A 782,648-nucleotide genomic window follows, 5' to 3' on the forward strand; every position below is an offset into this window, starting at 1 on the left:
CCACGTAGTCATCAAGCTTCTGGCCCGTGATTTTTTCGACAATCGTGCCAAGCAGCATATAATCAACGTCACTGTAGATATTTTGTGTCCCGGGCACATAAGTAAGCGGGGTTTTATTGATGTTTTCAATCGTTTTTTCGCGTTCCTGTGAATAAAGCTCTTTTGACACCGCAGGATTATGGTATTGCGGATCGGGTTTAAAACCGGCCGTATGATGCAGGACATCAATAATACGCATTGTATCTTTTCCTTTAATCACATCTGCTTCTGTGTCTTTAAAACCAGGTATGTAATCCTGCACTTTTGCATGAATATCAAGCTTTCCTTCGCTCGCAAGCTTTTGTAAGGCAAAATTTGCCGCATACATCTTTGTATTGGATGCGAGATCAAAAAGAGTGTCATTCTCCATTTTCAAAAACTTCTTAAGCGGTGTATGTCCATCAAACTTTTGCTTGTAGCCGTAGCTTTCATTCTTCACGATTTTCCCGTCTTTTATGACAATCAGCGCCGCTCCGGGAAACCCTGCTGCCACTTCTTTTTCAATCAGCTGATCGACTTTTTCAAGCTTTTCAGAGGAAAATCCGGCTTCCTCCGGCTTTTTTGCTTTTGTTAAGACTGGATATTGAACATGTGCTTGAGGTGAATCTTTTTCGTTTGGTTCTGCAAAAGAAGCAGAAGGTGCAAGCAGTGAGATAGCGAGAACAGAAGTTAGTGCACAGCTTGTCCATTTTTTCATCTTGTTTCCCCTTTGAAATCGTATTTTGATAGCTTATGAAACAACCAGTTTAACCTTTTGACCAGGCAAGGCCAGATCAAGCAGCGGCAAATCCTCAGCAGAAACGTGTCCGATGACATTCACCCGCTCGTCAGCTTCCAAGTTGCGCCGGCAAATCTGAATTTCCCCTTTATAACGTCCATAGCCGTCGTTGTCCATCGTAATCATTCCTATTTGACGGGCGATTGTGTTCTCAGGTTCTACCTCTGAAGCTGTGCGTGTACCTTGAAGACGGTAGACATCTCTCGAAACATCCGGCCGAAATTGATATGTTCCGCTGGAAAAAGTACTAGAGATGACATTCATTATAAGAATATTCTGATTTTCATAGATAGAGAGATTTTCGAGCAGCTCATTTTCTGTTCCCGGATCTCCAATGAATACTTCATCCACCTGCTGCATCAGTTCAACTCCGGCAGCATATGGGTTCATGTCCCTGTGCTTTTCAAGTGTCGGCAGGCCGTCAAAAAGCGGTCCGCGTTTTGTTTCCACACCAGGAATAAATGCAGCAATCGGGATGCCGTATTTTTTGAACATCTGATTCTGCTGATGAAAGAATGCTTCGTCAAGTCCCGTTTCACGCCTTGGATAAAAATTGTGCCAGGCAATGAGCCGGTCCGGTTTTATCCCGCTCTCAAGGACAGTCAGCAATTCCTTTTCTGTTAGTGTGCTCGCATTAAGTGAAAGAGAAAAGACATCGGATAAAGATTTAATGGTTTCATAGTCGAACCCGTCATCAAGCCGGATTCCTTTCACTCCATACGTGGATAAATCTTCGAATCTGTCAATTCCAAGGTGGTCAAGTGTTTTTAAGGAGACATCTGCATGAATCTCAAGATCATGGCTCTGTGCCAGCTTTAGAAGCTCCGTCATCCTGCATACGAGGTTTCCTTTTTCTTCAGGGATGTGAAGCGAGGTAAACGCCCGCTTCACTCCTGATTTTGCTGCATGAACAAGTTGTTTTTCAGCGTTTGGATCCTGAAGATAAAATGAAATGCCGATCACTTGAATTCAACTGCCATTTCATCTTTAAATCCGAATAGGTACGTGAAAATAAATCCAAATACATAAGAGATTAGTAGTCCTGCAAGGTAAAGAAGAATCTGGTTTGTGTGAACTAAGAATGTAAGCGGAAGGCCTGATACACCGACTGCAATGGTCGCAATATCAAAATGAGCCTGGAATGCTCCCCCTACGCCTGCTCCTAAACATGCTGTCAAGAATGGACGGCCAAGCGGAAGCGTAACACCAAAGATTAACGGTTCGCCGATTCCGAGCATTCCTGAAGGAAGTCCCCCGCCGATCGCACGTTTTAAGCTTTTCTTTTTCGTTTTAAAGTAGATGGCAAATGCTGCGCCGACTTGACCCGCTCCGCCCATAGCAAGGATTGGAAGCAATGGGTCATCTCCAATGGAGTTGATCAGCTCAAGATGAACCGGTGTTAATCCCTGATGAAGTCCTGTTACAACTAACGGAAGGAACGTTGCGCCAAGTACAAATCCGGCTACTACTCCGCCAAGATCAAGTACGCTCAGCAAGCCTTTTGTGATCGTATCAGATACAAAACCGCCTACTGGCATGAACACAATATAAGTCACGATACCTGTAATTAATAGTGCGATTGTAGGTGTAACAATGATGTCCAGTGATTGCGGGACAAATTTTCTTACTTGTTTTTCAACTAAAGCGATAAAAATGGCTGCAAATAAGACTCCTATTAAACCGCCGCGTCCAGGAAGGAGGTTTTCGCCAAACAAAGCGATATCACCGACAGCAGGATTGATGACGAGAATGCCGGCCAGTGCTCCAAGCGCTGGTGATCCTCCAAATTCTTTTGCCGCGTTTGTTCCGACTAAAATGCCAAGGTAGGCAAACAGACCAGATCCGATAACAGTTAAAATAATGGCTAATTGTGAATCTGCTGCAAGCCAGCCTGCCTGAACGATCGCTTTTGTAATTCCTGTGATTAAACCAGAAGCAACAAGTGCCGGAATCAGCGGGATGAAGATGCTTGCGATTCTGCGTAAAAATAGTTTAAAAGGTTTTGCATTCTTTTTATCAATTTCTGATTTGTTTTTGGAAGCTGCGTCCTTCAGGTCAAAATCATCAGCAGCTGCAAGCAGTTTTTCAAATTCTGCTGAAACTTTATTCACCGCGCCAGGTCCGAGGATAATCTGGATCGTTTCTTCTTCTACAACACCCAGAACCCCTTCTGTTTTCTTGATGGCTTCCATGTTGACCTTTGAACGGTCCTGCGGCGCGACACGAAGTCTTGTCATGCAATGTGTGGTCGTCGCGATGTTAGCCGCTCCGCCAAGATGCTCCAATAGTTCTTCGGCAATCAATAAGTTTCTGTTATTCCCCTTTGCCATCTTAAAGCCCCCCTTGAACGTGTCTATTTATATTTTTCTGTCATTGATTTGATGGCCGCTCTTGTATTGTCGATATATTGAACGGTCTCATCGTACTGCTCGGTCGCCATTCCCAGAAACAGAATGTCAATCATATAAAGCTGTGCCAGCCTTGAAGAAGTCGCAGCACTTCTAAACGGCGCTTCATTTGAAAACGATGTGTGAAGCGAAACGTCGCTCAAGGACGATACGGTCGTCTGTCCAAAGTGGGTAAGACCGATGGTTTTAACGCCGCGCTCTTTAGCAAGCTTCAGTACGTTGATGATTTCCTGTGTCTCTCCGGAAAACGAGATGGCGAACAGGACATCATCCGGATCCGCATTGGCAATCAGGGTTGCAACCAGATGCATATCTGTAAAAGCTGTTGCTCCTTTATTAATGCGGATCAGTTTTTGCTGGGCATCCTGAGCCACAATGTTAGAAGCTCCTACTCCGCAAAAGTGAACGTTTTTAGCTTTCAGCAGCAAGCTGATAGCGTTTTTCAAATTTTCATGATCGATAATTTCAGCTGTATCCCGGATAATCTGGATCGTGTTGCTCGTTGTTTTTTCAACGACTCTGTACAGGGATTCGGAAGGTTCGATATCACGGTAGCCCTGTTCAACAGATTTCATCAGGTCACCGGCAATTCTCATTTTCAGATCCTGGAACCCTTTTAAGCCAAGTGATTTGCAGAGCCTGATAACTGCTGCCCCGCTTGTCTTTGCTGATGTGCTTAATTCGCTTACCGTGCTGTTTACTACCTCGTGCGGATGCTGCAGAATGTAATCTGCAAGCTTTTGCTCGGACTGCGGCAGCTTGTTCAGCATGGTTTGAATGATGGATAATCCGCCTGTGGCCATAGGACTCGCTCCTTAAGATGTATGGAGTGAGATGGCTTTTCGTACATCCCCATCCGCACGATTTAATAGGTTTAATGCTTCTTCCAGTGAAGTGTTTGCTTTGATCATGACAATCGCAGGCTTGACTTTAAGTGCTGCTTTTTCAAGCGTGTCTTTTGCAAAATCATATTCCGCATCTGTCACCGTTTGGATGATGCTGATCGCTCTCTCTTTCAGCTTGTGGTTGCTGACATTCACATCGACCATAAGGTTTTCATAGACTTTTCCGATCTTGATCATGGTCGCTGTTGAAATCATGTTTAGCACCATTTTATGAGCCGTTGCCGCTTTCATCCGGGTTGATCCGGTGACAACTTCAGGCCCCACGACAACTTCAATGCCGATATCAGCAGCTTCAGAAATCTTCGCATCTTTGTTGCAAGAAAGTGCAATTGCCTTTGCCCCTGTTTGTTTTGCATAACGCAGGGCCCCAATCACATAAGGTGTCCGGCCGCTTGCTGCAATGCCGACAACCGTGTCATCTGCCGATAGATGAATAGCTTTTAGATCAGCCACACCAAACTCTTCTTTATCTTCTGCTCCCTCAACAGCACGGACAAATGCTTTCTCTCCGCCTGCAATCAGACCAATCACTGTATCAGGTGACGTGCTGAACGTCGGCGGGCACTCAACCGCATCAAGAACGCCAAGTCTTCCGCTTGTGCCAGCTCCAATGTATATCAATCTTCCCCCCTTTTTTAACGATTCATATGCACATTCAACGGCTGCCTTTATTTCAGGCAGGACCTCCTGTACAGCAATCGCCACTTTCAAATCCTCATTGTTCATCATTGAAAGAATTTCGAGTGTATTTGCGCTGTCAATATTCATAGTTTGTTCATTTCTCAATTCTGTCGTTAATGAACGCAGCTGTTTTTCCATAAACGGGTGATGCCTCCTATTAATTAAATTCTCAATTTTCAGTATATTGCATCTTAAACATAATTTCAAATTAATATTTGTTTTTTTGAAATTACGTTTCAGATTATATGTAAATGATAGCGCTTTTATGACTAGACGGCAAGAGGAAATGTTTTGAACAAACGAGTACCCACGGAGCAAAATTAGGTATTAAAGCACGTTTTTCCGTAAAAAAAGGAAATTCCATTGAGGACATCCGTACTGTAATTGATTGATTTGGTGACTCGTGTAGTCATATTTAATGATTTTTGCATTTTTGTACACGCGGAATACTAAGTGGAGCATCTTTATCAAAGGCTGTTTTCGCATAGATTGTTGTTTATCATGATAAATAATGTCCGTTCCTTGCAGCGAGAGGAACTTGCTTTTCGCGGGGAGCATGGGAGCCTCCACGGCGTTGCCTGTGGGGTCTCCCACTTTGCTCTATTTCCCGCAGGAGTCAAGTTCCTTCCGCTGCAATCCACTCAAGTTTTTTAATATCTCGTCTAATAGCAACAATATTTACGAAAAGAGCTTTATCAAAAAAACACCTTATATTATTCTGTGGTCAAATCAGGTGTGATACAATGCACATTTTGTGGAGGGGAAATCTATACTTCTAAAGCTCACTCTATGAAAAAGTGTTTCATTATTCGCTGGAGCACTGTTCCTATCCGCAAGCCAAGTTTCACTAACCAGAACCGGGCAACTATTTCAAAAGATCAGCATAAAAAACAGCCCAGGATCCACATCCCGGGCTGTTCATCAGCTTATAATATTATTTTCTCTTTCGCTTCTCTGATCCAGTCAGGAAATTCGTTCAGCAAGCGATCATAGAGCTGCTCATCTGTGATCGCATCAATGTCCTGAACATGGAAGAAGTTCGCGTTATCGATGAATCTGCCTTCCATCGTGTCAAGGTTTTCCAGCACTTTGAAGTTTGAATCACCGACACCGACAAACTGCCAGAAGATCGGCTTGTCCGAAGATGAGACGACCGGCTTTTTAATGGTGCTCTTGCAGCCGCCGTCATTTATAAACACAATAAATGCGGGATCCTTGCTTGGATTTTCTTTTAAGTATTTGTTCATGACGTCGTACATGACAGGCGGTTCATCGTTGCGGCCGAATTTATGTATGGTGTCGTTTGATAGGATTCTTGCATTGACATAGTCTGCAAAATCTCTTTCTGTTACAGAAGGCAGTCTTGAAAACTCATTGTCATAGACCCACACATCAAGCATGCCGTCATCATCAAATTGGCTTGCTACTGCCAGGATACGTTCCACCACTTTTTGAACGGTGCCATTTTTATACAGATTTCTCATTGAGCCCGATATATCAAGAACAAGTCCGACTCGTGCGACAACTCCGGTCAGCTTCTTTTTTTCAAGAACGATGCCGGCGGTTTTTTTCATTAAGTTAATTGAACTCACAGTATTTATCCCCTTTGCACTCTATTAAACTTCTAATCCGTAATTTCTGCAAAGTGCTGCAAGTCCGCCTGAAAAGCCGCTTCCGATTGCGTTGAACTTCCAGTCCTGGCCATGTTTGTACAATTCGCAGACCACTACAGCTGTTTCAACTGAAAAATCTTCCCCTAAATCATAACGAAGCACTTCTTCTGAATTATCAGCATTCACAACACGCACAAATGCGTTTGATACTTGTCCGAAATTCTGATGGCGGCCATCCGCATCATGAATCGTTACTGTTATTCCAATTTTCTCAACATGAGGAGGCATCAGCGCGAAATCAATGATCATTTGCTCATCATCGCCGTCCCCTTCTCCTGTACGGTTATCTCCAGTATGCTCAACAGCGCCATTCGGACTTTTTAAGTTATTATAAAAAACAAATTCCAAGTCGTTTTGAACCTTGCCGCTTCCATCTGCAAGAAAAGCAGAGGCATCAAGGTCAAAGTCTTTGCCGCCTGAATACTTATTCGTATCCCAGCCAAGCCCAATGATGACTTTCGTTAAACCGGGGTTTGTTTTTGTCAGATCAATCCGCTGTCCTTTTGATAAAGAAATTGACATAATCATCACCTCGTAAAGTATTTTCCAAAAAGGAAGTCTGCTTCCATTGTACTACGAAATCCGCCAAAAAAAGGTTCAAAAAGAAAGATTGTCCGATTTTTTAGAACACATTGAAATCAATGGGAATGTTTGAGACCTGAAAGGGAGTGGAAAAGTTTAAGATAATCATTTAAGGAGGCCAACCATGCAACAGCATAAATTGTACATTAACGGTGAATATATAAACTCTACTTCAGAGGAAACGATCGATGTGGTGAATCCAGCTACGGAAAAAGTCATCTCTAGAATCTTCGCTGGTACAGAAGAGGATGCAAACAAAGCAATTGAGGCAGCATACGAGGCGCAGAAAAAATGGGAGAAAGTCCCCTCTGCTGATAGAGGTAAAATTGTACGCGAGCTGGGCGATAAGCTCAAAGAAAGACGCGAAACGTTCATTGAGCTTTTGAGCGAGGAACAGGGCAAGCCATATGAACAGGCAAGCGGCGAAGTCGATACCGCAATTGACTACTTCTATTATATGTCCGAATGGGCGCGCCGGATTGAAGGAGAAATCATTCCGAGTGACCGCCCAAATGAGAACATTCTGATGTTCAGAAAACCAATCGGAGTAGTAGCAGGAATTGTCCCTTGGAACTTCCCGGTCTTTATTTTGGCAAGAAAAGTGGCAACAGCCCTCATTACTGGCTGTTCGATCGTTTTAAAACCGAGCCAGCAAACACCGAATACGGCAGCTGAATTCACTAAGATTATCGCTGAAATGAAAGACATCCCTGCAGGCGTCTATAATTTCATTACCGGAAAAGGATCAACCATCGGCACAGTGATGGCCTCTCATCCTAAAGTCGGCATTATTACAATGACTGGCAGTGTGAAAGCCGGAACGAAAGTCATGGAAGCTGCAGCTAAAAACATTACGAAAGTCAATCTGGAGCTTGGAGGCAAGGCACCAGCAATTGTAACCAAAAACGCCAATATAGAGACGGCAGTGAAAAGCATCAAAACGTCCCGCATAACGAACTCAGGCCAGGCCTGCACAAATGCTGAGCGAGTATATGTTCATGAGGACATCGCAGAAGAATTCATTGAAAAAATGACCCAGGCGATGAAAGAAACGAAGCTTGGCATGCCTAATGATAAAAATGCTGAAATGGGTCCGCTCGTCAGCCAGGACCGCCTTGATCTTGTGCATGAAATGGTAGAAAAGGCGGTTCAGAGCGGTGCGAAAGTTTTAACTGGAGGTAAAAGAGCAGACATGACCAGCGGGTTCTTTTACGAGCCGACTGTCATTACAAACGTGCAGCAGGATTCAGAAATCATTCAGGAAGAAATTTTCGGACCGGTTCTTCCGATTATGACATTTAAAACGCTTGATGAAGCGATTGAACTTGCCAACGATTCAGATTATGGACTGTCCTCTTCTATTTATACAGACAACGTGCATGAAGCAATGAGAGCAGCCAATGAATTGAAATTCGGCGAAACCTTTATCAACCGTGAAAACTTTGAAGCCATTCAAGGCTATCATGCAGGTCTTCGCAAGTCAGGACTTGGCGGAGCTGACGGAAAACACGGAATCGAAGATTTCACTGTGACACATGCAGTGTATATGCAATATGACGATGAAAAGCAATGACCGGAAAGCGTTCAGACAAATGTCTGAACGCTTTTTTTGATAAATCCCTCTCAAATAGAGCAAATTAAAAAAAGGAGGGATCTGTATGTTATATTCAAAACCGCTTAGAATTCTTTTGCTCATTCTTTCTTGGGGCAGTCTTCTTTTTCTGAAACCTGCTTCTGCGAAACGGTTTTCGCAAGCGGCCATTTTAGTATCGCTGCTTTTAACGGTGGAATCCATGATTGCCATTCCCTACAAATTATGGACAATCAAAGGCGGATTAAAAAGACGTTTATGGGGAGACCTCAGCTTTATTTTCGGCCCTTTTTTTGCAGGTACCCTGTGGATTTTCCAACTTACATTCGGAAAGTTTTGGAAATACATACTGGTAAATATAGTTGTTGATTTTCTAATGGCTTATCCTTTCACCTTTTTGTTTGAAAAAGCGGGCTTGTACCGGCTGAAACGATTGAGCAAGCATCGTTTATTTTCTCTGTCTTTAGTTTTTGCAGCGGTTATATACGGATACCAGATATTTTTGGAAAAGCAATTTTCAAGAAATAGTGAGAAATCATGAACGGCACAGGTCTATTTTCCACAATAACCCAATAGAGATAAATAGGAATGATTGAAAGGGTGATTGGATTGGAAAAAGGAGATAGTACTCAATATGAGCTTGAGAAAAGACTGGAAGAGCTTTCGAAAAAACTTGAGAAATTGGAAGCAAAAAGTACACAGCGCAGTATTTTCGGACCAGACATCTGGGTTCTTATTCCAGTTGCAGCCATTGTGATGTGGGGTCTATCTAATATTTTCAGCTGAAAAAACGAACTGGTTTGGTTGAGAGGTGCAAACCTCTAAATAACGTGATAAAAAACATGTCAATTAGCATACTAATCCGCATAGATTGGTATGCTTTTTTTGTTGATACGTAAGGGTTTACAAACATAAATCAATTTTAGAGATAAACGAGAGTTAATCCACTCTGCTTAAAACTTTCAAATGGACCTTTTTATTTTAAGGCTTTTTCTATTAATTTTTTCATTTCTATATATTCACCTCAACTTAACGTTCAATCGATCTCGATTGTTGAATATAAAATCTTTCATTCTATTCGATTTTCCATATTAAATTTTCAGGTTTGTCCTTTTCAAGAAATGTCAAACGATAAACTTTATGATAATCCTTATCCGCAAACTCCACTTTATGATTCAGCTTCCATTCAAGACTTCCGTAATCACTGAAAAGATTCTGCTCATCCGTGTTTTATTGATAACATTCCCGTTTCTTTTCTTAACTTCCATATAAACATCAATATTCCTTACCTCATGATGACAAATGATGTTACATACGTATTTCTTATTAGGGCTGCTCTTCTTAAGCAGCGGATAAATGTTTTCATAGCCAGTTTTTTTTATAGTGTAATAGATTTCTTCTAAATCAGATAAATCCCAATTCAATTCTTGGGCAGCTTTTTTCATCCCCTCATGAACAATCTCAAGAGTGTGTTCTTTTTTTTCCCTGTCAGAGGTCAAAGCTAAGATCGCTTCAACATTTGTTACAACAAAAACAGGATAGTAATCAAATATGATATGTGCAAACGTATCGATCTGCTCTTTTTGTTTTAGACTCTCTACACAATAAATCTGAATTCCTTTATCTTCTTTTGCGGTTAGTTTTGGCAATAGACGGCTGTATAAAAACGTGATACATCTTGTTTCATGAAAAAAAGTCCAGTTTACATCCTTGTTCTTTGGAACATACAGCTGAATATCTTTGATGCGGGACATAGCTCAAACTCCTTATGTATAAACTAAATTTCCTATTACTTCACTAAAAAAGAGTACTTCTCCTTCTTGATATGATCCATTTTTCAAATCAGACGTTTGTATCTCAAAGATATATAGCCTTCTTCCTTTTCTTCATACTGAAGTTTAAACCCCTTAGCCTCATAAAATGGAATTCCTTTAAGGTTCCCTTTCTGCACCGAAATCCACTGTTCTTTAGCATTAAATTCTTTTTGCTGCTTAGTTATTGCATCAAGTAAAAGAGTGCCAATTCCTTCGTTGCGTCTTTTGGGATTTAGATATAGGGCATAAATTTCTCCTGAAATATCGCTTATCATTCCTCCACCGCCAGCACCAACTACGATGTCATTTTGTATAGCAACGAAGTACCCGCCCCAAGATCTATCTGAAGCTGTAACTTCGTCTAAGATTCTTTCGCAACTGTAATATTCTCTGATCACTTTTTCTAAATATTCTTCTGAGTATATCTCCCCGTATGTTGCCCAGTTAGCCTCTCTACAAACTTCTGAAATTCCTTGGACATCTATAGTGGCTGCTTTGCGAATTTGTACCATCGTTAATTTCTCCATTTCACCATTTCATTTTAGTCTAATTGAAAAATCCTTCAAGCTTGCATATGGGAATTCGCCCTAAAATGCCCCATTTCCTTTTTCACCAATCCTTCCCTTCGGAATAACTGTTATTTCCACTTTAAAATAATTATCCAATATCATGCTTCACATATAAGACAAAAAAACACACCATTTTAGCAGCTAAATGGTGTGTAAATTACTTTGTGATATACTGTTTTGCACCTCTGAATCGAATCCGTTAGGCCGGTTTATTTCTTGTTCCGAATCATGCGGATGATATTCAGAACTACTGCTGCCGCGATCACTATGACTGTCACCACTACGGTTCTCTTAATCGCGACTGGATCTTGATTAACATATATCGCAATGTATGCCCAAATGAATACGAGCGGATAATAGATGTCGTCATTTTTGAATGTAAACCATACTGCAAGGACTGCCCCAACCACCAGCATAATAATCGTCCAAGACAATTCATTCAGTCCTAGGAAGGACTCAATGCCGTTTGTGTAAAAGAAAATGAAGAAATTAACGATTGTCGCAACTGATATCCATCCAAGATAGATTGAAAAAGGTGTGCGCATCAGCCATTTAGGATCCGGTGATGACTGAATTCTCGTATACACTGTAATCAGCGAGATCAGTAAGCCAAGCATGACAAGAAGAGAAGCTGTAAACAATTCATAATGGAAAACAAAAATCCAAAGGCTGTTAAACAGACAGCTGATGAAAAACCAATAGCCGATCTTTTCGTAGATTTTCCGCTCCTGGTCTTTCACAAAAAACTGCCTTACCACCCAGATTCCGAGAAGCAAATAGATCAATCCCCAAATCGAGAAAGCATATGATGCCGGCGTGAACAGCACCGGAATGCTTGCTGACACTTCACCAGTAGTCTGCCCATTAATCGGCAGCGCATTTGCCAGATAATTAACCGCGATGACGAGAATGTACCCAATAACATTAATAAGGGCTAAAACAGAAAAACGCTTCATGATGATCTCCTCCCTTTCCCCTCTAGTTTATTTTGCTTGTCTTTTTTTAATACCCTTTTAAAAGCCGAATAAAAAAAATTGAGCACATCGACAAGAAAAGCGGAACCGCCTGGTTAGCGCAGGCAGACAGATAAGGATCCGCCAGTAAAGGCGCTTTTTGCCAATACTTTCGGATCCGTTCTGGCCGAGGAGTTAGGCGGTGGAGCTGGACACCACAAAAAGCGGAACCCCCCTCCCTGGTCAGAGACTCCGAGTTCAATCACCATTTTGCGAGTTGGAACAAGGTTTCCGCGAATAGGCAGCCAGCAATGGGTATTTTAATTGGGTTCAATTGTATCCGAAGATTTTACTTTCCAGACCCGGAAAATTACTTGCTGAAAAGCTCTTTTTACTAGCCGGAATGAAATAAATACTTGCCGTTTTCAATGAAATACCATCCTTTTTCTAATTCCCTCCTAAAAAAACGCAGGAATCCGTAATCCCTGCGAAAATCTCCATTATTTAGTTTTATAAAAGAAGCGTGAAAGCCCAATGCCGACGGTTCCGAGTGCAATAAACAAAATAGCCCGCAGGACAATCGAGAGGGAAACAAGATCAAGGAGAACCAGCTTGGATAACGTGAGAAACAGCAGCCCGATTCCTAGAATCCGCACTTTTCGATGGTTTTTCAGGACGCCATAGACGACACAGAGGACCGCATATAATGCCCAAATTCCTGTAACGGACATCATTCTGATTTCAAATGACATATTTGAAGCAGCTGCGAGAACGAGCATGGTCGCAAAAATAAACGTTGTAATTACGAGACCTGCAAACAAGACGGCATTCAGAAACCGGACATCACTTTCCTTGAATTCATGACCGTATTTTCGAAGCATAAGCTTCAATGCGATCAATGATGCAACAATACTCATCCAAACGGCTGTTTCATAGGACCATACATGATCAATCACCTTAGTGCAGCTCGCTAAAAGACCAATTACATAGACAATCAAACCAATATATTTTTGAATGTTCCCTTTCACTGCGAATCCCACATATAACGCAACGAGTCCATGCAGCAGAAGCAAAAGACTAATTTGGTCTTGGCCTGTTACTTCTACTATATAAATGCCTGCAGCATAGGTCGCGATCGGTGCAAATATATCCAGTTTCTCTGTTTCCGTCTTTTTCAAAAAAAGCCAGGCGGCAACCGCAGCATACACAGCAAACGAAGCGCCTATGAATCCCAGATATACGGTCTCATCTGCAAGAGCCTGAAACCAAAAATGAGTGAGAACAAAGCTGATCAGCACCAATGTTTTTTGCTGCAGCTGATAAAACGATTGGATAAAGTAAGTCATCACAAGCCCTGCATGCTGAAAAAGAATCGCTGTTAAGATCAGGGGGCTGTTCTCTCCAGGAGCAAAAGCAGCAAACACAAACAGCGCCGCATGAAGCAGGAAAAAGGAAGAAAAGTATAGAACAATGTATTTTTTCTTCATTGCATACACCAAAAGCCCTGCGTAAAACAAAAATTCATATGCGACAAATAAAAGAGCATTGTTTGATTCGCTTTCCACTAAAAACGGCACTAAAAATCCGGCAATCCCCGCTAAAACGGCAACCGGCTGGGAACGATGCCTGTGAGAAAGAAACATGCCGGCACTTACCCAAATCACATTCAAAGCAAAGGCAAGCGCTGAAGGCATCAAGCCGTATAATACATTTGCCGAAAATGTGGATAAGATAAAAATGACAATCGCTCCGCCAAGCAGAACTTGCCCAAGCGCCGCCCTTCCCTTCTTAATCTGCCATTCACCGCACGCTATCAGAGCAGCAGAACTCAAAAAGCCAAGAATGCATTTCACTGTATCTGTAATAAAACCTTCATCTGATGCGGCCTTAAACGCCCATAATACCCCAAGCAGCAAGACCAGAATAAATACTCGCGGAAGCCAGACTTGTCCAATCACCCGCTCCCAGTCAACCGGTTCTGCCTTTATTTTTGCGGCAGCCGGCCTTTGTTCTGTTAATACCGGCTCAGGAGGCTGATAAACAGTTTTCGCAGCGCCGGGTTTTCCTTTTATGCGATTCAGTTCAGCTCGAAGTTCACTTACTTCATGCTGCAAATGCCTTATTTGCGTTTCCATTTCATCTAGTTTTCTTTCTAGATTCATATGCCACCTCTTCTCTCTTCCTGAGATACATTATATGGCAAAAAATAGGGAATGAATAGTTCTTTGATTTCCCCATTTTGTTATCATCGATTGTCACTTTTTTTCATATACCTTAATCATTACGAATAAAGGAGACGGTAAAGTGAAAGGACAAGTTCGGCTGCTTCCTCATAAGTACGGACCCATTGTGAAAAATGTAAAGGCAAACTCTGAAGGTGTTGCGATGATTCAAGCTCCAAAGATTTGGGAACAAGGCATTAAAGGGAAAGGAATCACAATTGCAGTACTTGATACCGGATGTGATGTGAATCATCCTGACCTGCGGGGAAATATTGCCGGCGGGCGGAATTTCACCACTGACGATAACGGAAACCCTAACAGCCTGACAGATTACCACGGCCACGGCACACATGTATCGGGCACCATTGCGGCGGCAAGGTATGTGGGAGTTGCGCCTCAGGCAAAGATACTTGTAGTAAAAGTGCTCGCGGGTGAAACGGGCAGCGGAGAATATGCGTGGATTACAAACGGCATCTTATATGCCATTGAACAAAAAGTGGATGTGATCTCCATGTCGCTTGGCGGACCTTCGGATCACTCTGAAATGCGAAAAGCTGTCAAAAAAGCGGTTGCCAATCAAATCGCAGTCGTTTGTGCTGCAGGAAATGAAGGGGATAATGACAGCAGAACAGCCGAGTTTTCATATCCCGGATCCTATAACGAAGTCATTTCGGTCGGATCAATCGGCTTCGGTAAAACTTCGTCGCCATTCTCAAACTCTAATAACGAAGTTGACCTCGTGGCACCTGGAGAAAAAATTGTCTCAACCATCCCGGGAGGAGAATATGCGGCATTCACCGGTACCTCGATGTCAACGCCGCATGTTGCTGGTGCCATCGCATTAATAAAACAGCTTGAACAACAGGAATTTGACCGCAAATTTACAGAGGCGGAAGTGTATGCGCAATTAATCAAGCGGACCATCCCCCAGGGAAATCCGAAAACGCAGGAAGGCAATGGCCTGCTTTATTTAACTGCACCGGACTTGCTGAGAGAAAGTGTTGAAGAGAACAGCCTGATTGAAGAATAAAGTGAAAGCCATCACCTGAATGATAGTGATGGCTTTTTTGTTTATCTCAGGAGAAAATTCCCAGAGCTGGTCTGTGATTTTATCGTATATTTTCCTGAACCCGATTTTTCCTAACATCGCAGTTCCCAACCCCAATAGACCCAAGGATAAAAACAACTAATTTTCCTCAATCAAAATCATCACAAACAAGACTTTAAAAGTATCCAAGCAGCGAATGCGCCAAGAATGGTCAGCCATAAACCCTTGGATTTCATCAAATTATTTTTCCATTGTTATAAATATCAGAAGATCATTTACGAAAACTGACTGCCGGACAACTCATACAAACTGATTATTCCTCCGAAACTTCTCCATCAGACCTCTCGCGTATGAATTGGCTTTTTCCATATTGCCTTGTTCCATGTGAAAATCAAATAACTTTAACCCGTAATGTTCAGTTGGCAGGACGTATCCCATTTTTTTGAAGTATGGAAAAGCTTCTGCCTCCAAGTATTCGTAATAGCCTTCAACATTCCCTTTTATGTTCAGGTAATGAAGGGTGAAGAAATGATAGAAGGTTGGATTTTTTCCGTTTTCCGATAGGTGAAGTCCTTTTTCAACTAAAGAAAGCAGTTCCTCTTTCGTGGTCTCCCCCTCTTTTGTCAGTGAATTTATGTAACCTTCTAAAGAGCCCAAAAAATTGGGATCATGGTCTTCCCGGAAGCTGAGGGATTTTTTGTAATATTCGCCTGCAGATTTGAATTGCCCCTTCCGAAGCTGTGAGTATGCGTAATTGTGATGGAGCAGGGCGCGCTGGTGCTCTAGTCCATAGTCTTCTGCCATGTCGATTAATCGTTCATATTCCCTGTTATCAAAGCCTGTGTCCTCCGATTGTTCGAGTTGAATGAGCATAAGCATCTCTGATTCAATTATTCTTGAAAAACTGCGTTTCTCCATAAAGAACTGCAAGGCCTTGTTAGCATAAAAATAGGCTAGTACATTGGAATGGATTGAATGATAGGCTACAGCTAAATCGTAAAAGTACTCTGGGTTTGCGTAATCGGATAACCTGATTTCCTTCAGCAGAGAGATTGCCTTGAAAAAATCATGGTTCTCCCTCATGTAATAGATTCCTTTAATATGCATGAACATGTTGTGTTCATATGGAGATAATTCAGTCCATGTATCCATTTCATCTATTAATTTTTTTGCCTGGAGAAAGTCTGAGGCTGACAAGTAATACCTTGTAAGGATGAGTGTATAAGTGCGGTGAAAATCCTGTATCCGCAATAAGTGGATGTCATCCAGCTGTTTTTTAATTCCATCAGATTTTGTTTGGATTTTTTTAATGATGGACTCATGCCATTCTTTAAGGAGCGCTTCAATTCTATGATAGTTTTCAATTTCATTTTTCATAGTAATCCCCAGTCTCTCAGATAACAATTGAATTGTTTCTTTTGAGACCTCCGTAAGCCCTCGTTCTATTTTACTAATATGAGTAGCTGAACAAATCGCTTCTCCTAAATCTTTTTGTTTGATTTGCTTAAACTCCCGGTAAAATTTGATAATTTTCCCCTCCAGCATCCAAATACCCCCAATTGCAATTGCTGCAGTTTTAATTCTCCCTATTATAACCCCAATTAGAAAGGCTGTGATGGCTCCTTTTTCTTGTTTTCCCTCAAAAAAGAGGTCTTTTGATGCGGTATTAAAGATGCATTTAGGTAAATAGACTTGCATAAAAACCCCAATAGCCTCCCTTAACAAAGAAGACTAGAATTTAAATAGTACTACTATTTAGAATCGTTTTTCTATTTCATCAGGAAGAGGTTAGAGATTATGAAAGTAAAATCCATCGGAAAAAAGGTTGCCGTGCTTGCCCTTTCGGCAGGACTGCTCGCATCCCCATTTAACACATACTCTGCACCCGTTAAGGCAGAGGCTTGGAAAGCGGAGGACATTCTGTCTACGTTAACAGCAGAGCAAAGATTGGCTTTAAAACAGCTGGAGCTGAACGATCAGACCGGTCTTCAGGGATTTCAGCCAGCTGAACTGTTAACGGATGAAGAAGTCTCCGTCATTGTCCAGTTCCATTCAAAGCCAAGTAAAGTAGCAGTCTTAGAAGCCGAAGTGAAGGGCAAAAAGCTGACGAAAGAAAACGCACAGGCACAGGTTGAAAAAGAACACAAAACGTTTAAGGACGACGTGCAGAAGCATATCTCCCCTGTAAATGGAAAGAAAGCTTCTCCTAAAATTACCCGTACTTATAAAACGGCGTTCAACGGAGTCGCCATGAAGCTTCCTGCAAGTCAAGTAGAGGAACTGACGAAATCAGCGGCAGTGAAAGCTGTTTTTAAAAATCAAACATATACAGTTGATCCTATTCAAAATGATCTTCCTCAAGACGTGGAAAGAGAGATTACGACTTCAGTAGAAAGTCTTCCATTCTTAAAGGTTGATAAGCTTCATGACGAAGGCATCACAGGAGAAGGCATTAAAGTTGGAGTTCTTGATACAGGGATCGATTACAATCACCCTGATTTAAAAGATGCCTACAAAGGCGGGTATGATTTTGTAGACAATGATGCCGATCCAATGGAAGCAACGTATGAAGACTGGAAGAATTCCAAACAGCCTGAATTCCAAGGCAGCAGCACCTACTATACGTCACATGGCACGCATGTTTCAGGAACGATCGCCGGTCAGAATGCAAATGACAGTGAGGTATCTGTAAAAGGAGTAGCTCCTGATTCAGACCTCTATTCCTACAGGGTGCTGGGTCCATACGGAAGCGGAACAACTGAGGCCGTTCTTGCGGGGATTGATCAAGCTGTACAGGATGGCATGGATGTAATCAATCTATCTTTGGGTGCACCTGTAAATGACCCTTACTATCCAACAAGCACAGCCCTTAACTATGCAGTCCTTAATGGTGTAACAGCGGTCGTATCTGCAGGCAACAACGGTCCAAATGATTTTACCCTCGGCTCACCAGGAACAGCTGCACTTGCTTTAACAGTTGGAGCGAGCGATGTCCCTGTTTCTCAAACCCTTTTCACAGGAAAAACGGCTGATGGATGGACTTCAGAGATTGTAAGCATGGCAAGAGGTTTTGCAGATCAGTTTGCGAGTTTAGAAGACGCATCTCTTGAGTTAGCGGATGTGGGACTTGGAGGTGCACAAGATTACAAGAATAAGAATGTTCAGGGGAAAATTGCATTTGTACAGCGCGGCGGAGCCACATTGAATGACAAAGTGAAACTGGCGAAACTAAATGGCGCAAAAGCTGTCATTATGTACAACAATGCAGATGGCCATATTGGCTTTAACCTAGGAGAATCAACAGATTTCGTACCGGCTTTTTCCATGACAAAAGCTGATGGAGAAAAACTTAAAGCTGCTATCACAGCCGGAAAAACAGCCTATACGTTCACTAATTTAAAAGAGACTTTTACAAAAGGCGATATGCTGGCAGACTTCAGCTCCAGAGGCCCAGTTACGAAAAACTATGAAATGAAGCCGGAAATAGTGGCTCCTGGAGTGAGCGTGCTCTCAACCTACCCTGCTTATAAAGAGAATCCGGAAGAGTACAAATACGCCTATGCAAGACTTTCCGGAACGTCCATGGCTTCACCGTTTACTGCAGGAGCTGCAGCGCTTCTTTTAGGCGAAAATCCAGATTTAGAGCCGGCTGAAATTAAGACCATCTTAATGAATTCCGCTGATCCGCTCTCTGAAAACTACAGCGTATTTGAAGTTGGCGCCGGTAGAATTGATCCATACCAGGCTCTGCACAGTCAGACAAAAATTCAGGTAAATGATGAAACGCTTCTTCCTGAAGGAGAAGATTTAGTAACGATAAAGAATCAAACTGGCGGTCTGAGCTTTGATAATCAAGTCGTGATGGAAGGCGAATCGGTTCGCGTAAAGAAGAGCCTGGACATCACACTTGGCAGCGAAAAGAAAAAGACATTTGACGTACAAATTACAGAAAACGTTCAGGATAAAACGAATAGTCTTAAAGAAAACGGTGTAACCGTCCATGCAGACAAAGAGATCTCTGTTACTAAAAGGAAGAAAGTCAACATTACGCTGACGATGCCTAAAACAGCGAAAGAAGGGATTTATGAAGGCTACCTTCTTCTTACAAATAAGAACGACAAAAATGAATCATACCGTTTGCCGTTCAGTGTAAAAAAATCGGAAGAAGGGTTTAACAATCTTGATTTGCTGACACCATCCATTACAACGCCGTTTTTCAATCACGCCTATGACGGCTACCGGATTTCAACCGCAATGGTCCAGTTCAGTACAAGCTCTCCTATCGATTCGATGGATATTATTTTACAGGATGCAAAAACGGGAACTGATTTAGGATTGATTGGAACACTTGATATGACAGCAGCGCTCGATGATACATCTTACTTTTTAAATGCATTCAATGGCTCGTATTATGCTTTTACCGGCGATAAGAAACAGCCGGTATCAGAAGAGTCTTCCATCGCTCAGCCTGGCCACTATAAAATGAAGTTCGTCTATACCCTGCCATCAGGCAAATCGAAAACCATTGATCATGATCTGTTCATCGATATTGATGCGCCATCAGTCAAAAGCTCTCTGGACGGTGATTCACCTTTCATTGAATATCAACCAGGACAGGCAACGTATCCTTTTCAACTGGAGATTACAGATGAAAATGTGCAAAACATGCAAAATGCAGGCATAGACATAGATCAATCGTCGAACTTTATGGTTTACACCTACGGCTTCCCTTTTCCTAACGGTCCAGTTTATATGGATTCTAAAGGAAAGCTTGTGGATGAAGTTGCTATGGACGAAAATGCAAAATCCCTTTCATTTAATGTCATCGGCTATGACAAAGCCGGAAACCAGGCGAAATGGAAAGAGTATTTCTTCGTGAAGGAAGGCACTCCAAATACCTATGCCAAACATAAAACCGAGGTTGCCCGGTCAGGAGACATCTTAACAGCCTCCCTTGTCCTTGATAATCTTGAAGGTGTGAAAGAAGCCGTTTGGACATTTGGCAAGAAGAATACAATTAAGCATGTGGATCTTCTTGAGGCAACCTTAACAGATGAATTATCTGGAAAAGCCACTTTGAATGTCAGCGGCGATCAAGTGAAAGTAACCTTCAATGAAGAAATGAAATTTGATCAAAAATCCATTGTGGATGTAAAAGTAAAAGTTCAGGATGAGATCTTTTATCCGATAGGCTACATTGATCCGACCGCAAAAATCACTGATGCTGATAATAAAACGGCAGAATTATTGCATGGCGGCAGCCGTTTCAATTTAAAACCATCTTTTAATCGTGTTCAGGGATATCTTTCTCCAGAAGGATATTATGTTGACAACGGATCAGGCGGTTTTACCGGGAACAGAGACTGGTCAAAAGTCGGCGCTTCTGTCAAATTGACCAATTCATCAGGAAACGTTTTTGATGCATCAAACTTATTCGATGGCAACGCACGTTTCACAATGGAAAAACTTCCATTAAGCAAGGATCCATATACATTTGAAGTAAAGGTTCCTGGACACTTTATGACTGTAAGTAAAGAACTGATCGGTTTTGAATACAAAGGAGTTCTTTACGGAAAATCCGCTTCTGTACACTCAGCACTGACTGCGGGCGATGTGAACCAGGATAACGTGATTGATGTGCTTGATGCCATTGCCATTCAGGAAGCATGGAACACAAATAACCGCGCAGCAGATATTGATTTCAGCGGAACAGTAGATTCAAAAGACATCAGCTATGTTAAAAAGAATTACCTTCTTCAAAACAAAGATGTCGAAAACGTTCCAGCACCAACTAAAACCAAAGATGGCAAAACACTTGAATCTATTCTGAAAGAACTTGGGGTAAATTAAGAAATCATGAAAACGCTTAGGAACGTCCTAAGCGTTTTTTACATAATTACCTTTTCTTTTTATGAAACCCGTCAAATAATAGACCTGTTTGATAAGAAGAACAACAATCACTGTGCCAAATGTAAAAATAGCGTCTGCCTCAGGATCTCCCCTGCCTATAAATCCAGAACCGAAAAGCAGAAAATTAGGCTGCTTGTCATGAAAGTCAGTAAGAAAATACATCATATACCTCCCCAATTACAGCTCCCCTGTTAGCATTCCAAAGTTTCCTGCAAACATAAAAAAACCCCCAGGTTTCCCTAGGGATTCTCATTAATCTATTTCGTTAATAGCTGCAAAATCATCTCTGCATCCTTTTCTTCCACGTTCATTTCAACGGCAAGCTTTACAGGATTTTCGGCGAGAGCAGGACTTTTTTTGAGAGCAGCAAGCGCCTGATAGCAAAGGCTGATCGGCGTTTTTTCAATGCGGGTGCTGATAATTCTGCATACTCCGCTCTTTTTAGTCTTAATAGCCCCGAAATGCTCGAGCTGATCGAGCTTTTGCATGGCGGAACGCTTTGAAACGCCAAGTTCATCTGAAAGTTCGCTGATTTGATAGTTCACATTACCATCCGCATCTCGTTTGACAAGCAAATAGCCTAATAGTTTTGAATAGATTCTTGATAGATTTACTAATGCTCTGTCATTTATGTTCATATACCTGCCACCTAATCCAATCTGTTACAAATAAGTATACATATTGTCTTAGTGCGAATGTTTCATATCATCGTTTTGTAATATAGTTTTCATTGTTTTGTTATAAATTTGTGAGTTTTTAGGAGAAAAAAGAACGTTATTTGAAGCCAATGACCTAAAAAGCGCAGAAATTTCAGTAAAATCTGAAATTAATGATTGAAGAAATGTAAAGTTGAGTTATAATTTAATGAATAAAAGCATAAAAGCGTAAAAGCACAATCACTAACGGGGGGGCATTACTATGAACTGGAAAACAAAGCTTGGCATGAGTGCTGCAATCTCAGCAATGTTAATCTCAGCGGGATGCGGCAGCAAAGATACGGCTGGCAGTGCAGGAAGTGAAAAGACTTATCAAGTCGGGGTTACTCAAATTGTAGAGCATCCTTCTCTGGATGCTGCATTGGAAGGATTTAAGAAAGCACTTGATGAAAAAGGACTGAAGGTTGATTATGATGTTCAGATTGCAGGCGGCGATCAAAACAACAGCCAGACGATTGCAAGCAATTTTGTCGGAGATGACGTTGACCTTATTTTCGCAAACTCAACGCCAAGTGCTCTAAGCGCACTGAATGCAACAAAAGATATACCAATCGTCTTCACATCCGTAACGGATCCAATTGGAGCCGGACTGGTTAAAAGCTTTGAAGAGCCGGGAGCAAATATCACCGGTACAACCGATACTCATCCAGAAGCGATTCCAAGCACGGTTAAATTTATCGATGAAAACGTCGAAGGCAATAAAATCGGGATGATTTACAATTCAGGCGAACAAAATTCAGCAGCTCAAATCGATCTTGTTAAAAAAGCGATTAAAGGTACTGATTTAGAAATCGTTGAGTCATCTGTCTCCACTTCTGCTGAAGTCAAACAAGCGGCTGAAGCTCTTGTCGGAAAAGTGGATTCCTTCTATATCATTACTGACAATACGGTCGTTTCGGCATTAGAATCTGTTATCTCTGTAGCAGGCGCTGAAGATATTCCTCTGTTTGTCGGAGAGCTTGATTCAGTAGCACGCGGAGGATTTGCCGCATATGGATTTGATTACAGCGACATCGGCTATGAAGCAGGATTAAAAGCAGCCGAAATTTTAACCGGCGATAAAGAAGCAAACGAAATACCGGTTGATTTCCCGCAAAAGCTTAAACTTCAAATCAGCAAAAAAGCAGCTGAAGCAATGAATGTTGAAATTAATGAAGATTGGGAAGATGCAGAGATTATCGACTAAGGAGGACCCATCATGTTTACTGCTCTTTTCTCGTCCGTTGAATCCGGACTGATCTATGCCATTATGGCGCTCGGTGTTTATCTTTCATTTCGAATATTGGATTTTCCAGACTTAACGGTGGACGGAAGCTTTGTAACCGGAGCTGCCGTCTGTGCGGCGATGATCGTAAACGGCATAAACCCTTTCATTGCAACGCTCGCAGCCCTGCTTGCAGGGTTTGCGGCAGGCTGTCTGACAGGCATCCTTCATACGAAAGGAAACATCAATCCGCTGCTCGCCGGTATCTTAATGATGATTGCCCTCTATTCTATCAACTTGCGGATCATGGGGCAGTCAAATGTCCCTCTTCTTCAAGAAAGCACGGTCTTTACCGCTTTGCTTGACGGCTGGAATAGCCTGGGACTTGACTCTTTTATGCAATCATTCTTTTTTTCTATCGGTCTTGAAAACTTTATTCCAAAAACGTGGTCGATATTGATCGCGATGCTGATTCTTATTGTCTTCATTAAGTTTGTCTTGGATTATTTCCTGAAGACAGAAGTCGGCATCGCCATCCGTGCAGTCGGCGATAACGAAAAGATGATCGCAAGCTTTTCTGCTAATACAGATATGATGAAAATTATCGGTCTTGGCTTATCAAATGCGCTAGTCGCTTTTTCAGGAGCATTCATTGCCCAGTATTCAGGATTCAGCGATGTCGGCATGGGAATCGGGATGATTATTATCGGTCTTGCTTCCGTGATTATCGGAGAAGCACTTGTTGGGACGAAAACGATTATCCGGGCAACACTCGCGGTCATTATCGGAGCGATTATCTACAGAATGATTATTGCACTTGCGCTCAGAGCCGATTTTCTTGAAACAGGCGACATGAAAATGATTACCGCAGGCATTGTCATTGCAGCGCTGGTTGTTCCGCAGCTGCTCGCTAAGCGAAAGCGCAAAAATAGCCTGCATCGAAAGAGAGGTGTCAAAATTGCTTGAATTGAAGCAGATTCAAAAAGTATTTAATGAAGGCTCGCCTGATGAAAAAAAGGCTTTAAACGGCCTCTCTCTTTCTCTTCATAAAGGTGACTTTGTCACTGTCATCGGAAGCAACGGTGCAGGAAAATCGACTCTTTTGAACGTCATTTCAGGCAGAATCTTTCCTGATGAAGGAGATGTAGCCATAAACGGTAAAAACGTCAGCTTCGTCCGCGAACATAAACGCGCGAAGTATATCGGGCGTGTGTTCCAGGATCCCATGGCAGGAACTTCCCCCGCTTTGACCATTGAAGAAAACCTGGCCATAGCATACTCCCGCGTGAAAAAACGATCATTGCGCCCCGGTGTTACAGCTAAACGGAGAGAATATTTTAAAGAACAGCTTGCCTCCCTTGGCCTGCGCCTTGAAGACAGGCTGTCCGCAAAAGTAGGGCTGCTGTCCGGCGGAGAAAGGCAGGCCCTCTCCCTGCTGATGGCGACGTTTACTGATCCTGATATCCTTCTGCTGGATGAGCATACAGCTGCCCTCGATCCGGCACGTGCCGAACTGATTACACAACTTACAAAAAAGCTGGTTACAAACGGCAGCCTGACTACCTTGATGATTACTCACAATATGCAGCAGGCAGTTGATCTTGGCAATCGCCTGATCATGATGGACGGCGGCCGCATCATCTTTGAAGCAGAAGGCGAACAGAAGAAAAAACTGACCGTAGCAGCACTCTTAAATGAGTTTTCGAAAATTAAAGGAAATGGATCACTTTCTGATAAAGTGATGCTTAGCTAGAAAGCGGAACCTGCCGCTCATCACCTTATCCTTTCCTATCATTCTAGAAAATTTCAGGATTAGCTTTCCTCCTTTAGTGGTAAATGCTTACTAAACCCACTAAAGGAGATGGACCAAGATGGAACAAGAAAAACGCACCTATTTTGTTGATATTGCGAGCGGAGAAATCCTGGAAAACCCGGTTGAATCAAGTCCCCGCTTTAAAATTTTTGCCAATCAATCCGAGCTGAATGAATTGAAATCGCATTACAGCGATAACAGCGCTGCGGATTTTCAAACGTTCCAGCGCGCACAGGTTCCATTTCGCGAATATCACCATGACGCAGAAAACAAAGAGTATGATGATTCCATGAGAAAAATTTATGCCATGATCTACATGCTTGGAGATGCAGAGGCAAGACGCCATATTGAAGAGAACGGCCTATTAAAAGACAATCATTCCAACAACCCGGATGAAGTGGAAAACTTCAAATAAGCAAAAGGTCCATTGCTCCCAGGCAATGGACCTTTTCTTTGTTCAGCTGATCGCTTCAAGCTGTTCATATAACCATTCGATCTGCTTTTCTTTTTCTTCCTTCAATCTGTTCAGCTCCATCAGCTGCAGAAGATCGGACAGCGAAAGCATCTGTTCTTCAAGACGGAACAATTCGGTTTCATGCTGTTCAATCTGTCTTTCAATTTCTGATGGTGCTGCTCCCTTCTTCACTGCGTTTGATTTTTTCGGTTCAGGTTTTGAGACCATTTTCGCCGGCACTTCCTTTTCATCCAAAAGACCTCTCATCTTTTCCCTGGCCCATGAGTAATTCCCGTCAAAGGCATGCAGCTGTTTGTCATAAAGCCAGAGTGTTTTGGTGAAAAGTTTATTGAGAAAATACCTGTCATGGGAAACAGCGAGGATGGTGCCTTCAAATTGTTCAATCGCTTCCTCGAGCACTTCCCTTGAATCAATATCCAAATGATTGGTCGGTTCATCCAGAATGAGAAAATTAAGATCCTTCTGCATCAGCTTAGCAAGCTGAATCCTCATTCTCTCTCCCCCGCTCGTATTTTTCATTTTTTTAAACACCGCAGGCCCGTAAAATAAGAATTTCGCTAAAATATGACGGGCGTCATCTTCTGCCACAGACAAATCTTCTCTGAAATAATCAATGATTGTGACCTCTGAATCTGGAAGAGAAAGCTGCTGTGAAAGATAGCCGATTTTCACACTGCTGCCGATCCGTACTCCTGCAGCATCAGGTTCATGCTCTCCCATGACAAGCTTCAGCAGCGTTGACTTGCCCGAACCATTTTCCCCGACAATTGCCGCCCTTTCCTTATAGGTAAGCTGCAGGCTGACATTTCCAAACACCTGTCTATTTCCAAAAGTTTTTGTGACATTTTCTAATGTCAGCACTTTTTTGCCGCTCCGGTCCGTTCCGTCAAAATGAAGATCCATTTTCCTGTGGTTTAAAATCGGCTTTTTTACTTTCTCCATTCTCTCAAGTGCACGCTCCATATTCCTCGCACGTTTATGAAGCCCCTCATTCGGAGGATTTGCCTGATTAGCCCATTCTCTAAGCCTTTTAATGGCTTCCCGCATTTTTTTTATCTTTTTTTGCTGATCCTGGTAAGCCTGAAATTCAGCCATCAGCCTCTTCTGTTTTTCCGCAATAAAACCGGAATAATTGTGATGGTAGACCGTGACCTCCCCCTCTTCTAAGTCGATGATTTTTGCAGCCACTTCATCTAAAAAGGTTCGGTCATGGGAAATGACAACAACCGTCCCTTTATATTCTTTTAAAAAGCCTTCAAGCCATTCTACAGCCGCGATATCAAGGTGATTAGTCGGCTCATCCAGCAATAGGATCTGCGGTGCCTGAAGCAGCATCAAACCAAGGGAAACCTTTGTTTTCTCTCCGCCGCTGATGTGGTCGAAATCAGCGTTCAGAAGCGGCTGCAGCTGCAATCCATTTGCAACGGCGCTGATTTTAGCATCCATCTCATACCCGCCCAGATTTTCATACTTTTCCTGGCAAATGCCATATCGTGCAATGGCTTTTTCCAATTTGTCGGGATCCTCTGTTTCGGACATTTCCTTTTCCAGCTGTGCAAGCTCGTTCGATAGTTGATGTAATTCGGCAAACGCCTGTCTCAGAACCTCGTCAACCGTTGTTCCTGCAGGGAACATCGGAATTTGGGCAAGATATCCGACCTTCATTCCTTTTCTGATTGAAATCGTTCCTGCGTCAGGCTGCTCAATTCCTGACAAACATTTAAACAAAGTAGTTTTTCCCGTCCCATTTCTTCCCACAAATCCGATTTTTTCATTCTCATTTATTTCGAAGGATAAATTTTCAAAAATATGCTGGCTTCCATATGATTTAGATAATTGGTGTACTGAACAGATTGTCATTTGTAACATCTCCTTTAAAGATATAAAAAAGACCAGAAAGAAGCAGTTTCCTGCTTATCCTGGTCAATCGAAAAGCGGAACCGCCTTGCTCAGCGCAGATAAGGATCCGACAGAAATGTCCTTTGACTTTTCTTACGGAACCGTTTTGACCGAGGAGTTAGACGGTGCAGCTAGACAATATTGACATAAAAAAACGGAGAGCCAATAAGCTCTCCGCATCATTTTAGATTAATGGATAAGAGAATCTTCTTAACGTTTGACCTGTGCCTATGCAATTAGTAAAAAAGGGCATACGTATCCCGTTGATTACAATTGCATGAAAAATTGCACGACATAAATAAAGGTATGACAACTCTTTACCGTGCGACACTTTCAAACTCATCATCTCTTATCCACCTCCGTTCCATTAGTTATTTATAGTATAACCGATGACTGTCGAAATTATCAATTAATTATTTCACATACATTCATTTGAATTTTATGGAAAACATAAAACGAGGAAAGGTAACGTTTACTTTAGTTAAATACTGGATAACTATTAAATAAAGGAGGGATTCATTTGAAGAATCAAAACTCAAAATTGCCTCAGTTTCCAGAGCCTTATTGGAGAGATACCGCCAAGCTGCCGTCTTATCCGAAGCTCTCCAAGCATTTAAATGTGGATGTGGCGATTGTCGGAGGCGGTATAACCGGGATTACTGCTGCCTATTTACTTGCAAAAGAGGGAAAGTCGGTGGCGCTGCTCGATTCGGATGTATTGATAAATGGGACAACCGGCCATACAACCGCAAAAATAACGGTCCAGCACGACATCATATATGACGAACTTATTCAGCACTTTGGCGCAGACGGAGCAAAGCATTACTACGAAGCTAATAAAAGCGGCCTTGACTTCATTCGAAAAACGGTTGAAGAAAAGAAGATTGACTGCGGGTTTTCTGATGAAGACGCGATTCTTTATGCCGTTTCCGATGACTCATTGAAAAAACTGCATAAAGAAAAAGAAGCCTATGATACTCTTGGCATTCCGTATGAATACACAAATACAATTCCGCTTGAGATTGAGGTCCAGGGCGCGCTGATCGTAAAACATCAAGCTCAGTTTCATCCATTGAAATACTTACATACCCTGCTTCAGGAAATGTCCCAGTCTGGTGTTCAAATTTTTGAAAACACAGCGATCATTGATGTAAAAGGAACTGAAGAAGAACCGAAGCTGATCACGAATGAAGGGTTTGAAATTATCTGTCAGCATGTCATTGCGGCATCGCATTTTCCTTTTTTTGATGGGAATGGATTTTATTTTGCAAGAATGTATGCAGAGCGTTCGTACGTACTAAGTGCTAAAACGGAGAAGCCTTATCCGGGAGGCATGTATTTAAGTGTGGATGAACCTAAACGGTCTCTCCGTTCAGCCGGAAGCCGAGAAGAAAAACTTGTCATCATCGGCGGAGAAGGTCATAAAGCCGGACAAGTAAAAGATACACATAAGCTTTATGAAAAGCTTGAAACATTTGGTGAAGAAGTTTTCGGCTTAAGTGACATCACACATAGATGGTCGGCACAGGATTTATACACTCTGGATAAGGTGCCGTACATCGGAAACCTTACTTCAAGCCACAAGAACATGTATACAGCTACAGGCTTTCATAAATGGGGCATGACAAACGGAACCTTTGCAGCCCTTATGCTGAGAGACCTGATTGTCAAAAAAGAATCCCGCTACCTTGATCTCTTTACACCTTCCCGCTTTCAATCCGATCCGAGTGTAAAAGAGTTTCTAAAGCAAAATGCGGACGTAGCCAAGCATTTAATCTCAGGCAAGCTCAAGCGTCCGTCCAAAAAGCCTGAAGATCTAAAAACAAACGAAGGCTGTGCCGTCATGTTTCAGGGAAAAAAGGCTGGTGCCTATAAAGATGAGCATGGCGTCCTTCACCTCGTTGATACAACCTGCACTCATTTAGGCTGCGAAACGGAGTGGAACAGCGGCGATCGAACGTGGGATTGTCCATGTCACGGCTCAAGGTTTTCTTACAGCGGAGAAGTGATTGAGGGTCCTGCAGATAAGCCATTGAAAGTGCTTGATGCTGGATCTGAATAGAATTAATCATTCTCTAAAATGAAGCAGACAGGAAAAACAACTGTTTTTCCTGTCTGCTTTTTTCTGTGAAAATAATTAGTGGCGGCTGCCCAGTAATGTTACCACTTTTAAAGATTTAAAGCATAAAAAATGGCATCATGCCCCTTAGTGATGCCACTTTTAACCGTTCAATGCATTAAAAGTGGCGTCAATCACCTTAGCGCTGCCACTATTGATAAGGCAAGGTCCTAAAACAAGGGCTGCACTTACACCTTTTTTACAAATTCAGATTTTAGCTGCATCGCACCAAAACCGTCGATTTTGCAGTCGATATCATGATCTCCATCTACTAAACGGATACTTTTTACTTTTGTCCCTATTTTGATGACAGATGAGCTTCCTTTTACTTTAAGGTCTTTGATGACGGTAACAGAATCCCCATCGTTTAAGACATTTCCGTTCGCATCTTTAACAACTTTTTGTTCTTCTTGGTTTTCAGCTTCCGCTTCTGCCGTCCACTCATGAGCACATTCCGGGCAGACAAATAGATTGCCGTCTTCATACGTATAAGAAGATTGGCATTTTGGGCAATTTGGCAATTCGTGCATGTGATTCCCTCCCATTTTTCGCATAAAAAAAAGACTCCCGGCATGGGAGTCCTTTCGTTCAATTACTTTTGAACGTTAGCAGCTTGTGGTCCACGAGCGCCTTCAACGATTTCGAAAGTAACTTCTTGACCTTCTTCTAAGCTTTTGAAGCCTTCGCCTTGAATAGCAGAGAAATGTACAAATACGTCTTCTTGACCTTCTGCTTCGATGAAACCGAAACCTTTTTCTGCGTTAAACCATTTAACTTTACCTTGTAACATGTGTGTATCCTCCTCGTGCGTGATCCGCACAATTGTATTACTATCCCTGCTCTAGATAATATTCTTCAAGACGAATGCCTTTTTAATCATATTACGAACAAAAATAATTACTCTTAGTATAGCAAATTAGGCCTCTTCCCGCAACCGTTTCTCATATTTTTTTAGGCTCATATCCAATCTTTTCAGGTAACTTCGAAATGTGTCGCTTTTCTAACAATTTGGCAAACTGCTGTCCATTCAGTCTCAAAACATATTAAGATGGAAGTTCCAATTAAATTAAAGATGGCGGGTGTGGAACATTTTATATTACCGGACGCTTCGGAATCATGAACAGAAACCGTGGGTCACGTTTATCCACGGAGCCGGCGGCAGTTCTGCCATATGGTACAAACAAATACGCGAATTTAAAAACCATTTTAATATCCTGCTGATTGATCTGCGCGGGCATGGGAAATCAGAAAAAGGACTGTGGAAAAAGGGAGATGATTTCACTGAGATTGCACAGGAAGTCATTGACGTCCACGATCATCTTAACATCAGTTCTTCTCATTTTGTAGGCATTTCCCTCGGCACGATTGTGATCCAGTCGGTTGCAAAGCTCAGACCTGATCTCTTGTCTTCCATGCTGTTAGGCGGAGCCATAACAAAGCTGAATGCCTTCACTCGATTTTTGCTGATCCTCGGAAATATCGGGAAACGGATTTTGCCCTACATGTGGCTGTATTCATTCTTTGCATGGATTATCATGCCTTATTCAAATCATAAGGAAGCCCGCTCCATGTTTATTTCACAGGCGAAGAAGATGTGTCAAAAGGAGTTTATTCAATGGTTCTCACTAACACGTTTTGTAAATCCTTACTTAATGGAGCTTCAGAAGGATTTTCAAGGGATTCCGACACTCTTTTTAATGGGTGATGAAGACCACTTGTTTTTGTCTGCAGTTAAAGAAATTGAAGCTTTACATAAAGAAGTCAAAGCCAGTTATATAAAAAAATCAGGCCACGTCTGCAATATCGATCAGCCTGAGCAATTTAATACAGCGGCGATTCAGTTTATAAAAGAAAAAAATTCATTAAAACTTGTTATATAAAAACGATTGGACTGCAAGTATAGTCCAATCGTTTTTTTTAACTTATAGTACCAGCAAGTACAGAGACTCTGCGGCATCTTTAGAATGACCGATTGCCCATATCGTACTGGAAAAATAATTTACTCAGCGTTTTTCCCCTTACCTATTATCTTTAAGGAAAAAACGTTGTATCGCCAGTTTCAATTTCCCTTCAGCCTGGTCAATATAAACTGCAGCTTGCTCTTGTGAAGACCCAGTAACAGTCATAAAGATCGCTTCTTTTAAATTGTAGTGAGTTTGATGCATGGCAGATTCAGCTGCTTCAGCTTCAATACCAGTCAAATCAATTAATATATTTTCAGCCCGTTTTTTCAGCTTCAAATTAATGAGCTTCATATCAACCATTTCATTTTGATATACTTTTCCAAGCCGGATCATGACTGCAGTAGATATCATATTCAGCGCCATTTTCTGGGCAGTGCCGGCCTTCAGTCTTGTGGAACCTCTAATGACTTCAGGACCCGTTATTAATTCAATTGCCACATCACTTATTTCGGAAACGTCTGTATTCTGATTGTTGCTGATTGAAATGGCGCATGCCCCTGCCTCTTTTGCATAAGACAGTCCGCTTATCACGAACGGTGTAGAACCGCTGGCAGTCAATCCGATCACACAATCAAAAGCGTTTAACTGATAGGATTCGAGTTCATCTCGAATAACGTCTGCATCATCTTCAGTCTCTTCAAGAGGCTGCCACATCGCTTCATTTCCGCCTGATACAATGGCAGTCCATCTGCTGGTTTCTACTGAAAAGGTTGGACCAAGCTCCACTGCATCAAGCATGCCGACTCTGCCGCTCGTTCCCGCTCCAATAACATAGACTCTGCCGCCCTCAATCCATCGCTTTACGACTGCATCAACAGCTTTGGCAATTTGCGGCAGAGCTTCATTTACGGCCGCCGTAATCACTTCATCTTCTTTGTGCATCATTTCCACAATCTGAAGGGAATCCATTTCATCAATAAGAGAAGTTCTCTCATTTCTTTCTTCGGTTGGTTTACGAACCATTAAAATCGCTCCATATCAATCGTGAATTTATAGCGATCTGCGCGGTAGACAGACCTGACTACCTCAAGAGGTTTATTTGTATCGAGCGTGGATCTTCGTTCAATCAGCAATACTGGCGCGCCTTCAGCTACTTCGAGCATCTCAGCCTCCGTTTTTCTCGCAAAGGAGGCTTCGAGGACCTGTCTGCCGTGCTGGATTTTTAATCCAAGCTTGTTTTCCACATAATCATAAATGGAGTTCACAGCTATTTCTTCTGTAAGACCATGTGCAAGCTCTTTTGAAATATAAAGCATCTCATATGCCATAGGCAGTTCATCAGCAAGTCTCACTCGTTTCAGCTCGAAAAGAGGAGCTCCTGCTTTAACATCAAGCTTAGCTGCCAGATCAATAGTTGCTTCCACCTCTTTAAAACTGATGACGCGGGTACTCGGTACAAGGCCCCTTGATCGCATATCTTCAGAAAAACTTGTTAAACCCTGAAGCGGCTGCTCAATTTTTTGATGGGCAACGAAGGTACCTTTTCCACGCTGCCGGTATAAATAACCATCATTCACCAGATTCGAAAGAGCCTGTCTCACCGTCATCCTGCTTATTCCATATTTTTCAGCGTATTCTCTTTCAGAAGGAATCATCTCACCAGGCATTAATTGCTGTTGTTGAATGGCTTCTTTTATTCCTTCTTCAAGCTGATAATAAATTGGGAGCGGAGAATTCTTTTGAATCATTTGGCAAACAGCTTCCTTTCATCTTGATGCAATTTTGATAATGCTTCTTGATCGGCAATGATGATTGTATCTGGGTGATTCATTAAAATCGTTGCCGGTATGGAGTTGGTTACATCTGAATGAAACAAATCATATAAAATAGATGATTTCTGTATGCCTGAAGCGAGAAGCAGGATTTTTTTACTTTTCATTATTGAAGCGATCCCCATCGTTACTGCATGAGTTGGTACATCTTCAATTGAATTAAAGTAACGTGCATTTGCCTCTCGGGTAGACTGTTCCAAAGCGACTAAATGAGTCTTAGATTCAAAAGAACTTCCAGGTTCGTTGAATCCAATGTGTCCATTTTGGCCGATGCCAAGCAGCTGAAGATCAATTCCGCCTAATTCCTCAATTTTAAGGTCATAGGTCTCGCATTCCGTTTTCATATCTTGTGCTTCTCCGTTTGGAAGAAAGGTTTGAGAAGAAGGAATATTCACTTCATCAAAAAAGTGTTTTTTCATATAAGCATGATAGCTGTTTTCATCTTGTTTTGATAAGCCGGCATATTCATCAAGATTGAACGTTTTAATATGCTGATAGGATGTTTTGTTTTGCTGATGATCCAAAATCAGCTGCTGATAAGTGCCAAGGACCGTACCGCCAGTTGCCAAACCAAGCACAGAATCGGTTTTTGACTTAATTTGATCCAAAATGATCTCTGCTGCAAGCATACTCATTTCATGATAATCTTTTGCTTCAATTAATTTCATTGTTCAACACTTCCTGTAAAAGAGATTTTGCCCCTGCAAAACGTCATCAGCACTTCGCAATTTTCATCAAGTACGACGATATCAGCATCTTTTCCGATAGATAAACTTCCTTTGCGCTCATAAACGCCGATTTGTTTAGCTGGATTAACAGATGACATCTTCACAATCTCTTCAAGTGAGCAGCCTGTATAATCCATCATGTTTACTGCAGCATCTCTGAACGTTAAAATACTTCCTGCAAGAGTTCCATCAGCAAGCGTCGCCCTGTCCGTATCAACCGTTACTGCCTGCCCGCCAAGGTCGTATTTACCAGCCCCAAGACCTTTTGCTCTCATTGAATCTGTAACTAATATCGTTCCCTCACTGCCTTTTACTTTATAAGCAAACTTCACCATTTCAGGAGCAATGTGAATACCATCCACAATCATTTCTGTTTTCACTTCATCCATCATAAGAACAGTACCAGCTACGCCAGGTTCCCTATGGTGAATGCCTCTCATTCCATTGAAAAGATGTGTAGCGTGGTTCACGCCGCTTTCGACCGCCTTTTCAACTTCTGAATAGACAGCATCACTATGGCCAATTGAAGCCGTAATGCCGGAGGAAGTCAAATGTTGGGCAAGGTCATATCCATTCTTGCGTTCTGGTGCAAGTGTGACCAGCTTAATATGATTATTTGCTTCTTCCAGCCATTTATCAAAAAGGTCGCATGATGGTTCAATGATATTGCCCGGCGCCTGCGCACCTGCACGTTTAGGGTTCAGAAAAGGACCTTCTAAATGAATACCAAGCACTTCTGCTCCTTCATTATTTTCCCATTCGATAAATTCAGCTGCATTTTTCAGGGCATTTGTAATTTGGCCGCGATCTGCAGTCATCGTTGTTGCGAGATAACTCGTTGTCCCTTCTTTTGGAAGGGCTCTGCTCATGGTTAAAATCGCTTCTTTTGTCGCATCCATCACATCTGCACCATCTGCACCATGGATATGAATATCAATAAAACCAGGCAAAATAGAAGCCTTGCCTTTAAGATTAATCACCTTATCATCAGCAGAAGGTTCCGGCATTTCAGCCGAGTCACCAGCTGCGATAATTTTATTGTTTTCAATAAGGATAAAACCGTTTTTGAAAACGACTTCACCTGTATATAATTTTGCATTAGTTAAATAGGTTTTCTGCATGGTTCCAGCTCCTTGCATCTATTCTCAGATTTACTATAACACCCATTCAGCTAGTTGTCTATACCAGTATAAGTCAAGATAAAACTCCCTCCAATGATCATATGCATTTTGGCATCATAGAAGGGAATTTGTATTTATAGACTAAAACGAAAAGCTTATGGAATAAAGTCTTGATCTCAAATCATTTTCTGATTTTCTCTATTTCATCCGCTACGAATTGTACTTGTGTACCCACAATGACCTGAATGCTGTTTTTACCGACAATATTTATTCCCGGCACACCTGTATCTTTAATCTTTTTCTGATCTACAGCATTCATATCTTTTACTTCAATTCTTAAGCGAGTCACACAGTTGTCAACAGAAGTTACATTCGCGTCTCCGCCTAAGCCATCATAAATTTTAGCAGCCATAACTGCAAATTTTGATCCCTCAGCGTGAGATTGATTGCCTTTTGCTGCATCTTCTTCAAGCGTTTCATCCGAATCTGCTTCTCTTCCAGGAGTAGCAAGATTGAATTTTGTAATTAAGAATCGGAATAGCACATAATAAATGACTGCTACCACTAGTCCTTGCAGAAGCAGCATATATGGCTGATTCGCTAACGGCAATCTTGAACTTAACACAAAATCAACAAATCCTGCACTAAAACCAAATCCTGCTGTCCAATGGAAAAATGCTGCTGCAGCTAATGAAAGACCTGTTAAGGCTGCATGAACCACATAAAGTGCTGGAGCTAAAAACATGAATGAGAACTCAAGCGGTTCTGTAACACCAGTAAAGAATGAAGCAAAACCTGCGGCTAACATGAGCGATGCAGCCTGTTTTTTTCTTTTCGTTTTTGCAGTATGATACATCGCTAACGCTGCGGCTGGTAAACCAAACATCATAATAGGGAAGAATCCAGCTTGATACATTCCTGTAACACCCTTTGTTCCAGTCCCTGCCCAGAAATTACCTATATCGTTAATTCCAGCGACATCAAACCAGAACACTGAGTTTAAAGCATGATGTAATCCGGTAGGAATTAAAATTCTATTAAAGAAACCATATAATCCAGCCCCAATAAACCCTAATTTACTGATCCATGTTCCAAAAGCAACTAATCCAGTAAAGATTACAGGCCATGCGAAGAACAATACTACTGAAACAAGCAGCATAGAAACGGCTGTCATGATAGGAACTAAACGTTTACCACTGAAGAATGATAAAGCAGCCGGCAATTGTACATGACTAAAACGGTTGTACATAATTGAGGCTATGATCCCTGAAAGAATACCAACAAATTGATTTCCTATTTTAGCAAAAGCAGCATTGACATTTTCCGGGTCAACCCCTTGAAGCATAGCTACTGAGTTTGTTGAAAGCAAAGTTGTAATAACAAGGTAGGCCACCAAACCGCTCATTGCGGCGGAACCATCTTTTTCTTTAGACATTCCGAGCGCTACCCCAACTGCAAAAAGAATTGCCATATTGTCAATGATCGATGATCCGGCTTTAATTAAAAATGCTGCTATCGGATTGCCCGCTCCCCAGCCTGCAGGATCGATCCAATAACCAATTCCCATCAGAATCGCCGCAGCCGGTAATACTGCTACAGGCAGCATCAATGAACGGCCGATTTTCTGTAGATATTTCATCATTTTACATTCCTCCAAAATAAAGTATAGGATAATTAAGAGTTAAAATTGATGAAAAACGACTCCTTGTATTCGTTTTCAAATTTACTATAACATGTATTCAACTAGTTATCTATACCAGTTAATTTATTTTTTTTTCAAGTACATTCTTTTCCGAATAAAAATAGTTGATCAATTCCGACACTCTTCACCTCTATTCCAAGATTGATTGATTTAATCCATACAAGTTGCTCTCAATTATTTCCTCACAAATGTGAACAGCATGAAGGAATTAGGCAAACAGCAAATCCTAAGTTCAGCTAAAAAAAACAACAGCACCCCATTCATCAGGGTGCTGTATTCTCTTACTTTTCTTTTTTCTTTTTCAAATCAACGCCGATGGCAGCGCCATTTCTGCTGGAGTCGGCCACTCCTTTAAATGTTCCTTTTTCGTGATCAATCAGGATGCTTTGGACATTTCCGATAACCACAGGACTTGGCCCAAATTTGTGACCCATTTGATTTAATCGAGTAATGACATCTGAAGAAATACCGCTTTCGAACCGATATGAGTTCAGATTGTTCGTATAGATTCTAGGTTCCTCAACTGCTGCTTTTAATTCCATATCGTATTCGATTGTATGAAGAATCGTTTGAAGCACGGATGTAATAATTGTAGGTCCTCCTGGCGATCCAACGGTTAAAACAGGTTTATCATCTTCAAATACGATAGTCGGAGTCATGCTGCTGAGCGGACGTTTATTCGGCTGAACTTCATTGGCTCCGCCTGGAACTGCGTCAAAGTCAGTGAGTTCATTGTTCAGCATCAAACCGTATCCCGGTACCATAATGCCGGTTCCAAAAACCTGCTCAATGGTTGTTGTGTAAGAAACAACATTTCCCCATTTATCGGTCACGCTGAAGTGAGTCGTTTCCCCGTACTGCCTGTCGTTTGGCTGAACCGTTTGTTCGTAGTTAGCAGCACCTTCTTCATATTTCCATGGATCACCTGCTTGAGGAGTCTTATTGACTGAATCAAGACTAATTAGTTCCTGTCTTTCAGAAATGTATTCCGGATGCAGGAGCCCATTTACCGGTACATTTACAAACTCAGGATCACCTGCATAAACTGCGCGGTCTGCATATGCAAGATGCATGGCCTCAGCGAGCAAATGATACTTCTCAGCTGAACGTACATCAAATTGAGATAAGTTGAAATCATCTAGGATCTTCAGCATCTGCAGCAAAAATACTCCGCCTGAGCTTGGCGGCGGCATGCTGGCAATTTCATACCCCTGATATTCTCCCCAAATCGGTTCATCAATGGTGACATCATATTTCTTCAAATCATCAGGCGTCATGGAGCCTCCAAAATCCTGCACAGTGTCAGCCAGAGCTTGGCCGATCTCTCCTTTATAGAACGCATCCGTTCCTTTTGAACGAATCAATTTAAATGTTTTCGCCAAATCTTTTTGAACAAGCTTGTCCCCTTCTTTTAACGGAGTTCCATCTGGAAGAAAGACATCTTTCGCCGCTGTTGCTGATAACGTTTCGGCATTGTCTGAAATTGCTGCAGCTAAAACCGAATCGATTTTAAACCCCTTTTCAGCAAGCTTAATCGAAGGACTGATCAGTTCCTTCATTGATTTTGTGCCCCACATACCAAGAGCCGTTTCAAGCCCTTTCAGTGTTCCCGGAACTCCAACCGCAGTACCGCCTTTGTATCGTTCTGAAAAAGGAATCGGTTCTCCGTTTTCATCAAGAAACATATCAGGCGCAGCTCCTGCTGGCGCCCGTTCGCGGCTGTTGATAATCGTTGTTTCTTCGGTCTTGCCGTCATACACCATCATGAACCCGCCGCCGCCGATTCCTGACATCATCGGCTCTGTCACATTCAGCGCATATTGAATGGCAACCGCTGCATCAATGGCATTCCCGCCCTTTTTAAGAACCTCTGCGCCAATTTCCGATGCCAGGGGATGGGCGGTTGCTACCATTCCGTCACGGCCTACATCAACTTGGCTGTACTCCTCTTTCTTCCCGGGCTTTTTAGCCTCAGTACTGACCGGAAATCCCCCGGCAAGCAAAATGGCAATCAGAAATACACTCAAGCTTCTTTTCATAACCTTCCTCCTCATAAGTAGAATCTCTTCTCTACCATATGGAAAAGAAATTAGAGAATCAAGCAATACGTCTGAATTATCTGAATATTAGTTCGTTCATCCTATCCTTATTTTTCCTAATTTTCCTCTTTAGGGAATATAGTATGGTGCGACACCTAGACATCAATACCTTTAGCCGACAGGAAAAATATGCTAAAATCCAATTATGAAAGGGGACTTCAAAAATGATCTTTCAAGTAAAGCGAAACCCGATTCTTGTTGCGATTGTGCTGTTTATCATTATTCTGCCGTTTTTTCTGCTCTTTCAGTCCGAAACCCTTCCATCTCTGATTATTCCTTTCTTGCTGTCCGCTTTTTTAGCCCACGCATTAATCAAATCTTACTTTGTTATTGAAAATCAAAAATTAATAATCGTGTTCGGATTAATCAAAAAAGAAATACCGATAAGGGATGTGAAGGAAATCCGCTATTCGAATAATCCGCTCTCAGCTCCCGCATGGACGCTGAAAAGACTTGAAATCGTTTTTGCGAAACCGATTGGAACGAGGCCAAATGCAGCCGCAAGATTTGCCCTTGTCTCTCTGCCAAAGGACGAAACTCGCTTTTTTAGGGAAATTGCGAAGATAAATCCTTACCTTAAAACACCTTAAAAAGTGCCGCACGGCTTTCGTGCGGCACTTTCTTCCTAATAGAGCTCCAGCCGGAAAATGGCTTCTCCGTTTTCTTTTTTCCCTGTATCTATAAATCCCGCTTTTTGATAAAGCCTTATCGCCTGAGTATTCTCAGGAGTGACTCCAAGCAGCAGAAAAGGACTGACATCATAGCGTGATTTCATAAAACTGAGAATGATCTGCAAAGCAGCAAAACCATATCCTTTTCCCTGGTGGTCCTTATCGATCATAAATCGGACAAGCCAGTACACTCCATCTTCAGGATCTTTACCGACCATCGCAAACCCGATCATCTTATTGTCCTCATAAATCCCAAGCGGCAGAAAGGAAGTTTCAAATTTTGATTCTGCCAGAGAATACAGATTGCCCGCAACAAACCTCTCTTGCTCTTTGTGAACCTTTAGCGATATACATGTCTCCCAATTATGCTTCGTAATGGGATGTAGCTGAATCTGCATGCTGTGCCACCTTCTGTTCCTTATCAAAGTATGAACCTGTTATTCTTAATACAATGAGGCCGCTGACAAAATAAACGGCAGATGCTATGAAAAAAAGGAATGTTACGGTAAAGTACTGAGCTAAAAATCCGCCTCCCATAATCGCAGCCGCAGACATAAGCGATGTAAAAAAATGATAATGGCCAACTTGCATCCCTCTTTTTTCTTCTGTCGTCCACTGCGTCAGCAGCATCTTTTCTCCATGCTTTTGCATCGCGCCAAAGAGGCCCATGATCATTTGGCATACATACACTTCTTCAATCGTTCCTATATGAGGGTAATACAAAAGAACCAGAGCCATACCGAACGAAGAAACCGCTAACATAAATTTGTCGCTTATTTTCCCAGACATGCGCCCTAAAAGCGGATGAACAAGCGCTGCTGACAGTCCAAATAATCCATACGAGATTCCGAACTGCGAAAAAGAAGCCCCTACATTTTTTATAAATAAGATATAGAATGGTAAAATGAAATTGCCCGCAAAAAACAGCGTGCTCTGAGCCGCAACAAACTTTCTGAACGAATCATTTTTCATCACGGCCATACTCCTCATAAAAGTAGTTCATGAAAAGTTCCTCTTCATCAAACTCACGCTTCTGCCTGAAAAATTCATCTGTTCGTGGGTACGCACGCTTCATTTGTTCCTTAGTCGGATAAGGCTGATACGGCAAATAATATGTGCCGCGAAACGAAAGGGTGACATCAATCATTTTCCGGATAACGTTCCTCGTCTTTTTTATCTCTTCTTCAGACATCCCCTGATTAATTAACAAAACGAACGCAAACATATCATCACGGCTGTAGGACAAGACAGCGTCTTCATTATGATCAACGTATCGAATCGTGATATTAAATAAATTGAGCTCTTCCTCTGTCAATGTTTTTCTCAGACCGTCTACATAGTCAGGAAATGCATCAACGGGGACAAAGTACTCCTGCAGAATATCCGTATTTGTCTCATTCTCGTATTCCAAAAACCCGGACTCTGACCGCATGACATTATTTCTAGTAATATAGGAATCTTCTTTTTTCACAAAATATGACTTTTGGGCTTTCCAAAACGTATTTTTTCCCCAGTCGTAATTCCTTGATAAACCAAGCAGGAATTTCATGAGTGCGACATTCTTTTCTTCACTCAGTTCATCATATTCTGTACGGGCCCCCTGTTCACCTGCAAGTTCATAGTCCGTCACATACATTTCCGTCAAAAAAGAATCAGGTGCAGTTGATAATCTGGCAAGATGCATCCGGACATTTTCATTGCCGCGGACTTCACGTTTAAAGTAATCGGCATATTCTTTATAATCGAGAGCTTTTGTTTTCATGATATAGAGTTCATCATCCGTTAAGCGGATCTCTGCATCCAAAATGACTCCGAACAAACCGTATCCGCCTATGACAAGGGGGAAAAGCTCTGGATTTTCCGTTCGGCTGACGCGTACAATCTCTCCACCTGCGTTCAGCAAGCGAAAAGATTGAATGCTTTCAATTAATGAACCATGACGGATATCCCGTCCATGCACGTTCACGCTCATCGAACCGCCCACCGTGAAAATATTTTGAGACTGCATGACTTTCACTGCAAGGCCATGCGGATTGACATAGCGCTGGATATCATCCCAAGTCGCCCCGCTTTGGACAGTGATCGTCTTTTTCTTTTTATCAAAATCCAAAATCTTATTATAGGAAGTCATATCAAGGACAATGGCATCTTTGTAATAAGTATGTCCTCCCTGGCTGTGCTGTTTTCCAGCAATCGAGATTTTCTTATTTGTCTTTTTTGCTTCAGCAATTGCTTTTTTGAAAGATTCAATCTCTTTTCCTTTTACGACCCTATCAATTTTTTCAGGCATCAATCTGCTGACATCGGTCATAAGTAACGGATCATGCTTTTCTTCTTCAGAAGCTGCTTTTAGTGAAAAGAAAAATACTGTTAGAAATCCGAGAGTGAGGAGCACTAAATATCTCTTTTTCATCAATCCACCGCCAAATAGAAAAATGTGTTATTTAGTTACATTTTACACTTTGAGAAGATTTTTGACAATCACCTTTTACGATACGGCTGCACCTTCCCATGTTTTAATCTGAAGATAAGAAGGAATACATACATTAACACCTACTAAAAGGAGATGTTTTACTTGGATAAGCAAAAATTAAACAAAGAAGTTTTAGATATATTGGAAAAGCATAAGGTCGGCACGCTTGCTACTGTAGTAGATAACAAGCCTCACTCTCGCTATATGACATTTTTCAATGATGAATTAATGCTTTATACACCTACTAATAAAAACACACATAAAGCAGAAGAAATTGATGAAAATCCAAATGTTCATATACTTCTGGGGTATGAAGGCGAAGGCTATGGAGATTCTTATGTTGAGTTTGAAGGCAAAGCAAGCATCAGCGAAGATCAGGAATTAAAGGACAAGATCTGGAACGATCATATGAAAAACTGGTTTGATGGCCCCAATGATCCAAATTACATCGTTCTTGCGATAAAGCCGAATAAAATCAGATTAATGAACAGTGAACATGAGTCTCCGCAGACTTTAGAAGTATAAGAATTTATGGACCGGCACCTGGCTGCCGGTTCTTTTTGTGCCGATTTCTTGTTTTCATAAGAACCTCATGAGAAAATGAATACAAGAACGAAAACTAGAAGGTGATCAGATGTATTACGTGGTAGTGGATATTGGCTGTTCTGACTGCGGAGAAGCTTCGAATGTTGTCGGCATATTTACGGAAGAAACAAAAGCGCGGACTGCGCTCGAGCAGTATAAAGCAGCAAATAAACTTGATCTGTATGGTGACGACCATCAATTTTTAATATACAAATTAACCGAGCTCAACTCCATACACAATAACAGCTTTGACCATCTTATTTATGACAGTGAAGAAGAATGAAGAATGGAGCTGTCCGATAAGTCCCTAAAATAAAGCAGGCAGGAAAAACTTCTGTTTTTCCTGCCTGCTTTTCTGTGAAAAGAATTAGTGGCGGCACTCGCCGTAGTACTGCTATTTTTAATGGTTCAATACTCCAAAAGTGGCGGCAGTCGCAGTAGATCTGCTTCTCTTAATTAGGCAAGTTCCCAAACTAAAGGGGCTAGTCAGATAGTCAGTGATAACTGACTTTTGAACAGTCCCATTCCTTTACCTTAATATCCCTTTGGACCGTGACTGTTTGAGCCAATCAGGAAATTCGTTTAATAAGCGATTATACAATTCCTCGTCTGTCACCTCGTTTAAATCATCAAGAGCGAAGAAATCGGCATTATCAACGACTCTTCCAATTAAATCGTCAAGTTTTTGAAGCACACCAAAATTTGCGTTTCCAAGGCCTACAAATTGCCAGAAAATATTTTGATTGGAGCAATCTATTAATAGTTTCGAAATTTTCTTATCTTCATAGATGCCTCCGTCACTGAAAAACACGACAAAAGTGGGCAGGGAATCGCTCGGTTCCTCTTGTGTATACTTGCGGATCACATCTTTCATGACTTCGGGTTCATTGTTGCCAATACCAAGTCCTCCAAAGAACTTGGGTCTAGGATAGGTTCTCTCTACAAATCCCTCAAATTCTCTTTCTGTCACGCTTTTGGCTCTCATTGACTTGCTGCCGAAAAACCAAGTATCCTTCACTCCGGCATCATCCATGCAGGCAGCGACAGCAAGCACCTTTTCAAAAGCACTTTGAACGGTTCCATTTGAATAGAGATTTGCCATAGAACCGGATGCATCAATGACGTCAGCTACTCTTGCCTTCACATGCGAAATCTTTTTCTTTTCAAGTAAAATGACGACCTTCTTTTTCAGCAAATCAATCTTAGTTAAGGTAATTGGTGCTTGCTTTACATGATCGACCTTAATTTCTTCCTCCATGTCCGATTCCTCTTCAACCGTTACTCCATGTGCTTCAGCAAGGAGTTTTAGCCCGCCGTTAAAACCTCTTCCTATCGCCCTAAGCTTATACCCCGAAGAATGGGGATACAATTCGGCAAGAACAAGTGCTTTTTCATCACCGGCATCGGTAACCTCATATGTAATTTCAGATTCAGCTGTTATGATCGATATACTGCATCCCTTTACTTCTTTAAATGCGGCAGATTCCCCATCTAAAGTTGCAGCAAAAATGCACTTTTCTGCCAATGAATTCGGCAGTTGATCCAATTGAATCGTAAAGACGGCAGATTGATCAGAAGACCGATTGAATGACACGTTTTTCTTAGGATCAGCAGGCTGAATATAAAAAATCATATAATTATCTGATGGAACCAGCCCATTTGAACCAACCATAAAGCAGCTGATGTCCAGATCACACGGCGCATATTTCCATGAAAAATGGATGTCGATTGAACCGTTGTTTCCGGAAGTGTATTGCCCCCTTTTGACAGCTTAATTTCATTTTTTATCATCCTTATCCCCCCTGAAAATAATAGTCCATCATTATTGTATTAAAAAATATTAGACATTTCTGCATCTCCTTCCAATTTGTGCAAAACGGTTGATTCTCCTAATCAAATCTAGTAGAATTGTAAACTGTGTTTTACGTTCGGATTTTAAAATTGGAAGGAGCCCAGTATGTATAATTCTGTCTTAACACGCAGTGAACAGACATCCATTGACGCTGAAGAACTTCAGTTTCAGCTTTTTAGAATGCAGGATAATCTGAAGGAAATTGCCAAGCGATGGCAGGTTGTCGGAATTGAGCAGACGAAAGAAGATAAATGGGTCGTGGTTTATGCACAAAATGACGGTGATTCATGCAAGGTGATGCTGAATGATTGTGAATCAGCTTATCGGGGCACATGGGATTTTTCCATCCATGCCACATACAACGATGATAAGGCGATTCACATCGGAGATATCAAAGGCCCTGCAAATAAGGGCTACGGATCCATTTGCATGAATTATTTAAAAGAGTTTGCTAAAGATCAAAACATTCCCTACATCACTGGCGACATTGCCAAAAGAGACTGGGATCACGTTGACCGTCTTGTCCATTTCTATGAAAAACATGACTTTAAAGTAAATATTGACTATGACAGGCAAGCAGGCGAAATTGAATGGAATGATATGTATTAAGAAGCTGACACGGTCTGCTTCTTTTTTGTTGGGCTAAAAAATGCGGAGGACGCTCTGGCACCCGAATTTTGATTTTTTACAGTTTGTTTTTCGCCGTTATTAATTTTTCATTTTTCTGAGGCGATCATAGGTTGATCGCCTTTTCTAATGGATTATCCCCATTTGAATACTTATATGGGCTCCGGCACGAGATCAGTGTTTCAAAACCGAATTTGCAGCACTTAATATGTGCTCCGGCACGAGATCAGTGTTTCAAAACCGAATTTGCAGCACTTAATATGCGCTCCGGCACGAGATCAGGGTTTCAAAACTGAATTTACAGCACTTAATATGGCCTCCGGCACGAGATCAGTGTTTCAAAACCGAATTTGCAGCACTTAATATCGGCTCCCGCACGAGATCAGTGTTTCAAAACCGAATTTGCAGCACTTAATATCGGCTCCCGCACGAGATCAGTGTTTCATTACTGAATTTGCAGCACTTAATATGTGCTCCGGCACGAGATCAGGGTTTCAATACTGAATTTACAGCACTTAATATCGGCTCCGACACGAGATCAGTGTTTCAATACTGAATTTACAGCACTTAATATCGGCTCCAGCACGAGATCAGTGTTTCAAAACCGAATTTACAGCACTTAATATCGGCTCCCGCACGAGATCAGTGTTTCAAAACCGAATTTACAGCACTTAATATCGGCTCCGGCACGAGATAAGTGTTTCAAAACCGAATTTGCAGCACTTAATATCGGCTCCCGCACGAGATCAGTGTTTCAAAACCGAATTTGCAGCACTTAATATCGGCTCCCGCACGAGATCAGTGTTTCAAAACCGAATTTGCAGCACTTAATATCGGCTCCCGCACGAGATCAGTGTTTCAAAACCGAATTTACAGCACTTAATATCGGCTCCCGCACGAGATCAGTGTTTCAAAACCGAATTTGCAGCACTTAATATCGGCTCCCGCACGAGATCAGTGTTTCAAAACCGAATTTGCAGCACTTAATATGGCCTCCGGCACGAGATCAGTGTTTCAAAACCGAATTTGCAGCACTTAATATCGGCTCCCGCACGAGATAAGTGTTTCAAAACCGAATTTACAGCACTTAATATGCGCTCCGGCACGAGATCAGTGTTTCAAAACCGAATTTGCAGCACTTAATGCGGGCTTAAGCACCAGATAAATGTTTTATGCTGCTCGTCATGAATCTATCCTATCTCCCTCCCCCCTAATTTCAAAGTTTTCAAATTATATGATTACCCTCCTGCAGCTTAGGGTATGTACAACTAGGGCATTTTTTCCTGTTTACCATAATCGCGCTATTTCAAAAAAAGAAAGGAGCCATGAACATTCAATGAGAAAAAAAGCATTACTCTTATTCTCTGCCCTTTTTCTTGTCAGCATGCTTACCGCCTGCGCAGAAAAAGAGAAATTATCAGATGGCACGGAACTGATTGACAAAGATGAATTTGTGTTTGCGGCTTCAGGTGAATTCAAGCCATTCAGCTATGTGAAGGATGATATGACGATGACCGGGTTTGATGTTGCAGTCGGCGAAGCGATTGCAAAGGAGCTTGGCCTTACGCCAGTTCAAAAGCGAATCAAATTTAAAGGCATTGTTGAAGGCGTGAAAACCGGCCGTGCAGATGCGGCAGTTGCCAGCCACACGATTAACGATCAGCGTGCAAAGCATGTTTCTTTTTCCACTCCCTACTACTACTCGGGTCCTCAGATATTCACACGCCCTGACAGTGATATCAAAACAACAGAAGATCTAAAAGGAAAAGAAGTTGCCGTAGCAAAAGGTTCTACATATGCTGCAACCGCAGAAAAATACACAAAAAACATAAAGATGTACGATAGCGATATTACTGCCCTTAAAGCGCTGAGTACAGGCCGCCACGACGCGGTCATAACTGATTTTGTAACAGGAAAAAGTGCAGCTAAAGGCGGATTTGACATCGTCGGTCAGCAGCTGATCGAACGAAGCGAGCAGGCTGTAGTCATTCCCCAGGATAATCCCGTTCTTTTAAAAAGAGTGAATGAAGCGCTGGAAAAACTCAGACAGGACGGTACCCTTAAGAAAATCAGCATTGATTACTTCGGAGAAGACATTACGACGAAACCTGAGTAACCCACCATTTGCACAGAAAGGATGTTGTTCATTTTGCCTAGTTTTTCACATTTTTTTGATTCGTTAGTTGCGAACAGAGGCGTCTTTTTTGATGCGATGCTTGTCACCCTGCAATTAACGGTTGTTTCCATTTTAATCGGTATTGTCATCGGCCTCTTTTTTGCCCTTTTAAAAATTTCTAAATTAAAAGTGCTTGGCATTATCTCGGATACTTACATTTATTTAGTTCGGGGGACGCCTTTGATTGTACAGATCTTCATCCTGTACTTCGGGTTCAGCGGACTCTTCTTAATTCCCGATTTCTGGGCTGCTTCACTGGCGCTCGCCTTTCATAACGGTGCCTACATTGCCGAAATCTTCCGCGGGACCATTCAGTCCATTGATAAAGGACAGATGGAAGCAGGACGCTCTCTTGGCATGACAAGAGGCCTTACAATGAGAAGAATCATTATGCCCCAGGCTTTCAGACGCGCTCTTCCGCCGCTTGGAAACCAGATGATTATAGGGCTTAAGGATTCGTCCCTTGCAGCCTTTATTTCCATAAATGAGCTCTTTAATGTGGCGACCACACTTGGCTCAAACAACTTTGACGAAATGACATTTTTATTAATAGTTGCCGTTTATTACTTAATTTTAGTGGCCATTTTAACACTTATCGTAAATGGTCTTGAAAAGAAAATGTCGATCAGCGACCGCTAAGGAGGTAATGCTTTTTGGAAACGAAAGAAATGATCAAGGTTGAAAAGCTGAATAAATCATTCGGCGACCTGCATGTATTAAAAGATATTGATATGAAGGTGAACGAAAGCGATGTTGTCTGTTTAATCGGTTCAAGCGGATCCGGAAAAAGCACCCTGCTAAGATGCCTGAACTTCCTTGAGAAAAAAGACAATGGAAAAATCATCATTAACGGCGAGGAAATCACTCAGGCTACACATGACATTAATGAAGTACGCCAAAAAGTCGGAATGGTATTTCAGCACTTTCAATTATTCCCTCACAAAACCGTGATTGAAAATATTATGGAAGCACCGCTTATGGTGAAGAAAATGAAAAAAGAACAGGCAGCCTCTGAAGCTCGTGCCCTGCTTGAAAAAGTAGGCCTTTCAGATAAAGCCGATGTGTATCCAAATAAACTTTCAGGAGGCCAGAAGCAGCGTGTGGCGATTGCCCGCGCCCTTGCGATGAAGCCTGAAATCATGCTATTTGATGAACCAACATCTGCACTTGATCCAGAGCTTGTGGGTGAAGTATTAGCTACAATGAAAGAGCTGGCTGTTGAAGGAATGACGATGGTTGTCGTCACGCATGAAATGCAATTTGCCCGAGAGGTGGCCGATTGGATTGTTTATATGAATGAAGGGCGAATTGTTGAGAGAGGCCATCCTGATGACTTCTTTACCAATCCGCAGGAAGAACGCACGAAAGAATTTTTAAGAACGACGCAGTTAAATTAAATGAAAAGCGGAACTGACTGTTTAGGCCCGACAGACAGATAAGACTTCACCCGAAAAGTCCGGCTGCGCCTTTTTGGGTGAATTTGTTCTGGCCGAGGGACTAGGAGGTGCAGCTAGACATCGAAGCGCATAATTTCATACAGAACAAAGCTCAGATAACTTTATATCATTCTCTGCACCCTTTTAACTTTTATAAATTCTTTAAAACACAGATAAGACGTGAGATTTCCGGATCTCACGTCTTTTTGTGTGCTCTTTACAATAAATTTCATATTGCTTTTGCCTGCAAAATTAAGTATGATGAAAACGGTTCAAAGAGGTCTGATGACTAACATCCAATTACTTACAATAGATACCAGCTTGAGAGGAGATTTTTGATGAAAGAAAGAGCATTATTTTTTATCACGGGATTATTGATTTTGACACTAGGTGTTTCTCTGATTATCAAATCAGGTTTAGGGGCATCCTCATGGGACGCACTAGCTGTAGGCGAATCAAACATGTTTGGCCTGACAGTCGGAACTTGTATTTTCATTAATGGAATCGCTTTAATTTTCATCAATGCTTTCTTGATGAAGAAAAAGCCTGAAATTCTTGCAGCAGCAAGTATTCTTCTAATTGGAGCATTGATTGATTTTTGGCTGCTGGTTGTTTTAAAACACTATTCGCCGACTGTCCTGTTTTTCCAGGCTTCAGCTCTTATCGCCGGCATTCTCTCAATGGGCGCGGGAGTAGCTATTTACCTGCAGGCTAAATTCCCTGCAAGCCCGATGGACACATTGATGGTTGCAATTCATACTCGCTTTGGCTTGAACTTGAGAAATTCGCGAATCATCAGTGAAGCCTTCGCTCTTCTTCTTGCTTTTATTTTTCAAGGGGCAATCGGGATCGGGACATTTATTGTCACGCTTACATTAGGGTTTGTTGTTCAATATTTTTATCCTAAATTTGAAGGTTTATTATTTAAAATGAGTAGCAAACTATCTTATAAATAAAACGAAATTCTTTTTTAAAAAATAAGGTTGATTTGTTCCTACTAATCTATTATAGTTAAATACGTCAGAGGTCAGACATCAGATGACGCTGGCTCTCTTTTTGGAATTAGATGAAAGCGTATACAGATTCTTTTCAAAAATGCTTTTAAATACATCTCAGAGGTGAAGAAAATGAAATACCTAATAGCCCTTCTCGGTTTAGTGATTGTACTCGGATTAGCATGGGTTGCAAGCAGCGACCGCAGAAAAATTAAGTTCAAACCTGTTGCCCTTATGATTGTGATTCAAATTCTATTAACGTTCCTATTATTAAACACGAAGTTTGGTTTGATCATGATCACAGCGATTGCTGATGGATTCGGCAAATTGCTTGGCTATGCAAATGAAGGAATCATGTTCGTTTTCGGCGGACTTGCAAATGATGGACAAGCTCCATTTTTCTTGAATGTATTGCTGCCAATCGTCTTTATCTCAGCACTTATCGGGATTTTCCAATACATTAAGGTCCTCCCTTTTATCATGAAAGGCATTGGATTTGCATTAAGCAAAATCAATGGAATGGGCAAACTCGAATCATATAACGCAGTGGCATCTGCCATTGTTGGACAATCTGAAGTTTTCATCACTGTTAAAAAACAGCTTGGCCAATTATCATCACAGCGTCTTTACACGCTTTGTGCATCGGCTATGTCGACGGTATCAATGTCCATCGTTGGTGCTTACATGACAATGATCGAGCCAAGATACGTTGTAACAGCAATCGTCATCAACTTGTTTGGCGGATTCATTATCGCATCAATCATTAATCCTTACACTGTTTCTGATGAAGAAGATATTCTTGTCATTCAAGAAGAAGAAAAGCAATCCTTCTTCGAAATGCTTGGCGAATATATCATGGATGGATTTAAAGTAGCTATTATCGTAGGTGCAATGCTTATCGGTTTCGTTGCTTTAATCGCTGCTGTCAACAATATTTTCGACATGATATTCGGCATTACATTCCAAGGAATCTTAGGTTATCTTTTTGCTCCAATTGCGTTCATTATGGGTGTTCCTATGAGTGAAGCAGTTGCTGCCGGCGGAATTATGGCCACTAAACTAGTAACAAACGAATTCGTTGCAATGATGGATCTGGCTAAAGTATCTGAGAACTTCAGCGAACGCACACTTGGAATCATCTCAGTATTCCTTGTATCCTTTGCTAACTTCTCTTCAATCGGAATCATTGCTGGTGCTGTTAAAGGACTTCATGAAAAACAAGGGAATGTTGTTGCCCGCTTTGGATTGAAATTGCTTTACGGTGCTACACTTGTAAGTATTTTATCTGCGATTATTGTAAGTATCGTATTATAAGAACAAAAGCAGCAGGGATGTTAACATCCCTGCTGCTTTTATGTCCTTATTTCAGCTTTTTCCCATCAAACATAAACCTGTAAACCGGCAGCTCTTGTCCAACTTCAGAAGGAATGTATCCAAATGTGACATAGCTGTCAATCGATTCCGGTTCTAAAGAAAGCGACAGCAAGTTGTTTTGCGGCTGTGCGGATATGAAAACGTATGTGCCTTTCGGGAACACAACCTCTTTCTTTTCAAGCTCCGTCTGCACTTCTGCAAGCTGGATGCCTTCATACTTCTCCGTGTTCTCCTTGCTGGTTACTTCATAAGCTTCAACCGGCAGCTTCATTTGCTTTGGCAGCTGGAATCCCTTCAAGCCCTGATTCTGAAGCTTAGCAGCAATTTCTCCCTGATCAGGCTTCAGCACATAGGCTGTCGGCCTTTCTCTCGTTAACGTCGGTTCTGCTTCTGTTGCACTGAAATAGTTCACTGGAATATCTTTTACAGTGCCCGTTGCGATATCAATCATTTCAAGTGTTTGATTTTCAAGTTCCACGGCTTCGCTGTTGACGATAATTGGATCTTTATCATTACTGCGAAGTCCTTTCTTGACAAGCTTTGCCCGCTCTAGTGCGACGGTCATTTTCACTTTTTTCGCATTCTCTGCGGTCTGTCTTAAAATATGCTCGTGCGTCGCAATTTGAGCAGCAACGCGGCGGCCGAAATCTTCTCGTCCAATGTCGATTCCGCGGCTTTCAACTAAAAATGAAAACGAGGTCTGCAGGCCAAATGCGTTCCGGCCAATGCGCGGCTCAGTTCCCCCTTCAAGGATGTCAATCTCCCCATTGGTTACAGCCGATGTATAATAGCGGTCACCTGTATAGCCCATGTCTTCTAACGTGTTTAAAGTCGGATCGACATACAGGCTGTCAGACATGGTACGGATTTTTTCAGGAATGTTTAAGTTTCTTCCCGATAATAGCAGAATATCATGATATTTCAGCAGTCCGCCCTCGCCGAACGGTTTAAAAGAACTCGTATAAGGTGTGTATTCATGAGCATCAATGACAACCTCTGGTGTATACTTGTTGAACTCATGATGAATGGCCTCCACCTCTGGAGATTCAAGCTTTACATGATCCCGGTTTCCATCAAGTCCATTTTGAAGCTGGCGTTTAAAATGATACGAGCCGTCCGGATTCACGCGGGGTACGATGATGACATTAATTTTATCTAATACCTCATCTCCAAGGTCTCCTGTCAGGCGGTTCGCAATCGCTAAAATCGCTTCTCCGCTTGCCGGCTCATTTCCATGAATCTGGCTTTGGATCCAAACAGTCGGTTTGCGGGATAAATAACTAGGATTGATTTTTTGATCTTTCGTAAAATAAAGGGCTGGCAATTCCATGCCATTTTGAGAAGTGCCGATGTTTTTCACCGAAACATACGGGCTCTTCGCTTTCAGCTCTTCTATGTAAGCAAGCATTTCCTCCTGAGTTGTAAAAGCTTCTTCTCCTTTTACAAATGCAGGTGTCCCGTCCGTGACTTCTACCTCAGGAAACAGCGGCCTTACCTGTTCAGGCTGACTGTACGCCTTCCCGTAATACGGTGTTTCAGCGCTCACTGCAGGCGCTAATAAAAAACTGGCTGTCAATAAAACTGGAATCGAGCTTTTTTTCAGAACCTTTTTCATGGACTGCCTCCTCTTTCTTCTTGTGAATCTAATGATAGAGGAAAAGGGGTTTATTTTCAAAAAATTAAGAATAGTTTATTATCCCCATAAAATTCGACATTTTCGTTTATTTCGGCTAAATCAGGACGAATGATTCAATTATTATTTCGTTATTCGAAGGATTCATAGCAAGAATAACCCAGCAGCTTTTAATTTTATATAGCTTTTCCTTCTTTTGAATCATTTTTCTCATCACATAGAAAGAACTTAAAATGAGGCAAACATTATGACTGACCAGGCAACAGTTTTTTCTTTTTTCTCAGTTCTTTATATTTTTCAAACTCAAATCCCTGCAGAAATGCTTTTGCCGCGGAATATCCCGATTGATAAAGCAAGGCAATCTCTTCGTCCTTCAAATCAAAATCAGTTGCGGTAATACCCCCTGTAGGGATTTGAATTGTTCTTTCTTTTGTTTCTTCGGTTAGATGTCTAAGGTCATGTGCCTGCAGCATCGTTTTAAAGATATTTTTAAAGAGGTGGACGGGTGTTGGAATGACGGCCCCCATCTGAATTTCCTCTTTCACAAACCTGAAGCCGAATGTTGGAAAGCGCGGTTCTTCTTTCGAATCAAAGATCCAGATCGGAAAGTTGCTGAGCAGCCCGCCATCTAAAATATAAGAGGTAAATCTTGTTTTTGACTTCCATTTGACCGGCCTGAAGAAAAAGGGCAGGGATGCGCTCATCATGACGGCAGTTGATATTTTTACATCCCCTGGTTTCATGCTGTATTTCGGCAAATCATCCGGTAAAATAAGAATTTCTCCGTTTGAAACATCTGATGCGATGATCTTCAGTTTCCCTGCCGGCAAATCGGCAAATGTCCTGATCCCTTTAGCAGCAAGCATAGAATCAACCCATTCTTCCAGATAATCATTTTTGTAAAATCCCAAATGGATCATAAGTTCAAAGAGCCCGCCGACAATCGGTATATAATTTAAAAAGGATTTGCCTCTAAATTTAGTAAAATCCATTTGGATAAGCAGATCGCGTATTTCATGGCTTTTATACCCGCTTGCCAAAAGAGCAGCGATTACCGCCCCGGCTGATGTGCCGGCAAGTCTCTCCCACTCAACCTGCTCTTCTTCCATTGCCTGAATGGCGCCGGCAAACGCAATTCCCCGAACGCCTCCGCCTTCAAATACCCCGTCTGCCTTCATAAATTGTCACCCCTCAGGATCAGATTTTCTCCCTTCCTAGCTTCAAGATTTCAGCTCCGAATTCCTTTTTGCAATGTTCAAATGATTCCATTTCCCCAGCATTTTCTTTTCATGGTTCAGCAGCCATTGTTTTCGCCACGTTTCCCAGGCGTATCCCGTCAGACTGCTGTTTTTCCCTAAGACCCGGTGACACGGAATCAAAATGCCGAGCTTGTTTTTGCCATTAGCCATGCCGACTGCTCTTGACGCTTGCGGGCTTCCTATTCTTTCCGCAATTTCCGAATATGAAGCTGTTTGTCCGAACGGGATAGAGTTGACTTCAGACCATACTTTTTGCTGAAAAACCGTTCCGATTGCCTCAATTGGAACCGTAAAAAAAGGGATTTCTCCTTTAAAATAATCATCAAGTTCTTGAATGCACCGCTCAATATAGGGATGACAGTCTGATTTTTTTTCTGCCGCATCCGTAAAAGAAACACCGGATATTCCCTTCTCAGAACCAATCACTTCCATCCATCCGATCGGTGATTGATAATATCCTTTCATTTGCATGACACCTCCCATTTTCTTATTATAAACGTCTCCTCTATTGTATTTTTGCGGTTTCATTCCTTCTATTACGAGATCAAACACCCACATGTTAAAATGAAAGAAAGGAGCTGATCTTATGGAAATGAAATTTTGGAATGCCATCGTATCCTGCGATCAAACCTATGATGGCATTTTCTATTACGGTGTCCGCACAACTGGAATCTTCTGCAGGCCTTCTTGTCCTTCAAGAACACCGAAACAGGAGAATGTTACGATTTATGCAGATAGTGACACCCCTGTTCGTGATGGGCTGCGCCCCTGTAAACGATGCCGTCCGGATGAGCTGCTGACTCCTTCCATCATACAAACAGCACAAGCCTATCTAGCAGATCATCTTGCAGATGAAATGACTCTGGGTAAATTGGCAGAAAAGCTTTATATAAGTCCCTTCCATCTTCAGCGGATTTTTAAAGATGAAACGAATACATCGCCCAGCAAGTATCTGCAGGATAAAAGGGTTCAGCATGCAAAACAGCTGATCCTGGAAACAGAACTTCCAATACATGAAATCGCCTATGCTGCAGGGTTTAAGAATGCCGCTCACTTCTTAGCCGTTTTTAAAAAGAAAACGTCTCTCTCGCCAACTGAATTCCGTTCGGCACATTAAAAAAGAGAGAATCCGATGGAATTCTCTCTTTCAACCACTATTCATTCAGCAAGCCTTCATTTTGCAAATAATCTTCAGCCACTTCTGCAGCCGGTTTTCCTTCTACGTTTACTTGATAATTCATATCACGCATTTCATCATCTGTAATTTTGCCGGCCAGTTTGTTCAAAGCATCTTCAATTTCCGGATGCTCTTCAAGTGTTTCCTGCTTTAATAAAGGTGCTCCCTGATAAGGCGGAAACAGATTTTTATCATCTTCAAGAACCGTTAAGTTATACTGCTTCAGTTCACTGTCGGTTGAATAGGCATCAATAAGATTGATTTCCCCTGATTGAATCGCTTCATACCGCAGTTTTGGCTCCATTGTATTTAAATTTGGAAAGGTTGTTCCGTATAGCTTTTGAATCCCTTTATAACCGTCCATTCGATCTGAAAATTCGAGGGTGAATCCGGCTTTCATATTTCCTGCGACTTGTTTTAAATCTGACATTTTTTCAAGGCCATACTGATTGGCAGCTTCTTTTGGAACAGCGAGCGTGTAGGTGTTGTTGAACTGCATCGGTTCTAGATAAGCCATATCAAATTTTTTCTGCATGCCTTCTTTCGCCTGCTCGTACACTTCTTTCCTGTCAGTGCTGACTGCCTCCTCTTTTAAGAAGGTAGTAATGGCTGTCCCCGTAAACTCTGGGTAAATATCGATATCGCCTGATTCAAGGGCATTGAAAACAAACGACGTTTTTCCAAGACCTGGCTTCACATCAACTTCTAAATCTGTGTCCTGTTCAATCAGCAGTTTGTACATGTTGATTAAGATCTCAGGCTCTGAGCCAAGTTTCCCTGCAATCACAATGTCTTTTTTCCCTGTGCCGAATGCAAGCGGAACGGCAGCGACCAAGACGGCGATCAATGCTGCAATCCCAATGGCTTTCATCGATCGTTTCGCAGATGCTTTTTCCACTAATCGAAGGAGGACGTCAAAGAAAATAGCCAGCAATGCGGCTGGAATGGCTCCCATCAAAATCAGCATATTGTCATTTCGGTCAATTCCAAGAAGAATCAGCTTGCCGAGGCCCCCTGCTCCAATAAGAGCAGCAAGGGTTGTTGTTCCAACGATCAGCACCATAGCTGTACGGATACCGGCCATGATGACAGGGAGAGCAAGCGGAAGCTCCACTTTGAACAGGCGCTTTGAGCTGTTCATCCCCATGGCTCTAGCAGCTTCTATTAAAGAAGGATCCACTTCTTTGATCCCCGTGTATGTATTTCTTAAGATTGGCAGCAGCGCATAAATCACTAATGCAATAATAGCAGGCACAACCCCAATTCCAACTAAAGGAATCAGCAGTCCCAGCAAGGCAAGCGATGGAATTGTCTGCAAGACCGCAGAAACACCGATCACCCCTTCAGCCGCCTGTGTTTTTCTCGTTAAATAAATACCAAGCGGAATCGAGATCACCACTGCAAGCAATAAAGCTATGAAAGAAATTTGAATATGCTCAAACAGAGCGGTCAGCAGCTCACCCTGTCTTTCCTTAAAAACATCAATAAATGCATTCATCGATTAACCTCTTTCTTCCGTTCGTCCAGACAGAAACTGAACGGCAGACTCTCTGGTAATGGTGCCGATTATTTGTCCATTCCGTTCAACTGGCACCTTGTCTTCATCCCCTAATCGGGCTAAAGCCTCTCTGATCGTTGCGGAATGAGAAAGCGGCATTTTAAGAGGATCTGTCTCCTGAGGAGGACGCACAAACCCTTCAATAGAACCATCCAGCACATTAGCTGGGGCACGATTGCCGATAAATTGCCTGACGAACTCATTTGCAGGATTTGCAATGATCGCTTCAGGTGCATCAATCTGAATTGCCTCTCCATCCTTCATTACACAAATGCGGTCTCCTAGAGTCAACGCCTCCTGCATATCAAGTGTAACAAAGACAATCGTTTTATGTATTCGCTTCTGGAGATCCAGCATATCCTGCTGCAGTTTTTCACGGCTGATCGGATCGAGCGCGCTGAACGGCTCGTCCATCAGAATAATATCAGGATCTGCTGCAAGCGCCCTGATAACTCCGATTCTCTGCTGCTGACCGCCTGATAATTCACTCGGTTTCCGTGTTCGATATGTACTTGGTTCAAGACCGACCATTTCAAGCAGCTCATCTGTGCGTTTACTGATTTTATCCGCGTCCCATTTTCTGAGTTCAGGAACAATCGCGATATTTTCCTCAATCGTCATATGCGGAAACAGCGCAATCTGCTGCAAGACATACCCAATATTCCAGCGCAGCTCATGAATGTCATAATCATGAACATTTTTTCCATCGATAAACACAGATCCGTCCGTTGCATCAATCAAACGGTTAATCATTTTCATTGTCGTGGTTTTTCCGCAGCCGGATGGCCCGATAAAAACAAAAAATTCCCCTTTTTCTATCGTTAAATCCAAGGAACGGACAGCATTTGTACCATCCTTATACACCTTAGATACGTTCTCAAAGCGGATCATCAGCTCACCTTTTTCTATTATGTAGTGGAAAAATAGTCATACCTTTACCTCTATTACCCGAAATAGTAAGGAGGTATTCATGTTTTTTCAAATAACAAAAACTTTTTCTTAAGCAATAGTGGAATTATCTGTATAATACTAGAAAAGAGAGGGTGAAGCCAGTAATGAAGATCAAAACAGATTTTGTAACCGGATTTAAGGATGCTATCATTTCATATACGCTTCTCAGCAAAAATTCTAAATCTAAAAGCCTCGCCATCATGTTTCCAGGTCTGGGATATACAGCTCAGGGACCTCTTTTTCATTATTCAACAGGAGTATTTTTAAATAAGAACACAGACGTGCTGCATATTAATTATCAATACCATTCAGCATTCTATGAATCTTTTTCAAATGAAGAACTCGATGAGGCGTTAAAAAGAGATGTAAGAAACGTCATTGACACTGTACTAAGCTCACATACTTACAGTGATTTTTATCTGATAGGAAAATCATTGGGATCCATAGCCTTAGCTTCTGAACTGGGCAGAACGGCTTTTTTCGATGCAAAAGTGATTTGGCTGACGCCGCTTTTGAATCGGGAAGATGTTTTTGGAGCGATGGTAAAAAGGAAAAAAAGAGGTTTGTGCATCATTGGTGATAAAGATCCTTATTATAAAGAAGAAAAATTTCAGGAGCTGAAGGAAAATCCGGCTATCGACTCCCTTCTTATCCCTGAGGCAAATCATAGTTTAGAAGTGGAAGGGGATCCTGAGGGTTCCATTGATATATTAAAAGAAGTGATAAAGAAGATTGAAGCATTATAAAAGCGCGGCAGCGAGCCGCGCTTCTTTTTATTCAAACAGCTGATCAATAGCACTTTGAGGAAGAGCTTTTTCTCCCCCAATGATGTAATACACCGCTGTAGAATCCATATACTTTTGAATCGTAGTTTTAGTGGCAATGTTTGCAGTATTTGAATCTGTTAAAACAAGTGGACTGAAATATTGAGCGGCAAGTGCAGAACCTGCAAGTGCATCAGGATAGTTTGTTCCAGTGGCCACAAACGTGACAAATGGATCGATTTCATCAATAAATCTGTCAATGATTTGACTATTTGTGGCGTATCGGTCTTTACCGCTGATGCGTTTCATGCCTGGAAGTTTTTTTGCAGTTGCATCAGAAATAGCGCCAGTTCCCCCAATGACATACGTTTCATCCACTCCCCATTCTTTCACAAAAGTAGAAACGGAAGACGGAATAGAATCTTTATTAGTAAGAAGAATGGGCATTTCCATTTGAGCAGCGATTGGAGCAATAGATAATGCATCAGCAAATGTTTTGCCGGTTGCAACAACGACTGTTCCTCTTTCTGCACCGATTTCATCCGCAATTTTCACAGAAGTTTCAAATCGGTCTGCACCGCTTAATCTATTTACAGTGATTTTCATTTTTTCGAGCTGTGTTTTAACCGTGTCAGAAATCGCTCCTTTTCCCCCAACAAGATACACTTCTTCTACACCTAAACGGATAAGTTCTTTCTTGACTGTATCAGGCAATGTATTGGGAGTTGTCAGAAGTAAAGGACCGCCCACGCGATAAGCGAGAGGTGTTGCACTTAGAGCATCAGGGAAATTGCTGCCTGTTGCGATAACTGCAATTGGAGCAGTTCCGTTTTCAAAGCCTTCTTTAGAAATTTCTACAGCTGTGGCATAGCGGTCGTTGCCTGAGATTCGCTGGAACTGTTCCAGCTCTTCAAAAATCATGTGATCCATTGAATAATCTTCTTCTAGTGATGATGAGAAGCTATTTGTCGTCTCTATATAATAAGTCCCTGGTGCAAGAGATGCTTCAACTGTAACAATAGTAAAATCTTCAAAATCTTCCAGTGTACTTTGAGCAACTACCTGACCTGACGCGTTCATTACTCGAACTTTCATATTTGAATTATATTGATCATTCATCATTGTGGCATAAAGAAGGTAATTTGCATCTTCTGAGATGGAGAATTTATAGTAGTCTACATCTTTGCCATTATTAGCTGCTTGATTATTTATACTTCCCTGTACGGAATAATCAACCTCTGTAAACGTAGCCTTCCCCATAACATCGTTAGGTTCTTCTTCATAAAACGCACCTTCATACTCATTAAAACCGGATGCCTTCATTTCATTTTGCATCATACCATTCTGTTTAAAAGCTGCCATTCTCTGTTCGGCTGCCTGAACCGGACTTGTTTCTGCAAATCCCTGCCCCAAAGGAAGTGCAAGAAATAATCCGCATGCTAAAATCAATTCTTTTTTCATGTTATCCCCCTGTTTTCTATATGAAATCTATTAGATTATACTCGCAATTTTCGACAGATGTAAGATATATTTCCCAAAATTTAGGTCACCTCATCAACTATTTCTTTCGACTTATTTTGACAAGTTGAATATAAGAAAAAAGCCCTGATCAGATCAGGACTTTTTCTTGTGCAAATTACTCAAATAATGTGGAAATTGCTGATTCGGGAAGAGCATTTTCTCCCCCGATGATGTAATACATTTTAGCTGAATCTGCATAGGCAGCAAGTGTATCGATCGTTGTCTGCTCAGCTGCTTTAGGATTTGTTAAAATCATAGGATTGCCATGAACCGCTGCTGCAGCAGAACCCGACAATGCATCAGGGTAGTTTGCTCCAGTTGCGATAAACGGACTTTCCATATTCAAATCAGCTGCAAAGTACTTGATAATGCTGCTGTTTGTTTCATAACGAGTTGCCCCGCTGATGCGTTTATGATTTGGGAAACCTTTGGCGATCTTATCAGGCACAGCCCCTGTGCCGCCAATTACAAAGGTTTGCTTCATTTTGCTTGATTTAACGAATTGATTCACAGAATCAGGGATTGCATTTTTCTTTGTTAACAGAATCGGCATAGTTTTCGATGCAGCAATTGGCGCAATCGATAAGGCATCTGCAAAGCTTTCGCCTGTTGCAACGACAGCACGGTCCACTGCTCCAAGCTGTTTTGCGATATTGACAGATGTCTCGTAGCGGTCTTTCCCGCTGATTCTTGAGATTGTTGTCATGCCGGCTGCTTTTAACTCTTTTTCTACGTTAGGTGTAATAACAGATGCTCCGCCAACCAGAATGACTTTTTTTGCTCCCAATCTCTTAAGCTCACTTTTTACAACAGCAGGCAGTTTGTTCGTGTCTGTCAATAATAGAGGAGCTTTGTTTTTATGTGCAAGCGGTGTTGCACTTAAAGCATCCGGATAGTTTTTGCCTGTTGCAATGACAACAGTACCGGAACCAGTAAAGCTTTCTTTTGATACTTTTACAGCTGTTTCATAGCGGTCTGAACCAGAAATCCGCTCCATAGGAATATTCATTCGGTCAAATGCTTTCACTGCTCCGAAGGCATCAAGACGGCCCCAGCCGGAAACTGTGTCATAGCCTGGAATGACTTCTTCTTCAGGGTATGGGTATTCTTCGTCATATGGATATTCTTCATAGTCATCCATAGGATTATCCTGTTCATCAAACGCGATGTCTGCGGCAGATTTTGTTAAGATTCCTTCTACTTCACCTGGCGTTAAATCATGATTATGTGAAAGAAGAAGACCTGCCACTGCTGCAACATGAGGTGTTGCCATTGATGTTCCCGTCATATTCGTGACATTGCCATCAGGCATTAAGCTTGGAATGTCTGTACCTGGTGCAACAAGATCCAGGCCATTTCCATAGTTTGAATAATCCGATACAAGATCGATGCGGTTTGTTCCGCCTACTGAAATAACATACTTAGAAGAAGCAGGATAAGAGAGCCCTTCCATTCCGTCATTTCCGCTTGCTGCTACAACTGTTACATCATGATCATATGCATATTTTAAGGCACTCTCGATGACGCGGCTGTATCCTCCGCCAAGACTTAAGTTAATAACCCTAGCACCTTGATCTACAGCATATCGGATTCCAAATGCAATTCCTTCAGTGTCTCCGCTTCCTGCTGCATCAAGGACTTTTACAGGAAGAATTTTGGCATGAGGGTTGATGCCTGCCATTGAATAATGATTATTTGCTTCAGCCGCAATGATGCCGGACACATGAGTTCCATGTCCATTGTCATCCATGGCATTTGTGTTTTTCTCAATAAAGTTGTAGCCTTTTTCAGTCAGCACCCTGCTGCTTAAATCTGCAAGAGTATGATCCACTCCTGTATCAGCTACGGCAATCACTGAATCACTCAGCTGTCTGCCTTTTAATAATTTTTGAAGCGCTTCAAATTTGATGTCAGCATCCGCAATGCCGCCATCTTTTCCCTCATTTCTCAATGACCATTGATATGGATATTGAGCATCAGCAGTAAATGCTTTGTACTGCTGAACAGGTTCTGCATATTCAACCTCTGGCAGCTTTGCAAGCTGTCCTGCAGCTGTTTTTAATGTTTTTGCTGTGGCTTTGAAATCAGAAGAGCTTCCTTCTACTTCCATCACATACATATCAGGAAAAACTGATTTGTTGGCTTTTAGCGGAGAAACCGACTGAATGCCGTATGATTTTGTTTTTGATTGAATGCTGCTTAATTTCTTGCCTTCTTTCAGTTTTACAATCACTCGGTTTTCATAGATGCTTGCAGCAGGTACTGCATAACCGCCTTTTTGTAAAATAGAAGAAACCGTTTTGTTCGTTACGTTTGAAATTCCGATGCTCTTCCCTGTTTTTTCAATTTGATCCTTCAGGAAAGACGGTACTGATTCAAGCGCTGTGCTATATAAACGATTGATCGCATCTTGATCCGCACTTGAAATTTTATACGTACTGCTGCTGCCCTTTGCAGCAACATCTGCAAACAAGCCTTTTAATTGGATTAAATCCTGATAAACGTTATCGCGAATCGTTTTGCTGAAAACCATTTTCGTGCTTAAAAATGGAGCAATCTTGTAATACATGGAAGACAATTCTTTTCCATTTTCTGTTTTAGCAAGGACATCTTCACGAATGCTTCTCAAATCTTTTAAAATAGCTTTGCCGTTTTCTCTTTCTTTTGTGCTGAGCTCAGCCGGGCATTCTTCTGTGCCTAGATATTCAGAAGGAGGAAGTGTTACTCCGTCGTAGCCGATTGTATAGGAAGCGGCAGGCACTGATGGCTCTTCCTCTTCTTCCTCAATCGTCATCTCTTCTTCTATGTATTCCTCTTCCATGGCATAATGCTCTACCTTAATATAAAAAGGTCCAGCCCATGCTACCGGAAAATCAATAACAGCCGGCTGATCGGCGTAAGAATACCCCATGTATCTGTCGAATGCACGATTATCAATTGCATTTTCGAGGCTGGAGTATACCGTCACATTAAGTTCAGCTTCAGATTGAAGCTTCATGCGCAAATGAGTGTAATTTTTAATTTCTGCCTGAGTTGGATCAACTGTGTACCAATGTACTTGTTCCGATTCCTCAAACAAACCTTCAACTGGTTCTGAAATGGTTAATTTGGCTTCTTCTTTCGGCACATCTGCTTCTGCGGCCAAAACATCCTTTAAAGGAAACTGACTGAAAAACAGGGCAAAAATCAGAATGACTGCCATGAAACTGCTAAACTTTCTTTTCGTCATTTGAAACCTCCGCTTAATAGATTCATAATATTTACAGTTTCTATTAAAACACAGAAACTCTATTTTTGGAAAACATTTCTATATAATTAAGGTAGATTTAAACAAGGAGCTGCTATCCGCAGCTCCACGTCAGTATGAACCTATTCTTTTAGAGCACCATATCTGATTTCACATAGTGATAAAGCAGCTTTGCCGTATTTTCAAGCGAATCTTTATGAGTGCGCTCAAACGCATGGGAGGAGTCGATTCCCGGTCCGATCAATCCGTGCACAATATCATGGCCTGAACGGATTGCGGCTGAAGCATCTGAGCCATAGTACGGATAAATATCTAATTGATAGCCGATGTTATGCTCCTTCGCCAGATTCGTTAAGTTTTTGCGGAGCTCATAATGATAGGGACCGCTTGCGTCTTTCACACAAATGGAAACGGTATACTCATCCGTTGACTGCCCGTCTCCCATCGCCCCCATATCAACAGCTAAATATTCAACGGTTTCAGGTGTGATGTTGGAGTTTCCGCCGTAGCCGATTTCTTCGTTATTTGAAATTAAAAAATGAGTGGTATACGGAAGCAGCAATTTCTCTTCCTTAATTTGTTTCATAAGCTGAAGCAAAAGAGCAACACTTGCTTTATCGTCTAAATGGCGGGATTTGATAAAACCATTTTCTGTGATTTCTACTCTAGGGTCAAACGAAACAAAATCTCCGACTTCAATGCCGAGCGCGCGTACATCCTCCGCGTTTTTCACCACTTCATCAAGGCGGATTTCCATGTTGGCCTGATTGCGTTCTGCTTTGCCAGCATCTTTGTAGACGTGTACAGAAGTTTGATGCATCAAGATCGTGCCTGTAAATACTTTGCCTGATGAGGACTCGATTTTGCAGTATTCCCCTTCAATCGAGTTGAAGGTAAAACCGCCGATTAAATCAATCGTGAGCCGTCCGCTCGTTTTGATTTCTTTTACAATTGCCCCAAGTGTATCAACGTGCGCTGTCAGCATGCGGTGATGGGAATTGTCTCTTCCCGGAATCGTTGCAAGCAGTCCGCCTTTGCGGTTGCGCCTCGTCTCTATTTGACAATCTGCTAAATAGTTTTCTACATATGTAATCACTTCATTTGTATTTCCTGATGGACTCGGTATGGATACGAGCTCTTTGATAAGCTGTATGGTTTCTTTCAAGAGAGTTCTCCCCTTTTAGTTTCTTTTTCTATATTATAGCAGTTTCAGGCATTCATAAAATAGGAAAACCGATTCTCCCTATTGGGGAATCGGCTGTTTGATCTTATTTATATGAGATGATGCTGAGCCCATGAGCTTCCAGTGCAGCCGTTGATGCAGAAATCTCCCGACCTGTTAACAGACATGCCGCCTTCTTCATTTCCTTTGGAAGAGAAACCTCAATTGGATGATCTGCCCCGTTTAAAATGAACAGGATCTTTTCATCTTTATACATTTTTAAGTACATAACAAATTCATCTTTTTTGCCAGCCTCCAAAAATTGGATTTTCCCCTTGTTGCCGAATGCCGCATTATTTTTACGAAGATCAATCATCTGAGAAATAAAGTTCAATAACTCGCTGTCCTGTTTCTCCTCATCCCAGATCATACACTTGCGGCAGCCGGGATCCATCACACCTGTCATGCCGATTTCGTCGCCATAATAAATGCATGGTGCGCCCGGTGATGAGAGCAGAAAAGCGAAAAGCTGCTTCACTTTATCTGTATTTTCCCCGCAGACAGTAGCGATACGAGGGGTGTCATGACTTCCAAGCAAATTAAAGGCAACCTCCGACACCTGCTCAGGATACATGAGAAGCGCTTCCGACGTTCGGTTTATAAACTCTGATGCCGTTACTTTTCCGTGAGCAAAATAGTCGATTGCAACACTTGTGTATGGGTAATTCATGACGGCATCAAATTGATCGCCCTGCAGCCACGGCATGGCATCATGCCACACTTCTCCCAAAATATAAACCTCTGGATCGATGGCTTTGATTTCTTTACGGAACTCGCGCCAGAAGTCATGCGAAACCTCATTTGCCACATCAAGTCTCCAACCGTCAATGCCAAATTCCCGCACCCAGTAGCGCCCAACCTCAAGCAGATATTCCCGCACTTCAGGATTACCTGTTCTGAGCTTCGGCATATTTTCCGAGAATCCAAACGTTTCATAATGAACCTTGCCGTCTTTTTTCAGAGGAAACTGATCAATGTGGAACCAATCTTTATACTTGGATGCTTCGCCGTTTACGACGACATCCTGAAACGGCGGAAACTCATAGCCGCAATGATTAAACACCGCATCAAGCATGACTTTAATGCCGTTTTCATGACAGACCTTAATTAATCTCTTAAACGTTTCTTTATCCCCAAACTGAGGGTCAATTTCCAAATAGTCAATCGTATCGTACTTATGATTCGAATACGCTTTAAAAATAGGGGTGAAATAGATTCCGGTTATGCCAAGCTTTACAAGGTAATCAATATTCTGAATGACCCCTTCAAAGTCACCTCCAAAGCTGTTCGCTGCTGTTGGCTCTGTACTTCCCCATGGCTGAGCATCTTTAGGATTAAGTGCAGCGTCTCCATTTGCAAAGCGTTCCGGGAAGATCTGATACCATACAGTATCCTTTACCCATGACGGTGCAGTGAAGATGTCCTCTTCATTAATATATGGGAATGTAAAATAGTAGCCGTTATGATCCTGCGGTTTTTTATCAAGGAAACCCTGCTCTGTATAAATCAGCGTTTGGTCGCCTGAAATCATCTCAAACCCATACTTTAAACGTCTGTGGGGAGGTTGAACCGCAACCGTCCATATATCGTAAAGTTCAGTCTTTCCAAGCAAAGTCATCTCGATATGCTCTTCTGACTTCCATTTCCAGACTCCTTCACTTTCCTGCTCCCAAGTAAACGGATCCCCCCAGATCAAATTCACCTTTTCAGCATCATTTTTCTTTGTCTGCAGACGGATGTGCAGCGTATCTTTATCATAAGCGTATGCAAAATTATTTTTTGGACGGTGGTAAACCGCTTCTTTTAACATCATTTTCAGTTCCCCCAATTATAGACTTAAACGTTTAAGCAACGGTAGAAAAAAGCAGAAGCTACTCTGCCGGTAAATACGTGTATTTTTGTAAATGCAGACCTCGATTGTCTTTAATAAGATCAGATAATACCCGGAAAGCAATCGTTGCTTTAGAATTCTTGAATAAAACGGTTTTTGCTTCAGCAGGAAGGATCTCCGGACAATTGGATGTGCAGATAACGGCATCACCTTCAATGTTCCGGTATTTTGAAACAGTCCCTGCCAAAAATTCGTTGAGAATAATCGCTGATCGATCGCTGTTCTTTGCCAAAAAAGCAGCAAGGCCTTTTTCATTCTCCATCAGATGAATATTTTCTTCAGCAAGTCCTGATGCCTTTTTTATTTTCTCAGTAAGTCCAGCGTTGTGAAACTTCTCCATAATTATAACGGCGGATTCTCGTTCCAGCTGGTTTTTTGCAGCTGAAAAAGCTCCCTGGTAATCATACATAACCTTGTAAAAAAGTTCATCATCAATTACACTGTCAACGAGCACGAGCGGAACTCCTGTTGGAACCGTTTTTGAAATGCTGTAGAAGAAATCTTCCCGGACATCAATCAAGAAAACGCCATCCAGTTTTCGTTCTGCGATAATCTCAAGATTGGGTTTTTCCACATCAATACTTGAGAGCACAACGTGATAACCCTGTTTTGTCAGCAGCTGCTCAAGCTCAAAAATAAACTCGGCGTGATGCGCGCGTCGCCAAACCCCTTCTTGTGCAGATCGGTTTAAGAGAATGCCGATCAATCCCGTTTTTTGCTTAACAAGTGATCTTGCAGCAAGATTAGGTACATAATTCAATTTCTTTGCAATCTGCAGCACACGTTCTTTTGTCTCTGCTGGAATTGATTGATTTTCTGCATTATTTAATACATAACTCACAGTCGCGACCGAAACATTCGCTTCAGCCGCAATATCTTTCATTGTTGCTTTTTTCATTGCATTCACCATTTCCACTTAATCGTTTAAGTTGAGTATACAGAAAAAAAGATTGAATGTCTATAGAGGAAATACCGGCTTCTATTCTAGATTCATTTAAGAGAAGAACTTGTCAAATAAGTCCCTAAAATAAGCAGACAGGAAAAAATTCTGTTTTTCCTGCCTGCTTTTCTGTGAAAATAGTTAGTGGCGACAGTTTCAGTAGTGCTGACACTTTGAACAGAAAAACCGGCTGCCCAAGTAAGCAAGCCGGCTTTACTATCCTTCATACCGTTCTCAAAATCGGAAGCGTGCAGCATCTAAATGAGCCGCCAGATTTGATGATTTCAGTAATATCTACTTCAATAACTTCGTATCCTCTGTCTCTGAGCTGACTATTTACATGTTGATTAACAGGAAGACTGATGATTTTTTTATCGCCGATCGAAAGGACATTTGTGCCCATAGTAAATTGCTCAGCTTCCGTTACTTCGATTAAGCTGTAGCGTTCTCTAAGCATTTTCAGCTCTTTTTCTTCCAAGGCTTCTGGGAAGACTAGGGCTTCCGTTTCAGAGAGGACATTAAATACGCAGTCAAGATGCAAGTATTTTTCATTGATTGGAACAGGAATAACTTCAAAGGCCGGAACGAGCGACTGCAGTTTTTCGATTGCCTTCACACACGTTCTGTCACTTACACCTACGAAAATAGCCGTTCTGTCAATGATGACGTCTCCGCCTTCAATCCGGTGTTCTTTCAGGCATTGCATTGGATAACCCTGTGCGTCAAGCCAGGTGCGGAGCACTTCTTCCTCACCCTGTCTGATGTCCTGGCCCATCTCAGATACAAAAACGGTTTTGCCCAAAGTGAAGCCGATATCACGGGTGAACACTTGCTCAGGGTACTTTTCGTAAGGAGTGAGCATGATTACTTCCGCTCCATTTTCTTCTAATGTTTTGACAAACTGCTGATGCTGGCTGACAGCAAGAGGGACGTCAATATTTTCATCGGCATAATGCCGCTGTGTTTCATTAATAACTTCGGTGATTCGCATATAGTTGGGCTGACAGACAAGCACCCTCTTTAATGAATCATATTCGCTGAAACAGGCTAATGTCTGATCTGGTTTTCGAATCGTCGTCAAAATAAATTCCCCCATAAAAGATTGCTTTTATGAAATTATTCCCTAAATGGCGTAAATATTAAACTTTTTTGTGACATTATCTTACGCCTATTTTTTTTATTCCCCTGTTAGTAATTGTCAAGCATGTTAAATTGTTATATAGTTTTAAAGGTTAAACTATATATTTCTCATATGAGGCTGGAAACAATGAAAATAGAAAATGAACTAGAAGCATTGCGAAAAGAAAATCAGCTTTTAAAAGAACTCATCACACAATTGCCGTCTGCATTTACATATGTAAATCCGGAACTCGCGCTTTCGGTCTTAAAAGAGAAGTCAGACACGCCTCCATCTATTCTGAAAATGACCAGCACACAGCTGACGGCTCATACAAATCAGCGCCTCTACCTATCATCATCAGAAAATGATTCATTTCATCAAACAGAAGCTTTTTTATCCGACATCTTTGATTTAGTTGCCCATCATGTTGTTTTTATTGATGAAGCGGGCATTGTTACCTTATGCAATCTTCAAGCAGCAAAAGATCACGGAGTCAACCGGGACGAAATCATCGGAAAGCATTTAAGGGAGCTTGTCAACATTCCGGACGAACAGCTTCTGACGCTTGAAACCGCCCGTACCGGGATTGAATTCGTTGACCGTGAAGTACTTGATAAAAATTACGGCATCCTGAATACGAGAATCCTCTGGAATACCGATGGATCAATCAAACGGGTCATCGGGACCTTCTACTTTTTAAATGCCATAAAAGAAGCCGAAAAACAGGCGATTGCCGGAAGAATAGCGGCTGGAATTGCCCATGAAATCAGAAATCCCTTAACGACAGTAAGAGGATTTCTGCAAGTACTTCAAGCGTCAGCAGATGCTGATACGAAAAACTTGTTTCAAACGATTTTAATTCCTGAAATCGACCGGGCTAATAAAATCATTTCCGATTTCCTGAGCATCGCAAAACCTGCCGAAATCCGGTCTGAGCATTTCGAAGTGAAAGAGTTTCTGCTGAATCATTTAGGAAGAATTTTAGAAAGCGAATCCCTGCTTTACTCCATTGAGTTTCATATTAATATCGATCCCTCTGCAGAAGGAACCTTCATCCTTGGAAATAAGGATGAACTGCTGCAGGTCTTTCTGAATCTGTTTCAAAATTCGTTTCAGGCGAAAAACACAGATCCGCTGAGAATACACATCACCTGCAAGCGCCAGGAAAACAGGCTGCAGATCAGCTTTTCTGATAACGGACGGGGCATCATCCCATCCGCTCTGAATCATATTTTCGACCCTTTCTTCTCCACTAAAGACACCGGGACAGGACTCGGTCTCTCCGTTTCGAAAAAAATTGTGGAGAACCATAAGGGTACAATGACAGCCAGCAGTGATGAAAACGGGACCGTTTTTCATCTTGATTTCCCTGTTTGAGGAGATCGGATTTATAACGCCGCATACGAAAGGCTCAGAGTTTAGTGCTCTGAGCTTTCTCATATTTAATGTCTCTATTATTATCTCTTTAACAGCATTTTATCTAATTCACGCACTTTATCATATGACTCCAAAAGGTGTTCAGGCACCATTGTTCTCCCATATTCCCAGGCATTGTTTTCTATTACAGCCATAAGTTCCTCTTTTTCTTCATCGCCCCCATAGATCAGGGTTCTTAAATCATGTTTGTTTTTCTTAAAACTTAAATAATAGCCAATCTCATGATAGATAAGAATTTTAACAAAGTTTTCATCCGATTCTTTTATTCTCACTTTCCCTCTATATCCGTTAATTTGAAGATAATTGAATTTAATCGTATTTGTCGATACGTTATAACTCATATGTGCCGGCAGCTGGTTATCAAATTCGTAATTTATATCTAAACGGTGTTCTTGTAATACATCTTTAATGATTTTTTCGATATTCCATATATATAACATCTTATCTCTCCCTATCTTTCAGGAATTTTCATCTGCATTTTATTATTTCATAAATTAGAGCTGAAATGAATCATGCTTATTAGAGAAATGCCCTCTGCATAAGAACATTAAACGATTCTATTAATAGATTCTTTCTTATCAGCTAAATACCTTCTTAAATTATCTGGTTAAAAAAGCTCCCTAGTACTTTCTCAATAAAAAACGAGTAAGAAATCTCAGCGATTTCTTACTCGTCTTTTCTGTGTTAACTGAACTGATTATCCATTAATAGCTCATCATAAATCAGCTTGCCGATTTCACTGATTGTTCTTCTGCCTGCTTCTTTATTTTGAAGCTGATCAATCAGAACGGCGGCATAAGCCGTCCGATCACCAAAGCGGATGATGGCGCAATCATGCTCAATACCTGGCAGCTCGCCGGTTTTGTTGCCTGCGTATACTTTATCCGTATCCATATGATAGGGAAGCTTGTCTGTGAATTGCTGCTTTTGCAGGATGTCTTCTATTTGTTTTCTGCTTACTTCCGTGAGAAAGCCGTCCTCGCCGATTGCTTTCAAACATTTCAGCATGTCATCAGCAGTCGTCCAGTTATTCAGACCGTTTTTGATTGCTTCCAAATCCATCATATCCCGGTTCAGCTCAGTGCTTGTAAGGTTCAGATCCTTCATACAGGCGTGGATCGCCGGTCTGGAAGCTTTATAGATCATATAGTTAGTCGCCGCATTATCGGACACGATGATCATTAATGAAAGCAAATCAGAAACAGTTAAGACTGCATCATCTGAGAAAGACTGCAGGACACCTGCTCCGCCTGTTTTTTCAATGTCACGAAGGTTCACTTTTTCGTTTAATGCTAGAATGCCGCGATCTTTTAGACGAAAAGCTGTCAGCAAGATGGGAAGTTTGATCAGACTTGCCGATGAAAAAATCCCGTTGCTGTTCCATTCGATGATTTCGCCGTCAAGAACGATTGCGAGTCCAATTTTTCCTGGACAGCGATCGATCACTTCCTGCAGCTTAAGCTTTAAGTTCACCGTCATTTCGTTGCTGCGATTTGAGAAAAATCCTGGTCGCCCATGATGCTCTTGTCATACAAATGACAGGCAACGAAATGATTTTCTTCTACTTCCTGCCACACTGGCTTTTTTGAAGCACAGGTTTCCATCGCATAGGCACAGCGTGTTCTGAATACACAGCCGCTCGGGGGATTCATCGGGCTCGGCAGCTCACCCTGTAGAATAATGCGCTCCCGCTTGTCCTCTATATCGGGATCAGGAATCGGAATAGCAGTCAGCAGAGCCTGTGTGTAGGGATGGAGCGGTTTTTTGTACAGCTCGCTGCTTGCGGTCTGCTCAACAAGGTGGCCCAGATACATCACCCCGATGCGGTCGCTGATTTGTTTGACCATGGACAGGTCATGCGCGATAAAGAGGTAGGTTAGTCCTTTCTCTTTTTGCAGACGTTTCATTAGATTGACTACTTGAGCCTGGACAGATACATCGAGTGCTGAAATCGGCTCATCGGCAATGATGAATTCCGGATCAAGGGCAAGGGCTCGTGCAATGCCGATCCGCTGTCTTTGGCCGCCGCTGAATTCGTGAGGGTAACGGTTGGCATGATCACGGTTTAGGCCAACATCTTCAAGGAGCTGATGCACTTTTTCCGTACGGCCCTGTTTATTCTTGTACATGCCGTGAACTTCCATCGGTTCAGAAATGATCTCAAGGACAGTTGACCGCGGATTTAATGAGGCATATGGATCCTGAAAAATCAACTGCATCTGCCGGTAGTAGGCAAATTTGTCTTTTCCTTTTAAATCATGAATGTTTTTTCCGTTGAAAAGGACATCTCCTTCTGTCTGGTCGTATAAACCGAGAATCGTCCTGCCGGCAGTCGATTTTCCGCATCCTGATTCCCCGACGATGCCGAATGTTTCACCCCTTTTCACCGTGAATGAAATGCCGTCTACCGCTTTAAGCGTTGCCCCTTTACCAAGATGAAAATGTTTCTTTAAATTTCGTACTTCAAGCAAATTCTCCACTGTTATCCCTCCGTCTTTAGCCAATAGCGTCTAGCTGCACATAATTCCTTTTCATAAATCGTTCCATTCATGTCCAGAATCTCAATTGATTTTCCGGTGCTCGGAGAATGAAGCAGTTTACCGTCACCATAATAAATGCCAACGTGATGAAGGCTTCCCTTCCCTTCTTCGTATGCAAAAAACAATAAATCTCCAGGCTCCAACGCGTCCAGTTCCACTTTTTCACCTGAAGCAGCCTGATCATGAGCATCCCTTGGAATGATGTATCCATTTGCTTTGCACATTGTGTAGCTGAAACCGGAGCAATCAAAGCCAAAGCTGGTCATTCCGCCCCAAAGATAAGGAAGGCCGATGAACTTTTCGCCATCAGCCACGATATCCCCGCCGCTTCCTTTAGGCACACTATCAAACCCATCAAAGATGGAAACATCAGCTGCCTTCAGTTTCCCTTTTCCATCTGGAGTTTCAACTTCAATCCATTCTGTTCCTTCTATAAATACAGGCAAAACAGTTTGAAAACTCAACGCAAATTGAGGAGTTTCATCTTCAGCATAAAGCATCGCTTTTTTGCTTTGAATGACTGCAATCATCCCTTTCAAAGATTCCGCATTCTCTTCGATTTGACAAAGCGGCATCCACCCCGGATATCCTCTTTCATCCTTTGAAGAGGACTGAGCCGGAATAATCACATGTGCATAGCCGTCCTGTTCGTTCATGATCCATACTTCTTCCCCAAGCAAAGCCTGTGTCTGAATTCGGTTTTCGCTGCAAAGGGCAAGGCTTGTTTCATAAGTCAGCCCGCTGAGCCATGAGTCAATATCAACAGGATTCACAACGGCGTTTTTATCCAGCTCCCGTGCGGAATCCCTTGCCGTCCAAACGGTTGCAACGGATACCGCAACTCTGCCTTTTCGTATCGTCATTTTGCCAAAACCTCCCCATCGTTTAGAAGGACATCTGAAATTCCCAGTCCATTTCCTTCTGAAAATGTCATTTTTCTGCCGCTATACCGGACTCCGCCCTCTACAATTTCTTTCGCAAGCATAAGCGGGGCATCAAAATCAAAACGTGTAATGTTCTTTTTGGCTGCTGCAAAGTGCGCGGCGGCGGTAATGCCGATTCTCGTCTCAATCATGCTTCCGGCCATGCATTCCACTCCGCAGATTTCAGCAAGCTGATTGATGATGGAAGCTTGATAGATGCCCCCTGCTTTCATTAATTTGATATTAATCAAATCCGCACTTCTCGTTTTCAGCACGTCAAACGCCTGCTTTGGAGTAAACACGCTTTCATCTGCCATAATCGGCGTTTCTACGGCATCTGTTACTTGTTTTAATCCTTCTATGTCATGTGCTTTAACCGGCTGCTCCACTAATTCTATGTTCAAGCCCAAGTCTTCCATCTTTCCGATCACATTGACCGCTTCTTTCGGCTTCCATCCTTGGTTGGCATCAAGCCTGATTTTAATGTCCGGACCGACCCGGCTTCTGATTTCCCGGATCCGGTCAATATCCAGTGCGCTGTCGCCAAGACCCACTTTCACCTTTAAAACATTAAATCCTTGCTGGATGTAAGAAACCGCATCTTCTCCCATTTCCCGCACGTCATTCACACTGACGGTAAAATCCGTTTCCATCTCATCTGTATATCCGCCTAAATATTGATAAAGCGGCAGTCTGCTATGTTTGGCAAGACAATCATAAAGGGCCATATCCACCGCGGCTTTTGCACTTGAATTGCCAACTAATACCGATTGTATTCCCTGGAAAATAACTTCGTAGTTCAATAGATTTTTTCCGATTAAAAACGGCTTCAGCACCTGATGAATACTGGCTTCTATACTTGGTAAACTATCACCGGTAATCACAAGTGTCGGCGGAGCTTCACCCCAGCCGGAAATACTGTTTTCGCACGTCACTTTTACAATGACGGTTTCAGCCGTCACAACTGTCCGGAGGGCCGTTTTAAAAGGCTTTGTCAGAGGGACAGCTGCCCGAAATGTTTCGATCTTTTCGATTTTCATAAAAATCCATCCTTTTTAAAGAATCCCGCTCTCAATGACAACTGTTTTCTCATATGTATTCATTTCTGCATGTGTACCAAGCGGAATAGAGATATTAGGACTGCAGTGTCCGATTTTAAATCCTTTTAATGCCGGTTTACCTGCAAGATTTATGTAATGAGCAAGAACTTCATCAAGCGAAATCGACTTTTTCCGTTTTTGAGGAACACAGTTATGAAAATCAGCAACGAGAATACCTGCTGCATCCGTTAATTTCCCTGCCATATAAAGCTGATTCAGCATACGGTCGACTGCATACGGCTCTTCATCAATGTCCTCGATTAACAGCAGCTTCTCTTTTGTATCAATCTCAAAATCTGTACCGACCGAGCTTGTGATTAATGATAGATTCCCTCCAACAAGCTCACCGCTTACATTACCTTCGATCATAACTTCAAGGGGCGAAAGGGATTCGTCATAAGTAAGCTGGCTGTTCTCAAATAGCTGTTGAAAATACTGTTTTGTTAATGGAAGAACACCAGCTTCTTCTCCAAAATCAGAGCTGAGCATCGGACCGTGAAACGTAATAAGACCGGTCTTCTGTCTGATGGCTGTATGCAAAAAGGTGATATCGCTGTAGCCCCAGAAAATTTTCGGGTTCTTTTCAATAAGATCATAGTCTAATAGCGAGGCCATGCGGGCTGTTCCAAATCCGCCGCACGCGCAAATGATTGCTTTCACTTCTTGATCCTGAAACATGGTATGAACATCTTCTGCTCTTTCTTCATCTTTCCCTGCAAGATATCCGTATTCGCGTTCAATATGTTTTCCGAGTTTGAATGTCAAGCCTGTTTCTTCTAAAAAAGAAAGAGAGCGCTTCAGGTTCTCTTGATTTGGAGGACTTGCCGGGGAAATGATGCCGATTGTGTCGCCTTTTTTTAACGCCTGAGGTTTTATCATTCTAGTAGTCTCCTTTATATAGAAAAGGGATGTTCAAACAGCTGAACACCCCTTTTGCATGGCTTACTTCTTATCTGCCCATTTCAATTCTAAATATCCGACAGGGTGACGGACGATGCCTGATACATCTTCATTTTGCAGGTAAACCTGGTTGTAGAAATGGATCGGAATGATCGGTGCTTCTTCAAATAAAATCTTTTCTGCTTTGTACAGCATTTCAAAGCGTTTTGCTTCGTCAGATTCATTTTTAGAGTCTTTGATCAATTGATCATACTCAGCATTTGTCCAGCCTGTGCGGTTCATGCTGTGTCCTGTTTGGAAGTTCTCAAGGAAGTTCACAGGATCAGCATAGTCTGCTAAGAAAGAACTGCGTGACAATTGGAATTTCAAAGCCTTCTGATCGGTAGCGAACACGTTCGCTTCAAGGTTGGCAAGCTTCACATCCACGCCTAAATTTTCTTTAAACATTTGCTGAAGCGCTTCTGCAATTTTCTTGTGTGTATCATCTGTACTGTAAGTCAATGTTACTTCAGGAAGCTTGTCATAGCCTTCTTCTTTCATGCCTTTTTCAAGCAATGCTTTAGCTTCTGCAGCATCTGTTTTCACAAGGTCGCCGCTTGCCTCGCGGAAGTCTTTGCCTGATGGATCTTTAAAGCCGGGTGAAACGAAGCCATATGCAGCTGTTTCCTGATTTTTTGTTACAAAATCAACGATTTGCTTTTGGTCAACAGCCATTGCGAATGCTTTGCGGATGTTGACATTCTGGAACGGTTCAAGCGTTACGTTCATGCGGTAGAAGTAATCTCCAGCCTGCTCCTCAACATTTGCTTTTCCTTCTTCAAAAAGAGATTCTGCCAAGTCAGCCGGTACATCAGATGTATCCAGTTCGCCTGTTTGGTAAAGCTGGTATTCTGTATTTGTATCTTCTACGATTGCCCAATGAACGCCATCAAGCTTCACGTTTTTCGCATCCCAGTACTGATCGTTTTTCTTCATCATAAATTCTTTGTCATGCTCCCATGACTCTAATGAGAAAGGTCCGTTTCCGACAAACGTGTCAGCTTCTGCAAACCAGTCTGGTGTTTCTGTCGCAACTTTTTCATTTACCGGGAAAAATGCCGGGTTTGCAATCACACTCAAGAAGTATGCTTGAGGACTGATTAACGTAACCTCAAATGTTTTTTTGTCAACAGCTTTCACTTTGACATCATCTGCAGAGCCAGTTCCGCTGTTGTAAGCTTCTCCGCCCTCAATGAAGTATCCTAAAAATGCTGCCCCTGATCCTGTTTCAGGATTTAAAAGACGTTTCCATGCAAAGACGAAATCATCAGCTGTTAAATCATCGCCGTTTGACCATTTTGCATTTTCGCGAATGTGGAAAGTGTACGTTTTGCCATCTTCAGAAACGTCCCATTTCTCAGCCGTTGCGGCTTCTGGCTCATGATCTTTCCCCAGACGAGTAAGACCTTCCATTAAATTGTTCAGCGCATTCCATGAAACAGCGTCAAATCCGATAACCGGATCAAACGAAGTTGGTTCAGCCCCGTTGTTCAGGTGCAAAATTTTCTCTTTTTCTTTTTCGTCTTTTCCAGTGTCTTTTCCTGTACTCTCATTTGCTGTACATGCTGCAAGCACGAATACAAGCAAGGCTGTCAGGAACATCGCCATCCACTTTTTCATTATTCTCCCCCTCTTAATCTTGATCTATATGTTATTTCATTGATGCTGCAGCTAATGCTCGGCTGTCCTGCAGCCAGCAGTCTACTTGGTGCTCTTTGCTTAATGCTGACGTAAAAGGATACACCCGGTCACATACTTCCATCGCATAGTCGCACCTTGCCGCAAACGGGCACCCTTCAGGAGGCGAAAATAAATCCGGCGGCGAACCCGCAATCGGAATCAACTCTTCTCCCTCAATGTCAAGCCGCGGGATGGAACGAAGCAAACCTTTTGTATATGGATGCTGCGGCTGATAGAAAATTTCTCTTCTAGAGCCTGCTTCCACGATTTTTCCGGCATACATAACCGCAACCCGGTCAGCAACTTGTGCGACCACACCCAGGTCATGGGTAATCAGTATAATGGAAACGCCTGTTTTCTTCTGAATGTCACGGAACAGATCGAGAATTTGAGCCTGAATCGTTACATCCAGTGCGGTCGTCGGTTCATCAGCAATCAGCACTTCCGGTTCACATACAAGCGCCATCGCAATGACGATCCTCTGCCTCATCCCGCCGCTGAATTGATGCGGATACTGCTTTAAGCGCGCTTCAGGGCTTGGAATGCCAACAAGATTCATCATCTCGAGAGCTTTTTGTTTTGCTTTTACTTTCGGCATGTTCTCATGCTGGATAATGCCTTCCATGATTTGATCTCCGATGGTGAGCGTCGGATTCAGCGCTGTCATCGGATCCTGGAAAATCATTGAAATGTCTGCACCGCGAAGCTTTCTCAGCTCTTTTTCCTTCATTTTTGTTACATCTCTTCCTTTAAAAAGGATGGAGCCAGAATCAATTGTTCCCGGCGGTTCAGGTATAAGGCGCATAATGCTTTGTGAAGTCACACTTTTTCCGCAGCCGGATTCTCCTACGATTGCGAGCGTTTCGCCTTTCCGTAACTCAAAGGTTACTCCCCGTACAGCTTTTACGCGTCCTCCGTATGTTTGAAATGAAACATGGAGGTCGTTTACTTCCAGTATTTTTTCCATGATGTTACCTCCTTAGCTTTGGATCAAGCGCATCCTGCAGTCCGTCTCCGAGCACGTTAAAGGCAAACATTGTCAGAGAGATGCACAGGGCAGGAAAAAAGAGGCGCCACCAGTGTCCTGTTAAGATTGTGGAAAGAGCATCACTTGCCATCACTCCCCAGCTTGCAAACGGAGCCTGGATGCCAAGTCCGAGAAAGCTCAGGAACGCTTCTGCAAAAATAGCAGATGGAACGGTAAGTGTAATTTGGACAATAATCGGTCCCATTGTGTTCGGCAGCAGGTTTTTCCGGATGATCCTGCTTGTTTTCGTACCGAATGATTTAGATGCATGAACAAATTCATAGTTTTTGATTTGAAGCACCTGTCCCCTTACAATCCTCGCCATCCCGATCCAGCCTGTGACGGTCAGGGCTACAATAATTGTAAATAAACCAGGTCCCATCACGACCATGAGCAAAATAACGACAAGCAAATACGGAAGGCCGTACAGGACTTCCACGACGCGCATCATGTAATGATCGATTTTGCCGCCTTTATAGCCGGCAATGCCTCCGTAGAGAACGCCGATTGCAAAATCAATCAATGCGGCAATCGCTGCAACGAAAAGCGATATTCTCGCTCCGTACCATGTTCTAGTAAAAACATCGCGTCCAAGTTCATCTGTTCCGAACCAGTATTTTGCTGATGGAGGCAGATTTTGATCGGTCAGAATCTGTGTTCGGACTGAATGGGGTGAAATCATTGGTCCGAAAATAGCCATGAATGTAATAAAAATTAAGAAAATCAAGCCTGTCATAGCAAGCTTGTTTTTACGCAGTCTTCTCCAGGCATCGTGCCAGTAGGAAAGACTGGGTCTGACGACGGCTTCAGCAGCTTGTATGTCCTTTGATTTCGGTACAAACCATTCATCAGGGATATCCCGGGAAGGATCATGTTGTTTTCTGAGCTCCATTATCTTCCCTCCCTTTTATTTAATTGAATTCTTGGATCTAAAATTCCATAAGCAACATCGACAAGGAAAAGCATGACGATCAGAATCGTGCTGTAGAAGACGGTCGTGCCCATGATGACTGGGTAGTCACGGGTGCCAATGCTTTCGATGAAGTATTTTCCCATGCCTGGTATGGCGAAAATTTTCTCAATAACAAAGGTTCCCGTTAAAATGCTGGCCGCAAGTGTCCCAAGAACTGTCACAACCGGCAGCAGGGCGTTTCTCAGCGCATGCTTGAACACGATTTTGACAGGTGAAAGTCCTTTTGCACGGGCTGTTTTTATGTAATCCTGAGTCAGCACTTCTAGCATGCTTGAGCGTGTCAGACGGGCAATAATGGCCATCGGTCCTGTAGCAAGCGCGAGTGTTGGCAGAATCATGTGCATCGGACTCGACCATGTAGCGGCAGGAAGTATTTTTAGATTAACGGCCAGATTCTGAATTAAGAGGGTCGCCATGATAAAGTTTGGAACGGATATTCCGAGAACGGCGATGGTCATCGCTAAATAATCAATGAAACCGTTGTGTCGGAGCGCTGCAATGATGCCAAGCGCAATCCCTGAAAATACTGCTGCAACCAGCGTGACAATCCCAAGCTCAAATGAAACCGGAAAGCCGCGGCCAAGCAATTCATTGACTGTTTGCGAAGACTTTTTAATAGAAGGCCCAAAATCAAACGTGACAAGTGACTTCATGTACATGGCATATTGCACAGGAAGCGGTTCGTCCAAATGATAGAAAGCTTCAAGATTTCGCTGTACGGCTTCGCTTGTTCCCCGCTCTTCGTTAAAAGGCGAACCTGGAATGGTATGCATCAGGACGAACGTGAGCGTAATAATCAGCCAAAGCGTAAGGATCATGGAAAGAAGACGTTTAAAAAGATATGTATTCATAAGTTCTCACTTCCTAACAGAATGTCGTTCTCATCGCAAGCTCCGTCATGACAAGCATCGCCCGGTAGGCTTCAAGAATGTCGCTTGCATGGAAACGGACAATCGTGGTGTTTTCTACATGCTCTGTTCCGGGCATAAGCGCTGCCCATTCAGCTTGTCCATAGTTTGCAAACTCAATCGCCATAAGCGGACGGTCTGGAGGAGTGAGCGGCTTTACGTTTTCTCTGTTTTTAATGGCAAGGGCTGTCTTTTCTTTCAGCAGCTCGCCTGCCTTGACCGGCGTCAGTGATTTTACGACCGACCTTGAGATTGTTTCTTTTACGACAGCTGTGGTGATATTCGGAATAAGTGCTTCTGCTTCCATTGCTGCCTGATCGTCTCCGGCAACCATAATGACCGGAACCCCGTGATAGCCTGCAACGTATGCATTAAAGCCTAGCTCCCCCACCGCAACATCATTTATGTAGATCTCTCTCACACCAAAAATCATCGTGTGGGACATCACACCTTTTTTAGATGCGCGTGCATGATACCCGGTGAAAATAGCCCCGTAAAAACTGTCATCTATCCCCTGCACCATACTGTAAGGTTTAACATCCCCCGAAATGAGCTGAGTTTCAGGATGCAGCCTCTCAATGAGCAAATTGTTCATTTTAGAGTGACTGTCATTGACAATCACTTCTTTCGCACCAGCCTCAAATGCCGATTCAATGACATAATTGGCTTCATCCGTCATGATCTCCCGGCCGCGTTCATAATTGTGCCTGGATGAATTCACATGTGTCTCATCAGCGAGTCCAGTGATTCCTTCCATGTCAACTGAGACATATATCTTCACCCATATTCCCCCTGTTTGTATTGCTAATTTTCTTAAAATTATAAATTAAAAATCATTACTTTACAATAACATCTACATAAAAATGCATGATCGCGAATAGATTTACTTGATTTTCCATGGATAAAAAGACCTAATTAATACACAATTTAGTAGAATTTTTATGAAAGAAAACCTAGTCTATTTTTAAATTGATAGAGTAAAAGCACGAGTTTTACAAGTGGACTGGAATATAAAAATTTTAACAATAAAGACGAAAAACCCTTTATTCATAAAGGGTTTAAAAGTTTATTCATCCATTATTACTATTCATCATCTACATACCCAGACAAATATCCCGATCTGTATACTTTGCATTTCACACAAGTTATTTCGGACGCCGAAAAACAGTCATTTAGACTCCCTGCCTTTTTTCCTGTGCATAATCTTCGTCTACCTAAATAATGTCTTAATCTCTGATTACTTTAAACGTCCCTGTTCCCTTCGCCAATATTTTTCCAGAGAAATCTCTTATTTCACCTTCCATAAAAGCGACCTTGTATCCGAGCTGCAGAACATTTGCTTCTGCGAAAATGTCGCCTTCTGAAATGGCCGCCAAGTATTGAACGTTCAAATTCATTGTGGCACATCTTGTTTTTGTAATGGACCTGAGCAGCATACCCTGAATAAAATCGAGCATGGTTGCATGAACACCGCCGTGGAGCGTTCCATTTGCATTCAGCACATGCTCTTTGATCGAAAGTTTAATTTTGACGGAATGTTCTTCGAAATGAAGGATTTCGATTCCCATATGGTTATAAAAAGGGCTGCTTTCAAAGCTTTCCCTAATGTCTTGAACAAGGATGGCCACATGCGTTCGTCCTTTCTTATTTGGATGTGAATTCAGGCTTTCTTTTTTCTAAAAAGGCAGACGTTCCTTCATTTTTATCATCTGTTGAAAACAGGACAGCCTGTGCAAGCTTTTCAATGACAAGCCCTGTTTTTTGATCGGCATCAAACCCTGCATGCACAGCAAGCTTCGCAAGTTTGACCGCAAGCGGACCTTTTGAAAGAATTTGCCTAGCTGCTTCTTCTGTTTTCCCCAGTAATTCTCCGGCTTCTGCAATCTCTGAAACGAGTCCGATTCGGTACGCTTCCTTCGCATCAATGATTTTCCCTCTTAAAATCATGTCCATTGCCACACCTTTTCCAACCAGCCTTGCAAGCCTCTGTGTGCCGCCTGCACTTGGAATGATGGATAAATTCAGCTCCGGCAGTCCGAATTTAGCATGTTCTGAAGCAATCCGGATGTCACATGCCATCGCAAGCTCGCAGCCTCCGCCAAGGGCAAACCCGTTAACCATAGCGATGGTTGGTTTATCGTAGGCTTCTATGTAATCATAAACCTGCTGCATGCCCCCGCGATTAAAGACATCCAGTGCTGTTCTGGACTTCAGCTGGCTGATATCCGCTCCGGCAGCAAATGATTTTTCGCCGCTTCCGGTAAAAACGACACACCCGGTCTCATCATCTGCTGCCAGGATTTCTAAAGCTTCCATCATTTCAGTTAACGTTTCTTTGTTTAAAGCATTTCGAAGCTCCGGTCGATTGATGACAAGGTAGGCAAGTCCGTCTGATTTTCTGATCTCAATATTTGCAAAAGCGTTCATTTTTCTTCATCCCCTTTTTTTAAGCAGTTTAAAGTCTGCCTGGCTCTTCGCAATAAGAATTTGATTTTCATCGTAAACCAAGCCTTCAGCAGATGCCATACTGTCTGAACAGTGTGTCACTCTGGCCTTGCATAGTAAAGAGCTCTTGACGGCTGCATCAAAAATGGTTGTATTTAAAACAATCGTCGCAGTGGGAGCACCTCCCGCTTTAGATGCAGCTGTCCCCATGGCAATATCAAGCATCGTGTAAAAAAGGCCGCTTCCAATCATATGAGGATCTGCCAGATGCTGATTCTCAATCAGAACAGAAATGATAATCTTCTCTCCTTGATCCTGCTCCCTCCGAAGGGACAAATGGTCAAAAAAGGAAGAATGCATAATATCCAGCATTTGCCCCGCTCCTTTCAGCTTTTATAAAAGTTCAATCATCATGGCCATTCCCTGTCCGCCTCCGACACAGAGCGTTGCCACACCAAGCTTGCGTTGACTGCGTTTCATTTCATGAACAAGCGTTGTGACGATTCTCGCGCCAGTTGCCCCAAGAGGATGTCCGAGTGCAATGGCCCCTCCGTTTACGTTGACTTTTTCCTTATCAATCTCTAATTCTCTGATAACAGCAAGTGCCTGAGAAGCAAATGCTTCATTTAGTTCAAATACATCTATGTCTGCAATGCTTTTATTGGTTCTTTCTAATAGCTTCCTCACGGCTGGTACAGGACCAATGCCCATAATTTCAGGGGAAACACCTGCTGCCGCCCAGTCTACTACTCTCGCAAGCGGTTTTATATTCAGTTCTTCTGCTTTGCTTTCCGTCATTAAAACTAGTGCAGCTGCCCCGTCATTTCTGCCGCATGCATTTCCGGCGGTTACCGTTCCTGACTTTCTGAATGCCGGTTTTAATTGTGCTAACTTTTCATAAGTGGTTTCAGGGCGAGGGTGTTCATCGGTATTAAATAAAGTAGATCCTTTTTTATGAGGAACATCTATCGGCACAATTTCATCCTGGAAAACCTGATTTCGAGCTGCCTGTTCTGCTCTCTTTTGACTTTCAAGGGCAAAGGCATCTTGATCTTCTCTTGAAACCTGATACTTCTCGGCCACATTTTCAGCTGTGATTCCCATGCCGAGATGCTCGCCAAATGTTTCCTTTGGCTGTTGTCCGTTCTCTTTATTCGAATCTACCATATGTGCTGCATCTCCTCCAAAACGGGATCCGCGAAGATAGATCGGAGCCTGGCTCATATTCTCCGTGCCGCCGGCGACAACGATTTCAGCCTGTCCTGACTGAATTTGCTGCACGGCAGAGGCGATTGCCTGCATGCCGGATGCGCAAAGGCGATTAATCGAAAAAGCAGGAGCTGTTTCAGGAATACCTGCTCTCAGTGCTGCAACTCTCGCAACATTGGAAGCAAGGGTCGTTTGTCTGACTTCCCCTAAGATGACTTCATCGACCTGTTCTGCGTCAACTCCGGCTCTCTTAAGAGCCTCTTTTATTGCATAGGAAGCCAGAAAACTGGCCTCAACATCTTTTAGCGCTCCTCCGTACCTGCCGATGGGTGTCCGTACAGCACTTGCTATCACAATGGTTTCCATAGATTTTTAGCTCCTTCCTTATTGATACTGTTTTTTCAGCTGACCTGCGATGATGTTTTTCTGAATTTCGGATGTGCCTTCATAGATTCTCGTAATCCGTGCATCGCGGAAAAATCGTTCGATCGGGTAATCTGCAATATAACCGATTCCCCCATGAACCTGAACCGCTTTATCCGCTATTCGGTTATAAACTTCAGATCCAAACAGCTTCAGCATTGCCGCCTCTTTAATCACCTTCATACCCTCGTCCACCATCCAGGCAACCCGGTAAGTAAACGACCGCAGCGCTTCAATTTCCATAGCCATCTCTGCAATCATGTGAGAAACTGCCTGATGTTCAAAAATAGGAACATCAAATTGCACTCTTTCCTGGGAATACGTCATCGAGAGGTCGAGCAGCTTTTGACAGGATCCCAGATTTCGGGCTGCTAGACCGGCACGTCCATTTGCGAGAATTTTAAGAGCATTAACGTACCCTTGCCCTTCCTCTCCAAGCACATTATCAGCTGGAACCTCACAATCTTCTAAAATGATTTCAGCAGAATGGGAACCGCGGAGTCCCATTTTCTTTTCAACAGCCCCTACATGAAATCCCGGAAAATCTTTCTCAATGATAAAAGACGTGATGCCCTTTGCTCCTTTTGAAGGGTCTGTTACGGCCATTACTGTAAAGACATCTGCCTCGGTGGCATTCGTGATGTAATGCTTCGTCCCGTTAAGAATGTATTTACCCCCTTTTTTCACAGCAGTTGTCTTAAGATTTGTCGCATTAGAGCCGGCGCTTGGTTCGGTTAAAGCAAACGCACCGATTTTATCGCCGCTCGCCATGGCAGGCAGGTACTTCTGCTTTTGCTGATCGTTTCCCATCTCGACGATCCCGACCGTCCCAATCCCTGTATGTGCACCTATTAAGGTTGTATAGCCATTATGTGTAGCGCCGATTTCTTCATATAAAGCGCATTTGCCGACCATTCCAATGCCAAGTCCGCCGTATTGCTCCGGAATGCTTAATCCGAAAAGTCCGAGTTCCTTAGACATGGCTATGATCCGTTTGGGAATCGAATTGGACTCCTCAATTTCCAAGGCAACTGCTTCAACTTCTGTTTGAACAAAATCGCGGACGTTCCGTTTTAAAAATTGAATGTCCTCATCAAATTGAAAGTTCATCAAAGCCACCTCCTAGCTGTATTCATAAAACCCGCGGCCGCTCTTCTTCCCGAGCCAGCCTGCTTTAACATACTTCACAAGGATCGGACACGGACGGAATTTTTCACCAAGCGTTTTATAAAGATATTCCATATTCCGAAGCCTCGTATCAAGCCCCACTAAGTCAGCAAGTTCAAGCGGTCCCATTGGATGATTTAAGCCAAGCTTCATCGCCTTATCGATATCCTGTACCGAGCCGACTCCCTCCATCACCATCGTCATCGCCTCGTTTCCGATCAGACAATTCATGCGGCTGACCGCAAAACCCGGGAACTCATTAATCTTTACGCATTCTTTTCCAAGCGCTTCCCCAAACAAAAAGCAGGCATCTATTGTTTCTTGTGACGTTTCCAGGCCGCAAATGACTTCGATCAGCTTCATTTTTGGCACAGGATTGAAAAAGTGAAGCGCAATGCACTGCTTTGAACGGCTTGTTTGCGCACCGATCTCAGTCGGGCTCATCGTTGATGTATTAGTTGCAAGAATAGCCGACGGCTTTGCAAAGCGGTCAAGCTCTTTAAACACGCTGATTTTCAGTTCCATTACTTCAAGCACGGCTTCAATAATGAGATCTGCATCTTCTGCAGCCTGTTTTAGTTCTGTTGTGTAGACAATGCTCGCTTCCGCATCTGTCTTGCCTGCTTTTTCAAATTGTCTCGACACATAAGATCTGCAAGTATCCAGCGATTGTTCGTGGATATCCTGAACAATTACTGAAAACCCTGCAGCCGCACATGCATAGGCAATGCCGCGGCCCATCGTACCTGCGCCAATTATACTGACTTTTTGCACAGAATCACCCCTATTTCACTGCAGCCTTTTGGTTGTCATATGTGTAAAAACCTTTGCCTGTTTTTCGGCCGAGTTCTCCTTTTTCTACCTTTTCTTGAACAATCTTGGCAGGCTTATCGCGTTCATTTCCGCTTTCCTCATAGCGCTGCATTCTGACAAAATAGTTCACATCAATGCCGGTCAGATCCATTAAGGCGAACGGTCCAATCGGATGATTCAGCGCTTTTGTACAGACGAGATCGATTTCTTCATGGCTGGCATAGCCGTTTTCAAGCAGGTACACCGCTTCGTCCATCAGCTTTCCTAAAATGCGGTTCGCAATAAACCCTGAGATTTCTTTATTCAATAAGACTGGTAATTTATTAATCTTTTTCACAAAGTCCATCGACGTTTGAGCGGTTTCTTCAGAAGTGTGCGGACCCTTCACAACCTCTACAAGCTCCATGACTAAAGCAGGGTTGAAAAAGTGAATGTTGCACACCTTATCAGGACGCCCCGTTACATCCGCAATTTTTGAACTGACAATCGTTGAGCTGTTAGTCGCTAAAATAGCATGCGGCGGTGTAATTTCATCAAGCTTCTTAAAGAGCTCTCTTTTTACATCAAGCTTTTCAACAATCGCTTCAATAACCAGATCCGCTTCCTTTAATTCATCAAGAGATGAGGTATACGCAATTCTGCTGAAGGCAGCTTCAGCCACTTCAGCAGTGAATCTGCCTTTCTTGACACGTTTCTCCATCTGAACTCCCAGAAACTGCTTTGCTTTTTCAAGGCTTTCCGCGCTTACATCCTGCAGCGTGACTGGATATCCGGCAAGTGAACAGACCATCGCAATTTGCGAGCCCATCGTCCCCGCTCCGATTACAGCCACATTTTCAATTGATTCAATTCCCATTTTGATTGTCCCCTCTCTCTGTTTCTTCTTTTACAAGCAGTCTTTTTAATAGTTTCCCAACCGTATTCCGCGGCAGGCTGTCCCGCACTTCAAACTGTTTTGGAACTTTATAGGGTGTGAGTTTTGTATAGCAGTAGCCTCTCAGCTCTTCTTTATCAATCGTCTTCCCATCCTTTGGAACAACGTACGCTTTCACTCGTTCTCCGTGTTCTTCATCAGGCAGACCTACTACAGCCGCCTCTTTGACGTCCGGATGTTCATAGAGAACACCTTCAATTTCCTGCGGATAAATATTAAAGCCGCCCAATATGATCATTTCCTTCTTGCGGCCGACGATATAAAAGTAGCCCTCCTCATCCATCGTCGCCAGATCCCCTGTGTACAGCCAGCCATTCTGCAGAGCGGAATGCGTTTCGGCTTCATTGTTCCAGTAGCCCTTCATGATCTGCGGACCCTTGATCAAAAGCTCTCCAACACTTTTTGGCCCGAGCTCCATGTTGTCCTCATCAACAATCATGCAGTCGGTTTCTGGAACCGGAATCCCGATGCTGCCGATTTTTCTTTTCCCAAACGGCGGATTGCGGTGTGTGGAAGGTGAAGCTTCTGACAGTCCGAACCCTTCCCCTATCCGCGTTCCGGTCAAGCTTTCAAATCGCTGAATGATTTCAACCGGAAGCGGTGCAGATCCTGAAGAACACAGCTTTAGACAACCCAGCTTTGCTTCTTCTATTTCAGGATGATTGACGAAAGCGATATACATTTTCGGCACTCCTGGAAAAAAAGTCGGGCGGTGCTTTTTAATTTTTTCCAGCACATCATCAATCTCGAACTTCCTGAATAAAAGAAGCCTCCCTCCAATGAAGATTCCCAGGTTCATGCCGCTTGTCATTGCATACACATGATAGAGCGGTGTTGCAATCAGGACGGTTTCTTTTCCCTGAATCATCGAATCCCCGTACATCAGGCAGCTTTGATAGACGTTGGCTGTCAGATTGAAATGAGTCAGCATCGCACCTTTCATTTTCCCGGTGGTTCCGCCTGTGTACTGGATCACTGCGACATCTTCCTTCGCATTGATCTCGGCAGGACGTTTTAGAGAAATCCCAGAGGCAATCAGATCTTCAAGTTTCAGATAACGGCCGTCTGAGTCTGACAGCTGAGATGCCATCATATGGGTAAAGGAATAAAGGTCGCTGACTTCATTGATGGTATTCCTGCCTGCCGCATCCGCAACGATCGTCGTCACTTCAGAATCTGCCACAATTTGAAGCAGCTCTCTCGCTGTGTACATCGGGTTAATTTGGACAACAATCAGCCCCAGGGCATGAGCGGCGTAATTTGAAATCACGTAATCGGGATGATTGGCCAGCATCAACCCCATGCGGTCACCCTTTTTGAAACCCATTTCATTCCATTTGCCTGCGAGCCTATCAACTTTGTTTTTCAGCTCCAGATACGTTATTTCTAACTCTTCAAAAAGGATAGCGGTTTGCCCGCCATATCGCTCTGCGGTTTTCTCAAGCATCGTATAAACGGACTGTTCCGGTATATGAACGTCCCCGTGCTGATAAAAAGAATGCCAGGGACGCTGAATCGTACGCTCCACACTACCTCCTCCTTACTTTCCGATTGCGGCTTGATTTTCTGCGGCAAGGTCAATTTTCGAATTAGGCCTTACAAAAACAGTGAACAATACGCCGAATACCGTAATCAGCCCGGCCATGAAGATGATCGACAAATCAAAGCCTGCCGCACTGTTTTCACCTGATGACCCGACGATATAACCTGTAATTAAAGGTCCTACAATACCCGCCAAGTTGCCTGATGACGTTAAAATACTCGTCATCAGTCCGCCGCGCTCAGGCAGAAGATGAATGATGATGGTTGGTCCTATCGTTAAAATGCCATATGTAAGTCCTTTAGCAAGACACATGGCGATAATGACCCAGACAGCATTTGTAATAAAAGCTGTGGAAGCAAGCAGCAGCGCGCCGATAATCATGGCCAGGCCGACAACATACACCCTCGAGATCCGCCAGTCTTTATTCCGTTTAAACAATCTGTCTGACAAAACAGATACCCCGATATAGACGCCGACTGAAACAACCCCAATGCCTGAAACTGCATAACCCATCTCGATATTTGTCATGTTGACGATTTTCACTAAGTAAACAGGAAGCCACACAGCAAACCAGACAACAAGCAGGTAGGTTGAAAAATAAGCAAGTGTCGTAAACAAAGCAGATGGTTTAGAGAGCATCAGCAGAAACGCTTTTACATCAAGCTTCTCAAGCTGCTTTTTCTTTGGTTTTTCGTCTTCTTCCAGTTCATCAGCCCGAGGAACGTCACGAGTGAATTGGATCGCGATAAACCAGACTATACTTGCGACTCCTAAAAACGCGAAAGCTATCCGCCAGCCGAAAATTTGGATGAGCGCGACAAGAATCGGCGCCGCTACCATCGCGCCAAGCGTAGCTCCAGACACAACGACTGAATTGGCAAGCCCGCGAAGCTTTGGCGGAAACCAAGTGTTTGCATGGTTATAAGCAATTGGGCTGAACGGCCCTTCAAATGCTCCAAGTAAAAAACGGTACAGCAGAAGCAACGGTAGACCAGCAATGGCAAGCACGCCTATTTGCAAAACCGCCCATGTCAGCATCAAAAACCCGAGCACTTTTTTGGCTCCAACCCGGTCAGCCCATGCTGCGCCAAAAATACCTGTTACAGGATAAAGCCAGTAATAACTGCTGCCGACAAGACCCCAATCGGCGTAAGAAAGATTAAATTCCTTCATGATCGGGACAGCTGCAAGCCCCGTAATCGATTTATCCGCAAAGTTAATGAACATCCCAAAGAATAGTAAAACAAGCACAGTCCAGCGCATCTAACTCCCCCTATCCGCTCTTGCTCAATTTTCTTCCAGCACTCGTCTTGCGATGATCAGACGCTGAATTTCATTTGTTCCCTCATAAATTTTTGTAATGCGGGCATCCCGGTAAAAACGCTCTACCGGATAATCCGAAACGTAACCCATTCCCCCATGAATCTGTACCGCCTTGTCCGCTACCCGATTGAAGACATCTGAAGCAAACAGCTTCGCCATCGATGCTTCCTTGATGACTTTTTTCCCTTCATCAATCATGGAAGCAGCCATATAAGTGAGAGTTCTTGCTGCTTCTGTTTCTGTCGCCATATCCGCAAGCATCCATTGAATCGCCTGATTGTCGGCAATCGGTTTTCCAAATTGAATCCGTTCTTTTGCATACGATGCTGAAAGCGCTATCAACTTGTCGCATGAACCAACTGCTCTGGCTGCCAGCCCCACACGGCCTTCGCTCAGAATTTTCAGCGCAGACATATAGCCCATGCCGACTTCACCGATCACATTTTCCTCAGGAACGACGCAATCTTCGAAAATCAATTGTGCAGTATGAGATCCGCGCAGCCCCATCTTTTTATCTTTTTTTCCAAGCGAAAATCCAGGAAAATCCTTTTCAATTAAAAATGCGGTAATTCCGCCTTTCGCTCCTTTTTCCTTGTCCGTTAAGGCAAATACCGTAAAGACATCCGCAACTGGCGCATTCGTAATGAAATGCTTTGTTCCATTTAAAATCCACTGATTTCCACGTTTCTCTGCACGCGTTGCGAGATTCGTCGCATCTGAACCAGCTCCTGGCTCTGACAGAGCAAACGCGGCGATTTTCTTTCCCGCTGCCATATCCGGCAAATACTTTTGTTTTAATGATTCTGAAGCAAGCTTTACCAGTCCTGTGCTTCCGATGCCTGTATGGGCACTGATCAAACTGACAAACCCGTTATGTGTATGTCCCAGCTGTTCAAGCACCACTGCTTTTCCAACCGCATTCAGCCCAATCCCGCCGTACTCTTCCGGAATGCTGATGCCGAAAAGACCAAGGTCCTTCGCCTGTTCTACTAAATGGTCCGGAATCCGGTCTTCATCCTCAATCTGCTGAGCATATGGTTCAACCTCGTTATCTACAAAACTTCTCACCATTTTTTTCATTTGTTCGATTTCTTGAGAAACGGTTGCCTGCATCAATAAATCCCCCTTTTAAATTCTTACTCTAGTAGATGCAAGAAGTGTGCCAACTGGGGAAAAGCTGGTATAGCGGGATTTTTCTATCAAGAAGATTCATTTTTGAATCAATCGTGTCGATTTAAGAGGGTTTTTGTGATTCATTTTTGAATCGGAGGATTCAGGATTGAATTAACGGAAAAGAGGCTGGTAAAAAACTTGTTTTTCAATTTCTAACGTTTCTCAGGACACTATTTAATCCTGAAAATACAGGTAAGGATAAGGAGAATTGACAGCACTTTGTAAGGTAGCTCCACATTGAAAAATTGGCAGCAATCTGGGGAGGGGCGCCACAACTGAGAAGACATCACCTGAAAAGTGGCAGCATTCTAGGGAGGGGCGCCACAACTGAGAAGACATCACCTAAAAAGTGGCAGCATTCTGGGGAGGGGCACCACAACTGAGAAGACATCACCTAAAAAGTGGCAGCACTCTAGGGAGGGGCGCCACAACTGAGAAGACATCACCTGAAAAGTGGCAGCACTTTAGGGAGTAGCGCCACAACTGAGAAGACATCACCTGAAAAGTGGCAGCACTCTAGGGAGTAGCGCCACAACTGAGAAGACATCACCTGAAAAGTGGCAGCACTCTAGGGAGTAGCGCCACAACTGAGAAGACATCAAATGTCCAACAAAAAATACTTTTGCTATAGAAGCCTTTTATACAGAAAAAATCCGAACTATTAACTCCTAGTTCGGATTGTTCTTTGGCTATCTGACTTTTGTCCCAGCCTCTTTGATCATTAAGATACTTTTTTATTTCAGCTCCACTTTAACAGGAGGCAATTTCACAGGTTCCCCGTTCATGCTGAAGACACCGAAGGGAATAGATAAAGAATAGTCATTCAGATCAACATCAGCTGAAATGTTAAAATTCGATTGAAAGTGCAGGGTTTCAGGGTCGATCAGCTTGGCGTTATTGCCGTTAATGAAAGTGTCTCCTTTTTGGAGAGAGATGGAATCAGCAAAATTTTGGAGGATGTCCTGCTTGTAATCTGCTCCATTAATATGTTTTATACGATAGTCTAAAACGACTCTGTTATCCATTTTTGTCACTTTATTCACATACAGCTCATACCCAAACCGTTTGCTCTCTGCGGTGAAAGGCGGCGAAACGACTGGAGCCAGGGTTCGCGGCTCATCCCGCTCAATTTGCGGATAAACCATTAAGGATTCGGTTTCATCTGATAATCCCGCCGATAATAGATAACGCTGCACCGTAAGCACTTTTCCGTTTATCACTTCTGAGGCAATCACATCTCCATGACTAAGCGGGAGCTCTTTTCCATGATCGTTTTTTACACGGAATGATACGGTATCATGTTCATCAGACAACACTGTTTCGTACTCTAGCAAAGTTGTAGCTTTTCCTTTTGTCACGGAGTGAATCACAAGCTTTTCATCACCGATCTTGGTTTCTGCGTTTACAGCTGCCGTTTTATTCGGAATCCGCTTTACAGGAACGTCAAACTTCCATTCCCCTTTTTGTCCTGCGATCGATTCAAATGTCAGCGGAAGTGTAAAGTCAGCCGGCAGTTCCTTTCCTTGATAATAGAATTCCATCGAGCCCAAATATCCATCTTCCGTTTTCACAATCCCATAATGAGAGCCGGGCCACTGCTTTGATTCGCTGCCGTCGAAGAGATAATGTCCGTACCCCGAAGCAGGATCGTTCGGTCCCTCCACCCATTTTTCAGGAAGAGACTCTCCTTCTGTCTTGAATGTAACCCCTACAACATTGCCGTCAAAATACACACTTGTCAGCGTAATGCTGACCCCGTTGCTTACAGCCTTTTCATTCAGCTCTGTTACTAGTTCAGCTGACGCCAGTTCTTTGCCGATTGAAAAAGAGAAGTTTTCATAGATGGATCCGAGCACCGGGACACTTGCCAATACGTTTGTGACGGGCGTAAAAATAAATCCGGAAGCGAGCAGAATGGATGCTGCCGCTGTGGATAAAAGGGCTGCTGATTTCACAGTGTAACGGCTTTTTTTCCGCTTTTGCTCTTTGCCGGCTTTTATTCCACGTGAAACGGCGGCAAAAATATCATCTTCAGGCAGGTCAATTTCGGCGACTTGGTTCTCAAACCATTTTTTGTCCATACAGCTCTCCTCCTTCAAGCACTTGTTTCAGTTCCGCTTTAGCCCTGCGCAGATAAGTCTTAATGGTTCCTTCAGGTTTATTCATCGTTTCTGCGATCGAACGGATGGATAAATCGTGATAATAGAATAAAATAATGACAGTTTGATAGTTCTGATTCAGCGCAGAGATGGCAAAGGTAAGATCAGGCTCGCTCTCTTGATAAACAACAGCTTTCTTTTCAAGAAATGCACTCTCCATCAAGACTGTTTTTTTCTTTTTCTTCAAAAGTTCATAAGCCGTGCGGATTAAAATCTTCGTCAGCCACGTGCTGAAATATTCCGGCTGTCTTAAGCTTTCTATGGAGATAAAGGCTTTACAAACAGTCTCCTGCAGCACATCTAATGCATCTTCTTTATTCCGCACATATAAGAAAGCCGTTTTATATAGCTTGGCGCTTTCTGCTTTAACCAGCTCTTCAAATGCTTCTTCATTGCCCTTTATTGCTTTTTTGACAAGATGTAGTTGACTCACGCTTTCCTCTCCTTTCACATGTTAGAGGAATCTGATTGAAGAAAAGTTTCAAAGTGATGAAATCTACGTCATTATACAAAAATATGTAAAATAGTGGTATCATTTTTTAAAATAGAAAGGGGATGAAATCATGACTGCATTACCCCGCAGCACGATGCTTGAAGCGATGCTATCTGCTGATAGAACGTTCGACGGCGTCTTTTACACCGGTGTAAAAACAACAAAAATCTATTGTTTGCCCTCCTGCTATGCAAAAAAGCCTCTTCCTCAGAATGTGATTTTTTTCAAAACTCCAGCAGATGCTGAAAACCAGCATTTCCGCTCATGCAAAAAATGTTTTCCTGACTTTCCGCAAAGCAAGTGGATGGATCATAAGTCTTACATAGAGCTGCTCCCTCCAACTGATTTTGCCTTCAGTGAATGTCTTGTCTTTCTAGGAAGATCTGCAGCTGAAGTCCTTCACCGCGTTCAAGGGGATTTTCTGCTGAAATGGATTGAAATCGATGGAAAAAGCGTGCTGCTGAAGGTGTCAATGAAGCAGGAAAGACTAGTTATTGAATTCCCTGATCAAATCCCTGACAAGTTCCGCCGAGTACAAGCAGGAAAATACATCTGGAATCTATTTGATTTAGACAGGGAGATGCAGCCTTTTTATGAGCTGTCTGACAAGGATGACCTTTTAAGATCCGTCGTCACTAAACATTACGGACTGCGGATCATTGGCATCCCTGATCTATTTGAGGCTTTGACCTGGGCGATTATCGGCCAGCAAATCAACCTGAATTTTGCCTATACGCTTAAAAAGAGACTGATCGAACACTTCGGTCAGAGTCATGATTTTGAAGGACGCCGGCTGTGGGTTTTCCCAAAACCTGAAGTGATTGCTGAACTTGAAATGACAGATCTCCAAAAACTTCAATTCACAACAAGAAAAGCAGAATATATCCTTGCTATTGCAAAAGAGATGGCGAACAGCGGGCTATCTAAAGAAAAGCTGCTACGATTAGAAAAAGATGAAGCAAGATCTCTTCTGCTGAGCATTCGAGGTATAGGCGCATGGACAGCTGATTATGTCATGATGAAAAGCTTAAACGATTCTTCCGCTTTTCCCATTTCAGACGTCGGCTTACAAAATGCAATAAAAGCTCAGCTCAGATTAGACAAAAAGCCGTCAATCGGAGAACTGGCCAAACTTGCTGAAGGATGGAAGGGCTGGGAAGCGTATGCAGTCTTTTATTTATGGAGGTCGTTGTATCAATGATGAAAAAGTTAGTTATTCTTGTATGTACTGTCATAGCTGCAGTCCTTATCTATTTTTACGGTCTATACCAAACTTCCAAAATAGCAGAAGGTTTCCCGGTACCAGTAAGTGCAAAGCTTAGTGAGTTATCTGATGAAAAAGCTTATGAAGAATACAGCTGGACACTTGCTTCAGAAGAGAACGGCCTTCCATCTGCCTATCTCCTTGCAATCAATCTTTGGGGCTGGAAGAAAGTCGATCAGATGGGAGCCCTGACAACGTACGAAAAAAACGGGGAGAAAATAGACGTGATCTTGCAGACTGATTATTTATACATAACGAAAAGCGAATAAAAAAGGGCAGCACAGGCTGGCGGAGTGCAAACATTTTAATTAACATGATTAACATACCAATTAGCTGAGCTTTTGGTGAGCATTTTTTTTAGGGGTTTATTTGGGAAAATGCTATCTTCAACACATATTTCAGCATATGAATCAGCAAGACCTTGCTGCTCATTAAAGTGTATTTATTTGTACCGCAAATTCTATTATTACTTTAAGCGGTTAAATAAAAATAAGGAACTCCAGATTTTTAAGAAGTTCCGATTGTTCTTCAATTTTTGCCCCCGATAGCTTAATAAGGATTTCACTTTTGCTTCTCGTTTAACTGCTTCAACCATACTTTAAACCACTCGTAAGGTAGCTCTACTTTAGAAAGGTCTAATTTCTGCAATTCTTCTAATGAATATGTATTTACTAAAAACAAATCCCATTGACATTCAATATCTCTTGCTAAGTTTATAGCCATTGAATCATTCTCATCTAATTCGGTACCTTCATCATTATCGAATACCATTGTTAAGTTATCGCACCAATTAACAAAATCATATTGTGAAAAGCTGTTTTCTTTACTACATAGGGTACCTAATAATGTCTTTAAGTTTTCAATTTTATATGGAATATTTATGCTCGTGTCATTATAATTCCAATCCATTTAAGAACCCCTTCATTTATATATTTTTTACAACCTGTCATATTTTGGGGAATAAAAGGAGTGATTACAATATGTCGCAATCGCCCCCGATTGTTTAATAAGGGTAAGTTAGTCCTTATCCCTGATTATAAAATTGGCTAGAATTCCGCATACAATAATAGTCAATCCAGCAAAGATTCCAGCATATATTCTTTTGTCCCAGTCTATAAGAGAATTTGAGATAGTAATTACAGTGGCAGCAAAAAAGGACATAAGAATTATTTGAGGGATATTTAATTTCATTTTAAATTTTTCCATAAAAAGCTCCTTATTAGACATTGAGTCTCCTTCAAATTATACAAAACATATTACTAATAAGCCCACTTTAACTAAATAACCACTGATAAACTATATAAATGACAATTAGACCAACAACTACAAAACCGCCAATTGTAGGACTGCCATAAACTGTTCGGTTCCACCCATCATCAGTATTGATTTTACTTTTTTCTTCGTCTTTTTTCATTGTATAGCCCCCCCTTTTTACCAAAAACCTTATTCCATTAAACTGCCAGATTGAAGAATTACCGTTATTTCCATTTTATCACAATTACACAACTAAAAAGGGAATCATTGATAGTAAAACACACCAATTATGCTTACTAATTGGTGTGTTAAATGATGAACTATTTATTATGTTGTTTTATTGCTTTACAGCTTTACAGCCTTATACCATTCCAGAGTTCACTCTGTTGTTTAATTATGCTCCTATTATTCTTCAGTGTCTTCGTCACTTTTGTATTCTAAAATGTCTCCGGGCTGACATTCTAAAGCCTTGCAAATCGCCTCTAAGGTTGAGAGTCTAATTGCTTTTGCCTTCCCATTTTTCAATATAGAAAGGTTAGCCATTGTTATTCCAACCCTCTCCGAAAGTTCTGTTACGCTCATTTTCCTTTTAGCCAGCATCACATCAATATTGATTATAATCGCCATGTTTTTCACCTCAGACCGTTAAATCATTTTCTGATTTTATTTCTATGGCATTTTTTAATAGCTTTTGAAGAACAGCGGCAAAAACGGCAACCACCATGCAGCCAAAAATAATGACCATACCGATTAAAATAATACCTGGGGCATCGTCTACCTCTGCCATGAGATATAAGAGAGGCATAAATACCACATATAAGGCACTGATGGTAATGGCACAGTATTTGATATTCTCTAAAGAATTTACAGTTAATTCCGAAAACGACTGATTCTTGTCAATGTAGTTTAAAAGTTTAAAAGTCTGGTACAATGCAGCGAAAAATACGATCGCTGTTACATAGAGTCCGATTAAAAAGGGATATTGCAAAAAATCCAGCTTCGGATTTAATTCTGCAAAAAATTCAGCTATCTCTGGCAACACAAATATACACAAAGCAAGAACAGGAAGTCCCATAAGAACAACAGCGAACTTTAAAAATAATGTTTCCCGTTTCATGAAAAGCACCTCACCTACTTATTATTAATTTGATTTTACCACGCATTTATCGTTTTGCAATAAATTATTATTGAATCTTATTATATTATTGTTGTTATATAAATATGTTTTAATAAAAATAAAAAAGTTGTTCAGGAACATGGTCTGACGTGCTGATCAAAAAGATTGAATGAAAAAAACACACCATTTCAAATGGTGTGCCAGATAGGGTATTATATAGATTGTTTTGCACCAGTGAACCAAGCTGGTTGAGCTCTTTTCAATAGTAAGGTGAAATCATCAAGTAAACAATTACACCCGTAAAGCTTACATATAACCAGATCGGCATGCTCCAGCGGACAATCTTCCGGTGCTTTGTCAGCTGTCCTGTCCAGCCCCATACAAGTGAGAAAAGGGCAAGCGGCACAATGATGGCAGCAAGGAAACTGTGTGTAATCAGAATGAAGAAGTAGATGCTGCGAATGATCCCTTCTCCGCCAAAACGAGTCGTTTCTACTGATAAGTAGTGATACGTCAGATAAGATACACAGAAAAGCAATGTCGTAGTAAAAGCGGCTAAAATAAAGCCTTTATGCAGCTTCACATCCTTTTTAATAATCGAGACAAGCGCGATGACCAGGAAAACAAACGTAAAACTGTTCAGTACGGCATTGATCCTCGGGAAAATATGAATATCAAATTTAACTTCGCCGCCATAGCCGATCGGCAAAAAGAACAAACCCAGAATAATCGCATTGACGACAAGAGAAAGGGTGACGATAATCGCCGTATAATTCTTGCCTGTGCGAGCTGTTTCTTCCATAATGATTCTCTCCTCATGATTCAATATGTTCTATTGTACCACGAGATTATGTGCTAATATTCGACAATTGTATGAAGGATGCTCTTAAAAAGAAGGCATTTTAGTGGACAGGCTGTTCAAAACAGAGTCCATATTTCTTCAGCTTTCTCACAATCGTCGGCTGGCTGCTGTCAAGGGCTTCCGCAATTTCATAAGTTGTTTTGTACTGTTTTACCGCAAGCGACAAGATTTTTTCCTCCGCAAGCTCAGCCGCTTCCTTCAGCGTGACAATTTTAGAAATATGGATCGGGCTTTCCTGACGCTGATACTCTGAAGGCAGATCCCGGATCTTTAATAACTCCTCTTCGCTGATTAAAACGAGTCTTTCAATTAAATTCGCAAGCTCGCGTACATTTCCAGGCCAGCTGTATGTGTAAAAAAAATCTTTAAGAGCCGCATCCATCCGTTTTTTCTTCTCATACCTTTTATTGGCTTTCTCTAAAAAAAGCTCCGTAAGCGGCAGGATATCGCTTTTTCGGTCCCTGAGCGCAGGAATCAGAATCGGAACAACATTCAGCCGGTAAAATAAATCCTCGCGGAACTCACCTTTTTGAACCATTTCCTTCAGGTCTTTATTTGTGGCAGCAAGGATTCTGACATCCACTTTTTTCGGCGCCGTTCCGCCTACCCGCTGAATTTCTTTTTCCTGAATCACACGCAGGAGCTTCACCTGAAGGCTTAGCGGAAGCTCACCGATTTCATCCAGAAACACAACACCCTTGTCCGCCATTTCAAACATGCCTGGTTTCCCCTGTTTGTTTGCACCCGTAAAGGCGCCTGCTTCATAGCCAAACAGCTCGGATTCAAGCAGATCAGCAGGGATGGCACCGCAATTGACCTTAATAAACTCACCCTTTTTTGCACGGGCACTATTGCTGTAAATGTATCGGGCAAGGACATCTTTTCCGACACCGGTTTCTCCGAGGATTAAAATCGTCGCATCTACATTCATCACTCTGTCAGCCGTTTCATAAATAAAGATTAATTCTTCGCTTTTAACGATGACATCTCCGCTCAAACCCGTTTTTCCTTTTAACCGCTCAATCTCTTTTTTATAGCTGTCATTCAATTTCGTCGCTTTCCGCAATGCGCTCTGTAGATCATTCAGTTCAGAGAGATCACGGATATTTGTCACGATGCTCTCAATTTCGCCTTTATCATTAAAAACAGGATTACCGGTCAGGAGCGTTTCTTTCCCGGCCCGGTTCAGCTGAACAACCGAAACACTCCGCTTTTTATCCAATACTTTATGAGTCACTGAATTTTCAAGAATCCCCCGGCTGATGAGAGCATTCACATTTTTCCCGATATAGTAATCTTTCGGAATCCCCGTAATCCGTTCAATCGCCGAATTCGTTTTTAATGTGACACCCTCTTTATCTGTAATATATATGCCGTCATATGAATTTTCGATGATCGCGTCCAGTTCACGATTGACCCTCTTTGATTCCTTCAGCTCATTCATCAGGGAAATAAGTTCGGTGGAAGCGGTTCCAATAAAGAGATTATCAGCAGAATCAGCAAGCTTTGTCTTGATAAAAATACAGCTGGAACCGCCGCAGCTCGCATGAATCAGTTTCCCGCCTTTTAGTTCTTCCCACACATCAAACAAGTCGCTTACTTTCATCTTTTGAACGTCAGTGCGGCCAGTGAAATTCAGGACAATTTCATTGCTGTGCAAAATGACATTGCTGCTTGACGTCACAACACAAGGAAAAGGAATGCTTTCAATCATCTTCGCATTCATGGCAATCACCTCTCGAATTTCAGCTGCTGGTACTGAAAATGAAGATCAGACAACGCAGCAACAATCGCATGAATCGCTTTCCCGCAGTAATTTTCCTTAACATGCTGGATTACTTCTTCTATCCCATGCTGAAGACAGTAGCCCCGAAGCAGGCGTCCGACGAAATCTCTTCCGTGTTCTGTCGCAAGCGTACAGGATGCTTCCAAAATTACTGCATACCTCTTATCAATTTCAACCGTAATGGTCAGCATGTCATATACATTTTTTGCAGCCATCCCTGCTGGCAAGCGAGCATGTCCGGCAATAAACATCGTCTGTGAGTGCATCGTGCAGCCCTTCCTTTCGGGCAAAAACCCCAATTTGATACTGACTTACTTCTTTATTTTTTGGGGGAATCCTGCTTTATTGAAAAAACACTTTGATTAACCCATATAAAAAAGCACCCATCAATTCAAGTGCTCAAATAATATTGCCATTTGATTTTACACATGTCCCTCTTGCCTTTACCCCTAAAAAAAGATACCCGCAGCTTATAACCGCGGGTTGCTCAATCAGCTTTCTACTTTCTCTTTCGCATCTTCAAACGGCCAGCTCGGAAGCATGTTTGAGAGCGCTTTATCTTCACGGTATCCTAAAACGTATTCCGCCTGCATAACTGTGTGGATCTCTCTTGTTCCCTCATAAATAACCGGTGCTTTTGAATTTCTCAAGAAGCGTTCGACCGGATATTCGTTGGAGTATCCGTATGCTCCGTGAATCTGAACGGCATCGTTTGCTGCTTCATTTGCGAAATCACAGGATTGCCATTTTGCCAGAGACGTTTCTCTCGTATTGCGCTTGCCTTCATTTTTCAGGCAGCCAGCGCGGAATACAAGGAGACGTGACATGTGATAGCCTGCTTCCATTTTTGCAATCATCTGCTGAACAAGCTGATGCTTTCCGATTTCTTTTCCAAACGTTTTCCGTTCATGACAGTAATTTACGCTTTCTTCCATACAGGCCTGAATGAGACCGCATGCTCCTGCTGCTACTGTGAATCTTCCATTATCGAGTGCAGACATGGCAATTTTAAAGCCGTCGCCTTCTTGTCCAAGCAGGTTTTCTTTCGGAACTTTAATATGATCAAAGAAGATTTCTCCCGTATTCCCCGCTCGGATACCAAGCTTGCCTTTAATAGCTTTTGAATCAAAGCCAGGCATTGTGCGTTCTACGATGAATGCAGAAATTCCATGGTGTTTTTTACTTTTATCCGTATAGGCAAATACCAGGAAATGATCCGCATAATCACACAAGGAAATCCACGTCTTCTGACCGTTCAGTATGTAATGATCACCATCTAAAACAGATGTTGTCTGAAGCGCAGCCACATCAGATCCTGCATTAGGCTCAGTTAATCCAAACGCCCCGACCTTTTCTCCTTTTGCCTGAGGAACTAAGTATTTCTGTTTTTGTTCCTCATTTCCCCATTGCAGCAGCGTCAGACTGTTCAAACCCGTATGAACAGAAACGGCCGTACGATACGCCGTATCCCCGCGCTCAAGCTCCTCGCACACAATCGCAAGTGTGTTGTAGTCCATAGCGCTTCCGCCATATTCTTCCGGAATACAAATTCCCATAAGCCCAAGCTCTGCAAGCTTTTTCAAAATGGAAGGCTCGAAATGCCCCGCTGCATCCCACTCTGCAATCTTCGGATTAATCTCTTTATCTACGAAATCACGCACCATTTTTCTTACTGCATGTTGTTCTTCAGACAAGTTAAAGTTCATCATTACTCCATCCCCTTTGTGGTTGTAGATATAAAAAAAGCCAACTGCACACTGAAGGCAGCTGGCTTTTGTCAACGTTAATCATTCTCTTCCATAGACAAATCAGCAGATTTGAAAAAAATCCTATTAATGCTGGTAATAAACGAAATCACGGGACACTGGAGGGCTAACTCTTTAGGCGTGAAATACGTTTAGTTAACTGGATTATACACATAAGCACGTGAAAACGCAATAATTTAATTGAAAATTCTATCTACTCACATTTTCACAAGTGTTCTGCCCCGGACTTCCCCATTTAATATTTTTTCCACAATGGACGGAATTTCTTCAAGAGACACTTCATTCACAATTTCTTTATCAAGATTGTCAGGCTTCAGATCAGACGCAAGTCTCTCCCAGACTGTCAGCCTCTTTTCCATCGGGCAGTAGACTGAATCAATTCCTAATAGATTAATGCCTCTTAAAATAAATGGATAGACACTCGCTGCAACCTCTGCTCCGCCAGTCAAACCGCTTACTGCCACCGATCCTCCGTATTTAGTTGCGCTCAGCAAATACTCAAGTGTTTTTCCCCCGACTGGATCAACTGCAGCGGCAAAAAGCTGTTTGCGAAGCGGTTTACCGTCGTCAGAAGTAACTTCTTCCCTCGATAAAATTTCTTTAGCTCCCAGCTGCTTTAAATAAGCGTGCTCTGATTTTTTTCCGGAACTAGCAGCAACCTCGTAGCCTTTTTTAGATAAGATATCGACGGCAATACTTCCAACTCCGCCAGTTGCACCGGTAACCAGCACTTTTCCGTTTTCAGGAGTCAGTCCGTTTTCTTCCAGCCTCAAAATGGATAATGCAGCTGTAAATCCAGCAGTACCCAGAATCATCGCTTCTTTTAACGTTAACCCTTCAGGCAGCGGAACAACCCATTCTGCAGGGACACGGGCGTACTCACTGAATCCGCCAAAATGAGAGATTCCTAGTTCATAGCTTGTGACTATGACTTCGTCGCCCTTTTTAAAAGATTCGTTGCTGGACTCTACAACCGTGCCTGCGAGGTCAATCCCTGGAACCATCGGGTAATTTCTTACGATCGATTTAGGAAGCGTCGCTAAGCCATCCTTATAGTTAATGCTTGAGTAGGCAACTTTAATTGTGACATCACCCTCCGGCAAGTCTGTCAGCGACAGCGGCTTTATTTCCGATTGAATCTTATCCTCTTGCTTATCAATGACAAAGGCTCTGAACTTTTCCATAGAATCGACTTCCCTTCTTCTTTTGTTAAAGCCATTGTAATAGATTGACTGCCATAGTCCAATCTTTTACACTTGAAGAACTGAAAAAGAAGCAGGTGAATCTATGGAATTTAAAATTAACTATCTTTCTTTTTACCTCATCCAAGTAGATGGAAAAGAAGAGAATGCCAATAAACAATATAAACATTTTCAAACATTAACGACTGAAGAGTACGAAGGAAACGCGCTGAAAGATTTCCTGGACGGAGAACTGAAGAAAATCGTCAAACGCAAAGTCGAGAAGCATCCGCGCAGTGAACAGGTTCCGACCAAACTTGGATACTTTGTCGTTGAACCCGGCTATGAGCTTGATTCCAATCCAAACTACAACCTTTTCCATAAAGCGCTGACTGCCGATTCAAAAGAAACATTCAAAGAAGCAAGTGAACGATTTGTCGGAGCTTATTTGGATGCAAGCGCTGTTCGCGGCGGGGCATTTCTTGTTCTTTCCGCAACTCCTGAAAAATACTTTGAGGATACCTTTTTGTTCATCTTAAAATGTGATTTCGAACCAAAGGTTGCCTCGATCTCGGATGAATCCACTCTCATCCGCAACGTGCAGATGGCCATTACAACAAAAAACATGAAATCCATTCAATACCCGTACATGCCGGAAGAAGGAATGACAGAGCCGGGCGAGCTGAAAATTCATCAGGCCTCACATGCACGCTACTTTGAAGACTTCCTGAAATTCGTCGAATACGGAGAATCCATGCCGGAAATCATGAAAACCCAAGTCATGAGCATGGTCCAGGAGCACGTGCTTGAAACATACGAAGAAAACAGCCAGGAACGCCAGCAGTTTGAGCATGACATGGAAATCTGGGAAGCAAGCGAAAAGCGTGAAATTCAAGAGCGTCTGGATACCCATCAAGTCATTGAAGCTGCAGCGCAAATCGTAGAGCACACACCAGAAGCTGAGTTGAAAATGAAGCTTGGTGAAACTTCCATTAAAGGATTGCTTGCGGACTATGGGGAAAATATTCACCTGGGGAAAATCAATGGCAGGTATGTGCTGTTGGTAGAGGCGGATACGATTCAGTTTGAGAAAGGTGTTTCGCCGATAGAGTTTCACCGGCCGGAAGAGCTTGGGGAGATTATTGAGAGGATCGAGCGAAAGAGTGCTGATCAATAATAGAATTTTCAGGGCTAATACAGTTCTTCAAATTTCCTTTTAGAAAAATGCAAATAACAAAACATGAGTTACGTAAATATTAATCAATTTAAAGGCAAATTAGTTTGTGATAGTTGCGTTGAAGATTTAGTTGGTTCATTAGTAAAATAAATGAGTAGTTCGAACGTATAATTCTCAACCGTGCAACAGGAGACCTATAAATCAAGGTATCCTGTTTTTTTTGCTGTTATCTAGGTAATTAGAATTATTAGATGGTAATTTCGGGAATTTTATTGTACTATTAGTATGTTCTTAATAAAGAATAAAGGAGAGGTTATTTGTGAGTAAAAAAGGTATTATTTCATTAGTTGCTGCAGGTCTATTAGCTTCATCATTATCTGTTGGTGCTGTAAAGGCTGAAGGGAATAAGTACGAACTGTCTAAGAAGAGTATTGAAAGTCAAATTGAAAAACCTCTTAATAAAGGAATCATTGATTCACGCACATTTAATCAGCTTGAAAAAGAAGTAAAAGAATCTCAATCTTACCTAACAAAAAGTTTAAATAAAATGCGAGTAATGAGCAGCGCCGCAGCCAGCGATGAAGAGTATTTGCTTGAAATGGAATACAATGACACTTTTAATACTGCAAATGCCACATCGTATAATATGCCAACAATAGGACAATTGCTGCCTTTATATGATGTAGATTTTCATAAAGTCGTTGTACCGCAAAATGGTTTGCTAATGGTAGCTGGGGGTACTAACTCCTATGCTATTGATCTAGTATTTGCCGCTATGCAAAAAGATTTTGTTGAGAATGATAAATTAGTATATTTGGGTTCTGAGTATGAAGAGGGAATTGAGTACCAGGTGTACCAGGCTAAGGGTGGCACTTACTATGTAGGCGTTATCGACAATGATAACAATTACTTTGATGATAATACAGAAGAAGATTTATATGCACTCGCAACTGCATTCGCAGACAATGTGGCTCCAAACAAGCCAACTGTCAACAAGGTAGATAATAATGACAAAGTTGTAACAGGCAAAGGTGAATCTGGTGCCACAATTACTGTTAAAAATGGTAATACAGTAGCAGGTTCTGCTAAAGCTTCATCTAATGGTAATTTCACAGTTAATATGGCCGTTCAAAAAGCCGGCACAAAATTGACAATCACAGCTAAGGATAAGGCAGGAAATGTGAGTCCAAGTGTGTCAGTAACTGTTGTAGATGGTACAGCACCAAGCAAACCAGCTGTAAACAAAGTTGATAACAATGATAAAGTTGTATCTGGAAAGGCAGAGGCCAACTCTGCAGTTACAGTTAAAAGAGGTGATGCATTATTAGGAACAACAAAGGCGGCAGCTAACGGTTCGTTCTCTGTTTCCATACCTGTTCAAGGAGCAGGCGCCAAGTTGACAGTTACAGCCAAAGACAGTGCAGGAAATGTAAGTCCATCTGCCTCAGTGACTGTAGCAGATGTAATTGCCCCTACAAAGCCTACTGTTAATAAAGTCGATAGCAATGACAAAGTTTTAACCGGAAAGGCTGAATACAATTCTACAATCACAATTAAAAATGGGAAAACTGTACTGGCAACAGGAAAGACCCCAAAAAGTGGATCATTCTCAGTTGCCATACCGGTTCAAAAAGCGGGCGTTAAGTTAACTGTTACTGCAAAAGACGGTGCAGGAAATGTAAGTTCAGCCACTACCGTTACAGTAGTAAAGCATTAAAACAAGAAGAAAAACCGCACGATTGAGTTTTCATCGTGCGGTTAACTATGTACAATTAGCAAGACTGTGTTGGAATCTGGCACGCAGGTCTCAAGCAATTTTTAAAACTGTACATGGATGTCAGTACCACATACTGTATTGAAATCTATTAGTTCAAACACTTTTTTCAACCTTCCATCGCATTGAAAACAATAGTTTAGTACTTTATATTTTTTTTACCTCCTCCTCCTCTCTGTCTATTCCCCCAAAAATCTTATATACTTAACCTATCTGAGTTTCAAAAGGGGAATGGATTCCGAATGAAGGAAGAGCTGCATTATATCGGCCATAAAATACTGGAAAACGCTAGGGAAATCACGCTGAATATACCAAATGTTCAAGACACACAGCACACACAGCAGCTAGATAAATCCGGTTTCCCGTTAAGAGAACGTATTGCCTATCGGGATGAACTGATTGGATATTTAGGACAGGCTTTATGCGGAGAATCTGTAAATGAGCAAGTGGAAAATTGGAGCATCAAAATTTCTAAGCGTGCGATTCATTTTAATGTACCGTTATGCCAATGTCTGCGTGCAATTGCCGCTTACCGTACAGCATTATGGGATACGCTTACTGAAGAGCTTCATAAAAACAATTTTTCAGCCATCACCATGCTCGATGTGTCAAAAATCATTGAACCCCTTATTGATAGAGCATGCAGTGTCACAGGCAGTGTCTATGAAAATCACAGCAATGAATTAATGAAAATTGCTTATTCAGCACTTGAAGAATTATCTGTTCCAGTTGTTCCGATTGCAGACGGCATCGCCGTTATCCCGCTTGTTGGCGCAGTCGATACGCGCCGCGCTTCCTTAATTATGGAGATTGCGCTACATGAAGGAGCCCGTCTGAATATAGAGCATATGATTCTGGATGTATCCGGAGTGCCAATCATCGATACAATGGTCGCTGATCAAATTTTTAAGATTGTTAACGCTCTGAAGCTGAGCGGCATTGATACAGTTCTGACAGGCATTCGCCCTGAGATCGCCCAGACGATTATGAGCCTTGGACTAGATTTTAATGCAGTGACGACTAAATTTAATATGAAACAGGCTTTGTATGACTTTGGTTTTAGAAAACGTTAAAAGCTGCCGCCACTCAAGTTGGCTGCAGCTTTTTTGTTTCTATAAAATTTTACTGAGAAAACTCTTTGTACGTTCATGCTTTGTATTTTCAAAGATCTCCCTGGGGGAGTTTTCTTCGATAATCATCCCATCATCCATAAAGATGACACGATCTCCTGCTTCGCGGGCAAAGCCCATTTCATGTGTGACAATTATCATTGTCATTCCTTCTTTAGCCAGATTCTTCATGACTTCCAGCACTTCCCCAACCATTTCCGGATCAAGAGCTGAGGTAGGTTCGTCAAACAGCATGATTTTCGGTTCCATCGCGAGGGCCCTTGCAATCGCAACACGCTGCTTTTGTCCGCCTGATAAGGAATCGGGATATACATTCTCTTTTTCAGAAAGCCCCACTTTCTGAAGAAGCTCACGTGCTTTAACCTCTGCTTTTTCCTTGCTCCATTTTCGTACAATGATTGGAGAGACTGTGAGATTTTCAAGGACTGTTTTGTGAGGAAACAAATTAAAATGCTGAAAGACCATTCCCACATCTTTTCTGATGGCATTGATGTCTGTCGATCGGGCGGTCAAATCAGTCCCTTCGATGTACACGTGCCCTTCTGTAATGGTTTCCAGCAAGTTTAAACACCTCAGCAGCGTTGATTTTCCTGATCCTGAAGGTCCAATCACGACGACAACTTCCTGCGGATTTACTTCCATTGATATCCCTTTGAGTACCTCATGTTTTCCAAAAGATTTTTTCAGTGCTTTTACCGAGATCATTCTGTGTCTAACCTTCTTTCTACGTAATTTAGCAAATAGGTTAGGGTTAATGTAAGCACTAAATAAACAAAAGCGACTGTCAGGTAAGGTTCCCAAATCCGATAATATTGACCGGTGGCGGCCTTGCCCCAGTACATTAATTCCGGCACTGAAATCAGTGATATCAGCGAAGAATCTTTAAGCAGGACGATAAATTCATTTCCAAGCGGAGGAATCATCCGTTTCACTGCCTGCGGTAAAATCACTTCCTTCATTGCCTGCATATGATTCATTCCAAGTGATCGTGCTGCTTCCATTTGTCCCCTGTCGATTGACTTAATGCCGGCCCTGAAGATTTCCGCTATGTAAGCAGCAGCATTTAAGGCTAAGGAGACAACTCCTGATAGGATGGGATTCACTGTAGACATAAACAAGGGCATTACACCAAAATGGATAATGAAGATCTGAACCAGCAGCGGCGTGCCTCTGAAAAAATTGACGTACCAGACAAAAGGCAGCCTAGCAAGCGGATTTTTCATCATTTTACCTATGCCTATAAAAAGCCCTAAGATTGCTCCAAGCAGAACGCCCATAATCGTGATGGCGATTGTCCAAAGTGTTCCTTCTATAAAAAGCGGCAAATAATCTATTATAATATCAAAACGGAAATCCATAGCTGTCTCCTTTATGTTTAAATCGAATGAAAAGCACAGTATTTATTCAGCTTTTAATAGAGTATCTACACTCGGCTCTTTTCCAAACCACTTTTCATAGATTTCTGCGTACTCCCCGCTTTCGATGACCTCTTTAATTGCTGCATCAAATTCTGCTTTTAACTTGCTGTCTTTCGGAAACATTAAGCCGTAAAATTCAGATTCAAAGCTATCTTTATCTTCAATTGCTTCGACTTTGCTGTTTGGATTATTTTTCACAAATTCACTTGCCACAACATTATCCGTCACTACCACTTCTACGTCATTGTTTTCAAGTGCCATAAAAGCAACAGCGGTATTTTCATATTTTGATATATTGTTATTTGCGCCGACTACTTTTTCTGCTGCAAGCTGCCCGGTTGTACCATTTTGCACGCCAATTTTCTTCCCTTTAAGATCTTCAGCGCTTTTAATATCTGTACCTTCTTTAAAAACGATCATATGAGTGGATTCAAAATACGGAGTTGAAAAATCATAGGTTTGTTTGCGGTCGTCGTTGATTGTAATACCTGAAATCGCCAAATCGACTTGTTTGCCTTGTACAGATGCAAATAATGGATCCCACCCGATGTTTTCGAGTTCATGTTTATAGCCTGCCTCTTTCATCACTGCATCCAGAAAATCGACATCAAATCCGACAATCTTTCCTTTATCCATGTATTCAAACGGCGCAAATGCTGCATCGGTTCCTACTTTAAGAACTTTCTTTTCATCTGCCCCTGCACCACTGCTTGCTTTCTCACTGTTCCCGCAGCCCGACAGCATGAAAATGATGACAAATAACAAGACTCCTATAAACTTACTGTAGTTTTTCATCGAATGATTCCCCTTTTCTAATGATTTACGTCTTGCTCAGGCGACTTAGCCTTTCACCTCCTTTTTTCCTAATAAATCACAAAATGTCAACTTTTATCACATGAGTACATTTTTTACTATCATATGGGTTGTCCGCCCGTTTTTCAATATAAATTTCACAATAGTTTGAAAATACAAAAAACCAAAGTGTTAGCGCCTTGGTCAAATCCCGCAGGCGGATTCGTTCTGACCGGGAATTTGATACCTTTTCGACAATAAAAAGAGAATGCTGACTGCATTCTCTCCTAACTAACTAGTTACTATTCAATTGATAAATTTGCAAAAAAACGGAAATAGACAATACCTGCAAAACCTAAATACTCCATCACAGGCGAAAGTTCATATTGCATGGGTTCATCAAAAAAATACATGCTCATCCTCCATTCATAAACTTTGATTTGATCGCTTCGGCAGCCAGTCTGCGAGAAGTTCCGGCAGCTGTCCATCTTTTACAGTTAGAGGAACATGACCGTCCTGAATCAGACGGAATTCTTTATCTTTGCTTGAGATAAGATTCATGATCGGTTCGCTTTGTTCTTTTGGCACCAAGCGGTCAAATGCGGACGCAATGACCAGCACATTAGCTTTTATGTTTTTCAGGTCTGCTTTTTGACCGTTTATTTTCAGTTTGCCTTTTACAAGCTTATTTTTTTTAACAAAATCGTGAATCAAGTCTTTTAAAGCAGCACCCGGGATTGGAATGTAACTTTTCGTCCATTTGTTGAAACGTCTCCACTTCATGACGTAGTCCGGATTATCGGCTTTTGCAAGAAGAGTCAGATGGGGGCTGTAATAGATGGGGGAAGTGAGCAGCCGTATTCCTGCCTCGACATGGCTTGCAGGAAGAACTCCATATTGATCGATGATTTCATTAAAATCGAGATCTTTCTCTTTCAGAGCTTTTGTCCACTCATCAAATAACGGTACATGCCGAAAGTCGATTGGTGTTGAAAATAAGATTAAGTTGCGGACTGATTCTCCTGCGAGTGAAGCATAGATTGCAGCAAGTGTTCCTCCAAGACAGTAGCCAATTACAGATAAGTCCGCTGCACCTGAATGGCAAAGAGCAAACTCCGCTGCCTCTTTTATATACCGCAGAATATAATCAGCAATTGAAAAATCTTTATCTTCATAATCCGGGATTCCAAAATCAAGCAAATAGACATCAAAACCATGATTGATAAATGATTCGATTGCACTGATGCCTGGCTGTAAATCAAGGATAAACGGCTCGTTTACAGGAGAATAAACCATAAAAAGAGGCGTGCTGTATTTCCGTACAGACGGCTTATAACGCCAGAGCGTCGCTTTATTTTTTTTCCAGACTGCTTCTCTTTCAGTAAATCCAATCTGGATGTCATCCTCATTAAAAACACTCGCAAAATTCTTCCACCGTTCCAGTTCACTATCCTTTTCAGGTTTCATGGATGATGGTTCCTCTCTTCTTTTTTTCTCTTTTTTCTCCGCGGGTAATGATAAGATCTGAAGTTTTTTCTTCTGAATTTGCAGCTTGCATTCCCAATGTCTGCTCGGCTTTTCGTTCATTAAGGGATTCTTCAAAACGTTCACGGTACTCTTCAAACAATTCTTCGATCATATTCTTTGCTTGATGCTTCTTTGCTTTTTTTATCTCTTTCATCAAACACTTAAGTGATTCCTCGAGGCTTTCTATTTTATCTTCAATTTTACCTATAGCCTTGCAGGGACTCCGCTTCAATTCATGCAGGCCCGCTGTCATTCTCTCTGCTTTTTCTTCGGCCTTTGTTATAAGTCCAGCTGCATATTTCAGATCTTCTTTGCTTGGCAAGCTAAGAGAAAGATCCATTATTTTTTCCGCCATTCCGCTTGCAGACTTCATTTTCAGGGCTCCTGATTTTAAGAGAACTTCTGCTGCCTGAACGATGCCCTTTTGATTTAATCCTGCTTGTATCATGCCGTTCAGCAGCTGTTCGAGTTCTCCTCCCTTTTCTTTTAAAAGATCATAATATCGTTGATCCATTTACTTTTACTCCTCTTCTTAAATGAAATTGTTTAAACTAATGCCGTAATGCCTCCATCGACAACCAATACCTGGCCAATAACATAATCAGAAGCTTTCCCTGATAAAAATAAAATGGCGCCATCAAGATCCTGCTCATTGCCGAATCTTCTTGCAGGAACTCCCTTTAAAATCATCGCATTTTCCTTTTCAAGGACACTGCGGGACATTTTAGTAGGGAAAAACCCTGGTGCAATGGCGTTCACTTGAATATTATGTCTTGCAAGCTTTACTGCGAGATCTTTTGTAAATGTCAGAACTGCCCCTTTGCTCGTGCTGTAGGCGATTGTATCCATCAGCTCCGGCTGTGTTCCTCCCATACCCGTCACAGAAGCAATATTGATGATTTTCCCTCCGCCTTGGCTGATCATGACTTTTGCTGCAGCCTGGCTGAATAAAAACAATCCTCTCACATTTACATTCATGACTTTGTCCCATTTATCGGCTGGATGATCGAGCGCAGGGGCCAACCATGAGGTTCCGCTGTTGTTAACCAATATATCGATTGAGCCAAATTGGCTGAGAGTTCCGGCAACGACTCTCTCTATGTCCTCTTGCTTTGACACATCGCACTGTAAGGCTAAGGATTTCACCCCTTTTGCCTGCAGCTGCTCACTTACCTCTTCGCATGCCTTCAGATCCCTTGAACAAACCACAACATTTGCTCCTGCTTCTGCAAGCGTCATGGCCATTCTGGCGCCAAGACCTTTTCCTCCGCCTGTTACGATGGCCGTTTTATTTTTCAAACTGAACAGTTCGTTGATAGTCAAATTCCTTTATCCTCCTCTTTTATGATTTGATTGATTCTTTGATACTTAATAATATAGTGATTCTTTTGTAAAATAGTGTCGAATTTGATGAAATAGCCTCAGCATATTTTTCAGTAAAAGGGGTTTCTGTTTTGAAGACGGAAGGGTATGGATGAATAACGGACCTTTCAGATGAGAGTTCACGCGCTTCATGTGCTAAAATAAAAGCAAACCTACTAAATAGGAGGAAAAAAGATGAAGTATACTGGCTATATCGGTACATACACAAAAGGGGACAGCAAAGGAATTTACTCGTTCACTCTTGATACGGACGAGAAAAAACTGGGGGAAGTCAGCGTTGCTGCTGCCATTGGAAGCCCTACATACTTAAATCTCAGCAAGGACAACCGCTTTGTTTATGCCGTTGCCAATGAAGGGGAGGCAGGAGGTGTAGTTGCTTACTCAAGAAATACGGAAACAGGCGAATTGAAGGAATTGAACCGTCAGCTTCTTCAAGGCGCATCTCCATGTCATGTCAGTGTGAATGATGAGAATCAGTTTGTTGTAGCAGCGAATTATCACAACGGAACCATTGGGTCTTATGAAATGAACGCTGACAGTGAAACTCTTTATCCCGCGCTCTCTATTAAAAAACATGTAGGAGACGGCCCCAACAAAGAAAGACAGGATGGACCTCATGCTCATTATGCAGGCTTTACTCCTGATCAGAAATACGTGGCCGCCATCGACTTGGGAACAGATAAACTGTACACGTACGAATTAAATAAAGGCGAATTAAACGAAATTCACAGCCTTCATTTAACGGCAGGAACCGGTCCAAGACATATGACGTTCCATCCGAACGGAAAAATCGCTTATCTCATGACGGAGCTGAGCAATGAAGTTGTTGTCCTTGCTTACAACAAAGAAGATGGCAGCTTTAAAGAATTACAGTACATTTCAACCATTCCGGATGACTTTACTGAAAATAACCAGGGCAGTGCCATCCATATCTCGTCTGACGGGAGATTCGTTTATGCAGCCAACCGCGGCCATGACAGCATCGCCGTCTTCAGCACAAACAGCGACACTGGCGAGCTGACATTTGTAGATCGCACTTCAACAGAAGGCAACTGGCCACGTGATTTTGCCCTTGATCCGACAGAGAAATTCTTAATTGCTTCAAATCAGGAAAGCAGCAGCCTTATTTTATTTGAAAGAAACCCAGAAACAGGCACGCTTACACTGCTTCAATCAGATGTAACTGTTCCAGATCCGGTTTGTGTGAAATTTTTGAATCAATAAATGAAAAACCCCACTCTTATGGTATGTTGCATAAGAGTGGGGTTTTTTCTATTTTAAGGGTTAATCCAGAGCAGGAAAGTCAACTCGCTTAAGCGAATAAACTAAAGAAGATTACTATTAACGGAGGTGCTTCAATGGAAACCATCTTTCTCGCTGTCATTCTTGGTGTCATCGCTTTTTCTCTCTACAAAATCATCAGGAAAAACCGCAAGCTGCCCAGCAATGAGTATACACCCATCAATGACATCGACGATGGACTTGTCCGCCATTATTCGAACGAAATTCCAATAAGCGAGACCAAGCATGAAGCACCTTATGAAGAAAAAGATCATAATAAGGGAAAATAAAAGCAGCGGAATATCCCCGCTGCTTTCCTCTACTCCACCTTCTCAGGCTCCCCGTACTCCTCGCCAAATGTATCGACGGTTACGGTTTTCATTTTCTGATCTTCTACTGGCTTTTCTCCATTTGTTTGTGCAGCTACGATTTCATCTACTACATCCATGCCTTCTGTTACTTTTCCGAAAGCGGCATATTCGCCGTCTAGACTTGGATAGTCAGCTACCATGATGAAAAATTGAGATCCGGCGCTATCCGGTGCCTGCGAACGGGCCATAGAGATGACTCCACGTTCATGCTTCAGCGGATTTTCAAATCCGTTTGAACTGAATTCCCCTTTAATGGCGTAGTCAGGACCCCCTGTTCCAGTTCCTTCAGGATCGCCGCCCTGAATCATGAATTCAGGAATGACGCGGTGAAAAATCAGACCATCATAAAATTTATCGTTGATTAGCGAAACGAAATTCGCCACAGTATTAGGCGCTATCTCCGGATACAGCTCAACTTTGATTTGCTTATCGTTTTCCATTGTAATTGTGACAATTGGATTCTTTTCAACCTTCTTGGCAGGTTTGTCAGAACTTTGCTCCTTTGCATCATTGCCGCAAGCTGCCATTAAAAGCAATAACAGCGTCATCATTACAAAACCTAATTTCTTCATTTCATCATCTCTCCCATTTCATCTGCGATTAATTTGTAAGATTTGAGGCGATCCTCGTAGCTGTGTGTAATCGTGACAATCATCAGCTCGTCCGCACCGTATTTTCTTTCGATGTCCAAAAGCCTTTTTTTGACTTCAGATGGATTTCCGATCACCATCTTCGCCTCCGCTGCTTCAATCATTTTCTGCTCTTCAGGACTGTATGTGTAAGCCTTTGCCTCATCAATAGTTGGGACTCCTCTGTTGACTCCCTGCAGCTGCTGCATTCTCCACAGATGTGCGCTGCTTGCCATTTCTTTTGCTTTTTCTGCTGTTTCTGCACAAACGGCATTTACAGTCAGAATGGATTTGGACTGCTTCAGTTCATACTTCGGCTGGAAGGAATCCCGGTATCCTTTCAGAATTTCCGCACCGTCCTTATCACTCATAAACTGTCCGAATGCATATGCGATCCCTGATTGAGCAGCAAGCTTCCCGCTTTTTTCACTTGTGCCGAGAAGCCAGACTTCAGGGGACTCTGCTGGAATGGGTGAAGCTTTAATCTTAGAGAACATATTCTCAACTGGAAAATCGTTATGTAAAAAGCAAAGCAGTTCTTTCAATTTTTGCGGCATTGTCCGTACGTTCTCAAGAAAATTATCGGACAAAGCCATTGTTGCTTCAGCTGATCCCCCTGGAGCCCTTCCAATTCCAAGATCAATTCTTCCCGGAAAAAGAGCGGCAAGCAGATTAAACGTTTCAGCCACTTTGTATGGCTTATAATGCGGCAGCAAAATCGCACCAGCACCGATTCGGATCGTACGTGTTCCGGCACCAATATAGCCGAGCATCACTTCCGGCGCAGAACACGCAAGTCCAGGCATATCATGATGCTCGGCAATCCAGTAACGGGTGTAGCCTGTATTTTCAGCCAGCTGCGCAAGCTTCAATGATTCCTGCAGCGCAGCTTGCGGGGAAGCAGACTGCGCAATTGGTGCCTGATCTAAAATACTCAGCTTCAAACCTTCCACTTCTTTCTTGGTTTTGATGATTCTATTATACACGCTTATCTTCTGAAAATTGAAGCGTTCTTGCTTTTACTTTCCTGCTTGTACAATTAGAAAAGAAGGTCTGCGCTTTTCATTTACAAGCTTTGGCAGCCGCTCAAGTCCGATTGGCATCGACTGCGGCTCTCTTAATTCCTCCAGCACAAGCCCTTCTTTGATAACCGAATTGACAATGGTTGAAAGGGTCCGGTGATATTTAATGACTCCCTTAATTACCCATTCCTGTTGACGTATTCCCTCTTCCTGATAATTGTCGAATGCCCAGTGGAGTTTGTTTTTATCTTTGTCTATAACCCAATTATTCATTTCTAAGCGAGCTGTCACAACGGGATGTTCAACAGAAAACACAAGCTTGCCGCCGGGTTTCAGCCATCTGCTTATTTTTTTGATCAGCTCCGTAAAGTCTTCAATGTAATGAAAGGCAAGCGAACTTATTATGACGTCAAATGAGTCATCCTCTGCCTCAAAATCTTCGATAGAAGAACAGACATACTCGATCTTTTCATGCGAATTTTCAAAGATGGCCTGTTTCAGCATTTTTTCAGAAAGGTCCACTCCCAAAACAGAAGAAGCACCATGAACGACGCAATATTTCGCAAAGCCGCCTGTCCCGCAGCCCAAGTCAAGAATGCTTTTCCCATGAAGATCAGACAGCGCAGCTTTCATCGCCGGCTGTTCGACAAAATCATTATACGTCACCCCTGTTTTGCGGTGAGATTGATAGTACTCAAAAAACGTCTCATCATCGTAAATGTTCTGCTTCAAGCTTTCCCCTCCCTTTTTCTTCATTTTACCATGAATACTTTCATAATTTTCCATGAACCTTTAAAAGAATGGTTCATGCCGAACTTGCGAAAGCTAATGGACAGAGGTGATAAGCATGACACAGGTGACACTTATATTCTTATTCTTTTTATGGCTGCCATTATTTATAGTCCTCTTTTATCTGCATGTAAATGCGGATCAGACAATCTTTTTGAATCAAGCTCAAAAGTGTGAAAGCAGAATGCAGCGCAGACTCTATGATACCCTCCGCAACAATGGCTATTATGTACGGGTTAAAGAAAAGTGCGGACCCTATACGCTTGATTTAGTGCTCCCCTATTACCGGATTGCCCTCCGCTGCGACCGGGATTCCGACAAAATTGAGGACCTGAAAAAAAGGAAGTATCTCAATAAACAAGGCTGGCGCGTCATACCTGTCAAAGAAAAAGAGCTGAACGGCAAAGTAACCACGATTTTAGCTAAGATTGAAACGGCTGCCTTTCAATACAAAAAATAAGAGCGGAGATTTACTCTCCGCTCTTAACGTTTTTATTTATTCTGTTTTTGAAAGTTCAAAGATATCATCATCCGTCATGAAAAAATCATGATTAATCATTAAGGTTTCTTTCAATTCTTCAGGAACTCTTTCAGCATCATAGGCGCAAACAGAAATAATCCCCATTTCAGAAACCGTTTTGTTTGCATTCATTTCGTAATCGCCAATGGTCTTTATCACATCGTTGACTTTTCCCCATTCTACATGGGCCCATGTCCGAATAGAATCTTCAGCCTCTAAATAAGGATTAACAATAGAAGAAAAGTAATCGGTGATTTTCATTGAATTAAACTCACCATGCAGACTATAAAAATCAAAATTGTTTATGAAGTGAACTTTAGCTAACTGTTCTTCAGACAGAAGCTGTTTGGATTTACTGATAATGGCAGGTGACAATCTTTCATTTTCTATGACAAAAACACGATCTCCCTGTTCCACTCCGGACACAATATAAGCAACAATATTTTCAAGATATCGTTCTTGGTTATGAATGTAATACAGGATATGTCCGCCTTCTGCTTGCATTAAATCTTTTGTGAACTGATCTATTTTTTGTTTCAAGTACATTTCCCCTTAATGGGCTCTTAACATTTTATCTTGAGAAACAAAGATCCCCCTAGACTGTTCGCAGACATTATTAATTTATGTCCTAAAAGAGCCTATTTAGCTGCAAGCGCCTGGGATAGTGTCGATTTTATGGAAATATTATCAAACGTCAGTCCGAGCTGCATAGATGTTAACGCGATTTCAGGACGAATACCGGACAATGTTGTTTTTATGCCGATCAGGTTCAGAGCATCAATCAATTGGAAAATTTGATGTGCCACCATCGTATCAATCATCACTACACCAGATAAATCGATATACAAATGAGACACTCTTTTTTCAGAACATTGCTTTAATGTGTTTTCAAGAACCATTTTAGCGCGGGCTGTGTCAATATCTCCAACAAGCGGAAGCAAGGCTGTATCATCCTGAAGTTTAATAACTGGTGAACTGAGCTCATAAATCATTTCCTGCTGAGCTTTTAATTGACGGTCAGCTGTTTTTTGGGTCTCTTCAACAAAATGATAAATAACCCTGTCATGCGCTCTCACGATTAAATCTTTCCAGGCATGAAACTGCTCTTGAGTGTAATCCTCGGGATGAAGACGTGCAAATGTACTGACTTCATCTAAATACTGACTGCGCGTTCTCATAAATTCTTTTATAATAAACTGAATCGGGGTACTTAAATGCTCGCCGTCTTTAGCGATTTTCTCGATCCATTCTTCAAACAGCTCCATAAATTCCTTTTCTTCCTCAGCAAAAACCTGAATAAATCTTTGATGAAATTCCTGGTTTTGTGCCTTCAAAGCTTTAATAACTTCAGGGTCATTTGAGGTGTATACGCCGCCTGTTTTGGATTTATCCAGAGAGTCATACCATTCTTCCGTTAAATGATGTGCCCGCTGCTGCAAATAGTTATAGAATTTCTGATTTCTGTGCACGATATTTCTCCTCCTGATTTCTCCACTCTTATCTGTTCTCTATTTTACTCTATAAACCAAAAAAGAACCAAATGAATTGATTCTTTTTTGGTGGAAAATTATATGCTGATATCTCTTTTCTGGAAATACAGGAAAGTTATCGTCATAAAGATCGCATAATAAATGGCCAAAATAAGCAATGAGATTGGCAGCGTAATGGTTTCAAGGATCTTATCCTGATAGGCATACACGGTCAGATCCATGTGCGGAAAGATTAAAAATTTCGTCCATGTGTATTTTTCAGCCAAGAAAAGAATGACTCCTCCGATGGTCGATGAGAAAAACAGAACAAAAATCCCGATGCCGACTGCAAGTGCCTGACTCTTAAATAAAGTCGAAAGCATAAAAGCAATCGCTGTTACGATGAATAGACTCGGCAGGAAATAAAGCAGTTTCAGCACAGCCTGATCGCCTACAGCCACGATGTTTTCAGGGTTCATTTGACCTTCCATCGACATTTCAAACATTCTTTCACCAAAATCTCCTGCACCAAACAGGATCAGACCTGCTAAATACCCGGCAGTCAGCAGCACAAGCAAAAGAAGAAGCGTGTAAAGCGTCGCTGCGATGTATTTAGAAAGCAATACCTTCCATCTTCTATGCGGTCTGATCAACAGCTGCTTGATGGTGCCGTCCGAAAATTCAGATGCCACATTTGCACTGCACACAATGACCGCAAACAATGTAACGACAGACGTCATCATAAAGACGATGTTATTTAGAAAATGCCAGGTGCTTTTGGCATTAGGATTAATATCTTCCTGCAAATACAGCTGCTTTTCCCCAATTTGCATTTGCTGCCATTCCTGTTCCTCTTCCGGCAGTTCTTTCATATCCTGCTGCAGCTGCGTGATTTCTGCCTGAACATCCTGGCGCCAGTTATCACTCGGTTTCTCTGAAAACTTATAGTCGATAAAAGCAGCTCCAAATACGAGGACTGCTAGTAAAATAAGATAAATCCAGCTGGACAGCTTTGAAAAGATTTTCATCCATTCATTTTGTATGAGTCCAATCATAGCATTTGCTCCTTTTTCACATTGTTCGTCAGCTCTAAAAAGCGGTCTTCAAGTGTTGCTTTATGGCTTGTGATTCCGTATACGCCGACTCCGCTTGAAACGAGCAGCTGATTAATGGCCATCGTCTTTTCCTTGTCCAAATGAAGCTTAAGCTGGTCGCCCTTTGCTTCCATCACACCTTCATATAAGCCATTTTCTTTAATGAGAATGGCCGCTTGAGAGCTGTCGCTTACTTCAAAAACAACCTCGCGTGTCATTTCCTGACTTTCTTCCATTGAATCATGCATGGATGAAATGTGAATCAATTTTCCTTTTTCAATTATGGCGAACCTGTCGCACATCAGCTGCATTTCTGATAGCAGATGGGATGAAACAAGCACAGAGATCCCTTCGTTTGCGAGTCTGCGCAAATAATCTCTGAACTCTCTGATTCCCTGCGGATCGAGACCGTTTGTCGGCTCGTCAAAAATCAACACAGACGGATTATGCAATAAAGACTGTGCAACTCCAAGCCGCTGGCGCATGCCAAGCGAATACGTTTTTACCTTTTGCTGCATCGCGTTCTCAAGTCCTACAAGTTCAATGACTTCGTTTCTGCGTTCTTCTGAAATATCTTTTACGGCCATCCGTTCATAATGACGGATGTTTTTTAATCCGCTCATATACTTGTAAAACTCCGGGTTCTCAACGATTGCGCCTATCTCGCTCATTGCTTCCTTGAAGGAATCATCGATATTATGGCCATTAATGATCACATCCCCGCCAGTGCGGTTGATCAGACTGACAATCATGCGGATAATCGTTGTTTTTCCCGCGCCATTAGGACCAAGCAGACCGAAGATTTCCCCTTTTTCAACTTGAAAGCTGACATCATCCACGATTGTTTTTTTGCCGATTTTCTTTGTCAGAGACTGCACTTCAAGTGCATACTGCGTCATGTTTTAGACCTCATTTCTTTCTGCCGATTTATGTATTCAAATGTAATACGAATAAGAGGGGAAAAAGTTTCCATTATTATAAAATAATTTCATGAGTACACGCTGTCCTTTGTTATAATGACAGAGGTTTGATTTTTTTATGAATAATTTTACATATTTTTGAAACTAATGTCATTACGCGACGTCAATTCAGTAAGGAAAAAGGGTGGGGAGATTGGAACCAGTGAATGTTGAAAAGCTGATTGAAGCGCACCGTCCCCGAATGGAGAGGACCATCAGGAAGTTAATCAAGAATCCTTCTCTAGTCGATGACATCCTTCAAGATGCTTCAATTAAAATCTTTCGGTACTTTTCCGACAAAGAGAGAGAATATCCTGAAAATATCGAAGCATGGATTACCATACTTTCAAAAAACACAACCTATGATCATCTGCGGAAACTGAAACGCAATCAGGATACGGTTTTACATGTGAGTGAAGAATACAAGCACCACATCAGCATCGACAATGAAACACCGGAACGGGCATTTCTGTCGAAAGAAATGATCGGCGAGGTTAAAGAAGTTTTTCAGACGCTTGATCAGGAAACAAAGAATATTCTCATCTTAAGAAATCAAGGCCGTTCATATGAAGAAATAGCTTCTAGCCTTAAAATTTCCCTTGCAAAAGTAAAAACAAGAGTATTTAGGGGCCGCAAGAAATTAATGGACGCTCTTAAAAGTAAGGGGGTGCTCTAAATGAACTGCATAACATGCCAGGAAAAAATTCTGATCTTTGATCAGCTGTCAGAGACGGAACAGGATGCCCTGCTTGAACACATTGAAGAATGCGAGGAATGCTCAGATACCTTTGAACACTTTCTGCAGCTTGAAGAAGCATTGGACATCATTCTTGAAAATGAAGCCATCATTCTCCCTCAGCAGAAAAAGCAAAAGCCAAATCCATATAAATACTTAAAACGTGCAGCACTCATTTGTGCATCCCTTTTCATCCTGTGTCTTGCAGCCTGGAACACACCTCCGGTCAAAGCAGCGATAGAAAGAGCGCTCAATGAGTTAATCGGTGACAAGTTTTTAGAAATGGACAAACCGCTTGAGCATAAGGATGAAGATAAAAAGAAGAAGAAGGATACGGAACTGGTTATTCGGACCGTAAAAGAAACGCCGAATGGCAACAAAATGATCACATATGAATCAGGACAAAAAAATCGGAATGAATATGCAAACGGCAACTTTGAAGTCTCAGATGGAAGTGTACGAATAACCTATTTCAAAGAAAAAAATATATACACATCAGAACCATTAGACGGAACCATTTCACAAATGACACAAGATATCTTTAAAGATTTAGATCCCAGCCAAATTAAGCACCTTGGGGAAACGACCTATGTGGGACGCAAAGCAGATATGTACGAAATTACGTTTGATGATGGATGGATCGCAGAGTACTGGTTTGATAAAGAAACAAACTGGATCATCAATGAATACAGAATAGAGAATGGGAAAAAATTGCCGAATGATGATGGACCTAAGCTGATTGAATTCAAGGTTATTGAAGTAGAAAAAGATCACAAACTGTTTAATGCTTCTCCCCCGGAAGGAGCTGAACTTGCAGAATTTGATCCGATGCGGATTTTAGAACTCGACCAATAAATAAGAAACACACAGAAAATCTCTGATCACCAATAGATGATCAGGGATTTTCTTAATTTTGCATTTTTAAAACCCGCTTGAATTCCTCTTCAAGCTCTGTTAAGGTCAGCTCAAATAAATGCAAATCATTTTTCTTATAAATACCGTTGCTGAGCAGTTTGCTAATGAGATGTTTTTTTCTTTTTTCGATTGCCTGACGAATCATGTTTCCCAATTCAGACACCCCTTTTTCTTAGTATAGGGGTACCAAAAACCCCCTTCTGTTTACAAAGAAGAGGGTTCATTAAAAATGAACGTGCCCCTTCTCATCTTCCAAGCATCAGAGCTTGATGGATTTAGCACAGTCTTCTGGACATAAAAGCTGCTGCTGAGACTTCATCGGGCCATTCCCTCCGTCTCTCTTGATAAGAAGAATTACTATTATGACGTAAGTGTCATTCACAAAAAGAACCCATACCTGAATAGGTATGAGCTTTCGGATGACCGATCAGCCATGTTTTAATTTATATTTTAATACTAATTAATCCTATGCGTCAAGTTGGTTTTAATGCATAATTAACCTATGCTGTTTTGATTTTTTTTAACTCACAGGAAATGGAGGTCCATGAACGCTTGGAGAAATAAACCGGAATGGACTTCTCCTGAGCCTTCTTTTTTACAATAATGGAGAGATTATGACTAATGTAATCAGTGAGGATCAGAACAACATCTACCTTTCTTGGGATCTCCTTGATCATCATCTTTGGTTTTCTGCCGTCAAGGTGAGTTATCACCATAAACCCTTGCTGCTGAAGTCTCTCCACGATGGGCTCAATGCGATCTCCGCCTGCAATCATCAAATACTTCCATAAAAGAATCCTCCTTTTTTTAGACGAAGAGGCTTTCATTCTGTCTGTTTATTAAACAGGAACGAAAGCCTCCAGCGTCTGGTCGACGTATTATTTCTATTATTTTATTCCGACTATTCAGACTCGTCAATAAGGTTTAAAAATAAATCATACTTGACAAATCGGAATAGTAAATATTAACATGAATATATCTTCATAATACATAAGCCGATCTGTCAACCGAAGGCCCTGTCTAACAGCATCTTTTTGCTATTAGATAGGGCCTTTCCTGTTTCAGCGGAGAAAAGGAAGTGAAAATGGGTTTCTAAATATCAACTTAACTATTGGGGGGATAAAGATGAAAGGAACTAATCGACTAACAGGGCTTTTAATTTTCTTAATGGTGACAATTTTTCTAACAGGCTGCGGGTCTAAATCAGCTGGTTCAACAGAGAATAGTGAATCAAAGAATGAGGAGATCACCGTCACGATTGGCATTCAGCAGAGTATCTGGCCTATTTTGCTCGCCAAACATAAAGGGTGGTTTGAGGAAGAATTTGAGAAGGCAGGCGCAAAAGTTAAATGGGCCGAATTTCAAAGCGGTCCCTCCTATTTTGAAGCTATCGCTTCAGGAAGGCTTGATTTTGGGAGAGTCGGCAACATTCCGGTCCTGTCCGGCCAGGGTGCTGATATCCCGTTTAAGGAAATCGCAGCAGCGAGCACCGGTGAAAAAGGGGATGCTATTCTTGTGCATAAAGACAGCCCTATTCAAAAACCAGAGGATTTAATAGGGAAAAAAGTAGCGGTTGCTAAGGGAAGCAGTGCATTTGGATTGCTTTACCGCTTCCTGGAAAATGAAAACATAGAACCATCTGAAATTGAAATCATTCAGCTTCAGCCTGATGAAGCGCAGGCTGCTTTTGAAACGCATAAAGTAGATGCATGGGCGATTTGGGAGCCTTATCAATCCATACAGACTGTAAAGAATGAAGCAAGAATTCTTTCAAACGGAGAAGCAATCGGCACTTTCAGCCCCGGTTTTCAAATCGTTCGGACTCAATTTGCCGAGGAACACCCTGAGCTTGTTGAACTTTACTTAAAAGTAACGGAGAAAGCAACGAGATGGCAAAATGAAAACAAGGAAGAAGCGATAGCGATTTATTCTGAACTTAAGAACACAGATAAAGAAGTAATACAAAGAGTCCTTGAAAACTCTGTCCCTGCGAACACCCCTATTGATGAGAGCATCATGCATGAACAGCAAACTACTGCTGATCTTCTGCTTGAACTCGGAGGCCTGAAAAAAGAACTGGACGTTTCAGAAGTAGTGGATAATTCATTCATTGAGAAGGTTCTAAAGGAATATGAGTAAACCAATCTAAAAAAATCAGCCTCTTTCATCATGAAAAGGAGGGTGTTTATCTGCTTTCTTCTATAATATTTGCTTCATGAAAACAGCTTATCAGATGCAAAATCTTTTCCGGAATGTCTTCTTTCTGCTCTGCAGGTGAAAACACAGGCAGCAGCAGCTTTCCTTCAAAGATCTCTGCCGGCAAAGCTTCAAGGATGGACTTCATCGCATAACAAGAAGGCAGGCACTGTTTGGGAACAGCGAGAATAACAACTCTTGAGGAGATGATTCCATCTATTAATTGACGGAGTTTCGGATGACCGTACTGCGGGTTAAAAAGAATATCGGGGTGAAAATCACAAAGATAGATTGATTTTACCATAAAACCTTTTTCAGTGAAGCGGGTGGAAAATGGTTTCATTTTCCGTTCACCTATTAATGGGCCAATAATAAATAATAGTTCCCTCATTGGTCTACCTCCATTTATGCAGAAAAAAGAGGATGCAGAACAGCATTCTCTTTTTCTGGCATTCATTTATTTAAGGGCTTCTTCAATGAACCGATTATCTATGACTTCAGATGTATCTAGTTTTTTATTTATGCCGCCTGCTTCAAAAAGAAAATCTGCCTGATCCTGGTGCGCTTGTTTAAATTCGTCTGTTGCTGGCGATAAAATAGGGGTTGAATTTTTGAGCACAGTTGAAATGATGTCAACTTCGACTCCCTCTGAATCAGCTATTTCCCGCGCTGCTTCATCCAGATTACCAGTAAAGTGCTTCCTGACTTCTTCATATGTTTTCAAAAAGAGAACGGTCAGTTCCGGGTGCTCATCTGTAAAATCTGTACGGGCAATCAGAAAACCAGGTGCGTTAATATTTAAGTCTTCACCGCTGACAAGGACCTCCGCCCCCGTTTGAAATACGGCTGTTGTCACGTACGGTTCCCATGTTGACCATGCATCAATGGAGCCATTATCAAGAGCGGGCCGTGCTTCATCCGGCTGCAGCTGAACGAGTTTGATGTCTTCATCTTTTATTCCTGCCCGCTCAAGCGCCATGTATAAGAAATTATAAGCACTGCTTCCTTTTGCTACTGCAATCTTCTTCCCTTTTAAATCCTTTAGGTCTTTGATTGGACTTCCTTTTGGAACAACGATTGAGTTTCCTTTTTTGCCGTCTGTAGTTACCGCAATCGCTTTAAAATCAACGCCTCCTGATTGTCCTGCAATCAGAGGTGTTCCGCCAGTTGCCCCAAAATCCAGTCTTCCTGAAGCAAGAGCTTCAAAATGAGGCGGACCGCTTGCAAATTCATGCCACTCTACTGTTGCTCCTGCTTTTTCAAAAGCCTTCTCAAACGACTTTTTATTCCGTGCATAAGGCAAAATCCCCGTACTTCCCTGAACACCAATGTGCACCACTGTTTTTTTGCCTGAAGAATTGACTTTTTCTTCTTCAGCAGAGCCGGTTTCTGAGCCGCACCCTGTAAGAAAAAGCTGAATGATCATTAGTAAACTTAATAAAACTCCCCATTTTCCAAGGCTGGCTGCAGATTTCATTAAACATGCTCCTCTCTGATAAACGATTAATAGTTTTGTATTTTTTCATCACTCTTCGAAAACGAAAGTCCCAGATTCCCCCGCAATGTATCACTCTCATAGTCCGTCCTGAAAAGGCCTCTTCGCTGAAGCTCCGGCACTACGAGCTGGATAAAATCATCAAAACCTTCACTCATAAGCTGAGGCATGATGTTAAAACCATCTGCTGCACCATTTTTAAACCACAATTCCAGCTCATCTGCGACCTGCACAGCTGTTCCGGCTATCGTGAAATGACCGCGGCCTCCTGCCAGACGAAGGAGCAGTTCTCTAAGTGATAGGTGCTCTTTTTCTGCTAAACTCACAATCAGCTGTGTCCTGCTTTTATGGCCCTGTATATTGCTGATGTCAGGAAGCTTTGGCAGCGGTTCATCAAGCGGATAGCCAGTTAAATCAATGCCAATTCGGTTTGAAAGCTGGATCAGGCTGTACTCCGTATTCGTTAATTCATGCAGCATGGCTTCCTTTTCTTTTGCTTCCGCTTCTGTTTTGCCGATAATCGGGCAAATCCCTGGAAGAATAATCGTTTCATTTTGCGAGCGGCCATATTCAAGAGCCTTTGCTTTTAAAGCTTGATAAAATCCTTTAGCTTCTGTCAGCGACTGCTGAGCGGTAAAAATGGCTTCAGCATATTGTGCGGCAAAATCAATTCCGGTCTTTGAGGAGCCAGCCTGGACGATAACAGGATGACCTTGAGGAGAACGTGAACTGTTCAAAGGACCTTTTACCGAAAAGTAATTGCTTTTGTGATGAATTTCATGCACTTTATCGTTATCAGCATAAATGCCTGAAGCTTTATCTTTTACAAGTGCTCCCTCTTCCCAGCTGTCCCAAAGCTTGATGGCTACTTCTATAAATTCTTTAGCCCGACTGTATCTTTCTGCATGAGGAGGAATACGTTCAATATTGAAATTGAGCGCCTCCTCATCTGTTCCTGAAGTAATGACATTCCATCCGGCTCTTCCTTTGCTGATATGGTCAAGAGATGAAAACCTTCTTGCCACGTTAAATGGTTCATTAAAAGAGGTGGATACGGTGGCAATCAGGCCGATTTTCTCTGTTACTGCCGCAAGAGCTGATAAGAGAGTTAGAGGTTCTATTCCTCCGCCACCAAGCTCCCCGTATTTAACCGCTTGTTTAGAAACAGAATACCTGTCTGCCAGAAAAATAGAATCAAGCTTTGCTGCTTCTGCCTTTTGAACAATCTCACGATAATAGTTGATATCATGGATCCGTCCTATATCAGAGGATGGATGCCTCCATGCTGCCTCATGATGCCCCATGCTTGTCAGAAACAAATTCAAATGCATCCCCTTTTTCAGCTCCGCCATTATAATCCTCCTTAAATATTAACCTTTATAGCTGTCCCGCCATTTAAGCAGTCTTCTCTCGAAAAAACGTACAAATGAATCTGAAGCCTTTCCAAAAACAGCAAAAATGATAATTCCCACGAAAACGACAGTTGTTTGAGAAAATTGTCTGGCATCTGTAATCAGATAGCCGATTCCTTCACTCGATCCCATTAGCTCAGCAGCTACCAAGGCAAGCCAGGCTGCACCGAGAGCTAGACGCAAGCCAAGCAGAATATTAGGAAGGGCTGAAGGCAGCACCAAATTTTTAATTTGCTTCCACCTGCTGAACTCAAGCACCTTGGCTACTTCAAACATTTTTGTATCTACACTCCTGATGCCAAGAAAGGTATTTACATAAAGAGGGAAAAAAGCCCCCTTGGCAATTAAAAGCAGCTTGGAAACCTCCCCGAACCCAAACCACAAAATAAACAGAGGAATCACAGCAAGTGTCGGAATGGTGCGCAGCATCTGCATGGTCGGGTCAATTATCTGTTCTGTTTTACTAGAAAAGCCAACAAGAAGACCTGCAAGAAGACCTAGTGTACCTCCAATCAGAAATCCCCCCAAAGCACGGAGTAAGCTGACCTGAAAATGATAAAGCAGATTGCCTGTTAACAGCAGATCGGTAAATGACACAAAAATGTCCGTAGGCCTCGGAAGCAGGGTCTGAGAAATGATGCCAAGATAACCTGCTAGCTCCCAAATGGCAAGAACGGCAGCAGGAAACAATAACCCTCTCACAAAGGCTCCGGCTTGAGCCTTTCTCTTCCCTTGTTTTGTTATGCTGTTTTTTTGGCTCTGTTTGACGGCCGGTGCGAAAATCCATAAAGCTTTTTGACTCATTTCCTTTTCACCTCCACTAGATACCTGCGCTGTCCACAAGCTCAAGCTCTTCCGATTTTTCAAACTCATTCAATATCAGCTGCCGGTATTCCTGAAAGGATCGGCTTGTTTTTTTCCTTGGATGCGGGAGATCAATCCTAACGATTTTTCGTATGGAACCCGGTCTGGCATTCATGATGACGACCCTGTCCCCGAGGTAGATTGCTTCATCAATATCGTGTGTGACGAAGAGCATCGTAGTCCGGTTCTTTTGCCAAATATCAAGAAGAACCTCCTGCATATGAGATCGTGTAAAAGCATCAAGCGCTCCAAAGGGCTCATCGAGCAGAAGCACTTTTGGATTTCGAAGCAGGGCCCTTGCAATCGCAGCACGCTGCGCCATTCCGCCTGAGAGCTCCTTAGGGTAGGCCTTTTCAAATCCATCCAGCTTTACTAGCTGTATCAAATCCTTAACTTTTTTCCACGTCTCTCTTTCATGCAGCGAGTAATTCGCTGCTATGTTTTTCTCAACCGTATACCACGGAAAAAGTCTCGGTTCCTGAAAGATAAATCCTTTGTCAATGCTCGGTCCTTTTACTTCTTCATCCTCAATCTGAACACTGCCGGACAAATCAGTATCAAGTCCCGCAATTATTTTCAGCAAAGTGCTTTTCCCGCATCCGCTTGGACCGATGATCGTAATAAATTCACCGTCTTTTACCGAAAGCTGGATATCTTTCAGCGCATGAGTCTGTCCTTTTTCAGTTTCAAACCGTTTATTTAAGTCATGAATTTTAAGTAATGCCATAGCGGTCTCCTTTCTTTACGCTTTTACTTTCAGCTTTGCTTTGACAAGCGGCAAAAGCAGCTCACCAGTTATCTCTGCTTCCTCAAGGTTGGGGTACCCGGATAAAATAAAGGAAGAAATGCCGAGATCAGCATATTCCAGAATGCGGTCAGACACTTGATCAGGGGTACCGACAAGCAGCATTGAGCCACCGCCCCTGACACTAGAAAGACCGGTCCATAAATTTGGCCCTGCAAAATAATCCTGATCAACTGACTGCGCTCTCAGCAGATTCTGTCTCTTCTGATTGGTTGCATCTGTGCGTGTGAAACGCTGATTGGATTGATCAATTGCACGCTGGTCCACTTTGCTGATGATTTCCCATGCAGCACGGTACGCTTCCTCCTCCGTTTCTCTTACAAGAACCTGTGCTCTCAGTCCATAACGGAGACTGCGATTCAGCCCTTTTTCTTCATTCACCTTTTTTACCAGACGCTCTGCCTCATTAATTTGCTCCCTGATCCAATCGAGCGGTTCGGTCCACATAAGGTAAACATCAGCTGTTTCAGCAGCAGTGCGTTTTCCCGCAGGCGAGCTGCCTCCAAAATAAATAGGGGGATACGGTTTCTGAATAGGTGAAGGCTGACTTGCTCCATTTTCAATCGCATAATACTCTCCCTTGAAAAAAAGTCCTCTGTCGCTGCTTTTGGCATGCGCTGCTAAAAATTCATTTCCTTCTCCAGCTATTTGGTTTTCCCAAAGTCCTTTTATGACCTGCAAAAATTCAAGAGTTCTGTCATAGCGTTTGTCATGATGATTTGCCAAAGGGTCTCCTGTTGCCTTTAAATCATCGGGAGAGCCCCCTGTTACAATGTTGATTAAAGCTCTTCCCTTTGATAAAACGTCCAAAGTTGCCGCCATCCTTGCTGCAAGCACCGGCTCAATTAATCCCGGACGCATCGCTACTAAAGGTTTTAGAATTCTGGTATGGGAGGCAATCATGGATCCGACAATCCAGGCATCAAGGCAAGATCCTCCCGTTGGAATCAGCGCAAATGTAAAACCTGCCATTTCTGCTGTCTTCGCAACCTCAATCATGTACTCTGCCGTTGATTCTCTCTCAGGCTTCACTCCAATGTAGTTTCCGTCGCCAGTTGTAGGTATGAACCATCCAAATTCAATTTCCTTTCTTGTTTCACTCAAAACTCATCCATCCCTTCCATTCTTTATTCCATTAAAAAAAGACACGTTCTATAAATAGAATTCGTGTCTTCTCCGGATGACCGGTCGAATGACTGTCAGGCACTTATGAATGTTTAACAGGTTTTGGGTTAACAAACCTGTTTTTTTCCGTACTGTCCAGCTGCGTAATTTCCCCCTCGTGTATAGTAATGAGCACAGAGCCGTAATTGATTTTTTTCAGAGCGGTTAAAATTTGCTGAACCTTTGACTCGTTTAAATTTGCCATCCGCTTTTTCCTCCCTGTTCCGATTAATTCGATTTGGCAGCACTCCGTAAATTCGAAGCAATTTCTAAAAGCTGATTAAATTGCAAGGTTACTCTCGACTGAACCTCAAGCTCATTAATTGGATTTTCAAAATCGGCCTTATCCACATATTTATCTAATAAATAGACTCCCTTCAATATGGTCTGTGCACCTAAAGCAGCAAGCAGAGGCTTCAATGAATAGTCAATCGCCAGTAAATGCGCTCCGCTTCCTCCTACCATCAACGGAAAAACAGGTTTATTCTTCAAAATATCCTGCGGAAGAAGATCAAGCAGGGTTTTTAAAGCGCCCGAATAAGAAGCTTTATAAACAGGCGACACGATAATCACACCATTTGCTCCTTTCAGTTTATCTGTAAACTCCAAAATGGACGGATGATCGTACTTGCCGTGAATCAAAACTTCAGGGTCAAAATCAAGAACGGAAACTTCTTCAACTTGAACTCCCTTATTCTCAGCTTCCCTCTGCAAATAGCTTGTTAGAGTAGAAGATCTTGATTCTGCCGATGGACTACCAGAAATGGCAACGAGATAACTCATGTTTAAACACCCTTTCCCTGATATGCATAAAAGCCCCAATTCTCGCTGTAAAGCGAGACCTGGAGCCTTCGGTTTTCCGATTAGCAAATCATTTATTTTTTTAATTGTCTGTATTTTATAATACATTAATCCGATAAGTCAACTAGGTTTTTATATTTTTTTATAAATTTATCCAATAATAAATCCGGTTCCTCTTCACTAAGAAGCAGAACCGGATTTTATTAATACCTCGCAGTCGATAAACAGTAATAAGTATCCTTGCCCACAATTCCGTCCGCAGAAAGGCCTTTGTCAGCCTGAAATTCCTTGACTGCACGCTCTGTCCCGCTTCCGAAGATTCCGTCAGCAGCGCCCGGTGCGTAGCCCAGGCATGCAAGTGTTCTTTGAATGCTTGCTACATAAGATGATTTGTTTCCTGAATAGCCATTTTTAGCGAGAAAAGTATCGCTGAAATCAATGACCGTGTTGCTTAAGACGACCCCGCATATGGAGCTTCCAGATTGGACGTATCCTTTATCCGACGTATTAACAATCCATTGATACCCTTCTTTTTCCGTTCGTGAACTTCCTGACCATGAACTTCTTCCATTACATGAATACGCTTTTGCAGCTAGTGACATTCTTATTTCCCCCTGATAAATCCATCATTCAGTTCTGGTGTCCGGACTGCTCTTGCTTACTTGCTTATGTATGTGTCCAAATGAAAAGAACCGTACTATTAGTACGATTCTCTATACAAGAAGTTTCACATTTCCCAGGAAAAATGAACCAATTTATTTATTTTTCTAACTGAACACTTTGTCGATGTGCAAGGAGACTTCCAGCAACATAGGCACATAAGGAAATCAGAATCGGAAGCACAACGGTATGCATGCCGAGCGCATTTGGATGCAGCCTGTCAAGCAGAATATATGAACCCATCCCAAAAATCATGGATGATACCGCACCATATTTATTTCCTTTGCTCCAATACAAACCGAAAACAACCGGCCAAATGAAAACCGATTCGAGTCCTCCGAACGAAAATAAGTTCAGCCATATCAGCAGTTCAGGCGGGCTTAATGCGAACAGCACCACGGAAATCCCGATTACGCTTGTTACCCAGAAGCTTGTGGTTTTTACCTGTTTTTCTGTAGCTTCAGGTTTAATATAGTTTAAGTATATATCCTTTACAATTGCTGAGCTGACCAAAATCAGCAGTGAATCAACGGTCGACATGATTGCAGCCATCGGAGCGGCAAGGACGAGTCCTGCAAGCAAAGGCGGCAACACTTTAAGTGTCAGCATCGGCATCACCTGATCTCCCACTTCTACACCCGGCAGAATCGGCCGGGCAAAAACACCAATTAAGTGCATGCCGAGCATAATAAACCCGATGACAGCTGTACCGATCATGATAGCTCTGTGCATCGAACGAGAATCTTTGTAGGACATAGCTCTGACAGTAATTTGCGGCAAGCCGACAACACCGACACCAACGAGTATCCAAAAAGAAGAAACATAGAGCGGAGTTAAATCTCGCTCAGCCCCGTAAGGAGATACAAGGTTCGGATTTTCTGCCACAAGCTCTGCCATGATGTTTGAAATTCCTCCGCCTGCAATAATCGTTGCCACAAGCAGAACCAGCGTTCCAACAAACATAATGACACCCTGAACCGCATCTGTCAGCGCGACCGCCCTGAATCCGCCGATAATAACATACACAAGAACAGATACTGCAAATATGAACAAAGCGGTGGTATAAGACAAACCAGTCAGCGATTCGATCAATCTTGCACCGCCAACCCATTGAGCGGCCATCGCCGAGAACAAAAAGACAATAATACTGATGGCTGAAATAATAACGACTGCATGGCTCTTATATCGTTCTTTCAAAAAATCAATCAGCGTAATCGCCTTGTACTGCCGCGCCATAATCGCAAACTTTTTCCCAAGCACCATCAGCACAAAATACCCTGTTGCAAGCTGTGCCATGGATAAGAGCACCCATCCAAGCCCCCGTGTGTAAGCAACACCCGGTCCGCCGATAAAGCTGCTCGCACTTCCATATGTCGCGATCATCGTCATCGCAAGCACAAATCCCCCCAGCTGTCTTCCGCCAAGAAAATACTCCTGGAGAAAGGAGTCTGTGGATTTCACATATCGGTTCGCCCAAAATCCAACGAAGAAAATGAGGATCAAAAACAGCAATAATGGAGATATAACGGCCCAATTCATCCTGCTTCACCTTCTTCCTCATCCTCAAACGATACTTCCTTAAAAAAGAATTTCACACAAATGATGACAAGCACGACCATAACAAGAAATCCAAGAACACAGCTGTAAAAAAACCACTCTGGCATTCCTAGAATGTAATTGTAGGCCTCAGGGTCACCTGAACCAAGCCCATAAGCGAAGCCAAACCACCAAATAAAATTGAAAAGAACGAGACCAATACCGATTTTGGCTTCTTTATGAGCAATCTTAAAACGCACATCTTCTTTTTTCTTCATCTCATATCTCCTTTTAGCACAGTCCGCAAATCTAGTATTTATTATATCTGTCTTTAAGAGAATATTCATTACAGTTTTTCATGTTCAACTTTTCACAAAAAACAGGTTTAAGCCCCTATGCAATGGGGAATTGTACTCAGAGGTTTGCTTCAAACACACAAAAATCTGCATAACATGATTCCATTCTTCAAATTACATATTTATAAAAAGACTCCTCTGAACAGACATTTTCTGCTTAAGTAGTGTATACTGTTTAAGTGCCTTTTTCAGATGACCATCAAGATCCCCCCGCACCCGAGCAGTATGTCCGCGCGGCAAAACAAACAAATCACCAAACATCCATCCAGGTGTAATTTGCCTGTAAATTGTTCAGGCAGCTTAGTGTTCATGAGGAAATAATAGCTAAGTGAGAATGATTAGTTAACGTATTCTATTAACGCAATCTTTAAGGGTTAGTTACTATTGCTTCATAAAAAAGAAATGATATGAATGATTGGTTTTGCATGTTTTTGTGTTTTCCAACTGAAGTAAAGCCCTCTGCGAATCTATCAAAGATGGGAGATTTTATTTTAATATGAAAAATGTTTCAGCTGTATTTTACGTATCAGCTGCCATTTTGGCCCTTCTCGTATTGGTCGGTGTTGTTGCACCATCGTCTCTTGAGAGTGTCACAGGCAGTATGCAAGGATTTATTACAGATAAGTTTGGATGGTATTATCTGATTATTGTTACCGTGTTTGTTTTTGTTTGTTTATATCTGCTGGTAAGCCCGATTGGCCGGATAAAACTTGGGAAGCAGGAGGATAAGCCTGAGTTTTCACGCCCAACCTGGCTTGCCATGCTCTTTAGTGCGGGAATGGGAATTGGTCTTGTTTTCTGGGGAGCGGCTGAACCGATCAGCCATTATGCGATTAGCTCTCCAACAGGAGAAACAGGCACTGATCAGGCGATTCGAAACGCAATGAGATTCACGTTCTTTCATTGGGGCATCCATGCCTGGGCTATTTATGGAATCGTTGCACTGGTTTTAGCTTACTTTACTTTCAGAAAAGGTGAACCAGGATTAATCAGCGCAACACTTAAGCCAATCATTGGCCGTCATGCAAATGGACCGATTGGAAAAGCTGTTGACGTTATCGCTGTAATCGCAACTGTAATCGGTGTTGCAACGACACTAGGCTTCGGAGCGGTGCAGATTAACGGAGGATTAACTTTCCTTTATGACATTCCTTCAAATTTAGCCGTTCAATTCATTATCGTTGCGGTTTTCACTATACTTTTTGTCCTATCTGCCCTGAGCGGACTGGGAAAAGGTATCAAAATTTTAAGCAATGCCAATATGATCTTAGCTTTTGCCTTATTCCTATTAATGTTCATATTTGGACCAACGCTGTTTACTCTAAATCTTTTTACAGACACGATCGGAACGTACTTGCAAAATATATTGAACATGAGTTTCCGCATCTCGCCTTTAGATGAAGAAAACCGCAGCTGGATCAATGGCTGGACGATTTTCTACTGGGCATGGTGGATTGCATGGTCTCCTTTTGTCGGTATCTTTATTGCCCGTGTATCTAAAGGAAGAACGATTCGCGAATTTGTTGTATTCGTCCTGCTGATTCCATCACTTATCGGATTTATCTGGTTCTCAACTTTTGGCGGATCCGCTATCCTGCTTGAGCATGAGGGGATAGCAAAGATTTCAGCACTCGCAACAGAAGAATCCCTTTTCGGTGTTTTTGAAAATTATCCGATGGGCACGATTCTCTCCATTATTGCAATGCTGCTGGTCGGCACGTTCTTCATCACATCAGCTGACTCAGGTACATTTGTGCTTGGCATGATGACAACAAACGGTTCTCAAAATCCAAGCGGCAGCGTGAAAGTGATCTGGGGAGTATTCTTAGCTGCAATCGCACTCGTCCTCCTATATTCAGGCGGATTGCAGGCTCTGCAGAACACGATGATCATTGCGGCCCTTCCGTTCTCTGTCATCATGGCGCTCATGACCATCAGCTTAATTAAAGCTTTAACACAAGAGGCGAAAGAACTGGGCATGAATCAAGTGCCGGTTAAAAAGCCGAAGAAAAAAGTAGAAACTCCAGCCTAACGGCTTGGAGCTTCTGCTTTTTTTTATGTCTGTTAATCTGCAGTCTGAACTGAATGGATATGGATATCCATTCACTTGCTATGCAAAGCCTCCTGCACTTCATTAACGGCAACTGTCCCGCTGACTTCATTTCCCGCTAAAACAAGCGGACGGCCTGTCGGACTCTTCTCAGCAGGCACAAATTCAAGTCCTTCAGGGGAAACGTCTCCGGCGATTTCACTTGAAAAGTCTCTAGTATTGATATAGCTTGCAAATTGAGCATCTTTTGGGTTTGAAATATGATATGCCATGACACCGCCAATTCGCTCAAGACCTACAAACGCATACACCTCTTGACCGATCATGCCTATTTTTACATCCTCTGGTTCAGGTCCTTTTTTTGCACTGCGCTTCTCAAAGGCGCTATCATCATTCGACCAGTTGAAAAATTCAGGAAAGCGCTCTGCTGTTATGTTTTCAAAGTCGCTTCCGCTGTCGTAAACCAGCTCCATCGTGTCAGCTTTCCAAATGGAGAACGATCTTCCGCCTAGCGTATAAACGGCGTCGTCGCCTCTGTCCGTCAGCACTTCAAGTTTATCGTAATCTCCCGAGTTTTTCATTTTATCAAAAGCCGCTTTTGCTTCCTTAGGTGACATTCCTTTAAAAAGATTGGATTTCAGCTTGATGCTGTCCTTTACATCTGAAAAGTCCGTGACGTTTTCAAACTCTTCCCACTCTGTGGCATCCCCTTCATTTGCTGTAACTAGATAGCTGACTCCTTTAATGTCCACATGTGCAATAGAATCTGGCATATATGCACCTAAAATCGGAAGTCGCCCGATCTCGATTTTGTTATTTCGTGCAGCATCCAGCTCATTTCCAGGCAATGAATGATCCTTGTACCCCAGAGATTTAACTGATTTCACTTTGCCTGAGGCCACGTCTATCGCCGCAATAGCATTGTTTTCTTGAAGAGATACATACGCTTTGCTTCCGTCTTTAGACAAAGCAAGATATTCCGGCTCCAAATCATGTACGGCATCTGCTTTATTGCCGTTATTCCGGATGTGAACATGACGATCAATCACTTTTGCATCATTAAATCTTGTCTTTTTCACTTCACCCGTTTCATAATTCACAATGGTTACTGAGCCTTCAGGATCAACTACATTTTCAAGTCCTGCTCTAGGTTCACCTTCATCAGCTGTCAGAATGTAGCGGCCATCTTCAGACATCTTCACCATATCCGGTTGGATACCGGCAGCAAACGTCTTTAATACATTCCCATCATAATCCATTACAACTATTTTGCCTGCTTTTGTATAGTCTGCCTCCTGAACCGCAGCAGTGATCACTTTCTGCTTTTGATTGAAATCAATGCTTGTTACATCACCGTAATTGAACGTATCCGAGTTTACGGCTTCTGCCATATTAAGTGACTTTTCTTTTTTCAGCTCCTGGCCGTATTCAGAAGTTAAGTCTTTTATACTGACAATATCAATTGTTTGGCTTTTTCCATTAATCACGTAAAAACTCTTATTATCAGGATTGTATTTCACAATCTCTGCCACTCCGCCATCTTTGTCCGTTACACCAGTACTGAAACCTGCCACCTTTTTCAGCTGAAGAGTATCAGGCATTTGTTCGTTCCTCGCAATATCTCCAAGACTGCTCACAATCAGGCGCGGCTTTTTCTTTTCATCAAACGCAATAATCCCTGATGCCGTAATGAGATCACCTGTTTTGTATTCCTGTAATGTTCCAGCTGAAGCATCTGCGTAGACAGTCAATGCACCGTCAATCGTCAGTGTATCTGCTGTTTTAGATGTAATTTCACCTTTCACTTTCACTAGCAAACCTTCTTTTGAGGCTGCTTCCTCAGCAGAAACCATTTTCTCATCAACATCTGTTTCTTTTTCATCTACTAGGACAGTTTCCTGTGTTAATAATGAACGACTGCCTTTTTGATCTTGAACCATCCCGCTTATACGGACGCGCTGACCTTTCTTTGAGTCAAGTCCGACAGCTGCTATTCCTCCAGTTTCATCTTGTATATATGTTACGGGCATGGCATCAGGATGAACCTTCACGTTTGCTGCAGACACCGTACCTTCCACTGCAATCATTTGGCCTTTAAGCCCTTTTTCTGATTTTATATCGGAAATTTTCATCGTATTATTGATAGATACATCGCCTTCTTTTTTCCCTGACATCATTTGGGAAGAAGCATTCTCAGCTGTCGTTTCAGCTTTTGCAAAATAAAAACTTGCCGGAAAACTCGAAGCCAGTAAAACACCTGCTAAAGATAATGTGCCGAATTTACGAAACAAATCTGTGTTTTTCATGAATTCTCCTCCTGAACTTGGTTTTCTATAAATAAAGGGTAACTTGAAAACCATGCCTGAGGCTATCAGATTTATGTAAATTTTTGTTTGGTTTTTGTAAATAAAAATACAAAAAAGGATGTTTTTGAAAACATCCTCTTAGCATTCTGACAAACTCTAATTGTTTAATTCCTTTATATGATTAATCCCATCTTTACGAACATAGTTTATCGTATACTCTTCCCCTTGATTAAATTGATCACAGTATGTTTCAGCTTTAGCTTTATCGGCAGTTTCATAGCGGAAATCCATTTCCAGGTAGTCGTCTTTCAGAACGCACTGGTAACCGCCATCCATTTCGGAAACTGCTTTATTGTCTACATTTATTGTTCTTTCACCATCTGAGGCAGGAATAAGTTTATTAATGGATAGACCCACAATGACTAAAATAAGAGCGATGATCAGGACAATGATTGTTTTCTTTTTTTCATATCCAGTGAAAAGCATAAAGATGCCAAGTCCAATGAATCCGAGTGTTACTGCATAAAGGACTAATGTGAAAAGATAAATCATATATGTTTCCTCCTCTCCTATACCTGGTATTACGGAACGCCAGAGTTAAAGTTTCACGTTTCTGATAATTATTTCCATTGTATGTTTTTTAAATAGGACTAGACATTAAAAAGAGGATGAACTCCTGTGAGTTCATCCTCTTTCAAAGCGCGGCCTTTAATTCCTTGCGCGCTCTATGTATTTTTGTTTTAACCGTTGAAATGTTCAAGGAAAGATACTCTGCTATTTCCTGATCTTTCATTTCTAAAAACAGTTTCAGCGTCATGATTTCCTTGTAATCTGATTTCAGCCCAGAAACAAGATGCTTCGTCTTTTCTTTTAATAGTGAATAGTCAATCGTATCCTCTAACTGTTCCCTGCCGTCGGCTACCTGCTGCTCTTCAATAGAAATCTCATTTCTCTTCTTTCTTAAAAACAAATCAATCGCCGTTCTCCTTGCAATTGAAGAAAGCCAATTTTTCAATTTCTCTTTTTCAAAAATCGTGTCCATCTTCAAAAATGCCTTAAGAAAGGTTTCCTGGGCAATATCCTCAGCCAAATGGGGATCCTTTGTCATCCTCAGGGCAATCCGGTAAATCACCGTATAATAAGTTTGATAAATATCGTTAAAAGAAGTCTGATCGCTTGCTGCAGCTGCTGCTGGGGGCATGACTGACTCACCCGTCTTTCTATAATTCTAGTTAAATTAACATTTTATATAATAACTGTATTCAGGTTAAATTTACTCTTATAACTCTTCTCTTCAAATTATATGCCAGCCTCTCCCATTATGAAAGGAAACTTTTTCTTAAGATTTTTTTAAGGAAATTTAAGAATTACCAAAGGAGATATTAAGGCATAAAAAAAGGACCTTATGCGGCCCAATTTAACTTCTATTCTATCTGACTTTTATTTTTGAGGGGATGCAACAGCGGAATAGGCAGTCTAAAACCCTTAACAATAATGCCGTCATTAACTGGTTCAAAATCAAACTCAGGAACTCGTTCAAAATTCATTTTAGTATATAAAGCAATCGCATTTTTCATAAAATCAGCTGTATGTAATCCTACAAATGAGTATCCCTGTTTTGCAGACAGATCGATACAGTGCTGCACTAAGGCTCTCCCTATTCCATGCCCTCTGTATTGATGATCCACTGCAAGCATTCGAATTTCTGGATAATCCGGTGAATCTGAGGTCCATTCATATGAAGCCATTTTCCCAGGGAACAGGACGATGCTTCCTGCAAGTTGATTTTCTATTTCTGCAACAAAAATCTCAACACCCTTATTCAGATCACTGTCAGATGAGAGTGTCCCTTTTAAAGCATACCAATGATCCTCTGATACAAGACTTCTATATTCCTTGTAACCTTCCAAACGCTGCATTCGGACAAACTCAATTTCATGTTCCTTCATCTTCCGTATAAGCAACCTTATCTCCTCCTCGGAAAACCTTATAATTGAAATCGCTGCTTTATCAAGCTCGCCGTTTCCTCTGCAGATAAATGCGTATTGTTAATCTTAATATATTTTTCCCTAGTGATCTCACCGTCCCTCGAGTTCAGCCTGTACTTTACCAAACTCGTTTTTAAATCGTTTTCCGACCACTCAACATCTCGTTTTGTAGGCTTGTGATGAAGTCTATGGGGACTTTTATTGCGTTCAACTCTTTCTTCCATATCTGCTTCGAGCTCAATAAAACAAACATCAGCGCCCTTGGATTCAAAAAGATGACAGACCTTCTCGACATAATCCCAGTCTGATTGCTGGTCAAATGCCCATACGTATGTAAAAATCAAACCGGGCAAACTGCTTTTTGCCACTTCTTTAAAGATTTCCTTCCGAAACAAATTAACCAGTCTTTTCCCCTCTGACGTGCCATAGCTGAAAAAAGGGGCTACTAGATCAATTGTCATGTGATTATGAAAGAGTTTTAACTCCGTTATTTTTTCAAGCTCTTGACCGACAGTCATTTTGCCGACTGCCTGCGGACCAAATAGTAAGATGAATTTCATCGTTTCTCCTCAGCTTTCAAGACATTCTTTTTGGCTGTTTTCGTATAGATTGTTGTTTTTCATTATAAATGTTGCCCGTTCCTTTCCGCTCCAGGAACTTGCTTTCCGCGGGGAGCATGGGAGCCTCCTCGGCGTTGCCTGTGGGGTCTCCCAATTTGCTCTACTTCCCGCAGGAGTCAAGTTCCTTCCGCTTCAATCCACTAAGGGTTTTTAACATTTAATCTAATAGCAACAATATTTACTAAAAGAGCCTTCTTTTTTATCAAACATGTATCCTGAACTGCCTATTTCAAAGAAATCATCAGCTACTATCTGGCTTTTTCGCACTTCCAAACACGTATGTCGTTCCTCTAAATCTTTTAAATTTGAGTTCATCTCTATAGCTCTTCCTTATGGATTTTTCCTCATATTTACCTTCCCCTAACGGATTATAAAAAATATTAACATATTTTTCTAAAGAAAGTTAAAAAATAGTTCAAAAAAAAGAGAGACATTCCAGCCATTCAGCCATTCAAGCGGTCATGTATCCCTCTAATTATACGACTGATAATCTCATTCCTACTAGTGATATTGTTTTCATTTCACCGAGTTAATGTTACACAAAGAAATATAGAAATTATCTTCCTTCTTCAGCAAGTTCTTTTACTTTTTGAATCGTAAGTCCCGTATGATTGGCTACATCCTTAATGGACATGCTCTGTACTTTAAGCAAGCTCTTTGCAATCTCTATGGCTTTTTCTTCTCTCGCACCGTCAATCTGAGTCTTTTGATCCGCAATATATTTCTCACTCAGCTCATACATCCTAATGCTTTCCTCGTTAGCGCTTAAAAGGCGTAGTTATCTTCTGCCTTTGCAACTAAATGATCCAAGATTAATGCCTCCTCTAAATTCGGCTGCTTTGCCTTGTCTCTTTTTAGAAATAATAGCCATCTGTGCAGCGAATTATGCGAATCAACATCTCAGCAAAATACCTTAATTTTCATTTTACAATTTTCCCTAATCGTAATTTGTTAATTTCACGTAAAAAAACACACATCCGCTTTTACAGCAGATATGTGTCCTCTATCATCTCGAAACAATAATCTCGTCAATAATCCCATATTCCTTCGCTTCAGAAGCACTCATGTAGTAATCGCGGTCAGAATCTCTGGCTACTTTTTCAATGGATTGGCCTGTACGCTCAGCGATGATTTCGTTGATGTGCTCGCGAAGCTTCAGGATGCGGCGGGCAGAGATTTCGATTTCCGTCGCCTGACCGCGTGCTCCTCCCAGCGGCTGATGAATCATGATTTCGCTGTTCGGGAGCGCAAACCGTTTCCCTTTTGTCCCGGCTAAAAGCAGCATTGCTCCAAATGAAGCAGCCATTCCGGTGCAGATGGTCCTGACATCAGGCTTAATGTATTGCATCGTATCAAAAATTGCGAACCCCGCTGTTATGGATCCTCCAGGGCTGTTTATATAAATGGAAATGTCTTTTTCGTAATCTTCTGCTGCTAAAAACAGGAGCTGCGCTACAACTACGTTCGCGACATGATCATTAATTTCATCCCCGATCATAATAATGCGGTCCTTCAATAGGCGGGAGTAAATATCATAGGAACGTTCTCCGCGCCCAGACTGTTCAATAACATAAGGTATAGTACTCACTGGAGTTCCTCCTCGTTTCGTTTTTGCAGGCTATGCAGCCATGCACAGAGAGGCCGAAGAAGAGAAGCTCGGTAAAGGCCGCACACTTGTAAGGATGAGTGCCGGACTTTCAGTGCCTTCAAATGTAAGAATGTCAGGCAATGCCTGAAGCAAAGGAGATGGATCCTGAAATTGCAGCGAAGTATACATCAAGTCAGATAGCAGCTCGCGTTCTTCCTCATCCCAGAAGGAATCAGCTTCTTTCTTATCCTTTGCCAATCGTTTCTTTGCCCGAAACAACGCGGATTTTATGGCAGTTTCAGAAGTCTCAAGCATTTCAGCAAGCTCCCTGGCCTGATATTGAAATCCTTCCTTCAGCAGGAATAGCACAGCTTGCTTTGGTGTGCACTTCGCCATTAAATGATCAATCATTTCTGAAAGCTCATTCATGCGAGATGCATGATCCCGGGCACTCAATTCAGGGAGTTCGCCAATAGATTCTTTCTTTCTTTTTCGAGTCACATCGACCCAATGATGATACGCCATCTTATTCAAAAGGGCAGTACTGATTTTTTCTTGCTCATATTTTAGAAAAGCTTTTACCATCACGTCCTGCGCTACATCTTCTCCGTCATATTTGTTCTGGGTCAGAAACTGGCAATATTGCTGTAATTTCGGATAATACTCAAGCATTTCGGACGCTTGCCATTCCTGTTTTTCTAAGTCTGACAGCCTGTTACCGCGCATGATCTCACTCCTTTTAAACCTCTCTGCTTTTTAAACGAATGAAGGGGGATGAAAAGATACGGGGTCGGTTATTTATTTTTATTTTATACAAATTAAAAGGATTTTGACCATTAGGTTGAAAAAAACCGGCTCTGATATAGAGACGGCAACATCTGTTACATTCTTTTCAGCATGTCCCGATTCAATTCTCCCACCGCCCCCCCCCCTCGATGAAAGAGTTATTAATACATGATAAGGATAACGCATGCGGGAAATGCATCCAACAGATTTCCTGGTAATTTTATGAATGATTAAGAATAACTGAAAATCCATACGAAATATGTTAAGCTTTCCGTATGTCAGGAAGAAGGAGTTTTTTACATGTTGCTTCAAGCGTTGTTGATTTTTTTATTGCAGCTGGTTTATGTTCCGGTCCTCACAATGAGAACCATCCTTCTTGTAAAAAATCAAACAAAATCAGCAGCTGGTGTCGGGTTATTGGAAGCGATTATCTACGTCATCAGCTTAGGGATTGTCTTTCAGGATCTATCAAACTTTTACAATATTATTGCGTACGTTGTTGGGTTCAGTGTTGGTTTGCTGCTCGGCGGTTTATTGGAGAAGAAGCTTGCCATTGGGTATATAACGTATCAGGTAAACGTTCCTGAGAGAAATACGGTGCTTGTCAATGATTTAAGAAATGCAGGTTTTGGGGTAACTTCATTTGAAGGACAGGGCATTAATTCTACCCGCTACCGCTTGGATATCGTCTCTAAACGGTCACGCGAAGAAGAATTGCTCGAAATTATTCAGGAAAGAGAACCAACTGCTTTCATGATGTCCTATGAAATCCGCTCGTTTAAAGGCGGCTATTTAACAAAGTCGATGAAGAAAAGACAAAGTATGTTTATGAAGAAAAAAATGAAAGGACCTGCAGAGTCCTATTCTGAAAAAAGCTGATTTGAATTCATAACGGGTTCCATATTGAGAAAACATCAAAAAGCAGCAGAAAACGGGTACTAAATTGCAAAGCAATTAGTACCCGTTTTTTTTAACACAATAAGTTAGCTCACTATATTAGTCTGCCTCATTTTCCAGCATCTCGATATAGTCATCGAGCTTCTCACGGTTTTCTTGTGAAATTTCCGGAAATTGCGGGTCTATTTTTTCCAGACAGTCAATCATGACTTCCGTAATAATGTAGCGCGAATACCATTCATCATCTGCCGGAAGGATGTACCATGGGGCGTAATCCGTTGACGTATTGCTTAACATGTCTTCAAAGATTTCCTGATAACTGTCCCAATGCTGCCGTTCTTCCACATCGCTAAATGAAAACTCCCAATTCTTTTTCGGATTTTTCATTCGCTCCAGCAGTCTATGTTTCTGTTCTTCTTTCGACATATGAAAGAAAAATTTAATTACTTCAAAGCCGTTTTCTACTATATACCGTTCAAAATCATTTATTTGACGAAAGCGCACTGACCAGATTTCTTCCTTATCCTTATCGTCGGGGATTGTTTCATCATCCAGCAAATCATGGACTCTTGGTGCAATCACTTCTTCATAATGGGACCGGTTCAGGATGCCGATCTGTCCTCTCGCCGGAAGTCCTTCGCGAATCCGCCAAAGATAGTCATGGCTAAGCTCCGTGTCAGACGGCTTCTGAAAAGAAGTCGTTTTTAAACCTTGTGCAGTTAAATTCGAAAAGATATAGCTGATTGCCTCATCTTTACCTGCAGCATCCATCGCCTGCAAAACAACTACTATGCCTTTTTTCTCTTCTGCATGAAGGCGCCAGTGCAATTCTTTCAATTTGTCAACGCTTTCCGGAATGTGCTGATCAAGCAGTTCCTTTTTCTTGAAGCCATGGTCCTCTGTTGTTGCGTAATTCTTCAGTTCGACTTTTTTATTGCCTTCAACCTTATACTTGCTTATGTTCATTTGTTCCTCCTATGCCTTCCTTGAAAACCGGAAACGGGTATCCGTTTTGGAATGAGTGATTTTAAAATTTTTTCTAGTGTTTTCCTTCATTATTACCCCTGTTTTAAAATACACAAACGAGCAATGTAAAATAGACAGCCTTTTTCTTCCTCTAAATCCCATTCTCCAAATCCAGTTCCTCGATAAAATCAACGAATGCCTTCACAATATTGAGCTGCAGGGATTCCTCGTGGAAAAACATCCACGTTTTACGCATGATTGGCTTTCCGTCAGCGGTTTTAATCACAATTTTGTGGAGGTCATCGACATCACTTAGAATCATACTAGGCAAAATAGCATAGCCCAATCCATTTACAACCATTTTTTTGCACGTATCGGCTTTATCCACTTCTATGCTTATCAATGGGGGCTGTGTGAAATGTTCAGACCACCAATGATCTACGGCTGTTTTCAGCAGAGGATCTGTGTGGTAATCAATTCTCGGAAAATCGGGGAGTTTTGAGATATCGATTTCACTTTTTGAAGCAATGCACAAAGTTTCTTCAAACAGCGGACGCTTTTGCCCTTTCCAGCTGTAATCTCCCCTGACAAACCCGATGTGAACATCCCCGCTGTAAATTAAATGGGCAATCTCGCTGCTGAATGCGGTCGTTACCTTGAATTCCACATTCGGGTACTGTTCTTTAAATAATTTTAAGAGATTGGGAAGCTTATAATCTGTGAAAAAATTAGACACTCCAAGCCTTAATGTTCCAACCGCGTTATCCTCCATATTGAGGACATTTTCTTTTATTTTCTGAATGGCAGACAGCATATCATGGGAGCATTTCGCCAAATATTCGCCTTGTGGTGTAAATTGAACGCCGCGTCTTCCTCTGTGAACGATGGTCACGCCGAATTCCTTTTCCAGCTGCTGCAGGCGATTCGTCAATGCAGGCTGCGAAATATATAAATGCTGGGCAGCCTTTGTGATGTTTTTTTCACGGTAAAGCGTCTGTAAAACCAGCCAATCCCTTTCATCCATTCTCTTTACCCCCTCATTTAGACATCAACTATATTTATGGATAAGAATAAAAAATCAATATTTTATTTATATCTGAAAGTATACTATATTTGGTTTAACAAGTTGGTGATTCGTCCGTTCACTGCTTTAAAACATAGAAAGAAGGAGCTTGAATGAAAGAAAACAGCCAATTTCTGCAATGTGTTTTCTTTATGGCAGTATGCGGGGTTTGCGGATTTCTATTTTCCCTAACAGGTGTTCCGGTCGGCTGGATGATTGGTACACTGCTCTCGGCAGCTTTTCTTACAATCAAGCGTCCAAAATGGCTGAAGATGCCCCATACAGGTGTTCCAAATCATTGGTTATTAATTGGTCAGGGGATCTTAGGGATTGAACTGGGCATGAAGTTAAATGATTCTGTTTTTACTATTTTCAAAGAGAATTGGCATATTGTCACGATGATGCTGCTTCTTTCCCTTTTATTTGCTATGCTGTCCGGCCTGATTTTATGGAAGTACAGCAGACTTGATATGCTGACCAGTTTTTTCGCCTCAGCACCTGGAGGCTTATCAGCGATGCCTGGTATGGCAGAAGAAGCAGGCGCCAATACAGGTATGGTAAGCATCATTCAAACCATGCGCATATTCATTGTCGTTCTCTCCATTCCTATTCTGCTCTTTATATGGATGGGAAGCCCTGTTCAGGACACGGTTTCTCCTGCAGTTTATTCTTTTAAATTCGAAGATTTGCCAGGGACTGCGGTTTTCATGCTGGCCGCATGGCTTGGCGCTTACACGTTTAAATTATTTAAATTTCCTGCTCCATGGCTGATCGGCGCGATGATCAGTGTAGGTTTGGTCAAGTCTTTCAGTTCCATAGCCGGTTATGATCTCACAGCCTGGTGGCCTCATGAGTTGATCATCCTTTCACAACTATTTATCGGAGCAAGCATTGGCTCCCGTTTTCATAAAAGGATGTTCATTGGTTTAAAAGAAACACTGTTCATCTCTTTTTTAAGCACAACAGGTCTAGTGCTCGCTATGTTCTTCTGTGCTTATCTTGTATCAGCTGCAACAGATCTGCCATTCATCACCTCTGTGCTCGCATTTGCCCCGGGCGGCATCGCAGAAATGACAACTGCAGCAATCGTATTTCATGCCGACTCCGCCTTTGTCGCAGCGGTTCAGGTGCTGCGGATCGTCGCAGTCTGTATGATTCTTCCTCCTTTCTTTAAATTCTTGCATGTCTTAGAATGTAAGAAGAAGAAACAATCGCAGGCTTCTGCCTCATAACAGAGCCTATTGGGGGGACAACAGTGAATCTTTTTTCTAATGAAAAGCCAGAGGAACCTGCTTATCGAGTGAAATCCAAAAGGAAAACAGAAGAAAAGGAAATTGAAGCTGCTGCCCGGAAATTACGGGAAATTTTCCAGCAAGCTGCACAGGAGAATCAGGAAATTGTTTTCCTATGCATTGGTTCAGACCGGTATGTCGGTGATTCATTAGGACCATTAGTCGGAACGATGCTTAGTGAAAATGAGATCCCCTTCCGTATTTACGGAACATTAGAAGAACCTGTTCATGCCTTTAATCTAAAAGGAATCCTTAAAGAGATTCAAAAACCATTTAAGAAACCTCTCATTATTAGTATGGATGCTTGCCTCGGAACTCAGGATCAAGTCGGATCTGTTCTTTTTAATAAGGGTCCTCTTGCCCCCGGAAAAGCGCTGGAAAAGATGTTGCCGGAAGTTGGAGACTACCATTTCAAAGCAATCGTGAATTCTATCGATCCGCTGCCTGCTTCTCAATTTTTAAATGATACCCGCCTTTTTACGGTCATGAACCTGGCGAAGATCATTGTCAGCATCATTTCAATCGCTGCGCAAAAAGAAACGGAGCCTCGCATCTAGCAGGCTCCGTTTCTTTTTTAAGTAATCGCACCAGTTATAAAGGCAGCAAGTATAATCACAATGGAGCATAGAAGCGTCCACTTAAAGGCGTAGCGCTGGAATTCGCCAAGATCCGTTTTGACCATTCCAACAAGTAAGAGCGTGGAAGCAACGAGCGGACTCAGAAAATGAACAGGCTGGCCTAAAACAGAAGCTCTCGCAATCTCCAGGGGACTTACTCCATATGCAGCTCCTGCCTCAGCAAGTATCGGCAATACTCCAAAGTAATACGCATCATTGGAAAGCACGAATGTAAACGGCATACTTGTCAGCGCCACAACCAGCGGAAAAAAAGAACCTACAGATTCAGGAATAATAGCGACCAGTGAATTTGATATTGCATCCACCATTTTTGTTCCGGAAAAAATGCCTGAAAAGATACCTGCGGCAAATACTAAGATAACAACGGTTAAAGCATTTCCCGCATGAGAAAGAATCCGCTCTTTCTGCTGCTCTAAATTCGGATAGTTGATCATCGCGGCAAGCATGGCTCCGATTAAAAACAGAACTGGAACCGGCAGAATGCCCATGACCAGGATCACCATGACTGTGAGAGTTAAAATGAAGTTGACCCATCTTAATTTTGGGCGTTTTATATCTTCCTGAAGCGTGTATGCGGCTGCCGCTTCGCTAAACGCCAAAGATTCCTTCGAGACTTCTTGCATTTCAATAATCCCTATTCGTGCCCGCTCCTTTTTTCCCAGAACAAAAGCGATAAAAAGAATACATCCCATTCCTGCAAGCATGGTCGGGAGCATAGGGAGAAAGAATTCATTTGCATCAAGGCCTAATGAGGCAACCGCTCTTGTCGCAGGTCCTCCCCAAGGTGTCATTCCGCTCATAATACTGACAGACAGCATCGAAATCGTTGCGAGAATCAGCGTATTCATTCCAATTCGCAGGTAAAGCGCAAGCATGGCAGAAATGGTAATCATATGTGTCGTAGTTCCGTCTCCATCAAGCGCGACGATCATGGCGATAACAGCTGTTCCTATCGCTATTTTCACCGGATCGCCTTTCACCAATTTCATCATTTTATGAATAAGGGGATCAAATAATCCCGCATCTATTAAAATACCGAAAAACAAAATCGCAAACAGGAGTAAAGCAGCTGAAGGGGCTACTGTCTTCAAGCCTTCCATCATCATCTCCCCAAGCTCTAACCCGAAACCCCCAATCAGCGCAAAAACAATCGGTACAATAACCAGAGCCGTAACAGGAGATAACCGCTTCGCCATAATCAAATAGGTAAAGACCGCCACCATCGAAATTCCTAAAAAAGTAAGTATCTTCATCCCCTCCTTGTATTAAGTAACCGCTTACAAATAATTCTTATTATCATTCGCAATATTGCATATTTTAAGATTATTAGATACAAGGAAATAAGTAAAATATATATTTTTTTAGGTTTTCTTAAAAAAATTCTTATAATCAGTCATTAAAACGAGGAAATTTCCCCATTCTCAAATTTCAGGATGATGATCTAAAAAGTCAATAAAATGCTTAACAGTAGACAATTGCAGAGAATCCTGATTGTACATAAGCCACGTATTTCTTAAAACAGGCTCCTCATTTTTATAAGACAGGCCATATGTATATAGATTATCAGATGGCTGGAGGCAAATTTCAGGCAAAATCGCAATTCCTAAATCATTTTTCACCATCTCCTTGCACGTTTCCTGCCTGTCTGTTTCCATTGTTACAAATGGCGGCTCTGAAAAGCGGTCATTCCACCACCCGTTTATCAGATTTTTTAAAGAACTATCTGTCTTATATTGAATAAACGGCAGCTGAGGAAGCCGGTCCATATTGATTTCATTTTTTGAAATCAGACACAGCCTTTCTTTATGGAGAAGTGTTTTCGTTCCATACCAGTCATAATTTCCGCGCAAAATGCCAAGCTGCACGCTTGAAGAATCCAGCAGGCTCATAATCTCAGTACTCCAGCCGGTGTTCACGCTGAATTGCACATTAGGATGCTCGGTTGAAAACCCTTTTAATAGTTTAGGAAGTTTATATTGTGCGAAGTTGCTCGATACTCCAAGGCGTAAAGTTCCCCTCACTTCCTTTTGCATGTTCAACATGTAGTCTTTTGTTTTCTGCAGATTTTGGATCATTTCTTCTGCATAAGCAGCTAAATGCAGCCCCTCGGAGGTAAACTCTATGCCCCCTTTAATTTTGAAAAATAAACGAGTTCCGAACTCTTCTTCCAGATTTTTCAGCCTATATGTCAGCGCAGGCTGTGAAATATACAGACGTTCAGACGCCCGGCTGATATTTTTTTCCTCACTTAAAATCCTCAAAGCAATCCAGTCTTTTTCATCCATACCTTTCAGCTCCAATCATTGATTATAAGTTTTATTATGTATTTTATTAAGAATTTATCTATTTTACTTATGATTCCCTCTATCATACTATATTTTTAAAAGCACCGGTACTTTTTGAAAATGAATAAGAAAAGGTGGTTACGAGATGAAAGTGCCTGTCGTAGTGATGCGCGGAGGAACAAGTAAAGGCGTTTTTTTGAACTTTGAAGATATGCCGGCTGATCGTTTGCTGTGGGATGAGTTTTTACTCGATATTATGGGAAGCCCTGACCGCAGGCAAATTGACGGACTCGGCGGAGCCAATTCATTAACCAGTAAAGCGGCGATTATCAAAAAGTCAGATTCAGAAGAAATGGATGTCGAATACACCTTTGCCCAAATCAGCATTGAAAATCAGCTGGCTGATTTTAAAGGAAATTGCGGTAACATCTCCTCGGCAGTCGGTCCTTATGCAATTGAGCAGGGACTTGTTCCGGCAATCGAACCGATTACGACCGTAAGAATTTATAATACCAATACGAAGAAGATCATCATTGCGGAGGTAGAGGTTGAGAATGGACGGGTCAAAACAGAAGGAATGTGTTCGATCCCAGGTGTTCCCGGAACAGGTTCCCCAATCTATCTTTCGTTCACAAATGCAGAGGGTGCCGTAACTGGAAAGCTGTATCCGACCGGAAATGCTGCAGATACTATTCAAACACCGAGAGGTCCCATTGAAGTTTCAATAGTTGATGTGGCCAATCCGCTCGTCTTCGTTAACGCAAATGATGTGGGCCTTAAAGGAACAGAGCTTCCCCATGAATTTACGCAGGAAAAATTGGCTGAACTTGAAGAAATAAGAGCGTCGGCAGCTGAATTGTGCGGTTTTGCAAAAAAAGAAAACGCAACGAAACAATCGCCCGCGGTGCCAAAAATGACCATAATCGCTCCGCCAATGGATTACACGGATGTAACTGGAACACCAAGATCCGCTTCTGAAATGGATTGCACCATCAGGATGATGTCCATGCAGAAACCGCATCAGGCCCTTGCTATTACAGGAGCGATTTGTACAACTTCCAGCGCATATCTAAAAGATACAATCTTGTCTGATCTCATAGACGTAAAAAATCAAGTTTTCCGTTTAGGACATCCGGCAGGCATTATGCAGACAAAAACAGATGTAATCGCCGGTCACATTCGCGCCATCAAAGTCATCCGAACAGCGCGAATCATCTTGGAAGGGTACGTGTATACAAAGAAAAACTATGATGTTTCCGGAATGCTTGCCTGAGAGCAGTCATAATATGTCCATTTCGAAATAGCATTTAATAAGAAGAAAAAAACAGCTCCACAAGGAGGAACTAACATGTGGGTGATTACCCTCTTTTTAAAGGAAACCATTAAAATGTACGAATTCAGCTCAGAAAAAGAAGCCAGAGATGCTTTCAAAAAGTTAAAAGGCAGCAAGTTTCTGTCTGAAATTGTTTATTTTAATGATCCTTGTTTTGGTTGAAGCCTAGTAATATTCGGGCGTTTTTTTATGTTTTTGCTAATAAAAAAAGAGTACCAAATGCAAAAGCCATTCAGTACTCTTTTTGAAATTCTTATACCGCTGCGCTTCTTCTTCTCATCATGAAGTAGAGGCCAGTTCCAGCGAGCAAGCTCACTAAGCCAATTAACAGTATGTTGTATTGGTTCGTTGCCGTTGATGGCAAAAAGTTTCCATTTGAATCATTTGACAGCTGATTTTTAGAAGCAGATGCCGCCTCTTGGCCTGCTGGTTGTTCTGTATCTGCGTGCGTACTTGGTTCAGCTGGATTGTCTGAATTTACAGGAGTGTCACCTGGTTCTTCAGGCTGTTTAGCCGGAGGAACTGGAGTTTCCTGTTCTTTTTCAGGTTTATTAGAACCCGGTTTTTTATCGCTTACTTTTATCACAACCGTTGTTAAAGGTTCGATTGTAATGGAATCTTTTTTCAGCTTAAATCCTGATTGCTTCTTTACTTTTTTTGCGCCTGCTTCGTCATTGTCGACTACTACTTCGCCTTTTCTTAAGTCTTCAGAAAGAGTAAGCTTTCTTGCTTTTGTATCCGCGTTTATGAACACAGAGTAGCTTTCTTTTCCATTTGAAGATACGTTTTTATAGCAGATGACTAAATCTGAATCGTTCATTTCAGGAGCATCAATCATCGTAACATTTGCGTCAACTAGCTCCTTGCTTCCCAGTCGGAATGCATCTGATGATTTTCTCAGTTCGATCAGACCAGCCGTGTATTCGCGTGTTGTGTTGTTGATTGGGAATGTGCCAGCATCTGTCGCCTTTTCCCAGTCAAATTTGTTGATGGCATCTGACGAATCATAGGAATCGTGAATGAAGTAGCCAAACACTTTTCCAGCTTCATCTTGCAGGGCATGGAATTTCTGTTCAGGAAGTCCCTCTCCAAACCATTGCTTTGTTCTTCCGTACTCCTGTCCAGCATGGAGGAATGCAGTTCCCTGAGAAGTCAGAATCATGGAGTTTCCTAAACGGATTCTGTCATGAATTTCTTCGTTGTTGGCAGGAATGGCTGGATCTTTCTTAATCGATTGGGCGATGACATCATATAATGGAAGATTGTCATGCGCTTCAATATACTGAACCATGTCCCCAGGATCATCTGCCGCAGTATTTGTAGGCTGCCCTTTAATATTTTTCAAAATAAGGTCAAGACTTCTTGCTCCGCCAGTCAGGAATCGCGGTTCCCCTTCAGATCCGAAACCGGATTTCAGTTCATTGCGGATTTCATCTGAGAAAACCCCGACATCATTTGTTTTGTTCATCCAATCTTGATCGGCACCTTTACCAGCAAGTGCCGGATCTGAAAGATGACCACCAAACGTTCTCCAGCCTTCGCCGATGAATAAAGCATTTTCATTAATTTCAGCAGCTGCGTCGTAAGCATTCTGGATGGAATCATACGTTGCATCACCCATCATATCAAAACGCATGCCGTCAATTTTGTATTCATCAAACCAGTATTTAACCGAATCAACCATCAGCTTTTCAGCCATAACGTGGTTTGTCGCAAGGTTGTTTCCAAATCCGCCGATGAAGTTTCCATTAGCATCCTGGAAAGCATAATAGTTCGGGACAATATCATTCAGCATGCTTGCTTTTGCCATATGGGTATAAACAACATCAAGCACGACACCCATTCCTGAATCATGCACTGCGTCAATAAGTCCCTTTAATTCTTTGATTCTGAGCTCAGGATCTTTCGGGTTCATTGAATAAGCTCCGTCCGGTGAAAAATAACTGTGTGGATCATAGCCCCAGTTATATTCGTTGTTTGCAGCTGAATACTCAAGCTCGCGTTCTCTCATATTCGTTTCATCACCGTAGTACCAAGCCATTACCGGCAACAATTGAACGTGAGTCACACCAAGTGATTTGATGTATTCGAGCTTATCTTTAAACGCGTCATACGTACCCCAGTCAGATGTTAAATCCCCTTCAATGGAAGGATCAGAAGTGAAATCTCTGACATGGATTTCCCAAATAACCGCATCTTCTCTTTTTTCATAACCGTCAATCTTCGCAAAATCAAGTCCTGCCGGATCTGTTCCTGCAAGATCAACAATAGCTGCTTTTCCCACGATATCACCATCAGGTCCTGCTTCACCTTTTGTATTTACAGTGAAAGGTGCCATAGATTTTGCATATGGGTCAAGCACTTTCTTTGTTTCGCCGCCATTTGTTACTTCGTATTGATAGAAGTATCCTTTTAAATCAGAGATTCCAAGATTCTCAGGCTTCGCTTCGACTGACCAGACACCTTTTTCTCCTAAGGCTAAATCGAGCTTGCCGATCTCGTTTGCTGAGTCGTTTTTATCATAAAATACCGCTGTTACTTTGCTCGCTTTAGGCGCCCATAATTTCAGGACAGCTTTGCCAGATTGATAGACAGCCCCAAGATCGTCGCCTTCATACGCATAAAGCTCATCAATCATTCTCCAGCCTTTCGTTGCAGCAACGGATTTACCGGCGTATGTAACGGTGTAAGAATCATTCGTCAGTTCTGCAGAAGTACTGACTTCCACTGTTGAACCAGACGTGATTTTCACACTTTCAACCGGTATGCCTGTGCCGTTTTCGTCCTGTACTTTGATGGCTGCAAGTAGCTCTTCTTCCGTCAAACCTTCTGTTCTTGTCAGTCCAAGCAGAAGCTTTTGTTTTGAAACGATTTCTGCACTGACAATGCCAATTGGATTTTCCCATTCAGATGATGTGTAAACGGTGTCATCCGCATTTTTAATCCACAGGTGATTGTAGTCCTCAAGCATCGTGAACACTTTGTCTCCGCCTGTTTTCTCGCCAGTCACGCGATTGACAACAAGGAATCCGAGTTTCTTCGCGCCTTCTTTTACTTTCACATCGATGTAGCGGCCATGCTCATCAGCTTGCTCCTCGGTAAATGGCACAGCATCCTTTGGCCATTCATTTGGTGCTTCCGCTACGTCTTCCCATAACCATAATCCAAGATCTTTATAATTTTTATCGTCCTTCACATAGTGAATTCTGACCGTGTTCTCAGGCAGATCCGGGTCCTTTTCTGCTGCGTTTGCTTTCGGCAAATACAGAGATGGAACAATCAATGAAACCATTAAAATCAAAACTAGTGCACTTTTCAAAATCCTTTGCATTCTTCAACCTCCATTATGATTTAGTAGCTTGTACTCATTGAAACTTTGAAACTGGTAAGAGTGTGTATACGTGGCTGGGTGTTGCGCAGATGTGCAAACGATTTCATAAAGCGTTTACATTTATAATTAAAAGGAAAAATATGCTTGGTGTCAACATTAATTTTGAAAATTCAACAAATAACGCAGGAGGCTGCGCTTGAAAACCAGCCTCCTCCGTGTATTCAAATTAATTCGCGGGGTTCTGACATTTATTCATGGGGTTTGCCATTTAATTGGAGGGGTTTTGAAAATAATTCGCGGGGTTTCTAAATGAATTGGAGTTAAATGTGAACTTACCCCCCTACCTGTATTGCTCAAGCAGCGAGCTCAATTGATACTTTCTCCCCTTCGTTTCACCTGAATGTTCAAATGCCCGCAGCAGATTATAAGCAGAAGACTTTGAAGGCAGCTGCAAAAAATCACGTGCTTGTTTATTTGTAATCTCAGGTGAAATCAAGAGAGCATAATCAATCAGCGAATGAAGGTATACACTTCGCGAGGAAAAGCGGCAATGTTGACAACTCCAAGAGGAAAACGTTCTATCCATGGGAAGCAGCTGGCAGTTCGGGCAATAAACACCTCGAATAAGATCCTTTTCATCCAGATTGAATTTGGGCAAGATCTTCCGAATGGAAAGTGTGTTTTTTTTCAAAAGAACCCGGGAAAGTTTACTCCATTCTTTATCTGACAGGATCTCAGTTGAATGACAAGACTCCAGTTTTTTTATTAGAGAAGGAAGATTTGCACCATGAATAATACTGGTTTTCTTAAGGGAAGATGAGGCTTTAATAATGCTTGATGGATTGCTGATGACAACAAGGCTTTTAAAAGGAGGGCATGGAATATGATTTTGTTTCAGGAATTGCTGCAGCAATGTTTCCTGCCGGTCAACTTGCAGCCGCGGGTCTGAAAAGCCCGTTTCAACACCATTCAAAGTGCGAATAAGCTGACTGAAATGATCGTCAAAATAAAGAGTCCCCAGAATATTTTTCGTTTCAATTAGAATAAGGAGATTTTTTAAAACAAGCAGCGAATCGATTTGGAAAATATGAGGGCCAATCTCCAGTCGTAAACCGTGGTAAATGTAATGCTTTTTTTGATCAATCATGGCAAGGTGGTAATCGACAGACTTTTCACCATTATAGCCTGCCTTGCTTTTTGCCAATTCCTCAAGAATGTAAGGACGTTTCGGATGGTCAGGGGGGATTCTCCTTAGCAAAGCTTCATATTGAAGAATGATGATGGGGATTTTCCGTTCTTTTTTTATCATATCTAGCTCCTTTCGGGATGATTATAGCATTCTTCATTTGGGATGAGAATAAAGAATTTAAGAAAGGTGCCTTGCGCCAAAACAAGCCTCTAGCTTGTATTCAAATTAATTAGCAGGGTTTTGAAATTAATTCACGGGGTTTGCCATTTATTTGGAGGGGTTTTGAAAATAATTCATAGGGTTTCTAAATGAATTGGAGTTAAATGTGAACTTACCCACTGCATGACCCCCTTTGCGTTATAGCATCAACGAATTGTGGGTCAGGCACCTATCCTTCTATGTACTCATTTTCTGATAATATTTACAATTGAAAAATTCATGGAAATACTGCATTCAGAGATCTTTTGATACAATATCCTCATTTTTAAAAATACTTATTACTTATTACCCTTCTTACTCAAGGAGCCTTACCGTTTCTCTTTCTTATGTACTTACATGTCTCCCCCTAAATGTTAAGGGATTTACAAATGCTTAACTTGTAAAAAAATCTATTATTATACTATCATTTCAAATGGAGATATAAATTTCCATTTAACTATAATATTACAATCCAGTGGCTGCTTCGCGTTTGTTGTTAACCTCTCACCTGAGAGATTGATATAAAAATTACATACAGGAGGCATTTAAATGCTGAAAAAAACGATGTTGTTTGTTTTTGCACTAGTTCTCTCGTTCACATTATTCTTACCGGACGCTTATGCACTGCCACCCGGCACTCCGTCCAAGTCCACGGCTCAATCCCAGCTGAACGCGTTGACCGTGAAGACAGAGGGCTCCATGACAGGCTACTCCCGTGACAAGTTTCCCCATTGGATCAGTCAAGGAAGCGGCTGTGACACCCGCCAGCTGGTGCTTCAGCGTGATGCCGACTACTACAGCGGCAGCTGCCCTGTGACGTCCGGCAAGTGGTACAGCTACTACGACGGTGTAACGTTCTACGATCCATCAGATCTTGATATCGACCATGTCGTCCCTCTTGCTGAGGCGTGGCGTTCCGGCGCAAGCAGCTGGACAACGGACAAACGTGAGGACTTTGCCAACGACTTAAGCGGCCCTCAGCTGATTGCGGTAAGCGCCAGCACCAACCGTTCCAAAGGTGACCAGGATCCATCTACATGGCAGCCGCCCCGTTCCGGCGCAGCCTGCGGATACTCAAAGTGGTGGATCAGTACGAAGTACAAATGGAGTTTAAGCCTGCAGTCTTCAGAGAAGACCGCGCTTCAGAGCATGCTCAATAGTTGCTCTTATTGATTGTATAGCTGTACGAACGATGATTAAAAAGAATGGAGGTGCTTTTATGGAAAAGAAGTCAACCACTTTTACAGCAACCCACGGTGTCATGACCTCTGAGGTTGGCGTAATCAGCGGTGACCTTGAGCTTGTCACAACGTGCAATGATGACGGCGACCTAACTCTCGCCATTACATATGTTGGGGCTGAGGAGTGGTATTCCCTTCCAGGTGAGAAATACCGGTTGTATGACTTGCGTGATCACGGGGTCATTCACGAGATGCTTGTTAAGGTACTTGAGCGCCCATAAGCACGTATTCAAATGAATTCGCAGGGTTTTGAAATTAATTCATGGGGTTTGCCATTTAAATGGAGGGGTTTTGAAAATAATTCGCGGGGTTTCTAAATGAATTGGAGTTAAATGTGAACATATAAAAGGTGCCTGACCCCAGTTGCGTTACAACGTTAGCGAACTGGGGTCAGGCACTTTTTCTATCAAAAAATAATCCCCAGCCCCGCAAACGCCAAATCCTCACACTCCACCTTCTGAACATAACTGTCTTTCTCAAATCGATGTGTATACCGGCTCAGTTTGACCATACCCACATCGTTCTTCGTATAAAAGATAACAGTCGGCCTTTCATTCTCATAGAAGAAAACCGGTCTGAGTGAAGGCGGGATCGTTTTAAATTCATTCCATTCACCAAGTGTATACAAATAGTCTACGACACTGCTTGCCTCTTTGTATTCCATCTCATCTATAGGCAAAATATCGCCCGCACTCCAATAGCACCCGTGCCACAGCGCGCCGAACTCCCCGATTTCATGATAGGCAATGGCTGCCTGCAAGTAGGATAACGGAGAATAATCCCCGTCCACTGCCTGCATAACATGATCATAGGCAAAGTCCGGTTTCGGGTGCTCCAAACTATGCTCATCCGAATACATGCATTCTTCCGGCGGCGGCAGTTCCCGGTCATGCGGAATAGCGTATACGGCAGAATTTCCATTTCCTCCAGCTGTATATTGATAGGCTCTCAGTTTATACCCTTTTCGAATCTTCAGCTGTGAAAAACTTTGAATCACACGTTCAGGATTATCTCTCGAAACCGCCCATCCTTCATTTTCATCATAATAGGTAGTAAAAGGACCAAGAAATAGATTAGGACGAGTGGCAGCAACCGTAAATTCAATAATCTCAGATAGTTCTCGGGGTTTAACCTCCTGCACGTACAATTGTCTGAGCTCTTCTATCATTGAATGCCTTTGAGCTGTTAACTGAGGGCATACATGATAAAAATCGCCATCTTGATTCTTTTTACCAAAGAAAGGAATGCCTGCTTGATTGATTCGCTCCATCCAGCTGTGTTTCAGCTCTTTTAAAAAGGTGTATGTACTTCTACTGTTTACTCCCCACCCGACGCAAATCCAAGGATTCTGTTTCAGCTCACTCAGCGGAACTTCCATATCAGAAGGAAGAACCATCCCTCTTCCGCCAAAATATTCAATTTGAGCAATGGCTTCACTGTCCCTCGTGTTCTGAAGCGTAAACAAATTATACAAATGAATTCTTCCATTTAAAGGCTCAAGACGATAAAAGGCTTCAACCAATTTCACCACTTGTTTCATTGTGGGATCCAGGGAAATAGGTGCAAAAACACTTTGCCCATCGCGCAAATCCTTTACAGTCTCATGACTGGCACTTCCAGGATTCAGCAGCAAAAAACTGCCGATTGATTTTTCACTCTCACCCCATTGAAGATAAGCGGACTGGCGGAAAATGTGATTCTTCTTTTTCAGAAACGTTCCGAATGCTTTTGGCTGGTACATGAATTTGTCACCCCTAATAGCAAAAATTAAGATAGTTAAACCTCTACATCACTGAATACCACCGATCCTCAAACGTCTTACTGTCTAACTGACAGACTCCTTGAGCCACAAGCTGATCCATCACCATCGCCACATAAACAAACGACTTCGGTTTTCCAGAGTCATAATATCCTTTAAACGGATGACTGTACTCACTGATTTCCTCACAGATTTCCAGCACACTTATCGTTCCCGTGTTTTCTATTAAGCGAATAATCGCTTGATGAATCTCATCCCCAAGTGGCGAATTCACTTTAGGAATCACTGTTAACTTCTTTGGAGCTGCTCTTGTAATCGTCGAAACGGCTGCAGGCTGATGTATTTCCTTACGGCGTCCCTCTTTCTCCTTCAAAATCATTCGATAAACTCTATTAATCTGCCGGTCTAACAAAGGCAGGTCGAGATCAAGAAGATCCTGCACCTCTTCAGCATGGTCGAGACCCATCGCTTTCGCTTCTTTTAAAACCTTTTGATCCCAGCCATTCATCACCTTATAAAGAATTTCATCCAGCTCAAAATCGATTTGCGTAAACCCTTTGATGATTTCCTTCACAACAGACGCCGGAATCCCGGTATGAAATTCAAAATGATCTTTTCCAAATTTCTTGATTTCGCCTGTCTCTGTATTCTTCACAATATACTGATACCTCAGCGGCATCCCGCACTCACAGCGAAACGGGCGATTCCCAAGGCCACCGTCAAGCAGCTCAATAAACTCCCAGTCGTTAATTTCCCGGTCAAGCTCCTGCTCCGAACCACTGTAAGTCCCCTTGCTTTTCACCAGCTCATTTGAAAAAAGAGTCCGTTTTCCGCGCTTTAACCTCTCAAGCAAATACACCCGCTGCTCTTCTGTTAACTCTTCAAGAATCTCAGCCCGTTCCTCCGCTTCAAAATAAAAATCCATGGATGCCACCTCCACTACGTACTATTCGTCCTTATCCAAAGTTTTCCTTGTTAAGATTCTATTAATTTTACAAATGAAACTGCAAGGGAAAATCATCCGAATTCCTTTTCCAAATCATATGGTCGCACCCTTCTCCCCAATAATTCTGCAGGAAATAATCAGGTTCACCAAACTTCTTCTTCCAGACTTTCTGTGCACTCGAATAACCACTATCAAGGCAAAATTCGCTGATCCCTCTATTCTGCAAGGTAAGGAGCATGACATTTAAAAGCAGAGTCCCTATCCCTCGTTTTTGATAATCCGGATGAACAAAAACAGTCCCTATCTCGCTCAATCGGCTAAACGCTCCATCTGTGCAGCTAACAATCAGCTCACTTACAGGACCATATTCAATCGAACCGACAATCTCTTTTCCATCCAAACCGATCAAAAAATACCGATTCTCCCCATTACTTTCCAAATCAGTCTTTAAGTATTGTATCTTGCATGCCATTTCATCTTTCATATCACCAACCATTTCCGAGATTCCTTCTTTTTCAAACGTATCCCTAATGACTTTACTGAAAAACCGATTCAGCTCATCCATATCTTCCATTTTTGGTCTTCTAATTTCAATTTTCATGTCACTCACTCCCTGACCTTTTAAACAATTCCACCCTCCCTATTCCACCTTTTACCTTGTTTATCCTTCATCTTTCGCTACAATTAAGAGAGGGAGATGATTCGATGTTAAAAAATGAAAACATACATATAAGGCCTTTCACAATCGCGGACGCAGAAGCAAGACTTCAGCTGCAGCTGAAAAACCGCGAGTTCTTTGAACAATTCTCCATGATCCGCACACCTGACTTTTACACCTTGGAAACGCAGCGCACCATGATCCAAGAATACGAACAAAAAAGCAAAGAAGACACCGAATATCAATTCGGCATCTTCCTAAATGAGGACAATCGCTTACTCGGCACCATAAGCCTCTTCCAAGTCATGCGCAGTTCTCTGCAAAACGCGATTCTCGGCTATTTCCTGGACCAATCCCACAACGGAAAAGGCTACACAACCCAAGCAGTCAAATTACTAGTTCAATACGCCTTTGAAGAACTCAAACTCCACCGCATCGAAGCCGGCGTCATGCCGCACAACATTGGCTCGATTCGAGTACTGGAGAAAGCAGGATTTCATAAAGAAGGACTTGCAAGAAAGAATGTGAAGATTAACGGGAAGTGGGAGGATCATGAGGTTTTGGCGATTTTGAATCCTGCTGATGAATGAAAGGTGCCTATTCTCGACGTCAACATAACGCAGGCGGGTGCGCTCCAAAACTGGTCTCCTGCATATATTCAAATTAATTCTCATGTTTTTATCATTAATTCATGGGTTTTCCAATTTAATTGGAGGGATTTCGAAAATAATTCGCGGGGTTTCTAAATTAATTGGAGTTAGATGTGAACTTTCCCACTGCATGGGAGGGATCATGAGGTTTTGGCAATTTTGAATTCAGATAATGGAAGCATCGGAAAACCGTGTGTCCTATTATAGAAATAAAATGTAACAAAAGAGGTTCTTTCAAAGGAAGAAATCACTTTGAGCGAACCTCTTTTTCTTACTTATTGTCTTCAACTAAATGCTTCAACATCGACAACTTATTTTCCCAGAACTTCTCATAATAAGAGAGCCACTGCTTCACTTCAGCTAACGGCTCGGGGTGCAGCCGGTAGATCTTTTCGCGCCCTTCTTTTCTTCCAGATATTAGTTCTGCTTCCGTCAATATCTGAAGGTGCTTTGTCACAGCTGTCCGGCTCATAGCGAAGTGTTCAGCGATTTCTGCAATCGGCCGTTCATTTTCTGCTAGCAGCCTCAATACTTCACGTCTTGTTGAATCAGCGATCGCTTTAAAGACATCGTGTTTTTCTGCTGGGGCCGCCACTTAGCTCTCAACAACCTTTTTTAATCTTTCATTAACAATACCAACCCAGCCGCCATTCATGCGGTCGCGAATAACAGAACTCTTTTCATTCGCTTTTCCAATCACATCATCGTCTTCTTTCCATCCGCTGTGAATCAAGGTGAACTCTGTCTGATCTCCTTTTTCTTCTAAAAGAAACGTTACCACCCAGCCATCGTTATCCCATGCAAAAGAAAGCTTGTGCGGCTCATCAATCACTAACACTTTACACGGCGAAGGACCAAAAGGAGACTGAATATGAAACTCGTGCCCTTCCTCAGCTTTAAAGTCATTTGGCATGAACCAAACTGACATACCTTCCGCTGTCGATACAGAATCCCACACTTTTTGGATCGGTGCGTTGAAAATTGCGGTTTGTTTTATATCCGGTAATGTTGCCATAAACGTTCATCTCCTACAATCAATATATAACCATTTGGTTGTACGTTTATAATATAACACCTTTTAGTTGTATGTCAATACGTGAAAGAGGAGCTTATCCTGCTAGTCGAGAATATTTACGAGGAAAGAAATGAAACGAGGGCAACAACAATGACACAACTCAAATCAACGAATGAACGTAACCATCTGCCAAAAGATGTGAATATAGTAGTTGACTCCTACTTGAAAATGTTAGAGGCAAGACTGCCAAACGTGCTGGAATCTTTCTATCTGTATGGATCCGTTTCATTAGGTGCTTATCAAGAGGGAAAAAGCGATTTGGACTTTTATGGAGTTGTAAAAGAAAAGCTGACGGAAACTGATGTTGAAGTCTTAAAACAGGTTCATCAAGAAATGAAAAAACAGTTTCCAACGCCAAGTTTAGATGGCATGTATGTGACGCGTGAAGATCTAGAAGGACGTAACGCAAGAGAGTCCTCATGTCCGTATTTTAATGAAGGCAAACTCCAGATATACCAACCCTTCCGCCGAAACTGGATTGATGCTTATCAACTAAAGACATACGGCATAGTAGTAAAAGGACTTCCAATTAAAACGTATAACTTACCCGCAGATTGGAAGCACTTAAAAACGAAATTGGTTGAAAACATCAATGGCTATTGGCTTAACTGGGTGAAGGGTTGTGAACGTGTCACATCACTCCAATTTCTGGGTCTATATTTAAGCGGCAGCATGATCGAGTGGGGAGTACTTGGAGTCACAAGGCTTTTTTACTCCATTCGAGAAGAAGATATCACATCAAAAGTGGGGGCAGGGAAATATGCGTTGCGTACGGTTCCTGAAGAGTTTCACCAAATCATCACAGAAGCGCTGCGCATTCGGAATGGGGATAAGTTCCCTCTTTATAGATCGATGATTAAGAGGAGAAATGATTCTTTGAAGTATATTAAGTTTGTTATTAATGAGTGTAATAATTTGTAAGAAAGGTACCTGTTTCCGCTCCAAAACAAGCCTCCTGCATATATTCAAATTAATTCGCAAGGTTTTGTCATTAATTCATGGGGTTTGCCATTTAATTGGAGGGATTTTGAAAATAATTCGTGGGGTTTCTAAATAAATTGGTGTTAAATGTGAACTTTCCCACTGCAATAACCCCTACCAATATTGCTCAAGCAGCGAGCTGCAAAAAAAGGTGCCTGATCCCTGGGACGGCTATGAACTTGGAGTTCAGGACTCAGCGCTGTCAAAGAAAGATTTTGGTCGTTTGCTTATTTATTTTAGGTATAAAAATGATGGTGCACTGAAAAATTTGATTAAGAGCGGGGTTATTAAAAGTAAAATGATTGTTTCTTCATAAAAATAGAATGTTAGATAAGAGTCTCCATCTTGATTGTTGGAGACTTCCTAAATTTAATTAACTCCTTTAATCCACGCAGTAATAATGTTCGAATCCTTCATTGAGCCGTCCTCATTTAAAATTTATAAATAAAATTGTCACAGAACACCACACCTCTTCGTCTTGTTTGTAAAACAGAAAGAGGGAATTTGCGATGAAAAAATATGAAGCAGCGATCATTGGCGGAGGTATTTCAGGATTGACGGCGGCGGTGTACTTGGCAAAGGCCGGGATATCAGCTGTGGTGATTGAAAAGGGGAAAGCTCTTGGGGGACGGGCAAAAACTGTTAAGAAGAACGGAGCCTATTTTAATATCGGCGCTCATGCCCTCTACAAAGGGGGCCCAGCGGAAGCGGTATTAGCTGATCTGGAGATTGAACTTTCGGGCGGTATCCCAGATACGAAAGGCCGAGCCATTTGGAACGGCTCGCTTTTCACACTTCCTGCAAACCTCTCCTCCCTCATATCCACAAAGCTTTTAACGCTGTCCGGTAAAATTGAGCTCGGAAACGTGATGAGAAAGCTGAAGAATCTGCAGCCAGCGTCAATTGGGAAGATGAGCTTACGGGATTGGGCTGAGGCTGAGTTGACCGATCCAATGGTCCGGCATGCTTTTTACGCTTTATGCAGGACTTCTACCTATTGCATCGGACCTGAAAATCAGCAGGCGGCGATTGTGCTTGATCAAGTGCAGAGGGGTATGAATGGGGTTCTCTATATTGACGGAGGGTGGCAACCCATGGTAGATCTGTTAAAGCAAAAGGCCATCGATTCCGGCGCAGCCATCGTTCATCAATCCGTTGTTTCGATTAAGAAAGAATCAGGATTTGTGATTACCTTAAAAAACGGGGACAGAATTCAAGTTCCGAAGGTTCTTTCAACTGCAAGCCCTGAACAAACCTTCTCTCTGACAGAAGGAGCGGCTGGAACCTCATTGGATACTTGGAGACAGCGCGTCAAACCTATTTATGCCGCCTGTCTCGACGTTTCACTCCGTCAGCTTCCAAGCCCTGGCGAGCAATTTGCCATCGGCATCGATCAGCCGATCCTGTTAACCAATCAATCGAGGGCTGCAAAAATAAGTGAAAACGGCTCCTCCGTAATCAGTCTCATCAAGTACTTGGGGACGGAAGAAGCTTCCAACGCCGCGTCTGATCAAAAAGAGCTCGAAAACGTTCTGGAATTGATGCAGCCAGGCTGGAGAAAGGAACTGGAAGGCTATCAGTACTTACCTCACATAGCGGTCTCGAACGGTTCATGTGCCCTGAATGATTATTTCCCCCTAGGTCCAGCTGTTCCTGATATCCCCGGTCTTTATATTGCAGGAGATGGAGCCGGACGCAGCGAATTGCTAGCAGATGCGGCATTTGCAAGTGCGAAAAGAGCGGCAGCCGCAATCATTCAACAATCTGCAAATCCTGTAATGGTAAAGGAGGCATAATATGAGTCCGACTGAATCCGAATTGCTTTTCACCTCGCACCACCCCCTGCTTTTCTCTTTGGCGTATCGTATGCTCGGCAGTATACAGGATACGGAGGATCTGCTTCAGGATGTGTTCATTACATTCAGTGAAACAGAGACAGGGGCTATTCAAAATCAGAAAGCTTATTTATGCAAAATGGTGACAAACCGCTGTATCGACCTTTTAAAATCTGCTTCAAAGAGACGGGAACAGTATACAGGAACGTGGCTGCCTGAACCGCTGATTACCGAAAACAGTCCAAGCGGCGACCCGGCCGGCCAAGTCTTCTTAAAAGAATCGGTATCCATGGCCTATCTCCTGCTGCTTCAGCAATTATCCGAGACAGAACGTGCGGTCTTTATCCTGAAAGAAGTGCTGCAATACAGCTATGAGGAAATTGCAGAGATCGTCGGCAAGAGCAGCACCAATTGCCGGCAGCTATTTTCGCGGGCAAAAAGGAGCATCGTTCCCCCAGAGGAAGCACCTAAAATGACCCAAAAGGGAAAATGGCTCGCCGAACAGTTTTTTGGAGCCCTTGCATCAGGAGATACCAACAAAGTGCTCAGCCTCCTGTCTGCGGATGCTTCCCTCTTAACGGACGGCGGAGGAAAAGTAAAAGCAGCCATCTTCCCGATCCTTGGCGCGGAACGCATCACCCGTTTTTACATGGGCATTCTATCAAAACTCCCGCATGACATGACCTATTCCTTCACTTCCGTAAACGGGGAGCCAGGCCTCATTCTATACGCCGGGAAGCAAGTATATGCGGCCCTCGCCCTACACATCGAGGACAACAAAATCCAAACGATTTACTCCGTCATGAACCCGGAGAAGCTCACTCATATCACTTAATAAAAGAGCAGTCTCTCAGCTGCTCTCCATTGTTTTATAGCGTTAGCGAACTGGGAGTCTGGCACTTATTTTTCGTAGACTCAAACTAAGTTTACTTAACTCCTTTAATCCACGCAGCGATAAAGTTCCAATCCTTAATTGAGCCGTCCTCATTCAAGATTTTCAAATAAACGCCATCACCTTTTCCTACTTGCCAGATCGCTTGTGCTGATCCTTCTTTTTCTGTAATTCCTCTCTTCAACACATAATCAATAAACACTTTCTTTCCTATTCCGTAAGTCTCGGCAACATAAGCTACTAAGTAGATGTCTATACAGCATCCGCCAAGATCATTAGGATCCACTGATAAAATATGTTTTCTAATAAGTTCGATTCTTTCTTCCTCAGAAGCTCCCATAATACTTGATTGAATTTTTTCAAGATTGTAAGCACGATAACTGCTTTTTTCCCACTGTTTTAGTTCATTCAAATTACCTTGCAGCTCAATTAGTTTGTTTTTTAATAATAACTAGAAATTACTAAAGAGAGTTGATTATAAATAAATTTAAAACCGTCCAAAAGTGAGGACGGTTGAATCTTAATTACTATTTTAAAACCTTACTATCCTTCCTCTCAAAATACTCATGCAAACGATACTCACAAATCTCCTTTGTCCATCTAAACAATTGCAACTCATCATTTTCATTCACCGAAAGATTAAAAGAGAATTCACCTTCATTAAAGATAACCAATCCATTCGAACTCCCGCTCCATTTAGTCATCGGCATATCTCTTATAAGTTTGGCTACTTTATTCAAATCTCCGTTCCACATTTCCATGGCTGCTTTTCCTGAAAAATCGATGTTTCTTCTATATTCTTTTTCAGTCAGATAGTTAAAGAAAAATGGCGCCGCCTCTTCCGGTGTAATTGGCTTCATCCATTTTTCAGGACCTTTGTTAAGCATATAGAGAAGCACGATCATTTTGTAGCTCTTCGTCATTCCTGTCTTCTCAACTTCAGTAAACCAATCCTTATATGTTTCAAAAACCCTTTTCTCATTTTCATGGAGCTCATCTGCCCAATTTAAGAAAGCTGGGTAAGATTTAAATTCACTTCTATAGGCCGAAGCTGGCTCTGCTCCCTTTAAATGAAGTTCTAAATACGAAGGCCTTTTCCCTAGTTCTTCTTTTACCATATTGTAATTAGCCAGCAGCATCTCTTTTCTCGGCTGCTTCTTCCTCATCATTTCATTCAGCAAATCAATGACTTTCATCTCTAAATCGAGCACACAATTTGCAGGCAGCGTTGGCAAAACACCTGATTTACTCTTATCTAATGCCGCAGGAACCCTTAACAAACTAAGCTTAAGGTCTGCATTTCGATAGTTTCCGATTAAATCGATAATGACACATTTTTCTTTATCAGGATGAAGCCTTAATCCGCGTCCTATTTGCTGAGTAAACACGGTCAATGATTCTGTCGGTCTTACAAATAAAAGAGTGTCTACAGATGGGATATCTACCCCTTCATTGAAGAGATTCACTGTGAAAATCGCATCCAGTTGCCCTCGATCAAGCTGTTCTATAAAGAAATTCCGATTGTGTCCTTTGTATTGTGAATGCAGGCTTACTGTTCTGTATCCTCTATCTGAAAAAGCCTGTGATAAAAAGTCAGCTTGTCGAATAGAAGAACAAAAGACGATTGTCCGAGACTGTTTATGATTCTCCCAGGCCTCTATTATTTTATCAGCCATCCCATGTCTGAGCTGTGCGGCCAAAAGTTCTTCTTCATCATATCTTGTACCCAGCCAAGAAATCCTGGAGTAATCTGTATCATCGTATACACCTACATACTTGAATGCAGACAGCCAATTCTTTTCAATCGCTTCAAGAAAATCAATTTTATACGCAACATTTCCTTTACAGAGATCGTACACATCACGATTATCATTGCGATCTGGAGTTGCTGTTATTCCCAGTAGAAACGCTGGTTTGTAATAATTGATTACTTTTTGATAGGAAGCTGCAGCTGCATGATGAAATTCATCGACAATAATTAAATCAAACTCATGCGCATCAAAAACTTCCAAGTGCTTTTTTCTGCTTAAGGTCTGGATAGAAGCAAAAACAATAGATGCTTTTGAATCTTTTATTTTGCCATTATAGATTCCAAGCGAACGATTTTGGATGATCTTTTCAAAAGATGACTTTGCCTGATAAAGAATTTCTTCTAAATGAGCAATAAATAAAATCCTTGGAAACTCCTCTGCAAAAAATCCCGCTAAGTATGTTTTCCCCAATCCGGTCGCCATTACGATCATTGCGGAATCGTATCCTGATTCATAGACAGTGTTTAGTTCTTCTAATGCTTCAATTTGTGCAAATCTTGGTTGTATGGATCCGTAAATGACTGGAGGATCTTTTACAAGATCTGCTTTTTCGTCTGAAACAGGAAGCATTAAATCCTGTTCTTCTAACGCCGTCCCCTTTTTCACGAGTTGAGGAATTTTAGCATGGAAGATTTCATATTCTGACTTATACAATTCTGCCGTCACTTTATTTATAGGAATCGTCTGTTCATGATGAAACACTTCAAGAAACGTCTGAGCAGCAGTTATAAATAAGTCCCCATCAGACTCTTCATCTACTTCTATGTTCCATTCATAGCCCTTCGTTAAAGCGGACCTTGAAAGATTAGAAGAACCAATAATCGATGTCCCATTTCTCTCATCTTCAAATAAATAGGCTTTTGGATGAAAACTGACCCCATTGCTTTTCCACATCCGAACTTCAATTGATGGATGGATTGCAGCAAGCTTCTCGATCGCTTCAGGCTGAGTAATGTACAAATAATCTCCTGTACAGATTTTGATGTCGGCGTTCCGCTCAGCTGCTTTCAGCAATGACTTCTCTAGTAAATCTACGCCAGATTTCATGACAAAGGAAGTTAAGATATAAATGGTTTCAGCTGTTTCCATTTTTTCAATCAGCCGTTCAACAAGTTGATTGGTTATTAGCTGAACCTTACTCAATCTTCAACATCCACCAAGAAGATTCGTTCCTGGAATCCCCCGCGTTTCTCAGCTTTCCTCTTGCGAATTTCTTCTACTTCATGAATGGAAGAACCATGAACAGCTGCGAATGCATGGATAATCTCAAGAAGATCTGCAAGTTCCTCCAATGCTTCTTCATTAGTTTCAACTGACATATACTCTTCAAGTTCTTCATAGCTTTTCTTTTTTAGTTCTTTTATGTATTCTTCTTGCGTTAATATTGTTGTGTTAAATGATTTTCCTGTACGTTCGATTACTTCCGGGATACGATCTCGGACTAGTTTGTTGTAGGCTGGCATGAGATAACTCCTTCAAGACAATTTTTTCTAATTAATCCCTATTTTACAGGAATAGAGATTAATAGAAAAATCTTTTTCAGCAGGTTCTCTATGATAAAATATAATTGAAATTATTTAAGAGGAGGATTCCACCTTGAAAAAATCACTAAAAGTCGTCGCAGCAATCATTGAAAACGATCAAAACGAAATCCTCTGCGCGTTAAGATCTCCAGAGATGGCCATTCCGAACATGTGGGAGTTTCCTGGAGGGAAGGTCGAGAAGGATGAAGATATCTATTCTGCTTTGATTCGAGAGATTGATGAGGAATTAGGATGTATGATTGAGACTGATTATTTATTTCACGAACATACTCATGAATATGAAACCTTTATCATTACTCTTTTATGCATTAAAGCTCGTATCACTGAAGGATCGCCTGAGCCGAGTGAGCATTCTAAATTGATTTGGTTGAAGCGTGAAAATCTTGCTTCACTGAATTGGGCACCAGCTGATGTCCCGGCAGTTGAAGCTTTAATAAACGAAAAAATAGTCTTCTCGCATTGAGAAGACTATACTTTTACGACGAATTCTGTATAAAGAGTTGCGGGTAGTTCATGTTCTAATTGTATTTGAACGGTTATTGGTTTTTCTCCCTCGTATTCAAATACATCTCCCTTCCCTATATAAATATAGGGTTCTACTTTTCCATCGATTTCTTTATATTTTCTCAAGAACAAATGAAGGTTAATCCCCCTCGATGCATTGAAGATGATATTCTTTCCACGTTCAGAGCTTTGGCTCGTACTGTTTGGTGTCTGCCATTGGAATGTGTTTTCGTTGATTAATTTGTCCTGATAATTGATGCTTTCCTTGATATTCTCTTCTTTGTGCAAATCGATAAAAAGAAAATAATCGTTCCCGTTTGTCAGTAGTCCTGAGCCCCTAAATGAGCTATGGATTTTTCGATAGTTGGATAGGAGGGCTGCATCAATCATTTGGTATTGTTCATAGAGCTTAAAGTGCGGTACGCCGTAATCCAAGTTTTTGAAGTCCTTTTCGTAGCGGAAAATGCCATAATTCACGATATCCTCTATAAATCTTCTAAACTCAGGATTATTCAATACAGTTGAAAAACCTGCTGTTTTACGAAGAATTCCACTTACCAAGTCGACCAGTTTCAATTTACTTTTCTTTTGAACGCTGTCAAAGTAGTCATGATTTAAGCATTCAAATGCGTGATTAATACTATCTTCATGAACTTCAGTCACATACTTCAATAACTCTACCTTCGTAGCATCCACAGAAATCATTTCATTTTCCATTAAATATTTTATAATCACAAATTCGTAAATTCTTTTTAATGGAAGCATATCCGATAGTTCTTTTAGTGCACGTTCAAATGCTTCGTTGCTCAGCATGCCCTTAATGTAATCATCTTTCTCAACCTTGCTTAGGAACTTTAAATAGGTTTTTTCCTTTTGAATAAATTTAATAGGGTCCGGTGCTCCATCAAACATCAAATAATCCAGTAATAAATAAGGAATATGACCTTGGTTCATTTTCTTAAACTCGAAATACTCTTCCTTCAGATATTTCATAGAATTAAAGTTCTCGTTATCGATCTGTTCTAAAATTCGTTCTTGGGAAATCCGATCCATTTGAATATGAGTACATCCAGGAATATTCGCAAAATCCGTTGCAATGGCAACCTTTAAGCTTTCTTTGTCATAGTACCGGCTTCCGTTTAAGGCAAGAGCAATTAAAAAGGCTTTGTTGTGGTTGCCAATAAAATCGAGCACGGTTAGGAAGCTCTTGCTTTCATGTTTACGAAGTCCCCTCCCCAGCTGCTGGATAAAAACAATTGGAGAGTTTGTCGGCCTTAGCATTAACACGGAATTAACAGATGGGATATCAACACCCTCGTTAAAAATATCCACGGTGAAAATAACCTCTAACTCATCTTCGTTGTTTTCTAATCGACTCATGAAATAGGAGCGTTGTTCCACGGAATTCTCTCCCGATAAAGCTACACTGCTATACCCTCTTTTATTAAATTCGTCCGCCATGTAATGCGCGTGATCTACACTTGCACAGAAGCCCAAACACTTTCTCTTTTTCCCATCGTGACCATAGAAATTCATCTTTTCAATAATAAAGTCTACTCGTTCATTTACTTTTAAACGCTTCGTCACCTCAGCAATATTGTCAATATCAACATCACTTAAGTCGATTCCATCTATATCTGTTATGCCAAAGTAATGAAAGGGGATGATGAGTTCATCATCTAATGCCTCATGTAATCGCACTTCGATTGCTACGTTATTATCAAATAATGCAAAAACATTATGATTGTCACTCCGTTCAGGTGTAGCCGTCATTCCTAATGTAAAGGCTGGTTCGAAATAATTAAGGACTACTTCATAGCTTGGGCTTGTTGCGTGATGGGCTTCATCAAAAATAATGTAGTCGAATTCATCTTTTCTAAATTCGTGATAGCATCTAGACAATGTCTGTATGGTTGTAAACACATAATCTGCATGCTTATTTTTATGATTACCCGTTAACAAACCAAATGTTTTTGCTTCATTTACGATCAGTTTTTCAAACGTTTCCTTCGCTTTTTTCAAAATTTCTTCTCTATGTACAATAAAAAGGAGCCTGCGTGGTTTGAAATTTTTCACATCGAAAGCCGACATATAGGTTTTCCCTGTACCTGTTGCCGCAATTACTAATGCTTTACTTTCTCCAAAGGAACGTAACCGTTCGAGGTTTTCCATTGCTCGTTTCTGCATTCTATTTGGTATGATGTAGTCGGTATTTTCATAAATAAGATACTGTTTCGTTGTAAGTGCAGTCAGCTTACTAAGAAACTCTTCATATCTTTTAAGAAAATCTTCATCTGCCTCTGAACTTCTATCCCAAAGCTGATTGTATTCACTTAACACCTCTTTAATAAAATGCGTATCCTCTTTGGTCATGATTTTTACATTCCACTCAATGTTACTTTTCAGCGCGCTTTGCGTTAAGTTGGAAGATCCAATGAATACCTTGTAGTGATCCAAATATTCAAAGATGTAAGCCTTCGTATGAAATCCGATTTCCTTGTCTGTCACAAAAACCTTTAAATCGATATGTTCAAAGTCCTTTATTTTCCGAAGGGCCTTTGCTTCTGTAAAATTGAGATAGGTAGAGGTAATGATCTTCCCTTTAATGCCGCGCTTTTCTGCTTCTTTAAAAGAATCTAGTAAAAGCTGTAGACCGCTAAAATTAATAAATGCCACACTGAAATAAAATCGTTCACACTCTAAAATGGAACGTGATAGTTCATTTAATAAATTTCCTTTATCGGAATTTACGATCAGTTTTTCTTCTACGATCATATTAAGTCTCCTGACGAACTGATATAGTAGGTTGTAAGTAAAATTCTACTATATTAGGAAGAAAATAAATATAGATGCAATAAGGAAAAGGTGAAGAGATGGAAAATATTAAACAAAGCATTGTAGAAGCCATACAAGATTACAACACCATCATCATCCACCGCCACATTCACCCCGACCTCGACGCCATCGGATCTCAGGCAGGCTTGCAGAGAACGCTTAAACATTCTTTCCCTGACAAAATAGTCTACGCAGCTGGCATTGATGAGAAAAGTCTTCTCTTCATCAATAAGATGAACGACATCCCAGGTGAAGCATACAAAGAAGCTCTAGTCATTGTCTGTGATACGGCCGAAACTTCTCGCATTTGTGACCAGCGATATTCAAAAGGAGCTACGCTAATAAAAATCGACCACCACCATGATCATGAACCATACGGTGATCTTTCATGGGTGGATCCTTCCTACAGCTCGGCTAGTGAGATGCTGGTTGATTTGTTTTTGGAGTATCCAGAGGTTTTTCGGATGAATAAAGAGGCAGCCGGGGCTTTGTATGCCGGAATTATTGGGGATACTGGACGTATGCTGAACGGGACTGTTTCGCCGCGTACTTTGAGGGCTGTTAAGGCATTGCGGAAGTTTCCTTTTCAGCCTGAACGGATTCATAATGAGCTGAATAAGAAAAGCAGCGGTGTTGCTCGGTTACGCGAGGCGATTTTAAGGACTTTTAAGGTGACGGAGCAAGGGGTTGCCTATATTTATTTAACGGAAGAGAAACTGACTGCTTACGGGGTGGATCATGCGGAAGCGGCAAATCTTGTGAATGTCCTGTCTTCGATGGCACGGGTTAGCATCTGGGTCTTCTTTATTGAATATCCGAATGAGATTCGCGTTAGAATTCGTTCAAGGAATATTCCAATAGATGACATCGCCCGAAGGTTTGGCGGCGGAGGGCACTCTTTAGCAGCAGGAGCCTCGATTGGATCATGGGAAAAAGCAGATGAAGTGATTGAAGCATTGAATCGTAAAACTTAAACCGAATATTGGAACTATTTTTGGTTTTTACATAAGGCTTGGGGTTTGTGGTAGTGTAGTACTAATATGCTTAAAATAAACACGCTGCAATTCAGCGTTCAATTATAATGGAGTGATCGTATGGGTAAAGCTAAAGCAAAAACGAAGAGCAGTAAAGGCGGTACAGGCGGCGGAACAGGCAAAAAAGGCTGGAATCGCTGGCAGGCTGGTGCCAATAAAAAGAAGAGTTTTAAGCCTTATACAAGTAAGGGCACGAAACAGCAGGACAATTCAAATTCTAAAAATGAGAAATCTGAATAATTTGGTTCTTCAATAGTGTTTCGGGATAACTTTCATATGGACCTTTTTAGGTCTTTTTTTTATTTCGCTTACTGCTGCTTTTTTCAAGTTGGTAAAGGATTTATTAAATCAATAGAGAATATATTGATTTAATAATGAAAACCAAGGATGATATGTGTGGAATTCGATAATAAGAGAAAAAAAGTACAGCAGATATATCAAGAAACACTACAGAAAAATGAGAAAAAACACACGGTAGAAGTCATCGTAGTCGTGACATTTTTTGTATTAATTTTCAGTTTAAATCTTATCTTTAAAGGTTTTTGAGTAAGTCGTGCTTTCATTTATTTAAATTGAACAAATAGCTTGTTCAGCGCCAAACCGTGTGATATTTTTTTGAACTACTTCAGCTGCAAATCTAGCCCCCCCTTATTTCGGGAGGAACTGATAGGAAATCTCTGTAAAACGAAGTCATATGCTCGTCTAAAGAAACCAAGTTTCACGGCGATTATTCATTCCACCTAATGCTGCTTCGATTAATTTCACCTCAACAATACCGCTTATTTATTCAAATCACATATTCCCCTACTGTAATGATAAGCACTAATAAAAAAAGTCCAAGAGAGTCTAAAACGATATCTTTTTTTGTTAGTTTTCTAAAAATGAAGCCAGTTAAAAAAATTAGAATAGCCATTATATAAAACCAAGGTGTCCATTGTGAAATAGAATAAAACCCTGTACATATACCTATGACTATTACGAAATAGACCAATTCTTTATTGGATGCTTTACGAAACATATCCTTCTCCCCTGCTTAATCTCTTTTTGGTATCCCCGCTTTAGTAATTCGCTTCTAAACAGGTGAAACCCTTTTCTATATCAATGCTTCGTTATTCCATTAGATACATCCACTTAATCATTATTTTTTTCTTAATAACAGATATATAGATCCAATATATGAATAACGAAAAAAACAGGAGAGCAAGTATAAACGCGTCTAAAACTGCACCATATTTTAACAAATCAGCCTGCTCCTCCAAATAAATGATTTTACAAAACCAGCTTTCATCTTCAGAAAAAGTGTCTCCTTTTTCATTGCGCAAAAAGCATCTGACCCCCACTGTGTTTAAATCTTTAATGGACTGAGTTCAGAAAATTACCGATAACTGCTCCCCTTCACAATCAAAACTAAAATCACCCCAAGCAATAACCCGCCAATCATAAACGGACCAAGGCCCGAGCTATAGACGAGATAGACTTTCACATGCCTAATTGTATTAACAATCACATAAACGAAAAAAATCAGACTCAATCCTGCAATCAGCGGAACATAGGGATTTCGCTTCAACCTGATCAGCCCTTTTCAAAAGCTTTTACTTAACCCTATGCCTAAGATAATTTGTATCATGCTAAAAAGGCTTGCTTTCTTATGAGAAAAGCAAACCGTTTTTATCTTACATCCCTCTTCCCTCATGATGTGCTTTTTTCGGGAATATGGTGTAGCTGAAGCTGATAAGAAAATCAATTCCAAGGACAAGAGTCCAAAGCTGAAGCGTTTTAAGCAGCTGTTCTGTCTGCTGCCCGTTGTTGATGTAGAGAATAATAGCTCCGAGAAAAGATGCCCCAATGATCCAGGCAAGGAGGTGGCGGAGCCATCCTTCTCTTTCACGTCGTGCATGCTCGGTTCCGTATTTGATTTTTTTCGGCGGTTTCACGCCATTTGCAAACCGGTAGGCAAAATGCTGATCTGCCCATTTGATCATGCCATGACCGAACGCAATGCTTATCCCGATATAGATGGCTGCGATTCCATGTACCATTGTCGCTGTCGCCCCGTTTTTTAAATCGAGTATGGTTGCTGCGAGCAGCACTAAATCCACAACAGGTGTACAAATCAGCAGAAACGCTCCTAGTTTTTTCTTTTTCAATAGATATCTTGCGATTAAACCTGCTAGAACAAAGACCCAAAATCCAATTTCACACCCTATAATTAACCAGCCAATCACTTCGGAATCCCCCTTATTTAATACAAGTGTACTATTTCATACTAACAAAATGTTTTAAATAATACAACTGTGTTATAATAATAATATGCCAAAAGTGATTGATCATGAAAAACGTAAAATACAGCTTGCTGAAGCAACTTGGAAAATCATTGCCGAGGAAGGTATTGAGCAGGCAACTGTAAGGAAAATTGCCAGTGCGGCCGGTCTTTCGGTTGGAGCTTTACGGCACTACTTTTCCTCGCAGTCTGAGCTGCTTTCCTATTCCATGGAACTTGTGTCAGAACGGGTGAGGCAGCGTGCCTTAGCTAAAACTTATCAAGGGAACCCGCTTGATATTATAAAAGAATCGATTTCTGAGCTGCTTCCGGCAGATGACGAGAGAAGAATTGAAATGGAGGTGTGGCTGGTTTTTTCCGTAAAAATGCTCGTCGATGCTAAACTCCGGCCTTTAAGTGAAAATGTATACCAAGAAATGCATGATGGTTTGGGGCAGGTCCTGCAGCTGCTGAGCAAACTGGGGATGTTAAAGGATGAACTGGATATGGAAGCTGAAATAAACCGTCTTCATTCACTAGTGGACGGACTAGCCCTGCATCACCTTCTTCATCCATCTGTCTTTTCGTATGAGAAGATGATGAAAACCCTGGACTATCATTTGAGGTCAATTTGTCTTCCAGAAAGCAAAAACAAAGAACAGTGAGATATTCGCTGTCCTTTGTTTTTAATACTTGAGTGCCATCAGCTTAGCACAGCTTTTCCGCTCCTCGGACGCTTCACAAGCTCTCCCCCGCAGTTTGGGCAGACAAATTCCATTTCTTCTGTACAGGTATGACAAAACGTGCATTCATAGGTGCAGATGTATGCTTCTGATTTGTTATGAAGGTTTGCAGAACATTTTTCACATACTGTTCTCATTTCTAGTCCCATGACGATTTCCCTCTCCTTTTCGTTAAAAACAGAGGGCACACTTAAAAGGCTGCACCTCTGCGTTCATTTACTTCTTATACCACAACATCCTCTGCAACATCTTTATTCTTCTTCCGTCTTCTCCCCATTTTCGCAAGCAATTCATACATAACCGGTACAACTACGAGTGTAAGCGCAGTTGAAACAATTAAGCCACCAATTACGACTACTGCTAAGCTTCTTGAAACCATACTGGCGGCTTCTGTAGCGCTGAAAACCATTGGTGTTAAGGCTACGATGGTTGTTACGGCTGTCATGATTATCGGTCGCAAGCGCGTTGATCCCGCTTCCAACAGAGCTTCTCTAGCCTCGAGTCCTTTTTCGCGGTTTTGCTGGACACGTTCAATTAGGACGATGGCGTTGGTAACGACGATTCCGATCAGCATTAGAGCTCCAAGCAGCGCATTGATGTCAACCGGGGTCTGCGAGATAACGAGTCCCAGTATGCCTCCCACTGCAGCAAGCGGCAGCGAGAAGAGAATCGCAAATGGCGCTCTTGCCTGGCCGAAGGTGATGACCATGATGAGGTAGACGACTAATACGGCGATGCCCATCATTTTAAAGAGGTCGGCGAAATCGTCCTGCATCGATTCAGTTGCGCCAGAGATGGAAACAGCTGCACCTTCCGGGAGATCAATTTCTTTTGTCATTTGATCGATTTTCATTCCAGCCGTTTTTAAGTCCTCGGCACTGATTTCACCTGAAATTTGAATCGTTTCTTTTCCATCCTGATGATAGACCTGAGTTTTGATGTCCCGTTCTTCAATCTTAGCCACTTGTTTTAGTTGGACAGGTCCCGCAACTGGAGAAGTGACATACGTATTCAGGACTTGTTTTGTTGTGGAGAAGTCGGCATCCTCGTATTCGATGACGGCTTGCAGTTGCTCTTCGCCGACTTTGATTTGGCCAAGCGGCGTTTTATTCAGCATGGCACGGATCTGCTGGCCGATTTGTACCGGACTTAAGCCAAGTGCTCCCGCTTTTTCCTGATCCACATTGACAATCCACTCGTTTTTTAAGTCTTCGTAATTGCTTTTGACTTTTTCGATTCCTTCGATTTTCTCAAGTTCTTCTGCTGCAAGCTTTCCTGCTTCTGCAAGGTCTTCTTCATTTGAAGCAGTCACATTCAGCTGAATGCCATTCCCTCCGCCAAAGCTTCCAAATGAGAATTGAGACCCTTCAATTTTCCCAGGGGCATACTCTTCATTTTTTTCCTTGAGCATGTCGAGGAATGCTTCAACGTCTTTCCCTTTTTCAAAAATCACCGAGTAATTCGCTTGTTTTTCAGATAACACCTGGCCGTATTTTGCATCTTCTGCTGTAGAACCCATCTGAAAAAACAAATCCTTGAGCTTATCTTCTTTTAATAATTCCTGCTCCAGTTCCCCTGCTTTTTCCTTGGCATCTTCTAAATCAAAATCTGCAGGAAACGTTAATGAGACGTTGACGAACGATTCAGACTGACTGTTTACACTTGCCTGCGGAATGGCATTGAAAGTGAAGATGGAACCAACAAATATGAGCAGTGCGGCGACCAATACCATCCATTTATGATTCAGCGACCATTTCAATATCGATAAATACTTGGCAGACGGCTGATGCTCCTTCTGTTTCACCTTCTTCAAAAGGACAAAGCTTAAAAGCGGTACTACCGTCAATGCGATAAGCAAGGATGCAAGAATTGAATAAACAACTGATAAAATCAGCGGTGTCATGATTTCTCCAATCGAACCTCCTACAAGGCCAATCGGCAGGAAGACCGCGATTGTCGTAAGCGTTGAAGACGTAATCGCAGTGGAAACCTCTTTCGTTCCGCTCAGAATGACATCTTTAGATAACCCTTCAGTCTGAATGCGGCGGTATATATTTTCAATGACCACGATGCTGTCATCGACTAAACGTCCGACCGCAACCGCAAGCCCTCCAAGGGTCAAAATATTTAGCGTAATGTTCGATTGATCAAGTAAAAACAAGGTAATTAAAATCGACAGCGGGATACTGACTACTGCAATCAAGGTCGTTCGGATGTTTCTCAAAAACAGCAAAATGATGAGCGTTGCAGCGATTGCCCCAATGGCTACTTCCTTTGCCATGCCAAGCACGGCGCCTTCAACATCTTCTGACGTATTTTGAACCGTGCGGATCGAAAAGTCATCTTTATAAATAGCATGTAATTCTTCCGCTTTCCGGTCGACTTCTTTTCCAATTTCAACGGCGTTTTTGCTTGCTTCTTTAAAAATAACTAAGACAAGTGCTTCTTTTCCATTTAATCTGGCATCTGCTTCGTAAAACTGGCGAATGGAAACATCAGCAACATCTTTTATTTTTGTTTCAGGTGCAAGTATGGCATTCTCAATTTGCTTTTCATCTGTTACTTCCCCGAGCACCCTGATGGCATTTGCCTTCCCGTCCACGGCAATTTCACCTGCAGGTACAGATGCATTCTGAGATTGCAGAGCCATCATCAGCTGATCGGCGGACACTTTCTTTTCTTTCATTTTTTTGGGATCGATTTTCACAGACAGCTCCGAAATGGACTTTCCGTAAAACGTGACGCTTGATACACCATCTATGTCTTCAAATTTCGTTTTTATTTCTTCTTCAATCCGATCTTCATCGGCTTTTAAAAATCCATTTTCTGATTCAAGCGCCACCTGGGCAAGAGGAATCATGGAGAAGTTAAGCTGGGACACAACAGGCTTTCCTGTGTTTTGAGGCAGCTGAACTTGATTAATCAGCTTTTCAGCTTCAGAAGCAGCCTCTTTCATGTCAGCTTCTGATGTGTAATTCAGCGTAATCATGGAGATTCCTTCACTTGTTGATGAGGTCATGCTGTCTAAATACGTACCATTTTTCAATTGACGTTCGAGCGGTTCCGTTATTTCTTCGGTTACCGTCTCGGCATCCATTCCTTCACCAAACGTGGTGACCGTGATCATCGGTGCATCCACGCTCGGAAGCAGCTCCATCGGCAGTCGTGAACCTGAGTATACGCCGAGTACTGTCACCAAAAACACCATAATGACAATGGCTGCCCGATTTTTCAGCGAGAACTTCGTTAAAATAGACATTTGCTTATCCCCCAGAGAAATAAAATAGACATACTCCATAAATATACAACAATATTTGGAAATTAGGTGTAAATTTTTGTTAACAATTAGTTAATTCTTCTCACTCAAACTCGTTACTATCTGTCTATATCAGAAAAAAGGAATTCTTCCTAAAAAATAAAACTAAAAATATTTTTCATTTAGGGGTAGACGATTTAATTAAACTTGTTATAATAGGTGAAAGTTAACGATCATTATGAAAAAAAGGCGGGACAAAATGAAAAACAATTCGTGCAGATATGTCATTAACGCGAGCGGAAAAGGCGGAGAAACGTACATGACCCACTGCCAGGATAAGCATGAATTAAATCAATGGATTGCTGAACGAAAAGACAAACTTTTGATGAATGAAATCAAAATAACCGACAAGAAAAACCCGTTTTTTAAGTGGTTTTCTTTTATGAAATAAACGCGATTCCTTGTGGATGGCGTTTTTATTTTCTTTATAATGGAATGACTGACTGGCCAGTGTGACATAGTCGAGTTTGAAGTTTCCTTATTCTGCGATGACTCGCTGCATATAATAAGGTGCGTCCTATTATTGTTTAGCTATATTCACCAAAATCTCATATAATGTAGGAAAGAGATAGAAATAAAGGGGTGTGATAACATGAAAAGTAAAATGCACCAGTTGTTTGAGGACAAACGGAGTGTTCATGTGCTGTATTCCTATAATGGCTTGAAGAATTACATAGAACAGGCTGTGAGTTACACCAAAAATGGCATTGAGGCGGGAGATTATGTGATTCTCATTGAAAATGAGCGTATTTACCGCATGATTCATAAAGAACTGGGCACCCGCTTAACGAAAGATCAAATGAAGTTCGTTCACTTCGTAAACAACTTCGATTTCTATTATTCAAGCGGCAGTTATCATCCCCCTGCCATTTTTGATTATTTTAATAAAACGGTTCATCCATTCGTGGAAAATAAACTCTCTTTCAGGTCATGGGCACATGTAGAGTGGGCCACGATGGAAGATCCTCTGCATTTGATAAAAGATCTTGAAAAAACAGTAGATGAAGCGGTAAACCTGCTGTCGTTTCCATTAATCTGTGCCTATGACGGAGAAAGAATGCCGGATCACCTTAGAGCCTTATTACTTGAGACACACCCTTATGTTTTAACTGAAGAGGATTTCATCGTCTCAGAGCAATACCCGTCATTGAATGATGTGATATAAATAGAAAAATGAAAACGGACGCCATTCACCGCATGTGAATGGCGTCCGTTTTTTAGATTGAAGCCGCTGATGCTTCAAACTAATTCTTACTAACTGACTATACTGCCTCAAAACCCTTTTTTGCCTTTGTCCCTCACCAAATTGGTTATAAAAACATATATTGCAAAGGATCATTTTCAGAAAGGGGAAGAACCTTTTAATGGATAATTTCGCTTCTATGTTATTTGAATCACAATTTATATATATTCTTGGAGTGCTGGATGTCGTCATATTGCTCTTATGCGTTTTAGGTTATTTAGTTGGAAAACTTGGGTCTGTTTTATTAAATCGAGCCGTGACATTTCGCCAGGGACTTACATTTGTTGTGCTTATTTTAATAAGTGTCATATTGATTCTTTTTGGTTTTCAACTAACGACCCTCTTCTTTTAAGACCATTATTCGTTTACCAATTCTATGAAAAAAGCCGAAATCACTGGAGATTTCGGCTAAATTCGTTCTGCAGGAAAAGCTGAAGGCCCGATTCCCGGCAAGGTCAATTGGACATGCTGCTAAAAAGAACACCATGCTCCTTACAGAATGACAGAGTCAGACGGGGCTTGCATTCCTCCACTGCTTTCATGAAGTTATCCAGCAAGCTTTTGTCCTTCTATTTTCTGATCCTTCTGTTCTAAAGCACGGCTCCATCCTGTAAGAATGACGGCGCCAAGAACCATGAATCCTCCGATCCAGGCAGTATGAATGAGACCGATCGAGTCTGTAATGATTCCTCCAAGGAATGCCCCGATTGCAATTCCTGCATTAAACGCAGCAATATTGATGGCAGAAGCTACATCAACGGCACTTGGCACATAGCGTTCAGCAAGCATCACAACGTAAACCTGCAATCCAGGCACGTTCATGAATGCGAATAATCCCATCAATAAAATCGTGAGTAAGCCTGCAATTTTGAATGGAGCAGTAAAAGTTAACACAAAAAGGACGATTGCCTGCACAATAAACATATAGAATAAAGCCTTAATCGGATTTTGGTTTGAAAGCTTTCCGCCAATCATATTCCCGATGGCAATGGCAATTCCGTAAACAAGTAAGATGATTGCTACCGTTCCTTCTTTAAAACCTGTTACAGTTTGAAGCAGCGGTGATAGGTACGTAAAGACAACGAATGTTCCTCCGTAACCAAGTGCTGTGATCATAAAGACAAGCAGCAGACGGCCGTTCTTTACAAGCTTCAGCTGATCGCCAAACGTTGTGCGGTTGCCTTTTTTCAAATCAGACGGTACAAGAATACTATTTGCAATAAGAGCAATAAGTCCAATAATAATAATGACAATAAAAGCTAGTCTCCAGCCAAATTGCTGGCCGATAAATGTTCCAAATGGAACTCCTGTTACTGTTGCGACAGTCAGACCGGTGAACATGATTGAAATCGCACTTGCACGGCGGTTCTCAGGCACAAGATCAGCAGCAATCGTTGAACCGATTGACATAAACACACCATGCGCCAGAGCCGCGATCATACGTCCGGCTAATAATACCCCAATACTTGCAGCTCCTGCAGAAAGACTATTTCCTATAAGGAAAACAATCATTATCCAAAGCAATAACGTTTTGCGGGACATATTTGATGTGAGGGATGTCAAAATCGGCGCCCCGAACATGACCCCCACTGCATATAAAGAAACGGTTAATCCTGCAGTTGTGACAGGAATGGCTAAATCCTCTGCTATCATCGGCAGCAGACCAACGCTGATAAATTCTGTTGTCCCTATGGCAAAAGCACTGACTGCTAACGCGAGCAGCGCAAGTGTACTTCTTTTTTTATCTAAAGACATCTTTTCTCCTCCTAAAAAATTGAAAATTTATTAAAATAAAGTGTATGGTAAAGATCAGCCGGCAAATGTTATTATGATACATATCAGATCTAATGAAAAGTACGTACTTTAAAGTGCTGTAGGCACTTTTTGGTGCCTATAAAATAGGAGGACTAATATGGAGAAGAAATACAATATCCCTGTTGAAGCAACGCTTGAAATCATTGGCGGCAAGTGGAAATGCGTCATTCTCTGCCATTTGACTCACGGCAAAAAACGCACAAATGAACTGAAGCGCCTGATGCCAAACATCACACAAAAAATGCTGACACAGCAATTGCGGGAGCTTGAAGATGATGGCGTGATTAACCGGATCGTCCATCAGCAGATTCCGCCCAAAGTGGAATACGAACTGAGCGAATACGGCTGGAGCCTGCAGACGATTTTAGATTCGCTCTGTGCCTGGGGCGAAGGACACATTACGAAGGTGTATGGGGATAAATCAACTGTGCTTGAAGAGAGCATCCTGAATAAATAAATTTCAAACATCGAAAACCATGAATGGATTTCGATGTTTTTTGTTTCCGAAAATAATGTTCAAATTAGGATTCTGAAGGTGATATACTAAATAAGTTATTTTCATATATAAACTGAGAGAGGAGGATTTACACATGCAATGGTACCTACATGTATTAAAGAATTATGCTGTATTTCAAGGCCGTGCAAGACGGAAGGAATACTGGATGTTTTTTCTCGTTAATTTAATCGTTACGTTAATTTTAGCGATTGTAGAGTCAATCACTGGTCTGACCGACATTTTAATTGGACTTTATTCTCTTATTGTTCTTTTACCTTCACTTGCTGTTGGCGCCCGCAGACTTCATGATACCGGCAGAACTGGATGGTGGCTGTTAATTAACCTGATTCCGATCATCGGAGCAATTGTCATCATCGTGTTCACTTGTCAGGACAGCGAGCCGAATGCGAATAAATATGGACCAAATCCTAAAATGTAATTACTCACGTAAACCGCCTATTTTAATAGCGCGGTTTTTTTAGACTGAAAAAAAGGAGCTGCTCCCGCTTGTAGCGGATTCGATTGCAGAGTGCGTTCTTTTAATAGGTATCACAACTGGGCAACATAAAAAAGAGAACTCAACTTAATGTTGAGCTCCCTTGGTTGTTCCTTTTCTACATCGAAATCTCTCCGGTCTACAAACTTACTAGCCATTCTAGATAAGGTTATAAGTTATTACTTTTTAACAAATCATCTAAATTGTCAACCAAATCATTTATGTCAGATAAAAGTGTTAGGGTATTGTTGCTAAGAATCATGATTATGTTTTCTTCCATCTTTTCTGGGAGATAGTTGCATGTTTTTTGTGCGATCTTAATTAACTTCTTTTCTCCAGGGTGTGGCACCTCGTTAATCGCAAATAAGATATCGAAGTAACTTGCAAGTAATGCAGTAACCCTATGATTGACACTTATGTAGTCTTTTCTTTTTAGAGCTTTCTCGATTTGCCAATAGTAGGATGTAACACTGTCACGTAATAACGGGTAATTTTTGTTAAGGATATTTTCTTTTAATTCTTTTGGAAAGGCTACGTCAATTTTATCCTGCAGTTTTTTTAATTGACCATTTTGATCATATAGTATTTTTGAATTTAAATAATTACTCCAAAAGCATGTAGTGTAACCGACCTGAGCCTGGAAATTCACTACTGTTTTCATAAGTTCGTTTTCAATCCAAGCAAAATTTCTATATATAATTTCTATACCAATATTGGGTTCATTTAGCATTCCATCATCTTCTGTTTCCCAATACTGGTTATTAATCTCCATATGATTCGAAAATGGTTCTAACAATTTTTTGCGAGTGCTGGCAGGGATTTCTTGATCACTATAAATATACAAATCTATATCAGAATGTTCATCTTGGGTATTTGTTGAAAGAGAGCCAGAGAGTACAACACCTTCCACTTCTTCTAACTGTGAAAATACAGACGAAATCTTCAAAATTATGTCATTAATAGGATTCATTTTGGCTTTCTTCCCATCTATTTTTTTTATCGTTCTTCAACTTTTACCCAACTAGTAACTTACCGAAATAATGTGTCTACCTTTTAGGGGTCACTTCAAATGCAGTTCTTTTATTATTTACTGAAAAATTAACATAATCGTTTTATCTACAAAAATTTCATATCGTTACTCAACAATCCTGCTCTTTTAACTGATATTACCATTTTATCATAAATATCCAAGATTCTGCATTTAATCATTCAATGAGAAAAGCACTCCATTTTCAAGTGAAATGGTGTGTTTATTCAATCCGATTTTCCTGCTTTTTACCTCTGAACCGAACCCACCTATCAATTCTAGAGACTCCCCCGCCATTGCTCTTATTACAATAAATCAGTCGCAATTAGGCAATTAGAAGTGATTTTCCACAACTTCATGAAAAGAGTCATTTTAGATAATCAAGGTGGATACAGATAAGGGAAAGTTTTCTTTATGTAAGGCTGTGTTCGCATTGATTATTGCTTTGCGTATAAATAATTCACACGGATCAAGTTCTCGGTCGTGCTCTTTTCTTCAAATTTGAAGATATAGGGTTATTTTAGACAGCATAAGGAGTGTAAAAAATCCAGAACCAGAATTTTCACTGACTGGCTAAAGCAACTATGTTATCAGGATGGACAGAAACATGAGGAGGCTTTTCCATGGCAATAAAGATTCTGTTATTTGGAGATATCGGCATTGATGACATTGTTGCCCTTATATATGGAGCGCTGCATGATGAGATTGAGATCGTTGGAGTTGTGGCTGATTACGGAAATATACCGAGGAAAAATGCGATGGCAAGCGTCCAATATTTGCACGATTTATTTAACCAATCTGATCAAATCCCCATTTTTGAAGGGGCAGAGCTTCCAATGACAGGCGAAAATCCTACTTATTATCCTGAAATCCACGGAGAGTATGGGCTGGGTCCCATCATTCCAGAGCAGGAGTATTCGGGTAAGGGAGAAAATTTTATGGAAATCGCAAAGGTGATCGAAGCTCACGGAAATGACCTGATCATTGTCAGTATTGGAAGGCTTACATCTCTCGCCACCATGTTTATTCACTACAAATCGTTAATGAACAGCGTAAAAGCTTGTTACGTAATGGGCGGAGCTTTTTGGGTGCCTGGAAATGTTACTCCTGTTTCAGAAGCCAATTTCCATGCAGATCCTGTTGCAGCCAAAGTGGTTGTGACTCACGCACGGAATTTGACGATCATCCCCTTGAATGTAACCGAGCGTGCGATCGTCAATCAAGAAATGGTCGACTACATTGCAGGCATTGGGAAAGCAAAGATTTTAAAGCCTGTGCTTGACTACTATTATGCTTTTTATAAAAAAAGAAATCCCGCTGCACCCGGAAGTCCCGTTCACGACGCCTTAACCATCATGGCTCCGCTACATCCTGAAATGCTGACATATCAATCACTGCCTGTCTATATCGTCCAGGCAAAAGACGGGATGGAGAGAGGCCACAGTATTGCCGATATTAGACCCTATGCTACATTCAGTGATACAGAGAAAAAACACCGGATCGCATTTGATCTGGATTATCGTCTATTCTTTTCTCATTTTATGTCCACCATGACAGGGGAACGATTTTAATACATGAAAAAAGAGCCGATCTAATTATAAATGAATCAAGGAAAAAAGCTGCCTTTATGACAGCTCACGTATACCAATAGAGAGAAATCCGTTAGTTCCTTAACGCTTTTCTGACACTCTTTGCAAAAACTAAGGGATCTTCTACAGCTTCGATATTCACGTAAATCAAATTCGGCTGATCAAAAAGCCACTCATTGTGTATGGACGAAACAAGGATGCCTTTTTTAAGAATGGAAGCAGCAAAATGTTCTACTTCATTTTGCAAGAGTGCCACCCTGCCTAAGCACAAGGCCAGCCCAGTCTTCTTATTCCTTGATTCAAATGAGAAGGAAGAGGTTACTCTAAAACGTTTTCCTAAAATAGTTGCTTTTATTTCATCCCGACTGATCGTTGCCACACATTTCCCGCCCGCAAATCCTTCTTGGCCTCCGATCATTTCAGCAAACTTTTGACAAATCAATTCATCTTTAGACGTCATCTATTCATCTCCTCCCTAGTATTAATAGAGTATGAATAAATGAATAGCCCCGAAACGGATACACATCTATTTTGAAATAAAAATGACGATTATTAGCAAATGAAAACAATCATTTCAAACAAAAAGCCGCCAATAATGGCAGCCCCTGATCATCTCTTCCCGTTATATCTTCTGTTCCCCGTTTACCCCATTAATGGAATACCCTGCCGTTATCTCCGCATTGAGCGATTGTGAAACCGAACAATATTTGTCCTTCGACAGCTGAATGGCTCTGATTACCTTGTCTTCTGGCAGATCTCCTTCCAATACGTAATGAATATGGATCGCCGTAAAGCGTTTTGGATGATCTTCAGCTCGTGTGCCGCTAACTTCCATGTAAAAAGACGCGGGACTCAGCCTCATTTTTTGAAGGATGGATATGATGTCAATCCCTGTACAGCCTGCAACTGCATTCAATAGCAGCTCCGTCGGTCTTGCGCCAGTATTTTCTCCGCCAAAGTCTTCTGCTGCATCCATTTTCACTTCATGGCCTGATGGCGTTGTGCCGGAGAAACTCATTTTCCCGTTCCATTTGATTGATGTGTTCATTATTCCCAGCCCCTTTTGACTTAATATAGTTAGCTATTCCCTGATCTGTCCATTTCCATATATAAAGTGTTTGCTTGAGGTGAGAGCAGGCAGCCCCATCGGCCCCCTTGCATGCAATTTTTGCGTGCTAATGCCGATCTCTGCTCCATATCCGAACTCAAAGCCATCTGTAAACCGTGTTGATGCATTATGATAAACAGCTGCTGCATCTACCCGTGTTTGAAACTGAGCTGCATGTGCTGCGTCTTGCGAAATGATGGCCTCTGAGTGCTTCGTTCCATATTGATTGATATGCTGAATGGCTTCTTCTACACTCTTAACTGTTTTGATACTTACGGTAAGCGCCAAGTATTCCGTGCTCCAGTCTTCTTCAGCGGCTGGTTTTGCTTTTGAAAAAATGGACCGGATTTGCTCATCTCCAAAGATTTCAACAGCGTGCTCATGAAGCTTCTTCAATAGAGTTTCTCCATTGGCTTGAAGCCAGTTTTCATGGATCAATATCGTTTCAATCGCATTGCATACTGATGGACGCTGTGTTTTTCCATTTAGAACAATTCGTTCAGCCATGATCGGATCTGCTGATTCATCGATGTAAATATGACAGTTCCCAGCGCCTGTTTCAAGGACCGGAACAGTTGATTCTTTAACAACTGTATCGATTAATTTTTTTCCGCCGCGAGGAATTAATACATCCAGGTATTCATTAAGAGTGAAAAGCTCTTTCGCTGTTTCACGGCTGGTGTCTTCAATTAGCTGAACAGCATCCTGCGGAATAGCGGTTTGTTCGAGAGCGCGATGGATGATAGCTACCAGCGCTTTATTTGAATGGATGGAGGATGAACTCCCTCTTAGAATGACCGCATTTCCTGTTTTTAATGAAAGAGTTGCGGCATCAATGGTGACGTTTGGCCTCGCTTCGTAAATCATGCCGATTACTCCAAGCGAAACACGCTTTTTCTGAATATGAAGTCCGTTTTCTTTTTCGATCGTTTCAAGGATTTCTCCAATTGGGTCTTGGAGTTCAATCAAGAGACGAATGGCGTGTGCCATGTCTTCGATGCGCTTTTTATTCAGCAGCATCCGGTCCAGGATAGAGTCAGATACGCCATTTGCTTTTCCAAACTGGAGATCCTTTTGATTTTCGGCGATGAGATAGTCTTGCTCGTTTTCTAATTGCTGGGCAATTTTTTCTAATGCCGTGTTTTTCTCTTCCGTCGTTTTTTCGATTAATTGATAGCTGACAGCTTTGGCTGCCTTGCCTTTTCTTAGCACTTCACTCATGTTTTTTCCCCCTCCGTTTCAGGCTTTGACCCAGCGGTCGCGGTGAATTACTTCTATAGAGCTGATTTCGTCTGTTAATTCGTGGCTTCGTTTCCCCATTACTTGTTTCAGGCTTTCTGATGAATAGAGCACTTCTCCTTTTCCAAGCAGACCGTTTGTTCCGAAAACTTCTACGACGTCACCTGCTTCAAATGTTCCGGTAATGTCGTAAATGCCCGCCGGCAAAAGACTTCTGCCGTTTGCGGTCAATGCAAGCTCGGCGCCTTGATCAACATAGATTGTTCCTCTGACGAGTGAGTGCAGGGCAATCCATTGCTTGCTGCTGTTGATGAAGGAACGGCTGTCTCCGCCTATGTAAGTTCCATCGCCTTTTCCTTCAAGAATTTCAATGAATTTTCCTGCTCCAATTCCTACCCCGATAAAAATGTTCACGCCTAAAGTCAGCGCCGTTTTTGAAGCAATCAGCTTCGATTTCATGCCGCCTGTTCCTGCGAGTGATCCAGCACCTTCAGCTCCCTGCATCATTTCATCTGTGATTTCCTGAAGCTGATCGTATTTTTTAGCTTCAGGATTTTCACGAGGATTGGAGTCATACAATCCGTTAATGTCCGTTAAAATGATCAGCTGATCTGCCTGCACAAGACCGCTGACAAGAGCTGACAGCATGTCATTGTCGCCAAACGTTAATTCTTCTACGGAGACAGTGTCGTTTTCATTGATGATTGGCAGAATGCCGCGGTCCAGAAGCTCGCGAATGGTGGCATAGGCATTTTTATAGCGGTCCTTTTTTGAAAAATCGTTGCGGGTGAGCAGAATTTGCGCAGGAATGATGCCAAAACTGCCCAACTGCTCCATATAGGATTGAATCAAGAGACTTTGTCCAACCGCAGCGGCTGCCTGCTTTCCTTTTAGCGTAACAGGTCTTGCCGGATAGCCCAGTTTTCTGAAGCCTGCGGCTACTGCTCCCGATGAGACGAGCAGCACTTCATGGCCTTCTTTTCTTAAGGCAGCGATTGCCGCAATATGATCGGTAAACTTCTCCTGATCAATTTCTCCTTTGCGGTTTGTTAAGGAGCTGCTGCCGATTTTAACGACAATACGTTTTTTCATGGGATTGGACCTCCTAATTTGAATGGATAATTGCTGGCTGCATTTTCTTGTTTGCGATAACTTGCTTTTCCCAGCCGAATTTGACGTTTTTATCCGAACCGATTAAAACGATAAATACAAAAAAAGCCCTTCTCATCCTTATAGAAAGGACGAAAAGGGCTTGGCTTTTCCGTGGTACCACCTTAGTTGGATGCACGCAGCATCCCGCTTTGCCTGATAACGCCAGGTTGATGGCGCCTATGTTTTTGGCATAGGACTCTGAGGGCAGGTTCTGCGGCTTTGCTGCGGCAGGGTCTTCCAGCTGATAAACCCCGCTCTCTGTCACATAAAGACCCGCATACTAGTCCCTCTTCAACGTTCATTGATTTTTATATATTATGCGGAGTAAATGTCTTTATGTCAAGAACTTCCTCTGTTATTTTTTCCACTCAAAACCGTGCGATACACATCCGATGCTGAGAATTAAGACCAAAATATATACCGTGTTGTTCAGCCATTTTGGCATGATGCATCATCCTTTATTTTATTTTTGCTTCTTCGTAATACTTTGCAAGCTCAATAATCATGGCACCCATTCTCTCAAGATCAGGTGCAAGCGGATTGCGGACGCCTTCTTCCGTTAAAGCTTCTGCCGTAATTTTTCCAACTGCCACAGGCAGGACATCAGTATTAAATGCATGAAGAATTTCCTGCAGGCACCCATTTTTTTTCACATAGGTAAAAAATTCGCGCACTTGTATCGCCGCTGTAAAACAAACTGCATCTACTTGATGGCTCTGCATTTCATCACAAAGCAGGCTGACTGCCTTCTCGTCGGGAGCTATATGCTGATAAGGCAAAACCTGCAGAACAGAAGCGCCTTTATCTTTAAGAAATTTGATCAGCGCTGGAGCTGTTTCCCCGTGAAGCTGAACCATAACCTTCTTACCGTTTAAATCCTCGTTTTCTAAAGCGCGCACAAGCCCTCTTGTCGTCCCGTCATCATCTTTTGCAGCGGGTGCTAAATCAAGCTTTTTCAGAGCAGCAAACGTTTTGTACCCTCTGGATGCGATTTTCGCCTGATGAATTCTTTTCAAATAAGCTCCTTCTTCCCCCAGTTTCCGGGCAAGATTTAAAAGCGTTTCCGTTCCTATACCCGTTGTAAAGATAACCCAATCGGCACCTTCTTGAATAAATTTTCTCAGATCGGGTTCAACCTGTTCCTCCGCCAAAAAGACGGTTCCCTGCAGAGAACGCACTAGCGGTATTCCCCCCTGCTTTTCAATTAACGTGCTGATTTCATCTGTTTTTCGTGAACCTGCGATGACAATCCGTTTTCCTTCTAAACCTTTTCCCATGTTATATCCCCATTTCCACTGACTATATCGATTTTTTCTTATAATAAAGGTATCATTCCACCATCAATCTATCAATCTTATCTTAATAACCTCTCAATGTGTTTTTTTTCACAAAGTGTTCAAACTTTATGTAATCGCTTTCACAATCTTATAGTATAATGGAAATATACTCACAGAAACCCAATTTTACAGATTAATTAACTTTAAATATAACAACATGTGAAAGGAGAAATCATCATGATCTTAAAAGCATTGAGACGGAATAAATTAGTAACGGTGAACTACTACATTGACGGTGCGATTCAAACATTAAAGGGCCGCGTCCATAATCTGGACCTGAGCGATCAGACGCTTTCTTTAGAAGACGAGAACAAGAACATTTTCTCGATCAGGCTTGCGGGGATCAAAGAGATTTATTGACACAGGAAAGAGCATCATGCGCAAATGATGCTCTTTTTCTTTTCCTTATAAACTTCCTAATTCTTTCAAAACAGTTCTTCTCTCATCTATTCTCTAAAACTCTGCAGAACCGTTCCCGAACCATTCTCCACCTTCACTTCCGCATAAGCCCCGTTAATCAGCGTGATTTGCGGAGGCTGATGACCGCAATCGATGTCATAAATGACCGGAATGTTCAATTCCTCAGTCAAATCTTCGTATACATCAAGCACTGTATACTGATCGACTGGATGATTTGCAGCACTTCTTCCGAACAAAATGCCTGAGCAGTTTTCAAACCATCCTGCAAGTTTCATCTGAACAAGGGATCTGCGCAAATCGGCTGTTGAAAGCTCACAGTTCTCGAAGTACCAGAGAATGGGTTCGTTCGGGATATGCTGTTCTCTGAATGTTTTAACATCCCCAAATGGTGTTCCGGCCAGTTGTCTGATTGCATCGATGCATCCTCCGAGCAGCCTGCCTTCTGTTTTTTCTGACCGATTGGACACCGTCTTCCATTCTGTAGCTTTGAGTTAAATGAAAAATATGCGGCGTCGGATTGTTGTGTTGCCACTCTTTCTGGTAATGGCTTGAGGAGAATTGAAGAATCGATTCTCCGATTTTTGTCTTCAGAACGTTTTCCCACATTGCTGTAGTTGGATCAGACTTCTCGCCTCTTAAATCGACAAGGTTCGTTCCATGAGCCGTCGCCATTCCTGTCTTTAGAGTAATTGCAAACAGCAGCAGACTGATATCTGAGTATCCAAGCACCCATTTCTGTTTGATTGATTCATAGTCAATATGTTCAATCATTTCGATCAAAAGCTCTCCGCCCCATGGAGGGATGATTAAATCGATTTCCTCGTCCTGCATCATGCGGTTAAATTCTTCAGCTCTTGTTTTGGCAGGGGCTGATTTAGCTTTTTCCTGCGTCCAGGCTGTTTCACCGCAGATTACTTTATAGCCTTTGGATTCCATGCGGCTGCAGGCTTGGGTAAGAATATCGTGCAGTTCAGATGGTACTCCCGATGAAGGTGCGGTTACTCCGATTGTTGCATCATTTTTTAAGATAGGATAGGTAATCATAGATTTCCTCCTGAACGTTTTAGGTGTTTTTTTCAGGCTGTTTTCGCATAGATATTTGTTAACATTATAAATGTTGTCCGTTCCTTTCCGCTCCAGGAACTTGCTTTCCGCGGGGAGCATGGGAGCCTCCTCGGCTTTGCCTGTGGGGTCTCCCAATTTGCTCTACTTCCCGCAGGAGTCAAGTTCCTTCCGCTTCAATCCACTTAAGGCTTTTAACATTTAATCCGTTAGCAACAATATTTATGAAAATAGCCTTTTTATTAAGAAAAGAGAATCCTTCAAGATTTTTTTGATCATACTTTCCATTTTCTTAATTAACTTTCCGATTGATTCGATTTACTTTCCATTTTCTTAATTTACTGTCTGCTCGATCTGATTTACTGTCCGGTTCAGCAAAATCACTTTCTCATTTAAATCATTTACTTACTTTTTTCCATTTCACTCCCAGCCTCGCGGACCTGCTCCCTATACTCCTTCGGTGAGATTCCTTCTATTTCACGAAACACGCGCGCAAATTGTTTAGGGTTTTTGTAGCCGACCTTTTCGCTGATTTCAAATACTTTCAGATCTGATTCACGTAACCATTTTTTGCTGTTAAGGATGCGGACCTGTTTCAAGTAATCAACAAAGTTTTGACCTGTGCTTTCTTTAAAGACATGGCTGAAATAAGAGTAGTTCAGAGAAATATGATTGGATACGACAGCAAGGTTTAAATCTTTATAATAGTTCTCCTGAATATACTGCATGGCCTGCTCCAGGTGGTTTTGCTCAGAAGAGATGGATTTTGTTTGTTTCATATATTCGTGCAGTCGCATAAGCAAATTCTGCGTTTCATGCAGGTAGTGATAAAAATCACGGAAGCTGTAAAGACACCCCGTTTTTGAAATGCGTTTAAACGTTTCCGCAGATTCCTCTCCAAACCTTGCAAAGAAACTGTCAAAGATCAGCCTGTTTATTTCTTTGTTGACTGCTTCAAGGTAGCTGATTGAATAAGTCGTGATTTTTTCATAATCCAATATCTTTAAGAGGAGTGATTTGATTTCCTGCTCCCGAACAGTGCCAAGCATGTTCTTTATTTTTTTGATTTCATCGATCGGAGGCAGCACGTTTTCTTCTCTCGATTGAATATCCTTATAATCAATCAGCTGGTTTCTTGGGTAGAGAAATCCATATTTCACCGCTTCTGCCGCTTCCAGGTATGAGGCCTTTAGGAGCCTGATGTCGGTTTTCCCATCACTGAACCCGATCGGCACGGAGCCCAACTGTTCTTTTAAAAACGGAAAGATGTTCTTGTCTTCTGAAAGAATAACGGTCCGCTCTTTTTGATCCAAAAAGCAATAAGAATGAATATCGATTTTTTCCAGATAGTTTTTAACGGATTCGATCCCATTTTCAATGTCAATCACTCCGGTATAATAGCTTTCAGCAGAGAGATCGAGCTGGATTTTGCTGCATATTTCTTTTATTTGTTCTTCCGTAATCAATGGATTCAGCAGGATGTATTGCAGCTGGCTGCTTTGCACCTCTTCAAGTTCACGCTGTGTAATCGTCTCTGTTTTCTTAAAATCATCGAGTGTGCTGCGGATCGTTTGAAAAAGCTCATGACGATTAACAGGCTTCAGCAAATAATCTTTTACCCTGCATTTGATTGCAGCTTTCGTATATTCAAAATCGTCATAGCCGCTCAATATAATGAGAACGGGGATTTGATCCTTTTCCTGAAGGGATTGAATCAGCTCCACTCCATTCATGCGCGGCATTTTGATATCCGTTACTAATATATCGATTTTTTCATTGTTTAATTGTTCAGATGCTTCCAATCCGTCTCCTGCTAGAAAAGTTTCGATTTCTCCTGAAAACTCCCGCTCGATCATGGCCTGGATTCCGCGCCTGATATTGCTTTCGTCGTCAGCGATTAAGAGCTTGTACAACAAGATTCTCCTCCTTTGCAATGAAACTTGGCACGTGAAAGGCGACTTTCGTGTATTCGCCTTCTTTGCTCTGTACCTCAAGTCCGTATTCTTCTCCATAAAGAAGCTGCATTCTCTCATGCACATTAACTAATCCGATTCCCGTTCCTCTATTCGATTCGGCATCCAAACCGGAATTGATTTTTTCATTCAGGTTCAGAGCGTCTTCAGCCGTCATGCCAATGCCATTGTCGGTAATTTCAATGACAATATCCGTTTCATTCCGGTACGCATGTAGCTTAATCTCTCCCTGCTTTTCATAGAGAACAGGGGCCAGCCCATGCTTTACCGCATTTTCAACAATCGGCTGCAGTGACATTTTGAGTACTTCGGTCGCCATCAGCTCATCCGGAACATCAATCATAAGTGTCAACCGGCCTTCAAGACGCAAATTCATAATGTCCACATAGTTTTTAATATGCGACAGCTCTTCCTGCAAAAGAACAAAGTCATTTTTCCATCTGAGATTGTATCTCATCATCGAACCAAGGGAAGTGACAGCATCCGACGTTTCGTAATCTCCCTTGATTTCAGCCATCATTTTGATATTTTCAAGCGTGTTAAAAAGAAAATGAGAATCTATTTGTGTTTTCAGGGCTCTGAGCTCGGCTTCTTTTGTCACGGCGTTTTTGTTGACTGCATCTGCAATTAAGCGGTTGATTTTAGACAGCATGCTTTTAAAATGATAGGCAAGCTGACCGATTTCACTGTAGCCGTCGACGTCAACTTTTACGCCAAAATCTCCGCTTTCCGCCTCTTTCATCGTATTCATCAGTTTATACATTTCTTTCAGCAGATAAGAGATGATCCGATAAGTGAGATAAGAAAGGATCAGCACAAGAAAAATAATGCCGCCAAGCACAAGATTCCTGGTGCTCTCCGTCTCTGCAAAAATCGTCTGCAGAGAAACAATGTTCAGCATATAAGAATCAATGCCTTCCAAATAGATCGCCCCTACTAAAATCGGGGTTTCTTTATTCATATACTGAAAGGAAAAAGTCCCTTTTTTCTTCTTGTTCTCAAATTGTTTGGTCAGGCTTTTCATATCAATCTGATTGTTTTTGAGAAAGCTGTTTTCCGGGTTGATGATGTAATTATTGTTTTTGTCGACAACCACGATCGAAGAATCAACCGAATCAACGGCACTGAACATTTTCGGGAAGAAATTTTTCTGCAGCATGCTGATCTCAATGATGCCGAGGTGTTCATCCTTAGGATAATCAAGCTCCCTCAGCACGGAAATTTTAGCGTTTGCACGGTACGGGTAGCGACCCAAAATATCATAATCCTGCTGTTCAAACCACCAGAACTCCATGCCGTTTCGGGCAATCGTTTCCTGCTTCCATGGCTTGTCTTTGATTCTGTCTTCACTGAAGAGAATTGGCCACATTTCGTTCACGTAAGGATTATTCGTATAAAGATGAATGTTTTCAATCGTCGGGTTATTCACTTGAAGACGGGAGACATTTGAGAACGCATTCATTTTAAAATTCAGCAAATCATTCACATTCGTTTCATCTCTAGTTTTGACAAAATCGATAAACTCATTGTCAGACACAACCATTTGAGCCGTCCGCCGCATGGATTCGATGTTATTTTCAATATGAACCTTCTCAATTTCAAGCAAGTATTCATTCTTATTGGTAATATCCTTGATGGCACTGTCATCGACTTGTCTTGTGTAAATGAGCGTGAAGGTGATGACGGGAATCATAATAATGCAAATATATAAAGCTATGAATTTTTTTTGCAAAGAGAGTCTGAGGAAATACTCATATATAGAGGTTTTAATTTTATTAAATGAAAACATGTCCGCACCTGCTGTCTGTAAGTAGTCATTTCAGTATAAACCATACATCTTTACTGTGGCAGGTCCAATATAGGGAAAAAGGCTGCCGGAAGCAGCCCTTTTCTTATTTATTATTCTCCAGCACTTAGCTTTTTCTTATTTTCTTTGTACATTTCTTCTTGGTATTTCTGCACTTTTTCATAGCCAAGGTCTTCGCGTTTTTCTAAGTACCCCTTCATAATCTTGTCAAATTCCTTATCGGATTTGGCAAGCAGGAGTTTAGGAAGCGTTTTACCCCATTCCTGGCTGATTTTCGTGCTGGAAATTGCTTCAGAAGAAGTGCCTGTTGGATTCAAGCCATCAAATTCTGCAAAACTCATTGTTTTTCCTTTTGTCCAATCTTCCATTTGTTTAAACGGTTCAGCCGTTGGCGGGTTCCATGGAAGACTCATGTTTGTATCCATCAGCATCCAGTGCTTGTATGATGCTCCGTACTGCTGATCAAAGGCTGTGCGGTCTGAGCTTAGAAGCTTTAACACTTCAGGTTTAAATTCAGGTTTTCCGTCTTTTTCTTCATACGTTACGTCCTTTTCTCCAAAGAAGAAATCTTTTTGTCCTTCTTCACTGATCAAATAGCTTAAGAAGGCAATCGCACGGTCTTTATCTTTTACATCTTTAGAAATCAATGTTACTGTCCACCCTGAAATGCTGTCTCCTGCAAGGGTTGGCTGATCACCAGCTGAGTTCGCAGGACCATCAACAGCGATGTATACGGAATTTGGATCTTTTGCAAAAAGAGCCTGCTGCTGTGCAGCCATGTCACTGCGCTGATACAGCATCGCGAAATAACGGCCCTGCGCAATTTTTTCTTCCATTTGCGGACGTTTGTCTACAAAAATATCTTTTGCAAGAAGTCCTTCTTCATTTGCTTCTCTGAACGTTTTCAGCCATTTAACGTATTCAGGATCTTCTGTACGATCATAAAGCTTTCCGTCTTTCTCCATTGGGATCGCAAGGAAGTTTTGAAGATATCCTTCAAGCGATCCGTTGCCGACATCCGTAAACTCATTTAGTCCGATTGGAATCATCGGCGCGCCGTTTACTTCCGGGAATTTTTCCTGAGCTGCTTTAAGAGCTGAAATAAACCCTTCAGGCGTGCTCATATCCGGGCTGCCTAAAGCTTCATACATATCTCTTCGCACTAAAAATGTTTGATTAGAAGGCTTTAAATCTTTGTATTTTTCAAAGTCCTTAGGTGAAGAAGAAGCATTTGGATAAGCATACACATTTCCATTTTCCTGCTTATACCATTCAAGCTTTGCATTGTCTGCTACTTTAAAGAAATATGGATCATATTCTTCAGCAAGCTCATTTAATGGAAGAACAAGCTCGCCCTCTTGCATTTTCTTCACAGCATCTTCCCACCAGCCAAGCGTGATAAAGTCAGGAAGCTTCCCTGATGCAATCATTGTATTCATTTTCTCCGCTTCATTTCCAGCTGGAGAAATGTAATTGATTGAAACACCTGTTTTGTCTGTTACATATTTGGAAACAGCGTCTTCTCCCCATTTGGAAGCGAACCACGAAAAGTTCATGTACCAGTCAAATGTGATTGGTGAAGTATCTGCTTTCCAGGCAGGCTCATCCGCAGAAACAGGCTTCTTGTTTTCTTTCTCACCTGAGGAAGCGGTTTCATTATTGCACGCAGAGAGCATGGAAATAAGGAGGATCGAAATCAGGAAAATCGAAAAGCTTTTTAACTTTTTCATAGTAAACCCCTCTCTAATACTTGATTATAATGGACTTTCTTTCTCTATGCATCAGCCTTTTACAGAGCCGATTAACATACCTTTGACAAAATACTTCTGCAGGAATGGATAGACAAGCACGATTGGCAGCGTTGTAATAACCATTGTTGCGAGTTTTATAGACTGGGATGTGACGGTTTTCGTCGTAATGCTTCCCGGTGCGTTCATCATCATCTGATTCGAGCTTGATTCTGCGACTACTTTATAAAGATAAGTCTGAATCGGCTGCAGATCTGGATTGTTGACGAAAATGACCCCTGCAAAGTAGTCATTCCACTGATACACTCCCTGAAATAAAGCGATTGTCGCAATAACAGGCATTGATAATGGAACAATAATCTTAATGAAAATAGCGAAATCATTCGCTCCATCAATCTTTGCTGCCTCTTCAAGCGATGGCGGCAGCTCCCGGAAAAAGGAGACAAAGATAATCAGATGGAAAAAGTTAAACATGGTTGGAATGATATACACAAGAAAGTTATCAAACAAGCCAAGGTCTCTGATTAAGAGGAAGTAAGGAATCAATCCTCCGCTGAAAAACATCGTGATGATTCCGATCATCATGTACAGTTTTCTGCCATATAAATCTCTGCGTGAAATCGCATAAGCGACCATTGCTGTGAAAAAGACATGAGTAATCGTCCCAATGACTGTTTTGGCAATCGTTACGCCAAAGGAAGTCAAAATACCTGAATTCGCGAATACCGCTTCATAGTTTTGCAGGGTAAACTCGCGCGGCCAGAAATAGATTCCGCCATTCATGGCATCGGCACCTTCATTTAAGGAGTTGACGATCACATACCAAATGGGATAAAGCGTAATCGCACAGATGATAAACATGACGACAACATTGATATTGTCAAAAATGTATTCACTTTTCGTTCTGCGATTGAGTTTGAACAGTTTCAGCACGTTTCCTTCGCCTCCTTATAAGAAAAGCTCAAGCGCCCGTTTAGCTCCGACAGACAGATAAGAATCCGGCGGAAAAGTCCGGGTCCCGACTTTTTTGACGGATGTTCTGGCCGAGGAGTTGGGCGGTGGAGCCAGACATCAATGCGCACAACTTTGTATCTTTTTAAAATAAAGATGTGCCATCTAATTTTTTCGTAATTTTATTTGCCGCAAACAGCAGGATAAAGGCAATAATCGCTTTTAACAAACCAACTGCAGTTGCATAAGAGTATCTAGCATTCTGCACACCCATTTGATAGACATAAATATCAATTACGTTGCTAGCGCTTTCATTTAATGCATTACGCAGCACAAGGATTTGATCGAAGTTAGAATTCAGCACACCGCTGACTGCAAGAATGAATAAAATCGTGATCGTTGGACGAATGGAAGGCAGTGTTACGTGCCACATTTTCTGAAAGCGGTTCGCTCCGTCAATCGTCGATGATTCGTAAAGTTCTGTCGATACTCCGGCAATCGCTGCGAGATAAATAATCGCGGACCAGCCGATTTCCTTCCAAATATCTGAGAGAATCACAATTCCCCAGAAGTATTGCGGTTCAGCAAGAAAACTGATGCGTTTATCAATCACGCCAAGATTTAATAAAATTTCATTTATAATGCCAATATCTGAAAGCCATGTTGTCAGGATTCCTCCTAAAACAACCCAAGAAAGAAAATGAGGCAAATACGTAATTGTCTGCACCGTTTTTTTGAACTTCAGAGATGTCAGCTCATTCAGCAAAAGAGCAAAAATAATCGGCAGCGGAAACCCGATGATGAGCTTAATCAAGCTGATCCCAAGCGTATTTTTGAGAACCGTGATAAAATTCTCATCCTGCAGAAATTCCTTGAACTGCATCAAGCCAACCCAGGGCGCCTCCCTGATCGTGCTGATAATACTGAATTCCTTAAACGCAATAATCAGCCCGTACATCGGCACATAGTTGAAAATAAACATCCAGACCATACCAAGCAGCGCCATGATCTGCAAATACTTCTGAGAATTCATTCTTCTCAAATCGCGCTGCATTTTCTCTTTGCGTGTACTGGCCGCGATCACTTGCTCCTGCGCCTGTACAATCTTCGCTTCCATTTCTTCACCACCCCAATTTCATGATGTTCTCTATCTGTCTTCATTGTAAGAAAACCTGACCGCGAAGATAAGTTAGGAAATTTCATTTATGGTATCAGAATTTTGGATTTGGATGGAGGAGGGGGATTTTATCTATTAAATATCTCTTTTTTAGAGGGTCTAACGAAGATAAGCAGCAAGTTAAGCGATGGAAGCATCGGGAATCAAATAAATAAGGGAAAACAGTCTCTCCTGACTGTTTTCCCTTATTAGAACTGATGTATTTGTGTCTCAGCCGGTGTAACGGAATTAATTCTTTCGGTCTCCTTTGCATCAGCAGCCTCAATAATGAATTCTGTTGCCCAATGTTCGCTTGAAAAATGATCGGCAAAGACAGAAAACCATTTAAACTTCCCTTCACCATCCAAAAAACGATTCAACAGAAAATCGGCAGCTTCATCTGACATATCCCCTTTGAATCTCGTCATATTCTCTCCCGCTTCCACTATAAAAACTCCTAATTCTTTCAACTCATCGATTACTTGCCTTTCATCATTCCAGCAATGAATTTCAATTAACCTGGATTTTTTTAAATAGTGTGCAACTAAAGGTGGCCAGTAATTATAATCTTCCGGCATAGGAAAAGTTGGATCGCTTTCTAAATTTGATGCTGCGGGTATGTGAATGTGCAGGTTCATTTTTCTTCCTCCCTCTTATCTATTTATATCCCGTTAAACCTTGTTTTGGATAAGCGCCCTATCATTGAGCAAGCTATCTTTTTGAAAAATTAAAGCACCTGTTAGCTAAAAGGCACAGTTTATAGCAGGTGGTTCATGGTATAATTATGATAGAAAACCGCTTACAAAAACAATAAACTTGAAGATTAAATCTCTTAAGGGGCAGATGAAAGTTGACAATTGATAGTAAAGAAATAACTATTTTCAATCACACTGGAAATAAAATTATAGCAGAAGATAGAGAAATTAAGATCCTTGCCAGATTAGAAGAACCGCTAATCGTCATTTTAGGAAATGTTTTGAGTGACGAAGAATGCGACGAACTGATCAGCTTGTCAAAAGACAAATTAAACCGTTCTAAAATTGGAGTTTCACACGAAATAAATCAGATAAGAACAAGCAGCAGCATGTTTTTTCAAGAAAATGAAAATGACACCATTACTAAAATAGAAAAAAGAGTATCAGCTATCATGAACATACCCATTGAACATGGGGATGGCATTCAAATTCTTAAATATAGTCCTGGTCAAGAGTATAAACCTCATTTTGATTTTTTCACATCTTCAAGTAAAGTCATAAAAAATAATAGAATCAGCACGTTGGTCATGTACTTAAATGATGTAGAGCATGGGGGAGAAACGTTTTTTCCTAAATTGAATTTTTCTGTATCTCCACAAAAAGGGATGGCCGTGTATTTCGAATATTTCTATAACGATCAAAACATAAATGAACGAACGCTACATGGCGGAGCACCTGTTACAGCTGGAGAAAAATGGGTTGCAACACAATGGATGAGAAGACAAAAACAGTCTGAATTTTAACGGGTGCTGCATATTAAAAAAGATAGATTAGAAGTTTTAATAATGTCATTAACCCTATTCAAGAATATGCCTTTCAACAAAAAACCACATCAGTCATTAAATGATGTGGTTTTTCTATTTAACTTTTTAACCGTACCGCTTAACGAAAAAGCAGTTTCTATCAAACTCCCGAATAAGCCGAAAATCCTCCATCTACAGGAATCACGGTTCCCGTCACAAATCTGGATGCTTCATTGCTCACAAGCCAGAGCAGCGTGCCATTTAAATCCTCAGGATCTCCAAACCTCTCAAGCGGTGTCTGGTTAAGAATTTTTTTCGCCCGGTCGGTGTAACTGCCGTCACTGTTCGTCAGTAAATTTCGATTTTGCTCTGTCAAGAAAAAGCCAGGCGCAATGGCATTGACTCTTATACCTGCTTTCGACATATGGACAGCCAGCCATTGAGTAAAGTTGCTGACCGCCGCTTTTGCCCCGCTGTATGCAGGGATCTTCGTAAGTGGGGTATAAGCATTCATTGAAGAGACATTAATGATCACATCGCCTTCAATCATATCTCTGCCAAAGACCTGAGTCGTCTGCAGGGTTCCGAGAAAATTCAAATCAAAGACGGAACGGACTCCTTCTGAATCCAAGTCAAAAAACGTATTGATTTCAGAGTTGTTCAAGTCCTCATTGAAATAATATTCTTTATCGGTATTCCCTTTAGGATGATTGCCGCCTGCGCCATTTATCAGAATGCTGCAGGACCCAAGTTTTTCATTCACTTCTGCTTTTGCCCTCTCAAGGCTTGTTTTATCAAGCACGTCAGCAGAAAGGGCTATAGCCGTCCCGCCTTCTGCGCGGATTTCTTCAGCAACACGTTCTACAGATTCCTGCCGCCTGCTGATGACAGCCACTTTTGCTCCGCATGCAGCAAGAGCTTTGGCAAATTGGCTGCACAGAACACCGCTTCCTCCAGTAACGACAGCCACTTTTCCGTCTAAATTAATTTGAAAAGGAATCTTCATATTTATTCCCCTTTTCCGCTTGTCTGTTTTTTTCCTTTGTTGCCGCTTCCCACAAGCCATTTAGATAGGTAGCACCCAGAGCACGGTCATACAAACCATAACCTGGTTTCCCCGTTTCTCCCCAGATCATTCTGCCATGATCGGGTCTCGCCGGTCCTGAAAAATCCACTTCTCTTAAGGCGCGGACAATCTCGTACATATCCAATGATCCATCCGTTGAAAGATGGGCAGATTCCTGAAACGATTTTTCACCGGTCCATTTTATATTTCTTAAATGAACGAAATTGATTTTCCCTTTCCTGCCAAAATAACGGACAAATTCAGGGAAATCATGCTCTGGATTTGCCCCAAGCGAACCGCTGCATAAACAAAGTCCGTTGTATGGACTATCGTATAAATGAACGAATCTGTCTAAGTTCTCTTTACTGTTAATGATTCTTGGCAATCCGAAGATGGACCATGGCGGATCGTCCGGATGAATGGCCATTTTCACTTCTTCTTCCTCTGCAACGGGGATGATTTCTTTAATGAAATAGGACAGGTTCGTCCACAATTTTTCTTCAGATACAGTTTGATAGTGGTTCATAAGACTTTTTAATTGCTCCGTTTCATAGCTTGTATCCCAGCCCGGAAGCTTTAAATCACCGTTTATAGGATTCATCTGCTTCACTTTCTCTTCCTCATAGATTAAGGCAGTCGAACCGTCCGGCAACTCATAATCAAGGGATGAGCGTGTCCAGTCAAAGACAGGCATAAAGTTATAGCAAACAATTTTTATTCCGGCCCTGGATAAATTCCGAATCGTCGTTTTGTAGTTTTCTATATACCGTTCTCTTGATGGAAGACCAAGCTTTATGTCCTCGTGCACTGGGACGCTCTCTATTACACTTAACTGTAATCCGCTCTCTTCAACCTTCTTTTTGAGCCGGGTAATTTTATCGTACGTCCAGGCTTCTCCGACCGGGATATCGTAAATAGCGGATACAATTCCAGTCATACCGGGAATCTGGCGAATATTTTGTAAGGTAACAGGATCATTGTCCCCATACCATCGAAATGTCATTTGCATAAACGTTTTCCCTCCATCTGATTATCTAGTAATCTCAAAATAGTTTTTGGCATTGTTATAGCAAATATCCTGGACCATTTGTCCGAGCAATTCATAATCATCTGGCGCTTCCCCTTTGTGGACCCAGCCGCCGATTACGTTACATAGAATGCGGCGGAAGTATTCATGTCTTGTATAGGAAAGAAAACTGCGGGAATCCGTCACCATGCCGACAAAATTGCTGAGCATGCCTATGCTTGCAAGGTCTGTCATTTGGCGGATCATTCCTTCTTTTTGATCGTTAAACCACCAGCCTGATCCAAATTGAATTTTCCCTCTTGCTTCTTCATTTTGAAAATTCCCGGCGGCTGAAGCAATGATCGGGTTATGTGCGGGATTAAGGTTATAGAGAATCGTCTTTGGCAGCTCATTCTCTTTGTCAAGATGATTCAGAAACTGATTCAGCGGCTTTGCCAGTTCAAAATCGTTCATCGAATCAAATCCTGCATCAGGACCTATTTTCTTAAACATTTTCGTATTGTTATTGCGGGTCGCTCCAATGTGAAGCTGCATTACCCAGCCATGAGAATGATACAATTTCCCAAGATGAAGCAGCGTAAAGGTCTTATACTTATTTTCTTCAGATAAAGTGATGGAGTGACCGTGAATAGCCTTATCAAAAATCGCTGAAACCTCTGAGAGCGTTGCCTCTTCATAGAAAAGATGTTCAAAGCCATGATCTGATACTCTGCACCCGGCTTCATGGAAGTAAGCAACACGATGTTCAAAAGTCTCTAATAAATCCTGATAGCTGGTTATTTCGATGTTTGCTGCTTTAGAAAGAGTTTCTACATACTCCTTAAAACCAGGCTGTGCAACTTCAATGCCTTTATCTGGACGGAAAGCAGGCAGCACAGCTGTCTCTATGCTTTCATTTGCCTGAATTTCCTTATGATAAGCAAGCGAATCTGCCGGATCGTCTGTTGTACAAATCACATGAACATTTGATTTTTTTATAATCTCCCTGGCAGAAAAATCCTTCTGCTGAAGCAGCTGATTGCAGCGTTCCCAGATTTCGTCTCCCGTTTTTTCACTCAGCGGCAAATCAATGTTGAAATATCGCTTCAGCTCTAAATGAGTCCAATGATAAAGAGGATTGCCGATACAGGACGGCATTGTTTTTGCCCAGGCATCAAACTTCTCCTTATCAATTGCACTGCCTGTAATCAGCTCTTCACTGATGCCGTTTGCACGCATAGCCCGCCATTTGTAGTGATCACCATTCAGCCAGATTTCCGTCAAGTTTCGAAACTGCTTATTTCCTGCAATTTCTTCAGGACTCAAATGGCAGTGGTAATCATAAATCGGCATATCTTTTGCATACTCGTGGTACAGAATTTTAGAGCTTTCGTAATCTAATAGAAAATCGTCATCCATGAATTTTTTCACTTCAGATTTCCTCCTTTTTCAAATCGATTTGATCTCCGCTTTTATATTCTGCACCGTTTATAATCAGCTTTCTTTTTTCACCCTGCGGCAAAATAAATGCTGCTGTGTCATATGGAAGAGTGAACTTCCCCTCTATCTCAACGTTTATATGAATCTCTGTTTCCGTTGTATTCATTTTGACAGCCACATAAGCGAAGTCTTCTTTGTATTGAGTGGTCACGCCGTCATCTTCATATAATCTGTACAGGGATTCACTGCTGCCCTTTTCTGGGAATAACAGAAATCCTCTTTCATCTTTATGTTTATCAGCAAATGAAACGTCCGCCAGATTAACAGGAAGGATGCTTCCTCCTTTTACAAGCAGGGGAACATAATGAAGAGGTGCGGGAATGGTAACTGTCTCTCCGCCTTCAAACCATGTTCCATCATGGAAGTCATACCAGCCTCCGTGGTGCTGCGGTAAATAGACGTCCCGCTGTTTTTTCCCTTTTTCTACAACAGATGCGACTAACAGGTTATCACCGAGCATAAAATCATCGTTTTCTTCAAATGTCGTTTCATCATGCTCAAATTCATAAAAAGTTGGACGGATAATCGGTTTGTAGTTGGCATGCGCTTCGTACAGTGCTGTGTATAGATATGGCGCAAGTTTTGTTCTGAATTTGATAAGGTCTCTAACTGCAGGAAGCACCTCGGGATACATCCATGGTTCGTTGACCGTTTGATCGTCATTCCAAGAGTGGATCGTAAATCTAGGATGCATGATTCCATTTTGAATCCATCTTACGAACAGCTCAGGTTCTGGTGCAGGACCAGAAAATCCGCCGACATCGTGACCAAAATTATAAAGGCCGGACAAGCTCATTCCAATTCCCATCTTGATGTTGAACTTCAGCGTTTTCCAGCTTGTCCGGTTGTCGCCTGTCCATGTTTGAACGTAGCGGTGCATACCCGGACTGCCGGATCTTGAAATTAAATAAGGACGAAGCTCTGGATTGTATTCCTGCTGCGCTTCATACGAAGCTTTCATCATGAGCAGAGGATGCAATGCACGAATCACATCAAAGCTGATTTTTTCTCCAAATCCATGACATTCAGCTTCTTTGCTCCATATCTCAAACTCATTGTTGTCATTCCATGTTGAATCAATCCCGTAGTCAAGCAGCTTTTCTTTTACTTGTGATTTCCACCAGCTGTAGGTTTCCTTATTTGTAAAATCCAGATAAGCCCCAGTCTCATCCCAGAACTGGGCCATCTCTGTATCCTTGGTTTCACGGTTTTCAATAAACATTTTTTTCTCTGCCAGTTCATGGAATAAGGGATGGTCTTTTAACAGGCAAGGTTTGATATTTGCACACAGTTTAAGACCATCTTCATGGTAGTCGTTCACCAATTCCTTAGGATTTGGGAACTTGTCGTCATTCCAGGTGAAGACATATCGCTTATCGCCAATCGACGTATATCCGGATGAAAGCTGAAACGACTCACACAATATGTCATGTGTGCGGCAAAGTTCCAGAAACTGCTTCAGCTGATTCTGCGCATCAGGTGCATCCGTATAGCTCATGGTCGAACCGGAATAGCCAAGGCTCCATTTTGGCGGAAGGATCGTTTTCCCCGTCATCCACGCAAATGTTTCAGTCACATCCTGTACTTTTGGTCCCGCTATCACATAGTAATCAAGATCTCCGTCTTCCGCCTGAAAATAGCGGTACAATCCGTGATAGTTATCGAGCTCTGAGCCCATTTCAAAAACAGAGCTTGATAGATTGTCATAAAACAAACCGAAAGATACACCCGTTTTTTTATTTCTTGTTATGTAAAACGGCATGTGCTTGTAAAGCGGGTCTGTGTACTCTGCATCATAGCCCATGGCATCAATTGTCTGCATGCGGTATCGCTTTCCGTGTTTATCTACAGCACCTGTTTTTTCTCCAAACCCGAAATACTGCTCTTCTAAATCACGCTGCAGATAATGGGCAGGTTCTCCTCCTGCTGCATATTCAAAATGATAGGCCTGTGTCGCCCGGTCTTTTGCCATTTGAATCCAGCTATCTTCAATTTTTGTATACCACGTCACTTTAAACCCATTAAGCTGAATGTCCATCTTCAATGCTTCTGTCTGGATGTATACTGCGTCTTCACCCTGTTTGATCTGATAGCCGGGCAATGAAAATCCCGCCGTCTCAAATCTGTTTCTTCCTTCAAAAGGAACGTCTTCCATTCCGGGAGCGATACTCCATGTTTGCTTTAGTTTCAGTGAATTTCCTTCCGAAAAAAGAACGCGTACAATGTTCGTTTCAAGAATGAACACATAAGCTTTTACCGTTCCGTTTTCAAGCTGAAATTCAACGATATTGTTTTCTTCTTTTACGAATGTAAATGGATATGTTTCTTTAATGCTCATGAATGAAACCCTTCTCTCTGCTGTATTTTATAAGCCAAACAGTTTTGGCAGGCTGAGGCTGATTTCCGGAATAAACGTCACCGCCAAAAGCACCACGATAATGGCTCCGTAAAACGGCAGAAGCGGTTTTATGACCTGCTCCATTTTCACTTTTCCAATGCTGCAGCCTACAAACAGAGCACTGCCGACAGGAGGTGTAATGTTCCCGATGCAAAGGTTAAAGGCCATCATGATTCCGAAGTGAACCGGATCCATGCCGAATGCTGTAACGACCGGAAGAAAAATTGGTGTAAAGATTAATACGGCAGGTGTAATGTCCATAAATGTACCGATAATCAATAGAATCAGGTTCATAATTAGCAGAATAATAATCGGACTGTCTGTTAAGCTGAGCAGACCGCTGCTGATTGCCTCAGGAATACCAGTGAAAGACATGACCAGAGATAAAATCGTGGAAGTGCCAATCAATAACATAATAACGGCTGTCATCTCCACCGTTTCAAGCAGCATTTTCGGCAGCTTCTTAAAGCTGAACGTTCGATAAATAATGGACAGAATAAGTGAGTAAGCAACAGCGATGGCTGCGCCTTCAGTTGCTGTAAAAACCCCTGCTATGATCCCCCCGAGGACAACCACAATCAGCAGAAGACTTGGAATGGCATCAAGGAATACCTTCAGTCCCTGACTAAACGGAATCCGGGGTGCAATTGGATAGTTCTTCTTTTTCGCAATGAAGTAAGCAACAATCATCGTAGCAATCCCCCATAAAATGCCTGGAACATATCCGGCAATAAACAAGGCAGCTACAGACGTTCCCCCGCTGACAAGCGAGTAAATAATAAGCAGACCGCTTGGAGGAATCAGGAGACCTGTCGGTGCAGAAGCAATGTTGACTGCTGCTGAATAGGTCCGTTCATATCCTTCTTTATCCTGAAGCGGAGACATGACTCCTCCGATTGCCGCAGCAGAAGCGACAGAGGATCCTGATATCGATCCGAAAAGCATGTTGCCGAGCACGTTTGTGTGAGCTAAAGAACCCGGCATGCGGCCAGCCAGCAGTTTGGCAAGGTTAATCAATCGGATGGCAATTCCGCCATTGTTCATAATGATCCCAGACAGCACGAAAAAGGGAACCGCCAGAAGAGCAAAGCTGTCGAGGCCTGTAACCATTTTCTGGGCAGAGGTAAATACCGCAACATCAAACGGAAACAAAATCAGCATGGTAGCAATGGAAGCACCTGCAATACTGACAGCAATCGGCACTCCCACTACTAAAAGGACAAAAAACACACTCAGTAAGATGAGTCCTGCAGTTAAGGTCAATTTCAATCACTCCTTTGTTTTAGCCTTCAATCCTAGTTTTTGAGACGGCTTCCAAATCATCTGAATATAACTCTACTTTTCTCTTAACAACAGCTTCATAGATGCTCATCAGACTATATCCGATGATAAGAATGCCGCTTACCGGCAGAGATAAATAGATGTATCCCATCGGAACGCTAAGTGCCGCTGAAGACTGGGCCATTGTAATCGCTACTGTCCTGGATCCTCCAATGACCATAACGAGAACAGCAAATGAAAGAACAAGCACTTCAATGATGACGCTGACAGGAAGAGCTTTGTTTTTAGGCAGCTTTTCTGCAAGCAGTTCAATCGCAATATGCTTCTTCTGTCCAAATGCATAAGCTGCACCAAGCATGGATACCCAAATCAGTGAATATCTTAAAATTTCTTCAGATACAGTGCTTGGCGAGTTGAGCACGTACCTTGTGAAAACCTGCCATACCGCCACAAGCACCATAAACGCAAGCATGGTACATGTAATAAAAGCTATGGTCTTATCGGCTGTTTTTCTTATTTTCTGCATCACAGTTCCTCCCCCTGTTTATTCCTTTTCGGCAGCTTCACGGATCTCTTTGTAGTACTCAGCTGTAGACACTTTTTCGGCAAATTCTTTATGGAGCGGACGAACCGCCTTTTGAAAGGGTTCCTTATCCGGCGTACTGAATGTCACACCTTTTTCCTTGGAATCTTCTATCGATTTTTCAATCGCTTCTTCCCAAACAACTTTATGAAAAGCAGACGATTCGCGGGCAGCCTCATTGATGGCCTGTTTCTGTTCTTCATTCAATACGTCCCACTTTGCCTGGTTCATAATCAGAATGTCCGGAACCATGGCATGCTCGCTGTAGGAATATTCCTTTGCCACTTCTCCATGGTTGTTATCGGTTAAAGCGGTTTCATTATTTTCCGAACCATCAATTACCCCCTGCTGCAGAGCGGTGTAGACTTCGCCGAAAGACATCGGAGTAGGAGAACCGCCCATCAGCTCAATCATCCTGATGGATGTTGCGCTTGGCTGTACCCGTATTTTCATGCCATTCAGATCGTCCGGATGCATGATCGGTTTATTTTTCGTATAAAAGTTCCTTGAACCCCCGTCATAGAAAGTAAGTCCCCTGAACCCGATCTCTTCTGTAGATTCGTAGATGCCATTAACCGTGCTGCTGTTCATCACTCTGTAATAATGATCTCGTCCATCAAACAAATACGGCAGACTGAAAAGAGAGTAGACTTCTGAAAAACTCTCCAGAGCACTTGCACTGACCTTTGATAGATCTACAGCTCCGGTCTGGGTCAGTTCAATGACTTCCCGCTCCGCCCCAAGCTGTCCATTCGGATAAAGCTGGATCTTCACTTCTCCGTTTGTCTTCTCTTCTGTTAATCTCGCAAACTCCGTCAGCGATTTATGCACAGGGTGCGTTTCGCTTTGGTTATGTGCAAGCCTCATCGTAATCGTCCCATCACTTGATGCCTTTGTGCTGCAAGCAGACAATGCGCCAGCTGCAAGCAGGCAGATCATCATAAATGCCATCCATTTTTTCAATTCCCATCCCTCCTGAAAGTATACTGCCCCTTTGATAACGGTTTCATTATTAATTAAGGCTGTGTTCGCATAGATTGTTGTTTTGGGTGATAAAAGTTGTCCGTTCCTTTCCGCTCATAGTTTTAAATATCTAGTTTAAAAGCAACAAAGTTTACGATAAGAGCCTTGATTAACAACGTTGTTATTTTTCTTCAAAAAGCATGTTATTCTTCGGCTTTTTATACTATACTACAAGTAACAACGTTGTTATTTCTCAGTATAATATGTATTCCGAAAATTTTCAACATTTCCTTTTGGAGGATTTAAAATGAGTGTGACGATAAAAGATATCGCAAGGGAGTCAGGAGTCAGTTATTCAACCGTCTCAAAGGCGCTTAATAATAGCCCGCTTGTTAAACCTGAAACGAAGAAAAAAGTCCTTGAAACAGCAAGTATGCTTGGATATACTCCTAACTTTGCCGCTAAAAATCTTGTCTCTAAAAAAAGCAGAACGATTGGGCTTGTGTGGCCGGCCATTGACCGGATTGCCCTAACAGCCCTTGTTTCTAAAATAAATGGGCTTGTCACAGCTGAAAATTATTTTATGATTCTCTCAGTGGATGAAGCAGACAAGGCCATTGGGATGTTCAAAGGATTCCAAGTGGACGGCGTGATGATTTTTGAAGAAGGCAGAGAAACCATGCTCCATTCAGATGTCTTCTCTTCTATCCCGATCCTTTCATACGGAGTCTCAGGGGATCATGTCTACCCGATCATTGACGTAAATCATAAAAAAGCCATTCATCTGGCAGTCAGACACTTGATAGAATTGGGGCATACAAGCCTTTCGTATATCGGCGATGCCACTCCGGGAGATAAGCGGCAAACCGAAAAGCTGAATGGGTTCTATGAAGCTATGGAAAATGCCGGTCTGACTGTCCATGAAAATAGCATTGGCAATACTAAGGGACTGAGCTGGTATGATGGCTACCTTGCAGCAAAAAATTTACTCAAAACAAGCAAGCCAACAGCCCTGATCAGCGGAAGCTATGATATCAGCGTCGGGGTGCTGCGTGCTGCCAAAGAACTGAAGATCAGAATTCCTGAAGATCTTTCCGTTATCTCCTATGACAATATTCCGCAGATGGCGAGCCTTGAAACTGAGCTTACAAGTGTTGGTGTCCCGATCGAACAATTAGCTAAGAAAATGGTGGCATCTTTACTTACTCTGATTGAAAAGCCAGATTCCATCAGCCTTACTCAACTAATGGAGCCAAAGCTGGCACTTAGGAAATCAGCAAAATCTCTGCAAAAACACCTCTGATTAAATCTCAGAGGTGTCATTTTTCATATTAAGCAGCCTATACACATCAAAATCATGTTCACCAATCTTCTTCAAAGCATACTTCATTGAAAGCCTTAAGTCTTTGACCTCTGCATTCAACTCGCGGAGAGGCTCATCCTGGTCGTCATCCCCATCTCCAAGTCCCTGTTTTGACAGCTTGTACAGCTGCTCTTCCACTTTATCAAGCCTCACGTCCACCTGTTTTTCAAGCACGTCAAAACGTTTGTCAATGCTTGCCTTCAATTCCGTGATGGCAAGCAGGAGTTCCTTGTTTTCCATGACTATCCCCTCGCTAATGAATGATGGAATGCTTATCACCTTTATTATATTTCTATCAGCTGGAAGAAAGCCAGCAGCAGCCTTTCAGAAAAAAAGAAAAGGCTGTTTTTGATTATCCTCTATAAATTTGGTTATTGTGCAGTAAAGTGGAATCAAATGCACGCTGTGATTCCACACTTTAAGTTTTTACACCAAAAAGTGGATTCAACCACACGCTATGATTCCACAATTTTAGTATTTGCACCGAAAAGTGGAATCAACCTCATGCTATGATTCCACAATTTAAGTTTTTACGCCGAAAAATGGAATCAACCACACGCTATGATTCCACAATTTTAGTATTTGCACCGAAAAGTGGAATCAACCACACGCTATGATTCCACAATTTACGTTTTTGCACCAAAAAGTGGATTCAACCACACGCTATGATTCCACAATTTTAGTATTTGCACCGAAAAGTGGAATCAACCACACGCTATGATTCCACAATTTAGGTTTTTGCAGCGAAAAGTGGAATCAAACGCACGCTATGATTCCACAATTTAGGTTTTTGCAGCGAAAAGTGGAATCAAACGCACGCAATAAGGACAAAATTCCAGAATGGCAGCTGTATAATGGAATCAACCAATTCCCTCTATTCTCCAGAAGAAGTCAAGTTCCTTCCGCTGCGCCGCTTATGGTTTTAACTTCTAGCCTAATAGCAACAATCCTTACGAAAAGAGCTAAAAGAAAAGGCATACGCTGACCGTTTGCCTTTTCTGTAAATCTATTAATTGATATTTTTTATAAATTTTAACTATCTTCTATTTCATTAATATTTTCATTTATTATTAATTCTACAATCGTCTTCCTTGCCTCCTCTAAAATCCCATCCCATTTTTCAGTCAGGATGTTGCTCAGTCCTATATGAAAATCAATTTGATAAGGTTCCACACCTATTAAAAATCCCTTTATCGTTTTTCTTTGCTGATACAGCACTTCAAATAAATGAAGTATATGCTTGGATTTATTAATGAGACCTGATGAAAATTTATGACTCAAAGATTTCCTTATTCTATGATGATTAAAGTTTTGTTCTTATTTAAATATTGGAAATATCCCCCTGATTTATTTTCAGATGTTCCGTTATACCAATACTTTCAGAAACGAAAAAAAGCTGCAGACACTTTTTAAATGGCTGCAGCTTTCTATTTGTATTAGTCATGTTACGATTTTTCTGATCGCTTTTATTTGAAGGGGATCGATAGGATAACTATAATTTGATTCATAACGGATTCCCGAACCAAAGTGAACCTCTCTCACGTTTACTTTTTCTAAGAATGCAGATAAGTTTTGAGGTGTTAACCCTGATCCTGCCATAATGGAAAGACCCGTTCCGGCTGATAGATCTGCCAGCTGACTCAGCTCTTCTATTGCTTCTGTTGCTTTATCTTTGCTGCCTGATGTAAGTACTCTAGTTATCTCAGGGTACTTCTGAAGCACGCCTAAAGCTGTTGCCAGATGATTGGCCTCGTCAAATGCGCGGTGAAAAGTAATATCCAGCCCCTTCGCTGCTCGAATTAATTTTGTAAGCATTTCCTCGTGTATTTCCTTCTCGTTATTAAGAACACCAAATACAACTCCAGCTGCACCTAATTTCCGGCATATTTCAATATCTTCTAACATAATATTCAAGTCTTCATCAGAATAGCAAAAACTCCGGCTATGCGGGCGAACCATTACATTCACGGGAATCGTTAATCCCCTGCAGACACTTCTAATTAATCCATAGCTAGGGGTAAGCCCGCCTTCCATCAATCCTGTGACTAATTCTATCCGATCGGCACCAGCAGTTTGTGCGGTTCTTGCATCCTCAAGTGAATCTGCGATGGCTTCGATAATCATGATTTGTCCTCCTAACTAAAATTAGCAACTAATATAACCCTCATTTTACTCGTAAAATAAAAGACAAACCTGCCAGAATTGTCAGCAGGTTGTCTCTTTTGCTTTTACAGCAGCTTTCATTCTAAGTAAAGCTTCCGTTAAGACCTCACGGGGACAGGCAATATTTATACGTTCAAACCCATACCCGCCTTTACCGAATTTCATTCCTTCATCAAGGCGGACTCTTGCATGTTCTAAAAAGAAATGATGCAACTCGTCATGCGGAATGCCAAGATCACGGCAATCCAGCCAAATCAAATGGGTCGCTTCAGGTTTCACCACTTTAATGGACGGTATATTTTGTTCTAAAAAGGAACATACATACTGGAGGTTACACTCTAAATAACTTCTTACATCTTCAAGCCAAGGCAAACCTTTATAGTAGGCGGCAATCGTTCCTTCCACAGCAAAAGCATTTGGACGCATTAATCCGTAACCCATTAATAGCTTCTCATATTTTTCTTTAACTGCTTTATTCGGAATAATAAAGATAGAGCTTTGCATTCCTGCAATATTAAATGTTTTGCTGGGAGCAGCACATGTAATCGAAAACTTTAAATGGCCGGGATGAACAGTTGCAAACGGCGTATGTTTATAACCGGAGTAAGTTAAATCTCCATGCATTTCATCTGAAATAACATAAACACCATGTTTCTCGCAAATTTCTCCGATCTTTCGCAATTCCTCCTTGGTCCAAACTCTTCCAACCGGATTGTGAGGGCTGCACAAAATAAATATTTTCGTATTGGGTCGGGATGCTTTTTCCTCAAAGTCTTCAAAATTCATTGTATATGTACCATTAGAATAGATAAGAGAATTACTTAACAATGTACAGCCTTGTGTTTCAATCGTTGAAAAGAAAGGATAGTATACTGGATCCTGCACGATCACAGCATCACCTGGCTGTGTTAAAGCTTGTAATAATAAATTTATTCCAGGAATAATACCCGGGCTAAAAGAAATCCACTCGCGTTTTAACTCCCAATCATACTGTGTGTTCCACCAATATTGAACAGCATCATAATATCGTTCACAAAATGTACTATACCCATATATTCCGTGCACTGCTTTTTGACTTATAGCATTGACTATTTCTTCTGAAACTTGAAAATCCATATCCGCAATGCATAATGGAATCATATCTTGATCCTCTATGTACCATTTAACTGAATGTGTTTTTCTGCGGTCAATCAATTTTTCTAACGGCATATCTTTTTCTCCTAACTTTCATCTCCTAATGATATTTCATCCATATTATACAAGAATTAAAGAGCATTTATCCTTTTTAACTTGAACTTCTTTTTTTGTAAGTTGAAGTCGTAATCCTAATTCCATCTGCTCCTGAGTTAGAAATCAATAACAAAAAAACCACCTTACAAAAATTCGAAGTGGTTTTTCTCTTTAGAATGACCTGTGAGGGATTCGAACCCCCGACCCCTTCGATGAATATCATGGCTAAGTCATGTTGATCATAGATGCCACGAAGTTACTCTAAGTGTTGCAGTTTCAGTCGATCGATTTCATCCACTATAATTAATTGAATCCCTTCGCTGTACAAGTTATAAATTTAATGGTTTAAAGTTATAGAGCATTTCTTTGAATGAGGAATGCTTTTTATTTTCGCTTAAAACAAAAACTTACAATAAAAATATTATTTAAATGAATAAAAATTTATTGTAAAACGATAAAATATAGATTAAAATCATAATCAGAATAAAATAAGTGAGGTGCTTTTTATGGAAAAAGTAACAACGTTGTTTTTAAAAATAGCTGTTATTCTTTTAGGAGTCCCAGTTCTTGCTCTGTGTATCTTTTTAGTGCCTGAGATGGCGAATCTTGCAGCAAAGTTGCTTCCAGAGTTTGCTTTTATAAAATATCTCGTTTTCATCGCTTTTGATGCATCGGCGATACCTTTTTACTATGCTTTGTATCAAGCTTTCAAACTCTTACGCTATATTGACAAAAATAAAGCTTTCTCCGATTTATCGGTAAAAGCTTTAAAGAAAATCAAATACTGTGCCATCACAATCAGTATTTTGCATGTGCTAGTTTGGCCGCTCTTCTATATCTTTGCGGAAGTAGACGACGCACCAGGAGTTATCTTTGTCGGATTGGCTGTTCCTTTTGCTTCGATGGTTATCGCAGTCTTTGCGGCTGTTCTCCAAAAACTTTTACAAGAAGCAATTAATATCAAATCAGAAAATGATTTAACGGTCTGAGGTGAATAACAATGGCAATTATAATCAATATTGATGTGATGTTAGCAAAAAGGAAAATGAGCGTAACAGAACTTTCGGAGAAGGTCGGAATAACAATGGCGAACCTTTCTATATTGAAAAATGGAAAGGCAAAAGCGATTCGTTTATCCACTTTAGAGGCAATTTGTAAGGCTTTAGAATGTCAGCCTGGAGATATTTTAGAATACAAAAGTGACGAACACAGTTAAACATATTGAAGAAACTTAATATAACAATTATTAGGGGAGGTATAACTATGGACATTAACAATTTGATTATTGAAAATATTGCTAACCCTCATGAGCTGGAGAGAATGTATAGAAAAGACCCGAAAGCTTTTAAAAAATCCTTCGCACACGCATGGGAACAAAATCCTGATTCTCAGGTTCTTGGCGTTTGGTATGAAAGATTGCATTTCAAGGAGACGGCATATACAGAAAAATCTTCCTTGCTTCAAAAAGGTTTCTTATTCATGGGCATTTTAGCCATTCTGGCCGGGATAAGCACCAGGATCATTTTCCATTTTGTCGAACAGGAAGCAATTGCTCCAATTAACCTGGCTTTTGGTATAATTCCCTTTATTGCTGCCTATTTTGTTTATAATAATACTCCGAAAAAAAGTGTTATTTATTCCCTTGCAGCATTGTTCCTAATTTCCGGGTTTTATCTAAATATGCTGCCATTAAATGATAAAGACAGTATTATCCTTGCTTATTTACACCTTCCCATATTCTTATGGGTATTGGTAGGGCTTGCATTTACAGGAAATGAATATTCAAAAGGCAGTACAAGATTAGCCTATATTAAATTTAATTTGGAATATTGTATTCTCTACGCCAGCATGGCAGTTAGCGGAATGGTACTAGCAGCATTAACCATGCAGTTATTTAGCTTTGTTGGCTTGGATATAGAAGACTTCTATTTTAGTAATGTCGTTTTATTTGGTGCTGCCGCTCTCGCTATTGTGGCTGCATACCAGGTATCAATGAATCTTAAACTTGCTAAGAATATTACACCATATATAGCTAAAATTTTTAGTCCTCTTGTCCTGGTCACATTGTTGGTCTATCTTATAACGGTTATATGGGTCGGAAAAAATCCATTCTTGGACCGCAATTTCTTGATAGCCTTCAACGGAATACTCCTTGGCGTATTGGCCGTTACCATATTTTCCATTACCGAGAGCGACTCAGACGAGAAAAAGAACATTTCAGATTATATAAATTTCGCCTTAATTGTTCTTGCGCTTATCATTGACAGTGTGGCTTTGTCAGCTATCGTGTTCAGGCTTTCTTCTTATGGGATTACGCCTAATAGACTTGCTGTTTTAGGAGTAAACATACTTATCTGGGCAAATCTAATTTGGATTATGCTCTCCTATTTGCGTTTTCTACAAAACAAATCCGGACCTTCAACTATCCAAGATGCCGTTACTAAGTATTTGCCGGTCTACGGATTTTGGGCAGCTTTCGTTACATTTACTTTTCCTATCATTTTTAATTAGAAAGGCTCTGTTAATGTAACGAAAAGCTAATCTTCAATAACGTATAAAATCCTTAGAAGTCCTTTTTTCGCTGGGCACATGAAACTGGACATATTTTAAATAATCGGGCGCGATTGCTGAACAATGAGCAGTCGCCTTTTTTACTAAACCGATCAGAACCGAGCTATAAATGATTGGATGTACATAATTAAGAAACCCAGCTAATCTTCTAATGTGAAGGTAGCTGGGTTTTTAAAGTTGGAAGTGCAAAATAACACTTAAAATAAGCGCAAATTATTAGTCAAAGGACAATTTGTTGTTATTTTTGTTGTTGCTAACGCGTCTAAAAGTTAGTCTAGAACAAAAAGCACAAAAGATACTGGACTTTTAGATTCTTGTTCAAATATATTCCTGGATCAATTTTGACTCTTGCTTCCGTGCGTCCTGTACGTTGTCATATTAACCACAAATCGAAAAGTAACTTTCTAGATTCATCAGTTTTACATGCACCTTATACATTCTGAGAAAATGGGTGAGTTATTTTTTGTTTTTAAGTAAGATCCTCTTTTTAAAATAGAAGCTTTTAATTTTCGACACCAATTTACCACCAATTCCACTGTATTACTTCAAATTAAATATCCTGTTATATACAAAAAACCTTGATAACACAAAGGTTACCAAGGATCTGTTATAATGACCTGTGAGGGACTTGAACCCCCGACCCCTTCCCTGTCAAGGAAGTGCTCTCCCACTGAGCTAACAAGTCGCAGTATGTAGATATTGCTGACAAACTCTATTATATGAGGCTGCTTGCGTAAAGTCAACAAAATTATTCAGCCTCAAAAAGTTTTCTGAGCTTTTAAGGAATCCTACAAAACCAATAATTATCTTTTTTCTTTTATGAGCTGATTTTGGGAATCATAGGGGTTCAATAAGTACACTATTTCCTTATTTCTGCTGTTTTGAGAACCCATTCAGGCTCTGCTTTTCCTGTTTTAAATGATTCTTTGTAAAAATACTGCTCCAAAATAAATGAAGCTCATTCCTATAAAAGAGATTGCAAATACAATAAGCGGTTGAGGGATTCTTCCTCTTATGTTTACTAGGGCAATGCCTATTAAAATATGAATGACTAAAAGAAAAAAGTAAATCATTAGATTCAGCCCTTTCTATCCAATTCCTCAAGATGATCTTTGATAGATTCCATTAACTCTTCTTTAATCATTTCTGCAGATTCACCTTCATTGGATGTCCTCCAGCCGAGCTTATTTATTCTCTTTTCAGCGCCAGTTCCGCTTTTCACCCTTCCGGAAACATAGAATATTTCACCATAATACTAGTATCCTATTCGACTCATTTCCCGGACAATAATCGACGATATCATTAGCTTTCATTGAGTTCTATTCATAAAGAAAGCATGAAAATCAACTTGATTTTCATGCTTTCTCCTTCTCTTATGCCTGCTGTACGATTTTCTGATCTTTGTCTCTTTTCATGAAGAACTGTGCAGCAAACAAGCCTGCAAACATGATTAGACCTGCTGCATCTGAAATTCCCTCTGGATAGATTAATAGCAAGCCTGCAATGATAGCCAGTACTCGTTCGATCCAGTTCATAGGTCTCATCCAATAGCCAATAATTCCAGCACCAATTGCGATCATTCCCGTCACTGCTGTAAACACAACCCAAATGACTTCTGGAATTGTCGTGTCAATTAGAAGCATTTCTGGTGAAAGAACAAAGATATATGGAATGATAAATGCTGCGATGGCAAGCTTGGATGATTGTATGCCTGTACGAATAGGTTCGCCTCCTGATACACCAGCAGCAGCAAATGCTGCAAGTGCCACCGGGGGTGTAATATCCGCAATGATTCCAAAATAGAAAACAAATAGATGGGCAGCTAAATCCGGATAGCCCATAAAAATGATAACAGGTGCTGCTATTGTTGATGTGATGACATAGTTTGCCGTTGTTGGCGATCCCATTCCTAAGATTAAGGATGCGATCATGGTGAAAATCAGCGTTGGAATAATGTAGCCTTGGGCAAGATCAATTAATCCGTTTGCAAGCGTAAGACCAAGACCTGTTTTCGTAACAATCCCAACTATAATACCCGCAGCTGCGGTTGCCGCCGCTACAGACAAAGCCGTTCTTGCCCCATCTACCAATGCTAAAATGATAGCTTTCGGGCCCATTCTTGTTTCTTTATTAATAAAACCTGCTACTATAGCAATTAAAATCGAATAAAGTGCTGCATGCATAACTGGAATACCTGTCATTAACAAGACGATAATCGCCAGAATTGGAAGCAAGAGGTAGATTTTCTTCGCCACTTCTTTACGATTAGGCATTTCTTCTTCTGTTAATCCCCGTAAACCTAAACGTTTCGCTTCAAAATGGGTCATGATCCAGATTCCAGTAAAATAAAGGATTGCTGGAATGGCTGCAGCCTTTGCAATGTCCCAGTAAGTGATGCCATTTCCAATAAATTCGACCATCAAGAAAGCAGCAGCTCCCATGATTGGCGGCATTAATTGCCCGCCAGTTGAAGATGCGGCTTCAACTGCACCTGCAAATTCCTTTTTATATCCTAATTTTTTCATCATTGGAATGGTAAATGCCCCTGATGTTACTACGTTCGCAACTGAGCTTCCGCTGATTGTGCCTTGAAGGGCGCTTGAAAAAATGGCAACTTTAGCCGGTCCGCCGACTCTTTTCCCAGCGATTACAGCTGATAGATCATTAAAATATTGACCTACACCAGTTTGAATCAAGAACGAGCCGAATAACAGAAACAAGAAAATAAATGTTGCTGAAACCCCAAGCGGCGTTCCTAAAATCCCTTCTGTTGTGAAAAACATCGTCTGAACCAATCGCTCAAGACTCAAGCCTCCATGTTGAAGAAATCCCGGCATATATTGTCCAAAAACCCCGTAAGCCATAAAAATAACAGCAATAATTGTAATAGGAAGCCCGACCGCTCTTCTTGTGGCTTCGAGGACGAGCAAAATCGCAATAATCCCTATTGCAAAGTCAGTTGTCGTTAAAATTCCAACACGCATAGCGATATCTTCCATAAAGAGCGGCCAGTAGGCGCCTACGACAATACTAAGAAGAGCAAGCACAATATCATACCAGCCAACTTGCCATTTGCCGGTTTCTTTCTTTTTCTTATTTAAAGGGAATAATAGAAAAATAAGCGCCAGTGCAAATCCTAAATGGACGGAACGCTGAATTTGGGCAGTAAAAACGGAAAAAATAGCTGTGTACAATTGGAAAAGGGAAAATGACAGCAATCCCAGGAAAGCAATCCATCCCATAATACCTGTGAGCTTTCGCGTTGCAGCTTCAGGATCGTATTTTTCGAGAATTTCCTGCTGTTCTTCAAGTGATAAAAATTTTACTTCTTCATCCTTCATTGATTTTCACTCCTCTCAAAAGCTGAAAAAGATTCATGGTTTCATAGCTGACTCTGACCCATGTACCGGGTTTTATGTATTTTTTCAATTCATATTCTTTTCCTTTGTAAACGACTCTGTGATTGGCAACTACCTGTCCTGTGCTGAGGTCAAAAAAAGGAAATATCCGATTCATATTTGAAATGATATAACGGCCATCCTTTCTTTCAAAAATTTCTTCCCCTTCAGGTCCAGAGGGCATTCCTACTGCAAACGTCTCATAGGAAAGCTCAATTTGTTTGATCTGTTTGTTCGAAAGCTCATATGTTTCAATCACATCTGTCAGATGAATGGAATGTGTGTACTTAATCTGAAACGTATCCTTTTCATTTACAGAAAGATAAGCAAGCAGCTTGTCTGTGTCTTGGTAATGGAAAGCAACGATGTTCTTAAACGGGATCAAACAGATGAGAATGATAGCGATGAAAAGTATGAGGACGGCAACTAGCTGTTTCTTCATCCCTGTTTCCTCCAAAATCAAGCGATAGACCGCAGTTTCTCTGCGGCCTATCTCTCAAACCATTATTTCAGTACGCCTTTTTCTTTAAAGTATTTCTCAGCGCCAGGATGAAGCTTCAGGTCACCGATTCCTTCAAGTGCTGTTTCTGCTTTGATTAATTTACCTTTTGCATGAGCAATTTTATCTGTGTTTTCAAAGATTGATTTTGTGATGTCGTATACGAGGTCTTCATCAAGTTCATCCTGAACCACAAGCATCGCTTTAACAGCAACTGTGCTCACGTCTTCACCAATCTTATATGTGCCGCTTGGAACAACATCCTCAGAGTAGAAAGGATATTTTTCGATAAGCTCTTTCACTTTGTCAGCTTCAAGAGGAACGACTACTACTTTGTTTTGAGCTGAAAGAGTTTCAACTGCAGCTGTCGGAGTTCCTGCTGTAACGAATGCTGCATCAATGCTTCCTCCTTGAATTCCTTCAGTTGATTCATCAAACGAAAGGTTTTGAGCCTGAATATCATCCACTGTTAAACCGTGTACTTCCAAGACCTGTGTAGCATTTAAGTAAGCTCCCGAACCGATTGCCCCAACGGAAACTTTCTTGCCTTTTAAATCTTCAACTGATTTAATGCCGCTCTTGTCAGTTGTGATAAGCTGAACCGTTTCGTTATATAACGTACCTAAGCCCAGTACATTATCAATCTTGTTATCTTTAAACATACTCTCTCCGCTTAATGCATATGTCGCGATATCGGTTTGAGAAAATGCAATCTCAGCATCTCCGCTTTTTAATGTCTGCATGTTTTCAACAGATGCACCTGAAGACTGTACAGTTGCCTTATAATCAGTGCTATCAGAAATGATATCGCCGAATGATCCGCCAAGAGGGTAATATGTACCACCCGTTCCGCCTGTTAGAATTCTAAGTGTTTTCGGTTTAGAATCTCCTGAACCGCCGGAACCCGATGTCTTTTCATTTCCGCCGCAGGCCGAAATGATCATCACAACAGCAAGAAGCATGACCATAAATAAACTTTTACGCATTTTCACTAGTAAATTTCCCCCTCTTTGTCATTTATTTGTAACAATACCACATTTTTATATTACCATAGGTTTGAAGAAAATTGTCAATCTATTCTTTATATTCGAATATTCATTATTTTCTATTAAGTAATATTCTCTTTGATTTGTTAGATTGCATCTTTATCGAGGAGCTTGAGTTTTTTCGGTTTGTTAATCTTTTATAATTTTTCATATTTCTCTAACCTTATTGCTTCAAATTTAAAATTTAATTTAGTATAATTTTAAATTAATAATGATTATTTTATATTGAATTATCACAATCATTAGTATATTCATCTTTTAACACAAAACAACCAAATAGGAGGGGAATTGAAAATGAACGATAACAATAGCCACGATCAAAAAAGCCATACAGCAGCTGGTGCAGGTCAGTGCCCTATAACTGGTGCAGGTGGAGGTCATAAAGACAGCGCCATCACTACTTCCAAAAAACCTGGTGGCACAACAAACAAAGACTGGTGGCCGAACATGCTGAATCTTGGCATCCTGCGCCAGCATGATAAAAAATCAAATCCGTTTGGAGAAGACTTCAACTATAAAGAAGAGTTCTCAAAACTGGACTATGATGCATTGAAAAATGATCTTCATAACCTGATGACTGACAGCAAGGATTGGTGGCCGGCAGATTACGGTCATTACGGTCCCTTCTTCATTCGTATGTCCTGGCACGCAGCCGGTACATACCGTACAGCTGACGGACGCGGAGGCGGTGCCTTTGGATCTCAGCGTTTCGCACCGCTGAACAGCTGGCCGGACAACGTAAACCTAGATAAAGCCCGCCGTTTGCTTTGGCCAATCAAGCAAAAGTACGGCAATAAAATATCCTGGGCAGACTTACTTGTTTTAACAGGCAATGTAGCGCTTGAGTCTATGGGGCTGAAAACATTTGGCTTCGGTGCAGGACGTGAAGACATCTGGCACCCGGAAGAAGACGTCTACTGGGGAAATGAAAAAGAGTGGTTAGCCGACAACCGTTACTCAGGCGACCGTGAACTTGAAAACCCCCTTGCAGCGGTTCAAATGGGACTTATCTATGTTAACCCGGAAGGACCAAACGGCAAGCCGGATCCTGTTGGAAGTGCAAGGGACATCCGAGATACGTTCTACCGTATGGGAATGAATGATGAAGAAACTGTTGCTCTAATTGCCGGCGGACATACTTTTGGTAAAGCACACGGTGCAGGCGATCCATCTCTTGTGGGTGATGACCCTGAAGCAGCAACCCTGGAAACTCAAGGCTTCGGATGGCTGAGCAAGCACGGCAAAGGAAAAGGCCGTGACACAATCTCAAGCGGAGTCGAAGGTGCCTGGACATCAAACCCGACGAAATGGGACAACGGCTACTTCGAACAGTTATTAGGCTATGAGTGGGAACTGACAAAGAGCCCGGCAGGTGCATACCAGTGGCAGGCAATTGACCTTCCGGAAGATCACATGGCCCCAGACGCTGAGGATGCATCCATCAAAGTGAAAACAATGATGACGACGGCAGATATGGCATTGCGTGCTGATCCGGCGTACGAGAAGATTTCCCGCCGTTTTTATGAAAACCCGGAAGAGTTTGAGGATGCGTTCGCGCGTGCATGGTTCAAACTTCTTCACCGCGACATGGGGCCAAAAGTGCGCTACTGGGGTCCGGAAGTGCCGCAGGAAGAACTGGTTTGGCAGGATCCAATTCCTGCAGCCGATTACACATTATCAGACGCTGAAGTCGCAGACTTAAAAGAAAAAATCCTAACCTCTGGCTTGTCAGTGAGCGAGCTTGTGAAAACAGCCTGGGCATCTGCGAGCACATACCGCGGTTCTGATATGCGCGGCGGTGCAAACGGTGCACGAGTAAGATTAGCTCCTCAAAAAGACTGGGAAGCAAATGAGCCTGCTGAACTTGCAAGAGCTCTAGATGCTTTTGAAAGCATTCAAAGCCAGCTGGACAAAAAAGTCAGCCTTGCTGATTTGATTGTCCTTGGAGGAAGTGCTGCAATCGAAAAAGCTGCGCAAGACGCAGGCTTCGTCGTAACGGTACCATTCACACCAGGCCGCGGTGACGCAGCGGCTGAACAGACAGATGCCGAAGGCTTCGACGTTTTAGAACCGGTGTCTGACGGCTTCCGCAACTACCAAAAAGCAGAATATTCCATCAGCCCTGAAGAAATGCTCGTCGATAAAGCTCAGTTACTGGGATTGACAGCACCGGAGATGACGGTTCTTCTTGGCGGAATGCGTGTCCTTGGGACAAACCATGGCGGTACTAAACACGGTGTGTTCACAGACCGTGTTGGCCAATTGACAAATGATTTCTTCGTAAATCTTTTAGATATGGGCATCGAATGGAAACCCGCGGGCTTCAACCAATACGAAGGTCATGACCGTAAAACGGGAGAAGTGGTGCGCACTGCATCACGTTTCGACTTAGTCTTCGGCTCAAACTCCATTCTTCGTGCACTTGCAGAAGTGTATGCACAAGATGACAACAAAGAAAAGTTTGTGCGTGACTTCGCGGCTGCCTGGGTGAAAGTGATGGATGCTGACCGTTTTGATGTAAAACAATAAGTGAAGGGATTAAGCCGCTCTGTTTAAGGGCGGCTTTATTCGTTGCGTAAGCTGTTCCTGATTCATGCACACATTTCTCCTCCCCACCCACTCCAAAAGTCTCATTTTTCCATTTCCCTCATTATTTATAGTTCAAAAGGGTATAACAACACTATCACATTTTAGGAGGCTGTATAATTGATGAAAGCTGTCACGTTTCAGGGAACAAAGGAAATGGAAGTAAAAGAGGTCCCGGATGCTGTTCTGCAAAAAAAAGACGATATCATTGTCCGCATCACATCAACTGCTATATGCGGATCGGACCTCCACATCTATCAGGGAGCACTGCCTGCTGAGAAAGATTACGTGGTCGGTCATGAACCGATGGGAATTGTCGAGGAAGTCGGCCCAGAAGTAACAAAGGTTAAAAAAGGCGACAGAGTGGTTATCCCCTTCAACATTTCGTGCGGAAGCTGCTACTATTGTAAACACGACCTTGAAAGCCAGTGTGATAACTCAAATCCCAATCCTGAAATTGATACAGGGGGCTACTTTGGATTTACAGAACGGTACGGGAATCATCCGGGCGGACAGGCTGAATATTTAAGAGTCCCATTTGGAAACTTTATGCCGTTTGTGATTCCGGAATCCGTCGAGCTTGAAGATGAAGCCCTGCTTTTTATGTCAGATGTCCTGCCTACTGCGTATTGGAGCATTGAAAATGCCGGTGTGAAAAGTGATGATACCGTAGTAGTTCTTGGCTGCGGACCAGTCGGTCTTATGGCTCAGAAGTTCGCGTGGATGAAGGGCGCTAAACGGGTCATTGCCGTTGATAACGTGCCCTACAGATTAGAACGGGCGAAAAGAATGAACAACGTTGAAATCATTAATTTTGATGACTTTAAAGATACTGGCTCTCACATTAAAGAGCTGACAAGCGGCGGAGCAGATGCCGTCATCGATTGTGTTGGAATGGACGGGAAAAAGACAGCACTTGAAGAAATCGGGCAAAAGTTGAAGCTCCAAGGCGGAACCCTCAGCCCGTTTGAAATTGCGATGAACTCCGTCAGAAAGTTTGGGACAATCCAGCTGACTGGTGTTTATGGATCAAAATACAACATGTTCCCGCTCGGAAATATTTTTGAACGAAACATCAACCTGAAAATGGGACAGGCACCTGTTATTCATTACATGCCAATGCTGTTTGATATGATTACATCAGGGAAGTTGGATCCAACAGAGATCGTCTCGCATAAAGTGCCTTTAAGCAAGGCAAGCGAAGCTTACAAAATCTTTAATGATCATGAAGATGAGTGTGTAAAGGTTGTATTAAAGCCTTAAATTCATATAGAAAAAGCATGCGGCGTGTTGCCGCATGCTTTTTAGTATTAACGCTATTATCTGACATCTCTGCGATCTCTATCTTTTCTTCTAAGCCCCAGCAGCCCTGCTAGTCCTAATAAACCAATCCAGCCAATATCCATGTCATCGTCATCATCAGCTGCTGCCGCAGTTTCGGTATTCACATTTCTTGTGCTGATGTTATCGTCTCTGTCATTATAATTATTTTCTGCTTGAACGTTTACACCAGACATCATAATTGCAAGAACCATTGTACATATGATCATCATTTTATTCTTCTTCAAAGATACCCCTCCATTTTTTTATGACTAGACATTAGTTATAATCCTCCAACAGGAATTTTTTATACATCACGTTTTATAAAAAAACGGTATCAATTAAATCTTCTTGTGCAAAATAGAACATGTCTTTAAAAAATATGAAATGGAGTGATCAATTTGGGTATTCTCAGCGGAAATCCGACAGATGAACCAATGCATTATGGAGAGGTATTCGGAGTTTGGAGTGCATTATCAGTTGCTAAAGCATCTCATGCAGCTTATCAAGTTTATTACAATCACACTGGTGATGCTGATTTGAAAAAATTAATTGATCAAATCATTAAAAATAATATTTTGCCTTCAATTGAAGAACTAGAGGCACTTTTAAAAAAGAATGAGGTTGGTTTGCCGCCAACACCTCCTGAAAGACCAAATGCTCAAGTAGAAGAAATTCCTGTGGGTGCCCGCATCTCAGATCCTGAAGTGGCTTTGAGTATCTCTAAAGATCTTGCTCAAGGATTAGTGGCTGACAGCACGATGATTGGACAATGTATTCGTGAAGATATTGCCCTGATGTTTACTCAGCATCATGCAAAAAAAGTTCAATATGGTGGAAAAATCCTTCAACTAAATAAAGAAAAAGGCTGGTTAGTTCCCCCTCCTCTGCATTTAGATAAATAATAAAACAGGCAGCAGTTCTATCTGCTGCCTATAAGGAGTCTGTTATGTATTTTTACAAAGAAGATTTAATCAATATGATTGTTCCGGACAAGCCGGATCCAGCTGCTGCAAAAGTTTTGCAGGAAGCACTCGGCGGTCAGTTCGGTGAAATGCGCACAATGATGCAATACTCCTTTCAAAGTGCCAACTTCAGAGGAAAAGATAAACAATACCGCGATTTAATCAGAGGCGTTTTCCTTGAAGAAATCAGTCACGTGGAACTTGTTCAAACAACGATTAATCAGCTGTTAAATGGCTCAGGCGAAGTGAATGAAGCGGGGAATTCCGGCCCAAGTCAAGCACCGCTTGAAGAGCCGGTCATGCACGGAAACCCTCATCATTATATTATTGGTGCACAAGCTTCCCTGCCTGTTGATGCTGGAGGAAATCCATGGAATGGCTCATGGGTTTACAGCCACGGAAACCTAATCAGCGATTTGCTTAATAACGTAATCCTCGAATCAACAGGCGTTCTGCAAAAATCTAGAATTTATGAAATGAGCTCTAATAAAACGTTTAGAGAAACCATTGCGTTTTTAATTGTTCGGGACAATGCCCATCAAAATGCATTTGCCAAAGCACTTGAAACATTAGGAGTCAACTGGGGCAAGGTTTTCCCGATTCCAAATTATGATATTAACAAATATCCTGAATGCCGAAAATATGTTGAAATGGGGTATCACAATGCCCAGTTTAACTTCCGATTGGATTCAACTCGTATTGGTGAAATTTTCACAGGTGAATCCCCAAGCAGAAACAGCGGAGATTTACAGGTCACTGATCCGCCTAAAGGATTTCCTGTTCCAGATCTTCCAGAGATGCCGAATGAACACAGTCCCGGCTTAAACGATTTGAATCAATAAATACGAAAACGGCCTTTTATAAAGGCTGTTTTTCTTTTCTCTCATTTTAAGCAGACTTTTGGAAACAATAAGAAGAATGATTTTCTATGTGGTGACTTATGACAAGGGCTATCGAATCCATTTCAGCTATTATTAAAAACTTTATTGATAAAGATCCTAAACCTCCGCTGCATGTGGGGGAAGTGATGGATTTATGGACAATTTTCACTGCGTTTCATGAAGCACATTCCCTTTACCAAGTAGCACTGAACTCAACAATCGATCCCGATTTGCAGCATGTTGTTCAGAATGCCTTGGAAGGCAGTAAAAAAGATACTCAGGATATTGAAGATTTTTTGTTAAAGGAAGGAGTGCCTCTGCCGCTGGTCAATCCTAAAAAACCCCTTTCAAACGCAGCTGCAGTTCCAGAAGGTGTTAAACTATCTGATGATGAAATTGCCAATTTAATTGCTGTCAAAATGGCATCCTCCATCACGTTTTGCGCGCAGGCAATGTCTAAAACGGTTCGGACAGATGTAGGAATTCTGTTTTTTGAAATACAGGTTGAACTGATGAAATTTGCTGCTCCGCTTAAAAACCTGATGAAAGAAAGAGGGTGGCTTCGTGTGCCGCCAAAATACAACCCGCCGGGTAGACCTGAGTAGGGTAAATCCAGCAGATTGGAGCAAACATACAGATGGGAAAAAAATTCGAAAAAAAGGTATTAAGATTCTTACTTTCATTTGGGATATTAGCACTAATCGTCTTGCTTAAAAAACCGCCTGTTAAAGATTGGCTGATCATTTTTCTTGTTAAAAGTTATTTTTCATCATTAGTAGATAATTTCTTAGTTAAAATGGGGTATATTTCGTATCCGGCCAACCTCTTTAAAAAATACTTTAATATAAGTGTAATTTTTGATTATCTAATCTTCCCGATTACCTGTGTTTTTTATAATCAATTGACAGTCAATTCATCACTCAGAGGTATTTCTGCTAAAGTTCTTTTTTTCAGTGTTCCAATGACACTAGTCGAAGATTGGCTTGAAAAAAACACACAATTAATTAAGTATCATAAAGGCTGGAGTTCAAAAATAAGTTTTCTTTCAATCACTTTCACTTTTTTATTTGCTCGATTCTTTATTGGGTTTATACGGAAAATTTCAAATCAATCCGTTTTAGAAAAAGGGTCGCGTTAACCATTTTGGTTTAAATCATTTCAAAAAGACCTCTCCAGCGCGGGATGTCTTTTTAGATACATGGATCAATTAGGAAGATTTTTCGATTGAGCGGGAGCATAAGAATTAACCATCTGCTGCATGTCACCTGCTGGCAGCTGCGGCACCTGATAATAATGATGCTTATTTTGATAGATCGAAATCTCATAGGCAATTTCAATGCAATTTGGAATCGTATCAGCCAAAACCCGTCTGACAACCGGGTTTGAAACTTCTGTGGTTGCCATACCCTTTAATGACGCATTTGATTTTACGGATCCAAGCATCAGGTCTGAAATAACCTGATCATTAATTTCCTCTGGCATCATCATCGGTTTCATCGGCGGCGTTTGTTTGAGGCCGAACACAAAGTCATTTCCTTGCTTCATGTTATAGACTTCAGTTGATACGGAAGGCTTCATTCCCGTTTGGAAACACTCAACAATCGTATTGTATTCGGTTATCATAAATTGCTCATGGCGGTTCATCATATCCAGAAGTTCCGGATCCTTAACGTGCGGTTTTAAAATGGTGTATAAGTTTAATGTATTAATAGCACCCGATAAAATTTCGGATACATCAAACATTTCATGTCCACCATGACTTAATTGGGGAGGCACAGCTCCAGTCTGCATATTTTTAGAGCCTGCATTATTTATTAACTGATCCACATTAACCATTCCTCTCTTCTCATTCATTAAAGACATACATATCTATTCTGCATCAGAGTGAGGAATCTATTCGTCTTATTCTCATTCCATTATCCCAGCCTGAATCAGATGAACATTAGCATCTACCTCAAAATGAACAGATCCATACTGCTTTTTCCAATCTTTATAGCCTTCCTGTCTTAGCTCTTCCTTAATGCCAAGTGGATCGACATCTAAATTCTTCAGTTTTTCAAGCAATACTAAAGCTTCTTTTTCCAGCATTTCTTCTGTTTTCTTTTCAATTTTTTCGATATTCTTTTTTTGTGTAAGATCTAATCCTCCGCCTTCCATGACTCTTCCATCCATTTTTATGCTGACATTAAACTTATAGCCGTTTACTGTTTTTTCAGGTTTGAACTTTGTGTTGGAAGAAAGATTTTGTATGCTGACCTGCTTGTCTTCTTTTATATCGATTTCAATGATGCCTTTTCGGATTTTTTCATATAGGACCTTTAATATATAACCTTCTTTCAGATCGATGGTCTCGGCTAAATGATCTCCTTTAAAAAGAGCTACACCCGAAACTTGAATAAGATCCCCCTTTTTCTCAATAAGAGGCAAAAAAGGATCAAATCCTTCGCTCCGGTAATGAAAAAGAAAATGATGCAGATTGATGCTTGGAATTGTCCGCTCCATATTTTGTGTAACGATATCAATGACAAATTGTGAAACAGATTCGTGCTGTTCGGATTCTGTTGAAAGGATTTCATTTGATTTACCTTTTGATACAACTAAACTGATGTCTCTCCCTATATTTGGGTCTCTTTGAAGATTGTCAACGAAATCATCGATTCCGCTTCTCGCCAGTTCCTCATTGAACAAAATCACTCCCACCCTGCCTATTTCAATTGGTCTTGGAGACTGTGCCTGAATTTCCTGCCTTATATGTTTGCTTGTCCGGCCTACAGCGGTTAATGCTACGTTTTGCGGTTTGGATTGAATGCCAGGCGGTGTATAAGTAGCACCGGCAGTCACTTGAAATTCTTTATCATTAACATAATCATAGCCAATTGCCTGAATCAGCTGAACATCTTCCAGCACTTTTGAAACAGGAATACAGCCGCTTAAGAAACACATGCATAGCAGGAATGCAAAAACTTTATAACCATTCATTTTTTATTCCTCACCTTCATGATGATGAGCTGCAAGATAAACAGTAAAGGAATATATCCATAAATCGTATAGAAGCCTATCTCAGACATGTTGTTATTGAGCAAATCAATTTGTTCTCTGTCTTTTAAAAAGACAGCGGCGATAAATATGATAAAACATATAATTCGAAGCGCATTCCTTTGAGTCATGGAAAAAAGACGGTGCATTCCCCTGCTTGCGCTCCATAGTCCAATACACATATTAGGCAATACCACAAAAAACCATAAAGAAATACCTACATATTCAAAACGTTCAATAATGGTCAAATCCACAATTTTCCAGAGAGTGAGCGTTGCCCAAATGGTTGTTTTCAGCTGATTCTGATCAAAGTAAGCAAACGAAACAAGTGCAGTCAGCAAATATATAAACATACTGAATAAAACAGCATAATGAGCCCATTTTTGAGACTTAGGCGGGTCTTTTATAAACGGATAAAACATAAACAGTACTTCAAACCCCAGGTAATTAAGCGTCATTCCTTTTGTAGCCGACAAGAGCTCCTTAAACGAGAGATCAAAAACAGGTAGTAGGCTGCCTAAATAAGACTCCCTTATCGGAAAATATTTGACGAATAATAACGGTAATCCATAGATGACTCCAAGAAAAGCAATTCCGGTTACAATTCTGAATCCTCCTGTGACATATGAATAACAAATTAGAATAATAATCGCGATGAATACCCAATGATAGACATCCGGAAAAACCCACACCTGTATGACCTCTACATACGTACGAATCAAAACAAGGACAAACATGGCGTAATAAATAATAAAATAAAAACTGAAAATCCCTCCAATCCATTTTCCGAAAACCTGGTGATGGATGGCTACGATATCATTTTTTCCTCTATTTAAAATTAGGTACGATAACCAGATCAAAACAAGAATGGTCATGCCGGAAGTAATGATAGCGATCCAGGAGCTGTGGCCCGCAGACTTCGCGATATACCTCTCAAATCCTAAGATCCCCACACCAATTTGCATGGTATGTATCAAATAAAACACAAAATAATTGGATACTTTTTTATCATCTTTAGGCAATGGGAACATGGGAACACCTCCTTTACTCCTCAATATCCCGTTTCACTTTTTTATGAACTTTTGGCTGAAAACGATCAGGCGCAGGTGATCTCATTTGAAGAGGCCTTTTATTTTGCATATTCATCGGCAGCCTGAAAATGGAATCCTTTAAATCTTTAAGCCTTAGGGGATATACCGGTGCAAGATATGGACGGCCTAAGGAAGACAGCTTAAGCAAATGCCCAAGAAAATAAGCAAAACAAAAAGCAATCCCTATTAGACCAAAAAACTGTGCAGAAAAGATAAAAGGAAAACGGATTAAACGGATGACGTTGCCCATTTGATAAACGGGAGTAGTAAAGGATGCGAGTGCAGCAAGAGCCACAATGATCAGCAGTACATTGCTCGTAAGTCCGGCTTGAACAGCCGCTGTTCCAATAACAATCCCGCCTACGATCCCAATTGTCTGGCCAATCTTAGTCGGCAATCTGGCACCCGCTTCTCTCAGGAGCTCGATTGTCAGTTCAAGAATAATGGCCTCTAATATTGGCGGAAAAGGAACACCGCTCCTGGATGCTACCAGCGGATTCAGAAGGTTTTGCGGAATCATTTCGTAATGATAGGTAAGCACGCCGACATACATGGCAGTAGATACAACGGAAAAGAAAACGGCAAATAACCGGACAAGCCTGAAAATCGAGGCAATCGGCCAGGATAAAAAATAATCCTCAAAGGCAGAGAAAAATTCAACCAGCGTTGTCGGCCCAGTCAGCGCATGAGGAGAACCGTCAACCAAAACCGTGATTTTCCCTTCTGACAAAACACCCGCTACCCTGTCAGGCCGTTCTGTATCAATCATTTGAGGAAATGGGGAATTGTTATTATCAGAAATAATCTGTGCAATCATTGAACTATCCAAAATCGAGTCATAATCGATGTCTTTTATTCTTTGCACGACCGTTTGAATGTTATCTTCATTTGCAATTCCTTTAATATATAAAACAGCGATTCTTGTTTTAGAAAGCCTTCCTGCCCTCATCTCTTCAGCAACAAGTTCAGGAATAGGAAGTCTTTTACGAATTAAGTTCAGATTAGCATCCAGAGATTCAACAAAGGCTTCTTTAGGTTCGACAACACTGTATTCAACCTCAGGCAGACTGACCGCTCTTTTCTCTACGGTAACGGCTGACAGCAAGAGCACTTCATTTAAATTCGTTTCACATTGAACGGCAACATAACCACACATTAGCCTTTCTTGAATTTTGAGCACATTGCCAATGATTTCTGTATTATCAATCGGCAGAACTTCCTTCAGTTCAAATAAACTCGTATTGCTCTGTCCTTCGGTTAAGTAAGGCAGAATATGCTTATGTAATACATTTACATCTACTAAAGTTTTATAGTAATGAATATAATAAGGACTGCTTTGTGAATAGCGATACGAGGTAAAATCAGACGACAGCTTGCATTGCTTCAGCAGATCTTCAAGCTTTACATCTTCGTTCTTCTCCCCAGCTGTTTTCTGCTGAGGAAAAGCTGGTTTTTTCTTAAAAAAAGGAAACAAGCTCTCTCCTCCTCTAACCTGAGGAATTTTCACATCAAAAAACAAGACATTCTTAAGGTGCCTTGTTTTTTATAAAATATGAATAAATCTAATAGGCGATCATGCTAAACCATTCTGCAGGAGGATTTTAGCTTATGAAAAGATAAAAAAACAAGAACCCTTATTGGATTCTTGCTCCGTTTCTTATTTACCGCCAAAACTCATATGTTCATAACGTCCTCGAATCACTTCATAAATGCCGTAAAGCATCAGTCCTGCAGCTGCAATTCCAAGCAGCCACTGTCCATAAGGCTTTGAAGCGAGTTCTGCAAGTGCTCCGTCAATGCCTTTTGATTGTTCAGGGTTAGCCGTAATAGCTGTCTGAATAAAGAAATAACCGATCATAGCAAGAACTGCTCCTCGAGCTATCAGCCCCATTTTCCCTGATTTTCTGGCTATCTTTTTCTCATGCTGATTCATTTCACTGACTCTGAATTTATTCATAAATCGTTCAGTGTAACCATTATACAGTTCATACACTCCGTAGCCGATTATAATAATGCCTACGAGCCCGATGATCCATTGTCCAAAAGGCTGTGCCAATAGCTTGGCAGAGATCGTTTTTTCCGATCCGCCTCCGCCTCCTGAACTAGCATGCATGGCGATTGAGATGGCTTTAAACGCGATACCTCCATATATAATTGCACTTACTCCGTAGCCAACTCTAGTCAATAAACCTTTAGCATCCGTTCCTTTATTTTCCGGATCGAGGATTGCCTTAATCACTTCCCAAATCACATATCCGATTAAGCCAATTCCAATCGCCCAAAGAAGAATTTCTCCAAAAGGCTTCCCTGCAACCGTCTCAAGCATTCCGCTTGTTCCTGTCATTTTGCCTCCAAGGCCAAGTGCGGCCATCAAAGCAAGAAGCCCGATTAAGAAATAAACGGTTCCTTTTGCCATATATCCAAATCTGCCCAAACGCCTGATCCAGGGCTTCGTTTCATTTCCTGCCTGATTTGTTTTTTGCTTAGCACCTGCTTTTGCAGAATACTCCATACCAATCGCTCCCTTAAATATAATGCCTGCTGAGTGTTAATTTCCCATTGTTAAGAGAAAAGAAACCTGTTGGAAAATGTTTCTTTATACAAAAACCATTGAGTAAACTAAAGAAAGGAATACAGCTCTCCAAAGCAAAAGATTAATTGAAGGATTTCTTTTTTGCCTTGTTATAATTTACTTGAGGGGGATAATGGAGGGAGAAATCGTCATTGAAAATTAAAGTCTCCAAAATGAGAATTCTCAGTGTACCATTCACTCTGATATTTTTACCATTTCCTGTACAAAAACCGGTTCTTTCCCGTATACTGATAGAAATACATGACAAGGAGTGTTAAAGCATGAGTCAATCTAAAGCAAAAAAACAGCGATTGAAGAAAATGCGCGAAGGAGAAAGGAATCCGGAAGCAGGCAGAAGCCCGTTTGTGTTTCAGGACTTGCGTACAAGACAAACAAAAACAAAAAAAGAGCAGCTATATAAGCAAAAGTACAAGAACCATTTCCAGGGTGAAGGAAAAGATGGTTCTTTTTATTTTGCCTCTTAGCGGCTCTTCACATAATAATTGGTAATGGCCAAGTATTCTCTTGTATAGGATTTCAAGATGGCTTTGGCTGGTGTTTTAGCTGCAAGACCTGCCGCATCAAGACCAAGATCTTTTGCAATCATACATGAACGGTAGATGTGAAAATCGTTTGTTACAATGAGACCTTTTTTCGCACTTGGCGGAAGCAATGCTTTTGAGAAGGTCAGATTTTCAATCGTACTCGTAGACTTTGATTCTTTTATGATCCGGGCTTCTTTAATCCCATGATCCTGCAGAATCCTGCTTATTGCATCCGCTTCCGTTATTTCCTCGCCGGGACCCTGCCCTCCTGAGGCAACCACAATCGTATTTGGATTGTCTTTTAAATACTCTGCTGCTGCATCCGCCCTGTATTGCAGGGCAAGCGAAGGAACTGTTCCATTCACCTTCGCCCCGAGTACGATTATGTAATCAGCGTCTTCTATCGCTTTTTCTGAGCTGTACCGGTGGATGTTGTAATGCAAAAAGCCTGTATAGATTAAGCCTATTGCAAAAAGTGCGGTCATAATTATCAAGATTCTTTTTTTCATCGAAGTCCGTCCGTTTCATGTTTAATAGTTTTATATTTAATATAAATTATAATATATGGGTAAACTAGTATTTTTTAGGAATTCAACTATGATTATGATTGGCTGCAGATGTTTGCGCAAGCCTTATTTATCTAACTAATTGCAGAAAAAAACGATATCTCCCCTGCCAGCTTCCCAGCAAAAAAGATACCGATTTAATTTTATGCATTCTTTCCTTCAATTATAGGTGTTTCTTCTTTTTTCTCTTTGGATAAAAACCAGCCCGCTAATGCGATTCCAACAAGAACAACATAGAATGTGATTTTCCATGCAGGAGACTTAGCGAATCCTTCTGACAAGATTGCGAGCTCCGGGTGTGACAGCGTGTAGACGGAGAGCTTCACACCAACCCATCCAACAATCGCGAATGCGGCAATTTCAAGACCAGGTCTTTTATGAAGCAAGTCAACAAAGAAGTTGGCCGCAAACCGCATAATCACAAGTCCAATGATTCCTCCAGCAAAAATGACGAGAAACTTTCCGCCATCCAAGCCGCCAATTTGAGGAAGACTTGTATTTGGAAGTGTAACAGCAAGCGCTACAGCTGCAAGAATCGAATCAACCGCAAACGCAATATCCGCAAGCTCAATTTTAAGCACCGTTGGCCAGAATCCTGACTTTTTCTTTTCATCCTGCTTATCTTCTTCTTTTTTCTTAAACACTAGCTTTCTTAAAATATGGTTTGCTGCAATGAACAACAAGTAGAGAGCACCGATTGCCTGAACCTGCCATACATCTACGAGATAAGAAATCGCAAACAGGGAGCCAAAGCGGAAAACAAACGCGCCGGCCAGACCGTAAAATAAGGCTTTCTTTCTCTGCTCTTCAGGAAGATGCTTCACCATGATGGCCAGTACAAGAGCATTATCTGCTGCGAGCAGCCCTTCGATTGCAATTAACAGGAGCAGTACCCATCCATATTCCATTAACATCGTCATTTCCATCTAATTACTCCCCCTTTACCGTAATAAAATCCTGATCTTTGCTGATCACACCTTCATTAAACACAAGTCTTGTATTAAAGTAATACGACCTCTCCTCTGTTGAAGCCGCTAAATCCTCAGGCAATCGAAATCTAAAATCAATCCTGTTCTGCTCCTCTGACTGAATCTGTTTAGAAGTTAAAATATTGGCTGTTTCAATGACCTTTTCTGATCCTGATGACTGATCAGCCATAACTAAATCACAATCAATGCGTTTCAGCTGCTGCTCAATGAGACCGCCTTTGATTAAGAAATAACCCTTGATGCATTCTCCTGGCTCAAACTCTTCCTTAGGCAAAATTAGATCAATCTGCGCTGAACCGATTCCTAAAATCGACATATATTTTCTGAGTATCATGATACATTCCTCCTGTTATGAATTTTCTTTTGAATATTTATCATCTATGCGTTTTTCAATTTTTTCGAGCTGGCGTTTATCTTTCAGCAGCTCCTCTTTGTTTTCTCTAATAAGCTTTTCAATTGAACCTCTGACTTTTTTCATTTTTCATCTCACCTTTCAGGACATTTTTCGAATAAAAAAACCTCTGCCTGTGATCTGGCAAAGGTTTTTTATCTGAAAAAAATATAAAGACCTTTACCATTATAGGTAAAGGTCTTGCTAACAACGTAATGGTTGCCAATAGGGCCGGAAGCAACGAATGCTTCGAAATGACGACTCTATTGTAAAAGCTACTCCCCTTTAGGAGAAACTATTCGATTTGTATACTCTTATCATAAAGGCAATCCTACTCTGTGTCAACACAAAATCATAATAATTTTGAAAATCAGGCCAAGATCACACATTCATAAAAGCAGGCGGATACTTCACAACTCCAGCTGCTTCATCAAGTGCACCTGACTTTAACTCAATCAGCATAAACACCTCATCGGGAACCGTAAACGGCGGTTTAATGCCCTTCGTGCTTGCAGGAACAAATCCAAACTTGGGATAAAACTCAGGATGTCCAAGGACAATGACTGAATCATAGCCGTGTTCTCTGCAGCGTTTCAGGCCCTCGCGAACAAGCTGTGATCCAATTCCCTCTTTCTGAAATTCCGGCTTAACCGCCATAGGCGCAAGAGCCAGTGAAGGAACCTCACTGCCGTTTTCCGTTTCGATTGTTATTTTAGTGAACAAAATATGCCCGACAATTTCTTCGTTTTCGGCAACTAGAGAAAGTTCTGGCACAAAGGACGGAGATTTTCTGATTGTATGAATTAAATTTGCCTCATTTTCCTGACCGAATGCTGCATCATTTACTTTCTTTATGGCTGAGATATCTGAAGGGGCTTCTTGTCTGATTTTTATCATGTATTTATTCCTTTCGCTGGGTGACTTCAGTAAGAACAGTTTACCTCAACTGGCCATAAAATTTCTATCATTTAAATATAGGAATGTACGGTCCCGGAAAAACATAAAGTGAAAGTAAAAAGGAGTGAAGAAATGCTTATTAAATTGAGTGTAGCAGGAGCATCAGGCGCATTTATTTTTCTTGCTGTCAATCTGGTCGGGACATTGAAAAAAGGGATGGTCACACTTGATGAAACAAACAAGACACTTGCTGAGGTCAGAAACGCGGTTAACGGCCTGACAGAAGAAGCAGAACAGCTGATACATACAGCTAATCAGATTACCGTTGACTTAAAAGGAAAAATCAAAACGGTCGATCCGCTGCTTGAATCCGCACAGGATGTGGGAGAAATGATTCACAATGTCACAAGCTCGATTAAACAGGTAGGTGCCGTCTTCGGCGGAAAACGCCCGCCGCGCACCGAAATTTCAGTAAATGAACCTCCAGTCCGGATCAAAGGGCCTGTTCATATTAATGTTAAGTAAAAAAAGAGCGATTTGCTGCCCGCAAATCGTTCTTTTTGCATTTACTTTCCATTTGGATGGATTTACTGCCCCATTTGCGTCCAATACTTTCCACTATGCCTGGAATACTTTCTTTTTTGTAAGAAATACTGTCTTTTTTCCAAAAACCCGCCATTTAAAATCAACAAAAATTTACAATCCTCAGGTTTCACTTCAGGTAAATTATGGTATGATATCTAAGTCATTACATACATAGCTTTAATATCAGGGAGGTCATAAATATGCAAAAGTACAGAAGAAGAAATACGCCTGCATTCACCTTTTTAGCCTATTTCACTTTTTTTGCAGGTGTCGCATTATTTTGTATCGGTCTTTACAACGCAGACAATCTGCAGCTAAATGAAAAAGGTTACTACATTGCGGTTATGATGCTGGTTGCAGTCGGAGCCATTCTTACTCAGAAAGTAACAAGAGATAACGCCGAAGATGACGAATTGATTGCTGAGCAGGAACGTAAGCAAAATATCGGAAAATCGATGGATTAATAGACTCGTAAATTGGAAGGTACAGGTGTGTGCCTTCTTTTTTATACCATGGTGAAAATACGTTCTTCCGCTCCTGCTAAATAATCTTATTTTGTTTAAAATCAGAAATTTGTTCTTTACTATACCCTATTTGCTGCAGGACTTCGTCCGTATGTTCTCCATATAATGGAGGGTATTTATTCATAGTTACCGGAGTTTTAGATAGTTTTAGAGGAGATCCTGTTAATTTAAGATCTTCAATGAGAGGATGTCTCATGTTTACCACCATCTCCCTGGCTTTCATTTGAGGATCTTCAAACATTTCCTTTACTGAATTGATTGGACCGTTTGGTATTCCGCTGCTATCAAACAGCTCATTCCATTCTTTTCTGGTTTTCCTTTTTATAATATCCTCACAAATCTTGATTAAATGATCCTTATTTTGAATTCTTGCTTCATTCGTACGAAACTCTTTCCTATCTGCTAAATCTGGCACTCCCAATTGATTTGTAAACCTCCGAAATTGATCATCGTTTCCAACTGCAACGACGAAATCCCCATCCAACGCTGTGAATACTTGATAAGGGACAATGTTTGGGTGCTGATTTCCAAGCCTGACAGGTTCAATCCCGCTGCATAAAAAATTACTGGCCACATTGATTAATGAAGCAACTTGACAGTCCATTAATGAAATATCAATTTCCTGACCCTCTCCTGTTCTTTCCCGGTGATACAAAGCTGTCATAATTCCAATGCATGTGTATAAACCTGTTAAAACATCTGCAATCGCAACCCCGACTTTCACCGGTTTTCCTTCTGATTCACCTGTGATGCTCATTATTCCGCTCATTGCCTGAATGATATAATCATAGCCAGGCAAATCTTTATACGGTCCATTTAATCCAAAGCCTGTAATCGAAGCCATGATGAGTGATGAATTACTCTTTTTTAATTGTTCGTAGCCTAAATCCATTTTTTCTAATGTCCCTGTTTTAAAATTTTGAACCACAACATCTCCTGAAGAGACAAGCTGATGAAAAATTTCTTTGCCTTTTTCTGATTTAAGATTAAGAGTGATGCTTTTTTTATTTCTGTTCGCGCATAAATAATAAGCACTTTCCCCATTAATAAACGGCGGCCCCCAAGCTCTTGTCTCATCACCCGATTCGTGATGCTCTATCTTAATAATCTCTGCCCCTAAATCTCCAAGAACCATGGTGCAAAAAGGGCCGGCTAACACACGGGATAAATCAATGATTTTTACTCCTTCTAATGCTCTTCCCATTTTATCTGCCTCTTTTCTTTGGATTTATACATAAAAAAGAGCCAGTAAAACAAACAATGTCCAAACATTGCCGTTTCACTGGCTCTTAACTCAAGGCTCGTCTTCCCGCAAAAGAAGATCAAATGAATAAGGTGCCATTTTAATTTAGTATTCAAGCTATTCATTATTCCGGCTATGCAGCAAGGTTTTTGCTGTCATCGGATTGGTACCGTCATTATATCTGATTGTTCTGAATTTATCAATCTAATATTTATTTATAAGTTACAACTCCTCTTACAAAATACTGTCGGTATATAGGTAAAAGAAACATTATTAATTCCAGCTTAAATGATTGGAAGAACAGAAAAATGAAAGATATAATAGAAACCATAATCATCCATAAGGAGGCTGTTCAATGAGGATATTACTAATAGGTGCAAGCGGAACAATCGGAAATGCGATTGTAAAAGAATTTGGTACAGATCATGAAATCATTCGTGCAGGCCGTAACGGCGCAGATGTGGAAGTAGATTTCACTTCTCCGGAAAGCATAAAAAAGATGTATGAAGCTGTGGGCAAAGTAGACGCAGTTGTCAGCGCTGCCGGAAGAGCACAATTTGCCCCCCTTGAAGAGCTTACGCCTGAATTAAATGAAACAGGAATCATGAGCAAACTAAAAGGGCAGGTCAACCTCGTCTTACTCGGCATCCCTTTTGTAAATGACGGAGGCAGCTTTACTCTCACCAGCGGAGTCATGATGGATGATCCGATTCTTAAAGGAGCTTCCGCAGCCATGGCGAACGGGGGAATTCAGTCGTTTGTCAGAGCATCTTCCATCGAAATGCCGCGAGGAATCAGAATCAATAACGTAAGTCCCAATGTCCTGATTGAATCCATGGATAAGTATGCTGAATTTTTTCAGGGCTTTAAACCGGTTGCTGCAGCGGATGCAGCACTTGCTTATAAAAAGAGTGTCCTTGGTGCTCAAACGGGGCAAACGTATAAAGTGTATTAAGAAAAGAGCAAGCGCCTGTTTAGCGCAGTCATGACAGCTAAGGATCCGACAGAAAAGGCGCTTATTGCCAATACTTGCGGATCCGTTCTGGCCGAGGAGCTTGAGCGATTCCGCTCGCCATCGAAGCGCAAAATATTATACTTTTTTCTCTTTTTAAAAGGAAAACGGCAGCTCACAGGCTGCCGTTTTTGTTAAAAGTTTGAGATGCCGCTCCATTCCTGAAAGCGGTACAAGAAGCGAAGTCCGAGCGAATCATCTGCAAAGATCTCATAATCTTCTGTATAAATACCTGACTCGTTAGACAGCTGCACTTTCGTTAAGGTTTACATCTGCTCCCGACATATTTTAATAGGTGTTTATGGGGGCAACTATAATGTGTTTCCATTGGGATGGGTTAGAAATATCAATCTGAGAATGGGCATCAGTCATACATTTTATGAATAAATTTTTGGAAAAATAACGAATAACGAATTTGACCCACACACAAAGTGGCCTTTGGATAAGCAAGTCATAGTTATCAAATATTTAATAGTCGTGAGGACGACTGGATAAAAGTCGTCTTAAAACCGTTATCCTATTTTCTTATTAGTTTATATGGATGAATTGAAAGTTTGCATAATTGCGAACCCTAAGCGAAAGGTTGAATGGACTCTCACATTGTGTATAGAATTCTTTTTGTCTGTTATTATTAGATTATTGGATAATTAAGCTCGTAATTTGGGTAGCAATAGTAAGGTGGTCTAAGTCCTATTTTAGACATTGGCCAGGAATCCTCCATATAGACCATCTTTACTTTTTCATTTGAATGGTTTACTAGCAATAGCTTTACTTCTGGATTAAATTCATACCTCAAAATGGTAATCCCCTTCCATTAGGAATGTGTGGATTCTCCCCCATCAACATGAAGAACTTGACCAGTAACAAAACGAGAATCATCAGAAGCAAGATAGACAAAGGTTGGTGCGAGTTCAAATGGATGGGCAACTCGTTCCATTGGATTAAATGCTCCATATACAGCGACTTGGTCTGACGAGAAACTTGCTGAAATAAGCGGGGTCCAAATACGGCCGGGGGCGACGGCATTGACTCGGATCCCTTGTTTCACGACATTTTTAGCCAAGGCACGTGTCCAGCCAACTATTGCTCCTTTTGTGGCCGTATAATCAATCATTTGCTGCTCACCTACATACGTCACCACTGAAGTAGTGCCAATGATTGAGCTGCCTGGTTTTAAATGAGGAAGCGCTGCTCTTGTTGTGTAAAAATGAGAGTATATATTAACTTTGAAGGTGTTATCGAATTGCTCATCTGTAATGTCAAGCAGACTTAGTTGTTGGAATTGGATACCAACGTGGTTACAAAGAATATCGAGACGTCCAAACGTATTTACTGTTTGTGCTACAATGGAGATACACTGTTGTTTGTCTCGCAAGTCACCAGGCATTAGTAAACAACGTTGTCCGAGTTGTTCAATCCTCGTTTTAGTCCTATTTGCATCCTCATGTTCATCTAAGTATGAAATAGCAACATCTGCGCCTTCTTTAGCAAACGCGATTGCTGCTGCTGCACCAATACCACTGTCACCCCCTGTAATAAGAGCTACTTTTCCTGTTAACTTTCCACTCCCTTTATAGTTCGGGTTTTCGATAATTGGAAGGGGCACCATAAATTTTTCCTCTCCGGGATGGCGCAGCTGGCGCTGTTCAGGTAAACTTATCGGGATTTCTTCGTAACGTGTGATTTTCCCATAGTTAGGGTACATGGGATAAGGTTGAGTTTTCATGTTCGCTTTAAACATTTGTTGCATTTGCTTTATTTGATCTAATTGACGACTTTGATCCTTTTGATCCATGGAAACCTCCTATAGAAATAATTTTCTACTATAGAATGTTTATGTTGTTCACTACAATTAAAGTATAAAATGTGTGAAAAAAGCCTTTCTTATAAAAAAAACACCATTTTAACTATAAAATGGTGTGCGAGTTTCTCTGCAAATTCAATTGCATTTTTCATGTCAAATTGAAATCTCCTCCAAAACGGAACCCGTTACTTGTTTCAATTCGGTTTTAGTTATTATTTATTTTACGGCTGCGATTTCAGAAGGCTCTGATTCCTGCCCATAAGCATCAATTGCGGTTACATAATACGTGTGATCAGCGGCGTTTTCATCGGTAAAGCTTTTTCTTTCATGGGCTGAGACGCTTCCCGCCTTTTCGAAGTTGCCCCCATTTTTGTCACCTCTGTAAATTCTGTACCCCACGATGTTTTCACTTCTTACAGCGTGCCATGTTACAAACGTGCCGTTTATCTCTACACTTTCAGGTGAAGCGGGCGGTGCTTCCTTTTTGATTTCCTTGTCTTTTTTCAGTTCAGCATACACGACGAGTCTTTCTTCATGTGTACCAGCTGATCGGTTGAATGTGCCTGAGCATGTAATCAGGTTTAGATGTTGTCCTTCTGAGGTCTGAAAGATTTCATCGATAGGAGCTGATCCCCGGGGATAGCTTTCTTGTTTTTTCACAAGAAAAGTCAAGGCCTTTCCTGATTTATCTGTCACAATAATTTCATCACCTTGCTTTAAGTCTTTTAAATGAAAGAAGATGGCAGGTCCTGTTTTGCTGTCCACGTGTCCGGCAAGAACAGAGCTGCCTCTGCTTCCTGGTTTTACCCCCGGTTCAAACCAGCCTACATCCTTGATTTTCTGAGGGACTCCCATCTGTCCGTTTTCTAAAATACCTACCTGTTCAATGTTCGCTTCTACTTTTATTGAAGGGATCTCTACTTTAACAGGCGTTATGCCTTTCATTTGAGCCGATTGTCTTGCTTGTGCTTCTGTCAGCTTTTTAACTTCGGATTTTAATAGAGTAAACTCATTGGATAATGGGCTTTCTGCGTTTTCAGATTCAGCTGTTACATTCTCCGTCTGAACTTCCGTTTGCTCTGCTGTTTTTTGGGACTGTTTTTGGGAGGATTGCTGATTTGGAAAAATACCATAATTGTAGCCTGCGAGGATAAAACAGATAAGACTGCTGATAGAAAGAATCATAATTTTTTTCATGGGACCGCTGCACCTCTTTTAATTGAAGAAGAAGAGAGGTCTCCCTCTCTTCATCCATTTATTTATTGTTGATTAGCTGATTTTCTGCGGAACCAGAACAATGCTGTAAGAGCAAGGAGTGATCCAAGACCTGCAAATGTCATAGCAGAAGCAGATGATGCTTCGCTTGCTCCGCCCATTCCTGTTTTCGGCATATCTTCAGGCATTTCTGAAGCTGCAAATTTGTCGGGCATTTGCGTTACAATTGCATTTCCCAATGTTTGGCCTACACCAAACATGAATTTGTATCCTTCGCGGAATGATTGGTAAGAAGCATCGTAGTCTCCAGCAACGTACTGGTCAAATGTTTGAGTGACAAGTGCTTCATGCGCTTTAACGGCACCTTCCGCATCCTTTGGCGGCAAGTTTTCAGCAGTAGCTGCACCAAGGAATGCACCAAAATCCATTGCAAACTGATCAAGCTTAGCTTTTGCTTCTTTTACTTTTGCTTCGTCACCTTCAAGAGTGGCTGCTACAATTTCAGCCTGTGCATTGATATGGTTGCCCTGCCATACTTTTTCAAACTGTGCTGCGCCTTCCTCTCCGTAGATAGAGCCGATTGCCGCTTTGAAGTCTGCCGTGTTTGCATCTTCAGACCAGCTGACGAAGTCGTAATCTTCTTTTTGGTCAAAACCTTTTTGCATGCCTGTAGCTGCTAATGCGAAATGTTCAGCTGCAAGACTGTTTAATGTTGAACGAAGATCTGCTGCAGGAGTATCTGATTTTGTGTTTTCAAATTTCTCAGGCATTTGCGTCGTGATGGCTCCTGCTAGTGCATCACTGATGACATACATATGCTTGTACCCTTCACGGAACGTTTCATTCGCTTCTTTATAGTCGCCTTCAACGTAGTTATCAAATACTTCAAGAACTTGTGCTTCGTGAACTTTTACCGCTTCTTCAGCTGCTTTTTTTGGAAGCTTGCCTTCAGTTGCTGTTCCTAAGAAAGCAGAGAATTCTTCTACAAATTCCGCAACTTCTTTTTCAGCTTCTGCACGTGCATTTTCATCTTTGTCTTTTGCTGCGTTTACTAGATCTGCGGTGTAATCATTGTGGCCTCTGAAGATTCTCTCAAATTCAGCAGCGCCTTCTTCTCCATATACCGAAGCAATTGCCGGCGTCATGTCAGCTGCGTTTTGATCAAGTGCTTTATTTGCGGCTTCTGCATCTTTTGCACCATCATACGATTTTGTCATGGCCGATACGGCTAAAACGAAGTGTTCAGATAAGAGATAGTCTAAATCTGCTCTAAGTTGAGCGGCCGGTGTATTAACTGTCGGCTTCATTTCTTCTGCCTTGGCTGTTCCAAAAGCTGGGACGAGTAATGATAAGCTAAGTGCTGGTACTAATAACTTCTTGATTTTCATGATTCCACTCTCCTTCATTTTTTGAGTTCTTTTTGAACTTCTTGTTAAGGATAACGAGTGGGTTTTTGATATGGATCACTTTTTTGTTTATTTTCTTTTTTTGCTATAAAATGACTTGAGAGATTATGAAGTTGTGATTAAAAACTGCGGGGGACTCACTATGAATGAACCGACGATTTTGATAATAGACGATGAAGAACCTATGAGGTCATTGATTAAGACCTTTTTACACAAAGATGGTTATAACGTATCTGAAGCTTCTAATGGCCCGGAAGCTCTCGAACTGATTTCAAAAAAAGAACCTGATCTTATCCTTGTAGATGTGATGATGCCCTTTATGGATGGATTTGCTTTTGCGGAAGAGTTAAAGAAATCTTATCAAATCCCGCTTATTTTTTTATCTGCTAAAGGAGAGGAATGGGATAAAATTCATGGTCTTAAGCTTGGCGGAGACGATTACATTGTCAAGCCATTCCATCCAGGAGAGCTTCTCGCGCGAATTGAATCCGTTTTAAGAAGAGCCAACTATCAAACCAGGCAAAGTGCAGAACTATCAATCGGCCCGCTCGTTTTGGATTCCATGGCCTACCGTGCATATATCCATGGCAAGCCGATGTCCTTAACCCTTAAAGAATTTGACATGCTGTCCCTGCTCGCTAAAAATAAAGGAACCGTTTTTTCGCGCGATCAGCTGCTTCAGGCTGTGTGGGGAGACGATTACAAAGGCACCGGCAGAACAGTCGATACCCATATCAAAACCCTGCGGCTGAAATTAAAGGACGAGGCAAAACTGATTCAGACTGTATGGAGTGTGGGGTATAAGTTTGAAGTGTAGAAGTGAAGGTTTAAGAAGGCAGTGCATATTGAGGTTGAGGAGTATGACACCTTAAATCTATCCTTGTTTTGAGGTTGTCCAGAAAGTCTGTTTTCGCATAATTGTTGTTTTCGATTAGAAATAGTGTCCGTTCCTTCCGCTCCACTTAAGATTTTTAACATGCAGTCAGTCTATAAACAACTAAGTTTACGAAAAGAACCTACAGAAAAAAGCAGGCAGGAAATAGCATTCGTTTTCCCTGCCTGCTTCATTTTAGAGAATTATTGGACAATCCCATAATTCCCTTTCTCTTTACTGCAGTTCTTCACTAATTTAGTTTTCAAAAATAAACGGGTGCAAATTACTTTGTAATTTGCACCCGTTTTCTTCTATATAATACTTTTTCTATTAACCTAAATCCACATTATGATAAACCTGCTGAACATCTTCTAAATCTTCAAGGGCATCAATCATTTTTTCGAATTGTGCCTGTGCATCTTCAGGAAGCTCCATGTCATTTTGTGCAAGCATTGTCAGCTCTGCAACTGAAAATTCGGTAATGCCGGCATCTTTAAATGCTTTTTGTACGGCATGGAACTGATCAGGTTCTGCGTAAACAATGACTGAATCCTCTTCTTCCATAATATCGCGCACATCAAGGTCTGCTTCCATTAACAGCTCAAGCACATCATCCGCTGTTTTGCCTTCGATGCCGATAACAGCAGTTGCATCAAACATATAGGCAACTGATCCGTTCACTCCCATGTTGCCTCCGTTTTTGCCAAAAGCTGCACGAACATCTGAAGCTGTTCGGTTTACGTTGTTAGTCAAGGCATCAACGATGACCATTGATCCATTTGGTCCAAATCCTTCGTAACGAAGTTCGTCATAGCTTTCTTCTGAACCGCCCTTTGCTTTTTCAATCGCGCGGTCGATAATCGCTTTTGGAACACTGTATGTTTTTGCACGCTCAAGGACTACTTTCAATGCCTGATTTGATTCTGGATCCGGCTCGCCCTGCTTTGCTGCTACATAAATCTCGCGTCCGAACTTAGCATAAATCCGGCTGGTGTTAGCATCTTTTGACGCTTTTTTCTCTTTAATATTATTCCACTTGCGACCCATATTCTTTCACTCTCTTTCCATTCATATAAAAGGCAGTTTAAATGCCTATAAAAAGTTGGCTGCACAATTAAATCTAGTTATTTTCTTCATTCAATCTATTATATCAAATTCATCCGATTTTTCACGAGTTACTTGCTGAAAAAAGAATAGCCGCTGCGATGCGGGTCCTCTGCCAATACATTCTCTTGTTTATCCATTTAATAGACCGGGTATCTCTTACCTATGGAGGCGATACAAATGAAACCAAAATTCAAAGTATTCCACGATGACGAACAATTAAGCAAATCGATTGATACGCTAAGACATGATGGAATCAGAGATGACGACATCTATATTCTGTCACATGACAATGACCATGTGAGACGTGACCGCAAAGAAACAGATGCTAACAAAATTGGCGTAGGCGTAACCGGAGTAGGAACTGCCATAAAAAATGTGTTCCGCAGCAAAGGCGATAAACTCCGCGTAAAAATGGAAGAAATCGGCTTTGATAAAGAAATGGCTGAAAAGCTTGAAGAAGAATTGGATAAAGGAAAGACACTTCTCGTTGTAAGGAATCAGGACGAAGTGACGTTTTGATTTATCTTCTTAATATGCTGAATCGTTTTAAAATGCTCTAGCAAAAATTTTGCTAGAGCATTTTGTTTGTTAATGTTTAAGAAGATTTTAAAAACCCTTCTGATTCTAACTCTGTAATCAAATGGTCATAAACACATAATATCCCCTTTACTTTAGCTTAATAACATTTTAGTAAAGTGAAGTAGTCACAACACTAAGGGAGGAAATGATGAAAAAACCACTTTTTCAATCTCAGAAAAAAGACATAATAAGGATTTCTCAACTAACTTTCACAGCATTATTTTTACTTTCAACTCCATCTCTTATCGATGCTTACTATCCACAAACGAAGACTGTGAAAGCAGAAACTCAATCCCCATTTACCAAGTATGAAACAAAAGAATCACATAAATTACAGGACGGGGCAACCTTTTCTAAACTTGTTTACGGAAAAGCAAATCAGGAAGATGCTTTTATGGTAGATTTGGATTTCTTTTCTTCAAACAATAAAGCAGTAAAACTCAAAGAAAAGTTGGCTTCAGAGGGCTATGATTCATTTATCCACACAATTAATGAAAGAGCACAAGACGATCAGAAACAAGAACCGCTTGGATATCTAGTGAGAATCGGTCCATACCAAGCAGAATCTCAAGCAAAGATATTAAAAGAGGAACTGGCGTCAAAAGGTTACAGCGATTCTAAGGTTGTTTTTACTGGAGAAGACCGAGATGCGACCACAGGACCATGGGTTGTCCGTGTTCTTGAGATAAACCCAAAAACGTTTAAAGGCCATATATCGCCTGTTTTAGCGAATGACCAAGTCCCTGGTAAAGAAAAACTGACTAGTATGTCAAAGAGGCTGAATGCATTAGGCGGCATTAACGGCGGATATTTTGTTATGGGACCTAAAGATGGAACTGAAGGTGACCTAGCAGGTATTTCTATGGTAGATGGCAAGCTGATCAGTGAGGCTGTAAATGGAAGAACAAGCCTCATTTTAAACGATAAAAATCAAGGCTCCATATCTACAGTAAATACAAAACTCAGCATTCAAACATCTAAGGGTGACAAAATGGAAATAGATGGCCTAAACCGGGTACCTGGACTTATTCGGGGATGCGGCGGTGCAGGTGATAAAGAGACCAATCAAGCAAAACACGACTATACGTGTACAGATTCAAGCGAATTGATTCAGTATTCTTCACACTTTGGACCAAATACTCCTTCTGGTGAAGGTGCTGAAGCCGTCATTAACAGCAAAGGGATCGTGACAGAAATAAGAGAAGTACGCGGAGGCAAAATTCCTGAAGGCAGTACCGTTTTATCAGGAACGGCGGAAAATGCACAGTGGATTCAAGCTCATCTGGTAGATGGAGAAAAGGTGAACATTAAGAAAAAGATAGTTACAGAAGAAGGCGCTATTTCTTCAAGAGAAGAAATTGGAATCATCAATGGCGGGCCAAGGCTTTTACAAGATAAAAAGATAGACATTCCTGCAACTGCAGAAGGATTTCACCAGCCTGATAACCCAGAGTTCTTTTATCAGTTTGGAGAGAGACGTCATCCACGGACCGCTGCTGGAATTAAAGCTGATGGTACGATTCTTTTAGTAACTATTGATGGAAGAAAACCAGGTTATAGCGTTGGAGCTAACTTTAAAGAAAGTGCACAAATTCTAAAATCTTTAGGTGCGGTAAACGCCCTGAATCTTGACGGCGGCGGCTCCACAACCATGACCGTTAATCAGAAGCTGGTAAATACACCTTCTGATGCTTCTGGTGAACGTCCAGTCGGTGATGGCATCTTACTGTTGCCTCGATAACTTCTATTCAGGGGATGGATGTTAAATTTGCAGAAACACCAGAGTCCACAACGAAAAGAATATTACAGGATTAAAAACATCCCAATCTCTCAATGGAATAAATGAGAGATTGGGATTTATTTTATTCACCAATTGCGACCGATTGAATCTTATATTTATTAATAATAACCTAACTAATTGAATGTTCTTTCACTACTTTTTTTCCGGCTTCAATTAATACTTTGTTTCTGCCTAAAAAGATAGCAAGGATTAAAATGAGTAACCCTGTTCCAATAAGAAGCCATTCGATTTTTATTATATCTGCGAGTGGACCGAAAATGAGCATCCCAACCGGCATCATCGACGTCGATATCATCCCAAAAACACCAAAAATTCTCCCTAGATAATTTTCATCTACTCTCTCCTGTAATAAAACCATAGTTGGCGTATTAAAAATTGGAATTGCAACTCCAAATACAGCCATACAAATTAAATAAATCCAAAAGACAGGAACAATCCCGAGAGCAAACGTACAGGCTCCCATTAAAAGACTTGCAAATGTCATCGTATAAACTTTGTTTTGAAAACCTCCCCATGAAGCAATAATTCCTCCACCCGCCATCATCCCAATTGAAAAAGCGATTTCGATGGCTGTTAACCTCCAAACACCGTCGCCGAAACTGCGAGTGACTTGCAATGGAGTTAAAAATGCAGCAGGTGCCATTAAGACAAAGAAAAACGCGAAAAACAGAAAGAATTTCTTAAGAAAATCGTGATTATTTATATACGTTAATCCTTTTTTAAAATCATCGAAATAGCTCGTAGTTTGTTTTTCGGATGCTTTCTCATGCACCGGAATATTAAAAAACGCAAGTAACGTCAGAATGGCAATAGCTGCAGTGATGACATCAATCATAAAAATCATTTCGATCGAAGCCATTGTTAACAGAGCTGCACTAACGATTGGAGACACAAACATAATAATTGCTTGAAGACTTCCGTTTGTTCCGTTCACTTTCGTCAGCTTATCCTTTGGAACGATTTGAGGTAAAATGGCTCCGACTGCCGGGGTTTGAATGCCTGTCCCGATTGCACGAACTGCAGCCATAACAAAGAGCAGCCAAATCGCATCATATCCCATAAAAAATACAATTGCGAGGATAAGTGTTGAAATCGCAATCAGTCCATCTGATAAAATAATCAGCATTTTCCGATTGTAGCGGTCCGCCCATACACCCGCAATGGGAGATAAAATAAAAGTAGGTATGAATCCGCAAATGATAAACAGCGTCATCATTAGACCTGATTCCGTTGTAAGTGTGATATACCACATAATCGCATATTGAACCAAGGACGAACCAAAAAGTGAGATCGTCTGACTACTTAAAAAGAGAATAATATTTTTTTTCCAATCTTTCATTAAATGTTCATTTGCTGAGTTCACCTTAATCACGACCTTCTCTATTCTTGCTTATATTTTTTTCATAAAGAAAGGGCACAATAATAACTTCTTATCGCCCCCATTAGCTTATCAATTTCACCTGTAAATTTCCAGTTTCTAGTAGTACTTTTTTCTTTGAAAATAACTCGATTAGCAGGGCAAGCCGTCCTCCATCAAGAAAACGGCTTGACCTTTAACCTATTCAGTTCGAAATCCTCTTAAATGGCCACCAATTCCCCTGCCCAAAACTCTTTACCATTACTGGAATAAACAGCGGCAGAATCACTATTGCATATAAGAACAATCCTATTAATATAATTGATGCAATCTGCAGCAATGACAGCATTCCCGACGGCATCATCGCCGCAAAGGTTCCGCCAAGAATAACTGCAGCTGAAATTATGACCGTTCCCATTTTCTTCATAGCCATCAGCATTGCTTCTCCTACTGAGAGGTCGCGGTATTCATTAAATCTATCCATAAGGAAGATGCTGTAATCAACTCCAAGAGCGACTAAAATGACAAATCCAAAGAATGGCACTGCCCAGCTGATACCCGCATACTGCAGAATGTCTACAAAGATTACTTCGTTAATAGCCATAGATGTAAAATAAGCCAAGACTAAAGATCCGATAATGTAGATTGGCATAATAATAGACCGGAACATGAAGATAAGAATAATTGAGATTCCGACAAGCATCAGGACAACCGTTCTGGAATAGTCCTGTGCCGAAACGGTGCTTAAGTCTGCATTCGTGCTGGTAATTCCGCCGACTGCGACTACTGCGTTTTCAAGTTTCGTATCTTTCACAGCTCTTTTTACTGCCTCTTTCATTTCAGGCACTTGTTCCATTGCTTCGTTTGAATAAGGACTTGCCTCCATGACAACATCAAGAGTCATTGTTTTACGGTCCTCTGACATGTAGGCATCAATCGCCTGTTCAAATTCTTTGCTCTCTAACACTTCCTGAGGCAAGTAAAAACCATTTGTATCCGATGTCTTTGATAAGCCTGAAAGGTAATCCTGGGCAGAACCAAGTCCGTCTGATACTTGATTCAGACCGTCCGCACTCTGATTCAGACCATCTGTCAGCTCTCCTAATTGACCTCCAAGATCTCCAAATCCGTCAAGCAGCTGCTTTTGCCCGGAGTTGATTCCGATAAGTCCATCCGTAAACTTCGGTATGTTATCTATGATTTGACCTTGACCATCAGCGAGCTGATCCAGTCCTGATAGCTGCTGATCGATGCCTTTTATGAGTGCATCAAGTCCTCCAGCTACGCCCTGCTGCCCTGTATTTGCTTCAGCAAAGCTTGCGTTTGCCTGGCTCATGCCCGCGGATAATTGAGTTAAACCGGAGTTCAGCTCTGTTAATCCTGCTGAAAGCTTAGGCAGCTCCTGCTGGGCAGCGCCAACTGTTCCCTTTATTTTTTGATACTGAGCTTCATTTTCGATACCTGCGTATTTCGTTTCAATATAGGCAAAATCCTGCTGCTGGATTTGAGCCATAGCTTCATTTAAAGCCGCGAGGCCGTTTTGAACCTGTGTATATTGAGAACTCAAGGTTTTTAAATTCCCTTCAATATCTTCGTACCCTTCCAAAAGTTCCTTATAGCCTGCAAGCAATTCCTCACTGCCAGCTTTAGCCTGCTCCAACCCTTTCTTAATTTCTCCTGATCCTGCTGACCCCTGACGAATTCCATTTTCGATTTTTGCTAAATTCGCCTGAACTTCAGTCAGTCCAGATTGAAGCTCAGAAGTACCGGAAATTAAGCCGTTTATGCCTTCTGCTGCATCATTCAGCTCCGGCTCAGACTTAGAAAGCTCGCTGCCTGCTTCATTAAGACCTTTGCTGATCTCATCGAGTCCTTCTTTCCCATCTCCAATTCCCTCTCCAAGGCTTTCCGCCTGTTTGGCAACAAAGAAATCTTCGATCGGTTCTCCTGCTGGACGGGTAACCGAGCGGACGTTATCGACCAGGTCCACTTTTTCGAGCTCCTGGCTGATTTTTTCTGCAAGTGCCGCATATTCTGCAGAATCCATTTTTTCATCATTTTTCATGACAATCTGAGTCGGCATCGATTCCCCCGGACCAAAGCTGTCTGCGATCGCATTGAATGCTTTAATTGACTCTACATCTCCGCTGACCTCTTCTAGTGAATCAAAAGATAATTCTCCGTCATAGACTGCCAGAAATGGCACGCATATCACAGCTACTATCAAAAGCGACAGAAAAGGACGTGCAAGCGAAAACCTTCCCAATACTGCCCAAAGCTTGCTTTCCCCGTGCTCTGCTTTGCTTTTGGACGGCCAGAAAATCTTCCCCCCTAAAACCGCCATGAAGAAAGGAACAATCGTAAACAAAGCCACTAGCAAAATAGCAACCCCAACAGCAACCGCTGAAGCAGATTGATAGAGTTTAAACTGTGAAAAACCGATTGCCGCAAAACCGATCATCACGGCAACACCGCTGAAAAACACGGTGCGCCCTGCATTTCGGTAAGTTGCCACAATGGCTTCCGGCACGGTTTCATATGCAGATAATTCTTCTTTAAACCTGCTTAAAATTAAAATACAGTAATCCGTTCCAATTCCAAACAGGACCGCAACTAAAAAGATTTGAGTATAGTTTGAAATCGGAAAATGAAATGAATCAACTAAAAATGACACAATCGACTGCGAAGCCAAATAACTGAATCCAACTGCAAGCAGCGGAATAAGCGGCGCGACAATCGATCTGAATACAAGAAGCAGAACCCCTAAAATAAAGACAACTGTAATGCCTTCTGTCTTTTTCAGGCCCTCTTCTGAGCTTTTCATCAAATCTTCATTAATCATCCAGTTTCCCGTATAGTCGTGATCCACTTTCACATCTTTGATCGCACCATATAGGGCTTCTCTGACCTCGCTCGGCTCTCTGTCATTCCAGGCCACATTGACCGATGCCAAAATCGCTTTTCCATCCTTGGATACAAGCTGTTCTTTTAAATTTTCTTCGTTAAAATGCGTGAGAATTTCTGTAATTCCAAGTTTTTCTTCATTCTTCTCAAGCAGCCTGATCGCTTTTTCAGCTTCGGCAATTTCTGTTTTTGTCAGTTTTTTTTCACTGTAAAAAACAAGTGCCACGCTGCTTTCATCTCCGCCGCCTTCATCCTTCTGCACTTCCTCAAGGATTTCTGAAGCATAAGAGGACGAGTATCCTTCAGGAACATCAATCTGCCCTTTTTCCCTGACTAAGTCCGCCATGTTCGGGGCAGCAAACAATAACCCTGCCACAACAGCAATCCAGGCAATCAGAACAAGCCATTTGCTTTTAATAATTGTCTTCATAATTTTCCCCCAGTTATTCTTCTTTGCTTTCGATTAATACTTGGTTGAGCTTTTCATAGGTTTCTATAAATTGTTTAATTTCCATTGGATCGAACTTTTTAATTAAGGATTCCACAAGCTTATGAATTCGGTCTTCCGCTTTTTCATACATGTCATTCCCTTTATCAGTCAGTGTCAAATAAACGACGCGGCGGTCATTTTCATCACGAGTCCGCTCAATCAGTCCTTTTTCAAACATCCTTGTGATAATCGCGGTTATCGCGCTTTTTTTCACATTAAACACTTCTGCCAGCTCAGAAGATGTACATGAGTTTGCCTGATTGATATATCTGAGCATGTAGTGCTGGTCATTTGTCAGATCGCTCCCAATCTGCTCTTTGACCAGAGTCTCTGCAATGCTTGTAACAGAAAAAGAAACCGTTATGTACCGGTCGACCAGTTCTTTTATGTTTTCTCCTGACATCTCTTCACCCCATTTCAACGATTGTTCTATTGTTTAATTGTTCACTTGTTTAACTATTAACAGATTTAACTTTAGTAGCCGCTTTATAAAAAGTCAAGATATTGTGATTTTTGTTAACCTTAAAAAAAGGAGCTCTTTCCATGAGCTCCTTGACATTCCTGCTATTTTTTCAAATGATACGGTACGGTAGTGACAATGACATTTCTTTTATACAGCAAAAACGTTCTGATTAAAATACTAGACTGGTTATGAAGAATGTTGTGCCAGCTTTTCTTTGGTATAAATTGCGGGATTAAAACTGTCACTCTATAGTTTGATTCACTTGCTTTCTTCTCAACTGTATCAATAAATTTAGTCAATGGCTGAATGATGCTTCGGTAATAAGACTGCAGTGTTACAAGGCGAATTTCCGGCTGCCACTTGTTCCATTTATCTTCGAAGATTTTTTCATCGACTCGTTCAAATGAAACATAAACCGCAATAATTTGGTCTGCGGATAATGATTTTGCATAGTTTAAAGAATTCTCTACAACATGAGTCATTCCGGCTACCGGAACGATAATGACATTCCCTTCAATCGGCTTGATCGGCTCACATGTTGTGAGTCTCAGCTGATCTCCAACGGCCAAATAGTGTTTCTTAATTTGGTGAAACCCTAAAACGATAAGAGGCAAAAAGATCAGCACGGCCCATACCTGAGAGAACTTTGTAATGAAGAACATCATCATGACAAGAAAGCTGATAAGGGCGCCAGTTAAATTTATCGCAAGTTTAACAGGCCACCCCTTAGGCTTTTCACGCAGCCACTTCACAAGCATACCGGTCTGAGACAGGGTAAATGGAATAAACACGCCCACTGCATAAAGCGGGATGAGCTGTTCTGTCTGGCCTTGAAAAGCAATAATTAATAAAATGGACGTAATTCCGAGAGTGATGATCCCATTTGAATACCCTAATCGGTCGCCTCTCATTGTAAACATTCTTGCAATGTATTTATCCTTTGCGAGGTTGAATGCAAGCAAAGGAAAAGCAGAATATCCGGTGTTGGCAGCTAGAACAAGAATCATAGCTGTCGTTCCCTGGATAAAATAATACATAAAGTTTCTTCCAAACGTATCAGCTGCAATTTGGGAAACAACTGTTTCTTCGTGTTTTGGAGCGATCCCGAAGTAATAAGCTAAAAATACGATTCCCGAGAATAAAATAGCAAGCAATAATCCCATTGCCATCAGCGTTCTGACTGCGTTTTTAGGACCAGGATCCTTAAAATTCGGTATCGCATTTGAGATTGCTTCAACTCCAGTTAACGCAGAACTTCCTGAAGCGAATGCCCTCAACAGCAAAAACAAGCTAATGCCTGCAACTGGAGTCCCAATAGGCTCATGCAAATCCGGTGAAACATCCCCGGTTATGATTTTAAATATGCCTACCCCTATTAAAATAAATAGGGCCAAAACAAACAAATAGACTGGATAGGCTAAAATCGATGCTGATTCTGTGATTCCCCGTAAATTAAGAATGGTAATAAAAACAACAAGCAAGCAGGCAATTTCGACATTATAATCATGCAAGTCAGGAAAGGCAGAAGTAATCGCATCTGTTCCTGCCGAGACACTCACGGCAACTGTTAATATGTAGTCAACTAAGAGTGAGCCCCCTGCAATTAAACCTGCATTTTCGCCAAGGTTTTCTTTCGAGACCACATACGCCCCCCCGCCATGAGGATAAGCATAAATAATTTGCCGGTAAGATAAGATCAGAGCTGTCAGCAGAAAGAGTACCCCTACAGCAATTGGAATGGAATACCAAAATGCTGCAGCACTTATTGTTACCAAGACAAGCAGGATCTGCTCTGGCCCATACGCTACAGAAGATAATGCATCTGAAGATAGAATAGCCAGCGCTTTCTTTTTGTTTAATTTTTGCTCGCCTAACTCTGTCGACTTTAAGGGAGCACCAATGATTATTCTTTTAAGCATTGATAACATTTCTGCACCACCAAATTTTCTTTTAAAATGATCAGGAGGTAATGAAATTTTTTAAAAAAATAAAGAACATCAATATTAAAAACGCATGCTCACTAACTGCACATCCACTCTTCTAACGCTTACGGGATTAGCTGACGGATTCGGGACAAAAGAGTATCCCTACCTACATAAATAGGATTCACCCCTTTGCAAAAATTATTACAAAATCGGGTTCCCCGCTCCTCTCGGATTAAGCGAAAAATAAAAATCAAACCGCTTGTTATCATACTCCTAAATTACTGAGCTGTAATTAATTTTTTCACTTTTCTTGACTTTTTTAAATCAATCTGCTTTCGGCAATAAAATGTATGATATTGCCGCTTGGCGCGAACACTAATTTCAAACATTTGACAGGAGGATATTGATGAATAAAGATAACATTCCGCTATTATCTGATGAATTTTTAGAAGAAGTGGCAAAAGAGATCAATGATATATACGGTTTTGATAATGATCCAAATGAAGAAGCAGAAAGAGAGTTTCTTGCGGAAGAAAAAAATCTGAATGAAACGTAAGGTTACATGCAAATTATTTAAGTTACATGATACTTTTATAAAGGAGATTTTCCAATTGAAAAAACTTTTTATGACTGCTGGAATGCTGATTATGTCCTTAGTTCTCGTCATGTCGCCTATAAAAGCTGTTGCAAAAGAAATGACACAGGCACGCGAGGAATGCATCACAAAAGAAGCCCTTGCTTTAAAAGAAGACATGAGAAGGCTCTGGATCGATCATGCGATTTGGACAAAAAGCTATATTGTCAGCTCGATTAATGGACTTGAAAATCAAAAAGAACTGCTTGCAAGACTTTTGAAAAATCAGGATGACATCGGCAATGCCATTAAACCTTATTACGGGGAAGAAGCAGGAAACAAACTTGCGGAACTATTAAGAGATCACATTCTGATTGCAGGAAAATTAACGGCAGCTGCAAAAAGCGGCAATCAATCAGACTTTAAGAAGTTTCATGCAGAATGGTATAAGAATGCTGATGACATTGCGAAGTTCTTGAGCAGCGCCAACCCGAATTGGTCTGAAAAAGAGCTGAAGGAAGCATTATATATGCATCTGCAATTCATTACAGATGATGTAACGGCAAGACTTAAGAAGGATTGGAATGCGAGTATACTTGCATTTGATAAAGGGTTAGACCATCTGCTGATGATGGCCGATGTTCTTTCTGCAGGAATCATGAAGCAGTTTCCGGATAAATTTTAGAGGCACGATCGAAGGCTTATCAATGGATTCTAACAGTGGAAATCGCATTTTATCAGTATAATTCCACTTTCAGTCAGTATTAAGGGAAGACCCGCAATGGATCTTCCCTTTTTAACCATATCACTCAATATTTTTTAATTTCCTCAGAAAACGCAATACTTGCTTTTCTTCTCGCTTTCCTGATCAGGGAGCGCTCCTCTGCTGATTCGAATAAATATTTCTCCTCATCCGTTTCAGGGTAAACTCCTGGAACTTCTTTTGGCTTTCCCTGCTCATTCAGTGAAACAAACGTGATAAAGCTTGTCGCTGCGACTCTTGATTCACCGCTCACTAAATCTTCTGCCGTAACTTTCACAAATATCTCCATCGATGATCTTCCTGTGTATGTAACAAAAGATTCAAGGTGCACCGCATCAGTCGGACGAATCGGATGCAGAAAATCAACCGAATCCATTGATGCCGTGACGCATTCTGAACGGCAATGCTTGGCAGCTGAAATGGAGGCTACAACGTCTATTGAAGCCATTAATTTCCCTCCGAACAACGTGTGATGATTGTTCGTGTCAGGCGGCAGTACACGGTTTGTTTGAAAAACTCTTGATTCTGAACATGGTTTGCTGTTAGGTGTCTGTTTCATGGTAATCTCCTTTTTATTTCTGTCTCATTGGCTTCGCCAAGCTGGGACTTCTTCTCTGCTTCGTATGCTGTTCATATGAGTAGCCAAACTTGATTAAAAGCCCCTCACTAAAAGCAGATGCCGCTAAAGTAATCCCAAAAGGCCTGCCGCTTTCCATATATCCTGCAGGCAGGGCAATTGAAGGGTAACCAGCTTTTGCACAGATAGTTGAACCAATATACGAAGGAAAAAGGATGGCGTCCAGCTTATCTTTTTTCAATGCATAATCTATACCTTCCTGCTGTGAAAAGTATATATCTTCTATTTTTGCTTGTATATATTCAGGTGCTCTCAATGAATATGGCAGCTTCGCTCTGCTTTCAAGTTTATCTTGACCATATTTCAGCGTATATTCTTTATGATTTTCATTGAATTTGATCAGCTCAGATAAAGAATGTACCGGCAGTTGCGGAGGAAGCTTAGCGAGATAGTTGTCCAGGCTGTGCTTCAGTTCATAAAATAAAACATTCCAGCTCCACTTTCTATGAAAGGATGGAATGATGATATCTTCAATAACTTCTGCCCCAAGATCCTTAAAGCCCGCAACAGCATCTTTGAATAAGCCTTCATCATATTCACCAGATTGAAAATAGTCTTCATCTGCATCCTTAAAGACTCCAATTCTTGCACCTTTTAACCCTTCTGGATCTAAGAAAACGGAATAATCCTTTTTCCCATCGCTTTTTAAGGTGGCAGGATCTGATGGATCCGGCCCAGCAAGTGCTGAAAGCAGCAGGGCAGCATCTTCCACAGTTCTTGCAATTGGTCCTGCTGTGTCCTGTGAATATGTAAACGGAATCATTCCTGTACGGCTAATAAGGCCTACTGTGGGCTTAATTCCAACGACAGAATTTTGAATGGCTGGGCTTAAAATAGAAGCATCCGTTTCAGTTCCGACAGCCAATACCGCCAAATTAGAAGCAACTGCAGCCGCAGCTCCCGAGCTTGATCCCCCTACAAAGAAATCGCCATATGGATTTAGCACCTGTCCGCCTCTCGAACTATAACCAGCCCACATTTCAGATGACATCCCATTCGCAAGCTCTGTCATATTTGTTTTTCCTAAAATAACGGCACCTGACTGCCTGAGCAAGTTTACGAGATATGCATCTTTTTCAGGCAGATAGTTTTCCAAAGCAAGCGTACCTGCGCTTGTATGCATAGCATCACTTGTTTCTATATTATCTTTAAGCAGCACTGGTATTCCATGAAGCGGCCCTCTTGGCCCCTTGGTGTTTCTTTCATGATCTAATGCCTCAGCTATGAAAAAAGCATCAGGGTTTACTTCTAGAATGGAATTGATGACTGGACCAGCCTGATCATATTTCGCGATCCGGTACATGTAATACATTACAAGTTCTTTTGCTGTAAGTTGACCCGCATTCATCGCGTTTTGCAGAGCAGTTGCCGTTAATTCTTCCTTTAAAACCGGATTCCATTTGATATCCATAAGATTCTCCAGTAATTGATGTATTTGATATCCATATTCTAACATATTTCCTTATTGCCATTTACTGATTTTAAACGTTTCAATCCTGTTACAATTCTTCAGATCGGCCGCATAAGGTTTCTTTTTCACTGAATTTCCTTTATAATGCGCACTAGATGATTTTTTTTCAAAAGAAAAATTATACTTCTAGCTTGAAGGAAGGAGATCGATTATGAAAAAAGTGATGTTACCATTAATAACCGGTCTAATGGCCGTTGTTTTAGCAGCATGCGGAGGAAATGAAGAAAGCAAAGAAGCGAAAAATGATGATAAAGCAAAAACAGCCGAAACTGATCAGCAGAAGGATCAGCAAAAGCAAATGGAAGAAATGCAAAAGAAATTAGAGAAACAGCAAGTAGATGAAAAGAAAACTGTTGCTCTTGTAAATGACGAGAAAATCCTTGGCAGCGACTATAACAGCGTCCTTCAATCAACTCAGGGCCAAATGCAGCAAATGGGACAAGACCCTACTTCTAAAGAAGCTGCAGAGCAAGTGAAAAAACAAACACTGGACAGCTTAGTCGGACAAACCCTGCTTCTTCAAGAGGCAGATAAAAAAGGCTATAAAGCATCTGATGAAGACGTAAAAAAACAGCTTGATGAAACGAAAAAACAGTTTAAAACAGAAAAAGAATTCGAAGCCGCTCTTAAAAAATCAGGCATGGACATGAAAACACTTGAAGCTCAAATTGCTGATGATATTAAATTCAGACAGTATATTGAAAAAGAAGTGCCTGCAGGCGAGATCTCAGATGAAGAAATTCAAAAAACGTATGATCAATATGCAGAGCAAGGAAAAAGCAGCGGACAGGAAGTGCCAAAGCTTGAAGAAGTAAAACCGCAGATTGAACAATCTCTTCAGCAGCAAAAACAGCAGGAGAAGCTTGCTCAAAAAGTAGAAGAACTAAAGAAAAGCGCGAAGATTGATCTTAAGATTTAATGAAATGACCCCCGCTGCCGTTTGGCTGCGGGGGTTTTTTTCATATAGCTCTGGTTAGCTGCTTTGTGATTTTATGTTACCAACCCTTAGTGGATTGCAGCAGAAACAATGGTTGATTCCACCTTGAAGCTGCCATTCCGGATTTTTGTCCTCATACGATGCGGTTGATTCCACCTTGAAGCTGCCATTCCGGATTTTTGTCCTCATAGGATGCGGTTGATTCCACTTTGAAGCTGCTATTCTGAATTTTTGTCCTCATAGGATGCGGTTGATTCCACTTTGAAGCTGCTATTCTGAATTTTTGTCCTCATAGGATGCGGTTGATTCCACTTTGAAGCTGCTATTCTGTTTTATTGTCTTCATACACCAAGCACGAAAGCTGAGAACATCCCCGGCAAGATCGCTGACAATATTTATAATCAAGGCTCTTTTCGTAAATATTGTTGCTAATAGACTAGATTCTTTCAACTCTAAGTGGATTGCAGCGGATAAACTTGACTCCTGCGGGATTTAGAGCAAATTGGGAGACCCCACAGGCAGCGCCGAAGATGCTCCCATGCTCCTCGCGTAAAGCAAGTTCCTGAAGCGAAAAACAACATTCATTTTAAAAACATCCTCAGTGAATCTGCTTTTCAAACAGCACATACCTGTCATTATACTTCGTGATTCTCTGCAGCAAAATGACATTCACAATAAAAATCGCAAGAGCGATCAGCAGCGTAATCTGTGCGCCAACCAAAAACAATCCGCTTGCCTGGCCGGCCATCATTCCCACAACAGGAAGAATAATCAAGCCTCCTATGTTTTGCGCTTCCTGATACGTTTTGACACGCGAGGAAATAAAGACGTTAAGCAAAACCGTCATGAGAGACACCATCGGCGAAAGACACAAGATCAGCGCAAGCCAATTGGCCGACGGAAAGATCATTTGTCCAAACAGCTGAAACCCGAGTACATTAATGATCACACCGCTAAGCAAAAAGCTCAGCCAAGAGACAAGCAGCGAGGGAATAAACGATCCAAGAATTTTGCTAACAAAGAGGGTTTTAATCGGAACAGGAGAAAAAAGCAGACTCTCAAGTGTACGCCGTTCCTTCTCGCCTACAAAACTATTGGCAGCCACCACACTCGCTGTGATAATCGGGACCAGCAAAAATAAAGACGGAAGCATATAGTTGATAAATAAAAAAACAAATTGCTGTTCGGTCGTTTCAAGAGCGAGGTCTTCACTTTTCAGCTGAGTCAGGAAACTGCTGATCATCTTCTGTGCATCATTGCCCGCAAGCTTTTCAATATCGAAAAAGAGTGCACTGCCCAGAATCGCTGCAGGTATGACCGCTGAAAAAAGAATCGGAATGATAATTAGCGTAGCAAATAAGTTTTTACTGCGGAAAATATCTCTTAAATCTTTTTTTATGATTGCTTTCATCATGGTCCTATTCATTATGCTTCTCCCTTACTTTAAAATAAATGGATTCCAGATCATTATTTATTATCTCAGCAGAATAGACATGATGGTTTTCTAAAATCTTCTTCAGCAAGAACGGAATATCTTCTTTTCCAGGCAGAGTGAAAATCATTTCTCCTTCTCCCCATTTTTCATAAGGAAAAGCCATATTTTCTTTTCCTTGAAGTTTCAGATTCGTGTTTACTTTTATTTTTATTTCTTTTAAATACTTTTTCTCAAGTTCAGCTTTTGTTCCTTGTTCAACAATGGTTTGATTCTCAAGAAACGCGAAGGAGTCACAAACCGGTTCCAGCTGATGCAACACGTGAGAACAGATGATCATCGTTGTGCCGGTTTCCTCGTTGTATTTTTTCAAATAAGCGAGCACCATTTTGATGCCGTCCGGATCGAGGCCATTTGTCGGTTCATCCAGAAACAGAAATTTTGGACTGTGCAACAGCGCCTTTGCGAGAGCAAGCCTCTTTTTCATTCCTGTACTGTATGTTCCGGCAGGTTTATCTTTATGATCAGCCAAATCAAACAGCCGAAGCAGCTGACGAATTCTTGCTTTATCCTTTACCCCATATAAATCTGCAAAAAATGCTAAGTTTTCCTCACCGCTCAATTGATGGTACAAACCTGCCCCTTCTGTAACAATGCCTGATATTTTTCTGATCTCATCGCCATTTTTCACAGGATCATGATTCAGGATCGAAATCATTCCGCTGTCCGCTTTTATAACCCCGTTTAATATGCGGATAAATGTTGTTTTTCCAGCTCCATTCGGTCCAAGTAGTCCTACAATCTTCCCTTGTTCAGCTTTAAAATTCACGTTCTTCAGCACCGTCTGGCTTCCGAACGTTTTTGAAACCCCCGCGACTTCAATCATCTGTTCTCAAGCTCCCTTTTTAATAGAATAATGGAATAAACAGCAGCTGCATGGAAATATGGGCAAACATGTGCGAAACAATGGCATATTCAAATCCTTTTTTCCAGTAGAGCCAGCGGAAAAAGATGGCTCCGATCCCGTTCAGCAAAAAGCAGCGGAAAATAATCATCCCTGTAAGTTCGCCAAAAAGCAGGGTAGTAAAAGGCAAATGGGCACCAGCAAATACTAGAGCTGCAATGGTGATGGCTGCCCAGTAAAAGGTGCTGTTCTTTCTTTTGAAAATTTTGATAAATACCCATACGAGCAGACTCACAAAGAATAAACGCAGCATCGTTTCTTCGAAGACACCCCCGTATAGAGCACCTGCAAATAACCCGATCCAAGAAAACTCCGGATTCATTGCTTCAATTTGAGGAATATGCTTTTCAAAATAAAAACGATCGCCTCCGGCAATGATGAATCCGGTCACTGTACCAAGAAGGACAGCAAGCAGCAGAGGCTTTGCACAAAACCATTTCTTTGGTCCTTTTTCAGCCAATGACTGAAGAATCTCAAACGAAAAGCCCGTTTTGCGCGCCAGTTTGAAACCGATCCATGAAAGAATAAAACTTGTAATAAAGAGTTGAATCGCTGTCATCAGTGATAGAAATCCGGCCGATATTTCACCAGTCATCTTCTCCAATTCACTCGCAGGCAGTACAGATGTCAACGCATTCATTTGATACGGCACCAGGAGGAATCCTGCTCCGAAACAAATTACTCCAATGAGCAGTGCCAATTTCAAATCGGTTTTTTTCATATCGCTTCCCCCTATGGCTTTTTATCAGGAATCACAATCGTTGCGATGTTTCTTCCTGTCCGTTCAGGCGAAGGTTCATTTAGCATCGCGTTTTGGAGCAGTTCAGCGATACCCTTTACCAGTTCCGTAAATTCTGAATCTGATAAATGGACGTTTGCTACAGCGTAGCTTACTCCATCTTTCACCAAATCCGCTTCTCCATTTTGCAAATAACTCTCATACATTCCCATCAGCTGGGTTGTAAAATTCATAAAAAGTTCTAAATGTTCTTCCCTTGTTAAGTTTAAGAAGTCTTCCTGCGACTGAACGGATGGTTCATTGAGCGCATATACCTTTTCAATCGTCCCTCTAATCTGGTTTTCTTTTACCACTTGAATAATCTTGGCTTCAAGAAGTTTATTAAGATGTCTGTAAAGTGTCGCCTGTGGAACATCTATCGTCCGCACCCCTAATTGCTGAACGGTCATCTCTTTGCCGTTCAGCAGAGATTGAACAATCTTCATTCTCACAGGATGCAAGATCAGGTTCATCTTTGATTTGTTCAAATCATTTTCCTCCATTATATTCATTGCTTTGTTTTATTATCACTTATGATAATAATATATATTTTGATAATAATCAATTGTTTTTTCCAAATTTTATCTTTTAATCATCCTCTGAAACCCTTATTCTTTATAGAGGAGGAGGATGTGTTATGAACCAGATTTTCCAGCAGAATTATGAAGACAACCCGTTTGTTGCCTTTTCAGCCGTACACTTTTTAAGTCTATTCCTGCTGTTCCTGACTTTATTGGTCCTTTTCTTATTCCGAAAAAAGCTGCTGAATGCAAGTAGAAATAGAGCAGCAAGTTGGTTTCTGGCAGGGACCGGTTTAGTTTCCGAGCTCTCCTATCACCTATGGCTGACGTTGAACGGAACGTGGAATGCTGCCTACACTCTTCCGCTGGAATTGTGCAGCATCAGTCTATTCTTATGTATTGTTTTGCTGCTCACAAAAAGCAGGCGGGTATTTGAAGTTGTTTATTTTATCGGCCTTGCCGGAGCTTTCTTCGCATTACTCACGCCTGAACTGAACTATAACTTTCCGCATCTGCGTTTCTTTCACTTTTTTATGACGCATTCGGTCATCATCTTAACCTGCTTCTTCTTTGTATGGGTTGAAAGGTACAAAGTAACCTTTAGATCTGTATTAAAAACGATGGGATTTCTGAATGCAGCTGCTGTTATTATTTTCTTCATCAATCAAACGGCTGGCGGCAATTATATGTTTTTATCCCGAAAACCAGTGAACCCGACTCCGCTTGATTTTTTAGGGCCTTATCCTTGGTATATTCTTTCCTTGGAGATAGTGGCTTTCTTGCTCTTTCTGCTTTTATTCATCCCTTTTTTATCATTTAAAAAGAAAACAGGTATGAGTAAGAGCGTTTAATCAAAGATTGGTGTTTTCGATTATATATGTTGTCCGTTCCTTTCCGCTCCACTTATCGATTTATACACATCTAGTCTAATCTCAAACCATCAAAAAAACAGGAAGCGCACACTATACGCTTCCTCTGCTCTACACATGAACATGCTGTTTTATCAGTGTCCCTTTCTCCATTTCTTTTTTCACAAGCAGCAGAACCGGCAGCCCGCTTAATGTGATCAGCATGAGACAGCCGAATAAGATGGACGGATCACTGACACCGTAAGAATCCAATAGCAGCCCGCCAATCCATGGACCTAGAACGTTCCCAAGCTGGGTAAAGCCCATCGCGCCAAAATATGTTCCCTTCATATCAGGATTGGAAATGGCATCAATCAGCACATCCATCATTGAAAAGAGCAGGACCTCCCCAACTGTAAAGAAGATAACAACCAGGCCGATCATCCAAATGCTTTCCACAAAAGCAAAGCTGAAAAGACTGCTTCCAACAAACAGATTTCCAAGCATAATCGATTTAATCGGAGAATAGTTTTTTGCTATTCGGACGACCGGATACTGAATGATAAGAACGACTACCGCATTAAGCGACAGCAGAATGGAAAACGTTTTGGCCCCGTCTTTTATTTGAGGGGACATGGCGAAGTATTGCGGCAATGTAGAAGTAAGCTGTGAAAATCCTGTGATGCAAAGGATAATGCCGACTAAAGATAACAGAAGCAGCTTATCTTTTCTCGTGACTTGAAAAGCCTCCCCAAAGGCAATACGTGCTGTTTGCGCTGCTTCTCCAGCAAGATCTGATTTCATATATGTCAGCAGCAGCGAGATGCCATAAAGCGTATAAATCGCAGCTGCAATGTAAAAGGGAAACGTCGTTTTGGCTGACCCCAAAAAGATGCCGAGTATTGGTCCGAATACAACCCCGACATTGATGGCCGCATACCTCAAATTAAAAATCAGCAGCTTATTTTTCTGATCGGTAATATCCGACAAGAGTGCTCTAGAGGTTGGTTCAAAAACCGATCTGCACACTCCGTTCAGCGCATTCATGATAAAAAATGAAAGCACACTGTCTGCCACCCCAAAACCGATAAACACAAGCACCCATAGAAAGATAGATGTCAGCAGCACTTTTTTTCTTCCAAGTTTGTCAGATAGATAGCCGCCATAAAAGCTTGATAAGATGCCGGCGAGTGAGCTGACGGCAATTATCGTTCCTGTCATGGACGCTGAGACACCTTTTACTTGAGTTAAATAAATCGCCAGAAATGGAATGCTCATCGATGTTGCCATTCTGCCGAAAATGGTGCCGATTAAGATGTTCCACCCCAGCGGATGAATCTGTTTAAGCTGTTTCATGAATGTACCCTCCACTTTGTGATAAAAGAAAGTTTACCACAATTTCTCATTTTCCGAATCCTAAAATGGGAGGATGACTCTCAACCTTTAGTAGGAGATTGCAAGTCTCATAGCGAATGGTAAAACGTTGAGGTTTTTAAATAATCGGCAGGAGGTTTTGTTAATGTCAGAAAGATATCCGGTAGTCGAAGGGGCTGAACCCTTTTATTTTGAAGGGAATTCAGTCGGCATTCTCGTATCACACGGATTTACGGGCTCAACGCAAAGCATGCGCCCGCTTGGAGAAGCCTACGCAAAAGCTGGATACACGGTGTGCGGCCCCCGGCTTAAAGGCCACGGAACTCACTATGAGGAAATGGAAGGAACCACTTATGAGGATTGGGCTACTTCAGTTGAAGAAGGGTACCAATGGCTCACGGAGCGCTGCAGCACCATTTTTGTTACAGGACTCTCAATGGGCGGCACGCTGACTCTCTATCTCGCCCAGCATCATCCTGAAATAAAAGCGATCATCCCAATAAATGCAGCGATTGATATCAAGGCAATGGCAGGAGCCCAGCAAATTCAGGCAAGATTTCTCGACGCAATTGGATCTGACATTAAAAATCCCGCAGTTACTGAGCTTGCTTATGAAAAAACACCTGTTCAATCATTAAAAGAGATTAATAAACTTATGGACATAGTGAAAAACAAGCTGAACGAGATCACATGCCCTGCGCTTATTTTTGTATCCTCAGTTGACAACGTTGTGCCGCCGGATAACTCACGGGTCATTTATGAAGAGATTTCTTCAAAGGATAAAAACCTGATTACTCTTGAAAACAGCTACCATGTCGCGACACTTGACCATGACCAGCAGCTGATCATTGACAAGACCCTGGAATTCATTGAAAGAGTAATGAATCAGACAGCAGTTTGAGTTTAAATATTTCAAATGAACAAGTTAAGGGCATGAAATCTCAATTCATAGATTTCATGCTCTATTTTATTGCTCATATAGATAGGGAATCTGGAAGAACAGCTTTTTTTTCTTCTACAAACCGCCATTGTTTACCATCACTTTAAATGTTACGCCTCCTTTATCAAACCTCGCAGCCTCCACAAACCCTGCTTTCTGATAAACGCGAATAGCCCTTTTGTTAAAAGAAGCAACGGTCAAACGAAGCGGCATGTTTGGAAATCCAATCCGTACATGATAAACAATATAGGAAAAGAATTCACTACCAGCTCCTTTACCTGTAAAATGCGGATTCATTCCCAGTCCAATATCAATCATATTTTCTAAATAGACTTCCTGCATGGGCCCTTCAGGAACTTGAGCCGGTTTTCCCAGGCAAAAAAAGCCTATCAATCTCCTCTTATCATCGACGAGCGCATAATAAGAGTTTGAAAGCATTCCAATTATATTGCCTTCGGTAAGTTCCATGTTGTAAAAATCATAGGGCGGCTCGTAGGTCCACTTCAGAATGTCAGCAGCCATTTTTCTATTTATCTTTTTTATTAATAAGTGCATACGCTAAAGTTTCCTTTTCTTCAACTCTTCTCTTATGTCCTTTAAGACTTCATTTCTTTCTTTTGTTAATTTAAGAAAATAGATGATCGCAAAGATTCCAAGGAAAATAGTTCCTGCATAAAGCAAAAGCGGCACTAGCATCAGCAGGGCAGAGTCCATTCAATCAGCTCCTTTCATTCTATCCGCATACAGTTATAAAGTTTAACTGTGTTCAAACAGGGAAAACCGTCCTTTATAAACTGAAATACCTGTTTATCATTCTTATCAAAGCGAGGTTATGAAAATGTCTAACATTGAAAATAAAGTTGTGATTTTAACAGGAGCTTCAAGCGGAATTGGAGAAGCGACTGGGCTATTCTGAAAAAGCTGTGTCCACATGTGACACAGCTTTTTCATATATGTACCTTTATTCCGCTTTTTTTCTAGAATTCTAGGGTTAGACTAGAGCTGAAAATTCCTTCGCTCCCAAATAGCGTTCTTTAAGGATTTTTCGGTGATGAAGCTCATGACCTGCAATGATGCATGCTATCGCACGTACTGTTACATCCACTTGATTTGCCGTTCCACGTTTCAGCCAGTCTTTTTCTTTTAAGCTCTTAAGCAAGAGCAGCGTTCCCTCCCGGACAACGAACAGATTCTGAAGGAGGTCTTCCATCTTCTCTCTATTAAAATCCGCCTGATTTACATATGCATTTTCATCAAAGCCAGGCAGCTGCACTGCATCTCCCCTTGCAATAGATAAAAGACGGTATGCCATAATTCTTTCCGTATCCACAACATGGCAGATCACTTCTTTTATGCTCCATTTCCCTTCTGCGTATTTGAATTCTCCTTGTGTCTCGGAAAGATCGTTAAGCAAATGGAGGGTTTCCTTCACTTGCTCCTTTAGTATTTGTTCAAGATCGCCTTCAGGTATCATGCTGATATAACCTTCATAATACGGTGCATATTCATTTTGTTCCGGGCGTTTGTTCATGCTCCTCATCCTTTATTGAATATTTTTCTCTCTTAAAACTCTTATTCTGCGTCCGATTTCCGTCCAACAGCCTTTCTTTTAAATAGATTAAAAGGCTAAAGTCTTTTTGATCTATAATGCCTATGTGTTCAGAAAGATCCCATAAGATAATCTTTGATGTTTCCTTATTCACTTTAAATGGCATTAATTCCTCCGCATCAGCGAAAAAAATCGGACTGTATTTTATTTTTCCAGTGCGTTTCTTTCTTTTTTTCAGCAAACCGGCAAATTCCAGCTGCGGAATAAACTGTCCTGTTTCCTCAAATAATTCTCTTATCGCGCATTCTTTCGAAGATTCTCCGCTCTTCCTTCTTCCGCCGGGAAGCTCCCACCGCTTTCTCTTTGTACTGAAACAAAGCAGGAGTTTACCCCTGCAATTTAAAATTACAAAAGATCCTGCCAACGGCTGAAATGAATCCAATTCGGATTCATCTGCCATTAAAAAATCAACAAATTCCGATCCGCTTCTGATGGTCTTTTCCTCCCTGAATTCTGTGAACAGAATCATGCTTGGTCATTTGATATGAGTATGCTCTCGTTTTCATATCTGCCACCATTCATTTGGAAAATGATGAAAAGCACCATAGTCAAACAGGCGTCATCAAATGAATGGATAACGCCCCCCGTGGGAAAATACTTTTAATTAATTCTGCAGGACATAATAATCCTGCACATGAAACGAACTGAAACCGCATGATTCATATAGCTTAAGAGCATGAGCATTTTTAGCCTCAACCTCAAGGAAGATCGGATACCCTGCTTCATTTTCCTTCGCAATCACTTTCTGCAAAGCATTTCTGCCGATTCCTCTTCCCTGATAATCAGGCAGTACTGCAAAGCCGTAGATCCAGGCTTCCCCGCCCGTATGAGAAACACGCATTTTCCCGACTGCTTGGGTTTCAAATTCAATGATGATAAAATCCTGATCGTCTTCCCTTTTTATGGAATGATTGTAATCGGATGCATCTTGTTCCAAATAGCCAAAGCAGCTTACATCCAGCTGAATCTCAAGTTCACGATCAGCAGGTTCAGATTTTCTTAGAGTAACTCGGCGGTCCTCAACCGGATACTCGTTTTCAGTCCATTTCATTTGATATTCAGAGAAACCATATTTACACGAGATGGTTTTTAGAAAATCTTTTGCAGCAGGAGACTTTGCAGGAGCATTTAAAAGAACTTCCCTGAACTGTCTCTCTGTGCAAGCTGACAAAACCTGCTTCATTAGCTGAGAGAAAATTCCTTTTCTTCTATACTCTGGTTTGACCATACCGCACAGTTCTGCTTTTTTTCCAAAACTGTATATGCCCAAAAATGCCGCAAGCTTTCCTTCTTCATAATGAAGAAAATCATTTTTTTCATTTTCAGAACGATTTTTAAGCATATCCCAGTTCAATTTTAATTGTATTTGATCAAACGCTTCGCATTCATGCTGAAGCACCTCAATCTCGTTTAGCTGTTTTTCAGTTAACATCTTGTTCCTCCAGAACCTTTAAAGTTTGAACCATCAAAGTATTATTCTTTAAGACAAATCGAAAATCCTTTTAAAAAAAGGAAAACGGGGTATAGAAACGAATTAACCCTGTAAAGGAGTGATTTTTCATGGAACAAACTATTATGCAGCACATGGAGATTGTTAGAGGCATTACAGAAAACACAATCCGCAGAATACCTGAGGAAAGAGCGGACATTATTCCTGCAGGTTACAACAATAACATCCGCTGGAACTTTGGCCATATTGCCTACATACAGGAAAAGCTTGTTTTCGAACTCTCTGGTGCGGAATCAGGGGTACCCGGGAATTATAAGGAGCTTTTCAGCGCCGGCACTAAACCTTCTGATTGGAAGAGCACACCGCCCTCATTTGCCGAGATTTCAGAAGTTCTGAATCATCAAAAGGATAGATTAAAAGAATACATTCCCGGCCACTTTCATCAAAAGCTGAAAGAACCATTTACCAACCGGGCAGGCATTACATTTCATACTGTAGGAGAGACCTTTTTATTCAGTTTTTATCATGAGGCCATGCATATTGAAACAATTAAGCGGATCTACCGTGCTGTAAAATCATGATAATTTAAAAGGAAGGATGCAATTTTTTTACATTGCATCCTTCCTTTTTCGCACTATGAACTTCACATCGTTTCGTCTGCCCATTTTTTGCCCCACACTTGCATTGCATGGAGGACTTTTTGGAAGTCCGCTCCCTTTTCGGAAAGGGAATATTCCACCGTAACAGGGACGGTAGCAAAGACTTCCCTCGTAAGCATTCCGTTGTGTTCAAGGCTTCTCAATGTATCTGTAAGAGCCTTTGAACTTACGTTTGGAAGTGACCTTTGCAGTTCAGAGAATCGTCTCTTCTTATGCACCCACAGCTGAGTCAAAACTAAAAATGACCATTTCCCTCCAATTATGCTTATGGTATTTTCAATAATCGGGATGCATGAACCTTCTGCTGCCGATCTGATCTCTTCATTCTCCATGGATTTGACCGCCTTAAGTAAAAGTAAGCAGGTAACTTACAGGTAACCTGCTTTATTCTATTTGGTTATCTAATATAAAAGTGCCTTCTTCTTATTTTATTTTAGCAGGAGTATAATAGCAATTATCGTTCACATCATAGAAAAAAGGCGGGATATTATGAAAATTTTAAATGACTACTTTTATTTGTTCGATCAAGCAGGACAAGACACTAAAGCGATGGACGAGCTGCTGAGCTTATTTTCACCGAAAGTTGAAATCGTCTTAAACGGAGCAAAACAAATTGGCTTTGAAAACTTCATTAAGGCTTTCTATTCAAACAACGCGGAAGTCAAACACATGTTTGAAAAATGGATGCTCAATGATCAGAGCGGATATTACGAAACGAACTGGGCTGTCTGCGGAAAAACGATTCAAGGGAAAGTCTATGCCTTATCCGGCATTGATCGTGCCAAACTGAATGAAGAAGGGAAAATTGTCTACCTGGAAAATATCCCATCAGATAAAACCATTTTTAACAAGTACTCTTAATCAAGCTGGCAATTGCCGGCTTTTTTCAATTATAATTTCAAAAAAAGACTTTTCCAGTCAAAACAAAAAACCTCAATCCAGTGTTCTCCACTTTATCAAGGTTTGCAGCCATTTATTTGAACCAGCCCTTTTCCTTCGATTGGGAAATGGCCTCTATTCGGTTTTTCACTTCGAGCTTTTCAAAGATGGTTGAGATATAGTTCCGGACGGTTCCAGCTTTTATGCTTAGTTCCTCGGCTATTTCTTTTGTGTTCATGCCGTCTGCAACCAGCTCCAGCACTTCTTTTTCCCGTTCCGTTAAGGGATTTTCTTCACTATAGACATCATCCATGAGTTCTGGTGCATAGATTCGTCTTCCTTCCATTACGCTGCGGATGGAGCTTGCAAGCTCCTCGCTCGGGCTGTCTTTTAACAAGTAGGCACTTACGCCGGCTTTTACCGCACGCTGAAAGTATCCAGAACGTGAGAACGTTGTTAAGATAATCACTTTACAGCCTTCTGCCTTTAGCTGCTCAGCCGCTTCGAGTCCATTCATTCCAGGCATTTCAATGTCAGTGATGCATACATCCGGTTTGAATTTTTTCACAAGGGCAACAGCTTCTTCCCCGTTATTAGCCTTCCCTACAACTTCCATATCATCTTCCAAATTCAGCAGTGATCCTAATGCGCCCAATAGCATTTGCTGATCCTCTGCAATCACGATTCGGATCATATGAGATCCTCCTTATCTTTTTGTTTTACATCATTCGGTACTTTTATAATGAGCGTGGTTCCTTTTTCTGACCTGATCTCGAGACTTCCATTTACAAATTCCAGGCGTTCTTTCATGCCGTTCAGCCCGTTTCCTTTTGTAAAATCACCCTCAGTAATGCTGCCGATTCCATCGTCACGAACCGTCATCACGATTCCGTCCCAAGTCTGTTCAACCCGGAAATAACAGGTTTTTGCCTTGCTGTGCCTCACAACATTGTTTACCGCTTCTTTTAAACACATGCTCAATATATTTTCAGTAAGCAAGGAAACATTAGAAAGTGCCGCATCCTGCTCAAGGACAAACTCGATTTCTGCTGCTTTTAAAATCTGTCTGACACGGACCATTTCTTCTTTAAGCCTGATGCCCCGCATTTGTGAGACCATTTTTCTCACTTCGTTTAAGGCTGTCCTGGCAGTAGCTTGAACATCTTTTAATTCTTCACGTGCTTTTTCAGGATCTTTATAAATTAATTTTCTGGCCAAATCACTTTTCAGACCAATCAGCGATAATTTTTGACCTAGCGTATCATGCAGATCACGGGCAATTCTCTGACGCTCTTCAAGCTTTACAAACTCCGAGATTTTCTTATTGGCATCTTCAAGCTTTTCTTCAAGCTGTCCCCTCTCCTTCTTATTATAGATATTAAAGGGAAGAAGAATGACACTGATGCACGTGATTATAATAAACGGGAGCTGCTCTAAAAAAGATGCTTCCTGAAAAATGATACTGAAATTAATGGCAGCCGTGGTCACGACTAAATGGATGACATAAAGGGTAAGAAAAGCGATCCGGTCCCTCACATTTCCAATCAGGTATGCAATATAAAACGCAAAGTAGATATAAGTGTATAAATACATCGATGTAAAGGAAATACCGATTAACAGACACGTCCATAGATAGACCGGCCATCCCTTTGAAATAAAAGCAAACCTGAAAATAATGAAAAATAAAATCGTTAAAGATATGCCAATAATGATTTCAGCCGTTGAGGAGGATTGAAGAATAAAATAAAATGGCAGAATGCTGAGTACGGCCCATATATAAGGAGAAATTCCGTTATTAAAATATCGTTTAAACATGATGGAAACTCCTTTTTACTAACTATTTTATCATAATAAAACACATGCAGCCTATTAAGACTGCATGTATTTTCCAATTATTCTTATACTTGATGGCTGCTTCTCATTTTTGAGAGAGCTCTTATTTCTTTATACCCCACAAACTTTTTGCTTCTTTCATCCCATAGACGGAATTTCAACGACTGCAAGCTAGTTGCAAGTGTAATCGTTGGAATGTTTTGAAGAGGCGCTGTGTTATTGTGTGCTTCTTCCAGAAGGTAGTTCGGCACCCTTGGGCTCAAGTGATGAACATGATGATAGCCGATATTGCCTGTAAGCCATTGAAGCGGCTTTGGAAGTTTATAGAATGAACTTCCTTCTACAGCTGCTTTTACATAATCCCAGTTTTCATCTTCTTCAAAATAAGAATCCTCAAATGTATGCTGTACATAGAAAAGCCATACACCCATAGATCCTGAGATTAAGAAAATTGGGCCCTGTACTAAAAGAAACGCTTCCCATCCAATTGTGAGACACAGAGCAGCCGCTGCTGCAGCAATTAATGCATTCGTAAGGTAAGTGTTCATTTTCTCGCCTTTTTTTGCACCTTTTTTATTAAAACGGTTCTTGAAAAGAAAAACGTAGGTTGGTCCAATTCCGAACATCACAAGCGGATTGCGGTATAAACGGTACGCAATTCTGCGCCACATCGGCTCTGCCAAATATTCATCCACTGTCAGAACCCAAATATCGCCTGTTCCGCGTTTATCTAAATTACTGCTTGTTGCATGATGGATTGAATGATCATGCTGCCATTGGCTGTAAGGAAACAGGGTTAAAACACCTGTAATTGTACCAAGGATTTTATTTGCTTTTCGGTTCTTAAAGAACGAGTGATGACAGCAGTCATGAAAAATAATGAAAATTCTTGTTAAAAATCCGGCAGCAAGGACAGCGAATCCAAGCGTCAGGAAGTATGAAATCGACAGACTCTGATACGCAAGCGCCCAAAGGATAAAGAAGGGCCCTAATGTATTGATTATCTGCATAATGCTTGCTTTCGTATTTGCTTTTTCATATGGAGCTACTTGTTTTCGTAAGTTTCTTTGCAATTCTTTGCTCATAGTTTTTGATTCCCTTCGTAATAAGGTAATTCAAATTATAGACGCAATCCAATCCTCTGTGCAGACATAGGTGTCATGTTAGATACATGATAAATGTCATATAGGGAATGGAGATGATTTCCACATTCATTTTCTGCAGGTTGAAAATATTCTATACATTTTTTTTTAGATTAAAAAATCGTTTCTATTTTTAAGAAGGAAATGAGGTATTTATGGAGAATTGAATTTAATGAACAGTACGTATGTTCTTGTAAATTAAAATCGGATGGGAGCTAATCACATGTATTTAACTGTACAGAGCTTTATCAGCGACTACAAAAATGAAGCAGCCGTCACACAAAAATTGCTGAATGCATTAACAGATGCTTCATTAATGCAAGAAATTGCACCCGGGCATCGTACTCTTGGTGAACTGGCATGGCATTTAGTGCCAGCTGGAGGAATGCTTGAACCAATGGGTGTTAAGATTCAGGCACCTGCAAACAATGAAGTCCCTGCTGCTGAAGAAATTGCGGACCAATACCGCGTCACGGTTCAATCGCTGCTGGATGGCATAAGTGATTGGGATGATGAGAAAATGCAGGAAACGAAAGAAGTGTTTGGTTTTCAGTGGAAAAACGGAATGACATTATCTCTTTTCGTTAAACATGAAATCCACCATCGCGGACAGCTGACTGTCTTAATGCGTCAGGCAGGACTTCCAGTAACCGGCGCTTATGGACCTTCAAAAGAAGAATGGTCTGATATGGGAGCTCCGACGTCTTAATTAAAATAGTGCAAGCACCTTAGTCAGCTCTTTTAAGGCAGAGAAGGATCCGCAATTATAGGCGCTAATTGCCAATACTTGCGGATCCGTGCTGACCGAGATGTTCAGGTGCTGAAACTGAACAGAAATACTAGATATGATCTCCTCTGCCCAGGTTTCATTAATGAGCTGCTGCATGATGCTGTTTCGTTTTTTTCAGCCCTTGTTTTCGATTTAAATTGTTTTTGATATATGGTATGACAAAGCGGTCAGCCCCGTAAAACCAGGTTACCGCACCGGCTGCCATCAAAATCATAGCTGCGGTATAGAGTATTGGATTCGTGCTTGTTGTCCCTGCCAGCATGAAGTTCAGATTCATAAATGCACCTGCTAAAAGAGCCGGCAATGTTGCAAGTCCAACGATTAATGCGATTCCGACAAGTGCTTCACCCCATGGAACCAGAACATTAATCAGCTCAGCATTTGGTAATGCTGCATGTTTCAGAAAAGCCGCATACCAGCCTTGGACGGCAGGATGATCTCCGCCCGCTTTCACAATTGCTCCCTGCAGATACCCTGTTGCATCAAAACCGCCTGTAATTTTTCCAATGCCTGCTTCAAACCATTGTATTCCAAGCCATATTCGCAGAACCGTCCAAACAACTGCCATCTTTGTTCCTCTAAACCATGCCATCTTAAACATCTCCTCTTTGTGAATATTTTCACATAATTAATTAAAAAAAGGAAAATAATTTAACAAGCCAGCTTGTGTCAAGAAAGTTTGTGAATATTTTCACTAACTTTCTATACCCTTACTATACTCCGATTTATTAAGGAAAACAATCGCTTTCACAAAATGTTCATGGAATTTTTTTCTATGCAGTTTGGCATAAAAAACAGCCTTACTGGCATCGCCAATAAGACTGCATCATGTATTCAAATTTTTAAGATAATCCGGTTTCCGGATGGATCTGCCGTAATAAAGTCAGCGTTTACTTTCGTAACCACTGCACCTAAGTCTTTTACTTGCTGAATAGCTTTATTTCTAGCTTCTTCATCAGCATAGACGAGTGTAAACCATTTTAACCCGACGCTGTTTTCGGACGGAGCTTGAGCACCTTCTCCTGCCCAAGTATTTAAACCGATATGGTGATGATAGCCGCCTGTTGACATGAAGAGAGCCTGTCTGCCATAACGGGTGACAACTTCAAATCCCAAACCTTTGCCATAAAACTCTTCTGTATCCTTCAAATGTGAAACGTGCAGATGGATATGTCCCATTACAGTCTTTTCAGGAAGAACAGTCCAAGGTTCACCTTTCCCCTCAGCTAAGACACTTTGTGCGTCAAGCGGTTCAGTCGCCATTGACACCTGACCCTCTTGCCATGTCCACTCAGATGCTGGCCGGTCTGCATAAATTTCAATGCCGTTGCCATCAGGATCATTTAAATAAAGAGCTTCACTTACATAATGATCGGATGCACCAATCGGATAGCTGATCTGAACCAAATGCTGCAGCACTCTTCCTAAGTCTGAGCGCTTTGGAAGCAGCAAAGCAAAATGATAAAGCCCCGTTGTATGAGGCTGTTTAGGTGAAACATTATCCGGCTGCTCAAGTGACAGAAGAACCGTCTTGCCGTCAGCTGTCAAATTGGCATGCCTTTCAGTTTGATTAAGAATCTTAAAACCGATCACATCCTGATAAAACACTAATGCCCTGTTTAAATCCTGAACTTTCATGCTGACTTGGCCAACATAGGTATGCGGGTGCTGATGAAACTCCATAAATGAATCCCCCTTTATGATCCCTTTTTCAAACTTACTTTATGTAAGTAATTATATTTTCGTAACTAATTTAAGTCAAGCAATATTTTACATTGACCGATAAATATATCACTTAATTTTATAGACTTCCCAAATTCTATCCATCATACTTAATAGAAAAACTGAATGTTTATTAACTGAGGTGTTCTTATGAAGCATCTAAAAAATCTTTTTCACTTTGGATTCCAGCAAACCATGTCATGCCTTTTTCCAGTGGTTATCTTTCTAACGCTCGCATTTACAAAATACATAGAAATTCCATTCATTGCCCGCTACGATCTCATTTTGCTGATTTGTCTTGCAGTTCAGATTCTAATGATTCTTTTCAAGTACGAAACAGCAGATGAAGTGAAAGTCATTTTTGTCTTTCATCTTATTGGACTTGCTCTTGAACTTTATAAGGTGCAGATGGGTTCGTGGGCTTACCCTGAAGAAGCTGTGAGCAAAGTATTCGGGGTACCATTGTACAGCGGATTTATGTATGCAAGTGTGGCAAGCTATATGTGCCAGGCATGGAGAAGAATGGATTTGCAGATCAGCAGCTGGCCGGCATCTTGGATTGTCGTGATTCTCGGAGCTGCTATCTACTTTAACTTTTATACGCATCATTACATCTATGATGTGCGATGGATTTTGAAACTTCTAATCTTGCTTGTTTTTCTAAAAACGTTTGTCTCTTTCACTGTAAACAAAACAACCTATTTCATGCCTCTTACTTTATCTTTTTTTCTAATCGGATTCTTCATTTGGATTGCAGAAAATATTGCGACATTCTTTGGGGCATGGGCGTATCCAAACCAGCAGCAGCAATGGGAAATTGTCCACATCGGCAAAATCAGCTCATGGCTGCTCCTTGTCATTGTCAGTTTTATGATTGTGGCTCAGTTGAAGCATGTTAAAGAGATCAGAAATCATGTTGAAACTGTAACTGCTGATCAATGAGCCATATTTAAATACAAATCCCCTTTAAATTAATAAAGGGGATTTATTTTATCTATCTTAATCATGATTTAAATAAATAGGAATGAAAGACAAACCATTTTCTTTTCTTGCTACTTTAGCTTCTTCTGCATTTAAAGCCTGAATTTCACTAAGAATACCAGATGTTTCTGATATGGAAACTTCTATAACCTTTGAATTTTCATGATTTTTCACTTTTCCTATTACAGTTCTATCAATTGAAAATTCTTTTGGATATTTTTCAAGATATAAATCCATTTCTTTTTTTTCATCATTCGTCAGTGGTTCTGCTGTAAATCCATTTTCAACTAACAATGTGTCTATTTTTGTTTTTTCATTCTCTTCCGCTTGTTTTTCTATAGTTCCACTTTTATTTAATGGGATTTTCATATCATTACCAACTTCAAGAATGCAGTTTTGGCGATCCTTAACCGGACCAAAAATCATTATATATTCGTCGTTAGCTCCGTCTACTTCACCCTTACTAAAAATCGGCTCCACTTTTTCGCCTGCTGATTTCAAAAATACACCAGATTTTTTATTGTCAACGGTATAACCGTATTTTTCATCTATTTTCCTTGCATTAAGGAATTTTTGTTCTAATTTACTTATTACCCTGTATTGCATTCCACTTTCATCTGTTTGGAGTTTCGTGTCAGATCCAGTAACAACCACTCTTGTTTCCAGCGCAGAAAACTCAACCTTTTTAATCTTGTATGTTTCTCTTTCAAAAGAGAAATTTTTGTTTATTTCTACTGTTTTTCTTTTTGATATGGCAGATTTATCGAGTGTGAAACTAAGTGGCCAAATCGTATGAACTGTACTAGCCTCGTTGTCATCATATATGGTCAAGTTTTCAATTTCTAATCGAATGTTCTGTCCTTCATATTCTTTGATTGATTCAAAAGATTCGGCCTCAGCCACTTTATTTTCCTTACTATCGTAATACCTGCTTCCCCAACCCACATTATTTAATTTTTTTCGTTCATTTCCCACAATCAGGCTAATCGAAGTATCGCCTTCAAAAATATCTAGATAATAGTTCTTTAAATTTGTTTTTTCACTTTGATAGGTCAGTAACAGTTTTGTCTCCTTATCATCCATCATCACCATTTCAAAATGCACTGTAATATCATGTTTCTTATCATAAAATGTTTGATCAAGAGCTTGACCAAATCCCAGGTTAATTGCAGTCCTAACACCTGTGTCATCAATATGTTTACTCGAAAATATGTTATCATAAACCTCCTGAATTACTGCTAATGCGGGTGTAAAAATTAATGTAGAGACAATAAACAAGCACACTACTATAGCTAATGAAAATCTTTTATAAAGAGTACTTCTTTTGTTAAAGGTGCTGACTTTTGCCTTTTTAGTATGTGTTGATAATATAGAGTATTTATTTCTCTCATTAGATTCCAACTTTTCAATATCAACTAAAATTCGGTTTTTTATTTCTAGTTTTTTTGTTTTATTCCACATTAAATCAGAATTTAGCTTCTTTAAGGGATTATCAAACTCAGTATCTTCGTATTGCTTCTTCATTTAAAAATCCCTCCTTTAATAATTGTTTTTTTAGAACTGGCATCGCCCTAAAAAGCGTTGATTTAACCTTACTTTCAGACCAGCTCAAAATCATTGCGGTATCCTCTATAGAAAAACCCTTGATCTTTCTTAAAACGATCACTTTTCTATATGTATCTTTAATTTCACCTAACGCTTTATAAAGTTCATATGAGTTCTCTTTTATTTTTATAATTTCTTCAGGCAATTGATTATTGTTTTTTTGTGAAATAAATAATTCTTTAAAAAACATGCTATGCTTACGCTTTCTTAAAAAATCAACCGTTAGATTGTGAGCAATACTAAATAACCATGTTTTTTCACTAGAATGATGTTTAAAAGAATCATAATACAAATATGCTTTAACAAACGTATCGTGGGTCAAATCTTCTGCTTGTTGGTAATCTTTAACCAACAATAAAATAAAGGTTAAAACTGATTTACTATGTTGGTCATACCAATCAGCAATTTCTTCTTTTCTGTACTCCGACAAATTTACCCCCCCATTTCTTGATGTTCAATACTTAGACGTACTAACAAATCAAAAGTTGTGTTTTTAAATTTTTTTATTGAAAAAAATCCTAAATATAGATTTTTCTCCCTCTCTTTTAGAGGTCGATAGTATAAATTAATTATCACATTATTCCGTAAATACTTAATCAATAATATCGGCCTTAGTTGAACAAGATCCTCAATTACTATATGATTACACTAAACAAATCTAGCTAACATAATGAAACCTCTAGGCAGTTACCAAACCAAAAACCCCTTGATAAACAAGGGGTTTTTCCATGAGAATTTATCGGGTATGCACGTTTTTATACAAGCCTGTCAGATCAACGTTTTGAGCTGAGGAAGAAGCTGGCCGGCTGCATAAAAAACAAGGGTTTTAAGCAGAAGTTCTTTTTTTTGATAAAGAGTGTCTTTTAGTGGTGAACTATTAATATCCTGATCCATCATGGCTTCCATTGGAATTGATGCCGTTTTGATTGATAACTTCCCCTAGTTTTTCATCTTGGATCTTTTCATCAGGTGGAGTGCTTCCAGATTTTTTTTCAAGATAAATAGCAATACCACCTAGAATAACGACAGGAGTCAATAAATATAACCAAATCATACTATCACTCTCCAAATAATATTATGGTTATTTGTTTAAAAAGGTTTCTAATGCTGCGGCCAGTTAACACACCCATTATGCTGTTAATTAGTGTGTTATACGAAGTGTTATTTTTTATGTGTTTTTATGTTTTGCACCCCTGAACCGAACTCGCTAAATCAAACCCCAAGCCTTCTACCATTCCATCGGTACTTCTCCATATTTTTCCCAAAGCTTTGGAAATCTATTTTGCAGTTCTTTCTCGTCATCCTCTTCCCAGTCCAATTCAATTTCAGGCTGTGCCTCAAATCCTTCAAGTTTGTCAAACAGTTCGTAATAATCCTCATCATCCCGGCCTGTTTTTTCTTCAAAAGCCATGCAGGCTGCTGATAAAAGCTCTTCTAGCTGAGGGAATTCCCCCTCTTCTTCCCTCTTCTCAAGCAGTGGTATCAGCACTTCAGGATTAGATATGGCTGCTTCGTATGTCTCTTTTCCTTGAAAAATAAGCCATGCTCTAAAATAATCAAAACAATCATCCGAGCACCCTCCCATAATAATATAGGCGGCAGCCCATAAATTTGAAGAGTATGATTCGTTCATAAACTTCTGAAGGATGTAATCGAAACGCACAAGATCCTTATTAGGCATTTTTAATAACGCATAGGTCAGCACCTCAATTTGTTCCTCACTGTCGGCTTCCTTCCTCTTGGCTGTTTGCAATAGATTCCAGAATGCATGCTCAGTCATAGAGCTTTCTTTCATAATACCTTCTTTTTTTTCAGCTGGGAGATAGCCTTTTTTCATTTTTGCTTTAATCAGCTTTTCTGCTTCCTTCCTGCATTCTTCCTCGGATTCGAATCCTTTTGTCTTGACCGCTCCGCTTGTCCCTATTTTTCCGTATGTAATCGTAAAAGTGGTATGATCCGTCTGTATTTTCCAAAATTTATTCGATGATCCATCTTTGTAAACCAAAAGTGTTTCCATCTCTTTCACCCTCCCTTTCTATCTATTTTACTTTGAATGAAATCCCTTTTATAGGTAAAAAATAGAAAAAAGCAAAACAAAAAGCATCACCGATTAAAGTCATGCCATCCATTTTCCTGCTATTCTGATATTTCTCTTTATACCAGGCTGTAATCCCGCATCTCCATGTATCTCTCGAGTTTTCGCTTTACCCGCTGGAGTGCATTGTCTATTGATTTAACGTGCTTATTCAGCTCTTCAGAGATTTCAACGTAGGATTGTCCGTCCATGTAAAGGGCCAATACTTTTCTTTCCAGATCGCTCAGCATTTCAGCCATTTTCATTTCAATGTCCAGCGCTTTTTCCTGGTTGATGATCAAAGTGGCCGGATCCATTGTTTTTGTTCCGGGAATCACATCGAGCAGCGTGTGGTTATCATCTTCAAAAAGAGGCTTGTACAAAGAGACATAGGAATTAAGAGGGGTGTGCTTTTGACGGGTAGCTGTTTTAATGGCCGTAATAATCTGTCTGGTAATGCATAATTCTGCAAACGCCTTGAATGAAGCCTGCTTGTCCACTTTGAAGTCACGAATGGCTTTATAAAGTCCAATCATCCCTTCTTGCACGATATCTTCCCGTTCTCCGCCAATAAGAAAATATCTGCTTGCTTTGGCCCGGACAAAATTGCGATATTTGCTGATTAAAAAGTCGGTCGATTCTGAATCTCCATTTTGAACGAGTTCAAGCAAAACCTCATCTGTCAAATCAGCATAACTTGTTATCTTCCTCACTTCTAATGTAACACTCATACAGATCCCTCCGCAGATTTCATGATGATGATGGTCCCTCTCCAAAAACTAGCAACTAGGAAGTATGTTTATATTACCTCAGATAGAACCTGAAAGATATTCAAAAATATCGACTCTTGTTTACAGCGGAAGCCATAAAATAAGAAAACATTGCAAGAATAGATATGAAATTTGTCGAATGTTGAAGATTTTTCGTTTTTTTTGTCGGTATTTTGTTTAAAAAACAGGTTTTAAATGCAGGAAATTTGAATATGGGAGAAGAAAGGATTTTTCCTTCTTTATCAAGAAGAAATAGAAGAACGTATTTTAAAGAGGTGATACTGTGCTCGGATATTCGCTGCTTCTTCTTGGCCCCGCCATCATGATTGCTTTTGGACTGCATGCTATGAAAAGTGTCCCCCTGACTTTTAGTCTGTTTTACGGCTGGCTTCTGCTGTTCTCAGCTTCAAGCATCCGACAGAGCCTTCAATTTCTTAGAAACAATGCACTCTTAAATAAAGGGGTCTTAACAGGTTTCGGTACTGGAATCCTCTTTTTATTCCTGATCTTCGGTACCGTTTCAGCTTTCTCTGACTCTTTTTTTGATGCAGAAAAGCTTCAGCAGCAGTTAATAGATTGGAACTTTACTGGCGGGCATCTCATCTGGCTTATTCTGATCCTGCTGATCGTCAATCCTTTATTGGAAGAATATTATTGGCGGGAATTTATGTACACTAAGCTGATGCAAAAACTGAGTGTTTTAAAAACCATCCTGATTACATCCTTTTTCTACAGCCTTTATCACCTGCTGTCACTGATCTTCCTGTTTAACTGGCCAATCAATCTTCTTGCAGTCATCCCTGTCTTCCTGGCGGGAATGATTTGGGGGTATTTTCGTCATCGATTCCGCTCACTGGTCCCAGCCATTCTGTGTCACATGCTTTCAGATTTAGGAATTATACTTGTTTACTTGAAATTTTTTCACGTCTAATGCTTCACCTGTACTTCCTTTCTGACTTTTGCAGGCTCATCGGGTTTTCGATGAGGGAAAAAGAACCAGTAGAGATGCTTTCCTGCCGCGTTTATCCCGTGATAAACAAGTCCTCCCAGAAGAACAAAAAGAATCAAAACAGCAAGCGCAATGAAATCATCCCCAGCTCCCCCATCGAAGTTGTTTTTCTCCATAAGCATGCCTAAAAAATACATGCAAAATAAAAGGATTACTATGTAAATAGCCAAATCACCATATACACCGTCCAGAATGGAATCATAAATCATAAAACCAGAAAATATGATGCCTGCAAGGAGGATGAATAGAAAGATCAGCTGTGCCAAACCGAGAAAAAAACGGCTTACTTTTTTCAACGATAAAACTCCTTATCTCTTAAAATTGACTGCTGTTCAGCTGAAATAGGTCTTGCAGACAAGTAGACCCCCGCTATGACAGATATTCCCCCTGCAAGCTGATACCACATTAATGTTTCACCAATAAATAAAACAGCAAAGATAACGGCAAAGACTGGAATCAAGTTCAGAAAAATTCCCGCTTTATTTGCACCAACTTTAACAACAGCCGTGTTCCAGGAAATAAATGCAACAATCGATGCAAATACCCCTGTATAAAAAATGGTAAAAATCGCAGATCCTGACCAAACAACAGGGATCTTTAAAATGAAAGTCTCGTAAAAAGCCAGCGGAGACAGAACGAGAATCCCGACAGCCATACAAACGAAAAATGTGCTGTAGCCGGGCAAAATTCCTGTATACCGCTTTATTAAAATCGAATAAATGCTCCAGCAGACAACAGCTGCAAGTACAATAAAATCACCAGAATTAAACGAGAAATTGACAAGAACAGCAAGCGATCCTTTTGAAAGAATAAAAAGTAGTCCTGCAAGTGAAAGAACGGTTCCGATCATCTGATTTCTGTTCAAGCTCTCTCTAAGAATGAAAAACGAGAGAATATAAATCATGATTGGAGTTGACGTATTCACTAACGAAGCATTAATGGATGTTGTATAATGCAGCGCAAGATAAAGAAGGCTGTTAAAGCCCGCAATACCTGTAATAGACATTAGAATCAGGATGTGCCAGTTCTTTTTTAGCAGGGCATGCTCTTTTTTCAGGTGTGGCCACGCAAATGGCAGAAAGATGATGAAAGCTGTACACCACCTGAGCACTGAGAGGGTAAATGGCGGCATGCTGTCCGTTGCCGCACGGCCGATGACAAAATTTCCTCCCCATAAAATCGTCGCAAGAACTAAAAGAAAATAAGGGTTTCGTTTATTCAAAGCCATTCAGTCCTTATCTGGATTTAACTTAAGCTATTAGACTTCTCTGATAAGGTCTGACTTTCCTTCTTTTAATTGAAAGAATTATTTGGGTCTAATGAAAGCAGCTGCCGCATTATAGGCTGATTATGAAGTTTCAGAAAACAATAGATTATTTTTGCCTCTTATTTTCTCTTCATCTTCTCTTCAATCAAGTCTAAAACTCTCTCATAATAAGCATCTTCATGAGGTACGAATCCCGTTTTATCTACTTCCGTTTGTATTGTTCTTCTAGTGTCATCCTGGTCCACTTCGAAACCTTCCACAAGAAGACTGCTTCTTCTGCTTGAAATAAGCTCTCTAAATGAATGTAAATCTGCCCGAACCATTCCGGATACTTCTTCTTTTTGCAAGGTGAATGCCTCAAATGACAGATTGAATGGATAGAAATACACATGGGCAATTTCATTATCATTCAAGTCTGTTTGGGATACACAATACTTCATCACATCCAGCAGAACCAGCTCTGAGAAGGAAACATGAATGCCGATTTCTTCTTCAACTTCGCGTGTCCCATCCTCAATCGTTTCATGGGCCAGGATGTGGCCTGCAGCCGTAATATCAAATAGATTTGGATAATCTTTTTTCTCTTTGCTCCGCAGCTGAAAATAGAGATACACCCTGTCGTTTTCTATTCCTGCAAACCAGCAGTGAAACGTTTCATGCCAGTGACCTATCTTATGTACTTCTGCACGGGATGCTGTTCCAATTGGATTTTGATTTTCATCAAAAATACGCAGTACTTCTTGTTCCATTTTAATGACCTCTCAGTTCTGCTCTTTCAAATCTTTATAAATTGTCAGCGTCTCTATGAGAAATTCTCTATCGTAACCCGTCTTCTGATAAATACGATCAACCCATTTTTCTATGCTCTCTGCATCCGGATCCTCGAACAATCCATTTTGGGTGCTTAAGAAGCTTTTCCAATTATAAAATTCCCAATGGGCTGTTTCTTCTCCATGTTGAACTCTTTTTTCTAAAAGCGGCTCCCGCTTGATTGAATTTTGTGAGTGTTCGGCAGCAGCCAGAAACTGTGTTCGTTCAATAGGAGCAGTCTGATAGATTTGTTCGGACGACTTTCCATTCGGACGATAGTATGTAATTTTCACATCCTCCCCGCTGGGTTCCACTCTTATTTCTGCACCAGGGAAAAAATTCTTTAGTTTTTCCGAAGTGAAATCCTCTGCTTGAGTGTCTATCAATATCGGATTCAGCCACTGATCCCCTAAATCGCACAAATATCTTCTGCCGCTTTCATCCAGCGCGATGACAGCTCCGTGATCTTCTCCAATCGGGTATGCATCGATTCCCCTATTTGCAAACTCATCCAGCAGCCAGATGGATAAATCAAAACAGTTGCCTGTTATGCCATACTGTTCCTTATGTTCCTCCATTAAAAAAACATCTCTCTGCTTTTTTGAACCAGATCTCCTGTAATACCATGCCTTAGTGAGGGTTTCCATCGGAAATTTATCGAATTTTCTCCAGACTGACAAGATTTCTTCTGTTGCTTTCATTTTGCATCACCTTCCTTTTCACTATAAATAGACCAGGTTTCCCTGGTCTGTTGCACCAGCTTTTTCAGTTTACAAACTTCTCCTTTTCCTTCCAGAACTCCTTCCGAAGATGAACTTTTTGAATTTTGCCTGAAGCCGTTTTAGGCAGCTCATCTGTAAAGATCACTTTCGTCGGTGCTTTAAAATGAGCAAGCTTGCTCCGCGCAAAGGCGATCAGTTCTTCTTCGCTTGTCAGCAGTCCGTCTTTTATAACAACTATAGCCTGAGGTGTTTCTCCCCATTTTTCATGCGGGACTGAAATAACAGCTACCTCCTGCACGGCAGGATGTTCGTACAGTACGCCTTCCACTTCAATTGAAGAGATGTTTTCTCCTCCGCTGATGATAATATCTTTTTTCCGATCAGCAATTTCAATGTTTCCGTCCTCATCCACAACCGCCATGTCCCCTGTATAGTACCAGCCGCCGCGAATGACTTCATCTGTTCCTTCCTGGTTGTTCCAATAGCCTTCCATTACGCCGTTTCCGCGTACCGCAATTTCTCCGATTTCCTGACTGTTGGGCTTAACTTCCTCTCCAAACTCATTAAAAACTCTTACATCGCTCCCAATGAACGGATAGCCTGCTTTTGCTTTTAAGCGATATTTTTCCTCAGGCTGAAGATGCTGCTGTGTATCACGGATGATGGATGTTGTTATGAGCGGAGATGCTTCTGTCATGCCATAGACCTGGATGAACTCCCACTTCAATTCCTCTTCCACCCGCTTTACAAATGCAGGAGGCGGGGCAGAGCCAGCAATTACAATTCGAATATCCTGCGGCTGCTTTGAATAGCCGTTCACTTCCGCGTATTGCAGAAGACTGTTTAAAACCGTTGGAGCCATGTGCATGACAGTCACGCCATAGTCATTGATCTTTCTAAAAATATCACCCGGCTGCACTTTTCGAAGACAGACCTGTGTTGCTCCATTTGCGGTGTAATAAAATGGCGAACCCCATCCATTCACATGAAACATCGGCAGCACGTGAAGAAGAATATCACGGTCTGAAACCCGAAGATGATGCATGGATGAAAGCGCGTGCAAATAGTTGCTCCGATGGGTCAGCATAACCCCTTTAGGCTTGCCGGTCGTCCCGCTCGTATAAAGAAGAGTGGCCAAATCATCCTCCTCCATTTCAGGTCGTCCGATTCCATCTTTTTCATATTTGCTCAGCCACTGCTCATAAGCGATCGGACCATTTCCGCTGATTTCAAGACCGTGAACAATAATGCTTTTAACCGTTTTCAGCTGATCTTTTACAGGTTCAATCTGTGAATAAAGTTCATGATCAACAAACAATACTTTCGTTTCACTGTGGTTTAAAATGTACACATAATCTTCCGGAATCAGCCTCGTATTCAGCGGAACGATAACCGCTCCAAGCTGAAGGACGCCGTAAAATCCCTCGTACATTTCAGATGAGTTTGGTGCTAGATAAGCAACGCGGTCCCCTTTTTCAATCCCTAAATCCATCAGCCCCCGCGAAAGCTGATTGACTCTTTCATTTACTTCTGCGTATGTAAATTCTTTTAACTCATCAATCACAGCTGTTTTATCCCTGTATAGCTTCACAGCCCGATCCAAAAACTGAGGCAGCAGCAAAGGCACCTTCATTTCTCCATCCCCTTTTTCGTCTAAATATTCAATTATTTTCAAAATCATTATAGCATATCTGAGAGAAGGTGTTATATAACAAGTGTGATGTATATGAAAAGAAACCGGCGCAGACGTGCACCGGCTTCTTTCTATTCATTATCAACTTTAGTTTTAAGTCTTAAGTCCAGCCGTCTTCTAAAGGCAAACACAGCTGAACCGAGGAGAAGCAAGGCGGAAACGGCAAAAACAATCTGCACACTTGTCTGCTCTGTCAAATAGCCAAACAGCAGGGATGCGACGCCGAATGTTAAAGAAAGCATGGCACCCTGTGCTGCATAAACCTTTGGAAGCTGATCAGCTGATGCATTACTTTGCAGCAGGGTCTGCATGGCTATGGACTTCAGCTGTTCCTTCACTCCGAAGGCAAAGGCGAGGAAAAGAGCAAGCATTGGTATGGTCGTGAACCCAAACAGAATAGTACAAAGGCTTAACCCAAATCCTGCAGCCATAATGATGCTGCTGAGTTTTCCACGTATAAAAGCAGATGCTTTCAAACCAATGAATCCCCCGAGGATCAAGCCAAGAAAAAAGCTGGCATTGATATAGCCCCACCATTCCTCTTCCATCTGCAGCTGTTCTTTTACATAGATATAGATAATCGCTGCTATCCAGACGACAAAGGCAATGGATTCAATAAAAGCAATGATGCTCAGTGTTTTTAAGGTTGGATTTTTCCAAATGAAGACCCAGCCTTCTTTTAGAGAGTACCATTTCGTTTTTGGAGCCCGACTATGATTTGCAGCAGAATGCTGTTCTCTAATTTGCATCATCAACACCGATGAAATGACAAACAATCCGAATGTTACCCAGATCACATTACTTCCCCCGATTGAAGCAGCCAGTATTCCCCCTATTGCCCAGCCGCCAAGCTGAACAGACTGATCCAAAACCGAAACAAGGCTGTTGGCTTTAACAAGTTCCTCTGATGGAACCAATCTAGGCAGCATTGCACTTACAGCGGGAGCTGCCCAGCCATCCAGAAAAGAGATGACAAATACGAAGATGAAAATCAGATATACAGGCCCTGATTGACCAGTGAACTCATTAAACAGCGCCAGCATGAAGAGGATTCCCGTCTTCCCCGACTGCGAAATAACCAGCAGTGTTTTAAGCGGATATTTATCAATCAGGATAGGGGCTAAAAATCCGCTGATAAAATGGCCGATTGTGACAGTAAAAGGAACAGCCGCTATTAAGACGGCAGAACCTGTATATAAGTAAAGCAGTGTAATCAAACCAATTATATAAAAGACATCTCCGCCACCAGCTATTGATTGACCGAGCCAAAGAAAGCGAAACGATTTATTTTTCATGTAAACTACCCCTCTTTCTTTATATATAGGGCAGGTTCTTACATTGGACTTCCCCTCCACAATAAATTTCAGGCTATACCGCAGAGAATGTTAAGTAATTTGTACGCTATCCGATAATTAGAAAGGATGCCTTTTTTCCATTCTCTTACTCTTATCCTACTTTACCAGCAAAGATTTTTGAATATTTTTTTAAAATCCGCTTTCAAGAGGTTATTTCATTGTAGATTTTGGGTACATCTACTATGTTGTACACCAATTAAATAGAGGAGCCACATCATGTTTATCAGAATTCTTAAATCATACGACTATTCGTTAATAGCAGCCATTTTCTTATTAAGCACATTCGGCCTTCTAATGGTCTACAGTTCAAGCATGATCACATCCATTCTAAGGTATGATGTGACGAGCAGCTATTTTTTCAAAAAGCAGAGTATTTCCCTGCTAATAGGTTTCATTATGTTTGCCGCACTTTCTTTTTTTCCATATAAAATCTTTCTTCAGAAAAAAATGATCAAGCTCTTATTTTACATATCGATTGGCTCTTTATTGTTTGTCATGATTTTTGGGCACACAGCCGGAAATGCTCAAAGCTGGGTAAAATTAGGCGGAGCAGCGATTCAGCCCGCAGAGTTTGCGAAGATGTGGGTCATTATTTATTTATCAGCACTGCTTGCAAAAAAACAGAGATATATGGATGATTTCTACAATGCCATTCTGCCGCCAGTTATATTTGTTGTCGTGATTTTCATTTTAATTTTGCTGCAGCCCGACTTTGGAACTGCACTCATTATTTTATTGAATGCAGCGATCATCATTCTTTGTTCAGGAATTACGCTTAAAAGCTTTATCAAATTATCAGCCTTTACAGTGATGGCCGTTTCAATCGGGCTTATGCTTTTATTTATCACAAATAAATTAGCGGACGTCTTCTCATCCGAGAGAATTTCAAGATTTACAGGTTTTTTAGATCCCTTTGAAAATATCGCCGATTCAGGCTATCAGCTTGTCAGCTCTTATTATGCAATTAACAGCGGCGGCATGCTCGGGCTTGGCCTTGGAAACAGCATTCAAAAATATGGTTACTTGCCGGAAAGTCATACGGATTTTATTATGGCGGTCATCAGTGAAGAGCTTGGCTTGTTCGGAGTGCTCTTTGTCATCGGACTGATTGCGTTTATCGTGTTAAAAGGCTTTGCCATCAGCAAAGCTTGTCCGGATCCATTCGGCTCACTCCTTGCCATTGGCATTTCATCCATGATTGGAATTCAGGCCCTCGTCAATCTTGGTGCGGTAGCCGGTCTGCTTCCAATTACGGGTGTTACCCTTCCATTTGTAAGCTACGGAGGGTCATCACTGATTCTGCTCTGTATATCTGCGGGAATGCTTGTGAATATTTCGATGATGAATACCTTTAAGCAGACCTACAGCAAGCCACAGGCTGCATAAAAAATACCCAATCCATTCAGATTGGGTATTTTTTCTCTATTAATGTGTACTGTTCGTTTGCCTTTTTCGAATAAACCAGATAATAAACACAACTGCTGCTGCTCCAAGTACTGCATATATTACCGATGAATACACACCGACATACTCATTGATTTTCGGCCATGCTTCACCGAGAGATGCCCCAAGCATAACAAGTGCAATGTTCCAGATCAGGGTTCCAAAGGTGGTAAATAGAACAAATTTCAGGAAATTCATATTGGACATGCCTGCCGGAATCGAGATGAGGCTGCGGAGCAGAGGCACCATACGGCAGAAAAAGACGGTCCAAATGCCGTATTTATCAAACCATGCATCTGCACGGTGTACATCTTTCTTTTTAACTCTCAGGATATGGCCCCACTTATCAATGATTTTTTCGAGCCGTTCAACATCCAGCTGAAGGCCAATCCAGAATAAAACGATCGCGCCGACAACAGATCCTGCAGTAGCGGCGAGTATGACCCCAATCACATTCATGTCTGAATTGGTCGTCATGAAACCTCCGAATGGCAGCACAACTTCTGAAGGAATAGGAGGGAATATGTTTTCTAAGGCAATCATCAGAAAAATGCCAAAGTACCCGTATTGTTCCATAAAATCCGTAATCCAGTTCTCCAAATACATCGCTCCTTCACTGCGTCCTTTTCTTTTCTAAAAATCATTTCCCTATGCGGGAACTTTTAAAACGCATGCACCCTAAGAAAAGCGGAAACGCAAAATTTTATGTTTATTTATCCTCTTTAAAAAAACACGGCACCTCCTATAAGAGATACCGCTTCACGTTATCCTAAATTTTTTTGTTCAAATCCAATAAATTTCAAGGCAAGGTGCAGACTTGAAAATGATTTGGTCTCTTTAAAATCAAAACCAAGGCTAATCATGGTCTGTGCAATTTCAGGACGGATTCCGCTCAATTTTGTTTCTACACCCAAAAGCTGCAGAGCATCAAGCACTTTGAAAATTTGGTTTGCTACCATCGTGTCAATAACAGGTACACCTGATAAATCAATGATTAAATACTCATATGCACATTCAGCACTTTTTGTTAAAGCAACGTCCATTAATATTTGTGCACGCTGTGTATCAAGGTCTCCGATTAAAGGAAGAACCCCAATTTTTTCTGAAACATTCACAATTGGCACAGAAAGCTCATCAACAGCATTTTTGGCAGATTGAATGTTAGTCGAGTATTTTTTCATATAAAAAACACTGATTAAATGAATAGCGTGATCTACCACATCGTCAAACGATGAAAGAAGCTCATAAAACTCATCCAGGGATAAGCTGTCAGCCTTTGCATGGTCTTTAATGATGTCACCAATCACATCACGGTAAAACTTGATTTCCTCAATGGCCAGGTCAAGCGGAAATTGAATCGCCAACAGCAAATCTGCCGTTTCTCTTCCCCAGTTGTTCAGAAGAACAATCGATTCCTGCTTCTTGAGCAAAATGGCTTCGGCATAAACGTTCACCAATTTTTCTCTCCAATTAGAAAGCTCCTGGCTGTTTGACTGAATCAGGTTCGGGTATTTTATGCTCTTTTCTACTTTTATAGTTTGGATCAATTCTTGTTTTTGATCTATAATTACTTCATTAATTTTTTTGAGGGTTGTGTGTAAATTATTTTTAGTCTGCATGGTTCTCCTTTCCAAAACGATGTTCTATCTATAAGGATAGTACTATACATTTAGAATCTCAAACCCTTTTTGTGGCAGTTGGCAAAAAAAATTTTCCATTTGGTGCTAAAAACTTGGGATTTTCTTTTTTTTTCTGCTGTATTTTGGATCATTTATTCAATCAACAGAAATATAAATTTTTTCTTCATTTTTTACGGAAAGCTTGATTCCAGTACATCCGTCACCTCAAAATCAGGTCTTCTCTCCGTGGATCCACTCTTCAATCTTCTTATAATAATGCTCACTTAAATCCTCATGCAGGAGCAATTCCTTTTTCCCGGTTTCATTCAAGGAATACGTCCCCCTTTTCACCCTTTCAAACCAGCCGTAGTAATTCTTGTTAAGAATCGAGAGCGTTTTATCGCCTGTCCCCATGGTACGGAGAATTTTAGGACTGAGCGGCCCATTCCTTTCGAGACAGCAGGCAATATGAATGCATCTTTCCTTGTAAGCTGTCATGATTTTCGTTTTGTTCACGCCGCCAATATTATGATCCCCGCTTCGCCCGGCCATTTCAGCCAATATTCTTTCTCTTTTTTTCTTGCTCTGCTTCATGCTTTTGACTCGATCAAATGAAGAAGGTTCAAGCTTGATTTCAGCTTGAGCTCTTCCTTGACGAAAAGACACGATAATCAAACCAAGTTCCAGCCGATTCACCAAGTAGCAAAGATCTTTCCATTTTTTAGAGCGCAGGCTGTATGATGGCTTGGGGATGGCAATATACACACGTTCTGTATAACGCTGTCTTTTTGCCGCCTGAATCAGCAGTTCAACGTTCAGCCTGAGCTTCAGTTCAACGATAATCAGCTCTTCTCCCTTGACCGCAGCCAGATCACAGTCATTTACTTCACCGTACACTTCAAAGCCTTGTTTTAGAAAATATCTTTGTATGGGCAAATATAAATCCTTTTCTAAAATCTTGTCCTGTTTCATTTCCTATACCCCGTGTTTTCAATTATTCCTACCCTTATCATAAACGATTTCAGAAAAAAACAGGTGGATGATAGCGGACAAGAAAATAATTCGAAACTATCACCTGCCTGATAAGTAATGAGAAAAGTCACATGAAAACTCACGTTTAATTCCGACTGCTTCAAAACCTTTACGTTCCACCACATTGTAATTCATCGGATCTGCTCCTTTCAAACTCACCTGAATGGCCAGGCGGCTGTAGAATTTCAGTTTACACGTGCTTTTCCTCGCTTCACTCGGCGATATCCCGTGCTGCCTTCTGAAAGCCTTTGTAAACGATTCGGGAGTGTCATAGCCATACTTATAGGCAAGATCAATCACTTTTCTGCGGCTGTTTGCGAGCTCCTGGGCGGCTAAAGTTAAACGTCTGCGCCGAAGATATTCTCCAACTGAAATGTCTGTTAAGATCGAAAATGTCCGCTGAAAATGATAGGCTGAAGCATTTGCCTCTTTTGCAATCTGTTCAGTCGAAATATCTTCATGCAAATGTTCTTCCATATAGTCGATCGCCTTCTGTATTGACTCTATCCATGACATATCACTCACTCCCAAGTCCAATCTTACCAATGCAGATTCTTTAAATCCTGTCATTTTGTGCTTTACGGTGACTGCTTTTACAGATGGCTTGTACAATTATACAAATCGCAGTCCCATCCCTTTTCTCCTTTTACAATTGTCGAAATTGACGTATTTCTCAGTCCATCCTTCATTTCTAATTTAGGGACCACCTGTCTTAAAAAATGTGAGATAAACATTCCGTGGCTGACAATTAAGATGTTTTTTTCAGGGTGCTTCTTGATTAATTCATCGAAAAATAACTGTCCTCTTTTGATAACAGCTTCTGTCTTTTCAATTCCAAGATCGAGCTCCCGCCACTGTTCTCCCCATTTTTCTAATCTTTCTGCTTCTGTCGTTCCTTCAATTTGTCCGCCGTCCACTTCTTTAAGTCTTTCATCATATTGAATAGGAAGATTTCCAAGCTTTTCAGCTATGTATTCCGCTGTCTGTTTCGCCCTGGCTAATGGACTTGCATAAATCACATCCCATTCTTCAGAACTTAACCTTTCAGCAAGCTTCACCGCTTCGATGATTCCATTTTCGTCAAGTGGAATATCTGAGCTCCCCTGTGCTCTTCTCTCTACATTCCACGCAGTGCGCCCATGGCGGATAATCCCTATTTTCGTCATATTCAGAACCATTCCTTTCAATTAATTTCTATCATTCTCTAATTCTTCCATCTAAGATTATGATACTCTAAAAGAGGGGTGAATACGATGAAAAGAAAACCAATTTATGTTGAAATTTTGGTCCGATCAGACATGGAAAAACTGTGGAGTGCAACACAAACTCCAGACTTGCATTCGAGCTGGGATCTCCGTTTTTCATCCATTACCTATCTTCCGAAAAAAGAAAACGAACCTCAGCACTTTTTATATAAAACCAATATTGGCTTTGGACAAAGCATACACGGATGGGGAAAAAGCGTCGGAACCTTTCAAACTGAGGATGGACCCAGAACTTCATCTCTTCATTTCGGAACAGATCAAAAAATATCCCTGATCAAAGAAGGCAAGGGATACTGGAAGTACATACAAAAACAGGACGCACTCACTTTTCTGACACAATACGATTATAAAGTGAACTTTGGCAGGTTGGGTGCGTTCTTTGATGCCATCATATTCAGGCCATTAATCGGCTGGGCAACTGCTTTAAGTTTTGATGTCCTGAAAAGATGGCTTGAAAAGGGAGAAGCCCCGGCCTCCCAGTATTTTCGCTTTTTTTGTACATGGCTTATTTCCTTTCTTTTCTTTTTTATATGGACTTATCACGGCGCAGTGCCGAAATTATTTTTCCAGCATCCAGAAGAAGTATCTATGACGAAAAACTTGATGCCTATTTCCATGCAGGCTTCCTCCATCGTTACTGCTGTTGGCATAGCAGAGATACTATTCGGACTGCTGTGGCTTTTGCCCTTTAATAAAAGAAGGTTATTTGGCCTGCAGATTATAGTGTTCCCATTTCTTTCCCTATCAGCTGTTTTGGCAGAGCCAGCTAACCTGATTCATCCATTCAGTCCCATTACTTTTAATGCCGCTTTATTCATTCTTTCGATCATAGGATTCTTCCAAAGCAGGGACCTGCCGACAGCCGGCAGCTGCAAAAGAAAGAGATAGGAGATTCAGATGTCTATTTATAGAAGTGTATTAGGTGATCAATTTCAGCGCCTCCATCCGAAGCTTCAAAAAAGGTACGAGTTTCCCTTTACAGCTAAAGGAGTGATGAAAACAATAAACGGCGGACCTAAATGGCTGTACCCCTTCTTTTTAGCAGGAGTCCGCTTTAAACTCCTATTTCCGGAGGATGGGCAAGAGATTCCGTTTGTCATCAGAAATACTCCCCGCACTGGCGCTGACGGGGAAGAACAGGTTCACTGGGAACGGATCTTTTATTTTAAAAAGAAAAAAAGGTATTTCAATGCCTTAATGAGTCTGGATTCTAAAAGGAACTTGATTAAAGATTACCTGGGTGAGCCGAAACTGTTCTATTCAGATTTATCCTTCCATGTGAATGACAGGGGACAATTAAAAATAGAGTCCAGAAGTCAGCGCCTTGTGCTTGGAAAGCTTGAGATACCTATGCCTGAATTGTTTCAGGGACTGGCCTTTGTAACAGAATCCTACGACCAGGACAGGGACGTTTTTTTAATAGAAGTAAAAGTAGTAAACCGTGTTATCGGCACCGTTTTCTCATATGAAGGAGCGTTTACAGCAGATGAAATTTAGCAGCTATGTCATCATTCACAGCATCATCTTCCTTCTATCCGTGCTTTTAAATGAGGGGCCATGGTACTTTTTATTGCTTACGGCAGCACAGCTTGTCTATGTTCCGCTCGTATTGCAGCTCATCATGAAAAAAGGGGATTGGTTTTATAAGATTTATCCCTATGTTTCCATTCCTGCTTATACATCTGTATTTCTCCTGCAAGTAACAGGAGAATCCTCATTTGATGTCTTTTTTGCAGGTGTCTACTTGTTCTTTACGGTTCTTGTCGCGACTTATGGTTGCTCACGTTTTTTAAACCGGGGTTTTATCCAATTTGAAGAATTTGCAGTGGATATGGGTCTATTATCGTTAATGATCGGCGGGGCATGGTTTTTTGCCCATATAGGGGATATTGAAACTGGATTTTCCCCTATCATCAGATGGCTGACAGGCATTCACTTTCACTATTCTTCCTTTTTGCTGCCGGTTTTTGCAGGGTTCTTGGGGAGAATTTCGAAACCTCCAATTTACCGGCTTTCGACTTCCATCCTGATCGTATCGCCAATTATTGTAGCGCTGGGGATTGCCTATTCAGTCTGGCTTGAACTGTTATCCGTCCTTTTATATATTGCGGGGATTTATAGTTTGATCTATCTCTCATTTAAAGTGCCTCTTCAACAGGCGAAATGGCTGATCAGACTGTCCTTTTCAGCTCTTGGGATCACGATTCTTTTTTCTTTGGCTTATGCCCTGGGAAATGGTTGGGGAGTTTTCACCGTATCCATCAACTTCATGCTGAAATTTCATGGCATCCTGAATTGCGGCTTATTTGCTTTATTGGGTGTAATTGGCTGGTCTATTTTCACCCCTTCTTCTGCTGACGGCCCCGCATTTCCCATCAGTAAAGTCAGGGGAAAACGAGCCATTGGCGAGAAAATACTGGATGAGATCGCAGACAGAAACGCTGAATACCAGGGACTGGTAGATAATATGGGCATCTATGAACCTGGTATTTCTTTAAATAGCCTGTCTAAAGAGATTATCAGCTTTTATGAAAATACCAACCAATACCGCCTGTTTGCAGAAGTAAATTGGCACAGGTGGTTCAAACCATTCGCCTTCATCTACCGGTTGTTCAGCGGACAAGTGAAACAAATCAACCTTCCGCTCTCAAGCAAGCAGGCTGAAATGACCGGAAGAATCTACCCGGTAAAAAAAGAACACGATGACAGAGAATCCGTCCGGGCATGGGTTCGGAAAATGAATGGTGACACTGCATTTGTTGCCCTCTACTCTTATCACAGCACAAATGAAAAAACCTATATGAATATTGGGCTTCCTCTTCCCGGTTCAGCGATGATTGGAATACTGGAACTTAAGCAGAGAGGAAGAGACCTTCAGCTTTCAAGCAAAAAAGAGAAGCAGGATTCAGATGCCGGTGTTTATCTGGCTTTCCGGCAAAATCTTTTCAAACTTCCAATTGAAGAAGTTTTTCATGTCAGGGAATCAGCTGGGGGAACGCTGACCGCAGAGCATAACATGTGGATTTTTCGGATTCCCTTTTTAACCATTCATTATTCTATAATGAAAAGACAAAAAAACTCTTTCTAATGAAAGAGTTTTTTTGAACTGAATGATAACGAAGCATTAGCAATAAAAAGAAGACCTGATTCGGTCTTCTTTTTCATTCATCAAGCAATCTCAGATTCTTTCGAATGCACTTTTCTCATAAAGTCGTTTACGTCAGCAGGAACTTTGCGGTCAAGCTTCGAGACGATGTAAACAGACAGGAATCCGATTGGAACGGTAATCAGTCCTGGTACTCTGAACTGAAGGAATTCAGGCAAAGTCTCCGGCAGGAAAATCATGTACATGGAGGAAAGGAGCCCAAGGACAAGTCCCGCAATTGCCCCTTTTTCAGTCATGCCTCTCCACCAGATTCCAAGAATGAAGATAGGTGTAAATGTACTTGCTGCCACCGTAAAGGCGAGTGCAACAAGATGGCCAATCGATGCTTCTTTTACAAGAAGACCAAGCGCACCGTAAAGGACACCTAAAACCAGAATCGAGACTTTACCGGCAATAACACGTTCTTTTTGAGTGATATTTTTCCGTAAGAAAGTTGCATAAAGATCATGTGCCAAAGCACCGGAACTTGCGATAAATAAACCGGACAAGTTCGAGAAGACTGCAGCAAATGCACCTGCGATGACTAGTCCAAGCAGCCATTCTCCGCCAAGAGCCTGTGCAGTAGAAGGAATAACCATATTGTTTCCACCCGCTACAAGATCCTTCATAACTTGTGGATCCGCTGAGCCGCTTAAGAATATAGATCTTCCGACTGCTCCAAGGTAAACCGCGAAGAAAAAGAAAACGCTTGCAATTAAGATCGCCATAAGAGCTGATTTACGTGCGGCCTTTGCACTTGGGTTTGTGTAAAAGCGAAGCAGAATATGCGGAAGACCGATCGTACCCAGCGCAAGCCCGATTGTCATTGAAATGGTCTGCCAGAAGGACGGGAAGTAGTTTCCTGTGCCAATCCAGGTTTGACCATCATGAACAACGTCTTTTCCATCAGGTGCAAACGTTGCTGTTCCGGCAATGCTTCCTGTAAATTCAGTGACAGAAGCTAGGATTCTTTCATAATATAAACCGCCGTAAATCGCCGCTACTACCATCAAAATAAATGCGCCGAGACGAATCCATAATTCCAGCGCCTGATTTAGCGTAGTCCCTTTCATTCCGCCGATTCCAACGTAGAAAATCATGACACTGCAAGTAAAAATAATGCCAAATTCATAACTTGTCCCAAAGAACATACTTAAGATTTGTGCTGCTCCCAACAATTGCGGCGCTGCATAGAAACCTGAAATCGCGAGTACGACAGCAACCGCTGCAAGTCTTGCCCTTTTACTGTGAAAACGGTAGCCAAGAAAATCCGCAACTGTATAAGCGCCAAATCTGCGAAGCGGTCCCGCTACAAAGATTGCAAGGAGAGTCAGTCCGATCGAGAAACAAAATGCGTAATAAGCTCCATCATAGCCAAGCTGAAAAGTCAATCCTGCAATCCCGAGGAAGGTGGCAGCACTCAAGTAATCTCCGCCGATGGCCGATCCATTCGTAAACCAGCCAAAGCTCCGGCCGCCTACAAAAAAGTCAGATGCCGTTGCATTCCGTTTTGATAGATACGTAATGTAGACGATCGTTCCCATCAGGAAAATCGTGAGCAGCATTTTAGGTTCAAACAAAGCAGCCATCAGTTGACACTCCTTCCATTAGAAGGACGAATGGAGCTGTCTGTCATCTGGCTCTTTTTCAATCTCTTCTCATATAACGCAGTATGAATATAAGCAATAATAAAGGCCATTCCCATTGCAACAATTCCTGTAAAGAACCAGGCATACGTCATTCCGCCGTAAAAAGTTGAAAACATAAACTCAGGTGCAAACCAATTCAGGATCGGCATCGCAAAAATAAAGGCAAAATAAAACAAAGTCAGTTTCGAGCCTGTACTAAATTCACTTTTCATCAAATGGCGTGTCTGCTGATCAAGCGGTTCCAGCTCTCGGACATCAACCGTCCCTGCCTCTACATAATCATATTCTTTAAACTCAGCGGCCAAAATCCGTTCCCCCTTTGTTTTTATCTATTTCACTGCATGCTTGTATTTTACAATAGAAGGAAACGGCATACCTTACAATAAATTATCAGAAATGTATAAATATTTAATATATTATCCATTTCATGTATACTAGTACTAGAGACATACTGTAAAGGAACGGGGAATTAAACGTGTACAACGTTACATTCATAGTGGAAGAAACAGCTGAAAAAGAAAAAATGACAACATGGATACAAGAAGAACTAGAGGATACCCTGCATGTGGATGAGAGAAACATAAACACCACACACAAAATAGCTGTAGTAGAAATTAGAAATTTATTTGACTGGGTCAAAATTCACCGTCTGCAAAAAAAACACCATGACTGCATCATCTTCCCGCTTCTAGACCCATCTATGCTGAAAACATCTCCAATTGCCATCGAACTGCAGCTGCAGACCATGCTAGTGAAGCCCGTCAAAAAACATACCTTCATCAAGAGTTTAAGAAAAGTCATCACGTCAAATAAAAATGAAAGCGCAGTCATCGCAAACTATGGTTCAATGGTTCAGCAGCTTGAACAGGAAAGGACAGACGCACGCCTTCTACCTTTTCAAGAAGCTTTTCTTCGGAGACTGCTCCGGGCCGAAGTGAAATCAGAAGAAGAGCTGTTTGCAGCACGTTCCTATCTTTCTGATGAAACAGTTCCAAACGCGGTTTGCTTCATACAGGGATTTATTCACAATCAAAGCAGGGAAAAAGCAGAATCAGCGCCTCTTCTCATTCAGTCTGTCTTTAATCAGCTCTTTTCACAAGTGAATCAGCAGCCGTCTTTTCTCGCTTACAAAAAACATTTGCTCATGCTTATCCAGGTTCCGCACGGCTTATCTTCCATCAGAAATTGGCAGGAAGGCGAAAGCAACTTGCTACAGGCGATTGAGGTTCTGAAAAATAAACATGGCATTCATTTATACATAGGAGTCGGTTCCATTTACAGAGAGCCCCTGCTTTTATCCCATTCGTACCGAGAAGCACGCAAAGCAAGGCGCACCCCTCATTACAACCGGCTCTCGCTCCGATATTTTGAAGAAATAACCACTAATCCGCAAATCAATACGTGCACAAGCTATATTGCTCTTAACTTCCATAAAGAACTGACGACGAAAATCGTCGCTGACCAAATCAACATCAGCGTTCCATATTTCTGCAAACTCTTCAAAAAAGAAACCGGCCGCAGCTTTGTTGAATATGTCACTTTCGTCAGACTTCAACGCGCCGTCTGGATGCTCAGGCATACCGATCAAACAATTGAGCAAATTGCAGACGAACTCGGCTTTAATACCCCGAACTATTTCAGCACCACCTTCAAAAAATACGTAAGCATTACCCCGAGTGAATATCGGCTGACGGATGAGATTCTGTTTGTATAGAGAAAAGCGGAGCCGACTGTTCAGACCCGAAAGACAAATAAGGATCCGGCTGAAAAGGCGCTTTTTGCCTTTACAGACGGATCCGTTTTGGCCGAGGGGCTAGGAGGCGGAGCTGGACAACAAGAAAAGCGGAGCCGACTGTTCACAGGCCTAGGAGAAAATCCCGAATTGATGGGGTTTCCAATTTAATTGGAGGGGTTTTGGAATTAATTCATGGGGTTTTAAAATTAATTCGTGGGGTTTCCGAATTAATTGGAGAATTTTGTTCTTGCCTAGGAGTTGTACTGTGGAGCTGAAAAGGAAAAAGGAGGACACTTCCAACAATGACGCCACTTCTCAGGATTCAGATCGTTACTTGTGGCACCACTTCCAACAATAACACGACTTCTCAAGATCTGGACCGTCATTTGTGGCAGCACTATTGCTGGTGATACTATGAATTACAGAAAAAAGCAGGCAGAAAAAACAAACGTTTTTCCTGTCTGCTTCATTTAAAAACTTACCTTTTCTCAAGCATTCACATAATGATTCTGCACAAATTCCCCATACTTTTTGCTGCTTTTAAGCCTTAGTTTGATCTTAGAATTCCTGGTCTTAAACAGCGGGATGCCGTCGCCTAAAATAATCGGGGCAGTCGTGATGATGTACTCATCGACCAAGTTTTTTTTCATAAAACCGTCCAATAACTCTGATCCCCCAACAAGCCAGATATCCCTGCCTTGCTGTAATTTTAATTTTTCAGCAAGCGCTGCAGGGTCTTCCGTTGTGAAATGCAGATCTGAACTCGTGCTGATTTCTTTTCTTGTAAATATATAGCTTGTTTTTCCTTCATACGGATACTGATTATTAGTTAAAAGTAGAACATGGTCATACGTTTTTTTTCCCATCACGACCGTATCTATGGATTCTATAAATTCACTATAGCCATTGTCCCCAGCACCCTCGACCTCATCAAGCCAGCTGATATCCCCATCCAGACGGGCTATATATCCATCAAGGCTAATTGCAATAAATAAAACGATCTTTCTGCTCATATTCATGTCTCCTTTAGTAGAAATGTTTGACTTTGGCTTTTATGTTAACAGATAATGACGACAGAAATAGTCATGATCAGGAAGGAAAAAACATGTCAAAATTTCAGCGATTATTCAGCATCCTGTTTTATATCAACCGGAACAGAAAAGTAACGGCAGGCGAATTGTCTAATGAGTTTGGAGTATCTGTCCGAACGATCCAGCGTGACTTAGCCGAGCTTGAAGAATGGGGCTTGCCTCTATATAGTGAACAGGGACCTCACGGGGGATACACTGTTTTGAAAAATAATATCCTTCCTCCGCTCTTCTTCACTGAAGAAGAGGGACTTGCCCTGTATTTTTCATACGAGTACCTTATGCACTACCAGACCCTGCCCTTTCAAACGGAAATTAAGGCCGCTTCCGATAAACTTTACTTATCATTCAATGAAACAATCAAAAAGAAAATAGATGAAATAAAAAATCACATTTCCTTTTTAGCGCATCCCCAGAAAATTCATGCCCCTTTATTAAATGACATTCTGGGGAGCGCAGTCAGCCAGTCGCAAATCGAAATAGAGTATGAGGGAAAGAAAGGGAAAGCTATTCGCAGCATTTTTCCTTATGGCATTTATGCATCTAATGGATTATGGTATTGTCCAGCCTATGACTACAGCTCTCAGGATCACCGATTATTCAGAGTCGACCGAATCTGCAGCGTGAAGGTAATAGGTGCAGACGAATCTATAAAAATGAACCTATTTGGATGGCTTTCTAAAATGGAACAACGGGATCAAATTCCTTTAAAAGTCCAATTGACGAAAAATGGAGTGAGGGAATGCAAGAGCCTGCCATACCTTGCAGATTATATAACTCAGCATCATGATGGCACAGGGACAATTTCTGCCAAAATTCCAATTGATGAAATCAGCTTTATGGCCAGGCACTTTTATTTGCTTGGAGGAGACGCTATCGTTGAAGAACCGCAGGAACTGATTGAGAGTATCTTATCGCATGCCAAAGCTATTCAGGATCAGTATAAGAACTAAAAAAATTCCCCTATGCGGGGAATTTTCATTTCAGTTTAATCTTCACTTCACGGTTTGGCGCCTTCTCGTTTTTCACCGGCGGAAGTCCATATCCATACCCGGTTGCCGCCTGTTTTACAGTGTTCGTCACACTGTGAATGACCTCTCCCATATCCTGTGCAGATTCAAGCAATGGTTCTACCGTTTTCATTTTGCTTTTTACATCAACAGTGATTTGATTGGCAGAGTGAATCAGATCCTCAGCCTCTCCCGACAAATCATGAACAGCCTTTCTTACTTCAACAAGGGTCTCATTTGTTTCTTCCAGGGTAACCATTCCGCGTCTTAGCGTTTGGATCAAATACCCTACAAGGCAAATAAAAGCTAACGCAGCTCCGACAGCACTTAGTTCGATTAACATGTTCCACCTCCGCGGCCGATTATGTACAAGACAGGCTGTACATTGATAAATTATATGATTCGGCCGCGAAGAGTAGAAGCTTATAGTTTCAGCATTTCTCCTTTTCGGAGCACCGGTGCTTCTGCACGAACGGTTTCGGGATATTTTATTCCCTGACCTGTATTCAGGCAGACCACGGTTTCATTTTCCTTAATCCAGTTTCTTTCTCTTAAGAGACGGGCCGCAGCAAAAGTAGCCGCTCCCTCCGGACAAATAAAACAGCCTTCTAATTCAGCAATTTGTGACTGCTCAGCATGAATCTCTGTTTCAGAAACAGCAATGGCACAGCCATTCGTCTCATAAATCCCCTGAAGAACAAGAAAATCACCGATTGCTTTCGGCACATTGATGCCAAACGCATCCGTCTCTGAATTTTCCCAGAATTCTGATTCCATTTTCCCTTCTTCAAATGCTTTTACAATCGGTGCGCACCCTTCCGCCTGAACAGCAACCAGGCGGGGAAGCTTGTCCTTGCTGATCCAGCCAAGCTCCTGCAATTCCAGAAGAGCTTTATAGATTCCGATTATGCCCACACCCCCGCCAGTCGGGTACAAAATGACATCAGGCACGGTCCAGTTCAGCTGCTCCGCAATTTCATACCCCATCGTCTTTTTCCCTTCAATGCGGTATGGCTCTTTTAGCGTGGATGCATCATAAAAACCTTCTTCGCTGACAAGCTGCGCTACAACTTTTCCTGCATCGCTGATCAATCCGTCAATCAAATGCAAATTCGCACCGGAAATCGCCGTTTCTTTTCTAGTAATAAGCGGCGCATCCAATGGCATGATTATATACGGCTCCAACCCCGCTCTTGCTGCATAAAGTGACCACGCGGCACCTGCATTGCCGTTTGTCGGCATCGCAAATGTTTTCACACCCAGCTCCTTCGCTTTCGATATGCCGACAGCAGCGCCCCGCGCTTTAAAAGAACCAGTTGGAATCAGACCTTCATCTTTCATAAGAAGATGCCCAATACCTAATTTTCTGCCGATTCTGTCCATCTTAAGGAGCGGCGTCATGCCCTCTCCCATTGATACAATATTGTCCGGATTTTCTACCGGAAGCAGCTCATGATATTTCCAAAGGCTGTTTTCTCTGTTACTTACCTCTTCTTTCGTCAACACCGATTTCACTAGATCCAAATGATAGTTTACCAATAACGGCGATCCGCACGTGCAAAGCTGCTGAATCGTGTCCGCTGAATACTCCGTACCGCATTTCGGGCAGCTTAAATGTGACAGATAACTATAATTCATGAAAAAATCCCTCCATAATAGAAAAGGCCCCTAACAAATAAACGTTAAGGGCCTTCGGTTTTTCCGATCAGCTTATGTATAGAAAGATAGCGTATCTTTTTTGAATAGTCAAACTAAAAGGAGGATAACACTATTCCCTCTGATAACAAATTCGAACGGTTTTGGAGACTATCAGAAAGCAGACTGTAGGCTGCTATTTTCTTTTTGAACCGTTTTACTACATAAACGCGATCTTTGTAACTGTATATAAAGATTCTAACATCCTTTTTTCCTCTTTTAGTATCAATGATAATTGGAGTCCCGCCGTTCTCCGGATGTAAAAATAAATTCTCGCTCCCTGGATAAATATAATATTTTTTTAAAAATACTGCTTCGTTAAAATCATTAATTACTTGTATTTTGCCTTCACCTTTCAAGGATTTCCCATCAATGGTTACTTTAGAATTTGAGTCACTGAGTTTTGAATGAATCTCAAATTTGCTGATAAGCCAATCGACACTAAAAGTTGGAAGACAGGTCATTACTATTTTTATAGCACTCATTAGAATTAAAGAAATTATTACTGCCAAAGTCATATTTTCATCACCTTTACTTTAATAACTTATCTATTCCATCCTAGGGTTCCGACAATATTATACAATTAAGAACACATGTAATAACCGTCCAATTTGGATTAATTTTGACCATCCATTTGATAGTTGTCTTTCGAAATGAATCCCCTGCAAAAAAAACGATCCCCAAATGGAATCGTCCTTAACTCTATCAAGCTCTTAACTTATTATGCGCATGCGCAGGCAGCTTCGCCAAGGCCTGCTCAAAATCTTTGATCAAGTCGTCGGCGTCTTCAAGGCCGACGCTGATGCGCAGCAGTCCATCGGTGATCCCGCGTCGCTCCCGCTCTTCTTTTGGCATAGCGGCATGCGACATTCTTGCCGGGTATGAAAGAATGGATTCTACTGCGCCGAGGCTGACGGCGAATACTGGGAGCTCCACATTTTTGACAAGTGTGCGGACCGCATCTTCATCAGCCAGTGTGAACGATAACACGGCACCAGGTCCATCCGCCTGGTAGCGCTGAATGGAGTGCCCTGGATGGAACGTTAGTCCAGGATAATACACGTGACGGACAGCTTTATGCTTCGACAAGTATTCTGCGAGCTTCCGGGCAGATGCGGATGATTGCTGAAGTCTGACGTTCAGTGTTTTAATGCCGCGGAGGACAAGCCAGCTGTCCTGTACCCCGAGTACCGCACCGAACGCATTTTGCAGTTTTCCAACCTGTGCAGCGAGCTCAGCGTCCTTTACTACTGCAAGACCGGCAAGGACGTCACTGTGCCCGGCCAAAAACTTGGTTGCACTGTGAAGCACGATATCGACTCCAAGCTCGAGCGGACGCTGCAGAACAGGTGTTAAAAATGTATTGTCTAAAAAGGTTAAACAGTTATTTGCTTTTGCAAGTTTCGTAATGCCCTGGATGTCGGTAATTTTCAAAAGCGGATTAGAAGGTGTCTCGACATAGATTACCTTTGTATTCGGCTTAATGTGCGATGCCACTTCGTGCAAATCAGTCATGTCGACAAAGCTGTATTCAATGCCGAATCTGCTCAATACATCTGTGATGATCCGGTATGTTCCGCCGTATACATCTTCCGTGATTAAAACGTGGTCGCCTTTAGACAACAATAAAAAACAGGTTGAAATAGCCGCCATTCCAGAAGCAAAGGCAAATCCTTTTGTACCGCCTTCAAGTTCAGCAATGGTTTCTTCTAATGCCTCGCGCGTCGGGTTTCCGGATCTGCTGTAATCAAATTTGCCGTAGTCATCAAAGTCAAATTGGTGAAAAGTAGAGGAATGATGGATCGGTACGCTTACCGCTCCTGTTTCTTTTTGCACCTTTTGACGATTGTGGAGCAGTTTCGTCTCGAATTTCCAATCACCGTTGCTCAACTTTCTCCGCCTCCTTCATCAGTTCAAATGCCTGTGTTAAGTCCAGTTCCAAATCTCCTGCGAATTCAATGCCGACAGAAAAACGCAAAAGCCTGTTGCACACGCCGTTTGCCGCGCGAATCTCTTCAGGAATATCCATATGTGTCTGTGTTGCCGGATATGTGATAAAGCTTTCCACTCCGCCTAAGCTCTCTGCAAATGTAATCGTCTTTAAGGCTTTTAAAAATGGATTCACCCATTCTTCCTTCTGCAGCCTGAATGAAAGCATTCCGCCTTTGCCCGGATAAAGCACATCTGTCACCTCAGACTGATTTTCAAGAAATGCTGCAAGCTGGCCCGCATTTCTCTCATGCTGGTTCATCCGCAGTGCCAGGGTTTTCATGCCACGGATCAAGAGCCAGGAATCAAAAGGAGAAAGCACCCCTCCGATTGCGTTGTGATGCTGGGCAAGCTCTTCACACAGCTCCGTTCCCTTCGCAACAACCAAACCGGCAAGCACATCATTGTGACCCCCTAAATATTTGGTGGCACTATGAATCACGATGTCAGCTCCGTCTAAAATCGGTGTTTGCAGAATCGGTGTATAAAACGTGTTGTCGACAATCAGCAGCAAATGGTTTTCGCGGGCTATTTTAGCAATCTTGCTGATCTCTGTTTCCTGCATCAAAGGATTTGTCGGGGTCTCAAGAAAAATGGCCTTTGTGCGTTCATTGATCAGCTGCTGCGTACAGTCCTCGTCTTTAAAATCGGCGTAGTGAAAAACAAGGCCATATTTTCTCCATTCCCGTTCAAATAATCGGTAAGTACCTCCGTACAAATCAGAGGATACAATGAGCTCGTCTCCGCTTTTAAATAATGCCATAAGCGTCTGAATTGCTGCCATCCCTGAACTGAAGGCATAGCCCTGATCCCCATGCTCAAGCTCTGCAATGGCCTTTTCAAGAATCTGCCGCGTCGGGTTTCCAGTGCGGACGTAATCAAATCCAGTAGACTCCCCTATACCATTGTGCCTGTATGCTGTAGAAAAATAGACGGGCGGATTCACGGTTCCCGTTGCGTTTTCACTTCGATTTCCAATTTGAGCTAAGATTGTTTCAATGCGTTCTGACATTTCCAACACCGTCCCATAATAGTTTCTGCAAGTTTTTCTCCATTTGTGTGTTTAAACCTAATAACTGCCATTCCATCTAATCCAGCAAGAAGGCTGCATTCCAATAATATAAAAATAAAAAACGTCTTCCTCATTTAAGAAGAAGACGTTGATACCCGAATGATTGCTTCTCCTTATCTCCCAAGCTTATTACCTGCGCTTGCTGGATTTAGCACCTTGGTTCGAACAGAAAGATTCCCCGTTCTTTTCCGGTTGCTGAGATTTCACAGGGCCAGAACCCTCCATCTCTCTGGATAAGAATAAATAGTATGAACTTTTTGAATTGATTGTTTTTATAACCATAACTCACTTTTTACCGAAATGCAAGAAGTTTTCTTCAAAAATACTTACCCCTTTACTGAACCTGCTGTCATACCTGCAATGAAATATTTCTGCAAAAAGATGTAGGCGATAATCAGCGGTGCAGAGGCAATCATGACACCAGTAAAGAGCATCGGATAGTTAGTCATATATTCTCCCTGAAACTCAAGCAGGGCGAGCGGCAGGGTTTTGTACTCATCTTTTGTGATAAAGAGCAAGGGATACAGGAGATCATTCCAGTGCATAACGAAAAGAAAAATCGCTGTTGCCGAAAGCGACGGCAAGGATAGCGGCAGGGCAATCTTTTTGTACATCAGCCAGTTTCCGGCACCGTCGATTGAACCTGCTTCAAACAGAGACTTCGGAAGTGTTTTCATGAATCCAGTCAAAATAAAGACGGCAACAGGAAGCGTTGCAGCTATGTTGACCACAATTAATCCAATAAGACTATTTGTAAGCTTCAGCTGAAAGATTAATTGATAAAGAGGGATCATATTGACCTGTGCTGGAATCATCATGCCAAGGGTGAAAAGGCCGAAAATGATGGCTCCCGCTAAACCGCCCATTCTTGTGATGGAAAAAGCGATTAAACTGGCAAAAAACAAGGTTAAAAACACTGAAATCAATGTAACGATGGAACTGTTTTGAAAATAAAGCCCCATTGACTGATCCCTGAAAATCGATATGTAATTAGAAATGGAGAATTGTTCCGGAAGCCCAAGAACATTTTCATACATCTCTGAAATGGTTTTAAACGTGGTTAAAAAAATCGCAAAAATCGGAATGATGATAATGGCCGCATACACAAGTATCAAACCGTATTTTGTTCCCTTCATCTATGGCCCCTCCTTAATAATCAACGCGATTTGCACGCAGTGTTTTAAACTGGACAAAGGTAATTACAGCTATGACAAGCATGAAAATTACGGACTCAGCAGAAGCATAACCAAATTTGAAGCTTCTGAATGCGGTTGTATAAATCAGCGTAGCGATGATTTCGGTCGAATAGTTCGGACCGCCCCGTGTCATCGCAAAAATAAGATCGAATGCTTTGAAGGATTGAATGGTTGTATACGCAACAACAATCGTTGCAGCAGGTGCAATAAGCGGCCACGTTACTTTTCTGAACGTCTGCAGGCGGCTTGCCCCTTCAATTTTTGCCACTTCGTACAGATCAGCCGGAATGCTTTGCAGTCCAGCAATAAAGATAATAATCATTTGACCTGTGTGAAACCATACTTGCACAACTGCAATGGAAAAGATGGCAATCTTCTCATCACCCAGCCAGTTTTGGGCAAGAAAATCCAATTGCAGCCCTGTCAGAATGGTTTTCAGTAAACCAAGGTTGGGATCATAAATGAATGACCAGATAAAGGCTACAGAGACAGATGATAAGATGGTCGGAAAGAAAAAGAGCGCTCTGAAAAAGACATTCTGCTTTGTATTTTTAATAAGAAATAGAGCAAACACAAGTGAAAACAGAGTTTGAAAAATAACGACAAACAGCATAAACTTCACGTTATTCACGAGAGCTTTTACAAAAATAGAATCATTCGTTGCTAAATTGATATAGTTCTCAACTGCAACAAAATCAAATTCAGGAGAAATGCCGTCCCAGTTTGTAAAAGAGTAAAAGAAAGCACTGAGCGTCGGATAAATGAAAAAGATGGAATACACAAGCACTCCAGGAATCAGGAAGAGAATGAGTGATTTATTATGTTTCAGCACCTGAGATGGTCTCCTTTCATGATGAGAAGAAGAGGGGTACCCCCCTCTTCTTCAGCTTACTTGCTTAAATTTTGATCCACAATTTTTTGAGCTTCGGCTGCCGCTTTTTCAGGCTCTGTTCCGCCAATAACTGCTTGAATTGAGGCAATGACTGCTTTTTCCACATCTGCGTTCGGGATCAGGAAGCGCGGCTGAAATCTCGTATTCTTCTCCATCCATACAGCTGTTTCTTTTAACTCTTCAGATTCGTAAGCAACATCATTGAGAGTGACATGCTGCCCGGTTTTATTTGCGTAATCCTCAGCATTCTCTTTTTCTGTCAAGAAGCTGATGAATTTCTTGGCAGCTTCCTGCTTTTCTGATTTGCTGTTGACTGCCAGCATGAAGGTTGTTGTGTGTACACCTTCATACTTGGCTTCACTTTCGGCTACTGTGATTGGTGCAAGAAGCTGAAGCTTAATATCCGGATTTTGCTGTTTAATGCCCGCCATTGCATACGAGCCGCTTGCAAGCATTGCTGCTTTTTCCTGAGCCATTAACGCAATCGCCCCGTCATGCTTTGTTCCAAGAGCCTCCTTGGTTATGTAGCCTTTATCAACAAGCTCCTTAAATTGAGACAGGGTTTTGACCCACCATTCATCAGTAAGCTTTGCATCGCCAGCCATAAGTTTTGTGAAAATTTCTTCGTCAGGAGCGTTATTCATCATCATGGTGTTCATTAATTGGCCAGGGCCAATGTCTGCTCCAGGGAAAGCGATTGGAATGTAGCCATTTTTCTTCAGCTCTTCACATAAGGCCAAAAACCCTTCCCAGTCTTTCGCCGGCTGAAGTCCGAGCTTTTCAAAGATCCCTTTATTATAGACAGGCTGGTTGTAAACAAGCTGAAGCGGAACCGCAAGCTGTTTTCCATCTGCCTTTCCTGCTTCAATCAGATTTTCACTGAATTTTCCTACAAACTCTTCATTTGATATATCAGCAAACAGTCCTGCTTTTTTAATAATTTCAAATTGAGAACCCGGAAACGAAGTAAAGATATCTCCTGTTGATCCATCTCTTAAAATTGTTTGAGCAGTAGATTGATATTCTTCCGAAGGATAAATCGTCATGTCGACTTTAATCTTCGGATTTTCTTTTTCGAATTTGCTGATCAGCTCTTTAAACACTTCTGCATCTTCCCCGCGCCAATGAATGAAGCTGATTTCCGTCACTCCGTCCTTGCCGCCTCCGCTTGTTTCATTGGATGAGCATCCCATTAATGCGAGGGCTAAAACAAGTCCGATTACGATGTAACTGCTAAGCTTTTTTTTCATTTGAAACCTCCTGTGTATGTTGTTTTAGCGGCAGCTTTGGAAACAGCAGCTCTGCTGTACGATATGCTTCTTCTAGATGCGGATAGCCTGACATTATGAATGTATCAACGCCTGCTTCTGCGTATTTTTTCATGTTTTCTGCCACACTGTCCGCATCTCCAACAAGCGCTGTTCCCGCGCCCTCCCTGGCAAGTCCGATTCCTGCCCACAGTCCAGGGGCAATTTCAAGGGCATTCCTGTTGTCGACTGATAAATCTGTCATTCGTCTTTGTGCAACAGAGTCAAAGCGTGCGAATTTCTTTTTTTGTTCCTCAATTACTTTGTCGTCCACATGTTGAATGAGCCCATCTGCAGCCTGCCAAGCCTCTTCTGCCGTTTCTCTGACAATCACGTGAAGCCTGATGCCAAATTTGACTTCCCGTCCTTTTTTCCGTGCAATTTCCCGCACTTTGGCAATTCTTTCTTTCACGATCTCCACAGGCTCTCCCCACGTTAAATAATAATCAACATGTTCAGCTGCTACCTCGTGAGCAGCCGGGGATGTTCCTCCCAAGTAAAGCGGAGGATAGGGCTTTTGAATCGGCGGCTGATGAATCCCGCCTCCGGCAATATCAAAGTACTTGCCTTTGAAATCAACGGACTCCTCTGCAAACAGTCTTCTCCACACTGTTAAAAATTCATTGCTCATTTCGTACCTTTGATTGTGCTCGAGATGAAGACCGTCGCCTGCAAGCTCAACAGGGTCTCCTCCCTGTACAATATTAAGAAGGAGTCTTCCGCCAGACATGCGGTCAAATGTAGAAGCCATTCTCGCAGCAATTGTCGGCGAAACAAAACCTGGACGAAGCGCAATCAAAAATTTCATTCTTTTCGTTATGGGTATCAGGCTTGACGCGATGACCCATGAATCTTCACATGCTTTCCCTGTAGGCAGCAGGGCACCGCTGAACCCCAGCGTATCGACTGCTTTTGCCACCTGCTGCAAATACTCGGGGGTGACCTCCCTTTTGCCTTTATCTGTTCCCAAATATCTGCTGTCTCCTGCTGTGGGTAAAAACCAGAATACTTCCATGATCATCCTCCTAATTTTTTAAAGCAAAAGCGTCTTGATCATAGGCACTTCAGCTATAAATAAATAAAAGCTCCCACCCTAAATAAACGGGCGGGAGCCTTTGGTTTGTCCAATCAGCTCTATCCTTATAAGAATAGTCAGAATTAATTTTTATCATAGTAAGAGTTTACAAGATTGTCAATTTATTTCTTCTCTATAAAAATTCTAGAGAAAGATGCAATCTCCTTTAAGCCTTTTTTCTTATGTTTACAACCATCACCCCGGCAATAATCAGAAGACCTCCGGCCACGCTTGCCTTCAAAATCGGTTCATGCAGCAATATGACTGCTGCAATCACAGTTGCAAGGGGTTCAAAGTACAGAAAAGATGACACTTTAGTTGCCTCCATGACTTCGAGCGCTTTGCCCCAAAACCAGTATGCGACTGCAGAGACAAAAATTCCGAGAAACAGCAAATGAGTCCAGTTTTCCGGTGTCAGGTAAGCCATCTGAACAAAGCCATTATTTCTTAAAAAGAAAGGAAGTGTCATGATAAAGCCGAAGAAGCATGTATAAAAAGTAACTGTCAGCGCGGGATATGGAATTTTCAGTTTTTTTATCAGAATTGAATAAACCGCCCAGTTTAATGTACTTAAAATCATCAGCAAGTAACCAATGTTAGCGTGAAAAGTTAAAGACCCGCCTTGTCCATATGAAGTAATTAAAAGAACGCCGAATACCGCAATTGTCATGCCAGCTGCTTTAAAAAGCGTAAATGTTTCTTTCAAAAAGAGACTGGCCAGAACAGCTGTGAAGATCGGGGAAAAAGAGATGATCCATCCCGCTTGCGATGCCTGAATAGACTGCAGGGCTGCTGCTTGAATCACCTGATGAACAAAGATGCCAAGCACTGAAAGGATAAAAATGGACGGAAGATGAACCATCTTCATTTTAAATGGCTGACGAAGGAGCAAAAGAAGGAAAAATAAAAAGACCGCAGCAATGCAAAAGCGCAAAGCAAGCAATGTAAAAGGTTCTAGCTGACTTAAAACAGCTTTCGTTGAAACAAAAGATATTCCCCAGAAAGAAATAGAAACGGCTGCATAGATACTTGCTGTCACATGAACAGATTTCCTCATTTTCAGGCATTCCCCTCCCTCGCATCGGGCTTGTCTTCATATAAGGAATATGTGCTGAAGAATAGAATTATGCCGCGTCCTGAATCTGTCAAAAATCGTTCAAATCAACTGTCTTTTTTTTACATATTTTCATGATATATTTATCCTATAAGTGAAAGGTGGCGATCGAATGACACATTCATTAACAAAGCCAAAATGGGGTCTTTTTGCAGCCCTGGTTCTTCTCATTGCCGGATCGAATGCCGCAATCTACCGTTTTCCATTCATGCAGCCTGTTCCGCAGGGAGCAGCTCTAGGTTCTCTGCTTGATTTTGTGATTGTGATACCGCTTTTAACCTACTTGTTTATCTTAAGAAATAGGTACTCCCTTACCTATCTGGTTCCTGTCATCCTTGCCGGTTATGGATTTGCCCGCTTTCTCCTCCCCGCTCAGCAAATGGAGGCTTTCTCCTTTATACCGCGGCTGCTTTTTGCTTGTGAAGCTCTTGTTTTACTCGCGGAGATTTTGATCCTTATTCTCTTTTTCAAGAAACTTCCGCGAATCATTGGAGATTACAAGTTGAATACTGATCTCCCCTTCTTTTTTCCAAAAGCTAAAGCCGCATTTGAAAAGCATTTGCCTTCAAACCGCTTGATGGATATCGTTTTTACGGAGATTTCCATTTTCTACTATGCTTTGTTCAATTGGCGGAAAAAAGCCCCACAGCATGGAGGCGTTTATTTCACCGCTCATCATCAAACAAGTGTCATTGCCATAAACATCATGCTGATTCACGCAATTGTTCTTGAAACAGCTGGATTTCATTTTCTTCTTCATTCGTTTAGTCCCCTTCTTTCATGGGTATTGCTTATTTTAAACAGCTATGGATTCCTATTTATTCTGGCAGATCTTCAAGCCATAAGACTGACTCCGTTCAGACTGACGGAGCATAGCTTATACCTTCAGGCTGGAATCTCTAAACGCGTCACCATTCCGCTTCACTTAATAAAAGAGATCAGGGACAATGATTACCCTGAAAAATTAACGGGAGATCAAGAAAAAACCGTTCTGGATTTAAGTCTGCCTGATTTCATAAAAGAAAAACCGGCTATTAAAATCGTTTTGACAGAAGCTGTAACCGCAGAGCTCATGTATGGATTTAAAAAGAAAGCAAATGTCATTCTTCTAAATGCCGATGAAGCCCGCCGCTTTATGTCAGACGTTTCGGCAAAAATCAATCGCGCGTGAAGCAAGAATTTTGCCGCAATTCATGCTAAAATGAATGGAAGCGTTTTTAATAATGGATGTGATTCGTCCATCATCTTTGGGGGTATCGTGATGACAGCAAAAGCAGGAATTGTAAAAGAAACGCTGCTTTATTCAAAGGAATTAGAAGAAGAAGTAACGCTCTTGATTTATTTGCCGAAGAATTATTCGCCTCTTTATAAATACAGCCTGATCATTGCACAGGACGGTCAGGATTATTTCAGGCTCGGGCGCATCCCAAGGCAGACAGAGGAGCTGTTAAGCAGGAAAGGAATTGAAAATGTGATCATCGTCGGAATTCCGTATCGTGACGTGCAAGACCGCCGTGATAAATATCATCCGGAAGGGCGGAAGCAAAAAGCCTATATTCGCTTTTTGGCTCATGAAGCTGTTCCCTTTTTGGACAAAGAGTTTCCAACCTATCAAATGGGTGCCGGACGGGCTCTGATTGGAGATTCACTTGCTGGAACTGTATCTTTTATGACTGCTCTTACTTATCCGAATACGTTTGGAAAAGTCATAATGCAATCACCATATTCAGATGAAGCTATTCTGCAGATGGTGAAGGATTTTTCTTCCCCTGCCTTATTATCGATTTATCATCAAATTGGCACGAAAGAAACAGAAGTAAAAACGACAGACGGCGCCGTAATGGACTTCCTGACTCCAAACAGGGAACTGCACGCAGCCATTGAAGCAAAAGGTATTCCATCCGTTTATGAAGAGTTTGAAGGCGATCATAAATGGACATACTGGCAGCCGTCTCTGAAAAAGATTTTAAAAGCAATGTTCTAATGGTCTCATATGCTTCAATCCTAAAATTTTGATATACTATGAATACATAGTTAAACATGGGAGGGAACCCTTATGAAGTACGGAATTGCCATTTTTCCATCAAAAAAACTGCAGGATTCAGCTAACTCTTACCGAAAGCGCTATGATCCCAATTATGCATTGATTCCGCCTCACTTGACGCTTAAACAGCCATTTGAAGCGACAGATGAGCAAGTAAGGGACATTTCAAGAGAGCTGCGACAGATTGCACAAAGAATTCAGCCGCTCTCACTCTCAATTAGAAAATTCAGCTCTTTTTCACCAGTAAACAATGTCATTTATCTTAAAGTGGAGCCGACAGAAGAAATCTTGAATCTGTATGATGCGCTGCACGGCGAATATTTCTCAGATATTGAGCCGGAATATGCCTTTGTCCCGCATATCACGATTGGTCAAAAGCTGTCTGACGATGAACATTCAGATGTGCTTGGCCGCCTGAAAATGACAGATTTTCAGCACGAAGAAACCGTTGACCGCTTTCATCTTCTTTATCAGCTGGAAAATGGATCTTGGACGGTATATGAAACATTTCTGCTTGGAAAGGAAGGACTGTAAGTGATCGCAAGAATTGTAAAGTCAGACGAAGAATTGCAGGACGCTTATGATGTCCGCACAAAAGTTTTTGTAGAAGAACAGCAAGTTCCTGAAGAAGAGGAAATTGATCAATTTGAAAGAGAAGCTTCTCACGTTGTTTTATATGACGGCGACAAGCCAGTCGGCGCAGGACGTTTCCGCATCCTAAACGGCATCGGCAAAATTGAACGCATTTGCGTGCTTCCTGATTACCGATCTAAAGGTGCAGGCAAAATCATCATGGAAAAGCTTGAAGAAATCGCTGTTTCAAAAGAAATGCAGACGTTAAAACTGAATGCACAAACTCATGCAGAGCCTTTCTATGAAAAGCTTGGCTATCACACCATTTCAAAAGAAACATTTTTGGATGCAGGCATTCCGCATGTAACGATGGTTAAAGAAATAAAATTCTAAAAGCAGCGATTTCCGCTGCTTTTTATTTTTCCTTCTTTTTCTTTCTCAATAAAAACAGCCTAAGGTGCACATGCTAAATTCATCTAACATGAGACAAGGTGACATTATGGAATTTGTATATACAGGTCTTGATTTAATCATCGGTTTTTTCGGTTTATTTTTCTTAACGAGAATATTAGGTAAAACGCAAATTACCCAAATTACAACATTTGATTTCATTTCTGCTCTAGTACTTGGAGAGCTTGTAGGAAATGCCGTTTTTGATGATGATACCGGCATACTTAAAATACTCTTCGCCATCACTGTATGGGGAACACTTATTTATCTACTTGAAATCATTACACAAAAGTGGAAAAAAACGAGAGCATTTCTAGAAGGAAGACCGACTATTATTATTCATCATGGGGAGATATTACGTGAAGCTTTAAAGGGATCTAAACTAGACATCAATCAGCTTCAGCATTTAGTAAGGGCAAGAGGCGCATTCTCCCTGAGAGAGGTAGCTTTTGCTGTTCTGGAAACTGACGGGACAGTAAATATTTTAAAAAAGCCAAAGTATGATACCCCGACTCGGCACGACTTTCAAATGGAGCCAAAAAGAGCGATTCTGCCTTTTTCCATGATTCTGGATGGGGAAGTCTTGCTGGATAATGTGAAAGAAGCAGGATTTTCGGAAGAATGGCTCCAGGCAGAGCTCAGAAAACAAAATATAAAGACCTACAGAGAGGTCTTATACGCTGAATGGCTTGAAGGAGATGGACTTTTTCTGCAGAAAATGAATTAGCGCTTTAAATACAAAATGGCATCCTCGACTACCATTTGAGCTTTTTTATCTTTTACAAGCTTGGTGGCGTATGCCGTGATCGCTGTCCGAAACAGCAGCCAAGATGAAAGCGACGGAGGATTAACGTCAAATTGTCGGCACATTTTTTGAATGATCTGCTCATGTGTAAGAGAATCGCCAGATAGCATGTTATAAAGCACAGAGAGTACATGCTGATGATACTCTAAATTTTGCTTGACTGTTTCCTGAAAGGCTTCTTCGTAAGTTCCATGTCCCGGCACCGCGCCAAGACATTTGGTGGTTAACAGTTTTTCTAAAGATTGAAGCGTATCTTCTGCATCTATTATGTAGGGAATTTTATGTTTTTTCAGCTGAGCTGTCCCAAAATAGGCGTCTGCAGCGAATAAAATGCCGTCCGCCTTTACGCCGAGCTGCATAAGACTATGACCCGGGAATGCGATGCATTCAAATAAAACATCGCCAAATTGGTGCTCTCCTTCCGCTGCCTCTTCATCGATCAAAATAGGAGCAGCTTCCAGGAACTTATTCCGAAGTTCTGGCAATGGCTTATTTCCCTGAAATAAGTAAAGCGGTTCCAATATCGGATTCGTTAAAATGGCTGCCTCTTCTTTTGAAGCGAATGTATAAACGTGATGCTTTTCTTGAATATATGCTGCACCGCCGTAATGGTCGGCATGTGCATGGGTAATAAATAAATGGGTTAAAGGAAAGCTCAGTTCTGTTAATTGTCTGCAGACTTTTTTTGCTGTTTGAGCATCAAGGCCTGCATCAATAAGCATTCCGAACTTGCCGCTCCTGATATATCCAATATTGACGGCACCCTGAAAATAAAAGCACTTTTCCGTTAGTTGGATCATTTTCATGACATAACCTCATTTTGACTGAGTCTTTTCAAATAGATTCGTTAAACAGACGCCCATTCCCTGTCATTTTTTTTAAATACATTTCCCTGACCTGTTTTGTTCGTTTTGCCTGATCAAGCATACTGTCAAATTTCTTTCCTTCTTCAGCTGATCTGGTGTTAAGCTGGGTTCGCGTGACACTTGATAATTCTGCATAATCCTGCTTGTGCCTTATCATCCGGTTGGCATACTGCACATATTGATCTAACTGAATTGGTGCTACGTAACTCATCTTCATCACCCCTGTCAGAATCTATTCCCATTATTTCGTGCTCTAAAACGAATCTTCCTTCCCCTTTTTTGTTTTGCTTCCTTTTGATAAGATAGAGTTTGTGTCTTTATCCATAAAGATACGCATTTTATTGTGAAATTATGGGAGGACTTTCGTTGATTTGCGGAAAATTTAAAGATGAATTTATACAGCTCCCTTATTTGGCCAGAGAACGGTTTCAGCAAATCTATGAAGCAAGCCTTCATGGAAAAGTGACATGCGCGTGCTGCAATCAGCCATTAAAGCTATACTTGGGCATCAAACAAAAACCTTATTTTTATCATGCTGATCATGCGGTACATGAGCAATGTGAACAATACAGCGAAACAATCCAGCAGGCGGCTGCCTCAAAGGAAATTGTTTATAAAGAAACGAACGGTTTTCGTATGCCGTCACAAGGAGCTATTGGGGAAGATCAGCCTAAAAAAGAATCGGCGTGGAAGCCATATCAGCTTGCAAAACTTGGGTCTGCTCCGCTCCGTTCAAAAGAGAAAACGGCCGCAAAAAGCATTTTGGAAGTAAAGCTTGATGATACACAGCTTGAAGCTGTTACTACGATTGACGGTCCGCTTCTAGTTCTCGCGGGCGCTGGGAGCGGCAAGACTCGTGTTTTAACAACACGCGCTCTTTATATGATGGAGGAACAGCAAATAAATCCCGGCTCCATCATGCTTGTCACCTTCACATCAAAGGCAGCTCAGGAAATGAAGCACCGCCTGAATGAATATTCGACTTCACAAGCTTCAGGCAGACTTGTGTGCGGAACGTTTCACAGTATTTTTTATAAAATTCTGCTGCACAGCGATCAGGAAAGGTGGAACGGGCAGCACTTGATTAAATGGGACTGGCAGAAAGAGCAGTACATAAAATCAGCCGGACGCGAGCTAGGTCTGGATGAAAAGGAGTTTCCATACGATCAGGCCCTGCAGCAGATCAGCTTCTGGAAAAATACATTTCTTTCTAAGCGCGAAATAAAGCCTGAAACAGAATGGGAAGAACAAGCCTTATTTCTTTACGAAAAATATGAAGAAATGAAGAGCGCTCAAAATCAGTTTGATTTTGATGATATGCTGATTAAATGCTACGAATTATTACTCGAAAATCCCAATCTGCTTGCCCAATATCAAAAGCGGTTCCGCTATTTTCTCGTGGATGAATTCCAGGATATTAATCCGGTTCAGTATGAGCTCTTAAAAATGCTGTCATCCCACACAAATCAGCTTTGTGTTGTCGGTGATGATGATCAATCTATTTACGCATTCAGGGGCAGTGACCCATCTTTTATTCTGAATTTCAAAAATGATTTTCCTGATGCAAAAATTGTGACACTTGCAGAGAATTACCGGTCAAGCCACGAAATTGTTTCAAGCGCCAATTCGGTTATTTCTAAAAATAAACAGCGCCATCAAAAAGCGATGAACGCACAATATCAAAATGAAGCACCTCCCCTCTTCTTTTTTCCTCATGATGAAGAAGAAGAAGCGACACTTGTTGTAAATGACATGAAGGAAAAGCTTGAAAACGGAGCTAAGCCCGGAGAGTTTGCCGTCCTGTACCGGACTCATACGGCAGGGCGTGCCATTTTCGAACGGCTCGCTCAATCGAGCATTCCCTTTACGATTGAACAGGAGGGCCTCTCTTTTTACGAAAGAAGAATGGTTAAGGGGCTGCTTGCATACTTAAGACTCGGTATGAACCCGGACGATTCTGCTGCCATCGTCCATGTGATGAGCGCTCTTTTTATAAAACAGAGTGCCCTGAACGACTTGAAGGCTTTTTCCATCACACATGATTGTACATTCGTTGAGGCGCTGACTAAACTTGAGTCCCTTCAGCCGTTTCAAAAGGCAAAAATCAAGCGGATTGTGCCGATGTTTGCAAAGCTGAAAACACTAAAGCCTGCAGCTGCCATTGATATGATTGAAAAAGATATGGGGTTCTCCGATTTTTTGAAAAAGCGGGGCAATGAAGGGAACGCCATTGAAAAAGGCTCGGACGATCTGAAGGATTTAAGAGTGCTTGCCAATAAATTTGATACGGTCGCAGAACTCCTGGAGCATGTCGAGCATATGACAGCCAAATCGAAGGAATGGAAACAAAAGCGGGACCCGCATGCCGTTCAGCTGATGACCGTTCACAGGGCAAAGGGTTTAGAATATGAACATGTCTATATTTTAGGGGCAGTAGACGGAGGCCTGCCTCATGATTTCGCGCTGGACTCCTTCCGAAAAGGCGATGAAAAGCCAATCGAAGAAGAACGCCGCTTAATGTATGTCGCTATGACACGTGCAAAATCTTCTCTATCTGTATCAGTTCCTCAGTACAGGCGGGGACGAAAAGCCATTCCGTCACGCTTTATCAGAGGATTGATGGTTTAAGTCAAGCGACACTCAGCCGAGCAAAAGATGATGACAGGCAGAACCGATCATATTGAACCTATCCGCAAAAAACGGCCACTCCAACTCTGGAGAGGCCGTTTTCTTATTTCTTGTTAATCATCTTGGAAATGGTTCCAAAGTCGAGCTTCTCTTTTCCATTTACGATGCTGTTTACAATTTTGTCTTCCATTTCTTTATTAACGGGCTTATTGGCGATTTGAGAGACGCGGCGAATGACTCCGCGGACGGTTTGTTCATCTTTGAAATTGGCATTTTGAAGGGAGTTTGCAAGATCTAGAACTTCCTTCATATTTACGCCTGTTTTCTTTTCAAGATTTTTAAAGAAGTGATTATCCATGTTTGTTGCCTCCTTTATGATGATATATCCTATGAAGCTCTGGATCTGTTGTGCCTATCTTTTTTTTAAAAAAAAGGAAAGTACGGACAATAATGCCCGTACTTCCTATTCATTCGATTTCGTTATGCTTAGTTATAGAAAGAAGCACCTACGATGATCAATAAGATGAACAATACTACGATTAATACGAATGTTGAACCGTAGTAGCCGCCGCCGTAACCGCCGCCGTAACCGCCGCCATATCCACAATATCCGTAACCCATATCTTAGCCACCTCCTTCTGCCTTTCGTCTATACATCTTATGTCAGATGAACCTGTTTGTTTGGACAGATTGAGCAGGTCAAGTGCGGAAATTTAAGATTTTAGATGTTTTTCCTGTGCTGTCATCCATCTCTCCATGTCACTTGCCATCTGCTCCATCCCACCTTCAAATTTGCCTGCTGAGATGTCCAGTGAATCTAAGTCTTTCTCCTTCTCGTTCATCCATTTAGAATGCTTTTTTTGGATCTCATCATGACGGCCATAGAGTCCTTCAAGAAACTTTTCGAATTCCCCGCTAAACTTTCCCAAATCACTCACCTCTCCAAATAACTTATTCAATAAGAAAGCATTTTGCCTATAGCTGGAAATACAAAAAATCCACTGTGGTAACAGAGGATTTTTTCATGTATTTAATGGATAAACCTATTCTTTCACAATCTTCTTTTTCTTGCCGCATCCGCAGCCTGCCTTCAGTGTATTGCCGGATAACTGCTTATATTGGGAAGAGCCAAACACCACGACTGGATTTGAACTGGCGGATTTTGTTGATTTTTTGTATTGCATGCTAATCCTCCCTTTCTGTTACTACTCATACAATATGTTAATAAACTATGCTTTGACTTCAGCGAAAGAACTATTTACAAAAGCGGAGGTGCCTGGTTAGCGCAGGCAGACAGATAAGGATCCGGCAAATAATTAAATCTACATATAATACAAAACAATGAAAACAGAAGTTACTCCTTCTGCCTTCCATTATCTTTTGATGCTTGACTTTTCAAGTTGCTCATAAACCATGAGTCAAACTTCTCTGCTGTTTCGTGATCAGCTATATCTTTTTCAGTGTTGTTTTTGGTAAGCAATTCAAATAGGACCAGATTTTCCCCTTCTAGACTCCTAAGCTTTTCTTTGAGAATGCTATTTTCCTTTCTAAGTTCATTGAATGTACCATTCTCCTCATAATCGAGCAGCTGTGCTTTTGTATGCGAAAGCTCCCTCTGCAAATAGGCCATTCTTGCTTTAAGAGTCTTTACACTTTCGGTTTGCTGATTTGTCACTCTTTTCCTCTCCCTCCATATACTTAAATTATTCCCTTACTAATAAGAAATTCAGACTTCCGTGCATTTATGCAGGAAACTGACATTCACCTAAAATTCCGCTCTTATCACGGCACACAAATTGGGAAAAAACATACTATACATTAGTCCCGACACCTAATGTATCTGTTCATTAAAATGGACGGGAGAAATTAAGATAGGAGGAAAACAACAGTGAGTCATCATTCTCGTAAAGAAAAAGTTTGTATTAAGACGCGTAAAGTGTACGACTGGGTTACTCGTCCGGTAGATCTGCCATTAATCAGCGTTAATGACAAAGAATTAGATAAATTATTCGACTGCGGAGAAAAACATGATAAACATGATGATCTTTGTAAATTCTTAAAACACAAGGTGAGATCAGGCGATTTAACAGTCAATTGTTTCCTGAGTGATAAGGATGGACGTAAAATTGATCCGAATTCAGACAGCAGATCATTCCTTTGCCAGGAAATTTCGCCTTCTGACAAACGCACAGATGTAAAAGTGAATCTTCCAAACGGCGATGAAGTTACATTGCAAAAAGTGAAAGTTCTTGTAAAAGGCTTCGTGACAGTTGAAATTTTAGATGCAAACGACAACGTTCTTTGTGAATCAAAGCCTATTCCATTCGCTACGGCACAAACATTTATTCTTTGTGCACCAGAAGGCACAGAGCTTGATTGTCATATTAACTTCTTTGAATGCGACGCAACTTTAGTCTGCACAGATGTGTTTTCACAATTAGACGTATCCATTACATTCTGCTTAGATGTTCAAATGGAAGCTAATGTGAAACTTGAAGTGGAAGCTAAAATCTGCAGACCGCGTGATGAGCTGACAGAAGCAATCAACGCATGCGACAATAACAACTTCCCGCCGCAATGCCCGGATATCTTCCCAGTACACTAATACCATTAAGATGGCTGCTGAACCAGCAGCCTCTTATTTTTGTTTTTTATCAAAACCATTTGAAATGATTTTCTGTTGTTTCTCATACATATGCTTTAGGGAGTTCAGAAAGGAGCGGCAAAAGATGAAAAAGCAAGAAGGTCCTCATTCTGCAGAACGTTTCATTCAGCTTCAGCAGCAGATTCTGCATTACCGTTCTGAACTAAGCCGCATGCAGAAGCTTGTAAGTGATGCAGAAAATCAGGTAAAAAAAGAAATCATCCGCAACCAGTATTTGCAGGAAAAACTAAATGAAGCTCTTCATACTCATACTGAACAATACGAGAAAGAAGTTTTTCAGCTTGAAAAAAAAGTACTTAAACTTGAAGTGGCCCTTGAAGAAGAAAAAAGACGAACAGCTGATATCCGAAAAAAAATGCTGATGCAGGAAGAACAAGCAAAGCCAGCTGTTATTGAACCTGTTTTTCAAGTTCATTCATATTTCCAGGCATCTATTTTCCTTCCTCAATCAGAAGATGACAATCTGTCTGTATTTGGAGATTTTATTATAAAAAATACAGGGAATCAGCCGCTTCAGCAGCCGATTATCTGCATTCAAATTTCCCCGCTTCAATTCGGATCATTAAGCGGAAAAATCATTATGCAGCGTAAAATGGATGACACCAAAATCTATGAGGATGCCCCAAGCAATCATTGGAAGCATGTTCATGAAAATTGGAGAGAGCGAATTCGCAGCGAAAATCAATACTGGCTTCAGCCGATAACAGAAACTCAAATCAATCCAAATGAGGATCTTATTTTTTCAGGTTTCGAAATTTCCTTCCCTATACCCGACAAACGTCCAATATCTGTAAAAGGGTTTGTTTATGCGAAGGAACTGCCTAAGGGTGTCTCCTCACTCAATCATCTTTCCATCCAATAACATTCAGAACGAAATGCTGAAGTGCTGCCGGTAAAAGATTCCACAAAAAAAGAGTCTAGCAATAGACTCTTTTAAAATGTTAATTTTTCAATGATAGACTCCAGGATCGCCGCACATCCTGCAATGGCCAATATGAGTATGAGAGGAGCTGCCTGCTCTGTCATATATACAAAGATAAAATACAAAAAGGCCGATGTCCAAATTCCCGTGCACCAGTAACAGCTGAGCAATTCACCAATCCATTTCTGCAGCCCGGTGCCCTTTATTTCAATGTAGGAAAGTTTACTTCCATCCGGCAATACTTCTTCTGCTTCCCTGTGGAAGGGCCTTCTGATAAATGCGGTTATTCTATCATAAACAAGCAATCTGGTAAGGCGGAAGCTCGCTAAAAACAGCAGGATAAAATCGATCCATCCAATCATACAGGTCTCCTTCTTTGCTTTTAGATAATGATACATTTTATGAAAGCATTCAGCGTTTATGACCGAAGTTAACGTTTACTGGTTAAATATCCATACTTTCTGGGGAGATGCAACATATACTGGTTAGTAAATCAAATTGAAGGAGGATCTTATGAGTAAATTACAATTTTCTGGTGAAGGCGGATCCACGCTGCCTGTCAAAGAGATACTGATTCAATTAACAGAAGGTACAGAAGTCAATGTACATGCCGGTGAGAAAATTTATTATGAAGCCTCTTTAATTTCTATAGACCTTGAAGGTGAATGCGCCCAATTTATGATTGACCGTTTTTACGAGCACGGCGGAACACAAAAGTCATTTTCTTTCGATGAAATAACAGGACTGGATCTGCCTGTATCTGAAAAGAACATTGAAGGAGAGGATGAATAAAGAGCTGACGTTAAAAAGCTTTTTCTGGATGTCAGGGGGAATGGATGCTTGTCAAAAAAAGAAATCGTGCCCGTTCAATATTTACAGACATTAGAAGGCAATTATGCTCATCTGTTTTTATTCAGTGATAATCAGAAGTATGTTGTAAAATTTCATCGTGTTCGAAAATACCGCAAACGCGAAGTTGTTAATGAATGGCTTGCCGTTAAGCTTGCACGGCTTCTTGATCTGCCTGTATTAAACATAAAACTTGTTGACATGCCAATAGCTTCCCTTGCAGATCTGCCTGCTTACCGCCACGCATCCTATAAATCAGGAAAACACCTTGCAATCCCGTTTCTTGAACATGCTGCCTCTTACGATGAACTTAGTGAACTCCCGCATAAAGAAAATCTAGTAAACGTTAATAACCTCGCAGGTATGCTCGTGTTCGATCAGTGGATAAACAACAATGACCGAAGCCGGACAAATCTCCTGTTCGAAAAAAATGATGGCGGAAGTTATCATTTCCGGATGATTGACCATGGCAGGTGCTTCCCGGGAATGTATGAATGGAACGAAGAAACTCTCGTTCAGGACCCATTGTACCGGGTTAAAATGCCTGTATATAAATGGGCAAGTTCACTTGTTCGAGATCCCTCTCTGCTGTTTGCTTTCAGTGAAAAAATCATGAACCTTAATCAAGATTTTATTTGGAATGTCCTCAACGAAATACCTTCTGAATGGGATGTATCCGAGACGGAAAAAGAAAAATTGTATGCCTTCTTAAATAGAGAACATCTGCATGAGCTGCCAAAACTGGTAATAGAAGCAAACAGCGAGTACTTCAGCACCTTGTGAGGTGTTTTTTTGTTTTCGCTCTTTTTGTAACCTTCACTGGTTTCATGCCTTCCCTGCAGCAAAAATATAAAAAACGCAGCCATCACTCTGCGTTTCTGTACTCTAATTCTAATTGTTTTTTTACAAATCTTTCATACAGTTCATGCTGCCTTCTCAGCTGCTTTTTTAATTCGAATCTTTCCTCTATAACGCATCTTGCAGCCTTTGAGTATTCACTCCAAGCTTCCGGTGACCGTATGAATGATTCAATGCCGTCAACAAGCTGCTGAATATTCCGTTCTTCTATTAAATAACCTGTACGCAAATGAGTAATCAGCTCAGGTATACCTGCATGTCTAGTTGATATGACCGGCAGCCCGATGGCCATCGCTTCTTTTAAAGCATTGGGAATTCCCTCAACATCTCCATTTTGTGCCGTTTCGCTGGGCAAGCAAAAGAGATGTGCTTTTTGAAGTTCCGCAGCTATTTCAAACAAGCTCATTTTCCCTAATAAAAAAACGGATTGTGTTAACTCAAGTTCTTCAATGAGCTTTTGAAGAACAGGCCTCTCTTTGCCGCCTCCGATAATTTTCAGCTTGATTTGGGGATGATTTTTTTGAACAGTTCTAAATGCATGAATAAGGGTTTCATGTCCTTTTTTTTGAACAAGCCTGCCGACTGAAATAATGACGAATTCCCCATCAAACGGTTTGCGCCGTTCTTGGAAAGGAAACAGATCAAGGTCAATTCCCCCGTACAGGACATTTATCTTGTCACTCGGAACCCCAAGTTTCAGCAGCTCATTTCCGAGATACTCACAGACCGGAACGAATAAGCTGTCATAATTCACAATCGACCGGTACCGGGAAAAATTTTTATTATAAAGCACTTCACTTTGTGCTGAACCGTCTGAACCGCGGATGCTCACTATAAAAGGAAGATTGTGCTGCATGGCAAGCGGAAAAACATCAACGGCATGTTTTCCGTGATGTGCATGGATGGCGACTACCTTTTGTTCTTTAAAAAACGCATCCAGATCTGAAATTTCATTCATATTATAAAAGGATTCAAATGGAAAATCAGTGTCTTGTTTTCTTGGAAAAGGACCGATTACAATCGACCGGTACAGCCCCTGATAAACCATTTGATTATAAATAAAGCGCTGATTGATTTTCATGTCTTCCATTAAATAATGGGCAATTGTTTCCATATGAGAAGATTCACTCCTCTGCTCACGGTAAAGATAAGATTCTTATCCTCCACTCGCTCTTCATTTTTTTATGTTCTAGCCTATTCACAAGCTGCCGGAAAGGCAATTTGTCCTTGTTAAAAGCTTCTTTTATGAGTTTTTTCTCAGATGCTGTAACCTTTCAGGCTTGTTTCATAATAGGCTATGAGAGATGGTGTTTAGAAAGGGGTTTCTACTATGAATGTTTGCGTGATTGGCGCTGGCTATGTTGGCTTAACAACTGCAGCCGTTCTCTCAGATATTGGTCATCACGTTACATGCATCGATCAAGACATTAAAAAGATTGCATCGCTGCAGAACGGCTATATACCAATTTTCGAACCTGATTTAGAAGATTGCGTCCAGAAAAATAAAAGCAGGCTCCGCTTTACGGACGATCTTCCCTCATGCATAAACCATGCAGAAATCATTATTATGGCAGTCGGTACACCGTCCCTTCCGGATGGCAGCACAAATTTAAGCTTTCTATATAAAGCGATGATTGATGTCATGGAACATCTTGCTTCCTATAAAATAATCATGATAAAAAGTACGGTTCCCCCAGGGACTAATGCAGCTATCCTGCAGCTCCTGAAAGATAAGGGGTATCAGCGGGATCTGTTTGATCTTGTATCAAATCCTGAATTTTTAAGAGAAGGATCGGCACTCCATGATATGAAGTTTCCAGATCGGATTGTTTATGGCTTAGCAAAAGAAAACGAGGATTTGCTTGGTCAGATGAAAGAACTATACCGCGGAATTGATGCTCCCGTTATTGTCACAAATTATGCTGGAGCAGAATTAATCAAATATGCTTCTAATGCTTTTCTGGCTGCTAAAATCAGTTTTATAAATGAAATCGCCCGGTTTTGTGAACAATTTGGCGCCGATGTGACGCATGTTGCTAAGGGTATTGGCTTGGATGCGCGAATTGGCCCCTCATTTTTGCAGGCAGGCATTGGCTACGGCGGTTCCTGTTTTCCAAAAGACTTAAAATCGTTAAGTTTTACTGCTAAAGATAACGGACTTCAGCCTCTCATATTGGATGCCGTTCAATCTGTAAATGCTTCTCAAATGAACATCTATTTTGAGAAAATAAGAGCCATGTTTCAGGATCTGTCCTCTATGAAAATTGCCGTGCTTGGTATTGCTTTTAAACCGAATACAGATGATATCCGCGAATCACCTGCTGTTGCATTCATCAAAAAACTGCATGAGTATGGGTGCACAGTTTCTGCATATGATCCCAAAGCATCTCTGCCGGAAGAACTAAGAATGATTGTGCAGACTGAAACTCCGGAAGATGCCATGCTGGATGCGGATCTAACTGTTGTGGCAACAGATTGGAAACAATTTATTGGACTCGACTGGAAGCAGGCACGGATTAAAATGAAAGGCAGATCAGTACTTGATGCAAGAAACTGCCTTGATCCTGACATCATCAGGGCAGCTGATTTAAACTATATTGGAGTTGGCCGCATATGAGAATTATTGTAACAGGCTGTGCTGGATTTATCGGCTCACACTTATGCGAAAAGCTTTTGGAGCAGGAAGAAAACACAATTATCGGGATCGATTGTTTTATCGGTCCGACACCTTATTCTTTAAAAGACTTAAATATATATAGTTTACTGCAGCACCCGCGTTTTCAGCTTATTAAAGACTCAATCATGAATATTGATTGTGCAGAACTTTTGCAAAAAGCAGATGTTGTTTATCATCTGGCAGGCATTCCAGGGGTAAGAGCAAGCTGGGGCAAGGATTTTTTTCCATATACAGAAAATAATATCCTCGCCGCCCAGCGTCTATTGGAGGCCGCTAAGTCTGTCAATCTGAAAAAGTTCATCTATGCTTCCACCTCGTCTATTTATGGATACAAACACGGAATGGTGGCTGAGGATGCCATGCCCGAACCGCTCTCGCCTTACGGGGTAACAAAGCTTGCAGGCGAGCACTTATGCTCTGTTTATCAACAGAACTTTGATGTTCCTGTTACGATTTTGCGTTATTTTACTGTGTATGGGCCAAGACAGCGGCCAGATATGGCTTTTCACCGTTTTTTCAAACAAATTCTCACGGATCAGCCGCTTACATTATTCGGAGACGGCACTCAATCCCGTGATTTTACTTACATTGATGATTGCGTAAAAGGAACAGCGGCTGTGATGAATGCAGAGAATACGATTGGAAAAATCTTTAACATCGGCGGAAAAGAAAGAGCTGCCATTTATGAAATTATTAATGAAATGGAAAAAATCACAGGCAAAAAGGCTGTTATCCGCTATTTAGATGCAGCGACCGGCGAACCGAAACACACCCATGCAGATATCTCCCACGCATCCAGGGAATTAGGCTATTCACCTGATATTCCTTTGCGCGAAGGACTGATCAAAGAATATGAATATATGAAAGTCATCCTAAAAGGAGAATCAACATGAATCTCGCTTTTATCTGCACTGAAAAACTGCCTGCACCTGCTATTAAAGGAGGGGCCATTCAGCTCATGCTTGATGGAATCTCTCCTTATTTCAGCAAGAATTACACGTTAACGGTTTATTCTATTACCGATCCGCTTTTGCCGGAGAGAAATAGTGAGAACGGAATAACCTATATCCGCTTTCCGAGACTTGGATTTTCAGAGAATGTCGCAATGGATTTAAAAGAAAAATCATTCACTCACATCCATATTTTTAATCGCCCAAGTGAAGTTTGCAGATATAAGGCAGCTTCACCCGACAGCAAAATCATTTTAAGTCTTCATAATGATATGTTTACGACGAGAAAGCTGAGCGGCGAGGAAGCCTGTGAAGTCATTGATCACTGCGATAGCATCACAACAGTAAGTGAATACATTAAACGCACCGTCACCGTCCGGTATCCTCAAGCTGAACCAAAAACTCATGTAGTATATTCTGGAGTTGATATCACAAAATTCCACCCAGTCTGGTCTGTAAAGGGACAGGAAATAAGAGCTGAGCGGAAGAAAAAGTATGGCTTGGAGCAGCATCATAAAGTCATTCTTTTCATAGGCAGGTTAAGCAAAACGAAAGGTCCTGACCTGCTTATTAAATCCATGTACGAGATTATCAAACACGAACCAGATGCCGTTCTTGTCATCGTCGGCGGAAAATGGTTCAGTGAAAACGGACTGAACGATTATGTCAGACACCTGCACGAAATAGCCGAGCCTATTAAACATAAGGTCCTATTCACAAAATATATACCAGCACCTGATATTCCAAACATTCTCCTGATGGGGGACCTCCTTGTTTGCAGTTCCCAATGGCACGAGCCTCTTGCCAGAATTCATTACGAAGCAATGGCAGCTGGTCTGCCCATACTTACGACCGATCGCGGAGGCAATGCTGAAGTAATATATAATGATGTAAATGGATATGTAATCCGAGAATATGATCAGAAAGAGGCGTTCATTTCATCTATTACACGCCTTTTACAAAACACCAGCCTCTCTGAATATTTTGCGAAAAACGGAAGAAGGATGGTCGAAGAGAAATTCTCGTTTATAAATACAGCAAAAAAGCTTGAGCAAATCTATTTAAACTCTTAAAAGAACCAGCCATTGTGGCTGGTTCTTCCATCTTTATTAATCTGCTTTTGTGATCCGCTATGGAAAACCCAAGCATCTCATACTGCAGCTATGATTAGATAAAAATAACACGAGTCGTCCTTCTGGAAGAATAGGTTTTTGATTTTCTCTTGCCGATTCCAATAAAAATACCGTCGTCTTGAATACTGTAAAAATCAGAGTCTTCATCAATCAATTGCTCCATTAATTGATCGTAATTAAAGGTAGATTGATCATCCTGAACCCCTTCCATGATTGCAGGCTCAAAGACATCCATTTTGACTGGAACAGCTGACGGCGCTATCATTTCCTTAGAAACAGCTTCCTTTTTTACAGGCGAGAATGCCGTTTGATTCATTGCAGAATTCCGCCTGTTTCTTACAGGAAGCTCTACAAGCATAATATTCTCATTATGAGGTTCAGGATGCTTTATTTTATACTGGGACAAAAACAGTTCAGGATCTGCAAGCATGCTTTCATACTCTGCAGAGCTCCAGCCCATTGGACCAGGCGGGGAAAAGGAAAAATCACCTAATTTTACTATTGGTATTTCATTGTGATCTTTTTTTGCCTCACTCATCTTATATCCCCTCCTTTATGCTTTTATTTTGGAATAAAACTCATCAAAATCTGTTAGAAATTTTTGTTTTGATTGTTCAACAGCGATAATGTTCTGAATAGCCCAAATGTATTTTTCATCTGACCAAGACGTTTTTTGGCCCAAAAAATATTTGTGAACAATGGAACAGTATAAATGCGGAAATTTCAAATCTGTCCATAACACCCGGTATTGATCTTTTGTAAGGGGATTCGTTTTGTCATACGTTCTTAAGAGTTCGATGACAAGATCATGATCCCACACTGACATTTTTTTCATGACTTTATTTAAAATAACTCTTAGATCCCTGGATGGCAGATCAGCTGTAATGGAATGAAGCTCTTTCATCGCAAGCCCCTCATCCAGCTCAATAAAACGGGCAAGAGTAAAGTCCTGCTGGCAAAACATTCTGGATTCCAGGCATTCCAGCGACCACTTCTCATAATGTCCCTCATCGAGTTCTGCCAAAGCCTGTTTTCCGCGGAGGATCATTTCATCTATTGATTCAATCACCATTTTTGAAAATTGATCATTCATCCACGTTTGTTCCATTTCAGGATCAATCACAGCTGGTGCCGGAAGGTTATTTTCCAGGTCTGATTTTATGGCAAGCATTTTATTTCCTTCCAGTTCCTGCAGCTTCCAGCGGAATAACTTGTGCCATTTGCCAAGACGGCTTCTTTTTTTACTCGTTTCATGCGGCATGTATCCGGCTGATGCTTGATGAAACTTCCCTATAAACTCCATGATTTGCAGCATTTGGCGTTTGTCATAATAGAGCACTTCTTTTCCTTCTTGCAGATCATAAAGAACGTATGCTGAGTTTTCGGCGCCTACGCAAATAGCTCCAGCTTTGGTGCGGTGAATGGCGGCAATTTGGAGGCCATTTTCCTGTAAATGCTCATGTCCTTCTGCGATCAGCAGCATTCTCGAAGGCTTCATCACAACTCTTTTTAATATTTTTGTCCCTTGCTCAGTTTCCACCCGCCAAGTCGTTCTTCCGCTTTTGTTCGTTAATAGGGTTATTGACTGCACATCAAAAGGGTACAAGCTTAATATATTCATTTGAAGTTCATGCCGGCTTAGTTCTGTATCCAAGATGTTCCACCCTTTCTATCTTCCATTTTCATAAACTCTCAACAGGTTTCCTGAAACCGTGTTCCAGCTGAATTCACGCTCTGCTTTTGATCTGCCGTACCTGCCCATTTCTTCTCTTTTTCCCGAGCTGTCAAGCATTGAGTTGATGGCGTCCGCATATGCCATTGGATCTTCAAAATTTTTGATGACCCTCCCGTTCCTGCCCTCATCAATAACCTCCGGATTGCCGCCTCGATTGCTTGTGATGATCGGAAGTCCGCAAGCCATTGCTTCGTAATGAACACGTGCAAGCGGTTCTTGCCATTGCGATGAACAGACGAAAATGTCGGACATGGCATAGAGTGTTGGAATATTTTTCGGCTGAACAAATTGAATGAACTGAACGTTTTCAGGATACATCGCACCGAGAGTGTATAAATGCCTGACGTAGTTGTTGACTTCATTGTCGCCAAACCATTTCGAGCCAATAAAAACCATGACCGTATCGGGATGTCTTTTGATAATTTCAGGCATTGCCTGTAAGAGAATGTGAGGTCCTTTTACTTTGCTTAATCGTCCTACAAATAAAATTACCTTTTGATTTCTCAACTTCAGTTCAGAACGCACCTGTTCTTTTAGCCTTCTGCCTTCAGACGTCCAGTCAGGAAAATAGGTTTGAAGGTCAACACCTGAATAAACGGTTCTCACCTTGCCTTTTGCCTCAGGAAATCTATCTGTAATCGTCCTTCCGATATAATCGCTTACCGTTACAATCTGGGCAACAGCTGCAATGCAAGCCCTGCCCTCTTCATCCGTCATTTTATCATTGGCGAACATCTCATTGTGAACACTTAAAATCCATCTTGAACTTGGTGACTCTGCATACAGGAGCGGAATCCATGCGGGCCTGTTGCAAAGGTGAATCACATCATATTTCGTAATTTTCACATGCTCGGCAAGCAGAGAAAGATAATCGCTTTCTGCAAACCGAATATAATGAACAGCATTTCGCGTTTCAGTTTCAGGAAGATCTGGATGCTGAATCGATAGGATCGTCACATCATGCTTTTGTGCAAGAAGAGGAGCAATAGAATCAAGATAGATTTGGATTGCTCCTCCTTTAATTGCGGGAACAGGCAATTTTTCTGTTGCTATTAATGCAATCTTCATACGTTACCTCCATTCGTCTATAAAACCCTTATCTTAAAATACGGAAATAAGCGGAATGGTGTGCTTTCCCCATAGAAACTATTTTTAAAAAAGGCGAATTCATCACTTTTCAGCGGATATTGTGTGTTATCATCCTGTACAGAGAATCTGCTGTAAAAATCAAAACAACAATTAAACTTTACGAAAAGAGCCTAGGACAAAAAACGCACTATTTTCATAACCTATGAAGTAAAAGGATGGGATGGTGACGATATTGGCCGGAAAAATACTCTTTAACTACTTCGATTATGAAGAAGAGATGGAATCAGAACTTGCAAAATCACCTGCGCGTGCGGATCTGAAAACAACGAATAAATATGATTTTCCAAAAGAAAAAAAGCAAAAGGAAAAAAAAGAAGAGAAAGAGGAAGCAGAAGAGATTGGGTTTGTCCTGACACCTGAAGAAGAAGCTAAGCTTGTAAAGCTTGCTGAATATATTATTGGAAGCTGGGACATCTCTGTTGACCGGATTGAGGTCATTCAAGGCGGGCAAATGGCACTCGTATGGAAAATCCACACGAGCAGCGGACCAGTCTGTTTAAAGCGGATACACCGCCCTGAAAAGAAAGCATTATTTTCCATAAATGCTCAAAATTACTTAGCAGAAAAAGGCGCAAGAGTACCAGGAATTATCCGGAACAAACAAAATCAATTATTTACTAAACAAGGGCCATATTTATTCGTTCTCTATGATTGGATTGAAGGAGGCGTTTTCGATTTAGCCGTCGATCCTGATCTGGAATTTGTCATGAAAGGACTGGCTGAATTTCACCTGTGGTCAGAGGGATACCATCCGCCGGAAGGCATTCCAGTGTTTAAAAAACTTGGACGCTGGCCGAATCATTACATCAAAAGGTGTCAGCAGATGGAATCATGGAAACATATTGCAAGAACCACGCCCGATAACCTGTTTTCCCAATTGTATTTACAGGAGATCGATTATTTTATAGATCAAGGAAGACAAACTCTTGACCGTCTGATGAATTCTAAGTATGTCCCTTGGATAACGGAACAAGCAGCAAATCCTACCCTTTGCCACCAGGATTACGGCGCTGGAAATACCGTACTTGGGAATGACGGCAAGATCTGGGTCATCGACCTCGACACAGTCTCATACGACCTGCCGATCCGCGACCTCCGGAAGATGATCATTCCTTTGCTGGATACAACAGGCGAGTGGGATGAAGCAAGATTCCAATTAATGATGAATGCTTATGAAAGCGTCAATCCGTTAACATCTGAACAAAAAGAAGTAATGTATATTGACATGCTTTTCCCTTATGAAATGTACGATATCGCACGGGAAAAATTCGTCAGAAAAACAGATATGTTTCCTGAAGAGCTGGCTCAGGCATTTGAATATGAAAGAATTAAAGAAGCACAATTGAATTCAATGATTAAATCGAATTAAAAGTCGAGAAAACTCATACGTTGTGTATGAGTTTTTTTATCGTATGACGGATGGCTGCAGTTAACCGAGGGGGTTGCCAGTTCATTGGCGTGCTTTTAATTTAATTCGCGGGGTTTTAAATTTAATTAGCGGCCTTTCCAAATTAATTCGCGCGCTTTTAAATTTAATTCGACGTAATGTGAATAAAATCAGATTGCTTATCGAAACAGAACTGGTATATCCTCAACTGTATCTGAGGAGGCTTGATTTATTCAAACGAAATTTAAAAAAAGTGCCCATTTCATGGACACTTCTCATAAACCTTTTAAATGAATGGCCTGGATCTCTTCCAGCGGCACTTTTTCACCGTTTATCGTCACACAGTTATCCTTGTATTCTGTTACTTTTCCAATGTGTGTTTTTACGTTCGTTGAAATGCTGCAGTTCAGGCTTGAAAGACGGTCAGGCAAATGAAGAAGCAGCTGAATTTTATCCGGGATCGATAAGTCATTGAAGGAATGCAGAGGCTTTGTCAATTTGCCTTCTTTTTGGACAGCTGCCTCAGGCTTCACTTCTTCGCTTAAAACAGCTTCCTCAGGTGCAGCTGCTGTTTGGGCAGGCAGCTCTCTTTTTACGACATATGTTTTTTGCATAGATGTTAACACAGGTTCAAATTCCGGCTGAACGATATACAGCAGCGGAGGATTTTTAACAGATTGATGCTTTTTCACAGACGTCCCTCCTCATGTTCATGTTCTACAAAGAAGTATATGCGGAGAGATTTGTTTTATGATGAGAGGGTGTTAAAGAGATATTTTCATAAATTTGCTGACGTCTTTGAACCCCATTTGTTCGTATAGTTTCATTGCTTTCTGGTTATGTGCATACACATTCAGCCTGACATCACTGTACCCGTTTTGTTTGAATTCCTTTAATGCTTCCTCCATCAATAGCTTGGAGTAGCCCATGCCTCTGTATGATACTTTTACATATAAATCATTTATCCAGCCAATTTCATCGCCTGTCAGGAAATCGAATGCTTTATCAATCATAATCCAGCCAATCAATGTGCTCCCGTCCATCAGGCACACAAAATAAGCCTGATATTTAGCGGAGTGTTCATAGGCTTCAATCATTTTTTCCTTATTTTCGTCTGAAAGGTGATTTGTTGCTTCCCTGCGGTTTTCTCCTGCTAATTCATATATTTCTTCTAATTCGTCTGATTCAGCCCGTTTAAATGTTAATCCTCTCATTTGTCACTGTCCTTTTTTATCATCTGCACCCTTAGCTTCAAAAGCTTTTTTCAAATGCTGCAGATGATCTCCGTCTTCTTTTTTCATAATCTTCACAAATACCGGCTTAATGAGCTTCATTGTGAATTTCTTAGCTTTGATTTCACATTCGAAACGGATTGTCGTCTGATTGCCTGATGATGAAAACGTGTAATGATAAATGGCTTCCATCCCGTTCATTTCACTTTTAACAGAGTACTTTGCACTGGGAACAAATTCTATAAACTCAATAATCGCTGATGCTTCTCTTCCCCTTATTTCACGGGTTTCCCTGTATTTCGTACCTGCTTGGACAGGGCCTTCCGTCAGCTTTTCGACTTTCGTCACATTTTGCATAAACAAAGGGGCATTTTCAACATCTGCTGCAAATTTGAATACTTGGTCAAGCGGTGCATCGACAGTAACTTGATCTTGAAATTCACTCATGCAAAACCAATCCTCCTTAAGGTTAGGATTTCATTCCTTATCCATATTTTATCAGAATAGGAGCGGTCACATGGACAAGCAGCAAATATATTTTTTCTGGAATAAAAATGTCTCATTTAAAGAGACTTTAGAGGGTAGTTGATTCTTTGGGATAAGCTTTATTCTGAGGTTGTGGAATCATACAGGGGCTTTGTTTCCACTATTCACGCTCCTTCATGAAATTGTGGAATCATTCAGGGGCTTTGTTTCCACTATTCACGCTCCTTCATGAAATTGTGGAATCATTCAGGGGCTTTGTTTCCACTATTCTCCCGCCTTCACGAAATTGTGGAATCATATAGGGGCTTTGTTTCCACTATTCTCCCGCCTTCACGAAATTGTGGAATCATATAGGGGCTTTGTTTCCACTATTCTCCCGCCTTCACGAAATTGTGGAATCATACAGGGGCTCTATTTCCACTATTCACTCTCCTTCATGAAATAGTGGAATCATACAGGGCTTTTGATTCCACTATTCTCCCGCCTTTCATGAAATTACGGAATCATACAGGACCTTTGAGTCCACTGAACACCCTCAATCATAGGGGCAGAGAATCATAGCTTAGATAATACTCATCCCTAACAACAAAAAAAACGGGCATAAATTGCTCTGCAATTCATTACCCGTTTTCTTCTGTCTATTAATGTCCAGGCTTAGATTAACCTAAAATATGATAGCCAGAGTCAACATGAAGATTTTCGCCAGTCATGCCTCTTGCAAGGTCACTGAATAAGAACAGGGCTGTATCTCCAACTTCTTCTGGTGTTGTTGTGCGGCGCAGCGGTGCGCGTTCTTCGATATCTTTCAGGATAGAGTTGAAATCGCTGATTCCTTTTGCAGAAAGCGTACGGATAGGACCGGCAGAAATGGAATTCACGCGAATGCCGTCTTTTCCTAAATCGCTTGCCAGGTATCTCACACTGGCATCAAGTGATGCCTTTGCAACTCCCATCACGTTGTAGTTAGGAAGGACTCTTTCTCCGCCGAGATATGTGAGTGTTACGATGCTTCCGCCCTCTGTCATTAAGCCTCTTGCAGCTTTTGCGACAGCTGTCAGAGAATAAGAACTGATATTGTGAGCAAGCAAAAATCCATCGCGCGTTGTATTCATATACTCTCCGCTCAGTTCTTCCTTATGCGCAAATGCGATGCAATGCGCGATTCCGTGAATAACGCCGACTTCCTTTTTAATCGCCTCAAAACATGTGTCAATCTCAGCATCATTCGTTACATCACATGGGAGAACAATTGAATCATTGCGGTCTAGCGTCTCAACTAGATCACGCACTGATTTTTCAAGTCGTTCACCTGCATATGTAAAGATAAGACGCGCTCCCGCCGAGTGAAGAGATCGGGCAATTCCCCAGGCAATGCTTCGTTTGTTTGCGACGCCCATTACGACTACATTGCGTCCAGCTAATGATAAATTCATTTGGAATCCTCCTAATTAATACATGTTATTAGTACCTGGTTATAATTATATCATGCTATTTGCTTATTTTCTAGACCACTGCTGGATTTCATGGACGAACCTGAATCATTTCAGCAAATTAAAATAACATTTTTAGTCCCGTTAAAATAATTCCGATGAAAAATCCGCACACTGCACCGTTCACCCGAATCCACTGTAAATCTTTCCCTACATTATTTTCAATCATATCAATTAATGTCTCATCATCAAGCTTGTTTAAATTCTCTTCGACCAGTTTGCCGATTTTCGAATGGTTTTTTTCTATAAAAAGAGTGATTTGTTCTTGTATTTTGCTCTCGATAGCATCTATTTTATCTTTATCCGCACTGATTTTTCCGATTAATTGATCAGCAAAAGGCATAAGATGATCGTCCATAAATGAATCTTCTTCAATAAAAGCTATCGTTTTTGATTGTGTTTTCTTTAATATTGTCATCAGTTTTTCGGAAGGGTCCCACTCCGAAATCACACGGTCAATTTCCTCCAGCAAAGCATGGTTTTCCTGAATGCCAAGCAATTCTTTTCGAACGCGATCAAGGATGGCCTGCCGGTATTCACTTTCAGGATTCCGCAAACCGCCAATTACATTCAGAATAATATCCTGGAGAATCTTTCCGAGTTTTTCTTCGTTTACAATATTCCGGAAGGATTTTATGGCAAATTGCAAAAAACCATCGGCCTGTCCATTATCAATGGCCCTCATCGCAAATCTTCCAAACTCCTCACGCTGATCGCGTCTTGACGCCCACTCCTCAGATTTCATAAGGAAATAATCCAGGCTTTTTTCATCATATTTCCGTTCAAGCACCTGATGAATGAGAGCTTTAAGGAGCTTCAATACTTCATCAGACGTTAAATATCCTTTCAGCTGCTTCTGGATAAGGGGAGCAAGCTTTTCGAGATCCACACTTTCAATCATTTGGATCAAAAGCGATTTCATTGTTTTTTTGAAAGAATCCGAATGAACCTCTTTTTCTAAGATAGGCAGCAGCTTTTCTGTGAGATTTATTTGTGATAATTTGGTTTGAATGCTGTCCTTTGACAGCCAGTCATTTTCGATTGTGTTAACAAGTCCCCTGATCATCCTGTTGCGATTCTTCGGCAATAATGCGGTGTGGGGGATAGGCAAACCGAATGGGTGTCTGAATAACGCTGTAACAGCAAACCAATCTGCTAACCCGCCGACAAGCCCGGCTTCAAATCCTCCCTGAAGAAATTCTCCAGCAACTGATCCCTGAAAAGGGATTGTTGCGGCAAACCCCGCTCCCATGACAGCAAGTGATATTCCAGCTAAATTCTTAGATTTATTAGACATGTTCTACCTTCAATCTATATAAAATAATTGTTAAGTCCATGCTAGTCTAAAACAAGAAAGAAATCCAATAATTCTATGTCATCATACAGAAAAAAACTGGCCAGCATAGACCAGTTTTCTTTCATGTATTCTTATAAACTTGTTATCCTAAATAGCGCTGATAAATTTTCCTTGCTTCCGCTAGATCTTTTGTTCCATGAATCAGTGCACGGCCGTCACGGAAGACGACGATTCTGTGATGCTCCGTCTGAAATGATAGCAAATACGGATTTGCCGTGATTTCTGCTGCAGCTCTTCCAAGTGTTTTTGCAAGCTCCTTAAAGTTCATTTCTTTAGAGACTGAAGGTCTTATTTGAACCGTGTCTCTGCCGCATAGAACCGACATTTTCACACTATTAGTGCGTGATAAAAACGGATAAACGGCAGATTCGCCGCAGGATGGACAAGCTGAATCTTTCAGTGCATGGACTTTTATTTGCGAAAATTGATTTCTCCAAACATCAAACGACAGCAGTTCTTTTCTCACCTGACCGGCAGCACCTGTTAACAATTTCAGCACTTCCCCTGTTTGATAAGAGGCAACCATTTGGACAGCAGGACTGATAATCCCAACTGTATCACACGTTTGTCCTTCCATAGGAATTTGCTTCAAAAGGCAGTTCAGACAAGGCGAAAGCCCGGGCAAGATTGTATACGTCAGGCCATAGCTTCCGACACATGCCCCGTAGATCCAAGGAATGCCCTGCTTAAGAGCTGCATCATTGATCACAAGCCGCGTTTCAAAATTATCCGTTGCATCAACAATAACATCTGCATCTTGACTAAATTCAAAAATATTTTCAGCCGTTACATCTTCAATGACCGCCCTGACTTCTACTTCATGATTAATCTGGGATAGTCTTTGTTTGGCAGCAGCTGCTTTAGGAAGACGCAAAATCGCATCTTCTTCTGTATAGAGCTGCTGCCGCTGCAAGTTGCTCCATTCAACATAATCACGGTCCACAATCGTCAGTGTGCCGACACCCGCGCGTACAAGCATTTCTGCATTTGCCGTCCCAAGAGCCCCCGCACCGATAATGAGCACATGACCATTTCGAATGTTCTTCTGCCCTGCTTCTCCTATTGGAGAAAATAAGATTTGCCTAGAATACCGTTCCATTTAAGATGTCATCATTCCTTCGATCGGGCTGCTTGCAGATGCATAGGTTTTTACCGGTATTCTGCCTGCTTCAAAGCTTAATCTTCCTGCTTCAATGGCAAGCTTCATAGCTGCTGCCATTTTAACTGGATTGCCTGCAGCAGAAACGGCGGTGTTTAACAAAACGCCATCCGCTCCAAGCTCCATCGCTTTTGCTGCATCAGCAGCTGATCCAATACCCGCATCCACAATAACCGGCAGATTCGTTTGTTCAATTATAAAAGATAGATTCAGAGGATTGATTATGCCCTGCCCTGAACCAATTGGCGACGCGCCCGGCATAATGGCATGAACACCTGTTTCTTCAAGCCTTCTTGCAAGCACGACATCATCAGACGTGTAAGGAAGCACTATAAACCCTTCCTTGACGAGCTCCTCACTTGCTTTTAAGGTTTCTACAGGATCGGGAAGCAGTGTCTTTGCACACCCGATCGCTTCTACTTTTATCATATCACATAAACCGGATGCCTTAGCGAGCTTGGCAATTCTGACTGCTTCTTCCGCCGTTTTCGCACCAGCTGTGTTTGGCAGCAGCGTGTAGCGTGAAAGATCAAGCTGTTCCAGAAAATTAGGCTGAGACGGTTCAAAAAGATTCATTCTTCTTACCGCAAACGTTAAAATATCTGCTTCAGCCGCTTGTACTGCTTCTTTTTGAATGTCAAAAGACGGATACTTTCCCGTTCCAAGCAGCAATCTTGATTGAAACGTTTTTCCTGCGATTGTCAGCATCAATTATCCTCCTCCTACAAAATGAACAATTTCAAGAACATCCCCATCATTGATAACCGTTTTTGCGTATTCTTCTTTGGCTATGATTTCTGAATTATGTTCAACGATGACGATTTTATTACTTACCTCATAAAAAGCCAGCAAATCTTGAACCGTGCGCACAGAAGACTGCAGAACGATCATGCTCCCATTCACTTTTAAGGTCATAACCTCACCTCTAGTGCACGGTCCATTCTAAATGCATGAACGTATTCTTCAGTTACCTGTCTATTAAAAAATAAATCAAGGATCATTTCACCAGTTTTCGGAGCAAGCAGGATGCCATTTCTGAAATGACCTGTTGCTACAAAAAGGTTCGGTATGCCCTGATGCCTGAATATAAATGGCTTTTCGTCTGCTGTTTTAGGCCTTAATCCAGCCCATGCATGATGAAAACTGGCTTTTTCAATTGCCGGCATCATTTTAACCGCTTTATTCATGAGAGCAGCGATTCCTTGAACGGAAGGCTCCGTATTCCACGTATCTTCTTTCATCGTTGCGCCAATAACAATTCTTCCGTCAAGCTTTGGCACAAGATAACAGCTTTCATGAAAAACAGTAGATGATAGTTTTCCCTCTTTCAATGTCACAGACAAACATTCGCCTTTAGCGGGATAAACTGAGGTATTCCGGGCGAAATCCTTTAAGTATCTGCTGCTCCATGTACCATTTGCAAGAATAAGAGCTTCGCAAAAAAAGAGATCTTGAGGCGTTTCGATTTCATAATGGGAGTGTTCAACTCTGTTGATTTTATAAACTGGTGTGTTTTCAAAAATCTTTCCATTCATGAGCTGAATGGCTTTTGTAAAAGCTTTGCAAAGAGCAGCGGGATTAACTTGGCCATCCTTTTCAATTTTAAGAGCCCCGTATATGGAATCTGATATGCCTTCTTCATTCCTTAAAACTTTTTCTTTAGAATGCCATTCAACATCCTTTTCTGTTTTTGCTCTTTTTTTCAAAGCATCTGCTTCTTCTGCTGAAATTGCCAGTTTGTACATTCCATTGTACTGAAGCTGTATGTCGATTCCGCTCTCCAGCAGCAAATCATGAGCTAATCCCGGATAAAGCGCCTGGCTTTCTTTCGCAAACCTGAAAAAAGCATCATCCTTTTCCGTTTCAGTATGGGCGCCAAGCATTCCGGCAGCAGCACTTGATGCGCCGCTGCCTGTTTTCCCGCTTTCAAACACCGCAACGCGGATGCCTGCTTTCGCTAAAAAATAGGCAGAGGCAAGCCCGATGACGCCTCCGCCGATAATACCGGCGTCAAATAAAGGTTTCAATCGCCCATTCCCCCTTTTAATCGTTCTGCAATCTCAAGTGCAGCATAATAAGGATGCTCTGATGAAAAAACGCAGGACATCACAGCTGCTCCTTCAATCTTTAAATCTCTTATTTCCGGAATGACAGCGGGAATGATTCCCCCAATTGCAATGACAGGAATGCTGACAGATTCCGCTATTTCCTTTAATGCGCCAATCCCTCTTGCTTTTAAACCTTCTTTGGAGGATGTCTGAAATACATGGCCGAAAAGGAGCCGGTCTGCCCCATTTTCAGCACAATGTATTGCTTCAGCTGCAGAGTGAACAGAACAGCCTGCCACAAGGTGCGGGAACCTCTGTTTCACCCGTTTCACATCAAAGCTGTGAGCTGGAAGCTGAACTTGATGCAAACCTGATAGAACAGCTGCATCCACACGGTCATTCATGACAAGCTTTGATTTCGGCACCCCATTTTGATGGAGAGCTTCAACCAGCTCTATCAGTTCCCCGGCCGATTTATTCTTTTCTCTAATATGAATGGCATCGGCAGCTGTATGTATGTCTGTGATGATTTTAATGAGCTCTGATATATTGCGACGGCCGTCTGTCACAAGATGCAATTTCACTTTTGCATCAGCACAGTTTCTGACTCATCCCACACTTCCATTTTTTCCGCCATGTCCCAGAAACGATATTCATACATCGAACTGATAAGGAAGTTTTCTTTCATCATTTGTCTCTCGTGATCGCTTGCACGCATAGCAAGCTCGTCAAATCGTGCAACCTGTTCAAGAACCAGCTCTTTAAACCAATCACCGTGATAAGTCGCGATCCATTTTTCATAAACATCATCACCAGGCTTGCAATCTTTCAGATTCTCCCCGACTTCATAATAGAGCCAGTAACAAGGAAGTAATGCGGCAATGATTTCTCCAAGATTTCCTGTCGCAACGGAACGGTACATATGGGAGGTGTAAGCATACGCAGTTGGAGATGGCTTAAATTCTTCCCTTTCCCTGTCTGTAATGCCAAGCAGGACAGAAAATTGCTGATGCAGAGAGAGCTCTGCCTCATACGTTCCCTGGGAATGAACGGACATCCGGTAAGTAGTATGCAAATCAGGCGCCATCGCCCCTGCAAAAGCCTGCACTTTTGCAAAATGCGTTAAGTAATAGGAATCCTGCATCACATAATATTTAAATTTATCCTTTGAAAGGGTGCCATTGCCAATTCCTTTTACGAAAGGATGTTCAAAGCTTCCTTCCCACCATTTATTTGCATACTCCCGGCATTCTTTTGAAAATGACATGTTTTGTTCCTCCTCATTTTTAGGTGCAAAAACAGCAAAAAACCACTTTTCGCATAGAAAAGTGGTGTATGAATAGACCTTTACACCACTTCCCTACGCTGGTTTTAGCCAGATCAGGTTCTGAGGGTCTTGAAGGCAAACTTCAATCTCAGCCCTTCTAACAGGGCTCCCCTAGCGGTAGTTCATATATAATTTTAGAAATATTTACATGTCCATCATATCATGCTGAAAGAAACTTTCAAGTCAAAACTTTCAGCTTTTATGGAATTCAAGCTCTTGTCTGAGCTCATCCACATATTCAGCTGATCCAGTCAGAATCAGCAGATCTCCGCGTTTCAGCTCTGTATCGCCATGCGGCACAATCGACTCATTTTCCCTGAAAATACGGACAAAAATAACGTCACCTGTAAAGGGAAAACTGCGAAGCACCATGCCATCGTAGCTTCTGTTGTTCAATTTTATCTGATACAGCGCCGAATCGTTATGAGTCAGAATTTTCATGATGCCGGGAGCTTCAATAAGAGCTCTGAGCAGAGTTTTTGTAGATAGCAGGACAGAGAAAACATCGATTCCCTTTGCTCTAAGCTGTTCATCCAATAATGGTGACGAAATGCTTGCTATTACCCGGTCAACTTCAAGCTCTTTCGCAAATAAGGAAATTTCCGCATTCGCATCTTCATCTCCTGTAGCGGCAATCAGGATATCTGCATTGAAAACACCTTTTGACTGAAGCGTTTCAATCGAATAATCTTCAAGGTACTCAATTTGAAAAAGGGATTCAGCGATCTGCTGTTCATTTTTATCAATATGAGTATGATACACCGTTGTTTCATACAGCTTCGGATTTAACTCGCGCGTTACTGGAAGAGTCATCTGATTGGCTCCAATGAAAGCTACCTTCAGCTTCTTTTTCTCAGACAGCTGTACAGGGAAAAGCTTCTTAAACCCGATCGGAGTAAATATACACGTCAGGACCGCTGTTAAAATGAGCGCCCCGGACATTTGCGCATCAATCACATTCACTCTTTCTCCAATAGTAGCTGCCGCAATAACAAGGGACAGAGTTGACGTCAGCAAAAAGCCTGATGCCAGAGTTGTCTTTGTGTCATACCATCTCTTCAGTAAATAGATCGGCACAATTTTAGAGATCAGCAGGGCGATAAACAGCAAGGGAATCAGCATTAGAATCTTAGAATCTTTAAACAGCGACCAGATGTCAAGTTCGACACCAACCATGACAAAGAAAATCGGGATCAAAAAGCCGTATCCGAAGGAATCCATTTTATGAACCATTTCTTTGTTCGGTGAAAGCAGGGAGACAAGAACCCCCGCTAAGAAAGCTCCTAATATATTTTCAGCCCCGATTGTTTCTGATAGAGCAACAAGGACAACAATCAGGGTGAAAATCGCTCTTGTCCCAATTTGAATCGTGCCTTTTGACAGAGTTTCAATAAACGACCTGCTTTTAAAGGTTTTGCCGAGGAAATATAAAGCAATTCCAGCGCCAAATAGCACTAACAGCAGCCACGTATTCGTATTTTCTCCGCCATAAATCGATGCAAAGACGGCAAGTAAAATCATCGTCACTAAGTCGGCGATGACTGCAACAAGCAAAATAATTTGTCCAATGTTGGATTTCATAATGCCCGCATCCTTCAGTGTAGGAACGACCACACCGAGCGATATCGTAGAAATGATCAGTGTCATCAAGAAAGCATTTTCGATAAAACCAAGGAATACAAACAGATACGATAAGAGCAGAGACAAAATAAAGATGCCTACAAACACAAGGAAAGAAACGGCAAACGTATTTGGCGCTTCTTTTCCGCTCGGCAGCATTTCTTTTTTCCGGCCGCCGATAAAAGCGGTGAAATCAATTTCAAGTCCGCTCAAAAACATAAGAAAAATAAATCCGAGCATGGATAGTGTTTCAAGCCACATATCCTCCTGAACCAGATGAAATCCGCTTTGACCGATAATAATCCCCATGATAATCTCGGCCACTACAACAGGCATGACTTTAATTTTAAAGCGATGCAGCAAGAGAGGGGTTATAAAAGCGGCTAATAGTACGATAACAAGTGATGAAAAGGAAGCTCCATGCACAGTATTTCCCTCCTAACCTGAATCTAGATTAAATATTGCATGAACAAAGTTGCCATGCCAAAATAAATAAGAATGGAAATAATATCATTAATCGTTGTAATAAACGGGCCCGATGCCACCGCAGGGTCAACCTTCAGCCGGTGCATCACAAGCGGGACAAACGCCCCGGCGATTGTGGCAACAGTCAAGGTTGCCAGAATGGAGATGCCTACAAGAAGTCCTAAAAAGAAATCATGCTTCCAGAAATAAACGACACCAATGACAAGAAAACCGCACACGGCGCCATTTATAATCCCTGTACCAGCTTCTCTGGCGATAATTTTTAAGTTGCCGCCCTCTTCAAGATCACCCATTGCAATTCTTCTGACGGCAACTGCAAGTGCCTGAGTTCCAGTATTCCCTGCCATTCCCGCAATCAGCGGAATAAATACAGCTAGAATGGCTACTTTATCAAGCGTTTCTTCAAATTGGCCTATTAAATTAGCGGTTAACATTCCGAGGAATAATAGAATGACCAGCCAAGGCAATCTTTTTTTAGCCGCTGACAGCGGCCCCCTGTCTATAGAATCCACATCTGATACCGCTGCAAGCTTTGAATAGTCGTCAGATGCTTCTTCATCGATAACATCGACGATATCATCAACCGTTATGATTCCCAAAAGATGATTCTGAAAATCAACTACAGGCAGAGCAAGGAAATTATAATCTCGCATTTTTCTTGCTACATCTTCTTGATCTTCGCCGACGGATACCGAAAATACCCGTTCGCTCATAATCTCGCCAATCATGAGATCATCGTCGCTGACGATTAAATCCCGCAGGGAGATTACGCCTACAAGATGCTTATCTTCATCGATGACATAAAGATAGTAAATGGTCTCTGCGTCTGGTGCTTCATGCTTTAAAATATGCATGGCAGATTTAACGGTTTGATTGGCAATAATGGCGATGAATTCAGTCGTCATGATACTTCCTGCTGTGAATTCTTCGTAATGCAGGAGTTCACGGATTTCCTGTGCAGCTTCATCATCCATTATGGTCAGATAGCTTGCTACCTGATCTTTATTTAATTCATTAAGTACATCTACCGCATCATCCGCGTACATGTGCTCAAGCATTTGGGATGCAAAGCGCGGATCCATTTCGGATAGGTACATTTCGTAATTGTACTCTTCGTCTTCTATATTCTCAAAAAGTGCAGCCATTTCTTCTGGAGACAAGTAATGATAAAGCTTTGTCCGCTCCTCCTGCTCAAGCTTTACAAAAATTTTCGCCTGATCATATGGATGCTGCTCCAAAAACATGTAGCGAAACCCTTCAAAGTCTTCATTCTCCAAAGCTGTTACTAATTTCGCTGCTTCAATCTCCAGTTTTTCTCTTTCATCTGACATCAAGTGTCTCCTCCTTCCCCAACACGTTCCTATATTAAAGCCTAGACATCAAAATGTCATCAAATTGTGATACATTTTATTCACCTGCATAAAACATGCACGGCACTAGCGTTTGCGCTCTGTACAGACGTTTTTTCCTTGTGATAAGGTAGCATGTTTTGCGATGTTTTACAAATGAATCCTTTGCAAATTCATCAATTTTCGCTAAGATTGATAAAGTGAAACATCAATCAGAAGGAGTTTATTCTCCGCTGTTTATTTGTTCAGAATTTAAAAAAAGATTTTATTCCATTATTAGTTTTTTTATAGAAAGGGATCCATTATGAACACAGATAAATCCCCACAGCAGCAGTTAGACTACACACTTATTTTTATCATGTTTTTAATGGCGCTGACCAGTGCCATTGCGATAAGCAGTGCCCAACCTACTCTACCCGAAAAATTGCAGAATATAAACTTTGCCTTTCTTCAGCTTAGATGGTACATCATCGGTATTATCGCAGTCATTGGAACAATGGTCATTGATTTTGACCGGTTCAAACAGCTCTCATGGTATTTATATGGATTTGGGATGGTTTTGCTATTAGGGCTTGAAGTCCTGCCGCCGCCGCTTGTAGAGCCGATTAAAGGCGCAAGAAGCTGGTATACTCTCCCTGGCATAGGTAATTTCCAGCCTTCAGAACTTATGAAAATATTTATGATTATTGTCCTGAGCAAAATTATCACAGATCATCGCGAAAAGTACGCCTCCAACACGGTCAGAGATGACTTGTTCCTTTTAGGTAAAGTATTTGCAGCAGCGGCACCTCCCATACTTCTGCTGATGAGACAGCCCGATACTGGGATGACAATGGTCTTTTGCGCCATTATCGGATCGTTAATTATTGTTTCGGGTGTTAAATGGAAGCTCATTTTCAGTTTTATTTTATCCGGTGCCGGAATTGCCGCTATAGGCGTATTCATTTTTTTCACCTTTCCGGATTTCTTCAACAAGTACATTTTAGACACCAATTCTTACAAACTGGATCGTATTTATGGCTGGCTTAATCCATATGAATATTCAAGCGACATCGGATTTCAGCTGATCAAATCCCTTCTTGCCATCGGATCGGGTGAGCTTTACGGAAAAGGCTATCAGCAGCTAGAGGTTTATTTGCCTGAGGGTCACACAGACTTCATTTTCGCGATTATTTCTGAACAATTCGGATTTATCGGCGGCAGCATTGTGATTTCTCTTTTCTTCCTTCTCATCTACCGGATGATTCACATTGCCCTTGAGAGCAACGATCCCTTCGGAAGCTTCCTGTGCACAGGAGTCATTGGCATGATTACGTTTCAGGTGTTTCAAAACGTCGGCATGACTGTCGGCCTCCTGCCGATTACAGGACTGCCCCTTCCTTTTATCAGCTATGGGGGAAGTTCTCTTGCAACCTATATGATTGCCATTGGCATTGTGTTAAATGTCAGATCACGGACGAGAAAGTATATGTTTGATTAAGAATAGCTGAACCGACTGGCCTGGGGGCTGGGAGGTATTAGCTACAAATTAAAGCACAATCTCCATATTTTCCATCATCTTAATGAAACCCGTTTTTATAACGGGTTTTTTCTATTATCCTGAATTCTTTTGTTTCATTATTGGAACGATGAAAGTATATGATATTTTTGATTCTTTAAAGATATCTGCTATCATTTTAGAAAAAGAGACAAATGAGGACGGGTTTAGATGAAAATTGATATTATCGGTGACATTCATGGCTGTTTTGATGAGTTTTACGAACTTACGGAAAAGCTCGGATATGCTTGGAAAAACGGGTATCCTGTGCACAGCAGCAGAAAACTTGCTTTCGTAGGAGATCTTGCTGACCGGGGACCACAATCTATAAAAGTAATTGAGACCGTTATTAAAATTACAGAAAATCAAGCAGGATACTACGTGCCTGGCAACCACTGCAACAAACTTTACCGCTACATGCTCGGAAACAAAGTCCAGGTTGCACATGGTTTAGAAACGACTGCCGCAGAACTTGAAGCACTGGAAGAAGATGAGCGTAAAAAAATCTATCAAAGCTTCATGAAGCTCTATGATCAATCCCCTCTCTATCAGGTCCTGGACGCAGGCAGACTTGTCATTGCCCATGCAGGAATCCGGGCAGACTACATAGGAAAAACGCACAAAAAGGTAAAAGAATTTGTCCTTTACGGGGACATAACCGGCCAGACAAACCCTGACGGCACTCCTGTAAGAAGAGACTGGGCCAAGCTGTACAAAGGAAAACCGTTTATTGTCTACGGTCATACACCTGTGCGCGAAGCAAGATTTGTCGGCGATACAGTGAACATTGATACTGGAGCGGTATTTGGAGGCTATTTAACAGCACTCAGGTATCCTGAAAAAGAGGTTGTCTCAGTCAAATCATCCTTGCCTTATGACGAATCCAGATTCCGGGAGATGGATTGAGGAGCCTGATATTTGTGTGAGAGTAAATTTACGTGCGATACCACAGGAATTTTTTGCAGAGACTCTAGGATGTTTTTGAAAATAGCCTGTTAAAAAGACTCATGCTGTTCTCAGCATGAGTCTTTCTTATTTACCGCCGATTGAATATCATCCGGCAAATCAATCTTGAAGTTCATTTCTTTTTCCAGCAATGGATGAAAAAATGACAGTTTTGCACTGTGCAGTGCCTGCCTTGGAATAAATCGATGACTGCCCCCATATAGGCTGTCGCCGCATAGCGGATGGCCGATGTGCGCCATATGAACTCTTATTTGATGAGTTCTTCCCGTTTCAAGTTTCAGGGAAACGAGAGTATTGCATTCTGAATACGCAATAACCCGGTAATGGGTTACAGCGTGCTGGCCGTCATCTCTCACGGTCCGTTCAATAATGCTGTCCTCTTTCCTGCCTATTGGGGCAGAAATGGTACCCTGTTTCTCTTTCACTTCCCCTTCAACCAAAGCAAAATAGTTCCGTTTAATTTCCCCCTGCTTTTGCTGGGATGAAAACAAGGAATGGGCAAAGCGGTGCTTAGCAACAAGCATTAGCCCTGAAGTATCCTTATCAAGCCGGTTGACTACATGAATAGTTGCAGCTATCTCTTTTTCTTTGTAATAAAATAGCAGCCCATTTGCCAGCGTCCCTCCAGGATGCTCACGCGAGGGAATGGTAGGAAGGTAAGGCGGCTTATTGATGACAAGACACCATTCATCTTCGTACACAATCTCAAAATCAACTTTTTCAGGCAGCATGCCTGCACTTGGCTTTTCTACAGGAAAAATGACCTTGAGGACATCCCCTGCCCTAAGCTCAAAACGGACGGTTGCATGTTCATCATTAACTAAAATGCTTCCGCCCCCGAACTTAATATCAGTTAAAGCGCGCTTTGAAATATTCTTTTCCTTAAGATAATCCCGGATGAGCATGCCGGCTTCAGCAGCAGGGATCGTCCATGTTAATTGAAACGCGTTCACCACGATCTTCCTTTCAGAATCCTACTCCGAAATAAATGAGTCACGGACTCTCTTCCAGAATGGAAACGGCCTGAATCTCGCAAACCTGATTTTTTCATTGGCAACGCGGCATTGAATCGATTTTACATCCTTATGCAGAAGCGTCAAATGATCAATCGTGATTTGAAAATCAACATCATTTACAGGCTTTAATAAACAAGTATGATGGTCCGGCAAAATTAGAGGCGAGCCGACCGTTCTGAATACCCGGTTATTGATTGAGGCCATCTCAGCGACTTGAATAGCAGGAATGGATGGGTGCAAAATAGCGCCGCCAAGAGCCTTATTATATGCTGTACTGCCTGATGGTGTAGACATGCAGAGACCGTCGCCGCGGAAGGTTTCAAAAATTTGGCCCTTGATTTCAACATCCATGACAAGAGAGCCTTCAATCGCTTTGACAGTACATTCATTTAATGCAAGGTAGCGGGCTTCCCGTCCGCCGTCATTATGTCTGATAATGACTTCAAGCAGCGGATATTCAACAACCTGATAAGGTGTTTTCGCAATCGCAATGACAAGCTTCTCAATTTCATCAGGAACCCAGTCTGCGTAAAAACCGAGATGACCAGTATGTACACCAACAAATGCCGTTTTATCAAGCCTGCTGCGGTAACGGTGAAAAGCATATAAAAGCGTGCCGTCTCCTCCGACTGAAATGACAATATCAGGCTTATCCTCATCGTATTCAAGATGAAAATCCATTAAATAGGCTTTCATTTTATGCATTAGTGTATTTGAAACGGTATCTCCTTTAGATGTGACCGCAAATTTCATAACAGCATGCCCCTTTATTCATCATTTATCTTTCGTTTCTGTTTTCCTTGAAAAAATGACTTGTGCATCTCTTATTTCTCCGCGAATCTTTGACATCTCTTCATCTAAAAGAAAAGCTGCTTCCGCTGATCTTTTCAGCCTGATTTTAATGTCTTCGGGGAAATTCCCGCTGTATTTGTAGTTAAGAGAATGTTCAACTGTTGCCCAGAAATTCATCGCAAGCGTTCTGATTTGAATCTCCACCAGAATACTTTTTTCACCTGATACCGTTTGAACAGGATATTTGGCAACTACATGATAGGAGCGGTATCCGCTTGCTTTTTTCTGTGAAATATAATCACGTTCCTCAATGATTTCAAAATCATTCCGCTGTCTGAGCATGTCGACGACAAGTTTTATATCATCTACGAACTGGCACATCATGCGGATGCCCGCTATGTCCTGCATTTCAGTCTCAAGAGCATCTAAGGAAATATCTTTGCGCCTTGCTTTATCAAGAATACTTGCAATCGGCTTAACTCTTCCTGTTACAAATTCAATCGGCGAATGGCTGCCTTCTAGTTCATATTGCGATCTTGTGCCTCTGAGCTTCACTTTCAGCTCATCAACCGCCTGGTGATACGGTGCTAAAAAAACTTCCCATTTTCTGCCGATCATAGCCTTCCCCCTCGTCATAAGAAAAGCGCAAGCGCCCGTTTAGCTCCTAGGTATTCTGCAAAAAAGTCCGTGTCTTGAATTTATTGCGGATTTGTTCTTGCCTGGGAGTCGGGCAGCTCCGCTTGCCATCAATACTCAAACTTTTTTATAAATAAACAACATGCTTTTTATGTATTAGTCATTTAAGCCAAATGTCTCAACGACTTTCTTTTCCATTTCTTCGCCGTAGTTTGCATTATCTTTGATATTTTCCAGCAGATAGGATAATTCTTCATGGATATCTGTCAGTTCAATCGTTATACCATTTACATTAAGATCTATAGGAATTTCGCTGTCTAATGCCGTTTTCAGCTGCGGCCAAACCGCTGCCGGCAAATTGGTGTAGATAAAGTCTTCATGATGATCCATTATGTAAATAAACGCTAATTGATCGGAGTCAACCAGCACTTGGCCCGTTGCAGTCAAACCGCTTAAATCATCCTTTTCAAAGGGCTGCGCTTTTAGTATCATTCTTTCTTGATCAAGTACTGCTTCATTCACTTCAATTCTTCGTTTCATAAAAATCTCCTTCCAAATCAATTCCACGTCTATTTTATCATATTCCCCTTATGCATGATAAACATTGAAAACCGGATTTTTAATTGTAATAATAGAATAGAAAAGCGGAATCGCCCGTTTAGCTCCGACAGAACATAGAACACACAATCATTTGTACTTTTTATCTGATAACCGAAAGGAATTCCATAATATGACCCAGGAAATTGAAATTGAATATAAGAATCTGCTTACGAAAGAAGAATTTTCCCGGCTGGCTGATTTTTTTCATATTGCTGATCATGACTTCAAACACCAGGACAATCACTATTTTGATACGCCTGAATTTCATCTTAAAGAGCGCGGAGCTGCCCTTCGCATTCGCTTTAAAAACGGCAGGTACGTCCTTACACTAAAAGAACCTGCACCTGTCGGCCTGCTTGAAACTCACCAGGAAATCACGGCAGAGCAAGCGTCAGAGCTTATTTCATCAGCTTCTTCTCTTCCAAAAGGCAAAGTTTTAGAACAGATTCACTCACTCGGAATTCATTCTGGAAACATTTCCTTCTTTGGAACTTTATCCACAAATCGAGCAGAGAAAACCTATAAAAATGGCTTAATTGTTCTTGATCACAGCCGATATATAAATAAAGAGGATTATGAGATTGAATATGAAGTCCTGGATGCAGAAGAAGGACTTCTTGCTTTCCGCGAACTGCTCGCTTCCCAGCAGGTTCCTTTGCGCAAAACACCAAACAAAATTAAACGTTTTATGACCATAAACGTGAGATCGATAATGAGAAGGAGCTTTAAGAGTGGAAATTAATCATATGAAAGCAATGATGCAGCTTCAGGCTTTACGCAGCCTGTCCCAAACGGATACAGATGATACTGCTGGGTCCTCTTCTGTCTCCATGTTCAAAGAGATTTTCCAGTCTTATGTTGATGGACAGACAGATGATGTCCTGCCCCAAGTTAAGCAATCAGCTGTTCCTTTGACAATGCCGCCGGCAAATATAAGTGTCCGAATTCCCTCTTCTGAACCGGGGGAAAGCAAAGAAATTGACAGCATCATTTCTGAAATGGCAGCTAAATACAGCGTGGATGAAAAACTGATAAGAGCTGTCATTTCCCAAGAGTCCAGTTTTAACCCAAATGCAAGGAGTGCAGCAGGTGCTTCGGGACTTATGCAGCTGATGCCAAAAACGGCTCAGTCTCTTGGTGTCATCGATTCATTTGACCCCGCTCAGAATATAGAAGGCGGAACAAAGTATTTAAAGCAGATGCTCACAAAATACAACGGCGAAATTCCGCTTGCACTTGCAGCCTATAACGCAGGGCCGGGAAATGTAGATAAGTACGGCGGCATTCCTCCGTTTAAAGAAACCCAAAACTATGTAAAGAAAATTACTGCTTCTTATTTTGCTTAAAAAAAGAGCCGATTCAAAAGCGATTAACGCTTTGAATCGGCTCTTTTTCATTTCATAGAACACATGTCAGGACATATACTAAGAAAAGCGCAAGCACCGTTTAGCGCAGGCATGACAGATTAAGGATTCTGCCAGTAAAGACGCTTTTTGCCAATACTTTCGGATCCGTTCTGGCCAAGGAGCCTGAGCGACTCCGCTTGCCATCGAAGCGCAAAATTTCATACTTCTTATCTTTTAAAAAAGCACCTATCGCCTAAATCCAGTTTGGCTTATATAATAAGAACATACTGATCGAGGATATCTTTTCAAAGCAGTTTGTTTGAGCAATGGCAGGTCAATTGTTACAATAAGCTTATCTTATCAATAAAGGAGATCACAGGCATGGCTGATCAATTTGCAACACCATATGAAGCGATTGGGGAAGATGCACTTTCGCAGCTGGTTGATGCCTTCTATCATAGAGTGCACAAGCATCCTCTGCTCTCTCCGATTTTTCCTGATGATTTGTCGGAAACAGCTAGAAAACAAAAACAATTTTTAACGCAATACTTAGGCGGACCGTCTTTATATACAGAAGAACATGGACATCCTATGCTTCGGGCAAGACATTTGCCCTTTCAAATTACGCAAGCAAGAGCCGAGGCGTGGCTATCCTGCATGGAAGAAGCGATGGAAGATTTAGAGCTTGATGAACGATTTCGGGTATGGTTTTTTGAGCGGCTGGAACTGACAGCCCAGCACATGGTGAACACCCCAGATGAAAAATCTGAGGGAGCTCCGCAATGATGATTCAGCACAGTGAGAATCAAAAATCCGCTCCATTTTTCTCTCACTGTCAAGGCAATTCAAAAAAACCGCTCGAAATCTATATGTTCATTGATCCTCTCTGCCCTGACTGCTGGGCACTTGAACCGATCATCAAAAAACTGCTGATTGAATATGGAAGATTTTTCACCTTAAAACCTATCATCAGCGGACGAATTAAAACGCTCAACCAGATGAAACGGAAAAATCCGGCTAATCTTGCACAGGCATGGGAAAAAACAGCCAGTTTAACAGGGATGTCCTGTGATGGAATCCTCAAGTCTGAAAGTTCAATTTCATCTCCATTTGCAGCTTCGCTTGCGATAAAATCGGCAGAGCTGCAAGGGCGAAAATCAGGAATACGCTACTTGCGCAAGCTTCAGGAAGTCTTATTTCTTCAAACGAAGAATATTGCAGAAGAAAAAGTTCTTGTCGAAATAGCAAAAGAAGTCGGCCTTGATACGGAGGAGTTTGTAAAGGATCTTCATTCTGCCAGTGCTGCCAAAGCGCTGCAATGCGATTTGAAAATTTCTGCTGAAATGGACGTTCAGGAAAACCCTACACTCACTTTCTTTAATCAGAATGTCGACCAGGAAGGACTGAAAATCAGCGGATATTATCCATATGAAATGTATGTAGGCATCTTATCAGAAATGCTTGGCGACGTTCCAAAGCCATCTCAGGCTCCGCCGCTTGAAATCTTTTTAAGCTATTTTCAATTTGTTGCTACAGCAGAGATTGCATCCGTTTATAATTTAACGGCAGAAGATGCTGAAAAAGAAATGAAAAAGTATTTGCTTGCTCAAAAGGTTGAGCGCGTACCGGTGAAGCATGGTACGTTCTGGAGATACATTGGATAAAAGAAAAAAGATCCGGTACAGGGAATTGTACCGGATCTCTTTCTTTTTAATTGAAAACGTTTACTTTCTTATTCTTAAAAAGACTCCGCACGGGTAATACGGAGTCTTCTGTATGTCTTAACGACAACAAAGGGGATGGGAGAAATTTTTCACGGTCAAACAAAGGGGTAAATGTTTGTTTGTGATTAATTTCACATCTATAATATATCAGATATTGTCGACTTATGACAACCCATAGAAATTCATTTCACAAATTTGTCACAAACATAAATACAGGATGTCTTTCATATTTTTTAGAAAGGACAAACAAGGAGGATCTAACATTGAAAAACAGCCTTCCTCTGATTATCAGTACCGCTCTGCTATTTATTAGTTTCTTTCTTAATATACTCGGATTAATGGAGATGTTTCCATTGCTGATATCTTCTCCGCTTTTGTTTATAGCTATTTTCGTGACACTTTATTTGGTGAATCACCGGAAAACATTTAAGGGGTTTTGAAGCTGGTTTAACAACAGCATAGCAGTGTCTAAACTTTTGATCAGCTCTTTCCAGCAGAGTTTTTTTGTTAGTTCTCGCAGCCTCACCCGCTTTCCTCTACGAAGAAACAAAAAAAGAATGCAGCCCCGCATGGCTGCATTCTTCTTATTTACTCTGACAAAAGCTGTTCCATCTCATTCAGCTTCTCTTCAAATACCTTCAATGCTTCTTCGATTGGCTGCGGTGATGTCATATCCACGCCCGCTTTTTTCAATACTTCAATCGGATAATCCGAGCTTCCTGATTTCAGGAACTCCAGATAGCGGTCGACCGCAGGCTTTCCTTCTTCAAGGATCTGCTTGCTGAGTGCAGTTGCCGCACTGAAACCGGTAGCATACTGGTACACGTAATAGTTGTAGTAGAAGTGGGGAATTCTTGCCCATTCAAGGCCAATTTCCTCGTCTACTGCCAAGTGTTCGCCGAAGTATTTTTTGTTTAGATCATAATAAAGCTTCGTTAATAGATCCGGTGTCAGCGGTTCGCCTTCCTGCGCTTTTTTATGAATGGTATGTTCGTACTCAGCAAACATTGTTTGACGGAACACTGTGCCTCTGAATCCTTCTAGATAATGATTCAAGAGATACAGCTGTTTTTTCTTATCATCGATCGTTTTTAGCAGATAGTCATTCAGCAATGCTTCGTTGCATGTAGAAGCTACCTCTGCTACGAAGATTGAATAATGGCCATATTGATAAGGCTGGGATTTTCTTGTGTAATAACTGTGCACTGAGTGGCCGAATTCGTGAGCCAGTGTAAAGAGATTATTCACATTATCCTGCCAGTTCATTAGGATATAAGGGTTTGTGCCGTATGTTCCTGATGAATAGGCACCGCTTCTTTTTCCTTTGTTTTCATGAACATCGACCCAGCGGTTTTCAAAGCCTTCATTTAAGATTGCCAAGTAATCTTCACCAAGCGGAGCAAGCCCTTTAAGCAAATAGTCTTTTGCTTCAGCATATGGGATTTTCATTTTCACGTCTTTCACTAGCGGTGTGAAAAGATCGTACATATGAAGTTCATCAAGGCCGAGCACTTTTTTACGGAGCTCAATGTACTTATGAAGCAGGTGGAGATTATCGTTGACCGTTTTAACGAGATTCTCATACACTTCTTCAGGAATATTATTATTGCTGAGAGCAGCTTCGCGTGCTGATTGATACTTTCTTACCGTTGCGTAGAAGTTATCTTTTTTAACCGCTCCGCTAAGAGTGCTTGCAAATGTGTTCTTGTATTTATCATACGTGCTGTATACAGCTTTAAACGCATCCTGTCTAACTTTGCGGTCTTCGCTTTCTAGAAAGCGGATATAGCGGCCGTGGGTTACTTCTACCTCTTCGCCGTCCTCATCTTTTATAGAAGGAAATTCAAGATCTGCATTATTCAGCATGCCGAATGTATTGCTTGATGATCCCAATACATCTGAAGCCTGCGCCAGCAGGGCTTCCTGCTCTGCAGATAATACGTGCGGGCGCTGGCGGTTAATTTCATCCAGCGTATGACCGTATACCTTAAGCTCTTCTTTTTCATTTAAGAAGCTTTTGATTTTTGTTTCGTCCATGGATAAAATCTCTGGAATGATGTAGGATGAAACACTGCTTGCCTGTGTGTACAGATTTGAAGCACGGTCATTTAAACCCTGGTAGTGGGAATCTCCTGTGTCCTGGTCATATCTCATGTGGGCATATGTATAAAGCTTTCCTAACCTTTCCATTACAGCATCCTGATATGTAAGTGCTTCTAGAAAAGCATCTGCTGATTCTCCAAGCCTGCCCTTGAATTCACCAATTTTAGGCAAGGCAGCTTTCACTTCTTTAAACTCTGCTTCCCAGGCTTCATCATTTTTAAAAATATCTTCTAGTCTCCATGTATCTTCAACAGCGATATCACTTCGTTTAGGCAATGTTTTTACGGCTGTTTGTTCTGCCATAATTATCGAAATCCCCCTTTAAACATGATTACCCCAATAATATTCTATATTTTCTTGCAAATCAATCTAAGAGTCTTGCTAATTTCCCTGCATATCAGACAAGTCCTGACGGCTGTCGACATCCTTCTCTCCATTTTCGCGCATCGACTTCGTCATCAGCCATGCAATGGCTCCTGTGCTGACAGCTGTCAAAGTATAATCAAACAGATTGCTTTTCCGTCTTTTTTTATAAAACATCTTCATTCCTCCATTCGTAATCTCTCTTCCATAGGTTGCTTCGTCCTTCCGCTGTTCATTCAAATCATTTAGATTGAGCAAATAGCTCTATAACCATCTCATCTCTTTTTAATAAATCAGCAGATGAACTCTGCCATGTGATTTCTCTCTGTTTGACATATTTGTTTTTATGAACACGCTGAAGCAGTCCCATGTGTGATAATGTTTCTAAATATTCAAGAATAGGTGCACCAATAGGAAGCATTTTCAAATGAGAAAGTTCACGTACATTAATGGATGAGTCCGTCCTTATTTCCCGGGTCACTTCTTCAAGAGTAAAAATCGTATGTTTCTGAATTTGATCTATGAACAATAGAATCTTGGTTTGCCAAAAGTAGATGCGGGAATCAAACAGATAGCCCGTATTGATTGGAAGAAAAGCTTCAGGAGGAATGTGGGATAGTGGAATATGCTTTTTTTCATAAAGTTCTTTCTGAAGTAATATCAGCTCAGGCGGAAGATGGAAAGCAGGTTTTAACCGATGTGATTTGATGAGGTGAATCCATTTTGAAAGATGAGGTTTAATGGAGTTTGTTTTTGGACATTGAAGATCAGAAATAGAAGTTTGATTTAGCGGCAAATATCTTGGAATAGCGAAGAAGATTTGTTTTGAAAAAGGAATGAGATGTTCAAGTATGAGGAATGCCTGCATTTCAGAGCAGTAAGTATAGATAGATGGCGGATCAAGCGGAGATTCGCATGTTCTTGTAAACAGCCATTGAAAAGGAGAAATGCGAAAGGTGTGACTGCTTAATCTTGCCGTTTTTTTAGCGCCTAATATCCACATAGTCTCAATACCGGCTTGTTTATATCGGCTGGTCCGTTTTGAAAAAAGAGCAGCCGGAATGACTGAGCATTGATATTCAATAGCTGTGTATCTTTTTCTATTTTTAAAGAAGACATCGGGACGCTGCGAGATACTTGGCAGGTACTGTTCAAGCTTGGCACTTAGTACACTTTGTCCCTGCAGCCATTTATACAGCTGGAGCTTTCCATTCAGGTGGTACTCGCTTTCAGGCTCTGTTTCTATGGTGCATGCTTTATTTTTTTGGTGAGCAAAATGAGGAACTTTAATGCTTCCGATCTTTAAATCAAGCGGATTTTCACATACAGGACAGTAAAATGTTTCTTCCCTTCTTTCTTGCATGAGGATCGTTGCATCCCACTGCTTTTCCCAAAGGTTCATCATCGTTCCTTTGCCGTTTTTGGCAATTAACATAGCTTTTCATCAGCTCCTATCATATGATTATCTTCTTCATTATATACAAAATTTTCACTATTGCGGAATTAAAAAAGACACACCGTTTTTCGACACGGCATGTCTTTTCTTTTTATAGCAGAGGTGAAAGCAGTCTGGACATTGATTCATAAAGCTTATGCCTGAAAGGACGTTTATTAAATTCATCCATGATAATTTCATGCGATACTTTAAGATCACGCTCATACTCATCGACAAGCTTTTGTGTGCTTCTTGTCCGGTAAAGAAAGGCATTTACTTCAAAATTCAAATGGAAGCTTCTCATATCCATATTTGCTGTTCCTATAGATGCAAGTTCATAATCAACAATCACAATTTTGCTGTGCATAAAGCCTTCTTCATACTCGTAAATTTTCACACCCGCTTCAAGCAGTTCCAGGAAATATGACCTTGAAGCATAAAAGACGATCTTTTTATCAGGCCGCTTTGGCACAAGCAGCCTCACATCCACACCGCTTAATGCAGCTACCTTTAAGGCTGAAAGAATATCTTCATCAGGCACAAAATAAGGAGAGGCAATCCAGATGGAATCTTTGGCGGATGTAATCATCGAGAAGAACAGATTCTTAATGACTTCCCATTTATTATCAGGACCTCCGGCGATGATCTGTACGCCGCCTTCATGCTCTTCAAGCTGAACAGATGGAGTCATATATTCCTTCTTCACAATATTTTCGCCGGTCATGTAATACCAATCCTGAAGAAAAATCATTTGCAGCGTGCGGACAGCTTCGCCCCACACCATTAAATGAGTGTCACGCCAAAACCCGAAATATTCGTCCTTGCCCAAGTATTCATCACCGACATTCAAACCGCCGACAAACCCGACTGTTCCATCGATGACGATGATTTTTCTGTGATTGCGGAAATTGACTTTGTTATTTAAAAAAGGCATTTTAACTGGTAAGAATGAAACAACATCAATGCCTGACTGCTGCATTTCTTTAATGTACGTTTTTGATAATTTCCAGCTTCCGACCGAATCATATAAAAAGCGAACCTCTACGCCTTCTTTTGCTTTCTTAATCAAAGCATCTTTTAGCTTGTTGCCGACCTCATCGTGTCTGACTATATAATATTCAAGGTGAATGTGATGCTTGGCCTTCTCTATTTCACCGAAAATATGACCAAATGTCTCATTGCCATTCGTCAATGCTTTCGTTCTTGTGGCAAAAGAGATGGGAGTATGTCCAAGGCGGTGGGCAAGATTAAAAAGCATTTGCTGATGGTCGCCCATTAAATCAATTCTATCTTCATAAGTCGATTGATTGCCTTCAATTTCAAACATGATTTTTTCATCAACCAGCGCTTTTCGGTCAAATAACTTCTTCTTTCTCACATTGCGGCCAAATACAAGATAAAACAAAAAACCGATCAGCGGAAAACTTCCAAGGACAACAAGCCATGTAATCGTTTGAGATGGTTTGCGGTTTTCAAGGAATATGACAAATCCGATAAAAATAATTGAAAAAGTAAAAAGTACAGTTGTAGCAGTAATCATCCATTCACTTGAAATACTGCCCGTAAAATTTTGAATGATGTAGATGGAAAAACCAATAATAATGGCAAATAAGAGCACTCGAACCGTATTTTTCATGTTTTACCCCTGACTTTTATAATGGTTCTGTCATAATAGGAATGCTTAAAAAAGCCGATTTCAACAGCATGAAATCGGCATTTTTTCCTGTTTAGCTAAAATGTTTCTTCACAACGTCAAGAGCTTCATCCGCAATAATTTCCTTGCCGTATTCGGTGACGCGGTGAATCGTCATGCGCGATTCTTGTCCATACTCGAGTATGATACTAAGCATATTCTCAATGTCTTCATCTGAGTGCTGCTCATCAAACTCTACATACAGATAGTAGTTTTTATCCAGTGAGTACAGTGAATTGACAAAGCCGCTCACAGGAACTTGGGCTAAAGCAATAATATGTTCAAAATCATTAAATTTTATCAAGAATTGCAGCTGCTGCTCTTCTTCCTCAGCGGAACCGTCCGATTTGTCATCAAGATCATCATTAAAGTGCTGATCAAGAATAGACTCGATGTTCTCATCGACCGGCAGCTCCTTCATTTTATCCTCTGACAATGGAAGCTCAATCTTCTGACCGTCTTTTGAAAGCTGAGCTCTTGTGACAATGACTTCTAACCCCTTATCGAGAGCCTGAACCTGAATCCACAGCGGCCCTTCCACCATGAAGTCTTCCTCATCGTGGACTTCATCCATCATTTCCCAAAAAAGCTCTTCACTTCTTTCGCGGTTGTACCAGATTTCATCTCTGTCAAAACCGCGTTCTTCTATATCAAGATATGAAATATAAAACTTTACGGTATATTCATTAATACGTTCTATCTCCATCTTTACAACCTTCCCTTCTATATATGATGTTGAAGGGACAACTAAACCCCTAAATAAGTTGCACTTTTCTACACTTTACCCAAATCAGCAGCTATTTAATCGTCAGCGCAACGCATCATTAGCTTATAAAACTTGTCTTGAAAATGAGACTTGCCTTTCAAGATTCTTGTACTCCTATTTTATGATAAAACAGCTCCGAATGAAATAAAAAAACCTTGAATTTACAAAAACAGTTATTTACCTATATAGAATGGCTCATAAATCAAAGATCTCTTCATATATATGGTACGAGCAGTCTATAACAGGGAAAGAGGTACTTAAATGGAACAGGAATTTCTCATGTCTTTGATTATGATTATCGGCATTGATTTGCTCCTTGGAGGAGATAACGCGATCGTTATTGCAATGGCAAGCCGAAATCTTCCTCCTAAACAGCGGAAAAAAGCAGTTATTTTAGGAACGGTTTTCGCAATCGGGGTTCGCATCATGCTTACTTCCGTAGCTGTCTACTTGTTCCAGATTCCTTTTGTACAGCTGATTGGCGGAATCCTGCTCCTCTACATCGCGTATCATTTAATTGTAGGAACGCAGGAAAAGGAAGGAGAAATTAAGAGTCATCATTCATTGAGAAAAGCCGTTCAGACAATTGTACTTGCTGATATGCTGATGGGAATGGATAATGTCATTGCAGTTGCGGGGGCGGCTAACGGCCAGACGTTTCTGGTCGTCATCGGACTGTTAATCTCAATTCCGATTATGATTTGGGGCAGCAATATCATTCTGAAAATATTGGATAAATATCCTGCCCTCATTTATATCGGAGGAGGAATGCTTGCTTATACCGCAGGCAAAATGATCATCCATGAACACAAGCTCGCACCAATCTTCCATACTCATCCAAGCATGGGTGTTATGCTCCCTTATTTGCTCATTTTATTTTTAATCCTGGCAGGCATGATTTATCAGCGCATCGAAAAAAACGAAAACCTTCCTTAATAGATAAGGAAGGTTTTCTATGGGTTATGATTCATTAACTGAAATTCACTAAACGCTGTGCTTCACGCAGCTGATATGTGCGAACTTTTCTAGGCAAGAAGCGTCTGATTTCATCCTCATTGTACCCGACCTGCAATCGCTTTTCATCAATGATGATAGGGCGTCTGAGTAAGCCTGGGTGCTCCTGAATCAGATCATAAAGATCTTGAAGAGGCATTGTTTCAACGTTCACGTTCAATTTTTGAAAGATCTTTGAACGAGTTGAAATAATTTCATCCGTTCCATCTTCAGTCATGCGCAAGATTTCTTTAATCTCATTAACTGACAATGGCTCAGAAAAGATATTGCGCTCTGTATATGCTATTTCATGTTCTTCTAACCATGCTTTTGCTTTACGACAAGAAGTACAGCTTGGTGATGTATATAACGTTACCATAAACCTTTCACTCCTTTTTGTGTAAAATGAGCAGACTGCTTATATTAGTAATTAGTATTACTTTATGTTTAAATTGAAAGAACTACAATTAAGTAATATCTATAACGAATTATACTATAGAAAAGTAAGTAAGTATATACTTTTTAAATACAAATGTTTGACAAAACAGTTACAATTCCGAAAAAAATCGACGGATTTTATTTACTATTTAATCAAACTTCCTCTAAAATCTGTTCTTTCAGGTTCATCCATCACTCAGGATGAGGCAATCTGATTCTCAATTAATCCAGGCTATCGAAGATATCTTTCTGCTTATCCTGATCCTGCATGGATAATACTTCCTGGACATCCTGATATTCTTTTCCGTAGATTTCTTTATCTTTGTAAGTATGAATCATTAAGTATGTTTTTTTCATGGCTTCATATATTAATTCTTCAGAAGCATCTTCAGGGGACCAATAAAGAATTTCCATTGCATTCACTTCGTTTGTAGCAAGCGACTTTCTTCTGTATCCAATTGATTTTGCATGCTGAAACCCTTCTCGCTGATAGAACTTTAAGCGCTTGCCCGTATCAAGAATATCTTCATCCACGGGTTCCACCTCTAGAATAATCGGTTTTCCAATCTCTTTTAAATTTGAAATCAGCTTATGGCCTAGACCTTGTCCTCTCGCTTTTTTCGACACAAACAAGTAGTCAATAAAGATGAAATCTTCTAATTCAGCATACATAAGAACATGATGTTCTCCTTCATCTTTATGATAAATATCACCCCGCTCTTTCAAGAGAGTTTCGATATGTTCTTTAGACTTCATTTCCTCGATAGGAAAATATTGATTTAACTTCTCATACCAATTCATTGACCCGCTCCTTGCACGTTTTTAACGTTCGTTTCTTTCTAAATTAGATATACCCTCTTTCCTTAGTGTTAAACATAAGCTACTATAAAATTATAAGTAAATAATGGGATGGTGAAGATTTTGTTTGAATATGCGTTCGATTTTCTGCTTGTTGCTGCTTTGGTCATTGGAATAACAGCTTTAATGGGAGTCATAACGAATGGAATCGGAGAAACCATCTTCAGCGGAAAAAAGAAAAATGAAAACGTTGAACACACTTTAAAAACGCAGGCAGGATGGCGAAAAGTCGGCGGCAGGCGGAGATAGTATTTAATGAAGGAAACCGGTCTTGATGACCGGTTTTTTTGTTTTGGATTTCATGTGAAACACTCTTAATCTAATGCAGGATCATTAATTTTGAGGAATCACATTATGCAGTTAATTATGGGGAGGCTGCGCTGGGGTCCCCTGAGGGAAACATTTAAGTCGGTTCTTTCTCTAAAAAAGGACTGAAATTGAGGTTTGTGGAATCATAGACCTCCTTTGAGGACACTTTTCACACTGAATCACGTCAAAGTGGAATCATAGACCTCCTTTGAGGACACTTTTCATGCTGAATCACTTCAAAGTGGAATCATAGACACCCTTTGAGGACACTTTTCAAACTGAATCACTTCAAAGTGGAATCATAGACCTCCTTTAAGGACACTTTTCATGCTAAATCACGTCAAAGTGGAATCATAGACCTCCTTTGAGGACACTTTTCATGCTAAATCACGTCAAAGTGGAATCATAGACCTCCTTTGAGGACACTTTTCAAACTGAACCACTTCAAAGTGGGATCATAGACCTCCTTTGAGGACACTTTTCACACTGAACCACGTTAAAGTGGAATCATAGACCTCCTTTGAGGACACTTTTCATGCTAAATCACGTCAAAGTGGGATCATAGACCTCCTTTGAGGACACTTTTCAAACTGAACCACTTCAAAGTGGGATCATAGAAAAAAACGGATACTGAAATGCGCTGCATTTCAGTACCCGTTTTTTCTGTATTTTGCTGTACTCTCTTATTGCATCAAGGCGTGTAATCTACGCCTTTTGTATAGTTATTTCCGGCATTCCAAAGAAGGTACTCTTCTATCCCCTGATCATTCAATGCCTTGATTTGGGCTTCTACATCTTCTTTTCCGTACTTTTTGTAGTTTCCGCTTCCGAGCCATGAGGCTGTGAAATCCTGAAGCCACGGGCGCGATACGGGTCTTGTTTTCAGTTCATCAAGCTTTTTGTTTTCAAGCTTTGCATATTCAGTTATGAGTTCGTAAGGTTTTAAGTCGGGCTTCGCAATGCCGAAATAGGCCGTCCAGTGACTTGGATAAATCATGGATGAGATGACATCCACATGGTCTGAGATTTTGGTGAAGTTTTGGCCGATACCTGGTGCTTCAGGCAATGTCGCTGTATATCCAAAGATATCAACGGACGTTTTAACGCCATAAGGCTTCAATTTTTCTCTAGCGTATTCAACAAAATCCGTTACAGCTGTTACTCGTTTTTGAACATTGTCTTGCTTTGAGTCTGTATAATCCCCGTGGCTGTATTTTAGCGTGGCATCTTTGTTTTCGAACCCTTCAGGGAAACGGACGTAATCAAATTGAATTTCCTGAAAACCGAGCTTTGCGGCTTCAATGGCAATCTGAACATTGTAATCCCATACGTCTTTAACAAATGGGTTTACAAATGATTCTCCGCGCCCGTTCTTCCAGACACTGTTTCCGTCTTTATATGACCATTCCGGTTTTTTATTTGCAAGAACCGAATCCTTAAAAACAACAACTCTCGCTATCGGATAGATTTTCTTTTTCTCAAGCTCTTTCAGCATGGCGCGCGGATCTTTTATGTATTGTTGACTAATATCGTAATAAGGAGACGCGGGGTCAGGGCGATAAGTCAAATTCCCGTAATCATCTTTCACATCAATGACCATTGCGTTTAAATCCGTTGTATCCATCAGCTTTGTCAGCTGTTCAAACTTGCTTCCTCCGGCAGAATGTCCTGTTACATAGATTCCTCTGATTGCATCTGGATATTCAAACTTCAATCCTGAATCAAATACAAAACGGGGCATCGAATCCGGCAATTCTTTCTTTTGATACACAAGTTCTTTACTATTGTGTGCAGAGGCAACTAAGCCTGTGTCTGCCTGCACCTGATAGCCTGCTCCAGCTGCGGCAATAGATCCTGCTATCAGGAATGCAGGTACAATCTTTTGAAAAAAAGCCACGTTTAACACCCTCCATTTGCTGATCTCTCCTCATTATAAATGAAAAATCAGGATGTTCATACATGTATTGGGACTTATTTTGACAATTTTCTACAGCTTTCCGCTTTCATTTCTCATTCTTTTTACACATAAAAAAAAGTGATCTCAGTCAATGAGATCACTTTGCATTACTTCGCGTATAAAGTTTTGTACTGCTTGTATTCAGCTTCTGAACACATAACGAAATGGCCAGGTTTTACTTCACGGAACTGCGGCTCATCTCCTTCTGTATACTGATGCTGGGCTGGATCGTATTTCTTTCTGACACGAGTGCGCTCATAATCAGGATCTGGAAGAGGTATAGCAGAAAGCAATGCTTGTGTATAAGGATGAATCGGATTGTTGTATAGCTCTTCTGCATCTGCAAGTTCAACCAGCTTGCCAAAATACATAACACCGATGCGGTCGCTGATGTATTTTACCATTGAAAGGTCATGGGCAATAAATAGATACGTAAGGCCTTTTTCTTTTTGCAGTTTCTTCATTAAGTTTACAACCTGTGCCTGAATGGACACATCAAGTGCAGATATTGGCTCATCTGCAATAATGAAGTCAGGATCTACTGCAAGTGCACGCGCGATTCCGATACGCTGGCGCTGTCCGCCGCTGAATTCATGCGGAAAACGGTTAGCATGCTCCCGGTTCAGACCTACTGTTTCAAGTAGCTCGTACACTCTTTCCATCCGCTCTTTATCTGATTTTGCCAAACCATGAATATCAATTCCCTCGGCAATAACGTCAGATACTTTCATGCGCGGGTTTAAGGAAGCGTATGGATCCTGGAAAATCATCTGCATTTTGCGGTTAAAAATTTTCAGCTCGCTTTTTGATTTCTTACCGTGAACGTTTACACCATTAAATTTCACTTCACCGTCTGTAGCATCGTATAAACGGATAATTGAACGGCCGGTTGTAGACTTTCCGCAGCCTGACTCACCAACAAGTCCAAGAGTTTCACCTTTATAGATATCAAATGAAATATTATCCACTGCTTTTACTTCATTTGCTTTTCCTATATTAAAATGCTGTTTTAAATTTTTGACCTCAAGAAGTTTTTCTCTTTCCATTACTTACTTTCCCTCCTTCATTTCAGGGAACTTGCGCTGACGAAGCTTTACCGCTGCAGGCGGTTCAACCTTTGGTGCATCAGGATGAAGCAGCCATGTAGCAGCATAATGTGTATCTGAAACTTTAAACATTGGCGGCTGCTGTTCTAAATCAATTTGCATGGCATATTCGTTACGCGGTGCAAAAGCATCGCCTTTTGGAGGATGCAATAAATTTGGAGGCGTTCCAGGTATTGCATACAGCTCCTGATCTTGCGAATCAAGGCTAGGCATTGAACTGATAAGGCCCCAAGTGTACGGATGCTGCGGATTGTAAAAAATCTCATCTACCGTTCCAATTTCAATGATTTTTCCTCCGTACATAACCGCTACACGATCAGCAACATTTGCTACTACTCCAAGATCATGTGTAATGAAAATGATTGACGTGTCAATTTTCTTTTGAAGATCCTTCATCAGTTCAAGAATCTGAGCTTGAATCGTAACATCAAGAGCGGTAGTAGGCTCGTCCGCAATTAACACTTTCGGATTGCAAGCAAGCGCGATGGCAATAACAACCCTCTGTCTCATACCGCCCGAGAACTGATGAGGGTATTGTTTGAAGCGCAGCTCAGGTTTTGGAATTCCAACAAGACGCAAGAGGTCAATCGCTCTTTCCTTTGCCTGTGCTTTGCTCATATTCTGATGCTTTACGATCGGCTCCATGATTTGCTTTCCAACAATCATTGTCGGATTCAATGAAGTCATTGGATCCTGAAAAATCATAGAGATATCTTTACCGCGGATTTTCTGCATTTGTTTATCAGACAGTTCCGCCAAGTTCTTTCCATTAAAGAGAATTTCACCTTGTTTGATTTCAGAGTTGCTCTCAGGCAATAATCTCATGATGGATTTTGTTGTAACAGATTTACCGGAGCCTGATTCTCCTACAATCGCCAGTGTTTCCCCTTTTTTCAAGTCAAAGTCCACACCGCGAATGGCTTGTACTTCTCCTGCAAACGTGTGGAACGAAATATGCAAATCTTTTACTTCTAATATTTTTTCCATCTTAGGTCACCTGCCTTTTTCTAGTCTCTCATCTTAGGATCCAGCGCATCGCGCAGTCCGTCTGCAATCATGTTAAATGCAATCATAATGACACTGATTACGATCGCCGGGTAAATCATTTGATAAGGGAATGCTCTCATTGATTTAAACCCTTCATCAATTAACGTTCCCAGAGAGGCAAGAGGATCCTGTAATCCAAGTCCGATGAAGCTTAAGAACGCCTCGAAGAAAATAGCATTCGGGATGGTAAACATTGTATTAATGATAATAACCCCAACCAAGTTAGGAATCATATGCTTAAAGATAATTTTCGCATGACTTGCACCAAGTGTTCTCGATGCCAAAACAAATTCCTGATTCTTCATTTTAAGTACTTGAGCGCGAACAACCCTTGCCATTCCAACCCATCCAGTGATTGTTAACGCAACTGTAATTGAAATAATACCAGGCTTTAATATCAAAATCATTAAGATAACGACAACTAAGTTTGGTATACCCATCAGCACTTCAATGATACGCTGCATGACATTATCAAGACGTCCGCCGAAATATCCGGATATTGCACCGTAAGCAACACCGATGACCATGTCGATGAATGCTGCTAAAAATGCGATGTATAGAGAGATTTGTGTTCCTTTCCAGATGCGGGTAAACTGATCACGGCCCAGGTTATCTGTTCCAAGCCAGTAGTATTCTTTAATTTGTTTTTGTTCATAAACCTTTACTTGTTCACCATTATTAAGAGTTCTTGTTCCATCAAAAGGAAGCCATTCGATGTTTTCAAGTCCTTGAATACGCGGAGGCAAGTTTGCGTGTGTTGCTTTTTGGCGGGCTGAATCGTATCCGCTGACAGCAGGACCGATAAAAGCTAATAATGCTAGCAGAACAATAACAACCATGCTGAACACGGCAGCTTTATTTTTCTTAACCCGCAGCCAAGCATCCTGCCAATAATTCAAACTCGGCTTATTGATTTCCTCACTTTTTGCAGAATCCAACTTAGCGGGTTCGAATAATTCTTTGCTGATTTCTTTTTGTGCCATTATTTTTTACCTCCCGCTAAACGAATTCGTGGGTCAATGATGCCGTATAAAATGTCGACAACAAGAATAATTAAAACAAATAGGAAAGCAAATAAAAGGGTTGTACCCATGATGACCGGGTAGTCGTTTACTGTAATTGATTTAACGAACTGCTCTCCAATTCCAGGTACGGAGAAAATTTTCTCAATAACCAGGGAACCTGTCATCAGTCCAACAGCTAGCGGTCCTAAAACCGTTACAACTGGAATTAAAGCATTACGCAGTGCATGTTTAAAGGCGATTTCAAAGTAGCTTGCGCCTTTGGCTTTTGCTAGTGTAATGTAATCTGAATTTAAAACATCAATCATTTCTGTTCTCATAAAACGTGCAGCAATCGCAATTGGGAACATAGCAAGAGCTATTGTAGGCAAAATGCTGTATTCTGGTCCGCGCCAGAAGGCAACCGGAAGCCATCCGAGCTTTACACCGATGTAATATTGCATTAATCCGGCAAAAACAAACGATGGAATGGATTTACCGATAACAGCAAAGAATGTTGCACCGTAATCCACCCATGTATTCTGACGCAGTGCTCCGAGAATACCAAGAAATATTCCTAATATCGTTCCTACAAACATTGCCTGAAATCCGAGGATGGCAGATGGGGCTATACGAGCAGCAAGCAGCTCAGTTACCGGAGTGTTGTTAAATTGGAAAGATACTCCCAAGTCACCTTTAGCAAGGTTTGTCATATAGGTAAAGTACTGAACAGGTACAGGCTCATCTAATCCATATTTTTCTTTCATGATCTCTACCTGTGCATCTGACAGCTTGTTGTTTTTAAATGGAGTACCGGGGATCACTTTCATAAGGAAAAATGTAAATGAAGCAATTAATATAAGTGTGATAAGCATGTAAATCATACGTTGGCCTAAATATTTAACCATGTGTGCACCTCCTAGAACTATATGAAAAATTCAGAATCATCTACATAATTCGACAATTCTTTAGCAGGTAAAAAGAGAGTATATACATATACTCTCTTTTTATTCTTTTTGATTATAATCATTCGACTTGCATCCGTAAATAAGTATTACTCAGCGTCAGTGATTTTAATCCACTTGTAGCTGTATTCAGGACCAACAAGGTGATATGTGAATCCTTCAACTTTTTTGTTGATTAATAGGTTAGATGCACGTTGGTAAATTGGTGCGATACCAGCATCTTCTTCTAATACAACTTTCTCAGCTTCTTGCAGAGCTTCGAAACGTTTAGCAGGATCGTTAGCTAAAGTTGTTTGAGCGTCTTTTAATAATTTGTCATACTTTTCATTTGAGTATGCCATTTTATTGTTTCCGCCATCTGTAATCCATAGATCAGAGAAAGAAATCGGATCTAGGTAGTCAGGACCCCAGCCAGCAGCCTGGATGTCATAATCCATTGTTTTGTCGCGATCTAAACGAACGCTGAAAGGAACACTTTGTACATCGATTGTTAAGCCTTCAAGATTTTTTTGAAGCTGATCTTTCATGTAAGAATCGATTGTTTTTGACGTCTCAGTGTCTCCGCCAAGGTATACTAATTTCACTTCTTTTTGGCCAATTTCTTCTAAGCCTTTAGCCCAAAGCTTTTTAGCTTCTTCTACGTTGTAAGTTAATAGATCTCCATTAGCTTCGCGGAAGTCTTCGCCAGTTTCTGGGTTTGTAACGAATTCTTTCGGTACAGCATAGTTAGCAGGAATAGATCCATTGTTTAAGATTTCGTTTGTTAAATCTTCTTTATTAAATGCCATTGCGATTGCTTTACGGATGTTTACGTTAGCAAGAGCTTCGTTCTTCTGATTTAATTTAAGCCAGAAAATTGTAGGCTCTAACCATCTTAACAAACGGTCATCACCTTCATATTGAGCGATAACAGCCGGCGTTGAAAGTTTAGGAGTAACATCTGCTTCTCCAGCTTCAAATGCATTTGCTGCAGCTTGAGGATCTTTTGAAACGTTGAATGTGATTTTATCAAGGCTTACATTTTTTGCATCCCAGTATTCCGCATTTTTCTCTAAAGTCCACTCAGTATCAGCTGGTCCTTCCCATCCTTGGATCGTGAAAGGTCCGTTGAACACTAAATTTTCTGATTTTTTACCGAAGTTTGCAGCTTGTTCTTCAACAAACTTTTGGTTTTGAGGATAGAAAGTCGGGAAAGCCATTAATGATTTAAAGAAAGCAATTGGTTTATCAAGTGTAACAACCAATGTTTTTTCATCTTTAGCTTTAACACCTAATTCTTCTGGTTTCACTTCACCATTGAAAAGTGCTTCAGCATTTTTGATTTTACCCATCATCATGTATGGACCATATTCAGATCCTGTATCAGGGTTAAGAGCGCGCTGCCAAGCAAAAACGAAGTCGTTAGCAGTAACAGGCTCGCCGTTAGACCATTTTGCATCTTCTTTTAATTTAATCGTATATTCTGTGCCGTCTTCATTAGCTTCCGGCTCGCCTTCAGCCATAGCTGGCACTGGCTCTTGGTTTTCATCAATACGGTATAAACCTTCGTTCGTATTGTTTAATTGAGTTAAGCTGATTGTATCAGTTGCTAATACAGAGTCCATTGAAGGAATCTCAGATGATTCTAGAACTTTAAGCTCCTGTGCCACATTTGTTTCTTCTTTAGAGTCTTTCTCTTTGTCTCCTCCGTCAGAAGAACTTGAATTGCCTCCGCCGTAGCAAGCCGTTAAGATAACGCTTAATACAAGCGAAAGAACTAAAAGCAATGAAAATTTTGACTTTTTCATTAATAACCCTCCCTTTTATTTTTAAAAAATTCTTACAAACACTATTATACAAGCTTTCGAATTTTTGTACATTCATTTTTTTAATAAAATTTACACAAATGCAATAAAATTAAGACTATTTTTAATGAAAAATAGTTCTTTATACCTACAAATTATGCTGTATTCTGTCCTGATATTTCAGTTAATTTACACAGGAAATACCAAATGCTTAGTCTTTGTAAAGAATTTAAATAGTGTGTAAAATATAAAATGTATACAATATACAACAATAGTTAATAAACTATTTTGCGGGCATAATAAAAAGATTCTGACTAGTTTTACTTTTCGTGCTATAATATCTTTCGTATATTTCGATACAAAATTACTATTTGAACGGTTTACATTTTAGTATAATTAGTTAAAAAAAGAGGGTATTTATGAAACGAAAATTATTTTTATCAACGTTTTCCGTGTCGTTTGTTCTAGTCTTTATGCTCTCCCTTCTATTCTATGGAGAGATCACGCTTCTTCACTATATCAATATTTCTTTTTACATATCTGGAATTCTGCTTTTCATTTCGCTGTTCCTGCTTGTAGCGGAGGGTGGATTTTTTGATGGAATTACACAAGGTTTTAGAAGAACCTTTCAATCAAAAGGCAGCGATTTAGAAAAGGGAGAAGTAGAGGAAATGAGGCTGTTTTCTGAGCTGCTGAGCATTGAATACATGCCATTTTTATTAGCAGGCCTGCTCCTTGCTGCCACTATGCTTGCGGGGTTAATGCTCTATTACCTGTAAAGCAGTTGATTATCTGCTCATAAGCTTTTATAATGAAAAAAAATACTTATTTATGAAGCGATGATAAAGAGTAGTACATAGTGACTTCATTTTTAGAGAGCCTGCTGCTGCTGGAATGCAGGCAATGAAAGCTATGGAATGGACTTTTGAGCAGCTGGCCGAACATTAGTAGGATCAGCCGTTTCGTCTTGCGTTAAAAGACGTTAAGTGATTTCTTTTAGAAATAATTAGGGTGGCACCGCGGTCCATTCGTCCCTGTTCAGCAGGACACGAATGGGCTTTTTTGTGTGTATTTTAAAACAGGAGTGATAAAATGAAAACTATTTTTTCGGGCATACAGCCTACAGGATCCGTTACACTCGGAAATTATATCGGGGCAATGAAACAATTTGTTGATCTTCAGCATGATTACGATTGCTACTTTTGCATTGTTGATCAGCACGCGATCACTGTCCCGCAGGATCGTCTTCAGCTGCGCAAAAGTATTCGCAGTCTTGCAGCCCTCTACCTTGCGATCGGCATCGATCCTGAAAAAGCAACATTATTTGTTCAGTCTGAAGTTCCCGCACATGCTCAGGCAGGATGGATGCTTCAATGTGTCGCTTATATCGGAGAGCTTGAAAGAATGACGCAATTTAAGGATAAATCTACAGGAAAAGAAACTGTTTCTGCGGGGTTATTAACCTATCCGCCACTAATGGCTGCCGACATTCTACTATATAAAACAGACATCGTTCCTGTAGGTGAAGATCAAAAGCAGCATTTAGAGCTGACACGTGATCTGGCAGAGCGCTTTAACAAAAAGTATAACGACATCTTTACAATCCCTGAGGTCCGCATTCCAAAAGTCGGCGCAAGAGTCATGTCACTTGCAGATCCTCTGAAAAAGATGAGCAAATCAGATCCAAATTTAAAATCGTTTATTACTCTATTAGACGAACCAAAAACGATCGAAAAGAAAATCAAGAGCGCAGTAACGGATTCAGAAGGAATCGTAAAATTTGATAAAGAAAACAAACCAGGTGTCTCTAATCTGCTCTCTATTTACTCCATCCTTTCTGGTGAGTCCATTGATGATTTAGAGAAAAAATATGAAGGCAAAGGATACGGTGATTTTAAAAACGATACCGCGGCTTCCGTGATTGAAGTGCTGAAGCCCATTCAAGATAAGTACTATGCTTTACTCGAGTCAGAAGAATTGGATCATATTTTAGACCGCGGTGCAGAAAGAGCAAATGCTGCGGCAAACAAAATGATTAAAAAAATGGAAAATGCCATGGGTCTTGGCAGAAAAAGAAGATAATGAATCATATAAAAAGAGAGCATCGCATCCGATGCTCTCTTTATATTTGCTGTTCAAACTCCATTCCCTTTTGAGTCATTAAATATTGAAGGGCCGTTCTGAATGACAAAAACGACTGAATTTCATTAAAGTTTGTCAGTCCGGAAGTGACAAGCAGCTGGGTTAAAGCAGGCCCAAAGCCCACATACAGAATCTGAATGCCCATCAGCCTGATTGCTGACGTCATATTATGAATATAAGATCCAAACAGATCGAGTTCCCATATTTCTTTTTCTGAGATCGCTGAAAAATCAACAATTACAGTAGAAATTTCATCTGAATGAGAAACTTCTAAAATTTTTGAGATGATTTGATCAAATCTTTCAGACGAAAGTCTTCCGGTAATCGGGACAAGAATGGTATCAGGAATAATGGACGGGATAATCGGAACAGAAATTTCTTTTATAATCTCAGCACTTGCTGCTAATTGCTTTTTAAGTTCAAGAATTTCCGCCTGTAATTCTTCAATTTGTTCTTTTTCGCTGCTCATATGAACCCTCGCTAATCGTTTATAATTGCATACCGCTCTATTTTACCATTCATTTTCAATTATACCGTTTTTTTACCATAAAAAAGAAACCATATTCTGTGAATTGGTTTCTTTTATTTGAGCTTGTCCTAGTTCACTTTTGATTCATGTTCCATTTCCCAAAGCTTCTCAAAGAATGGCTGTCCTTTTATCAGATGCTCACATAACGTCATATGCTTAGGACTCCAGCCATTTATCGTTTCATCGTAAAGCTTTCTCCATACATCTTCAAAGCTCATGTCCTGTATCATTTCATACATCGTTGGATTCCATTCGGTGTACCAATACTTAACCTCAGCCGCATTTTTTGTTGACTGCAGCTGATCAAGGGCCATGAAAAGCAGCTGCTTTAATTGCCGTTCTTTTCTAGTCAAACCGCTCATATGTGATGGACTTGGCGACAGGATATGAAATTCCTTTTCCATTGATTCTGTCTCAAACAAATACTCTTCTGCTTCCACATCTTTGATCATTTCATAAACCAGCTGTTCCTGGCGCGGAATTAACCGGCTTTTGCGGACTGGAATGCTGTAGCCAATCGTATCGACTGCCAGTATCCCCTGTCCGTCTGTTACGACGAAACAGTAATCAAGCTGAATTCGCTCGTGATTTTTTCGAATGTATGCTTTTTGGAAGGCATCTTTTAACAGTCCCTGCGGCAGCTCCGACAAATCATTCTCAATATAATGGTATAAGACCGAGTTAACTTTAAATAGCGGAACCTGGTCCAGAAGCTCAACACTGTCATCTTTTCTCCATTCATGAAAATGACACACATTGTACCCGTTTTCTTCTCCTTCAAACCAGTTCACCCATACATCATGAAGAAACAACATTTATTACCCCTCACTTCCGATGCTTTTGTCTTTCAGTATAGGCAGAGAGAAGAAAATATATTCCAATTCGTTCATTTTATGGATGTTTTCGTTCGACAATTTTTGAGCATGTTCTGTTGGAGGTCATTTATACATATGTGAAGTTTTGGGATTAATCAGTAAGAATTGTCATTCTATCAGCATAAATTTGCGTTTTAATAGTCTAAAATGCCATTTTATCGGTGATATTTTCTGAATCGAAGTTTTAGCAATGAAAACACTTGTTTTATCAGATTAAATCCGAATTCTATCATTATAACTCAACAGACAATAAAAAATAGCCAAGAATAAATTCTTGGCTGCGCTGTCTTATTCATTCACTTTTGGATCCAAGGCATCTCTGAGGCCATCGCCTACAAAGTTAAAGGCAAGCACTGTCAAAAGAATCAGTGATCCCGGCAAAATTGGATACCATGGTGAAGTCAATAGAATCGTAAAATTTTGTGCGTCCTGCAGCATGTTCCCCCAGCTCGCAGTCGGAGGCTGAATTCCAAGCCCCAGATAGCTCAGCGTTGATTCAGCAAGAATTACTCCCCCTACAGAAAGTGTGGCAGATACGATGATCGGTCCAATTGCATTTGGAAGAATATGCGAGAAGATGATTTTAAAGCTTTTCGTTCCGATTGTTTTGGATGCAAGGACAAATTCCCGTGTCCGCAGCGACAAAAACTCACCTCGTACAAGACGTGCGGTTGTTGTCCATCCCAGTACTGCAAAAATAATGATTAGCTTGTCTACACCTGGTTTAAAGATTGTTACAAGTGTAATAAGCAGAAAGATTTGTGGAATTGAAAGAACAATATCAACAAATCTCATTAATATAGCATCAATTATTCCTCCAAAGTAACCAGCGATAGCTCCTACTACCGTACCGATTGTAATAGAACCCAGTACGGATGCAAATCCAACTAACAGTGATACTTGAGCACCGTACAGCAAACGTGTCAGCAAGTCACGCCCAAATCGGTCCGTTCCAAGAAGGTGTTCACTGCCGCCAGGAGGAACGAGTTTCTTCATTAAATCTTGCGTTTCATATGAATATGGAGCGATCACCGGAGCACAGATTGCTGCAGAAATAATAAAGATCAGAAAAACAGCACCTGCAATAGCCAATTTATTTTTGCAGAATTTCCTGAAAAATATTTTCGTTAATGTATCCGGGTTCGCTTTTAAATTCCCATGAACTTCCAGTTGATTAGAAGTTTCCGGTGTTAGGTTTGTTTGTGCCATTTTGCTCCCCCTTCCTAATACTCAATTCTCGGATCAAAAATTGCATAAAGAATGTCTGCGATTAAGTTCCCAATAACTACAAATACAGCAGAGATAACGGTTAAAGCCATAATGACAGGATAATCGCGCTGGAATGCTGAATCGATGAACAACAGTCCGATCCCAGGCCATGAGAAAATTTTCTCAACGACAACAGCTCCGCCAATGAATGAAGGAATCATTAATCCGAAAATCGTAATGATCGGGATTAACCCGTTGCGGACACCATGTTTGATGATTACTTTTGATTCACGGAATCCTTTTGCACGCGCTGTTCTCATGTAATCCTGTTTAAGAACATCAAACATACTTGACCTTGAATACCTGGTCAGCCCTGCCATATCGGCTGAGGCCAGCACAAACGCAGGCAGCATGAGATGGTGAATCCTGTCCCATATGCTGAATTCGGCATTCAAGGTTGAGGTCCCTCCTGTCGGGAACCAATTAAGCTGAACGGAAAATACCATAATTAAAATTAAACCGAGCCAGAAGTTAGGCGTGGCAAGCCCCAAAAAGGAAGTGACAGAAACGGTATAGTCAACTTTTGTGTACGGTCTTGCAGCTGAAATGATTCCAAACGGAATGGCGACCAACAATGCGAGGACTGTAGATACGACCATTAAAAGAAGTGTGTTTGGCAAACGGTTCATAATCATTTCACTTACAGGTACACCTTTACGAATTAATGATGTTCCAAAATCACCCTGAACCATGCTTCCTAGCCATTTTAAATATTGGATATGTACAGGATCATTTAATCCATATTTCTCCATAAACTTCGCTTTATCAGCAGGACTTATTGATGGATCCATTAATAATGTTGTAGGATCTCCAGGAGCTAATCGTATGATCGCAAAAGAGATAATGGTGATGCCTAATAATAAGGGAATAGCCATTAACGTACGGCGGATGATATAAGAAAGCACAGCTAGTTCTCCCCTTTCCTTCTCATTTTTCTATAAATAAAAACATGTCCAGAATTCTCAGCAGACTCGTTCAATTTTCAAATTCATAAAAATGAGGGAAGGGAATATTCCCTTCCCTCTGCAAGTTTCTCTGAAGTGTTGCAGCAATCAATGAATGATTACTGTTTTAACCACCATTTGTGGATATTGTAGAATTCGCTCTTAGCGTTGAACTCATAGCCTTGTAAGTTCTCAGGCATTACGCGGTGAACGTTAGGGTAGTACAAGAATGTGTATGGCTGATCTTCAGCAATAATTTTGTAGATGTCAGCGTGTTTTGCAGCATACTCATCTTGATCAAGAATTTGTTTCGCTTCTTCCATTAACTTATCTGCTTCTTCGTTTTTATAATCAATCATGTTTAAGCCTTCAGCAATTTGGCTTGAGTGGAAAATGTCATATTGATCAGGGAATGTAGACAAGCTCCATCCTAAGATCATTGCATCAAAATCCCAGTTTGGTGCAGAAACTTGCTCGATGAAAGCAGAGAATTCAATGATCTCAGGCTTTACTTCGATGCCGATTTCTTTTAATTGCTGCTGAACAACTACAGCGATGTCTTCACGGATTTTGTTTCCTTGGTTCGTTTTTAAAGAGAATGAGAATTTTTTGCCGTCTTTGTCTAAGATTTTGTCGCCGTCAGTATCTTCCCAGCCAGCTTCTTTTAGTAGTGATTTAGCTTTCTCTACGTCATAAGAGAACTTTGTTACATCGTCGCTGTAAGCGAATGAAAGCGGGCTTTCAGGTACGTGTGCAACTTCTCCGTCGCCGTTCATTACAGAAGAAACCATTGATTCTCTGTCAAGTGCCATTGTTAAAGCTTGACGTACTTTCACGTCTTTGAATAGGTCGTTCTTTTGGTTCCAGCCGATGTAAGTGTAAGAAAGACCAAGGCCAGACTCCACTTTCACGCCGCTGAACGTGCTTTTTACAGTTTCGATATCAGTTCCTGGAACTTCAGTAAAATCAACATCGCCAGCTTGAAGCTGTGCTAATAATGCATCCTGGTCAGGAACGATTTTGTAAGTGATTGAATCCAAGTATGGCTCGCCCAAGAAATAATCAGGGTTTTTCTCTACTTTTACATATTCTCCATCTTTCCACTCAACAAATTTGAAAGGACCAGAACCGATTGGAGATTTTGTGTTGAATTCGTTTTCGCCAAGTTCACCAACTGGAACTTTTCCAAGGATGTGCTCAGGAAGGATTCCGTAGCTAAGAGCTACAGGGTAGAAAGAAGCATCTTTCTTAGAAAGCTTGAATTCTACTTCATAGTCGCCTTTTTTCGTTACAGACTCTAAAGATTCAAAAGAAGAACCGCGCTCACCTACATAGTCAGGGCTCTTAGGGATGCCGTATGTAAATACTACGTCATCAGCATTTAATTCTTCACCATCGTGGAATTTAACGCCTTCTTTAATTTTAACTGTGTACGTTAATCCGTCTTCAGACGTTTGGATATCTTCTGCCAAGTGTAATGTCGGGTTAAACTCTGTGTCAGAGCTTACAAGACCGTCAAAGATGAAACCTTCGATATCTGAGCTTGAAGCATCTGTTGAATACATTGGGTTAAACAATGTTGGTCCGCCAATCGTTCCAACAACTAAATCTCCGCCCATTTGCGGTTCGCCTGCATCTTCAGCCGGTTTATCTTCTTTCCCGCCAGAACCTGAAGCAGGTGTTTTTTCGCCTGCGCCGCTGTTACAAGCAGCTAAGAACAAAGAGAAAACTAACAATAAGCTAAGAAATGTTAATAAACTTTTACGTTGTTTCACTTCGTATTTCCCCCTTAAAAATTCGAATTTTTAGTTTTCTTAACATGCATATTATTGTTGGTCCATCTCCTCCCTTCAAGGACTTGAATATATGCTGATCCTGCCATCAGTATAGATGGCAGGCAACAAAATGATTTTTTTTTACTTCTTTAAATTGAGGCACAGCTTCGCGGCAGGCGCTTGTCGCAGCAGGACATCTAGTGTGGAAAACACAGCCCTGAGGCGGATTGGCCGGGCTTGGCAGCTCTCCTTTTAATACAATGCGCTCTCTTCTTGCCTGGCCTGCTTTTCTTGGAACAGGCACTGCGGATAAAAGGGCTTGAGTATAAGGATGAAGCGGCTCTGTGTAGAGACTGTGCTTATCAGCAAGCTCCATCATTTTTCCAAGGTACATAACGCCCACGCGGTCGCTTATATGACGGACTACACTTAAATCATGGGAGATGAACATATAAGTTAAGTTAAACTCGTCCTGAAGATCTTCAAGTAAGTTAATGATTTGGGCCTGAATCGAAACATCAAGAGCAGAAACTGCTTCATCAGCAATAACCATTTGCGGATTCAGGGCGATGGCTCTGGCTATTCCAATTCTCTGCCGCTGTCCTCCGGAAAACTCATGCGGATAGCGGTTAATGAAGGAGGCGTTTAGCCCTACTTTTTCAAGGAGCTCTTCCACTCGTTCTGTCCGCTCTCTTCCTCTATATAAGCTATGTGTATCCATTGGTTCTTTAATAATGGAACCTAGTGTTTTACGGGGATTCAGCGATGCAAATGGATCCTGAAACACCATCTGAATATTTTTCCGGACGGTTTTGCGGAGTTCACTTTCGGGTAAATGTGAAATATCCTGCCCGTCAAAAATAATCTTGCCTCCGGTCGGTTCATATAAGCGGATAATGGTTCGTCCTGCTGTAGACTTTCCGCAGCCTGATTCTCCTACTATCCCGATGGTTTCACCTTTTTTTACGGTTAAATTAATGCCGTCTACTGCTTTTACATGTCCTGCAGTCCGCTGCAGAAAACCTGATTTGATCGGAAAGTGCTTCTGGACATCTATCAGCTGAAGGATCGTTTCATCCTGTTTCAGCAGCGGTGATTTTACTTCTGCGTCTACTACTTTCATTGAACAGCAGCCTCCTCATCATCGTATAAAAAGCAGCGGACAGAGCGATGTGCTGATCTTTCCGTAAGCGCTGGAAGAGAACTGAAACATTTGTCAAATGCTTTCGTGCATCTCGGTGCAAACCTGCAGCCTGCCGGGAGATTATCTGGAGAAGGAACGTTCCCTGGAATTGAATTAAGCTTCTCTATATTTCCATCAATTGAAGGAATAGACTCCATTAATCCTTGCGTATATGGATGAAGCGGCTCATTGAACAAGTCATCTACAGAAGCTTCTTCTACTACCTGCCCGCAGTACATCACAACAACCCGCTCTGCAATTTCAGATACAACACCAAGATCATGAGTGATTAAGAGAATGCTAGTGTCAAATTTTTGACTGACATCCTTCATCAAATCAAGAATTTGTGCCTGAATCGTTACATCGAGTGCTGTTGTAGGCTCATCTGCAATAAGCAGTTTCGGATTGCAGCTCATGGCTATGGCAATCATGACACGCTGGCGCATACCTCCTGATAATCTATGGGGATAATCATTGATGATTTCATCTGCACGGGAGAAACCTACTAATCTAAGTAACTCAATTGCTTTTTTAACAGCTTGATTTTTTGGAAGCTTTTGATGATACATCAGCACTTCTGTAATCTGATCTCCGATTGTAAGCACCGGATTTAAAGATGTCATCGGCTCCTGAAAGATCATCGATATGTCGTTTCCGCGGACTTTACACAAATCTTTTTCAGGTAACTTCACCAAATCTTTGCCGTTTAATAAGATCTCTCCATCAACAATTTTGCCGCCCGGGCTAGGAACAAGTCCCATAATCGATAAAGAAGTGATACTTTTACCTGAACCAGATTCTCCTACTAGTGCAACCGTCTCGCCTTTATGTATCTTTAAGTCAACACCGTCCACAGCCGGAACAGCCTGCTTCTTTTTGTAGAAATAGGTTTTTAGATTTTTAACTTCCAACAGTACTGACAATACCCTTCACCGCCCTATGATGTAAAAGATAAACCGCTTGAAATACTAAATTTTATAAATCATCTTAACTTTCTTTATAAATAGAATAATCAGAAAATATATATTTGTATAGTATTACAAAAGTTTTACAAAATCAAGCTAATTTTTAAAATAATGTAACTTTATATTAAAAATACCATCATTACTAGGAAAAAATACCAATAAAAAAACCCTTAATTGGGTTTAATCGATGACTTTTTCACTATTTCTTCTGAAGAAACGGAGAATAATTCTTTTATATTCGCTTTTGTCATCTCCATGTAACATTGCACCATGTAATAACCCGCTGCATAGCCAAGCATTTTAGGATAAAAGCCGGTTCCAAACATCAGTTGCGAGAACTTGCGCGAGTCTCTTTTTATATTTTGATTAGGCTCAATGATTGTCTGATAGAATTGAGTCAGCTGCTCTTTTGAATAATATTTCGTCCATGAACCTGTAAATTCCGCACCCATTCGCTCACGCACGGCATTCTCGGCGAGTCCTTCGAGAATGACAGCGTCAATCAGCGTGTAGTCTTTTTCTTTTTTAGGATCTTTTGCCAGTCTGCAAACATGATGATACTCATGTGTGAGTATGGTCTGAATCTCTTTTTTGCTGTTATCCGATAAAAACAAGAAAAGTTTATCGTGAAAGGCAAGGCCTGATTTCCCGCCATATTCATTTCTCATTTTCCGGTTCCCTGCATCTGCAGGCAATATGAAAATCGGCACGTCCGGTCCGCCCCACTCTTTTTTCAATGCAGCTTCATCCGTCTTTACAAATTCCCACACGCTGTTCTTCTTTAAATCCTTATACAGGCTCTCACCAGTCTGCTCTCCTTTGAACATCCCAAATGAATGAAGATATTTGCTGATTTCCTCAGGTTTGCTTTTATGAAAGTAAGGTTTCAGACGCTCGCAAATTTTTATATGATCTGCAGAGTGTTCAAGCCACTCATTTGTTTTGATGACAGTCATGGAATCTCCACTCCCTCCTGCCGTATCTTATGAAGGTGTGTTTGAGGAAGTGAAAGGATCCATCAACTAAGAAAAGAAGCGCAAAATTTTTATTCTTTCTTAAAACTAAAAAAAGCCAGCTAAGCTGACTTTTCCGTATTACTGCTCGTATTTTTTAAAGATAATCGTTGCGTTATGTCCGCCAAATCCGAGTGAATTGCTGAGTGCTACATTCACTTCGGCTTTTCTCGCTTCATTCGGCACATAGTCCAGATCACACTCCGGATCTTTTTCGCTGTAGTTAATTGTTGGAGGGATGATGCCTTCTTTGATTGCAAGAATCGAAAGAATCGCTTCAACTCCGCCTGCAGCGCCAAGCAAATGGCCAGTCATTGATTTCGTAGATGAAACAGCAAGCTTATAAGCATGCTCGCCAAATACTTCCTTGATGGCAAGCGTCTCAAACTTGTCGTTGTAGGATGTGCTTGTTCCGTGTGCATTCACATAATCAACGTCCTCAGGTGACAGTCCGCCGTTTTCCATCGCCATTCTCATCGCACGGACACCGCCTTCGCCGCCTGGTGCGGGAGCTGTAATGTGATGGGCATCGCCTGTTGCGCCGTAGCCAACGATTTCTGCATAAATTTTTGCACCGCGGGCAAGTGCATGCTCAAGTTCTTCAAGGACTAAAATGCCTGCTCCTTCTCCCATAACAAATCCATCTCGATTTGCATCGAATGGTCTGCTTGCTGTAGCAGGATCCGGATTCGTAGACAGAGCCTTGCTTGCACAGAAGCCCGCAAATGCCATCCTTGTAATCGGCGCCTCTGTTCCTCCGGAAATCATGACATCTGCATCGCCGCGCTCAATGACTTTAAAAGCATCCCCAATGGAGTTTGTGCCGGTTGCACATGCTGTCACTGTACAGGAATTAAAGCCTTTCGCGCCCAAAGCGATGGAAACCTGGCCTGCTGCCATATCAGGAATCATCATAGGGACGAAAAATGGGCTTACACGTCTTGCGCCTTTTGTAAGAAGTGTTTCAAACTGATTTTCAAAGGTTTCCATTCCGCCGATTCCAGAACCGATCCACACACCTGTGCGGGGAGCGATTTCATCTGTAATTTCAAGGTTCGCATCGCGAACTGCCATAAAAGATGCAGCAACCGCATACTGAGTGAAGCGGTCCATTTTTCTTGCTTCCTTCTTATCCATGTACGTCTCAACATCAAAATCTTTTATTTCAGCAGCTACCTTGGCCGGATAATCATTTGAATCAATCCGGGTTAGCGGACCGACGCCGGACTTTCCATTTACTGCGCTTTCCCATGTTGTTGCAACATCATTTCCAATTGGAGTAATTGCTCCCATACCCGTAATGACTACTCGCCTCTTGCTCATAAAAACACCATACCTTTCACTAGCTGTAATATTTATTATCTGCCCCATCTCATGGCAATGGCTCCCCAGGTTAACCCTCCGCCAAAACCAACCATTACAAGGATGTCTCCGTCTTTTATCGTTCCTGCTTCAAGTTCTTCTACAAGCGAAATCGGAATCGATGCCGCAGAAGTATTGCCATACTTGTGAACCGTTTTTGACATTTTTTCCACCGGCAGCTCTAAACGTTCTCTGGCGGCTTCCATGATCCGGATGTTGGCCTGATGCGGGATCAAGTAATCAACATCTTCCTTTTTAAGGCCTGCCTTCTCAATCACATTTACGCTCGATTCACCCATTTGTCTGACTGCAAATTTAAAGACTTCGCGGCCATTCATTATCAGCTTTTCACTCTGATATAGGTGCTTTCCGCCAGAACCGTCCGATCCAAGCTCAAAGGCAAGAAATCCTTTTCCAGGTGTAACTGAACTGACAACTGCCGCACCAGCCCCGTCTCCAAAAAGAACAGCTGTATTCCGGTCATCCCAGTCTGTAATTTTTGAAAGTTTTTCTACACCTACAACAAGAACATTTTTATAGGCGCCTGTTTCAATAAATTGCTGCGCTGTAATCAATCCGTACATGAAGCCCGCGCATGCAGCACTTAAATCCATGGCAGCCACTTTCTTTGCACCCAGTTTCTCCTGAAGCATACACGCTACAGATGGGAAAGGCTGATCAGGCGTGACAGTTGCCACCAAAATCATATCTATATCTTCAGCAGTCAGGCCTGCATTCTCAATCGCTTTTTGGGCAGCAAAATAGGCCATATCAGAAGTATCTGTTTCATCGTCTGCAAGTCTTCGCTCTTCTATCCCAGTCCGTGTGCGTATCCACTCATCTGACGTATCCATTATTTTCTCCAAATCCGCATTTGTTACAACACGATCTGGGGTATACCGTCCGATTCCAATTATCCCAGCACTCATATACGCAGCTCCTTTTACCCTATATTTAGAATCAATTATTATTACCTGGTACTAATTTTATCCTATCTTTTTTAAAATTTCAATCAAAAATCTGTGCAAATGCCCCGTACAAGTTATAAAAGAAAACATACAGTACTAATAAAGAAGGATAAGCGAGGTGTTTATGTTGAGCGAAAAAAGACAATATGAAGAGTCCGGAGATTTCTTCTCATCCTTCATGTTTGGAAATAAAAGAGAGCGTAGCATAGAGCAGAAGGAAGCAGAAAGAACCCCCGCTCCAGATGAGCAGGAACCTCAGTCAGAGCCAGATTTTTTTCAGCTTTTCATGCAGATTGATAATATTATGGACTCTCTAAAAGAATTAAAGCCAGTAGTAAAAGAGTTTTCTCCGATTTTGGACTATTTCAAACAAAAATTAAAATAAACTGAAGTTCGATGAGATAGGATATTTTGTTTAGGAGAAATGACCAAGATTTGGAGAATTCCATGGAAGAGAATAATGTACGTGTATGATACCCTCAATCTGAAAAATTTTGGAAGTTGTCATAAATAAAGCTCTTTTCGTAAATATTGTTGCTGCCAGACTAAATGTTTAAAACACTAAGTGGATTGTGGCCGATAAATTTGACTCCTGTGGGAAATAGAGCAAAATGGCTCACCGTGGAAAGCAAGTTCCTCTCGCTGCAAGGAACGGACAACTTTTATCATGTAAAACAACACTCTATGCGAAAACAGCCTAAATTAAAAAAATCCACAGTTTCATATATACTGTGGATTTTCATGTTTATTTGCCTGCCTCATTTTTTCCTAATTCATAAGCATCATTCATTACTTTTGTGAGCAGCTCCATCATAGGCTGAAGATGATCAGCAGTAATTTCTATGCCTGCTTCATCAAGCTTCGCTTTTGCTTCTGGAAGATATTTCATGGCGATTTGCATAAATTCTAACGTTTTCGGTTCATGGCTCATATGTATACCCCTTTTCATATTTGATTAGGCAGTTTATCTGTCTGCCTGTATGTTTCAATATGTTCCTTCATTTTGTTTTGAAAGGCTTTGTCCACACTCGGACTGAATTTGCCGAGTTCTATGACATCGTCCTGAAAATCAAAATACAGATTTCCGCTTTCCAGCTCACCATCTGTATATTTTTCGGCAACAAGCTCATATAAACGGTCTACATGCTGAATGGTGCTTGTGAGGACAGTTGTTTCGCCAAGATCGGACTGGTCGGAAACAAAGCCAATTGCATACAGACCATTTTCTTTTACGCGTTCAATGACAGGTACATTATACCCATCGCCTGCTGGATATACAACATCTATGCCTTCTGCAATCATTTCATCTGTATAATTAAGGGCGGTTTTTACATCATCCCAGCTTTGTACATACTGAATGTCAACTTCGATATCAGGATTCTGATAGTTCGCACCTTCATAAAAGCCGTCAATTTCAGGCTGCCATTCATATGCTGCCACTATTCCGACTTTATTTGTCTTTGTCATTTCACCGGCAATCATTCCCCCGAAGAAACCCATGGCATTCGAGTCAAAGTTAAGGCTCGTCATATTGTCTCCATCAGCCTCGCCATTAAAAAAAACAAAATGGATATCTTCATATTCTTCATTCAATTCTTCAAAGAACACTTCATATTCACTGCCGTGGCCGAAAATCAGATTGACGCCTTTTCCGGAAAACTCTTTTACTGCTTCTCTGACTACTTCCTGATTATTCATGCCTTCTTTATAAAAAACATCAACACCGTACCGTGATTGTATTTTCAATAATCCTTTGTATCCCTTTGTGCCCCATACTTGATCACTGATTGTATCCGGGACAAGCAAACCCACTTTTTCAAGTTCATTCTGCCTGGGTTGTCCGCATCCTGTCAGAAAAAAAAGACACATGGCGAAAAGAATACTTTTCTTCAGCATACCAAGCAACTCCTTTTAGCTTGTGCAAGTCATGATTCCTCCTATATTTTAGACTGTAACCAATTCATCGCACAAGGATATATTTCCCAATAACGATTAAAACTTGAACTTTATCTAAAATTATTGGTATATATACAGGTTTTGCTTGATCCATTCTGTTTGGATTTGTAAGCCTCTTTCCAAAGAAACACTAGTTTCAACTGGACAGATGATATCCTTCGATAACTTATAAGAAAGATGACGCTCTGCTTTTTCCGAAAATAATTGAGCGATTTTGCTCCACTGTCCTTCTTTCATAGACGAGAGATGAACAACAGATTCTTTATAAGGATGTGCCTCTGCAATTTCCAATAGAGTGCTGACTGCATCATCAATAAAGAGAATATCTCTTTTTTCTTCTTTTGCTTCAACTTCACATTTTTTTCCGGTCAAGTCTGAAATAATGCACTGATGTATGAAGCTCGTTTGCGGCTGCCACGGTCCAAAAAGACCGGGAAATCTTACAATTTTATACAGATTCGACTCGCCAAATAGCTCACGGATTTCTGACTCCTGCTGCAGATGGGCTTTGCCGTTTTCTGTTGAAGGATGGGGAACCGTATCCTTTTCAATCTTCTCTTGAGCTTCACTGAAAACTTCTGCAGATGATATAAGAATAAATGGAATTTTTTGTTTTATAGAAAGATCTGCACACTCCCTTAATAAAGTTGAATCGTGTCTATTTTGCTTATCAGTGGGATCCTGAATGCAATAAAAAATCACATCATTTTCTTTCGCTTCTGTGATGGAAGAGACTTTTTCAAACAAAGCGTTTCTGCCAATCAGCATCATTTTTTCATCGGCAATTTTTTGTTCCTGATCATCTTTATAGGCATTCATATATCCGTCAACTTCGATGCCATTCTCAAGCAGGCGGCTGCACAAAGCAAAACCGACAAATTGCCCAAAGCCTGCGATCAATGCTTTTCTCATCATCCATTTCCTCCTTTTAGGAAGCGTTATAGTATGGTATGCAGCATTTGAGCACAAAAGAATCGTCCCTTGTACCCTCAGGACGATTCCGCTTATAAAATTTTTTCGTTTTCTTTGAAGAATTTCACTACGGAATGATTCAGTCTGTATTGGTTGTCTGCCAGATGAAAGGTTAAGTTGATAGGGGAGCCTTCTTTGCTTCTGAAGTCTTCATAGATTTTACTGTGATCCTGATAAGGGTATGTGATGCTGTTCATTCTTTGCCAAATATGAACAGGAATGCTGGTACTGTCAAAACGTGATTGAAAAAGGTGGTCTTTTACTTTCTTTGGATCCATTTCATATGCATGCGCAATTTCTTTTGTCAGCCTTTTATAAAAAAACATGTTCTCTCTTTCTTTTTCAAGGTGGGCTTGAAGGTTAAGGCATGGATTAAACATTGCGACAGAGCGGATTTTTTCATTAGAAAGCTTCATAAATTCCTTTGCAATCAGCGCCCCCATTCCTTCACAAAGAATATGAACCCGCTCATTCAGAATTTCTTTTTTCATGATTATATGATAAATCTTCTGTGCAAGACTCAGTGCTTTTGGGCTTCCCCAGTTTGCACCGTAAAGGTTAGAAGTGAAAACCGTATAACCTGCGTCAAGCAAGATTGAAAGCAGCTGGTTTCTTCCGTAGTGCTGCTGCCAAAAGCTCGTTTCGCAATCGACGAAATGTGTTTTGTCACCAAAGATAAAGACACCGAATCCATTTGGTTTATAAGGGTAATGGATGATGTTCCATTCTGATTCCAGCTGAAATAAACGCTTTGTAATTCCCATCATTTGCCCACCACCTTTCTTTCGTACTTTGAGCACTTTATATAAGATATGTTCGTTCATGTAAAAGCGAATGGATATTCACCTAATTATTCAATAATGAACGTTCATGAAATAGTCAACTTTCAGTGTAAATAAAGCTTTTATTCCACAATCTATGTATGATAATATGGACATAGAATTGTTTGAAGAATGAGGTGAACAGATTGCGCTATTTTTGGACATTTTTTTGGACGTTTTTATTAATGCAAATGATGGCTTACGTCGTTTCTTCAATGACAGGTGTTGCATATAACTTTGTTACTGCTTCTATTCTTGCTGTTGTTGCAACCGTTCTCATCTTGATCCTCGGGGAAGTTGTGCCTGACCGATCTGCAGAGGGACATCATTAATACCTAATTTTCGACTCTGCACACAAAAAACCCTACTATAAATAGTAGGGTTTTTTTTCGGGTTTCACGATTATGGTTTTCTTTGATACGTCCAGTGGCGGTCATCATTTGACGTTTCAGGGAAATGATCTCCTGCCTGAAGCTTTATTTTTTGCGGATTTTTGACCATTGATCCTGTTTCCCCAACTTCTACGTAGATGCCATTATTAGGTGCTTTTTGACCTGATTTAAAGCGATGCTGCTGCCCCAAAATAAGATCCCTCCTTAAGGTTCCTTCATTATGTAGTATGGCAAATCTCTTCAAAATACATGTAAAGCTGAATAGAATTTTATCCTTTACACGTTTTCTTCACTATAGTTTAATGGTAGTGACCTGAGAAGGAACGGAGGAAAAAGATGGACGAAGTTTATTTAACTTTAAAATATTTACTGCTCGGTTTATTTCAGGGGTTCACAGAGCCAATCCCTGTTTCCTCAAGCGGGCATCTTGTATTCGCCCAGCACTTTTTGGGCGTGAAGATTGAGGGATTAAGCTTTGAACTCCTAGTGAATGCGGCCTCTCTGATTGCCGTTCTTTTGATTTACAGTGAAGATTTAATTCGCTTAGCGGTTAACGGAGCGAATTATGCAGTGAAAAAGGACCCCTCAGCAAAAAAAGACTTTATGTTTATTGTCTATTTAATCATTGCGACGATTCCCGCAGCTGTGCTGGGAATCTTATTTAAAGATGTCCTTTCAAGCAAAAATGTTCAGCTTGCCGCAGGGTCCCTCATCGTAACAGGTATTGCGCTGTACCTTATCCGCAATCTTCGCGGGAGCAAAAAAGATGGAGATTTAACGGTAAAGGATGCGCTGATTATTGGCTTTGCCCAAGCAGTTGCCCTTATTCCCGGCATCAGCCGTTCAGGAGCTACGATCGTTGCTGCAATGGCGCTTGGAACAAAGCAGGAAACTGCTTTGAGATTTTCTTTCCTTTTATTTATTCCAGTCAGTGCAGGAGGAATGGTGCTCGGCATTGCCGATCTGATTTCCGATGAACATTTCAGCGAGCTTTTATTGCCTTATACAGCAGGGTTTATCGGTTCCTTGATCATGTCTTACTTCTCCCTAAAATGGTTTATGGGCATTATGGAAAAAGGGAATTTGAAGTACTTTGCTTTTTATTGCTTCATTGCCGGACCGCTTGTTTTATTTTTTGCTTAGAAAAAGCATGGATCTTTTATTGGATCCATGCTTAAATGCTTTTGAAATTTTATCCAACCAGAAGTTCCTTCAGCAGGGCTTTCTGAACGTGGAGACGGTTTTCCGCCTGCTGAAAAACGGCTGATTGATTTCCGTCAATGACTTCTGCTGTTACTTCCTCGCCGCGATGTGCCGGCAGACAATGAAGAAAATGACTGTCTTTTTTTGCACCGCTCATTAGCTCTTCGTTAATTTGATAAGCATTAAACGCAGCTAGGCGGATTTCGTTTTCTTTTTCCTGCCCCATACTCGTCCATACATCAGAATACACAATATCTGCCTGATGAACAGCTTCTTGCGGATTCGTTGTGGCAGAGATAACAGCTCCTGTCTTTTTGCAGATCTCAGCGATTTTCCCCATTACGGACGGATCCGGACCGTATCCTTCCGGATGGGCAATGACCGCATCCATTCCAACCTTTGCACACGCAATTAATAAAGAGTGCGCAACATTATTTCCATCTCCGACGTATGCAGCCTTTATGCCTTTAAACGTTTTTTTCAGCTGGAAGATCGTCATTAAATCTGCAAGTGCCTGGCACGGATGGAATTTGTCTGTCAATCCATTAATAACTGGAATGGAAGCATGAAGGGCAAGCTCCTCTACTTTTTCATGCTCAAACGTCCGGATCATAATAGCATCTACATACCCTGACAGGACTTTGGCTGTATCACCAATGCTTTCCCCGCGCCCTAATTGAAGATCCTGACTGCTTAAAAAGAGCGCGCTCCCCCCAAGCTGCTGCATTCCCGCTTCAAACGACACACGTGTCCGAGTTGACGATTTTTCAAAAATCATTGCCAATATTTTTCCGGACAAAACCGATTGTATGGGGAATTTTTTCATATGGATTCCTTCTTCAACAAGATGCAGGATTTCCTCAGTCGTATAATCAAGCAGGGTCAAACAATCTTTTCCTAATAATGCGGATGTTTTAGTCTGTGCCAATTTTATTGAACTCATATCATGTTCACTCCCGTTCTTGTTAGTTCTCTAATTGAATAAACCTCATAGTCAGGTGCCGCTTTTAAATAAGCCATAAAAGACGCGGAATCTGAAAAAACTTTGATTCCTTTTTCAGCAGCAAGCAGCCGCTTTTCTTTCGATTCTCCATTTTTCAAACTGACAAACACGCCGTTCTCTACCGTTTCAGCCCATTTCAGAAAACATTCCGTTTCAGTTTTCAGCCCGGCCGCTTCTGCTTTTTGAAGCAGGGGATAATCAATTTCATCCATAAAAACACTGACGCTGCTCTTATCGAAATCTTCATCAAACACCTTGCCAAGCGCTTCCTTTAATGTAGGTGCAAGGCACATGCCTTCCCCTGTTGATCTCATTTCAGGACTTAGCTTAGGGTCTACATTTTGAAGGGCGTGACTAGAAAAAACTGGATATTTCACAGCCGTATATGGTCTAACTTCTTCTATATAATGATGTGTGAGTTTTTCTCCATTCAGCATTCCTGCCGCAAGTTCAATCATCGGGACATCCATGACTTTGCTGACAATCGGAGCCGTCCGGCTTGCCCGCGGATTGACTTCCAGAACGTACAGCGTTTCGTTTTGAATCAGAAACTGGATATTCATGATTCCTTTAAAATTAAGCTGCTTCACGATTTTCTTAGCCGTCTGATGCATGTCTTGCTTCAGTTTGTCACTAATATTTTTGGAAGGAATAATCGCCATGCTGTCTCCTGAATGCACACCAGCTGGCTCAATGTGCTCCATCACCGCAGGAATGAGGATGCTTTCGCCGTCTGCAACGAGATCAATTTCAGCTTCCTGGCCTGTGACATACCGATCGATTAGGATTGGAAATGCCTGAGTGCCGGCTTTTTGAACCTGCATCTCCAGCTGCTCTTTATTTTCAAGCACAATCATCCCTTTTCCACCAATGACGTAAGATGGTCTGATTAAAACAGGATAGCCGATATTTTCCGCTTCCTTGATGGCTTCCTCTGCGTTATGAGCGGTTGTACCGGGAAGATGTGCGACTTCTATTTCATCTAACAGGTGATAAAATTTCTCCCGTTCCTCAAGGATATCAAGGGTTTCTGAATCTGTTCCGAGAAGGAGTGCTCCGTTTTCTTCAAGTGCGGCTGCAAGATTGATGGCGGTTTGGCCGCCAAATTGCACAATCGTTACATCTATCCGCTCAGCTTCAATTACATTCAGAACGTGTTCGGCTGTCAGCGGTTCGAAATACAGACGGTCTCCTGTTTCAAAATCTGTGCTGACTGTTTCAGGATTATTGTTGATCATAATTGCTTCATACCCTAGCTTCTGCAAGGCCTGTATTCCATGCACAGCGCTGTAGTCGAACTCAACTCCCTGTCCGATGCGGATTGGGCCTGATCCAAGTACCAGCGCTTTTTTTCTTGAATTTTCACCTTTTTCAAGCTCGCATTCTCCGAAATAAGTTGAATAATAGTAGTTGGTTCTCGCTTCAAATTCCGCCGCACATGTATCAACCAGCTTATATTTAGCTGTGATGCCGAGTGATTTTCTCTGCGTTCTTACAGCAGATTCATCTTCATCCAAACAATGTGCGATGTACAGATCAGAACATCCTTTTTCCTTTGCATAGGATAGGAAGTCTTTAGTGATTTCGTGCAAGGTTAGGGATTTAAGCTCTTTTTCCAATATGACAAGTGAGAGAAAGCTGTTTAGAAAATAATAATCAATCCCTGTTTCCTCATGAATCACATTAATGCTTTCCCCTCTTCTTAACAGCTCAATAATGGCGAAAAATCGCTGATCTGTAGCTTTTTTTGTAATGTTTAAGAGTTGAAGATCTGACAGCATTGATATTTCTTCAAAGTAAATTCCAATATTTCCAAGTTCAAGTGATGATACGGCTTTTTGGATGGCTGCTTCGAGATTTCTTTCAATCGCCATCACTTCACCGGTTGCCTTCATTTTAGTACCAAGCGTGCGGTCGGCGTCTTTGAATTTATCAAATGGCCATCTTGGGAACTTCACGACCACATAATCAAGAGCAGGCTCAAAGCTTGCAAAGGTTGACTGTGTCAATGGATTTTTCAGCTCGCTTAATGTGTACCCGACTGCAAGCTTTGCAGCGATTTTGGCAATTGGATACCCCGTAGCTTTCGATGCAAGTGCTGAAGAACGGCTGACACGCGGATTGACCTCTATAACGTAATATTGCTTGCTTACCGGATCAAGAGCAAACTGGATATTGCAGCCGCCAACCACATTCAAAGCTGAAATGATGGTTAACGAAGCACTCCGCAGCATTTGATATTCATGATCAGTCAACGTTTGTGAAGGTGCCACTACAATTGAATCCCCTGTATGAATTCCGACAGGATCAATGTTTTCCATATTGCAAACAGTGATACACGTATTTGCTGCATCCCTCATAACCTCATATTCAACCTCTTTAAATCCGGCAATGCTTTTTTCAACAAGGCATTGATGAATCGGGCTTGCACTTAATCCGCTCTTCATCAAGCCGATTAATGCCTTTTCATCATCAGCAATCCCGCCTCCCTTACCGCCTAATGTGTAAGCTGGGCGGACGATAATCGGGTAGCCGATTTCATTTGCAAATGCCAGTGCTTGATCTGCATCCGTTACAATTTCGCTTGCAGGTACAGGCTGTTTCAGGTCATACATCAGTTTTCTGAACTTTTCTCTGTCTTCTCCCATTTGAATCGACTGAACGGATGTACCCAGAACTTGCACATTATGTTTTTGAAGAACTCCGGCCTCATGAAGTTTCACAGCCAAGTTGAGTCCGGTTTGACCGCCAAGAGTTGCAAGCAGGCCATCCGGTTTTTCTTTTTCAATAATTTTCGAGAGGCTTTTTACTGTCAGCGGTTCAAAGTAGACCTCATCTGCGTATTGATGATCCGTCATTATCGTTGCCGGATTGTTGTTCACAAGGATGACCTTGTATCCTTCTTCTTTCAGGGCAATGCAGCCCTGAGTACCGGAATAATCAAATTCTGCAGCCTGGCCAATGATAATTGGGCCAGAACCGATTACTAGGATGCTTTTTATATCATGACGTTTAGGCATAAACCATTTCTCTCCTTGTGTTTAGAACCATTTCTAGAAATTCATCGAAGATATATTCACTTTCTGCAGGTCCCGGATGGGCTTCTGGATGAAATTGAACGGACAGAATCGGAAGTGTCTGATGAAACATGCCCTCAACCGACTGATCATTCACATTGATGAATCTGACGCCAAACTCTTTATGATGAGCTGACGTCACCACATAGCTGTGATTTTGAGAAGTCATAAAGACCTTTCCTTTTTTCTGATCAGCGACAGGGTGATTCGCTCCTCTATGTCCAAACGGCAGCTTCATCGTATCTCCTCCATAAGCCAGGGCAATAAGCTGATGTCCAAGACAAATGCCGAGCGTTGGATAGCTGTCCGCAATCTTTTTTATAGCCGGCAAATAGGTTTCAAGTTCTTTTGGATCGCCAGGCCCGTTTGATAGAACAACTGCATCAGGCTGAATATGCGCAAGCTTATTCAGTTCTGTATATGGAATAATCGTTACTTTGCAGGTTCTCTTCAGAAACGATTGCAAAATTGATTTTTTGAATCCAAAATCAATCAAGGCAACGTGAATAGATCCTTCTCCGAGAACAGTGATCCCCTTTTCAATTTCAGGCAATTTTTTTGTTATACATTTACTTTGTTTTATTTCATTACAATCAGCCGACAGCTGTGCCTTCATCGTTCCATTTTTGCGGATCTGCTTGACGATCGACCTTGTATCAACATGACTGATATATGGAATGTTCCATTTGCCCAAGTATTCTTTGACACTATAAGCGGCCTCATAATGGGAGAAATGTTCACAGCATTCATAAAAAACGGCACCTTTTACTTGCGGTCTCTCACTTTCAAAGTCAACTGCATTTATGCCGTAATTTCCGATCAAAGGATAAGTAAACACGATGATCTGATTCTGATAAGATGGGTCTGTCAGCACCTCTTGATAGCCTGTCATGCCCGTGTAAAAGACAATCTCGCCTTCACTGTCTTCGCCGTTCAAATTTCCTTTGTAGCTGGTGCCATCCTCTAGAAGCAGGTAACCGCTCATTTTCATTCACCTCGTAATGAATTTTTATTTACGCTTAAGTATATTTATACATTTAGATTTAAAAAAATTTATGTTACTGACTGACTGTCACCGCTGCGTGTTTGATCGTTTTTTCTATGATCTCAACCGCTTCTTTTATTTCTTCCGCTGTTACAGTGAGCGGAGGAAGCAGACGGATGACGTCTGGACCTGCAGGGAGTGTTAATAATCCATTGCTTCGCAGTTCCGTTATAATTGGTGCTGCTTCATGATTTAATTGAATGCCGATCATGAAGCCTTTTCCTCTAATCTCTGTTACAGCTGGCGCATCAAGCAATGCAGTTTTAAGCATCTCGGCCATTTTCTCTGATTTTTGAGCGACTTCCTGTAAGAATTGGGGCTGAAAGATCTTTGTGAGCGTTGCTTTAGCTGCTGCCATCGCGAGCGGATTCCCTCCAAATGTTGTTCCATGAGTGCCCGGCTGAAAGGATGCAATCAGCTCTTTTTTTCCAATCATGGCTCCAACAGGAAATCCGCTGCCGAGCCCTTTTGCTGCTGTTATAATATCAGGCTCTATTTGAAAGTGCTGATAAGCAAATGGCAGACCGGTCCGTCCAATGCCTGTTTGGACTTCATCAATAATCAGCAGTGTGCCAAGCCGTTCACATGTTTCTTTTACTTTTTCTAAAAATGCAGCTTCTGCCGGTACAACTCCGCCCTCTCCCTGAATAACTTCAAGCATAATAGCAGCATAGCCATCTCCATCTAATTGGGCAAGAGCCTCTGTATCGTTGAAAGGCAAGTATTCAAATTGCGGTAATAACGGTCCAAACCCATCATGAATTTTCGCCTGGCCAGTAGCAGACATCGCTGCAAATGTTCTTCCGTGAAATGATTGCTTAAAAGTAACAATTTTTGTTTTGCCCGTGTGCTTTCTCGCAAGCTTTATCGCAGCTTCATTCGCTTCTGCCCCGCTGTTGCAAAAAAACACTGCATCACAGCAGCAGTTGGCTGTAAGAATCTCCGCTGCTTCCTCCTGCAATGGATGCTGAAAAAGATTCGAAACGTGCCAGACTTTATCAAGCTGATCTTGAATCGCCTGCAGCACATCCTTGTCTCCGTGGCCTAAATTACAAACCGCAATTCCTGAGATAAAATCAAGATAAGTTTTGCCGTTTTGATCGGTGGCGACCGAACCGGTCGCTTCCTTAATCTCCAAATCCCAGCGTGCATATGTAGGAAATACATGACTCATTTAAATGCAGCCTCCTTTTTCATGGTAATTTTTGTTCCCAAGATGGATTGCTCTGTAACAAACATTGACTGACCGCTGACAATCATCACTTCTTTTAAAGATTGAGACAATGACTTGATCGCAGCCTGCACTTTCGGAATCATCCCGCCGTTAATGATTCCTGCGCCAATCATCTCTTCAATTTCATCGGGCGTTGTATGATTGATCACTTGTTTTTCCTTTAAAATACCTGGGACATCTGTAACAAACAGCAGTTTTTTTGCACCAAGTGCACTTGCTATAGCAGCTGCTGCTGTATCCGCGTTGACATTAAGAGGTTGATGATCCTCTGTTCTCGCAATCGGAGCAATGACAGGTATGTAATCCCCATCAAGCAGTGTTTTAATCAGGTGAATTTGGACGTTTGAAATTTGTCCTACATATCCAAGTTCTTTCTCATTTAAAAAATCAGCTGTCAGTATTCCGCCATCAGAACCTGCAATTCCAGCAGAAGTGAGATTATTTTGTTCCAGAGCTCTTACAATTTGTTTATTGATTTGGCCTGCGAGCACCATTTCAGCGATATCCAGGACCTGTTTTGTTGTCTTTCTCTGCCCGTTGATAAACTGCGTCTGAACGTTCATGCTTTGAAGAACGCTATTGATTGCAGGACCGCCGCCGTGGACAATGACGACTTTATATCCTTGTTTTTTCAGCTCGTGCAGGCTTCCGAAAAATGGCTCTGACAGTTCATCAACTATACTTCCTCCGCATTTCAACACGACAACTTTGCTCATGGTCCTCTCCTTACGTTCTGTAGCTTGCGTTAATTTTGACATAATCGTATGTCAGGTCGCAGCCCCAGGCTTTTCCCTCTCCGTTTCCGATCCGGAGGTCGATATAAATATTCACTGTATTTTTTTCCAGGACTTCTTTTGCCTTATCTTCAGAGAAATTCTGAGGCTGCCCATTATGATACAGGCATTGATCACCTAAAAAGATGCCGATTTTATCAGGATTCACCTCTGCGCTGCTGTGGCCGATTGCACCGATAATTCTTCCCCAGTTGGCATCAGCACCATAAACAGCTGTTTTGACAAGGCTTGATCCGACCACTTTTTTTGCTGTAATTCTTGCTTCCTCATCAGTTGCTGCTCCTTCAACTGTCACTTCAATCAGCTTCGTAGCGCCTTCACCGTCTCTTGCTATGCTCTTTGCAAGATCTTCGCATACAAGCTTTAGGCCCTGCTTGAAGATATCCCAATCCTCATGCTCGGAAGTCAGAGGTTCATTACTCGCCAACCCATTTGCCATCACTAAAACCATATCGTTCGTTGAGGTTTCGCCGTCTACGGTAATTTGATTGAATGAAACATCAGTCAATTCACTGAGCGCCTGCTGCAGAACACTGCTTTCGATAGCGGCATCTGTTGTAACAAATGCAAGCATTGTAGCCATGTTGGGATGGATCATCCCGGAGCCTTTTGCGCAGCCGCCGATTGTTACTTTTTTTCCGTCAATCATCATTTCATAGCATGTTTTTTTCGTCACTGTATCCGTCGTTAAAATCGCTTCTTGAAAGGCCGGTGACCCATCTTTTGATGGAGAAATATCCTCCACACCATTCCGGATGCAGTCCATTTTTAAATATTCACCGATAACACCTGTTGAGGCTACTGCCACATGCTCTTCTTTCAATCCAAAAGAATTCGCGCACAATGCTCTCATCTCATAAGCATCTTTTAATCCCTGCTCTCCTGTACACGCATTTGCAATCGCACTGTTCACTATTAGCGCCTGAAGCTTGTGATCCATTCCAATACTTTCTTGAGTTATTTTCAGCGGAGCTGCCTGAAAATGACTTTGTGTGTAAACGGCCGCACAGCTTGCCGGAACTTCGCTTATTAAAACGCCTAAATCCTTTTTAGCATATCGCAGTCCAGTATGTACGCCATCTGCTGTAAATCCAGCTGGTGATGTCACTGATCCTTCATTTATTTTGAGAAGCCCGATGGACTCTTTTACTTTCAGCATAATTCAGCCTCCTATGGATATTGCGGTGTGATCTCAAGTCCCATTGTTTCTTCAAATCCATTCATCATATTAAAGTTTTGCACGGCCTGACCTGCAGCGCCTTTCATTAAGTTATCAATCACTGAAACGATCGTGACTCTTCCTGTCCGCTCATCATAAGAAAGGCCGATGTCACAAAAATTCGAACCGTATACTTCTTTTGTCGATGGAAATTCTCCAAGCGGCCTGACTCTGACAAAATAGGAATCTCTGTAAAAAGCTTGATAGTATGCAAGTAATTCCTCTGAACTCATTTCTCCTTTTGCATCCGCGTAGATGGTTGCCATGATTCCCCTTGTCATTGGAACCAAATGTGTTTGAAAGGTAATGGCCGAAATGTTTTCATTCATAAGGTGAAGTGCTTGTTCAATTTCTGGAATATGCTGATGCCCATTCACTTTGTAGATTTTCAGATTTTCATTTATTTCTGAGTAGTGAACACCGATGCCGGCTTTTCGCCCTGCACCCGAGACTCCTGTTTTTGCATCAATAATAATGGAAGATTCATTGATCAGATCATTAGAGACAGCCGGCGCAAGGCCCAGAATTGACGCTGTCGGAAAGCAGCCTGGATTTGAAAGAATGGATGCGTTCATAATGGATGGTTTATTCAGTTCAGAAAGACCATAAACCGCTGAATCAACAATCTTCTGGTCTGCAGCCTTTCGTTTATACCATTTTTCGTATAAAGCAGAATCTTTTAATCTCAAATCTCCTGACAGGTCAATGACCTTTATCTGATCTAAGTTGATTTGCGGTAAAATCTCTGCCGCAGCTCCAGGCGGTGAGGCCATAAACAGGACATCAACCTCTTTATCGATTGAGGCGCTGTCTATGCTGACCAGGAATTCATCGCTTATGCCGGTTAAGTGAGGATAAGATTCCCTGTATGCCTTTCCGTCTTCAGAAGATGTATATAAAATACACTTCTCCACCTTTGGATGTTTTGTGAGAAGGCGGTATAACTCATTGCCTCCATAGCCCGTTGCACCTATAATACCTACATTCAATTGGATCACCCTTTAATTTATATCGTTCTTTTATTTGAATTAGTACCCATTATAATACTGCATAAAAATAAAATCAATTGTATATTTAAAAATTTTATAGATTAATTGATTGTTTGCGGCTGCCCGGTGCGAGCTGATAGAGTTTACCGTATTTGATCAGAGTGGCGACTTTATTAAAATTATATTTGTACCTCCTTCAAACTTGGGGTGAGAGTACTCTTAGAGGACACTTTTTTTGGTTTTGGCCGCGATTGTGGAATCAAAGTACGCTTTTGATTCCTCTTCTCGTGCTCATTTCATCGATTGTGGAATCATAGTACGCGGTTGATTCCTCTTCTCGCGCTAATTTCATTGATTGTGGAATCATAGCATGCGGTTGATTCCTCTTTTCGCGCTCATTTCATTGATTGTGGAATCATAGCATGCGGTTGATTCCTCTTTTCGCGCTCTTTCCATAAATTGTGGAATCATAATACGCTTTTGATTCCCCTTCTCGCGCTCATTTTATCGATTGTGGAATCATAGCATGCGGTTGATTCCTCTTTTCGCGCTCTTTCCATAAATTGTGGAATCATAATACGCTTTTGATTCCCCTTCTCGCGCTCTTTCTATTGAATGCGGAATATTCGGACACTCCATCATAAACTGACTCTCCGGTTTAGACGAATACAGGGATTCCTTCAATATTTTGAGTCATCTAGCAGTTTTTACTGAAGTTAACCTATAAACGCTCACAAAAAAAATCCCGGTTCCTTTAAGAACCGGGATCTCCCTATTTCACTGAACGCCTAGTGCAATTTTTGCAAATCGGCTCATTCGGTCTTTTGTCCATGGCGGATTCCAGACGATATTTACTTCTGTTTCTTTAATTTCGGGAATATCACGCAAGGCTGTTTTTACTTGATCGATGATTGTCCCTGCAAGCGGGCAGCCCATTGAAGTCAGTGTCATTGTCACAAGCGCAGTGCCGTTCTCGTCAAGCTCCACATCATAAACAAGTCCGAGATTCACAATATCAACACCGAGCTCAGGGTCAATGACAAGCTCAAGCGCTCCATAAATATTTTCTTTAAGTGCTTCATCCATAATAATCACTCCTCACAGCAAAGTATATCGAAACAAAGCAGTAACCTGAAATTATTTGCTTTCAGTCAAAAAATCAGCAAACCAGTCGACGGTAGCAATCAGCCCTTCTCGTGAAACTTTATGATCTGCATTGGTATCCGCAATAAATTTCAGATATTCAGGCTTTTCCTCATAGGACGATTTGATTTCCTCAAAGAACGTGTAGGTCGGATCAAAAGGGACAACCTGATCCTTTTTGCCGTGCCAGAATAATAATGGACGGGCTGCGAGCTTTTCAGTATGTATACTCAAATCATAAGCCTGCAGACTTAAGAAGTGCTTTTCAAGCTCTTCATCCGTGAGCGGAACTTTAATGCCCATCTTTTGTATATATTGTATTTGCTGACGGGAAAACTGTTCATAATAAGGACTTCCCATTAAGCTTGCAGCTGCTTTGATCCATTCGTATTGCGTCAAAGCTCCAAGAGTCACGATTCCGCCCATGGAAGTTCCAGCTACACCGATTTGACCTGGGTCAATCAGCTCTTCTTTTTCAAAATAATCCTTAATCGTCTGCAATTCATTGATTTCATTTATTACAATGCTCCAAAATTGCATATTTAACTCAAGTCCTGCAAGATTTTCGTTTCTTTCTCCGTGATGCAGGGCGTCCGGCAGTACAACACGAATACCTTTTTCAGCAAGCAGGTAGGCATAGTGCAGGTTATGTTCCTTCGCGCTTGTAAATCCGTGGACAAAAATGACAAATGGCGTTTTTTCATTTTTGGCGGAATCCTTTACTACATGAAGCAAAGGAATACCGGCTGCATTCATTTTTTCAACAGCGATCATGTTTTATGCCTCCCTCTTTTTCATTATCATTAGTGTAACATGTAGACAATAATCTTGGAAAAAAGATACACTGATAGTGGAACTTGTTTTTTAATTCAAAGAGTAAAGGAGCTTCTATGACAACAAAACCTTTTTTAATTGCACTTGATTTAGATGGTACTTTATTAAAAGATGATAAAACGATTTCTGCCTATTCAAAAGAAATCATTAAAAAAGCAAAAGATGCAGGACATATTGTCTGCATTTCAACAGGACGCCCGTATCGTGCAAGCTCGATGTATTATGAGGAGCTTGAGCTGGATACGCCGATTGTCAACTTCAACGGAGCGTTTGTCCATCATCCAAAAGACGATCAGTGGGGAGCGTATCACACGACTCTATCTGTTGATGTTGTAAAGCAGATCGTTGAAGTGTGCGAAAAACACAATGTTAATAACATCCTTGCGGAAGTAATGGATCATGTTTATTTTCATTACCACGACGAAAAGCTTCTTGATATTTTCACAATGAACTCATCAGACATCACGGTTGGAGATTTGCGGAAAAGTCTTGGGGATGATGTAACAAGTATTCTTATCCATGCAAATGAGGAAGAAGTGGACAATATCCGCAGCTACTTATCCGATGTTCATGCTGAGCTTGTTGATCATAGACGCTGGGCTGCACCTTGGCACGTAATCGAAATTATCAAGCACGGAATGAATAAAGCCGTGGGATTAAAGAAAATTGCTGATTCGTATAACATTCCTGCTGAAAGAATCATTGCATTCGGCGATGAAGACAATGATCTTGAAATGCTTAAATACGCAGGACAGGGTGTTGCGATGGGCAATGCCATTCCTGAACTCAAGGAAGCTGCGAACAGAGAAACAAAAACCAATGAAGAGGATGGCATTGCCATTTACTTAAAGGACGCCTTATCACTATAAGGGCGTCTTTTTTAGTGAAGTTTACCATCCATAGAACCATGAGAGTTGAGACAAAATAGTAAGGACGCATCAGCAGCGTCAGCAAACATTCATTTAGGGGGAATTTCGCATGAGCAGTAATAAATCTAAACGCTTTGTACAGCAAGGTAAAGATTCCGTTTCGAAACATGATGAACGTTTCCCTTATCACACAACAATGGCTGAGTCAGAAGAGCGCAAAGCTCAAATGGCAGACAAATCCTCTTTAGGAGGCTTTTAAGATGGGCAATCAACTATTTCAGGCAGCAAGAAAAGCAGTAGAAAAAGCAGGCGAGGTTTTAAGCGGCAAGATGAATGACGATCATAACAAACATGATCATCATCAGCAAAACCAATACAGCGGGCACGATGACAGTCAGCAAAATCAGTATTCAAGCCAGCATCAGGGTCAAAATGGCGAACAGCACAGCCACCAAGGCGCAGATGCAGATGCAAAAGCAAAAGCAGAAGGTGCACTCATGTCCGCCTTCGCAAATGCTTCTCCTGAAGAACAAAAGCAGCTGAGCGAACTTCAGGATGAACTGAAGAATATGTAGCAAGAGTGAAATCGAAACTCCCGGAAAATCATTTTCGGGGGTTTTGTTTTGATATGGTCTGACCGCTTAATACGCGTTTCTGACCACTCTACTCTAATTAGTGACCGTTAAGACAATTACTTCCATAAAAAAGCTGCGGATTAACCCGCAGCTTTTCCCGCTATTCAGAAATAGTGAATTTCTGCTTTTGCTCAAGCCTTTTAACACCCTCTGCTCTTCCGGCAAACATAACTGTTACTGTGTATTCACCTGCTTCAAGCTTTGTCCCAGCGCTTTTCATATCCCACGTTTCCTGGTAAGTTTGACTCTCGCCAGGGGGAAGGGTCATATATTGCAGAGCTTGTGTAAACATTCTGCCCTTGGAATACTTGTATACTTCTGCGCCATTTGGATCCGTGATGATGATTTCATACTTCTGGCCGGATGAGAATTCAAAGTTTTTTTCTTCGTCTGTTTGGTTTTTCACCGTCATGTTAATCTGGACAATTCCATCATCCGCTTTTGCCTCTACAGATAACTGTACATCTTTTGTCTCCACGTCACCGGACACCTCTTCCGCTTCATCCTTTTTTTCAGCAGTTTGACCGCAGCCGACAAGAAATAATAAGCCCAGCATAATAAATACAAGCTTTTTCATATCCTGCACGTCTCCTATTCTTTGCGGAAGAAACCAAAGATTCCTGTTGTTTGAATGATATTTGTAAATGCCTTTGGATCAACTTCCTTAATGATTTTTTCTAAATCATAAAGCTCATAGCGCGTGATCACAATCATCAGCATGTCCTTTTGCTCATTTGTAAAAGCTCCTTTAGCAGGAACCATTGTAATACCTCTTACCATTTTAGCATGAATCGCCTGTTTTAAATCATCCGCTTTTTTTGTAATGATCATGGCTGTCAATTTTTCATGGCGGGTATGGATGGCATCAATAACCCTTGTTGATGCGTACAGAGTGACAAGGGTATATAGCGCTTTTTCCCAGCCATAAAGCAATCCGGCTGTAAAAATGATAATTCCGTTTAAAATAAAGAAATAAGTGCCGACCGGTTTATCCTTCATTCTTGAAAGGATCATCGCTACAATATCAAGTCCTCCTGTTGATGCACCATATTTAAGCGTAATACCTACACCGATAGCCACAATGACGCCTCCAAAAACGGCATTGAGCAATATATCCTCTGATAATGGATATAAAGGGACAATCGATAAAAATAATGTGGTCGCTGCTACACTAAGAACACTGTACAGAGTGAACGACTTCCCGACTTTCTGCCATCCCAGAATCGCTACCGGAATGTTAAGCAAGAGCAGCAGCACCCCAGTTGATATGTATAAAGGTGTATATTCTTTAATTACACTTGATAAGAGCTGGGCGATTCCGGTAAAACCGCTCGCATAAACATCAGCAGGAATCATGAATAAATTCAGACCGACAGCATTCAGCAGCGCTCCAAAAACAACGACAACCGCTTTTTTCACTTCTTCATAAACCATTTGCAGAATATCCTCCCGGGCTATAAGATAATGATAGTATTTCTGATTTACCCCTATTTCTTGCAGATCAATACAAATATTGTCTATTTAGGGCAAACTAACTTTCTTTACTTCTTTTTGGCTAAGTGCTAATTTAGAACTATATATGAGACTAAAATCCCCTATTAAGGGTAAAACCAGATGAATTGAGGTGTCAAAATGACTGTACATATCGTCGCCGACAGCGCAAGCGATCTGCCGCTTGCATTTTATGAGGAACACGGCGTAACGCTTCTCCCATTAGGTGTGCATATAGAGGAAAACGACTATCGCGATTTAGTCACGATTTCCCCGAAAGAAGTATACGACGCGATGCGTGAAGGGAAAATAGCTAAAACGACTCAAATCTCTCCTCTTGATGTAAAAGAGACATTTACTGAACTTGCGAAAAAACAAGTACCTGCATTATATGTTGCTTTTTCATCCGAACTCTCCGGAACCTACCAGACAGCTGTCATGATCGGGAATGAAGTCAAAGAGGAATATCCTGACTTTGAGCTTTCCATCGTTGATTCTAAATGCGCTTCCCTTGGGCTTGGACTTGCAGTTAAACATGCAGTTGAGCTTGCCAGTAAAGGAAACACTCTACATGAAATTGAAGCGTCTGTAAAGGATTTTTGTGAGCATACAGAACACATTTTCACTGTCGATAACCTTGAATATTTAGCAAGAGGGGGCAGAATCAGCAAAGCATCTGCATTTGTAGGCGGTCTTCTCAACATTAAACCTCTGCTTCATGTTGAAGACGGCAAGCTGATTCCTCTTGAAAAATTAAGAGGCAAGAAAAAAGTTTACCGCCGGGTAATTGAGCTTATGAAAGAACGCGGCTCAGACCTTGAAAACCAGACAATCGCCATCAGTCACGGGGATGATCTGGGCTCTGCGAGTGAAATTAAAGCAATGATTGAATCGGAGTTTCATCCGAAAGAAATATACATCAACACAGTCGGCTGTTCAGTTGGCGCGCATTCAGGACCTGGCACAATCGCCATTTTCTTTTTAAACAAACCGATCTCATAATATTATTCTTACAGGGCAACATAAACTTATCTTTAAATAAGGGAGTTTTTATGATGCCGCATACGAGCGATAATGACAAAAAAGCAAAAGACAATAATGCCAAAGAACACGAAAGAAACATGATGCGCGAGAAAAACCGCCAAAAAGGCGAAAGACAATATTCTAAAAAGACAGATCATTTATAAAAAACAGCAGCGAAAATCGCTGCTGTTTTCGTTTTATTGAAGCTTAAACTTTGAAAGCGTCTGATTTAAATCATCTGTAAGCTGTCTTAGTTCAACCACTTTTTCCACCATTTTTTCAAAGGCCAGGAGCTGTTCAGTTGTCGAAGCAGATATTTCCTCGCTTCCAGCTGCTGTCTCTTCTACCACGGCACTGATGCTTTCTACATTTTGCAGTACTTGTTCTCCAAGTTCCTTTGAATTCAGCATTCCTGTTTTTAACTCTTTTAATTCTGATGTAATTCCTTTTACTTTAAGATCAATATCTTTAAAAGCACTAGTTGTGTGATCCATTCCGATCTGCTGCTTTTGAGCAATCGTAACTCCATTTACGACAGATTCTGAAATACTGGATATTCCTGATTGAATTAAACTTACCATTTCAAATATTTGGGATGTTGCCCCCGTTGATTCTTCTGCAAGCTTTCTCACTTCAGCTGCTACAACAGCAAAGCCTTTGCCTGCCTCACCGGCACGTGCAGCTTCAATCGCAGCATTTAACGCAAGCAAATTCGTCTGATTTGCAATATTTGAAACAACCTTAGCCATATCTTCTATTTTTGTCATATACCCGATAAATGTTTTTGTTGATTCTTCAATTTGCCTGGTTGTATTCATGTTTTCCGCAATGAGCAGCCGCTGCGCTTTAATGGCGTTCTGTCCCGATGTAATGGCGTTAACCGTTTCATTTCCGTATTGAACGGATTGCTCAGACCGGTTTACATTTTCGCTGAAATCAAAATCCATTCTCTCAATCAAGGTTACCGCATCTTGAAGGTCTGTGGAAATGGATTGAGATCCTGCAGATAATTCATCTGTAGACACAGCTACCTGATTGCTGATTTCAGTTAATGTCCTGTTCTCTCCCTCAAGATCTTTTGCAAAACCTTCTACTTCTTTACTTACGCTGTCGATTGAGAATAGAAGTCCTTTTAGCTGATGAGTCATTGCAGTGAAAGAATCATTCAGTGCAGCTATTTCATCTTTTCCTTTGTAAGTGATCATTTTCACTGCCAAATTGCCACTTGCAATTTCATTTGCCTGATGGGAAAGCCCTTTTAGCGGCTTTGTAATGGCATTCGTCATGCGAATGACAATATAGGAAGATAGTGAAATTAAAAGAACTGTACCAATTATTGCAGATAAAATAACGAATTCGATTTGGTTTTTCAAATTCTCCTGAAGCATTTCATATCGTTCATTCGCATAAATGTTCATCAAGTGCACATCATTTGAAACTCCATCAACTCGGACAGACTGCCGCTTCGCTTCTGCCTGATTTTTTTCATTAAGTGCCTGTCCTGTTTCTTCTTTTAAAGCTGTAAATTTATTTGAAGCCTTTTGCAGAGCTTGTTTCGTATTTTTATCCTTCACGATTTGATTTAATTCTTCTAAAAGCTTTTCATTTCTCTGCAGTGCCTGAAGGGTTTCTTCTTTTTGGGCATCTGTCATGGTAAAGGCAAAATTGTTCAGGCTTTGCTTTGTTACAGTAAGCTCTCCCTGCAGTTTTTCAATATCTAAAAGTACTGGAATCTCATTTTGATTAGATGATTGAATGGACAGCATATTTACAATAATAAAACCAATCATCAATGTAGCCATAATTATGATGCTGAGTGAATTCAGCAAAAGCTTTTTCTTAAGTGACACAAGTAATCCCCCTAGTTGCCTTCTGCTAATTTTTTCTGCCATTCATCAAGGGTTTTCTGCTGATCTTCCGAAAGCGAAACAACACGGATTGGCGCCAGCTGAACGCCATTGTCTTTTAAACCTAATTCAATATGACCATCAGGAACTTCATTTTCCCTTACATACTCTTTAAGAAGCTGGTAGATTCCCACGTCTACATTTTTAAGCATAGAAGTTATCACAGATTTTTCTGCGTAAAAATACTGATCGCTGTCAACCCCAATTGCGTATATACCGTTATCTTGAGCTGCTTTTAGTGCACCTACTCCGGTAAAACCAGCGGCAGCATATAAAACATCAGCCTGATTGCCAATCATTTTTTCCGCTATTTCACTTCCAAGTTTATCGTCGCCGAAATCATTGGCATATTCCGTTATTATTTTTATATCCGGATTAATGGCCTTTGCTCCTTCTGAAAATCCATCGGCAAACTTATTGATAAGCGGAACATCTGCTCCGCCAATAAATCCGACTGTCTTGGATTTTGATGTCATGGCAGCAGCTACCCCTGCTAAGAAGCTGCCCTCATCCTCTTTAAACGTAATCGACGTGATGTTATCCAGATCTGAAACGGCATCAATTAATATGAATTTCTGTTCAGGATATTTTTTCGCTGTTTTCTCAAGATCCTCCTGAACCATAAAACCAAGTCCGATAACTAAGTCATTGCCTTCATTAACTAATTCAGTTAATCCCTTTTCATAGGTTCCGGTATCTTTAATTTCTCTGTAATCAAATAAAATTCCAAGCTCATCACGTGACTTCATTAGTCCTGCAAATGCCGAATCACTAAATGACTGATCGCCAAGTCCGACGTCAGATAACATAATGCCCACCTTTATCTTTTCATCTGCCTTACTCACAGATTCGGATTTTCCGCAGCCTGAAAGCAGCAACAAGAGGCAAAACGAAAACAGAATCGCTCTATGATTTCTTTTCATTAATGGTTTCTCTCCCTTTAAAAGTATCTCCTCATGTCATATCGACTGATTTTCGGAAATCTTTATTGTTGTAAGGGTTTGGCGTGTAAATTTTTTATGAGATAACTGAACCTCAGACTAATATCAGCCAATTTTTGATTTTATCCGCCGCCTGAGTTTTTATCTACCAAACTTGTAATTCCTCAAAAAAAGGCTGTTTCGTATAGATTGTTGTTTTTCATTATAAATGTTGCCCGCTACTTTCCGCACCACTAAGGGTTATTACCATTTAGTCTAATAGCAACAATGTTTACTAAAAGAGCAAAAAAAAAAACAGCAAGCGAGCAACTCGCTTACTGTTCCTTTTTGAAATATGTCCACCCGTCTTCCTGATAAACTTTCCCGGCTTTCATTAATGATCCGATTGCACGCTTGAACGCGCCTTTGCTCATGTTAAAGCGTTCTTTAATATCTTCAGGATCGCTTTTATCGAAGAATGGCATCGCTCCGCCTCTTGATTCCATGTAATCATAAAGCTGCTGAGCGTCTGCATCCAATGCTTCATGCTTTCTTGGAAGAAGGGATACGTTAATTGTTCCATCTTCTTTAACATCAATTACGCGTCCTGTAACAAGCTCGCCAAGACGAGGCTCTCTTTTACGCTGCGAAGAGTGAATGAATCCTTTGTAGCCTTCTTCGGTGATCATGTATGAGCCGGCAATGATCATTCTGTACACTCTGCCTGTCACGGTTTGATTGTTGGCTGTACCTTCCGCTGAGACAATATTCTCCTGCATGACATCTTCTGTTGCAAGCTTCGTGAAAAACCTGCCATTTTTCGTTACCTTCAAAGAACAATAAAGCATGTCCCCTTCTTCAGGCCAGACCTCAATAAACGCTGGAAGAATATCGTTTGCCACCAGTGCATCCTTGGATAAGCCGATGTCAACAAATGCTCCCATATCTTCCCTTACACTTACAACCTCTACCCAGTCATAATGATCCTCAGTAATTTTCGGTCTTTTCATTGTTGCAGCAAGACGATCCTCATGATCGACAATGATATAAACCTCAACCTCTTCTTTGTCTTCGATCGGCTCCGTGATCTCGGTCTTGTGAAGCAGCACACGGCTTTCTCCGTCTGTTAAATAGTATCCATAATCTAATTTTTCATCTATTGAAAGTGTCATAAACATTCCTGGATTCATCAGTTTGTTCCTTCCTTTGCAGCCATACTGCCTTTAGTTGTTATCTCAAGTCCATTCTACTATAATCTAAGAATAATACAAAGTTCTTGGAGGGATTCTTATGGCGAAGGATAGTTCTTTTGATATTGTGTCGAAGGTGGATATGCCTGAGGTGACGAATGCGATTACGATGACAATGAAGGAAATCGGCACGCGCTATGATTTTAAAGGGAGCAAAAGCAGTATTTCTCTTGAAAAAGAAGAGATTGTTCTAGTCTCAGATGATGAGTTTAAAATGGATCAGTTAAAGGATGTGTTTATTTCCAAACTGATCAAGCGCAATGTGGCGACCCGAAACATTGATTATGGCAAGATTGAAGGCGCATCCGGCGGTACGATTCGCCAGCGTGCTAAGCTGATTCAGGGTATTGATAAGGATAATGCGAAAAAGATTAATGCCATTATTAAAAATTCTGGTTTAAAAGTAAAAACACAGGTTCAGGATGATCAGGTCCGCGTAACCGGCAAAAATAAGGACGACCTTCAGCAGGTAATTGCAGCCGTTCGCGGTGCAGACTTGCCGATTGACGTTCAGTTTCTTAATTTCAGATAAAGTGAACGAACACCCGGGCTCTTCTCAGCCGGGTGTTCGTTTTGCTGTTCAGCTGGTTTTACCTTTGAACTATCCTCAAATAAATTCCCCTTCTATTCAGAAAACTTTTACTTTTGTATTGAATCTATCCGAAAAAACATGTAAATTAGATATAATATCTTTTTGCTAATTTCATATTTCACCATTCTTATCTAGAGAAGCTGAGGGACTGGCCCTTTGAAGCTTCAGCAACCTGGCATAATGAAACCATCTGTATTCAGCAGAGCTTTCATTCCAAGGTGCTAATTCCAGCGATGCATCCATCGAACGATAAGAAGAAGTCCTGAACGTTCAAAAGTCTTCTTCTTGGAAGACTTTTTTTGTTTTTCGTTACTTGCATGAAGGAGGTTTGGAGTTTGACACTTTTAAACGATTTACAGAACAAGATCCTTATTGGCGACGGAGCAATGGGAACACTGCTTTATTCTCACGGAGTGGACCGATGTTTCGAAGAATTGAATTTATCAAAGCCTGATGAAATCTTAAATGTTCATAAGGCTTATATTGCAGCCGGTGCTGATGTTATTCAGACAAATACTTACGGAGCCAATTATATTAAGCTTTCAAGATACGGGTTAGAAGATGAAGTAAGAGCCATCAACCGTACTGCTGTTCAGATTGCCAAAAAAGCAGCAGCCGGCAATGACACATATGTTCTCGGGACAATTGGAGGCATCCGCGCTTTCAAAAAAAACGCCTATTCTCTTGAAGACATTAAAAGAAATTTCAGGGAACAGCTTTACCTGCTGCTCAGTGAAGAGGTCGACGGCCTTCTCCTTGAAACCTACTACGATCTCGAGGAAATAAAAACAGTATTAGAGATAGCGAGGAAAGAAACGAATATCCCGATTATTACAAACATCTCCCTGCACGAAATCGGGGTGCTGCAGGACGGAACACCCCTGCATGAAGGTCTTTCTCAGCTTGAGGCACTTGGTGCTGATGTTGTCGGGCTGAATTGCAGACTGGGACCTTATCATATGCTTTCATCACTTGAAGAAATTCCGCTGCCTGATAAAGCCTACTTATCGGTTTATCCAAACAGCAGCTTGCCTACTCTTGAAGAAGGCAGACTTGTGTATGGCTCGGGAGAAAAATATTTTGCAGAAAGTGCTCTTGCCTTCAGAAATCAGGGAGCAAGGCTGATCGGCGGGTGCTGCGGCACAACGCCATTGCACATTGAAGCAATGGCGGCAGCGCTAAAAGGCCTGGCTCCAGTTACAGAGAAGAAAGTGAAAATCAGAAAAGAAGAGATCTCTGTCACGGCAGCAGCGGAAAGAAAGTACCCTCCCCTGCAGGAAATAGTGAGCGAGAAACGTTCCCTGATTGTAGAACTTGATCCTCCTAAAAAACTTGGAATTGACAAATTTTTAAAAGGAGCAAAAGCGCTGCAGGCTGCTGGAATCGATGCCTTAACTCTAGCAGATAACTCGCTTGCGTCGCCGCGGATAAGCAATGTTGCTGTTGGTTCCATCGTTCAGCAAACACTTGGACTCAGGTCTTTAATTCATATTACATGCCGCGACCGGAACTTAATCGGCCTTCAATCTCATTTAATGGGGCTTCATACGCTTGGACTTACAGACGTTCTAGCAATCACGGGCGACCCATCAAAAATCGGGGATTTTCCGGGAGCCACATCGGTTTATGATCTTTCATCATTTGATTTGATCAGCTTAATCAAGCAATTTAACGACGGCCTTTCTTATTCAGGTAAACCGCTTGGGGAAAAAACCAATTTCTCAGTAGCTGCAGCGTTTAACCCTAATGTCAAATATCTTGATAAAGCGGTAAAAAGGCTTGAGAAAAAAATTGCCTGCGGTGCAGATTATTTCATCTCGCAGCCCATTTACTCAGAAAAACAGCTGATTGATGTGTATGAGGAAACGAAGCATTTAACCGTTCCGATTTATATCGGCATTATGCCGCTCACAAGCAGCCGCAACGCAGAGTTTATTCATAACGAAATACCGGGCATTATTCTCTCTGACAGTATCCGGGAGCGAATGGCTAAGGCGGGTGATAATCGGGAGAAAGCCTATCAGGAAGGATTGGCTATCGCTAAAAGATTGATCGATGCTGCCTTTGACTTATTTAATGGAATCTACTTAATTACTCCATTTTTAAACTATGAATTAACCGTTGAACTGACAAACTACATTCATAAGAAACAAACTGAGGTCAATGAAAGGAAGATTACGCATGTCTGATATAAAAAAACAGCTTGAGAAAAAAATCCTCGTTCTCGACGGAGCGATGGGCACCATGATTCAGGATGCAAATCTATCAGCAGCTGATTTCGGCGGAGAAGAATACGAGGGCTGCAATGAATATTTAACGATTACTGCACCAGAAGTCATCGAATCCATTCATGATGCTTACTTGAAGGCAAAAGCAGATATTATTGAAACCAACACATTTGGCGCTACTAAAATAGTCCTTGATGAATATAATCTTGGTCACCTCGCTTTTGAATTAAATAAAAAAGCCGCGGAGATTGCAAAGAAGGCAGCTGAAAAGGTTTCAACTCCTGAATGGCCCCGTTATGTTGCAGGCTCAATGGGCCCTACGACAAAAACACTGTCAGTCACAGGCGGAGCAACGTTTGATGAGCTTATTCAAAATTATGAGGAGCAGACACTTGGCCTCCTCGCAGGCGGCGCTGATTTGCTGCTGCTTGAAACGAGCCAGGATTTATTAAATGTGAAAGCAGGGTTTCTTGGCATTAAACGCGCCTTTGAACAAGCAGGCAAAGAAATTCCGCTGATGATTTCAGGAACGATTGAACCTATGGGAACCACGCTTGCAGGCCAGGATATTGAAGCCTTTTTCATCTCGCTTGAGCACATGAAGCCTTTATCTGTAGGTCTTAACTGTGCAACGGGACCTGAATTTATGACCGACCATATCCGAACACTGTCAGGAATGGCTCACACGGCTGTCAGCTGCTACCCTAATGCAGGATTGCCAGATGAGGAAGGAAATTATCATGAATCACCCCGTTCTCTTGCTCAAAAAGTGAAAGGATTTGCAGAGCAGGGCTGGCTGAACATTGTAGGCGGCTGCTGCGGAACGACACCTGCACATATTACTGCCATTGCTGACGCTGTAGGTGAACTCGCCCCCCGTTCAGTTCCGGGACGCGATCCAGCCCATACCGTATCAGGCATCGATCCGCTGATTTATGATGATTCGATGAGGCCCCTATTCGTAGGAGAACGGACTAATGTTATTGGCTCCAGAAAGTTTAAACGATTAATCGCGGAGGGGAAATTTGAAGAAGCAGCCGAAATTGCCCGTGCGCAAGTGAAAAACGGCGCACACGTTATTGATATATGTCTTGCTGATCCAGACCGCGAAGAATTAGAAGATATGGAAGCATTTATGCAGGAAATTACGAAAAAAGTAAAAGCACCGCTTGTCATCGATTCAACCGATGAGAAAGTGATTGAAAAAGCACTCTCCTATTCTCAAGGAAAAGTGATCATCAATTCAATCAACTTAGAAGATGGTGAAGAGAGATTTGACGCTGTCGTCCCTCTCATTCACAAATATGGTGCAGCTGTTGTTGTCGGAACGATTGATGAAAAAGGAATGGCGCTTACGGCTGAGCAAAAGCTTGATATCGCCGTTCGTTCATTCGAACTTCTGACAGAAAAACACGGACTAAATCCATCAGATATCATTTTTGACCCGCTCGTTTTCCCTGTAGGAACGGGAGACGCGCAATATATCGGCTCAGCTGAAGAAACGATAAAGGGCATACGTTTAATAAAAGAGCGATTGCCGCAATGCCTGACTATCCTTGGCGTAAGCAATGTATCATTCGGCCTCCCTCCTGTTGGACGCGAAGTGCTGAATGCGGTCTATTTGTATCACTGTACACAGGCAGGACTGGACTACGCAATCGTCAATACAGAGAAACTTGAACGATTTGCGTCCATTCCAAAAGAGGAAATTGAAATGGCAGAAACTCTTCTTTTAAACACAAACGACGAAACATTGGCTGCCTTCACAAACCACTATAGAGGGAAAAAGAAAACGGCTAAAAAACCGGTTCAGTCTCTTCCTCTTGAGGAACGTCTTGCTCAATATGTGGTCGAAGGCACGAAAGAAGGACTTCTTGCAGATCTTGAGATTGCATTAAAAGAATACGCAGCACCGCTGGATATTATTAACGGCCCTCTAATGAAAGGTATGGCTGAGGTTGGAGAACTGTTTAATACAAACCAGCTGATTGTTGCTGAAGTACTGCAAAGCGCAGAGGTCATGAAAGCATCCGTCACCTTTTTAGAACCACACATGGAGAAAAAGGATGACAGCGGAAAAGGCAAAATTCTGCTGGCAACAGTCAAAGGTGACGTACATGATATCGGGAAAAATTTAGTCGATATCATCTTAAGCAACAATGGCTACAAGGTTGTGGATTTAGGCATAAAGGTAACACCCCAGGATTTGATTCTTGCGGTCAAAAAAGAAAATCCTGATATTGTAGGATTATCAGGACTTCTCGTAAAGTCTGCGCAGCAAATGGTTTTGACGGCACAGGATTTAAAAGAAGCTGACATCTCCGTGCCAATCATGGTTGGCGGCGCTGCTTTATCCAGAAAATTTGCCGACGGAAAAATTGCACCTCAATACAGCGGTCCTGTCATTTATGCCAAAGACGCTATGGATGGACTGTCCCTTGCAAACAGGATCAGAGTGGATCCCTCTCAGTTTAAGAAAAAAGAAGCCGTTCCAGAAAGGTCCTCTGAAAAGAAAGCAACTCTTGCTGTAACTGAATTGCTGGAAAAAAGAGCAGAGCTCACACCATCTCCTTATTTTCAGCCAGAAGACTGCAAACGGCACATTATTAAAGATATTGAACTGTCACATCTGATTCCCTACATTAACATGCAGATGCTGATCGGCCATCATCTTGGCCTAAAAGGAAAAGTAAAGGAAATGCTTAAAAATAAAGATCCAAAAGCGGTTGCCCTAAAAGAAACAATAGATGAACTTCTAAAACAGGGCTACAAGGAAAAATGGTTTCAGCCTGCAGCTGTCTATCAATTTTTCCCGGCAGAATCTGATGGCAACAATTTGCACATTCTTGATCCTGAAACGGAAAAAAGGCTGCAGACCTTTGAATTCCCAAGGCAATCAAAGCTGCCGCACCGCTGTATATCAGATTATATCCGTCCTAGAGAAGATGATAAACAAAGAGATTATGTCTCCTTCTTTGCCGTAACGGCAGGTAAAAAAGTGAGGGAAATTGCCAACCGCTTTAAAGAGCAGGGTGATTACCTGAAAAGCCATGTAGTACAGGCACTGGCACTTGAGCTTGCTGAAGGTTTAGCAGAACGGACTCACCAGCTGATCCGCGATCAATGGGGTTTTCCAGATCCTCCTGATTTCACTATGGACCAGCGCTTTTCTGCCAAATATCAAGGGCAGCGTTTTTCCTTCGGATACCCTGCCTGTCCGAATCTGGATGATCAGGCGAAATTATTCGACCTCATTGCTCCTGAAGATATAGGCGTAAACTTGACGGAAGGCTTTATGATGGAGCCGGAAGCTTCTGTTACGGCAATTGTTGTTGCTCATCCTGAAGCAAGATATTTCAATGTATTGAACTAAAACTTCGGTTTTAGTTCTTTTTTTATAGAAATTTTCATGTTTCATCCCAAACACATAGGGAATATATTCTAAATAACAGCTACATATTCAACAACCTTTTCACCATACTAATCAAGATTAAACCTTGGAGGGATTTGGATGAGTCAAGATAGTCAAAGCAAAAAAACGATGCCGGCACAGCATCAGGATGTTCAGCCGGGACATGAGAACTTAATGAACCCGCAGCCTGAGTTTGATGCACTTCAATATAAGGGCAGTGAAAAGCTGCTTGATAAGGTGGCTATTATTACAGGCGGAGATTCTGGTATTGGACGGGCAGTTGCTGTCCATTATGCAAAAGAAGGCGCTGATGTCGTCATTTCATATTTGGACGAGCATGAGGATGCTAATGAAACAAAACGTCTTGTTGAACAGGAAGGCCGCAAATGCATTCTGATGCCGGGAGATATTGGAGAAGAATCATTCTGCGGACAAATCGTATCTGAAACCGTGGGTCAGCTTGGAAAAATTGATATTCTTGTTAATAACGCAGCAGAACAGCATCCCCAGGCAGGCATTGAGGAGATCTCAAAAGAACAGCTTGAACGGACGTTTAAAACAAACATATTCTCTTTCTTTTACATGACAAAAGCTGCCCTTCCGCATATGAAACAAGGCAGCAGCATTATCAATACATCTTCTATTACAGCCTATGCAGGAAACGACCAGCTGATCGATTATTCATCAACGAAAGGCGCTATTACAGCCTTTACCCGATCTCTTTCCGCGTCTCTTGTTAAAAAAGGCATTCGGGTAAACGGAGTAGCTCCAGGTCCAATCTGGACTCCGCTGATTCCATCTACCTTCGATGCAGAGAAAGTTTCAGAATTTGGAGCAGACACGCCTATGGGACGTCCCGGTCAGCCAGACGAACTTGCACCAAGCTACGTTTTCCTTGCAAGCAATGATTCAACGTATATTACAGGCCAGATGATACATGTAAATGGCGGAAAAATCATTAACGGATAAACCTATTTTCAAAACGTCCTGAATTTGCGGATTCATGGCGTTTTTTTGTGTGTAAAATTTTATTTTTCGCTTCATATAAATGTGTGAATGACCGCTACTTTTTTGAAAGCGCATACATATAATGTATCAGAAAGGGGTGAAAATCATGGATCGATTAATTTTCTTGTTCTTGGCTGCTATTCTTGCCGGCTTTGCTTTACTTGAACTGTCATTACCTGCATTCTTAGCTTTCTTAGCGCCTTTTATCACTTTCGTTGGCACTTTAGCCATTTTAGTATTTTCTTTTGTACTAATCTTTAAAGCATTCAAAGCTTTATTTAAAAAATAGCAGGGAACCGGCAAGATTATTTGCCGGTTTTTTTAGTGTGTATTTCACTTTACGCTGCCGCAGGCCATAAATAGGCTAACATAATTCTTCCTCCGGCATACCTTAATTTTGAGACATGAAAATGCTCATCAACAAGATTTAAAAATAGGAGGAATTTTTAATGGGTAAAGACGGAGGAAATTGCGGTGGCGGCTATAATAGCGGTTTCGCATTAATTATCGTATTGTTTATTTTATTGATTATCATCGGTGCTTCTTTTGTAGGCGGCGCTGGATACGGCGGACACGGCTACTGCTAATGACAAATGAACGGCTTGCTTCATAAGCAAGCCGTTTCTAAATACATAAAAAACGCATGAATTCTTTAGAATCCATGCGCTTAAACTTAAACTTGTGCACTTGTCAAAATGTCCGTAATAACAGGTACGATTTGTTTTTTGCGGGAAACTACGCCTTTTAAAACAGCTGTGTTGTCCACAAGTTTCACATCATATGCCTGTTCTACAGCACGTGTTTCGCGTCCAAGAGCGAGTGCTACGGAATCATTGATTAAAATATCCGTTACGACAAAAATGAATAAATCTAATTCTTTTTCAGCGATAACAGCGGAAATCAAGGCTTCAATCTCTTCTTTATGAACGAGTACATCGTTTGGATCTACTGCATTTACTTGTGCAATCTCTACTTTATAGTTGCCCATAGAAAATTCCTTTGCATCAAGTGAAATCAGCTCAGCCACTGTTTTGTCGCTTAAGTCAGCACCTGCTTTAAGCATATCTAGACCGTAGACCTCGGGATCAACTCCTGCAATTTCAGCTAATTCACGTGCAGCTGCTACATCCTGATCTGTGCATGTAGGCGATTTAAACAATAGTGAATCTGAAATAATCGCAGAAAGCATTATTCCTGCAATTTCTTTAGGAATGCTGACACCATTTTCTTTGTACAATTTGTTTAAAATGGTAGCTGTGCAGCCTACTGGCTCTGCACGATAATACAACGGATCGCTTGTTTCAAAATTGGCAATGCGATGGTGATCAATCACTTCAAGCACTCGAACATCATCAATGTCACTCACACTTTGCTGGCGCTCATTATGGTCGACTAAAATAACCTGGCTGACTTCATTTGCCACTGTTTCTACAAAGCGGGGAGTTTCAATCCCAAAAGCAGTTAAAGCGAACTGAGTTTCACCGTTGATTTCGCCTAAGCGCACAGGCTCAGCATTTAAACCAAGCTTTGTTTTAAGATCAGCATACGCAATGGCAGAGCATATTGTATCTGTATCGGGATTTTTATGACCAAAGATTAAGACTTTTTCCATCTAAAAAAACTCCTTTGCTGTTAATACTCTAGAATTTTTGCCGCATCAAGGGGCGTATATTTTCTTATTTTAACAGAAAATTGTGCCGTTCACTGTCTTATTTTTAAAAGTTTATTAAAGATACACCTTATTATTAACCGTTTTGCTTACTTTTTCAAGTACGACCTTATGATGGCATGCAGCTTCTGCTTTTCATGAGGCGGAATGGATTCTGAAAGTCTGGCTGCAGCTAATGGCAGCTCCCACTCATAAAGCTCTTCAGCAGTGAAGGAACGATATTTTTTATACTCTCGAATATACAGCTTGCACATCCATTTTCGGATGAACCCCATAATTGCATCATTAGTCTTCAATCCGCCAAACCTCAAAATTAGAATAGTCCGAGCAAGGTCAGCCATAGGATGCCCGCACACCGCATCAGCCCAATCAATCACTACAGGATTACCGTCAGAGATTAAAATATTATCAGGGTGAAAATCCGCGTGACAAAGCTGTTTTCCTGAGGAAAGACAAACTAAATGGTCTAATATCGCTGTCTTTTCTGCATCTGGAAGACTACAAGCATGGATTTTCATTTCAATAGAACTCTTCTGGGTTTTTAGAGATTCTGCCGATTTTTCATGGATACTTGCATGAAGCCTTGCCATCATCTTTAAACTTCGAATGGCAGCTTTAGGACTTTTCATCATTTCAGATGTTAATGGATTGCCCGCTGCTTTTTCAAAGACAATCCCTTCTTTACCGTCAATGGTCACAATCTCATAAGCTTTTGGAACGCTGATTCCACATTCAGTCAAGTACCTATTCACTTCAAATTCGTAATGAATATTTGTTGAATCATATCTATACATTTTAACAGCCTTATCTTTTCCGTAAGAATACGTAATGGCTGTAGAGCCTTCGCCGATTATATCCATCTCATTCAATATTATCGTTTCAGCAGCGGATTCTTCGGAAAATATCCCGCTTCTTTCAACGATTCTAAATCTTCGTCATCCTCTGCCATCTCAGTGAAAACAAATTCTTCATCAAGCTCATAAAGAGCTTCCAGCTGCCCGGCAGATTCTTTGTACCTGCCCAAAGTTGAAAGATAACAAGCCCTGTTATACAAACTGATTAAATCCTCGGGCTCTATTGAGACAGCTTTCTCAACTGCTTCAAGTGCTGGTTGTAGTTTATTTTGATGTCGATAAATCAGTCCGAGCTGATTATAATTGTCATGATTATCCGGATTAAGAGTGATTGCATGTTGGATCGCTTCTTCTGCTTTGCTGTACTGTTCTATAGCTTCATAGACTCTGGCCAAGTGGAAGTATCCTTTTTCAACAGCAGGCTCAATTTTCACTGCACGCATGAGAGCTTGTTCTGATTCTTCAAATTCTTCAAGTTCAAGCAAGGCCATTCCAAGAACAACGAGATAATCGGGATCCTCGTTTTCTTCAAGTAGTGTTTCAATAAGGCTGCATGCCCCTGACAAGTACTTAACAGCTTTTTTCTCTGGGACATTTCCGAATTCATTTATATAAAGAACAGCTAGCCTATAGACAACGTCAGGCTCCCACTGATAGCGGAGCCACTGCTCCAGAATTTTAATCGCATCTTCCGCCAATCCTGCATCCAAATGAAATTCGACATACCACATAACAGCTGTAACATTCTCCCGGTCATGTTTCAATGCCTCTTCATACAGGCCAATCAGTGTTCCAAATTTCAGGCTCATCTTCGAAAAATTCGTGAACCGCTTCAGCCATCCTTTTTGTTCTTCCATCTCTTCATAAGCATCACGCATGGATTGCATTTGCCGCTCATATGCAGCAGCTGCGTTCATGAAGACAATGCTTTTTTCTTCATCAGAAAGCTTCATTTTTTTAATTTCATTATCAAGTTTATGCATGGACTTTGTACCAAGCATCACTTCCATCCACGTTTCATATAGTTGCTTATTCTCTTGGTTTTCCATAATCAGTGTGAGGAGCTGGGATTTTGCTTGTTTCATTTTTCCCTGCTTGATCCAGAGCTTAACTTGATGATGAAGGATTTGGAATTGAGCTGGCGCAAGTTCAAATGCTTTGTTCAAATTTTCTTCTTCTTCTTTCAAATTTCCAAGCTTTCCATGAATATGGGCAAGGGCATCATAGAGGAAGGCCTTTTCAACATTTACACTCATTAGAAGTTCTTTAAATGCTTCAATTTCCGGCTGGAATTCAAGAACCTCGAGCAGAGCTTCGACAGAAGCACAATAAGGGTCCACTTTAAATGCAGACATCAGGTATTTCTTTTCTGATTTCCTGTCCTCTCTGGCATTTGCGATACCCGCAAGGTCAAGCATCGCCTGCTCATGTGCAGGATCAAGCTCAAGCACCCGTTTGTACTGTTTTTCTGCCTCTCCATAATCTTCTTGTTTAAAAGCAATCTCCCCAAGCCGGTAAAACGGAAGAATATCATCCTTCTTTAAGGCAATGGCCTGTTTTAAATACTGCTTGGCCTTTTCTAAAAGACCATGGGACTCATATAAACAGCCGATATAGCTGATCAGAAGAAATTCGTCTATTTCTCCTTCTCTTATGCTTTCTAAAAATTCAAGTCCGCGGCGTGAGTATGGCGTTTCAGATACGAGATCAACATAAATCTCGATTGCTTCCCCAATATTAGCATCCGCATATAAAATTCCTTTTTCTACATAAGAAAGCGCGAGATCCATATGTGAGTCTTTTTCTTTCATTTCTGCACTTGCGGCGAACATCAGCTTTCCTGCGTTGATAAGAAATTCACTGTCTTCTTGAAATTGTTCAAAATAGCGGTGAATTGCCTTGAAAAATTGATCTCTTTTTCCTTCCTCTTTATAAAGAGCGGCAAGGGAAATACGTGCATACACATCTTTCGGATCGAACGCTTCAGCCTGCATATAAAATTGCCTTGCTTGTTCAAGTTCCAAAGCACGTACAGATAAATCTCCCGCTTCATGGAGGAGCATCTGCTTGTCTTCGGCAGCTGCAATCCCCTGTTCAAGAATCTCCTTCGCTTTAGAAACATCCTCGTAATCGATTTCGTAAAGTTCTGAAAGCTCTTTATATGCAAGCGGTACTTCCGGTTCGAGTGCGATTGCAGTCTGAAATCCTCTTCTTGCAAGCTTACTTCTTCCTAATTCTTTATCGCACCTTGCCCGCTGATACCATACATACCCGTCCTCCTTCTCAATTTTCAAGTATGAGTGGAACAGATTTCTGGCTTTTTCATACTCGTTCATTTCCATTAAAATAATTCCATGGTTAATCAGTGAAAAAGCATCATCTTCATTGATATCCATCGCAATCTCTGAATATCTCAAAGCTTCCTGAGCGCGGTCTCGATTGAGTTCAGTCAGCGCGAGGTATCCCCATAGGATATGATCATCCGGTTCCGATTTCAAGGCTTCCGCAAATGCCTCAAATGCACCGTCATAATCATCCTTGTTATAGCTTAATCTGCCTTTCGCATACCAATATGTCGCCAAATACTGTTTAAAAGGAAGCTGCTCCAAGTACTCCATGGCTCGTTCATTGTTTTTCACGCTGAAATAAGCCATGGCAGCAGACAGACTGCGGTATTCAGATTCCTTAGAATGCTCAAAAACATACATGGCAGCTGCATCCAGAATTTCTTCTGCCACAATTCCGGGAAGATATTTAATGACATAGGCTGAGACAGCCATAAGGTGAAGATTTTCTTTCAGAAGGGCTTGCTCAGCATCACTCAGCTGCTTGTTCGAGACCTCGGTCATCGAAAAGAGCTTAACTGCTAATTCGTGTTCATTTATAGATAGTACATTCAATTTTCCAGCTTCTTTTTCAGGAAGCACCGCTAAAGATAAGACCCCATTGTTCCCATATTCCTGCTCAAAGTCTTCATACAGGACTTCATGGGTGGTTCTGAGATTTGGATCCTGAACGTGGAAAACTTTCAAATTGTCATCATAGCCCGCAAGCAATTGAACATGGGAGGTTGTTGGATAATCGATATTGATCATAACGGCCGCATCCAGATCAATCAGCGTTTTTAAAATGTTGGGATTTCCAAAAAAATACCTGCTTGTTAACTCTTTTTCATCGAAGTACTCAATTATTTTAGATAACTTTGAACCTGAAACATGAAAGACAGATTCAGCAATTTCATCTTGTTTATACGTCTTGCCGAACATGCTGAAAATCATTTCTGCACATGCAGGAACACAATAATTATATTTTTGCACGACCGGCTTAAAGTTCACCATTTTAGAAGCATGGTCTGCCAGGCCAGTAAAGTTTTTATAATGGGATTCTTTCTTAAATTCAGTGTGCTCTGCTAAAAACACTTCAAGCTTCCCGAATTCTTTCTGCTCATAGAAGGAATCAGCCGTGTAATACTCGACCATTCTCTTATATTCATGAAATGGGGTAAGCGAATGCAAGTCTGAGATCGCTTTCTCCATATCCGTCCAGCGCTTCTGTTTATAGCACAGCCTAATCTTTTCAACGATCAGTTTTGGAAAATCCGGATAAAGGGTTAAACCTTCTTCTAAAGTGATCAGGGCTTGTTCCGCATCCCCCTGAAGCGCATGATGCTGAACAAGCAGCAAATAGGCGGTCAAACCGTCTTTTTCATCCTTCTTGCTAGCCTCTAAGCATTTCAATGCCTTGTCCCAATCTCCGCTTTGCAAAAAGTAATAAGCCCAGAGCGTTTCTGCGGGATCACTGGAAGCTTCTTCACATTTTTTCATATATTGAAACGCTGCTTTTAATCGCCGCATCCCAATAAGTGCACTTGCCATTGTAAAATAAAACTTTTCCTTCCATTCATCAGAAAGTTCCTGCTTTTCTATTTCTTTTAAAAGTTCTTCAGCCTCTATCAGCTTGTTCTCATCAATAAGCTGCTGGCAATACCAAATAGCCGTCAGAGGAGATTTTAATCTCCTATAGCTGTCTCTTATAATGATTCCGCCAAGCTGCTCCATTAATGATGCATCTAGAACCTGAAGCAAATACTTCAATTGGCTTTCATCTGTGTAAGATCGGATAAACCCTCGAAAACGTGAAAGCTTATTCTCCTCGGCAACTTCCCTGTACTCTTCTAAAAAATGCTTTATTGCTTCTGAATAGTCATGTTTTGTCAGCGTTTCTTCTATGTATGATAGATTCATATTTACCCCTCGCCGGATTATTCAAAATATTTATTTCTTCTTTTTTAAATATACTTTGTTTTATGTGATTTGTAAGCCATTTTCTAACTGAAAACCTGCACGTTTATATGCAGGTTTTCAAACTTTGATTATCCGAGAGGTGAAGACATTACTTTAATAAGATCAGCAAGGAAGTCCTGATACTGAAAATGAAGGGCAATGGTGTGCCTTGCACCTGGCTGCACCTGATTATTGCGAAAATCGGCATAGCTGAGTCCTCTTGCGTCATCTAAGACGGAAACTTCGACATTGTTGGTAACAGAATAGATTTTGTCTTTGTTTAGCATATAGTACAAAGTAAAAACATCGTGTATGGATGCTCCTCTTCTTCCTGGCCTAAGCTTTGCATAAGCATCAGAATAATACTTCGTAATTGCAGGAATAAGCTCCTTATAGGGATTTGAGGAGATAGAGTATATATATCCTGCAATTTCACTCGTGATAATGGCATTGTTGGTCACATTCAGTGGGGTTATATATATTTTTTTCGCATACTTAAGCACAACGTTTACTGCTATTGGATCACCATGGAAGTTAGCTTCTGCGAGCGGAGTTACATTTCCCGGGACAAAAAATGCTCCTCCCATTAAATAAATTTCAGGAACCCCCTGCATGACTTCAAGATTAAAATTAAAAGCATTTGCAAGGGAGGTCATTCTGCCTGTATCAACAATAACAAGTTCATCTCCGTGTTCTTCAATCAATGTAAAAATATGACTGAATGGCTTAAGATTAATCTCTATATTCTCTGGAGGCCTTATCGGTCCAAGCCCTTCCTGCCCATGAATTTCAGGATAATAGACCGAAACCTCGCCGTTTAATGGAAATGTCGCCCCCTCTATAACAGGAATGTCCTCTCTGCCTGCTAGCTTGAGCAAATAGGCTGCATTTTCTGTTGCCTGCTGTTTAGACACATTCCCATAGCTTGTAACAATACCTAAAAGCTCAATATCGGGATTTAATAATGCGTAGATAATGGCCAGGGAATCATCAATTCCGGGATCTGCAAACAGTAATATTTTTTTCATTATTAATCCACCTATTTTCTAATGTCAGATGATTATATATATGGAATTGGAAAAGATTGAATGCAACGTTTCACTCCGATCGCTTTTGAATGGGTAAATAGTCATTTGCCTCTAAAATTTTTTCAGTACACAGGATTTTTAAAATCTGAGTGTAATATATTCACTTAACTGAAAGATGGAGTGTGAGGATCATGGAAGCAAAGGCAGAACGCAGATTAGTACCCCGGAGACGCAGAGGTATATGGATTGGAGCTTTCGCCATTCTCTTTCTTCTAATCGGAGTATTTATTTATGTAAACCTTTTCACTGAGAAAAGTCTTCCCCAATTAAATGGAGAAGTAAACGTCAGAGGGTTGACCGATGCAGCCCAAGTAACGAGGGATAAAAACGGGGTACCGCATATTATGGCGCAATCAGACAAAGATTTATACATCGCACAAGGATATGTGCAGGCTCAGGATCGCCTCTTCCAGATGGATTTAAGCAGAAGACAGGCGTCTGGAATGCTGAGTGAAGTGGTCGGCGAGGCAACTGTTGAAAAGGACAAATTTTTCAGAACGCTTGGTTTGAGAAGAGCAGCTGAAGCTTCCTATCCCGAGTATGATGAATCTTCAAAAGATGCCATGCAGTGGTTTGCAGACGGTGTAAATGCCTTTATGAAAGACGCAAAAGAACAAGGGACACTGCCTCTTGAATTCAGCCTGCTGAATTACGAGCCGGCAGAATGGACACCAATCGATTCCCTCACCATCGGAAAATATATGGCTTTTGATTTAGGAGGCCATTGGTCAGGGCAGGCGTTCCGCTACTGGGCGCTTGATACGTTTCCAAAAGAGAAAGCATATGACTTATTTCCTTCCTATCCAAAGGATGCCCCTGAAATTCTGTCTGCTTATGAAGAAGTGAATATGAACATGGAGAAAAGCTTTGCAAGTGCCATCATTCCACCAGAATTTAACGGAAGCAACAATTGGGTTGTGAGCGGTGAAAAAAGTGAAAGCGGGAAACCTCTGCTTGCAGACGACCCCCACCTCTCACTTGCCACCCCATCAATCTGGTATCAAATGCATCTGCAAAGTGGCAGCATGAATGTCAGCGGCGTTATTTTTGCCGGCGTCCCTGGAATCATTCTTGGACACAATGATTATATTGCCTGGGGTGTAACGAATACGGGGCCAGATGTACAGGATTTATATATTGAAAAACGCAATCCTGATAATCCGCGGCAATTTTTATACAACGATAAATGGGAAGATGCAAAGGTGTTTAAAGAGCCTATCGCGGTGAAGGATGAAAAGATCATTGATTATGAAGTGATTGAAACAAGGCACGGCCCGATCATGTCCGAATTTGCATTTGATAAAAAGCAGGATACAGCTCTCGCTATGAAATGGACAGCTCTAATGCCTTCAACCGAATTCCAGGCAGTTCTCTCAATGAACAAAGCGAAAGACTGGGACGAATTCGAACAGGCTCTTGAAGATTTTCACGTTCCAACCCAAAATTTTGTTTTTGCCGGGGCGGATGGAACCATTGCCTATAAGGCAAACGGAAAAATCCCAATCCGGAAAAAAGGTGACGGTATGATTCCTGTACCTGGCTGGACTGATGAATATGAATGGGAAGGATTTATTCCTTATGATGAGCTTCCCCGCGCGGTCAACCCTGAGGAAGGATTTGTTGCTACCGCAAACAATAAGGTGATTGATGATTCGTACCCCTACCATATTAGTCATCATTGGGCGCAGCCTTATCGGTATATGAGAATTAAAGAAGTTTTAGAGACAGAGGATAAGCTCACTTTAAATGATATGAAAAAACTGCAGATGGATCAGCGAAATTTATACGCTGAGGAATTTTTGCCCGCCATTCTTAAAAGAATCAGCGCGGCTGATTTAAATGAGAGCGAAAAAGCTTCTGCCAAATTGCTTGCAAAATGGAACATGGAAGATGATAAAGAGATGGGAGCTCCGCTTCTCTTTCACTTGCTGATGAAAGAAATTCCCGTCACTCTTTTTGAAGACGCTGTTCCAAAAGAAATGGATGCCTTATTTGAAGGAAAACAGGGAATCGTTGATGAACTGCTCAGACGTGCTTTTAACGGGAATGAGTCTGAATGGATTTCAGATAAGGGTGGCCTTGATAAAGTTTTGCTCATTTCATTTGGGAATGTCGTCGCCTCTCTTCAAGAAGAATACGGCGATAACCCAGAGGATTGGAAATGGGGCGACTACCATCAGCTTTATTTTGGCCACCCTCTTTCTTCAGCCTCTCCTGTTTTAAAATGGCTGTTTAATAACGAGAAACCTCAGCCTGTCGGCGGCAGTCAGATTACAGTCGCCGCCGCAAACTATAATCCTGAAGGAATCGTCAATCACGGTGCTTCTTGGCGCTTTGTCATCGATGCGGCTGACATGACAAAAGGACACCATATTGTCGGACCTGGCCAATCCGGCCATGTGAAAAGCGATTGGTATCAAGATCAGATTGCTGATTGGATGAACGGAACCTATCATCTGACTGACCTAGATGCGGTGCAGAAGGAAGAAAGCTTAACTTTATTGCCGGAGAAATGAAAAGACTGGAATAAACAGACAGCATGCCATTGCATGCTGTCTGTTTTTTTGTCATAAACCAGGAATTAGTGGATGCAGCCACTATTTAAGAATTAAATAAAACAATATAAAAAGCCGCCCTGATTCCCCGGGCAGCCTAATTTTGCATCATGCGTGATGCAGCTTTTCTTCTTGTATATATCCCTTGCATGACTGCCTTTTCATAAGCTTATGCGGGATAATGATCCGTTTAATTGGATCGTTAGGATCTTCCACCAGCTGAATCACATGCTTGGCAGCTTCATAGCCTAATTGAAAAATATTAATATCCACAGTAGTAAGCGGCGGTCTTGAAACTTCTGACAGCATCACATTATTAAACGATACAACTGATACGTCATTAGGTACATTTATGCCCATATCATCAAGCATATTCAGAACTCCGAGCGCCATTAAGTCATCGGCTACGACAAGCGCAGTCGGCGGCTCATTCAATTTGAACAATTCCTGAACAGCTGCCTGCCCGCCTTCTTTTAGAAATTGAGCATGCACAATGTAGTCATCACGGTATTCAAGTCCTGCATTTCGAATCGCTTTCTCATACCCTAAAAGGCGTTCAACTGTCACCACAAGCTTAAGATTACCTCCAATAAAAGCAACGCGGTCATGTCCAAGCTCAATCAAATGTTCTGTTACTTCTTTTGCTGCCCGGTAATTATCGTTGTCTACGTGAGTAATTAACTCTACATCCTTAAATGGTTTTCCAACGATTACAAACGGGAAGTTTTTCATAAGCAGGTATTTTGTCAGTTTATCATCTACTTGTGAATACAAGAGAATGATCCCGTCCACCCGTTTTCCTTCAACCATCTGAACGACACCTTCCATAATTTCAGCATCGGTTTCTCCAGTGGACATATGCAGGGCATAATGTTTTTGGTGAGCTCCTTTACTGATGCCGCGGATCACTTCCGGAAAGAAGGGGTTTAAAAAGGCTTTGTCGGCAGAACCCGGAATCACGATTCCAATAGCCTGAGTCGATTGATTTGCAAGACTTCTGGCTATGAAATTCGGATGATATCCAAGCTCAGTCATGGCTTCTCTTACTCGCTCTTTTGTTTTCTCACTTATACGCGGGTTATTAGCAATCACTCTCGATACGGTTGATGGAGCTACATTTGCTAACCTTGCGACATCTTTTATTGTTGCCACAATCCCATCCCTCTCTTACTTTCATCATGTTTGGAGCAGTTTTTTCTCTCCAAATTGAAAAGTCTAATTTAACATACTCTTTTTTAAATAACCACTTTGTAAACGCATTCACTTTGAATCCTTTATAACCAAAGAGAAATCATCTCATTTCTCTTTGGTTCACTGAGCTTAGGATGTCTGCTTCTTTCTTCTGTTCATGTATAGGAATCCTGCAAATACTGCCGGAACTGCCACGAACACACTGATTAACGGCAAGTTGGGGCCAGTTTTTTCCCCAACCTCAAAGATCTCAGCTGTTTCACGGTCGAGAATAAATTCATACTCTCCGTTCTTTTCTTCTGTCATATCGCCTGTAAGCAGTCCGCGCAATTCTTTATTTTCTTCAAGCGCTTTTGCCGGGATAACGGCGTTTATTGATTCAGCGGAATTATTTAACGCAATAACAGTCATTTCATTCTTATATGTTCTTTTAAGGATGGTCATTCCTTTTTCATCATATAAAACGTCCATTTCTCCGCGTCTTAAAGAAGGAAATTCAGAGCGGATCTTTCCAAGCTTTGACACATACTTGATGAGATCTTCATTGGCACGGAAATTCATCATCCGGCGATTGTCCGGATCATTGCCGCCGTCCATCGCAATCTCTGTGCCATAGTACACGATTGGCATGCCAGGTGCTGAATACATGTATGCAAGAGCCATCTTCAGCCGGGTAACCGGATTTTGATTATTCGCAATGGCTTTCCGTGTAAAACGTTCATTATCATGATTATCTATAAAATTGCCTAAAACATAAGGATCTTTATAAAGAATTTGATTGCGTTTAAACACGTTGGCAAGCATTCCTGGCGATCCCCCTGCATTCGAAAACACTTTAGATGCATCATTATAAAAAGGATAATCAACGACCGAATCAAGGCCTGCTTCCGTATAACCCGATACGTAGCGAGGATCTTTATCCCAAACTTCGCCCATCAAGAAGAAATCTTTTTTCACTGATTTTACTTCTTTTGAAAATTCCTCCCAAAAGGCTTTAGGAACGTGGCGAACAGTGTCCAGTCTATAACCGTCGATGTCTGTTTCCGTAATCCACCATTTGGCAGCATCCATTAAATAGGCTTTCGTTTCAGGATTTTCAGTGTTTAAATCCGGCAAGCCAAACAGCCAGCCATTTTCTACTTCCTCTTGATTTTGCCAGTTGGCAATATCCTTCTTTTCATGAAACCAGTCTTTCTTTTCAGGATCATTCAGCCATGGATGCTTATAGCCCGTATGATTGACAACAAAATCAAGCATGACCTTCATATCCCGTTTGTGCGCTTCTTTTACAAGCGTTTTAAAGTCCTCGAGTGATCCAAAGTTTTCATCCACGTTTTTAAAATCACGAATCCAATACCCGTGATAGCCGCCTTCTTCATTATCAAAGACCGGAGTCAGCCAAATAGAAGTAAACCCCATTTCCTGAATGTAATCCAGTTTATCGATAATCCCTTGAAGATCTCCGCCGTGATATGCCTTCGGATCTTTGGGATCTGCTTCAAAATCGTTGCTTGTATCGCCATTATTGAAGCGGTCAATCATAATAAAATACATGCTTTCATCTTGCCACGATCGTTCTTCCTTCTCTTGTGCCCGAACAGTGTTTACTGAAAAACCTGAGAGAAGGAAAAAAGGGATGATCAGTACTTGTAGTATACGTTTAAACATCCCTCTGCCCCCCTTAGTGCGTAATAGCTGTCCCGTCTCCATATAAGCGGATTCGAGACAGCTTTACGTATAAGACTATTAAACTATGTCTGTTAATTCAAGATGAAATCGATTTCCGACTCTTATCCTTTATTCGCTCCAGCCGTTAATCCTTCAACAATATATTTTTGGAAAAGCAAGAATAGAATGGTGATTGGAACTGCTACTAGAACCGCTCCGGCTGCGAACGTTGTAAATTGAGTGCTCGTTCTGCCCGTTACGAATTCAAATAGACCAACTGCAAGTGTTTTGTTATCGTTTGAACGAAGGATCAGACGGGCGAAGATAAAGTCCATCCAAGGTCCGATAAAGTTATTTACAGCAATAAATACTAAGATAGGCTTTGACAATGGCATCATGATTTTAAAGAAAATCGTAGTATGACTGGCACCGTCCATTTTTGCTGCTTCTTCTAAGCTTCTTGGAAGACCATCAAAGTATCCTTTAACAAGCCATGCTCCAAACGGAATCGATCCGCCAGCATACACTAAGATAAGACCCCAGTGATTGTCCAATAATCCGATTTGAAGAAGTAAAATGTAGATTGCAATCATTCCCATGAAGCTTGGGAACATTTGCAGGACAAGCATCGCCATTAACCCCTGTTTGCGGCCCGGAAAACGGAAGCGTGAAAACGCATATGCTGCTGTTACAACAAGGAATGTTGAAATTACCATGTTGAAGAATGCAATTTTAAACGTGTTTTTGTACCATGTTAAATATTTTGTTTCCTCAAATAGATAACGGTAGTGATCAAGACTTAAAGCTTCTGGAATAAGCTTTGTTGCAAACAGTGAATCCCCTGGATTTAATGACCCGATCAGGATGAAATAGACAGGATACAATACAAGAATCGCTGTTATGATCAATATGGCGTATATAAAGCCAACGACGAGTTTATCAGTTAATTTTTTATTCATCATGACATCATATCCTCTTCCTTGAATGCTTTTGTTTTTCTGAAGTTCCAGATAGAAAGAGTTGCTACTACGATAAAGATTAAGATCGATACGACAGAAGCTGTAGCAAATTGACTTTGTTCAAGCGTCATTTTATAAATCCAGCTGATCAGGATATCCGTTGATCCGGCATAGCTGTAATTCACGTTAACAGGATTCCCTTGAGTTAATAGATAGATAATGTTGAAGTTATTGAAGTTCCCTGCAAAGCTCATGATAAGGAGAGGAGCGGTTGAGAACATAACGATCGGCATAGTAATCTTCCAGAACTTGCTCCAAGGCGTTGCTCCGTCAACATCTGCCGCTTCAAACATTTCTTTATCAATTGTCGTCATAACACCGCTCATCAGAACCATCCAGAACGGGAATCCAAACCACATATTTACTGTTACAAGCGTAACTTTTGCCCACATTGGATCTGACAGCCAAGGAATAGCTTCAAGACCAAGTGCTTTAATATATTGATTCAGCGGCCCAAATTCACCGTTGAAAATATTTCTGAAAATCAAGATGCTGACAAATTGCGGAATCGCCCATGGCAGAATGTAAATACTGCGCCATAAACGCTTTAGCTTAATGCCTTTATGATTGATCAGAACAGCAAAGATCAATCCAAGGAAGAACGTAGTCGCTGTTGATAAAATTGCCCATAAGACCGTCCAGCCAAAAACTCCGTAGAACGTTGTGCTCCATGTTTTTAATTGGAAAAGGTTTAAGAACGTATCAAATCCTACCCAATCCACCAAAGCCTTTGGGGGCAGATGATTTGGACCTGAATAGTTTGTAAATGCAATCATAACTCCAAATAACAGAGGAAGAATCGTTAAAAACATTGTAAACAGAATAGATGGTGTTAAAAGGATGTAAGGGAACCCATTTTCCCATACATTTATCAGGGTTTGTTTTGCTGTATTAGGCTTGATGCCGCGCTCGCGCATTTTGCCTACTTTATATGCATCACGAACGTTTAAGTAGTAAACCCAGATGAAAAGCAGGAAGGAGATTAAGAAAATGATTCCTTCGATCATTAAGAATATGGAGTGATCGCCTTGCACGACTGTAAATCCATTTCTTGTCTGCGGGGTGTCGCCCAGTGATGTTAAGCCCCACATTGCATATCTGAACGGCAAAGACCAGAATACCAAAAGGTAAACTTCTAAAAGAATAAATAAAATTCCTTTGAGATATTGACGGTGGTAGATCTGTCCAAGCCCCATTAGTAAAAACGATAGTAATGCACCTATTCTAGCTGGTCCGCGCATTATGCCAGGCCTCCTCACGTTGATTGAAAGTTGTGAAATTTTTCTTGCTTAATACCCCATTGTCCCTTTGCTGTCCCCATTTACGGGCAGTTAGCCTGCACCTCTGTCCCATGCATTCTATCCGCATAGAGGTAGAGGCTGCTGCCTGCCAATAAAGGATAAAAGTTGAGCCAATACCAAAGGTATCGGCTCAGACTGACTATTACTTCGTTTGTGAAGAGATAGCATCCTCAATTTGCTGAAGTGCTGCGTCAAGTGCCTTTTTAGGTTCAGTTCCGTCGTTCCACATTGTTGTATAAGCAGTTTCCATTGGTCCCCATACAGATTGCATTTCAGGGATGTTTGGCATTGGAAGTGCTGATTCAGCCTGCTCAAGGAATGCAGAAGCAACTTCGTCATTTTGGATAGCATCGCTTTCAATCAATTCAGTTTGAGGAGGAAGCTGTCCAGTCATTTCAAAGCGTTTTTCAAGCATTTCTGTGCTTGTAGCGAATTGTGCTAAAAGAGTAGCAGCTTTAGGATACTTAGAGTAAGAGTTTACATAGTAAGCTTTGATTCCAGAGAAACTTTTTGGAGTTTCGCCGTTATCTAATTTAGGAAGCGGAGCAATACCGAAGTTGATGCCTGCTTCTTCATGGTTTTTGATATCCCATGGACCAGAGATGCGGTACATTAATTTGTTATCGTTAAAGAAAGAACTGATTAAGTCACCAGTAATATCTTCTTTTTTCAATGGAAGAAGTTCTTTGTTCATGCGCTGCATGAATTCACCTGATTTAACAGCGCCTTCGTTGTTGATTCCAAGATCAGTAGCATCTGTGTTGTCGTTTCCGAAAATGTATCCGCCGTATCCAGCGAAGAATGCATGTGCAAAGTAGAAGTTTGCAGGCTCCATCATAAAGCCGTATTTGCCGTCTCCAGCAAATTCTTTAGACTGCTCAAAAATTTCGTCAAACGTTTCTGCAGGCTTGTCCACTAAATCTTTGTTGTAATAAAGTGCGTATGTTTCAATTGCCATAGGAAATCCGTAAAGAGTAGATTCGCCGCCTTCTTCAGTGTAAGAAGTACCGCTGATAGCAGCTGGCAGGAATTTTTCTTTATACTCGTCAGCTAAAACGTTTTCATAAATAAGACCAGCTTTTACCATGTTTCCTACGTGGTCATGAGGTGCGTGGAATACGTCTGCGCCAAGTCCAGCAGGACCGTCAACTTCAAGTTTGCCGGCAGCGTCAGTGTGGTTTACTTCTTGAACCTCAACCGGAATGTCGTATTTCTTTGTGAATTCTTCTGCTACCATAGTTGCCCACTCAGCTTCTGAGTCTGCATTATCCCAAAGAACCAGCTTTGCGCCTTCTTCAGGAGTTAAATCTACTGCTTCTTCTGTCTTTTTACCGCCCTCTTTGTCGCCGCCTTCTGTTTTTGCCGGCTCTGAGCTGCTAGGCTTGCTGCACGCAACCATAACAAACATCAGTAATGCAATGAGAGATAAAGATAAAATCTTTCTCATAATTTCCCCACCTTTTATTTTGTTGTAATCTATTTCATTGTACTTAGTGCCCGTGGCAATCCGCACAACTGAAACCAAAGTCTCATAGTTTAAAAGTGAAAACGCTTCCTATCATTCTCAAAAAAAAGGGTGAGTGATTTGTGAGAACAATTGTGCAAACGTTTTCCCTATTAACTAATTTTTATTTTAAGTTTGCCAGAATTAAAAGTCAATATATTTTTATAATTTAATGCAAACGTTTTCCTGATGTTTTATAATGAGTTCATATTCTATAATTTGGCGATTCACGGTGATCAATAGAATAGGATGATAGTCACACCTTTTAAATCAGCTTATTCCTGCCATTTCACCGCTGTACCACAATTCAACTAATGAAAGAGAGTGAACAACTTGTTAAAAGAAGCAATCTATCACCGCCCCAAAAATCAATTTGCCTATGCTTATGATGAAAAAACCATGCACCTCAGGCTTCGCACAAAAAAGAATGATGCTGACGCTGTCAGTCTGATTCATGGCGATCCATATGAATGGAGCGAAAAAGGCTGGCAATTCAAACTTGAACCGATGCATAAAAGCGGTTCGGACGAGCTGTTTGATTACTGGTTTGCAGCTGTTGAACCAGAATACCGCCGGATGCGTTACGGATTTGAGCTGTCTTCCGGAGACGAAAAGCTTATATATACGGAAAAAGGGTTTATGAATGAAATCACAACTGATGACACTGCCCCTTATTTTGCCTTTCCTTTTTTGAACAAGGCCGATGTTTTTAAAGCACCTGAATGGGTCAAGGATACAGTCTGGTATCAAATTTTCCCTGAACGATTTGCAAACGGTGATTCTTCCATTAATCCAGAAGGCACATTGGACTGGGGCAGCACGGAGCCGACGAGCGGCAATTTCTTTGGCGGGGATTTTGAAGGCGTAATCAAAAATATCGATTATCTGAAAGAATTAGGGATAAGCGGTCTTTATTTCACACCCGTTTTTAAAGCGTATTCCAATCACAAATATGACACGATCGATTACATGGAGCTCGATCCTCAATTTGGCGATAAAGAGACGTTTAGACGACTTGTGCAAACGTGTCATGAAAACGGAATTAAAATCATGCTTGATGCGGTATTCAATCACAGCGGCTATTACTTCCCCCAATTTCAGGATGTACTCGAACATGGAATGGATTCCAAGTATAAAGACTGGTTCCATATTCATCAGTTTCCGCTTAAAAATGAAGATGATACATTAAACTATGATGCATTCGCTTTCGTCGAGAGCATGCCGAAACTGAATACGGAGCATCCTGAAGTAAAGGAGTACTTGCTTGAAGTAGGGCGTTACTGGGTTCGCGAGTTTGACATTGACGGATGGAGACTGGATGTTGCAAATGAAGTAGATCATCAATTCTGGCGTGAATTCAGACTGGCTGTCCGGGCAGAAAAAGAAGATGTTTATATATTAGGTGAAATCTGGCATGATTCGATGCCATGGCTTTTGGGAGATCAGTTTGATGCCGTTATGAACTATCCGTTTACAACAGGGACAATGAATTTTATTGCTGGTGATAAAGTACGGGCTCAGGAATTCGTGAATATTATGGAAAGCGTCCTCCACTCTTATCCGAAAAACGTCAATGAAGTGGCTTTCAATTTACTCGGAAGCCATGATACACCGCGCATTTTAAATACAGCGAATCACTCCAAGGCAAAACTTAAGCTGCTGTTTGCCTACCAGTTAAGCTTTATCGGTACGCCCTGCATTTATTATGGAGATGAAATCGGCATGGACGGGGAACAGGATCCAGGCTGCCGCAAATGCATGATCTGGGAGGAGGACAAGCAGGACCGCGAGCTTTTCAATTATGTGAAAAAGCTGATTGGCCTCCGCAAGCAATATCCTGTATTCGGCAATGGAGGAGATATTACATTTGTCGAAGCAAACGATGAAACCAATCATGTTATTTTTACAAAACAGAACGAAGCACAAAAAATGATTGCAGTCCTTAATAATTCAGAAACCGAGTTAACTGCAGCTCTTCCTTTTGATTTAGAAGATAAAAAATTAATCGACTTACTGACAGGCAAAGAATATGCTGCACATGCAAAAAAACTTACAGTTGACGTCCCGCCTTACGAAATGGCATTTTACTTAATAGAAAATTAATGCATCACCAGGTAAAAATCATCATGATTTTTGCCTTTTTTTCTTTTCCTATTGAAATACTAGACTTTATTAAGAATATTTTACTATATTAATATATTTGATTTCCAGCGATTCTTTTGCTATGATTTTATCAATTATCACCTTGATGAATGAATGCTATTCACTATCCATTAAGTTTTATTTTTTCAATATCTTTTGAAAGCGTTCACATTCATCTGCAGCTTTAACAATAGGAGGATTAAAAAAATGAATAAAAACAACCAAGAACTGCAGCGGGGACTTGAACCAAGACATATTTCCCTTATGTCTCTGGGAGCTGCTATCGGAGTAGGGCTGTTTTACGGTTCTGCAAAGGCGATTCAAATGGCAGGTCCGGGAATTCTGCTTGCGTATGCGTTTAGCGGAATGATTATGTTCTTTATTATGAGAGCACTTGGCGAAATGGCCGTTCATAATCCTGTGGCTGGTTCATTCAGCAGATATGCCCGGAACTATTTAGGGCCGCTCGCTGGCTATATAACAGGGTGGAACTACTGGTTCTTATGGGTGATTACATGCATGGCTGAAATAACTGCAGTAGGAATCTATATGGAATTCTGGTATCCAGATGTTGAAAGATGGATCTGGGCGCTGGCTGCACTTGTCATAATGACAACGGTCAATTTTCTGGCTGTAAAGTTTTTCGGAGAATTAGAATTTTGGTTTGCCATGATTAAAATTGTTGCTATTGTTTTCATGATTGTTGTTGGATTCGGAATGATTCTGTTCGGATTCGGGAACGGCGGTGCAGCGACAGGCATCAGCAACTTATGGGAAAATGGAGGATTCTTCCCTAACGGCTTTTCAGGTGTCCTGATGTCCCTCCAAATGGTTATGTTTGCTTATCTCGGCATTGAGCTTATTGGAGTTACAGCAGGGGAAGTAAAGAATCCGGAAAAAACGTTAACAAAAGCAATCGATACTGTTTTTTGGAGAATTCTTATTTTCTACGTAGGCGCACTGTTTGTTATTATGTCCATTTATCCTTGGGATCAAATTGGAACACAAGGAAGTCCATTCGTTTTAACCTTTGAAAAAATCGGAATACCAGCAGCAGCAGGCATTATTAACTTCGTTGTTTTAACTGCTGCATTATCATCATGTAATGGCGGAATTTTCAGTACAGGACGGATGCTGTTTAACCTTGCTCAACAGGGTGAGGCGCCAAAATCTTTTGAAAAACTTACAAAAGGCGGCGTTCCTGGTTTTGCCATCATGGCAACAGGAGGAGCTTTACTGATTGGTGTTATATTAAACTATTTAGTTCCTGAGAAAGTCTTTATGTATGTAACAAGCATCTCGACATTTGGCGCGATATGGACTTGGTCAATGATTCTGCTTTCTCAGCTGAAGTTCCGTAAATCACTGAAACCTGGAGAAGCGAAGAAGTTAAAATACAAACTTCCGCTATTTCCTTTCACATCATATCTTTCACTTGCATTTCTTGTGCTGGTGGTTGGGCTTATGGCATTTTTCCCGGATACGAGAATTGCACTTATTGTTGGACCTGCATGGATTCTGCTTCTAGTCGGAATTTATTTCGGCAAGGGGTTTCATAAAAAGAATGATAAGAATTATGCTAATCAAAAAATCAGTTAACGATTAAGAAAGAAGGCAGGCTGTTAATCAGCCTGCCTTCTTTTTTAATCAATTATTCTTCAGGACGCGGTCCTGCATCAATGCCCCTGCTCTCGACTGTCATAATCGGCCTGCAGGTGATGTCGCCATTCACGCGGATTTGGCACGATAACCGCAAATGGTCCTCCACACCTTTTTCAGCAAAAGCATTTTTCTCTGCATTTGTAACATCTTCAAAATCACCTTCGAGGATTTCGACCCGGCAGGATGTGCATTTTGCTTTTCCCCCGCAGCGGTGCAGAATATCAATTCCGTTATCCTCAAGTGCAAGTACCAGTTTTCTTCCCATTTCGGCCTCAAACGACCCTTTTCCCGGAACGTGTATTTTCGGCATTTCAATCTCCTCCATTACAATTTAGTATCAGCCTGACCTATTACCGGCCATTCTAATCCAATCTTTATTTCTTTCTTGATACTATCTTTCGATACTCAAGCGGCGAAACCCCTTCCAAACGTTTAAAAATTTTTGTAAAGTAAGCAGCATCAAAAATTCCGACTTCTTTTGCGATTGAGGAAATTTTGTGGTCAGCCGTTCTGAGCAGCCGCTTAGCCTGCTCCATCCGGTATTGATTTAAGTACTGAACAGGTGTCACTCCCATCGTTTTCTGCATGCACCGGGTAATGTAATCGGGGTGAAAGTGCAGTTCTCTCGCGAAGTCCTCCATTTTAATTTCTTCTTTGTAATGCTTTCTTAAAAATCTGAGTGTTTCCTCCACTACTTTTTCGGCAGCGCTTGGAATTTGCAGCGACTCTTTTTGCAGATGAAGAATCAATTCTTCAAAGTAAATCTGCTGTCTTAACGGATAATCTGGAGTCTGGTGATTCATGAGGACCAGATTATCAAAGATCTTTTCGACAAAATCTTTATGTATGCATTCCCCAAAAGCAGGAATTTTAAAATGGAATCTGGACGGCTCTACGAAATCTCCATCAACAGTCTGCACCTCCGACCAGTTTTCATTTCCTTGATCATGAAGGGAAAAAGCTCCTGCCATTTTAAAATGAGTCCAGAAAACTCTTGTATCTTTCCCGCAGCTTTTATGGCCATAATGCTCAAGACCAGGGATTAATATCAGATATTGTCCCTCTCTAATCGTAAATGATCGTTCATGCTCAGTCATATAAAGCACTCCTGACTGAACATAGATAAGGTCAAACACAGTGAAAACACGTTTAAAATGTTTGGTTCCTTTTTTAAAAATGGCATCCCCTCCTTTAATAAAAACAGGAAATGGAGGAATATCAAAACCGATGTACGTCATACTGTCCTCCTTTTTTCAGGTCGTATATTTACAAAAATGATCGTAATCATCTCTTTTTATTATATAAGATCCTCTGTAAACTAGTAATGATTTTATATGTGTTTTACAGAAGGGAATGTCCGGTTTGACTCAAAAATTAAAAGATCGAAAATTGACATTATTTGCTCTTACATGGCCGATTTTCATAGAATTATTTTTACATATGCTGATGGGAAATGCCGATACCCTTATGCTAAGCCAATACTCCGATGAATCTGTAGCCGCAGTAGGCGTTGCCAATCAGATATTGAATGTGCTTATTGTGATGTTCGGCTTTATTGCAACCGGCACAATTGTGCTGATCACACAAAATATCGGGGCAGGCAACCGCAAGAGCGCGCTTGAGATTTCTCAAGTCTCCATAGCAGCCAATCTGATCCTCGGGATTGTCATCGGCCTGATTGTCATTGTGTTCAGCGAAGCCATGCTGAATATGATGAACCTTCCGGCCTCACTCCTTCCGGAAGCGGATTTATACCTTCGTTTAGTAGGAGGCTTATGCTTTATCCAGGCTTTGATCATGACAATCGGAGCGATTTTAAAAAGCTACGGCTTCACAAAAGATACGATGTACATTACGATCGGAATGAATATACTGAATGTCATCGGCAACTACATTTTTATCTTTGGTCCATTCGGATTGCCGGTACTGGGCGTCGAAGGTGTTGCCATCTCGACTGTCGCATCCAGGTTCATCGGATTGATTGCCATTTCATATTTGCTCATAAAAAGGATTTCTTTTGAAACAAAATTGCAGGATGTATTTAAACTGCCGGCTGCACATCTTAAAAACCTGCTGAAAATCGGTGTTCCTTCAGCTGGCGAACATTTATCATACAATGGATCTCAAATCGTCATCACAGTCTTCATTACAATGCTTGGCGCCGAAGCACTGACAACAAAAGTGTACGCTCAGAACCTGATGATGTTCATCTTCCTCTTCAGTTTAGCCATCAGCCAGGGAAATCAAATCCTTGTTGGACAAATGGCAGGTGCCAGAGAATACAGCAAAGCATATGAACGATGCATGAAATCTTTGTACTGGGGAATTGGAATGTCTGCTGTTATCGCAATCTTATTCAGCATTTTCACAGATAGCTTGTTTGGCATTTTTACAGAAAATCAGGAAATTCTGCAAATTGGTGCATCCCTGATGCTGCTGACGATTATTCTTGAACCAGGCAGAGCGTTTAACCTGATTATTATCAGCGCTCTGAGAGCAGCAGGCGATGTTAAGTTTCCAGTTTATATGGGTATTTTATCCATGTGGGGCGTCAGCGTCCCGCTCGCTTATCTATTAGGCATTCATTTTGAACTTGGTCTTGCAGGAATTTGGATGGCTTTTATCGCAGATGAGTGGCTAAGGGGAGTCTTGATGCTGATTCGCTGGAAGTCAAAAGTGTGGGTGAACAAAGGATTTATTTTACAATCAAATGCTGTTTCCTAAACCTGGCTTATACAGTCAGGTTTTTTATGTAAGATACATTAACACAAAAAGAAAGCGCTTCATTTATTTGTAGTCTGTTAGTCCTAAATTTTTTTATTTTAAATTTTCGGAAAAATACTTGATTTCTGCATATTCATGCCATATGATAATAAACATAACAACAAGTGTTATATTACCTAACATCATTTCAGATCTTCTCTCTGTCTTTGGTCTTATTTACTTCTTACTTGCCAACTAAAAAGAAGGAGCGTGTTTTTATGGATGCTGTAGTGTTAATGGACAATTTGTGGGTCATTATTGCAGGTATACTGGTATTGCTTATGCAAGGAGGCTTTATATTACTTGAAGCCGGCTCTACCCGAATGAAAAATGCCGGCCATATCGCCGGCAAGACAATCTTTACAATCGGAATTGCTTCTCTTGTTTTCTGGGCTGTCGGCTATGGGTTTATTTATGGAGATGGAAATAAATTTATCGGCTTATCAAGTTTCTTTTATGGTGACGCATCCCCTGCTGATGGCGGATTAACAACATCCGTTGATTTCTTTTTCCAGCTGGCATTTGCAGCCATTGCATTGACTATTGCCTTTGGGGGCTTTGCAGAACGTGCTAAATTATCTGCTTACGTGATTTTCGCTGTTTTATTCTCAGCTCTTGTTTATCCTGTCGTCGCACACTGGATCTGGGGTGCCGGCTGGCTGAAGGATTTAGGCAAGCAGGACTTTGCAGGCTCGACTGTTGTTCATTTAACTGGTGCTATGGCAGCACTTGCAGCAACAATTGTCTTAAAACCAAGGCTTGGAAAATACGGGAAAGACGGAACTATGAATCAATTGTCTGGCCACAACCAAGTATACACAGCTTTAGGTGTTTTGATTCTATGGGTTGGATGGTTTGGTTTTAATGCTGGAAGCACATTCGGAGTGTCTGACGGATTCTTTGGCTATGTAGCATTAAACACTCAGCTTGCCGCTGCTGCAGGTGCAGTCGCTGCAATGATTGTGGTTCGCATGATGACAGGAAAAGCAGATGTTCCAACAACTTTGAATGGTGCACTTGCTGGTCTTGTAGCCATAACAGCGTCATGTGCGTTTGTTGCTCCCTGGGCAGCGGTTGTTATTGGATTAGTCGGAGGAATCATTGTCTACTTCAGCATGAAGCTATTTGATAAAGCCAAAATTGATGATCCGATTTTCGCCTTGTCTGTTCATGGTGCTGCAGGAGTCTGGGGAACTTTATCAACCGGATTCTTTGCAACTCCTGAGCTTGCAGAACGAAACGGCGGTTTAGCAGGATTATTCTACGGCGGAGGCTTCACTCAGCTTGGGGTTCAAGCGATTGGCATCCTATCATGCGCTGCTTATGCGTTTGTCATTTCCTACATTATCTTGAAAGTGATGAAGCAAGTAATGGGCACAATCCGTGTAACGGAAGAAGAAGAAATGATCGGGCTGGATATGAGTGAGCACGGAAGCTACGGCTATCCGGAATCATTCGCTGAAGCACAAGAAAGCAGTTCATATAAGAAAAGCGCAAGCGCCCGTTAAGCGCAGGCAGACAGATAAGGAACCGCCAATAAAGGCTCTTTTTGCCAATACTTTCGGATCCGTTTGGCCAAGGAGGTGAGCGATGAGCTAGACATCGAAGCGCAAAACTTCCTATATTAAAAATCCACAGCCTAAAAAGTAAATCAGAACGGTCCGTTTTGAGAAAACAGACTGAAAGGAAGCAGGCAATAGAGTCCGGTTGTGACTTTATTGCCTGTTTCTTATTGTTTAAATGAAAGGCACAGCGCATGTATTCTTGTGAATCACACCCCTGTCTCCTATAATCAAGGTAGAGAGAGGTGCGAAAAAATGAAACTCGATCAATCCATCTATTATTTTTTTCTTTTTTGGTATGCATGCGGGGTTATTTTGCTTAGCTTTGATATTCTTCCTCCTGCCCTTGAATGGGCAAATGTCGTCTTTTTGATTGCAGCGGGGATCATCGGCGGCATTTATTTTATCCGCTCCTACGGCCGGACGAAAGGACTTGCCATATCAGCACTAATCGTGTTTTTTTCCATTTTTGCTGAACATCTTGGGGTAGAGTACGGAATTTTGTTCGGAGATTATTATTATACTCAGGATTTTGGTCCGAAGCTGATTGGCGTACCAATTGCAATCGGATTTGCATGGCTGATGGTTATTGCTTCTTCGCATGCCCTGGCAAAAGTCATTGCTTACAATCAAAATGTCATCCTATACGTGCTGACGGGATCATTTCTTGCAGTCCTGATGGATTTAATCATTGATCCAGTAGCTTATGAGGTAAAAGAATATTGGGTCTGGCAGGCTGAAAGCTTCTATTACAATATTCCCTTTTCAAATTTTGCAGGCTGGTTTATCGTGGCATTCATTCTTCACTTTGCCATCTACCTTATCGTACATAAAGAAATTACAACCTATAATCTTTGGCACAGCAGAATGATTCTTGTTTTCGGATTGATTCAGGCTATGTTTATCTTACTTGCGCTGATTAATCAGCTTTGGCTTGCCGTCATTATGACAGCTTCGCTTACAGCCATTGCTTTGGCAGGCTATTATCTTTCACTAAAGAGGTTTAGACATGATCGGAGCCGCTAAAAATCCATATTTTGAAAAACTCTTTTTCATCTATAATCGCATGCTGTTTAAACGTCATTTTAACGGGATCTATACGGACAGCTGTGCAAACATTCCCGATCAGGCCGTGATTTGCATGAATCACAGCACATGGTGGGACGGATTGCTGCTTTTTCATTGCAATCAGGCTAAGCTAAAACACGACATTTATATTATGATGCATGAAAAGGGGCTCATCCAGTTCCCATTCTTTAAAAAGTTAGGTGCTTTCTCCGTTAACCGCGATAAACCTAAAGACATTGTGCTTTCTCTTCAATATGCAAATACGAAGCTCGGTGAAAACAAGTCCGTCTGCCTGTTTCCTCAGGGCGATGAAAAGCACATTGAGAAAAGGCCGCTCGGATTCTTGCCAGGCGCCATTTCCCTGCTTGAGAAAAATAAAGAGATCCCCATCTTGCCTGTGCTGTTTTTCTACTCATTTGGCAATCAAAAAAAACAGGATATTTTCGTCCGGATCTTGCCTCCCCTGTTTTATGATCAGCTTGATGGAAACACTCGCAAGGAAAAAAACGAACATTTCGAATGTTTCTTTACAAAAGAACTGGATGTTTTAAAACAGCAGGTCATGAATCAAGATACAAAGAACTTCGTTAATATATTATAGCTTTCAGTGTCAGAAAGGACGTTACGTATGAAAAAAGCGGTCATTATAGGAGCGGGCTTAGGCGGATTATCCGCTGCAATCACACTTGCAAGCCGAGGATTCAAGGTGGACGTATTCGAGAAAAACAGTCACGCCGGCGGAAAATTGATGCCGGTAGATCTTGGAGACTATCATTTTGATTTCGGCCCAAATACGATTACAATGCCGCAAGTGTTTGAGCGTGTTTTTTCAATTGCCGGCGAAAAGATGCAGGACTATATCGAAATGATAAAGCTTGATGTTCATACAAGGAATGCGTTCGAAAACGGCGCCGTGTTTGATTTTACAAGCCGGGCGGCAGCCATGAAAAAACAGCTTGAGACAGCAGATCCATTTGCTGCAGAGCATTATGATTCGTTTTTAGAAGAGATTACAAGACTCTACAAATTGTCAGAAACCCATTTTTTTCCTAAGATGTTCGAATCCTTTACAGACTATTTGTCTCCTTCTCTCGGAACTGCTCTTCTCAAGGTAAGACCGCTTGAATCCATGCACCATTTTTTCAGCCGCTATTTTAAGAATCCTGATATTATAAAAGCATTTGACCGTTATGCGACTTACATTGGCTCCTCACCCTATATTTCACCTGCCACATTCGCTATGATTGCCTATTTGGAACTTTTACAGGGAGTCTTTTATGTCAAAGGCGGCAATGTAAAAATGGCTGAAGCTTATTTGACAATAGCTGAGAAACTTGGGGTTCAGTTTCATTTTAACAGTGAAGTTATGAAAATAGATGTTGAAAACAAGCGCGCGAGCTGCGCAATGCTTTCAGACGGACAGCGAATTACGGCAGATGAATTTGTTATGAATGCTGACTTGCTTGAAGCTTATCCAAATCTCGTCCGCGAACAGGATCGGCCAAATTTCACCACAGGTAAACGCGACCGTTACCAGCCGTCCATCTCAGCATTCGTCATACTGGCAGGATTAACGATTCGCAATCCGCAATTGCTTCACCATAATGTCTTTTTTTCAGAAGACTATGAAACAGAGTTCCGTGAATTGTTTTCAGATCATCAATATAGCGAAACTCCTACCATCTATATCAGTAATTCTTCCTATAGTGACCGAACTGTTTCCCCGCATGGAGACAACCTGTTTATCCTTGTCAATGCTCCTGCGCTGACTAAAGAAGGCACGCTTGTTATTCACGAAGAAGAGTACAAAGAACGAATTTATGATCTATTGGAAAAAAAAGGCGTGCAAATTCGCGGACATCTTGCATGTGAGCGCATCATTACTCCGCTTGAGATATCAAAAACGTTTGGGGCCTACCGCGGGGCATTGTATGGTATATCTGCCAACAGGAAAATAGATGCTTTTCTTCGCCCCAGCAACTTTGCAAAGGATATTAAAAATCTCTCCTTCGTAGGCGGAAGCACGCATCCAGGAGGCGGATCGCCTATGGTGACGTTAAGCGGAATCAATGTTGGTGAGGCTTTAGCAAAAAGATATTGAACGGCTTTATGAAAGAGGCGCTGTCCAAAAAGTCATTTTTTACTGACTTATTGGACAGCCCCTCCTTTTGGACCTTGCCCCATCAAAAGTGGCAGCACTACAGAGAGCTCTTTTCTCTCTATTGCTTCTGTTCCATCCATTCAGGCTTTTCGAATCCTTCAAAATCTTTATCAATTGCTTTTTCAAATCCCGCAGATTGAACAACTTCCTTAATATCTTCAGCAATCTCTGAATCTGCATCTTTCGTATTCATTACGACACGGTTGCGGTGCACATCATTCATAGCCTCCAGCTGAACTGCGTCTGCAAGATTCATTTTCGCAGCTAAAGCAAAATTTCCCGGTACTGCGGACAAATCTGTATCCTCCACTGCTCTCGGCAATTGGGCAGCTTCTACAGGAACGAATGTTAATTTTTTCGGATTTTTGGTCACATCTTTTTCAGATACCTGGATTGGGCTCACGTCTTCATTCAGCTCGACTAATCCGCCATCTTTCAAGATCTGAAGAGCACGCGCAGCATTCGTCGGATCATTTGGAATGGCAACAGTTGCGCCCTCCTTCACTTCACCGAGTGATTTGACTTTATTAGAATAAATCCCCATTGGAGCAGTAGGCACTGTAATCACTTCAGATAAATCCAATTTGCTTTGTTTTGCGAAAGTTTCCATATAGATTTTATGCTGAAACAAATTGGCATCAAGCTCATCATTGCCCAGCGCCTGATTTGGCTGGATGTAATCATTGAATTGAACAACCTCAACGTCGTAGCCTTTTTGTTCAAGCCCCGGTTTGATAGCCAGTTCAACCATGTCTGTGTAAGGTCCTGCTGAAGCTCCTATTTTAATGCTTTTCTTTTCTCCTTCTGCTCCTTCTGCACCGCAAGCAGATAAGACTCCCATAACTAGTACAATAAGTGCTAAAACGAATTTTTTCATTCTTTCTCCTCCTATTTTCCCACACAAAAAAATTCCCCTTTCATTCAGAAAGAGGAATCGTATGTATGACGACTTATCTTCCAGAATGAACAATCATTCTGCAGGATTTAGCACCGTTCCATTTAAGGAGGTTGCCGGACTTCGCAGGGCCTGTTCCCTCAGTCTCTCTTGATAAGCAAGCTATTAAATTTGAATAATGTAATCTTAAACTGTATATTCCAATCTGTCAATCACTATTTTAGAATAATCAAAATAGTGAGATTAAAAACCGCCAAAACCACCGTCCCGATGAAGACGGTGGTTCAGCTATCAGGTCAGCTGCTTTTGCTGCACTTTACCCTTTGACCCTGACCGAGTTTGTGCTGTTAAACTGCTTTTACTGCACTTTACCCTTAATACCTGACCGAGTTTGTACTGCTAAACTGCTTTTACTGCACTTTCCCCTTAATACCTGACCGAGTTTGTACTGCTAAACTGCTTTTACTGCACTTTCCCCTTAATACCAGACCAAGTTTGTGCTGCTAAACTGCTTTTACTGCACTTTTCGCTTAATACCAGACCAAGTTTGTGCTGCTAAACTGCTTTTACTGCACTTTACCCTTAATACCCCACCAAGTTTGTGCTGCTGACTGCGTATACAGCACCAGCCTCATAGGTTCTGGCTGCCGCAGTGCCAATTCAGAATCAGATCTGCGATAGTATGGCATGTTTTTCTTCATTCGACACAAAATTCCGCTCTCCGAAAACATCGTAGTCATTCAGACGGATTTTGTTAAGTATGGCTCTGTAAAAGTGTCCGGCTGCTTTTACAGGGGCGCGAGCATGGATAGGATACTCATTCATTGTCAGCATCGCTGTATCATACTGTTTCTCCGCTTCTGCGGCAAGATGCTCCCATACACTGATGAATTCTGGAGTAACGGTCTGCTTCTGCAGATCCATCTCAGTCAGGTGATGCTTTTGCATAATATCTTTTGGGAGATAAATCCGGTCTCGTCCAAGATCCTCACCGATGTCACGGAGGATATTCGTCAGCTGCATGCCAAGTCCGAGTGCAATCGCCCCTTCTCTAAGAACCGCTATCTTTCTAGGCGCCAAAATGGGCAGAAGCATTAGACCGACAGTGCTTGCTACGTGATAAGAATAGTCCAGCACTTCGTCCATAGAGTGATAGCGGATTTTCACAAGGTCCATACCCTGTCCTTTTATCATATCCCGGAAGGCCTGAATATCCATTTCATATTGTTTGAATGTATCGTGAAGGGCAACCCACATAAAGTTTTCATGAGAAAAACTGCCTTTTAGAAAACCTTCGAATTCTTCCTGAAATTCCCTGAGCTCTTCTTTAGGTTTTTTTCCTTCATCAACGATATCATCTACGATTCTGCAAAAAGCATATACTGCCCAGACAGCTTTCCTCTTTTTAGAGGGAAGGAGGGAAAAAGCTTTATAGAAAGTTTTAGAATGATGCTGAATGACTTCTTCACATTGTTTATAGGCAAGGTTTAAATCAACCACTCAAACTCACTCCTTCACTCTCTTTGTTCTCATGATCTGACAGGATGGCTGATACCATCAATTTCGCCCCCTGCATCACAATCGGCACACCGCCTCCCGGATGAATGGATGCTCCCGCTGCATATACATTTGACAGCTTCGAAGGCTTTACCTGGGGTCTGAAAACGCCTGATTGGAATAAGGAAGGCGCAATGCCAAAGCTTCCTCCCTGAAATAGACCTTCCATCTCTTTATCTTCAGGTGTACGCACCTTCATCCATTGAATGGATTCTCTGAGTCCAGGGAACCCCCGCTCCTCAAGCTGACCGATCATTTTTTCGATAAAGCTCTTTTGTTCCTTCCAATTGATGCTGCTTCCGGAAGGAACGGGAATTAACGCATAGAGCACTCCATGACCTTCAGGTGCAAGCGAAGGATCGATTACAGAAGGATGAAATGCATAAAAGGACGGATCTGAAGGAACTTCTTTAGTAACAAAAATTTCTTTCATATGCTGATTAAAATCTGAACCCATAAAAAACTGATGAACAAGTGCATCCTTGTATACTTTGTTTAAGCCGAAATAAAGCATGACGCAGCTTGATGACGGCGTATAGTTTCGGGGCGGCATTGATTCTTGTGCAATCAGCTTGGATGCTCCGGGAAAATCTCCATTTAAAACAAAGGAATCTGCTTTTATCACATTGCCGTTAACAATTAGTCCCTCTGCTTTTTCGCCGTCTGATAAAACTCTTTCAACATTCGCGTTCTTTACAATTTCTACACCCTGTTTTAAAAGTTCTTTTTCTAAAACGGTGACAAGGCTTGCATAACCGCCTTTTAAATAATAGATTCCATGCTGATGCTCGCTGAATGAGATGAGTGAGTACAGAGCGGGAGAATCAAGAGGATTGCCGCCTATATACAGCGTCTGAAGAGAGTAAGCCTGCCTGATCTTTTCATCCTGAAAATAAGCTTTGAGTGAGTTATTCACTGATTTATAAGCCTTCAGCTGCATAAGCGTCTGCAAGTTATGCCGCGTCCAGAACGTGCGCTTGTCATGAAATGACTTCTCAAGGAATTTTGACTTTCCAAGCTGAAACCGAATCTCCATATCTTTCATAAACGTTCGGAACCCGTCTTCATTTCCGGGAAAATTTTCGCTTATTTCCTGAAGCTGGCGTTCTGCAGAATTGTATTTCGTATAAGACGCACCATCTTTAAACTGCAGTTTATACAATGGATTAATATTAATTAATTCGTACTGATCATCTGATACTCCTGCCTCTTGCAGAATCTCCGTGAGCATTTCAGGCAAAAGGACAATCGTCGGTCCTTCATCGATCCTGTATCCTTGTTCCTCTACAAAAGCTAACCTGCCGCCAAGCTTGTTCCTTTTTTCAAAGATCGTGACATCATATCCGTGTTTCCTGAGCATCAGCGCTGATATCAGACCGCCGATCCCGCCGCCCGCAATCGCTATTTTCATAGTGCATTCCCCAATTTCTTTTCAGATTTTAAAGATACAGGATGACTTGTTTCCTTCATGAGGGCATTGGTTGTAATCCGTGCTGATTCCAATATGGTGGGAAGCCCGCTGCCGGGATGCGTCCCTCCCCCCACCAGCCAGCAATGATTCAGCTCTTCAAACTTGTTGTGCGGTCTGAGAACCATCATTTGCGTCAGCTGATGTCCTAAATTAAACGTTGCACCTTTGTATACGAGAATGTCTTCCTCCCAATTTTTCGGAGTTATGATTTTTTCCGTTTCAATATGAGCTCTCAAGTTTTTAAATTGCGTCTTTTTCTCAATTGTTTCAAACACCAAATCTCTGAACGAATCCTGATGTTTTTCCCAGTCAATTCCGCTGAAATTATTAGGAACCGGGGCAAGAATGTATAAGGCAGACTTGCCATCGGGTGCAAGTGTGTCATCAGTCACGCTGGCGTTTTGGATGTAGATGGATGGATCCCCTGACATCTTGAGCGTTTTTGTAATTTCTTCCACATTATTCTTATAGTCTTCTGAGAAAATAATCGAATGGTGAGGAAGATCATATTTCTTATCAAGTCCAAGATAGATCATGAAAGTCGAGCAGGAATATTTCTTCTTTTCCAGCTTTTCTTTTGAAAACTTTCTCAAGATGCCTGGGTCCACTAAATTGGACATTACGTGGGCAAAATCGCCATTAATGACTACTTCGTCCGCATGAACTGCTGTTCCGTCCTCTAAAATTATTCCTTTTACATCCTTTTTCTCGACCCATAGTTTTTTGACTCCTGTGCCGAGATGAAGCCTTCCCCCGTATTCTTCAAGCACCTTTCCCATCGCTTTTGACAGCTGATTTACTCCGCCTCTTGGATGGAATATTCCGTATTCATGTTCCATAAAGGATAGGATTGAAAATGCTCCCGGGCAGTCCCACGGCGACATGCCAAGGTACTTCGACTGAAAGGTAAACGCGTATTTGACTCTTTCATCCTGAAAATAATTGGAGAGTACATCGTATAAAGATTTCGTAACCGTAAGCTGTGGAAGCGCCTTAATGACCTTCCAGCTCATATAGTGGTGAAAACGGTCCATCTTGCTTTGAAGAATCGGGGTCAGAGCAGCCATTTTTTTTCGTGTATCATTCATAAATTTGAAGTAGCCCTTCCCGTCTCCAGGTGAAAACTCTTCTAATCTCTTGACCATTTCATCTGAATTTCTCGTCATTTTTAAAGAACGATCATCAAAGATCAATTCATACATTTCTTCTAGTTCAATCATGTCCATATAATCATGAAGGTTTCTGCCTGCTGAAGCAAAAATCTCTTCAGCAATATGGATCATGCTCAGAAAGGTTGGCCCCATATCAAATGTGAATCCGTCCATTTCAATAGAGGCGTTGCGTCCTCCCACATATGGCTGTTTTTCATAAACGTCTACTTGGTACCCCTGACTGGCCAAGTTCATGGCAGCTGCCAAGCCGCCAGGTCCTGCACCGATGACTATGATTTTTTTAGCCATGTTTTACTCCTCCTAAATACTATACAATACTTATACAAACATTATACAATTCACTTTATTAAAACACAATTAATATGGTGTTCTAAGTAGTAAATATCTTTCCCAAAAGAAAACGAACTCAATAGCTTTTCAGATCAATTCATTTAAAAATATGGCGAAAGACATCCTGAAGCCAGAACTAAAGCTCAAGCGCCAAGGCCCGCTCAGGCGTGGCAGATAAGAATCCGACAGAAAAGTCCTGGTCCCGCCTTTTGTCGGATTCGTTCTGACCGAGGATCTAGGCGCTTGCGCTTACCGCAGATAACTTTATTTATATATCCACAACCTTTTAACTTTTATAATTTCCTAAACAATAAAAAAAGACCGGCTCAATTCGCCGGACTTGCGTCAACCATATTGACTGCAGCCTCAAACTGCAAAATTTCGTTTTCCCAGATTGCATTCCCTTTGATCACCTGATCTTTAAGACCATCCGGAATGACAAATACCCCGTTGACAGATTCAAGCTGTTTGACCTGTTCTCCGTCAAGATAATAAATTTCATATTCAGGATCTTCTATTCTGTTTGACGCACTCAGCCTGAACGTGTTTGCGTAATAAATGTCGATAGTCTCACCTTTTAAGTCGTTTATGTAATATGGCTCTTTATCTTTGGTACAGTCTTTTCTTTTAAATTTACAGTATTCAGGTTTAATGCGGTTAAGTGTTGTCTCATTCCATTCAACCGAAATTACCGGCGGCTTACTGAGATCGACTGTTTCCACCGCCTCCGGGCTGTCATTAGCGGAAATGAGATAAATCGGAGCTGCCGCACAGGCAATAATACCTGCAGCAGCTGCGGCATCCCAGACTCTGAACCTTCCGCTTTTCAGACCCTTCCTGTACAAAAACCATTCATCCCCAAGAAAAAACAGAAAGCCCGAGAGAACAGTTATCATAACCAGCGGATATACTTCGCGAAAAAAAATCAAGCCTGCAGCTGATGATGACAGCATATGAATGGAAAAATTCAATGCTCTTCTGCTTTCGCCCTTATTTCGGACAATGTAATAGGCAAGAATACTGACAGGAGTACCAATAGCGAAGATAAATGAACTAATATAAAACAGTAAGAAAGCCATGTCCTCCAGACTTGGTCTAGAGGTGAAATCTCCTGTTATAAACCCTGTGATAAGCGCAGTTAAATAGATAAGAAAATTGACACCAATGGATGCCGCTGCAGCAATTCCAATTTTTTTATAAATCACACCTGTCACCCCAAATCCAATTTTAACATAAATAGGAAGATCAAAAGGAGACAATTTGACGGAGTTTTTCTATACAAAAAACCGGCATAGCCGGCTTTATGATTCATCAATATCAATTCTGTACTTTTCAAACCATACGTGAATTTGTGCCAGATGGGCGAGCAGCTGCGGACCTGTCATCAGCTGTCCGTACCATGGTACCTGGAATGCATTGCCTTCTGATTCAATAATATCGTTCAGCGCTTTTTTATCAAAGAAGACGTGAAGGGCTGAGTCCTTATTTTGAGTTAACGACTGAAGCCACGTTTTAACAGCTTTTGTGTAATGAGGATTATGTGTTTTGGGATACGGGCTTTTTTTGCGGTATAGCACTTCTTCTGGAAGCACGCCTTCTAATGCTTTGCGGAGAATGCCTTTTTCCCGGTCTCCATGCATTTTCATATCCCACGGAATATTCCACACATATTCAACAAGACGATGGTCAGCAAACGGAACGCGGACCTCGAGACTTGCTCCCATGCTCATGCGGTCTTTCCGGTCGAGCAAGGTCGTCATAAACCAAAGAATATTGAGATAAAACAGCTGTCTGCGCTTAGATTCTGTTTCAGACTCTCCATCAAGAAGAGGTGTCTCCTTCAATGTTTCCTGATATCTTGTTTTTACGTATTCTTTTAAGTTCAATTTGCTTTGCCAATCTGTACGAAGCAGATTCATCCTTGCATCTGTCGATCTCATCCATGGAAATGCATCTTCCGATAAATCCTGCGGGCGATGAAACCACGGATATCCCCCGAATATTTCATCTGCACATTCTCCTGAGAGGCCTACAACAAAATCTTTCTTAATTTCTTTGCAGAACCATAGAAGAGAAGAATCAATATCCGCCATACCAGGAAGGTCCCTCACTTCAACAGCTTCCGTTAAGTAATCAACAAGCTGCTGCTGTGTAATGATTGACCGGTGGTGAACGGTTTTAAAAGTCTCTGTCATCTTATCGATCCAGGGAGCGTCTGAGTTTGGCTGATATTCATTTGCTTTAAAAAACTTATCATTATCCTCGTAATCTATGGAAAACGTGTGCAAAGGTCCCTTGCCTTCTTTCTCGAATGCTTTTGCAGCAATTGCGGTAATCGCACTAGAATCGAGTCCTCCTGAAAGAAATGTGCACACAGGAACATCGGATACAAGCTGGCGTGTCACGGCATCATTGACTAAAAATCCAACCCGGCTGACCGTTTCGTCAAATGAATCAAGATGCTTTCTGCTTTCTACATTCCAGTATCTCCAAACCTTCAGCCCTTCTTTTGAGAACGTCATTGCGTGAGCTGGACGGAGCTCTTTTACACCTTTAAAGACACCGATTCCAGGTGTTCTGGAAGGCCCGAGTCCAAATACCTCACTTAACCCTTCCCTGTCAAGAACGGCCTTTTGATCAGGATGTGCAAGAATCGCCTTCAGTTCTGACCCAAAGATAATCGATGCATTCTGTTCAGAATAAAAAAGCGGTTTTACCCCCAATCTGTCTCTTGCAATGAACAGTTTTTCATTATTTGAGTCCCAGACCGCAAAGGCAAAGATACCATTTAAATGATGTACACATTCTTCCTTCCACTCCATGTAAGCGCTGAGCAGAACTTCAGTGTCGGAGTGGCCTGCAAATGTATACCCCCGCTTCAGTAATTCAACGCGGATATCTTCTGTATTATAAAGCTCGCCATTGTAGCAAATCGTAAATGTATTTTCTTCCTTTTTGCGGGTCATCGGCTGTCTTCCGCCTTCTGGATCAACAACTACAAGGCGTTTATGGCCAAAAAGAATGTGCTGCTCTCCCCACACATTCGTATCATCCGGTCCTCTTTTAGATAAGCATTCCGCCATATTTGTCATGACATATTTATGCTGCTGCAGGTTTTTCTGATAATGAGCCCACCCTGTTATTCCACACATCTGCCTATCATCTCCCCCATTTAAACAGCCTGAATTTTACTCAGACTGTAAAAGATGTACCTATCCTATGCTTAACTTATGAAGTGTTGATTTGTCCGTATCACGTTTTTCTTTAATAGCGATGCTTTTGTAAAGTTATGTGAATGTCGGCGGTTCCTCCATCTCTTAAAAGGTTCTTTGAATAATTTCCTCTCTAATTGGAAAAAACGAACGATAACGAGTCTATTTAAGGGAGGTTCATTCATTGCTTTCTAAACAGAAACACGGCCTGCTCGAACAGCAGGAACGGGCATACGTAACAGGTTCTATTGAAATCGGCGAAGATCAGGAATTCTTATTTTACGATGATGTGAACGAAGAAGTCTCCATCCTGCAATTTAAACAGGACGAAACAATCGGGATTTTGCTGAATGACTGCTGGTATACTGGCACCTATCTAACAGATGGACAGCTATCTGTACCGATGGGCATCCATCAATTAAAAACAAACGATATGCTGCGCATTCAAAAAAAGGTGCCTTTCGCATTAGAATATATGCTCAAGGAATTCAGTGATGATTCTTTTCTTGCTTTCACAGCTAAGCTGAACGCGTTATCTTTCTCCATCCATGATTGTATCTACAGCTATAATCATATGGTCTTTCAGGAAGGTAAAAACGGTAAACAAGGGGTTTCTTTCTTTCAATTTGACAACGAGGAGGCCATTTGCGGAGTGCAGCATCATTTTTCAAGAGGCAGCAAGAACGAAGACCGGTTTGAATTTACAACCTGTACGGGGAAAAGAGCACTAGTAACACAGTTGGAGCAATAAAAAAGAACCTCTGCTTCCTGCAGAGGTTCTTTGCATTAAAAGAATTTCAAACCGATCGGCAAACGCAAGCCAAGCAGAATGACAACAATCAGCACGATGACGAACTGAATCCAGAAAATGCGTGTCGGCTTTTTCTTTTTAGCACGCACAAGAATCATTTCCATCATCGCAATAACATAGACACCAAGAATCGCTTTTCCAATATATTCTCCGCTGATGGAAGGAAGGCTTAACAGCAGCTGAAGTCCTGAACCGATGATCAGCAAATAGAAAAGTCTTAAAGTCATGTGTACAATTTTAAATGGTTTTTCTTTCCCCGACTTAAAGAGTGAGTGCGCGACAAAAAATAGAATAAGTGCGACAACCCAAGTCGTGATATGTAAGTGTGTAGTCAATGTAAATCCTCCTCTTTTTCATAACTTCCCATCCATATAGTATCATGAATGCCTATAAAAAATGAAATGTAAGCGCATCGACTCTCCTATTGTTTTCTTAAAAAAGGTAGGATATTGTAGTACTTGAGGGAATGCCAGATTCATGTGTTTCCAGACTTAATCGTACTCGGAGGGGATATTGTGTCAAAATCAGTACAAATCATCGATCTGACTGAAAAATATGGAGCAAATAATTATCATCCGCTGCCAATCGTGATCTCAAAGGCAGAAGGAGTTTGGGTAGAAGATCCTGAAGGGAACAAATATATGGATATGCTCAGTGCCTATTCTGCTGTAAATCAAGGGCACCGTCATCCAAAAATCATTGCTGCATTGAAGGAACAGGCAGATAAAATCACGTTAACATCAAGAGCCTTCCACAATGACCAGCTTGGTCCGTGGTATGAAAAGGTTTCCAATCTTACAGGAAAAGAAATGGTTCTGCCAATGAATACAGGTGCAGAAGCAGTCGAAACGGCCGTTAAAACTGTTCGCCGCTGGGCTTATGATGTAAAGGGCGTTCCGGCAGATCAAGCAGAGATTATTGTGTGCGAGGAGAATTTCCACGGCCGGACAATGACAGCAGTCTCAATGAGCTCAAGCGAAGAATACAAACGCGGTTTCGGCCCTATGCTGCCTGGCATCAAAGTGATTCCATTCGGTAATTTGGATGCCCTGAAACAGGCGATTACTCCAAATACAGCCGCTTTCATCTTTGAGCCAATTCAAGGTGAAGCAGGCATTCACATTCCTGAAGATGGATTCCTGAAGGCTGCATATGACATCTGTAAAGAAAACAATGTGCTTTATGTGGCAGACGAAATCCAGGCAGGACTTGGCCGCTCAGGAAAATTGTTTGCCTGTGACTGGGAAAACGTAAAACCGGATATGTACATTCTTGGAAAAGCACTTGGCGGAGGTGTTTTCCCAATCTCATGTGTAGCTGCAGATAAAGATGTCCTTGGGGTTTTTGAGCCTGGCTCACACGGTTCAACATTCGGCGGAAACCCGCTTGCATGTGCCGTTTCCATTGCAGCCTTGGATGTGCTTGTTGATGAAAAGCTGTCTGACCGCTCGCTCAAGCTTGGAAGCTACATGCAGGACCGCCTGCGTGAAATCGACAATCCGATTATTAAAGAAGTGCGCGGCAAAGGTTTATTTATCGGTTTAGAACTGACAGAATCAGCCCGCCCGTATTGCGAAAAGCTTAAAGAAGAAGGACTTCTCTGCAAAGAAACGCATGAAACCGTCATCCGCTTTGCACCGCCGCTCGTCATTTCGAAAGAAGATCTTGACTGGGCAATTGAGAAAGTGAAAAAAGTCCTCTCATAAAATACAGTTTTAAAAGTGTTAATCCTTTGCGGATTAACACTTTTTTGTATTCAGTTTAACTTTATTAATCTTTTGAAAAAAATTTACAAAACAAAGAATTAACTATACATTTTTTTCTATTTTTATAATACTATTATCTTATAAATCTTTTAAGAGGAAAGTATGATTAGTTTTTATGGAATCATTGTTTTTATTCATATTATTGCTGCAGTCTGCGGACTAGGAGCTACATTCGCTCTCCCTGTTTTAATGAGCAGGCCATAGACGGTTTCTCATGCTCTGTTTGCATTCACCGTCAATACTGGAATTGAAAAGCCCGCCAAGATGGGAAGCCTCACCCTGCTCGCAACAGGCCTTGCATTAGGTGCATTAAATCCCGGATTATTTTCTCAAAACTGGTACATAGCTTCAATCATGATCTACATAGCTGTTCAGCCTGTCGTAGCTGTTATCCTTCCGCGAAAACTGGCAGAACAAAAACAAATCCTCGAAAATCACAAAGAGGATGAACTGCCGGAATCTTATCATCTGATCAATAAAAAAATGGCGCCATATAACAATTTCACTTATGCAGCTGCTGTTGTCCTGATTGCTTTAATGGTCTTGAAGCCATTGTGAAAAAATCAAACCCAGCTCTATTGCTGGGTTTGATCCCTTTCTATCTCAGGCACGGCCATACTTACTAGTTTAACTGCCCATTCCTGATCCGTTTCAGCCCCAGCCTTTTCACCTAATTGACGGTGAAGTCTGGTAAACTCAGGTATCATCTTTTTCATGACGGCATAAATCTCTCCAGGATTTCTCCCGCAATGAAAGCTATCCAGCAAATCAAGCTGCTCTTTTTCCAATTGGCTCCGCGGCCCCTCTATCTTAGCCCAGTCCCCAAATGAATTTGGCTGTATTCCGAGCTCCATATACCATCCGGCAGCTAACGATTGCCTCATGCTGTCGATGCAGTGAATCGCATAATAAAGTTCACCGCGCATCATTCTTCTGTAAGCTTCGTGAAAATAGGCGAAAAATTTCGTTCTCCAAAACTCAAATTCCGGCTTAGAAATTTTATAGAAAAGCGTATCAGATTCATTTTTTATAGCAGTCATAAATCCATTGTCATCGCGGACAATCTGAATGTTTTTCAGCCATACAGAAGGAGTGATATTCTCTTTTGTATAATAAAAGACATCCGCCTTAATGAATGAATCGTAATGGGCAATGGTGTAGCTTGCACCAGAGAAGTCTTCGTAAAATAAAACGTTCCCCCATTTACCGGGCCTGATTTTCTTGTTCAATATGAAATCTTCCCACTTATCTGGATTCACCACAATTCTTAAGTCTATATCTGAATACAAATCTGTATTCCCGCTGCCGATTGAACCGCCATAGAAAAAAGCCTCTATGTGATGATCATGTAGAAGGTCGTTTTCAATCGCAGTCAATATCTCCTGCCGCTTCTCTGGAATTCCTTCGTCTCTTACTCTATGATTCCATTCAAATCCCGCACATTCTGTTATTCCCCCTGCTAAAAACACACCAGCTGTTTCACTGGTGTGCTTGAATTATTCTCCAATCGTATTGCTGAGCGTTCCTATTCCGTCAATCGTTATCTCTACGACATCACCTGGCATTAAATATTTAGCAGGCTTGAATCCTTTGCCGACGCCTGCCGGTGTTCCCGTAGCGATAATGTCTCCCGGTTCAAGTGTTGTGCCCTGTGAGATCGTTGAAATCACCTTTTCAATTGAAAAAATCATATCTTTCGTATGCCCATCCTGCCTTACTTCCCCGTTCACTTTTGTCACCAGATTCAGCTCATATGGATCCGGCACAGCAGACTTATGTACAATGTAAGGCCCCATCGGACATGATGTATCAAGGCTTTTGCCCAGCAAAAATTGTTTATGCTTTGATTGCAGGTCTCTCGCCGTTATATCATTAATAATGGTATAGCCATACACATAATCCATGGCTTCCTCTTCAGTGATGCGTTTTCCTTTTTTCCCGATAATGACCGCAAGTTCCCCTTCATAATCGAGTTCCTTTGTGAGATGCAAATGCGGATCAACCGCTTCTTCATGTCCAATCACTGTCGTTGGTGCTTTAGAAAAAAGCATCACGTGTTCAGGAATATCCGCTTCGCTTCCAAGCTCAACCGCATGTTCACGGTAATTCTTTCCGACGCAGAAAATATTCTTGCGGGGATTCAGGATAGGTGCGAGCCATTTAACTTCCGAAAAGGAGTATAAGTATGATTCGGTTTCGTCTGACTTTTTCACCCAAGTTTCAAGCTGTTTTATATGGTTGAAGAACTTTTCTCCCATTTCAATGCATTCAATTACCGTTCTCGGGGCTGAAGACATATCAAACAATTTTTTCTCTGCCCTCCCAATATCAAGGATTTTATTTTCTTCCATAATCAATCCGATGAATGTTCGACCGTGTAGCTGTGCAGTAGCCAGTTTCATAGTTTTCCCCCATTTTGCCTTTGATAGAACATTTAATAATCCCTTGCCTTCTCTTATCTGAAATATTCGCTAAACAATGACATATTTCCTCTATAAAAATGGATGAAGTTTCAATTCCAGAAAAAAGATTTCTCTTAGAAATCAGCAGATTCAAGAGTAATATTAATCGCTCTCAACCATCCGCAAACAGCCGCTGTTTGTAGAAATCTGTAATGTTTTTTGTTATTTTAGCGAATGTAAACCATTTTGTACAACCCTGTGTATAATAAGCTTATTACCTATGCAGAGATGCTTTTTCAGGAATCAATTTCACAATTTCAATACACTTTCCGCCTGAAACCAAGACATATTAAACCATGAAAGTTGGAGAAAAGATCATGGCACTGAACGAAATTGAAAACTACAGACAAAAGCTTTTCGAAGCTGCAAAAGAATACGGCATGAACTCATCAGAAACCGTTCGCCGCAGCCAGGAACTTGATTTATTGATTATTGAACAAATTAAACAGCAGCTTAAACAGCAGAGACCCCTTCAGTCTGCCGTCAATTAAGGCCGCGGCGAAAAGTAAATCCACTTCCGCAGCAGCCATTCAGCGGGCCCAAATCCATAGCGCTTAAACCACAGGTGACTTAAAAATACCTGCATCCCGTAAATAATAAAAACCAGCATGAACCCCGTCCATACAGAAATTTCACCATAGAATCCAAGACCATAAGAATAAAAGATAAACGTGCATACAATCGATTGCAAAAGATAATTGCTCAGTGATCCTCTTCCCACAGCTCTTATTGGCTCAAGCCTGAACTTGAATTTATTTAAAAACATCAGGGCAAGTGATACATAACAGAGGGTTAGAGCAGGCCCTCCAAGTGATAATTGCAAATGCTGGGTAAGGATACTTTCATGCCAGTAGTACGGCATGCCTTTAAAAACGGCAGCCGCAGTACCTGTAATGATTGCCGTGCGTTTCCATTCTTTTGTCATCGGCTGATGAAACCAGCCTCTTTTATAAGCAGCCGCACCAAGCATAAACAGCGGAAGAATGGATAAGATCAGGAAAATGGCATTTTCCGCATTGTTTACATACGCCCAATCCGTCAGGCGCTGCTGGGTGATTTCCATAAAACTTCCTGTCGAATAGACATCCAATGATTGCTGGATGGCTTCCTTTGATCCATTTTTTTCAGGATCAAGACTTAGTGGTTCTCCTAAATATGCCGCCATCAAAGCAAGCGTAATCAGGAGATTCGGCAGGATCAGAATCCACAGTGCCCCCTTCATGAGGCGCCCCGCACTCCATGTAAGAAAAATCATAAAGATGAACCCGATGATCGCGTAATTTGTGAGGATGTCTCCGTGCCAAATCAAAGCGGCATGAAGCATACCGATAATAAAAAGCCCAAGCAGCCTCTTTGAATAATAACGCGCAAACGAATGTCCTTTTTTCTTTGCCCTCTCATAAAAAATCACACTTCCCGCACCGAAAAGAAATGAAAAAAGCGGATAAAAACTCGCTTGTGCAAACAAGTTGATGAATTGTTCGATCAGCCTGTCCGGTGCTGCCGTGCTGCTGACAAAACTGCTTTTGTACAGCGCGGGCTCATGAAACGATTTCATATTCACCAATAGAATCCCAAGCAGAGATAGACCCCTTAAAATATCAAGTGAATGAAGCCTGTCATTTTTATGTATTGCGTGTAATGATTCCATCATATCCTCCAATTTCTTCTAGTTAAGAAATATAATATCACATTGCTTAACCTCTCTTTTCCTATTCATCCGTTTTTTTCCCTTCAAGGCTAATCATGTCTTTTTCTTTTCGACAATTTTTGTACAGAATCAGAAGAAAGCTCTTTAATAGGATTTTTTTCACGTGAAAAAATCGAGAAATCTGCTGCTTTTTTCATAAAAAATGCCACTAAATTTGTTTACCCCGCCTTTTCTCCCAGTCAATACTGTCAAAACAACAGGTCTATCCTTTTATTAACAATGAAAACGTTTAAAGATAGCATAGAAGTATAAATATTTCGTATAACGAAATATTTATCAATCAAACATTTGGAGGATGTCTATGAATCTTAAAAAGAAAGTATTCTCTGTTTCTCTATCAAGTCTTATGGCAATTAGTGCTATATCCGTTGTTTCTTCACCAGTAAGTGCAGTCGGCAATGGACCTGGCGCAGGGAATGGGTCAATTCAAACATCCATTCTTCATACCTATGAAAGCATGGTCGACTATTTAAAAACACAAGATGCCAAGCAGGAGGCCATGCAGCTTGAAATCATCGGCCAAACGGTAAAAGGCCGGGATATTTACTTAACAAAATACATATCCAACCCGGACAACCCTACTATTCTCTTTTTAACGCAGCAGCACGGCAACGAGCAGCTGACAACAGAAGGAGCCCTTGAATTTATCAAACACTTAGGCACCAATAAAACAAAAGGTGTATTGGAGAACGTAAATATTCTGGTCATTCCAATGCTGAATGCTGATGGCGCCATGGGTGATGTAAATTTTTCACTGGATAACTATTTAGCTGATGGTGACCGTCATTTAACCCGGTATAATGCAAATGAAATTGATTTAAACCGTGAGCATGATAAACCGATTGAAAGCATGCAGGCAGAAGTGAAGGCTCTCTATGAAAATGTGTTTGAAAAGTACAAGATTGATTACATGATCGACCTGCATCACCAAGGTACACTAAGCGAAACAGAGGGTGAACTTGTTTCTGGTTCAATCCTGCATCCAACTAATAGTGAGGTTAAAGCTGAAGTGCTTGAGCGTTCTAAAAAACTGGGGTCTGTTGTTTATCATTCTATTGAAAACACCGGCTGGGGCCATATCGGAAAATACAATGGGGGCAGCGGTCAAGATATCGGACGCAACGGCGCAGCTGTCCGTTATGGCATATCTACTCTTCTGTTTGAAATGCGCGGAATGTCTGATCACTATATCGAGTCCTATGCGCTTGGACAAAAGAGCAATGGCTACCTGATTAGACAAACAATTACAACGCTTGACTCTACAGTCAGAGCCATCGCAGACGGATCAATCGAGAACGCGGATGTGAGCTTTTGGGATACACTTCCGACTCAAACAAACCGATCCGGTGAAGAATCAGACGAATAAAAGAAGTTGAAAAGAAAAAACGCTTAGGAATCCCTAAGCGTTTTTCTTGCATGCAAAACTCATCTGATTTTTTCCGGAAGTCTTCGAAACATAAAGTGCTTGATCGGCAAGCTTAAGAATATCTTCTGGATTGACGCCGTCCTGCGGCCAAATGGCACAGCCGATGCTGCAGCCGACTTTCACTTCATTCTTGGCCAAATGAATTGGCTGATTAATGATGCTGATCATCTCATTTGCATAAAGCTTGCCAAATGCCTCAGGATCGTTTTTTGAAGGGATGATGCACACAAATTCATCTCCCCCATATCTCGAAACAAAGCTCGGCTTAGCCATGGTGTTCATCAGCCTTTTCCCAATCTCAATTAAAACAGAATCCCCTACATGATGCCCGAAGCTGTCATTAATCTCTTTAAAACCGTCTAAATCAAGAAAGAGAATGACAAAAGACTCTTCTCCCGCCTTCGCTTTTTTCATTGCTTTTTCCATATTCAAATACAGAGAGAAGCGGTTAGGCAAACCCGTAAGACCATCAAAATACGCCAGGTCTTCCATTCTGCCGAGTTCATCTTCTGTCTTTTGCAGGTCGGCAATCAGATCTCTCAAAGAGTCTGAGAGCACTTCGATATCTTTGATTCCTTTATAATCTGGTATTCTTACATTCTTCCCTTTTTTCAGGGAATGAGCTGCTGCAGAAATCGATCCAAGCGGCTCAGCAATTCGGCCTGCTGCAAACCAGCCGATGACGGCGAAAATAAATGCAGATGTGATGCCGAGAAGCAAGATAAATTGCTGCAGCTCAGATGCAGAAGCAAAGGCCGTATCCTCTGCCTGCCTTGCTATAACGGTCCATCCCAGGCCTGAATAGTCTTTGTAGCCATTGCTTCTGGCATATCCTGTTACATATGATTTTCCATCCGGCCAGGTTTCAATTTGCCAATCATTTTCTTTTTTTTTCTGGCTTTTTTTATGCTGTCTAAAGGTAAAGATTTCCCCACCATGCTGTCCGGTCCAAGTAGAACGGTATGATCTTTTGCACTCACAATGAAAATCTCAACGTTCTCTCTTTTTCCTTTTAACGGCTTCAGCACAGTTTCTTTTATTTCGTTCGACCACTCCCAGCTAAGGTGAGCTGCAAGAACCCCTTTAAACTCTGAATTTGAGCCTTTAACAGGTGTACTGATATCCACAAACTGAAGCGGCTCACCCCCTGGATTCGGAAGGATTTTAGAGAGCAGAACCGCATCATGAACGTCCCCGATAAACGGCCCGGTCAGAGCGTGTTTAAACACTGGCCGATCTGAGATATCTGTCCCTATCAGCAGTTTATCCGTTGCCGCCGTTACAATTCCATCTTCATCTGTCAAACCAACCCATGAAAAGGAAGGAATACTTTTATGAAGCTGATCCAGCATATTTTGAGTGTAGACAAGATTATCAGTCTCCCTGACCGTTTCAAGTTCACTCAGCACTTCTATTTCTGTATATCTGGACCACATAAATGAATCCAGCTTATCTGACATTTGAAAAGCCATTTCTGATAATGAATTCCCAGACTGATTTTTCACTTCATGAACAGATTTGCTGCTGATCGTGAAGCTCAAAAAAGCAGTAAGTAAAAAAATAAGAATCCCAAAGCTTGTCGCAACATACGTTTTTAAATTCAGTGACACATTCCAACCCCATTTTCCCCAGTTCATATTCTCTTTATTATATCGGACAAAAGTCCCGGAATTTGAATGGAGAATTTAAGAGAAAGAAAATTCTATTTTCCCTTCTTTCAGAACAAGGCTTGCATCAAATGGTTTCTTGCCTTTAAAACCTTTCAGCTTATTCGTTTTCCCTTTAAGACACAGCTGTTTAATTTGCGCCGCTGAAATCGATTTGCCCAAAAGCTTTTTCGGAAACGTCTGTTTGCAGCCTGTTTTGTAATCTGTGCATCCGTAAAAAGTCTTGCGGTCCATGATGCTTCCCTTTTTACATGCAGGGCAAACACAAATCGCTTCCCTTGTATCTGCAGCCTGAGGTGCAGCCACTTCTAAATTCTCCATGCTCACACTAGCCTGATCAAGCAATGTGAAACAGAATTTTTTGGCTGTATCAATGAAGACGTCTTTTGACTTTTCCCCGCTGCCGATGCCTTTAAGATAAACCTCCCATTTAGCCGTCATTTCCGGCTTTGAAAGGAGTGTGCCCTCAACAGCTTCACAGAGAATTTCCCCTTTGCCTGTAACGAATACCTCATTCTTTTTGACTTCAATGAATTTTCTCATCAGCAATGTATCAATAATCCCTGAACGTGTTGCCTCTGTCCCAAGTCCCTCGGTACTGTTAAGGGCTTCTCTCATTTCTTTGTCTTCAACATGCTTGCCTGCCGTTTTCATAAGGGTAATCAGCTGGCCCTGAGTGTAAGGTTTAGGCGGCTGCGTCATGCCATCCTTAACTTTCACAGAGGCTGCAGCTGCTTCCCCATTTGTGACTTTCGGAAGCATTTGATCTTCTTTTTTTTCATCCGTTTCCACGGGGTCTTTTTGATACAGTGACTTCCACCCCGGATTCTTCATTGTTTTGCCTTTACTGATGAAATCATTCTTTCCAATAGAAGTCACAATGGTTGTTTCATCGTACACATAGTCCTCCATGAACATTCCAAGTGCTGTTTTTATGACTTCTTCATAGACAGACTTTTGCTCATAGCTAAAAGAGTTGAAAACAGCAGAACTGACCTTCTTTTCAGTCGGTACGATAGCATAGTGATCACTGACACGCTTAGAATCTACGTATCTCTTTGTTGGATGCTGCCGCACAGGATCAAAAGACAGGGAAAGTGCCTGCTGATACTGGCTGATGTTTGCTTTAATGTAACTGAACTCTTCATCTGTAATATATTGCGAATCTGTCCGAGGATAGGAGATGTATCCTTTTTCATATAATGATTGAGCCGTTTTCAGCACCTGGCTCGGACTCATTTTCCTTTGTTTATTCAGCTTTGCCTGCAGAGTGGACAAGCTGTGAAGCTTTGGTGAAGGCACGCGTTTTTCTGCGACTTCTGTACTTTTAACTCTTGCATCATACGTTTTCTGATCTGCCGAAATATCAGGACCTGCTGCTGCAAACAATTCTTCTGATGTTTTAAATCGGCCTTTCAGCTTTCCTGTATATTCCCCGTTCTCGACCTTGAAGGCTGCCTGCATTTCGAAGAAAGGTTCTGGTTTGAAATTTTCAATCTCTTTTTGCCGGTCATAAATTAATTTTAATACAGGGGTTTGTACTCGGCCAACACTGAACACATCGCGGATCCCCTTTTTTTGAAGGTGCAGGGTATAGAGTCTGCTGGCGTTTAATCCGACAAGCCAGTCCGATATTTGCCTTGCTTGGGCTTCGTGGAACAAATGAATCGTTTTGCTGCCGTCATACAGCTCATTAAAGCCTTTTATAATCGCGTTCTCCGTTAATGAAGAAGTCCAGAGACGTTTTATCGGCTTTTGGTTTGCACCAGCCATCATGATCAGCAGGCGCGCAATGTTTTCCCCTTCACGGGCAGGATCTGTTCCGATAATAATTTCATCCGCTTCTTTTAATAGCTCTTTCACAATCTTAAATTGCTTTGCTTTTCCTTTACTCACTTTATACAAAAACTGGTCTGGAATAATCGGCAGCGTCTCAAGCCTCCATTTTTTCCATTCATCTTTATATTCATCGGGATTTTTAAGCTCAACTAAATGGCCGATTGCCCATGTGACTTTCGCTCCATTTGGAAAGACAGGGCACGCCCCAATCTCCAAGTATCCCTCTCTTTTTACAAAAGGAAACGGAGCAGCGAGTTTACGCCCCTGATCAGGTTTTTCTGCCAGTATAAGAACTCTCGACATACTTTTATGAACCTCTTTTCAAACATTTAATTAAGGGACACTATGAATCTGCTGTCCTCTCATTCTATCTACAGTATGAAACATCTTCTCTGAAAAAGAAATACATGATACGGTGCCGCCAGATACTAAAATAGAATTTTGCCTATGTTTTCGGCTCTAATATCCGGTAAAATCTAATTTTACACTAGACAAACGAAAGGCGGGAATGGAAAGAATCGTCACAGATTCCTTCCACTCCCGCCTCCAATTTGGTGCGGATTACGCTTTCTTTTCTCCAATTGATTCGCCTTCTACCAAGGTCACATAAATCCGTTCATTTTCTGCAGGCACATCTTTGATCAGCTTCAATAATTGTTCAGCAGCAACCGCACCCCACCTGCGTTTTGAATAGTCAATCGTAGATAGCCGGGGCTTGGTGTGATGTGAAACCTCCAGGTTGTCAAATCCGATGATATGAATGTGCTCTCCTGCATTGTATTCTGTATTAGCCAAGTAATTGTACATGCCAATCGCCATTTCATCATTTAAGCAAAAGGCAGCAGCAATTTGATCATAGTCATCAATGATTTGCCCTGCGGCCCGCTCTCCCGCTTCTTTAGTAAAATCCCCTGGTATTTCTGTATATTCAATATGAGGATACCTTTGTACGGCCTGTCTTACTGCGTTTAATCTCTGCATCGAATCGAATGAATCTTCCGGACCTGTCACCACATACAGTTTCGTATGTCCTTTCTCAACAATATGATCAATGGCAAGTGTGGCGCCCGCTTTATTATCCAATAAAACCTGATTAATATTTGGATGTTCGATTTGCCGGTCGAGTATCACTATTTTATGTCCCCGCTCTGCATACATCAAAAGTTCGCCGCTTGAAAACGTCGAATCAAGAATAATCGCACCATCAATCATGCGCTCAGGCAAGTACCGATGAGAATGCTCCCCGCTGCAGACAATCAGTCCATAGTCATTCCTGCTGAGAGATTCCAATATTCCCTGAAGCAATTGGCCATAAAATGCTCCGCTGAAATCAGTCAGATAGACACCAATTACTTTCGTCTCTCTCTTTTTAAGGTTCCGGGCCGCTGCGTTAGGAATATAATTTAATTCTTTCGCAATGGCTAAAATTTTCGCGGAGGTTTCTTCTGTAACTTTAGGGCTGCCGTTTAGTGCGTAGGATACCGTTGATATGGAAACTCCTGCTTTTTTAGCGATATCTTTAATACTGACCAAGAAACTCTCTCCTATCTCTTCCCTTAACATTACAGCTATTATACAATACGGCGGTCAATCACGACCGCCTGCTGTTCATCACATAAAAATTTCAATCTCAGCTGTATGATGATCAAGCCTTTTTTCCAGTTCATCACTTGGAATGCGTATGCCGCTCTCGCGGTATTGATTTTTCAGGATTTCTCCTTCAATCTCATTCCCGTTAATTAGAACATGGCTTAGTTTTTCACCTTTTATGCGGTAAGTAAACGTAATTTGCCGTCCCATATACTCAAATTGAAATTTAAGGCCATTTAATCTTTGAGGAATCACGGGATCGATGACTAAGTCACCTTGAATTTGCCGGATTCCGAGACAATTGGAAATCAATTGATTCATATAAATGCCGGGACCGCTTGAATAGATTCTCCATCCCCCTTTAACAGGGACTGTGCCATCGCGCAACTCGTTGAATCTTTCCTGTGCCTCGTAGCGGTTATTGAATTTCCCGTCCGAGCTGCTGAAGTAAGCATTGCTTTGGCGGCGTTCAGCGTTTGGAACGGTCTGACTAATGCCAACGGGATTAATTATAGAAAGCCCGTCCCAAACCTCATCCACTTTTCCGAGCTTAGCCATCGCTTCTACATAACGGATATGCGCATGCACATATTGAAGTCCTACCTCACGGCCAAAATTGGCTGCTTGTTCCGCCCGTTTAAAATGAGTGCTTACCCCTCCTGCGTACTTTGCAGGCCGGTTCATTAAGCGGACTCCATCCGGGCAATAAAGTTCCTGTTTAATCAGCTGATAATGTGTTTCAGCCTGTTCAGGCGTAAGCAGTTCGCTGATCATGCTCCGTGTCATCGGCAATAGACGATAGCTGATGCCTGTCTTTGTATCTTCCGGGTGAAGCATAAGCTCTTCCTCGCCCTTTTTTTCCATGTAAATAAATCCAGGAATCACATCCGTCTGCAGCATATATTTATTGAAATCAGCTTTAATTCCTGCAGCAAGTTTTTCGAGACTGTCAGCCTCTTTTCCATCCACTTCCCCAAGAACTTGTGAAAACTGGCTGATCACCTGATATGTCAAGGCTACTGTCCAGCTGCTGACCATATACTTTTTCAGACTGGCATTTGCAGGCTGCAGAGTATCATCCCAATCTCCGTCACCATAGGAAGACAGATAAGTGTCATGCAGGAAGTGCTGTTTAATATAGTCAATTTCTTTGTTTGCATGATCTAAAATTGTTTTTTCCTCGTCCGTATATTGGAAGGATCCGCGGATGGTATATGGCACTTTTTCAGTTAAAATACTGTAGTCCTTAGTAACAGCAAGATAATCACCCAGTATTTTAAGCGGCCAGACGATAATGTCGCCGTGGCTTTCACCATGCTGGATTTTAGAATAGTTGTCAAACATAAACCATTGCGGCCAGTTTCCATCATCCTCATATTGATGGGAGTATACGGTCTTGATAATTTCGCGGACGGAATCATATTTTTGTGTCGCCATGAAATATTCAGCTGGCCCCTGGCACACATCCCGTGTACCCCATGCAGCCCCTCCGTATTGTTCAAGACCGTGTGGAACGGAATAATGGACAAGCATATTGTGGGTGTACCACCAGGCAAGGTCGTTCACTTTTTCAACTTCTTCGGATTCCCCGTCAGGCAATGACAAACGGAAACCATTCATGACCTCTTGATAAAATTCGCGGTAACGTTCGATTTCCTGTTCTGCATCAAGAAATGACACAGACCTTTCTTCTCCGTGAAGATGTCCCGTGAAGATTATGTTCCATTCACTAGATGCAGATAACTCCATCACAACTAAGGAAGCAGAAAGCGGCTCAGCATTTTCGGCAAGCGCCCGCTCATCTTTAATCACCGGATCTGTGCCTTCTACTTGAAGACGATACATTAATTCCGGATAAACACCAGCACTGTCTGATGCAGCATCTGCATGAAAAGTGAGGGTTTGACCATCTTTCGCCATTTTGAACGATGTTTCATATTCATTATTGTTCATTGAAACTTGGTTCGTGACAAGATAGCGATAGGCGCTGCCATTTAGAGAACGGACATGCAAATGAACTTCCGGAGAATCAACTGTCGTGAAATTTGTAATAATCAGCATATCTTTTTCAAACTTATAGTACCAGCGGGCATAATTGAACCCCATTTCAAACATAGACGGCATCGTTAAAAGCTGATAAACTCCATCTATTTCCGCATATATGCGCTGTCCTGATGTTTTCATTGCATTCAGCGCATTTCGGGTGTTAGTCAGCATTTTATTAAAGGAAGTATTTCCGATTACAAGCTGTGAATTGAATACACCATACATATAGGATGATGTCGTAATAATTTGATCAGTGAGCCTGTCATTGTTCCCTGTCATCAGAATATGACCATGAGGACGTTCGACAAGCATTTCCTTTTCCTTTAAAACGATATGCTCATGTGTATCTGTAAAGAAGGAAAGCAGAGTATCTCCGTCCCATTCTTCCTGATGTCTGTCCGGAAAGTACTGATCCACTTCTTCTATGGTCATAGAAAGTGTCCGCAGTGGCGTTCCTATGTCAGAAGATGGTGAAATCTTTCCAATAGATTGAAAATCTTTCTTGCTTTCTGTCTTATATTCATTCCATGCATCCTCTGCCTCATTTGCATATTCCAGTGCAGCAACGGCTTCAGGATGATTTTCTTTGAATAGGCCATAAAAAACAACCTGTGCTTTCCCTGCTAATTTCACTCGTTCCGATTGAAGAGCTGTATAGGCAAATTCATATTGGTACACTTCATTTGCCAGATTTTCTTTAGTTAATGCTTCTGGAATGTTTGTTTCTTTATAAGATAAACCATAAAACTGATATCCGTCCGTTGAATAGCCGGCAGCTTTTGTCAGGGCACCCTGCTGAATATAAGGAAATCCAGAGCTCTGAGGCTGATTTTGGCGGGAGCACACCACATAGCCATAACGCTCATGTTCAAAGACCCGATGGTCAATATATTGGGAAAGGTATGCTTCGTTTGTACGGACTGCCCATTTGTTTGCAATTCCCAGATCTTGACCGTAAATTACGTCTGCAATCACGTCATGCCCTTCAAGCTGAATATTCCAATACCAAATGCCTCTTTCTGTTAATTGAAATGTCACTTGATAGGAAACTTGTTCAGCTTTTCCTTCCCAAATAACCTCAGTATCTGTAAAGGATACTGTGCTGTCAGACTGTACACCAATCAATGGAAAAAACTGAATCTCACTTTCTCTATGCAAGCGCAAATATAAATTATTTAATGATCCGTCTATCGGATTTGAGATACACTGATTAATCATTGTATCTTTATGGGTGGCCACTCTCAGATCCCCGCTGTTTAAAAAGCTGAAGCAAACATCTCCCGCTTTGATGTCAATTGTTGAACCAGTCATTGTTGTCATGTTTTTATCCCTCATTTTCTTTCAATAATTCGAATGGCAGAGCAATAACATCCGTACTGTTTGCACCTATATAAATATGAAACTTGCCCGGATCACTTTTGTATGTCAGGTCTGAATGATGATAGCGAAGCTTTGCTTCGGATAATTCAAACGTCACTTCTTTTGTTTCCCCAGGGTGCAGAAGAATTTTCCGGAAATCTTTCAGTTCTTTTACAGGATGGACAACTTCTCCTGCCAGATCTTGAACGTATAATTGAACGGTTTCTTCTCCGGATGCTTCACCTGTATTTGTCACCTTCACAGATACTTGCAAAGCCTCTTTTTCTGTAATGGCATCCCCAGAGAGTCTTGCTTCGCTATAAGCAAAACTTGTGTAGCTTAGACCGAATCCAAACGGAAGAAGCGGTTCATTAGGGATATCCAGATATCTTGAAACATAATCATCCTGTGCATGTTCTGGCGGGCGGCCGGTGTTGAAGCAATTGTAATAGACTGGCACTTGTCCGACAGAGTGTGGAAATGACATGGATAAACGACCTGATGGATTAACATCTCCATATAATAAATCTGCTATGGCTGCACCGCCCTCTGTCCCTGGGTACCACGCTTCAAGTAAAGCATCCGATTGATCGATCACACCGCGCAAATCCAGTGGACGGCCATTAAAGAGAACCGTTACAATCGGTTTATTCAGCTGCTTCACCGCTTTGATTAATTCAACTTGTATTTCAGGAAGGCGGATATTCGACCTGCTTTTTGCTTCACCGCTCATACCAGAATGCTCGCCTAAAGCAAGCACGACCACATCCGCTTTTTGAGCTGCCTCCAGAGCTTCCTCAAGCTGACTTTTATTCCCCTCTTCAATCTCACAGCCTCTGGCAGTATGGAGCTTTGAAGATTCCAGTTTCATTTTAAACCCGTCTGCGAGCTTTACAGCTTCATCTTCTGAACCGAGCCATGACCATGGCCCTAAAAGATCGCCGCTTTCAGCAAACGGTCCAATAAGAGCTATATTCTTGTTTGTGTTTAAAGGAAGAACGTTCTCATTTTTTAATAGAACACAAGATTTTACAGCAAGTTCTCTCGCTGTCTTACGGTGTTCCGCGCTAAGAACAACTTCTTTTTCAAGCTGCACATCTGCCCCCCGATACGGGTTATCGAATAATCCTAATTTTTGCTTCAGCTCCAAAATCCTTAAGACTGCTTCATCAACAAGCTTTTCATCAAGCAAATCCGCTTCTATTAAACTCTTTAAATGGTTGACGTAACAGGCAGTCATCATTTCAATATCAACTCCTGCCTGAAAAGCTTTAAGTGCTGCTTCTGATTCATCAGCGGCGACGCCGTGTGGAATCATCTCTTTGACTGCTCCCCAATCAGATATAAGAACACCGTCAAATCCCCATTCCTCTCTCAGTACATCCCGCATCAGCTTCTTATTTCCGCTTGCAGGAATGCCATCTACTGTATTAAAAGCCGTCATAACCATCTCACAGCCTGCATCAAGCGCTGCCTTATATGAAGGAAGATAATATTCACGCAGCGCACGCTCCGACACATCAACGGTATTGTAATCACGTCCGCCTTCAGCAGCACCATATGCTGCAAAGTGCTTCACACATGCCGCAACCCGATTCAGATCGGATGTTAAATCTGTCCCTTGAAAACCGCGGACAAATGCTTCTGAAAATCGGCTATTAAGATAAGGATCTTCTCCCGTTGATTCCATCACTCGTCCCCATCTCGGATCACGCACTAAATCAACCATAGGCGCAAACGTAACGTGCACACCGGACACAGCAGATTCTTTAGCAGCAATCTCCGCACTTTTTTCAGCTAATTCAGTGTCCCATGAGCATCCGATTGCAAGCGGCACTGGAAAAATAGTCTTAAATCCGTGAACCACATCCGCCATGAATAAAAGCGGAATTCCTAATCGGTTTTCTTTCATATGGGCAGTTTGAATATCCATAGTTTCTTGCGCTCCTGATGCACCTAAAACAGATCCGCTATTTTGAATAACATCCTTTGTGATTCCCATTTCTGCCATAGGGCCTGTTATTTGACCTTCACTGCTCGCTCCTTTATAAAAAGGAGTTGCCAGCTGCATAAACTGAGCAATCTTTTCATCTAGTGTCATCTTTTGGATTATAGAGTTCAGCTTTTGTTTCACTATTTTCACTCTCCATATATTAGTAGATTCATATAACTTATGTAATAAAAACGTTTCGATTTACTATTTAATTGGATTATAAACGCTTTCATTTTGTGAGTCAAACAATATCGAAACGTTTTTAACGGTATTAAATCACTTCATATCCTATTTATTAGCGAATAAATAATGGAATTATGTTGTAAAAATGATAAAAATCCAAAATTTTATGTTGAAAACGATTACACGCTCAATTATAATAGCCCTATCGAAACGTTTCTACGGTTTGTTATATTCCTTGCTTTGATTAGAAATAGGACAATCTCTATTTTTTTCTTCTTAATAGAAACGTTTCACTGAAGGAGGATGGGTTAAATCTTTCAATCTTATACCTTTCTTTACTTTTAATGCTTAACGTTTACACCATTGATTCTTATCAATGAATTACATGAACTGGGGGAAATAAAATGAAGAAATCTGCAAGATTTAAGAGCAAAAAATGGATAAGTGCTGCAGTTTTAGGAACATTGCTTGTTTCTGGTGTGATGGCAGGCTGTTCAAGTAATTCAGCATCATCGGATAAAACGACGATCACTGTCTGGGGCATGGGCGAGGAAGCAAAATCCCTTCCTAAAATTGCTGATGAATTCGAAAAAGAAAACCCGAAAATTGAAGTAAAGGTTCAGGCAATTCCCTGGGATACAGCGCATGATAAATTATTAACCGCTGTTGCTTCAAAAAAAGGCCCGGATGTTCTGCAGATGGGAACAACCTGGATTCCTGAATTTGCTTCTGCAAATGCATTAATGGACTTAACACCTCACATAAAAGATTATCCGGAGCTTGATCCTGCCAAGTATTATGAAGGATCCGTAGAAACAACTAAATTTGAAGATAAAACGGTAGGAGTGCCTTGGTACATTGATACGCGAGTTCTCTATTATCGTACAGATTTGCTGAAAGAAGCAGGCTATAACGAAGCTCCTAAGACATGGGATGAACTTCAGGACGCTGCAAAAAAATTATCTGAACGCGGAAAAGGCAAGTATGGAATAAGCCTTGATACAAAAGAACAAAGCTTGGCATTCATGTTCGCAAGACAAAATGGTTCAACCCTGCTTGATGACCAAAATAAGCCACTGTTCAACGAACCGGAATTTATTGAAGCTGTTGACTACTTAAACGGATTTTTCAAGAATGGCTCCGCCCCTAAAGATGAACTGGGAATTGATATCATTCAAGGCTTCCGGGATGAAGGAATTCTTCCAATGTTCATCAGCGGTCCATGGATGATTAAACTTATTAATGACCAGGCTCCAGAGCTTGAAGGGAAATGGGCTACAGCTGTTCTTCCCGCAAAAGAAAATAATATCTCGGCACTTGGCGGATCAAATCTATCGATCTTTGAACATACAAAAAATAAAGATGCATCTCTAAAATTCTTAGCGTACATGAATAAACCTGAAACACAGCTTAAGTGGATGGAAATGACAAATTCACTGCCATCAACAAAAGCAGCTTGGGAGGATGAATCTTTAAAAGAAAACCCTCTTTACAAAACGTTTGGGGAGCAAATGGAGCACTCACAATCAATGCCTGTAATGAAAGAATGGGAAAAAATTGCCCAAACTTACTTAAGCACCTTTGAAAAGATTTACCGCGGCGGTGCAGATGTAGAAAAAGAATTAGATCAGTTCAACAAGAAGTCCGAAGAAATTTTAAACAAATAGAGTGACAGAATTGAGCTGACAGGCAGAGTCCTCTGTCTGTCAGCCATCATCAATTATTGGCTAACGTGAAAGAAGGGATTCCCTTGAAAAGCATCATTAACAACAAAACACCGTATTTCTTCATAGCTCCTGCGATTATCTTGTTGTTCTTGTTTTCATTGCTGCCAATCTTTGTGGCTCTGATGATCAGTTTCACAGATATTGATTTAGCAGGATTAGCAGATTGGTCAACCATAAACTTTATTGGATTGCAGAATTATACAGATGTTTTAAGCGATGAAATCTTCATTAAATCTATCTTTAACACTCTTTTTTACGTAATCTTTGGGGTTCCGCTTGTTATTATCTGTTCCCTTGGAATCGCTCTGCTTATTAACTATGGAAAAGCACGTATTTTCAAAGCCTTCAGAGCTGTATTTTATATGCCTTCAATCACTAATGTTGTAGCAGTTGCCGTTGTATGGAGTTATTTATACAACCCTCAATTCGGTTTGTTCAACTACATATTGGAGCTGCTTCATATCCCTCCCGTCCCTTGGCTGCAGCACCCTGTAATGGCAAAGGTATCATTAATTGCTTTAGCTTTATGGCGTGCAATCGGGATCAATATGATAATTTTTTTAGCAGCACTTCAGGGTATTCCAAAAACGTATTACGAGGCGGCTCAGCTTGACGGTGCAAGTGATTGGAAACAGTTAACAAAAATCACCATTCCTCTGCTGCGCTATGCGATTTTCTTTGTCTCCATTACTACGATGATCGGCTGGCTGCAATTTTTCGAGGAGCCATTTATCATGACAAAGGGCGGACCGCTAGACAGCACAACCTCCGTCGCATTATTTATCTACCGCAATGGATTTCAGCTGAGCAACTTTGGCTATGCTGCTGCTGGCTCGTTTATCTTGTTTATCGCCATCATCATTGTGACAATGATTCAATTCAGATTACAGAAAAAAGATGTTGATTATTGAGGATGAAGAGGTGAGTACGATGAAAACAAAGACAATGAAACAGCCGGTGTATTTAACTGAAAAAGAGCGCTATAAACAATGGACACTAGGCATCATTTTAACTATTGCAGGCTTTCTTATCTCCATTCCATTCATATGGATGATTCTCTCGGCTTTTAAAACTGAGAGTGAAGTCATGCAAATACCGCCAACCCTATGGCCAAGTGAATTTACCCTTGAAAATTTTGTTAATCTTTTCGTCAACATGAATTTTGCCGTTTACTTAAAGAACACCATTATCGTCGTACTTTTTTCTTTTGCTGGATTATTTCTAAATGCGATGGCGGGATATGCATTTGCAAAATTCAATTTTAAGGGAAGAGAAAAGATTTTTTATATGGTGCTTGCTACTATGATGATTCCTGGACAAGTCACGATGATTCCTGTTTATTTAATTTTGAACCAATTGCAGCTGACAAATACAATGGCGGGAATTGTCTTGCCAGGTCTTGTTGGAGCCTTCAGCATTTTTCTGTTCAGGCAATTTATGTCCACTATACCGGATGAATTACTTGAGGCGGCAAGACTGGATGGCGCAAGCGAATTTCGCGTTTTCCTGCAAGTCGTCCTGCCGATCTCAAAGCCAATTCTTGCTGTTCAGGGTATCCTTACCTTTATTGCAGGATGGAACAGCTTCTTATGGCCATTAATTATCGCAAATGACGAGGCACTGTATACTCTCTCAGTTGGTTTGTCTTTATTAAAAGGCCAGTATGGAGGAAACTTTGCCCTGCAAATGGCAGGATCAACCTTTATGGTCGTTCCGATCATAATCATTTTCATCTTATTTCAGAAACACATTATTGAAGGATATACGATATCGGGAATGAAGTAACATGAAAAGGAAAATCGGTGTTGAGAGGGCCTGCAATTTATGCGGGTCCTTTTTTTGGCTGTGTTCAGATAGATTGTTGTTTTTGATTATAAATGTTGTCCCTTACTTTCCGCTGCAGGAACTTGCCTTCACCGGGGAGGGTGGGAGTCAAGTCCTTCCGCTACAATCCACTTAAGGTTTTTAATAGTAAGTCTAAAAGCAACAAATTTTACTCATATCAGCCGTTATCTCACTTGCCTATATCCGCTAAATAACTCCGCACCTATCACAAGTCTGCCTATTTTTCATACGATATTTTACAGGTGCAATACTTTACCTCAATGCAAAGGATGTCGGAATATGCCAGCCATAGTAGGAGCATTTAAAATAAATGCCGTTGGTACGAGCAGCATTGTTCATATCGGGGATGTGATTACCATCTCGCCATACAGCGAAGTCAAAACCTTTGCAGGGGCTGGATCTTTCAATACGGGAGACGGTTTGAGCATCAACAATCAAAACAGTGTCACGAATGCTTACGATAATGACACGATTGACCAGCCAATAACGGGAAATGCATAAGGTGAAACTTCCAACAGTGGAGGTTTTCCTCATCTTCCACTGTTGGTTAGTTGAACCAATCGGGCTTTTACGGGCAGTTTACCTGCCTACCCAACTATACTTTCCCTCTCAAGTCTTGAGGAGGGGTATTAATGCCCGTTAATGCGGGATAAAAGAGGTGAAAACATGAATTTTTATATTAATCAGACGATCCAAATTAATTACTTGAAAGTTGATGCCGTCAGCAACTCTTCTGTTCTTCAAATTGGCAGCGCAGGTATGATTAAACCCCTCGCAAACCTTTATAATACTGGAGCATTTACTGCCCCTGCCCCTGCTGCTGTACCTCCTGGAGGCCAGACTGGGACGGAAGGCCCTTTCGTTCCGCTCGCCCCGAGTTAATCAGGAATAGGCATTCACCCATTTCAGCGCCCTGCATATAAATGAATCTAGGGTAAGTTGTGTACGTGATTTATAAGCGGGGTGAATGAAAGTGTACTATGATCAATCCATGATGCAGTATGTGCAGAATTTATACGGAATCGTTCAGGCTCAGGATGAGAAAATCAAAAAACTTGAATCCGCTGTTTCCGCCATGATGGGCGAAATAGAAGAATTAAAAAAACGCCCCAGTACAACAATTGAAAAAATAGAATATAAATTTGATCAATTAAAAGTTGAAACACTTGAGGGAACATTGAACATAGGGCTCAATCCAACTGTCCCTGATCAAATTGAAAACTTTGAGGTAGATCAGAAGGGTCTTCAAGTAAACCAGGTTAACAATACAAAGCGCGAGGAAGAAATATTTGAAGCAGTCCAGGCAAACTTGCTCGCATTTCTGAACGAAGACTGCGTCAAATACATTGAGCAAATCGCTGCCCAAACTAACTATGAGCTTGATGATGCCCATAAGGAATTTATCATTGAAGATATCCGCAAGCAAATTGACAGCAGGATCAGGTTCTACTTAAAACAGGGAACCTATGATGAATCCATTCCTGTCAGCGCGCAGATTGAAGATATTACATCGAAAGTAAAGCAGGATGTGGAGCGTTCCATAACGTACTTTATCCAAGCCCTGCCACAAGAAGGAGCTGACAGCAACTCATGAATTTCAGCGTTGTGAATAAAGAGCTTTCTGTTGGAGCCATTCGGGTGACCGCTGTTGCAAGTTCCAGCGTCTTCCTAATTGGCGATGCCAATTGCATTACACTGTCATCCGTTTTTGATACGCCGCCTGAATCACTCATTATCGGCCCATTTGTTCCACTTGCACCAACGTAAGCTGCTATGATCAATCGATTATCGATTGTTAACAAGGCGTATGTTGATTCAATCGGGATCAGTTCAATTTTTCAGATCGGGGACAGTGTAGATATCGTTCCTCGAGTTAAAGTTTACGCTGTGCAGAGGGAAGCTGAAATTGAACTCGGCAGCGAGGGTGACTTGAAACAATACAATATTTATTCAGAGCTTTTGCCAAAGCCACTGATCACAGAAAACATACAGACTGCTTTCTTTCATGAAAATCCGACCATAAAAGTTGGGGCAGTAAAAGTAACGTCTATTTCTTCAGCCGCTGTTGTTCATTTTGGTTCAACGAACACCATTTCAGCTGAGTCACGGGTAAAACACATCAGGCAATTAGAAAGCAAGAATGAACGTAAACAGCCTTAATGCATAGACTGTGAATATGACAGAAAGCCAAAGGATGTTCATTCATGCCAGCTATTATAGGTCCAATCTGCATTAACTCTGTCGGAGGCGGTGTTGTAAACTTTGGTGACTCTTTCTATCTTTCGCCAAAGAGTTCATCAAAGACCGCATCTGGGTCTGGCGGGGGAAATACCGGGGACTTCATCATCGTCAACAATATCGTAAGTGCTACGAATTCAATCGATCCGGACGTAAATGATCAAAATATTGTAGGAAATAATTAAAATGACGTGCCTGTGAGACAGCACGTCATTTTTATGTCAGGTTATTTTCTTTTCTTCCGCTCATTTGATTTTTTTGTCCGGACAAGTCTGGAAGAAGGCTGCTTTCGGATCCACTTTACATAGCTTGCAAGTTTAGGATCATTTCTCAGTTCTGTTATCGTATTCAGACGGATGGCCAGCTCATCATTTGTATACAAAGCATGAATTTGCTTGTGGCAAGGTATGCAGAGCTGTGCTGTCGGCAAAAAGGTCCCGCCTTTTTCTTTTGGAGTTAAATGATGCTCTGTCGTTTCTACTTCCTGCCGTCTGCATAGCTCGCACGTTCCCAACCCTTTTTTCGCCATTTACATCCATCCTTTTTTAATACCTACATCACTTCAAGCAATACGCTTGTTCCATTTCCGGTCGGCTCAGCAGGCAAGACAATAAGCTTCCTCGGCAATCTGGCACGAAGCTCCTGAACATGGCTGATGACGCCTACAGCAAGATTGTCAGACTGCAGCTTTTCAAGGGCTGAAATAACCGTTTCAAGCAGCTCCCCATCAAGGGTACCGAATCCTTCATCCAAGAAGAAGAACTGAAGCGGATATTCCCCTCTCAGCTGAATTTGCGAGGATAAAGACAGGGCCAGGGCCAGGGAAGTCAAGAACGTTTCTCCTCCGGATAAGCTTGAGACAGGACGCCTCACTCCCCCATTTGCATCATCTCTCATAATAAATCCGCCGCCGGAATCTACTTCAATCGCATAACGCTGCCTCGTCAATTGCCCTAAACGTTCGGAGGCATCCTCTGCGACCAGGTGAAGCTGTTCTTCTGCCAAAAATTCCACAAAGCCGTTTCCCTTAAAGACAGATTGAAGTTTTTCAAGACGCGAAGCAAGGCTGTCAAGTTCCACTCGCTTTTCTTCAATTTCCATAAATCGTTTATGCTTCTCGTTCAAAAGCTGCAATGCTTTCGAAGCAGCTCCTTTTTCTTGCGCTGCAAGGTCTATCAGCGCCTTGCTTTCAGACTTAAACTGCTTAATACCTGTCCATTTTTCAAGGCTGACAGATCTGTTATTCAATTTTGCCTCTACACGTTTTAAGTCTGCCAACACTTGTTTCTTTTTATCCTGATAGGCATCAATTTCTTCTTTCATTTTCTGCTTATCTGCAGGTGCTGCGATGGATCTCACCGCAGCTTCAAGATCTGCAAATAGGGTCTCTTGCTTGACCTGCTCCCATTTTGTTACGGCTTGTTTCAGACGCACTTCTGCCTGTTCATAAGCCTTCTCTGCTGCATGGCTCCTGCTTTCAGCCTTTTGAACATCCTGCAGGGCAGTCTGCCACTCGTTATACAGGCTCTTCTCCGTTTGAACAAGCTCTTCTAATTTTCTGTCCGTTTCCCGGAGCAAAGAGGCAATGTCACTGCCAACTGTCTCTTGACCCAGCCTTTTCTGTTTCTCGTCAGCTGCCTGCTGTTTATTTTGAAGCGAAGCAGCAAGCTCAATCTGAGTGTTTTTAATTAGCTGAGCTTCATGCTCCAGCTGCTTGATTTGTTTCTCTTTTTCTTCAATAAATTGGACACTTATTTGCACTCTTGTTTTCAGCTCTTCAAGAACAGCATCTTTTTCACTGATCTTCCGCTGCTTTTCTTCTGCCTGTTCAAAGGAAATCCCGCCAAACTCATGGATCCACTTTTCTAGTCCAGCAAGATATTCGGCCTCCGTTTGATCATGCTTTTCATAAATTTCTTTTAAATCTTCTTCACTGTTCTTTTGAGTATAAAGGTGCTGATTGATTTTCTCCTGCCATCCTCTTTCGCTCACTTGAAGCTTTTGGAATCGTTCTTTCGTTTGCAGAAAATCCTGATTCAGCGCTTTATACTCTGTACGGGAATCCATTTCCTCTTTTTCGTCTTCATTCAATGAAACAACCAGTTCCGATAAAAAGGGATAGGCCGAGACCATTTCTCTTGAGAGTTCTTCCCATTTTTCTTTTAAGTGCTGAAGATGTGCACTGATGGCTGCATCTTCAGCTGTTTTCTCTTCTAGCTCCTCAATCAGTGAGCCTGATATTTCTAAAGCACCCGTCTCTTTGGCAGGCTCTGGATGATGAGCCGATCCGCATACTGGACAGGGATCATTTTGTGAAAGGTGTTTTGCAAGCTGGACCGCCATTTTGTGCTCGCGCTGTTTCTCTGCTTTGTTCTTTTCATCCAATAGGCGCAGCTTGCGGGTTTCAGTCTGCTGCTTATGATCGTTAAGCAGCTCGCAGCTTCTATGGTAAAATTGCTGAACACTGCCGAAGGAATCCTTGATTTTCTCGCCGACCGCCTCGTGCTTCTGTCTTGTGTCCTTCAGCTGATCTTCTGCACGCTTTAAAAGAATCTCTTTTTTATCAGCTGTCTTCTTCCACTCAGCTAAGGATGCTTCAAGATTGGCGAGGTGAAACCTTTGTTCAGACGCCTTCCGTATTTGTTCTCTCTCTTGAACAGTTACAGTGTTCTGATCCATTTGCTCTTTTAATGCCTTTTGCTTTTCAAGCGCCTTTTTCAATAATTGATTGGCCCGCTCCGCTGCTTCTTGCCGCTGACTAAGATCGTCCGCTGACGCGTTAGCCTTTTCCGTCAATTCCTTTATAACAGTTAACTCTTCTTTAAGAACTTTCTCCAATTCCCTAAGCTGTAATAGCTGTTCTTTTTTCGTCACTAAAACGGGTTCTTCTGCAGCTTTCTTTTCACGTATTTGCTCATAGGCGCTGACGGTTTGGGCGTAACGCTCCTTATGCTGCTTGAGGACTTGCTGCAGCTCTTTCATTTGCCGGCTGCTGCTGTTTTTTTCTCTTTCAGCTGATTGAAGCGCCTCTGCATAAGGCTTGACGTAGTCCGCTTTCTCCGCAGCTTCAAGACGTTTAGAAAGCGCAGCCATGTCATCTTTTTGCTGCTCAAGGCGCGACTGCAGGTTTTCATACTCGCTTTTTTCAAGCTGAAGCTGCCACACTTCTTCGTACTCATCATATTGTTTGACGGTTTGATCGTATTCTTTTTGTCTTTTTTCAAAGAGCAGATTTGCCCCTTCAAGCTCTTGTTCAGCAAGCTTAACTGCTTCACTTGAAGCATCTCCGAGCCCTGCCTGTTCAGCTGTCAGTTCGTTTTGTTTTCCCTTGGCATGCAGCAGTCTTTTTCTGAGCTTTTTAACGAGCTCATCTCCATACTGCTCTAAATGGAACAAACGCTGAAGCATCTGCCTTCTTTCCGCTCCTTTCAAAGACAGGAATTCAGCAAATTTCCCTTGAGGAAGAACGACTGCTCTTGTGAAATCATCAATTGTCAGACCGAGGAGAGCATACACTTTTTCATTTACTTCTGCAGCTTTGTCAGCAAGTACTACGGTCTCTTCGGTATGCTCCATGATGCGGCAAAGCGAAGTTTTAACCCGCTGCTCATCTGTGCGTTTAAACATCCGTTCTACAGAATACTTCTTGGAACTGTCTGCATTCTCAAGTTCAAATGTAAAAGAGACGTGGAGAACATTCTCTGCATGATTTAATATTCCCTGAGTGTTATTGGCTGCCCTCTCTACTTTTCCGTACAAAGCAAGAGTCATCGCATCAAGAATAGAGGATTTTCCGCTTCCTGTCGGGCCAAATATGCCAAACACTCCGCCTTCGCAAAGAGAACTGAAGTCAATAACCTGCTTTTCTCTAAAACTATGCAATCCTGAAATGGTAAGGGATATTGGCTTCATTCCTTGTCCTCCTCCTCTTCTTCCGGCTCATCGTGAATCATATCCAGAAAGAGCTTCATCGTTTCCTGATCAGGCTGTGCCCCGCCGGTCTGCTGCTCATAAAATTTGGCGAAAAGCTCATCTATCGGAAGATTTGCTCTGCTTTCCCGGCTTTGTTCATGAATGCTTTTTTCAAAGACAGGACGGATATGCACAAATCCTGGATGTGAATTTCGCAGTCTATGAATCTCTTCAAGGGAAAGGGTATCTTTTAAATGGACCTCTAAATCAATCCAGGCATTTTGGTCTTTCCCATCGTCCAGCCACTGATGAACCTGCTGCAATCCTTCTCGCGCTCTCCATTTTACTAATGGCTTTCCGCTTGAGAGCAAGACTTCAGAAACTTGAGCCTGTCCGCCTGGCTCAATATCGACAATGGAAACTGATTTTGCGTAGCCTGATTCTGAAAAACTGTAGGCAAGAGGCGAACCCGAGTATCTTGCCATTGTGCCGGCCCGCTTCAAAGTCTGCGGACGATGAAGATGCCCAAGCGCCACATACTGCGCTTTTTCAGGAAGACTTGAAGCAGCTACCGTATATGCGCCTCCTACTTCTATTGGACGTTCAGAATCAGTGGAGCTTCCCCCGGCTACATAAATATGGCTCATCGCAAGATTAACCGTGTCATCTCTGAACTGCTCTGCCATATAGGCAAATAAATCCCGAATTCGTTCATCATAGGAATTGCGCAAAAGAATTTCATCATGACTGTCTGAGAGCACTTCTTTTAATCTTGCTTCTGAAGGGTAAGCAAGCGCCGCCATCATCATTGATTGATCAGCAGCCGGCACATCAACGGTCAAAATACCTGATGAAGGGTATCCAATCAGGTGAATGCCCTGTGTGTCTGCAAGCGGTGAAGCAGCCTGCAGACGTTCAGGGTTGTCATGGTTGCCCGCTATCACAATAACAGGACGGCGGCCTTTATCGGAAAGCCTCGAGATGCTTTCATAAAAAAGCTGTTCAGCTGCTGCCGGAGGATTCACCGTATCAAAAGCATCACCTGCCATTATGACAGCATCCGCTTTTTCATCAATGACAATCTGCGAAAGCTCGTCTAAAAATTGAGCCTGCTCAAGAAGACGGCTTCTCCCTTCAAGCGTTCGGCCTAAATGCCAGTCTGCTGTGTGTAGAATCCGCATAATTTCCCCAACCTTTCTTATTAGAAAAGCGCAAGCGGCCCGTTTAGCTCAGGCATGACAAGGATCCGACATAAAAGGCGCTTTTTGCCTTTACTGGCGGAGCCGTTCTGGCCGAGGAGTTGGGCGATGGAGCTAGACACCTCGAAAAGCGGAACCGACTGTTCAGCCCCGACAGGCAGATAAGAATTCACCCATAAAGTCCGGTTCCCGCCTTTTTGGGTGAATTTGTTCTGACCGAGGGGCTAGGAGGTGGAGCTAGACACCAATGCGCAATTCATTCTTACTTATGTTCTAAAAAAAGAAGAAGTAAATACTTCTTCTCATGTCTTACACTTCTAGTACATGTCCTCCATCAAAGAAATAAAGAACTTTTGATGAAAGAGGTTTCTTCGTTATTTTTTCAATCGCTTTTCCGTAAAGATCAAGCTGAACACTGTAGCGTTTCGTTAAAACAGAACGTGCCTGCTGAAATCCTCCCGGAAACTTCCCTTCAATAGCATCTGTTTTATAATCAAGCAAAACGACACCTTCTTTGTCTTCAAATAAACAGTCGATGACACCTTGAATCAGTACATGCTCACCCTTTGCTTCTTCGTAAAGTTCATCGGCGGGCAAGGCATAACTGAAGGGAACCTCCCTCTCTATGCGGTCTGCTTTCTGAAGTCTTTTCCCGATATCCGTCTGGAAAAAGCGAGCAATGGAGTCAATATCAATGCTGTCCGCCTGCTCTTTTGTCAGGATTTCTTTTGTGATAAGCTCTTGAACTTTTCGGCGGGTAATTTCGGCCGTTACCGGTTCGCTCAGATTAAGCTGCTGCATAACTGCATGCATAGCTGTCCCTTTTTCTGCAGCTGTGAGCGATTTTTTTTGCATGAATTTTGGACGGTCATACATAAAGGTGTCTTTCTGATTACGCAGAATGGTTTCATCACTATATTCATCTCTGAATTCCTGCTGCCTTTTCACTTCCGATACTGATTGCTTTGAACGGAATATGGTGGCAAACTGATGCTCATATGTCCATGATAATCGGGCTTTTATTTTCTCCTGATAATCTGACTGCTCAGCTACTGGTTCAAGGTTCTTCAAAGCACTGAGCATTTCCTGATTGTACTTTTTCTCCTCTTTTTGACTGTCATACAGTTCCTCTTCATTCATTACGCTAATTTCCCACCGCGATGGATGATGAAGAATGGATGGACTTGTTTCTTCACTATTTTCCCTGAGTCTTTCCGCATTCTCGTGGCGGACTAATGCAGGACCGATCCAGTCAAGATAGGATTTAGCCTGTGCACGTTCAAAATCCGGGAGCAGCCACTCCTCCTGAGTCATTGAATTTTGCCAGTCAGACAGCGTTTTTCCGGCGTCTTTCAATGTTCCGACCAAGAATAGTTTCTCTTTTGCGCGAGTTAAAGCTACATACAGAACGCGAAGCTCTTCTGACAGCAATTCAATTTTCATCTTTTTCTTCATGGCTGCAAGCGGCAAGGTTGGATAGCTGATTCGAAGAGACGGCTGGATCAGCTTCGTAGCGAATCCGAGCTCCTTATCAAGCAAGTATTTTTTATTCATATCCATCATATTAAACTGTCGTGCTAGCCCGGCAACGAATACGACCGGAAACTCCAGACCTTTGCTGCTGTGAATGGTCATCAGCCGGACAACATCTTCCTGCTCGCCGAGGGCTCTTGCAGCACCAAGGTCATCTCCCCTCTCCTGCATGCGCTCTATGAAGCGAAGGAAACGGAAAAGTCCTCTGAAGGTAGTGGCCTCATACTGACGTGCTCTGTCATAGAGCGCCCGCAAATTGGCCTGCCGCTGCTTGCCGCCGGGCATTCCGCCGACATAATTGAAAAATTTCGTATCCCGGTACAGCTGCCAAATTAATTCTGAAACGGATCCCATGCGAGCAAGTTCTCGCCATGTTTGCAGCTGATCATAAAACGACTGCAGTCTTCTGCTGAGGGCTGCATCTTCCCGGGATGCTTCTGATAAGAAAACTTTTAACGCTTCAAAGTACGTGCCTTTTTTTGAATATGTCCGGATGATGGCCAGTTCATTTGTATTCAGTCCGACAACAGGCGACCTTAGAACGGATGCTAGCGGAACATCCTGGTACGGGTTATCAATCACTTTGAGAAGCGACATCATAATGGCGACTTCCGTTGCTTCAAAATAACCGCCTGAGAGGTTTGCATACACAGGAATGCCCTCTTGTTTAAACTCCTCAATAATTTGTGGCGCCCATGGCATAGAGCGCAGCAGAATGACTACATCTCTGTACGTGATATTCCGGGTACCGCCGATTTTGCGGTCATAAATCTGAAATTTATCCTGAATCATCCCGCGGATTTTCTTTGCCATGACTCTTGCTTCAAGCTGAACAGTCTGAAGTTCTTCAGGATGGAATGAAGCTTCTTCCACAGAAAAGTCCTCTTCCTCATCCTTGCCGCGATTTACAAGCAGGAGTTCAGCCCGCATCTGCTCGGATTCCGGATAAGTTGCGCCAAGCTTCAGCTCAGCATCAAGGTCGTAGGCAACTTCCCCTACCTTCTCTCCCATCAGCTGCTTGAAGAGAAAGTTCGTGCCGTCGATGACTTCTGAACGGCTTCTGAAGTTTTTCGATAAATCGATGCGGAGTCCTATGTGCTGTCCTTCTTTTGAGAAGGTTTTATATTTGCTTAAAAATAAAAACGGTTCAGCAAGGCGGAATCTGTAAATCGATTGTTTTACATCGCCTACCATAAACAAGTTTCCCCGTCCGCTTTTTGTTACCAGCTTGAGAATGGTTTCCTGTACGAGGTTTGTATCCTGATACTCATCGACAAGAACTTCTTCAAACTGATTCTGATAATCAAGAGCTGCTTCACTTGCATGCAATTGACCATGCTCATCGGGTGTTCCCAGTATTTGAAGGCAGAAGTGCTCAAGGTCTGCGAAATCAACAATCCCTTTTTGTTTTTTCATTTCATCAAAACGTTCCCCAAACAGATTCACAAGTCCTGTAAGTGTTTCGATGACAGGTTTTAAATCCCGCAAATCCTGCAGATGGCTTTCATAAGATCGTGCAAACAGCTCTTCCTGCAGCTGTTCGATTTGTTTTTTGGCTGAATTGCGCAGCGCCGTAGTCTGTTCAAGCAATTCCTTGCTGTATTCAGACCCCCTGCAAGCTTTAGCCCGCGAAAATGACGTCAGTGCCATTTTTTCCGCCAGTTCCTGCCACGAATCCTTTGCTTTAATCAATTCCTGAACCTGCCTGATATCATCTGTCAGATTTTCCGCACGCGGAGCTGGGCCCCCCGGTTTTTCAGTCAGTGCAAGTGCTCGCTGCAGTTTTTCAAGACTGCTTGTGAGCTGCATGGAAATATCTGCAGCAAGATATGGAAAAAACGGCAAGTTTTCAAGCCGCTCTTCTTCGCCATACATGCCGGCAAGTTCATCAAGCCACTTAGATGGGTTCGGATGCGAACGGGAAAATTGATAGAGCGCACGGATCAGTGTTTGCAGGTCTGTATCACTTCTATCTGTTGTATAGCGGTCTACTAGATCAAAAAAAGCATCATTATCTGCAAGGCTGTATTGTTCTTCAAAGATATCACCCAGCACCTCATCGATCAGGAGCTGCCCCTCTGTTTCATCTGCAATCCGGAAACCAGGATCCAGATCGATTAAGTAATAATACTTCCTCACCACATTCAGGCAGAAGGAATGAAGCGTAGAAATGGCTGCCCGATTTAATAGGGACAGCTGTCTTCTCAAATGAAGGGAAGAGGGGTTTTCCTTCAATGCTTTTTCAAGCGCTTCGCCGATCCGGTTTCTCATTTCTGCTGCTGATGCATTGGTGAAAGTTGCGACTAATAAGCGGTCCACATCGACCGGATTTTCTTTTGAAATGATTTTGCGGATAATTCTCTCAACGAGCACCGCTGTTTTTCCTGATCCAGCGGCGGCAGCCACAAGAATATCCTGTCCGCCTGAGACGATCGCTTTCCATTGATCATCCGTCCACTGGCTGTCACTCGGTTTCTGTATCATTCTCTTCCCTCCCTGCTTCGTTCCTCAATCTTGAGAGAATGACATCATTTTTGTCATCCTTCAGCATGCGGTATTGATTTTCTGACAATGATTGATCAAATTGACAGACGGACTTAAAGGAGCAAAACGTGCACGGCACTTTCTCCTTCATTTTGTATGGGGCGATGTCAACAACCCCGTTTGTAATATCCGTTCCTATGCTTTGGAAAATCGAACGCACATGACCGCGGAGCAAATCAAACTCCCCTTCGCTTGCAATCGCAGAATCTGATCTGAAGCCGCCATCCTTCTTAATGCCGGCAGATACTATTTTCGAAAGGCCGCTGTCTAATGTCTGATCCATTAGACGCACAGCTTCCTCATCTCCAAGCAATAACCCCTTCATTTTAAACTTCTTGAAAATTTCCTCTTCAATTTTATCGTGCGGAATCTGTGATGCTGTCTGAATCATCGGATCGTGTACATGAAAGTAAAGCACGCCTGCAGGAGTCGCCTCCACTCCAAGCCAGCTTTTAGAATGAGTGATAATCACATCTAAATAAGTCAGCATCTGCAGGGCGAGTCCGTAATACACCTCTGATAAATTAAGAGCTTTATCACTTGATTTAAAATCAACGATTCGCAGGAGAACTCCTTTAGAGCTTTCCGCCTTATCCACGCGGTCAATCCGTCCGATCAATTCCATCGTGCAGCCATTATCCAGCTGAAAACGGATAGGAGGCAGCGGACCGCCTTTTCCAAAACCAAGCTCAAGGCCGGCCGGTGCAAATCCGCTTGCCTTCGCATGCTCGCTTAAAATAGACGAAGCTCTCGTGATAATGCTGACAAGCTTTCTTTTTAAATAGTGATGCCGGTTTGAGCTTAATAGAATTTCCCGCTGAAGTCTTGGCGCAAGTGTTTCAACTGCATCATGCGAAAGGCTTGCACACTGATCCTTCGATAAGTCCTTCCAATCAAGCTTTAATTGCTGCATTCGATCTGCTATCAGCTTTAAAGCGGAGTGAAACATCTGGCCTATATCCGGTGCCTCAAGACGGAAATATTGCCGTTCTTTAAGTTTTAATCCGTGTGTTGCATAATGGGAAAACGCACAGGCCTTAAACATTTCCATCCGCGAAACACTGCCTTGAATGTGCTCGCCGTAAAGCTCTCTGCTGATGTCTGATTGCAGTGTTTCTGCCTCGTTTCGGTAAAACAGGCTTCCCACAACTTTTGATAACGTCTCCTTCTGGTCCTGCTGGGTAAAATACGTGTACGTATCCCACCAAATCGAACTGATTGGATAGCTCCGCTTCCAGGCCTGCAGCTGAGACGTAAGATAGGAAATGGTAACATCTTCATTCACAATAAAGGACAGCTGTTCCTCTTCAGGCAGCTCCTCAGGCTCATTTATAAAAATTTCCGTTCGAATGGCTGGGAATAAGTCCTTCAGCCGCTTAATGATCATGGACGGAAGCAAAGCTTTTCCTTCCTCATCTGCAAGCGGATAGGAGATATACAGCTCATGTGATGCGCCTGCAAGTGCTAAATAAATGATAAAACTCTCATCCAAAAGCTGCTCTCTCGCAGTTGGCGCAAGTTCAATTCCCTGATGGTGCAGAGACATCCGGTCTTCCTCTGTCAGCACCCCTTTTTCCATCGGCCTTGCAGGAAGAACACCATCATTGGCGCCAACCACAAATGAAATCTTGACGTTAAGCAGCCTTGATCGTTCCAGGCTTGCGATGACAACCTGATCAATTGCAGGCGGAACAAGCGCAAACTTCATCGCTTCAAGACCCGTTTCGATCATTTCGGAAAATAGCTTGCGGGAGATGGCATGTTCATTCATCATCTCAGCAAACTCATCCAGCATTCCTGTTACAGCACTCCATACTTGAGCATGTTCTCTAGCCTCAGTCAGTCTTCCCGCTTCCTCGGCATCCACTCTCAGCTGCTCAAGCTTAAGCGGAATATCCAGCTCTTCAAGAAACAGGTACAGAGCCTCAGCCATGCCGATGCTGCTTTTAGCCCTTTTCATTCTCTCAGCAAGTCCGTTCAGCGGCCGTACAACAAGATCTCTGAGCTCATTGATCATGTCTTCCATTTCATTTTCTTCGTCTGTTCTGACATACTCATCGTCCAGTGAATAGTATCTGCGATAGACAAAACGTTCTTCCTTCGTCCATTTGTTTCCCTGAATCCCGTATGATAGCACGTAGTTCTCAAACTGATCCATTTTCTCCCGCATTTCCTGCTTGCCGGCGCCAAAAGGCAGAAGAAGCTCTGTTTTGATGCAGCGGAACACAGCTTCATACCGCCAGTTGCCGTTTAAGACTTCAAGAGCGGATCTGATCAGTTCAATCACAGGGTGATTCAGCATCGAACGCTTTTGATCGATGAAAAAAGGAATCTCATAATCTCTGAACACTTGTTCAATCAAGTCCTGATAATCTCCAATATTTCGTATTAATACGGCAAGATCCTTGTAGCGGTAATCATCATCCATGACAAAACCGCGGATTTTTCTGGCGATCCCTTCTATCTCTGAGCGGCGGGACGAGGCCTGGGCAATCACCGCATTTGTTTCTCCTTCGTACGGCTTTACAGGCCTTGATTCAAGGTATCTCTCTAAATGGGCAAGTGACGGACGTTCTATGAATCTCGGCATTTCATTTAATACGAGAACCTCATCCACTTCCATCCTTGATTCTTCTGCAAGCATTGAGAGCTTATGATAAGTCATTCCAGTCATTCTGAATAAATGCAGCTCATGCGGCAGATGCTCATGAAACGGCTTGTCTGCTGTAAGGGCAATGGTTACGCTTTTCGCATGATTCATGAATGCTGCGATGACTTCATACTCCTTTGGTGTAAAGCTGTGAAATCCATCTATATAAATATCCGCATTTTGAATATAAGTTGATTCTGCAATTTTCTCTGCCAAGAGCTTTAGATAATCCTCTGAATCAACGTACGTTCCGCTGAGTTCAATCTCGAGCTGTTTATAGAGCAGGACAACATCATGAAGCTTATCAGCCAGCGCCTTTTCCTGACGGGTAGCATTTACTGACATCTTCTCAAGCTTATCTTCCATGTCCTGGGGCGTGAGACTATAGCGCTTCAGTTCTGTAATCATCGTTTCAATATGCTCAATAAATCCGCTTTTGCCGCTTGCTTTTGCAAAAATTTTAAACTCCTGCTTATGCTGTTCAACAAGCTTCCGAAGCATCATTTGAATCCCTGTTCCGGAGATATGATAGCGGCTGATTCCTCCTGTTTCCTGCAGAATCCTCCATGCCAGACGGCTGAAGCTGAATGTTTGCGCACGCATCATCCCGCCTAAATCAGGCGTTTTAATCAGCTCATATTCAATGCCAAACGTCATTTGATCAGGCACCAAATAAACGATTGGGTCTCCTTCCGGCTGTTCAAAAAGATCCATGCGGATTTCATTTAACAGCCGGTGTGTTTTCCCGCTTCCAGATCTCCCTAAAACAAACTTTACTCCCACATCCAGGACCCCTTCCTATAAAAAGCGCAAGCACATTGATACGCACAGGCGGCTTACTGTTATAAAATTCTAAATTAATTTCTTTTCGTCAATGAATAAAAAGGCATACCAATATGCCTTTTTCATTCTTTAAGCTATCTATTATTTCATTTGTAATCTCTCCATCTATTTTACTTGAAAAAACAGGGGAATACCATTCCCGTACCCTTTCCAAGTTTTGCAGAATCATGGGAGAACGGCCTGATTGGCTGACGCATAGGCTATAAGAAAAGTGAATGCGCCAAGGTTTTGGCAAAGCCGTTCTGACAGAGGATCCGGGTGCTTGCGCTGGACATAGATGCTGGATGCTATCTGAATCTTGATATGAATGAAAAGGAGGCAGGAACATGAATAAGATTAATCTGCTCTCATTCTTTTTTTTAATCACGGCGATCATGGTCGCAAGCAGCATCTATATTCTTATTCCGATTTATCACGAAGCTGCAGAAGGCATTGGAATTTCATTTGATGAAGCTGTACTCGGAAGCACTTTTTTCACCTTCTTCTATGCAGCCGGGCTCCTTGTATTTGGGCCGCTTACAGAGATGGCGGGGAAGAAAAAAATTCTCATTGCCGGATTTGGCTGCTCCATCATTGCCACGGTTCTCTTAGCCTTTGCGGCACCTTCAACCTTTCTCCCGCTGCGCTCCTTACAAGGATTCTTTTTGGGCTGCTTTGCGCCTGTCGCTTATGCCTATTGCTTTGAAGCCTTTAATGAGAAAATAAGGACACGGCTGATTTCCCTTATCAATATGGGGTTTTTGATGTCTGGCATCATGGGTCAGCTGATCAGCTCAGCAATTGAAGCCGCTTTCAATTGGGCTGCTGTGTTTTATTTTTTTGCATGTATGTATGCTTTTGTTATGGCTGGGATGGTATTTTTTATTGAGGAAAAAAGATCGGGAACTGTCCGGAAAAATTTCTTCTCTTCTTTAAGCTCTATTCTTAAAAACAAAAAATTGCTGTTGTGTTATCTTCTTGCCTTTGCAATGTTAATGTCTTTTGTTGCTTACTATGAAGGTTTTCACAGAGAATACGGGAGAACGGTTTCAAGCGAGGCTTTATTTTGGGCCAAAGCAGCGGGATTAACGGGGGTATTTTTCTCACTGATGAGTGTGAAGTGGATTATAAAGTATGGTAAGCTGACTGCCGTCAGATATGCCATGATTGGGATAATCCTTTCATTTCTTCTCTCATTTTTAAGCACGAATCTTTACATGTCAGCAGGATTTTCAGTGTTATACACAGCATCGCTCTCCATTTGCATACCCGCGGTCATTTCGCTTATCGGCGAATACGGAGGCCGTGACAGGGCAACTGCAGTATCCCTTTATTCATTCCTGCTTTTAGCCGGAGCAAGCATAGGCCCTTTAATAGCCGGCATCTTTTCCTTTCATGAAATTCTGTTTTTGTTCTCAGTGTTTTACAGCATCGCTGTTCTTTTTACAATCAGAAAATAGATTCATTCTTTTACTTTTCCAATCACTTCATCCTGCCTGATCAAGCCAAATTGCCTGCTGTCACGGCTTACGAGACGATTATCCCCTAAAACAAACAGATATCCCTCTGGAATTGTATTTCTTCCGGTGATTTCTTTTAAAGTAAAGCTGCCTGTTACTCTTCCGAAAGGAGTCCCTTTTTTCAGCGTTTTCAAATAAGGCTCTTCCATTGCCTTGCCATTTACAAACAGTTTATCATTTTTATATTCGAGTTTATCCCCCGGCAAACCGATCACTCTTTTGATGTAAGCATCTTCTCCGCCCGGTGCTTTAAACACAACAATCTCAAAGCGTTTAAAATCAAACAGGCGGTGATTGACCTTATTTATGGACAGCAGATGTCCGGCTGTCAGAGTAGGCTGCATGGAAACACCCTCAACCTTGTAATCAACGAAAATGAGATTTTTTATGGTAATAATGAGCAAGAATGTGATGACAGTTGAAAAAAACCAGTATCTTTTTCTCATCTTAACTCCCCCGTAAAATTAATGATCTCTTTTCTTTTCAAGCATTTTGACATTGAGCCGCTTTTCGAGCTGCTTGCCGATGAACCACAATAAAAAAATGACAGCCACGGCAATAACCGTTCTTGAAGGCTGCGTAATCAAAGCACGCAAATCATATCCGATGAAACTGACTAAAAAGATCATCACAAACTTTCCGGACAGCACAGCCAAACTGAATTGCCAGATACTCACCTTGGACAGCCCCGCCACGATATTAACGGCTGCAGATGGCGTAAACGGAAAGCAAAGCAGCAAAAACAAAGGACCAAACCCGTGCCTCTCAAGCCACCCCATCATTCTCTGCACAGTCGCATTCCGGCTGAAAACCCTGAAAAACCTCTCCTGTCCGTACTTTCGAACGATCAAAAACAATATTAGGGCACCAAGACAGCTTCCGATCCAGGAATAAATAAAACCGAACCACAGGCCAAACGAATTGGCATTCGCTACAAGAAAAACGACTAACGGCAAAAATGGCAGAAACGCTTCAAGCAAAGGAAGCCCTATGCCCAGCAGCGGGCCAAACGAACGGTAATCTTTAAAAAATTCCATCATTCTTTCAATAGTAAAATAATCCAAAAACGCCTCGAGTTCCATGCGGTAAGCTCCTTACATCTTTATCTATGCTATTATTTTACACGTTTGTGTAAAGACTTTAAACATAGAGGGTATTTTACAGTGCGGAGCATGCATAAAACAGACTTGCATTTCATAAGCTGATAAAGTAAAATAAAATCGAACATACGTTCTTTTTATAATGTTGAAGCGAGGTTTTTTTGATGACGAGAATTCCCTCAGACCTTCGAGATGCAATTGAAATGTCCATATACCTTCCGATGACCATATCCATATTCAACCGGGACTTATCCATCATTGAGCAAAGTCCATTCAAGCTTAAACAGCCATACCTGAACATCATCGAAGAATCACTCAAACTTGCACAAAAGGATCTGACAGTCGTACGCCATGAACTGAAAAAAAACAGCATAAAGGTCAGCCAGGTGCAAAGAGATGAAGCATTTACGATGTATTCATTCATCTTTAAAGGCTACGAGGAGCAGCACAATTATTTTAATCCGAGAATACGCAATAAAGTATGCGAACTCATGGAAGAATATTTATTTAAAGTGATAAAAAAGTAATTAATGCTTGTTCAGCTCGCGAATGATTTGTTCGTAAATGAGATTCGTCTGCTTTTCCTTTGGAAACAGCACCAAGTTCATCTTGCGGTGCTCTTCTTCGATTCGTGCTGTAATGATTGTGCGCAGCTGAGCCGTCCGGAATAATTGGTTCTCAAAAGAGGTCGATGAGACTGAAATTGTCACACTGCTCCCATTTGTGAAGATAATGTCTGTATTATCAAAATCAGCTGCTGTATATTGAAGAATGTGTGCATGCGAAATCCATGCGCATTGCCTTCTTGATGAAGAAGACGTAGGAAAGAAATACATATGATTTCCCGGATCAATGACAATCGGAGGTTTATGTGTAATTCCCATTAAGTCCCTTGTGGCAGCTTTGCGTCCTTCATAGCTGGACCCAAAATAAGAACAGCTGCGGTTTATAATATCCTGAGGAGTGAGCTTCACAAAAACCTCTTGCTCTGCCTCAATGACTCTAGAAAACAGACTTCCTCTGTGTGCCTCAGGCAAGATTGCCATCGTAAATCGATTTGCTACGTAATGATCTAAATACTTTGCTTGCTCGTTTTCCAAAATTTTCACCTCTAATTATATAGGAGTATAGAACTAGTTTTAATCTAGCATATTCATTTCTCATTTTCTACAATTTTACAATATTTTAACAATGCGGTGAAAAGTTAGAGAAAATGCTATAGACAAATCTCTTATTCAAAATTCAAGCCTCTGCTACACGGCATCCGGCAGAACCCAATCAACTTTCATGTCCTGCTCTGCGTTCAATTTATCTTTCCTCTTCCATGTTTTCCTGACTTTTTACCACATGCAGAAATTGGAGAAATAAGTTTTCTAAAAATTATAAATATTTAGTTGATTTCCGTGCCTATTATCCATATAATTAAAAAAAGGCATCAGGGGTGATCTTTCGTGAAAAACAGGAAAACGTATACCGAGATCATGAAGTCCCGTAACACATTCAAGATGGAAAAGAAACAGGAAACCGTACTTGATATTTACATTCAAATGGTGTTGGATGAAGCTGTGTTAACCCGGAAACTGTCCCTCCTTTCGGAAAAGATCGATGAGTCCTTGGACCGAAATGACAAACCGCTATTTTTAAAGTTAGCCAAAGAATATGCAGAGCTGCGATTAATCATTTAAAAGCAAGCCCCGAAGCGGGGCTTGCTTTTATGTTGTTGGTGGAGAATGTGCAGGGCATCGTACAGCTCCTATGGGTACCTTAGCAAAAAACTTCTTTATTCCAAGCATCATACAACATCTTAGATCCAAATTAAATCCAGGACACAAAAAAAGCTGCCGCACCAAAATGATGCGGCAGCTTTTTTTGTCCTGCTTAAGATTGATTAGCCGTGAACTGCTCTGCTTCTGTTGAACCTTTTAACGCAGTTGTAGAAGAAGTTCCGCCTGTGATGGTTTGTGATACTTCATCAAAGTAGCCTGTTCCGACTTCGCGCTGATGTCTTGTTGCTGTATAGCCGTATTGCTCGCTTGCAAATTCAGCCTGCTGAAGCTCAGAGTATGCAGCCATGCCGTGATCACGGTATTTTCTTGCGAGTTCAAACATGCCGTAGTTTAGCGCATGGAAACCGGCAAGCGTAACAAATTGGAATTTGTAGCCCATTTTAGCAATTTCTTTTTGAAACTTGGAAATTGTCTCTTCGTCTAATTTTTTCTTCCAGTTGAAAGATGGCGAACAGTTATAGGCAAGCAGCTTGCCTGGGAATTTAGCATGAATAGCGTCAGCGAACTTCTGCGCCTGCTCTAAGTTAGGCTCTGATGTTTCGCACCAGACTAAGTCAGCATACGGAGCGTAAGCAAGTCCGCGTGCGATTGCCTGATCAATGCCGGCAGCTGTGCGGAAGAAGCCTTCCGGTGTGCGCTCACCTGTAATAAATGCCTGATCTTCAGGATCTACATCACTTGTGATTAAGTCAGCTGCGTCTGCATCTGTTCTTGCAATAATTAATGTCGGAACGCCCATAACGTCAGCTGCTAGACGAGCTGAAATTAAATTCTTAACAGCTGTTTGTGTCGGCAGCAATACTTTTCCGCCGAGATGACCGCATTTTTTCTCAGATGATAGTTGATCTTCGAAATGAACCGCCGCTGCTCCAGCTTCAATCATTCCTTTCATTAATTCAAATACGTTCAGCTGTCCGCCGAATCCGGCTTCTGCATCGGCAATTATTGGAGCGAACCAGTCGATGTTTCCTTCTCCCTCAAGATGCTGAATTTGATCGGCGCGCTGCAGGGCCTGATTGATCCGTTTTACAACAGACGGCACACTGTTTGCCGGATATAAACTTTGATCCGGATACATGTGTCCTGAAAGGTTTGCATCAGCAGCTACCTGCCAGCCGCTTAAATAAATCGCTTTCAATCCTGCCTTTACTTGCTGAACTGCCTGATTTCCTGTAAGTGCGCCCAGTGCATGTACATAATCTTCCGTCTGCAGCAGGTTCCAGAACTTTTCAGCGCCCCTGCGTGCAAGTGTATGTTCGATATCAATTGATCCGCGAAGGCGAATGACCTCTTCCGCTGTATATGGTCTTTCTACCCCATTCCATCTTGCATCCATTGCCCAATTTTCTTGTAATTTCTGTGCTCTTTCGTTTGTCATTTCCTGATCCCTCCAGTAGGTTGTTTGTATTGTTATAATACAGTTATTAATTTATATTATTAATATATAACAGACTAATTGAAAATGGAATCTTTTTCTTTAAAATTTTTTGAATTTTTTATTTTTGAAATTTAATTGCTTAATAGGAAGGGTGGATCGAGGCTTTATAAAGGAGTTGACAGTGCTCAGCTAATAATAAAAACATCGCTGCTCCATAATGGAACAGCGATGTTTTTTATTTGCTTTTTTCGTAAACTTTTTAGATTAATGCGAAAACAGCCTTTTATTTATCAGGATTACCGCTTCCCCATTCCTCAAGATAGGTAATCCGCTCAAGTATCGTAGGATGGCTGTATCTGAAAATTTTCACCAGGCCAGGCGGATTAACCTGGCTCAAGCCGGCTTTCGTCAACTCCTGGAACGTATTGACGGCTGCTTCCGGATTTTCAGTCATTTCAATGGCGTATAAATCAGCATCTTTTTCCTGATGGCGTGAAATGATGTTGGAAAATGGATCTGAGGCAAAAGTGAGCATCCCCAGAAGCATCAGAAATAACGGCAAGGAAGCAAGCTGCTGTTTTTCGGTGATATTGAGAATATGCCCGAACCGCCTGATTGAAAAATTCATTAACCGGTTGATCAAATATAAACCGATCAGTGTCAAAACAAGGTAGCCGGCAATTCCGACGTAAATATGCTTCATGACGTAATGTCCCATTTCGTGTGCCATGATAAACAGAATTTCTTCCTCACTCAGTTTGTTTAAAGTAGTATCCCAGAGCACAATTCGCGAATTGTCTCCAATTCCGGTCACATAGGCGTTTAACGCATTTGTTTTCTCGGACATATTCACTTCAAACACATGCTCTGCCGGGATATCCGCTTTTTCCGCTATAGCAAGGATTTTCGTTTCAAGCTCTTTGTTTTTAAGCGGAGTAAAATCATTGTAAAGCGGATCAATTAGAACGGGCTGGATAAACATTAAAAACAGACTGAATGGAATCGACAGCACCCAGGCAAACAGCCACCACTTCCTGGAAAACTTGCGGATAAGCCCATACAGCACTGCAACAATTAAAAGCATAAACGCATAATTCACCCAGAAATCAATCAATTGATCTTTCATCCATCCAGCAAAGGATTGAGTTGTGATGTGGTAAGAAAGCGAGATTTTATAGCGCATCCATTCGATTGGAAACGCACAAAGTGTCACGATAAAAGAAAGCCAGAACACATATACCGCTGTCTGAATCACAAAGAAACGTGAAATCCCTTCAGACCAATGCTGAATTTTCCTTGAAAACCCAATAACTAGAATAACGAAAAAGATAAACCATTCAAATGGCGCTGTTATGAAATAGAGAAAATCCCTAAGCCTGGAATATTCGCCTGACAGCACCAGTTCGCGGCTGTTCATAAACGTATTCGGGTCAGCTGAACCTCCCTGAAACTGGGTTGGCAGGGCGGAATCTGCCCCCATATAGATATACCAATAAACAAACAGGCCATACAAGAAGTAAATCAGGACTGATACAGTCAGCCATTTGCGCATGATGATGCCCCCTCGAACAAGCTCTTTGTATTAGTGTAGTTCACGACAAAGAGAGTTAGAACTTAAAATTCGGGTTAAAACACGAGCCCGTATACAATCAGCGTCAGGATGGAGCTCATTACAACGACGATGACATTAACACCCAGATAAGCAACGGCAAAAGCTGAAATCGCCCCAGTGATTCCAAACCAGATATCCTCTTGAATAAGAAAAACACCAGGAACAATCAATGCTCCGAGGGTTGCAAATGGAACGTTTCTTAATACATTTTGAACAAAAGGAGGCAGCTCGATACCGCTTAGAGCTACCAGAGGAATCATCCTCGGCAAATAAGTGACTACTGCCATGCCGATAATCATCATCATGACATTACTGATCATTTTGCTTTTCCTCCTTTGAATAGATCAGCTCGATTAGAACAGCTGAAAGCAGTGTAGATACGACGATAGCCCATCCAGTTGACATGAGCCCTGTCAGATAAATGAAAGAATGAATAACCGCAGCAGCTGATGCCAGTAAAACAACTTTCCTGTGCTTTTTCATAGAAGGAACTAAAAGCCCGATAAACATCGCATATAGCGCAACCGACATGCTTTCCTGCAGCGTTTCCGGCAAGCTTTCGCCTATCAGATGTCCAACACCTGAAAACACTGTCCAGCTCGAATAGGAAATGAAAATAAGCCCAAACATATAACCTGCTGAAACATGCCCTTCTTTCACAGAAGCAACCGAAAACGTTTCGTCTGTAATCCCAAATGAATACAGCGCTTTTTTCCACAAGCTGTCTTCCTCAACCTTTTCATTTAAAGAAGCTGACATCAAAAAATGTCTGATATTCACAATAAAAGTAGTAAAAATAATTTCAAATACTCCGGTGCCGGCTGCAATCAGACTCAGTGATATGTATTGTGCAGCTCCCGCAAAAACGAAAATGCTCATTAAAACGGTTTCGGATAGAGTAAGTCCTGTATCACTTGCAAGCAGTCCGAATGTTATAGCAACAGGCATATACCCAATTGCAATGCTGAGACCGGCTGTTATTCCTTCAGAAAAATGTGACTGTTTTCTCAAAAATGCTGTTGTTGCCATTAATCTCCCTCTCTTCTTTACGGATAATAAATCAGCAGAAAACAGTTTGCGGACACATCTGCCTTATTTTCATAAACATGCTCGCGGTTAGCGGTGAATTTAATGGAGTCTCCTTTTTTCAGCTCGTAATGTGCAGCTCCAATAGAAACAGACATTTCTCCTTCACTTACAAATAAATACTCCTCTACCCCGCTTAAATGCTGCTCTGATACATGCTTGCATCCCGGCAGCAGCTCAAGCAGAAAAATTTCAAACTTCTTCTGCTGATCATAAGGAAAATAGGAAAAGACATTGTATAATTCATTCAAATCCTGAACGGCTGTTTTATCCGCCCTGCGTACAACCGCAACACTCGTCTGTTCTTCTTCTACCAGAGACGAAAAAGATACACCAAGTCCGTTCGCAATTTTCCAGAGCGTATTAACGGTCGGACTTGACTGGCCCTTTTCAATTTGTGCAAGCATTCCTTTGCTCACACCCGTAACGGCTGAAAGCTGATCCAAACTGTACTGCCGCATTTTGCGCACATTCTTTAAGTTGATTCCAATTTGTTCCTGCAGTGATTTCATAAGTTCTCCCTTTCGATTTGTTTTATATAGTATACATTCGTATTATATTTTGAACAATATAGAAATAGTAATATTCTGATTTTTAAGACTAAAGTCCATGAAAAGGAATAAGAAAAATTCCGTCCGTTCCTTTCCGCTGCAATCCACTTAAGGTTTTACCATGTAATCTTAAAGCAAGAATGTTTACGAAAAGCTCCTAGAAAAAAAACCACAGAAAAACGGCCAATCACTTGGCCGCTCCCTGCTTACTTTCCTTTAAAAACTGGTTTTCGTTTTTCGCTGAATGCTGCTAAAGCTTCAACTCGGTCTTCGGTAGGAATCGTTATTTCATAAGCCTTGCGCTCAATATGCAAGCCTGTCTGAAGATCTGCATTCATCCCCTGTTTAATGGAAAATTTAGCCTGCTGCAGAGCAATAGGTCCATTTTTGAGCATTTCTTCTGCAAGCTCGATTGCCGCAGCCATGACATCTGGAGCTGTCTTTGAAACAAGACCATACTCCAGTGCTTGCACTGACGTAATTTTGCGCGCAGTTAAAATAAGCTCAAGCGCTTTAGCCTCGCCGATAATGCGCGGAAGGCGCTGCGTTCCCCCTGCACCGGGAATGATGCCAAGGCCTGTTTCGGTCAGCCCGACAGACGTGCCTTCTGCTATCAGCCTGAAATCACATGACAGGGCAAGCTCCATTCCTCCGCCGAATGCATAACCGTTAATGGCTGCAATTGTGGGCTGAGGAAGGGCATCAATCTTTGTGAATACCTCGCCGATTTTATAAAGATTCCGTTTTACCTGCTGATCTGTCAGAGTCTTTCTCTCTTTCAGATCGGCGCCTGCACAAAATGCCTTTTCCCCTGCACCTGTAAAAATCACAGCCCTGACTTCAGGATTCGTGCGGATATCTTCAACTGCTGCCTCAAGCTCAAGCAGTGTTTCATAGTTGAAGCAGTTGAATACTTCCGGGCGATTTAACATGACAACGGCCAAGTGCTTTTCTACTGTGTATAAAATGTTGGTCAAAACTGACTTCCTCCTGACTATTTTTGAAGAACTTGATCTTTAAGCGCCCTGCGCAAGATTTTCCCTGTTGTATTTTTAGGAAGTTCTTCTAAAAACTCAATGGAACTTGGAACCTTATACTTAGCTAAATGTTCGCGGCAGTAAGCTTTTAATCCTTCTTCTGTCAGTGATTGATCTTTTAATACAACAAAACATTTTACTGCTTCTCCCTGGTTTGGATCCGGAACACCGACAACGGCTACTTCCACTACACCCGGATGATTGTAAAGCACTTCCTCAACCTCTCGCGGATAAACATTATATCCGCCGACTATCACCATATCTTTTTTGCGGTCGACAATGGTAAAGTAGCCTTCTTCATCCATTGTGGCAAGATCTCCGGTATAGAGCCAGCCATTCCGAATCGTATGGGCTGTTTCTTCAGGCATTTTATAGTACCCCTTCATGACGTTGGGACCTTTAACAATCAGCTCTCCAACTTGTCCATGAGGTACTTCTTCTCCTAATTCATTGACTACTTTATTTTCGACATTCAGAATGTTCGTGCCGATTGAGCCTGCTTTTCGCGGACGGTCAAGCGGATTGAAGCACGTAACTGGAGAAGCCTCAGATAATCCATAGCCTTCAGAAATAACGACCTTAAACTTCTGCTCAAATCCTTTTAATAGCGCAACCGGCATAGATGCCCCGCCTGAAATGCAGAGTCTGAGAGACTGCAGATCGTCTGCATCCCCCGCTGCGTGCTGTAAAAGGAAATTATACATTGTCGGCACACCTGCAAAAACAGTAGCTTCATAGGTTTTAATCAGCTTGAAAATGTCAGCAGGACTGAAGCGCGGCACAATTAACAGGGTTGCCCCGCTGATTAGCGGCGCATTAAGTGATACCGTCAAACAGAAAACGTGGAACATAGGTAAAGTAGCAACCACCTTGTCACCATCATTCATTTTCAAATAAGAACCTACATCTTTTGCATTACTGTAAAGGTTCTTGTGAGTGAGCATTGCCCCCTTAGGCTTTCCTGTCGTGCCTGATGTATATAAGATGACAGCAACATCTTCTTCTGAGAGAATGACCTCATCAGGATCCGAAACAGAAGAAGCGATTAAACTTGTAAACGATTTCATTTTAGAGCTGATTGAAAGTGCTGAAACATCCAATCCTGATTTTGCATCAGATGGAGGAGTTTCGCATGAAATGATATTCTCAAGCATTGGCAAAACATGATTCATTTTTTCAAATAAAGGCAGCAGAACATCAAGAGTAACAATTGTTTTTACATCACCATTGTTTAAAATATACCCGATTTCATCTGGTGTGTAGATTGGATTGATTGGAATGACTGTAGCGCCAGCCCTCATTGCTCCATATAGCGATATAACAAAATATGGTGAATTCCCAAGCACTAGAGCGAGATGATCCCCTTTTTTCACTCCGAGCTTCTGCAGGCCATCTGCAAATTTGCTGATTAAAACATCCAGTTCCCCATAGGATGTTTCTTTTCCCTCAAAGATAAATGCCGGCTTGTCTCTATACGTTTTTGCGGATAAAGACAGCTGTGATGATAAATTCATTCTCCCACCCCTTGTAAAAATGAATGAATAACCATTCATTTTCTAAAAATTTAAAACTATAAGTCTATTATATTTTATGAAAGAGAAATACTCAATAAACGGCTCGTTTAAATTATTTCAAAAAAAAGATGCCCGATTTACGGACATCCCTTGCATGTATTAATACAGCAAATCGATAAACTGATCTTTCTCCACGTTTCCAAAATAGTGTTTGATCTCAACGTCCCTGAGAGCCAGTTCAATTGAGGAACGATCATATTGCAGACCTTTTAAACGGTTTTCAATTTCTTCAACATCTCCCACTCCGAAGAAATCGCCAAAAATTTTGCAGTTTTCAATTTGGCCTTTCTTCACTTCCAGACGAACATCGATCTGGCCAATTGGAAAACGGTGTGAGTGCTGAAGATTGAAGGTTGGCGATTTTCCGTAATTCCAGTTCCAGTTCTGATAACGTTCTTTTGAGAGTTCATTGATTTTTCCCCAGTCTGATTCTGTCAGTCTGTATTGAGGGATTTCCCCATCCGTATCAAAGATATAACGGAGAATGATCTCTCTGAATTGCTCAATCGTGATTTTTTCTTCCAGAAATTCGCTGATGTTTGCTACCCGGCTGCGAATCGATTTTATGCCTTTTGATTCAATTTTATCTTTTTTCACCTTTAAAGCAGACACAACATTCTCCATCTCCGAATCAAACAGGAGAGTCCCATGGCTGAACATTCTGCCTCTCGTTGAAAACTGTGCGTTGCCTGATATTTTTTTGCCTTCAGCCAAAATATCATTTCTGCCGCTTAGCTCAGCATCCACCCCAAGGCGCTTTAACGCACGTGTCACAGGTTCAGTGAATTTCTTGAAATTGTGAAAGCTGTCTCCATCATCTTTTGTGATAAAGCTGAAATTTAAGTTTCCAAGATCGTGGTAAACAGCTCCGCCCCCTGATAATCTGCGGACAACATGCAGCCCTTGATCTTCTACATATTTCGTATTAATTTCTTCTATTGTATTTTGATTCTTCCCGATAATGATGGAAGGTTCATTTATATAGAAAAGCAGATAAGTTTGTTCAGGATCTAAGTTTTTCAGGCAATATTCCTCTATGGCCAGATTTATTCTTGGATCCGTAATTCCTTGATTATCGATAAATAGCATGGTTTGTTCCTCCTAAATTTCCTGTGTCCATGTTAAGCCGGCAGCAGCAAGGCGGACAGGACCTTGATAGATGGTCTGAGCTTCTGAGATTAACTCCTGATGGTTCCCGAAATGCGGCAAATGAGTAAGCATTAATTCTTTAACGGAAGCGCGATTTGCCAGTTTTGCTGCATCGTAACTATTCATATGTCCTGCACCTGACCCATCCATCTCTCCGTAAAAATTACACTCGCAAAGAAGAAGATCTGCCAGTTTTGAAAAGGGAATAAATTCTTCGATGAAGCTTGAGTCAGCTGTATAAACAACTTCTGCATCACCGTCAGAAATCCTCATTGCAAAACAGTCTACCGGGTGCTTTGTTTTTAAGAAACGAATGGTAAAAGGTCCGATTTGAATCTGTTCATTTGGATTATAGGCCTTCCCTATTGTCACGTCTTTATATGTAAGTCTTGCAAATTCCACCTGATCAGCGGCATGTCCATAGATCGGCAGTGCCCTGCTGTTCTTGTTTAAGTACTTTGCAATCAGTCTTGCAAATTGCAGCGGTCCCACATCTGAAATATGGTCATGGTGATAATGGGAAAGGATGACCGCATCAAGCTCTTCAGGCTTCACATAATTCTGCAGCTGTGATAAGACAGCACTTCCGCAGTCTACAAGGAGCCGAAATCCGTCAGATTCAAAAAGATATCCCGATGATGCCTCATTAACAGCTGGATACCCACCCCAAAAACCAACTACTGTTACCTTCATGACAATCCTCCTTTATTTTTATTCCTACCTCTCAATATACCCATTTTCATAAAAAATTGCATGTTTTATGATATTGTTACAAAACAGACGTTGACATATCTCCATCTGTTATAATACAATGATATTAACAACAACTTGGAGGGGATACCAATGTTAGTTAAAATGACTGAATTTTTCAAAAACCTGCCTGCTAAGAAGTGCTTGGAGTGCGGGGATAAAATTGAAGAACAGCATGAGTGTTACGGCAATACATGCGATAAATGCATGAAAATCAACCACATTTAACCTTTGTTCATCCTTACAATACCTATATTTTGGAGAAAGAATGTTACGTTCTTTCTCTTTTTTTATGCAATAAAAAAGACACTGAGAAATCAGTGCCTTTTCATATTCTATTAAACTTCTCTGTCCCAATGGCGATGCTCGGCTGCTGCTGCAATAAATGCATCAGAGAAAGTAGCCGCTTTTTCTGATGCTTCAGCAACTACTACGCCAGAACCATTGCCAATTCCCGCTGATTCAAGAATTTCAGCCGCTTCATAAGCTGCTCCGATTGCTTTAAAGTGGCTGAAGCCTTCTTTCAAGAAAGCAGCCGCTTCTTTCTTCTGAAGTAAGAGATCCCGGCTTTTCGTTCCTCCTGCAACGTAAATCGCGTCAAATAAGACGGAATCACTAGTAAGGAAAGTATGGTCCACTTCAAGTTGATGGCCGTCATCACTTTTAAGCGGGCTCAGTGTATGACTGACCACTTCAGGCGTCATTCCTGCTTCTTCCAATGAACTTAAGAATGGATTTAGCTGAGAGGCATTGTACCCGTCCTCAGCGAGTATCGCTACTTTTCGTGTATCCGGTAATTTGATTGTTTTTTCCTGACTGAGTGCAGGAGACGAGTTTGTTACACCTGACTCTGCTGTATCCTTATTGACCGATGCCCCAATGCCTGCTGCCACTTCTTCTGCAAGATTCATGTCTATGGCACTGATCATGTCAACAACCTGCTGCTGAACATATTTGCTCTTTACTTTTCCAAGTTCAAAGCGGAAAGCTGTAGTGATATGCTGCTTTTCAATTTCTGTCATGCTGTTCCAGAACAGCTTAGCCTGTGAAAAATGATCCTTAAAGCTCTCACTGCGCTGACGGATCTTACTTCCCTCTACCTTTTCCTGATAATGAACATAGCCGCCTTCTTCCTCAGCAGCCGGACGAGGGTCATTTTGAGCAAGTGAGTTTTTATGATACGCGGTCTGGCCGCGGTTAATCGTCATGCGGTGCATACCGTCTCTTTGATTGTTATGAAACGGACAGACGGGACGATTGATTGGAAGTTCATGAAAGTTTGGACCGCCAAGTCTTGAAAGCTGTGTATCTGTATATGAAAATAATCGGCCCTGAAGCAAAGGGTCATTTGAAAAATCAATGCCTGGAACTACACTTCCAGGATGGAACGCAACCTGCTCTGTTTCAGCAAACACATTATCCTGATTGCGGTCCAGCGTCATTTTTCCGATCAATTTTACAGGAACGATTTCCTCCGGCCATAGCTTTGTCGGATCTAGAATGTCAAAGTCAAAGTTAAACTCATTCTCTTCTTCTATGATTTGAACGCCTAGCTCATATTCTGGATAATCTCCATTTTCAATCGCTTCATAGAGATCTCTTCTATGAAAATCCGGATCTTTTCCTGCAAGCTTTTGAGCTTCATCCCACACAAGAGAATGAACGCCAAGCTTCGGCTTCCAGAGGAATTTCACAAAACGGCCTTTCCCTTCCTCGTTTACAAATCTGAAGGTATGGACGCCAAATCCCTCCATCATCCGGTAGCTTCGCGGGATCGCCCTGTCTGACATTGCCCACATAATCATATGTGCTGATTCCTGATTGTTTGCAATAAAATCCCAGAATGTATCATGAGCGGAAGAAGCCTGAGGCATTTCATTATGCGGTTCTGGTTTTAAAGCATGAACCAAATCCGGAAACTTGATCGCATCCTGAATGAAGAAAACCGGAATGTTATTTCCGACTAAATCATAATTTCCTTCCTCGGTATAAAACTTGGTTGCGAATCCCCTCGCATCCCTTACCGTATCACCTGAACCCCTTGAACCCGCAACCGTTGAAAACCGGACAAATACAGGCGTTTTAACAGAAGGATCCTGAAGAAATTTAGCCTTTGTGAATTCTTTCATCGGCTCGTAGACCTGAAAATAACCATGAGCCCCATAGCCCATAGCATGCACAATTCGCTCAGGAATGCGCTCATGATCAAAATGAGTCATCTTTTCCCTGAAATGAAAATCTTCCATCAAAGTAGGTCCCCGTACACCTGCTTTTAAAGAATGCTCATCATCTGAAACACGCAGCCCCTGATTCGTCGTCATTTTCTTTCCCGTATCATCTACCCGGTACGCTTCTAACTGTTCATCCTTGCTGTTTTTAGAATGCTTGGTCAATTGATTCATTCCTTCCGTTCTATTATATGTACTCTATTGAATTACCACATAATTTCGACAATGAAACCCATATTTCTTAGATTCCTTTCATCAAAAAAGACACTGCTTTTAAAACAGTGTCCTTAGCTCTCAATTCTTTGACTAATTTGTCATCTAAACTTTACAATCTCCTTACTCACAGTGGAATCCCTCACAATAAGCTTCAGAGGAAACTGGTAAATTTCAAGAGAATGATAGATTTTCCTGTTAATTTTATCAATCATCACATCCATTGCTTTTTTAGCCATTTCTCCTACAGGCTGGTGAACGGTTGTAATCATTGGATCAAGCAATTCCGTAATCGCCTGGTTATCAAAGCCCACGACGGCAAGCTCATCCGGCACGTTCCAGCCATGCTTTCTTGCTTCAGAGATGATTCCCGCTGCTACTTCATCAGCACCAGTAAAAACAGCTGTTGGTTTCTCATGCAGCTCTATTAATTCGCGGAAAACTCTCTTTCCATCTTCAATATTAAATGCGTCCCTGAACGCGGCATTTTCGTCAAAAGGCAGTCCTGTTTCTGCTAAGGCTTGTTTAAATCCTCTCTCCCGCTCTTTGGCAACATTGCTTCTGTGCCCTCCGCAGCAATAGGCGATATGTTTGTGGCCTTGCTCAATCAAGTGCTTTGTCGCTATGTAGCCTCCAAATGCCTGATCTAACCTGATCATAGGAACTTTTGCATTTTCTTCGAACTCATTGCACAATACGATTGGACCATACTCCATATACGGTTCGATTTTTCTCCAGTCATTTTCAAGGGATGCAAGGATCACGCCATCAACCTGCTTTGTTTTAAGCAGGTTTAAATATTTAAGTTCTTTGGTTTTAGAATATTGTGTCTGGCAAACAATCAGCTGATAGTTTCTCTCAGACGAAGCAATCTCCAATGACTCAATGAACTGGCTGAAAAAAGGATTGAGAACTCTTGGAATGAACACTGCTATAATTTCTGTCTTTTGATTGCGGAGACTTCTGGCGGATGAATTAGGTACATAACCCAGTTCTTCCATTGCTTCTAATACAACCCTTTTTTTAGATTCAGATACATACGGATGGTTGTTGATGACTCGTGATACCGTGGTTCTGGACAGTCCTGCAAGTCTGGCAACATCCTCAATTGTAGACACTTGCTTTCCCCCTCATCTCGCGAACGAATGGTGTCTCTATACAAATGAAATCGTTCTCATTTTCCATTATATTTCAAAATGTAAGGGCTTTCAATATATAAAACGATTGAATCTTTTCTCTGTCAGTTCACTCCTGGATCATTCATAATAAAAAAAACGCCTAAAGCATATCGCTTTAGACGTTTTTCCTTTATGCAGCTAATTCTTCTGCTTCTTCTCTTTTATTCTTTCTTAAAGCGAAGAAGAAATAAGCAATTGTGCCAATCATCATAGCAGCGATAAAGATCGCCAAAATGCCTGCCTGCTGCCACATGAAGGCAAAGTCACCAGATGAGATGACCGCTTTAAAGCCAGAGACTGAATAAGTCATAGGCAGCCATGCATTAAAGATCTGCAGCGCATTTGGAATCAGTTCAAGCGGGAATGTTCCTGCGCTTGTTGTAAGCTGTAAAATCAGGATGATGATAGCAACAAATCTTCCAGGATCGCCTAATGTTGTCACTAAGAATTGTACCAGTGTAATAAAAGTCAGACTCGTAATGATGCTGAATAAAACGAAATATGGAACACTTTGTACTTCAATGTTTAATCCATATAATAAGACTGCATCTGCAAGCAATGCCTGAATGACGCCAATGACTGCGAGAATGCCGAACTTGCTCATAAACCAGCCGATTGCACTTTTAGGAACGCCAGCCGCCTGTCTCAATGGGAAGACAATTGAAAGCAGCAATGCCCCAACAAATAAACCAAGTGACAAGAAGTAAGGTGCGAAGCCCGTTCCATAGTTAGGAACCGCATTTACTTTTTCATCTTTTACTTTTACAGGTTCGGAAATCATGTCGTACGTTTTATCTGAACCGCCTTTGTCTTTTGTTTCTTCTGCGGCTTCTCCAAGTTTAGAAGAAAGTTCCCCAGTTCCATCTGAAAGTTTGTCTACACCTTCATCTACTTTTCCGGCACCGTCTGCAAGCTGATTTGTACCGTCTTGAAGAGCAGATGAACCGTCTGCAAGCTTAGAAATTCCTGAATTGAGTTCACCGCTGCCGGCTGCAAGTTTTGCAGATCCAGCTTTTGCTTCAGCGAATTTCTGATTATATGTTTCTAATCCGTTTGTAAGCTTCTGCTGACCGGTTAAAAGCTTACCAGAACCATCATATAAAGCTTCTTGACCTGCAACAAGCTGATCTAAAGCAGTTTCAACCTGTTTTTGACCTGCGGCAAGCTGTCCGGATTTTTCAGATAGGGTAGCAGCGCCAGTTTGAAGTTTGTTTGCTCCTGCTGATAGCTCGCCGGATTTTTCAGATAGTGTTGCAACACCTGTTTGAAGCTTGTTTGCTCCTGCTGATAGCTCGCCGGATTTTTCAGATAGTGTTGCCGCACCTGATTGAAGCTTGTTTGCTCCTGCTGATAGCTCTCCAAGACTGCTTTCAAGCTTCTTGCTTCCTTGTGATAATTGATTGACACCTTTTGCTGCCTCAATTAACTTTTGTTTCTCTGCTTCCGGCAATGGCATTTTTTCAATTTGAGGAATCATAGCAGCCATCTGATCATTTAATGAAGATAATCCTGCAGATAACTCCGAAGCCCCTGCTTGTGCAGCCTGATTACCATCATAAAGACGATTTAAGCCTCCTGAAAGTTCTCCTGCACCGGCTGATAATGCTTTACTGCCGTCAGTAAGCTGATTTAAACCGCTTGATAATTCTCCTGCACCGGCTGATAATGCTTTATTGCCTTCAGCCAGCTGATTCAAACCGCCTGACAGCTCTCCCGCACCTGCACTGAGTTTAGCTGAACCGTCTGTTAACTGCGGAGCTGATTCCTGCAGCTTTGTCATCCCTGCAAGAGATGTACCCAATCCTTCGTTCAGCTTAACAGTCCCAGCTTCTGCTTCAGAAGAACCGCTCTGAAGCTGCTTTCCGCCGTCCTGCAGCTGACCAAGCCCGCTGTCCAGGCTTTTAATGCCGTTTGACAATTCCTTAGTACCGGCAGATGCACTATTCAATCCATCTTTGAAGCTGATTGATTTCTCAGCCAAAAGTTGAAGATTTTCCTTCAGTTTGCCAGATCCGTCTTTCAATTCGCCAACACCGTTATTGATCTCGCTGGCACCGTCACTTGCCTGGCCGATGCCGTCTGCAAGCTTATCAATATTTTCGAAAATACTTTCTGCATAGGTTTTCGTAATCGTATTTGAGACTTCTTCTTTTATTTGAGCAACAGCTGTTCCGCCTATCTGCCCTGATAGGAAGTTAAAGCCTTCATTCGGAACGTATTTTAATTCCAGGGACTGAGGATTTTTATCCATTAGAGTTGTAGCGTTTTTCGAAAAATCCCCAGGTATTTCAATCATCATGTAATATTGTTCATTTTCAAGGCCTCTTACCGCTTCATCCTTTGAGACAAAATCCCATTTAAACTTTGGATTATCCCTCAAATTATCAACCAGATCTGAGCCAATCTTCAATTCGGTTCCTTCGTAATCTGCCCCGGTGTCTTCATTCACTACTGCAACCGGCAGCTGATCTAATTGTTCATATGGATCCCAAAACGCCCATAGGAACATTCCGGCGTACATTAGCGGAATAAATAATACAGCGAGTACTGGAATAAGAACTTTTTTGTTGGAAACTAATGCTTTCCATTCTTTCGCTATTAAGCTCATTCAAAAATCTCCTCCTATAAATATTCATATTGACCATTTTGTTCATTTGGTCAATTCTGTTTAAAAAAATAGAGGACCATCTATTTTGACAATCCTTTTAATAAGTAAAGCTGAAAAAGATCTGCTATTTCCGCTTTTTCAAGCGGCTGATGATATTTTTCCCAATCAAAAATAAGGGAAATGTAAAGCTTCACCATCACAAATGCCGTTACTTCAGGATTGCATTCCCGAAGCTCGCCTTTTGAAACGGCAGCTTCTATTTTTGAAGCAATAAACTGCAGAATCATTTTCTCAAGGCGCTGCACAACTTCCTGTACAGCCGGAGTGCCAACATCTGTGCTTTCCTGAAAGATTTTGATTGTGAACTGATGTTTTTTCCGAAATTCAAGCAGACTGTATAAAGCACGATGTACATTTTCGAAAAAAGGCAGATCATCATCCATTGCTTTTTCTGCTTCCATTCTCATTTCAGCAAGAAGCGTGGATACAATCTCATCAAAGAGTTCTTCTTTGTTTTTAAAAAAAGTGTAGATGGTCCCTTTGCCAACGTTGGCAAGCTTCGCAACAGAGTCCATTGTTGTAGCTTTGTAGCCAAATTGTGTAAACGACCTCTTTGCAGCCTCCACAATTAAATGTTTTCGATCAATGCTCAATCGGCTTACCTCCATCAAAATGACCAAATGACAAATCTGGTCAATTAGTACAGAACTTAATATATCACAGGAATTTCTCACAATCAAGATTAAACATCAAAAAAAACAACTCTCTTTTAAAGAGTTGCCTTTTTGAGATACTCCAATGCATTAGCTGCAGCCATTATTCCCTGATCAATACAATCAGGAATCCCTACGCCCGAATAGGAAGCACCTGCTAAAAACATACCAGGATAAGAATTCATCATTTTTGTTTTCACCTCAAGAATTTCTTCCTGATGACCGACATTATATTGCGGCATCGCTTCTTTCCATCTTGAAACGACAGTGAATTCAGGTTTCTTATCTATTTTCATGATTTTGTTTAGATCCTCTAAAACAGCACTGATAATTTCATGATCAGGCTGTTCCACAATCGCCTGATCACCTGCTTTGCCTACATATGCACGAATCAGAGCTTTTCCTGCCGGAACGGTATGAGGCCATTTCCGATGTGTCCATGTGCAGGCAGTAATCGTGTAATCGCCATTTCTGGAAATAACAAATCCTGTGCCGTTTCCTTCAATATCAACGGCTTCTTCCGGAAAAGCCATAGCGACAGTCGCAACTGATGTTGAAGGCATTTCCTGCATATACTGATAATTTTCTTTGTCAGGCAGCATGTTTGCCGCTTGCTGATGTGGAGTTGTGATGATAACGGAATCCGCTTCAATTAAGTCCCCATTGCTTAGCCTAAGTATATATCCAGCGTTTTTTTTCACAATACTTTCCACTTTAACGCCTTTTAAAATCTTCGTTTCGTCAAGCTTGCTTTCAGCGGCATCCACCAAACTCTGCAGTCCGCCTTTTACCGTTTGAAAAATACCTTTTTTACGTGCGGGTTCATGTTTCTGGTTCGATGCGGGCAGTCCTTTTTTCATCCCAAGTATCAAACTGCGGTGATCCTGCTCCACTTTATGAAATTGCGGAAACGTCGACATTAAACTCAGCTTGTCTATATCTCCTGCATAAATTCCTGAAAGAAGAGGTTCAATCAGATTTTCGACAACTTCATTCCCCAGACGCCTTCTGAAAAAATGACCAAGTGATTGATCACCTGTCTCTTTTTTCGCAGGAAGGATAAAATCACCGGCAGCTCTTGCTTTTCCCAAAATGGAAAATAACCCTGTTGTAACAAAAGGAAGGATTTGTGTAGGGATACCCATTACAGCACCTGCCGGGATCGGATGCAGCCGATCTCCTACAAGCACATAAGATCTTCCTGTTGCATTGTTTACGAGCTCTGACGCTAGTCCAACATCTTTGACAAACTGCGGTGCACTCGTTTTTCTTTCTAGAAAAGAGTCAGGTCCGCGTTCTATGATAAATCCATCCTTATGGACAGTCTGGATCTTCCCCCCAAGTCTCGGACTTGCTTCGATCAAGATTGATTCTGCCTGCAGGTTGTTTTCCTGTATTTCTTTTTGCAAGTAAAATGCCGCGGATAATCCAGTTATCCCTCCGCCAATGATGACAACTTTCTTTTTCTTGTCAGTCATTGTTTATCGCCTTCTTTTTTGTTTACTTTTTCATAGATAATTCTTTTAAGACAACCGTTGACAGACAGTCGATGAATTCATCCTTGGCATTCGGCATTTCCGGTCTGTAATACTTCGCGCCAAGTTCATCTGTAACCACTTTACATTCATAATCATTATCAAATAAAACCTCTAGATGATCTGCAACGAAGCCGACTGGTATATAGACAAACGTACGGTATCCTTTTTGTTCATATAGATCTCTGGTTAAGTCCTGTACATCTGGTCCAAGCCACGGTTCAGGCGTATTGCCTGCACTTTGCCAGCCAATTTCATAGTTTTCAATGCCGGCAGCTCCTGCGATCAGATCTGCTGTTTCTTGAAGCTGGTTAGGATACGGATCTCCCGCTGCTATAATTTTTTCAGGCAAGCTGTGTGCAGACACGATTAAGACAGCCTTTTCTCGTTCTTCTGAAGTCATAGATGAATAGGTTTCTTTCACTTTTTTCGTCCAGTAATCAATAAATTTAGGCTCTTTATACCAGCTCTCAACAGATGTAATCTTCAGTCCCCCAAGATTTTCTGCTTCCTGCTTTGCCCGTCCGTTATATGATTTGACGCTGAAAGTGGAGAAATGAGGAGCAAGCACGATGCTGACTGCTTCCTCAATGCCATCTTCCTTCATTTGTTTTACGGCATCTTCTACGAAAGGCTCAATATGTTTTAGTCCCAGATACATTTTAAATTGCACATCATTCTGAACAGCATTTAAATGTTCTTCAAGGGATTTAGCTTGATCCAATGTGATTTTGGCAAGAGGAGATATACCGCCAATTGCTTCGTAGCGGTCCTTTAAATCCTGAAGCATTTCAGGAGCAGGCGGACGGCCGTGTCTAATATGTGTATAATAGCGCTCAATGTCTTCCTCTTTATATGGAGTTCCGTATGCCATAACGAGAAGACCCATTGTTTTCTTTGTCATTTTTCCCTACACCTCTTTGGTTAGTTATAAGATCTAGTCTTATTTTGCCATTACTCAGGGCAAGATTCCAAATCAGATGCTCTTCGCACGCTTGGCAGTTTTTGTATAATCATGAATGAAACCTGTTAATTTTCTGAGAACATCCGGATTAACAGAAGGGAATACACCATGTCCAAGGTTGAAAATATAACCGTCCTGCTTCATTCCCTGGTCAAGAATGTTTTTAGCGCGCTCCTCAATCACTTCCCAAGGGGCTAGAAGGATTGCAGGATCAAGGTTTCCCATTATTGTTTTTGTAAGTCCCATGGAGCGTGCCTGATCTACTTGCAGTCTCCAATCAAGTCCGACTACATCAAGCGGCAGGTCATGCCATTCATGCGCAAGGTGGCTTGCTCCCACGCCGAACATAATCATCGGAACATTTTCTTCCTTCATCGAAGTGAAAATGCGTTCCATGACAGGTTTAATAAAGTAACGATAATCTGATTCATTTAAAGCGCCGACCCATGAATCAAAAATTTGAATCGCTTTTGCCCCTGCTTTGATTTGAGCCTTCAAGTAAATAATGGTCATGTCTGCAAGCTTGTCCATAAGCGTAAACCATGCTTTCGGCTCAGCATACATAAATGCCTTTGTTTTGTTGTAGTTTTTAGACGGTCCGCCTTCGATCATGTAGCTTGCCATCGTAAATGGAGCTCCGGCAAACCCGATTAATGGAACATTCAATTGCTCTGTTGTCAGCAATTTAATCGTATCGAGCACATATGGAATGTCGCTTTCAGGGTCGATTTCGCCAAGCTTTTCAACGTCTGACAGCGACCTGATTGGATTATCAATAACAGGGCCAATACCTGACTTGATTTCAACATCTACCCCAATTGATGGAAGCGGTGTCATGATATCCTTATATAAAATAGCCGCGTCCACACCATACTGCTCTACCGGCAATCTTGTGACATATGCACACAGCTCGGGCTGATGCGTAATCTCAAACAGACTGTACTTTTCTTTAATAGCACGGTACTCCGGCTGTGATCTTCCTGCCTGCCTCATATACCATACAGGAACATGATCTGTTTTTTCACCTCTGCACGCCCTAAGGAATGTATCATTAAACTGCTTTGTATCCGTCATAAATCCTCAAATCCACCTTTCTATGTAAAACAACACGCTATCCTATGTTTTTGCTTCTTACACTATAACTGTTTCACCCTTGCTTGTATAGATTTCACAAATAAATGTCAACAAATTGACACTGAAACACCGAAAAGCGGAGCCGACTGTTCAGCTCCGACAGGCAGATAAGGATCAGCCAGTGAAGGCGCTTTTTGCCTTTGCTGGCTGATCCGTTCTGACCGAGGAGCTAGGAGGCGGAGCTAGACAACACCGAAAAGCGGAGCCGACTGTTCAGCTCCGACAGGCAGATAAGGATCCGGCTGAAAAGGCGCTTTTTGCCTTTACAGACGGAGCCGTTCAGGCCGAGGAGCTAGGAGGCGGAACTGGACATCACGAAAAGCGGAACCGACTGTTCAGAACGAAGAGTCAATATCGAATTGAAGGGGTTTTCAATTTAATTGGAGGGGTTTGGGAATTAATTCATGGGGTTTTCCAATTAATTGGAGGATTTTGGTCTCGCCAGTTGTACTAGGAGGCGGACCTAGACACCACCGAAAAGCGGAGCCGACTGTTCAGGCTCAGGCAGACAGAAAAGGATCCGGCTGAAAAGTCCAGTTTTGACTTAACTGCCAGATCCGTCCTGATCAATAGGAACGCTGTCAGAACCAGCTAGTAAGGAGTCGTTGAAAATAGTTTTGGTTTAACAGGTTTTGAGCCTTTGCCTTCTTGATCCGTTTGCTCATTATAAGGAACAACTTTATAAGAGGCTTCTGAGAACAGGTTAGAATAAGGAATTTCATAGGAATCTTTTCCTTTAACATAACCGACAAGGTTGTCCCCGCTTCCGCTTGTTTCATAAATTCTGTAGATGACACGGTCATCCTTCTGAGCTTTCCAGTTCAGTGTGACGGTAAATAAACCGAGCGGCTTGAATGTATACTTTGCATCAACCGCACCAAGATTTTTAAGCCTGATCGGTTCTTCCAGATCCTCTACCCCTTTTGGAAGACTGAACGAAACATTCTGATCAAGCGAAGTATTTCTTAAGATATCTTTAAATAGTCTTGTTGGATAGGAACTGCCATGAGTCAGATGCTGCTCACTGTTTGTCTTATCGTAGCCCATCCATAGGGCACCTGAAACTTTCGGTGTATAGCCTACAAACCATGCATCTTTTACAGCGCCTTTTTTATCGACATATGAAGTTGTGCCTGTTTTTCCGGCAAGTTCCCCGCCGTATGTTCCTGTCTGTCCTGTCCCGTCTTCAACTACCTCTTGAAGCATCCTTGTCATGTTCCATGCAGTCTGAGAAGAAAAAATCCGCTTCTTCTCTTGTTTTACTTCTCCGATTTTTTTTGACTCACGGTCCTCTATCTTTTGAATAACAAACGGCTCACTATAAACGCCGTACTGGGCGAATGATCTGTAGGCATTTGCAAGCTGCAATGGGGATACCCCGTCCTTTAGTCCGCCGAGCGCGATGGAAAGACCGTTATCTTCTATAGAAAGACCCGACTTCTCAAGGTACTTCTTGCTCTTAGAAATGCCTATTTCATTTAATGCCCACACAGCAGGAGCATTTTTAGAAGCAGCAATCGCGTCATACATGGTTACCTCTTCATCGTACTGCTGATCATTATTTTTGGGCTGATACCCATTATATGAGACAGGTTTGTCTTCGAGCAGTGAATAAGGTCCGAATTCGTCTTCTTCCATTGCCGGTCCATATACGGCAATTGGTTTAAAAGTTGAACCAGGCTGCCTTTTAGTATTGACGCGGTTAAACCCTTTCTGAGTATAATTTCTGCCCCCAATCGCAGCCAGAACTCCGCCGGTTTTATTATCAAGAAGGACAAATGCTCCTTCTGCATGCTGATTTGTTCCCGGAAAGTATTCTTCTTTTTTAAACAGCTCATAAGCTGTTTCCTGCATTTCCGTATTTATAGGAACTGTGACTGTATAGCCTCCCCGCATCAATTCCTCATTTGATAGAGCATATCGATCTTCAGCTTCGTCCATCACCATATCAATGTATGTTGTGAGCCACGGGGATTCTGATTCTTTAAAAATATTTAAACCAAGCGTCTTTCCTTGAGCGCGGACGACTTCTTCAGGTGTGAGATAATTTTGATCGCCCATAAGGCTCAGAATAGTATCACGGCGCTCTTTGCTTCTTTCAGGATGAAGAACCGGGGAATAATTGGAAGGTGCTTTTGGGAGACCGGCAAGCATCGCTCCTTCTTCGAGAGTCAGATCCTTTGCATCTTTATTGAAATAGTAAAGCGCAGCACTTTGAATGCCGTACGCCCCATGACCGAAATAAACTTGATTCAAATACATTTCAAGCAATTTATTTTTGCTGTATTTGTTTTCAAGGCTCATCGCGATGGCTGCTTCTTTGGTTTTTCTTAGAAGAGATTTTTCAGTAGAGAGAAACGTATTTTTGGCAAGCTGCTGGGTAATTGTACTTCCGCCCTCCACTTTCTGGCCGGCAAGCAGATCTTTATATAAAGCCCTCGTTATGGCCTTCATATCGATTCCATTGTGTTCATAAAACCGTTTATCTTCTACAGCAATAAATGCATTGCGGACATGCTCCGGAATTTCTTTAATCATTACGGGCTCACGGTTCTGCAAATACAGCTCCGAAACCTTTTTGCCTTTTAAATCCACCAAAGTGGTAGTCGAATCCATGACAAGCTTTTTCTCATCTATAGAATAATCGCCAATCACTAAAATGAGCAGGTAGACTGCAAAAGCAATTACAGCTGTCGATAGTGCAACACTGGCAGAGAGGATGATTTTTTTCCGCATGTCATCACCTACAATTCGTTTAATTTAGATACCCTTATTATTGTTAAATAAAGGAATGAATATGTACAATCGAGGCAGAAAATAGCAATAATTATGGAATCATTGTTATAATGAAACAAAAAGAGGTGAATGTAAAATGAATTTTTATGTCACATTTGGAACTGCAGACTATTTAGCTAAAACAGCATCTGAAAATCAGAATGAAAAAATGCTTCTTATGCAAAATGAGGATAAAGCGATTCTGTTACATGAAAGCGATGCCCCTTCCCTTTTTAAGGAGCCTAAAAAATATGAGGTTCTTGATGGTGTGGGTGATTTCCAAAACGGAAGCTATGCTGTCCTGAACAATATTCCTGTATCTGATGAAGGGAAGCCTCTCTTTGAACAGCGCTTCAAAGAACGGGCACGGATGATTGAAGGCGAGCCCGGATTTGTCGCAATTCGTGTGCTTAGACCTGTAAATGATGATACTTATGTCATCCTTACTCTTTGGAAAGATGAATCGTCCTTTAAAAACTGGCAGCAATCAAAATCGTATGAACAGGCTCATAAAAAAAGAGGGACAAGCGAAGGTGTAGACCAAAAACCGATTTTCCCAAGACCTTCTTACGTAACAACCTATTATGCTGTAACCGAATAAAAGAATGTACGATCTGAACCTTCGCATTTGACGGAGGTTTTTTTTGTGCCTGAGGGAGCACTTATGAACAGCCGGTTCCGCATTTCGTTTTGTCCAGCTCCATCACCCAACTCCTCGGCCAAAACTGCTCCGCCAGTGAAGGCAAAAAGCGCCTTGTCTGTCGGAGGTAAACGGACGATTCCGCTTTTCGGTGGTGTCTAGCTCCGCCTCCTAGGACCTCGGCCAGAACAGTCGGCTCCGCTTTTCGGGATACGGTGACAATATTTCCTTGGAAATGACAGCATTCTACTAAAATAATACCCCCTATTCCTTTAAAAATAACAATCACAACCTAGTATGCCGGACATAACCTGTATTACAGGAATTTAGGCATATATACAGGAGCGGAGTGATTATGATGGGGGCTGAGTTAACTCTCATACATTGGTTTTATGTGTTTTTCATTATCAGTATTATAGGATTCATGCTTTTCAGGCGGGATACAACCGTTGTCAGCATTATCGGGATCATTGTCATTTCTTTTGTCGCGAGCCATTCTTTAAGCCATTCAATTACAAGTGTTTTCAACAGCTTTATTTTTGCTATCACTGAGCTGCTGCCGACGATCCTTGTGATTTCCATCATTGTTTCAATGAGCAAGATTTTAGAAGTAACCGGAATAAATGAATCAATGGTTTCGCCATTCACAAAAATCATTCGCAATCCAACACTTGCTTTCTGGACAATTGGGCTATTAATGATGACGATTTCCTGGTTTTTCTGGCCTTCACCCGCTGTTGCGCTGATTGGCGCTGTTCTGCTGCCAGTTGCCATAAAAGCAGGTCTCCCGGCATTAGGGGCAGCAATGGCCATGAACTTATTCGGTCATGGAATTGCTCTTTCGGGCGACTTTGTCATTCAGGCTGCTCCAAAACTTACGTCAGATGCAGCGGGTCTTCCGATTGGCGATGTAATCAGTGCATCCATTCCGCTCGTTGTTGTGATGGGGACTGTTACAACGATAACAGCTTATTTCCTCTTAATGAGAGATATGAAGCTTGGTAAGTCATTTCCGTCTCTTACAATGCCAAGCTCAGCTGAGAAAAAAACGCAGCTTCTGACTGACAGGATGAAAATGTTCATGGCCTTGTTTATTCCCATATTATTTGCGATTGATATCCTGCTGATGGTTAAGCTTAACTTGCAGGGCGGAGATGCAACAGCTTTAATCGGAGGAACTGCACTTGTCATTCTGCTTGCTGTTTGTCTGCTTGCTCACAGAAATGCGAGTCTCGAAAAAACAACAGGATACATGATTGAAGGGTTTCAATTTGGCTTTAAGGTGTTTGGTCCTGTTATTCCGATTGCAGCTTTCTTTTATCTGGGAGATGCCGGATTTGTTAAAATTGTCGGCGATTTTTTACCAAAAACTTCTCAGGGAATTGTAAACGACCTTGGGGTGGCCCTCGCATCTGTTGTTCCTTTAACTAAAGAAATCGCAGCTATTACACTGACTGGTGTCGGCGTGCTTACCGGTCTTGATGGCTCTGGATTTTCAGGGATATCACTTGCAGGCTCAATTGCCAGTTTGTTTTCTACAGCTATAGGTACAGGAGCTGCCACATTAACAGCCTTAGGTCAAATCACAGCCATCTGGGTAGGCGGAGGGACTATCATTCCATGGGCGCTTATTCCTGCTGCTGCCATATGCGGAGTCGATCCATTTGAACTTGCAAGACGAAATATCCTCCCTGTGACAATAGGTTTGATTGTGACCACGATTGTAGCTATGTTTTTAATGTAAAGAGAATGGAAAAAAAGTCCCATGTAACAATCCAGCGTTTTTATCCACCAAAGCAACCTCCTAAAAAACAAAAACAGGCACTCGTATAATAAGAAGTGCCTGTTTTATTTAGTCTCTGAGACGTCAAATAGAAACGCCGCTCTTTTTGCTTCTTCCGGCAGTAAGAATTTCATTCACTTTGTCATAGACCGCAATCACAAGGATTAAACAAATCAGACCAATGAGATATCCTCCCGCCACATCAGATAAAAAATGAGCATTCGTGGCAACTCTGTTCATGCCAATCAGCAGCATCAGCATGCACACAGCAGCGTAAAGCCATCTTCTTACAGCTGCTGACGCTATTTTCCCTGCCAGCAAATAGATTAAAAATCCATAAAAAAGAACACCGACCATCGCATGCCCGCTTGGAAAACTAAAGCCTTCTTCAATATGCAGCGGTTCAAGAGGGCGTTCACGCCCAAAAAAGTTTTTTAGAGCTTTGTTCAGGAGGTCTCCCAAATATACAGCCAGTACAATCATAAACGGCTGAAGAATATGTTTATATAAAAGTCCGAGTAAGATAATGGCAAGAGCCAGTAAGCTTATGATCCCTGTTTTAGAAGCCAGGAAACCTATCCCATCCACGATAGAGAGCAGCAAATCTGAATGGTGAACCCATGATACTGCCTCCCGCGCAGCTGCATCTGCCCGCTTTGTAAATTCAGAATCCATAGAGAAGATAATGCATATTGTGAGAATAAGAAAACAAGCAAGCAAATACCCTTTTTTCATCTTTTAGCCCCTTCCAAACTTTATTCTTGTAATTTTCAAACAATTTCTCTAGAATTTATTGTAATATCTGCATTTATTTTATCTTATTAATGATTTGGTGAATAGAAGCCTTCGAAAAAGAAAGGATGAAAAATTTTGTATACTGACATATGTTCAGATTTAGATGCGAGTTTTGAAGAAATGGTGGAGATCAGACGCTACCTTCATATGCATCCCGAGGTTTCCTTCCAGGAATTCAAAACGGCAGCCTACATCGCCGAGTTTTACCATAAGCTTGGCATCGAAACAAAAACAGGTGTCGGCGGTAACGGGGTCGTTGCTGTTATTAAAGGAGATTTGCCCGGAAAGACCATTGCTCTTCGGGCCGATTTTGACGCATTGCCTATCGGGGATGAAAAGGATGTTCCTTATAAGTCGACTGTGCCGGGTGTGGCTCATGCCTGCGGCCACGATGGCCACACTGCCACATTACTTGTACTTGCCAAGGTATTACATAAACACCGACATACGCTTGAAGGCAGCGTAGTATTTATTCACCAGCATGCTGAAGAATATGCACCGGGCGGAGCAGTTTCCATGATTGAAGATGGCTGCTTAGAAGGTGTTGATGTCATTTTCGGGACTCATTTATGGGCAAGCGAACCAGCAGGAAAAATTCAGTACCGGGTCGGCCCGATCATGGCTGCCGCCGACCGCTTCCAGATTACCATTAATGGAAAGGGCGGACATGGTGCACAGCCTCACAAAACGAAAGATGCCGTCGTCATCGGCTCCCAGCTTGTCATGAACCTGCAGCAGATTGTGAGCAGAAAGGTAGATCCTGTTCATTCTGCAGTCGTCTCTGTAGGATCTTTTGTGGCTGAAAATCCGTTTAATGTCATCGCAGATTCAGCTGTGCTGATTGGAACGGTCAGGACATTTGATGAAGAGGTGCGCACTTTGATTGAGGAAGAAATTGAACGTGTGGTCAAGGCTTCCTGTGCCCTTTATGACGCTGACTACGAATATCAGTTCGAGAGAGGCTACCCGGCTGTTGTTAATCACCGCGAGGAAACCGAGCAGCTTGCTGAGCTTGCATCAAAGGTTCCCGGTGTCCAGATTGTTGAAGAAAGTCCAATGCAAATGGGCGGCGAAGACTTTGCTTATTATCTGCAGCATGTTAAAGGAACGTTCTTTTTCACCGGAGCAAAGCCTGCTTACTCTGAAACAGCTTATCCTCACCATCATCCTAAATTCGATATCGATGAAAAAGCAATGCTGATTGCAGCAAAAACACTCAGTTTGGCATTATTGACCTATCAGTCAGAGCACAATGCTGTTGCAATTGAGAAATAAGGATAAGAAAAGAGTGCGATTCTAAAAATCGCACTCTTTTTATATATTCATAATCCGAAGACGGTAACAATTCATAGCCGTTTCTCCTAAATGGCGGACAAGATGATAATTTGCTACTCCTCCTACAACTGCACCAATTCCCGGCATAATCTGCAGCAGCTTGACAAGGTCAATGTGATCTCTGTATTCCTGCTGAAAGGTTTGCCAGTCAATCTCTTTAAGATCATCTTTTCTCAGTTCCCAATTTTCAATCCGTTCGAACGTATTTCTTCGATGTTCGTCACTTGAATAAGCCAATTGAAAGACATAGAGCAAAAACAGTCTCTCCTCATATTGCTTAGGATCAAACCCGTATAAAGTCGCTATTTCAAATAAACATTTCATTTTAATTCCCAGGAGCAAAGGAAAGTCAGCAGCCGAACCGAAAATCCCTCCGGCACCTGTCCCTGCTCCTTCGACGGCAGCAGTTTTTTGGAAGGTGCCGATCGTTTGCCTGACTTTCTTTTCTTTTTCTTCAAGTGTCAGTCCAGCAAGCTTCTTTTCGCTTGTTGTGAGGTTTGACCCCGCAAGTGTTGCCTGCACCATTTTTTTTATGCTTTCTGTAATGATTGCATGAACTTTTTCGGGAATGCGCCCGTTAATCTTCGTTTGTGTTTTTTTAGAAATACGTTCTAACTTAGAGGATTTTCTCAGCAATTTCTTTTTCCACTGAAAAAGATCTTCTTCCAGCTGTTTTTCATAAATCATTTGTATCAGCTGCCTTTATCTTAGAATACGCTGGCATCCATTTTAACCAGCCTTGATTTCACGTAGAGATAAACAAACACATAGGCAAAAATAAATCCTGCTGCAAAAAGAATCAGCGCCGGAACGATATTACCAGAAAGCAGAGCAATCAGAGTTAATATAATATGCTGGCTTAAAATCATGATAAACAGCAGTTTAAGGAATTTCGCTTTTTTATACTTTGGCTGAACCGGATATAAGTCAGGCAGAGCAAGCATGTCGTAATGCTTATAAAGCCCGATCATTTGAATTCCTGTTAAATAAAGAACCAGAATTGCGATTGCAAGCACACTTAACTGATTAGTTGGGATAATATAGAGAACAATTCCTCCTATGATTGTCAGCCGCAAAAAGATGCCCAGATAATCATTTGAGCGGAAAAATGCTCTTGTATATAAATAACTGTAGATGCTTTCCTGTCTGTACTTTATAAACGCAAGGAATCCATCTAAATACTTTCTGCGCTTTGCTTTTTTCTTGAGCTTTGGGACATCTGTAAAAAGGTTAGCAACCCTGTAGAAGGATTGTTTTTTCTCAAGCTCCAGGTCAATCAGCTTCTCCCACTTGACTCCTTTTGCCTTTGTGGCTTTTTGAAAATAGATGTAAAGCACCGCCATCACACCATACATTACAAATACATATATATAGGCTTTTGACAGCAAGAAGAAAATGGTTAAAGCATTAATAGCAAGCCGGACAATGAAATCATAGATCTTCGCTGAAGGCTCAGTATAAAAAGATATTCTGAAATTCAGCATTAAATTCCAACCTTTTACAAGAAGGATCTGCATACAGATGACCAGGTAGTCTGTACCAGCCAAGTTCTCAGCCCTGAAGAGCATAGGGGCGAGTACTAATGCTGCTATCAAAAACACATACAGCTGGCTGAAGAAACTGTAAACAAGGGCTTTTTGAAAGTAGCCGGCCATTTTTTCTTCCAGCGGCAAAAGAAAAACCAAATCAGGTTCTTTTAAAAGTGTCCGAATACTCGATGCCGTAATAATCAGCGCAAATACAGCCGTTAAGATCGCCAGTGCAGGGAAGTCATCAGGCATTGTTTTCAGCCATTCCTGGTAAGAAAGAGCACCGCCTGCTCCCAAAAATACAAGAACAAAAATTAAATGGTCATTGAACATATATTTTGTATAAGACTGCACTTCTTTCATGTGAGCCTCTAACCGGGTTCTCCAAATTTGATCAATGCTGCTCATTTTGATCTTCCTTCGTCAGCTGAATATACAAATCATCAAGAGTTGCGTCCATCATTCCAAACTCCGTACGCAGCTCCTCGAGCGTCCCTTTTGCTCTGATTTTTCCGTTATGTAAAATAATAAATGCATCACAGTAGCGTTCTGCTGTTGCTAAAATATGCGTTGACATTAAAATTCCAGCTCCGTCTTTCTTTGCTTTGTTCATCATTTCAAGCAGCGCATTAATTGCCAGCGGATCTAACCCCACGAATGGCTCGTCAATGATGTACAGCTCGGGCTCAACTAAAAACGCACACATAATCATGACTTTTTGCTTCATGCCTTTTGAAAAATGACTTGGGAACCATTTTAGTCTTTTTTCCATTCTGAATTCAGACAGCAATGGCTGAAGCCGCTGTTTAAATGTTTCCTGACTTAGTCCATACGCCATCGCCGTAAGCTCCAAATGTTCATAAAGCGTTAATTCCTCATAAAGAATGGGTGTTTCAGGAATAAATGAAAATTGGCTGCGGTATTCAGTCGGCTTATTCTGAAAAGAAATGCCGTTAATGGCAATTTCGCCTTTATGCGGCTCCATTAACCCGATCACATGGCGGATAGTTGTGCTTTTACCCGCGCCATTCAAACCAATCAGACCGACAATTTGGTGCTTTTCAATTTCAAACGATATATCTTTCAAGACGGGATTACGCGTGTATCCCCCAGTCAGGTGATTTACTTTTAATAAGCTCATGTTTACTTCCCTTCACCGTTTTCTTTTATTTTAACAAATCATTTGATACTTTTGCTAATTTGCGATGCATAATCAATTCTTTTCCGGACATCATAATGAGTGTAGAGGAAAGCAGCTGTCACAGACATTCAGTTCAAATGAGGTGTGTGTCAAAGACAGTTTATGTTAAGGAATCCATGAGTAAGTTAACATTGAAAAAAATGATGATCCATTACCATTTCGAGATGAGGTGTCTACGGGCCGTTACTTTTTGTAATAGATGCTCCTATATAAATTCATTTTTGAATGAGGTGTTCGTCAAAGACCGTTTACTGATTTGTTAAGAGTTTATCCTTTAGGTGATTTTCTTAACTAGGAGATGGTTGCTTTGTACAATGTTAGTCAATTCACTCTTTTTTAACCTTCATTTCCAAGCAAATGAGGGAGATGACAAAGAGTTTTGCGAGCCTTATCTTTAAGCTGCGCCAGTTTGCTTTCCTCTTCAGGACAGGATGATCCTTGTGATCATCCTGTTTTTCTTTTTATCTCGCATAGATGTTTTTGATTATAAATGTTGTCCGTTCCTTTCCGCTCCAGGAACTTGCTTTCCGCGGGGAGCATGGGAGCCTCCTCGGCTTTGCCTGTGGGGTCTTCATTTTGCTCTATTTCCCGCAGGAGTCATGTTCCTTCCGCTGCAATCCACTTAAGTTTTTTTACATTTAGTCCAATAGGAATAATAATTACGAAAAGAACCGCCCATTGATGTCTGGCTCCGGCAATTTAATCCTCCGATGATTTATGGTAAAATACGGTTAAGATCCAGTTTAAATTGAGAAAGGGATGAAACATGATGAGCGGATGTATTTTCTGTAAAATTGTGAACGGAGAGATTCCAAGCGCTAAGGTTTTTGAAAACGAACATGTGGTAGCTTTTCTGGATATCAGTCAAGTGACAAAAGGACATACACTGGTTATTCCGAAAGTACATAAAGAAAATATTTACGAACTTACACCTGACATTGCTCGCAATGTGTTTGAAGTTGTTCCCAAAATCGCAAATTCGATAAAAAAACAATTCGAGCCAATCGGCATGAATATCCTTAATAATAACGGCGAAAAAGCCGGACAATCAGTGTTTCACTATCATATGCACCTGATTCCGCGCTACGGAAAAGGCGATGGATTTGGCGCTGTATGGAAAACACATACGGAAGAATATACACCTGAAGACTTAAAGCAAATCGCATCATCCATTCAAGAAGGCTTGCTCTAATCCCGCATTTTGCGGGTTTTTTTGTTCTTTTTACTATTTTTCAAAAATTCCGACTCTAACTCTCCTTTTCATGTTAGGATAATGAAATAGAAATTTAATCAATCAGCGCAACAAAGTAAGGAGTGTTATTTACCCATGAAAAGAACGTATAACTTTAACGCAGGACCAGCAGCAATACCTCTTGCCGTTTTGGAGAAAGCGCAAAGCGAATTAGTTAATTTTAACGGAACAGGCATGTCAGTCATGGAGCTCAGCCACAGAAGCAAACCTTACGAAGAAGTTCACAGCCGCGCAGCTTCTTTATTAAAAGAGCTGATGGATATTCCAGAAGAGTATGATGTCCTGTTCCTTCAAGGCGGTGCAAGCCTGCAGTTTGCCATGATTCCAATGAATTTTTTAAAAAGCGATTCTCCCGCCCATTTCATAATGAGCGGAGTTTGGTCTGAAAAAGCACAATCAGAAGCAGGAAAAATAGGCAAAACAGCAATTATTGCCTCAACTAAAGAAGATCGTTATACATATATTCCGAAAAGCTTTGAAGATCCAGCAGAAGGAAGCTATGTACACTTAACTTCAAATAATACAATTTACGGCACGCAGTGGAAAACCTTCCCTACAACAAAACTGCCGTTAATTGCTGACATGTCAAGCGACATCATGAGCAGGGAAATTGATGTCAGTCGTTTCTCGCTTATTTATGCAGGAGCTCAAAAAAACCTCGGCCCTTCAGGTGTAACCGTGGTAATTGTTAAAAAAGAAATGCTTGAGAATGCAAATGAGGGAATTCCTGCTATTTTAAAATACAGCACGCATTCAAAGCAGAATTCACTGTACAATACACCTCCGACATTTGCGATTTACATGCTTTCCCTTGTTCTGGAATGGATCAAGAAAACTGGGGGTTTAAAAGCAATGGAAGAACTGAATGAGAAGAAAGCGAGCCTGCTTTATTCTTGCATCGATCAAAGCAGCGGATTTTATAAAGGGCATGCTGAAAAGGACAGCAGATCAGCAATGAATGTGACTTTCACTCTAAAAAATGAAGAGTTAACAAAGGCTTTTCTAAAAGAATCCATTGAAAAAGGCTTTTCAGGTCTGGCCGGACACCGGTCAATTGGCGGATGCAGAGCTTCCATTTATAACGCAGTGCCGCTAGAAGCCTGCGAGGCACTTGCTGAATTCATGACTGAATTTCAGAAAAAGCACACATAATTTTTTTTACAAGGTCAGAAATACCTGTTATACTATTTTGTAAGTTCTCCCGCAATAAGACACAGGTCATTATTGGGGAGTTCCAAAAATAAGAGCTTAGTCTGAGGAGAGTTGAGAAATGAATACAAAAGTATTAGTTGTTTTATCTTTGTTTGTCGCAATGGGGCTTGCTTTACACGGAATTATCCCGCCATTTTTTAATGGGATGAAGCCGGATATGATGCTCACTATGATGTTCTTAGGCATCCTGCTGTTCCCTCACATTCGCAATGTGTTTTTACTTGGAGCGGTTACGGGCGTGCTGTCCGGATTAACTACCAGTTTTCCAGGCGGTCTTCTGCCGAATGTCATTGATAAATTTGTGACTGCATTTGTTTTTTATCTTTTAGTCATTGTGATTAAGAAATTTGCCGCATCAACTGCAGGAGCAGGAATCCTGACAGCGGTCGGCACACTGATTTCCGGTACTGTTTTTCTGACAGCCGCACTATTCATTGTCGGACTTCCAGGCGGTGCAGGTTTTACGGCGTTATTCATCGCAGTTGTTTTGCCGGCAACAGCCCTTAATACGATCGCAATGGTTTTCATTTATCCGATTGTACAGACAATTATGAAGCGTTCAAACATTGTTGCTCAATAACATAGAAAAAACCCGATCCTAGCCGGTCGGGTTTTTTGTGAAAATCTATGAAAATGAAGCCTATTGGAAAGAATAGAATAAAATGCCGATCAGCAATGCAAGTGTTCCGCCTCCTGCAAGTACAGCAGCTTTTTGGTGAACAACATGCTTAGGCGGATAGGATGCTGATTGCTGCGCAAGTTTGAGGTAATGAAAAGCACCTATAAAAAAAAGCAAGCTTAAGATAAAAAATAGAAAGATGACGCCAGCCAAGCTCCTCCCCCCTTTTACTCATATCTATGCAAAGGCATCATAAGCTATGAATAAAACAGCGTTTATCTATCCTAACAGCGGGTACTTATATAAGTAGGACTTTCCTGTTTATTGCTTTTAAAAATACATACAATTCTTCTCAAATGGAGTGATACCCTATGGCAAAAGGAAAATCATTAATGACTGGTCTTTTAGTCGGGAGCGTTATCGGAGGTCTAGCAACAATCCTCTCCGCGCCTTCTTCCGGAAAAGATTTGCGCAGTCAGTTAAAACAAAATAAACAAAAATTAGAAGATATTTTAGTTCAGCTTAAAGATGACAGTGTCTCGCTTAAAGATCAAGTGGTTAAAACCGCTCAAGAAAGTGCTGCTGTTTTAAAAGATGTAGCATCAGACCTTCAAAAATCCATTCAAACCTGGCAGGAAGAAATTGAACCTCATAAAAATGAGCTTCAAAAAGAAATAAATGAAATCGAACAGAAAATCAAAGAATTAGAACAAACTCTAAACAAATAGAATATTTTTGTAGACAAAGCAATTCACTTGTACGAGCGGCAGATTATCTCACATGCCGCTCTTTTTTTCATCCAAAAAAACAACGCTTTTCCTATGCTTTTAAGATTTATTTAAAAATTTTGTAAATTTAATCTTTATTAATCTTTATTTTATTGGCATAATAGAATATAAGAGCAAAAGAGAAAAAGTAGGTGACTGGGGATGAAACGTAACGAACAGGATTATTCTATAAAAGAAGCGCTTTTATTCAGCCAGAGAATCGCGCAGCTCAGCAAAGCTTTGTGGAAATCCATCGAAAAAGACTGGCAGCAATGGATTAAGCCCTATGATTTGAATATCAATGAGCATCACATCTTATGGATTGCATATCATTTAAAGGGTGCTTCGATTTCAGAGATTGCTAAATTTGGAGTGATGCACGTATCAACTGCATTCAACTTTTCAAAGAAGCTTGAAGAGAGAGGCTATCTTGAGTTTTCGAAAAAGCAGAATGACAAACGCAATACGTACATTCAGCTGACGGAACAGGGCGAAGAAATTTTGCTGAAGCTTTTAGAAGACTATGATCCAAGCAGAAACGCTGTGTTTAAAGGCGCTCTGCCGCTTCAAAATTTGTATGGGAAATTCCCTGAAATTATGGAAATGATGTGTATCATACGAAACATATACGGAGATGACTTTATGGAGATCTTCGAACATTCCTTTACGAATATTGAGAAGGAATTTGTTGAGGAAAACCGGAAGCTTAAAAAACGGGAAGAACCTGCTCCTGAAACGGCTTCAGCTATTTCCGAATAATTTTTTTGAATTCTGTCATCAGCGGCACATACATTCCCTGCTTATGCAAAGCAAGAATCGTATCATTAACTGGAAGCTTATGGTTAAGCTGTCCGGCGAAAAGAGTAAGGAGACTCATGTAATCGAGGAGTCCTTGCTCTTTTTGTTCTGCAAGCATTTTCTCAAGCTCCGCGCAAATACGGTGAATGTCCTCAATTTCTTCAGCAGATAAACCTGTATTCATGACAGACAGATAAAAAGGGTATTGATCCGCGTCGACCATCTTTACAAGCAACCTCTGGTAGTACTCCAAATTTGCTATTCGTTTTTCCAAGGATTCCACTAAGGTTCACTTCTTTCATTCTTCTTCGTTTATTTATTTTAAATCATTCTTCCCTTTTTCGAAAGTTTCTTATTTTGTAAAACTTTACTTATTTCATTTTAACCGTTTACACGTGAAATTTCATATTGCTTTTTCCAACTGAACATCGTAAAGTATGTAGGGACTTGACCATTCGTGCATCTGCATGAACATTTATAACTTTCGGACGGTGATTGAAATGAATTGCTGGAAAACCATTAATCTTTCAAAAGATTATGGATTCCATAGACTTTTTATAGTCTCTGTATTAACGATGATGATTACCTTTATTAGCATATATTTACCGCTTGTGGTCGTTTTTCCTTCTATCCATTTGAAAGAAGATCATTTTTTCTTATTGCTTCTGTTTATTATATGCATCGTGCCATGTCACAAACTGCTTCATGCTATGCCTTTATGGATGTACGGTTACCGCGTATCCCTCAAACTGAAATTCCAGTCATACATGCCGATTCTTTTTTTGAAGACTAACTGTAATGTAAGCAAAGCAAGTATGACGCTTTCGCTTCTAACACCTTTTATCATTGTCACGGCGGTTATGATCGCTGGACTCATGCATTTCCCTGCATATTTGCACTACTTTTGCCTGGGAATCGCCTTTCATACCGGCTTGTGTGTGACTGATTTTATTTTTTTGAGCCAGCTTTCCAAAGCGCCGAAAGCATGTTTCATTGAAGAAGCCGATGAAAGCTTTGAAATTCTTTTTCAAAAGTATTAGAAAAAATACTTTGCGTATTGTATGACTGCTGATTCATAAAGAATATGATATGCTGCTATAAATAAGAAAAGCCGTTTAGCGCAGGCATGACTGAACGGATCCGCTCGCCATCGAAGCGCAAAATTTTATACTTTCTTATCTAATAAGAAAAGCCTCTCATTCAGGAGAAGCTTTTCTTTTGCTATTTATTAGGAGTCATTGCTATCTTTTTCATCATTTTTTTGGTAATGTAATATGTATCAGTGAGGAGAGGGGGAATCTCATATGATAGCTTTTTTCATTTTGTTTGCCGTGTTCATTTTGTTCTATATAAATAAATTGACCAATACGCTGTGTCTGGTCCGAGAGATTCCTGAAGACCGTCAAACAAAAGTATTCCGGACAATCAACGTCCTGATTACGATTTTATTAGTTTCTTCATACATAGAAATCTTATTTACGTAGATTTCACCATTATAAAAGCTGCGTGCAAACATCCGCACACAGCTTATACAAACATAGCTGACAGGTTTACCTGTCAGCTATGTTTATTTTGGCTTATAGCCAAGCAGCACCAACAATGATCAATAAGATGAACAAAACAACGATTAACGCGAAGCCTCCAGCGTATCCTCCCATAATGACACCTCCTTTTATGCGTCGGTAAGTTATTGTATGCACGATCATCATGTAACGAATAGGCATTTATCATTTGTTTTAAGCGATCTTTTTTTAAAATCTTAGCCCTTATTGCTCCCTAACAAATGTAAGAAGCACCAATAATGATCAACAAAATAAACAACACAACTAGTAAAGCAAAACCGTTCGAGTATCCTCCACTCATGTTAAAACCTCCCTTATCGGCGTTCCATACATCATATGGACGCTTTCTCATTTTGACCTAGACGAATGCCCTGATTACCCTAGTCCTATTGCAAAACTTTTTAGTTCATGGCACAATGTGGTAGTGTTCCAATTATTAGGCAGGCTTTAAATTAAACAGAAGTAGGAGTTGTATCAGATGAAAAGATTTGCTCTTGCATTAGCAGCAGCATCAAGTGTTTTGGCATTAGGCGCATGCAGCAATAATGACAGCGGTTCCGAGGTCATTGCTGAAACGAAAGCAGGCAATGTAACAAAAGACGAATTTTATGAAGCAATGAAAGACCGCTTCGGAAAAGATGTTTTAACAGAGCTTGTACATGAAAGAGTTTTAAGCAAAGAGTACAAAGTTTCTGACGAAGAAGTTAACAAAGAAATTGACAACTTAACTCAGCAATACGGCCCTCAATTTGAAGCAGTCATTCAGCAGCAAGGTGAAAAGACTGTTAAAGATATGGTAAAAGTCGATCTGCTGCGCAAAAAAGCAGCTGAAAAAGAAGTGAAAGTTACAGAAGAAGATACAAAACAATACTACGAAAGCCTAAAAGGCAAAGTACAGGCAAGCCACATCCTTGTTGAAGATGAAAAAACAGCAAAAGAAATTAAAGCCCGACTTGATAAAGGTGAAAAGTTTGAGGATTTAGCGAAGGAAGCTTCTAAAGATCCATCAGGACAAAACGGCGGAGATTTAGGCTGGTTCGGCGAAGGACAAATGGTTCCTGAATTCGAAAAAGCAGCATTTGCTCTTAAAGAAGGCGAAGTAAGCGAGCCTGTAAAATCTGAATTCGGCTATCACATTATTAAAGTAACAAAAACAGTGAAGCCGTATGAAGAAATGAAAAAAGAACTTGAAGCAGATGTTAAAAAACAAAAGACAAGCCAGCCTGATGCTGTTCAGGGAGCATTGGACAAAGCTCTTAAAGAAGCAGATGTAAAGGTGAAAGACAAAGAATTAGAAGATACTTTCAAAGCTCCGGCAGCACCTGCAGCTCCTGCTGAAGGACAATAACAGCAAAACTCCCCCATTTTTATATAAATGGGGGAGTTTTTTACATTTCATCATCTTGATTTTTTCTTCGGATCTCACGTTCTTTAAGCATTCTTTCAATATAAACATTGCCCTCTTTTTCTATATACGCCTCCTCAACAATCTTTTCTTTCCTTGTTGTTGAAAAAGCCATGTAACCGCTGTATAAAATCCCAAGTATGCAGAGGTAAACCCACCACGGCAGCAAGATCATTCCCGCTTCCCCCTTTTCATTGACAAGCCCTTTACTGCACTATATGAGCTTGTTTCATGATTTATACATCTAATTCTGAGATCTTAAACAGTCAATTTAAGCATTTTACTACGAGGCTCTTTTTTACAGTTTGTTGCTATTAGAATGTATAAACCATGAGTGTATTTCAGCGGAAGGCAAGTGCCTGCATCGGAGATCCAACGGATGAATGGATAACCAAAAATATCAATCAATGTGAAAGATCCTGCACTAAAGAAAAAATCCTTCCATTTCAAAATGGAAGGATTCAATATTATTGATGAAATGTAGGTTTATAAAACGATCGATTATCAAGTGCAAAAACTCGTTCCGTATACTCACCGGGCTTCACTCGCTCTAGTGCTCGGTCAAGCATGTTCATTTTCGCATCGAGATTATCAATATAATGCAGAATTTCGGCTTCTTTGATCAGCGGAGGCTTAGGGCTTCCCCACTCTGCTTTTCCATGATGACTGAGGACCAGGTGCTGAAGAATCACGATTTCTTCACCCTCAATACCTAAATGTTCGGCTGCTTTGGCAATTTCATTTACCATGATAGATATATGGCCGATCAGGTTTCCCTCTACTGTATAAGTAGTGCCAATAGGTCCTGAGAGTTCAGTTACCTTCCCAAGGTCGTGCAGAATGACTCCTGCATAAAGCAAATCCGTATCAAGACTTGGATATAAAGCTGCAATGGACTTTGCTAAATCAAGCATGGAAACAACATGATAAGCTAATCCGGAAACAAATTCGTGATGATTTTTTGTTGCAGCCGGATATTCAAGGAATTCACTTTGATGCTTTTTCATGAGATACCTTGTTACGCGCTGAATGTTGGGGTTTTTCATTTCGAAAATATATTGTGTGACTTTTTCCATCATTTCTTCTTGTCCGACCGGAGCTGTTTCAAGAAAATCAGAAATTTTCACGTTATCTGTGCTTGAGGCAGTTCGGATATTGCGGATCTTAAGCTGATTTCGTCCGCGGTAGTGATGAATATCACCATATATCTTAACAATGCTTTGTGAACTGTAGGATACCTCATCTTCTGGACCCGCATCCCATAGCTTTGCTTCAATCTCACCTGATTGATCCTGAAGAATTAATGTTAAAAACGGTTTTCCGTTACTGGCTATTCCCTTAGTCGATGATTTAACAAGCAGAAAGACATCTGCTTGCTCTCCTACCTCGTAATGATTTATTCCTTTTGTCATCATTAAAACGGTCCCTCCCAAATTGCCTCATTATCCTGAGTATAGCATAATTTCCATCTATTTTTCCTGACTTCAGCTATGCTGACAAATCTGCATAGTGTCTCCTTGAAATCCACACCTTCGTTGAAATCAGTGCAGCAAGCATAACCGCAGCACCAATATAATATGGAAGGTTGATTTGATATTCAAAAACGAAACCCGCCAAAATGGGGCCTGCTACATTTCCAAGACTCATAAATGAATTATTAAGCCCCATCACCATACCTTGCTTGCTTCCTGCTAATTTTGAGATAAACGTATTTAAAGAAGGTCTCAAAATGGAATTTCCCAAAAAGAAGATAGAGGTTGTCAATAGAACGGTGGTGAAAGAATTCGCAAATGTCATGATGACAAACCCAAATGCACTCAGCAAAAGAGCAGAGGTCACAACCCGTTCATCCCCGAATTTAGCCACAAGCCTTCCAACGACGGCTCCTTGTGTAATCGTTCCTACAATCCCTGTTATAAGAATGATCAGACCGACTTCCTGCGGTCCGTAACCAAAGCGCTCTAATGCATAGAAGCCAAAGATCGCCTGAAATATCGTTAGGGCAAAACTCATCATAAAGACAAGGATCAGCAAAAAGCCAACAGGACTTTGAAGAGCTTTTTTGATTAAGACAAATTGATTTTCACGTTTCTCATTTTCAGCAATGGTTTGCTCCATCGCCTCTTTTGACAAGGACTCCGGCAAAACGAAGACTGATACAATTCCGGCAAGTGTTGCTGCAATACCGGCAAATAGAAATGGAAAAGAAAGACTGAATTCAGCCAGCCAGCCGCCGATCCCCGGGCCAACTACAATGCCGAGCCCCATTGCGGCGCCTAAATACCCCATCCCCTGCCCGCGTTTTTCAGGTGTGGTTACATCAGAAACGTATGCCATTGCGCTCGGCATGATCGCAGCACCGAATATACCTGCAATCATCCTTGATAAAAACAGCATCCATAAATCCGTTGCAAAAGCGAAAATAAATTCAGCTGCCGCAAATCCAAATAGTCCAAGCGTTATCAGCGGTTTCCTGCCAATTCTGTCAGATAACCGCCCCCATATCGGAGCGAAAAAAAACTGCATGAATGCAAATACAGCTACCAGAAATCCAAGTGTTGCTGCATCTGCTCCGAATTTTTCAACATAAAACGGCAGAATCGGGATGACTAAGCCGATGCCCACCATAATAATAAATAAGTTAAAGCTCAGTAAAAAGAGCGGTTTGCCAAGAGGCTTTTTCTCATGTGTAATTTGCTGCATGACTTACTTCCTTTCAGGTACCTTTCGTCAGTTCATTTTACAATAATCTCTGTCCAATAGATACTTGTTTTGCAGCTTGGTCCAAAGCTTTTAAATCAAGAATTTGTTCTTCTTTAAACAGCGGCAGAAGGTGCTCCTGGCAAGTAAAGAAAATAATCTGATGCTGCTTTGAAAATTCCTCAAGCAGTGACAGCACTTGTTTCGTCCGGTCAAAATCAAAATTCACAAAACCATCATCAATAATAATCGGCAGGCCCTGATCACTGCTCAAATGACGGGCAAGAGACAGCCTAAGGGAAATATATAATTGTTCTGCTGTTGCCTGTGAAAGCTCATTTGCTGCAAACCGGTTTCCATCAGCTTTTTCTACAAGTAATGTTTGTTCTGAATCAGGCAAAAAGATTTTTCTGTATTGGTGATTCGTCATTATAGAAAAAAAGTGCTCTGCCCCTTCCAATACTTTTGGAAGTCTGACCGAGCGGTTAAATTCCACCGTTTTATTCAGCATATTTTTGGCGGCTGCGAGCACGGCCCACTTGTGCGCAAGCTGCTTTACTGCACCTTTTTCAAGCTCATACTTCTGTTTTAGTTCAGAGTAAAGTCCAGATCCCTCAATATTTTGAAGTGCAGCCGTAAGCTCTGCCAGTCTCCTTTGCATGCTGCTTTCCTGTTCAATTGCGCCTTTAAGCTCTTTATCACATAAAAGCTTTTCTTCTTTATAATCGATCAGAAAATCCAGCTTTCCATCTTTGAGCAAATGCTTTTTAGCCTGGAGCTGCTGCTGAATCCAGTTTAATTTTTGCTCTAATGATCTTCTGTTGTTCTCTTCCTCAGCCTTTTTACGGAAATCTTCGGCATCAGCTGAATTGGATAAATGGAAAAGCTCTTTTTTCTTCTCAGAAAGAAGGCTGAGATCTGCTTCAATTTTTGCTAATCGATGTTCGGCATCGGCTATTTTTTCTAAAGTCATAAGCTGCCTGCTCTGCTTTTCAATTGAATCTTGGAGAGCAGCAGACAAATGCCGCATTCCTTCATTCAAATCAGTCTTTTGGTCAAATCCGCATTTTTCACATACACCTTCCAGCTGTTTTTCATAAGCAGAAAGTGCAGATGTCAGCTCTGCAAGTTTCGTTTCAATTTGAGAGCACTCCAGAATATCTTTCTGGAGCTGAAACAATGTTTGCAGAAGATCAGGCAGGGCGAGAGGCGAGAATTCACTGCTCATCCTAAAATCACTGTACGCTTTTTTAGCTTTTCGGTTTAATTGATAAAGGTCCTCTTCCCATTCATCAAAACCGCTGACTGTGCGGTGATACGCTCTTTCATTTTGTGCAAATGTCACTTGCTCAAGCTCATGAGACCGCCTCAGCTGTTCATCCTTCCACAGGATGCCCCTGAGCTCTTCTGTATCTGTATAACCTTGCCCCCTCGACTGTTCAAGCTGACGTTTTAATTCCTCCTGTTTGTCGCGTAAATGAATCAGAAATGCGTCTTCTCCATTATCGTTTTGGAAAAGAAAAAAGAAAACGAGACCAATCAAGCCTAATAGAAACGGCAAGATGAGCCATTGCTGCTCATAGATAATCCAACCGGAACACAAAATAAGCAGAACAGCCGCAGCTGCTTTCATTATGTTCATTTGATTCTTTTTTGATTGGTTCGTCTTGCTTTGTTCATTAATTTTCTTTTCATTGCTCCGATATTCATCTTCTGCTCTTTTTTCATCCAGCACTTGCTGCTGCATGGCTTCCTGCTGTTTCACCTTTTCTTCTAGAAGCTTTCTTTCTTCTGCACCAAGCAGCCCTTTTGCGTAATCTGTTAATCTGTTTTCGCTTTCCTCCAGATTTTCTTTCGCCCGTTCAAACTGCTGATCGAGGAGCTGCTTTCTTTGCTGCAGCTGCTGATAGTCCGACACGATTTCTCTTATTTCTTCTTTGGCTGTTATAGAGGTGTTGATTGAAAGAACAGATTCATCCTCTAAATCCTTCTCAAAAAGCCGTTCTTTTTCTTCTGAAATCTTTCTTGAAAGTGCCCCGTACTTCAGACTGTACTGCTGATGCTGATCTTTTTTCGCATGATAGGCGGAGTTTGTGTCCCTGAGATGCTCGATTTCAGCTTGATTCGAAAGAATCGATTCATTGACACTCATTTGATGTATTGCCTGCTGATGATCTTCTAGCAATCTTACTAGAGAACGCTTTTCAGACAGCAATGGCTCTTCCTTCGCTTCAATCTCATCCATGCGCTTTAATCCATCTGCAGGAAATGCCTGGTTTATCTTTGTTAATTCAGAAAGGATCGACTCTTCTTCAATCCATAATGGAAGAGCATCGATAATTTCAGCAAGCCTTCTTGATTTTGCTTCAAGAAAAGACTTGCTTTCTGTTTTTGCCATAAGCTGACGTTCAATCATTTCTTTTTCTTTCATAAGTTCCTCGTAAGGCTGAATCTGTTCTTTTGCTTTCAGCATGTCGGAATAAAGGGTCTTCAGTCTGCTTAATGCTGCATTAATTTCTGGTTTTTTGCCATTAGGCTTATAAAGGAGTTCTTGTTTTTTCAAAAGGTGATTTTCCGTCTGCAAGAGTGCATCTGTCCCAAGCAAGCCAGATGACAATAAAAACTTTCCGAGTTCATCAGCACTTACTTTGCTTACCTGCTGTATGCCGTGGATATCAAATGAAAAAATAGACTTATACATCGATTTATCAAAGTGAGACAGCATTTGATCAAGAATTTCCCGGCTGCCTGTTTCTCCATTTTCAAAGTACAGCGTAACCTCACCTGCTGCTTTTCCAGGCAATCTCTCAATTTTGACCTTTCCATATTGTTCGGTATCAACAATCAGAGCTCCGCCGTATGTTTTCACTTGCTTAGGTTCATACCTGTTTTCATTTTGAATTTTTGCAGGAAATCCAAATAGGATACTTTGAATGAATGACATAATCGTAGATTTTCCTGCTTCATTTTTCCCGTAAATCACTTGAAAGGCATGGGGATTAAGGGTGAAATTTATGTGATTAAATTGTCCATACCCATAGATATTCAGTTCAATGATTTTCATTTTTTCACCTCACAATCTTCTATGCTTCAAAAGTTCCTGAAACAGCAGGTATTCAGCTTCTCTTTCTATCTGCTGCTGTTCAGCTGAATCAAATGCAGGTATGTGTTTCCTGAATAATGCGTTCTGTTTCAGGGGCAAAACGGCACCCTCAAAATCATCAAAGTTTTTGATAATCTCTGTTAAATCCGCTAAAAAATGAGAATCAAGCTGCAGGGATTCCTTGCTAATCTCAGGCATTGATTCATTGATGATTGAGGAAATCCATACAAAATTCTCACGCCCTGTCTCATCTTCATTCCATTGATCTATTAAATCTTCAAGCACATTTTCTTCCTGAAGCGAATCGTACAGTTCACTTGTACCGCTTATACGAATTGTAACAACACGCGGCTCGTCACCTCTAAGCTGCTGAAGCTGCAGATGCAGGCTGTTAATCCATTCCTCAAAACTTCCTTTAATCTCATTTAAAAGTTCTTCCCACTTCACATCATGGAGAGGCTTAAACGTGTAAGACACGATGCTTTCAGACATGGAAACGAGATAGCATCCTTTATCTCCCGTTTCTTTTCTGTTTCTGCCCTGAATATTGCCTGAATACAGAATCGGCGGCTCACTTTCATGAAGATGCATCCGTTTATGTATATGGCCAAGCGCCCAATAGTCAAACTGTTTTTCAAGCAGGTCGCTGATCAGGAAAGGGGAATATGCATCATGGTCGGTATTGCCCGCAATCGATCCATGAAGCAGTCCGATGTTAAAATCCGCCTCTCCCTGTTTTTTATAGAAAGGTGTCATATTCTCTATGACAGCTCGCTTCGGATAGCTGTATCCATATAAATTGACGGATGTATTTCCGTTTTTCCAGAAAGTTTTACACTCTACTTCTTTGTCTGAAAAAATATGAACATTTTGCGGCCAGCTAAGATCCAGCCATTTCCCGCTCATGTGATCATGATTACCGTGTATGACATATACTTGAATACTGTGCAGCTCAAGCTGTTCAAATGCTTTTTTTAACTTCAGCTGTGCCTTTAAGCTCCTGTCCTCGCCGTCAAATAAATCCCCCGCTATCAATATAAAATCAACCTGTTCGCTGATAGCAAGCTTGATCAAATTGTCCAGAGCAGCAAATGTGCTTTCCTTCAGCCTTTCAAAAATCGTTTCCGGCAGCTGCTGCATTCCGGCAAACGGGCTGTCTATATGTAAATCCGCTGCATGAATAAATCGAATAGGTTCCATCTGCTTTCCTTCCTTTACTTCTCTCTTATTCTATATTGTATCACCTTGGAAATACGAATGCACGTTCTGCACCGAAATGCGGAACCGGCTGTTCAGCGCAGGCAGGCAGATAAGGATCCGACAGAAAAGGCGCTTTTTGCCTTTACTGGCGGAGCCGTTCTGACCGAGGAGTTAGGAGGCGGAGCTGGACAATGAGAAATGCAGTATCGCCCGGTTAGCGCAGGCAGGCAGATAAGGATCCGACAGAAAAGGCGCTTTTTGCCTTTACTGGCGGAGCCATTCTGACCGAGGAGTTAGGAGGTGGAGCTGGACAGCACAAAATACCAAAATCGCCAGCCAGAATTATATAGAATAACAGTTTTTCCACCTTTTATTTATTTGCTCATTCCGCCTATTTTCTTTTCTATCCGCTGAAATATCCTTTTTCAGCCGAAACAGCACATGAGAACTGCTGCAAATCTTCATTCAAAACAAAAAAAACAGAGCCGAACCGACTCTGCTTCCTTCTTTTGATTAATCCTTTGACATTTGCAAGGCTTTCTTGACATCCTTAAATGATGAGGATTTGCCGTACATGAGTACGCCGCCTTTATAGACTTTAGCACCTAATACCGCAAGAGCGATTATGGTTATAACTAAAATGCCGATTGATAATCCAATTTCCCATGCCGGAACACTCAGCATCCCTGCTCTCAAGAACATGATCATTGGAGAGAAAAGCGGGATAAAGGATGTAACCGTGATGAAAGGCGCTTCAGGATTTCCAAGTCCGAACATCGCGATAAGGAATGCACCAACAATTATATACGTCATCGGTGCAATCATCTGCTGAACATCTTCAATTCTGCTGACAAGCGATCCTAAAAATGCTGCAAGAGTGGCAAAAATAAAGTACCCGAGAATAAAGAAAACGACTGCATAAACTAATGTTGCAACAGGCACTTCTGAAAAACTGAAGAAACCGTCACCCATCAATTCCGTATTTTCCATATTTCCTTTAATCGAGCTGTATCCGACCAATACAATAAGACCGAACTGCGTTAAACTCAATAGACCGATGCCAAGCAGCTTTGCAAACATTTGCTTGATGGGAGAAACGGAACTGATCAGAATTTCCATCACCCGTGATGATTTTTCTACCGCAACCTCCATCGCAATCATACTTGCATATAAGATCACCGAAAAATAAATAATGAACAGCAGAACGTAGACCAGCCCTCTTGCCTGATTCAGCTCTTCTTCTGATTTTGCATTTTCTAACAGGGCTGTTTTCTTAAGCTCTGAAGGTGTAAACAACTGACTCAGCTGCTCGCTTTTTAAGCCAAGATTTGCTGTACCTGCTGCTATTTTCGTTTGCTGTATGGCCTGCTCAATTGTCCCGGAAACACTTGAGTTTGCAATGGATCTTGCATAATAGGAGCCCTGCGGCAAACCATCTTGATCAAGACTAAGAATTAAATATCCTTCCATTTTTTCATCAAGAACATCCTTTTTCAGCTGTTCCTCTGATTTCTCTGAGCGTTTCAGCTGCAGTTTCTTATCCATAGCTGAAGCATTCTGCTCAAAAACAGGATAAATCGTTTCATTTTCCGTTTGATCAATAACTGCCACCTTAACAGCATCTTTATCCCCATCATTAAAAAAATCAATCACATTTTGCAGGTTTGTCAGCCCAAAGATCAGCAGCAGTGTTACGCCGGTTGTAATCAAAAATGATTTTGTCTTTAATTTGCTTGTATATGTATGCCAAAAGATGATCCAAAATTTATTCATACGCGGCACCAACCTTTTCAATGAAAATATCATTCAAAGAGGGCTCTGCCAGTTCAAATTTCCTGACAAATCCTTTGCCCTGCAAAGAAGCCATGATTTTCTGAGAGACCTCTTCACCTGTAACCTGCAGGTCCATTCCTTCAAACGTTTTTTTAGATTTAGTAACACCTTCAAAGTTCTGTAAATAGTCCAAGTCAAAATCAGCATGAACAATCACATTTTTTCTTCCAAAGGAACGCTTAATATCCTTTAATGCGCCATGAACAACAGGCCTTCCTTTATGCATGATGCATAAATGCTGGCAGAGTTCTTCTACATGCTCCATTCTATGACTTGAAAAGACGATCGATGTTCCGCGGTTTTTCAAGTCCAATACGGCATTTTTAAGCAGTTCTACGTTTACCGGATCAAGACCGCTGAACGGTTCATCGAGAATCAGCAGCTTCGGTCGATGCAGGACTGCTGTAATGAATTGAATCTTTTGCTGATTTCCTTTTGAGAGGTCCTCTACTTTCTTGTTTGCATATTCCGGAATCTTAAAGCGTTCAAGCCATTCATTCATTTCTGCAAGCGCAGTCTGTTTATTCATCCCTTTTAACCGCCCTAAATAAACGAGCTGATCACGCACTTTTACTTTAGGATAAAGCCCTCTTTCTTCCGGAAGATAGCCAATTTCATCACTCGCATCGTATCCGATCGGCTTCCCGTCCCATAAAATTTGACCTGCTGATGGATTTAATAAGCCTAATATCATCCGGAAAGTTGTCGTTTTTCCAGCGCCATTGGCCCCCAGTAAACCAAACATTTCACTCTCTGGAATCGATAATGAAAGCTGATCAACTGCTGTGTGTGACCCAAATCGTTTCGTAATTCCATCCAATTGTAAAGTCATCCTGATTCCTCCTGTCTATCTTATGTACGAAACTCATCAAGCAAATGTTTCATTTTCCTTGCAGGAAAAAAAGAAGATGATGAGAATTATAGTTATAAGCCTATAAAATTTTTAAACTTCATATGCAAAGGGGGCTATTAAATGGGCATGTATTACTTAACCGCATTTAATAAAGACGGGGAAAAATTAATGGATGAAAGCTTTGAAGCGGCCAATGACCAGGAAGCTAAAAGAGTCGGAGAGCAAAAGCTTGAAGAGAAAAACTATCTTAAAAAAACGCACCGCTGCACATCGGCAAGCGGTAAATTGATTTTATTTGAAAGGTGACTAGAAAAGCGGAAACGCCCGTTTAGCGCAGGCATGACAGATAAGGCTTCGCCAGTAAAGGCGCTTTTTGCCTTTACTGGCGGAGCCGTTCTGGCCGAGGAGTTGGGCGTTGGAGTTAGACACCTAGAAAAGCGGAACCGACTCGTCAGACTAAGGCAGACAGATAAGGATCCGGCTGAAAAGGCGCTTTTTGCCTTTATAGACGGAGCCGTTCTGGCCGAGGGGCTAGGAGGTGGAGCTAGACACCAATGCGCAAAAATTTATACGTTCTTCTCTTTTCAAAAGGACATCCATTTAAGGACGTCCTTTTATATTTAAGCGGTTACAAAACGGTAACCGCTTTTTCTTTATTTACCGGTAAACTGAGGTTTTCTTTTTTCTAAAAACGCATTAATGCCTTCTTGATGATCCTGAGATTGTCTCATGTTATATTGTGTTTCTTTTTCAAGTGAAAGGATGTGTTCTAGCTCTGGTTTCTTTACAGCAGAATAAATATTTTTGCTCGCAATCATCGCTTTTACAGGTTTCTGCAGCCATTCGCTGACAAGAGATTGTACGGCATCTTTTAAGTCAACGTCGCATACTAAGTCAACTAAACCAAGTTTGTACGCCTCATCTGCACTTAACTTTTCCCCGCTCCAGATCAATTGCTTGGCCTTCGCTTCGCCTAAGCGTTTTTCCATGAAGTAATGTCCGCCTCCGTCAGGTACAAGCCCGATGCCGATAAAATTCATCGCAAGAACTGAGCTTGAATGTGCGACAACATAGTCTGCTGCTAGAGCAAGACTGAATCCTAAACCTGCTGCCGGTCCGTGAATGGCGCTCACTGTTACCTTAGGCAGTGTATATAGCGTCGTGATGACCTCTGATATTAAATCCATTACCCCTGAAAAGCCCGAGTTATCCATTGAATTCAGCATCGTTTTAATGTCCCCGCCAGCTGAAAAACCTCTTCCGCTGCCTGATAAAACCACGATATCCGCTTCACTTTCACCAGCAAGCTTCAAAGCCTGAAGAAGCTCTCTCAGCATTTGTTCATTCATGGCATTTAAAACATCAGGCCTGTTCATTTCAATCGTTGCATATCTTCCATGTACCGCATATGTAACAGTTTCCATACCCATCCCCCTAAATTAAATTTCCATCCTCACTAATTATTATAGCTCGTTCTGAACATAATTGATATTATTTTCAGATAATTTAAATTCTCTCAACGATTGTCGCTGTCGCCATTCCGTGTCCAATGCATATCGTCAGCAGCCCATAGCGTGCATTCCTGCGTTCTAGTTCATTTACGAGACTTGTCATCAGCTTTGCTCCAGTAGCACCCAGTGGATGACCAAGAGCAATGGCACCGCCGTTTACATTCACTTTTTCAGGATCTGCCCCAATCATTTTCTGCCAGGCAAGGACAACTGGAGCGAATGCTTCATTGATTTCGAAAAGATCAATATCGTTTACAGTCAGCCCGCTTTTCTCCAGTACCTTCTGAGTTGCAGGGATGACACCTTCAAGCATGTAGGTTGGATCTGAGCCTACCACGGCTTGTGCCACAATTCTTGCCTTTGGTTTGAGTCCGAGCTCCCGTGCTTTGGAGCCTTCCATTAACAGGACTGCTGCCGCCCCGTCGCTCATTTGACTTGCGTTTCCTGCCGTTACAACGCCATCTTCTTTGAACACCGTTTTTAAATTTGCCAGAGCTTCAAGTGAGGTATCAGCGCGCGGGCCCTCATCCTGATCAAAGACAATTTCTTCTCCATCTTTATTCAGCCCTTTCAGCGGCAGAATTTCAGATTGATAGATTCCTTTTTGAATGGCTTCTAAAGCCCGCTTATGGCTTCGAAGCGAGTATTCATCAAGCTCCTGTCTTGTAATCTGATGCTTTTCTGCAATCATTTCTGCTGAAATGCCCTGATGAACAAAGTTATATTTTTCATGCAGGCTTGAAGGAATTGTTTCGTCGTTTCCATCGCTTAAGATAGAAACCTTTGTCATGCTCTCTACACCCGCTGCAATGACAATATCCATATCACCCGACCTGATTTCCTGACAGGCAAAATGAATGGCCTGCTGGCCCGATCCGCACATGCGGTTTATTTGAACGGCAGGCACGCTTACAGGAAATCCTGCTTCAAGAACCGCCAGTCTTCCAATGTTAAAGCCTTGTTCTGCAATTGGGGATACGCAGCCCATAACCACATCCTCAACCTGCTCTTTCGGCAGACCTGCCCTTGTGACAACCTCATTTAATACCGCAGCTGCAAGATGAACGGGATGTGTTTCTCTGAAGGCACCCTTCCTTTTTCCAACAGCCGTTCTTACCGCTTCAACAATTACTACTTCCCGTGTCATTTTCTCTCTCCTTCGTATGTGTAAAATCCTTTACCTGTTTTCCGTCCGTGATGTCCCGCTTCAACTAATTTTCTTAACAGCTGCGGTGGCAAAAAGCGGTCACCATATGCATCCGCCATCCCATTGCTGACAAACAGCATCGTATCAAGACCGACTAAGTCTGCAAGCTCAAGCGGTCCCATCGGATAATTCAGCCCAAGCTTGACCGCTTTGTCGATATCTTCTGCACTTGCAATCCCTTCTTCGTAAATCCGGATGCATTCAAGCATATGAGCAGACAGAGCTCTTGTTGTGATAAAGCCCTGTGCATCTTTTACTAATACTGTTTCTTTCCCTATTTCCTCTGATAATTTCCTGATTGTTTCAATTGTCTGATCAGATGTATCAATTCCCTTTACAATTTCAATCAGCTTCATAACAGGGGCCGGATTAAACCAGTGCATGCCAATGACCTGATCCGGTCTTTTTGTTGCAGCCGCAATAGCTGTAACGCTTAGTTCAGACGTATTTGTGGCCAGGATGACCCCTTTTTCCGTTAATTCGTCAAGTTCTTTGAAAATCGCTTTTTTCAGCTCCAGATTTTCAGGAACTGCTTCAACAACCAGCTCTGCTCCCTTCACTGCATCTGCAAGCACGGTAAAAGAATGGATCTTTTCTAACGCTGCTGACTTATCAGATTCTGAAAGGTGTCCTGCTTTAACGAACCTTGATAAGCTTCTATCAATTCCAGATTGTGCTTTTTCCAGCGCTTTCTCTGACACATCATATAAGTAAACTGTTTTTCCTGCGGCGGCAAAGGATTGGGCAATCCCGCTCCCCATTAATCCTGATCCGATAACAGCTATTTTCTGTATGTTCATAGAAGTGAGTCCCCCTTGATTTTTTGCTGAATGGTTCAAGCAAGATCTAAATTTTTCACGATGATGGTTTTCATGATTTCATTTGTACCTGCGTATATGGCTGAAACAGGTATATCACGATATCGTCTCGCAATCTCGTATTCTTCCATATAACCGTATCCGCCATGAAGCTGCATGACCTCTGACGCCACTTTTTTAGCCATGTCCGTAATCCAGTACTTAGCCATGGAAACACGTGTAACTGCATTTTTCCCTGCCAGATGTTCTTCAATGACAGAATCTAAAAAGGTACGGCCAATTTCAATTTCTGTTGCCATTTCTGCCAGCCGGAACTGAACAGTCTGAAAATCGCTGATTGATTTTCCAAACGCTTTTCTTTGCTTCGTATACTGCTTGGCAATAGCAAGCATTCTCTCAGCAGAAGTCTGCGCTCCGATTGCTACAAGGAGACGCTCCTGCTGCAGCTTATCCATTAAGTAATAGAAGCCTTTGCCTTCTTCTCCTAAAAGATTCGCCGCAGGCACTTTTGCATCCTCAAAAATGAGCTCTGCGGTATCCTGTGCGTGCAAGCCAACTTTTTCAAGCTTTCTGCCTCTTTTAAAGCCAGGTGTGTCTCTTTCAACGACCAGCAGGCTGATGCCTTTATGAGCAGGCACCGCCTTTGGCTCCGTTTTGCAGACAACAACAATTAAATCCGCACAGATTCCATTTGTAATGAATGTCTTCTCCCCATTTAATACATAATAGTCTCCTTGTTTAATAGCTGTCGTTTTTACAGCTGAGAGATCTGAACCCGCGCCCGGCTCTGTCATAGCAATCGCCGTAATGGTTTCTCCCGTCACACAAGTCGGCAGAAACCTTTGCTTCAGCTCTTCCGTTCCGTAAGAATCAAAATACGGCACGACGATATCGTTATGAAGGCTGATGCCGATAAGGCTGGATCCCACTTTTTCAAGCTCTTCGTTTATAATGACGGAATAGGCAAAATCTACGCCGGATCCTCCGTACTTCTCATCCGTCCAGGGACACAAAAAACCTTTCTCTCCCATTTTGATCCAAAGTTCACGCGGGACCATTCCTGCTTTTTCCCACTGATCGTAGTAAGGCACTGCTTCTTTTTGAAGGAATTTTCTTAGTGCTTCCCGGAAAATTTGATGCTCTTTTTGCAAGTATGCTGCCGGCATTTCAATCTAGCCCCCCTGTTTTATGCGCTTGGCTGTTCTGCGAGCTTCTCCCTTAAAAGAAATTTTTGGATTTTGCCGCTTGCGTTTCTAGGCAGCGCCTCTACAAAGTGATATTTGCGCGGTCTTTTATATGGCGCAAGCTTATCGCTCAATTTGCAGAATTCCTCAAGCTCTTGTTCTGATAGATTCATATCTTTTCTGACAATAAAGGCTGTCACACATTCTCCCCATTTCTCGTGCGGCTCTCCTAAAACAGCTGCATCGAGTACGCCTTTATGCTCAAATAAAACATCCTCAACTTCTCGCGGGTACACATTTTCCCCGCCGCTTATAATCATGTCGTCTACTCGGTCAGCCACATATAAAAACCCGTCACGATCCAAATATCCTAAATCGCCTGAATGATACCAGCCCTTATACAGCGCTTTTTCTGAAGCTTCCGGCATATTGAAATAACCTGCCATCATACAAGGTCCCTTTACAATAATTTCACCAACCTGTCCCGGCTGAAGAATATCTTCAGGTTCTGATGAACCATTCTCATTCGGCTTTACTATCCGCAGCTCATGTCCGAAGCAGACTTTTCCCGCTGAGCCTACTTTAGTCAGCTGCTCATCTTCTGACAAGAAAGTGACTGCAGGTCCCATTTCTGTCATGCCATAAGCCTGGATAAGGTCGGTGCCCAGCTTTTCCTTGCAGAGCTTGACTAGAGCCGGTGCCATCGGGGCTGCCCCGTACAAGCCAAGTCGCAGGGAAGTCAGATTGTACGTTTCAATTTTCTCCTGAAGCATCATGTTCCACATTGTTGGCGCTCCAAAAAAGACAGTGATTTTCTCTTCTTCAATCAGCTGAAGCACAAGCTCCGGCTCAAAATGATGCAAAATCACGTTGCTTCCGCCAACTTGTACGCGCGGGAGGAAACAGCAGTGGAGCTCCGCACAGTGAAACATCGGTGCAGCCACTAATCCGCGGTCATCCTTTGTCAGCCTTTTCGCAGCAATACAAACATGATTCTGCTCAATCATATCCCGGTGTCGATGAAGAACTCCTTTCGGGCGCCCAGTCGTCCCGCTCGTATACATGATGGCATACAGATCATTTTCAGTAATTTCCATGTCAATGAGCCTGCCGCTTGTATGCTTAACTTTCTCATGGTAGCTTGAAGCATATGATGGCGGTTCACCGTCGATGAACCAGAAGGAGATCTCTTCAAACTGTGATTGAATTTCGCTGATTTGCTGCTCAAGCGCCCGTTCAAACAGAACTAAGGAAGGCTTTGCATCGTTTAAGATGTAGGACACCTCCTGGGCTTTAAGCCTGAAGTTGATCGGATTGATGACTGCACCGATTTTGGCACTGGCAAAATAAGCCGTTGCAAGTTCAATCGTATTGAATAAATACGTCGAGATCCGGTCACCTTTCTTAACGCCTGCCTCCAAAAACGCATTTGCAAGCTTATTCACTTCTTTTTGCCACTCGGCATACGTCCACCTGATGCCTCTCCGGACATCATAAATGGCTTCCTTTGCAGGGTACTTCTCAGCAGTCAAATCAAATACTCGTCCAATCGTTGAATACATAGAAACTCCTCCTTTAGATAGAAAGCGTTTACAAAAAGGGCGGTAATGCTTCATTATTTAATCCCTTTATTAACATTCATCTTTTTTCAGAAAATTCCTTCATTCTATTTGAAATCTTTCATTAGAAGGTTTTATATCTATGAAAATCCGTTCTTATTTAAAGGATTAAATCATATGCAAAAAAAGGCTCGGGACATTTATTCCGAACCCTAAGCCGCAACCAGTCTTTTTGAATGCAAAATTCATGAATTTAATACTCTTTTTCAAGGGTAACATCATGCTCTTCTGCCAGCATTTCTAACTCATCACTGAATTCTCTGATCATTTTTCGTGCTGTCGCAAGCTTATCATTCGCATCGATAATTTTTCCCCGGTCCTGTTCTTCAAGCCCTGAAATGATCAAAATAAAAGCACTATGCTGAATATTGGCTGCTTTAATGTAATTTTCATGCAGTGCCTTTATTTTTTCCGATTGTACCTGAACTTCTTCTAAATCAGCAATAAAGGAATTGTACGTTGGCGAAACTTCATCTACCATCACTGAATACATAACTTCATCACTTGTGTAATTGTCGCCGGACACACTGTCATATGCGCTGATGGCAGCCGTTTCTTTTTCCGTAACCTCAGGCAGGATTTCATTCACATAGGTCAGCAATTCTTCCTGAACAGGATCCTCCGAACATCCCGAAAGTAAAAACAGGAACATAAACAGACAGGCGCAAAGTGGTTTTTTCATTTCTCCCACCTCCTCACTCCCCTAGGCTATTCAGCCATGAGCTGTCTCATGTTGGGGGATGCTTGGATTATTTATGTGGCTGAATAGCGCAGGAAGACATTTGAGGGTAATGCGAAAAATGATCCCTTTTTTCTATAAAAAAGAAGCTCCCCCTTTTATGGGAAAGCCTCTCTTTCAAAACATCACACGAACATTTCTTCCAGAATCTTAATTTTCGCTTCTGTATAATGCTCAAAACTGTCGTTATAGGATTTTGGATCCTTCGGGTTCGCAAATTGCGTAATCTTCCCTGTTTCAGGGTGAATAAATTTGCTTGCTGCTCCGCATCCGATGCCAATGATGGACTGCTGCTCTTCCATGATCATGATGTTATAAATGCTGTCCTGGCCCTCAAGCGCATAGCCCACATTTTCCAGATTGCCAAGAATGTTTTTTTGACGGTACAAGTAGTATGGAGTATAGCCGTGTTCATCTGTCCATTTGACAGCATGATCCATCATTTCTTCGATTTCTTCGCGTCCTGCCACTTTGTATTTTTGTTTATTTCTTGTCATCTCTGATGCACGTTTAAAGGACAGTGTATGAACCGTTAAGGATTCAGGCATCAGTTTTTCTGTTTCGGATAATGTATAATCAAATTCTTTTATTCCTTCACCCGGCAATCCAATAATCAAGTCCATATTAATATTGTTCATGCCCATGGAGCGGGCTAAATGGAATTTATCAATGGTCTCCTGAACGGTATGATGACGTCCGATGGCTTTTAATGTTTCATCAATATAAGATTGAGGATTGATGCTGATTCGGTCGATATTCCATTTTTTCAACACGTTCAGTTTGTCCTCTGTAATCGTATCCGGACGGCCCGCTTCTACTGTAAGCTCGCGGATTTTATCAACACCCGGGAATGCTGCGTTCATTTCCTCGTACAGCATATCCATTTCTTCTGCAGTAATGCTTGTAGGAGTACCTCCACCGTAATACACAGTTGTGATTTTTATGTTTTTCTCTTTCAGCCATTTTCCCATCTCACGAATTTCATAGTGCAGCCCGCCAAGGAACGAATCAACAGATCCCTGTCTTCCGCCTATTGCATAAGCAGGGAACGTGCAGTACGCACATTTAGTCGGACAGAACGGGATGCCAATATAAATGCTCACTTCTTTTGAAAGATCATACAGATCGGGAACAACGCTCAGCTGCCTGTCGACGATCCGCTGCATCAGCTGAATTTTTTCGTCTGAAATTAAATATTCTTCCTTCAGCATCTGATGCGCTTCTTCTTTTGACATGCCTTCACGCAATTTTTTATGAAGAAGCTTTGTCGGCCGGATACCTGTTAAGATTCCCCACTGCTGTATCATGCCTGTGTAATCCTGAAGCAGGTTCAGATGCACATATACGAGTGTATGCTTAACCGCTTTAAATACCTCTTTTTCACTCAGGTCATCTGAAATACCTTTTTCGTGCGCAGCCGACTTCTCATATCCTTTTTGATCAGACAAAGTTCCGCGGACGCTAATGCTTCCATTCTTTTCTTCTATTTGGAAAATGATGCTGATGTCCGCTTCCGTTTCTTCAAACATCAGCTTTGTTTCTTCGTAAAACAAATTTGAAATTAACTGCAGCGGACGATGAAATCGTTCATCGTTTATGCCATTTATAGTAAAACGCAAGATTCTCACCTTATCTTTTTTTAGATTCAAAACTTCCTTAAGTGTACAAAACCTGGAGCATATGGTCAATTTAGAAAAGCGGAGACGCTCGGTCAGTTCAGGGTGGCAGATTCGTTCCCTGAAGCACGCCGCAAGATTGCTGCCTGCTCGCAGGATTCCCGATTCAATTTACGGCAACAGTCTTCCAAAAAAGATAAAAACAGATGGCTATACAGCCATCTGCTCCTATATTACAGCACATATTTTTTAATTGCTTCAGCAACCCCGTCTTCATCATTGGACAAAGTGACCCAGTCAGCTGCTTTTTTGACGATGTCCTGTGCATTCCCCATTGCAACACCAACACCTGCTTCTTTAATCATCGCCAGGTCATTCATGCTGTCGCCGCAGGCCAGCACGTTTTCCATTGTGATGCCGAGCAGTCCGCATACCTTCTCAATGCCTTTGGCTTTATTAATTCCAATTGCATTCACCTCAAGGTTTGTAGGACTTGAATTCGTGATTTCAAACTCCCCTCTGCTGCGGAGCTCATTTAAAATGGTTTCACGGGCTTTATCATCTTCAATTTCAAATCCGAACTTAAGCCACTGAAACGTGCTTAAATCCTCCGGCATTTCATTAAAGAACACTCTTTCTGTGCTTGTTGCCCAGTAACCTGTTTTATGTGTTTTAGATAAGTCATACATCCAAGTCATCAAATCATTATGGACGATATTTCTATCCACGAGTTCACCGTGCTCGTCCCAAATTTCGCTGCCATTTACAGTGACCAAATAAGAAGATAAGCTCAGTGACTTAGCAAGATCCCGCAGGGTTGCCATGCTTCTGCCAGTGCTGATGACGACATGAATGCCCCGGGCTTCAGCGTCTCTGATTGCTTTTCTGTTTGCTTCTGAAATTTCTTTTTTTTCGTTCAGAAGTGTACCATCCATATCAAGTGCAATAAGTTTAATTTCCATGTAAAAATCCTCCTATACCTTCTCGGCTCTTTACCTAGGATATCATTTTACAGGCTGATAAACCAAATGGATGCCTCTTGCTACTCAAAAGTCTTTTATTCTTTAAACATTCGCCGATTCCATTGCAAAGTACTCTTTAATCGAATAGCTGAATAACTGGCGTTTAATTCTCCCTTTATCGCCAATCAGCCTGTACCAGCTTTGCCCGACATAAAAGTGATTTGAAAGCAGGATCTCCAGTACATAGGAAATCCGGTCTTCGGCTTCTTCAGTTTCAATTTTCACTTTGCTTGAAAAAGCTAAAACAAAGTATGTTTTTTCATAATCCAGCTCCAGAACTTGCAGATGATAACTATCCCCGTGTTTGCGGTTAAAGTCTTCAAGCACTTTTTCAAGGCCCATTCCTATTTCTATATCGAATTTGCCCGCTTCACTCCAAGTTGAGATGAGTGAATCATAAAGTGACAGCGTTAGGATATAGTGCGATTGATACTCGCCTGGATTAAATTCTCGATTTGCATTTTGATCTTCGAGCGGCACAATAATGTACTTTTCGTAATTTGAGAAGAAGTCCCCTTTCATCTCTTTACCTTCTTTCTTTAGTTATTGACCCAGGAATGTTGTGAGTGATCCGTGCATTTCGGAAAAAAAAAGTTATACCTTATTAGTTCTAAATAAAATCGGAAATACCTTCTCATTCTTTGCAAGAAAAGCGCAAGACCCCGTTTAGCGCAGTCATTACAGATAGGTATCCATAATTCTTGGCGCTATTTCCAATACTTACTGTTCCGTTCTGGCCAGGGAGCCTGAGCGATTCCGCTCGCCATCGAAGCGCAAATTTTTACACTTTCTTATTTTTGAACAAAAAAAAGAGCTGTATCTTTCAGCTCTTTTCATTGCTTGTTAATGAATCTGCTATTTCTGCGTCCGTCGCTAAAATAAGATCTGTATGGACGTAGTCCGAGCCAAACATTTCATGAAGGTCTTCTATTTTCAGCGATTTCACTTTTACGATATCATCATTCTCTTTATAAACATAAATAGTAAAATACTGATTTAGGTATTCAAAAAAGGAATTTGGGTCTACTCCCGTTTTTTCGAAATAGTCGCTGTTGAACTCAATAAACCCCAGAACAGAACGGCTGTTTTCAAATAATTGCCTCATTCCCTTTAATACGAAAGCTTCATATCCTTCAACATCAATTTTAAAAAGAACAACTTTATTTTCCATGCTATTATTCAATAACGAATCAACAGTAATTGATTGTACAGAAACCTCGTCGACCATGTGATGAGCCGGCATATAAGAAGCCGAAGAAGTTCCTGACCAGTGGTTATCTATGAAAAAGCGTTTATCTTCTCCGTCTGAATCAGAAGCAAAGGCATGAACAATCTTGATTTGTGAGTGATTCGGATGAGCATCCCGGGACTTGCTGATATATGTAAGCAGGTTTTGGTTAGCTTCAATTCCGAATATCTTTGTATGTTTCGGATAAATGATTGAGAAAATACATTCTCCATAGTTGACGCCTATATCAATAATATAGTCCGGCTTCACTGCTTCAACAGCCTGCTGCCAAAAAGAAAGAAGCCTCTTTTGCGTTACGCCTCCGCTGATCAGCAATGCTCTGCCCCGATTCTCTTTTGCATCAACATAAAGAACGGTTGAAGACGGGAGGACGATTTTATCCGGAAGTTTGCTGATATCCAATGTTCGGTATTTCATCAGTATCCCAAAATCAATTAACCCTTTCCAAAGCTTAGGGTACTGTTCCCACATTTTCATAAGAAACGGCTTTCTTACAGCTGCTTTGTTAATCATGATGGTCCTCCTTTTTAAGCATTCTTATATCTTCTTATTAACCTATAAAAATCCTTTTGAAATGGATACAGATTAACATAGAATTTACAATTGGCTAAAAAAGGGGTATCCGGTTATTGAACGAACTAAGGCTGCGGAAAGTTGGCACTTTTAAACTTCTTTTGTTCTTGATTCTTCTTTTCACGCCATTTCAGCGATTTGTGGAATCAAAGCGGAGATTTGATTCCACTTTACGAGCCATCTCAGCGTTTTGTGGAATCATAGCGGGTTTTGTTTCCACTTTCCAAGCCATCTCAGCGTTTTGTGGAATCATAGCGGGGCTTTGTTTCCACTTTCCGAGCCATCTCAGCGTTTTGTGGAATCATAGCGGAGATTTGATTCCACTTTACTAGCCATCTCAGCGATTTGTGGAATCATAGCGGGTTTTGTTTCCACTTTCCAAGCCATCTCAGCGTTTTGTGGAATCATAGCAGGGCTTTGTTTCCACTTTCCGAGCCATCTCAGCGTTTTGTGGCATCATAGCAGAGATTTGATTCCACTTCTCGTCCCATCTCAGCGATTTATGGAATCATAGCAGAGATTTGATTCCACTTTCCGAGCCATCTCAGCGTTTTGTGGAATCATAGCGGGGATTTGATTCCACTTCTCGTCCCATCTCAGCGATTTATGGAATCATAGCGGGGATTTGATTCCACTTCTCGTCCCATCTCAGCGTTTTGTGGAATCATAGCTGGGCTTTGTTTCCACCTTACGTGCCGTCTCAGCGATTTGTAGAATCATAGCGGGTTTTGATTCCACTTTACGAGCCATCTCATCGTTTTATGGAATCATAGCAAGGCTTTGTTTCCACTTTCCTTCCCATCTCAGCACCTTGAGGAATCATACCAATTCTTTGATCTCCTGAAACAACAAAAAAACGGATACAAATTGGCTTGCAATTTAGTACCCGTTTTATTCTGCTCATATGGTCCTGTTATCGGTCAACCTTCAGTTTATCTAAAAACTCAATGCGATGCTGTTTTCTGAAGTGTTCTTTTACCATATAAGAAACACCCTGGTCATCGTTATTTCTTGTAATCCAGTCAGCCGCTTTTTTTACATGATTAGGGGCGTTCCCCATGGCTACTCCAAGTCCGGCCATTTCAATCATTTCTTTGTCATCATCAGCGTCTCCAATAGCGACCATTTCTTCAGGCATAATATTTAAGTGCTGACCAAGAAGCCTTAAGCCGTTCTCCTTTGATACACCTTTTGCAGTGATTTCGAGCACTGTCGGGTTTTTGACCCTTATGGTAATGCCAACGAACGCATCAGAAAGCACTTTTTCAACCTCTTGGCATTCATGCTCTTCTGAAAAGTACACTTCTATTTTTGGGGCTGAGAGCGGTTCATCTCTTAAGTTTTCTCCAAGCGAATCGACAAACTGGACTGGATAAAACAACGGATCCGTTGGGCTTAACAATGTTTTCCCCACGATATTTGAGGATACTTTTTTCCGGTTTCCGAGCGAAAAACGTTCATGCACGATTCGGACGTTGCAATCAAATGTTTCGAGCACCTGAACGAGGTTAAATGTTTTTTCCTCTGATATTCTGTTTTCATAGAAAGACCTGTCAACTTTATCAGAAATAAACGCACCGCTGTGCGTAATCAAAATATTGTTTATCTTAAGCGCTTTTGCAAGTTTTTTGGCTGTCTGAAAATGCCGGCTTGTCACGAGAGTAACGTATACTCCCTTTTTTTGAACATAATGGATCGCTTCCCTTGTAGAAGGTTGAAGTCGACCGTTGGAACGAAGCAATGTTCCGTCAATGTTTAACGCTAGTAGTCGGTAGATCACTGTGAATCCCCCTTCAGCTGATGTCTGATTTCTAATATGAGGATATGTCCTTTCATCCTGAAATAGAACGAAATGCACGGCAGCCTGTTTCCATGATTTTCGAACCAAATGAAAACAGCTCTGTGATTCTTGCCACAGAGCTGTTTTTATAATTGTAAAACCCCAGTATTTAACTTTCTCCCAACAAACGTGACGGAAAACTGTTACCCGCAGCTTCCGTTGACAGAATGGTTCAGGCGATCATCCCCATAATCGCAGACCATAAAATAAGTGAAATAAAACGCTTACATTTATTATTGCAAGTTATTTCAAATTTGACAAGGGGTTTTCTCGAAAAAATGAAAGCGTTTTATTGTTTGATTTATTCTGAATTTACACGATTTAGGATTCCCTGAAGTATTCTTTATGAAAACCTTCCGTTTATTAACGATATTTTCATCATTTTTAGCGGATTAAGGCAATCTTATAGCGAACTGATTTTTTCATTTAACCTTTTGTTCATCATCCCTTTGATCAGCCAAGATCATTTATTACTAGCCGGAGACGTCAATCCCATGCCGCACACCAAAAAAAAAAAACGGAGCATTTCGTACTCGCTCCGTTTTTCCTTCTTATTGTTGAAGACTGCCGTAAAGCTCTTCAAGCGGCTTCATGATGATTTTATTTAGTTCTGCAATCGTCATGCTCATGCGCTGTTCAGCTTCCATCAGCTTTGAAATTTTATCGTGCTGCTGTACAAGTGCCACTGATTTCTGTGCCTGTTCAATTTCTTCTGGAGAAATTTCCTGGCCTGACATTTGCTTTTGCTGAAGGTTTAATTGAATATCTCTGAAGCTTTCAAACAAAGTGCGTGCTGAATCATCAGCGTTTACTTCATCATAAAGACTCTTTAGTATTTTGAAATCATCACTGTCTCTAAGTGCTTTCTCAAGATCGTATCCTAAATCATAAACATTCGCTGCCATAAGTATTCCTCCTAACATCTTTTCACGCTGTGCCTTAAAAGCACCCTACAACTATAACAAACTATTCAACAAATTTCATTTCGTGCCCATTTTTCTATCTGAGCAGCATGACGACTATCGCCTGGAAGCCTCCAATGATCCCTCCGAGCAATGCACCTAAATAAGTAATCATGGTAAACTCCCTTCTCGAAATGCCAAGGACCATTTCTTCGAGCCTTGAGACAGAGAAAGATTGAACCTGCTCTTTAACAATTTCTTGAAGGTGAAGCTGCTCCAGCATCTTTTCCATATGGTTTTGAAGGTATTGGACAGCAAGTATTACCATTTTGGGGATAAATTCATCTGTAATCCATTCGGAATAAGGCAGCAGATAGTCAGAAACAGGAGCATTGAGCCTGTCTTTGATCGCCATTTCCTTTAAAATTGCCTGCTTTGACAGTGACAGAAGTTCATCAAGACTGAATTTTTCTTCAAGATCTCCAAGTTTAATGTCTTCAATTCTCTTCCACTCTTTTTCAATTAAGGAAGTGAGCAGCCGTTTGGTTTCACTATTTCGAAGGAATTTCAGCACTTCCGGCTGCACCTTATCATATACGCTTGTATTTCCTAAAAACATTTGAAGCATTCCGCCGAGCATGCCTCTTTCTGCCAGAAAGTCATCAATCATTCTTCTGAGGCGCTGCTTGCCCTCATCACTTTGAAAATAATCAATGCCCTTTTGAACAACAAATTCTGATGCTGCGGGAAGTGAGCGCTCTATTTTTTCGTAAAGGTGAAAAGGTAAAGCTTCTTTAACAGTCAGTACCCGATATTGCTCAACTTTCTCTTTCATTTTAGAATCGATCATTTCACTCAGCTTTGATTCTATTTTCCCTTCCAAATTTTCGATGCCGATGTCAGCAGCAAATGCTGCTGCCGTTTTTTCACTGTTTATGAGACGTTTCGCTTCATTATTTACCCATGATGTAACGGTTTTATGAAAATCGTCATTTGCGAGCTTTCTTCGAATGCCGTCTGGTGTAAGCAAATGTCCGACAACCATTTTCCCCATTTGATCAGCAAGTTCCACTCGCCGTTTTGGAATAAGTCCGGGTGTAAAAGGGATTTTCATTCCGAATAAATACTTCGCATTATGCGGTTTGAAGAGCATCTTAATGGCAAGGTGGTTTGTGATTCCGCCAATTACCGCTCCAATTGCAATCATAAACAAAATTAATGTCAATCCAGTCATAACCATCTACCTTCCAAATCTCACCTATTCACTGATTTATTCATACGATGCTTATATCAGCGTCTGCCTATAAACCTATTATAGTGCTTGTTAGAACAGTCAGCAAATGAGGGTTTCCTATGAATATAGAAAAAATAGCTGTATCCCCGCGCTTTACCTCTCATGGCAGAAATAGTATCCAAATCAGTTATTCTTTGAGAGCAAAACTAAGTTTGCCATTTTCATCCGGCCTTGTGAAAGTAATGTGCGGAAGGAATAGTATTTTCGCAAAAATCGTATGTATGAATGAAGAACATACTCATGTTTCTATCCACCAGGAACTGCTTAAAGAGCTTTCGCTTCCTGCTTATCCTTTTAAGATCAGCATAAAATATGATTCTCAGAAAAGATGGCTTGAGCTTGGACCTGTTGTTGCTGTCTTAACCGAAATTGATGCTGCTGAAAAGCCGGTCTCCCTTGGAAGCATAGATTCTTTTTGCAGAGAGCTCGCTTCATGCAGCGCAGAAAAGGGAATCTTCTTTTATGTTTTTTCCCTGTCTGATTATCATCAAGAAAAGATGAATGGCTATACACTCAATCAGAATGAATGGCAGGAATGTTCTGTTCCTCATCCGAGTGCTGTCCATAATCGCATTCATTCCCGGACCCTGGAACAGTCAGAGGATTTTTTAAGGATGACGGCAGATTTCATCCAGCATAAAGTTCCCTATTTTAATGACAGATTTCTAAATAAATGGGAAGTTCATCAGATATTAAATGCAACTCCCCATCTCACCCCCTTCCTGCCGAAATCTGAACTGCTTTCATCAAAAACGGTTCTCGAAACGATGGTACACCTGTACCCTGTTGTATTCCTAAAGCCTATTAACGGCAGCCAGGGAAAGCGGATCTTTAGAATCTGTCTTACAGATGAAGGATATGAACTTGATTATTCTACTTTCTCAGGGCATTTGCTGCGGGATTATCTTTCCTTTGACGATCTTTTTCAAAGTCTTCTTCCAAGAATTAAGAAAGAAGCTTTTATCGTTCAAGAAGGAATCGAGCTGCTGACTTATGAGAAAAAGCCAATGGATTTCAGGATACTGTGCCATAAAAGAAATTACTCCCAGTGGAAAATCTCTTCCGGTGTTGCCCGCGTTTCTGCGGAAAATCAATTTGTGGCCAATATAGCCCGCGGCGGCTCTCTGTACAAAATCAGAGAGGCCCTATCTGCTTCTTTTGAGTTGTCAGAAGCTGCTCATATCAGCAAGCTCTTAAATGAACTTTCACTTGAGATTGCCGAGGCTTTGGGTAAATATGCAGGCGGTCTTTACGGCGAATTCGGCATGGATCTGGCCGTCGATTCAGGGGGGCATCCATGGATTATTGAAGTAAACACAAAGCCTTCCAAAAATACAGAAGAACGCAAATCACTGGCGGCAAGGCCTTCAGCGCGGTCCATTATTGATTATTGTTTATTTTTAAGCGAAGCTCATCAGGATGAAGCTCACTAAGCTTTTCTATTCTATGCAGGAGGTGTTTTATGAATCCTTCTTACAGCATTACTGCCATATTCTCTGAAGCAAAAAAATTGATACTTCCGGCTTCCGTCAGACATGAAACGAATGAGATGATCACCGAGGTTGTTTTTGGAACCGCAGCATCTCCATGCTTTGTTGAATTTCAGGAGCTGAATGGTGCTATTAAGATATCAAAGGACTTAATGGATCAGATCCGCCTTCCTCTTGGAAAAACACAATTGATTCTTCACCAGAACTCTGTATACCTGGGACCGCTGATAGGTATATTTACTGCTGGATTTACCGGCTCCATTCTGCGCCCTATTGGTAATCGTTCGTTATTTTTCGCAAAATACTTAACAGCTCAAAAAGCAGCCGGATTGTTTGCCTATGTTTTTGGGGCTCACCTCATTGACTGGGAATCCGGCATTGTAAATGGTTATACATTTGATGATGATGGATGGAGGCAAATGAAAATCCCGCTTCCGAACGTTGTATATGACCGGCTGCCAAATCGGGAAACCGAAGATCATCATGCGATGAAAATGGTTAAAAAACGGCTTAAAACCGAGTATGGGATACCATGGTTTAATCCGGGGTTCTTTGATAAATGGACGATTCACGAGCTCCTCCTTTCCCACGCTGAAGCAGCCGTGTATTTGCCGGAAACGATGCTTGATCCCTCATACGAGCAAATAGAAAAAATGCTCCGCCGTCATAATAGCGTGTATTTAAAGCCGAGAAATGGAAGTCTTGGACTGGGTGTTTTTCAGTTAATTTATGAGCCTGATGAGCATATCTACTACTGCAGGTACCGTTCTCAGGAAGATAATATCCTGCGCAAATACAAATCGCTGGATCAATTTTTCAAGTTTTCATTTGGAAGCAGAAAGATGGAAGATTACCTCCTCCAAGAGCGGATAAAACTCATTCGGATCGAGCAGCAGCAAGTTGACTTCCGTGTCCATACAAATAAGGATTCAATGGGCCGATTTCACGTTACCGCCATTGCCGCCAAAATTGCCGGCAAAGGCAGTGTTACTACACATGTAGATAATGGAGGCACTGTCAAAACACTTGAAGAGCTTTTTGATCAGAAAGATGAACGCAATCAGGCTTTTCGTTCACTCACTTCTGCAGCTCTTGTTCTAAGCGAGAAAATCGATCAATGTATTGAAGGCTTTATTGGTGAAATCGGCTTTGATTTTGGCATAGACGACTGCGGCAATGTTTGGCTGTTTGAGGCAAATTCAAAACCGGGCAGATCGATCTTTTCTCATCCTTCACTTAAAGAAGAAGATTTGCACTCAAGAAAGCTGTCACTTCAGTATGCTCTTTATTTATCTAAAAAAGCGATTGAAGAACCAGAGGTGCTTTACAAATGAGCCTGCTTTCTTGCTGGCCAATCGTCGGCATCCTGACAGGAGAAGGCGGAAAGGGAAAAATCTTTCATGGAGATGGCACCTATTTCAAAAGCCTTCAGCGCAAGATGAAAGCTGCGGGCGGTTTTTGCTATGTATTTACTTTAAACGGTGTAAAAGAAAAATATATTGAAGGATTTGCCTTCAGCAGTAAAAAGCAGCAATGGGCAAAAATGGCATGCCCGTATCCGAATGTGATCTACAATCGGATCGCTTCACGGGACGAAGAAAGCTCGGAAACCTTTCTGTTGCTTAAAAAAGAAATAATCTCCTCCCAAATCCCTTTTTTTAATTCTGTCTATTTTGATAAGTGGGATGTGCATCAAATCCTGTCTAAATCTTTGCAGTCCTATCTCCCCCCTGCAGAAAAAGTTCAATCCGCAGAGGATATTCACTCTTTTCTCTCAGCCTGTTCAGGTGCGTATTTGAAGCCATTAAGGAGCAGTCAGGGCCAGGGAATTTACCGGATACGCTCTGAGGAACATCAATATGAGGTAACATCGATTGATGGTTCAAGTGAATTATGTGATAAAACGTTTTTTGCTGAAAAAAAACACCCTTTCTATGAAGGCTATCTCATTCAAAAAGAAGTAGCCTCAGATACCTTTCAAAACAAAAAATATGACCTTCGGGTGCTCACATTGTTAGGCAAAGATGATTATCACATCTGCGGCATCGGCGTACGTTCTGCTGCAAATCGTCAAACACTGACGACACATGTTCCAAATGGCGGATCGATTTTACCATTTGAATCTGTTTCAGATAGAGTCAGCATGGAGGAGCTTCAAATGATTGCAAGAACTGCCGGCAGGGAGTTAGCCTCCCATTATGGCCAAATTGGAGAATTTTCAATGGATATAGGAGTAACGGAATCAGGCCCGGTCATTTACGAAGTAAACAGCAAGCCTATGCCCTTTGATGAGCCCCATATTCAAACGCACCGCATTAACAAGCTTGCCGCTTTATTTATGCACCTTTCTGCAGGTACATCTTCACTTCGCTCCCGATTTCCTTTAAGATAAAATCATAAGGAGCGATGAATGAGATGATTACACACTTTCAATGGCAGCCTTTGTTTAAACAAACAAATCTGCCAGGCTGGCGTGTCTCTTTTTACTATAAAGGGATTCACTGCGATGCCATTTACCATAAAAATGGCGAAATCGAGTGGGGCACGTCCAAACCTGCATTAGATGACGAGGAACAAATTCGGTCCCGCATTCACGAGTTAATGCTGTTTCACGTTTATGACGGTTAATTTCAGCCTTTCCTCCGCAAAATAAGAGCAAACAGCGAAGGAGGGTTCACTTTGAAAAACAAAGCAAAGGAACAAAAAGATACAGAGTATGAGGGCAGAGATAAAGCCTATCTGGATATTGACCGAATGATCAACGAAGGATTATCAGGCGGTTCTGTGCATATGCGGGATAAGTACACGAATATTGAAGAGGCGCGCGACCTCGAACAAGAAGAACCTCCCGCTCAAAATGAGAGCTAGGCTATCGCCAGGCTCTCTTTTTTTTATATAATAGAAAGGCAGGGAAAGGAGTTATCACGATGATTGATAAATTAGCATCCCACTACAAAGAAGCCTTCTCTCTTGCCTATTCGCATGAAAAAAAGGGCTACAAATGGTACAAAACAGAAGATGGCCAGGTATTCGGCATCCTAAAAGAAGCCTTATCTGAACAGGAAGAAAGCCTGCTTTCGACTTTATATACATCTTATGATTCGGGTTTTGGAGTACACAGTGAGCGTTCTGAAAAATGGCTGCACTATCTGTACGGTGAAAACAGCCCTCCTTTCGTTCCATCGGCAAACAGCATCAGGTGCTATTACTTCTTCAGCAAACAGCCGGTCTCTGACAGGCAGAGCTTTGAAGAAGCGATGCAGGGATCGATTCCAGCTTCAACTATTCTCTGGATCAGCCGCCATAAAGGCATTATCTTTGAAGAAAGCCCTGAACCGGTCATTGATAAGGAAAGCTTCGATCAATGGATTGACACATTTACCAGCGATTTTTTCATCGAGCTGCACGTCTATATTGGCCAGCTTCATAAAATGTCAGTTGAATTAAAAGCAAGAATTTTATCTGAGCAGGCAAGCTTTGAAGTGATTTACAATTCGTTCAGGATGAAAAAATGCGTAACATTTTCAGAGGCTCTGCCCGTGCTCTTTCTTAACGGAAGTGTCAGCGGACAGCTCATATCTGAATTATTGAGAGAATCTTTAGAGGACAGCGAGCTAGTGCAAACATTGAAGGTTTATTTTGAATGCAACCTAAACGTGTCCCTTACAGCAAAAAAATTGTACATGCACAGAAACAGCGTTCAATACCGGATTGACAAGTTCATTGAAAAAACAGGGCTCGACATTAAGCATTTTCACGAAGCAGCTGCATTTTCTTTAATGATGAAGTACTTGGAGCAGCTTGCAGAATAACTAAGCTGTTCACCCTGCACGAAAACCCTTACATTTTTTTGTGCAACCTGTCCATAGGCTTATCCTCAGAAATGAATTACACTGAATTTATAAATAAAACGTTTTCATTTTCTGAGGAGGATTCAAATGGCTGAGCTTAAATTAAACAATATTTATAAAATGTATGATAACAAGGTAACGGCAGTTGAAGATTTTAATCTTCACATTCAAGATAAAGAATTCATCGTTTTCGTCGGCCCATCAGGCTGCGGTAAATCAACGACTCTTCGTATGATTGCAGGCCTTGAAGAAATTTCTAAAGGCGACTTCTCAATTGACGGCAAACGCATGAATGACGTTGCGCCGAAAGACCGCGACATCGCGATGGTTTTCCAGAACTACGCGCTTTATCCTCATATGTCTGTTTATGACAACATGGCATTTGGACTTAAGCTCCGCAAATTCCCTAAAGAAGAAATTGATCGCCGTGTGAAAGATGCTTCTCGCATTTTGGGTCTAGATCAATATTTAGACCGCAAGCCTAAAGCATTGTCAGGCGGTCAGCGTCAGCGTGTTGCACTTGGACGTGCCATCGTTCGTGACGCAAAAGTATTCTTAATGGATGAGCCTTTATCAAACTTGGATGCTAAATTGCGTGTGCAAATGCGTGCTGAAATTTCTAAGCTTCATCACCGCCTGCAAACAACAACAATTTACGTAACACATGACCAAACAGAAGCAATGACAATGGCTACACGCCTTGTTGTTATGAAAGACGGCATCATCCAGCAGGTCGGCGCTCCTAAAGAAGTATATGAAAAGCCTGAAAACCTTTTTGTTGGCGGATTTATCGGTTCACCATCTATGAACTTCTTTAGTGGTCAATTAACAGACGGCAAATTCTCTATCGGAACTCAATCCATTGTTGTTCCTGAAGGCAAAATGAAATATCTTCGCGAGCAAGGCTACGTTGGCAAAGAATTGATCATGGGCGTGCGTCCTGAAGATATCCATGATGAGCCAGTGTTCATCGAATCTTCTCACGGATCAAAAGTAGATGCTAAAATCGAAGTATCTGAGCTTATGGGTGCTGAAACGATGCTCTACTCTAAAATCGACGGCCAGGACTTCATTGCACGTGTAGATTCACGTACAGACGTAAGACCAGACCAAATCATCCAGCTTGCTCTTGACATGAACAAGTCTCACTTCTTTGATAAAGAGACAGAGGTTCGTATTCGTCCGGCAAGTGAACAATAATAAACATCAAATCAGCCTGAGACTCTCTCAGGCTGATTTTTTTATTTCCTCGCCTTCCCCGCACATTCTTACTCCCTAATGTGTATTGCCTCTTCATGAAGACAATTGCTGCAAGAAAACAAATGGATGCACTGATGTGATTCAAGAGAATCCATGACCCCATCGAATAGCTTCATTGTGTCGATTTCCATATATGCGCTGTATTCATCTAAATAATCGGTTATTTTTCCATGATCCGTCATGCTGATTTTGCAATTCGGACAGGCTGCTGCTTCCATCTCACTGTTAAACCCATTACAAAGCGGGCACATGTTCATTTTTATCACCTGCAGCTTCATATACTTGATTCCTCTTTATATATTCCCTAACTCTCTTTCACTTTATGTAACACCTATATTTCCATAATAATTACCATTTTCGCATGTGCATATATTTTCACGGGAAATACATAATACGTAATAACAACAGTTGAACACCCGCTGCACCCTCACATGATGGGTTAGCCGAGAAGGCCATGAATCATTTCGACTCATGCACTGGTGCAACTCCAGCTTACCCAAAAACTATATTATTTCAAGGAGTGTATTTACATGGCACAATCACGCAGCAATTCTTCAAATCAACTAGTTGTACCTGGTGCACAACAAGCAATCGATCAAATGAAGTACGAAATCGCTTCTGAGTTCGGAGTGAACTTAGGACCAGAAACAACTGCTCGTGCTAACGGATCTGTTGGCGGAGAAATCACAAAACGTTTAGTTTCATATGCTCAATCAAACATGGGCGGAAAATTCTAATAAGACAACCAAATAACATGGCTTAAAGGACCCTGGCATTCCGCCGGGGTCTTTTCCAGTTTCCACATTTCTTATCAGCCCTTAGTATCAAACAAGTTCCCTTCTCCATATACATGAAGAAAACATCCAGAAGGAGAATGCTCCATGTTTGAAACCATTGATTGGAGAGCTGTTACATTCATTTGCGCGAGCCTCGCACATGAAATGATTGTTCACTTTAACATGCCCAGAGTGTATTATTTTGAACAGGAAAAAAAGCAGCTGCTGAATGAGGTTAAATCTGTAAAGCTGTAAATTTCACCATAAAAAAAGAGCAGGCTGCATAACCGCTCGCGCCTACTCTTCAAGTTTTCTAAGGAAACGTTTTGTCCGTTCTTCTTTTGGATGATCAAATACTTCAGCTGGTGCACCGCGTTCTACGATGACCCCATTATCCATGAAGATCACTTCATCTGCCACATCTTTTGCAAATCGCATTTCATGAGTGACGACCACCATGGTCATTCCTTCTGCGGCTAAATCTTTCATCACATTGAGTACGTCGCCGATAAGTTCAGGATCAAGGGCTGAAGTAGGCTCGTCAAACAGCATAACCTTAGGCTCCATCGCAAGGGCTCTTGCTATGCCTACGCGCTGCTGCTGCCCGCCTGAGAGCTGAAAAGGATAGAAATCCATTTTATCCCCAAGGCCTACTTTTTCAAGCAGGGCACTTGCTTTTTTCACGGCTGTTTCTTTGTTTTCTCTCTTCACGATTACTGGCCCTTCAATTACATTTTCAAGGGCTGTTTTATGCGGGAAAAGATTATAGCTTTGAAAAACCATACCGGTATTGCTTCTAAACTCAGTAATTGTTTTTTTAGCCACATTCCCCGAGAAATCAAGTGTTTGCTGATCAAGCTGAATGATCCCCTTTGTCGGTACTTCCAGTACGTTCAGGCATCTTAGGAATGTTGTTTTTCCAGACCCGGATGGTCCGATCACAACAACTACTTTCCCCTTTTCAATCTCCAAATCAATGCCTTTTAGAACTTCTAATTCACCAAAGCTTTTATGCAATCCTTTTATTAAAATCATATGAGTGCTCCTTTACTACCTTGCAACATAGCGGTCCAGTTTTCCTTCAATTCGCTGCTGGATGACCGATAGCGCCAAGCAAATGATCCAGTAAAGCAGAGCGGCTTCAGAATACATGAGCAGGAATTCATAATTCGTTGATGCAATTTCCTGGGCTTTTCTGAACATCTCTGTTACAAGAATTAATGATGCAAGTGATGTATCCTTTACTAAACTGATAAAGGTGTTGGAGAGCGGCGGTATCGATACACGCGTAGCCTGCGGCAATATAATTCTTTTTAGCGTCTGCGAGTAGCTCATTCCGATTGAATATCCCGCTTCCCATTGTCCTTTAGGTGTAGATAGTATAGCGGCTCTGATTATTTCTGATGCATATGCACCGACATTCAGGGAGAAACCAATTACTGCTGAGATAAACGGACTGATTGTCACTCCTACACTTGGAAGACCATAAAAGATGATAAACAATTGGACAAGGAGCGGAGTTCCTCTAATAATTGAAACGTATATTCTTGCGATTATCTGAAAAGGTTTTATTGTTGATATCCTTGCCAAAGCTGTCAGAACAGCAAGAATCATTCCAATAGCAAAGGAGATCAGTGTCAAAGGAAGTGAATAATACAAAGCTCCCTTCACCAAAGGGAGAAGGGAACTTTGTGCAATATTGGCCAAACGTTCTAACCGTTCAGGGTCTGCAAAAATATTATTCAGATACATCTTCGCCAAACCATTTCTCGGAGATTTTCTTATACGTGCCGTCTTCTTTCATTTCTGCTAATGCTTTATTCACTTCTTCCACTAACTTGCCGCTGTCTTTGCGGAACATTAGTCCGCTTTGTGCAGCATCTTCACTTTCATCAACAATTTGAATGGGTGCGTTGCCGCGCTGATTCTGGAAATCAAGGACAGATAGCTTGTCGTTGATCGTTGCATCTGCACGTTTAGAATTAATGAGATCGATTGCTTGAGTAAATCCTTCTACACCAACAAGCTCAGCACCATTTTCTTTGGCAATTTCCCCGTAGTTGCTTGTTAAAGATTGTGCTGCTTTTTTCCCTTTTAAATCTTTAAATGATTGAATGTCTTTATTGTCTTTATGTGTGACAAGTACAGCGGCAGATGAAATATATGGTTCAGAGAAATCATATTTTTCCGTGCGTTCAGGTTTGATGCCTACCTGGTTGGCAATCATGTCAAAACGTTTAGCATCAAGACCGGCGAACATTGCATCCCACTGTGTTTCTTTAAACTCAGCCTTCACGCCAAGACGCTTTGCAACTTCTTGTGCGATTTCTACATCAAAGCCGGTTAATTTATCTTTGTCATCATGGAATGTGAAAGGAGGATATGTACCTTCTGTTCCAATGACAAGCACACCCTCTTCTTTTACTTTGTCAAACAGTTCAGCGTCAGTTCCTGCCTGATCCCCTTCTTTCTTTTTATCGCCGCCTGTTCCGCAAGCAGACAAAATCAGCACAAACACTGATAAAAGTGCAAATAGACTAAAAAATCTTTTCATGTTTAAACCCCCACTAATCTTATCGGATTTTAATAAAGTACGTTAGAATATTACCTCCAAGACCGCCTTCTGTCAATTGATTTGTTTTACTTTTTTAGTGTAACCAGTTTAGAACATAGTATGTTTTTCTCTTCTCCTTCAAATGAAGTAAAATGAAAGAAAACCGACAGGAGAGTTTGTTATGAAAATCGCACTATTTGGCGGAACAGGAAGAGTTGGCAGAGCATTCTTAGAACAAGCCCTAAATGAAGGGCACAATGTCCGGTTGCTTGTCAGAGATCCTTCAAAAATAGAGAACATAGATAAAAATGCTGAGATGATTAAAGGAAATGCACGTAATCTTCAAAGCATCGAGAAAACAGTTTCAGGCTGTGATGCAGTTGTCAGCTGTCTCGGCACCGATGGAGATGATACCCTTACAGTCGCAGTGCCGCTGATTGTACAGGCAATCAAAAATGAAAACATAAACAGAGTAATTACAATTGGAACAGCTGGTATTTTACAGGCAAAATCCAATCCTGACCTGTACAGATTTCAATCAAATGAGTCGAAACGGACTTTGACAAGAGCAGCGAACGAACATTTAAATGTCTATCAGACATTAAAAGAGTCCAATCTCCAATGGACAATCGTCTGTCCCACTTACCTGCCAGATGGAGAATTAACAAAGAAGTACAGATTTGAGGAAAATTATCTTCCGGAACACGGAAAGCAAATATCTGCTGAGGATACAGGGTATTTCACTTATCAGGTTCTAATTGAAAAGTCCTTTATCCGTAAACGGGTCGGACTGGCTTACTAAGGCATTACTATCTTCTAAAAAAAAACAAAAACCACGTGCCTGACTAAATCAGGCACGTGGTTTTCTTATCCTGCAAGGGTATTCTGTTTTCCCTGCTGCAGTTCATACATTTGATAGTACTTTCCTTTTTGTTTCATTAATTCATCGTGATTGCCCCGCTCCGCTATTTCACCCCGGTCAAGGACAAGGATTTGATCTGCATTCTTAATAGTAGAAAGCCGATGAGCAATGATAAATGTTGTTCTGCCTTTTTTCAGAACTTCAAGTGCATCTTGAATGACAGCTTCTGTTTCTGTATCAATGCTTGCCGTAGCTTCATCTAATATGAGAATGGCAGGATCATAAGCGAGCGCTCTTGCAAATGAGATCAGCTGGCGCTGTCCCGATGAGAGCGTGCTTCCTTTTTCGATAACAGGCTCATCAAATCCAAGGGGCAGATGCTTCAGCAATTGATCTGCGCCAACATCTTTTAACGCTTTCTCCACTTGTTCTCTGGTGATATCCGGATTATCAAGGCTTACATTCGAAGCAATCGTTCCTGTGAACAAAAATGGATCCTGAAGCACAATCCCCATATGCTCTCTGACTGCCTGGCGCGGCATGGATAATATATCTTTGCCGTCAATTGTGATTTTGCCTTCTTTTATATCGTAAAAACGAAACAGTAAATTCATAATCGAACTTTTTCCTGAGCCGGTGTGCCCGACTAATGCTACGGTTTCACCCTGCTTCGCTTCAAAATCAATATTTTTTAAAACGTACTCGCCTTCTTTATAGCCGAACCAAACATTTTCAAATGCCACATTTCCTTTATAGCGAGGTTCTTTTTTCTCGCTGACATCCGTTCCATTTTCATCAAGCAGGCTAAACACTCTCTCAGACGCAACACGCGCTGTTTCAAGCTGGGCGAATTGATTCACAATACCTGTGATTGGCTGAAAAAGCCTGTTTAAATAATCAACAAACGCATACAGAACTCCTATCGAAACAATAGAACCAACGCCTAAAGAGGCTCCTCCAAAATACCAGATAAGCGCCACAAACGCACAGTTCCGCATAAAACCTACCATATTATGCGACAGCAGGGAGTTCAGGCTCAGCAGTTTATTCTGATAGTGAAAATGGGATGCGTTTAATTCTTCAAATTCCGCTTTCGTTTCTTCCTGTCTGCGGAAAGCCTGAATAATCGTCATTCCCTGAATGGATTCATTAATTGTTCCGTTAATATCGCTGACAAGGGATCGAATCTTATGATTATAGGTTGAAGCATACTTTCGGTATACGATGCTCCAGACGACAAGGATCGGCAGGATGACCGTACAGATTAATGCAAGTTTTGCATCAAGCAGGAATAAGGCAATGAAAATACCTGTTATATAGATGGCACTTGTAAAGAATGTTGAAAGCACAGCTACAAACAGTTCTCTGATTGCTTCCGTATCATTTGTAATTCTTGCAACAACTTTTCCTGCCGGAAGATTATCAAAATAAACAACCGGCAAGCGCTGTATATGCTCAAATACATCCTGGCGCATCTTTTGAATAATGCGGTTTGAAGTAATTTGCAGAAAGTACCTCTGCCCATAGTGAAAGAATGAAGCAAAGACAAGCAAACCAAAATAAATGGCAATTAAAGTGATGAGCCCTTTAATTTCAGGCTGATAAAATGCAAACAGCTGTTCAGAAGTCAGCCTGCTGCCTGTATAAGAAGCAGAATCTGTTCCTCGTTCAATAATGACTGAATTGCCGGCCGCTCTTCTGTCTCCGTCAAACCGAATTTCACCAGTTATGAAATAATAGTCGCGCTGCACTTGCAGAATGTGAACTTCTTTGCCTTTTTCTTCACCTGGTTCAAAGTAATCCTCGCGTTTATACCAGGATCCTTTGTAGGCTACAGCATTTTCCCCTTCTGCAGTTTCATGCCACTTCTTCTCAATGCCCAATATGTGGTCATCGATCATTTTTTTTGCGATAAATGGTCCTGTAAGCTCAGCCCCGACTGCAACAGCAAGCATGATTAAAGCAAGTATTAATGTTCTTTTATAAAGGGCAGCATAGCGTATCAGTCTTTTTCCTGTGCTCATGCTCCCACCCCGCCTTCGTTTTCAGCTTCAATTTGCTGGCGTTCATATTGCTCTTTGTACCAGCCGTTATTCGAAAGCAGCGTTTGATGCCTGCCTTCTTCAATGATTTTTCCTTCATCGAGCACAAGAATCCAGTCTGCGTGTTCGACAGCAGATAGACGGTGTGTCGTAATAAATGTTGTCTTCCCGGCACGCTCACTTCTAATATTTGAAATGATGGCTGTTTCCGTTTTTGCATCAACAGCTGACAGGGAATCATCTAAAATCAGAATTTCCGGATTGATCAGAAGGGCACGTGCAATGGAGATCCGCTGTTTTTGACCTCCAGATAATGCAACTCCCTTTTCCCCTACTAATGTATTCAATCCATCAGGCAGCATTTCAAGATCTTTTCTGAAAAAAGCAAGATCGATTGCTTTATTCAGCTCTGCGTCTGATCCTTCTTTTTTTCCAAATAAAATATTCTCTCTCACTGTTCTTGAAAACAACACGTGATCCTGAGGAACATATCCAATAAAGCGCTGCAAGGTTTCAAGAGGTATTTTCTCAATTGGAACCCCGGACATTGTGATTTCACCGCTTCCAGACGGATATTGCCTGAGCAGCTGTTTAACGATTGTTGTTTTACCGCTGCCGGTTTTGCCTACAATTCCGATTGTGTCCCCTCTATTTACTGTTAAGCTGACATGCTTTAAGTTCTCTACTTCAGAAGAAGGATACTGAAACGATACATCTTTAAACTCAATCTTTTTAGGTGAATCAATATCCTCCGCCTGATCATGATTTTTCACATCTGCTTCATAAGATAGTGTTTCGTTGATCCGGTCAAGTGATGCGTTGCCCCTCTGCATGATATTGATCAGTTCCCCAATGGCAAACATCGGCCAGATCATCATTCCAAGGTAAACGTTAAAGGACACCAGCTCACCAAGGGTAATTTCATTATGAAAAACTAAGTATGCGCCATAACCGAGTCCAATCAAATAACTGATCCCGACAAGCAGCTTCATTGTCGGTTCAAATAATGCGTCAATTTTTGCTACACTGACATTTTTCTTAAAAACATCATCCGTTAACGTGTTAAACCGGTTTACATCCGCTTTTTCCTGAACGTAAGCACGAATCACACGCACGCCTGCCACTGACTCCAGCACCTGGTCATTCATATCGCCGAATGAGTCCTGAGCTGCCATGAACCTGGCATGAATTTTTTTGCCGTAGATTCCCATCGCAACTGCCATAATCGGAAGAGGAAGTATTGCGGCAAATGTAAGCTTCCAGCTGATGAGTATTCCCATTGTCAACAGAATCGTCAGCATGAACATGCTTGAGTCAACCAATGTCAAAATCCCAAATCCGGCGGTCGTCGAGATGGCCTTCAAATCATTTGTGGCCCTGGCCATTAGATCTCCCGTTCTGTTTTTCTCATAAAAGCGCGGAGTCATCACTAGGAATTGCCCCATCAGTTTAGACCTTAGGATTCTCTCAGCGAGATGAGCCCCGCCAAATAAATTGTACATCCAAAAATAAGATAAAATATAAACTAGAACACCCAATCCAAGAAACAAGACAATATATTGAACGAGCAGCTCACTCGAAAATTGTCCAACCTGAATATCATCTATAGCATTCCCAAGCAGTTTAGGGGGAATAATTTCAAGAACATTTACAACTAAAAGCAATACGATTGCAGCCGTATACCGCTTCCAATACTTTTTAAAAAACCAGCCTAACTTCACTAACACCGAGAACATCTGATCATCTCCTTTGTCTATCTAACCTTATCCTGCTAACCGCTGTCTGGATCTCCTTTTTTCATCAATTTCTCTTTTTTCATCATCATTACAAACATACTCGCTTCCTCCTTTAAGATTTATATTATATAAAAAAGGCAAACCTCCGCATGCCGGGGATCTGCCTTTTTACAATCAAACATAAAAAGGCACAGAAGGATACAATGCAGCATACCCCTGTGCCTTTTCCTTTTTATATTCAGAGACTGATTACTCTAAACGGTATAAAGGTATGGCGGGGCTGCACAAGAAAGAACGCTTCGATCATACGCAATCACAATTAATTTTTTCATGTCAAACCCCTCCTTTACCAAATTTTTATTTTAATCCTTAGATAGATTACCATCTTTTTCATTATTTTGTCAATTGGAATTTTTCCTTATTTTCTGGTTAACCTGCAATTTTTATTCTTCAATAAAGACAGCCGTTCTATATGCAATAATTTCAAACGCACTCTGCAAAAGAGGTGGATTTATCTTCCTTCTGCCTATATCTTTACATCCAGATCCGCGAAATTGACCCCCATAAAAAAAGAGGTTTATAGGTACATATCATCATTTTCACCTTCAAGATGTTTCAAAAAACAAAAAACAAGGTAAAGAACTGTAACAAACAACAGAAGATAAGGAAAATTGAAGGAGGAAAACAATGAGCCAGTTAGTTTCCACTAGTCTATGTACCCAGGATCAATTCAGAATGGATCAAATTATTAGTTTAAATCAGCTCGCAAAAAACTATTCAGGAAAGGTGTACTTCTTAGCTGGAAAACGAAGCATCGTTGATGTCTCAAAGTTTCCTTCTTTGATTACTTTCTTTCTGATGACATCTGGATCCAATCAGATTAAAGTGCTCATCGATGGGGATAACCCGAGTGAGATCTTAGCTGAAATGGAAACCATTTGTTCAACTGAATCAAGATTTACAACGAATTTCTTAAACACAGCTGAAAAAGTAAAGGTATAAAATCAGTAATCCCTTACAAATGATAAAGGGAGTATGGCTTACTTACATTACAACAGAGAAAAGGAGATTATGACTTATGATCAGAACTATTTTAATCGTTATTGGAGCAATCGTTGTTATTGGCTGGCTGCTTAATGTAGTTATGTAATTTAAAGATAAACAAGGGAGAGGAACCTTATGTCTGAACATAAACAAGTAAATGTTGAGAGAAAAGAAGAGCACAAAACGAATAACAGTCTTCTTGGAGCTACTTTTATTAAATATGCAGCATATTTGGTTATATTCTTCGGTATTATCTGGTTTTTAATTACTTATATATTACCCATGTTTCAATAGTATTTGAACTAATATTTTTCTCCGCACCCTGCTTTGCAGGGTGTGTTTTTATTTTAGGCTGTTTTCGCAAAGATTGTTGTTTTCAATTATAAATGTTGTCCGTTCCTTGCAGCGAGAGGAACTTGCTTTCCGCGGGGAGCATGGGAGCCTCCTCGTGCCTGCGGGGTCTCCCACTTTGCTCTAATTCCCGCAGGAGTCAAGTTCCCTCCGCTGCAATCCACTATGGGCTTTTAACATTTCATTCATTAGCAACAATATTTACGAATATAGCCTTGTTTTATATTAAGGCTGGATTTTCGCAATGTATGCTTCTTTACAAATAATGCACTTTCGCTCCACACACTTGACTTCTGCGGTAAATAAAGGGATGAGTGAGACCTGCAGCGTAAAGAAACGGAGATTGATACCTAAGTTCGTGCATCTAACCGATTTTGCAGCCCTAACCTAATGTAATTCACCACTTCCGCATATCCCAATTTTGACGCTTGCTCCGAAACGGCAGTGCAAATAATTGTACTGAAAAAGCTGAACGAGAATGATCTCGTTCAGCTTTTCGTTAATTACCTGATGCATCACCGGCATCAGATCCGCCATCCGCTGGCGGTTCTGCCGGCTGCTCTGGATCTGCAGGCGGTTCTGCCGGTTCTGCCGGCGGTTCTGGTTCTGCTGGCGGCTCTGGCTCTGCTGGTGGCTCTGCTGGTTCTTCAGGTTCGGCTGGTTTTTGCTCTTCTTCTTTCTTTCGTTCTTCTTCTTTTTTGCGTTCTTCTTCTTTTTTAGCTTCTTCCTCTTCTTTTCTTGCCTGTTCTTCTTCTTTTTCAGCTTGCTCTTCTTTGCGTTTTTGCTCTTCAGCCTTTTGCTTTTCAGCATCTGCTTTCGCTTTTTCTTCCTGCTTTAGACGTTCCTGTTCTTCCATTCTTGCCTGTTCTTCTCGTTTAGCCAATTCATCAGCTTCTTGCTTACTTTTTTCTTCTTGTTTCTTATTACTCTCTTCATTAGAGGTTTCTGTTTTCTTTTTCTTTGGCTTACTTTCTGTTTTCTTGAGAGGAGGAAGATTAAAATCCTCCGGTTTCTCATTTTTCAGGGCTGCATCCATAATCACTTTAAATAACGGTGCAGCTGTCGCACTGCTTGACGTATTCAGATAATTGTTTTGATCTGTTTGATCATAGCCAAGCCACATTGCTCCAACTACGTTTGGAGTATATCCGACAAACCATTGATCTTTTACTCCATCAATTCCATCAATTCCAAGCTGTGTGGAGCCGGTTTTTCCAGCCAGCTCATGATTTTCAAGCTGTGCTTTTTTCCCTGTTCCTTCTTTCACTACGCCAAGCATCATATGGGTCATTTTTTGCGCGATTTCCTTTGTTGTAACGTTTGTTTCTTTCTTTTTCCATTCTGCAATCGTATTTCCCTGAACATCTACAATTTTCGTAATCGCATGGGCCTCAACGCGGGTTCCTTCATTTGGAAAAGCCGTGTAAGCTTCTGCCATATTCAGCGGAGCCACACCTCTATCAAGGCCCCCAAGACCTAAACTCAAGTTACGGTCATTCTCGGTAATTGGCAGGCCAAAGCGTTTAGAAGCGTCAACGCCGGCTTGTACGCCGATTTCATTCAGCGCCCATACAGTAGGTACGTTGTATGACTTAATTAAAGCTTCATACATGGTAACCTCGCCACGATAGCTGCCATCAAAGTTTTTAGGTGAATATCCGTTAATATCGAGCGGTTCATCTTTCAGCATCGTATCAACATCCATCCCGTTTTCTAATGCAGGTGTATAAACAGCTAATGGTTTCATCGTTGAACCAGGCTGCCTTTTCAGCTGAGTTGCTCTGTTAAACTGTCTGAATGAATGCTCTCCTCTTCCTCCAACAAGCGCCTGTACTCCTCCTGTTTTAGGATTGACGAGAACTGCTCCGCTTTGAACGAGCTGATCGCTCTGACTTTCAGGAAAATTAGCATCGTCTTTATATACCTCTTCTATAGAGGACTGCATATCCTGACGCAGCTCGGTATGAATCTCAAAGCCTCCCGCTAATAGTTCATTTTGCGTCAGACCGTATTTTTTAATGGCTTCTTCAATGACATGATCTACATAGAAAGGATAGCGTCCTTTATATTCATCAAGTTCCTTTCGTTCAAGCACAACTTTTTCATTTTTTGCTTCTTTCATTTGTGCTTCCGTTATGAACTTCTCTTTTTTCATTAAACTTAAGACAACATCCCTGCGGTCTAATGATTTTTCAAGGTTTTTCACAGGAGAGTAGTTTGTCGGCGCTTTAATTAGTCCTACTAAAATAGCAGATTCATTAATTGTAAGATCAGCTGCTTCTTTTCCAAAATAAACTTTAGCTGCTCTTTTCAGCCCCCATGCTCCCTCTCCAAAATAAATCTTATTCACATAGAGTTCTAATATTTCTTCTTTTGAATATTCTTCATCTATTTTTTTCGCAATGAAGTACTCATCAAACTTCCGTTTAAATGTTTGATCGTGAGTAAGCAGCGTGTTTTTAGCAAGCTGCTGAGTAAGGGTGCTTCCTCCCTCAACTACGCCTCCTGCTGCTACATTCTTAAACATCGCGCGGATAATTCCTAAATAATCTATTCCGCTGTGATTGTAGAAATTTTGATCTTCTGTCGCTTGAAGAGCTTCGTAGAAATGATCCGGTACATCCTCATAATCTACCCACTCATTTTTAGAGGTTGAAATTTTGCTCGCAATCTCGCCATTTTGATCATAAATAATAGTCGGCGCATTTGCTCTTTCTTCTAATTTGCTGACATCCTGTGATGCAATGACGACATTATGTACCATAAACATAAGGATGATGGCCAGCAGAACGAAAATCAAAAGCTTCGTAAATACACCCTTAATTGAGAATAGTGACTTTATCATTAGTAACCCCCTGAAATTAGAAAATTAGTGCTTCTACTTATTACCCTAATTATCAAAGGTGTACGCCTATTTTGGAAAATATGTGGCTGTCAAAACCAAAAATCTTTATGTAATCGATTTCTTCACGGGAATTGATTATTTTTTCTGAAAAAGGGTATCTATTTATAAACACATTTTTCCTAGAGAGGATATGATCAAGATGAATACGTTTAAACATATAGTCGTTGCCTATGATGGACATGATGAAAGTCAGGCAGCTTTAAAAACAGGAATTGATCTGAGCAAACAATTAGAATCTAAGCTGACAGTCGTGCACGTTTTCCAGGAAGAACACGTGATGCACACCAGAGGAGTTCAGCCTGTTATTCCGAGTGCTCCTGCTAATGGCTATTTGACAGACAATCTTCAAAACTATCCGGTTGCGCCTCCTCCTTCTCAAGAGCTTGATCAAACTCATACTCAGCATGATTACTTCGATAACGCAGATGAAATTGTATCAAGAATCAAAATGAAAATGGATGAGAATCAGGCGATTGGAGAGGTTGAAATCTTATCAGGCTCTCCATCGGATGCGATCTTAAAATATGCAGAAGAAAAATATGCCGATTTAATCGTAATGGGAAGCAGAGATTCAGGCGGCCTGAAAAAATTGCTGTTTGGCGGAGTAAGCGATAAAGTGTCCCATAACTCAGCCATTTCAGTACTGATTGCAAAATAACCTTTTATACGAATGCATTCCTGCATTCGTTTCTTTGATTTCATTCATCTTTTTCAGGTTTATGCACGAACAATTAACCTTTTCAGAAAATACCAATAAATGAGCTGTATGCCTCCCTTCTATTATGGATATAAATAAATTATCTATATTCAGGAGGTACAGCATATGAGTAATTTAAATACTGTATTATATGATATTCATGAATACTTTATCCTTAATCCAAACCTTCTTCGTGCTTATATTGAAGATACGCAGCCGTCCGAAAATGTAAGCGGCAATTTTTCTATTACTAATAAAGCTTTAAAGCTTCATTTTAGAGATGTGCATGAAGAAGAGTATCACAGCACGCTTATTCCTGTGTTAAATGGGAATGGCCACAACATCCAATTCCACTATGGCGAGGATCATACATTGTATATATACAAAAAAGAAGAGCAGGCCAGTTAATGCCTGCTCTTCTTTTTATTTGACTGTTACACCTCTTTAGTTAGGAGGTATATGGAAAAAAGACAGTATTTCTTTCAGGCTGACAAGTATTTGTCCCGTTCCCGCTAGTAAAAGATCATATTAGGCAAGTAACAGAGATATCTGATTGAACAGAGGACTAGATGCTTACTAATTTCTCCAGTTGACATAAGTTAATAGATTGATATAATACTTTTATGCACAAAAGCATAAAAGCGTTTAAGTATAAAAGGAAGGAATTACAAGTTATGAACCATTTCAAAACCGTTCCATTTGGAGCTGCAGTCATGATTTTTCTATCGATGATTGCCATTATATTTATTAGTCTATTTTACTTAAAAACAGAACCGCACCTGCCGCTGATGCTATGTCTCGTTTTATTGAGCGGAGTTGCTTTTATCTATAAATATTCATGGAAAGAAATTGAAGCAGGGTTAGTAAAAGGAATCCAAAATGGCGTTCAGCCTATCATCATCCTTGCGTTAATCGGTATTCTGATCGGTGCTTGGATGTTCAGCGGAACCATACCGACCGTCATGATATCTGCATTGAATCTTATTGATCCAGGTTCCCTTCTCATTCTTACACTGATTTGCTGTACGATTATTTCTTCTTTAGTGGGAAGCAGTTTCACAACAGTGAGTACAGTTGGAGTGGCTCTTATGGGAGTTGCGATTGCAGCAGGTGTTCCGGCCCAGTGGGCTGCTGGAGCTGTAATTTGCGGTGCATGTTTTGGAGATAAGATGTCTCCGATGTCTGATACGACTAACTTTGCATCAGGAGTAGCATCCGTTAATATTTTCACACATATTAAGCATATGTCGAATACAACTATCCCTGCCTTCTTAATTACGGCATTCCTTTTTTGGTACTTGGGGACGACATTAACGATAAACGATGCAACACTTGAAAATATTCAGGAAATTATCTCTGTCATGGAACAGCATGTACAGATTAGCGGCTGGACGTTAATTTCTCCTCTGATAGTGATTGTCCTTGCCATGACAAGAATTCCTGTAATCCCCGCTCTTGCTGCCGGGATTGCGACAGCAGGCGCTACAGGAATCCTGCTTCAGGACGGCGCTTCTTTTGCCCAGTTTTTGAATGTCCTGCAAAATGGCACAGCTTTTGAGATTGAACAGGAAACGGTTCAGAAAATGCTGAACCGCGGCGGACTTCAATCGATGATGTGGTCGATTTCATTAATCATGATTGCTTTTGCTTTAGGAGGATTAATGGATACGATGCAGCTGATTCAAACCATTCTAAAAGGACTGATAATGCGGATCAAAGTAAAAGGTCAGTTGATTCTTGCAACGGTTTCTTCTTCTATAGGAGTAAATTTGGTGACAGGCGAGCAATACCTTTCGATTTTAATTCCTGGTCAATCATTCAAAGACGCCTATGAAAAAATGAACATTGATAAGAAATATTTATCAAGATCCTTGGAAGATGGGGGTACACTCATCAATCCATTAATTCCATGGGGAGTAAGCGGAGCCTTTTTCGCCCAGACACTTGGTGTTGACGTGATAGCGTACCTTCCATTCGCTTTCTTCCTCTACTTGTCTCCTTTATTCAGTGTGTTATTTGGTTTTTTGCCAGGCAGAAAGAAGCCTGCTGAGCAATTAGCTGCATAAGGAAAACCGCTTGATTCTTCAAGCGGTTTCTTCTTGCTTTGATACATGTACCTTATCCAATAACCTTTTCTTCGTTGATAATCATTTCTTCAAACAACCGCTGAAGCTCTCTCGCAACAGGTCCGGGCACCCCTTCTCCAACCTTCATGGAATCAATCTCCGTGACAGGTATGACCTCACTCGTCGTAGAAGTAATAAACGCTTCATCAAGCGTTTTGAGATCGTCTACTTTCAACCTCTCTTCTGCAAGCGTCAATCCGTTTTTTCTGCAAAGATCTGCAACTTTCATGCGAGTCACTCCATTTAAAATCAAATGATTCGCAGGGTGAGTATAAATAGTCCCATTTTTTACACCGTAAAAATTAGACGAAGAACCCTCTGTTATATACTCACCGCGATGAAGCAGAGCCTCGTATGCTGCATTTTCGTAAGCCTCCTGTTTGGCGAGAACATTCCCAAGCAAATTCAGGCTTTTGATATCACATCTCAGCCAGCGGATATCTTCCATAAGATACAGCTTAATGCCTTTTTCCTGCTCTTTTACAGGCTTTGAGCAAGGAATTGGATAGGCTACTATCTGAGGAGTAACATCTTTTCCCGGAAAAAGATGCTTCCTTCCTGTTACCCCGCGTGTGATTTGCATATAAACGGCACCATCATGCACTTGATTTTTCTGGATGAGTTCATTCAGCATCCCTGTTAATTCTTCTGCTGAATGCTGAATCACAATCTTAATCTCTTTTGCACTTCTGATAAATCGCTCCATGTGCTCTTTCATCGCAAAATATGAGCCATTATATACTCTGATTACCTCGTACACGCCATCCCCGAATTGATATCCTCTATCTTCAACATCAATGGATACTTCGTTTTTCTGTTTAAATTCACCGTTTAAAAGTATGTACATATGAAGGCTCCTTTGGTTAGATTGAAGGCTGTTTTCTGAAATAAATCGATTTTATTAAAAGAGATTGAATGAAAAACTTCCTCTCTCTATGTTATGATGAAACACGCTGGTCTGTAAAATGGTTTCAACTTTTTATTTGATTTTTTTACAGATTTCAGTTGAAATTTCTTTTCATGTCCATTATGATGAAATTAACCGCAAACACAACATATTGATAAAAAACCAAAATTACAATACTACATATTGAAAAAACAACAGCAAGCAAAGGTGCCAATTTATTGGCTTAAAAGGGAATCCGGTGCAAATCCGGAACTGTCCCCGCAACTGTAAGTGTGACGAACTGGGAATACCACTGTACGAGATTGAAGTATGGGAAGGACTCAGCGCAGAATGATCACAAGTCAGGAGACCTGCCATTTGATTGCTATAGTTTCGAATTCTTCGGGGACTGAGGAGATGAAACGATGGTTAATAACAGGACTGCTTGTATCCTTTTATTCTATCGTTTGATCCGCTCATGATCCCTTGAGCGGATTTTTTTTAGGCGTAAACATTCACACAACCAAGACCTGATTAAAGCCTTTGCGCTTTATTATTTTTTAGGAGGATGTCAAATGGCAACCAAAATGGCAACAATTATTTTTAATGAACTGACACTTGAAAAAGCCCCATTTTCAGAAAAACGGATAAGAGACTTCATAGGTGAAATCGGACACGGCTTCAAAGAGCTTGACCTGGATGCCTACAGCACAAGAATTGTACAAAACATCGAAGGACGCAGTGAATACACATCATCCCAAATCTCCAATCTCCTTATTCTCGAAGGCCTCTCCAATATTAGTGAGCTTGAACCTCAATGGACTTACTTTTGTGCACGCATTTATCTAAGAAAGCTATATAAGGAAGCTGCGTTCAACCGCAATCAGCCAAATGGATATGATTCGTTTCTGAACTTACTTAAAACACTGACTGATAAGGGGATATACAGTCCGCATTTGCTGAACGCATATTCAGACGAAGAAATAGAAAGCCTTTCATCAATCATTCAGCCGGAAAAAGACAAGCTGTTTACATACATTGGACTCCGCACCTTGTCGGACCGCTATTTAGCAAGAGATTTTGATAAAAAAACATTTGAACTGCCGCAGGAACGTTATCTCGTCATCGCCATGGCGCTTATGGCAAATGAAAAAACAGAGCATCGCCTTCAGCTTGTCAAAGAAGCTTACTGGGCACTCAGCAATCTTTATATGACCGTTGCTACTCCGACATTATCAAATGCAGGGAAGCCTGTCGGCCAGCTGTCGAGCTGTTTTATAGATACAGTTGATGATAGTCTGCAAGGCATCTTTGACAGCAATACAGATATTGCAAATCTTTCAAAATCCGGCGGAGGCATCGGGGTTTATTTAGGCAAAATCCGCAGCCGCGGCAGTGACATTAAAGGCTTTAAAGGAGTCTCATCCGGTGTGATCCCGTGGATGAAGCAGCTGAACAATACAGCAGTGAGCGTAGATCAGCTTGGCCAAAGAAAAGGAGCTATCGCCGTCTATCTGGATGTGTGGCATAAGGATATCTTTTCATTCCTGGATTCTAAGCTGAATAATGGCGATGAGCGCTTAAGAACTCACGATCTATTTACAGGCGTCTGCTTGCCTGATCTATTTATGGAACAGGCAGAGAACCGCGGTGACTGGCATTTATTTGACCCGCATGAAGTACGTAAAATTATGGGGTACTCCTTAGAGGATTTTTACGATGAAGGAAAAGGCTTCGGCTCATTCCGCGATAAATATTGGGAGTGCGTCAATCATCCGGAGCTGACTAAACAAACCGTACCTGCGATTGACATTATGAAAGGCATCATGAAAGGCCAGCTGGAATCAGGCACCCCCTTCATGTTCTATCGTGATGAAGTGAACCGCAGCAATCCGAATTCTCATAAAGGCATGGTCTATTGCAGCAATCTATGTACAGAGATCACTCAAAATCAGAGCGCTACGACGATGGATGAACAATATACAGAAGACGGCAAAATCATCACCGTTAAAACTCCTGGGGATTTTGTTGTCTGCAATCTGTCATCTATTAATCTGGCAAGAGCTGCCGGTGATGAAGTGCTTGAGCGCCTTATTGCCATTCAGGTCAGAATGCTGGATAACGTGATCGATTTGAATGACATACCTGTGGTGCAGGCTAAACTCACCAATCAGAAATACCGTGCAGTCGGTCTTGGAACATTCGGCTGGCATCACCTGCTAGCTTTAAAACGCCTGAAATGGGAAGACGAAGAAGCCGTACAGTATGCAGACAAATTATATGAAGAGATTGCCTTTTACACGATCCAGGCAAGCATGAAGCTTGCTGCTGAAAAAGGAGCCTACCCAGTGTTTGAAGGATCAAAATGGCATACCGGAGAGTATTTCGAAAACAGAAATTACACATCAGAACAATTGCCATGGGATGAATTAAAACAGCAGGTCATGGAAAAGGGGCTTCGCAACGGCTACTTAATGGCGGTGGCGCCTAATGCTTCCACCTCCATTCTGGCAGGCAGTACAGCAAGCATCGATCCGATTTTCCAAAAAATGTACTCTGAAGAGAAAAAGGATTATAAAATACCTGTTACTGCTCCTGATTTAAATCCAGAAACCACATGGTATTATAAATCGGCTTATTTCATTGATCAGACGTGGAGCATCAGGCAAAATGCCGCAAGACAAAAGCATATTGATCAATCCGTTTCATTTAACTTTTATGTGCAGAACACAATAAAAGCAAAAGAATTGCTGAACCTGCACCTGTCAGCCTGGAAAGCCGGCTTAAAGACCACTTATTATGTGAGGTCTACTTCAAGTGCCATAGAAGATTGTGAATCTTGTGCGAGCTAAAAGGAGAGACAAATCATGACGCATTCATTAAAACCAAGGTCCATTATGGATTCGGAAGCACCCAACCGGTCCACGGCCATTATTAACGGCAGCAGCTCCAATGTATTGAACTGGGACGATGTAACGTATCCCTGGGCCTACGCAAAATACAAAAAAATGCTGGCCAACTTCTGGACACCGTTTGAAATTAATATGTCCGGAGATATTAAGCAGTTCCCGCAATTATCAAAAGATGAGCAGGATGCTTTTCTGAAAATCATCGGACTTCTTGCCCTGCTTGACAGCATTCAGACAGACTATGCGGGAAAAGTTGCAGACTATATAACAGATTCAAGCGTTAACGCATTGATGATTATGCTCGCCCAGCAGGAAGTGATTCATAACCATTCATACTCGTATGTTCTCTCAAGCATTGTTCCAAAGCACGTTCAGGATGAAGTTTTTGAATATTGGAGAAGCGAGCCTATTTTAAGAAAACGGAATGAGTTTGTCACGAACGGCTATCAGGCCTTTGCAGAGGAACCGAATGTCAGCAATCTGCTCAAATCCATTGTGTATGATGTCATTCTTGAAGGTCTGTTTTTTTACTCGGGATTTGCTTATTTCTACAATCTTGCACGCAATCAAAAAATGGTCGCTACAAGCACGATGATTAATTACATTAACCGGGACGAACAAATACATGTAGATTTGTTTGTGAAAATCTTTAAAGAAGTGCTGCGCGAGTACCCGGAATATCAGACAGAGGAACTCGCAGCTTTTGTAAAAGAAACCTTTATGGAAGCTGCAGCTCTTGAAATTGAGTGGGGCCGCTTTATCATTGGCAACAAAATCGACGGCATTCATATGAAAGACGTTGAGGATTATATTAAATTTTATGCAAATGTCAGATGCAATCAGCTTGGATTTGACCGCCCATTTGAAGAAAACCGGACGAATCCTCTGAAGTGGATCAAAGCCTATGAAGAAGTCGATCTTGGAAAGTCTGATTTCTTTGAACAAAAGTCGCGGCAGTATACGAAAGTCAACTCCATTGATAACGGATTTGATGACCTATAATAAGAAATGGACCGTCTACTATTCTACTATTAACTGTTCAGTTTTGAGGGAGAAACCAACAAAATGCAGTAAATGGGTATTAAATTGCAAAGCAATTTGTACCCGTTTTTTGTTGTTATAACGGGGATTTAAGGGTGTTTTTCAACATGGCCTCAGTCCTAAAATTGTTCACCTAACAATTCTTATTAAACTAACGCACCCGATCGTTCAAAAAGCAACTGCTCAACTGTTTTCATCTAAAAGGTTTAAGTCCAAAGAAATGCATATCTATTTCTGTATTAGTGAAAAATACGGAAGAGGTGAGAACAAATGGAAAATGACAATTTAAAACTTACATCTTCCGAAATAGGAACACTATGGGGGGAGTATGTAAACGGAACAATGGCCGAGATAGTAAATAGGTATATGATTTCTATTTTGGAAGACGAATCAATAAAGGAAGTTTTTGAGATAGCCATTGAGACATGGGAAAAGCAAAAGAAGCAGCTTGTTTCCTTTATTGAGAAAGAGGGATTTCCAGTTCCCATTGGATTTACTGAGTCCGACCTTAATAAAAGTGCAGAGAGATTGTTTTCTGACACATTCTGCTTAAATTATTTACATATTATGACTATACATGGTTTATTGGGTCATACAACTGCTTTAAGTGTTTCTGTCAGAAAGGACCTACGGGAATTTTACAATTCATGTGATAATGATGCAAAAAGGATGTACGATTTAACCATTGAGTTATTGCTTAAAAAAGGAAAATTCCAAAGAGACCCCTATTTCTATCCTAATGAGAGCCCTGAATTTATTTCTACAAAAGATTTTACTGATGGATTCTTCGGAAAAGGGAGACTTTTATCTGCTTCAGAAATAATCACTATTTCTCTTAACATTAAAAAGAGCATTATGGCAAAAGCTATTTCAATTGGATTCAGTCAAGTCACTGAATCGAAAGAAGTAAGAAATTTTTTTGAGGAATTAGAAAAAGCATCAGATGAAAACTTACAAGCCCTTTCAAAAATTATGCACAAGGATAATTTGCCAGTTCCAATGTCGTGGGAATCAGAGGTAACAACGTCAAAAGACTCTCCTTTTTCAGATAAATTAATGTTGTATCATATGGGTTTCTTGCTTCAAACTGCACAAGTATATTACGGGACAGGTCTAGCAGGAGCCATGCGAACAGACCTAGCTGTAGTTTATGAAAAAGCAATTCTAAAAACATTAGCAATTACTAAAAAATGGTTTGATATTATGGTGAAAAACAAGTGGTTAGAACAGCCGCCACTTGCTCCCAATAGAAAAGAACTTGCACAAGATAAATAAGTTATACCCCTCACTAGTGAGGGGTATAACTTATTTATCTTATTAATTTAATGGATAATTGCAGTGTGAAATTTCACTGCAAATTCATTTGCATTTTTCACTACATGTTGAATTTTCCTCATCCAAAACGGAACCCGTTAGTCTATTATTAGACGGATATTTTTTAACATTTTTTCTGTAATAAGTGATACAAAAACATCTTTATTTCGTTATTCTATATACAAAGAAAGACTATCCTTCAAAGTTTCAAATTGCGACAATTAATGATATCCTTTAATTTATGAAAGTCTGATCAAATTAGAGGAGATTGGGAGATGACAGTAAACGACGACACTTTATTGTACGAAAGAATCCGCAATAAAGATAAAGATGCCCTTGAAATCATGTACGATCGTTACGAAAAACTGCTTTTTTCATTTGCCTGCCGCATCACTCATGATCAATCTCTTGCTGAAGAAGTACTGCAGGACGTATTTATGAAGCTTTGGCATGGGAACCGTGTGTATGACAGCAGCAAAGGAAAGTTTACTTCTTGGCTATTAACCATCACAAGAAATCAGGCAATCGATCTGATTCGCAAACATAAAAAAACCGATACCGTTGAAATTATGGAAAAAGACTCTGTATCAAGTTCCGAACACTCTGTCGAAAATGAAGTAGAGTGGCTTCTGCAGGGTGAAATATTGAGAGAAGCTGTTTCCAAGCTGAAAACGGAACAGCAGCAAATGATTGAGCTCTTTTATTTTAAAGGCTTCACTCAGCAGAAAATTTCAGAAGAATATCAAATTCCGCTCGGCACCGTCAAAGGAAGGATACGGCTTGCACTGAAGCATTTAAGGAGCACGCTGGGCAAAGAAGGGAGGGTCATAGATGAATAACCAAATGTGCGATAAACTATTCGATTATTTTAATGAGACGATGACAGCTGTAGAGAAAAGAGAATTCGAAGCTCATTTGGAGTCTTGTTCTGACTGTTCGGCAGAACTTCAAGAATTAACTGCTTTAACAGAAGACCTTCCTTATCTTTCTGAACCTGTAGAGCCTCCTAAAGAAATGAAACAGCGTATTTTAGGAAGCATCCTGAATGAGGATCCTGCAAATCATTCGCCTGAGCCTGTTTTTGTCAAAGAAAAAGAAGTTCACTCTGCAGAAAAAAAAGACAAAATTGTACCAATTAAAGCAGAAAAAAGGCCTAATAAGTTTCTTCTTCCTTCCGTTGCTGCCTTGCTTTTTGCATCACTTCTCGGAAATGGCTATTTCTTAACACAAATGGCTGATGAGCCTCCCAAAGATGCAGCATTCAGCAATGAAGATTTGAAAAAACAAGTTGCGCTTGCCCCTGTTGATGAGCAAATGAAGAATGTAACGGCAATGGCTTCACTGATAAAAAACGATTCTAAAGAAATGGTTGTCCTTCAGGCTGAACAGCTAAAGCAGCTGAAAGACGGAGAAGTGTATCAAATCTGGCTGATTGAGAATGAAAAGCCAGTAGCAGCCGGTTCATTCGTTCCAGATTCATCAGGACATGGTGCCGTCATGTACGAAATGAACCTGGAAGGCGAGCTGAATTGGGATACGATAGCCATAACGATTGAACCAAAAGCAGGAAACAAAGCTCCTGAAGGTGCTGTGGTTCTTGCTTCACAGCTCTAGCCAACTTAAGAAGGTACGGTAAACCGTACCCTCTTTTTTATTTGACTAAACCATTTATCTGAATTTTCTTTCTTTAAACTCATGAAGAGACTATCCGCTTGGATAGTCTCCCTATTTATTGTCCATGAAAGTTGTTCATATCCCGATTGACATTATGAATTTGCTGTTCTGCTCTCATTGCTTCAGCTTTAGGATCAGAGTGATAAACATTTAATTTTCTTCTTCGTTTTGTCCTTAAATCGCTGATCCAGCCAATTAAGACTAAAACAAGAAAACCAGCTGGCAGCCAAGCCGACAATGGCATATCACGTACCTCTTAAGATTCGCTACGCTGTCTATACCTGTATAGTGGTTTTAATCTACAGTCATGCATTTTTCACCAGAGACAAAATTATCAAGGATTCACACGGTGTCTTTAAACGGCTGATTGTTACTTTACTTCTTCCTCTTCCGTTTTTTCAATTAAAGTTGCTTCGTACATTTCCTCATCCGTCTGCACTTTAATACTCTCTTCCACACGAATTCTTCCTTTACCCATTTTATCTCCTCCTTTATTGATATCATAATTAAACTGAAAATTTAGTAAATAATGATATATCCCTATTTATTTGACTTTTTTTTGAATTGAGTCAAAGGTAAGGTCAAAATACATCGTTCTTTTAAGGTGGATTTTCGACTCCCGTATTTGAAAAAGCCAAGCGTGACACGATTTAACAATCATTTGAAAATAAGGGTCTTTTTACTTAGCTGACCTTGTAACTTTTTTTGTTATCCTGCTGTATTTTTAAAAAACATGTCATTTAATGGATGCTCTTCTTTTTAAAGCGGCCTCCTCTTACTTCCGTTATATTCGCTACGGCTAAAAAGGCAGAAGGATCCAATTCCTCAACGATTGATTTTAACTTTGCTTCTTCAAGTCTTGTAATGACACAAAATATAACCTTCTTATTATCGCCCGTATAAGCTCCTTCGCCGTTCAAGTATGTTACTCCCCTGCCAAGGCGATCCAAAATTGCCTGACCAACCTCATCCGGGTTCTCACTTATAATCCATGCTGATTTAGACTCATCAAGACCCTGAACGACCACATCAATCGTTTTATAAGCGATGAAATAAGCGATCAGGGAATACATCGCCCGGTCCCAGCCAAATACAAAACCCGCACTGCCTAAAATAAACAGGTTAAAAAACATGATAATCTCCCCGACGGAAAATGGAGATTGCTTATTAAACAGAATCGCCAGAACTTCTGTCCCATCAAGCGACCCGCCATACCTGATAACCAGGCCGACTCCAATGCCGAGGATAATTCCGCCAAATACAGATGCGAGCAAGAGATCCTCCGTCAGCACAGGAACAGGGTGAAGCAAAACCGTCGCAGCCGACATAATTCCGACACCGAACAAGGTGGAAAGCGCAAATGTCTTTCCAATCTGGTTGTAGCCAATAAAGAAAAAAGGCACGTTCAGAAAAAACAAGTAAATACCAAGCTTCACTTTCGTCAGATGAGAAAGGATAATGGAAATTCCCACAATCCCCCCATCTATCACACGATTAGGAACGAGGAAAATTTCCAGACCTATTGCCATCAAGACTGCACCGAAACAAATCAGCACCATGCGTTTGCCAATTTCAGCTTTTGGCAGCTTTTTGTGCTGTTTGATGACGGACATTTGATGGGGCTCCATTTATCCTCCTCCTTTTAGTCACTCTTTGTCATTTCAGTTATATATTAAAATATAGATGCAGAAGACTGCTTAAATGACTGATTTCAAAAAAAAACACCCCTATTCAGGGTGTTTGACAGTAACTCTAAGCGGATAATCTGTGATAAAATAAATAGTAAGAAAATTCAGACGGTGATGCGAATGAAAATGATTAATATTTGTGTAAAATGCAGCGGAAAAGGAAAGGTCAGATCAAAGCTTCCATTTTTCAAAAAAGCATGTCCTGCATGCAACGGGACGGGAAAGCGCCAAACAACCATTAAAAATTCGAAACGCGCTTGACCCCTCCCCCCTTTTTTATTCTATTCCAGCCCTTTGCTCATGGCTTTTTTATTTACAGCAATGACTGCATGTTTTATTAAGTCGTCAAATCCGCCTTCTTTAAGGACTTTTATTCCCTCAGCAGTAGCTCCTCCTGGTGTTGTCACTTGCTCTCGAAGTTCTTTTGGAGCAAGCTTCTCTTTCAGCATGGAAGATGAGCCGGCCAGCATCTGCGAGACAAGCCTGACGGCAGTTTCATTAGAGACTCCGTAGGACTCCGCCTGATTGATTAAACTCTCTGAAAATGCATAAAGAAAAGCCGGAGCGCTTCCCGTGATTGCAGTTAATTGATGAACCTGTTCTTCTGTGCACTCCTCAGCTTCGCCAATGGCATCAAGCACTTGCTTCAGCATGCTTTTATGATTTTGAAGCACTGCTTTCCCGTATGCGACAAGCGACATCGATTCGCCTATTTCTGATGCTGTATTCGGCATCACCCATGCAGCCGGGGTATTCTCAGGCAGATGCTCTTCTAAGAAAGATGGCCCGATACCCGCAGCTATCGTTACAACAAAATGATTATGTATGAACGGTTTCATTTCATGCAATAAATTCAAATGCACTTCAGGAGGCATTGCAAGAACAACCATATCCGCTTTTTCAATATCTTCCTTCCAATTGAAAGAAGGGATGACTTGATACTTCTTCTGCAGGTAAATGAGTTTCTCTTTATTCTTATGATTGGATACATAAATGTCTTTTACGTTTGAAGATTGAACAAGCCCGGATAAAATGGATTCTGCCATTCGTCCTGCTCCAATAAATAAAATCGTGCTTTTTTTCAAAAAATGACTTCCTCTCTTTATCGACTATTGTTATTTTATCAAATTATCAAACTTGAGAGTACAAAAAAACCGGCGTTGAAACACCGGCTATCAGCTATACTGCTTTGTTTTTTCAAATGTATCCTGTTTAGCGGATTCCACATAAATAGTACGGCTTGGGAATGCAAAACCTACACCCTCTTCTTCAAGAATCGCCATAATCTTATAATTAATATCCTGCTTCACACTTAAATGGTCTGCATAGGCTGTTGTTTTCGTGAAGAAATTCAAGAAAATATCAAGGCTGTCGCCAAAAGCATTAAAGATCACATTGATTGTGTCATCATGTATACCATCGTGCTCAGACAGCATAAGTTCAATTCTCTTCACACACGTTTTCAGCTGAGATTCAGTTGTATCGTATGTCACTCCAATTGTGAATTGAATTTGCCTTTTGCCCATTTTTGTCCAGTTCGTAATGGGCTCATTGGCAAGAGTAGAGTTTGGCACGGTTACAAGCGCCTGAGGAAATGTCCGGATTCTCGTGCTTCTGAAAGAGATATCCTCTACAACCCCTTCTACACTTGGCGTCTTAATCCAGTCGCCGAGTGTAAACGGCTTTTCTGTAATGATAATGATTCCGCCAAAGAAATTGCCGATTGTTTCTTTCGCTGCAAGGGCAAATGCAAGTCCTCCAAGTCCGAGTCCTGCCACAAAACCATTTACATCATAGTTGAATTCCTGCGCAATGATGCTGAATGTAAGCGCAAGTATAAGAAAGCGCATGACCTTTGATAAAAAGGGGCCAAGAATATCATCCATCTCAAGTTCAAAACGCTGATTCACTTTGTCAAACAAGAGAGATGAAGATGCCGTCAGATTGTAAAGCCCCCATGCAATCGTCATCACGATGGAAGATCGATAAAATTGACTCAGCACTTCCCTTTGATTTTCGAAAAATGGCGAATATAGAATGGCCAAATATAGACCGATCAGGATAAAAAACATGCGCAGCGGTTTTTCATAAGCAACCAGAACATTCCTGAAAATATCAGTCGGCGTTTTGTTGCTGAACTTCAATATCATTTTGAATACGTATTTCGTGAAAAGTTTGCGAAGGACCATAAACAGCACGAAAATCCCGATGCTTACGGCAATTTGAATCAAACTTTCCATTGTCATATATTTTTCAAACATGAACTTCTCTCCTTACTCTTCATACCTAATGTATTCACAAAATACTATTATACTAAACTCTTCGAAAACCTCATCGTCTTTTGGTCCCTATTATTTTTAAAAAACTGGTAACTTTGAGGCTGCTTCCTGCGTCTTTCTTGTAACATCACAAAATGAAGGGCGGCAGAAACATGCATCACAACGTTATTTACCGAAATGAAGCTTACACCCTTTTTCACAAGTATGAAAGCGGATATTGTGAAATCTTAAAAACAAAGGGTTATTCGATGGTTATTCTTGTACATGAATCTGAGCTCCTTTATAAATAGTATATAAAGTTAGTATTTCAGTTCAACTTTCTGGATTTTTACAGGGAATTCTGATACCGTTATCATTAAATCAATCCTGGGAGAGGTCTTAAATATGTCACTTAATACATGGTTTGCTAAAGGATTAACTGCACAGGAATATATCGAAAAAATGAATGTCAATAAAGAAGAAATGAACACCATCTATCAGCAATTTACACTTGATGAAGACGACGTATCTATTCTTGAGAGCATCCGCAATCAATCCCTTCGCGTCATTGTTCTCACAGAGGACTGGTGCGGAGATGCGATGCTGAATAACCCTATTCTATTAAAAATAGCTGAAGAAGCAGGAATGGATGTCCGCTTTTTGCTGCGTGACTCGAACTTGGAGCTCATGGATCAATATTTAACCAATGGTACATCACGTGCGATTCCCATCTTCATTTTCATCGATCAAGAAGGAAACGAAAAAGCTGTCTGGGGACCCCGCGCTCCTAAAATTCAGCAGCTCGTTGACCGCCTGAGAAAACCGCTGCCGGATAAAGAGCACCCGGATTTCAAAACAAAGCAATCAGAAATGATTCAAACATTAACGGCATCCTATAAAGAAGACGAATCACTATGGAAAGAAGTTTCATATAGCATTATTACCACGCTTAAAAAGAAGAGATTGCACGTTTAATCCGCTAAGGCAATAATTGCTTTTAAAACATCCTATCAAACTAATTAGCTCTGGCCCTTACTAAGAAAAGCGCAAGCGCCCGTTTAGCGCAGGCATGACAGATAAGGATCCGCCAGTAAAGGCGCTTTTTGCCTTTACTGGCGGATCCGTTCTGGCCGAGGAGTTGGGCGATTCCGCTCGCCATCGAAGCGCAAAATTTTATACTTTCTTATCTCTAGAAAAAGAAGTCACCTCACCCGGTGACTTCTTTTTTACATATACTCACTTCAAGACCCATTTCAACGTTCCCTTTAATCGCACGGCTGATCATGCAGGAGCTCTCCGCCCGCTCAGCAAGCTTTCCAGCAAGCACTTCATCTTTTGCAGATGCTGTGCTTTTTAACACAATGACAGGCCGATGAATGATTTTTTTATAGGTAATGACACCATTAGTAACATCGACAATTCCCTCTGATGTCATGGTAAGGTCTTCTTTTTCCAATCGGCTGCGCTCCATCATTGCTGCAAGTGTAATGATATAGCAGGTTGCAGCTGCGCCCAGGAGCATTTCGTCAGGGTTTGTGCCGATGCCAGGACCGTCCATTTCCGGCGGAATCGACACCTGTGTTTTTAAATTCCCGCTTTCGATTTCCCCAACATCGTTTCTAAGGCCAGGCCAATGTGCTTTTAAATGAAAAGAATGTACCGGCATGGAAATCCCTCCTTTTACTTAAGTATAAATCCTGGATCGTACAATGTCCTTTAATCAGGCTGCTGATTAGCTGACAGCAACATTCGCCATGAAAGCAAGATATGCAGAAACTATGAATAAAACCGCAAATGCACATGCTGCATATGCATTTCTTTTTTTCATAAAGCTGACCACCATCATGCCAATAAAAAGGGCAGCAAAAACAAAGAGCAGAATTCCATTCCATGTAAAAGCAAATCCGATCTCCATTGGCGCCTCAATTTTCATTCCTTTACTAAATTCAAATAAAGGCGAAGCCCCGTCAGAACGAAGTGTTGTGCTGACATCATGAGGAGGAGCCTGTGTACCTAGTACTCCTGTTAAGAAAAAAACAATCATTACGACAATACTCTCAGCTCTTACCCAGGCGAGAGCCTGAAAATGACCGGCTCTTTTGCCTACAAAGCCATTTAAAAAAGCAAATACAAGCAAAGGGACTATACTGATATGTTTTAATAAAATCACTTGCCCGTACGATAAACTCCAGGCAGCAGCATAATCTTTCAGATCAACGACAAATGTCATAACGATTAACCCGCTTGCCGTCAAAACGGTCATACATACGAGAGCAAACGGCGTAAACCAGTTCAGGAAAGCCTGCCAATTCTCCGCTTTTTTTGAAAACCAGGCTGCATGAAGCAAAACGCCCGTCCACAGTGTGACGGAAAGAAAATGAATGCTGTGAGAGGCGATTCCGGGCCAGAAGGATAATGATGCAGCGTGGCTGGCATATCCTAAAGCTATAATCATGAAAAGCAGCAGCAGCCCCTGAATAGATTTTGGACCATCTAAATAAATCACAATCCATAGACAGGCGGCGGCAGCTGCTGTCATCAACCACGATTGGCCTGTCTGAAAATCAGCCAAAACCGATTGTATCGTTTGACTGATCCCGGCTATTTGATAGAAATTCAGGATAATGTTTAAAACAGGAAAAAAAGAAAAAAGAGCGATTAACAACACCGATAACAGCAAAAATTCTTTTGGAAGCCGTATATCAGGTTTCTTGTCTTTTTTGACAAACTGCAGGACAACATGCCCAATTAAGAAAGAGAAGAGAACATACGTGATCCCTTCTCCTATCGGTATAAGATAAGCCATGCTGATCAGCCTTTCTTTTTCATTAAGAGAACGATGCCAATCACGGCAATAACACCAATTGCTACAAGAATAACCGTCATGACCGGGCTGTTCTCAGACCGCTCTGACTCCGCGTTTTCAGCCTGTTGATCTGTTTGTGCTGTCTTATCATTTTCCGCATTTTGATCATCCTCATTCATTGCTGTTTCATCATCAGTGGATGGTTGAGGCTCTTCTTCCTTGACCTCTTGCTGAACGGTAAAGGCAAGAGTGCCTTCCATCTCATGTCCGTCTTCACCGATGATTTTCCAATCTGCTGTGTATGATCCATTTTCAAGTTCACTTGAAGAAATTCCTTTAAGTGTTTCTCCTTCAGCCTTCACTTCCAGGGGTACGTCAGCGCCATCTCTAGTTAAGGTCATCGTACTCAGTGACTCAATGGGTGTATCAAAGGTTAACTCAATTTCTTTAACCGGTTCTGTTACGGTCGAACCTTCTTCAGGATTTGATGAGGTCATATGAGTATGTGCAAAAGCTGTATTCGGTAAAATGAGCAGAACGAGCATTCCAAATAGAGAAAGTATTTTTTTCATATGTATCTTCCTTTCTAGAGGTAAATTCTAATTTTCATTTTAACATGATGTTTCAGCTTCCAATTCGCCGAATTTCGACAGTTTTCTAAACACTGTCCCTCTTCTTAAAGGTTTGTTTAAAAAGCAAACGGTATACTCCTCTATTTGGATGTTCACTTTCAAATAAAAAAACCGGGAATGTAATCACCCGAGTTTTTCTGCCGTTGTCTGCAATTGTTTCATATCATCCAGCAATAGCTGCTTATCTGTGTCTTGCTCTATTAGATTGCTTGCTTGAAGTGCTTTTACGAAGTAGAGATTGAAGTTAGCCAGATCCTCTGCTGTAAAATAGGCCCTTGCAAGCCCCTCATATGCATAAGCTAAATCAAAATCACCAATCTGATTGGACAGACAGATTTCCAGATTGCGGTTTGCATGATAGAGGGCTGGCTCAGGTCTGCCGGCAATCGCATACACCCTTGCTATTTGCCATTCTCCGCGCGAGAGGTTAACCGCTGTGCCAACCTGCTCCCAATGATATCTTGATGCATGCGCCATATGAATCATCGCATCTGTTTCATCGGGTGTGCGGTCCTGTTTTTCCATCAAGTTCCACACTCCATTGAATAAAGACACCGCACATTTTTTATGAAAATCGTTGCTCGCATCAACTGCTGTTTCACTATCCACCCTAATCTCCCTTGTTAACGTGACCTCATTTTTTTCCGGCGATAATACCTAATAAAGATAATCGATAGAAAAAGCAAACATCCAGCCCCAATAAAAAACGGACCAAATCTAGTAAGATACCCGTTTACTGCATCGATGGAAGAGCCGAATTTATTGCCCAGGCCAAAAAAGAGAATGGCCCATAAAAATGCTGATCCATATGCCAGCAGAGCGAATTTCCAAAACTTTAATTTATTCATGCCGGCGAGTACCGGTCCAAGATGCCGCAGCAGCGGGAAAAAATAGGTCATGCCAAGTGTATAATCGCCATGTCTTGCAAATAACTGCTGAAATTTAATAAATCGGCGTTTTGCTCTTTCTCTTCTCACCAAAAAAGACAGAGCCAGTTCCCCAAAACTTTTTCCGACAAAAAACCAAAAGGTTAGTGCCGTCATAATGCCTAAATAGGAAGAAAAAAAGGCAGGTACAGGGTGCAAAATCCCATGAGAAGAAGCAAATCCGCCCATCATGACAATCACTTCGTTAGGAAGCGGGATAAAAAAGGTACCTGCAGACAGCATGACAAACAGAGCCAAATACCCATACTCCTCTATAAAAATAAGAATCTCAGAAATCTCCATTATCTCACTGCCTTCATCTTTATCTATCTTCTATTATACTAAGATAATAAGAGTTAGAATATAAAGACGCCTCAATCAATTTTACCTTCCTTGTGCAAGATGGAGATCAATGTATTCACGATCTCTTGATCAAAATGGATTCCGCTCCATTTTTTCAGTTCACGAACAGCTTCATCTGCACGAAGAGCATTGCGGTAAACCCGATCCTGCGTCATCGCATCATAGGTGTCGCTTACTGTTACGATTTTAGATTCCAGCAGGATTTCTTCTGATTTCAGTCCAAAAGGATAGCCTGAACCATCTAATTTTTCATGATGCTGCAGAATGATCTCACTTACCCCTTTTTGATGTTTCAAGATTTCAGCTCCATCAATGGGATGCTTTTTTATGATCGAAAATTCCTCATCAGTCAGTTTCTCCGGTTTATTTAAGATCTCAGCCTGTACATTAATTTTTCCGATATCATGAAGCAAAGATGCTACGTAAAGGTTTTCAAGTCTTCTCTTATCAAGGCCCAGTTCTTTGGCAATCTTTATGGAATATTCCTGTACTCTCATGCTGTGATTGTACGTGTAGCGATCCTTATGTTCTACTTTCTGAACCATGCTTGTAAACTTCTCTATTTCATCGCTTAAATCATCAAAAGCCGGTTCTGTAATAAACCAAAGCAGTTCTACATCGGTTAATGCTTTAAAGAAGATTGGCTTTTTCAAATCCTGAACATAAAAATAATCTTTCTCTTTCAGCAGCCTGCTTTCGTTATTTTCCTCAAAGAAAACTTCCCCTTTAATGATGTAATAGAATTCAAAGGAGTCTCTCTTATCTCCGGGATATATATAGAACATCCGATCCTTCAATATGCTTTGAAAAAGAATCTCTGTTCCTTCATTTTTAAGCAGCAGACTTAATTCTGCCGACTGCTGTTTTACTGTATTGATGTAACTGCCCCTTTTAAAAATATGCAGCCCTTCCATTTGACAGCCCTCCAAATCAGAAAAGGATTGCGGAATCTTTTTCTCTGTTTATGGTCCAACAACTTTAAGCGGATCCACCCAAACCTTTTTTCCGCCAAGCTCAACTAAAATCCATGTACATTCCACAGTTATTCCATTCTCAGCGGCTTTGCTGATGGTCTCAGCTGAAAGTTCATTTGTAACCTCCAGCAGATTCTGAATTAGTTGATCAAGCTCTCTATCAAACTTTTTTTGCAGTTCTTCAAGCTTTTCATTTTCTTTCAGGAGCTTTTCCTCTGCATTCTCCAATTTTTTCATCATTTTTTTATCATCTTTTGCATCCTGAAGCTCTATTGCCAAGTTTGTGATCTCTGATTGTACCTGTACAATTCGTTCTTGAGTCTCTTGTTTGTCTTTTAAATACCTGCTCTCAAGCTTCTCTGATTCTTCAACTGCCTTTTCTATTAATAAATCTATTTTCTCATTTGCCTCCGCAACCAGCAAATGAACTTCATCCTCACTTAATCGTTTGTTGCTTTCTGCGAAAGCTGCAGGAACTGCTGAATAAATGGTAATAAATAAAATAGCCAATACAAGCGAAACAATCTTTCTCATTTTTCATCCCCCTCAAATTTTTACTGATTAATCACAATTTTTTAACTTTTCATTGCTATTATATCTCAATGATGACAATATGTAGTAAAAAAGATCGAATTTTGTAAAAAAAGCATGATTAATATGTTTGCAGATCAACATTATGTAAGATGATCGAAGGCATCGTTGGGTATGGGTACCTGGATTTCGCTTTTTCATTTCCACAAAAAAGTGATGCAGCATAGGCTGCATCACTTCTTTAACTATCTATTCAAAGCTACTCGCGGTCTCTACGTTTTCACCCTGAAAGATAGTCTTGATTTTTTCCCGGTTTTTCTTTGAGACAAGAATATATAAGGTATCCCCTGAAAAGATGTTGGTATCCCCTCTTGGAGTATGAAGCTTTTCATTTCTTATAACAGCCGTTATTAAAGCATCATTCGGCAGCTCAATGTCCTTTAATTCTTTTCCAGAAACACTTGCACCTTCTCCAACCTCAAGCTCAATCATCTCATTATTGGTTTTGCCGATAGAGATTAATTCAAGGGTATGGGGCACTGAATTTTTCTTGCTTTCTGATAGCTTCAGCATATTGGCAAGAGGTGTAAGTGTCGCCCCTTGAAGCAGAGCCGAAGTGAGGACAACGAAGAAAACGACATTAAAGATCAGCTGACTGTTTTCAATCCCTGCAAGCATCGGATAAGTAGCCAGAACAATCGGTACCGCTCCCCTAAGTCCCGCCCAGGAAATAAACAGCTTTTCCTTAGCGGAAAACTTTGAAACAATCATGCTGATGAACACACCTATTGGACGCGCCACTATCATTAAAATAACCGAAAGCAGCAAACCTTCCCAAATGATGTCCAAAAGCTGATTAGGGAATACTAGCAATCCGAGCAAAATAAACATTAAAATCTGCATCATCCATGCGAATCCTTCATTAAACCGGATGATGGAATGACGGAAGGTCAGATCTGAATTTCCGACTATTACAGCCATTACATATACAGCAAGAAGTCCGCTTGCGTGCGCAAACGTCGTTAAGCCGTAGGTTAAGATCGCAAAGGCAAGTGATAAAACCGGATAAAGTCCGGACGAGTCTAAATTTATTTTGTTAATGGTCCAAACCGCAAGTTTCCCGAAAAGCAATCCTGCTGCAAGACCAAATCCCATTTCCCAGAAAAACCTTAAAATCAGACCAATAAAACTCGTATCTGGCTGCCCAATCAGATGAATGATCGTTACTGTCAGAAATACGGCCATTGGATCATTCGTACCAGATTCAGCCTCCAGAGTAGACGTCAATCTCTTTCTGATGTTCTTGTTGCCAAGAACAGCAAAAACCGCTGCAGCATCCGTTGACCCAACGATCGCGCCAAATAATAACCCCTCAAGCCAAGTTAAATCGAGAATGAATTTTGCAAATACGCCGATAATAATCGTCGTGATAAAAACACCGATTGTAGCAAGCATGGATGATGGCACAAGAATTTTTCTGACATCCACCCATTTTGTTTGTAAACCGCCATCAAAAATAATAATGATCAGGGCGATAATACCAAAAAGCTGGGCAAGCTTTGCATTATCAAAATAAATATAATGACTGAGCACCATACCGACAACGATAAAAAATACCAGGGAAGGCAATCCGAGGCGAGAGGAAAACTTTGCGGTCATAACACCGATTGTGAGAAGAACAGCTAAAATTAGAATGATATTATCAACAGAAAACGACAATACTGCATCACCTCATAGTTTGATTTTGTAAAACGTTTTGAAGAGATTTAATAGGGGAATAAGTCTATTTTATCGCAACATTCAGCCTATCGTCTAGAAATTGGCATTAGGAAAGAGATTTTGTGATTTTAATCTATGGGTGTTTCTTCCTCCTATATAATGGATGACTTATGGTAAAATGATTGTGATGAATTAATAATACGAACTTACAGTATTTTCCAGCTAATAGATTCAGAGGTGACTTATATGGAAAAAGACACAGCAGCTTTTACACGATTGCTTTTAGAAGGCAATCAAAACCGCGCATGGCAGCTGGTTGAAGCAAGGCATGCAGATGGTGCAGAACCTATTACAATCTTTCAGGAGCTGCTGACACCGGCTATGGCACATATAGGGATACTCTGGGAAGAGGATCAAATTTCAGTTGCCGATGAGCACTTAGCAACGACAACCTGTGATTTTGTCCTCTCCAGATACCAGCAGCACATTCTTACAGAACGAAAGCAAAAGGAAGCTAATAAGAAAGCCATGTTTTTATGCATAGAGGATGAACTTCATCACCTTGGTCTTAAGATGGTTTCTATTTTGTTTGAACTATACGGATATAAAACAAAGCTTTTTGGAGCAAATCTCCCTTTAGAATATGCCCTGAAAACAGCTGACGACTGGCAGCCGGATGTAATCGGCCTTTCTTTTTCCCTTCGAAAGCACGCCCACAGGCTGAATCACTACATTCAGGAGCTTGAACAATTAGAACACTCTCCTGCAGTTATTGTTGGAGGCCGAATTGTCTCAACTATAAATAAAGCTGAGTACTGTTCTGATAAAACGCGGCTGTTTTATGCATTGTCTGATCTCTATGAATGGCTCAGCAATACAGAAGAAAAGGAAAATACCCATGTTTGACAGCAGAATGCTTCCTCTTCCTTTTTTCAAATTAAATCACAGCTTCTGCATCGAGGAACAATCTCTTGCAGCATTAAAATTGTTCGAAGAAACGGATAGCTTTATTCACTTAATTGATGAAGACAGCAGAACAAAAGCAGAAAAAGTTCTAAAATCAGATAAACAGGAGACAGAGCTGGTTCTAAAAACACTCAGCTCTCCTCTCGCCTTATTTAAAGTAAACATCAGCAGGGATGATGATTTTCTTTATCTTCTGTTAACAGAGCAAAACTCACGCATGGAAGCTCTCGTCCATCAAGTAGAACTTCACCGCAGAAGACTGGCAGAAACCGATCTTCAGCTCCTTGCAAAAAAAGAAGAGGCCGAAGAGGCATACAATAGAATCGTTGAACTATCCAGCCCGTTTATCATGCTGACCAAAAAAGCTGTGCTCATTCCGCTGTTCGGATCGCTGTCACAAGATCTGATATCTAAAAATACAGGCCGATTGTTAAACCTTTTGGCGGATTCAGGAGCCGAACAGGTCTTTATTGATTTTCATGGTGTAGGCGAAATCACTGAAGCTGGAATACTGGACCTTTCAAATCTCGTTCAGGAATTCAGCCTGATGGGAGCAGCGGCATTTTTTGCAAGTTTGACGCCCGCACAGGCAAAAGAAGTATACAGAATTCATTCAAACATCCATGTCACCTATGTTCAGAATTTGAATACTGCCCTTGAAACCTATCTTTTATGATAGGTTTTTCTATTTCACAAATTTGACGAAAACCTTTACAGGACTTTCCAGATCTATCAAGAAGTTATCCTTATTAGATCTATGGGAGGGATTTTCTTGAAAAAGAGCAATGATGATTTATCAAACAGAGATTTAATGAGCTCTATTTATAAAGATTATGAAAAAAAAGGCGGTGCTGGAAAATTGCCGGGCATGGGCAAGCCTCTTCCAAAAGGAGCTCTGGAAGGAGATATTTTCACAAAAATCGTCAAAAACGCAAACTACCTGCCTGCATGGATTAAATTGCAGAAAGAGATTAAGCATCGCATAGAAAACCTGATGAAGCTGAGTGATGATGAAAAACGTACAGCAGAAGCGGAACTGATTAATAAAGAGATTATGAAATACAACCGTTCTTGTCCCGCAGCCCTGCAAAAAAACTTGATTTCTCTTGGTGAGCTTGAAAAACATTATAAACTTTGGGAATAACAAACAAAGACAAACTCGCCCAATTAAAAAAGGCTTCGCCGCTGCACCGGGCATGCTATAATGAAAACAATTTTGTTTCACCTTATCTCCTTATGGGAAAAACTACATATGGCAAATCTCCGCAAACTCATGGAAGTGAGAAATACATCAAAAGGTGGTGCATGTCATTTGCCGAAGGACAAAATTTTTAAAATTGGATATGGAATCATTATTTTTTTAACGATTATTCTGCTGTCGACTAAAGTGGATTTCATTTTCAGACCGCTTGAAATCATATTCACTACCCTGTTTTTCCCCTTTTTGGTTTCAGGGATCATCTTTTATTTGCTTCGCCCAATCGTACGTTTTTTAGGAAGTAAAGGTGTTCCGAATACCATTTCAATCATCATTATTTATTTGCTGGTTATTGGTCTTGGAACTTTGCTTGTGTTCCTGATCGGTCCGGTTATTCAGAAACAATTTCAAGAACTGATCAAAAACTTTCCTCAGATTGTGCAAACCCTTCAGGACAATCTTCTCGCTCTAAGAGAAAACAAATGGTTCGCCCGATTTGAACAGAATGATATTTTGACATTTGAAAAAATGACAGGCTCTGTTACAGATTATTTCCAGTCGAATGTCAGCAATATCGGCAGCCGTGTTTCTAATTTCATTGGAATTCTGACAAGCATTGCAACTATCTTTGTAACGGTGCCGTTTATTGTTTTTTATTTGCTGAAAGATGGTGAATATGCGCCAAAACAGGTTTTGCGCTTTTTGCCCTATACAAAAGCAAACGAAGCCAAGCTTATTTTAAAAGATATGGATCATGCACTAAGCTCGTACATTCAAGGACAGGCACTCGTCAGTCTTGTGGTTGGTGTGATGATGTACATAGGTTATTTAATCATTGGACTTGATTATTCCATCCTGCTTGCCATGTTTGCGATGCTGACAAACGTCATCCCTTTCCTTGGACCGTTTATCGCAGTGATTCCTGCCGTCATTGTCGGCTTTCTGGATTCACCTTTCATGGTCATACAAGTGCTCATCGTCGTTGTAATTGTTCAGCAAATCGACGGCAATGTTACCTCGCCGCTGATCATGGGCAAGAGACTTGATATTCACCCATTGACCATCATCCTGCTGCTGATTGTTGCAGGGAGCATGGGAGGATTGCTTGGAATGCTTCTTGCCGTTCCGACCTATGCTATATTGAAGGTCATTTGCAGCCATTCTTACAGACTTTACCTTCTCCGGAAAGAACGGCTCGATCCAATCCGGAACACGAATATCGACATCGAAATTGAGTAATTTCTGCAAGTTTGAAGGATAGTAACTATAGACAAATAATCATGATTTGGCAGGTGGGCATATGACATTTTTTCAGCTACTTAAAAAAGGGAATAAATCATCAGGCATTGCAGCTCTCGGAAACACGGCATTAACCATTATTAAAGGAATTGCTGCTTTTATCAGCGGGAATGGAACGATGTTTGCCACTACTTTGCATTCAGCGGCCGATGCCATTAATCAGGGTTTTGTGTTTGTCGGAAGCGCTCTTGCTGAAAAAGCTCCGACAAAACGTTTTCCGACAGGATTTGGACGGGTCGTAAATCTCTTCGTCCTGATAGCGGTGATTGTGATTTCAATCATGGCTTATGAAACGCTCCATAAGGGCTGGGAACTGATTCAGCATCCTAAGCCAACTACAAATATCCTGTTAAATGCAAGCATTCTTGTCATCGCCGTTATTATTGATGGTCTCATTCTAATAAAAGCAATGAAAGAAATTGCCCATGAGACCAGAACGGAAGCTAAAGGATTTGCCATTGCAGGAAATGCATTCAAAAATGTAAGCCTTGCTTCTCCGCCCACAAGACTTGTTTTCTACGAAGACATCATTGCTACATTCGGTGCATTATTAGCCCTTGTATCAATCGTAGTGTCTTATTTCACCGGTTTGTATATTTTAGATGGTGTAGGTACTCTGCTGATTGGAGTACTTCTGATAGGCATTGCCGTTAAAATCGGGTATGAGAATACAATTGGATTAATCGGAGTTGCTGCACCTAAAGATGTCGAAGACCGGATTGCAGAAATGATTCTAGCTGATCCTGATGTAGAAGACATTAAAAATCTCCGCATTCTGCAGGAGGGCCGCAAATATCATGTTGAAAGCTATCTGGAACTAAAACCCGGGTTATCACTTGCCCTAGCAGATGATATAAAAATCCGGGTGAGAGATCACTTATATACCGATCATGATATTGCAGATGTCACCCTTGGCATTTTTGAATCAGACGGAGTCAAAACATGGGGATTGAATGAAACAACTGAATAAAATTGAAGATAAAAGGACCCTTTATAAGTGGTCCTTTTATTTTTATCATTCTCTTATAACGCGTTTTGAATTGGATGATAAAGGGAAAAGTTTAAATGTTTTCCAAATATATATAGGAGGTAATAGGAAAAAACGAAACTTTATCAGGTTTTAATCGTTTAAGAAAGTGTACATCTTGATTCACCAATTTGGAGAGGAGCTCGTTTATTTTGAAAAAAACAGGATGGATTGTCAGTTTATTGTTTGCATTGCTTTTAGCTGGATGCGGTCAAAATACCGCTGCTGATGAAGAAAAAGAAAAGAAAGCAACTGAAACGGAAGCTGAAAGCAAAGAAACAAGTGAAACAGACAAGAAAGCAACTTCTCAGGAAGTATTGGCAGCAGCCAGTGAAAAATCTGCTGAGCTTAAAAATTTTGCCATGGATGGCACACTGAATATGGTGATGAAATCTGGAGAAGAAACGATGGAAACCAATGCTGATATGCAGACAAAAACAAATGTAAAGCCGCTCGTTATGCAGCAGACGATGCAAATGGAAGCTGAAGGGCAAACGAATACCATTGATATGTATATGGATGAGGAATTCATTTACATAAAAGATCTCCAGTCAGGCGGATGGGTGAAAATGAAGCAGGCTGGACCAGGCATGGGCGAAATGATGAATCAGCAAAAAACGATGACTCCTGCTGATCAAATCAAACAGCTGGAGCAAATGGCAGATGATATCCAGATGGAAGAAACCGAAAATGAATATATCTTAAATGTTAAAGGCAATGGTGAAAAATTGATGAGCCTTACAGGTAATATGATCGGCTCAGATCCTGCAATGCAGGCAGCACTGGAGCAAATGGAGATTGAACAAATTGATTATACGTACACATTGGACAAAGAAACCTATTTTCCAAAGTCTTTAAACATGGACATCAAAATGTTTATAACGGAACAGGAGCAGAAGATCGAAATGCAGCAAACCATCACCTCTCAATTCTCTGAAATGAATGAGCTTCCGAACTTCTCCATTCCTGAAGAAGTTTTAAACGAAGCAGTTGAAGTTGACCCAGCGGCATAGAAAAGCGGAACGTCCGTTTAGCTCATGCAAACCATAAAAACAGGAGATCTTCTTAGTGAAGATCTCCTGTTTCCTTACCAGCCCATTCTTTCTCTAAGGCTCTCTATATGTGCAATATGATGATTGCCATGCCATGCATAAACACCATATGTTTCTGCAAGTGTAGCTGATGTTTTATTCTCAGGATGAAAAAATGTCCTGTTTAAATCCGATTCAGATAGGGTTGCCGCAAGCTTGACCAAGCGCTTATGAAGAGATTCAAGCAGCACAAGTGACACGTCAATTTCCCCATGCTTTGAATCAGCCAATTCTGCCCATTCCTTTTCCTCATACGGACGAATAACCGGGTTTTCTTCTGTTAAGCCTAATTTTATTCTTATATAAGCGTTCATATGACTGTCTGCCACATGATGAACCACTTGGCGAACGCTCCACCCTCCTTCGCGGTAAGGCGTATCCAGCTGTGAATCTGATAAATCCAATACGGCTGCTTTTAATCTTGATGGCGCTGCAGATAGTTCATGGAGCCAGCTTTCCAAATGGACCGATTCTATTTTTTCTGGTGCATGAAAAAGACCAATAGGATATTTTAAATCTTTCATTTATCATCCCTCCTTACAAAATCCTATTCATTATCCTATATATTGAAGCATAATTCCCCCAAGTGCTGCTGCCAGTACCACAAGCCAAGGCGGAAGCTTCCAATACACAAGAAGGGCAAAGGCTATTAGAGCAAGGGCAAAGTCGCCGGTCGATTTTATGGAACTAGTCCATACTGGATTGTAAAGGGCTGCAAGCAGAATGCCGACAACTGCTGCATTCACTCCCATTAATGCTGCTTGGACACTGCTTTTTTCTCTTAGCGTATTCCAAAACGGGAGCATGGCAACTACAAGCAGAAACGATGGTAAAAACATTGCCGCTGTCGCAACAATTGCACCTGCGAAACCATTCATCGATGCACCCAGATAACTTGCAAAAGTAAACAGCGGTCCCGGAACTGCCTGTGCAGCTCCATAACCGGCAAGGAAAATCTCTTCGCTTATCCATCCTTGCGGCACGACTTCCCGTTCAATCATCGGAAGCACAACATGTCCTCCGCCAAATACGATGGAACCAACCCGGTAAAATGTATCAAACATAGCTGTCCATATCGAAGGAAACACTTGCCTGATTACTGGAAGAAGAATCAGCAGTCCAAAGAATAAGATCCAGGCAAGTATCCCTGTCTTCTTGTTAATGGATATATTCAGTTTTTCTGCCTTTGGAATCTCTTTATTTTTATACATCCAATAGCCTGCAGTACCTGCAATTAATATAATGGCGATTTGCCCAAGTGCGGTTGGAAAGAAAAGAGCGGAAACAGCTGCAATGACCGCAATGGTAATTCTTGGCCTGTCTGGAGTGAGATTCTTTCCCATACCTAAAATGGCCTGCGCAACTACTGCCACGGCAACGATCTTCAGACCATTGATCCAGCCAGCATCTTCTGCCTGAAAGCCTGATACAAAATAAGCAAATAAGATGAGGGCAATGACCGACGGCATCGTAAAGCCAAACCATGATAAAAATCCTCCTACCAGGCCGCCCCGGACTATTCCAATCGATATTCCGACCTGACTGCTCGCCGGACCCGGAAGGAACTGACACAAAGCCACTAAATCAGCATAGCTTCGTTCGTCAAGCCACTTCCGCTTCTTTACATATTCATCTCTGAAATAACCCAAATGTGCAACCGGACCTCCAAATGAGGTCAGCCCAAGCTTCGTAGACACAAGCAGGATTTCAACCCACGTTTTAAACATTTTTACAATTCCTCCTTTAACACTTCTCTGGCAAGCTCTCTCAGCATCACTTTTGATTTTTCCAAGGCTTCCTCCCCTTCTTTTGTAATGCTGTAGTACTTGCGGATCCGGCCATTTTCTTTTTTATCTTCCCTAGTAAGAAATCCTGCGTTCTCAAGGTTGTGCAGATATGGATAGAGAGTTCCCGGTCCAATTTCATAGCCATGGCTGCGCAATTCTTCAATCATGAATGAACCGTAAATCGGCTCAATTTTTGCATGATGCAGAATGTGAATTTTAATAGCTCCCAGAATGAATTCACGCATTTTTAAGATGCGCCTCCTTAATATCGGATTTCGATATTGCTTTTCAATATTGTAACAAATAATTATTAATTCAATGTAAAGACTTAATAAAAATTGTAAAGCTGTCCTTAGAAACCATTCTTTTCAGTTTTTCAAGAAAACAAAAAAGACCAGGGGATAAACCCTGACCTGTTAGTGATGACTGTGGTCATCTTCTGTCTTTTCATGTTCATCTGCTTTTACAGATTCTTCTTCAGAAACTTTTCCTACCGTAAATTCTTTTTTAGGCATAACGTGAAGGTCACGGGCAGTCACATGGGTCTGAACAAAATACGCGCCATCTTCACTGAATGTTTTTTTGATTTCATAGATGCCTTTGCCTTTATGTACTGCCTTGATCATTTCACTGCCTTCTTTGCTCTCAGCTTTCCATATTTCAAATTGCACGTCAGATGCATCATCTACAGCTTCAGCGCCTTGTGTAACAGCGACTGAGAGCGTTTCCTCTTTATTTTTGCTGATTTCAGCCGGGAGTCTAATATCAGCGTTGACCATTACAGATCCTTCAGCTGTATTATCACCGGAGTCCGGTGTGCAGGCAGCGATAGACAAGACACATGCGAGTAATAATATAGCAGCTAGTATTCGTTTCATTTTAAATTTCCTCTCCTATTAAGAAGCAGACTATTCACGATAACTATTGTAACCGCTTTATATAATAACAGTCAAAAAGCTTCAGGCAATCATAAACTCTCTATTACGTTTTAAACCTGAACCTTTAAAATATGTCTTTATGCTTCAAATACGATATTGCCTTTAAATAGAACAGCTTTTCGTTTTGACCTTCTGGCTACAGCTTCTGCAGAACAGGACGCTTCCGCTAGGACAAAGCTAGCCTCATCTCCAACCTTGGGCCATATTTGTTTCCCGTCTGTTGAAAGCGGAGTAATTCCTTTTGTAATATAGCCAAGCGCCTGACTTAAGCTGCGCTCGTCCTTCCAGCGATTTAACTGAGCAAGTGTATTTGCCTTCTCAAGCATATCTCCTGTGCCAAATGGATCCCAGTGGTCTGTAATACTGTCTGTGCCCAAATACACATCCACCCCTTGTGATTTCATTAATGAAAGCGGCATTTTAAAATCAAGCGGAGCAGTTGACGCTATATTGACTCCTGCTTCTGAAAATCTGACTGCAAGCTCCCCAGCTTCCCCTTCAGCTAAAGCAGCAAGTCCAAAACCGTGGCTGATTGTTATTTGTTTAGTAAGTTTTGCCTCTTCAATCATACTGACTAAACGCTTCATTGTGTAAATTCCCAAGTGGCCTCTGTCATGCAGATGAAGATCGATTCCGGCATCAAATTCTTTGGCAATGTCCACCATTGCAGACAATGATTTTTCTATATCTTCATCAACTGTTGCAGGATCAACTCCCCCAACTAGATTGGCGCCATTTCTCATCGCGTCTTTCACAAGCTGCACACTGCCGCTTCGAAGCAAGCCGTGCTGAGGGAATGCGACAATCTCACCTTCCAGCTTATCGTTATAGGTATGAAATGCCTGATGAAGAAATTCAAGATGCTGTAATCCGATTACTTGATCGACGTTGCAATGTGATCTCACAAATGTCGTTCCATTCATGAGCTCAAGCTGCAGAATTCTTTCTGCCCGCTCTTTAACAAACGGAAGCTGCTCAATCAGCAGGGTCTGCTCTTCCTCGATGCGGGAAAAGATGTTGTTGGCTTTAACTGGCGCCTTCCACCTTCCTCCATAATAGGTTTTATCGAGGTGGATATGCATTTCTGAAAACGACGGTAAAGCTAGTGCCTCTTTTGCATCATAGATCTCACATTCACCCTCAATACCCTTTCCAGCTGGCGCTATTTCTTTAATTCTTCCATCTTCTATACATAAATCAAAAACCATTGTTTCTGTTTCGATATGATTTTCGTCAAATTTATAACCCGTTTCTAAAACAACATTTCTCACCCACAGTTTCTTCATATCTTTCCCCTCCATAATGTATAGCCTTATTACCCTTCATGTACAAGTTCAATGAAGTTTTGAGCTGTTTTTGGCAAATAGTGGCTTTTAAGACAAATCACCCCTGATTTCCCGAGTTTTTCTGTGTCTTCAACTAGATAAACATGTAAATCTTTCAGTGAATTTAGTTTGACAACTGTTTCCGGCACAATCGTAGAGCCAAAACTCGAGGAAACCAAATCAAATAGAATAGAAATATCAGAGCACTCACACATAATGTCTGGAGTAAGTCCTCTGCTAGAAAATGCAGAAGAAATTTTGTTATATAGACCAAGACCTTCTGTACTTGGGATAATCAGCGGAACTCCAGTAAGATCTTCAAACGAAACAGAAGATGACATCGTATTAGCTGAATCCGCAGTTACAAAATAAAAAGGCTCCGGTTTAAGCGAAATCACATCAAAATCATCAACTTCAAGCGGCAATCTTACTATTGCAAGATCAATGACTCTTTCTTTAAGAAGCTTGCAAAGCTGAGCGGATTCATTCTGCTGAATTTTATATGATACATCAGGATACCTTTTCTGAAACGTTCTCAAAAATCTCGGCAAGTCATAGCTGGATAACGTATTAACGCCGATTGAAAGCTTTCCTGTTTTACCTGTTCCAGTTTCTTTGACTTCGAGCACAGCTTCTTCCATGGCATCTGTTATTTTCAGGGCATGCTGATACAGCTTATGCCCAGCATCCGTCAGCTCAAGTGATTTCCCCTTTCTTTCCGCCAATTGTAAACCAAGCTCTGTTTCCATTGCTTTCAGCTGCTGGCTGAGCGGCGGCTGTGCCATTCTTAAACGATTGGCTGCCGCCGTTATTTGGCCTTCTTCTGCAATCGCGATAAAATACTTCATTTGCCTGATATCCATATGTAACCTGCCTTCTTTGTATACTAAAATGATATAGTTTATTCATTATATAAATATTTTTCATATATTTAACTGTATGATAGCATAATAGGAAACGAAAAAAAATGGAGAGAAAAACCATTGCTGCATAGAACATTATTATTTACTATTATCCTTTTTATCATCATGCTTCTTGTGGTCTTTAGCTTTCATGAGGAGGAGCTCAAAGTAAATAACGGGAGGCTGACAGACGGGGAATTAGTTGGTTAACTAAAAATGGTTTATTATAATCATAGAGCAAGCAAAAAGACACGTCTTTAAGATTCCAATCTTATTCTCATTCTGTTCTTAGATATAAAAGAAAAAGGGGAAAGAATATGACACTATCAAAATTAACAACGCCGCTTGCCTCCATACAGTGGCTCTTCTTTATTTTTGCCAATACGATTGTTGTCCCTATCTCAGTAGGAGCTGCATTTGAACTTACACCGGATCAAATTGCCATAACCCTCAGAAGCTCTCTGATCTTCACAGGTATCGCATGCTTTCTGCAAGGGTGGATTGGCCACAAATACCCATTAATGGAGGGTCACTCGGGGATTATTTGGGGACTGATTTTAAATCTCGGCATGTCAGCCTCTGTACTCGGGATGAGCTTTGCCCAAATTGGCGGAGGAATTGCTACAGGCATACTGCTTGCCGGAATTACAACGATTATTCTGGCTGCGTTAAACCTCACTTCTGCCGTGCAGAAGATTTTCACACCTATGGTTGCCAGTGTGTATCTTTTTCTGCTGGCTTTTCAATTAATATTGACCTTCTTCAAAGGAATGCTGAAAATAGAACCGGACGGGACATTAAATGCTGCTGTAAGTTTGTTTTCGATTGCCCTTGTTTTTTTCGTCAGCTTTTTAAAAATAAAAGGAAATGCTTTTCTGGGCAATTTCTCTATACTGCTTGGAATTGTTGTTGGGTGGATTCTCTATCTGCTATTATTTCCTTCGGAAGGATCCATACAAGCCGTTACCGGGCAGGGCTCAATCTTCTTTCCGCTTGGAAAACCGAATCTTGAATGGGGAATTATCCTGATAGCATTTCTTGGCGGCATGATGAACCTCAGCAATACAATTGCCTCCATTCAGGCTGCCGCAAAGCTTTATAATGATGTTCCAGACTCTGCTTCATACAGAAGATCGTTTTTTTTAACAGGTACTTATTCCGCAGGTGCCTCCCTGCTTGGCCTTGTTTCATATGCACCCTTTACATCGACGATCGGATTTTTAGAAAGCACTCAACTATTCAAACGCAAACCCTTTTTCATTGGCGGGGCACTTATTACCCTTTTAGGCATATTCCCGCCGCTCGTAGCCATTCTCATTACACTTCCAATAACAGTCGGAAACGCTGTCCTTTTCGTTGCGTATCTGCAGCTTTTCGGCACAGCACTGAAAAGCATTCAAGGAACAAGCTTTGACTCAAAAACCATTTTCCGGATTGCAGCGCCGCTATTGCTCGGCGTAAGCATCATGAATACAGATCCCGCAGTCTTCCAGAACCTATCAGTCTATATTTCTCCTCTCCTATCAAACGGTCTTATGATGGGAATTCTGCTGTCTATTTTGTTAGAGGCATTTGTGAAGTGGGATTAACGAAAAGCGGAAGCGCCCGTTTAGCGCGGGCAGACAGATAAGGATCAGCCAGTATAGGCGCTTTTTGCCTTTACTGGCGAATCTGTTCTAGCCGAGGATTTGGGCGGTGGAGCTGGACAATGTGTTAAACAGACCTACCTGTTCTGGCTGATGTGCCAGGTGTTGGAGCAAGACAAAGGTGAAATGCTCAACCAGCTGTTAACCTATTACACAGTCCATACCCAACATAAAAACCATTTATCTTCATGATAAACGGTTTTTATTTTACAATAGACTCTATACAATCAACTTTTATTGATAAAATATTGTCAAACTGTTTCAGAGCGAATATACTTTAATCCTTGATGAAAGGTGATGAATATGGAACAAGCATATAAAAATGAACCCTTTGCACTGTATGAAAAAAAATTCAAAGCGCTGGCTGATCAGAAACGGCTGGAAATACTTCATCTCATTTGTCGGCACCAGACAGTGTGTGTAGGCGATTTGAGTGAAATGATAAATATGCCTCAATCTAAATTATCCTACCATCTTAAGATTTTATTGGATGCAGAGTTGATTTTGAAAGAAACCAAAGGCACCTGGAGTTATTATTCTTTTAATAAAAGGGAAATGAATCAGCTTCTTTCTGAAGAATTATGCGGACTGTTCACATCAAGGTGTTCAGAGGAAAAGTGATGCTCAGGAATTACTTTTTATCATTTTAAAGCAAAAAAAAAATAGCTTTCACTATTTTGGGCAGAGCTTAAGATATTTTCTTGGTCATCAGCATTTCATTAGCCTGATTTTCCGTACAGCCTTTAATTAAAACAAGTTCACTGACAAAAATGTTCTTTGCATTGTTCAGCATTTGTTTTTCACTTGTATTTAGGGCTTTTTCAATGCTTTTTCGCATGAGGTCTCTTACTACTTCAGCCCCCTGCTGGATTTCTCCAGATTTTATTTTATCCATATTGGTTTTATACCGTTCTTTCCAAGGCAGCAGTTCATCTGATTCTCCGTCATGAAAAACAACTAATACTTCTTCCAGTTTTATTTGATTTTCTACAGGACGAATTCCGAGTTTAGCAAGTTTTTGCAGAGGGATCATAATCTGCATATTCGCGATGGACAGCTGAATCACAAAGTAATCCTGTTTCTTTCCTTGAATCTCCATCTCTTTTACAGATTCTATGATTCCTGCTCCGTGCATTGGGTACATAATTTTGTCGCCTATTTTGAACAAAAAAACACCTCCATATGGTATCTATTTACAGTATACCACATGAAGATGAATATATCAAATTTTTAATTTTAACATCATTTATTATTTGATGTCAATAGTTAATTTGTTTTTTTATTTCTGCAGCTGTCGTCCCTGCAGTACGGCTTAAACACATTTCTTTCCGTTCCGCTCACAAACCTTAATGGCATTGATTTCTCCGCCGATCAAAATGGCAAATCCGGATAAATAAAGCCAGGTTATAAGAACGATGACACCGCCAAGACTGCCGTATGTAGCATTAAAATTCCCAAACTGTGAAACATAGAATGCAAACCCAAGCGATACGAGCTGCCATAAGATGGTTGCAATGATTGCCCCGAAGTAGACACCTTTTAAAGTCATCTCTTCATTCGGTGCCAAATAATACAAAACCATCAGCACGGCACACATCATCAGAAAAGAGATTAAAAATCTCATCACATTTAAAATAATTTCATTGTCACTAACAAATGAAAAATAATTTCCAACAAAGCCGATAATGGCACTTCCAAACACAGGCAGTACAAGTGTAAGGGCAAACGTAATGACAAGACCGATTGTCATAATAACTGCGTGAAGACGAATTTTCCAGAATGGGCGTGTCTCTTCCACAATAAACGCTTTATTCAACGACCTGATAAGGGCATTTGTTGCATTAGATGCTGACCAGATCGTTGCCAAAATACCAAATGACAGCAAGCCTCCGTTTGGTTCATTAATTAACCCTTCTAAATGCTCAGAAAGCATTCCCCCTGCTTCTGCAGGCGCATATTGGTTTATAATATCAACCATACTGCTCGTTTCAATATTAAAGTAAGGAAGCAATGCAACAAGGAAAATAAGAAGCGGAAATAAGGATAGCAAAAAGAAATGAGACAGCACCGCTGCCTGATCTCCTGTTTCATGCAGCTGAATTCGTTTAATAAGTTCTTTGATCAACCTGAGACACCTCCAATTGTAATATTCTTTTTCCTTAAATCACGTTCTTAAAACCTGAAACCATCATGAATGTTTGCGGAATGATCAAAAGTGGTAATTTGTTAATTAAATACGGTAAGGAGTTTTGCAATGAAGAATGATGCACAAGAAAGAATGTCAAAGACATTTATTATGTATTCCATCCTCCTTATTGGAGCTTTCAGTTTTATTTTCATAGAATTTGCAGATGAAGTCATTGAGATGGAACTTAAATCATTTGATAACCCAATCATCCAATACATACATGGATTGCGCACTCCTTTGCTTGGTCAAATCATGGCAGGCATTACTTCCCTGGGATCAGCAACCGGCATCATGATGGGAATGTCCATCGCACTCATTGTACTGTTCATCAACCGGCAATGGTGGGAAGGGCTGTTTTTAATTGTGGCAGTATCTGGTTCATCTCTTTTAAATTATTATTTGAAATGGATGTTTAAGCGTGACCGTCCCACATTTAACCCTCTTATTACAGAAGACGGATATAGTTTTCCAAGCGGACATTCGATGGTTTCCTTCTCATTTCTTGGCATTCTCGCCTATTTAATAACTTTAATGGTCAAAAAGAAGCGTCTTAAGGTACTGATTATGGCATCTTTCTTTTTCATTGTTTTTTTAATCGGCTTCAGCAGAATCTATCTGGGTGTGCATTACCCAAGTGATGTCATTGCGGGGTTTGCTGCGGGAGGCGCGTGGCTCGTCATTTGTATTGTGGCACTGAAGTTTAAAGCAAAAATATAGAAGAGCCCAGGGAATCTCCTGGGCTCTTCTTACTTTAAATCCATCCGCGGAAACGGGAAGCTTCCGCCATTTTCCTGCTTCCGATCATATACGCGGCAAGTCTCATGTCTACATTATGGACAAGTGCGGTTTGAAATGTATTCTCGAAAGAATCAACCATCACTTTTTGAAGCCTTTCCGCTACTTCTTCCTCTGACCAATAATACCCCTGATTATTTTGGACCCATTCGAAGTATGATACTGTCACACCGCCGGCACTTGCCAGCACATCCGGCACGAGAAGAACACCACGCTCCGTCAAGATTCTAGTGGCTTCAATCGTTGTCGGTCCATTTGCAGCCTCGACTACGATAGACGCTTTGATTTGATGTGCATTTTCAGCTGTAATCTGATTGGAAATGGCAGCCGGTACAAGGATGTCGCAATCAAGTGCAAGCAGTTCTTTGTTTGTAATGGTATTCGTAAAAAGTGTTGTTACTGTTCCAAAGCTGTCGCGGCGGTCGAGCAGATAGTCGATATCCAAGCCATCTGCATCGTAGAGTGCACCGTATGCATCTGAGATGCCGATTACTTTTGCACCTGCGTCATGCATGAATTTCGCCAGGAAGCTTCCTGCGTTGCCGAAGCCCTGAATGACTACGCGGGCACCTGCAAGGCTTATGCCTTTTTTCTTGGCTGCTTCTTCTATGCAGATGGTCACGCCTCGGGCTGTTGCTGTTTCTCTTCCATGTGAACCGCCAAGGACAAGCGGTTTGCCTGTAATGAAGCCCGGTGAATCAAACTCGCGCAGCCTGCTGTATTCATCCATCATCCACGCCATGATTTGAGAGTTTGTAAACACATCCGGGGCAGGGATATCTTTCGTGGGACCTACAATTTGGCTGACTGCCCGGACGTATCCGCGGCTCAGTCTTTCCAGCTCTTTAAGTGACATTTCTCTCGGATCGCAGATGATTCCGCCTTTTCCCCCGCCATAAGGCAGATTCACAATGCCGCATTTTAAGCTCATCCAAATGGACAGTGCTTTTACCTCATCTTCGCTTACTTCGGGATGAAAGCGAACTCCTCCCTTTGTCGGTCCGACGGCATCGTTGTGCTGTGAGCGGTACCCGGTAAATACTTTTACCGAGCCATCGTCCATCTGAATCGGAATCCGAACTGTAAGCATTCTGACAGGTTCCTTCAGAAGCTCAAAAAATTCTTCTGAGTAGCCTAATTTGTTCAAGGCTTCTTTAATAATCGTCTGCGTCGATTGAAATAAATTTAAGCTTTCTTTTTCCTTATCTGCCTGTACGTCCTTAATAATCCCCATGATTCCACCCCATTGATATGAATAGTATATATTTTTTAAGTTATTCTGATAATACGCGCGTAATTTTTTCGATTGCCCACTCAAGATCTTCTTCTGAAATCACAAGCGGCGGTGCAAAGCGAATCACTGTTTCATGTGTTTCTTTGCAGAGCAGCCCTTCATCCTTCAGTTTTTCGCAGTAAGGACGGGCTGGTACAGTAAGTTCTACCCCAATAAACAAGCCTCTTCCGCGCACTTCTTTGATTAAAGGATTGTTGATATCCGCAAGCTTTTCTTTAAAGTAAGCACCGAGTTTAAGCGAGCGCTCTGAAAGTTTTTCTTCTTCGAGAACCTGAAGGGCTGCAACAGAGACAGCACATGCAAGCGGATTGCCTCCGAATGTTGAACCGTGTGACCCTGGGTTGAATACACCGAGAATGTCTTTGTTTGCAGCAACGCAGGAAATCGGGAAAACACCGCCTCCAAGAGCTTTGCCTAAAATGTACATATCAGGCTTTACATCTTCCCAGTCACAGGCAAATGGTTTTCCTGATCTGCCGAGCCCTGACTGTATTTCGTCAGCAATAAAAATGACGTTGTTCTCTTTGCACACTTGAGCTGCCTGCTTCAGGAATCCCTGAGGAGGAATGACGATTCCTGCTTCTCCCTGGATCGGCTCGATTAAAAAGGCTGCTGTACTTGGTGTAATGGCTGCTTCCAATGCTGCCAGATCACCATAAGGAATCAGCTTAATTCCAGGGAGCATCGGACCAAAACCGCGCTTGTATTCTTCTTCTGAGGAAAGCGACACAGCTGACATGGTGCGGCCGTGAAAGTTTCCGATGCACGCAATGATTTCAGCGCTGTTTTCAGCAACACCCTTCACATCATAAGCCCATCTTCGTGCAGCTTTGATGGCTGTTTCCACCGCTTCTGCTCCCGTGTTCATCGGGAGCACCATTTCTTTTTCGGTTAATCCGGCAACAGCCTCGTAGAATGGTCCAAGCTGATCGTTATGAAATGCGCGTGATGTGAGCGTAATTTTATCTGCCTGATCCTTAAGCGCCTGAATGATTTTCGGATGTCTGTGCCCCTGGTTGACAGCTGAATAAGCACTAAGCATATCCATATACCGCTTGCCTTCAGGATCTCTCACCCAAACGCCTTCAGCCTCCGAAATCACAATTGGAAGCGGGTGATAGTTGTTTGCACCGTATTGGGATGTTTGCTGAATGAGTTCTTGAGATTTTGTCAAAGTTGTCATATGTGTTCCTCCTTAAAATGTCTCTGAAGTTGTTTTTGCCTGCATGTGAAGCAGCAAATAGTCAGGTCCGCCGGCTTTAGAATCTGTGCCTGACATGTTAAATCCGCCAAACGGCTGATAGCCGACAATGGCTCCTGTACAGCCTCTGTTAAAATATAAGTTTCCAACGTGAAACTCTTCTTTAGCACGTTCAATGTGATCGCGGTTGTTTGAGATGAGGGCACCTGTTAATCCATAATCTGTGTTGTTGGCAATCTCAAGCATGTGGTTAAAATCCTTTGCCTTGCAGAAGGCTACGACAGGTCCAAAAATCTCTTCCTGCATAAGGCGGTCTTTTTCGCCTATATCTGCAAAAATAGTAGGCTGGATGAAGAAGCCGTCTGTATCGTCTCCCTCCCCTCCTGTCATAAGTCTGCCTTCTTCTTTGCCGATTTCTATATAACTCATAATCTTTTTGAATGCACTCTGATCGATAACCGGCCCCATATAAGAGTCCGCATCCTCAGGATTTCCGACTTTCAGCTCTTTTGTAAGTGCTACTGCCTTTTCAAGAACTTCATCGTATATATCCTGATGAACTACCGCACGAGATCCTGCCGAACACTTCTGCCCTGAAAATCCAAAAGCAGAGGCAACAATGGCAGATGCAGCCAAGTCCAAATCCGCGTCTTTATCAACGGCAACTGTATCTTTGCCGCCCATTTCAGCGATGACCCGCTTCAGCCATTTTTGTCCGCTGTGAACTTTCGCCGCACGTTCATAAATTCTGCAGCCAACTTCACGAGAACCTGTAAACGAAATAAATCGTGTTTTCGGGTGATCAACCAAGTAGTCTCCTACTTCAGCACCGCTTCCCGGAATGTAATTCAGTACACCCGCTGGAAGTCCAGCTTCTAAAAGGAGCTCCGCAAATTTCGCTGCCACTACGGGCGTTGAGTTAGCAGGTTTTAAAAGAATCGTGTTTCCCGCAACAATAGCCGCCGCTGCCGTTCCTGCCATGATGGCAAGCGGAAAATTAAACGGAGAAATAACGATTCCTGCTCCAAGAGGAATATAGCTGAACGAGTTCTGCTCTCCTTCTCTGCTCTGCACAGGAACACCGTCTTTCAGCTTCAGCATTTGGCGTGCATAATACTCAAGAAAATCAATGGCTTCTGCCGTATCTGCATCTGCTTCACTCCAAGGCTTCCCTGCTTCTTTTATGAGGTAAGCTGAAAATTCATGCTTTCTGCGGCGAAGTATGGCTGCTGCACGTATCAGGATGGCTGCACGCGCTTCGGGTTTTTTAAGTTTCCATGTTTCAAAAGCTTCCAGCGCCTGCTCCATGGCTTTTTCGGCTAACTCCTTTGTCGCTTTGGAAACGACGCCAACCACTTCTGCTTTGTTGGCGGGATTAACAGACGTTATTTTTTCTGATGTCGTGATTCGCTCTCCGCCGATGATAAGCGGATACTCCTTATTCAGATGGGAGTTCACGAATTCCAGCGCTTCTTTCATTGCCTGAATGTTTTCATTTTTACTGAAATCTGTAAACGGTTCATGCTTGTATGTGACGGTCATGGCCATTCCTCCTGATTTTGATTCTTCAATAAAGATAGAATGCAAGTTCCGTGCCAACCTGTTATCACAACAGGCAAAGGATTCTTAGTGCAAAATAATATGGCAGTGACGATTTTTTTTGCACCAAAAACGCAAAATTATTTTGCCTCCACTGCATATTAGAGGATAAAATGGAAGAAAAGCAGGATAAAAAAAAGGGGGGGCAACTATGAATCCGAAAAAAGAAAATCTGCATTTGTTTATGGAATCCATCATTGATGAAATTGATGTAGGTCTTCATGTAATTGATAAAAAAGGACACACCATTCTCTACAATAAAAAGATGATGCAGATTGAATCAATGGACAGCCGGGATGTCATGAACAAAAATCTCCTGGACGTTTTCATGTTTTCTAAAGACGGAGACAGCACGCTCGTGCAGGCTCTTCAGAACGGCACAGAAACGAAGAATATTAAACAAACCTATTTCAACAACAAAGGAAAAGAAATCACGACCGTCAACAACACTTTTCCAATCAAAGATGGCGATGAAATCATCGGCGCTGTTGAAATTGCAAAAGATATTACAAAGATCGAGAGGCTGATAAAGGATAATATTAAAAGAAAGGGAGGGACACGGTATACCTTTGAAAGTATCATTGGGGAAGGTCCTGCTATAAAAGAAGTCATTGAAAGTGCCAAGCGTGCGACACGCACAGCGTCATCTGTCCTGATTGTCGGGGAAACCGGTACAGGAAAAGAGCTTTTTGCACAAAGCATCCATAACGGAAGCAGCCGTTCAGCAGCTCCCTTTATCTCTCAGAACTGTGCGGCACTTCCAGACAGTCTGATTGAGAGTTTATTGTTCGGCACCAAAAAAGGAGCTTTTTCTGGAGCGATTGATCATCCCGGTTTGTTTGAACAAGCAGAGGGAGGCACGCTGCTGCTTGATGAAATTAATTCATTGAATCCCCATCTGCAGTCCAAGCTGCTGAGGGCTTTGCAGGAGAGAACGATCCGGCGGATTGGCGATACGAAAGATACGCCAATAGATGTAAGAATCATAGCGACAATCAATGAAGATCCGATTGAAGCGATAACGAATGAACGCATGAGAAAAGATCTATACTACCGTCTGAGTGTCGTGACTGTTTTTGTTCCTCCGCTGAGAGACAGAACTGAAGATATCCCTCTTCTTATCAGGCAATTTATCCGAAAATATAATGAGCTTTTTCAAATGGATGTTCAGCGTGTTGATCAGGAGGTCATGGATAATCTCCTTTCTTACGAATGGCCGGGCAACGTGCGGGAGCTTCAGCACACGATTGAAGGAGCGATGAATTTCATTGCAGATGAGGAAACGATCCGCCTTAACCATCTGCCTCTGCATTTCCGCTCAAAATCAAAAGCGCGGACAACTGTTTCCTCCCAAGTACAGGTTTATGAAGAAACAAGTGAGTCCCTGAAGCTGAAAGAACACTTGGACCTTTCAGAAGCAAACTATATCAAAGCCTTGCTGAAAAAGAACGGATATAACATTTCAAAAGCGGCAGAAAAAGCAGGCTTAAGTCGACAGAGCCTGCAGTACAGAATGAAAAAGCTTCATATTGAAGCAAAAAAAAGCTTCTGAGGAAAGATGTCCCCAGAAGCTTTTTTTTCGTTATGCCGCTTCTTTAAGATCGCTGCTTTTACGAATATCAGAAACCGTTTTGATCTTATAATTTTTAAACACAATTGATCCAAGCAGGCCGAAAGCCCCTCCGGCAAGAGCGCAGAGCGCGGCTGTTATCGTAACGGTTAATGGGTCATTAAATCCGTACATGACAGCTAAACCTGCGATTGGAGTTGCCGTTCCTGTTGCGTTGTTTACAAGTCCGAATAAGGCAACGACTACACCGGCTGCAGCTCCGCCGAAAAAGTTCGTCACATACACCGGAATTGGATTTGCCGTAATAATGTCTGCTTGAGTCAGAGGCTCAATCGCTACGGCAATGGTTGTTCGTCTGTCGCCAAATTTCAGGCGGCTGAAGAGAACATAGTTCATGAATGAAGAACCGAATACCGCCAAAGCACCAATCGCCATAGGCAGTCCAGTTAAACCAAGCATGGCTGTTAGAGCCATGGAGCTTAATGGCGCTGTAGCTACAACTGTAATCACTCCGCCAAGGATAATCCCCATTAGAATCGGGTTGCTGTTGGCTGTTTCAGTAATAATGCCGCCAATGTTCAGAAGCGTAGCATCCACAACTGGAGTTAGGGCGTTTCCTATTAATCTCACAAGTGGTGCCGCCACGATAATCGTCACCAGCAAATCAAGACCTGCAGGCGTTTTTTTCTCAATCAGTTTTACCAGGAAAGCAACAAGATAGCCTGCAAAAAAGCCAGGAAGCAAACCCAGTCCAGCACATGATACGCCAAGCATCAGGGCGTAAACCGGGGACACACCGAGTGCAAGCGCCACAAGAGCAGCCGCCGCTACTCCCCCCATGCTTCCTGCGGCATCGCCAACTTCTCCGAGAAATTCAACCTTCAGAAGATCTCCTCCAACATATCGCTGAAAGGCTTCAACAAGAAAGGCAGCAACGGCTGCGTTTGCGAGCGCACCCATCGCTTTCATGCCCTTTGGAGCTTTATAGCTGAATAATGAAAATAACCCAAGTACTAGTAATAATAGCGCTGTTCCTTTTACCAATTCCATCTGTCTCTCTCCTCTGGCTGTTAAGAATGTAAACATCTGCTGGCATTCATTCTTTTATAATCATCAAAAAGCTCTTATTCTTTCACACCTTCAGCCGCAAGACAGAAGGTATGAAAGAATAAGAGCCTGCATGCGGAATCACTGTTCAATACGTTTTTCAAAGATTAGCCTCACAGGATAATCAAAGATTAGCATATCACACCATTCACATCTTCTCATCATTGTTGTTCATACCTTCTTGTAGTCTGGCATTTTAGCGGCTGCCAGGTAGAAACGATCAGACCATCTTGACTGAAATTATACAAGAATATAAAAATTTAAATAATAGTAAGAAGTATATAGGAATTGGTTCCACCAGACAATGGATAATGAAAAGTTCGGAATAATCAATTTCTGTTTGATTGGAGTTCCATTATAATTTTCTGAAGATAGGGATTATCCTTATTTTCAACTTTATAAGCAGCATAAATCGTATTATCTACTGTAAGCTTCGAAAACATGACTTTTGTTTTATTCGCTTTTACCGATTCTGCAATCAAATATTCGGGCAGGATGCTGACTCCCATGCCACTTTCAATGGCTTCAAGAATGGTTCTCAAATCCGGGAAAATATAATACGGCTGGATTTCCAGACGCTTGCCGAAGTGCACTCTGAAAAACCTTCTGACAATCGGCAGCTCAAGGCCATAGCTCAGCCATTTTTGCTGATTCATCCACTCCTCTGTATCTTGTACATCTTCTTCACTTGCGGAAAAATGACCAGGAACCGTCAAGACAAATGTTTCATCCTCAATTTTCACATACTCAATCCCTGCCATTTGAACCTTCTGTGTGGTGAGAATCAGGTCGGCGTCATCTTTCTGAAGAGCATTAAGGAGCACACCGGCTACATCAAATACTGCGGACATTCTTATCTCTAAATGGGCAAGCTTTGACAACGCTCCTTTTGTAAAGTATTCGGATGGCGAGCCTATGCGGATTAAAGGAACAGCAGAATCAACACCAGAGGCAAATCGGATATCAAGCGTCATCTTTTCCAGATTTTCAATCAGCGGCACAATTTTCGTATAGAGCTCTTTTCCTTTTTCAGTGGGAATCATTTTACGTGGTGCCCGCACAAATAGCGGTTCTCCTACTTCAGCTTCTAAAGCAGCTAAGTGCTGGCTCATTGCCGGCTGGGTGAGGATGCGTGCTTTGGCAGCTGCTGATACAGAGCGGTGCTGATAGATGCTGATAAAACTGCGGTACCATTCGAAATCAATCATGCGCAAAGAGTCCTTTCTTTTCATCTATAAAAATTTTTATCATTTCCAACTTAATTTATACTTTTACTATATCAGTTCAAACAATAGAACACCGTCCATCAAGAACGGTGCCTTTAGAACAGAATTAAACCGTTTTTCTCAATTTGAATACTTGACGGCTTTCAATAAGATCCGACGTAATTTCCCGATATGTCTGATAATGTGTTGATTGGATGTGCTTCTGCAATGCATCCTCACTTTCCCACGTTTCATAAAAAACAAAGACTTCTTTTTCTTCAAGGGATTCATGAAGGGTATATTCGATGCAGCCTTCTTCAGCGCGGGACGGAGCAAGCACCTTTCCTAATTCAGCTCGCAGGGCATCTTCTTTTCCTTCTTTAGCTTTTAAAATAGCCGTAATTGTAATGGCTGGCATTTGCACATCTCCTTATTATTTGATTTTCGCAACAATTTTCCCTTTTACATGACGCTGTGAAAGCTCATCAAGTGTTTGCGGAACTTCTTCAAGCGAGATGACTCTTTCCAATAACGGAGAGACTTTTTTATCTGCTGCCATAAGAAGAAGCTCGTCGCCCATTTTCGCCAAATCCCGCTCAGAGACTTCATCGTTATGATGGTGAACGGCATTCAGGGCAATTTCATGGAAAGAAATCACCTTGGTAAACGGCTTCACATGCGAATAGTCAGGTGCTCCTGCAATATGGGCAATATGGCCGTTGTAGGCGATCATATCAAGGGAAGCTGTCGCATTGTCTCTGCCGACCGTATCAAGAACAGCATCAACGCCGCGTCCGTTTGTCAGCTCCATTACTTTATTTTTCACATCTTCTTTCGTATAGTCAATCACATGATCGGCTCCAAGTGATCGAACATACTCATGATTACGTTCAGAAGCTGTTGAAATAACTGTTTTGCCCGCTGCTTTTGCGAGCTGAACAGCAAAGCCGCCTACTCCGCCTGCTCCTCCGTGAATCAGGATTGTCTGGATTGCATTCATAGGAAGCTTGCGGAAAAGAGCCTGGTACGCTGTATAGCCAGCTGTAGGAAGGGCAGCCGCTTCTTCAAATGAGATACTGTCAGGAATGCGGGAAATCGTATGAGCAGTTGTCACGCCATATTCTGCATAAGCGCCTTTTTTATTAAAATCCCCGTGATACACAACACGGTCTCCTTTTTTCCATTCCGTTACACCTTCGCCAACCTCATGGATCGTTCCAGCTGCATCAAGTCCCAGAATGTGCGGGAATGACCAGTTGGGGTTTCCATTTGTTCCTGTTTTATAATCGACCGGATTTAATCCTGCCGCATGAATTTCAACGACCACCTCGCCTTTTTTCGGTGACGGTGTTTCCATTTCTTCAATCTTCATTTGCTTCCATTCGTTTTTGGCGTTCAGCAATAATGCTTTCATCTTTTTCATTCTCTCCTTTTATCACTGCTTATTCATAAATAAGCTTCCCGCTATTTTTGAAATGAATCATCTTAAAAGACCTGTAAACCGCAGTTTACAGGCTTCTTCAACTCTATTAATTTAAGCTAATTGCTTAATGACTTCTTTAGCAACACTGATTGTGGACTGAGGGTTTTGTCCAGTAATCAGGCGTCCATCAGCTTGAAGATGGTCTGTCCAATTTGCAGCGCCGACAAAGTCTGCACCAAGCTCGCGCATACGTGTTTCAAGCAGGAATGGCATGAAGCGGTCAAGCGTTGTTTCTCTTTCTTCTTCATCTGTGAACGCAGTCACTGCTTTTCCTGCAACTAATGGAGTGCCATCAGAAAGGTTTACACCCACTAGTCCAGCTGGTCCGTGGCAGACTGCTGCCACAATTTTGTCCGCTTCATATAGATTGCGGATTAATTCTTGAAGCTTCACGTTATCCGGAAGATCGAACATCGTCCCGTGCCCTCCTGGAAGGAAGATGGCATCAAATGCAGATGCATCTTTCATGTCATCAAGCTTCACTGTATTTTCAAGATATTGAGCTGTATCAAGAATTTCCTGTGGTGTTTCTCCTTCTAAACTTCTTGCATCAACTGGCGCTTTGCCGCCAAGCGGGCTTGCAACTGTTACGTCAAAGCCTGCATGTTTAAATTCCGCATAGGCTTCGCCGAATTCTGAAAGCCATAGGCCTGTTGCGTGATCATCGTTCATTTTGTCAGCCGTTGTTACGACCATTAATATATGTTTACTCATTTTTGAATTCCTCCCTGAGTGTTGTGGTTTGTTTTACATTTTTTAGTTTAGACCTGTTTTATCCATAATACAAATTACATATTTTTATTTTATATATAAATTTATTTATAGTTAATCTGCAGAGTATCCCACAACTAGCCATCTCCAATTCCCGGTTAAAACTTGTTAGCCACCATAAAAAAAGAACCAAACCGCATTCGGCATGGTTCTCTCTCCATTCTCACTTCACTTTTACAGTCACTGGAGTAATATCAAGAACAGCGTTAACTACTGAATAATCATCTCTGCCGCCATCTTTATAGCCCCAGAATCCGTCTGTTTCTTCGGTTTTTCTGAATGTAAGTTCGACACCTTTTCCTTGGTCAAAAGCATAGCTCTTTACTTCTTTTTCACCGCTGTTGTCAACAAGGTTATAGGAGAGGAACTTGCTTAGTGTTCCGTGAGCAGTCAGAACGCCTGAGTGCGGTGCTGCTTTGTAATCTCCGTACTCGTAGCCAACCGTACTGACTTTGTGTTCGCTGATGTCGAATTGGTTTGTTTGAAGATCAACGGAGTCACCCGCTGCAATTGTTGAAAGAAGAATGTTCTTATATTCACTCTGTGCTTTCGGATTTGTTTTTACTTTAGATAAATCAATAACTGTCACTCCTGCACGGCCGACTACTTCAATTTTCTTTTCAGCATTGCGGACGACCATGGCTGTATCTTCATCTATTCCATAAGAAAGCTGATTGCTTTCTCCCTTTTCATAAGCTGTCGCAATCAGTCTGCCAAGGCGGGCTTTGTTGTCAAAGTGCTGGTCGATGATGCCGTATTGGAAGAAACCAAGTCCGCGTTCAAGATAGCCTGGTCCGCCTTCTTGTTGCTGCATGCCGTCATATGTGTCAGTAAAGCCTTTAGTAAGAGTATCAAGACTGCCGCCGCCCGCAAGCATAACATCGCTCATAATCGCAGCACCGGCACTTGTTCCGCCTAGAACAGCTCCTTTTTTATAGATGTCCCAGATGGCTGTTAATGCTTTCGATTCAGATTGGTCAATATTAAACAGCGCTTTTGTAATTTTCGTCTGATCGCCGCCTACAAACCAGATGGCATCAAGCTCTTTTATGCTTGCAGCTGCTTCTTCGCTGTTTTTGTTTTTTTCCCACTCTGCTGCATCGTTTTCAGGAGTTTCTTTGTAGTTAGTCGTTGAAATCGGCAGGATCTGAATATTTTCTTCTTTAACTCCGTATTTCACAAGATCTTTTTTAAACGCATTGGATGAGTTCAATGATCCGCTCGCTGCCGGAACAATCCCAAACTTCGCGTCTGTTTTCCCATCAGCAAGGTCAATAAAAGCTTTATTTACGGCTTCGTTTGTTGATCCAAGCGCACCGCCAGCGATTACAAGGTTTCCTTTAATGTCGCCGCGATCGGTTTCTTCAGGAATTTCAAAATTAGAAGGTTTATAGTCTTTGAATGCCTTATCATCTTTTTTGAACTTAATAGAAACCGGTGTAACATCCATTTTTACGTTTGTGATTGAGTAGTCATCTTTTTGGCCATCCTGATAGCCCCAATAACCATTCGTTTCATCTGTTTTACTGAACGTTAAGGCAAAGCCTTTTCCTTTACTGTCATATAAATAGCTTTTTACTGATTCGGTCGACGAGTTATCAATCAGCGAGTAAGAAAGATATGGTTTGAGTCTTCCGTAAGAGGTAAGGACTCCAGTCGCTTCAAGCGGTTTAAACGAATAATACTCGTAGCCTTTTGTTTCAACTTTGGCCGGATTCACCGTAAAAGCTTTGGTCTTCAAGTCAATTTTGTCACCGGGAGATAAGAAGCTGATCGAGACATTATTGACTGGGTGCAGCTTCTTGCTTGCAGGTTTTGCCTTGCTGGCATCTACAACTGTGACACCGCCGCGGCCTGCAATTTCCGCTGTTTCCGTCTTATTGTCAACGATTAAGGCTGTATCTTCATCAATCCCGTATGAATGAAACTTCGCTTTTTGCTTTTCATATTTTACAGCTGCTGCTGCCAGCCGGCCCAGTCTTGCTCTTTCATCGAAGTGCTGATCCACAATGCCGTATTGGAAAAAACCCAGTCCTTTTTCAATGTAAACAGGCGCATATTCTTTGTTCGCAGGTGCTTTATCCGCCTCTGTGAATTCACCTTTTAACCCTCCAAGGCTGTCGCCTCCTGTAATCATGACGTCACTCATGATCGCAGCTCCGGCACTTGTTCCGCCCAGAACAGCCCCATCCCTGTAGATGTCCCAGATCGCATCTAGGGCTTTTGTATTTTTTCCTTTTTCATCAAAAAGAGTGTCCGTAATTTTCAGCTGATCTCCGCCGACGAACCAGACTGCGGAAAGGTCTTCAATCTGATCGATGATCTCTTTTTCGCTTACGTTGTTTTTCCACTTGCTCTCATCAAAATCAGTATCACTGAAATCATGATTTGAGATTGGAAGAATATCTATATCTTCGGCTCTCACCCCGTATTTAACGAGGTCTGCTTTAAACTCTTTGGAAGACTTCAGCTTTCCGCTCGCAGCAGGAATAATCCCGATTCTGGCATTTTCCTTTCCGCCTGCGCGGTTAATAAAAGATTCATAGACTGCTTGATTGCTGCTCCCCAAAGACCCTCCTGCAATAACAAGACTGCCTTTAATTTCTTCCTTGCTGCCTGCTGCAGCAGGCATGCTGAAGCTTGATGCAAGCAGACAGGCTGCTGCAAGCATACTGAATGGTTTCTTCACTCCAATTCCCCCTCCAATATAGATATACTTCTGTTAAATCAGACTGACATCCATTTATACTTCAAAGGTTCCCTTAATGGTTGCGGCGCCTCCTTCAACCATTACTTTTCCCCTTGCCAGAACTGTGTCAATGTCGAGTGTTTCTTGATCAAGCAAGACGAGATCCGCATCATTTCCTGCACGGATTTCCCCTTTTTTCTTCAGCTTTAATATGCGGGCTGGATTCGATGTAATGACTTGAAGAGCTGTCTCGAGAGAAACTCCCTCATCAAGAACAGATGAACGGACCTCTTCAAAAAGAGAAGATACTTTCCCAACTTGAAGCCCTGCAAAATCACCGTCTGAATTAAAATATGGAAGGCTTGCCTGACCATCAGATGAAAACGTAATTTGTGTAACTGGAATACCTCTTTCAAGCATGAGGCGCAAGCCTCTGCTGCACTTTACTTCGCCCTCCTCTAGAAATTGAGGAATGGTGCTTGTAGTCATATCAACATAACCGCCAAGTTCCGCATATTTGATTCCCTCTTCAAACAGCTCTGCGTTTCGGTTAATATGGGTCGGGTGGAAGTGATGGATAGGGATGTCCGTTTTTTCTGCAATTTCAAATAAAAGATCAAGTTTGCGGTCACTATCGCCGACATGAATTTCAAGCACTCCGGCTTTCCCGGTAATCAAACCGCCATTTCTGGCGGCAGCTGCAATTTTGGCCAGCTCTTCAAACGTCGGTTCAGATGAACGGTGATCAGATATCGCAATCTCTCCAACACCGATGATCTTTTCAATAAAAATCAGATCCTCTTCAATTTTACCGGTCAGCGTTTTCACCGGAATCTGGTAAGACCCTGTGTGAAGATAAGATGTGATGCCTTCTTCATCAAGTGCATGTGCTTTTGCAAGCAGACTCTCAATTCTTCTTGTGGTTCCGTCCGTTCCGAGTACACCTATAACGGTAGTAATCCCGGCAGTCGTAGCATCCGTCAAATTCAGCTCAGGGGTGCGTGTTTTAAATCCGCCTTCCCCGCCGCCCCCAATCAGGTGAACATGAGCATCAATAAAACCGGGCACTAAAAGCTTGCCTGTTCCGTCGATTACCAGCACATCAAGTGATGCAGCATCCAAATCAATGCGGTCTTTGATATAGCCGATTTTGTCCGCCGTAAGGAGCACGTCCTTTTTGCCTAAATAATGAGGCGCGTATACTTCTGTATTTTTTATAAGAGTAAGCAATGTTTGACCTCCTGTGTTTATCTATGATGACCAGTCTTTTAAAACGGCCCGTAATTCATCAAGTGAGCAATAACAACTGCTGCAAGTCCGATGAGATATTGAATGAAAACAAGCGGCAGCACCCATTTAGCCCACTTCGTCCAAGGTATACCGGCGATTGCAAGACCTGCCATTAGTGTACCTGCTGTCGGGAAGATGATGTTTCCGATTCCATCTGCAAATGAGAAGGATAGGACAGCTGTTTGACGAGTAATATCAAGCAAATCTGCAAGAGGCGTCATGATTGGCATTGTAAGCATCGCATGCCCGCTTCCTGAAGCAAGGATAAAATGGATAATAGCCTGGAAATTGTACATTCCGATTACACTCCAAAAAGCAGGAATATTCTCAAGCGCGCCTGAAACTCCGTAAAGCATAGGATCAATAATATGACCTTCATTTAAGACAACCAGCGTCGCTCTCGATACCCCGATAATGAGTGCTCCGCCAATTAACAGGGAGGAACCTTCTACGAACGATTTGGCTATTTGATCTGCAGAAAGTCTGCCGATGATTCCGATGACAATCGTTAATACTACAAAAAGAGCAGCAATCTCAGTGATATACCATTGAAACTTTATCACTCCAAATGCAAGAACTACGTAATTCAGCAGAAAGGCGCCTAAAATCAATTTGTGTTTTGTCTCTAATTTTTCATTTGAATTCAACAGGACATCCGCTTCTTCTCTGCTGTATTTTCCGAAAAAGCCCTTTGATGGATCTTTCTTCACTTTCATTGCATGACGGTAAACAAAAATAACCGATACTGCATAAACAATGACGAATAATACAAGTCTATACCCCATGCCGGAGAACATCGGAAGCTCAGCAATCCCCTGTGCAACCCCGACTGTAAATGGGTTCATGACAGCTGTTGTAAAACCTGCCGCAGCCCCAAGAATGACGATCGCCGTACCGGTCAGCACATCAAATCCCAATGCCAGCGCAAGCGGAATCAATAATGGAATATAAGCAAGTGTTTCCTCTGCCATCCCCATAAGAGATCCTCCGATGGCAAAAAACAGCATCATCGCAGGAATCAAAAGTTTTTCACGTGTTGCAAGCCTCTTAGCGAGCGTAGTAATCAACAGGTTAATCGTACCCGTTGCCGTTAACACTCCAAAAAATCCGCCGATGATCAAAACAAAGAAGATAATGTTTGCAGCTTCTACCATCCCGGTATGAAGTGCTTTTACCATTCCAAACGGGCTGACCGGTGTTTGTTCAGCGGATTGAAACGTATCCGGATCAATTTCTGTTCTACCGTCAACCTCTACCCTTGCATAATCTCCTGCAGGCAATACGTAAGTTAATAGTGTTGCAACAACCAATACACCGAGTAAAAGTGCAAATACATTAATCTTGCGTTCTTTCTTTTCCTTCCCCTTTGGTTGATAAGCTGTTTCAGCTTGAGCCATAAGTTCTTCTCCCCTTTTTCACGTTATCTTTAGATGGCAAACAACATCTCCCTAGGAAATGCCTCTCCTCCCGGAAATAGTCATTTGCAAGTATATAATGCAATTTTTGTGCCAACACGAAATGAGAGGGGGCTTTTTTATTTTATATCGGCCTGATCACACCTTGTCCTTTAATAAGTATAGTCCACAAATATAATAGACCCAACTCTAATATTCATCAGATTGCATAAAGTATTATTATCTAAAATTTCTAATAATCATTGGCTTTTTGGTCTAAATTGGTTTATTTTTATGATATTATATAACCAATAGAACCAAAAGGAGTGAGAGAATGAAACCTTCCATTATTCTACTGACAGGCGGTATAAAAACAAAGAAAACGCTTCACATCCAACTAAACCAGCTATTGGGAGATTATCTTTCCATTAAGAGCTATGCTGCTGATGATGGTCTTCCGGCAGATCTTAAGGCAGACATTATTCTCTATTCCTCAGAATCCCTTAAAGAAGAACTCAGTCATTTAAAGAATATAGATGCAAAAATACTAATAACCGGCCAGAGGACTGTTCATCACGAATACTTGGACAAGCTGCTGAACCTTCCGCCGGGTTCAAACGTGCTTGTAGTAAATGACGAATACAACGTCACGATGGAGCTGATTCAGTCCCTTTATCAGCTGGGAATTAACCATGTCCGTTTTATACCATTTAAGAAAAATCACTCTTATCAAGAAAATATAGATGCTGCCGTTTCACCCGGTGAAACCGAGCTTGTCCCTTCATATGTTCCGATAATATTAGATATTGGCGTCCGCCTCTTTGATATGACCACTATCCTGAAAATAGCTGATTACTGCAGCCTGCCTGAGAATGCCACCCTGCAGATTTCTGAAAGATACATCCGCAGTATCATCCTGCTTCAGCAGAAACTGATGCTTGCCGAAAAGCAGACAAAAGAAGTCTATCAGCACATTCAGAATGTAGTAAACACAGTGGACGATGGAATTTTAGCCATGAATGAAAGAAATGAAATTACCGTTTTTAATGAAAAACTTGAAGCGCTTTTTCAAGTTAAATCAGCAGAAATAATGAATTCCCCCATCCAGATTGCCGGTTTTGAGAAAGAAGTTGTGGAATTTATTATGAACGGCTCCGAAGAAAGTCATTTATTCACCATTAACGGGGTGGATGTCGTCGTATACCGCTACTCAATGACAGGAGAACAAACAACTGTTGCTGTTTTTAAAAGTGTGCGCCAAGCCTTTGAAATTGAAAAAGCAGCACAGCGAAAGCTAAGAGAAAAAGGATTTTATGCTAAGTACAGCTTCGATGACATCATTTGTGAAAACTCAAAAATGAAGGAGCTTAAACAAATTGCAAAGAAGCTTGCATTATCTGAGCACCCGATTTTAATTCAGGGAGAATCAGGAACCGGCAAAGAATTATTTGCCCATGCGATCCACCAGCATTCCATGAGAAAGAACGGCCCATTTTTGCCGGTGAATTGCAGTGCCCTGTCAGAAAGCCTGCTTGAAAGCGAACTTTTCGGATATGAGGAGGGAACTTTTACCGGAGCACAGCGCGGCGGCAAGAAGGGATTGTTTGAACTTGCAGATAACGGCACCATTTTTCTTGATGAAATTGGGGATATCAGCCTCTCAATGCAGTCCAGGCTGCTTAGGGTTCTTCAGGAAAAGGAAATTAGAAGAATCGGAGGAACAAAAATTATTCCAATCAACGTAAGGATTATTTCAGCAACAAATAAAAGAATTGAGGAACAAATGAAAACTCAGACATTCAGAAATGATTTGTTTCATCGTTTAAACGTGCTGAATCTTTCCATCCCTTCTTTAAATCAAAGGAAAGAAGATATTCCGCTCCTGATTCACCACTGTATTACGAAGAATGGAAAATGGCTGAAGGTCGATCCTCTTCTAATGGAAAAGCTGACAGCAGCCGAATGGAGCGGAAACATCAGAGAGCTTAAAAATGCAGTGGATTACATGATTACGGTTTGTGAAGGGGCCATCCTGACAATAAAAGATCTCCCTCATTCTTTTTCAGCAACTCTTGGGACAGAACCGCTTCATCAAAACATGCTTGAACAATCAGAACATGACACCATCCTGCAGATTGTAAAAGAATGCAATGATTCAGGAAAAGCTGCAAGCAGGGACTATATTTCAGAAAAAACAAAAGAACGGAGCATTCCGCTGCCATTGTCTCCGCAGCAGGTGAGAAGGCGTTTGGATGACCTTGAGGAAAAAGGAATGATTATGAAACGCAAGGGACGCGGAGGCACAAGGATAACAGAGGACGGCTTAAAGTATTTAGAGAGAATTCTCCGCTAAAAAACCGGACTCTTATCATGCGGGTCCGGTTTTTCATTATTCTCTGTTATTTGCAAAAATCATAATGAATTTCAGCAATTCAAACAGCGAAATTAAAGCAGCGGCTACATACGTCAGTGCGGCGGCTCCGAGCACTTTGTTTACTCCCCGCTCTTCTTCATTGCGGATGATGCCCTCTGCAATCATAAAGTCCTTCGCTCTTCTGCTTGCATTAAATTCAACTGGAAGCGTGACAAGCTGAAAGGCAACTGCTGCAGAAAAGAAGATAATTCCGAGGCCGATCAGATTCAGCGAACCCAGCAAAAATCCTCCAATCAGCAAAAATGGAGCAATGCCGGAAGAAATACTGACAACAGGGAACATTTTATGCCTGAGCGTTAATGCACCATACGCCTCTTTATGCTGAACAGCATGGCCTACTTCATGAGCTGCAACTGAAATAGCCGCAATGGACTGCCCGCCGTAAACAGGTTCAGACAGCCTGACTGTTTTCTTAGTCGGATCATAATGATCTGAAAGTGTTCCTTTAACAGGTTCAACCGGCACATGATGAAGTCCGTGATGATCAAGAATTCTGCGGGCAACCTCCATTCCAGTTAACCCGGAAGAAGCCTGAACTTTTGACCATTTATTAAAATTGCTTTTCACTTTAGCCTGGGCCCAAAGCGCAAGACCAAAGGCTGCAAAGACCAAAATATCCATGGGATGAAAAAACATACAGCGCCTCCTGAAATAGATTCTTACTGTTATATTTCCTCTATCCGCTTCTAATAAACAGAGAAGTGCTAACATGATGTGACCGCAATGTAGTAAAATAATGGTATACTCCAATTGAAACGGAAGTGAATACATGTCTTTAAAACAGGAACAGGATACCCTTCAAGAATTACAAGAAGCTGAAAAGCATTATTCAGAAACAAAATTCTGGGATAAATTAAAGAAATTCGGAAAAAAAGCAGGCTCATCCGTGGTCTATGCCGTATTGCTTTTGTATTTTACGCTGCAGAAACCTGAAGTGCCGAAGAAAACAAAAGCGATCATTATCGGAGCATTGGGCTATTTCATTTTGCCGCTCGATCTAATCCCGGACCTTGCAGCCGGAGTCGGCTACACCGACGATTTGGGTGCACTGGGCCTGGCTCTTCTGCAGGTAGCTATGTATATTGATGACGATATTAAAATTCAGGCGAAGGAAAAGCTGACAGAGTGGTTTGGCAAGTCAGTGGATACTTCTGTTATCGATGCGAAAATTAAATAAAACAACAAAAATGTCTATTCCGCTTGGGATAGACATTTTTTGTTGTATTTTATTGCCTGGGGGCAAACAGCATAACCGAAACTCTCCAACAAGACAGATAACTGCACCCGCCCAATCATAAATATCAGGCGTTTTCCGGTCCACTCCCCATCCACACAGAACGGAAAGAATAATAAATATACCGCCGTAAGCCGCATAGACCCTCCCAAAGGAAGGGAACGTCTGCATAGCTGCAATCATTCCATATATAGCTAAAGAGATTCCGCCAAAAACACCCCAATAAACCGGCTTTCCTTCCCGGAGCCAAAGCCAAATTAAATATCCTCCGCCAATTTCTGCTAGCCCTGCCAGCAGGAATAGGGAAATTGAGTAAATCAACAGGCGCCATCCTTGTGTATCATTTTTATCAAATTTCTTTCTTCATCAGCTGAAGATCAATATACAATTGAATCCTTGTATGAAAATCATCAAAATCAATGGATGTGAGCTCGTTGATCTGATTAATTCTGTATTTGAGCGTGTTAGTATGCACATACAGCTGCTCGGCAGTAGGCTTGATTTTGCAGTTGTTGAACAAATAAATCTCAAGTGTATGAATCAGCTTTGTCTGGCTTTCTTCATCCTTCTTCTTCAATATTTCCAGGCTTTTATTGGTGTAGCCAGTTATACTGTGATGCTTTGAAATGGTTTCGAGATAGCGGAAAATCCCGAGTTTGCTGTAAGTAAAAGGAAGCTTTTCAGGAGAGCCGATAAATTTGGCAGCATTAATGACTTCCAGTGCTTCATAGTACGATTTTCTCAACTGTAAAATGGACGAATAAGCATTGCCGATCCCAGCATAAATTTTATGGCTGTCCATTTGCGACAGGACGGTTGATGTCAGCTCTGATGCACTTGCTGCAAGCTGATCAGCAACCTTTGCATTGCTCCCAATAATGACGATCACTTTCAGCTGATCTGTAAACACATGCGCAAAATGATTCAATGCGTTTGCAAATAAACGAACTGTTTCTGTCAGGTCATCCAGCTGTTCCTTTTCACTTTGAGAAACAGTGAATATGTTGACGATAAACGTTTCCGGGATGAGAATACTGTGATTTGCCGCTTCCCATTTAATTTGATTCTCCGTTTGAAAGACTTCTCCGATAATCTTTTTATAAAACTCGTTTTTTTCTTCGTTTTCTCTTAAGTTTATCTGATTTTTCTGATACAGAAGCTTCCCTATATGGCGGGATACTTCATGCAGAAAATCCAGCTCATTTTCTGTCACTCGCTCTGTCTCCTGAACCCAGATATAGCCAAAAACTTGATCTTTGTAGATGGCGCTTACAACAACCCGCTGATTTAAGCCGATTTCTTTTATCTGTTTTACCCGAAACGGGTGAGTAATTGTTTTGAGCTGATCAACAATGCCTTCATCCATGAATTTCTCAAGAATGGGAATCGGCCAGTGCTTTGTAAAAATGGTCTGCTGATTAGCCTGATCGAAATGGTCTATGTAATAAGAGCTGTATGCCAGCAAAGAGAATTGATCATTTTCAATGACGACTGGTTTTTTTAAGTAAGTGCTGACCATATCTGTAATATCGTTAATGTTTGTCAGTGTCAGAATTTTTTCGAGTAACATATATGGCCCTCCTGCTTGAAATATAAATGATGAAACTAATTATAATACTTTTTTCAGCACGAAGGGAATAGCAGCTGCATATTAAAATCCCATCGAGTTTAAGCCACAAAAAAAGGACCGGGAATTCCCGGTCCTTAAATCTTAGTCTTTTAAAATTCTCTCAAATTCATCAAATTGCTCTTTCGCTTCTTTTGGAGGCTCAGGTGTCATCAAGCTGACCGCAACAATTGCAAGTAAGCTTAAACCAAACCCGGGAATCATTTCATAAAGAGTGTCTGACAATCCTGCCATCGACCAGAAGATAACGGTTGCGGCACCGACGACCATTCCTGAAAGCGCTCCCCACTTAGTCATTCTTTTCCAAAAGAGACTCAGCAAAATCAGAGGTCCAAATGAAGAACCAAATCCAGCCCAGGCATAGCCGACAAGTCCAAGGATTGTGTCGTTTTGCTCCCAAGAAAGAATAAGGGCAATGACCGATATGAGCAGAACTGAGGCTCTGCCTAAAAAGACAAGTTCTTTATCTGAAGCAGAACGTCTGAAGAATGTTTTGTAAATATCCTCTGTTAATGAACTCGCTGTCACAAGCAGCTGAGAAGAAATCGTGCTCATAATCGCTGCGAGAATAGCTGAAATCAAAAATCCTGTAATAAACGGATGAAACAGCACTTCTCCTAAAACGATGAAAACTGTTTCCGGATCATCAAGCTTCATGTCATTTTGTGAAAAATAAGTGATGCCGATAAATCCTGTAAGCATTGCACCGATACTTGAGAAAATCATCCATCCCATCCCGATATTGCGGGCTTTTTTGATTTCTTTTACAGAATTAATCGCCATAAAGCGGACAATGATATGCGGCTGGCCAAAATACCCGAGGCCCCATGCAAATAAAGAAATAACTCCCAATAGGCTTGTTCCAGTAAAAATATTTAAAAGTGCCGGGTCAATTGAACGAGCTGTGTCAATCGAAGGACCAAACCCTCCAACATGGATAAGAGTCACAATAGGTACAAGAATCAAAGCAATAAACATGATGATCCCCTGAACAAAGTCAGTCCAGCTTACCGCCAGGAATCCTCCAAACAATGTATAGGCTACTACAACGCCGGTTAAAATCCATAATCCAGTATGATAATCAAGGCCAAATGTGCTCTGGAATAAAACACCGCCCGATACCATTCCTGATGAAACATAAAAAGTAAAGAATATTAAGATAACTAAAGCTGAAATAAGTCTCAGAATCCGCGATCCGTCAGTAAAGCGATTTTCAAGGAATGCCGGAATGGTGATGGAATTATTTGCTACTTCTGTATACGTTCTTAATCTAGGAGCAACATAAAGCCAGTTGGCATAAGCGCCAAGCGTTAAACCGATGACGATCCATATAGAACTGAGTCCCGTTGCAAACATAGCGCCAGGCAGTCCCATCAGCAGCCATCCGCTCATATCAGCTGCACCGGCGCTTAAAGCCGTAACAGCTGGACCGAGACCGCGGTCTCCAAGCATGTAATCATTTAGGTTTGACGTTCTCTTATAGGCAAAATAACCGATAATCAGCATGCCAGCCATGTAAATGCTTATTGATAATATCAATGCGTAATCAATCATAGAGGAACCCCTTTCAGAACCAAGAAATATCTATATTTTTTTAAAAAAGAGGAAGCAACTTGTTTTGTCACTTCCTCAAATTGAATCTGGAGTTATCTTACTTAAACACTATAGGAATGCTTTTGAATCGCATTTCTTTGAATCTCTGATTCTCTATCTATTAAAATGTTTCAGATGTTGTTTTAGCCTGCATGTGAAGCTGAAGGTAATCAGGACCGCCTGCTTTAGAATCTGTTCCTGACATGTTGAAGCCTCCGAATGGCTGGTAGCCTACGATTGCCCCAGTACATCCGCGGTTGAAGTAAAGGTTTCCAACATGGAAGTCTTCACGTGCTTTTTCCATGTTAGCGCGGTTTGTCGTAATGACTGCACCTGTTAAACCATACTCTGTGTTGTTCGCAATTTCAAGCGCTTCATCAAAGTCTTTCGCTTTTGCAAAAGCAACAACCGGTCCAAAGATTTCTTCCTGCATTAAGCGTGCTTTTGGATCAACATCTGCAACGATTGTCGGCTGAACGAAGTAGCCTTTAGAGCTGTCACCTTCTCCGCCTGAAAGAATGCGCCCTTCTTCTTTTCCGATTTCTACATAGCTCATGATTTTGTCAAAAGCAGCCTGATCAATAACCGGTCCCATAAAATGGTTTTCTGTCGGATTGCCGACTGTTAATTGTTTTGTTAATTCTACAGCGCGGTTTAATACCTGATCGTACACATCTTCTACGATTACCGCACGAGAGCATGCAGAGCATTTTTGTCCTGAGAAGCCGAATGCTGATTTCACAATCGATTGAGCAGCAAGCTCAAGGTCAGCCTCTTTATCTACTACGATCGTATCTTTTCCGCCCATTTCAGCGATGACGCGCTTCAGCCAGATTTGGCCGTCATTCAGCTGTGACGCACGGTTGAAGATGCGAAGACCTACATCGCGTGAACCTGTGAAAGAGATAAAACGTGTTTTTGGATGGTCAACAAGGTAGTCTCCCACTTCTGCTCCGCTTCCTGGAACAAAGTTCAGAACGCCTGAAGGAAGTCCTGCTTCCATCATAACTTCTACAAATTTAGCAGCAACAATAGGTGTAGTTGAAGCCGGTTTTAATAGAATCGTGTTTCCAGTTACGATTGCAGCTACCGCTGTGCCTGCCATGATTGCAAACGGGAAGTTCCAAGGTGAAATGATGATGCCGACGCCTAGTGGAATGTAGTCATAGCGGTTGTATTCTCCCGGACGGCTTTCAACAGGAACTCCATCTTTAAGCTTAAGCATTTGACGGGCATAAAACTCAAGGAAGTCAATCGCTTCAGCTGTATCAGCATCAGCTTCGTTCCAAGGCTTTCCTGCTTCTTTTGTTAAAAGGGCTGAAAACTCATGCTTGCGGCGGCGGATGATGGCTGCTGCTTTGAAAAGAACATCAGCACGGATCTCAGGCTTTACTTTTTTCCAGCTTTCAAAAGCAGCAGAAGCTTCCTGCATCGCTTTTTCTGCATGGTCACGGCTTGCTTTTGACACGCGGCCGATTACTTCTTCTTTATCAGCAGGGTTATAAGACACGATTTTATCATCTGTCGTTACTTTTTCTGCACCGATGTATAAAGGATAATCCTGTCCTAAATAGCCTTCCACTTTTTGAAGAGCTTCCTGGTAGGCTTTTTTGTTTTCCTCGTTTGTAAAATCAGTAAATGGTTCGTGTTTGTATGGAATCATTAGAAATCGCTCCTTAAGAATAATTTAGTGTAACCCTTAACTTTTCACCATGCCTTTAAAGGCAAAAGCAATATTCGATGGCCGCTCGGCAAGTCTTCTCATGAAGTAGCCGTACCAGTCAAGACCGTATGGAACATAGACGCGCATTTGGTAGCCTTGTTTGACAAGCTCCAATTGCGTTTTACTTCTCATCCCGTAAAGCATTTGGAATTCAAACATAGAGTTTGGAATGTTATGCTTTTTGGCGAGCGTTTTCGTGTATTCGATGATCTGGTCATCATGAGAGGCGATAGCTGTATAGTTGCCGTTAAGAAGACTTTGCTCAATCAGTTTTTTATAGTTTTCATCAACATCTGCCTTTTCAGGAAAGGCCACCTCAGGTGACTCTTTGTATGCTCCCTTTACAAGACGCAGAAACGGCTTATACTGCGCGAGATCGCTTAAATCCTTCTCTGTACGATATAAGTAAGCTTGTAAGACCGTGCTGATGCAGCTGTACTTTTCTTTGAACTGTTTGAAAATATCAAGAGTAGCCTGACAGCGCACTTCATCCTCCATGTCAATCGTCACCATGACATTGTGTTTTTCCGCTGTATCAAGGATTTTTGTCATATTTTCGATAACCAGCTTATGATCAATATCAAGACCGAGCGATGTCATCTTTAATGATACTTGTGAATTCAGCTTTTCCCTGCTGATCATTTCGATGGTTTCGATGCATTCTGCCGTTCTTTCTCTTGTGACTTCCTCTGAATCTACGAATTCTCCAAGATGATCGACTGTTACCAGCAAGCCGCTTTCATTCAGCTGTTTAATGAATTTGATGGAACTTTGGAAATCTGTTCCACCAATTATTTTCCCTGCCGCAAAACTGCCGCCGCGCTTCTTTGCAATATTATTAAGTAAGTTATTTTTGGATAAGAATAAGAAAAAATCTCGTGTAATCGCTTCCATCGTTAACGTACACCTCCTGTAGAAGTTGTAATCACAAGTTAATCTTACTTTTTTTCGACAATTTTCACAACGTTCTAAAAATACAAGAATTAAGCGCTTTATTTGTTGTTTTTGGACAAAAGCAAAATTATTAATGGAAATTGGAAGTTTATTAATTACAACTACAGGGAGCATTCCTTCATTAAGAAAAGCCCCTGTTTTTTTATCAATAGGCAAAGTAACCATTTGAAGCCCAATTCATACACTACGATGAATGATTCTCACTTAATAATCCATAAAAGAGGAGCATAATGATGGAAAAACGCACTTTTAATCAAGCGGGCGGAAAAGTGCCACAACCTATCCGGAGTGATGGAGCTGGTGCGATTGACTCCGGACCGCGTAATATTATGCGGGATCTTCAAAATCCGGATATGCTTGTCCCGCCTATGACAGATGCTGGATTGGTTCCAAACTTAAAATTCTCATTCTCAGACACTTCTATGACATTAAATCACGGTGGATGGTCCCGGGAAATTACCGTCAGGGAACTTCCTATAGCGACCACCCTTGCTGGAGTAAATATGAGCTTAACTGCCGGCGGGGTACGTGAACTTCATTGGCATAAACAAGCAGAATGGTCTTATATGCTGTTAGGCCGGGCACGTATCACCGCGGTTGACCAGCAAGGCCGAAATTTCATTGCCGACGTTGGCCCAGGCGATCTTTGGTACTTTCCGCCTGGCATCCCACATTCGATTCAGGGGTTGGAACATTGTGAATTTCTGCTCGTCTTCGATGACGGAAACTTTTCCGATCTTTCCACCTTATCCATCTCCGATTGGTTTGCACATACGCCAAAAGATGTTTTATCGGCTAATTTCGGAGTACCGGAGAGTGCTTTTAAGTCCATTCCTTCTGAACAGGTATATATCTATCAGGGGGAGATGCCAGATTCACTTGAAAGTCAAGAAGTCCAGTCACCCTATGGAGAAGTTCCTTTAACCTTCAAGCACGAGCTATTAAAACAAACACCCGTCAAAACACCGGGTGGCAGCGTACGAATTGTGGACTCTACTAACTTTCCCATTTCAAAAACAATTGCCGCAGCACTCGTTGAGATTGAGCCGGGTGCAATGAGAGAACTTCATTGGCATCCGAATAATGACGAGTGGCAGTATTACCTTACCGGACAAGGAAGAATGACTGTATTTCTTGGAGAAGGAACAGCCCGTACATTTGATGTTAGAGCTGGAGATGTCGGATATGTGCCATTTGCTACTGGACACTATATTCAAAACACAGGAACCGAAACATTATGGTTTTTAGAGATATTCAAAAGCAGTCGCTTTGAAGACGTGTCACTAAATCAATGGATGGCACTGACTCCTCAAGAATTAATAAAGACCAACTTAAATGTGGGAGCAGAATTGACTGATTCTCTGCGCAAGGAGAAATGGCCTGTTGTTAAATATCCAGGGTTTTCCTATTATCCTAAAAAAAAATAGATCAGAGATTTAATGATCCTCTAGCTGAAGAACAAAATTTAAAAGCAATAGCCCAATTTATTTGAAAAACGGGCCATTTTTTATAGCAAAAAACCACCGAAAAACGGTGGCTTTTTTTGTGTTTATTTAACGTGATAAATGTGTAATTTTTTCTATAGTTATTTGCTGGTTCAAAAATGGCATATAAATGATGTAAAACAGAACCCGTTAATATGCGTCCTACTTTTCCTTTTTCACATCAATCACCTTTACAACGACGATAGGCGATCTTTTAAGTCTTTTATAAATAAAGTCGGATATCACAGAATTTAGATGTTTCTCGATATCCCCATGGACTTTATCTTCCCTGATTACAGCAGCGGCAAGTGCTTCTATTTCCACAATGAAGTCATTTGACTCTCTTAAGTAAACAAAGCCTCTTGAAATGATCTGCGGTTTGCGGATGATTTCTTCTCCGTTTTTAAAAATCAGAATGGAAATGATTCCGCTGTCTGCAAGCTGCTTCCGCTCGCCTAGCAAGGATGTTCCTACATCACCGATTCCATTTCCATCAACATAGACAGAACGGGCAGGCACTTTCCCCGCCTGATACGCCTTGTCACTGGAAACATTCAGTACATGCCCATTATCTAAAATGAAGATGTCTTCTTCTGGGATAAAACATTCCATTGCAAGAGTCTGATGCATTTTCTGCATGCGGTATTCGCCGTGAATCGGCACCAGGAATTTTGGATTCAGCAGCTTCAGCATAAGCTTCAGCTCTTCTTGACCGCCATGCCCTGACGTATGAATGTCATAGAGCTTATTGTCAATTACATCTGCTCCGGCTTTCATCAGCTTGTTGATAATTCTGTTTACACTAAGAACATTTCCCGGTATTGGGGAAGAAGAAAATATAATGGTATCGCCTTCCTCAATATGGATGTGGCGGTGTTTTCCTTCAGCAATTCTTGATAGAGCAGCAAAAGGTTCGCCCTGGCTGCCCGTACACAAGATAGTCAGTTCGTTGTTTTTATAAGAACTGATTTCATCCGGATCAATAAACGTACCGCTTGGCGCTTCAATGTAGCCGAGCTCAAGGCCGATAGATATTGCTCTCTCCATGCTTCTTCCCGTATAGGCCACCTTCCTGCCGCAGGCTACAGATGCTTTAATGACCTGCTGAAGGCGGAAAACATTTGATGCAAATAAAGCCACAATAATACGCCCGGACTGTCTTCTGACCAAATCTAAAATGTTTTGCCCGATCTTTTTTTCTGATACTGAAAAGCCGGGTACTTCACTGTTTGTGCTGTCTGACAGCAAGCAGAGCACACCTTCTTGTCCAACCCTTGCAACCCTCGATAAGTCCTGCTCCGGTCCTGTAGGTGTCAGGTCAAATTTAAAATCTCCTGTGTGAACAATGTTTCCTATTGGCGAATGGATGACCACGCCAAATGAATCCGGAATACTGTGAGTTGTCCGGAAGAACGTGACATCCAGGTTTTCCAGATTAATCGTGCTTTCTTCAGTAATTTCATGCAGGACTGCATCTCGGAGCAGGTTGTGCTCCTCAAGCTTGCTTCTGATGAAGCCCATAGCAAGTCTTCCTGCAAATACTGGAACATTCAGCTTTTTCAATAAGAACGGCACACCGCCAATATGATCCTCATGTCCATGAGTGATAAAAAGCCCTTTTACTTTACGAACATTTTTCACCAAGTATGTATAATCAGGGATGATGTAATCAACGCCTCTTAATTCTTCGTCAGGGAATTTGACTCCTGAATCAATAATCACAATCTCATCTTCATATTCAACGAGGTACATATTTTTCCCGATTTCACCCATTCCGCCAAGCGGAATAATCTTTACATTCTTCTCTATTGTCATGTTTAGTCTCCTAGCACTGTTGATCACGTTCAATTTCCGAGTCTTTATTTTTACAGCTATTATTTCATTGTATCATACCTTCTGCCTCAGAAAGGCCATTAATAATACAGCAAGAAAAAAGACTGAGACAAAAGCACGTGATGTGCCTTTATCTCAGCCTGTCTTTCTAATTAAACCCTCGTTTTTCCCCTTTTTACAAAAAAGTTATATAGAAAAACAATCACTGCAAGAACAAGAAGAACGTGAATAATTCCGCCTACTACATTAAATACAAGACCAAGCACCCAGAATAAAAGTAAAAGTCCAATAATCGTCCATAACATCGCATTTTCCTTCTTTCTCTCTTTATTTATTTCATTAAAGATTATCTTCCCTCCTTTTTTAATAATGAAACTTTTACATAGACGATTCATTTGTCTCTTAATGATGTTTTCCTGACATGCCAGCAGATTTTTCTTTTACATCGGCTTCCTCAGCAGATTTTAACTCATCTTCAGTTACATTACCCACGGTAAATTGCTGCTTTGGCATGACATGCATATCCCTGGCGGTGACATGTGTTTGGATAAAATACACGCCGTCAGTTATAAAGCTGGTTCCGGCTTTGTAGATTCCATTTTTATCATGTGGGGCATCAATCAAGAAAGCCTTTTCTTTTTCATTAGCTTTCCATATTTCAAACGTGACCTCATCCGCATCTTCCACAGAATCATTGCCCTGTGTCAATTTTACTTAAAAGTAATTTCTTGATTGGAAGCGAGTGTTTCTGGCAGCTGAATGTCTGCTTCTACAATTTCAGGTGTTTCTTTTTCATTGGCTGCACAGCCGGTTAAACAGAATATAAGAAGGATCATCCACGTATTAAATGATTTTCTATTCACGATTTTCATCCCATCCACGCTTTCAGCGGTTTGATTCTCACGAAAACAAATCGGTCCAGTAAATAGACTGCTTTGATCGAAATTCCGACTAACGGCATGATCACCCCAAAAATCATCATAATGAAGAAAACTCCCCTTGCCGCCTTTTTATTCTTTGACCCATCGGGAGCTCCTGATTTCCCTTTAGGTTTTCTCTTTCTCCACATAATGAAAGAGCTGACAACCAAGCCGATCAACCCTAGACAAACAATCAACCCGATAATCTGATTGGCGAGGCCAAATAATGTGCCCTCATGGAGGGAAATGCCAAGGGATATTGCTTTAGCCAGGATTCCGTAGTCACTGAACCTAACGTCACTTAAGATAGTCCCGCTGTACTGATCGAGGTGCAATGTTGCATCATCACTCGGATTGGGGTTTGAAACGGAAATGGTATAAACACCCTTCTCACCTTGAGGGAAAGAAATTGTATATGGCTTCGCAACTTTTTCATTTTCAGATATAGATTGAACATCTTCAAGCGAAATAGGTACATACTTTCCACCGGATGATGGTGGAACTGGGAGGTTTTCCGCTGCCCATGGCACCTCTTCTGCAACATCCCGCGTTTTGATGACAGACTCAGGCTTTTCACCCCAGCTATAGGCAAATGGCGGAGCTCCCGTATTTGTGGATGTGGCTGCCTTATTAATTTGCTCACCCATAACCCCTGACCACGGAAGGCCAGTTGCAATTAACACTAAGATTGCAGCCGAGAACCAAAAAGCATGCATATCACGCCAGAACGTTCTGCCTTTTTTTGTGAACCTCGGTAAAATAGTGCCCCAGATGGAAGCTTTATTTCTTGGAAACCAAATATTGAAGATTTTACTGGTGCTTGTTCTGCGTTTTCCTGTTGATCGTTTATCTCGCTTTTAATCATGTTCGTTCTCCTTTTACATTTGTTTCTTCACATCTGCAATGAGTTTTTTGAAATTATTTCCATGTGTGAAGCTATAATCGTTTACAATTTCACCATTCTTGTTGATTAAGTAAAAATTTGTTCCATGTATCACTTGATCAGATGCTTCAGGTTTTTGAACAAGAGTTTGAAATTCATCTCTTGCAAATTTCTCTACCTCCTCCTGGGAATACCCCGTAAGCATATTCCAGTTTAAATCATCCTTTGTAAACTTTTGCATATAGGATTTTAGTTTTGCTGGAGTATCGATTGCTGGATCTACACTGATGGACACCAGTTCAACGGGAAGATCTTCTGCTTTCAATTCTTTCTGCAGGGCTGCCATGTTTGCCGTCATTGGCGGACAGACGGTCTCACAGCTTGTGAAAATGAAATCGGCAATCCATACCTTACCTTTTAAATCATTGGTGCCAAAAGCCTGTTCATTTTGATTCGTGTAAGTAAACGATTTCATTTGATACGGTCTTTCGTCATTAAATTGACAGGCGCTTTGAATAACACAGCTGAAAATCATTAAAATTAGGGCTGTTTTTTTCAATGTTCCATCTCATTTCTTTAGTTGATTAACTTAAGAGTACTTAATGATTGTGAAATTACTGTGAGAAAAGAATAGAGATTTTTCGACAAAGTGAAGAAAAATAATTAAGACGAGACAGATACATTTTTTCCACGGTCAGCCATTTAGAGGACTCATGCAACAACCAAAAACCGCCCGAAAAATCGAGCGGTTCAAAATAAATTATATTAGGCCTGGCAGCATAACAGTAACAGTGGTTCCATTTGTTGAATCACTGCTGATTAAAAACTCACCTTCATGCAGCCTGACTATTTCTTTCACAATGGAAATACCAAGACCTGTTCCGCCTGTCATTCGGCTCCGCGCTTTATCCGAACGGAAAAAACGTTCTCCTATATGGGAGAGATCTTCTTCCGATATCTCATTTCCCTTGTTGTTCAAGCGGAACAATAGCTGCTTGTTTTCTTCAATGAGAGTTATTTTTATCTTACTTTCTTCATCAGCATACTTGATTGCATTATCCAAGAGGTTGTAAAAGACTTGCTGCAGCCGTTTAGGATCTCCTGTAAGAGCAAGATCTTCTTGAATATCCAGTTCTGTATTTAGCTTCTTTTCATTGATTCGGATATCGAATAGTGCAAGCGTATCTAAAAACAGTTGAACAATGGCGATCGGTTCAACGTTTAGCTTATACATATTTTCCTGAAGGTGATCAAGATCGATTAAATCGGTGATCAGCTTATTCAGGCGATTCGTTTCTCTTTCAATCGTCATTAAATAGTGCTCCGCTTCTTCAGGCGATGCATACATTCGGCGGTTAAGAGCCTGACTGTACCCGCCAATATAAGTAAGCGGCGTTCTCAGCTCATGCACAACATTTGCAAGAAACTCTTTTTTCCTCGCTTCCTGCTCCTCAAGCGACTGGCTCATGGAATTGAATGCGTGAGCAAGCTGCCCAATTTCATCATGATTGTTATGAACAAGCCGATTCGAGTAATTGCCCTTTGATACCTCTTTAGAGAATTCCTGAAAATCATTCAGAGGCTTAAAAAGCGATCGCCGAATTTGATTGACCGCTAAAAAGAGAATCATAAAAAACAGAGATCCTACAAGCAGAAGAATAGGCAGGCTTCCTTCGAATACTTCTTGAAGATCTGCTAAAGGAACATAGATATAGATGAATCCTATAAGCCCTTTATCACCCATAATCGGGAAAACTGCGCCTATGATTTCACGGTTAAACTCTTTTACATAGCCATCCTTCACGATGTAATCCCCATTTTCAAGGATTTCGCGGTCCTCACTAGTAATCAGAGCTTCATAGTTCACTTCATATGGAAAATACGAACTTAAATCTTCGATATCATCCAGTACAATCACTTCATACTCAGACACGACATTGTACCAGTGAATTTTTTCAATGATTTCATCGCTCAGAGAGCCGTAGTGATAATGCGCAGCTGTTCTCTCGCCCTGATAAATGACAGACTCTTTAATGCTGTTAAAATAAAGTTCTTTGTATAAAAAATGCAGAAAAAAGAAAGAAAATAAAATGCTGAATACTATGCAAATGCCAATCAGCATCAGTACTTTCTGACTTAAGTTCAGTCGTTTCAATAGTTACACCTCAAATTTATACCCGACACCCCATGCTGTTTGAATGAGATATGCATGATCCTTCAATTTTAATCTAAGTGTTTTAATATGAGTATCTACCGTTCGGCCGGTACCAATGTAATTTAATCCCCAAACCGATTCAAGAAGCTGTTCTCTCGTAAAGACCGTTCCTTTATTTCTTGCAAGCATGGACAGAATCTCAAATTCTTTTAATGTTAAGGACAAAGGCTGATTTTTTATCATCACTTTATAGCCTGAAGCATCAAGAACAAGCGGACCAACGGTTATCCGATTACTTAAAATGCCGCTCTGCCTCACTCTTCTTAAAACAGATTCGATCCTTGCAAGCAGCTCTCCCTGGTGAAACGGCTTTACAATATAATCATCCCCGCCAAGTTTGAGGCCCTGGATTTTATCCCATTCCTCCCCTTTCGCAGATAAAAAAATAAGGGGGATGTGATGGTTTTTTTTTAATTCTTCTGCAAATGTAAAGCCGTCCATATAAGGCATCATAACGTCCGCAACTATTAAATCAGGCGCAACAATATTTATCCGTTCAAGAGCGTCCATGCCATTAGAAGCTTCAATGACTGAATAGCCCTCACTAATTAAAAATGTTTTTATCAGTGCTCTCATTGCTTCTTCATCGTCAATGATCATAATAGTTACTGTGTTCACTATTCAAACCCCGCTTTAAAGTTCTATATTAGAGTATAATCTTTATTTTATAATAATGATGTGAAGTTTTTATGAAACGGATTTCTTAAAGCCAAAATCTTTTTAAAAATGAGGTTCGGTTTTTTCTCATATAGGAGGTTGTACAAGATGAACTTTGTAATGATCGGAGCCGGAGGAATCATCGGCAGTTTGCTCAGATATTCTTTAGGTGTGCTCACCAACCCTTGGCTCAGTAATGGTTTTCCTCTAGGAACCCTTCTTGCGAACCTGATTGGCTGCTTTATACTCGGTTGGTTTACAACTGGCATTTTGAGGCTGAAGCTCTTTCATCCTCATATTTTAGCCGGGCTTGGAACAGGACTTGTCGGGTCATTCACAACCTTTTCCACGTTCAGCGTTGAAACAGTCCTGCTGCTTCGGAGCGGTTCAATTCTCATGGCGCTTATCTATGTAATCCTCAGTCTTTCTGGAGGACTTTTTATGTCGTGGTATGGGTACTTCCTGGGACTCCGCATGTTTAAGGAAAGAGGCGAGGCTGCATCATGAACTTATTATTAATTGCTGCCGGCGGGTGTTTAGGGGCCATTGCCCGTTTTATCATCAGCTCACGGTTGAATAACAAAAGTCAGACTGGATTTCCAATCGGCACACTAGCGGTCAATTTAGCCGGCTCTTTTCTGCTCGGGTGGATGACCGGACAAGGGCTGCCGGAAAGCTTTTATTCCCTGCTCGGTATTGGCTTTATGGGAGCTTTCACAACGTTTTCCACCTTTAAGCTTGAGAATATCCAGCTTAGAGAAAAGAAAAACCATCCTGTTCTAATCAAATATCTCCTTTTCTCTTATGCTGGCGGGATTCTGCTCGCGTTTATCGGATTAATGATTGGAATGATGTGATTACCGCATAAATAAAAATAAACAGCGTAAAATCTTCACATCCAAGACATCCTACTAATGGAGGGATGTATAGTGGAAAAAGACTTACAGCTATTGAAACAATTAACCGAAACTGCAGGCCCATCAGGTTTTGAAGCAAGAATTCATAAAGTCCTTGAAGAAAACATAAGTCAAATAACGCCTGAGATTTTAAAAGATCATCTTGGAAGCATCGTTGGAATTACGGGAAAAAAAGGCCCGAAAATCTTAATCGCCGGTCACATGGATGAAGTCGGCCTTATGGTAAAAGCCATCACGAATGACGGTTTCTTGAAATTCCAGACATTAGGGGGCTGGTGGGGGCATGTCATGCTTGCCCAGCGCGTAAAAGTACTGACAAAAAATGGAGATTTGACTGGTGTTATAGGTTCAAAGGCACCTCATGTTCTGTCTATAGAAGAACGCAAAAATGTTCTGAAGCCTGAAACTATGTTTATTGATATTGGTGCTTCCAGCAAAGAAGAAGCAGAGAGATTTGGAGTTCAGGTAGGAGATCCGATCGCGACTGTTTGTCCATTTGAAGTACTTCCAAATCCTAAGTTTCTGCTTGCCCGGAATTGGGATAACCGCGCAGGATGCTATGTAGCGCTGAAAACATTAGAGAAAGTCGCTGCAGATAAAAAATCTTCAAATATCTTATATGCAGGAGCCACAGTTCAAGAAGAAGTGGGTCTAAGAGGCGCTCAGACTTTAGTCAATAAAGTCAATCCGGATATTTCGTTTGCACTTGATGTTGGTGTAGCCGGTGATACACCAGGAATGAAAGAAAAAGAAGGACACACAGAACTCGGGAAAGGTCCTTTGCTCGGTTTTTTCGATGCAAGCATGATCCCGCATCCAAAACTCCGTGATTTTGTCGTCGGTGTGGCAAAAGAACTTTCAATCCCTTACCAAGTAGACATCATGCCTGGCGGAGGGACAGATGGAGGGAAATTCCATCTTGGTTATCAGGGTGTTCCTACTTTGGTCGTAAGCGTTCCGGCAAGATATATTCACAGCCACGTTTCCATCGTGCACAAGGACGATCTAGATCATTCAGTTGAACTGCTCTATCAAGTCATCAAGCGGCTTGATGAAAAAACGCTTAAGCTAATTACAGAAATGAATGGAGAAATTCATTAAAATTTATAAAGGCTTTTTCTCATTTCGTGTTGTAAAATTCGGTTTGATGCTCGAAATTCGGCTTCGGGAGGTCTTTTCGTGCTGCATAATCCGGTTTGGCGCACAAAACTTTGGCTTCGGGAGATCATTTCGTGCTACATAATCCGGTTTGACGCACAAACTTTGGCTTCGGCTGCATAATCCGGTTTGGCGCACAAACTTCGGCTTCGGGTGGTCATTTCGTGCTGCATAATCCGGTTTGGCGCACAAAACTTTGGCTTCGGGAGATCATTTCGTGCTGCAAAATCCGGTTTGGCGCACAAACTTCGGCTTCGGGTGGTCTTTTCGTGCTGCATAATCCGGTTTGGCGCACAAACTTCGGCTTCGGGTGGTCTTTTCGTGCTGTAAAATCCGGTTTAGCGCATAAACTTTGGCTTCGGGAGGTCATTTCGTGCTGCATAATCCGGTTTGGCGCACAAAACTTTGGCTTCGGGAGATCATTTCGTGCTGCATAATCCGGTTTGGCGCACAAACTTTGGCTTCGGGTGGTCATTTCGTGCTGCAAAATCCGGTTTGGCGCACAAACTTCGGCTTCGGGTGGTCTTTTCGTGCTGTAAAATCCGGTTTAGCGCATAAACTTTGGCTTCGGGAGGTCTTTTTGTGCTGTAAAATCCGGTTTGGCGCACAAACTTTGGCTTCGGGAGGTCTTTTCGTGCTGCATAATCCGATTTGACGCACAAACTTCGGCTTCGTCGTGCTGCATAATCCGGTTTGCGTACAAACTTTAGCTTCGGGTGGTCATTTTGTGCTGCATAATTTGGTTTGGCGCACGAACTTTGGCTTCGGGAGGTCATTTCGTGCTGAATATCCGGTTTGGCGCACAAACTTTAGCTTCGGGAGGTCATTTCGTGCTGCAAAATCCGGTTTGGCGCACAAACTTTAGCTTCGGGAGGTCATTTCGTGCTGCAAAATCCGGTTTGGCGCACAAACTTTGGCTTCGGGAGATCATTTCGTGCTGTAAAATCCGGTTTAGCGCATAAACTTTGGCTTCGGGTGGTCATTTCGTGCTGTAAATCGGTTTGGAGCACAAAACTTTGGCTTCGGGTGGTCATTATGTGCTGCATAATCCGGTTTGGGGCACGAAACTTTGGCTTCCGGGGACATTATCGTTTTACACAAAATTTCCACCTGAATAAGTCTATAAACTATTTTTCATAGATTTATAAAATCCTCCCACTTCGTCTTTCCAATAGCGCTACGTCTCTCCAAACACCATTCATTTTGCCGATTCGTTCTCTTGTCCCAACTTCTCTAAAACCGGCTTTCCTATGTAATTTTAAACTTGAGATGTTTTCAGGAAATATTCCAGCCTGAAGCGTCCAAAATCCTTCTTTTTCGCTTAATTCTATTATGGCATGCAGCAGAGCAGTTCCAATTCCCCTACCCTTGTATGATTTGCCGAAATAGATGCTTACATCTGCTACCCCTGCGTAAACGCATCTTCCTGAGACAGGACTCAGAGCGGCCCAGCCAAGAATTTTATTTCCTTCTATAGCGACAAGCCGGCATGTTTTAGAATGACTTTCATCCCAGCTCTCATAAGAAGGGGCATCCGTTTCAAATGTAGCATTGCCAGTTGCAATGCCTTCTAAATAAATAGCTCTAACCTGATCCCAATCACTGTCTGTCATTATTTTTATCTGATAATCCAACCTCTACACCCTCTCAAAGTAATCTTACTGAATTTATTATAAAATTCAGCTTTTTTGATGAAAAGAAAAAAGCCTCATTTCTGAGACTTTAAGTTAAAAGAAGAAACGCCTGGAGAAAATCTCACGGCTTTTCTGTTTTTATTATTCGCCAGTCTTGGCAAAACGCTCGATTCGTTCACCAATCTCATCACGCACACGCTGGAAAAACGCCCATTTCTCTTCTTCCGTTCCTTCCGCTTTCGCAGGATCGTCAAATCCCCAATGCACGCGTTTGATGTGCGGCGGTGTAACAGGGCAATTGTCAGCTGCATGTCCGCATAATGTAACAATCAGGTCTGCATTGTTTAAGATTTCCTGATCAATCACATCTGAAGTTTGGTTTGAAATATCAATTCCTGTTTCTTTCATTGCTTTAACAGCGTTTGGATTTAAACCATGCGCCTCAAGTCCTGCACTTTTTACATCCCACTCTTCGCCAAGATGTTTTTTCGCCCAGCCTTCAGCCATTTGGCTTCTGCAAGAGTTTCCAGTACATAAGAAGTAGATTGTTTTTTTAGACATAGGTGTAGTCTCCTTTTAAGTTGAGTTTGATGTTTTAGATAATGAGCAGCCATAGATAAAGTCCAACAAGTGTTATAAACAAGGTTGGAATCGTTAAAATGATACCTGTTTTAAAATAAGTGCCCCAGGATATTTTGACGCCTTTTAAGCTCAAAACATGGAGCCATAAAAGCGTGGCAAGAGAACCAATCGGCGTAATTTTAGGCCCTAAGTCAGAACCAATTACATTTGCATAAATCAATGCTTCCCTTAAAGTGCCCGTTGTATCTGTATCGGCAATGGCTAAAGCATCAATCATAACTGTCGGCATGTTGTTCATGACGGACGACAAGATGGCTGCAATGAAGCCCATTGAAATCGTTGCAATAAATAATCCCTGATCAGCTGCCGATTGAATCACATCAGCTAAAACAGCCGTTAATCCGGCATTTCTGAGACCATAAACGACGACATACATCCCGATCGAGAAGAATACAATCGCCCATGGAGCTCCCTTTAAAACCTTTTTAGTATGAACAGCCGGGCTTCTTCTCGCCATAGCCAAGAAGAAAATGGCGACGACACCAGCAACAAAGGATACTGGGATGTGCAAGAACTCGCTGATAAAGTATCCAATGAGGAGAACCCCAAGCACGATCCATGACAGGCGGAACATCTTCTCATCCTTGATGGCTTCTTTAGGTGTTTTTATATCTTTAAGATCATACTTCCCTGGTATGCTTTTGCGGAAGAACAAGTATAAAACGAGAATACTTGCACCTAAAGCAAAGAAGTTAGGAACAATCATCCGCGTGGCATATTCGATAAATCCAATGTCAAAGTAATCAGCAGAAACGATATTCACCAAATTGCTGACAACTAACGGCAATGACGTAGTGTCGGCTATGAACCCGCTCGCCATAATAAATGGAAAAACCATTTTCTCTTCAAAATTCAGATTGCGGACCATTGCAAGTACAATGGGAGTTAAGATAAGAGCTGCACCGTCATTCGCGAAGAACGCAGCGACCAATGCTCCTAAAATCGAGACATAGACAAACATTCTTATACCGTTTCCTCTTGCTGCTCTCGCCATATGCAGAGCAGACCATTCGAAGAAACCAATCTCATCTAAAATCAGAGAAATAATAATAATGGCAATAAATGCAAGGGTTGCATTCCAAACAATTGAAGTTACATCAATAACGTCACCAAAATCAACTACTCCAACTAATAAAGCAGCTATAGCTCCACCGCATGCTGACCAGCCGATGGAAAGGTTTTTAGGCTGCCATATTACTAAGATGAGAGTTAAAAGAAAAATCAATGAAGCTAATATGACTGAAATCAATCTTTCTTCCCCTCTCTATTCACAGGTAATGCGTAATCCTTGTGTTTCTAATTCTGTTAATAAGTTATCTTGTGCAGGTAAATACGCTAATAATCCTTTTATGAATGGATAATATTCACTCTCTTTATTCATTGAATAAAAAATCCATTGACCTTTGCGTTTTTCTTTTACCAATTCTGCATCACGAAGTTTCCGCAGATGCTGACTGATCGCAGGCTGGCTTGTTTTGAATATCGCAGTAAATTCACAGACACAGCAATCATTTGTCTCAAGCATTTTCATCATCGTGAGACGGGTTTTATCTCCAAGCAATTTAAGTATTTGAGAAACTTTCTGAATATCAAGCGTTGAAGTCACTTCCAAATCGCCAACACCTCCATGTCGGAATCATTATATAACACCTCACTTATATAATAAAGTGCTTATATATAAAAACTTTGTAAATTTACTGTAAGCATTTTAGGTTTAACGGTAAAAAAACTTGGATTTAAACTCCAAGTTTTTCATTAACTATGTAAGTTATTTTTTATTCGAATTGAACCAGATGTCTTTTCATCAAGAAAAAGGATATACCATAGGAGTCCTAATGCTATAAACACACAGGCTCCTCCCCAATACAAAAGTATTCATATTCTTTTATTTTTTCATAGGCCTCAAGGAAAATGTTATAGCTTTGATTTCCTAAATAATCCTCTTTTGAACGAAAGAGGCGTTCAAATGTCAAATTGCGGGCATGTTGGGCTGAACATTCAAATGCATTCATAAGCAATTTCATATAGGCAATGAAGTACTCTTTTCTTAAAGCACCGGCGTGATTAATGACCATATCGTTCACTCCTGTTTCTCAGTTTATTTTCATAGCTGAAAGGGAGAACAGCATTCTCCCTACTCTACTTAACAGCAAGGACTCGTCTCGTCACATGAGGATTTCGATTTAAGGTTCAAACTGCATACACCTGTCTCAGGGAGATCTAACTCCACTTTTTGAGCTGCTGCCTGATCTCCGCTTAGATGGGCGACTACAGATCTTACTTGCTCATATCCAGTTGCCATCAAGAATGTAGGAGCACGGCCATAACTTTTGGCACCGACAATATAAAAATTCTTTTCCGGCTGACGGAGTTCCTTCTCCCCATGGGGGCGGACAGTACCGCAGCTATGAAAATTAGGATCAATGAGAGGGGCTAAAGCTTCTGTACTCTCGGTTGAAGGATCGATTGATGTACGCAGTTCACTGACCATTGTAAAATCTGGACGGCTGCCTGTATTGACAATGATTTCATCTATTCCTGAAAGAGTACAATTTTCCCCATTTTGTGAACCAATCATATCTATACCGTTTTCAGACCTTTTAAGGTTCTGAATAAAAAATGGCGTTTCTACTTTTATCATCTTTTGATCAACCAGCTGATGGATACGGCTGCCGAGTTCACCTCTTGCTGCCAGCGCATCTTTTTCTTCCCCGCCATAGGCATCTTCAACCCTTTTCCTTCTCATCACCCAAATGATTTCTGTATCAGGATGAGATTCTTTCAGTTTTGCAAGTTCCAATAAAGCATTAATGGCTGAATGGCCGCCGCCAACAACTGCTGCTCTTTTATTTGCATACCGCTCTTTTTCTTTTCCAAGAATATCAGGTATGCCGTAAAAAATGTGATGGCTAAGGGACTTTTCCTCATTCAGCCATATACCATTTGAAGTTGATGGATTTGGGTTGCCCCATGTTCCCGTTGCATCCAATACCGCTCTTGCCTCAAAAGTTTGAAACTCGCCATTTTTTTCTGTGTAAATGATAAACGGGACCAGTTCACGATTTGCCGTTTTCATTTTATCGGCATCTTTTTTCCCGATGGATAAAACCTTTGTATTCAGATGTAAAAATGGCTGAATTTCAGGAAGGTTTGAAAGCGGATGCAAATAATGTTCAACAAGATCCTTTCCGGTTGGCAGAGCAGCTGGTTCAGGCTGAATCCAGTGATGTTTTTCAAGTAACGCCAAAGCCGCTTTATCCATGTTATATTGCCATGGTGAAAATAAGCGGACGTGTTCCCAGGTTATAATATTTGCTCCGGCCTGATGACCCGCTTCCAATAAGATAAAAGATTCTCCCCTGCTGACTAAATGAGAAGCTGCTGCAAGGCCTACAGGACCGGCTCCAATTATGGCTACGGGAAGTTTAGAGCCCTTCTCAAGTTTTGCTGGTGCACAGCACCCGTTTACTTTAAGTGATAAATTAAGATTTTCCATATAAATCCTCCTCAATGCATTTTTATATAAATTATTTGCATATTGCAAGTATTAACTGAAAAGAAATCACCCCATCGGAGTGCAGCATACGCTCGATTTTGCCATGGATGCGTTCAATAGCTTGATCGAGCGAATGACGGTTTCTTTTTCAAACTCATTCATGTGTGAAAAGACCTCATCCAAATAAGCATTCATCTGATGATCAATCGTTGCCGCGACAAATTTCCCTTCAGTAGTAAGTGAAAGCACATGAACTCTTCGATCATCAGGATGCGGTGTCTTTTTAATTAAGTTCATTTTCACTAAAGATTGGATTTGACGGCTGAAAGTCGTAATATCTGTACCGAGAACGTCAGCTACTTGCTGAACGGACGGCTGGTGCAGATGTTCAATTTCGTAAAGAATATGGCTTTGTATTAAAGAAATATCAATTCCGCCTGCTGTGCAGCAGTTTTTATTCAGTAAGCCAAAGCGGCGGGTCATGATTTGAAATAGTTCTCGAGTGTTTTCCATCTAATCACCTCATACTTTAGTTATACGCTTATTATTTGCATGTTGCAAGTTTTTTATTTCTTTTTCAGATTTTTCACCAAATAAGAAATTGGCCTAGATGATATGGGCACTTCTATTATTAGTTCTTACTTGGCAGCCTGAGTAAAAAGAACCCGCCAGCTATCTGGCAGGTTCTTTCTGCGGTTATTCCGTATGCGGCACGACTTCAATTACCCGGATTAAATGTCCTTCCATTTCTTTGGCAATAAACTTATAATCATCAAAAATAATACTTTCACCAGGCTGAATATCAATATTTTCCGTTAACATCCATCCACCTAATGTATCGACGTCTGTCTCTTCATCAAGAGTCGTACTTAACACATTATTCACTTCATAAAGCAATACTTTCCCATCCATTAGGTAATGATTTTCCTTTAGCTTCTGGATTTCTGGGACTTCGTCCTGGTCAAACTCATCATGAATTTCACCAACGATTTCTTCAATAATGTCTTCAACTGTAACAAGCCCTGCAGTACCGCCGTACTCATCAACAAGGATTGCCATGTGAACCCGTTCTTTTTGCATTTTCAGCAGCAAATCATGAATTGGAATCGTCTCAATGACCTGGATGACCGGGCGAATGTATTGATCAATTGTCGCTCTTTTACGTTCCTCTTCAGAAAGGGAGAATATATCTGTAAAGATCTCTTTTATATTGATCATGCCAATGATATGATCTTTGTCTTCTTTAATGACAGGATAGCGGGTATATTTCTCTTGGCTCATGATCTTTAAGTTTTCTTGAAATGATAGTTCAGATGCTGCGGCAACGATATCTGTCCTTGGAACCATAATTTCTTTTGCCACTCGATCATCAAATTCAAAGATCTTGTTCATATACTTCAATTCCGACTGATTGATTTCTCCACTTTCATAGCTCTCAGACAAAATAATGCGGAGTTCTTCTTCCGTATGGGCAAGCTCATGCTCAGAGGCAGGTTTTAGTCCAAAAAATCCAACTAAGATACGAGCAGATCCATTTAAGAACCAGATGAATGGATACATGATGCGGTAGAACCAGATTAAAGGTCTCGCTAATAATAATGTGACTGCCTCCGCTTTTTGAATCGCTACGGTTTTAGGGGCAAGTTCCCCAATCACCACATGTAAGAAAGTAACAGATGCAAATGCGATACCGAAAGTAAAGATATGTGTAACAGAGTCGCTTAAATTAAAATTCTCGAAAACTGGGTGCAATAGGCGTTCAACAGTTGGTTCTCCCAACCACCCTAATCCTAAAGCAGTAACAGTAATACCCAGCTGACAGGCAGATAAATACCCGTCTAAGTTTGAAACAACTTGTTTTGCTGAAGTTGCTCCTTTTTTTCCTTCAATTAATAATTGATCTAGCTTTGAACTTCGAATTTTTACTACTGCAAATTCGGCTGCTACGAAAAAAGCTGTTAATGCGATTAATAAAGCAATAAGCAATAAGTTAATTATTTCCAATATATCCTTATCCTCTTATGAGAATAAGGAGTCACCTCCCACAGGTATAAGTTGTTTTTAGTCGTCGTTATTCCCTTGCATAAAAATCATAATGAATTTAATTAGTTCGAATAAAGCCATGAGTCCTCGGGCAACATAAGTTAGAGCAGCTGCTCCTAGAACTTTGTTTACCCCTCGTTCTTCTTCGCATCGGATGAAAGGACATTTGCGTTTAATTCTCCTTTTAATAGATTACATCAATCATACAGTCACAAAAACCGTACAGTCAAACGTTATGGTGTGAGAAAAATAAAAATTTGGTGTAGTGTGAACAATTTGTGAAATGAGCAAATTGTTCGTTCACTCGTAGGTCCATATCTTTTTTTATATAAATTGCGCATAAAAAAAAGCAGCTCAAGCTGCTTCCTTGTTTATAAATACTTCCGGTGAATCGCCTTCCCGTCATACGTAAACAAAACAGGCTTCCCTTCCAGAATAGACTCCATGTGCACGGCGCGTCCCCACAGCTGATGAATATACGGCAGCACTTTTTCGAGATATTTCAAATCGAGTTCGATATCTTCATACCAGTGCTTCAAGTACAATTCATTGTTTTTCAGATAATCCCCATCGTTCACTGTAATATATGGGAACCCTCCATTTACACGAGTTAGGCTCTACCCCGCGTCTTATCATGTCTTCTGTGGGATTGTTGTAGCGTTCTTCAATGTATTCAAAGATTTTAAGTCCTAAATAATAAGGATTAATGCCGGTTCGTGACGGCTGCACGACACCTGCATTCAGCTTGGCAAATTCAATGGACTCATCTGTGGTGAGGTCAAGCTCTCTCAGGATGAGCTGATGCTAGAAGGATGCCAAGCTTCCTTCTTCTAAGGATTTTGAATTTAACCTTAGCATATCGTTAAAGGGGTAAATTTTTCACTTAATTTCTCCATTTGAAGCATTTCTGATAAATTCATATTCACTTTCCCCATTTACAGATTGGATATCAATTTCTTCTTGAATAATGCCTTTTTCTAAAGCAAAATTACCATTTGGTCCACCTATTAATATGAATTTTCCTTGATTGTTACTATCGATAATTCTTTTTAAGAATAGAAAATATTCTTCACCTACTTTCATTAATGGGTGTTTATTAAAAGAGATCACTGAATTACCATCTTGAGTAATAATTAGATTTTCTGGATCATTTAAATCAAGTACATTTTTCCAATAGTCGTCCACTTCAAAAATAAAGTCAGTAAATGGAATATCTATGTTTTCCATATACTCACTTTTAATTGATTTAACACTTCCTTTGATAACTAGATCTGCTTCCTCAAAAGCCTCTTCTTTTGAAACTTCAGGAAACATTGCACTTACATCAATAATTTTTTCTTCTCCGTTAATTACTTTTTCATTTAATTCTTTAACTTTTTCTCTGGCTGCCTCATCGTTGTTATCGATATTACCCAATGAATACTGTGAAAGTTCTCCAGTAGATGATGTCATGACATTAGATGCTATAAGAACTCCATAAATATAACTAAATCCAGTTTTATCAGATGATTGAGTATATCTCACTCCATTATCATATCCATACATTAACTTAGAGCTATTTCTGTCTTCATAAAGGTCTGCAAGTCCATAAATATGACCTATTTCATGGGCTCCTACCGTTGTCCAACTATTTGCAGACTTAGCACTATTATATTGTATTCTCCATCGAGTTGGATGATCGTTCGATATTCCATAAAATGTTCTCTGTGCAACCCATGTCGCACTAGGTGCAGAGTAACTTTCAATAAAATTCGATGAATTAGCTGATGAAACTTCAGTAATTGAATATCCAATATTCTCATTTTTAAACTTTGAAACTCCTGATTTAAAACGGTTTTCCCATGTATCAGATGTAGCTTCAGAATAGTTAGTACTTCTGCTTGGCCAATGTGAACCAACATATAAGTACCCCGCACTCTCGGACCCTTTGCTGCCTAAATTGTGAGCAGAAACATTAGTAAAATTCAAAAATATACTTGCCGAGACAATTAAAGTTAAAACTATCTTTTTCAACATAAAACCTCCTATTATTTCAATTTATTACAATATTAAACATATTGTAAATTACAAATATTTTCAATATTTTTATTTTTTTCCAGATTTATTGCTGTTGATTTCACAAAAAAAATAACAAATGAAGGATTGGAATCTATCCTTCATTTGTTACTTTTTTTAGTAAGTGCTCTTTATTTTTTTTATCTTTCACAATAATATAATCATCAGTTCCTTCAACAGAGAATATTTCAGAACCAACCTCATAAAAATTAGATTGTTTTTCTTTAGGCATTACATTAGGCTCAGTTTTTAATGAAATTGTTCCAATTTTTTCATCTGTCTTGTAATTGGAATTTAACTCATCGGAAGTTCCATTATACTCATTACTATTTATTATTACTATGATTGCTGTACTTCCAGTTTTGTCTGAAGAATCTTGACCGCAACCGACTAATAGCAGTAACAAAACAATTACAAATATGCTGGATATTTGCCTCATTAAATAATCCTCCTAACAAATCAGCCCTTTATATTCCATATAATACCACAACTTTTATAGAAATATATTCCTTTATGAAATTATTTATTGGTGATTTATTATCTGTAACTATGTAAATAATAACTATTTAGCTTCCTTCTTTCTGGAATATTAGTATTTTATTCCAAAATCAATATATAGTTTGTTGTTTATAAAATCTGAATTCTGGACAGTAATTATGCAAGAGGTGAGAAAATGATTCCATTACTATTTGCATTTCTTTTAATGATTATTGGTTCATTGCTTTTTTATATTAAAAGAAGCGGTGATTACAAATCAGCTGTTTTATCAAATAAGATCGAATCAAGCTTAGAGCTAAAAAAAACCATGGCACTGGGTTTAGCTATTCGTTTTAATTATCCTAGAGTCGATAAAGATGACGGTACATATGAGTTTGAAAAATCTTCAGACATATTTTTAAAACAATTACCTTTAGAATTCGAAGAATTTGTAGCACAAATATTTAAGAAGAAGTATGGCGGAGATATTTATGTTACGCGTGCCACAGGGGACTTTGGAATTGATTTTGAACATACTCGAGAAACTGGATTATATCTTGGGCAAGTTAAAGCATACCGACATGATCTAGACTTTAAACCTATTGCAATAATTCATTCAAACATGATAAAGCAGAATGCAGTTGGAGGATACGTCATAACAACTAGTAGTTTTACTAAAGCTGCTAGAGAATATGCCAATAACCTTAATATACAACTAATTGATGGTGTACAGCTTGTAGATTATTGGCTCGAATCAATGGACTTATTGGTATATGAAACAAACGCAGAGTATAACTAAAGTACAGAAAAGAAAAAGCACTAAATAATTTGTCCTATGTCTAAGCTAAATTACATATATTGGTTTAAGAAGGGGGACGACTTATGATTGAGTTGGGAAAAAGCATGTTTAGAATTAATGCCATACAGGTTTCTTTTATCGGACTTAGTTTAGGTTTAGCGATACTCGTAAAATATTTATCCATTGAGCAGTCTCACATGAGCTTATCAAACTTTATTTCATCAAGTTTTGATAACCTCTTTTCAAATAAGGAGACATTTAGTATTGGGATCAATGTTTTTTTACCTGGAGTACTTTACATTATTTCAAGTTTGCTGCTCCTATGGATGAGTATTACAAATTTAACGACTCTTCATTTAGAAGAAAAGAAAATTGATATTGGATTAAAGATTCTTTTGGCGGTTTTTCAAGTTGCTTTATTTGGCTGGTTTTTATTTGTGGGCGGAAAATTAATCATATATTATTCAGTCCTTGCATTATTATGTCTTTTTTGTATTGCTTTTATTGTTTCAGCATTTACTTCGAGTAGACAGGAATAAAACAAAGATACCAATTAATGGTGTAAGTCCTTTTTTGGTATCTTTTTTGTATGAGTTCGGTATTTAATTTACGAATTGACTAATCTCTTCAAAACCTTTTGTTTTCTTAAATTTCATATGATGACTAAAATTAGCAAGTGCATCAGATGGGTCAATATGATTAAAATTGAGGGCTTCAAATGGAGCCTGATCATATTTAACCGATAAGATAGCAATTTTCTTATTATGCCCCGTTGTTGAATCCAATTCTTCGTCATATGCATTGATGCAAATATTTTGAAGTGGCAATAAAGCAAATAAATCACGAGCAATGCGAATAGCACAGCTGCACACATAATCCTGATATAAGTCAAAATAGGCTGATTTAGGCATAGCTTTCTGTGAAACTTTCCCAGACTTCAACAAACTTTTTGATTCATTTGGCACCACATTTTTACCGTTCACCTCAAACTCAACGTATAAGGTACGTGAGTCATTTAGTCCGAATTCAAATCCACTCCCAAATTCAACGAGATCTCCAAGGGGATCAAATTCTTCAATGACTTGAAGATAAGTTTCAATATCTCCATTAAGGATTTGATCAGCTGCTCTTTTGGTCGATTGCCATTCCTCAAACAATTCTCCGTCTTTCTCTCTAGCCTTATACACATCATTTTCAAGTTCAATACGTTTTTTATCTTCTTGTTTAAATAATTTTTGAAGGACGTTAGGTTTATACCCTGTTAACATGTTTAATGCTTGTCTTTCATTTGGTCCGCTTTCACCCAAATTAAATGGTGCTTGTCTTTGACTTATCTCAATCCAATTAACATAGTGATCACACTCATGATGAATGGAACGTAGCCTTTCAAGTTTATTCTCATAAACTTCAACTTCGAGTTTAGCACGTTCTAATTCTTGCAATTTCTGAATTTCTTTTTCCCTATTCTCTAATTCTTTTCTTTTTTGATATGCACTTGTTTTATAACTTCTGGAGTTACTTGTTGAGCTATATGATATGCCAGAACCAGGTACACCAACTGTAGTTGTTCTTCTTCCGCTTGTATTTACTGAATACCGTAAACCTTTTCCTCCAACGCTTACGCCTACACCTCTTTTGCCTACATTCATTTTGACTCCAGGTGCAATTTTAATGCTCTTTCGGAAACTAAAACCCATAATTATTCCCCCCTTCAAATTTATCCTAATCTTTTCATTATTTACAATATTTATCACCTATTTTAATATAGGTCTTAACTATAAAAATTGACGGGGGTCAACACTAGAAAAGTAAGATTTGCTCTAGTCAACAAAAAAAGCATACCAAATATGCGAATTAGTATGCTAATTGATATGTTATTTAGCGGGTTGCACCTTTCAACAGAACCCTACTCAAGCTGCTCCTTTTTCATAGATACTTCCTATGAATCGCCTTCCCATCATACGTAAACAAAACAGGCTTCCCTTCCAGAATCGACTCCATGTGCACGGCGCGTCCCCACAGCTGATGAATATACGGCAGCACTTTTTCGAGATATTTCAAATCGAGTTCGATATCTTCATACCAGTGCTTCAAGTACAATTCATTGTTTTTCAGATAATCCCCATCGTTCACTGTAATATATGGGAACCCTCCATTTACACGCATGTTAATTAACTGGTCGCGGACATGTTCCCACTCTTTATCGACAACCTTATAATCTCTCCCCTGCTTTTGGAAAAGATACATGTCTTCCCTTGAGACAAGTTCCTTCGTCATATAATTCCGGATGAACGACAAGTCAGATTCTACTTCACGCACTTCAAACATTTTTTCCCGGCCCGAGTTAGGCTCTACCCCGCGTCTTATCATGTCTTCTGTGGGATTGTTGTAGCGTTCTTCGATGTCTTCAAAGATTTTAAGTCCTAAATAATAAGGATTAATGCCGGTTCGTGACGGCTGCACGACACCTGCATTCAGCTTGGCAAATTCAATGGACTCATCTGTGGTGAGGTCAAGCTCTCTTAGGATGCGCTGATGCCAGAAGGATGCCCAGCCTTCGTTCATAATTTTTGTTTCGAGCTGCGGCCAGAAATAGAGCATTTCCTCGCGCATCATAGTTAAGATATCGCGCTGCCAGTCTTCCAGGTCTCTGCTGTATTCTTCTATAAACAGCAGAATGTCTTTTTCGGGGGATGGCGGAAACTTCTTATTCTTTTTTGGAGGAGCCCCTTTTGGTTTTTCCTTATCATCCAGTTTCCATAAATCATCATACGGAGAAGCCTTTTTAACATCCTCTTCCTCAGCATCTCCCATTGTCCAGGAAAGCTTTGGCCGCATGAGGGATGGATCAATATGCTCCTGAATCGCAAGTACGGCATCCAGGAATGTCTCTACCTCTGCCCTGCCATGATCAATTTCATATTGCTTAATCCGGTCGGCTGTGGCGGCCATGCTTTCTACCATATCGCGCTTCGTATTCTGAAACCGGCTGTTATTTTTGAAGAAATCACAGTGGGCCAGCACGTGGGCAACAATTAATTTATTTTGAATAAGAGAGTTGGTATCGAGCAAAAAAGCGTAGCATGGATCCGAATTGATGACCAATTCGTAGATTTTGCTTAATCCAAGGTCATAGTGAAGCTTCATTTTAAAGAATTGTTTTCCGAAGCTCCAGTGTGAAAAACGGGTCGGCATTCCGTAAGCACCAAATGTATAAATGATATCTGCAGGACATATTTCATACCGCATCGGATAATAATCAAGTCCAAATCCATCGGCAATTTCCGTGATTTCCGCAATCGCATATTCCAGTGATTTCCGGTAAGCTTCGTTCACGCGTTTTCCCCCTATCTCGTCTTTAAGACAATGTATGAATGGCAGGCGGAAAAGATGAAGGAAATCCGCTCGTAAAGAGATGTTATCAATTTGATTCCCTGCTAAATAAAAAAAAGCATGAACCCCTATTATTCAGGATTCATACTTTTCCTTTTATATTAAGCCCGTTCAGGCTTCACATACATATTTTGCTTCAGTGTGCGTTTTTGCCAAATGATCGTCATCACAAGCGTCACAACAAGAAAAGCAAGCCCGAGCACAAAAGGATACGTGATTTGTACATCATAAAGCATACCGGCAAGCGTTGGTCCAAGTATATTTCCGATGCTCATATAGGCATTATTCATCCCCATTGCAAATCCCTGTTCGTCTCCCGCCATTTTCGAGATCAGCGTATTAAGGACAGGGCGAAGGATCGACGTTGCAAGGAAAATAAGCAGTGTAACACCAAAGAAAAGAACATAGCTTGAAGCAAACAGCGAAAGGAAAAAACCGATTGCTGCTACGGCAAGGAATATGTTCAGAACCATCCCTTCACCAAATCGTCTTACAACACGATCTACTACAAATAGCTGGACAATCACACTGATGATTCCCGTTGATGTAATCATAAGAGCAATTTCCTGCGGTGTTGCATCGAATTGATTGTCTACAAAAAGGCCGAGCACTGATTCGTATGCCATCAGACCGAAGCTCATGACAAGAGTAATCACAAGAGGTACAAAATACGGCATGCGCACTGAGCGCACCATTTTCTTAGCCATCGATTCAGTATCTTCCGGCATAGCCACAGATGCATCCTTCGTTTCGCTTTCTTCAAGCACAAGGATCGAGAAAATCACAGCTGCCAATGATACGATTGCTGAGATTAAAAACGGCATTTTCAGGCCGAAGTCTGCAAGAAATCCGCCGATTCCCGGACCAATAACAATCCCGAGTGACATGGCGGCAGAAACAAAGCTGTTTCCTTTTGCCCGCTGATCCATTGATGTAATATCTGCTACATACGCAAAGATTGCTGGAACCAGCAAGGCTGCCCCAATTCCGCCAATCACACGGGAAGCATAAAGCCACCAAATTGAATCAACCGCGTAAAAAACAAACATGGAGAGGGTCAATCCAATTAACCCGTAAATGATCATTTTTCTGCGGCCGTATTGATCTGCCCATTTTCCGGATATTGGAGAAAAAATAAGCTGTGCTCCCGCAAAAATAGCGATCATTAATCCCGCTGCTGTACCGCCCTGATTAATGGATTCCAGGTAGGCCGGAAGAATGGGAATAATAATCCCAAAGCTTCCTATTGCAATAAACATGTTGATCATCAAAATAAACATTTTTTTCTTTTGTTCTGCTGACAAAATGACAGCCCCTCTTTCTATGGTTAACTATTGCGTGAATATATTTTTCAAATACTTAACCATGTTAAGTTGTTTGGCATCATTCTGTCAACGAGAAAGGATTGGAACTTTTTATGAAATTAAGAAACGGTATGAGCGTCTGTTTTTAAGTCCATTGCCGGCCCAAAGAATTCATAATGGATCTTTTCTTTTTCCACTCCGAGAGAAAGCAGGTTCTGAATCATGGCTTTCATGAACAGGACAGGTCCGCAAACATAGAAATCTCCATCTTTGTTCTCCAGAATACGATCCAAATCATCCTTTGAGATTAAGCCTTCTTTATAAAAACCTTGATCCATGCAGTCCTGATTTAACGGGCTGCTGTAGAAGGCAAACATTCTGCAGTTAGGCAGCTTCGCACATAATGAGGCTGTTTCTTTTACAAATGCATGTGTGCTGCTGTTTTGTGTTGCATGAATAAACGTTACTTCCCGCTCTGTCTGCTGGATTGTAATCGTGCGCAGCATGCTCATAAATGGAGTGATTCCTACTCCTCCGCTAATAAATGTGACAGGTGTTTGGGCAGCCTCATTTAATGTAAATTCACCTGCAGGAGCACTGATTTCGATCATATCTCCGACGGCTATTTGATCATGAAGGTAGTTTGATACCTTTCCTGCTTCCGTCTCGGGTCCGCGTTCCCGTTTTACTGATATTCTAAGATGAGGCATCTCTTTGCTGCCTGACAAACTATATTGTCTGTTCATCGTATATGTTTCTCCAGGAATATTGACTCTTACGGAAATGTACTGGCCCGGTTTAAAAGCTGGATTTCCTTCAGGCGAATCTAAATAGAAAGAAGAAATCCATTCACTTTCCCGCTCAATGCGGACGACTTTGAAAGGCTTGAATCCAGTCCAATCTGCGGCATCATATAATTCTTTTTCCGCTTCAATAAATACTTCTGCAATGACGCCGTATGCTTCTGCCCAGGCATTAATGATTTCTGGCGTTGCGGCCTCTCCTAGAACTTGTTTGATGGCCAAAAGCAGATGTTCTCCAACGATTGGATAATGTTCCGCTTTTACACCGAGACTTCTATGCTTATGAGCAATTTGTTTAACTGCCGGCAGAATCATATGAAGCTGATGAATGTGCTTTGCTGCCGCATATACCGTATTTGCAAGTGCCGTCTGCTGTCTCCCTTTTTTTTGATTGGCATGATTGAAAATATTCAGCAGCTCTGGATGGTTTTCAAATAGATTTTTGTAAAAGCGCGATGTGATTTCTACACCTTTTTCTTCTAAGACTGGAACAGTAGATTGAATAATTTCGATTGTTTTTTGAGTAAGCATATGGATGCTCCCCTTCTTTTTTAAAGTAGTATTTTAAATACATCTTTATCTTAAATCCAAAAAACCTTTAAAGCAATATTTCAAATACATCTTTAAGAAATCTGTCACAATTGAAATTTAACTTTTATTAAAATTTCATTTGCTGTGGTAAGATAGACGTACTTCATGTACTGGGGCGATGGACGTTTATGAGATTAACCAACTATACAGATTATTCTTTGCGGGTGCTGATCTATCTGGCAACAAAGGAAAAAGATAATCTATCCAATATAAAAGAAATAGCAGAAGCCTATCAAATCTCAAAAAATCATTTAATGAAAGTAACTTATGAACTTGGCAAATTAAATGTAATCGAAACAATAAGAGGTCGGGGCGGCGGCATTCGGCTTGCGAAAGATCCTTCTGAAATCAACATCGGGTTCATTGTCCGGCAGACCGAAGACGACTTCAATCTTGTTGAATGCTTCGATCCAAAGAGCAATGCATGCACGATATCCCCTGCCTGTACATTAAAAGGGGTGCTGCACAAAGCGCTGCAAGCCTACTTTGAAGTGCTTGACTGCTATACGCTAGCAGATCTGGTTAAAAACAAATCGATGCTTGCCAGATTATTAAAAAACACCTGAAGTTAGGCTGTCGATAAAGTCATTTTTACTGACTTATTGGGCAGCCTTTTTTTTTGGGACCTTGCCCCATCAATAGTGGCAGCACTTATGGGAATAACGCCACTTATTAAGCTTTGAACCGTTAAAAGTGGTAGCACTCATGGGACTTACACCATTAGTTTCACAGTAAAAACTGTCATAATCATTTTAGAGTTTTATTGGACACCCTCTTTTGATGCAAAAGACGTCTGAATTCCGCCTTCTTTTTTCAGAATAGTTTGTAAATATATCCGGTATCTTATATGATCAAATCAGGAGAAATTAAATAAGCTATAAAACGAGGAATATTTCAAAAGGAGGATCCAAAGTGGGGAACAAAAAAGTATGGCTTGTGCTTCTTTTAGTCTTTTTTATAGTCACCTTAACAAATCCCTCTTTCACTTCTGCCAAAAAGCCGCATGAGCCAGCAAGCAGAACAGCTGTTGAAATGATTACTTCAAAAGCATTATTGAAAGATGAAGGCCCAAAGCATCATAAGCTCACCTATAAGGTTTATCTTCCAAAAGGATATGATAAAAAACGGACAGAAGGATATCCGGTCGTTTATCTTCTGCACGGCAGCGGAGGAAATGAAAACAGCTGGGATGATTTTTTTGGAAAGCTTGACGAAATGATCGTAAATAAAGAAATCGAGCCGCTTATTGCCGTTGTCCCTGCAGCAGGCAATTCCTATTGGGTGAATTCTAAAAAGTACGGTCATTATGAAAGCGCTGTTATCAAGGACTTGATTCCGCATATCGATAAAAAATACAATTCTATCGCTGAACGCAGCGGAAGATTCATTTCAGGCTATTCAATGGGCGGATACGGAGCCCTCAGATATTCAATGGTTTACCCCCATCTGTTTTCTGCAGCAACTCTATTAAGTCCGGCCATTCAAAACGCAGAGCCACCCGCTACATCCGGGGCTGTTGAAAGAGGAAGTTTCGGAGAACCCTATGATCCAGATCTGTGGAATGCGAACAATTATCCAACTGCAATCGAAAGCTATGTGAAGCAGCCTCATCGGGTTCCAGTCTATATTGTAACGGGTGATGATGACTGGAATCATATGAGTGAAAAAGAAGATCTTCCTCCTGATGCTTATAAATACAATATGGAGGTTCAGGCCGTTCAGCTCTATCAGGAGCTTCACAGGAAAAACCTGTTCAGCCTTGACTTTCCAAAGTGGGAAGATGTCCCCGGAAACCCTGCTGAACTGAGGATCATCAATGGCGGCCATGGACTCGAGGTATGGCTGAAAGGATTTCAAGAAGGCTTAAAATATATGTTCGGAAAAGCGGAAAGCCCGGAATTTTCTCCAATCTATAATCCAGCAAGCTACAGCTCTGAAAAGAAAGGAACTGTGAATACTTATTCGTTTAATGCTCCAAGACTTATTCAAGATGAAACGCCGGGTAATGATGAGCTGAAGTATGTCGTTTATTTGCCTGAAGAATATGACCCGCAAGCTGAAAAAAAATATCCCGTCCTCTACTTGCTGCATGGATCCAATGGAAATGAAAAAAGCTGGGATAAATTCTGGCCAATTTTAGATAAAATGATTCAAGATAAAAAGATAGAACCCGTCATAGCGGTTGCTCCAGTAACAGGCAACAGCTACTGGGTTGATTCGCTCAAGTATGGAAACATGGAATCTGCCGTCATCAACGATTTGATTCAAAAAATAGATCGTGATTTCCTTACGATTTCTGACCGGAATGGCCGCGGGCTGGTTGGCTATTCAATGGGAGGATATGGAGCGTTGCGCTACTCGCTCATTTACCCTCATCTGTTCGCCGGAACGTCGCTGTTAAGTCCTGCTCTACAGGCATTCGATGCTCCTGAAACATCGGGCGCAGTGGAACGAGGTTCATTTGGAGAGCCTTTTGATCCGGCCATTTGGGATTCGTTAAACTACCCTAAAGCTCTTGAAGCATACGGACAGCAGCCTTTCGAGGTCCCCATGTTTATTATGACCGGAGACGATGACTGGAATCATTTAAGTGAAAAAGAAGATCTTCCGGAGGACGCCTACAAATACAATATGGAAGTGCAGGCAGTCACCTCTTATCAATTTCTGCACAGATCGAATGTTTTTAATCGCCCATTTGAGAAATGGGAACCAGTTCCGGGCAGTCCTGCTGAACTCAGAATATTAAACGGCGGCCACGGCATGTCTGTCTGGGCTGCAGGATTTGAACAGGGTTTGATCTATATGTTTGAAAATGGACTTCAAGCACAATAGTAAAGAGAACTGGCTTCACAGCCTAATTAATCACGCTGAATGTAACTTTTCGGGAGTATACAAGGTCGGGTGAGATAGTGGTGGACAGTTTGGAAAAGCTGATCCTTTCATTGGGTCTGATTGGAGTTAAACCCATTCTGACAAGGCTGAGAGCAGAGATGAGGTTAAGCTTCATCAATGCGGGAGCGGCGATGGATAAAGTGGAAATTAAATCATGGATATGTACGCTTGGCTGCTGCCAAGCTTTTTTGCCGTGTATTACATCACAGAAGCGGTCTGATTGATTGTTTTTCCTTCAATTTCAATCTTTTCGTAGAGGTTTTTCACTCTCATGGCAATGTCATCACAAAGTTCCTGATAGTGGGCAAATTCTTCCTCGTCGCTTTCAAATGAATACATGGCGAGGTTCGGCAAATTCCATGAAAGAACATTCTTTCCTTCTTCATGAACAGGGGGTGTTTTTTCCTGCTTATAATCGTACATTTGAACGACAAATGATGCTTTATTTAATAACTCCAGGTCAATTTTATCCGAGTCAAGGTCCTCAATAAACATATTCACTTCCTTCATGGCCTTTACGCAAGCAGGGTCAATTTCTGATGTGACAAGACCGGCACTTTCGATTTGCCATTTACTGGAGAACAGTTTTTTTGCCCAGGCTTCTGCTATTAAACTTCTGCAAGAGTTAAAATATGACAGAAAGTAAATGGTGGGTTTTCTCATCGCTGTACCTCTTTCCTTAGGTTTGTACTAATCTTTACCCCGTCTACATATAAACTACACATTTATTTACATCCATTTAGTGGATAACCCCCATAAAATTGGAACTGCCTAAGAATAATCAGCCGCAGCAAGCTTTCTGGCTGCGGCATTTTTATTAAAAACCGATTCTTTTTATCCTTTTTTCAAAATAAGCTTTGTCATGTTTAATGATTGTCATGGCCGTTTCGTAAACTGTCTTTGATAAATCCTGGAACGATCGTTTATTAACTGCATCAAGTTCCTGCGTAAGATTTTCAGGCAATGAGGATTTTCCATTCAATGCTCCTGCGATCGCTCCGCCCATGCTTGCAATCGAATCTGAATCATGGCCGTAATTCACTCCTCCGATGATCGTCTTCATCGTATCTCCTCCCGCTACCAAAAATAAAGCAAGAGCAATCGGCAATTCTTCAATAGAATGAATTCTGCTCGGGGTGTTTGCATTTCCTTTGCCCTGTTTTTTGCGGTCAGAAAAAGTTTTCACTGTATCGAAAGGCTCAATCGCACGTCTTAAATCTTCTCTTGCTTCGAGAACATCTAAATGGAGTGCTGCAGCATCAAGCACCGATTCAATGGCAAGCTTTGTACCATCTTTAGCCAGGGTCCGGGAGACATTCAGAATACTTTGCACTGAAGCATTTTCGCTCATGGCTTCAGCGACAGCTGCTGCCATTACACCCGCTGCTTCTCTGCCGTAGCTTGTTTGATGGGCACCGGCAAGATCAATCGCCTCTTGATAGGCACGTTCAGGATCTCCTGCGTTCATCATTCCGACCGGACTCATATACATGGCCGCCCCGCAGTTAACCATATTTCCGATGCCCGCTTCACGGGGATCTACATTGGCAAGCCTGTGCCTTAGAAAGAGATATTGCTCTGGATAATAAAGTCTTGTGATAACAGGAGCTTCTTTTCTCAGCTCAGGAATGTAGACCGTCTTCTCAGCTATTTCCTCTACTAATTCTTCCGCAATATCATAAGCAGTTAAATGTCTTTGCTTTCTTTCATATATCTTAAGCAGCGCCTCTACCATTAAAGTATCATCCGTTATGTGCCCGTTGCCCTTTTCAAGCGGCCTCATGTTGCCTGGTTCCTTCCATGCATCACTTGCCGGTTCACGAAATGCTGTGACAACCCCGAATTTTTTCCTGATCACTTCAGGAAGCAGTCCCTCCGTTGGAGAACCCATCGCGTCCCCAATAGCGCCTCCATATAGAACACCTTCTATTTTCTCAAGCATCCGCTTCGTCATTGTCCCTCTCCTCCCCTCTTGTTTTCCCCTTAAAACCAAGCGTAGAAGCTCTTGCCTGCAGTTTTAATTCAAGCTTCGTTAATAGATCATTCTCTACTGCTTTTCCTTCAATTAATTGAATAAGCTTGTCTGCTGCAGCTACCCCTATTTCATAAACAGGCTGCTCAATCGTTGTGATTTCAGGCTCTACAAGCTTCGTGAGGTCAATACCGTCAAACCCTGCAATTGCAATCTCATCAGGAATTTTTTTCCGAAGCGACTTCAGCATTTTTAAACAGCCGATCGCCATTAAGTCATTTCCGAGAAAAAAACCATCTGCATCAGGGTGATCCGTTATCGCTTTCCCAGTCAGCTGCCTTCCGCTTTCAAGACTGAAATCACCTTCAAAATGAATCACGGGATGCTCTGGGGAAAACTGTTTTAAACTGTCCGTGTAGCCTCTCAGCCTCTCTTTAGATGGAATCAGCTGTTTCGGGCCGCCTATGTGAATAATTTTTCTGCATCCGACATCAAACAGGTGGCAGACAGCAAGCTTTGCACCTTTATAATTATCAACTGCCACTGAATTTGCGGATGTCACATTGGCGGCACGGTCTACAATCACAAACGGAATCTTCTTTTCTTTCAGAAGCTGTATGGATTTCCCTTTGAGCTGATAGGGAGCGAAAATAAACCCGTCAATGTACATATTTTCAAAGCTTTCCCACATTGAAACACCGGTCATTGCATTAGAACTGGCTGGCACTAGAATCATTTTGTAGCCTTTGCGCCCTGCTTCTTTTTCAATGGCTTGAACTAACTTGGGAAAGAAAGGGTTGCTGATATCTGGAATGAACAAAGCAATTGTATTTGTTTTTTGCCTTGCAAGACCCCGAGCAATTTCATTTGGTTTATAGTTCAGCTCTTCCATGACAGTCTGAATTCTTTTTTCTGTTGCATGACTGACGTATCCTTTTTTATTCAGATATCTGGAAATGGTGGCAACAGAAACATCCGCTTCCCTTGCCACATCCCGAATTGTTGCTTTCTTCTCCCTCAAGTGATTTCCCCCTGAAGATCCTATAGTTCCTTCACTTTTATATCTGACAAAAGCGCTTCGCCTTTTCCAAGGACAGAGAATCCAAACATTCCCCGCTTAAAGCGATCATCTTCCGACTGAAAAATCCGTTTGCCGTTGATGAAAAACTCAATGATATTTTCTTCGCAGGACACTTCAAACTGGTACTCCACACCAGTGGTCCAGTCATACGGAACTTCAATCAATCTTTTCATCCCAAAATCGTTTAAAATCAGTGAAACCTTATTTTCCCCGTCAAATCCCGCTTTGTAATGACGGCAGATTCCTTCTGCTCGGAAAATCATCATGTGCTGATCGCCGCTCATCGGCTGAACAGTGGCTCCAGCCATATAGTCTTTGGAATAATAATTTCCTGTAAAAGAAGAGCACTCATCCTCGGATTTGCATCTCATTTTTCCGTTTTTAAGGCTCACTTCACCCATATGATGGGCAAAAGGAGTGACAGATTGGAACTCATTTGCCTGTTTGCTGAAATCAATTTTATAGTTTGCCTTCCCTGATATGTGAAACTCATCAATGAATAGCTTTCCAAAGGCCCGGTTCAGCAAGGGAGAGGGACTTTCTATGATTACACCGACCTCATCGATGATCGCACCGTCTGTATCAGGAATCATAAACTTGATATTGTTCCACTCTTGATTGATCAGCCGGAGCGGTTCAAGCTTGATGTCCTCTTCGTTAAATGTGTTTCTGACATACGGAGTGACAATGAAATCCTCACCCTGCCACTTGTCACAATAAATCAGCATGCTGACCTGCTGGCCGCTGCAGGCTTTTGGGGCAAATGCCGGTTTGTATTTCTCATCATGAAAGTCTTTTCTCCTGTGAAAAGGTTTATAGAATACTTTGCTTGCTTCGCCTTCTATCATCCGGTCAATGAATACTTCCAGTGAACCCTTAGTTTCATAACCGGTTTGACTGCTATGTTTAATGAATGTTTTGAACGGAAAATTCGTTTGAAAGCCGTGCGTAGATCCTGGAAGGGTAAAGTCGAAATAGATTTGACCTTCTTTGAAGCTTTTCAGCAATCCGCTTGGAGCCTTCTGCTTTGAAACCCTATAGCCGAGCAATGTAAGTTCTTTTGCAAATGTAGGAATATCCATGATGTTCAAATAGCCTGAGACACTTGACAGCACAATAAAGTCATTGATCGGCTTCCTGTAATGCTGCGGGATTCTTCCGATTCCATTCCATACTCCCGCAATCGTCCCGATCTTGCCTGCATTGCAATCTGTATCCCAGCCGCACATGGCGGCAATTTCAATCGTTCTTTCAAAGCTTCCATTCCCATATAAAAGCGCAAGAATGCAAACACCTGCGTTAGGGATAATGTGACAAACCCCTGGATATTTATCGTACCCCCAATTTTCCTCTAAAAATGTTCTGCAGGCTCTGAAATCTTCAGGATGCTCCCAATGAAAATCCATCACCTCGTTTACGACTTTGGCGTAGGTGCTGTCATCCGGAATTGTTTTTAGCGCATTTGCTATGATTTCCGGGATGCTCTCTGCATGAAAGGCTTCCGCAATGCATGCAGCAATGAATCTGGCTCCGTAAATCCCATTCTTGTCATGCGAAACACTCGCCGCCTTTGCTGCGTAATCAGCAGCCTTCGCTGGATTTCCCGGAAAAAGAAGCCCCCATGTATCGACAAAGATCTGTCCGCCAATCTGTTCTGCAAGCGTTAAGCCATTTTGACCTGCAGATCCAGAACGCGGGGGCATAATTCCTTTCTTCAAATTCAGATAGGCTGTATGCTCTGTGCTGATGCCTTCTCCGCCCCACCAGAACATGCCGATTCCCTCGCGGGTGTAGTTCAGCCATGCGCGTCCGACATCTTCGGCCGTCAGTTCACGGTCAGCTGCATCATCATAAAGAGCCCTGATAAAAAATGCGGGTCCGTTCGCATCATCATCAGCTGAGAAGACTTTATAGTCTTTAAGATATCCCTTTATATCACCGAACACATCTTGAATTCTCTCAAAAGTCCATTCAAGAGGCTCAACAGGCGCTCCGAGCCTTATTCCAATATTCATTCCAAGAAACCCTGCATACACACGCTCAAGATAATCTTCAGGAATCAACCGCCATTCCCCTCTCCCATTTCAGTTTCGCTGCAATTCCTGCTGTTCTTTCTAACTTACGTGGGGGGACAGGCTATCATTCTATCTTTTTATTAGAAAAGCGGAACCGTGTTCAGGCCCGACAGTCCGATCCGTTCTGGCCGAGGGACTGGGAGGTGAAGCTGAACATCAATGCGGAAACTATATCGTTCTCTGTTTAAACAAAGAGAGATCCCGAATTCAGAATCTCTCTCTTTTTTCTATTTCAACTGCTTGTTTGCGTATTCTGTAATCTCTTTTCCGCCTGCAGCATTCCACTCTTTCACGAATGCATCAAAATCCTCGAGCGGACGCTTTCCTGTAATGATATCTGTTGCATATTCTTTATACAGATTCTCCATAGCATCCCAATTGGCAATATACTCTTCAGGCATAATAAAGAGGTTGTCTTCCTGGTAGAATTCATTAACCATTTTCAAGGATTCTTCTGCTGCTTCTCCGAGAAGCGGCTTTTCAAGAGGCATTTCAGGTTTAAACTCAGATGGCTCCCAGAATCTCGCAAACCATTGCTCATAGTACGTGTTTGTAAGATCGATCTTTCCGTCTTCTACCTTATAGTGCTCCCCTTCAAAACCAAGGCGGTCAATCATCTGTCCTTTAGGGCTTGCCAGGTAATCAAGAATTTTAAACGCGAGCTCCTTTTTATCTGATTGAGAGGAAATGGCTACTCCTCTTGCTTCTTTTGTAACATCTGTTGCGCCAAATCCCTGTCCTTCACCTTTAGCAGGCGGCAAGACTTTTACTCCTGTGTTTTCGCCATTTGTCTGCATCATTTTCCCATTGTAAATATCAATGACTTTGCCGGCTGTACCGACAATCACGCCTGCTTCACCGTCATAAAAAGCTTTCTCCTTTGTATCCCATTCTTTCGTGATATAGCCCGGGTCTAGAAGACCTTCTTTGTATAACTTTTGATAGAAGGAAAGCTTCTCTTTTTCCTGATTCGATACTTTGTAGTACTCAAATTTGCCTCCGCTGTTTAACCATGATGAAGTGATGCCGAACGACATGTTAAAAATAGCATTCAGTTCTTCAAGATCTCCAGCTGCCGTAAAAGCATAAGCAGGTTTACCTTCTCCGCCCGGAGGATTCGTTTTTAATTCTTTAAAGAAATTGTAGTAGTTATCAATTGTCGGATCAGCAGCCAGTGCTTTGGACGTTTCCATTTTTTCAAACCAGTCGCCTCTGATTACTGGCGTTTTCTGAGAAAGAGGCTTCACCCACAGTAAGTACGGATAATTTTCAAGCCTCTTTTTGTTCCACGGTTCAAGACTGTCCTTTAAATACTTCGATTTTTCAAGATGAGGCGTTAAATCTTCAAGCAAATCCTGATCTGCAATTTGCTGATCTCCTCCCTGAAAATAAATCATGTCGGGGATATCGCCGCTCAGAAGCAGCAAATTCAATTTTTCAGCATAGTTTCCCTGAGGCATTTCAACAAGCTCAAATTTCACATTCAGCTTCTCATCATTCTTCAGCCCCTTTTCAAGCGCTTCAAAATAAGCAACTGAAGCAGGATTCGATGGATTTTCATCCTTCATCACAAAACGGATCGTTGTAGAGCCATCCTCATTTTTTTCTGACGTTTCCGTTTTTTCCGAGCAGCCTGCAGCAGCAAATGCAAATAGACTTGCAAGCATAATCAGCAAAAGTTTCTTCATTGCCATTCTCCTTTTATTATGAATTTGCCTTAATCCTTTACTCCGCCCTCTAATGCACCCTTTGCATAAAACTTCAGAATGAAGGGATACATAATTAAGAGCGGGACGATAGCAAGCATAATGGTGCCTGCCTGCAGCGATCCAAAATCAAGATTGGCCACACTTTTGTATTCTAAAAGTGTTTGTACTCCGACCAGTGAGGCATTATCCCGTTCAACTACGAATTGCCTGAGCACGAGCTGCAGAGGCCATTTTCCCGGGTCTGTCAAATAAATGGATGCCCGGAAAAATTCGTTCCAATGAAAGACGGCGTAAAATAAACCAAGTGTTGCAAGTGCAGGCTTTGACAGCGGCAGCATAATTCTGAAAAAAATATTCAAGTGACCTGCCCCGTCGATTCTTGCTGCTTCAAGAATACTTTCAGGTACATCTTCAAAAAATCGCATCATAATAAACAAGTAATAGACATTGATGGCTTTATAGAGAATAAGAGATAAATAGGAATCAAGCAGACCGAGATCCTTTACCACTAAATATTCAGGTATCAGGCCAGGCTCAAACACCATGATCAAAATCAGGATCACCATAAAAAACTTTCTGCCGACAAGTTTTTTTCTTGTTAAAACATAGGCGGCGAGTGCAGTAAGAAGCAGATTCAGCAAAGTTCCCGCCACGGTGATAAAAATAGAATTGAACAAACTTTTTACGATAAGCGGATTTGAAAGCAAAATTTGATAATTGATCAGCGAAAACCCTTTCGGAATCAGCGACAGACCCGTCATTTTATGAGCATTTTCTGGCGCTGTGAGGGACAAGGCAAGCAGATTCACAATCGGAATAATCATTGTAAGAGTGATTAAAAATAAACCTGAGTAAAGCAGGATTTTGGACAGTTCAATTTTTTTCATAGACTCCCTCACCAGACCCCTTTCCCGGTCAGCCGTTTCGCAAGGAGATGAGTGCCGAATATAAGAACGACCCCGATCGCTCCTTTAAATAGACTCGCTGCTGTAGCGTAGGCATACTGACCGTTCAGAATTCCGATTCTGTATACATATGTATCCAGAATATCAACAACGCTGATGACGGAATCATTCATAAAGTTAATCACCTGATCAAAGCCTGCATTCATAAAGAAGCCTAAATTCAGAATAAATACTGTAATAATCGTATTGCTCATATCAGGCAGTGTAATATACCTCATTTGCTGCAGACTTGATGCTCCGTCCATCCTTGCTGCTTCATAAAGGGAAGGACTGATTTTCATAATCGCCGCTAAATAGATAATCGAATCCCAGCCGGCGCTTCTCCACATTTCAGAAAAAACAAGCACCCAGCGGATATGATCCTTGCTTGTCATGTAGTCAAGCGACGGCATCTGAAAGAAATTCCGGATGACGTTCACTCCGCCGTCTACAGGACTCAGGAGACTGATCCAGACACCGGCAATAACGACCCACGACAGAAAATGAGGCAAATAAACGATCGACTGAACATATTTCCTGTATGGCATATTTCTGACTTCATTGATGAGAAGAGATAGAATAATCGGAATTGGAAAAACAAAAATGATTTTCATCGTGCTGATAATGATCGTATTTTTCAGCACAGAAAAAAACGCCGGTGAATCAAACAGGACATGAAAATGCTTCATGCCGACCCACACATTGTCTCCAATTATCCTGTAGTCCTGAAAAGCAAGCTTCATGCCGATCAAGGGCACAATATGGAAAACTGCAAAATACAGGAGAGCAGGGAATATCATGATGTACAGAACCCAGTCTTTGCGCATGAGCGCTAATTTTTGCTTAATCATCACTAGCAACCCTGCTGCAATATTCCTGAACCTCTGCTGCAGTCGGCATGCCGCTCTGAGCCCCTCTCTTTTCAACGCTCAAGCCTGCAGCAATGGCCGCAAATTGAATGCATTCTTTGAGCGGCTTCCTCTCTGAAATGGCGAAAGCAAATGCGCCTGCAAACGTATCTCCTGCACCTGTTGAATCAACTGGATTAACTTTGATGGCAGGAACGTTTTCCATTTTATGACCGGTAAAGTAAGTGATGCCTTGTTCTCCTTTTGTAATCAGGAGCTTATTAGGGTGCTTTTTTAACGCCTCTGCTTCATCATACTTGCCGTTAAAAATGATTTCTGCTTCATGTTCATTTGGCAGTAAATAGGTGCATCGGCTGATTACCTCTTCAGATAAAGGAACTGCCGGGGCAGGATTGAGAATGATCTTTTTTCCGTACTTGGCAAGCTCTTTAACGATGTATTCAATTGCGTTCATCGGAATTTCCATTGAAATTAAGATAACTTCTGCTTCTAAGAGACCATTTATCTTTCCCTGCAAATAATCTTCATCCGTTTTTGCATTTGCACCCGGAACAACGATAATCCTGTTTTGTGCATCGCAGATTTCAATCATTGCACAGCCGGTCGGCGCTTCGGATTGCTTCTGAATGTCTCCAATACCTACATCATTAATTGATAATTGATCCAGCAGAAAATTTCCGTGCTGATCGTCTCCCACTGTTCCAAACAGCTTGACTGAGCCGCCTAACCTTGCAGCTGCAGTTGCCTGATTCGCGCCTTTTCCGCCGGGAAAAATGTTAAACTCCTTGCCCAAAACGGTTTCTCCCATTTTTGGAGAGATATCTGTTACGGCAACCAGATCGATATTTAAACTGCCAATGACCGCTATTTTATTCATAAACAAATCTCCTAATCTATTTCAAGGTTCATTAAAGGGGCATGCTGCTGCGCGCCATACACATCCCGGTCGAATACAGATCCAGACGAATGGCTTCTGTAAAAGGTAATTTTAAATCCCAGCGCCTGATCAAAAAATACGATATGCTTCAGCTGTTCTTCTTTGAGACGATAGAGCATGCAAATAGCGGCCGCCGTAATTTTGTTTGAATTCTTCACATGAAAATAATCTTCACTTTTGCTGAATAAAACATCCAGTGTAATTTCAAATGGTCCGGAGTTTTTGCTTCTGAGCACCTTTGAGTATTCTCCTAAAGTTGTCATAGAACCTCCAGCTGAAACGGCATCTCGCTTTTTTTCAGTTTCATAAGATGATAGATTGAGAACTCATAAACAGGACCAAACTCAATATCGCTCGGGGCAAAAGGAAAGGCCAGATTTCCAGCTGTGGACTTTCTTCCCTCATAGCCGTAATGCAAAAAGGTGGAGCGCAGCGTTGCACAAATGCTGCTTGCAGCTTCTTGCGTGTCTGCGACAACCTCAAATACAAGACCTATTTCGTGGCCTGAAAAGGGTTCACTCTCATTTTCACCCAAAACGGCATTTTTGCCATAATGGTAGAAGTTGATTTGAAAAGAATGTTCAGGGATATCTTTGTAATGACCGATTACTTCTTCTTTTACGGCAGCTTCAATTTGTTCGATGTTTTTAATCAAAATCGGATCGCGAATACCTGCAAGGACAAATGTTCTGTATGCTTTCACTCTCGCACCTTCAAGCTTTACATGATAATCTTTTGTAAGAACATATTTGCTGCCTGATACTTCAACTGAGCCCTCTCCTGCGTCTTTAAATTCACACTGAGATAAGTCCAGTAAAAATCCCGGTCCATGGAGTATATAGGGGTGATCTTTTTCATAAAAGGTATGAGCCGCCACGCTTGTTGTACTGCATTTTCGGTTTGGATTTAAAGCCTGAACAGTAAACGAGCTCTCTTTAATCGTACCGAGAATACAATCCTTCGTCGTTCCAGGCTCTGCGCATAAAGCGCCGCATTCCAATATTTTTCCTAAATGATAGGAGAGACCAGCATCCATACCGTTAAAAATACCAACAGCCGCAAAAGGTGACGGATCAAACGCTCTTCCGCAGACGATAAGTTCACACTTCTGTTGAAGAGCTTCTAAAATCGGTTCATGTCCCATCTGGGCAACAATTGAATGAGTTTCAGCTAAAGAATGAGGTGTTAAATCCGGAACATTCGGACTCATTTTCCCGATTCTACCCTCACTTAAAGCCTGATTGATGTACGCGTTATCAAAATCTGCCCAAATGACGCCAACTTTCGGCTTCTCTTTCCTATTCGACAGGATTTCATCGATTATATCCAACATCCATTCAACATGAGGTTTTGCACCTGCTCCTCCCGCCGAGCCGATGATAAGCGGAATGTGAGTCTCCAAAGCCGCGGCAATGAGGATCTTCAAATCTTTTTTGGCAGCCCTCTTCGAAACGATGCCGACACCTGCCCCTAATTTATGAGGACCTGCATCTGTTGAGCCGGCATCCACAACAATCGCATGAGGCTTCATTTTCATGCCATTCTTGAAGCTCTCAAGCGGAAAGCCGTATCCAAGCATGCCGCATGGCGACAAAATCCGGATTTCTTTGCTCATGCCATCCCCCTTGAAATCAATTTTTTCATACACTACCAAATATATGTAACCGGTTACATATTATTAGTAAAACCTAATGGATTTTTATGGGTATGTCAATGTTTTTTCTAAATTTTGTCTATTGGATACCTTGTTTTGTGGAGATATTAGGAATAAAGAAACACCCTCAGGCTGCCCTGCTGATCAAGTGTGCCGAGGAGAATTTCATTCACTTTTTTCTGATGAACGATTTTCAGTTCAGAAACCAGCCATTCTTCATTTTTACCCAAACGCAGAAGTTCTTTTTTATTAATGCTGCCTTCTCTGATAATGGTGCCAGGAAGATCAAAGGGTGATGGAGTTAAATTTAAATCCAGATTCGTAACCGTTTGATGATCCGCTTTTAAAAAACAGGAAATTCTGCCGTCTGATTCGAAAAGGGCATTTGCAACCTTTTCAGGATCTTCAATTTGCTGCTTTCTAAGCTCAGAAAGCAAATCCTCAATGGTTAATCTTGCTTTTTTTAAGCCTTTGTAAGAAATCTTGCCATTTGTGATTAAAGGAAACGCAGGCGGATCAAGAAAGATGCGAAACGCATGCCACTTCAGGCTGAAAAAAACGCCCGCTGAATACAAAATAATTAAAACGGCCATCGTGATCATTGAACCTTTTAAACCAAGGCCTTCGTCAGAAAGCGGATGTGCCATGATATTACCAATGATAAGGGCAATCACGAAATCAAGCAGCCTAAGCTGGGCAATCGATCTCTGACCCATTACTTTAGCAGACAATGCTAAAAAGAAAAAAGCAAACACAGCTCTCAGAATCCACTGGATGGATGTAAGCGTTTCCTGACCGTGAAAAAAATCCATTCTTTCCACTTCCCAATAAGGTGATTAATCATTATTCTTCTCCTTATCAAGAATGTTTATGAGCTGCTCACAGCACAATTATCCCGGGGAAACACTTCCAAGCTGATAAATAAGGCTCTCCAACTTTTACACAGAAAATCATCGCTCATTTCACACAAAATAAACGTATCTCCTTCAAGGGAGGAATGTTTGTGGAGACAGTCGATTACGATAAAGCATTGTATTATACACACCGATCACAGTGGGATAACCTGCTGATTCTGATGGTGCGCACAAAAGATGATCTGCTCTCAAAACGAATTGAGCAGTTCCTTCACGCTTATAATTTTGAAAATAACTACGGAGAAGTCGAAAAGAAATTATACTCACTCCTTCGATATATCGATCACGCAGTAGAAACAGGTCACGAGCTGGAAGATGCGGAGTATGCGTATCTGACTTAAAAAAGCAGAATTGTGTTCATACACAAGAGATTTATCAGCCGGATTTCGGTCATAAATTAAAATGATTCGGTCAAACTGATATGGCCAATCAGCCGAATTTTTGATAATTCCTTCGCTCATTCTCTGTAACAGCTATAATGGACTGTTTTCAAGCAAAAAAGCAAAAAAAAATGGAGCGGGATCTCATCCCCTCCATTTTTATTTTTGCTTTTGCATATAAAATTCTACATACATTTTAAGTTCCTCGACCAGCTGGCCAACAAGCACTGCTGAGTCTTCAAGCAGTTTTTTGTTTTCATAATCAAAGCAGATTGGATCAAGGGCAAGCTGTTTTGGAATGGCATTTGCATATACGCCTCTCATGACAGTCCTCATGTTATTCAGAGCATTGATTCCGCCTTTTCCGCCGCCGGCAACAGCAATCAAGCCGACCGGTTTATGTGCAAAATGGGAACTTCCTAAATAATCCAGGGCATTTTTTAATGCACCGCTCATGCCGCTGTGATATTCAGGTGATAATAAGATGATGCCGTCAGCTGCTTTTACCTTGTTTTTCAATTCCTGAACAGCTTCGATTTTTTCCTGTTCTTCCTCTCCATCAAATATAGGGAGCTTCAGTACACTTAAATCGATATACTGTGCTCCGTATTTTTCAGCAATAAATGCTGACGCGAGCCGGGTTCTGCCTTTTTTTCTCGGGCTTCCATTAATAACAAGCAAATTCATTTTCATTCTTCCTCTCTTATTTGTCCAAACCATTCTTCACTGCATACAGGGCAGCTTGTGTACGGTCAGCAAGGGACAGCTTGGATAGAATATTTGACACATGTGTTTTTACGGTCTTTTCTGTGATAAATAAAGAAGCGGCAATTTCCTTATTGCTTTTGCCTTTTGCAATCTCCTTCAATACATCATTTTCCCTATTCGTAAGCGGTGTCAACAGTTTTTCATCTTTTTGATTCCTTTGCAGCAAATGGGACATGACGTGAGATGTGACTTTAGGGTGAAGCTTGCTTTCTCCTTTCAGAACCTCCCTGACCGTATGAACTAGTTCATCAGGTTCAACATCCTTTAGCTGATAGCCTGATGCTCCAGCCTGAATGGCCGGAATCACATGGTCCTGATCGGCGTAGCTCGTCAAAATAATAATTTTTATCTGTTCGTTGAATGTCCGGATTTCCTTCGTTGCATCTACTCCGTTCATGATTGGCATCGAGAGGTCCATTAATATCACGTCCGGCATCAGTGTGCGGACCATCTTCACAGCCTCTACTCCATTTTCTGCTTCACCGACAATCTCAATATCTTTTTGGGTGGAGAGGAAAAAATGAAGCCCTCTTCGGACCACTTTATGATCGTCGGCAATTAACAGGCGGATTCCCATGATCGTGCCTCCTTTAAATTGGAATTTTCACTTCGATTTCGGTGCCTTGATTTAATCCAGTGGTTATCTGAAATGTACCATTTAATTTTTTAGCGCGATTTTTCATTCCCTGAAGTCCTAAAGAAGGCAGGGGAACTTTTTCATTGTAGGAAAACCCTGCTCCCTGGTCTCTAATCGACATGGTTACCTCATTTTTCGATCGGTGTATACGAATGAATGCAAATTTGATTTGTGCATGCTTTTTGCAATTATTTAACGCTTCTTGACCGATTCTCCACAGCGCTTCCTCTGTGTCACACGGCAGCGTTTGAACGCCCTGAATATCCGTTTCAAGCTCAAGGCCCAGGACTTTTGCGTAATTCAGCAGTGCTGATGCAATCCCATTTTCCAGTCCCTGTGGCCTAAGCTGCCAGATTAAAGCCCTCATTTCGGCAAGAGCCTCCTGTGAAAGATCTTGAACATACTTCAGCATTTCTTTCATCTTTTGATCTTCTGTCATTTCCTTTGATCCTCTTGCCGTCAGCATAATGGAAAAGAGGAGCTGATTGACGGAATCATGCAGATCCTGCGCCAGCCGGTTACGTTCTGCAATGAGAGCCAGATGCTGTTCGTTTTCGACAAGTTTCATGCGTTTCATAGCGGTACCTATTTGAAATGCAACAGCCTCAAGCAGGGCAAGCTCTTCTGTTGTAAAATGAGTTTTATTTGGAGAAGCTACATTTAATAACCCGATCTTTTCGTCCCCTGTTCGGAGCGGAACAGTAGCATGATGGGTAATTTCATTCGTTTCGCCCCATTCAAATTGCTCCGCATCTTCTAAACGTTTGCAGTTTATGATATTGGCAGCCTTGTTTAAACGGCCGTCTGCAAATTTATCGATGCACCAGCAATCTCCACTGCACATTGCTTTTTTACAATTTGTTTCCAGTGCAGGCGGAAGCTTGTGGTCTGCAGCCAATCGGTACTGCTTATCTGCATCAACGAGAAAAATCCAACCTGTTTCCAGTCCAGTTACGTGAAGAAGCTTCTTCAAAACGTCATCAAGCATTTGATCCAGATCATTAGACTGATTCAGCGTTTCTGCAATCGTCTTAAGTGTCTGCAGTTCCAAAATGCGCTTTTCATCATTAGCCATATTTTTCTCCCTCACCATGTTTATATTGATAGTATATCAGCGTTTCTCCTTTTGCTGCCTTCTCAATGTGACTGATTTTTTCTCAGACTTTAGATGGAGAGAATAACAAAATATGCAGTTAAACTAATAAAATGGCATTTTACACCCAAGAAAGGGCCAGATCCTGATTCCCCGCTCTTTTAACAAATAAAAAAACCGCTGAATCAGCGGAATTTATGAAATCGGATATTGCTGAACGAGCGGATAAACACGAATTCAACAATGATCATATGTTTATATAAAAACCTCTTTCTCATTAAAACAGCTGAAAAAGGTTCGCCTTTTTCAGCTGCATTTTATATACTAGATCAATTCGTTTACTTTTTTCATAAGAGCAGAAGTAAGAGCTTCAAGCTTTTGTTCGCTGTCCGCAAGCGTTTCGCCTTTTACCCCAAAGTAGAATTTCGCTTTAGGCTCTGTTCCGGATGGACGCAGGCAGAACCAAGATCCGTCTTCTAAATAGTACTTCAGAACGTTTGAAGGCGGCAGCGTAATTTCTTCTGTCGTTTTAGCTTCTGCGTCGAAGCGGGTTCCTGCTTTGTAGTCTTCAATCGTAACAACTTTTTTATCTCCCATCATCTCAGGAGGATTGCTGCGGAAGGAAGCTAAAATGCTTTGAATCTGTTCTGCTCCGTCTTTTCCTTTAAGGGTTAATGACTCAAGACCTTCACGGTAATAGCCATATTGTTCAAAGATTTCGAGTAACCCTTCATAAAGCGTTTTGCCTTGTTTTTTATAGTAAGCTGCTACTTCAACGGCTAAAATTGCTGCTTGTACAGCATCTTTATCACGGGCGAAGTCTCCAATCAGATAGCCGTAGCTCTCTTCATAGCCAAATTGGAAAGTATACTGGCCAGTGCGCTCGTATTCATTGATTTTTTCACCGATGAACTTAAAGCCTGTCAGTGTATCAATTGTATCTAATCCGAAAGACGCTGCTACATCTCTTCCGATTTCTGACGTTACAATTGTTTTCAGGACCACACCATTATCAGGCAGAATGCCCTTTTCTTTTTTCTGCGATAGTAAATAGTGAAGAAGAATGGCACCTGTTTGGTTGCCCGTTAACACGACATATTCCCCTTCTAAATTCTTCACGGCAATTCCAAGACGGTCTGCATCAGGATCTGTTGCAATCAATAAGTCCGCGTTGGTTTTCTTTCCGTCACGGATCGCGTATTCAAATGCAGCATGCTCCTCAGGGTTTGGAGACTTGACTGTGCTGAAGTTTGGATCAGGCAGCTCCTGCTCAGATACAACGGTTACATTTTTATAGCCAAGTGCTTCAAATCCGCGGCGAACAGGTTTATTTGCTGTACCGTGAAGAGGAGTAAAGACTATATTCAAATCAACTTCTTTAGAAAGTTCCGGATTCACAGAGATCGTGACAAGCTTGTCTGTATAAGCTGAGTCAATCTCTTCTCCGATCATTTTAATAAGACCTGAAGCTTTTAATTCTGCTTCATCTTTTACTTGTATGCTTAGTTCATCCTCAATTCCGTTTACTTTGGCGATGACTTCATCTGCTGCTGCAGGAGGCAATTGCCCGCCGTCTTCGCCGTATACTTTATAGCCGTTATATTCAGGAGGATTGTGGCTGGCTGTGACGACAATGCCAGAGAACGCATTTAAATACCGGACTGCAAACGACAGTTCTGGTGTCGGGCGCAATTCTTCAAAGACATATGTTTGAATGCCATGGCTTGCAAGAGTTTTTGCAGCTTCCATTGCAAACTCCGGTGATTTATGGCGTGAATCATAAGCAATCGCCACTCCGCGTTTTTTCGCTTCTTCGCCGAAAGAATCAATATAAAGCGCAAGGCCTTCTGATGCCTTTCGGACAGTATACATGTTCATGCGGTTAATTCCAGGTCCAATTTCGCCGCGCATGCCGCCTGTTCCAAATTCTAAGTTTTTGTAAAAGCAATCCTCGCGCGCTTTATCGTTATTTTCTAAATCTGATAAAAGAAGTCTTAATTCTGAATCTAAATCTGTTTTGCTGGTCCAGCGCTGATAGCTTTTTTCAAAACTCATAACGTACCTCCAATAATTTTAGATTATAAGTGTTACTTATTCATTTCTTCATTATTTAGACAATTCCTGCCTAAATTCGTATGTAAATAATAGAAATCAGTCGATTCCTTGGCTTATTTTAACACATATTGGGACTTGCTGATATTTTAATTTTGTTAAAAAATTTGAATTTCAAAATAATAAAATCATAATAAAATCTAAAGAAAATGGCAGCCGGTTATGCTTTCATATCGGCTGCCGTCCATTTATCAGTTTGCTTTTCTTACCTCATCAGGCACAACTGCGTCATGCAGATGCGTTTGAAGCTTATCAACGTGCTGCTGCTTTTGTTCAGGAGTCCATTTCAATTTATCAGCCATGTAATTTGTGACTCCTTCCTGGTACGTTCTTGCCCAGTTAATATCAAAGTACACTGCACCCGTTCTTCTGACAAAAAAGTCTGAAGGAGTTGCTGTCATTTCCTCTGTCATTGCATAGTCAATCTCAGCAAGGATGTAAACGGGCAATCCATATCTTTGTGCAAGCGGTTTTAGCGTCTCCACTCTCTCAAACAGTGCATCTGCATTTGATCCGTATCGTCTTGATAAGTGCTTCGCCTGCATTTCAGTCAGTCCAAGGGACATGCCTTGTTCTGTTTTTGTTTTGACAAACGTTTCAAGACTTGCTGAACCGCCTACATGACCGCCTGAAATTGGCATGTTTCTTGTTTTGCATGCACCATAATCCTTTAGTCCTGCTTCTTTGAAATCTTTTACAATGAGGTCAATAATGTGCTCGGCCATTTTTCTGTAGCCTGTCAGTTTTCCGCCAGCAATCGTGATAAGCCCAGTTTCAGATGTCCAAATTTCATCCTTCCTGGATATTTCAGAAGGATCTTTTCCGTCTTCATGAATAAGCGGTCGAATGCCGGCCCAGCTTGATTCAGCATCCTCTGCACGGATAGAGAGATCCGGGAACATATAGTTGATGGATTCAATCACATAGTCTCTGTCTTTCACCGTCATACGCGGATTTTTCGGATCTTCCTTGTAGACTGTATCTGTAGTGCCAACATAGGTTTTGCCGTCACGTGGGATTGCAAATACCATTCGTTTATCAGGCGTATCAAAATATATAGCCTGTTTTAATGGGAATTTGCTTTGATCAAAGACTAAATGAATTCCTTTTGTCATCTGCAGGGATTTTCCATTTTTGGACTTATCCATTTCTCTCAGCTGATCGACCCAAGGACCTGCTGCATTAATGATTTTCTTAGCATATACATCATATTTTTTTCCGGAAATCGTATCCACGATATGAACACCGATGACTTTTCCTTTTTCGTAAATAAACCCGTCCGCTTTTGCGTAGTTGACTGCGTCAGCACCGAAGCGCACAGCTTCTTTCATGACTTCGATTGTCAGTCTTGCATCATCTGTCCGGTATTCAACATAGTAGCCGCCGCCTTTTAGACCTTTTTTCTTCACAAGCGGCTCTTTCGCAAGAGTTTCTTTTGCGCTTAACATCTTTCTTCTTTCACCGCGTTTAACAGCTGCCAGGAAATCATAGACACGAAGACCGATGGATGTTGAAAATGGGCCGAATGTGCCTCCTTTATGCATTGGGAGCAGCATCCATTCAGGAGTTGTTACATGGGGGCCGTTTTCATATACAATGGCTCTTTCTTTTCCGACCTCTGCAACCATCTTGACTTCGAATTGCTTGAGGTAGCGAAGACCGCCGTGAACAAGCTTGGTTGATCTGCTTGAAGTGCCGGCTGCAAAATCCTGCATCTCAACAAGACCGATTTTCATTCCCCTTGAAGCCGCATCCAGCGCAATTCCTGAACCGGTAATCCCTCCGCCAATAACAAAAACATCATACGTTTCCCGCGTCATTTTATTTAAGATATCGTGTCTTTTATCGCTTGAAAAAGTCATTTGATATTCCTCCTAATATTTTCCAGAAGGGATTAAAAAAGAGGCCACAACAAGCTAGTGCAGCAATAAATGCCTGCTCTAGTGTTGTGGCCTCTCCCAATCTCCAACCGTTCTATTAACTTGATGTTAGTATATCACAAGAAGTGTTTATTTAAAAGCCTGAGCTGCTTTTACCGCTTTTTTCCACCCGCCGTATAATTCATCGCGGACTGAATCTTCCATTTCCGGTTCAAACTGCTTGTCTAGTTTCCATTGCTTTGTAATATTCGATTTATCCTCCCAGAAGCCTACAGCAAGACCTGCAAGGTAGGCTGCACCAAGGGCAGTTGTTTCATTTACTTCAGGACGCTCAACCGGCACTCCCAGCATATTGCTCTGGAAATCCATGAGGAAATTATTTTTAACAGCTCCGCCGTCAACGCGAAGAGTTTTTAACGAAATGCCTGAATCAGCTTCCATAGCTGTTAAAACATCCTTCGTTTGATAAGCAAGTGATTCAAGTGTAGCACGGACAAAATGCTCTTTTGAAGTGCCGCGTGTTAAGCCGAAAACCGCTCCCCTCACGTCACTGTCCCAGTAAGGTGTACCGAGCCCTACAAATGCAGGTACAACATAGACGCCTTCCGTTGACTCAACTCGATCAGCATAGCGCTCGCTGTCCTTCGCATCTTTGAACATGCGGAGTCCGTCACGCAGCCACTGAATCGCTGAGCCCGCTACGAAAATACTTCCTTCAAGCGCATACTCAACCTTGCCGTCAACACCCCACGCAATCGTTGTTAACAGGCCATTTTCAGATCGGATTGCCTTTTCGCCTGTATTCATCAGCATGAAGCAGCCTGTGCCATACGTATTTTTAGCCATTCCTTCTTCAAAGCATGCTTGTCCAAATAATGCTGACTGCTGATCTCCTGCAGCCCCTGCAATTGGCACAGAATGACCGAAGAAGTGATACTCAATCGTATTTGCATACACTTCTGATGAAGGCTTAACTTCAGGAAGCATTGACTTTGGAACGGTTAGATAGTCTAATAGCTCCTCGTCCCACTTTAATTCATGAATGTTATACATTAATGTGCGGGAAGCATTTGAATAATCGGTTACATGCGCTTTTCCGCCTGAAAGCTTCCAGATCAGCCACGTATCAATCGTTCCAAATAAAAGATCGCCTTTTTCAGCTTTTTCTCTTGCGCCGTCGACATTATCTAAAATCCATTTCACTTTAGTGCCGGAGAAATAAGCATCTATTAATAAGCCTGTCTTTTCTCTGAACGTATCGTTGTAGCCTTTTTCTTTCAATTCTTCGCAAATGCCGGCCGTTTGTCTTGATTGCCATACAATTGCATTGTATACAGGCTGTGATGTGTTCTTATCCCAGACAACGGCTGTCTCACGCTGATTCGTGATTCCGATGCCGGCGATTTGCTCTGGTTTTACATTCGTTTCTGATAAACAAGTAGCGATTACAGCTAAAATAGATCCCCAGATTTCATTTGCATTATGCTCTACCCAGCCTGGCTTAGGGAAATACTGTTTAAATTCTTTTTGAGCAATGTGAACAATTTCACCTTGTTTGTTAAATAAAATGGCTCTTGAACTAGTCGTTCCTTGATCTAACGATAAAATGTACTTTTCCATGATAAGTCCCCCTAAGAATTAATAGACTGCTGATTTAATAGGCTGCTGATCTTTGTGTTGATTGTTTTTTAGTCATTGCAAAGACAAGTGAAAGCATGAAGACTAATGCTGCTGCTACATACCAAAAGGAATTATTCATAGTACCTTTAAACACGTAATTGTAAAAGACTGCGGCAAACGAGCCTCCCGCAAGCGGCGCAACAACTGGTATCCATGCATATTTCCAGTTCGAACTCCCTTTTCCTGCTATCGGAAGCACAAAATGTGCAAGTCTCGGTCCAAGGTCACGGGCCGGGTTAATGGCATATCCAGTTGTACCTCCAAGCGATAAACCGATTGCAACTACAAGGAAACCTACGATAAGCGGATTTAAGCCTTCTGTAAATGTGTTCGCTCCGATTGCAAGCAATGTGAGCACAAAAATAAATGTTCCTAATGCTTCACTGATAAAGTTGGCAAAGTAATTTGGAATGGCAGGGCTTGTTGAAAAAACACTGAGCTTTGCCCCTTGATCTTCTGTTTCCCTCCAGTGCGGCAAGTACTGCAAGTATACCAGTACTGCTCCAAGGAATGCTCCAAGCATCTGGGCAACAATGTAGCCTGGCACTAGACTCCATTCAAAAGATCCTGAAAAGGCAAGCGCAAAGGTTACTGCAGGATTCAAATGCGCACCGCTTATTCCGCCGACTGCATAGACAGCCATTGCAACGCCGAATCCCCAGCCCATCGTGATAACAATCCAGCCTGACTGATGAGCAAATGATTTTTTCAAGCTGACGCCGGCGCAGACGCCTCCTCCAAAAACAATCAATATCATTGTACCTATTACTTCTCCCCAAAAAGCCGTCATATTTATTTCCTCCATTCTTATAAATGTGAGATAGGTTTGAAGAAAAAAAAATCCACAGCAAATGACTTTACATAAAAGTAAAGAACTGCTGTGGATCTCCGTTTCTCCATCACATTTATTAACTTGCCTTTATGGTACATGCTAATGAAAGCGGTGTCAACAGAAATATATTATAGTTTTTGATAATTTTTCCATAAATCCATTTCAGACGATGTAACGGCTGTCGCTCCTGCCTGAAGGGCTTTATGCACCTCTTCTGATGTTTTCACAAACCCTCCGGCAAAGATCGGAATACCTGTTTTCTCTTTAATCTCTTCGATTAAACTTGGGACAAGCCCGGGAAGAACCTCAATATAGTCAGGCTCTGTCCTTTTAATCAAATCAAGGCTTTTTTCAAGTGCGCTCGAATCAAGCAGGAACAGCCTCTGGATCGCATAGATTCCGCGCTGCTTTGCTTTTGCGATCACATTGGACCTTGTCGAAATTAATCCTGCAGGCTTTACCTCCTGGCAAATAAACTCGGCTGCATATTCATCGTGCTTCAGTCCCTGAATCAGATCGACGTGGATCAGCATTTTCTTGTTTGAAGAATTAGCAAGCCGGACAATATTCCGGACTTGGCCAAGGTGCGTATCAAGAAGTACGCCGTATGTATAAGGGCTTTCGAGAAAACGTTCAAACTGCTTCATATTGCGGATTGCAGGAAGAATCTGCTGGCCTTCAAAACTCATAAATAATCCTCCTTCCATTTATTAGTTAATTTTATAGATAAATGCATACAAGGAATGTACTATATACGGGATGACAACTCAAGGGGAATTCTATAGTTTGTGGATATGGGCGCCTGCATTTCATGCGGAAGAGCATTTTCGCGTTGCATAATGTGTTTTGACACTCGTATTTCTGCGTCAACTCTTTAGTGCTACTACATTAAACGATTCAAAGATTAAAAAGTGGCGTTATTTCCAGTAGGGCTGCCACTTTTAACAATGCAAAGCTTAAATTGTGGCGTCACTCCCCTTTGTGCTGCCACTTTTAACAGTTCAAAGCTTAAAAAATGGCGTTATTCACAGTAGGGCTGCCACTTTTAACGGTTCAAAGCTTAAATTGTGGCGTCACTCCCCTTAGTGCTGCCACTTTTGATGGGGCAAAGTCCCAAAAGAAGGGGCTTTCCAATAAGTCAGTAAACAATGACCTTATGGACAGCCCCCATTTATGGATTTGCAGAAAATTCGTCGAATAATAATTTGATTTTTCAATAAAAATCCTCTTTACGATAAGAACTTAATGCTTTTTATATCGAATTCCGTAGACGTCATGTCTGCGGTCTTTCAGCTGTCTGACCGTTCCGGACTGACGCTGCCTGCGGAGAATTTCCAGGTCCACATCACCAATTACAACCATTTCAATATTCGGATTGCATTCGCCTACTATGCCGTCTCTTGCAAATTCAAAATCCGACGGTGCAAAGATAGCAGATTGCGCGTACTGAATATCCATATTTTCTGTCTGAGGGAGATTTCCGACTGTGCCTGAAATAACCGTATAAATCTGATTCTCCACTGCACGCGCCTGTGAGCAATAGCGGACACGCAGATAGCCCTGGCGATCTTCTGTACAAAATGGCGTAAAGATTATTTTAGCACCTTTTTCAGTAGCAATGCGTGCAAGCTCAGGGAATTCAATGTCATAGCAGATTTGAATCGCAACTTTGCCGCAGTCCGTATCAAAGACTTTGACATCATCCCCTCTGCTGATTCCCCACCATTTGCGTTCATTTGGCGTGATATGAATTTTATATTGCTTTTCAATTGTGCCGTCTCTGCGGAAAAGGTAGGCAACGTTAAAGATCTTTCCGTTATCTTCCTCCACAAAGTGAGATCCGCCAACGATATTGACATTGTATTTCACGGCAAGCTCTGTAAAAAGACTAATGTACTCTTCTGTATACTCAGTCAGCCTGCGGATCGCTCTGCTTGGTGATTTTTCATCCAAAAAGGACATTAACTGAGTTGTAAGCAATTCTGGGAATACCGCAAAATCAGCAGATGCATCAGATGCAACGTCTGTATAATATTCAACCTGGTTCGCAAATTCTTCAAATGAATTAATTTGTTTCATTTGATACTGCACAACACAAATCCGCACCGGCAAAGCCGTTTTGTAGAAGCGTTTCGTATTTGGCAGGTAGTCGACATTGTTCCATTCCATCAGGGTGGCATATTTGCCTGAAGCACGGTCATCTGGCAAATAGTTTGGGTTAATCCGCATAAGCGTAAATCCATTCAGCAGCTGAAACGAAAGAACGGGATCGTAAATTTTGTGATGGATGACCTCCTGTACATACTGTCGCGGAGACATTTCATTTTCGAACTTATGATAATTCGGGATTCTTCCCCCGATAATGATGCTTTTCAGATTCAGGCGTCTCGCAAGATCCTTTCTTGCTTCATAAAGCCTGTGGCCGATTTTCATCCGGCGGTACTCAGGATGGACCATCACTTCAATTCCATACATATTGTAGCCGTCAGGATTATGGTTTGATATATAGCCGTTATCCGTAATATCATCCCACGTGTGACGGTCATCATATTCATCAAAGTTAATGATCAGACTTGAGCATGAACCAATGATCTTGCCTTCAAATTCCGCACAGAACTGACCTTCCTGAAAATGCTCCAAATGACTTTCAAGATGCTCTCTTTCCCATGGAGCCATGCCTGGAAAGCATAATGCCTGCATCGCCAGTATTTCATCTATATCTTTTTCTTCAATATTTCTGATAATCATTTTTTTCTCAAATTTGGATAAATCAATTGTATCAGTCAAAAGAATCGCTCCTTTATGTAGTAACAGCAGTTTATTCCCTAATTATCCCGTTCCGAAACATTCTCTAGTTTCTTGATTCAATCAGCGAGATGACTTTTTCAAGCTCCATTTCCGCCATCGATTCTAAACGGTGATCAGTTTCCCCAAACTCCAAATGAGCAGTTACACTGTTTGGAACAATGGTGCAGTACATGCCTGCTTTTTTAGCGGCAAGTGCTCCGTTTGCGGAATCTTCAAAAGCCAGACACTCGCTTGGCTTAACACCGAGGCATTTAGCTGCTTCTATGTACAATGCAGGATCCGGTTTAACGAAGTCAACATGATCGGAGGTACGGATACACTCAAAATAATCAATTAGATTCAAGCTTTTTAAATATGTTGATACCCATTCATAGCTTGAACTGGATGCCAGTCCGATTTTCAGACCCAACTCCTTTGCAGCCGTTAAATAAGCCTCTACACCCGGTCTTGCAGCTTCAGCTGATATTCTTTTTTCAAACTTTTCTTTTTGCAGGCGTGTTAAATGCTCATGATCAACTGATCTTCCGATTTGTTCTTCCAAGTACACAAGCGGATTAAAATCTGATGCAGTTCCTATCACTTTCCCCCATACTGACATTGGCAATTCACTGCCCTGTTCTTTAAAAATTTCCTGGAGAACTTCATATTCATGCGTTTCGGTGTCAAGAATCAACCCGTCAAAATCAAAAATAATCGCTTTAATCATGCATCTTCCCCCTGTCATTTTATGTTCATTATATAACGTAAGAAGAAAACAAGAAAAGCGCAAGCGCCCGTTTAGCGCAGGCATGACAGATAAGGATCCGCCAGTAAAGGCGCTTTTTGCCTTTACTGGCGGATCCGTTCTGGCCGAGGAGTTGGGCGATTCCGCTCGCCATCGAAGCGCAAAATTTTATACTTTCTTATCTTTAAAAAAGAGAGCACCTGCTTGTCCTTTGCAGGTGCCTCCCTTTTTAGTGCTGTTCAGAAATGTTAGTCAATGCTTGGCCTGCAGCTTCATTAGACATTTGATCAGTTGCAAGGTCACCCAGTGCAACATAGCCCACAAGCTGATTATTTTCAACAATCGGCAAGCGGCGGATCTGATTTGATGCCATCAGCTGCGCTGCTTCTTCACTGCTCATGTCAGGTGTTCCCGTCACAAGGTTTGAAGACATAACATCTGCCACTTTCGTATCATTGGACATTCCGTGTGCTGTTGAACGGAGCGTAATATCCCGATCTGTAATGACTCCTTTTACCTGACCGCCATCCACAACTGGAATGGACCCGACATTTTGGCTGCTCATCAATTCTGCAGCTTCCTGAATGCTTTGCGAGGAAGAAATCGTAACAAGATCTTTCGTCATACTTTCTCTAATAGATGAATTCAACTTAAAACAGCTCCTTTCAGCTAATAGTATGTGCAGGAAGACCGCTTTTTCTCTTAGAAAATGTGACCTTTTCACACATTTAAATCCATGTTCTGAACGAGCAGGATTTGTTATTTGTATTCCCCCCCCTTTTTCATTAAGATAAGGAAGAGGTGTTCTGAATGAACGGTTTTGAAAGAAGAAAGCAGATTAAAATGGAGCAAATTCAAAAAGCGGCTTTTCAGCTTTTTTCACAATATGGAATAAATAAAGTTAACATACAGGAAATCGCAGCTGCTGCGAATGTTTCCCAGGTAACCATCTATAATTATTAAGGCAGCAAGGATTCGTTAGCGATACAAGTCATTAAACGATTTTTTCAGGTAATCAATCCATTCCTCTTTTCAAAAGCTTCATTGAAAGCGGGAAAAAAGAAGGGCACATCAGAGATGATCTTTCATTTGAAACGATCATGTTTTACTTTAATATGTTTGCTTCAGAGGTATATAAACATCCGGAATTTATTTTGGACAACCATAAAGACCGGAATAAAATGACGAAAGAATTTCTGCATTTATTTTTTTATGGTGTAACAGGAAAATAAACATGGTCTGAGCTGCAAATGTTGGGTTTCTTTTTTCGATTTTATGCTGTCTGAATGTTTGATTTTACAAGTCTCTGAACGAGGACTATAATATGTAGTGTAAACTCATGAATGGAGAGGCGATAGTGTGTCAGAGAAACTCAAAAAGTACATAGAGAATCAATTATTTATTGCATGGGCGGCTTCATTCATCTCGATGCTTGGGAGCTTATATTTCTCAGAAATCATGAAATTCATTCCGTGTGAGCTCTGCTGGTATCAGCGGATCTTAATGTATCCGCTAGTAGTCATTCTTGGAATTGCGATCTATAAAAAAGATTACCAAATTGCGTTTTATTCAATGATTTTGTCAGGAATCGGCGGCACGATTTCCATTTATCATTATGCCGTTCAAAAGATTGACTTTGTAGGCGAAAATTCGGCATCCTGCGGCATTGTTCCCTGCACAGGAGAATACATCAACTGGTTGGGATTTATTACGATTCCATTTCTCGCACTGATCGGCTTTACCGTTATTTTTGCAGCAAGCTTGAATATTTACAGAAAAATGAAAGTAGGTCGTTAATATGAAAAAGCTTTTAATATTTGCAGGTATATTTATCGTATTGTTTGGCGGTCTGGCATTTGTAACAAACTATCAGCAAACAGAAAAGGCGGAAGGCAATCCATACGGCAAGGACAAGCTGAATCCTGCTACCGTTGACCAGCTTGATGATCCAAATTATCAGAACATCATCCTTCCTGAAGAAGTAGATGAAAAGATGAATAAAAAAGAGGATTTTGTCGTTTACTACTTCAGCCCAACTTGTGAACACTGCAAAAAAACAACTCCTGAATTAATGCCTGCTGCAGAAGAAACTGGAGTAGAAATCGGTCAATTCAACCTGCTTGAATTTGAAGACGGATGGCAGCAATACGGAATCGAAGCTACGCCAACACTTGTGCGCTATCAGGATGGAGAAGAAGTTGAACGTGTAGAAGGGTATAATGATGGAGCTTATTTTAAAGATTTGCTGAGTAAATGGAAATAAGATTAAACGATAGGAATATCAGTAAAAAAGGGTACACGGCCGTGTACCCTTTTTTATACAATCCACTTATTTGCCGGTTTTCCGTACTTGCTGACTTCTTCAGCCTTCTCTTTTGAAGAAAGAAAATGATCAAATGTAAGGGGAAATTGATAGCCGTACTGTTTTAAGATATTGATATTCCGGTCATAAAGGTCCCTGTGTTCCTCTTCTGATTGCTGATCCAAATGATTGAGCAATGCCGTCAGCGCTTGAAGACTGGACATGATCTGAAAGGCTTCTTTTAGTGTGCCATTATACTGCATTTCTTCTGTTTGAGGCTTTAATACTGAAAGCTCATCCAGCTGATCAATGGTTTCATCTGAAAAGTACTGCGGGAATACTTCTTCATACATATTTTCAATCAGTTCTTCAATGTACTGCTCCTGCTCTTCGGTTGATGCAAAAACGATTCTCAAATTATTTCACCTCTTTACTGCGTTCGGGCTTTTCTCTTACTGCTAGAATAACATAGCTCTATTGCGTGAAGGAGAGGTAAGTGTTTCCGTTTCTAGCTTGGACATCCAATTAGCATCTTTAGTATACTTGGAGGACTACTGATAGATAGGGGATTACAATGAAAATTAGGGGAGAATGGATGGAATTTCCGGTAAAGAAAGATTGGGCAGGAATTTCCCTCCAGCAAATGCTGAGAGAAAAAATGAAGGTGCCAAAGACGCTCGTTCATAAGTGGCGGATGGACCGCGAAGTAAAAGTGAATGATGCAGAGCCAAACTGGACATCGCCGTTAAATGAAAAAGACTCCGTTATGATTCGTTTATTTCAGGATGAGGAATTTGATATCACTCCCGAATACATGGAGCTTGATTTATTATTCGAGGACGAACATTTTCTCATTATCAATAAGCCTGCCGGAATGGATACACATCCGAATGAACCCGGTCAAACGGGCACGCTCGCTAATGGAATCGCCTTTCATTTTCAGATGCAGGGGTTTTCCAGAAAAATAAGGCATATTCACAGATTGGATCACGATACATCTGGTGCGATTGTATTTGCCAAACATGCCTTATCACATGCTATCCTGGACCGCCTCCTTGAAGATAGGCTGATCAAAAGGACTTATACAGCCATCGTACAAGGGAAAATGAAGCAGAAAAAAGGAAAGATTGACAAGCCGATCGGAAAAGACCGTCACCATCCGGTCCGCCGCAGAGTATCACCGGGCGGACAGCCTGCATTAACTCATTTTAAAACGGAAGGTTATAATACCCGATTTGATGTATCTCTTGTCAGGGTTCAGCTCGACACAGGCCGCACCCATCAGATTCGTGTCCATTTAAGCCATATTGGCTATCCGATTTCCGGGGATGACTTATACGGCGGGAACAAAAACCTGATTGACCGCCAAGCTCTGCATGCATCAGAAATTTCAGTTATGCATCCTTTTACAGATGAAAATGTGACTGTAACCGCGGACTACCCTGACGATATGAAAAAATTAATGATGAAGCTGGAGTTTTAATGGGCTAATTTCTGAGGTTTGAGAAAATAATTTCCAAATCACCAGATTTACTTGCCGAAAAGAACTATTACTTTTCAAAACAAAAGATGTACTTGCGGAATCGAACACTTTACTATCTTTTTTCCAAATGTCTCCTAACATAAAGAAAATGCCCCGGATCATCCGGGGCATTCTTTTATAATTTCTTATTAAACACATGACTAACCCGGTCAAAACCCATCTTTTCTTCATAAAAACGGTGAGCATCAATTCGCTGATTTCCTGAGCTCAGCGTAATCATGCCGCAGCCGGATGCCTCAGCAAGCTGTTCCACGTAATGCAGCAGTTTTTCTCCAAATCCACGTGACCGTGCTGCTTCATCTGTCACTAAATCATACACATAAATATGCTTATCGTTATAGAAATTTGTCAGTTCAATAATACCCGCTAATGCCTTAACCTGTTCATCTTCATAAAGTCCGATTAATCGGTACCCCTGCTTCCTCATTGGTTCGAGCAGCTTAAGGTACTCTTCCTCGCTGAGCTGTGTACGCAATTGAGACATAACCGGATAAGCTTTTTTAAAATTTTCTTCCCCTGCAATCTCCCTAATGGCAATCATGAAAAAATCGCCTCCCGCTGCTAGTTTACTTTTTCAGCATAAATAATGTAGCGCTCAGGCGCATTTCCGACAAAACTGAAAGGATAGCATGTCGTTAAAATCAGCTCTTCTTTTTCATTTTGCAGCGTAATCACACTCATGTCATCTGCATCGACAATTTTAGTCGACTTTATTTTGTACTCAAATTCGCCATAGGGAAGGAGTATGGTTAATGAATCGCCAATTTCCAGGTCTCCTGCTTTGCGGAACACAGTATCTCTGTGCCCTGACAGGACTATCTGGCCGTTTTCATTCGGATAGTAGCTTCCCTTGTAGTGCCCTACTCCCTTTTCCAGATCCTCCGGGTCGGTTCCTTCTACTATCGGAAGCTCTGCATCCAAGCGGTCAATCTTAAGAATTCCTGCTGCATTCCCAATCTCAGGCTCATACCTCTTCTCGGGTGTTGGAGAAGGCATTTTCTTCTCATCTGCAGACCTGATCGCAGCCTGTGCATCCGCCAATGACTGGTTTGTTTTCACATTGGTTTGAACAATCTGCCATACACCATAACCTGTAAAAAGAAGGCCAGCAGCTATTAACAAAAGCGAAAAGAATTTGAATGCATTCATAGATCAGGCACTTCTCCTTTTTTATTACAAAACAACCATCAGCCTTTTTAAAGTAATCCGCACAATTTATCATTCTGATTATACCAAATATCACAAAATTGCACAGAAGAATTTTCCAGAAAACAGACAAATTTAAAAAACAGGCTATCCTTAGAGGACAGCCTGTTTTATGACTTACTCGCAATTAAAAATCAAAATTATCCGGATCCGGACCTACACGCTCGTCGCGGTTTAATCCATCGATTTGCTCCATCTCTTCCTGAGATAATTCAAAGTCGAAGATTGACGTATTATCATAGATGCGATGTTCTTTTACAGACTTTGGAATCGTTACAACTTCGTTTTGAAGATCCCAGCGCAGGATGACTTGAGCTACAGATTTACCATGCTTTTCAGCAATTGCTGTTAATGTTTCGTCATCAAGAAGTTTTCCCTGCATAAGCGGTGACCAAGCTTCAAGCTGAATGCTGTGCTGAATGCAGAAAGCCTGAAGTTCTTTTTGAGTTAAACGCGGGTGGTATTCCACTTGATTAACCATCGGTACAATCTCAGCATCCTTGATTACGTCTTCAAGATGGTGAATTTGGAAATTGCTCACGCCGATTGCTTTTACTTTTCCTTCTTTGTAAAGCGTCTCAAGCGCTCTCCATGTATCTTTATACTTGCCTTCTACCGGCCAGTGAATGAGATATAAATCCAAGTATTCCAAGCCAAGCTTTTTCATGCTTTCATCGAAAGCTTTTAATGTTGATTCATATCCTTGATCTGCGTTCCACACTTTGGTTGTGATGAAAAGCTCTTCACGGGGAACGCCGCTTTCTTTAATCCCTTGTCCTACGCCTTCTTCATTTCCATAGACAGCTGCAGTATCAATGCTTTTATAGCCTGCTTCAATTGCCCATTTCACTGAATTGACAACCTCAGATCCTTCTTCTACTTTAAATACGCCAAGCCCGAACCAGGGCATTTTAACGCCATTATGTAACACAGTTGTGTCCTGAAGATTTTTCGCCATGATTGTTTCCCCTTTCAGCTTATCAGATTACCTACATTATCTGATAAACTTCTGCGAAATCCAAAATATATGCCTCATTTTTTCTATTTCCATGTTCTTTTGCTAAAATGAAAGAAGATTGTCATGTGAAAGGGTGCGGTTTGTGAAATGGAAACGAAAGAGCAGCTCCTCATTCAATTAAAAGAGATTGAAAAATGGGAAGATGATCAAAAAGGATTATTCTTCTGGGAAAAAATCGGCCGGATTCCCTTTAAATTATTGGATAAGCTGACACCTGCTTTTATTCAAAAAAAAATCGGTGTTCTGCTTGATGAACTCGGCAGCTTTATTCAAAGCGGCGGCAAATATTTAACACAGAAAAACGGCATTTTTAAAAAAGTCCAGCTCCTCGTTCCAGGTGAGACAGTAAGTACAATCGATGATATGAAACATGTGCCCTTAAAAGTCATGAATCTTGTAAGCAGCGATCTGAGGACAAATCGCGGGAATGTCGCTACAGTACAGGGGGCGACAACCGGATTCGGAGGAATTTTCACACTGGCAGTCGACATCCCAGTGCTGCTCGGACTTTCCTTAAAAACGCTGCAGGAGATTGCCATTGCTTATGGTTATGATCCTGAAGACAAGGATGAGCGGATTTTTATCGTTAAGTGCCTGCAGTTTGCATCAGCAGACATTGTCGGCAAACAAGCGATATTAAATGAATTGTCAGGCTATTATAACCGCAGCATGGAGCCTGCCGAAATGATGTCAAAGCTGCAGGGATGGCGTGAGGTGGTTTATACCTACCGCGACCATTTCGGGCTGAAAAAACTGCTGCAGATGGTGCCCGTTGCCGGCATGCTGTTCGGTGCGTATACAAATCGTTCAATGGTAAAGGATATTGCTGAAACGGGGATTATGTTATATCAGAAAAGAAGAATTCTTGAGAGGCTTGCGTCTGATCCCGTCATGATCATAGAAGAAAAAGGAACTCAGCGATGAGTTCCTTTTTTAGATTAAAAGAATAATGCATCAAGTGAATAAGCGCCTGCACCTGTTAAAGCTACGCCTATGGCTACAGCAAGCAAAGTCAGGTTGAATTCATATCCGTTTTGCGCAGCCCAGAAACCGTTCGGGGCATGAACTTTCACGATCGCTACAAGCATTGTGCCGGCTAATGCAGCTCCTGCAAGCGGAGTAAGGAAGCCTGCGGCAAAAAACGCTCCGCCGGCAAACTCAGCCAGCCCTGCGAGGACAGCCATTGCTACTCCAGGCTTGATGCCAATCGATTCGAAGAATCCCCCTGTGCCTTTAATTCCATGACCTCCAAATGAACCAAACAGCTTTTGAGCTCCATGAGCCATGAACGAAAGTCCAATCACTAAACGAATAAGTAAAAGTCCTAAATCTAATAACATTGTCATCATCCTTCTTTCAATTATTTTTAATTCGAGATATATGCTTAAAAAAATTTACTCTTTCATATATATGCAGTCTCTGACGAGAAAATACTTTTAATTAAAATATCTTGAATTCAAAGTAATTATATTCTCTTTTTCACTTTCTGTCAATCTCATATTTTTGTAATACTTTGCTCTAAAATATTTAATGAATGAAGAGATACAGTTCAAACAAATGGGAAACAACACAACATTCTCTCTCCCTTCTCTGAAATATTGGAGCATGGTTGTCATTGAATATTAGAAAAGCGCAGCCGTTATGACTGAGCAGTGCTGCGCTACCACTTGCCGCCAATGAAGCTCATAAATTAAAACGAGCCGCTTCTGCATGAAGCGGCTCGTTTTATCTGTTCTATTGGACTACTGCAAAAGAGAAATCCTGAGTGCCTGACGGAACATTGTAAGCCTGTACTTCAATCGTATAAGCCCCAGCTTCCGCATTCGGCAGAATAACCGTTTCTACATTGTTTCTGCCATCCCATTCACTGTTGTAAGGAGAAGTAAAATCGTTTCCTGTGTAAGTTTTTCCGCTTGGTGATTTTATGACAAGATCCAAATCATTGACGAGTGAAACAGATGCGGATGGATTTCCTGGATAATCTGTCCAGGCCAGTGCAATTCTAAGCGGTTTGCCGCTTGCAGCATGAAATGTATAAGCGGCTTTTTCATTAGTTCTCAGTGCTTTTGATTCGTTTGTAAATGCGGCATTGACTGATTTGTCTAGAGTTACTCTGCCCCATCCCTGATTTCCGCTTGGATAGCCCAGCCCAAGGTCCTGTGCACCTGCAATCAGAACGGCTTTAATAAGGGAAGGCTTTGGTGTAATTCCTTTATTTTTTATAAAGTGTTCACGCAATAGCGCAACATTTCCCGCTACAAGGGGAGTCGCCATTGACGTTCCGCCCATATAAGCATATTTGCTGTTATAATTCGCCCAGAAAGATGAATCTGAGGCCAATGAAGATCGGGTCGACAATATAAATGTTCCAGGTGCGACGATATCAGGCTTCACCCTCCCATCCGAAGTAAGTCCTCTTGATGAAAAAGCAGCGATTTGCTTAATATTATCCGCATATGTTCCAAAAGACGGGCGGTTATTTTCAGAAGCCCCTACAGTAATCGCATTTTTAGCTGTTCCAGGCGTGTTCAGTGTTTTGGCATTCGGTCCTTCATTTCCTGCTGCAAACAGCACGGTCATATCATCGTTATTATAAACATACTCATCCACTTGCTTTGATTCTGATGTATAAGCACCTGCAACTGGCGCCCCCCAGGAATTCGTATGGACTCTCGCTCCTGCACTGTATGCTTGTGAGAAAAGAGTATTAAGATTACTCGGCAATCCTCCAAGGCCACCGCCTGCATCCATAATCGACTGAAAAACGAGTCCGGCTTTAGGAGCCATCCCCTTGAACTGTGCGTCTCCAAGCACAGAACCTGCGACATGTGTTCCATGGCCGTTAGGATCACTTGAGTTGTTTGTCCGTCCTAATGCAAATAGAGCTTTGATCTTTCCGCCCTGAAAAGCCTCGTGCATAGAAGCATCGTTTCTGCCTGTATCAAGGCCTGTGTCTGCAATCGCAACTGTCTGGCCTGCACCTGAAAGTCCAAATGTGCTGCTCGCCGCATTTACCTTCATGATGCCGGCAGCCACATCGTTGTTAAGCTGGAACGTATTTTCTTTTGCTATAAAAAGTGTATCTTCCTGAGAAGCATATTCGATAATTTCTATAAGATTTTTTTTCAATGCTTTTTTCTTCGATTTATCGACGTGTTTTAATTCAACATTAAGGAGCTTGCTGTATCCTGATTCAAAAAGAGCCGGATCTAATTTATATAAAGGCAGGTATGCTTTTACAGACGAAATTCCCTTTCTCTTTTTTAAAGAACGGACGGCTTTTTGATCCGCCTTCACCACAAATGCATAATCAGGGACATACTCAATGATTTCAGCACCTGCTCCTGTAATGGATAAACGGTCTGCTTCCGTTACTGGACCGCTTAACTGAACGACATAAAGCGTGTTTTTCGAACTTGTCTGCTCAAGCTTCTTCAGCACATTCTTTGGAAGCTTGCTGACATAGCTCTCCATTTTGAACATGGCTTTTCCTCCGGACCGATTATGTCCGCTGAATGATGCTTGTCCTGTTTCCTTCAGTTTCAATTCCTGAAGCTGCTGCGGGGCAGCATCCGCCTGAACAACCGGCATAAACACAACACTTCCAGCTAAACAAAGTGTCGTCATAAAAGCGGTCAACTTAACGCCTTTTCCCAAAACTACCAGCTCCTCAAGGTTCTATAATTAGAAGATTTTTCACTTTCTTCTATACTCTACTAATCTATCACACTGGTATAGATTGTTGTATTGGGAAAAAGACTTCTAAATATCTAAATGATCCCTGCAGGTTGAAAAGGTTTTCTCACATATAAAAATCATACTCCTGCCACTGTTGAAGGCATATCTCATGAGTCTTAAGATAGATAACCTTTTCAGTTTCTGAGGCTGTCTTCTCATAGATTGTTGCTTTTGTTAGGATATCGCGCTGGTTTGTCGCTCGAACTTTGGGAGCGAGGTGCGATTTCGAGGTGCAACGTGCAAGCCGAAAGCTCACTACGTTCACATAAAAAAGATCTTCCCATGACTGCAGGAAGATCTTTTTTCATTGTGTTTTCCCTATCATCTCAACAACTTCTCTTACTTCATTCAGCATAATCTGCCTGGTTTCTTCATCAACATATTGCACGGAATAAATAAACTTATGGGCAAGCGTTTCGATTCCGCAAAAATTCATGATGCCAATATCAAACACAGCCTGCATCGCCATAGTCAATTGCGGAGGCTTAAGAGATTTTTCAGGCTGCCCCGTAGTCTGGAAAATCAGCGCCTGTTTTTCTTTCAGCAAGCCTTCCGGACCTTCATCAGCATATCGAAAAGCAAAACCGTTGGTGAATACTCTGTCAAAATACCCTTTTAAAATAGCCGGCATCCCTGTCCACCATGTCGGAAAAACAAAGACCAGAATATCTGCCCAAATGATTTCTTTCTGTTCCGCCTGAATATCAGCCGGAATTTTATCCTGATAAAAGGATGTATAATCATCCTCTGTCAGAATGGGATCAAACTTCATTTGATACAGATCCCTTTTTCTAACCTGAAATTCTTTGCTTGTAAATTCTTTTTCCACTGCATCACATATCGCTGCATTAAAGCTTTCAGGATTAGGATGAGCATAAATTATCAATACATTCATTTCATTCTCCTAAAATCGCTTTTTTATTATTGTTTGCGGAGAATGGAAAAATTATGATTTTTCATTGTTTTTTTAAGAAGTTAACGTATATGTTATTTATTTTATGCTATATTCTGAAATTTTCACTATAATATAGATACTAATTGTCAGTAAAGGAGTGTATAAACATGATCGAAAAATTCAAAGTAATCATCACATTACTTGGACGTGAAAGACAAATTACCGTCTATTTGCCTGAAAACTACGCAAACAGTTCTAAAGCTTATCCGGTCCTCTATATGCACGATGGACAAAATTTATTTGAAGACAGAGATGCAAGCTTTGGTGTCAGCTGGGGCATAAAGGATTACCTTGACCAGAGCGGCCTGGAGCTGATTGTCGTTGGCATTGACTGCAATCATGCAGGATACAATCGATTTAACGAATATGGTCCGTGGATCAACAAAGATCTTGCCAGGGACCTGGCTGGACAGGACGTTAACCTTGGAGGGGAAGGTGAAGCGTACACCGGCTTCATCGTGGAGGAACTAAAACCGCTGATCGACAGCAAGTATCGAACACTCCCTCGTGAAACTTCGATGGCAGGCTGTTCAATGGGCGGTTTAATTTCTACATATGCAGCATGCAAATATCCGCATATCTTCAGGAAAGTTGCTTCACTTTCATCTGCTTACTGGTTTAACCAGCATGAGATTGAAGCTCTGATAAAAGACAGTGATTTGTCAGCAATTGAAAAGTTTTATATGGATGTTGGCACAAAAGAAATAACGGCATCCATTCATCATCAGGATTACATTGATTCCAGTGACAATGTGTATGCCATTCTTAAAGATAAAATTGCCGATTGCCGCTATGAAGTAATCGAAGATGCCGAACACAATGAAGCAGCCTGGAGAAAGAGAGTACCGGAGATTTTTAAGTATTTGTACTCATAATTTCAGGCTCTTTTTTCGTAAATTTTCTTGCTTGAGCTAGTCCGTTAAAAATCAGAAGGCCCTACCCAATATGGAAGTGCGACAAAATCGAGTTTGCAGCACCAAGAAGGCTCTCCAGCAGTAAGGAAGTGCGTTAAAACTGAGTTTGCAACACAAAGAAGGCTCTCCAGCAGTAAGGAAGTGCGTTAAAACCGAGTTTGCAACACAAAGAAGGCTCTCCAGCAGTAAGAAAGTGCGCCAAAATCGAGTTTGCAGCACCAAGAAGGCTCTCCAGCAGTAAGGAAGTGCGACAAAACCGAGTTTGGAGTACCAAGAAGGCTCTCCCCCAGTATGGAAGTGCGACAAAACCGAGTTTGCAGCACCAAGAAGGCTCTCCAGCAGTAAGGAAGTGCGACAAAACCGAGTTTGCAGCACCAAGAAGGCTCTCCAGCAGTAAGGAAGTGCGACAAAACCGAGTTTGCAGCACCAAGAAGGCTCTACAGCAGTAAGAAAGTGCGACAAAACCGAGTTTGCAGCACCAAGAAGGCTCTCCAGCAGTAAGGAAGTGCGACAAAATCGAGTTTGCAGCACCAAGAAGGCTCTACAGCAGTAAGGAAGTGTGCCAAAACCGAGTTTGCAGCACCAAGAAGGCTCTCCAGCAGTAAGGTAGTGCGTTAAAACTGAGTTTGCAACACAAAGAAGGCTCTACAGCAGTAAGGAAGTGCGACAAAACCGAGTTTGCAGCACCAAGAAGGCTCTTCAGCAGTAAGGAAGTGCGACAAAACCGAGTTTGCAGCACCAAGAAGGCTCTCCAGCAGTAAGGAAGTGCGACAAAACCGAGTTTGCAGCACCAAGAAGGCTCTACAGCAGTAAGGAAGTGCGACAAAACCGAGTTTGCAGCACCAAGAAGGCTCTACAGCAGTATGGAAGTGCGACAAAACCGAGTTTGCAACACCAAGAAGGCTCTCCAGCAGTAAGGAAGTGCGACAAAATCGAGTTTGCAGCACCAAGAAGGCTCTCCCCCAGTATGGAAGTGCGACAAAACCGAGTTTGCAGCACCAAGAAGGCTCTACAGCAGTAAGGAAGTGCGACAAAACCGAGTTTGCAGCACTAAAAAGGCTCTCCAGCAGTAAGGAAGTGCGACAAAACCGAGTTTGCAGCACAAAGAAGGCTCTCCAGCAGTAAGGAAGTGCGACAAAACCGAGTTTGCAGCACAAGAAGTCTTACGCCATCTGAAATAGCGCTGTATCTCAAAATTCGAGGAAAAGAGCACGACTGAAAACTTGATGTGCGTCCAATCACTCAACAAAAAGCAACAATCAATGAGAACATTGCCTACAATAAAAACGCATGGACATAGAATCCATGCGTTTTTATTGTAGGCAATCTTGATTAGATTATTTTCGAAACTCGGGATTTTTTTGCGGAATCATATAAATTATTAGCGAAACTGCACTCCTATGATTATTCTGCTTATAACAACAATAATCGACATTCTTTATTGTCCAAAATCAACGAAATTCCTCTTAAAATGAAGTCAGTTTTTCCAATGCATTGGTCCGCTTTCTATCTTTCACATGCTGAGCAGGATCAAAATAGCCAAGCTGCAGAATGCCGACGATTTTTTCGCCGTTTTGAACTCCGATGGCCCGGCGGAATTTCGGATCATATATGTAATTTGGCGTCTTCCAGACCATCCCCAGTTCTTTTTCCCAGCCAAGCAGCTGCAAGTTTTGAATAAGAGTGCTTATTGCTGCAAAATCCTCTTCCCAAATTTTCTGGCGGGGATCTTCAGGCATAATGGCAACTAAAAATGCAGGAACATCTGCAAGCTTTAATCTCACTTTTTCATGAGTTTTTGCCTCACAGCATGCAAGAACAGTCTGAATAAAAGCTTCCCTCCGCTCTTCGCTTACAAACAAGAACCTCCAAGGCTCTCTAATCCCATGATTTGGCGCCCAGACAGCGTCATTAAGCAGGGTGACAACATCTTCTTCCTTTACCTCGAGAGGCAGGTAATTTGATTTAATTGAAATTCTTTCCCGAATTACAGCCGAAATGGATTGTTGCTGAATCATCTTTCACCCTCCAATTGATAACGATTTTCACTATCATCTACAAGCAATAGTATCACTCCGTGTTTTTTTCGTCAATTAATTGAAGGAGAAGAATGATCTTCATTTTGGATGCGCTCTCTGATACAAAATAAAAAAACCCTCCAATTAAGGAAGGCTTGCTCATTAAAAGAACAGATTTAAAATATAGTAGGAAATCGCTGCTAATGTAGCAGAAATCGGCAGAGTGATGAACCATGTGATGATCATCGTTTTAGCGGTTCCCCATTTTACACCTTTAATTCGGTGGGCAGAACCCACACCAAGTATGGAAGATGAAATAACGTGTGTTGTACTTACTGGCAAGTGAATAATAGAAGCGCCAAAGATAACCGCTGCTCCTGTTAAATCAGCTGCTACACCGTTAACTGGGCGAATCTTCATGATCTTACCGCCAACAGTTTTAATGATTTTCCAGCCGCCGACACTCGTTCCAAGTCCCATGGCAAGGGCACATGAGAATTGAACCCACCATTGAATATCTGTTGAATCTTGAAGATTCCCTGCAATCAGGGCCATCGTGATGATACCCATCGCTTTTTGAGCATCATTCGTACCGTGAGTGTAGGATTGCAAAGCAGCAGTTGCCACTTGAATCGCACGGAAATTTCTGTTCGTTTTTGTAAGATTATTGTTTTTAAAAACGACCTTGAAAATGCTGTAAACAATATAACCGACTATAAATGCCAAGATCGGTGAAATGATTAGGGCCTGAAGGATTTTCAAGAACCCGGTATAGTTTAATGAACTAAATCCTGCCGCTGCAATCGCTGCACCCGCGATTGAACCAATAATCGCATGGGAAGAACTGCTTGGAATCCCATAATACCAGGTAATCAAATTCCACGTGATCGCTGCAATAAGTGCAGCTAAGATAACAACAGAACCATTTTGCAGGGTAAACGGATCAACAATATCCTTTGTGATCGTCTTTGCAACGCCTGTAAATGTCATGGCACCGACGAAGTTCATTACAGATGCAAGAATGATTGCCTGTCTTGGTTTAAGGGCTTTAGTTGATACTGAAGTCGCGATTGAATTTGCCGTATCATGAAATCCGTTAATAAAGTCAAATGCCAAAGCAAAAACAACAATAAGAATGGTAAGAATTAATATAGTATCCATAATATCGCCTCTTACGCGTTCTTCATGATGATAGTCTCAAGTGTGTTCGCAACACCCTGACAGCTATCAGCAATTTCTTCAAGTGTTTCATAGATCTCTTTATATTGAATGATTTTAATCGGGTCTTTTTGGGTTGCAAATAAATTTTTCACAGCTGTACGCAGGTAATTATCACAGTTTGACTCAAGTTCTTTTAAACGGATTGCATGAGTGCGGATATCGCTCAGCTTTTTATTTGAAAGCAGCTCAATTGATTTAGCGATTTCAATTGTACACTCATTAATTGTGTCAACGAATTTTACCATGTAGTCAGTCGGCTGTGTAACAGAATACATTTCAAATAATGCCGCAGAATGCTCGATGCCATCCAAAACATCGTCCATAATCATTGCGAGCTGAAGAATGTCTTCGCGCTCAATCGGAGTAATGAATGCTTTGTTCAGTTCCATGATGATGGTATGAACAAACGTGTCACCCTTTGACTCATAATCCTTAATTGTCTCTGAAAAAACTTTCAGATCGTTGGCATTTTTGATTTTAAAATCAACAAAATACTGCCCAGTTTCTTTTAAGTTCTCAGATATTTGACTTAACATTTCAGAAAACTTATCTTTTCTTCTTTTGATAGCCATTGCTTATTCCTCCAAGGAGCGATATATTTTTTATTTTCTCTCTTTATTTGCAACTTAAAAAGTATATACGTTAATGTCGAATCCGAAAAGACTTTGTCGTTAATTTTAACAATTTCTTTACAAAGTATTAATATAAGTAAAATATTTCTATGGTATTAAATTCTATATAAATTTACACAATCTTAAAAAAACACAAAAAAAAAGCGGAAACTCCGCTTTTTTTACTTAGCAATAGAGATTTTTGCAGGTTCTGCATGTTCAGCAGGAGGATGAAACTCATCTTCCATTTTAGATACAACAACCGTTGCCACACCATTTCCAATCAGATTTGTGATCGCACGGGCTTCAGACATAAAACGATCCACCCCGAGCAGTAAGGCAATGCCTTCAACCGGAATCATCGGGAATGCAGCAAGGGTTGCTGCCAATGTAATAAAGCCGGATCCGGTTACTCCTGCGGCCCCTTTAGATGTCAGCATCAGAATGCCAAGAAGGGTCAGCTGCTGCCAAATACTGAGGTCGACTCCATATGCCTGGGCAATAAACATGGCTGCCATGGATAAATAAATTGAAGTGCCATCCAAGTTAAAAGAGTAGCCTGTCGGAATAACAAGTCCGACAACAGATTTAGAGCATCCGTATTTCTCCATTTTCTCCATCATCTTTGGAAGTGCGGATTCTGATGAAGATGTTCCGAGAACAAGCAGGATCTCTTCTTTAATATAAGCGATAAATTTGATGATGCTGAATCCATAATATTTTGCAATCGCTCCTAATATTAAAATGATAAATAGGAACATCGTGATATAAACAGAACCCATTAATTTACCGAGAGCAACAAGCGAGCCGAGTCCAAATTGCCCAATTGTGTAAGCCATCGCGCCGAATGCTGCAAATGGAGAAACTTTCATGATCATGTTGACAACACCGAAGAAGATATCTGTCAGCCTTTCAAACAAAACGACAACCGGTTTTGCTTTTTCGCCAACCGCTGCCATTGAGATACCAAACAGAACGGCAAAGAATAAGATTGGGAGCAGTTCTCCCTCAGCCATCGCGCCTACTACATTCTCAGGAATAATGCCGACGATAAAGTCAACGAATCCGTGACTTGTTTCTTCAGCCTGCTCTGTATACTGCGATACATCTCCACCCTCAACTTTATCTGTGTTGAAGCCGTCACCAGGCTTAACAATACCTACTACGATTATTCCGATTGCAAGTGCAAATGTCGTCACAATTTCAAAATACAGAAGAGCCTTGCCTCCGATTCTTCCGACCTTTTTCAAGTCACCCATGCTGCCAATACCAATAACCACTGTAAAAAAGATAATTGGCGCAATTACCATTTTAATCATTTTGATAAAAACATCTGCTAAAACCTTCAGCTCAATTCCGAAGCTTGGAAACAAAAAGCCGACTGCAATCCCTAAAATAATCCCGATAATAACCTGAACCGTCAAATTCTTAAAGTTAATTTTCATAGTATCCTCCGTTCTATTATTGATAGCGCTTTCAAGAATATCTTTATATTAACTGATAATTTTGACACCACTCCATTTTGGTATTATTGTTCTTTTTGGTCTTTTTGGTCACACGAAAAGCGGCATCGCCCGTTTAGCTCCGACAGACAGATAAGTCTCAGCCAGTGAAGGCGCTTTTTGCCTTTACTGGCGGAGCCGTTCTGGCCGAGGGGCTAGGAGGTGGAGCTGGACATCACGAAAAGCGGAACCGACTGTTCAAACCGAGGAGTCAATACCGAATTGATGGGGTTTTCAATTTAATTGGAGGGATTTGGGAATTAATTCATGGGGTTTTGAAATTAATTCATGGGGTTTCCGAATTAATTGGAGGATTTTGTTCTGGCCAAGGGAGGCGGAGCTGGACACCACGAAAAGCAGAACCAACTGTTCGGCTTTCATCTTCTTTTAAGCCTTGCTCTCTCCGAATACCTCCTAAATAGAAAAAACCGCTGCACCCTTGCAGCGGCCAATTTTTATCGCTCGTTTCGAATTTCTTCAATCCACTTGTCCCCATATTCAGAGGAATACGCCTCATAAAGCGGCATAAAAACTTCCTGCCATTTATCTTTTTCAGCTTCACTCAGCTCATGTATTTTCATCTTGGAATTTTGTTTCATTCTTCTCAGCTGTGAGTCGTTCATGTTTTTTGATTCCTCAAGCATCCACTCTGTCGTTTCATTCATGGCTTTTTGAATTTGAGTTTGCAGTTCGGGTTCCAAGCTGTTCCAGAACTCTTCATTCATTAAAACCGAATAGCCTAAATAGCCGTGGTCTGAAACCGTCATGTCTTTTTGCAGCCGATAAAATCCTTTTGAATAGATATTTGAAATCGTGTTTTCCTGTCCGTCAAATTCATTGCCTTCCAATGCGATGTATACATCATTGAAGGAAGCAGCTTTTGGAATGGCATGGAGAAGTTCAAACTGTTCAGCGATTGTATCACTCGGCATAATTCTAAATCGCTGTCCTGAAAAATCCTCAGGATCAATCAATGCGCCGCTGCTGCTTGTCATTTGCTTAAAGCCATTCCCCCATAAAGCAAGGCCCTTAATATTTTCACGTTCAAGTTTGCCGAGCAGCCGTTCTCCAATTTCCCCTGTATAAACGTTTTTTACGTGCTGCTCATCCTGAAAAATAAACGGCAAATCAAGCACCTGCCATTCAGGGATGACCTTTGTCATTTTCGAATAAGAAGGGGCAATCATTTGCACGTCGCCCTTTTTTAATGCCTGCAGCTCTTTTTCATCTGAATACATAATTTCATTCGGAAAAACTTCCACTTTTATTTTTCCATCTGTCCGGTCCGCGACAATCTCAGCAAATTTTTCTGCCGCCAGTCCCTTAGGTGTATTTTCAGCAACCACATGACTGAACTTAATCACAATTTGGTCATTCAAACCAGTCTGTTCATCGTCATCTTCAATTTCGTGCATAGGATCATGTGAAAAAACTGCCACCAAAATGAGCACTGTTAATAGACTTGCGCTAATAAACCATTTCATACTATCCACCGTTTCAATCAATTTTTTAGTAGATTCATTGTATCATGACATTTTCGCGCATGTTACAATGAAAGATATTTTATTCTTCAGAATAATGAGGAACTATATGAGACGTATATCAATCTTATGGAAAATTGCAGGCTTAATCTTCTTTATATTAGGGTTTTCTCTTTTTCTCGCTGGAATTGTTTTAATCGGCAATTACATAAGCGGAAAAGAAGAAGAATTAAAGGCGCGCTCTTTCGTTACAGCACAAACGATTGCTGAACTTCCTGAAGTGAAAGAAGCACTTCAAAGCAGGGAGAACGACCTTAACAAAGTGATTGACCGCCTAAGAATCATCAACAACGCAAATTATATTGTCGTTTTAAATATGGATCGAAAACGGCTGACACATCCCGTACATGATAGAATTGGAACCCGCTCACAGGGGAACGATGAAGGGCCTGCCTTTGCAGAACACTCCTATACATCTAAAGCAAATGGAGAAATCGGGACGGTCATGCGTGCATTTGTCCCTGTAATGAACGACGACCATGAGCAAATTGGAGTCGTTCTTGCCGGATACAAACTTCCGGTCTTTCTTGAAGTGCTGCAAAGCCTTGCGTTTGAAATTTTTATCACAGCAAGTCTCTCTTTGCTCTTTGGAGGGTGGGGCGCATGGATACTGGCCCGTCAAATTAAAAGGCAGATGTTTCACCTCGAGCCGCATGAAATTGCCAGACTGCTTGTAGAACGCACTGAAACCTTCAATGCTATGCACGAAGGTGTAATAGCGATTGATACAAATGAAAAGATTACGATTTTTAATAATAAAGCCATGAAAATGATGCGGATTAACGGTGATGTAATCGGCAAATCCATCAGAGAAGTCATTCCTGATACGGCCTTGCCTGAAATTCTCAAGCTTGATCATGCGATTTACAGCAAAGAACTTAATGTCGGCAACCTCAACATTTTGAGCAACCGGGTCCCAATTAAGGTGAGCGGCGAGACGGTGGGAGCAGTGGCCATCTTTCAGGACCGGACAGAAGTGAAAAAGATGGCAGAAGAATTAACAGGCGTACGAGCCTTTGTAAACGCTTTACGTGTCCAAAATCATGAATACAATAATAAACTCCATACAATCGCAGGTTTAATACAGTTGGGAAACCACGAAAAAGCGCTGCAATTTGTCTTTAAAACGACTGAAGAGCAAGAAGAGCTGATTCAATTTTTGAGTAAAAACATAAGAGATGAGAGTCTTGCCGGCCTGCTGCTCAGTAAAATACGCCGCGGAACGGAACTTGGAATCAGTGTGAAAATTGACCGTAACAGCCAGTTCAAAAGCTTCCCATCCAATCTTGATCATCATGATTTTGTTCTGATTCTTGGAAACTTGATTGAAAATGCGTTTGATTCTTTTAAACACCATCAAGGTCCTTACCCTCATATTTTTATCAGCATCGAACAGGAGGCAGAAATACTGACAATTTTAGTCGAGGATAATGGAAGCGGAATAAAAGAAGCGGACCGCCCCCGTATTTTTGAACAGGGCTTTTCTACAAAGGGAGGCAGTGAGCGGGGAATAGGGCTGCATTTAGTCAATCAGCTTATTCAGCAGGCAAAGGGCACAATCCTAGTGGAGTCTGAAGAAGGAGCAGGAACAAGCTTTACAGTTACTTTTTTTATGGAGGAGATATGATGCCGGTCAAACCAGTTTCCGTACTTCTGATTGAAGATGATTTAATGGTTCAGGAGGTGAATCGGGAGTTTTTAGAGAGAGTGGAAGGCTTTGAGGTTATTGGCATCGCAGCAAATGGCGCTGATGGCCTTGAGCTTGTGAGAAAGCTTGCTCCTGATCTGATTTTGATTGATATGTATATGCCCAAGATGAATGGACTTGAGACCATTCAAGCCATTCGGGCTGAAGGTCATGCAGCTGATATTATTGCGATAACCGCAGCAAGCGATATGGAAACAGTCCGAAATGTTCTGCTCCACGGGGCCGTTGATTATTTAATGAAGCCATTTAAATTCGAACGGCTGAAGCAGTCACTTGAAAACTATTCCGCCTACCGCAGCAAGCTGAAAGATAAAACACAGCTGACACAAAAAGAATTGGATTCGATCAGGTTTCAAAAAGAAGATCTTGATGAGAGAAAGGATTTGCCAAAAGGCTTGCATGAGGTGACACTCCATAAAATTCTTACCTTTCTCAAGGATCAAAGCGCTCCTGTTTCAGCTGAGAATGTGGCATCAAGCGTCGGAATCGCCAGAGTAACAGCGCGGCGATATCTTGAACACCTTGAACAGGATGGCAAATTAGAGATTGATATTCATTATGGCGGCATCGGAAGACCTGTTAACAAGTATCTTATTTCAGGTAAAGCATAGTTATCCTTGAGCACTCTAAACATGGTTTCTTGTACGATTTCGTACCACGATGATTTCTTAGGGTTCCCATTTCAACAAAACAATAAAAAAAGGTACGCAATTGCGTACCTTTTTTTATTATGATTTAACAGTAATTTTCTCAAGCGGCTGAGCATTTCCGTAAACAGGATACTCGCGTTTTGTCGGTGCAGCCCATTTAGCTGCATTGACTAATACTTTTTGAATTTCTTTGTTGTGATAAGTCGGGTATGTTTCGTGTCCTGGGCGGAAGTAGAAAATCTTTCCGTTTCCTCTTTGATATGTGCAGCCTGAACGGAACACTTCTCCGCCTTCAAACCAGCTGACAAATACTAATTGATCAGGAGCCGGAATATCAAAATGCTCTCCGTACATTTCTTCTTTTTCAATTTCGATGAATTCGCCGATTCCTTCAGTAATCGGATGAGAAGGATCAACAACCCATAGACGCTCTTTGTCGTCAGCTTCGCGCCATTTAAGGTCGCAAGATGTACCCATCAGCTTTTTGAAGATTTTTGAGAAGTGGCCTGAGTGAAGAACGACTAAGCCCATTCCTTCAAGTACACGTTTTTGAACACGCTCCACGATTTCGTCAGAAACCTCATCATGTGCCAGGTGGCCCCACCAGAATAGAACATCTGTCTCGCTTAATACTTCTTCTGTTAACCCGTGCTCAGGCTGATCTAATGTAGCTGTCGCAGCGTCAATGCCGCTTTCTTTTAAGAAGTTAGCGATAGCGCCGTGGATGCCTTCAGGATAAATTTCTGCTACTGCCGGATTTTTTTGTTCATGGCGGTTTTCGTTCCAAACTGTAATTTTCATTTTAAAATCTCCCTATAATATATTATTTTTAATATTTAAGCTAATCTTTCTATTTCAATATACAATAATCCGGCCTATTAATTAAGCCATATTATTTAATTGATCCTTTCATGACTCCGCTGATGATCCATTTTTGTGCAAACACATAGACAATAATCATCGGAATCAGTGCAAGCAGGTATGAGGCAAATGCCAGGTTATAATCTGTGCTGAACTGTGATTGGAAAATGTACTGCACAAGCGGCAATGTTGCCATGTCGCTGTCGCTCAGTACGACGAGCGGCAAGAGAAAATCGTTCCATGCTCCAAGGCATGTAAGAATGGCGACTGTTGCGTTCATTGGTGCCAGCAGCGGGAAAATGACCTTCCAGAACACTCCCCATGTTGTTGCTCCATCTACAATTGCTGCTTCTTCCAGCTCTTTAGGAATGGATCTAATATACCCTACATAGATAAAGATGTTGAAAGATAGATTGTAGACAATGTACAAAATCACCAATCCAACTAGATTATCCATGCCCCATAATGCAGTTTGTCTTACAATCGGAAGCATGATGATCGGGAATGGAATGAACATCGCACTTACAAAATAGTAAAAGGTAAATTTATAAAACTTCTTATGCATGTTGCGTGCAATCGCATAAGCGACCATTGAATTCGTCAGGACTGTAAAGATTACTACTAATACAGTGACGAATACGCTGTTTTTTAATGCATTGAAGAAATTTGTCATTTCGATTGCTTTAGTAAAGTTATCTAAAGACCATGACTGCGGCAGGGCAAGCAGGTTTCCCGCAAGCTCCTGCGGTGTTTTAAAGGCAATGGTAACGGTTAAGTAAAGCGGCAGGATAATGAACATGGCCCCTAAAATCAAGAGAATGGTGACAGGCCAGTTTGTCTTTTTGCTGATCATCAGTTCCCCACCTCTCTTTTTTCAAGAATCTTAAGCTGAAAGATAGAAAAGATCACAATCACAATAAAGTAAATGACTGCATTTGCAGACTGATAGGCAAATTCTCCGCCTTGGAAGCCGCCTCTATAAATCAGAAGTGAAATCGATTCTGTTGATTGACCAGGTCCTCCGCCTGTAAGGGCAACAATTTGGTCAAACACCATCAGAAAGCCTTTCATAGATAAAATCATATTGATGGTGAAAAATGGAGCAATCAGCGGAAACGTGATTTTCCAGAACTTTGTCCAAATTCCAGCACCGTCAATGCTTGCCGCTTCATATAAATCCTCTGTAATGGTAACAAGACCTGCAAGGTACAAGATTGTATTGAACGCGATTGCCTGCCAAACAGCTACGATCACGATACCAACCCAGGCAAGGTTCGGATCGCCAAGAATATTTTTAGATAATGCCTCAATTCCAAGGCCTCCTGCGATATCAGGCAGAAAATGCGTAAAAATGAAGTTGAAGATAAAACCAACGATCAGAATACTTAAGATATAAGGCATAAAATACACAGCCCGAAGTGTTTTCTGAAACTTAATCTTCGCATTAAGCCCCATTGCCACAAGCAAGCTGAAAAAATTCACGAGAATCGTTGAGATGATTGCGAATTTAAACGTAAAACCATACGCATCCAGTGCTCTTTCGTCTTTAAAGACATTCAGATAATTTTTAAATCCTACAAAGTTCCATTCCCCGTACCCTCTCCAGTCCGTAAAACTGTAGAATATCCCTTGAAGCGCAGGATAGGTATGAAAGATAAAGAACAGGATAACAGCAGGAATGGTCATGATCAGAAATACTCTGTTTTTAGTGTTCATCGATTCATCTCCTTTACTAGAAATGCGGAACGGCCCCTTTAGACCCTGCAGGCAGATAAGGATTCACCGTAAAAGTCCTGTTTTGACTTTTTCGGGAATCTGTTCTGACTGAGGCGGAGGGCTGTGCGGCTGGACAAAATGAAATGTTGAATCGCCCGATCAGCGATCCTCTACTTTCTCCCACTCTCTATCCATTTTCTTCAAGAAAGCGCCTTTCTTTTTCTCGATCAGAAATTCCTGAAGAATGTTTTCTGCACCCATTCCTGCTGGATAATAGTGATCTTGGAAACTTGTAATCTTTCCTTTTTCAAAGTTTTCTTTTATTCCTTCGAAAACCGGGTCCTCTTGATAAACACCTTCTATTGCAGAGAAAGCTTTTTGCTCATCAATATAACGTTTTGCTGTCTCTTTCTCCAGCATGAATTCGAGGAATTTTTCAGCTTCTTTTTTGTGTTCGCTGTCCTTGCTGATAGTAAGCAGAACATCAACACCTGAAACAAGTTTGTTTTGCTCCCGGTCGTTTGTTACCGGCATCGGGAAAACGCCAAGCTCTGCTTCAGGATTTGCTTTTAAGATCTCAGGAATCGCCCAGTTTCCTTGAATATACATGACACCCTCGCCTGCTGCGAACGCATTGTTGCCATCGCCGTAGGCAATCCCAAAGTTGTCTTTATGTCCGTATTCAGTCAAGGTCAGCATCTTGTCAGCGACTTCATCGTAGCTCTTTACAAAAGATGTTTTTCCCGCGCTTTTCTTTTCTGCAAATTCTTCGCCAGCCAGATTACCTCCTAGAGAGTTCAAGGAAATCATGCCGGTCCAAGCATCCTTAAGCGTTAAATAGATTGGTATTTCGCCTGCAGCTTTTGCTTTTTCCAATACGGCGATAAATTCATCCCACGTTTTCGGAACTTCAAGACCAAGCTCTTCAAACTTCTGTTTGTTATAAATAACCGTGTTTGCGTTTGTCGCATAAGGGAGCCCGTAGACGCCATCTTTTTCAGGACCTACTAAGCGGTCAATCATGTCAAGATAAGAAGGCTGAATCGAGTCGATCAGTTCTGAATCAGCAAAATCCTCAAGAACTCCTGCCCTGCCCAATTCTCCGTATGTAGCGTTTCCTGCAATCAGCATGACGTCAGGAATGTCATTCTTTATAAGCTTTGTCCGCAGCACAGTCTCTGCTTCCGGAGGAGAATCAAATTTAATTCTGATATCTGGATTCTCTGCTTCAAACTCTTCTATCAGACCTTTATACGTATTGATGTTTTCAGATTTGTTGGAGAAAAGATTCAGCGTTACCTTCCCGTCTTTCTCATCTCCCGAAGAGCATCCTGCTAGTATCGACGCGCCAAGTACAATGCCTGCGGCGATTGCGGTTACCTTTTTGATCATTCATTTCGCCTCCCAATTCAGAATAAGTAAACGTTTACTCTTTTCTTCAAAAAAAGAACCATTTTTTCACTTTATCAGCGTAAACGTTTACGTAATGTTCAAAAAAGAAGAAAGCTATTCCTCTTTTTCTGCCACACTGCTTCTTTCCATGATCGAATGCGGCATAATCCGGCTTTCTACGAGCTGTTCGCCGTTTATCATGTCAAATATCATGTTTGCAGCTTTTTCTCCCATCTCATAGAAGGGCTGAGCAAGTGATGTTAAAGGCGGAATCGACATTTCAGCGATGCTTAAGTTATCATAGCCGATAATCGATAATTCTTCGGGTATCCTTATGCCCTGCTGATATGCCGCTGAAATCGCGCCAAAAGCAATTTCATCGCTTGCAGCAAAGATTGCTGTCACTTCAGCTGCCTGCTGTCTCATTTTCTTAAATCCTTTTATTCCGTCTGCAAAGGTAAACCCTTCGCTGCAGACAATCCGGCTGTCATCAACGGACAAACCATGGTCCATTAACGCATCCTTAAAGCCGTCAATTCTCGGTTTTCCAGCGATAAGATCATTTTGATTTCCGCTGATCATGCCGATGCGAGTGTGCCCTTTTTTAATTAAGTACTGTGCGGCAGAATACGCGGCATGCCTGTCATCCACTTTGACGTAAGGCACTGAATAAGCACGTGATTCAGTTGATAAAAGGACGAGGGGAATATTCATTTTCTGAATAAATTCGTAGTATTCTTCTTTTAGAATCTCACTCGTAAAAATGATTCCGTCAACACGCTTTTCATTGAGCAATTGCAGATATTTCATTGTTTTTGAACCATTGGACTCTGTATGGCAGACAATCACGCTTGATCCAAGCTGATGAGCTGCTTTTTCTATTCCGGCTAACAGTTCCGTCACGAGCATACTTGAAAGTGCCGGAAATAATACACCAATCGTCGACGTTTTTTTATTGATCAGTCCTCTTGCAATCGCGTTTGGATGATAGTCCAATTCTTCGATGGCTTCAAGAACTTTCCGTTTCGTTTTCTCAGAGTAACCCTTCTGATTATTGAGAATTCTTGAAACAGTTGCTATCGAAACATTGGCCTTTTTTGCTACATCTTTGATGGTATAATTCATTTCCCACCTTCTCTCTGCTCGCGCGTAAACGTTTTCGTAAATTTATAGTACCACCTAATGAAAGCATTTACAATATGAAAATAATTAAATTTTTCTAATCAGTTAAAGCAGCAAAGTTGGAACATACATATGATCATGGTCCTGGCTGCCTGGTCCATTTTGTATTTATAATGCAAAAAAAAAAGCCCGCTATGGACTCTTTCTTTATCTACTTCCACAAAAACCTTCCGACTTCCTCGTCGACTTCCTTATTTTCATGAAGGCCATTATGAGTAGCTTTCTTGGATACAATGACTTGCTCACGGTACTGGTCTGAAGCAACTGCTTTTTTTAGAGATGTTGCACTTTGAACGGAGACCAAGCCGTCTCCATCTTCTTTTTTACTGATTTTCCCTGCAATTGAGTACACTTGTGTAGTTGGATCGAAGTTCTCTTTTTCTGCATATAATTCCTGAATTGCCTGTGAATCTGCAATTAAATCATGCTTTTTCTCATGATATCTTTTTTCAAATACTTCTCTCTTAATGCCTTTGAATGGAGATCCGATTGTAATAAGCTTTTCAACTTCAGGAAACTCTTTTTCCTGTCTAGTTTCCTGAATATAATTGACTGAAACAAGGCCACCCATGGAATGGGCAACGATATTGATTTTATCGTATCCATATTTTTCTTTTAAAAGCTTTAAGATATTTCCAAGTTCTATGCTTGTCTTTTCAAAATTCGAATCGTTGTCCTCGAAATAAACTTGTATAAGAGGATTTTTCACTTTTTCCTCTGTCAGGGGACTGCATTCCGCTACTCTATTATCCGAAGTACAAACAAGTTTTTTTTCTCCCCATTCGTAATCGGATTGAAATCTCTCTATCATGCCTTCGAACGAATTCAGCGAGCCTCTGTAGCCGTGAACGAAAACCGTCGGCGTTCCTTCTTCCTTTACCCCGCTTGCTCCATTTGAAATCTCAGGCTTTACAGTCTGAATGATAAAAACGATGGCTAATAAACAAATAGCTGTAATAAGTGCGATATTCTTTTTTGATTTCATTATGGAATCCTCTCATCTTCTGCAATTTTCTTGTCGTAAGCTTTATTTATACCCTTTTCTTCTTTCAATTAAACGAGTACTCTAGCATACTGCTTTCTACCCTAGTTTGTTTGCGAATTAAACTGAAATTCCTGCGAGCTTGCGTCAGGTTCCCGCTAATTGAAATGCATTTATGCGAGTTGATGCTCCGGATCGTGTCTCTTCTTTTCAATATCCTGCCGATGACTCTCTATCCTTTGCTTCTTTCCCCCTTTTTAGGCGATAATAAGAGAGAGATTTGGAACAGGAAGGGATCTGCTATGAAGAAATTGAAATTAAGTCTTTTGTTTGTTGCTGTCGCTGCATTTATTCTTTCTGGATGCAACCGCCCGCAGCTTCAGAACGAAGATTACAGTATGCAGGGCATCTATAACGGAACTTGGGTAGACCGGGTTAAGGTGAAAGAAGAAGGCAATTTTGCCATTGTCAAATTCCCTGAAGATGGACAGGTTGCTGAGCTGACACTTGGACTTAAGTCGAAGGACAACAAGATTCTGAAGGAACACAAAACAAAAACGACCATCCGCGGAAATGGAGATGGCCCTTTTACAATAGAGGATTCTGCAATTGAAAAACCTGTTGAAGGAACGATTTCCCTGCGGGGTGACGAAATTGTAATCAGTATTAACGGTCTTAATGAAAACCAGGAAAAAAAGCTTGGGCTTCATAACGGAACGAGGCTTTACAGCAAAGTCGATTATCAATTGAAGTGACATCAGGCATCAGCGATGAAATTGCCCTCACCTGTTCTGCATTAAGAAAAGCGCAAGCGCCCGTTTAGCGCAGGCATGACAGATAAGGATCCGTCAGAAAAGGCGCTTTTTGCCAATACTTTCGGATCCGTTCTGGCCGAGGAGCCTGAGCGATTCCGCTCGCCATCGAATCGCAAAATTTTATACTTTCTTATCTCTTAAATAATACAGGAACCATACGGCATGATTCTGTTCATCTGCTGATGCTCTTTTAAATTGTTTTCGAATATAGGGGCTGCTTGCATTCTCAGCAATATCAAGATAAAAATCCACAGTCTCCTGCTCATCTTTAAATGCCGCTGTCAGAGCAGCATAATACTCCTCAGTGCATTCTTCCGTTTGTTCAGGATTGTACTGCATCCCGGACAGACTCTGATAAATAGCAGCGAATGTCTGATAGTGTTTTATTTCATCATTTCTAATCTCCATGATTTTCTTTTTCTCTTCCTCATTCTTCGCCTTATTGGCCATCTGTTCATAGCATTGAATCGCATTATATTCTCCTGCAAGTGCTTTTGCAATTTGATCTACTTCATTTTGATTTGCCCTATAGTAGTTATACATTATCTTTTCTCCCCTTTTTAAATCATTGTTAGAAATATATTTTTAAAAAGAGAGAGTATGCCTATTATTGCTGATTGGGGACTTTGATCAAGTAAAAGATCATTAAACTAAGCCATATTGAAATTGAAAAATAATCATCCAGTTTAAGTGTGCCGAAATAAAATTTTGCTTCTTTAAAAAAAACACTCCATTCCATTCCCTGTATCAGGTCTATTCCGACCGCCAGACCAAATAGTGAAATAAAACTTACCGCCCCAAAACCAATTCTCTTTACCATTTTATCCCTCCTATTGCTTAAGCGGCATTTTCCTTTGCTTAGCTAAATATGACTTTACTTTAAGAGTTAAAAATAAGAGTACAGGCAAGACAATCTGAAAGGGAATATGAAGAAAGTACGGAACGACTTCAATTCCTTCTTTAATATGTTCAATGTAATCTGGAGCGATCAGCACTGCTAAAAGAATGACAAAAATACCGAAAGCAACAGAGATTTGTTTGATCGGCACTCCCGATACCTCTTCTGCCATTCTTGTTGCTCCGTAGAAGAAAATATAGACTTTCATAAAGCCTGTGACAATCATTAATATAACAACAAAGGCATCAAGTCTTTCAATAAAGTCTGAAATGCTGACAAGAGAAACGGTGGTTAAAATAGGAAACATGGATCTGTCGACCATTTCGGCACCTAAAATGGCAACGTGCAGAAACGCTGTTGTCGTTAAAACAAATGTCACCATAATCAGTGCTGTGAATGTTACCTTTAATGCCTTCTTTTTCTCATCCAGCAGTGGGAAAATCATTAAAAATACGACCATTTCTCCAAATGGAAAGGTCAGGATTGTTGGAAAAATCGTTTTTAACACAGGTCCCCATCCGTTTCCAAGGATGGGCTTAACATACTCCACATGAACAAGCTGCGAGAGAATTTCAAACATAATAATAACAAAGAACGGAACGATAATTAAAACAAATAATAGAACACTGAGCTTTGCAACAACCTGAAAGGACTTTAGCGAAAAATAGATGACGCAGAGAATCATGAAGCTATTGATCACAATCATAGACGTATCCTTATACGCAGAAATGATCAGCAGCTCTCCAAAATCTCTTAATACTCTTGCACTTATGTAGAGAAAATATATCATATATGCAAAGCAGAGCAGGAGCCCGATTTTCTTTCCAAATCCTTTCATTAATTGACCTGTAAGAGTTAGTTCCGGATTTTTCCGGTAGAGAGAAAGATATAATAAAATAAGCGGAATAGCCGCAGCAAACCCAAGCAGGACTGCAATCCATGCATCCTGTTTTGCCCCTTTAGCTGCATCAAGCAAAATGGCGCTTCCTATTTCAAATATAAAAATGGTAAACAGCAATTGGTTTGATGTAATGGAAGGCATTTGCATAGCATCTGTCCCTTAATTTGAATTTGTGATATTGCCAGTTCGCTTAATCTCCGCTTCCGCATGTACGTCCACATCCGCACCGGAAAATAACTCTTCCCATTGGTCCTTCAGCTTTTTCCACTGATCCGGATTTTGACGGTAAATCGTTTCTCCAAATCCATAAATATCGGTTTGACGATTTTGGGATTCTTTAATCGACGCCAGTATTTCTTGTTCAATGAGCCCTTCCAGCTCTTTTTCAAAGTCTGTAATCGTCCTTTTTTTCTTCATTTTTTGATTCTCACAGCCTAAACCGTCTATTTCAGCTTCCGCTTTTATGGTTACGCTCAGTTTGATGTGATCACCTGTCATACTGGCTTTCTTTTTGACTTTAGCGTACGTCACCTTTATTGTTGTTGAATTTTCATCGTCACAGGGCACCGTGATGAATGTCTGCTGTATCCTATTTTCTAAAAAAAGAACACTTCTCTTTTGCTCCTCTTCCAGCCAATAAAGAAATTTCCCTTCTTGATCAAAAACAGCCAGTCCTGACACAAGACTTGATTTTGGAGCTGCCTGTTCAAGGTTCACTTTTTGACTTGTCTTTTCCGTATAGTCTGGAGTTTTTACCCCGCTGACGATAGGATATCCTTCTTCGGAATCTTTCTTTATCAGGAATTCTTTAATAGACACAGTCATCGTATTACCGAAGCTCTCCTCATTCATTTTCAGCTTGCCCTTGATGGAGAAAGCCGGAAGTTTATTGATCATTGTCAAAGAGTTAAGAACCTGAAAGGCTGAAGCCTGATTCCCTATCACAATCGGAATGTTTTCCCTGATCTCAGGCTCCCTTTCTAAAATATCAAGAAGCGGAAAGATCCCCCGCTCAGCTAAATCCTGCCCGATGACAATTAAGGCCACATGAGTGTAAAAGGTGCTTCGGGATACTTGCTTTGCCGCATCCCCCAGAGCGTCAATAAAAGTTGGGCCAACACCTGTATAATTGACAATTGGAATGGATGTTGTTCCGCTTGTAGCACCTGTAATGGAAATTATTTCGCTCGGATCAGCAATTTGAAGGGTGACCTGATAGCCGCTGTCATCGTGAACATCCACTCCAAGCGCCAAAATTAATGCAAGCTCGTTTAACTCTTTTTGGGTGCCGCAGCCGCTCATTAGTAAGAAAAAACAGATCATCAGCGCGATTTTCTTCATGTTGAACTCTTCCTACCTTTTTTGCCTGAATTATTATAGGTGAAATAAGGCATATTGAGTGATTTTAAACTCATTAAATGACCCATCAAAATTAACATTGAGAGAAGCAGACCGTAAAAACCGAGAAAATAAGAAACGAACATAAAGATAAACCGTAGCATCCTTGCGGTTGTAGCCAAGCTGTAGTTGGGTGTTGTGAAGCTTGAGATTGCCGTAATTGAGACCACTATCACAACCGCTGTAGATACAAGACCTGCCTCTACTGCCGTTTGACCAATGACTAATGCTCCAACAATCGATACCGCCTGGCCGATTGCTCTCGGCATTCGGATTCCTGCTTCCCTTAAAATTTCAAAAGTTGTCTCCATAATTAGAGCCTCAATTAAGGAAGGAAATGGAATTCCTTCCCTTTGAGCATAGAGACTCAGCAGGAGACTGTTTGGAATCATTGCCTGATGATGTGTCACCAGACCAATATAGATAGACGGGGCAAATAAGGACAGGAAAAAAGCAAAATATCTTAGGCCCTGCATGAATTTATCAATGCTGAACTGCTGAAAATAATCCTCCGTTGTCTGGAAAAAAGTACGGAATTCGATTGGGCAATAGAGGACAAAAGGTGTTCCGTCAATAAAGATGGCGATTCTTCCCTCATACAGGTTACTGACAATTTCATCAGGTCTTTCTGTATGATTTATCACGGGAAATGGAGTAATCTGATCGTTTTGTACGATTTTTTCGATATAGGCAGATTCCATGATAATATTTGGATGTTTATTCACAAGCTTTTCTTTTATTGCTTCAAGAGCTTTCTCATTCACCTTATCTTTTAAATACATCAATTCAACTTTTGTATGAGAGTACTCGCCTTCCTCAAGCTTTTCCACACAAAGACCAGGACATTTCAGACGTCTTCTGACAAGTGAAGTATTTACTCTGATATCTTCTATAAAACTATCCTTTGGCCCGCGGATAACCGTTTGGGATGTAGGCTCTGAAATTGGTCTTTTTTCCCCGCCTGATGTTCCTACAATTAAAGCAAATCCTATTTGATCAAAAAGAAGAATTGTATTTCCCTCTAGCAGCTCTTTTGTGATGTTCTCCCACTTGTTTTCCATTTTAATGTCATCGATTGCGATGATCGTATCTTTTAATTCTTTTAAATATTCGGGGGATGCATACTGCTTATTTTCAGCGAGCGATTCGATGAGAGGCTTTAAGGTAAATTCAAACACTTTTGTATCATCTGATATTCCGTCAATCCTTGTCATAATTCCTTTAATGTTTGAATGGCTGAATGATTGGATCTGGTGAATAATCATGTCAGCGCTTCCGCCTGTAATTTCTTTCATCCGCTCACAGTTCAGTGTTAAATCAGACGAGATTCTGCCATCAGTTATGGTCATTTAACCACCGCAATTGTTTTTGATTAGTATGTATCCTGAATTCTTAAATATGTATTTTAAACCTTTTTTTAACAATTAAGCTGCTTTTAAGGTCTGGGTAACCATGTGTAAAGCTAATACTGCTAGACTGGGAGTAGTGAAGGAGCTGACTAAATGAAAGCAATTTTCAGATTTACCGCAACGGCCGCGTGTCTTTTGATGATTTCAAGACATTTTGGAGTATCATTCGCATCCCAGTATTATTGGTGGCTTGCTGCTCTTTTTTTGGGCAGTTTAACCGGAAATATGATTTGTTACCTGATTGAAAAAAACAAACTGAAACATACAGGATCCTCTTAACAAATGCGCGGATTTGAATTAAGGTTATGAAAGACAGAAAGGGGAAGATTTCCTTGATTCATACTTGTAAAATTCTATTAGTGGACGATGAAGAAGCGATTATTAAGCTCGTCCGCACGGTGCTTCAAAAAGAAGGCTTTTTACATATAGATGAATGCTTAACAGGAGCAAACGCTCTTAAAGCAATAGAGAGTAAACATTATGATTTAATCGTGCTCGACATCATGCTTCCTGATATAAGCGGTTTTGATCTTTGCCCGCTTATCAAAGCAAAAACAGATGCGCCAATCATTTTTTTAAGCGCAAAAAGCAGTGATTTAGACAAATTATCAGGCTTTGCATATGGCGCAGATGACTATATTACAAAGCCTTTTAATCCTCTCGAAGTGGCGGCACGCACTAAAGCCCTGTTAAAGCGCACGATGCCTCAAACCAATCAAAAGACTGCTCCAGAAGAGCGGTATGAGTACGACCGCTTCACACTAAATGTTTCTTCAGCTGAATTAACCGTAGGAAATCAGACGGTTGACTGTTCGGCACAGCTCTTTCAGCTGCTGATTTTCTTCTGCAAGCATCCAAATCGCGTATTTACCAAACATCAGCTCTATGAAAACGTCTGGAATGAGCATTACATGGTTGATGACAACACGGTTATGGTCCACATCAGAAAGCTCCGCGAGAAAATTGAAGAAAATCCAAGTCAGCCGCGTTATATTAAAACAATCAGAGGCCTTGGCTATAAATTTGTAGATAACAGGGTCAAACCATGAATTTAAAAAGAAAGCTTACGCGTTTTTTCATTTTTCATATGATTGTCTGGTTTATTCTGTTTTTAACCATTACCGGAGTATCACTTGCGATCCTGATGACACAGGATTTCAATAACATGCTTGAAAAAGAAGTGAAACGAATTGATCCGCTGTATATTGGAGATATCTTTCATTTTTCAGATGATGATGCCATCTCGCTTGACGAGTCTGCCAGAGATGCAATCAAAAAGCAGAATGGCTGGCTGCAGGTCATTGATGAGGAAGGACACGTTGCCTTTTCATACTTGACACCTTCTTCTATTCCCAAAAACTATTCCATGGACCATTTTTTTGCAGATGCTGAAAAAGCCTTTCACTATGATCAGACGTATTGGATGCTCCATCAGGAAGAAAAGTCCTATATTGTCCTCTACGGAAAGCATTCTGCAAATACAGACCTAATGACGAAACTTATAGAGAACGGCATTTCTTTCAATCAGAAGCCAGTGCTCTCAAAAGAATTGCAGGATGAATTTTCAAAACAAAAAGCCTGGCTTGCGGTATATGATTCTGAGTACTCCTTAATTCACTCCCACAATAAACAAAATAAAAATCTGCCGAAATACTTTGAGATCCTGTCTTATAAGAAAGAACCGTGGAATCACAAAACGTCCATATCGACTTATGCAGATCCGGCAACCGGCTACAAATATATTATTGGGTCCCCAAATAAGGAGTACTTCCCGGATGATCAATTTGACAACAGTCTCATGATCTCTTTATTCAAATGGATTATCGTTTTCGTTCTTTTCACTGGAATCTTATTTTTCGTTATCTCTATCTGGTATTCAAATAAGCTTGGAAAGCCGCTGCTTCATATGATTCTATGGCTTGAAAATCTTGCGACGGGCAGATATGAGGAACCTCTATCTAAAAAAGGCGTCCGGGCAAGCTCACGGCAAAACGGAAAATTGAAAAATTCGTTTAGAATCTACCATGATATTATCTACTCACTCAACGTGCTCACCTCAAATTTAATTCAAAAGGATAAGGACCGAGCTAAGATGGATGAAAGAAGAGAAGACTGGATTACCGGCCTGTCTCATGATCTGAAGACACCTTTAAGCTCCCTGTACGGCTATGCCTACATGCTGAAGTCCGATCAATATGACTGGACGAAGGAAGAAGTGCAGGAGTTCGCTTGCATTATGAAAGACAAAGCAAGCTATATGACGTCTTTGATTGAAGACTTCAATTTGACCTATCGCCTGAAAAATAATGCCCTTCCGCTTCAGATTGAGACAGAGGAAATGAACGAAACAATCAGAAGATCCATCGTGCATGTTTTAAATGATCCGCAATATCAAGAACGGGAAATAGATTTTCACCCTTCGGATGATGAAATCTATTTCCCTATCGATAAAAGATGGTTTCACCGTATTATTGAAAACCTTGTCGCTAATGCATTCAAGCATAATCCTTCTTCAACTGAAGTTGAAATTTCTTTGAAAAAAGAAGCTGCATTCTTCTCTGTCCTGATTAAAGACACCGGAAACGGGATGGACGAGGCAACTAAGGATAATCTGTTTGACCGTTATTTCAGAGGAACAAATACAGAAGAATCTACAAAAGGGACTGGACTCGGACTTGCCATTGCAAAACAGCTGATTCTTGCTCATCATGGCGAGATCGCTTTTTGGAGCGAGCTTGGAAAAGGGACAGTCATTACACTTAAGTTCCCCCTTTAATTTCTTTGAAACAGGCCCATCAAATTAGGAACGGGCCTGATTCATTGGATCTATTTTACACTCTGAAAATGATGTTCATTTTACAGACTCTGTGATATTTTTATAGTAGATTATTCCTTAAAAACAGAAGATTTCCGCCATATAATGTAAGCGCTTTATACTAGTTTGTGCAAAAGGGGCTGTCGCGTTTTATGAAAAGAAAGGATTTGATTTACAGCTTATTTAAGGAACGGAGCAGGGCCTCCTATTCTGCTGCGGAAATTTCAAAATTGCTTCAGCTTGACCGTGCTAATGTAAGCAGCGATCTGAATAAACTTGTAAAAGAAGGAAGACTGTCAAAGTCTTCATCAAGACCTGTCGTTTTCTTTTTAAATGCTGGGGATGATACGGAAGTTTTCAGACCTGTTATCAGTTTATTTGACTCTTTTCAAAAAGAAAACAGAAGCTTACGGACCTCCATCGATCAGGCTAAATCAGCAATTCTTTATCCGCCTCATGGCATGCATACGCTCATTTTCGGCGAAACAGGCGTCGGAAAATCCATGTTCGCCTCCATCATGCATAAATTTGCCCGAGAAGCAGGCCGTCTGCATGAAACGGCTCCATTCGTTGTCTTTAATTGTGCAGACTACGCAAATAACCCTCAGCTTTTGCTTGGCCAGCTGTTCGGTGTAAAAAAAGGCGCCTATACTGGTGCAGTTGAACAAAAAGGGCTGATAGAGAAAGCTGACGGAGGCATTTTGTTTTTAGATGAAGTGCATCGCCTTACACCAGAAGGTCAGGAAATGTTATTTACGTTTATTGACGGGGGCATGTACCGCAGACTGGGAGAATCAGAGAATGAAAGAACGGCTCAAGTTCTCATTCTGGCTGCTACAACGGAGGACCCTGTCTCTTCCCTGCTTGGTACCTTCAAGCGGAGAATGCCGATGTTTATCACCCTTCCCCCGCTCCGGGAACGATCCTCAGAAGAACGTCTGCTGTTAATTAAACGCTTCTTCACAGATGAAAGCATCCGCCTGGGTAAAGAAATCTCAGTCTCAACGAATACGATCCGGGCATTGCTTTTTTATCCTTGTACAAGCAACATCGGCCAGCTAAAAGCAGATATTCAGCTAACATGCGCCAAAGCCTATGCCGACTATGTCACCAATAAAAAACAAAGCATTCATATCAGGTCTTCAGACCTGAATTGGTACATCAAAGAAGGGCTTTTTATTGAAAAGAAAACGAAGCACACTCTTATTCAAATGAATGAACAGTACACTTTCAGCCCGACCGATTCTTATTCCGTACAAAGTCAGCCTTCGTTTGACCATTCAATCTACGAGCATATTGATATGAAATATGAGGAACTGAAAAATCGGGATATTGATCAGGCAGAGCTTGCGATGCTGATGGACCATAACATTCAGTCTCTTTTCAAACAATATTTAAAACAAACGATTCAGCAGATGAGCAAAGATAACCTCCAAAAAATTTTGTCAGCCGACATTGTAAAAGTCAGTGAAAAAATCATTCACTTAGCTGAAAAAAAATTAGGCCGCACATTTGATGAGAAGGTATTTGTAGGCTTGTCGCTTCATCTGCAAACCTTAATGCAGCGTCTTGAATCTCACAAGTCAATCTATCATCCCAATCTAACAGCGATCCGCGATCAGTACCGCGATCAGTTCAATGTAGCCATAGAAAGTATGAGGCTCGTAGAGGACACGTTCTCAATCACCATACCATTTGATGAAGTTGCGTTTCTTACGATGTTTTTCGTTGTCGACTCTGATGAAACGCCAAGCTTTCAAACCGCCGTCTTCGTTTTGGCACATGGAAACGGAATTGCAAGAGAGATGGCCGCCGTAACCAATCACCTGCTTGGAAACGAAGATGTAACCGGCATTGATATGCCGCTTCATGAATCGCCTGAGAAATTTTTGCATCGTGTTAAAAGAGAAATGCAGCCTCTGAATCATTGCACTGGACTGCTCCTATTAATCGATATGGGATCTCTTGCCTTTATCGGAGAAATGATTGAAACAGAGTTTTCTATTCCCGTTAAAGTCATTTCTATGGTCAGCACCGCCCATGTCATCGAAGCATCCCGGAAAGCAAGCCTTGGCTATCACTTGGATGAACTCTATGAAGATGTAAAAAATTTAACTCCCTTTTATATGCAGACTCAAAAAGAGAAACATTCAAACAGCCAGACGCTGAAATCAGTGATCCTGACAGCCTGCTTAACCGGAGAAGGCAGTGCGATTGCCATTAAAAACATCCTTGAAAACTATCTGCATTTCAATAAAGAAATCATTGAAATATTGCCGATCAGCATTTTTGACCGAAAAGAAATGCAAAAAATGCTGACTAATATATCAAAGGAGCGCAGCATCCTCTGTGTGGTCTGCAACTTTGAAATCGCCTTGCCATACAGAACCATTCACGTCCAGGATATTCTGAATATGAAAGAAATCAAGCCGATTCAGGAGCTGATTACTCATGAAGAAACGTATATTAAAATGGCCGATGCCCTTCAGCAGACTCTCTCAATTGACGATGCAGGCGAAGTTATAACCATTGTGCGGAACGTTTTAAACGATCTGCAGCTGCAGACCAATACCTATTTAAATCATGAAAGTCTGATGGGAATTGTTCTTCATATAAGCTGTATGCTGGACCGGCTCCGGAAAAATCAGCCGTTTGTCAGCTATCCTGATAAAGATGCGAAAATAAATGAACATTATCTTCTCTATTTAAAAATACGAAAAGCCCTAAATAAAATTGAAGAGGCTTATCAAATTGCCATTCCGAATGATGAAGTGTGCTTCATTATGGATTTCTTATTAAAAAATGAGAGCAGTGCTAAAACTGAGAAAACGTCCGTCTGATGTATACCAGACGGACGTTTATTTAATGATAAAAGGTTTATTTGCAAATAATAAAACAATTCTCAATAAAGGTAAAAGATGAAATCGAAGGGGTTATATAATGGAGAGAAATTATGCAATAGACTTTAAATTTTTTGCGATATTTGCTGTAGTAGTGATCCATACTTTTCCCTTTTCCATTAGACAGTCAGATTGAATTGTTTATTCTTGATAACCTTTCCAGATTCGCTGTACCTTTTTTCTTTGTTGCTTCTGGTTATTTATTTGGAAATAAAATCATAAATACTCGGGAGTCTGTTGGATATTTCAAAAGGTATGTTATTAAAATTTTTAAAATTTACGTATGCTGGCTCATTTTTTATACAATATACGCTGTACTCGTCATATATCTAAGTGATTCTAATGTACTTCAGAAATTAATGCAGTATTTTGATGAATTTACAGTGATGAATCTATTCTATTTTGGCAAAGGGACCAGCGGATATCAGTTATGGTTTTTAACATCCTTAATTTGGAGTATCATCATTCTGTTTATCTTTTATAGACTAAAAAAAATAAATGTGCTATTAACCCTTAGTTTCATTTTGAACATACTAGGCCTTTTCGGACAATCCTATTCATTGTTCTTCAATATTTCAATCAGTACTAGAGATGCTCTATTCTTTGGTTTATTTATACAGTGTTAGGATTTTCCTTTGCTTTTCATTCACAAATGATTAAATCCCTGAAAATAAACGGAACTATTTATTTATATTTGTTTATTGTCTTTTCATTTCTGCAAGTGATGGAGGGCTACATTTTAGAAAAGATATTTTCCGGCAGTCACGGAGAATATTTCATATCCACCATTTTTCCAACCGTGTTTTTATTTTCCTATGCACTGCATAACAAACAATTAGGAAAAGGTTTGTTTATAACCAAAATCGGCAGCAACGCTCTTGGTATTTATATTATCCATGTTTTTTTCATAAAACTTATTGATATAGGTGTAAATAATTTGGGACTGAAAAGCATGACAGAAAATTTAATTTGGACCCAGCTATATACCCTGTTTATTTTTGTTATTTCGTATATTGCATATAGTTTAATTCAATATTCAAAACAGGCATTTTTGGGGTAGAAGATTGTTAGCACGAATATATTTTCGTAAAGTAAATGCTGCGTAATAAAGGTAACTTTCTTTTTTACCTCTTCTACAGCATTTCCATTTCTTATATGGCCTCCTTTGGATCGCAGTGTTGCTCTTGATTTGCAAGCTATACACGTCTAGCTGCCATTAATATAGACAGCTCATTGCTTCTCTGCAAACAATAGGAAGATCCCTTTAATAGAGCTTCATCAATATACGCTGGATGACACATGACTTCAACACGAATATCCCCTTGATATGATTTCATCAAATCCGTAAAATAATCCGGGTTTAAATCATCTCCGTAAAAAGTATGCACAAATACATCAGAGAATGCTTGCAGTCCTTCCTTTTCCCCTTCCCAAAAACGCCTTGTAGGCAAATCATACTTATTTGCGAGATTCTTAATAACCTGTTCCAGCACTGGCCATGAATGAACATGATGATGACTGTCAAGATGAGAAGGAGTAAGGCCAAATGACAAAAAACGCTGAATTTGCGTCTCCCATTCAAGCTCAACTTCGGCAACATTTAAATTCTGATTTTGGTTAGGATCATTCTTTATCTTAAAGCAGCCGTTATCATCTATTAATGAAGGCACTAGATTGCTCGCAGCCCTCCCGCAAGTGAGCGTTAAGTGAATGCCAATCTGCAGATTAGGATGCTCCTTAGCAAGAGAAACCGCGTGCTGTGTTCCAGGCATATTCACCATCATTGTCGCCGAATTTACAATGCCATGAGTATGTGCATCAATAATTCCGTAATTCACTCCCCGTGAATAACCAAAATCATCTGCATTGATAATAAAATGAGGCATAAACTTCCTCCTTTCCTAATAAGACTGTGTTTGCATAAATATTCCTTAATCCCTAAAAATGTTAGACGTACTTTTCCGCGCAATACCAAGTTTTAAAAGTATGTTTAACGATAAGATGCTTCCTTGAAAAACTGCGGAAGGTGTTCTTTATGCGCTTCCAGCATTTCATCAAGGATTTGCTTTGCCACACGATCAGAAGGAACAAGCGGATTAATTGTCATGGCGAGCAGGGCCGTTTCATAGCTGCCTGTTACTGCTGCCTCTGCTGCCATCCGCTCAAACGATTTGATTTGCTGAACAAGCCCGTTTACAGCAACAGGAAGCTCTCCCATTGCAAGTGGTTTCGGCCCATCCTGCGTAATAATGCAGTCCACTTCAACAGCTGATTCATATGGCAGACCTGTAATGGCTCCTTTATTTTGGACATTTACGGTCTGAATGTCCCCCTTGTTGTTATAGATGGAATGGATTAAGCTGCATGCTGCATCACTGTAAAAGGCTCCTCCCCGCTTTTCAAGCTGCGGCGGTTTAATTGATAAGTCAGGATCCTTATATAGTTCAAACAAATCCAGTTCAAGCTGTTTCACAACTTCTCCCCTGCATCCTTTTACAGCAGCTTCTTCTTTCTCCTGCTGCAGCATTTCTCTTGTTTTATAATAATAGCGATGATATGGGCATGGAATGGCCTGCAGCGCTTTTAAAAATTGCGGCTCCCATTCAAGAGAAGCAATGTTCTGCATCGACATTTGCTTCTCTCCGGCAGTCAGCTTATCAATGACATCAGCTGTTTTGTCCTTCCCATCTAAATATACACGCAATCCAAATACCATATGATTCAATCCTGCAAAATCAATATGGATTCTCCCGCTTTCAACATTGAGCGTTTTGGCAATGTGCATTTTCATGCCGATCGGAACATTGCAAAGCCCTACAACTTTAGTAATCTTGCTGTATCTTAAAACAGCTTCAGTCACCATTCCTGCAGGATTCGTAAAATTGATCAGCCAGGCATCTGGACAAAGCTCCTCCATGTCACGGCAAATATCAAGAATGACAGGAATAGTGCGCAGCCCTTTAAATAACCCTCCCGGACCATTAGTCTCTTGACCGATCACATCATATTTAAGCGGAATTTTCTCATCCAAGATCCTGGCGTCTATTGAGCCAATCCGCATTTGAGTCGTTACAAAATCCGCATCCTTCAATGCAAGTCTTCGGTCGGTTGTTAAAAAAACATTGATTGGGAGACCTGCTTTTTCAATCATTCTCTTGGCCAATTGTCCGACAATCTCCAGTTTCTCCGAGCCTGTTTCGATGTCAACGAGCCAGATTTCCGATACAGGAAGCTCGCTGTAGCGTTTGATAAATCCTTCTATTAATTCCGGCGTATAGCTGGAACCGCCGCCAATCGTTACAATTTTCATCCCATTCACCTCATTAGTATTAGTGAAAAAAAGAAAGGAGAGCGTTAACAGTTCGTTCTCCTTCACTCTTTTTTCAGTTTTTCTTTTCGATCTTTTTGTGCAGATAAATAATCTCCTGTGTCAGCTCGCGGACAGTGATCGTATTCATCAAATGATCCTGTGCATGCACTAAAAGGATGGACACTTCTGCTTTCTGACCGCGCGCTTCTTCCTGAATAAGTCCCGTTTGAGAATGATGAGCCTCTGTCAGCTCTTTTTTTGCCAATTCAAAACATTCTTCCGCTTCTTCAAAGTTTCCTTCTCTTGCATATTGCATCGCTTCTATAAGAGAACTGCGCGCATTGCCGCTGTGAAGAATGATTTGGAAGGCGGTTTGTTCAATTGAAATGCTTGCTGTCATGTTTGAGCTTCCTCCCTTTACTAAACAGATAAATGATGATTCCCCGCTGCTGTTTGTTCTTTTATTTTTTTCGCATCAATCCGCTCCTGCATGATGACAAATGGCAGATAGATAGCAATTGAGATAACGAGATTGATTCCTGCCATAACGGCTCCTGATAGATGGGCGCCTGTTGCGAGGTAACCGCCGATTATAGGAGGTGTTACCCAAGGAATGTTTGTAACGACAGGATGAACAAGACCAAAGTCAATGGCTAAATAAGAGGTAATCGTCAGGACAATCGGTGTTGAGATAAATGGAATGAGCCAGATTGGATTCAGGACGATCGGCAATCCGAATAGGACAGGCTCGTTAATCTGGAAGACTCCAGGCGGCATGCCAAGGGCTACAATTTGCTTGCGTTTCTTTGAAGCAACAAGCAAGGCAATTAATAGTCCAAGTGTTGCTCCTGATCCGCCCAGGAAAACAAAGGCATCGAAATATGGACCTGCCATAACAGCATATTTGCTGAGATCATCAACCCCCGCAGCAGCAAGATCGATGTTCTTGTTTCCAAGCTGGGTAAATAAAGGCGTTGTAATTCCGCCAAGAATATTTGGACCGTGCAAACCAATTGCCCAAAAAGCATGAATAAGAAACGCAAGTAAGATGGCAAACGGCAGAGAATCGGCTGCATTTGTAAGCGGTGCAACAAGCACTTGGTTCAGCCAGTCATTTACATACATGCCATTTGTTGCTTTTCTGAAGAGCAAACCGCCAAGTCCGAACACAAAAATGGTAATCATTCCAGGAACGAGTTTTGCAAAGGCTCTTGCAACTGCAGGCGGTACACCATCTGGAAGCTTGATAATTAAAAACTTCACTCTTGCTAATCTGACAAAAACTTCTGTCGCAAGCAGAGATACAACGATTCCTGTAAACAAAGCAGTAGAGTTTAAATACGTATTGCTGATAAAGCCCCAGGCATCCCCTGTCTCAGGTTTCTCTGCAATCGTCAGTGTCACTTTTGCTACTTGAGGAACAAGGACAAAAAACGATGCCAGTGCAACAAGCATGGCTTCAAAGCCATCGTCATCATAGGATCTTGCAAGTTTGTAGGCAATTCCAACGACGGCAAAAACAGTCATGAAGGCAAAAGTGCCCCACCATATATCTCCGCCAAGAGTTGTCCACGTATCCCCAAAAATCCATACCATCATTTTTTGATACGGCGGGATGGCTGCACCTAGATTGTTAAATAATACAGCGAATGAACCAATCATTGTAATCGAAATCATACCAATAAGTGCGTCGCGTATCGCTAATAAATGCCGATTATTTCCAAACTTAACGGCACCCGGAAGAATATACTTTTCAATAAACTCCATCATCATCTTTCACCCTCAATCTCAAAGTATATAGAATCTATTTTTTCGCCAAGCCTACTGCTGCCTCAAGCACAGCCTTGCCGTCCATCATTCCGTACTGAATGGAATTGATGACTTCAACCGGTATCCCCTGAGGATCAGCAATCGCTTTCATATTTTTCAGCAAAAACCTTACTTGCGGACCGAGCAAAACAACATCCGCATTTTTCATTTCTTCTTTTGCCTCATCGCCTGACACAGCCCAAATCTTTGCTTCAACCCCTTGTTCCGCTGCTGCTTTTTCCATTCTTGTCACAAGCATACTAGTCGACATTCCCGCTGAACAAACCAGTAAAATATTCATCGTTTCCCCTCCATTTGTTTTTCTCTTTCACTTAGTTATAATGCAAGTCCTGTGCCAACTCTTAAATCCTCATGTTTATCAAGCCAGTGGGAATGTTGTGTTTCATTCATTTCATAGTGTGTTGTTTTTAAAAGCGGCAGTGTGTTAAATTGTTTTTGCTTAGTGTGTGATTTGAGCTTTTATTTGTGTTGGTGAAATTCAGGGGGTATAAATTTATTGAGGCGTAAAAATTATACGAATACAAAAAGCCTAATTCCTCTGGGTTTCATGAGAGAAATTAGGCTTTCATTAGTTCTGTTAATTATAAATTCCCGATCGAAATAAATTTTGTTTCTAAATATGGCTCAATGCCTTCCGTACCGCCTTCTCGACCCAGACCGCTTTCTTTCATTCCGCCAAATGGCACATGAGCAGCAGAAGGAGCTCCATCATTCCAGCCTATAATACCAAAGTCTAAATGTTCACTTAAATAGGTTCCGATTTTGTAATCATTGGTGAAGAAATACGCAGCAAGTCCGTAAGGCGTACTGTTCGCAATTTCTGCAGCTTCTTCAATATCTTTAAAGCTCATAATCGGCGCTACAGGACCAAATGTCTCTTCCTGCATGATTTTCATGTCTTCATGAACATTTTGCAAGACGGTAGGATAGACAAAGAAATAACCCTGTTCCTTGCTCGCGCGGAATTCATTTCCAGTCAGTACTTTCGCCCCTTTATCTAGAGCATCATTGATTTGTTCAACAATCTTGTTAAATCCTTTTTCATTGATAATTGGACCAATTTGAGTTCCCTCTTCAAGACCGTTGCCTACTTTTAATTCTTTCACTTTCTCAGTCAATTTCCGAGAAAATTCTTCAATAATATTTTCATGAACGATAATACGGTTGGCACATACACATGTTTGCCCCGCGTTTCTGAATTTAGAGGCGATGGTTTGCTGAACAGCGAAATCAAGTTCTGCATCCTCCGCAATGATGAGAGGAGCATGCCCGCCTAATTCCATTGTGACATGTTTAACCGTTTCGGCACTGTTTTTGATGAGGGATTTTCCTACAGGCGTCGAACCTGTAAACGTAATTTTTCTTACATATTCACTTGAAGTAAATAAGTCTCCCACTTCTTTGCCGTCACCAATCACATATTGAATGGCGTCCTTTGGGATCCCTGCTTCATGTGCGAGTTCAATTACCTTAATAGCAGTCAAAGGCGTATCTTCTGCAGGTTTCACAATAAAGGTACAGCCGGCTGCAAGGGCCGGGGCTGCTTTTCTGGTCATCATTGCGGCCGGGAAATTCCACGGTGTAATCGCAGCGACTAACCCTATTGGCTGTTTGCTTACGAAAATTCGTTTTGATTCTGAAGACGCCGGAATGGTGCGGCCATAGATGCGTTTGGCTTCTTCAGCATACCAGTCAATATAGCTTGCAGCGTAGTCTACTTCACCTAATGATTCTTTTAGAGGTTTCCCGTTCTCAAGCGTCATGATTTCAGCGATTTCGCTTTTATTTTCCTGTATTTTTCGTGACCATTCTTTTAACAGTCTTGATCGTTCGTGAGCGTTTATTTTAGACCAGCTTTTAAAGCTTACATGTCCTTTTTTAAGCGATTGTTTAATTTCCTCTTCAGAATGAATGCTTACTTCTGCAATCATCTGCCCTGTAGCAGGATTATTTACTTTGAACGATTCCGGCATTCGTATTCAACTCTTTTCTATTTTCTTTTGGACTGGAGAAATATAAGGCGGCTCCAATTAAACACCATACAGCAAGAATGATCCATTCCATCGGCCAGACAAGAGCAGAAGGCATGCCAGGCAAATAGAAGCTTAAAAACACGATGCTTAATATGATAGCAAGAGTTCCTGTTGTTTTCCAGTATTTCACTTTGTACGGACGTTCTAAATTCGGTTCTGTTTTCCGAAGCTTTAAAAAAGCAAGAGACACGATCAAATAGCCGACGACGATTCCAACTCCGCCTGCATCTACAATCCAAACGAGGGCCGGTCTGCCTAAGAAAGGAGCGATGAAGGCAAGCAGTCCCAGAAAGAGAATGGCGTTTGTCGGAGTTTTATATTTTGGATGGATATGAGCAAACCATTTAGGGATCATATCCCGAATGGCCATCGCATAGAGAATCCGGCTGCCCCCGATAATAAAGGCATTCCAGCTTGTAACGATTCCCGCTACTCCGCCCAGGACAAGAATGGTGCCAAACCATTGATTCCCGAATAAATTGACCATGGCATCAGCAGTAGCTAATTGGGAACTATTTATCTGCGACTCTGATAACCCTGTTGTAACCCCGAATACGATAAATAAATAAAACACGACAGATGTGATAATTGATATGATCAAGATCCGGCCAATAATCTTCGGTGGTGCGTTAATTTCAGAAGCGACCTGCGGAATAACATCAAAGCCAACGAATAAGAATGGAATCATAACCAATACGGCCATCGTCCCTCCGGCTCCATTCTTAAAAAGAGGCTCAAGGTTAGCTGTATTCCCGTTTTTAATGGCTCCGAATACTAACAGGAGGCCCACCGCGACAATGGCAACTGTAAAAACAGACTGGAAAATGGCTGCCGGTTTTATCCCAAAGTAATTTAAAGCTGTTAAAAAAACGGCGCCGACAGATCCGATCAGGGCCCAGGTTAAGTAAACATCCCATCCCCCCAATGTCCAGAGAAAAACTTGATGCTGCACGGGATAAATATAATCTAAAACGGTAGGAAGCGCGACGGCTTCGAAGGTGATAACAGAAACATATCCAAATAAAACAGCCCAGGCTGCTACAAATGAACTCCGTCTCCCAAAAGCACGCAAGACGAAAACCAGTCCCCCGCCTGTTTCCGGAATAGCTGCTGCAAGCTCTGCATAAGTTAAGCCAATGAAAATAACCAATAGTCCGCCAATCAAAAAGGCGATGATGCTTCCTAAAAATCCTGCTTTAGATACCCATTCACCTGACAGAACAACCCATCCCCACCCAAGCATGGCACCCATGGCTAAGAATAAGACATCTACCTTCGACATTGATTTCGAAAAATTCTTCTCCATCTAATTCCCCCCAATCATTTAGAAATTATTGAAACGCCTTTTCCAAAATGGCCAGTCCTTTTGCCAATTCCTCATCCGTAATTACCAGCGGCATAAGGAAACGAATAACATTGCCCTTTAAACCGGCAGAGAGGAGCAATAAACCATTTTCATTTGCGTACTTCACAATTTCTGCTGTCTTCTTTTTATTAGGCAGCTTACTTATGCGGTCTTCCACAATTTCAACCGCGACCATAGAACCTAATCGGCGAATATCTCCCATGTAATCATGTTTTTCATATCGTTCATTTAAAAAGTCTTCCATTTTTTGTCCAAGCACTTCTGCCTTTTCCGAAAGTTTTTCTTCTTCCATAATATCAATTACCGCCAATGCTGCAGCACATGCGACCGGGCTTCCTGCATATGTGCCTCCGAGTTCTCCCGGATCAGCTACATTTAACATTTCTGTTTTCCCGACAACACCGCTTAATGGCAAACCGGCTGCCAATGACTTTGATACTGTTATCAGATCCGGGGCTACATTAAAATGCTCAATCGCAAATACCTTTCCTGTTCTTCCAAACCCTGTTTGAATTTCGTCGGCTACGAAAACAATCCCGTTCTCCTGACAAAAATCATAAACGGCTTGTACAAATTTAATAGGAGGAATAATAAATCCGCCCTCACCCTGGACAGGCTCCATGACAACACAAGCAACTGTTTCCGGAGCAACTGCAGCTATGAAGAACTCCTTAAACTCTTCAATTTTCATGTCTACATAGGATTCTTCCGTCATTTCATTTGGTTTTTGATAGAGATATGGGAAAGGAGCCTGATAGATTTCCGGAGCAAACGGCCCAAATCCAAATTTATATGGTTTTACTTTACTGGTCATCGTCATTGTCAAATTCGTTCTGCCATGATAACCGCGGACAAAGGAAACGACAGCTTGTCTTCCTGTATAGCGGCGGGCTATTTTGATTGCATTTTCCACAGCTTCAGCTCCTGAATTAAATAAAATAGCCTGCTTGTCAAAGCTGCCTGGAGTGATGCGGCATAATTTTTCTGCCAGATTAATATAGCCTTCATACATCATGACATTAAATCCAGGATGCAAAAATTTATCGACTTGCTCTTTCACTGCCTGGGTTACTTTTGGATGACTGTGCCCTACATTCAAAGTGCCGATCGCACCTGCAAAATCTATCCATTCATTCTGATCAATATCTGTAACTGTTGCACCGGAAGCATATTGCGCAATGTTCAAATTTCCATTGCTCACACCTTTCGGGACATACTTCCTTCTTTTCTCTTGTAATTCTTTTGTAGTTGAATGTGCAGTTATCATAATAATCCTCCTTATCAGAATTTATTCATTATTATGATAACTATCTGGTATAATAAAAAGTACCAAATAGAAAATATTTTAGGTACCAGATGAAGAGGGATAAACATGATTTACTTTTCAATTGATAAAAAAATGGATTCCCATTTTATTTATCAGCAAATTTATAAGGGGATTAAGGCCAATATTCTAGAAGGAAGAATGAAGCCGGATGATAAGCTCCCTTCTAAACGAATATTGGCAAAACAATTAGAGGTCAGTGTCAATTCAGTGATGAATGCCTATGATCAATTATTGGCTGAAGGATATATTTATCCCCTTGAAAGAAAGGGGTATTATGTCGAAAATATTACTCAGTTTATTAATCAAAGAGAATCAGTGAAACATACATTGCCGGCTGATTTAATAGAAACTAGTTCTGTCAGCGAAGATAGACTATCCCTTTCTCATATGACCTCAAGCTTATCGTTATTTCCATTTAAAGAGTGGATAAGGTGTCAGGAAAAAGCCATAAAGAATCACTCAAGAGAACTTTCGGAAATGCCCCATCCTCAGGGGCCTTACTCAGTAAGGAAATCGATTTGCCATTTGATCGCTTTAACACGAGGGGTCATATGTGAGCCAGAACAAATTGTTATTGGTGCAGGGACAAAAACATTAGTCCGCCAATTAATGGAGCCCCGTAAAAAAGAGACCATTATTGCTGTGGAGGATCCCGGATATTCAAGACTCTATCATTTACTGAAAAAGATGGAATTTGACATCCGCCCCGTTAAAATGGATAAAAAAGGGGTTAATATAAATGAAGTGGAACGCTCCAATGCAAATTTTGCAGTCGTGACGCCCTCCCACCAATTTCCAACCGGTAAAATTATGCCGATTGCAAGACGCATCGAACTATTAAACTGGTCGATTTCTTCTGATGACCGGTACATTATCGAAGATGATTATGACAGTGAATTTAAATATGAAACCGATCATATTCCCTCTTTGCAAAGCTTAGATCGAAATCAGCGCGTCATCTATACAGGCACTTTTTCAAAAACGATGTTTCCTGGACTGCGGATCAGTTATATGGTGCTTCCGCCCATTTTATTAAGGGAACATCGCGAGTATTATGCTGATTTAATTCAATCCAGCAACACACTGAGCCTTTTTACGATGCATTACTTTATAGAAAGCGGCGAATACATCCGGCATGTTAAACGGATGAATCACCATTATGAAATCAAAAGAAAAACGTTAATCAAAGAACTGCAGCACCGATTTAAACATAAGGTTTCTATAGAAAATGTCCCCGCAGGGCTTCACTTTCTTGCTCATTTTAAAACGCAGCTGGATTATGGGGAAATTGAAAAAAGAGCAATCGAAGAAAATCTGGAAATCTATACAATGAGACGTTTCATGCTAAAGAACAGCATAATAGAAGAAAACAGAATCAGTCTCGTTCTCGGATTTGCCAATATTCAAGAGAAAAAAATAAAAGAAGCAGTGAATCGGCTGTATTTGATATTTTCTTAGATGTTTTTCATGTAAGCTATAACAAAAAAGTCCAAATCAGATGCGATTTGGACTTTTTTTGCTCATCTATAAACCAATATACATTTTATCTAGGACGAAGTTCCTGATAAAACTGTACAGCAGGCAAATGACCAGATGCCACTTGCACACGAGGCGGATTTTTTACCTCTAAGGTTAAAATACTGAGAATAAACAGAATCACGAGTACAATGGATGTAAGTGATATGTGCAGTCTCCTTCAACAATCAAGATCCAACTAAAACCGTTTCTCCTTTTATGTTAGATTTAGATAAAAACATAGAAGAACGATTTACTTACACGGTGTATCTCCCTTTCAACTGTAAATTATCAATATAATATCATCTTCTATAAAAATTGCAATCTACTTGTTTAACAGGGCAGTAATTTCCGGCACCTTTATTTCCTCTGCAATCGAGCGGGCCGTTTCATCTTCACTTGTGGCATAATCAGGATCCGCCCCTGCATTCAACAGCAGTTCGACCATTTTTACATCTTCTTCATAAACAGCAGCAGTAAGCGCTGTTTGTCCGTAGCCGTCTTCGAGATTGATATCGGCGTTCTTTTCAATAAGCAATTCAGCTAAATCAAGATCACCTGAATAGATGATATCTACCGTAGCCACGTCTCCATTATCTGAAACGATATTCGGATCTGCCCCATTTTTAAGGAGCAGCTCCACCATTTCAGCATTGATGATCAACTCTTCTTCGTATTCATCTGCCGGCGGATAACTTGCATACATAAGCGGAGTCATGCCCATGGCATCCTGAGCGTTTACGTCTTCCCCGCTTTCTATAAGCTCTTCTGCACGTTCTAAGTCATTCTCTGAAGCTGCAAGCATAAGCTGGGTTGTTTCCTCGCTGTCCAGTACAAAGTCACTGTAAAGACTTGTTTTAGCAAGCATTTGAACTAAAAAGACGCTGCCAGCTCCGAGGATGAAGATCAGGGCAAATGCTCCGGCTATTCCTGCTTTAAACAAAGCAGTTGTCCTAAATGAAATGGATGGATCAGACTCGCCAAATTTCCCATTCAGGTGATGAATCCGCTTTGGAAGTACAGGATGTGTAGATACTTTTTCACTTAACCAGACAAACAGGTTCTTCTCACGGCTGCTTTCCTGCAGATAGTCCGTTTCATTAACATATTTATAAAGCACTGGACCAATCGCAAGGACAGTCAATGCCCGTTTTGAGGCATCCAGGTCTTCCGTATAATAATGTGCCAGAGCATCACACGTATACTCACAGGCTCTTGAATAAGCGCTGCCGAGGAACGGCACCCAGTTTCCAAACAGAACAAGGAGATTTTTTAATAGGTGATTTCTTTTAATATGTGCAAGCTCATGCGCAATGACAAAATCAAGTTCTTCTTTTCCGCCCTTTACGTGCAGTTCGGCTAATCCCGAATAAAGGACAACCATGTTTCGCCCTAAAAATCTTGTCGCAAATGTATTCAGCATGCCTTCTGATTCAATAATAAAAATATCGGGAAGCTTCTTCATTTCCATTTTAACGGCAAGATCATTCACCTTGGCATAAATCTCAGGAAACTGAGAAGGGGTAACCTTCACTCCATTGCCACGGATCACTCCGATGGAAAGCAAATGAGCAATAAGCGGGATCAGGATAAAAAGAATTAAGATGAGAAGTCCGACACCTGTAAAAATAAATAATAAGTACATTGGAATACTGATTAATAGCAGGATAATGAAATAAATATGTTCTTTTCTGTGTATATGCTCTGACATTTGATCCTCCGGATTATGTAATTTTCATGTGTGATATGAACTATCCTATTTTACCTACTTTTCCGCTTGATTGGAAGGTTATTTATTCATAGAAAAATAGAAAAAGAGGACGGTGTTTCGCCCTCTTTTTCTATGCATACATCTGCTCTTCATCTTTCCGGAAAAATCCTTTCATCGCGTGAAACACATCGACTTTTTGCTTGAGGATATAATGGCGGAATCTTTCATCAGAGATATTCTTATAAGCGGACATTAGAGTAGAATGGCGGTTGTACTGATTAACTTCCCCGTATCCAAACATGTTGGATACCTTCATCAGTTCTCCCACAAGCTTCACGCAGCGGGCGTTGTCGGATGTTAAATTATCTCCATCTGAAAAATGGAAAGGATAAATATTATAGCGGCTCGGCTGGTACTTTTCTTCAATGATTTCCAGTGCTTTCCGGTAGGCAGATGAACAGATCGTTCCTCCGCTTTCCCCTTTCGAAAAGAAATCTTCTTCCGAGACGACCTTTGCTTCTGTATGGTGGGCAATGAACTCAATTTCAACTTTTTCATACTTGGAGCGCAAAAATCTTGTCATCCAAAAGAAAAAGCTTCTGGCCATATACTTCTCCCAAATACCCATGGATCCGCTTGTATCCATCATGGCTAAAACGACTGCGCGTGATTCAGGCTTCACCACTTCATTCCATGTTTTAAATTTTAAATCCTCAGGATAGATCGGATGAAACTTCGGTGCCCCTGATATCGCGTTGCGCTTATAGGCAGAAAGCATCGTTCGTTTTTTATCAATATTTCCCATCAAACCTGTTTTTCTAATATCATTGAATTCAATATTCTCTACAACAATCTGGTCCAGCTCTTTTCTCTTAAGGTTTGGCAGTTCAAGCTCTTTAAACAGCGCTTCCTCAAGCTCCATCAGCGAAACCTCTGCTTCGTAATAATCCTCGCCCGCCTGATCGCCTGCACCCTGCCCTTTTCCGGGACCATTTGCATTTGACTGAGAACCATCTCTTGCTACAACATCGCCGACTTTGCTGTCTCCATCTCCCTGACCAACATGTTTATTTTTATCATAATTGTATCTGATTTTATATTCATCCAGTGACCTGATCGGAATCTTAACAACATCTTTACCATTTGACATCACAATATTTTCTTCTGTAATTAAATCTGGCAAATTGCTTTTGATAGCTTCCTGAACCTTCTCCTGGTGACGTTTTTGATCGTCGTGGCCTTTGCGATGGAGGGACCAATCTTCATTCGAAATGACAAAGTTGCGCCCATTTCCTTCTATCATCTTATTTTCTCCCCCTCCAAAAATAATTTTGGAATAGATTCACCAAACTGCACCTATATACATAAAATAGCCTTGGGTCTAGATTCGGTATTGTTTAGATTACTCTATCCTATGCTGAAAAAAGAGATAATTGACAAATAATTTAGAAAATTAGGCTGGTCCTCATAAAAAATAGACAAGTTTCATTGTGCATAATTATTTAACGTACATACCGGTTTATTCAACAAAGAGCTTTCATCTTGCACAGATGAGGGAAACCATTTTCATACATATGCATTATCCATTGACCATGCTTTGTCTTGGTGTAAAAAAGGACAGAAAAAAACTCTCTGACAGTCATATCAGAGAGTTTTATTTTTTATCTTCATGCTGAGCAGGATCAGGTTTTTTGCCGCTTTTTTTCACTTCCTGATTGGTTTTCATATGCTCCATGATCTTCGAATGCTCTACTAAATCCTTCATATTGCGCACCATTGAGCCGTTTTCTGTTTCTGTTTCATTTCTTTTTGTCATGGTAAGCACCTCCAGTCTTATTTTTACTTTTCCCGGTATTATCCAAATTGAAACCTTGGGCAGGCTGCACTATGAATATGGATGGGATACAGCCTTTGTCGAAATTTCCTCCGATAAAAACGGAAACCGTTCAGCCTCTCCATTTCCGCGTCAAAAAGCCGGGCACAATCACCCGGCTTTCGTTTACCGATTTAACAGACTGCCCACGTAACGCAGCAGGTCATTTGCAGATGTTGAGTTATAACCGTGCTCATCAATGAGTCTTTTTACAACCTCATTGATTTTCTTCAGCTGCAGCTCATCAGGTGTTTTCGATGATGTTGTAATTTTCACTACATCCTTCAGATCAGCAAAGAGCTTTTTCTGAATGGCTTCGCGAAGACGCTCATGAGAGTTGTAATCAAATCGTTTACCTTTACGTGCATATGCAGAGATTCGGATAAGAATTTCTTCCCTGAACGCTTTTTTCGCATTTTCAGAGATTCCAATTTGCTCTTCAATGGAGCGCATCAATTTGTCGTCCGGATTCATTTCTTCCCCAGTCAGCGGATCGCGGATCTTGTTCTTATTGCAATAAGCTTCCACATTATCCAGGTAGTTATCCATAAGCGTTTTGGCAGACTCCTCGTATGAGTAAACGAATGCCTTTTGCACTTCTTTTTTCGCAAGATCATCGTATTCTTTTCTCGCAACGGAGATAAAGTTCAAGTATCGCTCGCGGTCTTCATTTGAGATGGATGCGTGCTGATCCAATCCTTCTTTTAAAGATCTGAGGACATCCAGGGCATTTATAGAAGGAATTTCTTTTCTGATGATGGTCGAAGAAATCCGGTTGATGACATACCTCGGATCAATCCCGCTCATTCCTTCATCCACATGCTCCTTTTGCAGCTCTTCAACATCGACGTTATTGTAGCCTTCAACACTTTCGCCATCATAAAGACGCATCTTTTTGACGAGGTCGATGTCGCCCCGCTTAGGATCTTTTAATCTGGTCAAAATGGTAAACATGGCTGCAACCCGCATCGTATGAGGGGCAATATGAACATTTGCTACATCACTCTCACTGATCATCTTCTCATAAATTCTTTCTTCCTCAGAAACTCTTAAATTATATGGAACAGGCATCACGATAATTCTGGAATGCAAGGCTTCATTTTTCTTATTCGATATAAACGAACGGTACTCCGTTTCATTCGTATGGGCAACGATCAGTTCATCCGCTGAAATTAATGCGAATCTGCCTGCTTTAAAATTGCCTTCCTGGGTGAGCGATAATAAGTGCCATAAGAATTTTTCATCACATTTCAGCATTTCCTGAAACTCCATCATTCCGCGGTTTGCTTTATTCAGCTCGCCGTCAAAACGGTAGGCCCGAGGATCCGACTCTGAACCAAACTCCGCGATCGTTGAAAAATCAATGCTTCCTGTTAAGTCTGCAATATCCTGTGATTTCGGATCTGACGGGCTGAACGTTCCGATGCCGGTCCGTTTATCTTCTGAGAAAAAGATCCGCTCAATTAACACATCTTCTATTCTGCCTCCGTACTCCTGCTCAAGTCTCATCAGGTTTAGAGGCGAAAGATTCCCCTCAATGCGAATACCATATTCCTGAAAGAAATCTTCTCTTAGATGGTGGGGAATTAAATGCAAAGGATCCTCATGCATCGGGCAGCCTTTAATCGCATACACTGCACCGCGATCCGTAAGAGAATATGTTTCAAGACCCCTTTTCAGCATCGTCACAAGCGTTGATTTACCCCCGCTGACAGGGCCCATAAGCAGCAAAATCCGTTTCCGGACATCAAGCCGCTTAGCTGCCGGGTGGAAGTACTCCTCTACAAGTCGTTCCAGTGACTCTTCAAGTCCAAACAGCTTATGATCAAAGAACTTGTAGCGCTTTGATCCATTTTCTTCCTCTATACCGGCATCTTTGATCATATTGTAAACTCGTGAGTGAGCCGATTGTGCAACCCATGGTTTCTCTTTTAACATCTCTAAATACTCAACGAAGGTTCCTTCCCACTTCAGTCGCTGTTCATCTTCTCTGTACTTTTCAATTTTTTTTAAGATATCCATAAGGACCTCCTCCATCATTGGTGATACTTGAGCGCGATTAATACACTTTATGCAAGGATGTCCTTTAACATTCTTGTTTAATTTAGAAAAGCGGAACACGACTGTTTAGACTCGGGCAGACAGATAAGGATTCGGCAGTAAAGGCGCTTTTTGCCTTTACTGCCGAATCTGTTCTGGCCGAGGGGCTAGGAGGTGGAGCTGGACAATAGATAAGCGGAACCGACTGTTTAGACTCGGACAGACAGATAAGACAGCCTGTTAAAAATCAAACAAAAAAAGATAATTCAGGAAATGTTCCCATTTTTATTCACATGATATTAGGGATAAGATATAATAGGACTAGCTATGTAAGGGTCATCATTTACATATAAGGGAGGAATCAGCACGATGAAATTGGCATTAATCTTAGGGGTATGCATCACTTTTCTAGTTTCGATATTCACTGCTGGGTACAACGATAAGCCGGGCGTGAAAAAATAAACATAAAAAAAAACGGCCTGAGAAGTTTTCTCAGGTCGTTTTTTTGAGTAATCCAGGATAGTTCTGCTGTCTTAATGCTTCGTAGATTAAAATCGCAGCGGTGTTCGATAAATTGAGGGATCTCACATTTCCTGTCATCGGCAAACGAAGACATCTTTCCAGATTTTCAGCAATTAAGTCTTTCGGAAGTCCTGTCGTTTCTTTCCCGAAAACAAAGAAGGTATCTTCTTCATGATTGCTGTAGTCAAATGTTGTATGCGGTTGTTCTCCGAATTTCGTTATATAGTAGAATTCCCCTTGCGGATAGGCTTCAAAAAGCTCATCTAAGGAATCGTGATAAACAACATTTACAAATTCCCAATAATCAAGCCCTGCACGCTTCAGCATTTTGTCATCCGTTCTGAATCCAAGAGGACGGATTAAATGCAGCGTGGTGTTGGTTGCAGCGCAAGTCCGCGCAATATTTCCTGTGTTTGCCGGAATTTCCGGCTGATAGAGTACGACATGTAATGCCACTTTCTTCACCTCATCTAAATCTGTTACCCGTATTATACCACTTATTATTTTTTAGAGCCCGAATCATCCTCGATATGAAAAAATCTATACTTAATGTTCGGCGTGTAAGCTGTTGAGTCTTCATAATCCCAATAACGCATTCGGCTGTTGTACGTATTTGCATTTACAAGAGGCATGTTTGCCTGATCCTTAGCTACAACAATCGTTGTATGATCAAACCTGCCGTCCCCTTGAAAATCATAACAGATGACATCCCCCGGCATTAACACCTCAGGCGCGCGTACAGCTGTCGCCCTCAAGCCTGTCTTTGAATTTCCGAGATGCAGGGTGAGGGAATGGGCAACCGTCCAGCTGTAGCTCCAGATATTGTTCTGCATCCACCATCCGGCTGATCGCCCCGGGTACCCTCTCATTGGAGCGCCGCCAGCGTGAAGACACTGGGAAACATAGTTCGTGCAGTTCACATCGAAGTTTTTAAACTTGGGATTGTGGGTGTTCCACCATCTTTCAGCATATTGAACGGCAGCGAGCCTGTCGTAGAAAAAAGAGACTCTTTCAATTGAAGGATCTTCACTTTCTGCAATAGGTTCATCATACTCATGCTCGACCTTATAATCCCTGATGATTGTTCCATTTTGAAACTCAGCTATACGGCTTTCCGTTTTTTCTTCAAGATAAAAGGATTCCTTATCTTTATGAAAATATTTATAATGGCACCGGTAAAGAACACGCTGCTCAAGGTCAGATACTTTATCCAGCTCCAGCAATTGAACAGAGGCATTTCCTTTTAAAATCTCGACATCCCGGTCTTCCAGAATCTTTTTTTTCCGCAGCATCGCTTTGCTGTCTTCTATAATATCAAGCTCTTTAGCACGCCGATTATTGATAAGAAGCTCTAACTTCGCCTTTATTGCAGCTGAAAGATTATTTTTCATCCATGCCTCACCGCCATATTTGTCGTTAGTAAGACCATATGAAAGGAGATTGGCAAGTATGAAACTTACGCTTCTATTAGCGATATTCCTTTTTCGATTTCATCCCGGACTTCTTCGTCTTCTTCATGCTGAAGGGCTTTTTTCAAGTCGATCAGCCTTTCTTTTCCGCCAATTGAGCCAATTGCCCAAGCAGCAGTTCCGCGAATAACCGGACGCGGATCTTTATGCATCAGCTGGATTAGTTCAGGGATAGCGGTTTGATCTTTAAAGTGAGCGAGCGCAATAATTGCATTTCTCTGAATCGGTTTCTTCCCTCTCCATGACCCAGATACATGTCCAAACTTTTCTTTAAACTCTCTGTTGCTCATGGTAAGAAGGGGCTTAAGCTTCGGCTTTGCAATCTCAGGATCCGGCTCCATTTCGGCATGAAGATGAAAATCCTTGCCTTTGTTTTCGGGACAAACGGTTTGGCACGTATCACAGCCATATAAACGGTTGCCCAGCTTCTTTCTGTATTTATCCGCTAAAAAGCCTTTCGTCTGTGTTAAAAAGGCGATGCATTTATTTGAATCAAGCTGGCCGCCCTGTACAAGTGCTCCTGTCGGACACGCATCCACACAAATATTGCAGCTGCCGCATCGGTCTTCCATTGGTGTATCCGGTGAAAATGGAATATTTGTGACGATTTCACCCAAGTATACATACGATCCAAATTCCGGAGTGATGATCGCACAGTTTTTCCCGCTCCAGCCAATGCCCGCTCTTTCTGCCACAGCCCTGTCTGACAATTCGCCTGTATCAACCATTGATTTAAACTCAGCATTCGGAACCCGCTCCCGTATATATACCTCGAGCTTATTCAGCCGATCTCTTAATACATGGTGATAGTCCTGTCCCCAGGAAGCTCTGCAAAAGATACCTCTTCTATCTTCCTTCGTGCTTCTGGGTGCATCCTTCAGCTTGGATGGATAAGCAAGCGCAATGGAAATAATCGATTTTGCCCCCGGCAGGAGGACATCGGGATTTGTCCGTTTTTCAAGATCAGGCTCTTCAAAACCGGACTGATATCCATTTTGTTCGTGAACAATCAGCCGCTGCTTCAGTTCATCGAAAACAGAGGCCTGTGCAAATCCGATTTTATCAATGCCGATGCTTTTGCTGAATGAAAGAATATCCTGCTTAAGTTCTTCATAATTCATGTCCTGCACCTCCCTTCGGTTCATATTTTCGAAAAGACATTATCTTATATGGTAAAATAAGTTCATTAAAAAGTGGAGGATAAAATGATGGAAATTTCCATAAACCCTGAAATCAAACAGCATTTTCCTGATTTCAAATTGGGCGTTATTGAGTATACAGCCATAAGTGTATCAGAATCCCCGCAAATGCTTAAAGGAAGAATGCGGCTCTTCCAGGAATCAATCTTCTTTGAAATGGAAGACAAAAAAGTACAGGATCTTAAACCGATTGGAGAATGGCGGAGCATTTTTAAAAAGCTTGGCACAGATCCTGGCCGGTATCGCCCTTCAAGCGAAGCGCTGTACCGCAGGATTCAAAAACAGCAGTACCTTGAACCTATCCATTCAGCAGTCGATCTAAATAACTTCTTCTCCCTGCAGCATCAAATCCCATTCGGCATTTACGATGCGGATAAACTTTCAGGGAAGATTGAAATCAAGGTTGGAAATGAAGCGGATGTTTATATGGCCATCAATGGACGGGATGTATCGATGAATGGCAAAATACTTTCATCAGATGACATAGGTGCCTTTGGAGGCCCTTATGTGGACTCAAAGCGGACCGCAGTCACAGAAAAAACGACAAACGCGCTTCACTTGATCTATCTCCAGCCAAGCATGGATCATGAAAATGCAGATGAAATGTTATCATCATTAACGAAAATGTTCATTCAGATTCATGGCGGGGATGGAAAGTACAGGTTAGTTAAGTAATTCATCAGACATAGCATTTCCTCTCTGTTCTAGGGAGGAATTTTTTCTTTTTTTTAAAATGAAAAAACGCAATGCCCCGTTTGTCAAAAAACGAAACACTGCGTTGTATATGTATTGGAGCGGGTGATGGGAATCGAACCCACGACATTAGCTTGGAAGGCTAGAGTTTTACCATTAAACTACACCCGCAAGAGGTAATAAAGATATTATAGCAAAAATTGAACCCGTCTTCAACCGGAAACATCACATTTTGTCGAAATAAGGATAAAGAAAAAACAGGAGTCCTGTTTTTTCTCCATCGTCTATTACGATTTAGAAGTCAGGGAATGCCGGTATTCATTTGGTGTAAGACCAACATGTCTCTTAAATACCTTACTGAAGTACTTTTCATTTTGATAGCCTACCCCATAGGCTACTTCATATATTTTCAAATATGGATTCTCAAGCAGGTTTTTGGCTTTCTCCATGCGGATATTTGTCAGGTAATCCGTAAGTGTTGCATGATAATCCTGTTTGAATTTCCTCGAAATGTATTCGCGGCTCAGAAAAAACCGGTCGGCAATATCCTGGAGATTGATATCCTCCTGATAATGCTGCTGCAGGTATTCTTCAATTTGCTGCATGTTGTTTTTTTCTTTCTGATATTTCACATTGGAAAGAAGCTTAATAAGCTCGCTGAATTCTTTTTTCTTTTCTTCTTTAAATTTTTCAAAAGAAAAAGAACCGTCTTCCTTCCAATAATCCGTGCCTTGATAAAAAACAGGATGGTGATGAACCTCATATTCTTTCATCCAGTTGTTTCTCAGCAAATCAAATTGATTTTCCCAGAGTTTAATCTGCTCTAATGAAAGTGTATGTTCATTAACCAGCTTTATGAAAATCTGCTCCAGCTGTTTTTCTGCCTGTGCCACACTTCCAGATTTAATCGACCACTTCAGTTCGTTTGAGTAATCAAACAGATGCAATAGCGGCTTTATATCAGTCTCTTTACCCGTCACAATCCTTTTCTGACTCAATAAATGATGTTTTATATATACTTGCTCAGCAGATGTGTAAGCCTCGCTTAAGTCATTCGATTTCTTTCCAAGTGCAAGAATACAATTAATTTTATGAGATTGATAGATGAATGAGCTGATCTGCTCTGCAAGGTACATCACATTCTTATTCTTCCAAAAAAGAATAACAAGTTCTTCTTCCTTGTTGATGTTCCGGAAACAAACACCGTCATTCTGCTTTCTGACTATTTCGTTGCAGATGTTCGTCAGGGCCGAATAGGCAAGCTCATAATCACCTTGGAATGATTTCATGACAATTGATTTTAAAGGTAGAATGGCAACCGTTTTTTCCGCAAGCGACATGGAAATGCCAAATTCTTTTTCAATTTTCTTTTCCGCGGATTCGGATCTTTCTTTTTTTGTACAGAGACCTGACAGCAGCCTGTCCCAATAGAGCGGCTTCACTTCGTTCATGACAAGGCTTTCTTCAGCCTGAGAGGTTCTTGACCTGGCTTGCTCTTTCCATTCTGCAACGGCCCGTTCCAAAGTTTCATTTAAAACATCAGGTTCAATCGGCTTAAGAATATAATCAAAGCTTTTATACGCAATCGCATTTCGCATATAATCAAAATCATCATATCCGCTCACCACAATCGTTTTGCTGCCAAAATCAGAGGAATGTAGCCATTTTAACAAACTTATTCCATCCCTTCTCGGCATTCTCATATCTGTAAAAATAATTTCCGGCCTGTGCTCGGTGATCAGCGCAGCAGCTTCTTCGCCGTCTTCTGCTTCAATAATGGTATCAATGCCATGCTTTTCCCAGTCAGCGAGCAGCATGAGCCCTTCACGCACATGCTTTTCATCATCAATTATGATGGCCTTCATTTTTCTCACCTTCCAGCTGGACCGGCAGCCTCATGGTGACCATGAATCCGCCCTCCTCTTTATTTTCAAGAAAAAGCTTTGCTTTGTGATCATAATAAAGCTTAAGCCGCGAATAGACGTTTTTCAGTCCAATATTCGTCTTCGGACCTTTTTTATTCAGCGCATCCGCTCTAAAGTGCTCGTAAATCTCATTCAGCCTTTGCGGTGTCACACCAAAGCCGTTGTCGGTTATTCTCAGCACAAGCTCATTTTCATCCCTGTAACACTTCAACTCTATGCTTCCAATTCCTTCACGGATATCAAAGCCATGCTTAAAGTAGTTTTCAATGATAGGCTGCAGAATCATTTTAGGGACAAGAATATGCTGAACGTTTTGCTCAACCTCGACATGATAATGCAGATGGTCGCCAAACCGCTCTTTTTGCAAAAGAAGAAAAGCATTTGTGTAGGTAATTTCTTTGCTCAGCGGAACGAGATCCTCCTCCATGTTCATCCCATATCTCATAATCTTGGAGAGGTGAGTAATCAAGGAATAGATTTGCGGAACTTTGTTTTTCAGAGCAACCGTCCCGATTGACTGCAGGGCATTATAAAGAAAATGCGGATTGATCTGCGACTGCAGCACTTTGATCTGATTTGTCTTGTTTTCAAGCTCAAGCTTGTATTCCCTTGTAATCAGCTGATTAATCCGCTCAATCATCTGCTGAAAGCGGGAGCCGAGTATGCCGATTTCATCCGATCCAAAAGACTGGGAGGCAATCTTCATATTCCCTTTTTCGACCTGTTCGATATTCTGCAGAAGAATTCGGATCGGAGACGTAATTTTAAACGAAACAAACAAGACAGCCAGCACGACGAGCGATAACCCGATGACACCAAAAAGAATGTTAATTTTCGCTACGCTGTAGGCGCTGTCATACAGAATATGATACGGTACTCGTTTTACTAGAATCCAGCCTCCAGAGGAATCAGATAACCTGTCATACATCATCACGCCATTAAATGAATTCTCTTTCCACTCCAGAGTTCCTGATGTACTGTCTGCTTTCATGATACTCTCAATCCACTTCTGATCATTCTGACGGTCTGTAATCTCTTCATTTGAACTGTAGATCATTTCCCCTTCTGATGAAAGCAGAAAAAACTCCTCTGATTCACGGTTGTACAAGTTTCTGCTCATGTCAATAATCGTATCGGGAGAGATTCCAAGGGTAATGTAGCCGAGAACATCGCTTCCGGGAACGTTAGTGAGGGCCCGGTGCATCATGATAATGTCTCTGCCTCTTCTCGCACTGTTTTCATGACTTGCATATATAGGCTCGATATACATGTTGTAGGGACTGCGCTCAGCACTGTTGAAGGCCTCATTCTTTTTGTCTTCAATGCTGGTTGAAAATACAACGGTCGACCGTTTCGTTGCGGAAATCACCCTGTCATCTTTTGCATAGGAGATTTTTACCTCGTTGATCGTATCCCCTGTATAAAGAATCGTCTGCATCACATTTTTCACAATGCCCACATTTTGATAGTCATTTTTTTCATCAGGCGATCTCAAATAATTAATGAAATCCGGGTTATTGTATAGTGAGAGGGTCAGCCCGTTGAGCTCATTCAAGTAGCTTTCCAGGTTGATTTTCCCCTGGTACAGCAGGTTGCTGCTTTCTTTGACAACCTGGTCTTCAAGAGACCCTTTCGTATATAAGTACGTTATTAAAATGGAACTGCCGAACGGCACGATGGTTGTAATCATCAATAAAACAATCAGCTTATTGCGGATGCTTCTCTTCAGCATGGGGTCTGACCTCCAGGGACTCGCTTATTCTTTAGTATATAACTAGGTTAATAGGCTTAAAAGAACTTTTTGGAATCTTCCTGCAAATACCTTTGGAGTTAGTAGGAGGTTTAGTGGATGGCATCATTACATTGCAGTCTTAAAATGATATGTATGTGGAAGCAAATTTTGAGTGAGTTAGCATTGCATCATGCCTTTTGATGGGCCAATTGGCTCTTACACACTTCAGTTCGTGCTGCTAACTTCTTTTTACAACGCCTAATTGCTCTTGAACACTCCGGTTTGTGCTGCTAACTTCTTTTTACAACACTTAATCGCTCTTGAACACTCTAGTTCGTGCTGCTAACTTCTTTTTACAACACTTAATCGCTCTTGAACACTCCAGTTCGTGCTGCTAACTTCTTTTTACAACACTTAATCGCTCTTGAACACTCTAGTTCGTGCTGCTAACTCCTTTTTACAACACTTAATCGCTCTTGAACGCTCCAGTTCGTGCTGCTAACTTCTTTTTACAACACTTAATCGCTCTTGAACACTCTAGTTCGTGCTGCTAACTCCTTTTTACAACACTTAATCGCTCTTGAACGCTCCAGTTCGTGCTGCTAACTCCTTTTTACAACACTTAATCGCTCTTGAACGCTCCAGTTCGTGCTGCTAACTTCTTTTTACAACACTTAATCGCGCTTGAACACTCCAATTTAGTGACCAGCCCTGCCGAAACCTATTTATTCGTGCATAAATTCAGCCTATATGAAAAGAAAGCACACCCATAACAGGTGTGCTTTCTATCAGTCTATTACTTCAAATTATCCCATGAAGATTGGAATCTCTCAAGCAATGTATCATAATCAATTTTGCCTGCAGCGTATTCCTGAATAGCAGCTGCGAATTCTTTATTTGCTCCATCCGGCCATTTGAACCAAGTCCAAGGAATTGTTTTCTCTTCCTTAGAGTAATCAAGGATTGACGTTCCCAGATCGCCAAGACCTGCTGGCTCAATGTTATCAAATGCTGGAATGAATGCAAATTCTTCTGTGATGTAGCGTTTACCAGTTTCAGAAGAAACCATCCAGTCTAAGAATGTTTTAGCTTCTTCAAGATGTTCTGAGTTTTTATTCAATACCCAGTTATTTGGAACGCCTACAGGAAGGTTTCCTGCACTTTCATCATTGCTGATTGGAATTGGAAGGAAGCCCATGTTGATTTCAGGATTGATTTCAGTGATCATGTTCTCAGTCCAGTTTCCTTGTTGAAGCATTGCTGTTTCACCAGAAGCAAAAAGTGTTACTTGAGTATTGTAATCTGTTGTTAATGGGTTATCATTTGCATATTTAAGCTCTGTATCAAGTACTTCTTTGAACTCTTTAAATTGCTTGTTGCCAACGATTTTCTCAGATCCATCATATAATCCAGCGATAAATGCTTCTGGATCTTCCTGCTGAGCAAATGGAATGTTAAGTAAATGCTGTCCAATTACCCACCATTCGCCATAACCTGCAGAGAATGGAGTGATCTTTTTAGCTTCAAGCTTTTTCGCAGCTTCTTTTAACTCGTCAATTGTTTTAGGCGGCTCTGTAATCCCCGCTTTTTCAAATAAATCTTTGTTGTAAACAAATCCGTATCCTTCAAGGTTTACAGGCATACCATACAGCTTGCCGTCTGCATCTGTCATTGGCACTTTACCGATTGGAAGAACATGCTCAACCCATGGCTCGCCTGATAGATCAGCTAACTTTTCTTTCCAAAGCTCTAATTCTTTAAATCCGCCGTTGTTGAAAATATCCGGCTCTTCACCTGAAGCAAATTTTGCTTTAAGCGCTGCACCGTAATCGGCACCTCCGCCCACTGTTTCAAGCTTAACTTTAATGTTTGGATGCTCAGCTTCGAATTCTTTAATCATCGCTTGAAGCTGATCCGCAATTTCAACTTTGAACTGGAAGAAATTAAGCGTTACTACTTCATCACCAGACTTAGAATCTCCGCCTGACTCACCATCTTTAGCCGTTTCTTTAGAAGAACAGCCAGCCATAATACCAAATACGAATACTAAAGACATACATAATAACAGAAAGCGTTTCATGAATGGTTTGACCTCCTTGATAACTATAATATTATATAATTTTCTGCACCCATTACGTCCAATGAATGCAGAAACTTTATATCTACTTGATTGAGCCTGAAGCAATGCCCTTGATAATGTGCTTTTGCAAGAATAAGAAGAAGATTACTACCGGTGTAATACCGAGCACTAAAGCTGCTAGACCCATATCCCACTGCTTCGTATATTGAGCAAAGAATGAGCTTGCTGCAAGCGGGATCGTCCGCAGCTCTGCATCCTGAAGCACAAGCAATGGAAGCAGATAATCATTCCAGATCCATAGCGTGTTCAAAATAACGACTGTAACAGTAATCGGTTTTAGAAGAGGGAAAACGATTCTCCAAAACACTCCGAACTCGCTGCACCCGTCAATTTTCGCTGATTCTTCAATCTCCACAGGGACTGTTTTCACGAAGCCGTGATATAAGAACAGCGACAGCGGAACACCAAATCCAAAATACATAATGATTAAGCCAGGAATACTATTTGTGATTCCGAGCGTGCCGCCAAGCTTCATAAGCGGAATCATGACCGTCTGGAATGGGATGACCATGGCAGCGACGAAAAGAATGAATAATATCTTGCTGAACTTCCCTGGCGTGCGGACCATTTTCCACGCAGCCATCGAGCTGATGATAACTAAACCAATATTACTGAACACGGTAATCACAAAGGAGTTCCAGAAAGCGCGCGGGAAGTTAATGATCTCCCACACCTTGGCATAGTTAGAAAACATGAATTCCTTCGGCCAAGCTGCTGCATCAATGAGGATTGCTGCAAACGGCTTGACTGAGTTGACCAGCACGAAGTAAAACGGGATAAGGAAAATGAGCGCGACGGCAATCGCTATCAGCTCTAATATAAACGTTCTGCTTGTATACCGGCTGCCCATTATGCCTCAACCTCCCTCTTCTTCGTCATCATAACCTGAACTGTAGTAAAGATTGCCACTACTACAAAGAACAGAATGGACTTCGCTGTACCTAATCCATAACGATTGTTCTGGAAGGCTTCCTGATAAATATTAATCGCTACAGACTGTGTTGAATTAAATGGCCCTCCGCCTGTAAGGGAAATATTCAGATCAAAGATCTTGAATGCCATCGAAATCGTTAAGAACAGACAAATCGTAAATGCCGGTAAAATTAACGGAATAATGATTTTTGTTAAAAGTGTAAAGCTTGATGCTCCATCCATTTTCGCAGCCTCGAGCAATGAATTATCTACTCCTTGTAGCGCTGCAATATAGATGACCATCATATAACCGCTGGTCTGCCATGCAAACACGATGACAATCCCCCAGAACGCTGTCGTTTCATCCCCAAGCCAAGGCATTTTGAAAAATTCGATGCCCGTCATGTTCCCGATCGAAGCAAACCCTTTTACAAAAATGAACTGCCAGATAAACCCGAGCAGCAATCCGCCGATAACATTAGGAATAAAAAACACGGTCCGCAATATGTTCTTGGTTTTAAGCGCAGCATTTAAAATCAATGCAAACGCAAAACCTATTAAGTTACTAATAATAACAGCCGCAAACATAAATTTCGTCGTAAACATAAAGGAATTAAAAAAGGCCGGATCGTTCGTAAAGATCTTCTTATAATTCTCAATCCCAACCCACTCAACAGCCGAGCTGACTCCATTCCATGAAGTAAATGAATAATAAAGACCCATTAAGAACGGAAAAATCTGAATAACCAAGAAAAATAAAAGTGCCGGTCCAACAAAGGCAGCGTATGTTAGTAAGCTCTTAAACTTAAATTTCTTTTTTGGTACTGCCTCCAAATGAGATTTCGTGCTTACCGGATTCGTTTGAATTTTCGTTTCCAACCGTATCACCACCCCTTTTATTGTAATCGCTTTCTTTTATTATAATGGTAGCGCTTACTTATATAGGGAGACTAAATTGACTAAGAAGGTGCACTATTTTGACTAGATTCTGGTACAAAATCTTGTCCTATTGGAAAAAGACCGCTTTGGCGGTCTTTGGAATCTTATAAAATAGAAAAAGCTTTAAATCGGTTATAGGTAATCCTCTATTAGTTCTCTAATATAATCACACATTTTTATTTTGTTTATTAATTGTCCAAGAGATTTTAATAGAGGATCATAAATTATAATATATTTTTATGAAAGGGGGTACATCAATATGCCTACAAGGCAAGCAGAGGCTCTTCTAAAAGTTTCTCAGATCAGAGCAACTCGTGCACAAAGAGAACTTTTAGTCGCTGAACAGCTTATTGAAAGAGCTAGAGCAGCAGATCCTACTTTAACTAACAATGCGGATGTAGCATTTGCATTAGATACGTTAAGAGAGGCGAGACTTGTACAAATTGAAGCTGGAAAATCAGCAGTTCAAGCTGTAATAGATGAGGAAGAACCTCAAGAGAGCTAACTAACACTTCAAGAATTCAAGAAATGAAATAAAATAGTTAGGCGGTAGGGTATCTAATAGTTGCCCTGCCTTTTTATTGCCGTTTCTCTCATTTCTACTAGCATTCATTTTAGAATTGCACTTTAATCTAGTATTTTCACTTTTTTATTGATTTACAATTTCAAAATGCTTCTCGATAAATTCTCGTTCCTGTTCAACACTTAATATGCCAGTAGCTTTTCCAATATTTCCATTTTGCATTTCCCAAATAGCATTGTGATCTTCGTCAACCATTGAAAAATCATTCTTAGACCAACGACTAAGTATGTCATAATACACATTTGCATGTTTGTATACATTAATGTTGCTCTCAACAACAGCTGTCAAACGTTCTACACGTTCAGCTGTCAAAGGAATGAACCCCCATTTATCTTTAGCTCTTATTTTCTGATGAGACATGCCATGTATGGCGTCTTGTACAGATATTTCACTCAAATTCATAGGAAATTCTTCTTCAATTGTTTTTGTTCTGACCTCATCAATTTCAATTATTTTTCCGCCTTTGGGGCCATTGCTCTCTTCAACTTCCACAGAATCTTTTCCAGAAAAATCAAAAGCATAAAAAGAGATGGCAATACAGACAAACAATGAACCGATCGTTATTAATATAGTTTTCTTCATTTAAAAACACACTTCTCTCTTAAATTTGTTCGTATATATTGTTAAACCAGTCCATAATAGACCCATAATTAGACCATTTAGCCTATATCCACTTATGTAAGTGTTGTTCAATTTCTCATAAAAAGCAACAAATTTATCGCTGCCTTTATTGATAGAAATATGATTTATACAATTTTTAATGCCCCAGTAAGATAATCCTTGAATTTTTGAAACTAAAAAAGCTTCACACATATTTGTGTGAAGCTTCGTTACAAAAACGTTTTATGCTGTTCAGTGATACCGGTGGTCGGGGTCGAACCGACACTCCAGAGGAACACGATTTTGAGTCCCAATCTGAACGGTAATCTATATATTCTCAATCATATCAATGATTAGTTGAATTTAGGTGTTTTTTAAAGAACACGATTATGAACTATTATGCCTCTGTTCATAAGTTCAGTCAAGTCAAGATTACCTTGTATGTTTATTGAAAATTGCTTGTCCTAACTTTTTGTATTTCTTAATTAGCTGATGTTCATACTGTCTTGCTGCTTCTTCTTGATCATATTCAGCAACAATTTTATAAGTAATCATTCCATCTTGCATAAGCTGCTTATGTTCTGCGTTTCTTCTATTAGTATATCTTCTACAACGATACCACACACCACTTCCCACATACACAACTTCTTCACCTAACCAATGCTCATAAACAATAAAATTATTTACTTTTCTGAGCGAGTTTGGATTCAGATCAAACTTCTTAATAAGTTGAATTATCTTTTGAAAAGAAGTTTCGTAAATTACAGCAATATCTTGGTTTGTCATCTTATCTATTAAATGTCTTTTTAGCTGTTCTTTTGTTGGCAACAAAAAATCCCCTCCAATATCTTTATATCGAAGGGAATCGATTTGTAAATAAAATTGATATTTTATGCTTTATTAAAATAGTTTAATTTATTTTAAAGGTGTTCAACATCATCAATTAAGCCATAAGGTAGTTCATTAGTCCCTTTCCCATCAAATTTTACGATTAAATCATCTTCACTTAAAAAGTCAGGATTACCGTTAGTAATAACAATTAATTGAATATCCTCTACAGGATTTTCAGTTTTAGCTGGATCGTTTTTATCCTTTAGCGAAGTAAAATATTTTATTATTGAATTAAATATTTCTTCGTCTTTAAATTCATCATCGATTTTAGAATCTGCTCCCAGGTTTTTCCGTGGAGAATCAATTATTAATAGACCTAAGTGATTTTTATTTTTGAGCTTTAATAAAGCAATAGAAAGAAAATAGGCCATGGTAGTCATTGTAATTGCTCCACCACTTCCTAATTCATCATACTTTACTCCCCTAACATAAGGTAAGTAATTTGACTCTCTTATAAACGCATTACTAAGTTTTGGAAACGAAAATTCCTCTAATATTTCAAAAAATAATTCAGAAAGGTTTTGTATTACATCTTTTTTTGTTATTTTCTCTTTTTCTAATGAATCAATTCTTTTTATTAATTTATCACGTAACTTCTCTTCTTCAAGAATATCTTGAGTAATCTTGGAAAATTGATTAACCACACTTAAATTTTTTTCTAATTGATCAAGACTGTTATTGATTTTTCCAATTTCATAGTTAATATGTTGAATTTGTTCAATGTATGGACTTATATAATGATTTATTAAGTGATCTAACTCACGTTGTTTTACATGCAACTCGTCTTTAGATAATTTTCTCTCTTCTTGAACCTGTATTAAAATTCCTCTTTGTTGATCCATAAATATAATTAAGTTATTAAGCTTTCTTTTTAATCGAAGAAGTTCACTTTTAAAAACTTTCGTCTCTTCTGTTGAGAGATCTTTAAATTCACTTCCACATAATGTACATCCACTTTTGGGACTTATGGGGTTTAAACAAGAAGGACATGAATCAAAAGTGTAACTATTTAGGATTAGTGATCCTTCTAAAATAAATTCAATCTTTTGAATTTCATTAGAATATTGATTTCTTAATAAAAGCAATTTATCTATGTGCTTTTCTTTATCTAAAATAACAGTATCAAAATTACTAATCTTTTCTTTTAGACTACTAATATCCCCTTCTAGCCCCATCGTAAGACTTTCGTCGTATTTTCCCGAAGCTTTTATTTCTCTAAGTTTATTGGTCTCAGTTGAGAGTATTTTTCTAAGTCTCTCTTTTTCCTCTTGAAAAGTTTTATCATTAAGCATATTCATTTCTTTTAAAAATTCATACACACCAACTCTTTTATTGTTCAAAAACTCAATAAGTTTCAATTTCTCTTTCAATTGCTGTTTTAAATCACCTAACAATTCGTTATATATATTAAATATTATTTCAAATGTAGGCTTTCTTTTTAAATTTGAGCCTGAGGTTCTTTCCATCAGTAAATTTTCAGAATCGATTATAGACTGTTTAACATAAGAATATTTAAATAAATCTCTAAAACTAAAACTCTGATTAGCTACGATTATATCTGGTAGTCCAATTTCATTTAATAAAAATGCTGATAGTGACTGCTTATTAGCTGGGGAATCAATCTCTAGTAAATCAAAATTCTTTTCGAAATCTGCTCCTTCTTCATTCCATCGAAATAATTTAACTGGCCTATTGAAATCAAACAGGGGGCGGACAATCTTGAATTTCTTTTCTCCAATCCAAAAGTCCAACTGCACATCCTTACAACTTTTTCCTATTTCTATGTACGCTTTATGCTTTTCACTTCCAAAAGCATAATTAATCATCTCTGCAATAGAGGATTTACCAGTTGACATTGGACCTGAAATAAAATTTAGACCCTTTTTGAATAGTACTTCATAATTTTTCCGAAATCCAATTAATATTAATTTTTCTAAGAATATCTTTTTACTCATAATTAACCATTCCCACTTTTTCGATAATCATACTTTCAACTTTAGTATCACTTAATTTAGTCAATTCTTTTTTTATATACATTGCAACACGGCCTAGCTCAACTGCGTAGGAACTCTCCATCTTTTCTATAACATCTTTACCCATTTCATTAATTCTAAAGCAAAAATCGTTATCCACTATTTTTCTTTGAATTAATTTTTTACTTAATAAGTACCTTAAATATAAGTTATATTCTTCCCTATCTGGCTGCCAGTGAAAGAAAGAATAAAATTCATTAAAATCCTTCTGATCCCCCTGAATTTCTTTATTTGGTAGCATGGTACGAGGAAACTTCATAAAAAAGTCATATAACATGATTCTATTTATATTCATTTTAAAAGATTTCTTTGAATCAAATTCAGATATTAATATGAGTAATCTTGTTGAATTTAAAATTATATCTCTGTTGACTAAATTCAACTCTTCAATCATTTTCTCCACTCCTTTCTAATAAGTGGTCTTTTAATCTAGTCTTATAATTTTTTACCCACCCAACCTTACATTCATCAGATAATTGATGAACAATTCCTTTTTTGGATATTAATGGGATATCAAGGCTAATCTTAAGAGTTGTGTCATTTAAATTTTCAATTCTCTCGTAAACCTTTGTTAAAAGTTCGTTTCCATCCTTCTCATCTTTATATGGCCGATGTTGAGTTTTCCAAATACTCTTTACGTTTTCTTTTAACATAATAAAATCTTTAATCTCAGTAGAGATACCCCTGCTTTCTATAGCGCTTTTTGCTATTTCCGCATTAAAAAATTCCTGCTGACAATCCTCGTGATCATAAATCTCTGCTGACTCAAGCTTTACAATAAACATAGATTCAGAGAAATCCAAATTTTCATCTAATTCGTAAATTTCGTCCATACTAAAATCCAGTATAGGCTCATCAATTAGAATCTCTAATTGTATTAAAACATCTTCAATTCTTTGCACGCTAATAGAACCTAATGATACTACCTTGCCGTTGGCTTTTGATTCAGTTAAAACAACTCCTACTAAATTCTTATTTACAAATAGTGGTGCCCCTGAAAGACCACTGAAATCTTCTATATTTGATTCATAGTTTAAATCAATATCCCAGTCATATGGGCGAGTCATGTCACTTGTTACTCTTCTTAATACATTACTCTTTGTCCAATGACCCATTCCCCACTTAATCACTGGGTATCCAAAAGTTTCATATAAATTATCCTTTTGTACTTCGTAGTTACAGAATTTTAAATATAAATTACAATGAACAGGCTCATCCAGTTCTAAAACAGTAATAGGTGCATTTGGAATTTTGGAAACCTCAATAGGACTTGCCTTACGTTTAATTGGTTCATTATGGATATTTAAAAACTCTAGGTGGATTTCCTTTCCTCCTAAATAATACTCATCAACAGCGTGTCTGGCTGTAACTGCTCTATTAGGTGAAATAAGAAAAGCAGTGGCTTTGTCATTTTCTTCATCACCACAAATCAACCTACCTATTGCTTTTTCATATGTAGAATCAACTTTGTTAATCATTTTATTAGCCCCTCTATAAATCAATTACCTTAATTTGATATCCATCAGAAAATTCCAGAGAGAACTTGTATTCAGTTCTTAGCTCTTCGTTAGATAGAAGCTCATTATTAACAGGATAATTAAATATTATATGTCTCTCTATTCCTTTTCTAGAAATTATTCTAGCGATAGTTTCAGGGTTGGGGTGATTATTCTTTTCCCCATTTGTAGATATTAAATAAAAAGGAGAATCAATTAAACTTAGTAGGTCCGCACTAGTATTTCTATGACTACCGTGGTGTGAAACTTTTATTATGTCAAAAAAAGGATTGTAATTAAAATTATCCATTAAACTTTGTATTTCTTTATGAATGCTTTTGGGATGGGAATCTGCTAAAAATAAAAGCTTTTTATCCTTATATTCAATGATAAAGGAAATAGAGGAACCATTGGCGGGAGAGTTATCATGGCTCATTTTTTTACTTAAAAGTTGGTCGAGACTCATTTTTTTATCCTTATAAGATACATTTATGCTCTCATTATTTTGTTGAGAATCATTTTGAGAGAGTAAATAGAACTCATAAGCATCATCAAATAGTTTATTGTCTGTTAACTTAAAGTCATACTTTTTTTTCCTTAACTCCTTAAACCAGTATTTTTCTAATCTTTTCAAACTCTCTGAATTAGGAGATAACAAACGAAGGTTAATATCTTCGGTCAGTGAAACTAACCCTTTTTTATCACAATTTACTGCTTGACCATCATACAAACTATTCCAATTGTACATTCCACTATATAGCAACGCCGCTAACGTGGATCCATCTTTTGCACTAATATCTTTATTCGGATCATTCTTTTTGCTTTGAGCAACACAACCCTGGCTAATTATTCCTGAAAGAATATCTTTTTCATTAGAACTAAGTTCCTCACCTTTTTGTTTTATTGAATTTAGATGTCTGTAACTATTATGCCAGACCTCACTAATTGGAATAATTAAAGGGTTCTCAGCCGATCCGTTTTCTTTAAAAAGCTCTATAATACCTTCTATATGATCTGAATCTACATGTGTAACAATAACTAGACTTAATTCTTCACCATTTTCAGCCATACTTATTAGTTTAGGTTTTAAGTAATCATGATATGTTTCTGCAAAACCACCATCAATTAGAATATTTTTTTTTTCTTTTTTCCCTATACTTATTAAAAAGCAGTCCCCTTCTAAAGCTGGGTATGCCTCGATTCGAATATCAGACAAAATCATGACTCCTCTATTTTTATACCAATTTTACCATAAATTTCATTTGTTTTTAAGAATACTATAAAAAGCAATTTCCTATTATAGTACGCTAGGTATACAATACATAGTCACAATTTAATTTTATCTAGTTTTACGGGGTTTTAGCGTTTTGGTACCTGAAAAAACCGTTACCACCCACTGTTATTTACGAGCGTGTCATCGTTTTTTTTCGCGGAGGTAGGAGGTGTCGTTTTAGCCAATCTAAATTTTTTAGTAGCCAACATTTCTGAGGTAGCCATACGAAACTTTTTCACTGCCATGTGTTGTCAGTATTAAGTTAACTTTTGATAGCACTAAACTTCTACTTAGCTTCATGTTCCTTGACTTCATTACTTCGATGTAATTATTGACCACAATCTTCGCTAAAGAAAACTTAAATGCTTTCTCTCCAATATCTTCTCTTACTGCTTCTAAATAACTAATCTTTTCATCCATACTTCATCTATCCTTTCTGCAATTAATCTGCTGTTTAATACTGCTAATGTTCTAATTCAATCTGCCGAAGGTGCTGCATCTTTTCATGATTAGTGCTACTAAATCTTCATAAGCTTTTAATGCTGCAAATACCTTAATTGTACTTCATACATTTTAGTTGCCATGATAGAAGAAGAAAAGTCGCTATATATAATGTGTACACCGAACAGAAATTCCTCCTGTTGTATTGGAATAAAAAGAAAAAGAGAGCCGATTTAACAACTCTCAATATTGTAAAATATTTCACATAAATGCTTATAGTTAAGCAACGATTGTTAGTTTTGATAATGCATCTGGATTATAAACGGCTCCATCCATGTAGGCATCAAATACGAATCCGAGTACGCCACGCAACGCTGATTCAGTATCATTAGTAGTTGTAAGGATCTGTGGATTTTTCTTAACCATTACTGCATATCCTGCTTCAACATTTCCGAAGACACATGGAACTTGTCCAACTGTATCACCAGCGTCTAAAGAATTAGTAACGATTAATTTTAAACCAAGGAAAGTATAAGATAGGCGGCCGTTTACGGTGCCGTTTTGCATATAAAAATGTCCTGCGCCGTCCTTCAATATAGCGAGTCTATTGAAGAACGGTCTTGAAACAATAAACGCTGAACCTTGTAGATAATCAGGATGAATTGATGTTACCATGTCGAGCATCTTATCTAACAGTTTTACATCTGTATTATCAGCTGCCTTAGACAAAGTGAACTTATTAATCTCTTCATTAGGAACGATACCTTTGAATTCTTCAGCAGCTGCGCCGCGAATTATTGATTTTTCTACAGCCTTGAATGTACGTTTTGCTAGTAAGTTAGGAACGTATTCAGCCATATTAATAGCTGCATCATTCACCAACTGCTTAGTAAGCACCATATGAGCGCCGACTCTCTTTTGATCTAATTCTACATAGCCTAGTTCAAATAAACCTTCAGTAAGAGGTTGTCCTTCTCCTACAAAAGCACCGACGCTTGTTGATGTTTCTCTAGCAACCTTTAATCTTCCGTGAACTGATGGGAACTTACGAGCGCGAGCGAATACTGGGGAACTTTCTTCTAGCTTCTCAACAATAATGTCGGCAACTGTTTCTGGAATTACAGCTCCACCCCCTGCGGTTGTTTGAAGATTGAAATCACGAGCTTCTTGAACTTCACCTGCAACATATGCGTTAAAAGCTTTGCTATCTAAAGTTCGTTTTTCCTCTGCTTCATTTTTGTAAGTAGTTCCATATCTGTGTACTGTTTTCATTTTGTTTTGCTCCTCTTTTTTTATTGTTGATACAGGAATATCAACTTCTGTAACTAAGTCCATTCCACGTGCTGCAATAGTTGATTGAGAATAGGCCGGATCTTTTACAACGCTTACTTCAAAGAGTTCAAGCTCTTCAATAGTTCGCTCATAAAGACCGGCTTCAAGATTTCGCCAACTGTCTTTGATAGTTCGGAAACCAAATGACATATTTTGATAGATTCTTGAATCAATCAATGTATATGCGTCCTTGCCCCAAGTTGTTGGAGCAATAGTTGCTTCCATCCATAAACCTTGTTCATCTTCTCGAAGAGTTAAAGACTCATTTCGAGTTGATGCCAAGATTTTTTCTTGTTTATGCTCAGCAAGAAAATCAATGTCTCTTGTGGCATTCTGTATTGCTCGGTTGAAAGCACCTTTTGCGATTTTTTCTACAAATTTCTTTCCAACACCCAAGACGTTGCTTAGTTGCTCGGTCTTATTGACATATCCTGATACCGTCATACTTCCATTCTTGTTTGAACGTAGTTCCATATTCAGAACTCTAAGCTCAATATTTTTCATGAAGATCTTCATCCTTTCGTTTCTTATTGCTGAATCTATCAGCGCCCAATTTTTGAAAGTGGCCATTTAAATAAAAAAAGACGTATCCGAAGATACGTCAGGGTTTTGAAAGTTTTCCAAGCTTTCAAAGCGACTTCTCTTATCAGGAGAAGCAAAAAATACGAGACTTAACTATTCTGTAAGGTAGTTATAGTAGTCACTGCAAAAGCAGTGCCAGATTTTATGATTTTATTAATAAATTTGCATGAACTTGCAACTAAAAAATCGCAAAAAAAAGACGATCAAATTAATGATCGCCTTCTTGGATACTAACCGTAAAAAGGTACGGCTCTTTGTGTTTCACTGAAAATAGGAGGTTATTTATGAATTTAAAGCTTGAGAAAAACGTAAAACCTTCAAGTACTCATGCTTGAAAGATCTACCGATTCACAAATTAACAGAACTTCTAAAAATCGAAAAGAAGTCAGAGAAGAAATTGCATGGTTGTGCAACTCTCTCTATTATATATATATCCAAGTAGTAGTTTCTGTACGAAATTAAAGTAAGTTTATATAAAAATATATAAATTAAGCTGCTACATCTTTTTTCCAAGTATTTAATGCAGACTCACGGCTTCTCAATACATAAAGTAATTTATCAATACCATTTCTCTGACTATCAGTCAGTTTTTTATTACTAAATCTCAGCACACTAAAGTAATTAATTTCAGAATGTAATTTCTCTAGTTCAATTGCTCTTGATATTTCTTCATCGTCAGGAAAATCATCCCAATCCCTTTGTTCTGGATCCTTTCCAATTACCGAATGATGGTTGAAGCTAATAACTGTATGCTCTAGATATATACGTCTCATAGGGTCTTCATCTTCAGTATTTAAAAAATCAATTATATCAGTGTAGTCTTTTTCAGTTCTGACTGGGATATCAAAATAGCTAGAAAAATGTTCATAAGCTTTTTTACTAGGAATCTTTGTAAATGCTTTTCGTGGAAGCGCACCATATTCTTCTTTACATTCAAGTTGCGCTGCAATTTTCGCATTTTTATATAATGCTTTTATAGCTTCATCGCTATGACAATAAAATAAATTCTCAGAAACATAATCTGACTTTATTTTATGAATGAAGTCAATCATTTCTTGATAATCGTCTTCACTAATTTCTTCTAAGATATCTTGGCTATTTAGTACTTTATAGTAAGTATATTTATTAAAATCTTTTTCTTTTGAATACAGTTCGCCTGTTTCAGCATCAAAAGTAATTGAAGGAATCTTCTTTTTCTCACTTTCAAGAATTCCATATTTCTGAAAAAGTTTCATATATTTTGAAACTGTATGACGCTCCATATTTATATTCTCGCCAAGTTTTTCATTACTCAATATTGTTTGATCATCTTCAAAAAGAAATCTCAATAGTTTTTCTGCGTTTTTTTCTCTTGGAAAAGATACTATACGTCCTGCAACTTGCTCACAGACTTTTATGAAATCAGATTTTTGAACTTCTTTATAATTGATTATATCGTAAGCATAAATTCCTTTTGAAACTTTGTATCTATCGCTATGTATATAATCTTTTAAAGTAATTTTATACGTTCTTCTTAAAGAGTTAGCTGCAATTCCTAGTTCGAGAGCTAGCTCTTGTTCTGTATATGTTTTAAGATCTAGCATATTAGAATGTCCTTTCAAAATGTAATTATTAGAATGATTTAGTTTCAATTAGAAAAAATTGTCAAGTGAAAATTACCATTATAATAAATATATATATAGGTAACTTTACAGTGACTGTTTTTTATTAGATAAATAAATATCTTCAGCTAAAGTAAAAGAGTCTTCAAATAAGTAGACTAAGAAATTAGATTTATGTTTATTCTCTTCAATACGAATAATCTTATGACCTCGACCTACAAGTTCCATTGCTAACGACCTTTTAAATACTCTCTTTATTTTCATATTTGAATGCTCCTTCTTTTTTTAAGTATAAGAACAATTAATATATATATATCTGTATTCTTTAAAACGTAAATCATCTATTGTAATTATTTGAAATAAAAGAAAGATTTATATAAAAAAAGATAGACCTCTATGAAGCCTATCAAATCAGCATTTGTATAAAATTAATATTTCCGTACAGAATTCCGTACTTATGAAAGTCAATAATAGCAATGATCTGAAAAACCGCTAACTTTCGATAAGCTGAGTTTTATGCAAACTAACTAAGATACCTTACTTAATAATAAAATGAGAATTTTAATTTATTATAAAACCTTTAAAGGATTTGGTTAGTGTATTATTAAAATATAACGAAAAATAGAGTAATAATAAAAGGATGAATATAATGGTAATTACAAATGATTTTCAATGTAATGTTTGTAATAGCATTACTCGTATAAAAGTGCAGCTAGGTTGGTTAAATAATTATCCAGTAAGAATTAAATGTGGTAATTGCCATATTTCAATATTCGGAAACGTGTCTTTAAATCCAGGACTCTCCATTAAATTAAATAATGTAACCCCTTTAGAAGACATGGGAAAACCTGATTTTTTAATTGAAGTTTCTGGAGAACTTTTAACCGACAAAATGAGTCCATTTACTAAAGAGAGAAATATTTTTTTCTCCCCTTTTCTCAAAAATGGTATACACTACATGGGAGAAAACTTCGAAAAATTTACACAAAGTACAAACCGCTTTCTTTATAATATTGAGAATGACTGGCCGACTTTAAAACGAATTAATGAACTTTGGTTCAATGGAAACCATACATACTTACCTAAAGAAATTCATAAATTACTAAGTAAAACCGAATTCCCTGCTGATAACGAGCTAGAATTATTAAGAGCGGTTCATGTCTTAAATTTTTTGTTTACCAATACTTTTGCAGATAAATACTTTAAAGAAATTTCCACCCATATATTTAAAGAGTTTCGAAATATTAACGATAGTAACCAATTAATTTTATTGGCAAAACACTTTGAAAGTCATTTAAATGACTTTGAACAAAAATTATTAGGTATTTTAAATAAGTTTATTGAAAAATTCCACATGTTTATACCAATTTACGGATTAGACTTTTATTCAGAAGAAAAAGACAAAGAAGAAGTAATGAAGAATTTAGGATTAACAACTGTTGATTTTGAAGATATTAAGGATTTTTATATAGATACTTTTGAGGATATAGGTGATATTTTAAATTTAGTCGTTGCCTATAATAATTTAAAACATCGAGCAGATTATAAAAAAATGAAAGAAAATGTAATCAAAGAAATTCTAGTCATTGAAGATTACATGAAAATGCGAAATAAAGGACGAAAATTAGAATTTATTAATGGTGAAGAAAGCTTTGATAAAATTTTTGTTTCCAAAGTTGATAATAGATTGCGAAATGCAATAGGACATAGAAGTTATACTTATGATGTTATTACTCAAGAGTTAACTTATTATCCCTCTGGTGAAAATAAAAAAGGCACTCCTGAAAGGTTATATTTAACAGAATTTGTTCTTGAATGTTTTCAGTTAATGAGATCGTGTATCGGGCTTTCAGAAATTGTTTATCAAACCCGTAAATCTATTTATGTCAGTCAAGGTATGTTTCCTAGAACCAAAGAAGATTACTATCCTTCGTCTACAGAAAATAATGCTAATTATTATCAAGTTAAAAACAAAAAACGTTCTACTAAAGTCAAAAACAAAAAGAAAATATCAAAAAAATCTCGTCAACATAATAGAAACAGGTAAACTAAAAGGGGCTAAAGTGTCCCTTTTGTTTTGTTAATAAATTATTGATTTTATGTAACGAATGAAATTAAAAAAGACCGAGCATTATGCTCGATCTCCTTCTTCTTTATGAATTCGATTGAAGTACATATCATGTATTCCAATTTTTCCCGAAAGGAACTCTACATCCTTCTCTATGTTAGAAAGTCGCTCTTCCATGTTTGGATTACTTCTAACATTATAATACTCGTCATACATCATATCTAATAGCTTCCAACGCTCACCATTCTCTAATTCCTTAATCATTTGGAATAATTTTTCTGCAGTCATTTTAAATCATCTCCAATTTTTAATTTAAATATAAAATTAAGCTAGATAATATATTTATTATCCAACTTATTCCTGTGTAATCTGGGTCAATCTAGAGCTTCTGAAGGCTATCCGTGGATATCCCATTACCTCGTTATCTAACCTTCTTGAATTTCTTATCAATTAACGCTTATAGCTTATCTACTTTTTTATTTAATTTCTTAATCTTATTATCAATTTCTTTAATACTATCTAAAATAATATTTAGCTGTATTCCATGTTGAATCATTAATTGCTTTAAATCAAGCTCTTTGTTCACTTGTGGCTCCTTATTCAGTAAAATTTCTACTGACTTTTCCACAGTATTTCCTGGCTCATTCTTTAAATAGATTAGCTTTCTAAATAACTCAATTTCATATTCAGAAAAAACCAAATACCCCTGCTTGCTTCTAGTGAACTTATAATTATTCTTTTCAAATAGGAGATAATACTTTTTTACTGCTGAAGAAGTTACACCAAGGATAGCAGCTACCTCATTTATTCTCATATTGAACCTCCTAAAAATATACATTCATTATATCATTAATCTTCTAACCAGTTATATAAAGGAATTTTCAGTTTTCCAAATCGTTCAGAAAAATCAATATTCCCTCTCTTCATATTGCTTTTGTATAATGTATTTTCCAAACAAGTTCTAAGGTATGCTCCAAAGTTTTCAACGTCTGGATTCCTATTCACTTCATCCAAGACCCTAAAGCATACTTCTTTGCTCAGTCCTTTCAATCGATATTCAGTAAATAATTTATTGATTGTATCTTCATTGTTAACCGAGTCTTTGTTAACAAATATATTCTCATTATTAATTATCTCATTTTTAATATTCTTATTATTAATAGATGCTCGCATTTGACATTCATGTGTGCTCTCATTGAGCATTCCTGATTGCTCATTTTGAACACTCCTTTCACCGCTTGGTGTGAAAGTATCATTTTCATCATAATTTAATCTACCTACATAAATACGATTGGGTTTATTCAATCCCATCCTTTTTTCACCAATCAATTTACGTCGTATCAATTCTGTTTTACATCTTCTAAATGTAGAATGACTAAATCCTAAGAGCTCTGCACCGCTTTCAATAGACATAATAACGTAATATCGATCATGTTCATCTTTCCACTCATTTACCATACTTAACTGTAGTTTATCAATTAAGGCTATGTAGAGGAGTTTGGCTTGAGGCATCATATCTTTATATTCACCTCCATATAATAAAACTTTTGGAGCTTGGACATAAATTAAATTATCTTTTTGTTGAGAAGTATAGTACCTCATTAGTTGTCCCTTTCTTGACAAGACAACAATCATTTACTACTATTTGAAGTAGACAAGACTGTCATCTTGTCGGTTCTTATTAAGAGATGGTAGAGCCGCAAACTCATATACCATCTCTTTTATTAATTTTATAACACGAACACAAGTTCGTACACTTTTATAATTTAATTCCTCTTAATGCTCCATACTCCCTATGTTTCCTTTCAATATCAGATCCCCATAAGTTTACATACTTCTTTGTTATTGCTATGTCCTGATGACCCAAGATTGCCATAAGACTAAATGCATCAATTCCTGCTACAATCATTCGTTTTGCCATTGTATGTCTAAAGGTATGTGGACTTACACGTTTAGTTATTCGAGCATCCTTCCCATACTTCGTAAACCTCGTTTGTATACTATGAGGCTTCAACTCTCCATTATCTTGAGTAATAAAAAGTTTATCTGTTTCTACATTTCCTCTGATCTTAATGTATCTATTCAATTGCTCAACAGTAGTATCAGATAAGTAAACTGTTCTTTCAAATAAATTTTTAGTTTTTCTAACAATAATTGAATTCTCCATTACATCATTTACTTCTATTCCTACTAACTCAGATAAGCGAACTCCTGTATCTAATAATATTAATAGTATTACTTCATCCCTAAAGCCAATGAACGAATTTTGCTTTCTAATCGTCTTTAACAATGTTTCAATCTCTTTATTATCTAAGGTTTCAATTGTCTTTTGTCTGTCTCTTAGCAGCTTAATATTTCTCATTGGATTTTCATCAATATGCTTGTTTTTAGATAGAAAATTGTAAAAAGATCTTAGAGCTCTCAAACGAGTATTAATACTAGTTACCTTCATGAGTTGTTTGCTTTGCAAAATGAATGTTTCAATATCAATTTGCAGACAATCAACTAGTTGCTTATTAATAATTTTCTTCGCTGCATGGAATTCATTTTTATAATACTCAATGGTAGCTGGTCTCAAGTTTCTTAAATAACAATCTCTAAAGAAGATTTCAAAAGCTTCATCATCTGTTATTTTTTTCTTAAGCATTAGTAATTCTTCATTTGTAAGTTTTCCTCTTCTTCCCACCACAACCTCCTACGCACACGATTCCACGCACACGATTTTGAATTATTTATGTCGTGTAATTAAAACAAAAAAAGACCTCAACATAATCGTTGAAGTCTTGATTTCTATAGATCTTTGATACCGGTGGTCGGGGTCGAACCGACACTCCAGAGGAACACGATTTTGAGTCGTGCGCGTCTGCCAATTCCGCCACACCGGCAAATGAAATTGTGATGGATATGGTGCCGAGGACCGGAATCGAACCGGTACGGTAGTCACCTACCGCAGGATTTTAAGTCCTGTGCGTCTGCCAGTTCCGCCACCCCGGCAAGGGTGATAAATAAAAATTGGAGGCGACACCCGGATTTGAACCGGGGATAAAGGTTTTGCAGACCTCTGCCTTACCACTTGGCTATGCCGCCTCAACTATTGGAGCGGAAGACGGGATTCGAACCCGCGACCCCCACCTTGGCAAGGTGGTGTTCTACCACTGAACTACTTCCGCAAATCGCTTTGTAATGTATTTTATGCAATAGCTGCACAAAGATGACTCATAATGAAAAATGGCTGGGCTAGCTGGATTCGAACCAGCGCATGACGGAGTCAAAGTCCGTTGCCTTACCGCTTGGCTATAGCCCAATACAAAAATAAAAACCCTATTAAGTAAAAAAAGGGGCGACTGATGGGAATCGAACCCACGAATGCCAGAGCCACAATCTGGTGCGTTAACCACTTCGCCACAACCGCCATTATACTATATAAGATTAATTAAATTGGCAGGGGTAGTAGGACTCGAACCCACACCGGAGGTTTTGGAGACCTCTGTTCTACCTTTAAACTATACCCCTATATTCTTTTTATGAAAATGGTGGAGGGGGACGGATTCGAACCGCCGAACCCGGAGGGAGCGGATTTACAGTCCGCCGCGTTTAGCCACTTCGCTACCCCTCCACACTGTAAGTGGTGCCGGCAAGAGGACTTGAACCCCCAACCTACTGATTACAAGTCAGTTGCTCTACCAATTGAGCTACACCGGCATTTTATAGTATGAAGTAAAAATGGTGGCTTGGGACGGAATCGAACCGCCGACACAAGGATTTTCAGTCCTTTGCTCTACCGACTGAGCTACCAAGCCATTTTATTCTTTTTTAATTAAGAATGGCGGTCCCGACCGGGATCGAACCGGCGATCTCCTGCGTGACAGGCAGGCATGTTAACCGCTACACCACGGGACCATTTGGTTGCGGGGACAGGATTTGAACCTGCGACCTTCGGGTTATGAGC

At 41.2% G+C, this 782,648-nt stretch carries 747 protein-coding genes, 13 tRNA genes, 7 pseudogenes, 8 riboswitches and 2 other annotated features (1 of these 777 only partly in view); of the genes and pseudogenes, 231 read left to right on the forward strand and 536 right to left on the reverse strand.

The window, feature by feature from the left end:
* The 7 genes from pbp4b to E2R53_RS09790 form a co-directional block, all read right to left on the reverse strand.
* On the reverse strand, positions 1 to 736 hold the 5' portion of the coding sequence (gene pbp4b / locus E2R53_RS09760) for a penicillin binding protein PBP4B (protein WP_133311577.1). Its footprint begins 626 nt before the window's first position; only the first 736 of its 1,362 coding nucleotides appear in the window; it begins with the start codon at positions 734 to 736; its stop codon lies beyond the left edge, outside the window.
* A 33-nt stretch (positions 737 to 769) separates the two neighbouring features.
* On the reverse strand, positions 770 to 1,780 hold the full coding sequence (locus tag E2R53_RS09765; RefSeq protein WP_133311578.1) for a MupG family TIM beta-alpha barrel fold protein: 1,011 nt from the start codon (positions 1,778 to 1,780) through the stop codon (positions 770 to 772).
* Positions 1,777 to 3,147: a PTS transporter subunit EIIC gene (locus E2R53_RS09770; protein ID WP_133311579.1), complete on the reverse strand. Its 1,371-nt coding sequence runs from the start codon at positions 3,145 to 3,147 to the stop codon at positions 1,777 to 1,779. The genes E2R53_RS09765 and E2R53_RS09770 overlap by 4 nt, the downstream gene beginning before the upstream one ends.
* 23 nt (positions 3,148 to 3,170) lie before the next feature.
* The gene (locus tag E2R53_RS09775) at positions 3,171 to 4,028 is read right to left on the reverse strand and encodes a MurR/RpiR family transcriptional regulator (protein ID WP_133311580.1); all 858 of its coding nucleotides are present in this window, start codon (positions 4,026 to 4,028) and stop codon (positions 3,171 to 3,173) included.
* Positions 4,029 to 4,040: 12 nt separating this feature from the next.
* Positions 4,041 to 4,949: an N-acetylmuramic acid 6-phosphate etherase gene (gene murQ / locus E2R53_RS09780; protein ID WP_133311581.1), complete on the reverse strand. Its 909-nt coding sequence runs from the start codon at positions 4,947 to 4,949 to the stop codon at positions 4,041 to 4,043.
* 788 nt (positions 4,950 to 5,737) lie between these two features.
* Complete coding sequence (locus tag E2R53_RS09785) at positions 5,738 to 6,403, reverse strand: vWA domain-containing protein (protein ID WP_133311582.1); 666 nt, start codon at positions 6,401 to 6,403, stop codon at positions 5,738 to 5,740.
* A 24-nt stretch (positions 6,404 to 6,427) separates the two neighbouring features.
* Entirely contained in the window at positions 6,428 to 7,006 is a 579-nt protein-coding gene (locus E2R53_RS09790) for a TerD family protein (RefSeq protein WP_133311583.1), read from the reverse strand.
* 184 nt (positions 7,007 to 7,190) lie between these two features.
* Here E2R53_RS09790 and aldA point away from each other — a divergent pair, with 184 nt between their 5' ends.
* The 3 genes from aldA (at position 7,191) to E2R53_RS23215 (ending at position 9,443) form a co-directional block, all read left to right on the forward strand.
* The gene (gene aldA, locus E2R53_RS09795) at positions 7,191 to 8,639 is read left to right on the forward strand and encodes an aldehyde dehydrogenase (protein ID WP_133311584.1); all 1,449 of its coding nucleotides are present in this window, start codon (positions 7,191 to 7,193) and stop codon (positions 8,637 to 8,639) included.
* An 85-nt stretch (positions 8,640 to 8,724) separates the two neighbouring features.
* The gene (locus tag E2R53_RS09800; RefSeq protein WP_133311585.1) at positions 8,725 to 9,198 is read left to right on the forward strand and encodes a hypothetical protein; all 474 of its coding nucleotides are present in this window, start codon (positions 8,725 to 8,727) and stop codon (positions 9,196 to 9,198) included.
* A 68-nt stretch (positions 9,199 to 9,266) separates the two neighbouring features.
* On the forward strand, positions 9,267 to 9,443 hold the full coding sequence (locus E2R53_RS23215) for a hypothetical protein (RefSeq protein WP_165970944.1): 177 nt from the start codon (positions 9,267 to 9,269) through the stop codon (positions 9,441 to 9,443).
* A gap of 389 nt (positions 9,444 to 9,832) precedes the next feature.
* On the opposite strand, the gene E2R53_RS09805 is transcribed toward E2R53_RS23215, so the two are convergent.
* From E2R53_RS09805 to E2R53_RS09820, 4 genes are all read right to left on the reverse strand, one after another.
* Complete coding sequence (locus tag E2R53_RS09805; RefSeq protein WP_133311586.1) at positions 9,833 to 10,411, reverse strand: hypothetical protein; 579 nt, start codon at positions 10,409 to 10,411, stop codon at positions 9,833 to 9,835.
* 83 nt (positions 10,412 to 10,494) lie between these two features.
* Positions 10,495 to 10,983 carry a GNAT family N-acetyltransferase gene (locus E2R53_RS09810; RefSeq protein ID WP_133311587.1) on the reverse strand — a complete coding sequence of 163 codons (489 nt, stop codon included), beginning with the start codon at positions 10,981 to 10,983 and terminating at the stop codon, positions 10,495 to 10,497.
* 266 nt (positions 10,984 to 11,249) lie between these two features.
* Positions 11,250 to 11,996, reverse strand: a complete 747-nt coding sequence (locus E2R53_RS09815) for a TspO/MBR family protein (RefSeq protein ID WP_133311588.1) — start codon at positions 11,994 to 11,996, stop codon at positions 11,250 to 11,252.
* A gap of 497 nt (positions 11,997 to 12,493) precedes the next feature.
* On the reverse strand, positions 12,494 to 14,155 hold the full coding sequence (locus tag E2R53_RS09820) for a DUF2339 domain-containing protein (RefSeq protein ID WP_133311589.1): 1,662 nt from the start codon (positions 14,153 to 14,155) through the stop codon (positions 12,494 to 12,496).
* 142 nt (positions 14,156 to 14,297) lie between these two features.
* Here E2R53_RS09820 and E2R53_RS09825 point away from each other — a divergent pair, with 142 nt between their 5' ends.
* Complete coding sequence (locus E2R53_RS09825; protein WP_133311590.1) at positions 14,298 to 15,245, forward strand: S8 family peptidase; 948 nt, start codon at positions 14,298 to 14,300, stop codon at positions 15,243 to 15,245.
* 318 nt (positions 15,246 to 15,563) lie between these two features.
* On the opposite strand, the gene E2R53_RS09830 is transcribed toward E2R53_RS09825, so the two are convergent.
* The gene (locus E2R53_RS09830) at positions 15,564 to 16,808 is read right to left on the reverse strand and encodes a helix-turn-helix domain-containing protein (protein ID WP_165970945.1); all 1,245 of its coding nucleotides are present in this window, start codon (positions 16,806 to 16,808) and stop codon (positions 15,564 to 15,566) included.
* A gap of 252 nt (positions 16,809 to 17,060) precedes the next feature.
* Here E2R53_RS09830 and E2R53_RS09835 point away from each other — a divergent pair, with 252 nt between their 5' ends.
* On the forward strand, positions 17,061 to 21,113 hold the full coding sequence (locus E2R53_RS09835; RefSeq protein WP_133311592.1) for a S8 family serine peptidase: 4,053 nt from the start codon (positions 17,061 to 17,063) through the stop codon (positions 21,111 to 21,113).
* Positions 21,114 to 21,140: 27 nt separating this feature from the next.
* Here the strand turns inward: E2R53_RS09835 and E2R53_RS09840 are convergent, their stop codons facing one another.
* Together E2R53_RS09840 and E2R53_RS09845 are read right to left on the reverse strand one after the other, a co-directional pair.
* Entirely contained in the window at positions 21,141 to 21,350 is a 210-nt protein-coding gene (locus E2R53_RS09840) for a hypothetical protein (RefSeq protein WP_286166134.1), read from the reverse strand.
* 80 nt (positions 21,351 to 21,430) lie between these two features.
* Positions 21,431 to 21,811, reverse strand: a complete 381-nt coding sequence (locus E2R53_RS09845) for a hypothetical protein (RefSeq protein ID WP_133311593.1) — start codon at positions 21,809 to 21,811, stop codon at positions 21,431 to 21,433.
* Between the two features lie 280 nt (positions 21,812 to 22,091).
* Here E2R53_RS09845 and E2R53_RS09850 point away from each other — a divergent pair, with 280 nt between their 5' ends.
* The 4 genes from E2R53_RS09850 to E2R53_RS09865 all read left to right on the forward strand — a co-directional run bounded on the left by E2R53_RS09850 (position 22,092) and on the right by E2R53_RS09865 (position 25,321).
* On the forward strand, positions 22,092 to 23,075 hold the full coding sequence (locus E2R53_RS09850) for an ABC transporter substrate-binding protein (protein WP_133311594.1): 984 nt from the start codon (positions 22,092 to 22,094) through the stop codon (positions 23,073 to 23,075).
* A 12-nt stretch (positions 23,076 to 23,087) separates the two neighbouring features.
* Positions 23,088 to 24,059 carry an ABC transporter permease gene (locus tag E2R53_RS09855; protein ID WP_133311595.1) on the forward strand — a complete coding sequence of 324 codons (972 nt, stop codon included), beginning with the start codon at positions 23,088 to 23,090 and terminating at the stop codon, positions 24,057 to 24,059.
* A complete protein-coding gene (locus tag E2R53_RS09860; protein ID WP_133311596.1) occupies positions 24,052 to 24,846 on the forward strand; it encodes an ABC transporter ATP-binding protein in 795 nt (264 codons plus the stop codon). Before E2R53_RS09855 ends, E2R53_RS09860 begins: the two co-directional genes overlap by 8 nt.
* 118 nt (positions 24,847 to 24,964) lie before the next feature.
* A complete protein-coding gene (locus tag E2R53_RS09865; protein WP_133311597.1) occupies positions 24,965 to 25,321 on the forward strand; it encodes a hydrolase in 357 nt (118 codons plus the stop codon).
* Between the two features lie 42 nt (positions 25,322 to 25,363).
* Here E2R53_RS09865 and abc-f read toward each other — a convergent pair whose 3' ends face one another.
* Positions 25,364 to 27,241: a ribosomal protection-like ABC-F family protein gene (gene abc-f, locus E2R53_RS09870; RefSeq protein ID WP_133311598.1), complete on the reverse strand. Its 1,878-nt coding sequence runs from the start codon at positions 27,239 to 27,241 to the stop codon at positions 25,364 to 25,366.
* 223 nt (positions 27,242 to 27,464) lie between these two features.
* On the reverse strand, positions 27,465 to 27,626 hold the full coding sequence (locus E2R53_RS23550) for an RAxF-45 family protein (protein ID WP_286166135.1): 162 nt from the start codon (positions 27,624 to 27,626) through the stop codon (positions 27,465 to 27,467).
* A 174-nt stretch (positions 27,627 to 27,800) separates the two neighbouring features.
* Here E2R53_RS23550 and E2R53_RS09875 point away from each other — a divergent pair, with 174 nt between their 5' ends.
* Positions 27,801 to 29,342, forward strand: coding sequence for an FAD-dependent oxidoreductase (locus E2R53_RS09875; RefSeq protein WP_286166136.1), 1,542 nt, complete (start codon positions 27,801 to 27,803; stop codon positions 29,340 to 29,342).
* Between the two features lie 245 nt (positions 29,343 to 29,587).
* Here the strand turns inward: E2R53_RS09875 and E2R53_RS09880 are convergent, their stop codons facing one another.
* Together E2R53_RS09880 and E2R53_RS09885 are read right to left on the reverse strand one after the other, a co-directional pair.
* Positions 29,588 to 29,929 carry a zinc ribbon domain-containing protein YjdM gene (locus E2R53_RS09880; RefSeq protein ID WP_133311599.1) on the reverse strand — a complete coding sequence of 114 codons (342 nt, stop codon included), beginning with the start codon at positions 29,927 to 29,929 and terminating at the stop codon, positions 29,588 to 29,590.
* 62 nt (positions 29,930 to 29,991) lie between these two features.
* Entirely contained in the window at positions 29,992 to 30,189 is a 198-nt protein-coding gene (locus tag E2R53_RS09885) for a cold-shock protein (protein WP_029281940.1), read from the reverse strand.
* Positions 30,190 to 30,478: 289 nt separating this feature from the next.
* Between E2R53_RS09885 and E2R53_RS09890 the strand changes: the two genes are divergently transcribed.
* Positions 30,479 to 31,279 carry an alpha/beta fold hydrolase gene (locus E2R53_RS09890; protein ID WP_353653478.1) on the forward strand — a complete coding sequence of 267 codons (801 nt, stop codon included), beginning with the start codon at positions 30,479 to 30,481 and terminating at the stop codon, positions 31,277 to 31,279.
* 138 nt (positions 31,280 to 31,417) lie between these two features.
* Here E2R53_RS09890 and murQ (E2R53_RS09895) read toward each other — a convergent pair whose 3' ends face one another.
* From murQ (E2R53_RS09895) to ggt, 6 genes are all read right to left on the reverse strand, one after another.
* Positions 31,418 to 32,326 carry an N-acetylmuramic acid 6-phosphate etherase gene (murQ, locus tag E2R53_RS09895; RefSeq protein ID WP_133311600.1) on the reverse strand — a complete coding sequence of 303 codons (909 nt, stop codon included), beginning with the start codon at positions 32,324 to 32,326 and terminating at the stop codon, positions 31,418 to 31,420.
* Positions 32,326 to 33,051 (reverse strand): GntR family transcriptional regulator, encoded by a 726-nt coding sequence (locus E2R53_RS09900; RefSeq protein WP_133311601.1) that lies wholly within the window; start codon positions 33,049 to 33,051, stop codon positions 32,326 to 32,328. The genes murQ (E2R53_RS09895) and E2R53_RS09900 overlap by 1 nt, the downstream gene beginning before the upstream one ends.
* Positions 33,048 to 33,803 carry a glucosamine-6-phosphate deaminase gene (gene nagB / locus E2R53_RS09905; RefSeq protein WP_133311602.1) on the reverse strand — a complete coding sequence of 252 codons (756 nt, stop codon included), beginning with the start codon at positions 33,801 to 33,803 and terminating at the stop codon, positions 33,048 to 33,050. The genes E2R53_RS09900 and nagB overlap by 4 nt, the downstream gene beginning before the upstream one ends.
* Positions 33,800 to 34,984, reverse strand: a complete 1,185-nt coding sequence (nagA, locus tag E2R53_RS09910; RefSeq protein WP_133311603.1) for an N-acetylglucosamine-6-phosphate deacetylase — start codon at positions 34,982 to 34,984, stop codon at positions 33,800 to 33,802. Before nagA ends, nagB begins: the two co-directional genes overlap by 4 nt.
* 181 nt (positions 34,985 to 35,165) lie before the next feature.
* Positions 35,166 to 36,626 carry an N-acetylglucosamine-specific PTS transporter subunit IIBC gene (gene nagE, locus E2R53_RS09915; protein WP_133311604.1) on the reverse strand — a complete coding sequence of 487 codons (1,461 nt, stop codon included), beginning with the start codon at positions 36,624 to 36,626 and terminating at the stop codon, positions 35,166 to 35,168.
* 341 nt (positions 36,627 to 36,967) lie between these two features.
* Positions 36,968 to 38,725, reverse strand: a complete 1,758-nt coding sequence (ggt, locus tag E2R53_RS09920) for a gamma-glutamyltransferase (protein WP_133311605.1) — start codon at positions 38,723 to 38,725, stop codon at positions 36,968 to 36,970.
* Positions 38,726 to 38,949: 224 nt separating this feature from the next.
* Between ggt and E2R53_RS09925 the strand changes: the two genes are divergently transcribed.
* Positions 38,950 to 39,375 carry a PH domain-containing protein gene (locus tag E2R53_RS09925; RefSeq protein ID WP_133311606.1) on the forward strand — a complete coding sequence of 142 codons (426 nt, stop codon included), beginning with the start codon at positions 38,950 to 38,952 and terminating at the stop codon, positions 39,373 to 39,375.
* A gap of 35 nt (positions 39,376 to 39,410) precedes the next feature.
* On the opposite strand, the gene E2R53_RS09930 is transcribed toward E2R53_RS09925, so the two are convergent.
* The 3 genes from E2R53_RS09930 to E2R53_RS09940 are packed head-to-tail and all read right to left on the reverse strand — an operon-like array spanning position 39,411 to position 41,869.
* Positions 39,411 to 39,854 carry a GNAT family N-acetyltransferase gene (locus E2R53_RS09930; protein WP_133311607.1) on the reverse strand — a complete coding sequence of 148 codons (444 nt, stop codon included), beginning with the start codon at positions 39,852 to 39,854 and terminating at the stop codon, positions 39,411 to 39,413.
* On the reverse strand, positions 39,820 to 40,428 hold the full coding sequence (locus tag E2R53_RS09935) for an MFS transporter (protein WP_133311608.1): 609 nt from the start codon (positions 40,426 to 40,428) through the stop codon (positions 39,820 to 39,822). The genes E2R53_RS09930 and E2R53_RS09935 overlap by 35 nt, the downstream gene beginning before the upstream one ends.
* Entirely contained in the window at positions 40,418 to 41,869 is a 1,452-nt protein-coding gene (locus E2R53_RS09940) for an FAD-binding protein (protein ID WP_133311609.1), read from the reverse strand. The genes E2R53_RS09935 and E2R53_RS09940 overlap by 11 nt, the downstream gene beginning before the upstream one ends.
* Before the next feature lie 162 nt (positions 41,870 to 42,031).
* Between E2R53_RS09940 and E2R53_RS09945 the strand changes: the two genes are divergently transcribed.
* Positions 42,032 to 42,454 carry a pyridoxamine 5'-phosphate oxidase family protein gene (locus E2R53_RS09945; protein ID WP_133311610.1) on the forward strand — a complete coding sequence of 141 codons (423 nt, stop codon included), beginning with the start codon at positions 42,032 to 42,034 and terminating at the stop codon, positions 42,452 to 42,454.
* 109 nt (positions 42,455 to 42,563) lie between these two features.
* Positions 42,564 to 42,797 (forward strand): hypothetical protein, encoded by a 234-nt coding sequence (locus E2R53_RS09950; RefSeq protein ID WP_070876942.1) that lies wholly within the window; start codon positions 42,564 to 42,566, stop codon positions 42,795 to 42,797.
* 246 nt (positions 42,798 to 43,043) lie between these two features.
* Here the strand turns inward: E2R53_RS09950 and E2R53_RS23555 are convergent, their stop codons facing one another.
* Complete coding sequence (locus E2R53_RS23555; protein ID WP_435796794.1) at positions 43,044 to 44,243, reverse strand: VWA domain-containing protein; 1,200 nt, start codon at positions 44,241 to 44,243, stop codon at positions 43,044 to 43,046.
* Positions 44,244 to 44,471: 228 nt separating this feature from the next.
* Here E2R53_RS23555 and E2R53_RS09960 point away from each other — a divergent pair, with 228 nt between their 5' ends.
* From E2R53_RS09960 to E2R53_RS09985, 6 genes are all read left to right on the forward strand, one after another.
* On the forward strand, positions 44,472 to 44,975 hold the full coding sequence (locus E2R53_RS09960) for a GNAT family N-acetyltransferase (protein ID WP_133311612.1): 504 nt from the start codon (positions 44,472 to 44,474) through the stop codon (positions 44,973 to 44,975).
* Positions 44,976 to 46,329: 1,354 nt separating this feature from the next.
* Complete coding sequence (locus E2R53_RS09965) at positions 46,330 to 47,109, forward strand: transporter substrate-binding domain-containing protein (protein ID WP_133311613.1); 780 nt, start codon at positions 46,330 to 46,332, stop codon at positions 47,107 to 47,109.
* Between the two features lie 33 nt (positions 47,110 to 47,142).
* Positions 47,143 to 47,808 (forward strand): amino acid ABC transporter permease, encoded by a 666-nt coding sequence (locus tag E2R53_RS09970; RefSeq protein WP_070876938.1) that lies wholly within the window; start codon positions 47,143 to 47,145, stop codon positions 47,806 to 47,808.
* Between the two features lie 29 nt (positions 47,809 to 47,837).
* Positions 47,838 to 48,566 (forward strand): amino acid ABC transporter ATP-binding protein, encoded by a 729-nt coding sequence (locus tag E2R53_RS09975; protein ID WP_070877003.1) that lies wholly within the window; start codon positions 47,838 to 47,840, stop codon positions 48,564 to 48,566.
* Between the two features lie 377 nt (positions 48,567 to 48,943).
* The gene (locus tag E2R53_RS09980) at positions 48,944 to 49,561 is read left to right on the forward strand and encodes a YczE/YyaS/YitT family protein (RefSeq protein ID WP_133311614.1); all 618 of its coding nucleotides are present in this window, start codon (positions 48,944 to 48,946) and stop codon (positions 49,559 to 49,561) included.
* Between the two features lie 171 nt (positions 49,562 to 49,732).
* Positions 49,733 to 50,914, forward strand: a complete 1,182-nt coding sequence (locus tag E2R53_RS09985; RefSeq protein WP_133311615.1) for a NupC/NupG family nucleoside CNT transporter — start codon at positions 49,733 to 49,735, stop codon at positions 50,912 to 50,914.
* A 46-nt stretch (positions 50,915 to 50,960) separates the two neighbouring features.
* Here the strand turns inward: E2R53_RS09985 and E2R53_RS09990 are convergent, their stop codons facing one another.
* From E2R53_RS09990 to E2R53_RS10000, 3 genes are all read right to left on the reverse strand, one after another.
* Complete coding sequence (locus E2R53_RS09990) at positions 50,961 to 52,589, reverse strand: M14 family metallopeptidase (protein ID WP_133311616.1); 1,629 nt, start codon at positions 52,587 to 52,589, stop codon at positions 50,961 to 50,963.
* 263 nt (positions 52,590 to 52,852) lie between these two features.
* Positions 52,853 to 53,785, reverse strand: a complete 933-nt coding sequence (locus tag E2R53_RS09995; RefSeq protein WP_133311617.1) for a patatin-like phospholipase family protein — start codon at positions 53,783 to 53,785, stop codon at positions 52,853 to 52,855.
* A 42-nt stretch (positions 53,786 to 53,827) separates the two neighbouring features.
* On the reverse strand, positions 53,828 to 54,337 hold the full coding sequence (locus E2R53_RS10000; protein ID WP_133311618.1) for a methylated-DNA--[protein]-cysteine S-methyltransferase: 510 nt from the start codon (positions 54,335 to 54,337) through the stop codon (positions 53,828 to 53,830).
* Between the two features lie 115 nt (positions 54,338 to 54,452).
* Between E2R53_RS10000 and E2R53_RS10005 the strand changes: the two genes are divergently transcribed.
* Positions 54,453 to 54,983, forward strand: coding sequence for a bifunctional transcriptional activator/DNA repair enzyme AdaA (locus E2R53_RS10005; RefSeq protein ID WP_133311619.1), 531 nt, complete (start codon positions 54,453 to 54,455; stop codon positions 54,981 to 54,983).
* A 37-nt stretch (positions 54,984 to 55,020) separates the two neighbouring features.
* Here E2R53_RS10005 and opuFB read toward each other — a convergent pair whose 3' ends face one another.
* The gene (gene opuFB, locus E2R53_RS10010) at positions 55,021 to 56,541 is read right to left on the reverse strand and encodes an osmoprotectant update ABC transporter permease/substrate-binding subunit OpuFB (protein WP_133311620.1); all 1,521 of its coding nucleotides are present in this window, start codon (positions 56,539 to 56,541) and stop codon (positions 55,021 to 55,023) included.
* 3 nt (positions 56,542 to 56,544) lie between these two features.
* Complete coding sequence (locus tag E2R53_RS10015; RefSeq protein ID WP_133311621.1) at positions 56,545 to 57,492, reverse strand: ABC transporter ATP-binding protein; 948 nt, start codon at positions 57,490 to 57,492, stop codon at positions 56,545 to 56,547.
* A gap of 164 nt (positions 57,493 to 57,656) precedes the next feature.
* On the opposite strand from E2R53_RS10015, the gene E2R53_RS10020 reads away from it, so the two are divergent.
* On the forward strand, positions 57,657 to 58,298 hold the full coding sequence (locus tag E2R53_RS10020) for an alpha/beta hydrolase (RefSeq protein WP_133311622.1): 642 nt from the start codon (positions 57,657 to 57,659) through the stop codon (positions 58,296 to 58,298).
* A gap of 27 nt (positions 58,299 to 58,325) precedes the next feature.
* On the opposite strand, the gene E2R53_RS10025 is transcribed toward E2R53_RS10020, so the two are convergent.
* The 6 genes from E2R53_RS10025 to E2R53_RS10050 form a co-directional block, all read right to left on the reverse strand.
* On the reverse strand, positions 58,326 to 59,777 hold the full coding sequence (locus E2R53_RS10025; RefSeq protein ID WP_133311623.1) for a cell wall-binding repeat-containing protein: 1,452 nt from the start codon (positions 59,775 to 59,777) through the stop codon (positions 58,326 to 58,328).
* 175 nt (positions 59,778 to 59,952) lie between these two features.
* The gene (locus tag E2R53_RS10030) at positions 59,953 to 63,066 is read right to left on the reverse strand and encodes a cell wall-binding repeat-containing protein (RefSeq protein WP_133311624.1); all 3,114 of its coding nucleotides are present in this window, start codon (positions 63,064 to 63,066) and stop codon (positions 59,953 to 59,955) included.
* A gap of 148 nt (positions 63,067 to 63,214) precedes the next feature.
* Entirely contained in the window at positions 63,215 to 64,249 is a 1,035-nt protein-coding gene (locus tag E2R53_RS10035) for a M42 family metallopeptidase (RefSeq protein ID WP_133311625.1), read from the reverse strand.
* A gap of 103 nt (positions 64,250 to 64,352) precedes the next feature.
* A complete protein-coding gene (locus E2R53_RS10040) occupies positions 64,353 to 66,116 on the reverse strand; it encodes a glycoside hydrolase family 13 protein (protein ID WP_133312246.1) in 1,764 nt (587 codons plus the stop codon).
* Between the two features lie 61 nt (positions 66,117 to 66,177).
* Positions 66,178 to 67,095, reverse strand: coding sequence for a LacI family DNA-binding transcriptional regulator (locus E2R53_RS10045; protein WP_165970948.1), 918 nt, complete (start codon positions 67,093 to 67,095; stop codon positions 66,178 to 66,180).
* Positions 67,096 to 67,360: 265 nt separating this feature from the next.
* Positions 67,361 to 68,233: a dimethylarginine dimethylaminohydrolase family protein gene (locus E2R53_RS10050; protein ID WP_133311627.1), complete on the reverse strand. Its 873-nt coding sequence runs from the start codon at positions 68,231 to 68,233 to the stop codon at positions 67,361 to 67,363.
* 171 nt (positions 68,234 to 68,404) lie between these two features.
* Here E2R53_RS10050 and E2R53_RS10055 point away from each other — a divergent pair, with 171 nt between their 5' ends.
* Positions 68,405 to 69,634 carry an ATP-binding protein gene (locus E2R53_RS10055; protein WP_286166137.1) on the forward strand — a complete coding sequence of 410 codons (1,230 nt, stop codon included), beginning with the start codon at positions 68,405 to 68,407 and terminating at the stop codon, positions 69,632 to 69,634.
* Positions 69,635 to 69,714: 80 nt separating this feature from the next.
* Here the strand turns inward: E2R53_RS10055 and E2R53_RS10060 are convergent, their stop codons facing one another.
* From E2R53_RS10060 to E2R53_RS10170, 23 genes are all read right to left on the reverse strand, one after another.
* A complete protein-coding gene (locus E2R53_RS10060; protein WP_133311629.1) occupies positions 69,715 to 70,134 on the reverse strand; it encodes a hypothetical protein in 420 nt (139 codons plus the stop codon).
* Positions 70,135 to 70,378: 244 nt separating this feature from the next.
* Positions 70,379 to 71,173 carry a serine hydrolase gene (locus tag E2R53_RS10065; protein WP_133311630.1) on the reverse strand — a complete coding sequence of 265 codons (795 nt, stop codon included), beginning with the start codon at positions 71,171 to 71,173 and terminating at the stop codon, positions 70,379 to 70,381.
* Entirely contained in the window at positions 71,170 to 72,180 is a 1,011-nt protein-coding gene (locus E2R53_RS10070; protein ID WP_133312247.1) for an ABC transporter ATP-binding protein, read from the reverse strand. Before E2R53_RS10070 ends, E2R53_RS10065 begins: the two co-directional genes overlap by 4 nt.
* Positions 72,177 to 73,097, reverse strand: a complete 921-nt coding sequence (locus E2R53_RS10075; protein ID WP_133311631.1) for a C40 family peptidase — start codon at positions 73,095 to 73,097, stop codon at positions 72,177 to 72,179. Before E2R53_RS10075 ends, E2R53_RS10070 begins: the two co-directional genes overlap by 4 nt.
* Positions 73,094 to 74,197, reverse strand: coding sequence for a dipeptide epimerase (locus tag E2R53_RS10080; RefSeq protein ID WP_133311632.1), 1,104 nt, complete (start codon positions 74,195 to 74,197; stop codon positions 73,094 to 73,096). The genes E2R53_RS10075 and E2R53_RS10080 overlap by 4 nt, the downstream gene beginning before the upstream one ends.
* Positions 74,198 to 74,212: 15 nt before the next feature.
* Complete coding sequence (locus tag E2R53_RS10085) at positions 74,213 to 75,136, reverse strand: S66 peptidase family protein (protein WP_133311633.1); 924 nt, start codon at positions 75,134 to 75,136, stop codon at positions 74,213 to 74,215.
* Between the two features lie 63 nt (positions 75,137 to 75,199).
* Positions 75,200 to 76,816 carry a peptide ABC transporter substrate-binding protein gene (locus E2R53_RS10090; protein ID WP_133311634.1) on the reverse strand — a complete coding sequence of 539 codons (1,617 nt, stop codon included), beginning with the start codon at positions 76,814 to 76,816 and terminating at the stop codon, positions 75,200 to 75,202.
* Positions 76,817 to 76,847: 31 nt separating this feature from the next.
* On the reverse strand, positions 76,848 to 77,843 hold the full coding sequence (locus E2R53_RS10095; RefSeq protein ID WP_133311635.1) for an ABC transporter ATP-binding protein: 996 nt from the start codon (positions 77,841 to 77,843) through the stop codon (positions 76,848 to 76,850).
* A gap of 4 nt (positions 77,844 to 77,847) precedes the next feature.
* Positions 77,848 to 78,795, reverse strand: a complete 948-nt coding sequence (locus tag E2R53_RS10100) for an ABC transporter permease (RefSeq protein WP_133311636.1) — start codon at positions 78,793 to 78,795, stop codon at positions 77,848 to 77,850.
* Positions 78,795 to 79,727: an ABC transporter permease gene (locus E2R53_RS10105; protein ID WP_133311637.1), complete on the reverse strand. Its 933-nt coding sequence runs from the start codon at positions 79,725 to 79,727 to the stop codon at positions 78,795 to 78,797. The genes E2R53_RS10100 and E2R53_RS10105 overlap by 1 nt, the downstream gene beginning before the upstream one ends.
* Before the next feature lie 13 nt (positions 79,728 to 79,740).
* Positions 79,741 to 80,565 carry a M55 family metallopeptidase gene (locus tag E2R53_RS10110; protein WP_133311638.1) on the reverse strand — a complete coding sequence of 275 codons (825 nt, stop codon included), beginning with the start codon at positions 80,563 to 80,565 and terminating at the stop codon, positions 79,741 to 79,743.
* Between the two features lie 445 nt (positions 80,566 to 81,010).
* Positions 81,011 to 81,412, reverse strand: a complete 402-nt coding sequence (locus E2R53_RS10115; protein WP_133311639.1) for a PaaI family thioesterase — start codon at positions 81,410 to 81,412, stop codon at positions 81,011 to 81,013.
* A gap of 16 nt (positions 81,413 to 81,428) precedes the next feature.
* Complete coding sequence (locus E2R53_RS10120; protein ID WP_133311640.1) at positions 81,429 to 82,211, reverse strand: enoyl-CoA hydratase/isomerase family protein; 783 nt, start codon at positions 82,209 to 82,211, stop codon at positions 81,429 to 81,431.
* Positions 82,212 to 82,217: 6 nt separating this feature from the next.
* Complete coding sequence (locus E2R53_RS10125; protein ID WP_133311641.1) at positions 82,218 to 82,601, reverse strand: PaaI family thioesterase; 384 nt, start codon at positions 82,599 to 82,601, stop codon at positions 82,218 to 82,220.
* Positions 82,602 to 82,622: 21 nt separating this feature from the next.
* A complete protein-coding gene (locus E2R53_RS10130; RefSeq protein ID WP_133311642.1) occupies positions 82,623 to 83,804 on the reverse strand; it encodes a thiolase family protein in 1,182 nt (393 codons plus the stop codon).
* An 18-nt stretch (positions 83,805 to 83,822) separates the two neighbouring features.
* On the reverse strand, positions 83,823 to 84,971 hold the full coding sequence (locus E2R53_RS10135) for an acyl-CoA dehydrogenase family protein (RefSeq protein ID WP_133311643.1): 1,149 nt from the start codon (positions 84,969 to 84,971) through the stop codon (positions 83,823 to 83,825).
* Positions 84,972 to 84,983: 12 nt separating this feature from the next.
* Positions 84,984 to 85,802 carry a 3-hydroxyacyl-CoA dehydrogenase family protein gene (locus E2R53_RS10140; protein WP_133311644.1) on the reverse strand — a complete coding sequence of 273 codons (819 nt, stop codon included), beginning with the start codon at positions 85,800 to 85,802 and terminating at the stop codon, positions 84,984 to 84,986.
* A gap of 10 nt (positions 85,803 to 85,812) precedes the next feature.
* Positions 85,813 to 86,697, reverse strand: a complete 885-nt coding sequence (locus tag E2R53_RS10145) for a 3-hydroxyacyl-CoA dehydrogenase family protein (RefSeq protein WP_133311645.1) — start codon at positions 86,695 to 86,697, stop codon at positions 85,813 to 85,815.
* Positions 86,687 to 88,303, reverse strand: coding sequence for a long-chain-fatty-acid--CoA ligase (locus E2R53_RS10150; RefSeq protein WP_286166138.1), 1,617 nt, complete (start codon positions 88,301 to 88,303; stop codon positions 86,687 to 86,689). Before E2R53_RS10150 ends, E2R53_RS10145 begins: the two co-directional genes overlap by 11 nt.
* Before the next feature lie 12 nt (positions 88,304 to 88,315).
* Positions 88,316 to 89,581 (reverse strand): MFS transporter, encoded by a 1,266-nt coding sequence (locus E2R53_RS10155; protein ID WP_133311646.1) that lies wholly within the window; start codon positions 89,579 to 89,581, stop codon positions 88,316 to 88,318.
* Positions 89,582 to 89,605: 24 nt separating this feature from the next.
* Positions 89,606 to 90,754: an acyl-CoA dehydrogenase family protein gene (locus E2R53_RS10160; RefSeq protein ID WP_070876797.1), complete on the reverse strand. Its 1,149-nt coding sequence runs from the start codon at positions 90,752 to 90,754 to the stop codon at positions 89,606 to 89,608.
* 794 nt (positions 90,755 to 91,548) lie between these two features.
* Positions 91,549 to 92,895, reverse strand: a complete 1,347-nt coding sequence (locus E2R53_RS10165; protein ID WP_133311647.1) for a DUF4179 domain-containing protein — start codon at positions 92,893 to 92,895, stop codon at positions 91,549 to 91,551.
* Complete coding sequence (locus tag E2R53_RS10170) at positions 92,876 to 93,406, reverse strand: sigma-70 family RNA polymerase sigma factor (protein WP_133311648.1); 531 nt, start codon at positions 93,404 to 93,406, stop codon at positions 92,876 to 92,878. The genes E2R53_RS10165 and E2R53_RS10170 overlap by 20 nt, the downstream gene beginning before the upstream one ends.
* 130 nt (positions 93,407 to 93,536) lie before the next feature.
* Between E2R53_RS10170 and E2R53_RS10175 the strand changes: the two genes are divergently transcribed.
* Together E2R53_RS10175 and E2R53_RS10180 are read left to right on the forward strand one after the other, a co-directional pair.
* Positions 93,537 to 94,667: an Ada metal-binding domain-containing protein gene (locus E2R53_RS10175; RefSeq protein WP_133311649.1), complete on the forward strand. Its 1,131-nt coding sequence runs from the start codon at positions 93,537 to 93,539 to the stop codon at positions 94,665 to 94,667.
* Positions 94,664 to 94,999 carry a hypothetical protein gene (locus tag E2R53_RS10180; protein ID WP_133311650.1) on the forward strand — a complete coding sequence of 112 codons (336 nt, stop codon included), beginning with the start codon at positions 94,664 to 94,666 and terminating at the stop codon, positions 94,997 to 94,999. The genes E2R53_RS10175 and E2R53_RS10180 overlap by 4 nt, the downstream gene beginning before the upstream one ends.
* A gap of 292 nt (positions 95,000 to 95,291) precedes the next feature.
* Here E2R53_RS10180 and E2R53_RS10185 read toward each other — a convergent pair whose 3' ends face one another.
* From E2R53_RS10185 to E2R53_RS10225, 10 genes are all read right to left on the reverse strand, one after another.
* Positions 95,292 to 95,639 carry a hypothetical protein gene (locus E2R53_RS10185; RefSeq protein ID WP_133311651.1) on the reverse strand — a complete coding sequence of 116 codons (348 nt, stop codon included), beginning with the start codon at positions 95,637 to 95,639 and terminating at the stop codon, positions 95,292 to 95,294.
* Positions 95,640 to 95,747: 108 nt separating this feature from the next.
* Complete coding sequence (locus E2R53_RS10190; RefSeq protein ID WP_133311652.1) at positions 95,748 to 95,936, reverse strand: hypothetical protein; 189 nt, start codon at positions 95,934 to 95,936, stop codon at positions 95,748 to 95,750.
* A gap of 67 nt (positions 95,937 to 96,003) precedes the next feature.
* On the reverse strand, positions 96,004 to 96,144 hold the full coding sequence (locus E2R53_RS23225) for a hypothetical protein (RefSeq protein WP_165970949.1): 141 nt from the start codon (positions 96,142 to 96,144) through the stop codon (positions 96,004 to 96,006).
* A gap of 245 nt (positions 96,145 to 96,389) precedes the next feature.
* Positions 96,390 to 96,611, reverse strand: a complete 222-nt coding sequence (locus E2R53_RS10195; RefSeq protein ID WP_133311653.1) for a helix-turn-helix domain-containing protein — start codon at positions 96,609 to 96,611, stop codon at positions 96,390 to 96,392.
* Positions 96,612 to 96,621: 10 nt separating this feature from the next.
* A complete protein-coding gene (locus E2R53_RS10200) occupies positions 96,622 to 97,101 on the reverse strand; it encodes a DUF2975 domain-containing protein (protein WP_133311654.1) in 480 nt (159 codons plus the stop codon).
* Between the two features lie 259 nt (positions 97,102 to 97,360).
* Positions 97,361 to 97,903, reverse strand: a complete 543-nt coding sequence (locus E2R53_RS10205; protein ID WP_133311655.1) for a DUF420 domain-containing protein — start codon at positions 97,901 to 97,903, stop codon at positions 97,361 to 97,363.
* Between the two features lie 100 nt (positions 97,904 to 98,003).
* The gene (locus E2R53_RS10210) at positions 98,004 to 99,689 is read right to left on the reverse strand and encodes a sigma-54 interaction domain-containing protein (RefSeq protein ID WP_133311656.1); all 1,686 of its coding nucleotides are present in this window, start codon (positions 99,687 to 99,689) and stop codon (positions 98,004 to 98,006) included.
* Between the two features lie 5 nt (positions 99,690 to 99,694).
* Positions 99,695 to 100,015, reverse strand: a complete 321-nt coding sequence (locus E2R53_RS10215) for a DUF3870 domain-containing protein (RefSeq protein WP_133311657.1) — start codon at positions 100,013 to 100,015, stop codon at positions 99,695 to 99,697.
* A 225-nt stretch (positions 100,016 to 100,240) separates the two neighbouring features.
* Positions 100,241 to 101,455: an acyl-CoA dehydrogenase family protein gene (locus tag E2R53_RS10220; protein WP_133312249.1), complete on the reverse strand. Its 1,215-nt coding sequence runs from the start codon at positions 101,453 to 101,455 to the stop codon at positions 100,241 to 100,243.
* A 257-nt stretch (positions 101,456 to 101,712) separates the two neighbouring features.
* The gene (locus E2R53_RS10225; protein WP_133311658.1) at positions 101,713 to 102,699 is read right to left on the reverse strand and encodes an NADPH:quinone oxidoreductase family protein; all 987 of its coding nucleotides are present in this window, start codon (positions 102,697 to 102,699) and stop codon (positions 101,713 to 101,715) included.
* Between the two features lie 103 nt (positions 102,700 to 102,802).
* Here E2R53_RS10225 and E2R53_RS10230 point away from each other — a divergent pair, with 103 nt between their 5' ends.
* The 3 genes from E2R53_RS10230 (at position 102,803) to E2R53_RS10240 (ending at position 106,720) form a co-directional block, all read left to right on the forward strand.
* Positions 102,803 to 103,873, forward strand: a complete 1,071-nt coding sequence (locus E2R53_RS10230) for a DUF3900 domain-containing protein (protein WP_133311659.1) — start codon at positions 102,803 to 102,805, stop codon at positions 103,871 to 103,873.
* Positions 103,874 to 104,192: 319 nt separating this feature from the next.
* Entirely contained in the window at positions 104,193 to 105,590 is a 1,398-nt protein-coding gene (locus tag E2R53_RS10235) for an Ig-like domain-containing protein (protein WP_165970950.1), read from the forward strand.
* Positions 105,591 to 105,889: 299 nt separating this feature from the next.
* Entirely contained in the window at positions 105,890 to 106,720 is an 831-nt protein-coding gene (locus tag E2R53_RS10240) for an STAS domain-containing protein (protein WP_133311660.1), read from the forward strand.
* Between the two features lie 39 nt (positions 106,721 to 106,759).
* Here E2R53_RS10240 and E2R53_RS10245 read toward each other — a convergent pair whose 3' ends face one another.
* From E2R53_RS10245 to E2R53_RS10265, 6 genes are all read right to left on the reverse strand, one after another.
* On the reverse strand, positions 106,760 to 107,482 hold the full coding sequence (locus E2R53_RS10245) for an amino acid ABC transporter ATP-binding protein (protein ID WP_133311661.1): 723 nt from the start codon (positions 107,480 to 107,482) through the stop codon (positions 106,760 to 106,762).
* Positions 107,479 to 108,135 carry an amino acid ABC transporter permease gene (locus E2R53_RS10250; RefSeq protein ID WP_133311662.1) on the reverse strand — a complete coding sequence of 219 codons (657 nt, stop codon included), beginning with the start codon at positions 108,133 to 108,135 and terminating at the stop codon, positions 107,479 to 107,481. Before E2R53_RS10250 ends, E2R53_RS10245 begins: the two co-directional genes overlap by 4 nt.
* Positions 108,136 to 108,177: 42 nt before the next feature.
* Positions 108,178 to 108,990 (reverse strand): basic amino acid ABC transporter substrate-binding protein, encoded by an 813-nt coding sequence (locus tag E2R53_RS10255; RefSeq protein ID WP_133311663.1) that lies wholly within the window; start codon positions 108,988 to 108,990, stop codon positions 108,178 to 108,180.
* A gap of 423 nt (positions 108,991 to 109,413) precedes the next feature.
* Positions 109,414 to 110,454, reverse strand: coding sequence for an alpha/beta fold hydrolase (locus E2R53_RS10260; protein ID WP_165970951.1), 1,041 nt, complete (start codon positions 110,452 to 110,454; stop codon positions 109,414 to 109,416).
* Positions 110,444 to 111,028, reverse strand: a complete 585-nt coding sequence (locus E2R53_RS23230) for a hypothetical protein (RefSeq protein WP_165970952.1) — start codon at positions 111,026 to 111,028, stop codon at positions 110,444 to 110,446. Before E2R53_RS23230 ends, E2R53_RS10260 begins: the two co-directional genes overlap by 11 nt.
* Before the next feature lie 32 nt (positions 111,029 to 111,060).
* Positions 111,061 to 111,837 carry an SDR family oxidoreductase gene (locus E2R53_RS10265; RefSeq protein ID WP_133311665.1) on the reverse strand — a complete coding sequence of 259 codons (777 nt, stop codon included), beginning with the start codon at positions 111,835 to 111,837 and terminating at the stop codon, positions 111,061 to 111,063.
* A 234-nt stretch (positions 111,838 to 112,071) separates the two neighbouring features.
* On the opposite strand from E2R53_RS10265, the gene E2R53_RS10270 reads away from it, so the two are divergent.
* Both E2R53_RS10270 and E2R53_RS10275 read left to right on the forward strand, forming a co-directional pair.
* Positions 112,072 to 113,121, forward strand: a complete 1,050-nt coding sequence (locus tag E2R53_RS10270) for a lactonase family protein (RefSeq protein WP_133311666.1) — start codon at positions 112,072 to 112,074, stop codon at positions 113,119 to 113,121.
* Positions 113,122 to 113,255: 134 nt separating this feature from the next.
* A complete protein-coding gene (locus tag E2R53_RS10275; protein ID WP_133311667.1) occupies positions 113,256 to 113,468 on the forward strand; it encodes a hypothetical protein in 213 nt (70 codons plus the stop codon).
* 29 nt (positions 113,469 to 113,497) lie between these two features.
* Here the strand turns inward: E2R53_RS10275 and E2R53_RS10280 are convergent, their stop codons facing one another.
* The 3 genes from E2R53_RS10280 to E2R53_RS10290 form a co-directional block, all read right to left on the reverse strand.
* Entirely contained in the window at positions 113,498 to 114,121 is a 624-nt protein-coding gene (locus E2R53_RS10280) for a peptidylprolyl isomerase (protein WP_133311668.1), read from the reverse strand.
* Positions 114,118 to 115,122, reverse strand: a complete 1,005-nt coding sequence (locus E2R53_RS10285) for an LLM class flavin-dependent oxidoreductase (protein ID WP_133312250.1) — start codon at positions 115,120 to 115,122, stop codon at positions 114,118 to 114,120. The genes E2R53_RS10280 and E2R53_RS10285 overlap by 4 nt, the downstream gene beginning before the upstream one ends.
* Before the next feature lie 75 nt (positions 115,123 to 115,197).
* Positions 115,198 to 115,932, reverse strand: coding sequence for a class I SAM-dependent methyltransferase (locus E2R53_RS10290; RefSeq protein WP_133311669.1), 735 nt, complete (start codon positions 115,930 to 115,932; stop codon positions 115,198 to 115,200).
* 115 nt (positions 115,933 to 116,047) lie between these two features.
* Here E2R53_RS10290 and E2R53_RS10295 point away from each other — a divergent pair, with 115 nt between their 5' ends.
* On the forward strand, positions 116,048 to 116,449 hold the full coding sequence (locus E2R53_RS10295) for a hypothetical protein (protein WP_133311670.1): 402 nt from the start codon (positions 116,048 to 116,050) through the stop codon (positions 116,447 to 116,449).
* Between the two features lie 36 nt (positions 116,450 to 116,485).
* Here E2R53_RS10295 and E2R53_RS10300 read toward each other — a convergent pair whose 3' ends face one another.
* From E2R53_RS10300 to E2R53_RS10315, 4 genes are all read right to left on the reverse strand, one after another.
* A complete protein-coding gene (locus tag E2R53_RS10300) occupies positions 116,486 to 117,049 on the reverse strand; it encodes an MEDS domain-containing protein (RefSeq protein WP_165970953.1) in 564 nt (187 codons plus the stop codon).
* A 98-nt stretch (positions 117,050 to 117,147) separates the two neighbouring features.
* Complete coding sequence (locus tag E2R53_RS10305; RefSeq protein WP_206197373.1) at positions 117,148 to 117,978, reverse strand: STAS domain-containing protein; 831 nt, start codon at positions 117,976 to 117,978, stop codon at positions 117,148 to 117,150.
* Between the two features lie 98 nt (positions 117,979 to 118,076).
* On the reverse strand, positions 118,077 to 119,033 hold the full coding sequence (locus E2R53_RS10310; protein WP_133311673.1) for an ABC transporter permease: 957 nt from the start codon (positions 119,031 to 119,033) through the stop codon (positions 118,077 to 118,079).
* Entirely contained in the window at positions 119,030 to 119,971 is a 942-nt protein-coding gene (locus tag E2R53_RS10315; protein ID WP_133311674.1) for an ABC transporter ATP-binding protein, read from the reverse strand. The genes E2R53_RS10310 and E2R53_RS10315 overlap by 4 nt, the downstream gene beginning before the upstream one ends.
* A gap of 223 nt (positions 119,972 to 120,194) precedes the next feature.
* Between E2R53_RS10315 and E2R53_RS10320 the strand changes: the two genes are divergently transcribed.
* A complete protein-coding gene (locus tag E2R53_RS10320) occupies positions 120,195 to 120,707 on the forward strand; it encodes an RNA polymerase sigma factor (protein WP_133311675.1) in 513 nt (170 codons plus the stop codon).
* The gene (locus E2R53_RS10325; protein ID WP_133311676.1) at positions 120,708 to 121,622 is read left to right on the forward strand and encodes an anti-sigma factor family protein; all 915 of its coding nucleotides are present in this window, start codon (positions 120,708 to 120,710) and stop codon (positions 121,620 to 121,622) included.
* A 52-nt stretch (positions 121,623 to 121,674) separates the two neighbouring features.
* Here the strand turns inward: E2R53_RS10325 and fbpA are convergent, their stop codons facing one another.
* Together fbpA and E2R53_RS10335 are read right to left on the reverse strand one after the other, a co-directional pair.
* Complete coding sequence (gene fbpA, locus E2R53_RS10330; RefSeq protein ID WP_206197386.1) at positions 121,675 to 121,827, reverse strand: Fur-regulated basic protein FbpA; 153 nt, start codon at positions 121,825 to 121,827, stop codon at positions 121,675 to 121,677.
* A 97-nt stretch (positions 121,828 to 121,924) separates the two neighbouring features.
* Positions 121,925 to 122,033: riboswitch (SAM riboswitch) on the reverse strand.
* 149 nt (positions 122,034 to 122,182) lie between these two features.
* The gene (locus E2R53_RS10335) at positions 122,183 to 122,458 is read right to left on the reverse strand and encodes a DUF2325 domain-containing protein (protein ID WP_286166139.1); all 276 of its coding nucleotides are present in this window, start codon (positions 122,456 to 122,458) and stop codon (positions 122,183 to 122,185) included.
* Positions 122,459 to 122,807: 349 nt separating this feature from the next.
* Between E2R53_RS10335 and E2R53_RS10340 the strand changes: the two genes are divergently transcribed.
* A complete protein-coding gene (locus E2R53_RS10340) occupies positions 122,808 to 123,821 on the forward strand; it encodes an aliphatic sulfonate ABC transporter substrate-binding protein (protein ID WP_133311679.1) in 1,014 nt (337 codons plus the stop codon).
* 46 nt (positions 123,822 to 123,867) lie between these two features.
* Here the strand turns inward: E2R53_RS10340 and E2R53_RS10345 are convergent, their stop codons facing one another.
* From E2R53_RS10345 to E2R53_RS10395, 11 genes are all read right to left on the reverse strand, one after another.
* Positions 123,868 to 124,269 (reverse strand): hypothetical protein, encoded by a 402-nt coding sequence (locus E2R53_RS10345; protein ID WP_133311680.1) that lies wholly within the window; start codon positions 124,267 to 124,269, stop codon positions 123,868 to 123,870.
* Positions 124,270 to 124,335: 66 nt separating this feature from the next.
* Positions 124,336 to 125,355: an aliphatic sulfonate ABC transporter substrate-binding protein gene (locus tag E2R53_RS10350; RefSeq protein WP_133311681.1), complete on the reverse strand. Its 1,020-nt coding sequence runs from the start codon at positions 125,353 to 125,355 to the stop codon at positions 124,336 to 124,338.
* A 26-nt stretch (positions 125,356 to 125,381) separates the two neighbouring features.
* Positions 125,382 to 126,725 (reverse strand): LLM class flavin-dependent oxidoreductase, encoded by a 1,344-nt coding sequence (locus tag E2R53_RS10355; RefSeq protein ID WP_133311682.1) that lies wholly within the window; start codon positions 126,723 to 126,725, stop codon positions 125,382 to 125,384.
* A gap of 18 nt (positions 126,726 to 126,743) precedes the next feature.
* Positions 126,744 to 127,589 carry an ABC transporter permease gene (locus E2R53_RS10360; protein WP_133311683.1) on the reverse strand — a complete coding sequence of 282 codons (846 nt, stop codon included), beginning with the start codon at positions 127,587 to 127,589 and terminating at the stop codon, positions 126,744 to 126,746.
* Between the two features lie 16 nt (positions 127,590 to 127,605).
* Positions 127,606 to 128,376 carry an ABC transporter ATP-binding protein gene (locus tag E2R53_RS10365; protein WP_133311684.1) on the reverse strand — a complete coding sequence of 257 codons (771 nt, stop codon included), beginning with the start codon at positions 128,374 to 128,376 and terminating at the stop codon, positions 127,606 to 127,608.
* 15 nt (positions 128,377 to 128,391) lie between these two features.
* Positions 128,392 to 129,558, reverse strand: coding sequence for an LLM class flavin-dependent oxidoreductase (locus tag E2R53_RS10370; protein WP_133311685.1), 1,167 nt, complete (start codon positions 129,556 to 129,558; stop codon positions 128,392 to 128,394).
* A 103-nt stretch (positions 129,559 to 129,661) separates the two neighbouring features.
* Positions 129,662 to 129,823 carry a YezD family protein gene (locus E2R53_RS10375; RefSeq protein ID WP_133311686.1) on the reverse strand — a complete coding sequence of 54 codons (162 nt, stop codon included), beginning with the start codon at positions 129,821 to 129,823 and terminating at the stop codon, positions 129,662 to 129,664.
* Positions 129,824 to 129,846: 23 nt separating this feature from the next.
* Positions 129,847 to 130,401, reverse strand: coding sequence for an NADPH-dependent FMN reductase (gene ssuE / locus E2R53_RS10380; protein ID WP_165970954.1), 555 nt, complete (start codon positions 130,399 to 130,401; stop codon positions 129,847 to 129,849).
* Between the two features lie 221 nt (positions 130,402 to 130,622).
* A complete protein-coding gene (locus E2R53_RS10385; RefSeq protein WP_133311688.1) occupies positions 130,623 to 131,021 on the reverse strand; it encodes a peptidoglycan-binding domain-containing protein in 399 nt (132 codons plus the stop codon).
* Positions 131,022 to 131,178: 157 nt separating this feature from the next.
* Positions 131,179 to 132,618 (reverse strand): sodium/pantothenate symporter, encoded by a 1,440-nt coding sequence (gene panF / locus E2R53_RS10390; protein WP_133311689.1) that lies wholly within the window; start codon positions 132,616 to 132,618, stop codon positions 131,179 to 131,181.
* Entirely contained in the window at positions 132,615 to 132,893 is a 279-nt protein-coding gene (locus E2R53_RS10395) for a YhdT family protein (RefSeq protein ID WP_133311690.1), read from the reverse strand. The genes panF and E2R53_RS10395 overlap by 4 nt, the downstream gene beginning before the upstream one ends.
* Before the next feature lie 574 nt (positions 132,894 to 133,467).
* Between E2R53_RS10395 and E2R53_RS10400 the strand changes: the two genes are divergently transcribed.
* On the forward strand, positions 133,468 to 135,003 hold the full coding sequence (locus tag E2R53_RS10400; protein ID WP_133311691.1) for a glycine betaine uptake BCCT transporter: 1,536 nt from the start codon (positions 133,468 to 133,470) through the stop codon (positions 135,001 to 135,003).
* 71 nt (positions 135,004 to 135,074) lie between these two features.
* Here E2R53_RS10400 and E2R53_RS10405 read toward each other — a convergent pair whose 3' ends face one another.
* From E2R53_RS10405 to E2R53_RS10440, 8 genes are all read right to left on the reverse strand, one after another.
* Positions 135,075 to 137,327: a choice-of-anchor I family protein gene (locus tag E2R53_RS10405; protein ID WP_286166140.1), complete on the reverse strand. Its 2,253-nt coding sequence runs from the start codon at positions 137,325 to 137,327 to the stop codon at positions 135,075 to 135,077.
* A gap of 156 nt (positions 137,328 to 137,483) precedes the next feature.
* On the reverse strand, positions 137,484 to 137,879 hold the full coding sequence (locus tag E2R53_RS10410) for a hypothetical protein (RefSeq protein WP_133311692.1): 396 nt from the start codon (positions 137,877 to 137,879) through the stop codon (positions 137,484 to 137,486).
* 142 nt (positions 137,880 to 138,021) lie between these two features.
* Positions 138,022 to 138,528, reverse strand: coding sequence for an RNA polymerase sigma factor (locus tag E2R53_RS10415; protein ID WP_133311693.1), 507 nt, complete (start codon positions 138,526 to 138,528; stop codon positions 138,022 to 138,024).
* A gap of 223 nt (positions 138,529 to 138,751) precedes the next feature.
* Positions 138,752 to 139,291, reverse strand: a complete 540-nt coding sequence (locus tag E2R53_RS10420; RefSeq protein WP_133311694.1) for a GNAT family N-acetyltransferase — start codon at positions 139,289 to 139,291, stop codon at positions 138,752 to 138,754.
* 23 nt (positions 139,292 to 139,314) lie between these two features.
* Positions 139,315 to 139,875 carry an AAA family ATPase gene (locus E2R53_RS10425; RefSeq protein ID WP_133311695.1) on the reverse strand — a complete coding sequence of 187 codons (561 nt, stop codon included), beginning with the start codon at positions 139,873 to 139,875 and terminating at the stop codon, positions 139,315 to 139,317.
* 616 nt (positions 139,876 to 140,491) lie between these two features.
* Positions 140,492 to 140,677: a hypothetical protein gene (locus tag E2R53_RS10430; RefSeq protein WP_133311696.1), complete on the reverse strand. Its 186-nt coding sequence runs from the start codon at positions 140,675 to 140,677 to the stop codon at positions 140,492 to 140,494.
* Between the two features lie 264 nt (positions 140,678 to 140,941).
* Positions 140,942 to 141,523 (reverse strand): ATP-dependent Clp endopeptidase proteolytic subunit ClpP, encoded by a 582-nt coding sequence (gene clpP, locus E2R53_RS10435; protein ID WP_133311697.1) that lies wholly within the window; start codon positions 141,521 to 141,523, stop codon positions 140,942 to 140,944.
* 30 nt (positions 141,524 to 141,553) lie between these two features.
* The gene (locus E2R53_RS10440) at positions 141,554 to 142,249 is read right to left on the reverse strand and encodes a sigma factor-like helix-turn-helix DNA-binding protein (RefSeq protein ID WP_133311698.1); all 696 of its coding nucleotides are present in this window, start codon (positions 142,247 to 142,249) and stop codon (positions 141,554 to 141,556) included.
* Between the two features lie 363 nt (positions 142,250 to 142,612).
* Between E2R53_RS10440 and E2R53_RS10445 the strand changes: the two genes are divergently transcribed.
* On the forward strand, positions 142,613 to 143,188 hold the full coding sequence (locus E2R53_RS10445) for a DUF2179 domain-containing protein (RefSeq protein WP_133312251.1): 576 nt from the start codon (positions 142,613 to 142,615) through the stop codon (positions 143,186 to 143,188).
* Between the two features lie 117 nt (positions 143,189 to 143,305).
* On the opposite strand, the gene E2R53_RS10450 is transcribed toward E2R53_RS10445, so the two are convergent.
* Both E2R53_RS10450 and E2R53_RS10455 read right to left on the reverse strand, forming a co-directional pair.
* Positions 143,306 to 144,172, reverse strand: a complete 867-nt coding sequence (locus E2R53_RS10450; RefSeq protein ID WP_133311699.1) for a PPK2 family polyphosphate kinase — start codon at positions 144,170 to 144,172, stop codon at positions 143,306 to 143,308.
* Between the two features lie 151 nt (positions 144,173 to 144,323).
* Entirely contained in the window at positions 144,324 to 145,196 is an 873-nt protein-coding gene (locus tag E2R53_RS10455; protein WP_133311700.1) for a LysR family transcriptional regulator, read from the reverse strand.
* A gap of 152 nt (positions 145,197 to 145,348) precedes the next feature.
* On the opposite strand from E2R53_RS10455, the gene E2R53_RS10460 reads away from it, so the two are divergent.
* Together E2R53_RS10460 and yyaC are read left to right on the forward strand one after the other, a co-directional pair.
* Positions 145,349 to 146,467, forward strand: a complete 1,119-nt coding sequence (locus tag E2R53_RS10460) for an AbrB family transcriptional regulator (protein ID WP_133311701.1) — start codon at positions 145,349 to 145,351, stop codon at positions 146,465 to 146,467.
* A 23-nt stretch (positions 146,468 to 146,490) separates the two neighbouring features.
* Complete coding sequence (gene yyaC / locus E2R53_RS10465; RefSeq protein ID WP_286166141.1) at positions 146,491 to 147,084, forward strand: spore protease YyaC; 594 nt, start codon at positions 146,491 to 146,493, stop codon at positions 147,082 to 147,084.
* 17 nt (positions 147,085 to 147,101) lie between these two features.
* Here the strand turns inward: yyaC and E2R53_RS10470 are convergent, their stop codons facing one another.
* Both E2R53_RS10470 and E2R53_RS10475 read right to left on the reverse strand, forming a co-directional pair.
* On the reverse strand, positions 147,102 to 148,412 hold the full coding sequence (locus E2R53_RS10470; RefSeq protein ID WP_133312253.1) for a CitMHS family transporter: 1,311 nt from the start codon (positions 148,410 to 148,412) through the stop codon (positions 147,102 to 147,104).
* A 174-nt stretch (positions 148,413 to 148,586) separates the two neighbouring features.
* Positions 148,587 to 149,450: a LysR family transcriptional regulator gene (locus E2R53_RS10475; RefSeq protein ID WP_133311702.1), complete on the reverse strand. Its 864-nt coding sequence runs from the start codon at positions 149,448 to 149,450 to the stop codon at positions 148,587 to 148,589.
* 145 nt (positions 149,451 to 149,595) lie between these two features.
* Between E2R53_RS10475 and E2R53_RS10480 the strand changes: the two genes are divergently transcribed.
* Together E2R53_RS10480 and E2R53_RS23235 are read left to right on the forward strand one after the other, a co-directional pair.
* The gene (locus E2R53_RS10480) at positions 149,596 to 150,723 is read left to right on the forward strand and encodes a 2-methylaconitate cis-trans isomerase PrpF family protein (protein WP_133311703.1); all 1,128 of its coding nucleotides are present in this window, start codon (positions 149,596 to 149,598) and stop codon (positions 150,721 to 150,723) included.
* Positions 150,724 to 150,798: 75 nt separating this feature from the next.
* On the forward strand, positions 150,799 to 150,945 hold the full coding sequence (locus tag E2R53_RS23235; RefSeq protein WP_165970955.1) for a hypothetical protein: 147 nt from the start codon (positions 150,799 to 150,801) through the stop codon (positions 150,943 to 150,945).
* Between the two features lie 91 nt (positions 150,946 to 151,036).
* On the opposite strand, the gene E2R53_RS10485 is transcribed toward E2R53_RS23235, so the two are convergent.
* Positions 151,037 to 154,114 (reverse strand): pullulanase, encoded by a 3,078-nt coding sequence (locus E2R53_RS10485; protein ID WP_133311704.1) that lies wholly within the window; start codon positions 154,112 to 154,114, stop codon positions 151,037 to 151,039.
* A gap of 340 nt (positions 154,115 to 154,454) precedes the next feature.
* Positions 154,455 to 155,423, reverse strand: a complete 969-nt coding sequence (locus E2R53_RS10490) for a nuclease-related domain-containing protein (RefSeq protein WP_133311705.1) — start codon at positions 155,421 to 155,423, stop codon at positions 154,455 to 154,457.
* 627 nt (positions 155,424 to 156,050) lie between these two features.
* Between E2R53_RS10490 and E2R53_RS10495 the strand changes: the two genes are divergently transcribed.
* Together E2R53_RS10495 and E2R53_RS10500 are read left to right on the forward strand one after the other, a co-directional pair.
* Positions 156,051 to 156,674: an HNH endonuclease family protein gene (locus E2R53_RS10495; RefSeq protein ID WP_133311706.1), complete on the forward strand. Its 624-nt coding sequence runs from the start codon at positions 156,051 to 156,053 to the stop codon at positions 156,672 to 156,674.
* Between the two features lie 46 nt (positions 156,675 to 156,720).
* Positions 156,721 to 156,963 carry a hypothetical protein gene (locus tag E2R53_RS10500; protein ID WP_133311707.1) on the forward strand — a complete coding sequence of 81 codons (243 nt, stop codon included), beginning with the start codon at positions 156,721 to 156,723 and terminating at the stop codon, positions 156,961 to 156,963.
* A 185-nt stretch (positions 156,964 to 157,148) separates the two neighbouring features.
* Here the strand turns inward: E2R53_RS10500 and E2R53_RS23565 are convergent, their stop codons facing one another.
* The 3 genes from E2R53_RS23565 to E2R53_RS10515 all read right to left on the reverse strand — a co-directional run bounded on the left by E2R53_RS23565 (position 157,149) and on the right by E2R53_RS10515 (position 160,048).
* Positions 157,149 to 158,483 (reverse strand): hypothetical protein, encoded by a 1,335-nt coding sequence (locus tag E2R53_RS23565; protein WP_286166142.1) that lies wholly within the window; start codon positions 158,481 to 158,483, stop codon positions 157,149 to 157,151.
* 43 nt (positions 158,484 to 158,526) lie between these two features.
* Positions 158,527 to 159,426, reverse strand: a complete 900-nt coding sequence (locus E2R53_RS10510) for a DUF3895 domain-containing protein (RefSeq protein WP_133311708.1) — start codon at positions 159,424 to 159,426, stop codon at positions 158,527 to 158,529.
* A gap of 67 nt (positions 159,427 to 159,493) precedes the next feature.
* Positions 159,494 to 160,048, reverse strand: coding sequence for a GNAT family N-acetyltransferase (locus E2R53_RS10515; RefSeq protein ID WP_206197374.1), 555 nt, complete (start codon positions 160,046 to 160,048; stop codon positions 159,494 to 159,496).
* A gap of 104 nt (positions 160,049 to 160,152) precedes the next feature.
* Here E2R53_RS10515 and E2R53_RS10520 point away from each other — a divergent pair, with 104 nt between their 5' ends.
* Positions 160,153 to 160,695, forward strand: a complete 543-nt coding sequence (locus E2R53_RS10520) for a GNAT family N-acetyltransferase (RefSeq protein WP_133311710.1) — start codon at positions 160,153 to 160,155, stop codon at positions 160,693 to 160,695.
* Between the two features lie 331 nt (positions 160,696 to 161,026).
* On the opposite strand, the gene E2R53_RS10525 is transcribed toward E2R53_RS10520, so the two are convergent.
* Positions 161,027 to 161,350, reverse strand: coding sequence for an ArsR/SmtB family transcription factor (locus E2R53_RS10525; RefSeq protein ID WP_133311711.1), 324 nt, complete (start codon positions 161,348 to 161,350; stop codon positions 161,027 to 161,029).
* Complete coding sequence (locus tag E2R53_RS10530; RefSeq protein ID WP_133311712.1) at positions 161,351 to 161,770, reverse strand: SRPBCC family protein; 420 nt, start codon at positions 161,768 to 161,770, stop codon at positions 161,351 to 161,353.
* Positions 161,771 to 161,920: 150 nt separating this feature from the next.
* On the opposite strand from E2R53_RS10530, the gene E2R53_RS10535 reads away from it, so the two are divergent.
* From E2R53_RS10535 to E2R53_RS10545, 3 genes are all read left to right on the forward strand, one after another.
* Complete coding sequence (locus E2R53_RS10535; protein ID WP_133311713.1) at positions 161,921 to 162,751, forward strand: aminoglycoside adenylyltransferase domain-containing protein; 831 nt, start codon at positions 161,921 to 161,923, stop codon at positions 162,749 to 162,751.
* A 569-nt stretch (positions 162,752 to 163,320) separates the two neighbouring features.
* A complete protein-coding gene (locus tag E2R53_RS10540; RefSeq protein ID WP_133311714.1) occupies positions 163,321 to 164,607 on the forward strand; it encodes a phytoene desaturase family protein in 1,287 nt (428 codons plus the stop codon).
* Position 164,608: 1 nt separating this feature from the next.
* Positions 164,609 to 165,481 (forward strand): RNA polymerase sigma-70 factor, encoded by an 873-nt coding sequence (locus tag E2R53_RS10545; RefSeq protein WP_133311715.1) that lies wholly within the window; start codon positions 164,609 to 164,611, stop codon positions 165,479 to 165,481.
* Positions 165,482 to 165,572: 91 nt separating this feature from the next.
* Here E2R53_RS10545 and E2R53_RS10550 read toward each other — a convergent pair whose 3' ends face one another.
* The 3 genes from E2R53_RS10550 to E2R53_RS10560 all read right to left on the reverse strand — a co-directional run bounded on the left by E2R53_RS10550 (position 165,573) and on the right by E2R53_RS10560 (position 168,812).
* On the reverse strand, positions 165,573 to 165,950 hold the full coding sequence (locus E2R53_RS10550) for a hypothetical protein (RefSeq protein ID WP_133311716.1): 378 nt from the start codon (positions 165,948 to 165,950) through the stop codon (positions 165,573 to 165,575).
* 115 nt (positions 165,951 to 166,065) lie between these two features.
* Positions 166,066 to 168,492 carry a DEAD/DEAH box helicase family protein gene (locus tag E2R53_RS10555; RefSeq protein ID WP_133311717.1) on the reverse strand — a complete coding sequence of 809 codons (2,427 nt, stop codon included), beginning with the start codon at positions 168,490 to 168,492 and terminating at the stop codon, positions 166,066 to 166,068.
* On the reverse strand, positions 168,489 to 168,812 hold the full coding sequence (locus E2R53_RS10560) for a nucleoside triphosphate pyrophosphohydrolase (RefSeq protein ID WP_133311718.1): 324 nt from the start codon (positions 168,810 to 168,812) through the stop codon (positions 168,489 to 168,491). The genes E2R53_RS10555 and E2R53_RS10560 overlap by 4 nt, the downstream gene beginning before the upstream one ends.
* A 133-nt stretch (positions 168,813 to 168,945) precedes the next feature.
* On the opposite strand from E2R53_RS10560, the gene E2R53_RS10565 reads away from it, so the two are divergent.
* Positions 168,946 to 169,356 (forward strand): (deoxy)nucleoside triphosphate pyrophosphohydrolase, encoded by a 411-nt coding sequence (locus tag E2R53_RS10565; protein WP_133311719.1) that lies wholly within the window; start codon positions 168,946 to 168,948, stop codon positions 169,354 to 169,356.
* A 5-nt stretch (positions 169,357 to 169,361) separates the two neighbouring features.
* Here E2R53_RS10565 and E2R53_RS10570 read toward each other — a convergent pair whose 3' ends face one another.
* Complete coding sequence (locus tag E2R53_RS10570; RefSeq protein ID WP_133311720.1) at positions 169,362 to 172,172, reverse strand: DEAD/DEAH box helicase; 2,811 nt, start codon at positions 172,170 to 172,172, stop codon at positions 169,362 to 169,364.
* A gap of 98 nt (positions 172,173 to 172,270) precedes the next feature.
* Here E2R53_RS10570 and E2R53_RS10575 point away from each other — a divergent pair, with 98 nt between their 5' ends.
* Together E2R53_RS10575 and E2R53_RS10580 are read left to right on the forward strand one after the other, a co-directional pair.
* Entirely contained in the window at positions 172,271 to 173,206 is a 936-nt protein-coding gene (locus E2R53_RS10575) for a DHH family phosphoesterase (protein WP_133311721.1), read from the forward strand.
* 120 nt (positions 173,207 to 173,326) lie between these two features.
* A complete protein-coding gene (locus E2R53_RS10580; protein WP_133311722.1) occupies positions 173,327 to 173,506 on the forward strand; it encodes a DUF3934 family protein in 180 nt (59 codons plus the stop codon).
* 547 nt (positions 173,507 to 174,053) lie between these two features.
* On the opposite strand, the gene E2R53_RS10585 is transcribed toward E2R53_RS10580, so the two are convergent.
* The 3 genes from E2R53_RS10585 to E2R53_RS10595 form a co-directional block, all read right to left on the reverse strand.
* Positions 174,054 to 174,284 (reverse strand): hypothetical protein, encoded by a 231-nt coding sequence (locus E2R53_RS10585; protein ID WP_133311723.1) that lies wholly within the window; start codon positions 174,282 to 174,284, stop codon positions 174,054 to 174,056.
* Positions 174,285 to 174,641: 357 nt separating this feature from the next.
* Positions 174,642 to 174,833: a hypothetical protein gene (locus tag E2R53_RS10590; RefSeq protein WP_133311724.1), complete on the reverse strand. Its 192-nt coding sequence runs from the start codon at positions 174,831 to 174,833 to the stop codon at positions 174,642 to 174,644.
* A 106-nt stretch (positions 174,834 to 174,939) separates the two neighbouring features.
* Positions 174,940 to 175,491: a hypothetical protein gene (locus E2R53_RS10595; RefSeq protein WP_133311725.1), complete on the reverse strand. Its 552-nt coding sequence runs from the start codon at positions 175,489 to 175,491 to the stop codon at positions 174,940 to 174,942.
* 85 nt (positions 175,492 to 175,576) lie between these two features.
* Here E2R53_RS10595 and E2R53_RS10600 point away from each other — a divergent pair, with 85 nt between their 5' ends.
* A complete protein-coding gene (locus E2R53_RS10600) occupies positions 175,577 to 176,191 on the forward strand; it encodes a TetR/AcrR family transcriptional regulator (protein WP_133311726.1) in 615 nt (204 codons plus the stop codon).
* Positions 176,192 to 176,229: 38 nt separating this feature from the next.
* On the opposite strand, the gene E2R53_RS10605 is transcribed toward E2R53_RS10600, so the two are convergent.
* On the reverse strand, positions 176,230 to 176,418 hold the full coding sequence (locus tag E2R53_RS10605) for a DUF1272 domain-containing protein (protein WP_133311727.1): 189 nt from the start codon (positions 176,416 to 176,418) through the stop codon (positions 176,230 to 176,232).
* A 74-nt stretch (positions 176,419 to 176,492) separates the two neighbouring features.
* Entirely contained in the window at positions 176,493 to 179,528 is a 3,036-nt protein-coding gene (locus E2R53_RS10610; RefSeq protein WP_133311728.1) for an efflux RND transporter permease subunit, read from the reverse strand.
* A gap of 256 nt (positions 179,529 to 179,784) precedes the next feature.
* On the opposite strand from E2R53_RS10610, the gene E2R53_RS10615 reads away from it, so the two are divergent.
* Both E2R53_RS10615 and E2R53_RS10620 read left to right on the forward strand, forming a co-directional pair.
* Positions 179,785 to 179,976, forward strand: a complete 192-nt coding sequence (locus E2R53_RS10615) for a hypothetical protein (RefSeq protein ID WP_070876888.1) — start codon at positions 179,785 to 179,787, stop codon at positions 179,974 to 179,976.
* Between the two features lie 201 nt (positions 179,977 to 180,177).
* Positions 180,178 to 180,750: an MEDS domain-containing protein gene (locus E2R53_RS10620; RefSeq protein ID WP_133311729.1), complete on the forward strand. Its 573-nt coding sequence runs from the start codon at positions 180,178 to 180,180 to the stop codon at positions 180,748 to 180,750.
* A 624-nt stretch (positions 180,751 to 181,374) separates the two neighbouring features.
* On the opposite strand, the gene E2R53_RS10625 is transcribed toward E2R53_RS10620, so the two are convergent.
* Positions 181,375 to 182,583, reverse strand: a complete 1,209-nt coding sequence (locus tag E2R53_RS10625) for an MFS transporter (protein WP_133311730.1) — start codon at positions 182,581 to 182,583, stop codon at positions 181,375 to 181,377.
* 157 nt (positions 182,584 to 182,740) lie between these two features.
* Between E2R53_RS10625 and E2R53_RS10630 the strand changes: the two genes are divergently transcribed.
* A complete protein-coding gene (locus tag E2R53_RS10630; RefSeq protein ID WP_133311731.1) occupies positions 182,741 to 183,100 on the forward strand; it encodes a winged helix-turn-helix transcriptional regulator in 360 nt (119 codons plus the stop codon).
* Positions 183,101 to 183,233: 133 nt separating this feature from the next.
* Positions 183,234 to 183,578, forward strand: coding sequence for a DUF805 domain-containing protein (locus E2R53_RS10635; protein WP_133311732.1), 345 nt, complete (start codon positions 183,234 to 183,236; stop codon positions 183,576 to 183,578).
* A 226-nt stretch (positions 183,579 to 183,804) separates the two neighbouring features.
* On the opposite strand, the gene E2R53_RS10640 is transcribed toward E2R53_RS10635, so the two are convergent.
* The gene (locus tag E2R53_RS10640; protein ID WP_133311733.1) at positions 183,805 to 184,605 is read right to left on the reverse strand and encodes a nucleotidyltransferase domain-containing protein; all 801 of its coding nucleotides are present in this window, start codon (positions 184,603 to 184,605) and stop codon (positions 183,805 to 183,807) included.
* 680 nt (positions 184,606 to 185,285) lie between these two features.
* Between E2R53_RS10640 and E2R53_RS10645 the strand changes: the two genes are divergently transcribed.
* Entirely contained in the window at positions 185,286 to 186,233 is a 948-nt protein-coding gene (locus E2R53_RS10645; RefSeq protein WP_133311734.1) for a nucleoside hydrolase, read from the forward strand.
* A gap of 91 nt (positions 186,234 to 186,324) precedes the next feature.
* On the opposite strand, the gene E2R53_RS10650 is transcribed toward E2R53_RS10645, so the two are convergent.
* The 5 genes from E2R53_RS10650 to E2R53_RS10675 all read right to left on the reverse strand — a co-directional run bounded on the left by E2R53_RS10650 (position 186,325) and on the right by E2R53_RS10675 (position 191,027).
* A complete protein-coding gene (locus E2R53_RS10650; protein WP_133311735.1) occupies positions 186,325 to 186,711 on the reverse strand; it encodes a DUF1259 domain-containing protein in 387 nt (128 codons plus the stop codon).
* Between the two features lie 162 nt (positions 186,712 to 186,873).
* Positions 186,874 to 187,299, reverse strand: coding sequence for an OsmC family protein (locus E2R53_RS10655; protein ID WP_133311736.1), 426 nt, complete (start codon positions 187,297 to 187,299; stop codon positions 186,874 to 186,876).
* A gap of 33 nt (positions 187,300 to 187,332) precedes the next feature.
* Entirely contained in the window at positions 187,333 to 188,580 is a 1,248-nt protein-coding gene (locus E2R53_RS10660; protein ID WP_133311737.1) for a glutamate-5-semialdehyde dehydrogenase, read from the reverse strand.
* 18 nt (positions 188,581 to 188,598) lie between these two features.
* Positions 188,599 to 189,690 (reverse strand): glutamate 5-kinase, encoded by a 1,092-nt coding sequence (gene proB, locus E2R53_RS10665; RefSeq protein ID WP_133311738.1) that lies wholly within the window; start codon positions 189,688 to 189,690, stop codon positions 188,599 to 188,601.
* Between the two features lie 142 nt (positions 189,691 to 189,832).
* Positions 189,833 to 190,054: a binding site (T-box leader), on the reverse strand.
* Between the two features lie 154 nt (positions 190,055 to 190,208).
* A complete protein-coding gene (locus E2R53_RS10675) occupies positions 190,209 to 191,027 on the reverse strand; it encodes a uroporphyrinogen-III synthase (RefSeq protein WP_133311740.1) in 819 nt (272 codons plus the stop codon).
* 237 nt (positions 191,028 to 191,264) lie between these two features.
* On the opposite strand from E2R53_RS10675, the gene E2R53_RS10680 reads away from it, so the two are divergent.
* Positions 191,265 to 191,447, forward strand: coding sequence for a YolD-like family protein (locus tag E2R53_RS10680; protein ID WP_133311741.1), 183 nt, complete (start codon positions 191,265 to 191,267; stop codon positions 191,445 to 191,447).
* Positions 191,448 to 191,533: 86 nt separating this feature from the next.
* Here E2R53_RS10680 and E2R53_RS10685 read toward each other — a convergent pair.
* The 7 genes and pseudogenes from E2R53_RS10685 to E2R53_RS10715 form a co-directional block, all read right to left on the reverse strand.
* Positions 191,534 to 192,551 (reverse strand): annotated as a pseudogene (locus E2R53_RS10685) (S66 family peptidase).
* Between the two features lie 419 nt (positions 192,552 to 192,970).
* Entirely contained in the window at positions 192,971 to 194,485 is a 1,515-nt protein-coding gene (locus E2R53_RS10690; RefSeq protein ID WP_165970956.1) for a response regulator transcription factor, read from the reverse strand.
* Positions 194,460 to 196,331, reverse strand: a complete 1,872-nt coding sequence (locus tag E2R53_RS10695) for a histidine kinase (RefSeq protein ID WP_133311743.1) — start codon at positions 196,329 to 196,331, stop codon at positions 194,460 to 194,462. Before E2R53_RS10695 ends, E2R53_RS10690 begins: the two co-directional genes overlap by 26 nt.
* Before the next feature lie 110 nt (positions 196,332 to 196,441).
* Positions 196,442 to 198,079: an extracellular solute-binding protein gene (locus E2R53_RS10700; RefSeq protein WP_133311744.1), complete on the reverse strand. Its 1,638-nt coding sequence runs from the start codon at positions 198,077 to 198,079 to the stop codon at positions 196,442 to 196,444.
* A gap of 51 nt (positions 198,080 to 198,130) precedes the next feature.
* On the reverse strand, positions 198,131 to 199,021 hold the full coding sequence (locus E2R53_RS10705) for a carbohydrate ABC transporter permease (protein WP_133312255.1): 891 nt from the start codon (positions 199,019 to 199,021) through the stop codon (positions 198,131 to 198,133).
* A gap of 172 nt (positions 199,022 to 199,193) precedes the next feature.
* Entirely contained in the window at positions 199,194 to 200,102 is a 909-nt protein-coding gene (locus E2R53_RS10710; RefSeq protein ID WP_286166186.1) for an ABC transporter permease, read from the reverse strand.
* A 311-nt stretch (positions 200,103 to 200,413) separates the two neighbouring features.
* Positions 200,414 to 200,842 (reverse strand): hypothetical protein, encoded by a 429-nt coding sequence (locus E2R53_RS10715; protein WP_133311746.1) that lies wholly within the window; start codon positions 200,840 to 200,842, stop codon positions 200,414 to 200,416.
* 212 nt (positions 200,843 to 201,054) lie between these two features.
* Here E2R53_RS10715 and E2R53_RS10720 point away from each other — a divergent pair, with 212 nt between their 5' ends.
* Positions 201,055 to 201,702 (forward strand): 2OG-Fe(II) oxygenase, encoded by a 648-nt coding sequence (locus tag E2R53_RS10720; RefSeq protein ID WP_133311747.1) that lies wholly within the window; start codon positions 201,055 to 201,057, stop codon positions 201,700 to 201,702.
* A gap of 160 nt (positions 201,703 to 201,862) precedes the next feature.
* On the opposite strand, the gene E2R53_RS10725 is transcribed toward E2R53_RS10720, so the two are convergent.
* Genes E2R53_RS10725 through E2R53_RS10755 form a run of 7 tightly spaced genes read right to left on the reverse strand, consistent with a single transcriptional unit; the run spans position 201,863 to position 210,499 of the window.
* Positions 201,863 to 202,708: an SDR family oxidoreductase gene (locus tag E2R53_RS10725; RefSeq protein WP_133311748.1), complete on the reverse strand. Its 846-nt coding sequence runs from the start codon at positions 202,706 to 202,708 to the stop codon at positions 201,863 to 201,865.
* Positions 202,686 to 203,777, reverse strand: a complete 1,092-nt coding sequence (gene uxuA / locus E2R53_RS10730; protein WP_133311749.1) for a mannonate dehydratase — start codon at positions 203,775 to 203,777, stop codon at positions 202,686 to 202,688. Before uxuA ends, E2R53_RS10725 begins: the two co-directional genes overlap by 23 nt.
* Before the next feature lie 21 nt (positions 203,778 to 203,798).
* Positions 203,799 to 205,205 carry a glucuronate isomerase gene (gene uxaC / locus E2R53_RS10735; RefSeq protein ID WP_133311750.1) on the reverse strand — a complete coding sequence of 469 codons (1,407 nt, stop codon included), beginning with the start codon at positions 205,203 to 205,205 and terminating at the stop codon, positions 203,799 to 203,801.
* Position 205,206: 1 nt separating this feature from the next.
* The gene (locus E2R53_RS10740) at positions 205,207 to 207,612 is read right to left on the reverse strand and encodes a glycoside hydrolase family 31 protein (protein WP_133311751.1); all 2,406 of its coding nucleotides are present in this window, start codon (positions 207,610 to 207,612) and stop codon (positions 205,207 to 205,209) included.
* Between the two features lie 27 nt (positions 207,613 to 207,639).
* On the reverse strand, positions 207,640 to 208,935 hold the full coding sequence (locus tag E2R53_RS10745) for a TRAP transporter large permease (protein ID WP_133311752.1): 1,296 nt from the start codon (positions 208,933 to 208,935) through the stop codon (positions 207,640 to 207,642).
* Positions 208,936 to 208,954: 19 nt separating this feature from the next.
* A complete protein-coding gene (locus tag E2R53_RS10750; RefSeq protein WP_133311753.1) occupies positions 208,955 to 209,479 on the reverse strand; it encodes a TRAP transporter small permease in 525 nt (174 codons plus the stop codon).
* Positions 209,480 to 209,497: 18 nt separating this feature from the next.
* Entirely contained in the window at positions 209,498 to 210,499 is a 1,002-nt protein-coding gene (locus tag E2R53_RS10755; RefSeq protein ID WP_353653479.1) for a TRAP transporter substrate-binding protein, read from the reverse strand.
* 307 nt (positions 210,500 to 210,806) lie between these two features.
* Here E2R53_RS10755 and E2R53_RS10760 point away from each other — a divergent pair, with 307 nt between their 5' ends.
* Positions 210,807 to 211,802, forward strand: a complete 996-nt coding sequence (locus tag E2R53_RS10760; protein ID WP_133311754.1) for a LacI family DNA-binding transcriptional regulator — start codon at positions 210,807 to 210,809, stop codon at positions 211,800 to 211,802.
* Here E2R53_RS10760 and E2R53_RS10765 read toward each other — a convergent pair whose 3' ends face one another.
* The 4 genes from E2R53_RS10765 to E2R53_RS10780 form a co-directional block, all read right to left on the reverse strand.
* Entirely contained in the window at positions 211,803 to 212,102 is a 300-nt protein-coding gene (locus tag E2R53_RS10765) for a hypothetical protein (protein WP_133311755.1), read from the reverse strand.
* A 792-nt stretch (positions 212,103 to 212,894) separates the two neighbouring features.
* Positions 212,895 to 213,143 (reverse strand): hypothetical protein, encoded by a 249-nt coding sequence (locus tag E2R53_RS10770; protein WP_133311756.1) that lies wholly within the window; start codon positions 213,141 to 213,143, stop codon positions 212,895 to 212,897.
* Between the two features lie 159 nt (positions 213,144 to 213,302).
* Positions 213,303 to 213,986, reverse strand: a complete 684-nt coding sequence (locus tag E2R53_RS10775) for a copper homeostasis protein CutC (protein ID WP_133311757.1) — start codon at positions 213,984 to 213,986, stop codon at positions 213,303 to 213,305.
* Positions 213,987 to 214,067: 81 nt separating this feature from the next.
* Positions 214,068 to 215,234, reverse strand: coding sequence for a MalY/PatB family protein (locus E2R53_RS10780; RefSeq protein ID WP_133311758.1), 1,167 nt, complete (start codon positions 215,232 to 215,234; stop codon positions 214,068 to 214,070).
* Positions 215,235 to 215,761: 527 nt separating this feature from the next.
* Here E2R53_RS10780 and E2R53_RS10785 point away from each other — a divergent pair.
* Genes E2R53_RS10785 through E2R53_RS10795 form a run of 3 tightly spaced genes read left to right on the forward strand, consistent with a single transcriptional unit; the run spans position 215,762 to position 217,766 of the window.
* Positions 215,762 to 216,244, forward strand: a complete 483-nt coding sequence (locus E2R53_RS10785) for a DUF2975 domain-containing protein (protein WP_133311759.1) — start codon at positions 215,762 to 215,764, stop codon at positions 216,242 to 216,244.
* Between the two features lie 11 nt (positions 216,245 to 216,255).
* Positions 216,256 to 216,471 carry a helix-turn-helix domain-containing protein gene (locus E2R53_RS10790; RefSeq protein ID WP_133311760.1) on the forward strand — a complete coding sequence of 72 codons (216 nt, stop codon included), beginning with the start codon at positions 216,256 to 216,258 and terminating at the stop codon, positions 216,469 to 216,471.
* 47 nt (positions 216,472 to 216,518) lie between these two features.
* Positions 216,519 to 217,766: a DUF4153 domain-containing protein gene (locus E2R53_RS10795; RefSeq protein WP_133311761.1), complete on the forward strand. Its 1,248-nt coding sequence runs from the start codon at positions 216,519 to 216,521 to the stop codon at positions 217,764 to 217,766.
* A 673-nt stretch (positions 217,767 to 218,439) separates the two neighbouring features.
* On the opposite strand, the gene E2R53_RS10800 is transcribed toward E2R53_RS10795, so the two are convergent.
* The 4 genes from E2R53_RS10800 to E2R53_RS10815 form a co-directional block, all read right to left on the reverse strand.
* Positions 218,440 to 218,511 (reverse strand) — tRNA-Val (locus E2R53_RS10800).
* Positions 218,512 to 219,199: 688 nt separating this feature from the next.
* Entirely contained in the window at positions 219,200 to 221,167 is a 1,968-nt protein-coding gene (locus E2R53_RS10805) for a TRAP transporter permease (protein ID WP_133311762.1), read from the reverse strand.
* Positions 221,157 to 221,666, reverse strand: a complete 510-nt coding sequence (locus tag E2R53_RS10810) for a DUF1850 domain-containing protein (RefSeq protein WP_133311763.1) — start codon at positions 221,664 to 221,666, stop codon at positions 221,157 to 221,159. Before E2R53_RS10810 ends, E2R53_RS10805 begins: the two co-directional genes overlap by 11 nt.
* A 62-nt stretch (positions 221,667 to 221,728) precedes the next feature.
* The gene (locus E2R53_RS10815) at positions 221,729 to 222,715 is read right to left on the reverse strand and encodes a TAXI family TRAP transporter solute-binding subunit (protein ID WP_435796789.1); all 987 of its coding nucleotides are present in this window, start codon (positions 222,713 to 222,715) and stop codon (positions 221,729 to 221,731) included.
* A gap of 348 nt (positions 222,716 to 223,063) precedes the next feature.
* On the opposite strand from E2R53_RS10815, the gene katG reads away from it, so the two are divergent.
* Both katG and E2R53_RS10825 read left to right on the forward strand, forming a co-directional pair.
* Entirely contained in the window at positions 223,064 to 225,298 is a 2,235-nt protein-coding gene (gene katG / locus E2R53_RS10820) for a catalase/peroxidase HPI (protein WP_133311764.1), read from the forward strand.
* Positions 225,299 to 225,478: 180 nt separating this feature from the next.
* Positions 225,479 to 226,618: a zinc-dependent alcohol dehydrogenase gene (locus E2R53_RS10825; RefSeq protein WP_133312258.1), complete on the forward strand. Its 1,140-nt coding sequence runs from the start codon at positions 225,479 to 225,481 to the stop codon at positions 226,616 to 226,618.
* A gap of 56 nt (positions 226,619 to 226,674) precedes the next feature.
* On the opposite strand, the gene E2R53_RS10830 is transcribed toward E2R53_RS10825, so the two are convergent.
* Positions 226,675 to 226,923, reverse strand: coding sequence for a WGxxGxxG family protein (locus E2R53_RS10830; RefSeq protein WP_286166143.1), 249 nt, complete (start codon positions 226,921 to 226,923; stop codon positions 226,675 to 226,677).
* A 153-nt stretch (positions 226,924 to 227,076) separates the two neighbouring features.
* Between E2R53_RS10830 and E2R53_RS10835 the strand changes: the two genes are divergently transcribed.
* The 4 genes from E2R53_RS10835 (at position 227,077) to E2R53_RS10850 (ending at position 229,659) form a co-directional block, all read left to right on the forward strand.
* Positions 227,077 to 227,580 (forward strand): DUF3231 family protein, encoded by a 504-nt coding sequence (locus E2R53_RS10835; RefSeq protein ID WP_133311765.1) that lies wholly within the window; start codon positions 227,077 to 227,079, stop codon positions 227,578 to 227,580.
* A gap of 44 nt (positions 227,581 to 227,624) precedes the next feature.
* Positions 227,625 to 228,482 (forward strand): manganese catalase family protein, encoded by an 858-nt coding sequence (locus tag E2R53_RS10840; protein ID WP_133311766.1) that lies wholly within the window; start codon positions 227,625 to 227,627, stop codon positions 228,480 to 228,482.
* Positions 228,483 to 228,580: 98 nt separating this feature from the next.
* The gene (locus tag E2R53_RS10845) at positions 228,581 to 229,126 is read left to right on the forward strand and encodes a DUF3231 family protein (protein ID WP_133311767.1); all 546 of its coding nucleotides are present in this window, start codon (positions 228,581 to 228,583) and stop codon (positions 229,124 to 229,126) included.
* 32 nt (positions 229,127 to 229,158) lie between these two features.
* A complete protein-coding gene (locus E2R53_RS10850; protein ID WP_133311768.1) occupies positions 229,159 to 229,659 on the forward strand; it encodes a CBO0543 family protein in 501 nt (166 codons plus the stop codon).
* Between the two features lie 65 nt (positions 229,660 to 229,724).
* On the opposite strand, the gene E2R53_RS10855 is transcribed toward E2R53_RS10850, so the two are convergent.
* From E2R53_RS10855 to E2R53_RS10875, 5 genes are all read right to left on the reverse strand, one after another.
* Positions 229,725 to 230,312: a spore coat protein gene (locus E2R53_RS10855; protein ID WP_286166188.1), complete on the reverse strand. Its 588-nt coding sequence runs from the start codon at positions 230,310 to 230,312 to the stop codon at positions 229,725 to 229,727.
* A gap of 117 nt (positions 230,313 to 230,429) precedes the next feature.
* Entirely contained in the window at positions 230,430 to 231,500 is a 1,071-nt protein-coding gene (locus E2R53_RS10860) for a Ger(x)C family spore germination protein (protein WP_133311770.1), read from the reverse strand.
* Positions 231,497 to 232,588, reverse strand: coding sequence for a GerAB/ArcD/ProY family transporter (locus E2R53_RS10865; protein WP_133311771.1), 1,092 nt, complete (start codon positions 232,586 to 232,588; stop codon positions 231,497 to 231,499). The genes E2R53_RS10860 and E2R53_RS10865 overlap by 4 nt, the downstream gene beginning before the upstream one ends.
* 13 nt (positions 232,589 to 232,601) lie before the next feature.
* Entirely contained in the window at positions 232,602 to 234,122 is a 1,521-nt protein-coding gene (locus tag E2R53_RS10870) for a spore germination protein (RefSeq protein ID WP_133311772.1), read from the reverse strand.
* A 183-nt stretch (positions 234,123 to 234,305) separates the two neighbouring features.
* The gene (locus E2R53_RS10875; RefSeq protein ID WP_133311773.1) at positions 234,306 to 235,160 is read right to left on the reverse strand and encodes a DUF1206 domain-containing protein; all 855 of its coding nucleotides are present in this window, start codon (positions 235,158 to 235,160) and stop codon (positions 234,306 to 234,308) included.
* Between the two features lie 341 nt (positions 235,161 to 235,501).
* Here E2R53_RS10875 and E2R53_RS10880 point away from each other — a divergent pair, with 341 nt between their 5' ends.
* Positions 235,502 to 235,705 (forward strand): hypothetical protein, encoded by a 204-nt coding sequence (locus tag E2R53_RS10880; RefSeq protein WP_133311774.1) that lies wholly within the window; start codon positions 235,502 to 235,504, stop codon positions 235,703 to 235,705.
* Here E2R53_RS10880 and E2R53_RS10885 read toward each other — a convergent pair.
* From E2R53_RS10885 to E2R53_RS10905, 5 genes are all read right to left on the reverse strand, one after another.
* Positions 235,702 to 236,274 (reverse strand): YdcF family protein, encoded by a 573-nt coding sequence (locus E2R53_RS10885; protein ID WP_133311775.1) that lies wholly within the window; start codon positions 236,272 to 236,274, stop codon positions 235,702 to 235,704. The genes E2R53_RS10880 and E2R53_RS10885 overlap by 4 nt on opposite strands.
* A 200-nt stretch (positions 236,275 to 236,474) precedes the next feature.
* Positions 236,475 to 237,257 (reverse strand): TerC family protein, encoded by a 783-nt coding sequence (locus E2R53_RS10890; protein WP_133311776.1) that lies wholly within the window; start codon positions 237,255 to 237,257, stop codon positions 236,475 to 236,477.
* Positions 237,258 to 237,261: 4 nt separating this feature from the next.
* Complete coding sequence (locus E2R53_RS10895) at positions 237,262 to 237,654, reverse strand: sporulation protein (RefSeq protein WP_133311777.1); 393 nt, start codon at positions 237,652 to 237,654, stop codon at positions 237,262 to 237,264.
* A 15-nt stretch (positions 237,655 to 237,669) separates the two neighbouring features.
* Positions 237,670 to 237,798 carry an FbpB family small basic protein gene (locus E2R53_RS10900; RefSeq protein WP_133311778.1) on the reverse strand — a complete coding sequence of 43 codons (129 nt, stop codon included), beginning with the start codon at positions 237,796 to 237,798 and terminating at the stop codon, positions 237,670 to 237,672.
* A 294-nt stretch (positions 237,799 to 238,092) separates the two neighbouring features.
* Positions 238,093 to 238,608 (reverse strand): GNAT family N-acetyltransferase, encoded by a 516-nt coding sequence (locus E2R53_RS10905; RefSeq protein WP_133311779.1) that lies wholly within the window; start codon positions 238,606 to 238,608, stop codon positions 238,093 to 238,095.
* A gap of 132 nt (positions 238,609 to 238,740) precedes the next feature.
* Between E2R53_RS10905 and E2R53_RS10910 the strand changes: the two genes are divergently transcribed.
* Positions 238,741 to 239,133 carry a DUF948 domain-containing protein gene (locus tag E2R53_RS10910; protein ID WP_133311780.1) on the forward strand — a complete coding sequence of 131 codons (393 nt, stop codon included), beginning with the start codon at positions 238,741 to 238,743 and terminating at the stop codon, positions 239,131 to 239,133.
* A gap of 260 nt (positions 239,134 to 239,393) precedes the next feature.
* The gene (locus tag E2R53_RS10915; protein ID WP_133311781.1) at positions 239,394 to 239,657 is read left to right on the forward strand and encodes a YiaA/YiaB family inner membrane protein; all 264 of its coding nucleotides are present in this window, start codon (positions 239,394 to 239,396) and stop codon (positions 239,655 to 239,657) included.
* 76 nt (positions 239,658 to 239,733) lie between these two features.
* On the opposite strand, the gene E2R53_RS10920 is transcribed toward E2R53_RS10915, so the two are convergent.
* Entirely contained in the window at positions 239,734 to 240,921 is a 1,188-nt protein-coding gene (locus tag E2R53_RS10920) for a CaiB/BaiF CoA transferase family protein (RefSeq protein WP_133311782.1), read from the reverse strand.
* A 394-nt stretch (positions 240,922 to 241,315) separates the two neighbouring features.
* Between E2R53_RS10920 and E2R53_RS10925 the strand changes: the two genes are divergently transcribed.
* Both E2R53_RS10925 and E2R53_RS23570 read left to right on the forward strand, forming a co-directional pair.
* The gene (locus tag E2R53_RS10925) at positions 241,316 to 241,915 is read left to right on the forward strand and encodes a short chain dehydrogenase (RefSeq protein ID WP_133311783.1); all 600 of its coding nucleotides are present in this window, start codon (positions 241,316 to 241,318) and stop codon (positions 241,913 to 241,915) included.
* A 345-nt stretch (positions 241,916 to 242,260) separates the two neighbouring features.
* Positions 242,261 to 242,517: pseudogene (locus tag E2R53_RS23570) on the forward strand (hypothetical protein); the annotation flags it as partial.
* 269 nt (positions 242,518 to 242,786) lie between these two features.
* On the opposite strand, the gene E2R53_RS10930 reads toward E2R53_RS23570, so the two are convergent.
* From E2R53_RS10930 to E2R53_RS10940, 3 genes are all read right to left on the reverse strand, one after another.
* Positions 242,787 to 243,767: an SDR family oxidoreductase gene (locus E2R53_RS10930; protein WP_133311784.1), complete on the reverse strand. Its 981-nt coding sequence runs from the start codon at positions 243,765 to 243,767 to the stop codon at positions 242,787 to 242,789.
* 225 nt (positions 243,768 to 243,992) lie between these two features.
* Positions 243,993 to 244,973, reverse strand: coding sequence for a class F sortase (locus tag E2R53_RS10935; protein ID WP_133311785.1), 981 nt, complete (start codon positions 244,971 to 244,973; stop codon positions 243,993 to 243,995).
* 62 nt (positions 244,974 to 245,035) lie between these two features.
* Positions 245,036 to 246,379 carry a copper amine oxidase gene (locus E2R53_RS10940; protein ID WP_286166144.1) on the reverse strand — a complete coding sequence of 448 codons (1,344 nt, stop codon included), beginning with the start codon at positions 246,377 to 246,379 and terminating at the stop codon, positions 245,036 to 245,038.
* Between the two features lie 160 nt (positions 246,380 to 246,539).
* Here E2R53_RS10940 and E2R53_RS10945 point away from each other — a divergent pair, with 160 nt between their 5' ends.
* Positions 246,540 to 247,214 (forward strand): response regulator transcription factor, encoded by a 675-nt coding sequence (locus E2R53_RS10945; RefSeq protein ID WP_133311786.1) that lies wholly within the window; start codon positions 246,540 to 246,542, stop codon positions 247,212 to 247,214.
* 387 nt (positions 247,215 to 247,601) lie between these two features.
* On the opposite strand, the gene E2R53_RS10950 is transcribed toward E2R53_RS10945, so the two are convergent.
* Positions 247,602 to 248,318 carry a YebC/PmpR family DNA-binding transcriptional regulator gene (locus E2R53_RS10950; protein WP_133311787.1) on the reverse strand — a complete coding sequence of 239 codons (717 nt, stop codon included), beginning with the start codon at positions 248,316 to 248,318 and terminating at the stop codon, positions 247,602 to 247,604.
* Between the two features lie 237 nt (positions 248,319 to 248,555).
* On the opposite strand from E2R53_RS10950, the gene E2R53_RS10955 reads away from it, so the two are divergent.
* Positions 248,556 to 248,897: a general stress protein gene (locus E2R53_RS10955; RefSeq protein ID WP_133311788.1), complete on the forward strand. Its 342-nt coding sequence runs from the start codon at positions 248,556 to 248,558 to the stop codon at positions 248,895 to 248,897.
* A 205-nt stretch (positions 248,898 to 249,102) separates the two neighbouring features.
* Positions 249,103 to 250,698 (forward strand): phosphodiester glycosidase family protein, encoded by a 1,596-nt coding sequence (locus E2R53_RS10960; RefSeq protein ID WP_133311789.1) that lies wholly within the window; start codon positions 249,103 to 249,105, stop codon positions 250,696 to 250,698.
* A gap of 169 nt (positions 250,699 to 250,867) precedes the next feature.
* On the opposite strand, the gene E2R53_RS10965 is transcribed toward E2R53_RS10960, so the two are convergent.
* From E2R53_RS10965 to E2R53_RS10980, 4 genes are all read right to left on the reverse strand, one after another.
* A complete protein-coding gene (locus E2R53_RS10965; protein WP_206197388.1) occupies positions 250,868 to 252,097 on the reverse strand; it encodes an MFS transporter in 1,230 nt (409 codons plus the stop codon).
* Between the two features lie 223 nt (positions 252,098 to 252,320).
* On the reverse strand, positions 252,321 to 255,449 hold the full coding sequence (locus E2R53_RS10970; RefSeq protein ID WP_133311791.1) for an MMPL family transporter: 3,129 nt from the start codon (positions 255,447 to 255,449) through the stop codon (positions 252,321 to 252,323).
* A 13-nt stretch (positions 255,450 to 255,462) separates the two neighbouring features.
* The gene (locus E2R53_RS10975; protein ID WP_133311792.1) at positions 255,463 to 255,912 is read right to left on the reverse strand and encodes a MarR family winged helix-turn-helix transcriptional regulator; all 450 of its coding nucleotides are present in this window, start codon (positions 255,910 to 255,912) and stop codon (positions 255,463 to 255,465) included.
* Positions 255,913 to 256,073: 161 nt separating this feature from the next.
* Positions 256,074 to 257,900 (reverse strand): APC family permease, encoded by a 1,827-nt coding sequence (locus E2R53_RS10980; RefSeq protein WP_133311793.1) that lies wholly within the window; start codon positions 257,898 to 257,900, stop codon positions 256,074 to 256,076.
* Between the two features lie 100 nt (positions 257,901 to 258,000).
* Positions 258,001 to 258,146, reverse strand: a riboswitch (cyclic di-AMP (ydaO/yuaA leader).
* Between the two features lie 157 nt (positions 258,147 to 258,303).
* On the opposite strand from E2R53_RS10980, the gene E2R53_RS10985 reads away from it, so the two are divergent.
* Together E2R53_RS10985 and E2R53_RS10990 are read left to right on the forward strand one after the other, a co-directional pair.
* A complete protein-coding gene (locus E2R53_RS10985) occupies positions 258,304 to 258,453 on the forward strand; it encodes a hypothetical protein (RefSeq protein ID WP_133311794.1) in 150 nt (49 codons plus the stop codon).
* 55 nt (positions 258,454 to 258,508) lie between these two features.
* The gene (locus E2R53_RS10990; protein WP_206197375.1) at positions 258,509 to 259,156 is read left to right on the forward strand and encodes a glycosyltransferase; all 648 of its coding nucleotides are present in this window, start codon (positions 258,509 to 258,511) and stop codon (positions 259,154 to 259,156) included.
* 124 nt (positions 259,157 to 259,280) lie between these two features.
* On the opposite strand, the gene E2R53_RS10995 is transcribed toward E2R53_RS10990, so the two are convergent.
* Together E2R53_RS10995 and E2R53_RS11000 are read right to left on the reverse strand one after the other, a co-directional pair.
* Positions 259,281 to 259,793 carry an acyl-CoA thioesterase gene (locus tag E2R53_RS10995; protein ID WP_133311795.1) on the reverse strand — a complete coding sequence of 171 codons (513 nt, stop codon included), beginning with the start codon at positions 259,791 to 259,793 and terminating at the stop codon, positions 259,281 to 259,283.
* Positions 259,794 to 259,806: 13 nt separating this feature from the next.
* Positions 259,807 to 261,282, reverse strand: a complete 1,476-nt coding sequence (locus tag E2R53_RS11000; RefSeq protein ID WP_133311796.1) for an amidase family protein — start codon at positions 261,280 to 261,282, stop codon at positions 259,807 to 259,809.
* A 211-nt stretch (positions 261,283 to 261,493) separates the two neighbouring features.
* Between E2R53_RS11000 and E2R53_RS11005 the strand changes: the two genes are divergently transcribed.
* A complete protein-coding gene (locus E2R53_RS11005) occupies positions 261,494 to 262,261 on the forward strand; it encodes a SurA N-terminal domain-containing protein (RefSeq protein ID WP_133311797.1) in 768 nt (255 codons plus the stop codon).
* 616 nt (positions 262,262 to 262,877) lie between these two features.
* Here E2R53_RS11005 and E2R53_RS11010 read toward each other — a convergent pair.
* From E2R53_RS11010 to E2R53_RS11025, 4 genes are read right to left on the reverse strand one after another with little or no spacing between them, the layout of a single operon-like run.
* Positions 262,878 to 263,705 (reverse strand): ABC transporter permease subunit, encoded by an 828-nt coding sequence (locus E2R53_RS11010; RefSeq protein WP_133311798.1) that lies wholly within the window; start codon positions 263,703 to 263,705, stop codon positions 262,878 to 262,880.
* Positions 263,698 to 264,597, reverse strand: coding sequence for an ABC transporter ATP-binding protein (locus E2R53_RS11015; protein WP_133311799.1), 900 nt, complete (start codon positions 264,595 to 264,597; stop codon positions 263,698 to 263,700). The genes E2R53_RS11010 and E2R53_RS11015 overlap by 8 nt, the downstream gene beginning before the upstream one ends.
* Before the next feature lie 19 nt (positions 264,598 to 264,616).
* Positions 264,617 to 265,396 carry a CPBP family glutamic-type intramembrane protease gene (locus E2R53_RS11020; RefSeq protein WP_133311800.1) on the reverse strand — a complete coding sequence of 260 codons (780 nt, stop codon included), beginning with the start codon at positions 265,394 to 265,396 and terminating at the stop codon, positions 264,617 to 264,619.
* Between the two features lie 11 nt (positions 265,397 to 265,407).
* On the reverse strand, positions 265,408 to 265,941 hold the full coding sequence (locus E2R53_RS11025; RefSeq protein WP_133311801.1) for a helix-turn-helix domain-containing protein: 534 nt from the start codon (positions 265,939 to 265,941) through the stop codon (positions 265,408 to 265,410).
* 149 nt (positions 265,942 to 266,090) lie between these two features.
* Between E2R53_RS11025 and E2R53_RS11030 the strand changes: the two genes are divergently transcribed.
* A complete protein-coding gene (locus E2R53_RS11030; RefSeq protein ID WP_133311802.1) occupies positions 266,091 to 266,825 on the forward strand; it encodes a YwaF family protein in 735 nt (244 codons plus the stop codon).
* Positions 266,826 to 266,954: 129 nt separating this feature from the next.
* Here E2R53_RS11030 and E2R53_RS11035 read toward each other — a convergent pair whose 3' ends face one another.
* Complete coding sequence (locus tag E2R53_RS11035) at positions 266,955 to 268,178, reverse strand: MDR family MFS transporter (protein ID WP_133311803.1); 1,224 nt, start codon at positions 268,176 to 268,178, stop codon at positions 266,955 to 266,957.
* A gap of 163 nt (positions 268,179 to 268,341) precedes the next feature.
* On the opposite strand from E2R53_RS11035, the gene E2R53_RS11040 reads away from it, so the two are divergent.
* Complete coding sequence (locus E2R53_RS11040; RefSeq protein ID WP_133311804.1) at positions 268,342 to 269,097, forward strand: alpha/beta hydrolase; 756 nt, start codon at positions 268,342 to 268,344, stop codon at positions 269,095 to 269,097.
* Positions 269,098 to 269,211: 114 nt separating this feature from the next.
* On the opposite strand, the gene E2R53_RS11045 is transcribed toward E2R53_RS11040, so the two are convergent.
* The 5 genes from E2R53_RS11045 to E2R53_RS11065 all read right to left on the reverse strand — a co-directional run bounded on the left by E2R53_RS11045 (position 269,212) and on the right by E2R53_RS11065 (position 272,177).
* Positions 269,212 to 269,691 (reverse strand): GNAT family N-acetyltransferase, encoded by a 480-nt coding sequence (locus E2R53_RS11045; protein WP_133311805.1) that lies wholly within the window; start codon positions 269,689 to 269,691, stop codon positions 269,212 to 269,214.
* A 3-nt stretch (positions 269,692 to 269,694) separates the two neighbouring features.
* Positions 269,695 to 269,850 (reverse strand): hypothetical protein, encoded by a 156-nt coding sequence (locus E2R53_RS23240; protein WP_165970924.1) that lies wholly within the window; start codon positions 269,848 to 269,850, stop codon positions 269,695 to 269,697.
* Between the two features lie 277 nt (positions 269,851 to 270,127).
* Positions 270,128 to 270,667 carry a DinB family protein gene (locus E2R53_RS11055; protein WP_133311806.1) on the reverse strand — a complete coding sequence of 180 codons (540 nt, stop codon included), beginning with the start codon at positions 270,665 to 270,667 and terminating at the stop codon, positions 270,128 to 270,130.
* Complete coding sequence (locus E2R53_RS11060; RefSeq protein ID WP_133311807.1) at positions 270,642 to 271,214, reverse strand: NUDIX domain-containing protein; 573 nt, start codon at positions 271,212 to 271,214, stop codon at positions 270,642 to 270,644. Before E2R53_RS11060 ends, E2R53_RS11055 begins: the two co-directional genes overlap by 26 nt.
* A gap of 135 nt (positions 271,215 to 271,349) precedes the next feature.
* A complete protein-coding gene (locus tag E2R53_RS11065; protein WP_133311808.1) occupies positions 271,350 to 272,177 on the reverse strand; it encodes a GNAT family N-acetyltransferase in 828 nt (275 codons plus the stop codon).
* 128 nt (positions 272,178 to 272,305) lie between these two features.
* Here E2R53_RS11065 and E2R53_RS11070 point away from each other — a divergent pair, with 128 nt between their 5' ends.
* Complete coding sequence (locus E2R53_RS11070) at positions 272,306 to 272,776, forward strand: DinB family protein (protein ID WP_133311809.1); 471 nt, start codon at positions 272,306 to 272,308, stop codon at positions 272,774 to 272,776.
* Between the two features lie 62 nt (positions 272,777 to 272,838).
* Here the strand turns inward: E2R53_RS11070 and E2R53_RS11075 are convergent, their stop codons facing one another.
* A complete protein-coding gene (locus tag E2R53_RS11075) occupies positions 272,839 to 273,186 on the reverse strand; it encodes a winged helix-turn-helix transcriptional regulator (protein WP_133311810.1) in 348 nt (115 codons plus the stop codon).
* A gap of 157 nt (positions 273,187 to 273,343) precedes the next feature.
* Between E2R53_RS11075 and E2R53_RS11080 the strand changes: the two genes are divergently transcribed.
* On the forward strand, positions 273,344 to 273,715 hold the full coding sequence (locus E2R53_RS11080) for a nuclear transport factor 2 family protein (protein ID WP_133311811.1): 372 nt from the start codon (positions 273,344 to 273,346) through the stop codon (positions 273,713 to 273,715).
* 112 nt (positions 273,716 to 273,827) lie between these two features.
* Here E2R53_RS11080 and E2R53_RS11085 read toward each other — a convergent pair whose 3' ends face one another.
* The 3 genes from E2R53_RS11085 to E2R53_RS11095 form a co-directional block, all read right to left on the reverse strand.
* Positions 273,828 to 274,427: a response regulator transcription factor gene (locus tag E2R53_RS11085; protein ID WP_133311812.1), complete on the reverse strand. Its 600-nt coding sequence runs from the start codon at positions 274,425 to 274,427 to the stop codon at positions 273,828 to 273,830.
* Positions 274,424 to 275,548: a sensor histidine kinase gene (locus E2R53_RS11090; protein ID WP_133311813.1), complete on the reverse strand. Its 1,125-nt coding sequence runs from the start codon at positions 275,546 to 275,548 to the stop codon at positions 274,424 to 274,426. The genes E2R53_RS11085 and E2R53_RS11090 overlap by 4 nt, the downstream gene beginning before the upstream one ends.
* An 83-nt stretch (positions 275,549 to 275,631) precedes the next feature.
* On the reverse strand, positions 275,632 to 276,651 hold the full coding sequence (locus E2R53_RS11095) for a fatty acid desaturase (RefSeq protein WP_133311814.1): 1,020 nt from the start codon (positions 276,649 to 276,651) through the stop codon (positions 275,632 to 275,634).
* A gap of 280 nt (positions 276,652 to 276,931) precedes the next feature.
* Here E2R53_RS11095 and E2R53_RS11100 point away from each other — a divergent pair, with 280 nt between their 5' ends.
* Entirely contained in the window at positions 276,932 to 277,417 is a 486-nt protein-coding gene (locus E2R53_RS11100; RefSeq protein ID WP_133311815.1) for a DinB family protein, read from the forward strand.
* On the opposite strand, the gene E2R53_RS23245 is transcribed toward E2R53_RS11100, so the two are convergent.
* The 3 genes from E2R53_RS23245 to E2R53_RS11110 form a co-directional block, all read right to left on the reverse strand.
* A complete protein-coding gene (locus E2R53_RS23245; RefSeq protein WP_165970957.1) occupies positions 277,418 to 277,594 on the reverse strand; it encodes a hypothetical protein in 177 nt (58 codons plus the stop codon). It lies immediately after the preceding gene.
* Positions 277,578 to 278,090, reverse strand: a complete 513-nt coding sequence (locus E2R53_RS11105) for a DoxX family protein (RefSeq protein WP_133311816.1) — start codon at positions 278,088 to 278,090, stop codon at positions 277,578 to 277,580. The genes E2R53_RS23245 and E2R53_RS11105 overlap by 17 nt, the downstream gene beginning before the upstream one ends.
* A gap of 242 nt (positions 278,091 to 278,332) precedes the next feature.
* On the reverse strand, positions 278,333 to 279,181 hold the full coding sequence (locus E2R53_RS11110) for a VOC family protein (RefSeq protein WP_133311817.1): 849 nt from the start codon (positions 279,179 to 279,181) through the stop codon (positions 278,333 to 278,335).
* A 189-nt stretch (positions 279,182 to 279,370) separates the two neighbouring features.
* On the opposite strand from E2R53_RS11110, the gene E2R53_RS11115 reads away from it, so the two are divergent.
* On the forward strand, positions 279,371 to 280,162 hold the full coding sequence (locus E2R53_RS11115; protein WP_133311818.1) for a DUF817 domain-containing protein: 792 nt from the start codon (positions 279,371 to 279,373) through the stop codon (positions 280,160 to 280,162).
* Positions 280,163 to 280,219: 57 nt separating this feature from the next.
* Here the strand turns inward: E2R53_RS11115 and E2R53_RS11120 are convergent, their stop codons facing one another.
* From E2R53_RS11120 to sigH, 5 genes are all read right to left on the reverse strand, one after another.
* Complete coding sequence (locus E2R53_RS11120) at positions 280,220 to 281,725, reverse strand: DUF4179 domain-containing protein (protein ID WP_133311819.1); 1,506 nt, start codon at positions 281,723 to 281,725, stop codon at positions 280,220 to 280,222.
* Entirely contained in the window at positions 281,700 to 282,236 is a 537-nt protein-coding gene (locus tag E2R53_RS11125) for an RNA polymerase sigma factor (protein ID WP_133311820.1), read from the reverse strand. The genes E2R53_RS11120 and E2R53_RS11125 overlap by 26 nt, the downstream gene beginning before the upstream one ends.
* A gap of 447 nt (positions 282,237 to 282,683) precedes the next feature.
* The gene (locus E2R53_RS23250; RefSeq protein WP_165970958.1) at positions 282,684 to 282,860 is read right to left on the reverse strand and encodes a hypothetical protein; all 177 of its coding nucleotides are present in this window, start codon (positions 282,858 to 282,860) and stop codon (positions 282,684 to 282,686) included.
* A 174-nt stretch (positions 282,861 to 283,034) separates the two neighbouring features.
* A complete protein-coding gene (locus E2R53_RS11130) occupies positions 283,035 to 283,823 on the reverse strand; it encodes a DUF4240 domain-containing protein (RefSeq protein WP_133311821.1) in 789 nt (262 codons plus the stop codon).
* Positions 283,824 to 283,960: 137 nt separating this feature from the next.
* Positions 283,961 to 284,611 (reverse strand): RNA polymerase sporulation sigma factor SigH, encoded by a 651-nt coding sequence (gene sigH / locus E2R53_RS11135; protein WP_133311822.1) that lies wholly within the window; start codon positions 284,609 to 284,611, stop codon positions 283,961 to 283,963.
* Positions 284,612 to 284,933: 322 nt separating this feature from the next.
* Between sigH and E2R53_RS11140 the strand changes: the two genes are divergently transcribed.
* Entirely contained in the window at positions 284,934 to 285,581 is a 648-nt protein-coding gene (locus E2R53_RS11140) for a CPBP family intramembrane glutamic endopeptidase (RefSeq protein ID WP_133311823.1), read from the forward strand.
* Here the strand turns inward: E2R53_RS11140 and E2R53_RS11145 are convergent.
* The 6 genes from E2R53_RS11145 to E2R53_RS11170 all read right to left on the reverse strand — a co-directional run bounded on the left by E2R53_RS11145 (position 285,578) and on the right by E2R53_RS11170 (position 291,446).
* Complete coding sequence (locus tag E2R53_RS11145; RefSeq protein WP_133311824.1) at positions 285,578 to 285,955, reverse strand: hypothetical protein; 378 nt, start codon at positions 285,953 to 285,955, stop codon at positions 285,578 to 285,580. The genes E2R53_RS11140 and E2R53_RS11145 overlap by 4 nt on opposite strands.
* On the reverse strand, positions 285,952 to 286,881 hold the full coding sequence (locus E2R53_RS11150; RefSeq protein WP_286166145.1) for a DMT family transporter: 930 nt from the start codon (positions 286,879 to 286,881) through the stop codon (positions 285,952 to 285,954). The genes E2R53_RS11145 and E2R53_RS11150 overlap by 4 nt, the downstream gene beginning before the upstream one ends.
* 164 nt (positions 286,882 to 287,045) lie before the next feature.
* Complete coding sequence (locus tag E2R53_RS11155; RefSeq protein WP_133311826.1) at positions 287,046 to 287,675, reverse strand: NUDIX hydrolase; 630 nt, start codon at positions 287,673 to 287,675, stop codon at positions 287,046 to 287,048.
* 12 nt (positions 287,676 to 287,687) lie between these two features.
* A complete protein-coding gene (locus E2R53_RS11160) occupies positions 287,688 to 288,437 on the reverse strand; it encodes a hypothetical protein (RefSeq protein WP_133311827.1) in 750 nt (249 codons plus the stop codon).
* A 64-nt stretch (positions 288,438 to 288,501) separates the two neighbouring features.
* A complete protein-coding gene (locus E2R53_RS11165) occupies positions 288,502 to 290,091 on the reverse strand; it encodes a long-chain-fatty-acid--CoA ligase (protein WP_133311828.1) in 1,590 nt (529 codons plus the stop codon).
* A 131-nt stretch (positions 290,092 to 290,222) separates the two neighbouring features.
* Positions 290,223 to 291,446: an MFS transporter gene (locus E2R53_RS11170; protein ID WP_133311829.1), complete on the reverse strand. Its 1,224-nt coding sequence runs from the start codon at positions 291,444 to 291,446 to the stop codon at positions 290,223 to 290,225.
* Between the two features lie 276 nt (positions 291,447 to 291,722).
* On the opposite strand from E2R53_RS11170, the gene E2R53_RS11175 reads away from it, so the two are divergent.
* Positions 291,723 to 292,892, forward strand: coding sequence for an FtsW/RodA/SpoVE family cell cycle protein (locus E2R53_RS11175; RefSeq protein WP_133311830.1), 1,170 nt, complete (start codon positions 291,723 to 291,725; stop codon positions 292,890 to 292,892).
* 39 nt (positions 292,893 to 292,931) lie between these two features.
* Here the strand turns inward: E2R53_RS11175 and E2R53_RS11180 are convergent, their stop codons facing one another.
* The 5 genes and pseudogenes from E2R53_RS11180 to E2R53_RS11200 form a co-directional block, all read right to left on the reverse strand.
* The gene (locus E2R53_RS11180) at positions 292,932 to 293,549 is read right to left on the reverse strand and encodes a DedA family protein (protein ID WP_133311831.1); all 618 of its coding nucleotides are present in this window, start codon (positions 293,547 to 293,549) and stop codon (positions 292,932 to 292,934) included.
* A gap of 164 nt (positions 293,550 to 293,713) precedes the next feature.
* The gene (locus E2R53_RS11185; RefSeq protein ID WP_133311832.1) at positions 293,714 to 294,568 is read right to left on the reverse strand and encodes an STAS domain-containing protein; all 855 of its coding nucleotides are present in this window, start codon (positions 294,566 to 294,568) and stop codon (positions 293,714 to 293,716) included.
* 231 nt (positions 294,569 to 294,799) lie between these two features.
* Positions 294,800 to 295,540 (reverse strand): DUF2161 domain-containing phosphodiesterase, encoded by a 741-nt coding sequence (locus E2R53_RS11190; RefSeq protein ID WP_133311833.1) that lies wholly within the window; start codon positions 295,538 to 295,540, stop codon positions 294,800 to 294,802.
* Between the two features lie 129 nt (positions 295,541 to 295,669).
* A pseudogene (locus E2R53_RS11195) lies at positions 295,670 to 296,116 on the reverse strand (helix-turn-helix domain-containing protein); the annotation flags it as partial.
* A gap of 77 nt (positions 296,117 to 296,193) precedes the next feature.
* Positions 296,194 to 296,766 carry a histidine phosphatase family protein gene (locus E2R53_RS11200; protein WP_133311835.1) on the reverse strand — a complete coding sequence of 191 codons (573 nt, stop codon included), beginning with the start codon at positions 296,764 to 296,766 and terminating at the stop codon, positions 296,194 to 296,196.
* 87 nt (positions 296,767 to 296,853) lie between these two features.
* Between E2R53_RS11200 and E2R53_RS11205 the strand changes: the two genes are divergently transcribed.
* Genes E2R53_RS11205 through E2R53_RS11215 form a run of 3 tightly spaced genes read left to right on the forward strand, consistent with a single transcriptional unit; the run spans position 296,854 to position 299,953 of the window.
* Positions 296,854 to 297,753 (forward strand): DoxX-like family protein, encoded by a 900-nt coding sequence (locus E2R53_RS11205; RefSeq protein WP_133311836.1) that lies wholly within the window; start codon positions 296,854 to 296,856, stop codon positions 297,751 to 297,753.
* Between the two features lie 9 nt (positions 297,754 to 297,762).
* Positions 297,763 to 298,362: a DUF4166 domain-containing protein gene (locus tag E2R53_RS11210; RefSeq protein ID WP_133311837.1), complete on the forward strand. Its 600-nt coding sequence runs from the start codon at positions 297,763 to 297,765 to the stop codon at positions 298,360 to 298,362.
* Positions 298,352 to 299,953, forward strand: coding sequence for a YndJ family protein (locus E2R53_RS11215; protein WP_165970959.1), 1,602 nt, complete (start codon positions 298,352 to 298,354; stop codon positions 299,951 to 299,953). The genes E2R53_RS11210 and E2R53_RS11215 overlap by 11 nt, the downstream gene beginning before the upstream one ends.
* An 80-nt stretch (positions 299,954 to 300,033) precedes the next feature.
* On the opposite strand, the gene E2R53_RS11220 is transcribed toward E2R53_RS11215, so the two are convergent.
* Positions 300,034 to 301,602 (reverse strand): cation acetate symporter, encoded by a 1,569-nt coding sequence (locus E2R53_RS11220; RefSeq protein WP_133311839.1) that lies wholly within the window; start codon positions 301,600 to 301,602, stop codon positions 300,034 to 300,036.
* Positions 301,599 to 301,964: a hypothetical protein gene (locus E2R53_RS11225; RefSeq protein WP_133311840.1), complete on the reverse strand. Its 366-nt coding sequence runs from the start codon at positions 301,962 to 301,964 to the stop codon at positions 301,599 to 301,601. Before E2R53_RS11225 ends, E2R53_RS11220 begins: the two co-directional genes overlap by 4 nt.
* Before the next feature lie 170 nt (positions 301,965 to 302,134).
* Here E2R53_RS11225 and E2R53_RS11230 point away from each other — a divergent pair, with 170 nt between their 5' ends.
* On the forward strand, positions 302,135 to 303,373 hold the full coding sequence (locus tag E2R53_RS11230; protein WP_133311841.1) for a helix-turn-helix domain-containing protein: 1,239 nt from the start codon (positions 302,135 to 302,137) through the stop codon (positions 303,371 to 303,373).
* 509 nt (positions 303,374 to 303,882) lie between these two features.
* Here the strand turns inward: E2R53_RS11230 and E2R53_RS11235 are convergent.
* The gene (locus tag E2R53_RS11235; RefSeq protein ID WP_133311842.1) at positions 303,883 to 304,407 is read right to left on the reverse strand and encodes a dihydrofolate reductase family protein; all 525 of its coding nucleotides are present in this window, start codon (positions 304,405 to 304,407) and stop codon (positions 303,883 to 303,885) included.
* 92 nt (positions 304,408 to 304,499) lie between these two features.
* Between E2R53_RS11235 and E2R53_RS11240 the strand changes: the two genes are divergently transcribed.
* Entirely contained in the window at positions 304,500 to 305,435 is a 936-nt protein-coding gene (locus E2R53_RS11240) for a helix-turn-helix transcriptional regulator (protein WP_165970960.1), read from the forward strand.
* Positions 305,436 to 305,460: 25 nt separating this feature from the next.
* Here the strand turns inward: E2R53_RS11240 and E2R53_RS11245 are convergent, their stop codons facing one another.
* The 10 genes from E2R53_RS11245 to E2R53_RS11290 all read right to left on the reverse strand — a co-directional run bounded on the left by E2R53_RS11245 (position 305,461) and on the right by E2R53_RS11290 (position 315,775).
* The gene (locus E2R53_RS11245; RefSeq protein ID WP_070878355.1) at positions 305,461 to 305,835 is read right to left on the reverse strand and encodes a DUF948 domain-containing protein; all 375 of its coding nucleotides are present in this window, start codon (positions 305,833 to 305,835) and stop codon (positions 305,461 to 305,463) included.
* Between the two features lie 80 nt (positions 305,836 to 305,915).
* Positions 305,916 to 307,130, reverse strand: coding sequence for a threonine synthase (locus tag E2R53_RS11250; RefSeq protein ID WP_133311844.1), 1,215 nt, complete (start codon positions 307,128 to 307,130; stop codon positions 305,916 to 305,918).
* A gap of 113 nt (positions 307,131 to 307,243) precedes the next feature.
* Positions 307,244 to 307,705 carry a YfmQ family protein gene (locus tag E2R53_RS11255; protein ID WP_133311845.1) on the reverse strand — a complete coding sequence of 154 codons (462 nt, stop codon included), beginning with the start codon at positions 307,703 to 307,705 and terminating at the stop codon, positions 307,244 to 307,246.
* Between the two features lie 187 nt (positions 307,706 to 307,892).
* Positions 307,893 to 309,077, reverse strand: coding sequence for a cystathionine beta-lyase (metC, locus tag E2R53_RS11260; RefSeq protein ID WP_070878349.1), 1,185 nt, complete (start codon positions 309,075 to 309,077; stop codon positions 307,893 to 307,895).
* Complete coding sequence (locus E2R53_RS11265) at positions 309,064 to 310,188, reverse strand: methionine biosynthesis PLP-dependent protein (RefSeq protein ID WP_133311846.1); 1,125 nt, start codon at positions 310,186 to 310,188, stop codon at positions 309,064 to 309,066. The genes metC and E2R53_RS11265 overlap by 14 nt, the downstream gene beginning before the upstream one ends.
* Before the next feature lie 170 nt (positions 310,189 to 310,358).
* Positions 310,359 to 310,488, reverse strand: a riboswitch (SAM riboswitch).
* An 86-nt stretch (positions 310,489 to 310,574) separates the two neighbouring features.
* A complete protein-coding gene (locus tag E2R53_RS11270; protein ID WP_133311847.1) occupies positions 310,575 to 311,384 on the reverse strand; it encodes a carbohydrate ABC transporter permease in 810 nt (269 codons plus the stop codon).
* 13 nt (positions 311,385 to 311,397) lie between these two features.
* Complete coding sequence (locus E2R53_RS11275) at positions 311,398 to 312,273, reverse strand: carbohydrate ABC transporter permease (RefSeq protein WP_133312262.1); 876 nt, start codon at positions 312,271 to 312,273, stop codon at positions 311,398 to 311,400.
* A gap of 59 nt (positions 312,274 to 312,332) precedes the next feature.
* Positions 312,333 to 313,586, reverse strand: a complete 1,254-nt coding sequence (locus E2R53_RS11280) for an ABC transporter substrate-binding protein (protein ID WP_133311848.1) — start codon at positions 313,584 to 313,586, stop codon at positions 312,333 to 312,335.
* Complete coding sequence (ssuD, locus tag E2R53_RS11285) at positions 313,570 to 314,658, reverse strand: FMNH2-dependent alkanesulfonate monooxygenase (protein WP_133311849.1); 1,089 nt, start codon at positions 314,656 to 314,658, stop codon at positions 313,570 to 313,572. Before ssuD ends, E2R53_RS11280 begins: the two co-directional genes overlap by 17 nt.
* A 226-nt stretch (positions 314,659 to 314,884) precedes the next feature.
* Positions 314,885 to 315,775 carry a DMT family transporter gene (locus E2R53_RS11290; RefSeq protein WP_133311850.1) on the reverse strand — a complete coding sequence of 297 codons (891 nt, stop codon included), beginning with the start codon at positions 315,773 to 315,775 and terminating at the stop codon, positions 314,885 to 314,887.
* 169 nt (positions 315,776 to 315,944) lie between these two features.
* Here E2R53_RS11290 and E2R53_RS11295 point away from each other — a divergent pair, with 169 nt between their 5' ends.
* From E2R53_RS11295 to E2R53_RS11315, 5 genes are all read left to right on the forward strand, one after another.
* Complete coding sequence (locus E2R53_RS11295) at positions 315,945 to 317,003, forward strand: hypothetical protein (protein WP_133311851.1); 1,059 nt, start codon at positions 315,945 to 315,947, stop codon at positions 317,001 to 317,003.
* A gap of 90 nt (positions 317,004 to 317,093) precedes the next feature.
* Complete coding sequence (locus E2R53_RS11300; RefSeq protein WP_133311852.1) at positions 317,094 to 317,816, forward strand: alpha/beta hydrolase; 723 nt, start codon at positions 317,094 to 317,096, stop codon at positions 317,814 to 317,816.
* 72 nt (positions 317,817 to 317,888) lie between these two features.
* The gene (locus tag E2R53_RS11305; RefSeq protein ID WP_133311853.1) at positions 317,889 to 318,410 is read left to right on the forward strand and encodes a YjcG family protein; all 522 of its coding nucleotides are present in this window, start codon (positions 317,889 to 317,891) and stop codon (positions 318,408 to 318,410) included.
* Positions 318,411 to 318,842 carry a GNAT family N-acetyltransferase gene (locus E2R53_RS11310; RefSeq protein WP_133311854.1) on the forward strand — a complete coding sequence of 144 codons (432 nt, stop codon included), beginning with the start codon at positions 318,411 to 318,413 and terminating at the stop codon, positions 318,840 to 318,842.
* 106 nt (positions 318,843 to 318,948) lie between these two features.
* Entirely contained in the window at positions 318,949 to 319,626 is a 678-nt protein-coding gene (locus E2R53_RS11315; RefSeq protein WP_070878337.1) for a DUF421 domain-containing protein, read from the forward strand.
* Here E2R53_RS11315 and E2R53_RS11320 read toward each other — a convergent pair.
* Both E2R53_RS11320 and E2R53_RS11325 read right to left on the reverse strand, forming a co-directional pair.
* Positions 319,623 to 320,510, reverse strand: a complete 888-nt coding sequence (locus E2R53_RS11320) for an MBL fold metallo-hydrolase (RefSeq protein ID WP_133311855.1) — start codon at positions 320,508 to 320,510, stop codon at positions 319,623 to 319,625. The genes E2R53_RS11315 and E2R53_RS11320 overlap by 4 nt on opposite strands.
* 28 nt (positions 320,511 to 320,538) lie before the next feature.
* Positions 320,539 to 320,781, reverse strand: coding sequence for a hypothetical protein (locus tag E2R53_RS11325; RefSeq protein ID WP_133311856.1), 243 nt, complete (start codon positions 320,779 to 320,781; stop codon positions 320,539 to 320,541).
* Positions 320,782 to 320,936: 155 nt separating this feature from the next.
* Between E2R53_RS11325 and E2R53_RS11330 the strand changes: the two genes are divergently transcribed.
* The gene (locus E2R53_RS11330) at positions 320,937 to 323,198 is read left to right on the forward strand and encodes an ATP-dependent helicase (protein WP_286166151.1); all 2,262 of its coding nucleotides are present in this window, start codon (positions 320,937 to 320,939) and stop codon (positions 323,196 to 323,198) included.
* Between the two features lie 103 nt (positions 323,199 to 323,301).
* Here the strand turns inward: E2R53_RS11330 and E2R53_RS11335 are convergent, their stop codons facing one another.
* The 5 genes from E2R53_RS11335 to E2R53_RS11350 form a co-directional block, all read right to left on the reverse strand.
* Positions 323,302 to 323,556, reverse strand: coding sequence for a stage VI sporulation protein F (locus E2R53_RS11335; protein WP_070878328.1), 255 nt, complete (start codon positions 323,554 to 323,556; stop codon positions 323,302 to 323,304).
* 128 nt (positions 323,557 to 323,684) lie between these two features.
* Positions 323,685 to 323,819, reverse strand: a complete 135-nt coding sequence (locus E2R53_RS11340; protein ID WP_133311858.1) for a YjcZ family sporulation protein — start codon at positions 323,817 to 323,819, stop codon at positions 323,685 to 323,687.
* Positions 323,820 to 323,911: 92 nt separating this feature from the next.
* Complete coding sequence (locus E2R53_RS11345) at positions 323,912 to 324,127, reverse strand: hypothetical protein (RefSeq protein ID WP_133311859.1); 216 nt, start codon at positions 324,125 to 324,127, stop codon at positions 323,912 to 323,914.
* Between the two features lie 114 nt (positions 324,128 to 324,241).
* Positions 324,242 to 324,382, reverse strand: coding sequence for a hypothetical protein (locus E2R53_RS23255; protein WP_165970961.1), 141 nt, complete (start codon positions 324,380 to 324,382; stop codon positions 324,242 to 324,244).
* A 170-nt stretch (positions 324,383 to 324,552) separates the two neighbouring features.
* Positions 324,553 to 324,873 carry a hypothetical protein gene (locus tag E2R53_RS11350; RefSeq protein WP_133311860.1) on the reverse strand — a complete coding sequence of 107 codons (321 nt, stop codon included), beginning with the start codon at positions 324,871 to 324,873 and terminating at the stop codon, positions 324,553 to 324,555.
* 213 nt (positions 324,874 to 325,086) lie between these two features.
* Here E2R53_RS11350 and E2R53_RS11355 point away from each other — a divergent pair, with 213 nt between their 5' ends.
* Positions 325,087 to 325,803, forward strand: coding sequence for a hypothetical protein (locus E2R53_RS11355; protein WP_133311861.1), 717 nt, complete (start codon positions 325,087 to 325,089; stop codon positions 325,801 to 325,803).
* Between the two features lie 124 nt (positions 325,804 to 325,927).
* On the forward strand, positions 325,928 to 326,725 hold the full coding sequence (locus E2R53_RS11360; RefSeq protein WP_133311862.1) for a hypothetical protein: 798 nt from the start codon (positions 325,928 to 325,930) through the stop codon (positions 326,723 to 326,725).
* Positions 326,726 to 326,796: 71 nt separating this feature from the next.
* Here the strand turns inward: E2R53_RS11360 and E2R53_RS11365 are convergent, their stop codons facing one another.
* Positions 326,797 to 327,147, reverse strand: coding sequence for a DUF1360 domain-containing protein (locus E2R53_RS11365; protein ID WP_133311863.1), 351 nt, complete (start codon positions 327,145 to 327,147; stop codon positions 326,797 to 326,799).
* A 151-nt stretch (positions 327,148 to 327,298) separates the two neighbouring features.
* Here E2R53_RS11365 and E2R53_RS11370 point away from each other — a divergent pair, with 151 nt between their 5' ends.
* Together E2R53_RS11370 and E2R53_RS11375 are read left to right on the forward strand one after the other, a co-directional pair.
* The gene (locus E2R53_RS11370) at positions 327,299 to 327,577 is read left to right on the forward strand and encodes a hypothetical protein (RefSeq protein ID WP_133311864.1); all 279 of its coding nucleotides are present in this window, start codon (positions 327,299 to 327,301) and stop codon (positions 327,575 to 327,577) included.
* 48 nt (positions 327,578 to 327,625) lie between these two features.
* Complete coding sequence (locus E2R53_RS11375; RefSeq protein ID WP_133311865.1) at positions 327,626 to 328,417, forward strand: HipA family kinase; 792 nt, start codon at positions 327,626 to 327,628, stop codon at positions 328,415 to 328,417.
* A gap of 82 nt (positions 328,418 to 328,499) precedes the next feature.
* On the opposite strand, the gene E2R53_RS11380 is transcribed toward E2R53_RS11375, so the two are convergent.
* Positions 328,500 to 329,606 carry a glycosyltransferase gene (locus tag E2R53_RS11380; protein ID WP_133311866.1) on the reverse strand — a complete coding sequence of 369 codons (1,107 nt, stop codon included), beginning with the start codon at positions 329,604 to 329,606 and terminating at the stop codon, positions 328,500 to 328,502.
* 213 nt (positions 329,607 to 329,819) lie between these two features.
* Between E2R53_RS11380 and E2R53_RS11385 the strand changes: the two are divergent.
* From E2R53_RS11385 to E2R53_RS11395, 3 genes and pseudogenes are all read left to right on the forward strand, one after another.
* Positions 329,820 to 331,109: pseudogene (locus tag E2R53_RS11385) on the forward strand (UDP-glucose dehydrogenase family protein); the annotation flags it as partial.
* The gene (locus E2R53_RS11390) at positions 331,106 to 332,062 is read left to right on the forward strand and encodes an NAD-dependent epimerase/dehydratase family protein (RefSeq protein ID WP_133311868.1); all 957 of its coding nucleotides are present in this window, start codon (positions 331,106 to 331,108) and stop codon (positions 332,060 to 332,062) included. The pseudogene E2R53_RS11385 and the gene E2R53_RS11390, both read left to right, overlap by 4 nt.
* Entirely contained in the window at positions 332,059 to 333,192 is a 1,134-nt protein-coding gene (locus tag E2R53_RS11395) for a glycosyltransferase family 4 protein (protein WP_133311869.1), read from the forward strand. The genes E2R53_RS11390 and E2R53_RS11395 overlap by 4 nt, the downstream gene beginning before the upstream one ends.
* A 94-nt stretch (positions 333,193 to 333,286) precedes the next feature.
* Here the strand turns inward: E2R53_RS11395 and E2R53_RS11400 are convergent, their stop codons facing one another.
* Genes E2R53_RS11400 through E2R53_RS11410 form a run of 3 tightly spaced genes read right to left on the reverse strand, consistent with a single transcriptional unit; the run spans position 333,287 to position 336,055 of the window.
* Positions 333,287 to 333,790, reverse strand: a complete 504-nt coding sequence (locus E2R53_RS11400) for a hypothetical protein (RefSeq protein WP_133311870.1) — start codon at positions 333,788 to 333,790, stop codon at positions 333,287 to 333,289.
* Between the two features lie 15 nt (positions 333,791 to 333,805).
* Entirely contained in the window at positions 333,806 to 334,873 is a 1,068-nt protein-coding gene (locus tag E2R53_RS11405) for a CotS family spore coat protein (RefSeq protein ID WP_133312263.1), read from the reverse strand.
* 48 nt (positions 334,874 to 334,921) lie between these two features.
* Positions 334,922 to 336,055, reverse strand: coding sequence for a glycosyltransferase family 4 protein (locus E2R53_RS11410; protein ID WP_133311871.1), 1,134 nt, complete (start codon positions 336,053 to 336,055; stop codon positions 334,922 to 334,924).
* 241 nt (positions 336,056 to 336,296) lie between these two features.
* Between E2R53_RS11410 and E2R53_RS11415 the strand changes: the two genes are divergently transcribed.
* On the forward strand, positions 336,297 to 337,505 hold the full coding sequence (locus E2R53_RS11415; protein WP_286166152.1) for a CotS family spore coat protein: 1,209 nt from the start codon (positions 336,297 to 336,299) through the stop codon (positions 337,503 to 337,505).
* 293 nt (positions 337,506 to 337,798) lie between these two features.
* Here the strand turns inward: E2R53_RS11415 and E2R53_RS11420 are convergent, their stop codons facing one another.
* From E2R53_RS11420 to mgtE, 13 genes are all read right to left on the reverse strand, one after another.
* Positions 337,799 to 338,215, reverse strand: a complete 417-nt coding sequence (locus E2R53_RS11420; RefSeq protein WP_133311872.1) for a CotO family spore coat protein — start codon at positions 338,213 to 338,215, stop codon at positions 337,799 to 337,801.
* A gap of 72 nt (positions 338,216 to 338,287) precedes the next feature.
* Positions 338,288 to 338,737, reverse strand: a complete 450-nt coding sequence (locus tag E2R53_RS11425) for a GNAT family N-acetyltransferase (RefSeq protein ID WP_133311873.1) — start codon at positions 338,735 to 338,737, stop codon at positions 338,288 to 338,290.
* Positions 338,738 to 338,740: 3 nt separating this feature from the next.
* Positions 338,741 to 339,202, reverse strand: coding sequence for an SRPBCC family protein (locus tag E2R53_RS11430; RefSeq protein ID WP_133311874.1), 462 nt, complete (start codon positions 339,200 to 339,202; stop codon positions 338,741 to 338,743).
* Between the two features lie 698 nt (positions 339,203 to 339,900).
* Positions 339,901 to 340,674, reverse strand: coding sequence for an enoyl-ACP reductase FabI (fabI, locus tag E2R53_RS11435; RefSeq protein WP_133311875.1), 774 nt, complete (start codon positions 340,672 to 340,674; stop codon positions 339,901 to 339,903).
* Positions 340,675 to 340,792: 118 nt separating this feature from the next.
* Positions 340,793 to 342,028: a DUF445 domain-containing protein gene (locus tag E2R53_RS11440; protein ID WP_133311876.1), complete on the reverse strand. Its 1,236-nt coding sequence runs from the start codon at positions 342,026 to 342,028 to the stop codon at positions 340,793 to 340,795.
* A 142-nt stretch (positions 342,029 to 342,170) separates the two neighbouring features.
* Positions 342,171 to 343,187 (reverse strand): thiazole biosynthesis adenylyltransferase ThiF, encoded by a 1,017-nt coding sequence (locus tag E2R53_RS11445; protein WP_133311877.1) that lies wholly within the window; start codon positions 343,185 to 343,187, stop codon positions 342,171 to 342,173.
* Positions 343,188 to 343,955, reverse strand: coding sequence for a thiazole synthase (locus E2R53_RS11450; RefSeq protein ID WP_133311878.1), 768 nt, complete (start codon positions 343,953 to 343,955; stop codon positions 343,188 to 343,190).
* A gap of 3 nt (positions 343,956 to 343,958) precedes the next feature.
* On the reverse strand, positions 343,959 to 344,162 hold the full coding sequence (thiS, locus tag E2R53_RS11455) for a sulfur carrier protein ThiS (protein ID WP_133311879.1): 204 nt from the start codon (positions 344,160 to 344,162) through the stop codon (positions 343,959 to 343,961).
* A complete protein-coding gene (thiO, locus tag E2R53_RS11460) occupies positions 344,159 to 345,274 on the reverse strand; it encodes a glycine oxidase ThiO (protein WP_165970962.1) in 1,116 nt (371 codons plus the stop codon). Before thiO ends, thiS begins: the two co-directional genes overlap by 4 nt.
* Positions 345,271 to 345,879, reverse strand: a complete 609-nt coding sequence (tenI, locus tag E2R53_RS11465; RefSeq protein WP_133311881.1) for a thiazole tautomerase TenI — start codon at positions 345,877 to 345,879, stop codon at positions 345,271 to 345,273. Before tenI ends, thiO begins: the two co-directional genes overlap by 4 nt.
* On the reverse strand, positions 345,876 to 346,562 hold the full coding sequence (tenA, locus tag E2R53_RS11470) for a thiaminase II (protein ID WP_133311882.1): 687 nt from the start codon (positions 346,560 to 346,562) through the stop codon (positions 345,876 to 345,878). Before tenA ends, tenI begins: the two co-directional genes overlap by 4 nt.
* A 73-nt stretch (positions 346,563 to 346,635) precedes the next feature.
* A riboswitch (TPP riboswitch) is annotated at positions 346,636 to 346,745 on the reverse strand.
* Positions 346,746 to 346,814: 69 nt separating this feature from the next.
* The gene (locus tag E2R53_RS11475; protein ID WP_133311883.1) at positions 346,815 to 348,668 is read right to left on the reverse strand and encodes a monovalent cation:proton antiporter family protein; all 1,854 of its coding nucleotides are present in this window, start codon (positions 348,666 to 348,668) and stop codon (positions 346,815 to 346,817) included.
* A 23-nt stretch (positions 348,669 to 348,691) separates the two neighbouring features.
* Positions 348,692 to 350,059, reverse strand: coding sequence for a magnesium transporter (mgtE, locus tag E2R53_RS11480; protein WP_133311884.1), 1,368 nt, complete (start codon positions 350,057 to 350,059; stop codon positions 348,692 to 348,694).
* A gap of 322 nt (positions 350,060 to 350,381) precedes the next feature.
* On the opposite strand from mgtE, the gene E2R53_RS11485 reads away from it, so the two are divergent.
* Together E2R53_RS11485 and prpE are read left to right on the forward strand one after the other, a co-directional pair.
* The gene (locus E2R53_RS11485; protein ID WP_133311885.1) at positions 350,382 to 351,557 is read left to right on the forward strand and encodes an FtsW/RodA/SpoVE family cell cycle protein; all 1,176 of its coding nucleotides are present in this window, start codon (positions 350,382 to 350,384) and stop codon (positions 351,555 to 351,557) included.
* Between the two features lie 228 nt (positions 351,558 to 351,785).
* Entirely contained in the window at positions 351,786 to 352,520 is a 735-nt protein-coding gene (prpE, locus tag E2R53_RS11490) for a bis(5'-nucleosyl)-tetraphosphatase PrpE (protein WP_133311886.1), read from the forward strand.
* Between the two features lie 110 nt (positions 352,521 to 352,630).
* Here the strand turns inward: prpE and E2R53_RS11495 are convergent, their stop codons facing one another.
* The 4 genes from E2R53_RS11495 to E2R53_RS11510 all read right to left on the reverse strand — a co-directional run bounded on the left by E2R53_RS11495 (position 352,631) and on the right by E2R53_RS11510 (position 355,564).
* Positions 352,631 to 353,533: an RluA family pseudouridine synthase gene (locus E2R53_RS11495; RefSeq protein WP_206197376.1), complete on the reverse strand. Its 903-nt coding sequence runs from the start codon at positions 353,531 to 353,533 to the stop codon at positions 352,631 to 352,633.
* A gap of 21 nt (positions 353,534 to 353,554) precedes the next feature.
* Positions 353,555 to 354,349, reverse strand: a complete 795-nt coding sequence (locus E2R53_RS11500; protein WP_070879169.1) for an NAD kinase — start codon at positions 354,347 to 354,349, stop codon at positions 353,555 to 353,557.
* Between the two features lie 21 nt (positions 354,350 to 354,370).
* The gene (locus tag E2R53_RS11505; protein ID WP_165970963.1) at positions 354,371 to 355,006 is read right to left on the reverse strand and encodes a GTP pyrophosphokinase; all 636 of its coding nucleotides are present in this window, start codon (positions 355,004 to 355,006) and stop codon (positions 354,371 to 354,373) included.
* A 174-nt stretch (positions 355,007 to 355,180) separates the two neighbouring features.
* Entirely contained in the window at positions 355,181 to 355,564 is a 384-nt protein-coding gene (locus E2R53_RS11510) for a hypothetical protein (RefSeq protein WP_133311888.1), read from the reverse strand.
* 190 nt (positions 355,565 to 355,754) lie between these two features.
* On the opposite strand from E2R53_RS11510, the gene E2R53_RS11515 reads away from it, so the two are divergent.
* The 5 genes from E2R53_RS11515 to E2R53_RS23575 all read left to right on the forward strand — a co-directional run bounded on the left by E2R53_RS11515 (position 355,755) and on the right by E2R53_RS23575 (position 359,134).
* Positions 355,755 to 356,366: a CYTH domain-containing protein gene (locus E2R53_RS11515; protein WP_133311889.1), complete on the forward strand. Its 612-nt coding sequence runs from the start codon at positions 355,755 to 355,757 to the stop codon at positions 356,364 to 356,366.
* Positions 356,356 to 356,970, forward strand: coding sequence for a lytic transglycosylase domain-containing protein (locus tag E2R53_RS11520; RefSeq protein WP_286166153.1), 615 nt, complete (start codon positions 356,356 to 356,358; stop codon positions 356,968 to 356,970). Before E2R53_RS11515 ends, E2R53_RS11520 begins: the two co-directional genes overlap by 11 nt.
* Before the next feature lie 381 nt (positions 356,971 to 357,351).
* Positions 357,352 to 357,756 (forward strand): hypothetical protein, encoded by a 405-nt coding sequence (locus tag E2R53_RS11525; protein ID WP_133311890.1) that lies wholly within the window; start codon positions 357,352 to 357,354, stop codon positions 357,754 to 357,756.
* Positions 357,753 to 358,634, forward strand: coding sequence for a ClpXP adapter SpxH family protein (locus E2R53_RS11530; protein ID WP_133311891.1), 882 nt, complete (start codon positions 357,753 to 357,755; stop codon positions 358,632 to 358,634). Before E2R53_RS11525 ends, E2R53_RS11530 begins: the two co-directional genes overlap by 4 nt.
* Positions 358,635 to 358,975: 341 nt before the next feature.
* On the forward strand, positions 358,976 to 359,134 hold the full coding sequence (locus E2R53_RS23575) for a hypothetical protein (protein ID WP_286166189.1): 159 nt from the start codon (positions 358,976 to 358,978) through the stop codon (positions 359,132 to 359,134).
* Positions 359,135 to 359,282: 148 nt separating this feature from the next.
* Here E2R53_RS23575 and pepF read toward each other — a convergent pair whose 3' ends face one another.
* The 5 genes from pepF to mecA form a co-directional block, all read right to left on the reverse strand.
* Positions 359,283 to 361,100: an oligoendopeptidase F gene (pepF, locus tag E2R53_RS11535; protein WP_133311892.1), complete on the reverse strand. Its 1,818-nt coding sequence runs from the start codon at positions 361,098 to 361,100 to the stop codon at positions 359,283 to 359,285.
* A gap of 78 nt (positions 361,101 to 361,178) precedes the next feature.
* Positions 361,179 to 361,337, reverse strand: coding sequence for a hypothetical protein (locus E2R53_RS23260; RefSeq protein WP_165970964.1), 159 nt, complete (start codon positions 361,335 to 361,337; stop codon positions 361,179 to 361,181).
* 64 nt (positions 361,338 to 361,401) lie between these two features.
* Positions 361,402 to 362,595 carry a competence protein CoiA gene (locus E2R53_RS11540; protein ID WP_133311893.1) on the reverse strand — a complete coding sequence of 398 codons (1,194 nt, stop codon included), beginning with the start codon at positions 362,593 to 362,595 and terminating at the stop codon, positions 361,402 to 361,404.
* 112 nt (positions 362,596 to 362,707) lie between these two features.
* Positions 362,708 to 364,231, reverse strand: a complete 1,524-nt coding sequence (gene cls, locus E2R53_RS11545; RefSeq protein WP_133311894.1) for a cardiolipin synthase — start codon at positions 364,229 to 364,231, stop codon at positions 362,708 to 362,710.
* Between the two features lie 91 nt (positions 364,232 to 364,322).
* Positions 364,323 to 364,994, reverse strand: a complete 672-nt coding sequence (mecA, locus tag E2R53_RS11550; protein WP_133311895.1) for an adaptor protein MecA — start codon at positions 364,992 to 364,994, stop codon at positions 364,323 to 364,325.
* Between the two features lie 321 nt (positions 364,995 to 365,315).
* Between mecA and E2R53_RS11555 the strand changes: the two genes are divergently transcribed.
* Positions 365,316 to 365,990, forward strand: a complete 675-nt coding sequence (locus tag E2R53_RS11555) for a TerC family protein (RefSeq protein ID WP_133311896.1) — start codon at positions 365,316 to 365,318, stop codon at positions 365,988 to 365,990.
* Positions 365,991 to 366,024: 34 nt separating this feature from the next.
* Here the strand turns inward: E2R53_RS11555 and spxA are convergent, their stop codons facing one another.
* Together spxA and E2R53_RS11565 are read right to left on the reverse strand one after the other, a co-directional pair.
* The gene (spxA, locus tag E2R53_RS11560; protein WP_133311897.1) at positions 366,025 to 366,426 is read right to left on the reverse strand and encodes a transcriptional regulator SpxA; all 402 of its coding nucleotides are present in this window, start codon (positions 366,424 to 366,426) and stop codon (positions 366,025 to 366,027) included.
* A gap of 281 nt (positions 366,427 to 366,707) precedes the next feature.
* Positions 366,708 to 367,286: a GNAT family N-acetyltransferase gene (locus E2R53_RS11565; RefSeq protein ID WP_070879182.1), complete on the reverse strand. Its 579-nt coding sequence runs from the start codon at positions 367,284 to 367,286 to the stop codon at positions 366,708 to 366,710.
* 120 nt (positions 367,287 to 367,406) lie between these two features.
* Between E2R53_RS11565 and E2R53_RS11570 the strand changes: the two genes are divergently transcribed.
* Positions 367,407 to 367,592 (forward strand): hypothetical protein, encoded by a 186-nt coding sequence (locus tag E2R53_RS11570; RefSeq protein ID WP_375142483.1) that lies wholly within the window; start codon positions 367,407 to 367,409, stop codon positions 367,590 to 367,592.
* A 751-nt stretch (positions 367,593 to 368,343) separates the two neighbouring features.
* Here E2R53_RS11570 and E2R53_RS11575 read toward each other — a convergent pair.
* The 6 genes from E2R53_RS11575 to E2R53_RS11600 all read right to left on the reverse strand — a co-directional run bounded on the left by E2R53_RS11575 (position 368,344) and on the right by E2R53_RS11600 (position 375,515).
* On the reverse strand, positions 368,344 to 369,474 hold the full coding sequence (locus E2R53_RS11575; protein WP_286166190.1) for a putative glycoside hydrolase: 1,131 nt from the start codon (positions 369,472 to 369,474) through the stop codon (positions 368,344 to 368,346).
* A gap of 242 nt (positions 369,475 to 369,716) precedes the next feature.
* Positions 369,717 to 370,655 (reverse strand): ABC transporter ATP-binding protein, encoded by a 939-nt coding sequence (locus tag E2R53_RS11580; protein WP_133311898.1) that lies wholly within the window; start codon positions 370,653 to 370,655, stop codon positions 369,717 to 369,719.
* A 3-nt stretch (positions 370,656 to 370,658) separates the two neighbouring features.
* Positions 370,659 to 371,702: an ABC transporter ATP-binding protein gene (locus E2R53_RS11585; protein ID WP_070879184.1), complete on the reverse strand. Its 1,044-nt coding sequence runs from the start codon at positions 371,700 to 371,702 to the stop codon at positions 370,659 to 370,661.
* Positions 371,703 to 371,722: 20 nt separating this feature from the next.
* On the reverse strand, positions 371,723 to 372,745 hold the full coding sequence (gene opp3C / locus E2R53_RS11590) for an oligopeptide ABC transporter permease (protein WP_133311899.1): 1,023 nt from the start codon (positions 372,743 to 372,745) through the stop codon (positions 371,723 to 371,725).
* Positions 372,745 to 373,671 carry an oligopeptide ABC transporter permease gene (gene opp3b / locus E2R53_RS11595; RefSeq protein ID WP_070879186.1) on the reverse strand — a complete coding sequence of 309 codons (927 nt, stop codon included), beginning with the start codon at positions 373,669 to 373,671 and terminating at the stop codon, positions 372,745 to 372,747. Before opp3b ends, opp3C begins: the two co-directional genes overlap by 1 nt.
* A 146-nt stretch (positions 373,672 to 373,817) precedes the next feature.
* Positions 373,818 to 375,515, reverse strand: a complete 1,698-nt coding sequence (locus tag E2R53_RS11600) for a peptide ABC transporter substrate-binding protein (protein WP_133311900.1) — start codon at positions 375,513 to 375,515, stop codon at positions 373,818 to 373,820.
* 416 nt (positions 375,516 to 375,931) lie between these two features.
* On the opposite strand from E2R53_RS11600, the gene E2R53_RS11605 reads away from it, so the two are divergent.
* Positions 375,932 to 376,291 (forward strand): DUF3899 domain-containing protein, encoded by a 360-nt coding sequence (locus tag E2R53_RS11605; RefSeq protein WP_133311901.1) that lies wholly within the window; start codon positions 375,932 to 375,934, stop codon positions 376,289 to 376,291.
* 51 nt (positions 376,292 to 376,342) lie between these two features.
* Positions 376,343 to 376,551: a binding site (T-box leader), on the forward strand.
* 53 nt (positions 376,552 to 376,604) lie between these two features.
* Positions 376,605 to 377,594, forward strand: a complete 990-nt coding sequence (trpS, locus tag E2R53_RS11610; protein WP_133311902.1) for a tryptophan--tRNA ligase — start codon at positions 376,605 to 376,607, stop codon at positions 377,592 to 377,594.
* Between the two features lie 40 nt (positions 377,595 to 377,634).
* Here trpS and E2R53_RS11615 read toward each other — a convergent pair whose 3' ends face one another.
* The 10 genes from E2R53_RS11615 to E2R53_RS11660 form a co-directional block, all read right to left on the reverse strand.
* A complete protein-coding gene (locus E2R53_RS11615; RefSeq protein WP_133311903.1) occupies positions 377,635 to 378,123 on the reverse strand; it encodes an STAS domain-containing protein in 489 nt (162 codons plus the stop codon).
* Positions 378,124 to 378,251: 128 nt separating this feature from the next.
* Positions 378,252 to 378,998 (reverse strand): YjbA family protein, encoded by a 747-nt coding sequence (locus tag E2R53_RS11620; protein WP_133311904.1) that lies wholly within the window; start codon positions 378,996 to 378,998, stop codon positions 378,252 to 378,254.
* A gap of 348 nt (positions 378,999 to 379,346) precedes the next feature.
* Complete coding sequence (opp4C, locus tag E2R53_RS11625) at positions 379,347 to 380,267, reverse strand: oligopeptide ABC transporter permease (protein ID WP_133311905.1); 921 nt, start codon at positions 380,265 to 380,267, stop codon at positions 379,347 to 379,349.
* Between the two features lie 14 nt (positions 380,268 to 380,281).
* Complete coding sequence (locus tag E2R53_RS11630) at positions 380,282 to 381,232, reverse strand: ABC transporter permease (protein ID WP_133311906.1); 951 nt, start codon at positions 381,230 to 381,232, stop codon at positions 380,282 to 380,284.
* Between the two features lie 158 nt (positions 381,233 to 381,390).
* Positions 381,391 to 383,046, reverse strand: a complete 1,656-nt coding sequence (locus E2R53_RS11635; protein ID WP_133311907.1) for a peptide-binding protein — start codon at positions 383,044 to 383,046, stop codon at positions 381,391 to 381,393.
* Between the two features lie 106 nt (positions 383,047 to 383,152).
* The gene (locus tag E2R53_RS11640) at positions 383,153 to 384,169 is read right to left on the reverse strand and encodes an ABC transporter ATP-binding protein (protein ID WP_133311908.1); all 1,017 of its coding nucleotides are present in this window, start codon (positions 384,167 to 384,169) and stop codon (positions 383,153 to 383,155) included.
* A complete protein-coding gene (locus tag E2R53_RS11645; RefSeq protein WP_133311909.1) occupies positions 384,166 to 385,152 on the reverse strand; it encodes an ABC transporter ATP-binding protein in 987 nt (328 codons plus the stop codon). Before E2R53_RS11645 ends, E2R53_RS11640 begins: the two co-directional genes overlap by 4 nt.
* A gap of 212 nt (positions 385,153 to 385,364) precedes the next feature.
* On the reverse strand, positions 385,365 to 386,150 hold the full coding sequence (locus tag E2R53_RS11650; RefSeq protein ID WP_133311910.1) for a DUF2268 domain-containing protein: 786 nt from the start codon (positions 386,148 to 386,150) through the stop codon (positions 385,365 to 385,367).
* A gap of 138 nt (positions 386,151 to 386,288) precedes the next feature.
* Positions 386,289 to 387,530, reverse strand: coding sequence for a beta-ketoacyl-ACP synthase II (fabF, locus tag E2R53_RS11655; protein ID WP_133312268.1), 1,242 nt, complete (start codon positions 387,528 to 387,530; stop codon positions 386,289 to 386,291).
* A gap of 35 nt (positions 387,531 to 387,565) precedes the next feature.
* Positions 387,566 to 388,498: a beta-ketoacyl-ACP synthase III gene (locus tag E2R53_RS11660; RefSeq protein WP_133311911.1), complete on the reverse strand. Its 933-nt coding sequence runs from the start codon at positions 388,496 to 388,498 to the stop codon at positions 387,566 to 387,568.
* A 163-nt stretch (positions 388,499 to 388,661) separates the two neighbouring features.
* Here E2R53_RS11660 and E2R53_RS11665 point away from each other — a divergent pair, with 163 nt between their 5' ends.
* On the forward strand, positions 388,662 to 388,922 hold the full coding sequence (locus E2R53_RS11665; RefSeq protein ID WP_133311912.1) for a hypothetical protein: 261 nt from the start codon (positions 388,662 to 388,664) through the stop codon (positions 388,920 to 388,922).
* Between the two features lie 360 nt (positions 388,923 to 389,282).
* Here E2R53_RS11665 and E2R53_RS11670 read toward each other — a convergent pair whose 3' ends face one another.
* From E2R53_RS11670 to E2R53_RS11685, 4 genes are all read right to left on the reverse strand, one after another.
* A complete protein-coding gene (locus E2R53_RS11670; protein ID WP_070879200.1) occupies positions 389,283 to 389,468 on the reverse strand; it encodes a ComZ family protein in 186 nt (61 codons plus the stop codon).
* Between the two features lie 14 nt (positions 389,469 to 389,482).
* Positions 389,483 to 390,433, reverse strand: a complete 951-nt coding sequence (locus E2R53_RS11675) for a BMP family ABC transporter substrate-binding protein (protein ID WP_133311913.1) — start codon at positions 390,431 to 390,433, stop codon at positions 389,483 to 389,485.
* Between the two features lie 120 nt (positions 390,434 to 390,553).
* Entirely contained in the window at positions 390,554 to 391,408 is an 855-nt protein-coding gene (locus E2R53_RS11680; RefSeq protein WP_133311914.1) for an NAD-dependent epimerase/dehydratase family protein, read from the reverse strand.
* Positions 391,409 to 391,497: 89 nt separating this feature from the next.
* A complete protein-coding gene (locus tag E2R53_RS11685; protein ID WP_133312269.1) occupies positions 391,498 to 392,229 on the reverse strand; it encodes a hypothetical protein in 732 nt (243 codons plus the stop codon).
* A 203-nt stretch (positions 392,230 to 392,432) separates the two neighbouring features.
* Between E2R53_RS11685 and E2R53_RS11690 the strand changes: the two genes are divergently transcribed.
* Complete coding sequence (locus E2R53_RS11690) at positions 392,433 to 392,618, forward strand: YjzD family protein (protein WP_070879203.1); 186 nt, start codon at positions 392,433 to 392,435, stop codon at positions 392,616 to 392,618.
* 70 nt (positions 392,619 to 392,688) lie between these two features.
* Here E2R53_RS11690 and E2R53_RS11695 read toward each other — a convergent pair whose 3' ends face one another.
* On the reverse strand, positions 392,689 to 392,868 hold the full coding sequence (locus E2R53_RS11695; RefSeq protein WP_070879204.1) for a YjzC family protein: 180 nt from the start codon (positions 392,866 to 392,868) through the stop codon (positions 392,689 to 392,691).
* A 146-nt stretch (positions 392,869 to 393,014) separates the two neighbouring features.
* On the opposite strand from E2R53_RS11695, the gene E2R53_RS11700 reads away from it, so the two are divergent.
* Positions 393,015 to 393,821 (forward strand): undecaprenyl-diphosphate phosphatase, encoded by an 807-nt coding sequence (locus E2R53_RS11700; protein WP_133311915.1) that lies wholly within the window; start codon positions 393,015 to 393,017, stop codon positions 393,819 to 393,821.
* A gap of 49 nt (positions 393,822 to 393,870) precedes the next feature.
* Here E2R53_RS11700 and argF read toward each other — a convergent pair whose 3' ends face one another.
* The 9 genes from argF to E2R53_RS11745 all read right to left on the reverse strand — a co-directional run bounded on the left by argF (position 393,871) and on the right by E2R53_RS11745 (position 405,159).
* Positions 393,871 to 394,824, reverse strand: a complete 954-nt coding sequence (argF, locus tag E2R53_RS11705) for an ornithine carbamoyltransferase (protein ID WP_133311916.1) — start codon at positions 394,822 to 394,824, stop codon at positions 393,871 to 393,873.
* Positions 394,821 to 397,904 (reverse strand): carbamoyl phosphate synthase large subunit, encoded by a 3,084-nt coding sequence (locus tag E2R53_RS11710; RefSeq protein WP_133311917.1) that lies wholly within the window; start codon positions 397,902 to 397,904, stop codon positions 394,821 to 394,823. Before E2R53_RS11710 ends, argF begins: the two co-directional genes overlap by 4 nt.
* Positions 397,897 to 398,946, reverse strand: coding sequence for a carbamoyl phosphate synthase small subunit (locus E2R53_RS11715; protein ID WP_133311918.1), 1,050 nt, complete (start codon positions 398,944 to 398,946; stop codon positions 397,897 to 397,899). The genes E2R53_RS11710 and E2R53_RS11715 overlap by 8 nt, the downstream gene beginning before the upstream one ends.
* Positions 398,947 to 399,019: 73 nt before the next feature.
* A complete protein-coding gene (locus tag E2R53_RS11720) occupies positions 399,020 to 400,180 on the reverse strand; it encodes an acetylornithine transaminase (protein ID WP_133311919.1) in 1,161 nt (386 codons plus the stop codon).
* A complete protein-coding gene (gene argB / locus E2R53_RS11725) occupies positions 400,177 to 400,956 on the reverse strand; it encodes an acetylglutamate kinase (RefSeq protein WP_133311920.1) in 780 nt (259 codons plus the stop codon). The genes E2R53_RS11720 and argB overlap by 4 nt, the downstream gene beginning before the upstream one ends.
* Before the next feature lie 10 nt (positions 400,957 to 400,966).
* A complete protein-coding gene (gene argJ, locus E2R53_RS11730) occupies positions 400,967 to 402,193 on the reverse strand; it encodes a bifunctional ornithine acetyltransferase/N-acetylglutamate synthase (RefSeq protein ID WP_133311921.1) in 1,227 nt (408 codons plus the stop codon).
* Between the two features lie 11 nt (positions 402,194 to 402,204).
* Entirely contained in the window at positions 402,205 to 403,242 is a 1,038-nt protein-coding gene (gene argC, locus E2R53_RS11735) for an N-acetyl-gamma-glutamyl-phosphate reductase (protein WP_133311922.1), read from the reverse strand.
* A gap of 777 nt (positions 403,243 to 404,019) precedes the next feature.
* Positions 404,020 to 404,328: a metal-sulfur cluster assembly factor gene (locus E2R53_RS11740; RefSeq protein ID WP_133311923.1), complete on the reverse strand. Its 309-nt coding sequence runs from the start codon at positions 404,326 to 404,328 to the stop codon at positions 404,020 to 404,022.
* A 51-nt stretch (positions 404,329 to 404,379) separates the two neighbouring features.
* Positions 404,380 to 405,159 (reverse strand): alpha/beta fold hydrolase, encoded by a 780-nt coding sequence (locus E2R53_RS11745; RefSeq protein ID WP_133311924.1) that lies wholly within the window; start codon positions 405,157 to 405,159, stop codon positions 404,380 to 404,382.
* A gap of 116 nt (positions 405,160 to 405,275) precedes the next feature.
* On the opposite strand from E2R53_RS11745, the gene E2R53_RS11750 reads away from it, so the two are divergent.
* The 3 genes from E2R53_RS11750 (at position 405,276) to E2R53_RS11755 (ending at position 406,663) form a co-directional block, all read left to right on the forward strand.
* Positions 405,276 to 406,088, forward strand: coding sequence for a Cof-type HAD-IIB family hydrolase (locus tag E2R53_RS11750; RefSeq protein ID WP_133311925.1), 813 nt, complete (start codon positions 405,276 to 405,278; stop codon positions 406,086 to 406,088).
* Positions 406,089 to 406,197: 109 nt separating this feature from the next.
* The gene (locus E2R53_RS23265; RefSeq protein ID WP_165970965.1) at positions 406,198 to 406,347 is read left to right on the forward strand and encodes a hypothetical protein; all 150 of its coding nucleotides are present in this window, start codon (positions 406,198 to 406,200) and stop codon (positions 406,345 to 406,347) included.
* A gap of 1 nt (position 406,348) precedes the next feature.
* Positions 406,349 to 406,663 carry a DUF3813 family protein gene (locus E2R53_RS11755; protein ID WP_133311926.1) on the forward strand — a complete coding sequence of 105 codons (315 nt, stop codon included), beginning with the start codon at positions 406,349 to 406,351 and terminating at the stop codon, positions 406,661 to 406,663.
* 160 nt (positions 406,664 to 406,823) lie between these two features.
* On the opposite strand, the gene E2R53_RS11760 is transcribed toward E2R53_RS11755, so the two are convergent.
* Together E2R53_RS11760 and E2R53_RS11765 are read right to left on the reverse strand one after the other, a co-directional pair.
* The gene (locus tag E2R53_RS11760; protein WP_133311927.1) at positions 406,824 to 407,300 is read right to left on the reverse strand and encodes a BsuPI-related putative proteinase inhibitor; all 477 of its coding nucleotides are present in this window, start codon (positions 407,298 to 407,300) and stop codon (positions 406,824 to 406,826) included.
* Between the two features lie 14 nt (positions 407,301 to 407,314).
* A complete protein-coding gene (locus E2R53_RS11765; RefSeq protein WP_133311928.1) occupies positions 407,315 to 408,157 on the reverse strand; it encodes a YitT family protein in 843 nt (280 codons plus the stop codon).
* 198 nt (positions 408,158 to 408,355) lie between these two features.
* On the opposite strand from E2R53_RS11765, the gene E2R53_RS11770 reads away from it, so the two are divergent.
* Together E2R53_RS11770 and E2R53_RS11775 are read left to right on the forward strand one after the other, a co-directional pair.
* A complete protein-coding gene (locus E2R53_RS11770; RefSeq protein ID WP_133311929.1) occupies positions 408,356 to 409,216 on the forward strand; it encodes a DegV family protein in 861 nt (286 codons plus the stop codon).
* 53 nt (positions 409,217 to 409,269) lie between these two features.
* Positions 409,270 to 409,401, forward strand: a complete 132-nt coding sequence (locus E2R53_RS11775) for a DUF3941 domain-containing protein (RefSeq protein WP_083328367.1) — start codon at positions 409,270 to 409,272, stop codon at positions 409,399 to 409,401.
* A 33-nt stretch (positions 409,402 to 409,434) separates the two neighbouring features.
* Here E2R53_RS11775 and E2R53_RS11780 read toward each other — a convergent pair whose 3' ends face one another.
* The 3 genes from E2R53_RS11780 to E2R53_RS11790 all read right to left on the reverse strand — a co-directional run bounded on the left by E2R53_RS11780 (position 409,435) and on the right by E2R53_RS11790 (position 413,254).
* A complete protein-coding gene (locus E2R53_RS11780; RefSeq protein ID WP_133311930.1) occupies positions 409,435 to 411,087 on the reverse strand; it encodes a methyl-accepting chemotaxis protein in 1,653 nt (550 codons plus the stop codon).
* Positions 411,088 to 411,098: 11 nt separating this feature from the next.
* Positions 411,099 to 412,067, reverse strand: a complete 969-nt coding sequence (locus tag E2R53_RS11785; protein ID WP_133311931.1) for a BMP family lipoprotein — start codon at positions 412,065 to 412,067, stop codon at positions 411,099 to 411,101.
* Positions 412,068 to 412,399: 332 nt separating this feature from the next.
* Complete coding sequence (locus E2R53_RS11790; protein WP_133311932.1) at positions 412,400 to 413,254, reverse strand: CvfB family protein; 855 nt, start codon at positions 413,252 to 413,254, stop codon at positions 412,400 to 412,402.
* A 100-nt stretch (positions 413,255 to 413,354) separates the two neighbouring features.
* Between E2R53_RS11790 and E2R53_RS11795 the strand changes: the two genes are divergently transcribed.
* From E2R53_RS11795 to E2R53_RS11820, 6 genes are all read left to right on the forward strand, one after another.
* A complete protein-coding gene (locus E2R53_RS11795) occupies positions 413,355 to 413,846 on the forward strand; it encodes a YajQ family cyclic di-GMP-binding protein (RefSeq protein ID WP_133311933.1) in 492 nt (163 codons plus the stop codon).
* A 184-nt stretch (positions 413,847 to 414,030) separates the two neighbouring features.
* A riboswitch (SAM riboswitch) is annotated at positions 414,031 to 414,162 on the forward strand.
* A gap of 79 nt (positions 414,163 to 414,241) precedes the next feature.
* Positions 414,242 to 416,095, forward strand: coding sequence for a bifunctional homocysteine S-methyltransferase/methylenetetrahydrofolate reductase (locus E2R53_RS11800; RefSeq protein ID WP_133311934.1), 1,854 nt, complete (start codon positions 414,242 to 414,244; stop codon positions 416,093 to 416,095).
* Positions 416,088 to 419,507 carry a methionine synthase gene (metH, locus tag E2R53_RS11805; protein WP_133311935.1) on the forward strand — a complete coding sequence of 1,140 codons (3,420 nt, stop codon included), beginning with the start codon at positions 416,088 to 416,090 and terminating at the stop codon, positions 419,505 to 419,507. The genes E2R53_RS11800 and metH overlap by 8 nt, the downstream gene beginning before the upstream one ends.
* Before the next feature lie 138 nt (positions 419,508 to 419,645).
* The gene (locus tag E2R53_RS11810; protein ID WP_133311936.1) at positions 419,646 to 420,515 is read left to right on the forward strand and encodes an SDR family oxidoreductase; all 870 of its coding nucleotides are present in this window, start codon (positions 419,646 to 419,648) and stop codon (positions 420,513 to 420,515) included.
* Between the two features lie 145 nt (positions 420,516 to 420,660).
* Positions 420,661 to 420,843: a hypothetical protein gene (locus E2R53_RS11815; protein ID WP_070879224.1), complete on the forward strand. Its 183-nt coding sequence runs from the start codon at positions 420,661 to 420,663 to the stop codon at positions 420,841 to 420,843.
* 160 nt (positions 420,844 to 421,003) lie between these two features.
* Positions 421,004 to 421,141 carry a YjcZ family sporulation protein gene (locus E2R53_RS11820; protein ID WP_083328368.1) on the forward strand — a complete coding sequence of 46 codons (138 nt, stop codon included), beginning with the start codon at positions 421,004 to 421,006 and terminating at the stop codon, positions 421,139 to 421,141.
* An 86-nt stretch (positions 421,142 to 421,227) separates the two neighbouring features.
* Here E2R53_RS11820 and E2R53_RS11825 read toward each other — a convergent pair whose 3' ends face one another.
* From E2R53_RS11825 to E2R53_RS11840, 4 genes are all read right to left on the reverse strand, one after another.
* On the reverse strand, positions 421,228 to 422,166 hold the full coding sequence (locus tag E2R53_RS11825) for a manganese-dependent inorganic pyrophosphatase (protein WP_133311937.1): 939 nt from the start codon (positions 422,164 to 422,166) through the stop codon (positions 421,228 to 421,230).
* Between the two features lie 146 nt (positions 422,167 to 422,312).
* Positions 422,313 to 423,083 carry a phosphotransferase enzyme family protein gene (locus E2R53_RS11830; protein WP_286166192.1) on the reverse strand — a complete coding sequence of 257 codons (771 nt, stop codon included), beginning with the start codon at positions 423,081 to 423,083 and terminating at the stop codon, positions 422,313 to 422,315.
* Between the two features lie 11 nt (positions 423,084 to 423,094).
* Positions 423,095 to 427,321, reverse strand: a complete 4,227-nt coding sequence (locus tag E2R53_RS11835; protein WP_133311939.1) for a tetratricopeptide repeat protein — start codon at positions 427,319 to 427,321, stop codon at positions 423,095 to 423,097.
* 128 nt (positions 427,322 to 427,449) lie between these two features.
* Entirely contained in the window at positions 427,450 to 428,388 is a 939-nt protein-coding gene (locus E2R53_RS11840; RefSeq protein ID WP_133311940.1) for a nucleoside hydrolase, read from the reverse strand.
* Between the two features lie 191 nt (positions 428,389 to 428,579).
* Here E2R53_RS11840 and E2R53_RS11845 point away from each other — a divergent pair, with 191 nt between their 5' ends.
* Positions 428,580 to 430,964, forward strand: coding sequence for a penicillin acylase family protein (locus E2R53_RS11845; protein ID WP_133311941.1), 2,385 nt, complete (start codon positions 428,580 to 428,582; stop codon positions 430,962 to 430,964).
* A 147-nt stretch (positions 430,965 to 431,111) separates the two neighbouring features.
* On the opposite strand, the gene E2R53_RS11850 is transcribed toward E2R53_RS11845, so the two are convergent.
* The 5 genes from E2R53_RS11850 to E2R53_RS11870 form a co-directional block, all read right to left on the reverse strand.
* Positions 431,112 to 432,158 carry a LacI family DNA-binding transcriptional regulator gene (locus tag E2R53_RS11850; RefSeq protein ID WP_133311942.1) on the reverse strand — a complete coding sequence of 349 codons (1,047 nt, stop codon included), beginning with the start codon at positions 432,156 to 432,158 and terminating at the stop codon, positions 431,112 to 431,114.
* A gap of 165 nt (positions 432,159 to 432,323) precedes the next feature.
* Positions 432,324 to 433,862, reverse strand: a complete 1,539-nt coding sequence (locus tag E2R53_RS11855; RefSeq protein WP_133311943.1) for an alpha-amylase family glycosyl hydrolase — start codon at positions 433,860 to 433,862, stop codon at positions 432,324 to 432,326.
* Positions 433,863 to 433,984: 122 nt separating this feature from the next.
* Positions 433,985 to 434,821, reverse strand: coding sequence for a sugar ABC transporter permease (locus tag E2R53_RS11860; protein ID WP_133312270.1), 837 nt, complete (start codon positions 434,819 to 434,821; stop codon positions 433,985 to 433,987).
* Complete coding sequence (locus E2R53_RS11865) at positions 434,821 to 436,122, reverse strand: carbohydrate ABC transporter permease (protein ID WP_133311944.1); 1,302 nt, start codon at positions 436,120 to 436,122, stop codon at positions 434,821 to 434,823. The genes E2R53_RS11860 and E2R53_RS11865 overlap by 1 nt, the downstream gene beginning before the upstream one ends.
* A gap of 202 nt (positions 436,123 to 436,324) precedes the next feature.
* Positions 436,325 to 437,629, reverse strand: coding sequence for a sugar ABC transporter substrate-binding protein (locus E2R53_RS11870; protein ID WP_133311945.1), 1,305 nt, complete (start codon positions 437,627 to 437,629; stop codon positions 436,325 to 436,327).
* A gap of 390 nt (positions 437,630 to 438,019) precedes the next feature.
* On the opposite strand from E2R53_RS11870, the gene E2R53_RS11875 reads away from it, so the two are divergent.
* The gene (locus E2R53_RS11875; protein WP_133311946.1) at positions 438,020 to 439,789 is read left to right on the forward strand and encodes a glycoside hydrolase family 13 protein; all 1,770 of its coding nucleotides are present in this window, start codon (positions 438,020 to 438,022) and stop codon (positions 439,787 to 439,789) included.
* Between the two features lie 246 nt (positions 439,790 to 440,035).
* Entirely contained in the window at positions 440,036 to 441,427 is a 1,392-nt protein-coding gene (locus E2R53_RS11880) for an amino acid permease (RefSeq protein ID WP_133311947.1), read from the forward strand.
* Positions 441,428 to 441,479: 52 nt separating this feature from the next.
* Here E2R53_RS11880 and E2R53_RS11885 read toward each other — a convergent pair whose 3' ends face one another.
* Together E2R53_RS11885 and E2R53_RS11890 are read right to left on the reverse strand one after the other, a co-directional pair.
* Positions 441,480 to 441,800, reverse strand: a complete 321-nt coding sequence (locus E2R53_RS11885) for a 2Fe-2S iron-sulfur cluster-binding protein (RefSeq protein WP_133311948.1) — start codon at positions 441,798 to 441,800, stop codon at positions 441,480 to 441,482.
* Between the two features lie 64 nt (positions 441,801 to 441,864).
* Entirely contained in the window at positions 441,865 to 442,728 is an 864-nt protein-coding gene (locus E2R53_RS11890) for a helix-turn-helix transcriptional regulator (protein ID WP_133311949.1), read from the reverse strand.
* Between the two features lie 124 nt (positions 442,729 to 442,852).
* Here E2R53_RS11890 and E2R53_RS11895 point away from each other — a divergent pair, with 124 nt between their 5' ends.
* From E2R53_RS11895 to E2R53_RS11915, 5 genes are all read left to right on the forward strand, one after another.
* Positions 442,853 to 444,214 carry an MATE family efflux transporter gene (locus E2R53_RS11895; RefSeq protein WP_435796790.1) on the forward strand — a complete coding sequence of 454 codons (1,362 nt, stop codon included), beginning with the start codon at positions 442,853 to 442,855 and terminating at the stop codon, positions 444,212 to 444,214.
* Between the two features lie 257 nt (positions 444,215 to 444,471).
* Complete coding sequence (locus E2R53_RS11900; RefSeq protein WP_133311951.1) at positions 444,472 to 445,761, forward strand: ammonium transporter; 1,290 nt, start codon at positions 444,472 to 444,474, stop codon at positions 445,759 to 445,761.
* Positions 445,762 to 446,070: 309 nt separating this feature from the next.
* Positions 446,071 to 446,841 carry a carotenoid biosynthesis protein gene (locus E2R53_RS11905; protein WP_133311952.1) on the forward strand — a complete coding sequence of 257 codons (771 nt, stop codon included), beginning with the start codon at positions 446,071 to 446,073 and terminating at the stop codon, positions 446,839 to 446,841.
* On the forward strand, positions 446,825 to 447,484 hold the full coding sequence (locus E2R53_RS11910; protein WP_133311953.1) for a lysophospholipid acyltransferase family protein: 660 nt from the start codon (positions 446,825 to 446,827) through the stop codon (positions 447,482 to 447,484). The genes E2R53_RS11905 and E2R53_RS11910 overlap by 17 nt, the downstream gene beginning before the upstream one ends.
* Before the next feature lie 27 nt (positions 447,485 to 447,511).
* Positions 447,512 to 448,984, forward strand: a complete 1,473-nt coding sequence (locus E2R53_RS11915; RefSeq protein ID WP_133311954.1) for a phytoene desaturase family protein — start codon at positions 447,512 to 447,514, stop codon at positions 448,982 to 448,984.
* Between the two features lie 118 nt (positions 448,985 to 449,102).
* Here E2R53_RS11915 and E2R53_RS11920 read toward each other — a convergent pair whose 3' ends face one another.
* From E2R53_RS11920 to asnB, 6 genes are all read right to left on the reverse strand, one after another.
* A complete protein-coding gene (locus E2R53_RS11920) occupies positions 449,103 to 449,921 on the reverse strand; it encodes a MetQ/NlpA family ABC transporter substrate-binding protein (protein ID WP_133311955.1) in 819 nt (272 codons plus the stop codon).
* A gap of 70 nt (positions 449,922 to 449,991) precedes the next feature.
* A riboswitch (SAM riboswitch) is annotated at positions 449,992 to 450,099 on the reverse strand.
* A gap of 506 nt (positions 450,100 to 450,605) precedes the next feature.
* Entirely contained in the window at positions 450,606 to 451,439 is an 834-nt protein-coding gene (locus tag E2R53_RS11925; protein WP_133311956.1) for a phytoene/squalene synthase family protein, read from the reverse strand.
* Positions 451,432 to 452,907, reverse strand: coding sequence for a phytoene desaturase family protein (locus E2R53_RS11930; RefSeq protein WP_133311957.1), 1,476 nt, complete (start codon positions 452,905 to 452,907; stop codon positions 451,432 to 451,434). The genes E2R53_RS11925 and E2R53_RS11930 overlap by 8 nt, the downstream gene beginning before the upstream one ends.
* Positions 452,904 to 454,427 (reverse strand): phytoene desaturase family protein, encoded by a 1,524-nt coding sequence (locus E2R53_RS11935; protein ID WP_133311958.1) that lies wholly within the window; start codon positions 454,425 to 454,427, stop codon positions 452,904 to 452,906. Before E2R53_RS11935 ends, E2R53_RS11930 begins: the two co-directional genes overlap by 4 nt.
* A gap of 368 nt (positions 454,428 to 454,795) precedes the next feature.
* The gene (locus E2R53_RS11940) at positions 454,796 to 455,674 is read right to left on the reverse strand and encodes a hypothetical protein (protein ID WP_133311959.1); all 879 of its coding nucleotides are present in this window, start codon (positions 455,672 to 455,674) and stop codon (positions 454,796 to 454,798) included.
* A 96-nt stretch (positions 455,675 to 455,770) separates the two neighbouring features.
* Positions 455,771 to 457,621: an asparagine synthase (glutamine-hydrolyzing) gene (gene asnB, locus E2R53_RS11945; RefSeq protein ID WP_133311960.1), complete on the reverse strand. Its 1,851-nt coding sequence runs from the start codon at positions 457,619 to 457,621 to the stop codon at positions 455,771 to 455,773.
* A 244-nt stretch (positions 457,622 to 457,865) separates the two neighbouring features.
* Here asnB and E2R53_RS11950 point away from each other — a divergent pair, with 244 nt between their 5' ends.
* Complete coding sequence (locus E2R53_RS11950) at positions 457,866 to 458,432, forward strand: DUF2777 family protein (protein WP_133311961.1); 567 nt, start codon at positions 457,866 to 457,868, stop codon at positions 458,430 to 458,432.
* A 35-nt stretch (positions 458,433 to 458,467) separates the two neighbouring features.
* On the opposite strand, the gene E2R53_RS11955 is transcribed toward E2R53_RS11950, so the two are convergent.
* Positions 458,468 to 458,827: a YisL family protein gene (locus E2R53_RS11955; protein ID WP_133311962.1), complete on the reverse strand. Its 360-nt coding sequence runs from the start codon at positions 458,825 to 458,827 to the stop codon at positions 458,468 to 458,470.
* Positions 458,828 to 459,007: 180 nt separating this feature from the next.
* On the opposite strand from E2R53_RS11955, the gene E2R53_RS11960 reads away from it, so the two are divergent.
* The gene (locus E2R53_RS11960; protein WP_133311963.1) at positions 459,008 to 460,198 is read left to right on the forward strand and encodes an ornithine--oxo-acid transaminase; all 1,191 of its coding nucleotides are present in this window, start codon (positions 459,008 to 459,010) and stop codon (positions 460,196 to 460,198) included.
* Positions 460,199 to 460,522: 324 nt separating this feature from the next.
* Entirely contained in the window at positions 460,523 to 460,816 is a 294-nt protein-coding gene (locus E2R53_RS23580; protein WP_286166156.1) for a DUF2269 family protein, read from the forward strand.
* Between the two features lie 17 nt (positions 460,817 to 460,833).
* Here E2R53_RS23580 and E2R53_RS11970 read toward each other — a convergent pair whose 3' ends face one another.
* A complete protein-coding gene (locus tag E2R53_RS11970; protein ID WP_286166157.1) occupies positions 460,834 to 461,634 on the reverse strand; it encodes an aminoglycoside 6-adenylyltransferase in 801 nt (266 codons plus the stop codon).
* A gap of 120 nt (positions 461,635 to 461,754) precedes the next feature.
* On the reverse strand, positions 461,755 to 462,660 hold the full coding sequence (locus tag E2R53_RS11975) for a fumarylacetoacetate hydrolase family protein (protein WP_133311964.1): 906 nt from the start codon (positions 462,658 to 462,660) through the stop codon (positions 461,755 to 461,757).
* Positions 462,661 to 463,037: 377 nt separating this feature from the next.
* Between E2R53_RS11975 and E2R53_RS11980 the strand changes: the two genes are divergently transcribed.
* The gene (locus E2R53_RS11980) at positions 463,038 to 463,211 is read left to right on the forward strand and encodes an aspartyl-phosphate phosphatase Spo0E family protein (RefSeq protein WP_133311965.1); all 174 of its coding nucleotides are present in this window, start codon (positions 463,038 to 463,040) and stop codon (positions 463,209 to 463,211) included.
* Here the strand turns inward: E2R53_RS11980 and E2R53_RS11985 are convergent.
* Positions 463,208 to 464,374 (reverse strand): DUF418 domain-containing protein, encoded by a 1,167-nt coding sequence (locus tag E2R53_RS11985; protein WP_133311966.1) that lies wholly within the window; start codon positions 464,372 to 464,374, stop codon positions 463,208 to 463,210. The genes E2R53_RS11980 and E2R53_RS11985 overlap by 4 nt on opposite strands.
* 358 nt (positions 464,375 to 464,732) lie before the next feature.
* Here E2R53_RS11985 and E2R53_RS11990 point away from each other — a divergent pair, with 358 nt between their 5' ends.
* Entirely contained in the window at positions 464,733 to 465,797 is a 1,065-nt protein-coding gene (locus tag E2R53_RS11990) for a M14 family zinc carboxypeptidase (RefSeq protein WP_133311967.1), read from the forward strand.
* Positions 465,798 to 465,830: 33 nt separating this feature from the next.
* Here E2R53_RS11990 and E2R53_RS11995 read toward each other — a convergent pair whose 3' ends face one another.
* The 6 genes from E2R53_RS11995 to E2R53_RS12020 form a co-directional block, all read right to left on the reverse strand.
* Positions 465,831 to 466,577: a diguanylate cyclase domain-containing protein gene (locus tag E2R53_RS11995; RefSeq protein ID WP_133311968.1), complete on the reverse strand. Its 747-nt coding sequence runs from the start codon at positions 466,575 to 466,577 to the stop codon at positions 465,831 to 465,833.
* A 116-nt stretch (positions 466,578 to 466,693) separates the two neighbouring features.
* A complete protein-coding gene (locus E2R53_RS12000) occupies positions 466,694 to 467,467 on the reverse strand; it encodes a PDC sensor domain-containing protein (protein WP_165970966.1) in 774 nt (257 codons plus the stop codon).
* 75 nt (positions 467,468 to 467,542) lie between these two features.
* Positions 467,543 to 469,666: a type IA DNA topoisomerase gene (locus E2R53_RS12005; RefSeq protein ID WP_133311970.1), complete on the reverse strand. Its 2,124-nt coding sequence runs from the start codon at positions 469,664 to 469,666 to the stop codon at positions 467,543 to 467,545.
* Between the two features lie 258 nt (positions 469,667 to 469,924).
* Positions 469,925 to 470,896, reverse strand: coding sequence for a LacI family DNA-binding transcriptional regulator (locus E2R53_RS12010; RefSeq protein WP_133311971.1), 972 nt, complete (start codon positions 470,894 to 470,896; stop codon positions 469,925 to 469,927).
* A 78-nt stretch (positions 470,897 to 470,974) separates the two neighbouring features.
* Positions 470,975 to 474,319: a GH36-type glycosyl hydrolase domain-containing protein gene (locus E2R53_RS12015; RefSeq protein ID WP_133311972.1), complete on the reverse strand. Its 3,345-nt coding sequence runs from the start codon at positions 474,317 to 474,319 to the stop codon at positions 470,975 to 470,977.
* Between the two features lie 4 nt (positions 474,320 to 474,323).
* A complete protein-coding gene (locus tag E2R53_RS12020; RefSeq protein ID WP_206197377.1) occupies positions 474,324 to 476,492 on the reverse strand; it encodes a glycoside hydrolase family 3 N-terminal domain-containing protein in 2,169 nt (722 codons plus the stop codon).
* Between the two features lie 446 nt (positions 476,493 to 476,938).
* Between E2R53_RS12020 and E2R53_RS12025 the strand changes: the two genes are divergently transcribed.
* The 9 genes from E2R53_RS12025 (at position 476,939) to E2R53_RS12065 (ending at position 482,529) form a co-directional block, all read left to right on the forward strand.
* Complete coding sequence (locus E2R53_RS12025) at positions 476,939 to 478,201, forward strand: sugar ABC transporter substrate-binding protein (RefSeq protein WP_133311973.1); 1,263 nt, start codon at positions 476,939 to 476,941, stop codon at positions 478,199 to 478,201.
* An 83-nt stretch (positions 478,202 to 478,284) separates the two neighbouring features.
* Positions 478,285 to 479,172, forward strand: a complete 888-nt coding sequence (locus E2R53_RS12030) for a carbohydrate ABC transporter permease (RefSeq protein WP_133311974.1) — start codon at positions 478,285 to 478,287, stop codon at positions 479,170 to 479,172.
* A gap of 19 nt (positions 479,173 to 479,191) precedes the next feature.
* On the forward strand, positions 479,192 to 480,046 hold the full coding sequence (locus E2R53_RS12035; protein WP_133311975.1) for a carbohydrate ABC transporter permease: 855 nt from the start codon (positions 479,192 to 479,194) through the stop codon (positions 480,044 to 480,046).
* 339 nt (positions 480,047 to 480,385) lie between these two features.
* Positions 480,386 to 480,607, forward strand: coding sequence for a spore germination protein (locus tag E2R53_RS12040; protein WP_133311976.1), 222 nt, complete (start codon positions 480,386 to 480,388; stop codon positions 480,605 to 480,607).
* Between the two features lie 165 nt (positions 480,608 to 480,772).
* The gene (locus E2R53_RS12045) at positions 480,773 to 480,988 is read left to right on the forward strand and encodes a spore germination protein GerPB (protein ID WP_133311977.1); all 216 of its coding nucleotides are present in this window, start codon (positions 480,773 to 480,775) and stop codon (positions 480,986 to 480,988) included.
* An 85-nt stretch (positions 480,989 to 481,073) separates the two neighbouring features.
* On the forward strand, positions 481,074 to 481,700 hold the full coding sequence (gene gerPC, locus E2R53_RS12050) for a spore germination protein GerPC (RefSeq protein ID WP_133311978.1): 627 nt from the start codon (positions 481,074 to 481,076) through the stop codon (positions 481,698 to 481,700).
* Positions 481,697 to 481,873, forward strand: coding sequence for a spore gernimation protein GerPD (locus tag E2R53_RS12055; protein ID WP_070879263.1), 177 nt, complete (start codon positions 481,697 to 481,699; stop codon positions 481,871 to 481,873). The genes gerPC and E2R53_RS12055 overlap by 4 nt, the downstream gene beginning before the upstream one ends.
* A 6-nt stretch (positions 481,874 to 481,879) precedes the next feature.
* The gene (locus E2R53_RS12060) at positions 481,880 to 482,266 is read left to right on the forward strand and encodes a spore germination protein GerPE (RefSeq protein ID WP_133311979.1); all 387 of its coding nucleotides are present in this window, start codon (positions 481,880 to 481,882) and stop codon (positions 482,264 to 482,266) included.
* Positions 482,267 to 482,310: 44 nt separating this feature from the next.
* Entirely contained in the window at positions 482,311 to 482,529 is a 219-nt protein-coding gene (locus E2R53_RS12065) for a spore germination protein (protein ID WP_133311980.1), read from the forward strand.
* A 41-nt stretch (positions 482,530 to 482,570) separates the two neighbouring features.
* Here E2R53_RS12065 and E2R53_RS12070 read toward each other — a convergent pair whose 3' ends face one another.
* The 5 genes from E2R53_RS12070 to addB form a co-directional block, all read right to left on the reverse strand.
* Entirely contained in the window at positions 482,571 to 482,873 is a 303-nt protein-coding gene (locus E2R53_RS12070) for an HNH endonuclease (RefSeq protein ID WP_133311981.1), read from the reverse strand.
* A 23-nt stretch (positions 482,874 to 482,896) separates the two neighbouring features.
* Positions 482,897 to 486,256: an SbcC/MukB-like Walker B domain-containing protein gene (locus E2R53_RS12075; RefSeq protein WP_133311982.1), complete on the reverse strand. Its 3,360-nt coding sequence runs from the start codon at positions 486,254 to 486,256 to the stop codon at positions 482,897 to 482,899.
* Positions 486,253 to 487,437: an exonuclease SbcCD subunit D gene (locus tag E2R53_RS12080; protein ID WP_133311983.1), complete on the reverse strand. Its 1,185-nt coding sequence runs from the start codon at positions 487,435 to 487,437 to the stop codon at positions 486,253 to 486,255. The genes E2R53_RS12075 and E2R53_RS12080 overlap by 4 nt, the downstream gene beginning before the upstream one ends.
* Positions 487,438 to 487,764: 327 nt before the next feature.
* Positions 487,765 to 491,472 (reverse strand): helicase-exonuclease AddAB subunit AddA, encoded by a 3,708-nt coding sequence (gene addA, locus E2R53_RS12085; protein WP_133311984.1) that lies wholly within the window; start codon positions 491,470 to 491,472, stop codon positions 487,765 to 487,767.
* Positions 491,453 to 494,965: a helicase-exonuclease AddAB subunit AddB gene (gene addB, locus E2R53_RS12090; protein ID WP_133311985.1), complete on the reverse strand. Its 3,513-nt coding sequence runs from the start codon at positions 494,963 to 494,965 to the stop codon at positions 491,453 to 491,455. Before addB ends, addA begins: the two co-directional genes overlap by 20 nt.
* Positions 494,966 to 495,351: 386 nt before the next feature.
* On the opposite strand from addB, the gene E2R53_RS12095 reads away from it, so the two are divergent.
* On the forward strand, positions 495,352 to 496,464 hold the full coding sequence (locus E2R53_RS12095; protein WP_133311986.1) for an MFS transporter: 1,113 nt from the start codon (positions 495,352 to 495,354) through the stop codon (positions 496,462 to 496,464).
* A 2-nt stretch (positions 496,465 to 496,466) separates the two neighbouring features.
* Here E2R53_RS12095 and lepB read toward each other — a convergent pair whose 3' ends face one another.
* A complete protein-coding gene (lepB, locus tag E2R53_RS12100; protein WP_133311987.1) occupies positions 496,467 to 496,970 on the reverse strand; it encodes a signal peptidase I in 504 nt (167 codons plus the stop codon).
* 18 nt (positions 496,971 to 496,988) lie between these two features.
* On the reverse strand, positions 496,989 to 497,606 hold the full coding sequence (locus E2R53_RS12105) for a TVP38/TMEM64 family protein (protein ID WP_133311988.1): 618 nt from the start codon (positions 497,604 to 497,606) through the stop codon (positions 496,989 to 496,991).
* A 182-nt stretch (positions 497,607 to 497,788) separates the two neighbouring features.
* Between E2R53_RS12105 and E2R53_RS12110 the strand changes: the two genes are divergently transcribed.
* The gene (locus tag E2R53_RS12110; protein WP_133311989.1) at positions 497,789 to 498,151 is read left to right on the forward strand and encodes a hypothetical protein; all 363 of its coding nucleotides are present in this window, start codon (positions 497,789 to 497,791) and stop codon (positions 498,149 to 498,151) included.
* Here the strand turns inward: E2R53_RS12110 and E2R53_RS12115 are convergent, their stop codons facing one another.
* A complete protein-coding gene (locus E2R53_RS12115) occupies positions 498,152 to 498,724 on the reverse strand; it encodes a competence protein ComK (protein ID WP_286166159.1) in 573 nt (190 codons plus the stop codon).
* 351 nt (positions 498,725 to 499,075) lie between these two features.
* On the opposite strand from E2R53_RS12115, the gene E2R53_RS12120 reads away from it, so the two are divergent.
* The gene (locus tag E2R53_RS12120; RefSeq protein ID WP_133311990.1) at positions 499,076 to 499,309 is read left to right on the forward strand and encodes an IDEAL domain-containing protein; all 234 of its coding nucleotides are present in this window, start codon (positions 499,076 to 499,078) and stop codon (positions 499,307 to 499,309) included.
* A 193-nt stretch (positions 499,310 to 499,502) separates the two neighbouring features.
* Here E2R53_RS12120 and aceA read toward each other — a convergent pair whose 3' ends face one another.
* The 9 genes from aceA to E2R53_RS12165 form a co-directional block, all read right to left on the reverse strand.
* On the reverse strand, positions 499,503 to 500,789 hold the full coding sequence (gene aceA, locus E2R53_RS12125) for an isocitrate lyase (protein ID WP_133311991.1): 1,287 nt from the start codon (positions 500,787 to 500,789) through the stop codon (positions 499,503 to 499,505).
* A 283-nt stretch (positions 500,790 to 501,072) separates the two neighbouring features.
* Complete coding sequence (locus E2R53_RS12130) at positions 501,073 to 502,341, reverse strand: M48 family metallopeptidase (RefSeq protein WP_133311992.1); 1,269 nt, start codon at positions 502,339 to 502,341, stop codon at positions 501,073 to 501,075.
* 74 nt (positions 502,342 to 502,415) lie between these two features.
* Positions 502,416 to 502,721 carry an AzlD domain-containing protein gene (locus E2R53_RS12135; protein WP_133311993.1) on the reverse strand — a complete coding sequence of 102 codons (306 nt, stop codon included), beginning with the start codon at positions 502,719 to 502,721 and terminating at the stop codon, positions 502,416 to 502,418.
* Positions 502,711 to 503,430: an AzlC family ABC transporter permease gene (locus tag E2R53_RS12140; protein ID WP_133311994.1), complete on the reverse strand. Its 720-nt coding sequence runs from the start codon at positions 503,428 to 503,430 to the stop codon at positions 502,711 to 502,713. Before E2R53_RS12140 ends, E2R53_RS12135 begins: the two co-directional genes overlap by 11 nt.
* Positions 503,431 to 503,447: 17 nt before the next feature.
* Entirely contained in the window at positions 503,448 to 503,999 is a 552-nt protein-coding gene (locus tag E2R53_RS12145; RefSeq protein ID WP_133311995.1) for a helix-turn-helix domain-containing protein, read from the reverse strand.
* Between the two features lie 245 nt (positions 504,000 to 504,244).
* Positions 504,245 to 505,015, reverse strand: a complete 771-nt coding sequence (locus E2R53_RS12150) for an enoyl-CoA hydratase-related protein (protein ID WP_133311996.1) — start codon at positions 505,013 to 505,015, stop codon at positions 504,245 to 504,247.
* A gap of 17 nt (positions 505,016 to 505,032) precedes the next feature.
* Complete coding sequence (locus E2R53_RS12155; RefSeq protein WP_133311997.1) at positions 505,033 to 506,589, reverse strand: fatty acid--CoA ligase family protein; 1,557 nt, start codon at positions 506,587 to 506,589, stop codon at positions 505,033 to 505,035.
* A 159-nt stretch (positions 506,590 to 506,748) separates the two neighbouring features.
* Complete coding sequence (locus E2R53_RS12160) at positions 506,749 to 507,738, reverse strand: lipoate--protein ligase (RefSeq protein ID WP_133311998.1); 990 nt, start codon at positions 507,736 to 507,738, stop codon at positions 506,749 to 506,751.
* Between the two features lie 12 nt (positions 507,739 to 507,750).
* Positions 507,751 to 508,491, reverse strand: a complete 741-nt coding sequence (locus E2R53_RS12165; protein ID WP_133311999.1) for an MBL fold metallo-hydrolase — start codon at positions 508,489 to 508,491, stop codon at positions 507,751 to 507,753.
* Positions 508,492 to 508,641: 150 nt separating this feature from the next.
* On the opposite strand from E2R53_RS12165, the gene yhfH reads away from it, so the two are divergent.
* Positions 508,642 to 508,776, forward strand: coding sequence for a protein YhfH (gene yhfH / locus E2R53_RS12170; RefSeq protein ID WP_070879296.1), 135 nt, complete (start codon positions 508,642 to 508,644; stop codon positions 508,774 to 508,776).
* Between the two features lie 110 nt (positions 508,777 to 508,886).
* Here the strand turns inward: yhfH and E2R53_RS12175 are convergent, their stop codons facing one another.
* The 8 genes from E2R53_RS12175 to E2R53_RS12210 form a co-directional block, all read right to left on the reverse strand.
* Positions 508,887 to 510,950 carry a catalase gene (locus tag E2R53_RS12175; protein ID WP_133312000.1) on the reverse strand — a complete coding sequence of 688 codons (2,064 nt, stop codon included), beginning with the start codon at positions 510,948 to 510,950 and terminating at the stop codon, positions 508,887 to 508,889.
* Positions 510,951 to 511,090: 140 nt separating this feature from the next.
* Entirely contained in the window at positions 511,091 to 512,107 is a 1,017-nt protein-coding gene (locus E2R53_RS12180; RefSeq protein ID WP_133312001.1) for a LacI family DNA-binding transcriptional regulator, read from the reverse strand.
* A 190-nt stretch (positions 512,108 to 512,297) separates the two neighbouring features.
* Positions 512,298 to 514,775 (reverse strand): YhgE/Pip domain-containing protein, encoded by a 2,478-nt coding sequence (locus tag E2R53_RS12185; protein ID WP_133312002.1) that lies wholly within the window; start codon positions 514,773 to 514,775, stop codon positions 512,298 to 512,300.
* Between the two features lie 80 nt (positions 514,776 to 514,855).
* On the reverse strand, positions 514,856 to 515,428 hold the full coding sequence (locus E2R53_RS12190) for a TetR/AcrR family transcriptional regulator (protein ID WP_133312003.1): 573 nt from the start codon (positions 515,426 to 515,428) through the stop codon (positions 514,856 to 514,858).
* Between the two features lie 116 nt (positions 515,429 to 515,544).
* Positions 515,545 to 516,966 (reverse strand): protoporphyrinogen oxidase, encoded by a 1,422-nt coding sequence (gene hemY / locus E2R53_RS12195; protein ID WP_133312004.1) that lies wholly within the window; start codon positions 516,964 to 516,966, stop codon positions 515,545 to 515,547.
* 22 nt (positions 516,967 to 516,988) lie between these two features.
* Positions 516,989 to 517,927 (reverse strand): ferrochelatase, encoded by a 939-nt coding sequence (gene hemH, locus E2R53_RS12200; protein ID WP_133312005.1) that lies wholly within the window; start codon positions 517,925 to 517,927, stop codon positions 516,989 to 516,991.
* 72 nt (positions 517,928 to 517,999) lie between these two features.
* Complete coding sequence (gene hemE, locus E2R53_RS12205) at positions 518,000 to 519,061, reverse strand: uroporphyrinogen decarboxylase (RefSeq protein ID WP_133312006.1); 1,062 nt, start codon at positions 519,059 to 519,061, stop codon at positions 518,000 to 518,002.
* 651 nt (positions 519,062 to 519,712) lie between these two features.
* Positions 519,713 to 521,857: a transglycosylase domain-containing protein gene (locus E2R53_RS12210; protein ID WP_133312007.1), complete on the reverse strand. Its 2,145-nt coding sequence runs from the start codon at positions 521,855 to 521,857 to the stop codon at positions 519,713 to 519,715.
* A 136-nt stretch (positions 521,858 to 521,993) separates the two neighbouring features.
* Here E2R53_RS12210 and E2R53_RS12215 point away from each other — a divergent pair, with 136 nt between their 5' ends.
* Positions 521,994 to 522,497 carry an antibiotic biosynthesis monooxygenase family protein gene (locus E2R53_RS12215; protein WP_133312008.1) on the forward strand — a complete coding sequence of 168 codons (504 nt, stop codon included), beginning with the start codon at positions 521,994 to 521,996 and terminating at the stop codon, positions 522,495 to 522,497.
* A 397-nt stretch (positions 522,498 to 522,894) separates the two neighbouring features.
* The gene (locus E2R53_RS12220) at positions 522,895 to 524,280 is read left to right on the forward strand and encodes a hypothetical protein (RefSeq protein WP_133312274.1); all 1,386 of its coding nucleotides are present in this window, start codon (positions 522,895 to 522,897) and stop codon (positions 524,278 to 524,280) included.
* A 123-nt stretch (positions 524,281 to 524,403) separates the two neighbouring features.
* On the opposite strand, the gene E2R53_RS12225 is transcribed toward E2R53_RS12220, so the two are convergent.
* Complete coding sequence (locus E2R53_RS12225; protein WP_133312009.1) at positions 524,404 to 525,054, reverse strand: phosphatase PAP2 family protein; 651 nt, start codon at positions 525,052 to 525,054, stop codon at positions 524,404 to 524,406.
* A gap of 180 nt (positions 525,055 to 525,234) precedes the next feature.
* Here E2R53_RS12225 and E2R53_RS12230 point away from each other — a divergent pair, with 180 nt between their 5' ends.
* Positions 525,235 to 526,389 (forward strand): amidohydrolase, encoded by a 1,155-nt coding sequence (locus E2R53_RS12230; protein WP_133312275.1) that lies wholly within the window; start codon positions 525,235 to 525,237, stop codon positions 526,387 to 526,389.
* A 39-nt stretch (positions 526,390 to 526,428) separates the two neighbouring features.
* Here E2R53_RS12230 and E2R53_RS12235 read toward each other — a convergent pair whose 3' ends face one another.
* From E2R53_RS12235 to E2R53_RS12245, 3 genes are read right to left on the reverse strand one after another with little or no spacing between them, the layout of a single operon-like run.
* A complete protein-coding gene (locus E2R53_RS12235; protein WP_133312276.1) occupies positions 526,429 to 527,133 on the reverse strand; it encodes an EcsC family protein in 705 nt (234 codons plus the stop codon).
* Positions 527,134 to 527,156: 23 nt separating this feature from the next.
* Positions 527,157 to 528,386, reverse strand: coding sequence for an ABC transporter permease (locus tag E2R53_RS12240; RefSeq protein ID WP_133312010.1), 1,230 nt, complete (start codon positions 528,384 to 528,386; stop codon positions 527,157 to 527,159).
* Entirely contained in the window at positions 528,373 to 529,119 is a 747-nt protein-coding gene (locus E2R53_RS12245; protein WP_133312011.1) for an ABC transporter ATP-binding protein, read from the reverse strand. The genes E2R53_RS12240 and E2R53_RS12245 overlap by 14 nt, the downstream gene beginning before the upstream one ends.
* 829 nt (positions 529,120 to 529,948) lie before the next feature.
* On the opposite strand from E2R53_RS12245, the gene E2R53_RS12250 reads away from it, so the two are divergent.
* From E2R53_RS12250 to E2R53_RS12260, 3 genes are all read left to right on the forward strand, one after another.
* Complete coding sequence (locus E2R53_RS12250; protein WP_133312277.1) at positions 529,949 to 530,371, forward strand: HIT family protein; 423 nt, start codon at positions 529,949 to 529,951, stop codon at positions 530,369 to 530,371.
* Between the two features lie 135 nt (positions 530,372 to 530,506).
* Complete coding sequence (gene serC / locus E2R53_RS12255; RefSeq protein WP_133312012.1) at positions 530,507 to 531,583, forward strand: 3-phosphoserine/phosphohydroxythreonine transaminase; 1,077 nt, start codon at positions 530,507 to 530,509, stop codon at positions 531,581 to 531,583.
* Between the two features lie 118 nt (positions 531,584 to 531,701).
* Positions 531,702 to 532,223 carry a tryptophan transporter gene (locus E2R53_RS12260; protein ID WP_133312013.1) on the forward strand — a complete coding sequence of 174 codons (522 nt, stop codon included), beginning with the start codon at positions 531,702 to 531,704 and terminating at the stop codon, positions 532,221 to 532,223.
* Positions 532,224 to 532,283: 60 nt separating this feature from the next.
* On the opposite strand, the gene E2R53_RS12265 is transcribed toward E2R53_RS12260, so the two are convergent.
* Entirely contained in the window at positions 532,284 to 532,475 is a 192-nt protein-coding gene (locus tag E2R53_RS12265) for a hypothetical protein (RefSeq protein ID WP_133312014.1), read from the reverse strand.
* Between the two features lie 158 nt (positions 532,476 to 532,633).
* Between E2R53_RS12265 and E2R53_RS12270 the strand changes: the two genes are divergently transcribed.
* Positions 532,634 to 532,990: a YtxH domain-containing protein gene (locus E2R53_RS12270; protein WP_133312015.1), complete on the forward strand. Its 357-nt coding sequence runs from the start codon at positions 532,634 to 532,636 to the stop codon at positions 532,988 to 532,990.
* 201 nt (positions 532,991 to 533,191) lie between these two features.
* Positions 533,192 to 533,788: an HTH-type transcriptional regulator Hpr gene (locus tag E2R53_RS12275; protein ID WP_165970968.1), complete on the forward strand. Its 597-nt coding sequence runs from the start codon at positions 533,192 to 533,194 to the stop codon at positions 533,786 to 533,788.
* Here E2R53_RS12275 and E2R53_RS12280 read toward each other — a convergent pair.
* Positions 533,775 to 534,062, reverse strand: a complete 288-nt coding sequence (locus E2R53_RS12280) for a DUF1878 family protein (protein ID WP_375142480.1) — start codon at positions 534,060 to 534,062, stop codon at positions 533,775 to 533,777. The two genes, E2R53_RS12275 and E2R53_RS12280, sit on opposite strands and share 14 nt — an antisense overlap.
* Positions 534,063 to 534,327: 265 nt before the next feature.
* On the opposite strand from E2R53_RS12280, the gene E2R53_RS12285 reads away from it, so the two are divergent.
* Positions 534,328 to 534,867, forward strand: a complete 540-nt coding sequence (locus E2R53_RS12285; RefSeq protein ID WP_165970969.1) for a DUF3267 domain-containing protein — start codon at positions 534,328 to 534,330, stop codon at positions 534,865 to 534,867.
* Positions 534,868 to 535,131: 264 nt separating this feature from the next.
* Positions 535,132 to 535,311: a hypothetical protein gene (locus E2R53_RS12290; RefSeq protein WP_070879396.1), complete on the forward strand. Its 180-nt coding sequence runs from the start codon at positions 535,132 to 535,134 to the stop codon at positions 535,309 to 535,311.
* Between the two features lie 93 nt (positions 535,312 to 535,404).
* On the opposite strand, the gene E2R53_RS12295 is transcribed toward E2R53_RS12290, so the two are convergent.
* Positions 535,405 to 535,485, reverse strand: coding sequence for a YjcZ family sporulation protein (locus E2R53_RS12295; RefSeq protein WP_101567585.1), 81 nt, complete (start codon positions 535,483 to 535,485; stop codon positions 535,405 to 535,407).
* 118 nt (positions 535,486 to 535,603) lie between these two features.
* Positions 535,604 to 535,690: a YjcZ family sporulation protein gene (locus E2R53_RS12300; protein ID WP_083328378.1), complete on the reverse strand. Its 87-nt coding sequence runs from the start codon at positions 535,688 to 535,690 to the stop codon at positions 535,604 to 535,606.
* 177 nt (positions 535,691 to 535,867) lie between these two features.
* Here E2R53_RS12300 and E2R53_RS12305 point away from each other — a divergent pair, with 177 nt between their 5' ends.
* Positions 535,868 to 536,737 carry a peptidylprolyl isomerase gene (locus E2R53_RS12305; RefSeq protein ID WP_070879395.1) on the forward strand — a complete coding sequence of 290 codons (870 nt, stop codon included), beginning with the start codon at positions 535,868 to 535,870 and terminating at the stop codon, positions 536,735 to 536,737.
* A 40-nt stretch (positions 536,738 to 536,777) separates the two neighbouring features.
* Here E2R53_RS12305 and E2R53_RS12310 read toward each other — a convergent pair whose 3' ends face one another.
* The 5 genes from E2R53_RS12310 to E2R53_RS12330 form a co-directional block, all read right to left on the reverse strand.
* The gene (locus E2R53_RS12310) at positions 536,778 to 536,969 is read right to left on the reverse strand and encodes a sporulation YhaL family protein (RefSeq protein ID WP_070879394.1); all 192 of its coding nucleotides are present in this window, start codon (positions 536,967 to 536,969) and stop codon (positions 536,778 to 536,780) included.
* Between the two features lie 292 nt (positions 536,970 to 537,261).
* Complete coding sequence (gene yhaM / locus E2R53_RS12315) at positions 537,262 to 538,206, reverse strand: 3'-5' exoribonuclease YhaM (protein ID WP_133312278.1); 945 nt, start codon at positions 538,204 to 538,206, stop codon at positions 537,262 to 537,264.
* 76 nt (positions 538,207 to 538,282) lie between these two features.
* A complete protein-coding gene (locus E2R53_RS12320; RefSeq protein ID WP_133312019.1) occupies positions 538,283 to 539,497 on the reverse strand; it encodes an MFS transporter in 1,215 nt (404 codons plus the stop codon).
* 37 nt (positions 539,498 to 539,534) lie between these two features.
* On the reverse strand, positions 539,535 to 542,558 hold the full coding sequence (locus E2R53_RS12325; protein ID WP_133312020.1) for an ATP-binding protein: 3,024 nt from the start codon (positions 542,556 to 542,558) through the stop codon (positions 539,535 to 539,537).
* 9 nt (positions 542,559 to 542,567) lie between these two features.
* Complete coding sequence (locus E2R53_RS12330; protein ID WP_133312021.1) at positions 542,568 to 543,797, reverse strand: metallophosphoesterase family protein; 1,230 nt, start codon at positions 543,795 to 543,797, stop codon at positions 542,568 to 542,570.
* Positions 543,798 to 543,854: 57 nt separating this feature from the next.
* On the opposite strand from E2R53_RS12330, the gene E2R53_RS23270 reads away from it, so the two are divergent.
* The gene (locus E2R53_RS23270) at positions 543,855 to 543,992 is read left to right on the forward strand and encodes a hypothetical protein (RefSeq protein WP_165970970.1); all 138 of its coding nucleotides are present in this window, start codon (positions 543,855 to 543,857) and stop codon (positions 543,990 to 543,992) included.
* Positions 543,993 to 544,310: 318 nt separating this feature from the next.
* Here E2R53_RS23270 and E2R53_RS12335 read toward each other — a convergent pair whose 3' ends face one another.
* Complete coding sequence (locus E2R53_RS12335; protein WP_133312022.1) at positions 544,311 to 545,570, reverse strand: ABC transporter permease; 1,260 nt, start codon at positions 545,568 to 545,570, stop codon at positions 544,311 to 544,313.
* The gene (locus tag E2R53_RS12340) at positions 545,563 to 546,462 is read right to left on the reverse strand and encodes an ABC transporter ATP-binding protein (RefSeq protein WP_133312023.1); all 900 of its coding nucleotides are present in this window, start codon (positions 546,460 to 546,462) and stop codon (positions 545,563 to 545,565) included. Before E2R53_RS12340 ends, E2R53_RS12335 begins: the two co-directional genes overlap by 8 nt.
* A 141-nt stretch (positions 546,463 to 546,603) precedes the next feature.
* Between E2R53_RS12340 and E2R53_RS12345 the strand changes: the two genes are divergently transcribed.
* Positions 546,604 to 546,789 (forward strand): YhzD family protein, encoded by a 186-nt coding sequence (locus E2R53_RS12345; RefSeq protein WP_133312024.1) that lies wholly within the window; start codon positions 546,604 to 546,606, stop codon positions 546,787 to 546,789.
* A gap of 347 nt (positions 546,790 to 547,136) precedes the next feature.
* Here the strand turns inward: E2R53_RS12345 and E2R53_RS12350 are convergent, their stop codons facing one another.
* The 13 genes from E2R53_RS12350 to E2R53_RS12410 form a co-directional block, all read right to left on the reverse strand.
* Positions 547,137 to 547,907 (reverse strand): enoyl-CoA hydratase, encoded by a 771-nt coding sequence (locus E2R53_RS12350; RefSeq protein ID WP_286166161.1) that lies wholly within the window; start codon positions 547,905 to 547,907, stop codon positions 547,137 to 547,139.
* Between the two features lie 82 nt (positions 547,908 to 547,989).
* The gene (locus E2R53_RS12355) at positions 547,990 to 549,141 is read right to left on the reverse strand and encodes a thiolase family protein (RefSeq protein ID WP_133312026.1); all 1,152 of its coding nucleotides are present in this window, start codon (positions 549,139 to 549,141) and stop codon (positions 547,990 to 547,992) included.
* Positions 549,138 to 550,001, reverse strand: coding sequence for a 3-hydroxyacyl-CoA dehydrogenase family protein (locus E2R53_RS12360; RefSeq protein WP_133312027.1), 864 nt, complete (start codon positions 549,999 to 550,001; stop codon positions 549,138 to 549,140). The genes E2R53_RS12355 and E2R53_RS12360 overlap by 4 nt, the downstream gene beginning before the upstream one ends.
* A 35-nt stretch (positions 550,002 to 550,036) precedes the next feature.
* Positions 550,037 to 551,185 (reverse strand): acyl-CoA dehydrogenase family protein, encoded by a 1,149-nt coding sequence (locus tag E2R53_RS12365; protein ID WP_133312028.1) that lies wholly within the window; start codon positions 551,183 to 551,185, stop codon positions 550,037 to 550,039.
* 20 nt (positions 551,186 to 551,205) lie between these two features.
* On the reverse strand, positions 551,206 to 552,765 hold the full coding sequence (locus tag E2R53_RS12370) for a fatty acid--CoA ligase (protein WP_133312029.1): 1,560 nt from the start codon (positions 552,763 to 552,765) through the stop codon (positions 551,206 to 551,208).
* A 250-nt stretch (positions 552,766 to 553,015) separates the two neighbouring features.
* Positions 553,016 to 553,504, reverse strand: a complete 489-nt coding sequence (locus E2R53_RS12375) for a hypothetical protein (protein ID WP_133312030.1) — start codon at positions 553,502 to 553,504, stop codon at positions 553,016 to 553,018.
* Between the two features lie 182 nt (positions 553,505 to 553,686).
* On the reverse strand, positions 553,687 to 555,180 hold the full coding sequence (locus tag E2R53_RS12380; protein ID WP_133312031.1) for a coproporphyrinogen III oxidase: 1,494 nt from the start codon (positions 555,178 to 555,180) through the stop codon (positions 553,687 to 553,689).
* A gap of 230 nt (positions 555,181 to 555,410) precedes the next feature.
* Positions 555,411 to 556,139, reverse strand: a complete 729-nt coding sequence (locus E2R53_RS12385; RefSeq protein ID WP_133312032.1) for a Cof-type HAD-IIB family hydrolase — start codon at positions 556,137 to 556,139, stop codon at positions 555,411 to 555,413.
* A 102-nt stretch (positions 556,140 to 556,241) separates the two neighbouring features.
* Positions 556,242 to 556,721: a hypothetical protein gene (locus tag E2R53_RS12390; protein WP_133312033.1), complete on the reverse strand. Its 480-nt coding sequence runs from the start codon at positions 556,719 to 556,721 to the stop codon at positions 556,242 to 556,244.
* A gap of 301 nt (positions 556,722 to 557,022) precedes the next feature.
* On the reverse strand, positions 557,023 to 557,961 hold the full coding sequence (locus E2R53_RS12395; protein ID WP_133312034.1) for an FkbM family methyltransferase: 939 nt from the start codon (positions 557,959 to 557,961) through the stop codon (positions 557,023 to 557,025).
* 973 nt (positions 557,962 to 558,934) lie between these two features.
* The gene (locus tag E2R53_RS12400) at positions 558,935 to 559,801 is read right to left on the reverse strand and encodes a Cof-type HAD-IIB family hydrolase (RefSeq protein ID WP_133312035.1); all 867 of its coding nucleotides are present in this window, start codon (positions 559,799 to 559,801) and stop codon (positions 558,935 to 558,937) included.
* Between the two features lie 611 nt (positions 559,802 to 560,412).
* Complete coding sequence (locus E2R53_RS12405; RefSeq protein ID WP_133312036.1) at positions 560,413 to 560,766, reverse strand: YlbF family regulator; 354 nt, start codon at positions 560,764 to 560,766, stop codon at positions 560,413 to 560,415.
* Positions 560,767 to 560,860: 94 nt separating this feature from the next.
* Positions 560,861 to 561,997 (reverse strand): DUF445 domain-containing protein, encoded by a 1,137-nt coding sequence (locus E2R53_RS12410; protein ID WP_165970971.1) that lies wholly within the window; start codon positions 561,995 to 561,997, stop codon positions 560,861 to 560,863.
* 119 nt (positions 561,998 to 562,116) lie between these two features.
* Here E2R53_RS12410 and E2R53_RS12415 point away from each other — a divergent pair, with 119 nt between their 5' ends.
* The 7 genes from E2R53_RS12415 (at position 562,117) to E2R53_RS12445 (ending at position 568,598) form a co-directional block, all read left to right on the forward strand.
* A complete protein-coding gene (locus tag E2R53_RS12415) occupies positions 562,117 to 563,490 on the forward strand; it encodes a YheC/YheD family protein (protein WP_133312038.1) in 1,374 nt (457 codons plus the stop codon).
* Between the two features lie 29 nt (positions 563,491 to 563,519).
* The gene (locus E2R53_RS12420) at positions 563,520 to 564,881 is read left to right on the forward strand and encodes a YheC/YheD family protein (RefSeq protein ID WP_133312039.1); all 1,362 of its coding nucleotides are present in this window, start codon (positions 563,520 to 563,522) and stop codon (positions 564,879 to 564,881) included.
* The gene (locus E2R53_RS12425) at positions 564,878 to 565,939 is read left to right on the forward strand and encodes a YheC/YheD family protein (protein ID WP_133312040.1); all 1,062 of its coding nucleotides are present in this window, start codon (positions 564,878 to 564,880) and stop codon (positions 565,937 to 565,939) included. The genes E2R53_RS12420 and E2R53_RS12425 overlap by 4 nt, the downstream gene beginning before the upstream one ends.
* Positions 565,940 to 565,962: 23 nt before the next feature.
* On the forward strand, positions 565,963 to 566,175 hold the full coding sequence (locus E2R53_RS12430) for a YheE family protein (protein WP_133312041.1): 213 nt from the start codon (positions 565,963 to 565,965) through the stop codon (positions 566,173 to 566,175).
* Between the two features lie 51 nt (positions 566,176 to 566,226).
* Entirely contained in the window at positions 566,227 to 566,415 is a 189-nt protein-coding gene (locus tag E2R53_RS12435; RefSeq protein ID WP_133312042.1) for a hypothetical protein, read from the forward strand.
* A gap of 59 nt (positions 566,416 to 566,474) precedes the next feature.
* Entirely contained in the window at positions 566,475 to 567,359 is an 885-nt protein-coding gene (locus E2R53_RS12440) for a PucR family transcriptional regulator (RefSeq protein WP_133312043.1), read from the forward strand.
* Positions 567,360 to 567,485: 126 nt separating this feature from the next.
* Complete coding sequence (locus E2R53_RS12445; protein WP_133312044.1) at positions 567,486 to 568,598, forward strand: ABC transporter ATP-binding protein; 1,113 nt, start codon at positions 567,486 to 567,488, stop codon at positions 568,596 to 568,598.
* Positions 568,599 to 568,666: 68 nt separating this feature from the next.
* On the opposite strand, the gene E2R53_RS12450 is transcribed toward E2R53_RS12445, so the two are convergent.
* Positions 568,667 to 568,936, reverse strand: coding sequence for a hypothetical protein (locus E2R53_RS12450; protein WP_286166162.1), 270 nt, complete (start codon positions 568,934 to 568,936; stop codon positions 568,667 to 568,669).
* A 252-nt stretch (positions 568,937 to 569,188) separates the two neighbouring features.
* On the opposite strand from E2R53_RS12450, the gene E2R53_RS12455 reads away from it, so the two are divergent.
* Both E2R53_RS12455 and E2R53_RS23275 read left to right on the forward strand, forming a co-directional pair.
* Positions 569,189 to 569,395: an alpha/beta-type small acid-soluble spore protein gene (locus tag E2R53_RS12455; RefSeq protein ID WP_029283608.1), complete on the forward strand. Its 207-nt coding sequence runs from the start codon at positions 569,189 to 569,191 to the stop codon at positions 569,393 to 569,395.
* A gap of 144 nt (positions 569,396 to 569,539) precedes the next feature.
* Positions 569,540 to 569,689 (forward strand): hypothetical protein, encoded by a 150-nt coding sequence (locus E2R53_RS23275; protein ID WP_165970972.1) that lies wholly within the window; start codon positions 569,540 to 569,542, stop codon positions 569,687 to 569,689.
* Between the two features lie 42 nt (positions 569,690 to 569,731).
* Here the strand turns inward: E2R53_RS23275 and E2R53_RS12460 are convergent, their stop codons facing one another.
* Genes E2R53_RS12460 through E2R53_RS12470 form a run of 3 tightly spaced genes read right to left on the reverse strand, consistent with a single transcriptional unit; the run spans position 569,732 to position 571,988 of the window.
* A complete protein-coding gene (locus E2R53_RS12460; protein WP_133312045.1) occupies positions 569,732 to 570,469 on the reverse strand; it encodes an amino acid ABC transporter ATP-binding protein in 738 nt (245 codons plus the stop codon).
* A gap of 15 nt (positions 570,470 to 570,484) precedes the next feature.
* Positions 570,485 to 571,186: an amino acid ABC transporter permease gene (locus E2R53_RS12465; RefSeq protein ID WP_133312280.1), complete on the reverse strand. Its 702-nt coding sequence runs from the start codon at positions 571,184 to 571,186 to the stop codon at positions 570,485 to 570,487.
* Positions 571,173 to 571,988 (reverse strand): amino acid ABC transporter substrate-binding protein, encoded by an 816-nt coding sequence (locus tag E2R53_RS12470; RefSeq protein WP_133312046.1) that lies wholly within the window; start codon positions 571,986 to 571,988, stop codon positions 571,173 to 571,175. The genes E2R53_RS12465 and E2R53_RS12470 overlap by 14 nt, the downstream gene beginning before the upstream one ends.
* A 181-nt stretch (positions 571,989 to 572,169) precedes the next feature.
* On the opposite strand from E2R53_RS12470, the gene E2R53_RS12475 reads away from it, so the two are divergent.
* The gene (locus E2R53_RS12475) at positions 572,170 to 572,790 is read left to right on the forward strand and encodes an NAD(P)-dependent oxidoreductase (RefSeq protein ID WP_133312047.1); all 621 of its coding nucleotides are present in this window, start codon (positions 572,170 to 572,172) and stop codon (positions 572,788 to 572,790) included.
* 65 nt (positions 572,791 to 572,855) lie between these two features.
* On the opposite strand, the gene E2R53_RS12480 is transcribed toward E2R53_RS12475, so the two are convergent.
* Together E2R53_RS12480 and E2R53_RS12485 are read right to left on the reverse strand one after the other, a co-directional pair.
* Positions 572,856 to 574,874 (reverse strand): ABC transporter ATP-binding protein, encoded by a 2,019-nt coding sequence (locus E2R53_RS12480; protein ID WP_133312048.1) that lies wholly within the window; start codon positions 574,872 to 574,874, stop codon positions 572,856 to 572,858.
* The gene (locus E2R53_RS12485; RefSeq protein WP_133312049.1) at positions 574,871 to 576,628 is read right to left on the reverse strand and encodes an ABC transporter ATP-binding protein; all 1,758 of its coding nucleotides are present in this window, start codon (positions 576,626 to 576,628) and stop codon (positions 574,871 to 574,873) included. The genes E2R53_RS12480 and E2R53_RS12485 overlap by 4 nt, the downstream gene beginning before the upstream one ends.
* 687 nt (positions 576,629 to 577,315) lie before the next feature.
* Between E2R53_RS12485 and E2R53_RS12490 the strand changes: the two genes are divergently transcribed.
* Positions 577,316 to 577,630, forward strand: coding sequence for a hypothetical protein (locus tag E2R53_RS12490; RefSeq protein ID WP_133312050.1), 315 nt, complete (start codon positions 577,316 to 577,318; stop codon positions 577,628 to 577,630).
* Between the two features lie 177 nt (positions 577,631 to 577,807).
* Complete coding sequence (locus E2R53_RS23280; RefSeq protein WP_165970973.1) at positions 577,808 to 577,966, forward strand: hypothetical protein; 159 nt, start codon at positions 577,808 to 577,810, stop codon at positions 577,964 to 577,966.
* A gap of 556 nt (positions 577,967 to 578,522) precedes the next feature.
* Here the strand turns inward: E2R53_RS23280 and E2R53_RS12495 are convergent.
* Positions 578,523 to 580,868: a transglycosylase domain-containing protein gene (locus tag E2R53_RS12495; RefSeq protein ID WP_133312051.1), complete on the reverse strand. Its 2,346-nt coding sequence runs from the start codon at positions 580,866 to 580,868 to the stop codon at positions 578,523 to 578,525.
* A gap of 199 nt (positions 580,869 to 581,067) precedes the next feature.
* Between E2R53_RS12495 and E2R53_RS12500 the strand changes: the two genes are divergently transcribed.
* The 3 genes from E2R53_RS12500 to nhaC all read left to right on the forward strand — a co-directional run bounded on the left by E2R53_RS12500 (position 581,068) and on the right by nhaC (position 583,691).
* Positions 581,068 to 581,586, forward strand: a complete 519-nt coding sequence (locus E2R53_RS12500) for a universal stress protein (RefSeq protein ID WP_165970974.1) — start codon at positions 581,068 to 581,070, stop codon at positions 581,584 to 581,586.
* A 165-nt stretch (positions 581,587 to 581,751) separates the two neighbouring features.
* Positions 581,752 to 582,033 (forward strand): hypothetical protein, encoded by a 282-nt coding sequence (locus tag E2R53_RS12505; RefSeq protein ID WP_133312053.1) that lies wholly within the window; start codon positions 581,752 to 581,754, stop codon positions 582,031 to 582,033.
* A 266-nt stretch (positions 582,034 to 582,299) separates the two neighbouring features.
* Positions 582,300 to 583,691 carry a Na+/H+ antiporter NhaC gene (nhaC, locus tag E2R53_RS12510; protein ID WP_133312054.1) on the forward strand — a complete coding sequence of 464 codons (1,392 nt, stop codon included), beginning with the start codon at positions 582,300 to 582,302 and terminating at the stop codon, positions 583,689 to 583,691.
* A gap of 52 nt (positions 583,692 to 583,743) precedes the next feature.
* Here the strand turns inward: nhaC and dat are convergent, their stop codons facing one another.
* Positions 583,744 to 584,598 (reverse strand): D-amino-acid transaminase, encoded by an 855-nt coding sequence (gene dat, locus E2R53_RS12515; RefSeq protein WP_133312055.1) that lies wholly within the window; start codon positions 584,596 to 584,598, stop codon positions 583,744 to 583,746.
* A gap of 249 nt (positions 584,599 to 584,847) precedes the next feature.
* A riboswitch (cobalamin riboswitch) is annotated at positions 584,848 to 585,030 on the forward strand.
* A 182-nt stretch (positions 585,031 to 585,212) separates the two neighbouring features.
* Here dat and E2R53_RS12520 point away from each other — a divergent pair.
* The 5 genes from E2R53_RS12520 to E2R53_RS12540 all read left to right on the forward strand — a co-directional run bounded on the left by E2R53_RS12520 (position 585,213) and on the right by E2R53_RS12540 (position 591,515).
* Positions 585,213 to 587,489, forward strand: a complete 2,277-nt coding sequence (locus tag E2R53_RS12520; RefSeq protein ID WP_133312056.1) for a ribonucleoside-diphosphate reductase subunit alpha — start codon at positions 585,213 to 585,215, stop codon at positions 587,487 to 587,489.
* Between the two features lie 15 nt (positions 587,490 to 587,504).
* Positions 587,505 to 588,548, forward strand: a complete 1,044-nt coding sequence (locus E2R53_RS12525; RefSeq protein WP_133312057.1) for a ribonucleotide-diphosphate reductase subunit beta — start codon at positions 587,505 to 587,507, stop codon at positions 588,546 to 588,548.
* Between the two features lie 309 nt (positions 588,549 to 588,857).
* Positions 588,858 to 589,862: a DUF3231 family protein gene (locus E2R53_RS12530; RefSeq protein ID WP_133312058.1), complete on the forward strand. Its 1,005-nt coding sequence runs from the start codon at positions 588,858 to 588,860 to the stop codon at positions 589,860 to 589,862.
* A gap of 314 nt (positions 589,863 to 590,176) precedes the next feature.
* Entirely contained in the window at positions 590,177 to 590,740 is a 564-nt protein-coding gene (locus E2R53_RS12535; RefSeq protein WP_133312059.1) for an RNA polymerase sigma factor, read from the forward strand.
* Positions 590,733 to 591,515: an anti-sigma factor gene (locus E2R53_RS12540; protein ID WP_133312281.1), complete on the forward strand. Its 783-nt coding sequence runs from the start codon at positions 590,733 to 590,735 to the stop codon at positions 591,513 to 591,515. Before E2R53_RS12535 ends, E2R53_RS12540 begins: the two co-directional genes overlap by 8 nt.
* 115 nt (positions 591,516 to 591,630) lie before the next feature.
* On the opposite strand, the gene E2R53_RS12545 is transcribed toward E2R53_RS12540, so the two are convergent.
* From E2R53_RS12545 to E2R53_RS12560, 5 genes are all read right to left on the reverse strand, one after another.
* A complete protein-coding gene (locus E2R53_RS12545) occupies positions 591,631 to 591,819 on the reverse strand; it encodes a hypothetical protein (protein ID WP_133312060.1) in 189 nt (62 codons plus the stop codon).
* A gap of 126 nt (positions 591,820 to 591,945) precedes the next feature.
* Positions 591,946 to 592,053: a YhdX family protein gene (locus E2R53_RS23285; RefSeq protein ID WP_165970975.1), complete on the reverse strand. Its 108-nt coding sequence runs from the start codon at positions 592,051 to 592,053 to the stop codon at positions 591,946 to 591,948.
* 262 nt (positions 592,054 to 592,315) lie between these two features.
* Positions 592,316 to 593,203 (reverse strand): YitT family protein, encoded by an 888-nt coding sequence (locus E2R53_RS12550; protein WP_165970976.1) that lies wholly within the window; start codon positions 593,201 to 593,203, stop codon positions 592,316 to 592,318.
* 341 nt (positions 593,204 to 593,544) lie between these two features.
* Positions 593,545 to 594,348 carry a pyrroline-5-carboxylate reductase gene (proC, locus tag E2R53_RS12555; protein WP_286166166.1) on the reverse strand — a complete coding sequence of 268 codons (804 nt, stop codon included), beginning with the start codon at positions 594,346 to 594,348 and terminating at the stop codon, positions 593,545 to 593,547.
* 90 nt (positions 594,349 to 594,438) lie between these two features.
* A complete protein-coding gene (locus E2R53_RS12560; protein WP_133312061.1) occupies positions 594,439 to 595,524 on the reverse strand; it encodes a mechanosensitive ion channel family protein in 1,086 nt (361 codons plus the stop codon).
* Positions 595,525 to 595,926: 402 nt separating this feature from the next.
* Here E2R53_RS12560 and E2R53_RS12565 point away from each other — a divergent pair, with 402 nt between their 5' ends.
* Entirely contained in the window at positions 595,927 to 596,496 is a 570-nt protein-coding gene (locus E2R53_RS12565) for a thioredoxin family protein (RefSeq protein WP_133312062.1), read from the forward strand.
* A gap of 232 nt (positions 596,497 to 596,728) precedes the next feature.
* Here E2R53_RS12565 and E2R53_RS12570 read toward each other — a convergent pair whose 3' ends face one another.
* From E2R53_RS12570 to E2R53_RS12600, 8 genes are all read right to left on the reverse strand, one after another.
* Complete coding sequence (locus E2R53_RS12570) at positions 596,729 to 597,187, reverse strand: OsmC family protein (RefSeq protein WP_133312063.1); 459 nt, start codon at positions 597,185 to 597,187, stop codon at positions 596,729 to 596,731.
* Between the two features lie 66 nt (positions 597,188 to 597,253).
* Entirely contained in the window at positions 597,254 to 598,327 is a 1,074-nt protein-coding gene (locus E2R53_RS12575; protein WP_133312064.1) for a copper resistance D family protein, read from the reverse strand.
* A gap of 5 nt (positions 598,328 to 598,332) precedes the next feature.
* The gene (locus tag E2R53_RS12580) at positions 598,333 to 598,899 is read right to left on the reverse strand and encodes a copper resistance CopC family protein (RefSeq protein WP_133312065.1); all 567 of its coding nucleotides are present in this window, start codon (positions 598,897 to 598,899) and stop codon (positions 598,333 to 598,335) included.
* Positions 598,900 to 599,082: 183 nt separating this feature from the next.
* Positions 599,083 to 599,568, reverse strand: coding sequence for a hypothetical protein (locus tag E2R53_RS12585; RefSeq protein WP_286166167.1), 486 nt, complete (start codon positions 599,566 to 599,568; stop codon positions 599,083 to 599,085).
* 14 nt (positions 599,569 to 599,582) lie between these two features.
* Positions 599,583 to 600,188: a DedA family protein gene (locus tag E2R53_RS12590; protein ID WP_133312067.1), complete on the reverse strand. Its 606-nt coding sequence runs from the start codon at positions 600,186 to 600,188 to the stop codon at positions 599,583 to 599,585.
* A 71-nt stretch (positions 600,189 to 600,259) separates the two neighbouring features.
* On the reverse strand, positions 600,260 to 601,162 hold the full coding sequence (locus E2R53_RS12595) for an HD-GYP domain-containing protein (RefSeq protein ID WP_133312068.1): 903 nt from the start codon (positions 601,160 to 601,162) through the stop codon (positions 600,260 to 600,262).
* Positions 601,163 to 601,210: 48 nt separating this feature from the next.
* Positions 601,211 to 601,756, reverse strand: coding sequence for a hypothetical protein (locus E2R53_RS23290; RefSeq protein ID WP_165970977.1), 546 nt, complete (start codon positions 601,754 to 601,756; stop codon positions 601,211 to 601,213).
* Between the two features lie 246 nt (positions 601,757 to 602,002).
* Complete coding sequence (locus E2R53_RS12600) at positions 602,003 to 603,472, reverse strand: potassium/proton antiporter (RefSeq protein ID WP_133312069.1); 1,470 nt, start codon at positions 603,470 to 603,472, stop codon at positions 602,003 to 602,005.
* A 246-nt stretch (positions 603,473 to 603,718) separates the two neighbouring features.
* On the opposite strand from E2R53_RS12600, the gene E2R53_RS12605 reads away from it, so the two are divergent.
* The 6 genes from E2R53_RS12605 (at position 603,719) to E2R53_RS12630 (ending at position 608,975) form a co-directional block, all read left to right on the forward strand.
* Complete coding sequence (locus E2R53_RS12605; RefSeq protein WP_133312070.1) at positions 603,719 to 604,378, forward strand: cobalamin B12-binding domain-containing protein; 660 nt, start codon at positions 603,719 to 603,721, stop codon at positions 604,376 to 604,378.
* Positions 604,371 to 605,114, forward strand: a complete 744-nt coding sequence (locus E2R53_RS12610) for a hypothetical protein (protein ID WP_133312071.1) — start codon at positions 604,371 to 604,373, stop codon at positions 605,112 to 605,114. The genes E2R53_RS12605 and E2R53_RS12610 overlap by 8 nt, the downstream gene beginning before the upstream one ends.
* Before the next feature lie 96 nt (positions 605,115 to 605,210).
* Positions 605,211 to 605,582: a DnaJ family domain-containing protein gene (locus tag E2R53_RS12615; RefSeq protein ID WP_286166168.1), complete on the forward strand. Its 372-nt coding sequence runs from the start codon at positions 605,211 to 605,213 to the stop codon at positions 605,580 to 605,582.
* A gap of 168 nt (positions 605,583 to 605,750) precedes the next feature.
* On the forward strand, positions 605,751 to 606,875 hold the full coding sequence (locus tag E2R53_RS12620; protein WP_133312072.1) for an AI-2E family transporter: 1,125 nt from the start codon (positions 605,751 to 605,753) through the stop codon (positions 606,873 to 606,875).
* A 61-nt stretch (positions 606,876 to 606,936) separates the two neighbouring features.
* Positions 606,937 to 607,905 (forward strand): cation diffusion facilitator family transporter, encoded by a 969-nt coding sequence (locus E2R53_RS12625; RefSeq protein ID WP_133312073.1) that lies wholly within the window; start codon positions 606,937 to 606,939, stop codon positions 607,903 to 607,905.
* A 209-nt stretch (positions 607,906 to 608,114) separates the two neighbouring features.
* Positions 608,115 to 608,975 carry a DUF6612 family protein gene (locus tag E2R53_RS12630; RefSeq protein ID WP_133312074.1) on the forward strand — a complete coding sequence of 287 codons (861 nt, stop codon included), beginning with the start codon at positions 608,115 to 608,117 and terminating at the stop codon, positions 608,973 to 608,975.
* Positions 608,976 to 609,049: 74 nt separating this feature from the next.
* Here the strand turns inward: E2R53_RS12630 and E2R53_RS12635 are convergent, their stop codons facing one another.
* The 6 genes from E2R53_RS12635 to E2R53_RS12660 all read right to left on the reverse strand — a co-directional run bounded on the left by E2R53_RS12635 (position 609,050) and on the right by E2R53_RS12660 (position 613,966).
* The gene (locus E2R53_RS12635) at positions 609,050 to 609,577 is read right to left on the reverse strand and encodes a YfiT family bacillithiol transferase (RefSeq protein ID WP_133312075.1); all 528 of its coding nucleotides are present in this window, start codon (positions 609,575 to 609,577) and stop codon (positions 609,050 to 609,052) included.
* A gap of 30 nt (positions 609,578 to 609,607) precedes the next feature.
* The gene (gene chrA / locus E2R53_RS12640; RefSeq protein WP_133312076.1) at positions 609,608 to 610,780 is read right to left on the reverse strand and encodes a chromate efflux transporter; all 1,173 of its coding nucleotides are present in this window, start codon (positions 610,778 to 610,780) and stop codon (positions 609,608 to 609,610) included.
* Between the two features lie 2 nt (positions 610,781 to 610,782).
* Entirely contained in the window at positions 610,783 to 611,085 is a 303-nt protein-coding gene (locus E2R53_RS12645) for a PadR family transcriptional regulator (RefSeq protein ID WP_133312077.1), read from the reverse strand.
* 171 nt (positions 611,086 to 611,256) lie between these two features.
* Positions 611,257 to 611,718 carry a FixH family protein gene (locus E2R53_RS12650; protein ID WP_133312078.1) on the reverse strand — a complete coding sequence of 154 codons (462 nt, stop codon included), beginning with the start codon at positions 611,716 to 611,718 and terminating at the stop codon, positions 611,257 to 611,259.
* Between the two features lie 137 nt (positions 611,719 to 611,855).
* Entirely contained in the window at positions 611,856 to 613,064 is a 1,209-nt protein-coding gene (locus tag E2R53_RS12655; RefSeq protein WP_133312079.1) for an amidohydrolase, read from the reverse strand.
* A 29-nt stretch (positions 613,065 to 613,093) separates the two neighbouring features.
* Positions 613,094 to 613,966, reverse strand: coding sequence for a LysR family transcriptional regulator (locus E2R53_RS12660; RefSeq protein ID WP_133312080.1), 873 nt, complete (start codon positions 613,964 to 613,966; stop codon positions 613,094 to 613,096).
* 120 nt (positions 613,967 to 614,086) lie between these two features.
* Between E2R53_RS12660 and E2R53_RS23585 the strand changes: the two genes are divergently transcribed.
* The 3 genes from E2R53_RS23585 (at position 614,087) to E2R53_RS12670 (ending at position 616,272) form a co-directional block, all read left to right on the forward strand.
* Positions 614,087 to 614,215, forward strand: coding sequence for a hypothetical protein (locus E2R53_RS23585; protein ID WP_286166169.1), 129 nt, complete (start codon positions 614,087 to 614,089; stop codon positions 614,213 to 614,215).
* A 107-nt stretch (positions 614,216 to 614,322) separates the two neighbouring features.
* A complete protein-coding gene (locus tag E2R53_RS12665) occupies positions 614,323 to 615,594 on the forward strand; it encodes a uracil/xanthine transporter (RefSeq protein ID WP_133312081.1) in 1,272 nt (423 codons plus the stop codon).
* 360 nt (positions 615,595 to 615,954) lie between these two features.
* Positions 615,955 to 616,272, forward strand: a complete 318-nt coding sequence (locus E2R53_RS12670) for an ArsR/SmtB family transcription factor (RefSeq protein WP_133312082.1) — start codon at positions 615,955 to 615,957, stop codon at positions 616,270 to 616,272.
* A gap of 67 nt (positions 616,273 to 616,339) precedes the next feature.
* Here the strand turns inward: E2R53_RS12670 and E2R53_RS12675 are convergent, their stop codons facing one another.
* Positions 616,340 to 616,819 (reverse strand): CarD family transcriptional regulator, encoded by a 480-nt coding sequence (locus E2R53_RS12675; RefSeq protein ID WP_206197378.1) that lies wholly within the window; start codon positions 616,817 to 616,819, stop codon positions 616,340 to 616,342.
* Between the two features lie 144 nt (positions 616,820 to 616,963).
* The gene (locus E2R53_RS12680) at positions 616,964 to 617,776 is read right to left on the reverse strand and encodes a YihY/virulence factor BrkB family protein (RefSeq protein WP_133312084.1); all 813 of its coding nucleotides are present in this window, start codon (positions 617,774 to 617,776) and stop codon (positions 616,964 to 616,966) included.
* Positions 617,777 to 617,905: 129 nt separating this feature from the next.
* Between E2R53_RS12680 and E2R53_RS12685 the strand changes: the two genes are divergently transcribed.
* The gene (locus E2R53_RS12685; RefSeq protein ID WP_133312085.1) at positions 617,906 to 618,556 is read left to right on the forward strand and encodes a phosphatase PAP2 family protein; all 651 of its coding nucleotides are present in this window, start codon (positions 617,906 to 617,908) and stop codon (positions 618,554 to 618,556) included.
* Positions 618,557 to 618,590: 34 nt separating this feature from the next.
* Here E2R53_RS12685 and E2R53_RS12690 read toward each other — a convergent pair whose 3' ends face one another.
* Genes E2R53_RS12690 through pruA (E2R53_RS12700) form a run of 3 tightly spaced genes read right to left on the reverse strand, consistent with a single transcriptional unit; the run spans position 618,591 to position 622,671 of the window.
* A complete protein-coding gene (locus E2R53_RS12690) occupies positions 618,591 to 619,868 on the reverse strand; it encodes a Glu/Leu/Phe/Val family dehydrogenase (RefSeq protein ID WP_133312086.1) in 1,278 nt (425 codons plus the stop codon).
* Between the two features lie 40 nt (positions 619,869 to 619,908).
* The gene (locus E2R53_RS12695; protein ID WP_133312087.1) at positions 619,909 to 621,111 is read right to left on the reverse strand and encodes an ornithine--oxo-acid transaminase; all 1,203 of its coding nucleotides are present in this window, start codon (positions 621,109 to 621,111) and stop codon (positions 619,909 to 619,911) included.
* Positions 621,112 to 621,123: 12 nt separating this feature from the next.
* On the reverse strand, positions 621,124 to 622,671 hold the full coding sequence (gene pruA, locus E2R53_RS12700; RefSeq protein WP_133312088.1) for an L-glutamate gamma-semialdehyde dehydrogenase: 1,548 nt from the start codon (positions 622,669 to 622,671) through the stop codon (positions 621,124 to 621,126).
* Between the two features lie 208 nt (positions 622,672 to 622,879).
* Here pruA (E2R53_RS12700) and E2R53_RS12705 point away from each other — a divergent pair, with 208 nt between their 5' ends.
* Positions 622,880 to 624,280, forward strand: coding sequence for a sigma-54 interaction domain-containing protein (locus E2R53_RS12705; protein ID WP_133312089.1), 1,401 nt, complete (start codon positions 622,880 to 622,882; stop codon positions 624,278 to 624,280).
* A gap of 30 nt (positions 624,281 to 624,310) precedes the next feature.
* On the opposite strand, the gene E2R53_RS12710 is transcribed toward E2R53_RS12705, so the two are convergent.
* The 8 genes from E2R53_RS12710 to E2R53_RS12745 form a co-directional block, all read right to left on the reverse strand.
* Positions 624,311 to 625,348 (reverse strand): PTS sugar transporter subunit IIC, encoded by a 1,038-nt coding sequence (locus tag E2R53_RS12710; RefSeq protein WP_133312090.1) that lies wholly within the window; start codon positions 625,346 to 625,348, stop codon positions 624,311 to 624,313.
* 221 nt (positions 625,349 to 625,569) lie between these two features.
* Positions 625,570 to 625,673: riboswitch (purine riboswitch) on the reverse strand.
* 61 nt (positions 625,674 to 625,734) lie between these two features.
* A complete protein-coding gene (locus E2R53_RS12715; protein WP_133312091.1) occupies positions 625,735 to 626,613 on the reverse strand; it encodes a LysR family transcriptional regulator in 879 nt (292 codons plus the stop codon).
* Positions 626,614 to 626,737: 124 nt separating this feature from the next.
* Complete coding sequence (locus E2R53_RS12720; RefSeq protein WP_133312092.1) at positions 626,738 to 627,028, reverse strand: putative quinol monooxygenase; 291 nt, start codon at positions 627,026 to 627,028, stop codon at positions 626,738 to 626,740.
* A gap of 15 nt (positions 627,029 to 627,043) precedes the next feature.
* Positions 627,044 to 628,024 (reverse strand): zinc-binding dehydrogenase, encoded by a 981-nt coding sequence (locus E2R53_RS12725; RefSeq protein ID WP_133312284.1) that lies wholly within the window; start codon positions 628,022 to 628,024, stop codon positions 627,044 to 627,046.
* A 120-nt stretch (positions 628,025 to 628,144) separates the two neighbouring features.
* On the reverse strand, positions 628,145 to 628,807 hold the full coding sequence (locus tag E2R53_RS12730) for a type 1 glutamine amidotransferase domain-containing protein (RefSeq protein WP_133312093.1): 663 nt from the start codon (positions 628,805 to 628,807) through the stop codon (positions 628,145 to 628,147).
* A 220-nt stretch (positions 628,808 to 629,027) separates the two neighbouring features.
* On the reverse strand, positions 629,028 to 631,553 hold the full coding sequence (locus E2R53_RS12735) for a cyanophycinase (RefSeq protein ID WP_286166170.1): 2,526 nt from the start codon (positions 631,551 to 631,553) through the stop codon (positions 629,028 to 629,030).
* Positions 631,554 to 631,607: 54 nt separating this feature from the next.
* Positions 631,608 to 632,783: a beta-aspartyl-peptidase gene (iadA, locus tag E2R53_RS12740; protein WP_133312094.1), complete on the reverse strand. Its 1,176-nt coding sequence runs from the start codon at positions 632,781 to 632,783 to the stop codon at positions 631,608 to 631,610.
* 38 nt (positions 632,784 to 632,821) lie between these two features.
* Positions 632,822 to 634,240: a YfcC family protein gene (locus tag E2R53_RS12745; protein ID WP_133312095.1), complete on the reverse strand. Its 1,419-nt coding sequence runs from the start codon at positions 634,238 to 634,240 to the stop codon at positions 632,822 to 632,824.
* 331 nt (positions 634,241 to 634,571) lie between these two features.
* Here E2R53_RS12745 and E2R53_RS12750 point away from each other — a divergent pair, with 331 nt between their 5' ends.
* The gene (locus E2R53_RS12750; RefSeq protein ID WP_133312096.1) at positions 634,572 to 636,590 is read left to right on the forward strand and encodes a sigma 54-interacting transcriptional regulator; all 2,019 of its coding nucleotides are present in this window, start codon (positions 634,572 to 634,574) and stop codon (positions 636,588 to 636,590) included.
* A 36-nt stretch (positions 636,591 to 636,626) separates the two neighbouring features.
* On the opposite strand, the gene E2R53_RS12755 is transcribed toward E2R53_RS12750, so the two are convergent.
* Positions 636,627 to 637,307, reverse strand: a complete 681-nt coding sequence (locus E2R53_RS12755; RefSeq protein WP_133312097.1) for a zinc metallopeptidase — start codon at positions 637,305 to 637,307, stop codon at positions 636,627 to 636,629.
* Between the two features lie 133 nt (positions 637,308 to 637,440).
* On the opposite strand from E2R53_RS12755, the gene E2R53_RS12760 reads away from it, so the two are divergent.
* Positions 637,441 to 637,848, forward strand: a complete 408-nt coding sequence (locus E2R53_RS12760; protein ID WP_133312098.1) for a YkvA family protein — start codon at positions 637,441 to 637,443, stop codon at positions 637,846 to 637,848.
* 49 nt (positions 637,849 to 637,897) lie between these two features.
* On the opposite strand, the pseudogene E2R53_RS12765 reads toward E2R53_RS12760, so the two are convergent.
* The 5 genes and pseudogenes from E2R53_RS12765 to E2R53_RS12785 form a co-directional block, all read right to left on the reverse strand.
* Positions 637,898 to 638,226 (reverse strand): annotated as a pseudogene (locus tag E2R53_RS12765) (YnfA family protein).
* A gap of 28 nt (positions 638,227 to 638,254) precedes the next feature.
* Positions 638,255 to 639,475 carry a PucR family transcriptional regulator gene (locus E2R53_RS12770; RefSeq protein WP_133312099.1) on the reverse strand — a complete coding sequence of 407 codons (1,221 nt, stop codon included), beginning with the start codon at positions 639,473 to 639,475 and terminating at the stop codon, positions 638,255 to 638,257.
* Positions 639,476 to 639,616: 141 nt separating this feature from the next.
* The gene (gene putP / locus E2R53_RS12775) at positions 639,617 to 641,086 is read right to left on the reverse strand and encodes a sodium/proline symporter PutP (RefSeq protein WP_165970978.1); all 1,470 of its coding nucleotides are present in this window, start codon (positions 641,084 to 641,086) and stop codon (positions 639,617 to 639,619) included.
* Positions 641,087 to 641,246: 160 nt separating this feature from the next.
* Positions 641,247 to 642,788 carry an L-glutamate gamma-semialdehyde dehydrogenase gene (pruA, locus tag E2R53_RS12780; protein ID WP_133312100.1) on the reverse strand — a complete coding sequence of 514 codons (1,542 nt, stop codon included), beginning with the start codon at positions 642,786 to 642,788 and terminating at the stop codon, positions 641,247 to 641,249.
* A 36-nt stretch (positions 642,789 to 642,824) separates the two neighbouring features.
* The gene (locus E2R53_RS12785) at positions 642,825 to 643,742 is read right to left on the reverse strand and encodes a proline dehydrogenase family protein (RefSeq protein WP_133312101.1); all 918 of its coding nucleotides are present in this window, start codon (positions 643,740 to 643,742) and stop codon (positions 642,825 to 642,827) included.
* A 293-nt stretch (positions 643,743 to 644,035) separates the two neighbouring features.
* Here E2R53_RS12785 and E2R53_RS12790 point away from each other — a divergent pair, with 293 nt between their 5' ends.
* A complete protein-coding gene (locus E2R53_RS12790; protein WP_133312287.1) occupies positions 644,036 to 645,229 on the forward strand; it encodes an oxalate decarboxylase family bicupin in 1,194 nt (397 codons plus the stop codon).
* Between the two features lie 219 nt (positions 645,230 to 645,448).
* Here E2R53_RS12790 and E2R53_RS12795 read toward each other — a convergent pair whose 3' ends face one another.
* From E2R53_RS12795 to E2R53_RS12825, 9 genes are all read right to left on the reverse strand, one after another.
* Complete coding sequence (locus tag E2R53_RS12795; RefSeq protein WP_133312102.1) at positions 645,449 to 647,101, reverse strand: ribonuclease J; 1,653 nt, start codon at positions 647,099 to 647,101, stop codon at positions 645,449 to 645,451.
* 170 nt (positions 647,102 to 647,271) lie between these two features.
* A complete protein-coding gene (locus E2R53_RS12800; protein WP_133312103.1) occupies positions 647,272 to 647,424 on the reverse strand; it encodes a lmo0937 family membrane protein in 153 nt (50 codons plus the stop codon).
* 97 nt (positions 647,425 to 647,521) lie between these two features.
* Complete coding sequence (locus tag E2R53_RS12805) at positions 647,522 to 647,827, reverse strand: FixH family protein (RefSeq protein WP_133312104.1); 306 nt, start codon at positions 647,825 to 647,827, stop codon at positions 647,522 to 647,524.
* A gap of 2 nt (positions 647,828 to 647,829) precedes the next feature.
* Positions 647,830 to 647,982, reverse strand: coding sequence for a hypothetical protein (locus tag E2R53_RS23295; RefSeq protein ID WP_165970980.1), 153 nt, complete (start codon positions 647,980 to 647,982; stop codon positions 647,830 to 647,832).
* A gap of 5 nt (positions 647,983 to 647,987) precedes the next feature.
* Entirely contained in the window at positions 647,988 to 648,800 is an 813-nt protein-coding gene (locus tag E2R53_RS12810; RefSeq protein ID WP_286166194.1) for a PepSY-associated TM helix domain-containing protein, read from the reverse strand.
* Positions 648,722 to 648,904 carry a hypothetical protein gene (locus E2R53_RS23590; RefSeq protein WP_286166171.1) on the reverse strand — a complete coding sequence of 61 codons (183 nt, stop codon included), beginning with the start codon at positions 648,902 to 648,904 and terminating at the stop codon, positions 648,722 to 648,724. The genes E2R53_RS12810 and E2R53_RS23590 overlap by 79 nt, the downstream gene beginning before the upstream one ends.
* A 13-nt stretch (positions 648,905 to 648,917) precedes the next feature.
* Positions 648,918 to 649,457 (reverse strand): SCO family protein, encoded by a 540-nt coding sequence (locus E2R53_RS12815; RefSeq protein WP_133312288.1) that lies wholly within the window; start codon positions 649,455 to 649,457, stop codon positions 648,918 to 648,920.
* A 225-nt stretch (positions 649,458 to 649,682) separates the two neighbouring features.
* Entirely contained in the window at positions 649,683 to 651,077 is a 1,395-nt protein-coding gene (locus tag E2R53_RS12820; RefSeq protein ID WP_286166173.1) for a sensor histidine kinase, read from the reverse strand.
* A gap of 3 nt (positions 651,078 to 651,080) precedes the next feature.
* A complete protein-coding gene (locus tag E2R53_RS12825; protein ID WP_286166174.1) occupies positions 651,081 to 651,755 on the reverse strand; it encodes a response regulator transcription factor in 675 nt (224 codons plus the stop codon).
* A gap of 147 nt (positions 651,756 to 651,902) precedes the next feature.
* Here E2R53_RS12825 and crcB (E2R53_RS12830) point away from each other — a divergent pair, with 147 nt between their 5' ends.
* The 3 genes from crcB (E2R53_RS12830) to E2R53_RS12840 all read left to right on the forward strand — a co-directional run bounded on the left by crcB (E2R53_RS12830) (position 651,903) and on the right by E2R53_RS12840 (position 653,812).
* On the forward strand, positions 651,903 to 652,301 hold the full coding sequence (gene crcB, locus E2R53_RS12830; RefSeq protein WP_133312106.1) for a fluoride efflux transporter CrcB: 399 nt from the start codon (positions 651,903 to 651,905) through the stop codon (positions 652,299 to 652,301).
* On the forward strand, positions 652,295 to 652,651 hold the full coding sequence (gene crcB / locus E2R53_RS12835) for a fluoride efflux transporter CrcB (protein ID WP_133312107.1): 357 nt from the start codon (positions 652,295 to 652,297) through the stop codon (positions 652,649 to 652,651). The genes crcB (E2R53_RS12830) and crcB (E2R53_RS12835) overlap by 7 nt, the downstream gene beginning before the upstream one ends.
* A gap of 72 nt (positions 652,652 to 652,723) precedes the next feature.
* The gene (locus E2R53_RS12840) at positions 652,724 to 653,812 is read left to right on the forward strand and encodes a M42 family metallopeptidase (RefSeq protein ID WP_435796791.1); all 1,089 of its coding nucleotides are present in this window, start codon (positions 652,724 to 652,726) and stop codon (positions 653,810 to 653,812) included.
* Between the two features lie 1,199 nt (positions 653,813 to 655,011).
* On the opposite strand, the gene E2R53_RS12845 is transcribed toward E2R53_RS12840, so the two are convergent.
* From E2R53_RS12845 to E2R53_RS12900, 12 genes and pseudogenes are all read right to left on the reverse strand, one after another.
* Positions 655,012 to 655,503 carry a GNAT family N-acetyltransferase gene (locus E2R53_RS12845; protein WP_133312109.1) on the reverse strand — a complete coding sequence of 164 codons (492 nt, stop codon included), beginning with the start codon at positions 655,501 to 655,503 and terminating at the stop codon, positions 655,012 to 655,014.
* Between the two features lie 141 nt (positions 655,504 to 655,644).
* Positions 655,645 to 656,064, reverse strand: a complete 420-nt coding sequence (arsC, locus tag E2R53_RS12850; protein ID WP_070877141.1) for an arsenate reductase (thioredoxin) — start codon at positions 656,062 to 656,064, stop codon at positions 655,645 to 655,647.
* 34 nt (positions 656,065 to 656,098) lie between these two features.
* Positions 656,099 to 657,394, reverse strand: coding sequence for an arsenic transporter (locus E2R53_RS12855; protein WP_133312110.1), 1,296 nt, complete (start codon positions 657,392 to 657,394; stop codon positions 656,099 to 656,101).
* A 15-nt stretch (positions 657,395 to 657,409) separates the two neighbouring features.
* Positions 657,410 to 657,757, reverse strand: coding sequence for an ArsR/SmtB family transcription factor (locus tag E2R53_RS12860; protein WP_133312111.1), 348 nt, complete (start codon positions 657,755 to 657,757; stop codon positions 657,410 to 657,412).
* A 226-nt stretch (positions 657,758 to 657,983) separates the two neighbouring features.
* Positions 657,984 to 658,220 (reverse strand): hypothetical protein, encoded by a 237-nt coding sequence (locus E2R53_RS12865; RefSeq protein ID WP_133312112.1) that lies wholly within the window; start codon positions 658,218 to 658,220, stop codon positions 657,984 to 657,986.
* A 68-nt stretch (positions 658,221 to 658,288) separates the two neighbouring features.
* Entirely contained in the window at positions 658,289 to 659,641 is a 1,353-nt protein-coding gene (locus tag E2R53_RS12870) for an NAD(P)-binding domain-containing protein (protein WP_133312113.1), read from the reverse strand.
* A gap of 66 nt (positions 659,642 to 659,707) precedes the next feature.
* Positions 659,708 to 660,154 carry a MarR family winged helix-turn-helix transcriptional regulator gene (locus E2R53_RS12875; protein WP_133312114.1) on the reverse strand — a complete coding sequence of 149 codons (447 nt, stop codon included), beginning with the start codon at positions 660,152 to 660,154 and terminating at the stop codon, positions 659,708 to 659,710.
* Between the two features lie 183 nt (positions 660,155 to 660,337).
* The gene (locus E2R53_RS12880; RefSeq protein WP_133312115.1) at positions 660,338 to 661,645 is read right to left on the reverse strand and encodes a hemolysin family protein; all 1,308 of its coding nucleotides are present in this window, start codon (positions 661,643 to 661,645) and stop codon (positions 660,338 to 660,340) included.
* Between the two features lie 57 nt (positions 661,646 to 661,702).
* Positions 661,703 to 661,840 (reverse strand): annotated as a pseudogene (locus tag E2R53_RS12885) (zinc metallopeptidase); the annotation flags it as partial.
* Between the two features lie 215 nt (positions 661,841 to 662,055).
* Positions 662,056 to 662,488 (reverse strand): annotated as a pseudogene (locus E2R53_RS12890) (SpoVR family protein); the annotation flags it as partial.
* Positions 662,489 to 662,563: 75 nt separating this feature from the next.
* On the reverse strand, positions 662,564 to 663,700 hold the full coding sequence (locus tag E2R53_RS12895; RefSeq protein ID WP_133312116.1) for a hypothetical protein: 1,137 nt from the start codon (positions 663,698 to 663,700) through the stop codon (positions 662,564 to 662,566).
* Between the two features lie 133 nt (positions 663,701 to 663,833).
* Positions 663,834 to 664,178 (reverse strand): hypothetical protein, encoded by a 345-nt coding sequence (locus E2R53_RS12900; RefSeq protein WP_133312117.1) that lies wholly within the window; start codon positions 664,176 to 664,178, stop codon positions 663,834 to 663,836.
* A 234-nt stretch (positions 664,179 to 664,412) separates the two neighbouring features.
* Here E2R53_RS12900 and E2R53_RS12905 point away from each other — a divergent pair, with 234 nt between their 5' ends.
* Both E2R53_RS12905 and E2R53_RS12910 read left to right on the forward strand, forming a co-directional pair.
* Positions 664,413 to 665,015 carry a restriction endonuclease gene (locus E2R53_RS12905; protein ID WP_133312118.1) on the forward strand — a complete coding sequence of 201 codons (603 nt, stop codon included), beginning with the start codon at positions 664,413 to 664,415 and terminating at the stop codon, positions 665,013 to 665,015.
* 83 nt (positions 665,016 to 665,098) lie between these two features.
* Complete coding sequence (locus tag E2R53_RS12910; protein ID WP_133312119.1) at positions 665,099 to 665,554, forward strand: hypothetical protein; 456 nt, start codon at positions 665,099 to 665,101, stop codon at positions 665,552 to 665,554.
* A 63-nt stretch (positions 665,555 to 665,617) separates the two neighbouring features.
* Here the strand turns inward: E2R53_RS12910 and E2R53_RS12915 are convergent, their stop codons facing one another.
* From E2R53_RS12915 to hmpA, 4 genes are all read right to left on the reverse strand, one after another.
* Positions 665,618 to 666,712 (reverse strand): DUF4236 domain-containing protein, encoded by a 1,095-nt coding sequence (locus E2R53_RS12915; protein ID WP_133312120.1) that lies wholly within the window; start codon positions 666,710 to 666,712, stop codon positions 665,618 to 665,620.
* 229 nt (positions 666,713 to 666,941) lie between these two features.
* Positions 666,942 to 668,351 (reverse strand): SpoVR family protein, encoded by a 1,410-nt coding sequence (locus E2R53_RS12920; RefSeq protein ID WP_133312121.1) that lies wholly within the window; start codon positions 668,349 to 668,351, stop codon positions 666,942 to 666,944.
* Positions 668,352 to 668,509: 158 nt separating this feature from the next.
* Positions 668,510 to 669,712: an MFS transporter gene (locus E2R53_RS12925; protein WP_133312122.1), complete on the reverse strand. Its 1,203-nt coding sequence runs from the start codon at positions 669,710 to 669,712 to the stop codon at positions 668,510 to 668,512.
* A 119-nt stretch (positions 669,713 to 669,831) separates the two neighbouring features.
* Positions 669,832 to 671,046 carry an NO-inducible flavohemoprotein gene (gene hmpA / locus E2R53_RS12930; RefSeq protein ID WP_133312123.1) on the reverse strand — a complete coding sequence of 405 codons (1,215 nt, stop codon included), beginning with the start codon at positions 671,044 to 671,046 and terminating at the stop codon, positions 669,832 to 669,834.
* A gap of 188 nt (positions 671,047 to 671,234) precedes the next feature.
* Between hmpA and E2R53_RS12935 the strand changes: the two genes are divergently transcribed.
* From E2R53_RS12935 to E2R53_RS12945, 3 genes are all read left to right on the forward strand, one after another.
* The gene (locus E2R53_RS12935) at positions 671,235 to 671,672 is read left to right on the forward strand and encodes an Rrf2 family transcriptional regulator (protein ID WP_133312124.1); all 438 of its coding nucleotides are present in this window, start codon (positions 671,235 to 671,237) and stop codon (positions 671,670 to 671,672) included.
* A gap of 346 nt (positions 671,673 to 672,018) precedes the next feature.
* Positions 672,019 to 673,938, forward strand: a complete 1,920-nt coding sequence (locus tag E2R53_RS12940; RefSeq protein ID WP_133312125.1) for an alpha/beta hydrolase — start codon at positions 672,019 to 672,021, stop codon at positions 673,936 to 673,938.
* 89 nt (positions 673,939 to 674,027) lie between these two features.
* Entirely contained in the window at positions 674,028 to 674,222 is a 195-nt protein-coding gene (locus tag E2R53_RS12945; RefSeq protein WP_133312126.1) for a hypothetical protein, read from the forward strand.
* On the opposite strand, the gene E2R53_RS12950 is transcribed toward E2R53_RS12945, so the two are convergent.
* The 11 genes from E2R53_RS12950 to E2R53_RS13000 all read right to left on the reverse strand — a co-directional run bounded on the left by E2R53_RS12950 (position 674,197) and on the right by E2R53_RS13000 (position 686,051).
* Positions 674,197 to 674,661 carry an arsenate reductase gene (locus E2R53_RS12950; protein ID WP_133312127.1) on the reverse strand — a complete coding sequence of 155 codons (465 nt, stop codon included), beginning with the start codon at positions 674,659 to 674,661 and terminating at the stop codon, positions 674,197 to 674,199. The genes E2R53_RS12945 and E2R53_RS12950 overlap by 26 nt on opposite strands.
* Before the next feature lie 154 nt (positions 674,662 to 674,815).
* Positions 674,816 to 675,952 carry an ADP-ribosylglycohydrolase family protein gene (locus E2R53_RS12955; RefSeq protein WP_206197379.1) on the reverse strand — a complete coding sequence of 379 codons (1,137 nt, stop codon included), beginning with the start codon at positions 675,950 to 675,952 and terminating at the stop codon, positions 674,816 to 674,818.
* On the reverse strand, positions 675,933 to 676,991 hold the full coding sequence (locus E2R53_RS12960; RefSeq protein ID WP_133312128.1) for a LacI family DNA-binding transcriptional regulator: 1,059 nt from the start codon (positions 676,989 to 676,991) through the stop codon (positions 675,933 to 675,935). Before E2R53_RS12960 ends, E2R53_RS12955 begins: the two co-directional genes overlap by 20 nt.
* A gap of 20 nt (positions 676,992 to 677,011) precedes the next feature.
* The gene (locus tag E2R53_RS12965; protein ID WP_133312129.1) at positions 677,012 to 679,114 is read right to left on the reverse strand and encodes an ADP-ribosylglycohydrolase family protein; all 2,103 of its coding nucleotides are present in this window, start codon (positions 679,112 to 679,114) and stop codon (positions 677,012 to 677,014) included.
* A gap of 239 nt (positions 679,115 to 679,353) precedes the next feature.
* Complete coding sequence (locus E2R53_RS12970) at positions 679,354 to 680,814, reverse strand: extracellular solute-binding protein (RefSeq protein ID WP_133312130.1); 1,461 nt, start codon at positions 680,812 to 680,814, stop codon at positions 679,354 to 679,356.
* A gap of 29 nt (positions 680,815 to 680,843) precedes the next feature.
* A complete protein-coding gene (locus E2R53_RS12975; protein ID WP_133312131.1) occupies positions 680,844 to 681,722 on the reverse strand; it encodes a carbohydrate ABC transporter permease in 879 nt (292 codons plus the stop codon).
* Between the two features lie 8 nt (positions 681,723 to 681,730).
* On the reverse strand, positions 681,731 to 682,630 hold the full coding sequence (locus tag E2R53_RS12980) for an ABC transporter permease (RefSeq protein WP_133312132.1): 900 nt from the start codon (positions 682,628 to 682,630) through the stop codon (positions 681,731 to 681,733).
* Positions 682,623 to 683,525 carry a ribokinase gene (gene rbsK / locus E2R53_RS12985; protein WP_133312133.1) on the reverse strand — a complete coding sequence of 301 codons (903 nt, stop codon included), beginning with the start codon at positions 683,523 to 683,525 and terminating at the stop codon, positions 682,623 to 682,625. Before rbsK ends, E2R53_RS12980 begins: the two co-directional genes overlap by 8 nt.
* 11 nt (positions 683,526 to 683,536) lie before the next feature.
* Positions 683,537 to 683,848: a DUF4387 domain-containing protein gene (locus tag E2R53_RS12990; RefSeq protein ID WP_133312134.1), complete on the reverse strand. Its 312-nt coding sequence runs from the start codon at positions 683,846 to 683,848 to the stop codon at positions 683,537 to 683,539.
* Complete coding sequence (locus E2R53_RS12995; RefSeq protein WP_133312135.1) at positions 683,845 to 685,200, reverse strand: acyclic terpene utilization AtuA family protein; 1,356 nt, start codon at positions 685,198 to 685,200, stop codon at positions 683,845 to 683,847. The genes E2R53_RS12990 and E2R53_RS12995 overlap by 4 nt, the downstream gene beginning before the upstream one ends.
* Positions 685,201 to 685,346: 146 nt before the next feature.
* On the reverse strand, positions 685,347 to 686,051 hold the full coding sequence (locus E2R53_RS13000) for a DUF421 domain-containing protein (RefSeq protein WP_133312136.1): 705 nt from the start codon (positions 686,049 to 686,051) through the stop codon (positions 685,347 to 685,349).
* A 191-nt stretch (positions 686,052 to 686,242) separates the two neighbouring features.
* Here E2R53_RS13000 and E2R53_RS13005 point away from each other — a divergent pair, with 191 nt between their 5' ends.
* Complete coding sequence (locus E2R53_RS13005; protein WP_070877164.1) at positions 686,243 to 686,494, forward strand: YhdB family protein; 252 nt, start codon at positions 686,243 to 686,245, stop codon at positions 686,492 to 686,494.
* 198 nt (positions 686,495 to 686,692) lie between these two features.
* On the opposite strand, the gene E2R53_RS13010 is transcribed toward E2R53_RS13005, so the two are convergent.
* The 11 genes from E2R53_RS13010 to E2R53_RS13060 all read right to left on the reverse strand — a co-directional run bounded on the left by E2R53_RS13010 (position 686,693) and on the right by E2R53_RS13060 (position 699,692).
* Positions 686,693 to 687,220 carry an NADPH-dependent FMN reductase gene (locus E2R53_RS13010; protein WP_133312137.1) on the reverse strand — a complete coding sequence of 176 codons (528 nt, stop codon included), beginning with the start codon at positions 687,218 to 687,220 and terminating at the stop codon, positions 686,693 to 686,695.
* Between the two features lie 16 nt (positions 687,221 to 687,236).
* Positions 687,237 to 687,878: a response regulator gene (locus E2R53_RS13015; RefSeq protein WP_133312138.1), complete on the reverse strand. Its 642-nt coding sequence runs from the start codon at positions 687,876 to 687,878 to the stop codon at positions 687,237 to 687,239.
* Between the two features lie 13 nt (positions 687,879 to 687,891).
* Entirely contained in the window at positions 687,892 to 689,013 is a 1,122-nt protein-coding gene (locus E2R53_RS13020) for a GAF domain-containing sensor histidine kinase (RefSeq protein WP_133312139.1), read from the reverse strand.
* 342 nt (positions 689,014 to 689,355) lie between these two features.
* Positions 689,356 to 691,086, reverse strand: a complete 1,731-nt coding sequence (locus E2R53_RS13025) for a phospho-sugar mutase (RefSeq protein WP_133312140.1) — start codon at positions 691,084 to 691,086, stop codon at positions 689,356 to 689,358.
* A gap of 248 nt (positions 691,087 to 691,334) precedes the next feature.
* On the reverse strand, positions 691,335 to 693,005 hold the full coding sequence (locus E2R53_RS13030; protein ID WP_133312141.1) for a glycerol-3-phosphate dehydrogenase/oxidase: 1,671 nt from the start codon (positions 693,003 to 693,005) through the stop codon (positions 691,335 to 691,337).
* 147 nt (positions 693,006 to 693,152) lie between these two features.
* Positions 693,153 to 694,643 (reverse strand): glycerol kinase GlpK, encoded by a 1,491-nt coding sequence (gene glpK / locus E2R53_RS13035; RefSeq protein ID WP_133312142.1) that lies wholly within the window; start codon positions 694,641 to 694,643, stop codon positions 693,153 to 693,155.
* Positions 694,644 to 694,677: 34 nt separating this feature from the next.
* Positions 694,678 to 695,493 carry an MIP/aquaporin family protein gene (locus tag E2R53_RS13040; RefSeq protein WP_133312143.1) on the reverse strand — a complete coding sequence of 272 codons (816 nt, stop codon included), beginning with the start codon at positions 695,491 to 695,493 and terminating at the stop codon, positions 694,678 to 694,680.
* A 170-nt stretch (positions 695,494 to 695,663) separates the two neighbouring features.
* The gene (locus tag E2R53_RS13045; RefSeq protein ID WP_133312144.1) at positions 695,664 to 696,224 is read right to left on the reverse strand and encodes a glycerol-3-phosphate responsive antiterminator; all 561 of its coding nucleotides are present in this window, start codon (positions 696,222 to 696,224) and stop codon (positions 695,664 to 695,666) included.
* Positions 696,225 to 696,777: 553 nt separating this feature from the next.
* The gene (locus E2R53_RS13050; protein ID WP_435796795.1) at positions 696,778 to 698,283 is read right to left on the reverse strand and encodes a GNAT family N-acetyltransferase; all 1,506 of its coding nucleotides are present in this window, start codon (positions 698,281 to 698,283) and stop codon (positions 696,778 to 696,780) included.
* Positions 698,284 to 698,386: 103 nt separating this feature from the next.
* Positions 698,387 to 699,049, reverse strand: a complete 663-nt coding sequence (locus tag E2R53_RS13055; RefSeq protein WP_133312146.1) for an HAD family hydrolase — start codon at positions 699,047 to 699,049, stop codon at positions 698,387 to 698,389.
* A gap of 247 nt (positions 699,050 to 699,296) precedes the next feature.
* Positions 699,297 to 699,692 carry a CBS domain-containing protein gene (locus E2R53_RS13060; protein WP_133312293.1) on the reverse strand — a complete coding sequence of 132 codons (396 nt, stop codon included), beginning with the start codon at positions 699,690 to 699,692 and terminating at the stop codon, positions 699,297 to 699,299.
* 185 nt (positions 699,693 to 699,877) lie between these two features.
* Between E2R53_RS13060 and E2R53_RS13065 the strand changes: the two genes are divergently transcribed.
* From E2R53_RS13065 to E2R53_RS13075, 3 genes are all read left to right on the forward strand, one after another.
* Entirely contained in the window at positions 699,878 to 700,030 is a 153-nt protein-coding gene (locus E2R53_RS13065; RefSeq protein WP_133312147.1) for a TetR/AcrR family transcriptional regulator, read from the forward strand.
* A gap of 396 nt (positions 700,031 to 700,426) precedes the next feature.
* Positions 700,427 to 700,864, forward strand: coding sequence for a disulfide oxidoreductase (locus tag E2R53_RS13070; RefSeq protein ID WP_133312148.1), 438 nt, complete (start codon positions 700,427 to 700,429; stop codon positions 700,862 to 700,864).
* A gap of 1 nt (position 700,865) precedes the next feature.
* Positions 700,866 to 701,330, forward strand: a complete 465-nt coding sequence (locus E2R53_RS13075) for a thioredoxin family protein (protein WP_133312149.1) — start codon at positions 700,866 to 700,868, stop codon at positions 701,328 to 701,330.
* 53 nt (positions 701,331 to 701,383) lie between these two features.
* Here the strand turns inward: E2R53_RS13075 and E2R53_RS13080 are convergent, their stop codons facing one another.
* Positions 701,384 to 701,785: a DUF5365 family protein gene (locus E2R53_RS13080; protein WP_070877178.1), complete on the reverse strand. Its 402-nt coding sequence runs from the start codon at positions 701,783 to 701,785 to the stop codon at positions 701,384 to 701,386.
* A 179-nt stretch (positions 701,786 to 701,964) separates the two neighbouring features.
* On the opposite strand from E2R53_RS13080, the gene E2R53_RS13085 reads away from it, so the two are divergent.
* A complete protein-coding gene (locus E2R53_RS13085) occupies positions 701,965 to 702,852 on the forward strand; it encodes an RluA family pseudouridine synthase (RefSeq protein WP_286166177.1) in 888 nt (295 codons plus the stop codon).
* A 175-nt stretch (positions 702,853 to 703,027) separates the two neighbouring features.
* Here the strand turns inward: E2R53_RS13085 and E2R53_RS13090 are convergent, their stop codons facing one another.
* From E2R53_RS13090 to E2R53_RS13100, 3 genes are all read right to left on the reverse strand, one after another.
* Positions 703,028 to 703,453, reverse strand: coding sequence for a GNAT family N-acetyltransferase (locus E2R53_RS13090; RefSeq protein WP_133312151.1), 426 nt, complete (start codon positions 703,451 to 703,453; stop codon positions 703,028 to 703,030).
* A 20-nt stretch (positions 703,454 to 703,473) separates the two neighbouring features.
* Positions 703,474 to 704,061 carry a class D sortase gene (locus E2R53_RS13095; protein WP_133312152.1) on the reverse strand — a complete coding sequence of 196 codons (588 nt, stop codon included), beginning with the start codon at positions 704,059 to 704,061 and terminating at the stop codon, positions 703,474 to 703,476.
* Positions 704,062 to 704,245: 184 nt separating this feature from the next.
* Positions 704,246 to 705,076 (reverse strand): aldo/keto reductase, encoded by an 831-nt coding sequence (locus tag E2R53_RS13100; RefSeq protein WP_133312153.1) that lies wholly within the window; start codon positions 705,074 to 705,076, stop codon positions 704,246 to 704,248.
* A gap of 147 nt (positions 705,077 to 705,223) precedes the next feature.
* On the opposite strand from E2R53_RS13100, the gene E2R53_RS13105 reads away from it, so the two are divergent.
* A complete protein-coding gene (locus E2R53_RS13105; protein ID WP_133312154.1) occupies positions 705,224 to 706,060 on the forward strand; it encodes an EcsC family protein in 837 nt (278 codons plus the stop codon).
* Between the two features lie 14 nt (positions 706,061 to 706,074).
* On the opposite strand, the gene E2R53_RS13110 is transcribed toward E2R53_RS13105, so the two are convergent.
* The 3 genes from E2R53_RS13110 to E2R53_RS13120 all read right to left on the reverse strand — a co-directional run bounded on the left by E2R53_RS13110 (position 706,075) and on the right by E2R53_RS13120 (position 709,769).
* Positions 706,075 to 706,476 carry a DoxX family protein gene (locus E2R53_RS13110; RefSeq protein WP_070877185.1) on the reverse strand — a complete coding sequence of 134 codons (402 nt, stop codon included), beginning with the start codon at positions 706,474 to 706,476 and terminating at the stop codon, positions 706,075 to 706,077.
* A gap of 394 nt (positions 706,477 to 706,870) precedes the next feature.
* A complete protein-coding gene (locus tag E2R53_RS13115; RefSeq protein ID WP_133312155.1) occupies positions 706,871 to 708,793 on the reverse strand; it encodes a S8 family serine peptidase in 1,923 nt (640 codons plus the stop codon).
* Positions 708,794 to 709,178: 385 nt separating this feature from the next.
* Positions 709,179 to 709,769 carry an NAD(P)H-dependent oxidoreductase gene (locus tag E2R53_RS13120; RefSeq protein ID WP_133312156.1) on the reverse strand — a complete coding sequence of 197 codons (591 nt, stop codon included), beginning with the start codon at positions 709,767 to 709,769 and terminating at the stop codon, positions 709,179 to 709,181.
* A gap of 167 nt (positions 709,770 to 709,936) precedes the next feature.
* Here E2R53_RS13120 and E2R53_RS13125 point away from each other — a divergent pair, with 167 nt between their 5' ends.
* The gene (locus tag E2R53_RS13125) at positions 709,937 to 710,704 is read left to right on the forward strand and encodes an alpha/beta hydrolase (RefSeq protein WP_133312157.1); all 768 of its coding nucleotides are present in this window, start codon (positions 709,937 to 709,939) and stop codon (positions 710,702 to 710,704) included.
* Between the two features lie 1,505 nt (positions 710,705 to 712,209).
* Here E2R53_RS13125 and E2R53_RS13130 read toward each other — a convergent pair.
* The 5 genes from E2R53_RS13130 to E2R53_RS13155 form a co-directional block, all read right to left on the reverse strand.
* Entirely contained in the window at positions 712,210 to 712,761 is a 552-nt protein-coding gene (locus E2R53_RS13130) for a nitroreductase family protein (RefSeq protein WP_133312158.1), read from the reverse strand.
* A gap of 162 nt (positions 712,762 to 712,923) precedes the next feature.
* On the reverse strand, positions 712,924 to 713,922 hold the full coding sequence (locus E2R53_RS13135) for an inorganic phosphate transporter (protein ID WP_133312159.1): 999 nt from the start codon (positions 713,920 to 713,922) through the stop codon (positions 712,924 to 712,926).
* An 11-nt stretch (positions 713,923 to 713,933) separates the two neighbouring features.
* Positions 713,934 to 714,554: a DUF47 domain-containing protein gene (locus E2R53_RS13140; protein ID WP_133312160.1), complete on the reverse strand. Its 621-nt coding sequence runs from the start codon at positions 714,552 to 714,554 to the stop codon at positions 713,934 to 713,936.
* Positions 714,555 to 714,775: 221 nt separating this feature from the next.
* On the reverse strand, positions 714,776 to 716,038 hold the full coding sequence (locus E2R53_RS13145; protein ID WP_133312161.1) for a dicarboxylate/amino acid:cation symporter: 1,263 nt from the start codon (positions 716,036 to 716,038) through the stop codon (positions 714,776 to 714,778).
* Between the two features lie 512 nt (positions 716,039 to 716,550).
* On the reverse strand, positions 716,551 to 717,579 hold the full coding sequence (locus E2R53_RS13155) for a DctP family TRAP transporter solute-binding subunit (RefSeq protein WP_133312163.1): 1,029 nt from the start codon (positions 717,577 to 717,579) through the stop codon (positions 716,551 to 716,553).
* Positions 717,580 to 717,685: 106 nt separating this feature from the next.
* Between E2R53_RS13155 and E2R53_RS13160 the strand changes: the two genes are divergently transcribed.
* On the forward strand, positions 717,686 to 719,263 hold the full coding sequence (locus tag E2R53_RS13160; RefSeq protein ID WP_133312164.1) for an ATP-binding protein: 1,578 nt from the start codon (positions 717,686 to 717,688) through the stop codon (positions 719,261 to 719,263).
* Entirely contained in the window at positions 719,263 to 719,955 is a 693-nt protein-coding gene (locus tag E2R53_RS13165) for a response regulator (protein WP_133312294.1), read from the forward strand. The genes E2R53_RS13160 and E2R53_RS13165 overlap by 1 nt, the downstream gene beginning before the upstream one ends.
* 117 nt (positions 719,956 to 720,072) lie before the next feature.
* Here E2R53_RS13165 and E2R53_RS13170 read toward each other — a convergent pair whose 3' ends face one another.
* The 6 genes from E2R53_RS13170 to E2R53_RS13195 form a co-directional block, all read right to left on the reverse strand.
* Positions 720,073 to 720,795 (reverse strand): ThuA domain-containing protein, encoded by a 723-nt coding sequence (locus E2R53_RS13170; RefSeq protein ID WP_133312165.1) that lies wholly within the window; start codon positions 720,793 to 720,795, stop codon positions 720,073 to 720,075.
* Positions 720,796 to 720,886: 91 nt separating this feature from the next.
* Positions 720,887 to 721,708, reverse strand: a complete 822-nt coding sequence (locus E2R53_RS13175) for a carbohydrate ABC transporter permease (RefSeq protein WP_206197380.1) — start codon at positions 721,706 to 721,708, stop codon at positions 720,887 to 720,889.
* Positions 721,708 to 722,571: a carbohydrate ABC transporter permease gene (locus tag E2R53_RS13180; RefSeq protein ID WP_133312166.1), complete on the reverse strand. Its 864-nt coding sequence runs from the start codon at positions 722,569 to 722,571 to the stop codon at positions 721,708 to 721,710. Before E2R53_RS13180 ends, E2R53_RS13175 begins: the two co-directional genes overlap by 1 nt.
* A 159-nt stretch (positions 722,572 to 722,730) precedes the next feature.
* Positions 722,731 to 723,963, reverse strand: a complete 1,233-nt coding sequence (locus tag E2R53_RS13185) for an ABC transporter substrate-binding protein (protein WP_133312167.1) — start codon at positions 723,961 to 723,963, stop codon at positions 722,731 to 722,733.
* A 114-nt stretch (positions 723,964 to 724,077) separates the two neighbouring features.
* Entirely contained in the window at positions 724,078 to 725,130 is a 1,053-nt protein-coding gene (locus E2R53_RS13190; protein ID WP_286166195.1) for a LacI family DNA-binding transcriptional regulator, read from the reverse strand.
* A gap of 166 nt (positions 725,131 to 725,296) precedes the next feature.
* Entirely contained in the window at positions 725,297 to 726,130 is an 834-nt protein-coding gene (locus E2R53_RS13195; protein WP_133312169.1) for an alpha/beta fold hydrolase, read from the reverse strand.
* A 299-nt stretch (positions 726,131 to 726,429) separates the two neighbouring features.
* Between E2R53_RS13195 and E2R53_RS13200 the strand changes: the two genes are divergently transcribed.
* Positions 726,430 to 726,882 (forward strand): lipoprotein, encoded by a 453-nt coding sequence (locus tag E2R53_RS13200; RefSeq protein ID WP_133312170.1) that lies wholly within the window; start codon positions 726,430 to 726,432, stop codon positions 726,880 to 726,882.
* A gap of 180 nt (positions 726,883 to 727,062) precedes the next feature.
* Here the strand turns inward: E2R53_RS13200 and E2R53_RS13205 are convergent, their stop codons facing one another.
* The 5 genes from E2R53_RS13205 to E2R53_RS13225 all read right to left on the reverse strand — a co-directional run bounded on the left by E2R53_RS13205 (position 727,063) and on the right by E2R53_RS13225 (position 731,488).
* The gene (locus E2R53_RS13205) at positions 727,063 to 727,485 is read right to left on the reverse strand and encodes a ferritin-like domain-containing protein (protein ID WP_133312171.1); all 423 of its coding nucleotides are present in this window, start codon (positions 727,483 to 727,485) and stop codon (positions 727,063 to 727,065) included.
* Positions 727,486 to 727,549: 64 nt separating this feature from the next.
* Positions 727,550 to 727,762 (reverse strand): hypothetical protein, encoded by a 213-nt coding sequence (locus E2R53_RS13210; RefSeq protein ID WP_133312172.1) that lies wholly within the window; start codon positions 727,760 to 727,762, stop codon positions 727,550 to 727,552.
* Positions 727,763 to 727,772: 10 nt separating this feature from the next.
* Positions 727,773 to 728,888, reverse strand: coding sequence for a GerAB/ArcD/ProY family transporter (locus E2R53_RS13215; RefSeq protein WP_133312173.1), 1,116 nt, complete (start codon positions 728,886 to 728,888; stop codon positions 727,773 to 727,775).
* 12 nt (positions 728,889 to 728,900) lie between these two features.
* Positions 728,901 to 730,082, reverse strand: a complete 1,182-nt coding sequence (locus tag E2R53_RS13220; RefSeq protein WP_133312174.1) for a Ger(x)C family spore germination protein — start codon at positions 730,080 to 730,082, stop codon at positions 728,901 to 728,903.
* The gene (locus tag E2R53_RS13225) at positions 730,079 to 731,488 is read right to left on the reverse strand and encodes a spore germination protein (RefSeq protein WP_133312175.1); all 1,410 of its coding nucleotides are present in this window, start codon (positions 731,486 to 731,488) and stop codon (positions 730,079 to 730,081) included. The genes E2R53_RS13220 and E2R53_RS13225 overlap by 4 nt, the downstream gene beginning before the upstream one ends.
* 153 nt (positions 731,489 to 731,641) lie before the next feature.
* Here E2R53_RS13225 and E2R53_RS13230 point away from each other — a divergent pair, with 153 nt between their 5' ends.
* The 5 genes from E2R53_RS13230 to E2R53_RS23765 all read left to right on the forward strand — a co-directional run bounded on the left by E2R53_RS13230 (position 731,642) and on the right by E2R53_RS23765 (position 737,889).
* Positions 731,642 to 731,827 (forward strand): hypothetical protein, encoded by a 186-nt coding sequence (locus tag E2R53_RS13230; protein WP_133312176.1) that lies wholly within the window; start codon positions 731,642 to 731,644, stop codon positions 731,825 to 731,827.
* A 56-nt stretch (positions 731,828 to 731,883) separates the two neighbouring features.
* Complete coding sequence (locus E2R53_RS13235; RefSeq protein ID WP_133312296.1) at positions 731,884 to 732,597, forward strand: response regulator transcription factor; 714 nt, start codon at positions 731,884 to 731,886, stop codon at positions 732,595 to 732,597.
* Positions 732,594 to 734,324, forward strand: a complete 1,731-nt coding sequence (locus tag E2R53_RS13240) for a HAMP domain-containing sensor histidine kinase (RefSeq protein ID WP_133312177.1) — start codon at positions 732,594 to 732,596, stop codon at positions 734,322 to 734,324. Before E2R53_RS13235 ends, E2R53_RS13240 begins: the two co-directional genes overlap by 4 nt.
* A 191-nt stretch (positions 734,325 to 734,515) precedes the next feature.
* A complete protein-coding gene (locus tag E2R53_RS13245) occupies positions 734,516 to 737,203 on the forward strand; it encodes a sigma 54-interacting transcriptional regulator (RefSeq protein WP_133312178.1) in 2,688 nt (895 codons plus the stop codon).
* 197 nt (positions 737,204 to 737,400) lie between these two features.
* The gene (locus E2R53_RS23765; RefSeq protein WP_165970981.1) at positions 737,401 to 737,889 is read left to right on the forward strand and encodes an acyltransferase family protein; all 489 of its coding nucleotides are present in this window, start codon (positions 737,401 to 737,403) and stop codon (positions 737,887 to 737,889) included.
* 570 nt (positions 737,890 to 738,459) lie between these two features.
* On the opposite strand, the gene chbG is transcribed toward E2R53_RS23765, so the two are convergent.
* The 8 genes from chbG to gabT form a co-directional block, all read right to left on the reverse strand.
* The gene (chbG, locus tag E2R53_RS13255; RefSeq protein ID WP_133312179.1) at positions 738,460 to 739,149 is read right to left on the reverse strand and encodes a chitin disaccharide deacetylase; all 690 of its coding nucleotides are present in this window, start codon (positions 739,147 to 739,149) and stop codon (positions 738,460 to 738,462) included.
* 104 nt (positions 739,150 to 739,253) lie between these two features.
* Positions 739,254 to 740,582, reverse strand: coding sequence for a 6-phospho-beta-glucosidase (locus E2R53_RS13260; RefSeq protein ID WP_133312298.1), 1,329 nt, complete (start codon positions 740,580 to 740,582; stop codon positions 739,254 to 739,256).
* Positions 740,583 to 740,646: 64 nt separating this feature from the next.
* Positions 740,647 to 740,961, reverse strand: a complete 315-nt coding sequence (locus E2R53_RS13265; protein WP_286166196.1) for a PTS lactose/cellobiose transporter subunit IIA — start codon at positions 740,959 to 740,961, stop codon at positions 740,647 to 740,649.
* A 32-nt stretch (positions 740,962 to 740,993) separates the two neighbouring features.
* The gene (locus E2R53_RS13270; RefSeq protein WP_286166178.1) at positions 740,994 to 742,346 is read right to left on the reverse strand and encodes a PTS sugar transporter subunit IIC; all 1,353 of its coding nucleotides are present in this window, start codon (positions 742,344 to 742,346) and stop codon (positions 740,994 to 740,996) included.
* Positions 742,347 to 742,377: 31 nt separating this feature from the next.
* Entirely contained in the window at positions 742,378 to 742,683 is a 306-nt protein-coding gene (locus E2R53_RS13275) for a PTS sugar transporter subunit IIB (protein WP_133312181.1), read from the reverse strand.
* A 301-nt stretch (positions 742,684 to 742,984) separates the two neighbouring features.
* On the reverse strand, positions 742,985 to 744,376 hold the full coding sequence (locus tag E2R53_RS13280) for an NAD-dependent succinate-semialdehyde dehydrogenase (protein WP_133312182.1): 1,392 nt from the start codon (positions 744,374 to 744,376) through the stop codon (positions 742,985 to 742,987).
* A complete protein-coding gene (locus tag E2R53_RS13285) occupies positions 744,351 to 745,742 on the reverse strand; it encodes an APC family permease (protein WP_133312183.1) in 1,392 nt (463 codons plus the stop codon). Before E2R53_RS13285 ends, E2R53_RS13280 begins: the two co-directional genes overlap by 26 nt.
* A 25-nt stretch (positions 745,743 to 745,767) precedes the next feature.
* Complete coding sequence (gabT, locus tag E2R53_RS13290) at positions 745,768 to 747,069, reverse strand: 4-aminobutyrate--2-oxoglutarate transaminase (RefSeq protein ID WP_133312184.1); 1,302 nt, start codon at positions 747,067 to 747,069, stop codon at positions 745,768 to 745,770.
* A 105-nt stretch (positions 747,070 to 747,174) separates the two neighbouring features.
* Here gabT and E2R53_RS13295 point away from each other — a divergent pair, with 105 nt between their 5' ends.
* Positions 747,175 to 748,587, forward strand: coding sequence for a PLP-dependent aminotransferase family protein (locus E2R53_RS13295; protein ID WP_133312185.1), 1,413 nt, complete (start codon positions 747,175 to 747,177; stop codon positions 748,585 to 748,587).
* Between the two features lie 382 nt (positions 748,588 to 748,969).
* Here the strand turns inward: E2R53_RS13295 and E2R53_RS13300 are convergent, their stop codons facing one another.
* From E2R53_RS13300 to queG, 7 genes are all read right to left on the reverse strand, one after another.
* Positions 748,970 to 750,355 (reverse strand): M48 family metallopeptidase, encoded by a 1,386-nt coding sequence (locus E2R53_RS13300; protein ID WP_133312186.1) that lies wholly within the window; start codon positions 750,353 to 750,355, stop codon positions 748,970 to 748,972.
* A gap of 130 nt (positions 750,356 to 750,485) precedes the next feature.
* The gene (gene yhbH / locus E2R53_RS13305; protein WP_133312187.1) at positions 750,486 to 751,658 is read right to left on the reverse strand and encodes a sporulation protein YhbH; all 1,173 of its coding nucleotides are present in this window, start codon (positions 751,656 to 751,658) and stop codon (positions 750,486 to 750,488) included.
* Between the two features lie 351 nt (positions 751,659 to 752,009).
* A complete protein-coding gene (locus tag E2R53_RS23300) occupies positions 752,010 to 752,171 on the reverse strand; it encodes a hypothetical protein (RefSeq protein ID WP_154317796.1) in 162 nt (53 codons plus the stop codon).
* Positions 752,172 to 752,354: 183 nt separating this feature from the next.
* Positions 752,355 to 754,250 carry a PrkA family serine protein kinase gene (locus E2R53_RS13310; protein WP_133312188.1) on the reverse strand — a complete coding sequence of 632 codons (1,896 nt, stop codon included), beginning with the start codon at positions 754,248 to 754,250 and terminating at the stop codon, positions 752,355 to 752,357.
* Positions 754,251 to 754,760: 510 nt separating this feature from the next.
* A complete protein-coding gene (gene trmL, locus E2R53_RS13315; protein ID WP_435796792.1) occupies positions 754,761 to 755,246 on the reverse strand; it encodes a tRNA (uridine(34)/cytosine(34)/5-carboxymethylaminomethyluridine(34)-2'-O)-methyltransferase TrmL in 486 nt (161 codons plus the stop codon).
* Positions 755,247 to 755,290: 44 nt separating this feature from the next.
* On the reverse strand, positions 755,291 to 756,181 hold the full coding sequence (locus tag E2R53_RS13320; RefSeq protein WP_133312190.1) for an amidase domain-containing protein: 891 nt from the start codon (positions 756,179 to 756,181) through the stop codon (positions 755,291 to 755,293).
* A gap of 65 nt (positions 756,182 to 756,246) precedes the next feature.
* Positions 756,247 to 757,380 (reverse strand): tRNA epoxyqueuosine(34) reductase QueG, encoded by a 1,134-nt coding sequence (queG, locus tag E2R53_RS13325; protein ID WP_133312191.1) that lies wholly within the window; start codon positions 757,378 to 757,380, stop codon positions 756,247 to 756,249.
* A gap of 87 nt (positions 757,381 to 757,467) precedes the next feature.
* Between queG and E2R53_RS13330 the strand changes: the two genes are divergently transcribed.
* Positions 757,468 to 758,133 carry a B3/B4 domain-containing protein gene (locus E2R53_RS13330; protein ID WP_133312300.1) on the forward strand — a complete coding sequence of 222 codons (666 nt, stop codon included), beginning with the start codon at positions 757,468 to 757,470 and terminating at the stop codon, positions 758,131 to 758,133.
* A gap of 115 nt (positions 758,134 to 758,248) precedes the next feature.
* Here E2R53_RS13330 and E2R53_RS13335 read toward each other — a convergent pair.
* The 6 genes from E2R53_RS13335 to E2R53_RS13360 form a co-directional block, all read right to left on the reverse strand.
* Positions 758,249 to 758,322: transfer RNA gene (locus E2R53_RS13335), tRNA-Gly, on the reverse strand.
* A 116-nt stretch (positions 758,323 to 758,438) separates the two neighbouring features.
* Positions 758,439 to 760,016, reverse strand: a complete 1,578-nt coding sequence (locus E2R53_RS13340) for a response regulator transcription factor (RefSeq protein ID WP_133312192.1) — start codon at positions 760,014 to 760,016, stop codon at positions 758,439 to 758,441.
* Positions 759,997 to 761,808 carry a cache domain-containing sensor histidine kinase gene (locus E2R53_RS13345; protein ID WP_133312193.1) on the reverse strand — a complete coding sequence of 604 codons (1,812 nt, stop codon included), beginning with the start codon at positions 761,806 to 761,808 and terminating at the stop codon, positions 759,997 to 759,999. The genes E2R53_RS13340 and E2R53_RS13345 overlap by 20 nt, the downstream gene beginning before the upstream one ends.
* A gap of 796 nt (positions 761,809 to 762,604) precedes the next feature.
* Positions 762,605 to 763,888 carry an ABC transporter substrate-binding protein gene (locus E2R53_RS13350; RefSeq protein WP_133312194.1) on the reverse strand — a complete coding sequence of 428 codons (1,284 nt, stop codon included), beginning with the start codon at positions 763,886 to 763,888 and terminating at the stop codon, positions 762,605 to 762,607.
* 82 nt (positions 763,889 to 763,970) lie between these two features.
* Positions 763,971 to 764,798, reverse strand: a complete 828-nt coding sequence (locus E2R53_RS13355; protein ID WP_133312195.1) for a carbohydrate ABC transporter permease — start codon at positions 764,796 to 764,798, stop codon at positions 763,971 to 763,973.
* Complete coding sequence (locus tag E2R53_RS13360; protein WP_133312196.1) at positions 764,798 to 765,739, reverse strand: carbohydrate ABC transporter permease; 942 nt, start codon at positions 765,737 to 765,739, stop codon at positions 764,798 to 764,800. The genes E2R53_RS13355 and E2R53_RS13360 overlap by 1 nt, the downstream gene beginning before the upstream one ends.
* A gap of 319 nt (positions 765,740 to 766,058) precedes the next feature.
* On the opposite strand from E2R53_RS13360, the gene E2R53_RS13365 reads away from it, so the two are divergent.
* Positions 766,059 to 766,304 carry a hypothetical protein gene (locus tag E2R53_RS13365; protein WP_133312197.1) on the forward strand — a complete coding sequence of 82 codons (246 nt, stop codon included), beginning with the start codon at positions 766,059 to 766,061 and terminating at the stop codon, positions 766,302 to 766,304.
* Positions 766,305 to 766,448: 144 nt separating this feature from the next.
* Here the strand turns inward: E2R53_RS13365 and E2R53_RS13370 are convergent, their stop codons facing one another.
* From E2R53_RS13370 to E2R53_RS23305, 10 genes are all read right to left on the reverse strand, one after another.
* A complete protein-coding gene (locus E2R53_RS13370) occupies positions 766,449 to 766,964 on the reverse strand; it encodes a DUF6241 domain-containing protein (protein WP_133312198.1) in 516 nt (171 codons plus the stop codon).
* 450 nt (positions 766,965 to 767,414) lie between these two features.
* On the reverse strand, positions 767,415 to 767,810 hold the full coding sequence (locus tag E2R53_RS13375) for a hypothetical protein (RefSeq protein WP_286166179.1): 396 nt from the start codon (positions 767,808 to 767,810) through the stop codon (positions 767,415 to 767,417).
* A gap of 92 nt (positions 767,811 to 767,902) precedes the next feature.
* Positions 767,903 to 769,828, reverse strand: a complete 1,926-nt coding sequence (locus tag E2R53_RS13380) for an AAA family ATPase (RefSeq protein WP_133312200.1) — start codon at positions 769,826 to 769,828, stop codon at positions 767,903 to 767,905.
* The gene (locus tag E2R53_RS13385; protein ID WP_133312201.1) at positions 769,821 to 770,300 is read right to left on the reverse strand and encodes an ABC-three component system middle component 2; all 480 of its coding nucleotides are present in this window, start codon (positions 770,298 to 770,300) and stop codon (positions 769,821 to 769,823) included. Before E2R53_RS13385 ends, E2R53_RS13380 begins: the two co-directional genes overlap by 8 nt.
* Complete coding sequence (locus tag E2R53_RS13390; protein WP_133312202.1) at positions 770,293 to 771,384, reverse strand: trypsin-like serine protease; 1,092 nt, start codon at positions 771,382 to 771,384, stop codon at positions 770,293 to 770,295. Before E2R53_RS13390 ends, E2R53_RS13385 begins: the two co-directional genes overlap by 8 nt.
* Before the next feature lie 13 nt (positions 771,385 to 771,397).
* The gene (gene avs1a, locus E2R53_RS13395; protein ID WP_133312203.1) at positions 771,398 to 772,618 is read right to left on the reverse strand and encodes an AVAST type 1 anti-phage system MBL fold metallo-hydrolase Avs1a; all 1,221 of its coding nucleotides are present in this window, start codon (positions 772,616 to 772,618) and stop codon (positions 771,398 to 771,400) included.
* Positions 772,619 to 772,870: 252 nt separating this feature from the next.
* Positions 772,871 to 773,095 carry a hypothetical protein gene (locus tag E2R53_RS13400; RefSeq protein WP_133312204.1) on the reverse strand — a complete coding sequence of 75 codons (225 nt, stop codon included), beginning with the start codon at positions 773,093 to 773,095 and terminating at the stop codon, positions 772,871 to 772,873.
* 300 nt (positions 773,096 to 773,395) lie between these two features.
* Positions 773,396 to 774,952 carry a phage major capsid protein gene (locus E2R53_RS13405; RefSeq protein ID WP_286166180.1) on the reverse strand — a complete coding sequence of 519 codons (1,557 nt, stop codon included), beginning with the start codon at positions 774,950 to 774,952 and terminating at the stop codon, positions 773,396 to 773,398.
* A gap of 566 nt (positions 774,953 to 775,518) precedes the next feature.
* Positions 775,519 to 776,613, reverse strand: coding sequence for a hypothetical protein (locus tag E2R53_RS13410; protein WP_133312206.1), 1,095 nt, complete (start codon positions 776,611 to 776,613; stop codon positions 775,519 to 775,521).
* Positions 776,614 to 776,718: 105 nt separating this feature from the next.
* Complete coding sequence (locus E2R53_RS23305; protein WP_165970982.1) at positions 776,719 to 776,895, reverse strand: hypothetical protein; 177 nt, start codon at positions 776,893 to 776,895, stop codon at positions 776,719 to 776,721.
* A 385-nt stretch (positions 776,896 to 777,280) separates the two neighbouring features.
* Here E2R53_RS23305 and E2R53_RS13415 point away from each other — a divergent pair, with 385 nt between their 5' ends.
* Positions 777,281 to 778,678: a metal-binding protein gene (locus E2R53_RS13415; protein ID WP_133312207.1), complete on the forward strand. Its 1,398-nt coding sequence runs from the start codon at positions 777,281 to 777,283 to the stop codon at positions 778,676 to 778,678.
* A gap of 84 nt (positions 778,679 to 778,762) precedes the next feature.
* On the opposite strand, the gene E2R53_RS13420 is transcribed toward E2R53_RS13415, so the two are convergent.
* The 15 genes from E2R53_RS13420 to E2R53_RS13490 all read right to left on the reverse strand — a co-directional run bounded on the left by E2R53_RS13420 (position 778,763) and on the right by E2R53_RS13490 (position 782,599).
* Positions 778,763 to 778,987 (reverse strand): hypothetical protein, encoded by a 225-nt coding sequence (locus tag E2R53_RS13420; protein WP_133312208.1) that lies wholly within the window; start codon positions 778,985 to 778,987, stop codon positions 778,763 to 778,765.
* A gap of 169 nt (positions 778,988 to 779,156) precedes the next feature.
* Entirely contained in the window at positions 779,157 to 779,513 is a 357-nt protein-coding gene (locus E2R53_RS13425; protein ID WP_165970983.1) for a MerR family transcriptional regulator, read from the reverse strand.
* A gap of 35 nt (positions 779,514 to 779,548) precedes the next feature.
* Positions 779,549 to 780,301: a replication initiator protein A gene (locus E2R53_RS13430; RefSeq protein ID WP_165970984.1), complete on the reverse strand. Its 753-nt coding sequence runs from the start codon at positions 780,299 to 780,301 to the stop codon at positions 779,549 to 779,551.
* A 157-nt stretch (positions 780,302 to 780,458) separates the two neighbouring features.
* On the reverse strand, positions 780,459 to 781,385 hold the full coding sequence (locus tag E2R53_RS13435; protein ID WP_133312211.1) for a tyrosine-type recombinase/integrase: 927 nt from the start codon (positions 781,383 to 781,385) through the stop codon (positions 780,459 to 780,461).
* A gap of 118 nt (positions 781,386 to 781,503) precedes the next feature.
* Positions 781,504 to 781,584: transfer RNA gene (locus E2R53_RS13440), tRNA-Leu, on the reverse strand.
* Between the two features lie 20 nt (positions 781,585 to 781,604).
* Positions 781,605 to 781,693: transfer RNA gene (locus E2R53_RS13445), tRNA-Leu, on the reverse strand.
* Positions 781,694 to 781,712: 19 nt separating this feature from the next.
* Positions 781,713 to 781,786, reverse strand: a tRNA-Cys gene (locus E2R53_RS13450).
* Between the two features lie 8 nt (positions 781,787 to 781,794).
* A tRNA-Gly gene (locus E2R53_RS13455) sits at positions 781,795 to 781,869 on the reverse strand.
* Between the two features lie 59 nt (positions 781,870 to 781,928).
* Positions 781,929 to 782,003, reverse strand: a tRNA-Gln gene (locus E2R53_RS13460).
* 35 nt (positions 782,004 to 782,038) lie between these two features.
* Positions 782,039 to 782,111, reverse strand: a tRNA-His gene (locus E2R53_RS13465).
* 27 nt (positions 782,112 to 782,138) lie between these two features.
* Positions 782,139 to 782,212 (reverse strand) — tRNA-Trp (locus E2R53_RS13470).
* A gap of 18 nt (positions 782,213 to 782,230) precedes the next feature.
* Positions 782,231 to 782,315: transfer RNA gene (locus E2R53_RS13475), tRNA-Tyr, on the reverse strand.
* A gap of 10 nt (positions 782,316 to 782,325) precedes the next feature.
* Positions 782,326 to 782,401 (reverse strand) — tRNA-Thr (locus E2R53_RS13480).
* A gap of 22 nt (positions 782,402 to 782,423) precedes the next feature.
* Positions 782,424 to 782,499, reverse strand: a tRNA-Phe gene (locus tag E2R53_RS13485).
* 24 nt (positions 782,500 to 782,523) lie between these two features.
* A tRNA-Asp gene (locus E2R53_RS13490) sits at positions 782,524 to 782,599 on the reverse strand.
* Between the last annotated feature and the right edge of the window lie 49 nt (positions 782,600 to 782,648).

Origin of the sequence: Peribacillus frigoritolerans, assembly GCF_004358755.1 — a bacterium.
Lineage (GTDB): Bacteria > Bacillota > Bacilli > Bacillales > Bacillaceae > Bacillus_P.

Excerpts from the sequence above, each read along its gene's own strand:
- E2R53_RS11830 (WP_286166192.1), bottom strand. The coding sequence starts at position 423,083 with ATGGATATAATCGGCGAAGGCTCTACAGCCATTACGTATTCTTACGGA.
- E2R53_RS10795 (WP_133311761.1), top strand. The coding sequence starts at position 216,519 with ATGGACATTAACAATTTGATTATTGAAAATATTGCTAACCCTCATGAG.
- E2R53_RS11360 (WP_133311862.1), top strand. The coding sequence starts at position 325,928 with ATGAAAAAGCAAGAAGGTCCTCATTCTGCAGAACGTTTCATTCAGCTT.
- E2R53_RS13400 (WP_133312204.1), bottom strand. The coding sequence starts at position 773,095 with ATGGATGAAAAGATTAGTTATTTAGAAGCAGTAAGAGAAGATATTGGA.
- E2R53_RS12645 (WP_133312077.1), bottom strand. The coding sequence starts at position 611,085 with ATGCGTGAATTCATTCTGGGAGCTATTAAAATTCACATTCTGCATCAT.
- E2R53_RS12095 (WP_133311986.1), top strand. The coding sequence starts at position 495,352 with ATGAATAAGATTAATCTGCTCTCATTCTTTTTTTTAATCACGGCGATC.
- E2R53_RS11430 (WP_133311874.1), bottom strand. The coding sequence starts at position 339,202 with ATGAGTGAATTTCAAGATCAAGTTACTGTCGATGCACCGCTTGACCAA.
- E2R53_RS10210 (WP_133311656.1), bottom strand. The coding sequence starts at position 99,689 with ATGAATGCGAAGATGATTGAAAGCATTCCTTTTCCTTGTGTTGTGACG.
- E2R53_RS13210 (WP_133312172.1), bottom strand. The coding sequence starts at position 727,762 with ATGGTAAAGAGAATTGGTTTTGGGGCGGTAAGTTTTATTTCACTATTT.
- E2R53_RS09925 (WP_133311606.1), top strand. The coding sequence starts at position 38,950 with ATGATCTTTCAAGTAAAGCGAAACCCGATTCTTGTTGCGATTGTGCTG.
- E2R53_RS23230 (WP_165970952.1), bottom strand. The coding sequence starts at position 111,028 with ATGGATCAACGATATTATGATCTTTTAAAAGAAAAGGGAGGAGAACTC.
- yhaM (WP_133312278.1), bottom strand. The coding sequence starts at position 538,206 with ATGACAAAAGGAATAAATCATTACGAGGTAGGAGAGCAAGCAGATGTC.
- E2R53_RS09770 (WP_133311579.1), bottom strand. The coding sequence starts at position 3,147 with ATGGCAAAGGGGAATAACAGAAACTTATTGATTGCCGAAGAACTATTG.
- E2R53_RS10740 (WP_133311751.1), bottom strand. The coding sequence starts at position 207,612 with ATGAGCATTAAAGAAACATATCCATTTACATTCGTAAAAGAAGAAAAC.
- E2R53_RS10750 (WP_133311753.1), bottom strand. The coding sequence starts at position 209,479 with ATGCAGAAAATAAGAAAAACAGCCGATAAGACCATAGCTTTTATTACA.
- E2R53_RS23240 (WP_165970924.1), bottom strand. The coding sequence starts at position 269,850 with ATGGACTCTGCCCTGCTGATGCTAGTGCCGCTTTTGCTTTATGCAGGA.
- E2R53_RS10015 (WP_133311621.1), bottom strand. The coding sequence starts at position 57,492 with ATGATCCGCTTTGAGAACGTATCTAAGGTGTATAAGGATGGTACAAAT.
- E2R53_RS12550 (WP_165970976.1), bottom strand. The coding sequence starts at position 593,203 with ATGGAGCCCCATCAAATGTCCGTCATCAAACAGCACAAAAAGCTGCCA.
- E2R53_RS12215 (WP_133312008.1), top strand. The coding sequence starts at position 521,994 with ATGAATTTTTATGTCACATTTGGAACTGCAGACTATTTAGCTAAAACA.
- yhbH (WP_133312187.1), bottom strand. The coding sequence starts at position 751,658 with ATGATAGAAGGAAATGGGCGCAACTTTGTCATTTCGAATGAAGATTGG.
- E2R53_RS12980 (WP_133312132.1), bottom strand. The coding sequence starts at position 682,630 with ATGATTAAGCAAAAATTAGCGCTCATGCGCAAAGACTGGGTTCTGTAC.
- E2R53_RS09960 (WP_133311612.1), top strand. The coding sequence starts at position 44,472 with ATGTATAATTCTGTCTTAACACGCAGTGAACAGACATCCATTGACGCT.
- E2R53_RS12325 (WP_133312020.1), bottom strand. The coding sequence starts at position 542,558 with ATGAAAATCATTGAACTGAATATCTATGGGTATGGACAATTTAATCAC.
- E2R53_RS12425 (WP_133312040.1), top strand. The coding sequence starts at position 564,878 with ATGAGCCTGCTTTCTTGCTGGCCAATCGTCGGCATCCTGACAGGAGAA.
- E2R53_RS10020 (WP_133311622.1), top strand. The coding sequence starts at position 57,657 with ATGAAGATCAAAACAGATTTTGTAACCGGATTTAAGGATGCTATCATT.
- E2R53_RS10560 (WP_133311718.1), bottom strand. The coding sequence starts at position 168,812 with ATGCCAGCCTACAACAAACTAGTCCGAGATCGTATCCCGGAAGTAATC.
- E2R53_RS12360 (WP_133312027.1), bottom strand. The coding sequence starts at position 550,001 with ATGAACATACAGAAAATAGCTGTTATCGGATCAGGATTAATGGGGAGC.
- E2R53_RS10030 (WP_133311624.1), bottom strand. The coding sequence starts at position 63,066 with ATGACGAAAAGAAAGTTTAGCAGTTTCATGGCAGTCATTCTGATTTTT.
- E2R53_RS09990 (WP_133311616.1), bottom strand. The coding sequence starts at position 52,589 with ATGAAAAAGGTTCTGAAAAAAAGCTCGATTCCAGTTTTATTGACAGCC.
- E2R53_RS12375 (WP_133312030.1), bottom strand. The coding sequence starts at position 553,504 with ATGAAAAAACCACTTTGCGCCTGTCTGTTTATGTTCCTGTTTTTACTT.
- E2R53_RS10765 (WP_133311755.1), bottom strand. The coding sequence starts at position 212,102 with ATGGAAAACAAGGAACTCCTGCTTGCCATCACGGAATTGAAGGCAAGC.
- hemH (WP_133312005.1), bottom strand. The coding sequence starts at position 517,927 with ATGACAAAGAAAACAATGGGTCTTCTCGTTATGGCATACGGAACTCCA.
- E2R53_RS12910 (WP_133312119.1), top strand. The coding sequence starts at position 665,099 with ATGATTGAGTTGGGAAAAAGCATGTTTAGAATTAATGCCATACAGGTT.
- E2R53_RS10630 (WP_133311731.1), top strand. The coding sequence starts at position 182,741 with ATGGAGAAGAAATACAATATCCCTGTTGAAGCAACGCTTGAAATCATT.
- E2R53_RS11860 (WP_133312270.1), bottom strand. The coding sequence starts at position 434,821 with ATGAATAAAAAATTAACTGATAAACTCGTCGTTGGCTTTATATACGCC.
- E2R53_RS12570 (WP_133312063.1), bottom strand. The coding sequence starts at position 597,187 with ATGCCGGTACATTCTTTTCATTTAAAAGCACATTGGCCTGGCCTTAGA.
- E2R53_RS12690 (WP_133312086.1), bottom strand. The coding sequence starts at position 619,868 with ATGGGGATTATTAAGGACGTACAGGCAGATAAGGAAAAAGAAAGCTTA.
- E2R53_RS11680 (WP_133311914.1), bottom strand. The coding sequence starts at position 391,408 with ATGATGAGAAAAGCATTGATCGCAGGCTTTGGGCAATTTGTCGGTTTT.
- putP (WP_165970978.1), bottom strand. The coding sequence starts at position 641,086 with ATGATTGATTACGCATTGATATTATCAATAAGCATTTACATGGCTGGC.
- E2R53_RS10810 (WP_133311763.1), bottom strand. The coding sequence starts at position 221,666 with ATGAAGAAACAGCTAGTTGCCGTCCTCATACTTTTCATCGCTATCATT.
- hmpA (WP_133312123.1), bottom strand. The coding sequence starts at position 671,046 with ATGCTTACTCAAAAAACAATCGAAATTATTCAATCTACTGTTCCAGTC.
- E2R53_RS11075 (WP_133311810.1), bottom strand. The coding sequence starts at position 273,186 with ATGGAGAATGAAGAGATCAGATCGGCAGCAGAAGGTTCATGCATCCCG.
- E2R53_RS12935 (WP_133312124.1), top strand. The coding sequence starts at position 671,235 with ATGAGATTAACCAACTATACAGATTATTCTTTGCGGGTGCTGATCTAT.
- E2R53_RS10945 (WP_133311786.1), top strand. The coding sequence starts at position 246,540 with ATGAATGAACCGACGATTTTGATAATAGACGATGAAGAACCTATGAGG.
- E2R53_RS09865 (WP_133311597.1), top strand. The coding sequence starts at position 24,965 with ATGGAACAAGAAAAACGCACCTATTTTGTTGATATTGCGAGCGGAGAA.
- E2R53_RS13225 (WP_133312175.1), bottom strand. The coding sequence starts at position 731,488 with ATGACCATAACTGATGGCAGAATCTCGTCTGATTTAACACTGAACTGT.
- E2R53_RS10900 (WP_133311778.1), bottom strand. The coding sequence starts at position 237,798 with ATGAAAAAAGTCAGAGGTTCAATTGAAAAGCTTATTAGAGAAAACAAA.
- E2R53_RS13055 (WP_133312146.1), bottom strand. The coding sequence starts at position 699,049 with ATGATTAAAGCGATTATTTTTGATTTTGACGGGTTGATTCTTGACACC.
- addA (WP_133311984.1), bottom strand. The coding sequence starts at position 491,472 with ATGATACAGAAACCGAGTGACAGCCAGTGGACGGATGATCAATGGAAA.
- E2R53_RS13175 (WP_206197380.1), bottom strand. The coding sequence starts at position 721,708 with ATGATCAGCAAAAAGACAAACTGGCCTGTCACCATTCTCTTGATTTTA.
- hemE (WP_133312006.1), bottom strand. The coding sequence starts at position 519,061 with ATGACGGATACAAAGCAGTTTAATGATACATTCCTTAGGGCGTGCAGA.
- E2R53_RS10620 (WP_133311729.1), top strand. The coding sequence starts at position 180,178 with ATGAAAAGTAAAATGCACCAGTTGTTTGAGGACAAACGGAGTGTTCAT.
- E2R53_RS11770 (WP_133311929.1), top strand. The coding sequence starts at position 408,356 with ATGACTGTACATATCGTCGCCGACAGCGCAAGCGATCTGCCGCTTGCA.
- E2R53_RS11870 (WP_133311945.1), bottom strand. The coding sequence starts at position 437,629 with ATGAGAAAGATTTTATCTTTATCTCTCATTGCATTACTGATGTTTGTT.
- E2R53_RS10040 (WP_133312246.1), bottom strand. The coding sequence starts at position 66,116 with ATGTTAAAAGAAGCGGTTTACCACCGTCCAAAAAATAATTTTGCATAC.
- E2R53_RS12950 (WP_133312127.1), bottom strand. The coding sequence starts at position 674,661 with ATGAGAAAACCCACCATTTACTTTCTGTCATATTTTAACTCTTGCAGA.
- E2R53_RS11130 (WP_133311821.1), bottom strand. The coding sequence starts at position 283,823 with ATGGAAACACTTTTGGTTTACAAAGATGGATCATCGAATAAATTTTGG.
- E2R53_RS12275 (WP_165970968.1), top strand. The coding sequence starts at position 533,192 with ATGAAACGTAACGAACAGGATTATTCTATAAAAGAAGCGCTTTTATTC.
- E2R53_RS11785 (WP_133311931.1), bottom strand. The coding sequence starts at position 412,067 with ATGAAAAGAAATCATAGAGCGATTCTGTTTTCGTTTTGCCTCTTGTTG.
- E2R53_RS11410 (WP_133311871.1), bottom strand. The coding sequence starts at position 336,055 with ATGAAGATTGCATTAATAGCAACAGAAAAATTGCCTGTTCCCGCAATT.
- E2R53_RS12635 (WP_133312075.1), bottom strand. The coding sequence starts at position 609,577 with ATGAAAGATTTAAAATATCCTATTGGTCTTTTTCATGCACCAGAAAAA.
- E2R53_RS11700 (WP_133311915.1), top strand. The coding sequence starts at position 393,015 with ATGGACGAAGTTTATTTAACTTTAAAATATTTACTGCTCGGTTTATTT.
- E2R53_RS12685 (WP_133312085.1), top strand. The coding sequence starts at position 617,906 with ATGAAGAATGATGCACAAGAAAGAATGTCAAAGACATTTATTATGTAT.
- E2R53_RS10575 (WP_133311721.1), top strand. The coding sequence starts at position 172,271 with ATGGAAAATATTAAACAAAGCATTGTAGAAGCCATACAAGATTACAAC.
- E2R53_RS09800 (WP_133311585.1), top strand. The coding sequence starts at position 8,725 with ATGTTATATTCAAAACCGCTTAGAATTCTTTTGCTCATTCTTTCTTGG.
- E2R53_RS10075 (WP_133311631.1), bottom strand. The coding sequence starts at position 73,097 with ATGACGATACGAAAAGGCAGAGTTGCGGTATCCGTTGCAACCGTTTGG.
- E2R53_RS11810 (WP_133311936.1), top strand. The coding sequence starts at position 419,646 with ATGAGTCAAGATAGTCAAAGCAAAAAAACGATGCCGGCACAGCATCAG.
- trpS (WP_133311902.1), top strand. The coding sequence starts at position 376,605 with ATGAAAACTATTTTTTCGGGCATACAGCCTACAGGATCCGTTACACTC.
- E2R53_RS13345 (WP_133312193.1), bottom strand. The coding sequence starts at position 761,808 with ATGCTGAAGAGAAGCATCCGCAATAAGCTGATTGTTTTATTGATGATT.
- E2R53_RS12185 (WP_133312002.1), bottom strand. The coding sequence starts at position 514,775 with ATGAGCTTAATAGCGAAAGAATGGAAAGCATTAGTTTCCAACAAAAAA.
- E2R53_RS13185 (WP_133312167.1), bottom strand. The coding sequence starts at position 723,963 with ATGATCAAAAAGGTAACCGCAATCGCCGCAGGCATTGTACTTGGCGCG.
- E2R53_RS13275 (WP_133312181.1), bottom strand. The coding sequence starts at position 742,683 with ATGAATATTTTACTGGTTTGTTCAGCGGGAATGTCGACTAGTATGCTT.
- E2R53_RS11880 (WP_133311947.1), top strand. The coding sequence starts at position 440,036 with ATGAATAAAAACAACCAAGAACTGCAGCGGGGACTTGAACCAAGACAT.
- E2R53_RS11040 (WP_133311804.1), top strand. The coding sequence starts at position 268,342 with ATGTCAGAAAGATATCCGGTAGTCGAAGGGGCTGAACCCTTTTATTTT.
- E2R53_RS12970 (WP_133312130.1), bottom strand. The coding sequence starts at position 680,814 with ATGAAGAAACTTTTGCTGATTATGCTTGCAAGTCTATTTGCATTTGCT.
- E2R53_RS13385 (WP_133312201.1), bottom strand. The coding sequence starts at position 770,300 with ATGATTGAAGAGTTGAATTTAGTCAACAGAGATATAATTTTAAATTCA.
- E2R53_RS23305 (WP_165970982.1), bottom strand. The coding sequence starts at position 776,895 with ATGAAAATAAAGAGAGTATTTAAAAGGTCGTTAGCAATGGAACTTGTA.
- E2R53_RS10395 (WP_133311690.1), bottom strand. The coding sequence starts at position 132,893 with ATGAAGAAAAAAGAAGATGTGCGTTTTAAGATTGCTCATAAAGAAGCC.
- E2R53_RS10850 (WP_133311768.1), top strand. The coding sequence starts at position 229,159 with ATGGGAAAAAAATTCGAAAAAAAGGTATTAAGATTCTTACTTTCATTT.
- E2R53_RS12530 (WP_133312058.1), top strand. The coding sequence starts at position 588,858 with ATGGAAAATGACAATTTAAAACTTACATCTTCCGAAATAGGAACACTA.
- E2R53_RS11525 (WP_133311890.1), top strand. The coding sequence starts at position 357,352 with ATGGCTGATCAATTTGCAACACCATATGAAGCGATTGGGGAAGATGCA.
- E2R53_RS11990 (WP_133311967.1), top strand. The coding sequence starts at position 464,733 with ATGAATCTTAAAAAGAAAGTATTCTCTGTTTCTCTATCAAGTCTTATG.
- E2R53_RS10310 (WP_133311673.1), bottom strand. The coding sequence starts at position 119,033 with ATGATTGGACTCATACAAAATGAATGGATGAAAATCTTTTCAAAGCTG.
- E2R53_RS10675 (WP_133311740.1), bottom strand. The coding sequence starts at position 191,027 with ATGGGAAAAGGTTTAGAAGGAAAACGGATTGTCATCGCAGGTTCACGA.
- E2R53_RS10280 (WP_133311668.1), bottom strand. The coding sequence starts at position 114,121 with ATGAAGAAATTAGGTTTTGTAATGATGACGCTGTTATTGCTTTTAATG.
- E2R53_RS12540 (WP_133312281.1), top strand. The coding sequence starts at position 590,733 with ATGAATAACCAAATGTGCGATAAACTATTCGATTATTTTAATGAGACG.
- E2R53_RS12025 (WP_133311973.1), top strand. The coding sequence starts at position 476,939 with ATGAAGAAATCTGCAAGATTTAAGAGCAAAAAATGGATAAGTGCTGCA.
- E2R53_RS11010 (WP_133311798.1), bottom strand. The coding sequence starts at position 263,705 with ATGAATAGGACCATGATGAAAGCAATCATAAAAAAAGATTTAAGAGAT.
- E2R53_RS10135 (WP_133311643.1), bottom strand. The coding sequence starts at position 84,971 with ATGAACTTTCAATTTGATGAGGACATTCAATTTTTAAAACGGAACGTC.
- E2R53_RS11120 (WP_133311819.1), bottom strand. The coding sequence starts at position 281,725 with ATGAAGAAGCAATACGAAGATACTGAGTTTGATAATCCCTTAAAGAAG.
- E2R53_RS11390 (WP_133311868.1), top strand. The coding sequence starts at position 331,106 with ATGAGAATTATTGTAACAGGCTGTGCTGGATTTATCGGCTCACACTTA.
- E2R53_RS12660 (WP_133312080.1), bottom strand. The coding sequence starts at position 613,966 with ATGGATATCAGGCAAATGAAGTATTTTATCGCGATTGCAGAAGAAGGC.
- E2R53_RS12035 (WP_133311975.1), top strand. The coding sequence starts at position 479,192 with ATGAAAACAAAGACAATGAAACAGCCGGTGTATTTAACTGAAAAAGAG.
- E2R53_RS12720 (WP_133312092.1), bottom strand. The coding sequence starts at position 627,028 with ATGCCAGCCATTACAATTACGGCTATTTTAAAAGCTAAAGAAGGAAAA.
- E2R53_RS12155 (WP_133311997.1), bottom strand. The coding sequence starts at position 506,589 with ATGAATTTATCATCACAGCTGTCTTTATCCGCAAAAACGTATAGAGAC.
- E2R53_RS23565 (WP_286166142.1), bottom strand. The coding sequence starts at position 158,483 with ATGTACCAGCCAAAAGCATTCGGAACGTTTCTGAAAAAGAAGAATCAC.
- E2R53_RS09805 (WP_133311586.1), bottom strand. The coding sequence starts at position 10,411 with ATGTCCCGCATCAAAGATATTCAGCTGTATGTTCCAAAGAACAAGGAT.
- E2R53_RS11835 (WP_133311939.1), bottom strand. The coding sequence starts at position 427,321 with ATGAATCTATCATACATAGAAGAAACGCTGACAAAACATGACTATTCA.
- E2R53_RS10250 (WP_133311662.1), bottom strand. The coding sequence starts at position 108,135 with ATGGATTTCCGTTTTGATATTATAATAGATTATTTGCCGCTTTTTATA.
- E2R53_RS12525 (WP_133312057.1), top strand. The coding sequence starts at position 587,505 with ATGACGCATTCATTAAAACCAAGGTCCATTATGGATTCGGAAGCACCC.
- E2R53_RS12800 (WP_133312103.1), bottom strand. The coding sequence starts at position 647,424 with ATGTTATGGACGATTATTGGACTTTTACTTTTATTCTGGGTGCTTGGT.
- E2R53_RS10185 (WP_133311651.1), bottom strand. The coding sequence starts at position 95,639 with ATGGATTGGAATTATAATGACACGAGCATAAATATTCCATATAAAATT.
- E2R53_RS12005 (WP_133311970.1), bottom strand. The coding sequence starts at position 469,666 with ATGTCGAGAGTTCTTATACTGGCAGAAAAACCTGATCAGGGGCGTAAA.
- E2R53_RS11450 (WP_133311878.1), bottom strand. The coding sequence starts at position 343,955 with ATGCTGACAATCGCAGGAAAAACGTTTCAATCAAGATTGCTGCTTGGA.
- E2R53_RS13195 (WP_133312169.1), bottom strand. The coding sequence starts at position 726,130 with ATGAAATCAAAAAAGAATATCGCACTTATTACAGCTATTTGTTTATTA.
- E2R53_RS12330 (WP_133312021.1), bottom strand. The coding sequence starts at position 543,797 with ATGGAACCTATTCGATTTATTCATGCAGCGGATTTACATATAGACAGC.
- E2R53_RS13240 (WP_133312177.1), top strand. The coding sequence starts at position 732,594 with ATGAATTTAAAAAGAAAGCTTACGCGTTTTTTCATTTTTCATATGATT.
- E2R53_RS11580 (WP_133311898.1), bottom strand. The coding sequence starts at position 370,655 with ATGGAAAGAGAAAAACTTCTTGAGGTCAAAAATTTAAAACAGCATTTT.
- E2R53_RS11985 (WP_133311966.1), bottom strand. The coding sequence starts at position 464,374 with ATGATGGAATCATTACACGCAATACATAAAAATGACAGGCTTCATTCA.
- E2R53_RS13090 (WP_133312151.1), bottom strand. The coding sequence starts at position 703,453 with ATGATTGCCATTAGGGAGATTGCAGGGGAAGAAAATTTTAAAAAAGCT.
- E2R53_RS11500 (WP_070879169.1), bottom strand. The coding sequence starts at position 354,349 with ATGAAATTTGCGGTCACATCTAAAGGAGATACCGTTTCAAATACACTA.
- E2R53_RS13165 (WP_133312294.1), top strand. The coding sequence starts at position 719,263 with ATGCCGGTCAAACCAGTTTCCGTACTTCTGATTGAAGATGATTTAATG.
- E2R53_RS10190 (WP_133311652.1), bottom strand. The coding sequence starts at position 95,936 with ATGGAAAAATTTAAAATGAAATTAAATATCCCTCAAATAATTCTTATG.
- E2R53_RS13020 (WP_133312139.1), bottom strand. The coding sequence starts at position 689,013 with ATGGCTAATGATGAAAAGCGCATTTTGGAACTGCAGACACTTAAGACG.
- E2R53_RS13320 (WP_133312190.1), bottom strand. The coding sequence starts at position 756,181 with ATGAAAAATAATCTTTCAGCTGCAATAAAGGCGAAGTTAGAGCTTCTT.
- E2R53_RS10125 (WP_133311641.1), bottom strand. The coding sequence starts at position 82,601 with ATGCTGGATATTATGCATTCTTCCTTTTTTGACCATTTGTCCCTTCGG.
- E2R53_RS12340 (WP_133312023.1), bottom strand. The coding sequence starts at position 546,462 with ATGACTTTACAATTGGATGGAATTACGAAACGATTTGGGTCACACACA.
- E2R53_RS10775 (WP_133311757.1), bottom strand. The coding sequence starts at position 213,986 with ATGATTATCGAAGCCATCGCAGATTCACTTGAGGATGCAAGAACCGCA.
- E2R53_RS13340 (WP_133312192.1), bottom strand. The coding sequence starts at position 760,016 with ATGAAGGCCATCATAATTGATGATGAAAAGCATGTGCGTGAAGGGCTC.
- E2R53_RS09855 (WP_133311595.1), top strand. The coding sequence starts at position 23,088 with ATGTTTACTGCTCTTTTCTCGTCCGTTGAATCCGGACTGATCTATGCC.
- E2R53_RS10450 (WP_133311699.1), bottom strand. The coding sequence starts at position 144,172 with ATGAACATAAGCAAGTATAAGGTTGAAGGCAATAAAAAAGTCGAACTG.
- E2R53_RS09935 (WP_133311608.1), bottom strand. The coding sequence starts at position 40,428 with ATGAAAAATGATTCGTTCAGAAAGTTTGTTGCGGCTCAGAGCACGCTG.
- panF (WP_133311689.1), bottom strand. The coding sequence starts at position 132,618 with ATGAATTGGGCCGTTATATCTCCATTATTGCTGTTTTTGATCCTCATT.
- proB (WP_133311738.1), bottom strand. The coding sequence starts at position 189,690 with ATGAAAAAACGTATTGTCGTTAAAATCGGCAGCAGCTCCTTAACAAAC.
- E2R53_RS10650 (WP_133311735.1), bottom strand. The coding sequence starts at position 186,711 with ATGACGTCTAAAGATGAATTGATTTGTCAAAAGTTTGCTGAAATGATC.
- E2R53_RS13030 (WP_133312141.1), bottom strand. The coding sequence starts at position 693,005 with ATGACTTTTTCAAGCGATAAAAGACACGATATCTTAAATAAAATGACG.
- murQ (WP_133311581.1), bottom strand. The coding sequence starts at position 4,949 with ATGGAAAAACAGCTGCGTTCATTAACGACAGAATTGAGAAATGAACAA.
- E2R53_RS13060 (WP_133312293.1), bottom strand. The coding sequence starts at position 699,692 with ATGACGAAAGATCTTGTTACGATTTCTTCCTCGCAAAGCATTCAGGAA.
- E2R53_RS10245 (WP_133311661.1), bottom strand. The coding sequence starts at position 107,482 with ATGATCTCGGTAAAAGCACTGAAAAAATCTTTTGGAAAACATGAGGTA.
- E2R53_RS10605 (WP_133311727.1), bottom strand. The coding sequence starts at position 176,418 with ATGGGACTAGAAATGAGAACAGTATGTGAAAAATGTTCTGCAAACCTT.
- E2R53_RS23290 (WP_165970977.1), bottom strand. The coding sequence starts at position 601,756 with ATGAGAAAGATTGTTTCGCTTGTATTGGCTATTTTATTTATTACCATT.
- E2R53_RS12270 (WP_133312015.1), top strand. The coding sequence starts at position 532,634 with ATGGCAAAAGGAAAATCATTAATGACTGGTCTTTTAGTCGGGAGCGTT.
- E2R53_RS11605 (WP_133311901.1), top strand. The coding sequence starts at position 375,932 with ATGAAACGAAAATTATTTTTATCAACGTTTTCCGTGTCGTTTGTTCTA.
- E2R53_RS23550 (WP_286166135.1), bottom strand. The coding sequence starts at position 27,626 with ATGATGAGTTTGAAAGTGTCGCACGGTAAAGAGTTGTCATACCTTTAT.
- E2R53_RS23285 (WP_165970975.1), bottom strand. The coding sequence starts at position 592,053 with ATGGGTAAAGGAAGAATTCGTGTGGAAGAGAGTATTAAAGTGCAGACG.
- E2R53_RS10790 (WP_133311760.1), top strand. The coding sequence starts at position 216,256 with ATGGCAATTATAATCAATATTGATGTGATGTTAGCAAAAAGGAAAATG.
- E2R53_RS10340 (WP_133311679.1), top strand. The coding sequence starts at position 122,808 with ATGAAAGGAACTAATCGACTAACAGGGCTTTTAATTTTCTTAATGGTG.
- E2R53_RS12260 (WP_133312013.1), top strand. The coding sequence starts at position 531,702 with ATGAATACAAAAGTATTAGTTGTTTTATCTTTGTTTGTCGCAATGGGG.
- E2R53_RS10100 (WP_133311636.1), bottom strand. The coding sequence starts at position 78,795 with ATGGAGCTCAGAAAACAACATGATCCTTCCCGGGATATCCCTGATGAA.
- E2R53_RS10600 (WP_133311726.1), top strand. The coding sequence starts at position 175,577 with ATGCCAAAAGTGATTGATCATGAAAAACGTAAAATACAGCTTGCTGAA.
- E2R53_RS12455 (WP_029283608.1), top strand. The coding sequence starts at position 569,189 with ATGGCACAATCACGCAGCAATTCTTCAAATCAACTAGTTGTACCTGGT.
- E2R53_RS10660 (WP_133311737.1), bottom strand. The coding sequence starts at position 188,580 with ATGAGTGAAGTGCTAAGAAAAGGCAAGGCAGCCAAAGCTGTCAGCTAT.
- E2R53_RS11720 (WP_133311919.1), bottom strand. The coding sequence starts at position 400,180 with ATGAGTCATGTATTTCCTACATATGCACGCTGGGATTTGGAGATTAAG.
- E2R53_RS10530 (WP_133311712.1), bottom strand. The coding sequence starts at position 161,770 with ATGGCAACATTACCGGATATAAAACAAACCGCAATTTTCAACGCACCG.
- E2R53_RS09885 (WP_029281940.1), bottom strand. The coding sequence starts at position 30,189 with ATGTTACAAGGTAAAGTTAAATGGTTTAACGCAGAAAAAGGTTTCGGT.
- E2R53_RS12410 (WP_165970971.1), bottom strand. The coding sequence starts at position 561,997 with ATGACTGGATTGACATTAATTTTGTTTATGATTGCAATTGGAGCGGTA.
- E2R53_RS11530 (WP_133311891.1), top strand. The coding sequence starts at position 357,753 with ATGATGATTCAGCACAGTGAGAATCAAAAATCCGCTCCATTTTTCTCT.
- E2R53_RS23300 (WP_154317796.1), bottom strand. The coding sequence starts at position 752,171 with ATGACAAAAAGAAATGAAACAGAAACAGAAAACGGCTCAATGGTGCGC.
- E2R53_RS13155 (WP_133312163.1), bottom strand. The coding sequence starts at position 717,579 with ATGAAATGGTTTATTAGCGCAAGTCTATTAACAGTGCTCATTTTGGTG.
- E2R53_RS11270 (WP_133311847.1), bottom strand. The coding sequence starts at position 311,384 with ATGAAGGGAACAAAATACGGTTTGATACTTGTGTATGCGGCCATTATC.
- E2R53_RS12865 (WP_133312112.1), bottom strand. The coding sequence starts at position 658,220 with ATGGTCATTAATCACGCCGGTGCTTTAAGAAAAGAGTACTTCATTGCC.
- E2R53_RS12770 (WP_133312099.1), bottom strand. The coding sequence starts at position 639,475 with ATGTTACTCGAAAAAATTCTGACACTGACAAACATTAACGATATTACA.
- cls (WP_133311894.1), bottom strand. The coding sequence starts at position 364,231 with ATGAAAAATACGGTTCGAGTGCTCTTATTTGCCATTATTATTGGTTTT.
- E2R53_RS12535 (WP_133312059.1), top strand. The coding sequence starts at position 590,177 with ATGACAGTAAACGACGACACTTTATTGTACGAAAGAATCCGCAATAAA.
- E2R53_RS10655 (WP_133311736.1), bottom strand. The coding sequence starts at position 187,299 with ATGAACACATCAATCAAATGGAACGGGAAAATGAGTTTCTCCGGCACA.
- E2R53_RS23265 (WP_165970965.1), top strand. The coding sequence starts at position 406,198 with ATGAGCAGTAATAAATCTAAACGCTTTGTACAGCAAGGTAAAGATTCC.
- E2R53_RS10895 (WP_133311777.1), bottom strand. The coding sequence starts at position 237,654 with ATGATACTCAGAAAATATATGTCGATTTTAGGAATCGGTTCAGCGCAG.
- E2R53_RS12055 (WP_070879263.1), top strand. The coding sequence starts at position 481,697 with ATGAATTTCAGCGTTGTGAATAAAGAGCTTTCTGTTGGAGCCATTCGG.
- E2R53_RS10905 (WP_133311779.1), bottom strand. The coding sequence starts at position 238,608 with ATGATAAAAATCAGACAAGAAGCCCCTTCAGATATCTCAGCCATAAAG.
- E2R53_RS09790 (WP_133311583.1), bottom strand. The coding sequence starts at position 7,006 with ATGTCAATTTCTTTATCAAAAGGACAGCGGATTGATCTGACAAAAACA.
- E2R53_RS12440 (WP_133312043.1), top strand. The coding sequence starts at position 566,475 with ATGATTGATAAATTAGCATCCCACTACAAAGAAGCCTTCTCTCTTGCC.
- E2R53_RS23225 (WP_165970949.1), bottom strand. The coding sequence starts at position 96,144 with ATGAAAAAAGACGAAGAAAAAAGTAAAATCAATACTGATGATGGGTGG.
- E2R53_RS12490 (WP_133312050.1), top strand. The coding sequence starts at position 577,316 with ATGAGCCAGTTAGTTTCCACTAGTCTATGTACCCAGGATCAATTCAGA.
- E2R53_RS12045 (WP_133311977.1), top strand. The coding sequence starts at position 480,773 with ATGAATTTTTATATTAATCAGACGATCCAAATTAATTACTTGAAAGTT.
- E2R53_RS10485 (WP_133311704.1), bottom strand. The coding sequence starts at position 154,114 with ATGCAAAGGATTTTGAAAAGTGCACTAGTTTTGATTTTAATGGTTTCA.
- opp3C (WP_133311899.1), bottom strand. The coding sequence starts at position 372,745 with ATGGCACAAAAAGAAATCAGCAAAGAATTATTCGAACCCGCTAAGTTG.
- E2R53_RS11380 (WP_133311866.1), bottom strand. The coding sequence starts at position 329,606 with ATGGAAACAATTGCCCATTATTTAATGGAAGACATGAAAATCAATCAG.
- E2R53_RS10360 (WP_133311683.1), bottom strand. The coding sequence starts at position 127,589 with ATGAGTCAAAAAGCTTTATGGATTTTCGCACCGGCCGTCAAACAGAGC.
- E2R53_RS11650 (WP_133311910.1), bottom strand. The coding sequence starts at position 386,150 with ATGACTGTCATCAAAACAAATGAGTGGCTTGAACACTCTGCAGATCAT.
- E2R53_RS23280 (WP_165970973.1), top strand. The coding sequence starts at position 577,808 with ATGTCTGAACATAAACAAGTAAATGTTGAGAGAAAAGAAGAGCACAAA.
- E2R53_RS12485 (WP_133312049.1), bottom strand. The coding sequence starts at position 576,628 with ATGTTCTCGGTGTTAGTGAAGTTAGGCTGGTTTTTTAAAAAGTATTGG.
- E2R53_RS12955 (WP_206197379.1), bottom strand. The coding sequence starts at position 675,952 with ATGACGAAGCGGATGCTTGAGAAAATAGAAGGTGTTCTATATGGAGGC.
- E2R53_RS11975 (WP_133311964.1), bottom strand. The coding sequence starts at position 462,660 with ATGAAACTGGCTACTGCACAGCTACACGGTCGAACATTCATCGGATTG.
- murQ (WP_133311600.1), bottom strand. The coding sequence starts at position 32,326 with ATGGTTCGTAAACCAACCGAAGAAAGAAATGAGAGAACTTCTCTTATT.
- E2R53_RS12745 (WP_133312095.1), bottom strand. The coding sequence starts at position 634,240 with ATGGCTCAAGCTGAAACAGCTTATCAACCAAAGGGGAAGGAAAAGAAA.
- E2R53_RS10000 (WP_133311618.1), bottom strand. The coding sequence starts at position 54,337 with ATGCAAATGAAAGGATATTATCAATCACCGATCGGATGGATGGAAGTG.
- E2R53_RS11795 (WP_133311933.1), top strand. The coding sequence starts at position 413,355 with ATGGCGAAGGATAGTTCTTTTGATATTGTGTCGAAGGTGGATATGCCT.
- E2R53_RS12560 (WP_133312061.1), bottom strand. The coding sequence starts at position 595,524 with ATGTTTGAAAAATATATGACAATGGAAAGTTTGATTCAAATTGCCGTA.
- E2R53_RS12370 (WP_133312029.1), bottom strand. The coding sequence starts at position 552,765 with ATGTATTCAACGATTGGACGAGTATTTGATTTGACTGCTGAGAAGTAC.
- E2R53_RS10025 (WP_133311623.1), bottom strand. The coding sequence starts at position 59,777 with ATGAAAAAAGAATTGATTTTAGCATGCGGATTATTTCTTGCACTTCCT.
- E2R53_RS11005 (WP_133311797.1), top strand. The coding sequence starts at position 261,494 with ATGAAAAAAGTGATGTTACCATTAATAACCGGTCTAATGGCCGTTGTT.
- E2R53_RS11020 (WP_133311800.1), bottom strand. The coding sequence starts at position 265,396 with ATGAAAAAAACCGATTTGAAATTGGCACTGCTCATTGGAGTAATTTGT.
- opp4C (WP_133311905.1), bottom strand. The coding sequence starts at position 380,267 with ATGGCACAAACAAACCTAACACCGGAAACTTCTAATCAACTGGAAGTT.
- E2R53_RS23255 (WP_165970961.1), bottom strand. The coding sequence starts at position 324,382 with ATGCAATACAAAAAATCAACAAAATCCGCCAGTTCAAATCCAGTCGTG.
- E2R53_RS13245 (WP_133312178.1), top strand. The coding sequence starts at position 734,516 with ATGAAAAGAAAGGATTTGATTTACAGCTTATTTAAGGAACGGAGCAGG.
- katG (WP_133311764.1), top strand. The coding sequence starts at position 223,064 with ATGAACGATAACAATAGCCACGATCAAAAAAGCCATACAGCAGCTGGT.
- E2R53_RS10120 (WP_133311640.1), bottom strand. The coding sequence starts at position 82,211 with ATGAACGCTTTTGCAAATATTGAGATCAGAAAATCAGACGGACTTGCC.
- argF (WP_133311916.1), bottom strand. The coding sequence starts at position 394,824 with ATGAGTTCAATAAAATTGGCACAGACTAAAACATCCGCATTATTAGGA.
- E2R53_RS11505 (WP_165970963.1), bottom strand. The coding sequence starts at position 355,006 with ATGATCGGCAGAAAATGGGAAGTTTTTTTAGCACCGTATCACCAGGCG.
- E2R53_RS10350 (WP_133311681.1), bottom strand. The coding sequence starts at position 125,355 with ATGAAATCTGCAGCCAGCCTTGGAAAATGGGGAGTTTTATTAAGTTTA.
- E2R53_RS11335 (WP_070878328.1), bottom strand. The coding sequence starts at position 323,556 with ATGGATAATCACTTCTTTAAAAATCTTGAAAAGAAAACAGGCGTAAAT.
- E2R53_RS13125 (WP_133312157.1), top strand. The coding sequence starts at position 709,937 with ATGATCGAAAAATTCAAAGTAATCATCACATTACTTGGACGTGAAAGA.
- E2R53_RS12250 (WP_133312277.1), top strand. The coding sequence starts at position 529,949 with ATGAGCGGATGTATTTTCTGTAAAATTGTGAACGGAGAGATTCCAAGC.
- gerPC (WP_133311978.1), top strand. The coding sequence starts at position 481,074 with ATGAAAGTGTACTATGATCAATCCATGATGCAGTATGTGCAGAATTTA.
- E2R53_RS10055 (WP_286166137.1), top strand. The coding sequence starts at position 68,405 with ATGAAAATAGAAAATGAACTAGAAGCATTGCGAAAAGAAAATCAGCTT.
- pruA (WP_133312088.1), bottom strand. The coding sequence starts at position 622,671 with ATGACCGTCACATACAAGCATGAACCGTTTACAGATTTCAGTAAAAAT.
- E2R53_RS10220 (WP_133312249.1), bottom strand. The coding sequence starts at position 101,455 with ATGAACTTTAACTTGTCTGAAGAACAACATGCAGTAAGAAAAATGGTG.
- E2R53_RS13425 (WP_165970983.1), bottom strand. The coding sequence starts at position 779,513 with ATGAGAATAAATGAGGTAGCTGCTATCCTTGGTGTAACTTCTTCAGCA.
- E2R53_RS11910 (WP_133311953.1), top strand. The coding sequence starts at position 446,825 with ATGATCGGAGCCGCTAAAAATCCATATTTTGAAAAACTCTTTTTCATC.
- E2R53_RS12445 (WP_133312044.1), top strand. The coding sequence starts at position 567,486 with ATGGCTGAGCTTAAATTAAACAATATTTATAAAATGTATGATAACAAG.
- E2R53_RS11915 (WP_133311954.1), top strand. The coding sequence starts at position 447,512 with ATGAAAAAAGCGGTCATTATAGGAGCGGGCTTAGGCGGATTATCCGCT.
- E2R53_RS13380 (WP_133312200.1), bottom strand. The coding sequence starts at position 769,828 with ATGAGTAAAAAGATATTCTTAGAAAAATTAATATTAATTGGATTTCGG.
- E2R53_RS13170 (WP_133312165.1), bottom strand. The coding sequence starts at position 720,795 with ATGAAAATTACAGTTTGGAACGAAAACCGCCATGAACAAAAAAATCCG.
- E2R53_RS12495 (WP_133312051.1), bottom strand. The coding sequence starts at position 580,868 with ATGATAAAGTCACTATTCTCAATTAAGGGTGTATTTACGAAGCTTTTG.
- E2R53_RS11095 (WP_133311814.1), bottom strand. The coding sequence starts at position 276,651 with ATGAGCAAAGAATTGCAAAGAAACTTACGAAAACAAGTAGCTCCATAT.
- E2R53_RS10495 (WP_133311706.1), top strand. The coding sequence starts at position 156,051 with ATGCTGAAAAAAACGATGTTGTTTGTTTTTGCACTAGTTCTCTCGTTC.
- E2R53_RS13000 (WP_133312136.1), bottom strand. The coding sequence starts at position 686,051 with ATGGATTTTTTTCACGGTCAGGAAACGCTTACATCCATCCAGTGGATT.
- E2R53_RS10045 (WP_165970948.1), bottom strand. The coding sequence starts at position 67,095 with ATGAAAAAAGCAACAATGAAAGATATTGCGGCTGAAGCGAATGTTTCG.
- E2R53_RS10610 (WP_133311728.1), bottom strand. The coding sequence starts at position 179,528 with ATGTCTATTTTAACGAAGTTCTCGCTGAAAAATCGGGCAGCCATTGTC.
- opp3b (WP_070879186.1), bottom strand. The coding sequence starts at position 373,671 with ATGGTTAAATATTTAGGCCAACGTATGATTTACATGCTTATCACACTT.
- E2R53_RS10155 (WP_133311646.1), bottom strand. The coding sequence starts at position 89,581 with ATGCGCTGGACTGTGCTTGTTTTACTATTCTTTGGGATGTTCATTAAC.
- E2R53_RS11415 (WP_286166152.1), top strand. The coding sequence starts at position 336,297 with ATGGTGACGATATTGGCCGGAAAAATACTCTTTAACTACTTCGATTAT.
- E2R53_RS11885 (WP_133311948.1), bottom strand. The coding sequence starts at position 441,800 with ATGCCGAAAATACACGTTCCGGGAAAAGGGTCGTTTGAGGCCGAAATG.
- E2R53_RS13050 (WP_435796795.1), bottom strand. The coding sequence starts at position 698,283 with ATGATTATCAGAAATATTGAAGAAAAAGATATAGATGAAATACTGGCG.
- E2R53_RS09820 (WP_133311589.1), bottom strand. The coding sequence starts at position 14,155 with ATGAATCTAGAAAGAAAACTAGATGAAATGGAAACGCAAATAAGGCAT.
- E2R53_RS12520 (WP_133312056.1), top strand. The coding sequence starts at position 585,213 with ATGGCAACCAAAATGGCAACAATTATTTTTAATGAACTGACACTTGAA.
- E2R53_RS12415 (WP_133312038.1), top strand. The coding sequence starts at position 562,117 with ATGAATATAGAAAAAATAGCTGTATCCCCGCGCTTTACCTCTCATGGC.
- E2R53_RS13160 (WP_133312164.1), top strand. The coding sequence starts at position 717,686 with ATGAGACGTATATCAATCTTATGGAAAATTGCAGGCTTAATCTTCTTT.
- E2R53_RS11045 (WP_133311805.1), bottom strand. The coding sequence starts at position 269,691 with ATGCACTTATTAATAAAAAAGATAAATAGAAAAATGGCTGCTGACATT.
- crcB (WP_133312106.1), top strand. The coding sequence starts at position 651,903 with ATGAACTTTGTAATGATCGGAGCCGGAGGAATCATCGGCAGTTTGCTC.
- E2R53_RS10725 (WP_133311748.1), bottom strand. The coding sequence starts at position 202,708 with ATGAAGATTCCTTTTCAAATTAATTTAGACGGAAAAGTGGCTGTCGTT.
- E2R53_RS10845 (WP_133311767.1), top strand. The coding sequence starts at position 228,581 with ATGACAAGGGCTATCGAATCCATTTCAGCTATTATTAAAAACTTTATT.
- E2R53_RS10635 (WP_133311732.1), top strand. The coding sequence starts at position 183,234 with ATGCAATGGTACCTACATGTATTAAAGAATTATGCTGTATTTCAAGGC.
- E2R53_RS10080 (WP_133311632.1), bottom strand. The coding sequence starts at position 74,197 with ATGAAAATCGAAAAGATCGAAACATTTCGGGCAGCTGTCCCTCTGACA.
- E2R53_RS12610 (WP_133312071.1), top strand. The coding sequence starts at position 604,371 with ATGTTTGACAGCAGAATGCTTCCTCTTCCTTTTTTCAAATTAAATCAC.
- E2R53_RS11315 (WP_070878337.1), top strand. The coding sequence starts at position 318,949 with ATGGAATTTGTATATACAGGTCTTGATTTAATCATCGGTTTTTTCGGT.
- E2R53_RS11820 (WP_083328368.1), top strand. The coding sequence starts at position 421,004 with ATGGGTAAAGACGGAGGAAATTGCGGTGGCGGCTATAATAGCGGTTTC.
- E2R53_RS11080 (WP_133311811.1), top strand. The coding sequence starts at position 273,344 with ATGAAAATTTTAAATGACTACTTTTATTTGTTCGATCAAGCAGGACAA.
- E2R53_RS12710 (WP_133312090.1), bottom strand. The coding sequence starts at position 625,348 with ATGGAATTGGTAAAAGGAACAGCGCTATTATTACTAGTACTTGGGTTA.
- E2R53_RS10160 (WP_070876797.1), bottom strand. The coding sequence starts at position 90,754 with ATGCAGGCAACCGTTTCTCAAGAAATCGAACAAATGAAAAAAATGGTG.
- E2R53_RS13365 (WP_133312197.1), top strand. The coding sequence starts at position 766,059 with ATGCCTACAAGGCAAGCAGAGGCTCTTCTAAAAGTTTCTCAGATCAGA.
- E2R53_RS13295 (WP_133312185.1), top strand. The coding sequence starts at position 747,175 with ATGATTTACTTTTCAATTGATAAAAAAATGGATTCCCATTTTATTTAT.
- E2R53_RS10105 (WP_133311637.1), bottom strand. The coding sequence starts at position 79,727 with ATGAATACATATCTTTTTAAACGTCTTCTTTCCATGATCCTTACGCTT.
- E2R53_RS11215 (WP_165970959.1), top strand. The coding sequence starts at position 298,352 with ATGAAATTTAGCAGCTATGTCATCATTCACAGCATCATCTTCCTTCTA.
- fbpA (WP_206197386.1), bottom strand. The coding sequence starts at position 121,827 with ATGATTCGTCAGGCAATCGAAAAAAGAAAAAAACATCTCATTAGCAAA.
- E2R53_RS10510 (WP_133311708.1), bottom strand. The coding sequence starts at position 159,426 with ATGGATTTTTATTTTGAAGCGGAGGAACGGGCTGAGATTCTTGAAGAG.
- E2R53_RS10785 (WP_133311759.1), top strand. The coding sequence starts at position 215,762 with ATGGAAAAAGTAACAACGTTGTTTTTAAAAATAGCTGTTATTCTTTTA.
- E2R53_RS12290 (WP_070879396.1), top strand. The coding sequence starts at position 535,132 with ATGATAGCTTTTTTCATTTTGTTTGCCGTGTTCATTTTGTTCTATATA.
- E2R53_RS10425 (WP_133311695.1), bottom strand. The coding sequence starts at position 139,875 with ATGAAATTCATCTTACTATTTGGTCCGCAGGCAGTCGGCAAAATGACT.
- E2R53_RS11685 (WP_133312269.1), bottom strand. The coding sequence starts at position 392,229 with ATGGGAATTACAAAGCGTTTATTTCAGCTGGAATCAGAATGGAACATC.
- E2R53_RS13135 (WP_133312159.1), bottom strand. The coding sequence starts at position 713,922 with ATGGATACTATATTAATTCTTACCATTCTTATTGTTGTTTTTGCTTTG.
- E2R53_RS12565 (WP_133312062.1), top strand. The coding sequence starts at position 595,927 with ATGTCACTTAATACATGGTTTGCTAAAGGATTAACTGCACAGGAATAT.
- E2R53_RS11030 (WP_133311802.1), top strand. The coding sequence starts at position 266,091 with ATGAACCAGATTTTCCAGCAGAATTATGAAGACAACCCGTTTGTTGCC.
- E2R53_RS12575 (WP_133312064.1), bottom strand. The coding sequence starts at position 598,327 with ATGGCTTATCTTATACCGATAGGAGAAGGGATCACGTATGTTCTCTTC.
- E2R53_RS10825 (WP_133312258.1), top strand. The coding sequence starts at position 225,479 with ATGAAAGCTGTCACGTTTCAGGGAACAAAGGAAATGGAAGTAAAAGAG.
- E2R53_RS13095 (WP_133312152.1), bottom strand. The coding sequence starts at position 704,061 with ATGAATGCATTCAAATTCTTTTCGCTTTTGTTAATAGCTGCTGGCCTT.
- E2R53_RS12105 (WP_133311988.1), bottom strand. The coding sequence starts at position 497,606 with ATGGAACTCGAGGCGTTTTTGGATTATTTTACTATTGAAAGAATGATG.
- E2R53_RS13285 (WP_133312183.1), bottom strand. The coding sequence starts at position 745,742 with ATGGAGAAGAATTTTTCGAAATCAATGTCGAAGGTAGATGTCTTATTC.
- E2R53_RS12015 (WP_133311972.1), bottom strand. The coding sequence starts at position 474,319 with ATGACAACAATGACTGGTTCAACAATTGACATCAAAGCGGGAGATGTT.
- E2R53_RS11485 (WP_133311885.1), top strand. The coding sequence starts at position 350,382 with ATGAACACAGATAAATCCCCACAGCAGCAGTTAGACTACACACTTATT.
- E2R53_RS12715 (WP_133312091.1), bottom strand. The coding sequence starts at position 626,613 with ATGATTGATTTCGAATGGTACCGCAGTTTTATCAGCATCTATCAGCAC.
- E2R53_RS10410 (WP_133311692.1), bottom strand. The coding sequence starts at position 137,879 with ATGATTTATCTTTTCACATTAGTCCTTTATGCAGTAACACTCGGATTC.
- ssuE (WP_165970954.1), bottom strand. The coding sequence starts at position 130,401 with ATGAGTTATCTCGTTGCCATTTCTGGTAGTCCATCGGCAGAATCAAGA.
- E2R53_RS11900 (WP_133311951.1), top strand. The coding sequence starts at position 444,472 with ATGGATGCTGTAGTGTTAATGGACAATTTGTGGGTCATTATTGCAGGT.
- aldA (WP_133311584.1), top strand. The coding sequence starts at position 7,191 with ATGCAACAGCATAAATTGTACATTAACGGTGAATATATAAACTCTACT.
- E2R53_RS12695 (WP_133312087.1), bottom strand. The coding sequence starts at position 621,111 with ATGACAACTTTGACAAAATCTCAAGAACTCATTCAGCAAACATCCCAA.
- E2R53_RS10640 (WP_133311733.1), bottom strand. The coding sequence starts at position 184,605 with ATGAATCCTATTAATGACATAATTTTGAAGATTTCGTCTGTATTTTCA.
- E2R53_RS10925 (WP_133311783.1), top strand. The coding sequence starts at position 241,316 with ATGAGGATATTACTAATAGGTGCAAGCGGAACAATCGGAAATGCGATT.
- E2R53_RS23590 (WP_286166171.1), bottom strand. The coding sequence starts at position 648,904 with ATGATTAAAAGCGAGATAAACGATCAACAGGAAAACGCAGAACAAGCA.
- E2R53_RS12175 (WP_133312000.1), bottom strand. The coding sequence starts at position 510,950 with ATGAATCAATTGACCAAGCATTCTAAAAACAGCAAGGATGAACAGTTA.
- E2R53_RS13140 (WP_133312160.1), bottom strand. The coding sequence starts at position 714,554 with ATGGCTATCAAAAGAAGAAAAGATAAGTTTTCTGAAATGTTAAGTCAA.
- E2R53_RS11755 (WP_133311926.1), top strand. The coding sequence starts at position 406,349 with ATGGGCAATCAACTATTTCAGGCAGCAAGAAAAGCAGTAGAAAAAGCA.
- E2R53_RS13100 (WP_133312153.1), bottom strand. The coding sequence starts at position 705,076 with ATGGCGAAAAATCTTCAGGACACAACTGTGTTACATAATGGCGTTAAA.
- E2R53_RS09830 (WP_165970945.1), bottom strand. The coding sequence starts at position 16,808 with ATGCTGGAGGGGAAAATTATCAAATTTTACCGGGAGTTTAAGCAAATC.
- E2R53_RS10840 (WP_133311766.1), top strand. The coding sequence starts at position 227,625 with ATGTATTTTTACAAAGAAGATTTAATCAATATGATTGTTCCGGACAAG.
- prpE (WP_133311886.1), top strand. The coding sequence starts at position 351,786 with ATGAAAATTGATATTATCGGTGACATTCATGGCTGTTTTGATGAGTTT.
- E2R53_RS13415 (WP_133312207.1), top strand. The coding sequence starts at position 777,281 with ATGGTAATTACAAATGATTTTCAATGTAATGTTTGTAATAGCATTACT.
- E2R53_RS10200 (WP_133311654.1), bottom strand. The coding sequence starts at position 97,101 with ATGAAACGGGAAACATTATTTTTAAAGTTCGCTGTTGTTCTTATGGGA.
- E2R53_RS13205 (WP_133312171.1), bottom strand. The coding sequence starts at position 727,485 with ATGTATAACTACTATAGGGCAAATCAAAATGAAGTAGATCAAATTGCA.
- E2R53_RS13085 (WP_286166177.1), top strand. The coding sequence starts at position 701,965 with ATGGAATTTCCGGTAAAGAAAGATTGGGCAGGAATTTCCCTCCAGCAA.
- E2R53_RS12240 (WP_133312010.1), bottom strand. The coding sequence starts at position 528,386 with ATGAGCAGCATTGATCAAATTTGGAGAACCCGGTTAGAGGCTCACATG.
- E2R53_RS10315 (WP_133311674.1), bottom strand. The coding sequence starts at position 119,971 with ATGACGCAGTATGCACTTGAAGTGCAGTCTCTGACAAAGAAAATCGGC.
- E2R53_RS13270 (WP_286166178.1), bottom strand. The coding sequence starts at position 742,346 with ATGATGATGGAGTTTATTGAAAAGTATATTCTTCCGGGTGCCGTTAAG.
- E2R53_RS23260 (WP_165970964.1), bottom strand. The coding sequence starts at position 361,337 with ATGTTTTATAAAAAAAGACGGAAAAGCAATCTGTTTGATTATACTTTG.
- E2R53_RS10260 (WP_165970951.1), bottom strand. The coding sequence starts at position 110,454 with ATGAAACCTGAAAAGGATAGTGAACTGGAACGGTGGAAGAATTTTGCG.
- E2R53_RS10680 (WP_133311741.1), top strand. The coding sequence starts at position 191,265 with ATGATCTTAAAAGCATTGAGACGGAATAAATTAGTAACGGTGAACTAC.
- E2R53_RS10540 (WP_133311714.1), top strand. The coding sequence starts at position 163,321 with ATGAAAAAATATGAAGCAGCGATCATTGGCGGAGGTATTTCAGGATTG.
- E2R53_RS12755 (WP_133312097.1), bottom strand. The coding sequence starts at position 637,307 with ATGTTTTTTCATCCCATGGATATTTTGGTCTTTGCAGCCTTTGGTCTT.
- E2R53_RS12795 (WP_133312102.1), bottom strand. The coding sequence starts at position 647,101 with ATGACAATAGAGAAGAATGTAAAGATTATTCCGCTTGGCGGAATGGGT.
- E2R53_RS10760 (WP_133311754.1), top strand. The coding sequence starts at position 210,807 with ATGAGTGTGACGATAAAAGATATCGCAAGGGAGTCAGGAGTCAGTTAT.
- argB (WP_133311920.1), bottom strand. The coding sequence starts at position 400,956 with ATGAGCAAAGTTGTCGTGTTGAAATGCGGAGGAAGTATAGTTGATGAA.
- E2R53_RS11015 (WP_133311799.1), bottom strand. The coding sequence starts at position 264,597 with ATGATTGAAGTCGCGGGGGTTTCAAAAACGTTCGGAAGCCAGACGGTG.
- gabT (WP_133312184.1), bottom strand. The coding sequence starts at position 747,069 with ATGATAACTGCACATTCAACTACAAAAGAATTACAAGAGAAAAGAAGG.
- E2R53_RS11750 (WP_133311925.1), top strand. The coding sequence starts at position 405,276 with ATGACAACAAAACCTTTTTTAATTGCACTTGATTTAGATGGTACTTTA.
- E2R53_RS13130 (WP_133312158.1), bottom strand. The coding sequence starts at position 712,761 with ATGATTCAGCAACAATCCATTTCGGCTGTAATTCGGGAAAGAATTTCA.
- E2R53_RS11400 (WP_133311870.1), bottom strand. The coding sequence starts at position 333,790 with ATGAGTGAGGCAAAAAAAGATCACAATGAAATACCAATAGTAAAATTA.
- E2R53_RS10940 (WP_286166144.1), bottom strand. The coding sequence starts at position 246,379 with ATGAAAATCAAGAAGTTATTAGTACCAGCACTTAGCTTATCATTACTC.
- E2R53_RS11600 (WP_133311900.1), bottom strand. The coding sequence starts at position 375,515 with ATGAAAAAGTCAAAATTTTCATTGCTTTTAGTTCTTTCGCTTGTATTA.
- E2R53_RS10880 (WP_133311774.1), top strand. The coding sequence starts at position 235,502 with ATGAGTCAATCTAAAGCAAAAAAACAGCGATTGAAGAAAATGCGCGAA.
- E2R53_RS10920 (WP_133311782.1), bottom strand. The coding sequence starts at position 240,921 with ATGGGAAGAGCATTAGAAGGAGTAAAAATCATTGATTTATCCCGTGTG.
- hemY (WP_133312004.1), bottom strand. The coding sequence starts at position 516,966 with ATGACTGACAAGAAAAAGAAAGTTGTCATCATTGGCGGAGGGATAACT.
- E2R53_RS11325 (WP_133311856.1), bottom strand. The coding sequence starts at position 320,781 with ATGAGTTACGTAGCACCAATTCAGTTAGATCAATATGTGCAGTATGCC.
- E2R53_RS10700 (WP_133311744.1), bottom strand. The coding sequence starts at position 198,079 with ATGAAAAAGTTAAAAAGCTTTTCGATTTTCCTGATTTCGATCCTCCTT.
- E2R53_RS13200 (WP_133312170.1), top strand. The coding sequence starts at position 726,430 with ATGAAGAAATTGAAATTAAGTCTTTTGTTTGTTGCTGTCGCTGCATTT.
- E2R53_RS12470 (WP_133312046.1), bottom strand. The coding sequence starts at position 571,988 with ATGAAAAGATTTTTTAGTCTATTTGCACTTTTATCAGTGTTTGTGCTG.
- dat (WP_133312055.1), bottom strand. The coding sequence starts at position 584,598 with ATGTACATACTTTTAAACGGTGAATTTAAACAGAAAAACGAAGTATCC.
- E2R53_RS11740 (WP_133311923.1), bottom strand. The coding sequence starts at position 404,328 with ATGGATGAAGCACTTAAAGAAAATATTTATGGAGCGCTTGAGCTTGTC.
- E2R53_RS11060 (WP_133311807.1), bottom strand. The coding sequence starts at position 271,214 with ATGATTCTGTTCACAGAATTCAGGGAGGAAAAGACCATCAGAAGCGGA.
- E2R53_RS11425 (WP_133311873.1), bottom strand. The coding sequence starts at position 338,737 with ATGAGAGGATTAACATTTAAACGGGCTGAATCAGACGAATTAGAAGAA.
- E2R53_RS12915 (WP_133312120.1), bottom strand. The coding sequence starts at position 666,712 with ATGGGTTTTAGTTTCCGAAAGAGCATTAAAATTGCACCTGGAGTCAAA.
- E2R53_RS12065 (WP_133311980.1), top strand. The coding sequence starts at position 482,311 with ATGCCAGCTATTATAGGTCCAATCTGCATTAACTCTGTCGGAGGCGGT.
- E2R53_RS13420 (WP_133312208.1), bottom strand. The coding sequence starts at position 778,987 with ATGACTGCAGAAAAATTATTCCAAATGATTAAGGAATTAGAGAATGGT.
- E2R53_RS10085 (WP_133311633.1), bottom strand. The coding sequence starts at position 75,136 with ATGATAAAACCTCAGGCGTTAAAAAAAGGCGACACAATCGGCATCATT.
- E2R53_RS10570 (WP_133311720.1), bottom strand. The coding sequence starts at position 172,172 with ATGATCGTAGAAGAAAAACTGATCGTAAATTCCGATAAAGGAAATTTA.
- E2R53_RS12110 (WP_133311989.1), top strand. The coding sequence starts at position 497,789 with ATGACGAGAATTCCCTCAGACCTTCGAGATGCAATTGAAATGTCCATA.
- uxuA (WP_133311749.1), bottom strand. The coding sequence starts at position 203,777 with ATGCAAATGACATTTCGATGGTATGGGGACAATGATCCTGTTACCTTA.
- E2R53_RS11070 (WP_133311809.1), top strand. The coding sequence starts at position 272,306 with ATGGAACAAACTATTATGCAGCACATGGAGATTGTTAGAGGCATTACA.
- E2R53_RS12905 (WP_133312118.1), top strand. The coding sequence starts at position 664,413 with ATGATTCCATTACTATTTGCATTTCTTTTAATGATTATTGGTTCATTG.
- E2R53_RS10180 (WP_133311650.1), top strand. The coding sequence starts at position 94,664 with ATGATGAAAAAGTTAGTTATTCTTGTATGTACTGTCATAGCTGCAGTC.
- E2R53_RS11115 (WP_133311818.1), top strand. The coding sequence starts at position 279,371 with ATGAAGCATCTAAAAAATCTTTTTCACTTTGGATTCCAGCAAACCATG.
- E2R53_RS12210 (WP_133312007.1), bottom strand. The coding sequence starts at position 521,857 with ATGCGGAAAAAAATCATCCTCTCTGCCAGTGTTGCACTATCGACAGCT.
- E2R53_RS12285 (WP_165970969.1), top strand. The coding sequence starts at position 534,328 with ATGAATTGCTGGAAAACCATTAATCTTTCAAAAGATTATGGATTCCAT.
- E2R53_RS09930 (WP_133311607.1), bottom strand. The coding sequence starts at position 39,854 with ATGCAGATTCAGCTACATCCCATTACGAAGCATAATTGGGAGACATGT.
- E2R53_RS10355 (WP_133311682.1), bottom strand. The coding sequence starts at position 126,725 with ATGGCGGAGCTGAAAAAGGGGATGCATTTGAATTTGTTTCTGACAAGC.
- E2R53_RS10335 (WP_286166139.1), bottom strand. The coding sequence starts at position 122,458 with ATGATTGCAGGCGGAGATCGCATTGAGCCCATCGTGGAGAGACTTCAG.
- E2R53_RS10955 (WP_133311788.1), top strand. The coding sequence starts at position 248,556 with ATGAAACCAAAATTCAAAGTATTCCACGATGACGAACAATTAAGCAAA.
- E2R53_RS11745 (WP_133311924.1), bottom strand. The coding sequence starts at position 405,159 with ATGATCGCTGTTGAAAAAATGAATGCAGCCGGTATTCCTTTGCTTCAT.
- E2R53_RS11675 (WP_133311913.1), bottom strand. The coding sequence starts at position 390,433 with ATGCTGAAGAAAAGTATTCTTTTCGCCATGTGTCTTTTTTTTCTGACA.
- E2R53_RS12430 (WP_133312041.1), top strand. The coding sequence starts at position 565,963 with ATGATTACACACTTTCAATGGCAGCCTTTGTTTAAACAAACAAATCTG.
- E2R53_RS13075 (WP_133312149.1), top strand. The coding sequence starts at position 700,866 with ATGAAAAAGCTTTTAATATTTGCAGGTATATTTATCGTATTGTTTGGC.
- E2R53_RS13405 (WP_286166180.1), bottom strand. The coding sequence starts at position 774,952 with ATGAAAAATATTGAGCTTAGAGTTCTGAATATGGAACTACGTTCAAAC.
- E2R53_RS12300 (WP_083328378.1), bottom strand. The coding sequence starts at position 535,690 with ATGAGTGGAGGATACTCGAACGGTTTTGCTTTACTAGTTGTGTTGTTT.
- E2R53_RS10255 (WP_133311663.1), bottom strand. The coding sequence starts at position 108,990 with ATGAAAAACTACAGTAAGTTTATAGGAGTCTTGTTATTTGTCATCATT.
- nagA (WP_133311603.1), bottom strand. The coding sequence starts at position 34,984 with ATGCAGAAAACCTATTTAACTAATGCAAAATTATATACAGGTGAAGTC.
- E2R53_RS10780 (WP_133311758.1), bottom strand. The coding sequence starts at position 215,234 with ATGCCGTTAGAAAAATTGATTGACCGCAGAAAAACACATTCAGTTAAA.
- E2R53_RS10995 (WP_133311795.1), bottom strand. The coding sequence starts at position 259,793 with ATGAAACAGACACCTAACAGCAAACCATGTTCAGAATCAAGAGTTTTT.
- E2R53_RS11245 (WP_070878355.1), bottom strand. The coding sequence starts at position 305,835 with ATGTTAATCGAACTAAGTGCTGTCGGAGCTGCGTTAGCTTTTATTTGC.
- E2R53_RS13040 (WP_133312143.1), bottom strand. The coding sequence starts at position 695,493 with ATGACGGCTTTTTGGGGAGAAGTAATAGGTACAATGATATTGATTGTT.
- E2R53_RS11170 (WP_133311829.1), bottom strand. The coding sequence starts at position 291,446 with ATGAAAAATAAATCGTTTCGCTTTCTTTGGCTCGGTCAATCAATAGCT.
- E2R53_RS11190 (WP_133311833.1), bottom strand. The coding sequence starts at position 295,540 with ATGAAACAGGACAAGATTTTAGAAAAGGATTTATATTTGCCCATACAA.
- E2R53_RS11935 (WP_133311958.1), bottom strand. The coding sequence starts at position 454,427 with ATGGCTAAAAAAATCATAGTCATCGGTGCAGGACCTGGCGGCTTGGCA.
- E2R53_RS12385 (WP_133312032.1), bottom strand. The coding sequence starts at position 556,139 with ATGGAAATTAAACTTATTGCACTTGATATGGATGGTACACTTCTGAAC.
- E2R53_RS10910 (WP_133311780.1), top strand. The coding sequence starts at position 238,741 with ATGCTTATTAAATTGAGTGTAGCAGGAGCATCAGGCGCATTTATTTTT.
- E2R53_RS11200 (WP_133311835.1), bottom strand. The coding sequence starts at position 296,766 with ATGACGAAAATAGGGATTATCCGCCATGGGCGCACTGCGTGGAATGTA.
- E2R53_RS12730 (WP_133312093.1), bottom strand. The coding sequence starts at position 628,807 with ATGAGTAAACATATATTAATGGTCGTAACAACGGCTGACAAAATGAAC.
- E2R53_RS10090 (WP_133311634.1), bottom strand. The coding sequence starts at position 76,816 with ATGAAAAAGTGGATGGCGATGTTCCTGACAGCCTTGCTTGTATTCGTG.
- E2R53_RS11710 (WP_133311917.1), bottom strand. The coding sequence starts at position 397,904 with ATGCCTAAACGTCATGATATAAAAAGCATCCTAGTAATCGGTTCTGGC.
- E2R53_RS10065 (WP_133311630.1), bottom strand. The coding sequence starts at position 71,173 with ATGACGGTGAACTTAAAGCTTAAGCTGCAGGAAGTGATCGATCGCTGT.
- E2R53_RS12705 (WP_133312089.1), top strand. The coding sequence starts at position 622,880 with ATGAATCCGAAAAAAGAAAATCTGCATTTGTTTATGGAATCCATCATT.
- E2R53_RS13120 (WP_133312156.1), bottom strand. The coding sequence starts at position 709,769 with ATGAATGTATTGATAATTTATGCTCATCCTAATCCTGAAAGCTTTAAT.
- E2R53_RS10375 (WP_133311686.1), bottom strand. The coding sequence starts at position 129,823 with ATGGCAAATTTAAACGAGTCAAAGGTTCAGCAAATTTTAACCGCTCTG.
- E2R53_RS10710 (WP_286166186.1), bottom strand. The coding sequence starts at position 200,102 with ATGCAGCGCGATTTGAGAAGAATGAATTCTCAGAAGTATTTGCAGATC.
- E2R53_RS12990 (WP_133312134.1), bottom strand. The coding sequence starts at position 683,848 with ATGACAACTTTAGGAGAATACTCAAAGGTGCTCAGAAGCAAAAACTCC.
- E2R53_RS09965 (WP_133311613.1), top strand. The coding sequence starts at position 46,330 with ATGAGAAAAAAAGCATTACTCTTATTCTCTGCCCTTTTTCTTGTCAGC.
- E2R53_RS11250 (WP_133311844.1), bottom strand. The coding sequence starts at position 307,130 with ATGAATTATAGTTATCTGTCACATTTAAGCTGCCCGAAATGCGGTACG.
- E2R53_RS12460 (WP_133312045.1), bottom strand. The coding sequence starts at position 570,469 with ATGATTTTAATAAAAGGATTGCATAAAAGCTTTGGTGAATTAGAAGTT.
- E2R53_RS12655 (WP_133312079.1), bottom strand. The coding sequence starts at position 613,064 with ATGAAGAAACTGTGGGTGAGAAATGTTGTTTTAGAAACGGGTTATAAA.
- E2R53_RS11365 (WP_133311863.1), bottom strand. The coding sequence starts at position 327,147 with ATGATTGGATGGATCGATTTTATCCTGCTGTTTTTAGCGAGCTTCCGC.
- argJ (WP_133311921.1), bottom strand. The coding sequence starts at position 402,193 with ATGCTGAAAGTAAAAGAGTCCATCGGGCTTCTCAAAATAAATGAAGGA.
- E2R53_RS10145 (WP_133311645.1), bottom strand. The coding sequence starts at position 86,697 with ATGGGAATTGAATCAATTGAAAATGTGGCTGTAATCGGAGCGGGGACG.
- serC (WP_133312012.1), top strand. The coding sequence starts at position 530,507 with ATGAAAAGAACGTATAACTTTAACGCAGGACCAGCAGCAATACCTCTT.
- E2R53_RS12605 (WP_133312070.1), top strand. The coding sequence starts at position 603,719 with ATGGAAAAAGACACAGCAGCTTTTACACGATTGCTTTTAGAAGGCAAT.
- E2R53_RS13105 (WP_133312154.1), top strand. The coding sequence starts at position 705,224 with ATGGAAACGAAAGAGCAGCTCCTCATTCAATTAAAAGAGATTGAAAAA.
- asnB (WP_133311960.1), bottom strand. The coding sequence starts at position 457,621 with ATGTGTGGAATAACAGGGTGGGCTCATTATCAGAAAAACCTGCAGCAG.
- E2R53_RS11065 (WP_133311808.1), bottom strand. The coding sequence starts at position 272,177 with ATGTTAACTGAAAAACAGCTAAACGAGATTGAGGTGCTTCAGCATGAA.
- E2R53_RS11405 (WP_133312263.1), bottom strand. The coding sequence starts at position 334,873 with ATGAATATATTAAGCTTGTACCCTTTTGATGTGCAGTCAATAACCCTA.
- E2R53_RS23270 (WP_165970970.1), top strand. The coding sequence starts at position 543,855 with ATGCACGTTCTGCACCGAAATGCGGAACCGGCTGTTCAGCGCAGGCAG.
- E2R53_RS10915 (WP_133311781.1), top strand. The coding sequence starts at position 239,394 with ATGCAAAAGTACAGAAGAAGAAATACGCCTGCATTCACCTTTTTAGCC.
- E2R53_RS13110 (WP_070877185.1), bottom strand. The coding sequence starts at position 706,476 with ATGTTATTAGATTTAGGACTTTTACTTATTCGTTTAGTGATTGGACTT.
- E2R53_RS12420 (WP_133312039.1), top strand. The coding sequence starts at position 563,520 with ATGAATCCTTCTTACAGCATTACTGCCATATTCTCTGAAGCAAAAAAA.
- E2R53_RS12075 (WP_133311982.1), bottom strand. The coding sequence starts at position 486,256 with ATGAAGCCAATATCCCTTACCATTTCAGGATTGCATAGTTTTAGAGAA.
- E2R53_RS13180 (WP_133312166.1), bottom strand. The coding sequence starts at position 722,571 with ATGAACACTAAAAACAGAGTATTTCTGATCATGACCATTCCTGCTGTT.
- E2R53_RS10130 (WP_133311642.1), bottom strand. The coding sequence starts at position 83,804 with ATGGAAACCATTGTGATAGCAAGTGCTGTACGGACACCCATCGGCAGG.
- E2R53_RS11265 (WP_133311846.1), bottom strand. The coding sequence starts at position 310,188 with ATGTCAGAACGCATTGAAACAATCTTAGCTCAAATTGGAAATCGAAGT.
- E2R53_RS13045 (WP_133312144.1), bottom strand. The coding sequence starts at position 696,224 with ATGAGTTTTGAAGGCCAGCAGATTCTTCCTGCAATCCGCAATATGAAG.
- E2R53_RS09835 (WP_133311592.1), top strand. The coding sequence starts at position 17,061 with ATGAAAGTAAAATCCATCGGAAAAAAGGTTGCCGTGCTTGCCCTTTCG.
- E2R53_RS12390 (WP_133312033.1), bottom strand. The coding sequence starts at position 556,721 with ATGAAAGGGGACTTCTTCTCAAATTACGAAAAGTACATTATTGTGCCG.
- E2R53_RS13025 (WP_133312140.1), bottom strand. The coding sequence starts at position 691,086 with ATGAGTTTTGAAAAAAGCTATCAGCGCTGGACCAGCAAAACAGATTTA.
- E2R53_RS13355 (WP_133312195.1), bottom strand. The coding sequence starts at position 764,798 with ATGGGCAGCCGGTATACAAGCAGAACGTTTATATTAGAGCTGATAGCG.
- E2R53_RS11840 (WP_133311940.1), bottom strand. The coding sequence starts at position 428,388 with ATGAAAAAAATATTACTGTTTGCAGATCCCGGAATTGATGATTCCCTG.
- E2R53_RS10345 (WP_133311680.1), bottom strand. The coding sequence starts at position 124,269 with ATGAGGGAACTATTATTTATTATTGGCCCATTAATAGGTGAACGGAAA.
- E2R53_RS09810 (WP_133311587.1), bottom strand. The coding sequence starts at position 10,983 with ATGGTACAAATTCGCAAAGCAGCCACTATAGATGTCCAAGGAATTTCA.
- E2R53_RS10860 (WP_133311770.1), bottom strand. The coding sequence starts at position 231,500 with ATGAATGGTTATAAAGTTTTTGCATTCCTGCTATGCATGTGTTTCTTA.
- E2R53_RS10405 (WP_286166140.1), bottom strand. The coding sequence starts at position 137,327 with ATGAAAAACACAGATTTGTTTCGTAAATTCGGCACATTATCTTTAGCA.
- E2R53_RS11665 (WP_133311912.1), top strand. The coding sequence starts at position 388,662 with ATGTTGAGCGAAAAAAGACAATATGAAGAGTCCGGAGATTTCTTCTCA.
- mecA (WP_133311895.1), bottom strand. The coding sequence starts at position 364,994 with ATGGAGATAGAACGTATTAATGAATATACCGTAAAGTTTTATATTTCA.
- E2R53_RS10005 (WP_133311619.1), top strand. The coding sequence starts at position 54,453 with ATGGAAATGAAATTTTGGAATGCCATCGTATCCTGCGATCAAACCTAT.
- E2R53_RS11165 (WP_133311828.1), bottom strand. The coding sequence starts at position 290,091 with ATGAAGGTGCCTTTGCTGCTGCCTCAGTTTTTGGATCGGGCTGTGAAG.
- E2R53_RS10695 (WP_133311743.1), bottom strand. The coding sequence starts at position 196,331 with ATGTTTTCATTTAATAAAATTAAAACCTCTATATATGAGTATTTCCTC.
- E2R53_RS12245 (WP_133312011.1), bottom strand. The coding sequence starts at position 529,119 with ATGAGCTTATTAAAAGTAAATCACCTGACTGGGGGATACACGCGTAAT.
- E2R53_RS10490 (WP_133311705.1), bottom strand. The coding sequence starts at position 155,423 with ATGATAAAAAAAGAACGGAAAATCCCCATCATCATTCTTCAATATGAA.
- E2R53_RS11585 (WP_070879184.1), bottom strand. The coding sequence starts at position 371,702 with ATGGAAAAAATATTAGAAGTAAAAGATTTGCATATTTCGTTCCACACG.
- aceA (WP_133311991.1), bottom strand. The coding sequence starts at position 500,789 with ATGACAAACGAAAGAGCACAGAAATTACAAGAAAATTGGGCAATGGAT.
- E2R53_RS11090 (WP_133311813.1), bottom strand. The coding sequence starts at position 275,548 with ATGTTTAAACGATATTTTAATAACGGAATTTCTCCTTATATATGGGCC.
- E2R53_RS13065 (WP_133312147.1), top strand. The coding sequence starts at position 699,878 with ATGAACGGTTTTGAAAGAAGAAAGCAGATTAAAATGGAGCAAATTCAA.
- E2R53_RS11715 (WP_133311918.1), bottom strand. The coding sequence starts at position 398,946 with ATGAGCGGTTACCTGCTTCTAGAGGATGGCACCAGCTACAAAGGAAAT.
- E2R53_RS13300 (WP_133312186.1), bottom strand. The coding sequence starts at position 750,355 with ATGTCAGAGCATATACACAGAAAAGAACATATTTATTTCATTATCCTG.
- E2R53_RS12335 (WP_133312022.1), bottom strand. The coding sequence starts at position 545,570 with ATGAATAAATTTTGGATCATCTTTTGGCATACATATACAAGCAAATTA.
- E2R53_RS10585 (WP_133311723.1), bottom strand. The coding sequence starts at position 174,284 with ATGTTTCGTAAAGCATCCAATAAAGAATTGGTCTATTTCGTAATAGTC.
- E2R53_RS10440 (WP_133311698.1), bottom strand. The coding sequence starts at position 142,249 with ATGCGCGGTAACAGGCTGTCAGACTTAGAAAAACAGGAATGGCAAGCG.
- E2R53_RS11290 (WP_133311850.1), bottom strand. The coding sequence starts at position 315,775 with ATGAGGAAATCTGTTCATGTGACAGCAAGTATCTATGCAGCCGTTTCT.
- E2R53_RS11640 (WP_133311908.1), bottom strand. The coding sequence starts at position 384,169 with ATGAAAGTAGTAGACGCAGAAGTAAAATCACCGCTGCTGAAACAGGAT.
- E2R53_RS10480 (WP_133311703.1), top strand. The coding sequence starts at position 149,596 with ATGAAAGTGCCTGTCGTAGTGATGCGCGGAGGAACAAGTAAAGGCGTT.
- E2R53_RS11085 (WP_133311812.1), bottom strand. The coding sequence starts at position 274,427 with ATGATCCGAATCGTGATTGCAGAGGATCAGCAAATGCTATTGGGCGCA.
- E2R53_RS13230 (WP_133312176.1), top strand. The coding sequence starts at position 731,642 with ATGAAAGCAATTTTCAGATTTACCGCAACGGCCGCGTGTCTTTTGATG.
- E2R53_RS13390 (WP_133312202.1), bottom strand. The coding sequence starts at position 771,384 with ATGATTAACAAAGTTGATTCTACATATGAAAAAGCAATAGGTAGGTTG.
- E2R53_RS11905 (WP_133311952.1), top strand. The coding sequence starts at position 446,071 with ATGAAACTCGATCAATCCATCTATTATTTTTTTCTTTTTTGGTATGCA.
- E2R53_RS12350 (WP_286166161.1), bottom strand. The coding sequence starts at position 547,907 with ATGGAAACTGTTACATATGCGGTACATGGAAGATATGCAACGATTGAA.
- E2R53_RS12345 (WP_133312024.1), top strand. The coding sequence starts at position 546,604 with ATGGGCATGTATTACTTAACCGCATTTAATAAAGACGGGGAAAAATTA.
- E2R53_RS11540 (WP_133311893.1), bottom strand. The coding sequence starts at position 362,595 with ATGTTAATTGCCAAAAACGGCAAAGGAACGATGATGAACCTTTGGGAA.
- E2R53_RS10985 (WP_133311794.1), top strand. The coding sequence starts at position 258,304 with ATGAATAAAGATAACATTCCGCTATTATCTGATGAATTTTTAGAAGAA.
- E2R53_RS10515 (WP_206197374.1), bottom strand. The coding sequence starts at position 160,048 with ATGAAAATTGAAATTAGAAGACCAAAAATGGAAGATATGGATGAGCTG.
- E2R53_RS10095 (WP_133311635.1), bottom strand. The coding sequence starts at position 77,843 with ATGGAAAAAATACTGGAAGTAAACGACCTCCATGTTTCATTTCAAACA.
- spxA (WP_133311897.1), bottom strand. The coding sequence starts at position 366,426 with ATGGTAACGTTATATACATCACCAAGCTGTACTTCTTGTCGTAAAGCA.
- E2R53_RS12145 (WP_133311995.1), bottom strand. The coding sequence starts at position 503,999 with ATGAAATCACTGCAGGAACAAATTGGAATCAACTTAAAGAATGTGCGC.
- E2R53_RS12040 (WP_133311976.1), top strand. The coding sequence starts at position 480,386 with ATGCCAGCCATAGTAGGAGCATTTAAAATAAATGCCGTTGGTACGAGC.
- E2R53_RS11930 (WP_133311957.1), bottom strand. The coding sequence starts at position 452,907 with ATGAAAATAGCGATTGCGGGCGGCGGGATCGGCGGTCTGATATCAGCG.
- E2R53_RS12590 (WP_133312067.1), bottom strand. The coding sequence starts at position 600,188 with ATGGAGATTTCTGAGATTCTTATTTTTATAGAGGAGTATGGGTATTTG.
- arsC (WP_070877141.1), bottom strand. The coding sequence starts at position 656,064 with ATGTCTAAAAAAACAATCTACTTCTTATGTACTGGAAACTCTTGCAGA.
- lepB (WP_133311987.1), bottom strand. The coding sequence starts at position 496,970 with ATGAGAAAAAGATACTGGTTTTTTTCAACTGTCATCACATTCTTGCTC.
- E2R53_RS11845 (WP_133311941.1), top strand. The coding sequence starts at position 428,580 with ATGGAAGCAAAGGCAGAACGCAGATTAGTACCCCGGAGACGCAGAGGT.
- E2R53_RS09815 (WP_133311588.1), bottom strand. The coding sequence starts at position 11,996 with ATGAAGCGTTTTTCTGTTTTAGCCCTTATTAATGTTATTGGGTACATT.
- E2R53_RS10205 (WP_133311655.1), bottom strand. The coding sequence starts at position 97,903 with ATGGAAGAAACAGCTCGCACAGGCAAGAATTATACGGCGATTATCGTC.
- E2R53_RS12895 (WP_133312116.1), bottom strand. The coding sequence starts at position 663,700 with ATGTTGAAAAAGATAGTTTTAACTTTAATTGTCTCGGCAAGTATATTT.
- E2R53_RS12295 (WP_101567585.1), bottom strand. The coding sequence starts at position 535,485 with ATGGGAGGATACGCTGGAGGCTTCGCGTTAATCGTTGTTTTGTTCATC.
- mgtE (WP_133311884.1), bottom strand. The coding sequence starts at position 350,059 with ATGTCAGATGAAAGAGAAAAACTGGAGATTGAAGCAGCGAAATTAGTA.
- E2R53_RS11370 (WP_133311864.1), top strand. The coding sequence starts at position 327,299 with ATGAGTAAATTACAATTTTCTGGTGAAGGCGGATCCACGCTGCCTGTC.
- E2R53_RS13215 (WP_133312173.1), bottom strand. The coding sequence starts at position 728,888 with ATGCAAATGCCTTCCATTACATCAAACCAATTGCTGTTTACCATTTTT.
- E2R53_RS12580 (WP_133312065.1), bottom strand. The coding sequence starts at position 598,899 with ATGAAAAAAATACTTTCTCTATTTGGAATGCTCGTTCTGCTCATTTTA.
- E2R53_RS12650 (WP_133312078.1), bottom strand. The coding sequence starts at position 611,718 with ATGAAACGAATACTAGCTGCTATATTATTACTCGCATGTGTCTTGTCT.
- E2R53_RS11865 (WP_133311944.1), bottom strand. The coding sequence starts at position 436,122 with ATGCGCGGACCAGCTAGAATAGGTGCATTACTATCGTTTTTACTAATG.
- E2R53_RS12900 (WP_133312117.1), bottom strand. The coding sequence starts at position 664,178 with ATGAGGCAAATATCCAGCATATTTGTAATTGTTTTGTTACTGCTATTA.
- E2R53_RS09880 (WP_133311599.1), bottom strand. The coding sequence starts at position 29,929 with ATGCACGAATTGCCAAATTGCCCAAAATGCCAATCTTCTTATACGTAT.
- nagE (WP_133311604.1), bottom strand. The coding sequence starts at position 36,626 with ATGATGAAATATCTACAGAAAATCGGCCGTTCATTGATGCTGCCTGTA.
- E2R53_RS12465 (WP_133312280.1), bottom strand. The coding sequence starts at position 571,186 with ATGTATCTGAATAATATTTTTGCAGACCCTGAACGGTTAGAACGTTTG.
- E2R53_RS12220 (WP_133312274.1), top strand. The coding sequence starts at position 522,895 with ATGGGGGCTGAGTTAACTCTCATACATTGGTTTTATGTGTTTTTCATT.
- E2R53_RS12160 (WP_133311998.1), bottom strand. The coding sequence starts at position 507,738 with ATGCTATTTATCGATAATCAAGGAATTACGGATCCAAGAATAAATCTG.
- E2R53_RS12135 (WP_133311993.1), bottom strand. The coding sequence starts at position 502,721 with ATGATCAGTAATGTCATGATGATGATTATCGGCATGGCAGTAGTCACT.
- E2R53_RS12310 (WP_070879394.1), bottom strand. The coding sequence starts at position 536,969 with ATGATCTTGCTGCCGTGGTGGGTTTACCTCTGCATACTTGGGATTTTA.
- E2R53_RS10615 (WP_070876888.1), top strand. The coding sequence starts at position 179,785 with ATGAAAAACAATTCGTGCAGATATGTCATTAACGCGAGCGGAAAAGGC.
- E2R53_RS10520 (WP_133311710.1), top strand. The coding sequence starts at position 160,153 with ATGTTAAAAAATGAAAACATACATATAAGGCCTTTCACAATCGCGGAC.
- E2R53_RS10215 (WP_133311657.1), bottom strand. The coding sequence starts at position 100,015 with ATGCACTCACAGACGATGTTTATTGCCGGACATGCTCGCTTGCCAGCA.
- E2R53_RS12355 (WP_133312026.1), bottom strand. The coding sequence starts at position 549,141 with ATGACACGGGAAGTAGTAATTGTTGAAGCGGTAAGAACGGCTGTTGGA.
- E2R53_RS11185 (WP_133311832.1), bottom strand. The coding sequence starts at position 294,568 with ATGCAGACTAAAAATAATTTACACACAACCCTCAAAAAAATTAATGAA.
- E2R53_RS12225 (WP_133312009.1), bottom strand. The coding sequence starts at position 525,054 with ATGAAAAAAGGGTATTTGCTTGCTTGTTTTCTTATTCTCACAATATGC.
- E2R53_RS12595 (WP_133312068.1), bottom strand. The coding sequence starts at position 601,162 with ATGGAAGGGCTGCATATTTTTAAAAGGGGCAGTTACATCAATACAGTA.
- E2R53_RS12975 (WP_133312131.1), bottom strand. The coding sequence starts at position 681,722 with ATGAAAAAAATTGAACTGTCCAAAATCCTGCTTTACTCAGGTTTATTT.
- chrA (WP_133312076.1), bottom strand. The coding sequence starts at position 610,780 with ATGTTTAAAACGTGGGTTGAAATCCTGCTTGTGTCTACGAAGCTTGGG.
- pepF (WP_133311892.1), bottom strand. The coding sequence starts at position 361,100 with ATGGCAGAACAAACAGCCGTAAAAACATTGCCTAAACGAAGTGATATC.
- E2R53_RS12060 (WP_133311979.1), top strand. The coding sequence starts at position 481,880 with ATGATCAATCGATTATCGATTGTTAACAAGGCGTATGTTGATTCAATC.
- E2R53_RS12790 (WP_133312287.1), top strand. The coding sequence starts at position 644,036 with ATGGAAAAACGCACTTTTAATCAAGCGGGCGGAAAAGTGCCACAACCT.
- E2R53_RS11790 (WP_133311932.1), bottom strand. The coding sequence starts at position 413,254 with ATGAATCCAGGAATGTTTATGACACTTTCAATAGATGAAAAATTAGAT.
- E2R53_RS12875 (WP_133312114.1), bottom strand. The coding sequence starts at position 660,154 with ATGGAAAACACTCGAGAACTATTTCAAATCATGACCCGCCGCTTTGGC.
- E2R53_RS11320 (WP_133311855.1), bottom strand. The coding sequence starts at position 320,510 with ATGAAAATGATCCAACTAACGGAAAAGTGCTTTTATTTTCAGGGTGCC.
- E2R53_RS09985 (WP_133311615.1), top strand. The coding sequence starts at position 49,733 with ATGAAATACCTAATAGCCCTTCTCGGTTTAGTGATTGTACTCGGATTA.
- abc-f (WP_133311598.1), bottom strand. The coding sequence starts at position 27,241 with ATGACAATCTGTTCAGTACACCAATTATCTAAATCATATGGAAGCCAG.
- E2R53_RS11660 (WP_133311911.1), bottom strand. The coding sequence starts at position 388,498 with ATGAGTGCTGGGATAATTGGAATCGGACGGTATACCCCAGATCGTGTT.
- E2R53_RS12760 (WP_133312098.1), top strand. The coding sequence starts at position 637,441 with ATGTCTTTAAAACAGGAACAGGATACCCTTCAAGAATTACAAGAAGCT.
- E2R53_RS10855 (WP_286166188.1), bottom strand. The coding sequence starts at position 230,312 with ATGCAGACTGGAGCTGTGCCTCCCCAATTAAGTCATGGTGGACATGAA.
- E2R53_RS12670 (WP_133312082.1), top strand. The coding sequence starts at position 615,955 with ATGGAACAAGCATATAAAAATGAACCCTTTGCACTGTATGAAAAAAAA.
- E2R53_RS11155 (WP_133311826.1), bottom strand. The coding sequence starts at position 287,675 with ATGGAACAAGAAGTACTGCGTATTTTTGATGAAAATCAAAATCCAATT.
- E2R53_RS10950 (WP_133311787.1), bottom strand. The coding sequence starts at position 248,318 with ATGGGTCGCAAGTGGAATAATATTAAAGAGAAAAAAGCGTCAAAAGAT.
- E2R53_RS10230 (WP_133311659.1), top strand. The coding sequence starts at position 102,803 with ATGGAATTTAAAATTAACTATCTTTCTTTTTACCTCATCCAAGTAGAT.
- E2R53_RS11815 (WP_070879224.1), top strand. The coding sequence starts at position 420,661 with ATGGATCGATTAATTTTCTTGTTCTTGGCTGCTATTCTTGCCGGCTTT.
- E2R53_RS11255 (WP_133311845.1), bottom strand. The coding sequence starts at position 307,705 with ATGACTTTGGCAGTAATAATTTCTTTAATTCTAATGAGTGCTATAAAA.
- E2R53_RS10060 (WP_133311629.1), bottom strand. The coding sequence starts at position 70,134 with ATGTTATATATATGGAATATCGAAAAAATCATTAAAGATGTATTACAA.
- E2R53_RS12230 (WP_133312275.1), top strand. The coding sequence starts at position 525,235 with ATGGTGGAGATCAGACGCTACCTTCATATGCATCCCGAGGTTTCCTTC.
- E2R53_RS10225 (WP_133311658.1), bottom strand. The coding sequence starts at position 102,699 with ATGGAAAAGTTCAGAGCCTTTGTCATTGATAAGCAAGAGGATAAGATT.
- E2R53_RS11855 (WP_133311943.1), bottom strand. The coding sequence starts at position 433,862 with ATGTTTAAACGTATACTACAAGTACTGATCATCCCTTTTTTCCTTCTC.
- E2R53_RS13430 (WP_165970984.1), bottom strand. The coding sequence starts at position 780,301 with ATGAGGTACTATACTTCTCAACAAAAAGATAATTTAATTTATGTCCAA.
- E2R53_RS10240 (WP_133311660.1), top strand. The coding sequence starts at position 105,890 with ATGAAGGAAGAGCTGCATTATATCGGCCATAAAATACTGGAAAACGCT.
- E2R53_RS10165 (WP_133311647.1), bottom strand. The coding sequence starts at position 92,895 with ATGGACAAAAAATGGTTTGAGAACCAAGTCGCCGAAATTGACCTGCCT.
- fabF (WP_133312268.1), bottom strand. The coding sequence starts at position 387,530 with ATGAGCAAGAGGCGAGTAGTCATTACGGGTATGGGAGCAATTACTCCA.
- E2R53_RS11280 (WP_133311848.1), bottom strand. The coding sequence starts at position 313,586 with ATGAAAAAAAAGCTTAGCAGTTACATCGTAATCGGACTTGTTTTAGCC.
- glpK (WP_133312142.1), bottom strand. The coding sequence starts at position 694,643 with ATGGAAAAGTACATTTTATCGTTAGATCAAGGAACGACTAGTTCAAGA.
- E2R53_RS12995 (WP_133312135.1), bottom strand. The coding sequence starts at position 685,200 with ATGAGCAAAGAAATCCGGATTTTGTCGCCATGCGGCATGCTTGGATAC.
- E2R53_RS12320 (WP_133312019.1), bottom strand. The coding sequence starts at position 539,497 with ATGCAGCAAATTACACATGAGAAAAAGCCTCTTGGCAAACCGCTCTTT.
- E2R53_RS11240 (WP_165970960.1), top strand. The coding sequence starts at position 304,500 with ATGTCAAAATTTCAGCGATTATTCAGCATCCTGTTTTATATCAACCGG.
- E2R53_RS13330 (WP_133312300.1), top strand. The coding sequence starts at position 757,468 with ATGGAAATTTCCATAAACCCTGAAATCAAACAGCATTTTCCTGATTTC.
- E2R53_RS10325 (WP_133311676.1), top strand. The coding sequence starts at position 120,708 with ATGAACTGCATAACATGCCAGGAAAAAATTCTGATCTTTGATCAGCTG.
- E2R53_RS23245 (WP_165970957.1), bottom strand. The coding sequence starts at position 277,594 with ATGCAGCAGCTCATTAATGAAACCTGGGCAGAGGAGATCATATCTAGT.
- E2R53_RS10455 (WP_133311700.1), bottom strand. The coding sequence starts at position 145,196 with ATGGATGAAAGGGATTGGCTGGTTTTACAGACGCTTTACCGTGAAAAA.
- E2R53_RS10970 (WP_133311791.1), bottom strand. The coding sequence starts at position 255,449 with ATGAAGACAATTATTAAAAGCAAATGGCTTGTTCTGATTGCCTGGATT.
- E2R53_RS11395 (WP_133311869.1), top strand. The coding sequence starts at position 332,059 with ATGAATCTCGCTTTTATCTGCACTGAAAAACTGCCTGCACCTGCTATT.
- queG (WP_133312191.1), bottom strand. The coding sequence starts at position 757,380 with ATGAATTATGAAGAACTTAAGCAGGATATTCTTTCATTCAGCAAAAGC.
- E2R53_RS10275 (WP_133311667.1), top strand. The coding sequence starts at position 113,256 with ATGGAAACCATCTTTCTCGCTGTCATTCTTGGTGTCATCGCTTTTTCT.
- E2R53_RS11175 (WP_133311830.1), top strand. The coding sequence starts at position 291,723 with ATGTTTATCAGAATTCTTAAATCATACGACTATTCGTTAATAGCAGCC.
- E2R53_RS09950 (WP_070876942.1), top strand. The coding sequence starts at position 42,564 with ATGTATTACGTGGTAGTGGATATTGGCTGTTCTGACTGCGGAGAAGCT.
- E2R53_RS10930 (WP_133311784.1), bottom strand. The coding sequence starts at position 243,767 with ATGGATCAAAAGGATCAAAGTCGTCAATTAGATCAAATAAAGCAAATG.
- E2R53_RS09980 (WP_133311614.1), top strand. The coding sequence starts at position 48,944 with ATGAAAGAAAGAGCATTATTTTTTATCACGGGATTATTGATTTTGACA.
- ggt (WP_133311605.1), bottom strand. The coding sequence starts at position 38,725 with ATGAAAAGAAGCTTGAGTGTATTTCTGATTGCCATTTTGCTTGCCGGG.
- E2R53_RS11235 (WP_133311842.1), bottom strand. The coding sequence starts at position 304,407 with ATGAGCAGAAAGATCGTTTTATTTATTGCAATTAGCCTTGATGGATAT.
- E2R53_RS10175 (WP_133311649.1), top strand. The coding sequence starts at position 93,537 with ATGACTGCATTACCCCGCAGCACGATGCTTGAAGCGATGCTATCTGCT.
- E2R53_RS10400 (WP_133311691.1), top strand. The coding sequence starts at position 133,468 with ATGAAAAATGTTTCAGCTGTATTTTACGTATCAGCTGCCATTTTGGCC.
- E2R53_RS12725 (WP_133312284.1), bottom strand. The coding sequence starts at position 628,024 with ATGAAAGCATTATTGCTGAACGCCAAAAACGAATGGAAGCAAATGAAG.
- E2R53_RS13370 (WP_133312198.1), bottom strand. The coding sequence starts at position 766,964 with ATGAAGAAAACTATATTAATAACGATCGGTTCATTGTTTGTCTGTATT.
- E2R53_RS10875 (WP_133311773.1), bottom strand. The coding sequence starts at position 235,160 with ATGGAGTATTCTGCAAAAGCAGGTGCTAAGCAAAAAACAAATCAGGCA.
- E2R53_RS10965 (WP_206197388.1), bottom strand. The coding sequence starts at position 252,097 with ATGAAAGATTGGAAAAAAAATATTATTCTCTTTTTAAGTAGTCAGACG.
- sigH (WP_133311822.1), bottom strand. The coding sequence starts at position 284,611 with ATGAGTGTTACATTAGAAGTGAGGAAGATAACAAGTTATGCTGATTTG.
- E2R53_RS23250 (WP_165970958.1), bottom strand. The coding sequence starts at position 282,860 with ATGATTTGGTTATATTTATTGACTCCTGTCGTTATTCTAGGTGGTATT.
- E2R53_RS09940 (WP_133311609.1), bottom strand. The coding sequence starts at position 41,869 with ATGAAAAAGAGATATTTAGTGCTCCTCACTCTCGGATTTCTAACAGTA.
- E2R53_RS11510 (WP_133311888.1), bottom strand. The coding sequence starts at position 355,564 with ATGAAACGAAGAATTGAAGTGAATGAAGCAGTACTTGATCAAGAAAGA.
- nhaC (WP_133312054.1), top strand. The coding sequence starts at position 582,300 with ATGAACCATTTCAAAACCGTTCCATTTGGAGCTGCAGTCATGATTTTT.
- E2R53_RS12625 (WP_133312073.1), top strand. The coding sequence starts at position 606,937 with ATGACATTTTTTCAGCTACTTAAAAAAGGGAATAAATCATCAGGCATT.
- E2R53_RS10475 (WP_133311702.1), bottom strand. The coding sequence starts at position 149,450 with ATGGATGAAAAAGACTGGATTGCTTTGAGGATTTTAAGTGAGGAAAAA.
- E2R53_RS11340 (WP_133311858.1), bottom strand. The coding sequence starts at position 323,819 with ATGGGTTACGGATATTGTGGATATGGCGGCGGTTACGGCGGCGGTTAC.
- E2R53_RS10365 (WP_133311684.1), bottom strand. The coding sequence starts at position 128,376 with ATGGCATTACTTAAAATTCATGACTTAAATAAACGGTTTGAAACTGAA.
- E2R53_RS13220 (WP_133312174.1), bottom strand. The coding sequence starts at position 730,082 with ATGAAGAAAATCGCGCTGATGATCTGTTTTTTCTTACTAATGAGCGGC.
- E2R53_RS12750 (WP_133312096.1), top strand. The coding sequence starts at position 634,572 with ATGAAACCTTCCATTATTCTACTGACAGGCGGTATAAAAACAAAGAAA.
- E2R53_RS10715 (WP_133311746.1), bottom strand. The coding sequence starts at position 200,842 with ATGAACCTGCACATTCACATACCCGCAGCATCAAATTTAGAAAGCGAT.
- E2R53_RS11100 (WP_133311815.1), top strand. The coding sequence starts at position 276,932 with ATGTATTTAACTGTACAGAGCTTTATCAGCGACTACAAAAATGAAGCA.
- E2R53_RS13010 (WP_133312137.1), bottom strand. The coding sequence starts at position 687,220 with ATGAATTTGCTTGTTATTAATGGAAGCCCGAGAAAAAAAGGCAGAACC.
- E2R53_RS10050 (WP_133311627.1), bottom strand. The coding sequence starts at position 68,233 with ATGGGGGAATTTATTTTGACGACGATTCGAAAACCAGATCAGACATTA.
- E2R53_RS13410 (WP_133312206.1), bottom strand. The coding sequence starts at position 776,613 with ATGCTAGATCTTAAAACATATACAGAACAAGAGCTAGCTCTCGAACTA.
- E2R53_RS11210 (WP_133311837.1), top strand. The coding sequence starts at position 297,763 with ATGTCTATTTATAGAAGTGTATTAGGTGATCAATTTCAGCGCCTCCAT.
- E2R53_RS10460 (WP_133311701.1), top strand. The coding sequence starts at position 145,349 with ATGAAAGAAAACAGCCAATTTCTGCAATGTGTTTTCTTTATGGCAGTA.
- E2R53_RS10500 (WP_133311707.1), top strand. The coding sequence starts at position 156,721 with ATGGAAAAGAAGTCAACCACTTTTACAGCAACCCACGGTGTCATGACC.
- E2R53_RS23580 (WP_286166156.1), top strand. The coding sequence starts at position 460,523 with ATGGGAAGCCTCACCCTGCTCGCAACAGGCCTTGCATTAGGTGCATTA.
- E2R53_RS09975 (WP_070877003.1), top strand. The coding sequence starts at position 47,838 with ATGATCAAGGTTGAAAAGCTGAATAAATCATTCGGCGACCTGCATGTA.
- E2R53_RS11110 (WP_133311817.1), bottom strand. The coding sequence starts at position 279,181 with ATGGAGTTTCATCAGCACCCGCATACCTATGTTGGCCAAGTCAGCATG.
- E2R53_RS11445 (WP_133311877.1), bottom strand. The coding sequence starts at position 343,187 with ATGGAACGGTATTCTAGGCAAATCTTATTTTCTCCAATAGGAGAAGCA.
- E2R53_RS12785 (WP_133312101.1), bottom strand. The coding sequence starts at position 643,742 with ATGGAAGCGATTACACGAGATTTTTTCTTATTCTTATCCAAAAATAAC.
- E2R53_RS11205 (WP_133311836.1), top strand. The coding sequence starts at position 296,854 with ATGAAAAGAAAACCAATTTATGTTGAAATTTTGGTCCGATCAGACATG.
- E2R53_RS12405 (WP_133312036.1), bottom strand. The coding sequence starts at position 560,766 with ATGGCAGCGAATGTTTATGATTTAGGATACGATCTTGAGAAAGCACTT.
- E2R53_RS11295 (WP_133311851.1), top strand. The coding sequence starts at position 315,945 with ATGACACATTCATTAACAAAGCCAAAATGGGGTCTTTTTGCAGCCCTG.
- E2R53_RS11980 (WP_133311965.1), top strand. The coding sequence starts at position 463,038 with ATGGCACTGAACGAAATTGAAAACTACAGACAAAAGCTTTTCGAAGCT.
- E2R53_RS10580 (WP_133311722.1), top strand. The coding sequence starts at position 173,327 with ATGGGTAAAGCTAAAGCAAAAACGAAGAGCAGTAAAGGCGGTACAGGC.
- E2R53_RS12500 (WP_165970974.1), top strand. The coding sequence starts at position 581,068 with ATGAATACGTTTAAACATATAGTCGTTGCCTATGATGGACATGATGAA.
- E2R53_RS10935 (WP_133311785.1), bottom strand. The coding sequence starts at position 244,973 with ATGAAAAAAATTATGATTCTTTCTATCAGCAGTCTTATCTGTTTTATC.
- E2R53_RS13350 (WP_133312194.1), bottom strand. The coding sequence starts at position 763,888 with ATGAAACGCTTTCTGTTATTATGTATGTCTTTAGTATTCGTATTTGGT.
- E2R53_RS10885 (WP_133311775.1), bottom strand. The coding sequence starts at position 236,274 with ATGAAAAAAAGAATCTTGATAATTATGACCGCACTTTTTGCAATAGGC.
- E2R53_RS12505 (WP_133312053.1), top strand. The coding sequence starts at position 581,752 with ATGAGTAATTTAAATACTGTATTATATGATATTCATGAATACTTTATC.
- E2R53_RS10270 (WP_133311666.1), top strand. The coding sequence starts at position 112,072 with ATGAAGTATACTGGCTATATCGGTACATACACAAAAGGGGACAGCAAA.
- E2R53_RS10545 (WP_133311715.1), top strand. The coding sequence starts at position 164,609 with ATGAGTCCGACTGAATCCGAATTGCTTTTCACCTCGCACCACCCCCTG.
- E2R53_RS10415 (WP_133311693.1), bottom strand. The coding sequence starts at position 138,528 with ATGCCCCCAGCAGCAGCTGCAGCAAGCGATCAGACTTCTTTTAACGAT.
- E2R53_RS12165 (WP_133311999.1), bottom strand. The coding sequence starts at position 508,491 with ATGAAGGTAACAGTAGTTGGTTTTTGGGGTGGGTATCCAGCTGTTAAT.
- ssuD (WP_133311849.1), bottom strand. The coding sequence starts at position 314,658 with ATGGAAGTATTCTGGTTTTTACCCACAGCAGGAGACAGCAGATATTTG.
- E2R53_RS09900 (WP_133311601.1), bottom strand. The coding sequence starts at position 33,051 with ATGATTCAAAAGAATTCTCCGCTCCCAATTTATTATCAGCTTGAAGAA.
- E2R53_RS11760 (WP_133311927.1), bottom strand. The coding sequence starts at position 407,300 with ATGAAAAAGCTTGTATTTATTATGCTGGGCTTATTATTTCTTGTCGGC.
- E2R53_RS12395 (WP_133312034.1), bottom strand. The coding sequence starts at position 557,961 with ATGATTAACAAAGCAGCTGTAAGAAAGCCGTTTCTTATGAAAATGTGG.
- fabI (WP_133311875.1), bottom strand. The coding sequence starts at position 340,674 with ATGAATTTATCATTAGCTGGACGCAATGTAGTCGTAATGGGCGTCGCA.
- E2R53_RS11920 (WP_133311955.1), bottom strand. The coding sequence starts at position 449,921 with ATGAAAAAATTCGTTTTAGCACTTATTGTACTAGTTATGGGAGTCTTA.
- E2R53_RS12130 (WP_133311992.1), bottom strand. The coding sequence starts at position 502,341 with ATGCGCAAATGGCTGACTGTATCAGTCCTGATTTACTTCTTGTATGGC.
- E2R53_RS10980 (WP_133311793.1), bottom strand. The coding sequence starts at position 257,900 with ATGTTATCAATGCTTAAAAGAATAATCATTGGTGCTCCCTTAAAGTCG.
- E2R53_RS11565 (WP_070879182.1), bottom strand. The coding sequence starts at position 367,286 with ATGAATTGGTATGAGAAGTTAAATCAATATTTTCCTATCGAGGAAATG.
- E2R53_RS10975 (WP_133311792.1), bottom strand. The coding sequence starts at position 255,912 with ATGTCAGGAGAAAACATAAAAGAACTGGTCGACCGGTACATAACGGTT.
- E2R53_RS10890 (WP_133311776.1), bottom strand. The coding sequence starts at position 237,257 with ATGGAAATGACGATGTTAATGGAATATGGATGGGTACTGCTCCTGTTA.
- E2R53_RS13280 (WP_133312182.1), bottom strand. The coding sequence starts at position 744,376 with ATGCCGGAATCGTTCAAAGTAAATAATCCTGCTACAGGGCAGATGATT.
- E2R53_RS12870 (WP_133312113.1), bottom strand. The coding sequence starts at position 659,641 with ATGGAAAATCTTAATTTATCACTTAAAGTAAACGGGTGCTGTGCACCA.
- E2R53_RS11305 (WP_133311853.1), top strand. The coding sequence starts at position 317,889 with ATGAAGTACGGAATTGCCATTTTTCCATCAAAAAAACTGCAGGATTCA.
- E2R53_RS13015 (WP_133312138.1), bottom strand. The coding sequence starts at position 687,878 with ATGGGAATCCGCCTGTTAATTGCCGACGATCATAAAGTGGTCCGAAGA.
- E2R53_RS12475 (WP_133312047.1), top strand. The coding sequence starts at position 572,170 with ATGAAAATCGCACTATTTGGCGGAACAGGAAGAGTTGGCAGAGCATTC.
- E2R53_RS12140 (WP_133311994.1), bottom strand. The coding sequence starts at position 503,430 with ATGGCAACAACAGCATTTTTGAGAAAACAGTCACATTTTTCTGAAGGA.
- E2R53_RS12545 (WP_133312060.1), bottom strand. The coding sequence starts at position 591,819 with ATGCCATTGTCGGCTTGGCTGCCAGCTGGTTTTCTTGTTTTAGTCTTA.
- E2R53_RS11620 (WP_133311904.1), bottom strand. The coding sequence starts at position 378,998 with ATGTTGTTTCTTCATGATGTATGGGTGAACTGGTTTGAAGGAGAAGAA.
- E2R53_RS10430 (WP_133311696.1), bottom strand. The coding sequence starts at position 140,677 with ATGTATGAGCTGAGTGAGAAATATATTGCGGATCAAAAGACTCAGATT.
- E2R53_RS10645 (WP_133311734.1), top strand. The coding sequence starts at position 185,286 with ATGGCAATAAAGATTCTGTTATTTGGAGATATCGGCATTGATGACATT.
- E2R53_RS12815 (WP_133312288.1), bottom strand. The coding sequence starts at position 649,457 with ATGATTTTCAGCTGTGTTATTCAAAGCGCCTGTCAATTTAATGACGAA.
- rbsK (WP_133312133.1), bottom strand. The coding sequence starts at position 683,525 with ATGAATAAAATAGCGGTCATTGGCAGTTTAAATATCGATCTGGTTGCC.
- E2R53_RS12305 (WP_070879395.1), top strand. The coding sequence starts at position 535,868 with ATGAAAAGATTTGCTCTTGCATTAGCAGCAGCATCAAGTGTTTTGGCA.
- E2R53_RS10865 (WP_133311771.1), bottom strand. The coding sequence starts at position 232,588 with ATGTTCCCATTGCCTAAAGATGATAAAAAAGTATCCAATTATTTTGTG.
- E2R53_RS10535 (WP_133311713.1), top strand. The coding sequence starts at position 161,921 with ATGACACAACTCAAATCAACGAATGAACGTAACCATCTGCCAAAAGAT.
- E2R53_RS12080 (WP_133311983.1), bottom strand. The coding sequence starts at position 487,437 with ATGCGGATTCTACACACAGCAGACTGGCATTTAGGCCGAACGCTTGAA.
- E2R53_RS11765 (WP_133311928.1), bottom strand. The coding sequence starts at position 408,157 with ATGGTTTATGAAGAAGTGAAAAAAGCGGTTGTCGTTGTTTTTGGAGCG.
- E2R53_RS11000 (WP_133311796.1), bottom strand. The coding sequence starts at position 261,282 with ATGGATATCAAATGGAATCCGGTTTTAAAGGAAGAATTAACGGCAACT.
- E2R53_RS09775 (WP_133311580.1), bottom strand. The coding sequence starts at position 4,028 with ATGGCCACAGGCGGATTATCCATCATTCAAACCATGCTGAACAAGCTG.
- E2R53_RS10805 (WP_133311762.1), bottom strand. The coding sequence starts at position 221,167 with ATGAAGGATGAAGAAGTAAAATTTTTATCACTTGAAGAACAGCAGGAA.
- E2R53_RS11615 (WP_133311903.1), bottom strand. The coding sequence starts at position 378,123 with ATGAGCAGCGAAAAAGAACAAATTGAAGAATTACAGGCGGAAATTCTT.
- chbG (WP_133312179.1), bottom strand. The coding sequence starts at position 739,149 with ATGCCTCATTTTATTATCAATGCAGATGATTTTGGTTATTCACGGGGA.
- E2R53_RS12665 (WP_133312081.1), top strand. The coding sequence starts at position 614,323 with ATGACACTATCAAAATTAACAACGCCGCTTGCCTCCATACAGTGGCTC.
- tenA (WP_133311882.1), bottom strand. The coding sequence starts at position 346,562 with ATGTCATTTTCAAAAGAATGCCGGGAGTATGCAAATAAATGGTGGGAA.
- E2R53_RS11670 (WP_070879200.1), bottom strand. The coding sequence starts at position 389,468 with ATGAGCCATGAACCGAAAACGTTAGAATTTATGCAAATCGCCATGAAA.
- E2R53_RS23235 (WP_165970955.1), top strand. The coding sequence starts at position 150,799 with ATGTGGGTGATTACCCTCTTTTTAAAGGAAACCATTAAAATGTACGAA.
- E2R53_RS10195 (WP_133311653.1), bottom strand. The coding sequence starts at position 96,611 with ATGGCGATTATAATCAATATTGATGTGATGCTGGCTAAAAGGAAAATG.
- E2R53_RS12450 (WP_286166162.1), bottom strand. The coding sequence starts at position 568,936 with ATGAAGCTGCAGGTGATAAAAATGAACATGTGCCCGCTTTGTAATGGG.
- E2R53_RS11160 (WP_133311827.1), bottom strand. The coding sequence starts at position 288,437 with ATGAAAGCAACAGAAGAAATCTTGTCAGTCTGGAGAAAATTCGATAAA.
- E2R53_RS11055 (WP_133311806.1), bottom strand. The coding sequence starts at position 270,667 with ATGAACAAACGCCCGGAACAAAATGAATATGCACCGTATTATGAAGGT.
- E2R53_RS11775 (WP_083328367.1), top strand. The coding sequence starts at position 409,270 with ATGCCGCATACGAGCGATAATGACAAAAAAGCAAAAGACAATAATGCC.
- E2R53_RS11440 (WP_133311876.1), bottom strand. The coding sequence starts at position 342,028 with ATGTCTAATAAATCTAAGAATTTAGCTGGAATATCACTTGCTGTCATG.
- metH (WP_133311935.1), top strand. The coding sequence starts at position 416,088 with ATGTCTGATATAAAAAAACAGCTTGAGAAAAAAATCCTCGTTCTCGAC.
- E2R53_RS12365 (WP_133312028.1), bottom strand. The coding sequence starts at position 551,185 with ATGCCGGCAGCATACTTGCAAAAAGAGCATCAAATTTTCCGGGAAGCA.
- opuFB (WP_133311620.1), bottom strand. The coding sequence starts at position 56,541 with ATGAATGCATTTATTGATGTTTTTAAGGAAAGACAGGGTGAGCTGCTG.
- E2R53_RS11515 (WP_133311889.1), top strand. The coding sequence starts at position 355,755 with ATGACCCAGGAAATTGAAATTGAATATAAGAATCTGCTTACGAAAGAA.
- E2R53_RS09845 (WP_133311593.1), bottom strand. The coding sequence starts at position 21,811 with ATGAACATAAATGACAGAGCATTAGTAAATCTATCAAGAATCTATTCA.
- nagB (WP_133311602.1), bottom strand. The coding sequence starts at position 33,803 with ATGAAATTAATTGAAGCAAAAGATTATCATGAAATGAGTATGCTTGCA.
- E2R53_RS09850 (WP_133311594.1), top strand. The coding sequence starts at position 22,092 with ATGAACTGGAAAACAAAGCTTGGCATGAGTGCTGCAATCTCAGCAATG.
- E2R53_RS10625 (WP_133311730.1), bottom strand. The coding sequence starts at position 182,583 with ATGTCTTTAGATAAAAAAAGAAGTACACTTGCGCTGCTCGCGTTAGCA.
- yhfH (WP_070879296.1), top strand. The coding sequence starts at position 508,642 with ATGTTAGTTAAAATGACTGAATTTTTCAAAAACCTGCCTGCTAAGAAG.
- E2R53_RS11555 (WP_133311896.1), top strand. The coding sequence starts at position 365,316 with ATGGAACAGGAATTTCTCATGTCTTTGATTATGATTATCGGCATTGAT.
- E2R53_RS10295 (WP_133311670.1), top strand. The coding sequence starts at position 116,048 with ATGACACAGGTGACACTTATATTCTTATTCTTTTTATGGCTGCCATTA.
- thiS (WP_133311879.1), bottom strand. The coding sequence starts at position 344,162 with ATGACCTTAAAAGTGAATGGGAGCATGATCGTTCTGCAGTCTTCTGTG.
- E2R53_RS11300 (WP_133311852.1), top strand. The coding sequence starts at position 317,094 with ATGACAGCAAAAGCAGGAATTGTAAAAGAAACGCTGCTTTATTCAAAG.
- E2R53_RS11035 (WP_133311803.1), bottom strand. The coding sequence starts at position 268,178 with ATGAAACAGCTTAAACAGATTCATCCGCTGGGGTGGAACATCTTAATC.
- E2R53_RS11825 (WP_133311937.1), bottom strand. The coding sequence starts at position 422,166 with ATGGAAAAAGTCTTAATCTTTGGTCATAAAAATCCCGATACAGATACA.
- E2R53_RS12480 (WP_133312048.1), bottom strand. The coding sequence starts at position 574,874 with ATGAGCACAGGAAAAAGACTGATACGCTATGCTGCCCTTTATAAAAGA.
- E2R53_RS10960 (WP_133311789.1), top strand. The coding sequence starts at position 249,103 with ATGATGAAAAAACCACTTTTTCAATCTCAGAAAAAAGACATAATAAGG.
- E2R53_RS09995 (WP_133311617.1), bottom strand. The coding sequence starts at position 53,785 with ATGAAGGCAGACGGGGTATTTGAAGGCGGAGGCGTTCGGGGAATTGCG.
- E2R53_RS10385 (WP_133311688.1), bottom strand. The coding sequence starts at position 131,021 with ATGTCACTAGCTGCAAAAGCGTATTCATGTAATGGAAGAAGTTCATGG.
- pruA (WP_133312100.1), bottom strand. The coding sequence starts at position 642,788 with ATGATTCCATACAAACACGAACCATTTACTGATTTTACAAACGAGGAA.
- E2R53_RS23275 (WP_165970972.1), top strand. The coding sequence starts at position 569,540 with ATGTTTGAAACCATTGATTGGAGAGCTGTTACATTCATTTGCGCGAGC.
- E2R53_RS12070 (WP_133311981.1), bottom strand. The coding sequence starts at position 482,873 with ATGGCGAAAAAAGGGTTGGGAACGTGCGAGCTATGCAGACGGCAGGAA.
- E2R53_RS11890 (WP_133311949.1), bottom strand. The coding sequence starts at position 442,728 with ATGACGTACATCGGTTTTGATATTCCTCCATTTCCTGTTTTTATTAAA.
- E2R53_RS13145 (WP_133312161.1), bottom strand. The coding sequence starts at position 716,038 with ATGAAAATTAACTTTAAGAATTTGACGGTTCAGGTTATTATCGGGATT.
- E2R53_RS13310 (WP_133312188.1), bottom strand. The coding sequence starts at position 754,250 with ATGGATATCTTAAAAAAAATTGAAAAGTACAGAGAAGATGAACAGCGA.
- E2R53_RS11105 (WP_133311816.1), bottom strand. The coding sequence starts at position 278,090 with ATGGCATGGTTTAGAGGAACAAAGATGGCAGTTGTTTGGACGGTTCTG.